Annotated in this window: 986 protein-coding genes, 1 tRNA gene, 2 other RNA genes, 16 pseudogenes, 7 riboswitches and 4 other annotated features (1 of these 1016 only partly in view); of the genes and pseudogenes, 775 read left to right on the forward strand and 230 right to left on the reverse strand. The window is 34.7% G+C overall.

The genetic code is table 11. The annotated features are described in order from the left end of the window. From BC6307_RS07015 to BC6307_RS07040, 6 genes are all read left to right on the forward strand, one after another. Positions 1 to 319, forward strand: the 3' portion of a protein-coding gene (locus BC6307_RS07015) for a M20 family metallo-hydrolase (protein ID WP_066411292.1). 932 nt of this gene lie to the left of the window's left edge; only the last 319 of its 1,251 coding nucleotides appear in the window; the start codon falls outside the window, past its left edge; its stop codon occupies positions 317 to 319. A gap of 259 nt (positions 320 to 578) precedes the next feature. Then, the gene (locus BC6307_RS07020; RefSeq protein ID WP_084380120.1) at positions 579 to 1,586 is read left to right on the forward strand and encodes a Wadjet anti-phage system protein JetD domain-containing protein; all 1,008 of its coding nucleotides are present in this window, start codon (positions 579 to 581) and stop codon (positions 1,584 to 1,586) included. After that, entirely contained in the window at positions 1,573 to 3,072 is a 1,500-nt protein-coding gene (locus tag BC6307_RS07025) for a replicative DNA helicase (protein WP_066411287.1), read from the forward strand. Before BC6307_RS07020 ends, BC6307_RS07025 begins: the two co-directional genes overlap by 14 nt. Then, complete coding sequence (locus BC6307_RS07030) at positions 3,073 to 3,813, forward strand: DUF6063 family protein (RefSeq protein WP_066411284.1); 741 nt, start codon at positions 3,073 to 3,075, stop codon at positions 3,811 to 3,813. Continuing rightward, positions 3,800 to 8,212: a coiled-coil domain-containing protein gene (locus tag BC6307_RS07035; RefSeq protein ID WP_066411282.1), complete on the forward strand. Its 4,413-nt coding sequence runs from the start codon at positions 3,800 to 3,802 to the stop codon at positions 8,210 to 8,212. Before BC6307_RS07030 ends, BC6307_RS07035 begins: the two co-directional genes overlap by 14 nt. Before the next feature lie 397 nt (positions 8,213 to 8,609). Further along, positions 8,610 to 9,125 carry a DUF4652 domain-containing protein gene (locus tag BC6307_RS07040; RefSeq protein ID WP_157076574.1) on the forward strand — a complete coding sequence of 172 codons (516 nt, stop codon included), beginning with the start codon at positions 8,610 to 8,612 and terminating at the stop codon, positions 9,123 to 9,125. A 140-nt stretch (positions 9,126 to 9,265) separates the two neighbouring features. Here BC6307_RS07040 and BC6307_RS07045 read toward each other — a convergent pair whose 3' ends face one another. After that, positions 9,266 to 9,586, reverse strand: coding sequence for a TIGR00366 family protein (locus BC6307_RS07045; RefSeq protein ID WP_084380118.1), 321 nt, complete (start codon positions 9,584 to 9,586; stop codon positions 9,266 to 9,268). A 377-nt stretch (positions 9,587 to 9,963) separates the two neighbouring features. Between BC6307_RS07045 and BC6307_RS07050 the strand changes: the two genes are divergently transcribed. The 15 genes from BC6307_RS07050 to BC6307_RS07120 all read left to right on the forward strand — a co-directional run bounded on the left by BC6307_RS07050 (position 9,964) and on the right by BC6307_RS07120 (position 26,643). Next, positions 9,964 to 10,698 carry a GntR family transcriptional regulator gene (locus BC6307_RS07050; protein WP_066411274.1) on the forward strand — a complete coding sequence of 245 codons (735 nt, stop codon included), beginning with the start codon at positions 9,964 to 9,966 and terminating at the stop codon, positions 10,696 to 10,698. Between the two features lie 73 nt (positions 10,699 to 10,771). Further along, entirely contained in the window at positions 10,772 to 11,617 is an 846-nt protein-coding gene (locus tag BC6307_RS07055; protein ID WP_066411271.1) for a fructoselysine 6-kinase, read from the forward strand. Between the two features lie 108 nt (positions 11,618 to 11,725). Beyond that, on the forward strand, positions 11,726 to 13,015 hold the full coding sequence (locus BC6307_RS07060) for an ABC transporter substrate-binding protein (RefSeq protein ID WP_066411268.1): 1,290 nt from the start codon (positions 11,726 to 11,728) through the stop codon (positions 13,013 to 13,015). A 57-nt stretch (positions 13,016 to 13,072) separates the two neighbouring features. After that, positions 13,073 to 13,960 carry a carbohydrate ABC transporter permease gene (locus tag BC6307_RS07065; protein WP_066411266.1) on the forward strand — a complete coding sequence of 296 codons (888 nt, stop codon included), beginning with the start codon at positions 13,073 to 13,075 and terminating at the stop codon, positions 13,958 to 13,960. Positions 13,961 to 13,967: 7 nt separating this feature from the next. Next, complete coding sequence (locus tag BC6307_RS07070) at positions 13,968 to 14,795, forward strand: carbohydrate ABC transporter permease (protein WP_066411263.1); 828 nt, start codon at positions 13,968 to 13,970, stop codon at positions 14,793 to 14,795. 111 nt (positions 14,796 to 14,906) lie between these two features. Further along, the gene (locus tag BC6307_RS07075; RefSeq protein WP_066411260.1) at positions 14,907 to 15,743 is read left to right on the forward strand and encodes a TIM barrel protein; all 837 of its coding nucleotides are present in this window, start codon (positions 14,907 to 14,909) and stop codon (positions 15,741 to 15,743) included. 35 nt (positions 15,744 to 15,778) lie between these two features. Continuing rightward, positions 15,779 to 16,999: an MDR family MFS transporter gene (locus tag BC6307_RS07080; RefSeq protein WP_066411254.1), complete on the forward strand. Its 1,221-nt coding sequence runs from the start codon at positions 15,779 to 15,781 to the stop codon at positions 16,997 to 16,999. Between the two features lie 157 nt (positions 17,000 to 17,156). Further along, positions 17,157 to 18,170: an SIS domain-containing protein gene (locus tag BC6307_RS07085; RefSeq protein ID WP_066411339.1), complete on the forward strand. Its 1,014-nt coding sequence runs from the start codon at positions 17,157 to 17,159 to the stop codon at positions 18,168 to 18,170. A gap of 12 nt (positions 18,171 to 18,182) precedes the next feature. Next, positions 18,183 to 19,196 carry an SIS domain-containing protein gene (locus tag BC6307_RS07090; RefSeq protein WP_066411250.1) on the forward strand — a complete coding sequence of 338 codons (1,014 nt, stop codon included), beginning with the start codon at positions 18,183 to 18,185 and terminating at the stop codon, positions 19,194 to 19,196. Positions 19,197 to 19,431: 235 nt separating this feature from the next. After that, complete coding sequence (locus tag BC6307_RS07095; RefSeq protein ID WP_066411248.1) at positions 19,432 to 19,803, forward strand: nucleotide excision repair endonuclease; 372 nt, start codon at positions 19,432 to 19,434, stop codon at positions 19,801 to 19,803. Between the two features lie 385 nt (positions 19,804 to 20,188). Then, positions 20,189 to 20,263: transfer RNA gene (locus BC6307_RS07100), tRNA-OTHER, on the forward strand. A gap of 47 nt (positions 20,264 to 20,310) precedes the next feature. Beyond that, positions 20,311 to 20,529 (forward strand): hypothetical protein, encoded by a 219-nt coding sequence (locus BC6307_RS07105; protein ID WP_066411245.1) that lies wholly within the window; start codon positions 20,311 to 20,313, stop codon positions 20,527 to 20,529. A 364-nt stretch (positions 20,530 to 20,893) separates the two neighbouring features. Next, the gene (locus BC6307_RS07110; protein WP_066411243.1) at positions 20,894 to 22,588 is read left to right on the forward strand and encodes a M3 family oligoendopeptidase; all 1,695 of its coding nucleotides are present in this window, start codon (positions 20,894 to 20,896) and stop codon (positions 22,586 to 22,588) included. Between the two features lie 582 nt (positions 22,589 to 23,170). Then, entirely contained in the window at positions 23,171 to 24,079 is a 909-nt protein-coding gene (locus tag BC6307_RS07115; RefSeq protein WP_066411242.1) for a HamA C-terminal domain-containing protein, read from the forward strand. Further along, positions 24,076 to 26,643 (forward strand): DEAD/DEAH box helicase, encoded by a 2,568-nt coding sequence (locus BC6307_RS07120; RefSeq protein ID WP_066411241.1) that lies wholly within the window; start codon positions 24,076 to 24,078, stop codon positions 26,641 to 26,643. The genes BC6307_RS07115 and BC6307_RS07120 overlap by 4 nt, the downstream gene beginning before the upstream one ends. Positions 26,644 to 26,915: 272 nt before the next feature. Here BC6307_RS07120 and BC6307_RS07125 read toward each other — a convergent pair whose 3' ends face one another. Beyond that, positions 26,916 to 27,605, reverse strand: a complete 690-nt coding sequence (locus tag BC6307_RS07125) for an EcsC family protein (protein ID WP_235858037.1) — start codon at positions 27,603 to 27,605, stop codon at positions 26,916 to 26,918. A gap of 602 nt (positions 27,606 to 28,207) precedes the next feature. Here BC6307_RS07125 and BC6307_RS07130 point away from each other — a divergent pair. Together BC6307_RS07130 and BC6307_RS07135 are read left to right on the forward strand one after the other, a co-directional pair. After that, a complete protein-coding gene (locus tag BC6307_RS07130; RefSeq protein ID WP_066411240.1) occupies positions 28,208 to 29,488 on the forward strand; it encodes a hypothetical protein in 1,281 nt (426 codons plus the stop codon). A gap of 70 nt (positions 29,489 to 29,558) precedes the next feature. Then, positions 29,559 to 30,572 (forward strand): hypothetical protein, encoded by a 1,014-nt coding sequence (locus BC6307_RS07135; RefSeq protein WP_066411238.1) that lies wholly within the window; start codon positions 29,559 to 29,561, stop codon positions 30,570 to 30,572. Between the two features lie 174 nt (positions 30,573 to 30,746). Here the strand turns inward: BC6307_RS07135 and BC6307_RS25700 are convergent, their stop codons facing one another. After that, positions 30,747 to 31,004, reverse strand: coding sequence for a competence protein ComK (locus tag BC6307_RS25700; protein WP_084380114.1), 258 nt, complete (start codon positions 31,002 to 31,004; stop codon positions 30,747 to 30,749). A gap of 284 nt (positions 31,005 to 31,288) precedes the next feature. On the opposite strand from BC6307_RS25700, the pseudogene BC6307_RS07145 reads away from it, so the two are divergent. Further along, positions 31,289 to 31,360, forward strand: a pseudogene (locus BC6307_RS07145). A 229-nt stretch (positions 31,361 to 31,589) separates the two neighbouring features. Next, the gene (locus tag BC6307_RS07150) at positions 31,590 to 31,865 is read left to right on the forward strand and encodes a hypothetical protein (protein ID WP_066411236.1); all 276 of its coding nucleotides are present in this window, start codon (positions 31,590 to 31,592) and stop codon (positions 31,863 to 31,865) included. A 62-nt stretch (positions 31,866 to 31,927) separates the two neighbouring features. Here the strand turns inward: BC6307_RS07150 and BC6307_RS25705 are convergent, their stop codons facing one another. Next, the gene (locus tag BC6307_RS25705) at positions 31,928 to 32,434 is read right to left on the reverse strand and encodes a competence protein ComK (protein ID WP_084380112.1); all 507 of its coding nucleotides are present in this window, start codon (positions 32,432 to 32,434) and stop codon (positions 31,928 to 31,930) included. 78 nt (positions 32,435 to 32,512) lie between these two features. Continuing rightward, positions 32,513 to 32,758: a helix-turn-helix domain-containing protein gene (locus BC6307_RS07160; RefSeq protein WP_066411232.1), complete on the reverse strand. Its 246-nt coding sequence runs from the start codon at positions 32,756 to 32,758 to the stop codon at positions 32,513 to 32,515. Between the two features lie 223 nt (positions 32,759 to 32,981). On the opposite strand from BC6307_RS07160, the gene BC6307_RS07165 reads away from it, so the two are divergent. Then, a complete protein-coding gene (locus BC6307_RS07165) occupies positions 32,982 to 33,197 on the forward strand; it encodes a hypothetical protein (RefSeq protein WP_066411226.1) in 216 nt (71 codons plus the stop codon). A gap of 356 nt (positions 33,198 to 33,553) precedes the next feature. Then, positions 33,554 to 35,158, forward strand: a complete 1,605-nt coding sequence (locus BC6307_RS07170; RefSeq protein ID WP_066411223.1) for a DUF262 domain-containing protein — start codon at positions 33,554 to 33,556, stop codon at positions 35,156 to 35,158. Positions 35,159 to 36,199: 1,041 nt separating this feature from the next. On the opposite strand, the pseudogene BC6307_RS24735 reads toward BC6307_RS07170, so the two are convergent. Further along, positions 36,200 to 36,371 (reverse strand): annotated as a pseudogene (locus tag BC6307_RS24735) (N-6 DNA methylase); the annotation flags it as partial. 150 nt (positions 36,372 to 36,521) lie between these two features. Here BC6307_RS24735 and BC6307_RS07180 point away from each other — a divergent pair. The 10 genes from BC6307_RS07180 (at position 36,522) to BC6307_RS07235 (ending at position 54,029) form a co-directional block, all read left to right on the forward strand. Beyond that, entirely contained in the window at positions 36,522 to 38,120 is a 1,599-nt protein-coding gene (locus tag BC6307_RS07180; protein ID WP_066411219.1) for a type I restriction-modification system subunit M, read from the forward strand. Continuing rightward, positions 38,107 to 39,225 carry a restriction endonuclease subunit S gene (locus tag BC6307_RS07185; protein WP_084380108.1) on the forward strand — a complete coding sequence of 373 codons (1,119 nt, stop codon included), beginning with the start codon at positions 38,107 to 38,109 and terminating at the stop codon, positions 39,223 to 39,225. Before BC6307_RS07180 ends, BC6307_RS07185 begins: the two co-directional genes overlap by 14 nt. A gap of 225 nt (positions 39,226 to 39,450) precedes the next feature. Continuing rightward, complete coding sequence (locus tag BC6307_RS07190; protein ID WP_066411217.1) at positions 39,451 to 42,615, forward strand: type I restriction endonuclease subunit R; 3,165 nt, start codon at positions 39,451 to 39,453, stop codon at positions 42,613 to 42,615. 539 nt (positions 42,616 to 43,154) lie between these two features. Then, positions 43,155 to 45,104: a hypothetical protein gene (locus tag BC6307_RS07200; RefSeq protein ID WP_066411212.1), complete on the forward strand. Its 1,950-nt coding sequence runs from the start codon at positions 43,155 to 43,157 to the stop codon at positions 45,102 to 45,104. Continuing rightward, a complete protein-coding gene (locus BC6307_RS07205; RefSeq protein ID WP_066411210.1) occupies positions 45,094 to 45,939 on the forward strand; it encodes a hypothetical protein in 846 nt (281 codons plus the stop codon). Before BC6307_RS07200 ends, BC6307_RS07205 begins: the two co-directional genes overlap by 11 nt. 1 nt (position 45,940) lies before the next feature. Then, a complete protein-coding gene (locus tag BC6307_RS25225; RefSeq protein WP_220096666.1) occupies positions 45,941 to 46,732 on the forward strand; it encodes a DUF6339 family protein in 792 nt (263 codons plus the stop codon). Next, entirely contained in the window at positions 46,733 to 47,515 is a 783-nt protein-coding gene (locus tag BC6307_RS07220; RefSeq protein ID WP_066411209.1) for a hypothetical protein, read from the forward strand. Positions 47,516 to 47,644: 129 nt separating this feature from the next. Further along, positions 47,645 to 49,861, forward strand: a complete 2,217-nt coding sequence (locus BC6307_RS07225; protein WP_066411206.1) for an AAA family ATPase — start codon at positions 47,645 to 47,647, stop codon at positions 49,859 to 49,861. Further along, positions 49,862 to 51,157, forward strand: coding sequence for a hypothetical protein (locus BC6307_RS07230; RefSeq protein ID WP_157076573.1), 1,296 nt, complete (start codon positions 49,862 to 49,864; stop codon positions 51,155 to 51,157). 61 nt (positions 51,158 to 51,218) lie between these two features. Then, positions 51,219 to 54,029, forward strand: coding sequence for a DEAD/DEAH box helicase (locus tag BC6307_RS07235; RefSeq protein ID WP_084380106.1), 2,811 nt, complete (start codon positions 51,219 to 51,221; stop codon positions 54,027 to 54,029). Positions 54,030 to 54,048: 19 nt separating this feature from the next. Here the strand turns inward: BC6307_RS07235 and BC6307_RS07240 are convergent, their stop codons facing one another. Next, positions 54,049 to 54,444, reverse strand: coding sequence for a (deoxy)nucleoside triphosphate pyrophosphohydrolase (locus BC6307_RS07240; RefSeq protein WP_066411194.1), 396 nt, complete (start codon positions 54,442 to 54,444; stop codon positions 54,049 to 54,051). A 133-nt stretch (positions 54,445 to 54,577) separates the two neighbouring features. On the opposite strand from BC6307_RS07240, the gene BC6307_RS07245 reads away from it, so the two are divergent. Then, positions 54,578 to 55,456 carry a phosphorothioated DNA-binding restriction endonuclease gene (locus tag BC6307_RS07245; RefSeq protein ID WP_066411193.1) on the forward strand — a complete coding sequence of 293 codons (879 nt, stop codon included), beginning with the start codon at positions 54,578 to 54,580 and terminating at the stop codon, positions 55,454 to 55,456. Between the two features lie 88 nt (positions 55,457 to 55,544). Beyond that, on the forward strand, positions 55,545 to 55,871 hold the full coding sequence (locus BC6307_RS07250; RefSeq protein ID WP_066411191.1) for a nucleoside triphosphate pyrophosphohydrolase: 327 nt from the start codon (positions 55,545 to 55,547) through the stop codon (positions 55,869 to 55,871). Between the two features lie 441 nt (positions 55,872 to 56,312). Here BC6307_RS07250 and BC6307_RS07260 read toward each other — a convergent pair whose 3' ends face one another. Then, positions 56,313 to 56,636 (reverse strand): helix-turn-helix domain-containing protein, encoded by a 324-nt coding sequence (locus BC6307_RS07260; RefSeq protein WP_066411180.1) that lies wholly within the window; start codon positions 56,634 to 56,636, stop codon positions 56,313 to 56,315. A 245-nt stretch (positions 56,637 to 56,881) separates the two neighbouring features. Next, on the reverse strand, positions 56,882 to 57,541 hold the full coding sequence (locus BC6307_RS07265) for a hypothetical protein (protein ID WP_066411179.1): 660 nt from the start codon (positions 57,539 to 57,541) through the stop codon (positions 56,882 to 56,884). A gap of 163 nt (positions 57,542 to 57,704) precedes the next feature. Between BC6307_RS07265 and BC6307_RS07270 the strand changes: the two genes are divergently transcribed. Further along, on the forward strand, positions 57,705 to 60,218 hold the full coding sequence (locus BC6307_RS07270) for an AAA family ATPase (RefSeq protein ID WP_066411177.1): 2,514 nt from the start codon (positions 57,705 to 57,707) through the stop codon (positions 60,216 to 60,218). A gap of 1 nt (position 60,219) precedes the next feature. Continuing rightward, entirely contained in the window at positions 60,220 to 61,236 is a 1,017-nt protein-coding gene (locus BC6307_RS07275; RefSeq protein ID WP_066411174.1) for an McrC family protein, read from the forward strand. A 43-nt stretch (positions 61,237 to 61,279) separates the two neighbouring features. Here the strand turns inward: BC6307_RS07275 and BC6307_RS07280 are convergent, their stop codons facing one another. Next, positions 61,280 to 62,113: a helix-turn-helix domain-containing protein gene (locus BC6307_RS07280; protein ID WP_066411172.1), complete on the reverse strand. Its 834-nt coding sequence runs from the start codon at positions 62,111 to 62,113 to the stop codon at positions 61,280 to 61,282. Between the two features lie 110 nt (positions 62,114 to 62,223). Beyond that, a complete protein-coding gene (locus tag BC6307_RS07285; protein WP_066411169.1) occupies positions 62,224 to 63,099 on the reverse strand; it encodes a LysR family transcriptional regulator in 876 nt (291 codons plus the stop codon). Positions 63,100 to 63,381: 282 nt separating this feature from the next. Here BC6307_RS07285 and hpt point away from each other — a divergent pair, with 282 nt between their 5' ends. From hpt to BC6307_RS07305, 4 genes are all read left to right on the forward strand, one after another. Beyond that, a complete protein-coding gene (gene hpt, locus BC6307_RS07290) occupies positions 63,382 to 63,906 on the forward strand; it encodes a hypoxanthine phosphoribosyltransferase (RefSeq protein ID WP_066411166.1) in 525 nt (174 codons plus the stop codon). A 257-nt stretch (positions 63,907 to 64,163) separates the two neighbouring features. Next, positions 64,164 to 64,661 carry a MarR family winged helix-turn-helix transcriptional regulator gene (locus BC6307_RS07295; protein WP_066411163.1) on the forward strand — a complete coding sequence of 166 codons (498 nt, stop codon included), beginning with the start codon at positions 64,164 to 64,166 and terminating at the stop codon, positions 64,659 to 64,661. Positions 64,662 to 64,695: 34 nt separating this feature from the next. After that, positions 64,696 to 65,262: a hypothetical protein gene (locus tag BC6307_RS07300; protein ID WP_066411160.1), complete on the forward strand. Its 567-nt coding sequence runs from the start codon at positions 64,696 to 64,698 to the stop codon at positions 65,260 to 65,262. 291 nt (positions 65,263 to 65,553) lie between these two features. Further along, on the forward strand, positions 65,554 to 65,931 hold the full coding sequence (locus tag BC6307_RS07305) for a hypothetical protein (protein WP_066411158.1): 378 nt from the start codon (positions 65,554 to 65,556) through the stop codon (positions 65,929 to 65,931). 265 nt (positions 65,932 to 66,196) lie between these two features. Here the strand turns inward: BC6307_RS07305 and BC6307_RS07310 are convergent, their stop codons facing one another. Next, complete coding sequence (locus BC6307_RS07310; protein ID WP_066411156.1) at positions 66,197 to 67,435, reverse strand: MFS transporter; 1,239 nt, start codon at positions 67,433 to 67,435, stop codon at positions 66,197 to 66,199. 71 nt (positions 67,436 to 67,506) lie between these two features. Next, positions 67,507 to 67,759 (reverse strand) — a binding site (T-box leader). 450 nt (positions 67,760 to 68,209) lie between these two features. Between BC6307_RS07310 and BC6307_RS07315 the strand changes: the two genes are divergently transcribed. The 14 genes and pseudogenes from BC6307_RS07315 to BC6307_RS07370 form a co-directional block, all read left to right on the forward strand. Continuing rightward, entirely contained in the window at positions 68,210 to 69,253 is a 1,044-nt protein-coding gene (locus tag BC6307_RS07315; RefSeq protein ID WP_066411155.1) for a hypothetical protein, read from the forward strand. 61 nt (positions 69,254 to 69,314) lie between these two features. After that, positions 69,315 to 69,683, forward strand: coding sequence for a hypothetical protein (locus BC6307_RS07320; protein WP_066411153.1), 369 nt, complete (start codon positions 69,315 to 69,317; stop codon positions 69,681 to 69,683). Between the two features lie 6 nt (positions 69,684 to 69,689). After that, positions 69,690 to 69,875, forward strand: coding sequence for a hypothetical protein (locus BC6307_RS07325; RefSeq protein ID WP_094366096.1), 186 nt, complete (start codon positions 69,690 to 69,692; stop codon positions 69,873 to 69,875). A gap of 248 nt (positions 69,876 to 70,123) precedes the next feature. After that, the gene (locus tag BC6307_RS07330) at positions 70,124 to 70,411 is read left to right on the forward strand and encodes a DUF5316 domain-containing protein (RefSeq protein WP_066411152.1); all 288 of its coding nucleotides are present in this window, start codon (positions 70,124 to 70,126) and stop codon (positions 70,409 to 70,411) included. A gap of 101 nt (positions 70,412 to 70,512) precedes the next feature. After that, positions 70,513 to 71,301, forward strand: a complete 789-nt coding sequence (locus BC6307_RS07335) for an ornithine cyclodeaminase family protein (RefSeq protein ID WP_268874248.1) — start codon at positions 70,513 to 70,515, stop codon at positions 71,299 to 71,301. Next, positions 71,264 to 71,479, forward strand: coding sequence for a hypothetical protein (locus BC6307_RS25505; RefSeq protein ID WP_268874247.1), 216 nt, complete (start codon positions 71,264 to 71,266; stop codon positions 71,477 to 71,479). The genes BC6307_RS07335 and BC6307_RS25505 overlap by 38 nt, the downstream gene beginning before the upstream one ends. Positions 71,480 to 71,601: 122 nt before the next feature. Further along, positions 71,602 to 72,519, forward strand: coding sequence for a phosphotransferase enzyme family protein (locus tag BC6307_RS07340; RefSeq protein ID WP_066411150.1), 918 nt, complete (start codon positions 71,602 to 71,604; stop codon positions 72,517 to 72,519). Positions 72,520 to 72,666: 147 nt separating this feature from the next. Next, the gene (locus BC6307_RS07345) at positions 72,667 to 72,855 is read left to right on the forward strand and encodes a hypothetical protein (protein WP_066411149.1); all 189 of its coding nucleotides are present in this window, start codon (positions 72,667 to 72,669) and stop codon (positions 72,853 to 72,855) included. A 171-nt stretch (positions 72,856 to 73,026) separates the two neighbouring features. After that, complete coding sequence (locus tag BC6307_RS07350) at positions 73,027 to 73,479, forward strand: hypothetical protein (RefSeq protein WP_066411147.1); 453 nt, start codon at positions 73,027 to 73,029, stop codon at positions 73,477 to 73,479. Positions 73,480 to 73,704: 225 nt separating this feature from the next. Then, positions 73,705 to 73,965: a hypothetical protein gene (locus tag BC6307_RS07355; RefSeq protein WP_244905126.1), complete on the forward strand. Its 261-nt coding sequence runs from the start codon at positions 73,705 to 73,707 to the stop codon at positions 73,963 to 73,965. 364 nt (positions 73,966 to 74,329) lie between these two features. Beyond that, the gene (locus tag BC6307_RS07360; protein WP_066411145.1) at positions 74,330 to 75,217 is read left to right on the forward strand and encodes a ParA family protein; all 888 of its coding nucleotides are present in this window, start codon (positions 74,330 to 74,332) and stop codon (positions 75,215 to 75,217) included. Next, the gene (locus tag BC6307_RS07365; RefSeq protein ID WP_066411143.1) at positions 75,214 to 75,690 is read left to right on the forward strand and encodes a hypothetical protein; all 477 of its coding nucleotides are present in this window, start codon (positions 75,214 to 75,216) and stop codon (positions 75,688 to 75,690) included. Before BC6307_RS07360 ends, BC6307_RS07365 begins: the two co-directional genes overlap by 4 nt. Positions 75,691 to 75,812: 122 nt before the next feature. Further along, entirely contained in the window at positions 75,813 to 75,908 is a 96-nt protein-coding gene (locus BC6307_RS25710) for a putative holin-like toxin (protein WP_235858039.1), read from the forward strand. A gap of 206 nt (positions 75,909 to 76,114) precedes the next feature. Next, positions 76,115 to 76,384: pseudogene (locus BC6307_RS07370) on the forward strand (HAD hydrolase family protein); the annotation flags it as partial. Positions 76,385 to 76,634: 250 nt separating this feature from the next. On the opposite strand, the gene BC6307_RS07375 reads toward BC6307_RS07370, so the two are convergent. The 4 genes from BC6307_RS07375 to BC6307_RS07390 form a co-directional block, all read right to left on the reverse strand. After that, positions 76,635 to 76,940 (reverse strand): hypothetical protein, encoded by a 306-nt coding sequence (locus BC6307_RS07375; protein ID WP_066411141.1) that lies wholly within the window; start codon positions 76,938 to 76,940, stop codon positions 76,635 to 76,637. Continuing rightward, the gene (locus BC6307_RS07380) at positions 76,925 to 77,953 is read right to left on the reverse strand and encodes an anti-sigma factor (protein WP_066411140.1); all 1,029 of its coding nucleotides are present in this window, start codon (positions 77,951 to 77,953) and stop codon (positions 76,925 to 76,927) included. Before BC6307_RS07380 ends, BC6307_RS07375 begins: the two co-directional genes overlap by 16 nt. Further along, entirely contained in the window at positions 77,937 to 78,452 is a 516-nt protein-coding gene (locus tag BC6307_RS07385) for a sigma-70 family RNA polymerase sigma factor (protein WP_066411139.1), read from the reverse strand. The genes BC6307_RS07380 and BC6307_RS07385 overlap by 17 nt, the downstream gene beginning before the upstream one ends. A gap of 258 nt (positions 78,453 to 78,710) precedes the next feature. Next, a complete protein-coding gene (locus BC6307_RS07390) occupies positions 78,711 to 79,235 on the reverse strand; it encodes a CBO0543 family protein (RefSeq protein ID WP_066411138.1) in 525 nt (174 codons plus the stop codon). 245 nt (positions 79,236 to 79,480) lie between these two features. Between BC6307_RS07390 and BC6307_RS07395 the strand changes: the two genes are divergently transcribed. The 11 genes from BC6307_RS07395 (at position 79,481) to BC6307_RS25510 (ending at position 87,953) form a co-directional block, all read left to right on the forward strand. Continuing rightward, a complete protein-coding gene (locus BC6307_RS07395) occupies positions 79,481 to 79,759 on the forward strand; it encodes a hypothetical protein (RefSeq protein ID WP_066411136.1) in 279 nt (92 codons plus the stop codon). Positions 79,760 to 79,865: 106 nt separating this feature from the next. Further along, entirely contained in the window at positions 79,866 to 80,237 is a 372-nt protein-coding gene (locus BC6307_RS07400) for an iron chaperone (RefSeq protein ID WP_066411133.1), read from the forward strand. 336 nt (positions 80,238 to 80,573) lie between these two features. Beyond that, positions 80,574 to 81,548: an SIS domain-containing protein gene (locus BC6307_RS07405; RefSeq protein WP_066411131.1), complete on the forward strand. Its 975-nt coding sequence runs from the start codon at positions 80,574 to 80,576 to the stop codon at positions 81,546 to 81,548. A gap of 39 nt (positions 81,549 to 81,587) precedes the next feature. Then, positions 81,588 to 82,874 carry an ABC transporter substrate-binding protein gene (locus tag BC6307_RS07410; protein WP_066411130.1) on the forward strand — a complete coding sequence of 429 codons (1,287 nt, stop codon included), beginning with the start codon at positions 81,588 to 81,590 and terminating at the stop codon, positions 82,872 to 82,874. 105 nt (positions 82,875 to 82,979) lie between these two features. After that, positions 82,980 to 83,840, forward strand: a complete 861-nt coding sequence (locus BC6307_RS07415) for a carbohydrate ABC transporter permease (protein WP_066411322.1) — start codon at positions 82,980 to 82,982, stop codon at positions 83,838 to 83,840. A 2-nt stretch (positions 83,841 to 83,842) separates the two neighbouring features. Next, positions 83,843 to 84,682, forward strand: coding sequence for a carbohydrate ABC transporter permease (locus tag BC6307_RS07420; RefSeq protein ID WP_066411129.1), 840 nt, complete (start codon positions 83,843 to 83,845; stop codon positions 84,680 to 84,682). A gap of 24 nt (positions 84,683 to 84,706) precedes the next feature. Continuing rightward, positions 84,707 to 85,525, forward strand: coding sequence for a PfkB family carbohydrate kinase (locus BC6307_RS07425; protein ID WP_066411128.1), 819 nt, complete (start codon positions 84,707 to 84,709; stop codon positions 85,523 to 85,525). A 91-nt stretch (positions 85,526 to 85,616) separates the two neighbouring features. Continuing rightward, positions 85,617 to 86,378: a GntR family transcriptional regulator gene (locus BC6307_RS07430; protein ID WP_066411127.1), complete on the forward strand. Its 762-nt coding sequence runs from the start codon at positions 85,617 to 85,619 to the stop codon at positions 86,376 to 86,378. A 99-nt stretch (positions 86,379 to 86,477) separates the two neighbouring features. Further along, the gene (locus tag BC6307_RS07435) at positions 86,478 to 87,137 is read left to right on the forward strand and encodes an HAD family hydrolase (RefSeq protein WP_066411125.1); all 660 of its coding nucleotides are present in this window, start codon (positions 86,478 to 86,480) and stop codon (positions 87,135 to 87,137) included. 165 nt (positions 87,138 to 87,302) lie between these two features. Then, positions 87,303 to 87,386: a putative holin-like toxin gene (locus tag BC6307_RS25235; RefSeq protein WP_280522907.1), complete on the forward strand. Its 84-nt coding sequence runs from the start codon at positions 87,303 to 87,305 to the stop codon at positions 87,384 to 87,386. Between the two features lie 435 nt (positions 87,387 to 87,821). Continuing rightward, positions 87,822 to 87,953: a hypothetical protein gene (locus tag BC6307_RS25510; RefSeq protein WP_268874246.1), complete on the forward strand. Its 132-nt coding sequence runs from the start codon at positions 87,822 to 87,824 to the stop codon at positions 87,951 to 87,953. A 162-nt stretch (positions 87,954 to 88,115) separates the two neighbouring features. Here the strand turns inward: BC6307_RS25510 and BC6307_RS07440 are convergent, their stop codons facing one another. Further along, positions 88,116 to 89,579, reverse strand: coding sequence for a transposase (locus BC6307_RS07440; RefSeq protein WP_244905127.1), 1,464 nt, complete (start codon positions 89,577 to 89,579; stop codon positions 88,116 to 88,118). Between the two features lie 344 nt (positions 89,580 to 89,923). Between BC6307_RS07440 and BC6307_RS07445 the strand changes: the two genes are divergently transcribed. From BC6307_RS07445 to BC6307_RS07505, 14 genes are all read left to right on the forward strand, one after another. Continuing rightward, a complete protein-coding gene (locus tag BC6307_RS07445) occupies positions 89,924 to 92,485 on the forward strand; it encodes a S8 family serine peptidase (RefSeq protein ID WP_066416902.1) in 2,562 nt (853 codons plus the stop codon). A gap of 514 nt (positions 92,486 to 92,999) precedes the next feature. Next, positions 93,000 to 93,542, forward strand: coding sequence for an RNA polymerase sigma factor (locus tag BC6307_RS07450; RefSeq protein WP_066416904.1), 543 nt, complete (start codon positions 93,000 to 93,002; stop codon positions 93,540 to 93,542). Further along, positions 93,526 to 94,203, forward strand: a complete 678-nt coding sequence (locus tag BC6307_RS07455) for a hypothetical protein (protein WP_066416906.1) — start codon at positions 93,526 to 93,528, stop codon at positions 94,201 to 94,203. Before BC6307_RS07450 ends, BC6307_RS07455 begins: the two co-directional genes overlap by 17 nt. A gap of 293 nt (positions 94,204 to 94,496) precedes the next feature. Further along, entirely contained in the window at positions 94,497 to 97,001 is a 2,505-nt protein-coding gene (locus BC6307_RS07460; RefSeq protein WP_157729278.1) for an FtsX-like permease family protein, read from the forward strand. Positions 97,002 to 97,016: 15 nt separating this feature from the next. Further along, a complete protein-coding gene (locus BC6307_RS07465; RefSeq protein ID WP_066416911.1) occupies positions 97,017 to 97,700 on the forward strand; it encodes an ABC transporter ATP-binding protein in 684 nt (227 codons plus the stop codon). Positions 97,701 to 97,875: 175 nt separating this feature from the next. Continuing rightward, on the forward strand, positions 97,876 to 98,574 hold the full coding sequence (locus BC6307_RS07470) for a hypothetical protein (protein ID WP_066416913.1): 699 nt from the start codon (positions 97,876 to 97,878) through the stop codon (positions 98,572 to 98,574). A 27-nt stretch (positions 98,575 to 98,601) separates the two neighbouring features. Next, positions 98,602 to 98,997 (forward strand): hypothetical protein, encoded by a 396-nt coding sequence (locus BC6307_RS07475; protein ID WP_066416915.1) that lies wholly within the window; start codon positions 98,602 to 98,604, stop codon positions 98,995 to 98,997. Positions 98,998 to 99,030: 33 nt separating this feature from the next. Continuing rightward, positions 99,031 to 99,186, forward strand: coding sequence for a hypothetical protein (locus BC6307_RS25010; protein WP_169714875.1), 156 nt, complete (start codon positions 99,031 to 99,033; stop codon positions 99,184 to 99,186). Between the two features lie 541 nt (positions 99,187 to 99,727). Beyond that, complete coding sequence (locus BC6307_RS07480; protein ID WP_066416917.1) at positions 99,728 to 100,288, forward strand: sugar O-acetyltransferase; 561 nt, start codon at positions 99,728 to 99,730, stop codon at positions 100,286 to 100,288. Positions 100,289 to 100,411: 123 nt separating this feature from the next. After that, on the forward strand, positions 100,412 to 100,672 hold the full coding sequence (locus BC6307_RS07485; RefSeq protein ID WP_066416919.1) for a hypothetical protein: 261 nt from the start codon (positions 100,412 to 100,414) through the stop codon (positions 100,670 to 100,672). Positions 100,673 to 100,873: 201 nt separating this feature from the next. After that, positions 100,874 to 101,314: an ArpU family phage packaging/lysis transcriptional regulator gene (locus BC6307_RS07490; protein WP_066416921.1), complete on the forward strand. Its 441-nt coding sequence runs from the start codon at positions 100,874 to 100,876 to the stop codon at positions 101,312 to 101,314. A gap of 57 nt (positions 101,315 to 101,371) precedes the next feature. Beyond that, a complete protein-coding gene (locus tag BC6307_RS07495; RefSeq protein ID WP_066416923.1) occupies positions 101,372 to 101,998 on the forward strand; it encodes a hypothetical protein in 627 nt (208 codons plus the stop codon). Between the two features lie 302 nt (positions 101,999 to 102,300). Beyond that, positions 102,301 to 102,825 carry a matrixin family metalloprotease gene (locus BC6307_RS07500; protein ID WP_066416927.1) on the forward strand — a complete coding sequence of 175 codons (525 nt, stop codon included), beginning with the start codon at positions 102,301 to 102,303 and terminating at the stop codon, positions 102,823 to 102,825. 9 nt (positions 102,826 to 102,834) lie between these two features. Beyond that, the gene (locus tag BC6307_RS07505; protein WP_066416928.1) at positions 102,835 to 103,425 is read left to right on the forward strand and encodes a hypothetical protein; all 591 of its coding nucleotides are present in this window, start codon (positions 102,835 to 102,837) and stop codon (positions 103,423 to 103,425) included. Positions 103,426 to 104,114: 689 nt separating this feature from the next. On the opposite strand, the gene BC6307_RS25320 is transcribed toward BC6307_RS07505, so the two are convergent. Further along, positions 104,115 to 104,726: a hypothetical protein gene (locus tag BC6307_RS25320; RefSeq protein ID WP_235858146.1), complete on the reverse strand. Its 612-nt coding sequence runs from the start codon at positions 104,724 to 104,726 to the stop codon at positions 104,115 to 104,117. Beyond that, on the reverse strand, positions 104,723 to 105,202 hold the full coding sequence (locus BC6307_RS25325; RefSeq protein WP_235858148.1) for a transposase: 480 nt from the start codon (positions 105,200 to 105,202) through the stop codon (positions 104,723 to 104,725). The genes BC6307_RS25320 and BC6307_RS25325 overlap by 4 nt, the downstream gene beginning before the upstream one ends. A gap of 196 nt (positions 105,203 to 105,398) precedes the next feature. On the opposite strand from BC6307_RS25325, the gene BC6307_RS07515 reads away from it, so the two are divergent. Both BC6307_RS07515 and BC6307_RS07525 read left to right on the forward strand, forming a co-directional pair. Beyond that, positions 105,399 to 105,794 carry a hypothetical protein gene (locus tag BC6307_RS07515; RefSeq protein ID WP_066416929.1) on the forward strand — a complete coding sequence of 132 codons (396 nt, stop codon included), beginning with the start codon at positions 105,399 to 105,401 and terminating at the stop codon, positions 105,792 to 105,794. A gap of 508 nt (positions 105,795 to 106,302) precedes the next feature. Further along, entirely contained in the window at positions 106,303 to 106,863 is a 561-nt protein-coding gene (locus tag BC6307_RS07525; protein WP_066416934.1) for a sugar O-acetyltransferase, read from the forward strand. Positions 106,864 to 106,947: 84 nt separating this feature from the next. On the opposite strand, the gene BC6307_RS07530 is transcribed toward BC6307_RS07525, so the two are convergent. The 3 genes from BC6307_RS07530 to BC6307_RS07540 all read right to left on the reverse strand — a co-directional run bounded on the left by BC6307_RS07530 (position 106,948) and on the right by BC6307_RS07540 (position 109,366). After that, positions 106,948 to 108,033 carry a copper resistance D family protein gene (locus BC6307_RS07530; protein ID WP_066416935.1) on the reverse strand — a complete coding sequence of 362 codons (1,086 nt, stop codon included), beginning with the start codon at positions 108,031 to 108,033 and terminating at the stop codon, positions 106,948 to 106,950. A gap of 3 nt (positions 108,034 to 108,036) precedes the next feature. Further along, positions 108,037 to 108,618 (reverse strand): copper resistance CopC family protein, encoded by a 582-nt coding sequence (locus BC6307_RS07535; protein WP_066416936.1) that lies wholly within the window; start codon positions 108,616 to 108,618, stop codon positions 108,037 to 108,039. 535 nt (positions 108,619 to 109,153) lie between these two features. After that, positions 109,154 to 109,366: a hypothetical protein gene (locus tag BC6307_RS07540; RefSeq protein WP_157076657.1), complete on the reverse strand. Its 213-nt coding sequence runs from the start codon at positions 109,364 to 109,366 to the stop codon at positions 109,154 to 109,156. 180 nt (positions 109,367 to 109,546) lie between these two features. Between BC6307_RS07540 and BC6307_RS07545 the strand changes: the two genes are divergently transcribed. The 14 genes and pseudogenes from BC6307_RS07545 to BC6307_RS07610 all read left to right on the forward strand — a co-directional run bounded on the left by BC6307_RS07545 (position 109,547) and on the right by BC6307_RS07610 (position 119,916). Continuing rightward, positions 109,547 to 109,900: a cupin domain-containing protein gene (locus BC6307_RS07545; protein WP_066416940.1), complete on the forward strand. Its 354-nt coding sequence runs from the start codon at positions 109,547 to 109,549 to the stop codon at positions 109,898 to 109,900. A gap of 123 nt (positions 109,901 to 110,023) precedes the next feature. Further along, a complete protein-coding gene (locus tag BC6307_RS07550; RefSeq protein ID WP_066416944.1) occupies positions 110,024 to 112,426 on the forward strand; it encodes a SpoIID/LytB domain-containing protein in 2,403 nt (800 codons plus the stop codon). 476 nt (positions 112,427 to 112,902) lie between these two features. Continuing rightward, a complete protein-coding gene (locus tag BC6307_RS07555; RefSeq protein ID WP_066416946.1) occupies positions 112,903 to 113,310 on the forward strand; it encodes a DUF3231 family protein in 408 nt (135 codons plus the stop codon). A gap of 22 nt (positions 113,311 to 113,332) precedes the next feature. Further along, positions 113,333 to 113,530, forward strand: a complete 198-nt coding sequence (locus BC6307_RS25015) for a hypothetical protein (RefSeq protein WP_066416947.1) — start codon at positions 113,333 to 113,335, stop codon at positions 113,528 to 113,530. After that, positions 113,494 to 113,898 (forward strand): DUF3231 family protein, encoded by a 405-nt coding sequence (locus BC6307_RS07565; RefSeq protein ID WP_084380467.1) that lies wholly within the window; start codon positions 113,494 to 113,496, stop codon positions 113,896 to 113,898. Before BC6307_RS25015 ends, BC6307_RS07565 begins: the two co-directional genes overlap by 37 nt. Before the next feature lie 194 nt (positions 113,899 to 114,092). Beyond that, positions 114,093 to 115,403, forward strand: coding sequence for an MFS transporter (locus BC6307_RS07570; protein WP_066416951.1), 1,311 nt, complete (start codon positions 114,093 to 114,095; stop codon positions 115,401 to 115,403). A 260-nt stretch (positions 115,404 to 115,663) separates the two neighbouring features. After that, the gene (locus BC6307_RS07575; RefSeq protein ID WP_066416953.1) at positions 115,664 to 116,503 is read left to right on the forward strand and encodes a DUF4037 domain-containing protein; all 840 of its coding nucleotides are present in this window, start codon (positions 115,664 to 115,666) and stop codon (positions 116,501 to 116,503) included. 34 nt (positions 116,504 to 116,537) lie between these two features. Beyond that, positions 116,538 to 116,789 (forward strand): hypothetical protein, encoded by a 252-nt coding sequence (locus tag BC6307_RS07580; protein WP_066416982.1) that lies wholly within the window; start codon positions 116,538 to 116,540, stop codon positions 116,787 to 116,789. A gap of 31 nt (positions 116,790 to 116,820) precedes the next feature. Beyond that, positions 116,821 to 117,030, forward strand: a complete 210-nt coding sequence (locus BC6307_RS07585) for a hypothetical protein (protein ID WP_066416956.1) — start codon at positions 116,821 to 116,823, stop codon at positions 117,028 to 117,030. Between the two features lie 66 nt (positions 117,031 to 117,096). Further along, a complete protein-coding gene (locus BC6307_RS07590) occupies positions 117,097 to 117,384 on the forward strand; it encodes a hypothetical protein (RefSeq protein WP_066416958.1) in 288 nt (95 codons plus the stop codon). 343 nt (positions 117,385 to 117,727) lie between these two features. After that, entirely contained in the window at positions 117,728 to 118,192 is a 465-nt protein-coding gene (locus tag BC6307_RS07595) for a hypothetical protein (RefSeq protein WP_066416961.1), read from the forward strand. Between the two features lie 39 nt (positions 118,193 to 118,231). Continuing rightward, on the forward strand, positions 118,232 to 118,432 hold the full coding sequence (locus BC6307_RS07600) for a helix-turn-helix transcriptional regulator (protein ID WP_066416963.1): 201 nt from the start codon (positions 118,232 to 118,234) through the stop codon (positions 118,430 to 118,432). An 11-nt stretch (positions 118,433 to 118,443) separates the two neighbouring features. Continuing rightward, a complete protein-coding gene (locus BC6307_RS07605) occupies positions 118,444 to 118,953 on the forward strand; it encodes a nucleoside deaminase (RefSeq protein ID WP_066416966.1) in 510 nt (169 codons plus the stop codon). Between the two features lie 38 nt (positions 118,954 to 118,991). Then, positions 118,992 to 119,916 (forward strand): annotated as a pseudogene (locus BC6307_RS07610) (Nif3-like dinuclear metal center hexameric protein). A gap of 107 nt (positions 119,917 to 120,023) precedes the next feature. On the opposite strand, the gene BC6307_RS07615 reads toward BC6307_RS07610, so the two are convergent. Further along, complete coding sequence (locus BC6307_RS07615) at positions 120,024 to 120,653, reverse strand: homoserine/threonine efflux transporter (protein WP_066416969.1); 630 nt, start codon at positions 120,651 to 120,653, stop codon at positions 120,024 to 120,026. A 141-nt stretch (positions 120,654 to 120,794) separates the two neighbouring features. Between BC6307_RS07615 and BC6307_RS07620 the strand changes: the two genes are divergently transcribed. The 7 genes from BC6307_RS07620 (at position 120,795) to BC6307_RS07645 (ending at position 124,187) form a co-directional block, all read left to right on the forward strand. Further along, the gene (locus tag BC6307_RS07620) at positions 120,795 to 121,622 is read left to right on the forward strand and encodes a TrmB family transcriptional regulator (RefSeq protein ID WP_066416972.1); all 828 of its coding nucleotides are present in this window, start codon (positions 120,795 to 120,797) and stop codon (positions 121,620 to 121,622) included. Positions 121,623 to 121,737: 115 nt separating this feature from the next. After that, a complete protein-coding gene (locus BC6307_RS07625) occupies positions 121,738 to 122,295 on the forward strand; it encodes a hypothetical protein (RefSeq protein ID WP_066416974.1) in 558 nt (185 codons plus the stop codon). A gap of 104 nt (positions 122,296 to 122,399) precedes the next feature. Continuing rightward, positions 122,400 to 122,645 carry a hypothetical protein gene (locus tag BC6307_RS07630; RefSeq protein WP_066416975.1) on the forward strand — a complete coding sequence of 82 codons (246 nt, stop codon included), beginning with the start codon at positions 122,400 to 122,402 and terminating at the stop codon, positions 122,643 to 122,645. Positions 122,646 to 122,701: 56 nt separating this feature from the next. Further along, positions 122,702 to 122,938 (forward strand): CPCC family cysteine-rich protein, encoded by a 237-nt coding sequence (locus tag BC6307_RS07635; RefSeq protein WP_235858150.1) that lies wholly within the window; start codon positions 122,702 to 122,704, stop codon positions 122,936 to 122,938. Positions 122,939 to 123,148: 210 nt separating this feature from the next. Beyond that, the gene (locus tag BC6307_RS24740; protein ID WP_157076659.1) at positions 123,149 to 123,313 is read left to right on the forward strand and encodes a hypothetical protein; all 165 of its coding nucleotides are present in this window, start codon (positions 123,149 to 123,151) and stop codon (positions 123,311 to 123,313) included. A 72-nt stretch (positions 123,314 to 123,385) separates the two neighbouring features. Next, the gene (locus BC6307_RS07640; protein WP_174522376.1) at positions 123,386 to 123,700 is read left to right on the forward strand and encodes a hypothetical protein; all 315 of its coding nucleotides are present in this window, start codon (positions 123,386 to 123,388) and stop codon (positions 123,698 to 123,700) included. Positions 123,701 to 123,773: 73 nt separating this feature from the next. After that, positions 123,774 to 124,187 carry a hypothetical protein gene (locus BC6307_RS07645; RefSeq protein ID WP_066416976.1) on the forward strand — a complete coding sequence of 138 codons (414 nt, stop codon included), beginning with the start codon at positions 123,774 to 123,776 and terminating at the stop codon, positions 124,185 to 124,187. A 90-nt stretch (positions 124,188 to 124,277) separates the two neighbouring features. On the opposite strand, the gene BC6307_RS07650 is transcribed toward BC6307_RS07645, so the two are convergent. Continuing rightward, positions 124,278 to 125,222, reverse strand: coding sequence for a DUF2268 domain-containing putative Zn-dependent protease (locus tag BC6307_RS07650; RefSeq protein ID WP_066416977.1), 945 nt, complete (start codon positions 125,220 to 125,222; stop codon positions 124,278 to 124,280). Between the two features lie 14 nt (positions 125,223 to 125,236). Continuing rightward, on the reverse strand, positions 125,237 to 125,431 hold the full coding sequence (locus BC6307_RS07655) for a hypothetical protein (RefSeq protein ID WP_066416979.1): 195 nt from the start codon (positions 125,429 to 125,431) through the stop codon (positions 125,237 to 125,239). Between the two features lie 505 nt (positions 125,432 to 125,936). Here BC6307_RS07655 and BC6307_RS07660 point away from each other — a divergent pair. The 10 genes from BC6307_RS07660 to BC6307_RS07700 all read left to right on the forward strand — a co-directional run bounded on the left by BC6307_RS07660 (position 125,937) and on the right by BC6307_RS07700 (position 133,045). Further along, positions 125,937 to 126,491 carry a hypothetical protein gene (locus tag BC6307_RS07660; protein ID WP_066416980.1) on the forward strand — a complete coding sequence of 185 codons (555 nt, stop codon included), beginning with the start codon at positions 125,937 to 125,939 and terminating at the stop codon, positions 126,489 to 126,491. Positions 126,492 to 126,645: 154 nt separating this feature from the next. Continuing rightward, the gene (locus BC6307_RS25630; RefSeq protein ID WP_342351655.1) at positions 126,646 to 127,575 is read left to right on the forward strand and encodes a GNAT family N-acetyltransferase; all 930 of its coding nucleotides are present in this window, start codon (positions 126,646 to 126,648) and stop codon (positions 127,573 to 127,575) included. A gap of 38 nt (positions 127,576 to 127,613) precedes the next feature. Then, a complete protein-coding gene (locus tag BC6307_RS25515; protein WP_268874252.1) occupies positions 127,614 to 127,742 on the forward strand; it encodes a hypothetical protein in 129 nt (42 codons plus the stop codon). A gap of 103 nt (positions 127,743 to 127,845) precedes the next feature. Further along, positions 127,846 to 128,721, forward strand: coding sequence for a GNAT family N-acetyltransferase (locus BC6307_RS07670; protein ID WP_066411664.1), 876 nt, complete (start codon positions 127,846 to 127,848; stop codon positions 128,719 to 128,721). A 134-nt stretch (positions 128,722 to 128,855) separates the two neighbouring features. Continuing rightward, entirely contained in the window at positions 128,856 to 129,728 is an 873-nt protein-coding gene (locus BC6307_RS07675; protein ID WP_066411661.1) for a GNAT family N-acetyltransferase, read from the forward strand. A gap of 136 nt (positions 129,729 to 129,864) precedes the next feature. Next, entirely contained in the window at positions 129,865 to 130,341 is a 477-nt protein-coding gene (locus tag BC6307_RS07680; RefSeq protein ID WP_066411659.1) for a GNAT family N-acetyltransferase, read from the forward strand. Between the two features lie 153 nt (positions 130,342 to 130,494). Continuing rightward, entirely contained in the window at positions 130,495 to 130,827 is a 333-nt protein-coding gene (locus tag BC6307_RS07685; RefSeq protein WP_425319497.1) for an ASCH domain-containing protein, read from the forward strand. Between the two features lie 43 nt (positions 130,828 to 130,870). Further along, positions 130,871 to 131,332 (forward strand): DUF4362 domain-containing protein, encoded by a 462-nt coding sequence (locus tag BC6307_RS07690; RefSeq protein ID WP_066411656.1) that lies wholly within the window; start codon positions 130,871 to 130,873, stop codon positions 131,330 to 131,332. 293 nt (positions 131,333 to 131,625) lie between these two features. Next, entirely contained in the window at positions 131,626 to 132,258 is a 633-nt protein-coding gene (locus BC6307_RS07695) for a CPBP family intramembrane glutamic endopeptidase (protein ID WP_066411654.1), read from the forward strand. 289 nt (positions 132,259 to 132,547) lie between these two features. Then, positions 132,548 to 133,045, forward strand: a complete 498-nt coding sequence (locus BC6307_RS07700; protein ID WP_084380143.1) for a GNAT family N-acetyltransferase — start codon at positions 132,548 to 132,550, stop codon at positions 133,043 to 133,045. On the opposite strand, the gene BC6307_RS07705 is transcribed toward BC6307_RS07700, so the two are convergent. Then, on the reverse strand, positions 133,025 to 133,627 hold the full coding sequence (locus tag BC6307_RS07705) for a phosphatase PAP2 family protein (protein ID WP_066411652.1): 603 nt from the start codon (positions 133,625 to 133,627) through the stop codon (positions 133,025 to 133,027). The genes BC6307_RS07700 and BC6307_RS07705 overlap by 21 nt on opposite strands. Positions 133,628 to 133,804: 177 nt before the next feature. On the opposite strand from BC6307_RS07705, the gene BC6307_RS07710 reads away from it, so the two are divergent. Further along, the gene (locus tag BC6307_RS07710; RefSeq protein WP_066411649.1) at positions 133,805 to 134,809 is read left to right on the forward strand and encodes a DUF3231 family protein; all 1,005 of its coding nucleotides are present in this window, start codon (positions 133,805 to 133,807) and stop codon (positions 134,807 to 134,809) included. Positions 134,810 to 134,850: 41 nt separating this feature from the next. On the opposite strand, the gene kynA is transcribed toward BC6307_RS07710, so the two are convergent. Genes kynA through kynU form a run of 3 tightly spaced genes read right to left on the reverse strand, consistent with a single transcriptional unit; the run spans position 134,851 to position 137,614 of the window. Beyond that, positions 134,851 to 135,696: a tryptophan 2,3-dioxygenase gene (gene kynA, locus BC6307_RS07715; RefSeq protein WP_066411647.1), complete on the reverse strand. Its 846-nt coding sequence runs from the start codon at positions 135,694 to 135,696 to the stop codon at positions 134,851 to 134,853. Between the two features lie 2 nt (positions 135,697 to 135,698). Further along, a complete protein-coding gene (gene kynB / locus BC6307_RS07720) occupies positions 135,699 to 136,328 on the reverse strand; it encodes an arylformamidase (RefSeq protein ID WP_066411645.1) in 630 nt (209 codons plus the stop codon). Then, positions 136,328 to 137,614: a kynureninase gene (gene kynU / locus BC6307_RS07725; RefSeq protein WP_066411644.1), complete on the reverse strand. Its 1,287-nt coding sequence runs from the start codon at positions 137,612 to 137,614 to the stop codon at positions 136,328 to 136,330. Before kynU ends, kynB begins: the two co-directional genes overlap by 1 nt. 149 nt (positions 137,615 to 137,763) lie before the next feature. Between kynU and BC6307_RS07730 the strand changes: the two genes are divergently transcribed. The 8 genes from BC6307_RS07730 (at position 137,764) to lepB (ending at position 142,872) form a co-directional block, all read left to right on the forward strand. Further along, a complete protein-coding gene (locus BC6307_RS07730; RefSeq protein ID WP_066411642.1) occupies positions 137,764 to 138,372 on the forward strand; it encodes a TetR/AcrR family transcriptional regulator in 609 nt (202 codons plus the stop codon). A gap of 223 nt (positions 138,373 to 138,595) precedes the next feature. Further along, the gene (locus BC6307_RS07735; RefSeq protein ID WP_066411639.1) at positions 138,596 to 139,063 is read left to right on the forward strand and encodes an NUDIX hydrolase; all 468 of its coding nucleotides are present in this window, start codon (positions 138,596 to 138,598) and stop codon (positions 139,061 to 139,063) included. A 47-nt stretch (positions 139,064 to 139,110) separates the two neighbouring features. Beyond that, a complete protein-coding gene (locus BC6307_RS07740) occupies positions 139,111 to 139,500 on the forward strand; it encodes an NUDIX hydrolase (protein ID WP_066411637.1) in 390 nt (129 codons plus the stop codon). 39 nt (positions 139,501 to 139,539) lie between these two features. Next, positions 139,540 to 140,040: an NUDIX domain-containing protein gene (locus BC6307_RS07745; RefSeq protein ID WP_066411635.1), complete on the forward strand. Its 501-nt coding sequence runs from the start codon at positions 139,540 to 139,542 to the stop codon at positions 140,038 to 140,040. A 91-nt stretch (positions 140,041 to 140,131) separates the two neighbouring features. Continuing rightward, the gene (locus tag BC6307_RS07750; protein WP_066411633.1) at positions 140,132 to 140,779 is read left to right on the forward strand and encodes a hypothetical protein; all 648 of its coding nucleotides are present in this window, start codon (positions 140,132 to 140,134) and stop codon (positions 140,777 to 140,779) included. 57 nt (positions 140,780 to 140,836) lie between these two features. After that, on the forward strand, positions 140,837 to 141,226 hold the full coding sequence (locus BC6307_RS07755; RefSeq protein ID WP_066411631.1) for a hypothetical protein: 390 nt from the start codon (positions 140,837 to 140,839) through the stop codon (positions 141,224 to 141,226). 327 nt (positions 141,227 to 141,553) lie between these two features. Further along, on the forward strand, positions 141,554 to 142,258 hold the full coding sequence (locus tag BC6307_RS07760) for a class I SAM-dependent methyltransferase (RefSeq protein WP_066411629.1): 705 nt from the start codon (positions 141,554 to 141,556) through the stop codon (positions 142,256 to 142,258). After that, complete coding sequence (gene lepB, locus BC6307_RS07765) at positions 142,225 to 142,872, forward strand: signal peptidase I (RefSeq protein ID WP_066411627.1); 648 nt, start codon at positions 142,225 to 142,227, stop codon at positions 142,870 to 142,872. The genes BC6307_RS07760 and lepB overlap by 34 nt, the downstream gene beginning before the upstream one ends. Positions 142,873 to 143,080: 208 nt before the next feature. On the opposite strand, the gene BC6307_RS07770 is transcribed toward lepB, so the two are convergent. After that, complete coding sequence (locus BC6307_RS07770) at positions 143,081 to 143,242, reverse strand: DUF3934 family protein (RefSeq protein WP_084380139.1); 162 nt, start codon at positions 143,240 to 143,242, stop codon at positions 143,081 to 143,083. A gap of 260 nt (positions 143,243 to 143,502) precedes the next feature. Between BC6307_RS07770 and BC6307_RS07775 the strand changes: the two genes are divergently transcribed. The 6 genes from BC6307_RS07775 to BC6307_RS07795 all read left to right on the forward strand — a co-directional run bounded on the left by BC6307_RS07775 (position 143,503) and on the right by BC6307_RS07795 (position 147,923). Then, positions 143,503 to 143,967, forward strand: a complete 465-nt coding sequence (locus tag BC6307_RS07775; protein WP_066411618.1) for a hypothetical protein — start codon at positions 143,503 to 143,505, stop codon at positions 143,965 to 143,967. A 191-nt stretch (positions 143,968 to 144,158) separates the two neighbouring features. After that, positions 144,159 to 144,731, forward strand: a complete 573-nt coding sequence (locus BC6307_RS07780) for a histidine phosphatase family protein (protein ID WP_328227331.1) — start codon at positions 144,159 to 144,161, stop codon at positions 144,729 to 144,731. A 113-nt stretch (positions 144,732 to 144,844) separates the two neighbouring features. Continuing rightward, positions 144,845 to 146,320, forward strand: a complete 1,476-nt coding sequence (locus BC6307_RS07785) for an amidase family protein (RefSeq protein WP_066411612.1) — start codon at positions 144,845 to 144,847, stop codon at positions 146,318 to 146,320. Positions 146,321 to 146,393: 73 nt separating this feature from the next. Further along, positions 146,394 to 147,347 (forward strand): phosphotransferase enzyme family protein, encoded by a 954-nt coding sequence (locus BC6307_RS07790; protein ID WP_066411610.1) that lies wholly within the window; start codon positions 146,394 to 146,396, stop codon positions 147,345 to 147,347. Between the two features lie 17 nt (positions 147,348 to 147,364). Further along, a complete protein-coding gene (locus BC6307_RS24745) occupies positions 147,365 to 147,535 on the forward strand; it encodes a hypothetical protein (protein WP_157076578.1) in 171 nt (56 codons plus the stop codon). Positions 147,536 to 147,590: 55 nt separating this feature from the next. Next, positions 147,591 to 147,923, forward strand: a complete 333-nt coding sequence (locus BC6307_RS07795) for a hypothetical protein (protein WP_066411608.1) — start codon at positions 147,591 to 147,593, stop codon at positions 147,921 to 147,923. A gap of 25 nt (positions 147,924 to 147,948) precedes the next feature. Here BC6307_RS07795 and BC6307_RS07800 read toward each other — a convergent pair whose 3' ends face one another. Continuing rightward, the gene (locus tag BC6307_RS07800) at positions 147,949 to 148,173 is read right to left on the reverse strand and encodes a hypothetical protein (protein WP_066411605.1); all 225 of its coding nucleotides are present in this window, start codon (positions 148,171 to 148,173) and stop codon (positions 147,949 to 147,951) included. A gap of 221 nt (positions 148,174 to 148,394) precedes the next feature. Between BC6307_RS07800 and BC6307_RS07805 the strand changes: the two genes are divergently transcribed. The 3 genes from BC6307_RS07805 to BC6307_RS07815 all read left to right on the forward strand — a co-directional run bounded on the left by BC6307_RS07805 (position 148,395) and on the right by BC6307_RS07815 (position 149,673). Next, positions 148,395 to 148,847: a hypothetical protein gene (locus BC6307_RS07805; protein ID WP_066411602.1), complete on the forward strand. Its 453-nt coding sequence runs from the start codon at positions 148,395 to 148,397 to the stop codon at positions 148,845 to 148,847. A gap of 70 nt (positions 148,848 to 148,917) precedes the next feature. Next, positions 148,918 to 149,265: a DUF952 domain-containing protein gene (locus BC6307_RS07810; RefSeq protein WP_066411600.1), complete on the forward strand. Its 348-nt coding sequence runs from the start codon at positions 148,918 to 148,920 to the stop codon at positions 149,263 to 149,265. 45 nt (positions 149,266 to 149,310) lie between these two features. Next, positions 149,311 to 149,673: a VOC family protein gene (locus BC6307_RS07815; protein WP_066411597.1), complete on the forward strand. Its 363-nt coding sequence runs from the start codon at positions 149,311 to 149,313 to the stop codon at positions 149,671 to 149,673. Positions 149,674 to 149,758: 85 nt separating this feature from the next. On the opposite strand, the gene BC6307_RS24750 is transcribed toward BC6307_RS07815, so the two are convergent. Then, positions 149,759 to 149,914 carry a cyclin family protein gene (locus BC6307_RS24750; protein WP_157076577.1) on the reverse strand — a complete coding sequence of 52 codons (156 nt, stop codon included), beginning with the start codon at positions 149,912 to 149,914 and terminating at the stop codon, positions 149,759 to 149,761. 112 nt (positions 149,915 to 150,026) lie between these two features. Between BC6307_RS24750 and BC6307_RS07820 the strand changes: the two genes are divergently transcribed. The 3 genes from BC6307_RS07820 (at position 150,027) to BC6307_RS07835 (ending at position 151,423) form a co-directional block, all read left to right on the forward strand. Then, positions 150,027 to 150,239: a DUF6366 family protein gene (locus BC6307_RS07820; RefSeq protein ID WP_066411594.1), complete on the forward strand. Its 213-nt coding sequence runs from the start codon at positions 150,027 to 150,029 to the stop codon at positions 150,237 to 150,239. Between the two features lie 449 nt (positions 150,240 to 150,688). Continuing rightward, positions 150,689 to 151,024, forward strand: a complete 336-nt coding sequence (locus BC6307_RS07830; RefSeq protein ID WP_066411583.1) for a DUF6054 family protein — start codon at positions 150,689 to 150,691, stop codon at positions 151,022 to 151,024. A 66-nt stretch (positions 151,025 to 151,090) separates the two neighbouring features. Beyond that, the gene (locus BC6307_RS07835) at positions 151,091 to 151,423 is read left to right on the forward strand and encodes a hypothetical protein (RefSeq protein WP_066411580.1); all 333 of its coding nucleotides are present in this window, start codon (positions 151,091 to 151,093) and stop codon (positions 151,421 to 151,423) included. 123 nt (positions 151,424 to 151,546) lie between these two features. Here the strand turns inward: BC6307_RS07835 and BC6307_RS07840 are convergent, their stop codons facing one another. Then, a complete protein-coding gene (locus BC6307_RS07840; RefSeq protein WP_066411577.1) occupies positions 151,547 to 152,062 on the reverse strand; it encodes a CBO0543 family protein in 516 nt (171 codons plus the stop codon). 271 nt (positions 152,063 to 152,333) lie between these two features. Here BC6307_RS07840 and BC6307_RS07845 point away from each other — a divergent pair, with 271 nt between their 5' ends. The 4 genes from BC6307_RS07845 (at position 152,334) to BC6307_RS07855 (ending at position 154,322) form a co-directional block, all read left to right on the forward strand. Further along, entirely contained in the window at positions 152,334 to 152,789 is a 456-nt protein-coding gene (locus BC6307_RS07845) for a GNAT family N-acetyltransferase (RefSeq protein WP_066411685.1), read from the forward strand. Between the two features lie 182 nt (positions 152,790 to 152,971). Then, positions 152,972 to 153,103 carry a hypothetical protein gene (locus BC6307_RS25520; RefSeq protein WP_268874251.1) on the forward strand — a complete coding sequence of 44 codons (132 nt, stop codon included), beginning with the start codon at positions 152,972 to 152,974 and terminating at the stop codon, positions 153,101 to 153,103. 29 nt (positions 153,104 to 153,132) lie between these two features. Beyond that, a complete protein-coding gene (locus BC6307_RS07850) occupies positions 153,133 to 153,615 on the forward strand; it encodes a hypothetical protein (RefSeq protein WP_066411574.1) in 483 nt (160 codons plus the stop codon). Between the two features lie 86 nt (positions 153,616 to 153,701). Then, on the forward strand, positions 153,702 to 154,322 hold the full coding sequence (locus BC6307_RS07855) for an alpha/beta hydrolase (protein ID WP_235858043.1): 621 nt from the start codon (positions 153,702 to 153,704) through the stop codon (positions 154,320 to 154,322). Positions 154,323 to 154,505: 183 nt separating this feature from the next. Here BC6307_RS07855 and BC6307_RS07860 read toward each other — a convergent pair whose 3' ends face one another. Both BC6307_RS07860 and BC6307_RS24755 read right to left on the reverse strand, forming a co-directional pair. Then, positions 154,506 to 155,186, reverse strand: coding sequence for a hypothetical protein (locus BC6307_RS07860; RefSeq protein WP_066411565.1), 681 nt, complete (start codon positions 155,184 to 155,186; stop codon positions 154,506 to 154,508). 53 nt (positions 155,187 to 155,239) lie between these two features. Next, positions 155,240 to 155,356, reverse strand: a pseudogene (locus tag BC6307_RS24755) (IS1595 family transposase); the annotation flags it as partial. 93 nt (positions 155,357 to 155,449) lie between these two features. Further along, positions 155,450 to 155,664: a binding site (T-box leader), on the forward strand. A gap of 53 nt (positions 155,665 to 155,717) precedes the next feature. Here BC6307_RS24755 and BC6307_RS07865 point away from each other — a divergent pair. The 10 genes from BC6307_RS07865 (at position 155,718) to BC6307_RS07905 (ending at position 163,443) form a co-directional block, all read left to right on the forward strand. Next, positions 155,718 to 156,164 carry an HIT family protein gene (locus tag BC6307_RS07865; RefSeq protein ID WP_066411563.1) on the forward strand — a complete coding sequence of 149 codons (447 nt, stop codon included), beginning with the start codon at positions 155,718 to 155,720 and terminating at the stop codon, positions 156,162 to 156,164. A gap of 5 nt (positions 156,165 to 156,169) precedes the next feature. Next, the gene (locus BC6307_RS07870) at positions 156,170 to 156,982 is read left to right on the forward strand and encodes a protein phosphatase 2C domain-containing protein (protein ID WP_066411560.1); all 813 of its coding nucleotides are present in this window, start codon (positions 156,170 to 156,172) and stop codon (positions 156,980 to 156,982) included. 146 nt (positions 156,983 to 157,128) lie between these two features. After that, positions 157,129 to 157,806, forward strand: coding sequence for an HAD family hydrolase (locus tag BC6307_RS07875; protein ID WP_066411559.1), 678 nt, complete (start codon positions 157,129 to 157,131; stop codon positions 157,804 to 157,806). Between the two features lie 29 nt (positions 157,807 to 157,835). Continuing rightward, positions 157,836 to 158,276, forward strand: coding sequence for a GNAT family N-acetyltransferase (locus BC6307_RS07880; protein ID WP_066411556.1), 441 nt, complete (start codon positions 157,836 to 157,838; stop codon positions 158,274 to 158,276). A 14-nt stretch (positions 158,277 to 158,290) separates the two neighbouring features. Then, positions 158,291 to 159,142: an alpha/beta fold hydrolase gene (locus tag BC6307_RS07885; RefSeq protein ID WP_066411554.1), complete on the forward strand. Its 852-nt coding sequence runs from the start codon at positions 158,291 to 158,293 to the stop codon at positions 159,140 to 159,142. After that, positions 159,143 to 159,565, forward strand: coding sequence for a DUF4181 domain-containing protein (locus BC6307_RS07890; RefSeq protein WP_066411551.1), 423 nt, complete (start codon positions 159,143 to 159,145; stop codon positions 159,563 to 159,565). A 35-nt stretch (positions 159,566 to 159,600) separates the two neighbouring features. Beyond that, positions 159,601 to 160,374: a nucleotidyltransferase domain-containing protein gene (locus tag BC6307_RS07895; RefSeq protein WP_066411549.1), complete on the forward strand. Its 774-nt coding sequence runs from the start codon at positions 159,601 to 159,603 to the stop codon at positions 160,372 to 160,374. Between the two features lie 87 nt (positions 160,375 to 160,461). After that, positions 160,462 to 160,575 (forward strand): RAxF-45 family protein, encoded by a 114-nt coding sequence (locus tag BC6307_RS25525; RefSeq protein ID WP_280522906.1) that lies wholly within the window; start codon positions 160,462 to 160,464, stop codon positions 160,573 to 160,575. A 186-nt stretch (positions 160,576 to 160,761) separates the two neighbouring features. Next, the gene (gene abc-f, locus BC6307_RS07900) at positions 160,762 to 162,627 is read left to right on the forward strand and encodes a ribosomal protection-like ABC-F family protein (protein ID WP_066411546.1); all 1,866 of its coding nucleotides are present in this window, start codon (positions 160,762 to 160,764) and stop codon (positions 162,625 to 162,627) included. Positions 162,628 to 162,642: 15 nt separating this feature from the next. Continuing rightward, positions 162,643 to 163,443 (forward strand): AAC(3) family N-acetyltransferase, encoded by an 801-nt coding sequence (locus BC6307_RS07905; RefSeq protein WP_066411543.1) that lies wholly within the window; start codon positions 162,643 to 162,645, stop codon positions 163,441 to 163,443. Between the two features lie 50 nt (positions 163,444 to 163,493). Here BC6307_RS07905 and BC6307_RS07910 read toward each other — a convergent pair whose 3' ends face one another. Next, complete coding sequence (locus tag BC6307_RS07910) at positions 163,494 to 163,772, reverse strand: hypothetical protein (RefSeq protein WP_066411540.1); 279 nt, start codon at positions 163,770 to 163,772, stop codon at positions 163,494 to 163,496. A gap of 210 nt (positions 163,773 to 163,982) precedes the next feature. Here BC6307_RS07910 and BC6307_RS07915 point away from each other — a divergent pair, with 210 nt between their 5' ends. From BC6307_RS07915 to BC6307_RS07945, 6 genes are all read left to right on the forward strand, one after another. Then, on the forward strand, positions 163,983 to 164,336 hold the full coding sequence (locus BC6307_RS07915) for a DUF3221 domain-containing protein (RefSeq protein ID WP_066411538.1): 354 nt from the start codon (positions 163,983 to 163,985) through the stop codon (positions 164,334 to 164,336). 85 nt (positions 164,337 to 164,421) lie between these two features. After that, positions 164,422 to 164,638, forward strand: a binding site (T-box leader). A gap of 55 nt (positions 164,639 to 164,693) precedes the next feature. Beyond that, entirely contained in the window at positions 164,694 to 166,130 is a 1,437-nt protein-coding gene (proS, locus tag BC6307_RS07920; protein WP_066411536.1) for a proline--tRNA ligase, read from the forward strand. Between the two features lie 201 nt (positions 166,131 to 166,331). Next, positions 166,332 to 166,937, forward strand: coding sequence for a hypothetical protein (locus BC6307_RS07925; RefSeq protein WP_066411534.1), 606 nt, complete (start codon positions 166,332 to 166,334; stop codon positions 166,935 to 166,937). 428 nt (positions 166,938 to 167,365) lie between these two features. After that, positions 167,366 to 167,752, forward strand: coding sequence for a VOC family protein (locus tag BC6307_RS07935; RefSeq protein ID WP_066411528.1), 387 nt, complete (start codon positions 167,366 to 167,368; stop codon positions 167,750 to 167,752). 19 nt (positions 167,753 to 167,771) lie between these two features. Beyond that, positions 167,772 to 168,413: a pyridoxamine 5'-phosphate oxidase family protein gene (locus BC6307_RS07940; RefSeq protein ID WP_066411526.1), complete on the forward strand. Its 642-nt coding sequence runs from the start codon at positions 167,772 to 167,774 to the stop codon at positions 168,411 to 168,413. Between the two features lie 63 nt (positions 168,414 to 168,476). Continuing rightward, a complete protein-coding gene (locus BC6307_RS07945) occupies positions 168,477 to 169,037 on the forward strand; it encodes an NUDIX hydrolase (RefSeq protein WP_066411524.1) in 561 nt (186 codons plus the stop codon). Between the two features lie 63 nt (positions 169,038 to 169,100). Here the strand turns inward: BC6307_RS07945 and BC6307_RS07950 are convergent. Then, positions 169,101 to 169,352 (reverse strand): annotated as a pseudogene (locus tag BC6307_RS07950) (GNAT family N-acetyltransferase); the annotation flags it as partial. A 290-nt stretch (positions 169,353 to 169,642) separates the two neighbouring features. Between BC6307_RS07950 and BC6307_RS07955 the strand changes: the two are divergent. The 27 genes from BC6307_RS07955 to BC6307_RS08095 all read left to right on the forward strand — a co-directional run bounded on the left by BC6307_RS07955 (position 169,643) and on the right by BC6307_RS08095 (position 188,192). After that, on the forward strand, positions 169,643 to 170,095 hold the full coding sequence (locus tag BC6307_RS07955; RefSeq protein WP_066411521.1) for a MarR family winged helix-turn-helix transcriptional regulator: 453 nt from the start codon (positions 169,643 to 169,645) through the stop codon (positions 170,093 to 170,095). Between the two features lie 24 nt (positions 170,096 to 170,119). Beyond that, positions 170,120 to 170,632, forward strand: a complete 513-nt coding sequence (paiA, locus tag BC6307_RS07960) for a spermidine/spermine N(1)-acetyltransferase (protein ID WP_066411518.1) — start codon at positions 170,120 to 170,122, stop codon at positions 170,630 to 170,632. 21 nt (positions 170,633 to 170,653) lie between these two features. Next, a complete protein-coding gene (locus tag BC6307_RS07965) occupies positions 170,654 to 171,265 on the forward strand; it encodes an FMN-binding negative transcriptional regulator (protein WP_066411515.1) in 612 nt (203 codons plus the stop codon). 85 nt (positions 171,266 to 171,350) lie between these two features. Beyond that, complete coding sequence (locus BC6307_RS07970) at positions 171,351 to 171,920, forward strand: DUF4256 domain-containing protein (protein ID WP_066411512.1); 570 nt, start codon at positions 171,351 to 171,353, stop codon at positions 171,918 to 171,920. A 350-nt stretch (positions 171,921 to 172,270) separates the two neighbouring features. Then, on the forward strand, positions 172,271 to 172,915 hold the full coding sequence (locus BC6307_RS07975) for a 2OG-Fe(II) oxygenase (protein WP_066411509.1): 645 nt from the start codon (positions 172,271 to 172,273) through the stop codon (positions 172,913 to 172,915). Positions 172,916 to 173,036: 121 nt separating this feature from the next. Continuing rightward, positions 173,037 to 173,243 (forward strand): hypothetical protein, encoded by a 207-nt coding sequence (locus BC6307_RS07980; protein WP_066411506.1) that lies wholly within the window; start codon positions 173,037 to 173,039, stop codon positions 173,241 to 173,243. A 235-nt stretch (positions 173,244 to 173,478) separates the two neighbouring features. Further along, positions 173,479 to 173,670, forward strand: a complete 192-nt coding sequence (locus BC6307_RS07985) for a hypothetical protein (RefSeq protein ID WP_066411503.1) — start codon at positions 173,479 to 173,481, stop codon at positions 173,668 to 173,670. Further along, entirely contained in the window at positions 173,663 to 173,842 is a 180-nt protein-coding gene (locus BC6307_RS07990) for a hypothetical protein (RefSeq protein ID WP_066411495.1), read from the forward strand. Before BC6307_RS07985 ends, BC6307_RS07990 begins: the two co-directional genes overlap by 8 nt. An 81-nt stretch (positions 173,843 to 173,923) precedes the next feature. Then, complete coding sequence (locus BC6307_RS07995; protein ID WP_066411493.1) at positions 173,924 to 174,217, forward strand: RNA polymerase alpha subunit C-terminal domain-containing protein; 294 nt, start codon at positions 173,924 to 173,926, stop codon at positions 174,215 to 174,217. 82 nt (positions 174,218 to 174,299) lie between these two features. Continuing rightward, the gene (locus tag BC6307_RS08000; protein ID WP_084380131.1) at positions 174,300 to 175,064 is read left to right on the forward strand and encodes a nucleotidyltransferase domain-containing protein; all 765 of its coding nucleotides are present in this window, start codon (positions 174,300 to 174,302) and stop codon (positions 175,062 to 175,064) included. Further along, positions 175,061 to 175,570: a hypothetical protein gene (locus BC6307_RS08005; RefSeq protein ID WP_157076576.1), complete on the forward strand. Its 510-nt coding sequence runs from the start codon at positions 175,061 to 175,063 to the stop codon at positions 175,568 to 175,570. The genes BC6307_RS08000 and BC6307_RS08005 overlap by 4 nt, the downstream gene beginning before the upstream one ends. A 61-nt stretch (positions 175,571 to 175,631) precedes the next feature. Continuing rightward, the gene (locus BC6307_RS08010; protein WP_066411487.1) at positions 175,632 to 175,835 is read left to right on the forward strand and encodes a hypothetical protein; all 204 of its coding nucleotides are present in this window, start codon (positions 175,632 to 175,634) and stop codon (positions 175,833 to 175,835) included. A gap of 33 nt (positions 175,836 to 175,868) precedes the next feature. Further along, the gene (locus tag BC6307_RS08015) at positions 175,869 to 176,750 is read left to right on the forward strand and encodes a GNAT family N-acetyltransferase (RefSeq protein WP_066411484.1); all 882 of its coding nucleotides are present in this window, start codon (positions 175,869 to 175,871) and stop codon (positions 176,748 to 176,750) included. A 782-nt stretch (positions 176,751 to 177,532) separates the two neighbouring features. After that, complete coding sequence (locus BC6307_RS08025; protein ID WP_066411479.1) at positions 177,533 to 177,817, forward strand: hypothetical protein; 285 nt, start codon at positions 177,533 to 177,535, stop codon at positions 177,815 to 177,817. 163 nt (positions 177,818 to 177,980) lie between these two features. Next, positions 177,981 to 178,187 carry a hypothetical protein gene (locus BC6307_RS08030; RefSeq protein ID WP_066411476.1) on the forward strand — a complete coding sequence of 69 codons (207 nt, stop codon included), beginning with the start codon at positions 177,981 to 177,983 and terminating at the stop codon, positions 178,185 to 178,187. A gap of 293 nt (positions 178,188 to 178,480) precedes the next feature. Further along, on the forward strand, positions 178,481 to 179,017 hold the full coding sequence (locus BC6307_RS08035) for a sigma-70 family RNA polymerase sigma factor (RefSeq protein WP_066411679.1): 537 nt from the start codon (positions 178,481 to 178,483) through the stop codon (positions 179,015 to 179,017). Beyond that, complete coding sequence (locus BC6307_RS08040) at positions 179,007 to 180,023, forward strand: DUF4871 domain-containing protein (protein WP_066411473.1); 1,017 nt, start codon at positions 179,007 to 179,009, stop codon at positions 180,021 to 180,023. The genes BC6307_RS08035 and BC6307_RS08040 overlap by 11 nt, the downstream gene beginning before the upstream one ends. A 149-nt stretch (positions 180,024 to 180,172) precedes the next feature. Next, the gene (locus BC6307_RS08045; protein ID WP_066411470.1) at positions 180,173 to 180,715 is read left to right on the forward strand and encodes a ribonuclease FAU-1 family protein; all 543 of its coding nucleotides are present in this window, start codon (positions 180,173 to 180,175) and stop codon (positions 180,713 to 180,715) included. A 61-nt stretch (positions 180,716 to 180,776) separates the two neighbouring features. Next, the gene (locus BC6307_RS08050) at positions 180,777 to 181,556 is read left to right on the forward strand and encodes a methyltransferase domain-containing protein (RefSeq protein WP_066411467.1); all 780 of its coding nucleotides are present in this window, start codon (positions 180,777 to 180,779) and stop codon (positions 181,554 to 181,556) included. 186 nt (positions 181,557 to 181,742) lie between these two features. Further along, entirely contained in the window at positions 181,743 to 182,651 is a 909-nt protein-coding gene (locus BC6307_RS08055) for an alpha/beta fold hydrolase (RefSeq protein WP_066411464.1), read from the forward strand. A 43-nt stretch (positions 182,652 to 182,694) separates the two neighbouring features. Further along, a complete protein-coding gene (locus tag BC6307_RS08060) occupies positions 182,695 to 183,183 on the forward strand; it encodes an NUDIX hydrolase (RefSeq protein ID WP_066411461.1) in 489 nt (162 codons plus the stop codon). 54 nt (positions 183,184 to 183,237) lie between these two features. Further along, a complete protein-coding gene (locus BC6307_RS08065; RefSeq protein ID WP_066411453.1) occupies positions 183,238 to 183,567 on the forward strand; it encodes an HIT domain-containing protein in 330 nt (109 codons plus the stop codon). A 50-nt stretch (positions 183,568 to 183,617) separates the two neighbouring features. Continuing rightward, entirely contained in the window at positions 183,618 to 184,583 is a 966-nt protein-coding gene (locus BC6307_RS08070) for a quinone oxidoreductase family protein (RefSeq protein ID WP_066411450.1), read from the forward strand. A 52-nt stretch (positions 184,584 to 184,635) separates the two neighbouring features. Next, positions 184,636 to 185,475 carry a nucleotidyltransferase domain-containing protein gene (locus BC6307_RS08075; RefSeq protein WP_066411447.1) on the forward strand — a complete coding sequence of 280 codons (840 nt, stop codon included), beginning with the start codon at positions 184,636 to 184,638 and terminating at the stop codon, positions 185,473 to 185,475. Between the two features lie 184 nt (positions 185,476 to 185,659). After that, a complete protein-coding gene (locus BC6307_RS08080) occupies positions 185,660 to 186,256 on the forward strand; it encodes a hypothetical protein (protein WP_066411445.1) in 597 nt (198 codons plus the stop codon). 18 nt (positions 186,257 to 186,274) lie between these two features. Beyond that, entirely contained in the window at positions 186,275 to 187,024 is a 750-nt protein-coding gene (locus tag BC6307_RS08085; protein WP_066411443.1) for an aminoglycoside phosphotransferase family protein, read from the forward strand. 724 nt (positions 187,025 to 187,748) lie between these two features. After that, positions 187,749 to 188,192: an SRPBCC family protein gene (locus BC6307_RS08095; RefSeq protein ID WP_235858042.1), complete on the forward strand. Its 444-nt coding sequence runs from the start codon at positions 187,749 to 187,751 to the stop codon at positions 188,190 to 188,192. Positions 188,193 to 188,240: 48 nt separating this feature from the next. Here the strand turns inward: BC6307_RS08095 and pepF are convergent, their stop codons facing one another. Continuing rightward, entirely contained in the window at positions 188,241 to 190,040 is a 1,800-nt protein-coding gene (gene pepF, locus BC6307_RS08100; protein WP_066411441.1) for an oligoendopeptidase F, read from the reverse strand. A 318-nt stretch (positions 190,041 to 190,358) separates the two neighbouring features. Between pepF and BC6307_RS08105 the strand changes: the two genes are divergently transcribed. The 7 genes from BC6307_RS08105 to BC6307_RS08135 all read left to right on the forward strand — a co-directional run bounded on the left by BC6307_RS08105 (position 190,359) and on the right by BC6307_RS08135 (position 197,318). Continuing rightward, positions 190,359 to 190,736 carry an SLAP domain-containing protein gene (locus tag BC6307_RS08105; protein WP_066411439.1) on the forward strand — a complete coding sequence of 126 codons (378 nt, stop codon included), beginning with the start codon at positions 190,359 to 190,361 and terminating at the stop codon, positions 190,734 to 190,736. 76 nt (positions 190,737 to 190,812) lie between these two features. Continuing rightward, positions 190,813 to 191,562, forward strand: a complete 750-nt coding sequence (locus BC6307_RS08110; RefSeq protein ID WP_066411435.1) for a class I SAM-dependent methyltransferase — start codon at positions 190,813 to 190,815, stop codon at positions 191,560 to 191,562. A 95-nt stretch (positions 191,563 to 191,657) separates the two neighbouring features. Then, entirely contained in the window at positions 191,658 to 192,365 is a 708-nt protein-coding gene (locus BC6307_RS08115; protein ID WP_066411432.1) for a DNA alkylation repair protein, read from the forward strand. Between the two features lie 123 nt (positions 192,366 to 192,488). After that, entirely contained in the window at positions 192,489 to 192,998 is a 510-nt protein-coding gene (locus BC6307_RS08120) for an RNA polymerase sigma factor (RefSeq protein ID WP_066411430.1), read from the forward strand. Positions 192,999 to 193,014: 16 nt separating this feature from the next. Further along, positions 193,015 to 194,220, forward strand: coding sequence for an anti-sigma factor (locus BC6307_RS08125; RefSeq protein ID WP_066411427.1), 1,206 nt, complete (start codon positions 193,015 to 193,017; stop codon positions 194,218 to 194,220). Positions 194,221 to 194,441: 221 nt separating this feature from the next. After that, complete coding sequence (locus tag BC6307_RS08130) at positions 194,442 to 195,620, forward strand: amidohydrolase (RefSeq protein ID WP_066411424.1); 1,179 nt, start codon at positions 194,442 to 194,444, stop codon at positions 195,618 to 195,620. A gap of 171 nt (positions 195,621 to 195,791) precedes the next feature. Beyond that, complete coding sequence (locus tag BC6307_RS08135) at positions 195,792 to 197,318, forward strand: AbgT family transporter (RefSeq protein ID WP_066411419.1); 1,527 nt, start codon at positions 195,792 to 195,794, stop codon at positions 197,316 to 197,318. A gap of 103 nt (positions 197,319 to 197,421) precedes the next feature. On the opposite strand, the gene BC6307_RS08140 is transcribed toward BC6307_RS08135, so the two are convergent. After that, a complete protein-coding gene (locus tag BC6307_RS08140; RefSeq protein ID WP_066411417.1) occupies positions 197,422 to 198,240 on the reverse strand; it encodes a MerR family transcriptional regulator in 819 nt (272 codons plus the stop codon). A gap of 104 nt (positions 198,241 to 198,344) precedes the next feature. Here BC6307_RS08140 and norA point away from each other — a divergent pair, with 104 nt between their 5' ends. Next, a complete protein-coding gene (gene norA, locus BC6307_RS08145) occupies positions 198,345 to 199,538 on the forward strand; it encodes a multidrug efflux MFS transporter NorA (RefSeq protein ID WP_066411415.1) in 1,194 nt (397 codons plus the stop codon). Between the two features lie 129 nt (positions 199,539 to 199,667). On the opposite strand, the gene BC6307_RS08150 is transcribed toward norA, so the two are convergent. Continuing rightward, on the reverse strand, positions 199,668 to 200,552 hold the full coding sequence (locus BC6307_RS08150) for a S16 family serine protease (RefSeq protein ID WP_066411414.1): 885 nt from the start codon (positions 200,550 to 200,552) through the stop codon (positions 199,668 to 199,670). Positions 200,553 to 200,793: 241 nt separating this feature from the next. Here BC6307_RS08150 and BC6307_RS08155 point away from each other — a divergent pair, with 241 nt between their 5' ends. Continuing rightward, on the forward strand, positions 200,794 to 201,543 hold the full coding sequence (locus tag BC6307_RS08155) for a hypothetical protein (protein ID WP_235858041.1): 750 nt from the start codon (positions 200,794 to 200,796) through the stop codon (positions 201,541 to 201,543). A 118-nt stretch (positions 201,544 to 201,661) separates the two neighbouring features. Next, on the forward strand, positions 201,662 to 202,096 hold the full coding sequence (locus BC6307_RS08160; protein ID WP_066411413.1) for a hypothetical protein: 435 nt from the start codon (positions 201,662 to 201,664) through the stop codon (positions 202,094 to 202,096). A gap of 107 nt (positions 202,097 to 202,203) precedes the next feature. On the opposite strand, the gene BC6307_RS08165 is transcribed toward BC6307_RS08160, so the two are convergent. Together BC6307_RS08165 and BC6307_RS08170 are read right to left on the reverse strand one after the other, a co-directional pair. After that, the gene (locus tag BC6307_RS08165; protein WP_066411411.1) at positions 202,204 to 202,938 is read right to left on the reverse strand and encodes a class I SAM-dependent methyltransferase; all 735 of its coding nucleotides are present in this window, start codon (positions 202,936 to 202,938) and stop codon (positions 202,204 to 202,206) included. A gap of 44 nt (positions 202,939 to 202,982) precedes the next feature. Beyond that, positions 202,983 to 203,591 carry a hypothetical protein gene (locus BC6307_RS08170; protein WP_066411410.1) on the reverse strand — a complete coding sequence of 203 codons (609 nt, stop codon included), beginning with the start codon at positions 203,589 to 203,591 and terminating at the stop codon, positions 202,983 to 202,985. A gap of 172 nt (positions 203,592 to 203,763) precedes the next feature. Here BC6307_RS08170 and BC6307_RS08175 point away from each other — a divergent pair, with 172 nt between their 5' ends. Then, positions 203,764 to 204,162: a group-specific protein gene (locus tag BC6307_RS08175; RefSeq protein WP_084380125.1), complete on the forward strand. Its 399-nt coding sequence runs from the start codon at positions 203,764 to 203,766 to the stop codon at positions 204,160 to 204,162. Positions 204,163 to 204,216: 54 nt separating this feature from the next. Continuing rightward, positions 204,217 to 204,720 carry a VanZ family protein gene (locus tag BC6307_RS08180; protein ID WP_066411407.1) on the forward strand — a complete coding sequence of 168 codons (504 nt, stop codon included), beginning with the start codon at positions 204,217 to 204,219 and terminating at the stop codon, positions 204,718 to 204,720. A 12-nt stretch (positions 204,721 to 204,732) separates the two neighbouring features. Here the strand turns inward: BC6307_RS08180 and BC6307_RS25530 are convergent, their stop codons facing one another. Next, positions 204,733 to 204,858 (reverse strand): hypothetical protein, encoded by a 126-nt coding sequence (locus tag BC6307_RS25530; protein WP_268874250.1) that lies wholly within the window; start codon positions 204,856 to 204,858, stop codon positions 204,733 to 204,735. 108 nt (positions 204,859 to 204,966) lie between these two features. On the opposite strand from BC6307_RS25530, the gene BC6307_RS08185 reads away from it, so the two are divergent. The 8 genes from BC6307_RS08185 (at position 204,967) to BC6307_RS08215 (ending at position 210,726) form a co-directional block, all read left to right on the forward strand. After that, entirely contained in the window at positions 204,967 to 205,146 is a 180-nt protein-coding gene (locus tag BC6307_RS08185; protein WP_066411404.1) for a hypothetical protein, read from the forward strand. A 130-nt stretch (positions 205,147 to 205,276) separates the two neighbouring features. Then, on the forward strand, positions 205,277 to 205,564 hold the full coding sequence (locus BC6307_RS08190) for a hypothetical protein (protein ID WP_328227390.1): 288 nt from the start codon (positions 205,277 to 205,279) through the stop codon (positions 205,562 to 205,564). A gap of 128 nt (positions 205,565 to 205,692) precedes the next feature. Continuing rightward, on the forward strand, positions 205,693 to 206,208 hold the full coding sequence (locus BC6307_RS08195) for a hypothetical protein (protein WP_066411400.1): 516 nt from the start codon (positions 205,693 to 205,695) through the stop codon (positions 206,206 to 206,208). A gap of 116 nt (positions 206,209 to 206,324) precedes the next feature. Continuing rightward, positions 206,325 to 206,882 (forward strand): TetR/AcrR family transcriptional regulator, encoded by a 558-nt coding sequence (locus BC6307_RS08200; protein ID WP_066411395.1) that lies wholly within the window; start codon positions 206,325 to 206,327, stop codon positions 206,880 to 206,882. A 32-nt stretch (positions 206,883 to 206,914) separates the two neighbouring features. After that, positions 206,915 to 208,309, forward strand: coding sequence for a serine hydrolase domain-containing protein (locus BC6307_RS08205; RefSeq protein ID WP_066411393.1), 1,395 nt, complete (start codon positions 206,915 to 206,917; stop codon positions 208,307 to 208,309). A gap of 96 nt (positions 208,310 to 208,405) precedes the next feature. Beyond that, a complete protein-coding gene (locus BC6307_RS25535) occupies positions 208,406 to 208,528 on the forward strand; it encodes a hypothetical protein (protein ID WP_268874249.1) in 123 nt (40 codons plus the stop codon). 36 nt (positions 208,529 to 208,564) lie between these two features. Next, positions 208,565 to 208,939 (forward strand): hypothetical protein, encoded by a 375-nt coding sequence (locus BC6307_RS08210; protein ID WP_066411391.1) that lies wholly within the window; start codon positions 208,565 to 208,567, stop codon positions 208,937 to 208,939. A 140-nt stretch (positions 208,940 to 209,079) separates the two neighbouring features. Beyond that, positions 209,080 to 210,726 (forward strand): catalase, encoded by a 1,647-nt coding sequence (locus BC6307_RS08215; RefSeq protein WP_066411390.1) that lies wholly within the window; start codon positions 209,080 to 209,082, stop codon positions 210,724 to 210,726. 53 nt (positions 210,727 to 210,779) lie between these two features. On the opposite strand, the gene BC6307_RS08220 is transcribed toward BC6307_RS08215, so the two are convergent. Then, a complete protein-coding gene (locus BC6307_RS08220; RefSeq protein ID WP_066411387.1) occupies positions 210,780 to 211,508 on the reverse strand; it encodes a serine/threonine protein kinase in 729 nt (242 codons plus the stop codon). A gap of 501 nt (positions 211,509 to 212,009) precedes the next feature. Here BC6307_RS08220 and BC6307_RS08225 point away from each other — a divergent pair. After that, positions 212,010 to 212,564: a nitroreductase family protein gene (locus BC6307_RS08225; RefSeq protein ID WP_066411384.1), complete on the forward strand. Its 555-nt coding sequence runs from the start codon at positions 212,010 to 212,012 to the stop codon at positions 212,562 to 212,564. A 70-nt stretch (positions 212,565 to 212,634) separates the two neighbouring features. On the opposite strand, the gene BC6307_RS08230 is transcribed toward BC6307_RS08225, so the two are convergent. From BC6307_RS08230 to BC6307_RS08240, 3 genes are all read right to left on the reverse strand, one after another. Further along, positions 212,635 to 213,483, reverse strand: a complete 849-nt coding sequence (locus tag BC6307_RS08230; RefSeq protein ID WP_066411375.1) for an FtsZ/tubulin family protein — start codon at positions 213,481 to 213,483, stop codon at positions 212,635 to 212,637. Positions 213,484 to 213,698: 215 nt separating this feature from the next. After that, positions 213,699 to 214,424, reverse strand: a complete 726-nt coding sequence (locus BC6307_RS08235; RefSeq protein WP_066411669.1) for a DUF421 domain-containing protein — start codon at positions 214,422 to 214,424, stop codon at positions 213,699 to 213,701. 108 nt (positions 214,425 to 214,532) lie between these two features. Continuing rightward, the gene (locus BC6307_RS08240) at positions 214,533 to 215,063 is read right to left on the reverse strand and encodes a GNAT family N-acetyltransferase (RefSeq protein ID WP_066411372.1); all 531 of its coding nucleotides are present in this window, start codon (positions 215,061 to 215,063) and stop codon (positions 214,533 to 214,535) included. Positions 215,064 to 215,204: 141 nt separating this feature from the next. Here BC6307_RS08240 and BC6307_RS08245 point away from each other — a divergent pair, with 141 nt between their 5' ends. The 22 genes from BC6307_RS08245 (at position 215,205) to BC6307_RS08350 (ending at position 234,895) form a co-directional block, all read left to right on the forward strand. Then, on the forward strand, positions 215,205 to 215,663 hold the full coding sequence (locus BC6307_RS08245; RefSeq protein WP_066411369.1) for an NUDIX domain-containing protein: 459 nt from the start codon (positions 215,205 to 215,207) through the stop codon (positions 215,661 to 215,663). A gap of 26 nt (positions 215,664 to 215,689) precedes the next feature. Continuing rightward, on the forward strand, positions 215,690 to 216,148 hold the full coding sequence (locus BC6307_RS08250) for a hypothetical protein (RefSeq protein WP_235858040.1): 459 nt from the start codon (positions 215,690 to 215,692) through the stop codon (positions 216,146 to 216,148). 122 nt (positions 216,149 to 216,270) lie between these two features. Then, complete coding sequence (locus BC6307_RS08255; RefSeq protein WP_066411365.1) at positions 216,271 to 216,822, forward strand: RNA polymerase sigma factor; 552 nt, start codon at positions 216,271 to 216,273, stop codon at positions 216,820 to 216,822. Beyond that, positions 216,788 to 218,170 (forward strand): hypothetical protein, encoded by a 1,383-nt coding sequence (locus BC6307_RS08260; protein ID WP_066411363.1) that lies wholly within the window; start codon positions 216,788 to 216,790, stop codon positions 218,168 to 218,170. The genes BC6307_RS08255 and BC6307_RS08260 overlap by 35 nt, the downstream gene beginning before the upstream one ends. Positions 218,171 to 218,286: 116 nt before the next feature. Next, positions 218,287 to 218,796, forward strand: coding sequence for a hypothetical protein (locus tag BC6307_RS08265; protein WP_066411361.1), 510 nt, complete (start codon positions 218,287 to 218,289; stop codon positions 218,794 to 218,796). Positions 218,797 to 218,900: 104 nt separating this feature from the next. Then, entirely contained in the window at positions 218,901 to 219,665 is a 765-nt protein-coding gene (locus BC6307_RS08270) for a class I SAM-dependent methyltransferase (RefSeq protein WP_066411359.1), read from the forward strand. A gap of 82 nt (positions 219,666 to 219,747) precedes the next feature. Beyond that, positions 219,748 to 219,942, forward strand: coding sequence for a hypothetical protein (locus BC6307_RS08275; protein WP_066411357.1), 195 nt, complete (start codon positions 219,748 to 219,750; stop codon positions 219,940 to 219,942). A gap of 16 nt (positions 219,943 to 219,958) precedes the next feature. Next, the gene (locus BC6307_RS08280) at positions 219,959 to 220,465 is read left to right on the forward strand and encodes a DNA topology modulation protein (protein ID WP_066411348.1); all 507 of its coding nucleotides are present in this window, start codon (positions 219,959 to 219,961) and stop codon (positions 220,463 to 220,465) included. 233 nt (positions 220,466 to 220,698) lie between these two features. Beyond that, a complete protein-coding gene (locus BC6307_RS08285) occupies positions 220,699 to 222,618 on the forward strand; it encodes a PTS mannitol transporter subunit IICBA (protein WP_066411347.1) in 1,920 nt (639 codons plus the stop codon). 82 nt (positions 222,619 to 222,700) lie between these two features. Beyond that, entirely contained in the window at positions 222,701 to 224,782 is a 2,082-nt protein-coding gene (locus BC6307_RS08290; RefSeq protein WP_066411346.1) for a BglG family transcription antiterminator, read from the forward strand. A gap of 5 nt (positions 224,783 to 224,787) precedes the next feature. After that, complete coding sequence (locus BC6307_RS08295; protein ID WP_066411344.1) at positions 224,788 to 225,945, forward strand: mannitol-1-phosphate 5-dehydrogenase; 1,158 nt, start codon at positions 224,788 to 224,790, stop codon at positions 225,943 to 225,945. Between the two features lie 319 nt (positions 225,946 to 226,264). Further along, entirely contained in the window at positions 226,265 to 227,440 is a 1,176-nt protein-coding gene (locus tag BC6307_RS08300; RefSeq protein WP_094366101.1) for an IS256 family transposase, read from the forward strand. A gap of 396 nt (positions 227,441 to 227,836) precedes the next feature. Further along, a complete protein-coding gene (locus tag BC6307_RS08305; RefSeq protein WP_066411942.1) occupies positions 227,837 to 228,289 on the forward strand; it encodes an NUDIX hydrolase in 453 nt (150 codons plus the stop codon). Positions 228,290 to 228,299: 10 nt separating this feature from the next. After that, the gene (locus BC6307_RS08310; RefSeq protein WP_066411941.1) at positions 228,300 to 228,605 is read left to right on the forward strand and encodes a hypothetical protein; all 306 of its coding nucleotides are present in this window, start codon (positions 228,300 to 228,302) and stop codon (positions 228,603 to 228,605) included. A 1-nt stretch (position 228,606) separates the two neighbouring features. Further along, a complete protein-coding gene (locus BC6307_RS08315) occupies positions 228,607 to 229,386 on the forward strand; it encodes an aminoglycoside 6-adenylyltransferase (protein WP_066411940.1) in 780 nt (259 codons plus the stop codon). Further along, a complete protein-coding gene (locus tag BC6307_RS08320) occupies positions 229,383 to 229,838 on the forward strand; it encodes a hypothetical protein (protein ID WP_066411939.1) in 456 nt (151 codons plus the stop codon). The genes BC6307_RS08315 and BC6307_RS08320 overlap by 4 nt, the downstream gene beginning before the upstream one ends. 195 nt (positions 229,839 to 230,033) lie before the next feature. Further along, the gene (locus BC6307_RS08325; protein ID WP_066411936.1) at positions 230,034 to 230,561 is read left to right on the forward strand and encodes a GNAT family N-acetyltransferase; all 528 of its coding nucleotides are present in this window, start codon (positions 230,034 to 230,036) and stop codon (positions 230,559 to 230,561) included. Positions 230,562 to 231,046: 485 nt separating this feature from the next. Continuing rightward, entirely contained in the window at positions 231,047 to 232,408 is a 1,362-nt protein-coding gene (locus BC6307_RS08330) for an RNA-guided endonuclease TnpB family protein (protein ID WP_066411933.1), read from the forward strand. 81 nt (positions 232,409 to 232,489) lie between these two features. Continuing rightward, positions 232,490 to 233,092 carry a DUF6199 family natural product biosynthesis protein gene (locus BC6307_RS08335; protein WP_157076581.1) on the forward strand — a complete coding sequence of 201 codons (603 nt, stop codon included), beginning with the start codon at positions 232,490 to 232,492 and terminating at the stop codon, positions 233,090 to 233,092. Between the two features lie 24 nt (positions 233,093 to 233,116). After that, positions 233,117 to 233,788: an SOS response-associated peptidase gene (locus tag BC6307_RS08340; RefSeq protein ID WP_066411929.1), complete on the forward strand. Its 672-nt coding sequence runs from the start codon at positions 233,117 to 233,119 to the stop codon at positions 233,786 to 233,788. A 192-nt stretch (positions 233,789 to 233,980) separates the two neighbouring features. Next, positions 233,981 to 234,283 carry a DUF6199 family natural product biosynthesis protein gene (locus BC6307_RS08345; RefSeq protein WP_174522353.1) on the forward strand — a complete coding sequence of 101 codons (303 nt, stop codon included), beginning with the start codon at positions 233,981 to 233,983 and terminating at the stop codon, positions 234,281 to 234,283. Between the two features lie 48 nt (positions 234,284 to 234,331). Further along, positions 234,332 to 234,895: a DUF6609 family protein gene (locus BC6307_RS08350; protein WP_066411926.1), complete on the forward strand. Its 564-nt coding sequence runs from the start codon at positions 234,332 to 234,334 to the stop codon at positions 234,893 to 234,895. A 24-nt stretch (positions 234,896 to 234,919) separates the two neighbouring features. Here BC6307_RS08350 and BC6307_RS08355 read toward each other — a convergent pair whose 3' ends face one another. Beyond that, complete coding sequence (locus BC6307_RS08355) at positions 234,920 to 235,690, reverse strand: SDR family NAD(P)-dependent oxidoreductase (protein ID WP_066411924.1); 771 nt, start codon at positions 235,688 to 235,690, stop codon at positions 234,920 to 234,922. 165 nt (positions 235,691 to 235,855) lie between these two features. Between BC6307_RS08355 and BC6307_RS08360 the strand changes: the two genes are divergently transcribed. The 8 genes from BC6307_RS08360 (at position 235,856) to BC6307_RS08395 (ending at position 241,517) form a co-directional block, all read left to right on the forward strand. Next, positions 235,856 to 236,461, forward strand: coding sequence for a TetR/AcrR family transcriptional regulator (locus BC6307_RS08360; RefSeq protein ID WP_066411923.1), 606 nt, complete (start codon positions 235,856 to 235,858; stop codon positions 236,459 to 236,461). 269 nt (positions 236,462 to 236,730) lie between these two features. Continuing rightward, entirely contained in the window at positions 236,731 to 237,351 is a 621-nt protein-coding gene (locus BC6307_RS08365; protein ID WP_066411922.1) for a nitroreductase family protein, read from the forward strand. Positions 237,352 to 237,370: 19 nt separating this feature from the next. Continuing rightward, positions 237,371 to 238,309 carry a ring-cleaving dioxygenase gene (locus tag BC6307_RS08370; protein ID WP_066411921.1) on the forward strand — a complete coding sequence of 313 codons (939 nt, stop codon included), beginning with the start codon at positions 237,371 to 237,373 and terminating at the stop codon, positions 238,307 to 238,309. A gap of 21 nt (positions 238,310 to 238,330) precedes the next feature. After that, positions 238,331 to 238,924, forward strand: coding sequence for a flavin reductase family protein (locus BC6307_RS08375; protein WP_066411920.1), 594 nt, complete (start codon positions 238,331 to 238,333; stop codon positions 238,922 to 238,924). A 12-nt stretch (positions 238,925 to 238,936) separates the two neighbouring features. After that, positions 238,937 to 239,848 carry a ring-cleaving dioxygenase gene (locus BC6307_RS08380; RefSeq protein ID WP_066411917.1) on the forward strand — a complete coding sequence of 304 codons (912 nt, stop codon included), beginning with the start codon at positions 238,937 to 238,939 and terminating at the stop codon, positions 239,846 to 239,848. Then, positions 239,848 to 240,450: an alpha/beta hydrolase gene (locus BC6307_RS08385; protein ID WP_066411915.1), complete on the forward strand. Its 603-nt coding sequence runs from the start codon at positions 239,848 to 239,850 to the stop codon at positions 240,448 to 240,450. The genes BC6307_RS08380 and BC6307_RS08385 overlap by 1 nt, the downstream gene beginning before the upstream one ends. A 31-nt stretch (positions 240,451 to 240,481) precedes the next feature. Continuing rightward, positions 240,482 to 240,901, forward strand: a complete 420-nt coding sequence (locus BC6307_RS08390; RefSeq protein ID WP_066411913.1) for a DoxX family protein — start codon at positions 240,482 to 240,484, stop codon at positions 240,899 to 240,901. 127 nt (positions 240,902 to 241,028) lie between these two features. Next, positions 241,029 to 241,517 (forward strand): hypothetical protein, encoded by a 489-nt coding sequence (locus BC6307_RS08395; protein WP_066411909.1) that lies wholly within the window; start codon positions 241,029 to 241,031, stop codon positions 241,515 to 241,517. A 54-nt stretch (positions 241,518 to 241,571) separates the two neighbouring features. Here BC6307_RS08395 and BC6307_RS08400 read toward each other — a convergent pair whose 3' ends face one another. Both BC6307_RS08400 and BC6307_RS08405 read right to left on the reverse strand, forming a co-directional pair. After that, the gene (locus tag BC6307_RS08400; RefSeq protein ID WP_066411906.1) at positions 241,572 to 242,465 is read right to left on the reverse strand and encodes a cupin domain-containing protein; all 894 of its coding nucleotides are present in this window, start codon (positions 242,463 to 242,465) and stop codon (positions 241,572 to 241,574) included. Positions 242,466 to 242,661: 196 nt separating this feature from the next. After that, positions 242,662 to 243,603: a DMT family transporter gene (locus BC6307_RS08405; protein WP_066411901.1), complete on the reverse strand. Its 942-nt coding sequence runs from the start codon at positions 243,601 to 243,603 to the stop codon at positions 242,662 to 242,664. A gap of 192 nt (positions 243,604 to 243,795) precedes the next feature. On the opposite strand from BC6307_RS08405, the gene BC6307_RS08410 reads away from it, so the two are divergent. The 8 genes from BC6307_RS08410 (at position 243,796) to BC6307_RS08445 (ending at position 250,436) form a co-directional block, all read left to right on the forward strand. Continuing rightward, positions 243,796 to 244,275 carry an Lrp/AsnC family transcriptional regulator gene (locus BC6307_RS08410; protein ID WP_066411898.1) on the forward strand — a complete coding sequence of 160 codons (480 nt, stop codon included), beginning with the start codon at positions 243,796 to 243,798 and terminating at the stop codon, positions 244,273 to 244,275. Between the two features lie 43 nt (positions 244,276 to 244,318). Then, positions 244,319 to 245,176, forward strand: coding sequence for a hypothetical protein (locus tag BC6307_RS08415; protein ID WP_066411894.1), 858 nt, complete (start codon positions 244,319 to 244,321; stop codon positions 245,174 to 245,176). Positions 245,177 to 245,210: 34 nt separating this feature from the next. Then, on the forward strand, positions 245,211 to 246,230 hold the full coding sequence (locus BC6307_RS08420; RefSeq protein WP_066411891.1) for a serine hydrolase domain-containing protein: 1,020 nt from the start codon (positions 245,211 to 245,213) through the stop codon (positions 246,228 to 246,230). A 106-nt stretch (positions 246,231 to 246,336) separates the two neighbouring features. Further along, positions 246,337 to 247,131, forward strand: a complete 795-nt coding sequence (gene modA / locus BC6307_RS08425) for a molybdate ABC transporter substrate-binding protein (protein WP_066411889.1) — start codon at positions 246,337 to 246,339, stop codon at positions 247,129 to 247,131. Continuing rightward, positions 247,131 to 247,784: a molybdate ABC transporter permease subunit gene (gene modB / locus BC6307_RS08430; protein ID WP_066411887.1), complete on the forward strand. Its 654-nt coding sequence runs from the start codon at positions 247,131 to 247,133 to the stop codon at positions 247,782 to 247,784. Before modA ends, modB begins: the two co-directional genes overlap by 1 nt. Before the next feature lie 26 nt (positions 247,785 to 247,810). Continuing rightward, the gene (locus tag BC6307_RS08435; protein WP_084380167.1) at positions 247,811 to 248,416 is read left to right on the forward strand and encodes a MarR family winged helix-turn-helix transcriptional regulator; all 606 of its coding nucleotides are present in this window, start codon (positions 247,811 to 247,813) and stop codon (positions 248,414 to 248,416) included. 8 nt (positions 248,417 to 248,424) lie between these two features. Next, positions 248,425 to 248,639: a binding site (T-box leader), on the forward strand. Positions 248,640 to 248,693: 54 nt separating this feature from the next. Then, positions 248,694 to 249,938 (forward strand): tyrosine--tRNA ligase, encoded by a 1,245-nt coding sequence (gene tyrS, locus BC6307_RS08440; protein ID WP_066411879.1) that lies wholly within the window; start codon positions 248,694 to 248,696, stop codon positions 249,936 to 249,938. A 123-nt stretch (positions 249,939 to 250,061) separates the two neighbouring features. After that, entirely contained in the window at positions 250,062 to 250,436 is a 375-nt protein-coding gene (locus tag BC6307_RS08445; protein WP_066411875.1) for a hypothetical protein, read from the forward strand. Positions 250,437 to 250,764: 328 nt separating this feature from the next. Here the strand turns inward: BC6307_RS08445 and BC6307_RS08455 are convergent, their stop codons facing one another. After that, the gene (locus BC6307_RS08455; RefSeq protein WP_066411870.1) at positions 250,765 to 251,193 is read right to left on the reverse strand and encodes an RDD family protein; all 429 of its coding nucleotides are present in this window, start codon (positions 251,191 to 251,193) and stop codon (positions 250,765 to 250,767) included. Positions 251,194 to 251,359: 166 nt separating this feature from the next. Here BC6307_RS08455 and BC6307_RS08460 point away from each other — a divergent pair, with 166 nt between their 5' ends. The 4 genes from BC6307_RS08460 to BC6307_RS08475 all read left to right on the forward strand — a co-directional run bounded on the left by BC6307_RS08460 (position 251,360) and on the right by BC6307_RS08475 (position 254,340). After that, positions 251,360 to 251,686 carry a hypothetical protein gene (locus BC6307_RS08460; protein ID WP_244905128.1) on the forward strand — a complete coding sequence of 109 codons (327 nt, stop codon included), beginning with the start codon at positions 251,360 to 251,362 and terminating at the stop codon, positions 251,684 to 251,686. A 57-nt stretch (positions 251,687 to 251,743) separates the two neighbouring features. Then, on the forward strand, positions 251,744 to 252,136 hold the full coding sequence (locus tag BC6307_RS08465) for a VOC family protein (protein WP_066411866.1): 393 nt from the start codon (positions 251,744 to 251,746) through the stop codon (positions 252,134 to 252,136). A gap of 184 nt (positions 252,137 to 252,320) precedes the next feature. Beyond that, entirely contained in the window at positions 252,321 to 253,154 is an 834-nt protein-coding gene (locus tag BC6307_RS08470; protein WP_235858045.1) for an alpha/beta fold hydrolase, read from the forward strand. Positions 253,155 to 253,770: 616 nt separating this feature from the next. Further along, on the forward strand, positions 253,771 to 254,340 hold the full coding sequence (locus tag BC6307_RS08475; protein WP_066411864.1) for a dihydrofolate reductase family protein: 570 nt from the start codon (positions 253,771 to 253,773) through the stop codon (positions 254,338 to 254,340). A 296-nt stretch (positions 254,341 to 254,636) separates the two neighbouring features. Here BC6307_RS08475 and BC6307_RS08480 read toward each other — a convergent pair whose 3' ends face one another. Genes BC6307_RS08480 through BC6307_RS08490 form a run of 3 tightly spaced genes read right to left on the reverse strand, consistent with a single transcriptional unit; the run spans position 254,637 to position 256,948 of the window. Beyond that, a complete protein-coding gene (locus BC6307_RS08480) occupies positions 254,637 to 255,965 on the reverse strand; it encodes an FtsW/RodA/SpoVE family cell cycle protein (protein ID WP_066411862.1) in 1,329 nt (442 codons plus the stop codon). Further along, complete coding sequence (locus BC6307_RS08485; protein WP_066411861.1) at positions 255,962 to 256,396, reverse strand: PadR family transcriptional regulator; 435 nt, start codon at positions 256,394 to 256,396, stop codon at positions 255,962 to 255,964. The genes BC6307_RS08480 and BC6307_RS08485 overlap by 4 nt, the downstream gene beginning before the upstream one ends. 3 nt (positions 256,397 to 256,399) lie before the next feature. After that, a complete protein-coding gene (locus tag BC6307_RS08490; RefSeq protein ID WP_066411955.1) occupies positions 256,400 to 256,948 on the reverse strand; it encodes a sigma-70 family RNA polymerase sigma factor in 549 nt (182 codons plus the stop codon). 176 nt (positions 256,949 to 257,124) lie between these two features. Here BC6307_RS08490 and BC6307_RS08495 point away from each other — a divergent pair, with 176 nt between their 5' ends. The 13 genes from BC6307_RS08495 to BC6307_RS08555 all read left to right on the forward strand — a co-directional run bounded on the left by BC6307_RS08495 (position 257,125) and on the right by BC6307_RS08555 (position 263,792). Further along, positions 257,125 to 257,523, forward strand: a complete 399-nt coding sequence (locus BC6307_RS08495; protein WP_066411859.1) for a VOC family protein — start codon at positions 257,125 to 257,127, stop codon at positions 257,521 to 257,523. 74 nt (positions 257,524 to 257,597) lie between these two features. After that, positions 257,598 to 257,975 (forward strand): hypothetical protein, encoded by a 378-nt coding sequence (locus BC6307_RS08500; RefSeq protein WP_066411857.1) that lies wholly within the window; start codon positions 257,598 to 257,600, stop codon positions 257,973 to 257,975. 15 nt (positions 257,976 to 257,990) lie between these two features. Further along, a complete protein-coding gene (locus BC6307_RS08505; RefSeq protein WP_066411854.1) occupies positions 257,991 to 258,359 on the forward strand; it encodes a YybH family protein in 369 nt (122 codons plus the stop codon). A gap of 131 nt (positions 258,360 to 258,490) precedes the next feature. Beyond that, positions 258,491 to 259,051: a sigma-70 family RNA polymerase sigma factor gene (locus BC6307_RS08510; protein WP_066411851.1), complete on the forward strand. Its 561-nt coding sequence runs from the start codon at positions 258,491 to 258,493 to the stop codon at positions 259,049 to 259,051. Continuing rightward, complete coding sequence (locus tag BC6307_RS08515) at positions 259,026 to 260,123, forward strand: hypothetical protein (RefSeq protein WP_066411848.1); 1,098 nt, start codon at positions 259,026 to 259,028, stop codon at positions 260,121 to 260,123. The genes BC6307_RS08510 and BC6307_RS08515 overlap by 26 nt, the downstream gene beginning before the upstream one ends. Positions 260,124 to 260,249: 126 nt before the next feature. Continuing rightward, a complete protein-coding gene (locus BC6307_RS08520; RefSeq protein ID WP_066411846.1) occupies positions 260,250 to 260,462 on the forward strand; it encodes a hypothetical protein in 213 nt (70 codons plus the stop codon). An 88-nt stretch (positions 260,463 to 260,550) separates the two neighbouring features. Continuing rightward, positions 260,551 to 260,961, forward strand: coding sequence for a hypothetical protein (locus BC6307_RS08525; protein WP_066411844.1), 411 nt, complete (start codon positions 260,551 to 260,553; stop codon positions 260,959 to 260,961). Between the two features lie 68 nt (positions 260,962 to 261,029). Then, positions 261,030 to 261,218 carry a hypothetical protein gene (locus BC6307_RS08530; protein WP_066411839.1) on the forward strand — a complete coding sequence of 63 codons (189 nt, stop codon included), beginning with the start codon at positions 261,030 to 261,032 and terminating at the stop codon, positions 261,216 to 261,218. 107 nt (positions 261,219 to 261,325) lie between these two features. Continuing rightward, entirely contained in the window at positions 261,326 to 261,769 is a 444-nt protein-coding gene (locus tag BC6307_RS08535; RefSeq protein ID WP_084380165.1) for a hypothetical protein, read from the forward strand. 63 nt (positions 261,770 to 261,832) lie between these two features. Next, complete coding sequence (locus tag BC6307_RS08540; protein ID WP_066411836.1) at positions 261,833 to 262,384, forward strand: GNAT family N-acetyltransferase; 552 nt, start codon at positions 261,833 to 261,835, stop codon at positions 262,382 to 262,384. Positions 262,385 to 262,396: 12 nt separating this feature from the next. After that, complete coding sequence (locus BC6307_RS08545; protein ID WP_066411833.1) at positions 262,397 to 262,747, forward strand: hypothetical protein; 351 nt, start codon at positions 262,397 to 262,399, stop codon at positions 262,745 to 262,747. Between the two features lie 111 nt (positions 262,748 to 262,858). Next, positions 262,859 to 263,332 carry an inner membrane protein YiaA gene (gene yiaA, locus BC6307_RS08550; RefSeq protein WP_066411831.1) on the forward strand — a complete coding sequence of 158 codons (474 nt, stop codon included), beginning with the start codon at positions 262,859 to 262,861 and terminating at the stop codon, positions 263,330 to 263,332. A 4-nt stretch (positions 263,333 to 263,336) separates the two neighbouring features. Continuing rightward, on the forward strand, positions 263,337 to 263,792 hold the full coding sequence (locus BC6307_RS08555) for an NUDIX hydrolase (RefSeq protein WP_066411829.1): 456 nt from the start codon (positions 263,337 to 263,339) through the stop codon (positions 263,790 to 263,792). Positions 263,793 to 263,821: 29 nt separating this feature from the next. Here BC6307_RS08555 and BC6307_RS08560 read toward each other — a convergent pair whose 3' ends face one another. Further along, positions 263,822 to 264,766: an EamA family transporter gene (locus BC6307_RS08560; protein ID WP_066411826.1), complete on the reverse strand. Its 945-nt coding sequence runs from the start codon at positions 264,764 to 264,766 to the stop codon at positions 263,822 to 263,824. A 118-nt stretch (positions 264,767 to 264,884) separates the two neighbouring features. Between BC6307_RS08560 and BC6307_RS08565 the strand changes: the two genes are divergently transcribed. From BC6307_RS08565 to BC6307_RS08590, 6 genes are all read left to right on the forward strand, one after another. Beyond that, on the forward strand, positions 264,885 to 265,790 hold the full coding sequence (locus BC6307_RS08565; RefSeq protein WP_066411824.1) for an AraC family transcriptional regulator: 906 nt from the start codon (positions 264,885 to 264,887) through the stop codon (positions 265,788 to 265,790). Positions 265,791 to 265,853: 63 nt separating this feature from the next. Beyond that, complete coding sequence (locus tag BC6307_RS08570; protein WP_066411821.1) at positions 265,854 to 266,963, forward strand: DUF1835 domain-containing protein; 1,110 nt, start codon at positions 265,854 to 265,856, stop codon at positions 266,961 to 266,963. Positions 266,964 to 266,985: 22 nt separating this feature from the next. Continuing rightward, positions 266,986 to 267,402, forward strand: coding sequence for an SMI1/KNR4 family protein (locus tag BC6307_RS08575; protein WP_066411815.1), 417 nt, complete (start codon positions 266,986 to 266,988; stop codon positions 267,400 to 267,402). A gap of 30 nt (positions 267,403 to 267,432) precedes the next feature. After that, complete coding sequence (locus BC6307_RS08580) at positions 267,433 to 267,951, forward strand: DUF6886 family protein (RefSeq protein ID WP_066411813.1); 519 nt, start codon at positions 267,433 to 267,435, stop codon at positions 267,949 to 267,951. 68 nt (positions 267,952 to 268,019) lie between these two features. Further along, on the forward strand, positions 268,020 to 268,481 hold the full coding sequence (locus tag BC6307_RS08585; RefSeq protein ID WP_066411811.1) for a GNAT family N-acetyltransferase: 462 nt from the start codon (positions 268,020 to 268,022) through the stop codon (positions 268,479 to 268,481). Between the two features lie 33 nt (positions 268,482 to 268,514). Continuing rightward, a complete protein-coding gene (locus BC6307_RS08590) occupies positions 268,515 to 268,979 on the forward strand; it encodes a YjdJ family protein (protein ID WP_084380161.1) in 465 nt (154 codons plus the stop codon). 92 nt (positions 268,980 to 269,071) lie between these two features. On the opposite strand, the gene BC6307_RS08595 is transcribed toward BC6307_RS08590, so the two are convergent. Further along, positions 269,072 to 269,272 (reverse strand): hypothetical protein, encoded by a 201-nt coding sequence (locus BC6307_RS08595; RefSeq protein WP_066411810.1) that lies wholly within the window; start codon positions 269,270 to 269,272, stop codon positions 269,072 to 269,074. A gap of 77 nt (positions 269,273 to 269,349) precedes the next feature. Further along, a riboswitch (SAM riboswitch) is annotated at positions 269,350 to 269,454 on the reverse strand. A gap of 163 nt (positions 269,455 to 269,617) precedes the next feature. Here BC6307_RS08595 and BC6307_RS08600 point away from each other — a divergent pair. The 10 genes from BC6307_RS08600 to BC6307_RS08640 all read left to right on the forward strand — a co-directional run bounded on the left by BC6307_RS08600 (position 269,618) and on the right by BC6307_RS08640 (position 275,825). Continuing rightward, complete coding sequence (locus tag BC6307_RS08600; RefSeq protein WP_066411809.1) at positions 269,618 to 270,232, forward strand: NUDIX hydrolase; 615 nt, start codon at positions 269,618 to 269,620, stop codon at positions 270,230 to 270,232. A 129-nt stretch (positions 270,233 to 270,361) separates the two neighbouring features. Further along, the gene (locus tag BC6307_RS08605) at positions 270,362 to 271,243 is read left to right on the forward strand and encodes an alpha/beta fold hydrolase (RefSeq protein ID WP_268874253.1); all 882 of its coding nucleotides are present in this window, start codon (positions 270,362 to 270,364) and stop codon (positions 271,241 to 271,243) included. An 83-nt stretch (positions 271,244 to 271,326) separates the two neighbouring features. Then, on the forward strand, positions 271,327 to 271,587 hold the full coding sequence (locus BC6307_RS08610) for a hypothetical protein (RefSeq protein ID WP_066411807.1): 261 nt from the start codon (positions 271,327 to 271,329) through the stop codon (positions 271,585 to 271,587). A 64-nt stretch (positions 271,588 to 271,651) separates the two neighbouring features. After that, on the forward strand, positions 271,652 to 272,140 hold the full coding sequence (locus tag BC6307_RS08615) for a hypothetical protein (RefSeq protein WP_066411805.1): 489 nt from the start codon (positions 271,652 to 271,654) through the stop codon (positions 272,138 to 272,140). Between the two features lie 219 nt (positions 272,141 to 272,359). Further along, complete coding sequence (locus BC6307_RS08620; RefSeq protein ID WP_066411803.1) at positions 272,360 to 272,809, forward strand: hypothetical protein; 450 nt, start codon at positions 272,360 to 272,362, stop codon at positions 272,807 to 272,809. Positions 272,810 to 272,963: 154 nt separating this feature from the next. Continuing rightward, entirely contained in the window at positions 272,964 to 273,932 is a 969-nt protein-coding gene (locus tag BC6307_RS08625; RefSeq protein ID WP_084380157.1) for an alpha/beta hydrolase, read from the forward strand. Between the two features lie 108 nt (positions 273,933 to 274,040). Then, on the forward strand, positions 274,041 to 274,289 hold the full coding sequence (locus tag BC6307_RS08630) for a hypothetical protein (protein WP_066411802.1): 249 nt from the start codon (positions 274,041 to 274,043) through the stop codon (positions 274,287 to 274,289). 19 nt (positions 274,290 to 274,308) lie between these two features. Beyond that, positions 274,309 to 274,527: a DUF4367 domain-containing protein gene (locus BC6307_RS25715; protein ID WP_483409757.1), complete on the forward strand. Its 219-nt coding sequence runs from the start codon at positions 274,309 to 274,311 to the stop codon at positions 274,525 to 274,527. Positions 274,528 to 274,609: 82 nt separating this feature from the next. Continuing rightward, entirely contained in the window at positions 274,610 to 274,783 is a 174-nt protein-coding gene (locus tag BC6307_RS25020) for a hypothetical protein (RefSeq protein ID WP_169714876.1), read from the forward strand. A gap of 592 nt (positions 274,784 to 275,375) precedes the next feature. Further along, positions 275,376 to 275,825: a DMP19 family protein gene (locus tag BC6307_RS08640; RefSeq protein ID WP_066411800.1), complete on the forward strand. Its 450-nt coding sequence runs from the start codon at positions 275,376 to 275,378 to the stop codon at positions 275,823 to 275,825. Between the two features lie 52 nt (positions 275,826 to 275,877). Here the strand turns inward: BC6307_RS08640 and BC6307_RS08645 are convergent, their stop codons facing one another. Further along, positions 275,878 to 276,294, reverse strand: a complete 417-nt coding sequence (locus BC6307_RS08645; protein WP_066411797.1) for a DUF1284 domain-containing protein — start codon at positions 276,292 to 276,294, stop codon at positions 275,878 to 275,880. A 202-nt stretch (positions 276,295 to 276,496) separates the two neighbouring features. Next, positions 276,497 to 276,598, forward strand: a riboswitch (TPP riboswitch). Between the two features lie 74 nt (positions 276,599 to 276,672). Between BC6307_RS08645 and tenA the strand changes: the two genes are divergently transcribed. From tenA to BC6307_RS08700, 11 genes are all read left to right on the forward strand, one after another. Next, positions 276,673 to 277,344 (forward strand): thiaminase II, encoded by a 672-nt coding sequence (tenA, locus tag BC6307_RS08650; RefSeq protein WP_066411793.1) that lies wholly within the window; start codon positions 276,673 to 276,675, stop codon positions 277,342 to 277,344. A gap of 115 nt (positions 277,345 to 277,459) precedes the next feature. After that, positions 277,460 to 278,395, forward strand: a complete 936-nt coding sequence (locus tag BC6307_RS08655) for a hypothetical protein (RefSeq protein ID WP_066411791.1) — start codon at positions 277,460 to 277,462, stop codon at positions 278,393 to 278,395. 658 nt (positions 278,396 to 279,053) lie between these two features. Then, a complete protein-coding gene (locus BC6307_RS08660; RefSeq protein WP_157076579.1) occupies positions 279,054 to 279,464 on the forward strand; it encodes a hypothetical protein in 411 nt (136 codons plus the stop codon). Between the two features lie 131 nt (positions 279,465 to 279,595). Further along, entirely contained in the window at positions 279,596 to 282,040 is a 2,445-nt protein-coding gene (locus BC6307_RS08665; protein WP_066411787.1) for a DUF8725 domain-containing protein, read from the forward strand. Continuing rightward, on the forward strand, positions 282,027 to 282,959 hold the full coding sequence (locus BC6307_RS08670) for an ABC transporter ATP-binding protein (RefSeq protein WP_066411786.1): 933 nt from the start codon (positions 282,027 to 282,029) through the stop codon (positions 282,957 to 282,959). The genes BC6307_RS08665 and BC6307_RS08670 overlap by 14 nt, the downstream gene beginning before the upstream one ends. Beyond that, positions 282,959 to 283,810 carry an ABC transporter permease gene (locus BC6307_RS08675; RefSeq protein ID WP_066411784.1) on the forward strand — a complete coding sequence of 284 codons (852 nt, stop codon included), beginning with the start codon at positions 282,959 to 282,961 and terminating at the stop codon, positions 283,808 to 283,810. The genes BC6307_RS08670 and BC6307_RS08675 overlap by 1 nt, the downstream gene beginning before the upstream one ends. A 2-nt stretch (positions 283,811 to 283,812) precedes the next feature. Continuing rightward, complete coding sequence (locus BC6307_RS08680; RefSeq protein WP_066411782.1) at positions 283,813 to 285,315, forward strand: DUF8809 domain-containing protein; 1,503 nt, start codon at positions 283,813 to 283,815, stop codon at positions 285,313 to 285,315. Continuing rightward, positions 285,316 to 286,305, forward strand: a complete 990-nt coding sequence (locus BC6307_RS08685; RefSeq protein ID WP_066411780.1) for an AAA family ATPase — start codon at positions 285,316 to 285,318, stop codon at positions 286,303 to 286,305. 21 nt (positions 286,306 to 286,326) lie between these two features. Then, the gene (locus tag BC6307_RS08690; protein WP_066411779.1) at positions 286,327 to 287,190 is read left to right on the forward strand and encodes a DUF58 domain-containing protein; all 864 of its coding nucleotides are present in this window, start codon (positions 286,327 to 286,329) and stop codon (positions 287,188 to 287,190) included. 5 nt (positions 287,191 to 287,195) lie between these two features. After that, positions 287,196 to 288,974 carry a vWA domain-containing protein gene (locus BC6307_RS08695; RefSeq protein ID WP_066411777.1) on the forward strand — a complete coding sequence of 593 codons (1,779 nt, stop codon included), beginning with the start codon at positions 287,196 to 287,198 and terminating at the stop codon, positions 288,972 to 288,974. Continuing rightward, positions 288,958 to 291,720: a VWA domain-containing protein gene (locus tag BC6307_RS08700; protein ID WP_066411775.1), complete on the forward strand. Its 2,763-nt coding sequence runs from the start codon at positions 288,958 to 288,960 to the stop codon at positions 291,718 to 291,720. The genes BC6307_RS08695 and BC6307_RS08700 overlap by 17 nt, the downstream gene beginning before the upstream one ends. A gap of 36 nt (positions 291,721 to 291,756) precedes the next feature. Here BC6307_RS08700 and BC6307_RS08705 read toward each other — a convergent pair whose 3' ends face one another. Beyond that, positions 291,757 to 292,407, reverse strand: a complete 651-nt coding sequence (locus BC6307_RS08705) for a YczE/YyaS/YitT family protein (protein WP_066411772.1) — start codon at positions 292,405 to 292,407, stop codon at positions 291,757 to 291,759. 306 nt (positions 292,408 to 292,713) lie between these two features. Between BC6307_RS08705 and BC6307_RS08710 the strand changes: the two genes are divergently transcribed. From BC6307_RS08710 to BC6307_RS08725, 4 genes are all read left to right on the forward strand, one after another. Beyond that, on the forward strand, positions 292,714 to 293,079 hold the full coding sequence (locus BC6307_RS08710; protein ID WP_066411769.1) for a DUF6508 domain-containing protein: 366 nt from the start codon (positions 292,714 to 292,716) through the stop codon (positions 293,077 to 293,079). Between the two features lie 160 nt (positions 293,080 to 293,239). Continuing rightward, on the forward strand, positions 293,240 to 294,625 hold the full coding sequence (locus BC6307_RS08715; protein ID WP_066411766.1) for a class II fumarate hydratase: 1,386 nt from the start codon (positions 293,240 to 293,242) through the stop codon (positions 294,623 to 294,625). Positions 294,626 to 294,645: 20 nt separating this feature from the next. After that, the gene (locus tag BC6307_RS08720) at positions 294,646 to 295,662 is read left to right on the forward strand and encodes a DoxX family membrane protein (RefSeq protein ID WP_066411763.1); all 1,017 of its coding nucleotides are present in this window, start codon (positions 294,646 to 294,648) and stop codon (positions 295,660 to 295,662) included. Between the two features lie 66 nt (positions 295,663 to 295,728). Next, positions 295,729 to 296,091 carry a group I truncated hemoglobin gene (locus BC6307_RS08725; RefSeq protein ID WP_066411762.1) on the forward strand — a complete coding sequence of 121 codons (363 nt, stop codon included), beginning with the start codon at positions 295,729 to 295,731 and terminating at the stop codon, positions 296,089 to 296,091. Between the two features lie 73 nt (positions 296,092 to 296,164). Here the strand turns inward: BC6307_RS08725 and BC6307_RS08730 are convergent, their stop codons facing one another. Both BC6307_RS08730 and BC6307_RS08735 read right to left on the reverse strand, forming a co-directional pair. Beyond that, entirely contained in the window at positions 296,165 to 296,668 is a 504-nt protein-coding gene (locus tag BC6307_RS08730; RefSeq protein ID WP_066411759.1) for a GNAT family N-acetyltransferase, read from the reverse strand. Between the two features lie 11 nt (positions 296,669 to 296,679). Then, positions 296,680 to 297,678 (reverse strand): glutathione S-transferase family protein, encoded by a 999-nt coding sequence (locus tag BC6307_RS08735; RefSeq protein WP_094366103.1) that lies wholly within the window; start codon positions 297,676 to 297,678, stop codon positions 296,680 to 296,682. A 251-nt stretch (positions 297,679 to 297,929) separates the two neighbouring features. On the opposite strand from BC6307_RS08735, the gene BC6307_RS08740 reads away from it, so the two are divergent. From BC6307_RS08740 to BC6307_RS08755, 4 genes are all read left to right on the forward strand, one after another. Beyond that, positions 297,930 to 298,562, forward strand: a complete 633-nt coding sequence (locus tag BC6307_RS08740; protein ID WP_066411755.1) for an FMN-dependent NADH-azoreductase — start codon at positions 297,930 to 297,932, stop codon at positions 298,560 to 298,562. A gap of 196 nt (positions 298,563 to 298,758) precedes the next feature. Next, a complete protein-coding gene (locus tag BC6307_RS08745) occupies positions 298,759 to 299,478 on the forward strand; it encodes a 3-ketoacyl-ACP reductase (protein WP_066411752.1) in 720 nt (239 codons plus the stop codon). 160 nt (positions 299,479 to 299,638) lie between these two features. After that, complete coding sequence (ytxJ, locus tag BC6307_RS08750) at positions 299,639 to 299,965, forward strand: bacillithiol system redox-active protein YtxJ (protein WP_066411749.1); 327 nt, start codon at positions 299,639 to 299,641, stop codon at positions 299,963 to 299,965. After that, a complete protein-coding gene (locus BC6307_RS08755; protein ID WP_066411746.1) occupies positions 299,962 to 300,198 on the forward strand; it encodes a glutaredoxin family protein in 237 nt (78 codons plus the stop codon). Before ytxJ ends, BC6307_RS08755 begins: the two co-directional genes overlap by 4 nt. 42 nt (positions 300,199 to 300,240) lie before the next feature. Here BC6307_RS08755 and BC6307_RS08760 read toward each other — a convergent pair whose 3' ends face one another. After that, entirely contained in the window at positions 300,241 to 300,771 is a 531-nt protein-coding gene (locus tag BC6307_RS08760) for a helix-turn-helix domain-containing protein (protein WP_066411740.1), read from the reverse strand. 237 nt (positions 300,772 to 301,008) lie between these two features. On the opposite strand from BC6307_RS08760, the gene BC6307_RS08765 reads away from it, so the two are divergent. From BC6307_RS08765 to BC6307_RS08780, 4 genes are all read left to right on the forward strand, one after another. Then, positions 301,009 to 301,746 (forward strand): GTP cyclohydrolase II, encoded by a 738-nt coding sequence (locus BC6307_RS08765; RefSeq protein ID WP_066411738.1) that lies wholly within the window; start codon positions 301,009 to 301,011, stop codon positions 301,744 to 301,746. An 11-nt stretch (positions 301,747 to 301,757) separates the two neighbouring features. Next, positions 301,758 to 302,858, forward strand: coding sequence for an FAD-dependent monooxygenase (locus tag BC6307_RS08770; RefSeq protein ID WP_235858044.1), 1,101 nt, complete (start codon positions 301,758 to 301,760; stop codon positions 302,856 to 302,858). A gap of 151 nt (positions 302,859 to 303,009) precedes the next feature. Beyond that, the gene (locus BC6307_RS08775) at positions 303,010 to 304,080 is read left to right on the forward strand and encodes an SEC-C metal-binding domain-containing protein (protein ID WP_066411732.1); all 1,071 of its coding nucleotides are present in this window, start codon (positions 303,010 to 303,012) and stop codon (positions 304,078 to 304,080) included. A gap of 223 nt (positions 304,081 to 304,303) precedes the next feature. Continuing rightward, positions 304,304 to 305,482, forward strand: coding sequence for an LL-diaminopimelate aminotransferase (locus tag BC6307_RS08780; RefSeq protein WP_084380149.1), 1,179 nt, complete (start codon positions 304,304 to 304,306; stop codon positions 305,480 to 305,482). A 66-nt stretch (positions 305,483 to 305,548) separates the two neighbouring features. Here BC6307_RS08780 and BC6307_RS08785 read toward each other — a convergent pair whose 3' ends face one another. After that, positions 305,549 to 305,878, reverse strand: a complete 330-nt coding sequence (locus tag BC6307_RS08785; protein ID WP_066411730.1) for a heme oxygenase — start codon at positions 305,876 to 305,878, stop codon at positions 305,549 to 305,551. A gap of 175 nt (positions 305,879 to 306,053) precedes the next feature. On the opposite strand from BC6307_RS08785, the gene BC6307_RS08790 reads away from it, so the two are divergent. Together BC6307_RS08790 and BC6307_RS08795 are read left to right on the forward strand one after the other, a co-directional pair. After that, positions 306,054 to 307,070 carry a serine hydrolase domain-containing protein gene (locus BC6307_RS08790; protein ID WP_425319487.1) on the forward strand — a complete coding sequence of 339 codons (1,017 nt, stop codon included), beginning with the start codon at positions 306,054 to 306,056 and terminating at the stop codon, positions 307,068 to 307,070. A 68-nt stretch (positions 307,071 to 307,138) separates the two neighbouring features. Next, positions 307,139 to 308,296, forward strand: a complete 1,158-nt coding sequence (locus BC6307_RS08795) for a glycerate kinase (RefSeq protein ID WP_066411727.1) — start codon at positions 307,139 to 307,141, stop codon at positions 308,294 to 308,296. A 40-nt stretch (positions 308,297 to 308,336) separates the two neighbouring features. Here BC6307_RS08795 and BC6307_RS08800 read toward each other — a convergent pair whose 3' ends face one another. Continuing rightward, positions 308,337 to 308,834, reverse strand: a complete 498-nt coding sequence (locus BC6307_RS08800) for a hypothetical protein (RefSeq protein ID WP_066411725.1) — start codon at positions 308,832 to 308,834, stop codon at positions 308,337 to 308,339. A 94-nt stretch (positions 308,835 to 308,928) separates the two neighbouring features. Between BC6307_RS08800 and BC6307_RS08805 the strand changes: the two genes are divergently transcribed. The 7 genes from BC6307_RS08805 to BC6307_RS08830 all read left to right on the forward strand — a co-directional run bounded on the left by BC6307_RS08805 (position 308,929) and on the right by BC6307_RS08830 (position 316,623). Beyond that, positions 308,929 to 309,513, forward strand: coding sequence for a vWA domain-containing protein (locus BC6307_RS08805; RefSeq protein ID WP_066411716.1), 585 nt, complete (start codon positions 308,929 to 308,931; stop codon positions 309,511 to 309,513). Positions 309,514 to 310,028: 515 nt separating this feature from the next. Next, a complete protein-coding gene (locus BC6307_RS08810; protein WP_066411713.1) occupies positions 310,029 to 311,366 on the forward strand; it encodes a cytochrome ubiquinol oxidase subunit I in 1,338 nt (445 codons plus the stop codon). Continuing rightward, a complete protein-coding gene (locus BC6307_RS08815) occupies positions 311,363 to 312,376 on the forward strand; it encodes a cytochrome d ubiquinol oxidase subunit II (protein ID WP_066411710.1) in 1,014 nt (337 codons plus the stop codon). The genes BC6307_RS08810 and BC6307_RS08815 overlap by 4 nt, the downstream gene beginning before the upstream one ends. A 12-nt stretch (positions 312,377 to 312,388) precedes the next feature. Then, positions 312,389 to 312,490: a cytochrome bd oxidase small subunit CydS family protein gene (gene cydS / locus BC6307_RS25720; RefSeq protein WP_412766289.1), complete on the forward strand. Its 102-nt coding sequence runs from the start codon at positions 312,389 to 312,391 to the stop codon at positions 312,488 to 312,490. 5 nt (positions 312,491 to 312,495) lie between these two features. Beyond that, the gene (cydD, locus tag BC6307_RS08820) at positions 312,496 to 314,208 is read left to right on the forward strand and encodes a thiol reductant ABC exporter subunit CydD (protein WP_066411707.1); all 1,713 of its coding nucleotides are present in this window, start codon (positions 312,496 to 312,498) and stop codon (positions 314,206 to 314,208) included. Next, complete coding sequence (cydC, locus tag BC6307_RS08825; RefSeq protein ID WP_066411704.1) at positions 314,205 to 315,914, forward strand: thiol reductant ABC exporter subunit CydC; 1,710 nt, start codon at positions 314,205 to 314,207, stop codon at positions 315,912 to 315,914. Before cydD (BC6307_RS08820) ends, cydC (BC6307_RS08825) begins: the two co-directional genes overlap by 4 nt. Positions 315,915 to 316,206: 292 nt before the next feature. Further along, a complete protein-coding gene (locus BC6307_RS08830; RefSeq protein ID WP_066411701.1) occupies positions 316,207 to 316,623 on the forward strand; it encodes a VOC family protein in 417 nt (138 codons plus the stop codon). Between the two features lie 48 nt (positions 316,624 to 316,671). On the opposite strand, the gene BC6307_RS08835 is transcribed toward BC6307_RS08830, so the two are convergent. The 3 genes from BC6307_RS08835 to BC6307_RS08845 form a co-directional block, all read right to left on the reverse strand. Beyond that, positions 316,672 to 317,217, reverse strand: a complete 546-nt coding sequence (locus BC6307_RS08835; protein WP_066411699.1) for a hypothetical protein — start codon at positions 317,215 to 317,217, stop codon at positions 316,672 to 316,674. An 11-nt stretch (positions 317,218 to 317,228) separates the two neighbouring features. Next, positions 317,229 to 318,161, reverse strand: coding sequence for a hypothetical protein (locus BC6307_RS08840; RefSeq protein ID WP_066411696.1), 933 nt, complete (start codon positions 318,159 to 318,161; stop codon positions 317,229 to 317,231). A gap of 90 nt (positions 318,162 to 318,251) precedes the next feature. Further along, entirely contained in the window at positions 318,252 to 319,121 is an 870-nt protein-coding gene (locus BC6307_RS08845; protein ID WP_066411694.1) for a TetR/AcrR family transcriptional regulator, read from the reverse strand. Positions 319,122 to 319,264: 143 nt separating this feature from the next. Between BC6307_RS08845 and BC6307_RS08850 the strand changes: the two genes are divergently transcribed. From BC6307_RS08850 to BC6307_RS08895, 10 genes are all read left to right on the forward strand, one after another. Then, positions 319,265 to 322,324: an efflux RND transporter permease subunit gene (locus tag BC6307_RS08850; protein WP_066411692.1), complete on the forward strand. Its 3,060-nt coding sequence runs from the start codon at positions 319,265 to 319,267 to the stop codon at positions 322,322 to 322,324. Positions 322,325 to 322,577: 253 nt separating this feature from the next. Continuing rightward, the gene (locus BC6307_RS08855; protein ID WP_066411691.1) at positions 322,578 to 322,778 is read left to right on the forward strand and encodes a cold-shock protein; all 201 of its coding nucleotides are present in this window, start codon (positions 322,578 to 322,580) and stop codon (positions 322,776 to 322,778) included. Between the two features lie 613 nt (positions 322,779 to 323,391). Next, positions 323,392 to 324,654 carry a group II intron reverse transcriptase/maturase gene (gene ltrA / locus BC6307_RS08860; RefSeq protein WP_066422027.1) on the forward strand — a complete coding sequence of 421 codons (1,263 nt, stop codon included), beginning with the start codon at positions 323,392 to 323,394 and terminating at the stop codon, positions 324,652 to 324,654. A gap of 169 nt (positions 324,655 to 324,823) precedes the next feature. Next, positions 324,824 to 325,324: a small multi-drug export protein gene (locus tag BC6307_RS08865; protein ID WP_066420141.1), complete on the forward strand. Its 501-nt coding sequence runs from the start codon at positions 324,824 to 324,826 to the stop codon at positions 325,322 to 325,324. Between the two features lie 16 nt (positions 325,325 to 325,340). Beyond that, positions 325,341 to 326,081, forward strand: a complete 741-nt coding sequence (locus BC6307_RS08870) for a hypothetical protein (protein ID WP_066420142.1) — start codon at positions 325,341 to 325,343, stop codon at positions 326,079 to 326,081. 18 nt (positions 326,082 to 326,099) lie between these two features. Then, positions 326,100 to 326,492: a GntR family transcriptional regulator gene (locus BC6307_RS08875; protein WP_066420143.1), complete on the forward strand. Its 393-nt coding sequence runs from the start codon at positions 326,100 to 326,102 to the stop codon at positions 326,490 to 326,492. 12 nt (positions 326,493 to 326,504) lie between these two features. Then, entirely contained in the window at positions 326,505 to 327,374 is an 870-nt protein-coding gene (locus BC6307_RS08880; RefSeq protein ID WP_066420144.1) for an ABC transporter ATP-binding protein, read from the forward strand. 142 nt (positions 327,375 to 327,516) lie between these two features. Next, positions 327,517 to 328,938, forward strand: coding sequence for a dipeptidase PepV (gene pepV, locus BC6307_RS08885; protein ID WP_066420146.1), 1,422 nt, complete (start codon positions 327,517 to 327,519; stop codon positions 328,936 to 328,938). A gap of 6 nt (positions 328,939 to 328,944) precedes the next feature. Further along, a complete protein-coding gene (locus tag BC6307_RS08890; RefSeq protein WP_066420147.1) occupies positions 328,945 to 329,148 on the forward strand; it encodes a hypothetical protein in 204 nt (67 codons plus the stop codon). Positions 329,149 to 329,172: 24 nt separating this feature from the next. Continuing rightward, complete coding sequence (locus BC6307_RS08895; RefSeq protein ID WP_066420150.1) at positions 329,173 to 329,496, forward strand: SCP2 sterol-binding domain-containing protein; 324 nt, start codon at positions 329,173 to 329,175, stop codon at positions 329,494 to 329,496. 44 nt (positions 329,497 to 329,540) lie between these two features. On the opposite strand, the gene BC6307_RS08900 is transcribed toward BC6307_RS08895, so the two are convergent. Further along, on the reverse strand, positions 329,541 to 329,858 hold the full coding sequence (locus BC6307_RS08900; RefSeq protein WP_084380669.1) for a CHY zinc finger protein: 318 nt from the start codon (positions 329,856 to 329,858) through the stop codon (positions 329,541 to 329,543). A gap of 75 nt (positions 329,859 to 329,933) precedes the next feature. Further along, positions 329,934 to 330,467: a GNAT family protein gene (locus BC6307_RS08905; RefSeq protein WP_066420153.1), complete on the reverse strand. Its 534-nt coding sequence runs from the start codon at positions 330,465 to 330,467 to the stop codon at positions 329,934 to 329,936. Positions 330,468 to 331,201: 734 nt separating this feature from the next. On the opposite strand from BC6307_RS08905, the gene BC6307_RS08910 reads away from it, so the two are divergent. Continuing rightward, positions 331,202 to 332,254 carry a M42 family metallopeptidase gene (locus BC6307_RS08910; protein WP_066420154.1) on the forward strand — a complete coding sequence of 351 codons (1,053 nt, stop codon included), beginning with the start codon at positions 331,202 to 331,204 and terminating at the stop codon, positions 332,252 to 332,254. Positions 332,255 to 332,441: 187 nt separating this feature from the next. Here the strand turns inward: BC6307_RS08910 and splB are convergent, their stop codons facing one another. Continuing rightward, the gene (splB, locus tag BC6307_RS08915) at positions 332,442 to 333,470 is read right to left on the reverse strand and encodes a spore photoproduct lyase (protein ID WP_066420156.1); all 1,029 of its coding nucleotides are present in this window, start codon (positions 333,468 to 333,470) and stop codon (positions 332,442 to 332,444) included. Between the two features lie 9 nt (positions 333,471 to 333,479). Continuing rightward, entirely contained in the window at positions 333,480 to 333,707 is a 228-nt protein-coding gene (locus BC6307_RS08920) for a transcriptional regulator SplA domain-containing protein (protein ID WP_066420161.1), read from the reverse strand. A gap of 129 nt (positions 333,708 to 333,836) precedes the next feature. On the opposite strand from BC6307_RS08920, the gene BC6307_RS08925 reads away from it, so the two are divergent. The 4 genes from BC6307_RS08925 to BC6307_RS08940 all read left to right on the forward strand — a co-directional run bounded on the left by BC6307_RS08925 (position 333,837) and on the right by BC6307_RS08940 (position 338,864). Further along, a complete protein-coding gene (locus BC6307_RS08925) occupies positions 333,837 to 335,030 on the forward strand; it encodes an NAD(P)/FAD-dependent oxidoreductase (RefSeq protein ID WP_066420163.1) in 1,194 nt (397 codons plus the stop codon). A 156-nt stretch (positions 335,031 to 335,186) separates the two neighbouring features. Continuing rightward, positions 335,187 to 336,776: a malate synthase A gene (gene aceB / locus BC6307_RS08930; protein WP_066420165.1), complete on the forward strand. Its 1,590-nt coding sequence runs from the start codon at positions 335,187 to 335,189 to the stop codon at positions 336,774 to 336,776. Positions 336,777 to 336,806: 30 nt separating this feature from the next. Then, entirely contained in the window at positions 336,807 to 338,087 is a 1,281-nt protein-coding gene (aceA, locus tag BC6307_RS08935) for an isocitrate lyase (RefSeq protein ID WP_094366295.1), read from the forward strand. A gap of 375 nt (positions 338,088 to 338,462) precedes the next feature. After that, positions 338,463 to 338,864, forward strand: a complete 402-nt coding sequence (locus BC6307_RS08940) for a hypothetical protein (protein ID WP_066420168.1) — start codon at positions 338,463 to 338,465, stop codon at positions 338,862 to 338,864. A gap of 99 nt (positions 338,865 to 338,963) precedes the next feature. Here the strand turns inward: BC6307_RS08940 and BC6307_RS08945 are convergent, their stop codons facing one another. Further along, positions 338,964 to 339,410: a GNAT family N-acetyltransferase gene (locus BC6307_RS08945; protein WP_066420170.1), complete on the reverse strand. Its 447-nt coding sequence runs from the start codon at positions 339,408 to 339,410 to the stop codon at positions 338,964 to 338,966. A 145-nt stretch (positions 339,411 to 339,555) separates the two neighbouring features. Here BC6307_RS08945 and BC6307_RS08950 point away from each other — a divergent pair, with 145 nt between their 5' ends. From BC6307_RS08950 to BC6307_RS08965, 4 genes are all read left to right on the forward strand, one after another. Further along, the gene (locus tag BC6307_RS08950) at positions 339,556 to 340,779 is read left to right on the forward strand and encodes an MFS transporter (RefSeq protein ID WP_066420171.1); all 1,224 of its coding nucleotides are present in this window, start codon (positions 339,556 to 339,558) and stop codon (positions 340,777 to 340,779) included. Between the two features lie 19 nt (positions 340,780 to 340,798). After that, positions 340,799 to 341,527 (forward strand): urease accessory protein UreH domain-containing protein, encoded by a 729-nt coding sequence (locus tag BC6307_RS08955; protein ID WP_066420173.1) that lies wholly within the window; start codon positions 340,799 to 340,801, stop codon positions 341,525 to 341,527. An 88-nt stretch (positions 341,528 to 341,615) separates the two neighbouring features. Next, on the forward strand, positions 341,616 to 341,795 hold the full coding sequence (locus BC6307_RS08960; RefSeq protein WP_066420174.1) for a hypothetical protein: 180 nt from the start codon (positions 341,616 to 341,618) through the stop codon (positions 341,793 to 341,795). Positions 341,796 to 342,019: 224 nt separating this feature from the next. After that, entirely contained in the window at positions 342,020 to 342,928 is a 909-nt protein-coding gene (locus tag BC6307_RS08965) for a 3D domain-containing protein (RefSeq protein ID WP_066420175.1), read from the forward strand. 71 nt (positions 342,929 to 342,999) lie between these two features. On the opposite strand, the gene BC6307_RS08970 is transcribed toward BC6307_RS08965, so the two are convergent. Then, positions 343,000 to 343,593: a hypothetical protein gene (locus tag BC6307_RS08970; protein WP_066420176.1), complete on the reverse strand. Its 594-nt coding sequence runs from the start codon at positions 343,591 to 343,593 to the stop codon at positions 343,000 to 343,002. Positions 343,594 to 343,696: 103 nt separating this feature from the next. On the opposite strand from BC6307_RS08970, the gene BC6307_RS08975 reads away from it, so the two are divergent. From BC6307_RS08975 to BC6307_RS08990, 4 genes are all read left to right on the forward strand, one after another. Beyond that, positions 343,697 to 344,245, forward strand: coding sequence for a hypothetical protein (locus BC6307_RS08975; protein WP_066420178.1), 549 nt, complete (start codon positions 343,697 to 343,699; stop codon positions 344,243 to 344,245). A gap of 143 nt (positions 344,246 to 344,388) precedes the next feature. Beyond that, complete coding sequence (locus BC6307_RS08980; RefSeq protein WP_066420180.1) at positions 344,389 to 344,619, forward strand: hypothetical protein; 231 nt, start codon at positions 344,389 to 344,391, stop codon at positions 344,617 to 344,619. A gap of 113 nt (positions 344,620 to 344,732) precedes the next feature. Further along, a complete protein-coding gene (locus BC6307_RS08985) occupies positions 344,733 to 344,882 on the forward strand; it encodes a YflJ family protein (protein ID WP_084380671.1) in 150 nt (49 codons plus the stop codon). Positions 344,883 to 344,986: 104 nt separating this feature from the next. After that, positions 344,987 to 345,517 carry a hypothetical protein gene (locus tag BC6307_RS08990; RefSeq protein ID WP_094366105.1) on the forward strand — a complete coding sequence of 177 codons (531 nt, stop codon included), beginning with the start codon at positions 344,987 to 344,989 and terminating at the stop codon, positions 345,515 to 345,517. A gap of 162 nt (positions 345,518 to 345,679) precedes the next feature. Here BC6307_RS08990 and BC6307_RS25330 read toward each other — a convergent pair. From BC6307_RS25330 to BC6307_RS09005, 4 genes and pseudogenes are all read right to left on the reverse strand, one after another. Beyond that, positions 345,680 to 346,087: pseudogene (locus BC6307_RS25330) on the reverse strand (VOC family protein); the annotation flags it as partial. Positions 346,088 to 346,402: 315 nt separating this feature from the next. Then, positions 346,403 to 346,756: pseudogene (locus tag BC6307_RS25335) on the reverse strand (VOC family protein); the annotation flags it as partial. 460 nt (positions 346,757 to 347,216) lie between these two features. After that, the gene (locus tag BC6307_RS09000) at positions 347,217 to 348,440 is read right to left on the reverse strand and encodes an IS110 family RNA-guided transposase (RefSeq protein WP_066422047.1); all 1,224 of its coding nucleotides are present in this window, start codon (positions 348,438 to 348,440) and stop codon (positions 347,217 to 347,219) included. Between the two features lie 511 nt (positions 348,441 to 348,951). Then, positions 348,952 to 350,076 carry a mechanosensitive ion channel family protein gene (locus tag BC6307_RS09005; RefSeq protein WP_235858288.1) on the reverse strand — a complete coding sequence of 375 codons (1,125 nt, stop codon included), beginning with the start codon at positions 350,074 to 350,076 and terminating at the stop codon, positions 348,952 to 348,954. 168 nt (positions 350,077 to 350,244) lie between these two features. Here BC6307_RS09005 and BC6307_RS09010 point away from each other — a divergent pair, with 168 nt between their 5' ends. From BC6307_RS09010 to BC6307_RS09020, 3 genes are all read left to right on the forward strand, one after another. After that, entirely contained in the window at positions 350,245 to 351,162 is a 918-nt protein-coding gene (locus tag BC6307_RS09010) for an ABC transporter permease subunit (protein ID WP_066420462.1), read from the forward strand. Positions 351,163 to 351,173: 11 nt separating this feature from the next. After that, positions 351,174 to 352,067: an ABC transporter permease subunit gene (locus BC6307_RS09015; RefSeq protein WP_066420466.1), complete on the forward strand. Its 894-nt coding sequence runs from the start codon at positions 351,174 to 351,176 to the stop codon at positions 352,065 to 352,067. Positions 352,068 to 352,168: 101 nt separating this feature from the next. Further along, the gene (locus BC6307_RS09020; RefSeq protein ID WP_066420468.1) at positions 352,169 to 353,164 is read left to right on the forward strand and encodes a YeiH family protein; all 996 of its coding nucleotides are present in this window, start codon (positions 352,169 to 352,171) and stop codon (positions 353,162 to 353,164) included. A gap of 131 nt (positions 353,165 to 353,295) precedes the next feature. Here BC6307_RS09020 and BC6307_RS09025 read toward each other — a convergent pair whose 3' ends face one another. The 3 genes from BC6307_RS09025 to ku all read right to left on the reverse strand — a co-directional run bounded on the left by BC6307_RS09025 (position 353,296) and on the right by ku (position 356,444). Continuing rightward, positions 353,296 to 353,565: a hypothetical protein gene (locus tag BC6307_RS09025; RefSeq protein WP_066420469.1), complete on the reverse strand. Its 270-nt coding sequence runs from the start codon at positions 353,563 to 353,565 to the stop codon at positions 353,296 to 353,298. A 58-nt stretch (positions 353,566 to 353,623) separates the two neighbouring features. Beyond that, entirely contained in the window at positions 353,624 to 355,456 is a 1,833-nt protein-coding gene (locus BC6307_RS09030; protein WP_328225199.1) for a DNA ligase D, read from the reverse strand. Between the two features lie 79 nt (positions 355,457 to 355,535). Beyond that, positions 355,536 to 356,444 (reverse strand): non-homologous end joining protein Ku, encoded by a 909-nt coding sequence (gene ku / locus BC6307_RS09035; RefSeq protein ID WP_066420472.1) that lies wholly within the window; start codon positions 356,442 to 356,444, stop codon positions 355,536 to 355,538. Between the two features lie 119 nt (positions 356,445 to 356,563). Here ku and BC6307_RS09040 point away from each other — a divergent pair, with 119 nt between their 5' ends. The 4 genes from BC6307_RS09040 (at position 356,564) to BC6307_RS09055 (ending at position 361,037) form a co-directional block, all read left to right on the forward strand. Further along, positions 356,564 to 357,643, forward strand: coding sequence for an SDR family oxidoreductase (locus BC6307_RS09040; RefSeq protein ID WP_066420474.1), 1,080 nt, complete (start codon positions 356,564 to 356,566; stop codon positions 357,641 to 357,643). Positions 357,644 to 357,897: 254 nt separating this feature from the next. Next, positions 357,898 to 359,037, forward strand: a complete 1,140-nt coding sequence (locus tag BC6307_RS09045) for a DUF5667 domain-containing protein (RefSeq protein ID WP_066420477.1) — start codon at positions 357,898 to 357,900, stop codon at positions 359,035 to 359,037. A gap of 178 nt (positions 359,038 to 359,215) precedes the next feature. Further along, complete coding sequence (sigI, locus tag BC6307_RS09050) at positions 359,216 to 360,004, forward strand: RNA polymerase sigma factor SigI (RefSeq protein WP_094366107.1); 789 nt, start codon at positions 359,216 to 359,218, stop codon at positions 360,002 to 360,004. Continuing rightward, positions 359,970 to 361,037, forward strand: a complete 1,068-nt coding sequence (locus BC6307_RS09055; RefSeq protein ID WP_066420480.1) for an anti-sigma-I factor RsgI family protein — start codon at positions 359,970 to 359,972, stop codon at positions 361,035 to 361,037. Before sigI ends, BC6307_RS09055 begins: the two co-directional genes overlap by 35 nt. A 107-nt stretch (positions 361,038 to 361,144) precedes the next feature. On the opposite strand, the gene BC6307_RS09060 is transcribed toward BC6307_RS09055, so the two are convergent. Then, positions 361,145 to 361,336: an alpha/beta-type small acid-soluble spore protein gene (locus BC6307_RS09060; RefSeq protein WP_066420482.1), complete on the reverse strand. Its 192-nt coding sequence runs from the start codon at positions 361,334 to 361,336 to the stop codon at positions 361,145 to 361,147. Between the two features lie 247 nt (positions 361,337 to 361,583). Here BC6307_RS09060 and BC6307_RS09065 point away from each other — a divergent pair, with 247 nt between their 5' ends. After that, entirely contained in the window at positions 361,584 to 362,942 is a 1,359-nt protein-coding gene (locus BC6307_RS09065; RefSeq protein ID WP_066420484.1) for a TrkH family potassium uptake protein, read from the forward strand. Positions 362,943 to 363,293: 351 nt separating this feature from the next. Continuing rightward, a complete protein-coding gene (bcbE, locus tag BC6307_RS09070) occupies positions 363,294 to 364,535 on the forward strand; it encodes a bacillibactin exporter BcbE (protein WP_342351658.1) in 1,242 nt (413 codons plus the stop codon). Positions 364,536 to 364,633: 98 nt separating this feature from the next. On the opposite strand, the gene BC6307_RS09075 is transcribed toward bcbE, so the two are convergent. Then, positions 364,634 to 364,990: a DUF3905 domain-containing protein gene (locus BC6307_RS09075; RefSeq protein WP_066420486.1), complete on the reverse strand. Its 357-nt coding sequence runs from the start codon at positions 364,988 to 364,990 to the stop codon at positions 364,634 to 364,636. Positions 364,991 to 365,171: 181 nt separating this feature from the next. Between BC6307_RS09075 and BC6307_RS25025 the strand changes: the two genes are divergently transcribed. Then, on the forward strand, positions 365,172 to 365,327 hold the full coding sequence (locus BC6307_RS25025; protein WP_094366109.1) for a hypothetical protein: 156 nt from the start codon (positions 365,172 to 365,174) through the stop codon (positions 365,325 to 365,327). A gap of 13 nt (positions 365,328 to 365,340) precedes the next feature. Then, positions 365,341 to 365,508 (forward strand): hypothetical protein, encoded by a 168-nt coding sequence (locus tag BC6307_RS25030; protein ID WP_169714878.1) that lies wholly within the window; start codon positions 365,341 to 365,343, stop codon positions 365,506 to 365,508. 10 nt (positions 365,509 to 365,518) lie between these two features. Here the strand turns inward: BC6307_RS25030 and BC6307_RS25725 are convergent, their stop codons facing one another. Further along, positions 365,519 to 365,704, reverse strand: coding sequence for a hypothetical protein (locus BC6307_RS25725; protein WP_412766296.1), 186 nt, complete (start codon positions 365,702 to 365,704; stop codon positions 365,519 to 365,521). A gap of 65 nt (positions 365,705 to 365,769) precedes the next feature. Continuing rightward, positions 365,770 to 367,542 carry a B12-binding domain-containing radical SAM protein gene (locus BC6307_RS09090; RefSeq protein WP_066421914.1) on the reverse strand — a complete coding sequence of 591 codons (1,773 nt, stop codon included), beginning with the start codon at positions 367,540 to 367,542 and terminating at the stop codon, positions 365,770 to 365,772. A gap of 234 nt (positions 367,543 to 367,776) precedes the next feature. Between BC6307_RS09090 and BC6307_RS09095 the strand changes: the two genes are divergently transcribed. Together BC6307_RS09095 and BC6307_RS09100 are read left to right on the forward strand one after the other, a co-directional pair. Continuing rightward, positions 367,777 to 369,957: a PAS domain-containing sensor histidine kinase gene (locus tag BC6307_RS09095; RefSeq protein ID WP_066421911.1), complete on the forward strand. Its 2,181-nt coding sequence runs from the start codon at positions 367,777 to 367,779 to the stop codon at positions 369,955 to 369,957. Positions 369,958 to 369,962: 5 nt separating this feature from the next. Then, on the forward strand, positions 369,963 to 370,445 hold the full coding sequence (locus tag BC6307_RS09100) for a methylated-DNA--[protein]-cysteine S-methyltransferase (RefSeq protein ID WP_066421908.1): 483 nt from the start codon (positions 369,963 to 369,965) through the stop codon (positions 370,443 to 370,445). Positions 370,446 to 370,647: 202 nt separating this feature from the next. Here the strand turns inward: BC6307_RS09100 and BC6307_RS09105 are convergent, their stop codons facing one another. Continuing rightward, the gene (locus BC6307_RS09105; RefSeq protein ID WP_066422047.1) at positions 370,648 to 371,871 is read right to left on the reverse strand and encodes an IS110 family RNA-guided transposase; all 1,224 of its coding nucleotides are present in this window, start codon (positions 371,869 to 371,871) and stop codon (positions 370,648 to 370,650) included. A gap of 356 nt (positions 371,872 to 372,227) precedes the next feature. On the opposite strand from BC6307_RS09105, the gene BC6307_RS09110 reads away from it, so the two are divergent. Beyond that, positions 372,228 to 373,685 carry an IS1182 family transposase gene (locus BC6307_RS09110; RefSeq protein WP_066422033.1) on the forward strand — a complete coding sequence of 486 codons (1,458 nt, stop codon included), beginning with the start codon at positions 372,228 to 372,230 and terminating at the stop codon, positions 373,683 to 373,685. 581 nt (positions 373,686 to 374,266) lie between these two features. Continuing rightward, positions 374,267 to 374,845, forward strand: a complete 579-nt coding sequence (locus tag BC6307_RS09115) for a DUF2087 domain-containing protein (RefSeq protein WP_066421953.1) — start codon at positions 374,267 to 374,269, stop codon at positions 374,843 to 374,845. Between the two features lie 59 nt (positions 374,846 to 374,904). Here BC6307_RS09115 and mtnA read toward each other — a convergent pair whose 3' ends face one another. Together mtnA and mtnK are read right to left on the reverse strand one after the other, a co-directional pair. Continuing rightward, complete coding sequence (gene mtnA / locus BC6307_RS09120) at positions 374,905 to 375,951, reverse strand: S-methyl-5-thioribose-1-phosphate isomerase (RefSeq protein ID WP_066421956.1); 1,047 nt, start codon at positions 375,949 to 375,951, stop codon at positions 374,905 to 374,907. 12 nt (positions 375,952 to 375,963) lie between these two features. After that, positions 375,964 to 377,151: an S-methyl-5-thioribose kinase gene (gene mtnK, locus BC6307_RS09125; RefSeq protein WP_066421959.1), complete on the reverse strand. Its 1,188-nt coding sequence runs from the start codon at positions 377,149 to 377,151 to the stop codon at positions 375,964 to 375,966. Positions 377,152 to 377,252: 101 nt separating this feature from the next. Next, positions 377,253 to 377,409, reverse strand: a riboswitch (SAM riboswitch). Positions 377,410 to 378,226: 817 nt separating this feature from the next. Between mtnK and cspD (BC6307_RS09130) the strand changes: the two genes are divergently transcribed. After that, positions 378,227 to 378,424, forward strand: coding sequence for a cold-shock protein CspD (gene cspD, locus BC6307_RS09130; protein WP_066412518.1), 198 nt, complete (start codon positions 378,227 to 378,229; stop codon positions 378,422 to 378,424). A gap of 305 nt (positions 378,425 to 378,729) precedes the next feature. On the opposite strand, the gene BC6307_RS09135 is transcribed toward cspD (BC6307_RS09130), so the two are convergent. Continuing rightward, positions 378,730 to 379,515 (reverse strand): carbon-nitrogen family hydrolase, encoded by a 786-nt coding sequence (locus tag BC6307_RS09135; protein WP_066412522.1) that lies wholly within the window; start codon positions 379,513 to 379,515, stop codon positions 378,730 to 378,732. Positions 379,516 to 379,691: 176 nt separating this feature from the next. Here BC6307_RS09135 and BC6307_RS09140 point away from each other — a divergent pair, with 176 nt between their 5' ends. The 6 genes from BC6307_RS09140 (at position 379,692) to cbpA (ending at position 385,351) form a co-directional block, all read left to right on the forward strand. Then, the gene (locus BC6307_RS09140; RefSeq protein WP_066412524.1) at positions 379,692 to 380,867 is read left to right on the forward strand and encodes a pyridoxal phosphate-dependent aminotransferase; all 1,176 of its coding nucleotides are present in this window, start codon (positions 379,692 to 379,694) and stop codon (positions 380,865 to 380,867) included. Positions 380,868 to 380,954: 87 nt separating this feature from the next. After that, positions 380,955 to 381,060: riboswitch (SAM riboswitch) on the forward strand. 110 nt (positions 381,061 to 381,170) lie between these two features. Continuing rightward, a complete protein-coding gene (gene mtnW, locus BC6307_RS09145; RefSeq protein ID WP_066412525.1) occupies positions 381,171 to 382,400 on the forward strand; it encodes a 2,3-diketo-5-methylthiopentyl-1-phosphate enolase in 1,230 nt (409 codons plus the stop codon). Between the two features lies 1 nt (position 382,401). Then, positions 382,402 to 383,073: a 2-hydroxy-3-keto-5-methylthiopentenyl-1-phosphate phosphatase gene (locus BC6307_RS09150; protein WP_066412527.1), complete on the forward strand. Its 672-nt coding sequence runs from the start codon at positions 382,402 to 382,404 to the stop codon at positions 383,071 to 383,073. Continuing rightward, positions 383,070 to 383,717, forward strand: a complete 648-nt coding sequence (locus BC6307_RS09155; RefSeq protein ID WP_066412530.1) for a methylthioribulose 1-phosphate dehydratase — start codon at positions 383,070 to 383,072, stop codon at positions 383,715 to 383,717. The genes BC6307_RS09150 and BC6307_RS09155 overlap by 4 nt, the downstream gene beginning before the upstream one ends. A 42-nt stretch (positions 383,718 to 383,759) precedes the next feature. After that, a complete protein-coding gene (locus BC6307_RS09160) occupies positions 383,760 to 384,296 on the forward strand; it encodes a 1,2-dihydroxy-3-keto-5-methylthiopentene dioxygenase (RefSeq protein WP_066412533.1) in 537 nt (178 codons plus the stop codon). A gap of 419 nt (positions 384,297 to 384,715) precedes the next feature. After that, positions 384,716 to 385,351: a cyclic di-AMP binding protein CbpA gene (gene cbpA, locus BC6307_RS09165; RefSeq protein WP_066412536.1), complete on the forward strand. Its 636-nt coding sequence runs from the start codon at positions 384,716 to 384,718 to the stop codon at positions 385,349 to 385,351. 49 nt (positions 385,352 to 385,400) lie between these two features. Here cbpA and BC6307_RS09170 read toward each other — a convergent pair whose 3' ends face one another. Beyond that, positions 385,401 to 386,177, reverse strand: a complete 777-nt coding sequence (locus BC6307_RS09170) for a divergent polysaccharide deacetylase family protein (RefSeq protein WP_066412539.1) — start codon at positions 386,175 to 386,177, stop codon at positions 385,401 to 385,403. A gap of 207 nt (positions 386,178 to 386,384) precedes the next feature. Between BC6307_RS09170 and BC6307_RS09175 the strand changes: the two genes are divergently transcribed. Next, the gene (locus BC6307_RS09175) at positions 386,385 to 386,585 is read left to right on the forward strand and encodes an aspartyl-phosphate phosphatase Spo0E family protein (RefSeq protein ID WP_235858059.1); all 201 of its coding nucleotides are present in this window, start codon (positions 386,385 to 386,387) and stop codon (positions 386,583 to 386,585) included. A 23-nt stretch (positions 386,586 to 386,608) separates the two neighbouring features. Here the strand turns inward: BC6307_RS09175 and BC6307_RS09180 are convergent, their stop codons facing one another. Further along, entirely contained in the window at positions 386,609 to 387,340 is a 732-nt protein-coding gene (locus BC6307_RS09180) for a ZIP family metal transporter (RefSeq protein WP_066412542.1), read from the reverse strand. A gap of 359 nt (positions 387,341 to 387,699) precedes the next feature. Between BC6307_RS09180 and BC6307_RS09185 the strand changes: the two genes are divergently transcribed. From BC6307_RS09185 to BC6307_RS09235, 11 genes are all read left to right on the forward strand, one after another. After that, positions 387,700 to 388,656 carry a phosphate/phosphite/phosphonate ABC transporter substrate-binding protein gene (locus tag BC6307_RS09185; protein ID WP_066412545.1) on the forward strand — a complete coding sequence of 319 codons (957 nt, stop codon included), beginning with the start codon at positions 387,700 to 387,702 and terminating at the stop codon, positions 388,654 to 388,656. Between the two features lie 283 nt (positions 388,657 to 388,939). Beyond that, on the forward strand, positions 388,940 to 389,710 hold the full coding sequence (gene phnC, locus BC6307_RS09190; protein ID WP_066412548.1) for a phosphonate ABC transporter ATP-binding protein: 771 nt from the start codon (positions 388,940 to 388,942) through the stop codon (positions 389,708 to 389,710). Continuing rightward, entirely contained in the window at positions 389,710 to 390,522 is an 813-nt protein-coding gene (gene phnE, locus BC6307_RS09195; RefSeq protein ID WP_066412554.1) for a phosphonate ABC transporter, permease protein PhnE, read from the forward strand. The genes phnC and phnE (BC6307_RS09195) overlap by 1 nt, the downstream gene beginning before the upstream one ends. After that, positions 390,522 to 391,322 (forward strand): phosphonate ABC transporter, permease protein PhnE, encoded by an 801-nt coding sequence (phnE, locus tag BC6307_RS09200; protein ID WP_066412556.1) that lies wholly within the window; start codon positions 390,522 to 390,524, stop codon positions 391,320 to 391,322. Before phnE (BC6307_RS09195) ends, phnE (BC6307_RS09200) begins: the two co-directional genes overlap by 1 nt. A gap of 92 nt (positions 391,323 to 391,414) precedes the next feature. Then, complete coding sequence (locus BC6307_RS09205; protein ID WP_066412558.1) at positions 391,415 to 392,986, forward strand: bifunctional metallophosphatase/5'-nucleotidase; 1,572 nt, start codon at positions 391,415 to 391,417, stop codon at positions 392,984 to 392,986. Positions 392,987 to 393,084: 98 nt separating this feature from the next. Then, on the forward strand, positions 393,085 to 393,540 hold the full coding sequence (locus tag BC6307_RS09210; protein WP_066412561.1) for a MarR family winged helix-turn-helix transcriptional regulator: 456 nt from the start codon (positions 393,085 to 393,087) through the stop codon (positions 393,538 to 393,540). A gap of 110 nt (positions 393,541 to 393,650) precedes the next feature. After that, on the forward strand, positions 393,651 to 395,345 hold the full coding sequence (locus BC6307_RS09215; protein WP_066412563.1) for a M3 family oligoendopeptidase: 1,695 nt from the start codon (positions 393,651 to 393,653) through the stop codon (positions 395,343 to 395,345). A gap of 210 nt (positions 395,346 to 395,555) precedes the next feature. Then, on the forward strand, positions 395,556 to 397,073 hold the full coding sequence (locus BC6307_RS09220; protein WP_066412566.1) for a UDP-N-acetylmuramoyl-L-alanyl-D-glutamate--2,6-diaminopimelate ligase: 1,518 nt from the start codon (positions 395,556 to 395,558) through the stop codon (positions 397,071 to 397,073). A gap of 41 nt (positions 397,074 to 397,114) precedes the next feature. Beyond that, positions 397,115 to 397,981: a polysaccharide deacetylase family protein gene (locus BC6307_RS09225; protein ID WP_066412568.1), complete on the forward strand. Its 867-nt coding sequence runs from the start codon at positions 397,115 to 397,117 to the stop codon at positions 397,979 to 397,981. A 54-nt stretch (positions 397,982 to 398,035) separates the two neighbouring features. Further along, positions 398,036 to 398,902: a hypothetical protein gene (locus BC6307_RS09230; protein WP_066412571.1), complete on the forward strand. Its 867-nt coding sequence runs from the start codon at positions 398,036 to 398,038 to the stop codon at positions 398,900 to 398,902. 164 nt (positions 398,903 to 399,066) lie between these two features. Further along, positions 399,067 to 400,095 (forward strand): YkvI family membrane protein, encoded by a 1,029-nt coding sequence (locus tag BC6307_RS09235; RefSeq protein WP_157076596.1) that lies wholly within the window; start codon positions 399,067 to 399,069, stop codon positions 400,093 to 400,095. A gap of 62 nt (positions 400,096 to 400,157) precedes the next feature. On the opposite strand, the gene BC6307_RS09240 is transcribed toward BC6307_RS09235, so the two are convergent. Together BC6307_RS09240 and BC6307_RS09245 are read right to left on the reverse strand one after the other, a co-directional pair. After that, positions 400,158 to 400,559 (reverse strand): hypothetical protein, encoded by a 402-nt coding sequence (locus BC6307_RS09240; RefSeq protein ID WP_066412576.1) that lies wholly within the window; start codon positions 400,557 to 400,559, stop codon positions 400,158 to 400,160. A 66-nt stretch (positions 400,560 to 400,625) separates the two neighbouring features. Further along, on the reverse strand, positions 400,626 to 401,231 hold the full coding sequence (locus tag BC6307_RS09245) for a CPBP family intramembrane glutamic endopeptidase (protein ID WP_066412578.1): 606 nt from the start codon (positions 401,229 to 401,231) through the stop codon (positions 400,626 to 400,628). Between the two features lie 90 nt (positions 401,232 to 401,321). On the opposite strand from BC6307_RS09245, the gene BC6307_RS25240 reads away from it, so the two are divergent. The 6 genes from BC6307_RS25240 to BC6307_RS09270 all read left to right on the forward strand — a co-directional run bounded on the left by BC6307_RS25240 (position 401,322) and on the right by BC6307_RS09270 (position 405,197). Then, a complete protein-coding gene (locus BC6307_RS25240) occupies positions 401,322 to 401,441 on the forward strand; it encodes a DUF6254 family protein (protein ID WP_220096668.1) in 120 nt (39 codons plus the stop codon). 312 nt (positions 401,442 to 401,753) lie between these two features. Further along, positions 401,754 to 402,413: a 7-cyano-7-deazaguanine synthase QueC gene (queC, locus tag BC6307_RS09250; RefSeq protein WP_066412579.1), complete on the forward strand. Its 660-nt coding sequence runs from the start codon at positions 401,754 to 401,756 to the stop codon at positions 402,411 to 402,413. Position 402,414: 1 nt separating this feature from the next. Next, positions 402,415 to 402,861, forward strand: coding sequence for a 6-carboxytetrahydropterin synthase QueD (queD, locus tag BC6307_RS09255; RefSeq protein ID WP_066412581.1), 447 nt, complete (start codon positions 402,415 to 402,417; stop codon positions 402,859 to 402,861). Next, complete coding sequence (gene queE / locus BC6307_RS09260; protein WP_066412584.1) at positions 402,854 to 403,573, forward strand: 7-carboxy-7-deazaguanine synthase QueE; 720 nt, start codon at positions 402,854 to 402,856, stop codon at positions 403,571 to 403,573. The genes queD and queE overlap by 8 nt, the downstream gene beginning before the upstream one ends. 12 nt (positions 403,574 to 403,585) lie before the next feature. After that, complete coding sequence (queF, locus tag BC6307_RS09265) at positions 403,586 to 404,086, forward strand: preQ(1) synthase (protein ID WP_066412586.1); 501 nt, start codon at positions 403,586 to 403,588, stop codon at positions 404,084 to 404,086. 106 nt (positions 404,087 to 404,192) lie between these two features. After that, positions 404,193 to 405,197, forward strand: coding sequence for a DUF3231 family protein (locus BC6307_RS09270; RefSeq protein ID WP_066412588.1), 1,005 nt, complete (start codon positions 404,193 to 404,195; stop codon positions 405,195 to 405,197). A gap of 237 nt (positions 405,198 to 405,434) precedes the next feature. Here the strand turns inward: BC6307_RS09270 and BC6307_RS09275 are convergent, their stop codons facing one another. Beyond that, the gene (locus tag BC6307_RS09275; protein ID WP_066412591.1) at positions 405,435 to 405,614 is read right to left on the reverse strand and encodes a YkvS family protein; all 180 of its coding nucleotides are present in this window, start codon (positions 405,612 to 405,614) and stop codon (positions 405,435 to 405,437) included. Positions 405,615 to 405,875: 261 nt separating this feature from the next. On the opposite strand from BC6307_RS09275, the gene BC6307_RS09280 reads away from it, so the two are divergent. The 7 genes from BC6307_RS09280 to BC6307_RS09310 all read left to right on the forward strand — a co-directional run bounded on the left by BC6307_RS09280 (position 405,876) and on the right by BC6307_RS09310 (position 412,013). Next, entirely contained in the window at positions 405,876 to 406,070 is a 195-nt protein-coding gene (locus BC6307_RS09280; protein WP_066412594.1) for a hypothetical protein, read from the forward strand. Between the two features lie 242 nt (positions 406,071 to 406,312). Then, positions 406,313 to 406,639 carry a YolD-like family protein gene (locus tag BC6307_RS09285; RefSeq protein WP_066412597.1) on the forward strand — a complete coding sequence of 109 codons (327 nt, stop codon included), beginning with the start codon at positions 406,313 to 406,315 and terminating at the stop codon, positions 406,637 to 406,639. Positions 406,640 to 406,809: 170 nt separating this feature from the next. Beyond that, positions 406,810 to 408,327, forward strand: a complete 1,518-nt coding sequence (locus BC6307_RS09290; RefSeq protein WP_066412600.1) for a spore germination protein — start codon at positions 406,810 to 406,812, stop codon at positions 408,325 to 408,327. Between the two features lie 26 nt (positions 408,328 to 408,353). Next, positions 408,354 to 409,457: a GerAB/ArcD/ProY family transporter gene (locus BC6307_RS09295; RefSeq protein ID WP_066412602.1), complete on the forward strand. Its 1,104-nt coding sequence runs from the start codon at positions 408,354 to 408,356 to the stop codon at positions 409,455 to 409,457. After that, positions 409,444 to 410,511: a Ger(x)C family spore germination protein gene (locus tag BC6307_RS09300; protein WP_066412604.1), complete on the forward strand. Its 1,068-nt coding sequence runs from the start codon at positions 409,444 to 409,446 to the stop codon at positions 410,509 to 410,511. The genes BC6307_RS09295 and BC6307_RS09300 overlap by 14 nt, the downstream gene beginning before the upstream one ends. Positions 410,512 to 410,568: 57 nt before the next feature. Further along, positions 410,569 to 411,522, forward strand: a complete 954-nt coding sequence (locus BC6307_RS09305) for a nucleoside hydrolase (RefSeq protein WP_066412606.1) — start codon at positions 410,569 to 410,571, stop codon at positions 411,520 to 411,522. A 137-nt stretch (positions 411,523 to 411,659) separates the two neighbouring features. Continuing rightward, positions 411,660 to 412,013: a TIGR04104 family putative zinc finger protein gene (locus BC6307_RS09310; RefSeq protein WP_066412608.1), complete on the forward strand. Its 354-nt coding sequence runs from the start codon at positions 411,660 to 411,662 to the stop codon at positions 412,011 to 412,013. Positions 412,014 to 412,121: 108 nt separating this feature from the next. Here the strand turns inward: BC6307_RS09310 and BC6307_RS24760 are convergent, their stop codons facing one another. Continuing rightward, positions 412,122 to 412,277 carry a hypothetical protein gene (locus tag BC6307_RS24760; RefSeq protein ID WP_157076594.1) on the reverse strand — a complete coding sequence of 52 codons (156 nt, stop codon included), beginning with the start codon at positions 412,275 to 412,277 and terminating at the stop codon, positions 412,122 to 412,124. Between the two features lie 181 nt (positions 412,278 to 412,458). Here BC6307_RS24760 and BC6307_RS09315 point away from each other — a divergent pair, with 181 nt between their 5' ends. The 9 genes from BC6307_RS09315 (at position 412,459) to BC6307_RS09355 (ending at position 420,458) form a co-directional block, all read left to right on the forward strand. Beyond that, entirely contained in the window at positions 412,459 to 413,250 is a 792-nt protein-coding gene (locus tag BC6307_RS09315; RefSeq protein ID WP_066412610.1) for a hypothetical protein, read from the forward strand. After that, complete coding sequence (locus BC6307_RS09320) at positions 413,247 to 413,621, forward strand: GntR family transcriptional regulator (RefSeq protein WP_066412618.1); 375 nt, start codon at positions 413,247 to 413,249, stop codon at positions 413,619 to 413,621. The genes BC6307_RS09315 and BC6307_RS09320 overlap by 4 nt, the downstream gene beginning before the upstream one ends. Then, complete coding sequence (locus tag BC6307_RS09325) at positions 413,614 to 414,306, forward strand: ABC transporter ATP-binding protein (protein WP_066412620.1); 693 nt, start codon at positions 413,614 to 413,616, stop codon at positions 414,304 to 414,306. The genes BC6307_RS09320 and BC6307_RS09325 overlap by 8 nt, the downstream gene beginning before the upstream one ends. 13 nt (positions 414,307 to 414,319) lie before the next feature. Continuing rightward, complete coding sequence (locus tag BC6307_RS09330; protein ID WP_066412622.1) at positions 414,320 to 415,084, forward strand: hypothetical protein; 765 nt, start codon at positions 414,320 to 414,322, stop codon at positions 415,082 to 415,084. A gap of 12 nt (positions 415,085 to 415,096) precedes the next feature. Next, positions 415,097 to 416,011, forward strand: a complete 915-nt coding sequence (locus BC6307_RS09335; RefSeq protein ID WP_066412624.1) for an ABC transporter ATP-binding protein — start codon at positions 415,097 to 415,099, stop codon at positions 416,009 to 416,011. Then, a complete protein-coding gene (locus tag BC6307_RS09340; RefSeq protein WP_235858060.1) occupies positions 416,011 to 416,958 on the forward strand; it encodes an ABC transporter permease in 948 nt (315 codons plus the stop codon). Before BC6307_RS09335 ends, BC6307_RS09340 begins: the two co-directional genes overlap by 1 nt. A 468-nt stretch (positions 416,959 to 417,426) precedes the next feature. Further along, entirely contained in the window at positions 417,427 to 418,131 is a 705-nt protein-coding gene (locus tag BC6307_RS09345; protein WP_066412629.1) for an ABC transporter ATP-binding protein, read from the forward strand. After that, positions 418,115 to 419,431 carry an ABC transporter permease gene (locus BC6307_RS09350; protein ID WP_066412630.1) on the forward strand — a complete coding sequence of 439 codons (1,317 nt, stop codon included), beginning with the start codon at positions 418,115 to 418,117 and terminating at the stop codon, positions 419,429 to 419,431. Before BC6307_RS09345 ends, BC6307_RS09350 begins: the two co-directional genes overlap by 17 nt. Before the next feature lie 145 nt (positions 419,432 to 419,576). Further along, positions 419,577 to 420,458, forward strand: coding sequence for a polysaccharide deacetylase family protein (locus tag BC6307_RS09355; RefSeq protein ID WP_066412632.1), 882 nt, complete (start codon positions 419,577 to 419,579; stop codon positions 420,456 to 420,458). A gap of 9 nt (positions 420,459 to 420,467) precedes the next feature. Here BC6307_RS09355 and BC6307_RS09360 read toward each other — a convergent pair whose 3' ends face one another. Together BC6307_RS09360 and BC6307_RS09365 are read right to left on the reverse strand one after the other, a co-directional pair. Beyond that, complete coding sequence (locus BC6307_RS09360) at positions 420,468 to 420,923, reverse strand: DUF2269 family protein (RefSeq protein ID WP_066412634.1); 456 nt, start codon at positions 420,921 to 420,923, stop codon at positions 420,468 to 420,470. Between the two features lie 344 nt (positions 420,924 to 421,267). Further along, entirely contained in the window at positions 421,268 to 421,429 is a 162-nt protein-coding gene (locus tag BC6307_RS09365; protein WP_084380214.1) for an aspartyl-phosphate phosphatase Spo0E family protein, read from the reverse strand. Between the two features lie 182 nt (positions 421,430 to 421,611). Between BC6307_RS09365 and BC6307_RS09370 the strand changes: the two genes are divergently transcribed. The 5 genes from BC6307_RS09370 (at position 421,612) to BC6307_RS09390 (ending at position 426,524) form a co-directional block, all read left to right on the forward strand. Further along, positions 421,612 to 422,802, forward strand: coding sequence for a hypothetical protein (locus tag BC6307_RS09370; protein WP_066412636.1), 1,191 nt, complete (start codon positions 421,612 to 421,614; stop codon positions 422,800 to 422,802). Between the two features lie 27 nt (positions 422,803 to 422,829). Further along, a complete protein-coding gene (locus BC6307_RS09375) occupies positions 422,830 to 423,768 on the forward strand; it encodes an AAA family ATPase (RefSeq protein WP_066412638.1) in 939 nt (312 codons plus the stop codon). After that, complete coding sequence (locus BC6307_RS09380) at positions 423,768 to 424,940, forward strand: DUF58 domain-containing protein (protein ID WP_066412640.1); 1,173 nt, start codon at positions 423,768 to 423,770, stop codon at positions 424,938 to 424,940. The genes BC6307_RS09375 and BC6307_RS09380 overlap by 1 nt, the downstream gene beginning before the upstream one ends. Then, positions 424,933 to 426,132: a DUF4129 domain-containing protein gene (locus tag BC6307_RS09385; protein WP_066412642.1), complete on the forward strand. Its 1,200-nt coding sequence runs from the start codon at positions 424,933 to 424,935 to the stop codon at positions 426,130 to 426,132. The genes BC6307_RS09380 and BC6307_RS09385 overlap by 8 nt, the downstream gene beginning before the upstream one ends. A 131-nt stretch (positions 426,133 to 426,263) precedes the next feature. Beyond that, positions 426,264 to 426,524 (forward strand): hypothetical protein, encoded by a 261-nt coding sequence (locus BC6307_RS09390; RefSeq protein WP_066412647.1) that lies wholly within the window; start codon positions 426,264 to 426,266, stop codon positions 426,522 to 426,524. Positions 426,525 to 426,573: 49 nt separating this feature from the next. Here the strand turns inward: BC6307_RS09390 and BC6307_RS09395 are convergent, their stop codons facing one another. The 3 genes from BC6307_RS09395 to BC6307_RS09405 form a co-directional block, all read right to left on the reverse strand. After that, positions 426,574 to 427,353 carry an alpha/beta fold hydrolase gene (locus BC6307_RS09395; RefSeq protein WP_066412648.1) on the reverse strand — a complete coding sequence of 260 codons (780 nt, stop codon included), beginning with the start codon at positions 427,351 to 427,353 and terminating at the stop codon, positions 426,574 to 426,576. 15 nt (positions 427,354 to 427,368) lie between these two features. Then, complete coding sequence (locus tag BC6307_RS09400; protein ID WP_066412650.1) at positions 427,369 to 427,842, reverse strand: hypothetical protein; 474 nt, start codon at positions 427,840 to 427,842, stop codon at positions 427,369 to 427,371. A 230-nt stretch (positions 427,843 to 428,072) separates the two neighbouring features. Continuing rightward, positions 428,073 to 428,186: a YjcZ family sporulation protein gene (locus BC6307_RS09405; RefSeq protein WP_157076595.1), complete on the reverse strand. Its 114-nt coding sequence runs from the start codon at positions 428,184 to 428,186 to the stop codon at positions 428,073 to 428,075. 223 nt (positions 428,187 to 428,409) lie between these two features. Between BC6307_RS09405 and BC6307_RS09410 the strand changes: the two genes are divergently transcribed. Further along, positions 428,410 to 429,306, forward strand: a complete 897-nt coding sequence (locus BC6307_RS09410) for a manganese catalase family protein (protein WP_066412653.1) — start codon at positions 428,410 to 428,412, stop codon at positions 429,304 to 429,306. A 262-nt stretch (positions 429,307 to 429,568) separates the two neighbouring features. After that, positions 429,569 to 430,558, forward strand: coding sequence for a C40 family peptidase (locus BC6307_RS09415; protein WP_066412656.1), 990 nt, complete (start codon positions 429,569 to 429,571; stop codon positions 430,556 to 430,558). Positions 430,559 to 430,636: 78 nt separating this feature from the next. Here BC6307_RS09415 and BC6307_RS09420 read toward each other — a convergent pair whose 3' ends face one another. Continuing rightward, positions 430,637 to 430,822, reverse strand: coding sequence for a DUF5370 family protein (locus BC6307_RS09420; RefSeq protein WP_066412660.1), 186 nt, complete (start codon positions 430,820 to 430,822; stop codon positions 430,637 to 430,639). Positions 430,823 to 431,451: 629 nt separating this feature from the next. Between BC6307_RS09420 and BC6307_RS09425 the strand changes: the two genes are divergently transcribed. The 13 genes from BC6307_RS09425 (at position 431,452) to thiT (ending at position 444,595) form a co-directional block, all read left to right on the forward strand. Continuing rightward, entirely contained in the window at positions 431,452 to 433,494 is a 2,043-nt protein-coding gene (locus tag BC6307_RS09425; protein ID WP_066412665.1) for a hypothetical protein, read from the forward strand. A 1-nt stretch (position 433,495) separates the two neighbouring features. Further along, positions 433,496 to 434,122 (forward strand): class I SAM-dependent methyltransferase, encoded by a 627-nt coding sequence (locus BC6307_RS09430; RefSeq protein ID WP_066412666.1) that lies wholly within the window; start codon positions 433,496 to 433,498, stop codon positions 434,120 to 434,122. A 1-nt stretch (position 434,123) separates the two neighbouring features. Further along, positions 434,124 to 434,387 (forward strand): hypothetical protein, encoded by a 264-nt coding sequence (locus BC6307_RS09435; protein WP_066412667.1) that lies wholly within the window; start codon positions 434,124 to 434,126, stop codon positions 434,385 to 434,387. Between the two features lie 132 nt (positions 434,388 to 434,519). Further along, entirely contained in the window at positions 434,520 to 435,044 is a 525-nt protein-coding gene (locus tag BC6307_RS09440) for an RNA polymerase sigma factor (protein WP_066412669.1), read from the forward strand. After that, positions 435,028 to 436,266 (forward strand): hypothetical protein, encoded by a 1,239-nt coding sequence (locus BC6307_RS09445; RefSeq protein ID WP_066412670.1) that lies wholly within the window; start codon positions 435,028 to 435,030, stop codon positions 436,264 to 436,266. Before BC6307_RS09440 ends, BC6307_RS09445 begins: the two co-directional genes overlap by 17 nt. 115 nt (positions 436,267 to 436,381) lie before the next feature. Then, entirely contained in the window at positions 436,382 to 437,167 is a 786-nt protein-coding gene (locus BC6307_RS09450; RefSeq protein WP_066412672.1) for an SDR family oxidoreductase, read from the forward strand. Between the two features lie 29 nt (positions 437,168 to 437,196). Beyond that, complete coding sequence (locus BC6307_RS09455) at positions 437,197 to 437,814, forward strand: hypothetical protein (RefSeq protein WP_066412674.1); 618 nt, start codon at positions 437,197 to 437,199, stop codon at positions 437,812 to 437,814. Between the two features lie 87 nt (positions 437,815 to 437,901). After that, positions 437,902 to 438,339, forward strand: coding sequence for a histidine utilization transcription antiterminator HutP (gene hutP, locus BC6307_RS09460; RefSeq protein ID WP_066412675.1), 438 nt, complete (start codon positions 437,902 to 437,904; stop codon positions 438,337 to 438,339). Between the two features lie 106 nt (positions 438,340 to 438,445). Continuing rightward, positions 438,446 to 439,939, forward strand: coding sequence for a histidine ammonia-lyase (gene hutH / locus BC6307_RS09465; protein ID WP_066412678.1), 1,494 nt, complete (start codon positions 438,446 to 438,448; stop codon positions 439,937 to 439,939). A 9-nt stretch (positions 439,940 to 439,948) separates the two neighbouring features. After that, the gene (gene hutU / locus BC6307_RS09470; RefSeq protein WP_066412680.1) at positions 439,949 to 441,616 is read left to right on the forward strand and encodes a urocanate hydratase; all 1,668 of its coding nucleotides are present in this window, start codon (positions 439,949 to 439,951) and stop codon (positions 441,614 to 441,616) included. Next, positions 441,616 to 442,875: an imidazolonepropionase gene (gene hutI / locus BC6307_RS09475; RefSeq protein WP_066412682.1), complete on the forward strand. Its 1,260-nt coding sequence runs from the start codon at positions 441,616 to 441,618 to the stop codon at positions 442,873 to 442,875. The genes hutU and hutI overlap by 1 nt, the downstream gene beginning before the upstream one ends. After that, entirely contained in the window at positions 442,865 to 443,827 is a 963-nt protein-coding gene (gene hutG, locus BC6307_RS09480; protein WP_425319488.1) for a formimidoylglutamase, read from the forward strand. Before hutI ends, hutG begins: the two co-directional genes overlap by 11 nt. A 65-nt stretch (positions 443,828 to 443,892) precedes the next feature. Next, positions 443,893 to 443,994: riboswitch (TPP riboswitch) on the forward strand. 64 nt (positions 443,995 to 444,058) lie between these two features. Continuing rightward, positions 444,059 to 444,595, forward strand: coding sequence for an energy-coupled thiamine transporter ThiT (gene thiT / locus BC6307_RS09485; protein ID WP_066412684.1), 537 nt, complete (start codon positions 444,059 to 444,061; stop codon positions 444,593 to 444,595). A 62-nt stretch (positions 444,596 to 444,657) separates the two neighbouring features. Here the strand turns inward: thiT and BC6307_RS09490 are convergent, their stop codons facing one another. After that, complete coding sequence (locus BC6307_RS09490) at positions 444,658 to 445,530, reverse strand: NAD(P)-dependent oxidoreductase (protein ID WP_066412686.1); 873 nt, start codon at positions 445,528 to 445,530, stop codon at positions 444,658 to 444,660. A gap of 218 nt (positions 445,531 to 445,748) precedes the next feature. Here BC6307_RS09490 and BC6307_RS09495 point away from each other — a divergent pair, with 218 nt between their 5' ends. The 3 genes from BC6307_RS09495 (at position 445,749) to BC6307_RS09505 (ending at position 450,280) form a co-directional block, all read left to right on the forward strand. Further along, a complete protein-coding gene (locus tag BC6307_RS09495; protein WP_066412688.1) occupies positions 445,749 to 447,605 on the forward strand; it encodes an ATP-binding protein in 1,857 nt (618 codons plus the stop codon). 25 nt (positions 447,606 to 447,630) lie between these two features. Continuing rightward, a complete protein-coding gene (locus BC6307_RS09500; RefSeq protein ID WP_066412690.1) occupies positions 447,631 to 448,977 on the forward strand; it encodes a sodium-dependent transporter in 1,347 nt (448 codons plus the stop codon). Positions 448,978 to 449,149: 172 nt separating this feature from the next. Beyond that, positions 449,150 to 450,280, forward strand: a complete 1,131-nt coding sequence (locus BC6307_RS09505) for a S8 family peptidase (protein ID WP_066412694.1) — start codon at positions 449,150 to 449,152, stop codon at positions 450,278 to 450,280. A gap of 71 nt (positions 450,281 to 450,351) precedes the next feature. Here BC6307_RS09505 and BC6307_RS09510 read toward each other — a convergent pair whose 3' ends face one another. Further along, the gene (locus BC6307_RS09510) at positions 450,352 to 451,539 is read right to left on the reverse strand and encodes an aminotransferase A (protein ID WP_066412696.1); all 1,188 of its coding nucleotides are present in this window, start codon (positions 451,537 to 451,539) and stop codon (positions 450,352 to 450,354) included. A 373-nt stretch (positions 451,540 to 451,912) separates the two neighbouring features. Between BC6307_RS09510 and BC6307_RS09515 the strand changes: the two genes are divergently transcribed. Beyond that, positions 451,913 to 452,128, forward strand: coding sequence for a hypothetical protein (locus BC6307_RS09515; RefSeq protein WP_066412697.1), 216 nt, complete (start codon positions 451,913 to 451,915; stop codon positions 452,126 to 452,128). Positions 452,129 to 452,426: 298 nt separating this feature from the next. On the opposite strand, the gene BC6307_RS09520 is transcribed toward BC6307_RS09515, so the two are convergent. Next, a complete protein-coding gene (locus BC6307_RS09520) occupies positions 452,427 to 452,669 on the reverse strand; it encodes an IDEAL domain-containing protein (protein ID WP_066412700.1) in 243 nt (80 codons plus the stop codon). Positions 452,670 to 452,993: 324 nt separating this feature from the next. Here BC6307_RS09520 and BC6307_RS09525 point away from each other — a divergent pair, with 324 nt between their 5' ends. Then, positions 452,994 to 454,232: a PLL family lectin gene (locus BC6307_RS09525; RefSeq protein WP_066412702.1), complete on the forward strand. Its 1,239-nt coding sequence runs from the start codon at positions 452,994 to 452,996 to the stop codon at positions 454,230 to 454,232. A 161-nt stretch (positions 454,233 to 454,393) separates the two neighbouring features. Further along, positions 454,394 to 455,134: an SDR family oxidoreductase gene (locus tag BC6307_RS09530; RefSeq protein ID WP_066412704.1), complete on the forward strand. Its 741-nt coding sequence runs from the start codon at positions 454,394 to 454,396 to the stop codon at positions 455,132 to 455,134. A 408-nt stretch (positions 455,135 to 455,542) separates the two neighbouring features. Here BC6307_RS09530 and BC6307_RS09535 read toward each other — a convergent pair whose 3' ends face one another. After that, on the reverse strand, positions 455,543 to 455,977 hold the full coding sequence (locus BC6307_RS09535) for a hypothetical protein (protein WP_066415865.1): 435 nt from the start codon (positions 455,975 to 455,977) through the stop codon (positions 455,543 to 455,545). A gap of 193 nt (positions 455,978 to 456,170) precedes the next feature. Between BC6307_RS09535 and BC6307_RS09540 the strand changes: the two genes are divergently transcribed. From BC6307_RS09540 to BC6307_RS09550, 3 genes are all read left to right on the forward strand, one after another. After that, positions 456,171 to 456,431 carry an HPr family phosphocarrier protein gene (locus tag BC6307_RS09540; RefSeq protein ID WP_066415860.1) on the forward strand — a complete coding sequence of 87 codons (261 nt, stop codon included), beginning with the start codon at positions 456,171 to 456,173 and terminating at the stop codon, positions 456,429 to 456,431. Between the two features lie 124 nt (positions 456,432 to 456,555). Beyond that, positions 456,556 to 457,551, forward strand: coding sequence for an acyltransferase family protein (locus tag BC6307_RS09545; RefSeq protein WP_066415858.1), 996 nt, complete (start codon positions 456,556 to 456,558; stop codon positions 457,549 to 457,551). A gap of 151 nt (positions 457,552 to 457,702) precedes the next feature. Next, positions 457,703 to 458,209, forward strand: coding sequence for an acyl-CoA thioesterase (locus tag BC6307_RS09550; RefSeq protein WP_066415856.1), 507 nt, complete (start codon positions 457,703 to 457,705; stop codon positions 458,207 to 458,209). A gap of 48 nt (positions 458,210 to 458,257) precedes the next feature. Here BC6307_RS09550 and BC6307_RS09555 read toward each other — a convergent pair whose 3' ends face one another. Together BC6307_RS09555 and BC6307_RS09560 are read right to left on the reverse strand one after the other, a co-directional pair. Beyond that, a complete protein-coding gene (locus BC6307_RS09555; RefSeq protein WP_066415854.1) occupies positions 458,258 to 458,539 on the reverse strand; it encodes a hypothetical protein in 282 nt (93 codons plus the stop codon). Between the two features lie 125 nt (positions 458,540 to 458,664). Beyond that, positions 458,665 to 458,865 (reverse strand): cold-shock protein, encoded by a 201-nt coding sequence (locus BC6307_RS09560; protein ID WP_066415852.1) that lies wholly within the window; start codon positions 458,863 to 458,865, stop codon positions 458,665 to 458,667. A 459-nt stretch (positions 458,866 to 459,324) separates the two neighbouring features. Here BC6307_RS09560 and BC6307_RS09565 point away from each other — a divergent pair, with 459 nt between their 5' ends. Next, positions 459,325 to 460,752 (forward strand): PAS domain-containing sensor histidine kinase, encoded by a 1,428-nt coding sequence (locus BC6307_RS09565; RefSeq protein ID WP_066415845.1) that lies wholly within the window; start codon positions 459,325 to 459,327, stop codon positions 460,750 to 460,752. 97 nt (positions 460,753 to 460,849) lie between these two features. On the opposite strand, the gene BC6307_RS09570 is transcribed toward BC6307_RS09565, so the two are convergent. After that, positions 460,850 to 461,539 (reverse strand): LysM peptidoglycan-binding domain-containing protein, encoded by a 690-nt coding sequence (locus BC6307_RS09570; RefSeq protein ID WP_066415843.1) that lies wholly within the window; start codon positions 461,537 to 461,539, stop codon positions 460,850 to 460,852. A 120-nt stretch (positions 461,540 to 461,659) separates the two neighbouring features. Further along, the gene (locus BC6307_RS09575) at positions 461,660 to 462,688 is read right to left on the reverse strand and encodes an NAD-dependent epimerase/dehydratase family protein (RefSeq protein WP_066415840.1); all 1,029 of its coding nucleotides are present in this window, start codon (positions 462,686 to 462,688) and stop codon (positions 461,660 to 461,662) included. Positions 462,689 to 462,966: 278 nt separating this feature from the next. On the opposite strand from BC6307_RS09575, the gene BC6307_RS09580 reads away from it, so the two are divergent. From BC6307_RS09580 to rsgA, 4 genes are all read left to right on the forward strand, one after another. Further along, positions 462,967 to 472,074, forward strand: a complete 9,108-nt coding sequence (locus BC6307_RS09580; protein WP_066415838.1) for a carboxypeptidase regulatory-like domain-containing protein — start codon at positions 462,967 to 462,969, stop codon at positions 472,072 to 472,074. Positions 472,075 to 472,184: 110 nt separating this feature from the next. Then, positions 472,185 to 472,406: a helix-turn-helix transcriptional regulator gene (locus BC6307_RS09585; RefSeq protein WP_066415835.1), complete on the forward strand. Its 222-nt coding sequence runs from the start codon at positions 472,185 to 472,187 to the stop codon at positions 472,404 to 472,406. Further along, complete coding sequence (locus BC6307_RS09590; protein ID WP_066415834.1) at positions 472,387 to 472,818, forward strand: hypothetical protein; 432 nt, start codon at positions 472,387 to 472,389, stop codon at positions 472,816 to 472,818. Before BC6307_RS09585 ends, BC6307_RS09590 begins: the two co-directional genes overlap by 20 nt. A 292-nt stretch (positions 472,819 to 473,110) precedes the next feature. After that, positions 473,111 to 474,169, forward strand: a complete 1,059-nt coding sequence (rsgA, locus tag BC6307_RS09595; RefSeq protein WP_066415833.1) for a ribosome small subunit-dependent GTPase A — start codon at positions 473,111 to 473,113, stop codon at positions 474,167 to 474,169. Between the two features lie 48 nt (positions 474,170 to 474,217). On the opposite strand, the gene BC6307_RS09600 is transcribed toward rsgA, so the two are convergent. Beyond that, complete coding sequence (locus BC6307_RS09600; protein ID WP_066415832.1) at positions 474,218 to 475,015, reverse strand: alpha/beta fold hydrolase; 798 nt, start codon at positions 475,013 to 475,015, stop codon at positions 474,218 to 474,220. 631 nt (positions 475,016 to 475,646) lie between these two features. Between BC6307_RS09600 and BC6307_RS09605 the strand changes: the two genes are divergently transcribed. The 8 genes from BC6307_RS09605 to BC6307_RS09640 all read left to right on the forward strand — a co-directional run bounded on the left by BC6307_RS09605 (position 475,647) and on the right by BC6307_RS09640 (position 482,075). After that, a complete protein-coding gene (locus BC6307_RS09605) occupies positions 475,647 to 476,033 on the forward strand; it encodes a thiol-disulfide oxidoreductase DCC family protein (protein ID WP_066415831.1) in 387 nt (128 codons plus the stop codon). A 32-nt stretch (positions 476,034 to 476,065) separates the two neighbouring features. After that, on the forward strand, positions 476,066 to 476,797 hold the full coding sequence (locus tag BC6307_RS09610) for a YwaF family protein (protein ID WP_066415828.1): 732 nt from the start codon (positions 476,066 to 476,068) through the stop codon (positions 476,795 to 476,797). Between the two features lie 303 nt (positions 476,798 to 477,100). Beyond that, a complete protein-coding gene (locus BC6307_RS09615; protein ID WP_066415826.1) occupies positions 477,101 to 477,385 on the forward strand; it encodes a hypothetical protein in 285 nt (94 codons plus the stop codon). Positions 477,386 to 477,591: 206 nt separating this feature from the next. Beyond that, positions 477,592 to 478,344 (forward strand): DeoR/GlpR family DNA-binding transcription regulator, encoded by a 753-nt coding sequence (locus tag BC6307_RS09620; protein ID WP_066415877.1) that lies wholly within the window; start codon positions 477,592 to 477,594, stop codon positions 478,342 to 478,344. Beyond that, on the forward strand, positions 478,341 to 479,273 hold the full coding sequence (pfkB, locus tag BC6307_RS09625; protein ID WP_066415824.1) for a 1-phosphofructokinase: 933 nt from the start codon (positions 478,341 to 478,343) through the stop codon (positions 479,271 to 479,273). The genes BC6307_RS09620 and pfkB overlap by 4 nt, the downstream gene beginning before the upstream one ends. Further along, a complete protein-coding gene (locus BC6307_RS09630) occupies positions 479,270 to 481,141 on the forward strand; it encodes a PTS fructose transporter subunit IIABC (RefSeq protein ID WP_066415823.1) in 1,872 nt (623 codons plus the stop codon). Before pfkB ends, BC6307_RS09630 begins: the two co-directional genes overlap by 4 nt. A gap of 124 nt (positions 481,142 to 481,265) precedes the next feature. Beyond that, on the forward strand, positions 481,266 to 481,553 hold the full coding sequence (locus tag BC6307_RS09635; protein ID WP_066415814.1) for a hypothetical protein: 288 nt from the start codon (positions 481,266 to 481,268) through the stop codon (positions 481,551 to 481,553). 3 nt (positions 481,554 to 481,556) lie between these two features. Further along, the gene (locus BC6307_RS09640; RefSeq protein WP_094366111.1) at positions 481,557 to 482,075 is read left to right on the forward strand and encodes a mismatch-specific DNA-glycosylase; all 519 of its coding nucleotides are present in this window, start codon (positions 481,557 to 481,559) and stop codon (positions 482,073 to 482,075) included. A 9-nt stretch (positions 482,076 to 482,084) separates the two neighbouring features. Here BC6307_RS09640 and BC6307_RS09645 read toward each other — a convergent pair whose 3' ends face one another. Both BC6307_RS09645 and BC6307_RS09650 read right to left on the reverse strand, forming a co-directional pair. Further along, a complete protein-coding gene (locus BC6307_RS09645; protein WP_066415812.1) occupies positions 482,085 to 482,264 on the reverse strand; it encodes an H-type small acid-soluble spore protein in 180 nt (59 codons plus the stop codon). 97 nt (positions 482,265 to 482,361) lie between these two features. Beyond that, positions 482,362 to 482,751: a VOC family protein gene (locus tag BC6307_RS09650; RefSeq protein ID WP_066415810.1), complete on the reverse strand. Its 390-nt coding sequence runs from the start codon at positions 482,749 to 482,751 to the stop codon at positions 482,362 to 482,364. A 177-nt stretch (positions 482,752 to 482,928) separates the two neighbouring features. On the opposite strand from BC6307_RS09650, the gene BC6307_RS09655 reads away from it, so the two are divergent. The 5 genes from BC6307_RS09655 to BC6307_RS09675 are packed head-to-tail and all read left to right on the forward strand — an operon-like array spanning position 482,929 to position 487,872. Continuing rightward, a complete protein-coding gene (locus BC6307_RS09655; RefSeq protein ID WP_066415809.1) occupies positions 482,929 to 483,840 on the forward strand; it encodes a DUF7847 domain-containing protein in 912 nt (303 codons plus the stop codon). 35 nt (positions 483,841 to 483,875) lie between these two features. Next, positions 483,876 to 484,487: a DUF4129 domain-containing protein gene (locus BC6307_RS09660; RefSeq protein WP_066415807.1), complete on the forward strand. Its 612-nt coding sequence runs from the start codon at positions 483,876 to 483,878 to the stop codon at positions 484,485 to 484,487. Between the two features lie 13 nt (positions 484,488 to 484,500). Then, positions 484,501 to 485,631: a DUF4350 domain-containing protein gene (locus tag BC6307_RS09665; protein ID WP_066415805.1), complete on the forward strand. Its 1,131-nt coding sequence runs from the start codon at positions 484,501 to 484,503 to the stop codon at positions 485,629 to 485,631. Then, positions 485,628 to 486,563 carry an AAA family ATPase gene (locus tag BC6307_RS09670; protein WP_066415803.1) on the forward strand — a complete coding sequence of 312 codons (936 nt, stop codon included), beginning with the start codon at positions 485,628 to 485,630 and terminating at the stop codon, positions 486,561 to 486,563. The genes BC6307_RS09665 and BC6307_RS09670 overlap by 4 nt, the downstream gene beginning before the upstream one ends. Beyond that, the gene (locus BC6307_RS09675; protein WP_425319489.1) at positions 486,505 to 487,872 is read left to right on the forward strand and encodes a DUF58 domain-containing protein; all 1,368 of its coding nucleotides are present in this window, start codon (positions 486,505 to 486,507) and stop codon (positions 487,870 to 487,872) included. The genes BC6307_RS09670 and BC6307_RS09675 overlap by 59 nt, the downstream gene beginning before the upstream one ends. On the opposite strand, the gene BC6307_RS09680 is transcribed toward BC6307_RS09675, so the two are convergent. After that, positions 487,839 to 488,825: a stage II sporulation protein M gene (locus tag BC6307_RS09680; RefSeq protein ID WP_066415800.1), complete on the reverse strand. Its 987-nt coding sequence runs from the start codon at positions 488,823 to 488,825 to the stop codon at positions 487,839 to 487,841. The two genes, BC6307_RS09675 and BC6307_RS09680, sit on opposite strands and share 34 nt — an antisense overlap. Before the next feature lie 119 nt (positions 488,826 to 488,944). Between BC6307_RS09680 and BC6307_RS09685 the strand changes: the two genes are divergently transcribed. The 8 genes from BC6307_RS09685 to BC6307_RS09720 all read left to right on the forward strand — a co-directional run bounded on the left by BC6307_RS09685 (position 488,945) and on the right by BC6307_RS09720 (position 494,365). Continuing rightward, on the forward strand, positions 488,945 to 489,736 hold the full coding sequence (locus BC6307_RS09685) for an RDD family protein (protein WP_066415797.1): 792 nt from the start codon (positions 488,945 to 488,947) through the stop codon (positions 489,734 to 489,736). Positions 489,737 to 489,774: 38 nt separating this feature from the next. Then, a complete protein-coding gene (locus BC6307_RS09690; RefSeq protein ID WP_066415794.1) occupies positions 489,775 to 490,041 on the forward strand; it encodes a hypothetical protein in 267 nt (88 codons plus the stop codon). A 64-nt stretch (positions 490,042 to 490,105) separates the two neighbouring features. Beyond that, on the forward strand, positions 490,106 to 490,633 hold the full coding sequence (locus BC6307_RS09695) for a DUF6944 family repetitive protein (protein ID WP_066415791.1): 528 nt from the start codon (positions 490,106 to 490,108) through the stop codon (positions 490,631 to 490,633). Positions 490,634 to 490,841: 208 nt separating this feature from the next. Further along, positions 490,842 to 491,195 carry a lmo0954 family membrane protein gene (locus BC6307_RS09700; protein ID WP_066415788.1) on the forward strand — a complete coding sequence of 118 codons (354 nt, stop codon included), beginning with the start codon at positions 490,842 to 490,844 and terminating at the stop codon, positions 491,193 to 491,195. 14 nt (positions 491,196 to 491,209) lie between these two features. Next, positions 491,210 to 491,860, forward strand: a complete 651-nt coding sequence (locus tag BC6307_RS09705; RefSeq protein ID WP_066415785.1) for a PspA/IM30 family protein — start codon at positions 491,210 to 491,212, stop codon at positions 491,858 to 491,860. A 126-nt stretch (positions 491,861 to 491,986) separates the two neighbouring features. Continuing rightward, positions 491,987 to 492,703 carry a cell wall-active antibiotics response protein LiaF gene (gene liaF, locus BC6307_RS09710; RefSeq protein ID WP_235858116.1) on the forward strand — a complete coding sequence of 239 codons (717 nt, stop codon included), beginning with the start codon at positions 491,987 to 491,989 and terminating at the stop codon, positions 492,701 to 492,703. Further along, on the forward strand, positions 492,700 to 493,740 hold the full coding sequence (locus BC6307_RS09715; protein WP_066415782.1) for a sensor histidine kinase: 1,041 nt from the start codon (positions 492,700 to 492,702) through the stop codon (positions 493,738 to 493,740). The genes liaF and BC6307_RS09715 overlap by 4 nt, the downstream gene beginning before the upstream one ends. Next, on the forward strand, positions 493,733 to 494,365 hold the full coding sequence (locus tag BC6307_RS09720; RefSeq protein ID WP_066415780.1) for a response regulator transcription factor: 633 nt from the start codon (positions 493,733 to 493,735) through the stop codon (positions 494,363 to 494,365). Before BC6307_RS09715 ends, BC6307_RS09720 begins: the two co-directional genes overlap by 8 nt. Before the next feature lie 59 nt (positions 494,366 to 494,424). On the opposite strand, the gene BC6307_RS09725 is transcribed toward BC6307_RS09720, so the two are convergent. Then, positions 494,425 to 494,757 (reverse strand): YckD family protein, encoded by a 333-nt coding sequence (locus BC6307_RS09725; protein WP_066415777.1) that lies wholly within the window; start codon positions 494,755 to 494,757, stop codon positions 494,425 to 494,427. Positions 494,758 to 494,985: 228 nt separating this feature from the next. Between BC6307_RS09725 and BC6307_RS09730 the strand changes: the two genes are divergently transcribed. Then, a complete protein-coding gene (locus BC6307_RS09730) occupies positions 494,986 to 496,032 on the forward strand; it encodes an ATP synthase beta subunit C-terminal domain-containing protein (RefSeq protein WP_066415774.1) in 1,047 nt (348 codons plus the stop codon). 54 nt (positions 496,033 to 496,086) lie between these two features. On the opposite strand, the gene BC6307_RS09735 is transcribed toward BC6307_RS09730, so the two are convergent. Beyond that, on the reverse strand, positions 496,087 to 496,278 hold the full coding sequence (locus BC6307_RS09735) for a hypothetical protein (RefSeq protein WP_066415773.1): 192 nt from the start codon (positions 496,276 to 496,278) through the stop codon (positions 496,087 to 496,089). A gap of 225 nt (positions 496,279 to 496,503) precedes the next feature. Here BC6307_RS09735 and BC6307_RS09740 point away from each other — a divergent pair, with 225 nt between their 5' ends. From BC6307_RS09740 to htpG, 4 genes are all read left to right on the forward strand, one after another. Next, positions 496,504 to 497,451, forward strand: coding sequence for a hypothetical protein (locus BC6307_RS09740; protein ID WP_066415771.1), 948 nt, complete (start codon positions 496,504 to 496,506; stop codon positions 497,449 to 497,451). 112 nt (positions 497,452 to 497,563) lie between these two features. After that, positions 497,564 to 497,669: riboswitch (SAM riboswitch) on the forward strand. A 121-nt stretch (positions 497,670 to 497,790) separates the two neighbouring features. Next, positions 497,791 to 497,896: riboswitch (SAM riboswitch) on the forward strand. A gap of 120 nt (positions 497,897 to 498,016) precedes the next feature. After that, a complete protein-coding gene (locus BC6307_RS09745; protein WP_066415769.1) occupies positions 498,017 to 499,345 on the forward strand; it encodes an O-acetylhomoserine aminocarboxypropyltransferase/cysteine synthase family protein in 1,329 nt (442 codons plus the stop codon). Beyond that, a complete protein-coding gene (gene metX, locus BC6307_RS09750; protein WP_066415766.1) occupies positions 499,329 to 500,399 on the forward strand; it encodes a homoserine O-acetyltransferase MetX in 1,071 nt (356 codons plus the stop codon). The genes BC6307_RS09745 and metX overlap by 17 nt, the downstream gene beginning before the upstream one ends. A gap of 243 nt (positions 500,400 to 500,642) precedes the next feature. Beyond that, a complete protein-coding gene (htpG, locus tag BC6307_RS09755; RefSeq protein WP_066415764.1) occupies positions 500,643 to 502,523 on the forward strand; it encodes a molecular chaperone HtpG in 1,881 nt (626 codons plus the stop codon). A 74-nt stretch (positions 502,524 to 502,597) separates the two neighbouring features. On the opposite strand, the gene BC6307_RS24770 is transcribed toward htpG, so the two are convergent. Further along, the gene (locus BC6307_RS24770) at positions 502,598 to 502,735 is read right to left on the reverse strand and encodes a hypothetical protein (protein WP_157076644.1); all 138 of its coding nucleotides are present in this window, start codon (positions 502,733 to 502,735) and stop codon (positions 502,598 to 502,600) included. A gap of 146 nt (positions 502,736 to 502,881) precedes the next feature. Here BC6307_RS24770 and BC6307_RS09760 point away from each other — a divergent pair, with 146 nt between their 5' ends. Beyond that, positions 502,882 to 503,679: a hypothetical protein gene (locus BC6307_RS09760; RefSeq protein WP_066415762.1), complete on the forward strand. Its 798-nt coding sequence runs from the start codon at positions 502,882 to 502,884 to the stop codon at positions 503,677 to 503,679. A 724-nt stretch (positions 503,680 to 504,403) separates the two neighbouring features. On the opposite strand, the gene BC6307_RS09765 is transcribed toward BC6307_RS09760, so the two are convergent. Further along, a complete protein-coding gene (locus BC6307_RS09765; protein WP_066413587.1) occupies positions 504,404 to 505,648 on the reverse strand; it encodes an ABC transporter permease in 1,245 nt (414 codons plus the stop codon). Beyond that, positions 505,641 to 506,570: an ABC transporter ATP-binding protein gene (locus BC6307_RS09770; RefSeq protein WP_066413589.1), complete on the reverse strand. Its 930-nt coding sequence runs from the start codon at positions 506,568 to 506,570 to the stop codon at positions 505,641 to 505,643. The genes BC6307_RS09765 and BC6307_RS09770 overlap by 8 nt, the downstream gene beginning before the upstream one ends. 193 nt (positions 506,571 to 506,763) lie before the next feature. Here BC6307_RS09770 and BC6307_RS09775 point away from each other — a divergent pair, with 193 nt between their 5' ends. From BC6307_RS09775 to BC6307_RS09815, 9 genes are all read left to right on the forward strand, one after another. Further along, the gene (locus BC6307_RS09775; protein WP_066413592.1) at positions 506,764 to 507,996 is read left to right on the forward strand and encodes an aminopeptidase; all 1,233 of its coding nucleotides are present in this window, start codon (positions 506,764 to 506,766) and stop codon (positions 507,994 to 507,996) included. A 155-nt stretch (positions 507,997 to 508,151) separates the two neighbouring features. Further along, positions 508,152 to 508,268, forward strand: a complete 117-nt coding sequence (locus BC6307_RS09780; RefSeq protein ID WP_084380270.1) for a YjcZ family sporulation protein — start codon at positions 508,152 to 508,154, stop codon at positions 508,266 to 508,268. Positions 508,269 to 508,398: 130 nt separating this feature from the next. Beyond that, a complete protein-coding gene (locus BC6307_RS09785; protein WP_066413595.1) occupies positions 508,399 to 509,109 on the forward strand; it encodes an N-acetylmuramoyl-L-alanine amidase in 711 nt (236 codons plus the stop codon). A gap of 135 nt (positions 509,110 to 509,244) precedes the next feature. Continuing rightward, the gene (locus BC6307_RS09790; protein WP_066413596.1) at positions 509,245 to 509,757 is read left to right on the forward strand and encodes a hypothetical protein; all 513 of its coding nucleotides are present in this window, start codon (positions 509,245 to 509,247) and stop codon (positions 509,755 to 509,757) included. Between the two features lie 136 nt (positions 509,758 to 509,893). Beyond that, positions 509,894 to 510,442, forward strand: a complete 549-nt coding sequence (locus BC6307_RS09795; protein WP_157729280.1) for a YdcF family protein — start codon at positions 509,894 to 509,896, stop codon at positions 510,440 to 510,442. 180 nt (positions 510,443 to 510,622) lie between these two features. Beyond that, entirely contained in the window at positions 510,623 to 511,912 is a 1,290-nt protein-coding gene (locus BC6307_RS09800; protein ID WP_174522358.1) for a glycoside hydrolase family 18 protein, read from the forward strand. A gap of 100 nt (positions 511,913 to 512,012) precedes the next feature. Continuing rightward, on the forward strand, positions 512,013 to 512,573 hold the full coding sequence (locus tag BC6307_RS09805; RefSeq protein ID WP_066413602.1) for a hypothetical protein: 561 nt from the start codon (positions 512,013 to 512,015) through the stop codon (positions 512,571 to 512,573). Positions 512,574 to 512,771: 198 nt separating this feature from the next. Then, on the forward strand, positions 512,772 to 513,161 hold the full coding sequence (locus tag BC6307_RS09810; RefSeq protein ID WP_066413605.1) for a hypothetical protein: 390 nt from the start codon (positions 512,772 to 512,774) through the stop codon (positions 513,159 to 513,161). Positions 513,162 to 513,174: 13 nt separating this feature from the next. Next, positions 513,175 to 513,711, forward strand: coding sequence for a GNAT family N-acetyltransferase (locus tag BC6307_RS09815; protein WP_066413608.1), 537 nt, complete (start codon positions 513,175 to 513,177; stop codon positions 513,709 to 513,711). 16 nt (positions 513,712 to 513,727) lie between these two features. Here the strand turns inward: BC6307_RS09815 and BC6307_RS09820 are convergent, their stop codons facing one another. Next, complete coding sequence (locus BC6307_RS09820; protein ID WP_066413609.1) at positions 513,728 to 514,573, reverse strand: hypothetical protein; 846 nt, start codon at positions 514,571 to 514,573, stop codon at positions 513,728 to 513,730. Positions 514,574 to 514,707: 134 nt separating this feature from the next. Between BC6307_RS09820 and BC6307_RS09825 the strand changes: the two genes are divergently transcribed. The 18 genes from BC6307_RS09825 (at position 514,708) to BC6307_RS09910 (ending at position 533,318) form a co-directional block, all read left to right on the forward strand. Further along, positions 514,708 to 515,202 (forward strand): NUDIX hydrolase, encoded by a 495-nt coding sequence (locus BC6307_RS09825; protein ID WP_066413611.1) that lies wholly within the window; start codon positions 514,708 to 514,710, stop codon positions 515,200 to 515,202. After that, complete coding sequence (locus tag BC6307_RS09830; protein ID WP_066413612.1) at positions 515,192 to 515,824, forward strand: NUDIX hydrolase; 633 nt, start codon at positions 515,192 to 515,194, stop codon at positions 515,822 to 515,824. Before BC6307_RS09825 ends, BC6307_RS09830 begins: the two co-directional genes overlap by 11 nt. A gap of 223 nt (positions 515,825 to 516,047) precedes the next feature. After that, positions 516,048 to 517,001, forward strand: a complete 954-nt coding sequence (locus BC6307_RS09835; RefSeq protein ID WP_066413613.1) for a YncE family protein — start codon at positions 516,048 to 516,050, stop codon at positions 516,999 to 517,001. After that, positions 516,998 to 517,669, forward strand: coding sequence for a response regulator transcription factor (locus tag BC6307_RS09840; RefSeq protein WP_066413615.1), 672 nt, complete (start codon positions 516,998 to 517,000; stop codon positions 517,667 to 517,669). Before BC6307_RS09835 ends, BC6307_RS09840 begins: the two co-directional genes overlap by 4 nt. After that, complete coding sequence (locus BC6307_RS09845) at positions 517,666 to 519,072, forward strand: sensor histidine kinase (protein ID WP_066413623.1); 1,407 nt, start codon at positions 517,666 to 517,668, stop codon at positions 519,070 to 519,072. The genes BC6307_RS09840 and BC6307_RS09845 overlap by 4 nt, the downstream gene beginning before the upstream one ends. Before the next feature lie 17 nt (positions 519,073 to 519,089). Then, positions 519,090 to 519,617, forward strand: a complete 528-nt coding sequence (locus BC6307_RS09850) for a FixH family protein (RefSeq protein WP_066413625.1) — start codon at positions 519,090 to 519,092, stop codon at positions 519,615 to 519,617. Positions 519,618 to 519,764: 147 nt separating this feature from the next. Continuing rightward, on the forward strand, positions 519,765 to 520,106 hold the full coding sequence (locus BC6307_RS09855; RefSeq protein WP_066413628.1) for a hypothetical protein: 342 nt from the start codon (positions 519,765 to 519,767) through the stop codon (positions 520,104 to 520,106). A 7-nt stretch (positions 520,107 to 520,113) separates the two neighbouring features. After that, entirely contained in the window at positions 520,114 to 520,662 is a 549-nt protein-coding gene (locus BC6307_RS09860; protein WP_066413631.1) for a GNAT family N-acetyltransferase, read from the forward strand. Positions 520,663 to 520,862: 200 nt separating this feature from the next. Further along, positions 520,863 to 521,606, forward strand: a complete 744-nt coding sequence (locus BC6307_RS09865) for a polymer-forming cytoskeletal protein (RefSeq protein WP_066413634.1) — start codon at positions 520,863 to 520,865, stop codon at positions 521,604 to 521,606. A 190-nt stretch (positions 521,607 to 521,796) separates the two neighbouring features. Then, on the forward strand, positions 521,797 to 523,002 hold the full coding sequence (locus tag BC6307_RS09870) for a D-alanyl-D-alanine carboxypeptidase family protein (protein WP_066413636.1): 1,206 nt from the start codon (positions 521,797 to 521,799) through the stop codon (positions 523,000 to 523,002). Between the two features lie 105 nt (positions 523,003 to 523,107). Beyond that, entirely contained in the window at positions 523,108 to 523,551 is a 444-nt protein-coding gene (locus BC6307_RS09875) for a PNPOx family protein (protein ID WP_066413638.1), read from the forward strand. A 242-nt stretch (positions 523,552 to 523,793) separates the two neighbouring features. Continuing rightward, entirely contained in the window at positions 523,794 to 525,008 is a 1,215-nt protein-coding gene (locus BC6307_RS09880; protein WP_066413640.1) for an EAL domain-containing protein, read from the forward strand. A 230-nt stretch (positions 525,009 to 525,238) separates the two neighbouring features. Beyond that, on the forward strand, positions 525,239 to 527,461 hold the full coding sequence (locus tag BC6307_RS09885) for a poly(ethylene terephthalate) hydrolase family protein (RefSeq protein ID WP_066413643.1): 2,223 nt from the start codon (positions 525,239 to 525,241) through the stop codon (positions 527,459 to 527,461). A gap of 214 nt (positions 527,462 to 527,675) precedes the next feature. Beyond that, entirely contained in the window at positions 527,676 to 528,185 is a 510-nt protein-coding gene (locus BC6307_RS09890) for a PTS sugar transporter subunit IIA (protein WP_066413644.1), read from the forward strand. A 27-nt stretch (positions 528,186 to 528,212) separates the two neighbouring features. Next, on the forward strand, positions 528,213 to 529,616 hold the full coding sequence (gene treP / locus BC6307_RS09895) for a PTS system trehalose-specific EIIBC component (protein ID WP_066413748.1): 1,404 nt from the start codon (positions 528,213 to 528,215) through the stop codon (positions 529,614 to 529,616). A 36-nt stretch (positions 529,617 to 529,652) separates the two neighbouring features. Further along, entirely contained in the window at positions 529,653 to 531,362 is a 1,710-nt protein-coding gene (gene treC / locus BC6307_RS09900) for an alpha,alpha-phosphotrehalase (protein ID WP_066413651.1), read from the forward strand. 204 nt (positions 531,363 to 531,566) lie between these two features. Then, complete coding sequence (locus BC6307_RS09905; protein ID WP_066413652.1) at positions 531,567 to 532,220, forward strand: glycoside hydrolase domain-containing protein; 654 nt, start codon at positions 531,567 to 531,569, stop codon at positions 532,218 to 532,220. A 201-nt stretch (positions 532,221 to 532,421) separates the two neighbouring features. After that, positions 532,422 to 533,318 (forward strand): chemotaxis protein, encoded by an 897-nt coding sequence (locus BC6307_RS09910; RefSeq protein ID WP_066413658.1) that lies wholly within the window; start codon positions 532,422 to 532,424, stop codon positions 533,316 to 533,318. Between the two features lie 118 nt (positions 533,319 to 533,436). Here the strand turns inward: BC6307_RS09910 and BC6307_RS09915 are convergent, their stop codons facing one another. From BC6307_RS09915 to BC6307_RS09920, 3 genes are all read right to left on the reverse strand, one after another. Further along, positions 533,437 to 533,916 carry a YkyB family protein gene (locus tag BC6307_RS09915; protein WP_066413660.1) on the reverse strand — a complete coding sequence of 160 codons (480 nt, stop codon included), beginning with the start codon at positions 533,914 to 533,916 and terminating at the stop codon, positions 533,437 to 533,439. 37 nt (positions 533,917 to 533,953) lie between these two features. Then, the gene (locus BC6307_RS25035) at positions 533,954 to 534,163 is read right to left on the reverse strand and encodes a hypothetical protein (protein ID WP_157076607.1); all 210 of its coding nucleotides are present in this window, start codon (positions 534,161 to 534,163) and stop codon (positions 533,954 to 533,956) included. A 144-nt stretch (positions 534,164 to 534,307) separates the two neighbouring features. Then, complete coding sequence (locus BC6307_RS09920; RefSeq protein WP_084380276.1) at positions 534,308 to 535,186, reverse strand: metallophosphoesterase; 879 nt, start codon at positions 535,184 to 535,186, stop codon at positions 534,308 to 534,310. Between the two features lie 136 nt (positions 535,187 to 535,322). Here BC6307_RS09920 and fadH point away from each other — a divergent pair, with 136 nt between their 5' ends. The 11 genes from fadH (at position 535,323) to BC6307_RS09975 (ending at position 543,520) form a co-directional block, all read left to right on the forward strand. Then, positions 535,323 to 536,081 (forward strand): 2,4-dienoyl-CoA reductase, encoded by a 759-nt coding sequence (fadH, locus tag BC6307_RS09925; protein ID WP_066413662.1) that lies wholly within the window; start codon positions 535,323 to 535,325, stop codon positions 536,079 to 536,081. A gap of 105 nt (positions 536,082 to 536,186) precedes the next feature. Next, positions 536,187 to 536,780, forward strand: a complete 594-nt coding sequence (locus tag BC6307_RS09930) for a LysM peptidoglycan-binding domain-containing protein (RefSeq protein ID WP_066413664.1) — start codon at positions 536,187 to 536,189, stop codon at positions 536,778 to 536,780. Between the two features lie 82 nt (positions 536,781 to 536,862). Further along, entirely contained in the window at positions 536,863 to 538,071 is a 1,209-nt protein-coding gene (locus BC6307_RS09935) for an EAL domain-containing protein (RefSeq protein ID WP_066413671.1), read from the forward strand. 66 nt (positions 538,072 to 538,137) lie between these two features. Beyond that, positions 538,138 to 538,380: a hypothetical protein gene (locus BC6307_RS09940; protein WP_066413673.1), complete on the forward strand. Its 243-nt coding sequence runs from the start codon at positions 538,138 to 538,140 to the stop codon at positions 538,378 to 538,380. Between the two features lie 172 nt (positions 538,381 to 538,552). Beyond that, positions 538,553 to 539,218: a DUF3993 domain-containing protein gene (locus BC6307_RS09945; protein WP_066413675.1), complete on the forward strand. Its 666-nt coding sequence runs from the start codon at positions 538,553 to 538,555 to the stop codon at positions 539,216 to 539,218. Between the two features lie 481 nt (positions 539,219 to 539,699). After that, positions 539,700 to 539,936 (forward strand): YkuJ family protein, encoded by a 237-nt coding sequence (locus tag BC6307_RS09950; protein ID WP_066413677.1) that lies wholly within the window; start codon positions 539,700 to 539,702, stop codon positions 539,934 to 539,936. 15 nt (positions 539,937 to 539,951) lie between these two features. After that, positions 539,952 to 540,341, forward strand: coding sequence for a YueI family protein (locus tag BC6307_RS09955; RefSeq protein WP_066413680.1), 390 nt, complete (start codon positions 539,952 to 539,954; stop codon positions 540,339 to 540,341). Positions 540,342 to 540,355: 14 nt separating this feature from the next. Beyond that, the gene (locus BC6307_RS25040; RefSeq protein WP_169714861.1) at positions 540,356 to 540,499 is read left to right on the forward strand and encodes a hypothetical protein; all 144 of its coding nucleotides are present in this window, start codon (positions 540,356 to 540,358) and stop codon (positions 540,497 to 540,499) included. A gap of 123 nt (positions 540,500 to 540,622) precedes the next feature. Beyond that, positions 540,623 to 541,192, forward strand: a complete 570-nt coding sequence (locus BC6307_RS09965) for a ribonuclease H-like YkuK family protein (RefSeq protein ID WP_412766286.1) — start codon at positions 540,623 to 540,625, stop codon at positions 541,190 to 541,192. A 121-nt stretch (positions 541,193 to 541,313) separates the two neighbouring features. Then, positions 541,314 to 541,757 (forward strand): cyclic-di-AMP-binding protein CbpB, encoded by a 444-nt coding sequence (gene cbpB, locus BC6307_RS09970; protein WP_066413683.1) that lies wholly within the window; start codon positions 541,314 to 541,316, stop codon positions 541,755 to 541,757. A gap of 254 nt (positions 541,758 to 542,011) precedes the next feature. Continuing rightward, on the forward strand, positions 542,012 to 543,520 hold the full coding sequence (locus BC6307_RS09975; RefSeq protein WP_066413752.1) for an MDR family MFS transporter: 1,509 nt from the start codon (positions 542,012 to 542,014) through the stop codon (positions 543,518 to 543,520). Between the two features lie 112 nt (positions 543,521 to 543,632). Here the strand turns inward: BC6307_RS09975 and BC6307_RS09980 are convergent, their stop codons facing one another. Next, entirely contained in the window at positions 543,633 to 543,998 is a 366-nt protein-coding gene (locus tag BC6307_RS09980) for a VOC family protein (protein ID WP_084380280.1), read from the reverse strand. A gap of 36 nt (positions 543,999 to 544,034) precedes the next feature. Continuing rightward, positions 544,035 to 544,769 carry a sulfite exporter TauE/SafE family protein gene (locus BC6307_RS09985; protein WP_084380282.1) on the reverse strand — a complete coding sequence of 245 codons (735 nt, stop codon included), beginning with the start codon at positions 544,767 to 544,769 and terminating at the stop codon, positions 544,035 to 544,037. Positions 544,770 to 544,869: 100 nt separating this feature from the next. Between BC6307_RS09985 and BC6307_RS09990 the strand changes: the two genes are divergently transcribed. The 5 genes from BC6307_RS09990 to BC6307_RS10010 all read left to right on the forward strand — a co-directional run bounded on the left by BC6307_RS09990 (position 544,870) and on the right by BC6307_RS10010 (position 548,973). Continuing rightward, positions 544,870 to 545,751, forward strand: a complete 882-nt coding sequence (locus tag BC6307_RS09990; RefSeq protein ID WP_066413687.1) for a transcriptional regulator CcpC — start codon at positions 544,870 to 544,872, stop codon at positions 545,749 to 545,751. 86 nt (positions 545,752 to 545,837) lie between these two features. Further along, the gene (locus BC6307_RS09995) at positions 545,838 to 546,674 is read left to right on the forward strand and encodes a DUF368 domain-containing protein (RefSeq protein WP_066413690.1); all 837 of its coding nucleotides are present in this window, start codon (positions 545,838 to 545,840) and stop codon (positions 546,672 to 546,674) included. Positions 546,675 to 546,755: 81 nt separating this feature from the next. Next, the gene (dapD, locus tag BC6307_RS10000) at positions 546,756 to 547,466 is read left to right on the forward strand and encodes a 2,3,4,5-tetrahydropyridine-2,6-dicarboxylate N-acetyltransferase (RefSeq protein ID WP_066413692.1); all 711 of its coding nucleotides are present in this window, start codon (positions 546,756 to 546,758) and stop codon (positions 547,464 to 547,466) included. Positions 547,467 to 547,530: 64 nt separating this feature from the next. Then, positions 547,531 to 548,652: an N-acetyldiaminopimelate deacetylase gene (locus tag BC6307_RS10005; protein ID WP_066413694.1), complete on the forward strand. Its 1,122-nt coding sequence runs from the start codon at positions 547,531 to 547,533 to the stop codon at positions 548,650 to 548,652. Positions 548,653 to 548,727: 75 nt separating this feature from the next. Further along, positions 548,728 to 548,973 carry a YkuS family protein gene (locus tag BC6307_RS10010; RefSeq protein WP_066413695.1) on the forward strand — a complete coding sequence of 82 codons (246 nt, stop codon included), beginning with the start codon at positions 548,728 to 548,730 and terminating at the stop codon, positions 548,971 to 548,973. Positions 548,974 to 549,034: 61 nt separating this feature from the next. Here the strand turns inward: BC6307_RS10010 and BC6307_RS10015 are convergent, their stop codons facing one another. Further along, positions 549,035 to 549,871 carry a mechanosensitive ion channel family protein gene (locus tag BC6307_RS10015; protein WP_066413699.1) on the reverse strand — a complete coding sequence of 279 codons (837 nt, stop codon included), beginning with the start codon at positions 549,869 to 549,871 and terminating at the stop codon, positions 549,035 to 549,037. Between the two features lie 474 nt (positions 549,872 to 550,345). Between BC6307_RS10015 and BC6307_RS10020 the strand changes: the two genes are divergently transcribed. The 11 genes from BC6307_RS10020 to BC6307_RS10070 all read left to right on the forward strand — a co-directional run bounded on the left by BC6307_RS10020 (position 550,346) and on the right by BC6307_RS10070 (position 563,325). Continuing rightward, complete coding sequence (locus BC6307_RS10020) at positions 550,346 to 552,100, forward strand: ABC transporter ATP-binding protein (RefSeq protein WP_066413701.1); 1,755 nt, start codon at positions 550,346 to 550,348, stop codon at positions 552,098 to 552,100. A gap of 49 nt (positions 552,101 to 552,149) precedes the next feature. Then, entirely contained in the window at positions 552,150 to 553,958 is a 1,809-nt protein-coding gene (locus BC6307_RS10025; protein WP_066413757.1) for an ABC transporter ATP-binding protein, read from the forward strand. Positions 553,959 to 554,263: 305 nt separating this feature from the next. Next, the gene (locus BC6307_RS10030) at positions 554,264 to 556,807 is read left to right on the forward strand and encodes an exonuclease domain-containing protein (RefSeq protein WP_066413703.1); all 2,544 of its coding nucleotides are present in this window, start codon (positions 554,264 to 554,266) and stop codon (positions 556,805 to 556,807) included. A 25-nt stretch (positions 556,808 to 556,832) separates the two neighbouring features. Next, positions 556,833 to 557,669, forward strand: coding sequence for a ComEC/Rec2 family competence protein (locus BC6307_RS10035; RefSeq protein ID WP_157076608.1), 837 nt, complete (start codon positions 556,833 to 556,835; stop codon positions 557,667 to 557,669). A 236-nt stretch (positions 557,670 to 557,905) separates the two neighbouring features. After that, positions 557,906 to 558,076 (forward strand): YpmA family protein, encoded by a 171-nt coding sequence (locus BC6307_RS10040; protein WP_084380284.1) that lies wholly within the window; start codon positions 557,906 to 557,908, stop codon positions 558,074 to 558,076. 14 nt (positions 558,077 to 558,090) lie between these two features. Beyond that, positions 558,091 to 558,564, forward strand: coding sequence for a cell wall elongation regulator TseB-like domain-containing protein (locus tag BC6307_RS10045; RefSeq protein WP_066413708.1), 474 nt, complete (start codon positions 558,091 to 558,093; stop codon positions 558,562 to 558,564). 45 nt (positions 558,565 to 558,609) lie between these two features. After that, complete coding sequence (locus BC6307_RS10050) at positions 558,610 to 559,794, forward strand: pyridoxal phosphate-dependent aminotransferase (RefSeq protein ID WP_066413711.1); 1,185 nt, start codon at positions 558,610 to 558,612, stop codon at positions 559,792 to 559,794. Between the two features lie 202 nt (positions 559,795 to 559,996). After that, positions 559,997 to 561,292 carry an asparagine--tRNA ligase gene (gene asnS / locus BC6307_RS10055; RefSeq protein ID WP_213083730.1) on the forward strand — a complete coding sequence of 432 codons (1,296 nt, stop codon included), beginning with the start codon at positions 559,997 to 559,999 and terminating at the stop codon, positions 561,290 to 561,292. 141 nt (positions 561,293 to 561,433) lie between these two features. After that, positions 561,434 to 562,141, forward strand: coding sequence for a DnaD domain-containing protein (locus tag BC6307_RS10060; protein ID WP_066413716.1), 708 nt, complete (start codon positions 561,434 to 561,436; stop codon positions 562,139 to 562,141). Positions 562,142 to 562,164: 23 nt separating this feature from the next. Continuing rightward, positions 562,165 to 562,818, forward strand: a complete 654-nt coding sequence (nth, locus tag BC6307_RS10065; RefSeq protein ID WP_066413718.1) for an endonuclease III — start codon at positions 562,165 to 562,167, stop codon at positions 562,816 to 562,818. Further along, entirely contained in the window at positions 562,819 to 563,325 is a 507-nt protein-coding gene (locus BC6307_RS10070; protein WP_066413721.1) for a YpoC family protein, read from the forward strand. 28 nt (positions 563,326 to 563,353) lie between these two features. Here BC6307_RS10070 and BC6307_RS10075 read toward each other — a convergent pair whose 3' ends face one another. After that, positions 563,354 to 565,936, reverse strand: a complete 2,583-nt coding sequence (locus BC6307_RS10075) for a PBP1A family penicillin-binding protein (protein ID WP_066413724.1) — start codon at positions 565,934 to 565,936, stop codon at positions 563,354 to 563,356. Between the two features lie 35 nt (positions 565,937 to 565,971). Continuing rightward, complete coding sequence (recU, locus tag BC6307_RS10080) at positions 565,972 to 566,580, reverse strand: Holliday junction resolvase RecU (RefSeq protein WP_066413726.1); 609 nt, start codon at positions 566,578 to 566,580, stop codon at positions 565,972 to 565,974. A gap of 73 nt (positions 566,581 to 566,653) precedes the next feature. Between recU and BC6307_RS10085 the strand changes: the two genes are divergently transcribed. The 3 genes from BC6307_RS10085 to BC6307_RS10095 all read left to right on the forward strand — a co-directional run bounded on the left by BC6307_RS10085 (position 566,654) and on the right by BC6307_RS10095 (position 568,793). Continuing rightward, positions 566,654 to 567,676, forward strand: a complete 1,023-nt coding sequence (locus BC6307_RS10085; protein WP_084380286.1) for a DUF2515 family protein — start codon at positions 566,654 to 566,656, stop codon at positions 567,674 to 567,676. Between the two features lie 461 nt (positions 567,677 to 568,137). Next, on the forward strand, positions 568,138 to 568,383 hold the full coding sequence (locus tag BC6307_RS10090) for a hypothetical protein (protein WP_066413729.1): 246 nt from the start codon (positions 568,138 to 568,140) through the stop codon (positions 568,381 to 568,383). A 41-nt stretch (positions 568,384 to 568,424) separates the two neighbouring features. Further along, a complete protein-coding gene (locus BC6307_RS10095; protein WP_066413733.1) occupies positions 568,425 to 568,793 on the forward strand; it encodes a YppE family protein in 369 nt (122 codons plus the stop codon). A 43-nt stretch (positions 568,794 to 568,836) separates the two neighbouring features. Here the strand turns inward: BC6307_RS10095 and BC6307_RS24775 are convergent, their stop codons facing one another. Together BC6307_RS24775 and yppF are read right to left on the reverse strand one after the other, a co-directional pair. After that, complete coding sequence (locus BC6307_RS24775) at positions 568,837 to 569,001, reverse strand: hypothetical protein (RefSeq protein ID WP_157076609.1); 165 nt, start codon at positions 568,999 to 569,001, stop codon at positions 568,837 to 568,839. Between the two features lie 94 nt (positions 569,002 to 569,095). Beyond that, a complete protein-coding gene (yppF, locus tag BC6307_RS10100; protein ID WP_066413737.1) occupies positions 569,096 to 569,296 on the reverse strand; it encodes a YppF family protein in 201 nt (66 codons plus the stop codon). Between the two features lie 179 nt (positions 569,297 to 569,475). Here yppF and BC6307_RS10105 point away from each other — a divergent pair, with 179 nt between their 5' ends. Beyond that, positions 569,476 to 569,952, forward strand: coding sequence for a YppG family protein (locus tag BC6307_RS10105; RefSeq protein WP_066413740.1), 477 nt, complete (start codon positions 569,476 to 569,478; stop codon positions 569,950 to 569,952). Positions 569,953 to 570,414: 462 nt separating this feature from the next. Here BC6307_RS10105 and BC6307_RS10110 read toward each other — a convergent pair whose 3' ends face one another. Both BC6307_RS10110 and BC6307_RS10115 read right to left on the reverse strand, forming a co-directional pair. Then, positions 570,415 to 570,669, reverse strand: a complete 255-nt coding sequence (locus BC6307_RS10110; RefSeq protein WP_066418847.1) for a hypothetical protein — start codon at positions 570,667 to 570,669, stop codon at positions 570,415 to 570,417. After that, on the reverse strand, positions 570,662 to 570,856 hold the full coding sequence (locus BC6307_RS10115) for a hypothetical protein (protein ID WP_066418851.1): 195 nt from the start codon (positions 570,854 to 570,856) through the stop codon (positions 570,662 to 570,664). The genes BC6307_RS10110 and BC6307_RS10115 overlap by 8 nt, the downstream gene beginning before the upstream one ends. Positions 570,857 to 571,025: 169 nt before the next feature. Here BC6307_RS10115 and BC6307_RS25045 point away from each other — a divergent pair, with 169 nt between their 5' ends. After that, the gene (locus tag BC6307_RS25045) at positions 571,026 to 571,175 is read left to right on the forward strand and encodes a hypothetical protein (protein WP_169714879.1); all 150 of its coding nucleotides are present in this window, start codon (positions 571,026 to 571,028) and stop codon (positions 571,173 to 571,175) included. Between the two features lie 45 nt (positions 571,176 to 571,220). Here BC6307_RS25045 and BC6307_RS10120 read toward each other — a convergent pair whose 3' ends face one another. Continuing rightward, positions 571,221 to 571,694, reverse strand: coding sequence for an Hsp20/alpha crystallin family protein (locus BC6307_RS10120; protein ID WP_066418853.1), 474 nt, complete (start codon positions 571,692 to 571,694; stop codon positions 571,221 to 571,223). A 128-nt stretch (positions 571,695 to 571,822) separates the two neighbouring features. Here BC6307_RS10120 and BC6307_RS10125 point away from each other — a divergent pair, with 128 nt between their 5' ends. The 12 genes from BC6307_RS10125 (at position 571,823) to BC6307_RS10180 (ending at position 588,651) form a co-directional block, all read left to right on the forward strand. Further along, complete coding sequence (locus BC6307_RS10125; RefSeq protein ID WP_066418855.1) at positions 571,823 to 573,682, forward strand: flippase-like domain-containing protein; 1,860 nt, start codon at positions 571,823 to 571,825, stop codon at positions 573,680 to 573,682. Positions 573,683 to 573,964: 282 nt separating this feature from the next. After that, positions 573,965 to 575,002, forward strand: a complete 1,038-nt coding sequence (gene argC, locus BC6307_RS10130; RefSeq protein WP_066418857.1) for an N-acetyl-gamma-glutamyl-phosphate reductase — start codon at positions 573,965 to 573,967, stop codon at positions 575,000 to 575,002. A gap of 41 nt (positions 575,003 to 575,043) precedes the next feature. Next, positions 575,044 to 576,282, forward strand: a complete 1,239-nt coding sequence (argJ, locus tag BC6307_RS10135) for a bifunctional glutamate N-acetyltransferase/amino-acid acetyltransferase ArgJ (protein WP_066418860.1) — start codon at positions 575,044 to 575,046, stop codon at positions 576,280 to 576,282. A 15-nt stretch (positions 576,283 to 576,297) separates the two neighbouring features. Next, complete coding sequence (argB, locus tag BC6307_RS10140; RefSeq protein ID WP_066418862.1) at positions 576,298 to 577,101, forward strand: acetylglutamate kinase; 804 nt, start codon at positions 576,298 to 576,300, stop codon at positions 577,099 to 577,101. Positions 577,102 to 577,117: 16 nt separating this feature from the next. Next, entirely contained in the window at positions 577,118 to 578,272 is a 1,155-nt protein-coding gene (locus tag BC6307_RS10145) for an acetylornithine transaminase (RefSeq protein ID WP_066418901.1), read from the forward strand. Between the two features lie 3 nt (positions 578,273 to 578,275). Continuing rightward, positions 578,276 to 579,349 carry a carbamoyl phosphate synthase small subunit gene (locus BC6307_RS10150; protein WP_066418865.1) on the forward strand — a complete coding sequence of 358 codons (1,074 nt, stop codon included), beginning with the start codon at positions 578,276 to 578,278 and terminating at the stop codon, positions 579,347 to 579,349. Beyond that, on the forward strand, positions 579,336 to 582,557 hold the full coding sequence (gene carB / locus BC6307_RS10155) for a carbamoyl-phosphate synthase (glutamine-hydrolyzing) large subunit (protein WP_066418867.1): 3,222 nt from the start codon (positions 579,336 to 579,338) through the stop codon (positions 582,555 to 582,557). The genes BC6307_RS10150 and carB overlap by 14 nt, the downstream gene beginning before the upstream one ends. Further along, positions 582,526 to 583,494 carry an ornithine carbamoyltransferase gene (gene argF / locus BC6307_RS10160; protein ID WP_066418868.1) on the forward strand — a complete coding sequence of 323 codons (969 nt, stop codon included), beginning with the start codon at positions 582,526 to 582,528 and terminating at the stop codon, positions 583,492 to 583,494. Before carB ends, argF begins: the two co-directional genes overlap by 32 nt. A 76-nt stretch (positions 583,495 to 583,570) precedes the next feature. Next, positions 583,571 to 584,782, forward strand: a complete 1,212-nt coding sequence (locus BC6307_RS10165) for an argininosuccinate synthase (RefSeq protein WP_066418903.1) — start codon at positions 583,571 to 583,573, stop codon at positions 584,780 to 584,782. A gap of 435 nt (positions 584,783 to 585,217) precedes the next feature. Continuing rightward, positions 585,218 to 586,591: an argininosuccinate lyase gene (gene argH, locus BC6307_RS10170; protein WP_066418869.1), complete on the forward strand. Its 1,374-nt coding sequence runs from the start codon at positions 585,218 to 585,220 to the stop codon at positions 586,589 to 586,591. 168 nt (positions 586,592 to 586,759) lie between these two features. Continuing rightward, positions 586,760 to 587,710: a GNAT family N-acetyltransferase gene (locus tag BC6307_RS10175; RefSeq protein ID WP_066418871.1), complete on the forward strand. Its 951-nt coding sequence runs from the start codon at positions 586,760 to 586,762 to the stop codon at positions 587,708 to 587,710. A 68-nt stretch (positions 587,711 to 587,778) separates the two neighbouring features. Next, a complete protein-coding gene (locus BC6307_RS10180) occupies positions 587,779 to 588,651 on the forward strand; it encodes a MurR/RpiR family transcriptional regulator (protein WP_235858220.1) in 873 nt (290 codons plus the stop codon). A 45-nt stretch (positions 588,652 to 588,696) separates the two neighbouring features. Here BC6307_RS10180 and BC6307_RS10185 read toward each other — a convergent pair whose 3' ends face one another. Genes BC6307_RS10185 through nagA form a run of 3 tightly spaced genes read right to left on the reverse strand, consistent with a single transcriptional unit; the run spans position 588,697 to position 591,363 of the window. Continuing rightward, positions 588,697 to 589,428 carry a GntR family transcriptional regulator gene (locus BC6307_RS10185; protein ID WP_066418872.1) on the reverse strand — a complete coding sequence of 244 codons (732 nt, stop codon included), beginning with the start codon at positions 589,426 to 589,428 and terminating at the stop codon, positions 588,697 to 588,699. 14 nt (positions 589,429 to 589,442) lie between these two features. Then, on the reverse strand, positions 589,443 to 590,180 hold the full coding sequence (gene nagB, locus BC6307_RS10190; RefSeq protein WP_174522385.1) for a glucosamine-6-phosphate deaminase: 738 nt from the start codon (positions 590,178 to 590,180) through the stop codon (positions 589,443 to 589,445). Position 590,181: 1 nt separating this feature from the next. Further along, a complete protein-coding gene (nagA, locus tag BC6307_RS10195; protein WP_066418875.1) occupies positions 590,182 to 591,363 on the reverse strand; it encodes an N-acetylglucosamine-6-phosphate deacetylase in 1,182 nt (393 codons plus the stop codon). A 393-nt stretch (positions 591,364 to 591,756) separates the two neighbouring features. On the opposite strand from nagA, the gene BC6307_RS10200 reads away from it, so the two are divergent. The 4 genes from BC6307_RS10200 to BC6307_RS10215 all read left to right on the forward strand — a co-directional run bounded on the left by BC6307_RS10200 (position 591,757) and on the right by BC6307_RS10215 (position 594,655). Next, positions 591,757 to 592,131, forward strand: a complete 375-nt coding sequence (locus tag BC6307_RS10200) for a Na-translocating system protein MpsC family protein (RefSeq protein WP_066418877.1) — start codon at positions 591,757 to 591,759, stop codon at positions 592,129 to 592,131. 179 nt (positions 592,132 to 592,310) lie between these two features. After that, positions 592,311 to 593,321: a sodium-dependent bicarbonate transport family permease gene (locus BC6307_RS10205; protein WP_066418880.1), complete on the forward strand. Its 1,011-nt coding sequence runs from the start codon at positions 592,311 to 592,313 to the stop codon at positions 593,319 to 593,321. A gap of 1 nt (position 593,322) precedes the next feature. Further along, positions 593,323 to 593,808, forward strand: a complete 486-nt coding sequence (locus BC6307_RS10210; protein ID WP_066418883.1) for a carbonic anhydrase — start codon at positions 593,323 to 593,325, stop codon at positions 593,806 to 593,808. Next, on the forward strand, positions 593,798 to 594,655 hold the full coding sequence (locus BC6307_RS10215; RefSeq protein WP_066418886.1) for a DUF6671 family protein: 858 nt from the start codon (positions 593,798 to 593,800) through the stop codon (positions 594,653 to 594,655). The genes BC6307_RS10210 and BC6307_RS10215 overlap by 11 nt, the downstream gene beginning before the upstream one ends. A 33-nt stretch (positions 594,656 to 594,688) precedes the next feature. On the opposite strand, the gene BC6307_RS10220 is transcribed toward BC6307_RS10215, so the two are convergent. Then, positions 594,689 to 595,252 carry an FAD-dependent oxidoreductase gene (locus tag BC6307_RS10220; protein WP_066418911.1) on the reverse strand — a complete coding sequence of 188 codons (564 nt, stop codon included), beginning with the start codon at positions 595,250 to 595,252 and terminating at the stop codon, positions 594,689 to 594,691. Between the two features lie 215 nt (positions 595,253 to 595,467). Between BC6307_RS10220 and BC6307_RS10225 the strand changes: the two genes are divergently transcribed. The 16 genes from BC6307_RS10225 (at position 595,468) to BC6307_RS10300 (ending at position 611,730) form a co-directional block, all read left to right on the forward strand. After that, positions 595,468 to 595,764, forward strand: coding sequence for a rhodanese-like domain-containing protein (locus tag BC6307_RS10225; RefSeq protein WP_066418888.1), 297 nt, complete (start codon positions 595,468 to 595,470; stop codon positions 595,762 to 595,764). 53 nt (positions 595,765 to 595,817) lie between these two features. Beyond that, the gene (locus BC6307_RS10230; protein WP_066418891.1) at positions 595,818 to 596,945 is read left to right on the forward strand and encodes an MBL fold metallo-hydrolase; all 1,128 of its coding nucleotides are present in this window, start codon (positions 595,818 to 595,820) and stop codon (positions 596,943 to 596,945) included. Positions 596,946 to 597,157: 212 nt separating this feature from the next. Then, positions 597,158 to 597,667: a DUF3231 family protein gene (locus BC6307_RS10235; protein ID WP_066418894.1), complete on the forward strand. Its 510-nt coding sequence runs from the start codon at positions 597,158 to 597,160 to the stop codon at positions 597,665 to 597,667. A 105-nt stretch (positions 597,668 to 597,772) separates the two neighbouring features. Continuing rightward, complete coding sequence (locus BC6307_RS10240; protein WP_066418897.1) at positions 597,773 to 598,228, forward strand: DUF2243 domain-containing protein; 456 nt, start codon at positions 597,773 to 597,775, stop codon at positions 598,226 to 598,228. Continuing rightward, the gene (locus tag BC6307_RS10245) at positions 598,228 to 599,031 is read left to right on the forward strand and encodes a cytochrome c oxidase assembly protein (RefSeq protein ID WP_235858222.1); all 804 of its coding nucleotides are present in this window, start codon (positions 598,228 to 598,230) and stop codon (positions 599,029 to 599,031) included. The genes BC6307_RS10240 and BC6307_RS10245 overlap by 1 nt, the downstream gene beginning before the upstream one ends. 257 nt (positions 599,032 to 599,288) lie before the next feature. Then, positions 599,289 to 601,520 (forward strand): DEAD/DEAH box helicase, encoded by a 2,232-nt coding sequence (locus BC6307_RS10250; protein WP_425319499.1) that lies wholly within the window; start codon positions 599,289 to 599,291, stop codon positions 601,518 to 601,520. A gap of 10 nt (positions 601,521 to 601,530) precedes the next feature. Beyond that, positions 601,531 to 602,760, forward strand: a complete 1,230-nt coding sequence (locus BC6307_RS10255) for a ribonuclease H-like domain-containing protein (protein ID WP_066414306.1) — start codon at positions 601,531 to 601,533, stop codon at positions 602,758 to 602,760. A 301-nt stretch (positions 602,761 to 603,061) separates the two neighbouring features. Next, a complete protein-coding gene (locus BC6307_RS10260) occupies positions 603,062 to 603,406 on the forward strand; it encodes a CotD family spore coat protein (protein WP_066414298.1) in 345 nt (114 codons plus the stop codon). A gap of 138 nt (positions 603,407 to 603,544) precedes the next feature. Next, positions 603,545 to 604,111: an SLOG family protein gene (locus BC6307_RS10265; RefSeq protein ID WP_066414296.1), complete on the forward strand. Its 567-nt coding sequence runs from the start codon at positions 603,545 to 603,547 to the stop codon at positions 604,109 to 604,111. A 76-nt stretch (positions 604,112 to 604,187) separates the two neighbouring features. Beyond that, positions 604,188 to 604,487 carry a cell division regulator GpsB gene (gene gpsB / locus BC6307_RS10270; RefSeq protein WP_066414314.1) on the forward strand — a complete coding sequence of 100 codons (300 nt, stop codon included), beginning with the start codon at positions 604,188 to 604,190 and terminating at the stop codon, positions 604,485 to 604,487. A gap of 64 nt (positions 604,488 to 604,551) precedes the next feature. Further along, an RNA gene (rnpB, locus tag BC6307_RS10275) (RNase P RNA component class B) lies at positions 604,552 to 604,945 on the forward strand. Positions 604,946 to 605,078: 133 nt separating this feature from the next. After that, positions 605,079 to 606,230: a THUMP domain-containing class I SAM-dependent RNA methyltransferase gene (locus BC6307_RS10280; protein ID WP_066414294.1), complete on the forward strand. Its 1,152-nt coding sequence runs from the start codon at positions 605,079 to 605,081 to the stop codon at positions 606,228 to 606,230. 399 nt (positions 606,231 to 606,629) lie between these two features. After that, positions 606,630 to 607,589: a DUF6612 family protein gene (locus BC6307_RS10285; RefSeq protein WP_066414291.1), complete on the forward strand. Its 960-nt coding sequence runs from the start codon at positions 606,630 to 606,632 to the stop codon at positions 607,587 to 607,589. Positions 607,590 to 607,837: 248 nt separating this feature from the next. Beyond that, on the forward strand, positions 607,838 to 608,029 hold the full coding sequence (locus tag BC6307_RS10290; RefSeq protein WP_066414289.1) for a hypothetical protein: 192 nt from the start codon (positions 607,838 to 607,840) through the stop codon (positions 608,027 to 608,029). 131 nt (positions 608,030 to 608,160) lie between these two features. Then, on the forward strand, positions 608,161 to 610,080 hold the full coding sequence (locus BC6307_RS10295; protein WP_066414287.1) for an ATP-dependent DNA helicase: 1,920 nt from the start codon (positions 608,161 to 608,163) through the stop codon (positions 610,078 to 610,080). A gap of 135 nt (positions 610,081 to 610,215) precedes the next feature. Further along, positions 610,216 to 611,730 (forward strand): carboxypeptidase M32, encoded by a 1,515-nt coding sequence (locus BC6307_RS10300; RefSeq protein WP_066414286.1) that lies wholly within the window; start codon positions 610,216 to 610,218, stop codon positions 611,728 to 611,730. A gap of 46 nt (positions 611,731 to 611,776) precedes the next feature. On the opposite strand, the gene BC6307_RS10305 is transcribed toward BC6307_RS10300, so the two are convergent. The 3 genes from BC6307_RS10305 to BC6307_RS10315 are packed head-to-tail and all read right to left on the reverse strand — an operon-like array spanning position 611,777 to position 614,055. After that, positions 611,777 to 613,420 (reverse strand): b(o/a)3-type cytochrome-c oxidase subunit 1, encoded by a 1,644-nt coding sequence (locus tag BC6307_RS10305; protein WP_066414285.1) that lies wholly within the window; start codon positions 613,418 to 613,420, stop codon positions 611,777 to 611,779. After that, a complete protein-coding gene (locus BC6307_RS10310) occupies positions 613,410 to 613,889 on the reverse strand; it encodes a cytochrome c oxidase subunit II (RefSeq protein ID WP_066414281.1) in 480 nt (159 codons plus the stop codon). Before BC6307_RS10310 ends, BC6307_RS10305 begins: the two co-directional genes overlap by 11 nt. Before the next feature lie 16 nt (positions 613,890 to 613,905). Next, the gene (locus BC6307_RS10315; RefSeq protein ID WP_066414278.1) at positions 613,906 to 614,055 is read right to left on the reverse strand and encodes a cytochrome c oxidase subunit 2A; all 150 of its coding nucleotides are present in this window, start codon (positions 614,053 to 614,055) and stop codon (positions 613,906 to 613,908) included. A 303-nt stretch (positions 614,056 to 614,358) separates the two neighbouring features. Here BC6307_RS10315 and BC6307_RS10320 point away from each other — a divergent pair, with 303 nt between their 5' ends. Beyond that, positions 614,359 to 615,123, forward strand: a complete 765-nt coding sequence (locus tag BC6307_RS10320) for a class I SAM-dependent methyltransferase (RefSeq protein ID WP_066414269.1) — start codon at positions 614,359 to 614,361, stop codon at positions 615,121 to 615,123. Positions 615,124 to 615,244: 121 nt separating this feature from the next. Here BC6307_RS10320 and BC6307_RS10325 read toward each other — a convergent pair whose 3' ends face one another. Then, on the reverse strand, positions 615,245 to 615,700 hold the full coding sequence (locus BC6307_RS10325) for a chemotaxis protein CheX (RefSeq protein WP_066414266.1): 456 nt from the start codon (positions 615,698 to 615,700) through the stop codon (positions 615,245 to 615,247). Between the two features lie 240 nt (positions 615,701 to 615,940). Between BC6307_RS10325 and BC6307_RS10330 the strand changes: the two genes are divergently transcribed. The 9 genes from BC6307_RS10330 (at position 615,941) to BC6307_RS25050 (ending at position 624,697) form a co-directional block, all read left to right on the forward strand. Beyond that, positions 615,941 to 616,480: a GNAT family N-acetyltransferase gene (locus tag BC6307_RS10330; RefSeq protein WP_066414264.1), complete on the forward strand. Its 540-nt coding sequence runs from the start codon at positions 615,941 to 615,943 to the stop codon at positions 616,478 to 616,480. A gap of 249 nt (positions 616,481 to 616,729) precedes the next feature. Continuing rightward, on the forward strand, positions 616,730 to 617,812 hold the full coding sequence (locus tag BC6307_RS10335) for a type III polyketide synthase (protein ID WP_066414262.1): 1,083 nt from the start codon (positions 616,730 to 616,732) through the stop codon (positions 617,810 to 617,812). 6 nt (positions 617,813 to 617,818) lie between these two features. Further along, positions 617,819 to 618,385, forward strand: a complete 567-nt coding sequence (locus tag BC6307_RS10340; protein WP_174522362.1) for an isoprenylcysteine carboxylmethyltransferase family protein — start codon at positions 617,819 to 617,821, stop codon at positions 618,383 to 618,385. A gap of 310 nt (positions 618,386 to 618,695) precedes the next feature. Beyond that, positions 618,696 to 622,361: a dynamin family protein gene (locus BC6307_RS10345; RefSeq protein WP_066414257.1), complete on the forward strand. Its 3,666-nt coding sequence runs from the start codon at positions 618,696 to 618,698 to the stop codon at positions 622,359 to 622,361. Position 622,362: 1 nt separating this feature from the next. Continuing rightward, positions 622,363 to 623,115 (forward strand): nucleotidyltransferase domain-containing protein, encoded by a 753-nt coding sequence (locus BC6307_RS10350; RefSeq protein ID WP_066414255.1) that lies wholly within the window; start codon positions 622,363 to 622,365, stop codon positions 623,113 to 623,115. Between the two features lie 94 nt (positions 623,116 to 623,209). Further along, positions 623,210 to 623,413 carry a hypothetical protein gene (locus BC6307_RS10355; RefSeq protein ID WP_066414253.1) on the forward strand — a complete coding sequence of 68 codons (204 nt, stop codon included), beginning with the start codon at positions 623,210 to 623,212 and terminating at the stop codon, positions 623,411 to 623,413. Next, positions 623,400 to 623,669 carry a YpbS family protein gene (locus tag BC6307_RS10360; protein WP_066414250.1) on the forward strand — a complete coding sequence of 90 codons (270 nt, stop codon included), beginning with the start codon at positions 623,400 to 623,402 and terminating at the stop codon, positions 623,667 to 623,669. The genes BC6307_RS10355 and BC6307_RS10360 overlap by 14 nt, the downstream gene beginning before the upstream one ends. 3 nt (positions 623,670 to 623,672) lie before the next feature. After that, positions 623,673 to 624,485 carry a sulfurtransferase gene (locus tag BC6307_RS10365; protein WP_066414248.1) on the forward strand — a complete coding sequence of 271 codons (813 nt, stop codon included), beginning with the start codon at positions 623,673 to 623,675 and terminating at the stop codon, positions 624,483 to 624,485. Between the two features lie 74 nt (positions 624,486 to 624,559). Then, on the forward strand, positions 624,560 to 624,697 hold the full coding sequence (locus tag BC6307_RS25050; RefSeq protein WP_094366121.1) for a hypothetical protein: 138 nt from the start codon (positions 624,560 to 624,562) through the stop codon (positions 624,695 to 624,697). 112 nt (positions 624,698 to 624,809) lie between these two features. On the opposite strand, the gene BC6307_RS10375 is transcribed toward BC6307_RS25050, so the two are convergent. Then, positions 624,810 to 625,094, reverse strand: coding sequence for an SdpI family protein (locus BC6307_RS10375; protein ID WP_066414246.1), 285 nt, complete (start codon positions 625,092 to 625,094; stop codon positions 624,810 to 624,812). Positions 625,095 to 625,246: 152 nt separating this feature from the next. On the opposite strand from BC6307_RS10375, the gene BC6307_RS10380 reads away from it, so the two are divergent. Continuing rightward, positions 625,247 to 625,612, forward strand: coding sequence for a DUF2512 family protein (locus BC6307_RS10380; protein ID WP_066414243.1), 366 nt, complete (start codon positions 625,247 to 625,249; stop codon positions 625,610 to 625,612). Between the two features lie 150 nt (positions 625,613 to 625,762). Here the strand turns inward: BC6307_RS10380 and BC6307_RS10385 are convergent, their stop codons facing one another. Continuing rightward, positions 625,763 to 626,356, reverse strand: a complete 594-nt coding sequence (locus tag BC6307_RS10385; RefSeq protein WP_066414240.1) for a TetR/AcrR family transcriptional regulator — start codon at positions 626,354 to 626,356, stop codon at positions 625,763 to 625,765. Between the two features lie 151 nt (positions 626,357 to 626,507). Between BC6307_RS10385 and BC6307_RS10390 the strand changes: the two genes are divergently transcribed. The 9 genes from BC6307_RS10390 (at position 626,508) to BC6307_RS10430 (ending at position 641,530) form a co-directional block, all read left to right on the forward strand. Beyond that, positions 626,508 to 627,416, forward strand: a complete 909-nt coding sequence (locus BC6307_RS10390) for an ABC transporter ATP-binding protein (RefSeq protein ID WP_066414233.1) — start codon at positions 626,508 to 626,510, stop codon at positions 627,414 to 627,416. Between the two features lie 2 nt (positions 627,417 to 627,418). Further along, a complete protein-coding gene (locus BC6307_RS10395) occupies positions 627,419 to 629,023 on the forward strand; it encodes an ABC transporter permease (protein ID WP_084380304.1) in 1,605 nt (534 codons plus the stop codon). Positions 629,024 to 629,295: 272 nt separating this feature from the next. Continuing rightward, positions 629,296 to 631,824, forward strand: coding sequence for an NEW3 domain-containing protein (locus BC6307_RS10400; protein ID WP_066414231.1), 2,529 nt, complete (start codon positions 629,296 to 629,298; stop codon positions 631,822 to 631,824). A 170-nt stretch (positions 631,825 to 631,994) separates the two neighbouring features. Beyond that, the gene (locus BC6307_RS10405; RefSeq protein ID WP_066414228.1) at positions 631,995 to 633,209 is read left to right on the forward strand and encodes an ROK family transcriptional regulator; all 1,215 of its coding nucleotides are present in this window, start codon (positions 631,995 to 631,997) and stop codon (positions 633,207 to 633,209) included. A gap of 1 nt (position 633,210) precedes the next feature. After that, positions 633,211 to 634,683 (forward strand): argininosuccinate lyase, encoded by a 1,473-nt coding sequence (gene argH / locus BC6307_RS10410; protein WP_066414225.1) that lies wholly within the window; start codon positions 633,211 to 633,213, stop codon positions 634,681 to 634,683. 26 nt (positions 634,684 to 634,709) lie between these two features. Continuing rightward, on the forward strand, positions 634,710 to 636,002 hold the full coding sequence (locus BC6307_RS10415; RefSeq protein WP_066414222.1) for a sugar ABC transporter substrate-binding protein: 1,293 nt from the start codon (positions 634,710 to 634,712) through the stop codon (positions 636,000 to 636,002). A 144-nt stretch (positions 636,003 to 636,146) separates the two neighbouring features. Next, a complete protein-coding gene (locus BC6307_RS10420; RefSeq protein WP_066414220.1) occupies positions 636,147 to 637,091 on the forward strand; it encodes a carbohydrate ABC transporter permease in 945 nt (314 codons plus the stop codon). A 15-nt stretch (positions 637,092 to 637,106) separates the two neighbouring features. Beyond that, a complete protein-coding gene (locus BC6307_RS10425) occupies positions 637,107 to 637,922 on the forward strand; it encodes a carbohydrate ABC transporter permease (protein WP_066414217.1) in 816 nt (271 codons plus the stop codon). Between the two features lie 437 nt (positions 637,923 to 638,359). Further along, positions 638,360 to 641,530, forward strand: coding sequence for a DEAD/DEAH box helicase (locus BC6307_RS10430; RefSeq protein ID WP_066414212.1), 3,171 nt, complete (start codon positions 638,360 to 638,362; stop codon positions 641,528 to 641,530). A gap of 79 nt (positions 641,531 to 641,609) precedes the next feature. Here the strand turns inward: BC6307_RS10430 and BC6307_RS10435 are convergent, their stop codons facing one another. Then, positions 641,610 to 643,037 carry a hypothetical protein gene (locus BC6307_RS10435; RefSeq protein ID WP_066414210.1) on the reverse strand — a complete coding sequence of 476 codons (1,428 nt, stop codon included), beginning with the start codon at positions 643,035 to 643,037 and terminating at the stop codon, positions 641,610 to 641,612. A 180-nt stretch (positions 643,038 to 643,217) separates the two neighbouring features. Between BC6307_RS10435 and BC6307_RS10440 the strand changes: the two genes are divergently transcribed. The 10 genes from BC6307_RS10440 to BC6307_RS10485 all read left to right on the forward strand — a co-directional run bounded on the left by BC6307_RS10440 (position 643,218) and on the right by BC6307_RS10485 (position 656,022). Then, positions 643,218 to 644,720: an amidase gene (locus BC6307_RS10440; protein WP_066414208.1), complete on the forward strand. Its 1,503-nt coding sequence runs from the start codon at positions 643,218 to 643,220 to the stop codon at positions 644,718 to 644,720. A gap of 302 nt (positions 644,721 to 645,022) precedes the next feature. Next, on the forward strand, positions 645,023 to 645,862 hold the full coding sequence (locus BC6307_RS10445; protein WP_066414201.1) for an SDR family oxidoreductase: 840 nt from the start codon (positions 645,023 to 645,025) through the stop codon (positions 645,860 to 645,862). Between the two features lie 220 nt (positions 645,863 to 646,082). Then, positions 646,083 to 646,919 (forward strand): glucose PTS transporter transcription antiterminator GlcT, encoded by an 837-nt coding sequence (gene glcT, locus BC6307_RS10450; RefSeq protein ID WP_066414199.1) that lies wholly within the window; start codon positions 646,083 to 646,085, stop codon positions 646,917 to 646,919. 190 nt (positions 646,920 to 647,109) lie between these two features. Further along, positions 647,110 to 649,140 (forward strand): glucose-specific PTS transporter subunit IIBC, encoded by a 2,031-nt coding sequence (gene ptsG / locus BC6307_RS10455; RefSeq protein ID WP_066414195.1) that lies wholly within the window; start codon positions 647,110 to 647,112, stop codon positions 649,138 to 649,140. 174 nt (positions 649,141 to 649,314) lie between these two features. Continuing rightward, positions 649,315 to 651,360, forward strand: a complete 2,046-nt coding sequence (locus BC6307_RS10460) for an RNA polymerase sigma factor (RefSeq protein ID WP_066414193.1) — start codon at positions 649,315 to 649,317, stop codon at positions 651,358 to 651,360. An 88-nt stretch (positions 651,361 to 651,448) separates the two neighbouring features. After that, positions 651,449 to 651,733, forward strand: coding sequence for a DUF3219 family protein (locus BC6307_RS10465; protein ID WP_066414187.1), 285 nt, complete (start codon positions 651,449 to 651,451; stop codon positions 651,731 to 651,733). A 74-nt stretch (positions 651,734 to 651,807) separates the two neighbouring features. Beyond that, the gene (locus tag BC6307_RS10470; protein ID WP_066414185.1) at positions 651,808 to 652,785 is read left to right on the forward strand and encodes a ring-cleaving dioxygenase; all 978 of its coding nucleotides are present in this window, start codon (positions 651,808 to 651,810) and stop codon (positions 652,783 to 652,785) included. A 252-nt stretch (positions 652,786 to 653,037) separates the two neighbouring features. Continuing rightward, entirely contained in the window at positions 653,038 to 653,907 is an 870-nt protein-coding gene (locus BC6307_RS10475; RefSeq protein WP_066414177.1) for a 5'-3' exonuclease, read from the forward strand. 110 nt (positions 653,908 to 654,017) lie between these two features. Beyond that, positions 654,018 to 655,025, forward strand: a complete 1,008-nt coding sequence (locus tag BC6307_RS10480; RefSeq protein WP_066414175.1) for a DUF1646 family protein — start codon at positions 654,018 to 654,020, stop codon at positions 655,023 to 655,025. A gap of 244 nt (positions 655,026 to 655,269) precedes the next feature. After that, positions 655,270 to 656,022 carry a GTP pyrophosphokinase gene (locus tag BC6307_RS10485; RefSeq protein WP_066414172.1) on the forward strand — a complete coding sequence of 251 codons (753 nt, stop codon included), beginning with the start codon at positions 655,270 to 655,272 and terminating at the stop codon, positions 656,020 to 656,022. Between the two features lie 83 nt (positions 656,023 to 656,105). On the opposite strand, the gene sspL is transcribed toward BC6307_RS10485, so the two are convergent. Beyond that, complete coding sequence (gene sspL, locus BC6307_RS10490) at positions 656,106 to 656,243, reverse strand: small, acid-soluble spore protein L (RefSeq protein ID WP_066414170.1); 138 nt, start codon at positions 656,241 to 656,243, stop codon at positions 656,106 to 656,108. 115 nt (positions 656,244 to 656,358) lie between these two features. Between sspL and BC6307_RS10495 the strand changes: the two genes are divergently transcribed. Together BC6307_RS10495 and BC6307_RS10500 are read left to right on the forward strand one after the other, a co-directional pair. Next, complete coding sequence (locus tag BC6307_RS10495; protein WP_066414310.1) at positions 656,359 to 656,820, forward strand: divergent PAP2 family protein; 462 nt, start codon at positions 656,359 to 656,361, stop codon at positions 656,818 to 656,820. A gap of 62 nt (positions 656,821 to 656,882) precedes the next feature. Then, the gene (locus BC6307_RS10500; RefSeq protein ID WP_412766285.1) at positions 656,883 to 657,152 is read left to right on the forward strand and encodes a DUF6123 family protein; all 270 of its coding nucleotides are present in this window, start codon (positions 656,883 to 656,885) and stop codon (positions 657,150 to 657,152) included. Positions 657,153 to 657,208: 56 nt separating this feature from the next. Here the strand turns inward: BC6307_RS10500 and BC6307_RS10505 are convergent, their stop codons facing one another. Both BC6307_RS10505 and BC6307_RS10510 read right to left on the reverse strand, forming a co-directional pair. Then, positions 657,209 to 658,114 carry a DMT family transporter gene (locus BC6307_RS10505; protein WP_066414166.1) on the reverse strand — a complete coding sequence of 302 codons (906 nt, stop codon included), beginning with the start codon at positions 658,112 to 658,114 and terminating at the stop codon, positions 657,209 to 657,211. A gap of 6 nt (positions 658,115 to 658,120) precedes the next feature. Then, positions 658,121 to 658,516 carry a reverse transcriptase-like protein gene (locus tag BC6307_RS10510; protein ID WP_066414163.1) on the reverse strand — a complete coding sequence of 132 codons (396 nt, stop codon included), beginning with the start codon at positions 658,514 to 658,516 and terminating at the stop codon, positions 658,121 to 658,123. Positions 658,517 to 658,706: 190 nt separating this feature from the next. Here BC6307_RS10510 and BC6307_RS10515 point away from each other — a divergent pair, with 190 nt between their 5' ends. Together BC6307_RS10515 and BC6307_RS10520 are read left to right on the forward strand one after the other, a co-directional pair. Next, complete coding sequence (locus tag BC6307_RS10515; RefSeq protein WP_066414161.1) at positions 658,707 to 659,363, forward strand: reverse transcriptase-like protein; 657 nt, start codon at positions 658,707 to 658,709, stop codon at positions 659,361 to 659,363. A gap of 19 nt (positions 659,364 to 659,382) precedes the next feature. After that, positions 659,383 to 659,562: a zinc-finger domain-containing protein gene (locus tag BC6307_RS10520; RefSeq protein WP_066414158.1), complete on the forward strand. Its 180-nt coding sequence runs from the start codon at positions 659,383 to 659,385 to the stop codon at positions 659,560 to 659,562. Positions 659,563 to 659,598: 36 nt separating this feature from the next. Here the strand turns inward: BC6307_RS10520 and BC6307_RS10525 are convergent, their stop codons facing one another. Together BC6307_RS10525 and cspD (BC6307_RS10530) are read right to left on the reverse strand one after the other, a co-directional pair. Beyond that, positions 659,599 to 659,847 (reverse strand): DUF2564 family protein, encoded by a 249-nt coding sequence (locus BC6307_RS10525; RefSeq protein ID WP_174522361.1) that lies wholly within the window; start codon positions 659,845 to 659,847, stop codon positions 659,599 to 659,601. Positions 659,848 to 660,288: 441 nt separating this feature from the next. Continuing rightward, positions 660,289 to 660,489, reverse strand: coding sequence for a cold-shock protein CspD (cspD, locus tag BC6307_RS10530; protein WP_066418441.1), 201 nt, complete (start codon positions 660,487 to 660,489; stop codon positions 660,289 to 660,291). A gap of 161 nt (positions 660,490 to 660,650) precedes the next feature. On the opposite strand from cspD (BC6307_RS10530), the gene BC6307_RS10535 reads away from it, so the two are divergent. From BC6307_RS10535 to BC6307_RS10635, 20 genes and pseudogenes are all read left to right on the forward strand, one after another. Beyond that, complete coding sequence (locus BC6307_RS10535) at positions 660,651 to 660,902, forward strand: hypothetical protein (RefSeq protein WP_066418435.1); 252 nt, start codon at positions 660,651 to 660,653, stop codon at positions 660,900 to 660,902. Between the two features lie 110 nt (positions 660,903 to 661,012). Continuing rightward, positions 661,013 to 662,047, forward strand: a pseudogene (locus tag BC6307_RS10540) (DNA topoisomerase); the annotation flags it as partial. A 390-nt stretch (positions 662,048 to 662,437) separates the two neighbouring features. Then, complete coding sequence (locus BC6307_RS10545; protein ID WP_066418433.1) at positions 662,438 to 664,597, forward strand: type IA DNA topoisomerase; 2,160 nt, start codon at positions 662,438 to 662,440, stop codon at positions 664,595 to 664,597. Positions 664,598 to 664,730: 133 nt separating this feature from the next. Further along, the gene (locus BC6307_RS10550) at positions 664,731 to 665,666 is read left to right on the forward strand and encodes a tyrosine-type recombinase/integrase (protein ID WP_066418430.1); all 936 of its coding nucleotides are present in this window, start codon (positions 664,731 to 664,733) and stop codon (positions 665,664 to 665,666) included. A gap of 175 nt (positions 665,667 to 665,841) precedes the next feature. Continuing rightward, entirely contained in the window at positions 665,842 to 668,880 is a 3,039-nt protein-coding gene (locus BC6307_RS10555; protein ID WP_066418428.1) for a Tn3 family transposase, read from the forward strand. Positions 668,881 to 668,893: 13 nt separating this feature from the next. Then, entirely contained in the window at positions 668,894 to 669,208 is a 315-nt protein-coding gene (locus BC6307_RS10560; RefSeq protein WP_066418426.1) for a hypothetical protein, read from the forward strand. Between the two features lie 446 nt (positions 669,209 to 669,654). Further along, positions 669,655 to 670,041, forward strand: coding sequence for a DUF302 domain-containing protein (locus BC6307_RS10565; protein ID WP_066418422.1), 387 nt, complete (start codon positions 669,655 to 669,657; stop codon positions 670,039 to 670,041). A gap of 438 nt (positions 670,042 to 670,479) precedes the next feature. Further along, positions 670,480 to 670,743: a metal-sensitive transcriptional regulator gene (locus tag BC6307_RS10570; protein WP_066418419.1), complete on the forward strand. Its 264-nt coding sequence runs from the start codon at positions 670,480 to 670,482 to the stop codon at positions 670,741 to 670,743. An 87-nt stretch (positions 670,744 to 670,830) separates the two neighbouring features. After that, on the forward strand, positions 670,831 to 671,310 hold the full coding sequence (locus BC6307_RS10575) for a DsrE/DsrF/DrsH-like family protein (protein ID WP_066418416.1): 480 nt from the start codon (positions 670,831 to 670,833) through the stop codon (positions 671,308 to 671,310). A gap of 43 nt (positions 671,311 to 671,353) precedes the next feature. After that, a pseudogene (locus BC6307_RS10580) lies at positions 671,354 to 671,705 on the forward strand (rhodanese-like domain-containing protein). A gap of 14 nt (positions 671,706 to 671,719) precedes the next feature. After that, a complete protein-coding gene (locus BC6307_RS10585; protein ID WP_066418413.1) occupies positions 671,720 to 672,016 on the forward strand; it encodes a rhodanese-like domain-containing protein in 297 nt (98 codons plus the stop codon). 54 nt (positions 672,017 to 672,070) lie between these two features. Beyond that, positions 672,071 to 672,646 (forward strand): sulfurtransferase TusA family protein, encoded by a 576-nt coding sequence (locus tag BC6307_RS10590; protein ID WP_066418408.1) that lies wholly within the window; start codon positions 672,071 to 672,073, stop codon positions 672,644 to 672,646. Positions 672,647 to 672,657: 11 nt separating this feature from the next. Beyond that, positions 672,658 to 672,906, forward strand: coding sequence for a glutaredoxin family protein (locus tag BC6307_RS10595; RefSeq protein WP_066418407.1), 249 nt, complete (start codon positions 672,658 to 672,660; stop codon positions 672,904 to 672,906). After that, positions 672,903 to 673,298, forward strand: coding sequence for a DsrE/DsrF/DrsH-like family protein (locus BC6307_RS10600; protein ID WP_066418406.1), 396 nt, complete (start codon positions 672,903 to 672,905; stop codon positions 673,296 to 673,298). The genes BC6307_RS10595 and BC6307_RS10600 overlap by 4 nt, the downstream gene beginning before the upstream one ends. Positions 673,299 to 673,350: 52 nt before the next feature. Next, positions 673,351 to 674,484, forward strand: coding sequence for an MBL fold metallo-hydrolase (locus BC6307_RS10605; RefSeq protein ID WP_066418398.1), 1,134 nt, complete (start codon positions 673,351 to 673,353; stop codon positions 674,482 to 674,484). A gap of 121 nt (positions 674,485 to 674,605) precedes the next feature. Further along, positions 674,606 to 674,833, forward strand: a complete 228-nt coding sequence (locus BC6307_RS10610; RefSeq protein ID WP_066418396.1) for a sulfurtransferase TusA family protein — start codon at positions 674,606 to 674,608, stop codon at positions 674,831 to 674,833. A gap of 198 nt (positions 674,834 to 675,031) precedes the next feature. After that, the gene (locus tag BC6307_RS10615; protein ID WP_066418394.1) at positions 675,032 to 675,223 is read left to right on the forward strand and encodes a hypothetical protein; all 192 of its coding nucleotides are present in this window, start codon (positions 675,032 to 675,034) and stop codon (positions 675,221 to 675,223) included. 185 nt (positions 675,224 to 675,408) lie between these two features. Continuing rightward, the gene (locus BC6307_RS10620; protein ID WP_066418391.1) at positions 675,409 to 677,055 is read left to right on the forward strand and encodes a SulP family inorganic anion transporter; all 1,647 of its coding nucleotides are present in this window, start codon (positions 675,409 to 675,411) and stop codon (positions 677,053 to 677,055) included. A gap of 23 nt (positions 677,056 to 677,078) precedes the next feature. Next, positions 677,079 to 677,621, forward strand: coding sequence for a carbonic anhydrase (locus BC6307_RS10625; protein WP_066418449.1), 543 nt, complete (start codon positions 677,079 to 677,081; stop codon positions 677,619 to 677,621). A gap of 1,628 nt (positions 677,622 to 679,249) precedes the next feature. Then, entirely contained in the window at positions 679,250 to 679,960 is a 711-nt protein-coding gene (locus BC6307_RS10635) for a polysaccharide deacetylase family protein (RefSeq protein WP_235858198.1), read from the forward strand. Between the two features lie 416 nt (positions 679,961 to 680,376). Here BC6307_RS10635 and BC6307_RS10640 read toward each other — a convergent pair whose 3' ends face one another. From BC6307_RS10640 to BC6307_RS25730, 3 genes and pseudogenes are all read right to left on the reverse strand, one after another. Beyond that, the gene (locus tag BC6307_RS10640; RefSeq protein ID WP_066418383.1) at positions 680,377 to 681,822 is read right to left on the reverse strand and encodes a carbon starvation CstA family protein; all 1,446 of its coding nucleotides are present in this window, start codon (positions 681,820 to 681,822) and stop codon (positions 680,377 to 680,379) included. Between the two features lie 420 nt (positions 681,823 to 682,242). Then, positions 682,243 to 682,365, reverse strand: a complete 123-nt coding sequence (locus tag BC6307_RS25540) for a hypothetical protein (protein WP_268874279.1) — start codon at positions 682,363 to 682,365, stop codon at positions 682,243 to 682,245. Between the two features lie 64 nt (positions 682,366 to 682,429). Further along, a pseudogene (locus BC6307_RS25730) lies at positions 682,430 to 682,944 on the reverse strand (SDR family NAD(P)-dependent oxidoreductase). 592 nt (positions 682,945 to 683,536) lie between these two features. On the opposite strand from BC6307_RS25730, the gene BC6307_RS10650 reads away from it, so the two are divergent. From BC6307_RS10650 to BC6307_RS10670, 5 genes are all read left to right on the forward strand, one after another. Beyond that, on the forward strand, positions 683,537 to 683,971 hold the full coding sequence (locus BC6307_RS10650) for a CBS domain-containing protein (protein ID WP_066418380.1): 435 nt from the start codon (positions 683,537 to 683,539) through the stop codon (positions 683,969 to 683,971). Positions 683,972 to 684,255: 284 nt separating this feature from the next. Next, positions 684,256 to 684,462: a DUF1657 domain-containing protein gene (locus BC6307_RS10655; RefSeq protein WP_066418448.1), complete on the forward strand. Its 207-nt coding sequence runs from the start codon at positions 684,256 to 684,258 to the stop codon at positions 684,460 to 684,462. A gap of 1,231 nt (positions 684,463 to 685,693) precedes the next feature. Then, positions 685,694 to 687,259: a spore germination protein gene (locus tag BC6307_RS10660; protein ID WP_066418375.1), complete on the forward strand. Its 1,566-nt coding sequence runs from the start codon at positions 685,694 to 685,696 to the stop codon at positions 687,257 to 687,259. Beyond that, entirely contained in the window at positions 687,256 to 688,437 is a 1,182-nt protein-coding gene (locus BC6307_RS10665; protein WP_084380542.1) for a Ger(x)C family spore germination protein, read from the forward strand. Before BC6307_RS10660 ends, BC6307_RS10665 begins: the two co-directional genes overlap by 4 nt. 28 nt (positions 688,438 to 688,465) lie before the next feature. Then, positions 688,466 to 689,419, forward strand: a complete 954-nt coding sequence (locus tag BC6307_RS10670) for a GerAB/ArcD/ProY family transporter (protein WP_066418361.1) — start codon at positions 688,466 to 688,468, stop codon at positions 689,417 to 689,419. A gap of 67 nt (positions 689,420 to 689,486) precedes the next feature. Here BC6307_RS10670 and BC6307_RS10675 read toward each other — a convergent pair whose 3' ends face one another. Continuing rightward, entirely contained in the window at positions 689,487 to 692,453 is a 2,967-nt protein-coding gene (locus BC6307_RS10675) for a Tn3 family transposase (RefSeq protein WP_094366123.1), read from the reverse strand. A 146-nt stretch (positions 692,454 to 692,599) separates the two neighbouring features. Between BC6307_RS10675 and BC6307_RS10680 the strand changes: the two genes are divergently transcribed. Continuing rightward, positions 692,600 to 693,175 carry a recombinase family protein gene (locus tag BC6307_RS10680; protein WP_063385374.1) on the forward strand — a complete coding sequence of 192 codons (576 nt, stop codon included), beginning with the start codon at positions 692,600 to 692,602 and terminating at the stop codon, positions 693,173 to 693,175. A 254-nt stretch (positions 693,176 to 693,429) separates the two neighbouring features. Here the strand turns inward: BC6307_RS10680 and BC6307_RS10685 are convergent, their stop codons facing one another. After that, on the reverse strand, positions 693,430 to 693,882 hold the full coding sequence (locus BC6307_RS10685; protein ID WP_000701227.1) for a hypothetical protein: 453 nt from the start codon (positions 693,880 to 693,882) through the stop codon (positions 693,430 to 693,432). 364 nt (positions 693,883 to 694,246) lie between these two features. Here BC6307_RS10685 and BC6307_RS10690 point away from each other — a divergent pair. The 4 genes and pseudogenes from BC6307_RS10690 to BC6307_RS10705 all read left to right on the forward strand — a co-directional run bounded on the left by BC6307_RS10690 (position 694,247) and on the right by BC6307_RS10705 (position 698,977). After that, positions 694,247 to 694,937, forward strand: a pseudogene (locus BC6307_RS10690) (N-acetylmuramoyl-L-alanine amidase family protein). Between the two features lie 249 nt (positions 694,938 to 695,186). After that, entirely contained in the window at positions 695,187 to 696,260 is a 1,074-nt protein-coding gene (locus BC6307_RS10695; RefSeq protein WP_066417333.1) for a GerAB/ArcD/ProY family transporter, read from the forward strand. 9 nt (positions 696,261 to 696,269) lie between these two features. Beyond that, positions 696,270 to 697,817, forward strand: coding sequence for a spore germination protein (locus BC6307_RS10700; RefSeq protein WP_235858162.1), 1,548 nt, complete (start codon positions 696,270 to 696,272; stop codon positions 697,815 to 697,817). Further along, positions 697,814 to 698,977, forward strand: coding sequence for a Ger(x)C family spore germination protein (locus tag BC6307_RS10705; RefSeq protein WP_066417335.1), 1,164 nt, complete (start codon positions 697,814 to 697,816; stop codon positions 698,975 to 698,977). The genes BC6307_RS10700 and BC6307_RS10705 overlap by 4 nt, the downstream gene beginning before the upstream one ends. 562 nt (positions 698,978 to 699,539) lie before the next feature. Here the strand turns inward: BC6307_RS10705 and BC6307_RS25340 are convergent. The 3 genes from BC6307_RS25340 to BC6307_RS10720 form a co-directional block, all read right to left on the reverse strand. Continuing rightward, complete coding sequence (locus tag BC6307_RS25340) at positions 699,540 to 699,725, reverse strand: SDR family NAD(P)-dependent oxidoreductase (protein WP_333482940.1); 186 nt, start codon at positions 699,723 to 699,725, stop codon at positions 699,540 to 699,542. Positions 699,726 to 700,131: 406 nt separating this feature from the next. After that, complete coding sequence (locus BC6307_RS10715; protein WP_066417336.1) at positions 700,132 to 700,566, reverse strand: CBS domain-containing protein; 435 nt, start codon at positions 700,564 to 700,566, stop codon at positions 700,132 to 700,134. Positions 700,567 to 700,875: 309 nt separating this feature from the next. Next, a complete protein-coding gene (locus BC6307_RS10720; RefSeq protein WP_066417339.1) occupies positions 700,876 to 701,454 on the reverse strand; it encodes a cupin domain-containing protein in 579 nt (192 codons plus the stop codon). 328 nt (positions 701,455 to 701,782) lie between these two features. On the opposite strand from BC6307_RS10720, the gene BC6307_RS10725 reads away from it, so the two are divergent. Further along, the gene (locus BC6307_RS10725; protein ID WP_425319490.1) at positions 701,783 to 702,088 is read left to right on the forward strand and encodes a hypothetical protein; all 306 of its coding nucleotides are present in this window, start codon (positions 701,783 to 701,785) and stop codon (positions 702,086 to 702,088) included. 120 nt (positions 702,089 to 702,208) lie between these two features. Here BC6307_RS10725 and BC6307_RS10730 read toward each other — a convergent pair whose 3' ends face one another. After that, positions 702,209 to 703,162, reverse strand: coding sequence for a zinc-binding dehydrogenase (locus tag BC6307_RS10730; protein ID WP_066417341.1), 954 nt, complete (start codon positions 703,160 to 703,162; stop codon positions 702,209 to 702,211). Between the two features lie 637 nt (positions 703,163 to 703,799). On the opposite strand from BC6307_RS10730, the gene BC6307_RS10735 reads away from it, so the two are divergent. From BC6307_RS10735 to BC6307_RS10795, 14 genes and pseudogenes are all read left to right on the forward strand, one after another. Beyond that, complete coding sequence (locus tag BC6307_RS10735; RefSeq protein WP_066417344.1) at positions 703,800 to 704,375, forward strand: recombinase family protein; 576 nt, start codon at positions 703,800 to 703,802, stop codon at positions 704,373 to 704,375. A gap of 81 nt (positions 704,376 to 704,456) precedes the next feature. After that, the gene (locus tag BC6307_RS10740; RefSeq protein ID WP_066417346.1) at positions 704,457 to 704,687 is read left to right on the forward strand and encodes a hypothetical protein; all 231 of its coding nucleotides are present in this window, start codon (positions 704,457 to 704,459) and stop codon (positions 704,685 to 704,687) included. Positions 704,688 to 704,707: 20 nt separating this feature from the next. Beyond that, positions 704,708 to 704,845: a hypothetical protein gene (locus BC6307_RS24780; RefSeq protein ID WP_157076667.1), complete on the forward strand. Its 138-nt coding sequence runs from the start codon at positions 704,708 to 704,710 to the stop codon at positions 704,843 to 704,845. Positions 704,846 to 704,890: 45 nt separating this feature from the next. Further along, positions 704,891 to 705,994 (forward strand): YncE family protein, encoded by a 1,104-nt coding sequence (locus BC6307_RS10745; RefSeq protein ID WP_066417348.1) that lies wholly within the window; start codon positions 704,891 to 704,893, stop codon positions 705,992 to 705,994. A 150-nt stretch (positions 705,995 to 706,144) separates the two neighbouring features. Next, the gene (locus BC6307_RS10750) at positions 706,145 to 706,528 is read left to right on the forward strand and encodes a DUF302 domain-containing protein (RefSeq protein ID WP_066417351.1); all 384 of its coding nucleotides are present in this window, start codon (positions 706,145 to 706,147) and stop codon (positions 706,526 to 706,528) included. Positions 706,529 to 706,939: 411 nt separating this feature from the next. Then, on the forward strand, positions 706,940 to 708,427 hold the full coding sequence (locus BC6307_RS10755; protein WP_066417352.1) for a multicopper oxidase family protein: 1,488 nt from the start codon (positions 706,940 to 706,942) through the stop codon (positions 708,425 to 708,427). A 21-nt stretch (positions 708,428 to 708,448) separates the two neighbouring features. Further along, on the forward strand, positions 708,449 to 709,096 hold the full coding sequence (locus BC6307_RS10760) for a class I SAM-dependent methyltransferase (protein WP_066417353.1): 648 nt from the start codon (positions 708,449 to 708,451) through the stop codon (positions 709,094 to 709,096). A gap of 151 nt (positions 709,097 to 709,247) precedes the next feature. After that, the gene (locus BC6307_RS10765) at positions 709,248 to 709,484 is read left to right on the forward strand and encodes a glutaredoxin family protein (RefSeq protein ID WP_066417356.1); all 237 of its coding nucleotides are present in this window, start codon (positions 709,248 to 709,250) and stop codon (positions 709,482 to 709,484) included. Positions 709,485 to 709,807: 323 nt separating this feature from the next. After that, on the forward strand, positions 709,808 to 710,002 hold the full coding sequence (locus BC6307_RS10770; RefSeq protein ID WP_066417362.1) for a hypothetical protein: 195 nt from the start codon (positions 709,808 to 709,810) through the stop codon (positions 710,000 to 710,002). Between the two features lie 814 nt (positions 710,003 to 710,816). Then, positions 710,817 to 712,019 (forward strand): annotated as a pseudogene (locus BC6307_RS10775) (DNA topoisomerase); the annotation flags it as partial. 334 nt (positions 712,020 to 712,353) lie between these two features. Beyond that, positions 712,354 to 713,091 (forward strand): glycerophosphodiester phosphodiesterase, encoded by a 738-nt coding sequence (locus BC6307_RS10780; RefSeq protein ID WP_084380495.1) that lies wholly within the window; start codon positions 712,354 to 712,356, stop codon positions 713,089 to 713,091. A gap of 27 nt (positions 713,092 to 713,118) precedes the next feature. Next, positions 713,119 to 714,414: an MFS transporter gene (locus BC6307_RS10785; RefSeq protein ID WP_235858166.1), complete on the forward strand. Its 1,296-nt coding sequence runs from the start codon at positions 713,119 to 713,121 to the stop codon at positions 714,412 to 714,414. A gap of 129 nt (positions 714,415 to 714,543) precedes the next feature. Further along, a complete protein-coding gene (locus BC6307_RS10790) occupies positions 714,544 to 715,212 on the forward strand; it encodes a hypothetical protein (protein ID WP_066417370.1) in 669 nt (222 codons plus the stop codon). Next, a complete protein-coding gene (locus BC6307_RS10795) occupies positions 715,187 to 715,732 on the forward strand; it encodes a peroxiredoxin family protein (RefSeq protein ID WP_066417373.1) in 546 nt (181 codons plus the stop codon). The genes BC6307_RS10790 and BC6307_RS10795 overlap by 26 nt, the downstream gene beginning before the upstream one ends. Positions 715,733 to 715,816: 84 nt before the next feature. Here BC6307_RS10795 and BC6307_RS25055 read toward each other — a convergent pair whose 3' ends face one another. Continuing rightward, the gene (locus BC6307_RS25055) at positions 715,817 to 715,960 is read right to left on the reverse strand and encodes a hypothetical protein (RefSeq protein WP_169714880.1); all 144 of its coding nucleotides are present in this window, start codon (positions 715,958 to 715,960) and stop codon (positions 715,817 to 715,819) included. A gap of 14 nt (positions 715,961 to 715,974) precedes the next feature. Further along, a complete protein-coding gene (locus BC6307_RS10800) occupies positions 715,975 to 716,199 on the reverse strand; it encodes a DUF3892 domain-containing protein (protein WP_235858168.1) in 225 nt (74 codons plus the stop codon). A 157-nt stretch (positions 716,200 to 716,356) separates the two neighbouring features. Between BC6307_RS10800 and BC6307_RS10805 the strand changes: the two genes are divergently transcribed. The 5 genes from BC6307_RS10805 to BC6307_RS10825 all read left to right on the forward strand — a co-directional run bounded on the left by BC6307_RS10805 (position 716,357) and on the right by BC6307_RS10825 (position 721,110). Further along, a complete protein-coding gene (locus tag BC6307_RS10805; RefSeq protein ID WP_066417380.1) occupies positions 716,357 to 717,040 on the forward strand; it encodes a class I SAM-dependent methyltransferase in 684 nt (227 codons plus the stop codon). A 2-nt stretch (positions 717,041 to 717,042) separates the two neighbouring features. Then, positions 717,043 to 717,738 carry an AIM24 family protein gene (locus BC6307_RS10810; RefSeq protein ID WP_066417383.1) on the forward strand — a complete coding sequence of 232 codons (696 nt, stop codon included), beginning with the start codon at positions 717,043 to 717,045 and terminating at the stop codon, positions 717,736 to 717,738. 140 nt (positions 717,739 to 717,878) lie between these two features. After that, positions 717,879 to 719,570 carry a formate--tetrahydrofolate ligase gene (locus BC6307_RS10815; protein ID WP_066417386.1) on the forward strand — a complete coding sequence of 564 codons (1,692 nt, stop codon included), beginning with the start codon at positions 717,879 to 717,881 and terminating at the stop codon, positions 719,568 to 719,570. A 10-nt stretch (positions 719,571 to 719,580) separates the two neighbouring features. Continuing rightward, positions 719,581 to 720,075 carry a hypothetical protein gene (locus BC6307_RS10820; RefSeq protein ID WP_066417388.1) on the forward strand — a complete coding sequence of 165 codons (495 nt, stop codon included), beginning with the start codon at positions 719,581 to 719,583 and terminating at the stop codon, positions 720,073 to 720,075. Between the two features lie 192 nt (positions 720,076 to 720,267). Then, positions 720,268 to 721,110 carry a DegV family protein gene (locus tag BC6307_RS10825; RefSeq protein ID WP_066417391.1) on the forward strand — a complete coding sequence of 281 codons (843 nt, stop codon included), beginning with the start codon at positions 720,268 to 720,270 and terminating at the stop codon, positions 721,108 to 721,110. A 96-nt stretch (positions 721,111 to 721,206) separates the two neighbouring features. Here the strand turns inward: BC6307_RS10825 and BC6307_RS10830 are convergent, their stop codons facing one another. Further along, complete coding sequence (locus tag BC6307_RS10830; RefSeq protein ID WP_066417394.1) at positions 721,207 to 721,440, reverse strand: hypothetical protein; 234 nt, start codon at positions 721,438 to 721,440, stop codon at positions 721,207 to 721,209. A 117-nt stretch (positions 721,441 to 721,557) separates the two neighbouring features. Between BC6307_RS10830 and BC6307_RS10835 the strand changes: the two genes are divergently transcribed. The 14 genes from BC6307_RS10835 to BC6307_RS10900 all read left to right on the forward strand — a co-directional run bounded on the left by BC6307_RS10835 (position 721,558) and on the right by BC6307_RS10900 (position 733,760). After that, positions 721,558 to 722,190, forward strand: a complete 633-nt coding sequence (locus BC6307_RS10835; RefSeq protein ID WP_066417397.1) for an HD domain-containing protein — start codon at positions 721,558 to 721,560, stop codon at positions 722,188 to 722,190. Beyond that, positions 722,187 to 724,103: an ABC-F family ATP-binding cassette domain-containing protein gene (locus BC6307_RS10840; RefSeq protein WP_066417400.1), complete on the forward strand. Its 1,917-nt coding sequence runs from the start codon at positions 722,187 to 722,189 to the stop codon at positions 724,101 to 724,103. The genes BC6307_RS10835 and BC6307_RS10840 overlap by 4 nt, the downstream gene beginning before the upstream one ends. A gap of 67 nt (positions 724,104 to 724,170) precedes the next feature. Continuing rightward, on the forward strand, positions 724,171 to 725,286 hold the full coding sequence (locus tag BC6307_RS10845) for a conserved virulence factor C family protein (protein ID WP_066417402.1): 1,116 nt from the start codon (positions 724,171 to 724,173) through the stop codon (positions 725,284 to 725,286). Positions 725,287 to 725,300: 14 nt separating this feature from the next. Then, positions 725,301 to 725,735 (forward strand): BrxA/BrxB family bacilliredoxin, encoded by a 435-nt coding sequence (locus tag BC6307_RS10850; RefSeq protein ID WP_066417405.1) that lies wholly within the window; start codon positions 725,301 to 725,303, stop codon positions 725,733 to 725,735. A 561-nt stretch (positions 725,736 to 726,296) separates the two neighbouring features. After that, entirely contained in the window at positions 726,297 to 727,070 is a 774-nt protein-coding gene (locus tag BC6307_RS10855; protein ID WP_066419687.1) for a class I SAM-dependent methyltransferase, read from the forward strand. A gap of 36 nt (positions 727,071 to 727,106) precedes the next feature. Then, positions 727,107 to 727,238, forward strand: a complete 132-nt coding sequence (locus tag BC6307_RS10860) for a YuzL family protein (protein WP_084380633.1) — start codon at positions 727,107 to 727,109, stop codon at positions 727,236 to 727,238. A gap of 375 nt (positions 727,239 to 727,613) precedes the next feature. Then, positions 727,614 to 728,180, forward strand: a complete 567-nt coding sequence (locus tag BC6307_RS10865; protein ID WP_066419686.1) for a YpjP family protein — start codon at positions 727,614 to 727,616, stop codon at positions 728,178 to 728,180. Between the two features lie 188 nt (positions 728,181 to 728,368). Next, a complete protein-coding gene (locus BC6307_RS10870) occupies positions 728,369 to 729,115 on the forward strand; it encodes an anthrax toxin lethal factor-related metalloendopeptidase (protein ID WP_066419685.1) in 747 nt (248 codons plus the stop codon). Between the two features lie 81 nt (positions 729,116 to 729,196). Next, the gene (locus BC6307_RS10875; protein WP_066419684.1) at positions 729,197 to 729,991 is read left to right on the forward strand and encodes a thymidylate synthase; all 795 of its coding nucleotides are present in this window, start codon (positions 729,197 to 729,199) and stop codon (positions 729,989 to 729,991) included. Further along, the gene (locus BC6307_RS10880) at positions 729,988 to 730,467 is read left to right on the forward strand and encodes a dihydrofolate reductase (RefSeq protein WP_066419683.1); all 480 of its coding nucleotides are present in this window, start codon (positions 729,988 to 729,990) and stop codon (positions 730,465 to 730,467) included. The genes BC6307_RS10875 and BC6307_RS10880 overlap by 4 nt, the downstream gene beginning before the upstream one ends. Positions 730,468 to 730,479: 12 nt before the next feature. After that, a complete protein-coding gene (locus tag BC6307_RS10885; protein WP_066419681.1) occupies positions 730,480 to 731,193 on the forward strand; it encodes a lysophospholipid acyltransferase family protein in 714 nt (237 codons plus the stop codon). Between the two features lie 56 nt (positions 731,194 to 731,249). After that, positions 731,250 to 732,419 (forward strand): beta-aspartyl-peptidase, encoded by a 1,170-nt coding sequence (gene iadA, locus BC6307_RS10890; RefSeq protein WP_066419679.1) that lies wholly within the window; start codon positions 731,250 to 731,252, stop codon positions 732,417 to 732,419. Positions 732,420 to 732,510: 91 nt separating this feature from the next. Continuing rightward, the gene (locus tag BC6307_RS10895) at positions 732,511 to 732,762 is read left to right on the forward strand and encodes a DUF2535 family protein (protein ID WP_066419677.1); all 252 of its coding nucleotides are present in this window, start codon (positions 732,511 to 732,513) and stop codon (positions 732,760 to 732,762) included. A gap of 155 nt (positions 732,763 to 732,917) precedes the next feature. Next, the gene (locus BC6307_RS10900; RefSeq protein WP_066419676.1) at positions 732,918 to 733,760 is read left to right on the forward strand and encodes a DegV family protein; all 843 of its coding nucleotides are present in this window, start codon (positions 732,918 to 732,920) and stop codon (positions 733,758 to 733,760) included. 153 nt (positions 733,761 to 733,913) lie between these two features. On the opposite strand, the gene BC6307_RS10905 is transcribed toward BC6307_RS10900, so the two are convergent. Then, positions 733,914 to 734,162 (reverse strand): hypothetical protein, encoded by a 249-nt coding sequence (locus BC6307_RS10905; protein WP_066419674.1) that lies wholly within the window; start codon positions 734,160 to 734,162, stop codon positions 733,914 to 733,916. 150 nt (positions 734,163 to 734,312) lie between these two features. On the opposite strand from BC6307_RS10905, the gene BC6307_RS10910 reads away from it, so the two are divergent. Together BC6307_RS10910 and BC6307_RS10915 are read left to right on the forward strand one after the other, a co-directional pair. Beyond that, positions 734,313 to 735,299, forward strand: a complete 987-nt coding sequence (locus tag BC6307_RS10910) for a nucleoside hydrolase (RefSeq protein ID WP_066419672.1) — start codon at positions 734,313 to 734,315, stop codon at positions 735,297 to 735,299. Positions 735,300 to 735,441: 142 nt separating this feature from the next. Beyond that, the gene (locus BC6307_RS10915; RefSeq protein WP_066419670.1) at positions 735,442 to 736,029 is read left to right on the forward strand and encodes an SCO family protein; all 588 of its coding nucleotides are present in this window, start codon (positions 735,442 to 735,444) and stop codon (positions 736,027 to 736,029) included. Positions 736,030 to 736,081: 52 nt separating this feature from the next. Here the strand turns inward: BC6307_RS10915 and BC6307_RS25545 are convergent, their stop codons facing one another. After that, positions 736,082 to 736,216, reverse strand: a complete 135-nt coding sequence (locus BC6307_RS25545) for a hypothetical protein (protein ID WP_268874286.1) — start codon at positions 736,214 to 736,216, stop codon at positions 736,082 to 736,084. Positions 736,217 to 736,364: 148 nt separating this feature from the next. Here BC6307_RS25545 and BC6307_RS10920 point away from each other — a divergent pair, with 148 nt between their 5' ends. The 4 genes from BC6307_RS10920 to BC6307_RS10935 all read left to right on the forward strand — a co-directional run bounded on the left by BC6307_RS10920 (position 736,365) and on the right by BC6307_RS10935 (position 738,506). Next, positions 736,365 to 737,282 (forward strand): SGNH/GDSL hydrolase family protein, encoded by a 918-nt coding sequence (locus tag BC6307_RS10920; RefSeq protein WP_066419668.1) that lies wholly within the window; start codon positions 736,365 to 736,367, stop codon positions 737,280 to 737,282. A 9-nt stretch (positions 737,283 to 737,291) separates the two neighbouring features. Next, on the forward strand, positions 737,292 to 737,876 hold the full coding sequence (locus tag BC6307_RS10925; protein WP_066419667.1) for a YpmS family protein: 585 nt from the start codon (positions 737,292 to 737,294) through the stop codon (positions 737,874 to 737,876). A gap of 353 nt (positions 737,877 to 738,229) precedes the next feature. Next, a complete protein-coding gene (locus BC6307_RS10930; RefSeq protein WP_157076695.1) occupies positions 738,230 to 738,325 on the forward strand; it encodes a YjcZ family sporulation protein in 96 nt (31 codons plus the stop codon). Between the two features lie 46 nt (positions 738,326 to 738,371). After that, a complete protein-coding gene (locus BC6307_RS10935; protein WP_084380629.1) occupies positions 738,372 to 738,506 on the forward strand; it encodes a YjcZ family sporulation protein in 135 nt (44 codons plus the stop codon). 89 nt (positions 738,507 to 738,595) lie between these two features. Here BC6307_RS10935 and BC6307_RS10940 read toward each other — a convergent pair whose 3' ends face one another. From BC6307_RS10940 to BC6307_RS10950, 3 genes are all read right to left on the reverse strand, one after another. Continuing rightward, positions 738,596 to 739,255 carry a DUF4397 domain-containing protein gene (locus tag BC6307_RS10940; RefSeq protein WP_066419666.1) on the reverse strand — a complete coding sequence of 220 codons (660 nt, stop codon included), beginning with the start codon at positions 739,253 to 739,255 and terminating at the stop codon, positions 738,596 to 738,598. Positions 739,256 to 739,399: 144 nt separating this feature from the next. Beyond that, positions 739,400 to 739,639, reverse strand: a complete 240-nt coding sequence (locus BC6307_RS10945) for a DNA alkylation repair protein (RefSeq protein WP_066419665.1) — start codon at positions 739,637 to 739,639, stop codon at positions 739,400 to 739,402. Between the two features lie 115 nt (positions 739,640 to 739,754). Then, entirely contained in the window at positions 739,755 to 740,081 is a 327-nt protein-coding gene (locus BC6307_RS10950; RefSeq protein ID WP_066419664.1) for a MerR family transcriptional regulator, read from the reverse strand. A gap of 186 nt (positions 740,082 to 740,267) precedes the next feature. On the opposite strand from BC6307_RS10950, the gene BC6307_RS24785 reads away from it, so the two are divergent. Continuing rightward, positions 740,268 to 740,435, forward strand: coding sequence for a hypothetical protein (locus tag BC6307_RS24785; protein ID WP_157076693.1), 168 nt, complete (start codon positions 740,268 to 740,270; stop codon positions 740,433 to 740,435). A 13-nt stretch (positions 740,436 to 740,448) separates the two neighbouring features. On the opposite strand, the gene BC6307_RS10960 is transcribed toward BC6307_RS24785, so the two are convergent. Continuing rightward, positions 740,449 to 741,369 carry a CobW family GTP-binding protein gene (locus BC6307_RS10960; protein ID WP_066419688.1) on the reverse strand — a complete coding sequence of 307 codons (921 nt, stop codon included), beginning with the start codon at positions 741,367 to 741,369 and terminating at the stop codon, positions 740,449 to 740,451. 171 nt (positions 741,370 to 741,540) lie between these two features. Between BC6307_RS10960 and msrA (BC6307_RS10965) the strand changes: the two genes are divergently transcribed. The 12 genes from msrA (BC6307_RS10965) to BC6307_RS11020 all read left to right on the forward strand — a co-directional run bounded on the left by msrA (BC6307_RS10965) (position 741,541) and on the right by BC6307_RS11020 (position 753,176). Continuing rightward, positions 741,541 to 742,503: a peptide-methionine (S)-S-oxide reductase MsrA gene (gene msrA, locus BC6307_RS10965; protein ID WP_066419660.1), complete on the forward strand. Its 963-nt coding sequence runs from the start codon at positions 741,541 to 741,543 to the stop codon at positions 742,501 to 742,503. Between the two features lie 151 nt (positions 742,504 to 742,654). Continuing rightward, positions 742,655 to 742,804 carry a YjcZ family sporulation protein gene (locus tag BC6307_RS10970; RefSeq protein ID WP_084380625.1) on the forward strand — a complete coding sequence of 50 codons (150 nt, stop codon included), beginning with the start codon at positions 742,655 to 742,657 and terminating at the stop codon, positions 742,802 to 742,804. Positions 742,805 to 743,145: 341 nt separating this feature from the next. Further along, complete coding sequence (locus tag BC6307_RS10975) at positions 743,146 to 744,489, forward strand: aspartate aminotransferase family protein (protein WP_066419658.1); 1,344 nt, start codon at positions 743,146 to 743,148, stop codon at positions 744,487 to 744,489. A gap of 2 nt (positions 744,490 to 744,491) precedes the next feature. Further along, entirely contained in the window at positions 744,492 to 745,235 is a 744-nt protein-coding gene (locus BC6307_RS10980; protein WP_066419657.1) for a CoA transferase subunit A, read from the forward strand. Further along, the gene (locus tag BC6307_RS10985) at positions 745,178 to 745,864 is read left to right on the forward strand and encodes a 3-oxoacid CoA-transferase subunit B (RefSeq protein ID WP_066419655.1); all 687 of its coding nucleotides are present in this window, start codon (positions 745,178 to 745,180) and stop codon (positions 745,862 to 745,864) included. The genes BC6307_RS10980 and BC6307_RS10985 overlap by 58 nt, the downstream gene beginning before the upstream one ends. Further along, positions 745,857 to 747,128: a peptidase gene (locus tag BC6307_RS10990; RefSeq protein ID WP_066419648.1), complete on the forward strand. Its 1,272-nt coding sequence runs from the start codon at positions 745,857 to 745,859 to the stop codon at positions 747,126 to 747,128. Before BC6307_RS10985 ends, BC6307_RS10990 begins: the two co-directional genes overlap by 8 nt. A gap of 176 nt (positions 747,129 to 747,304) precedes the next feature. Continuing rightward, positions 747,305 to 748,150: a putative beta-lysine N-acetyltransferase gene (gene ablB, locus BC6307_RS10995; RefSeq protein WP_066419646.1), complete on the forward strand. Its 846-nt coding sequence runs from the start codon at positions 747,305 to 747,307 to the stop codon at positions 748,148 to 748,150. A gap of 44 nt (positions 748,151 to 748,194) precedes the next feature. Next, complete coding sequence (locus BC6307_RS11000; RefSeq protein ID WP_066419644.1) at positions 748,195 to 749,616, forward strand: sigma-54 interaction domain-containing protein; 1,422 nt, start codon at positions 748,195 to 748,197, stop codon at positions 749,614 to 749,616. 430 nt (positions 749,617 to 750,046) lie between these two features. Next, entirely contained in the window at positions 750,047 to 751,435 is a 1,389-nt protein-coding gene (gene kamA, locus BC6307_RS11005) for a lysine 2,3-aminomutase (protein WP_066422014.1), read from the forward strand. A 36-nt stretch (positions 751,436 to 751,471) separates the two neighbouring features. After that, the gene (locus BC6307_RS11010; RefSeq protein ID WP_066422012.1) at positions 751,472 to 751,750 is read left to right on the forward strand and encodes a YokU family protein; all 279 of its coding nucleotides are present in this window, start codon (positions 751,472 to 751,474) and stop codon (positions 751,748 to 751,750) included. A 61-nt stretch (positions 751,751 to 751,811) separates the two neighbouring features. Continuing rightward, the gene (locus tag BC6307_RS11015) at positions 751,812 to 752,033 is read left to right on the forward strand and encodes a YozE family protein (RefSeq protein WP_066422010.1); all 222 of its coding nucleotides are present in this window, start codon (positions 751,812 to 751,814) and stop codon (positions 752,031 to 752,033) included. Positions 752,034 to 752,501: 468 nt separating this feature from the next. Then, positions 752,502 to 753,176: a hypothetical protein gene (locus BC6307_RS11020; RefSeq protein WP_235858301.1), complete on the forward strand. Its 675-nt coding sequence runs from the start codon at positions 752,502 to 752,504 to the stop codon at positions 753,174 to 753,176. Here BC6307_RS11020 and BC6307_RS24790 read toward each other — a convergent pair. After that, the gene (locus tag BC6307_RS24790; RefSeq protein WP_157076711.1) at positions 753,161 to 753,310 is read right to left on the reverse strand and encodes a hypothetical protein; all 150 of its coding nucleotides are present in this window, start codon (positions 753,308 to 753,310) and stop codon (positions 753,161 to 753,163) included. The two genes, BC6307_RS11020 and BC6307_RS24790, sit on opposite strands and share 16 nt — an antisense overlap. Positions 753,311 to 753,527: 217 nt before the next feature. Here BC6307_RS24790 and BC6307_RS11025 point away from each other — a divergent pair, with 217 nt between their 5' ends. Continuing rightward, a complete protein-coding gene (locus BC6307_RS11025; RefSeq protein WP_084380706.1) occupies positions 753,528 to 753,698 on the forward strand; it encodes a YozD family protein in 171 nt (56 codons plus the stop codon). Between the two features lie 85 nt (positions 753,699 to 753,783). Here the strand turns inward: BC6307_RS11025 and BC6307_RS11030 are convergent, their stop codons facing one another. Next, positions 753,784 to 754,890, reverse strand: coding sequence for a DUF2515 family protein (locus tag BC6307_RS11030; protein ID WP_066420722.1), 1,107 nt, complete (start codon positions 754,888 to 754,890; stop codon positions 753,784 to 753,786). Positions 754,891 to 755,046: 156 nt separating this feature from the next. Here BC6307_RS11030 and BC6307_RS11035 point away from each other — a divergent pair, with 156 nt between their 5' ends. After that, positions 755,047 to 755,361 (forward strand): YodL domain-containing protein, encoded by a 315-nt coding sequence (locus BC6307_RS11035; protein WP_066420723.1) that lies wholly within the window; start codon positions 755,047 to 755,049, stop codon positions 755,359 to 755,361. A 49-nt stretch (positions 755,362 to 755,410) separates the two neighbouring features. On the opposite strand, the gene BC6307_RS25060 is transcribed toward BC6307_RS11035, so the two are convergent. Beyond that, the gene (locus tag BC6307_RS25060; RefSeq protein ID WP_169714881.1) at positions 755,411 to 755,554 is read right to left on the reverse strand and encodes a hypothetical protein; all 144 of its coding nucleotides are present in this window, start codon (positions 755,552 to 755,554) and stop codon (positions 755,411 to 755,413) included. Positions 755,555 to 755,592: 38 nt separating this feature from the next. On the opposite strand from BC6307_RS25060, the gene BC6307_RS11040 reads away from it, so the two are divergent. The 3 genes from BC6307_RS11040 (at position 755,593) to BC6307_RS11050 (ending at position 757,929) form a co-directional block, all read left to right on the forward strand. Continuing rightward, entirely contained in the window at positions 755,593 to 755,955 is a 363-nt protein-coding gene (locus BC6307_RS11040) for a hypothetical protein (protein WP_066420725.1), read from the forward strand. A 270-nt stretch (positions 755,956 to 756,225) separates the two neighbouring features. Next, positions 756,226 to 756,927 (forward strand): purine-nucleoside phosphorylase, encoded by a 702-nt coding sequence (deoD, locus tag BC6307_RS11045; RefSeq protein WP_066420728.1) that lies wholly within the window; start codon positions 756,226 to 756,228, stop codon positions 756,925 to 756,927. Between the two features lie 165 nt (positions 756,928 to 757,092). Beyond that, the gene (locus BC6307_RS11050) at positions 757,093 to 757,929 is read left to right on the forward strand and encodes a M15 family metallopeptidase (RefSeq protein WP_066420730.1); all 837 of its coding nucleotides are present in this window, start codon (positions 757,093 to 757,095) and stop codon (positions 757,927 to 757,929) included. A 35-nt stretch (positions 757,930 to 757,964) separates the two neighbouring features. Here BC6307_RS11050 and BC6307_RS11055 read toward each other — a convergent pair whose 3' ends face one another. Beyond that, entirely contained in the window at positions 757,965 to 758,696 is a 732-nt protein-coding gene (locus BC6307_RS11055) for a ZIP family metal transporter (RefSeq protein WP_066420732.1), read from the reverse strand. Between the two features lie 113 nt (positions 758,697 to 758,809). Between BC6307_RS11055 and BC6307_RS11060 the strand changes: the two genes are divergently transcribed. Continuing rightward, a complete protein-coding gene (locus tag BC6307_RS11060; protein ID WP_066420733.1) occupies positions 758,810 to 759,904 on the forward strand; it encodes a hypothetical protein in 1,095 nt (364 codons plus the stop codon). On the opposite strand, the gene BC6307_RS11065 is transcribed toward BC6307_RS11060, so the two are convergent. Beyond that, entirely contained in the window at positions 759,899 to 760,405 is a 507-nt protein-coding gene (locus BC6307_RS11065; protein WP_066420734.1) for an Hsp20/alpha crystallin family protein, read from the reverse strand. The genes BC6307_RS11060 and BC6307_RS11065 overlap by 6 nt on opposite strands. 162 nt (positions 760,406 to 760,567) lie before the next feature. Here BC6307_RS11065 and BC6307_RS11070 point away from each other — a divergent pair, with 162 nt between their 5' ends. The 14 genes from BC6307_RS11070 to paaX all read left to right on the forward strand — a co-directional run bounded on the left by BC6307_RS11070 (position 760,568) and on the right by paaX (position 772,550). Next, positions 760,568 to 761,173 (forward strand): alpha/beta hydrolase, encoded by a 606-nt coding sequence (locus tag BC6307_RS11070; RefSeq protein WP_066420735.1) that lies wholly within the window; start codon positions 760,568 to 760,570, stop codon positions 761,171 to 761,173. A 211-nt stretch (positions 761,174 to 761,384) separates the two neighbouring features. Then, complete coding sequence (locus tag BC6307_RS11075; RefSeq protein WP_066420736.1) at positions 761,385 to 761,726, forward strand: YojF family protein; 342 nt, start codon at positions 761,385 to 761,387, stop codon at positions 761,724 to 761,726. Between the two features lie 16 nt (positions 761,727 to 761,742). Next, positions 761,743 to 762,408, forward strand: a complete 666-nt coding sequence (bshB2, locus tag BC6307_RS11080) for a bacillithiol biosynthesis deacetylase BshB2 (RefSeq protein ID WP_066420741.1) — start codon at positions 761,743 to 761,745, stop codon at positions 762,406 to 762,408. A 300-nt stretch (positions 762,409 to 762,708) separates the two neighbouring features. Beyond that, on the forward strand, positions 762,709 to 763,620 hold the full coding sequence (paaA, locus tag BC6307_RS11085) for a 1,2-phenylacetyl-CoA epoxidase subunit PaaA (protein ID WP_066420746.1): 912 nt from the start codon (positions 762,709 to 762,711) through the stop codon (positions 763,618 to 763,620). A gap of 17 nt (positions 763,621 to 763,637) precedes the next feature. Next, positions 763,638 to 763,979, forward strand: a complete 342-nt coding sequence (gene paaB / locus BC6307_RS11090; RefSeq protein WP_066420743.1) for a 1,2-phenylacetyl-CoA epoxidase subunit PaaB — start codon at positions 763,638 to 763,640, stop codon at positions 763,977 to 763,979. Continuing rightward, positions 763,976 to 764,797, forward strand: a complete 822-nt coding sequence (gene paaC / locus BC6307_RS11095; RefSeq protein WP_084380710.1) for a 1,2-phenylacetyl-CoA epoxidase subunit PaaC — start codon at positions 763,976 to 763,978, stop codon at positions 764,795 to 764,797. The genes paaB and paaC overlap by 4 nt, the downstream gene beginning before the upstream one ends. Positions 764,798 to 764,845: 48 nt before the next feature. After that, a complete protein-coding gene (gene paaD, locus BC6307_RS11100) occupies positions 764,846 to 765,376 on the forward strand; it encodes a 1,2-phenylacetyl-CoA epoxidase subunit PaaD (protein WP_425319491.1) in 531 nt (176 codons plus the stop codon). 627 nt (positions 765,377 to 766,003) lie between these two features. After that, complete coding sequence (locus tag BC6307_RS11105; RefSeq protein WP_066421600.1) at positions 766,004 to 766,312, forward strand: EthD family reductase; 309 nt, start codon at positions 766,004 to 766,006, stop codon at positions 766,310 to 766,312. Then, a complete protein-coding gene (locus BC6307_RS11110) occupies positions 766,305 to 767,084 on the forward strand; it encodes an enoyl-CoA hydratase/isomerase family protein (protein ID WP_066421603.1) in 780 nt (259 codons plus the stop codon). The genes BC6307_RS11105 and BC6307_RS11110 overlap by 8 nt, the downstream gene beginning before the upstream one ends. A gap of 12 nt (positions 767,085 to 767,096) precedes the next feature. Further along, complete coding sequence (locus tag BC6307_RS11115; protein WP_066421606.1) at positions 767,097 to 767,870, forward strand: enoyl-CoA hydratase-related protein; 774 nt, start codon at positions 767,097 to 767,099, stop codon at positions 767,868 to 767,870. 30 nt (positions 767,871 to 767,900) lie between these two features. Then, complete coding sequence (locus tag BC6307_RS11120) at positions 767,901 to 769,418, forward strand: aldehyde dehydrogenase family protein (RefSeq protein WP_066421609.1); 1,518 nt, start codon at positions 767,901 to 767,903, stop codon at positions 769,416 to 769,418. A 57-nt stretch (positions 769,419 to 769,475) separates the two neighbouring features. Beyond that, positions 769,476 to 770,333 (forward strand): 3-hydroxyacyl-CoA dehydrogenase, encoded by an 858-nt coding sequence (locus BC6307_RS11125; RefSeq protein WP_066421615.1) that lies wholly within the window; start codon positions 769,476 to 769,478, stop codon positions 770,331 to 770,333. Positions 770,334 to 770,349: 16 nt separating this feature from the next. Then, entirely contained in the window at positions 770,350 to 771,552 is a 1,203-nt protein-coding gene (locus tag BC6307_RS11130; RefSeq protein ID WP_066421616.1) for a thiolase family protein, read from the forward strand. Positions 771,553 to 771,674: 122 nt separating this feature from the next. Beyond that, entirely contained in the window at positions 771,675 to 772,550 is an 876-nt protein-coding gene (gene paaX / locus BC6307_RS11135; RefSeq protein WP_066421619.1) for a phenylacetic acid degradation operon negative regulatory protein PaaX, read from the forward strand. Between the two features lie 146 nt (positions 772,551 to 772,696). Here the strand turns inward: paaX and tnpA are convergent, their stop codons facing one another. From tnpA to BC6307_RS11155, 3 genes are all read right to left on the reverse strand, one after another. Continuing rightward, complete coding sequence (gene tnpA / locus BC6307_RS11140) at positions 772,697 to 773,179, reverse strand: IS200/IS605 family transposase (protein WP_066421622.1); 483 nt, start codon at positions 773,177 to 773,179, stop codon at positions 772,697 to 772,699. A gap of 213 nt (positions 773,180 to 773,392) precedes the next feature. Then, complete coding sequence (gene ltrA / locus BC6307_RS11145) at positions 773,393 to 774,655, reverse strand: group II intron reverse transcriptase/maturase (RefSeq protein WP_066422026.1); 1,263 nt, start codon at positions 774,653 to 774,655, stop codon at positions 773,393 to 773,395. 660 nt (positions 774,656 to 775,315) lie between these two features. Further along, positions 775,316 to 775,828 carry a gamma carbonic anhydrase family protein gene (locus BC6307_RS11155; RefSeq protein ID WP_066419359.1) on the reverse strand — a complete coding sequence of 171 codons (513 nt, stop codon included), beginning with the start codon at positions 775,826 to 775,828 and terminating at the stop codon, positions 775,316 to 775,318. A gap of 77 nt (positions 775,829 to 775,905) precedes the next feature. Here BC6307_RS11155 and BC6307_RS11160 point away from each other — a divergent pair, with 77 nt between their 5' ends. From BC6307_RS11160 to BC6307_RS11245, 18 genes are all read left to right on the forward strand, one after another. Next, positions 775,906 to 776,856, forward strand: a complete 951-nt coding sequence (locus BC6307_RS11160) for an NAD(P)H-dependent flavin oxidoreductase (RefSeq protein ID WP_066419393.1) — start codon at positions 775,906 to 775,908, stop codon at positions 776,854 to 776,856. Between the two features lie 409 nt (positions 776,857 to 777,265). Further along, complete coding sequence (locus BC6307_RS11165) at positions 777,266 to 778,267, forward strand: ABC transporter substrate-binding protein (protein ID WP_066419362.1); 1,002 nt, start codon at positions 777,266 to 777,268, stop codon at positions 778,265 to 778,267. Between the two features lie 23 nt (positions 778,268 to 778,290). Further along, the gene (locus tag BC6307_RS11170; protein ID WP_066419364.1) at positions 778,291 to 779,304 is read left to right on the forward strand and encodes an ABC transporter permease; all 1,014 of its coding nucleotides are present in this window, start codon (positions 778,291 to 778,293) and stop codon (positions 779,302 to 779,304) included. Beyond that, the gene (locus BC6307_RS11175; RefSeq protein ID WP_066419365.1) at positions 779,282 to 780,076 is read left to right on the forward strand and encodes an ABC transporter ATP-binding protein; all 795 of its coding nucleotides are present in this window, start codon (positions 779,282 to 779,284) and stop codon (positions 780,074 to 780,076) included. Before BC6307_RS11170 ends, BC6307_RS11175 begins: the two co-directional genes overlap by 23 nt. Before the next feature lie 175 nt (positions 780,077 to 780,251). Continuing rightward, positions 780,252 to 780,641, forward strand: coding sequence for a thioesterase family protein (locus BC6307_RS11180; protein WP_066419366.1), 390 nt, complete (start codon positions 780,252 to 780,254; stop codon positions 780,639 to 780,641). 44 nt (positions 780,642 to 780,685) lie between these two features. Then, a complete protein-coding gene (locus tag BC6307_RS11185; RefSeq protein ID WP_066419395.1) occupies positions 780,686 to 781,828 on the forward strand; it encodes a Leu/Phe/Val dehydrogenase in 1,143 nt (380 codons plus the stop codon). A 13-nt stretch (positions 781,829 to 781,841) separates the two neighbouring features. Beyond that, positions 781,842 to 782,906, forward strand: a complete 1,065-nt coding sequence (gene pdhA, locus BC6307_RS11190; RefSeq protein WP_066419368.1) for a pyruvate dehydrogenase (acetyl-transferring) E1 component subunit alpha — start codon at positions 781,842 to 781,844, stop codon at positions 782,904 to 782,906. Beyond that, entirely contained in the window at positions 782,906 to 783,901 is a 996-nt protein-coding gene (locus tag BC6307_RS11195; protein ID WP_066419369.1) for an alpha-ketoacid dehydrogenase subunit beta, read from the forward strand. Before pdhA ends, BC6307_RS11195 begins: the two co-directional genes overlap by 1 nt. Before the next feature lie 13 nt (positions 783,902 to 783,914). Next, positions 783,915 to 785,141: a dihydrolipoamide acetyltransferase family protein gene (locus BC6307_RS11200; RefSeq protein WP_425319492.1), complete on the forward strand. Its 1,227-nt coding sequence runs from the start codon at positions 783,915 to 783,917 to the stop codon at positions 785,139 to 785,141. Continuing rightward, positions 785,142 to 786,593 carry a dihydrolipoyl dehydrogenase gene (gene lpdA / locus BC6307_RS11205; RefSeq protein ID WP_066419372.1) on the forward strand — a complete coding sequence of 484 codons (1,452 nt, stop codon included), beginning with the start codon at positions 785,142 to 785,144 and terminating at the stop codon, positions 786,591 to 786,593. Between the two features lie 104 nt (positions 786,594 to 786,697). Further along, on the forward strand, positions 786,698 to 787,816 hold the full coding sequence (gene hppD, locus BC6307_RS11210) for a 4-hydroxyphenylpyruvate dioxygenase (RefSeq protein ID WP_066419374.1): 1,119 nt from the start codon (positions 786,698 to 786,700) through the stop codon (positions 787,814 to 787,816). A 78-nt stretch (positions 787,817 to 787,894) separates the two neighbouring features. Beyond that, complete coding sequence (gene hisC / locus BC6307_RS11215; protein WP_066419376.1) at positions 787,895 to 788,995, forward strand: histidinol-phosphate transaminase; 1,101 nt, start codon at positions 787,895 to 787,897, stop codon at positions 788,993 to 788,995. Positions 788,996 to 788,998: 3 nt separating this feature from the next. After that, entirely contained in the window at positions 788,999 to 789,607 is a 609-nt protein-coding gene (locus BC6307_RS11220; protein ID WP_066419377.1) for a flavin reductase family protein, read from the forward strand. 8 nt (positions 789,608 to 789,615) lie between these two features. After that, positions 789,616 to 790,536: a fumarylacetoacetate hydrolase family protein gene (locus tag BC6307_RS11225; RefSeq protein WP_066419379.1), complete on the forward strand. Its 921-nt coding sequence runs from the start codon at positions 789,616 to 789,618 to the stop codon at positions 790,534 to 790,536. A 13-nt stretch (positions 790,537 to 790,549) separates the two neighbouring features. Beyond that, positions 790,550 to 791,701: a homogentisate 1,2-dioxygenase gene (locus BC6307_RS11230; RefSeq protein ID WP_066419381.1), complete on the forward strand. Its 1,152-nt coding sequence runs from the start codon at positions 790,550 to 790,552 to the stop codon at positions 791,699 to 791,701. A 409-nt stretch (positions 791,702 to 792,110) separates the two neighbouring features. Beyond that, a complete protein-coding gene (locus BC6307_RS11235; RefSeq protein WP_066419383.1) occupies positions 792,111 to 792,911 on the forward strand; it encodes a CAP domain-containing protein in 801 nt (266 codons plus the stop codon). Between the two features lie 118 nt (positions 792,912 to 793,029). Next, a complete protein-coding gene (locus BC6307_RS11240) occupies positions 793,030 to 793,929 on the forward strand; it encodes an aminoglycoside phosphotransferase family protein (RefSeq protein WP_066419385.1) in 900 nt (299 codons plus the stop codon). Positions 793,930 to 794,263: 334 nt separating this feature from the next. Then, positions 794,264 to 795,562 carry a phytoene desaturase family protein gene (locus tag BC6307_RS11245; RefSeq protein ID WP_235858230.1) on the forward strand — a complete coding sequence of 433 codons (1,299 nt, stop codon included), beginning with the start codon at positions 794,264 to 794,266 and terminating at the stop codon, positions 795,560 to 795,562. 100 nt (positions 795,563 to 795,662) lie between these two features. Here the strand turns inward: BC6307_RS11245 and BC6307_RS11250 are convergent, their stop codons facing one another. Further along, entirely contained in the window at positions 795,663 to 797,021 is a 1,359-nt protein-coding gene (locus tag BC6307_RS11250; RefSeq protein ID WP_066419386.1) for an MATE family efflux transporter, read from the reverse strand. 407 nt (positions 797,022 to 797,428) lie between these two features. Between BC6307_RS11250 and BC6307_RS11255 the strand changes: the two genes are divergently transcribed. From BC6307_RS11255 to BC6307_RS11265, 3 genes are all read left to right on the forward strand, one after another. After that, positions 797,429 to 798,232, forward strand: a complete 804-nt coding sequence (locus tag BC6307_RS11255; protein ID WP_066419387.1) for a TerC family protein — start codon at positions 797,429 to 797,431, stop codon at positions 798,230 to 798,232. 126 nt (positions 798,233 to 798,358) lie between these two features. After that, a complete protein-coding gene (locus tag BC6307_RS11260; RefSeq protein WP_066419389.1) occupies positions 798,359 to 799,237 on the forward strand; it encodes an ATP-binding protein in 879 nt (292 codons plus the stop codon). Positions 799,238 to 799,247: 10 nt separating this feature from the next. Beyond that, positions 799,248 to 801,173, forward strand: coding sequence for a vWA domain-containing protein (locus tag BC6307_RS11265; protein WP_066419391.1), 1,926 nt, complete (start codon positions 799,248 to 799,250; stop codon positions 801,171 to 801,173). 253 nt (positions 801,174 to 801,426) lie between these two features. On the opposite strand, the gene BC6307_RS11275 is transcribed toward BC6307_RS11265, so the two are convergent. Further along, entirely contained in the window at positions 801,427 to 802,608 is a 1,182-nt protein-coding gene (locus tag BC6307_RS11275) for a 3-phosphoglycerate dehydrogenase family protein (protein ID WP_066420665.1), read from the reverse strand. Next, complete coding sequence (gene serC, locus BC6307_RS11280; protein ID WP_066420666.1) at positions 802,601 to 803,683, reverse strand: 3-phosphoserine/phosphohydroxythreonine transaminase; 1,083 nt, start codon at positions 803,681 to 803,683, stop codon at positions 802,601 to 802,603. The genes BC6307_RS11275 and serC overlap by 8 nt, the downstream gene beginning before the upstream one ends. A 230-nt stretch (positions 803,684 to 803,913) precedes the next feature. Between serC and BC6307_RS11285 the strand changes: the two genes are divergently transcribed. The 6 genes from BC6307_RS11285 to BC6307_RS24795 all read left to right on the forward strand — a co-directional run bounded on the left by BC6307_RS11285 (position 803,914) and on the right by BC6307_RS24795 (position 809,632). Then, positions 803,914 to 804,414 carry a YusW family protein gene (locus tag BC6307_RS11285; RefSeq protein WP_066420667.1) on the forward strand — a complete coding sequence of 167 codons (501 nt, stop codon included), beginning with the start codon at positions 803,914 to 803,916 and terminating at the stop codon, positions 804,412 to 804,414. A 273-nt stretch (positions 804,415 to 804,687) separates the two neighbouring features. Further along, on the forward strand, positions 804,688 to 805,893 hold the full coding sequence (locus BC6307_RS11290) for an MFS transporter (RefSeq protein WP_066420669.1): 1,206 nt from the start codon (positions 804,688 to 804,690) through the stop codon (positions 805,891 to 805,893). A gap of 100 nt (positions 805,894 to 805,993) precedes the next feature. After that, positions 805,994 to 807,394: an NAD-dependent succinate-semialdehyde dehydrogenase gene (locus BC6307_RS11295; RefSeq protein ID WP_066420682.1), complete on the forward strand. Its 1,401-nt coding sequence runs from the start codon at positions 805,994 to 805,996 to the stop codon at positions 807,392 to 807,394. Positions 807,395 to 807,530: 136 nt separating this feature from the next. Then, positions 807,531 to 808,163, forward strand: coding sequence for a 5-bromo-4-chloroindolyl phosphate hydrolysis family protein (locus tag BC6307_RS11300; RefSeq protein ID WP_066420670.1), 633 nt, complete (start codon positions 807,531 to 807,533; stop codon positions 808,161 to 808,163). Between the two features lie 14 nt (positions 808,164 to 808,177). Further along, the gene (locus tag BC6307_RS11305) at positions 808,178 to 809,359 is read left to right on the forward strand and encodes a toxic anion resistance protein (protein ID WP_066420671.1); all 1,182 of its coding nucleotides are present in this window, start codon (positions 808,178 to 808,180) and stop codon (positions 809,357 to 809,359) included. Positions 809,360 to 809,455: 96 nt separating this feature from the next. Continuing rightward, positions 809,456 to 809,632, forward strand: a complete 177-nt coding sequence (locus tag BC6307_RS24795; RefSeq protein ID WP_157076709.1) for a hypothetical protein — start codon at positions 809,456 to 809,458, stop codon at positions 809,630 to 809,632. A gap of 38 nt (positions 809,633 to 809,670) precedes the next feature. Here BC6307_RS24795 and BC6307_RS11310 read toward each other — a convergent pair whose 3' ends face one another. Then, on the reverse strand, positions 809,671 to 810,300 hold the full coding sequence (locus BC6307_RS11310; protein WP_425319493.1) for a YhcN/YlaJ family sporulation lipoprotein: 630 nt from the start codon (positions 810,298 to 810,300) through the stop codon (positions 809,671 to 809,673). A gap of 155 nt (positions 810,301 to 810,455) precedes the next feature. Here BC6307_RS11310 and BC6307_RS11315 point away from each other — a divergent pair, with 155 nt between their 5' ends. Both BC6307_RS11315 and BC6307_RS11320 read left to right on the forward strand, forming a co-directional pair. Further along, positions 810,456 to 811,310, forward strand: a complete 855-nt coding sequence (locus tag BC6307_RS11315) for an alpha/beta hydrolase (protein WP_066420674.1) — start codon at positions 810,456 to 810,458, stop codon at positions 811,308 to 811,310. A 46-nt stretch (positions 811,311 to 811,356) separates the two neighbouring features. Next, on the forward strand, positions 811,357 to 811,560 hold the full coding sequence (locus BC6307_RS11320) for a DUF2187 family protein (protein WP_066420676.1): 204 nt from the start codon (positions 811,357 to 811,359) through the stop codon (positions 811,558 to 811,560). A 76-nt stretch (positions 811,561 to 811,636) separates the two neighbouring features. Here BC6307_RS11320 and BC6307_RS11325 read toward each other — a convergent pair whose 3' ends face one another. Further along, positions 811,637 to 812,224, reverse strand: a complete 588-nt coding sequence (locus BC6307_RS11325; RefSeq protein WP_066420677.1) for a cell wall hydrolase — start codon at positions 812,222 to 812,224, stop codon at positions 811,637 to 811,639. A 224-nt stretch (positions 812,225 to 812,448) separates the two neighbouring features. Further along, positions 812,449 to 813,150, reverse strand: a complete 702-nt coding sequence (locus tag BC6307_RS11330) for a class I SAM-dependent methyltransferase (RefSeq protein ID WP_066420679.1) — start codon at positions 813,148 to 813,150, stop codon at positions 812,449 to 812,451. A 147-nt stretch (positions 813,151 to 813,297) separates the two neighbouring features. Between BC6307_RS11330 and BC6307_RS11335 the strand changes: the two genes are divergently transcribed. Beyond that, positions 813,298 to 813,501, forward strand: coding sequence for a DUF6501 family protein (locus BC6307_RS11335; RefSeq protein ID WP_066420680.1), 204 nt, complete (start codon positions 813,298 to 813,300; stop codon positions 813,499 to 813,501). Between the two features lie 268 nt (positions 813,502 to 813,769). Here the strand turns inward: BC6307_RS11335 and BC6307_RS11340 are convergent, their stop codons facing one another. Beyond that, complete coding sequence (locus tag BC6307_RS11340; protein WP_066420681.1) at positions 813,770 to 815,389, reverse strand: ABC-F family ATP-binding cassette domain-containing protein; 1,620 nt, start codon at positions 815,387 to 815,389, stop codon at positions 813,770 to 813,772. Positions 815,390 to 815,719: 330 nt separating this feature from the next. Beyond that, positions 815,720 to 816,160, reverse strand: coding sequence for a cupredoxin domain-containing protein (locus BC6307_RS11345; protein WP_066410887.1), 441 nt, complete (start codon positions 816,158 to 816,160; stop codon positions 815,720 to 815,722). A gap of 184 nt (positions 816,161 to 816,344) precedes the next feature. On the opposite strand from BC6307_RS11345, the gene BC6307_RS11350 reads away from it, so the two are divergent. Both BC6307_RS11350 and BC6307_RS11355 read left to right on the forward strand, forming a co-directional pair. Further along, complete coding sequence (locus BC6307_RS11350; RefSeq protein ID WP_268874244.1) at positions 816,345 to 817,145, forward strand: DUF2935 domain-containing protein; 801 nt, start codon at positions 816,345 to 816,347, stop codon at positions 817,143 to 817,145. Between the two features lie 118 nt (positions 817,146 to 817,263). Continuing rightward, complete coding sequence (locus BC6307_RS11355) at positions 817,264 to 818,658, forward strand: L-cystine transporter (RefSeq protein WP_066410889.1); 1,395 nt, start codon at positions 817,264 to 817,266, stop codon at positions 818,656 to 818,658. Positions 818,659 to 818,721: 63 nt separating this feature from the next. Here the strand turns inward: BC6307_RS11355 and BC6307_RS11360 are convergent, their stop codons facing one another. Then, on the reverse strand, positions 818,722 to 819,051 hold the full coding sequence (locus tag BC6307_RS11360) for a DUF779 domain-containing protein (RefSeq protein ID WP_066410890.1): 330 nt from the start codon (positions 819,049 to 819,051) through the stop codon (positions 818,722 to 818,724). Position 819,052: 1 nt separating this feature from the next. Continuing rightward, on the reverse strand, positions 819,053 to 820,573 hold the full coding sequence (gene adh, locus BC6307_RS11365) for an aldehyde dehydrogenase (RefSeq protein WP_066410891.1): 1,521 nt from the start codon (positions 820,571 to 820,573) through the stop codon (positions 819,053 to 819,055). A 156-nt stretch (positions 820,574 to 820,729) separates the two neighbouring features. Between adh and BC6307_RS25065 the strand changes: the two genes are divergently transcribed. The 3 genes from BC6307_RS25065 to recQ all read left to right on the forward strand — a co-directional run bounded on the left by BC6307_RS25065 (position 820,730) and on the right by recQ (position 823,650). Continuing rightward, complete coding sequence (locus tag BC6307_RS25065) at positions 820,730 to 820,891, forward strand: hypothetical protein (RefSeq protein WP_169714882.1); 162 nt, start codon at positions 820,730 to 820,732, stop codon at positions 820,889 to 820,891. Positions 820,892 to 820,902: 11 nt separating this feature from the next. After that, positions 820,903 to 821,442 carry an HD domain-containing protein gene (locus BC6307_RS11370; protein ID WP_066410893.1) on the forward strand — a complete coding sequence of 180 codons (540 nt, stop codon included), beginning with the start codon at positions 820,903 to 820,905 and terminating at the stop codon, positions 821,440 to 821,442. An 81-nt stretch (positions 821,443 to 821,523) separates the two neighbouring features. Then, positions 821,524 to 823,650: a DNA helicase RecQ gene (recQ, locus tag BC6307_RS11375; RefSeq protein ID WP_066410895.1), complete on the forward strand. Its 2,127-nt coding sequence runs from the start codon at positions 821,524 to 821,526 to the stop codon at positions 823,648 to 823,650. A gap of 93 nt (positions 823,651 to 823,743) precedes the next feature. Here recQ and BC6307_RS11380 read toward each other — a convergent pair whose 3' ends face one another. After that, the gene (locus BC6307_RS11380; RefSeq protein ID WP_066410897.1) at positions 823,744 to 825,255 is read right to left on the reverse strand and encodes a hypothetical protein; all 1,512 of its coding nucleotides are present in this window, start codon (positions 825,253 to 825,255) and stop codon (positions 823,744 to 823,746) included. 190 nt (positions 825,256 to 825,445) lie between these two features. Here BC6307_RS11380 and msrA (BC6307_RS11385) point away from each other — a divergent pair, with 190 nt between their 5' ends. The 3 genes from msrA (BC6307_RS11385) (at position 825,446) to BC6307_RS11395 (ending at position 828,364) form a co-directional block, all read left to right on the forward strand. Beyond that, positions 825,446 to 825,991, forward strand: a complete 546-nt coding sequence (msrA, locus tag BC6307_RS11385; RefSeq protein WP_066410900.1) for a peptide-methionine (S)-S-oxide reductase MsrA — start codon at positions 825,446 to 825,448, stop codon at positions 825,989 to 825,991. Positions 825,992 to 826,359: 368 nt separating this feature from the next. Further along, entirely contained in the window at positions 826,360 to 827,541 is a 1,182-nt protein-coding gene (locus BC6307_RS11390) for a DHH family phosphoesterase (protein ID WP_066410902.1), read from the forward strand. A gap of 16 nt (positions 827,542 to 827,557) precedes the next feature. After that, on the forward strand, positions 827,558 to 828,364 hold the full coding sequence (locus BC6307_RS11395) for an Fpg/Nei family DNA glycosylase (protein WP_066410908.1): 807 nt from the start codon (positions 827,558 to 827,560) through the stop codon (positions 828,362 to 828,364). Positions 828,365 to 828,415: 51 nt separating this feature from the next. On the opposite strand, the gene BC6307_RS25070 is transcribed toward BC6307_RS11395, so the two are convergent. Both BC6307_RS25070 and BC6307_RS11400 read right to left on the reverse strand, forming a co-directional pair. Further along, positions 828,416 to 828,556 carry a hypothetical protein gene (locus tag BC6307_RS25070; RefSeq protein ID WP_169714883.1) on the reverse strand — a complete coding sequence of 47 codons (141 nt, stop codon included), beginning with the start codon at positions 828,554 to 828,556 and terminating at the stop codon, positions 828,416 to 828,418. Between the two features lie 65 nt (positions 828,557 to 828,621). Continuing rightward, positions 828,622 to 829,863: an MFS transporter gene (locus BC6307_RS11400; protein ID WP_066410909.1), complete on the reverse strand. Its 1,242-nt coding sequence runs from the start codon at positions 829,861 to 829,863 to the stop codon at positions 828,622 to 828,624. Positions 829,864 to 830,012: 149 nt separating this feature from the next. On the opposite strand from BC6307_RS11400, the pseudogene ltaE reads away from it, so the two are divergent. Both ltaE and BC6307_RS11410 read left to right on the forward strand, forming a co-directional pair. Beyond that, a pseudogene (gene ltaE, locus BC6307_RS11405) lies at positions 830,013 to 831,039 on the forward strand (low-specificity L-threonine aldolase). Between the two features lie 100 nt (positions 831,040 to 831,139). Further along, the gene (locus BC6307_RS11410; RefSeq protein WP_084380077.1) at positions 831,140 to 831,970 is read left to right on the forward strand and encodes a deoxyribonuclease IV; all 831 of its coding nucleotides are present in this window, start codon (positions 831,140 to 831,142) and stop codon (positions 831,968 to 831,970) included. On the opposite strand, the gene BC6307_RS11415 is transcribed toward BC6307_RS11410, so the two are convergent. Beyond that, the gene (locus BC6307_RS11415) at positions 831,967 to 832,758 is read right to left on the reverse strand and encodes a hypothetical protein (protein ID WP_066410912.1); all 792 of its coding nucleotides are present in this window, start codon (positions 832,756 to 832,758) and stop codon (positions 831,967 to 831,969) included. The genes BC6307_RS11410 and BC6307_RS11415 overlap by 4 nt on opposite strands. A gap of 296 nt (positions 832,759 to 833,054) precedes the next feature. Between BC6307_RS11415 and BC6307_RS11420 the strand changes: the two genes are divergently transcribed. After that, positions 833,055 to 833,219, forward strand: a complete 165-nt coding sequence (locus BC6307_RS11420; RefSeq protein WP_084380079.1) for a YozQ family protein — start codon at positions 833,055 to 833,057, stop codon at positions 833,217 to 833,219. A gap of 135 nt (positions 833,220 to 833,354) precedes the next feature. Here the strand turns inward: BC6307_RS11420 and BC6307_RS11425 are convergent, their stop codons facing one another. Together BC6307_RS11425 and BC6307_RS11430 are read right to left on the reverse strand one after the other, a co-directional pair. Then, positions 833,355 to 833,861: a spore coat protein gene (locus BC6307_RS11425; RefSeq protein WP_084380081.1), complete on the reverse strand. Its 507-nt coding sequence runs from the start codon at positions 833,859 to 833,861 to the stop codon at positions 833,355 to 833,357. Between the two features lie 11 nt (positions 833,862 to 833,872). Then, a complete protein-coding gene (locus BC6307_RS11430) occupies positions 833,873 to 834,088 on the reverse strand; it encodes a hypothetical protein (RefSeq protein ID WP_066410914.1) in 216 nt (71 codons plus the stop codon). A 218-nt stretch (positions 834,089 to 834,306) separates the two neighbouring features. On the opposite strand from BC6307_RS11430, the gene BC6307_RS11435 reads away from it, so the two are divergent. From BC6307_RS11435 to BC6307_RS11450, 4 genes are all read left to right on the forward strand, one after another. Beyond that, entirely contained in the window at positions 834,307 to 835,134 is an 828-nt protein-coding gene (locus BC6307_RS11435) for a manganese catalase (RefSeq protein ID WP_066410916.1), read from the forward strand. Between the two features lie 163 nt (positions 835,135 to 835,297). Further along, entirely contained in the window at positions 835,298 to 836,251 is a 954-nt protein-coding gene (locus BC6307_RS11440; protein ID WP_084380083.1) for a Gfo/Idh/MocA family protein, read from the forward strand. Positions 836,252 to 836,352: 101 nt separating this feature from the next. Next, a complete protein-coding gene (locus BC6307_RS11445; RefSeq protein ID WP_235858027.1) occupies positions 836,353 to 837,336 on the forward strand; it encodes a CAP domain-containing protein in 984 nt (327 codons plus the stop codon). A gap of 136 nt (positions 837,337 to 837,472) precedes the next feature. Further along, entirely contained in the window at positions 837,473 to 839,716 is a 2,244-nt protein-coding gene (locus tag BC6307_RS11450; RefSeq protein WP_066410919.1) for an AAA domain-containing protein, read from the forward strand. 97 nt (positions 839,717 to 839,813) lie between these two features. On the opposite strand, the gene BC6307_RS11455 is transcribed toward BC6307_RS11450, so the two are convergent. Then, positions 839,814 to 840,359, reverse strand: a complete 546-nt coding sequence (locus tag BC6307_RS11455; protein ID WP_066410920.1) for a hypothetical protein — start codon at positions 840,357 to 840,359, stop codon at positions 839,814 to 839,816. Between the two features lie 83 nt (positions 840,360 to 840,442). On the opposite strand from BC6307_RS11455, the gene BC6307_RS11460 reads away from it, so the two are divergent. From BC6307_RS11460 to BC6307_RS11510, 11 genes are all read left to right on the forward strand, one after another. Next, complete coding sequence (locus BC6307_RS11460; protein WP_066410921.1) at positions 840,443 to 841,357, forward strand: phosphatidate cytidylyltransferase; 915 nt, start codon at positions 840,443 to 840,445, stop codon at positions 841,355 to 841,357. Positions 841,358 to 841,457: 100 nt separating this feature from the next. Next, the gene (locus BC6307_RS11465) at positions 841,458 to 841,919 is read left to right on the forward strand and encodes an SRPBCC family protein (protein WP_066410922.1); all 462 of its coding nucleotides are present in this window, start codon (positions 841,458 to 841,460) and stop codon (positions 841,917 to 841,919) included. Positions 841,920 to 842,030: 111 nt separating this feature from the next. After that, the gene (locus tag BC6307_RS11470) at positions 842,031 to 843,239 is read left to right on the forward strand and encodes an alanyl-tRNA editing protein (RefSeq protein WP_066410924.1); all 1,209 of its coding nucleotides are present in this window, start codon (positions 842,031 to 842,033) and stop codon (positions 843,237 to 843,239) included. A 71-nt stretch (positions 843,240 to 843,310) separates the two neighbouring features. Further along, positions 843,311 to 844,087 carry a VOC family protein gene (locus BC6307_RS11475; RefSeq protein WP_066410925.1) on the forward strand — a complete coding sequence of 259 codons (777 nt, stop codon included), beginning with the start codon at positions 843,311 to 843,313 and terminating at the stop codon, positions 844,085 to 844,087. A gap of 53 nt (positions 844,088 to 844,140) precedes the next feature. Continuing rightward, positions 844,141 to 846,711: a helicase-related protein gene (locus BC6307_RS11480; RefSeq protein WP_066410927.1), complete on the forward strand. Its 2,571-nt coding sequence runs from the start codon at positions 844,141 to 844,143 to the stop codon at positions 846,709 to 846,711. 126 nt (positions 846,712 to 846,837) lie between these two features. Next, a complete protein-coding gene (locus BC6307_RS11485; protein ID WP_066410928.1) occupies positions 846,838 to 847,296 on the forward strand; it encodes a threonine/serine exporter family protein in 459 nt (152 codons plus the stop codon). Between the two features lie 35 nt (positions 847,297 to 847,331). Further along, on the forward strand, positions 847,332 to 848,099 hold the full coding sequence (locus BC6307_RS11490) for a threonine/serine exporter family protein (RefSeq protein WP_066410930.1): 768 nt from the start codon (positions 847,332 to 847,334) through the stop codon (positions 848,097 to 848,099). Positions 848,100 to 848,342: 243 nt separating this feature from the next. Further along, a complete protein-coding gene (dat, locus tag BC6307_RS11495; protein WP_066410931.1) occupies positions 848,343 to 849,188 on the forward strand; it encodes a D-amino-acid transaminase in 846 nt (281 codons plus the stop codon). Between the two features lie 2 nt (positions 849,189 to 849,190). Next, entirely contained in the window at positions 849,191 to 850,246 is a 1,056-nt protein-coding gene (locus BC6307_RS11500) for a DmpA family aminopeptidase (RefSeq protein ID WP_066410932.1), read from the forward strand. Between the two features lie 49 nt (positions 850,247 to 850,295). Beyond that, a complete protein-coding gene (locus tag BC6307_RS11505) occupies positions 850,296 to 852,296 on the forward strand; it encodes a penicillin-binding transpeptidase domain-containing protein (RefSeq protein WP_066410934.1) in 2,001 nt (666 codons plus the stop codon). A gap of 118 nt (positions 852,297 to 852,414) precedes the next feature. Continuing rightward, positions 852,415 to 852,840 (forward strand): hypothetical protein, encoded by a 426-nt coding sequence (locus BC6307_RS11510; protein ID WP_066410935.1) that lies wholly within the window; start codon positions 852,415 to 852,417, stop codon positions 852,838 to 852,840. A gap of 117 nt (positions 852,841 to 852,957) precedes the next feature. Here BC6307_RS11510 and BC6307_RS11515 read toward each other — a convergent pair whose 3' ends face one another. Together BC6307_RS11515 and BC6307_RS11520 are read right to left on the reverse strand one after the other, a co-directional pair. Then, on the reverse strand, positions 852,958 to 853,440 hold the full coding sequence (locus BC6307_RS11515) for a YqeG family HAD IIIA-type phosphatase (protein ID WP_066410937.1): 483 nt from the start codon (positions 853,438 to 853,440) through the stop codon (positions 852,958 to 852,960). Positions 853,441 to 853,568: 128 nt separating this feature from the next. Next, positions 853,569 to 855,707: an ATP-dependent Clp protease ATP-binding subunit gene (locus BC6307_RS11520; RefSeq protein ID WP_066410938.1), complete on the reverse strand. Its 2,139-nt coding sequence runs from the start codon at positions 855,705 to 855,707 to the stop codon at positions 853,569 to 853,571. A 210-nt stretch (positions 855,708 to 855,917) separates the two neighbouring features. Between BC6307_RS11520 and BC6307_RS11525 the strand changes: the two genes are divergently transcribed. From BC6307_RS11525 to BC6307_RS11575, 11 genes are all read left to right on the forward strand, one after another. Beyond that, the gene (locus BC6307_RS11525; RefSeq protein ID WP_066410940.1) at positions 855,918 to 856,121 is read left to right on the forward strand and encodes a DUF1657 domain-containing protein; all 204 of its coding nucleotides are present in this window, start codon (positions 855,918 to 855,920) and stop codon (positions 856,119 to 856,121) included. Positions 856,122 to 856,186: 65 nt separating this feature from the next. Next, complete coding sequence (locus BC6307_RS11530; protein WP_066410941.1) at positions 856,187 to 856,393, forward strand: DUF1657 domain-containing protein; 207 nt, start codon at positions 856,187 to 856,189, stop codon at positions 856,391 to 856,393. Between the two features lie 14 nt (positions 856,394 to 856,407). Next, positions 856,408 to 857,262 carry a DUF421 domain-containing protein gene (locus BC6307_RS11535; RefSeq protein ID WP_066410943.1) on the forward strand — a complete coding sequence of 285 codons (855 nt, stop codon included), beginning with the start codon at positions 856,408 to 856,410 and terminating at the stop codon, positions 857,260 to 857,262. A 19-nt stretch (positions 857,263 to 857,281) separates the two neighbouring features. Further along, positions 857,282 to 857,524 carry a hypothetical protein gene (locus tag BC6307_RS11540; protein WP_066410945.1) on the forward strand — a complete coding sequence of 81 codons (243 nt, stop codon included), beginning with the start codon at positions 857,282 to 857,284 and terminating at the stop codon, positions 857,522 to 857,524. Between the two features lie 28 nt (positions 857,525 to 857,552). Further along, positions 857,553 to 858,413, forward strand: coding sequence for a polysaccharide deacetylase family protein (locus BC6307_RS11545; RefSeq protein ID WP_066410947.1), 861 nt, complete (start codon positions 857,553 to 857,555; stop codon positions 858,411 to 858,413). Positions 858,414 to 858,546: 133 nt separating this feature from the next. Next, positions 858,547 to 859,362: an adenosylmethionine decarboxylase gene (gene speD / locus BC6307_RS11550; RefSeq protein WP_066410949.1), complete on the forward strand. Its 816-nt coding sequence runs from the start codon at positions 858,547 to 858,549 to the stop codon at positions 859,360 to 859,362. A gap of 158 nt (positions 859,363 to 859,520) precedes the next feature. Beyond that, a complete protein-coding gene (locus tag BC6307_RS11555) occupies positions 859,521 to 859,892 on the forward strand; it encodes a winged helix-turn-helix transcriptional regulator (RefSeq protein ID WP_066410950.1) in 372 nt (123 codons plus the stop codon). A 185-nt stretch (positions 859,893 to 860,077) separates the two neighbouring features. Then, positions 860,078 to 860,959, forward strand: a complete 882-nt coding sequence (locus tag BC6307_RS11560) for a carbon-nitrogen hydrolase family protein (RefSeq protein WP_066410952.1) — start codon at positions 860,078 to 860,080, stop codon at positions 860,957 to 860,959. 14 nt (positions 860,960 to 860,973) lie between these two features. Next, positions 860,974 to 861,642 (forward strand): GNAT family N-acetyltransferase, encoded by a 669-nt coding sequence (locus BC6307_RS11565; RefSeq protein ID WP_066410954.1) that lies wholly within the window; start codon positions 860,974 to 860,976, stop codon positions 861,640 to 861,642. A 13-nt stretch (positions 861,643 to 861,655) separates the two neighbouring features. Next, entirely contained in the window at positions 861,656 to 862,324 is a 669-nt protein-coding gene (locus BC6307_RS11570) for a GNAT family acetyltransferase (protein WP_066410957.1), read from the forward strand. 93 nt (positions 862,325 to 862,417) lie between these two features. After that, on the forward strand, positions 862,418 to 863,416 hold the full coding sequence (locus BC6307_RS11575) for an LLM class flavin-dependent oxidoreductase (RefSeq protein ID WP_066410962.1): 999 nt from the start codon (positions 862,418 to 862,420) through the stop codon (positions 863,414 to 863,416). A gap of 71 nt (positions 863,417 to 863,487) precedes the next feature. Here BC6307_RS11575 and BC6307_RS11580 read toward each other — a convergent pair whose 3' ends face one another. Continuing rightward, positions 863,488 to 864,021 carry a YceI family protein gene (locus BC6307_RS11580; RefSeq protein ID WP_066410964.1) on the reverse strand — a complete coding sequence of 178 codons (534 nt, stop codon included), beginning with the start codon at positions 864,019 to 864,021 and terminating at the stop codon, positions 863,488 to 863,490. Between the two features lie 217 nt (positions 864,022 to 864,238). On the opposite strand from BC6307_RS11580, the gene BC6307_RS11585 reads away from it, so the two are divergent. From BC6307_RS11585 to BC6307_RS11660, 16 genes are all read left to right on the forward strand, one after another. After that, positions 864,239 to 865,135, forward strand: coding sequence for a diacylglycerol/lipid kinase family protein (locus BC6307_RS11585; protein ID WP_066410966.1), 897 nt, complete (start codon positions 864,239 to 864,241; stop codon positions 865,133 to 865,135). Positions 865,136 to 865,235: 100 nt separating this feature from the next. Next, the gene (locus BC6307_RS11590; protein ID WP_066410968.1) at positions 865,236 to 866,150 is read left to right on the forward strand and encodes a CBASS cGAMP-activated phospholipase; all 915 of its coding nucleotides are present in this window, start codon (positions 865,236 to 865,238) and stop codon (positions 866,148 to 866,150) included. Between the two features lie 97 nt (positions 866,151 to 866,247). Beyond that, the gene (locus BC6307_RS11595; protein ID WP_066410969.1) at positions 866,248 to 866,526 is read left to right on the forward strand and encodes a late competence development ComFB family protein; all 279 of its coding nucleotides are present in this window, start codon (positions 866,248 to 866,250) and stop codon (positions 866,524 to 866,526) included. Between the two features lie 83 nt (positions 866,527 to 866,609). Next, positions 866,610 to 866,855 (forward strand): hypothetical protein, encoded by a 246-nt coding sequence (locus BC6307_RS11600; RefSeq protein WP_066410971.1) that lies wholly within the window; start codon positions 866,610 to 866,612, stop codon positions 866,853 to 866,855. Between the two features lie 155 nt (positions 866,856 to 867,010). Further along, positions 867,011 to 867,706, forward strand: coding sequence for a response regulator transcription factor (locus BC6307_RS11605; protein WP_066410972.1), 696 nt, complete (start codon positions 867,011 to 867,013; stop codon positions 867,704 to 867,706). Next, positions 867,703 to 869,076 carry a HAMP domain-containing sensor histidine kinase gene (locus BC6307_RS11610; RefSeq protein ID WP_066410975.1) on the forward strand — a complete coding sequence of 458 codons (1,374 nt, stop codon included), beginning with the start codon at positions 867,703 to 867,705 and terminating at the stop codon, positions 869,074 to 869,076. The genes BC6307_RS11605 and BC6307_RS11610 overlap by 4 nt, the downstream gene beginning before the upstream one ends. Further along, positions 869,073 to 869,822: a PepSY domain-containing protein gene (locus BC6307_RS11615; protein ID WP_066410977.1), complete on the forward strand. Its 750-nt coding sequence runs from the start codon at positions 869,073 to 869,075 to the stop codon at positions 869,820 to 869,822. Before BC6307_RS11610 ends, BC6307_RS11615 begins: the two co-directional genes overlap by 4 nt. Before the next feature lie 106 nt (positions 869,823 to 869,928). Further along, a complete protein-coding gene (locus BC6307_RS11620; RefSeq protein WP_066410979.1) occupies positions 869,929 to 870,489 on the forward strand; it encodes a PepSY domain-containing protein in 561 nt (186 codons plus the stop codon). Positions 870,490 to 870,655: 166 nt separating this feature from the next. Next, the gene (locus BC6307_RS11625) at positions 870,656 to 872,404 is read left to right on the forward strand and encodes a carbon starvation CstA family protein (protein WP_066410980.1); all 1,749 of its coding nucleotides are present in this window, start codon (positions 870,656 to 870,658) and stop codon (positions 872,402 to 872,404) included. Positions 872,405 to 872,468: 64 nt separating this feature from the next. Further along, positions 872,469 to 872,732 carry a cory-CC-star protein gene (locus BC6307_RS11630; protein ID WP_066410982.1) on the forward strand — a complete coding sequence of 88 codons (264 nt, stop codon included), beginning with the start codon at positions 872,469 to 872,471 and terminating at the stop codon, positions 872,730 to 872,732. Between the two features lie 14 nt (positions 872,733 to 872,746). Further along, a complete protein-coding gene (locus tag BC6307_RS11635) occupies positions 872,747 to 873,697 on the forward strand; it encodes an ArsA family ATPase (protein WP_425319494.1) in 951 nt (316 codons plus the stop codon). Positions 873,698 to 873,798: 101 nt separating this feature from the next. Continuing rightward, a complete protein-coding gene (locus BC6307_RS11640; RefSeq protein ID WP_066410984.1) occupies positions 873,799 to 874,068 on the forward strand; it encodes a DUF1292 domain-containing protein in 270 nt (89 codons plus the stop codon). Positions 874,069 to 874,106: 38 nt separating this feature from the next. After that, a complete protein-coding gene (locus tag BC6307_RS11645; RefSeq protein ID WP_066410986.1) occupies positions 874,107 to 874,571 on the forward strand; it encodes a hypothetical protein in 465 nt (154 codons plus the stop codon). 19 nt (positions 874,572 to 874,590) lie between these two features. Next, a complete protein-coding gene (locus tag BC6307_RS11650) occupies positions 874,591 to 874,869 on the forward strand; it encodes a DUF6509 family protein (RefSeq protein ID WP_066410987.1) in 279 nt (92 codons plus the stop codon). Positions 874,870 to 874,910: 41 nt separating this feature from the next. Next, positions 874,911 to 875,095, forward strand: a non-coding RNA gene (ssrS, locus tag BC6307_RS11655) — 6S RNA. 210 nt (positions 875,096 to 875,305) lie between these two features. After that, positions 875,306 to 875,776: a hypothetical protein gene (locus BC6307_RS11660; RefSeq protein ID WP_066410988.1), complete on the forward strand. Its 471-nt coding sequence runs from the start codon at positions 875,306 to 875,308 to the stop codon at positions 875,774 to 875,776. A 56-nt stretch (positions 875,777 to 875,832) separates the two neighbouring features. Here BC6307_RS11660 and BC6307_RS11665 read toward each other — a convergent pair whose 3' ends face one another. Further along, a complete protein-coding gene (locus tag BC6307_RS11665; RefSeq protein WP_066411110.1) occupies positions 875,833 to 876,741 on the reverse strand; it encodes a DMT family transporter in 909 nt (302 codons plus the stop codon). 303 nt (positions 876,742 to 877,044) lie between these two features. Between BC6307_RS11665 and trhO the strand changes: the two genes are divergently transcribed. Further along, a complete protein-coding gene (trhO, locus tag BC6307_RS11670; RefSeq protein ID WP_066410989.1) occupies positions 877,045 to 878,004 on the forward strand; it encodes an oxygen-dependent tRNA uridine(34) hydroxylase TrhO in 960 nt (319 codons plus the stop codon). 33 nt (positions 878,005 to 878,037) lie between these two features. Here trhO and BC6307_RS11675 read toward each other — a convergent pair whose 3' ends face one another. After that, on the reverse strand, positions 878,038 to 879,018 hold the full coding sequence (locus BC6307_RS11675) for a DMT family transporter (protein WP_066410990.1): 981 nt from the start codon (positions 879,016 to 879,018) through the stop codon (positions 878,038 to 878,040). 182 nt (positions 879,019 to 879,200) lie between these two features. Here BC6307_RS11675 and pheA point away from each other — a divergent pair, with 182 nt between their 5' ends. From pheA to BC6307_RS25345, 3 genes are all read left to right on the forward strand, one after another. Beyond that, positions 879,201 to 880,073, forward strand: coding sequence for a prephenate dehydratase (gene pheA, locus BC6307_RS11680; protein WP_066410993.1), 873 nt, complete (start codon positions 879,201 to 879,203; stop codon positions 880,071 to 880,073). A gap of 107 nt (positions 880,074 to 880,180) precedes the next feature. Beyond that, entirely contained in the window at positions 880,181 to 880,336 is a 156-nt protein-coding gene (locus tag BC6307_RS24800; protein ID WP_157076569.1) for a hypothetical protein, read from the forward strand. Positions 880,337 to 880,464: 128 nt separating this feature from the next. After that, positions 880,465 to 884,931 (forward strand): LysM peptidoglycan-binding domain-containing protein, encoded by a 4,467-nt coding sequence (locus BC6307_RS25345; protein ID WP_066410994.1) that lies wholly within the window; start codon positions 880,465 to 880,467, stop codon positions 884,929 to 884,931. Positions 884,932 to 885,495: 564 nt separating this feature from the next. On the opposite strand, the gene BC6307_RS11690 is transcribed toward BC6307_RS25345, so the two are convergent. From BC6307_RS11690 to BC6307_RS11730, 9 genes are all read right to left on the reverse strand, one after another. Beyond that, a complete protein-coding gene (locus BC6307_RS11690; protein WP_066410995.1) occupies positions 885,496 to 887,892 on the reverse strand; it encodes a S8 family serine peptidase in 2,397 nt (798 codons plus the stop codon). A 345-nt stretch (positions 887,893 to 888,237) separates the two neighbouring features. Continuing rightward, positions 888,238 to 888,726 carry a hypothetical protein gene (locus BC6307_RS11695; RefSeq protein ID WP_066410996.1) on the reverse strand — a complete coding sequence of 163 codons (489 nt, stop codon included), beginning with the start codon at positions 888,724 to 888,726 and terminating at the stop codon, positions 888,238 to 888,240. A 67-nt stretch (positions 888,727 to 888,793) separates the two neighbouring features. Next, positions 888,794 to 889,486 carry an undecaprenyl pyrophosphate synthase gene (locus BC6307_RS11700; RefSeq protein ID WP_066410997.1) on the reverse strand — a complete coding sequence of 231 codons (693 nt, stop codon included), beginning with the start codon at positions 889,484 to 889,486 and terminating at the stop codon, positions 888,794 to 888,796. A 12-nt stretch (positions 889,487 to 889,498) separates the two neighbouring features. After that, a complete protein-coding gene (locus BC6307_RS11705; RefSeq protein ID WP_066410998.1) occupies positions 889,499 to 890,317 on the reverse strand; it encodes a DUF817 domain-containing protein in 819 nt (272 codons plus the stop codon). Between the two features lie 26 nt (positions 890,318 to 890,343). After that, entirely contained in the window at positions 890,344 to 890,568 is a 225-nt protein-coding gene (locus tag BC6307_RS11710; RefSeq protein ID WP_066411000.1) for a helix-turn-helix domain-containing protein, read from the reverse strand. A 10-nt stretch (positions 890,569 to 890,578) separates the two neighbouring features. Then, positions 890,579 to 891,061 carry a DUF2975 domain-containing protein gene (locus BC6307_RS11715; RefSeq protein ID WP_066411002.1) on the reverse strand — a complete coding sequence of 161 codons (483 nt, stop codon included), beginning with the start codon at positions 891,059 to 891,061 and terminating at the stop codon, positions 890,579 to 890,581. Between the two features lie 285 nt (positions 891,062 to 891,346). Beyond that, complete coding sequence (locus BC6307_RS11720; protein ID WP_066411004.1) at positions 891,347 to 891,877, reverse strand: GNAT family N-acetyltransferase; 531 nt, start codon at positions 891,875 to 891,877, stop codon at positions 891,347 to 891,349. 72 nt (positions 891,878 to 891,949) lie between these two features. Beyond that, positions 891,950 to 892,342 carry a hypothetical protein gene (locus BC6307_RS11725; protein WP_066411006.1) on the reverse strand — a complete coding sequence of 131 codons (393 nt, stop codon included), beginning with the start codon at positions 892,340 to 892,342 and terminating at the stop codon, positions 891,950 to 891,952. A 126-nt stretch (positions 892,343 to 892,468) separates the two neighbouring features. After that, positions 892,469 to 892,963 carry an immunoglobulin-like domain-containing protein gene (locus BC6307_RS11730; RefSeq protein WP_066411007.1) on the reverse strand — a complete coding sequence of 165 codons (495 nt, stop codon included), beginning with the start codon at positions 892,961 to 892,963 and terminating at the stop codon, positions 892,469 to 892,471. A 291-nt stretch (positions 892,964 to 893,254) separates the two neighbouring features. On the opposite strand from BC6307_RS11730, the gene BC6307_RS11735 reads away from it, so the two are divergent. Genes BC6307_RS11735 through BC6307_RS11745 form a run of 3 tightly spaced genes read left to right on the forward strand, consistent with a single transcriptional unit; the run spans position 893,255 to position 894,942 of the window. Beyond that, positions 893,255 to 893,695, forward strand: a complete 441-nt coding sequence (locus BC6307_RS11735; RefSeq protein WP_066411008.1) for a PH domain-containing protein — start codon at positions 893,255 to 893,257, stop codon at positions 893,693 to 893,695. 33 nt (positions 893,696 to 893,728) lie between these two features. Further along, positions 893,729 to 894,301, forward strand: a complete 573-nt coding sequence (locus BC6307_RS11740) for a hypothetical protein (protein WP_066411009.1) — start codon at positions 893,729 to 893,731, stop codon at positions 894,299 to 894,301. A 50-nt stretch (positions 894,302 to 894,351) separates the two neighbouring features. After that, positions 894,352 to 894,942 (forward strand): hypothetical protein, encoded by a 591-nt coding sequence (locus tag BC6307_RS11745; protein ID WP_066411010.1) that lies wholly within the window; start codon positions 894,352 to 894,354, stop codon positions 894,940 to 894,942. Between the two features lie 5 nt (positions 894,943 to 894,947). Here BC6307_RS11745 and fosM read toward each other — a convergent pair whose 3' ends face one another. The 12 genes and pseudogenes from fosM to BC6307_RS11805 form a co-directional block, all read right to left on the reverse strand. Next, on the reverse strand, positions 894,948 to 895,367 hold the full coding sequence (fosM, locus tag BC6307_RS11750) for a FosM family fosfomycin resistance protein (protein WP_066411011.1): 420 nt from the start codon (positions 895,365 to 895,367) through the stop codon (positions 894,948 to 894,950). 16 nt (positions 895,368 to 895,383) lie between these two features. After that, positions 895,384 to 896,157, reverse strand: a complete 774-nt coding sequence (locus BC6307_RS11755; protein ID WP_066411013.1) for an arylamine N-acetyltransferase family protein — start codon at positions 896,155 to 896,157, stop codon at positions 895,384 to 895,386. Further along, positions 896,154 to 896,716: pseudogene (locus BC6307_RS11760) on the reverse strand (nucleoside/nucleotide kinase family protein). The gene BC6307_RS11755 and the pseudogene BC6307_RS11760 overlap by 4 nt, the downstream one beginning before the upstream one ends. Further along, positions 896,713 to 897,522 carry an aminoglycoside adenylyltransferase domain-containing protein gene (locus BC6307_RS11765; protein WP_066411015.1) on the reverse strand — a complete coding sequence of 270 codons (810 nt, stop codon included), beginning with the start codon at positions 897,520 to 897,522 and terminating at the stop codon, positions 896,713 to 896,715. The pseudogene BC6307_RS11760 and the gene BC6307_RS11765 overlap by 4 nt, the downstream one beginning before the upstream one ends. A gap of 84 nt (positions 897,523 to 897,606) precedes the next feature. Then, positions 897,607 to 898,221, reverse strand: a complete 615-nt coding sequence (locus BC6307_RS11770; RefSeq protein ID WP_066411016.1) for an HAD family hydrolase — start codon at positions 898,219 to 898,221, stop codon at positions 897,607 to 897,609. Beyond that, positions 898,222 to 898,872 (reverse strand): Type 1 glutamine amidotransferase-like domain-containing protein, encoded by a 651-nt coding sequence (locus BC6307_RS11775; protein WP_066411018.1) that lies wholly within the window; start codon positions 898,870 to 898,872, stop codon positions 898,222 to 898,224. Positions 898,873 to 898,903: 31 nt separating this feature from the next. After that, entirely contained in the window at positions 898,904 to 899,578 is a 675-nt protein-coding gene (locus BC6307_RS11780; RefSeq protein ID WP_066411019.1) for a hypothetical protein, read from the reverse strand. Positions 899,579 to 899,767: 189 nt separating this feature from the next. Beyond that, the gene (locus BC6307_RS11785) at positions 899,768 to 899,983 is read right to left on the reverse strand and encodes a hypothetical protein (RefSeq protein ID WP_066411020.1); all 216 of its coding nucleotides are present in this window, start codon (positions 899,981 to 899,983) and stop codon (positions 899,768 to 899,770) included. A 57-nt stretch (positions 899,984 to 900,040) separates the two neighbouring features. Further along, positions 900,041 to 900,487, reverse strand: a complete 447-nt coding sequence (locus BC6307_RS11790; RefSeq protein WP_066411021.1) for an LptM family lipoprotein — start codon at positions 900,485 to 900,487, stop codon at positions 900,041 to 900,043. A 35-nt stretch (positions 900,488 to 900,522) separates the two neighbouring features. Continuing rightward, positions 900,523 to 901,068: a hypothetical protein gene (locus BC6307_RS11795; protein ID WP_066411022.1), complete on the reverse strand. Its 546-nt coding sequence runs from the start codon at positions 901,066 to 901,068 to the stop codon at positions 900,523 to 900,525. 251 nt (positions 901,069 to 901,319) lie between these two features. Further along, positions 901,320 to 901,706, reverse strand: coding sequence for a VOC family protein (locus tag BC6307_RS11800; protein ID WP_066411026.1), 387 nt, complete (start codon positions 901,704 to 901,706; stop codon positions 901,320 to 901,322). Between the two features lie 54 nt (positions 901,707 to 901,760). Next, the gene (locus BC6307_RS11805) at positions 901,761 to 902,102 is read right to left on the reverse strand and encodes a hypothetical protein (protein WP_066411027.1); all 342 of its coding nucleotides are present in this window, start codon (positions 902,100 to 902,102) and stop codon (positions 901,761 to 901,763) included. Between the two features lie 312 nt (positions 902,103 to 902,414). On the opposite strand from BC6307_RS11805, the gene BC6307_RS11810 reads away from it, so the two are divergent. Further along, entirely contained in the window at positions 902,415 to 903,599 is a 1,185-nt protein-coding gene (locus BC6307_RS11810) for an ABC transporter permease (protein WP_066411028.1), read from the forward strand. Positions 903,600 to 904,069: 470 nt separating this feature from the next. Here the strand turns inward: BC6307_RS11810 and BC6307_RS11815 are convergent, their stop codons facing one another. Then, entirely contained in the window at positions 904,070 to 904,540 is a 471-nt protein-coding gene (locus tag BC6307_RS11815; protein ID WP_066411029.1) for a helix-hairpin-helix domain-containing protein, read from the reverse strand. 241 nt (positions 904,541 to 904,781) lie between these two features. Here BC6307_RS11815 and BC6307_RS11820 point away from each other — a divergent pair, with 241 nt between their 5' ends. From BC6307_RS11820 to cydC (BC6307_RS11835), 4 genes are read left to right on the forward strand one after another with little or no spacing between them, the layout of a single operon-like run. Continuing rightward, entirely contained in the window at positions 904,782 to 906,119 is a 1,338-nt protein-coding gene (locus BC6307_RS11820) for a cytochrome ubiquinol oxidase subunit I (protein ID WP_084380089.1), read from the forward strand. Between the two features lie 14 nt (positions 906,120 to 906,133). Beyond that, positions 906,134 to 907,177, forward strand: a complete 1,044-nt coding sequence (locus tag BC6307_RS11825; RefSeq protein WP_066411114.1) for a cytochrome d ubiquinol oxidase subunit II — start codon at positions 906,134 to 906,136, stop codon at positions 907,175 to 907,177. 18 nt (positions 907,178 to 907,195) lie between these two features. Further along, positions 907,196 to 908,929, forward strand: coding sequence for a thiol reductant ABC exporter subunit CydD (gene cydD, locus BC6307_RS11830; RefSeq protein WP_066411116.1), 1,734 nt, complete (start codon positions 907,196 to 907,198; stop codon positions 908,927 to 908,929). Beyond that, positions 908,926 to 910,650, forward strand: coding sequence for a thiol reductant ABC exporter subunit CydC (cydC, locus tag BC6307_RS11835; protein WP_066411030.1), 1,725 nt, complete (start codon positions 908,926 to 908,928; stop codon positions 910,648 to 910,650). The genes cydD (BC6307_RS11830) and cydC (BC6307_RS11835) overlap by 4 nt, the downstream gene beginning before the upstream one ends. A 275-nt stretch (positions 910,651 to 910,925) precedes the next feature. Here cydC (BC6307_RS11835) and BC6307_RS11840 read toward each other — a convergent pair whose 3' ends face one another. The 6 genes from BC6307_RS11840 to BC6307_RS25105 form a co-directional block, all read right to left on the reverse strand. Beyond that, the gene (locus tag BC6307_RS11840; RefSeq protein ID WP_066411031.1) at positions 910,926 to 911,372 is read right to left on the reverse strand and encodes an OsmC family protein; all 447 of its coding nucleotides are present in this window, start codon (positions 911,370 to 911,372) and stop codon (positions 910,926 to 910,928) included. A 222-nt stretch (positions 911,373 to 911,594) separates the two neighbouring features. Next, positions 911,595 to 912,131, reverse strand: coding sequence for a nucleotidyltransferase domain-containing protein (locus BC6307_RS11845; protein WP_066411035.1), 537 nt, complete (start codon positions 912,129 to 912,131; stop codon positions 911,595 to 911,597). Positions 912,132 to 912,706: 575 nt separating this feature from the next. After that, entirely contained in the window at positions 912,707 to 913,003 is a 297-nt protein-coding gene (locus tag BC6307_RS11850) for a hypothetical protein (RefSeq protein ID WP_066411037.1), read from the reverse strand. Positions 913,004 to 913,062: 59 nt separating this feature from the next. Beyond that, the gene (locus BC6307_RS11855; protein ID WP_066411038.1) at positions 913,063 to 913,467 is read right to left on the reverse strand and encodes a hypothetical protein; all 405 of its coding nucleotides are present in this window, start codon (positions 913,465 to 913,467) and stop codon (positions 913,063 to 913,065) included. Positions 913,468 to 913,625: 158 nt separating this feature from the next. Continuing rightward, positions 913,626 to 914,087, reverse strand: coding sequence for a GNAT family N-acetyltransferase (locus BC6307_RS11860; RefSeq protein ID WP_066411039.1), 462 nt, complete (start codon positions 914,085 to 914,087; stop codon positions 913,626 to 913,628). A 248-nt stretch (positions 914,088 to 914,335) separates the two neighbouring features. Further along, positions 914,336 to 914,482, reverse strand: a complete 147-nt coding sequence (locus BC6307_RS25105; protein ID WP_169714884.1) for a hypothetical protein — start codon at positions 914,480 to 914,482, stop codon at positions 914,336 to 914,338. 415 nt (positions 914,483 to 914,897) lie between these two features. On the opposite strand from BC6307_RS25105, the pseudogene BC6307_RS11865 reads away from it, so the two are divergent. Together BC6307_RS11865 and BC6307_RS11870 are read left to right on the forward strand one after the other, a co-directional pair. After that, a pseudogene (locus BC6307_RS11865) lies at positions 914,898 to 915,357 on the forward strand (IS1595 family transposase); the annotation flags it as partial. 29 nt (positions 915,358 to 915,386) lie between these two features. Then, positions 915,387 to 915,893 (forward strand): GrpB family protein, encoded by a 507-nt coding sequence (locus BC6307_RS11870; protein ID WP_066411042.1) that lies wholly within the window; start codon positions 915,387 to 915,389, stop codon positions 915,891 to 915,893. A 178-nt stretch (positions 915,894 to 916,071) separates the two neighbouring features. Here BC6307_RS11870 and BC6307_RS11875 read toward each other — a convergent pair whose 3' ends face one another. The 6 genes from BC6307_RS11875 to BC6307_RS11900 all read right to left on the reverse strand — a co-directional run bounded on the left by BC6307_RS11875 (position 916,072) and on the right by BC6307_RS11900 (position 919,661). Further along, the gene (locus BC6307_RS11875; RefSeq protein WP_425319495.1) at positions 916,072 to 916,980 is read right to left on the reverse strand and encodes a prenyltransferase/squalene oxidase repeat-containing protein; all 909 of its coding nucleotides are present in this window, start codon (positions 916,978 to 916,980) and stop codon (positions 916,072 to 916,074) included. 274 nt (positions 916,981 to 917,254) lie between these two features. Beyond that, positions 917,255 to 917,626, reverse strand: a complete 372-nt coding sequence (locus BC6307_RS11880; protein ID WP_066411044.1) for a DUF3221 domain-containing protein — start codon at positions 917,624 to 917,626, stop codon at positions 917,255 to 917,257. A gap of 178 nt (positions 917,627 to 917,804) precedes the next feature. Then, the gene (locus BC6307_RS11885) at positions 917,805 to 918,023 is read right to left on the reverse strand and encodes a hypothetical protein (protein WP_157076570.1); all 219 of its coding nucleotides are present in this window, start codon (positions 918,021 to 918,023) and stop codon (positions 917,805 to 917,807) included. A gap of 123 nt (positions 918,024 to 918,146) precedes the next feature. Continuing rightward, positions 918,147 to 918,461: a hypothetical protein gene (locus BC6307_RS11890; protein WP_066411048.1), complete on the reverse strand. Its 315-nt coding sequence runs from the start codon at positions 918,459 to 918,461 to the stop codon at positions 918,147 to 918,149. 244 nt (positions 918,462 to 918,705) lie between these two features. Next, on the reverse strand, positions 918,706 to 919,074 hold the full coding sequence (locus BC6307_RS11895) for a histidine phosphatase family protein (protein ID WP_235858030.1): 369 nt from the start codon (positions 919,072 to 919,074) through the stop codon (positions 918,706 to 918,708). A 170-nt stretch (positions 919,075 to 919,244) separates the two neighbouring features. Further along, positions 919,245 to 919,661, reverse strand: a complete 417-nt coding sequence (locus tag BC6307_RS11900; protein WP_066411050.1) for a hypothetical protein — start codon at positions 919,659 to 919,661, stop codon at positions 919,245 to 919,247. A 281-nt stretch (positions 919,662 to 919,942) separates the two neighbouring features. On the opposite strand from BC6307_RS11900, the gene BC6307_RS11905 reads away from it, so the two are divergent. Continuing rightward, positions 919,943 to 920,365 (forward strand): hypothetical protein, encoded by a 423-nt coding sequence (locus BC6307_RS11905; protein WP_066411052.1) that lies wholly within the window; start codon positions 919,943 to 919,945, stop codon positions 920,363 to 920,365. An 88-nt stretch (positions 920,366 to 920,453) separates the two neighbouring features. On the opposite strand, the gene BC6307_RS11910 is transcribed toward BC6307_RS11905, so the two are convergent. Both BC6307_RS11910 and BC6307_RS11915 read right to left on the reverse strand, forming a co-directional pair. Then, a complete protein-coding gene (locus BC6307_RS11910) occupies positions 920,454 to 921,290 on the reverse strand; it encodes an MBL fold metallo-hydrolase (RefSeq protein WP_066411054.1) in 837 nt (278 codons plus the stop codon). Positions 921,291 to 921,436: 146 nt separating this feature from the next. Then, complete coding sequence (locus tag BC6307_RS11915) at positions 921,437 to 922,456, reverse strand: serine hydrolase domain-containing protein (protein ID WP_235858031.1); 1,020 nt, start codon at positions 922,454 to 922,456, stop codon at positions 921,437 to 921,439. Positions 922,457 to 922,746 lie beyond the last annotated feature (290 nt).

The raw sequence follows: 922,746 nt of genomic DNA on the forward strand, positions 1-922,746 counted from the left end.
GATTAAAGAGATCACAGAGGAACATCAGCTTCATTGTAACATTAGGGAAGATACGAATAGTGAACCACGATATTGTTCGGAAAGAATAAAAGAAATTATGCATAATGAGATTCAACAGATTGGCTTGGAACCAATCGAACTAATGAGTGGCCCATTTCATGATTCACTAGCCATGTCTTATGAGTGTGAATACGGGATGATTTTTGTCCGCTGTAAGGATGGAATAAGCCATAACCCAAAGGAATTTTCAACCTTTGAAGATATCTCATTAGGTACTGAACTTTTATATCGTACAACTGTACAAATTGCACAGGAATAAGAAAATTAAAACGAATGTAGAATGATACTCTACATTCGTTTTGGTTGAAAATACAATTTAAACCTTGTAAAAATAAATTTATCATTGCTACATTTGTGGAACGAGGGGACAGGAATATCGTGCACGCATTTGTTAACAGCAATGTAAAAAAATGTGTGGATAACTTTCCTGTCTCCATGTTCACTTTTAATACTTGTCTCTTTCTAGTAAAATAGTAATATACAAAGATTGTAAATAGGAGTGTAAGCAATTGGAAGAGATGAAAAAATTTCTGAATACATATAGTAAGAAAACGATTGGACTAACAGAGCTTGAACATATGTTCACATCATCTTTTCAATCATACGAGCAATTTGCAAAGGTAGTATTAAAGTTGGAGAAATCAGCCATTTTAGTAATGGTAAAATCGAAAGGGCGAAACAGTAGAATACCGTCTCTTGCTTTTCAATACCGAATTAACAAAAGTCTTCTTGTAGAAGATTTTCATCAAGAACTTGTCCAATATCGTAGACGTTTTCATTCTTCTATTATTTTGGACGAGTATTACTCAAAAGACCAATCTTTATGGAAACAGGACTTACCTTTTATCGAGAAAATAGATGTATACCTTAAACAAAATTCCTTTCCTACAGACCGTGTACCTGCAGCTGAAAGAAGCTATGAAATAGTTGGAGATGAAAAGTGGATAGATGAAAAAGGCGGGAAAGAACTTCTTGAAAGAATTAAATTATTTGATAAGCTTCATATACTACCTGTTTCAGATCCTCTTATGTTAGCAGTACATCCTTCCAATCTATCAAACGACATTCAATATCATTTAATTGTAGAAAATAAAACGACATACCAAGGTTTAGTCGAAGTGTTAAAAGAAACAGACTTCTCAACTATCATTTATGGAAAAGGAAAAGCTGTTATCGCAAGTATTGAACAGTTTCCATTTCAGTTTCCTATTAAAGCAGATCATCGTTTTCTTTATTTTGGAGATATTGACCGTGAAGGAATATCGATATGGTATTCGTTGAATGAGAAGAGAAGAGTCGAACTTGCATTACCTTTTTACAATGCGTGTTTAAAGAAATCACCTGCAAAAGGGAAGGAATATCAAAAAGAAAGATTGGTAGCGCTGGAGTCTTTTGTAAACTGTTTTGAGACTAATCAGCAAGAGCAAATAAAAACATTACTTGCAAACGGACAGTATTATCCACAAGAATCCTTAAATACAAAGGAGTTACAACAGATTTGGAGGGACTATTTTGGACAAGCATGAGTTAAAGGAAATAACGAGTGGATATAGAGAGCGGATGAGAAGGCTTGCATTGTTTGACCCTTTATTTGAACTAGACCGAAAAAGAGAAACAGACATTAATCAGAATACAATAGATATGAAAGGTTTAGGGCTATTATCCTTGCTCTTTTTCTTTGAGAACAAGCTATTAAGGCAATATAAAACGGGAGTAAAAGAACTGGCCTCATTTTTAAAATCTTTAGTATCTTCTCAATACGTATTAAATGATGCGAGCTATGAAAGGTTAGCTCGAACGATTATACAAACTTTTCGACCCACTACTGGTAGAAAAAGAGATTATTCTTATTTTAATTGGGAAGAGCAACGAGAACAATTCATTGAGTACTCGATACTAAAGGCTAATGCATTTGATTTAAAAACGAACACACAATACTATACGTTGGATGAAGATGGATTAGAGTTAGTTTTTGCAACGAAAGAGTTTTATAGTGAATTTCAACTTTCTATCAATCAATTAATGTTAAGGAAGCAGCTTGATAAAGGGGAATTTAAAGGTGCGTTAAGACAAATTAACGAAATGCGTATTGATGTTGAGAGTTTAGAAGAGAGAATGAATAAGTTGAAGCACGAAATTCAGCGGAGCATCGTCTCAGAGGAAACTTTTGAGAGATACAAGCAGCTTCTAGAGGATATTTATGGACGTCTAATAAGAGAAGATGAAGAATTTAAAGAATTGCGTCAGTTTGTAAAAGAGACAAGAGAGCGACTTTTTTCTAAAGATATTCATAAAAAAGAAGTAAAGACGTATGAGCTAATAGTAAAAATAACAGGTGAATTAGAGTCCGTTCATTATGATCATTCTAGATTGCTAGATAAAACACTAAGTATGAAAAATACAACGTTATTAGCCGCACAAGAATCCCTTTACTATACAGGTATTCAGTCATTTAACTTCGATCAAGACATTGTTTCGAAAATCGTATCTACGCCATTACCGATGGATGCGATGAAAGGCGTTCTTCATCCTTTTTTACAGGTTGAGCAAAACGTTCAATGGTCGCCATTAACTGTTTTTGCTGAACAAAACATATCAGAGGAACGTGAAGAAAAGGTGGAACAAAGTTTTCTTTCCGTTCTAGATGAGGAACCGAATTTACCTTATCGAAATTGGTTGAAAGCAAAATTTAAAGAGCTTATGCAATATTATTTGTTAGCTTTTGAGGAAGAAAAAATCTCAACGCTCACTCAATTTATGGATTATCTCGATAGGAATAGCCTTTCTTCTATTTACGAACAACGTTATTTTTATGACTTTTGGATCATCTTACATCAACGATCTCCTATTGTAAATGGAGAATTAGACGAGGAAGAAGGAAAAACACTATTAGGAGATGCTATATCATTATTAGAGACAAAAATACTAGTTATTCAAGAAGGAAACGAAATCATAAATAGATATTCCCGTTATTCTATTCAAGATATGGAGATAACTTTGGAGGAGAATTAAATGAATTACTCTGAACAAAAAATCATTAAAGCCTTTCAATTATATACAAAGCTTGCTAGAGATGGAGTGGCAGATCGTGAAGCAGTGCAACTATACCGAGCAGATGATGAAATTCGTGGACTGCTTGAGATGTTTAGCCAGGAAGTAGATGCGGTAGTGATATCTACAAGTGAACAACTTTTCTTAGTTCCTAAAACGAAGCTCTCTTTTTTTCATGTAAGCAACGACTGGATCAAAAAGAATTTTTTACGCTCTAGTTCCACTAATGGTGATATATACTTACTTTATTTTTCCACAATTATTCTATTCGGTAGCTTTTACGACACGTATCAAAGTAATGAGCCGACAAGACAATTTATTCGACTTGATGAGTGGATTCGATTTATTCAAGAGCGAATTGACCAATTAAAATCTCATGATGAGGAAGAGTTAAAAGAAGTAGAAAAAGAGTTTTCCTATAATTGGAGATTGATTATCGAAAAATGGGACGATATGGATGATATTAAAGAAACAGTTAAAAAACAGAGCGGAAATACGATAAGCCGTCTAAGCTTTATCGATACAGTAAAAAGGTTTTTACTCTCTCAACAACTAATACAGGAAATTGGAAACGATGAAATAACGTTAACGGAAAAGGCGAAAACGATTATTCAGAGATTTTTCATGGAAATAGAATATAACAAAGGAATATTGGAGTTCATATACGGATTTGATCGGAGGGATGAACGTGCCAGCCATTAGTAAAATTAGATTAACTAATGTTGTTTACGAAGAAGGTAATAAGAGATATAATGATGAGCTTTTTTTATTTGAAGGACATAACGGTGCCATTTTACTTGAAAACGGTGGCGGGAAAACAGTGCTCATTCAAACGGCATTGCAGGCCATTTTACCTCATGTTGATTTAGCAGATCGGAAAATTAAAAATACACTCCAGCTTGAAAACGCCCCTGCACATATTGCAATTGAATGGATTATGAATGATCAACCACGTCGGTACGTTGTGACAGCCGTAACGTTATTTATGACGAAGAACGGTTTAGACTCTTATCGATATGTGTACGAATATGATGGGAATGATCCACACGGAATAGAAGGTATTCCTTTCGTTCGTGGTGGAAAAGACGGAAAGAGAACGGCCGATCGTGGGGAAATGCTAGATTATTATAGTGGTATGCGTGAACGTTCATTTATGGCACGTACATTTCCTACTATTAAAGAATATAAAACGTTTATCGAAGAACAGTACCACATTATTTCAAGCGAATGGGAAAGTATCGTGAAAATTAATAGCTCGGAAGGTGGGGTAGAGGCATTTTTTGACGACTGTAAAACGACGAATCAATTATTTGATCGACTCCTTATTCCAACGGTAGAACGTTCTATAAATGGTCATGAAGAAAATATGTTTGCTGACTTATTTGAAAAGCAGCATACGAGTTTTAAAAACTATAAAAAATTAAAAGAAACATTGGAAGAAAATAAACAAATTCAGAGCGAACTGGAAGAGTATGTATCTGTTTATGAAAAATTACATCAACGAGAAAAAGAATATGAAAAAGCTAAACAGCGCACGAAAGGTACATGGACGGTAACAATAGAACAACAAACGAAAGCCACCGTTGAACACGCCGAAGTATTAACGAAACTAGAGGAATGGAATACTTCCGAAACTTTTTATCAAGTAAAGTCTGCCTCGTATGAAATTTTAATAGAAGAACTAACGTTAAAACGCCTGGAAGAGGAGTTAAAGGAAGTGTTAGGCGATCGAAATAAAAAGGAAGAAGAACTCCATACGAATAAAAGGGAATATTTTTCCTTGAAATTGTCTGACTTAAAAGCAAGGCGTAAGGAAAAGCAAGATTCATTAAAGCATATAGAAGAGGAGCTTGCTTCGTTTGAACAAACGGATGAAGTAAATGACTTTGAAGAAAAACTTGAAATAGCAAGACAAGAGTTGCGCGGTTTTTATATGGAAGAGGAAGAACGATTAGAAAACCAACGGAAAAATGTTTCATTAGAGCTAAACCCTATAATAAATAAACTAGAAGGGGAAATAGGAAGGAAGCAAGAAATAGAGCATAAGGAAAGAGATGCACTAAATTTAATTTCTAGTTTACAAAGTAAAATAGAAACGAGAACAAACGATTTACAACGTTTAAAGAATCAGCTTCTTGCCAATCCGACACAGGAAGATATGAAGGAGGAAATGGAAAAATGGACGAAGCGTCAACAATATCTTGATGACGAAATTATTTCTTTCATAAAGCAAGAAAAAGAAAAAATGGGAGAGATAAAGGTATTAACGAAGAAGCTAGAAGAGAATCAGCTTGAAAAATCTAGAGTGGAAAATAAGCAAAATAATGTAAACTATCAACTAGATCAATTTATAGAAGAACAAAAACATGTGATAAAGCTGCTTAGTTCCCTACGTCCCCAATGGGCATCAATCGAAAAAATTCATTTACAAGAGGAAGCAATTAGGACAAGGTTAGAGGATGAAATAACAAAGCGAAAAAAGGAACGAGATCAACTATTATACCGCGAGCGAATCGCTTACCGTTATGTGGATGATTATGATAGACAAGATCAATTTTTCGGGGATGCTTTTTTAGAAGAAAAAGTTCAAAGCTGGAAAAATCAATTTGATTATGTTGTCACTGGTGTTGAATACGTACAATCAATGAACGAAAAGGATAGAGAAAAGTATAAACAATATCCATTATGGCCACTTACTTTAGTAACGACAAACAAATCGAAGGAAGCTTTAATAGGAAAAATAAGGAGCATATCCGATCAATTGCAGTTCCCTATTGTTGTCATAACTACGGAAGAAGCAGTTGAAGTTCAGGAGGAGTCTGCTAACTATTGGGTTTCTCCTAGCCATTGGGGAGAAAATATTGAACTTAGCACATTTACTAATTGGAAAAAGGAAATAAAGAAAAGTGCATTCGAAACAACCGCTATTAGAGAGTTAAAAGAACAAGAGATAAAAGTTTGGGAAGAATGCCTACATGAATTAACAAAATTTCTAGAAGTAAATCCGTATAAGAAAATCTTTACGTTAGAAGAAGAAAAAAACAAGCTATCAAACCTTCTTCAAGAACTAGCAATTATGATACAAAAAGTTAGAACAACTATTGCGGAGCACCAATCTGCTATTACTGTTTTCCAAACAACTATCAACAATTATCGGGATGAAAAACAAGGGCTTGGGGAAAAAATTTCCAAAGCGATGGATTATTTACATTATGAACGCGAGCTTGAAGAAGACAGCGAGCGTAAGCAGCTTGCAGAAAAAAATCTTCAACATTTACAGAAAGATTTGACGAATTGTATGAGGCTCATCGAAGATTTCGAGAATCAAAAAAGAGAGCTTCAAGATCGAAAGAATCAATTGGGAAATGAGTTAATTTTATTAAAAAGAGAAGAGGCATATCCATCTGTTCAATCTTTCACCCCGATTTTTACAGGTAAAAGTAAGCAAGTTCTTTTAGATAAAATCCAAGATTTAAAGTTTTCTCTAGAAAAAATTAATCGAACTAAAGGGGAGTGGATTGCAAAAAGAGAAGGTGTGCTCGAATTTCTCCAGTCCAACAATGACCAAATCAATGATTTACTAAAAGAACAGCAAAATTTAGATGAAGACATGCTATTTCCTGGGGACGGTAAGCAAAGGATGAGTATTCTTTTCGGGAAAATAGAAGCTTTGAAGGTAGAGCTTGAAAACGCCAATCGTAAAGTTCAGGAAAAAGCATCGGAAAAAGATAAGCAACTTGGGCTATTGAGTAATAGGCTACTTCAATTTAAAAAAGACTACCCTTCCTACGAGATAGTGGAATTTGCAGAAGGCGTAGAAAAGCTACAAAGTAAATTATTGCAGGAACAACAACATTTAAAGGAACGAAAATCTTTCCTCGATCAAGAGAAAGCTAGAATGGAAAAGCAAGTAAAAGAATTACAAGAAGCAAAGTATAGTCTGGATCTTTTTATAGAAGGACACCATTTTAATGCACCTGACGTCGAAGCAGTTCGATTAAACGACGAAGAATTGAACGACTTCACCTATAGCCGAAAAAAATTCATAAAGGCAATAACAGATCAATTGAGATTAGGCAAGGCAGCAGTGGAAAATGAGAAAGAAACAGTTGCACGAGCAAAACGTAAATTTAGAGAGTTTTGTAATACAGAAATCTCAGATGTAAAACTCCGTCAAATGGCTTTAACAGGTATTGAAGTGAAACAATCATATGATGATATTCTTGAATTCAAAAGAAATATGCTGCAACGGATAGAAAGAGTAACAGTTTATGCAAATGAACATATTCGCCAAAGTGATGAAGATATGCAATTGTTCGTCACACAAATTCATACACATTTGCTTACACTTACAGAAGAGCTTAAGCAAATTCCGAAAAAAACGAAAGTGAAAATAGTTAATGATTGGAAGCAGATTTTTAACTTTAATATACCTGAATGGGACGAGGAAATTGGAAAAACAAGAATCCTAGACTATATTGAGTGGATACTTCAGCAGCTAGAGTCAGATCGTTTTTATAATGATCAAGGGGAAGAGGACGCAGCAAAAATTCGAAAAGATATTGAAATGTGGCTACAGTCCAAGCAATTACTCCAAATCGTTATGAATAATGAAGTGATGAAGGTTAGTTGTCGCAAAGTAACGAATGACAATAAAGTGACGACACGCTCATACTCTTGGGAGCAAAGTAATGTATGGTCAGGTGGAGAAAAATGGAGTAAAAATATGACTTTGTTCCTTGGAATTTTAAATTATGTAGCAGAAAAGAGACAGCATATCCAATCGAACATGAAGCGGCACCGAGCAGTCATTTTAGATAACCCATTCGGTAAAGCATCCAGTGACCACGTCTTGAGTCCGGTTTTCTTCATCGCAGAGCAATTAGGATTTCAAATTATCGCTCTAACAGCACATGCAGAGGGTAAATTCCTTCAAGACTACTTCCCAATTATATATAGTTGCAGATTGAGAGCATCTACAGATTCATCAAAAAAAGTCATGACGAAAGAAAAATGGCTCCATCATGCTTACTTCCAAGACCACGAACCGGTAGCAATGGAACGATTAGGGGAAGTGGAACAGATGAGTTTGTTTGAGTAGACTTCTAATTTAAAAGAAATTTATTATGTTACAGTAGAAATTGCAATAAATAGAGAAGAGGACGAGATATTACAGCCACTAGATATGAGGAATTACCTTTTAATCTAGGTTATGATAGAAAATGGATATTTCAATGTAAAAAATGGAAAAGAATGCCTAGTAGTACCGTATTATATAATGAAATATCAACAGCGGCTCAGCATCAACCGGATTTTTGGGTATTAGTAATACCACTTAATCCTACACCAAATCAATTAGATTTCCTAAATAGTATAGAAAAAAGTTAACCTTTTAAAATAATCTTGTTTCCTCTTTCAGTAATTGAAGAGATAATTTATCACATTCCAGAGACCAAAAGTATTTTAATTCGTGGTTTACTACCTAATGGGAGTGAAGAATGATGTACCAACTTATGTATGATGAAGTCAATGAGAAGTTAATACAAATTAACCCAAGTGGAGAGAGTACTATCATTACAGAAGACTTTCCTTCTAAACCCGAAGTATCTCCTGACAAAAAGAAAGCAATTTATATTTCGCCTTTAGAATGGGAGAGATCGGGAAGTCTTTATATGTATGATATGGAAAGTGGATACATTCAAGAAGTTATTTCTCCTGATAAAGATGGCAACATTCCTAAATATGCTGTTTGGCTTAATAAAAAGACGATTGCACTTATTAAAGGTTATGGGGACGGGACTGTTGGAATTGGCGGCAATGTGTTTATTTATGATATTGAAAAGCAGCAATTAACTCAGATTACCCATTTTTCTAGTAGAATACAAATTACAAAATTACTTGTAAAGGGAAAATTACTTATCTTAAGAGGTATTAGATATACGGATGATAATTTTTCAGCTTTTAAGGAATATGAAGAAGAAATGCTTATCGATGAAGTATTAATTGATAAATGAGTAAAAAATGAATGTTTTTTCAATCTATCTGAAAAAAGGGCTGTCCAAGTTGAACGAGGGGACAGGATTATGCACACATTTGTTAAAGGTTATGTAAAAAAATGGATGAATAACTCTCCTGTCCCATGTCCCGTTGTAGGTTAAAATAACATTGGAATAAAAGTTACGCCTATTGTAGAGATAATAAATAGAATAATCATGGAAACTAAACAATAACCCCAAATATCTTTTAAACTGAGTCCAGATAACCCTAGTGCAGGTAATACAAAAAATGGTTGCATTAAGTTTGTAACAATGTCTCCGATTGAAACGGAATTAATTGCTACTGAAACAGGAATTCCTAGTGTCTGAGCTGCATCAATCATGATTGGTCCTTGGACTTGCCATTGTCCCCCTGCGGATGGAACAAAAACATTTACAATAGATGCCTGAACAAGGGGACAGGAAAATCGTGCACACATTTGTTAACAGTAATGTCAAAAAATGTGTGGATGACTTTCCTGTCCCCATGTCCCATCTGCCTACGCCTAAACTGTTCATAAAGGTGAAAAAAACAGATTTATGTCGAAGAAAAACTGGTTGCTTTTTTAGGGCTAATCATTGACAAGTTTAAATATTTAGACTATTCTAACATTACAAGTTTTGCTTCTTTTTTTTAAAACTGATTGTAAGCGCTTTATAAATATGTCAATTTCATAATCTGCTTGCTTCCTAATTTTTTATTACTTTTACTAAAAATGGTATATACCATTTTTAGAGGAGAATATTGTTAAAGTAATGCTTACATTTCATATATAATGAAAGTAAGATTACTTTAAGAAAGTGAGAGAACCTTACCATGAGCAGGTTAGAAAATCAAGAATCAATCCCTTTTTATAAACAACTGAAAGAAAAGATTATGGAGGATATTGAAGTAGGTAAATTAAAACATGGAGATAAGCTTCCCTCTGAACGAGATCTTGCTTTACAGTATGGAATTAGTAGAATGACTGCAAGACACACGCTATCGATTTTAGAGAGAGAAGGACTCGTTGAGCGCAGAGTGGGTGCTGGAACATTTGTTTCAAACAATAAGATTCAAATGGATTTTATCACCTTTAACAGTTTTACGAATGACATGCTGGGTAAAGGGCTGACTCCAAGTACACAAGTACTTTCTATCGGTCATATGGAAGCGACTCCTTTTTTAGCAGAGAGACTGCAGATCCCTGTTGGGGAAAATATGTTCACTGTTAAAAGATTGCGACTAGTAGATGAAAGGCCCATTGCCATTGAAGAGTCATTTATTCCTGAACGATATTGTAGAAATATTGAGGAGCATATCACAGATAATACATCGTTATACCAAATATTAGAAAGTGTTTATGGGATTGTGCTTGTAAAAGCAAAAGAGTATTTGAGAGTAACTTTCTCTGAAGAAAATGAAAGCAAATTACTCAGAATCCGTACAGAGAGTCCTTGTATTTTTCGGGAGGCAGTTGCATTTGACCGTAATAACAAGGAAATCGAGTTTTCTACCTCGTTAACTAGAAGTGATATCGTAAAGTTTTATTCGGAGCTTAACCTAAAATGATTGTTTTTCATTTTAGGTATTTTCTTACATAAAATGGTATATACCATTTTAGATAATCTTTAAAGGAGTGGTAATGATGAGGGTAATCGGAGTGGGAGACAATGTAGTTGATAAATATGTTCATAAGCAAACGATGTACCCAGGTGGAAATGCATTGAATTTTAGTGTGTATGCGAAACAGCTTGGTAATGAAGCTGCGTACCTAGGCGTCTTTGGAAATGATAAAGCAGCAAGTCACATCATTAAAACATTGAAGAGCTTGGAAATTGATATCACACATTGTCGTCAACATTCAGGGGAAAATGGGTATGCGGCAGTAGATTTAGTGGATGGTGATCGAGTATTTATAGGAGGAAATGAGGGCGGTGTCCAAAAGGAGCATCCAATTATTCTTACAAAAGATGATTTAGAATATATCCAAACCTTTGAAATAGCTCATAGCTCTATTTACAGTGATATGGACTCAGAACTACATAAGATTAAAGAAACGAAAACTCTCCTATCCTATGATTTTTCAAGTGATTATACAGATGAGAAATTGCGTGATGTTTGCAAACATGTTGATATTAGCCTTTTATCTTGTGGACAGTTATCAGATGAGGAAGCTATTAACCTAGTAAAGCAAGTTCATTCTTATGGAAGTAGTTTGGTTATTGGGACGATGGGCTCTCGAGGTGCTATGGTGTACGATGGTGACCAATTGTACCGCCAGGAGCCGCATTTTGTAAAACCTGTTGACACATTAGGAGCAGGAGATTCATTTTTCACCGCATTTATCCTTCATTATATAGAAGGTAAAAAGAACAAAATCTATGAATCACATGGTGAGTTACTAAGAGAGAGCTTACGTAAAGGAGCTGAAATTGCAGCAAAAACCTGTCTTGTTGATGGCGCATTTGGCTATGGGATTTCTTTTTAAATTTTTATAAAGAAAGAGTAAAAATATGAAACTTATTTGGAGGTGGTTATCGGAAAAATGATTAAATAGAAAGACTGGTATTTTTCAAAAAATAAGGAGGGTTAATGAATGAAAAAAATGACAAAGACGCTTGGTGTTATGTTGCTGATGTTCGCCCTTATCTTAACAGGGTGTTCCAATTCTTCCTCTAGTAAAGATTCAGGTAAGACTGTCTTGAAAATTTTACACAAGTGGCCTCAACCAGAGTATGCACCTTATTTTGAAGAAGTTGTTGAGGAATTTGAAAAACAAAACCCCGATATTAAGATTCAAATGGAAGCTATTGCAGACGAACCAATTAAGGATAAGCTAAGAATCATTCTTGGTGGTAATGAAGTGCCAGATATCATGTTTTCATGGTCAGGTGAATTTGCTAGAAAATTTGTTCGTGCTGGAGCAGCCTTAGATTTAACTCCTTATTTAGAAGAAGATACTGCTTGGAAAGATAGTTTTATTCCTGCATCCCTTCAGCCATTTTCATCCGACGATAAAAATTATGGTATACCTCTTCGTTTTAATGGAAAATTCTTTGTTTACAATAAAGAAATCTTCGAAAAATATAATCTACAAGAACCTCAGACATGGGATCAATTTACTACACTACTAGACACACTCAAACAAGGTGGAGAAACTCCCCTTATATTAGGAAATGAGAGTCCATGGGCTGCCATTCATTATTTAACTGGACTTAATCAAAAAATGATTTCTCAAGATGTTCGTATGAAGGACTATAATCCACGCTCAGGGGAATTTACTGATCCTGGATATGTAAAGGCAATGGAAATGTTTGCAGATTTAAATAAAAACGGCTATTTAATGGAGAATGTCAACTCTAGTTCCCATGATATGGCTGTACAATATTTCTTCGCTGGTAAAGGAGCTATGATCTATGTTGAATTAGAAGAGTTCCAAAATGTAGAGAATAATATGAATGGAAATTGGGGCTTCTTCCAAATGCCTGCGATTTCAGAAGGAAAAGGCAATCAGAACTTCATTACAGGAGCACCAGATGGATTTATCGTTTCTTCTAAAACGAAGCACCCAGAAGAAGCTATTAAGTTCTTAAAATTCTTAACTAGTAAAGATAATGCTGTAAAACTAGCAGAGCAAATTGGCTGGCCAAGTCCAATTGATGGAGCAACTAACCCAGACACAGCCCTTCAACAGGTTGTTGATGGTGTTGAAACAATGAAGAAATCAGAAGGAATGGCAGAATGGCTGGATACTGACGTTCATGCAAAAGTGGCAGATGTGTATTTAGCTAATATTCAATTGTTGCTAGATGGTTCGAAATCACCTGAAGAAATCATAAAAGAAATCCAGGCAGTTGCGAAAGAAGTTCAAAGTGAAGTCGAATAATACTAGACGGGCACGCAGTTTTATTACACTGTTTGCCCCCTCTTAGGAGGGTATTGGATGAAAAATAGTTATCGAAATAGTCGCACTGCGATCCTTTATATTATGCCAGCGCTTCTCATTGTTGTACTAATGGTGTTCTTGCCAATCGTCCTTAATTTGTACAATAGTTTGTTTAGGTGGAATTCATTTGATGCTGGGAAAGTGTTTGTTGGATTCGATTATTATTTTAAATTATTTAAGGATCCTATCTTTTATACAGCACTAAAGAATAACTTTCTATATGCAGTCATTTCTCTTATTTTTCAAGTAGGATTAGGGATAGTTCTAGCTGCGATTCTTGAGGATAAATTGATTCGAAGATTTCAACCGTTTTTCCGAACAGTCTTTTTTATCCCTTCTGTAATCTCGATTGCAGTAGTTGGGTTAATGTGGCAGCTTTTGTATAATCCAGAGGTTGGACTTGTGAATGGGGCATTGAACGCGATTGGTCTATCTGAATGGACCCATTCTTGGTTGGGAGATAGTAAAACAGCGATATATGCCGTTGTTGCGGTCTCTCAATGGCAATACACGGGTTACATGACGATGCTGTTTTTAATAGCGATGCAAAAAATCCCTTATGAATATTATGAAGCTGCCATGATTGATGGTGCTTCCAAAATTAGAACGTTTTTTCACATCACGTTGCCACAAATAAAAGAGATGATCCTTGTTGGAAGTGTGATTACGGTCATTGGCGCATTTAAGGTTTTTGATGAAGTATACGTGATGACTGGTGGGGGTCCAGGACGGTCAACAGAGGTTTTAGGCACGATGCTATATCGAGCCGCCTTTAGGAATGATGAGATGGGCTATGCCTCTACAATCGGTACCGTTATTTTTGTAATTACACTAACTCTATCTTTGATTCAGATGAGGATGGGGAAAACAGGTAAGGAGGTGTAGGGAGAAAATGAAAATTAAAAATCGAATCTTTCAGACTATCATTTTAGTATGGTTTGGACTGTTTTCATTGGTCATTATCTATCCTCTTATCTGGCTTGCATTAAGTGGTTTAAAATCAAACAGTGATTTTTTCTTGAATACATGGACTTTACCAAAGGAATGGTTGTGGAGTAATTACAAGGCCGCCTGGGATGCGGGGGTCGGAAAATACTTCTTTAACAGCATCTTTGTTACACTTGTTTCTGTTTTACTCATTTTACTGATAGGGTCCATGGCTGCTTATGGATTAAGTCGGTTTCAGTTCAAGGGACAAAATGTATTGCTGATACTTATATTGAGCGGGTTAATGCTAGCTCCACAGGTTAGTTTAATTCCACTCTATAAATTACTTCAATTTTTAGGGTTATACAATACATATGGTGCACTAATCCTACCATATGTTGCCTTTCAATTACCTTTTGCAATCTTTCTAATGAGATCGTATTTTCTTTCGATTCCACGTGAATTAGAAGAATCAGCCATTATCGATGGTTGCAATACTTGGAAGGTGTTCTGGCATATTATCCTTCCAATGGGGAAACCAATTATTGCCTCTGCGGCCCTTTTAACAGGTATGTTCGTTTGGAATGAATTTATGTTTGCACTTGTATTCATTGAAGACTCAAGCCTTCGTACGATTCCAGTCGGACTTATGAACCTAAGAAGTCAGCTAAACACAAACTTTGGAGTCCAATTAGCTGGTTTAGCGATTTCAGCGTTACCGATGATTATTGCATATATCATTTTCCAAAAACAATTTGTTCGAGGAATAACTGCCGGTGGGGTTAAGGGCTAGGAGTTTCTATACTCCTGTCCCTTACTAATATAAATAAATTAATATTGGTTCAAATGGTATATACCAAATCGAACATTAATATTCTTATGTTGTAGGGAAGAGGTGAGTAGGATGAAAAGGTCACAAATAACAGGTATGAATTTTCACTATTTGCACTATCCACTTGAATACTTTCTAGATGCGATGGTTACATATGAATTTGAAAAAATCGAGCTTTGGGGCGCATCTCCGCACCTTTATGTAGAAGATCTAAACTTAAGAGAGGTACGTCAGATCAAAAAAGAGATAGATAAAAGGGAACTTAAGGTAGTCTGTTTCACACCAGAACAATGTATGTATCCCATTAACCTATCTGCAAAAGAAGCGAGGATTCGGGAGAGAAGTGTTAATTACTTTAAAAAGTCGATGGATGCCGCCATTGAAATAGAAGCACCCATGGTGTTAGTAACAGTAGGCTGGGGGTATCGTAACGAGTCAAAAGAGGAGGCGTTAAAAAGAACAAGGGATTCACTTGAACAGCTTACTGCTTATGCTGAGGAACGAAACATTACCTTGGCGCTAGAACCATTGCAAAAGGTTGAATCAAACCTTATCTGTACATTAGCAGATCTTAAAGAAATGCTCTCGTCTGTACCATCAATGTACCTAAAAGGGATGGTTGACACAATTCCTATGGCGGTGGAAGGTGAGAGCTTAGCGAACTATTTGGAAGAGCTAGGAAATGATTTGGTTCACATTCATTTCATCGATGGAAATCCAACCGGACATCTTGCTTGGGGAGATGGAACGCTACCAATTCAAACGTATATAGAAACATTAGAAAAATATCAATACAGAGGGGCTTTAACGTTAGAATTTACATCGTATCAGTACTTGCAAAACCCAAATCAAGCAATCGAACGGACGCTAAAAACACTTCAACCCTATCTATCTGGATTAAGGAAGTAAACAGGAAAGAGAACGATAGATAGGGGCTAGATAAGATGAAATTATGGAGGAGCTACCCAAGAAACCTTAAAGTCTTGATGATTGCCATGTTGATCAATTCAACGGGAATGGCATTTCTGTGGCCGTTGCACACCATTTACATTACGCAAGGGATGAACCGATCGTTAACAGATGCAGGTTTCGTTTTGATGGTCCACTCAGCTGCTGAAATTGTTGGAAGTTTTCTAGGCGGTTATTTGTATGACCGTTTACGTGGAAAAATTACGCTGTTATATGGCGGAATTGCTTCAACTCTAATGTTACTGGTGATATCGGTCGGTCTTTCCTGGCCAGCTTATATTTTTGCAATGATTTTATTGGGAGTAGGTATTGGAACGATTTTTCCAGCAATCTATGCGCTTGCAGGGAGTGTTTGGGTAGAAGGGGGAAGGCGTAGCTACAATCTCATATACCTTATTTTAAATATTGGAGTAGCCATTGGAACGGCATTAGGGGGGATTGTTGCACAGTTTTCCTTCCGTTATGTATTTTGGGCGAATGCATCCTCATACGTGATTTTCCTTTTAGTTGTTTGGTTTTTGCTTCAAGAACCTAAACAACAGGTTCAACAGTCAGAAAAACCGTCACGTACACTTAATCGTTCGGTACGATTTTCTAAATCACCTGGCTTTGTATCGTTCCTAGTTCTTTGTTTGGGGTTTATGTTCTGTTGGATCACTTATATTCAATGGCAGACTACGATTTCGAGTGTAATGCTTCAATTTGGATATAGCCTGTCCTCTTATAGCTTGCTGTGGACCGTAAATGGACTATTAATCATCCTCTTACAGCCAATTATTCAGTGGTTCATGCAAAGGCGAAATATAGGATGGGGATGGCAGCTGGAGGCTGGTGTTGTTTTATACATGATTACATTTCTTTTACTTTCGCAGAGTCAGCAATACAGTGCCTTTTTAATAGGGATGATGATCATGACGATAGGAGAGATTCTAATTTTTCCACTCGTACCTGCGATAGCAGATCACCTTGCACCAAATGGTCGAAAAGGTATATACCAAGGGATTGTAAATGGGGCGGCTAATGTAGGAAGGACGATTGGGCCTTTATTTGGCGGGCTATTGATAGATTTCTTTTTACCGAAAGTGTTTCTTTATTCATGTGTCGGTGTGTGTGGATGTGCCTTGATATGTTTCATTTCATATCAAAGGCTTCAATATACAAAAAGCAACATGGAGCTAGTGAAAGTCAGTAAATGATAAAGGAGGAAACAAAATGTTAGCTGAAGTGGAATTACACATCAAGACATAAACCATGTTTATTTTGTAGCGTGTGGGGGTTCGTCCTCTCTCGTGTATGCGAGTAAGTATGGGAGGGTATTCAGGAGTACGTACTATTAAAATTGGAGGGAATACAATGTTAAAATTTGATGCTAATTCTTTTTTACAAGCCGTTGGAAAGGAAGCTTTTTCTAAGAGGGAGGAAATTGAAAATGTCGTTGATGCAATTTCTCAAAAGGGGTTCAAAAATATCTTTTTGATTGGATCTGGTGGAACAATTGCGATGATGTATCCGTACGAATATATCTTTAAATCCACTTCTTCTTTAGAGGTTCACGCTGAGATTGCTGCAGAGCTACTTGTGGTGAACAATCGCCATTTAACGAAGGATTCTGTATGTATATTTGCATCTGTTACTGGTACAACGAAGGAAACTGTCGCCGCTGCAGAATTCTGTAAGGAAAAAGGAGCTACAACTATTGGGTTAGTTGCAATACCTGATACACCGCTCGCAAAAGCTGTTGATTACTGCATTTCTACTGGGAAAGAGAAGCATTCATTTGATACATTCTTTATCCATTTGCAATTGCTTACTTTCCGCTTTATTCATAATCACGATGAGTTTCCTCAATACGAGAAATTTGCAAATGAGTTAGCGTCATTACCAGAAGGAATGGTGCAGGCAATGGAGGAGTTTGATTCAAGAGCAGAACAATTTGCGATTAAGCATAAAGATACAGGCTACCATATGTTAGTTGGAGCGGGGAATCTATGGGGGAACACGTACTCCTATGCAATGTGTATTTTGGAGGAAATGCAATGGATTAAGTCTAAATCGATCCACGCTGCAGAGTTTTTCCATGGAACTTTGGAGATCGTTGAGGAAGATACGAGTGTAATCATTTTTAAGGGAGAAGATGAAACTCGTCCGTTAGCAGAAAGAGTAGAGCGCTTTGCCTCTAAGATTACAAAAGAACTTTTTATACTAGATACTAAGGATTACAAGATAGCTGGTATTAGCGAAGAATTTAGAAAATATGTCGCGATTAATGTGAACTGGGCATTAACATCTCGATTAAGTGTCTATTTAGAACGGGAGAGAGATCACTCGTTAGATATTAGAAGATACTACCGAAAAATGGATTATTAAGGAGGGAAATGGATGTTTAATTTTGATGTGGAGAGATTTTTACGAATCCAAAACGGAGCACTGTCCCTAAAACATGATTTTGAAGAAGCAATTGACTCCATTTATGAAAATGGAATCGAAAACGTCTTCTTTGTCGGAACAGGTGGAGCCACAATTTTGATGTTTGCAGCAGAGTATGTTGTAAAGAATAATTCCAGTTTGCCGGTATACACTGAAATTTCTTCCGAATTGATGTTAATGGATCACAAGCATCTCGGTGAGAAATCATTAGTCATCCTACCGTCATTGTCTGGTACGACAAAAGAAACTGTAGCAGCCGCTGAGTTCTGTAAAGAAAAAGGAGCTACTACTATTAGCTTAGTCGGGCATGCGAACACACCGCTTGCAAACTGTACAGATTATACGTTTGTAAATTATGCAGCAGACGATACATCTTGTGAATCGTTCTATATCCAATCATATTTGTTAGTATTTCGGTTAATGTATAAACGTAATGAAATGCCAACATATCACCAAGTCGTTGAGGAAATGAGTAAACTTCCAGAGGCGCTCGTAAAAGTGAAAGAGGCAACGGAAGAGCGTGCTGCTGCATTTGCAAAAAAGCATAAAGAGACAACCTATCATATCCTTTCCGGAACAGGAATTGATTGGGGGCAAACCTACTATTATGGGATGTGTATATTAGAAGAAATGCAATGGATTAAAACCCGTCCAGTACACGCTTCTGACTTCTTCCATGGGACACTTGAGCTCGTGGAAGAAGACACAAGTATTCTATTATTTAAGGGAGAAGACAAATCTAGAGCCTTGACAGAAAGAGTGGAGCGATTTGCAGAGCATTACTCAAAAGATTTAACTGTATTTGATACGAAGGACTATGAGTTAGAAGGGATATCACCAGAAGTACGATCTTTAGTGTCACCGATTGTCCTGGCAACTCTTCTCGAACGAGTAAGCTGCCATTTAGAAGAACAACGAAATCACCCACTTTCTACTAGAAGGTATTATAAAAAGGTACCGTTTTGATAGGAAGTACTTGCCGCAAGTAGAGCGGCTGACCTAGATAGATGAAGAAAAAAGGAATTAACCGCTATCATTCGGTCAATGGGCGGTTTTTTCTCTTTTTATGGTGACAAGTGTGATTATCTAAACTATTAGAGAGAACTGAAGAAAGAATTAAGTATATTAATTAAGTGTTATAACTCATTTCTTTTCTACACATAATACCATTATCTCTACACAAAAGGGGAAATGATTAAACATGATAAAAATTAGCATTCCTACTCCAGATATTACGATTACAGAACGGAAACAATTTCCGAAAGGAAATGAACCAAGAATCAAAGATATTTACGGATTTATTGATTTTCATCTAATACCAAGAGATAAAGGTGGCATTTTCTTATTTTTTAACATAAATGATGAACTTCTTTTTGTTGGGAAAGCACGGAAACTACGTCAAAGAATTAAAAAACATTTTGAAGATACTGTTTCACCTATTAAAGATCACAGAGACGAAGTACATAGAATCGATATTTGCTTAGTAGAAGATCCAATGGAACGAGACATTTATGAGACATATATCATTAATAAACTAGAATCCAAATATAACGTTGACAAAGTATTTTATTAAAATGTTCTATTTTCTACAAAAATCTTTTAATTAACACAAAAAATAACCCACCCTTGAGCAGCGCAGCTAACAGGATGGGTTATTTTATTCCCACAATGCTGACTCCCTTGAAGGGAACTTGCTATTGTGTGGACCTCTAGTGTTACAGCACCAGCCGGTCTTTTTTAGTAAATGACTATTAATACAAATATTATAACCAAAACCTAGTAGCGTTTGCTGGTGAAAATTGCCAGAATACAGGGATCATCATGACAGTGAATTTTCAATATATGTCCCCCTGTTGGCATTGCTAAGGCGAAAAGGGAAGTATTTAAAAAGTGGAAATAGAATAAACAAATAATGATAGGGAATAATATATTTCGTTACAGCCGTAATGTTTTTTTGGGGACTTGTAGCTCAATGGTAGAGCAACCAGTATACGCTGAGTGTCTAGTTGGTTCGATTCCAACCAAGTCCACCATTATCGAATAAAGATATTTTAATGAGTATTCATTATGAGGGTGTCTAATGAAAATTCAAAACCAAGACCTATACCATGTGGCTGTGTTAACACAAATTGCTGAACATTCACCTTTTAAAGCACTTTATAAAGAGGATTCTCTTTATGGGGACTATCTTGTCAACGATAACACAAGGCTGTTAGTTTTATATTTAAACGAGGAATTATTACTATGGCATTTTAAGTTTAGTAATCATGAATTGCAATCCATGCAAAGTGATTTGTAGTATACGAGCCAAGTGTTCTTATGCTTAGTGTGCGGCGAAGTAACTATCTGTGCAGTAGTTATTAAAGAGTTTTCTAATTTAATAGATGTTACCTTACCCAAAAGAAAACCAATCAAATTTTTGAAAGGAACGAGGGGACAGGATCGTTCACGCATTTGTTAAACATCTATGTGTGAACATTTCCCCATGTCTCTTGCAATAATTATATTTACTCTTTCACCAATTACGTTAGCCAGTCCATTCTTGTAACTTTATGTTTCGGAAAACGAAATTCTTTTGCTTTTTTAAAAGGAATTAAGGAGTACTTTGTCGAAAATACGTAGTATACATTGTTTTATACATATTCAGCAAAAGGGGAGTTATCATGAAGTTTAATGAATATCAGTATGTGAGACCGAACTTAGAAAAGGTAGAAGCGGAGTTTAGTCAGCTTTTAACGGACTTTACCAATGCAACGTCATTTGAAGAACAAGATAGAGTAATGACTGCTATTAACGAGGTTCGTAGTGAAGTAGAGTCTATGAGACAAATTGTTCAAATCCGCCATACAATTGATACAACAGATGAGTTTTACCAAGAGGAAAAAAGCTTCTTCGATCAAGTCGGACCAGCTTATAAAGGGTTAGTAACAAACTATTACAAAGCATTAACACAATCGAAGTTTCGCGCACAGCTAGAAGAGAAATGGGGCAAGCAATTATTTCTACTTGCTGACAGTGAGTTAAAGACATTTTCACCTGACGTTTTAGATGATTTGAAAGAGGAAAACAAACTTGTTAGTGAGTACGTCAAGCTATTAGCTGCAGCAAAAATTGAGTTTGAAGGACAAGAAAGAAATCTCGCTCAATTGGCTGCTTTCCATCAATCAACAGATCGAGAAACTCGTAAACTTTCAAACGAAGCAAAATATGCATACTTTGTTGAAAACGCAGATCAATTAGATGAGCTGTATGACAAACTAGTAAAAGTGCGTACAACAATCGCTGAAAAATTGGGCTTTGATTCTTTTACAGAGCTTGCTTATGCTCGTTTAAAACGTACGGACTATGATGCAGAGATGGTCGCTAATTTCCGCAATCAAGTAAAAGAGTATATTGTTCCACTAGCAACAAAGTTAAGAGAAAAACAGCAAGAGAGAATTGGTGTTGATTCATTAAAGTACTATGATGTTGGATACAGCTTTAAAACAGGAAATCCAGATCCTAAAGGGGATGCGGAATGGATTGTAAGACAAGCAAAAAAGATGTATGATGAGATGTCTCCTGAAACAGCAGAATTTTATAACTTTATGCTAGATCATGATTTAATGGACCTTTTAAGTAAGAAAGGTAAAGCAGGTGGAGGCTATTGTACGTATATTAGTAAATACAAATCGCCATACATTTTTGCTAACTTTAACGGTACTAAAGGTGATGTTAGAGTTTTAAAACATGAAGTAGGACATGCGTTCCAAGTATATTCTAGTCGTGGATATGAAGTTCCTGAGTATGGGTTTCCAACATTAGAAGCATGTGAAATTCATTCGATGAGTATGGAATTCTTTAATTGGCCATGGATGGATCTATTCTTTGAAGAAGATACCGACAAATATAAGTTCTCTCATTTAAGTGAAGCAGTACAGTTCATTCCTTATGGTGTGGCAGTGGATGAATTCCAGCATTTTGTTTACGCTAATCCAAAAGCAACGCCACAAGAGCGTAAATCTGCGTGGAGAGAAATAGAGAAAACGTATTTGCCTCATCTTGACTATGATGGAAATGAATTTTTAGAGAACGGTGGTTTTTGGCAACAACAGGGTCATATTTACAAAGTACCATTCTATTATATCGATTACACACTTGCACAAATTTGCGCGCTTCAATTCTGGAAGAGAACACAAGAAAACAAGGATGCAGCGTGGGCTGATTATTTACACTTATGCAAACAAGGCGGAAGTAAATCATTTACACAATTAGTGGCCGAGGCAAACTTAATTTCTCCATTTGAAGAAGGTTGTGTAAAATCTGTAATTGAAGAAATCGAAGTATATTTGGATTCTATTAACGATAAAGAACTCTAAAAGATATAAATGTAGGAGCAGAAGTTAAGATAACTTTCTGCTCCTTTTTATAGGTTAAGTTGTACTTTCCTGAGGTAAAGAGACCTCGCGGGACAGCGTTATGGATCTTGTCCTATAAATATAAATAATACGTGAAATGCAAGTTTATATTCACTAGGCGGTATCAATGTAGGGTGAAAAAAGCAAGATTCATTCACGCCCTAGAGAAGTTCTATATAAGTTTTGTGATAGTTAGACCTTCAAAAAAATGGAAATGCGGGGTTTTACTTAAAGTCGGTCTTTTTTTAGTAAAAAATAGCGATTGACTTATTTGCCATTATACGCTGTCCCAATGTCCTACGATAAGGCTTTTTTACCATTGTTTTCATCACCTTCTCCTAATATTACGAGCCTTTCACCAAACCATAGGGAATATATTATATATCATTATTTTATTTGTGAATTTATTGAAAAAAATCCTTAAATCAAGGAATATGAACTTTTCAGGATAACGTAAGGAAAAGGTTGTTAACTAACTGTTACCATTTTGGGATTTTATTGGTATAATTGAACCAATAAAATTGTATTAAAGGATGGATTCTGTTGCTTCGACCGCTAGTAAGAAAAACATTTCTTAATCATTTTTACCATGAAATTCAAGATCAGAAACTTGATGAGACACACTCTAGAATTAATCTGCATATTTTAAAAATTGCTAATAATAAATTTGATATAAACCCGCTATTTAGGGAATTATCCAATTCAATGATAACGTTCTGTCTTTCCAAAAAAGAGTATCAGCAGTATGTTGACCAACAACGATTTGGCGAATTAAATATTGCAGCTCAAGAAAAATTCAGAGATTACCAGTCAAATGAAGGGGAGTTTGGTGAGTTATTGCTGTATTGCTTTTTAGAGACTCACCTTGAAGCACCTAAATTATTAACTAAAATGAATTTGAAGACATCACATAATGATTATGTAAAAGGTGCCGATGGAATTCATTTATTACAAGTTGATAATAATGAATTTCAAATTGTATTTGGAGAATCAAAAATGTATCAGACGCTTAGAGGTGGTATTAATAAAGCTTTCGAATCAATAAACAGTTTTCTAAATCATTCCAAAAACAATGTTGAATATGAACTGCAACTTATTAATTCCCATTTAGCACAAGAAATTGTGGACGATCAAACATATGATCAGTTAAAAAAAATTATATTTCCAAGCGCAAAGGAGGACGTTATCCAAACAAATCATGCATTTGGAATTTTTGTGGGGTTTAATTTGAAAATCACAAATGAAATGAAAAAATTGTCTAACACTGAATATCAAAAACAGATAAGACAACTGGTGAGTGAACAGGTGAAAAAGGAATTTAAGCACATAGATGGTTTAGTGGATAAATACGATTTATACGGTTATTCCTTTTACATTTATTGTATTCCGTTTGTGAAAATAGAAGATGTTAGAAAAGCTGCGATTAAAAGGTTAAAAGGTGAAGTGTCATGAAATTATTAGAAAGACTTGCTACCGATGCGTTTGAAGACGAGTATTTTAATATGTTATTCGATAAAATAAATAAGATATATTTCCAGGATATATTCAGAGAAGAAGTAGAAGTACTAAATGAAAAAGAGTTAATAGATATCTTAAGGTTTTGCGATATCTTATCTAATTCAACCAACAACAAACATAAAAATATTGCTTATAAAGTTGTTACGCTTCTTTATCCTTTTTATAAAGAGAAATCCTATTTTAAAACAGTATCAACTGCAGCTCTTTCTAAAATAGGAAATTTCCCTGCGTTACAATTATTGAACTATGACGTTTCCCTTCCAATTGATAGGGAAATTGAAAGGGATGTAAAAAAGTCAATTCAACATATTGATGACTTTGGGAATATCTTTCTTACTGACTCACAGTTCTCGTTATATCATCAGATGAGGAATGCTTCTGTATTCAGTTTTTCAGGTCCAACTTCAATGGGTAAATCTTTTATGATGAAAATCGTTATATCTGAACAAATGAAAAAAGGAAAAAAGCCTAATATAGTTGTTATTGTGCCAACAAGGGCTTTAATCCATCAATTTGCAACTGAAATAAAAAAGGACTTGCAACACCAACTAGATAATCAAAATTATACTGTTCTAACAAATGGAAATTTAGAGGGAGTAAACATCGAAGGATTACACTTAATCATGATTTTAACCCCTGAAAGGCTACTGTCTTATCTTTCAGAAGATGATTACCCAGAAATTGACTGTCTTTTCGTGGATGAAGCACACAAACTTGCAAGCGATCAAGACAAAAGAAGTGTAACTTTATATACTGCAATCGAAAGGGCTATATATGCAAATCGAAGCATTCAACTTTTTTTTGCTTCTCCTAACGTATCAAATCCTGAAGTTTTTTTGAAATTGTTTAATAAAGATGCACAACATGTATTTTATTCTAATGAATCACCAGTTTCTCAGCAACTGTTTTATGTGGATTTATTAATTGAACAAGTAGCTCATTATACGGAGAATGGAATAAAAGAGTATTATCCCAATATGGTAATGAATCAAAACCTTGATAGTTTGGATTTAATTGAGAAGCTATCTCAAGGACAATCAAATTTAATCTACTGTCATTCACGAAGAGATGCAGTTACAAAGGCTAGACAATTTAGTCTTTTATATGGCGAGGAAACTTTAACCAGATCCCAAAAGAAAAGAATAAATGATGCGATTCAAATTATTAAAAAAATTGTACATCCCGATTATTATTTAATAGATTGTCTGAAAAAAGGAGTAGCTTACCATTTTGGTAGTTTACCACAAGTTTTGAGGTATAATATCGAACAGTTGTTTAAAGACGGGGTTATTAGGTATTTATTTTGTACATCTACTTTGTTAGAAGGTGTAAATCTCCCTGCGAAAAATGTATTTATATTAAAGAATAAAAATGGCAATCGAAATTTCAAGAAAGTTGATTTTTGGAATCTTGCGGGTAGAGCTGGGAGATTGAAATATGAATTGTCAGGCAATATTTTTTGTATTCGTGATGAAGAAAAAGATTGGAAAAAAATAAATGAAATCTTAGATAATAAGGAACAAATTCACATGAACCCAACAGTGTCCAATAATTTAGAGAAAAATTTAACATATATTGTGGACGCTATACAGAACAAAGAAATTAAAAAGATTAATAAAGGCGAACAGGATATCGTCCACTATTTAGCAAACATAATTAGTATTGATACATTGGATTTGGAAACAGATTATCAAACACCGATCATAAGTAATTTAATTAAAAATAACCATGAAAATATTATTGATATTGCCAAAGAAAAAGTACAAAACATAGAGGTACCCTATCATATATTAAAAACAAACCAACATATGGCGGTCGAACAACAGGAATCAGCATATCAATTTATTATAGAAAATGAAGATAATTTTAAGAAAACACTTTTCCCTAGGAAAATAGATTATCAAAATTGTTTAGCAATATTAAATCAATTTTATGATATTTATAAATGGGACAAATATGAAAAAAGACTTAAAAGTAAAAATAGCCTTAAATATTTTGCACTTCTAATGAACAACTGGATTAATGGAACTAGTTTAAACGAGATAATTAATCAAAGTATTGATTATGCTGCAAGAAACAAAAGGAATATTAGTTATTATGATGATGAGAATAGAAAACAATATGATGTATTCTTAAGAAAAAATAGAATCCAAGTTAACACTCTTATTAATGACTTAATAAAAGAAATAGAAGAAATCCTCCGATTTACTATTCAAAAATACGTAAATCACTATTACTTACTCCTAGAGGAAAACTACGGTAAGGAGCAGGCAGGGAGCAATTGGAGCAACTATTTAGAGTACGGCACTCGTAATTCTGTGGTTATCATTCTTCAAAATATGGGATTATCTCGATATGTAGCAAATTTACTTATTAAAGAACACCCAACTTATTTTACAATTAATGATGGCACTCTAATTAACGTTCAAAAAGAAAGTTTACTTAAAGTACTTGAAGAGGGAAGTATAGAAGAGCAGGAAGTATTGATGTATTTATAATACAAAGTTTTCGGATAGAATGTTGTTTTTCGTTCGCTAAAATAAACATATATGTATTATCTGTCTTTCGAGATAAACTCAATCCTACTCCTTGAAAGTGCCTGTTACGTAGGAGAATTACAAAGAGGAAATGGAATTCGGTGGTACCAAGAAACAAGATAACAAGAAAGCGGGAACTGGGGGACATGATTTGTACATGCCTTGTTAACAGCAATGTAAAAAAACGTGTGAATGACTTTTCCTAGTCCCCGTATCTAAAAAACAAAATCTCTTCATTTACCATTTACAATATCAATAATTTCAGGTTCATCATTTCTATTAGAAATTTGCTCTTGAATAAACAGTTTGTAAGCAACATTTCCTATAGTATTTGTAACAACTCCATCTACGGTACCACCAATAATTCCTCCTGCTAAAGGCACCATCTTACCTAAATTTATAACACCTTTTTCTCCAAACTTTGTTAGTAAACGAAAGCCTACAGCTTGGTTGATTTTTTTTATTACTTCGAAAGGAATCCTTTTAATACCGTTTACTGCAAGTTTTTTTCCTATCTGCACGCCTGCATTTTTAAGGATATCTTTGGCTCCATTTCCAGCCAAACAGGCATAAACAAAAGACTTTACCTGGTCATCTTTTACATCATAACTACCCATATGCGCAATAGCTGCAACCATTCTTGTTTGAACTAAAATAACGCTAGTTATATTTGCGGGTACAGCAACAGGTAGTGTAATAATTCCTCCCAAACCTGTTAGAAATCCACTAGTAGCACTTTTGGTGTTTTGCCAAAGTATTAAGCTTTTAACTTTTTCTTCTAAGGTCCCACTCTTTTGTAAATAACTATCAGCTAATTCTATGGCGGTGTCCATTCCAGGTACACCACCATTAATTGCTTTATCATAAGACCAATCTAAGGCCTTCATTATTGCATCGTGTGTTAAAGATTTTGTTTTAGACAATGTTACTCACCTTTCTTTTAGGAAATTATGGTAATATTATACTATAAAACTAAGTGAGTAAATTACTATTTTTCATTTAAATAATAAAATGATGGCGAGAAGCTGAGTACAGTTATTTAAGGAAAAAGTAATAGATTCTAATAATATGGAAAAAATTAGAAGTCAATCCTCTTCAATTGATTGATTTTAAGATATGTAAGCTATTAGACTTCACTCCTACTTCAAACGGTAATATATAATATCGCAATTATAAATATTTTCTCATAGGGGCTACGAAATGGACAGTAGATGAGAATAAATTAATATTTTGATACAAGAAAAAAGAGAATATGAGATGAATTATAAATCCTATTTGGTACATTGCTTTAAAAATATATTTTTCATAACTATTGGATGTAAAAGTAAAAAACTTGTGAAAAAGTAGGTAAACGGTTTTAAAGTTAACAAAAGGTAAGAAAAACTACTAGTCAATATGCCCATATTTCAATTTACTCTAAATAGATAAGTCTATATGTAAACATAATGTTTTCTTTTATTCACACAATGTATAGATGGAAAAATAAGTGCATATTGTGGTATTTTATTACTAGAGGTGAATTTAAATGTTGAATAGACGTCAGGAATTAGCACTAAGAAGTCATGACATTACAATTGGTTTAGGTAATAAACAAGTACCAGAATTTGAATTATTAACAGAAATAGGAAATATGATTAAACTTGCATTAAATATAAGAGGGCTTCCAATTATTCCTTACACTACTCTAAAGTTGGCAGCATATCATTTTTTAGATATTCCAACATATATGTGTAATAGTATAGTGGAGAGTCTCGCAGAAATTGAATTTGTTAAACTATCATCAGAGGGAAAGTCAATAAAAGCAGTCTTACCCACAGTACCATTTTATGAAGATATATATGAGGGAGTTGGTGAATTTGCTGAAACAAAACAAATTAATGAAACAGAGCAATTAGCAGTAACTATACTGAAAAAGCTAACTGCCTCTCCTGTAAGTTCTTCTACAATTTATGAGCTTGGAGCTGAGAAAAAACTAGTGGAACGTAACTTATCCATTGGTAAACAAGGAAACTATATTATTGATAAGAGAAGCAGAGGCAAGGACATTTTATTAAGTCCTGTCTATTTTTCGGAAAATGCTGATCTGTTCTCTGATCTCGTTGCCAAATCTGGAGCAAAGACTGTCCAAAAAATTTTAACATTAATAAAACAAGCACAAGGGATTCCTTTACACATTATTGAACAAAGGAAAGAGATAAACGGAGTCAAGCTAACAGACCCTGAAATAAATCTTTTAAAGAGTTTAGCGCACGATAGCATTATTAAGCCACCGTCCATAAAGACTTCACATGCAGGAGAGAATTACTTTCTATTTACTCCTAAACCGGGAAATGCGCGTCTAAGCCCAACAAAAAGAGAAATCTACGAAAGAGCAATGGCACTTGTTTCAGCAGTAAGACAAGGACAGTATTTGCCAAAGAAATATGCTATTAGGAGTCCATATGCAATACTCAGAAAATTGAAAAATGATCATGAAATTGGCGCAAATACAGAAGCACTTGAACAATATAGACAATTAACTGTATTAAAAGTTGGCAATCTTGTATCTACACCAGCTGGATGGCACAAATTTGTACTAATTAATACAGAAGAAAATATTGAAGCTGTAAGTTTAGCATTAGATCTAGTATCTATGGGAGAAGGACAAGGTTTAGAGGTTGACGACCAAATGAGGTTAGCTATTAGTCAAGGACAAACATATGTTGAATCACTAATTAGCGCAAATAAGTTGAAAGAAAGCGAAAATGTGGCACTTTCTGAAGAACATCAAGAAGAAGTAGACAATATATTTATAGGGGGGGTTTAACATAATTAAGGATAAAGGTTTAAAACTAAAACTGATCAAATATTACATAGCAAATGAATGGTTTCCACATATGGAAGCAGAAATATATTTTGCAGAAGGTGTATCACCCCAGAGGAAGACTGTAACTGATCTCGATACTGTGGCATTAATACCATCCAACTTTGGGGAGCTTAGTTTTTTGATAGGAGATTGTAAAACCTTAAAAAATCAATCTCCTATAACCAGATCTTTTTGGTTAAGTGGATTAATGGGATTGTTGAGGGCAGAAAGAGGAATAGTTCTTCTCACTAAGGAAATTGAGAGAGATCATAAACAACTATCTTCTAATATGAATGTGAGCCTAATGTCAGAAAAAGATTTTGAAATTCTTGCAAAAAAAACTACTACAAACTATAAATTGGTAAACAGCGCACTGTGCGATGGTGATACCTGGGATAAATATTTTGAATTGTACAAGAGGTTCCCACATTTAGAAAATGCAGTGAAATACGTCAAAAATGATTTTTGGAATATTTCTGATGATAAATTGAAGCTTAGAAAGACACTTTACACAATTAGAGGGATTCGAAGAGAGCTTAATCCAGATAATCCCGAACATGTAGCCCTTCTAATTGACCTAATCTCTCTATTCTCTGTAACTCTAAACAGAGTTACTCTGGATATTTTTAATCAGTATCTTCTTCCAGAGACAAAGGAGAACCTATCAAGAGAATTAAAAATTTGGTTATGGGGAGGAATGGACCAATATTTATATTGGAATAAGTTATACCAAATAGCTAGTAATAAAGGTAATGATAATGAAATTGAACTTCCAGAATGGGATTTATTTGTCCAATTAATTAGGCAATTCCTAGAAGAACCCTATTCAACGTCCAGAATTCCCTTGTTATTGAGAGAAATAGCTTTTGAAACCATGTCTGCCCACTCAAGTGATTATACTCTTTCTAGGCAATTAGCAACAAAATATAGCCAAGCTGCTAAATTTGCTGTAATGATTGCTTCGTACGTATGTAAAGCAGCATTGTTACCGAAGGATTTTGATTCATTGATAAGTGAAAAATTAATGGATCTACAATCTTTTTAAAATGGCTGAGGAGATATTATAATTAGTTTAGTAAGGAAGAGTATTAGTCTAACATTGATTATTTTTGACCAAACAAAATATATGCAATAGGAAATTACCTTTGTGGCTATTATTTAAAATATATAAAAAAATCTCCTTATATGTAAAGAGCATCATACAAGTACACGACCCACGCTAGTACAATAGACCAGTGGCCACTCTAGATATTTGGTGAAACATGAACCAGACACAAACCATATGCTCTGGTGAATAGGTTGGAATGAGAATAAGATCCTGCGACTCCGATAATAAAATCGGAGTCTTTTGTTTGTAGTTTGTTCGGTGTACAATTGCTTCTCTTCCACCGATGTATGATGCCCCGTAATATAAGCAACTATTGTTAATGACGTACTGTGGCTTTTCCTTTACATAATAATCTCCTTCCCACTCCAAAACTTAAGTTTGGTGGAACGGATAAAATTGAGGAAGAATAGCAATCGTGCTGCTAGTGATTGTATACTTGTCCATCATATAATGTCCAGATGGAACGAGGGGACAGGAATTATGCACACATTTGTTACCAGCGATTATTGCAGTTAATTTGTATGTTACTAGGTTTATTTTGACAAGGTATTTGTTGCTAAGGCAATAAGGGGAAGTATTTAAAGAGTGGAAATAGAATAAACTGAATAATGATAGGGAATATTATATTTCGTTACAGCAGTAATGTTTTTTCGGGACTTATAGCTCAATGGTAGAGCAACAAGTATACGCTGAGTGTCTAGTTGGTTCGATTCCAACCAAGTCCACTATTTATGAATAAAGGTATTTTAATGAGTATTCATTATGAGAGAGTATAATGAAAATTCAAACCCAAGACCTATTCTATGGGGCTTTGTTAACACAGATTGCAGAACTCTCATCTTTTAAAGCGCTTAATATTCACTTTATGGGCAGTATCGCGTCAACAATAACACAAGGCTGTTTGTTAAATATTTAACCAAGGAATCATCAACTAGCATTTTAAGTTTAGTTATTATGAATTACAATCCATTCAAAATGATTGTAGTTTACGAGCCAAGTGTCTTATGCTTAGTGTTCGGCGAAGTAACTATCTGTGCACTAGATATTGAAGAGTTTTCTAATTTAATAGATGTTACCTCAAAAGAAACCCAATCAACTATTGTAGAAGTTCCACCTAATGGTTCAATGCATGTAAAAGGAACAGTAGGAAAGCTGCCTAAAACATTGCCTCATAATTCGTTTCCGAATAAGCTTTTTGGTCAATTGGCTGAGTCTTTGACTGTTAATTAAAAACAAATAGGGAACTAATTGCAAAAAATAATCGAGGAATTGATACCAGACTTCATGTCCCTTTAATTAAAACTAAAACTAAACATCTGATTAGTACAAAATAATGAATGTATTACGGAAGCTTTTTGGATTTGTTGGTGAATGACTTCTGCGGATATGGGAAGGGGTAGCTCTTCGCCGTTATGAAAAACAATCGTGGAACCAGCAGGAGTTGATGTGATTTTCTTTATTTGGTGAAACATTATCCAGACACAATCCATGTGCTCCGGTGAATGAGTGGGTATGATAATTAGTTCTTGTGACTCCGATAGTAAAATTGGAGTCTTTTGTTTGTAATTTGTACGATGTATAACTGCTTCTCTTCGACCTTCGTATGATGCGCCGTAATGTAGGCAATTGTTGTTAATGATGTAGAATGGTTTTTCCTTTACATAATATTCTCCATCCCACTCCAAAACTCGAGTTTGTAGGAATGGGTGAAAATGAGGGAGAATAGCAATCGTGCTACTTGTAATCGTATACTCGTCCTTCATATTTATATTAACAAATCTCCTTTCAAAAATATGCATGGGAAGAGGCGAAAAATAATAGTTGATATGTTTTCTAGAATGTTAAGTCCTTCATTAGAAAACTAAATGTAGAAGTAATTAATCCCCTTTGTTTTCATTGGCTAATTTACTGTGTTCATTAAACAATCGATCAATACTAATGCCGGTGTTTTGATTGATTTTATATAATGTATTACTCTCCGGTAGATGAACTCCACGTTCTATTCGATTGAGTGTATTAGAGTCTATACCAATCTTAAAGGCAAATTCATCAGTGGTAATGTCCATTTCCATTCTTCGCAGACGTATTAATTTTCCTAGTAGTTTTTTGTCTAGATTTTCCACATCCATTCCCCTTTTTAACACATTATGTAAGGGGATAAGAAAATACGGAACGACGCTTGTGTCGAGTTTTTACAAAATAAGGGGCTTTTCTGATGTTTTTTTATAAAAGTGATGAACGATAGATGTTTTCCTGAAGTTTTAGCTCAAAAAAGTATATGTATCGGCAAATTTCTTCCAAAAAACATGGTAAAATCGTGTTTGGAGTTTACTAGAATAATAGGAGATGCCAAAAAATAAAGGAATATACCTATTTTTATATATTTTAGGCCCTGTGTCTAAAGAACTAGAATTTGTTGCGCGTGAGTTAGAAAAAAGTGTGTTTACAAGGCCCCGGACAATGTTGACGCATGCGAGAGTGTTTGTAGAAAATATTTTACAATTAGTAATGAAAGTGGAAGGGTTCATAGAAGTAAATTGGATGACATTAAAGGTCCGATAAAGGGGAAGTGCTAGAAATTCCATACTTCCTTCGTGATGTATTCCTACTATTTCATAGTCTGAAGAGGATAAATGGACAGGAATATTGTGCACGCATTTGTTAACAGTAATGTAAAAAATGTGTATACGACTTTCCTGTCCCTATGTCCCACATGTTCACATAGTCGACTTTCTTGCCCTCTATAGGATAATACCGTAACATTTCGGGGGGGCTGTTTCAGTCTCTTTATTTGCCATTCAATAGCTTTTTCTACCTATAGAGTGGTATATTGAAAATAGGAGATATACACATTAAAGGTGAAAGAATTGTATTAAGGCAAAATTAGAAAAGAACAACAATAACAAGGGGAAGTTTATATGAAGCAACCTGAAAATGTTAATATAAAGTTTGGAGACCTTATTAATCAGATTGATAGTGGAGATATCAAAATTCCACAATTTCAAAGGGAATTTGTTTGGTCTAAAACTAAATCAGCTGAGTTGTTGGACTCTATTCTTAAGGGATATCCAATTGGAAGTTTTACTTTATGGAAGACTACAGAGAGATTACGTACGATACGTAATTTAGGTGGCGCTAATTTACCTGATGCCAGAGAAGATCATCCAATTGACTATGTATTAGATGGACAACAAAGAATGACAAGTTTATATGCGAGTTTTAAAGGCTTAAAAATAAACAAGAATTCAAATGTTGAGGATTTTGAAGAAATTTATATAGATCTAACAGTAGAAGAAAATGGTCAGCTTGTTATTACCGATGTAAAAGATAGAAAAAAAGAAGAAGTAATTAAGCTAAAAGAGTTATTATATGGTGGCAGAAAGTTAATGAGAATCTATCCAGAGTCGCTTGATGCTAAATTAGAAGAGTATAAAAACCGCTTCATTACTTATACCTTTTCTGGCATTATTCTAAAGAATGTACCCATTGATATTGCAACTGAAGTATTTTCGAGGTTAAATGTCGGCGGTCAACCTTTATCGACTTTTGAGATCATGGTTGCTAAAACATATGATGAAACGAAAAACTTTGATTTATCGATTAAATATGATGAATTTATAAATCGTGTTGAAGATGTTGGATATGAAACAATCTCAGCGAGTACTCTTCTTCAATTAATTGCTGTGCTCATTAAAAAGGAATGTACAAGAAAGCATATCTTGAGTTTGAGTCGAGATGAATTTATAAAAATTTGGGATAGTGCCATTGATGCACTCGAACATGCAATAGATTACTTCAAGAGTTACTATCGTATTCCAGTTTCTAAGTTGCTCCCATATAATGCTTTGCTTATTCCTTTTGCTTATTTTTTCTATCATCATAATGATCGACCAAATAACACACAAAGAAGATACTTGGAGGATTTCTTTTGGCGTACCTCTATATCAGAAAGATATTCACAATCCTTAGAAGCAAAAGTTGCTCAAGATATTAAAAGGATCGACAAAATTTTAGAAGAAAAGCTACCTAATTATGACTATGAGGTAAATATAGAGCCTTCAGACATTATAGACAATGGCTGGTTTAGTACTGGAAGAAGTTTTATAAAAGCAATTCTTTGCTTGTTCACCTATCAGGAACCAAAATCATTTTTGGATAATTCAAAAGTTACCTTAGATAATGATTGGTTAAAAATTGCTACGAGCAAAAATTACCACCATTTTTTTCCTAAAAAGTTTTTAGAAGGAAAAAAAGAGGAGTTTTATATTAATCATATAGCTAACATAACGATTGTTGATGATTATCTAAATAAAAGAAAAATAAAAACCAAGGATCCGTCCATCTATATGTCTGAATTTCAAAAGGCCAATAGAGACCTAGAAAATACGATGAAAACACATTTAATAGATCTTGATAACTTTGGAATTTTCACAGATGATTATGACACTTTCCTTAATAAAAGAGCCGAAGCAATAAGTAATGAATTAAAGAAAAAAATAATAAAACAGTCACTCTCAAAATAAATGCTAGCAAAGGAAAAAGCTGCTTAAGTTTTTACTTACATGATCAAACTGAAAATGCTAAATTTATTTACCACTATTGTCTTACAATCTATTCTAAATCTTTTCTTCATAAGTAGTATCAATTCGAGCCCGACCATCTTTTTATTAGATAGAATAAGCTAATTTAGAAAAGATTGAACACTCATTAATGTTGATAAGTCAATATTTGTGGGTGTTTTGTTTTAGAGGAAAATGGTTGAAAAGGTTGGTTTTGAAATCATATTACACATTTTATGCACAAGAGAATACCTTTTATTCTGGAGTAACCATTCTATAATGTAGGTAGTTAATAAATTGCAGTAGAATTTATACTGCGCAATAAATATGATGAATTTTAGGTAACTTGTGTAACAGTGTATGAAACGAGGGGACAGGAATATTGTGCGCACATTCGTTTGCAAAAATGTCAAAAAATGTGTGTACGACTTTCCTGTCCCCATGTCCCTACAACATAGCTACGCATATGATAGGGAGAAAAATAAGTAAGTATGGGTTGTTTAAACTGCTAGAAAAAAGAAGCAAACTAGGATATGAAAAAACCAAGATGATGCACTTACCTCCTAAAACTTCACTTTAAGGAAATGTTCAACTAAAGTAATAGGAGAATAGCAGCGGGTTGCTAAGATTACCATTTATTAATTAAGTAAAAATCTGTATACTTGAAATGAGAGTATTATAGGAAATTAGAATGATATCAGTGAAATTAAAAAAGGTTGATAAAACTTTGGATACGTTCTAGAAGGGTTATTTCCTAAAGATAACCTGCATTTACGTTGGAATCGATGCAAGCAATTAGGATCACCGGAAGAATTGTATGAGGTAGTATCAAAAGAGGTGTTCTTTTATAATAGATCTACATGGAAAGAGTACTCTACTTAGTTTAATACATGAGTGAGGCGTTGTTCTTGATTCATACATTCAATATGTTAGATAAGGTTATCGATGGGGAATTGTTAATATACTACTATTGAAGGACAGCGATACAAATGACGACTTATACGAGTTTCTACGCAGATATTCGCTAGCAGACACAAGGAATCCAGCAGAATACATAGCCGGGTCTATAATTACATCTTCTGGGTTAGGCTTCATGAGTTCCACCGTCATATCTAGTATGTCGTGGAGTTCGGAACTGCCCAATGGTTCCAGATTTTGCAAGTTTATATAGAAGATACCATAGTGAATTAATTTTAATGTAAGGATTAGAACATTTTATAACCAAATGTCCCACTGAATTGATATAGATCGTACGATGCTTCGAGTTCGGGTAATGAACATATGTCTTAAGGTGACTTAAAAAATAAATAATATGGAGGATTTATATATGGCGAAAGCTACGAAAACAAAAGAGGTTACTCTTGAAAGTATATTATGGAATTGTCGTGTTGCCCTGCGTGGAATTGGAAGCACAGAAAAAAATAGAGATGCTGTTATTGGATTAGTATTTTTAAAATTTGCAGGTGATAAATTTGAAAAGCGTCGTGCCGAAATAAAGGAACAGTACGGTGATGTTCCCGCGTTTCTTGAGAAAGTATCGTTTTACAATGCTGTTAATGTGTTCTATGTTAATGAAACTGCACGTTGGTCTTTTATTGTAAAAAATGCTAGTGCAAATGATATTGCTGTTATTATTGATAAAGCTATGGCAGATATCGAGGAAAGCAATACTCCACTAAAAGGGGCATTGCCACAAAATTTATTTGCTACATTAGGAGCAAGTAAGGCATCCATTAAGGCATTGATTGATGAGATTAACAAGATTGATGAACACCGGTTTCATGATGATGATCTTATTGGTCGTGTGTACGAATATTTCTTACAAATTTATGCCGCTGCTGGTACAAAGGAAGATGGAGAATTCTATACACCAGCTTCCGTAGTTAAATTGATGGCAGAAATTATTGAACCTTATAGTGGAGTTGTATATGATCCATGCTGCGGTTCTGGCGGTATGTTTGTACAGTCTCTGAAATTTGTTGACCAACATAATGGTAATAGACAAAAAGTATCGATTATCGGTCAGGAAAGTAAACAGGATACGTGGCGTCTTTGTAAAATGAATCTCGCAATCCGAGGTATTGCTCATAATTTGGGTGATAAGAATGCATCTACATTTACAGAAGATTTACATCAAGATAAAAAAGTAGACTACATCATGGCGAATCCTCCATTTAACCTTAAAGGATGGCGCGGTGAAGATCAGTTGACTGACGATCCACGCTTTAAAGGTTTTGCAAACCCGCCTGTTGCTAATGCAAACTATGCATGGATTCTTCATATGCTTTCCAAACTTGATGTAACAAATGGAATTGCAGGATTCCTTCTTGCTAATGGTGCGCTCAATGCAGATGGAACGGAATATGAAATCCGAAAAGAGCTTTTGGAACGTGATAAAATTGAAGCAATTATTGTTCTGCCTCGTGATATGTTTTATACCACAGATATCTCTGTTACGTTGTGGATTATGAATATGAATAAGAAAGCAAGAACTGTAAATGGTAGACAGCTACGTGATCGTACAAATGAAGTGCTTTTTATGGATCTACGTCAATGGAGTAATAATATCGAAGAAATTGTGATCGATAAAGGAAAGAAAAAGAAGAAGACAGTCTTGGACGATAGCCAAATTGCTGAAATAAAGAAAGTATATAACAATTGGCAAGCAGCAGATACTAGCCTTTATTCCGATGTACCAGAATTCTGTAAGTCTGTTACACTTGAGGGTGAAGGTGGTCTTCGTGCTAAGAACTATTCTCTTGCTCCTAGCAAATATATCGAGTTTATTGATCACGATATTGATATTGATTATGAAAAAGAAATGACTCGCATTCAAGCAGAAATGCGAGAAGTGATGAAAGCAGAGAAAAAATCACAAACCATGCTAGAAGAAGCTTTCAAGGGGATTGGTTATGAAATTGAATAAATTAGGTAATTATATTGAACTTGTAGACATAAGAAATCGAGATAACTTACTAACTAAAGATGCAATCGTTGGAATTTCAACTCAAAAAGAATTTATACCTACAAAGGCAGATTTAGAAGGAGTTAATTTAGTATCGTATAAAATAGTTCCACCTCATTGTTTTGCATTTGTGGCAGATACATCAAGAAGAGGGGATAAAATGTCTTTGGCTTATAATAAGACGAACAATGATTTGTTAGTTTCATCAATTTCTACTATCTTTAAGATATCTAGTACGGAAAAATTACTTTCTGATTATCTATATATTTACTTTAAACGACCAGAATTCGACAGATATGCCAGATTTAACTCTTGGGGTTCAGCAAGGGAGACTTTTTCGTGGGACGATATGTGTGATATTGATATAGACCTCCCATCTCTTCCAATCCAGCAGAAATATGTGGATATCTACAATGCAATGCTTGCAAACCAACAAAGTTATGAACGTGGTCTTGAAGATTTGAAGCTTGTTTGTGATGCTTATATTGAAGATTTACGAAGAAAAATGCCGTGCAAGAGAATTGGAAAGTACATTGAACGCTATGATGTTAGAAATGGTGAAAAAGGTACTCGGAATGTAATGGGAATTAGTATTAATAAAGAGTTTAGGATTCCAACATCTAAAGTTAATCGAAATGCATTAGCAAATTATAAAGTAGTGAAACCACGCCAGATAGCTTTTGTCCAGACAACTCATAACGAAAAAGTTTTTGCTTACGCTTTGAATAATACATCGGAAGATATTGTTGTTTCCTCTGTTAATGAAGTGTTTTCCACTGATGAAACACAGTTGTTGCCTGAATATCTTTCTATGTTTTTTAACCGTACTGAATTTGATAGATATGCTCGTTATCATTCTTGGGGTTCAGCACGAGAGACATTTACATGGAATGATTTAATAGAAGTTGAGATTCCTATCCCAGATATAAAAGTTCAACATGCAATTGCAGATATTTACACTGCATATATAGCTCGCAAAAAAATCAATGAAAAACTAAAAGCACAACTAAAAGATCTGTGCCCAGTTCTAATCAAAGGTTCACTTGAAGAAGCGAAAAAAGTATAAAAGGAGGACGCTAATGAGTTGTTTTACACAACGACATGGTATGAGAGCACCTATGTAGCCTACTTCTATTACATCTGAGATGTATGCACTTCTGTTTAGCTGCTGTAAAAAAAATTATAATCGCTTGGTTGTGGCCTGATATTACTTATAGATTACTTTTTTATTCGTTGTTTATGTTGATTGCCTTGGCTATTCAGTACCTTTATTGAAAAAGGGGGAATTTGTGTGGATTACATCTTTGAAAAAGGGAAATTTACCGAAGAAGAGCTTGAAAAAGCTATTATAACTCTTTTTGAACAGCAGAATTACACCTATATCAACGGTGAGGATATTCACAGAAGATATGAGGATATATTGTTGTTGGATGATCTTAGGGATTTTATTATTAAACGTTATCGATCTGAAAACTTAACAGAAAATGAATTAGAAAAAATTATTAATAGGATTAGTCTGATTCAATCTTCACCTCTGTATATCGGAAACAGAGAGACGTTTTGGCTAGTAACTGAGGGCTTTGATTTAGTACGTGACGATGCTAAAAAGGTTGCTTTGCATGTTGATTTTATTGATTTTGGAGAACCAAGCAATAATATCTTTAAAGTCGTGAATCAATATTCAGTACAAGGTGAACGTTTGCGTCGTCCCGATTTACTTGTTTTTATTAATGGTATTCCAGTTGCCATATGTGAATTTAAATCAGCTATTTCAGAGGATACAACAGTATATGATGCATGGGAACAGATTACTATTCGATACTGTCGTGATGTTCCTAAATTAATGAAGTACTGTTTTTTATCAGTCATTAGTGATGGTGCTAATACAAAAATGGGTAGTATATTTACACCATATGAATATTATTATGCATGGAATAAAGCGAATGATTTAGATAAAGTATCTAATGGTATTAGTTCATTACTAACTATGATAAAAGGTGCATTTGCTAGAGACCGAGTTATACAATTACTAAGGGACTTTGTATTCTATCCTGACGATAGTAAGAAGTATGAAGCTATTGTTTGCCGATACCCCCAGTTTTTTGGGGCGTTAAAAATGCTTGATAATGTTAAGGCTCATTTGCGTCCAGATGGAGATGGTAAAGGTGGTACGTATTTCGGAGCAACTGGTTGTGGCAAAACTTACACCATGCTATTTCTTTCTCGTTTGATTACTCTCCGTGATAGAGATGCCTTTAATAATCCTACTATCGTAATTATTGCTGACCGAGAAGATTTAGATACACAGACTTCGGAACTTTTTGTTACTGCTAAGAAATATCTACATGAATACGATGTGCGAAGTATTGAAACTCGTAAGGATTTAATGGACACATTGAGGGATAAGCCTAGTGGTGGTGTTTACATTACTACTATACAGAAATTCTGTGAGAATACAGGATTATTATCCAATCGTAATAATATTATTTGCATTTCGGATGAAGCGCATAGGACACAGACTGGTGTGGGAGCAAAATTGAAAAAAACTGATAAAGGTGTTTTTACTACCTTTGGTTTTGCTAAATATCTTCGTGATAGCTTCCCCAATGCAACGTATTGTGGATTTACCGGAACGCCTATAGATGAAACAATTGCGGTATTTGGTGACGTAGTTGATAGCTATACTATGAAAGAATCAAGTGATGATGGTATCACTGTTCGTATAGCTTATGAACCAAGACTTGCGCGTGTTATTTTATCTGATGAACAAGCGAAAGAAATACAGAGATATTATAATAAGTGTTCCGAAGAAGGTTCGAATCAGGAACAGATTGAGGAAAGTCAGCGTGCTATGAGCAAAATGACAAAAATCCTTGGCCATCCAGATAGGTTAAAAAGGTTGGCCAATGATATTGTAAAGCATTATGAAGCATTATGTGAAGAAAGGCCGGAAATTGTTCAAAAAGCAATGATTGTATGTGCAGATAGAACGCTTGCGTTTCGTTTGTTGAAGGAAATTCTTGCTGTTAGACCTGATTGGGGCGAAAAGCGAAAAGCAGAAGATGAAAGCGTTCTTAAAGAAGAACAACTTGATAAATTAATTCCTTTACCAAAAATCAATCTTGTTGCTACCCAAGGTGAAAATGATGAAAAAGATCTTTTTGATCTATGTGGTACTAAAGAATATAGAAAAAAACTTGATAAGCAGTTTAAGAATAACGATTCTAATTTTAAAATTGCTATTGTTGTAGATATGTGGATTACAGGTTTTGATGTACCATCTCTCGCTGCAATGTATATTGATAAGCCATTGCAGAAGCATACCCTAGTTCAAACAATTTCCCGTGTTAACCGTGTGTTTGAGGGCAAAGAAAAGGGTATTGTTGTTGATTACATTGGAATTAAAGATGATATGCTGGAAGCAGTGAAAAAATATGGATCACCACAAGAAAGCCCAATTGACGAAATCAAGATTTCTCTATCTGTTTTTCGTAATCATTTATCTCTAATAGATGATTTGTTAACAGGATTTAATGCATCCAATTTTTATTATGGTGAACCATTGGAACGTTTAATGCGTTTAAATATGGCAGCAGAATATGTGCAGACCAGCAAAGAGTTAGAGACACGGTTCATGGGGCTGTCTCGACGCTTGAAAGGAGCTTATGTAATCTGCTTCCCAACAGGCGAACTTACTGATGAAGAAACAGCAAAATCACAGTTCTTTCTTGCTATACGCTCTATCATTTATAAGCAAACGAAAGGTAATGCACCTGATGCCGAAGTTATGAACCGAGTTGTAGAAGAAATGGTGAAAAATGCAATTGCTTGTACGGGTATAGAAAATATCGTTGATGAGAATAAATCAGTAGATTTGTTCAGTGAAGAGTTTATTAAACAGATGAATACAATAAAATTACCAATTTCAAAGTTTAATGCTTTATTGAAGTTACTAAGAAAAGCAATTAATAGTTATGGTCGTACAAATAAAGTTAAAGCAGTTGAGTTTGATGAGCGACTAAAGAAGGTTGTTGAAGCTTATAATAGTAGAGATAAGCTTGTATTCACAAGTGAAGTTGTATCAGAATTTGTTAATGATTTGTCTGAAGAACTTTTGAAGATATTTAAAGATTTACAAACAGACAGAACATCTTTTGAGGGACTAGGTATTACGTATGAAGAAAAAGCATTTTTCGATATTCTTGTTAAGGTACGTGACGACCATGGTTTTCCTTATGCCAATGATAAGTGTCTTGTTCTTGCAAAGAAAATTAAAGATCTTGTTGATGATAAAGCACAATTTGCGGACTGGTCTACTCGTGATGATATAAAGAATCAAATGAATATGGACCTAACTGTTTTACTTTATAAAAATGGTTATCCTCCTGAATGGGACGAAGAAGTGTTTGAGAAAGTTATGGAACAAGCAGAAAACTTCAAAAAATTTGGGGATTAAGGAATAGTTACTATTGACTAATACAATCAATCGTTGTTGTGGTATATAATCAAAATTGTTAATAAAGAGAGTCCTTGCTGGCAATCAATAATCGCATATTCTCTACCAGCAAGAACGACACGACTAAACCCTTTCCTCTACATTTCAAAATAGCTTGAGTTCTTTTGTTAAACAATTAAGGGCGATTTCAACGAAGGCTAGCAAATGATGGGGAAAAATTGAAAAAAAGATGAAACTACTTACCTGTATTAGATATCTGAATCATTTTACTTACACGAATTTTACACACTCTTTTCTAAAAAACTTATTAAAACAACACCTATTAACATATATCGACCCCGACCACCAGTATCACCCAGCAGAGTACCACCAAAGGCACTCTGCTTTTTCTCATCCCAAAACCAATTCCCTCGACAAAAATCCCCCTTCCCGCCCAAATTCCCACAATTATGGTAAAATACTAACATAACTTATCAAACAACTAGTTCCATAATACTAAAATAGAAGTTTATATATCACTATAAACCTGGAGGTCACCCATGAACAAATTCTGGCACTTCCCAGCATCTAAAGGTGGAATGATTAACTCCATTAATAATGCTGGACTTGAAACATTTAGAGGCAATGCACTAGACTCACTAACGCGTGAAATTTGTCAAAATTCCTTAGATGCGGTGAAGGATAGTAGTCAACCGGTGGTGGTTGAGTTTAATAGGTTTGTAGCGGAGATGAATCGTTTTCCGGAACGAGAGCAATTGAAGCAAGTGTTTCTGCAATGTAGAGAGACGTGGAGAGGTCGTAATAAAAAGAGTGAGGATTTTATTGCGAACGCTTTACAGATTATTGACCAAAAGCAAATTAATATGCTAAGAATCAGTGACTTTAATACGAAAGGACTAGAAGGGGCGAAAGAGGGAGAGCTTGGTTCTCCTTGGAGTTCTCTAGTGAAGGAGGCAGGATCTTCTAATAAAGGAGAAAGTTCTGGTGGAAGTTTTGGAATTGGGAAGTCAGCCCCATTCCTAAATTCTAATCTAAGAACATTGTTTTATTCGTCCCTTGATATGACAGGCTATTCCTCTCACATTGGTGTGGCAAATATTATGTCGTTCCTTAAAGAAAATGGACAAACGACGTTAGGAAATGGTTATTTTACATATGACGAAAACTCGTTAGCTATACCGGAACTAATTTCCTTAGACCCAAGTTTCAATAGAGCAGAAACTGGTACAGACATTTATGTAACAGCCTTTGACCCAGTTGAAGAATGGGAACAAGAAATCATTAAATCCGTACTGTATAATTTCTTCATTACGATTCACAATCAAAAACTCGTAGTGAAGATTAATGGATTCGAGATAAACGACCAAAACATTCAATCGTTAATTTTCGATCTAGAAGATAACGAAGAAAACCAACATCTGAAAAACTATTTTCAATTATTAATCTCAGAAAAAGTATTGAAAGTCCCTTATCCAGAAAAGAAATATAAGTACGGTGTTAACTTTGCAGAAGGGGAAGCTAACCTATATTTAATTAACGGTGATGACCTCAACAGACGAGTGCTTATGACGCGTAAAACTGGTATGCGAATCTTTGAACAAAAAGGTATTAGTGGTAGTATTTTGTTTACTGGACTATTAATGATTACGGGCTCCAATATGAATAATATTTTCAAACAGATGGAAAATCCGGCACATAATGAATGGTCTCCAGATCGTTACGAAAAGGATCCGAAGCTTGCGAAGAAAATCTATGCAGACTTACGTAAGTTTATAAGGGATTCCGTGAAAGAATATTTTCAAGAGAAGATAACCGACAGTATGGATGCAGTTGGTTTAAGTGACTTTTTACCAAATAAAAGTTTACTAGATTCAACAGGAATTAATAAAACAGAGTCGTTGAATGCAAAAATAAAACATTTTGTCACGAAAGAAGTAAAAGAAGAGACGAAGAAAAAGAAGAAAGCAAAATCTAAAGGAATAGATATTACGGAAGATTTAGAACAGCAATTAGAAGGAGAATACGGTATTACTCCAACTGGTGACGAAGGTGGAAACGGCACTGGTTCTCATAGTGGTGGAGGAAACGACGGTGCTGGTACTTCTGACCCTGGTGGAATGAACGAATTGGATCCGAATACAACAGGTGATGCTGATAAGCAGCGAGAAAGAAAGCCTAGTAGTAAACCGATTGCGATGTCTCATAAGTACGTCTCTATTGACAAAAACAATGGGAAGTACCGATTTATTATTTCTTCTAACAAAGCGTTACCGAACGGCCGACTTGCATTTAAAGTAATCGGCGAACAAAGTGATTTTGATTTACCAATAGTAAATGCAGCAACAGATGATGGCAATGTAATCGTCGACAAATGCACAGCTAATTCAATTTACTTACAATCTATTCCTGCGAAAAAATCGTTTGTAGTGGACGTAGAAATCGACTATTCCGATTATTGTGTGATGGAGGTGGAGCTGTATGAAGATTAATACGTCATATCCATATCCAGTGTTATATATGAACAATGAGGATTATAAGAAGTCAAGCTATCATACGAACATTTCTGTAAACGAGTCGTTCGGGGAACTCCATATAATCGCGAAATTTTCTCTAGATAATCCAGGAATTAAAAGATTAATAGAGGAAGCAGCAGCTGTTTTTATGATCCATGTAGAGTGTGGTCAAACTAGTTTCCGACAGGCGTACGAAACTAGTAGAGAAACGTTAGAAGTGGCTATTCCAACAAATGCATTACGTGGGAAAATCGCCATTCACTCTTTTATTATTGCGAAAGAGGCGATTACGGATTATACGAATGATCGATTAAGTGATTGGTATACAGGTATCCAAATTTCTTTTGAAAAAGGGAACATCCTCGGAATTGGCGATGCGATTGAAACGACTTTAATTGATGACAATACAGAGTTGTTAAACTTACCTTCTATTATCACTGTATCGAAGCATCAAAAGAATGAGTTTATGGATGTCGAGATTCAGCATGATAACATTACGATTTATTTACCAGAATACGAATACAATCAATATGCGATGAGCGCAAACTCCCTTTTGAAAAATACGATTTTATCGACAGTAATCGTACCAGCGCTTGTATATGTGTTTTCAAAAATAGGGACTGGAACAGAAGACCTAGAGCAATACACTTGGTATCAGGTGATGGAGAAAATTTTTGAAGAAAATAACCTTCGTCTAGAAGATGTCGGATCAGACACGCTATCTCCATTAAAAGCGGCTCAACTTGTATTAAGAAAGCCACTTAAATCTAGCTTTGAAGAAATTGAAAAGCTTGATAGAAAGGAGGTCTAACATGAAACTGAAGTTTATTACAGACGATACTTTAGTGGACTTACGTGGAAACTATGATTCCTACAAAGAACATTACTATAACACGAACCACCAGTGGTTTGATGAGTATTTTCGACAAGAAGAAAGAGTCATTGAGTCAAGCATTCCATTTGAAATACCTACCTTCAACTTGAGTGAAGATTACGCCATTAGTGACCGCGAAAATGTAAAAGTCATCTATGATTCTCTTAAACATTTAACGATTACGCAAGCAACACAAGAAAGATTGTGGGCAGGACTCGCTCATTTACAATTAAGAGATTTCACGTTTTACCGGTTAAAAAAGGACATCGAAGGCAAAAATGACAAACGAATCAACACGTCCATCTTCTTTAAAAACGGCAATAAACGTTCTCTTTTCGTACACATACTAGCTCGTCTTTGGTGGGTAGGCTATATGACATACGACGAAACGAACGAAACGAATCCTTATTGGCTAACAGACTTCTTCTGCAGAAAAGACTTCTCAGCACGTGCAGTCGTCTTTTTCTCTAGCAACTTCACATCAAACCGAAACATCACGAAGGGGATCATCCGAACATTAGTGAAGTTAGAAGAAAGCGGTGTAGCAATTAAACGTGACCACTTTGTACAAGCTAACAAATATTTAAATGTCGTCGGGGGAGCGATGATTTTAGATATGTTAACTACGGAAGAAGTGGAAGAGATGGTTGGGAAGCATTTGGCTAAAAGCTTTGATTTGATAAAATCTAGTAATCTAATAAATACTTATGTATATAAACGGGGTGTCTAAGTGGAAAATACAAATTACTTTGAACTGATTAACAATACATTTTCAACATTAATATTAGATGCAATTCAATATTTTCCGGAGAATGTAAATAAAGTGCATTTTGAATCATCAGGCCTATTGTTTGGGATAAATAATGGGCTACAAACAGAATGTGACTATATCTTTCCTGTTGGAAGTGTTGAAAAGAGAACGAAATCTTCCATTCTTACAAATAAGAAAGTAGACAATGCCTTAAAAGCATCTAGAAAACTATTTTCAACTTCTACATTTGTAGGTACATATCATAGTCATCCGTATAATGAGTATTTTTCTGATTGGTGTTGTCCTAGTAATAGTGATGTATTATATGCATTACAGAATAAATACCCTTATGAAGTTATTATTGCTATAACTAGGAATAATCAGAAATCTCAAGAGTTAAATATAGAATATTTTGAAGGGGACGGTTTAGAATTTACCTATAATAAAAATGAACCTGGAAACTCTTTCCCTAGCAAAACAAATTTAGGATATAAGACAACTTATATTATGGGAGAATTTCAAAGTTATAAGTTTGAAATTCGAGCTTATAAATTTACAGGTGATTCTTTAATTGATGTTGATTTAGAGTCTTCTGAAGCGGAATTATTATCATTATTAAACAATGAATCAATTAAGCTTGATGGGATCGATGAAAAACATACAGCAAGCCTTAGAAAAATGGAATTTAACCTTAGAACAACACAGTCGAATCGTAAAAGTAATCTAGATTATCATATAGCCAAACTTAAGAATATAAAGTGAACATATAGAAGAGTAGGCTAAAGGTCTACTCTTTTTCCATAATAAGGTATAATAATATAGAAGTAGTAAAAAATATGTTGCTGATTAAAGTAATTATACTAGAGGATTTTTTCTGAAAGGATCGGGGATATGGCAATACCAAATAATATTACGGAAGAAGATATTTTAAAAGCAATAGAAGAAATAGATCGGCTAGGAGTAGAGAGTGTAAAACAATCTACTAAGTATGAATTATTGTATAAAGAGAATAGATACCCACCTAAAGAAGTTTTACGTTTTGCTAATGAAATTAGGAATGGGTATGAACTTATTCACTTTGGTGGAGGATATGAATCCAATAATTTTTTAAGTAAAAGAGGTTTTACTATTGTATATAAAGGTACTGATCAACAGGTGACAAAGCATGGAGCAAAAATAAGTAATTTAGAACAGCTAGTTGGAAACTCAAGTGTCTTTACAAATCATAATGATGCGGTTTGGGCGTTTAATTTTATTCATGACATGCTAACAAGGTTGGATGTTAGTGCCCCCGGTGATGAAAGACTGTCCGTTACTTATAGGAAAAATCGAAAGGCTATTCATGTGAATTTTTGCAGTTGGCTTGTTTTAGGTTTCTATTATGACAGAGAAATTGGTACAACAGTCAATTTAACTCTAACCCAAACAGATGAGATCACCAATTTGAATCCAGACCATACTTTTTCTAGAAAAGGAATGGATAGAAAAGTAAGTAGTTATGTTTTTCCTATTAATGATGTGAAGTCATTGTCTTCAACTATAAAGGAAAACTATTTAGAAACTCTATCTTATATAAGAGTTCTATTCAAAAATCATGTGCGTTCTAGTTATCGTGTTTATAACAACGAGCAGTTGGAGGCAGCTATATTTAATCACGACGATAGGGAAGAAATCCTAAACAATGGGATTAATCTACTAAATGTAGAAGGTGAGGAAAAGGTGCGTTACTATTGGCTGACAGCAAATCCATCTATATGGGATGTTAGTCGTATTAAGAACGGGGAAACTGTATTTTACACGGCCTATAATGAAAAAGGAAATAAAAGAAGGGTTTTCAATGCATTCGAATCTGCGCAACCAAAAGATAAGATACTTTTCTATGAGTCGACTCCTCGTAAAGAAATTGTAGCTTTAGGAGAAGTTGTTGAAGGTCTTCATGTTGAAACGGAAGAAGGTTTTCCTGAGCCAGTTGAAGGAGTATCTTTCCGTTACATTCGCGATGTAAAGGCTATAACTTGGTCCCAGATTATTAATGTCGAGGAACTTAAAGATGCTTCACCAGTGAAAAATGGAGCACAAGGAAGTCTTTTTGAACTCACTGAAAATGAATTTGAGGCAATCCTTGCTCTAGAGGAAACTGAATTAATGGAAGAAGAGGAAGAATTACCTCACGTTGATTTTTCTTTGCCAATAGAGATAAAAGGACTACATTTTGAAGATAAGCAGCTAATTATTAAGCAGGTACAAACCGCACTTAGAAATGGGAAAAATATTATATTAACAGGTCCACCGGGAACTGGAAAATCTAAACTGGCAAAGGAAATTTGTCGCAGTTTCGGAGTAGATTTTCAAATGACAACTGCTACATCAGATTGGTCTACATATGAAACAATTGGGGGATATCGTCCAGAAGTTGATGGTACACTTTCTTTTAAGTCTGGTCTTTTTCTATCTTGTTTTAAGAATAAGGTTACACACCAACAAAAAAATAAATGGTTAATTATCGATGAAATGAATCGAGCTGATATTGATAAAGCTTTCGGATCGCTTTTCTCTGCCTTAACAGGTGATGATATAGTACTCCCGTTTAACACGGATAACGGGACACCTATAGTAATACGATCAGAAAGAGAAGAGGAAACGTTCATCAAAAATGATAATGAGTATATCATCCCTAACGATTGGCGTCTAATCGGAACGATGAATACTTTTGATAAAGCCTCCTTATATGAAATGAGCTATGCATTTATGCGTCGTTTTGCCTTTATACCTGTTGGCGTTCCTAAGAACATTACGAACGAATTAGTTTCATCCTACCTTACCTACTGGCATATCGAGACCTATAGATTTCTTGACTCATTAGTACAAACGTGGAAACTTATTAATGAAATTAGACAAATTGGTCCTGCAATTGTTGAGGATTTAGCCAAATTTACGCAAGAAGATGGAGATTTTACATCAGCTATTATTCTTTATGTAATGCCACAGTTTGAGGGGTTAATGGACCATGAAATTATAGATTTTATTAATAAAGTTGGAGAAATCAAAGAAGTTGATCGACAACAGTTAATTACCTTTGCTTTTGACTTTTTTCAAATAAAGGAGTAGATGATGAAAAGAACGGAATTAGTTGAGGAGGTAAGTGATTATTTAATTACCTATTTAAAAGCAGGCAGAGTTGGCATTAATTCGTTTATTAAAAAAGCGGAATTAAATGTCTCTCAGTTGGATGAATTATTAATGATTCACTTTTTGCTAAAACCCGAAGTGAAACAGTTCGTTCGAGGACTACCTATACTTCTTCGGAGATTTAAAACGTCTACTACAGAAGAAAATATAACTTTTCAGGGGGAAGTTCGAGGAAGTATTAATTGGGAAAAAACGATAACAGAACGTATTAAGATAAATCATAGGGATAGAACAATTTTTTTATGTAATGAATCAGTAAAAAACTACAATATAGTAGAAAACATTGTGTTGAAAGAGTTGATCTGTACAATATATACAGTGTTATACCAGAAGATAGATACATCAAATCTGGAGAAGCATAGCTATTTTAAAGAGTGGAGAGAATTAAAGTTTATTGTAAGTGAAGTCTATCGTAAAAATGTCTATTTATTAAAAGTCGATGAAGGTAAAGTAACGACGAGAATGATACAGAAAGCAATGACACATAGAAATTCTTTATATCGTAAGGCAGCGAAGCTATTACTTGATTATAGAGAAATAATGAAAGCAAGGTATGATAGGGAAGTATTACAATCACTTTTAATGGAAACTTTTATTTTTCCAGAAAAGGAAGAGGTTTTGTTTGAACTATACTGGACAATCCAAATTATTAAGGCAAGCGCAAAAAATGCTCAACTACATCTCATAAATGGAAAAAATAACTTAGTTGCAAGTTGGGAAACCGATGAATATGTATATCAAATTTATCATGATTCTGCTGGTTCACCCAACATAACATTTAATATTTCAACAGAAGAGATATCCGCTGTGGAACACCCTTTCATTGAAAAAAAAATAGCAGCAATGGGGACAGCCCTTCAACTCGCTAAACAGAGCCTGGGCCGAGGATTTGATTCTACTACTTTTTGGCGTGGGAGGCCGGATATCATCGTTGAGAAATATTCTAAGTTAACCGGTCAGCTACATAAAGTTATTATCGGAGAGGTAAAAGATACAAAAAAAGCTGATTATGCTATTACTGGATTAAGAGAACTAGTCGAGTATATGGAATTAATAAAAGGAAGAGATGGACAATATCTTAAGGATAGAAATACTGGAATTGTAGAAGGGATGCTCTTTTTAGGAGATATAGTAGTAAAAGATACAATGGTAGACCATATAAAGATATTTACCTTATCTAATAGCAATGGACAAAAGTTGAATATAAGTGTTTAAGAGAAATAATAGATAAAAAAGAACAAATATTAAAGCAAAGTGGAGAAAAAGGAGTTTTAACATGGATAACGATAAGAGATTGATTGTCAATTCCGATAGCGGCAACTTACTCAACGAGTTAATTAGCTCTTTAAAGGAATGTAAAAGCTTTTACTTTAGTGTTGCCTTTATTAACTTTAGTGGTTTGCAGCTTTTGTTAGATCCGCTAAAGGAAGCTGGTGAAAGAGGAGTAAAAGGAAAAGTAATAACTTCTACGTACCTAAATTTTACAGAAGTGAAGGCATTAGAGAAGATAAAGGAATTCTCTAACATTGACCTTAAAGTATTTAATGCAGTTACAGAAAAAGGTTTTCATACAAAGGTCTATATATTTGAATATGAAAATGAATACAAAGTAATTATAGGTTCCGCTAACATTACTCAAAGTGCATTGAAAAGTAATATTGAGTGGAATGTGGAAGTTGTTTCAAAGGAAGCCTCTGAGTTCGTTAAAGAGGTGGTTAAGGAGTACAATCATCTCTGGGATATAAGTGAAGAAGCGAGTGAAGAGTTTTTACAAGAATATGAGAGCTTTTTATTAAGTGTAAAGAATCATTCTTTCACTGCGCAAAAAGTGTTTGAAAGAGGAACATATATTACACCAAACCGAATGCAAAAGCGAGCTATTGAAAGCTTAGATAGACTAAGAGCTTACGGTGAAAATAGAGCATTAGTTATAGCGGCAACCGGTACTGGAAAGACGTATATGTCAGCTTTTGATGTAAAATCGTTTAAACCGAAAAGACTATTATTCATTGTTCATCGAGAGGAAATTTTAAAGAAAGCAAAAGAAACGTTCGAAACTCTATTACCTAATGAAAAAGTAACATTCGGTTTATTAACTGGAAATTCTAAGGACAAGCGTGCGGATTATATTTTTTCGACAATCCAAACAATTTCAAGGTGTTACAATGAATTTAGAAGGGATGAGTTTGATTACATCATTTATGATGAGGCTCACCATGCGACAAGTCCTTCCTACCAAACTGTTATGGACTACTTTACTCCGAAGTTCACTTTAGGTATGACTGCAACACCTGAGCGCAGTGATAGCATGAATGTCTTTGATTTGTTTGATAACAATGTGGCTATAGAAGTTAGGTTGCATGAAGCGTTGGAGGACGAATTAATTATCCCTTTCCACTATTTTGGAATTACGGATATTGAAGGGATCGACCTTAGTGATGTGGATATAGATAATGTTGCGGAAATTACTAAGCGATTAAAAGTAAATGAACGTGTTGATTTCATCATAGAGAAAATGGACTTTTACGGACACGATGGTCAAAAACGAAAGTGTTTAGGCTTTTGTGCCAGTATAGAACATGCTGAATTTATGGCGGATGAATTTAATAAAAGAGGCTACAAAAGTATTTGTTTACACGGTGGTCACTCAGTTGAACAGAGATCTCACTTTATTCAGAGGCTGGAAGATGACGAAGATGAACTGGAAGTAATCTTTTCGGTGGATATTTTTAACGAAGGTGTAGACATACCATCTGTGAACTCTGTACTTATGCTAAGACCAACTAATTCTCCGATTGTATTTATTCAGCAGCTTGGAAGGGGATTACGTAAACATGGAAGTAAAGAGTTTCTAACTGTCCTAGACTTTATAGGGAACCATAGTAAAGTATTTCTTATTGCCATTGCTCTTAATGGGAGTAGATATTATGACAAGGAAAGCTTAAAGGTAGCAATCTCTACTGGTTTTGCAAATATACCAGGTGCTACTCATATTCAAATGGATGAGATTTCTAAAGAGCGAATACTTGAACAAATAGATAGGGAAAACTTCAACTCAATGAAATATTTAAGAGAAGAGTATTTTGAGTTTAAGAAGTTGAACCAAGGGAGAATTCCATATTACTTACTCGATTATTTAAAGTTTGATGGTGCACCAGATCCAATTAAATTTATTGATAAAGAAAGATCATATTTGCAGTTTGTTGCCAAAGTAGAGAAGGATGATAAGTTAAAAGGGCTACTGCTGGACGAGCAGTTCGAAAGTGCACTCAAAGAACTTTCTAGTAAATTACCTATCAAGCGTATTTACGAATTTGTTATCTTAAAATTCCTCTTAAGTCATGAAAGAATTACCTTGGCAGAGGCTAAAAACGAAATATTGAAGCATGTAAATGATGTTGACGATGATAGTGTAAAACATGCATTTGAAGTGTTAAATCAAGATTATTATGATAGTGGTCAAATTAGGACTAAGTTAAAATTAATTTCTTTTATGGGAGATCACGCTTTTAAGACCAAAGAGTTTAATCGGGTTTTAAGTAACGATGACTTCTATAAGTATATAAAGGATGTAATCGATTACGGGATTTTCCGTTATGAAAAAGAATATAAGTCCGGTAATTACGGAGTGCCACATCTAAAGCTGTATGAACAGTATACTATGATGGATCCTGCTCTATTGTCTAACTATCGTAAAACTCATAGCTCCTTTAGAGGATCAGGCCTCTTAGCGAATGATAAGGAGTACTTCTTATTCATAGACCTTCATAAAGAGGAAGATATAAAAGAGAGTATCAACTACAAGGATAAGTTTATTGATCGAAACACTTTTCAATGGCAATCTCAGAACAGTACAGCACAAAGTTCGGACAGAGGAAAGAACATAATCTTTAATAAGGATAGAGGAATTAATCTTCATTTATTTGTTCGAAAGTATCGAGAAATAGATGGAAAAACGGAGCCGTTTATTTATATCGGTAAAGGCAATACAATTGAGTATGAAGGAGAAAAACCTATTACAGTAATTTTACAGTTAGAAAACGAAGTTCCTGCAAACCTATATGTAGAATTCACTAAAAAAGTATAGTCTTCTCATTATGAGAAGACTATTTTTCATTAACTAATAACTCGACTGCCGGTATATCAGCCGGTGCCCAAACTAACGAAGGTAAGTTCTCTTTCTTTAACCATATAAGCTTAGAGTGCTCCGTCGGGACTGGTGTGCCTTCCACAACTTTTGCTTTAATAGCGATTAAATTAATAATAAAAGTTTCATACTCATGCGTATGGTCATTATGTAAGTCGTAAGTTTCAATCGTACAATGCAGTTCCTCTTGAATTTCTCTTTTTAAAGCAGTATATATGTCCTCATCTTTTTCTACTTTACCACCTGGGAACTCCCATAAGTTTGGTAGAGCCATTTGTGGGGATCTTAAAGCACAAAGAACTTCTCCTAGTTCGTTTTCAATTACAGCCGCAACTACTTTTACTTTCTTTTTCATATGATTCTCCTATCTATCTCTAAATTCTCCTATTAATAATAACATTTATATTGAGTATTTTTAAATAATGTTTATTTCCTTCCATTTTTCTCCTATAATTAAAATTACAATTTAGCTTAACCAGGGGGAAATCATGAACCTAAATGATCTTACGGAAACATTCCAAAATTTAACGATATGGAAAAAGGGGAGTCAAAGAGCTCCGCATAAACCGTTATTAATTTTGTACGCGATGGGGCAATTACAAAAAAGTACTTCGAGGTTCCTGAAATATGAACAAGTTAGTAAAGATTTAAAGCAACTTCTAGTAGACTTTGGTCCACTTCGTAAAAGTTATCATCCAGAAGAGCCGTTTGTACGTCTTACTAGAGATGGTATATGGGAACTTAGTAAAGAAGTCAATTTATCCAACCCGAACAATCGGAACCTTTTAAATGAAGAAGTTTCAGGTGGATTTACTTTGGAGGTGTTTAACTTCCTATCGAAAAATAAGGAGCATATCCCAAACTTGGCGCAGATCATATTAGATCAACACTTTCCGAGTAGTATCCACGAGGATATTTTAGCAGCTGTAGGTTTAGACTTAGACTTTACATCTAGTAAGCGAAGAAAAAGAGATTCAAAATTCCGTGAGAGAATACTTCGAGCATATGGCTATAGTTGTGCCGTTTGTGGTTTTAATGTTAGGTTAGCCCATACATTAGTGGGGGTGGAGGCAGCTCATATTAAATGGCATCAAGCTGGTGGACCCGATGTCGAAGAAAATGGTATTGCATTATGTTCGCTACATCATAAACTTTTTGACCGCGGTGTATTTACTATTAATAATGAAAGAAGAATGATAGTTTCCCAAGATGCACATGGGAGCCAAGGGTTTGAAGAGTGGTTGATGAGATTTCATGGCAATGAGATAGGTGAACCAATTGAAACTATCTACCAGCCTAGTCAATCCTACATACATTGGCATGTGAAAGAAGTTTTTAAAGGACCGGAAAGGTATATTATAAATTAGTTTATCAGTTATCATATCTTATTTATTGAATTTTAGCCATAAATACAGTGTGTTTTTATTTTACACATTTAATATAGGAGTGCTAATAATGCCTACATACAACAAACTAGTCCGAGATAAAATCCCTGCCATCATTGAACAGTCAGGTAAAAAATATACAACTAGCATTCTTTCCGATGAAGAATACATAACCGAACTAAAGAAGAAAAGTCTCGAAGAGCTTGAAGAATATATGAACACGGAGAATAATGAGGATGCTTTAGAGGAACTAGCTGATATTCTAGAAATCATCCATGCTCTAGCAGGTTATCATGGGTCTTCTATCGACGAAGTGGAACGAATTCGAAAAGAAAAAGCATCTAAGCGCGGAGGATTCCAAAAGAAGATTTTTTTAGTTCGGGTAGAAGATAACTAAAGTAAAATTAATAGAAAGAAAAAGGACCACAACTGGTCCTTTTTATCTAAAAAATCCATTTAAGAAGGTTTATATTTATATAAAATGAAAGAGGAAAAAATGCAAAAATTTTAATGAACAATTTTAAAATAATAAACTTTTATGTTAATGCCTTCGAATCAACCAATATATCCTATTTCTAACTGCTACAAACTATTAAACTCACTCAACCTTATTTCTTCTTCTAAAAATAGATCAAGAACACATTGATAGAAAACCTTTTCGGCCTCTTCCTTCGTTTCGCCTTCTATGATTTTAATGTTACTGTCTCCTATGCCTATCAAAACAATTTCCAGCAACTCTTCTAGTGAAGTATCTGTATGAACCTTTTTTCCGTTCTTAATACATACTCCCAAAATTCGTGTATTTTTTCTTCAGAAAAATATTTGGAATAGTGTCAAGCTAAGATATTCCAGCTTCGTCATCCTCCTTTGAGATAGAAGTGTAATTGGAATCTGGTTGAATGACAAGTAAATTCCGTGACTGCGCGCCATTTTCTTTATATGTTGGAACTCTTTTAATGACATTCAATTCAATAAGTTGATTGAGAGCTCGTCCTACTTGTCTTTCTGAAATTTTTGCTTCTGTAGCAATTTTTTCTACCGTACAGTGGCATACACCGTAAACTTCTCCAGCATTTCTCCAAATACACTTTAAAACCTTTTCCGTACTTGGTAAAAACGTGTACTTATGTTTGTATAAGTACCCCCTTACCGTTTGATCCAACTCTGTAATGGATGAGAATGTTTGAAACTTCTTTACTGTTTCCTCGTTATCAATTAATATGTTTAATCCCTCCTTTCTTAATGTGCCTTCACTATCTATATAAAGCGGAGGACAAAAAAAGTAGCGTGATCAAATTAATAAATATAGATTCATAAACATTTAAAAATGCTATCGCTATGAAAAGGTTTGATGATCATAAAACGAGAAGAGCTATACGTTTTACTCGTATAGCTCTATCACTATTATTATAGGCGATTAAATTCTACTAACTTTTTTTCTTCTGCGTGAAATAGCTTTTCAACATTTTGATAAAAAAGCTTTTCTCTGACTTCTGCTGGTACTCCACTTATTAAAGCGGTACTATCAATCAAGGCTGAAATAACTTCATCTAGTAACTCTCCTAAAGGAATATCTGTTTCACTGTTTTTTTCCAATTCTAATACGTGTGCCCATAATTGGTGCACTTTCTCTTCAGAAAAATAGGAGGTTCCAAAATCTATAAAATCCTTCGGGATGCTTTCTAAAGAAGATAATCCAATCATTTCCTCCTCTTTAGAAAACTTTGTGTAATCCATATCTGGCTGAATGACAAGTAAAATTCGTCTCTTTCCTACATCTCTAGGAGTTAGAATACTTTCTATGATATTTAGTCTAATAAGCTGATTGATAGCTCTATCTACTTGATTTCTAGAAAGTTTTACTTCTGTTTCGATTTTGTCTAACGTGTAGTCACACACACCGTAAACATCCCCAGCATTTCTCCAAATACACTTTAAAACCTTTTCTGTACTTGGTAAAAACGTATACTTATGTCTGAATAAGTACCCCCTTACCGTTTGATCCAGCTTCGTGATGGATGAGAATGTTTGAAACTCCTTTACTGCTTCCTTGTTTACAATTGTCATTTGTAATTCCTCCTTTTTTATTGTGCCTTCACCCTCTATATAAAGCGGAGGACAAGAAAAGTAGCATCATAGAGAAAAATTTTTAAAAAGTTTTTTTAAAAACAATAAAATTCCAATAAATGCTATAATAATGGGGTGAATTACTTCTATAATGGAGGTCAAAATGGAAAGTTATGAATCAATTCTACTAAAAGATAATTATTTAAACATCGCATATAAAAGATACTTAGCATATAAAGAGACGGAACAATATAATGGTGGAAATAAGATAGAAATATTATCGAATTTGAATGAGTATTTACGAGAGAAAGAGATTAATCCAGATACGGTCGTTTATATCGTGAAAAGACTACAAAAAGCCAACACGGCTTCCGAATTCTTTGTTCATGAGAGCAAAACAGCTGATTTAGTCGAGTTTGCCGAAAATAGCCCAGAGGAAGTTGCCCTTCTATTAAAGGAGCTTTATCAGTTTGGCGGATCGATAGGGGAAACAATCAATCAGTTCATACGTAAAGGTAAAGACTTTAAAAGCAGTATTTCTTTTGATGCATCGTTGTTCGGATACTTATTAGCTGCTAAAGAGTACGCCTTATACCCGCTCTATGAAGAGGCTGTATTTAGTTTTATAAAAAATACTTATGGCCTAGCAAGTAAGTCTGGAACGGTTGGGAATAATTACTTAATGTATTTAAATGTGTGTACGTTCGTATTAAAACATTTTCAAAAAACTCAATCGGATTTAACGATGTTAGATGTTCAAGATTTTTTCTTATGTCATTCACAATCTAACAAAATTATTGTGGAAACGTCTGTGGAATATTTACATACCCTGGCTGTAAAGCTAGCCCATTATAAAAAAGATCCAGATGCCATGTTGCGAGATATATCAGAAATAGAGAGTGAGACGTTAAAAGGCTTACGGGAACAATACCGTAATGATGAAAAAGTGAACTTAATTAAGTTTAAAGTGTTAGATAGAATATTAGAGAAAAATTTCATTAGAATAGAAGACTTGGAACAAATCAAGGAAGAAGTGAAGGTGAAATATGAAACGAATATTTTGCAATCGTGGAATAACTTTACGATTTTGTTCCAAATTTATTATGCTGATAAAAAGCTAAAAGTACGCGAAGAACAAAGAAAAATTCATCAGGCAATACGAGAAATAATAGAGTTCAGAGAGCTTACCCTCTGGAAAGATAAAGTATTGAACGGATTCAATTGGAATCAAAACTTTGGTGGATCGAGATGCTGGCTTGCTGTGTTTGAGGAAAAGTATGAAAGTCACCGTTTGGCTCCGCAGTTTTTCCTAGCAGTATCAGAAAATGGAGTAGAATATGGGTTAGATTATGGCGATCAGCACGATAAAAAGGGAATGAATGACCTTGTTGTAGAAACTGGTATCGACGCCTTTCTATATGAAGAATTTTATCGAAAAATGGTTAGTGTTTTAGAGGAAATGAAGGAAGAAACTTATTTAATTGATATATCAGAGGAAACATGGATTAGGTTACTACAAGACGAGACAATCTTCAAAGAAACGGATAAGGAATATTTATTAAAAATGTATGAGCTTGGTGGGGAGGCGACAGCTACTCAGCTAGCAAAAGCGTTAGGGAAACATTATTCTTCCTTTAACCAGCCGGTCGTACAATTGGCTAAAAGGATATTAAAAGATACAGGAAGAGAAGCAACAATAAGTGATGATGGGAAAGCAAAATATTGGCCAGTGTTATTTGATGGCGAATATACAGATAATGAGCATTTCCTTTGGAGATTAAAGCCTAACTTGGAAAAAGCGATTGGAGCTATTGCTGGTCCAACCGTTAAGGAAAACTATACGAAGGAGGATTTCTTTTCCGAAGTATTCATGGACGAGCAACAATATGAAACGATGGTTAATCTACTCCGTTATAAGAAAAATATAATTCTACAAGGACCACCAGGTGTTGGAAAAACATTCGTATCAAAACGGCTTGCGTACTCCTTAATGGGGGAGAAGGATGATACTCGTGTGGAAATGGTACAGTTTCATCAAAACTATTCGTACGAAGATTTTGTCATGGGCTATCGTCCGAAAGAAAACGGTTTTACTTTAAAGTACGGCATCTTTTACGAGTTTTGTAAAAAGGCAATTGAAAATGAAGAAAAAGATTACTACTTTATCATTGATGAAATAAACCGAGGAAACTTATCGAAAATTTTCGGTGAGTTACTAATGCTTATCGAACAAGATAAGCGGGATGATTTTGTTTCCATGAGCTATAATGGCGAGAAGTTTACCGTTCCTAGCAATGTGTACATTATTGGAACGATGAATACAGCTGATCGCTCGCTTGCACAATTGGAAGTAGCGTTACGAAGACGTTTTGCTTTTGTGTCGATAACACCGAACTTTAATGCGAAGTGGCGAGAGTTTTTGGAAGGTTCAGGTGTTTCTACTCACATGCTAGACCGAATTCAATATGCAGTGGATAAATGGAACACCGTAATCGCCAATGACTATCAACTTGGACAAGGCTATGCGATTGGACATTCCTTTTTCACGAAGAAACCAGACTATTTAACGGAAGAAATCTGGTTTGAAAACATCATCCAATTTGAAATCACTCCTTTGTTAGAAGAGTATTTTTACGATCGACCCGAAGTAGTAAAAGAATTAATCGAGGGAATGTAAGATGGAGTTTAAAGTTCCCATTCGTAATTTGTTTTGTATACTTAGCTATGTTCATGAAATTCCCGAACTAGTAAAAAGTCTTAACGAAGTCGATGAAGATATTATTACGTATGATTTTATCGCCAACGAGTTTTTGAAAGAAGTAGATCGTATCTCACATCGTGGGTTAGTAAAAAGCTACGTTACCCATGTAGAGCCAACTGGTCGGTTAGGTGGCAGATTGTTGCTTAATGAAAGTATTCCTTATTTTATTGCTAGAAAGCCGTTAGTAGTTTGTGAAAAAGATGAGTACTCAGCCAATGTACTTGAAAATCAACTATTGAAGGCAACACTAAAAGCTATTTCTTATAACAAGTATGTGAAGGAAGAGACGCGGAAACGAAGCTTTATGATGTTAGACCTATTCCCGGAAGTTGATGTCCTGCCACTCACAAAAGGAATTTTTAATAGGGTGCACTTTTCGAAACATAACGCCTATTATAAACGGAGCATACACATTGCGAAAATCCTCCACGAACTAACCTTGTTGTCTCATAAACAAGGGGATTGGAGCTTGTTTAAGGCGGAGTTAGATGAAAAAGCACTCAACCATCTCTTTGAAAAGTTTTTGTTTCACTTTTACCGTATGGAACAGAACGAATACAAAGTGTCATCGGAGCGCTTCTCTTGGAACCTACAAGGAAATGAAGCGTTGCTGCCAAGTATGGTAACCGATGTATCCTTAACACATAAAAACGGCAGAGAAAAAATAATTATCGATGCGAAGTTTTACAAACATATATTCCAAGAACATTTCGGTAAACAAACATTCCATAGCCATAACATGTACCAACTATTTACTTACCTCATGCACCAACCGCAGGAACTGGATGTAAGGGGCGTTTTGATTTACCCGTTCAATGGCAGGGATGTTCAAGAGTCGTTCGTTTGGGATGAACGAATGAAAATAGAAGTGTTGACCTTGAATTTGAATCTGCCTTGGAGAGAGATATATGATAGGGTGATACAGGTTCTATAAAATTACCCCACAGTTAACGGCAAAAGGGTGGTTTTTTATTTATCTACTCCGGTTGTGCTTTTTCGAATTCGGCAATAAAATCATACATCAAATGTCTATTCTCCCGGCGCTTTTCAACAATGAAGTTTTCGTGTAAAACTCTGTAAAAGTAGCCTTCGAACGTAGAACGGATTTTTTTCATTTTTTTCATGAACATCGATTGTTTAAAGGAACTAACAACTACGTGCATTAATTCTTCTAAAGGACGATTGAAATTGATTTTATTATAGGCAATTAATACTCGTTTCCATAGCTTATAAATTTCGATAGCACTAAAAAATGGATCGGCAGCTTGAATGAAATTTTGATGAATAGTGTCTGGTAGAAAACTAGAATCAATGAGTACTAAATTCTCTTTTTCAGGATGGGCATTTTTGTCGTCCTTTACGTCATTACGATTTGTATTCTCACAGAGTGATTGATGTTTTTCTCTTTGTTTGATAGGAGTGTCATCTAGTGTGACAGGCTGGGATGACACTGTATTTTTTAACTCGTCAATAGGTTGATGTGACTGAATAATAAGGAGGTTTACCCCTTGTTTTCCATTTTTTCTTGCCGTATGTACTCGTTTTAAAATATGTAGTTCTTCTAATTTATTGATTGCACGAATAACCGTTCTTTTACTCACACCTACAAATTGTGCAATTGTATCATTTTTCGCAAACGAAACACCTGGAACTTTTACAGAATGGCGCCAAATGAATTTTAAAACGCTGATCGTTCCTTCTGATAACTCACCTTTATGTATGTATAAAAATCCACGGACACACTTGTCCATTTCTTCTATCGACTGAAAAGATTGATAAGATTGAATCATTTCGTAACTGAACTTTTCCACGTTAAACTCTCTCCTATACTAATGTTTTCATCTTATTAATAAAGAGAAAGAGTGAAAAAGTAGCGTCTTGTAAAAAAATTTAACTATAGAGTGGGATAATTAGCTCTTGTCTAATGTGAAACATTACAGTATTGCTTTAATAGTGCTAAAAGGTTTTTAGCAGGTGTAGAAAGATAATGGTTTTCAAGCCAAATAGCTCCTAAAGAAGATCTCAGATCAGCGTTATCGATTGGTATCGAGTAGAGAGCTTTGTCCTTATAGACATCTAAAACAGATTTTGGAACAATTGTTGCCCCTATTCCACCATTAACTAAGTCCATTAACGTATTCATATCGGAGCATTCCGCTATTTTGTTTAGTTGGAGGTTTTGCCTTGTAAATGCTTCAAGAATTGTACTATAAATACCTAAACCTTCTGTACTTGGAATGATAAGAGGGGTATGAGAAATTTCCTCTAATGAAATAGTGTGTATTTTCTTGTAGGTTACGAAAAAAAATGGCTCGTTCATGAGGTGATGGTAAGTCAATCCACGATATTCCAGTGGAAGGCGTACAAATGCAAGTTCAATCGCCCTTGTTTTTATCATTTCTGCTAAATAAAAAGAGTCATTTTGAACAATTTTTAACGAAACTTTAGGGTGCTTTTCGTGGAAGGTTTGGAGCACTTCGGAAAAACCTGATAAGGATAGGGTGTTAATTCCTACTGCCAATACACCTCTTTTTCCCTCCTCTGTTTCTTGTAATTCATTTTTTATTTCTTCTACACTATTCACCAAATGTAATGCTTTTTCGTAGAGTACTTTACCTTTATCCGTCAATACCATACTCTTCCCACTTCGTTCAAACAATTTAACACCAAGCTCAGTTTCTAATTGTTTTAACTGCATGCTAAGAGGTGGTTGTGACATATGTAACCTAGTGGCAGCGGCTGTTATATTTTTTGCTTCGGCTATTGCTATAAAATACTTTAATCGTTTTATGTCCATCGATATCTCCTTGTATATAAAAAACATATAGTTTCTATATGAATTATATATTTTTCGTATAGGTAAGTCTATGTTATGATTATTTTCATAATTTGTGATTAATATAGAGCGTTTTTTATAATAGTATGATACGAAGCTGGAGTGGAAGGGTTTGCTAGTATCATTTCAAATATCACAGTGACCTATTTCAATATAGTTAATGTGCGATTCTGTTTATGAGTATATTCAGTATTTTAAAGGAAACTCAAAAACAATAAAAACTGTCTAGGAAGGGTAGAAACGATGAAAGAAAATATTTTGTATAATAAAGAAATGATAGAAGAGAAAGTAAAAGAGCTAGGTGCAACGATATCGAGTGATTATCAAGGGGAGGACAAAAATCTCCTTGTTATTTCGTTATTAAGAGGAAGCTTTATTTTCACAGCAGACCTTGTCCGACACATAACAGTACCAGTTAGAATTGAATTTATGGAAACTTCCAGTTACGGACATGGAAAAGAAAGTACCGGAAAAGTAGAAATAGTTTCTGGTTTAACGATGGATATTTCCGATTATGACGTCTTAATCGTAGACGATATTTTAGATTCAGGAAATACGATGAAAACAGTCTATGATTCCCTAAAGGAAAGAAACCCGAAAAGTCTTAAGACATGTACACTACTTGATAAACCATCACGTAGACAAGTTGAGATTGAAGTAGATTATAAAGGGTTTGTTATTGAAGATAGGTTTATAGCAGGATATGGGCTGAACTATGGTCACCATTACCGTAATACACCATATATTTTTGAAGTAATTGAGGATTAATTTTTAGTGCTAGTTGGTTTCCTCCTTGAACTTTAGCTTTTTCAATTGAAGAATATATATGAGGCGGTCACATTTAAAGTGATCGTCTTTTTTTCGTATTTGACCCATACTCGGCAACTGATATTTTCTTCAATAGTAGGATTCATCAATTATTTTTATAACTGTTCGGCTGACAAATATTTAGTGAATATATTTCAATCCGAACAGTTATACTACACTTGTAAATACAATTGTAGATACAAGTGAGGTTGAGGTAGATGAATGTTTTGTATAAACAAAATATGCTTCTTGTTGTAAGGGCGTTATATTTTTGTATGGAGCGAAATTGGGCGGAATTAGAGAGAGAATTTAACCTTACACCTGCCCAGCAACATATTTTATTTTTACTTTCTTCCAATCAATATGAATTAACCCCTACTGAAATTAGTGAATTAGGTTGTTGGCATATTTCAACGGTCACAAGGTTGCTGAAGCCGTTAAAGGTGAACGGTTATGTAAAGGTGGTAACGGACAAAGTGCAGCGAAGGTTTAAAAAAGTAACTATTACAGATAAAGGGAAAACGGTCCTTATTGAATTGATGGATGCGTTCAAAGAAATGGAGCATATGCCGTTTGATATGAATCAAATTAGTGAGAACGAACTAGACCAATTTATTCAATACGGACAGAAACTGTTAGGTAGTCATAAAGGCAATGAATTTTTACAAAAGTTATTTAATGCTCGAGTGGAGAACTTCGATTATTCAGGAACATAGAAAAAAGAAACGTAAGGTAGGAGGGTAACATGTAATGGAATACTATGACTATTGGGCTAGAATTTATGACAGTAACAAACAATCAACGACACTTATTCATTCATATTGGTCCGAATACTCCCATTTCGGGACGTGGCAATTTTGGGTTGTTGTATGCTTAATGATACTTCCTCTATTTATTCTTATATTTCTCGTGGATCGACAACGTATATTTGAGGTATTCTTTTTTGGTTTTACCGTACATGTACTCTGGACGTATATTGATATTGCTTTAGCCAATCACAATAAACTTGTACACCCATATTTTCTCAGTCCTCAACTCCCGTATGCCCTCAGTATAACTACATCCGCCATTCCTGTTGCCTTCCTTCTCGTTTATCAATATTGTACGAATAAAGGTAAAAGCTTCTTCGTTTATATAGTTGTGATAAGCGCGCTGCTCGCCTTTGGGTTTGGTACGATAGAAAAATTAACTGGTTTCCTTGTTTTAAACAATGGGATGAATCAGTTATACTTATTTTTCATTGATATCGTAGTCGCAACAGTTGCATATTTCTTTACTCATATGATCAAAAACTTCGCCAATTGGGGGAACCACTAGTAAACACCGATTAGTAGACGGAGGGACTGTATATTTTTAACGTAAAAACAAAAAAAGTGTGTGTAACTTTCATGGTCTATGTCTATTAATGAGACGGTCAAAATGATTGTCTTTTTTCCTATTTAGCCCAAATTCGGTAACAAATATTTGAAATTAATAACGGAACGGAAACTAAGCTCAAACAGAATAATTAATTGCTAAAAAATGTTATAATATTCGTGATATTATGGTAAAGACATATAGAAACTACTCTAAATTTGAATTGAAGTAACTAAAAGGGGAGGTCACAGCATGGGAAAACAGAAGAAATGGCTTTATATAGTTGTTGGATTATTGCTTGTTACAGTGTTCTTTCTCTATATAAATAATAAGGACGAAAACCATATAGTAAATCATCATGCATTTGGATCCTTCTATATAGAGGAAAAAGACTACCACATTGAACCAGGTGAATATATGGAGATGTGGATAGATGGCTATAACGACGCGGAAAAGGAAGAGAATAGAGTATATTTCAGAGTGTACATCAAGGACGCTAATGTATTTAACCTTATCGAAAAAGAGAAAGTGTACTTCTTAACTTTCTCCAACGAAGATGATCTAAACCGTTACTATTTAGACCAAATTTCCCCACCGGGTGGAGAGAACTTAACGGGGGAAGGAAGATAAGGGAAAGATTCCCCAAGTTGCCTCCCTTTTGGTCTTTTCTTTTTCCTAAATTTATATAACGTATTATTACACATAAAAGTCACAATTCACTTCTCAAAGTGAATATTTAGGATAGATTAAGTAGTTGATAATAAAAGGACCACACCTATGAGACATATCTAAAAGGTGCGGTCCTTAATTTAATTTCTTCTTCATCTAACGCAAGTTTGTTGAAGAAGGTAACCTCCATTCCTATCACTCATAATCGTAGTTTACCATGTGTTGATCAAGTATTGGGTTGATAATATTTACGTTTGGACGATCTTAAATTGAAAGTACATAATATGACAGATAGGATCAACATCACCAAAGCACCAGTAATAACCGCGAATTGAATGGAAAAAATTTGGGCAAGAAGTGCTATAATAACCGTTGTTGTGATAACAAGTGTTGCTTCGACAAATTCATATAAACTACCTATTCTACCCATAACATCCTCAGGAATATTGTTCTGATAAAAAGTAAGAAAACCTGTATTGGCAAATGCAAGAAAGAAGGCAAGAATAAAAAAACCTAATGCAGCAATGATAAACGAATTAGAAAATGCATAAACGATATAACCAACCGATACAAATGTTGAACCTACACCAATCATAATGGAAACTGCAATTTTCTTCACAAAAATGGTATTAATCAACGCTCCAACAATGATACCTGCACCTGCAATGCTTACTAAAAATCCGTAGTCACTATCTGATAAACTAAGAACTTCTTTTGCGAAAGCTGCTTCTAATGAATCAACAGCAGCAGTCATAACAAAAACCGAACTAAACAAAAAGTAAATTAGCATTATATAAACGCTTTTCCTACTAAAATTCATTACGATGTGAAAATCTTTCTTCAATAATTGAATGGATAACTTCTCACCATTATCAATAGCTTTTGACTGTTTTTCTACATTAGGCATGAGTAATGTAATTAATCCTGATAAAAATAATGCAATTGCATTAATGATAATACCGAGTTCAGGTGTACCAATAATGAAAAGCAAACCAGCTAGAGCAGGACCTATCAGAAAAGCTCCGGAATCAATTAAACTTATGAGAGAATTAAACCTCTTTCTTTGTTCGGAAGGAATTAATTTTGTAATATAAACCATCGATGTCGGACTAAACATAGAGGTTGCCATATTAATCAAAAAGACAATAAAATATAGTAACAACAAGGATGTATCTAGGAACCAAGGTACAAAAAATAAGCAAAGTGCTCTAAAAATATCAAGAAAGATCATCAAATTTCGTTTATTTAATCTGTCAATAACACTACCAGACCAAAAGTTTGTAAACATAGTTGCTAAAGGTATTAGAATGTAAAGTACAGCTACGGCAAGAGGAGAACCTGTGAGTTCAAATACCATTAAATTTAGTGCAATTAAGTACACCCACGCACCTAAATTTGATACTCCTATACCTAGCAATAAAATTGATGGGTATTTCCATGCTTCTAGCATATTTTTGAATTTCATCAAACTCACTCCTAAAGCATATTTGTATTACGTTTTTTAAAATAAAAAAATCCCACCACCAAGACCTTAGTCTTGGAGACGAGATTTATTATCGTGGTACCACTCCAGTTTATTAATATGTCACCATATTAACCTTATCGGGTACGGCATTAAAATGCTTATACCCTAGCTCTATAACGGGAGCACCCGTTACACCATCCCCCCTAATAAGGTTCCAATGTAATGCTCAGAGGCTTGTTTCAATAATAATTTCTTACTCCTTTTCAGCATCTGGAGCTCTCTGTAAAGAAACTTTTTATTTACTCTTCTCATCATCGCAATTATCAATAATTAAATATTTTTAAAATTATAACATTAACTTCCATATATTGTACACCTAAATATTAAAATCTTATAAACAATCGAACCTTATTGTCGAAATAGCTAAGCAATTGGCAACCGTTTGAGGTTAACTCTGGTATTTAAAAGGTTACTAATGAAAGGTAGCATCCTAATATAAATTAATTTCATTAGTTGAATAGAAAAAGTTTGCTAATTCCAAAAAATGCTATAATATTTGTAAACATTGAATTTAGGAGAAGGTACATTATGCATACTTCATTATTAAAACAAATAAGCGGTACAAATATAATTAGCCAAATAGATTTAGCAATTAAATCGATCTGGATGAAGCATATAAAAAAGGATTATAACAACCAGTATCTGTTGAAAGAAGATACACTTAAAAATGCTATTTACCACCATTAACGTACCGAATTAACAGACCAATTCCTAGTGAAAAATAGCATTAGAATCTTTACAGAATACCATTATAAAAATGGGATAGCTGATATAGCTGTCGTCCAAATAAAAAGAAATAGTTCCAATGATTATTTAAGTGAACAAGTAGAAAATGTTCTTGCTATTATAGAGGCGAAATATAAATCTGGTGGTAGTGTAGCACCGTTTGAACGAGATATTATAAAAATAGAAAACTATATGAATCTAGGTTTTAGTGAAAATACGCAATATTATTTGGCGTTTATCCATGAAACAGAATATGCGGAAGAATCGGAAGAATCATGGTTAACCCCTACACAACAAAAATGGGCTAAGGGGAAAGTGGCAGAATTAATGGCATATTACGAATATGGGAAACTGGTATGGAAAGTGTTATCTCATAATGGTCTAAATGAGTCCTTTGAAGTGGGTTCAAGCACTATTAAGAAAGAGCTATTACTGGAAGCAAAGGAGAGCTTTAATGAAGAAAAGTATTCGAAAGATATTTATTTCTATTATTTAGATGTAGTTGATAAATCCACAAAAGTGACGGAAGAATTAAAAGAGGCAGTAAGATACTTGTTGTTATGGAAGTTAGGAAAAATAAGTCGAAGTAAAACTGCAAGTAGCCAAGCGGTATCCACTAAAGGTAACTATGAAGGTCAATACTTTTATGCTGGAACTACATCATCAAATAACGCGGCAATCGAGCAAGCGCTACATTACAATTTATTAGAACTTGGTATCCAGTTTAAGAACGATAATATTACGTATGAAGACTTTAGAGAAAGAGTGGACTCCATTACGAAAACTTCTATCGTATTACCAACATTTTATATTCACATTTGGAAGCCGCATTTGTACCCCATATTAGATGTTAAAGTTTGGCGTACTTACTTATGGAGTCTTGATAAAGAGATTACTAAAAATTCTAAACCATATTCATGGAAGCATTATGAAGATTACACCAGGTTCTTTAACAGTATCGTTTCTGAGACCGAATTAGACTGGAGAGAGGTTGATAAAGGTCTATGGAGTCTAGGAGATATAAGATTCTAGAATAATTCGAGTGTTTGCATACTCGCCGTGGATATATTAAGTAACCTAAGGAGGTTCCATGATGAATAATAAAAAATGGATATTTGTTATGAGCGGTGTTTTAGCTGTAGTGGTTTTGTATTTTCTTATCAATAATGAAACAAAATCTTATACTAGCCATACGTTTGGCTCCTTCCATGTTGAAGAAAAAGGTCATCACATTGAACCCGGAAAGTATATGGAAATGTGGGTTGTTGGCTATAATAGCGAAGAGAATGAAGAAAACCGTAAACAATATAAAGTTTATATTAAAGATGCGAATGTATTCAATTTAATTGAAGAAAGTAGAAACTACTTGATGTCTTTTACGAATGAAGAAAGCCTAGATCGCTATTACGTACAACAAATCTCCCCACCAAACTCAGAGAACTTAACAGGAGAAGGAAGGTAGGGGGACATGGCTGATATGTTATTTCTATTGAAACTTTTTAAAAAGGAACCAAAAGAGATTAAGAAAAGTAATAAAGCGAAGAAAACAGATATCAAAAAGGACAATAAATATATTCGCAAAGGTAAGCTAGGGGAATACAAGATTGATATTCAATTAAGCCAACTTCAGAATGATTATAAATATACATCTTAGATTGAGTCCATCATCTCGTATTTAGACAGAAAATAACCCACCCTTGAGCTTTGACGGCGAACAGAGTGGGTTATCCTTCAAAAAAAGCCGTCCAAGGGACCTACGACTATTTTCTGACCGTTTAATGTTGCAGCACCATTCGGTCATCTTTAATATATGCGTTTATAATAACATGCAACAATTAAAAGTGAAACGAAATCAGTTTTGAATCGTATGAATAGTTAGGCTAAGGCTAAGGAGGTATGATCATGAAGTATTTATTAACTGGGGCTATTTTATCGGTAATCGGAGTTCTATTATCAACTTTTCTTTGGAGTTTTAATCAAGCATATATGATACCAGGGGGAATTGGAATTGTATTTCTCTTAGGTGCAATGGTTACGTCAGGAAGTATGGTAAGCGGTGATAGAATGAGAGCCAACTTTTCAACAGAATCAGCCGACGATAGAAAGATAAGAAATAGAACAACTTCTCGTTTAGCCTTATTGGGTTTACCAAGTTTATTTATTGCAATCTTAATTTATTACTTATTCTAAGGAATTCTATATCTGTTATGAAATAAAATCAATTTTTTTATTATAAAATCACTAATTATTAAGTTTACTAATCACCCCTAAAAAATAAAGGAGAATATATAATGCAAACATTATTACTTACTCGTACAGAAATACAAAAACTAATGGAGCCTTTAGAACTTTACCCAGTCTTAAAAGCGGCCTTTGCTTCTTATTCTTTGTCTCGTGAAATCCCAGCACAAAGAGCTCGTTCCAACCTTCCTCAAGAAAATACCAGTGCTATGCTCTTGTTCCCTGGACTCATCTCAAATATTCCAGCATATACAGTAAAAAATCACGCTAAATTTCCCTCTCATTCCCCTTCTATTAAAGGTGTCATAAACCTCCACGATCTTGAAACAGGACATTTATTGGCTATTATGGATTCCACTTATATTACTGCTATTCGAACAGGGATAGCTGGTGCAATTGGAACTCATTTATTAGCAAGAAGGGATGCTGATAGTGTGGCTATTATTGGCGCAGGAGTCCAAGGTACACTTCAACTTCAATCTCTCAAACACCTTAGAGAAATTACTAAAGTTTTCGTATTTGATACTTATAATGAAAAAGCAAGCTCTTTTGCAGAAAGTATTTCAAATGAGTTAAAGATTCCTATAACTGTCTGTAATAGTGTTGAAGAAGCAGTACAAGAAGCTGATATTATTATAAGTGCAACATGGTCAAAGGAGCCTTTTTTGTTTTCAAACATGGTTAAGAAAGGTGTACATATTACAACTCTTGGCCCAGATGAGCCGGGTAAATGTGAAGTTAGTGCAGAGTTAATCGAGAAATCAATATTTATTAGTGATGATAGAGACCTTGCAGTACAAAATGGGATCTATAGGTGGGGCAGGCTTAACAGAGGATAACATACATGCTGAAATTGGTGAAGTTATTAACGACCAAAGTTTAGGAAGAACAAATGACGATCAAATTACTATATACGGGGCCGTTGGTTTAGCTTTTCAAGATTTAGTAGGGGCATGGCATGTCTACCAAAAAGCTAAAGAGCTAAACCTAGGAAACTATATAGATTTTCTAGAATAGGGAATATATTCTATTTTTAATTCCGATAAAAGATAACTTGTTTCCGAGAAGAAAATGAGCTTTTAAATGTTATTGTACTAACGAGCCAGTTTAGTTGAAGAAGAACACAATAGGGGGATAATATGAATAATACAGATATTTCGCTCATTTGTCTCAATTGGGCTTTAGATATTAAGGATTCCAAAATTCTCTCAGATAGATCATATCTTGTTATTTCAACAAATGATGAAAGATTTATTTTAAAGGTGAAAGGTAATATCGCTGAGACAGAAAGAGAAAATGAACTTCTATATTTCCTTGAATCGAAGGGATTGAAGGTGCAAACCCCCTTAAAAAGTAAAAAAGATGAGCTTATTGTTACTCATAATAATAAGAATTTTGTACTGTATAACTTTATAGAGGGAGAAGTCCATAGTGCAGTCCACTACCTTCAAAACCATAATGACTCTAATCTGCTCGGGGAAACAATTGCTTACATGCATAGAGACCTGAGGGATGTACAGTACACAGAACAATTTAATCAAAAAAACCTGTACAAAATGGTTTCAGAATTTGCTATAAAAGAGGTCTTTAAGGTAGACGCCGATTCTAATCTAAAAAGCTGTCTGGAGTGCTTAGATAAGGAGTTAAAGAATAATATTGAAAGTTTACCTAGACAGCTAATTCACCGAGATACACATATTTTTAATTTTGTATTAAATGGTGATAAACTTTCCGCAGTAATTGATTTTGAAATTGCTGAAGTTAATGCAAGATTATTTGATGTCTGTTATTGTTCCACAAGTTTATTGAATGAAATATTTTCGAATATAGAACAGAGAGAAAACTGGTTTAGTTTTGTTGAAAGACTATTTACTTCTTACAACAAAGTAAATAGATTAACCGCTGAGGAAAAGGACTCTATATACCATGTTATGTTATCAATCCAGCTAATTTTTATGGCGTTTTTCTCTAATGATGTCGGTCTATATAAAAGAAACAAAGAGATGTTCGTGTGGATATATACCCATAGAGATAGAATTCAGAAAACCGTTAGGTAGTGAGTAGTAGTATCTTATTTCTTGAACTAAAGGGGCGAGTATTCAATAAGGACAGTCGCTTGTTGTGCTAACGGAGCAGGTTAGTAGAAGTAGGGAATTACGGAAAAGTAGTTGAACATATGCATAAAATACAAAGGAGGAAAGGGAATGGTTTTGGTATGGAGTATTGTCGGGGTGTTCGTTGTGGCACTATTGTTATTTGGTTATTTTTTAGATAAAAAAACCAACCGTTATAAACGAATCAGCGATAAGAATGCTAAAGATGGACTGGATTCTATTAAGGATGAAACACAAAAGCAGAATCCACCAAATTCAAATCATACTAGTTGGTGGTAATAAGTTAGCCATCTTAGCTTTATTAGTTTAGGGGTAAAGTGTACATCGTTTACTTGAACTATAGGGGGCTTGAGCGAAAGACTGGTAGCTGCCGTCAAGGCAGTTTCTTTGGCTTATTGCGCTAACTGGCAGTAGAGTTGAAGAAGTTGTCAAATTGAAAGGGAGGATAAAATGGGTGTAACTCAATGGGATATACAAGAAGTTAAGCATTTAAAAAGGAAGCAATTAGTCCAAAACAATCTAGTAATGATGTTTTTATTCGTACTGATTGGTTACTTTTCTAAGCACGGAAAGCCCTCCCTTCTCATTGGAGTATTTTGTGTGCTTTTATGGATAATAGTAGCTATCACGTTGTACACCATAAAAACGGGAAGACCTATCGGTACAAAGACAAGTAAACGTGTGCAGGAATTTGACAGAAATCGTTCGGGAGAGAAACGTTGGAAGCAAAAAAAAATGACCGAGGCTGTCATTATCAGTGTTATCAGTGTTCTTATTACAGGTTTATTGTTTGTTAAGGATTTTAACTCTCTAAGATTGGACTTTCCTATTGGTGCTTTCCCATTTATCGGGGCTTGGATAGGCTATAATATAGGAGAGATTATAAGAATGAACAATTTGTAAGGTTAATCGAAAAATAAGTAGAAACTCTTATTCAAGAACGGGTGCAAGAGTGGAAGAAGGAGTTGTCGATGGCAGCTCCTATTGTTGTTAGCGAGAAGAGTTTAATAATAATTTGCCTTTTATTAATAGGGGGTGGGGAAAATTGAAATAAATACTGATTCGCTTGTAACTTTTATAATTATGTGGGGAATTCCAATTTTTATGGTTTTTAGAGGCTATTTTAAATTGGATACCGATGATAAAAAATCAGCAATGAAAGATTTTCGTTCCAAACGATTTATTCTTACAATTGGATTCATTGTAGGAGGTGTTTTCTTAACCCATTTAGGTGTTTTATTCGCTATCAATATACTTAAAGGAATCGGGATTGCTATATTGATTATTGGTGGCATCTTTTCAACAATAGAGATGTGGAAGGAAAGTAAAATTAAAAGTGTTCCAATCCTTATTTTGGTATCTTTTGTAGTTTTGATAAATGTAACTTAAATAATTATTATTGTACTAAAGGGCGTTAGTTGAATAACAGGTTATTAGAATATTAAAACGCAGAGAAATGTTAAAACCTCTGCGTTTTCTTTTGTAATTTTGTTGTCAAAAATCATGTGGTTTAATCTGTTAATTCGTTTGTTAATTTGGTTTTTCTACCTCTTAACCGAACTACTTAGTTTAACTTGAAGGCTCTTTTTTTCTATTAAAAAGGTTGTGGTTTATTTAGCTTTACTATGTCTATAGAAAATTTAATTTTAGTTAGAGTTGTGTGAAAAAGACAATACAATCTGTTCCAAATTATAGCATATATCTCCGCCCATCCACCTATATATAAACTGACAAACATCTAGGAGGGGCATATATGGGGAGAGCGAAGAAAATTTTTGTCGGTAATTATAAAGGTGGGGTAGGGAAGACGACGAGTGTGTATTACTTGGCGCACTATTTAGCAGAGCGGTATAAAATTTTGCTTGTTGACTTAGATCCGCAATGTTCTTTAAGTGAGATTTGCTTGAAAAGTACGGAAAGAGACTTGATTGATTTAAGAGATGATGAATCGTTAAACTATGCATTAGATATGTACCTTCAGTCGAAAAAGCTAAATCATGCGAGGTTTTCTATTGATACCAGGAAACTAATTAAGAACTGTTCGAGAAATCATCGAAACATAGATTTTATCCCGTCTAATCTTTTTTATAGTAATGGTGGATTAGATGAGCTAGCCATTGATATGACGACTGAGCAAGCTGGACTTGAGAATTTATTTATCCTGCATAACTTTTTGCTAGATCACCAGTTAGAAGAAAAATATGATCTCATTATTTTTGACTGTCCTCCTACTAATAATCTCATCACACAGAGCGGCTTCTTACTATCAGACTATTTTATCATTCCAACTATAATGGATAAGGTGAGTACGAAAGGTGTTGCTCACTACATAAAGATTGTGAATAAAATATACGAAAAATACTGTGCAAACAAGGATTACGCTCCATTTATTAAGCTAGTATTTGGAGATAAACCGAAGCTTCTCGGTGTTTTTGAAACGATGCGAAAGGGGCCTTCTCTACCTCAAGGCCAAAGTGAATTAGGCGACGTGAAAATGTACGAGACGGCTATAAAACATTTAAATTCCATTTCGGAAGCACTGTCCAATGGTGAAATAAGTCCAGAGCATTTAAAGTATAAAGAGTTAGCAGACGAAGTAAAGAGAGATTTGGATCCGACTACATTAGAGGTGACTTTGTGAACAAATCAGAGGCTATTCAAACGTTGGAGAAGTGTAAGCGAATATTGGAAGCTGTTGATGAAAGGTTGATGAAACAGGATATACAAACTTTAGAACAAGTAATGGCGTTTATAAAAGAAGGATCAGAGCAAGTTGAGAAACGTCATACTAGTAAAAAAGCAAACTTCGATGGGAAGAGATTTTTACAAGATGTGCAGGAAAATTTATCTTCTAACGAACTGTTAGAAAAATATGAGTTGAACTTACCTACCGAGTACTTAAAAGGGAGCGGGAATATTGTGACGTTATGGAGGGAGTTAAGTAAAACAGCACGAAATAAATTCAGAATACCGGAACTTCAATCTATTTACATTCTCCTCAACAAAAGCGCAACGTACAAAAAATCTTGGACAAAAAAGAAACTAGTGGAAGAAATAGATAGTTCCGTAGCATCGTGGTTACGAAGTGAGAGGTTGACTAAGGAAAGACCTTAGAAGTTGTAAACACATATAGAACAAGCGTTCTGTTTTGTGTTATAATAATTTCGCAATAGTCAGTCAGGGAAACTCAAGGGTGGTCGGCATTACCCCAAGTTAGAAAGGGGGTGATGCAAGTGATGACGACATTTCAAACTTTAGTGCTAATGATCTCATTCGCTGGTTTGATTGTGTCCATCCTAATCGTATTTAGACAGAAAATAACCCACCCTTGAGCTTGACCGGCGATATGGTGGGTTATCCTATACATTTAGCCGCCCCCCTTGAAGGGACCTGCGACTATTGCTTGACTAAGTGGTGTTGATGCACCGCTTAGTCTTTTTTATTATATGTCTTTATATTATTTAGTATAACCCATTTTACTAGAGGTGAAAAGAGTTGAACGTGGAGTAAAGGGAACAGGTGGGCCGTGAAAAAAGCAAGGTGGCACCCTTTTATTTTGAATGTTTTACAAGAGAATATATCAAAGTCTGTAGCTATCTTAAAAGTGTTGGAGTATTTTAATTTGAATCTAACAGAAGCAATTGCGTTTGGAGATGGTGGAAACGATATAGATATGTTAGAACTTGTCGGTTTAGGTATCGCGATGGGAAATGGAAATGAGGAATTAAAGAGCGTAGCCGATTTCGTAACGAAAAAGTCGAGTGAAGACGGTATATCCTTCGCATTAGAAAAGTTCGGTGTAATTTAAGAGGTGAGGGACAGTTGAGTTACACACATTGTAGATACCGAACCTGTCCCTCTAACTCTTAAAAGTATATAATTTCTCTCTTCTTGTATTTTTTTAACAGTAAAAATAATCATGCAATACCAATATGAACAAATTGTATAGAGTGGACTTTCCGGTGAAAATTTTTACTTTTCAGGCTGTCGAACACTTTCGATATCAGTGGTAGACACGGCCCAAACGATTGGAAGGCTCTCTTTATGCAACTAATACCCTATGGCTTCGCATTAATACTCCAAGCAAACACAAACATCAGGATTGCAAAAATAAGAATAAATACATTCAGTCCAAGTCCCCAATACGCATATAATCGGTTACTTCTATTAGTAAATAAACCAAAAATGCCAAGAAAGATTCCTAAAAGGGCTAACGTGAAACTTCCAAAGGCAATATGAAAGCCTGTTAGCAAACCTATGTTAACCATTACTAGTATAATAATTCCGATTAGAAAGGAAATGATGCCACTACCAGTAAATATATTTGAAAGCCTAAAACGATTTCTTTTTACTTCCAGTTCCATAGTTTCACTTCTCCTATCTTCATAGATTTAATTTTTTCGTTATCCTGTAAATTGCGTAATTCGGCTGTTGGGCCAGTAACGACCACACCATAAATTTTGATACCATTTTCCTCGATATACGTTATTCGTTCTTCTAAAGATAACGATTTTGCCCTAGCTAAAATGGTTGCAGTTTCCTCGTTCTCTTTTAAAAATTTAAGTATGTCTAGAAAAACTTCTTCGTTCGTTTGTTCTCGTCCATTAAACGGTGACCACGTCGTTGTGTCAACTTGGGCAGGGTAGCCTAATGGTGTAAGTGGGTAACCATCTTTGTCTATTCTCTTTCTTTCTAATCCAGTGTCTACTGCAAGCCATCGTACTTCCATATCTCCATTAAATAATTCGTTCACTTCGGATACATCAATCGTTTCTGAAAATGACACGTACAATTCAGAAACAGTCCCATCCGGAAGTCCTTTTAAAATGTTCCAATCGGAATTCGTGGATACTAAGACGTCAGGATGGACAATTAATTCGGATTCAGGCTGGGGTATTTCCTCCAATGGTCTTTCTAGTAACAAATTTCTTTTCGGAAAATTAGGTTTGTCAAAATAATAATTAATCTCATAGTCACCGACTTTATAGTCTTGAGAACCAATCCTTTTATATACATCAAAGTTAAGGTCCATCGTGAAAAAGCCGATCTCCTCTTCTATCTCCATCTCTTCCACACTCATATTCGGTTCCGTAACATATATAAGTTTGGAAGCAACTTCAATAGCATTGTTCGCGCGGCCATAATTTTCACCACTACTATAGTAAAAGTAAGTTAATAAGGTCATCACTGGAACAATTAATAATAGAATAGCTAAGCTTATTAAAATGTTCGTAAACATTGCTTTGTTTTTACTTCTTTTCACGATTGTTTGTTGTTGTTTTGGACTATATTTTTGATCAAATTCATCAATAGAGTTGTTTAACATTTGTTCATACAGATTTTCGTCATTTGAATGATTTTTATCTTTCTCTTTCATCTCGTTCCCTCCGTTTCTGTATTTTCGCGATCATTTTTTCTCTACCGCGTAATAAATGACTTTTTAACGTATTCAAATTTAAATCTAATATGTCTGCAGCTTCTTTGTACGAGAGTTTATGAAAGTCACATAGTAGGAGCACGTTTTTTTGTTTATCATTAAGAGAATGTATATCTTCCAGCAACTGTTGAAAACTTTCCTTTTCAATAAATTGCTTTTCTGGTGACTTTTCTGGCGGTATCCCTTTAGGCTCTATATTTTCTAACTGATCACTTACAATATATCGCTTTCTTTTTCTCGTAAAATCAATAAATGCATGGTAGGATACTTTAAATAGCCAAGCTTTTATATTGGTAATCTCTCTTTCATCAAGTGTAATAAATGCTCGGTAGAACGTTTCTTGAACTAGATCCTCCGCTGTAAAATGGTCTTTTGATAAGGAGTACAAGTATCGGTATAAATCATTTACATGCAGTTCATATATCTCATCAAGCTCCAAAGGCCTCACCCCAATCTAAGCAAACCACGTATGAATGTGGTGAAAAGTTGCAATTTTTTATAAAAAGTTTTTAATACTTTGAGAGAATTAAAAAGAGAACTTCGATTTTATAGAAGTTCTCTTTCCATTTTATTGTATTTTTTAAATAAAGCTCACCGTAATCATAGAATATTCGTTCTTGTTTATCAAATATAAACAACTAAATAAAAGAGCCAAAATAAAAAAGGAACGATCTCCAGTTATAAATGGAGCCGTCCTTTATTTGGTTAAATTATCTCCTTGAAAGAGAATCGGAAAGTAATCAAACACCCATAAATAAAAAACAATGAGAAAAAAAGAGAAGATAACTGCTTGTAACGGTCTTACTTGAGATAGTCTTAATATTGGGTACGTTGTTATGTAAAAAAAGAAGGTCCACGCAATGTTCCAGCCGTTTGAATAATTAAAATACCCCATCTTCGTAGCTATATATTCAATTACTACGGAAACGATAGACCATTTTAGCAAATAGATAAAAGGTTTTCTTTGAGGGAAAAATCCAATAAAAAGAATCGCCCAACAGGGGAAAATAATAAAACAATAGACCGTTTCAGTAATAAAGTAATTTACAATAGGCTTTTGGATAATCCATAACCATCTATCCTTGCTATAACAAAGGAAATGGTAATAAAGATTGAATAAGGCAAAAAATAGAGTAGGAACAAAAGCTTCTTGCCATTTGTTTAGTTTTTTAGAAAGAGCTAAACTAATTAACATTCCAAATGTTAATACAACATGAAACAAATGATCCACCTTTACCTTTTACGAAAAAAATTTTCAACCGTTTTTAGATTTTCCTATTTCCTTAAAAATATCCATTTTTTTCATAAATTTCACAAAGGATCAAGAATGTTTTGTTTATAATGTATAAATATTATTGATATTCTAAATTAAAATTATATAAAACCAGTGCCGTGTGAAGAAGGAATGGGTATACAAATGATGAATATAATATTGGAGCAAAAATCAAATGTGTTAGGAGTAAAAAAATGAAATCCATTAGTCGTTGGGTAATAGTAGCTATTTTAATTTTACTAGCCATTGCATTGCTGATCAAAGGGTTTAACTTGTTATCTGTTGGAAAAAATGTCGATGGTGATGGTATTGGAGTATATTTTTTATTTATGGAAATTAATGATAGAGTACCTGTAGAAAGCATTCCAGTTTATGCAATTGGATTTTTTATTTCAAGCATAGTTGCTTTTCTTCTTTCAGCAGTACTAGTAGGATTGGACTTGAAATCTAAGGAAAAAGACGTTTCTAGATAATAAAGAGCCTAAAGAAGCACCCAAGGCAAATAGTTTACTCTTTTAACAATTTTGTCTAAACTATTAGATAGTTATAGACTATGTATATTTTTCAGGAGGCAGCAACATGGAAGTTTTTAAAGAGTATTTAACGGGAATCGACCACCCAGACCACCGGGAACGAACGGAGGAAGTTTTGACGTGGATTACTAATACATTTCCGACTTTGGAAGGCCATATTAAATGGAATACGCCAATGTTTTCGGATCACGGTACATATATTATCGGCCTTTCGACAGCTAAGCATCATATGAGCATCTCACCTGAACGGGTAGGGATGGAGAAGTTTGCTGAGGAAATTAAAGAAGCTGGCTTCAGTTCTACGAAGGACCTGTTTCGTATTAAATGGAACGAGCCTGTAAATTACGAACTGCTGGAGAAAATGATTCAGTTTAATATCGAGGATAAAGCAGGGTATACGAAGTTTTGGCGGGAATAAAGAAACATCGAAAAGGAGCATTTTTATTAAATTAAAATGCTCCTTTTTTCTTTGCTCAAAACATTATAAAAACAGGAGAGTAGGTTCTTTTTAGAATCTGCTCTTTTTATTTTCCAAAAAAATATTTGTGAAATTTTATTATACACATATAGTAATCGAGGTGAAATTATCTCGTTATCTTCTATAGATAATTGGTTGTTTTAGTAGAATATCAATTTAACTAGTAGAAAAGACTTAATAAAGAGAATTTTCTAAAAACTCGTTGACAAGGCGTACCTTTCGTTTTAGTATAAAGATAATACATCATATGATGTTATACTTTTTGGAGGTGCCAAAATGAAAACTGAACATGTAAACCAAATTACGGAAGCTGTGAATGCAGTCAAAGCAATGGATGTAAAAAACTTTTATTTTGTAGCGTGCGGAGGTTCGATGGCTTCATTAGCTACAGGAGATTATTTCTTAAATCGTGAGCTTGATATTCCATCTAGAGTGTATACTTCCAACGAATTTGTTCATGTAGATCCAAAAGGTTTAGGGGAAAATAGTGTCGTTATTTTACGTTCTCACTCAGGAACTACACCAGAAACAGTAGAGGCGGCAAAGTTTGCTCGATCAAAAGGGGCCGTTACGATTGCGGTATCGATGGAAGTAGAATCACCGTTATGTCAGGCAGCGGAGTATGTTGTTCATTACAACTATAAAGACGGTTCCGACGCGATTGATGGGGAAACTGGAGTCTACTTTTCTCTCATTTTCGGCATTTTGAATGCGGTTTCACCGAATGAAAAGTATGACAGAGTATTAAAGCAATTAAGTCATTTAGAAAATCTATTTGAAACAAATAAGAAAAACACTTTTGATAGAGCATTTGAGTATGGGAAAGAAAATAAACGTGAAAAGATTATCTACACGATGGGAAGTGGGGCGTACTACCATCAGGCATACTCCTTTACGAGTTGCTTATTGATGGAAATGTTATGGATTCACTCTAATGCAATTCATTCCGGTGAATTTTTCCATGGACCGTTTGAAATTACAGATTTCGATGTACCGTTCTTAATTATTAAAGGCGATGGACCAACTAGACCTTTAGATGAAAGAGCGATTAACTTTGCTGAAAAGTTTAGCAATAAAGTAGAAGTGGTAGACGTGGCAGAGCTTGATTATACAGGTGTGGACGAGGATCTTCGCGAATACTTTGGTCCAGCAATTGCAGGTGTCGTGTTAAGACAATATGCGGACGGTCTTGCAGAACATACAGGTCATCCGTTATCCGTTCGTCGGTATATGTGGAAAATGGAATATTAAAAAAATAAAAAATCGATTGGAACGAAGGGGTGTAAGTTAATGAAAAGAACTTTTTCATTTGTAGTAATGGTACTATTTCTCTTTGCATCTTTAGTAGCGTGTTCATCGAGTGAATCCGGTTCTTCCAAAGGGGAGAATGGCGAGGATATTGTAGAAATTAACTTTTTTCATAGATGGCCGAATGAACCACGAAAGTCGTTCTATGATCAAAAAATTAAAGAGTATATGGAAGCAAATCCGAATGTCAAAATTAATGTTGATGCAGTATTAAATGATTCGTATAAAGAGAAAATTCGTGTTCTCGTTTCGAGCGATAATTTACCACATGTGTTTTCTTCTTGGTCTAACTCATTTGCAGAAAACCTTGTTTCCTCTAATAGAATTATGGATTTAAATAGTTTACTAGAAGAAGACAAGGAATGGTCAGGCAATATTATAGAATCTCAGTTTGAAGGATTCACGTTCGATGATGTTACGTACGGAGTACCATTTACTATCGATGGAAAAGTGTTCTTTTACAATAAAGAAATTTTTGAAAAACATAACTTACAAGCACCTTCTTCTTACGATGAATTTATTAAAGTGTTAGATTCATTGCAAGCTGCTGGATACGATACACCACTTGTGGAAGGGTTAACGAACGCTTGGGCAATCTCTCACTATATGGGGACGATTTTCCAACGAGTACTAGATCCAGGAGTAACGGCAGTTGATTATAATGCAAAAACTGGTGAATTTACGGACCCAGGTTATATTAAAGGGCTAGAAATTTTCGAGGAACTAACATCCTATATGGGGGATATTTCAACGGCAATCGATCATGAAACAGCTAGAAACATGTTCGGTAATGGAGAAATTCCAATCGTATACATGCAGTTCGCGGAAATTAAACTAGTAGAAAATATCGGTGGCGTTGATTTCGGATTCTTTAACTTCCCAGCAGTAGCAGGTGGAAAAGGAGATCCGGACGCGTTAACAGGTGCACCTGAAGGCTGGATGTTAAGTAAAGACGCTCCAAAAGAAGCGGTCGATTTCTTAAAGTTTTTAACTTCTAAAGAAACGGCGTACGAATTTACGAAAACGGATGGTCAGCTGAATGCGATTAAAGGTGGAGTGGATGAAGGGAATACTTCTCCTGCTAGTTTTGAAGCTTACGAGATTGTGTTAAGTGCTTCTTCCCCAGCTCCTTGGTTTGATAATGCCGTCAATATTAATATCGCAGACATCTTTATGAGAGGTGGTCAATCGTTAGCGACAGGCCAAACGACTCCTCAAGATATTATGAAAGATGTACAAGAAAGAGCAGCTCGATTGAAAAATGAGTAAACGTTATAAAGTATGTGTTGAGGCTCAGGTTATCCTGAGCCTTATAAAGAATATCGGACTATTCAGCAAGGGGTGAAGGAAGTGACTAGATATAGAAGTAGAATCATGTCTATCTTATTTTTATTACCGAGTGTTGTCATACTAGCTACATTTGTATTTATTCCTCTAATACAAAATTTCTACTACAGTCTCTACGACTTTTCTGTTTTTTCTCAAACGAAAACATGGGTTGGATTGGATAATTTTAAAGTTCTTTTAAGTGATAAAGTAGTACAAACTGCATTAGCAAACAATTTTAAATACGCCATTATATCCGTCTTCTTCCAAGTAGCCATTGCGCTCGTACTAGCCTATATTTTGGAGGACAAAATCTTTAGAAGAGTGGCACCGTTTTTCCGAGTCGTCTATTTCATGCCAGTTATGATCTCGATTTCCGTTATCGCTCTGTTATTCGGTTTTATTTATAATCCGCAAATGGGACTATTAAATAGTTTCTTAGATTTAATCGGACTAGGAGAATACGGAAAGCCGTGGTTAGGGAATTCGACGTCAGCAATTTACGCTGTGATCGCAATGTCACAGTGGCAAAGTATCGGTTTTATTATGGTGATTTTCATTGTTGCCATACAAAAAATCCCCAAGGAACTGTACGAAGCTGCCGAAATGGACGGAGCTGGGAAAGTACGTAGATTTTTCAGTGTAACGGTCCCACAAGTGAGAGAAGCGATATTTGTCAATACACTTATTACGATTACAGGGTCAATGCTCGTCTTTAATGAGCCGTACATTTTGACGAATGGTGGACCTGGATTTAGCTCGATTACAATGGCCGTTCATATGTATCAAGAAGGATTTGTGAAAGATAATATGGGATACGCCTCTACGTTAGCTATCGTCATTTTTATACTTACTGCGATACTAGCACTTATTCAAATTCGGTTATCCGGAACGGGAAAGGATGAGTGAACATGAAGCTTACTAAAAATAGGAAATTTGGAGTAGGTGAAACGATAACATTATTTGCACTAATAGCATTTGCTGTTATTATTCTTTACCCGTTATTATGGATGTTCATTTCCTCGATGAAAAGTTATGATGAAATATATAATAACGTATGGGGCTTTCCTGAAGTATGGAAATATGAAAACTATATCGAAGCATGGTCAAAAGGGATCTCTAGTTATTTTTTAAATAGTGTCATTGTGACGATTGCTACTATTTTTTCTGTGTTACTTTTCGGTTCAATGGCAGCTTTTTCACTCGCAAAATATCGTTCAAGATTAATCGATTTAGCGTTAATTTTTATCATTGCTGGGATGATGATTAACCCACAAGTAGCGCTTATTCCGCTGTTTAACATTTTAAGTGCTTTTGACATGATTAATACGAGATTGGCGCTAATTCTACCGTATATAGCGTTTCGATTACCGATTGCTATTCTTCTATTAAGGTCGTACTTTTTAAGTATACCGAAAGAGTTAGAAGAGTCTGCTGTTATTGACGGTTGTAGCGATTGGGGAATTTATACGAAAATTTATTTACCGATGGCAAGACCTATATTAATTACAACGATCGTATTGACAGCGTTTTTCGCTTGGAATGAGTTTTTATTTGCAACGATTTTTATTGATTCTGATGCACTAAAAACAATTCCTTCTGGACTGATGAACTTCCGGGATGCGCTTCGAACAGACTGGGGTGTTCTCCTCGCTGGAATGGTTATTTCTTCTATTCCGATGATTGTGCTGTTAATTATGCTTCAAAAATATTTAGTAAGAGGATTATCAGAAGGATCTGTAAAAGGGTAAGAGATAGAGAGAGGGGTATAAAAGATGAAAATTATTGCAATCGGAGATAATGTTGTAGATTGTTATTTAGATCAAGGAAAATATTATCCAGGTGGGAATTGCGTAAACGTATTAGTAAATTGTAAACGTTCTGGTGCAGAGGAAACGAGTTATATCGGCAACTTCGCAACAGACGATAAAGCGCAACATTTGAAGTATGCACTAACAGAAGAGGGAGTCGCGTTTGATAGAACAAGAGTAGTCGAAGGAATTAGTGGTCAACCGAAAGTGAACTTAACGGAAGACGGAGACCGAGTTTTCGTAGGTGGACCTAAAAATACCGTTCAACATAAGGTGAAAATTAAGTTGTTAGCGGAAGAGTTAGAGTATGTAAGGCAGTTTGATGTTTGTCATTCTAGCTGTTATTCATCCTTAGAAGAGGAGCTCCCTCTTATTGCGGAGCAAACAAAGGTGTCGTTTGATTTTTCTACTAGATTAGAAGAGGCTTATTTAGAAAAAGTATGTCCGCACATTTCTTTTGGTTTCTTTTCTGCTTCTGATTTATCGGAGGAACAGTTAGAAGATTTCATTACGAAAGTAGAAAAATATGATTTAGAGGTAGCTGGGTTTACGAGAGGATCAAAACCTGCACTATTTCTATATAAAGGTGAACGTTATTACCAAGAGCCGGTTGAAACGAATGTTGTGGACACAATGGGAGCTGGAGATAGTTTTATAGCTGGTTTTCTAACAGCATTTCTTAATGGAGAAGAGATAAAGGACGCGCTCCATTTTGCGGCAGAACGAGCAAGTGAAACATGTACGTTTTATGGTGGCTGGGGATATCCGAAAGAAATAGAGTGAATAATCATTCATATTTTTCGAAATTTAAGGTTTTTCTGCAAATAATTCTGTATAATTATAGGAGAAAATACCACGAAGTTGAGGTACGGTTATGAAGAAAAAAATAGAGAATGCAGTGAAACCTGGATTTTTGTACGAACAAGTGATGATAAATATTAAAGAAATGATAAAGTCTGGTCAATTTCCACCTAATGAGAAATTACCAAATGAGAATGAGCTATGTGAAATTTTTGAGACTAGTAGAATTACCATTCGAAGAGCGTTAAAGGAGCTCGAAAATGAAGGAGTAATTGAGATCCTACACGGGAAAGGTACGTTCGTCAAAAACACGAAGCAGCAAATCCATATGCTAGATTTAAATGGGTTTACGAACGGAAAGTGGTTAGGGAAAACGACGATTACGAAAAAAACACTTTCTAAAACGGTGGAAGAGGCTGATGAACAGCTAATGAAATTGTTTCAGCGTGAAGAACCGTTTGAAGTATTAAAGCTTGTCCGTCTAATCAAGGATACGAATAGTGCGTTTAGTGTTGATTATTCCTATTTTCCGTTAGATCTTTACCCAGGAATTCAAGACAAAATGGAAGAGAACGTTTCTACATTCCAAATTGTGAAAAATGAGTATGGAGTCCAGTTCAAGTGTGCGAAGAAAGAACTCGAATTTTTACACCCTTCACAAGAAATTAGTGAATTGCTAGAAGTTTCTCGGATGGAACCTGTTATTCAAATTGGCAAAGTAATTATCGATGTGAACAATATACCTGTCCATTATTCTTTATATTACTTATTGGCTAGTAAGGTGAAATTTAATATTGATGTTGATATGGAAGACGATTCTAATCAAGAGTTTTAACTGGCAAGTACCCCTAATCATCGAAAAGGGGTTATTTGTCTTGAAGTGGACGGCCAAGACAGGTGAATAACCGGTATTAAAAATAGGAGGGAATAGCATATGATAAAGGCGATTATTTTTGATTTTGACGGATTAATCATCGATACAGAGTATGCTTGGTATGAAAGTTTCTGTGAAGTATTAGGTAAAACTGATCGTGACATTCCAGTAGCTGAATATGGGACGTACATCGGGACAGACGGACCTGAGATTTTTCATTTCCTCTTGGAAAAATCGGGCGTAAATATATCAATAGATGATTTAAGGGAAAAGGCTAGAGCGCTACATAAGACTAAATTAGGGACACCTGTAGCTCGAGAAGGAGTAGAAGATTTTCTTCAAGCTGCTAAAGAGCGACGGTTGAAAATTGGCTTGGCGTCAAGCTCGGACCGCAAGTGGGTTACACATTTTTTAGAGGAGCTTCAATTGTTACATTACTTCGATGTTATTCAAACGAAGGATGATGTGGAAAAAGTAAAGCCTGATCCAGCACTATACAATAATGTTATTCAACATTTTAATATTCTTCCATCAGAAGCAATTGCCTTCGAAGATTCTCCTAATGGCACAAAAGCCGCTATTGCAGCAGGATTGAACTGTGTGATCGTACCAAACAGAGTGACAGAAAGCAGTCAATTTGAAAACCATCATTTTCGAATAAACGGTATGCATAAAAGTAGTTTAGGTGAAATTATTGAAATGATTGAAGGGATAGTTTAGTGATTAGAGAGTGGTTGACGCGAAGTTTTTTCTATTAATGACCTATTATTTTTACCAATCAATAGAACAGGCGTTCTGTTTTATGCTATAATAGTTTCGCAATAGTCCGTTAGGGAAACTCAAGGGTGGTCGGCATTACCCCATCGAAAGGGGGTGGTGCTTATGATGACGACATTTCAAACGTTAGCGCTAATGATTTCATTTGCCGGTTTGATCGTGTCCATCATCTCGTATGTAGACAGAAAATAACCCACCCTTGAGCTTGACGGCAAAGTGAGTGGGTTCGCTTCCAAAAGCCGCCCCCTTGAAGGGACCTGCGACTATTGAACGACCAAATAGTGTTCCAGCACTGTTTGGTCTTTTTTACTTTATGCAGTATTAACAATAGTATAACTAATTTTTAATGAGTTGAAAAGGTGGAACCATCCTTTTGACCTAGGGCTTGTGGTTGTATTCAATTAAAATCCAGTTTGTGACCGGAGTTGCGAAAAAAATTCTGTTAGGAACATATTTCTAAGCAAAAACTATTTACAGTTAATAATCTAATTTGTTATCTTATAAAGAATAAATATTCTTATGAGGAAACAAAATATCGGGATATTTTCTCTTTTTTTCCTCTTTTAGTTTTCAAATATGAATAATATTTTTTTAGTTAAATAAAAAACTTCTTTGGAGGAAACGTAAATGAAAAATCAACAAGGTATTAGTGCATTATTATTAAGAGTAGTGTTAGGCATTATTATTATTGGTCATGGAACAGTAAAATTCCAAGGTGGGATTACTGATACTGCCACACCTAAAGGAGTGGGGTTCTAATTTACTTATATACTTCTCCAATGCTCTCACCGGAAGAATAATTAGTCTTCTAGTTACAACACAAAGGAACTCATATATGTTCAATTAGACTTTTACAACCAAAGAAACCTCTGTTTCTATTAGCGGTTGTTTCGGCTCATATCTAAACCGATAATAAGTTTTTTATATATCCATTCTAACGGAGGATTTTTCTTTCGTTTTCATCCTTGTTATTTCTAAGTCGTGCATTTTTCTAAATTTATGGAAGTGTTGTTCACACAGATCTCTATCTATTTCATCCAAGCTTTCCTTGCAGTTCATTAATAGAAAAGCTGAATATAAATCTCGTTGTATTTTACAGAAACCAAAGTTGTTCCATCTTTCGTGAAGTTTTTTCTTTTCATATGTATTAGTGAAATGATTATATTGACTTGCTTTTGTAAGTGTTGTATTTACTTTATTTAATCTTAAGCCTTTGTATTTAAGTTTGCGTTCTATAATCCTTAGTAACATCGCAGGTGCTCGATTGCTGATCGTTCTTCCGAACCTTTTCTTTTTATTGAATTTGCCTTTTTCATTCACCGTTGTTTCTTTCGCTCTTCTTTGAAGTCCCTTAAAACTCATGGTTTCGACAAATACAACGTCACCTAAAGCAATGATGGAGTTAGCTAGCGTTTCATGATCCTGTTTTCTTTTAGCTCTATTCAGCCTCTGCAACTCTTTTAATTGGCTCTTTTTTCTCATATATCGTTTTGAAAAGAGCCATTTGTCTTTATTGCTAGTATCAATCGTGCCGTCTTTTTTATATTTTAATGGATTGCTTGCTCTTTTACTTCTGTCCATACTTCTTTGGATAATCCTTATCTGTTTATCTAAATCAATAACACTAGGCGCAAGCTCCGTCAGCATAACTTTTGTTTCAGAACAGACTGCCACAGTAGAAGTCCCTATATCAATACCTACTCTTTTCTGAGTAGAACTATTATTTTTCATCCCTTTGGTATTGTACTTTTTCGGAGGCGTTCCTTCGAGTACTAATTGAGCGTAGTATACATATTTATTCTTAATCCATTCTCTTTTAATTCTAACAAATTTTATTTTGTCTTCTAGCGCAAGGTGGGCATAGTCGTCTTTCTTTTTAACGATTGTTCTAAGAACTAGACCGTTCCAAAATATATTGCCATCCTTGTATCTGATACCTGTTGAATTAGACTTCCCTTCGACGGAATACATTTCGCCGCACTTCTTGAAATGCACTTTCTTCCCTTGTTTGTACATTAATTTTTCAAAAGCTTTGAAAGCTCTTGTGGCAATTTTTTGGCTGGTAAATGAATCTATATTCTTTTTAAATTCATGTTGCATCGGTTTCACAAACTCATGAAGCGAATACTCGGCTAATCCAAACTCCTTATTCAACTCTGAAAATAGCTTATTTCGCTTTTTTCCCTTCTCCATCTTACAAACAACTCGATACTTTTTTGATTGTTTTAAAGCTGTATATCTTTTAAGTAATTCTCTTAAGCATGCATTATACATGCCCCTGGATAACTCGAATCGCTTAGATAATTTATGCTCTTGGTGTATTTCAGTTTTTATTCTTAACGTTAGAACATAGCTTGGAGTTTTAGATTTAGCCAACGCACTCACCTCCTATAGATATATTTTACCATACAGGAACGCATGTTCGCAACAAAAAATCGAACACTTGATATGTCCGAAGACATACCTTGTTCGACATCGCTTTCATCCCACACCAAAAGAAGTGGGCTTTCCCGTTCTGGGGTGGACAGAGGGACGGGTTCCTTTTTTTGGTAGAAAACAGACTTGCCAACTAGTAATTATATGTAGTCGCATATATACATAAGACTAGTCCTTCTATATCCTTTGGGTTATTTTAAAAATAAGCCTTATTTCCCTTCTTTTTTCTTGGTACCATTTAATTGTTAGAATGTTCTACACATTATGAAAAATGGTGTTAAGGGGGAAAGGTAATGAGAGTAAAAAGGTATAGTTTGACGGCAATAATTTTAACATTTCTTCTCGTATTTACTAGTATGCCAGTATCCGCATTAACAGGGACAGTTAATTCGTTGACTAATAAGTTAGCTTCCGCGTTTAGTGATTTACCATTAAACACGCAAGTCGAAACGGTGGTAGATCCTCTGCTGACAAAGGCGTTAAAATCGGCAAGCGAAGTGGAGGTTATTGTGACGTTTTGGGGAGACGAAGCACCAACAGCGCGCCATAATGAATTGTTAGGCAAGCTTGGGATTAAGAAAGGTGTTTCGTTTCAATCTCTACCAATTGCAGGGGTTATTGCAACTCCCACACAAGTGTCGGAATTAGCTGCTCTACCTCAAGTTCGTTCGCTCTATTTCAACGAGAAACTAGAATATGAAAACTATGATGCAACAAATCTAACAGGTGCACGCAAAGTGCAAACAGAGGATGCGTTTAGAAAAGCAAACGGAGGCATGCCTGTTTCAGGTAAAGGTGTAACCGTTTTAGTTAATGATAGTGGTATTGATGGAACGCACAAAGACTTAGAATATGGAAGAAAAACTATTCAAAATGTTTTAGGGACTACGAACCTTAATGCACAGACCAGTCTACTACCAATTACGTATACGGAAAATGTGCCAAACACAGATACTGCATCTCACGGTACACATGTTGCAGGTACGGTTGCAGGAAACGGTGTAATGTCTAGCGGCAAGCATGCTGGTGTTGCACCAGGAGCTAGTTTAGTAGGATATGGATCTGGAGCTGGAATATTTATTTTGGATACGTTAGGTGGATTTGATTATGCGTTAACACACCAGTATGAATATGATATTCGAGTTATCACGAACTCCTTCGGTAGTACGGGTGATGTTGGTTCTGATTTTGATCCAAGCCATCCTACAAACGTTGCTACAAAGAAATTATATGATCGAGGAATTGTCGTCGTATTTTCCGCAGGTAACTCTGGTCCAGCTGAAAGTACTATCACCGGTAACTTTAAAAAAGCTCCTTGGGTCATTACAGTCGCTGCTGGCGATAAAGCTGGAAATCTAGCTAGCTTCTCTTCTCGTGGTGTAGAAGGAAAAGGTGGAACGGTTGTAGTAGATGGACAAGAATTTACTTGGGAAGATCGCCCGACAGTTACGGCTCCAGGGGTAGATATTATTTCTACACGTGCAGTAGATGCATTAACTCCGTTAGGTGCCCAAAAAGATGCAGAATTAATTGAAACAGCTCATTTACCATACTATACTACGGCTAGTGGTACATCGATGGCTGCTCCGCATGTAGCTGGAATTGTTGCGCTAATGCTAGATGCAAACCCTAATTTAAGTCCAGATGAAGTGAAAGCAATTCTACAGCAAACAGCAACAAATATTCCTGGGAAAGCTTCGTGGGAAGTAGGAGCTGGATATGTGAATGCTTTTGCAGCGGTCGATGTAGCATTTAACGGTCGTGAATACGGTAAAACGTTAAATGTTAATCAAACGTTCAACAGTAGCATAGATTTAGATGTGAAGAGACAGGATATTTCGATTCCGTACGACCCAGCAACAAATGGGAGTATACCATTTGAAGTGAAGGAAGGCTTAACGGAAATCGGTGTAACCGTTTATGGTCAAGGCTTTGCTGGAAGTGGTAACCCAATTAACTTAGTATTAATTGACCCAACTGGGAAAGAGTATAGCTCTGGTATTTCCTTACTTTTTGCACTTTATTACGATAGAACGGTCATTGTCCCATCCCCGGTAGCTGGAACATGGACGATTGAAATACGTGGATTACGTGGTGATACGGTAAATCCAATCGGAATAGCGTTACCTGAAACGGTCAATGGCGTAGTCACGACAAGAGAGTCCAAAGGTTACACAGGCTTAAACGATATTGCTGGCCACCGCTACCAAGACTCTATTATTATGGCCGTTCATAATAGACTAGTAGACGGGAACAAAGATGGGAACTATCAACCAGATGCAGCAGTATCACGTGGAGAGCTTGCAAAATTATTAGTAATGGGTATGGGGATTCGTCAAAGTTTACCAGTGGACGGTTCTCAATCGTTCCAAGATTTAAAAAATTCGGCGCTGCTTTCCTTTGCGGAATCTGTATCTGCTAGAGGGGGAGCATTAAAAGACCCCTCTATCCAACAACAACCTGTTATGTTAACGGATGGATCTAAGTTCTCTGCGAACAAGGAAGTAACAAGAGAAGAAGTTGCATATTCTTTAGTCCAAAGCTTAGGATTAGAAAACGAAGCGAATGCTAGAAGTGTAAAATTAGAATCAGAGCCGTTCGTTGTATACTATGGCGATCAAAAAATTGTTATTGAAGATAGTGCATCTTTCACACCAAATTTAAGAGGATACGTGCAACTTGCATTCGAACTAAACATCCTTTCGGCAGAAGATTATTTTGCCGACAATATGGAATATAAGTTAAAAGACGGAGAAGTAAACTTTTATGCGAAATTCGAGCCTGCAAAAGCCGTCACCCGCGCTGAGTACGCAGCATTTGCGAATAGAACATACAACGTATATATAAGCAACTAATGTGGACGGATGGGTGGATGCCGAGTCGAGTATGGTAATTACCAAGATGGCATAGATAGGGGGTTACCCTTATAAAAGCCTCCGCTTGAAGAAAACTGGCCAAATAGTGTTCCAGCACTGTTTGGTCTTTTTTGCTTTATGTAGTACTAAGATTAATATAAACAAACTACATAGAGTTGAAAAGATTTACATTTTTGGGTCCAAACACCGGTAGCTGGAACTATGATTATGGTACAATTGTTGGACTGATGTTCAGTTGGCGTAAAAGCGAGTTCAGTTGGCCGAAAAAGTGACAGTGTTGGCGTAAAAGCGAGTTCAGTTGGCCGAAAAAGCGGCTCGGTTGGGCAAAAAACAAGAGAGGTTAGCCCGAGAAGTAAACTTTCATAAAAAAATTAGGGCGACCTCAACCTGCATCGCCTTTTTTATATGAAAATAAAAAGTTTACAAAAAGTTGTAACCGATTCCCTACTCATACGACTATAAATTACTACAAATATAGAAGGAGGGAAAATGATTGAATGAAAAACAAAAAGAATCCTTCATTAGAGACGTTTATCATCCATACCACCAAGATGTATACCATTACTGTCTTTATTTTGTAAACAATGTGGAAGATGCTCAAGATTTAACGCAAGATATTTTTGTGAAGGCGTTGAAAAGTATAAGTACCTTCAAAGGTGATTCCAGTGTTCGAACGTGGATTATGTCTATAGCAAAAAATACTACGGTTGATTTTTACCGAAAGAAAAAAATACGTCGGCTTCTTCCATTTAAATGGACAAACGAGAAATCTACATTTGTGCCTTCACCTGAATTTAATGTAGAAAGAAACGTAGATTGGAAGGTAATCCAAGAGGCATTAAACTCTCTGAAAAACGATTATCGACAAGTTATTATTCTTAGAGGATTGAAAGAATTCTCGACTAAAGAAACAGCCGAAATACTAGGGTGGAGTGAATCGAAAGTAAAGGTGAATTATCATCGAGCATTGAAAAAAATAAGCAGCTACATTTCTACTGATGAGGAAGGAGTAGTGATGTATGATAAATCGAAATAAAAGAGATGTTCTTACTCCTTTAAAGAAAAGACCAGACTTAAATATGGATGATCAAACGACAGCGAAAATAGAAAATGTTTTAAGAAACACGGATGTGAAAAGCAAAAATGTTTTGTTTAGATTGCCAAAAACAGTACTTTTTGTCCCACCTATTTTAATAGCCTTGTTCCTGTTACTTAATAGTATTTTTTCTACTGAAAACCATTCAGCTATTTCTGGAGAAAATGCAAGTGAGACGTTGCAAACACCGTTCTATTTTGGGAACTTTTTGTATATCTTTGGACTTATTTTATTTATGGTTGGGATTGGCTTTATCGGTGCTGGACTATTTTTTCTTTTTGTAAAAATGGAAAGAAAGCAAGGAGTGGTATCATTACTAATCGGATTAAGTATCGTCATAGGTGCTATGATGCTATACGAAAACCGCCCTTCCTACAAAGGGGAAGCACTTATCGTGGTGGAAAACGTTTCCGTATACGAGCATATGGGGCTAAACAGATGTACGGTAACTGCGGAAGAGACAGGAATAGAATATCATTTTGATAGTGAGTTCGAAAATACAGCAAACGATTTTTGTAATGCGTTTGAAATCGGTCAGGAATACAAAATTCAATATGAGATGGTAAAGGCTGAGTATAAACTGATTGGGAAACTAGATTAGTGAAGATTACATCGATTTGAAGGTATCATGGAAGGAATTTCAACAGGCAGAGACTTACCTCCGCCTGTTTTTTTGTGGGCAAAGGTCCCTTGTTCGTATGCTGGCGTACTTGATAAATTTTTCAAATATTTAAAAAAATAGTGATGTGATTCATAAAATTAAGTATAATTAACAACGGATGGGAAAATTATACTGCTTTCCTTCATATATATTTAATAGTTTTTAAGCTTGTCCAAAAAGGAGGATTTACCTTGCTCCACTATTTAAAAGCCTCATTCTATGAGAGATGGAAAATGTTTGTTGTAGTTATTCTTATTTTATTATTAATAGGAACTGGATTTATCGGGTCGCTTGCCGTAACGGATCGGATGAACTTGCAAGCACGAACCGATTTAGAAGCAAATTGGAGATACCACTATGACATTCTAGTTCTCCCTGAGGAAGTAAAAGGTAACAATGTTCTAGGAGATGGATGGGTGCCACCTCAGTCCAGTATAGCTGGGTACGGGGGAATCACCATAGAAGATTTAGAGATCATTAGACAAATTCCAGGAGTGAAGATTGCGGCCCCAATTGCAAAAGTTGGTTACCATCAAGGTGATTATCTTAATGTAGTTGCTAAGGATGCCGAACCTGGTGAATTTTATGAGGTAAATGTTCAAAAAATGGCTAATGACGGAATTAACGACTATATCATTCAGGACTCACATTATATAACTAACTACTATTCTCCAGAGTTTGAAGAATCTCTTCTCTATCAAAAATTTAATCAGGAGAGGAATTTACCAGAATGGTACCAGATTCGAATACCTCCGACAGAACTGCTTCGTTATCCAAATGAGCTACTAGTTGTAGCCATTGATCCTGAAGCTGAAGAGCAATTATTTTCCTTTCATGATAGTACTGAGGAAGGTTTAAGTGTCTTAAAGAGTGTTAACAACAGTGGTATTATGCCCGAGGTTTCCTTTCTTGCCTTGAATAGCCAATTGTATGATTATCGCGAGTCTATTTCCATTAAGCGATTTGAAACACCAGATGAAGTAACGGAAGCCGACCTCCAGAACGGTGTAGATGCTTACTTGCAATCACTTCCGCAAACAGAAATTGTTTCCCTTGAATTAGAGACACTATCCCCAGAGTGGCGCAATGTTAACGGGGTGTTACATGTCAGTAAAGATGAAATTACAAAGGAGCTTTATTCATATGGCGCAACATTATCAAGCTTCTATAAATATGGGCAACTCTCCTATGAAATAATTACGCAAGAAGAAAACAGTATACCGACTGTTTTTGCTAAACAATTTAATCCTCCCTCGATAGCAGAATTCTCAATCGACTTTCCTAGTTATCGTCAAAAATATGGAGAGGATCATGATAGCTTAGTTGCTGCTAATATTGTAGGTTTTTATGATGCTACAAAAGTTCAATCTAATTTTAATCCTGTCTGGAAGGAAGGAGAACCGTTAGATATTTATACGCCTCATCATAGTGTAGCTTTTATGGACGGGGCAGGGGAGTCGCTAAATCCGACGCAACTTAAGCCACTTCCTTTAAAATATGCTTACTATACAGGAGCACCCGATTTACTAACTTCTTTAAGTGCATTAAGGCTCTATTATAAAGATGATCCCCCATTGTCATCTATTCGTGTATTGGTGGATGGCGTCGAGAAACGTACTGAGGAAAGTCAAAGGATCATTGAACAAGTTGCTACCGAAATTATCGATAAAACAGGTCACCATGTTGAAATAATGCTTGGGTCTGTTGGTGAAAAAATTCATGTGCATTTGGAAGGAACAGGTGCAAATGAAGTTGGGGTAGTAGAGGAAGTTTGGCAGAGACAAGGAGTAAGCTGGAGCATCGAGCAACGGTTAGATGAAGCGAATAAATGGCTCTTTCTTTATTTGTTTTTAATTGGCTTCGTCTTTATTTACACGGTTATCACTCATAGTTTGTTAAAGCGTTCAGTTGAATTTTCAATACTACGTTCGTTCGGATGGTCAAGAAAAAGAATCCTTTTACTTTTATGTCTTGAAATAACAATTCTTGCAACGGTTTCAACTAGTTTTATGTTTTTAGTGAATCTTTATATGGACATTCTATCTACGCAATTTTTCTTTCTGATTTGGATTGCTTTTTTCCTTATGATTGGGCTCGGCTATTGGTCTGGGAGTAGTAAATCTATAAAAAACTCACCACGTTATGGATTAGCTGGAGAAGTAATGAGTCAGAAATCACGTTCATTGTTACCGATTAGAGGCTTAGGTTCATACGTTTTGCACCAAATGGTAAGAAAGCCACTGCGGTTCGGCCTTCTAGTAGGTACAATTGGACTTACTTTATATGTTGGCGTTTTATATTTGGCAGCCCAAAGTAGTATGGAACAATTTTTATTTTTAAGTGTGTTAGGAGAAGCAATTAATCTTCATATGGCACCTTATCAAAAGCTATTTCTTATCGGTGGTCTCATCTTGACAATTTTATGTGTGTTCTTCCTTTTATTTTTGAATGTGACAGATCGGAAAAAAGAACTATTAATTATGCGTTCAATCGGATGGTCTTTAACTCGAATTCAGCTATTTTTATGCTTGGAAGTTGCACTCATTGGATTAATAGGTTCTCTTCTAGGTGTTGGGGGTGCGGTAGTGACCATTGTAGCTTTTACAACTATGTCTGTTCCTGTCTCGATAGCGCTTTACGCAAGTTTTGTTACACTGTTTTTACTACTATTTTCCATCATCATCCTTACAGGGACAATATCATTGAGAGGGATGGTGCGCGACCAACATGCAGCATAAAAGGGAGGGAATGAAGTGATCAGAATCGAAAACGTTTGTAAGGCGTATGGTAACGGTGAGGAAAAATTAGAAGTTTTAAAAGATATATCATTAACGGTGGAGGCAGGTGAGTTTATTACGATAATAGGTCCATCTGGTTCAGGAAAATCAACATTGCTCCATACAGTTGGGGGATTAGAGGAGATTAGCAGTGGTCAAATCTTCCTTGATAACGAGCCAATTCATCAATTAAAAGATTCCCAGTTAGCAAAAATTAGACTAGAAAAAGTCGGATTCATCTTTCAGCAGTTTCAGCTTTTATCTTCTGCCACCGCGTTAGAAAATGTCATGATGCCTTTGTTAAACTTCTTTGGTAAAAGGGATACTAGAAAAAAAGCAGAAGAAGCATTAACTAGAGTAGGTTTGTCTCACCGGATGAACCATTTACCTAGTAAACTATCTGGTGGGGAGCAACAACGAGTCGCGATTGCGAGAGCGCTCGTCACAAACCCTAAACTTATTTTAGCAGATGAGCCAACTGGAAACTTAGATTCAACCAATGGGGAGAATATTATTTCGTTACTTGAGAGGATTCACCAAGAAGACGGTGTTACCATCGTCTTAATTACCCATGATAAAGAAATTGCCTACAGAGCAGATCGAGTAATCCATTTCCTTGATGGAAGAATAGTAAGGGAAGAAGTGTTGAAAGTAAGATAGAAAAAGGTTCCGTTGTCCATTGTTTTTAGTGATATGGAACGGATTGTATAGTTGAAACTATTAAATTGCACTGGTGGGTTGTATTATTAGAAACCTAATAGTTGTTTTCATTTTATTTATCACAATTTTAATTAGTAGAACTTATTTTCCACAGTTCATTTGGATTTTCATCATTGTGGAGATTTTCCTAGTTAGTTTTATCATTACTTCTCTCCTGAAAAAGGTGAGCAACAACCGCCATTCAGAACAAGGTTTCATTGAAAGACTGAGTGAAGAAATAAGCACCAAGCTTGGAAACCAATTTTTATCTAATGTTGTGCGTCAGGAGCTGTATGTTCTTTATTTCTCTTTATTTGTATGGTTTCAAAAGGGAAAAAAGCAGTCTTCTGCACAGTATACGTATCATATATCATCACAAATTAAAACGATTGTCATCGTATTCGGTATTCTCATTTTTGGAGAAGGAATGTTATTTCATTTTTTGTTACAAAAATGGAGTGAAGTCGCTGCTTGGATTCTCACTGCATTAAATATTTATGGATTATTGTATTTAGTAGGTTTATATAATTCTGTAAAACATATGCCACACGAAATGAGTAACGGCCGACTCATTATTCGTTTAGGTTTTCAGAGTTCTATAGATTTCGACTTAACGAATATCGCGAAAATAAGTAAAGCGAAAGCATTGGATCTTGGCGAGAAAGTTCCGAGTGATATGTATTACTCATTATTAAACATAGATTCTCCACAATACGAGATTATGTTACACGAACCAGTTGAAATGACCGGAATGTTTGGAAAGAAGAAGTTCATAAAAAGGATCGTATGCCGAATGGACGAACCGGAAAGATTTTTAGAGGACATAGAAAAGTGATTTTTTTAATGGGAGGTGGAGAAGTACGTGAAGAAATCTTATTTTATAATGATTTTGATGTTTATTATTGCTGGTTGCAGTCAAGAAACTAATGGTGCTTTTTATCCAGCTTCTATTCATGAAAAAGAAGTGGCTTCTATTGAAATTTTTGATGCCGATACAAATGAATTTTTAATTGAGTATTTTGAGGCACCGGAAAAGCAAGTAATAAGTCAGGCGATTGAAAGTGCAGAGCCATTCGATTATATAGGAGATAACTTCGATTATAAGGTGGAAGTAAAGTACGGGGATAAAAGTACGGAAGATTATTGGTTTAACTTTAGCGAAAGTCTTTTTAAAATAGGAAATCAACATTACAACATCGATGCCGACTATCAAAAAGATATTCAAAAAATTTTAAGTCGACTAGAAGGTGAAGATTAAATGTTTGTTCACATGAAGAGAGGGGGATGAACGGTGCATAACATTATTGACAATGAACGAGAAGGTCACGAATGGCTATTAGTACTAGTTGTTATAGCCTCATTTCTAACATTTAGGAAGATCAATAAAGTGGAAAAGTATAAGAGCAAACTTTATGGGAAGTTTAAATATTTTTCTCGCCATTTATAAAATAGCGAGGATGGAGTTCGTTGATAAATAAACGGTGGTCGTTGATAAATAAAACGGGTTCGGTGATAAATAAACGTTGGTCGTTGATAAATAAACTGGGTTCGGTGATAAATAAAACGAGGTCAGTGATAAATAAATGGTCGTAGTTGTTAAATAAATTTTCAAAGTTGTTAAGTAAAATCTGAAAGTTGTTAAATAAATATTCAAAGCTGTTAAGTAAAATCTGAAAGCTGTTAAATAAAATCTCAAACTTGTTAAATAAACTCAACACTATGTTAAATAAGAAGCTCCACGCTTATATTAAATGTCCATTTGCAAAGCATTTTCCATGCTTGCCAGTCCTCAATATTGCTAAAACCACTTTTTGCCCGATTGTATTCTATGAAAATTAGGGATAGCTAACTAATAAATCCATATTTTTTTAACATAATTAGTTATACCTCACTAAATTTTTATACGGAATCGGAAAAATTTAACTTCTCTCAGTGTGTTTGTTATCATGTGTATACAATTGGTATTTAAATGAAGGGAAAACAATCAAATGAAAAGCGAAAAGGAAAAAATGTTGGCTGGAGAAATGTATGATCCTGCTGACCCTATTTTATTAAAAGAGCGTGAGGAAGCAAGGCGCAAAGTTAGAATCTACAATCAAACGTTAGAAACGGAAGCGGAAAAGCGTACACAGATATTGAAGGAGTTACTCGGATCCACAGGAGAAAATGTTTATATGGAGCCTAATATCCGTTTTGACTACGGTTACAATACACACGTAGGTGAGAACTTTTTTGCGAACTTTGACTGTACGATATTAGATGTTTGTGAAGTTCGGTTCGGAGATAATTGTATGCTTGCACCAGGGGTACAGATCTACACAGCAACACATCCCTTGCATCCAGTAGAACGAAATACAGGAAAAGAATACGCAAAACCGATCAAATTTGGAAACAATGTGTGGATTGGCGGAAATGCAGTCATCAATCCTGGAATTACGGTAGGAGACAACGTCGTTATTGCATCCGGTGCAGTCGTCACGAAAGACATACCAGACAACGTGGTAGTTGGCGGAAATCCTGCAAAAATTATTAAGCAGATTGAAATATAGTGGACAGAGCGAGGGAATACCATTTTTTGGTGGGACGCGGAACCTGTCCCTCTGTCCCATATTTTAGCTGGGTACGGGGGAATCACCATAGAAGATTTAGAGATTATTAGACAAATTCCAGGAGTGAAGATTGCGGCCCCAATTGCAAAAATTGGTTATCATCAAGGTGATTATCTAAATGTAGTTGCTAAGGATGCCGAACCTCGTGAATTTTACGAGGTAACTGTTCAAAAAATGGCTAATGACGGAATTAACGACTACGTCATCCGAGACTCTCATTTTATTTCTAACTACTATTCTCCTAAATTGGAAGAATCCTTACTTTATCAAACAAATTCCGATACCTCCGACAGAACTGAAACATGGATGGGGTTAACAAACTAGAATTAACCGAAATTAAAGTAAAGGTAATCAATATGATACTAAACCAAGAAGACGGGATTATGAGTTACATCCTGAAAAACTTAATGAGGATTTAATAAGTCTTGTAACTATGATTGAAGGAAACGAACCTACTATACCAAAATAAAAAAGCCAGGATTTCTCCTGACCGACCTATTCTTATTTTACCATAAGGGAGGAATCTTGGTGGCACAATTATCCTTTAATTTACCTGAAATTGACCGTGAAGCAACTAAAAAAGCTGTAGAGAATTCGCTCGAAAAGTATCGTTTTTATTTACTATCTGTTCCGGAAGAGAAGATTCCTAGAATAACAGCTTCCTACTCATTAATTCCACCTTCAAACACCAATGCATTTTATTCCTCCACTGAACAAGTGGCTATTGAAAGAGTAGATCTAGAACGTGAAAGGTTAGAGTATATCGAACGGATTAGAAGAGCTGTTAATCGTTTAGGAACTAGGGAGAGGGAGTTAATTATTAAACGGTACCTGGAAGAGGATGAGGTTTATGATTATGAGATTTATAATGAATTAGGGATGAGTGAAAGAAGGTATTATAGACTTAAAGGTAGAATATTTTATAAGCTAGCATTTATTTTAAAAATTGAAATTTACAAAGGATAAGGACATCCCTTAGTGGATGTCTTTTAAGTTGTTATTTGAATATTGGAGGTTATGATAGTGTCAACAAAATTAAGGGAATATATTGCTATTGGTTGTTTGTTAGTAATAAACATTACAGTATTTCTAGGGTTAATTGACTTACTTTTTCCTGATAATCCCACAATGACAGCTGGAGTCTTAGCTTTCATTGGTTCAATAATTGGAGGAGGACTAACTCTTATGGGAGTAAGATGGACTTTAAAAAAACAGGCTAACGATAGATATATAATAGAATTTCCTAAGAAGAAACAGAGTTTAGATACTATTATAGATAATTTAACAAAGATTAATAGGGAAGATCATTCATATGTATCTTATAATTTTGGTCCAAACGAATATGATTTAAGCAAGTTTCTTCGTGAACTTAAAATAACGGCTACTAATGTTGATGGAGTTGTTTACAACTCAATTGTTGATCTTGAAAAAACCTTTAAAGTTTATTTTGAACAAGTGGAATTATATAAAGAATATCAAAATGTTCATCAAGTTGGTTGGACTCCTCTATTAACAGAGGAGTCTTATTTAAAACTGGAGCAATTAAAGGTTAAGTTAGTTTCCGATATTAGCGAAAAAATAAAAGAGCTACAAGACTATGACTCTAAATTGGATACAAAATTCTTTAAAATTATGAATAAAGGCAGATAATTGTCAGACTTATGGCAGAGAGAAGGCAGAGCATTTGGTTTTAAAGGTGCTAATATGGTATTAACGAAATATATCGAAAGGCGCTTTTCTTGAATTTGTGGAAGAGCACTTTTTATCACTACAGATTGAAACAATAAACGGCGTAATAAATCATAAATGAATTTCATGAAACATTCCATTAAAATAAATCTATTAAAATTATGGAAAAAATTTACTAGGTATATATTAACAATATGTTTAATGTATGTTATTGTTTTGGAAGGGTTTTCTTTTTTAACTATTTTAATAGGAGGTAAATTTAATTGAAGTACAAAAAGTCAATATTAGCTTTAATCTGTTTATTATTATTATTAGCCCCTTTATCTTCAGTAAATGCTTATGTATTACAGGGGAATAGCTTTCAACATCCAACTGCTCTAAGGTATTACATTGATTCCTCAGTCCTAAATAAAAACTATGGTGGATATGCAGTTACTGGTGGGAATACTTGGAATTATTCTCCTGTAGTTCAATCTTCTAGAAGTACCTCAAAAATACAGTCAAATGTTGTATGGCGGTATTCTAATACAGACAGAGGGAGAACTGTAGCTACAGCTTTTTATTATGTGCAAAAAAACCAACCCCCAGTAGATATATATTTTTGGAGAGGATTTGATGGTTTGAGTCACAGTAATAAAAATGAAACTGCTGTACATGAATATGGTCATGCTTTGGGATTGGGTCATGAAGACACAAAACAATCTGTTATGGTATCAGAAGGATTTAATGGTACCCATATGCCGTATGTAGATGATTACAATGGTCTCGAAGCATTATATAGGAGGTAGAGGAAAATTATGAGGTATAAGAAGATTATATTATTATTGCTATTATTACCAATTACTTTTGGTGGAATTTATACATTTAATAGTCTCTCGCCAGATAAAAAGATTATTATTCATGGAAAGACAATTCCTTATGATGATTTTGCTCATATGGAGAATGAAACACAACTTGTAGTAATTGGGAAAAAAATAAAAACAAGTGAAACAATTATAACAGAGGATCCAGAAGTAGATAGGATTATAGATGCATATAGTATTGCAGATTTTAAAATTAGTAAAGTAATAAATAATAAAACTAATAAAGAATTAAAGAGTAGTGATGTAATAAAGGTGCTAGAACTGAGTGCTTCTCAAAAAAACGCCCTTGGAGTTACAACAACGTTTCAATATGAGGATTATGAAGCATTAGAAGAAAATAAAAAGTTTATTCTTTATTTAGATGAAAGTAAGTCGGATCCAGGAGTTTATATTATCGGCGCAGTCAATTATGGGAAAATACCTTTAGAAACTGCAGAAAAGGTTAAACATGATAAAGAAAAGATTATAGGTATCCATAATCAAGCTAAAGCAAAATACAGAAAAGAAATTAATAGTTTAAAATAATACTATAAATAGTTCAATATGAAAACCCTACTATACACTCCTTTTTTAATAAGTCATTAGCATCCTTTGAGGGTGCTTTTTTCAAAGGAATTTATCTCCTTTTGTCGAAATAACATTTAATAGAGACTCGGAAATTTAATAAAGGCTCCTGTGTCTTTTGGGGGATGAAAGCGGAATTTAAGAGGTAGTGTTGGAATTTTCATAACCATTTTCAAAAAAATGCATGCCAAATAATCCATCTATTGTGAATTTTTTAAAAAATGTGTTTTAACATGGATTTATAAGGACAAAAACCCTTTGATGGTTGGGTGAAGAGTTGAATAATTCTTCTTTTTTGTTTCCTTTATCCACGCATCGGCATGCTGGCACATGCCGATGATATATGACCTTATATTCCAATGCCTAGAACTAAGCCCTCTTTAATCCTCTAATTGATAATCAATCTTTTGACGTTTGATACAACGCTCGACCCCAGTTCGTAAGGAGTAGCGCTTATACCATTCCTTACTGTCACGTTTGACCCGAGGAAAAAGACGGGGATTATCCTTTGTTGATGTGTAAAAGGTTCTCCCGGTTGATTCTGAACAGGGGGTTGGACATTGCCATTTCCCGACTACAGCTGGACACCGCCATTTACGTCGATATCGTTTTTTATCTACTCCCCAATCAAGCATTTTTCGTCCGATGGGTCAGATAGGTACACCGTCTAAATTAATATCCATTTCATTGTAAGTGATCTGTTTAGAACGTCTAGCATTAAGATCAATAATGGCAGACACATCATAGTGTTCTAACATTTGATAGATTGGAAAAGCATCGAAAGCAGAGTCCAAAATGACTTCGCTGAATTTCCAATCCAGATACCAGTGTAAAAGTTCATGATAGGTACTTACAAACAAGACGGAATCATGCTTACTGGCCTGATACATTCTAGGATAAATCGGTAAATTATACGGACTATCTGAGGCAGTTATCATAAATAGATTTCGTCCAAAATAGTACTTTTCTATAGAACTATCCCAGCCCCAATCGGCATCTGGATCGGCGAATTGTCGTTTACATTGGCACTTCCAATTCCCTTGTTTCCGGCAGTCACAGAGAAATTTTCCGTAATGTCGACCACCGGTTTTAACAGGAGTGCCGTCAGCTAAAATACTAAGCGCTTGTGTATCACCTAATAATCCAGTTCTTGCAGATTTGATTATGAAAAGGGATTGAAAGAGAATCTGCAGCTGATCATGCGCCTTCGAAGTATACTGAATTTCCTTGTTTTTTAAGGCGCGATCAACCAGTTTTCTCAATATACTTGGATTTTTAGGGTCCAGCTTTTGATTTTTCTTTCCTTTTTTCTAGGCTTTTTAAGCTTCCGTTTACTACGTTTAGAAAGATGCGGAGATGAATGAATCCAAAGGCGCTTAAAAAAGTCATAAAACGTCCCAACACCAGGAACATCATCCGGTGAAAACCCACTAAGAATGGCAAAGATGAGATTCGTTTTTAAGGTAAAAACCCATTTATCTACACTAGTTTCTTTTTGGAAGTGCATAAGCAATAAACTTCGAAGCATATCACATGGGTTACGCGGCTTTCTACCTCTTGGGTTAGAGGAATATCGATTTTCCATTAGGCTGGCTGTATCCGTTAAATCTATTAAGGAACACCAAACAATTTGGTTAGAGTAAAAGTCCTTTAAAAACTCTTTACTATGGTAGTGAATAGTTAGTTGGTCAACTACAAATTTTAGATATGCTTCATGATTTCGAACATTATTCAACATAAGAATTCCCCCTATAATTGGTACTAAAAAATGCCTATACTCAATTATAAGAGGAACGCACGTTTGCCAAGGCGGAAAATTTGTTCGTATCCTCGTTTGGGGGTGTAACAATAAAAAAGCCCTAGTCAAAAGACTAGAGCTGGTGCGGGAAATTAATTTCCGAGAATCTATTTTTTAACAGTGAGGTGAAGGATTCGTGAAAAGATACTGTTTTATTATGTTTATGATTTCTATTATCGCTGGTTGCAGCCAAGAAAATAATGGTGCTTTTTATCCAGCTTCTATTCATGAAAAAGAAGTGTCATCTATTGAAATTTTTGATTCCAGTACAAATGACTCTTTAATAGAGTATTTTGAGGCTCCGGAAAAGCAAGTAATAAGTAAGGTGATTGAAAGTGCAGAGCAGATCGATTATATAGAAGATAGCTTCGAATATAAGGTGGAAGTAAAGTTTGGAGATAAAAGTACGGAAGATTATTGGTTTAACTTTAGCGAAAATCGTTTTGAAAAAGGAGATCAACATTACAACATCGATACCGACTATCAGAAAGATATTCAAAAAATTTTAAGTCGACTAGAAAGTGAAGATTAAATGTTTGTTCACATGAAGAAAGGGGGAGGAATGGTGCATAACATTATTGACAATGAACGAGAAGGTCACGAATGGCTACTAGTACTAGTTGTTATAGCCTCATTTCTAACATTTAGGAAGATCAATAAACTGGAAAAATATAAGAGCAAACTTTATGGGAGGTTTAAGTTTTTCTCTCGCCATTTATAAAATAGCGAGGATGGAGTTCGGTGATAAATAAAAGCCGGTCGTTGATAAATAAAACGGGTTCGGTGATAAATAAACGGTGGTCGTTGATAAATAAACTGGGTTCGGTGATAAATAAACCGGGTTCGGTGATAAATAAACGCTGGTCGTTGATAAATAAACCGAGTTCAGTGTTAGTAAAATCTCCGTTCATACATAGAATCAATTAGTTTTCCTTGTTTTACAGAATTGGACAACTTTACCTTAGCTGAATGAGTCTGTTATCCTGTACATACAAGTTTTTGCACCGCTATCATGAACTTCGAAGGGATGAAACGATCAAATGAAAAGCGAAAAGCAAAAAATGTTGGCTGGAGAAATGTATGATCCTGCTGACCCTATTTTATTAAAAGAGCGTGAGGAAGCAAGGCGTAAAGTTAGGATTTACAATCAAACATTAGAGACGGAAGCGGAAAAGCGTACACAGTTATTGAAGGAGTTACTCGGATCCACAGGAGAAAATGTTTATATGGAGCCTAATATCCGTTTTGACTACGGATACAATACACACGTAGGTGAGAACTTTTTTGCGAACTTTGACTGTACAATATTAGATGTTTGTGAAGTACGGTTCGGGGATAATTGTATGCTTGCACCAGGGGTACAGATCTACACAGCAACCCATCCACTGCATCCAGTTGAACGAAATACAGGGAAAGAATATGCAAAACCAATCAAATTTGGAAACAATGTATGGATTGGCGGAAATGCAGTTATCAATCCTGGAATTACAGTAGGAGACAACGTCGTAATTGCATCCGGTGCAGTCGTCACGAAGGACATACCAGACAACGTGGTAGTTGGCGGAAATCCTGCAAAAATTATTAAGCAGATTGAATTATAGTAGACAGAGGGAGAGAATACCATTTTTTGGTGGGACGCGGAACCTGTCCCTCTGTCCACGGTATCTGTCCCTCTGTCCCACCATTTAACGTAATACAACTGAAACCATTAACATAATGTAAGCACTTAATACAAATAAGCAACTAAAAAAGAAAGATGCTAGATGGGATGCTTTCTTGTATGTTAAAATCATTAATCCCAAAAATAATAGGGCTATAAAAAAGAAACAAACTGTATAAGCATTTACAGCAAAGCCGACTGATTGAACCCCATCGATGATTGTTCCGTGAAATAAACGAAACAGGGGTGAAATCGTTTCATTCGTTAACGAGCTTACTTGAGGCGCTTGTTGTGTATAGACAGCCGTTATTGCAAATATGATGAATAAGAGTAAACTTTCTAAACGAACCCATGGAAGTGGATTGAACCTATCATCTTTTCTCAGTTTATATTTTACAATAACCCCATTTATGAGTGCATAGAAAAGAACTGGCAATAGAAATAAATGCTTCACTAACAATCCTTGCCCGTAAGAAATTGTCCACGACTTTACATATCCATCCGTTAGAATATCCGACATTACGATCCCACTTAAAAAAGTAGCTGTCAAACAGCCAAACGCCACAAGAGAAAACCAGTCCAAAAATGCAAGCCAATTTTGATTATTTTTAGAAAACAGAGCGATAATAAGCAAAATCCCAACCCAAACGCTTGCAGCTAGTAAGTGAATAAAATCACTAATAATTCCTAAGCTCGGTTGCATAGCGCCAGCGTGGCTAGACCAAGCGACTGTTAAAATAATCCCGAGAGTTAAAAGTGTACCGATATAAGCAAAACTTTTCTTTTCAGTAGAATACGTAAAAATAATGAAAAGCACTAAAAATATAGATGCTAGTAAAGTGAAGCTCCAGGCAACTCCGACTGTGTAAGAAGTCAGTACTAGTGTAAAGGATTCCATCAGTCCCAGGCGTGGAGCGATATAAAGTACGATATCTAATACTGAAAAGAAAGCACAAACTGGTATGAAAATGGCACTAATAAGCATGAGGCGCTTTGAAAAATGAATGTCAGGACGGTATCGGTTAGGGACTAGTAAAAGGATAAAGCTTCCCACTAAAACCGATACCGAAAAGTATAAAAGAACCTGACTAATAATGTTTAGGAAACTCATCTATTATTTCCTTTTTTTAGCGAGAAAAAAGAATCCACCAGCAATAATAGCTACTAAAAGTACAATTAGAATAATCATCATAGAAGAAGAACCCTCGTTTGCTTCGTCAGCAGCAATCTCTTCTTCTGTTTCTGCAACATCTTGGTCTGTTGCCTCATCAGTTGTTTCCGGCGTTTCTGCTGGATCTTCTGTTATTTCTTCTTGCTCTTCCACTTCAGGTTCTGCAACTGGGGCATTTACTGTAAAGGAAAAAGAACCTTCTAACGGATGACCGTCTGCGCTAATAACGCTCCAATTAACATCGTAATCGCCATTTTCAAGTGGAGATGCTAGTGTACCAGTTAACATATTTTCTTCAATAATATGGTCCTGAACCTCAACCGTTTCTCCCGCAGTAGTTGCTAGGTCAATGTAGCTACCTTGTTCAATATTTCCGTCAAATTCAAGAACAATTTCTTGTAAGGACTCTGTGAGTACTTCTCCATCTGAAGGGTTGGAGCCTACAAAATGTGAATGAGCTAGCACCATTTTTGACATCGTCAATACTAGCAAAACAGTTGTTGCTATTGTAATAATTCGTTTCATCCTTAATTCCTCCTAAAATTTCCTACTATTAATTATTGGATTTTAAATAATAAGTTAACCTCATCGATTGTACGATTATTAATACTTTTTACTATTGGTACACTGTATAACTTGTAAACGGGGCGAGGATCTCCTTATCATTCATTTCGTTTTTTAGTATATAAAGAGAATGTGAAGTGGCTGTGAATATTTTTTATCGGTTGAATGAACATAGGTAGGGACGAGAATCTATTTCTCTATTCAATGAGTTCGGTGATAAATAAAAAGCGTTCGTTGATAAATAAAGCGGGTTCGGTGATAAATAAAAGGCGTTCGGTGATAAATAAAAAGCGGTCGGTGATAAATAAAACGAGTTCAGTGATAAACAAAAAGCGGTCGGTGATAAATAAATCGAGTTCGGTGATAAATAAAAATACGAGGTTGTTAAATAATTGCTCGGATACAACCATTTTTTGATTCATACTATGTAATTATTGATTTAAATCGACAGAGAGACAGTGTTTATCCAACTGTTGACCCATCCCTCTGACCCATTTTAAACAAACTCTAGCCACAATTCTAATTGTTTAGCAGCTTCGGAGTTTAATGTTCTTATTGGATCAAGTAAAATTTCTCCTTGTTGGCGTTTTATTTCTTTTGCTAAAAGAGGGATGTCTTCCAGTAAGCCAAAGTCGATTAAATTGCTTAATGCATTCATTCGAAAATACTCATTTTCCAACGTGTTAATTTCGAAGTATTCCAGCAACATTTCCACCATAATATCTAGAGGGTATTATCTCAAGTATATCTCTCCCTTATTTTTAGATTAGGGTATAAGGTCACTTGGTTATTTTAACACAATATCAGAATATTGGGATAAATACTCTCCATTTTAGAATTAATCGTTTATAATTGGATTATTAGTGGACTATTTTTTCAGGAGGATTTTATGGAATTTTACGCATTCAACAAAGAAAATGGTAAAGAAATAACGCAATTCAATTCGCACTTTATTATGGCTCGTATTATACAAACGAATATGAAAGCAAATATAGGATGTATGCACTTAGACCGAGACGGAATAGTCGGTTATCATCAGGCAGTAGTCCCGCAGTTGTTGCTCGTAGTAGGTGGAGAAGGTTATGTACGCAATGGTAAAGAAGAGTATTTTAAAGTTGTGCCTGGAGATGCGGTTTTTTGGGAGAAAGACGAGTGGCATGAAACGAAAACGGATGTTGGGCTAACTGCTATTGTCATCGAGAGTGGGGAGTTAAATCCTGGTTTATTTATGCCGAAAAAGTAATAGTTTGTTGGGATGAATTAATCACCTTAAAAATCCCATAAACATCCACTATCTATTACCCTAAAAAGTTATTAATATTATGTTGCTAGGCACACTAGTAATTTACTTTTTGGGGGAAATGAATTGAAAAAAGTAACTTCGATTCTATTAATTTTATTATTAGCTTTTTCAAGTTTTCCTATACAAAACTTCCACGCAAGTGCACAAACTACTCAACAACCTAATGTTTCCGTTAAATTAGTAAACTATTTAGGTAACGTTCATGAGCTTACCATTAATTTCACAGGCAACTATGTTTTAAATAATAATATTCAAATTGAGAACGGAAAAACGTATCGCTTAAGAAATGAGGGTGGTTCGCTTGTCCTTATGGAAGGCACTACTCGCATTCACACGTTTAACGAATTTTCGTTTGTTCCTAGTATATACAATGAAGAACATCGTATTCGCATTAACAATCGTCCTTATTTAGGAACGATCCGTTTTGTTGCGGAAGGTTCTTTTGTAAGACCAATAAACACAATCCCAGTGGAAGACTACCTTAAAGGGGTTGTTCCATCTGAAATGCCAGCTTCATGGAATGTAGAAGCATTAAAGGCACAAGCAGTTGCTGCCCGTACGTATGTAGCAATGCAAGGAAATAAAGTGATTGACGATACAATTAATTTCCAAGTGTATGCTGGGTACGCTTGGCATGCAAATAGCACTAGAGCTGTTAATGAAACAACCGGCCAAACATTAATGCATAACGGAAGATACATTTCTGCAGTTTACTCTTCCAGTAACGGTGGAAAAACGGAATCAAATGCAAACGTTTGGGGCGGGACAAGTCTTTCTTATTTGCCAATAAAAGACGACCCGTATGATTCAATAGATGCTTGGAATTTCACCATTAATAAAACACAAATTGACACATCCAATTTAAACTTATCAACTCCTGAAACGTGGTGGTCGCAAACGAGAGAACGTGACACTACGATACCAAACAATATTAAAACGTGGCTGTATAACAATGGATACTCCAATACAGAAATTAAAATCGTCTCGATTCCAACGATGAAATTTTCCGATCAACTAACATCAGGTGGACGTGTTAGAAATGGCGATATTACTGTTCATTTCTTTGTTCGCTCCCTTGCTACGAAAGATTTTGTAAGAAATACAGATGGTACGATTAGACTCCATACTGTTGAATTTAAAAACACATCAGCACAACGAATTCGTGCAATGATTGGAATTAATTTAATCCGCAGTTATTTAGTAGACAGTGTAAGAGAAACCAATACTTCCATCGTAGTGAATGGTCGAGGGTGGGGCCATGGTGTTGGTATGAGCCAATGGGGTGCAAAAGGAATGGCGGATCGTGGATTTAAGGTTGCAGAAATACTGCAATTTTATTTTCCTGGAACAACATTAACGCCAGTTATCCAATATGCAGCACACCCAGTAAGTAATGTTCAAGAGCAAGTGACACCACTCCAAATAACAAACGAGCGCGTTGAATATGACGCTAAAAATGACCAAATAATTATTAGATACTCCTTAAATCAAGATGCACCTGTAACAATTACAGTGCGAGATTCGGCAAATAAAGTTGTTACGACACTCATTCGTGATGTTACGAGAAAGGCCGGGGACCTTGCCCAGTTTTGGACAGTCACTTCTGTCCCTAATGGTACTTATTCTTATACGATAGAAGCAAAAAATTCGTCAGGTCAAACTGTAAGTGCAAACGTACAACACATTCTAGCTAAAGCTACGCAACAAACTGTTCAACCAGTTGTAACAGAGCCTGCTCCAGAGCAAGTTAGTCAACCGAAAGAGCAACCAGCTACAAGTGAGCCAATAGCTCAACCGAAAGAGCAACCGGTAGCGAGTCAACCAGTAGCTCAACCAGCGCCACCAAAAGTTACTACGCCACCTGCAACTGTACAAGCTAAGCCGAAAACACCTTCAGTAGCTGCTGTTGGTACGCGTGTTACAGGGAAAGTGAACGTTAATGTAGCAAACATTAGGAAGTCAGCATCAACTTCATCTACGATTGTTGGAAAAGCAAAAAGAAATCAAAACGTAAATATATTAGGTAGAACTGGTGAGTTTTATCAAGTTCAGGCAGGATCCGTTCGAGGCTTTATACACGTTAATTTACTAACAATTAATCAAAAGCTATCTAACAAAGATCATATAACAGTTGTTATAAATGGAAGAGTTGCAAATATGCAAGGAAATGCATTAGTTCGTAATAATACACTGTACGTTCCATTAAAAGGGGTAGCAGATAATTTTAAAATGAGCTATCAATGGAATAAAAAAACGAACAGAATAACAATTAAAGACAAGCGTTCCAATGCAATAATGGACGTAAACAATCGAAACGCTACGGTTAACGGGAAAAAAGTAAAAATAACACATGCACCTCAAACAATTAATTCTCGAGTGTATGCTTCGTTACGAACAGTAAACGAAACTACTCAAGCGAAAACACATTGGGATTCTAAAGCAAGAATCGTATGGATTACTAGGTAAGATGAAAAAGGATGGACAAGGTATTTCTTGTTCATCCTTTTTTTGGTGGACGAGTGACCTGTTTCTCTTATTAAATAAATCGAATTCGGTGAAAAATAAAAAGCGGTCGTTGATAAATAAAGTGAGTTCGGTGATAAATAAAATACGGTTGTTGATAAATAAAGTGAGTTCGGTGAAAAATAAAAAGCGGTCGTTGATAAATAAATGGAGTTCGCTGATAAATAAAAAGCGGTCGTTGATAAATAAATCGAGCTCGGTGATAAAAAGCGGTCGTTGATAAATAAATGGAGTTCGGTGATAAATAAAAACCGGTTATTGATAAATAAATCGAGCTCGGTGATAAATAAATCGAATTCGTTGATAAATAACCAGAGTTGGTCGGCACAAGTTCACTTAAATTGTGCTAGATACACTATTTTTATCAGAGAATATAATTACATAAAAGGGATAAGTTAAGAAAAAGGAGGTATTATGTATTGAGCGAAAAATCCGAAATTGTTAAATTAACAAGTGCAGAAATTGCTGCCCTTTGGACCTCTTATATGAATATAAATGTTGTCATTTGTTTCATGGCTCACTTTTTAGAAACTTGTGATGATCCCGATATTCTTGCAATTTTGAAGGAGTCTAATCAATTAGCCCGAAAACACGAAACTGAACTAGAACAGTTATTTACAAAAGAAAAAATTGTTATTCCTACTGGGTTTAAAGTGGAAAAACATGTTGTCTCTCATGCACCAAAGCTGTTTTCGGACGTGTTTTACATACAATCTGTTTTACAAATGAGTCAATTTGGAGTTGCTACACATACAGCGAACCTTACCATTTCGGCTAGGGAAGATATAAGGAAAATGTTTAAGAAATTCATTGATGATATCAGATAGTTATAACAAGGTTGTAAATTGTATGCAAGAAAAAGGGATTTATATAAGAATGCCGTCTATGAATTATCCATCGGACGTGGATTTTATTAATAAAGAAAGTATTCTGACGGGCTGGTTCGGAAGAAAGCGACCATTATTAGCAATGGAAGTTACTCATTTAGCGCTAATGCCAATCAAAATAATATGGGAAAAGTCATATGTACTGGATTTTCACAAGTAACGCAAGATCGCGAAATACAAAATTTCTTTCTAAGAGGGAAGCAATTATGTAAGCAGATATCAACAACTATATATGATATTTTGGAAGAAAATGATGTGCCTCTCGGAATGTCTTCGGATCAAAACTTAACAAAGTCTACGGTGGCACCTTTTTCTGAACAGTTTATGTTATATGTTATCGGCATTCTTTCTGGTCTAGGTCTTTCTGGGTATGGTGCGGGATTATCCACCACTATGCGAAGAGATATTAGTGCCATGTATGCAAGTTTTATTACTAAAACTGGCGCTTTTGTGGAAGATGGTTTGAACTTAATGATTGAAAGAGAATGGATGGAGCAGCCTCCAAAAATAGCAGACCGAAAAGGGTAATGTGGACAAAGGTTTCTTTGTCCATTTATTTGTGTACGTTGAAATCTATAAAAGAAAAGAATAGGCTGACTAGAATAACAGCAACTGATATACTTAGAAAAAGTAGACAGAGGGTTCCTTTTTCATCCATTTTTTGGTGGGACACGGGACCTGTCCCTCTGTCCACAATAATAGATGAATTGAGGTCCTAACTAATGGCTGGTAAGTCTTTTCAATTAAATAAGAGTTACATAGATTCTGAAGAAAAACAAAGGATGTTATATAAACGAACGTTAATAATTGTGAGTATTTCACAGATTTTTGGTGGGGCAGGATTAGCAGCTGGTATTACCGTTGGGGCTATTCTTGCACAGCAGATGCTTGGAACAGATGCATTTGCTGGACTGCCTACGGCTTTATTTACGTTAGGATCCGCAGCGGCGGCCTTAGTCGTAGGAAGACTTTCGCAACGTTATGGTCGTAGGACGGGACTAGCAGCTGGTTTTATAGTAGGTGGACTTGGAGCAATTGGAGTTATTATTGCAGCAATAATTAATAGTGTATTTCTATTATTTATTTCCCTGTTTATTTATGGTTCAGGGACCGCTACTAATTTACAAGCTCGTTATGCTGGTACGGACTTAGCAACTAGTAAACAGCGAGCAAAAGCTATAAGTCTTACGATGGTGTTTACCACATTTGGTGCAGTTGCTGGTCCAAACTTAGTAAATGTCATGGGGAATATTGCTGTATCAATTGGAGTTCCATCACTTGCTGGACCTTTCATTTTATCGGGTGTAGCATATATTCTAGCAGGTCTTGTCCTTTACATCATGCTTCGCCCAGATCCGTTAATTATTGCTAGAATGATAGAATCATCTAAACGAGAACAAAATGTGAATGTGCAAACAGTTTCATTTGACCAAGTGGAAAATAAAAGAGGTGTTATCGTCGGTGCGACTATTATGGTTCTTACTCAAATCGTAATGGTGGCAATAATGACGATGACCCCAGTTCATATGCAACATCATGGTCATGGCTTAGGGGCAGTAGGACTTGTTATTGGTTTTCATATAGGGGCAATGTATCTCCCTTCACTCGTTACAGGATTTCTAGTAGATAAATTGGGGCGTACTGTAATGGCCATTGCTGCTGGTACTACATTGCTTCTAGCTGGATTAGTGGGAGCTTTTGCACCTGGAGATTCAATGGTCCTTCTAATAATTGCTCTGTCATTACTAGGATTAGGTTGGAATTTTGGTTTAATCAGCGGGACTGCACTTATTGTTGACTCCACTGAATTTTCAACACGAGCCAAAACGCAAGGTAAAGTAGATGTTTTAATTGCACTATCCGGTGCTGGTGGGGGAGCACTATCCGGAATGGTCGTCGCTGGCTCAAGTTACACAACCTTATCCTTAGTTGGTGGAATTTTATCCTTGTTACTCGTTCCAGTAGTAGTCTGGTCTCGAAGAGCAAAAAAAGCTGAAATAAATGTCCAAACTAAAGGAACAAATGTAGGATAGTTGTGGACAGAGGTGTGGACATAGGGACAGGTCCCTTGTCCATCCATTATTTGGTAGGTAGTGACCTGTCACCATGACCAACCTTCTTTATATACAACGAAAACATACCGTAAAGAGAGTGCATAGATCATATTCTCTTTGTGGTTTTTTTAGTTACTATATAGTAAGGAATCAAAGTTGCCGCTCAGAAAGAAATATGAAAATATTGACAGTATAATCCAATTGAGTTAGTGTTTCAATTATTGAAAGGGGAAAGGGTTATGCATTTAAAAAATTTAGCAGCCGAGATAGCAAAAATATATAAGATTAATCCAAAAGTTGAAGCTGTTTTACTAGGAGGTTCTGTATCAAGGAATTGGGAGGATAAGTATTCCGATGTTGAATTGTTCGTTTTTTGGAAAGAACGACCATCAGATGAGGATAGGAGAACTCCAATCAAAAAGGTAAAAGGAGATATTATCGACTTTCACCCATTCGAAGATGAAGAATGGTCTGAAACGTATACAACTGAAGGGGTTAAATTAGAAATAAGTAATTTCTTAACACATACAATAAACAAGATAATAGATGATGTCACAATATCATTTGACACGGATTTAGATAAGCAATGTATCGTAGCAACGGTTCACGATGGAGTTTCACTGAGTGGAGATTTAGTGAATAAAAATATGAAGGAAAAAGTAAATAACTACCCAGTAGAACTAAGTATAGCAATGATAGAAGAATATATTCATTTAGGAAACAGATGGAATAATCGCGAGGCACTGCTCAACCGGAAAGATTGGTTAATGCTCTATAAAGTAATGGTAGATGTTCAGACAAATGTGATGGGAATGTTATTCGGTTTAAATCGGCAATACGTGCATCATCCTGCATTTAAATGGCAAAAACAATCACTACAATCAATGAATATTACCCCAGAAAATATAGTAAATCGGTTAGATTCCATCTTTCTGGATCACCCTTCCAATTCCGTAAAAGAATTAGAAGTCATAATTGGAGACGTATATGAGCTTATCCAACGTGAATATCCTCAAATAGAATTATCCTCGGTTATCGATAAATCGTTATTTTTAAGGCCGAAACAAGAAACAAAATAATTGCTACTGAAAGAGAGGATAGAATAAGGTGCATATGAATAATAGAAAGCTGTTTATTATTTTATCCTTCCTCTGTTTTTTAATAGGAATTGCAACGTGGATACCTAACTTTTTGTTTCAGTACGGGTATGGCTATTGGCTTCTAACTTTTATCATCAATCCAATTGGGATTATATTTGGATACCTCGGAAAAAGCAAAGTTGCAATAATATTAAATATAATTATGACATTTAGCTTTTTTATTTTAATGTTCATCGGCTCTTTAATAGAAGCGGTTTATAGTTAACAAAAATAGAATTTAAGTTAGGGGGAGAGAGATGCAAAATAATAAAGAAAATAAAAATCGTAAATTAGAAAACTATTTAGTGTACGGAATGGTTTCTGGATTATTTGGTGGCTCGATATTAAGTACGATTGGGATGATGATAGGTAACTCTTTTATTCAAATTGCTGGAATTGGAGTAGGTTTTTCTTTAGGAATGACGATAGGTGCTTTGCTGTATTACTTTAAAAATGGAAATAGTTAAATGATTTTGGTGTGAAGATGCAAAATGACATGAGTACACCCTGGACATTGAGAAAGGAAAATTTTAATGGATGATCAATTAAATTATAATGATGTTCCTGCAGGTGAGAATATTAGCTATGAACATCTGTTATTTTATCTAGAACAAGGAAGAGAAATTGAATTTGTTTATAAAGAGAACGAATATTTTATTTCTAATTCATCAGAAGGAAGAGCTATATGGGATGGAAAAGCGAGGATAAGCAGTGGGATTAGCAATAATTATATAACTCTAATAGAATCAACAAATATAGAAGGTATTCCTCTAATCGATCTAATTAAACAAAATCAAATCAATATAACTACTGTTTTTTAAAATTACTATTAGTCTACATGTCTATGTTTCACACCCTCCCATTTGAGCTGATTAGCCCGGATTGGAGGGTGTGATTTTTTTACTTCAATTGTTCATCATAATACTCCTTATGTCATCCACCTATATTAAAAACGACTCTTTTGCTTTGTTCGATCCGATTATTAACCTAACTAACCTTTTACTATTAAAAAGAAATATTCTTCTAGGAATATTTTAGGACTTTTGTAGGAGGATGAGGTATGATGTTTAATACAATTAATGTATAAAACTAGTAGAATTTTCTGTACCACTCTTTTAATTTACATCAATGCGGTCAATTTTACCTACAAAAGGAGAGAGAATTTTGTATAGAGGGGATATTAAAAAACTAGCATTACCTTTCATGATTGTTCTTCTTTTTTTAACAGTTGCTTTCACTTCTATAATCAATTTTGGTATGAAAGATTCAGCTGCATCCCAAGAAATTAAGCAAGGAGTAAATCAAGTTATTGAAGAAGATATGGTTAAAACATCTGTTGGTCATATAGAGGTAATGGAAGACGAGAGTTTAAAAGATGGTAGTTATATTGTGACATCTCACCTGAAATATGAGAATCCGAACATCGATGAAACGAAACAAATGATAGAAATTTATAGTGACCAGCTTGCGAACGAACTAGCGAATTATAATGTGAATAAAGTAACTGTATTCTGGGAAGTTCCTCATATACAAAAAGATGACAATTTAGCTAGATTCCATTTTCAAAGAAATGGTGAAAAAATTCAGATGAAAGAACGTTGGTTTGCGCTTTCTTTTAAAGATACATAATTAGATATTCAACATAAACAGCGAGAAGGAAGGACAGTTATGATTAACACGGTTGGCTATAACTTAAAAATGCTAAGGTATGAACGAAATTACACACAAAAATTAGTTGCAAAGGAAATGGGTGTCTCCGTACAAAAGATGAGTGCGATAGAGAGAAATAAGCAGGAAATAGATGAAGAATTACTAAAAAAACTTGCGGAATTTTATGGGGTACGTGAAGAAGATATATTAGGAGAATAGGATAAGAAATAATGAATATAGATAAAGATCGATATTATTTAGAATTAGCGTTAGAAGAAGCAGAACAAGCTTTATCTGAAAATACATATCCAGTAGGAGCAGTAATTGTCGATGAACATTATAATGTAATCGCTAAAGGGAGAAACCAAGTATTTCCCAATCAAGATGCCACGTCTCATGCTGAAATTAATGCGATTAGAAATGCTGGTCAAGCGATACTAAACGCAAAAATTAGTCGAGAAAAATACACTATTTACACTTCTTTAGAACCGTGTCCGATGTGTACGGGTGGTATTTTATTTGCACATATTAAAAAAGTTGTTTGGTTGCTAAATGACGATGTAGGATTCGGTGGTTATAAAAAGCTTAAGGAAGCGAATGTATTTGATGAAAGGTTCAATGAAGTGGAAATGGTAGAAGAACCGTTTCACGATTTGAAGCTCAAACAGATGGAGCTTATGAGTCAATGGGCTAGTAATCCAAACAATATTATAAATATAAGAAAAGCTTTGGAAAAGTAATATTTGGATAAAGGGGCCACTAAGAGGAGAGTTGAATTATGGTGCATCTAGAAATAGTTGTTAAAGAGCTAGATAAAGAGTTTGATATAAAAGCTTTTGGTAAGGATCCTAGTTTTAGCAGGTTTATTCCAGATGTGTATGACCGACTAAATTTTCATTGGAAAAGTGAGTTTGAAAAGGATTTTACTGAACTGTTTAATGGGCTAATGTTGAGAGGTGCTCCAGAAATAAACAATGTCTTTTTAGCTGTTTTTCCTACTGACGATGTACTAGAAAGGTTTATAAAAGAAAGTCATGAAGGTGATTTATTATTTATGCACCATCCGTTGCTTATGGAATGTGGAGATCCTCATGGTAAATGGGGAAGAGGATTTGTTCCAATTAAAGAAGAGTTTATAAGAAAAATAATGGAAAAAAACTTATCCGTTCACACGTGTCATATACCTTTAGACTATCATAAACAATTGGGCACAAGTGTTGCAATTGTAAAAGCATTAAAAGCTGAGATTGTTGAGTGTTTTTTACAAGACGATAGTGGAAATAATCTTGTTTTAGTTTGTAACATCGAAGAGACAAATACTGACGCATTAGAACAACAGTTGAAAGAAATCTTTGAACTACCTTATGTAGATTTTGAGGGGAAACGTTTAAATAATATTAGAAAAATTGCTATCGTTGCTGGGTGTGGTGATAAAGTCGAATGGATGAAAGAAGCAGAAGAAAAAGGTGTGCAAGCGTATATTACAGGTGAAATACATTGTCATATTGATAATGATTATGGAAGAATGAAATATGAAAAGATGAAAGATGAAAGATTACGATAGGAACACCTCGATGTCACTTATCGGTGTATCACATTCTGCTTCTGAGTACCTTGTAAAACGAACACTAATAAAAGACTGGTTTGAAAGTAATTTTGAACTTAATACTATTTTAATTCCCCAGGGAAAATGGTGGTTATAAATTATAAATAGTAATACGAAAAAAGAACTCAGTGCCCAATTGAAGGCATATAAGTACAAAAACACCGTTCAGTTAGTCTGATCGGTGTTATTTATTTTATCCGGACCTTATATTCCAGTTTTAACCCCAAACCCTACTAAAATTAACCCAGTAGACTTTTGGAAGACTTTCTGGAATTTGGCGTTGTTTAACAATTTCTTTGCGTAATCAATGACATAAACAAGGGTTAGAAACCATAAAACAGCGAGGAACGTAAGGATGGATGCTAACACAATCAGTTGCTGATTTACATTTTCGTTCAAATTGACAAATTGAGGCATGACAGTTATATAAACTAAAACAGTCTTTGGATTTAGTACATTGCTTAGTAACGCCTGCATAAAGGATTCTTTATTGTGTCGACTTGAAGAAGTGGTTGGAGTGTTCGCTTGTGCTTTAATTTCTTCTAAAGAAAGCGAGCTTTTAGCAAAAAAGCTTTTTATTCCTAAATAAATTAAGTAGGCTGCTCCTAAGTATTTAATGGTACTAAATAGAATGACAGATTTAGCAATAACAACTGATAAACCAAGAATTGCAATAAGCGTCCAAAAAGTAAGGCCTGTTGCCATTCCAAGTACAGTATAACGTCCAGCTTTCGGACCGTAGCTAAGCGTATTTTTTACGAGAAGCATCGTATCTGCTCCTGGTATAACGACCATCATTGCAGCAATCGATATGTATGTTAGTAAACTATCCATGTTGTTTCTCCCTTCTTTATTCGTTAGTGACTACTTATGTAACTACTGGATTGAGTATATCAGAATAGTTTGGAATTTTGCAATAGTTTTTGATAAAATAATAGTTACTAAGGTAGCAACTATTTTTATGCAGGAGGGTTTATGAAAGAATCCATTTTCGCAACGTTAAAGAATTTAAATTTTACAGAATATGAAGCAAAAGCGTATTTGAGCCTTTTGGAGGAATCTCCATTAACGGGATATGCAGTAGCGAAAAATTCTGGTGTACCACGATCCAAAATATATGAAGTGCTAGATAGTCTCACGATGCGGGGAGATATTCTCGTTAGTCCAGGAAATACGCCACAGTATACTCCTGTTCCAGCAAAAGAGCTCATTAAAAATCGCCGCAAGCAAGCGGAAGAGAATTTTGAACTAGCAGAAAAATCATTAGCGGAATTCGAGCAATCAGCAAATGACCGTGAAAATATATGGAATATCACTGGGAGCGGTGCAATTCTTGATAAGGTAAAAGAAAGTATATTATCTGCAAAGAAAAGAATTCTCCTAGAGGTTTGGAAAGAGGAATTTGAAGAACTGGAGCCTGAACTAAGAGCGGCAGCAGAAAAGGGGATTAACGTAACCATTATCGCTTATGGAGAAATCTCCTCTGACTTTGCGAATGTGTACCTACATTATATGGGACAAGATATTACAGAAGAATATGGTGGACGCTGGCTTGTTATTAGTGCAGATGATTCCGAAGTAGTTGCCGGTATTGTCTCGTTAGGGAAAGATAGTCGCGCAGCATGGACAAGGCATGTAGGGCTAGTCATGCCAATTACGGAATTTGTCATTCACGATTTATATCTTATGGAAATAATGAAGGAGCATAGAGAAATTTTAGAAGGAAGTTTCGGGGAAAACCTCGTGAACTTACGGCGTAAATTTTCCATACACCCAGATTTTAAAAAGCATTATGTAAAATAATGATGTTGAAGAACAAGTATTGCTGAATCTTGTTCTTTTTCTATTTGTATTAAATGCAGAAAATTCGAAACTTATTTATAACGCCAACGTATTAATTAAAAGGGAGGGATGTGTTATGAAAAAGAACTATGAAAGAAAGCATTATTTTATTGTAAGTACTATTACTTTAATAGTGTTATCTCCACTAATTATCTGGTTACTTCCTTATACTGTTCAAAGAGTTCTTTTTGATATGAGTACTACAGAATCTGCTTGGATGATAGAAACACCAAGTATTACATATCGATTTTTTATGATAGCTTGGTTGTTTTTATTAATAGGTTCAGTTACAGCATACTTTTATTACAAGCGAAAAATAGCCATCATTTTTAGTTGTACCGTTTTGGCGGCATGTTTTATGTATTTTGGATTAAAACCAATTACAGTCTTAAATTCAGCTGGATTTATTTTTGTGGATTCTCCTTTTGAAAATCAAGTTAAATACAGTTGGGAAGATGTAGAGAAAGTATATTTAATAATAGATGATACAACTAAAGAGCAAAGCCTTGAATTCCATTATAAAGATAATGAAATATTCATGCTTACTAATAGGAATGATGTACAAAATATGAGGTCTATTCTTTTAAATATAAGTAAAACTTACGAATTTCCGTTTACCACGAAAGAAAACTAAGTAATCCTTGAAATCATTCCGGAAGCTTTGGGACGTAATATCGTTTTCATAATAGTAAAAAAATTCCGAACTTTTTACGGACAAACAAAATGGGGGTGAGTGGAATGACAAAGAGAGGAGCCGGGGTTGCTTTTATTGCAATTTCTGCATTTTTAATATCTTCCAAATATATAAGTGCTTCAATCTTCGGTTCGGGAGTTCTTAGTTGGGACAAATCTTTATATGAAGCGATGTTATATTACGTTGGCGACACTTTAAGTAATTTTAGTTTATTAGCTTTTATTATAGGGCTTGCATACATCGTCTGGGGAGAGTTTGAGGACTGGAAGAGCAAAAATAATAATAATTAAGTATTAGAGTGTTTCTCTTCAAGAGGGGAAATGCTTTAATTTTTGTAGAGAAGAGATTGTACTTACTTAGAGATATACTTCAAACAAATACATATGAAATATGTGAAATTTGCTTTTGGGAAGACGATGGATACCAATACAAATATCCTGATGAAACGGGTGCCAACTATGTATCCTTTAGAAAGGCCCAACAAAATTTTCTAAAATTTTGGGCTAAAGGTGAAAGAAGCTTACAATTTGGTAGATCTCCTAATAAATCTGATATAAAAGATCATAATTGGAAACCGTTATAATTCAACAAGCCCTAAATAGGAATGAATGCGAGGTTTCTTGAAGGTTAGTAATCTTAAAGAATTTTGTCTCAGAAGTGACAAACCTAGATGTACGACTAAGAAACTAGTCAATGGACGAGAAATGAATTTTTGCATATTTTGTCGAAACTCTTCCAATTGCTACAATGTTGTTTAATAATTAATTAAGACTACATAAAGGAGTTTTTTTAAGTGATCCCAATCGAGTTAATTGTGCAAGAACTTAAACGATTGGTGAGTGATTATTATAATTGTGACGATCCAATCCTTAAAGAATCTATTCATTCTGATATCGAGCTACTTAATGATGCTTTATTTCTGAGTGATTTGCCAGATGATAGTATGAGTGAATATTAATAGTGTCATTGTTCAATGAAAGTCAACAATCATTTTGTTGGCTTTTTTCAAAATAAAGAAAGAGGGAGATACATGGATATTAGTATTTCTAGTATAATTCTTAGCATCATTTTGTTAATCCCCTTATATGGTGTATTAATATGGACGTATATAGAACCTGAGGAAAGCTTATTATTCGGAAAAAGATGGATGTACAACGGGGAAATAGAACCGTCTACAAAAGCTATCCGTTATACAAAATTTTCTACGATGACAGTAATGATCGGACTTCCAATAGTCATATTTAGTTTTCTTACAAAAATATACATACTAAGATTAAGTATAGTAGTGTTGTTTGTGGTATTAGTAATCGGAGCTATAAATATACTAAACAAGGAAGACGAGTAACCTCGAACAACGGGAAAGTAATAGCAAATGAAAAGTCGCCTTGTTCCAGCAAATGCTTGAAAGGGGTAATTTTATGAGCAAAAGTATATCAAGTATGATAGTTCTAGCTATTTTTTTTGCTTTAGTATTAGGAGGATGTGCATTTACTAAAAATCCTGTGTTAAAAGGTGGCTATCAAAGTGAACATGTAAATGGCTATGTTGTTCAACTTTCATTTCAACCTATCGATAATAGTTTTATTCAATACATTGATAACAGGGAAGTAGATAAAGGAACGTACGAGCAATTAGACAACGGTGTATATAAAATTAATGGAGAAATTCAACAATTTGAAATTACATTAAATAGTGATGATTCCTTTGAAATTATCGTAAAAAAACTAAATGATGGTAAACCAATTACATTGGAAAATATTGATAAAACACCTGTTTACTTTTCTCCAAAATTTGATGATGTAGAAGAGTATAGATCCTTAATTGAAGAATAAACCACTTATCTATCCCGTAAGTATGTAAGGACTTTACAATGTAAAGTCCTACCGTTGTTGTTTACTATGCTTAAATAGGAAAATCCAAATCTATCTAAAACGATCCACATAATTACTTTTTTCTAAGATCTCTTCCGGTGATAGTGCTGTCCATTCCTCAATCGTTGCATCGGGATTATTCTCCAAAAAGTCTTGCATTATATTAAATCCAATAGCATAACCGTAAAGTCTCGGAAATCCTCCTCCTCCAAATATCACTTGTTGATTATATTCGTAGTTAGTTGAATCCGATTCTCTCTCAATTTTATTCCAGTTCGCTTCTTCTTGTTGTGGCGATACGGTGAAAATACTTGCCTCTGGATAAAGGATACGTTTAAAACTTTCCGCTCGACCTTCAAATATTAAATAATCTAATAGTGTCATAGGTTCACCTGAATAATGTTCATCTGTCCAAACGCTGTGATGGTATTCGTGTGCCACTGTACCGGCTAAGGTATTTTCTGTATTATAAAATTGTTTGTTATAAAAGATGACGATCTTCCCTGCCCCTACATTTAATGCTACACCACCAGCGTTTTGATTGTAGGGAAGGATACAAACTGTAGTATCAGGACCTGGGAGTATGTCAGATGATTTCTTCAATGCTGCTTGCACAACTACTTCAAGATTGGCATTCATCATTTCATTAACAATTCTTTTTGTGTCGTGTATGTTAGTGGGAGGATTTTGTATGTAGTTGTTCATTAAATCTAGATATTCACCATCTTTAAAACACTTGTCCCAGGATGGGAGAAACACAGTTTCTAAATACAAGAACCGCAAATTTGTATCTTCTATTTCACTTTTTTCAATGTACTCATGGAAATTCTCATATAGCGGGATAATTTCGAAAGTCTGCTCGAAAGTTTCATGGGCAACAGTAAAAACGCCTTCACTTACTTCTACTTCTTCTTTTATTTCTGTATCAACAGTTTCCTCGCAAGCTGAAAGCAACAAAACGAACATGAATATCACTACATAGTTTACTATTTTCATTATCTAACTCCTTGCTAGAATTTTAGTAAGCCCATAATAAGAAAAAATATCCCAAAAGCCTTTAGTATCGGTACAATAATTTGCCAAGTGTCCAACGGTGCACCTGTTATTTTTGTTACTATTTTATTTAAGGTAAACGCTAGAACTAAAAGTGAAAGGGAAATGATAAACATTGTTTCTACTGGAATGGAAATAATCAGATAACCCATTTAGCTTCCTCCCATATTTTGTCTTATTAAAATAATAATACATTAGGAAGTTTTTGTAAAATCGCAATAGTGTTTATTTTGAGAAAACTAAACCGATTTTGTTGTTTATTATCATGTAAATTGGTAAACTATTATTTGTAAGATTTTGGATGTTTTAGAAATGTCGTTAGGAATATATAGTTGGACGCGTTTGAGGCGTGAATAGAAGTGGAATAAATCGGAGGTGTTAACCAGGTATGCTTAATTGGTGGTATAGGATTAGTTTTATCATTTTAGGATTTTTATCCTTTTTCACTGGAGAAATTGTGACTTTTTTTATGTTATGGTTTATTTTTTTAGGTTTGACTAGTATTAACATAACTTTAAAGAAGATATATGTTCAAAACAATGAAAAGTTAAAACAGGAGTAGAAAGAATAGAATACATATCTTGACCTAAATTTTTTAATAGAATTGGAGTAACTTTTAATCTTTGAATGCGTCAAAGGTTAAAGGGGGAAATTGATATGAATAACGTTCATAAGAACATATTGCACTTTTCAATTCTTATTATTATTTTAATATTTATTCCGGGTTGTAATACGCTGCAAGATAACAACAGTGAAGAGGTGCTAGAGGAATTTCATATGATGCAAGATAACAATAATGAAGTGATGCCAGAGGACTTTCACTTCAGTCTTACTTATGGAACATATGGAAAACAAAAAATAGATACTTTTCAAGATATTGTTGTGAAAGACCTTGTGGAGGATGGGACCATCGAGGCTAATATTTCACTCACTTCGGACGAAAAACAAGCAATATATGATGAGATGATGAAGATAGGTGTCATGAATGAGTTGGAGCTTGAAAAAGAAGAGGGGTGTGAAACGGAGCCTCCTTCCATTTCTCAGTGGTACATTCAAATGAATGGAGAAACGAAAAGCTTTTCCTACATGAGTTTTTGTGATTATACGGAAGATGCTTTGGCATTAGTGAAACTAGAAGACTACATTCATAAGGTAGTATCTTCAAAAGAGGAATATAGGGATTTGCCCGAATCGAACGGGTATTATGAGTGACTCTGTTGAATCTAGAGTAGAGGGATTTTCAATATCAGAACGAGAACAGGCACCGATCTTAGCAGGATTAGTGCCTGTTTTTGTTGAATTAGTATCGAATTAATAATAAATGGGGGATTTGCATTGATGTTTAGTGCAGAAAAGGTTGTTGTACTTGGAACTTTTCGTATGTCTGAACGAACAGCAAAGGGGTTTTGAAGAGAAAGTTATAAAAAACGAAGATTACTTAACAACTTTTCAAATTTACTTAACAGCATTAGAAAATTACTTAACAACTTCGCAAATTTACTTAACAGCAATGGAAAATTACTTAACAACTTTTCAAATTTACTTAACAGCATTAGAAAATTACTTAACAACTTCGCAAATTTACTTAACAGCAATGGAAAATTACTTAACAACTTCGCAAATATATTTAACAACATCCGAAAATTACTTAACAACCGTTAAAATTGTGAGGTTATTCAACTTAAGTATTTTAATAAAGGAGAGAACTATTATGGAAATAACACCAGTAGTACTATCAGGAGATAGAGTAAAGATACAACCTATGGAACTTCATCACGTACAGGAGTTGTTTGAGGCGGGGAACAATCCTAATATATGGGCATACATGTCAATGAATGTTCGATCGATTGAAGATATGAAAAATCTTGTGACGGGAGCACTTCAAGCGAGAGAGCAAGGAAGTGAATTCCCTTTTGTTATCATCGATAAGGATTCGGGGGAAATTGTGGGAAGCACTCGTTTTCTTAACATTTCCATACCAAACCGTAACTTGGAAATTGGGTGGACGTGGCTGTCTCCAACTGTTTGGCGAACTAGAATTAATACAGAATGCAAATATCTTCTATTGAAACACTGCTTTGAAACACTTGGTACCATTCGTGTTCAAATCAAAACAGACAGTCGAAATGTTAGGTCACAACAAGCAATTGAGCGGATTGGTGGGGTTAAAGAAGGGGTACATCGAAATCATATGATTATGCATGACGGGTATTTTAGAGACACTGTGTTTTACAGTATAATTGACAAAGAATGGTTGCAAGTGAAGAGCAATTTGGAGAGTATGTTGGAGTTGTAAGTTCATGCAATTAAAAAATAATATTAGGGGGAAAAATCGTGGATTGGTATTGGGTTCTGGCAGCATTCGCCCTTGCTTCAGGAGCGTTTTATAGCGCATATGAAGCGGAAAAAAGGTCGAAAACATTAGAGAAAAGAGTGAAAGAATTAGAAGATAAAATCAAGTGATGGTTGTGATAAATGGTGAGTTTCTTCAAGAAGTAGAACCCAAGTTTACCATTAACTGTTGAAGTAATAGAGAACTACGAATCACAAACTGGGGGATTAGGTCATGACAAAAATAGAACTAATGAAAGATTCCGAAGTTGATATTGTTGCTAGTTTCATATCAGAACTGAACAGTATCGAACAATCTCATATTGGATATTGTGGCAAAGATCGGTTAGAAATTGCCCATTCAATAAGAGAAGACATCACAGATATTGCTTATAATAACAGCTTTTTGACTGTGTATGATGAAGGCGAATTAATTGGTGTTATAGGATTTGATTCGGATCTTGAGAGTAATAGTGCTGAAGTATGGGGACCTTTTATTAAGGAAGACAAGTGGAACATTGTTAATAGCTTATGGAAGAGAATGATAGAATTACTTCCTGATGAAATAAACTCTATTAGTATGTTTCCAAATAAAGAAAATAAACAAGTTCTTCAGCTTGCGAAAGAGCTATCATTTAATAAACATAGTGATCAAACGATATTGAATTATAACCGCAGTAGAGTGAAGGAATTAGAAGAGATTCCTATGTTAGAACTAGGGGAAAGGTTTTACACAGAAATGAAACAGCTGCATGATCAATCTTTTCCTAATACTTATTATAGCGGTCAACAAATTATTAACCGACTAAATGATGATAGGAAAGTATTCGTAATCGAAAATGACGGTCAATTATCCGGTTATATTTATGTAGAAGCAGAGCCAGACTATGGAGAAGCGAGTATTGAATTTTTTGCTGTTCATGAAAGTGAGAGGGGAAAAGGAATAGGGCAAAAACTATTAACTGTTGCTTTAAAATGGCTTTTCACTATTGAAAGCATCGAATCTATTAATCTTTGCGTCAATTCTAGCAATCAAACTGCTATAAATCTATATAAAAAAGTTGGATTTCAACAAACACATGAATTATGTTTTTTCACTAAGAATTTATGAGTTTTCTAACGGAGAGCATTATTTTCGGTAGGAGTAGAGCTTTTTATCTTATAGTGTATTCATAAAATATACTTTATTAATTGAAATTTTACATAGGATTATTAAAAAGCTGTTCGTAAGAAGGAGAAACTTTAATGGCCACATACAACAAACCAATATTAGAATTAGTCCAATTTGATAAATGTGATGTTCCAGGATTAATCGAGCTGTCTGCATCAGTTGGATGGGATTATGATGAAAAAGAAATTGGGACTGTTTTGTCGTCAGGTAAAATATTTGGACATAAAAATGCGGAAGGAAAAATTGTTTCTAGTGCTGCATTAATTCCTTATGATAGTTCTCTAGCTTCAATTGGTATGGTTATTGTTAATAAAGAATTTAGAGGTTTTGGGTTAGGAAAAGAGACTACGAAGAAATGTATAGAAAGTGTTTCTAAAGACACTACTATTATGCTAATTGCAACAGAAGAAGGAAAACCCCTCTATGAGAAAATGGGCTTTCATACTGTTGATTCTGTTCATAAATATATATGTGAGAACTATATAACTATTTCCAAACCGATGAATAACAGTGCTGTTATCATGGAAGATTTTAGTGGAGTCGATATGAATGAAATACTAAAGCTAGATGAGAACGCCTTTGGAGACAGAAGAAGCCGTTTTCTTATGAATAGAATAAAACAATCAGAAAAGTGTTTAGTTGTAAAAGATAATAATGGAACAATAGTGGGATATGGACTTTCTATTTTAGGACCAGTTAATCTCCTATTAGGTCCTATTGTAGCACCAGACCTCCAAACTGCATCATTATTAATAGATAAATTGTCTTCAAAGCATCATGGGAAACTAAGAATTGATGTCCCATCAGGTAATGAGGAGTTTATGTTGCTACTTGAGAAAAGTGGATTTGTTAATGTAAGTCAACCACCAATAATGGTACTCAATTCTGTTAATATGCCACCTAGAAACAAGACATTATACGGAATTGCTGCGCAAATTTTTGGGTAGTTTGTGAAATCTACCAGGGTGCGAAAACTTAACAGTGGTATTCACCTTTTCTTGTTGAAGCGAGGTAGATTAGAGATGTGTTATGTACTTATGCAGACGTATGTTCTTAGGTTAGTTTGAAAATAGGAGGGATAAAATGGAGAAAATCGATTACTTGGAATTAAGACATTTTTCAGATGAATATATGGATACTTTGAATTCTTTTCGACTTCCTGAAGAGCAAGTTCAATTCACGTCGTTGCCAATTAATTATAAGGTAGTAACAGAGGGCCAGCAAAGGATCGTTATACTTAATGATAAGGAACCAGTTGGATTCTTCTTATTGCATTCAACTGAAAGAGTGAAAGAATACTCAGACAATCCCAAAGCTATGTTACTAACAGCATTATCTATAGACCAGACTCAACAAGGAAAAGGTTATGCGAAGAAAGCAATGTTGTTACTAAGGGATTTTATTGCGAATGAATTTCCAAATTGTAAAGAAATCGTATTAGCGGTTAATCACAGAAATATAGCTGCTCAACAACTATATTTGAAAGTTGGATTTCGGGATACGGGAATTAGAAGAATTGGTCCTATTGGTGAACAGTTCATATTGAGTTTAGTATTTTAAATTCTCCAGCTCCAAATCAATCAAAGAAGGAAGTTTTATTTCTTTACAAAAATCTATATAAAACTGTTTCAGCGAACAAATGAATTATGTTTTTTTAGTAAAATTTTTAGAGTATGCAGAAGAGGGAAGGGGGAAGTGAGAGTGATACATCAAATGGGGTTGTACGGAGAGTATTTTCAATCAATTAAAGAGGGTAAGAAGAAGATTGAAGTACGTTTAAACGATGAGAAAAGAAGAAAGATAAAAGTTGGAGATACGATTGAATTTACTAGAGTTCCTGAACAAGATGAAACATTACAAGCACAAGTTGTGAATCTGAAAATATACGATTCGTTTCAAGCGATGTATGAAGATATTCCTTTTCAAGATTTTGATTGTGAAGGTTGGACAATGCAAGAAATGATGGATGGTACATATGAGATATATACACCAGAGCAAGAAAAAAATTGGGGAGCTTTAGCTATTGCGATAAAATATAAGGACTAATACAACTTTTTTACGAGACTAATCGAAAAAGAGGTGATTGACCTTGAAAACAATAAACGTTTTTCTCGTTTTATTTCTTGGGCTTCTATTTATATCTGGTTGTACGGGTGAACAAAAGTCAACAGATATTTATATGTATCCTGATAATATTCCCCTTCCATATATTAAAGTTCCAGAAGATATAGTTGATATACATGGTGAGCTAGAAAATAAAGAAAGATTTGATGAATTTTTTCTAAATGTAGAACAAGGGATAGAGGATAGTATCAGAGTTGTTAGGTATACAACTGAAGGTGCTCCTATACTTTATGATTATGATTTTGATAAAGAAGCAATAAAGGTGAAAATTGACTCAACAAGAGATGGTTTTGGTCAAAAAGAAATTATTCATACAACTTGTAGTGCCATTAAAGTAGATGAAACTTCAAGCAGGACTAGTTACAACCTTAAAAGATGTATCCCTAAAATAGAAGACAACACAATTTTAATTATTGAACATAAGTGATTTTTATAACCCTATAAATAATAAAGGCGATCAGAATGGATCGTCTTTTCCATTCTTAAACTGTTTTTGATATAAAAAAGAACTGTTGTAAAGAAAGGAAAGGACTATTTTTCAAGTTTGAAAAATTAGTAAAAAGTGAATAGGAATTTTATGTTAAAATTGTTATGCTGTTATATTTTTTGGAGTGATGTTAATGCGATCTATCATATCAAAACGTCAATAACTTCCACATTCGTTTAAAACGGAGGTTGCAAAGATTATCACGATTTGTTGTTTTATTTTAAGGGGGAAAAATGGATACATTAAAAGGTAAAAATATTATATATTTCATTTTATTACATTACTTGATATTGGCTTTTGCATTTTGGACACCTTTATTTGAGGGGTTTTATTCAAATATTATCGCATTTGTCCTATTTATTTTTGTCTTAACTCTTTTTAAAGATGTAAGATTAACTATCAGTAAATCCTTTAATCCAATTGTGTTTAAAAAAGGTTCCTTCTATTTAGCATTATTTCTTTGCGTAATATCATTTTACATTTTTGCAGCTATTTACTATGGTAGAGGAATAGACTTAGCTACAACATGGTACTATTTAACTCATCCGCATTACACGGTTCCAGATAGAACATTGTACAAACTAATATTATTTTCTATTGGATTGGTTGTTATTAGACCTATAATGGAAGAAATTATTTACCGTGTTTTAATACAGGGTTACTTACAATCAAAGTTTAATAAATGGATAGCATTATTTGCAACTTCGTTTATTTTTGGGATAATGCATTTCGACAACATGATACACCCTGGTATTCACGGGCTAGTTTATGGTTTTTTGAATATGAAATTCAAATCAATATATCCCTCACTAGTACTACATATGCTTTGGAACCTTTATGCATTATTTTACTTTAATTACATTTAAAAGAATTAAATTTTGAAAAAATAGTTCAAAGGTTCATAGACAACAACCTCGATGTTCCTATTGATGAGTAGACAAGCCACAAACTTAACGATTTTGTACTAGGGTATTTCATAGCTATGGGAGGGAAAGTAAATGTGGGTATTGATGCTGATTGTTATTATTGGAATAAGTACAATTATTAGTTTGTTAAGAGAGCATTCAAAACAAAATAAGAGAATTATAGAACTACTGGAAGAAAAAAATAAACAATAGTGTTCAACCGATGGATAGGAGAGGGGGTATAGAGAGTATGATTTCTTTTAGAAATGTTCAATCTACAGACTTAGAACAGTTGTTAAAGATTGAGAACGAAGGGTTTTCGAAAGAAGAAGCTGCCACGAGAGAAGCTTTTGTGGAGAGGATTCGTTTAATATCTGATACATTCATTGTCGCAGAAAAGGCAGGGGAAATCATAGGTTATATTAATGGACCTGTCATTAATAAGCCTTACATAACTGATGACCTTTTTGCGAAAATCAAACAGAATCCGAATAGAGGAGGATTTCAGAGTGTATTAGGAATAGCTGTTTCCAAGAAGGTCAGGAAACAAGGAATTGCTAAAATGTTGATGGGGAAAATGGGAGAACTGGTAGAAGAATATGAAAGGGAAGGCATCACGTTAACGTGTAAAGGCGAATTAGTTTCTTTCTATGAGAAATTAGGTTTTGTTAACCATGGCATGAGTAAATCACAACATGGGGGAACACAATGGTACAACATGGTTAAGTTAAGAGAGAGTGTGGGGTGATTGTTTCATCCTCGTTCTCTTATAATAGTGTATCGCTAAAAGAGTTATGGCTAAGCCTAAACCGAACCCTCCAAGGAAATCTGTGAAATAATGTGCCTTTTCCACCACGCGACTTATTCCAATTAATATCGATAGCAATATTCCAATTGCATAGATATAATATTTGTGCCTTTTATAACCTCCCACTTCCACAATCATATAGCAAGTGAGTAAATAAAAAATAACAGCATACATCGCATGGCCACTAATAAAACTAAACCCGTCTTGGCCATGCTCGAACGGGGGACGTTCCCGTTTGACAACCGCTTTTATCCACTCCGTTAAAAATAGAGCTCCGCCAACCGTCATGAATACAGTAATACTTGCAAACATTCTTCTTTTCTTCAGTAGAAAAATAATTAAAATAATTGCCCCAGCAGTAATAAAAGCTCCTCTTCCAAGATAATCAAACCAAACTAGCCACTGAAAAGGCTCTAAAATGGGGAACATTTGATTATCCAGCTCCATCACCCAATCCGTTTTGTAATTAAGTAAGCAAAATACAAATAGTATAATGCCAAAAAAAATTCCCAATTGCACCATAACAAAAAATCCTCCACTTTTCATGCCAAAGTTGTTTTAGTTTCTCTCTTTAATTCAATATTCACTCCATTATTATTGTAATTGCCATTAATTTTAGTTTGAGAAACATTCCATTCAGTATTTCTTATTATGATATAGGGAATTATAAGGAAAATGCTATGAGTGGAATGTGCAAGGATGAGTATGGAAAAACCCAATTTAACTTTAGCTGAAATGGGAAAGCTCTGGGTAACCTATATGGGAAATACAATGGGTAAATGCATCCTTAGTTATTATAGGAGGCATATAGAAGACCCTGATATACAAAGTGTTTTAGAATACGCGTGGACTATTACAAACAACTACATAAAAGAAATAACTCACATTTTCAACGAAGAGAACTTTCCTATCCCGGTTGGTTTTACAGAAGAAGATGTAAATCTTGATGCGCCGAGATTGTTTAAGGATGAGTTTTATCTTTATTATTTGCAATACACTGGAAAAGTTGGAATGAGTATCTATAGTTCGGCAATTTCAGTTGTAACGAGAAAAGATATAAATGAGTTTTATGTTAGATGTCTTCAGGAGACTGTCAAATTGTTGACAATGACAAAAGAAATTTTAACGGCAAAAGGTCTTTTAATGAATGCACCGGGTACCCCTATGCCAGAAGAAGTACAATTTGTGAAAAATAAAAGTTTTTCTAGCGGTGGTTTTTTAGGGAAAAAAAGAGCACCTCATGCATTAGAGGTGGCCCATATATTCGATAATCTAAATAACGATGTTACTAGTAAGGCGCTTATTATTGGCTTTTATCAAGGTACTCAAGATAAAAAGGTAAAAGAGTTTTTAGAACGTGGTAAAAATATTAATAAAAAGCACATTGAGTTACTTACAAATATATTAAATGACAGTGATTTGCCTGCACCAACTTTAATAGATCATTTAGTTACAGACTCAACGACAAAAGTTTTTTCGGATAAAATAATGTTGGCTCACAAAATAGATATGTTTTCAATGAAAATAAGGTCGTATGGAAAAGGATCATCTCTTAATGGAAGAACAGATATCGGTGCGATTTATGCACGTTGTATAGCGGATGTTTCATTATACATTAAATCTGGAGCGGATATTATGATTCAAAATGATTGGATGGAGCAACCGCCAATGGCACCTAATCGAGAAGACTTAGATTTAGGTTAGTTCAGCCCCTCCTTCTTTTAAAAAGGAGGGGAGACTAATAGTTAGATTTCTGTTCGTAAATCCCAAAGTTCTGGGAAGAAACGTTGATCTAATACTTTTTTCAAGTAGTTTACTCCCGAGGAGCCACCAGTCCCTACTTTAAAACCGATAATGCGCTCGACCGTTTTCATGTGACGGAAGCGCCATTGCTGCAACCAATCTTCAATGTCTACAAGCTTTTCTCCAAGTTGGTATAAATTCCAATATTGATTCGTATTTCGGTAAACAGTGAGCCATGCATTGCGAACAGTATCGTCTTCTTTATATGGCTTTGAAAAATCACGTGTGAGTAAGTCAGGATTGATTGGCAGTCCGGCTCTCGCAAGCGCTTGAATTGACACGTCGTATATACTAGGTGCATGGTAAGCTTTCTCCAGCACTTGATGAAGATTGGCGTCTTTTTCGTAAATTTTTAAAATATGACCAGTTTTGTAGCCAAGAGCAAATTCGATTAGACGGTACTGATACGACTGGAATCCTGAAGCTTGCCCAAGTGAATCGCGAAATTCCATATATTCAGAAGGAGTTAAGGTGGAAAGAACATCCCACGCCTGGATAATTTGTGATTGAATTTTAGAGACACGTGCTAGTCGCTTAAACGAAGTCGGAAGGTCATCTGCTTGAATAGATTCAATCGCTGCGTTCGTTTCATGTAATATTAACTTCATCCATAGTTCGCTTACTTGGTGGATGATGATAAAAAGCATTTCATCGTGATGGTCAGATAGACGGTCCTGACTAGAGAGCAAGTCATCTAATTGTAAATATTCTCCGTACGTCATATTGTTTTTAAAATCAGTGTGAATTCCTTTTTCATTAGTAGTTGCTTTATTTTGATAATCAGTCATCGTTACGCCTCCTTCATTGGTCGAATGACAGCACGAACAGGACTTCCATCTGCATCTTTAAGGGCTAAAGGCAAGGCAATCAGTTCGTATTCACCTTCTGCGACACGGTCGAGCATTAGATTTTCTAATATATATATTTGATGGCGGTGTAAAGCATGATGGCCTTCTAATTCTTTACTATCAAGAGCATCCACTGATGGGACGTCGACCCCGATTAGCCGAACGCCTTTTGAACTCAAGTAAGCAGCTCCATCCGCTGTTACATATGGAATGCTGTTTGGAAAATGATTTGGCCGATTAGGGACGGACGTTTTCACAAGCAAGCGGGTAACCCCATCTAAGTCAACTTGGCTAAGGGCAACCTCATCAATTTTTTCAAAGGAAGAGAGATCTACTACACGTGCTTTGCCGATAAAAACATCGAGCTCTAGATCTAAAATTTTCTCCCCATCATTATGAAAATGAAACGGGGCATCAACATGAGTACCCGAGTGGAGACTCATCGTCATTTGCCCAATATTAACGGAGCCTGTTTGTTCCTTTGTATACGTTAGTTTATAACTAAAAGGAGTGTCGCCTGGCCAATGAGCAAGTGTCTCATCCAAAGGCTGCGAAATATCGATCCATTTCATTAGGCAACTACCTCCCGTTCATTTTTAAATTGCATATACCGTTCTTCTACCATTATCGTTTTGAGGATTTGCACGCTATTCCACACTTCCTCAAACGTGTTATAAAGCGCGACAGGTGCTAAGCGAATGCCATTCGGATTACGAAAATCTGGGACAATGCCTTCCGCTTTTAATGCTTTGCAAATTCTCGCCGCTTCTTTGTGCTCTATATAAAGGTGTCCGCCGCGCTTTTCGTCCTCTAGTGGATTTTGTATCGTAAACTCGAAAACTCTTAATTCATGTTGGATTAAGTCCATCATATATTGCGTGAGTTGGAGTGATTTTCTTCGTATGTTTTTTATTCCAGCTTCCGCAAAAATTTCAAGTGAGCCAATGATTGGTGCAACGCTCAATACATGCGGTGTCCCAATTTGGAACGCACCTGCATCCTCTGCTGGAGTTAACGTATGTTCCATGTCAAACTGTTTATCCTTGCGGGAGCTAAACCAACCTGCAAGACCAGGTTTTTGGCCGAGATGTTTTTGATTTACATATAAACCACCAACCCCGCCGGGACCGCCATTCAAATGCTTGTAATTACACCAAAAAGCAAAATCAGCCTCCCAATCACTCAGCTGATGTGGGATGGAGCCGATGGAGTGGCACAAATCAAAGCCAATTACAATTCCTCGCTTATGCGCTTCGGTAGTCAATCGCTTCATATCTAAAATTTGGCCACTTCGGTACAACACACCTGGAAGAAGAATGAGTGCAATTTCTTCGGTCATTGCTTCGATAATGTCGTCTTCTAGTAGCGTATGTCCATCTCGACTCTTTACTTGAATTAAATGCTCTTCAGGATCAAAGCCTTTAAGGAGAAGCTGGCTTTGTAGCGCATAAATATCACTCGGAAAATTCAAATCGTCCGCTAAAATTTTCGTTTTGTTTCCTTGAGGTTGATAGAAGGTACTCACTAATTGATGAAGATTAACGGTTGTTGATCCAGTCACAATCACTTCCTCAGACTTGCCACCAACTAGTGGAGCCATTTTTTGACCAAGCTCTTCTGATAAATAAAACCAAGGATTTTCACCTTGAGTCCAGCCGTCAATACCGAGCTGTTTCCATGATTCTAAAAGGTTTAAAACCGATTTTTCGGCCCGCTTCGATAGCAAACCAAGTGAATTTCCGTCTAAGTATATGCTATTTTCTTTGATGTAAAACTCCTTGCGAAAATGGGCAAGATTATCATGTTGGTCAAGCTGTATGGCATATGCTTTTGTGTAAACGTTGTCATGTTCTTGCATTTACGTTCCTCCTCTTCATGTTTCTCTTATTAATTTGAATTGTATATGCTCGTTGACACTACGTCAATGACATTGTGTCAACTTATTGTAAAACAAGGAAAGACCTTGTAAAATGGGGAGTAATAAGTTGGAAATGGGAGTGTAGAAGAGTGGAGAAAGAACTGTCTGCGAGGGAACGCCAAGCGATCCAAACGCGTGAAAAGCTTCTAAAGGCCGGAAAAGAAATCTTTTTAGAAAATGGCTTTCAAAAAGCGACAATCTCACAAATTATTAAACGCGCTAATACCGGATATGGGACAGCCTATGTGTATTTTAAAAATAAAGATGACCTTCTAATAGTTTTAATGGAAGAAGTGATGGAAAAGTTCTATCAAGTTGCGGAGCGATCCTATCAACCTAGGACGAAGCAAGAAGCCCGTCAACTAATTTCGGAGCAAGTCCGGTTATTTTTAACATGTGCGGTTGAAGAAGAAGCGATGATGAAAGTAGTCAAAGAGGCAATCGGTAGCTCTCCTGAAATCGAGTCACAATGGAACAGTATCCGGGAACGCTTTATCGAAAGGATTTCGGTTGACATTCAGTACGTACAGAATAATGGGTTGGCAGCACCGGCGTTTAAACCGAAGTTAGTAGCTCGCGGCTGGTTCTACGCAAACGAAATGTTCATGTGGGACTATGTTAAGGGAGAGAACGATTACTTGATGGATGATGTGATTACGCATCTTACGAATTTGTATATGGATGGGTTGTATATATAGGGAGCGTGGGGTAGCTATCGCAAATAGAAGGGTGGTTACCGCAAATAAAGGCGTGCTATCGCAAATAAAAGGTGTGGTACCGCAAATAAAGGCGTATTACCGCAAATAAAAATGGATTATCGCAAATAAAGTGATGGCTATCGCAAATAAAAACGTGGTTACCGCAAATTAATGTGTTGTGCGGTGGCTTTTTCCAAGCGAAATAGCTATGAGGAGAATAAAAATGGATTACATAAAACATATTAGATCATTAGTTGGTCAAGAAAAAGTAATTATGGTAGTTGCTGGGGCGTTCGTATTCGATAAAGATAATCGTTTGTTATTACAACAACGGACGGATAGCGGAAGTTGGGGCCTTCCCGGAGGATTTATGGAACTAGGGGAAACGGTACAAGAAACTGCAAGAAGAGAAGTATTCGAGGAAACTGGGCTACGTTTAGGTGAGCTTAATTTATTCGGATTGTATTCAGGTCCTAAATATGAAAAAACCTTTTCTAATGGAGACCAAGTTTATATGGTTCTAGTATTATTTACTTGTAACGATTATGATGGGGAGTTGGTAAAAAGTAACGAAGAGTCTTTGAAAAATACTTTTTTTCCGATTAATAACTTACCTGAAAACCTTTTTGTTGACCATCAGGAATTTTTTGATGATTTACTAGCCAATAAGGAAAAGCCGATTATTAGGTAAAAATGCTAAATAGTTAAAGGGTGGTTTCGATAGAAAGAGTGGTTGATATGAGAGATAGAGGTTCTGCGGTTCTTATCCATAATAAAAAAGTTGCTCTAATTAAAAGAGTAAAAGATGGGTTAACTTATTATGTTTTTCCAGGTGGAGGTATAGAAAAAGGTGAAACACCTGGAGAAGCAACAAAAAGAGAAGCTTATGAAGAGTTAGGCATTAATGTGGTCGTTAATGAATGTATTGCTGAAATTGATTATTTCGGGAAGCAGTATTTCTTTTTATGTGATATCGTTGGTGGAACTTTTGGTACAGGTCAAGCTGAAGAATATATGGATAAGAAGAAAGGTAATTATATTCCTATGTGGGTCGAGGTTGAAGAACTATCATCTATTGATGTTAAACCTAGTGAGGTAGCCGATAAGATACAATACCTGTTCGTTTAATGCATTATTTAACAATTTAAAATGAATCGAGGGATATAGTTGTCAAATAAAAGCTGGAACGATTCATATGTAGGACAAATAAGAAAAATGATCGGTCATCAAAAACTAATCCATCCTTCTGTTCGAGCGATCATTCAAGATGAAGAAGGAAAAGTTCTTTTTATTGAAAGAAAAGGTCAAAATAGATGGGGAATGCCAGCAGGCTCTATGGAACTTGACGAGTCCATTTATGAAACTTTGAAAAGGGAAGTGAAAGAAGAAACAGGTATTAATGTAGTTAGTGCAACACTGATGGCAATATATACTGGCCCTCATAAGTCAATGAAGAATGAATTTGGAGATGAATATCAAATGTTCGAATTTGTGTTTCTAGTTGATGAATGGAAAGGTGAAATTCTAGAGCATTCTGATGAAAGTCAAAATACTGGATTTTTTTCACTAGATAATATCCCTCCATGTTCTAACCAGTTTTGGGAAAACCACCATAAAGAAGTTATAGAGGATTTTAGAAACTTTAATGGTAGTTTGATTTTAAAGTAAATCTATAGAGCTCTGTATAAACTTTAATTAAGATACGAAGTTTACAGGGATTAAGAGAGGGTTTTACGATAGTAACTACTAGGAGGTAAACATGCACCCAATAAATTTAGTAAACGAAGAAAATCAAGTCACACCTAATTACCGCTTGGATGGTAAGGAAATGTACTTTGATGTATATGTTAGTCCTGATAAAGAAGTTTGTGTGCTAGGAAAGTTGGACACTAATTATTTAGTTTGGTGTTCAATTACAACTGTCTTTGATGCAAAGAAGAATGCGTCGCTTTTTGATTTTATTATAGATAATAAATGTAGTTTTGTTTCAAATGAGCATCAAGTGCTAGGAAAACAGTACAATGAGGTAAAGAACTGGCATGTTTTTCGTATATCAAAAAAATTATATAATGGTGAACTACGTTACTACTCGAATGCAAGCTCCCTTTCTTTTTCAACTGGTACAGCCTTCGCAAGTGAGATTCAAGTATTCTATCAACAAGAAAAAGCTAAAAGTGAATTTAGGATAATGAATAAAAAGTATGTTGCTATTTTAAAAGAATATAAGAAAACGTTAGATAATAATAACGATGAAATGTATTACTTAACGGTGAAGCCATTAATTGATGTTATAAGAAGCGAAAGCTATTTAAAGTTATGTCAAGAAGCCAAAGTAAGAGCGTTATATTTAGAACTCTCAGCAAGATGTGATACATTATATAATCGCTATATGACGGCTGTTCGTTAAAGAAGAAAATAGGCCTTTAGGTAAACAACTACGGGAAAAAGAATTAGGAGGTAATGTATGTTAGAGGATCTTATTTATACGTTGTCGATCATTGTATCTATTATGTTTGTGGTCGTTGCTGTTTTTCAAGTACTTCTATCACTTGGTTATCCGATCGGGGAATTTGCTATGGGTGGATATTATAAGGTATTACCGAAAAAATTACGTATTGCCAGTTTGATAAATGCTTTCGTCCTATTATTTATGGGCTTTGTTATTCTACAACATGCTAATGTCATCATTGGTTTTGATTTTTTACCTACGAATATATTACTGTGGGTAATTACAATATTCCTTGGTGTAAATACAATAGCAAATCTTATTTCAAGGAGTAAGAAAGAGAAATTAGTTATGACACCTTTATCAGGCTTTACCTTTTTATTATGTTTGTTAATTGCACTATCATAGGGATTTCCATGGGTACTAGCATTATTAAGTGTGGAAGTGTAACAAAACTGTTACAAATATTACAAACAAATCCAAAGGAGCGATAATGATATTACCCTAATAATGATTACAGAAGGAGATACAGGAATTTCCCTAAAATAAATGTACTAGTATTAAAAAGAGTTTATCCAGTATATAGGGATGAAAATAAACAGTTATAATGCTATTTCTACAGGTGTTTTCTCTTCTTTACATATTACGTTTTAACCCTATCTTAACGTTGTTGTAACAAGGATTCACCCTAATTTTAGTAAACTATTAGTAGCGTTATTTTAGGAGGGGAACCACGTGGAGAAAAGGATTTTAAATTATGAAGATTTACTAGATATGTTGGATCATTTATTAAGAGAGCCTAAACAATTTTGGGATGGTTTTTATGAGGATAGGACAAAGGATATCCCTTTTTTTAAGGTGAAAGGACCGGATGAGAATTTAGTAGAATATTTTCTTAATGGGCTAGTACCTAAAAAGGTATTAGAAATAGGTTGTGGACCTGGGAGAAACGCGATTTATTTGGCTAGACATGGATGTAATGTTGACGCAATCGATATTTCAGATAAAGCAATTGAATGGGCAAAAGAGAGAGCGGATGAAGAAGCTGTAAAGATTGACTTCCGTGGTGTTTCTTTGTTTGAATTTGAATTTGAACCTCATTCCTATGATTTTATTTACGATTCGGGTATGTTCCATCATCTCGCACCTCATCGCCGGTTATCATATGTAGACATTGTGAAGAAAGCACTTAAAAAGGACGGACATTTTGGAATTGTTTGCTTCAATACAGAAGGTGCACTTGATACGCCAGATTGGGAGGTTTATCGAGAAGGAAGCTTAAAAGGCGGCATCGGTTATACGGAAGAAAGACTAAAAGAAATATTTGAGGAAGATTTTATTATTAAAGATTTTAGAAGAATGAAAAGAATCGCTCAACCAGATAACATATTTGGAGAGGATTTTCTTTGGGTAAGCTTAATGCAGTTAAAAAACAGTTAATAATTGTCAGAAAATTGACAAATCTAATAAAAAAACTATTACTAATTTTATCTATTATCCTTTTAACAGCTTGCTCTTCCGCACTAACAAACAAAACAATAACTGATTCGTATACAAAAGAAAAGTTAGAAAAAGTAGAAATGAAAGATGGAATGATTACTATATATTATCGAAGTGACAACATGGAAAGAGGAGACAATCCATATAACTATCTACTTAGGGATATTGTTATTGATCCATCTTTTTATGATAACGAAGAAATCCAACGTGGGGATGTTGTTTATCATGAACAGCCAAAAGAATATTATGAGCTCGTACAATACGAAGCTTTAGAGGAACCACTTAACCGAGTTATTGCTCTTCCAGGTGAATCTGTAGAAATAAAGGATGGCCAATTTTACATCGATGGCAAAAAATTAGACACTTTCTACGGAAACGGAACGAATAATATTCGTAGCAATGATTACGAGAGCGAATTTCAGTTGGAGAAAATAACTGTTCCTGATGGTCATATATTTGTTTCGGGTGACTTGTGGTGGAGAGGGATTGATAGTAAGCAATATGGTCCAATACCAATTGAATTTGTAAAAGGGAAAGTGTTGGGTTATCCCTAAAATACAAAAACTGTCATTATTAGTGAGGGTTAAGATCGTCTATAAAAATGAAGTGTCACAAGTTGAACATGTTGACATTGTAAAATGAACATTAGTGGTAAGATACTCCAAAATATGCATTTAATAATGCATATTTTGGCCCCATTTAATTTTATTCTTGTTAAAGGGTTTCTATTATCATAACCTGGCTCGGTACTGAAAAGTGATTTTAACTATTGCTCTTGGAGTCATTTTCAACATCGGCTTTTTTATTACCTTTACTTACATAAGGTTTTGCACTCTTTTTTCTGTTTGCACTAGCTTGCCAACGATTCCATCCCTTCTTGCCTGTTCCTCTCCCTGTTCCGCCTTTTCCTTTAGCTTTACTCATCAAATCACCTCATTATAATTCTATATCGAGTTACCTTATCTATTTAGTTTTAGTATTATACTCCGTAATTAATCAATCACATTAGTCACCTATATTACTGTGTACCGCTCCTAAATTAGTGCTACTAGCTTTTGAAAGGCTGCTATTCATGTTAAAGGAAAATCACCCTTTTTCATAGCTATTTTTCTCATGAATTAGAATAGTAACAGAAAAATATATAATAATAACAAGAAATAGCACCATTTTTTGGAGGATCTTTGATGAAACCAGAAACGGTTTTTGTGTTTATAGCGAGCTTTATTTTTGCCTTAGTAGCATATTTCATTCCGAAAAAAATGAAACCTTATGAAATTTATGTAACTACGTTGTTTGCTATTGTATTTGGTCTTCTTGTTGATATGGTATTAGCTGTTAAATACCAGTTTTACGTACTGGATCAGCCTGGAGTGCAAATACCTGCTTTAATTGGTCAAGTTATTTTATATGGAGCTACTAGCATAATTTTACTAAACGTATACCCTTTTAATAAGTCGGTAAAGTCACAATTAGTTTTTATTTTATGTTTTACTTTTATTACTTTGGTTTTTGAGTTCTTATCTTTTACATTTGGGTTTATTAAATATAATGAATGGAAGATGTGGTATTCGGCTTTGTGTTACCCATTTCTAATTTATTTTCTCGTAGTGCATTTTAAATTTGTAAAATGGTTGATAAAAATTAATTAATAGTGGACTTATTTAAGAGAGCAAAGCACAAATGTGAACCCAGCTCCTCTGACAACAAAGGAAGATCGCTCAAAAAAACGCGGTCTTTTTTGTTTTTTTGACAAATATTTAATAAAGGTTTCCCATAAAAGAGGGATTTATCAGTTTATAATAGAAAATAGTTATTTGGTAAAGTTTAACTCAAGGAGCTAATGATGGAAATTTCTTTAATTAGACACGGAAAATCAGAACTAATTGAAAATGATAGTATCAGTTGTTTGGAATTTCAGCAGTGGGTGGAAAAGTATGATAATTGTGGCGTAACGGAAGAAATGACGCTTCCACCTGAAACGAAGGAAAAAGTGGAAAATGCAAAATTGATTGTTACTAGTGATTTAATAAGGAGTATTCAATCAGCTAGATTATTAAATCCAGAAGTGAATATGATTTCTAACCCTTTATATAGAGAAACCGAGTTACCTATACTTTCAAAAGATTTAATACAAATAAAATTAAGACCGAATATTTGGGCAGTCGTTATGAGAATGTTATGGGTGATAGGGTATAGTAACGAGTGCGAATCGTTAAGCAAAGCAAAACATAGAGCAAAAAAAGCATCACAACAATTAATAGACTTTGCAAACGAATATAAATCGATTGTTTTAGTCGGACATGGTTTTTTTAATCTATTAATAGCAAAAGAATTACAGAAAAGCGGTTGGAAAGGGAACAGAAAAACGAGTGGTAAACATTGGGATTGTACTACATATTATTTTGAAAAATAGTAGTGCTTAAGGCGAATTAACGAAGTAGGAACGGCGCTGAAGTAAGTATATAGATACAATGACAAATAGTGCGTGATTAAGTGCCTACTTAATAGAATGGGAGAAAGATTGTGATGACGATAAAGTTTAAGGAATTTTTTAAGGAAGAATTAACAATTTATGAAATACAACTTGCGATGGAAAATGGGGAAATAACTTCAAGAGAATTAATCATGTTTTACCTTGATAGAATTGCTAAGTATGACCAAGATGGACCAAAAATAAATTGTATGTTGGAAATAAATCCTGATGCAATCTTTATTGCGGAAGCGTTAGATAATGAAAGGAAAACGAAAGGTGCTAGAGGGCCATTGCACGGAATTCCTGTTGTCCTTAAAGATAATATAGAAACAAATGATTCTATGCATACGAGTGCAGGGACTATTGCTTTAGAGAACCATTTAGCTAGTAACGACGCATTTATTGTAAAAAAGCTACGTGATGCAGGTGCGGTTATATTAGGAAAGACTAATATGACGGAATTAGCTAACGGGATGGCAAGTGAGATGTGGGCTGGATACAGCTCTAGGGGAGGACAAACATTAAATCCTTATGGTGATGAGAATCTTTTTGTAGGTGGGTCCAGTTCTGGTTCAGCTGTGGCAGTTGCCGCAAATTTTTCCGTTTTATCTGTTGGAACTGAAACGGATGCCTCGATAGTAAGTCCTGCTATTCAAAACTCTGTAGTCGGTATAAAGCCAACTGTTGGTTTAATTAGTCGAAGTGGGATTATTCCTTTTACTTATTCTCAGGACACAGCAGGGCCGATAGCAAGAACTGTTACAGATGCAGCCATACTATTAAATGCTTTAACGGGTATAGATAAGGACGATGCTGCTTCCTATAGAAGTGCAAATAACATAGAACAAGATTACACAAGCTTTTTAGACTGGAAAGGATTAGACGGTGCTAAAGTCGGAATATTTAATAATGCTCCTAAAGAATATTATGAATCCGGTGAGTATGATGAGCACTTATTTAAAAAGGCCATTCAAGTATTAAAGGAACAAGGAGCTACTATTATCGAAAACATCGAGATTCCTTCTTTCCATAGAGAATGGAAATGGGGCGTATCTTTGTATGAATTGAGGCATAGTTTAGATAATTATCTTGCGAAGTTACCTTCACACATGCCGGTCCATTCTATATCTGAATTAATTCAGTTCAATAATAATATAAAAGAAAGAGCGTTGAAATATGGGCAAGATAAGTTAGAACATAGAGAAAAATTCCCTAATACACTTAGAAACCCTGAATATTTACATGCAAAATTAGAAGACTTATATTTTTCTCAAGAACTCGGGATTGATTATGCACTTCAAAAATATGAACTTGATGCAATTGTTTTTCCTTCGTATATAGGTTCAACGATTAGTGCTAAAGCTGGATACCCTTCCATAGCTATTCCGGCTGGGTATATGGAAAGCGGAAGGCCATTTGGTATTACCTTTGTAGGCACGGCTTTTAGTGAAGCGGTTTTAATAAAACTTGGTTTTGCCTTTGAGCAAGCTACTAAATGTCGAAGAAGTCCGGTATTCAATATTTATTAACTTTCTTAATTTCATCAAAATGCGTTGTTAGTTGAAAAGAGATTTTACTGCAAAACCTGAGAGAAGAGGAGTAATGATCATGGAACAAAAGATTCTTGAATTACTAAATAAGATTTATCCAATTAATGTATTTAAAGTCGAATCCGTAACTAACGAGATGTTTCGTTGTATTGGCGAAGAAGGGATTTACTTTGCTAGAGTTACAAACTATAAAACCTTAGATGAACAGTTAGAGGAAGTTCAGTATACGAACTTTTTATTTAAAGAGGGGTTAAGTGTTTCGCCAACGATACCTTCTATAAACGGTAACATTGTAGAAAAGATAATACTTAACAACAAAAATATTTTAATGGTTCTTTATAAAGCAGCTCCTGGTATACATCTACCAAGGCAACAATGGAATGCCAGTATATTAAAAGAGTTAGGTCGACAAATAGGTGTATTACATCGATTGTCCAAGAAGTTCGAGGAACAGTATCCAGTCAGTCGTATTAACGATTGGTATGATAACGAAGAATATGCCTTTCTAAAATATATTCCTGAAGAAGAATCTACTATTAGGGAGATTGCTAGTGACGTTTTATCAACAATAAAGAATATCCCAAAAACGAAATCGAATTATGGGTTGTTGCACGGGGATTTATGGTTAGAAAATGTACTGGTGGATCAAGAGTCAAAAATAACAATGGTTGATTTTCAAGATTGCGAGAAACATTTTTATATATTTGATTTAGCAGTTCCAATTTATAGTGCTTTGGAGTACTCATTTGTAGGTGGAGGGAATATTGTTGAGTATGGAAGAAGTATTACAAAAGCGATTATAGAAGGATATGAAGAAGAAAATAAACTTTCCCCGGAAATGTTAGAAAAACTTCCTCTGTTTATAAAACTAAAAGAAGTATTTGAATATAGCTTAATGCACATGTACTGGGATAAAGAAAAACTAACGGAAGAACAGATTAGAATAATGAACCATTTTAGAATGAGGATTGAATTAAAACATACCATTCTTAATATACAATCTTGAAAAAACGGAGGTGCAAAATGGCATCTATAAAAGTAATGTTGCTTGGTATTGCGATTATGATTTTCGCGCTTTACATCCAAGTTGGTTCAGGAACTATATTTTATAATAGTGGATCTTTCTTTTTGGGGATAGGTTTCTTCATTACTGTCATAGGCTTGTTTATAAAAAATAATACACATAAGGAATAGAGAATAAGAACGGCTGGTAAAGGACATGGGTTCAACACAAGTTAGGGGTGATGGAGTGTCAATATTTGAAAGCGTAATTTTACAAATAGCTTTTCCGGTTATAGTTGCGGTAGTTAGCTTTCTTATCTTTTCCAAAATATTTAGAGGAAAAGATAAAACGGACAATGGTTTTGAGTTAAATTATTTTAAACTAAGTTATAGAAGAAAATTGATACGAAACCTTATTAGTACTCCAATTATTATCGTTGCACTTATTGTTATATACTTCTTATCAAACTGGAGTTTACCTGTTTATATTATTTTTGTTGTGTGTTTATTATTAGGCTTTTGTATTGAAGCATTATACAACTATGCGGAGTGGAAGCGAGATGAAGAAAGTGGGATGTAAGTAGGACACCCTTTTGTCAGACTACCTATCTTGGCTTCGTGAAAATTTTCCCGTTGTTTAACTCACACCAATCTTCTAATTCGGTATACGTTTCCTTGTCGCCGTACTTGTTATAAAAATCTTCCTTTTTTTCGAATACTTCCATTTCGCCATCTTCAATTAGGGATATCATTTGATAAGTGTTAAGCTGAAAAAACCTAGAGACAGCAATTAATTCTCCTATATGAACAGTATCAGCAATATTTTTCATATGTCATCTTCCTTATAGTTAATCTATATTAAATCGAACCATAAGGATATTATTTTCAGTTATAAGAAAAATATGTTTGTTACTTAAGATTAAAAATATAGATACAGTTTTTGGCATAACTGCTGCTCTTTCGGTTAGGTCTAAAAGATGATTTATGTGCTAAAGGACCATTAAAAGAATTTTTATAGATAAAACAATATATAAAATAGGAGAAAGCAAAAATGGGGACTGGCTTGTTAAAGCTTAAGATACTTTTAATATTAGTTATAGTTTTAATTTTAATCGGAGGCTGTGTTCATGCTCCTAGCGGTTCAAATACTCCAGAGGAGGCATTAAGAGAAATCCACAAAAATGACGATTATGCTCCTCAAGTAATTGATATTTTGGAAATAGTTGAAGTGAATTCCAGTAGGGTATTAGCAATTTATGAAGTCTTGACAGAAGAAGGAGAAGAGGACATCCTCATAGGCGATTTAGAGTTAAATGAACGAAACAACTGGATACTTACAAATGCTATAAATATAGGGTTACCGTCTCATAAAGATATACTTGACATAACTTCATCAACCATAAATTTTCAAGCTGGTTATAGAAAAAAGTCGGATGAAAATGAAGACTTAATAATAGTGGATATAGGAGATATAGACTTAGAAATTTGGATCCAAATTAAATAGCTTAAGATTGTTTAGCTTGTAAGGTTGTAATAGATTTAGCTTTAATAATCTCAATAAAGGGGTAACGACATTGATTTTACATATTATTGATAAACAAGAATGGTCGAAAGCAGTAACCAAGGGTATTTATATTCCATCTAGCTTAGAAAGTGACGGTTTTATCCATTGCTCTACCAGCGAGCAAACAGTTGATGTAGCTAATTATTTGTTTAAAGGTCGAAGTGGTTTGGTACTGTTATGTATCGACTCAGATAAAGTTGGAGCTAAAATTATCTATGAGGATCTATATGAAACGGGGAAGTTATTTCCGCATATATACGGGCCTTTAAATATAGATGCTGTAACTAAAGTTATTCATTTTACACCTAACAGTGATGGTACATTTGATTTGCCAAAGGAATTAGTTAGCGGACTCTAAAGGAGTATTTTTAACAGCCATAAATATCTTAAGGAGATGAATAGAATGAATAATCAAGTTTCCGAACAATTTGTAGAGCGGATAGATGCAGTGTTTCTTCCTGTAAAGAATCTGAAGGAATCATTATCTTGGTATCAAGAGATTTTTGGTTTCAAACTGCTATGGCAGAATGAGAGAATGTGTGGTCTGTCGATTGCACCTAACTGTGGGTTTCACCTTGTTCAAATTCCGGATTTCCAACCTATAAATTCATACACTCCATTTAATTATGTTGTTAAAGACTTAGAAAAAGTTAGAAACGAGTTAATAAAGAAGAATGTTGTTGTTTCAGAATTAAGAGTTGGGGAACCTAAACGCTTTGACTTGACTGACGTAAATGGCAATATGATAAGTGTGATTCAATTATAAGTTGTCATTAATACAAGAAACATCCTTGTTCTTTTAGGGAGCAAGGATGTTAGAGTAACTCTGAAAGACCTAAGTGTTCACTCCATTAGCTTGGGTCGTTTTCGTCTAAAGATAAAGTAGTTACCTGAGTATACTCACCATTTTCAATTTCAGTTGCAGTAGCATCCCTTTTTAACTCATCTTCAGTATCCATTCCTTCTGCAATTGTTGGTGTATTATCTATTTCCCGATTTTTCTTCAATTTTACCACTCCTTTCCTATTTATATTTCCCATCAATGATATAATCAACCGGCTATTTTGTTGTTATTTGCTCCTACGTCTTGTAATTAACAATTATTAGGGGGGTGTTCGTGTGAATGATAAAAAAGAATCTGCTGAACAAAAGAGAGAAAGAGTAAGACAAGAAGAATTAAAGAAAAATCCAACAGGTAATATGAATGATTCTTTTAATAAGGCTAGCGGTGGTGGTCTTGTAGACTTAGTAGGGAGTTTAGGTTGGAAGGGCACAGGTTTATTAATTGTTATCATCATAATCGGCGTCATAATTGCTCAATTTTTTAAATAACGGCGAGTTTTTGATGACGAAGCAGAAGTGTTATATAAGCGTATTTTGTTAAATGAAACCTTTCCAAGTGCATACTCGTAGAATAAAGAGTAATTATCATTTTTACAAAATAGCGGGGAGGATTTAACAAAAAATGTATAAAAAATATAAAAAGGTTTTACTTTGGTTTTTTGGGATCACGACCATAAATAGTCTTGCTAACTTCCTATATACCCCTTATATGTCAATGCGTCATACAGGAGAGCTTCATTTTGAATGGTCTTCTATGTTAGCGTTTATAGTACTTTTAATCAATTTTTTACTTATTCAACGGGGGTATTATAATAGTTTCTTCAAGTTAAGGAAGCGATAAATTCATTTTATATGGTACCCGTTCATTTACAATTCTGTGAATTAATATGACATCAACTTTGCTAACTTTGTTCAATTTTATTGGGGGTGTTTCTATCATGGCAAAATACGAAAAAACAATTACTGGCCAATTTGAGGAAGTCGTTAATCAGTTGCAAAAAGATATCAATAACAGTGGAATAACAATGAATTTAGTGGATGAGAGTAACTACACTATTAGCGAGACTAAAATAGCAGTACGAGTGTATGATAAATATTTTATGAGAAATGGCAACAGAGCGAGCTTGAGTCTTACAGTTGTTGGTTCTAACGATAATATCTTCATTTCAGCAATTGGGGCTGGTGGGGGAAGTGGTATTATTTTTAACTTTAGTCTTGGTGCCGAGTCTGAAATGGTGGAAATCGTACAAAGAAGTATAGAACATATGGAATAATACTTTTTTTAATGATATCAAACACACTTATTAAATATATTCCTGTTGAAAAAGGAGAAGAAAATCATGAATAAGAAACGGAAGCGTTACTTAGTCGCTACTATAATTTTAATTATTATTATGTCATTATCAAAACCTTCTCCTGAGACTTTTAATAAATGGTTGGAAAGTAAATATGATAGAGAGTGTATTGGTGATGAATGTGTACATGGAAATTCAAAGGAAATAGTAGTTCATCGGGATATAGACAATTATATTTTAATAAATAAAATGGGTGTAATATTAGAAGATGAAGAAGAACGTAGAACTTTAATTGTCGGAATAGGAATATTAGGAACATTTATTCCTTTTGCATATAATCCAGTATATAGTCCGTTTATTGATCTATACAAGTATTAGAGTTTAATTCGAAGTACGTCCAAATTATGTATGTATAAGTAGAGGTCAATCATAAATCTGGTGGATATAACAATGAAAAAAGACCAATCAATGGCCTTTTATACATAGAAGTGAATAGATTATTTAACTTGCAGCCTCGTTACCTTCTAATGGAGAGATTCTTTTGAATTTTTTATCTAAAAAACGGATACCTTCTATGCAACCTTTAACAAGTATAAATGTAAACGATAGAACAATAAATGTAAAAAATCCATTCCAACCTTTTTTATATTTGACTAAATCGGTATTTCGTTCCAACCAATTTTCTAAAAGTGTCATTGGTACACTAAAAAGAAAAACACTTAAGAGTGATTTTAAAGGCTTCATTTTATAAGTAAATTGATTATACATAACACATGATAAAGGAAATAAAATATATAAAAACACTATATTTGAGTCAAATAATTTTGGTAAATAGCGATGAGGGTATTGTAAATGATTTGTCTTTATAACCGGTCCATCAAATATAGTAGAAACAAACGTTTTAATAAAGAAAATGAGGAACCAGTCCTTCAAATCACCTTTTTTTCTCGATAATGTAAATATGCTTCCAGCTATGCCGGCTATCGTCAATAAATTCAATATTGTTCTGTCCTTCATGTATACACCTCCAATAATTAAGGTATCCTTTTTTAGAAAAATTATCGTGATAAATCAAACTTTTTAACAATTATGTAATAGAAAATTGGATTAAAAAAAATAAATCAAAAATAAAGTGCGTGATAAATCAAGAAGGATTATTGCCTTTTTTGTTGAAGTAATTGAATTATATAACTTAACCGCTAATCAAGTGTAGGTTTATGGTTGTTCAAGTATAGATGCAGTAAGTGAAAAATTTGAAGGATTTTTAGATGGAGGACTTAAATTGGATATGTGGAATAAGAAGGAATTTTCGATTTCTACAAATAAAGAGTTTCTAGATTTAACATTAATACATAATTTTTTGAGTGAAGAAGCATATTGGTCAAAGGGTATACCTAAGCAAATAGTAAAAAAAGCAATAGAAGGATCACCGTTATGTTTTGGAATTTATAAAGGTATACCTGGTAAAGAAGGTTATGAACAAGTTGGTTTTGCAAGGGTAATTACTGATTTAGCAACGTTCGCTTATCTTTGTGACGTTTTCGTAATACCAGATTACCGGAAATTAGGATTATCAAAATGGTTAATGGAAATTATCACAAATCATTCCGATTTACAGGTTATTCGTAGATTTATGTTAGCTACAAATGATGCTCATGCTTTATATAGTCAATATGGGTTTGAACAGAATGTTAGTCCCGAACTATTTATGCAAAAGGTCTTTAAACCCCCATATAAACAGTAATATTTAGCTAGGAAATTTAGGATGAGCTCAGGGAACAAAAGCATAACACTGGTGTTTTCTTGAGGAAGGATGGAACGAGCCCTTTGCTTATTAGTATCATTTAGTTAACTCTCTTTATAGAAGGAAACCTTAACTACGCTAAAAAAGTATTAGAAGTAAAGGAGATTACAAGGGGGGAACCGATGGGTTATTTTGATAGGGTTAAAGAAATTCAGAGGCTACAATGGGAGTTATTTATAGATTATTGGTATTTATATATTGGTGTCGGGTTATTAGGTTTGTGCTTACTAATAGTTTGGATTTTAAAGAAATAAGAAATAGCTGAATTTTTGGAGTGGTTAGATTGGATCATGATAATAGAATCATAGCTTTAAAGACGTTAAATTATTTATGCAAAGGTTCAGTAATTGAAGGGTTACTATTCCATGGGTTAAGAATTCTCCTGTCTGAAAATGAATATAACGAACAGAGAATAGAAGGGCAAATATCGATAAATATTGAAAGCGAATTTGAAATATTTCAATCATTGCCTGAAAAGGACCCAAAGTCCGATGAATTACATAAACTTGATTGGGTTGAATCAGCAAAAAAATTGTGTGAACTTCGACTAAAGAAGATTGTAGATATAAAGTTAGGTGAGCAAAGGCCTCATCTTTATTTCATTTTTGATTCTGGAGAAGTTCTTTTTATTAATGGTCATCATCAAGAATTCGAAAGCTGGCAAGTAGAAGTTCACAATAATACAAATTTAGAAGATGTCTTTCAAGTAGTAGCTTGTCCAGGTGACAACTTGGTTACGTGGGTTCCAGAAGATGTACTAGAGTGAAAAATAGAATCATATGAATTGATTTAGATGGCATGTTAAATCAAATTATGAACAGGACAAAATTATTAAAATAATGGAGTGAGGTAATGTTGACTAATAAAGAGGCTGTAGGTTCTAAAAGTATTCCTTTTAGACTGATTGAACAAAAAGAAGAAGTAAATAATTTAGTGATAGTCTTACCAGGAGCTGCTTACACAACGCAGGCGCCATTGTTACACTTTACAACAGGGGTATTCTACAATAAAGGTTTCGATGTGTTACACATTAACTATACGTTTAGTAGGGAAGAAATGTCTGTTCTAAGTGATGAGGATTTCGCAAAAAATGTCCAACTCGTAATTGATAAAGCAATCGAGGGTAGGAATTATAACAATTTTTATGTAGTCGGCAAATCGATTGGAACTATCGCTTTAAGTTATCTACTTAAGAATACAAGGTTGAAAGATGCAAAAGCAGTATGGTTAACACCGTTGCTACAAAGAAATGATGTATTTAACGCAATGGCTAACAGTGAAAATAAGGGGCTTTGCATTATTGGAGATAGGGATAGTTGTTTCGTTGAAGATCGTTTTGAAAAGCTAAAAAACAATCGTAACCTATTATTAAAAGTAGTTGAAGGTGGAAATCATGGTTTAGAGCTTGATGGAGAACCAATAAAGTCTATTGAATTATTAAAGGATGTAATTCAAACAATAAATGAGTTTTAAAATCAAAGGGAATACTGTATACTCGAAAAATTATTGGGAAAAAGGGTTTAAAGTTGACTTATCATCCCTTATTAAAGGAGACTTGCTTGACTAGTCATTTAAAAGAATAAAGGCTCTGTTAAATTTTAATGTTGCTAAATAAACAAAATTCATGGGAACTAATAAAAATGGTTTCCGAAGATTTTATTTACAAGGCTGAAATTCTATCCACTTTGCTTGATACATTTTGTCTCGATATTCATACACAATTACAATACTTCCAACAAAACTTGCTGGAGATATTTGTCCAGCAACACTTACAATTAGTTGATTGTCTCTTACGTCGTAATCGATAATGCTTCCAAAACTTATATCATTAAATAAGTTTTCGGATTTGATTTCCAAAGAGGTTATATCAACTGTACATTTTTTGTTACCGACAATGACCTCTACTTTTTCAGCAGTTAACTTAGTTTTTACGTTCTTTTGAATAATTGCTAAATGATTATCAACAATTACTTCGTTTATGTCTAAACGATTTTTCAATGTGTTAAAAACATAAACATCTTCCCATAAAACACCTGTACCATATCCTTTTGTTAAGATTATGATTAATTCTTTATTTTGATCTTTGTCAATGTCTTTGTAGATAATTTGTGGAGCATAGGTAGGGTTGGTTTCACTAATCCAAAATGGTCTTGAATATATTCCACCTTTGAAATTAATTTTGAAATCCCTATACAAGCCATTTATTTTCTTAGCATACAGGGTGATATTCTCTTTGTCATTCGTACTAACAACTTCGTATCCTTCAAACTCTGCTCCTGCAATGATAGGATTAATCATAAGAACAATTGCTAACAGTAAACCAAAAAAAGTCTTCATAGAAAACACCTCATTTTAGTGTTCCCTAACATAACAACTTATTATTGTCATAATCAATAATTAAAAATCTTGAACTTCGACTGACGAAAACTATCATAGGTATCAACTATTTCAAATACAAAAGATGACAGAAAAAATTCTTTAATATTGTGCTTTGTGCTTTCGTTACTGATAAAGAACAGTGTTGGTTTGTAGAGCCAAGAATAAAGTTAATTATTGACAAATGCATTAGGAATATATAGAATATTTTAAAAATATATAATTTAAACGCTATGATTAGGAGTAGTAAGGAGACGTTATTGTTTAGAGAGCTGTCGGCAGGTGCAAGACAGTCAATTACCTCCCGAACTCGCCTAGGAGTGGATAGATTGATATGTAAATCTATACGGTTAACTCCCGTAAATGAGTCCCGAGAAGTTTTGTGTTAGAAACAAAACAAGAAGAGTGGTACCACGATACTAATCCTATCGTCTCTTTATGAGACGGTAGGATTTTTTATTTTTATGAAAAATAGTAGGGAGGAATTTTATCATGAGTGAAGGTTGTTTTATTTGCAATAAACATGCTAGGAATATTGAACTCGCGGGGGTAACGATTTACGAAGACGAATTTGTTTATGTTGGACACATGGATCGAAACGGTAAACCAAACTATTTAGGTCATATTATGATCGATTTAAAGAGGCACGCACCTACACTTGCTGAAATGACGATGGAAGAGGCAGTCGCATTTGGAATGATAATGGCCAAAGTTAGCAAAGCTTTAAAGGAATCAGAAAACGCTGAACATATTTATTCGTTTGTTGCTGGAGATGCAGTTCCTCACCTTCATATGCATTTAGTAGCCCGTTATCCTAATACACCAAAAGAATATTGGGGACCGTGGGACGTTTACGATTGGGAAGGTGGTCCAATGGGTGATAACAATGAGGTTATTAGCTTATGTAATCGAATAAAAGTCTACATGGAGAACGACTAACGATTATGGAAAACCATATCCAGGAATATAGTTGGGTTGGCAGTCAAGAAAACTTTGTTGATCAAATAAATACAATGAGTATTAACCAACTCTCAATAGGACGTTTCGGTGGGAATTCAAGTGCAGGTCAGTATAAAAATGAAGATGGTTGTTTAGTATGGGCAGACGAAGGGAACTGGGAGTTTGTCGTTATTTTAGACGCGCATAACTCAGCGGAAAGTGCAGAGCTAGTGATAAGTCAATTCTCAAGAAATAAAAAAGAAATACAACATCTTCTATCTCTATCAACTGAACAATCTTTTAAGGGATTAGAAGAAAAAATATTAAACTTCTTTCAAGAAGAAAAATTCCTTTCCGAATGTCGGAAAGTGAAAGGTGAAACAGCTTGTTTAATTGTCCTAAGAAAGGATAAGTATATCTGGTGGTTCTCGGTAGGTGATTGCATTTCCTATATATTTCATCCAGAGCTAGCCAAACTTGATCAATATCAAATAAACCAAAGGCAATTTTTTGAGTGGGTTGGGCAAGTGAATACATTTGAGCAAGAAGTTCCTTGTTATAGCAGCGGAATAAGGGAACTTAGGAAAGGACTAAATCGTATATTATTAACAACGGATGGATTGGTGGAATGCCCTAATGAACCATTCACTAATCCTAAAGAAATTTACAATGTAATGAAAAAACATACGATTACTGATGGAATAACGGAATTGCTGGAAACTATCAAAAGTAATGATGTAAGAGATAGTACAACAATCATTTCTTGGGAAGTGAATATAACGAAAGACGTGACAATACCAAGTGATTACAATGCTTAAGTATAGAACAGGAATACTCCAATATGGAATATCTTTATTTTTTTAAAATGATGGTTCAAACGATGTGTTCAGTTGGTAAAAAATTCATTTTATTCGAAATTCTTATGATAAAATTAAGATGTCATTTTATTTAGAGGGGGGAGAGTATGGGTAAATACAAAGTTATTTTATTTGATTTAGACGGAACACTTTCAGACCCAAAAGAAGGAATAACCAAATCAGTACAATATGCATTACAGCAAATGGGTTTTGAAGAGCCTGAACTGGACGACCTAGAATCTTTTATTGGTCCTCCATTACAAGTTACATTTGGTGAATATGGTTTTGATGAGGAAAATTGTAAAAAAGCTATCAATCTCTATAGGGAAAGGTTTAAGGCAAAGGGGATGTTTGAAAATAAGTTATATTCAAATATTCCTTCCCTTTTAAAATCGTTAAAAGAACTACAATTCAAATTAGTTGTAGCAACTTCAAAGCCTACGGTATATTCCATTCAAATATTAAAGCATTTTAATATTGACCATTATTTTGAACTCGTTGTAGGAAGTAACCTAGATGGAACAAGAACATCCAAAACGGAAATTATTCAATACATATTAGATAGATACAATAAATATAAATTAGATGATTTTATTATGATAGGTGACAGAAAGCACGATATTATAGGTGCGAATAATACTGGAATTGAGTCGATTGGCGTAACATTTGGATACGGTTCATTTGAGGAACTGAGTAATGTTAATCCTACTTATATTGTAAATAGTGTTATGGAATTAAAGAATGTGTTAATAGGCAGTCATAGAAAAAGTGAAGAACTTATATAAAATATTTCTTAATATAGGAGAAAGATAAAATGAAGATTAGTAATTTAAAAGTTAGCGAATATGAAGAAATGAAAAAGTTATTTTTAGATGTATTCTCAAATGAACCTTGGTATGACAAATGGGAAAATGAACAATTAGATTTGTATTTAAAAGACCTTATCGATAATAATAATTCACTATCATTAGTATTTCACGATGAAAATAATAAACTAATTGGCGCCTCATTAGGTTATGTTTTTAACTGGTGGCAGGGGAAGGAATATTTTATTAAAGAATTTTTCATTTCAAGAGAAGTACAAAATCAAGGAGTAGGCAGTAGTTTTCTGGCACAAATAAATGAAGTACTGACCGCAAAAGAAATAAAGCATATATGGCTAGCAACAGAAAGAACAGTCCCAGCATTTCATTTCTATCAGAAAAACGGTTTTTCTGAAATGGAAGATTCAGCCTTTCTATTGAAAAAAGTGTAGAGGGAGGGATATGTATTTGGGAACAAATGATGATTAAAACAACTAGAGGACTATTTGAAGTGTTTGTTTCAGGTAGTGGAGAACCTTTATGTGTAACGCACTTATATAGTGAGTTTAATGAGCGAGGTAATTATTTTGCTGATATGTTTGTTCCCTCTTTTCGTGTTTACTTAGTTAATTTAAAAGAGGCGGGGAACTCAAGTAAAGTTCAAGAGGAAAAAGATTTGAGTATGCTGGAGTCTGTAAAAGATTTAGAGGCTATACGAAAGGCTTTTGGTCTCGACCAATGGAGTTTTGCCGGTCATTCAACTGGTGGCATGTTAGGATTGGTATATGGGACTTACTATCAAGAATCATTGAAACGATTATTAGTGGGAGGGGCAACGGCAACAAAAGAATATATGAACCATAAGGGCAGTATTTATAGTTCCCTAAACCCTAGTAATAAACGGTTAAAAGAGTTGCTTAATATCATAAAAACTAGTGATTCGTTAGAAGAGAGAAGAAAAGCAGGAAGAGAGTGGACAGAAATGTCGCTCTTTGACAAAAGTAAATTTGATGAATATTTTTCAAAACCAAGCAGTGGTAAAGTGGTTCCGAAGCGTCTAGCCTACTTTTCTTATCAGGAATTACCAAGCTTTGATATCCGGGCTGACTTACCTGAGATAAAAATCCCAACATTCGTTTATTGTGGGTTGCACGATTCCCAATGCCCATTCGACTTTTCGAGGGAAATCCATAGCCTTATTCCACATTCAAAATTGTATGTATTTGAAAAAAGTAATCACAATCCATTTTTAGAAGAGGAAGAAACATTTCATAGGATGGTGACTGAATTCACTAGTTTTCAACAAGGTGGGAATTAAATGTTTTGGCTGAAGTTCGTGTTGTTTGCGCTTATAGTATTTATCCTTATCTCAGTAATAAAACATTTTTTACGAAAAGTACTTAAAATAGAGAAGGTAAAAAGGGGATTCTTTTCAAACCAGTACATAAATGACAGGCATAGAAGGATAGACTGGGGAATAAGAGCGGTTACCGTGCTTACATTTATTATTTTTATTCTAATATCTATATATGAGGACATTTCCTATATCATGCAAGACATTTCTATAAACAGTATATTCATGGTTATATCGATTTACCTTTTAATGGCAGATTATTTAGTAAGGGCATACTTTGAGTGGAGACATACACCAAATCCAAAGCAATCTATTTTAACATTAAGCGAAATGCTGTTATTAGTAATCGCAATTATTTTCTTTTTTCAAACTATGCTGTCAGTCTAACCAAACACTAGTTTAGAAATAGTGAGGAGAAAACTATGTTAATCGAAGAAGCCATACAATCAATAACAAATAGCTTTAAACAAGACAAAAGAGTTCAGTCCATTTTTCTAAAAGGATCCATCGGACGGGGCGAACAAGATGAGCATTCTGATATCGATATGTATTGCCTTGTGAATGAAGAAGATGTAGATGAGTTTAACGAAAGTCGGCTTCAACATTTGGAGTCCTACAATCCATTGCTTTTTCATGATGAAATCTTTATTATCGCTCCACAAATTATCGCTTTGTATGAAAATCTTGTACATGTTGATCTGTTTACGGTTACGGAACAGACTTTGATAGAAAAGGATTATATAAAAGTTCTTTATGATCCAAAAAATAAACTCCAAAAATATAAGCAAAATCAAAATCTAGTATTGTCAGAGAGTGAATTTCAAGATGCAGTGGATGATGTAGCGTGGTTCCTGTTCCAGTATAAAAAATCGTCTGAACGAGGAAATGATCTATGGTCTGTTCATATGCTGCACTATGTGATGACAAATCTATCAAGAGTATTGCTACACAGGTACAATTCCAATAGGGCGCAATTAGGATTAAAGACAATGGAATCCTCGTTACCGCGGGAAATGCTCCAATTAACTCAACAAATATATGAAAATATTACTCCAAATAAACATAGGCAGGCAGTTATTTTAATATGTGAACTCTTACTAAAGGAATCTAGTTGGGTTTTCTCTAATGTGGATAATCCAAGTAAGATTAAGCCACTATGGGATCGCGTAGTTTCTAGCTTTCTTGAAGGTAAATAAAGAGAAATTATTTATCGAGATTGACTTGCAAAAACGACAAATTAATTGTACGATTAAACTAATTATTCTGAACGGAGGTGGGAAAGGATGTTGAATGCTGTTTTAATGCACGGATTTACGAGAGAATTCTTATATTTTGTCCGTGCAAAATTTGCGTTTTTAGTTGTTGACGGGATACGTATGCCCATTTTTAGCAACTAAATAGCAAGTTTAAAACAGTGAAAACATCTCTTATCCTACAATAAAAGTGGCTTTAAAGAGGGCGTTTCCTACGCTCTTTTTTTGTGGCTTCATTTGTATAAAGCTATGGAGAGGTATGTTCTCTATGGCTTTTTTTGTGTTTTAAAAAGAATATTTGCCTGTCAAAGGAATTTAGGAGGAAAGACAATGATTACGTGTAGCGTTAATTCTGTAACAAAAATGTATGGTGGAAACACTATTTTTGAAAATATATCGTTTGAAATGAAAGAAAAGGAAAGAGTAGGGTTAGTTGGTCGAAATGGCTGCGGGAAAACAACGCTTTTACGACTACTAGCAAATAAAGAAGCGGTAGATGGCGGACAAATACATTGGAAAAAAGGGTTAGAAATTGGCTATCTTGCGCAAATTCCAGCTTTTGAACAAAACCTTACAACGAAAGAAGTGCTACAAACGGCATTTGCTGATTTAATCACATTAGAAGCAAAAATGAAAAGCTTAGAAGTAGAAATGAGTCGAGAAAGAAATGAGGATACACTTCAACAGTTGATGAACGTCTATGGAAACCTTCAAGAACAGTACAGCTTCCGTGGTGGGTATGAAATAGATGCCACTATTGAAAAAATCGTAAACGGCTTAAACATTTCTTCCTTATTAGGAAAGTCTTTTGCGACGCTGAGTGGGGGAGAAAAGACGAAGGTTGGTTTAGCGATTTCTCTTTTGCACGAACCAGACTTATTGTTATTAGATGAACCGACGAACCATTTAGATTTAACTGCAGTTGAATGGCTCGGACATTTTTTAAGAGATTATAGTGGAACAGTAGTTGTTGTATCACACGATCGGTATTTTTTAGATGAAGTCGTAAACAAAATAATAGATTTAGAGGATGGAGAAGTTACGTGTTACCATACGAATTTTTCTGGATTTGTAAAAGAAAAAGAAGAACGACTTTTAAATGAGTTTCAAGCATATGAAGAACAGCAAAAAAAGATAAAGAAAATGAAGGAAGCGATCAAGCGGTTAAGAGAATGGGCGAACCGTGCGAACCCACCAAATGAAGGACTTCATAAAAGGGCTCGGAATATGGAAAGAGCGCTAGAACGGATGGAAAAGGTAAAACGCCCTATTTTGAATCGGAAAAAAATGGACTTTGAGATGGAAGCTAATGATCGAACTGGAAAAGACGTCATTACCCTCCGCAATGTAGAAAAAAGGTTTGGCGATAAACTATTGTTTCAACATGTAAATTTGCATGTTATGTACAAAGATCGTGTAGCGATTATCGGGGAAAATGGCACTGGTAAATCAACGTTAATAAAGTTGATTTTGCGGCAAATAGAAGCAGATAGTGGAGAAGTTCGAGTAGGTAGTAATGTGAAAATCGGATACTTATCCCAACATATTTTTCCTAACATGAAAGAAGAAACGATTATAGATGTATTCCGAGATGAAGTGCGAGTAACAGAAGGAGAAGCACGAAGTATACTAGCAAAGTTTTTATTTTATGGGCCTACTGTTTATCGCAAAGTTTCGCAGCTTAGTGGTGGAGAGAGAATGAGGCTTAGGCTCGCGCAACTTATGTATCAAGATGTGAATGTACTAATACTGGATGAGCCGACGAACCATTTGGATATTGACTCACGCGAAGTGTTAGAGGAAGCGTTGGAAGATTTTAATGGTACGATTTTAGCCGTCTCCCACGATCGATATTTTTTAAATAAACTGTTTGAAAAAATTTATTGGATTCAAAGCGGAAGTGTAGATTGTTTCGTAGGGGACTACGATTATGCGAAAAAGAAAATGGCAGAGAGAGTTCTTGAAAGTAAACAGGAAGTAGTAGAGAAAAAGGTAGTAGTTAAACATGTTGTAACTAATAGCGGTACTAAAAATGGTAAAGAAAACGTTGAACTTAAAATAGCAAAGTTAGAGGATAAAATTATCGAAATCGAAAGCCAATTAGCTGAACTGGACGATTTAGAGACACTGCAAAGCTTGTATGCAGAAAAAGAAAAGTTAGAGCAACAGTGGGAAGAGCTGAGCGAACAACTTTGAAAAGAGGGGATTAGTATGAGCGAATTAAAAGTAATGGAAGAAATGAAAAGTCCAAATACGAGGGGGAGTTTGAGAAGAGAGTTTGAATTGTTAGGGCTGAAAAAAGGAATGGTAGTGATCATCCATTCCTCATTAAGCTCGCTCGGTTGGGTTTGTGGTGGAGCTGTCGCTGTTGTGCAAGCTCTAATGGACGTCGTTGGGGAAGAAGGAACTATTGTTATGCCTACTCAAACAGGTGACAATTCGGACCCTTCAGGATGGCAAAATCCACCTGTTCCAGAAGAGTGGTGGGCGACAATCCGTAACGAGATGCCTGCCTTTGATCCTGACATCACTCCAACGAGAGGGATGGGGAAAGTAGTAGAGACGTTTCGAACATTTCCAAATGTAAAAAGAAGTTCCCATCCGATGTATTCATTTTCAGCTTGGGGAAAACATGCAGAATATATTATATCTGAACAACCGTTAGACGCCGGTTTTGGCCAACAATCTCCATTAGGGAAAATTTATGATTTAAACGGTAAAGTGTTACTGATTGGAGTTGGACATGACAGCAATACGTCCTTACATCTAGCGGAACATGCGAAGCCTCATCCAACAATTGTAGAAAAAGGTACAGCTATGCTCGTCAATGGTGAGCGCAAATGGGTGAACTATAAAGAAATAGAATACGATGCGGATGTATTTGAAGCGATAGGTAGCGTTTATGAAAAAAACCATTCCTTTTCACAATATACGGTAGGGAAGAGTTCTTGTAAGTTAGTAAATCAAAGAGAAATAGTAGATTTTGCACGTAGGTGGTTTCAGGAGAATTAATAAAAAAGAAAAGCCCTTATCACAAGTAAATATGGTAAGGGCTTCACCTATTAATTAACAGACTTAGCAATTCCGTTTAAACTTTGAAGAATGGATTGCTTGTCTCCGCCGCAATAAAAAGCAGTTACTAGCTCATAGCATGATGCTACATCAATTAAATAACAACGGTGTGTGCTCATGTCGTACACAAAATGACTTTGTACATCACCAGTAGTAGCATCACACACTTTATAAGATGCAAGATCAAATAATTCACGAAGTCCATTTTGAGCTAAGCCCATCACTTCTTCTCTCGATACTTCTTTAATAGCTGTTAGGCCTTTGTTCATGTTAAAACCTCCAGTTTTTATATAAAATCGTACGATGAAAGTCGTATTAAATTGGTTTTCTACTTATAAAATTTTATCATATTTTTATAGGCTAATAGAAATAATTAGCCTCGATGGTTTCGTTCGAAAGAGGATATTTATTAGTGTTGGTAGAAAATAACTTTAGATAGATATTAGATTTTAATTAGTAGATGAAATGGGGGCTAGTTCATGAAAAAGTTAGTTTTTGCTATCGTCATAGTGTTCTTGCTCGCAGCTTGCGACACATATGATGATATGGAGCTTAAGGTTGACACTACAAGTGATGCGCAGCATATTGGAAAAATTATAAGAAAAAGCAAAAATACCATTCTTGTAGAGGAACTTGTAAGTAAGAATGGTCAACCGCTAGGGAAGATTTGGGTAAGTATTAATGATGAGACGGAAATAGTGGATTCAGAAGGAGCTACAATAAAGTTTGCGCATTTAAAAAAAGGACAAGCAGTGGAAGTTTGGAATAACGGAATAATCCTTGAGTCCGATCCAGCTAAAACTACGGCTTTGAAAATTAAAACAGGTTTATAATGAATTTTGTTTGACCACAATAAATATTATACCGTAAACAATTGAATTACTTTTAGCAATTTGATATATTATTGTAAGAATAAATAACAATTCAATGAAGTGATCAAGTAAATAAGAATTGTGAAACAGAAAATATAGCCTAGGCTGAAAGCTATATCACCCCTTCTTATTGAAACCTACCACGGAGATGTTAGTACAAGGCTAACCGAGTCGTTTCGTTACAAACGCTAGAGGACATTATAATTTTTTATAATGTTGAACTAAGGTGGTACCACGTCTATAAGCGTAAAGACGTCCTTTTATAAGGACTTTCTTTACGCTTTTTTAATTGTTACATAAATGATAGGAGGAAGAAAAATGTCACAAAACACAAACGATTTTACCAAATGGTACATTGAAACAATTCAAAAAGCGGATTTAATGGATTACACTCCAGTTCGTGGATGTATCGCATTTAAGCCAGATGGGTATGAATTATGGGAGCATATTAAAGATGAAATGGACCGACGTTTTAAAGAAACAGGCCATCGTAATGCGTATTTCCCAATGTTAATCCCAGAATCATTCTTCCAGAAGGAAAAGGATCATATTGAAGGTTTCTCCCCAGAACTTCCTTGGGTAACAGAAGCAGCTGGTGAGCAACTAGAGGAACGTCTAGCACTTCGTCCTACTTCTGAAACAATGATTGGTCATTTATATTCTAACTGGATCAAAAGCTATCGCGATCTTCCAGTTTTAATCAATCAATGGGCAAACGTATTCCGTTGGGAAAAGAAAACTCTTCCATTCATTCGTACTTCTGAGTTCTTGTGGCAAGAAGGTCATACAGCTCACATCGACGAGGAAGACGCTCGTAAAGAAACGATGCAAATGTTAGAAATATATAAAGAAGTAGTAGAAGGACTTCTAGCTATTCCAGTGTACGACGGACAAAAGACTCCGTTAGAACGTTTTGCTGGTGCGGTTGATACTTTCTCTATTGAAGCGATGATGAAAGATGGGAAAGCAGTCCAAGCTGGTACTTCTCACTATTTAGGGACGAAGTTTGCAGAAGCATTTGATATTAAATTTTTAACGAAAGAAAATAAACATGAGTACGTGCATACAACTTCTTGGGGTACGTCTACTCGTTTAATTGGTTCGGTTATTATGGTTCATGGTGACGAGCAAGGTCTTGTTTTACCACCAAAAATTGCGCCAACTCAAGTTGTATTAGTTCCAGTTGGACCATGGAAGAAGAAACCAGAAATTATCGAGAAATTAGATGAAATCTTTGCAAGCCTAAAAGCGGAAGGAATTCGCGTACGTCTTGATGATTCGGATCAATCACCAGGATTTAAATTCAATGAGTGGGAGTTAAAAGGTGTACCTGTTCGTATTGAACTTGGACCACGTGACTTAGACAATAACCAAGTGTTAATGAAGTCTCGTGACGAAGCGGATAAAGTTTCTGTATCTTTAGATGCTGTTGTAGAAAGCATTAAACAAGAACTTGAAACGATGCAAACGAGACTTTTCGAAAAAGCTAAAGCATTCCGTGCGGAGCATTCACACACGCACATTGATACGATGGAACAGCTAGAACAACATTTAGCAGAATCAGAAAAAAATGACACAATTCCTGGTTGGATTTTAGCTGGTTGGTGTGGAGACGATGCTTGTGAAGAAAGCGTAAAAGACAAAACGAAATTCACAACACGTAACATTCCGTTCAATCCACCAACAACAAAGCATACTTGCCTAAATTGTGGGGAAGAAGCAAAACATACTGTTTGGTTTGCTCGTGCGTATTAATCAATAATTATAAAAGTTGAAACCGGGAGCGGCGTTATGCCACTCTCGGTTTTTTATTTGGATGTTTAGAGTAGCGGAGTCAACGACAAGTCCGGAGAAAAATTATTTTTGTTTGAGCTCGCTAGTACGAGGACAAAAACTGCTATTACGGCTATAATTAACTTAAAATTCAGTTAATTAAAAGTTGAGGAGTTGTTTTATATGAAAGGACGAAAAATCCGGCTATTCTTATTTTCCCTTATTTTTGTTTTTATCTTTGTAGGTTGTACAAAAAAAGAAGAGGCTTCCCTTTCAGTCTCTGATGAAAAAATTAGTGAGCTTGAAAATAAAATGACAAAACTAGAAGAAGAACTCTATAAACAGCAAGCAATTAAAGAAGAAACAAAGGAGTTAATAGCTAAAGTTCAAGATTATGATGAGTTAAAAATTAGTATTCAAATGTTAGAAGAATCCTATTTATATGTAATGAATCAAAATTATGTATTAGATAGGTTGTTACAACATACTACGTCTTTTAAAACGGCAATGTTAAATAGTGCAAAATTAAAGGATGACTCCTTAAGCATTAACATTACGTATATGGACAAAGTAACGGATGATGAAGCACCAAATGGATTTCGTTTAATTGAAACGAGCGAAGGAACTAAAGATATCCTTATAAAAGAAGGTGTCCCAATTTTGTTACAAGAAAATCCTGGGATGCTAATGGAAGCAACATGGGAGCATGTTGTTGACCACCGTGGATTTTTGCAATTATTCGAAAAAGATGGGGAAGTCATATTTATCTTAGAATCTTATATTCCTTAATGAATGAGAGAGCTGCTACACCTGTTTCTACACTTTGAAAGTTCACAACACGTAACTTTCCTCATCAACAAATCGAAGCCGAGAGTAGTTAGTTGAGCAACTCTTGGCTTTTTCACTATATAGGTTCTTTTTTTGGAAATATATGATAAAATTTAATAGAATGTTCAGTTATTTTAGGGGACTGTGTGAGGGGGAGTAGCTTGTATTACGATGGGATAGGATCAATCATTAATAGTATATTATTTTTGTGGATTGTATTTCTTGTATTTCAAAGGATAAATAATCGTTACCCTGCGAGTAATCCTTGGAAAAAGGATTTAATCTTGACCTTTATCCAAAGTGTAGTCGTTGTTTTAGTTGCACTTCCTATTATGTACTTCTTTATTAAGTAAATTCGTTTATCAATGGCTATGGAGGAGGTATTAGTAGTGAGTATAGTAAAAGAGATTAACTGTATTTATCTCCCTACAACTAATACAGAAAATGCGGTGAAATGGTATGTTGAAACTCTCGGTTTAGAGTTGATGGGACCAGTCCATGAAAATCAGGCACAACTACGAATTCCCTCTGGAACCTCCATTTTTTTAATAAGAACACCTAAACCGACAACCCTTAATTATATAGAAATAGGTGGAACGGAACAAAGTGTACTAACTATAGAAGTCTATGACATTCACAACCTATTTAATAAAATGAAGAATAATGGTACTTTTGTGTCACCTATAGAAGATAACGGGAGCTGTGGGCTGAATTTTTATGCCTATGATCCAGACGGCAATAAACTTGATATTTGGGGCGGTTGGCCATCTAAATAGATAAAAAATAAAGAGGTGGATGATGAAAGAACGCTATCAATTCCAAAAAACGATTGAAACAGAGGAAGAGCTTAGGTCCATCTTAGGGTATCCGAGTGAATTAGTGAAAAATAAAGTTATTACATATCTTGATCATCATTGTAAAGAGTTTATATCAAAATCACCGTTTGTAGTCATGTCTACTGCAGATAAATCTGGCTCTTGTGATGTTTCACCTAGAGGGGACCAACCAGGTTTTGTTCAAGTGTTAAGTGAACAGCAATTAATAATCCCTGAAAGACCTGGAAATAAACGAATGGACTCGATGCGAAATATTTTATCGAACCCTAACGTTGGCCTTATCTTTTTAATCCCAGGATTAGGAGAAACATTAAGAGTGAACGGGAAAGCAAAATTAGTAATGGATGACGAATTACTTGACGCAATGGCGGTAAAAGGAAAGAAACCACTTATAGGCATTGGAGTAGAAGTGGAAGAGTGCTTTATCCATTGTGCCAAAGCATTCAAACGCTCAGGTTTATGGGAACCAAGCACATGGACAGAAAAAAAATTGCTGCCGTCTCCTTCTAAAATTCTTTTTGAGCATGCGAAGCTACCAAACACCAGTGTAGAATCGATAGAAGAAAGATTAGTAGAAAGTTATTCTAAAAGACTTTATTAACATAAAGGAAGGGTATCTCCTTAAACATTGGAGTACTCCTCCTAATTATTTATGGAGGTTCTTATGGATAAGTGGAAGACATTGAAATCAGAGTATATAAATAAAAGCCCATTTGGCAACATTAGAAAAGATAGTTGTGAGCTGCCAAATGGTATTGTGATTGACGAGTATTATGTTAATGAATATAGCGATTGGGTGAACGCGGTTGTTATAACTAAAGAAAATCAAATCTTGTTAGTGGAACAATATCGTTACGCCGGGGAAGATTTTTTCTTAGAGGTGCCAGCCGGGAAAAAAGAAGGAAATGAAACGGATGAAGAAGGTTTAATTAGAGAAGTAAGAGAAGAAACAGGCTATATATCGGATACAAAACCTATCTTCTTAGGTGAATTTATGGTGAATCCAGCTACCCAAAACAATAAAATAAAAACCTTTCTCCTATTGGATGCATACAAAAAACATGAGCAAGACTTAGATGATACAGAAGAGATAGATGTTAAATTGTATGATTTTGATTGCTTTGGAGAGCTAATAACAACAAATAAAATTAAAACACAACTTTTTACAGTAACGGCTTATTTTATGGCAAAAAATTATCTTGTAGAGAATAATCATTATAAATAATAGTTTGGGCATGTTTTGGACAAGCAGTTTGGTCAAAACATGCTTATATTTTTTTAGCTTTAATTAATCTTCTGAAGGTTTTTTAGGTCCGGTAAGTTCTAATTGATAAAATGCTAAATCAAGCCATCTATTAAATTTGTATCCTGCCTTTTTAATCGTACCAGAGTGAACAAAACCAAAACTTTTATGAATAGCGATACTTTTTTCATTTGTTGCATCAATTCCAGCAATTAAGGTCATATATTCTTTCTGTTTGGCAATTGCGATTATCTCTTTCAAAAGTGAAGTACCAATTCCTCTCTTTCTAAATTCTTTATGTAAAAGTGGACAGAGGGACAGGTCCCTTGTCCACACATTTTTTGGTAATTTAAGAAAAAAGTAGAAATATGTGTGTGAACTTGTTCGTAAATAATCCTTAATATAAATGAAAGCGGATGGAATGTAAAGAAACAATGAGTTGTAAAGTGTAGGTTACTTTACTGGACGAGAAATTCTTTGTCGCTAATTCATTATTTATTTTTGTTGCATATACAACAAAAATAGATTATATTTAACATATATTTTTTTGTTGTATTTACAACAAAAAATACTAAAAGGAGGTTAGTATGAAAGAAATCCTTCGTGAAATTGGTATGATAGCCAGGGCGTTAGATTCGATAAGTAATATGGAGTTTAAAGAATTTGACCTTACAAAAGGGCAATACTTGTACCTTGTGAGGATATGTGAAAACCCAGGTATCATTCAAGAAAAATTAGCTGAGATGATAAAAGTAGATCGCACAACAGCAGCTCGGGCTATAAAGAAATTGGAGCTTAATGGCTTTATTGAAAAGAAAGATGATTCCCATAACAAAAAAATAAAAAAACTTTATCCAACAGAAAAAGGGACACAAGTGTTTCCTTTTATAATAAGAGAAAATGAACATTCTAATACCGTTGCTTTAGCAGGATTCTCTGAAACAGAAATAGAAACTATTTATGAACTACTTCAAAGAGTTAGAAAAAATATAGAAAAAGATTGGGATTTTGTGAAAAAAGGGAACAAGAGAGAGTATTAAGCACAAAAGGGAGGTACTAAAAAATTGATACATATAAAACAATGTACGATAGACGATCTCAAACCTTTACAAGACATTAGTTACGTCACTTTTAACGAAACTTTTAAGGATCAAAATTCTCCTGAAAATATGAAAGCCTATTTAGAAATAGCATTTAACTTAGAACAATTAGGAAATGAGTTGTCTAATCCATTTTCGAAATTCTTTTTTGCTTATGTAAATGGTGAAGTCGCTGGATATTTAAAAGTAAATACGAATGACGCACAATCGGAAGAGATGGGAACTGATTCTCTAGAGATTGAGAGGATTTATATTATGAGCGAATTCCAAAAACATGGACTTGGTAAACTTTTGTACAATAAAGCGATTGAAATTGCGCTGGAACATAATAAAGAGAAAGTATGGCTAGGTGTTTGGGAGAAAAATGAGAACGCGATAGCTTTTTATGAAAAAATGGGGTTTGTTCAAACAGGAGCACATGCTTTTATTATGGGTGATGAGGAGCAAACAGACTTTATTATGACGAAAGTACTTTAACTTTTGGAAAGGTGGATGGTGATGTATATACCAAAATATTTTAAAATCGAAGAGGAAGAAGTCATTTATGATTTTATTGACAAGTATGGCTTTGCAACATTATTCTCCCAGCACGAAGGAGAGCCGTATGCTACTCATCTACCTCTAATGTTAAATAAAACGGAGAATGCTTTATACGGACACTTTGCACGACCGAATGAACAATGGAAGGATGCAGAAAACCAACAAGTTCTTGCCGTTTTCCAAGGTCCACATTGTTATATTTCTCCATCCTGGTATGAAACGGATAAGGCAGTCCCTACTTGGAATTACGTGTCTATCCATGTATATGGAAAAATGGAGATTGTGGATGATCCAAAAGCAGTATTTGACTCTTTAAATGATTTGGTAGAGAAATATGAAAGTGATGATAGTCCATACAGTTTGGGGGAGGTTGAGCCTAGTTATGTGGAAGGACTGTCAAAAGGAATTGTAGCGTTTAAAATAAACATTACAAAAATAGAAGCGAAAGCTAAGTTAAGTCAAAACCATCCAATCGAACGTCAAAAGTTAGTCATTCAACATTTAGAAAATAGTACGGATGAAGATAATTTACGAGTAGCTTCTCTTATGAAAAAAAACTTGCAAAAATAAACAGCATTTAATGAACAAATTTTAAAAAACTATATAAATAAGGTAAAGTTATAGTATATTTTATTTTCGATAAGGGAGTTTTACCATGACAAAAAGTAATAATCAAGAATTGTCACAAGAGCAACGGGAAGAATTACTTAAAACATTGCATGATCGTTTTGAGAAAAATAGAAACCGCCATGAGGAGCTTGAATGGAGTAACGTCCTAGTGAAACTAGTAGCTAATCCTGAAAAACTTTCGTCTCTTTATGAAATGGAAAAAACGGAAGGAGAACCAGATGTAGTTGGCTATGATAGAGAAACGGATGAATACATATTTTATGATTGCTCAGCGGAAAGTCCTAAAGGTCGTAGAAGTGTTTGTTACGACCAAGAAGCACTAGAATCTAGGAAGAAACATAAACCAGAAAATAGTGCTATTAATATGGCGACTGACATGGGGATTGAACTACTAACAGAAGAACAATATCGCGAGCTGCAAAAGCTTGGAAACTTTGACCTTAAAACGTCAAGTTGGATACAAACACCAGCGGATATTAGAGAACGAGGTGGTGCCCTATTTTGCGATAGCCGCTACGGCCACGTCTTCGTCTACCACAACGGAGCAGAATCCTACTACGCCGCAAGAGGATTCCGCGGCTCATTAAGAGTCTAGTGGACAGAGGGATAGTGGACAGAGGGACAGGTCCCTCGTCCACACATTTTCTGGAAAATAAGAGTTGAGTAACACTAATTTTATAAATCAAGTAGGTATGGGTTCTGACAAAAGGGCCCTTTTTTTATGCTTCCACTAAATTTGTAAACATTTTCAAACCATTTAAAGTAAAAAAATATCTTTTTATTCCAAAAAAATATAGAAAAATATCAGTCTTCAGTGTAAAATATTTAATTATTTATCGCTTTTTGATAGATAGGGGAAACGTACAAGGTTAAATACGAATCAATAAATCGCTTTAAAACAATCTGATTATTCTAAAAATTTTATATTGAAGAGGTTGATGAAAGTTGACAGAACAATTAGCTACAAAAGAACCTACTATTTTTAATCACATTGGAAATAAAATTGTAACAGATGACCGAGTCATAAACATCATTGCTAGATTAGAAGAACCGTTAGTGGTAATTCTAGGAAATGTTCTAAGTGATAAAGAATGTGATGAGCTAATTAAATTGTCAAAGGATAGACTAGAACACTCAAAAGTTGCTAATTCTTTAAAAGTAAACGAGTTGAGAACGAGTAGTAGTACATTTTTGCCAGAAGGTGAAAATGAGATTGTTGCAAGAGTGGAAAAGCGAATCTCCCAAATAATGAATATTCCTGTAGAACATGGTGAAGGACTTCAAATATTAAACTATAAAATTGGCCAAGAGTATAAGGCCCATTTTGACTTTTTTACATCTAAAAGTGGAAAGGTTCAAAATCCTCGCATAAGTACACTTGTTATGTACTTAAATGACGTAGAAGAAGGCGGAGAAACATATTTCCCCAAACTAAAATATTCCGTTTCACCACAAAAAGGGATGGCCGTTTATTTTGAGTATTTTTATAACGATCAAACTTTAAATGAACTAACATTACATGGTGGAGCACCCGTTACTATCGGTGACAAATGGGCTGCAACGCAATGGATGCGCAGACAACGAACGTAGTGGACAGAGGGACTAGCTTCCTCGTCCGCTTTTTTTAATTGGAATATGGATTCTCTTTATTTTAGTAGACTTTCCCAGTTCCGCTACAAATGGTATAATAGATAAATCATGGAGGGGTTAGATGAAATTAAAGACACTAAGTTCCAAAATTGCTATTATTGTATCATCTGTTACAGTTGCATTATGTATAGTTTTTGCAAGTCAGGCATATTTCAGCTACCAAGAGGTTAAAAGTTTAGCTGATGGTTGTTACGATAAAGGTGGACTTCCAAGTATTCAAAAAACTGGATTCACCGTTAAACATTTTTCGTGTAATTTAGATGGGTAAATGTACATACATATAAAACTGCCAAATGGATCTATCTCTTAGTATATCGTTTACTGGGATAGGTCCTTTTTTATAGACAGAGGTCCTATTCGATCCATTTTTTGGTATGTGCTCTGTTTTAGTATCTTCACTAACTCAACAAGGAATAAATCTTTATACAGATTTTGCAAAAAAACTATATAATAAATGTAAGTATAAATGCATTGAAAAATGACAATTAACAGGGGGAGATTAATTGACTAGGTGGAAACGTTACTGGATATTAATGCCGCCATTTTTTATTACAATGTTATTGGTCTTTTTCCTTTTACCAAACCCATATAAGGGGCTTTTATTTGTAGTTCCAATTCTATTTTGGATAACATTATCAATATGGAATTATATTGGCGACCGGAAAAAGACTATTGGAGGATTAACAGATGACTAAAACAGTCACTTTCTCGGTAAGTACGATGAATCTGAAAGAAACCATTGCCTTAAAAGAGTTAGGTATTGACGAGAAAAGAAGTGAAATAGAAATTAAACAAGCAGTAGACGCTTATTTCAAAGAATGGGTTTGGAATAAAGTTTCCTTTTCGTATGTAATAGAAGAAGAATAACTATTCGCTTTGTACATAAATGGTTAAAATGGTATATAGAGAACATACTTATGCTAGTCCAGTATTTTGTTTGGAGGGATTATGTTGAAAGAAAAGAAGAAATTGAAGGTTTGTGATAAAGGTCATGAGTTTTATAAAAGCAGTGATTGTCCAACCTGTCCAACGTGTGAAAAAGAAAATAAGCCTACGAGTGGCTTTCTCTCGAAACTTAGTTCACCTGCAAGAAGTGCGTTAATTCACGAAGGGATTGAAACTTTAACAGCACTATCAAAGTATACGGAAAAAGAAATTTTAAAGCTACATGGCATTGGACCAGCTTCTTTACCAACATTGAGAGCATCTCTTAAAGAAGAAGGGTTATCATTTAAAGAATAGTTTTAAAGGTACTTAGTTTGATGAACTCTTCACTATGATGAAAGTAGGATTTCGTAAATATAAGGTGAGGGAGTCGATTGCAATGTTAAAAGCCGGTTACGGCCTAGACCATAATGGATTTATCGAAAGCGATGTTAGTATAGAAAAAATTGATAAATCCTATATGCCATGTATTCAAGAATCGATTGAGAGTCTTAAAAAATTGTTTCCTCAACAACTACATAGTGTTTATGTGTATGGTAGCGTAGCAAGAGGGGATGCAATACCACTAAAGTCAGATTTAGATCTAATTGCCATGTTTAACAGCCAACTTAGTGCCGAGAAGTTGGCTGCACTAAAAACTCTCGCAAGTGAACTGTCTGTAAAGTACGGTTCTCTCGTTCGAGATGTAGGTATTGCTGTTGCATATTACGATTACACCGTTGATCCTACTAATTATTATGAAAATGCCTTTATAAAGGAAATATCAGTTTGTGTGTACGGAGAGGATGTAGGGGAGCGATTTGGTCCGTATAAACTTACACCAGAGATAGCGATTAGTTTCAATGGCGATATATGTAATTATGTTACTAGGACGTTAAAAAGGTTAGAAACAGCAGCTTCTATAGAAGATTTTAAAATTATTTCACAAGGCTTCGCTCGTAAACTCATCCGAACATACTATTCCATGGTGATGGCACGCTCACAAATATGGACGACTAAACTTCACGAACAATCTGACGTTTTTACCCACTACTTCCCACATAAAGCACCTATAATCAGAAGCTTACATGAATGGATAAATCAACCTCCTACTGAACGGGATACTGTATTTGAGTTGTTTAAAATAGAGGGAGGAGGGCAATGATGAAAAATAAAATTCTAATTCCCGTAGTCTTGATTATTATTTTATTTTTCGGATTTCTAGCTTTTCTAGTAATGAATCCACCCCTTTACATTCGTGGACACGGCACAACTGTTGAACCTATCCTAGATAAAGAGGGAAATCTGTATGTTGTCGCTGGTGTTAATCCTGAGAACCATGGCTTTGCAAACATAAAGCTAAAAGAAGTTATAGTAAACGATTCGTACAAGCCTGTAAAAGTTGAACTCGGACTTAGCCGTTCCAACACGATGGTTATGATTGCAGAAGCAGTGGGTGAAACGAGAGAAGGTTTTAGTTTTCATAACATAGAAGATTATCCGATAAAGACACCTCCTAAGCAAGAATACGAGGAAGGAGTTTTTGACACGATTAGAGAATACGGTATTATTGTCTATCACGATGATGAGATAAAGAATGTTCTTATTAAATATAGTTACTTAGGTATTCCTTTTAAGCAACTGGTGGTTATTAACACTGGTGAAGATTGATAAGGGTGCGTTTATAGTAGAAGGACTAGTGGCAAACGGAAAAAGAAAGGAGATATAATGCATGAAAAATCTTACTCTATTCGGAAAAGTGAACTTTGGATTAGGAATTATATTTTTTATACTAGGAGTATTGTTGTTTGTTCAAAATTTTAATGAAGTATTTGTTTTTAAAGATCAATATTTGTCCATATCGTTGGTGTGTCTAGGAATTGCACTATTTTTTGCCTCCTATTTACAACAAAAAATTAGGAATAAACATTCATAGATTTACTTAAGGTCGGTATTAAGGGGAAATAACATGAACGAATTACATTTCATAAAAGATTACAAGAATGATAAGAAACTAAGAAAAAGTTTCAACGAGCTTGCTACAAAGGTATTTGGTATCAATTTTGAAGAATGGTACACATTGGGTTTTTGGAGTGAACGATATTTACCTTTTTCTTACGTTAATGAGGGGAAAGTTGTCGCAAATGTTTCTGTCAATGTACTAGGTTTCGTGATTAATGGTGAGAAAAAAAGAGCACTACAAATTGGGACAGTCATGACACACCCTGATTATCGAAATAAGGGTGTGTCGGCTAGCTTAATGAATAAAGTGTTAAAAGAATACGAAGATAAATACGATTATATGTATTTATTTGCTAATCAAACTGTTTTAAATTTCTATCCTAAATTTGGTTTTAAACCAGTAAATGAGTACCAATATTCAATGAACTATTCACCAAGTAATGTAGATACAACCGGTATTCGTAAACTCAATGGTACCAATGTAGACGATCTACATTTTATCTATCAATTTGCATCTAAAAGAGTGCCTGTTTCTCAAACATTTGGAACGGAAAATACGCAGTCTATTCTCATGTTTCATTGCATGTATGTGTTTCATCAGGATATATACTACCTAGAACGCGAGGATGCTATTGTCATTTATAAAAAGGATAAAAATCAAATTGATATTTTTGATATTATTACGAAAAACGCTGTTGATATTGACGCAATTCTATCAAAAATATGTGATGAAGAGACTACTAAAATAGTTTTTCATTACACTCCGGATTATCAAGGCATTCATACAGAAAGAAATATTGCTAATGGAAGTGACGTATTATTTGTAAGAGAAAACGATAATAATCATTTCCCACTGCAAATGAAACATCCTGTTACTTCACAAGCTTGAGTGTAAGAGGTAGAAGAGCAATAAGATGGTAATCAAAATGAGTCTTAGGTGGAGGGAATACTAGTGAGTGTAGATACGAATTCCCTTGTAACCTTTATAAGTCTCTGGGGAATAAAGGGTGCTATTCTTCAAGAAGGGGAATAGCTTTTTGTTTAAGTTATTGTAGAATGAGGCGCAGAAATGTGGAATAAGAAAATTGAGGGATTTATATGGGGGGAATTTTATTGTTTTGACACAGAAAACAATTTACTATCTCCCAATAAAGCCGTTAATAGGTTTATCGGTTTTAATTTTATTAGTAACTCAACTATCTATTATAGTTAAGAAAGGGGATGGAAGATGAAAAAATTTACTAATACTCATTTAGCAATAATAACATCCAGTTTAATTCTAATATCTGTTATTTACAGTTTGATTGTCAATGAGCCAATATATAAATTTACCTCATTTTACCAAAATGTGACAATGATGGTGTCTATCATTACATTATCAATTCACTATAATGCTTTGAAAGAGAATAAAGAGAAGAAGAATCTAATTTTACTAAGTCTAGTAGTACCCATTGCAGTGATTATGTATATTTCAATTGGTTTTATCTCTTGGTTTAACAGCGGAAATTAAAATACTGATTTAGAATTATAATTGTCTAAATTAACTAACTATCCGATAGTCTAAGAAGGATTTATTGTTTTTTATTGAGCTAATTACACAAATGAAGCAGAAGAGTTCATGCACATTAGTATCATTACACGACAAAAATAAAATTATTTGGAGGTATAGTTATGTGGGTAATATTTGGAGTTATTGCAATAGTAGCAACTTTTATCAATCTTTATATGTATGCAGCGGGAAAGGATTATAAGCTCGCTATGGCGATGGCATTATCATTTACAGCATTAACAATTTGTGCAGATTACAGTTATCTAACTCGGTGGGTAAAAGCTGAAGATTGGGCTGCTTTATCGGATGTAATACCTGGTATGGCAAGGGCATTTTGGTTTTTGACTATTGTTTCTATCTTACTAAATATAGCACCTATATTTTTAGAACGAAAACGTAAGAAATAAAGACTTATTGTCACTTCATTTATATAATATGCAATTATTGTTTAAGTCTTATTTATAACTAACGAGTGCGTTGATCCAATAAGGGATTTCAAAAAAAGGGAAAACACCTTTATTGTTGAATATACATAACCATTGAGGACTATCAAAAAATGGAGGTGTCCGAGTGCGTGGTTTAGGTGTAATTATTGTACTTCCGATTATCTCGGTTTTGTTTGGACTATACTTTATCACATTAGGGCTATGGGAATTAAGAGAAGGTCTAAATAGAAAACAATACATAATGTATATGTTTACTGGCTTGTTTTTCTTGGTGGTCTTAACCCCAATGATTTGGCTATTTGGAAGTGCCTTTTTAGTGCGAATGAATTAAGTATGAAAAGGTACACTTAAAGTGAACGGGTGCTTTAATTAAATTAGAACAACACATTCAAAACCGAAAGCTTGGGATAACCCTAGCTTTTTTTGTGCTAATGTATTAATAATTCATCCTACGAAAATGAATGTTATTTGGACTGTAAATTTATATTTTCTACACGTTTTCGAAACTACTTATACATAACTGAGTAGCTTTTTTTATTGAAAAAAATGAAACCAATACATAACTCAATCGTCTTAGCATTAAGTGAGAAATGAGGTGGTGTAAATTTGAGTAGAGGTGCCGGAATGGAAAAGGAATATCTAGAAGATAAAAATGCATGGTTTGAAAGAATTATGGATGAATATGGTGACAGATTAACAAAGCTTTCCTATAACTATACAAAGGATTGGAGTCTAGCCGAAGATATTGTTCAGGATGTATTCATTACTTGCTATAAAAAATATGAAAACATTGATGAAATTGTATCTTTTAAATCTTGGATATTTAGGATAACCATCAACAAATGTAAAGATATATTGAAGAGTTCACTGTTTAAAAGAATTGTTATGAACTCTACCTTTCTTACACAAATAAAATCATTAGAATTAACACCGGAATCGTTCATATTGAAGAGAAGCGAAGAGGCATTCTTATCTACTTGTGTTTTAGCACTACCTATTAAATATCGTGAGGTTATAACGCTCTATTACTATGAGGAATTTTCAATAGAAGAAATTAGTGAAATTTTGCAGATTAATAGAAACACGATAAAAACTAGATTGAATAGGGGAAGGGAAAAATTAAAAATAATGATGGAAAGGTGGAGGGAAAATGGAGAATGAGCTTAAAAACTTAAGGAAAGCAATGAATTCTTCTACTCACAAAGGTGTTCATTTTACAGAACTTCAGAAAAAAAAGATAAGAGCTTCACTTCATCAACGAGAAGTAACAAAGAAACCAAATTTCTCCATTTATCTTATCACTACTCTGGCTGTATCCTTGTTTATCTTATTGTTTTATACAGGTTTCTTACCTAACTTCTATTCTTCAGATGATATAAATCGAGGGTCTCTGCAGCCTGTAGAAAGCGAATGGAAGGTTCGACATGAATACACAAAAAATAATCAGAAGTTGTTCGAAGTTTTCCCAGACCCTACTTTGTCCGCAGGTAAAACATATGGTTATATCTTTAGTTTTAAGGAATCATTTGATATCTATAAAGGTAAAGATATAGAAATATATGCAATTCATAGTGATACAGGTGAGCGGATTAATGTATTACCTTCCAAAACAATTACGGAACCATCAGGTGGATATTCAAGTTTACAAAGGTTTACAGCATTTTTTGAAGTTCCAGATAGTGGACTTTGGAAATATGAAGTCTATTTTAATAATAAACTTTATGGTGATGTCGTATTATCAGTTGGAGACAAAGTTATCCAAAATATAGATATTCCTAGCTTTGTAAAAGCAAGTGACATTGAAATAATTGACTGGAACAGAAAGGCTGTTAATATAGGTAACAATATTGTAGGGAATAAGAATAAATCAGGTGTTATTGGTGCTAATATGCCAAGCATAAATATTAACCAAAAGTGGATGTGGCATCTTTGGGAAATTGAAAATCCTACGGAAACCAAACTTACCGCTATAGGTTTTCATAGAGAAACGGAAACGTGGCATCAAATCATCACAACAGGTTGGACGATCGGCCTAGGGGGAGCAAATAATGGCGCAGATGCACACGCACCTTCAAGCGTGAACATACCAATGCCAGGAGAATGGTCGATATTACTTTATGTTGATGGCGAATTATTTGATGTATTAGTTTATAACATCAATGAATAATAAAATAAATCAAATTAGAGAATTAGCACATTATACCAAATTTTAGCATAAAGAGCGTTGATCCAAGCAGGATTGATGCTTTTTATGTTGAAGTTATTTAAATGAAAATAGGTTTTAGAGTAACATTGGCAACTAATAGGGGGAGTAGAATGCTAAAAAGAAAGTTTGGGGACCTTTCTAACTGGAAACGAGTGATAAAAAGAAAATATTCACAAACTTATCTTGAAACTAAAGAATTTAAGGGATATATAACCTTATTAAACACTATAAAAGTGACAGAGCCATTATCGGTTCAGTATGGTAAAAAACTTGTTTGTATTGTAGACGATGGTTATATGTGGTTGCAGCAGTTTCCATTTAATAAAAACCATTCCGTAACAACGATGTTTGATGCCGATGGGAATATCGTGCAATGGTATATAGATATATGTCTTAGGAACGGAATGAAAAACGGTATTCCTTGGATGGACGATTTATTCCTAGATATCGTTGTACTGCCATCAGGTGAATTAATTGTAAGAGATGCTGATGAACTTGAGGATGCATTATCAAAAGGTATTGTTGATAAAGCCCTCTATGATCTAGCGTGGAAGGAAGTTCATAACCTTAAGAGTTTAATAGGTACAGGAAGCTTTAAGTTAATTAATCTTTCAAAAGATCACAGGGAAAAATTACTTCCTAAATTGAAGTGATTATTCTACATAAATTAGATTTCCATTTCGGGTTTTACTTGTTGTTAAGGAGGGAAAGTACATGCATTTAATTGACCCGACATCTTTGGAAGAGTGGATACAACCACATTCGTTAGAGTGGTACAAACAAATGAGTATTCTTCATGGTAAATACATATATTCTTGGAAGTCAACTATTACAGAACCTAACGGAGAATCAATTTTTGATAACGAAGTAACTCATATGATAGCAAATAAAAAAGTACTAGATGTTGGGTGTGGACATGGTGAATTTACGAATAAATGCGGTCTAATAGCAAAAGAAATAATAGGGCTTGATGTAACAGATAATTTTGTAAAGGTTGGCTCAGAAGATACTAACCCAAATGTGTCCTTTGTTGTGGGAAATACAAAAAATGGATTACCTTTTGAAATAGACGAATTTGATTGTGCATACATTAGGAAAGGTCCTACATCTGCTTATCCCTTCCTTAAAAAAGTAATAAAAAATGGAGGTGAATTAATTGGTCTTCACCTTGGTGATGAGTCAGGTAAAGAATTACCACTCTTATTTCCTAACCTCTTTAAATATTCAACAGGAACTTCAATTTTAAATGTTATTAAACAAAGACTTAGTGTAAGCAATTTCTCTAGTGTAAATGTTGAAGTTATGAATAGTACAGAGTATATCAATACTCCTTTGGACGTATTAAAATTACGTTGTTTTGGTCAACATCCCTCCATTTATAATATATTGAAAGAAAAAAATCTATTTGAAATAACCAAGATTTATGAACAAAATGCCACAGAATACGGATTACCTATTACATTTTCTCGCTATATAGTTAGAGTGACTGTTTAATAATTCCTGAAGATAATCTAGCAAGTAGAAAAATTCTATCTAACCATTTGGAAAAATATAGTATAATTAGATTAAAGCGATTAATTTTCTGAAGACAAAATAAAAGATGTTTTTTAATTGATTGCAACATGTCTTGAGAATGTCAGGAATATGGTATGGCATCTTAAACTAGTTAGGAGGTTTCACTTGAACAGTAACACTAAAACTTGTGCTGGTGTCGAAGTCAAAGCTGGATTTATTGAGAATGGAAATTATCAAACATACTACGAAATTCACACTCCAAATGTAAATTTTAAAGATAATACTCCTATTATTCTTTTGGCTGGTGGACCTGGTCTCTCCTTTAAAACATTAACTCCTTTATTTTCTTTAGCTGAAACAAGGCTAGTCATAGGATATGACCAGTTAGGTAGCGGAAGGTCAACAAGATCTGAACGTTTCAGCTCGTTAACAATTAAAGATTTCGTTGAACAATTTAAAACTCTTGTGACACAACTAAATATAACAGAATTCCATCTTCTTGGTCATTCATGGGGAACAATTTTAGGAGTAAATATTGCTTTACAATATCCCAAAAAAACAAAGAGTCTCATTTTACATAGTGGTATTGCTAATTGGAAAGTATGTCTTGAGGAAAGAGAAAAATTTGCTAAAGAGCATTTTCCTGATGAATTAAAGCAGGTAATAAAGAAGATGAATGAAGGTTTAAAACCTTCTCCTGAAGAAGTTGAACACTTTACATACGAATATAATAAACTATTTTATTGTAGAGTCAAATATCCTAATTACTTAATTAAATCCATTGAAGATAAAGATGTTGGTACAAATCAACTAATTTGGAATCCAGAGAAAAATAAAGAGATAGCAAGTTATAATATCTGTAGAAAATTAAATGAAATACACTGTCCGGCACTCATAATTAGTGGTAAATATGATGGTGTATCTGTTGGACAAGCGCAATTATTTAAGTCAGGTATCAAAAAGAGTAGACATATAGAATTCCAAAATTCCTCTCATTATTCACATATCGAAGAAGAAGATCAGTTTAATGAGTATATAAGTAACTTTCTAATTGAGGTTGATAACCTAGTATAACCTATACGTAAAAGTGTCAATTTATAATGATTGGAGAGAATACATGTCTTCAAATTATGTGTATTGGAGTGGTGGGAGAGTAAAATTAACTTGGAAAAACGATACAGCACTTCCTCCTAAAAAATTAACTACAAGTGCTCACGGATTTTGCTTCAAAAATAATAAACTACTATTAGTAAATATAAATCATAGAGGCTGGGATTTCCCAGGAGGTCATGTGGAAGATGGAGAAACTGCTGAAGAATGTTTACAACGTGAAGCTTATGAAGAAGGTTACGTAACAGGAAGTTGTTCACTCTTAGGCCATATTATCGTGGATCACCATGACAATCCGAATTGGAATGAAGCTAGTACATATCCGAAAATTGGATACCAAGTTTTTTATCGAATGGATATTAATGAATTACATGACTTTGATGCTAAATATGAAACAAAAGAACGAATTCTAATTGATCCTAGAAGAGTAGCAGATTACTATCATAATTGGAATGTGATATACCAAGAGATTTTAGATAATGCTTTAAAACAATAGCAAGTAAATATCGAAAATAGATATAACATTAATAAACTTATAGGTGGGATTACGATGACCGAAGACTTTTACTGTGACGAGGTTCTAAGTGGTAAAACAAAAGTAAATAAAGTGTTCGAAACAGAAAATGTATTAGCTTATTATCATACAAAACCTTTTTGGCCAGTTCATATTGTTGCCATTCCGAAGAGACACATCTCTTCATTTATTACGTTGGAAGAAAGTGATAATGAATTGTTGATGGAATTAATGGGGGTAATCCAAAAGGTGGCAAAAATGGTTACCGAAAAACACGGGGCATGCAGAATAATAACTAATTTAGGTGAATATCAAGACTCTAAGCATCTCCATTGGCATATCGTTTCTGGAGAACAAATGAGATAAACAGCGCCGTTCTCTGAAATTATTAAGCGTTTAAAAGGAGGAATAATAGCATGAAAGCAATAGTTCAACACGAATTCGGCGATGCTGACGTACTATTGTACACGGATGTCGAAATACCAAAGTTAGGTGAAAATGAAGTTTTAATAAAAGCGGAATATACGAGCGTCAACTATGCGGACATTAAAAAACGCCGAGGGAATAAGGGTAAAGGTAATTTCCCATTTACATTAGGGCTAGATGTTGCGGGAGTTGTAGAGGAGGCTCCTAGTGATTCTAAGTACAGAAAAGGAGATCGAGTTATTGCGTTTCCGAAAGCTGGTTCTTATGCGGAATATGTTATTGCTAATGAACAACTAGTTTTTAAGATTCCTGATAGGCTATCCTTTGAGAAAGCTGCCACGATGCCGACTGTGTCCATTTTATCTTATATGCTATTACATGAAATTGGCCAAGTAAGTGAAAATGATGTGATTGTTATTCATAGTGCTGCCGGCGGAGTAGGTTCAACTCTAGTACAATTAGCAAGCTTAGAAGGCGTGAAACATATCATTGGCACAGTAGGAGATTTAGAGAAGGAAAATTATGTGAAACAATTAGGTGCGCATTCAGTATATACTTATGAAACTTTTGCATGTGAAGTGCTACAAGTTACCAAAGAGAAAGGGGCTAATGTTATTTTTGACTCCGTAGCGGGAGATGTTACTAGTAAGAGTTTAGAATGTTTAAGTTTATATGGAACTCTCGTACAATTTGGTAACAGTAGTGGTAAAGCAGGTTCTTTTAAAACAAGTGATGTTCATAGTAGCTGTAGAAATGTAAAGGGCTTTAGCTTAGGAACAACGAGAAAATATGCCCCTGAACGATTAGCACCTGTAGCAGAAAAAGTAATTCAGTTGTTTGCGGAAAATAAAATCAACTTGAAAATTGCAGAAGTTTTTCCATTGTGTAAAGCAGCCGACGCTCATAAACTAGTAGAAAGTCGTCAATATGAGGGGAAGGTTCTATTAAAAAGTTAAGTTTATTATAGCTTTGTTATTAGTAAAAAATAAAAGGAGATGGTATACGTGTGTGGGATTTGTAAGTAGACATTTAGAACGGGATGAAGCTTTGCCAAAACATCGAGAAATACTGTTGGATCATGCAGTAAAAGATTTGAGTTCAGACTCTAACGTTTTAGCTATTTATTTAGCGGGTTCGTTAGCTAAAGGGAATGCTGATAATTATTCGGATATTGATATACATACAATTGTGACTCCCGAAACGAAAGCGGATTTTATTAAAAATAAAAGAAATAGAGCTAGCAAATGGGGAGAGGTATTATTTTTTGAAGATTTTAATCCTCTGTCACCAGTGGTAGTAACCCATTATGATTGTTTCGTCAAAGTAGATAGTTGGTATCATTCCCCCGAAGAAGTTACAGCTTCTATATGGATAAAGGGATATAAGGTTTTATACGATCCAAACAATCTTATAAGCAACGCAATATTAAAATCGTCCGCACTACAATATAAACCTTCTACCGAAGAAGTGGAGGTTTGGAGAGGGAAAGTCCTTGCATATATACACGAAGCTTACCGTGCAGTTATGAGAGGGGAAGTATATTATGCGCTCTCTAATTTAGATATGATTCGTTGGTTAATCGCTGCTGGGTGGTATATGGAGATGGATGAGCATTTAGATAGTGCTTATGGTGTTTGGTCCAAAATAGAGGGTGAACGAAGTAAATTAAAGACGTGGCAATTATCTTTGCTGGAAAGTTGGGATTGTAATCGGAACACTAATCAAATAATGAAAACAATCGCAAGTATGGTTCCGGAAATAATTAGGTTGAATATACAGTTATGTAAGCAAGTAAATATGGAAGCTAATGATGCTCATTTCAAAAAAATAATAGAAATGGGTTACTAATATAATGGGGAGCAAAGAGACACCAAATTTTATCTTACCAATTTGGTGTTTCTTTTTGATTGTAATATATTTAACACAAGTTCGACAAAAGCTTCAAATGCGGTAGATAAAACGGTGTACCGAAACTTTTTTAGACTTAGGATCGTATATAACAGAAATATGAAAAATGTGGCAGGTGACTACCATGAGTAAAAATCAACCCCGCGGAAAGAAGCAAACGGTTTCGAACAAGAGAAGATGGAGAGTTATTTTGGTTTTCGTGTTTGCCTTTGCAATCTGTATAGCCATCGGTGGTGCTTTCCTTATTTTCCGAGATTTAGTTTATCCCGACATGTATTATGTTCTTTTATTTGATTTGATAGGTATGGTAGGTTTGTACATGGGGGCAATTTTTTTATGTGCTTTTTTTCTATATTTGTTTTTTATCATTGTCTTCATAAACCCGCAAAGGATTAAGAGGAGTAAAGTTTTAAAATTTGCAGCAGCTGGAATGGTTGTATTTATTTTTACCGTATGGGTCGTCGGCTTTAGTAGTCAAGAAATCAGTAGAGATAGTCAGGCGTTTCAGGATTACAAAGAAGGGAATTGGACGGTAAAGGAATTGCTAGTAAGGGATATATATGGACCAAATAAACGTTCAAATATAACAATACTTGAAACCGATGAAGGGGATATGGTTCTGTACTGGAGACCTTTTCGAATCTACCGGGATCAAATATATCGGTTTACCTACCTAGAGAAGACGAAGGTTGTTCTTGAGGTGGAGCAGGTTGGAGAATAGATAAGGGGGAGTTATTGATTGAACTTAGGAAACCCAATTGCAGAAGGAAATACCGCAAAAATATTTTTGTCTAACAACAAAATAGTTAAAGTGTTTAACGATTTTTTGCCAGAAACAGAAGCTCTTTATGAAGCTGAGAAACAAAAGTATGCCTATTCATGCGGACTTCCAGTGCCAAAAATACATGAAGTTACGAAAATAAACGACAAACAAGCGATTGTAATGGAGTATGTTAAAGGAGAAACGTTAGGCGAATTATTTCTCCATAACCAAGAACGAGCAGAACATTACTTGAATCTCTCTGTTGATGTACAAATGGAAATACATGATGTAATCGGGGATGGAATAGAGCCGATGGTTGACAAGTTGTATCGTCAAATTAACGGAGTGGAAGAACTAAGTACGAAGCAAAAATGTTATCTACTAAAAAAATTAGATTCATTCACAAACGAAAACAGGCTTTGTCACGGTGACTTTCATTTGTTTAATTTACTAAAGACGGATCGTCATATTGCTATTATAGATTGGGTCGATTCTAGTATGGGAGATATTCGTGCTGATATATATCGTACCTATCTATTATACTCTCAATTTTCCTCAGATTTAGCTGATTTGTACTTGGAGCTATATTGTAAAAAGAGTGGACTTTTAAAGTCTGAAGTTTTTCAGTGGGCTCCAATCATTGCGGCTGCAAGACTATCTGAAAATGTTTCATCGGAGAATTCAGAGCGGCTTATGGAGATTGTTAATAAATATTGCTCTTACTAGAGTCTAATAGGTGAAGATTACTTACCATGAAGTACATTAAGATTACTATTGTCGGTATCAAACAGATAAATAGGATTATTTTCAGTAAGCACACATAGAGTGGGGGGCTAATTATTAGATACATAAATGCTTTTATAATTATTGTATTGATCTTAACTGGTTGTAGTAGAGGTTATGACTCACTAGAAGAAGCAGTCCAGAGCCATTGGGAAACACCAATAGAAGTAATCAATCAAGACTAAGAGAATCAATTAGTATATTATTTAGACCAAACTCAACATGTTTTAGGTGCGTACGATTACGAGTACGGAAAATATCGTTATGATAATAAGCAAAGTGTTGGGATTACGTTTGATTCCGAAATTGGTCTACCTTTTTTAGTTTCCGTAAATTATTTTGAAGGGGTAGGAAACATTATTCATGGTGCGATAAGTACGGATGAACATGAGATTGATAAGTTTGTTATTCAATATATTAATGGAGATTCTCAAGAGGTTAAGGCGAAAAATAATACTTTTATTGCTGAATTTCCAGCGCATTTACCAGTAGAGGAAGAAGGTTTTTACACCCAAATTGTTCAAGCAACAGGTTACGATAAAAGTGGAGAGGTCGTTGAAACTTGGAAATGACTGCCGAGAAAAAGACAATTCGGGAAGGCATCGGATTGTCTTTTATTTATGATCAAAGGTTATAATGAGTTTATATATTTAGAAGGAGATGAAGGATGATGCAATCAAATGAACTAACAGTTAAAGACGAAGTATTAATTGAAGCCCCCCCTTCGAAAGTGTGGGAAGTTCTTGTTAAGCCTAAATTTGTTGCCAATTGGGATGAGTTGCCAGAAAATTACCCAGAAGAGGAAATGACTCTCGGTAGTAAGGTAGTTTGGGAGCTTCCTAATGGTGGGCAATCGATCACAACGATTATTAAGGCAGACCAAAATAAAGAATTAATCATCGCATTAAACGTGACGAATTGGGAAGTACAACCGAAAGAAGGCGATGTAGCGTATCGTTATCTTTTAGAAGAAAGAGGTAGTGGTACTTTGCTTAAAATAGAGATTGGTGATTTTTCACTCATAAAAAACGGCCAAATGTACTATGATGCTTCCGTAGAATTTGCCTCCGATGCCAAAAAAGTAATAAAAGAATTAGCGGAGGATTTATAAGAAAAACCTAGCCGTCTGTTCAGATAGCTAGGTTTTTTCATCTTAAAATTAAAAACTCTTCTCCAACTCATCCACTAATGACCCGACATACGCAACGGCCTTGCGAATTGGTTCAGGTGTAGACATATCTACTCCAGCAAGTTTCATCAGCTCTATCGGTTTCAGTGTGCCGCCTGCTTTGAGAGCGGATAACCATCGATCCACGGCTGGCTGGCCTTCCTCTTGAATCATTTGGGATGCAGCGGTAGAAGCGGTTAGCCCAGCAGAGTAAGTATACGGATATAAGCCCATATAATAATGTGGCTGGCGCATCCACGTTAAGCCTGCTCCTTCGTCGATTTCTACCTCTTCTCCCCAGAATGCAGTGAGAAGTTCTACTTTTTGTTCATTTAATAGTTTTGCAGTGATTGGTGTACCTTGATGCGCTAAATCATATACTCTACGTTGAAGTTCCCCTTCCAAAATATGAGTAACGAAATTGTGATAATACGTACCTAGAGATTGTAAAATAACCCAACGTCTCATTCGCTCATCGTTGGATTGCTCTAAAATGTGCTTGCTTAATAGCATTTCGTTCATCGTGGAAGGAGCTTCTACAAAATATCTTGATGGACGAGTGTTCGAAATACGTTGATAACGGCCAGCAAGAACAAAATGACCAGCATGACCTAATTCATGAGCAAGTGTAAATGCATTTCTCATCGAATTATTCCATGTCATTAAAATATATGGATGAGCACCATATGGACTTGAGCAGAACGCACCCGATCTTTTCCCAACATTATCAGCAAGATCCACCCAACGATTGTTAATTCCTTGCTCCATGATCTCCATATATTCGGAACCCATTACTTGTAATGAATCTAAAACTAGCTTGGAAGCTTCCTCATAAGTCACCTCTGGAGAAAAGTCAGGATCTAGCGGTGCTTTAAGGTCGAAATATTGAATCTTGTCAAGACCTAACACACGTTGCTTCAACTTCGCTAGACGACGCATATGTGGAGCTAATTCCGTTTGAATCGTATGTAATTGATTATCGTACATTTCTTTCGTTACTTGTTGTTCATCTAGAAGCATATCAGTAACAGATTCATAGTTACGTAAGCGTGCTTCTGTTACTTGCTTTTTTACTTCCGTTGCATAGGTTGCAGCATATGTATTTTGGTATTGTTGTAGTGTACCGACAAAAGCATCATACGCTTTCCGACGAAGTTCTGTATTGGCTGAGTCCTCGTATTTTGGGAAGGAGTTAAAAGTTAGCGGGTGTTCCACTCCATCATCTGTCGTAAAAGACGAAAACTTCATATCAGATGTTTTGCTTCGTTGGTAAATCATATACGGAGAATCAAATACTTCGCCAAATGCAGCTAAGACTTTTTCTACATCAGGAGATAAGCGGTGTGGCTTTGACTCCAAAATGTCCGTGAGTGTCTTCTGGAAATCTACGAGCTCGCTTTCTTCGTTTATATAAGCTTTAACCGTATCACTGTCTAATTGAAGAAGTTCAGATTCTACGAACGACAAACTTGAACGAACGTTAGATAAAACCGAACCGACACGGGCTGCATTTGCTTGGTAATTAGGATTCGTACCGTCAACCGACATTTGTAAATCTGCATATGTTGCTACACGCATTAGTCGCTCTTGTAACGCGTCTTTTGCCTTCAAGCATTCTAGTAACGACTTGGCATTTTCACACACTGCTCCTTTATATTTAGTAACTGTTTGAATATCAGTTTCAACTGCCACCAGTTCAGTTTCCCAATCTTCTTCCGTTTGAAATAAATCTCGTAAATCCCACGTCTGCTCAACAGGGACGTCTGAACGTAGTAAAGTACCCTTTGTCATAAAATTACCCCTTTCCGTATTGAGTTTACTAGATTCACGCTAAATGCTTCGTGAATCGAAATATAATTTTATTATAAAGCAAACTTACCGGAAATGAAAATATTTTCTTAAAAGTCAAAATTTTTGATGTGGAAACGGCTTATCGCAAATAAGAGGGAAGGAATCGCAAATAAAAAAAGCTTATCGCAAATGAACACGCGGTAACCGCAAATAAAAAGGTAAATAAATAACGAATTAACAATGGTAAGCCATTAATGTGCTATACTTCAGCCTTTTTGTACCATATGTTAGACTAATACTCAAGAGGTGAATGAAACGATGCAACAATTACGATTTGAACCAGCTTGGGACAGAACATTATCTACTAATGACAGACAACATATCGAAAATATTTTTCAAGAAACGAAGCACATCCATAACTCTAGTATTATTTTTTCACCTATTCGAGAAGCAGTGAACCATAGTGAGGCATTACTAATTACTGTTTTGATACATAACGGTATGGAGCAGACACTAACTTTTCATAATAAAAGATTGCAGTATAAAATACGTGATGAGGTCATTGGGGACCAAGTATTCACATTGCCCGCGCTTTCTATTCCATCCAAAGTAAGTACGCCTTGGACGTTTATCTACCCAAAAGGCAGTTATAAACAAAGTGTTCCTTTTAAAAATGGAAAGTTAAATATCATTTAATCTTCAAAACTTTGAAAGGGTATTTTGTGGAAAATGTCGAATTGAAAGGGTGAAGAAGTAAAAGGATGTGTTTAGAATGCAAAATACGAAGGAAATTTTAACTTTAAATAAAAGTAGTTGGGAAAAAGCGGCGGAACGTTTTTTTGGTAGAAATCCTCTTCCAGACTACGGACCTTTTTCACCTAGTGAAGAAAAGTTAAAGTTGCTTGGTGACATAAATGGGAAAACAGTATTAGATATTGGTTGTGGAAGTGGGCACTCCTTATTGTATATGGCAGAACAGGGTGCGAACGAGCTTTGGGGGTTAGACCTTACAACGAAACAAATAGAAACGGCACGTGAAGTATTGAAGGATGTAAAGGGAAAGGTGACATTAAAGGAATCTCCGATGGAGGAAAATCCGGGCATTCCGTTTAACCATTTTGATATTGCATACTCTATTTATGCGTTAGGATGGACGACCGACTTGAAGGAAACTTTGTCTCACATTCATAGTTATTTAAAGCCAGGAGGTGTTTTCGTTTTTAGTTGGGAACATCCGCTGCATGACCGGATTAGCTACGAAGATTCATCCTTTCTGTTCAACAAATCTTATAATGTCGAAGGTCCTGAATATAACGAGGCGTGGCATCAAGATGTCGTTATTTTTCACCGTAAATTAACTACTTATATTAATACGTTGATTGAAACAGGTTTTAAAATCGAAAAGGTTATGGATGATGTGGTTATACCTGCTGATGCAACAACCGATCCAGCAAGGTGGTATTTTCGGCAAAAGGCTGAATTAATGCCAGCTACTTTCATCATAAAAGCTACGAAAATGTAAGTGTTTTTAGAGAGATAGTTTATAATACATATATCAAAGCAAAGGCCTCTCAATTTTTTTGGGAAACTATCTTTTCTAGAAAGGATTGAATACCAATGGATTTTGAAACAGTGATGCAAGAACTAGAAACGCTCGGTAAGGAACGTACGAAAAAAATGTACATATCTAACGGTGCGCGTGAACCGCTTTTTGGGGTTGCTACAGGTGCGATGAAGCCGATGGCGAAGAAAATAAAAATAAACCAGCTTTTAGCGGAACAACTATATGCGACTGGAAATTATGATGCGATGTATTTTGCAGGAATTATTGCAGATCCAAATGCTATGACGAAGTCCGATTACGACCGTTGGATGGATGGGGCATATTTTTATATGTTATCTGATTATGTAGTAGCGGTAACTTTATCAGAGTCTGGCATCGCACAAGATGTTGCCGATAAATGGATTGCGAGCGGTGATGAGTTGAAAATGTCGGCAGGGTGGAGCTGCTATTGCTGGCTTTTAGGAAATCGGAAGGACCATGAATTTTCCGAAAGTAAAATTTCCGAGATGCTTGATAGAGTAAAAAACACGATTCACGACTCACCGGAACGGGCAAAAGCTTCTATGAATAATTTCCTATACACAGTTGGCGTTTCCTATATTCCTCTAAATGAAAAGGCCATTGTGACTGCTCAAGAAATTGGTATAGTGGAAGTCAAACGCGAAAACAAAAAGAGCAGCCTTTTAAATGCTTATGAAAATATTCAAAAAGACATGGATAAAGGCAGACTTGGTTTCAAACGTAAATATGTAAGATGTTAAAGGACGGTGGGACACGTGCTTGTTCATCCATTATTTGGTGGGACAAGGAACCTGTCCCTCTGTCCACTTTTTTTGTGTAACTTTTTTCGTATTCATCCGTGGATATAGTGAAAGGAGGGTTCGATGGGAAAGGGTGTAGATTTAGAACAAATATATTCGCTTTATGTAAATGATGTGTATCGGTATATATTTTCACTTTGTAAAAATAAAACATTAACGGAAGACGTTGTTCAAGAAACTTTCTATCGGGCCTACCTTTATGTTGAAAGTTACAAGATGGAAAAAATAAAACCTTGGTTGTTTAAAGTGGCTTATCATACATTTATCGATGTGGTACGGAAGGAAAAGCGAATAACGTATTATGATGATCTTGAACTTTTAAATACCGATGTAAAAGGTGGCCAAGGCAGAAGTGCCGAAGAAGAGTATTTCGTTAAAGATAGTATTGAACAATGGTTTCAAGCATTAGGGACTTTGTCCGTAACAAAAAGAAATGTCGTATTACTGAGAGATTATTATCAATTTTCTTATCAAGAAATAGCAGACATTTTTGATATGTCGATTTCAAAAGTAAAAGTAAACATATATCGAGGACGTAAGGAACTGGAAATGAAAATGAAAGAAATAAACTAAAAAGGAGGAAATGCGATTGAATTGTAACGACGTGAAGTTTAAATGGAAGTCGTATATAAACGGAGAACTTCCAAGTGATGAAGAACGAGCAATCGACGAACATTTGGAAAGTTGCCCCGAGTGTGAGCAATTGCTTAATGAAACGATGGAAGAGCAGGAAGAGAAAAGTCGTGAACAAATAGTAAAACAGGAAGACCCTTTAAACGAAATTCCTATTAAAAAGCAAGCTCAAATGTTACGTAAGGCAAAATGGAAAAACCGCTTGATGACTGCGCTGACTGTTCTTCTAATATTTATCGTCGTGAGTTTTATGACCGGTTTGTTTACTGCATCTTATTATGGTTTTGGATCCGACAAACAAGGTCGAGGGGAAAGAGCTGTTCAAGTAGTGAAAACAGCGACACAAATGTCGATGCCTAACGTGTTTTTAGGTAGTGGAGGTATGGACACAAATTTTTATTTCACTTTAGATATGGATTTTTCGATACAAAAACAGATAGGGAAGGATAATAAATCGATTGGAAAGCTCGATGGAAAAATGTTATTTAATTCCCTCAATGTAAAAAGAGAATGGGCAGATGGTCAATATGATGTTAAATTACATTTCCTACACCCAAACTTAGTAGCAAACGAACAAGAAACGGAGCTTGATTTTTACGAAGAGGTGTTGAACGAGACGTGGAATAGTTTAGACCTACTTCCAGAGGGTACTGTTTCTGAGCTTGCGATTACTTTTGACGGACTTTATGAAATCGATGAGGTTTATCAATTATTAGAAGGTTTTGATTTAGACATTGTTTGGTACGCAATCGATACAGGAGTCGAACAGGAAAGGGAAGAATATCGATCACCATATTTTAGTGCTAGTAATGGTATTTGGGGATTTCATGAACGAGCTGTTTTCGATTTCCCGCAACATGGTAATTCAATTATGGAACGTGGAGATGGTCAAAAGCGCGCAGAAATATTTAAAACGAGTTTACATTTCCTTGTTGAAAACAGCAAGTTAGCCAAAAAGTATATTTGGACAGAGCAAAGTTTCGAAGAAGTGTATAAATATGTGGAAGAGAACGGAGTAAAAACGTATGGAGTTGTCGTAACTGGACCATCGAAAGAGCTCCTGCGACTTCAACAAAATGAAAGTATTATTTATGCAACGATGGGGGAAGTAGATTTTTGGAATTGGTACAATACTCCATCAAGCGGAACGATATACAATTAAGACAGAGGGCCAGGTTTCTCACCATCCATTTTTTGGAGTGGTGTGAATTCTAGCCCTTTTTGCGCTTGTTTTTGTTATATTGAAAAAATAAATATTGAAAAGAGTGAAAATTTTATGTAAAGTAAGGTTATTAAAAAAATGTCGTATATTCACGAATGTGTACACGTTTATGAATAATTATGCAACTGTTAAATAACGAATCTTTATATAGGGGGATAATGATGAATTCAAATAAAGTATTTCAAGACATTGATAAAGTCTATCAAGATGTAATCGAATGGCGCAGATACCTGCATAAAAACCCTGAGCTGTCGTTTCAAGAACATCATACAGCGCAATATGTGTATGACATTTTGGAGAGTTTTGGAGGGTTCGACCTGTCAAGACCGACGAAAACAAGTGTGTTGGCGCGTATAAAGGGAGCTAGCCCTGGTAAAGTTATCGCTTTACGAGCGGATATGGACGCTTTACCGATACAGGAAGAGACCAATTTGCCATTTGCATCTGCTCATGAAGGCATTATGCATGCTTGTGGACATGACGGTCACACAGCAATGCTTTTAGGGGCAGCAAAAATAATAAAAGAACATAAGGATGAATTAAGTGGTGAGATCGTCTTTATTTTTCAACATGCGGAAGAACTTCCACCTGGTGGAGCAAAAGAAATGGTGGAAGCGGGCGTTTTAGAAGGGGTAGACCAAGTATTAGGGATACACTTAATGTCGACTATTCCGTACGGAACGATTGGCATCAAACATGGCTCCGTTACATCTGCCAGCGATACATTTAACATCGTTGTTCAAGGAAAAGGGGGACATGCCTCTACACCGGAATTGACGACGGATCCTTTAGCAACAGGTGCGCAAATTGTAACGGGCTTACACCATATCGTGTCCCGTTCAGTAGCTCCGTTAGAGTCTGGAGTTTTATCTGTAACTAGATTTCTAGGTGGAGGTCAAGCATTAAATGTTATTCCTGACAAAGTAGAAATTGGTGGTTCCGTAAGAACACTTAACCCTGAGGTTCGGGAACTAATGCAGTCAAGAATTACGGAAGTGGCGGAAGGAATTGCTAAAGCACATGGAGCTGAAGCTAACGTTACTTATACGTATGGTTATAGTTCTGTTGTTAATGAAAAGGAATTAACGGACAAGGTAGCCAATTTACTTGAGGCGAATTTCACAGATAAAAACATTGAATGGATCGACCCAATGCTCGGAGGAGAAGATTTCTCGGCATTTAGCGACGAGAAACCAGGTTGTTTTATTATGATAGGCTCCGGTAATGAGGAAAAAGGTATTACATTCCCTCACCACCATCCAAAGTTTGATATAGATGAAGAAGCAATGAAAGATGGCTTGAAATTTCATGTGCTTGCTGCATTAACTCTATCAAAATAAGAATCTATTTATAATAATGTGAGGTAATAACTGGTCACTTTCTTTTTGAGTTTTGGGTTTATGATACCCTCAGAGCTCAATCGTAGGAAGTGACAAGTTTTCACCTTAATCCTTTATTGTAGTAAATCTATAAAGTGGTACAACATAAAACGGTTTATAGGGAGGGAGTCTATGGCTCAGATTAGTAAGAAAGAGAAAAAATCATTTTTTGATCGCATGCTTGATTCCATCGAGTCTGCCGGAAATAAATTACCAGATCCGATTGTGCTGTTTTTCATTCTTTGCGGTATTGTTTTACTTGCTTCATTTATTACGAGCTATTTTAACGTGTCAGCTGTTCATCCAGGTACAGGGGAAGTAGTAGCTGCCAACAATCTTTTAAATGGTGCCGGATTCGCCGATTTTGTATCGAGTATGGTAACGAACTTCAGCAACTTTCCACCATTAGGTATGGTACTAGTTATGATGATTGGTGTTGGACTTGCGGAACAAAGTGGCTTTTTTACAAGTCTATTGAAACGTACGGTCATCGCGACCCCTAAAAGAATAATTATTCCAAGCATTATTTTAATTGCAATTGTAGCTAACGCTGCTGGTGATGCTGGTCCAATCGTATTGCCTCCATTGGCTGCAACAGTATTGATGGCATTTGGTTATCATCCATTAGTTGGTTTAGTCGTTGCTTACGCATCTACGTTAGGAGCATTTTGTGCGAACTTAATTATCGGTATGTCTGATACACTTGCCGCTGGTTTCACACAAATTGGTGCTCAGACGGTAGATCCTGAATATATAGCAAATCCTGCAATGAACTATTATTTCCTTGTAGTATCCGCTCTATTTTTAATGCTAGTTTCACTGTGGGTAACACATAAATTTACTATTCCACGGTTTGGAACGTATACAGGGGAACTTCCACAAATGGAGAAGGTCACCGATACGGAAAGACGTGGATTAAAATGGGCAGGTATTGCAACGATTGTGTTTGCTATCGTTATCGTAGCAATGCTCATTCCAGAAAATGGCGTCTTGCGGAATGCTGAAACAGGTTCCATATTAGCGAATTCTCCATTTATGAATGGAATTGTTCCACTATTAACAATGCTATTTTTCATTCCAGGTCTTTTCTATGGAATTGGTGCTAAAACGATTAATAACTCGAAAGACTTTGGCGACATGCTCGGTAAATCAATGAGTACAATGGGACCATACATTGTTTTAGTATTTGCAGCTGCTCAAATGCTAGCTTTCTTTTCAGCTAGTAATCTAGGTCCGATCATTGCTATTAAAGGGGCGGAATTTCTTAATGATATAGGTTTTACAGGTGTTCCGTTAATTGTTGCCTTTGTCATTTTTGTTGCGTTCGTCAATTTATTAATAGGCAGTGCCTCTGCGAAGTGGGCAATATTAGCACCGGTATTCGTACCGATGTTCATGTTTTTAGATTACCATCCAGCCTTTACACAAGTGCTTTATCGCATAGGGGATTCTATTACGAACCCAATTACGCCGATGTTGCCGTATCTCGTATTACTTTTATCTTTTGCGAAAAAGTATGATAAAAATATCGGCTTAGGTACATTAATTTCAGCATTATTTCCATACACCATCTTCTTCGGTATCTTTTGGATCATCCTCATTGTCGTCTGGTACCTATTCGGTATCCCAGTCGGCCCAGAAGGCCCAATCTATATGTAACGTGGACAGAGGGACAGGTCCCTCGTCCACACATTTTTTGGAAATAGGTCAAGCGAAAAGGACAGCTTCCTTATCTCTTTTTAGGAGAGTGGGGAATCTGTCCTTATTCGACTTGAATCATGATTTTCGTAACGTATTGTTCTTTATCGTTTACGACGACTGTATCGTAAATATATTCTTCAAATATGAATTCTCCTAAGCTTAATCGTAATCTCTCTATCTCTGCTATAAGCCGCTCGTATGTATGACCAATTGTTTTCTCATCTCCAATATGATAACCGACTAGAAATTGACCTTCCACTGCATGAAAATAGGAGAAGCCTTCTTTTGCATTTGGTTGTTCGATATATAAATAGCTATAGTTCGTAAATTCGCCTTTTATAATATGATCTCGTGTCGTAATAACACCAATTGGAAAGCCTGTATCAAGTTTGGAGACATACAGTTCATCAATAAAATCTGAAACTACTTCCACAAATTCCTCATCAGATGTATTTTCAATATTTCTACTCAAATATAACGTTGCTTCTGGAAAGTATTCCAACGTTATTTTACTAAAATCCGTTTGTAATGCCTCTTCCATTAGTTTTATTTTTGTTTGGATTAAATTTTCCTTCGCCTCCAGCTCTTGACGCATTTTTTCTATTTCCTTCTTCTTCTGATGCATTAATGTTAGAAAACTGTCAGGTGATTTATGTTGTGTATATTGTTTAATATCATGAAGTGACATGCCAACATCTTTTAATAGGTCAATAACCATAAATAGCTCAAATTGACGTAAAGAATAAAATCGATACCCTTTTTCGTTTCTTACTTCAGGGGACAATAATCCAATTTGATCGTAATAAATCAGCGTCTGTTTGTTCACTTTACAAAGCTTTGCAAATTCTCCTGTTGTTAAATGTTTTCCTTTATTACTCATTTTTTTAAGCACCACCCTTGACTATATAGTTACTATATACTTTACGATATATGAAGTAAATAAAGAATCACATCACGTTCACTCAGGTGAGGAGTTTGAGAAAGATGAAAAGTTATAAAGTTACATTAGGATTATTATTATTGAATTTATTTATAGCCTTTTTAGGGATTGGTCTCGTTATTCCTGTTTTACCAACGCTTATGAGAGAATTGGGTGTTACTGGGACTACTGTAGGTTATTTAACAGCTGCGTTTGCGTTAGCGCAATTAATTGTATCTCCGTTTGCTGGTAGGGCGGCAGATAAATTTGGTCGAAAAATAATGATAGTACTCGGCCTTTTTATTTTCGGAATTTCTGAGTTTTTATTCGGGATTGGGAAAGGTATCGAAATTTTATTCGTTTCTCGTATTTTAGGTGGAGTTAGTGCGGCCTTTATTATGCCGGCTGTTACAGCGTATATAGCAGATATAACCACTTTGGAAACTCGTCCTAAAGCACTCGGTTATATGTCGGCAGCGATTAGTACTGGGTTTATTATTGGACCAGGGATTGGCGGATTTTTAGCTGAATTTGGAACGCGGGTACCGTTCTTTTTCGCAGGGGCATTTGGTACGATTGCGGCCATTCTTTCGATAATTTTATTATCTGAACCTGTCCGCAAAAAGATTGATGCGCCACAAGCTTTAGAAACTAAAGGTGGGTTTAAACGTATTTTAGCGCCACAATACTTTATCGCATTTATTTTAATTTTCATCGCTTCCTTTGGATTGGCAGCTTTTGAATCGTTTTTTAGTCTATTTGTCGATCATAAGTTTCAATTTACACCAGGGGATATCGCAATTATTATTACTGGCGGAGCTATTTTTGGAGCAGCTGCACAAATACTACTCTTTGACCGGTTAACAAAAATTTGGGGTGAAATAAAACTCATTCGCTACAGTTTAATCCTGTCAGCAGTCCTCGTGTATTTAATGACTGTTGTACATTCTTATTTTGCTATTTTACTCGTTACATTCATTGTCTTCGTTGGCTTTGATTTATTTCGCCCAGCAGTTACGTCCTATTTATCTAATATTGCAGGGGACGACCAAGGCTTTGTTGGTGGTATGAACTCTACGTTTACTAGTTTAGCAAATATTACGGGCCCGATAATCGGTGGTATGCTTTTTGATATAGATGTTAACTATCCTTATTATTTTGCAGCAGTAATATTGGCTATTGGAATTGGTATTACGATAATTTGGAAGAAGCCAGGTTTGGATGCTCCTAAAGAGGCGAAGGCTAGTATAGTTAATTAAAGATGGACTATGAGGGTGGATGAGGGAGTGAATGTATTCCTTGTTCATCCTTTTTTTGTTGGATGCGAAACCCTCCGTCTCAAAGCTAATCATTTCTTTGTCCATCGAGTTTTATGTGTAAATGATCCACTACTTATTTACGTTTTCAATCACTTTTATCGCCTCGTTAATGGTTTTTACTCCGCTTATATGGATAGTGAGTCCAAGTGCTTCTTTCGCTTCGTTTGCTTCTGCAAGATTTGCATGTGGAACGATTATATGAGCATATCCATGTTCGTTTGCCACTTGGATTTTTTCCTTAATTGCTCCAACCCATTGTACTTTACCAGTTTTCGTGATAGCTCCTGTTACACCTATAGGGAAATTATTTTGTACGTCTCCTTGATGAATCATACCAGACAAGACTAAAGCGAGACCTGCACTATCTCCAGAAGAGTCTTCGCGGCTTAAAAACTCTGCTACTGATGGATTATTTGTATTTATGTAAGTCGAAACGTACTCGGCCATTTTGTCAAAGTCACGTCGATTCAAACCTAGCAATCTAAATATTTCTTTGTTTTTTGATGTATAACGTTTGAAATTAGTAGTTTCCATAATCTCGTAAAAAAATTTCACTCCGTTATAAGTAAACATTTTTCGAACCTCTTGTTCGTTTTTGACATTAGTGATTTGAGCAAGATTTATAGATAAAATAAATATGCCTGTTTCCTCAATTACTTCTTCAGGTTCAGAATAACTCGTTACTAAATATTGGACGTCATCTATAAGAATAGTAGGTAACTCATAAGCTAGTAATAAAAGAGACAAAAGTGTAGGGATTACAAATGCACGCTTAGGAATATTTGTTTTCTTTATAAGAAATGTAAAAATAAACAAAAGTATACTCATGAAAAACAGTGAAGTGACAAACTGAACACCTGAGCTGTAACCGAAAAGATAATAATATAGTTCTGTTAAATAGACGAAAGTCATCGTTAAAAAAGGGATGGTTACCATTTTTTCATTCTTGTTCATTGTTCAACCTCTTTATCATTTGGTTTATTTTGTAAAAACAAACACTGCTATTAAATTATATAGTTTGGCGAGAGGCAATAAAAGGAATATTTCTATTTATCTAAAAAATATTTTAAAAATTAGTTAACTACTTGTTATGAAAATGGAGGTAGGGAACTGAAAAACAATTTCTGTCGAAGAAGGATTACATGCTTTTAGGTTGAATGTAAATATGGATAATGAAAGTAAGGAGAAAGAAAAGATGAGTAATTTAGAAAAGTTAGTTTTAAACAAGTATGCCGAATATTCTTCAATTTTGACCTATGTCGCAGGTCAAGTAACACAAGATGGAGCATTACTTTTAATAGAAACCGCTGAAAGTGAGTTAGATTTTTTTGAACGTCCAGTGAAAAAGCGCGATTGGACAATCCGAATCATTAAAGAGGACGGAATCGACACGATTGTTTTAAAGAAAGTTCCACTCATCCCAACACATGTAGACATATTTTCTGATGGATCGCTGTTAATTGTACAGGGGCGATGCTTAAAAGAAGATAATTATATTGAAAGAAATGCAAGAAGGTATAATCCAAACGGACAATTAATCGACGCGTTTACTCTCGGTGACGGTATTAACGATGTTCAAATTGACAATAACGATACCATTTGGGTTAGTTATTTTGACGAAGGTATTTTCGGAAACTTCGGTTGGGATGAGCCGATAGGAAGTGATGGTGTTATTGCTTTTTCGATTACAGGGGAGAAGCTGTGGGGAGCAGGAGATTACGGGATAATAGACTGTTATGCGTTGAATGTTGCTAATTCGAAAGAGGTTTATTTTTATTATTATGATGATTTTCACCTTGTTTGTCTTGATGAGATGAAGGAGTCTGCCCGCTACCATGTGAGGGGACCCGACACACTTCAGCAATTTATTTTTAGCCAATCCGATCTAATTGGACTAATTGACATGTATACATTGAAACGATTTCGTCTCCAAGTTCGTTCTTAAAACCGACAGAAAAGATACAGATTGTTGATGAAAAGGGGAAGCGTATTATAGGTCCAATTTTTATGAGAGGAACGTTCTTATTTGCGTATGGTAAGGATGGAATATATGGGAGGAAGTTTTGAATAATAGGATGATAGAAAAGATTCGAAATTTAATTGTGTTTATGGTTATAACTATTTTACTAGTGGGCTGTCAGCCAAACGAAAACATTGTTATACCAGATATATCTGTCAATGATGAAGAGATTTCGTACATTATCCACAAAAATTATAATAATGTTTCTAACCCTGATGCACCTCCACCTTTTCATCATGAAATAGAACCTATAAAAGTAGCACCTAACACAAGAGTTGATGTAGTTTACGTTGATGAAGAACCAAATCATTTAGGGTGGAAGCAATGGCATGGTGAGGTGTTAATTGTGGATGAAGATTTCGTAGGCGACCATTTTTTTGCTCCGAGTAGAGAGGGAATCTACATATACAGTATAGAATCACGGTGGACTTGGAAAGAGGATATTGCAGCAGTGTTTATTTTGCAGGTGGAAAACTAAATTGGTAAAGGCGGATGGACATTGGGGCAGGTTCCTTGTCCATCCATTTTTTGGTGGGACGCGGAACCTGTCCCTCCGTCCACGGTATCTGTCCCGCAGTCCACATTTCATTTCTTCGTACAAGAAAAAGCTAAAACAATTGGTATTCTTTGTCTTCTAAGGAACTCTTCCTCATTGGAGAAATTCTCGCGTTTTGGTGTTCCTTCGCGTAAATCTACTATTGTAAATCCAGAGCTTGTGAGTGCTTTGAAATAATGTTCGATTGTTCGGTGGTATTTTACAACGATTTGTTCCATCCAAGGTTCTTTTCTTTCGCCTTCGAGAAAATAGTCATCCACAATCCAATTTCCCCGTTTATCCCCAGATTGTTTACTAATAAATGAAGAAGTAGTAAGGGGATGTTGCACACTGAAAATGAATGAGCCATTATCTTTTAATGTTTTATGTATGTTTTGGAACAGCGTTTTAATATTAGAAACATAGTGTATGGAAAAACGAGAGGTGACGATGTCAAATGTTTCTGTAGGGTATTTGTAGGTTTCCATAGAATCGTGGTGTATTTCCCCATTATCACTAGGAACATTAAATTTTGCTAATGCAACCATCTGTTCAGAACCTTCTACTCCAGTGTAATATGCAACACCTTGACTAAGTAATTCTTCCCCAAACGCGGCGTCTCCACAACCTAAGTCTAATAGCTTTTTGTTACGAAAATCACCGAGGAGTTCATAAATAATCGGACCTTCAATAGCATTATTGGGACTATCTTTTCTACTCCGCCTTTTCATATAATTAGACAAAAAATCCTCCTGATCATACACGGTTGAACCTTTATATTCCATCATATTAGCCCCTTCCAAAGAGTGAATGTACCGGTTTTCGTAACTTATATTTTCTCAATATCCACGGAAACAACAGTTTTACTATTATGAGCGGGATAACAGCCCATCGCGGGTAGTAAGTAAATTGCTCGCCACGGTTGAGTAGGTCGGTACCCTAGTTCACTTAGATCACTTTTCATAGATTCAAAGACATCTTCGGCATCTTTATAGTGGCCAACATGTAACTTTTGTGCACATAGAGTCGGTGGGCGTTTTACAAAAGAAATAGTAGGTAATTCTACTCGTAAAGTCTTTTCTACTTTATTTAATGCTCGATCATACATATCTTCAGTTGCACGATCTGAAACTAGCATCATTTGATCAACTAACCACTTGTCGTCATTTGTTTTTTCATGCCAAATAATTTCCGGTGGCATCAGTTTAAATTTGTATTCTAATTCATTTTTCGTAATTTGTTTTATTTGATTGACCACTTTCCAAGCTAACCACTTCTCATCTATTGGTTCCGGCCTACCGTCCCAATTCGTGTTAAAGGAAGTAACCATTCGTTGCGATACGTAAGTTAATTCTGGAAGTTCTAATATCACTAATTTTTCTGTTTTAGGTAAATAAATCTCAGGGTGCTTTTTTCGATAATCATGTGTTTTTAACATGTAACTTCCCACACTCCCCAATTGATAGACTAAAAGATTTTTAGAAAAAACCTCCATATTTTTCTAGTTTTTATTATAATGAATAACATAGGTGTGGACAAGGGGTTCCTTGTCCATAGATTTTTTGGTGGGACGCGGGACCTGTCCCTCCGTCCACAAGGGGGTTTAAATCGTGAAGAAGTTTTATGTTGCATCTAGTTTTGGAAATATGGAGATGGTTCGTTATGTTAGTAATGAATTTATTCGTAGGGGTTATGTTCAAACTTATGATTGGACGAAGAATGAAAGAGCTTCAACTACGGAAGATTTAAAAAGAATCGGCGAAGAGGAAAAAAATGCTGTAATGGATGCTGATTTTGTTATCGTTTTATTGCCAGCAGGAAAGGGAAGTCATATAGAATTTGGGATTGCGTTAGGACAAGGAAAAAGAATATATTTGTACTCACAAGACGGCGAAGTGAATAATTTTGAGACAACGAGTACGTTTTATCATGTACCTGAAGTTGAAATCTGTATTGGGACGGTTGAAGAGTTAGTAGAAACTGTAACGAAAGAGTTTAGTGTTCGATAATAAAAAAGGGATGATAGGATAAGAATCAATACTAGGAAACGTAAGGTGAATGGAATGAAATTGAACAAGGAAAGAATTATTAATATATTAGTTTTTCTAAGTTTTATAATTTATGCTTTTAACGTATTAAAAGAAACAACCGGACATTTACATATTCCACCTTTAACGGAGAGTTATTGGAGCTGGGAATATAATATTCAATTAGTACCATTCTTCTTTGTTGGGGATCTTATTAACCAATATAATAGTAGCGGTTTTAATTGGTATTTTTGGAATGCAGTTAAATTGTCATTTTATAATATTCTTCTACTATTACCATTAGGAGTATATCTCTCCATCTATAAGGTTAGTAGTATGAAGCGAGCAACATTCATTATTTTCCTAGTTAGTTTTGCTATAGAATTGATGCAAATGCTGTTAAGTTATTTTGGATACATATTCCCACGCAGTTTTAATGTCGATGATTTAATCTTAAATACTCTCGGAGGGGTCGTCGGGTATTTTACTTTTGAGCAAATCAAAAAGTTCTTTTATAAAATAAGAGGCAGGGAAGGATGACCTGCCTTTTCCTTATTTCCGTTTTTGACTTTTCAACTTGTTCATTTCAAGCTCAGCAGCGTATTCTTCTTGAGTTTTTCCTTGTTTTTGACTTTCAGATTCGATTTTTCTGAACTTATTATCGTTGCGATTAGGCATGTGAACACCTCCTTTGAACAGAAGTATTTTACACAATATCTTAAAAATTATTCGGTTATTCTCACTTAGGAAATTCAATAAAGTCCTTTTATATAGGAGGAGGTTATAATGTTTTTACTTCATTTCGTATTGGCGATTGTAGGAATGGTACTGTTAGTAGTGGTCCTAATCTATTTTATGACTGATATTTTACGAGCTAAGAAAAATGGTTTTTCGATGTTTATTTTAGTCATAATCGTTTTCTTTTTAGTACTGATATTATTGCAGGGTATAAATTTTATAAAGTAACAATGGATTGCTTTCCATTTTATGGTGGGACGCGGAACCTGTCCCTCCGTCCACGGTATGTGTCCCTGTGTCCCATGGTGTTTCGTGTGGTTGTTTGTGGTATAATGGATAAAACCGTAGATTGGAGATTATGATGCTAGCTAAACTAAAAAAAGTGAAGTTTGACAAGTCGGGTAAAAATCCAAATTATAAGGCTCTTTTATTATGTCCAGAAGGTAAACAGCTGTATATTCGTTTCGATTACACATACGCAACTAAAACGTATTGGCCATTAGAAGTAAATTATGCAGGGAAGGCAATGGACGCGAAATTAGCATGGTATTCTAGAAAAGTCGAAAAGACTACGGTACATGGATTTTTAGAAGAAATCGCAGACAAAGTTAATAAAAAGTATGGATTTGAAATGAAAGAACATTAAATTATAAGTTATCACTATATTTTTAGCGTGGACCAAGATAAAGGTTCACGCTTTATTTATTGTTTAAGAATAAATTTACGTTTTAAGAAAATACTCCATATTGTAAACTCAGTTGGAGGAGCATGCAAATGTATAAAATATTCTTTATTTCTATTAGTTTGTTCATTTTGATTCATATACAACCTCAAGAAATTAAGGCTGGGGAGCTTCCAGAGCTGTCAGTGGAGTGTATAAAAAAGATGGAAGAACGAGATGAACAATTTACACGTCTAATTATGCAAGATATTATTTCAAGTTTTCAGCTAGATATTGATGAACATGCGTATATCGAAGTATCCTTTCGAGAATTAGAAGCAGCTAAAATGATATATAACGGTAAAGAAAAAGATGATTACTACGATTCGCTAAAAAAGCAATTTATAGTGAGATCCCGCGGAGAACCAAGATTGTTTATAAGGCCTCAGGAGGCATATTTTTTATATAAGGAACCGAATAATACGGATGTTATGATTCATTTGCAACTCATTGGCACCACATGGGAAGAAGTAGATCAAAAAAAGAAAAAAGGTAATAATATTGAATATAAGCTACTCACATGCGAGAAAGAGTATATAGAAAAGAAGAAAAAATATTATCAAAATTAGAGCGCTGTGAAGTTTTTTTTACAGCGTTTTATATTTATCTTATAAAAAGAATTTGACTTCGTAATGATGTTTATAATAAAATTTGGTTGGTTGACCAACTAAATAGGAGTGTAGATATGACAAAGGAAGATAAACGCCAAAAATTAATTGAAGCAGCATACAAAGTTTTTAGTCAAAAAGGATTTAATAATACATCAGTGAAAGAAGTCGCACAGGAGGCTGGGATCACGCCTGGACTTGTCCATTACTATTTCAAAAGTAAAGAAGAGTTATTGTTTGCGGTTCAGAGAGATATTCAAAGTAAATATCACAAGCACTATGACGGGGAAGATACGTCTACTACGGAACCATTAGAAGTGTTAAAAGAAATCAAAACAAGAGTACAAAATAATCCAGATTGGTACCGTTGGAGATATGAACTTTATTCTTTAGGAATAAAGAGCGAATCGCTACAACGAGAAGTACAGAGCATGATGAAGTTGGGAAGAGATAGCCTTTCTCATCCTTTACAAAGCATAGTAAAAGAGCCAAAAGAAGCTGAGGTGATGGCAAGTATTTTACTAGCCTGTTTTGATGGCCTTGCCCTTCAAAAAATGGTTGACGATGAGTTTGATATCGATGCATCATACGACATGCTAGCCAAGCTTTTTGAATCGTACTTAAAAAAACAATAAAGATGTTTTTATTGCAAAAGGAGAAGAGAACATTGAAAAAAATAATCATGTTGGTAGGCCTTTTGGTATTTTTATTTTCGCCGCTTTCTGTTTTAGCTTCTGTAGACAAAAGTGAGAAATTACGAGCCTTCTTGGATGAAGCAGTTGACCAATATAATATTCCAGGAGCATCTTTAGCGATTATTGAAAATGGGGAAATTATTTTTGAAAATAATTGGGGAGCGTTAAGTGACGGTTCAACCATTACAGGTGATACGCCCTTTTTAATAGGATCGATTAGTAAACCAATTACCGCTCTGGCAACAATGATGTTAGTGGAAGAAGGGAGAATAGATCTTGAAGAACCGATCGAGACGTACCTTCCTTCTTTTACATATAAATCAGAAAGTCCGATATCTGTTCGCCACTTGCTTAATCAAACTAGTGGGATTAGTGCAGCTGATGGGTTTGAAATAACAGATCGTGCGTCAGCCGATTGGACAATCTCGGAAGCTATTAATCAATTAAGTGGAGTAGAATTAGTTTCCGAGCCAGGAGAAGTTTATAAATATAACTCTGCAAACTACACGTTGCTTGGAGGTATTATCGAAGCGGTAACGAACGAAACATTTTCGAAGTATATACAGGACCATATTTTCTCTCCACTTCAGATGGACGATGCAGCTGCAGACTATGAACGTGCCGTACAAAAAGGGCTTGTACCTGGTTATGCATCATGGTGGGGAAATCCAGTGAAAAGTGATAGCTTATATGACCATGCAGGAGCTCCATATGGGTATATGTCTGCGAGTACGAATGATTTAGTAAACTTCCTTCAATTCATGATGGATGGTGGAGACCTTTTATCGGAAGAAAGTTTAGCCCTCTTAACAACACATCCTGGTGAAGTAGGGAAATATGGCCTAGGGTGGCATTTTTCCAAAACAGAGCATTTCCCCTTTCACGGGGGTTCCACACCTCATTTTAGAGGTGAACTGTTCTTCCTCCCAGAGCAAGGGATAGGAGCTGTATTGCTTACGAACAAACACCATATTATGGAAGACGGAAATGTTTATTATATTATGGATGGCATCCGTTCTATTTTAAACGGTGAAGAGCCCAACCTACCAGCACCGAGTTACCTAGTACAATGGGTCTTGTTAGGAATTTTACTAGTAATCTTACTATTTACAATCAGTCATATTATAAAACTATTTCGCACAAAGAATCCGAATAAAAAGTTAGCATACACTGTAGGAAGTATTTCAATTGTTTTAGCTGCAGTCCTCATTCCTTTATTTGGCTTATTCATTGGAACTCCGTGGAGAACTATTAAACTTTTTGCACCTGACATTGCATTTCTCACTCATTGTGTTGTTGGGGTGTTAGGAGTATATGGAGTTGCTGCGGTGATTTTGATAAGTGTAAAGAGTAGAAAGCAAGTTTAATAGGAAAATAAAAGTCGTTAATCTGTAAAAAAAGGATTAACGCTTTTTTTGTGGAAGTTAATATTTGGGAATATAAAGAGGAAGGAGTGGCAAGAGATGATTTATCTCTTTTTTACCATTATAACAGTTACGCTCATTTCAATAGAATTGCAGTTAAGAAAAGCAAACCAACAAAACGCAGAAATAATGGAGTTGTTAAAAGAGAAAAATGAAAGATAGTACCTTGCAAGTTTCTATATGAAAGGAAGAAGAAAAATGAAAAAGGTTGTAGCATTGACGGGAATAGTATTAGTTGTTCTAATCGTAATTGTTTATATAAATAAACTATATTATCCATCTCTTCCGATAGATGGTGTATCGGCTAAAGAAGTTATTAATAAACTACAAAAATCGGACAGTAAATTTGTACAAATTGCAGAAAAGGATAATCTAGTATGGTATATAACACCTACTGAGAACCAGGGCATTTTAGTTGCAGATGAACGAATCATAAAGTTTCTGGAGTCTAGCGGCTGGATTTTTAAAGAAAAAGAAGGTAGTGGTTTGTTTTTTGAACAAGATGGTGAAAGAAAAATCGTAACTACTGAAATGTGGACTGGAAAATATGTGCTCGTTAAAGTTCCAAAATAAACATAAAGTAATATTTCACTAGTGTCAGAGACGCGTTCTTCTTAATCATTCAATGCCCTAACTTAAAGAATATCCTTATTTTGGATAGTAGTGTAAAAATTGGGTAAGATAACAAGGATATTTTTAAGGAGGTTATTATTTTGGCTGAGAATAAAGAGAACAATGTCTCAAACGATGATCAAAATCGTGAAACGTTAACAACACGCCAAGGGCACCCAGTGTTTGATAATCAGAACATACGAACTATTGGAGACCGTGGTCCAGCAACACTCGAGAATTATCATTTTATTGAAAAAATATCCCATTTCGATCGTGAAGAAGTGCCAGAGCGAGTGGTGCACGCGCGGGGAACTGGAGCGTTTGGCTATTTTGAAACGTACGGAAAAGTTGGCGATGAACCAGTTGAAAAGTATACTCGTGCTAAAGTATTTTCAGGAGCGGGAAAGAAAACGCCATTAATGGTTCGCTTTTCAACAGTAGCTGGTGCGAAAGATTCACCTGAAACGGCAAGAGATCCACGTGGTTTTGCTGTGAAAATGTACACGGAGGATGGCAACTGGGATTTAGTCGGGAACAATCTTAAAATCTTCTTTATCCGCGATGCGATGAAGTTCCCTGATATGATTCACGCGTTTAAAGCTGACCCAGTTTCGAACGTGCCAAATCCGCAACGGATGTTTGATTTCGTTTCCAAGACACCTGAAGCTACACATATGATTACGTTCCTTTTCTCACCGTGGGGAATTCCTGCTACATACCGTCACATGCAAGGGTCTGGAGTTAATACTTATAAATGGGTGAATGCGGAGGGCGAGGCTGTTCTTGTAAAATATCATTGGGAGCCGAAGCAAGGTATTCGCAATTTAACGCAAGAAGAGGCAGAGGCGATTCAAGCAAAAAATGTTGGTCATGCAACTCAAGATTTGTTTGAAGCAATTGAGCGCGGTGAGTATCCGGAATGGGAATTGTTTGTACAGATCATGGAGGATGATTACCACCCAGAGCTCGATTTTGACCCACTTGATGATACGAAACTTTGGCCAGAGGATAAGTTTCCGTGGTTACCAGTAGGACGGATGGTATTAGATCGTAATCCGAAAGATTTTCATGCAGAAATCGAACAAGCAGCCTTTGGTACAGGTGTTCTTGTAGATGGAATGGATTTTTCGGATGATAAAATGCTGCAAGGTCGTACTTTTTCCTATTCCGATACGCAGCGATATCGCGTTGGTGCGAACTACTTACAATTACCTGTGAACGCGCCTAAAACAGAGGTACATACGAATCAACAACGTGGGCAAATGGATCAACGTAGTCCAGAAGAATTTGGGGATAATCCACATATTAACTATGAACCGTCGATGCTTGGTGGCCTTAAGGAAGCAGATACAACGGGTCGTGCTCCACACCGACCAACGTATAATGCTGCGGCGATGACGGCACCAATTGATCGTCCTAATAACTATGGGCAAGCAGGTCATACGTACCGTAGTTTAGAGGATTGGGAACGAGACGAGCTTATTAAAAACTTATCAGATGCATTAGCGGTTTGTGACAAAAAAATTCAAGAGGCGATGATTGAGCATTTCACAAAAGCTGATGAGGAGTATGGGCGTCGCGTTCAAGAAGGTATTGCAAAGAAAATGAAAGAATTAGAAGCGATGCATCAAGAAGACCTTGTTCCTGGTCGTGAAGCAGGGCATACGAAATTTGGTCAAGGCACATTAGATGCAAACGAAGCTACTAAGGATGCTGTAAAGAAAAGTCACGAAGCAGATCCATATTAATAAATTCATAAAAAGGCTATCCAGATTGGGTGAGAACATCTGGTAGCCTCTTTTTATTTATCTGTATCATTAAATGTAAGTAATATTTTTTTTACTTCCAACATAATTTCATCTACATTTTTATAGGCAGCATCGGATCTGAATAGCTTTCGAATTAGTCGTTTTGTATCCTCCTGTATTTCTAATTCTTGCTCCCAACACCGCTCCATTTTAGAAGTAGGCTCAAACGTAGAGTATAGTAAAAATAAGAGAAAGTGACCTAGCGATTCGAAATCTTTTGTGAGAGCACTTTCCTTGTTATGAACTGCAAGTCCAAAATCAATGATATATAAACGATTGAGGTTCTTAATAATATTCGGAAGCCGCAAATCTTGATGGTTGATTTGCTTGGAATGAATGTATTTTACGATGTTTAACACTTGTGAAAATATGGTTAAGCTTTCGTGTTCATTATACTTTTGGCCATCGCTTAGCACTAGGTCTTCGAAGTTTTTTCCTTCTATATATTCCATCACAAGATAGGATCTTTTCTTCTCAGTAAAAATATCGATAAATTTAGGAATGGAAGGGTGTTGAAGAGATGCCAGAAATTCTGCTTCTTTAACAAGCATATTCCTACTATTCTTTTTCCATCTAACTCTATTCTGTTTTACTACGACTATATTTCTACTTGTTTGATCGAGAGCTAAATAAGTTAAGCCGTAACTACCTTGACCGATGAATTCTTTTAAAATGTAACGTTCATGTAGTAGTGTACCGTTTTTAAATGTTCTATTTAGCATTACACTCAACTACTACTGTATGATTTGAAGAAAGATTTGCGCTTCTTTTTATAGTATTTATGTCCGTAATGATAGCCTTTCTTATGGTAGCCACTACTTGAATAACGCTTGTAGCCTGATTTACTTTTAAGTACTTTTTTTAATATTTTTTTTAACATGTTTGTTCCTCTTTTCTAATAGAATAAAAAAAACACTCTACCAGATGGTAAAGTGCATAGAATAAGACCTTTACCATGGAGGCAAAGGTCTTGCTAACAACATTGGTTGCCAAATAAGCCGAGGAGCACAACTCCTGTAATGACGACTTCATTTGTAAAAGCTACTCCCCTTTGGAGTGTTTAATTGTATAATTATAGTATCAAGTGGCAAAGGTTTTTTCAAGAAAAATGAATTGGATAAGTTGTAAAAACCATGGAAGAGAACCGTTTATTTAACGATTATTGCGGTATATACATACTATAAACTACATGAAGTGTGCTGAAGAAAAAAGGAGGAGATAGAGTGGACGTATTGAAGGCAATTAGAACACGAAGAAGCTTTGGTCTTGTAAAGGATGAAAAAATAGATAGAGAGATAATAGAACAAATATTAGAAGCTGGAACTTGGGCTCCATGTCATTATCGAACAGAACCGTGGCGTTTTTTTGTTCTAGAAGGAGAAGGAAGAAAGAAACTTGGTGAGGTATTAGAGCAAATAGCAAAAAATAATGGTGAAGAGGATGAAATAAAGCTAGAGAAAACAAGAGCAAAACCATTACGAGCACCACTAATTATTACAGTAGCTGTAGAACCAAGTGATCACCCGGAAGCTCTCCATTTAGAAGAAATCGGTGCTGTATATGCAGCAATCCAAAATATGTTGTTAGCGGCGCATAGCTTAGGATTAGCAAGTATTTGGAGAACAGGGAAACCGACTTATGATCCTTTAATGAAACAATTTTTCGGTTTGTCGGAAGATGGAGAAGTCCTAGGCTTTCTTTATATTGGTTATCCAAAACGTTACATGCCTGATGGAAAGAGAAAGTCATTTGAAGACGTGACGAAGTGGATAAATTAAATATAAGAGGAACAGAAAAGACAGAAACATAAAAACAGGGCCAACTATATTTAGTTAGCCCTTGTTTTGTTTATGATTTTAATAGATTAAACTTTTTTCTTCCCAATTCCGTCATACGGTGCCACTTTCTAAGGAGGTTGTTGTACTTGGGGATTTTTTTATAATTATCAGGAGCTTCAATAGGATCATTCATGCCATTCACTATTAACGTTAATTTGAATCGTCGGTCAGGTTCATCGATATAGTAGGAGCCAATTTTAAAGATGTCAGCTTTGGAAAAAAGGTCATGCAGGCGTAGGTTGAGTTGGCGAAACGTCTCCATATCCACATCTCTTGTATAGCCAATATTTATAATGAGTTGTTTTCCATCGAAAAAATCTTCTGGTAAATATGGTGTCGTGATTAAATATTTCAATGGTTGATCTAACGAATCACCTTCAACCGTATGTATAAATAATGGTCCTTCGTATTGGTTAACAAATGATTTAATATCGTGTAAGTCAATATTCATATCACCTGTTTTGTCAATCAGTTGCAAAAGAGAGTCGATTGTGTAGTCTTCGATAGAATTAAAAATCATTAATGCATCACGAATAGGTGTACTACTGTCGATCATGTTCATTAAAGAATCACTATGAAAATACATAACTGCATCACAAAGTTCTTTCATTCTAAAATATTGGCACGCAGCTGTATGAGTTCGTTTTTTTCCTTCAAACGCAAACGGAAAGCGGAATACACCAATGAGTAATTTGTCTTTCTCTTTTAAAGAATGTAGATGGTTCACTAATTCTTCTGTCTCACTCGCGTTACCGCCAATAAATCGTACAAAGGATAAATGATCGGATTCGAGGATCGTTTCAACAGGCTTGTCCAATGAAAAAGAGTCACGCTGACAAATTCTTTCAATAGTTTGCATAATACCTTCTCCTATATCGATTTTTTTCCATTATATAAAAATCACGGAGAAAATAATGTCATATGCTGTTATAAAAAACAACTATTTTTGTAGAAAGGTTGAAATGTTCTAAAATATACTTATATTTTCAGTTCGTGAACGGTAAAAAAGCGATATATAAAAGAATAAAAACCTTCCTTTATCTAACGCTTAATGATTACCGGATATTCATCTTTCTAATGTCGTAACATCGGAATGGCTACGCTGTTTTCATCTTTTAATGAAAAATGTACTTCTTTCTGCTTATTAATGGAAGCAAAAAAGACTTTATGAAGCTCGTGTACTCCATGATTGGCCAACTGCTGTCTTAACCAAGCTTCGTCTAATTGGAATTCAGCTAAAACGTCTCTATATACAGTTCCTTCCATAATAACAGGAAGTGCTAGCGTAGAAGTAGGCTTTTGGATGTTCATATCTTCACGAGTAACTGTGTTTTTTTCAGGCTTTTTAAGAACGCTTAATGCCCCGTTTGGCTCAATAATCGCCGTTTCCACTTCGTTAATGTCAAAAACATCTTTTTCTCGAAGCATTTGCAATATGTTATCCATTGAATAGCGCTCTTTTTTCATATGTTTGTCGATAAACTTCCCATCTTGAATGACGATAGTTGGCTCAAAGGTTAGCAATCTCCCTACTTTTCGATTTGCAATTTTCCACCGTGCGATGAGACGCTGGAAAATTGCAACCGTAACAATAGCGATCGCAGTCGGGAGATGGTGAATGCTAGGATCGGCAATATCTGCACCAACGATAGCACCTAATATAACAATAATTAGGAAGTCAAATATCGGAAGCTCTCCAATCGCTCGCTTTCCCATAAACAACGTCATGAGTAATAGAAGAGGTAGAATGGTAATAATACGTCCGAAAATTAATAGTTGCTCCTGTAAAAATTCCAAAATAAAGTGCTCCCTTCCACGATAGATATGTAGCTTGAGTTCATTAATAACCCATTTTTGCCATATGGAAGGGGAACGATACTTTTCAAAGGGCATTATCTATTTAATTATTTAATTATATTCACTTTGCAACAACCCCATATGAACTATGTCATGCCATTGTCCATTTCTAAATAGAGCTTGTCGGCTAACACCTTCTTGTTGGAAGCCAATTTTTTGGTATAAGCTAATTGCTTTTTCGTTAAAGGAAAACACGCGTAACGAAACACGGTGTAAATTCAGTTCAAGGAAGGCATAGTCCAGTAATAGCTTTAACGCTTCCTTTCCATATCCATGCCCCCAATACTCTTTATCCCCAATATCAATAATACATTCCGCATTTCTGTTCTTTAGGTCGATGTTGATGAGAGAGGTGATACCAATCGCTTTTTCGCTTCTTTTATGGTGAATAATATAGCTTTTCGATGAAGAAGATCCTAAAATTACATTTTCTACAAAACTCTTCGTTTCCTCTAATGAGTACACATCTAACGATGGGTTTGTAGAAATCATGACTTCCATGTTATTTCGCCAAGAGTGGTATAACTCAATATCATCTATACTCATTTTTCTTAAACTAACTCTCTTCGAATTAAACAAAATCTTTTCCTCCTTTTTAAAGACGAATCTATTACACTATGATACCATTAATTGGATAAGTTGGAATGGGTAGTGCTTGCAAACATGAGAGCAAAATCAATATTTATGTTCAAATATATGAAATTTACGAGGGGAGTTCTTTTTATGCACATTAGAAATTCAGCTAAAGCGATAATTATGTCAGATAACAAAGTTTTATTAACGAAAAACGTAGATGATGATGGCTATTTTTATCTGTTTCCTGGTGGGGGTCAGGAGCATGGTGAAACACTTCATGAAACAGTAACGAGAGAGTGCATGGAAGAAATAGGGGAACAAGTGGATGTAGGGAATCTAGTACATATTCGTGAATATATTGGTAAAAATCATGAGTATTCTTCAGTTGATTCAGATTTCCACCAAGTAGAATTTTACTTCGTTTGTACTATTAAACAGGAAGGTTGTACATTGCCAAGTAATCCCGATAGTCATCAAGTGGGGATAGAATGGGTTGCTGTTAACGATTTACAAAATTATAGAATTTACCCAAAGGAATTAACACGATACATGTTGAATCTTTTAATTAATGAAAAATCACCAATTTATTTAGGGGATATTAACTAATAGTGTTCAAGCAAGGAGGAATAAAATTGAACAGTAAAATGTATAAAGTTTGCCTACTAATCTTACTTCTTTTGATAATGGCCGCATGTGGTAAAGGGGAAATAGTAGAAACGATTGAAGTTTTTGTTGTAGAAACTTCCGAAGAAAACGAGGAAGGCATTTACGAAACTACAGGCTATAAAAAGGTGAACGCTATCACTACTACCGAAGAAAGAAAAAACCATATTAAAACCGATATTAAAGCAATCGAAGATTATTACGATACAGAAGGAAACTACATAAAAACTGAAGTGTTTCACTCAAATTTTAAAAGCTCCACTGTCATTGATATAGATAGTGAAATGAATAAAAAAGAAGAACTTAAAACTCCTTCTACTATTTTAATACCGGAAGATAGTTCAACAGATTTTCTATTTAATAATTTGACCGATGAAGAAAAAGAACAAGTGAAAGAGCATGTTTTATCTTTTACAAAAAAGTTATAGGTAATTTAAGCGTTAATCAGTTCCTACGATTAACGCTTTTTTCACGGTTTAAAAATAATTTCAACAAACAATTGAAACAAATGAAAAGGTCACTCGACTTATTAGTAAAGGGGGGGATGGAAGTGAGTAGTGAGTTGGACATTGAAAAGTTGTATGTGCAATATCATAGAGATATTTATCAGTTTGCACTTTATTTCTCCAGCAACAAGCAGGATGCGGAGGATATTACGCAAGAAACGTTTATAAAAGCGATGAAAAATATACATTCATTAAATGATGCTAGCCGGGCGAAATATTGGCTACTTTCCATTACGAAGTATACCGCAATTGACCATTTGCGTAAAAAGAAATTAAGGTCGTTATTACCTAACGTAATAGAGAAGATTTCTAGACAAGAAAATAATGATTCATTGGATGATGGATTACTTTTAAAGGAGAAATGGGAAGAGATTCAAATGGTGCTTTTGAAAATAAAGCCTCATTATCGTAGTTTATTAATACTACGTGGAATACAAGAATTAACGATAAAAGAGACTGCGGACGTGTTAGGTTGCACAGAATTAAAAGTGCGAGTCGATTTTCACCGTGCTGTGAAAGTGTTAAAAAAGGAATTACACATATTGGAAGGAGGGAGTCCAAATGAACAAGAACGAAAATCCATTTCAAGAAGCTAAACAATTACTTCATCCAATAAAAAATAGACCAGATAATGAACCGAATCGTGACTTCGTCCATGAATTACAAAACAGCTTAAAACGAGAGAAATCAAAGAAAAAATATAGATTACAACTTATTCCCGTATTTGCAACTGCATCTGTTCTTCTCATTTTCACGATATTTATTTTATCTTCTAATTTATGGGGAGAAAGTGCCGACCAGGTGGAGAAGGTTTATGCAATCTCGGAAAATTCGAAGCTTACACTAGTAGATACATTTGATTATGGAAGCGAGGACAATCAAATTGGTTTGTATTATGAAGGAATGAATGAAACATTACCAGTTACGGTTAGTAGTTTCGACGTAAGCGGTGGTACCGTTTATATTTTAGATGAAGCGAGATCACAAGTCGTGATAAAAGGTAGTGATGGGGAAATGACTTCATTTCCAATTCAACAAAATGAATCGATTACAGGTAATCTAGAAGATATTTTAGTAAATGATAACGGAGACATATATATTCTCGATTCAATTGAAACGCTCGTTTATCAATACAATTCCGAAGGCGAATTGAAAGAGATATTTGATTTATCCAATATCGATATGTTTTTTCCAGATTCCATCATTGAATTAGAAAACAATGAAATTGCTGTAAGTCAAAGGCAGGAACAGTTTGTTAGTCTAACAACGTTGGATTTAATAGCTAGTGAAGAGGTCCCATTTCATTTTGAACAAGTAAATCGTAAGGAACAAACTTTACAATTAAGAGATGATGAAAAGGGGATAAGCTTATTCTCAAGCTTTGGAATCGGAAATCGGGCAGTTATCGATTTAACAGATAAACATGTTTTATATTCTCAAACTGTGAATCCACCAATAATGGAATCTATTTCAGAAACCCATTTGTATGCCCTTAATAGAGAGGGAGAAATTGTTGGAGGTATCCGCATACCTGAAGAAAGTTTTATGGAAAAACCAGAATTAGTCCAAAAGTATATTAAAACAGATGGCAGTAGCATCTTTCTCCTTATTCCTGAAAAAGAACATGTTGCTCTTTACGAAGTAACGTTAGGGAAGAATTATGAAAGCTTTGTTGAGGAGCAGTTAGAACAAGTAAATATAGGTTTTGAAATAGAAACGTTCGGCGAACCTTTTCCTGAATTAGAAGAGGAATTGAATATTCTATTTCAAAATGGATTAATAGAGTATGGTAATGAGCAATCACTAAATGGGGTAGCTATCGATGAAAATGGCACGGTCGTGATAGACTTTAAAGATTTTCTAGCACCGAGTCCGGCAAGTGCGCAAGCTCAACATTTATACGAAGTGTTGAAGTCTGTAACATTCGAGAAATTTCAAACATAAAACAAATATACTTTCAGTTTGATGGTAGCTTTAGTGCTTGGTGTTATTGGTTAGAAAGTACAGAAGAGCCTTGGAAAAGAACAGATGCGTTACGAGATTCTTTACAAAATCAGTTAATGCAAAAGACTGCTGATGTATTTAAGGATATTGAAAATCTTAACTGGGAAGGGATAGCGGCTCATGTTCACGAAGAGAAAGGATTAATCTTTTCGTTCTATGCGAACTTAGGAAGCTACGATAGTTATGAAGTAAAGTTTACGAAATTAGAGGTTGCTAATTTAGGAGAGGATACTAGATCTTATATTTGGGGCGATGGTTTCGATGAAAAATCCTTTGAATATACACCAAATGATTATGTGAACTCATATCTGCTAAAAGGATATTATTCAAAAGAGGTATTGGATTATTCTGTCATTACTTACAATGAAGCAGCATATGTAAGTGGTGGAATTATAAATACAATTCATGAACATTATCCTGAGGCAATATATGTAGATTATTTTGCTCCTGCTCCAGAGGGGGATGATGATAAGTTTCACCATTGGCAAGCATTACGTTTCGTGTATGAAGAAGTAGAAGGTGAATGGTATTTAATAGCTATTGTTAGAGATGTGTTTAATCCATAGCTTTAGAAAGAGAATGAAAATGCGTTTCTCCTATAAAAGGAAAAACGCATTTTTTGTAGAATTATAGGAGGATAGTATTGAATGATTTTTAAAGGAGAAAAAAGATGACGTTAAACAACTCTGAAGAATATAACGACCCAATTTTGTACGATAAGGAAAATGAAGCATATTTGCCGGAGTTACTCTTACTATTAAAATGGGCAGAAAAGCAGAAAGGGACAATCATTGATATCGCTTGTGGAACAGGAAGAGTCACTATTCCTATCGCAAAAGCGGGCCACAAAGTGATAGGAGTAGACATACATAGTGGAATGTTAGCAGAAGCTCGCAACAAAACTACCAATCTTAATGTTGATATAAATTGGATGGAACAGGACTGTTCTAATCTAAACTTAGGTTTGAAGAGTAATCTCCTATATACAGTTGGGAATTCATTTCAACATTTCCTTACCAATGAGGATCAGGATGGGTTATTGTCTTCCGTAAATAACCATTTAGAAATGAACGGCATTTTCATTTTTGGTACTCGTTTCCCAAGTGCGGAAGAGTTGCTACAACCAACCTCAGAAGAATATTGGCGTTCCTACACGGACAATGAAGCGTTAGTCGATGTGTATACGATCAGCCACTATGATTCGCTTCAGCAAATTCAACACTATACGACGATTCGAAAGTACAAAAACAAAGAAGGACAGATTATTGACGAAAAGAGAACAAACATTAGTTTAAGATACGTATACCCGAAAGAAATGGAAAGAACATTACGTTTGCATGGTTTTGAAATAATAAACGTATATGGTGATTGGAAAGAAACTCCCTTAACGAAAGATAGTCATGAAATGATTTATGTGTGTAAAAAAATTAGATAATCCTCGACTGAAAAAGCTTAAAAGTTTTTTTGTTTCTTGAAACCTTTGTGTAACGAAAGAATGTTAGAGGAGATGGTGTCAATTGTTTACTATTGGTTTTATTGATAATACAGACTTGGCTAATATGTTCATTGTCGTATTTGCTGTTATAAGTTTTTACTATACTCTTACATTTTTTGAAGATTTACGTAAAGAAGATGAACGAGTTATTAAGCAAACTAAGAGGTGGGCTATAATAAACTTTGCTTTAGCAATAATTATCTTAACCTTTAAATAGGTTCAGGGGAGGTACAATGAAAAAGATTATTATCATTGGCTCTGGAGGAGCGGGAAAATCTACATTGGCAAAACATCTAGGTGAAAAATTAGGAATAAAGGTTTTTCATCTAGATGCATTGTTGTGGAAACCGAATTGGGTTGGTGTTCCGAGAGAGGAACAAATCCAGGTTCAAAATGAATTAGTAAAAAATGAACAATGGATTATTGACGGCAACTACGGTGCGACGATGGATATAAGACTTCAAGCGGCCGATACAATAATTCTGCTCGATTATCATCGAACGATTTGTGTTTACCGTGCTTTTAAAAGAATGGTAAAATACCGTAAAAAAACAAGACCAGATATGGGAGAAGGCTGCGAAGAAAGGATAGATTTTTCATTTATAAAATGGATTTGGAACTATCCAAAAACGAAAAGACCCGAAGTGATAAATAAGCTTAAGCAATTATCAAAAGAGAAAAATGTCATCGTTTTAAAGACACCGAGGGAAACAAGGAAGTTTTTACAAACATTAAAATAAGGTAGTGATAAAAAGCTGTTGATAATTCAACGGCTTTTTATCTTTGATAGGGCTATATCTCAGCATATAATTTACATTTTAGTAAAGTATAACAATTATTAATGAGAAACGTTACGTTTGTCATCGAGCTCGCGACAAAGTTAGTTTTCCTTTACGTTGAATAACAGTCTACAGCTATTCTATCATTATAAATGAGTATTATTTATTTTTTAATGAATGAAAGGAAGTATACAATGGCTCAATCAAATATTAAAGTTGCAGTTCAGAAGTTCGGTAACTTTTTAAGTTCTATGGTAATGCCTAATATCGGTGCTTTTATTGCATGGGGATTAATTACGGCATTATTCATTCCTACTGGCTTCTTCCCGAATGAAAAGCTCGGAAGTTTAGTAGGACCAATGGTTACTTACTTGTTACCTCTATTAATTGGTTATACAGGTGGTAAATTAGTACACGACCAACGTGGTGGTGTAGTAGGTGCTATTGCAACGATGGGGGTTATCGTCGGAGCTCCTGATACACCGATGTTCCTAGGCGCAATGATTATGGGACCACTTGGTGCATACGTTATGAAAAAGTTTGACCAAACAATCGAAGGGAAAGTTAGATCAGGCTTTGAAATGCTCGTTAACAACTTCTCTGCTGGTATTCTTGGTGGAATACTTGCTGTTCTTGCATTTTTAGGTATAGGCCCTGCTGTGCAAGCGTTCACAAAAGTTTTAGTAGCAGGTGTTGACTGGTTAATTGCAGCGGGATTACTTCCTTTAACGAGTATCCTCATTGAACCAGCAAAAATTCTGTTTTTAAATAATGCTATTAATCACGGAGTTATGACGCCTATAGGATTAGAACAAGTTCAAAGTGCTGGACGTTCCATTCTATTCCTACTAGAGGCAAACCCAGGACCAGGTTTTGGTGTGTTATTAGCATTTATGATATTTGGAAGAGGAATGGCGAAACAATCCGCAGCGGGAGCTGGAATCATCCACTTCTTCGGTGGAATTCACGAAATTTATTTTCCGTACGTTTTAATGAAGCCGATGCTTCTCGTTTCTGTTATTTTAGGTGGTATGAGTGGCGTCTTTACACTAGTACTTTTAGGTGGAGGACTTGTTGCTCCGGCATCTCCAGGTAGTATTTTAGCAATTATGGCTGTAACTCCGCCAGAAGGAATGGCGTATGTAGCGAACATAGCAGCAATTGCTGTCGCAACAACTGTTTCGTTTATAATATCTGCCATCATTCTTAAAACAGGTAAGCAAACGGAAGAAGATATAAATGAAGCAACGAAAAAGATGAAGGAAATGAAAGGGAAAAAAGGTTCTGATTCAAATGAAACAGCAGTAGCGGCTAACAACGGAACTTTCCCAACAGAAGTAAACAAAATCGTTTTTGCATGTGACGCAGGTATGGGATCAAGTGCAATGGGTGCTTCTCTTCTTCGTAAAAAGGTGAAAGAAGCTGGCTTAAATATAAACGTTACTAATACTGCAATCAGTAACATCCCAGCTGACACGGAAGTCGTTATCACCCAAGAAGAATTAACACCTCGTGCCCAAAATAAAATACCAACTGCTTTTCACATTTCAGTAGATAACTTCTTATCTAGTCCTGAGTACGATCATTTAATTGCAAGGTTACAAAATGATATTACAGGAGAACAGGCTGAGCTTATCGAGGAATCACAAGAAGATGCAGTAGGCGTAGAGCCTAACATGGATAACGATGACGATATGTTATTAGAAGAAAACATCTTTATCGGAAAAGAATTTGCGAATAAAGAAGAAGCAATCCGTTTTGCTGGAGAAGTGCTAGTAAAAGCAGGATACGTTGAAGATAGTTATGTAGATGCCATGATTGACCGTGAAAATATGACATCTACTTACATGGGGAATAATGTAGCTATTCCACACGGTACAGAAGAAGCGAAAAAAGCGGTTATTAAATCAGGCTTTACGGTGATTCAAGTACCGAACGGGGTAGACTTTAACGGTGAACAGGCAAAACTAATCTTCGGTATTGCTGGTAAAGACGGAACTCATTTAGACATCCTTTCTGGTATTGCTATCATTTGTTCGGAACAGGAAAATGTTGATAAAATGGTACAAGCAAAAACGGTAAAAGAACTGAAAGAAATTATTAATAGTAAGTAATAGTTAGAAAGGCGGGAATTCCTGCCTTTCTCTTGTACTTTTTTCTACGTTTTCGCTTAAATAAATGAAATGAGTGAAGAGAATGTTTATTACCTCGAGGGAAAAAAACATTATCAATTTAATTGTGAGAACTTCTAGAAAGCATACCGTTTCAACACTATCTTCGTTTTTAAATGTTAGTGGAAGAACGGTCCAACGGGATCTAAAATCGATAGAAAAAATATTAGATAAATTTCATTTGCAATTAAATCGTACTGCTAACGATGGTCTTTTTATTGAAGGTAAAAATGAAGATATTTATAAGCTAATCCAAAATTTAGCTACTATACATCCGACTGATATAACTCCTGAAGAACGAAAGTTAAACTTGCTCCTTACTTTACTACATGAAGGTCCGTCCTTTAAAATACAAGGGCTGGCTCATGATATTGGTGTTAGTGGAGCAACTTTAGCAACATATGTAGATGAATTAGCAGAGTGGCTACGGAAATTTTCTATTAAGCTTATAAAAAAAAGAGGCGTTGGGATTGAACTCATTGCCGAAGAAGCGAACAAAAGGCACGCTCTAGCCAGCTATATTTTAGTTTATTTCTATGAAGAATTAATAGATAGCTTATATCAACTTCAACAAGGAAAATACACTAATAAAGAGATTCTTGGATATTTTTCTCCAAGAGATTTATTAATGATTGATCAGCTAGTGAATCAAAAAATGCAGAAAGATCAAGCGAGATTAGCAGACAGTGACTATATTGGCCTCGTCGTTCACATTTGTATTACCATTCAACGAACAAAAAATAATTATGTTTTAACTCAAGAGTATGATTCGGAAAATGAACTTACTGCTGAATATCGTTTAATAGAAAATATTTGTAATGAATTAGAAGAAAAACTATATATGCAGATTAGTAAAAGTGATCGGCATTTTCTAACTGTCATACTAAAGGGCTCGAAAGTTCAAGGTACAGACGTCGTATTATACGATAGCGTTCATTTAGGAAAATTAATAAAGAAAGTAATTGAAGACATCTCTACAAAGCTGCATGTAAATTTATCACATGATTTTTCGCTTTATCAAGGTTTATTAGCACATATGGAGCCTTCTATTTTTCGGATTAAGCAAAAACTAGATATATTTAATCCGTTAACAGATGAGATAAAAAGGAAATACCCAGTTCTATTTATGGCTGTGAAAAAGAGCTTGGAACAAGTATTTATAGACATCGATTTTCCTGAAGATGAAGTCGCTTTTATCGTTCTTCATTTTGGCTCAGCACTTTTAATGAATGAAGAGGAAGTTAAAATAAACGCTGTAGTCGTCTGCCCGACTGGTATAGGTGCTTCAAAAATGCTAGCAAGTAGAATTCAAAAAGAATTAATGGAAATTAAAGATATAGAAATACTATCTATAAATGATTTTCAAAGCGCTACTTTGGATGAATACGATGTTGTCATATCAACAGTAAGACTACCTTTTACAAATGTTGATTATATTTTAGTAAGCCCTTTGTTACGTGAGGAAGATATCGATACGATTAAAAGTTACCTTCAAAATAATATAGAAAAAGTAACACGGAAAAAAAGTTATTTAAACACGGATCAAAAAGATACGTTTAAACATGATCGAACGGATGTAAAAGTACTTCTACAAGAAATAAAAGATGTCCAGTCTAGTATGGATTCTATTTTAAATAATTTAAGAGTCGTTCGAAAGCAAAATGTTGATGATCACTGGAACACGATAAAAGAAGTAGTAAAAGACGCGGAACAAGAGGGATTACATACAAATACTTCTAGTGTTGTACAACAATTAATGGCAAGGGAAAGACAGGGCGGCCTTGGTATCCCTAATACGAATATGGCGCTATTTCATTGTCGTGATAATCATATAAAAGAACTTATATTCCAAATTGCACATATCGACACCCCTTACACAATTAAAGGAATGGATGGCCAGGAAGTACAAATGAAAAGCTTGTTGCTAATGCTAGCTCCGGTACATATGAGTGAAAGAGAACAAGAAATACTTAGCATGATTAGTACGAGTTTAATCGAAAGTGATGTATCGATGATGATTTATTCATCTTCCAACGAAGCACTCATTCGACGGAAGTTAGAAGATTTGTTTTTAGACTATCTTCAAAATAATTTGATAAAGGAATGATGAAGTTGAAACAAGCGGTTCACTTTGGAGCAGGAAATATCGGTAGAGGTTTCATTGGGGCATTATTTTCTCAATCAAGTTACCATGTAACTTTTGTTGATATTGCTGAACAAATAATAAATAAACTAAACGAAGAAAAAAGCTATAAAGTTGTATTAGCTACGAATCAAAAGGAAACGATTCAAATCGACAACGTTTCCGGATTAAACAACATGACACAAGAACAAGAAGTTATCACTGCCATTAAAGAAGCTACTTACTTAACGACAGCAATCGGCCCAAACATTTTACCGAGAATTGCACCTTTAATGGCTCGTGGAATTACAGAGCGCGTTGCTCAAACCGATGAAAAAAAGCTTTACGTTATTGCTTGTGAAAATCAAATTGGTGCAACAGATATACTTAAGCAACACATTTTAGACAATCTAGACGAAGAAACAAAAGCGAAAATCGAAGGGAAAGTTCACTTCTTTAATTCTGCAGTTGACCGCATCGTGCCAATTCAAGACCAAGATTCGCTCGATGTACTCGTGGAGCCGTACTATGAATGGGTTGTAGAGGCAAAAGAGTCGATTCCACATGTTGAAGGTATGACAATTGTAGAAGACCTTGCTCCGTTTATTGAACGAAAACTATTTACCGTAAACACTGGACATGCGGTAATCGCATATTTAGGATATTTAGCAGGAAAATCAACTATCGATGAGACCCTTGCAGATGACGCAGTTGCCAACCAGGTTAGAGAAACATTAAAAGAAACAGGTGCTTATTTAGTAAAAGAATACGGCATTGATGAAACAGAACACCTATCTTACATTAATAAAAATATTGAACGATTCAAAAATCCATTTTTAAATGATGGCGTAACAAGAGTTGGACGTTCTCCAATTCGTAAACTAGGTCCGGAAGATAGACTTATTCGTCCTGCAACACAAGCAGAAAAAGCTGGGTTACCATTTGAGAACTTGGCAAAAGCAATTGCCGCAGCTCTTCTTTTTGACAATCCAGAAGACCAAGAAGCGATGGAAATTCAAAGTATGATTAAAGAACATGGACCGGAATATGTTCTAAAGACAGTTAGCAAATTAGAGGAAAATAGTGAAATTGCGAAAGAAGTAATTCGTGCGTATGATATGTTGAAAAGTAATGCATCCGAAGCGTAAAATATGGAAAAAAAGCGGTTTAAAAAGTTAGTGGTGACTGACTTTTTGGGCCGCTTTTTTATTATTGTTTACAACATATATAAGATTGTGTCCTAATTTCATAACATACTGGGCTACCGCAAATAGAAGGGGTACTTATCGCAAATAACAGGGAGCTTATCGCAAATAACAGGGAGCTTATCGCAAATAACAGGGTGCTTATCGCAAATAAAAGATGATGTATAAAAGTATGTGTAAGACCTTTTGCTAGACAAATAAAAAAGGACAAAGTACTCTCTGAGTTATCACCACAATAACCTTTGAGAGGAGTACTTTATCCATGTCCCATTTTAACACAGATAAATTAGATTTAGCCACTATCTTAAAAATTTCCATGCAGGATCTCCTAAAGGAGAAAATAGAAACTATCTTGCGCGAGGAGATCAAGAGTGTACTAGAGAACGAACCTGTCGGAGAAGGAAATTCCCGTAATGGATACTATCCGAGGACTCTCGACACTATGTATGGCCGCGTTGAAGATCTGGCTGTTCCCCGCGATCGTAAAGGTGAGTTCACGACTAATATGTTTGAGCCTTATCAAAGGCGAATGGTTGCAGTAGATGAGCTCGTTGTTCAACTTTATCAACACGGGGTTGGAGTCCGTCAGGTAGGGAGTATCTTGAAAAACTTGCTTGGGGAACAATATTCCCCTGGCACCATATCGAATATCACATCTGCCGTGATGGAGGATGTGATTGAATGGCAGAACCGCCCTTTAAAGAAGCGCTATTGTGCTTTATTTCTTGATGCTTTGTTTGTAAAGATTCGTAGAGATACAGTAGCCCAAGAAGCTGTCTATATTGTTCTAGGAATTACTCCGGAAGGCCACAGGGAAATCCTTGGTTTTTATGTCGGAGGAATAGAATCTTCAAATGGTTGGAAGGAAATCCTCCAGGACCTGCGCAACAGAGGAGTACAGGAAGTACTGCTAGGCGTTTTTGACGGACTGACTGGTCTCGAAGAGGCATTTCGTTCCATCTTTCCAAAAGCTGATGTTCAACGTTGTGTAATACACAAGGTCCGTTCCACTATGAATAAAGCACGTAAGAAGGATCAAGCTGAGCTAAGTACTGATTTAAAAAAAGTCTATACATCAAGCACATACGTAGAAGCTGAAAAAGCGTTCGGAGAGCTCAGGGAGAAATGGAAAAAGCGCTACAGTCGAGAAATAGCTTCCTGGGAAGAAGACCTTCCAGTACTCTTAACCTTTTTACGCTACCCTGAGGAAATCCAAAAGTACATCTACACTACAAATCTTATTGAGCGTACCATTAAGGAAATCCGCAAGAGGTTAAAAACCATGAATAGCCTGCCGAACATTGAAGCAGCTGAAAAGATTACGTACCTGACCTCTATCGACTATAACGAGCGCTGGTCAAGAAGAAAACTAAGTGGATTCGGCCTAGCTCATGATCAAATTTTAAAAATGTTTGAGGAGCGGTATCCCAAAGCCTAAAAGTGGAGGATTCAGGCAGCCGAGGCTGCCTGAATCCTCCACTAACAAAACCATATAACTCATTGAGTACAAATACTTACACATAATTATTGACAGTACCAAATAAAAAAGGAGTATCGCAAATAAAAAAGGAGTACCGCAAATAAAATGGGGTTTATCGCAAATAAAGTGAAAGCAGTAGTCCATCCACAGCTTTTTTTTAACATAATAATTTCCTTACTAGCATTCGGGTTGGTGTAAGTTCGAGTTTATTTGAAGCAAAAAGGAGGAGAGCATAAGAAGATTTAAATTATGTTTTCAAAGTGGCAATTTTTTTTACAGAGGATTTTTCCATTTTATGTGGAAATTATTAGTTAATAGAAAGAGGAGTACGAATAGCAAAAGGGGGATCTATATATGGAATACGTAATGGAATTAAGAAAGTTAGTCGGGCACCGACCTTTAATATTACCAGGTTCGGTTGTATTAATAATAAATGAACAGAATCAAGTGTTGTTGCAACATCGCCATGACGGAGGCTGGGGGTTACCAGGTGGAATTATGGAATTAGGAGAAAGTCTAGAGGAAACTGCGAGAAGAGAAGTGAAAGAAGAAACAGGGCTAGATATTGGTGAATTGAAACTACTAGGAGTTTACTCAGGTGCTGAATTTTATTTAAAGGTCAGTAATGGGGATGAATTATATTCGGTCACAGCTGTTTACCAAACACGTGATGTGAAAGGAAATATTGAGATGGATCAAAGCGAGTCAAAAGCTTTACAATATTTTCACTTAAACAATTTGCCAGAGGGATTAACGGATGTATATAGAAAATATATGGAGTCCTATATTCAAGAGGTAACAAAGTAAGGTGGATGCGATGGATTATCTATTATTACTAACTTCCATCATACTATTACTTTTCTCATTAAAGAAAATAGCAATGATAAAATACCGTACCACAGATGGAATTGCAGCGGACATAAAACAAAATATTCTTTCACTATTATGGGGTATAGTCGTCGTATCAGCAATCTTAACGATTATATATCAAGTTTGGGTAGTAACCGGGAAGTCTTCATATTGGGATGGTGTATTTATTTTAGGTGGTACTGCGTTACTAACGTTTTTTTCAAGTTTTTGGTTTTACTACAAAAGCTCAGTGAAATTTAACGAAGGGGTGTAGCATGTATAGTGTGGAAGAGAGAGAATTGTATTTTCAAAAATTAGTGAAACAATTGGAGGAGTCTGATTTAGTTGAAGGAGTTGTTCAATTAGGATCAGGGGTAAAGGGCTACCGTGATGAGTTTTCAGATATTGATTTAATGGTATGCACGGTTGAAGAGGTAGAGCAGTTGAAAGATTACGTTCTCCAATGCTTAGGAGAGTTCAACGTTGCTTATATGAAAGCGAAAAGACATAGTGAGCAAGTGTATATTATTATTGCTATTTTAGAAAATGGTTTAGAGTTTAATATTTCAACATTACCGACTGCCTATTTAAATGTTCGATCTCCGTTATGGAAGGTGTTAGTTGATAAGACGGGTATTGTACTAAAAAATATGAATTTTGAGCACGAGCGTTTTTCTAATAGACAAGTAAAATATTACGTTACACCAGATATCGCTTTTGAGTTTGTGTATTTTATGCGAAGGTTAAATATTGAGTTAAAACGAAATAATCTTATTTACGCAATGAAAATAATTGAAATGTTACAAGGATTTATTCTTGAGGTGCAGGCGCTGAATGAAAACAAAAAACTTCACCAGTTTAAAGCCTACGACACTTTGGACCCTAGTTTTATTAGAAAATATCTTCTAACCTATCCAAATGAAACTAATAGTGAAAATATACAAGAGTCCGCTAAAAAGTTAAAGGCTTTATTTTTGGAAGTAATCGAAAAAAGCGATTTTGCAAGGCCGGATGAAAAATTGATGTGTTTACTCGAGGGAGGAGTTGCCAGGTGAATAAATTTAAAGTTATGCTAGTGTTACTTTTTTCTGTAAGTTTGATAGCTTGTAGTAATCAATTACCGAGTAAAAGTGTGATTCATTCGGAACAAAATGGTCCAGTGGATCACTCAATTGGGAGTAGGTTAGTAAAAATAGCCGATCGAACAGAAACACTTGATGATCTGTGGGGTGAATTTAACCTAGAAGGAAAAGCACCTACTATTAATTTCGATGAGTCTACTATTCTCTTTTTGCACACCATCGAAAGTTCCTGTCCGAAACGTGTTAAAAAGATGGAATGGAATGAGGATGAATCGATTTTAACGATACATACAACTACCCAATCAGACAATTGTAACGATATAGCAATTCCAAGAACATTCGTTTTGGAACTGGAAGAGGAAAAAGTGGGGAAACTCGCTACCGTTGTTTTTGAAGGCGAGCCGTTTAATATAGGGGAGCGCTAATCAAAGTAAAATGATTAGCGCTTTTTAGTGTATTGAGTGTTGTACGGGATAGGTGCATCGTCTAAGCTTGGGGCCAGCTTCTGGAAGTGCGTCAATTAATTTTCCAAGTGCAGCATAAAAATCACGAAGTGCATCAATTGTTTTCATAGAACACTAGATAAAAGCCGTATTCACCAAAAAAGGGAGCTATAGAGGATGGAACAACTACATTTAATTAAACCAACGATGAAACTCAAAGAGGAATATTTATCTTTCTACCAAGAATGGGTCGATAGTGGGGAAAATATGGTCCCTTGGGTTATCCAAAGGGACCCGTCAAACTTCGAAGAGATGCTTCAATTTATACAAGACCATGAAAATGGGGTAAACCTTCCTAAGGGCTGGGGACCGGACAGTACGTTTTGGTTAATTAATGAAAATAATAGAGTGCTAGGAGCGGTAAATATACGCCATCGGTTAACGGAATTTTTGTTATATCAAGGTGGGCATATTGGGTACGGAATTCGGCCGTCCGAAAGAAGAAAAGGGTATGCAACGAAAATATTAGCTTTATCACTTGAGAAGGCGAAAGACTTAGGCATTACTAAAGCACTTGTCGTTTGTGATGAAACGAATGAAGCGTCATATAAAGTGATCATAAAAAACGGTGGTGAACCAGATACAGACTTCGTTGAGGATGATGGTAACGTTATTAAGAGACTTTGGATTAATTTATCTAAATAAACTTGCAACTTTAATCATCAATAATCGTACATAAAGTAACACAGTTTCATAGGGGGAGTCTATATAAAAACGGAACAATGGAAGGAAATCGCAAAGAATAAGAATGTGAAATTCATACTAGCAATCCTTATTATTAGCATATCGATTTTTTATTTCTTCATCTTTTTTTCAAAAGGAATGGAATTTGAACAAAATATTAGTGCCGCATTCCCCTTCAAAATTCTATGATTTAGTGGGGGTTAGGCTCTAAGGTCTTACTCTCCTTGTTGTTCTATTGTGATCTTCTTCAAGCTGTTCATTATATTTTCAGTATCCCTTTATGTCGGTATTTTGTTACAGCAATTAAATGATAGGTCAATCTATAATAAGAATGTTTGTTCTATTTGTAATCACTCATGTTTAATCCCCTCATATATTTACAAAATAATAGGAAAATGGTATACTTCGGTATAGAACAAACGTTCGTAAAGAGGGGGTGGTTAGTGATGATAATGGCTAAAACGTTACGTCATAAGATTACGAATCATTCGAGAATTTTCGATCCCACATTAAATATTTATAACGAAGCATTAGCATTTATTATAAATGTTATAGACAACGAGTTTGATGATTTGAGTGACATTTCTACGAAGTCTATTGTCTCAGCAGTAGAAAAGCTAATACATACCACTAAATCAAATCCCCTTCCAAAATATAAAGAATTTAATCAGCGTTTTTATAAATTTCCTTCCTATTTTAGAAGAAGTGCAATAGCTACTGCTTTCGGGAAAGTAAAAAGCTATCGTTCGAATTATAAAAATTGGTTAAAGGAGAAGGAAATAACTCTTTCTGAAGGGAAGAGATTTAACAAGAGACCACCTCGATTACAACTAGAACACAAAGAATTTCCGGTGTTTTACAAAACTAATATGTTCCAAAGAACTTCAGACACTACTGCCCGTATCAAGGTGTTTCATCATAATGATTGGGTATGGGTGGACATAGAGTTTAGAAAACAAGATTTATATAAACGAGATGTCTGGAGCTGGAAAGAACATAACCCCAAGCTTGTTAAAGTTGGGAAAAAATATTTCTTAAACATCAGTTATTCGAACAGGGTGGCTCTAAGTAAGACAGAAATCAATAGCCAAAAAGTATGTGCAGTAGATTTAGGAATCACAAACTCTGCAGTTTGTTCCATCGTGGATGCAAAGGGCACTGTCTTGGCTCGAAAGTTTATTAATCAGGCGAAAGAAAAAGACCGTTTGTATCGGATGACAAATAAGCTTCGAAAAGTTCAGCGTGAATCCGGTTGGGCTGCTGCACCTAATTATTGGCGACAAATCCATGGTTTGCAAAAACACATTATTAATCATACGTGTCATGAAATTGTGAAATTTGCGAAAGAAAACAAATGTGAAGTTATTGTATTCGAATATCTTAACAAAATGAGAGTCCCGAAAGGTTTTTGGGGAGCAAAGAAACTTCGTTTCAAACTACGTTATTGGCGTAAAACAGCTATTCAAAACAAAGTCAAAGAAATGGCTAACTATGTAGGGATTAGAATATCCAGGGTAAATCCACGCAATACTAGCGCATTAGCATTTGATGGCTCTGGAAAAGTGGAACGAAACGATAAGAAAGACCTTGCTGTATTTACTACAGGTAAAGTTTATCATGCAGATCTTTCAGCTAGTTACAATATCGCAGCACGATATTTTATACGCGCTTACCAAAAATCCTTACCTGAAAAGGTATGGTTGTCTTTACAGGCAAAAGTTCCTGTTTTGGCAAATAGAACAAATCAGACCTTATCTTCATTCATTAGTCTAACAAAGGCAATGGAGGCACCGGCGGTGACCTATTAGCTTTGTTTGTACTGTATTTAAGATAAGAGATGCTCCTTCAAATTGTGTTAGCAATTAGTGGGAGAGGTTCACCAAACTTTTTTGGAGAAGAAAGTAGATGGGTCTACTACACACTACATTGGTAAACATACTTATGGGCCTATTCATCTATTAGTTAAAGAAGGCGAAGATGGGGAGACGAAAAATGTCACGTACCTTCTCCCTAGTAAAATAAAACGCCAATATACAGTTACTACGTCTACAAATAATTGGGGTAATGAGAAGGTACGTATAAAAGATGAAAAAGGATTATTGTTGTTCGAAGGAATGTATTCTCCAGATTACTTCTTTTTAACAAGTGAAAATGGGGAACCTTTTATAGAAGAGGATGCGATAATTCGCATTGGATATAATAACAATTCCCCGTTTACGAAAGATTATGTCATACCGCTTAAACATGTAGTCGATGTTGCTATGCATGAAAACGAAGTAATTCGTGGGGATGTACCGTTATTGCTAATTGTGTTCTTTTTATTTGGTTATACTGCTTTTGATAGAAAGTTTCCACTCTTTTTCTTTTATTTACGAAATTTTTTGGACGTTAGAGATCCCGAGCCATCTGAATTTTATTTGTCGATGCAACGTTTAGGATGGAAGGTTTTTCCGATAGTTGGAGTTATTCTATTAATCGTTGCAATTCTGTAATGTTTCATGAAAGGGTGTTTTTAAATGTGTGGCCGCTTTACGCTAATAACAACATTTGAATATTTAATTAGTGAGTTTGATATTCAGCTAGCGTTTGATGAAGAACTTTTCGCCAATAGTTACAATATCGCTCCTACGCAACAAATCGTGTCCATTATTAATGATGGAACAAATAACCGAATGGGGCATTTAAAATGGGGACTCATACCGTCTTGGGCGAAGGATGAGAAAATGGCTTCCAAAATGATCAATGCTCGTTCAGAGACAGTGGATGAAAAGCCAAGTTTTAAAAGGTCATTTTATCAAAGACGGTGTCTTATTCCGATGGATTCTTTTTACGAGTGGAAGCGGGATGGGAAAGCCAAAATACCTATGCGTATAAAAATGAAGGATGACTCGCTGTTTGGAGTGGCGGGACTATGGGATACGTGGAAAGCTCCTTCAGGGGAGGCGGTTCACACGTGCACGGTTTTGACGACAGAACCAAATGATTTATTGACTGATATACACGATCGAATGCCGGTTATTTTACCGAAAGAGAAGCAATCCATATGGCTAGATCCAGCAACTAAAGATAAGACGGAGCTAAAATCGTTACTCATTCCGTATAATTCGGATGAAATGATAGCTTACGAAGTTTCACCAAAAGTGAATTCGACACGGAATAATTCGATCGACTTAATTGAACGAGTTTAAAAAATAAATAACCATCGCAGTCTACTTAGTTGTGGACTGTTTTTTTTTATTAAAATTCAACACTTTCTATCATTTTTTGAATCTCGTTCAATTCCTTAAGAGAAATAGAGTATTAGAATTAAGTTGAAACTTCTTACCTTTTTACACGTATGAAAAAGATAGTATTTGTATAGGATGAAGGAGGGACCGAAAATGGGGGAGTTAATAATAGAAATTATATTTTTATTACCTTTGTATGGAATTTTAATTTGGACATATTTTGCTCCAAAGGAGAGCGCTTTATTATTACAGAGATGGAAGTATAAAGAGGAGCCAGAGTTGTCGGAAAATTATATTCGGTACATAAAATTTGCATCAATTAGTTCAATTGTTGTAATAACTTTCGTTACAGTTGCTATTATCGTTACTAGCCCCTTTATTCGTTTGTTGCTTTTATTTATGGTCATCGTATATTTCATTATGGCAGGGCATAAATTTTTAAAAAGTTTAGAATAAGCGAATGCAAAGTTAATCTTTTGGAACTTCGTAATTGGAGGGATATGGTTGCCAAAAACGAGTATTAAGAGGGAGTATAATACGCAAAGAACTTGCGGAGTCTGGTTAATGTACATCGGACTAATTATTATAATCTCTTCGTTAATCGGAAGAGATTTATTAATACAACCGTATTTATTTGGAATCGGATATTTTGTTGGCTTCATACTTATTTTGTGTCTACCTTTTGTTAATCGAAAATTGGCTTATGGGAAAAGTACTAAATTTCAAGATAATATGGATAATGTGTCCATATTATTAAATGTAGTACTATGTACAGCTAGCGGATTGATAATAGGCTTTAACGATTTAAGACTGTTCTGGTTATGTATTTTTATAGTCGTTGGAATACACTTTTTTGGTTTTTATTTCTCACAAGGAAAAATAATGTTACTGTTAGGATTTTTAACCGTTTTAAATGGAGTGATTGCTTTATTTTTGAATAGTGTTCCTTTTCTAATTTTTGCAATGATTGATGGTAGTTTGAAGCTTATCGTTGGTTTAATAATGTTAAACATGAAGAGAACAACTCATGTACCAACTTATTTACATAGCAAATGGCTGCCCAAATAATATGGACAGCCACAATCAAATAAATTATACGTTGAATAAAGCACCATCAATTGTGTAAGAAGATGAGCTCACATAAGAAGCTTCGTCAGAAAGTAAGAAGGCAATAACGTTTGCTACTTCTTGTGGTTCTCCGTAACGTTTCATCGGTACTGCGTCGTTGTAAGCTGCTTGTGCTGCTTCTGCTGCACCTGGGGCAACGTTTGATTCAATGTTACGCATCATTTGTGTATTAATAACACCAGGGTTTACTGTGTTAACACGAACGTTATATGCTGCTGCTTCTAAAGCAGCTACTTTGTTAATACCCATAACTGCATGTTTAGAAGAGTTGTATAAAACCATGCTTGGGGAACCGATTAAGCCTGCAACGGATGCAGTGTTAACGATTGATCCTGATTTTTGCTCCTTCATTACTGGTAGTACATATTTTAAACCGAAAAGTACACCTTTTACGTTAATGCCGTAAACGAAGTCAAAATCTTTTTCTGTTACTTCTTCAAGTGGTTTTGCTGGGCCTTCCACACCTGCATTATTTACAAACCCATCAATGCGACCGAATTTCGCAACTGTTTGATCAACGTAATTTTTTACGTTTTCTTCATTAGATACATCTGCTTTAACGACTAAACTATTTTCTTCCGTTAAACCAAGCTCAGCTTGTACAGCTTTAACAGCTTCCTCATTTAAATCTACTAATGTCACTTTTCCTTGTGCGTTAGCTAATTTACGAACAACTTCTTTCCCAATTCCACCTGCTGCACCTGTAACGATGACTACTTTACCTTCAAAGTTCATTTGATTTCTCTCCTTTGTTAATCTATTATCTTGAATTAAAGATATCGGCTACATCCTAAGCATAAAAGATGTATGAAAACGTTTCAATATGCAATAATGAAGGAAATGTATGTTATCGTACAAAAATATTAATTTTGTATGTTAAAAGTGTAAAGGAGGTATGTTATGTCTATTCCATATCCTGATAAACGTGTTATAAGAACGAAGGAAAAGTTTCATGAAGTTTTAATAGATTTAATGGAAGAAAAGAATTTTCACGATATTACTATTACAGAAATAGTGAAAACAGCCGGTTTTAATCGCGGAACTTTTTATGCACATTATGAGAAAAAAGAGGAGTTATTAGAAGAAGTAATAGAAAATATGTTTGATAAAATGAAAGAAGTATTCCGGAAACCATATGAAGATTTATCGGTAATAAACTTTCATGACTTCCCTTCCAATTCGATTATTTTATTCGATCATTTTATAGAACATAGACAGTTTTATAAGCTGATGCTTAGGCAAGCATCGACCACAAATTTTCAAGAAGGATTTTCCAATCAACTAGATAAATATTTTCGTGAAGAGTTTGAATTTGATGTTACTAACATTGATCCTAGTATTGACATAGAGCTTTTTATTACATATCGTATTAATGGTATTATCGGCATCATTCTCCAATGGATTGAAGATGATTTTCCAACGTCACCATCCTATATGGGGGAGCAGCTTTTACGTGTTTTAAATTTTTCTACTGAGAAGATATATATTAAAAATAAAAATGAATGAAAGGAGCATGTGTAAGTCGTTGATGCTCTAGCGGTTACGAAAGGAGGGGGACGACAATGCTCTCTCCAATAAAAATGTTTTTAAAGTTTTTATTTAAAACTGTTGACAACTTTTCGCTAAGCTAGTATTATTATCTCGAAGCCAAGATAATTTTTCGTTTCATATTTTTTGTTTAATATCTCGAATTCAAGATTGTTTCGATCTGCAGTTATATTTTTTTAAGTTTATATCTCGATTTCAAGATTTTGAAAAAGTAAGGAGATTTTAAAATGACTGATTTTATCCAATTAGTAAAAGAGAGACGTTCTGCTAGTAATTTTCTCCCGAATATTTCAATTAAAAAAGAAGAGTTACAGGAAATTTTTGAATTAGTAAAATTCGGTCCTTCCGCATTTAACTTGCAGCATAGTCATTATGTTACTGTTGTAGACCAAAATAAAAAAGAGCAGTTGCGTGAAGCGGCAAATGGACAATATAAAGTATCATCTGCTTCAGCTGTTATCATTGTCCTTGGAGATAAAAAAGCATACAAACAAGCCCCAGAAATATATGAAGGCTTAAAAATGTTAGGGATTGTAAATAAACAAGAATACGATCATATGGTTCAAGATACGGTTTCTTTTTACGAGACAAGTGGTGCACAATTCCAACGAGATGACGCCATTCGTAATGCATCACTTTCCGCGATGTTATTTATGTTAGCCGCCAAGGAAAAAGGTTGGGATACATGTCCAATGATCGGATTTAACGCTGAAAAAGTGAGAGAAATATTAAAGGTTGACGAACAATATGAAATAGCACTGATGATTACGATTGGAAAAGAAAAGGTAGCTAGTCGCAAGCCTCGAGGCTATCGGAAGCCAGTTAGTGAATTTGTTACGTACATTTAATAAAAGGAAGTGTTTAAAGATGGGTAAAAAAACAATGGGAATTCATCATATTACAGCGATTGTCGGTCACCCGCAAGAAAACGTAGATTTTTATGCAGGTGTGTTAGGATTACGTTTAGTGAAACAAACCGTTAACTTTGATGACCCTGGAACGTACCACTTATATTTCGGAAATGAAGGTGGAAAGCCGGGAACGATTATTACATTTTTCCCTTGGGCAAATGCGTATAAGGGTAGAATCGGCGACGGACAAGTTGGAGTTACGACTTACGCAGTTCCGGTTGGAGCTCTTTCCTTTTGGGAAAAGAGATTAGAAAAGTTTGATATTACTACAACAAAAGAAGACCGCTTTGGCGAAACCTATTTACAGTTTGAGGATTCACATGGACTCCAGTTAGAAATAGTGGAAAGAGCAGACGGAGAAGTGAACAGTTGGACGTTTGGAGATGTAACACCTGAAGTTGCGATTAAAGGCTTTGGTGGAGCAATTCTTCTTTCATCACAACCGGAACATACAGCAGAAACGTTAGATAAAGTAATGGGACTTGAGTTTGTAGGAGAAGAAGGCGAGTATAAACGTTTCCGTTCAGAGGGTGATATCGGTAACGTAGTGGATGTAAAAACTACGAAAACCGGCCGCGGACAAATGGGCGTAGGTACTGTCCATCATATTGCTTGGAGAGCAAAGGATGATGAGGATCAGCTTGATTGGCAAAAGTTTGCTACCGAACATGGTTTTGCTGTCACACCAGTGCAAGATAGAAATTATTTTAATGCGATTTACTTTAGAGAGCATGGGGAAATTTTATTCGAAATAGCAACAGATCCTCCAGGGTTTGCTCATGACGAATCACTTGAAACGATGGGAGCACAATTAATGCTACCAACTCAATATGAGCAATTTCGCGACAGAATTGAAAGTGGGTTAATACCATTTACAGTTCGTAAGTTGGACTAACTTTAAAAGGAGGCATTTTCTTTGCTATCACTGAATCCAGAAAATTTGTCTGAAAGAGAGAATTATAAATTTCTAATTGGAAGCATTATTCCAAGACCTGTTGCTTTTGTTACGACTCAATCGAAAAATGGTGTGTTAAATGGAGCACCGTTTAGTTATTTTAATATCGTTTCCTCTAATCCTGCGATGATTTCATTATCAATCCAACGCTCCTTAGGTGAACGAAAGGATACTGCTAGATACATTATCGACAATAAAGAGTTCGTCGTTCACATTGTTGATGAGGAGAATGTAGAGAAAGTGAATAAAACAGCGGCAAGCCTCCCACCTGACGAGAGCGAAATTACATTAGCACAATTAACACCGGTTAAAAGTGAACGAGTAAAAGTGGCTGGTGTGAAGGAAGCGAAAGTCCGCTTTGAATGCTCTTTAGTCCAAGCAATTGATTTAGGTGGCTGTGATCTTTTTATTGGAAAAGTTGAGCAGTATCACGTCGATGAGTCCATTTATAGTGATGGAAAGATAGATCCGCGTGGATTAGGAGCGGTAAGTCGATTAGCAGGTAGTAATTATGCAAAAATCGGTGATATTTTTTCAATAGAAAGACCGAAATAGGGGTGAGTAGTTATGTTAAAAACAGCAGGTATTCATCACATTACTGCCATGGTGAACGATGCGCAAAGAACGATCGATTTTTATGCGAGCGTATTAGGTTTGAGACTTGTGAAAAAGACAATAAATTTCGATCGCCCTGAAGTGTATCACCTTTACTTCGGCGATGAAGCTGGTAACCCAGGGACTGTGATAACGTTTTTTCCTTGGGAGAAACAGTTAAAAGGACGAATCGGTATGGGTCAAGTCGGTGTTATTAGCTTTTCCATTCCAAAGAGCTCTTTCCCATACTGGAAAAATCGTCTAGAAACATTCGATATTCCTTATGAGATAAAGAATCGTTTCGGAGAAAGCTATATGCAGTTCATTGATCCAGATGGATTAGTGTTAGAGTTAGTCGATCGAGATACTAATGGTGATCATGCAATTCAAGGGTTTGCCGGTACGACATTAATATCTGCCCAACCGAATAAAACGGCAGATGTTTTAGAAAAGATGTTAGGTTTTCAAATGGTAGGGGAAGAAGAAGGTTATTTAAGATTCAAAAGTAGTGCAAGCATAGGTAACATAGTCGATATTAAGTTATTGCCATCCGTACGAGGATTAATGGGTGCTGGTACTGTTCACCATATTGCTTGGAGAGCTAGTGATGAAAGCGAGCTAAGCGAGTGGAAGATGCTACTTGAACGTAACGGTTATCACCCTACTGAAATAAAAGATAGAAACTATTTTAAGGCCATTTACTTTCATGAAGGTGGAGGAATTTTGTTTGAAATTGCAACAGACCCACCAGGATTTACTGTTGATGAACCTATCGAACATTTAGGAGAGAGTCTACAATTACCGTCGTGGTTAGAAGAGAAGCGGAAGAAATTAGAGGAAATGCTACCTTCTGTTCAAGTTAGAACTTTAAAGGGGGAAGAATGATGAAACATATATTTAATAAAGGAAAAGACGCAAGCAAACCTACACTATTAATGCTTCATGGTACAGGTGGAAATGAATTAGACTTGTTACCGTTAGCAGGGATGATCGACGACGAAGCATCGGTTTTAAGTGTACGTGGTAACGTATTAGAAAATGGAATGCCTCGCTTCTTTAGACGATTAGCAGAAGGTGTGTTTGATGAAGAAGATCTGGTGTTTCGTACGAAAGAATTAAACGATTTTTTAAATGAAGCTGCAGAAAAGTACAATTTTCAACGTGACAACGTAATAGCAATCGGTTATTCCAATGGAGCAAACATCGCAGCTAGCCTATTGTTCCATTACAAGAATGCTTTAAAAGGAGCAATTCTTCATCACCCAATGGTGCCTAGAAAAGGAATTGAGCTTCCCGACTTGACAGGTACGCCTGTTTTTATTGCGGCTGGAACGAATGATCCAATCTGTTCGCCAATGGAATCAGCAGAGCTACAAAAATTATTAGATGATGCGGGTGCTAATGTTGAGCTTCATTGGGAAAATAGAGGTCATCAATTAACACAAGAAGAAGTACAAGCAGCTGCAATATGGTATCGAAAATTATAAAGTTATATTACATCACGGAGGTATAGTTACAATGTTTAAACATGAAGTAGGAGCACTTATTTTACGTATTACGCTTGGAGTATTATTTTTCTTACATGGATTAGATAAATTCCAAGGAGGAATTGAAAATACAGTTGGTTGGTTTGATAGCATCGGAATACCAGGTTTTATGGCATATGTTGTTGCAATTATTGAATTAGTCGGTGGACTTGCCTTAATTATCGGTTTTGGTACAAAAATTATTTCTGCACTTATCGCATTAGTCATGATTGGAGCAATGATAAAAGTAAAATTTGCAGTTGGTATTTTCGGTAATGGACAAATGGCTGGGTATGAGCTAGATTTAGCATTTCTAGCAATGGCTGTCTATCTGTTGATTAATGGAAGCAAGCTATTTTCTGTGCATCACTTCATTTTTTCAAAAGAAGAAGATGTTAAAATTAGTAAATAGAACGAGATAATATTTAACGAAAAGCAGGGGCTAATCTAGATGATTAGCTCTTTTTTATTCAATTAATTAATTTTTTCCATCTAATTGGATATGTTAATAAAGTACAATTTAATTAGGGGGGAGTTTATTGATTAGTAAAAGACACCTGTTTTTCAACATGATCATCGTTATATTTCCTTGGCTAACTTTGTTATTTATCGGGAAAAGCAACTTTAAACGGTATTCTGTTGCAGGAGTTTTCATTATCGTTTTTGAGATTTTTAACCACTTGTATGGAAATAAGAAAAAGTGGTGGAAGTTTTATGATAAGAAAGATTCATTTCTAAAAGATGAGCTCCCATTTAGTATTGGGCCCTATGCGCCTTTTTCCATGTGGCTGCTAAAATACTCGTACGGAAGTTTTAAAAAGTTTTTGCTACTTAACGTTCTGGCGGACGGAATATTTGCCTTCATTATGATGGATATCATGAAGAAATTTAAAATCATTCGATTAAATCGCTTAAGTAGAATTCAGTTCTTCTTTTACATACATTACAAGGCGTATTTATTATATGGAGTACAGTACTTGTATGAGAAATGGAGAAGTAGAGGGAGAAGGATTGAAAGTTTGGTGTAATAAACAAGGATGAGAAAAAAGTCGCTTAGACATTTCTCATCCTTTTTCTAATTATTAATGATGCATTTCCTCGGCAAGCATTGCTTCTGCTTTCGTTTTATGAACAGTCCCGAATGGATGTTGAGGTGGTGCGTAAATTGAATATAACTTCAACGGTTTATTACCGGTATTTGTTAGGTTGTGATACTTGCCGGCAGGGATGACGATGGCAAAGTCGTCTTTCACTTTACGTTCAAACGTTAAACGGTCTTTTTGATCGCCCATTTGTACGATTCCTTCTCCATCCTCAATTCGTAAAAACTGATCAAGATGCGGATGAATTTCTAAGCCGATATCTTCCCCAACAGGAATACTCATTAGTGTGATTTGTAGATGTTCTCCAGTCCATAGAGCAGTTCGGAATGTGTTGTTCTGTTTCGTAGCTTCTTCGATGTCAATAACGAATGGACCTGGTCCGTAGTCACGAATGGTCACTCGTTTTTCTTCTCTAACATCAAATCTGGCTGCAACCTCTTGCTCCTTCGCAAGGGCAGACTGAAATACTTCTAGTACCTGTTGTTGATTGGTCAAAGAGCAGCATCTTTTATATTCAGAAAAACATTCCGCTTCGATTTCAAAAGCTCTTTGAACGCCGTTTTCGAAGTTATCATATGGTATATGCTCCACTTCCAACGTAGATTGACTTCCTGTTAATTCCGCATAAAGGTGCGAAAAGGTTGTGACAAGATCTTGCTTTTCCTCAAGCGAACGTAGCAAATTTTGTTGCTCTTGGACAGTTGGTGCTTCACAAGCTAAGCGATAATACAGATTATAGGCGGATGCTTCTCTTTTAACGGCTGTGAGGATAGCAGCTAAAATTTCTTGCTCTTCCTCATTACTTCTAAAACTATTTTCCTCATTTTCATTGTTAAAATACGGGTGTGGACGTGGACTTGCGTAATAAGACATTTCCTCATTCCCCTCTATTTTTATCAACACTAATATATGCCTATATATGGAAAGTGTTCAAGGTAATTAAGCTTTCTTTCTCCATCCTCTAAAAACACTCCATGCAATAATAAGTATAATAAGGGTGATGACGATATAGAAGTAAACGCTTGTAAAAATATTCATCATGTGAAAAGGTTAAAATTCTCACTCTTCATCAAGAAGCGTGAGAACGGCTTGTTTGTTCGTTTTGTAGTTTCGGTTCTATTACTATTTTTGCTGGGATTTGTTTCGCTTTAAAGTACGTAAATAAAAAACTTCCTAATATAACAATACCGCTGCCTATTCCTTGAACAATCGTTATTTCTTCTCCAAGTAGGAAAAAAGCTAACATGGCAGTGAAGATAGGGTTAAAGTTTAAAAATAATCCGGATGTTGTTGCACCAATCTTCTGTACACCGATGTTCCAAAGTACCATACAAACGACGGTGGAAATGACTCCTGTATAAAGAATTGCTCCGATAAAAGAAGGATTAATATTCGTAACAGTAAGCCCGGTAGTATTAAACGGAACTAAAACAATTAACCCGAACACTCCAGAGTAAAGAATTGCCATCATCGGAGAAGTAGTAGCAGATGCCCATTTGTTACATACAGAATAAATTCCCCAAATGCCAACAGCTGCTAACATCCATACGTCACCACTGTTGAATTGAAGGGAGAGCAAGTATTCGAGATTTCCTTTCGACATAACAAGTAGGACACCTAATAGAGAAATTACCATAGATCCAATTTGTAATGGATTGATTTTCTCATTTAAAAAGATAAAGGAGAATAATGCAATCGAAACGATATTCAATGTAGATAGGAGTCCAATATTCGATGCTGTTGAGTTTTCTAGTCCGATAAAAAGAAAAATATTAAATAAGGCTGCCCCAGTGATTCCCATTAAAAATAAAGGAAGAATAGCTTTACGCGAGGGTAAGATTTTTTTCTCTTTCCACCATACGATAGGGAAAAGGACGATAACGGCAATTGCCCAACGTAAAACAGTTAATGTCATAGCGGATGCGTGATCTACTAGCCCTTTACTTACGATGAAGTTTCCTGCCCAAAGAAAGCTTGTTAAAAGTAGTAAACCATAATATTTCGATGCCATGGATATATCCCTCTCGTTCTATAAATGCTGATGGAATAATTTTAACATTATAAATAGAATGGCAGAATATTTTATTATATAATGAAAGAAAAACGAAACTTTTTAAAGTAAACATTGATAATAATTAGTTTTATTCGCATTGTGGTGACCGTTTCTTCGCATGTACAGAATAATTGAAAGGAGTTTTTTATTATGGAATCGTACGTAAGTAAAGTTTTAGATGAAATTGACTTAAAAATATTAGATATTTTACAAAAGGAAGCGGGGCTTAATAATTCCGAAATTGCAAAACAAGTGAATTTATCACCACCAGCAACACATGCTCGCATTAAAAGATTAGAGGTGGAAGGCTACATCGAAAAACGTGTCTCGATTTTAAATCAAGAAAAGCTCGGGTTTGATTTGTTAACATTTATATTTATTAGCACAAATATTCACCAAGCGGAAATGCTGGAAAGATTAGAAAGAGAGCTAGAATTGTTACCAGAAGTGATGGAAGTACATCTATTAACAGGCGAGCATGATTATTTTTTAAAAGTGTTGTGTAAAGATCGAAAACAACTAGAACAGTTTATTAGAAAATTAAACAAGCTCGGAATTACAAGAATTCAAACAAGCTTATCATTAAGAGAAATAAAATATTCCACCGTATTACCAATTGGAAGGGAATGACTAGTGTGATATAGAAATAGTAAGAAAAAGGGAGTGACTGTCATTGGATAACATTACAATTGTAAATCTAGTTCCTAAGTTTCTAGATTTTTATGAAAAAGCGAGTGTAAACGGAGTTGGAGAACAAGAACGATGGGAATTGTGGAAAGAGCATTATCATTTCGCGGCAGTCCCACCTGGTGAAAAAGGTTTAAAAGTTGCAAGGGAATTATTAAACAATGCATGGGAAAAGTACGGTGAGCATATTTCTAACATAGAAAAGGTAAAGCTAGATCAGGAGGAATTGCAACAATTTTTATCAAAAGTAAAAACTTTGTTAGGATATAAAAACTCTATAGAGTTAACACTCGTTTATTTTGTAGGTGGATTCGAAAACAATGCGTTTGTTGCACCTACTAATAGTGGTGGAATCGCTCTATGCCTACCAGTGGAGGGTGGTCCCTCTCTCATTACGCTTGCACATGAACTAACCCATGTTGTTCACGCTAAAACTTCAACCTTTAACGGTCAGTGGGAGCGGACAATTGCTGCGACCATTTTACAAGAAGGGTTAGCTACACATATAAGTAAATATATAGTACCGGGGCATCGAAACGAAGATTATATAGTAATGCAGGAAGGTTGGCTTCACTCATGCGAAGGAAAAAGAGAAGAAATATTCAGTGGAATATACCCTTACTTAGAAGACTCCAGTTCTGAAACAGTCTACAAGTTCACGATGGGAAATGGTACGACTAATATTGAAAGGGAAGCGTATTTCGTTGGATGGGAAATAGTAGGTCGTCTATTAGCGGAAGGAAAAACATTTCAGGAGATTGCTAGTGTTAAAGAAAGCGATATGGCTAAATACATACGTCAAGTATTATTGGATTATAATTACATCGATACATCTAACAATTGATTTTATGAAGAAAAACAAGGAGGTTTCTGCATAAATGATAGATCAAGCTTTTATAAACGAGCTAACGTCAACTGCCACCACTAAGAAAAATATATATGGAGCATTATTATGTGTGGAAAAGGGGGACGATTCCTTTTCCTACGTAAGTGCAGCAGGGAACATATTAGCACATACTCCTTACTATATTGCTAGTGTTACAAAACTATATGTTACTGCTGTTTTACTTAAATTAAAAGAAGAAGGCCGAGTTGATCTTGAACATAAAATCTCTAATTATCTCCCTTCTGACACACTACTAAAACTCCACTACTTCAAAGGTCATGATTACTCCAACGAAATTACAATCAAACATTTAATGTCCAATACGTCAGGAATTCCAGACTATTTCACTGCAGAAGCGATTAAAGATTTAATTGGAGGAAGAGATAGTGCTTGGGGGTATGAAAAGGTAGTAGCGAGTGCGAAACAGGAAAAGCCTAAGTTCTCTCCTGGGGTAAGAGCCCAATATTCTGATACAAACTATCAACTTCTCGGTAAAATTATTGAAACAATTACGGAAAAAGATATCCATTCCGTTTTTAAAGAATATATTTTTAATGAACTAGAATTAAAAGAAACGTATCTTTATGAGGATGAAACTGATTCAAAACCAGCACCATTCTATTATAAGGATAAGAAACTCCATTTACCGAAATATATGTCTTCCATCGGACCAGAAGGCGGTATTGTTTCGACGGTGAAGGAATCGATGATATTTTTGCGAGCATTTATGAATGGACGCCTTTTTCCGAAACAATATTTACATGAGTTGAAAGACTGGAAGCTTCTTTTTGGCCCAGGGTTGTTTTATTATGGAGTAGGAATTGCGAGTCAGCCTGTTTCTCTTTTTGAATTTAAAACAGGAATGATTGGCCATTGGGGACAAACTGGTGCCTTCGCATTTTATCACCCTAAAACGGACCTATATTTCACAGGAACAGTAAATCAATTTTATGGTCACAGTGTTGCTGCTAAGATGATGATAAAAATGATAAAAGCTTGTAAAAAAGTGTAAAAGGTTAGTGGAAGCGAAGAAAATCGACTGCCTTTAATCGAAACGAATGCTCCTGATAAAATTGTCATGAACTTGCCTCCTTCTAGTTAAGGAGGTTATTAGTTTTGTGAAAAAATCATGGTATAATAAGGACAAATCAGCTTATGGAAGGTTTACGAAAATGAGAATATTTACAATGATACTTACTTTATTTTTAATAACTGGATGTATGAATGACACGGCAGAAGATAAAACGATTTATGTTGCAGCAGCATCAGATCTTTATCATGCTTTAACGGAAATGGGTGAAGAATTTGCGGCAGAAACAAGTATTAACATTGAATTTACTTTCGGATCAACAGGACTATTAACTCAACAAATAAAAGAAGGTGCACCTTTCGATTTATTTGCCGCTGCTCATGAAATGTATATTGAAGAGCTATTAAATAGTGACTCGGTTTTAGCAGACTCCAAAGAATACTATGCAATAGGCAGAATTGTTTTAATGGGTAGTGATGAAGAAGGTAGTTTGAAAGAAAAACTACTAAGTTCCAATATAAGGACGATTACAATTGCAAATCCTGAACATGCGCCATATGGGAAGGCTGCAAAAGAAGCATTACAAAGTTTAGGGATTTGGGAAGAGGTTGAACATAAAATTGTTTATGCCGAAAACATTAGACAAGCCTATCAATATGTGGAATCAGGCAATGCAGATGTCGGAATCGTTGCGTTAGCATTAGTAACTGGAACTCAATATCCTTACGAAGTGATTGATGAAGAGTATCATCAACCTATACTACAAGCGTTAGGTATTCCTTCACAAACTGAGAAGGAAGAAATGAGTAAACAGTTCGTACAATTTATTGTAGGACCTAGAGGGCAAGCGATATTAAAAGAATATGGGTTTGATATACCGTAATGGACTCCATTCTAACACCTTTATTTTTAACTTTTAAAATAGCAACGATTGCAACGTTCATCGCATTTGTTTTCGGAGTTCTTTTCTCGTGGTGGTTTGCCTTTAATAAAAATAAATTAACGAACTTTTTATCGATCCTCGTGACAATACCGCTTGTTATTCCTCCAACTGTTTTAGGATATTATTTGCTCCTTATGCTAGGCAGAGGAAGTTTTATTGGTCAATGGTACGAACGGATTTATGGACAACCAATTGTTTTTACATGGAAAGCAGCCGTAATCGCGGCAGCCATTGCGGCGTTACCTCTTCTCATTAGGCCGATTCAAGCTTCTTTTGAATCTATTAGTAAAGATACAATTGGAGCGGCGGAACTTGACGGGGCAGGGAAACTTCAATTGTTATGGTATGTTGTCATGCCACTAGCTTACAAAGGGGTATTAGCGGGACTAGTATTAGGTTTTGCAAGAGCGATGGGAGAATTCGGCGCGACATTAATGGTAGCTGGTAATATCCCTGGGAAAACGCAAACTCTTTCCATTGCGATTTATGACGCCGTCCAAGCGAATCGAATGACTGATGCTCATATGATGGTTTTTATATTAAGTGTGTCAACGATTCTCTTTTTATATTTAATTAATAGATGGTTTAAGTAGGACAGAAAAATGCATTCCTGTAAAGGATGCATTTTTATTTTTTTGTTGCATCAATACTACCTTTTTGGTATTATCGTTTCATAGCTAATGATTTTGAATATTCTTGGGGTGGTGACACTATTCATACATTTAATGAGGATGGAGAATTGCTTCCCGTAGAGAAAAGTACAATTAACAGATTGACGAATCTCCCATTAGATTCATTGAACTTAGAAGCAATAGCTGTTGTGACCAATATTTATCGTATTGCCCAAGGTTTAAGAAATAAAATGGAACGTGAAGTTTTATCGGAATATGGACTCTCTTGGACATCGTTTTCTATTTTGTATGACCTATGGGTAGAAGGTTCGTTAGAAACGAAAAAATTAGCACATTCTGCTGGGGTTTCAAAAGCAACGGTAAGTAATATAACGAATACGTTAGAACGAAAAGAGCTATGCTATCGGAAAACAGATACGAGAGATAGAAGAATTACTTACGTAGCGATTACGGACAAAGGTAAGCAAGCGATGGAAAAGCTATATCCAACCTTCCATCAAAGTGAAGTGGAGATTGTTTCGAGTCTAACTGCAAGTGAACAAAAGAATATGTCCAATCTCCTAAGGAAAGTTATTCGGGAAAATGATTTTTAATATTATATATAAAAGCAAAGACGGGAACTTAAGTAGTAGTTATCTCCCTGTTTAAGAGAGTCGGTGGTTGGTGTGAACCGATACAAAGATAACACGAATTACACTCCTAGAGCTTTCTTTATGAAGAAATTTTCATAAAGACGGACGAACCGTTATTCGAACTGAGTGGGAGGTTTTTTGCCTCCAACAAGGGTGGTACCGCGTGCAAAACCACGTCCCTTTATCTATTAGGATAGGGACGTGTTTTTTTTATTTATTTTTATAGGAGGAATGAACAATGAACGAAGTGATGAAACAATTATCAGCCGAACAGCTAAAAGAAGTAGAAAGACAAATGGCCATCTACACTCAAGGGGTGCAAGAAATAATTCCTGTTGAGGACCTGGAAGTAAAAGTAGCGAAATCGGTATTAGAAAATCGCCCTTTAAAAATAAAATTAGGATTAGATCCATCCGCACCAGATGTTCATCTTGGTCATACAGTCGTCCTAAAGAAAATGAGACAGTTTCAAGACAATGGTCATAAAATCCAATTATTAATTGGAGACTTTACAGGCAAAATTGGTGATCCGACTGGAAAGTCTGTCGCAAGAAAACCGTTAACGGATGAAGAAGTAAAGCATAATGCAAAAACATACTTTGAGCAATTCGGAAAAGTGATGGATATGGATAAAGTAGACTTGTACTACAACTCTGAATGGTTAACGAAATTAAACTTTGAAGATGTGATTGGATTAGCAGGAAAAATTACGGTTGCTCGATTGATGGAAGGAGATGACTTTGAGGAGAGAATTGCGACAGGAAAACCAATTTCACTTCATGAGTTTTTCTACCCGTTAATGCAAGGATACGATTCCGTTGTATTAGAATGTGATATTGAATTGGGAGGAACTGATCAGCATTTTAACATCTTAATGGGAAGACATTACCAAGAAAAGTTTGGAAAAGAAAAACAAGTTGCGATGCTTATGCCTTTATTAGAGGGTCTTGACGGTGTGGAGAAAATGTCGAAGTCTAAGAAAAACTACATCGGTATTGATGAAAGTCCAAATGAAATGTACGGAAAAGCGATGTCGATACCGGATGAGTTAATGGTGAAATACTTTGAATTAGTGACCGACCTTTCCCTTGAGCAACTGGAAACGATGAAACATGATCTAACGTCAGGCGATCTTCATCCTCGTGATGCAAAAATGCTGTTAGGGAAAACGATTGTTAGAATGTACCATGGGGAAGAAGCAGCAGAAAAAGCTGAGCATCATTTCGTTTCCGTCTTCCAACAAGGTGCAGTGCCTGATGAACTACCGGTAGTTGAGTGGAAAGGTAGTAAGGAAGTGTTAATAACAGACCTTTTAGTCGAACTACAAATGTTAAGCTCGAAAAGTGAAGCCCGCAGGATGATTGCTAATCGAGGAGTAAAGTTAGATGGTGAGAAGGTAGAAGATGTAGCTTTACGAGTATCGATGACAGCCGGATTAGTTGTACAAGTAGGAAAGCGTAAATTTGCAAAAATAAAAATGTAATTTTGATGAAGGTGTAACGCTAGTATTAGTTACATCTTTTTTTCTATAAAGAAGAAGGAGTTATAAAGTCTTTGTGGAATGTATGTAATGAGATTTACATATATTGTTACTTGGAGGAGTACGATGAAATATATAAAACTACTAGTATTAATTTGCGTTTTCTTTGTGGTGATGGTCGGCTGCAGTAGTAATAAAGTACAACCTGATAGTACCGAAAATGTAGCCTGGCTAATGAAGTTAGCAATCGAAAATGATGATTATGAAGCATTCGATTCTTTGTTTTCTGAAGGTAGAAAGGGAAGTGTTTCTAGAACTGATTTCAGCGAATTTACGAATCTAACAACTGCTGGTGCAAATTACAAAAAGTACGAATTAGTTACCTTTGAAAATGGTGAAATGCTGCTAGTAAGACTGACACCAGAAAATGAAGACAATAAATATGAAATAGAGGATGTTATTGTTGTACCGGAAGAGATGAAAGTACTATTTAAGGATTAATGGTGATTGTTTCCATGTTAAGGATAATTAAAATTATTTTAGCATTAGTGGTTATCACTCTAGCCATTTATGGGTCAACGACAAAAAAATATGAACTTCAACTATTTATGATATTTTTCGTGAGTATAATAGTTTTAATCTATGGAATAGAGGAATTAAATTTAGGTCGGAAAGAGCAAGGTTTGATAAATATAGGTGTTTTTTTGTTACTCTTATTGGCAGTTGTGTTCGAGAGTTTCAATTAATATGGATACAATGATGAATGGCCAAAGTTTAGGACAAAAGTAGAAACCCCATTCTAACCAATATTGTTAGAATGGGGAAAAGATTAATAGTTTTCTTCTGGGGCATTATACGTAACATATGTACCAGCGATAAAATCATGTAACGAACGCTTATCTTCACGTGCTGCAACCATAGTAACACTTACAATAAGGGCAATTCCAAAAGTTATTCCATAAATGAGCCCCGCTACAAAAGTACGAAGAAGCATGTTCCCAATTTTTACGTCTGAGCCATCCATACGCACAATTCGTATGCCGAGAGCTTTCTTCCCGATTGTATATCCAGCCCAAACAACAGGAACAACAACATAATAAGCTGCTTCAAGTAAATATAATACCCATGATTCTGAACCTAATGGAATACCTAATATTAAAGAAAGAATGAAACTGATCACAACTAAGACTAGCAATCCATCTAAAATACCGGCCCCTAGCCTAACCCAAAAACCTGCTGGATCTGAAACTTCATACATAATAAACACCTCCTATAAATATATACGCAATTAACTGAATTTTACCACATGTGACAAAAGAACTATACTAAAAAAGAAAACTATTAACATTAAAGAAAAGCTAGTTTCCACATGGACATACCTTGAAGAATGATGAATAAAGTGTAATGAAGGAATGTAGAATGGGGTGGTAATTTTGGAAGAATGGAAACAAGTATTGTTTAGACTTATAGAAGCAACTATTATGCTGGCTATTGGTCTTCTCGTTACGTTAACGATACTAAAGCCTATATATGAACATTTCGAAATTCCCTTTTTAGGTAATGTGTGGGTGAACTGGTTTGGTGTTTCTTACCTATTTTTTGTCTTTTATACAGTAATAGGTCGTTTTTTGCTTTGTAAAAATAGTGAACTTTTTAAACACCGAATTAAATCTGTCCTTTTTTGGTTGTTCTTTGTCGGAGCGACCTATGTTGTCTTTATTCCTTTTATTAAAGGAGAAAATCCATTTTAGTTATTTATAATAAGTTTGGTAAAATAGGATGACAGGAACAGAAAGTGAGGGAAGGTTTTGATTAAATATAAATGTCTACACCATGTCAGTCTTAATGTAACAGATTTAGAGAAGGCAAAAGACTTCTATAGTAAGATACTTTGTTTGAAAGAAATAAATCGACCAGACTTTGGGTTTCCCGGTGCGTGGTATGATATCGAGGGGCAGCAGCTACATTTAATTGTCGACTCTAAATCACAAACCATTCGGGAAGATAAAAGCTTATCGAGTAGGGAAGGCCATTTTGCACTGAGAGTAGAGAGCTATACTGAAACGTTAGAATGGTTAAAACAAAACAACGTGGAAGTGTTGGAAAAGCCAAATTCTAAAAGTGGTTTTGCGCAAATATTCTGTGCCGACCCTGATGGAAATTTAATTGAGTTAAATGTAGAGCAAAAAGATTTAAATTAATGTAGGAAACCGCTAAAATGCTGTACGTGCATTTTTGGCGGTTTTTACTTTTAATAGAAGCCAATAACGAAAAATCATTTATACGAAAAAAGGTAATTCGTTACCAGTGCCGAAATAAAATAACATTTAGAAAACATTTAAGATATTACAATCTATATGAATTGCCATATTAAGGGGGAATATCGTGGAAGGTAATTTTATTACACTAAATAATAATAAAGTGTACGTGACTACTATAGGAGAAGGAGAACCTATCGTCTTTCTCCATGGTGGGCCAGGAAGTGAGCATCGTTTTTTTCTTCCTTACGTTAAACCACTAGCCGCTAAATATAAATTAGTGCTATATGACCAGAGAGGATGCGGAAAGTCGGATCCTATTGCAGATAATCAATATTCAATGGAAGAAGAAGTTAGGACGTTAGAGTTACTTCGGAAGGAACTAGAGTTAGAACAAATTAATTTGTTTGGAGAATCGTGGGGAAGTATGCTGGCCTTATTATATGCAACCTCCTATCCAGAAAAGGTTAATAAAATCTTTTTAACAGCTGCAATTGGAATGTCAGCAACTGGATTTAAAGCATTTGAACAGGAATTACTGAAAAAGATGTCTTTTAAAGATAAGGCAAAACTATTTTTGTTAGATAAAAAAATGCAAAGGGGAAAAGCCACGATTGAAAATATACTAGACATTTTAGATCCCTACTATGTTTTTTCCAAAGACACACTCAGGAATAAAGTAAGATACAACATGAATAGTACAGTTAATCATGTGATCGGTGAAGATATAAAAAAACAATACTATTTAACAGAAAAGGCTCACAAATTATTAGACATCCCGATTATGGTTGCGCAAGGTAGCCATGATATTTTACCGCCAGAAAAAATTCATAGTTTGCTAGTGAAGTACATTCCGCATGCAAGATTAATGGAAATAAAGAACTGCGGACATTGGACGGTAGTGGAGAAACCAAATGAGATTAATTCTTTAGCCTTTCAGTTTTTTGCTAGGGATAAGTAAGGAGAAAATGGAAACCTTTATGAAACAAGCAGAATTGTTGGAAGAAAGTATTGAGGTACCTTTAAAATATTGAGTTAAAGTTTTCCCTATTAAATACAGTTTGAACACCTCACTCAAGAATCAACTAATAGCTAAGAGAGAGCAAAATCAAAAAAATAAAAATAGCCTAAATTTCTATAACGGGTTCGGTTTTTGAGTAGAAAAACTAAATTTGCTCACGAATTAGCAGTCCTATTCGCAACTGAATTGGACTGCTTCTTTTTGATGATAGTTCAAGGATTATATGACTTTATGGATGTTTTAGCACGCATATTTGCACCCCTTTTGATAAGGTAACAGAAATTATTGTCATCGTGCGAATTCGTATGCTAATTGCTATGTGAATTTGTGCGTTAAAAAAGCGAGTAGGAATTTGGATATATATGTTAAAATAGTATAAAGGCTTATTTAACTAACGGAGCAGTTTAGTGGAAAAGTCATGATTGATCTTTGTTCAGCAATCGGGCTATTATATGTAGAATGATAATTGTTCATATTTATCGTAAATAATGATAAAAAAAATGAACCATTTCAATGTTTTGACAAGGACATGACGAACAACTAAGGAGGAAATATAATGTCCAATGAAGGAAAGTCAAGAAAAATAATTTTAGATTTAGCAGTTACTCTAGATGGATTTATTGAAGGGAAAAATGGTGAAGTTGATTGGTGCATAATGGACCCTGAAATGGAATTTAATAATTTTCTAAATCAGATTGATACAATTTTGTATGGAAGAAAAAGTTACGATTTATGGGGACAATATACTTCCACGATTGAAGATACTAATGATGAAAAAGAAATGTGGGGATTGGTTCATAGTAAGGAGAAATATGTGTTTTCCAGAACGCAAAAAGGGTATGACAATAAAGCAATATTTGTAAGTGAACATATTCCCGAGGAAGTAAATAAATTAAAGAATAAGCCTGGTAAAGACATCTGGTTATACGGAGGGGCAAGTCTCATCACAACTTTTATCGATTTAGGCCTAGTTGATGAATTTAGATTATCTGTTCATCCTGTGGTCTTGGGAGAAGGAAAACCATTGTTTATTGATATAAAACAAAGATTGAATCTGAAATTGGTTAATACAAGAAGTTTCTCCTCTGGCGTTGTTCAACTAACCTACCATTTGAATCAAGAGTAGTATTATTAACCCCTCAACAATCGGCGCTTTTCCTACACATTAAGGAATTAAACTTTATAAGAAATGATTGTGAATATTTTCACTTAAATTAACGGGTGCTTATCTTCTATAAAGTAATACGATAAAAAAAGCTCGAAGCGTATTGGCCCCGAGCTTTTTTGCGTGCTAATTTCATTGTTAAAGTGTCTGCTAATTCAACTGCTAATTACCGTGCAAAAAGCACTGCTAATTCAAATTTTGTACTTCAAAACCGAACCTGTTAAAATTTCTATAGTCTGCTTTTTATTTTACGATTTTTATTTTATATAGGAGTAAGTTTGTATTATATCTTTTCTACGATACACACTTAAAATAAGCCCTAGTATAGCCGAATTGAATAGCAACATACTTCCTCCATAACTGATAAAAGGAAGAGAAAAACTTACTAATGGCAATAGTCCAAGGCCCATAAAAATATTCCAAATTGTTGGAACAGAAATCAAGCTCGCGCCCCCAATTACTAACAGTCTTCCAAATAGATCCTTTGTCTTAAATGCGTTTGTTGAAATTCTTCCTATAAAAAATAATAATAGAAGACAAAGGAAAATTCCAAACACCCAACCGAAAGAATAAACAAGATAAGGAAAAACAAAATCCGTAAAAATGTCAGGTAAATTTTGGATGAATGTATCATTTGTAAATCCATTTCCGAACCACCCAGCTTGACTATAAGCATTTTTTAAAACCATGTATACCCATCCATATCCACCTGGGTCCTTTTCAGGATATAAAAATGCCGAAAGTCGTTCTGAAAAAAAGTGACTACCACGTGGAGTAAAAAGTAACGGGACAAGGAGGATAATTCCCGTACCAACACTCGTAGTGATTATTTTTATTGCTAAACTTTTATGGACTTTTGAAAAACAAAACATGATGCATACACAAGAAATATACATGATTGTTAATGTGAAGTTTGGAAGCATCATATAGAAAATGATTGGTATCCAAAATAAGAAAAAGAGTAACATTTGTTTCTTCCAACTTTTAAAAGTATTTATACGATAAAGGATACCTATCCAAGCTAGAAAAAATAAAAATAATGTGCAGTGTGTCGAGTTTATTACAACTCCGGATACCTCAATATGGTTCATTGCTCCCATTTTCATAACGCCTAAAAAATATGTATATAGGAGTAAAATAAATCCAAAACAATAAAGATAGGGCCAAAAACGGAGTAGCTTTCTATAGTCCAAAAACAAAAATGCAACGAGTACAAGTATACTAAGAGATAACCAAATTGCTTGGCGTGTTACGAAATAGTTGTCTGGAATCGCTTCGTTCTCGAACGTCCATCCTGATACAGGTAGAAAGCTTATAGCAGCAATAATCCCAAATAGTAACAGAAGGACCCAGTCCAATTTTGGTCGGTGAATGCGATTTAAGTTCTCTCCCAGATTAAATGGATTACCCATTTCTTGAACTGCTTTTTCATCTGCTTCGTCTTTTGAGAAATCTCTTCTTTGGAAAGATTGACTTAACTCTTTTAAGTGGTAAGAGAGTTCTTTTTTTATTAATATATGTGCTTCCTTGGATTTTACTTTTGAGGTTACTTTATTAAGGAAGTCATCAAAATTTGATTTACTCATAATGATGCCTCCTCTAGTAAGTGTTTAAGTGAAAACTTTTGTTTGGGACTAGTTTGTTTGTAAGAAGCTAAACATTTTTGACCTTTTGAAGTTAATGAATAATATTTTTTTTCTCCTTTCCATTCAGAGGTTATAAATCCTTTTTTCTCAATTAAATGTAAAAGGGAATAAAGCTGTCCTTCATTGTTTTGAAAGGTAAGATCGTTGTGTTGGATAAGTTGAATAGAAAGGTCATAGCCTAACTTTCCTTCGTACTGTAATAATTCAAATAGTAAATATAAAGTTTCTTCCTTCCAAGAATGGAGGTGATTGGGTGATTGTTTTGCTCTTATAGCTTCTTTTACAGCAACTTTTCTTTCGTTAGAAAAGGAAAAATCTTTAAAGACAGTTTTTTTCATTGAATTCTTTAAGTTAGAGAATAGGTTATCCATTTTTTATACCTCCTCTTCAATTTTACTTTTTACTAACTCTTTTGCCCGTTTAAGTCTCGTTTTTAACGTATTTACATTCACACCTGTAACGTTACTAATCTCTGATAAGGTTAATTCCTCAAAGTAGTGGAGAAAAATTACCTCTCTAAACTTAATTGGTAAAGTCATCACTGCATTAACTAAGCTTGTTTCCTCATCCTTTTGAATGACTGCATCTTCTACTTGCTTTTCTTTTGATGGAATAAAATCAAGAATTTTTTCGTTTAAAGTAATTTTTCTATAGTACCAGCTTCTTAAATAATCTTTACAGTGGTTACTTGCAATACGAAAAGCCCACGTTTTAATGGAGGATTGTTGTTTAAATGTATGTAATTTTTCGTAGCATTTAATAAGTACTTCTTGTGTTAAATCTTCCGCAACCGTGTGATTTTTAACGTATGTATAAACAAAATGTAAAATGTCGTCACTATAATCATTTATTAATTGATTGATAATATCTCCCTTGTTAGCTAAGCTTTCGATTGTTAGCGGCATTTGCCTTAATTCACTCATGTGCATTTTCACCTCTTCCTCCATTTTAGACGAAGCTAGCAGGTTAGTGGTTTGGAAATATGGAAGAAAAATAAAATTTGTGAAAGAAACTCCAGTTTTACGTAGTATAAATGGAAATGGAATATCCGCAAAAGTTTAGTATAATGAAGTCAATATAAGAATTAGGAGCTGAAAATATGCAAAAAGTTACTCCCTTTTTAATGTTTCAAGGGCAAGCGGAAGAAGCAATGAATTTGTACACTTCTTTAATAGAGGATTCCGAAATTACAAGCATCACCCGGTACGGTGCAAACCAACCAGGAGATGAAGGAAGTGTCATGCAAGCATCTTTTTCGTTAAAAGGGCAAGAATTTATGTGTATCGATAGCAATATTAAACATGACTTTTCGTTTACTCCTTCCTTTTCGATTTTCCTCACATGTGATTCGGAACAAGAAATCGATGAGCTTTATGAGAAATTAATAGACGGAGGAGCACCTTTAATGCCACTTGGTGATTACGGGTTTAGTCAAAAATTTGGATGGATTAATGACAAGTATGGTGTATCTTGGCAGTTGAACTTACCAATTAATTAATGTTGTAGATAGCGTTATTCCTTTAGGATTAACGCTTTTCACATGTAAATAATAAAAATGGGAGAGTGGGTTCCATGCAGTTATCAGCAATATTTATTTTTGGACTCGTTTGGGGAGGACTAATGATCTATTTTTTTACACCTACTAGAAAAATAGAAAATGTCGATTTTAAAAAGGACTGGAATTTCCAGCATGCCTTTAAAGATAGTTTAATAAGCATTGGGCTACAAAAAAAGGCGGTGCCAGTTTTTCTAATGTTAGTCATTGCTGTACTAGCTATTTGGTCCTTTCACTCTCAACTTAAATGGCATAATGAAGCACATGGAGGCGGGGAAATGACTTATGATCCAACGGTACGAGCTGTTATATACATCGTTGGTTTCATTGTATATAGCACAATTTTATACTTGTACTTAGCATATAGGAGAGCTATGCTTTTGTTAAAAAAATGAAAGGGTGATATAAGAATGAGTTACAAGCAAGCATTAAAACAATACATAGAAGCTACCAACACTCATGACTTCAATAACGTAAAAACACACCTTCATGACCAAGCAGTTTTTTGGTTTACAAATAAAACATGCGCTTCCATGACCGAAATCCAACAATACTTTGAAAATGCTTGGGATACGATTAAAGAAGAAGTGTATACCGCGAAGGATGTAACATGGATTGCAACTTCAGATAGTTCAGCTACTTGTTTATACACCTATCATTATGAAGGCTACCACAATGGTAAGTTTGTTTCTGGGAGCGGACGAGCTACTAATATATTCATAAACTGTAACGGTGAATGGAAGCTTATACATGAACATTTGAGTAAGGGTGTAAAATAGGAAACTACTAATGCGTTAGTCTATGGAAGATTAACGCAATTTTTGTTGCAATAAAAGAATTATTATTCAGTATGCAACATTTATTACTATACAGTCGTCTAAAACTTAGATGTTAACATGGGGGCTAAAAGATGAAACCGAAAGATGGTTATCGAGAAAATGAAAATAGAGAACTCCTCGAGCTTTTAATGGATGAGTATGGAGACAGTATAAAGCGTCTTGCATATTCGTATACAAAAAATTGGGATATGGCCGAAGATATAACCCAAGAAGTGTTTATCACTTGTTACATAAAACTAGACGGATTTAGAGAAGAAAGTTCATACAAGACATGGTTATATAGAATTACTATTAATAAATGTAAAGACTTATTAAAAACGAAATGGTTACAAAATATCGTGCAAATAGATAAGTTTATGTCCTATTTTAAATCTAATTTAACCGTAGAGGAAGAAGTGGTGAAAAAGAACGAAGAAGAGGAACTTGCTGCGCTCATTTTTGAGTTACCGTTAAAATATCGTGAAATTATTATTCTATATTACTATGAACAATTAAAAATTAGGGAAATACATTCGTTAACAGGGTTAAACATAGAAACAATTAAGTCGAGGTTAAGAAGAGGGAAAAAGATGTTATATGATAAACTTTTGGAGGAGGAAGAAGAGTATGAGAAAAGATTTAAACAATCTTAAATCAATATTGAACAATACTATTTATGAAAATACTCATTTCAGTGAATCCTCAAAAAATAAAGTTCGTAAAAGAATAGACGGTAATCAAAGTGTTAAGTTTTATTATAAAATGAAACCGATTGTATCATTTATCGTTCTTTTTTCAATTACTGCATCACTAGTAACCTTTACTTTTAATATGGTGAACAATAAAGATGTAGTTGAGCATGAAAATTCTGCGTTAATAAAGTCTAACGGAAGTTCCAACTCTGACGCCAAAGATGTTGATGCAAATATAAATACCTCTAAAGAAATAAAAGAAAATATAGTTGCACATAACGCTATTAAGTCCTATCCGTACATAATATTTAATAACTACTACTATAAAAAAACAGACGAAGAAATTACAGAAGATCAGTTAGGGGAAATAATGGGAGAAGTAAAAAGAATAGGAGATTGGAATTTTAAAAAAGATGGCGATTCAAACGAAATCCCACCTGGGCGCTCGATCTATTCAGTAAAGGATAAAGATAAAAATGAATACATTGCAGCAAAAGGTGTAGTGTACAAAAATCAAACGAATATACCAGGGTATCTACTATTTAAAAAGGAAGAACCAGTTATTCACCCCGATCAAAGTTTAATATTAAATGCTAAGTCTGATCCGGAAGAAACAGAAATGGCATTTAAAAATGTGCAAAGGTTAGTGCCAAATATTTTAGGCTTACAAGAATTGGAGCAACAATACACACTTTCTTTCGTTTCATATTTAGAAGAGCACGGACCTGGTGTTAATCTTTATTATTCAGATAATAGTGATACCAATAATGTAATATATTTATTAGAATATAAAAACGGTTTGTTTCCTCATAACTCACGAATGGTTGAAAATCCAGACCCTAGAAATCCATGGGAACCTCCAGTTCTATCTGAGACATTTGAGCTTAACGGTTTTAACTGGGAATACTATGAAGATAAATATTATGACGACTTTTTCTTATTAGGTGAAAAAAATGGCTATATTTATGAAGTAACATTTCAGGGAGAATTCTCATTGGATGATTTAAAAGATATTGTAATGCAATTAAAATAAACGAGAAGTTTGGGTGCGTTGGGCCATAGCCTAACGCTTTTTTATGTAGGATTAAAAATCCATGGTACAATATGGATGGGTTACAATTTTAAATTATTTTAGCTTTATTAAAAAGGAGCGTAATTAATGCTAAATAAAATAAAGCAACTACCAGAAAAAACTTCATTTATTATGGGATTATCATTAATTCTATTAAGCGGAATCCTATTTTTTATCCTGTCTTTTGCCTTTACTTTAAGTTCCTGGATCGTATTGCTTATGGAGAGTGTTATGATTGGTTTCGGATTTATACTAATAATTAACGCTTCCATGAAAAGACATGCTCGTAATGATAGATAACTAGAAAGAACTACAAATAAAAGGAAACTTTTCGAATAGATGTCCGTATATATATTAAGGAAGCTATTACATTTAGCTGGAGGTAAAGATGAAAAAATTTATAACCTATCTAGGTTGGACCGTACTCTTTGGTGTTATTTTATACATCGGACATCAAATTCAAGTAAATTTACGTGAGGTAGGAAATAGTACTTATAATCTCGTTCCGTATGCTGTTTTTTTCACATGTTTTCCTGTCTTAGTTGGAATTTTGCTCCGTGCTTCAAAGTGGGTTAAGGAAATAAAAGAAGGAAGTAGATGGACATTCAATGTTCCTAAATTTCTCGGAATTTGTTTACCAGCTCTCTACATTTCATTTGTACCGCTTATTGCTTTAACTTCTGGTGGACAATATATCTTATTCTATTCAGAACTCGTATTGCTAGCTAATACGAATATAACCACGATAACCGGTCTAATAGGTGGGTATGTATTATTAGATTGTATAAGAAAAAAATAATGGACTTTATTCTATAATTTCATCTGATATAATAAATGAAATGTTAATAGTATCAGGTAGGTTAAATAATGAAAGTATATAAACTAAAATCACAGTTTAAAGGATATAAAAAAGGAACACAGTTTTATTTGATCTCGGAATCTGAATTCATCGGGGTTAAAGAGTTTGTATTAAGAACGAAAGATTTAACATCAAGTATATCACTCAGTGAAAGAGAGTTTCTTCAATACTTTGTTTTTATTAGAAGGATCAATTAAAAGCTTGTAATTATCATATTATGAAACTAAAAGTGCGTTATTCCAAAAAAAGGATTAGCGCTTTTTTTGTGGAATAAGTAAGCAACTATCCAAAAGGAGAAGATGCTATGAGAATTAACTATATGTTCTTTTTAGTCATTGTTGTTTGTACTGTATTATCAGGCTGTAGCAAAGAAGAACTAACTGAAACTGGTTTAGTTGCAAAAGAGTATTTAGATGAAAAAGGGTATAAAATCTTATCTTATGAAAAACAAGTGGAAAGTTACCTATTAACAGAATCAAAATTAAAACAACCCCCGTACGATCTACAATGGAGCGTAGCTGGTAACAACCCAGAACCCTACTTTGATAAAACGGTGTATGTAGAGAAATTTATTGTAAAAGGTCACCCTTTAGATAATTGGGAAAGTAATGGTGTTAAATCAAAAGGAAAAGTATATGTTCATGTTTTTGTCGTCGATGGAGCGGTAGTAGGAGGAATATCCTACCCTGATATACCAGCAAGACACGGAATGGTTGGTGCAGGGTATTCATTAGATGGTGAATCGTAAAAAGTTTTTATGTCACATCAAAAGCTCATTTGAAAGTGGCAAATCAAAAGGGGGGAATTTAACATGAGTTATGACCATAAACATAAAACAATCTCAACAGATAGACTAATCCTTAGACTGTTTCAAAAGTCAGATGCCGAAACAGTTGCGAAACTATGCAACAATTATAATATTTATAAAAATACGTTGTACTTACCATATCCTTATTCCGTAGAGGATGCACTTTCTTGGATAGAACGTCATTATAATAATTTTATATCAGATAGGGCGTATGAGTTTGCAATTACGGATAAGGGTAATGGGAAGTTATTAGGGGCGATTGCATTATCTAATAACCTACCATTTCAACACGGTGAACTTGCGTACTGGATTGGTGAGGAGTTTTGGGGAAATGGGTATGCGACAGAAGCAGCGCAAGCTATTATACAGTTTGCATTTGCGGAAAAAGGATACCATAAAGTTTTTGCCCGCTATTTCGACTCCAATCCAGCTTCAGGAAAAGTACTTCAAAAGATAGGGATGAAGGAAGAAGGAATATTAATCGATCACGTTAAGAAAGAAAATCAATTTGTAGATTTAGTATACTACGGAATTATTAATAGGTTAGATGAGTAAGAGGTGTGTAGAATGAGGAAAAGGTTATTACATGGACTCGTTTCGGTCTTTTTATTATCGGTCGTCGTAGCGTGTTCTTCTGATGCTTACCCAGCTTTAATGCCGGAGAAGAATGGGGAGTACTCCTTATTGTGGGTTAGAGATAGAAATGAGGGAGTTACACCATTTCCACCTATTTTTAACGAAGTAAATAAAGTGACAATGCCATCTAGTTTAGAAGAAACAAACAAAAACTATCCGGAGTTAAAACTAGAAAAAGTCCCCGCATTCGTTATTTTCGATAACAGGGGAGTTGTTTTCAAAACGTATGATCAGGATGAAGCGATCAACTTTTTAGAAGATATTTTGAATGACTCGAAATAATTTTTTGATTTTTTAAAAATTTACTATTTTTTGTAAAGATTTTATATATAATAGCTTTAGGTAGGAGTGCTTTCTGTGAGGGTACTCTTTTTTTGAGAGGAGGAAAATGAAATGTCAAATGAACATGACGCTGTATTAGATACAGAAAAGCAAAAAGAACCGCCAAAAGTGAAAGTGGAAAGAAAAGAAGGAGAACCGACTGCTGCTTTCAAAGGTGCTTCATGGGGAGCGTTACTAGTTGGTGTAACGGCTTATCTTATCGGGCTATTTAACGCAACAATGGAGCTGAACGAAAAAGGCTATTACTTTGCCGTACTAGTTTTTGGGCTGTATTCAGCAGTTTCGTTGCAAAAAGCAGTAAGAGATAAAGAAGATGGTATTCCGGTTACTAACATTTATTACGGTATTAGCTGGTTAGCACTTATTATTTCTATTTCTTTAATGGGAATCGGTTTATATAATGCGGGCAGTATCATATTAAGTGAAAAAGGCTTTTATGCAATGGCTTTTGTTTTAAGTTTATTCGCAGCAATAACAGTTCAAAAGAATATTCGAGATACAGAGAAAGCTAGAGAAAGAGTCTAAACTTATGGGGTATATTGAAGATTTACGAAAAGAAGTTGGCCATCGTCCATTAATTTTAGTAGGTGTGGCAGTAGCAGCCATAAATGAGAAAGGGCAGTTGTTATTACAAAAACGTAGTGACGGCATGTGGGGAGTTCCAGGAGGTTTCATGGAGCTTGGAGAATCAACAGAAGAAGCTGGTAGAAGAGAAGTGTTAGAAGAAACAGGGATTGAAGTTGGTAAACTCGAGTTAGTCGGTGTTTTTTCAGGAAAACAGCACTTCGTTAAATTACGTAACGGCGATGAATTCTACCCTGTAACAGTAGCGTACGTAACAAAGGAAATTATCGGTGGAACGTTAAAAGCAGATGGTCAAGAAACTACAGAAGTGAAATACTTTCATTTAAAAGAACTACCAGATGAACTTAACCCACTTATAAAAAATCTAATTAAACAATATTCTCTTACATTATCTATCTAAAGCAAGTTTAAAAGCCCCTTTCAGCCAAATTAGCTGATTTTAAGGGGCTTTTCTTCCTTATACACTTTACTCTTTATCGTAGCAGGTTCTTTATTCAACGCTAAGATGAAAATCATAAAAATAATACAAATAGTTCCAATCCATTGAAAATGGCCAAAAGGTTCATTTAACCAAAATACAGTTGTAAAAACAGCTGCTAGTGGCTCAATACTTGCGAGTAAGCTTGATTCTTTAGCAGATAGGCTTTGTAAGCTCTTAATATAAAACCAAAAGGCAATCATTGTTCCAAAAATGATGACGAATACTAAGTAAAAAATAGCTTCTCCTGTTAATGCTTGAAAGTTCATTTGCCAAGGAGGATGAATCCAGCTTAAAAAGAAACTGCCAATAATCATTGCCCATCCAACAATTACAAGGGAATCAAATTGTTTTAGTAATGGTATCGCATATAAAGTATAAAATGCTAATGCCACGCCAGATAAAACACCCCAAATAATAGCCGGTGCAGGTACAGATAATTGCGAAACTGATCCGTTTGTTAATAAGAAAAAGCAGCCTATTAATGCAAGTGTAACAGTAAAAACATCTCGTCGTGTTAACACCGTTTGCTTTCTGAAAACTAAATAAACGATAATCATAACTGGTGCTAAATATTGTAATAACGTCGCAACCGCTGCATTGCCATGTTCGATGGAAGCCATATACGTATATTGGACGGCTAGCATTCCGAATAGGCCAAAAATAATTAACGGAATTGCTATTTTTTTCGTTTTCCAAACATCGAATATTTGAGCACGATCTTTGCTAAAAAATTGAATGGCTAATAGTAATAATCCAGCAATAAGTAATCTAGTCGTTACAAGCCATTCTACATTTATATTAAAGTCCTGAAAAAGCTTTTTAGAAACAGTTCCACCAATTCCCCAGAATAAGGCACCGGTTATAACGAGAAATATCCCCTTTTGTCTACTCATTTTATTACTCCACCTTTAAATATAAAAATAGTGATACAATAATCCCTATAATAAAGGTAAAACTCATGAAATAATACTAATAATGGATAAAAAAATATAAGTATATTGAGGTGGGAAGGTGCAAATAAAAGATTTTCGAGTCGACAAAAGCCTAAAAGAATTAACAGAGCATCGTACGGTTGTGTTACCAATCGCGTGTTACGAAACGACCATTAAGCAAAATATTAATGGAAATATTCCATTTCATTGGCATGATGAATTACAGTTTGTTCTCATTGTGAAGGGAGAAGCTCTTTTTCAAATTAACGAAGAGAAAATTACTGTTAGAGAAGGGGAAGGGTTATTTATCAATAGTGGTTGTTTACATGCAGCAATAGATAAAAATGACTCTGGTTGTGTTTACATATGTTTAAATGTTTCTCCTAGTTTCGTTTTATCTCAAGAGCTGTTTAATTCGTATGTAAATCCGTATATACAGGCGACGAACATCCCGTTTTTGCACATATCACCAAATGAAACCTGGGGAGAAAACATTTTAACCTCTATTAAGAAAATAAATGAGTTATTTAAACAAACCCAACCTTACTATGAAATCGATATTAGTCTACAGTTAACGTTAATATGGAAAAATTTAATAATGAACGGTATTCCGTTACAATTTGTACAGACAGAATTGTTAAAAAGCCAAAGGATGAAGCAAATGCTAAATTGGATCCACCATAACTATGCGGAAAAAATTCAATTAGAAAATATCGCAAAGGCAGGTCATTTAAGTCGTTCTGAGTGCTGTCGATATTTCAAACGAATTTTAAAGAAATCACCATTAAATTACGTAATCGATTACCGCATTCAAAAAAGCTTACTATTACTTCAACAGCCTGAATCGAATGTAACAGATGTTGCTTACCAGGTAGGATTTAACAGCACCAGCTATTTCATTGAAAAGTTTCGAAAAACGATGAACATGACACCATTAGCATATAAAAAATACAAAAATAAAAGCAGAAAATACGAGCAGGATTAGGTCTTCTTATGTGGAAGTTATTTACTATAGCTTTAGATGATTGATACTAATAAAGAGGAGTTGATGATTATAAATTTCAAAGTTGTATTTCCATTTGTCTATTTTTTAATCGAACCGAATCGAGTACTTTGTTATAAAATAATATGTGATAAATATGTAACTTTTTTGGATTTGAGTACGTATAACGAGTGGGAAACGTATGAATTAAATGATGGAGAAGAATTTGAGTTTTTTAACCCTGACAATAAGAAACAACTCAAAGGTGAGGGGTGCTTTATTTCACAAGATGACTTAAATAGAATGGTAGATATAATAAATAACTGTATCCAAATACACCGTCGTTCAATTAACCTTTCAGACATGACAAGTGTTCACATCGTTTCCCCAGAATATGTAGCGGGTTCATTAAGAGTAGGTCTAGACAATCCTAAAACTGTTATTGGTTTTCCAGATTTCTTATCCATTGGACCGTTGTGGAATTTCCATGAAGAAAAAGGACAAACTCTCCGAGAAGAATGGCTATTTGATAACATCAATTATGAGCTTGATGATTTCGATTATCGTAATAAACTAAATATTACTATTCATCAAATAGTGGATATACCTAGTGATGTGCCGATCAATCTTTGGTATGGAGAAAATGCTGATGAACAAATAGGACTTCGTTTTATCCTATATGCGTTAAGAAATAAAGATAATGACATTTTTCTAATGAATTCTACAGAACTTTATAGAAAATATATTAATGCCAAAGAGCCTTTACTTCATACAGGTCAGATCGAACCTGAAATATTAAGACTGCTTTTTGAACAAAGTAAGAAAAATCCACCATTATCACAAAAATTCAGATTAAAGCTTTTAAAAGAATGGGAGGCTTTATCTCAAACGAAAGAAGTGCTTCGTGCTTGGGACAACGGTAAAGTAGTTGGCTTACCGAGTGACAACTATGACAAACAAATTATCGGGACTTTGGCAAGGTTACATAAAGAACAAGAAAAAAGAGACTTTATAAAAGTTGGGCAGGTTATCGGTAATTTGATCGAGCATTCGAATGTACCTGTTAATTCGCACTTTTTAGAATATAGAATCCGGTATTTAATTTATCATGGGGTATTTGAGTTGAAAGGTATACCGAAATCGATAAGGCATTATAGTGTTAAATTGCGTTCTTAATAATATTGTAGGTGGTTATTAGATGTGGAAGGACTACTTAAGCAATATTTCAGTAGAGTGTCAGTTTCAAAATCCTGTAACAAAATTTGAACTACAATCAGTTGAAGATAACTTACATGTAAAAATCCCAGCAAAAATATTGGAACTATACAAAGAGACAAATGGTGTATTTGGTCATTATGGGATTTCATACATTTGGTCAACCGAACAAATGATACGTGAAAACCTGTTTGCTAGAAACTTACATAATAATATGGATAACTTTTTATTTATTTCAGATGCAGGGAACGGAGATTTATTTGGCTATTCTTTTGTAGACGGAATGCAGCAAAATGAATGCATATATTGCTGGAATCACGAGGATGGTCGTGTGAAAATAATCTCCCCGTCGTTAGAAGAGTTTCTAAAAGGCTGGATACTGGGCGAAATTTCAATTTGATACTATTAATTGAGAGCCAAAGGAGGAATTATGCGACTTTTTCACGTAAGCGAACAACCTGACATTTCAAAGTTCGTACCTCGAATACCTACTAGACAAGATATGGATCAAAGTAAAGGGTTAGTTTGGGCAATTAATGAAAAATGTTTACCTAACTTCTTAACACCTAGAAATTGTCCGAGAGTTACATATCATTGTAACGAGCGTACCACAGAGGACGATAAAAACCGCTATATGTCTTCTAAAACTACAAACCACGTTGTTGCCATTGAGCATAAGTGGTTTTCTACTATGAGAGATACTACATTATACTTATATGAATTTAACAGTACTGATTTTTATCTACTCGACAGGTGTGCGGGCTATTATGTAAGTGAAAAAACTCAAGTTCCTATCAATAGATTTGTAGTGAATGATTTATTGATGGAATTAATCCATCGAAAAGTAGAAGTAAGAATAGTTGATAGCCTTTGGGATTTATGTGAAAAGATTCAAACAACAAGCTTTGATTGGTCCATGTGCAAAATGGGAAATGCACAAAGGAACTAGTTAATATTTATGGCTAGCAGACCCTACTCGAAAAGGGTTTGCTGTTAAGCAAGGGGGAGAATGGAAAGATGAAAATTAGACTTGCACAAACAAAAGATATTAAGCAATTAATACAAATGAGATGGGATTTTACGATTGAGCATGATGAAAGTAAACGAAACGCATCATTTGAAGACTTTGAAAAAGAATGCCACTCTTTTTTAGAAGGTGCTATAAACGGCAATCAATGGTTCATTTGGGTAGTCGAAGAAGATGAAAAAGTTGTATCTCATATTTACATCGAATTAATCCAAAAGGTTCCGCGACCTGGTAGGGTAACTTATCCGTTCGCCTACATGACAAACGTATACACTGTTCCAGCATATAGAGGGAAGGGTGTTGGTAGTGAACTTCTAAGTTACATAAATAAATGGATAGAAGAAAATAATTACGAATTCGTCATCGTATGGCCAAGTGACGAAGCTATTAATTATTATAAGAAAAATGGTTACAAACATTGTACAGAGCCGATGGAATATTTTCCTGGTTAAATTGGATGTTTATGAGAAAGGTAGTGAACTGTCTTGTTTAAGTTTTTCTTTCAACTCGGAGTAGCAATGATGATCCTATTGTTTTCTACTTTTGTTTCTTGGTACGAAGGTAGCGCGATAATCGATCATCCGTGGGAATGGGAATATTCCACTCCGTTTACTCAGCTTAATGGAGAAATTCAGAATGGAAACCAAATATCACAGCTAGATTATTTTGTTTATGCGGCGAAATTCCATCCGACATTTCCATTAGTAATGTTAATCAGTTTTTTGTATCTATTAATTCTTGTTAGTTTCCAAGTCCTTAATACTAAACACTTTATATATTTTTTAAGTTTTGTAGCTGCATCCTTATTTTTTCTAAGTTATTTAGTTTCTAATTCATCAACAATAGGTGGGAACGTCTTTTTTTACTTTAGTATGTTAACTGGTATTGTATGTATTGCCACAACGATTTGCATGAAGTTTTTAGGTAGCAAAAGGGAAACTACTGCATAAATTATAATTTCATATGAACAAGAATAATTTGTCAACAAGCACAATTGTAAAAGGACTCAAATACAGAGTCCTTTTTTAATCGTAATAGAGTTTTATGAAAACTTCTTTAACCGGATGGAGCTAAACCCAGTATGTGGATGTACGTTGGACTGGACTTTGTAATATTCATATTCCAACTCTGAAAGCGTCAAATCAAGTAATGCATCTTCTTTTTTATAAAATTGATGATGTTCTAGTAATTTTGAAATGATCTCCATTTTTCTTACTTCTACAACTTCGTTAAGTAAACTCATAAAATCCTCTCCTTAAAATATCCATGTTTTGAAGACTAATAAAAGATAAGAAGATTTTAAGAAATGTAATGAAAACCAACTTATCTTCCAAGTGAAAAACTTGTAGGATTTAGCACAGTGTTCAAAAGGAACCTGTTGCTGAGGTATCATCGGGCCAGTCCCTCTACCTCTCTTGATAAGTAAATATAATATTATGATATACATATTATTCCGATTTGTCTACTATGAATTAATGGTTTGTTACATGTATCTTAAAGATAGTGATAGTCCGGGGTGGTTTAATTAATGATATTGGTTATAATTAAATTAATATTAAGAAAATCCATATTTTGGCGGTGAAACAAAATGGAACCTAAATGGTTAGAATGGGCAAAACAGCTTCAATCGATTGCCCAGGCGGGATTAACGTATTCAAAAGATGTTTATGATATGGAGCGGTTTGAGCAGATAAGAGATATTAGTGTAGAAATAATGTCTCAACATACAGATATAGACAATTCAATAATAAAAAAATTATTTGCAAACGAAACTGGTTATGCTACTCCAAAAGTAGATATAAGATCAGTAGTTTTTAAGGAAAATAAAATTTTATTAGTTAGGGAAAATGATGGGGAATGGTCTTTACCAGGCGGTTGGGGGGATATCGGCCTAACACCGAGTGAAGTGGCTGTAAAAGAAGTAAAAGAAGAATCTGGATATGAAGTAAAAGCTAAAAAATTGATAGCGGTAATGGATAAAAAGTGCCATCCGCATCCTCCGTCACCATATCATGTTTATAAAATGTTTATTCAATGTGAAATTATCGGGGGCCATGCACAATCAGGGCTGGAAACTAGTGAAGTTGGCTTTTTCGATGAAAACGAACTACCCAAATTATCTGTAGCAAGAAATACAAAATCCCAAATTCAACTAGCTTTTAAACATCTACATAATCCTCAAGAGCCTGTCTATTTTGACTAATTATTCGGTATTTAGAGATAGTGACTTATATTGATGCAGGAGGTGTTTTGAATCAACTCTTTAGAAACTGTAAGTATTAACGGAGATAAGCAATGGATTTATATAAGAAGTAAAAATGAAAATAACCCAATTCTTCTTTTTCTACATGGTGGTCCAGGAGCCGCTCAAATTTATTGTGTAGATAATTATTTTAAAGATTTAGAGGAAAGTTTCATTGTTGTTGATTGGGACCAAAGAGGTTCAGGGAAGAGTTACAATAGTAAAATTACTAAAGAACCATTAACGATTAATCAATATTTGGAGGATACAAAAGTTTTAGCTGAAATGCTAATGAAACGCTTTAACAAGAATAAGATCCTTTTAGTCGGTCATTCGTGGGGGAGCATCATTGGCTTGTTAGCGGTACAAAAATATCCGCATTTATTTCAATGTTATATAGGAATTGGTCAAGTTATTAACTTATTAGAAGGCGAAATAATAGGTTATGATTACGCCTTAAAACAATCTAAGTTGAATAATGACATTTCTAATCGAAAAAAATTAGAAAAAATAGGACCACCTCCGTATCCAACTCTATACAAAACTGCTCTATTTAGAAATATTCTAGATAAGTATGGCGGCTATAAGTATCAACAAAAAACGAGCCTATGGAATGATTATTTAAAAGAAATGATAGAGTCTAAGCATTATAGATTAACAGATACGTTTAAGTGGTTCAGAGGTACAAACTATTTAGTAAAAAGTCTAAGGGACGAGATGTTGACGATAAATTTTAAAGAGCAGGTAACATCAGTCGCTATTCCGGTGTATTTTCTAGCAGGGAAGTACGATTATATAACGCCAACTACAATAGTAGAGGAGTACTATGAGCTAATTAAAAGCCCAGCGAAAAAATTAATCTATTTTGAAAAAGAAGGACATGATCTTCATTTTGAAAATAGTAAAAAATTTATGGAGATTTGCCAAGAGATTTTATTTAGTTTTGAAGATAGTAAACAAAACTTTATATAGAGTCATTGTTTGGTGGGACCTTTACTTAGGAAAAAAGCTATTATAATTAAAAAAATGAAAATAGGCTTAAGGAGAAATAATGTATGAAATTTTACAATGTAAGATATGGTTTTTACATATTAGCTTTATTAATTACTGTTCTTTTAATATTCATCCCATTAATGGGAGACTACTCCGTAAATGCATTTGTTAGCAAAACGTTCATTTCTGTGCCGATTGTATTAATAATTGGAGGAAAAATACTAGCTATATTGGAAAAGAGAAGAGAAAAACGAAACGTTGTAAAAGATGTAAGTATTAATATCGGTTTAACGATTGCATTAGTTTTGTTTATAATAAATTAATTTTGAAACCATTTTGTTCTTTGTATCGTCTGATATTTTAAATTTATTTATTGGAGGATGATGTATGGGGAGAAAATGGTTTTTGTTATTAATAGTTGTGGTGCTCGTACTAGTAGGTTTCCAAACAATCGTAAAAGCTGGAGAGATTAGCCTTACGAAAGAAGAAGAAGGAACAATAGAAAAATACTTAAAGCAGGAAGTAATAGAACCGAACTTTGGAGGAGAAATTTTTACTGCCTACGAAGTGCTAGCTTCGAATGAAAAACTAGGAGAAATATACGTTTGGGCGTTAATTTCTGAATACTACATAGAGGATAAAGTAATAGAGTCCGGTACATCTATGTCGGTTCCGCTCGTTCTACATGTTAATGATAGTGAAAGAGGCTTAGAAATCTTAAGTTACACAATGCCTGGTGACGGCTCCTATTATGAGAAAGATATTAAAAAATTGTTCCCTAATCGTATCCATAGTAAAATATTTAATTATTCATCTGTTCATATAAATAAATTAATGAAGGAGATGGATGAAAAGGTGGAAAACTGGAAGTCCTAACGGTTATTTGAGCGTGCGTAGAACCACTCAAACTTTTTAAAAAAGTGAACAAAGGCTCGATTGGAAAAGTCAGCATATATGATATGCTTGGGATTTTTCTTTTCGGGCATTTTTTATGGGATTATTAGACAAAGTGGATGATATATAAAACTAAACGAATCAAATGAGTAAAGGTAGTAATAATAATACATATTGTTTTACAAAAATGAGGTGTTCTTGTTGTTCGTTCTCTATCTTATAATGGTCATTGTATTTCTAGTTATAGCTATATTCATACCTAGAAAAAAACCTATACAAGAACTTATTATTACATTACAATTTGCCATCATATTGAATTTGTTAACAGATATGTACCTTGATAACAAATACAATTTATACTGGTATTTTGATGAAATGCTAGTGGAATGGAAATATTTGTTCATCGTTGCAGGAGAGGCGATTGTATTATATATAGCTTTTAACTATTTTCCTCTATTTAGTAATCAATTTCGAAAGTTTTTATATATTTCAGTTTGGACTATTATATTTGTTTTACTTGAATTATTTTCAGTTTACATTAACGTATTACATTATAGAAATTGGAGTGTTGTTTACTCAGCGGTTATTTATTTTCTCTCCTTATATGTACTTTATCTAGTGTTTAAATTTGCGAGGAGAATTAGACATTAGCGTTGGTCTGTCATGAACCAACGTTTTTGAGTTTAATTCGGATTATTCTATTATTTATAGATTATAAATTAGTTACGCTATGATAAGATAAAATCACAATAAAAATAAATAGTTTTACGTTTCGTAGATTAAGAGAGTAATTGGGGAGAGAAAAATGAAAAAGAAACTTGTCATTATTTTATCTGTTTGCGTCATTTTATTAATGGTTGCTTACGGCTTAATTGGTAATTATTTTTATAATTTTGCACTGAATGCAAATGATGAAAAAGAATATTTAGATGAGAATCCACATTTGGAAGATAGCGAAGCTCTAATGGCGATGGCGGACGTAGCGGAAGAGGCACGGGTCGCTGATAATCAGTTTAAACTCGAGTACCCGCCGACTGCCATGTCCATCGTTTCAAATGATAAGCTTCAATTAAAACTACATGCTGATATGTATAAAAACGGTGATTCAAACTCTAAGTGGGCAATTGTGGCTCACGGATATACGAGCAGCGCGGCAGGTATGACAAGGTGGGTTCGCAATTTTTATGAAGAAGGGTTTAACGTACTAGCACCTGATCTTCGTGGACACGGTAATAGTGAAGGTAACTACATCGGAATGGGTTGGCATGATCGACTAGACATGTTGCAATGGATTGATGAAATAATTGCATTGGATCCAGAAGCTGAGATTGTCTTGTTCGGTATTTCTATGGGTGGCGCAACAGTAATGATGGCATCAGGTGAGGAACTACCTTCTAATGTAAGAGTTATTATTGAAGATTGTGGTTACACATCAGTTAGTGATGTGTTTACGTATCAGTTAGATGATTTGTTCGGTTTACCACCCTTTCCAGTAATGAATGCGGCTAACACAGTAACTAAATTACGTGCCGGCTACGATTTATACGAAGCGTCAGCAGTTGACCAAGTTGCTAAAAATGTAACACCGATGCTTTTCATACATGGTGATGCCGATACATTTGTTCCGTATGAAATGTTAGAAGAAGTATATGAAGCAACAACCGTGGATAAAGAAAAGCTTGTCATTCCTGGGGCTGGTCACGGAGAGGCGGAAAAAGTAGATCCAGAAACGTACTGGAACACAATATGGAAGTTCGTTGGGAAGTATATGTAAGGATGAGATTGGCAGAGACAGTAAATGTCCTCTGCTTTTTTTATTAATGAAACATTTTTAATTTTTTCAGCGTCAAACTTATTATTAGTCTAATAGGTTGGTGATAGAATGAATAGGAAAGAATTCATTGTAATATTTCTTTTTATGTTTGCATTTCTTTCTCTAGCAGTTAATTGGTCGGTCATGAGAAGCAAGATGTATGATTATAATACATCAGAAGTTATGAAAAAAATCGAACGTTCTAACTTTCCCTTAGATGTAAAAATTCCTACTAAAGTTCCATTTGAAGAAATGAGCATGCTAGAATCTGGGGCAACCGATCATCAACTAAGAGTGAGACTTTTAAATAAAAGATAAGAATGTAATTGAGTATCGAATTACAAACATCCCCATTACATATTCTAATGAAATAAAGCAAAGGAAAGTTGTCATACACAATAACATAGAAGCAGTGTTTATTCCGAAAGACACAATGAAAAGAATCCTTTCATGGCAGGATGGAGATCTCTATTACGAAATCACATATTTCTCAAAAGTTACTCCATCAGAACTTAGTAAAAAGCAGCTCGTTAAAATGGCAGAGTCTTTTAATTAAAAAATATATTCGTATCATAAGTGTATTCCGGCATAGATTTGCACAAGTTAAATGGGAATAATGACCTGAAGGGATGAACCGTATGAATTTTAAAAGCACTCTACAAGAAGCACAAGACATAATCCATCAAGCGCATCATCATTTAAAGCAAGTTAGCTCTAATAGTCCAGAAGCAGAGGCGTGTCACTTTGCTCAAAAAGAACTTGAAAAAGCTCAACAGAAAATTCAACAAGTTCAACAACAAATTAATGAATAGTGGCGGTCCCCAAATCAGTTAAAACTGACTTCGGGGACCTTCTTTTATGGCATAAGAGTAATTGTACATAGGAAACGAGAAGTGGTGCATACCCTCACCGGTTGTGGTGCATAAGCTACCGAAAAGTCAGCATAAAGGTAGTGCTGGTGCATAGGAAACGGGAAGTGATGCATAGGTTAGGTCAAAGTAGTGCATATCCTCACCGGTTGTGGTGCATAAGCTACCGAAAAGTCAGCATAAAGGTAGTGCTGGTGCGTAGGAAACGGGAAGTGGTGCATAGGTTAGGTCAAAGTAGTGCATACCCTCACCGGTTGTGGTGCATAAGCTACCGAAAAGTCAGCATAAAGGTAGTGTTGGTGCATAGGAAACGGGAAGTGATGCATATGCTTGGTCAAAGTGGTGCATACCCTCCGATTTTTTAAGCATAAAACTATGTAAAGTCAGCGTGAATATGGAACTTGGACAAGCTCGTTTATTTTAATTGCAAACAAGCTTTAAATATTTATCAAAAAATCACAAGTGATATAGAGGTTTTTCAAACATTTTGTCGAAAAATAAAAAAGTAAACTAACTAAAGAAAGAAGATAGGACAATGACAAAACTAGAAAAGATGAGTAAAGACGACATATGGAATGCAGTAATACAAATAATAAGTAGTAATGATTATCCAACAGAAAGTAAAATGCTCAACGAATTATTTATCGTCTTTCAGTACTATTCAGAGCTAGAAAGCGGAGGGCATGAAAGTTTCTTCAATTGGATGCAGGGGGATATTGAAGAAGTAGGTGTATCCGATTATTTAAACGATTTAATTTACGTTTTAGTAAAAATAGGTGCCAATGAATGTGCAGTTATTATGAAAAAGTATGGCTACGAGATGTGGCAGTTTTTTAAAGCTCTAGAAGCAGGGGAAATGGTCGAGGACAGTTTTTATCAGGTCATTGAAATAGCTGATCGAGAATATTACTCTCAAGATGGTAAACTAGAACAGCTATTAGAAGAGTATTTTGTAAAAGTATATCCACAATTAATCAATGAGTAGTATAGGAAGGGGGGGAACAGTTCTTGCTAAGAGAGTAAGAACTGTTTTCCAATTACTCTACTTTTCTCAATCCTTTCCCATCCAACATTTCCTGTACACCTTCCTCACACACACCATATGTTCTCCATGAACAAGACTCACAAACGGTTTGTATATCAGTTGGCACTACATGCTGACGAATTCGAAATTCAATGTCTTTCCATTTTAGCATTTGCCCAATTTTTAAATCCATCTTTTCTAAAATAGCGGCATCCCGCTCATATATGGTTTTGTCTTTACAATGATATTCACCGGTGTTAGGATATTTTTCACACAATTGATCTGGTCCTTTTACGATTTGAATCCATGTTTCAGGATCGTTTCGAAGCGTTTGATGCAATTTCGTCATATTCTCCACATACTCTTTTGAATACCCCATCCCTCGATAGCCAAGTAGGCAAAATAAATGATGTCCGCGCAATCTGTACATAATTACCTCCGATCACTTCTATAAGTAAACTGAAATTTAATCAAAGTTAACATATTTTTATAGTATCATAATTTATGAGTATTTAAAATTCACTAATGTTGTTAACTTTCTTAAAGGCCACACATAGAAACTAGTTTATGAAAGTGGTACGGCTTGTAAATGTTCAGAATGTTTGTTAACATCAAGATGTAGTTAAATAGTGTAAAAACACTAGGGGTGCTTTTTTAGCTGAGAGAGACAATCTGTCTTAACCCTTTAACCTGCTCTAGGTAATGCTAGCGAAGGGAAGTGGAGTATATAGGACAGGTATGTCTCTTTCAACTATAACCACTTTCTTTTAGAGAGTGGTTTTTTATTTTTAAAAAGGAGAGGATACAAATGAAATTTACTGAGAGATTAAAAGAGAAGTTAGAGCCAATTTGGAGACAAAATCATTCCCATCCATTTGTGGTGGAAATGGGGAACGGGACACTAGATAAAGAGAAATTCAGATTTTATATGGTCCAAGATTATGTGTATTTAATTGACTATGCTAAATTGTTCAGTATTGGGGCATTAAAAGCAACAGATGTGAAAACGATGGAGAAATTTGCAGCGCTATTGCACGGAACGCTACATGAAGAAATGGATCTTCACCGTAGTTATGCAGCTCAGTTTGGTATATCTCCTGAAGAGTTAGAAAATGCGGAGCCGTCTCCTATCACTTTAGCTTATACACATTATATGTTACATAAAGGACAAAACGGGACGTTGGCGGAACTCGTAGCAGCCCTTTTGCCTTGTGCGTGGAGCTATTGGGAAATTGGGAAAGAGTTAAGTCAAATTCCTGGTGCAACGGATCATGAGTTGTATGGTGAATGGGTTCGTATGTACAGCTCAGAGGAATTTGGTCAGCTTGCAACGTGGTGTATTGATTTAATGGATGAATTAGCAGAAGGAAAATCGGACACTGAGCTACTAGAATTAGAGAAAATCTTTTTAAACACAACACGATTTGAATATATGTTCTGGGACATGGCGTACAACAACCAAATGTGGCCGGGAGAATAACTAAGATATACTAGAGTAACGATGCTTCGTTACTCTTTTTTTCGTTTTAACGTAATGAAACTTCTATACTTAATATTTCGTACTATTAGTATAGAAGTATTAAGGGGGAAACAATTTGTTCACAGACTTAAATGAAAAGTTAATAGTATCAAAAGAAAAAATGCGTAAAAAAGTAAAATATGAGGAGCATATCGAACGGTTACATGCATCCTTACAGGCAGAAGAATCTAAGAAAAATAAATTAGAAAAGCAATTGTTGAAAGAAAAGGAAGATGTTACTCGATTAGAAAGCTTCTCCTTATCAAATATTTTTTACACAATAATCGGTAGAAAGCTTGAAAAGTTAGATAAAGAGCAGCAAGAAGTATTAGCTGCGAAGTTAAAGTACACTGAAGCGTTAGAAACAATTTCCGATATGGAGCGAGAGTTAGAAGAATATAAGGATAAGCACCTCGATGTTGCGTATGCCGATATAGAGTATGAAAAAATTATTCAAGAAAAAGAGCGCTTAATTCATGACAAACATTCCATATGGAGCGAAAGACTATATACACTTGCTGATCGAGAAGCAACGATAACTGCTAGTTTAAAAGAATATGAAGAGGCAATAGATGCGGGTAATAGCACTGTTTTGGCATTAAATAGAGCGTTGAATGAATTAAATTCGGCAAAAAATTGGTCCACATTTGATATGTTCGGTGGAGGGATCATTTCTACCGCAATGAAACATAGTCGGTTTGATGAGGCAAAACGTTACATACATCAAGCTCAAAGCCGTTTACGCCAGTTTCAAGAGGAGTTGTTAGATATTGAAAGTCATTTTGATGCGAATTTCGAGACAGGTGGATTATTAACATTTGCAGACTACTTCTTTGACGGCATCATTGTTGATTGGATTGTACACGGAAAAATTAATGACTGTTACGACCAAACAGAAAAAACGAAAATAGACGTATCTAGAGTTTTGAAAATCCTCTTAGAGCAAAAGAGTGACTTGGAGAAGGAACTAATTAATGTACAAGCAGAAAGAATAGAAGTGTTGGAGAGTTAGTAGGAAAAAAGTTAGGAAATGGAGTAGAAAAACGCCGGGATGAATATGAACATCATAACTTTTTAGAAATACTTAACAGGAATCGAAAATTACTTAACAGCTTTTCAGAAATACTTAACAGGAATCGAAAATTACTTAACAGCTTTTCAGAAATACTTAACAGGAGTCGAAAAATACTTAACAACTTTTCAAAAATACTTAACAAGGATCGAAAATTACTTAACAGCTTTTCAAAAATACTTAACAAGAATCGAAAATGATCCAAAAATTACTGAACTCCATTATCGAGATTTAACAGATAAGGAACAATATGCTCTAAAGCTAGATGATTATGAAGCAGCCCTGCAATTTACACCTAAATGGGTCTCCATAAACGAAGCGATTGTACAAAATAACAAAATAATAAATGAAGTAGAGCAGAACAGCTGGGTGAAACGAGAAAATTATGTTTTAAACGAGTTAAAAAAGTCCCTTAAGTAATGGTTGTGCTACAGAAAAAAAGACCGACTACAACAGAAGCAGTCGGTCTTTTATGATGGAACCAAATCGACAAGGTTCAACATATTTCTTACATAAAAAGGATTTTTTTAAGCCGTATGGAATTTATAGTAAGAGAGATTTTGTCGTCTCTTTACTTTTTTGGGGATGAGGGATTTTGGTGATATTAAGGAAGATAATTGCGTTTATTTTAACAAGCTTACTAGTCCCGTTATTTTTAGTAGTTTGGGGTGGTGACTCATCTATCTTTTGGGGAATGTATGGGGTATTTCTCATGTATGGGACACCGTTTATTTTACTGTACGGTATGCCTGTTACGTTTTTAGCTGAAAGGTTAACGAGAAATATACAGAAGAGGAAAAGGCTTGCAGTATCGTTTGGGATTCATCTTTTTTTCGGTCTAGTTTGTGTGTTTATCGTCGGTTTTATTTTTAAGGAACCATTTGGGGAATGGGGCTTTTTTGGGGGGATTTTGTTTATCGGCTCAACTTTAGCTTCTATTATTCTTTGGAGCGTTGATGAGCTATTAAGAAAACTTGTTGATTGGGAATCGATACAGAGTGCAATGTAATCTTTTAAAGAAATATATGTAGAAAAGGAAAACTTTTTCATTCCATTTACCGTCTAAGAAGATAGAAGTTATTATTTTACCAAAAAAGAGAAATAAGATTTAGGTTACATAATGATATAGGGGGAAGTCACTTGAGGAAATTTATGTATTTTATGCTTATTGCACTACTGTTTAGTTTTTTAAATCCTACGACCACCAATGCAGAAACTAACGTAGAAGTGAAGGTGGAATATGGGGTTGATAATAAAGTTCAACAGTTTAAAGGATTCCCAGTTAGGGTCCAGCTAAAAAATAACGGTGAGTATATAAAAGGAGATTTAGTCGTTTTCTCGAGTCCGAGTTACAATGCATCAGGTAGCTACGTTGTGCCAGTAGAAATAGGAGCTGGAGAAACGAAAACAGTAGAGCTGTCTGTAAAAGGGATGAACGAATATTTCTCCTATTATGGCAACACACCTCCAAATTTTATTAGTTTTTATGAAGGAGGAGTAGAAAAAGGGAAAGAAATTAAGCTAAAAGGTAATGCGTCCGCAAAACCTCGTTATTTAGGCGACAATCGGTTAGTTGTTGGAGTGCTAAGTAATAACTTCGATGCAGTAAATTATTTCAAACTAATTCGTCATCAATCGGAACCTATTGAGTTATTAAATGTTTCAGCCGATAACATTCCTACTCAATCGTTCGGTTTAGAAATGTTCGATGTGCTACTTGTACATGATTTTGCTGTGTCCACGCTTACTTCTGAGCAACAAACTGCCATCAAACAATGGGTAGCTAGTGGTGGATCCGTTATTTATGATACGAAAATTGGAATTTCCAACGACTTAGGAGAATTACAAGATTTTTTACTTTTCCAACCATCGAATGAAGTTGCATTGGATACTCTCGTTGAAGATGGAAGTTTACCAAGCGGAATTTCTACATTTACTGGTCAGGTAAGTGATGAAACCTCTCAAGTAATCGCAAAGGATGGCGATGTTCCACTCGTTTATCATAAATCAATTGGCCTTGGTAAGGTTACGCAAGTAAATAGTAATTTAGGATCAGATGCTTGGAAGGATTGGGAGCATTTAAATCTGTGGTGGAGGGCCATTTTACAAAAAGCTTCTAGTAAAAATGTGAACAGCTACCACCATCCTAGTTTCTATGAAAACCTTTACGAACTGACAAGTGTTGGAGAATCGTTTCCAGGCTCCATTATTTCCGTTCCATTATTAATTGGGGCATTTATTCTTTATTTAATTGTTTTAATACCGATCTTATATTTTATTCTTCACAAAAAGGATAAACGTGAACATGCGTGGTGGATTATTCCGACGATTGCGATTATGACTAGTGTGATGATCTTTGTAATTGGTGCGAAAGATCGAATCGCCGGAACGCAAATTAACGAATCTACTATATTGTTAATGAATGAAGACTCGTCTCAGCCAGCTTCAGGTGTTGGTATTGTATCAATACTAACGAATAGTGGTGGAGCGTACAAAATTTCTACTGAGCATGAAGGAGTAGATTTGTTCCCAATTGTGTATGGTTATGATAATAACTTTGAAACAGCAAGACGTCATGCTTACATTCAGACTGGCGTACAAGGGACAGAAATTACGTATAACAATGTTGACTATTGGTCTATTCGTACTGCACTAGGAAAAGTTCAATCTGTTCAATTAGGTGATATGAATGTTGATCTCGGTATTGAAGGGGAGAAAATAGTCGGTACCGTTGAAAACTTACTTCCTTACGAGCTAAAAGACGCACACTTATTAGCTGGGAGCAGTGCAACTAAATTAGGGGACATAGGAATAGGTGAAAAATTTCAAGTGAACGCGGAATTAACGCAAAAAAACGTGGCAAACGCCTTAACGGCACCTACTCAATTTGTTAGTGGTCGTGTTTTTCCTGAAATACACAAAAAAATGACGAACTCCTATTATGGTACTAATATTGAAAAAGACGAGTTAGAAGAATGGAGAAAATATCAAATGCTTTCCATGCTCCTAAATAATAATCAAGTATTCTCGGTTGATCAACCAATATTGATTGGATTTGTTCATCAATCTATCTTGGAACCGAAAGTTAATGGGAAGAGTGAAAATAGTACTTCTATGCATTTAGTCGCTATTCCTGTAAAAATGAAAATAGATGAAGTGGGAATCTTTAATATGAAAGAAGAACATTTCTCTCCAACGATTTCTGTAATGGAAGGTGAAAGAGGCACGATTTACCATAACGGATTGGATTACGGGGAGCAATTTATCCATTTAGGTCCAGGTAGCTATACAATCCAGTATCAGTTGCCAGATATTATTAATAAAGAGAAAGATGCGATAAATGAAATAAAGCTGAAACTTAGAACGAGAAATGAAATGATTGAATACTTTTTATTTAATAGTAAAACAAATGAGTTAGAAGGTTTACCGAATGAACATACCGTCAAAATTGACTCGAATGTAGAAGAGTATATCAATGAAAATAACTCGATACAGATAATGGTGAAAATTGATCCATCTACTGATTCAGAAATTACTGTGCCAGCAATCGAGATCGAGGGGGAACTGAACAATGATCGAAATTAAAAATCTCACAAAAAAATATGGTAGTTTTACAGCACTCGATTCCCTCAATCTTACTATTGAAAAAGGGACAGTTTTCGGGTTTGTTGGTCATAACGGAGCTGGGAAATCGACGACGTTTTCCATTCTCGCGACACTTCTTGCACCAACATCAGGTACTGCGTTCGTCAACGGTTTTGATGTCACGAAAGAACCGCATAAAGTTAGAAAACATATTGGATATATGCCTGATTTCTTCGGAGTGTATGATCAATTTAAAGTGGAGGAGTATTTAGATTTTTATGGTGCTAGTTATCAAATTCCTTACGAAGAACGTCAAAAACTAATTCCGCAATTGTTAGACTTAGTTAGTTTAAGTCATAAAAAAGATGCATACGTTGACTTACTTTCTCGCGGAATGAAGCAACGACTTTGCTTAGCAAGATCACTAATCCATGACCCAGAAGTATTAATTTTAGATGAGCCAGCATCTGGACTTGATCCGAGAGCGCGTATTGAAATGAGAGAAATATTACGAGAATTAAAACATATGGGGAAAACAATCATGATTTCATCACACATTCTTCCAGAGTTAGCAGAAATGTGTGATGTACTAGGTGTTATTAATGGTGGAAAGCTAGTTGCGACAGGAAAGGTAGAAGAAATTCAGCAACAGTTACAATCAAATAAAGTGTTAAAAGTATTGTTACTAAGTGATGTTCAACGAGCTATTCAATTTTTTGAAGATATTCCGGCTGTATCGAACATTCAACGGAGTGAACAAAAGGAAAATGTTATTTCTTTTGCATTTGAAGGGACAGACGAAGATCAAATCAATCTTTTAAAAACGGCATTAAATAATGAAATTATGATTTTGAGCTTCAGTCAGGAAGAATCCAATTTAGAAGATATCTTTTTAGAAATTACGAAAGGGGTGGAATAATGAAAGCCCAAATGATTAATCCGATGTTAAATAAAGAATTTAAATTACGCTTTCGAACGATTAAAAGCTTCCTAGCCATCCTATTATATTTAGTTGTGTTAGGAGCCATCGCCCTTTTCTTCATTTACATGACAACGAGGTATAGCTCGATGGGAATGTTTAGACCGGAACAGAGTAAATCCATGTTTATGGTTATGGCTTTCGTACAACTTGCGTTAATTTTCTTTATGACGCCAGGTTTAACTGCTGGTGTTATTAGTAGTGAACGAGAAAAACAAACATTAAATATTTTATTAACGACGCAGCAAACGTCGACAAGTATTATTTTAAGTAAGCTAGGATCTTCGTTGTCGTTTTTATTACTAATTGTTCTTTCATCACTTCCACTTTATAGTATCGTTTTCTTATTTGGTGGAATATCACCGTCGTTATTATTTATAACGTTCGGTACGTACCTTTTAACGATGCTCACATTGGGAAGTATTGGGGTATTCTTTTCAACTATTATTAAAAAGACAATTGTCGCTATGATATGTACGTACGGTGTAGCTTTCTTTTTAGCAGCAGGTACAGCAGTACTCACGTTTTTTACAATAGCGTACACACAACAAGGTATGACTACGCCAAGTACAAATCCAGCACCGTATTTTATTGCGATGTTTAACCCGTTTATTTACTTAATGTTAAATTTTGAGCAACATTTCAAAATTGAGTTCGAAACAATTACTGGTATAACAATGTCTTTAGGAATAGGAATGCTCATTTCCTATCTTTTACTTTCGGCTCTATTAATCTTTATTAGCATTAAAAAGCTCAGACCAAACATGAGACCAACGAAAAGGAAAGGGTAATCATGAACGATAATGAGAAGCTAACGAGTCTTTTACGAAAGGTTCGGCGGAAGTTACGTGTGCAATTTTTTAATCGAAATGTGCAAACCGGAATGATATATGCGAGTTTGTCCATCTTAACTGTTTTCTTATTTGCGCGTATCGTTGTTACCCTCTATGTTTTGCAAAAAGCGTTATTTATAGGTTTACTAGTACTTCTAGTTTTTATTGGTTACTATTTATGGAAAAAGCCATCTATTTATGATGCTGCATCGTACGCCGATCAATTCATGGGGGATAACCGTCTTTCTACAGCACTTTCATTTAGTAAACAAAATTCGTTAATGGCACAGCTTCAGCGGAAAGAAACAGTAAGCAGACTTAGTGAAAAAGAAGACGTAATTTTGAATGAGAAGCTGCCATCTCTTTATTGGAAACGGCTGTTCATCGCTTGTTTTGCTATTTTAATATCGAGTGTATTATTTGTTTTACCTAACGAAACGATGTCAGAAGCAAAAATGTTAGAAGAAGATAAGAAAATTGTGAAGGAAACGAAGGATGAGTTAAAAGAATTAGTAGAAGAAAAGCTTGAAAAAGAACAGGTTGATGCAGAAGTTGCGAAACTAGACCCGTTAAAAGAAATAGAAAAATCCGACGAGCTCCTAAAAGAATTGATGAAAAAAGAAAATGATTTAAATGAACGTTTAAAGGAGCTTGAAGAAAAGAAGGAAGCATTGAAAGATTTATCCGATAAAAATCCGAAAAATGAGTTAGCGGAACTTGCTCTAAAAGGAAATTATGATGAGTTGGATAAAAAAATGAATGAACTAATGAGTAACCTCGCAACTTTAAACGACGAGCAATTGGAACAGTTAAAACAGCTTGCAGAAAGTTTGCTTGATCAAGACAAATTAGAGATGGATCAATTAAGTGAAGAGGAATTAGCTGCACTATTAGAAGAATTAGAGGCATTACTTGACGAACTAGCCTCTTTAGAAGAATTAGAAAGTTTATTAGCTGGTTTACAATCGTTAGCGACTAATCAATATGGAAAGATGTCAAGTGCTGGCTTAAATCCATCAACCTTAGCACTTTCGAATATGAATCAACCCAACAGTAATCCGAACCAACAAAATAGCCAAGGTCAAAGTCAAGGTCAAGGTCAAGGCCAAGGTCAAGGCCAAGGTCAAGGCCAAGGTCAAGGACAAGGTCAGGGTCAAGGCCAAGGCCAAGGTGGTTCAGGTGCAGGAATTGGAACTGGATCACGGGAATTAACGTTTCCTTCCAATGTGGATGGAGAAGGGAATACAGAAATTGATGGTGGCCCAACAGGAGAAGGAAATTCGGAATATGAGGTTGATCCGAATTCACCAGTCATTAGGGGACAAGTGCAGTCGTATGAAGAGTATTATGCGACGTACGAGAAAACATATCGCGAATCACTTGAGCGAATGAAGTTGCCATCAAAACTCGAAGAAATCGTAAAAAACTATTACAGTGAGATTGATCCGAAAGGGGAAAATTGAGTGATTAGCTTGGAAGAAAGAGAAAAAGAACTAGCGCTTTTGCAATCACATATTAAACAGGTGAAGGCAGAAATAAGTAAAGTAATTGTTGGTCAAGAAGAAGTAATTGAACAATTAATTTGGGCAATGGTAGCAGAAGGGCATGCGCTGTTAGAGGGTATGCCTGGAGTCGGTAAAACGATGCTTATTCGGACAATTTCGGATGTAATGGAGTTAAGTTTTTCACGGATTCAATTTACGCCAGACTTAATGCCGTCTGATATTACAGGAACAAAAATGATTGAGTTACAAGATGATGGTAAACAGTCATTCGTGTTTCATGAAGGTCCTATTTTTGCCAATGTGGTACTTGCAGATGAAATTAACCGGGCTACTCCGAAAACGCAGAGCTCGTTATTAGAGGCGATGGCGGAAAAGACGGTAACGATAATGGGTGAAACGAGAAAAGTTGCGGCTCCTTTTTTCGTATTAGCTACACAAAATCCGATTGATATGGAAGGTACGTATCCGCTACCAGAGGCGCAAATGGACCGCTTTCTATTAAAAATAAATATGGGATACCCTAGCAAGCAAGATCTTTATGAAATTATTAATCGTACAACAGGGGTAGAAAGCGCAAAACCAGAAAAAGTCATGAATCAAGAAATGATTATGACGATTCAACAAAGTGTAAAAGAAATTTTAGTTTCTGATGAAATAGTAGATTATGCAGTAAAGCTAATTATGGCAACACATCCAAGTGATGAGCATGCAAGTGATAAAGTAAAACAATATGTGCGGTATGGTGTAGGGCCACGTGGATTACAAAGTTTAATTCGGATTGCAAAAGCAAGGGCATTTTGTGCAGGGCGTTTTCATGTTTCGAAAGGAGATATAAAACAAACTGCCTTTCCAGTTCTTCGTCACCGCCTCTTCTTAAACTTTGAAGGTGAAGCATCCGGTGTAGAAGTTGATGATATTTTAGAAGACGTTATGCAACATATAGACTAAATTGGAAAAAAGGTGATTACCTTGTTAAGTGCTAAATTATCAAGGCAACTTCAAGCGTACTCGATTCAAAGCGGAAAATTGAAGAGAAGCTGGCAAAAAGGTTCTAGGAAGTCATCAAGATTCGGTACTTCTCATGATTTCTCCGATTATCGAGTCTATCAGCCTGGTGATGACTTAAGGCAAGTAGATTGGAACATATATGCACGAACGAACAAGCACTATATTAAAAGATATTTAGACGAACAAGAATTGAGTGTAACCATCTATTTAGATTGTACAAAATCAATGAGCCTTCTCCCTAAAAAGTGGGAGTTAGCAAAACAACTTACCGCTAGCATCGCTTATATAGGTTTATGTAATGATGATCGGATTTCGATTATTCCTGTTCATAGTGAAGATGCTCCTTATCTATATCGAAAAGGAAAGTCGTATTTGTATGAGATGGTTCGTGTAGTAGAAAACATAAAACCGAAAGAAACAACCGCTCTTTTTAGTGAAGAAGTTGCACAAACAATTCAACGAAAGAGTAGTATTTCTATTGTTATTACGGATCTAATGGAGCCGATTTCTTCTGTTGAACTTACGTTAAAAAAAATTCAAGCAAACCGACAGCAAGTATTATTGCTTCATTTAGTAGATAAAGAGGAATTAGAGCCAACTTTTACGGGTGATTTTTTGCTGGAAGACAGTGAAACGAAGCAAGGTGTGAATGTAACTGTTACGGATTACACGCGAAAGTCATATGTAACGAAAATGAACAATCGGATTGAATATATGAAAAGTTTTTGCTTTGAGAGAGGCATCTCTTACTTACTTTGCTCGTCTTCTGAAAGAATTGAAGATATATTGTTTAAAAGAATGACCTCTCAAGGTTGGATAAGGTGATATTAATGGGATTTTTGCATCCACTATACTTTTTATTTACTATATTTTTACTGTTTGTCATTATGATGTATTTTTTTCGCAAACAATACGAAACAAAAACGATACCTTCCGTCTTATTGTGGAAAGAGTGGATGTATGAATATGAAGCTCAAGCTTGGTGGAAAAAGCTTCAACATCATCTTCTTATGTATTTGCAATTATTCATATTACTCCTACTCATTTTTGCTCTAATGAAGCCTTTTTATGAAACAAAAGGTTTAGAAGGAGAGCATATCGTCTTTATTTTTGATACTTCAGCTTCAATGGGCACTTTAGAGGTTGAAGGGAAAACGAGATTAGAATTAAGTAAGGAACAAGCTATACTGCTTATTAGTCAAGTGGACAACCAGAATATTACCGTGCTTGAGGCAAAAAGTACTCCAACTCTTTTTAATGAAGCCGGTAATACAAGAAGAGATTGGTTAAATACAGTGGAAAGTCTACAACTTAGTTACGCCCAGTCGAATATTACTGATTCAATCGTTCTTGCACAAGGGCTGATTGGGGAATCGACAGGACAAATTTATGTATTTACAGATCAATATGATAAAAGAGATGAATTACCGACAATAAACGAAGGCATCTCTCTCCATGTTCAAAATGTTGGAAGTGCTAAGGAAAATGTTGCTGTACATACATTTGGTGTTGCAAAGCGTCATGATGAAATAATTGGGATTACGACGATTTATAATGAATCACTAAAAGCAAAAGAAGTGGAGCTTATTATTTATGGCGATGGAGAAAAGATTAATGAACAAACAATCGATGTGGATGCTCAGTCTACAGTGACCGTTTCATTACAGGATCTTACCCCAGCCTTTTACTATGAAGCTGTTATTACAGGTGATGAAGCTTACAAGCTCGACAATAATCAATTTACCTTTTTAATAGAGGAACAACCTTCGGACGTATATCTACATAGTGGAATTCATCCGTTTGTTACGAAAGCCGTTGAAATTGGCGGTGCAAATACGATCCACGTATCTGGTTCTTCAAATGGTGAAAATGCAGGGGTACATTTCGTGAAAGGTCTCGATCAAGAGGAATGGCCGGTCGGTCCGAAAGTTGTATTCGGACATAAGGGAGCTAAAAATCCGATTGAAGGAGAATATCGTTTAGATGCCCAGCATAGGTTACTGCATTTAGTAGATATGCAAAATGTTTATATTGAAAATGCTTATGATAAGAAGATGGAAGGGTTAGAAACGATTGTAGATGCGGAAGGTGTACCGCTCATTCAAGCTGGTACGTATGAAGGATATCCAATCGTCGTGCTAGGTTTTGATATAGAAGACTCCGATTGGCCATTACACCCTAGTTTTCCATTGTTTTTTTATAACACGTTACAATTTTTATTAGAGAAGAGCAGTTTAATAGGTTATTTTATTCCAGGTGAAATAATGAATTATGATGTTTCTCCACTAGTAGAAAACCTAGAGTTAGTAAATGGGGATCATATTATAAAGATTGAAGGTTTGGACGAGCCGATTGAACTACCTGTCGAACCAGGTTTGTATACGATTCGCGAAACATATGAAGATAAAGTAGAGGAAAAATATCTTTATATATTGTTAGAAGACAGTGAGAAAACAATCACTCCGGCAACTAGCTTTTCTATTGGTGCTGACAATGTAGAGCGAGAAGAGGGGTTAATTGTAAAGGATGTTAGTTTTATCTTTTTACTGTTAGCACTTTTCGTATTATTAATAGAATGGGAGGTTTATCGCCGTGCTATTTCAAGTTGAGAAACCTCTCATGTTGCTGCTGCTATTGCCAAGTATAGTAAGTTTAGTTTTCTTTTTAAAGATAAAGATGAAAAAAGGTGTGAAAGAATATACGATACTAACTTTACGAACTTTCGTATATTTACTTCTAATTTTAGCGCTTAGTGTGCCGCAACTATTGTATCCTGTTCAAGGACTTCATACTATCTTTATCGTCGATCAATCCGAAAGTGTGAAACGAGTAGAAAATGAAATGCTTAAAGCAGTTAACACTGCAGTTGCTAGTAAAGGGAAAGAGGATGCAGTAGCAGTTGCTACGCTTGCAAATAAAACGACTCTAGAACGAGCGTTTTCGACAGAGCCGGGAAAATTATCTTCGGTTTCCAAAAATGATGAAACGTATTTTACAAATTTAGAAGAAGGTCTTACGTTCGCCTCTCAATATATTCCTCCTGATGCGAAAGGGAGAGTAGTACTTTTAACAGATGGGGTAGAAACAAGCGGTAATGTATTGAGCCAGGCAGAAATATTAGCCGCGAAAAACGTTGAAGTGGATGTCATTCCGTTTCAACCCGCACATGTGAAGGACGTATTAATTAGTAATTTTACTACTCCGAAAAGTGGTTTTGTCGGGGAAACGATTCCTTTAACGATAGCGGTAGAGTCGAACGTCGATAGTGAAGGAGAATTAATTGTTACGCAAAACAATGAAACGGTTATTCGAGAAAGAGTAGCAATAGCAGAAGGAAGAAATTATTTTGCGTACCAAGTTCCTCTTCAACAAACAGGTATGTATACGTTTAAAGCAGAAATAATCGCAGAATCGGATGAAGTCGTTGAAAACAATCTCTCTTATGCGATTACAAATGTTAGTGGAGAACCACGAGTTCTTGTCGTTCATAACGATGGAAACGGTCAAAATATATATGATTCGTTACAAACAAGTGGCTGGAACGTTGATCAAGTGTCATCGGAGCTTTTACCGACTAGTCTAGCTGGGTTTCTCCAATATGACAGTATTTTATTTCATAATGTTTCAGCGCATCATTTAAGTGAAAGTCAAATGAACATGATGGAAACTGCCGTAAGAGATTTCGGAGTCGGTTTTGTCATGACTGGAGGAAATGAATCGTTTGGGTTAGGTGGATATTTTAAAACTCCTATTGAACGGATCCTTCCGGTAGATATGGATGTAAAAGGAAAGAAAGAAATCCCTTCATTAGGGCTAGTCATTGTGTTAGACCGTTCTGGGAGTATGATGGGTGAAAAGTTTGACCTAGCAAAAGAAGCTGCTGCACGTTCTGTGGAATTGTTACGAGAAGAGGATACGTTCGGTTTTATTGCTTTTGACACAGAGCCTTGGATTGTCGTTGAAACAGAACCGATTGAAAATAAAGCAGAAGTAATGGAAACAATTCGGTCTACGCCACTCGGGGGTGGAACAGAAATTTACACAGCATTACAACTAGGATATGAACAGCTTGTAGACCTCCCGTTAAAGAGAAAGCATATAATCCTTTTAACGGATGGTGTCTCCCCACATGGTGATTATGAATCACTAATTGAAGAAGGGTTAGAAAATAATGTTACTTTATCTACTGTGGCGATTGGCGGAGACGCAGACCGTAGCTTGTTAGAAGAGTTAGCGGAGTATGGAACTGGTCGATATTACGATGTAATAGATGCAAGTTCCGTGCCGAGTATTCTTTCTAGGGAAACAGCCTTAACAACAAAAACGTATATTGAGGATAACCCGCATTATCCATCTATCGTAGGCGGCTACGATTGGAGTAGACATTTTACAGAAGGAGTCCCTTCGTTAAATGCGTATATTGCGACTACGATTAAGCAACGAGCGGAAGAGCTTGTAATTAGTGAAAAGGATGATCCGGTTTTAGCCCGAATGAATTACGGAATTGGAAGAACGGTAGCGTGGACTTCAGACGTTACAGGTGCATGGAGTGGAGATTGGCCAGCTTGGACAGGTTGGAGTAGTTTGTGGAATGAAATTGTTACATGGTCGCTACCATCTTTTGAAAGTGGACAATATGATGTTCATCAATCGATAACAGATGGAAAAGCAACTGTAAACATTGAAGCGTTAGAGGACCCATTTATGCCACTGCAAGTTGTAGTTTCAAGCAATGATGGAGAAGTAGTCGAGGCTATCACAAAGCAAACCGGCCCTGGACAATACGAGGTTACTTTTCCAGCGCTTCCAAATATGTACTTTTTAACAGTTTCGCAAGGTGATAACGATGTGCCGATAAACACCTACTCCACAGGGATTGTCGTACCATATTCAACAGAGTTCGAGCAAAAGCCGATGAATGCACTATTAATGGAGCAACTAACGACTATGACAGGTGGAAAAGTGTTAGAGGAACCAGTAGAAGCATTTCGTGATTGGAATGGAAATGTTTATCGAACACAAACGGTTATAACACCGTTTATCGTTTTAGCGTTTTTATTGTTTTTCCTTGAAGTTGCGATAAGAAGATTCGGTTTTACTCCACTTCATAAACTTGGCCTATTGTTCCGTCGAAAATCAAAACCGGAGGCAAAACGAAGTAGAGTTCCAAAGAAAACGAACCCTAAATCGCAAAAACAGGAAAAAGCGCAGGCTCCAATCATTGAGGGGAGTAGGGACGAGACGTTAGACTGGAAAGAGAAGAAGAAAGTTGTTACGGAAAAGAGTGAAGTTTCCAATGACAATCAAGCAGAAAGAATGGCAAGATTACTAAAAGCGAAAAATCGAAGAAAGTGAGTAAAAAAGGGATCAGAGACTAGCCTCTGACCCCTTTTATTTTGCAATCGTAGATTCTGTTGGTTGCCGTTTGCCGCTTCTTTCTTCTAATTTTTCAATGAATGCTTTACATTTTAAATAAAAAAATTGAAAAATTGGACTTTGAATAAACGTAAATAAAAACGTGAAAATAAATACAGGTGCACCTAAAATAAGGCCAAGTACTAGCACGCTACTTTCAGTGACAATCCGTACCCTACTTATTCGGAAGCCGGTTTTGTCGGAGATGGAAAGCATAAAGCCGTCACGGGGGCCAGAGCCAACTCCTGCAGCATTATAAACACCACCACCGAAGCCCATAATGACAATGCCGATTAATAATATCGGTACATCGATCCAAGTATGTGTTGCACTAGGTAAAATATCGCTCCATAAAAAGAAATCTACAAATGCTCCGACTAAAAACGCATTTAGAAACGTACCTAATCGAATGTAACTTTTGTTTAAAAACCATGAAACGATGATTAAAAGCATGCCGCACATAATATTCCAAAACCCAATGGATATTCCGAATTTTTCATAGAGTCCTATATTTAAAACATCCCATGGATGAACACCTAAATGCTGCACATTAATCGTAACAGAGATTCCTAAACTAAAAATAACAACGCCAACGAGAAAAAATGGCCAGCGTATTGCACCGTTCATATACATCCTTCTTTCGTATGTCTAAATATTCTTTCATTTACCATATCATGATATTTGAATTATTTCTATGCTTTTTACGAATCAATTCTATATGTACTTTTAATACAGTTCTTTTCGGAGAATAAAAATACATTACTTTCTTCCTATGTAAGGGAAGGGATTTTGAGGGATTTGTCGAATCAATGAAGTAAGTTACTGATTGATGTGTGAACTAAACTCTAGTTCTATAATAATACGATTTGTTTACCTTTTAACATGTTGATAGATATATGGTATTTCTTTTCTAGTTATAGGAAATGAGGGAGTATGGTGAAATACGAAAAGCTGATTAACTACATTTCATATTTTGACAATGATTTAGTTGAGTGTTGTAGTTGGACTTCCACTAGTAAGGGTCAGTTTGCATACCCAGATTATGAAGAAGTATTTTTGAATTTTATTGATGAATGTAATAGTACCGATTTAATCGTGCATGATTATTTTGAAGTGTTGAAAGAAATAGACCGGGAAGATTACGAGAAAAAAATTGCGGAAGCTGATTTACATGTTTTAAAGGCGGTACTTACTCATTATATAAGAGCGGAACGATTTTCAGAAGGAAGTTGGGATTACGCTTTTAAACGGGGGATATTTTTAAAAATATTATATCGATTAAAAGAATTGAACGCGTAATTTATATAAGAGTCTTTTTAGAGGGATCAACAATATTTTTGTTGGTCTTTTTTTGGTGGATAAATATTGAAGTGATTTTAAGGTTCTCTATCAGGTTTAAATTAGCATAGTTGGTAACACTATTCGTAACGATTATTACATGTAAGTAAGGAGAGTCTTAATGTCATCTTCTAAAACGTTTCGTATAGAGAGAGACACGTTGGGAGAAGTGCGAATTCCTAGCGATGCATATTACGGTGCACAAACGCAACGTGCTGTAGAGAACTATCAAATAAGTGGAAGAAGTTTGCCTCGCTCCTTCATAAGAGCACAAGGAATTATTAAAGCATCTGCGGCCAAGGCAAACATGGAAAATGGGCTTCTTCAACCTTCTTATGCGAAAGCAATAATAAAGGCTGCAGAAGAAGTAGTTGATGGAACATTGGATGACCATTTTGTTGTCGATGTGTATCAAGCAGGAGCAGGAACTTCACAAAACATGAATGCTAATGAGGTAATTGCTAATCGAGCAACAGAGATTTTAGGTGAAACCCTAGAAGGCAATCGTATTCATCCAAACGACCACGTTAACATGTCCCAATCAACAAATGATACGTTTCATGCAGCAATACATATCGCTGGTGCTGAGAATATAGTCCATCGTCTTCTCCCGGCTGTTCAACAATTACATAATGAATTAAAACGAAAATCAATAGAGCTTATGCCAGTTATGAAGTCAGGCAGGACGCATTTACATGATGCCCTTCCGATTCGGTTAGGGCAGGAGTTTTCAGGCTATGCCGAAACAGTTCATGAAATATACCACCAGCTAGAAAAAGCAACGGATTATTTGTATGAGATTGGTTTAGGTGGTACGGCAATTGGGACGAGAAATAATATTCACCCACAATATAGTGAAAAAGTGATAAAGGAGGTTAGTCGTTTCACAAACCTTCCATTTCGTGAGCCTGTAGACATGTTTTCGTTTATGCAAAATACGAATGCACCGATTCGAGTGATGCTTGTACTAAAAGAATTCGCCATGCATTTAATAAAAATAACAAGTGATTTACGGTTATTATCGAGTGGTCCGAGAACCGGATTTGCTGAAATTACGCTCCCATCTGTTCAACCTGGTTCCACGATAATGCCAGGTAAAGTCAATCCAGCCGTTTTAGAGATGGTACATATGGTTTGTTGCCAAGTTATTGGGGGAGAAGCGTCCGTTACAACTGCAGGTATGGCTGGGCAATTAGAAATTAATGTGATGATGCCGTTAATTGCTCATACGTTTTTAGATGCAATTGAATTGCTTTCCAATGCACTTCCAACGTTAGTGACAAAATGCATTAGTGGTATTGAGGCTGAAGAGGAAAATTGTAAACAATGGATGAATGCGAGCCTCGGCTTAGTTACAGGTATTAGTTCCATTGTTGGATACGACAGAGCTTCAAAGATTGGGATGGAAGCGGATGAGAGGAAAATATCCATTCAACAAGTGTTAGAGGAGCAAGGATTGTTAACTCCTGAAATTGAAAAAGCGCTCGATCCAAAAGGGATGGTTTGAAGGGGAGGGAAGGCATAAATATGAACAAAATAATAAACGCAAGAACGGTGCCAACATTTATTATTTTCTTTATTGTAATAGTTTCACCAAGCTTAGTTAGTGCCCACGTAAAGTGGTTTACGGAAGTTGCACCAGAAAAAGAAATGATAGAAAATATCCTCTCGCCGTTATTTATGACGCTATCTTTACTAATCGCCTTGTTTCTTGCTGTGTTAACGCAATTATCAGAGCCGTTAGTGGAGCGAATTCCTTTCCTGAAAAAATTAGATGTCTCGCTTGATCGATTTCGTAAATATTCTCGATACTTATTAAAATACGGTACAGCTCTAGCTCTAATTATACAGGCTGTTTCAGGAACCATTTTTGCTCCTGAGTTTCCAATACAAAACGGTTTCGTAACGATCCTATTATGGATAACGATCGCTTTTTTAGTAATACCACATCATTATTCAACAAAAGCTGGGTCGATCATTTTACTAGGCTTGTTCATCTATCAATTGCAAATTGCTGGCTTGTTTCATATGTTGGATTACGGTTTTTACGTTGCCATCATAGGAGTTTTGTTAGTTGGTAAAACAAAATTGGAAAATTGGGGCTTTCCTTTTCTGTACTTAGGAACAGGGCTATCATTATGTTGGGTAGCGGTGGAAAAATGGGTATTTCCTATTATGAGTATCGACATTATCCAAAACCATCAAGTTCCGACTTTTGGATTTCCACCAGCAACCTTTGTTGTGTTAGCAGCCTTTATTGAATTTGTTGTAGGATATTTATTAGTAGTAGGCATATTAAATAGAGTTTTGGCTTTCGTGTTAACGTTAATTTTTATTTCTACTACGATGTTATTTGGAATCACTGAAATTATCGGTCATTTTATGATTCACATTGTATTAATTATATTTATCATCGAAGGGGTATCATTCTATGACCCACCAATAAAAATCCATAAAAGTTTGCTGAATCAAATGATTTTTGTGTTTCTTAACTTTTTATTTGTCCTCGCGACGTTTTTATTAATTTACTACCGATTTGCATGAATAGGAATAATCTGTCATTCGGTGCGGATAATAAAATCTGTAAACATAAGAAGAGGTGAAAATAAAATGGAGCCTACGCTTTATGAGAAAATTGGTGGCGAGGAAGCAATTGAAACCGTTGTTGATTATTTTTACAATGAACTTGTATTAAAAGATGAAACGGTAAAGCATTTTTTTGATGAAACGGATATGGAAAAGCAACGTCGTCAACAAACAAAATTTATTAGTTTTGCATTAGGAGGACCAAATCAATATACTGGGAAATCTATGGAGAAGGCACACGAAGGAATGGACATTCAGGAAAGACATTTTGAGGCTATTGTAAAACATTTACACGCTGCACTTGCTCAATTCCAAGTTCCTGTGGATGATATCGAAAAGGCATTAAATAAAGTAGGAACATTAAAGGATAGTATAGTAAATAAATAAAGGGACAGAAGTTAAACTGTCCCTTTTATTGTTCCTCAGGCTTTCCTTCTAAAGGAAAGATAATGATATTTTCCTAAAAATCGTACCGAAACGCTTTTACGATTATTCCGTCATTTGCTGGCTCGAAATCGTGTTCGGGAATTCTTTTAAAACCGCATTGTTCGTATAAATTAATGGCACCTTTCATGAATTCTCCAGTATGTAACCCGATAGAAGAATAACCTTTTGCCTTTACCCGATTCATACATTCCTTCACTAATGCGAGAGCGACTCCTTTTCCTCGCACAGTAGGGGAAACGGCAAGCATTCGTATTTCAGAATGATCTAATACATCACCGAAACCTTCATATGCTTTTATTTTTGGTGGAAATAAGACAACACTACCTACAACATTTCCTTCGAGTTCCGCAACGATAATCTCGACTCCATCTTGTAAGTCAGTTTCAGATAATATAGACTGCTTTAACGCCTTCCAATGGTCCGCAGGCAGCAAATTCTCGTATTCCGAGTAAGCTTCCACACGTTGATTTCTTATGTCTTTTATTTCACTTACTAAAGCATCTCTTACATTCAACATGATGCTGCCTCCTAATTTTGAATAAGAAATTTTTCTTTTTTACCACTAAGCCGCTCACGATGATGAGGCTCATTCCAACAGGAAAGGTCTGGCCCTTTCGGGAGTATTTTCACGTCCTCTTTATCTACAAAAATAGTGATGGATACATGATAATGCTTCTTTATTGAATCAAAATCAGTCGTGTCTCCAAAGCCGGCTGTTTGATACAAGTCACGTGCATATCCCCAAAGGTTAGGGAATTCTCTAATTAGTGTTCTATTCGTATTGAAAGCAGTGTAATAAGCAGCGTCAAATCTAACTAATGTGGAGTATAGACGGACGTCGGAGTCTGTAATATAATTACCGAACAGAAAGCGGCGATTCGAGAGACGATCCTCCAATTCATCTAATCTAGCAAATAATCGGTCGTACGACTCTTCATATGCTTCTTGCGATAAGGCAAAACCGCATTTATACACACCGTTATTTATGTCATGAAAGATTACATCGTTAAGTTCATCAATGTCGTTTCGTAGCTCTTCTGGATATAGGTTTGGTGCATTTTCTTTATGAAACGGTTTCCACGCAGTTTCTAAGTAATTAGTAAGTTTAAAATAATCGTTATTAGCAACGGTGTTTGTTTTTAAATCGACCATTACTGGTACTGTCGGTCTACCGCTATATTCCGGTTCTGTTTTTTTGTAAATTTCACTCATATAGCGAATTTGTAATACTGGATCAACTTCTTTTTCGTCAAGCGAAAACTCCCAATCTACTTGAGGAATTTTCGGTCGTAACGGACTTGCAGTACCTAAACTAATTACTTGATCAAGTCCAAGGATGTTTCGAACGATAACAGTTCGGTGTGCCCAAGGGCACGCAGGGGTCCATAATAAACGATATCGATTTGCTTCAACCGGTAAGTTACCAGGGTTATTACCAAACGGGGTAGTAAACTTATTTTTTTGTCTTTTAAATGATCCGTTTTCTGAAATTTCGCCAGCTTTAGGCTTTACTTTATGTTCACTCAAGATTAAACCGTCCTCTCCTATAAGATACTTATAAAAAGTAAGTACATTTCTATTTTATTCCTATTTATATTATTCAGTCAATTATTTAAAATTTAATTAAAAATAATTATTTGACAATAATATTTAATCAGAAATTTGGTTTTTTTGTTTATTATCTATTGTGGAGTTTTTTTGTTTGACGTAATTTAAGTTATTCTGATATATTATGAATTAAAGATTTTTTAATTCAACATATAGGAGGTTCATATAAAATGAACGTATTAGTAGTAAAAGCAAATAACCGTCCAGCTTCTGAAGCTGTATCAAGTAAGATGTATGAAACATTTATCGAGAATGTTAAAGGTGCGAACGTTACGACGTTTGATGTTTTTGCAGAAGATATGCCGTATTTCGGACAAGATCTATTTAACGCTTTCGGTAAATTACAATCTGGGGAGGAAATGACAGATGTTGAGAAACGTATTTTAGCAGCGAAGCAAAAGGCAAAAGATGCGCTTTCTGCAGCTGACGTAGTTGTTTTCGCATTCCCATTATGGAACTTAACAATTCCTGCAACTCTTCAAACATTTATTGATTATGTTTATGAAGCTGGTTACTCATTCAAATACGATGAAAATGGTCAGTTAGTTAACTTAATGACAGACAAAAAAGTAATCATCTTAAGTGCTCGTGGTGGAGTTTACTCAACACCAGAAATGGCACCATTAGAAATGTCTGCAAACTATATTAAAAATGTTGTTGGTGGCGTATTCGGAATGGAAATTATGGAAGAAGTAATTATCGAAGGACATAATGCAATGCCAGACAAAGCAGAAGAAATCATCGAAGAAGGTTTACGCAAAGTAGCGGATGTTGCTTCTAATCTAGCATTACAAACAGTGTAATAAGTAATAGGAGGAAAAGCACTTTTTTAATGGTGCTTTTCTTTTGTTTTTATGAAATCTAACAAAGACAACTAAGCATGTCGAATAGTTATCACTCGGAGTCATATTTTTTGACACCTCTTTTCAGCATCCCGTATGATAATAACCTAGATTACATATACTGAATTTTATTGAATTTAGAAAGGAGCTTTTTATTATGGGACAATCATTACAAGGTAAAACTGCACTTGTCACTGGTGCGGGAAAAGGTATTGGAAAAGCGACAGCTATTGCTCTAGCGAAGGAAGGTGTAAATGTTGCTTTATTAGCCCGTACGGAGGAAGATTTAAAGGTAGTTGCATCTGAAATCGAAACTTATGGGGTAAAAGTGGCGTATGCTACTGCGGATGTTTCTTCATTAGAACAAGTTGAAGATGCTGTTAAATCTGTGACTGACAAATTAGGTTTCTTTGACATATTAATTAACAATGCAGGTATCGGAAAGTTTGGTGGGTTCTTAGAACTATCACCAGAAGAATGGAAAAGCATGATCGATATTAATTTAATGGGAGTCTACTACGTAACGAGAGCAGTGCTTCCGCAATTAATAGAAAAAAGTGGTGGAGATATTATTAATATTTCTTCAACTGCTGGGCAAAAAGGGGCGCCTGTAACGAGTGCGTATAGTGCTTCTAAATTTGGTTTACTAGGTTTAACAGAGTCACTTGCTCTAGAAGTGCGCAAGCATAATATTCGAGTTACTGCTCTTACGCCAAGTACGGTAGCAACGGAATTAGCATTTAAAGAAAACTTAACGGATGGTAATCCTGAAAAAGTAATGCAACCAGAAGATTTAGCAGAATATATTGTGGCACAACTTAAGTTGCATCCACGTATTTTCATTAAATCAGCAGGGTTATGGTCGACAAACCCATAAGGTATAGGGTCAGTTAGCTGGCCTTTTTATTATGCAAAAAACGTAATAGTATTTAGTAAGTTCGAAACAAAACAAAAAAATAGTATTATTATGTAGGTTTATGGTAAAGTATACGCGAAGATATAATCTCGAAGAATAAAATTATAGGATGGTGTTTAAAATGGCTTTAACACAATTAACAAGTGTTGAACAATTAAACGAATTTGTAGCACAACCAGGTAAGAAATTACTTTTCAAGCATAGTACTACTTGCCCAATTAGTGCCAAAGCTCACGAAGAGTTTCAAGCTTATGTTACCGAGTTTGATCCATCAGCAGCTATCGTACACGTAATCGAAGATCGTCCTGTTTCAAACCAAGTTGCGGAAAGCTTTGAAATTAAGCATGAATCACCACAAATTTTCTTAATAGAAGATGGAAAAGTTGTTTGGAACACTTCTCATTGGAAAATTACGAAAGATTCCATTAAGGAGGCATTCGGTGCATGAGTAAACAAGTTATCGTTTATTCTACCGAAGGCTGTGTAGAATGTACTTTCGTAAAAAAAATGTTAGAAGAGGAAGGCGTACAGTTTGAAGTACGTGATGTAATGTCAAGCGCTGAGTATCAAAAGGAAGTAGAAAAATTTGGCTTTATGGGTGTTCCTGTTACTGTAGTGGGAGATAAAGCAGTTAAAGGACTAAATGAAGAATTGCAGGAACTTATTCGTACATTAAAATAAAAAACAAGGTGGCTCAACGATTTTTCGTTTGAAGCCACCTTTTTAGTTTGTTGAATAAACAGCAATTAAAACAACAGCAGGATCTTCCCCGATGTTTTTCACGATATGAGGTACACTAGCGTTCCAGCTGAAGGAATCTCCCTCGTTCAAAATAATTGATTCTTCCCCTTGTTCAGCAAGAATTGTCCCTTTTAAAACGACGTGACATTCTTCGCCTTGATGAGCATGGGGCTCTACTCCAGATGATGCACCTGGTTCAAGCTCAACGTGCATGATCCGCAATCCTCCTCGTGAGGAAACAGTCTCAACTTTCATTTTTCCTTGTTGGGAAATCGTTAACGTTCTTTCGTCTTGTCTAACAACTTGGATACGATCTTCTTTTTTTAATAATAAATACGTTAATGGTACATTTAAAAAATTTGCAACCGTTTCTAACGTGCTTATGGACGGAGACGTATTGTTGTTTTCCATATTACTAATAAAGCCTTTGGACAAGCCTGTTCCACAGCTCATTTCAGCAATCGTTATTTTCTTTCTTTTTCTTATGGAACGAATGGTTGAACCGATATCCATAAAGACACCTCGTTTTCTCTAATATGAAACATATATTCATATTAGCAAATTTATTGTTGACGAGCAACGCCCATTTTGTTACTCTATAATTAACTTTTTTTCATATTTAGAAACCTATTGGAAATTTTGCTATATACTATAATCATCACAAAAATTAACAAAAAACTCAAAGCCTATTATTATCATTCTGAGGAATTTTAATATATACTTCCTATAGTTATTAAAGGAGAGATGATAATGAACGATAATATACTGAAATTATTGGATGAAAAAATTGAAATTATACATGAACATGAAAAACCAAACATGGCTGTAGTTGGACCAGTAAAACTTCCTGTTCAGTTAGACGAACAAGAAGTGCTGTTTAATTGGTACACTTGGCTCAATTTAGATGGACTGCCTAGTGAAAAAAATAGTTTACTAGCTTCATTGCCAAAAGCAGATTTAGCATCATCACAGCAATCTTCCGTTTTAGTGTACGGAGACTTTGCTCATGCAGACAACGCGCTTATTCGATTTCATAGCATTTGTCATACTGGAGATATTTTCGGTAGTAAAAAATGTGATTGTGGCTATCAATTGCGACAATCGATGAAAATGATTGTAGAAAATGGCAGTGGGGCTATATTTTACATCGCTAATCACGAAGGGCGAGGAATAGGTCTATTCTCTAAATCGTTAGCTTATATTCTTCAACAAGAAGGTTTCGATACAGTGGAAGCGAATGAGCAGTTAGGATTTAAAGATGATTCCCGTTCTTACGAAGAAGCAATCCGTGTATTAAAATCGTTAAGAAATAAACCTGTTAGTTTGATCACAAATAATCCGAACAAATTAGCTTCTTTAAGAAACTATGATATAGATATAACGTCCCACATTTCGTTATGGGGAGATGTGTCCGTATATAATGAGCGTTATTTACAAACAAAAGTAGAAAAATCAGGACATATACAAAAATTAAAAGTCCCAATGTGAGAAGGTGAAAAATGATGAATGTCCATGTGGATGTATGTATAGTTGGTGCTGGGCCAAGCGGAGCATTACTTGGATATTTATTAGCAAAAGAAGGCGTATCGACTATTGTTATTGAACGTACGTCTGGTAAGGTAGGTGCTTTTAGAGGCGAGCATATTAATGCTGAATCTGAGGCTATTTTACAAGAGCACCGATTATATGAAAAGGTAGAAACAAAAGGTCTACTGAAAATGAAAAAGGTAGAATACGTAGATGGCGAGCGAATAGTAAAACAAATTACACCGAATGATACGGCCGACCATGTAGGTATCCACGTTCCGCAAGATCATCTTATTCATACTATTTTAGATGAAGCTAGTAAACTTAAGCATTTTCAGCTTTTTTATAACACAACCGTTACTGAACTTTTACAGGATGAGAATGGCGCGTATTGTGGAGTGAAAGTAAAGAAAGAAAACGAGCATTTTACGATTCGTAGCTCGATCGTTGTTGGTGCGGATGGACGTTTTTCTACTGTACGGAAGTTAGCTGATATACCGGTCGAAACCATTCATCATGGGTATGATGTGTTATGGGCGAAAATAACTGCTCCATTTGACTGGGAGCCGACTGTTCGAATGCTTCAAGTCGAAGGTAATCAGCTTGCACTTTTTACTCAAACAGGTGGATATATTCAAATTGGTTGGAACATTAAAGAAGGCTCATTTAATGAATTGAAACAAACACCATTCGAAACATTTATGGAACCGTTAACGAAAAGCTTTCCGCAACTAAAACAATCAGTAGCTGAACTACAGTCTTGGAGGGATCTTATCTGCTTCCATGTTCATAGTTCTAAAACGGCAACTTGGGTAAAAGATGGGCTTGTCATTATAGGAGATGCAGCGCATACGATGACACCGACGGGAGCAATCGGAATTAATGCCGGCCTAAAAGATGCACACATTTTAGCACCAATTTTAACAGAAGCTATCGCTGAAATGAATTTTTCCAAAGATACGTTAAAAAAGTTTGAACTGATGAGAAGAGCAGAAGTGGAAGCGCAACAAGAAGGTCAAATTGTAAAAGAGAAAACATTCGCTGAGAACTTTAGACAAGTGTCAGTAGTGTAAGAAAAGTCATGAAAGAGCCAACTAGGCAATGTTCTAGTTGGTACTTTTTATGTTGGGAATGTTCTGAAAAAAGAAAAATACTATGTTTATTTATGAAAACATGTTAATTTAGTCTATGCGCATATTTTTCAACACGAAAGAGGTGACACCAATGACAAAAGTTGGTAGGAATGATAACTGCCCGTGTGGTAGTGGAAAAAAATATAAAAAATGCTGTGAAAAGAAAACGATTGTCTCGGTGGAACAGTTAGTTAGAAAAGAACTAGGTGACATACAAAAAGAGATTATCCATTTTGCATTAAGTCAATATAAATCTGAAATTGATGAATATGTTAAACCGGACATAGATGAAAGTAATGATTCGTTATACTATTATAGTGTATTATCCTACATAACGACTGTTAAGCGGAATGAAGGAAAAACAATACTAGAAGAATATGTAGAAAACAGTGAAATAAAAAGTACAAGACAAAAGACAGTTGATATAGTAGCATCATGGAAAGCTGCCACGCTTACTGTTTCGGTTGTTGAACGTATTGATGAACAAGCTAATATGCATGTTCGTAACGTTGTGACAAATGAACATATAATTGTCCGTGCGTTAGATACTGTTCAAAAGACGGAAGTTGGTAGTTTATTGTTTGGAACGATTCTACCTAATGAAGAAGAATATATTTTCTTCGTTGAGATGCTAACCGTTACTCGGGAAAAAGCGAACAACATAACGTCTAAATTGTTAAGCCAATCTGAACCTGCAAAATACTTACAATCAAACTTTATTGAATTGATTAAATGGTTTATTTTAGATGAATTTGATTCCGTTCAAGGTTTGGATGATGTACTTGTAACAACAGAAGATATGGAATGGAATACAGTCTCCCAAAAAGAAGTAGCAAAATTACTAGAAGAAAATGTAGCACGATATTGGGGAGAGGAAGCTTTTGCAAGTTTAGGAATTTCGTTATGGGAACAATTCTGTAGTCGAAAAAACCCGAGAATCCAAAAGCCAGCTCTTTATGCAGGAGCATTGATTTACTTAATTGACAAGCTAGGTCCTTACTCTAAAGATTTGACACAAAGTGGAATTGCAGAAGATTTCGGAATAACAAGTAGCAGCATTTCCGCAAAATATAAAGATTTAGTTACTGTTTTAGAGGATGAAATTTTAGCTATTAAACAAGATTTTAACGAAATGAATCTTGCAGTAGAATCAACTTCATAAATGGAAAGGTCCAAAATTCGGTCTAGACTGATTTTGGACCTTTTTTATTATTCATTTATTAAATTATTTTAGGGTTGGAAGGAAGACAATCAAAAAAGATATATAGTTTAATTTTTTGAAAAAACATAAAAAATTAAAAGTTTTTATTCCTTTAAAGCGAAAACTTGTTATAATGTTAAAATAAGTTTTTATACAATTTCAAATAAATAAAGAGGTGGCTAATGTGAAGATTACATTTTCACAAAAGATGAATGAATTTCCAACGCTAATTTTTTCAGAACTATTAGCATATAAAAAGAAACTACAACAAGAGGGGAAAGAAATAATTGATTTAAGTGTTGGGAGTCCAGATTTACCACCACCAGATTTTGTAAGAGAAGAATTGGCGAAACTAGTTCAAGACGAAACACAATACGGTTACTCTTTAACGGGTATTCCTTCCTTCCATGAAGCAGTTCGAGGGTACTATAAGCGAGAATTTCAAGTAGATGTTGATCAGGACACGGAAGTATTAATGGTTATGGGATCACAAGATGGACTAGTTCATTTACCGTTAGCATTCGCGAACCCTGGCGATTATATATTAGTGCCTGATCCTGGTTATACTGCGTACGAAGCAGCTATTTCCCTAGCAGGTGCAAAACCTTATCCAATGGCACTAAAAGAAGAAAATAATTTTCTGCCAGATTTGCAAACTATTCCGCAAGACGTATTGGAAAAGACTAAATTAATGATTTTGAATTTTCCAGGAAATCCAGTCCCTGCATTAGCTACTAAAGAGTTTTTTGCTAATGTTGTCCAATTTGCAAACGAGCATAATATCATTGTTTTACATGATTTTGCTTATTCGGAGCTATATTATGACGAGAAGCCGATTAGCTTCCTATCCATCGAAGGTGCGAGCGAAGTAGGTGTAGAATTTAACTCGCTTTCGAAAAGCTTTAATATGGCTGGTTGTCGAATTGGCTATGTAGTCGGAAATGAAACAGTCATAGATGGGCTTAATCGTTTAAAATCTAATCTCGATTACGGTGTGTTTATCCCCATTCAAAAAGCAGCGATTCAAGCATTAACTTATTCTGCTTCCTTTACGGATACGTTAAGAGCAACGTACAAAAATAGAAGAGATGTTTTAGTAGAAGGATTAAAAAGTATCGGTTGGGATGTAGAGTCCCCGAAAGCTTCGATGTTCTTATGGGCAAAAATTCCACAGGGATATACATCCATGGACTTTGCTTATAAATTGTTAGACGAAGCTGGAATTGTTGTGACTCCAGGTAATGCATTTGGTCAAGAGGGGGAAGGATACGTACGTATCGCACTTGTCCAAAGTGAAAGTCTTTTATTACGAGCAGTTGATAAAATAAAAGAAAGTAACTTGTTCTCTACACTTGTAAAATAGTAAAGTAATGAAAAAGAGCATTTTCAAATTTGGAAATGCTCTTTTTCATATAATCTAATGGCTTTATTATTCTTTAGGAAGGGCATGTAATACAGAAGCAACTTCTGCTACGACTATTTGGCTACCTAACATTGGAGATTCCCCATCATCAGCATTTTTCGGTCTGTTATGTGCTTGTTTAAAAATATCGCTGTTTCTCCACTCCATAAAATGTGCATGACTCTCCCAATGCATGTTAACACTTAGTTCATCATATTCTTCAAAGTTCTCGGCAACTAGTACTTCAACTTTAATGAAGCCTTCCATTTCTTGAAGCGGTCCTTCTTTCGTAAAATTAGGTGCTAGTTTTTTTGCAAATCCTTTTTTAGTTTTTATTCTGTTCGTAACGACGATCATGTCATTCCTCCTCTAATTTATTTCAATTATGTCTTAACAAGGATATTAACTATCCTATTTTCTCTACCAATAAGATTATTGCAAATAAAACCTGACAAATGCAAATAAAAGACCGAATGTGATTCTCCCAGAAAATTCTAATAATAGTGGTATAATAAAAAGAAGGGGGATGATTATGAAAAATTTAAAGATGTTAATAGAACAAACATGTAAATCAATTGATTTTTCTGGAGTAGTATCTATACAAAAGGGCCAAGAAGTACTTTTTCAATCTGCATACGGTCTTTCTAATAGAAGTGATAAAATAAATAACAAAATGGATACGAGATTTGGAATTGCTTCTGGTTGTAAAATATTCACGGCTGTTGCAATAAGTCAATTAGTAGAAAAGGGAGTACTTTCGTTCGAAACTAGATTGAAAGATTGCTTACCAATCACTTTTTCGAACTTTGATGAAAATATAACAGTTCATCAATTGTTAACGCACACATCTGGAATTCCTGATTACTTTGATGAAGCTGTTATGGACGACTTTGCTGATCTTTGGAAAGAGCGTCCTATGTATACAATCGAGCGTCTACATGACTTTTTACCGATGTTTCAGCATAATGAAATGATGTTTACGCCTGGCGAGAAGTTTCATTATAATAATGCAGGCTATATACTACTCGGCTTAATCGTAGAACAACAGAGTGGTTTACCGTTTACGGAATACGTAGAGAAGAATATATTTGTCCGATGTAGTATGGAAGGTAGTGGTTACTTTGAGTTACATAGTCTACCAGCACAAACTGCCCTCGGTTACATTGATAACGAAGATGGTACATGGAAAACAAATATTTACTCTATACCAGTAAAAGGCGGTTCCGATGGGGGAGCTTTTATTACTGCAGCAGATATGGTTAAGTTTTGGCAGAGTTTGCTTCGATTTCAATTATTATCGGAACAATTAACAAACATGCTTTTAGCACCACATGTTGTTGTAGAAGAGGATGATTGTTACGGTTACGGTGTATGGGTTTCTAAAAAGAAAAATGAAATCTTCAAATATCATGTAATGGGTTACGACCCTGGTGTTAGTTTTCACTCAGCTTTTTACCCAAGCAATGAACTTACAGTTGTCATTCCTTCTAATAAGTCAGAAGGAGCGTATGATGTGATGAAGACAATTGAGAACGCCTTAACATCATGAAGTAAATTAACTTACGTTAAATGAGCTTCAAATAGAGTGAATGGATCTATGTGATAGGAGGAGACAAAGTGAAAATTGTAGTTGCACCAGATTCCTTCAAAGGTTCCTTCGACAGTTTAAAAGCAACTCAAATCATTAGCCAAGCGATAAAAGATTTTGATCACCAAATAGAGGTGGTCGAAATCCCAATGGCTGACGGTGGAGAAGGAACTGTTTGCGCGTTATTACAAACAATCGGTGGGGAAGAAATAACTTGCACGGTAGAAGATCCGTTAGGACGTTTAATAGAAGCAAGTTATGGATGGCTCAAATTTAAAAAGGCGGCCATTATAGAAACCGCTTCCGCATCGGGGCTCCCGTTATTAACCTTAGAAGAACTTAATCCGTTACAAACATCTAGCTTTGGTACTGGACAGTTAATAAAAGATGCTCTTGATAGAGGTGCAGAAAACATAATTTTAGGACTTGGTGGTAGTGCAACGGTCGATGCTGGTGTTGGACTTTTTCAAGCGCTTGGTTTAATCGTCCTAGATAAAACAGGATGCGAGATCGATAGAGTAGGTGGACGTTTACACGAAATACATAGTATAGATATAGCAAACGTTGATTCAAGGCTTTATAATGTCAAACTGACCATTGCATCAGATGTTACGAGCCCACTATTAGGTGAAAAGGGCGCTGTGTACATGTTTGGTCCACAAAAAGGAATTACGACAGAACAGCTTCCATACTTTGAAAAAGGAATGGAACACTTTTCATATGTAATGAACAATGTGTCAGTACAGGATTACAGGTTGTATCCTGGTAGTGGAGCTGCTGGAGGAATTGGTTTTAGTTTATTATCATTGCTAGATGTACAGTTCGAAAGTGGGCTTAATCTTATTGTAGAAATGACGAACTTTCGTGAACATGTAAAGACGGCCGACTTAGTTGTGACAGGTGAAGGTAAAATTGATGGCCAGTCCTTAATGGGAAAAGTACCAGTAGGACTTGCTCGAATTGCGAAAGAAAATGGTGTGCCAGTTATTGTCATTACAGGTTCCATTGGTGATAATTCTTCTTTGCTTGAACAGGAAGGAATTAAAGCTATTCTTTCGATTGTAGACGGACCAATGTCGTTAAAAGAGGCAATTACAAACGGTGAGACACTTCTCTACGAAACAACAAAACGAATGATGAAACTATTGCAGATTGGAACGGTTTTAGGAAGACAGAAAAAAAGCTAAACATTTTCCTAGTTACAACTTAGACAGTCACTATCAATATTTAAGAATCTAATAGTTTTGCTCCTATATGTTCAAGAGCAATATTTACTTCATATATGTTGTATATTTTTTTCTCTAAGCAAAAAAGTATCGTTAGATCAAACATATCACTATCAGATAACGTATAACCGGCGGAACGTAATAGTTTGTCGGTTTGTTTTTTATCTAATTCTAGCGCTAATGCTAATTGGATTATCGTGTTTTTCCGTGGTCGGTAATTAGGCGTGGATCGTATTTTTGAAAAAAGCTTTCGGTCTAAGCCGGCCTTCTTATATACCTCCGAATCTTTCAAACCTTTCTTATCTATAAATTGAAACAGCACTTCGGTAAACGTAGGTTGCTGTTTTCTTTTAATAAATTGTTGTAATTCGATATTGATAACATTTTCGGAAATTTGTTTCTCCAAATAATAATCCGCATCCATAGAGTAAAGTACTTTTGGTTCCATATGTAGTGAGATGTATGCTTCTAATTGTTTTAATAATTCAGGATTAATCATTCCTTCATCCTCCGAAAATGTCGCTTTTAAGGCGACCATTTATTGGTTTTAATTGGCTATTATTATAGCATAAACAGAAGGAAGGATGATTTAGATGAACAACAAATTAACAGAAATAATTTTTTTATTAGACAGAAGCGGTTCCATGGCTGGTTTAGAAAGTGACACAATTGGAGGGTTTAATTCGTTCGTTAAAAGGCAAGGTGAGTTACCGGGAGAAACTAAGTTAACAACTGTTTTATTTGATGACGTCTATGAAATCTTGTGGGACGGTGTTTCTGCACATTCTATTTCATTAACGGACAATGAATATTTCGTTCGAGGTACCACTGCTTTGCTTGATGCTGTAGGAAAAAGTATCGTGTCGGTAGGCAACCGATTGAAGAGTACTTCAGAAAAGCATCGTCCAGGCAAAGTAATCTTCGTTATTACAACGGACGGCATGGAAAATGCCAGTCGTGAATTCACTTATGAAAAATTAAAAAAGCTAATTACTCATCAACAAGAAAAATATAACTGGGAATTCATTTTTATGGGAGCAAACATAGATGCCGTTAAAGAAGCAGATTCGCTCGGCATATCTATCGATAATGCCTTCCAGTTCGAAGCATCAGAAAAGGGTGTGGAAAAAATGTATGATGTAGTTTGTGAGGCGGTAATAGATAGAAGAAATATATAAACTAATAAGAGAGTGATAGCCTTTGTAGGTTGTCACTTTTTTTAGTTTCATGTATAAAACTGGAGAAATGGTGCGGTCTAGTATCCTAGGATGCAATTGAGCTGCAAAAGTTAGCAAAAAACCGTACTGGTGCATAAGCCCGGAAAAGTGGTTCAATCCAACCCGGAAGTGGTGCATAAATCTCCGAAACTGGTGCAATCGAGCGGCAAAAGTCAGCATAAAATTTCCGTCGATACAAAAATCAGTCACAAGTACATTCCCGCCACCTCAAGCAGCACCAAACTTACATCTTCCTGTCTAGAGCAAGGAACCTGCATTATTGTCTATTGTTTCAAGCATTTACTCCATATATAATGTAAACTTCTTAGTAAACATTCTAACCCTCCCATATTCTTCCGTCACAAATTCGCTACTAATTCGTAACAAATCTGTTCAAAATGTGATATATTTCACAAACAAATTCGGTTTATACTGTATATATAATGTGTAAAGGAACAGTAAATGAGGTGACATAAATGGAATCAGTAGAGTTTAGTAGGTACTTGTCTATGTTAACACTATCCGTTCACGTTGTATTTGCGACGGTCGGGGTTGGGGTACCGCTTTTTATTATGGTTGCGCATTGGCTTGGATTAAAGCGGAATGACGATCATTATTTATTAATGGCAAAGCGTTGGGCTCACGGATATGTCATTAGTGTAGCAGTTGGTGTTGTAACAGGAACAGCAATTGCCCTCCAACTAGCATTATTATGGCCACGGTTTATGGAATTCGCTGGTCAGCTAGTGGCACTTCCATTATTTATGGAGACGTTCGCGTTTTTCTTTGAAGCTATTTTTCTAGGAATATATTTATATACGTGGGATCGTTTCAAAAACCCGAAGCATCACTTCTACCTTTTAGCACCTGTGCTGATTGGTGGTGCGATGTCGGCGCTATTTATTACGTCCGTAAATGCGTTCATGAATACGCCACAAGGTTTTGCTGTATTAAATGGTGAATTAACAAACATCTCTCCTCTGCTCGCGATGTTTAACCCAGCGATGCCGACGAAAGTAGCACACGTGTTAACTTCAGCGTATATGACAGCGGGTTTCATACTTGCATCAATTGCTGCTTTTCACTTAGTGAAAGGAAATCGTCATGAATATCACCGTAAAGGGTTAGCTTTAACGATGAAAGTTGCTTTTGTTTTTACAATAGCAACAGCGTTAGTTGGAGACTTATCTGGTAAATTCCTTGCTGAGTATCAACCAGAAAAGTTAGCTGCTGCGGAATGGCATTTTGAAACAGAAGGGGAAGCACCGCTCGTACTTTTCGGTGTCCTTACGGAAACAAATGAGGTAAAGTATGCTATTAAAATTCCGTACGCATTAAGCTTTTTAGTGCATAGTAATTTTACAGGAGAAGTAACAGGATTAAATGATATTCCAGAAGAATATCATCCACCATATATTATTCATTACTTCTTTGATATTATGGTGTCGATTGGAATAGGACTTATGTTGTTGTCACTCGTTTATGTGATAGGTCTTAAATTTAATTGGTCCATCATTCGTTCTAAAGTTTTCCGCTGGGGCTTAGTTGCGTCAGGTCCGTTGGCGATGGTTGCGATTGAAGCTGGTTGGTGGTTTACCGAGTTAGGACGTCAACCTTGGATAATGAGAGGATATATGACGACAGCTGAAGGTGCGACAACTTCACCATACGTCTGGGCAATGTTTATCGCCTTTGCTGTTTTATATTTTATTTTGATGGTTGGAACGATTGTCGTATTAACTCGGATGTTTAGAAAAAATCCAGTTGAAAATGAAATCGAAAAGATACGTGAGAAAGGGAGTGTTGCCGTATGACGATTGAAATATTAGGTATATCCGTACTATGGCTATTCCTTTTCGGTTACGTAATCGTTGCCTCGATTGATTTTGGGGCTGGATTCTTTAATGCGCAAACGCTCTTAACAGGAAAGCATCATATCGTAAACACTGTCATTCAAAGATACCTTTCACCAGTTTGGGAGATTACGAATGTGTTCCTTGTCTTCTTCTTCATTGGCATGGTAGGTTTCTTCCCGAAAACAGCATATTATTTTGGAACAGTACTTTTAATTCCGATTAGTATTTCTATCATTCTTTTAGCGCTACGCGGAAGCTATTATGCTTTTGGTACGTATGGTACGAAAGGTCATAAAGGATACACGTTAATGTACGGTGTTACGGGAGTGTTAATCCCTGCGTCATTAACGACAGCGTTAATTGTTTCTCAAGGTGGATTTATTAAAGAAACGGCAGCAGGTACGTTAGAATTGGATTATGTTGCGTTGTTTACTAGTCCGTTTGCATGGTCCATTATTGTTTTAAGTTTAGTAAGTGTTCTTTTCATTTCTGCTAGTTTCTTAGCTTATTATTCATCAGTAGCGGAAGATAAAGGAGCGCTTAAGTTATTTAGAAAATATACGTGGATATGGAGTTTTCCAACACTTATCACTGCTTTAGGTATTATTATCGAGATGAAATGGCATAACCAAGACCATTTTCAAGGAATGCTAAACCTGTGGTGGGTGTTTGCCTTATCCGCAATTGCGTTTGCTGTAAGCTTATGGTTCTTGAAAAAAGCAAGATACGGCTGGTCGTTTATTTTTGTAGTGCTACAGTTCGCATTAGCGTTTTATGCTTACGGTGTGTCACGCTATCCGTACTTACTGTATCCAAACTTAACGATTTACGACAGTTTCACGAATGAAACGATGGCAATATCATTAGTAGTCGTATTTATTTTAGGATTAATGTTATTAATTCCATCACTATATTTAGTGTTTAAGCTATTTATTATGAATAAACCTTACATTAAAAAAGGTGTATAGGAGGAGAATACAATGCATAACTTTTTACTGTTTTATGCACCGCTCCTTATCGTATTGTTAGCTATTTTCACTTCTTTTCTAGTAGTAGGAAAAAGTACAAAATATGAGGAGTAATTAGGATGAACACACTTCAGAAGTTAGCGCGTGCGCAAAAGGGACGGTTCTACAGTCTATATAGTTTATCTATCGCTTTTGGAATCATCGTCGTTGCACAAGCTTACTTCATTGTGTCGATAGTCGATGATTTATTCCTCGGCGAAAAAAGTTTTCAACAAGTCATTCCATTTTTTATCGGTTTAGCAGTAGTGCTCTTTATCAGGGCACTACTTTCATATAGTTCTGGACAAATTGGTGTGAAAATGGCTTCCGTCGTAAAAAGTGAGTTTAGAAAAAAACTTCTTCAAGCCTATTCTGGGCAATCTATATTAACATCTTACAAAGGTCAATCTGGTAAAAAGGTTAGTGTAATGCTTGATACGGTAGATGAAATTGATAGTTTTTATAGTAAATACGTACCACAACGTATTTTGTCTACGGTAGCATCCGTTATCATTTTAATTGCGGTCTTTTCGCAACATTTCTATTCAGGATTGATTATCATCATAACCGCACCTTTCATTCCGTTATTTATGGCGATTATTGGAATGCATACGCAGAAAAAATCGGAAGAAAAGCTAGAAAGTTTAAATACGTTTTCTGGTCGATTCCTTGATACGCTTCAAGGGTTAACGAGCTTAAAGCTATTCGGTCGATCTCACCATTATAAAGAAGTGATTCGATCTAGTTCTCTTCATTTTCGTGATTCAACGATGGACATATTAAAAGTTGCGTTCATGTCTTCTTTAATGCTCGAGTTTATCTCGATGTTAAGTATTGGACTCGTAGCGTTAGAGCTAGGGTTGCGTCTCGTAGTCTTCCAGCAAGTTAGCTTCTTTACAGCATTTTTTATTTTGTTGTTAGTACCTGAATTTTTCCATCTATTAAAAGAACTAGGGAGTGCTTTCCATGCAGGGCGAAGCAGTTCAGGAGCTGCAGCAAAAATAGAAGAGGCGCTTGGAGAGGAAGGGAAAAAGACTTCATGGGGTGTAGAGAAACTTTCTAATAATAGAGTGGAAGTGAAGCTCCAAGGTGTAGGGTTTTCCTATGGGGAAGGTTTTGCTCTCCAAAAAGTAGACTATACTTTTCCATTCATAGGGCAAATTGCAATCGTTGGCCGAAGTGGGGCAGGGAAAACGACTCTTTTACACGTAGTAGCAGGTTTATTGCAACCTACGGAAGGTGATGTGGTCGTTAACGGTAAAAATAGAAACGATTATGAAGAGAAAGAATGGTTTCAACACGTTAGTTACATTACGCAACATCCGTACCTTTTTTCTGGCTCTATTGCAGAAAATATTGCTCTCGGACTAAAGGTAAATGATTCGGATATGGAAGAAGCAATTAAAAAAGCGAATATTACAGAACTTGTTGAATCATTGCCAGATGGAGTAAACACGGTGATTGGTGAAGGTGGTCGAGGTCTTTCTGGCGGAGAAAAACAACGGATTGCTTTAGCACGAGCTTTCTTAAAGAAACCATCTATTATCCTTTTTGACGAACCTACATCAGGGCTTGATTTAATGACTGAAAAATTATTACAGCAATCGATTAGAGAAATGGCGAAACATGCACTTGTCATTACAGTTGCTCATCGATTACAAACGATAAAAAGTGCGGACCAGATTCTATTTGTACAAAATGGAGAAATAGCTGCGATCGGTACTGATGAACAATTAAGAACTAGTGTAATAGGTTACGAACAATTATTTAAAAAAGGAGGGGAAGTGCAGTGAAAGAATTAACCCGTATTATTTCTGTTCTTTTAAAAGAGAAAAGAGATGTCGTTTTATCCGTTCTGTTCGGTTATTTAGCAGGAATAGCTGCTGTCTCTTTGTTCGCGGCGAACGGATTTTTAATTTCTCAAGCTGCACTTGAACCACCTTTATACGTATTAATTGGGATGGTTGCGGTGGTGAAAATTGGAAGCATCATTCGTGCGACAAGTCGTTATGGAGAGCGCCTTTTTTCCCATCGTGCAACATTTACGATGTTAAGTGACTTACGTGTTTATTTTTATGAGCGTATTGAAAAAATGGCACCTAGCAAAATTCAGCAGTTTAGAAGTGGTGACTTACTCGCACGTATCGTTGGAGATGTGGAAAGCTTGCAAAACTTCTTTTTACGAGTCGTCTACCCACCTATATTAATGGTAACTGTCTTTTTAACGACGTTACTTTTTCTTTCTTTTTATTCGATAGAAGTTGTTATTCTGTTAACAGTTGGGTTAATCGTCACAGGTTTTGTTATCCCGGCGTGGTTTGCGAAAAAACAGAGAGCATTAAGTGGAGGAATAAGGGAAGAACGTGCAAAATTTTCAACGGAAGTTACGGAGTGGTTTCAAGGGTTCCGAGAGTTGAAAATTCACCAGCAATTAGAGAAGAAAGAAGAACAGTTAATTGCAGCCTCCGATGCTTATGTAGAAGAACATAGAAAGTCCGAATCTGAGGTGAATAAAAACCATTCTATTAATTTAGGAGCATCGTTTGTTATTTTATGGTCTGTTTTAGCTGTTGGTGGTTATTTAGTTGCTAGTAATCAGTTAGATGGTATCTTCTTAGCAATGATCGTGATGATTAGTTTAAACGTATTTGAACACTCTACTCCGATGGCCGCTTTTCCAGTGTATTACGAGGAAAGTGAGAGAGCGGCAAGCCGATTGCAGGATGTTGTGTCAGAAGATAAAAGTGACAAAGAGAATACGGTTGACTTACCAAAAGGACCACTGTCTATTACGTTGGATCATGTTCACTTTCGTTTTCCAGGAGAACTACGTGAAACGATTCGTGGAGTATCCCTGGACATTAAAGCAGGCTCAAAAGTGGCAATTGTTGGTGCCAGTGGTTCTGGTAAATCAACATTGCTAAAACTTTTATTAAAAATGTATCAAATAAATGAAGGCTCCTTTCGTATTAGCGGTGTGCCAATTGAAAACATTCAAGCAGAAAATATTTGGGCAAGTACAAAAGTTATTTTACAAGAAAATCAATTTTTTTCAGGAACGATAAAAGATAATTTATTGGCAGCAGAAGAAATGCATGATGAAGAAGTCGCGTTTTTACTAGAAAAAGTGGAACTTTCTCATTTTAGTCCAACTGATCCTGTTTTAGAAAAAGGAGAAAACTTATCTGGCGGAGAAAAGCAAAGACTTGCAATGGCGCGTGCACTAGTAAAGAGTGGGAACCTTTGGTTGCTAGATGAACCAACTTCTTCCTTGGACGGTTGGACGGAGCAACGAATGTATCGCCTATTAGAGGAACACGCAAAAAGTGACACAGTTATTCTAGTAAGTCATCGTCTCACAGGTCTTGAAAAAATGGATCAGATTATCGTCATGGACCACGGAAAAATAATAGAAAATGGTTCGTTTGAAGAGTTAATGGTGGCTAATGGGTACTTTTACGAATTAAAAGAACTAGAGAAAAATATAGTTGAATTGTAGCAGACAGAGTACGAAATCTACTGAAGATTTTGTACTCTTTTTTTAAGTGAATATGTTAAAGTAGAATCATATCAGAAGATTCTAATGATCTCTCTAATGAGGTAAATGAGTTTATGAACCAACATCCTGCATTAGCATATAAAGTCTACCGATTTTCATTTAGTACGGTTCCTACTATTTAGGCGGAAAGATTGGAGAAACAATCGCAATCTTACAAATAACTTGTTTTGAAGTACAGCTTTTCGTCCATCCTTATAGGTGGAATACATAATTAAAAGGGAGTGTTTACAAGATGGGTGTAAATGTTTATTTAACGTTTCAAGGTAATTGTCGTGAGGCTGTAGAATTTTATGCTGAAGCCTTTCAAACAGAGGCACAAATTATGACATTTGGGGAAGCACCTCCGAATCCGGAGTTTCCGCTTCCAGAAGAGGCAAAAGATTTAATTATGCATGCGAGACTGATAGTAGAAGGTAGTCCTATTATGTTTTCTGACAATTTCCCGGGCTCACCGCACGTAGAAGGGAACAACATTACGTTAGCAGTCATTAGTGATGACCGTGAAAAAATCGAGTCTTACTTTCATAAGTTAAAAGAAGGCGGAAAAGTTGGCATGGAGCTTCAAGAAACGTTTTGGAGCAAATGTTACGGTTCAATTACAGATAAGTTTGGGATTGGCTGGCAAGTTAGTTATCAAGAAGAGGAATAAGCGGAAGAAGAGGCGTTCCAAATTCGGAGCGCCTCTTGTTGTTCAATCTTAAGGCCATTTTTTAAATTGGCGAAGATGTACTAAAAATATGATCATGATAACAAACGTTATGACATTTAAAAAAATGATTAGACCCGTTAAAGTACTACTATAAAAATTCATCCCAAATGTTTGTAATATTGTTAACAAGACGAATAGTGATGTATAAACTTTCAATAGATTGGAGGTTCCTCTATACAATAAATCAGATTCAAGCTTTTTGGCGAGCTCTAGCATTACTTGGAACGTATAAAAGATTAATATAAACTGCACTATTTCTAATAAAAAGGAGTAAGTACTCCAAAATGTAAATACTTGCTTTTTTATTTCGTTTTGGGCAATAAATATAGTTGGTACAGAAAAGAAAATAAGTGCTAATGCAAATCCTCTCGCTTTTTCTACGTGGATAGTAGGATATTTAGAAACAATAATTCCTAGTCCGGTGTAAATCAATATGTATCCAATTGGATCAGGTAAAATATCGATAAAAACTAGATGAATTTCTATAAACACAAATAGAAATCCCCAAAACAATTTTCCAAATCCTTCATTCATATATTCAACACCTACTTATCTTTTTTAATTAACTCATTAATTTGTTCTTGATCCCAGTACGGTCGGTCGTATATATAAATAGGGAAGTTAAAACTGTTACCAGACTCAGTTTCTCCCACCACTTCGATGGAGAATTCTAAGTAACTTGGAAAATCTTGATTAGTTATTGTCGTAATATTAGCCCAGTAACCTTCGTCTATCGATATGGGCATATTAGATTCCGTTAATGGAACCCCTGGTAGTTGATTCCATGTTTGGTCAGCTAAATCGCTAAAGTGGTGAGAGTTCCATTTTCGGTATGCTTCTAATACTCTCTCGTGATCGGTATCGATTTTCATATTAATTTTGTTTCCAAGTAATTCGTCGAAAGAACTCACCACATTATCAATTCGTAATGTTTCCAAAGCGATAAAATAGTTTTCTTGTTTATGATCACTACTACCTGCACTCAAACGCTGATCAACAATATTTGTGTAGTTTCTTTCCTTTATAGGGTGTATCTTTATTTCCCCGATATTAACTGTTTGAGTCGTTCCATCTGATAGGTGTACGGTTACTTCTTGAAAAGAAAAACTAGGATTATTCATTACAATCTCCGAATCCAACCTAACAGTAAGAGTAGATGTCATTAAATAATGGTGAGTAAATTGTTGTTCATAAGAAATTTGATTAGAATGATGCCAAAAACCGAAATTTTCATTTGCAGTGTAAGCATGAAATGAATCGTCAACCCTTACACTTGTAATGGTAACTGGATTATGTTTATTAACTAAGTAATATAACGAAAACCTTACTTCTGGATCTTCTTCCATATATTCTTTTACATAATAATGTTTCATGAAAACTGGTTCATTTATTTGTTTTGATTGGAAAAATAAATAGTTCCCGACGGCACTAATGAATATAAGTATAATGAACAGCCATAAATATCTTTCTTTTATCATATAAAACCCCCCTTAACAACATAACATGGAATTAGCGAAAGTTCTGCAAAAAAATAGCAAACCTACCTCTATACGGTAGAGATAAGTTTGCTATTTCTTTATTAAGTTATTTATTTTATTTATATATTTTTCGAATGAAGGATATTCTTGAAAATTTGAAAGTATTCCAGAGATAACCGGTTTTCGAGGATGTTCCCGTTTAAATTCTTCTTCAATGACTTCAAGGCTAATGAGAAAGCTTTCATTATCATCATAATTATCTACTTCTTTTCTCATCGCTTTTAAAAGATCCTCTATACTTTCATCTTTTGTTTGAAAAAAATTCGTTTTAAACTTTGACATGGCTAAGTTTATTTTTTCTTCTTCTATTAATGGGGCGGGAGAATCCCGTAAAAATCCTTCGACAATATAATCTGTTCGTTGTAGAAGAGAGGATACTAGTTTTTCCACATTAATAGACGATTCTTCGAAAAAGATGATTTTTAAGTATGCTTGGAACAACCCGTCAAAACTAATCGTTAAGTCCCAAAGGTAATCGTGAACTTTTTCCCCATAGATTGCTTGCAAGTTCGTATAAATAAATAGATGATTTTCCATGACCATTTGGTAAAGGAATTCTTTCACTTCTTCTGTTTTAGGTAATGCCTGTTCCCTCGTTTGCATAATAATGAATTCACGATGTGAGAGAAAGGACTTAATAAGTTCGGTTAACACTAGCTGAAATTTCTCACGCGGTGGTAAGTTCATTTCATCGATTTTAGCAAAATTGTGTTTAATATCCTCGTAGTAATATTTAAAAATGGAAAGTAATAGCTCGTCCTTCGATTTGAAGTGTAAATAAAACGCACCTTTAGAAATTCCACTTTCGGTTGCGATTTCTTGAATAGAAGTGGCAGAAACCCCTTTTTGAGCGAATAATTTTATTCCAGCTTTTATAATTAATTCTTTTTTATCTTTCAACAGTAATACATCTCCTGATACATACTATATTGGTTGACTTATGACTAGGTGGTCAGTTATATTATATCTTGTGATGACTAGGTAGTCAATTGACCAATTGAACGTAATCAAAACATCTTAAGTATTAAGGGAGAGAAAATATAGTGAAAATACCAAAGTTTGCCGTCAAAAGACCAGTAACAACTATCATGATGATGTTACTAGTGCTTTTATTAGGTTTCACATCATTAACAGGATTGAAACTAGATTTAATGCCAAATATAAACCCACCTGTCGTAGCGGTTATGACTACATATCCAGGTGCAGGTCCAGAAGAAGTAGCCGAAATGGTTACGAAACCGTTGGAGGAAGTCATTGGGACTAGTTCTGGATTAAGTATGTTGCAGTCTAGAAGTAGTTCGAATTCGTCTTTAATTATCGCCCAATACGAATGGGGTGCAGATATATCGGAAGTTCGAGAGGATTTAAGTACAACGATTGGTCTCGTGCAACTTCCTGACGGTGTAGAACGTCCGATGCTTGTAAAGTTCGACCCAACGATGATGCCGATCATGCAATTTGCAATTACTAGTGGAGAAGACTTAACTAAACTACAAGAACTAGTCGATGAAGTGGTCGTTCCGCAATTACAGAATATTGACGGTGTTGCAAGTGTAAGTGTTGTTGGTGGATTTGAAGAGGAAATAAGTGTTCGTTTAGATGAAGAAAAGCTTATAGAAAATGGGTTATCACAAGAACAAATAGTACAGCTCATTCAAGCTAATAATTTAACGTTTCCTGGTGGAATGATTGAAGAAAATGGCGAAAAGTTAAGCTTACGTGTGTTAGCAAAAGTGGAATCAATCGATATGCTTAAAGATTTACCTGTAAGCATTCAGCCGAGTGAAACGGAACTAGAAGTTGTTCGGTTGGAAGATGTAGCAGTAGTTGAGCTTGCACCAGTCGATTCTTCATCAGTTGCAAGATTAAATGGTGCGGAAAGTTTACTAATTAGTGTTCAGAAGGAAGGTACAGCAAACACAGTTCAAGTTTCAAATCGTGTTCAAGATAGAATTGAAAGTTTACAAGAAAACCATTCTGAAATAAATATTTCAGTTGCAATGGATCAGGGAGATATTATTAACCAATCTGTTTCTAACGTATCTCTTGCGCTAATTTTTGGAGGTATTTTTGCAGTAGCAGTTATTCTTCTATTTTTACGTTCCATTCGCTCAACCATTATTGTTGGGATTGCGATTCCGTTTTCAGTAATTGCAACGTTCGTTTTAATGTATTTCTCCGGTATGTCTTTAAATATCATGTCGCTTGGAGGATTAGCGTTAGGGGTTGGGATGTTAGTAGATAACGCGATTGTTGTTATTGAAAATATTTATCGTCACTTAGCGAACGGTTCTTCGAGAAAAGAAGCGGCAATTAACGGAGCGAGTGAGGTAGGCGGTGCCATTACGGCTTCTACTTTAACAACGTTAGCGGTGTTTTTACCAATTGTTTTCGTAGGAGGAATGGTTGGAGATTTATTTAAAGAGCTTTCCTTAACAGTAGCTTTCTCATTAATTTCCTCTCTAATAGTAGCATTAACGGTCGTTCCAACGTTAGCTGGATTATTACTGAAAAAAGAAAAAGTGAAAAAACCGCGAGAGTATAAATGGTATCAAACCATTATTAAATGGGTGTTGAGTCACCGACTAATTACATTATTGGTTGCAGGGGTTATTTTAATAGGGTCTTTAGCACTAACTCCAAAAATCGGAACAGAATTTATGCCTTCCCAAGATGAAGGAATATATCGAGTTGATGTAGAGCTTCCGATGGGGGCAACATTTGAAAGAACGATGGAAGTAATCGAAAGACTAGAAACAGTTATTTTAGAAGATAGTGATACGGATTTAGTTACGGCATCCATCGGTAATTCTGATCCGATGATGGCGGCAGTTTTAGGCAGTGGAGAAAATGAAGGTTCTTTAACAGTAACGTTAGTATCTGGTGACGAAAGAAATCGATCTACATTTGAAGTAGTAAATGATTTAGAAGAAGTTATTGCAGATTGGAATGAGGACGCAGAAATTTCTGTAAGTGTGTCGAATTCAATGGAGGCGATGGCTGGGGCACCAAATATGATTGAAATTGTTCTTCTAGGTGATTCTAAAGAGCAATTAGAAGAGTACTCTAGTGAATTAGCAAGCCGCCTATCCGAGTATGAACAGTTTAAAACTGTGACGGATTCAGTCGAGGATGGTAAACCTGAGTTCCAATACATCGTTGATAAAGATGAGGCATTTAAATATGGATTAACTTCCTATCAAGTTGCGTCCTTCATTAATCAGTCATTACAAGGGCAAATTGCAGCAACCATATTTGATACGCAAGTTCGCGTTTCTGTGAACGATATTTCCAATTCAAAAGAAGCAATTGAAGAATTAATCATTTCAACACCAACAGGTCAACAAGTAGAATTAAAAGATATTGGTGAAGTAGTACGTGGAGAAGGACCGGTAACTGTTGTTCGCGAAAATCAACAAGATACTATTATCGTATCAGGAAGCTTTGATGGTGCAGACATGGGATCTGTTATGGTTAACGCACAAACTGCTATCAATGAAATGATAGACGATTTAAATATTGATACGGAAAGATTTACCATTAAGATGGCTGGTGGAGCGGAGATGATGGATGAGTCATTTGCTCAACTTGGTATAGCGCTTATTTTAGCAATTATCTTTGTATACATGGTAATGGCTAGTCAGTTCGAGTCATTAAGACAGCCGTTTATTATTATGTTTACTTTACCATTAGCAATCACGGGGGTTATATTAGGATTACTGTTAACTGGATATGCTTTCGGTATTACAGCATTCATTGGCATTATCATCCTTGTAGGTATCGTCGTAAACAATGCGATTGTATTTATCGACTATACAAACCAACAACGTGCGAAAGGCTTAACTGTACATGAAGCGTTAGTGGAAGCAGGAAAAGCAAGATTACGTCCGATCATTATGACAGCTTTAACAACGATGCTAGGGTTATTACCATTAGCAATTGGAGTTGGAGAAGGGACTGAAATGCAAGCACCGATGGCGATTGCGGTAATTGGTGGATTGTTTACTTCAACCTTATTAACACTTGTTGTAATTCCAGTAATCTACAGTCTAATGGAAAGTCGTAAAGAGAAAAAACAAATGATGAAAGAAAAAGAAGCGTAATTATATTAAAAATACAGCCAGACCTATTTTAGGTTTGGTTGTATCTTATTAAAATAGCCGAAAAAAAGTTTTTCGTAATTTTTTTAAAAAGAAGTTTGCTATTAACTGACCAATCTGTTATGATAAAGAAGAATTATTTTTGTTCGGTACGTTAGAAAGGAAATAAAGTATTTAAACTTTTCGCCTTTGATATCTAATTGTGAGCAATAATAGTAATAAACAGTGGCAAAAAGCCACACAGGAGGAAATACACATGCAACAAGGTACAGTAAAATGGTTTAACGCAGAAAAAGGTTTCGGATTCATCGAAGTTGAAGGTGGAGAAGACGTATTCGTACATTTCTCAGCTATCCAAGGCGAAGGCTTTAAATCTTTAGAAGAAGGCCAAAAAGTTACTTTTGACACAGAGCAAGGTCAACGTGGACTTCAAGCTACTAACGTAGTTAAAGCATAATAATGAAAAAGGACTCTCATTTTAATGAGAGTCCTTTTTATTTTAAGGACGTCTTAACATCTTTCCCAATAGGAAAGATGTTTTTTTAGTGTGCCAGGCATGTTCATCAACTCGACGGTGAAAGTCCGTTATGGGCGTTGGGATATGCGAACCATTAGTCGAAGGCAAGGGTGTCCGTGGCGACGCGGAATCTGAAGGAAGCCCTAGGCAAACCCTCGGTCTGAGGTACACGAACCACATTCGAGGTTCTCTGTTCTAGGATGAGTTTGCTAAACAAAACAAAGTCCGAAATATCCCCAGATAGAACAGGAATAAATGTGGCAGATATATGAGGGGAAAGTGGATGAACTTACCCTGGGAGATCTCTTAGTACCTCGCTAGAGAACCTACTTAGCGATAAGTAGCTGAACTAAGAGAAGTCAGCAGAAGTCATAGTACCAACCGAATGGTTGGGAAGGACGGAACGAAAGGAGCGACTATGTTAGAGCCATTTACAAGATAACAATGACATAGCCAACATAAAGACTATGAAAAGAGCAGAATGCTCGGAAAGCAGAAGCATCTTTTGTAGTGTGGAGTTACTCTTGTACAACCTTGATGACATAGGAACAATATGAAATTTACTAAAACACTGATAGAGATGATATTAGAAAAGGATAATCTAAACCAAGCCTTCGAAAAGGTCAGAAGAAATAAAGGAGCAGCAGGAGTCGATGCGAAAGATATTGAAGCTACTCGCCTTCACTTAAAGGAAAATGGTGCAGAAATTATCCTACTTATTAAACAAGGTAAGTACAAACCTCAGCCAGTAAGAAGAGTTCAAATACCTAAATCAAACGGTGGGCTTCGAAACCTAGGAATTCCAACTGTGACTGATAGAGTCATCCAACAGGCGATGGTCCAAATACTAACTCCGATATTTGAACCTCAGTTTAGCCAATATAGTTATGGTTTTAGGCCAAATAAAAGTGCGCACCAGGCTATAGAACAAGCAAGGCAATATATAGAGGAAGGATACAACTTCGTTGTAGATATTGATTTAGAGAAATTCTTTGACCGAGTACAACATGATAAGTTGATGTCCCTAGTCACCAAGTCAATTTCAGATAAACCTACTCTTAAGTTAATAAGAAGATACCTACAAGCTGGAATTATGGAGAATGGTGTAGTAACGGTAAATAGAGAAGGTACACCACAAGGTGGACCACTCAGCCCATTACTTAGCAACATCATCTTAAATGAGCTTGATAAGGAGTTAGAAAAGAGAGGCCATAGGTTTGTCAGATATGCAGATGATAGTAATATCTACGTGAAAAGCCTAAAGGCTGGAGAACGAGTGAAGACAGGAATCACAGAATTCATAGAAAAGAAACTAAAACTAAAGGTGAACGCTGAGAAGAGTGCCGTGGGAAAGCCGAATGCACGTATGTTCTTAGGAGTGAGCTTCTACAAGATTGGAAGGAAGACTAGAGTATACGTGCCAAAGAAAACAAAGAGTCGTTTCGAAGAAAAGCTCAAGAAATTAACTAACCGTAATTGGGGAGTAAGTATGAAGTATAGAATTCTGAAATTGAACCAACTCATTCAAGGATGGGGTAATTACTTTAAAGTTGGAGATTTGAAGAGATATGCATCAGACCTTGATGCACATATACGTCGAAGACTAAGAGCTTGCCGATGGAAGGAATGGAAGAAGGTACGTACTAAGTACAGAAACCTAATGAAATTAGGTATATCAAAAGAAAAAGCATTGAAGAACGCTAACACCAGGAAAGGATATTGGAGAATGTCTAACTCACCAATCCTGGATAGAGCATTGAATAATGATTACTGGCGTAATCAGGGTTTGAAGTCTCTTTCAAAAGTAATTTTATAAACTTTCGAACCGCCGTATACCGGACGGTACGTACGGTGGTGTGAGAGGTCGGCGCCGCGAGGCGCCTCCTACTCGATTTTTTATTAAATTTAATCTTTTATTTCTCACTCACAAGTGTTATAGTGTGTATATTGATATATACACTATAACACTTTTAGGGGGAAGACTAATGGGTTTTTTAGATTTATTATGGGCATATATTTTAGTTTTTGTATTTGCGGCAGTTCCGTTTTTTGAAGCGTATGGAGTTATTGCGCTAGCTATTTTTGCTGGACTTCCAGCAATACCGGTAGTTCTAATCGCGTTGATTGGTAACATCTTAACCGTTTTATTATTAATTCTTTTTGTTAACAAAATAAAAGAATGGAGAAAGAAACGTAAAGGTGATGAGGTAGATAAGGAACCTAGTAAACGAGCTAGACGTGCACAAAGTTTATGGAAAAAGTACGGTTTACCAGGATTAGCGTTTATAGGACCTTTACTAGTTGGAAGTCATTTAACTGCATTCATGAGTATTAGTTTTGGGGGAACAAAAAAGAGTACTTCAGTTTGGATGATGGCAAGTATTATAGTGTGGGGACTTGTGTTTGGAGTACTAACTTATTTTGGCATTGATTTCTTAGGGTATGGAGATAGAGGATTTTTTAATGATATGATATCCAATGATTAACACGGAGGGATTGTAAATGTATAAGCAAGCATGGTGGTTAGCTAGACAAGATTTAAAACAAAGTATTTTTCCAATTATCTTTACTATAATAGCAACCATTGTTTTTGCGGGGTTTGCAAGTTTAATACTAGACCAATCAATTAGATATATGTTTGATTCAGAAGATGAATATTATAGCTTTGTTGTAATCGATTTTATGTTTTTTATACTAACCCCATCGCTCGCTGCAATTTTTATGTCTAGACCTTATTTAAGCTTTAGGACGATAAAAGAAGATCCCTTTAGTAAAATCATGGCATTTTATCGAGCGCTACCAATACCTGTTAAGGTGATTTCTTTAAGCAGGACGTATATTATGTTAGTCACTGTGTTTATCATGGGTACTACTTACTTTTGTACAATATTTGTTTTATTACGCGCCGATATATTCCAATTCGTTCATAAGAGCGACTTCATTGTATTGTTCCTTCTTTGGTTCGGCTATTCGTTAGCGATAGGCGGAGTTAATACGTTTATTGAATATGGAACGAACGGTAAGATGTTACATGTTTTACCTTATATCCTTATTGGGATTTTTATTGTGGTAGCGTTTGTTTTTCACTATTTTTTTCAAATAGGAATAGTAGAGTGGACGCTTTATTTAGCAATGAATATAGGTTGGCCGATTGTAATACTATCCTTTGTCATTGGAGTTTTAGGATGTTATTTGTGGTATAGAATGCTTACTGCTCGATTGCATACTAGGGATTACTTGTAGTGGAAGGGAGGAGGGTGCATGGTGCTACCGATAAAAGTATCCGAAGAAAGTAGAGAACCAATTTATCATCAAATTGAAACACAAATTCAAGCATTAATTGTTGGTGGTCAGTTACAACCTGGAACCCCACTTCCTTCTATTCGAGTATTGGCGAGTCATTTATCATGTAGTGTCATAACGACAAGGAGAGCTTATCATAATTTAGAAAACAGTGGATTCATTAAAACTGTACAAGGAAAGGGAACGTTCGTGCGAGAAATAGATACAATTCTAAAAGAAGAAGCAAAGAATAAGGTGTTATATGATGCTCTTCAAAAAGCTATTGAGCATGGAATACAGGTTGGTTGTACGAAAGATGAAATAATGACTATTTTTGAAGAAGTAATGAAAAATCATTTTAATAAAAATTAATGGAGGTACAAGATGACTACCTCAGCTCTAGAAATAAAAGGGTTAGAAAAACATTATAAAAAATTTAGTTTAGGTCCGCTTGATCTTCAAGTTGAAAAAGGAACAGTCGTAGCTTTGTTAGGAGGAAATGGATCTGGGAAAAGTACTTTGTTTCGTATCGTAATGAATATTCTTCAAAAGGATAAAGGATCCATTTCATTGCTAGGTAAAAATATGAAAGAAAATGAAGTGGAATCAAAACAGAAAGTTGGTTTTGTTGGTGATTTGTTAGAGCCGTTCGGCCATTTAACGATAAAGGAGTTAGCAAATCACATTTCCTATTGGTATCCAACTTGGGACGCCGACTACTTTCAATATTTATTAAGCCGATATAAAATGGACGGAAATGAAAAATATGGAAAATGTTCAAAAGGTACGAAAAAGAAAGCAGAATTTATTTTTTCTATTTCCCATCACCCCGAAATTTTATTGTTAGACGAACCGACCTCTGGTGTAGATGTTGTGTCGCAACGAAAAATGAAAGAAGACCTCACACTTTTTATGGAAAACGGCGAAAAAAGTATACTTTTATCAACACATATTATGGAGGAAGTAAAACAGCTATGTGATTACATTTATTTGTTAGATGAGGGGAAAATCGTTTATTCATTTGAAAAGGATGATATATACGATAGTTGGGCAAGGATATGGATAACGGAAATCCCAGAAAATTTAAAAGCTCATCCTAATATCGTACATGTAGCTCATGCACCATTACAAATTACTACGAACGATTTTCAACAAGTTCAACAGGAGTTAGAAAGTCATAATGTTACGATATCACATATTCAAAGGCTAACATTAGAAGAAGTAATCGAATATTTCGTTGAGAAGAATAATTAGTGTTACCGCGTATCCAAAACACAATAGGGGTACGCGTTTTTGTAATGATGAAAATTATTAACTAAAAATATTATATTCTACATTCAAAGAATGTTTGTAATCTTCTACTACGACGTGTAATTTAATAGTAGGAGGGGATGTTATGATAAATTGGTATGGCGAAGTATTAAGAAGAGAAGATATGCTAATGCAAGATTTAATAGGCTTATTAAAAATTGATAGTGTTAAAGATGAGACAACAAAATCGATAAACAATCCGATGGGGATAAAAGTAGGAAAAGCACTTGAGTACGTCTTAAATCTATCAGAAAACGCAGGTTTTCACACGAAAAATGTAGATGGGTACGCTGGCTATGCGCAGTACGGCAATAATGAAGAAGAGCAACATATTGGCTTATTGTGTCATGTAGATGTTGTTCCTGCAACCGGGAAGTGGACTACTCCACCATTCGAGCCGACCGTACGGGATGGAAAACTATTTGCACGTGGTGCTATTGATGATAAAGGTCCAACACTAGCGGCCTTTTACGGTTTGAAAATAGTGAAAGAACTAAATTTACCGCTGAAGAATAACGTACGAATTATATTTGGGACAGATGAAGAAAGTGGTATGAGCTGTATGAAGCATTATCGTGAAGTAGAAGCGATGCCTACGATCGGATTTGCTCCAGATGCGGATTTTCCTATAATTCATGCGGAAAAAGGTCAGTTAAATGTAAAAGTCGTACTAAAGGAAAAGGAAGTAAATCCATCTACAGTAGTACTTCTTTCGTTTCAATCTGGAAGTAGACCGAATATGGTACCTGAACGAGCTATAGCCATTGTAGAAGGTGTAGCGAACAACATCCAGCTTCATTATGAAAAGTTTTGTACAACGAACGGTGTAGAAGGTACAATAGAGAAGGATGGGGAACAAATACATATTACGCTCATAGGGAAGTCAGCACACGGTATGGAGCCACATAAAGGGAAAAATGCCGCGACTTTGTTAGCTAGCTTTTTAGAAACGCTTCCATTTGACGAGCAAGCTTCCACATTTTTATCTTTCTTATCCTGTTTGCATGAGGGGTATGATGGGAAAAGCTTAGCCATTTCGTATCATGACGAGATAACAGGACCATTAACCGTTAACCCAGGTGTTATTTCTTATGAAAAGTCAGGAGAAAAGGCTGTTCGCCTCAATATACGCTGTCCAGTATCTCTAGATTTTGAAGTAACGAAAAACAGATTACGAGAAGCAGTGAATACAAAAGGGTTCATGATTGAGGAATTGCGTGAATCACTACCACATCATGTTAGTGCTGATCACCCGATGATACAAACGCTTCAAACTGTGTATGAGGAAGAAATGAACGAAAAGGCAACATTGCTTTCTACTGGGGGGGCAACATACGCGCGATTTATGGAAAAAGGGGTAGCGTTTGGTATGTGCTTTCCTGGAAAAGAAATGACAGCCCATCAAGCAGATGAATATATCGAAATAGAAGATTTGCTAAAAGCAACTGCCATTTATGCACGTGCTATCTATGAGCTTGGAAATTTAGATTTGAAGAAGGGAGTGTAATAATACATGGCGAAAAGATATAAAGTGTTAGTAATTGTCGATACAGTTTTTGTCATCTTTTTGGCAATTGTTGCCTTTTATTATGGAACAGCTGATGCAATCGACTTTAGGTTTTGGTTAACGTTAGTTATTATGGGCTATGCTGCATTTCTATTAAGAAAAAACTATCGTAACTATCAAGAGGCATTAAAAAAAGAAGAAAATAACTAAGGTTAGACAAAGGGGAGAAGAGAAATGTCGGTAAAACAAGCCTTTGAAGACTTGCAGAAAAAAATGAATGAAAATCCAGAAGGAATCCAACGGTTGTCATCTGTATATCAATTTGATCTAACTGACGATGTAACGTATCAAATCGTCTTCAAAGAAGGACAAGTCTTTATATTAGAAGATGTAGAAAGAGAAGCAGATTGTACGCTACAACTTTCTTCTGGGGATGTTCTTAAATTTATCGATGGTAAATTGAACACTACAATGGCTTTCATGACTGGAAAGCTTAAAGTAAAAGGGGATATTACACTAGCACTAAAACTGCAATCCGCAATTGAAAAATATAGGTAAACACGAAAAAGAGCTTAAGTTCCCTTAAGCTCTTTTTATGTTGTTTATTTTTCAAAGTATAAATGGTAGTGAAAGCTACAGCCAGGATTAAAGTTTGCATTACAAAAAGGACAAACAGAACCTGATGACAAATATTGATTAATCGTTAATTGTTGCTTGCATTCTCCGCATAGAATAGCGAGTTCATTAAATTTATCTCGTGGCCAAACAGTGATAGGGTGATCTTCATGCTCTTCGTGGCAACTGTAACACGGATAGTATTTACCACAACAGTAAAACTTAATGGCGATAATATCTTTTTTCGAGTGCCAATGTATACACCTTGTTTTATTATCAACTAAGCTTCCATGTATGTTTGGCATGAAGTGCAGCTCCTTTCGTCTTTAGGCCAACAATTGTTACGAATACCTTAAGTGTAGAAGAAAAAGAGTCTTACATCAAGACTCTTCTGTAAAGGGTCGGCAAATAATTTCGCCACACTTGTTATGTTGATCTATATCAACTTCAAAGTTATGTTTTTCATAAAAATGAACTAATCGATCAACGTGGTCCCAATCTCTTTCGGCGATATCCCCTGTAATGTATTGGATGTTTTGCTCTTTCGCAACTTCTTTCAGGTGCTTCATACAAATGGAGCCGTATCCTTTATTTGTTGGACCTTTTATATCCCCGATAAAGATGGTGTCGTTGTCTTCATATTTTGCATGAATCGAGAAGTCCCATTCTCCTCTAAAAGCAGTGTCACATTCATATAACATGATTTTACAAGAATCTTCATCTTTTTCTTTATAGACAATTACCCAAGAATCTTCTTTCGTTTGATCAATGCCAATTACTTGCCATTTTCTTGCGATTTCTTTCATATTGTCCTGCATACGATACAATTGAAATTCGAGTTCTTCTAAGTCGCGCTTTAATTCTTCTTTATTTCTCGTATCCTCTTCTGCTAAAAATAAGCTTTGGAAGGACATATTTTCCACCTCAATCCCAGTTTATACAAACAGTTTCCTATTTTACTAGATAAATAGATATTATGCAAATTTTTTTAGTTTGTGAGTTGAAAATTGAAGTTAAATTTCACGTAAGATAAATATTATTTTAGGTTTTTTATTCATTGTGCGGATAGAAAGAGATGACTGGAGTGAGATAGTTAGGGGGGATTTAGTACGTAAAAAAAGTAAGCTACTGTTATGTAGCTTACTTTTTTGTAATGCAACGGTGCCTAGTGTATCGACATAGACTTTGTTGCTAATTCATAGTAACTTGCTTCCTCACAAGTATATATCAAATGTTTAATGTAAAATTTCCCATTGCCGCGGTAAAATTCCATGGTAGTTTTTCTTACTTAAACAACGTAAGCCCTACCTCTCATACGTCCTTACGGTTCCTAGACCGTGCCAGATCGATTAAGCTCTGTGAAAACTAGATGGAACGCCAGTGCATCCTTGTGAATCTTTTAGAGATAAAATAGATGTCATAACGTTCTTCCTTTCTATGATAGATCAAGTTACTAACGGCTTTTAGTAATGCTATTTGCATACCAAAACTGAAGCCAAGTATTTATTATACTACATGGAAATTATTTGTCAACTTTTTTCCTGTGTTGGTGTGAAATTATCTGTTCGGGAACAAACTATTATTAATTCTTGTTTTTCTGAAAATATAGTATACTAGTAATACATTTTGAAAATAGGAGTGTACATATATGAGTTTTCCAAATCCGAAAGAAACTTTTCAGTTAATTAAAGAATTAGTATCTATCCCAAGTCCGTCTGGAAACACGGAAAAAGTTATTTCATTCGTAGAAAATTACTTAAAAGAATATAACGTTGAAATGAAACGCAACCGCAAAGGTGGATTAATTGTAACAATTCCAGGTGTTAACGAAGCTGAACATCGTATGTTAACAGCGCATGTTGATACGTTAGGTGCAATGGTGAAAGAAGTAAAGTCAAATGGTCGCTTGAAACTTGCAATGATTGGTGGTTTTCGTTGGAATTCTGTTGAAGGGGAATATTGTGAAATTGAAACTTCCTCAGGAAAAACGTATACAGGTACCATTTTAATGCATCAAACGTCTGTCCATGTATATAAAAATGCTGGCGACGCTCCACGAAACGATGAGAATATCGAAGTTCGTATTGATGCAAAAGTGTCTAATGCGGAAGAAGTGCGTTCACTTGGTATCGAAGTAGGAGATTTTGTATCTTTTGACCCACGGGTACAAATTACAGAAAACGGTTATATTAAATCTCGTCATTTAGATGATAAAGCGAGTGTTGCTATTCTTTTACGTCTCATTAAATTTATCCAAACAGAAGGAGTTACTTTACCATATACAACCCATTTCTTAATTTCTAATAATGAAGAAATTGGATATGGTGGTAATTCTAATATTACACCTGAAACGGTCGAATATTTAGCTGTTGATATGGGGGCGTTAGGAGATGGACAATCTTCAGATGAGTATACGGTTTCTATTTGTGTAAAAGATGCTAGTGGTCCGTATCATTACGGTTTACGTAAACACTTAGTTCAATTGGCACAAGAAAACAACATTGATTACAAGGTAGATATTTATCCTTATTACGGATCGGATGCATCAGCGGCTATCCGCTCTGGACATGACATCGTACATGGCTTGATTGGTCCTGGAATTGAATCCTCTCATGCTTTCGAACGTACGCATGAAACGTCTATCGACAATACAGAAAAATTAATATTACAATACGTACAATCACCGTTAGTAAAATATTAATTAAAAACAGAGGATGGTACAAAAATTAAGTTGACCATGATAAAAATCGGCCTAACGCGGTTTTCCGGAGCGAGTAATTATTCACCCGTCCTATTTTTTGTTGGTTTTTACTTTGATAAAAATAGTTATATCCCAACTTAAAAATAAAACGCAAGCCTGTTATCAAAGCAGACTTGCGTTTACTTATTTAAGTAAAATATTCAATCTTTGCCTGTGGAAAGTAAGACTGAATATACTCCGAAAGTGTATCTTTTAATTCATTCGCTTCATCTTTCGGGTAGATATATTTACCGATTCCATATTTACCCCATTTATACTGTCGTTTCGCTTCATCCAATTCTAATTTAGTCATCGGATAATTTTGTTGGATAACCCGTTTTGCTGGTTTTGTAAAGCGATGTTGAATGAGCTCAAAAGTTAAATTTTCAGTCGCGTGTTTCGGTAATTTTTCATAAAGCTTTTGAAACAGATTTTTATAGCCTTCTTGCCAACCTTCATGTATATAAATTGGTGCAACGATAAATCCGAGTGGATAATCTGCATTTGCCACTTTTTCCGCTGCCTCAATTCGTAAATCGAGCGGAGACGTCCCAGGTTCAAAGTTTTTTATAACGAAATCTGCATTAACACTAAAACGAAAACGTGTTTTTCCTTGATGATCCGCATCTAATAAATGGTCCACGTGATGAAACTTCGTCACGAAGCGTAGTAACCCTTCTTCTTTCTTACCGAAAAATTCAATCGTCTTTTTTAACGTATGTGTTAAATGGTCAATTCCAACAATATCTGACGTACAAGATGCTTCAAAACGAGTAGGTTCAGGTGCGCGTTCGGCCATATATTTTTCGGCCTGCTCAAAAATTTCGTCCACATTTACGTATGTACGAATATAAGGTTTACTCCCCATTGTAGTCTGTAAATAACAGTAATGACAATGTCCCATACAGCCAGTCGCCAATGGAATAGCGTATTCTGCAGAAGGTTTGGAAGTATCGAATTTTAACGTTTTACGAACACCAACTACTAACGTTGATTTCGCATTTCGATATTTTTGAAAATCGTTCTTACCAGGTAAATCACGTATTTGATTGTGGGACGTTGTTTCCCTAATTTCTAAACCCATTGCTTCGAATTTATTTTTTAATTCAACTCCTAATGGATATTCCAACGCTCTAGGTTCCATATAAACGAGTTGAGGAACAAATGGTCTCATAATTTTCTCCCCTTAAAAAGTGTCACCGAAATAATCGTTGTACACTGTTTCTGCTTCTTCTAGCGAAGTGTAATAAGCTAAGTCTTCTGTAATTGGATAAAACGTATTGTAAAGCGCTAGTGCTAATTCTCCACTATGAGGATCTTGTACAATAGTCGCTTCTTCAATCGTTGCCACGTTTTGTGTATGAGGATTGCGATAAAATATATAGATCGAATTTCCTTCATGTAGATTGTTCATACTTTTTCTTCACCTACTTCTAAATAATTCATAATGTTAGTTTTAAATATTTTTATCAATTTATACGATTGATGATTCCTGCAATTATTGGATATTACTATTAGGGAATAAGGGGGCATGTGTGAAGAGATGAATTTACAAACAGGAAAGCTATACTGGCCAACTACAATGGAAAACGAACCAATTTATAAAAGTTTATCAGAAGATATTGAATGTGATAATTGTATTATCGGTGCAGGTAGTTCGGGTGCACAACTTGCATATATGTTAAAAGATAGTGGTGCAAAAGTAGTAGTTGTTGATAAACGAACAGTTGGTGCAGGCAGTACGTCAACAAATACGGCACTAATTCAAATATTAGGAGACAAGACGACAACAGCGTTAGTTAATTCATTTGGAGAAAAAAATACAATACTACATTACCAGCTATGTCAAAAAGCGATTTCAGAAATTGAAAACACATGCCGCCTATTACCGATTGATCCAGAGTATAAGGTGCGTGATAGCCTTTATTTTGCTAGTACGAAAGAGGATTTACATGAGCTGGAAACAGACTATAACATGTTAAAAAAACACGGGTTTCAAGTAGATTGGTTAACAAAGTCACAAATTCGTGAAAGGTATCCATTTGAAAAAGAGGCAGCAATCTATTCCTATAATGATGGTGAAATGAATCCGTTAAAATACGTATATGGATTACTAGAAGCTTGTAAAGAAAGTGGTATTGAAATATATGAACATACCGAAATAGTTGGAAAGCGATTAGAAAAGGAAATGGCCTTTTTATATACAAAAGAAAAATACTGTATTAAAGCAAATTACGTTGTTTTTGCAGGTGGTTACGAAAATTTAGATATGAAAAAGGATAAAAATGCAGTGTTGGAAAGCTCTTACTCCATTGTGACGACGCCAATTACTGATTTATCCAGTTGGTACAAGCAAACATTAATATGGGAAACTGCTCGTCCGTATATTTATCTGAGGACGACGGCAGACAATCGTGTAATAATTGGTGGCTTAGATGAAACAACTTCCAATCCAGAAAAGCGGGATCAAAAAATAATTCATAAACGAGACTTACTGTTGGCCGAATTTCAGAAGTTATTCCCCAACATAGATGTACAAGCAGAGTTTTACCTCGGCGCTTTCTATGGTGGCACACATAATGGATTACCAATGATAAAAATGTATGAACAGTATCCTCGTTGTTTTTTCATTTTTGGTTACGGAGATAATGGTACAGTTTATAACCAAGTGTTGGGTAGAATAGTGAAAAACTTGATTGAAACAGGAAAAGACGAAAATTTATCGTTATATAATTAGGGGGAAACCTTGATATATCAAGGTTTTTTTACTTTTGTCAAAAAAAGTCGAAAGAATTTTCTAAAAAAACTATTTAATTTTGAATCATATGTGTTATATAATACATATGAATTAGTAATGGCTGTTTAATAACAGATTTGAATAGGAGGAGAGAAGTTGAAGGCAGAAACCGTTGGTGTAGAAGTAATTGGTCCAATGAATCGTCATTATGACACTGTACTAACAGAAGGAGCATTGCAATTTATTGAAAAGCTCCACATACAGTTTCAAGCAAAACGGAATCGCTTGCTATTAGAAAGAAAGGAAAGACAAAAACGATTAGATAGTGGGGAAAGGCTGCATTTCTTAACAGAAACAGATTATATTCGGACCGGTGACTGGACAGTAGGTTCTGTTCCGAAAGACTTAGAGGATCGTAGAGTAGAAATAACTGGACCTGTTGACCGCAAAATGATCATTCATGCATTAAACTCTGGTGCAAAAGTTTTTATGGCAGACTTTGAGGATGCGACAGCCCCAACTTGGAGTAATTTGATTGAAGGACAAATAAATTTAAAAGATGCTGTTCATCGTACAATAGATTTCGTGGCTGATAATGGAAAGGAATATAAGCTAAATAACAATATTGCAACGTTACTCGTTCGTCCGCGAGGATGGCATTTAGAGGAAAAACATGTAAGAGTAAACGGTGAAAAAGTGTCAGCAAGTCTTTTCGATTTTGGACTTTATTTTTATCATAACGCAAAAAAATTAATCGAAAATGGAAGTGGGCCATATTTTTATTTGCCAAAACTAGAAAGTCATTTAGAGGCAAGGCTTTGGAACGAAGTGTTCTGTGTTGCACAGAATGAATTAGGGATTGAACGTGGGACCATTAAAGCAACTGTACTTATAGAAACTATTACAGCTGCATTTGAAATGGATGAAATACTGTATGAATTGAAAGAACATGCGGCAGGTTTAAACTGCGGTCGCTGGGACTACATCTTTAGTTTCTTAAAAAAATTCCGTAATAAAGACGGCTTCTTTTTACCAGAACGTGGTTTAGTAACGATGACGGTTCCGTTCATGAGGGCATACACACAATTAGTTGTGCAAACTTGTCACCATCGAAATGCTCATGCAATTGGGGGGATGGCTGCGCAAATCCCGGTAAAGAACGATGAAGAGGCGAACAGTGCTGCTTTTGAAAAAGTTCGCCAAGATAAACTGCGCGAAGTGATGGACGGACATGATGGCACATGGGTTGCTCATCCTGCATTAGTTCCAGTTGCGATGGAAGTTTTTGATGAACATATGACAGGATCTAATCAAATTGAAAAGAAACGTGAAGATTTCACGGTAACAGCAGAAGAACTTCTCCAAGTACCAGTCGGAAAGATTACGGAAGCTGGACTTCGTCAAAACATACATGTAGGCATCGAATATATCGCTTCATGGATTGATGGTAGAGGAGCAGTTCCGATATTTCATTTAATGGAAGATGCAGCAACGGCAGAAATTTCTAGGGCACAACTATGGCAATGGATTCGCCAACCTTTAGCAATATTAGAGGATGGTCGAAATATTGACGAAGCACTAGTGAGACTGTTTGTGGAAGAAGAAAAACAAGCAATCTTAAAGAAAGTTGGCCCGACTCACTTTTCTGAAGGAAAATTAGATCAAGCAGTAGAGTTGTTTTTACAACTAGTAATAGAAGATGAATTTACAGAGTTTTTAACGTTACCTGCATACCGTTTATTATAATTTTAAAAAAAGGGGAGAAACGAAATGACAATGGAGAAAAGAGTAGCAGAATTAGAGGAAACTTGGGAATTACAAGAAAGATGGAATGGTGTAACGAGACCGTATTCGGCGGAAGAAGTATTAAAGTTAAGAGGATCAATTGATATTGAATATACGTTAGCGAAGCGAGGTTCAGAAAAGCTTTGGAAACTATTACAAGAAGAAGATTACGTAAACGCACTAGGAGCATTAACTGGTAATCAAGCAATTCAACAAGTGAAGGCTGGATTAAAAGCAATTTACTTAAGTGGATGGCAAGTTGCTGCAGATGCAAACCTTTCTGGACAAATGTATCCAGATCAAAGTTTATACCCAGCAAACAGTGTACCAAGTGTAGTGAAGCGTATTAACCAAGCGTTACAACGTGCGGACCAAATTCAACATTTAGAAGGAAGTGGCGATGTAGACTATTTTGCACCAATTGTAGCTGATGCTGAAGCAGGCTTTGGTGGACAATTAAATGTTTTTGAGCTAATGAAAGGCATGATTGAAGCAGGTGCTTCTGGTGTTCACTTTGAAGACCAATTATCCTCAGAGAAAAAATGTGGTCATTTAGGTGGAAAAGTATTATTACCAACGCAAACAGCTGTACGAAATTTAATTTCTGCACGTTTAGCTGCCGACGTTATGGGCGTACCGACAGTGTTAATAGCTAGAACAGATGCAGATGCAGCGGATTTAATTACGAGTGATATTGATCCAGTCGATGCGTCGTTTTTAACTGGCGAACGTACGACAGAAGGGTTTTTCCGTACAAAAGCAGGAATTGACCAAGCAATTGCACGCGGGTTAGCGTATGCTCCTTATGCAGATTTAATTTGGTGTGAAACTTCAGAACCGAATTTAGAGCAAGCGGAGAAGTTCGCAAAAGCAATTCATGAAAAATTCCCAGGAAAAATGTTAGCTTACAACTGTTCTCCATCGTTCAACTGGAAAGCGAAATTAGACGATGATACGATTGAAAACTTCCAAAAGAAAATTGCAGAATACGGCTATAAATTCCAATTTGTTACACTTGCTGGCTTCCATGCATTAAATTACAGTATGTTCGAATTAGCAAGAGGCTACAAAGAGCGTGGCATGGGTGCTTACTCCGAATTACAACAAAACGAGTTTGCAAGTGAAAAATATGGTTACACAGCAACACGCCACCAACGTGAAGTTGGAACAGGCTACTTTGATGAAGTAACAAAAGTAGTTACTGGCGGTACAGCTTCGACTCAAGCTTTAAAAGGGTCGACGGAAGAAGAGCAATTTTATAGCGTTAAGTAATGGAGAGAACAGGTGATAAATAACACCAGTTTGGTGATAAATAAATGCCACGCGGTGATAAATAAAACCGTCTTGGTGATAAAAAAATGGCACTCGGTGATAAATAAAACCAGTTTCAAGTATAGTTGTAGCGTAAAAATGCGATGATTACACGAACATGATTAGAACAATTAACCATTATATATAATAGAAGAAACTCGGTCGTGCTCGATCCGAGTTTTTTTCTTGTCTTATGTTTAAAAATTAAACTTCCGATATAGAATATGAAACTATTTAAAAATGTAATCGTATAAGATAACTAACGAGGTTCACCTTGTCTTATGGACTCGCAAATAGTGAGTTTATTTCTTATTATATAAGTAAGGAGATGATAAAATGTGGAAGTTTTTAAATCATAGTAACAATATACATAACCTTACAATGAAAAATCTAGAGATGGGAATGAAAAAAATAGGGCTTAGCGCAAGCTTTGCAGCAGACATAGTTAGTTCTCTCCAAAGCAGGTTTAATAGTCAAGGAGAAGAGGCATTTCAAGAATGGCTAGCTAACCTACATTTCAAGCTCCCGGAAGAATTCCAAGATGAGCAAATAGCAAAACAACTGTACATAAAACATCAATCGATAATTGAATCGGAAGTGAAAAAGTTAGAGGAAGAAACGAAGCTTGGCTGGGAAATACAAACAGAAGATATTGAACATCTACATAATCAAGCTCGAAAAACACAACTAGTTATTAGGCATCGATTAACAGAAGTTGTGATGGATTTAACTGATTAAAGGGGGCAGTCAGATAGAAAAAAGCTCGCATTTGTAGTGAGCTTTTGTTTCTATTATTATAAATTCGTAATACATTGACTACATACTTTGGTAGGCGTGTTACTTTACTATATACTCCATTATTTCTTCTCCGTGGGCGATTATTCCTGTGCTAATAAAACCAATATTTTTATAAAAATTCATTGCTTGCTTGTTATCTGGTACAACCGAGAGTCGTATACGATAGCAAGTAGGGTCTTTTGCAAGGTTTTGAATTATTTCTTGCATTGCCTCTTTTCCATAACCTTTACGCTGATACTTTTCCCCAATCATAAAACGCGGAATCCAGAAACGATCCTCTTCCATTTCGTCGGGAATATTTTCGGTTGCTAAAAGTCCAACAACCTCTTCCTCCACCATAATTGCATATGGAATTAGATGTTCTTCTACATATGCCTCTGCAATTGTGTACATATTAGGTGCGATAAACTGCTCTTGATCTTTTGCCACTTTTAAATTAATACATTGTCGGAAATTAACGCTACTTACTTTTTCTAATCGAATCATTCTGTTACCCCCTTTGTACTTCTATTATAAAGTCAGAAAAAGGAAACTTAAATAAATATTTCGATATCTCTATCATTTCGTATTGCGAAATACTTATGTGAAGATTAAAATAATGAACATATAAGTATAAGGGAGATTAGCTAGGATGAAAAAGAAATACATATTATATACAAAGGCATTATCAGATTTTGGTTCATTTATGGATATCATTATTTTAAACGTACTTGTGTATACGGCGACGGGAAGCGCTGTATGGATGGCTGCTGTAATGGCTGCAAGAACGATAGGAGGAGTAGTAGCAAGCTTATTTTCAGGAATATTGGCAGATCGATATAATAGAAGAAAAATAATGATATATACGGACTTTATCCGTGCAGCAATCATTCTTCTCCTAATACCGTTTCCGGAACCAATCATGGTAGTATCGGTTGCCTTTCTCATCGGATTATTAAACACATGTTTTATGGTAAGCTTTAGTTCTGAAATACCACAAATATTTGGTCAAGATAAAATAGTAGAGACGAATTCACTCGTAGCAAGACTGACATCGATTAGTTTAGTAGTTGGCTTTATCGGGGCGGGGATTATAACGGAGCTATTAGGTACAAATGTGACATTATTGATTGATTCCTTAACATACATCTTTTCAGGATTAGTTTTACTAGCGGTTAAATGGGAAGCAGGTACAAAAACGTCCAAAAAGGTATTAAGCGGTGTAAAAAATAAACTAACTTCCATTTGGTTTGATATGAAAGAAGTATTTGCTTATTTAAAAGTAGCACCATTATTATTAATGGTGAACACGGTATTTTTAATTGGGGCTTTTGCAGGCAGTTCTCATAACCTAGGTATTCCACTATTGGCGGAAAGTATTTCATTCGAAAGACAAACGTTTTATTACGGAATGATTTGGGGAGTATGGGGCATTGGTTCCATTCTCGCAACATATACTTTACCAAAACTAAAAATCATTAGAGATGATAGAATTTACTTTGTTTGTTTTGTAGCTGCAATGTTCATGTCGGTAGGATTTATAACGTTTTTATCTAGTAATATACTATTTATCATTTTTCTTTTTGCATTTATTACCGGCATATTCGATGCGTCCTTTAACACGTTACATGCAAGCATTTTGCAGAAAGCAGATAATTCTATTAGGGGAAGAGTTTTTGGAGTAGGGATGCTCTTAAAATCGCTTGGGTTTGCGGTTGGATTTATTATTGCACCAGCAATTTTAGAGAAGTTCTCAATGGAAGTAATGGTGTGGATCATGCATGGATCGTTCATAACGGTAACACTCATAATTTTTATTATGGCGCTATTATTTTCGCATAAACAAAAGTTAAAAGCAGCGGTGAATGTATCTTAATATACAGGAGAGAAGTACTTTGTACCAACTATTAAGTGAAATAAGCCAATTTTTTAGTCAGCCGTTTTTACAACTGAGCCAGCAACTACAACACGTACCGATACTCTTTGTATTTTTACTAGGTGTCGTAGGTGCTCTTGTTCCTTGCCAAATTACTGGTAATGCAGGTGTCTTCTTTTTATATAGTAATCAAGCTGTCAAACAGAAACGAGTTTTCCTGCCATTGCTTTCGTTTACCGTCGGAAAGATAGTAGCTTTTACAATGTTAGGTGGAATTGTTTGGTTGTTTGGTAGAGAAATAGGGAGTGCGTTAACTCCGTATTTTCCGTTGTTAAGAAAATTAGTTGGACCTATGTTTCTATTAATCGGTTTGTTCTTTCTCGGAGTTTTTCGTTTGCGGTGGAATTGGACTAGTTTCGAGCTTTCAGAAAGAGTCAAGCGAATAAAGTTATTCGGACCTTTTTTATTAGGATTTACGATTTCACTCGCTTTTTGTCCGACTATGTTTGTACTATTCTTTTTAACGCTCATGCCTGTAGCGTTAGCCTCACCAGTTGGTTTTATTTATCCTGGGTTGTTCGCAATTGGGACAACCGTTCCATTGCTATTTTTCTTTATACTATTATGGCTGTTTGATGCAAAGAAACTAGTAAAGAAAAGTCGTAAGTTTGGAGTTGCTCTTCAACAGATTACTGGAATTATATTAATAGTGCTAGGAATATGGGAAATAATGACGTATTGGTTTTAATTTTTTTATTGAAATTTTAATGGAAGGAAGGAATGCTATACTGTAAGAGCGAAATTGTATTGTCAAAGCTACTTTGAGGAGTGATAGTATGGATTTCCAATTCCTTCTTCCAGTCATTAATTTATTTCTTGCTATGATTGTTATTATTATTTTGTTTGGACTATTTCGTAGAAGTGAAAGTAAGAAAAGTATCGGTACATTAATTCTTGTCATCATAATTATTATTATTTTCTTCGTGTTTATGGGTGTTATTAGTTTTTATCAGTAAGTGAAAGCGATTCTCTAGTGAGAGTCGTTTTTTTTCCTATTAAACCCTTTATTTAGGGGGGAGTTCACAAGGCTAGAAAAATAAGGAATGGTTATTACAAATCCTTTATCTTTCTGTTACTGATGTAACGGAATTGTTATTGGCTTGTTCTTTGTCTCCGGAATTTTCATGGTAACATAAAACTCGTTAGACAAACTTACATATGAAAGATGGAGGAAAAGAATATGAAAAAAGGCATCCTTTCATTTGTTTCAGCAGCTGCAATCGCTGGGGCATTTAGCTTTGTAGGAAGTGCATCTGCAGATGAAGTTACCGTACAAAAAGGTGATACACTTTGGGATATCGCCAATAAGCATCAAATTTCCGTAGAGGAATTGAAAGATTGGAACGATCTCTCCTCAAATCTTATTCGACCAGAGGAAAGGTTAAAAGTTGCCCTTACAGAAAGCTATCATATACAAAAAGGAGATACACTATCCGAAATAGCTGAGAACTATAGTGGAATCTCGTGGCAAAGTCTACAAAAATGGAATTCTATTAAAAATGCAGACTTAATTTATGCTGGAGATACGTTAAAAGTGTATTTGAAAGGGAGTCCCAATGGATCTGACACACAGCAAAAAAAGGTTGAAACAGCAAAACCAAAAACAGATGAAACAGTTGCTTCAGAGCAAAAACACGAGGTGAAGGTAGAGGAGAAATCGAAAGTCGATAGTACTCCGACCGAACAACCAGTTCACGCTAATGAACAAAAACGTTCAGAAACTAATGCTGATCAAACAGAAAAGAAAGTGGAAGATACAGCTAAAGATGAAACAGGCAATAGTAGTGACAAAGAAGTTGTAAAAGAACTAACGATGGTTGCTACTGCGTATACAGCAACTTGTGAGGGCTGTTCTGGTATTACATCAACAGGTATTAACTTATTAGAAAACCCAGATATGAAAGTTATTTCGGTCGATCCTTCAGTCATTCCGTTAGGCTCAAAAGTATATGTAGAAGGCTACGGAGAAGCAATAGCTGGAGACACTGGTGGTGCAATTGTAGGTAACAAAATCGATATTTTCATACCCGAAAAACAAGATGCAATTAATTGGGGCGTAAAAGAAGTGAAAGTAAAGGTATATAAATAATGAGAAAAAAGGAACTCCTAACAAAAAATCGGGAGTTCCTTTTCTATTGACATAATAATTTAAGTATAAGGCTATTTTTCTATTTCTGACTCATATTTTTCTGATAAAACTTGAAGATCACTCGTCTCATATTTTTCCTCTAAGAGTGGAATAAGTTTTTCCCAGTATACTTGCTGTTCATACAAATCACGATCCCATTCAACAATCAATTGCTCGATCGTTAATCCGAGTGCTTCTGCAAATGCTTTTTGCTGAGGTATATCTTCTGATGTAACAACATTATTTTCAATCCACGTATTAACTTCTTCGTCTGTAAGAACGATATTATAAGTAGTACGAGCATGATCTTTCCAAACGGTTATGTACTCATAACGTTCAGTTGCACTTTGTAATGCTTCTTCTTTGGATAAATCTCGTTTATTCATTAATTTTTCGTCTCCGATTACACGAATTACCCATTTTTCCAAATTTGGATCGTCTATATCCATGTTTTTAACATTTTGTACAACATCTTGAAGGATAATTTTATATTCTTCATAATTTAAATCGGCGTTTAGGAATAGGTGTTCTAACGGTGCCGGTGTATTTTCTTCCAGCTCTGCTTGTTGACATGCCGATAAAACTATCGATACCACTAGGATAGCTATAATAGATTTTAATCTCATCGTATCACTCCAATGTAATGCTACTAATTATAGTAAATTGGAATGGAACGATTGTCAAAACTTAAAGACTTTGAAACAATAACAATAGTATAGGAGGAGTACAGTGAAACTTAAAACGATTATTAAATATATATTTTTCATATTTATTATAGCGGTTATTCTTCATTTTCTAGATTTTAAAGAAGGAGGTAGATGGTTTTCATCTACTCAAATTACGAATATTCCTGATATTAAACATGAGGAGTATGAAGTTGATGTAGTATTTACAAAAGGAGAAAGAGAAAATGTGTTAGAGCAATTGAAACTCCAACATCATTACTTACAAAAAAATGTTGCCATTCATCCTGAACAATATAGAGATCTTATTACTTCAGATGGATGGAAAGAATTAAAAAGCACTGTTCATTGGTTAAAAACGTTTGGATTTGAAAGTGGTAGAGTGTTAAATGATATGGAAACAGCAGAAGCGCTCATTCATTTAGTGGAGCGAGATGGTGATTCGTTGTCATTAACGTATTTGAGTAGAATTTTCAATGACATTCATTTTTATTTAGTTGATTCGAATAATCAAGAGGTTTGGGGGATTACTCATGCATATGGCTCCAACCGCGAAATTAGAAGATTAAATAAATATATTGAAAAAAACTATTAAAATTGCTTAAAAGGATGGTCTTATGAAAAAAAGATCATCCTTTTTTCTTAGGGAATTATCGGAAAATTTGGTGAAATAAACAGGAATTATTAAAATAATGTTGAAATATATAATGTAGATTATTTTAAGGAGGGGAACGTCAGATGAAAATTACAGAATATATGGGAAATAAAGTTTGTACGATGGATGTAAATATCGAAGGCTACAAAGTAAAGGTAGAGTTTATGTTTTCACCAAATCACCCAGAAATTCTCGATTGTAGTATTCGAATTGATGGAGACCCACCGTTGCCTCTACGTGCAAAAATTATGGAAATGGCAGAAAAAGAAACAGAAACTCAATTTCTAGCATTAAAGGAAAAAGCAATTAAATAAATTTACGAGATTCTAGTCCAAGACTGGAATCTTTTTTTCATATTAAGCATAGATTTGTAAAAAAACATAGTTTATTAAGTAGAGTTTAGAGAAAAGATGGAGGGGGAATTAGGATGGCACATTATGCTTCAAAAGGGTGGTATGTTCAGCAATTAAAGGAGAGAGGAATTAACTATCATCCAACTGATAAGAAAAAGCTAGAAACATACCGAGCTGCCATATTACAGAACTTCCTAAACGGCACTCCTTTAGGTGTTAGATGAAAGTGATGTCGAACAAGATATGTCTTCAGATATAAATTGTCCGATTTTTTATTGAGAACGCACGTTCTTATATGGTAAAATATCACTATAGGGAGGTGAGTGCATTGGCTAAATCAAAAACTCCAAGTTATGTTCTAACGTTAAGAATAAAAACTGAAATCCATCAAGAGCATAAATTATCTAAGCGGTTCGAGTTATGTAGGGGCATGTATAATGCATGCTTAAGAGAACTGCTTAAAAGATATACAGCTTTAAAACAATCAAAAAAGTATAAAGTTGTTTGTAAGATGGAAAAGGGAAAAAAGCGAAATAAGCTATTTTTAGAGTTGAATAAGGAGTTTGGATTAGCCGAGTATTCTCTTCATGAGTTTGTGAAACCGATGCAACATAAATTTAAAAAGAATATAGATTCATTTACCAGCCAAAAAATTGCCACAAGAGCTTTCAAAGCTTTTGAAAAATTAATGTACAAACAAGGAAAGAAAGTGCATTTCAAAAAGTACGGTGAAATGTATTCCGTTGAAGGGAAGTCTAATTCAACAGGTATCAGATACAAGGATGGCAATATATTTTGGAACGGTCTAGTTCTTAGAACAATCGTTAAAAGAAAGACGACTATGCCCACCTTGCGCTAGAAGACAAAATAAAATTTGTTAGAATAAAAAGAGAATGGATTAAGAATAAATATGTATACTACGCTCAATTAGTACACGAAGGCAGGCCTCCGAAAAAGTACAATTCCAAAGGGATGAAAGATAATAGTTGTACTCAGAAAAGAGTAGGTATTGATATAGGGATTCGCTAGAATGGCATAGCACAACTCTCCAACCATCAGGGTCTTCGAATGTATGAGCTTGCTTATCCCAATATGGATTTACAGGAGGGACCTCGTATGCGCCTAATTTATTTAGCCTTTCTATCATTTCATCTATTTTTTCATGGTCTGAAAGGTATAACACTAATAAATTATCTTCAGTCGGTGCTGGACAGGGACTACCATTTACGTGCCGAGTAAATTCTAAATGTACTCCGAAACTAGGAAGTCCATACATAACACCTTCATAGCCATTTTTGTTAAATCCTCCAATCCGACGCAAGCCTAATCCCTCATCACCGTAAAAGGAGTTCACTTCTTCCCATTTATCAGTTGGTCGAGCAATCCGTAATTGGTGAACTGGTAAACGCTCGTTCCATTTTTCCTTTATTTTTACTGTATAAGGATAAGAAGGATGGTGTAGTACTTGTTCTATTGCGCCTTCTATTTCCATTACAATCGGATCAATTTGTGAATCTCGCTCAGTTGGATACCAATGTCGTCCTTTTTTGGATAATACAAATACGCCTGATTCATCACCAAAAAATTGAAAAAATTCACTAGTAGAAGCATATTGATTTGGGACCATTTGCAAAAAGTCCTTCATTCTTTCAATATTTTCAGTAGGAAGACCAATCTCACATATATCATAAAACATATCAAGTTTTTCAGTGTCTAGATTAGACCTTTCTAATATTTCGAAAACATTACCGTTTGGGTCTAAAAAGTATAATTGTTTTCCTTTCCAAAACATGCTAGTTTCACCAGCTTCGTTTTCTAACAAAATATCTAAATGACTTAATTTCTCATACATCATATCAAAATGCACTGTCGTCGTTCGAAAAGCAACATGATAAAAAGTAGAAATACTAGGTTCCTCGATAAAGCTAAGTAAGGATTTACCAACTTGGAATGTTACGCCATCTTCCCATTCCCTAACTACTGGAAGCTCTAACACTTTTTGATAAAAGCGTATTGTTTCTAACAAGTTTGGGGTTTTTAATGTTATTTTTAAAATTTTCATATTATTCACCTCTAAGGTTACTGTACCATCCCTCATTTAAAAACAAATTCAACTTCTGACTGTACTTTTCTCAGACTTTCGTCGTAAGTCGTACCTAGGTATGTAGGTGAAGGAGGGTACGAGCCCAATCTGCATACCGTCTAAAGAGAGGAAACTAGATAAAATCATTGAAAATAAAAAAAGGTTGAGACACAACTATTTAAATCAAAGAAAAAAACGAACAATAAATTTCGGGGGAAAGTCGCTCCGGAAATATACTTCGCTTTCCGCGGGCGTGTCTAGCTCCGGCGGCTTGGTCCGGCTCAAACTTCACTTTCCCTCCGTACGATAAGTCATCATCGACTCAACTACCGTTTCGTCGTGATTCCTTTATCTCCTACCATGAAAATATAACACTAAAATATGGAAAAATGGCAATACTAAATTAGACGCAGCTTATTCTTGTTTTTTGAGGAGAGCGTCATACTCAAAAATCTATCGACTTTTTGGGATCGCTTTATGAAACTTTTGGTTCAACTAGTGTCACGGTGTAGCCTAAATTTTCTAATCTTCGTAGTGAATGTCTAACAATGGACTGTTGTCTTTGCTTATCGAAGTAGTCTTCTCCTAGATCTACGTACATTTCCTTTCGTGTTAAGAGATAATAGGAGATTCGTAACATCGCATGGGCTACAACAACTGCTGCACGCTTTTTACCTTTACGTGAAGCAGTCCGACGGTAAAGTGCACCAAGGTAGTTTTTAGACCCTCGAACAGAATGAGCTGCTTCAATGAGTGCTGATTTAAGATATTTGTTTCCTTTCATCGTTTTGGATGACTTACGTTTTCCAGCACTTTGGTTATTTCCTGGAACTAAACCCGCCCATGAACATAGTTGGGGTGCAGTCGGGAATTGCTCTTTTATATTTGGACCAATTTCTGCAAGCATTTGTTCCGCCATTTTTCTTCCAATGCCAGGAATGGAATCTAAACGATCTATGTCTTCTTGATCGTCTTCCATCCTTTTTTCTATCTCTTTGTCTAGTTTATCGATTTGCTCAGTTAGGAAATCGATATGATCCATAATCGTTTTTATCATAAATCGTTGATGTTCTTGAATATACCCTTGAAGTGCGAGTTTCAATTCATCTTTTTTATTTTTCATTCTTCCTCTCGCAAAGTTTGTTAACTCTTCAAGGTCTTCATTCCCTTCCGCTATGGATCGAAGCATATCACGAGAAGAAACTCCCATAATGTCAGAAACAACAGAGCCAAGCTTGATATTAGCTCCTTCTAACACTTTTTGAATCCGATTATATTGTCTGGCACGTTCTTCAATTATGCTACGACGATAACGCACAAGTTCACGTAATTCTCGCTGATTTCGGTCAGGAATATAACTAGCTTTAAGTAAACCGTGACGAAGTAATTTGGCAATCCATTCGGCATCTTTCACATCGGTTTTACGCCCAGGAACAGCTTTAATATGTTGAGCATTCACAACTAGAAATTCAATACCTTCTGCTTCTAGTAAATTGACAATAGGTTTCCAGTAGACACTTGTACTTTCCATCGCCACATGGGTACAGTTGTGTTTCTTAACCCAGTCCACCAACTCTATAAGATATATAGTTTTAGTTGAAAAAGTTTCAATCTCCTTTCCTTTTGCTGTAATGGCACATGCAGTAATGCTATCCTTGTGGACATCCATACCACAAGCATTCTCAATGATTACTTCCATTGAAAACATCCTTTCTACGGCGAAGAAGTTTTGAGGCTGGTGCAACAACCAGAATAGGGTTAATCTACCATGAGTGCTTCCCATAAAGGGAGCAACAATCTGTGATGCACCGTGGTCGAAGGAGTCAGACTGCGGGGAGGGCTCACACACACCAAGGAGTCACGACCTTCCTCATCCAGCCGTAGCATTAGTATAGCCACGCAAAAACCATTTTCATTCTCTGTGGTGTATAGCTTGTAATACATGAAAGACTGCGGGAAAGCTCCAGTTTGATTGGACCAGAGCGAGCCGCCTGCGCTTTTCGGGCTGGTGAGCCTCCTCGTGCTAAAGCACTGCGGGGTCTCACCTATGCCTTTCCTCCCGCAGGACAAGGAAGGCTTCGGCAGCGAAACATCGCACGAAGAAAAATGCGGAGGCATTTTTCGAGGAGTCTACGTATATTTCCTCCGCTAAATCCTGCGATAGTTCGTTTTTTATCATGATCATTTTAGTTTTGTCTCAGCCTCATCAATTATTGTACAGAATATTCTTTTCGTTCTTCTTCGTTTGGCATGGAGCTTATATGAAGTGTACGTGTAGGGAATGCAACTTGTACGCCTTCTTCTTCTAAAATCTCCATAATTTTAAAGTTGATGTCTTCTTTTACCCGAAGGAATTCAGCCCATACTGTTGTTTTAGTAAAGAAGTATAAAAATACATTTAAACTACTATCACCGAAATTATCAAATCGGACCATAATGGTTTCTTGATGAACGTCATCATGATTTTGAAGTAATGATTCAATTCGGCGAACAACGGTTTCCAGTTTTTCTCGAGGTGTGTCATATTGAACACCTAGTTGAAATTGTATTTGGCGTTTTCCCATTTTCGACCAGTTAATGATTGCTTCATTCGATAGAACAGAATTTGGTACAGTAACAACTGCTTGTGCGAACGTTCTTACTTTCGTACTTCTAAACGTAATGTCTTCAACTGTCCCTTCGACACTAGGTGTTTTAATCCACTCTCCGATGGAAAACGGTTTTTCTGTCACGATAATAAACCCGCCGAGTAAGTTTTTTAACGTCTCTTGTGCAGCAAGTGCGAATGCAAGTCCTCCAAGTCCAAGCCCAGCGACAAATCCACTAACGTTATAGCCCCATAAATCAAGTGTTAAACTCAATGCTAGTCCAATTAAAATAGCCCGGACAACTTTAGTTAAAAACGGGATGACAATTTGGTCTAATTGATAATCAATGCGATTGGTAAACGACGTAAATAATTTAAAAGAGGAAGGAATAAAGTTGAAAATTCCCCAAGTAAAAAGTATTCCGATCACCGTTTGTAATATTTTATTCGCAGTAGCTAATTTAATTAGTTCAAAAGGTGCAGTGATAAGGGCGAAATAAATACCGATCACGACGAATAACGTCCGAATTGGTTTTTCGAATGCTACGACAATATAGGAAAAGATGTCAGTCGGTACTTTTCTTGAAAGTGACAAGACAAGCTTAAATACGTACCTCGTAAATAACTTCCGGAATAGAAGGAAGAGTAATAGAATTCCGACTGAAATCCCGATATCGGTCCAAAGCTCTGTATCAGTCCAAAATTCATATGTATATGTTTCCATAAAACTATCAATAATTTTCGTCAATGTAAGCCCACCTCAACTATAGTATACATAAAATAAAATATAACATCCCGTATTTTTTCTTTTCAAGCCTATATTATTACATGTATATTTCAGAACATTAACAAAATTATTGCAATTAGTTCTTTCGTCATGTAAAATTTTCCTAACAAATAATTGTAGGTGATGGGGATGAAATTAGTTTGGAGTATAGGTAAGTCTGTTTTATTTTTTCTTGTTGTTGCACTGTTGTTAACGCTAGCAATCCTTTTTCCGAGAAGCCCTGAAGTAACAGATGTAGGAAGGGCGATGACTGTTCAGTACGATTACCAATTTTCGTGGCAAGCGTACCAGTATAATATAAAAACTTTTTTCACTAATTTATTTGAGCATAAAACGTTAGGATCTACTAGATATAATACGACAGCAGAAGAAGAGCTAGTTTCGTATTTTTCTAGAAGCTTAATCGTTATCGTAACGGGCTTTATATTAACACTTTTGTTCGGACTATTAAAAGGAATTTATGACTATTATGATCCGAAAAGAAAGTTTAGCCCATTTGGCAGAGGCTTTACTTGGTTAATCCAATCAATACCAGATTTTTTCTTCATCTTAATTTTGCAATATGTTTTTATTTTTCATATCCCGCTCGTAAGAATGTTAGGAACTGATAATTGGTACAGTTTTATTTTGCCCGCCCTTTTAGTTTCACTATACCCAATGATGTATGTAGCTAGAATTACTTCTACTGCACTTGCAAATGAGGAAGGGAAAGCGTACATACAAGTTGCGCGCTCAAAAGGTTTAACGGAAACCCAAGTTCTAAAAAATCATATGTTTCGTAATAGCGTTGTCCCGATTTTTACTAATTTACCTTCCACGATGATGTATTTATTATCGAATCTATTAATTGTAGAGTTTTTACTCGACTATCGTGGGGCAGCATATCGACTTTTTTACGCTTTTGATGTGAAATCATCATTGCGCTCTGGAATGGTATATATTGATGAATCAGGTCTCATTATCGGAATAGGGATTTGTTTTATGCTAATCGTTTTAATAGCACAAATTTGTTCACAAATCATTATTCGGATAGTTGAACCGAAATAGGGGGGCTGTATATGAATAGAAATTGGCCACTTTGGATTGGTGGAACTCTACTAATTATTTTAATCTTAATAGCATTTGTGGGACCATATTTACCTGTTGTGGACAGGGAACTAACAGAGGAACGTGTTGTGTTCGTTGAAGGTGGAATAGAAACGGCTCCGTTTGAACCTTCAAGTGAGAAATGGTTCGGTTCTGACCGAGACGGAAGAGACATGTTCAGTGTCATTATTGTAGGTGCGAAAGAAACTTTATTTTTAATTGTGTTAATAACAGGAATTCGGTATGCCCTAGCAATGGTTCTTGCTCTGTTAGCAGTCGGAAAAAAAGGTCCATTTCACACTTTTTTACAAGGATGGAATCAAATTTTTTCAGCACTACCAGTTATTTTTTCTGCTATCATTTTATTACATTTACCGATGCTGACGTTCCATGAGCATCGAGCTGTTTTTGCCATTTTCATTATTGCATTCATTGAAGTAGGTAGACTTGGTACAGTATTACAACAGCATTTCCATTCTATTAGTAAAACACCATATGTGGAAGCTGGAATCACAGTAGGAGTAAAACCTTTACACTTATACAAAAACTATTATATTCCTAATGCACTACCTGAAGTTGTTATACAATTTTTCTTAGACTTAGGTAGAACAGCATTGTTAATAGGGCAATTAGGGATTTTTAGCATATTTTTATCACAAGATTTTTTACAACTTACGTACGGTGCAGGTGATATTGTCAATACTAGTAACAACTGGGCGACGTTACTCGGTCAAGCGAGAGGGGATATCATTCGCGGCATTTTTTGGATTCCGTTTTTCCCAGCACTAGCAATTGCGATTACTGTATTTGCCTTTAATGTTTTTGGCGAAGGGTTAAGAAAGCAATTCCATCGATTAAATGCATAATGTAAATGTAGGAAAAAAACTGTTTAAGTCTCGACAGTTTTTTTTCTTTTGATAAAATATAAAAGGTATGTAAAATTTATAATAATTTAGAGGTCGAAAAAATGATTAGTTTCATCAAAGCACGACATTTTAAATGGGCAATAGGGTTGCTACTATGTTTGGCAATTGCTACTGTGTCTTATTTTCTCGGTCAATTATTTCCAATTATAGGGGCGGTTATTTTTGCACTTTTAATAGGGATGCTATTACGTAATGTTATGCCTATTTCACCCGAGAGCCAAAAGGGAGTAAGTTTTGTCGTAAAAAGAGTATTAAAGCTAGCGATCATTCTCCTCGGTGCGACATTAAGTGTCCAATCGATTGTTTCCATCGGTATGCAGTCTATTTTTCTGATCCTCTTAGTGGTCATTGGTGGAATTGCCATCACGCTTGCTGTAGGTAAACTGTTTAATATTGAATCTACATTAAGTTTATTAATTGGGTCTGGAACAAGTATTTGTGGGGCAACAGCCATTTCAGTCGTAAAAGGAGTAGTTTCTGCGAAGGAATCGATAACTGCCTACGCGATTTCTACAATCTTTCTGTTCAATATTATTGCGACGTTAGTTTATCCTTGGATCGCTAGAATGGTAGACTTGACGCCTCTACAAATTGGTATTTGGATTGGCTCCGCTATTCATGATACTTCATCTGTTGTCGCAGTCGGGTTTTTACTTGGTGATGAAATAGGAGAAATTGCAACGACTGTTAAGCTTGTACGAACGTTATTTATTTTACCGCTTGTTTTAGCTATTATATTTATACTAGTTAGAAAAACGAAGGACGAACCTGTACATTATAAGCAGGCGTTTCCAATATTCATCATAGGCTTCGTTTTAATGAGCGTTTTCTATTCATTTGGCATTATTTCTGATTCTGTATCAGCTATATTTGGTCAGATTGCCAAGTTTCTTGTCATTATCGTCATGGCAGGTGTCGGACTTCAAGTAGACTGGCGTAAATTTACAGAGCTAGGAAGTAAGCCGCTACTTGTTGGCATGATTGCAAGTTTATTTGTTGCTATTATTAGTTTTGCGTATGTATGGTTTTTCGTATAAAAAGAAGTTGTCCCGATAGTCAAAGGGGCAACTTTTTTTATAATTTCATTTACGATCCTTGAAAAAAATTAGGCGTCGCGGTTTTAAAGTGAACGCCGAAAATAATGTCTCACACTTTAATCTGCTCAATTTTAAGATATTTTTCCTTTTTGAAGAACAGAAACTTGATGTAGCAATTCATTTTTTACGGCTGCTACATAAAAGGGAGAAAGCATCGCTGTAATGTCTTGCCACAAGTTTAATCGGGGGCGAAAGACCGTTAGTTTTTTTACATCGTATGATTGTGCATCCATATGTAGTTTAAATTGGCTTCCATCGAATGGTTCGGATTCATCTTTAAATTCTATCACCATTAGTTCGTTATCGATTACGATTGGTTCTTGAATAGAAAAGGTATACATATCGCATTTCTCCTTTAAAAGAGATATCTACGAACATCCTTTCCACATTTACTCTTCTTTATACTTTTCGTAAAAACTGCAAGACCGGTTCAAATGGTTGTTTTTCTTTAACGTTCCAAAAGCTTTGGAATGGATCACCGTCTTCTTTTAGCTTTTGGACAACATTTTTCATAGTGAATTGTTTAGGTAATAAATTATTTTGCACCTCATCCCAATAAAGAGGCATCGCAATTCCTGCAAAATCACTTCCACGTGGCGAGAATGGAGCGATAATTGTTTTTCCTTCCCAGTGTTGGATGTAATCGATGTACAGCTTGTTGTTTCTGTTTTTTTTGAGTCGTTCTATAGTAAAGAGGCTTGGTTCTTTTGAAATTAAATAGTTTGCAATAAATTCTGTAAATGTTCTCGTTTGTTCGTATGTGAACGTGTCGTCAGGTAGAGGGATGTACACTTGAATTCCTTTTCTTCCAGATGTTTTTACGAAAGAATGTAAGTTTAGCTGATCAAAAACCTCTTTCATCATTTTTGCAGCTTTAATCGCATATGAAAATTGATCAACAGACGGTGGATCTAAATCAAATACAATTTCACTAGGTTTCGTATGCTGAAAAGGTTGAAACGGAATGTGATACTCAATTGCTAATTGATTTCCTAACCAACATAACGTTTCCAAATTGTTACATACTATATACTCAATATTTTCATGATTTACTGTTTGTACAAAATTCGGAGCATAATCAGGACAGTTTTTTTGATAAAAGCTTTCACCGAACATTCCATGCGGATACCGAATAACAGTTAACGGGCGATCCTTTAAAAATGATAAAAAGTGTGGTGCAACTTCAACTAAATAGTGTATATATTCTTCTTTTGTGACAAGTGGATTTTCCCATATCGGTTTATCCGGGTGAGTTAGTTGGACACTCTCTGGAATGTTCACCTTTTTCTCCATGATCTTACTTATTGTACATTCATTAGGTTGCAAGTCTAACCGAAATTGTTTGAATTCAGGATGGCGTAATTCTTTGTCGTAAAGTTCAAGATAGTGAATATCGACACAAATGCTTGGTGGTACTTTTATGTAACGATCGTTTTCTTCTATATTATTATTTTTTATTACTTGGAGAAGGGCACTGCGTTCTTCTGCCGTTAAACCGTGTGAAAATAAACCGATAGATACAATTTTCTCATTCTGATCAAAAACTCCAATATGAAAATAACCGTTATCTTTTTGATAAGCAGTTATGAAGCAAGAAGCTATCTTATAGTTTTTTACTTTAATCCAATTAGTAGTTCGTTTTCCTTCCCATTTTGTTGTCGTCTTTTTAGCAATTATTCCTTCGCTATCATGCGTAAGAACGATGTTCCAAATGTCATCGTACTTATTAAAAAAAGGAACATATTGTAGCAGTTTATCGGAAAGGTGGACGGTGTTTTCTGGTAGCTCTAACTGTTTAAAAAGCTTTAATAGTATTTCTTTTCGCTGAATATATGGTGTGTTCATCATTTGTTCTGTTCCAAGCTGTAATAAATCAAAAGCGCATAATGTAGCAGGTATTTCTTTAGCTAAATGTTCGACAGTTGATTGTGTTTTCGTTCGACCTCTTTTTTGAATGGCTTGGAAGTTTGCTTTATAGTCCGATTGTAAAACAGCCAATTCGCAATCAAGTACAACTGGAAAGGATGTTAATCCACGCGAACTCAATGTTTCTAAAAAACGGACAACTTCTGGAAATGAATCGTTTAACATTTGACCGTTACGGCTTTGAAGGGAAATGGTATTTTTATTTATCGTCGTAATACAACGAAAGCCATCGTATTTTATTTCATAAACCCACTCTTTTTCCATTGGTGCATTTGCATGTAACGTTGGCAGCATCGGTTTTAGCAAGGTAATTCGATTCCTTTCTAACGAAAACTTATTACTTCTATTGTTTACCATTCTTTATAAAAATAAAAAAGCGACAATCTTAAACTGTCGCTTTTTTTCGTGTTGTTCGTTTTTTCGGTCCGGTTGACTCCGATTTAGCCGTTTCAGCTTTATCCTGTCTCCCAGAAGTAGAAGGAATTTGCTTGGCAGGTTTGGCCGTTTTTGGTTCTTGCTTTTTAGTCTTTTCAATACTTGCTTGTAGAGCACTCATTAAGTCAACAACATTTGTTTTCGGTGCAGCATCTTGAGGAGTGATCGTACCTTCTTCACTATTCACTTTTTGTTCAATTAAGTTCAATACTGCTTCCCGATAGTCATCATGATATTTCTCAGGATCAAACTCTGTTGTAAGTTGATCAATAAGTAGCATCGCTGTATTTAACTCTTGTTCATTTATTTCTGCTTTTTCCGGTACTGCAGGAACTTCTTTTACATTGCGAACTTCATCAGGATAATGGACAGTTTCCATTACTAAACAATCTTGATAAACACGAACAACTGCTAGTTGTTGCTTGGAGCGTATCGTAATTTCCGCAACACCAATTTTACCTGACTGTTGTAGTGCTTCTCGAAGTAATGAATATGCTTTACTTCCATTTTCCCCTGGTCCTAAAAAGTATGAACGATTGAAATATATAGGGTCTATATCATCCAGTTTTACAAAATCAATTATTTTTACGCTTTTATCTTCATGCTCTTCTTTTAACGATTGTAATTCTTCATCGGACAAAATGACATATTTTCCTTTCACATACTCATATCCTTTAACAAGGTCATTTTGTTCCACCTCTTTTTCACAGTGTGGACAAACCTTTTCATATTTTATTGGTGTGTGACACTCACTATGAAGGGTTCGCATTTTTATATCTTTATCTTCTGTAGCAGAAAACATTTTGATTGGAATGTTTACTAGGCCGAAACTTATAGAACCTTTCCACATCGTGTGCATGTAATATCACCACATTTCCTTGTATTTTAACGTTAGTTTGTCCAATCGATTACGATTTCCTTTTATAAAAAAATGGTAGACAAAAATGTGGTTTAGTTTAATTATTAGGGGGATAAAAAATGGGGGTATACTTATTTACTGGTTTTCCAGGCTTTCTTGCAAAGCAGTTAGTACGAGAACTGGCCAAAAAAGAAAAGGAAGCAAAAATATACTTATTAGTTTTACCGTCTCAGTTAGAGAAAGCAAATGAAGAATTATCTCTTTTACAATATCATCATATTCAATTTGAAATAATAGAAGGAGATATTACGAAAGAGATGTTAAAGATTGACTCAACTAATCTTGAAAGGATATATGAAGAAGTTGAGTATGTTTTCCACCTCGCTGCAATATATGATTTAGCTGTGAAAAAAGATGTAGCATATCGTGTTAATGTTATCGGGACGAGAAATGTAATTCAATTTATAAAAAAAATAACCCATTTAAAAAGGTTAATTTACTTTAGTACTGCGTATGTTGCTGGGTTACGTAAAGGCACAATATATGAGTATGAACTCGATCGCAATCAGTCGTTTCGAAACCACTATGAAGAAACAAAATTTTGGGCGGAGGTTGAAGTACAAAGAGAAATGGAACAGATTCCTACTACTATTATTCGCCCTGGGATTGTAATTGGTGATAGTCTAACAGGAGAAACTGCGAAATTTGATGGTCCTTATATGATTTTAAACTTTTTACAACGCCTTCGTTATTCACCAATTATTCCGTATTTACACAAAGAAAATGTAGAATTGAATGTAGTACCTGTAGACTATATCGTTCAAGCTACTATCTTTTTAGCTCATACTGATGAAACAACTAGTAAAGTGTTTCATTTAACAAATCCTAACCCAATTGGAACGAAAGAAGCGTATGCTCTAATGGCAAGACAATTGTTAAATAAAAGGCCGTTTGGAGTATTTCCGTTATTTTTATCAAAAGCATTATTATCGTTTTCTTTTATAAGAAGGTGGTTAATGGTTGAAAAAGAAGCGTTAGATTATTTTACATGCAAGTCTAATTATGATTGTTCGGAAGCAGTGAATTATTTAAGAAGGTCAGGAATTAAATGTGCTAATTTTAATTCAACGGTCGACACGATGGTCCAATATTACAAAAAACATCAATATAATAAAGAAAAACGAATATTAATTAAATAGTTTTTTAGTTAGAATTCGAGGGAAATGGTATTTTCCAATATATAACTATTTTTGTGGCTACTTATAATGAGTAGCTTTTTCCATTTCTAACCTATTATATAGTACGCAAGTATACAAGGAGAGAAAATTTTGTCAAATGGAAAAAAATATTGTAGGAAATTTGATGTATTTTAATTTTAATTTTTGTTGCTACCCCGTCAAAAATGAAACATTATCGTAACAATGTAGTGAATCTATTTTAGGGGGACTTATACATGAAGAAAGTAATCGTAAATTGTTCACTAGCAGCATTGTTAGTAGCAGCAACACCTACAACTGCAGCGTTTGCTTCAGGTGAAACTGGGAAATGGAATGCGGAAGAAGCGCCATCAATTATCGTTACAACAGAAGACGTGAATGGTGAAGAATTAAAAACTTCTACTGTAGTAGATGAGGTAGAAGAAACAGAGAAATTTGAAGAAGTTTCTCTAGTACCAGGTAATTTCTTTTATTTTGTCAAAACGTTTTTTGAAAAAATTCAAATAGCGTTTACGAGCGATCAGGAAAAAGAAGCTGAACTATTACTATCTATTGCGAATGAGCGAATTCTAGAAGCAGAGGCATTGTTAGAAAAAGGTGAAATGGAACTAGCAGATGAAACATTACAACGTGGTTTAGAGGCGATGGAGAAAGTCCAAGAAAAAATGGAAGAAATTGATGAAGAATTAGCAGCAGAAGAAGATACTAACAAAGCAAATGAAGAAGATATAGAGGTCGAAGAAGAGATAGTGGAAGACGAAGAAACAATTGTTGAAGATGACAATCGTTTAGACCTTGAAGTGAAGCTTTCACAAAATATCATTTCATTAAGCAAAAATTATAAAAAAATTGATAACCCGAAAGCAAAAGCTGCTTTAAAAAGAAATATCGAAAGAGCATATGATCGATTAGTTACGAAATACCCAGAACAGGAAGAATTATTAGCGCAACAATTAGCGGAATTACTGGAAGAAGAAAAAACAACTCCTGTTGAAGATGACGTAATAGAAGATGTGAACGAAGAAACACCGGTTGATACAGAAGAAGAGGTAGTTGAAGAGGACAATGAAGAAAACACTGATGAAAATAGTGTTAAAGATGAAAAACAATCTCCTCAAGTAAAAAACAAGGCTGTAAAAGAAGAGAAAAAGGCTGTTAAAGAAACAGAAAAGCAAGTGAAAAAAGAAGTAAAGCAGAAGCAAACGAAAGAAGAGGAAAAGAAACAACTTAATAAAAATGAAAATTCCTCTAAAGGAAAGCAACAGGGAAATGAAAATGCTTCTAAGGAAAAACAACAAGGTAATGGAAATGGAAAAGAGCAAAAAAACAATAATGGTAATCAAAACGGTAAAGGAAATGCAAACGGCCGTAATTAATATTTAATACAACTGTAACTTAAAAAGGTCGATACAATTTTTTACATTGACTTTTTTTCCGAAAAAGGCCACCTTTATATAAATAAGGTGGCTAAAATTTAAAGTCTCCTTTAAAATAATTTATGAAACTACCCATATAAAAACCAAATTGGTTACGAAGGGTATGAAAGGGAGAGAGGTGAAGCCAATGCTGAGCCTGCTTTTTAAGTTCGGAAAAAAACAAAGCAAGCAAACATTAGAAGAAGAAGTATTAGCAGTACAAGCTGGAAACATCCAATTGCGAAATGAAATAATTGATAAATATCGACCATTTATTGCGAAATCGGTATCTTCTGTTTGTAAAAGATACATTAACGAATCGGATGACGAATTCAGTATTGGTTTAATAGCTTTTAACGAAGCAATTGATAAATACTCGACAGATAAAGGGAGTTCACTCATATCTTTTGCTGACTTAATTATTAAAAGACGGGTCATTGATTTTATTAGAAAAGAAAGCAAGCATAATACCGTTAGCTTATCAAACTATTCCAATAATGAAGAAGAAAATGTACCAAATCAAATAGAAGCAACATTATCCATTGAAGATTACACAAAACAATTAGAGCAAGCACAACGCAAAGAAGAAATTTTATATTATCAAACAGTTTTAGCTCAATTTGATTTGACGATTTCAGATCTTATAGAATGTTCGCCAAAGCATGCAGATGCAAGAGAAAACTGTATTAAAATTGCGGAAATACTTGTTAATAATAAAGAACTTAAAGTACATTTGTTCCAGAAAAAAATGCTACCAATCAAACATTTAGAGCGATTAGTGAAAGTTAGTCGTAAAACAATAGAGAGAAATAGAAAATATATAATTGCAATTGCAATCATTTTATCTGGGGATTATTTATATTTAAATGAATATTTAAAAGGGGCGGTTAATAGTGAAAAAAGGGATTGTGTTAGAAGTTCATCATGACTATATCACAATGTTGACCCCTGAAGGTGAATTTATAAAAGGGAAAAAACTAAGGGATACGTATGATATTGGGGAAGAAACAACATTTTTTCCTTACACTTCTTTAGAGAGAAAAAAGAAAAGTTTTAATTTGTCATTCCGTGGGTGGAAACTAGTTTCTGTATTAGCTTCCATTTTATTAGTGCTATCCTTACTACCTCGTTTCACACAAAGTGAAGTGCAGGCATATGTTGGACTTGATATAAATCCTAGTATAGAGATGGCTGTAAATAAAAAGTTACAAGTTATTGAAATGCAGGCTTATAATGAAGACGGTCAAGTATTAATTGCACTAGTAGATGATTGGAACAAGAAACATATACATGACGTGACGAAAGAACTGATACAATTATTCCGGGAACAAGGATACATGGAAGCTGGAAAAGAAATTATCATCACTTCTATTGTTACGAATATAGAGAATTTGGCAATTAAAGCTCAAATAGATAAAGAAGTAAACGAACTTACGAATGATATAAAGCAAAATGAAGTAAAAGTAACTGTTATCGAAACAAGTGTTGAAAATCGTGAAAAAGCAAAAGAACAAGGAATGTCTGCCGGGAAATTTGTTCAGCAAGAACAAAGAGAAAATGCTGTAGAAGTAATCTTGGAAGAAGAAATGGATGAAGTTGTTGAAGAGGATGTTAAAGTAACAGAAGAAGAACAATCAACTGAAGACAATTCATCGTCTCCTCCAGCTAATAAAGGACAAAGTAAAAAAGAAGAAAAGTTAGCTGAAAGAGATGAAAGAAAACAGCAACAAGCAGAAAAGAAAAACGAAATGAAAAACACTAATAACGGGAATAAAGGAAATAAGAATAGAAATGAAAATGCTCAATCTAAGGGGAAAGAAAAGAAGCTAGAAAATGAGCAAAGAAAACGTGACCGACAACAAGAAAAAGAAGATCGTAAGCAAAAAAAGATGGAAGAAGTAAAGCAAAAAAGAGAATCAAATAATAGTCATCGAAAAGATGAAAAAGGTAGACCGCAATAATATAATATGTTTTTAACTTTTACTCGCATTTAAAAATGTGAGTTTTTTTATGTAAGAAAAACACCTAGAGAGCAAATACTCTCTAGGTTCGTCCATTTTATATGAAATTATTGGCCTTTTAATTGTGACTGAGCCTGTGCTACTAAACGTTTTGTTATTTCTCCACCTACGGAGCCGTTTGCTCGGGATACCGTATCAGAGCCAAGTTGAACACCAAATTCTTGTGCGATTTCGTACTTAATTTGGTCTAGAGCTTGTTCAATTCCTGGTACAAGTAATTTATTACTACTTCTAGCCATCATGATCCCTCCCATCTTACTAACTTTTCTTACTTGAAAAGTTGTACTAATAGTATTAGATTTAATAGAGTCATCATACTTGGAAAGTTCCACATAGATGGGAAGATTTTTTACAGTTTGGTAATACTCACCAAAAAGTGTGCATTAATATTAATTCTTAGGATGGAAAATGATAAATTTGTTCTTTAAAATGTAAGAATAATCATCTATCATATACATATAACAAGCAAGTAAAGAAAGGATTATTATGGGAAAATTTAAGTTTATGATAAATAAAAGATTACATAGTATGTCTCCTGCACAATTAATTGTAAGCTTTTATTTTATCGCAGTAATTATAGCGGTTATATTATTAAGCCTTCCAGTAGCTCGACATACTAGTGATGACTGGACGTTTATTAATGCATTGTTTACAGCGGTCAGTGCAGTAAGTGTGACAGGCTTAACAGTAGTAAATACAGCAGAAACGTTTACAGTACCAGGGGTATTTATTTTAGCGTTTGTTTTACAGTTTGGCGGCGTTGGTGTAATGGCTGTCGGTACATTTATTTGGTTATTACTTGGAAGAAAAATTGGACTCCGCGAACGAAAACTAATGATGCTCGACCAAAACCAATCCAATCTTTCTGGTATTGTTAAATTAATTAAGCATATTTTAGTTTTAATCTTAATAATTGAGTTAATTGGGGCATTAGTGTTAGGGACCTATTATTTATCGTATTTTCCAACGTGGCAGGAAGCGTATTTACACGGATTTTTTGCTTCTGTTAGTGCTACAACAAACGGTGGATTTGACATTACGGGAGAATCACTCGTTCCTTTTGCACATGATTATTTTGTCCAATTTATTACGATGCTTTTAATTACTACTGGTGCTATTGGATTTCCAGTATTGGTCGAAGTAAAGGAATTTTTAACAAATAGAAGTGGGAAGTTTCGTTTTTCTTTGTTTACTAAAATTACATCATTAACGTTTGCTCTATTAATTATATTTGGTACGATTATGCTCATCCTGTTAGAATTTAATAATTATTTTAAAGGTTTGTCTTGGCATGAATCATTTTTCTATGCGCTTTTCCAATCCGTTACAACTAGAAGCGGTGGTTTAGCAACGATGGATGTAAGTGAGTTCTCCTTAGCAACACTATTAGTTATGAGTGGATTAATGTTTATAGGAGCTTCCCCTAGCTCAGTTGGGGGAGGTATTAGAACCACGACTTTTGCCTTAAACATTTTATTTCTTTATCACTTCGCACGAGGTAAAAAGGATGTTAAAATCTTTAGAAGAGAAATCCACCATGAAGATATAGTAAAGTCATTAGTTGTCCTTTTATTAGCAATCATTATTGTAGGTAGTTCCGTCGTTATTTTAAGTGCTACCGAAAGCTTTGCTCTCATTCAAATATTGTTTGAAGTTTGTTCAGCTTTTGGAACGACAGGACTATCAATGGGTATAACTCCTGATTTATCTACAATTGGTAAGTTAGTGATTATATGTTTAATGTTTATAGGACGAGTTGGTTTACTGACGTTCCTATTTATACTAGAAAGTAAAGAAAAGCCACCGAATTATCATTATCCTGTTGAGCGAATTATTATAGGGTAACAGCAAGTCTATGGGGAACCATAGGCTTTTTTTATCGTTTTGGACCCATAAACGTTAAATTTTGTGGATAACTATTATTTTTACTTTCGTTACGTCTAGCTCCGGCGTTTAGGTCGTATCAAACTTCCCTTATCCGAAGTACGATAAGTCAACACCTGTTTAGCGCAGTTCGCCGTATTTCCTGTATCTCTACCAAGCGCCTGCGCTTTTGTTCTTAAATCCAGTTTTAATGCAACATTATAAAAATAGATAATTACCCACGTCTTTTTTTGGCAAAATATTTTCAAACAATCCAGACCATATTAAAAAAGGAATACATTATTGATTACAATGATTAAGGAAGGTATTGCTATGCAACATAAAAGGTGGGCAGTCGTGTCCATAGCTTCTATTCCTCTTGTGATGACTTTAGGAAATTCTATGCTAATACCTGTTCTACCAACCATTGAAAAAAAATTAGATATTACTTCATTTCAAGTTAGCATGATCATTACAGTATATTCAATAGTAGCTATCGTTCTTATACCGGTAGCAGGGTATTTATCTGACCGGCTAGGCAGAAAAGCGATAATCATTCCGAGTTTAATTATTGCAGCTGTAGGAGGAATCATTTCTGGGTGGGCCGGTTGGCAGGCCGAAAACCCATATTGGCTCATACTCGCCGGAAGGACGCTACAAGGCATAGGAGCTGCTGGGGCTTCTCCCATCGTAATGCCTTTAATAGGGGATATGTTTAAAAGTGAAACAGAAGTTAGTAAAAATCTAGGGATTATCGAAACATCTAATACGTTAGGAAAAGTACTTAGTCCAGTACTAGGTGCTTTATTAGCAGGAATTATTTGGTTTCTTCCATTTTTTGCGATACCGGCATTTTGTGCTTTATCTGTCGTTTTAATGATTTTTTTAGTTAAAGCTCCTAAAAAGGAAAAAGAGAAACCAGTTCCTTTCAAAGAATTTGTGCAAGGGGTAAAAGGGATTTTTAAGAGGCATGCCAAATGGCTTTTGGCCATTTTTATTATCGGTGGAATTTTGATGTTTATTTTATTTGGCATTCTTTTTTATCTATCTGATTTGCTAGAGAAAAAGCATGAAATTGATGGGTTGAAAAAGGGGCTATATTTAGCAATTCCGCTAGCGGCTCTTTGTATCGCTTCCTATATTACCGGTAAAAAGATAAAGGAAAACCAAATATTGATGAAATGGTTAATAGTAAGTAGCATCGGGTTTCTTGGTGGGGCAGTTTTTATTAACAGCTTTTTTGATAATGTATGGGTTACGATGGGGCTGTTCTTAGTTGGAGGTATCGGAATTGGTATATCCTTACCATGTTTAGACGCCATTATTACAGAAGGTATCGGAAAAGAAGAACGTGGAACAATTACTTCTATTTATAGTTCTATGCGGTTTATAGGTGTGGCGAGTGGACCACCTGCAATTGCGCTATTAATAGGTGCTTCAGAGAAAATCATGTTCTACGTCTTAACAGTACTTTGTCTAATTGGAGTATTTGTTTCATTAAAAGGAATACATCCTCCCCCAAATAAAGGAAAGCCGAATGAAGGAGACACAATTTGGAAAAAGTCAGGTGGTTAATATAAACCTCTGACTTTTTCATCGTTGAAGAAATTATAAGGTGTAAACTTTTCTTCTGCACACAAAAAGAGACGAACAGCAAACTGTTCGTCTAAATGTTAGTCACTTCCGTATCCTACATCTTTATCGGGATGCATGAATGGAACTCCTTGTGGATTTTTTGATTTTTCTACTAGTTCGCGGTTTTCTGCGGTGTTCCAACCGATATCGTTTGTAGGGTGAACCCACTCGTCACCAGCCATAATAGCAGGGTCAACATCATCAGACCAGTTGTTTAATGGTGAGTTTTCTGAACTGTATTTACTATCACCGATCACGACACCGTGGCTGTTTACAAATGGTGGTTTCATTTTAATATTAGAACCTTTAAATGATGGAGCGCTGATTTGATGTGGCATCGTCTCGTCTATAAATGGTACATCTTCTATATCATTTTGTTGCTTTTCTTTATCCATCTGCAATTCCACCTCCTACTAGCTTTACGAATAGTTTTACCTAATGAATTCTTTTTACTATTCGGATTGACAAAATACAAATGCGGATCTTTCCATTTAATAGCACGTAACATTCATTTAAAAATACAAAAACTAATGTTGTAACTTGAATCACACATTAAGAATTTAAGGGGTGATTGAGATGGCGAAAAGAAAAGTTGCTCGTAAAGCTGCATTGAAAGGAACAAAAACTCCGACAGAAAGTTTACCGGATACAGAATTTTCTAGTGCCTATGAAGGAGAAGATAGTATAAAGGGCGCTAATCGTAATTCGAAAAAAGGTAGACAAGGAAGATAAAGGAGAAGATAGAATGGAAAAGAAAGCGATAAAGCGTAAAAAGAAGCAAGCACATAAAAAAGATCATGCAATTGATAAAGATATATTAATGGAAGAGTTTGGACCAGAGTTTGGTGATATGAATGCAATTAAAGCTTATGAAAATGCGATAGAATCAAATAGCAAAAAAGGAAAATGCTAACGATTATTGGTTAGAACAGAAAATTAGGTTGGGACATAACTATTTTATCAAAATAAAAACGAACAAAAAACAGTAGAGTGGAAATAACCCGCTCCGGAAATATACTTCGCTTTCCGCGGGCGGCTGGTGAGCCTCCTCGTGCTTCGCACTGCGGGGTCTCACCTATGCCTTTCCTCCCGCTGGAGTCTACGTATATTTCCTCCGCTAGATTGTCGATTGTTCGTTTTTTTTCTTGATTATTTAGTTTTGTCCCAGCCGCAATTATTTTTGCACAGTTAATCTTTTTACATCTTCTAAAGGAGTACAATAAACTTCAGAACGGTTTAATGTTTGGTTAAAGTACACTAACATAATTTGTTTTGCTTCATGTACTTCTCCTGTTTGTAAAAAGTGTGCTAAGTCAAAATGAATTTCCTCTAAAATCGTATGCTTATATATATCTTTTTCAGATAATTGATGTTGTACAAAATTATCACCAAGTAAATCATTGTTAGCTAATATTCCTTGATAATAGTGAGATCGTTCATTTCGAGCAATTGATTCTGGCCACCAAGGTTTACGCGGCTTGAACTTTTGCCCCTTTACATAATCATACTTCATGATGCTTTCGATAATATGAATTTTTTGTGGGTGAGTTTCATGTAAAAATTCATATAATCGTTTGTATAGATCTTCTAATTGATGCCCTATTCGTGACCATCCACGTTCGTCCCAAAATGCCCCAAACTGTTGGAAAAAGTCAAAAGGAGTTTCAAAAACATGCGTGACCAAATATTCAACCGTTGTATCCATACGATGGTCGTTCCAATATTTTTCTAAAACATCTTCCACTTGTTTAATTCGTATGATGTCTTGAAAGCTTAACACATTGTTGCCCAACATTTCGTATGGTGCGTGATCCATATACAGATAGTTATGATCTGCAGCTCTTAATCGTAACCCTGTACCTCGTAATAACTTTAGAAATCCTAATTGGAGCTCCTCGGGGCGAAGTGCAAATACATCGTTAAACGTATTACGGAAACTGTTATAGTCCTCTTCCGGTAAGCCAGCTATTAAATCTAAATGTTGGTCAATTTTGTTTCCTTCTTTAACCATTGAAACAGTTCTAGATAGTTTCGAGAAATTTTGCTTCCTCATTACTAATTCATTTGTTGCGTCGTTCGTTGATTGGACACCGATTTCAAAACGGAAAAGTCCTTTCGGCGCATTATCGTTTAAAAATTGGATAACTTCTGGTCGCATAATGTCAGCAGTAATTTCGAACTGAAATACTGTACCCGGTTTATGCTCATCAATTAAAAACTGGAACATTTCCATTGCGTAACTACGGCTAATATTAAACGTGCGGTCGACAAACTTTATCGTTTTTGCTCCGTTATCCATTAAATAACGAATATCATCTTTTACTTTTTCACGATCAAAGTATCGAACACCAACTTCAATGGAAGAAAGACAAAATTGGCAACTGAACGGGCAACCTCTACTCGTTTCAATATAGGTGACTCTTTTTGATAGTTGTGTTTTATCTTCCTCAAAACGAAACGGTGATGGTAAATTTTTTAAGTCTACTTTGTTCCGTTGAGGAGTAATGACGTTTTTTCCATCTTTTCTGTATGCCAAGCCAGAAATTTGCTCGAAATTTTTATCACTATTTAACTGTTGTAGTATTTCTTTAAACGTTATTTCACCTTCGCCGATAACGATGAAATCAACAGAGGTAAGTCGATCAAGCCAATAAGAAACGTCGTATGTTACTTCTGGGCCTCCTATAATAATGGTTAAGTTTGGATTAATCTTTTTAAGCATATTAATAATTTTTATTGTCTCTTCAATATTCCATATATAACAGCTGAAACCTATTATTTCAGGATTACGTTGAATAAGATCGGAGACAACATTCATAGCAGGGTCTTTAATCGTATATTCGGCTAATTCAACATCAAAATCAGGCTCTGCATATGCTTTTAAATAACGGATTGCTAAGTTCGTATGAATATATTTTGCGTTTAATGTCGTAACTATTGTTTTCATTTTTATAAACTCCTATTTTGAAATATAACTTATTTATTCTATCATACGAATAGGAAAAATCGCACTATTTTACTGTTGTTATTCCTTGTATAATATTAGCAGTATGAACATAAAGTGTGAAAATATTACAAAAATATTGATTAGTAATAGATTTAAGTGTCAAATGGAAAGGAATCTATGCTCTTTTTGTAGAAGTAGTTATTAGTTATATTGTAGGAACGGGTGTGATAACGTATGACAAATGGAATGAAAACGGATGAAACGGTAGAAAATCTCCAAAAAGAACTCGCTAAGTTGAAGCAAGAAAATGAGTTGAAGGATATGTTATTTCGTGTTGCAAACGATGCACTAGTAATTCTAAATAAAGAGAGCTATTTTGTGCTAAGCAATCCGAAGGCATGTCAATTATTTGATTTAACGGAAGAAGAGTTAAAGAAACGAACGTTATACGATTTTTTACAGTTGATGACAATAGATGAAGTGAAAAATCAAAAATATAAAATAGATAGTAACGGTCAGCATCGGGACGAATTAATTTTAAAACTAGATAACGGTGATATTAAAATAGTAGAATATACAGTAGTTGCAAGTGAGGAACGAGAAACATACACGGTTGTAATGAGAGAAGCAAGAAAAGTAGTCGATTATGGACCGACTCGTAGAGCACCAATGTATCAAGAAGTGTTTACTCGAGCAATTGATGGTATAGTCCTTTTTGATAGAGAAGGAGATTTCATTGATGTAAATCCAGCGTTTTGCTCTAGCCTTTCCCAATCAAAATATGAATTAATTCACAATACTTTATATGACCTTGTAGAGGAACAATATCGATTTAAGATTGAAAAAATGTGGAGATTTTTAGAGGAGTATGGGAGAGTACGAGGAGAGCTACCAATTACGACGAACGATGGAGTAACAAAATTATTTGAGTTTTCCATCACTGCTAACATTTATGATGATTATTATTTAGGTATTATGCGTGATGTTACCGGAAAGCGAAATATGGAACTGCAACTTCAAAGGAGTGAAGAGCGGTTCCGACAAATGTTTCAAAAAGCTACAGATCCAATTGTGCTACTAGACAATAATGGTATCATAGTGCGAGCGAATCCTGTTTCAAGTAGAACGTTTGAAGCTCCGCTCGATGAACTAATAGGTGCAGATATACGTCAATTTTTACCGAAAGAAAGTTACCAAAGGTTTGGTCATATTGCGAGACAATTCATTATGAAAGGGGAAATTCGTGAAGAACTTCTTTTTCATATGGCAAATGGTCAAAGTAAATTGCTGGAATTTACTGCTAGCAAAGGAACGATTGATGGCTATAATATTGTCATTTTCCGTAATGTTAGTGAAAGAAGAAAAATGGAAAAAGATTTACGAGAAAGTGAACAAAAGTTTCGGAAGATATTTGATAATGCAATGGATGGAATTGTACTATGGGATGACAATTTCTCGATTATTGATGTTAATGAGAATGCTTGTAAAATAATAGGGATAGAAAAAGAACAACTTATGAATAAAACACTTCATAATTGTTTGCCGAATGAAAAAATAGAGACGGTTTACGACAACTGGAATAACTTTGGTGAACTGAGCGAAATAAGTGGGGAATCTGTTTATGTTACGGAAAAAAGTCAAAGGATTATCGAATATTCAGCGAAGAAAAATGTAATTCAAGGTTTACATATGACTTTCTTCCGAGATATTACTGATAAACGCGAGATGGAGGAACAACTGAAAAAGTCTGATACCTTAAATGTAGTAGGAGAGCTTGCTGCTGGAATTGCTCACGAAATAAGAAATCCGATGACAGCATTAAAAGGATTTATTCAGTTATTACAGAGCAGTGTAGATGAAAGCAAGTATTCGATGTATTTTGATGTTATTAGTTCAGAGCTAAATAGAATTGAATCGATCATAACAGAATTTCTCGTGCTAGCTAAACCGCAGGCTATTTCATATGAAAAGAAAGATGTCACAAAAATTATGAAAGAAACACTTGATTTAATGAGCGCGCAGGCGGTTTTAGAGAACGTACAGTTTGAAACGTTTTTTGCGAGTGAGAAAGAAATATTATACTGTGAACCAAAGCAATTGAAGCAAGTCTTTATTAATATATTAAAAAATGCGATTGAAGTGATGCCTAAAGGCGGGACGGTTACTATCTCAATTAGTGAAAAGAACGACTATGTTACTATTTCAATTAAGGACCAAGGAATTGGAATACCTGAAGATAAACTGAAAAAATTAGGGGAGCCGTTCTATACAACGAAAGACAGGGGGACTGGATTAGGCTTAATGGTAAGTTATAAAATTGTAGAAGAACATAAAGGTTATATTGAAGTAGATAGTGAAGTAGGAAAAGGGACAACCTTTCACATATATTTACCGAAGAACTTAAATGAGAGGTGAGAGGTTTGTATTTTTATAAATCAATAGATATCGACAGTTTTGGTCAACTTTTTATCGTATGTGATGAAGAAGCTTTAGTAAGTGTCGATTTTTTTGAAGAGGATTTAAAATCTTTTCAGCCTTTAAAGTGGGAGCCAGAACATCCAATTTGCTTATTAGTTGAAAAGCAGTTACTTGAGTATTTTAATAATGAGCGGATAACCTTCGATTTACCGATACGTATTCAAGGTACTGAATTCCAACGACAAGTTTGGGATGCGTTGAAAAATATACCATATGGAACGTTGCAAAGCTATAAAGACGTGGCTGTTGCAATCAATAATCCGAAAGCAGTTAGAGCTGTTGGGCAGGCTAACCGTAGAAATCCAATTCCAATTGTTGTACCGTGTCATAGAGTAATTGGTCATAATAAAAAACTAGTAGGTTATGCAGGAAATAATGTGCATTTGAAAGAACGATTATTAGAAATCGAAGGTATACAACTTTAAAAAAGAGGCTGAGATGAAACTAATACGATCATGATAAAAAACGAAAAATTGCAGAATTAGCGGAGGAAATATACGTAGACTCCTACCATGAAAATATAACACTAAAATATGGAAAAATGGCAATACTAAATTAGACGCAGCTTATTCTTGTTTTTTGAGGAGAGCGTCATACTCAAAAATCTATCGACTTTTTGGGATCGCTTTATGAAACTTTTGGTTCAACTAGTGTCACGGTGTAGCCTAAATTTTCTAATCTTCGTAGTGAATGTCTAACAATGGACTGTTGTCTTTGCTTATCGAAGTAGTCTTCTCCTAGATCTACGTACATTTCCTTTCGTGTTAAGAGATAATAGGAGATTCGTAACATCGCATGGGCTACAACAACTGCTGCACGCTTTTTACCTTTACGTGAAGCAGTCCGACGGTAAAGTGCACCAAGGTAGTTTTTAGACCCTCGAACAGAATGAGCTGCTTCAATGAGTGCTGATTTAAGATATTTGTTTCCTTTCATCGTTTTGGATGACTTACGTTTTCCAGCACTTTGGTTATTTCCTGGAACTAAACCCGCCCATGAACATAGTTGGGGTGCAGTCGGGAATTGCTCTTTTATATTTGGACCAATTTCTGCAAGCATTTGTTCCGCCATTTTTCTTCCAATGCCAGGAATGGAATCTAAACGATCTATGTCTTCTTGATCGTCTTCCATCCTTTTTTCTATCTCTTTGTCTAGTTTATCGATTTGCTCAGTTAGGAAATCGATATGATCCATAATCGTTTTTATCATAAATCGTTGATGTTCTTGAATATACCCTTGAAGTGCGAGTTTCAATTCATCTTTTTTATTTTTCATTCTTCCTCTCGCAAAGTTTGTTAACTCTTCAAGGTCTTCATTCCCTTCCGCTATGGATCGAAGCATATCACGAGAAGAAACTCCCATAATGTCAGAAACAACAGAGCCAAGCTTGATATTAGCTCCTTCTAACACTTTTTGAATCCGATTATATTGTCTGGCACGTTCTTCAATTATGCTACGACGATAACGCACAAGTTCACGTAATTCTCGCTGATTTCGGTCAGGAATATAACTAGCTTTAAGTAAACCGTGACGAAGTAATTTGGCAATCCATTCGGCATCTTTCACATCGGTTTTACGCCCAGGAACAGCTTTAATATGTTGAGCATTCACAACTAGAAATTCAATACCTTCTGCTTCTAGTAAATTGACAATAGGTTTCCAGTAGACACTTGTACTTTCCATCGCCACATGGGTACAGTTGTGTTTCTTAACCCAGTCCACCAACTCTATAAGATATATAGTTTTAGTTGAAAAAGTTTCAATCTCCTTTCCTTTTGCTGTAATGGCACATGCAGTAATGCTATCCTTGTGGACATCCATACCACAAGCATTCTCAATGATTACTTCCATTGAAAACATCCTTTCTACGGCGAAGAAGTTTTGAGGCTGGTGCAACAACCAGAATAGGGTTAATCTACCATGAGTGCTTCCCATAAAGGGAGCAACAATCTGTGATGCACCGTGGTCGAAGGAGTCAGACTGCGGGGAGGGCTCACACACACCAAGGAGTCACGACCTTCCTCATCCAGCCGTAGCATTAGTATAGCCACGCAAAAACCATTTTCATTCTCTGTGGTGTATAGCTTGTAATACATGAAAGACTGCGGGAGGTAAGGCGAAGTTGCTGAAAAAGTCCCTATAAGAATACACAATATCCCCACTTTTTAATATAATTAACCTATTATATTAAAAAGTGGGGATTTCCAATGTTAGAACGACAGCCTTCATTACCTTTAAGCGCACATTACCAACTTTACGATATGTTAATTCCGAAAGATAACTTTCTTCGTCAAATGAAGGAATTGGTCGATTTTAGTTTTGTGGAAGAGGAACTAGAAGATAAGTATTGTTTAGATACTGGGAGAAATGCTGAACCACCTGTTCGAATGTTTAAATATTTACTTCTAAAACAAATACATGATCTGTCTGATGCAGACTTAGTTGAACGAGCTAGGTATGATTTGTCTTTTAAATATTTTTTGGATCTTATCCCAGAGGCTTCTGTTATCCATTCTAGTACTTTAACCAAATTTCGAAGACTACGTTTGAAAGATAAGGACTTAATGAATGTACTTGTGGCGAAGACAGTCGAACTTGCATTGGAACACGAGGTTTTAAAGAGTAACACGATTATTGTAGATGCCACGCATACATTATCACGTTTCCATTCCAAAACAGCGAATGAATATGTTCAAGAGAAATCTAAATCATTACGGAAAGTTGCCTATCAACATCAACCATCTATAAAAGAAAAGTTCCCAGATAAACCAGCCACAGATTCATTAGAAGATGAGTTAGCTTATACCACTGCCATACTCGAGGTTCTCGAAAAAGAGGAACAATTAAAGCAGTTGCCAGCTATTAAAGAAAAAATCAACATGGTAAAAGAAGTTGTGGAGGATATTCAAGAAGAAGCGAATTATGGCGGAGATCCCGATGCACGAAAAGGATATAAAGCTTCAGATTATTCCTTTTTGGGATATAAGACACATATTGCGATGTCAGATGAACGCATTATTACGGCTGCCGTGGTTACCTCAGGTGAGAAAAGCGATACCAAGTACTTAAAAGAATTGGTAGAGACTAGTGAGGAAAATGGTTTCATGGTGGATACAGTAGTTGGAGATACCGCATACTCTAGTAAAGATAATCTACAATATATGAATGAGAACGAAAAGCAATTAATTTCTCGCCTGCATCCTATCATTACGAACGGAAATCGTAAAAGAGGAAAGGAATTTGAATTTAATAAGGACGCAAATATGTATGTATGCCCCGCTGGCCATTTAGCTAATAAGAAGTCAGTTAAAAAAAGACAAGATACATCCCAGAATCCGCAGTTGAAATACTTTTTTGATGTAGAGAAATGTAAAGTTTGTCCGCTACGCGATGGCTGTTATATAGAAGGGGCCAAAACCAAAACGTATTCAGTATCGATTAAATCCTCGGAACACCTTTCCCAAGAAGCATTTCAAGAAACAGAGGAATTTAAGCGATTAGCTAAAACACGTTACAAAATTGAGGCTAAAAATAGCGAATTAAAACATAGACACGGGTATAAAAAAGCCAATTCCTCGGGTCTATTTGGTATGAAAATACAAGGAGCTACCACCATATTTGTCACTAATATGAAGAGGATAATCAAACTAATAAATGAAAAATAGGTAAGAAATTGACCTGTGAAGGAGATAAAAAGGAGTATTTTCTGATTAAAAATCAAAAAGTACTCCTTTTATTTCTATAAATTTTTATCTGGTTTAAATATAACAACCTTTTTCAGCAGCTTCGAGGTAAGGCATAGGTGAGACCCCGCAGTGCTTTAGCACGAGGAGGCTCACCAGCCGACCGCGGAAAGCGAAGTATATTTCCGGAGCGGGTTATTTCCACTCTACAATTTTCTGTTCGTTTATTTATTAGATCAAAATAGTAATGTCCCGACCTCTCTTTGTTGAGTAAAAATGGAGATAACAATATATTTCTTTTTTGGACAAGTTTTTAAAAGCCAATAGACTGCATATAATTTACTAATACAAAAAAAGTTGCATTAATACAACATAAGGGGTGTTTTTAATGCGTAAACGGAAAAAATTAGTTTTTTATACGGAAGTTTTAAGTAAATTACATGTAATTGATAAAGAACAAAAACAACAAATATTGTATAGGCTTGGTAAATAATGTTGAAAAAACCATCTAATTAGATTATTATCTAATTAGATGGTTTTCTAATTAGTGGAGGTTTTGAAAGATGCAATTAAATAAAATGGTTAACTTTTATAAGGCGTTAGGGGATAAAACGCGAATTAAACTGCTCATCCTTTTAGCCGCGGAGGAACCTTTATCAGGCCAACAATTAGCGGAGAAGCTTGGTGTTACACCTCCAACGATATCTCACCATATGAATAAGCTAAAAGAAGTTAGTGCAATAAAAGAGAAGCGAGAGAAAAATACGATTTATTATTATTTAAATGAAAAAGATTTAAAGTTTTTTAATGAATCTATTTTAAAAGTAATGGATCGAGCGAAAAAGGGGATGGATGTAATGGGAAAACAAAAAGAAGATATTATTAAAAATTTTTTATTGCCTGATGGCAGATTAAAAACAATTCCTGCTCAACGAAAGAAAAGATTAATGATTTTTGAGCATATGTTAGAAGGAGTAACACTAGGGAAGAAATATACAGAACAAGAGATTAATGAGTATATTAAAAAATATCATGAAGACTACGCTACAATAAGACGCGAATTTATTAACAATCACTATATGTATAGAGAAAACGGTATTTATGAGCTAAATCCAAAAGAAATGTGGGCTAAGATAGAATAAGGGAATCAAGCTTTTAAGAATAATAAGAGACGTTTGGTAAATCACCAAACGTCTAAACTTTACTGAAATAACTTAACTATTTCTTCTTTTAAATCTCCTAGTATAACTCCTTTTTCCGTAATAATTGCTGTAATATATTCATTCGGTGTTACATCAAAGGCTGGATTAAAAACAGAAACTCCGTCTGGAGCAACTTTCACGCCAGCAATTGTCGTAACCTCTGTTTCACTTCGTTCCTCAATTGGAATTTCAGCTCCAGTTTTTAATGATATATCGAAAGTTGATAAAGGTGCAGCGACGTAAAAAGGAATGTTGAAATGTTTCGCTAAAATGGCCAAACCTAATGTACCGATTTTATTAGCTGTATCTCCGTTTGCAGTTATACGGTCGGCACCAACGATAATAGCAGAAACTTGCTTAGCTATAATCGTATGGGCAGCCATATTATCGGTTATTAACGTCACATCCACACCAGCTTGTTGTAACTCCCATGTTGTTAATCTAGCACCTTGTAAAACTGGTCTAGTTTCACATGCAAAAACAGAAAGTGGAAAATCCTTTTCTTTTGCAAGGTAAAAGGGAGCTAAAGCAGTTCCGTATCGAGCCGTTGCGATAGAACCAGCATTACAAATGGTCATAACTTTATCGCCTTTTTGAAGTAAAGAGAGGGCGTTATCGCCAATTTGGTGGCAAACCGCTTCATCTTCCACTTGAATTTGTATCGCTTCGTGAACTATATTGGTTTTTGCTTCGTTTACAGATTTGCTATCATGTAAAACATTTGTTAATCTTTCTAACGCCCAAAATAGGTTCACGGCTGTCGGGCGAGAACTCGCTAAATAAGCTATATCTTTAATGAAAAGATCTTTAAATTCATCCATAGACTCTACATTATATTGTTTAGTGGAAAGGGCTAACCCATATGCCGCTGCAATCCCAATCGCAGGCGCACCTCTAACTTTTAACGTAACGATTGCATCCCATACATCTTCAATCGTCTTTAATTGTACATAAACAGTTTCGTTCGGTAGCTTCTGCTGGTCTAATAGTTTTATATACGTATCTTTCCATTCGACAGAAATGGGAATGTTTCTTACAGTTGTCATTATATCTACTCCTTATTGTTGTACATGTTGTAAGCTAACTTGGATGAAATCTTCAACAGAGTGAATATTGGCTCTATTCAAAATAAAATATTTGCCAAGTTGCAGAGCTTTTGTTTTCGCTTTTAATCGTGTTTCTATGGAAGGGATGTTATCTAAATCGGCTACGTGAGCAAGGCCAATGGTACGACGAATTAATTCACAACCGGCATATCCAATTGTGTCTTCCAATATTGATTGAAAAACGTAGGACAAATATCCTTCAGTTTTCGTAAAATATTCAACACTGTCTAAAGTCCATTGTTTTGTAAATTCAGTCGTAAAAACGTCCCAAGTCTTATTTATATGATCAAATAATACACCTTGCTTTTGTGGCTCTCTACTAAGGGCATTTACGATAAGGTTAGCAAAAAATTGACCAACATCGAACCCAATAGGACCGAAAAAAGCAAACTCTGGATCAATCACTTTCGTTTCATTATTACTAGCAAAAATACTACCTGTGTGAAGATCCCCGTGTAGTAGAGCTTCACCATTTGTTAAAAATGAATATTTCAACTTTGCTACTTCAAGTTTAAGAGAAGAATCGTTCCAAATCTCGGATACGACAGGTAATAATTCACGCTCGAAATTATTCGTTTCACTATCATAAAATGGATCTGTAAACACTAAATCCTCTGTAATTTTACATAGTTCTGGGTTAGCGAATTGTTGCTGTAAAAGTTTTTTCTTTTGTTGATTTAAGCCGAAATCAGAAGTGTAAAATAGCGTTTTGGCTAAAAACTGTCCGATATGCTCTGATAGTAAAGGATAGTCTTCACCATTCATTAGGCCTTTTCTACTTATCGTTAAATGCGAAAGATCTTCCATAACAGTAATCGCTAAATGTTCATCCGTATAATAAACTGTTGGAACGAGCGAAGGAACGTGTTTGGCAGCTTCTTTTAATGAGTTACTTTCAATTTGAGCACGCTTTAAAGTAAGTGGCCAACTTTCCCCTACGACTTTTGCATAAGGCAATGCCTGCTTTATAATTACACCTTTGTTATTTTCGTCTGTAAGGTGGAAGACTAAGTTTAAGTTGCCGTCACCTATTTCTTTACAGTTTATGCTAGTGCTATTTTCAAAGAAATGTAGTTTAATTGCTAGTTCGATTGCAGTAGTTTCTGTTAATGGTTCGTACGTTTTAGTTAATGTTGTCATTGTTTAACCCTCCATAAAAAGTGTGTAGGAGGCTTTCGTTAAAAAAATAACAAAAGCCTCTTTCCATATTGAAAGAGGCTTGAAGGTTCGATTCTTCGCACCTCTTATCTGCCAGAAAGTAATTTCTGCTGGATTTAGCACCGTGCCTTACGAAGCAAAAGCTTCGGCGTTCTATTAGAACGCCTTGTCTCACGACAATATTACGGTCGGTTGCTGGGTTTCATCGGGCCAATTCCCTCCACCTGCTCTTGATAAGAGATTCGTAGTAGTTAATACTACGTTCGTATGTATTTTTGTAAAATATCACTTGGTGAGAATCATAACTTGTAAAAGTAATAATTGTCAAGAAAATTTTTAAAAATAATGAAGTGTTTGTTATTTTCTTTGCTCTTCAAAGATGAATTTAGCACATTAGCCCCACTCAGACGGTTTAAAATAATAAATGTTACTGTTATCGGAGCGAGAATGCTAATTTACATCAGATTTTAAGCGCAAATTGTCAACTTTCAAAAGTAAAAGACGGTTCTCTATGCAAGATGGATGAATTTTTTTACGTGCAATTTAGAAAGTGTGCATGACGACTGATTTTACTTAACAGCACTCGGAAATTACTTAACAACAATTCGAAATTACTTAACAGCACTCGGAAATTACTTAACAACAATTCGAAATTACATAACAGCACTCGGAAATTACTTAACAACTATTCGAAATTACTTAACAGCACTCGGAAATTACTTAACAACAATTCGAAATTACTTAACAGCACTCGAAAATTACTTAGCAACTACCCGAAATTACTTAACAGCAATGAGAAATTACATACAACTGTTCGAATATTTAACAGCAACCGAAAATTACTTGACAACTGCCCGAATTTATTTTTCTACTAGGTAAAATCGTTTGTATGTCTTGAACTTTTTCAATATTCCTGTTATTATAAAGTTATTATTTTTGTTCGTGAAAATAATGTGGAAAGTCAGAAATAATAGCAATTTCGTCTGGAAGTGTTTTGTGAACGAGCAAGAATAGTAATAAATTTTTACGTGGGTTAACCCGCAAGGAGGAACAAAAAATGTTACAAGGTAAAGTAAAATGGTTTAACGCAGAAAAAGGTTTCGGTTTCATCGAAGTTGAAGGTCAAGACGACGTATTCGTTCACTTCTCTGCTATCCAAGGCGAAGGTTTCAAATCTTTAGAAGAAGGTCAAGAAGTTACTTTCGAAATCGTTGAAGGTGCTCGTGGACCTCAAGCTGCTAACGTTCAAAAATAATAATGCTAGCCAAATAATAAAAGGACTCCAATTTTGGAGTCCTTTTTAAGTTAATAAATATGTAACATAATAGGAACCATAAAGAATATAAACAGGAGGATTTTTCCACCGTGTTAGTAAAAGCAGTGGAAGGGGAGGGAACGCTCAACATACTCTCGTGAAAATCAAATGACTGAACGCGAAGAGAAACGAACTAACATACTACTAGCCTATTTTCAGAATTGCCCCAAAGGTTTTTTAAAAATGTATACTATAAAAATAAAAAAGCATTGCAACAATAACGCTACAATGCTTTTAACATAGTATTAATAATAACTAGGTTTCCGATCTTCGAATATCGGTATTTGCTTCCGAACCTTCTCCACTTTTTCTAAATCAATGTCACTAACAACGATTGCTTCGTCTTCCAAACCTTCCGCTAAAACTTCCCCCCATGGGTCGATAATCATTGAATGGCCAGCAAATACGTTATTAGGGTCCTTCCCAACACGGTTAGCTGCAACTACATAGCATTGATTTTCAATAGCTCTAGCAATTAATAAAGCTCTCCAATGCTCGAGCCGTGATAATGGCCATTCCGCAACGACGAAAACCACTTTTGCGCCTCCCGTTGTATGGGTACGAATCCACTCAGGAAAGCGAATATCGTAACAAATAACTCCAGCGCAAGTTTCCCCATCTAGTTGAAATAATCCATCATTTTTTCCTGGTTGTAAGTATAGATGCTCATACATTAACTGAAACAAATGTAGCTTACTATATTCACCTACAATATCGCCTTCGTCGTTTACAGTGTACATGGTGTTATATGTACCTTTAGATGTATTTTTAGCAACGGAACCACCGACAATATGAACATTATGTTTTTTTGCTAACATTTGAAGTGTTTTTTTAGTAGTGTCACCGTTATTGTCACCAATTTCGTCTAACCGGGTTAAATCGTACCCTGTCGTCCATAACTCTGGTAATACGATAATTTTAGGGCTATATTTCTGTACAGTTTCCATAATCAATTTTTCTACTTTTTTAACATTTTCTTGCGGTGAACCGAACGTTATATCAAACTGAATACAAGCTACTTTCCATGACATATAAAAGTCCCCCTTTATTAGCCTTCGTCGTTTTCTGCTACCTGCATCTAATTTACAATTTATTATTCATTGTGTATAGCCCATTACAGAAAATTTCAAAAAACTCTTTACATTTTGCTTTTAACATTATATGATTTGTCACTAGTATTTCAACATTTTTTTAAGAAGGTGTACAAATGAAAAACTTTAAACAATCAAAATTGTTACAAACGTTACCGAAACAATTTTTTGCATCCCTTGTTGAAAAGAGCGGAAAAGTAGTTGCATTAGGTCATGATGTCATTAACTTAGGACAAGGAAATCCGGATCAGCCAACACCGCAACATATTGTACAATCGATGCAAAATGCGGTATTGAAACCACAACATCATAAATATGCCCCATTTCGAGGCCATGATTTTTTAAAAGAGGCGGTTGCAGCATTTTATAAACGAGAATACGATGTAGTGTTAGATCCAGCAACAGAAATAGCTGTTCTTTTTGGCGGAAAAGCTGGATTAGTAGAGCTGCCCGTTTGTTTGCTTAATGAAGGTGACACCGTTTTAGTCCCTGATCCAGGCTATCCAGATTATTTGTCTGGAGTTGCGCTAGCAAAGGCAAACATGGAAGTAATGCCACTTGAAGAGAAAAATAATTTTCTACCAAACTATCAAAATATCTCAGAATCTGTGCTGAAAGATGCAAAGTTAATGTTTTTAAACTATCCGAATAATCCTACAGGTGCTATGGCAACAGCTGCTTTTTTTGAAGAAACAGTAGAGCTAGCAAATAAAAATAATATTTGTGTCGTTCATGATTTTGCATATGGCGCTATCGGCTTTGAGGGGAATCGTCCAATTAGTTTTCTACAAACTGCTGGTGCTAAAAATGTTGGCGTAGAAATATATACCTTATCAAAAACATATAATATGGCAGGGTGGAGAGTCGGTTTTACCGTTGGGAATGCTAGTGTAATTGAAGCGATCAATTTACTTCAAGACCATCTATATGTGAGCCTTTTTAGTAGTATACAAGAAGCTGCTGCAACTGCGCTTTTAGACTCTCAACATTGTGTAGATGAATTAGTGGAAATGTATGAGGAGAGACGTAACGTTCTCGTAAACGGATTGAAAGAAATTGGTTGGGACGTTAATGCCCCACAAGGATCCTTTTTCGCATGGTTAAAAGTCCCTAATGGCTATACTTCTGAAAGCTTTTCTGATTACTTATTAGAAAATGCTCATATTGTCGTTGCACCAGGAATTGGCTTTGGATCATACGGTGAAGGTTATGTGAGAGTAGGGCTGTTAACAAGTACAGAAAGATTACAAGAAGCGGTTGATCGAATTAAAAAATTGCAATTATTTTCTTAATCACTGTTGACAAAAAAGATTACCAATGTCATAATCTCAACTAGATTTTCTATTTTTGTAATAGTAAAAAAATGAATATATTACGTTTTCTTATCAAGAGCAGGTGGAGGGACTAGCCCGATGAAACCCGGCAACCGACTTATTTTTAAGCACGGTGCTAAATCTTGCAGCTTTTTTAGCTGGGAGATAAGAGGATGTTAGGATACCTAACCTCTTCTTATTGGAAGAGGTTTTTATTTTGTATTTAATTCATTTTAAAGAGGTACAACAGCACAGTAATTTTTACAAAAGGGTGTGGAATAGATGAGTGAAGTAATTGCTACATACTTAGTTCATGATGCGAAAGGGAATCTAGAAAGAAAAGCGGAAGGAATTGCACTTGGACTCACAGTTGGTTCTTGGACAGATTTACCAAAAGTAGACCAGGATCAGTTAAAAAAACATAAAGGTCGAGTAGTACATGTTGAATATCTGCCAGAGGACGAAAAGGTTAACAGATATTTCGGTGAGAAGAGAACAAAAGGACTTATCAAAATTGCTTATCCATCACTTAATTTTTCTAATGACATTCCTGCCATTATCACTACAGTTTTTGGGAAGCTTTCTCTTGATGGAGAAATTAAATTACTTGATTTACAGTTTAGTGATGAACTAAAAAGAAGTTTTCCAGGACCGAAATTTGGTATTCAAGGTATTCGAGAAAAAACAGGTGTGTGGGAGCGTCCGTTTGTAATGAGTATTTTTAAAGGAGTATTAGGGCGTGATCTCGCCTTTTTACGAGACCAATTAAAAGAGCAAGCGTTAGGCGGAGTGGATTTTGTAAAAGACGATGAAATATTATTTGAAAATGAATTAACACCGTTTGAAAATAGAATAATTGCCGGTAAGGAAGTACTTCAAAATGTGTACGAACAAACAGGGCACCGTACGCTTTACGCGGTGAACATTACTGGTAGAACATATGAGTTAAGGGATAAGGCGAAAAGAGCGGTAGAACTTGGAGCTGACATGTTATTATTTAACGTTTTCTCCTATGGACTAGATTGTTTACAAAGTCTCGCAGAAGATAAAGATATCAAAATACCAATAATGGCCCATCCTGCATTTAGTGGTGCTTTAACACCTTCACCAGTTTACGGGGTTTCGTATGAGCTATTATTAGGTAAATTACTACGATATGCTGGGGCAGATTTTTCCCTTTTCCCTTCTCCTTATGGAAGTGTAGCGCTAAAAAAAGAGGCAACAATAAAAGTTGCAAAAGAGTTAACGAAAGAGGATCTTGTAAAAGCAAGCTTACCTGTCCCATCTGCTGGTATTCATCCTGGTTTAGTGCCGTTATTAATAAATGATTTTGGTCAAGAGTCAGTTATTAATGCTGGAGGCGGAGTACATGGGCACCCTGATGGAGCCGCTGGTGGTGCTAAAGCATTCCGTCAAGCTGTAGACGCCGTACTGGAAGGGAAAACGTTAGGAGAGGCAGCTGCAGAAAAAGAGGAATTACAGAAAGCATTACAGCTTTGGGGTGAAAAATAAGATGACAACTTTAAAAAGACAACCTGTTATTTTTTGTGATTTTGATGGAACTGTAACGAAGTCAGATAACATTATTGCAGCGATGAAGCAATTTGCACCTGATGAATGGGTTTCATTAAAGGATCAAGTGTTATCTCAACAAATTAGTATACAAGATGGAGTAGGGGAAATGTTTGCTTTACTTTCATCCAGTAAGAGGGAAGAGATTACTAACTTTATTGTGCAACAAGCGGAAATACGCGAAGGGTTCGACCGCTTCATTGCTTACGTAAAAGAGCAAGAGATCCCACTATATATTGTTTCTGGTGGAATCGACTTTTTCGTCAAGCCGTTATTAAAAGGACGGATTGAAGAGGAATATATCTATTGCAATAGAGCTGATTTTTCAAACGAGAATATTACTATAACTTGGCCACATAGTTGTGATGAACAATGTGATAACGATTGCGGCTGCTGCAAACCTTCCATCATTCGAAAAATTGCAAACGATACTTCATACAAAGTGGTTATTGGTGACTCCATCACGGATCTACAAGCAGCTAAATTAGCAGATAAAGTGATTGCGAGAGATTTTTTAATAGAAAAATGCGAAGAAAATAAACTCGCTTATGAATCGTTCGAAACGTTCGATGATGTCATTTCCATACTACAACGACTGGAGGTTACGGTATGAGTCGTTATTTGCAAAAGTGGAATGAACTAGCGGATGTAAAGGATGAGTTTGCCGAAAGAGATTGGTTTCCAGGAACAAGTGGAAATTTGTCTATTAAAGTTTCAACAAACCCTCTAACATTTTTCGTAACAGCAAGTGGAAAGGATAAGCGAAAACGTACAAGCGAGGATTTTTTGCTAGTAGATAAAAAAGGCGCACCCGCTGAAGAAACAAAATTAAAACCTTCAGCTGAAACGCAATTGCATGTTGAAGTTTATAACAGAACTAATGCAGGAGCGGTATTTCACGTTCATACGATTGATAATAACGTTATATCGGAAATTTATAAAGAAGAAGGAAAAATAACGTTTAAAAGGCAAGAAATAATTAAAGCTTTAGGTTATTGGGAAGAGGATGCGGAGGTTTCTATTCCAATTATAAAAAATGATGCACATATTCCTACCCTTTCTCAACAGTTCTCTAAATACATTCATGGAGACAAAGGAGCGGTCCTTATATTAAACCATGGAATCACCGTATGGGGAGAAACGGCTTTTGAAGCAAAAAAATATTTAGAAGCTTGGGAGTTTTTGTTTTCTTACCATCTAAAATTGCTAGCTTTGCAAAATGTTCAAAAACAGTATCCGGTTATGCCAATTGCTTAACTAGAACTGAAAAATATATAAAATTATTGAGGAGGAAATATAATGGCACAAATTCGTTTACATGCAACTAATGAAAGAATTGAAAATGAGGAAAAAGTAGTAGCATTTTTAGAAAAGAATGAAGTAATTTACGAGAAATGGGACATTACAAAATTACCATCTAACTTAAAAGAAAAATATGCACTAACAGATGAGGAAAAAGAAGAAATTTTAGCTGTATTTGGAGAAGAAATTGCTGACATTTCAGAGCGTCGAGGTTATAAATCTAGTGATGTTATTTCTTTGTCTGATTCTACACCAAACTTAGATCAGTTATTAACCAATTTCCAACAGGAACATCATCATACAGATGATGAAGTTCGTTTTATCGTAAGCGGTCACGGGATTTTTGTAATTCAAGATAATGAAGGAAACTTCTTCGATGTTGAATTGCAGCCAGGTGATTTAATTTCAGTACCAGAAAATGTACGACACTACTTTACTTTAATGGAAGATCGTAAAGTAGTTGCTGTTCGCATCTTTGTTACAACAGAAGGTTGGGTTCCAATTTACGAAAAAGAAGAAGTTAATAGTAATTAATTAGAAGTATATACGACTTGTTAATTAGCCTGAAAACCGATTAGGCGAAGCTAGACGTAAAAATTAGCAAAAACGCAAAGGGATCCATACCTTTTGCGTTTTTTTTGTTATGAATCAAAACTTTAGGGAATATATATAAAAGTCCAAGTATTGATGTTGTTGATAGAGTTTAGTAAGCGGTGAGAAATTGAAAATACTGTCAAATAATGTCCATATATAACGTTAAAAAACTGCTTACAACCGTTTAGATTAACTGTATAGTTGGAAGTGTAAGGGAACGAAAGAACATTAAGCTTTACATGCAAATGAATCTATTGTTAGAACATTGTGAATTTTCTTTACGTTTTTCCGCCCTTATGGTATTTTAAAGGTATGAAGTAGAAAATTTTCTATTGGATGAAGCCAAGGGAGTGATAGTGATGAAAGTTCGTTATAATTTTGTTTCTAAATTTGATGTTCAATATTGTGAACCGACTTTTACTGTGAAAGAAGCTTATGAAAAAGTGAAAGAATCTGGATACCGTTGCATACCAGTTTTATCAAATAACGGGCGTAAATTTAGTGGTTTTATTTACAAAGTGCATTTACTAGATTATTTATATGAGCAAAAAGGGAAAGAAAATGATCCTATTACGTCCCTCGTTCAAAATGAAGATGCATTTATTTATGAAGAAGACTCATTCTTTAAAGCGTTCTTCACAATAAAAAGATTACCTTTTATTGCTGTTTTAAATGAAAAGGAAGAATTTCTCGGTATACTTACACATGCAAATGTGATGGATGTGTTGGCTGACTCGTTCGGAATGAAAACTGGCGGTCATACGCTTACAATAGCTACAATTGAACATAAAGGGGCTATTAAAGATTTAGTTACATTGTTAAAAGAAGTGAACATTGACGGTATGCTCACACTAGACAATGGTGAGAAATATTTACGTAGAATTATTGTAAACTTACCTGCGGAATTAACGAAAGCCGAAGTACAAAGGTTAGTAAAGAAAATAGAAGAAAAAGAATTTCGTGTTACACATGTAGATGAAATAGATATAGAATAATCATATGAAAAAAAGGTTGCCAATTATTTGGCAACCTTTTTCGATATATTTAATACGGATTTAATATTTCTTTATCAACTAATAGTTCAGAGAGTGTTACTGTTTCAGCTTTTTTCTTTACCATTGGAATGTACTGCTTTAATACAGAAGCTGTTTTATCCCCAGCAACTCCAACATGCCCAATAGCAATTATTGTTTCTTTTTTGTCGATATCTTTTAACAGTTTGTTTGCTTGTCTTTCGATATGTTGAATACTATATATTTCATCAAAGAAGAGCTCATTTTCTAAATAGGGGACACCAAGTTCAGATGCAACTTCCGCAACGACGCTCTTTCCACTCGTTTTACTATCTAAATAGTATAAACCTCGTTCTTTACAAATAGTTAGTATTATTCTCATAATATGTTCATTTGAAGTTACCTTCGATCCCATATGATTATTGATTCCGACAGCATGAGGAACTGCATCAATCGCATCGTTCACTCTTTTTATTATTTCTTCATCAGAGAGATCTGTTGTAATAGCACCAGGTCCTAACCAGCTTCTTTTACCTTTCACGGGCTCCATTGGCAAATGAAGAATAACTTCGTGACCGAGCTCATGTGCCATAATCGCATCCTCTTCAGTTGTAGGTAAAAATGGCATAACAGCAACTGTTAAATGTACTGGTAAGTTTAATATTTGTTTTGTACCTTTCATGTTATTACCAAAATCATCAATAACAATAGCGACTCGTTTATCTATTTCTTCACCGTTTACAAATTGACTACTTAAAAAAGAGGTAAATAAAAAGCAAATAGTTAGAAGAAACATCTTATATTTCATAACAATTCTCCTGTCGACAAAAAGTGATGTTTGTATATATATCAACAAAAATTTTATTTTTATTGTGTGGACTTTTCGCATAAAGATACAAGATGTACAAAAAAACTTCATAAATATTTTGTCTAATATTGCGATTGTGTTTACTTATGTTGAATTTTTTGTAATAATGCGATAGGAGAGTTTGGGGATGAAAGGGAGAGAGTAAAATTGACTCAGGACAAAAACATGGATTGTTTACTAGTTGAAATAAATAAACAGAGAGAATCCATGATAACTGTTGCTAACAAAACAGGTATAGAAAGTGAACAAACGATAAAATGCAGCCAGCATTTAGATCAATTAATATATGAATACCAAAAGAGACAAGTAAAAGAGAAAAGACAAAAAACTAGCTACTATTTACGATGAAAAACACCGATTTTCAACCGGTGTTAAAAAATTTGAATTAAGAAAATCATAAATAATACTCCAATGATAAACGTATAGGTAGATAACCTTTCGTTTCCATCACCATGACTTTCAGGAATTAACTCCTTGTAAATAATAAACAACATTGCCCCGGCTGCAAAAGCTAAACCGTAAGGAACTAACCATGAAACAGAAGTGGTTAAATAGAATCCTAGAAAAGCCATCGGAATTTCTACAGCGCCAGTTAATGTTGCGACAACTAATGCCTTCCACCTTTGAATACGCTGCTGAATTAAAAACAGTGCTACTAATAGCCCTTCTGGTGCGTTTTGTAATCCAATTGCAAGCGCAATTAAGTTTCCAGTCCCTTCTGAATCTGATGCATAACTAACACCAACAGACAAGCCTTCCGGAATATTGTGTAGCGTAATTGCTGCTATAATTAACATAGCTTTTTGATCGAATTTAATCCCGCTTTTATTATGCTCTAAATCAATATGAGGAATGAATTTTTCAAGTAAATTTAAAACGTAAACACCTAATAAAACCCCAACTATTACTTGAACAATCCCACCGTATTGTAACGCTTCTGGAATTAAGCTCATCATCGCAGCTGCCATCATAATACCAGCAGTAAATGCTAGCATCATATCCCTAGAACGATGAGATATGCTTTTCGGTAATAATAAAATAAGAAGTGCACCAAGCCCAGTTGACAATGCAGCTAAAGTGCTACCTATAAGTGCTTCAATCATGTATTACTTCCTTTCCATCCTTGTTAGGGAAACAATATGAACTTTTTATCTTCTATAAGGAGGCGACTTACTTATATAAATATATTCTAATGTAAAGCGGCTATGCTCATTATATACTTCTCACAGACAAACATAAAGTTGAAGATATTATAGCAAAATAGGAACAAGTAAAAAAACAATTATTATTCGACAAATGTTAACAGTGAGTTATGTAAGCGTTTTTAATTATATATCAATGTAATGGTTAACAATTTATTAAGAAATTGTAAAAAATACGAAAAAAGTGTAGCGTTATTTCGACAATACAGGGTATAATTCTATTTGTGTGAAAAATTAAATTACATAGGGGGAAAAATCACATGAAAAAATTACTAACTGTAATGTTAGTGGCGATTTTAGCAGTTGCTCTAGCTGCATGTGGAACTTCTAACAATGGCAACAACGCTGGAACAAACAATGCAGGCACAAACAATGGTGCTGGTTCTGGGGAAGAAGCGGGTACGGAAAAACCTGATAAACTTATTATGGGATTTGTACCATCTACTGAATCTGACAAAATTGCAGACACGGTTGAGCCTTTAGCTGAAAGATTATCTGAAATTCTTGGTGTTGAAGTCGAAGGATCCGTTATGACAAACTACACAGCTTTAGTTGAAGCGATGGGTAGTGGAAAAGTACATATCGGATTTGTACCAACATTCGCTTACATCCAAGCTAATGAGCGTTATGATATCGAAGTTATTTTAAAATCTATTCGTAACGGTTCATCTTCTTACAAGGCGCAATATTTAGTTCGTGCTGATTCTGGAATCGAATCATTCGCAGATTTAGAAGGTAAAATTTGGGCGTTTGGTGATATTACGTCTACAAGTGGATTTTTATTCCCAGCAGTACAATTAATGCAAGAATTTGATATTGATTCTACAGATGCATTACAACAAGACTTTTTCGCACAAACAGTTGCTGTAGGTTCTCATGACAATGCTGCTTTAACAGTTTTAGATGGAGATGCTGACGTTGCAACAACTTTTGACGATGTTCGAGATGTATTAGAAGCTGACTATCCAGAGGTAAAAGAAGAGCTAGTAGTATTAGGATATACTGATCCTATTCCTAACGATACTATTTCTGTTATTCCTTCTTTAGATCCTGCATTTGTTGAAGAAATCAAACAAGCTTTCTTAAGCTTCAATGATGATGAAGAAATGATTGAAATTATGAATGATGTTTACCGTTGGACTGGTATTGATGAAGCATCTGACGAAGAATATGACATCGTTCGTGACGTTGCAAGACTAACAGGTTACGAAGGTTAATAACTTCTGTTTAGGTAAGGTTGGGGGGAAGCTTGCTTCCTCCTTTTTTCTTGGATTTTTAGAAAGTTCTTTCAATCCAAAAAACTTTAAGCGAGACAATGGCAAACGATTGTATAAATGGTTTAAAGGAAAGTTATTATTGGGCGCCACAATCCAACGGTTCATATACTCACTAAAGATTTTATGTTTAGTAGAACTTTTATGTATCGTTAAGATGATGGCGCTCATTTCATAACTGTTGATGTTCTAATGATATTTCCAACATGGAGGGGTACGTAATAAAATGATAGAGTTTAAAGATATATCACTTGTATATCCGAATGGTACGCAAGGGTTAAAAGACATTAATGTAAAAATCAATGAGGGTGAATTCGTTGTAATTGTCGGATTATCTGGTGCTGGTAAATCTACATTTATTAGAAGTATAAATCGACTCGTTACTCCAACAGATGGAGAGCTTATAGTTGACGGAGAAAATATTTTAACATATAACGGTAGAGACTTAAGAAGGCTTCGTACAAAAATAGGTATGATATTCCAGAACTACAATTTAGTAAAACGTTCTTCTGTTATGAAAAATGTTATCGCAGGAAGATTAGGACACACTGGTACGTTAAGAAGTATCTTTAACTTATATTCCAAAGAAGATATTGGATTAGCGTACGAGAGTTTAAAACGTGTAAACATTGAAGAAAAAATATATAATCGTGCGGATGAACTAAGTGGTGGTCAGCAGCAACGTGTAAGTATTGCACGTGTGTTAACACAAAAGCCGAAATATTTACTAGCGGACGAGCCGGTATCAAGTTTAGACCCTCCGACAGCTCATCAAGTTATGACCTATTTAAAACAAATCAATAAAGAAGACAATATTACAACAATAGTTAACCTCCACTTTATTGATATGGCGATGGAATTTGCGGATCGTATTATCGGTATGAGAGCAGGAGAAGTGGTGTTCGATGGGCCTGCATCAACTGTGACAGAGAAGACGTTCGAAGAGATTTACGGCCGTGCCATTCGTGAGGATGACATGGTGGGAGGTCAAGATTAATGATGAATGAGAAACAAATGAAGGAGAAAGTGCAACCTAAAAGTATTACTTCTCCAGATTTGAAGCGAAAAACAACATTAGTCTTCATCGTTGTAGCTGCTCTATATTTATATAGTACTTACAAAACTGAATCTACATTGCCTGAGTTTATAAAAAGTTTCCCAAGAATGATTGAAATGTTTGGAGGCTTCTTTCCTCCAAATTTAGAATATGTAAGTAGGGTTATTCCGGCATTGGTTGAAACTTTTTACATGGCTATAATAGCTACCACCATCTCAACTTTATTAACAATACCTTTCTGCCTACTTGCGGCAAGAAACATTAATACAAATAAAATTACGAACCAAATTACTAGATTCTTTCTAAATATCATTCGTACAATTCCGGATATTATTTTAGCGGTAGTATTCGTCGGTGTTTTCGGTATTGGGGCATTTCCAGGTATTATAGCGTTAATCTTTTTCTCTTTAGGGATTTTAGCTAAACTATTAAGTGATACGTTAGAAACAATTGATATGCAGCCACTCGATGCGATGCGTGCGTCCGGAGCGAATTCATTACAAACAATATGGTACGGTGTGGTTCCACAAATTTTACCACAGTTTGTATCTTTTTCCCTTTATGTGTTTGAAATAAATATACGTGCATCAGTTGTACTAGGTTTAGTAGGTGCTGGTGGTATCGGTTTATTATTAGACCAACAACTAAAATGGTTCCGCTATGATAATGTTATGATGCTCATTATCGTTATCTTTTTTGTAGTAGTTATTATAGAATATATTAGCTCGAAAATAAGGGAGGCGATTGTATAATGCGCTACGAATTACCTCCTAAAAAGAAAATATCTACAAGTAAGAAATTAAAATACACAACGATTGCAATCGCTATAATTGCAATATTTTTTGTTACATTTACTCAAATTAATATTAACTGGGAACGAATTTTTAGTGACAGGACGATTAATAACTTTTCTCGAGTTATTCCACAATTATTTTCACCAGATTGGTCTACTTTTGGTAAAGTAATGGAGAAAATGGTGGAAACAGTATTTATTGCTTATGCAGGAGCATTAATGGCCTCCATTATAGCTGTACCAATGGCGTTTTTAGCTGCTAGAAATATGTTCCGTTTCCGTATCATTAGTTCGTTAGGTAAATGGCTGTTAGACGCTGTCCGCGCATTCCCTGAACTAGTGTTTGCGATTATTTTCGTTGCAACCGTTGGGCCAGGACCGTTCGCAGGTGTATTAGCCATTGCGATCAACTCAACAGGGATGTTAGGGAAACTTTATTCAGAAGTTATTGAATCAATAGATATGAAAGTGGTAGAGGCGATGGAAGCAAATGGGGCGAATAAAACTCAAGTTTTCTTCTATGGTATTCTTCCTCAAGTAATACCTGAATTTTTATCTTACGCAATTTACCGCTTTGAAGTAGACGTCCGTGCTTCATCTGTTTTAGGTATTGTAGGTGCAGGTGGTATTGGGTTCCTTATTACAATTGCCGTTGCAAATAGAAACTGGGATGAAGTAGGGATGATATTATTAGTAATTATTATCGTCGTAACGATAATTGATTACATTTCTTCCTTCATTCGCAAACGTCTAGTTTAACGAGATACACTATTTCTAATAATAGATAAACGTAGAGAAATTTTTCTCTACGTTTTCTATTATAAAAGAAAAAGCTGAAAGAGGGTGGAGTTTTGGAAGAGTTAAAAATAACAATTTTAGAAACTAGCGATGTACATGGAAACGTACTACCGATAAATTACGGCAATAATGAAGAAGAGAATCTCGGTTTAGCGAAACTAGCTACCGTTATAAAAGACGAGCGAGACCTTTCAAAAAACGTTATTTTAATTGATAATGGAGATTTAATACAAGGTACACCATTTACATATCATTACGTAAAGAAAATGAAAAAAGAACGAAATCCGATGATAGAGATATTAAATAAGTTAAATTATGATGCAGCTATTATTGGGAATCATGAATTTAATTATGGGATGGAAATAATTAATGATGCGGTAGAACAGTCTAACTTTCCTTGGTTAAGTGCAAATATTTTAAATGATGAAACGAATGAGCCCTATTTTGGAAACCCATACGTAATAAAACAAGTGGAAGAAGTAAAAGTAGCAATTTTAGGCGTTACTACACATTATATTCCTAATTGGGAAAACCCAGATCATATTGAGAAATTAAAGTTTGAAAATGCATTTGGAGTTACAAAAAAATGGGTAGAGTGGATTCGCAGGAACGAAAAGCCTGACGTCTTGATTGTTAGCTATCATGGTGGTTTTGAATGTGATTTAAAAACAGGGAAACCAACGGAGACGCTCACTGGTGAAAATGAAGCATACCGTATGTGTAAGGAAATAGAGGGTATTGATCTTTTATTAACAGGGCATCAACATCGTGTGATAGCAGACCAAGTTGGTTCTGTACTTGTATTACAGCCTGGATTTAACGGACAATATCTCGGTAAAGCAGAAGTAACCTTATTTAAAAAAGACAAAAAATGGCAAATACAGTCAAAAAAATGTAGTGTTATTTCTGTTGAGAATACGAATCCTGATATGGAAATTATGAACCTAGCAAAAAAGTATGAAGACGCTGTTCAACAATGGTTAGACCAACCAATTGGTAAAATTAATGGAGATATGCTCGTAACAGATCCATTGAAACTAAGAATGGAAGATAACCCTTTAATTGAATTTATTAATAAAGTTCAAATGTACTATTCAGGAGCATCCATATCTAATACAGCTTTGTTTAATAATACATCACCAGGATTTCCAAAAGATGTTACGATGAGAGATATCGTGTCAAATTACATATATCCAAATACGTTAAAAGTAATTCGTATAACAGGAAAAGATATAAAAGACGCATTAGAACGTTCTGCTTCCTATTTTACTTTTGATGAAAATGGTCAATTAACAGTAAATCCTCAATTTTCTACTCCTAAGCCACAACATTATAATTATGATATGTGGGAAGGGATTGAATACGTAATGGATGTTCGCAAACCTATCGGTGAAAGAGTGGTCGTGCTTCAAAAAGACGGAGAAACCCTCTCATTAACGGATGAATATAATGTTGTAATGAATAATTACCGGGCAGGTGGCGGAGGAGATTATACGATGTTTCAACATAAGGAAGTTGTAAAGGACATTCCTACTGATATGTCAGAGCTAATAGCAAATTATATAATGGAACATAAAACGATTGATACTTTAATAAACAATAATTGGAAAGTAGTGTGGAAATAGTATGAGGTTATGTTTAAATTTTAACAAACAAGTTGACCAATAGTCCTATTTTCTATAAACTTATAATATTAGATACGTTTGAGAAATGGGTGTTTAAAATGAACGAAAGATATGATATCGATCAAAGTTTAAAACTTTTTATCGTTCTTTCAAGAGCTTATCGTACTATTAATGATAAAGCAAATCAGTCTATACAAAGTTTTAATTTAAATCCAACAGAGTTTGCTGTGTTAGAGCTTCTTTATCATAAAGGTGAGCAACCACTTCAGCAAATAGGTGGGAAAATACTTCTAGCAAGTGGAAGTATAACTTACGTTGTTGATAAATTAGAAGGAAAAGGTTTATTAGAACGAAAAGCATGTGAAAGTGATAGAAGAGTAACGTTTGCTCATTTAACAGAAAAAGGGAAAGAATTACTTCATGAAATTTTCCCTCAGCATGAAGAGACGATACACGCTCTATTAGGTGGGTTAACAACAGAAGAAAAAGAAGTTGCAATTTCACTTCTGAAAAAAGTCGGCTATTATGCACAAGACAAAAAAACTGATCTATAAAGGTCAGTTTTTTTATTTGGGAAGAAAAATATATTTTAGCAGGATTTTTTAAAGTCTTTAGCGAAATAGTCGTTTGGGTCAGTTATTACATATAGAAGAGGGGTTAAATTGTGAAGTTCCATGAATATCCATATAATAGACCGAATGTAGGTCAATTAGAAGAAAAGTATGAACTGTTACTAACGGAGTTTTCTGAAGCGAGTACTGTTGCTTTCCAAGAGGAAGCATTAAGGAAAATAAATGAAATTAGAAATGAAATTAGTACACTATCAAGCTTAGTATCCATTCGCCATTCTGTTGATACGAATGATGAATTTTATAGAGAAGAACAAGAATATTTTGATGAAGTTTCTCCTTTATTTCAGGCGCTTGACACGAAGCTGTACGAAGCACTATTAGGATCGAAATTTCGTAATGAACTTGAAGCAAAGTGGGGGAGTCAATTATTTGCTTTAGCTGAATGTGAATTGAAAACGTTCCACCCTTCTATAATAGAAGAATTACAAAAAGAAAATAAGCTTATTACTCAATACAATAAACTGATAGCATCCGCTAAAATTTCGTTTAACGGTGAAGAGAAAACATTAGCACAAATAGATCCATTCATTGAGTCTAGTGACCGTACTATTCGAAAAAGTGCAAGTGAAGCAAAGTTCAATTTCTTTTCTGAAAACCAACAACAGTTGGATCAAATTTTTGATGACTTAGTAAAAGTTCGAACAACAATTGCGAAAAAATTAGGCTTTGAAAACTTTATTGAACTAGGTTATGCAAGAATGATTAGAACAGATTATAATGCGGAAATGGTACGAAATTTTCGTGATCAAGTTAAAGAGTATATCGTGCCATTAGTAGAGCAATTAAAAGAAAAGCAAGGTGAGCGAATCGGAATTTCGGACTTAAAGTTTTATGACGAAAACTTTAAGTTTAAATCAGGAAACGCTACTCCAAAAGGTGACCCAAATTGGATTATCGAAAACGGAAAGAAAATGTATGAAGAGCTTTCACCAGAGACTAATGAATGGTTCCAGTTTATGCTCACACATGATTTGATGGATTTAGTAGCAAAGAAAGGTAAAGAAGCTGGTGGCTATTGTACATTCATTCCACAATATAAGGCACCGTTCATTTTTTCTAATTTTAACGGAACGAGTGGAGATATCGATGTACTAACACATGAAGCTGGACACGCTTTTCAAGTGTACATGAGCCGTGATTTCAAAGTTCCTGAATATAATTGGCCAACGTACGAGGCTTGTGAAATTCACTCTATGAGTATGGAGTTTTTTACGTGGCCATGGATGGATTTATTCTTTAAAGAGGACACTGAAAAATACAAGTATGCTCACTTAAGTGGAGCTGTAAGCTTTCTTCCTTATGGGGTTGCAGTTGATGAATTTCAACATTATATTTACGAAAACTATGATGCAACTCCAGCTGAAAGAAATAAAGCTTGGAGAGAAATGGAGAAAAAATATTTACCTTCCCGGAACTATGATGGGAACACGTATTTAGAAAATGGAGGTTTTTGGCAAAGGCAAGGTCATATTTATGCTTCCCCATTTTATTATATTGATTATACACTTGCGCAAATTTGTGCGCTTCAATTTTGGAAGCGAGCGCAAGAAAACAAAGAAGAAGCGTGGAATGATTATTTAGAACTTTGTAAAAAGGGTGGTAGTCTATCTTTTACGCAATTAGTAAAGGTTGCTAACTTAAAATCCCCGTTTGAAGAAGGGTGTGTACAATCCGTCATTAACGAAATTGAAGCATATTTAAAACAAGTAAATGATAAAGAATTATAAAACATTAGCCAGTCGAGGAATTCGACTGGCTTTTTTTGACTACAATAGAAAAAGACGAATTCTGTTTTCATCACTAACTTTTTGACTTATACAAACCATTTATCATTTTACTAAATTTGAAAGTCGCATAAGACGAACTAGTATAAATCGATTAGTAATGAAGCGATACACGATTAGCTAGTTATTCTAACCATTCTTTCATGAAAGGGTGTGAGAGCAATCCGAACACATAGTTTATTAAGAGCACTTTCAATCCGTAAAATTGTTGGTAGTGTACCAAATTCCGTCGACTCTATTCATTGTGATTCTCGTGAGGTAATAGAAAACTCTCTTTTCGTTTGTATAAAAGGATATACCGTCGATGGTCATTGTTATATAGACGCTGCCATTGAAAAAGGTGCAACCATTATTATAGTAGAAGAAATGCCAGAAGAGGTTGAGGGAAGTGTCTGTTACGTTCAAGTAAATAACAGTGTAAAGGCATTAGCTCACTTAGCTAGCACTTTTTATGGTCATCCATCATCTAAACTTTCTATCATTGGTGTAACTGGAACGAATGGAAAAACGACTGTATCGACTATTATAAATAATATTTTACGTCAAGAAGGATATAAAACAGGACTTTGCGGGACGATTGAAATTGATATTAATGGAAAAAAGCTCCCGAGTAAAAATACAACAAATGATTCATTAACATTACAACGAGTTTTACATGATATGGTTGAAAATGGTGTGACGGATGTTGTGCTTGAAGTTTCATCTCACGGGTTATTACAAGGGAGACTATCAGGAGTGGACTTTCAAACTGGAGTTTTTACAAACTTGACTCGTGATCATTTAGATTATCACGGTACGATGGAGAATTACAAAAATGTAAAAGGGTTGTTGTTTTCACAGTTAGGGCAAGATTTCACGAAACAAAAAATGGCTGTGTTAAATGCAGATGACGAAGCATCTACCTATTATGAGCAAATAACAGGTGCAAATGTTATAACGTATGGAATTAAAAATGATGCAGATTTAAAGGCAAATAATATACAGTACAAAATGGACCACACATTATTTCGGTTAAACACGCCAAACGGTACTTACGACGTTGTTTCGCCGTTAGTTGGAGAGTTTAATGTGTATAATTTATTAGCGGCAATTGCAGCATTATCAGATAAGTTATCTATTCCAACCATAATAAAAAGTATTAAAAATATACATCCACCAATCGGAAGGATGCAGAAATTAGTGGATCAAGATCCATGTACAATTATTGTTGATTATGCACATACGGAAGATGCGATAAAAAAGGTGTTACATCATTTGAAAATGTTCTATAAACGAAAAATTATTTCAGTCATAGGAACGGGTGGTAATCGCGATAAAGGGAAGCGACCAAGAATGGGGGAAGTTGCGACAGAACATTCTGATTATGTTATATTTACTACAAACAATCCTTTAGATGAACCTTTAGATGAGATAACTAACGGTTTAGCAGAAGGAGCAGTTCATGATCAATATGAATGTATTGGAGATAGGAGAATGGCTATTTATCGAGCAGTACAATTGGCAGGAGAAGGAGATGTAGTACTCATTGCTGGTAAAGGACATGATAAATTTCAAATCATCGGGAACAATTCTATTCCATTTTATGATTCAGAAGTTGCAGTAAGCGCATGGGTACAATATCATCAATTGCACAAAAAGTCTTCTTCATCGATCATTACGAAAACTCGATAAAGATATAAATATTCATATTGTCTAGGGGTATAGGGGGATGTATGAAATATTTAAATGTATTACTTTTATTTTGTATACTAATCGTTGGATGTTCCGTTAATAATTTTAATGTGCGAAATCATGCCAATCACATTAAATCTAGCTTTGAGAAAAGTAATCCAGAAGATTATTACAATGTACCAAGTAAACTGGAACTACTCTCACAGTTAGAAAAAGATGCACTTCATAAACAATATAATACTACAAATAACTTTTCCGAAAATGTACTTGGTGTGAAAACAATGCTTCATACAGATGAAAAAGTTATAGCATTAACACTTGATGCGTGTGGCGGTGAGTATGGTAGTGGTTATGATGAAACTTTAATAGACTTTTTAATAGCTGAAAACATTAAGGCTACCATATTTGTAAATGCTAGGTGGATTGATGCGAATATGGAGGAATTTCTTCAGCTGGCAAGTAATCCGTTGTTTACAATTGAAAACCATGGTACAGAACATAAGCCGTTATCTATTCGTTCTAACTACGCTTGGGGTATACAAAGTACAACATCGCAAGAGGAAGTTGTAAATGAAATTATGGGCAACCAAGTAAAAATAACAAAATTGACAGGCTATACACCACGTTATTTTCGCTCGGGTACTGCCTATTATGATGAGGCAAGTGTGAAAATCGCGAATGATTTGAACCTTGAAGTTGTGAATTTTAGTATAAATGGAGATGCTGGTGCAACATTTTCGCGAGAAAGAGTTAAGCAAAGTTTACTCCATTCCACAAATGGTTCAATCGTTATTCTCCATATGAATCAGCCTAGCAGTAATACTGCTGCTGGAGTAAAAGAGGCAATTCCGATACTTATTAGTCAAGGATATGAATTTGTTCATTTATCCGATTATGAATTAAAGTAAATAAAAATACATATTTTTTTTCGTTACGGAAAAAATAGTATGTGGGAGGTTATTATGAGCAATTTCTTTCACATACTATTTGCTGCAGTATTACTTTTTAATATATTCTCATGTCAATCCATTACAAAAGTAATAAAAACCGAGGAAAATATAGAAGATCCAATACTCAGCACACCGTTAACAACACCAATTTTTCCGGAATATAGTTTACAGAACAAACCGGAGATCCATTCCATTGACGAGATGAAACAATATTTAATTCAACAATATAACCTGCCGGAAAAATGGGACAAAAAAATCAAATCGATAAAAACGCGGTTTAGTAAAAATGACCAAGTAATAGCCGTTGTGTTAGAGGACTGTGATTCCTCCAAAAAAGATAAGGAATCTGATAAAGTTTTTTATTTAAAAAATACAAAGGGTACGTTTTTGCCATTACAAGAACAACTTGTTACTGGTAGCGGTATGTACTTTTCTGTACCGAAAACACCTTTAACAACAGTTAAAAAAATGCGTAACAGTGTATCAAAAAAAGAAGATGTAGATTTCATGAATAAAACCGATGAAAAAATGAAAGAAGCGATTGTCCAACAAAAAAAGGCAGAAAAAGTAGTAGAACATTTACCAAAAGACGTAGTAACGGAAGAGAAAACAGAAGAGATATTGCAAAAAAGTGCAAAAGAAAATATCGAAAAAATACATGTTGTAGAAAATATAAAAGCGGAAGCATTTCAAAACCATTTACACGATATCTTTATGCATGCTACAACAGGTACGATGATTATCTTACATATGAGCTACCCTGGTAGTAAAAGTTCAAAAAAAATAAAGATTAAAATACCTGAATTCAAAAGCCGTGGTTTTCGTTTTATTCGTCCAAGTAAGCCGGTAATGTTACTTAGTTTTTTTCGTAAACTTTAATAACAAATAAAAGACAAAGAAAGAGAAGCTACATGAAATTTGTACGCTTTTCTTTTTTGTTAGAGCTTTTAGTTTATGTTTATTAGTCTTTCTATAATGCAACCTACATATAGTAGAATGACAAGCTATTGTAGGTGAGGTGAACGCTTTTGAAAAAGAACTGGATGGAAGCATTTCAAATTGCTGCAGTTTACGTAGGTACCATCGTCGGAGCGGGCTTTGCAACAGGGAAAGAGATTGTCCAGTTTTTTACACAGTACGGTTCTATCGGGTTTATCACTATACTAATCACAGGTTTTTTATTTATTTGGCTAGGCACGAAAATGATGTTAATCGCAAAAGATATCGGTGCAGCATCCTATCAGCAGTTTAACGAATATTTGTTTGGAAAAAAGATTGGACTTATCGTTAATATTTTTATGTTAGTCATTTTAATTTGTGTTGCTGCTGTTATGTTATCTGGAGCAGGGGCAGTATTTTCTGAACAATTAGGTTGGTCATTTCAAATCGGATTAATTTTAACTATTATTTTAGCTCTCATAACAGTTTTTAAAGGAGTTAAAGGACTTGTAAGTGTAAATATTATTGTCGTACCGATTTTAATTATATTTAGTATCGTTATATCGGTTGATGCAGTTGTCGATCATGGATTTTCCTTTATGAAAGGGGAAAATGGGACAAATTCTATTTGGAGGAGTCTCTTTGCTCCAATCTTGTATGGAAGTCTAAATATTGCATTGGCTCAGCCTGTCCTAGTGCCACTTGCCAGAGAGATTAATGATGATTGGGTAATAAAAAGAGGAGGTTTTATTGGTGGGTTATTATTATGTTTTATTTTATTAACTTGTCATATATCGTTATCTTCATTACCTAACTTTACTCAATACGAAATACCGATGGCGGAAGTAGTAAAGGTCTCACTCGTTTCTATGTATGGCTTTTATGTTATTGTCATTTATGGTGAAATTTTTACATCCGTTGTGAGTAATCTATTTGGGATTCAAAAACAATTAGAAACGGTTTTATCCATACCAAAGCATTTTATAACTTTTGCTATTGTATCCATCATTTATATTATTAGCCAAATTGGTTATGCAACATTAATTGAACATTTATACCCGTTTTTTGGCTATTTAAGTTTATTATTATTATTTTTATTAATAATGAAAAAAAGAAGAAAGACACTTTTATAAAGAAGTGTCTTTCTTCGTGTTGTGACGTCTAGCTATGGCGCTTATGCCCTACGCTTTTGTTCTTATCTCACCATAATTGCTACTACAGCTACAAGTGGTATAGCAGCCATTAACACTGTTCCGATCATAAATAGTGTATTAAGCGAGTTTTGTACGTGACTTTCGTGTGAAATGAGTTCGTTTTTCTTTACGAATAAACTAATAAAGTTTACAAGCACGCTTAATATTACGACACCAAGTGGTAAAATCGCATTAACAGTAGAATCCATTAAATACATAAATCCTATTACGATTAAAATTAACGGCACGACCTCGATTAATGCAACAAATATAAATAATCGAGATTGTAAGCTAGCAAGTTTTTCAGGTGTTTCCATTACTTTATCCATCGTAGACCGAACAACAATCGTTATTCCGAAACTAGCAATAACAGCAGCAATGACAAAAAGATAAATCGCATCCATACGTTAGCCCCCTATGTATAAAAATTCCACTATTCATTATACATGTTAAGTTTAAATAGGAAAAGGTTAAAAAGTAAGTGGTAGTATGAGAAGTAAAAATAAATTAAAAAAGAAATGAGATAGGATGACAACAGTCAAATTCTTTGTCCATACATATAAATATCCCCAAACAAGACCCGATAGTGCTGCAGCGGCAACTAACATCACATTTCCGCTCCATATATGTGCAACAGCATAAAGGGCGGATGCTACGAGAACTGCTAACTTTGGAGTATACATTTGCATACACTTCTTTTGAATATAGCCACGCCAAAATATTTCTTCCCCAGGTATTATGATAAGTAAAAGTACATAATGCCACCATTGTTTAGGTCCAACAACTGAATAAAGATCTTGAACAAAAGGAACAAAGTATGGAAAGAAACTTTTAATAATTACATATGTAAAAAGAAATAAAAAATATAAGCTAATGCCTGAGATAATTCCAATAATATTACTATTGTATTTCAATTTAGTTATTTTTAAATCTACGTTACTTTTCCAAGAAATATAAATAAGAATAATCATGGAGAGGGGAAATAACGTCCAAAAATATGTACTGAAGGTAAAACTAATTCCTATTAACACATTTGCTAAAATCCAAGTTGCAAGTAGCTTGCCGAATTGAGTCAATTTCACATACCTCCATAAGGGAAATGTATAAAAAGATCATTTAAGCATATTCTACACTTTGAACTATATGAAAAGAAAGAGGGATGGATTTTGACTCAATCAAAAAGTCAGCAAGAACGTCAATGGAAAACGAGGAAAAACTCTCAAAATGAACACGGTAAAGTAAAATCATTTGAGCAGCTAGCAAATGAAACGACGAATAAAAAATAAAGTACAGAACATGAGGTACCTCCCGTATGTTCTGCAATGAGCCTTTTATTTAGCAATTGGTGTAGGACATTCTCAACAGATAAAACAATAATGTAGTCAAAAAATATAGAGTGTGTTATATTATTATAGTTATAAAATTTAATACACTTGCCTATTAACTATTAGGAGAGGTTATAGCTAAACCCTCTATAAAAAACTATTTTAAAGTCTTTGTCTTATTATTAGTTTTTATACGAACTTATAACGCTAACCTCTAAAAGGGTTAGCGTTTTTTATTCTTTTTATACAAATTAGTAGAAGGGAGAGAGAGCAATGAAGAAAAATGAAAAAGCAATTGTTGTGTTTAGTGGTGGTCAAGACAGTACAACTTGTTTATTTTGGGCGCTTGAACAGTTTGAAGAAGTAGAAACTGTGACGTTTCATTACGGTCAACGTCATAATTTAGAAATAGAATGCGCTAAAAAAATTGCTTCTGACTTAGGAGTAAAGCACCGAGTGTTAGATATGTCACTTTTAAGTCAATTATCTGCTAATGCATTAACGAGAGATGACATAGATATTGAAGAAAAGAAAGGGGAGGTACCGAATACTTTTGTAGACGGTCGGAACCTTTTATTTCTGTCGTTTGCTGCAGTGGCTGCGAAACAAGTGGGAGCGCGCCATATTATAACAGGAGTTTGTGAAACAGACTTTAGTGGCTACCCTGATTGTCGGGACGTCTTTATAAAATCTTTGAACGTAACATTAAATTTATCGATGGATTATCAGTTCGTTATTCATACCCCGCTAATGTGGTTAAATAAAGCGGAAACGTGGAAACTAGCTGATGAGCTTCATGCACTTGACTATATAAAAGAAAAGACATTAACGTGTTATAACGGAATAGTTGCAGATGGGTGTGGAGAATGCCCCGCTTGTAAATTAAGAAAACGTGGATTAGAACAATATTTAGAAACGAAGGGAAACAACTGAGATGCTACAACAAATATACCCACAAGTACCTCATTCCTATCAATATGAATTAAACAAAGACATGCAAATAGCTGCAGCACATTATATTCCAACAGTTTCAGCTGGAAAGTGTCGACAAGTACATGGCCATACGTATTTTATAAATGTAACTGTAGCAGGAAATGAATTAGACGACTCTGGGTTTCTTGTTAATTTTCAAATATTAAAAAAACTTTTACACGACAAATATGATCATACAGTATTAAATGACCATAAAGAAGTATTTAGCGATGAAGATTCAAATCATTTTCCGACAACAGAAGTAGTAGCTCGAAAAATGTGGGAAACGATTGAACAGCATTTACAAACATTACCTAATTCACCAACATGCTTACAAATATTTGTTAGAGAAACACCAACAAGCTACTGTATTTATCGACCTAAAAGGGATTGTAGTAAAAATGAATAAAAAAATACCTGTTTTAGAAATATTCGGACCAACTATTCAAGGTGAAGGAATGGTAATAGGTCAAAAAACGATGTTTGTGCGTACTTCAGGCTGTGATTATCGATGCGTCTGGTGTGACTCTGCATTTACATGGGATGGCAGTGCAAAGGACGATATCCGAATGCTTACAGCTGAGCAAATATGGTCTGAACTATTAGAGCTTGGAGGAAATAGTTTTAAACATGTTACTATTTCTGGTGGAAATCCAGCACTATTACAATCTATCTCCTATTTAGTAGAATTATTGCATGATAATGGTGTAAAAGTAGCACTGGAAACACAAGGGAGTAAGTGGAAAGATTGGATGAAGGCAATAGATGATTTAACACTCTCTCCGAAGCCCCCAAGCTCAACGATGAAGACTGATTTTGCCATGTTAGATTCTATTATTTCTAAACTTGAAATGAATAAAATATCACTTAAAGTAGTTGTATTTAACGATGAAGATCTTCTTTATGCGAAAAAGGTTCATCAAAGATATCCAAACGTTCCTTTTTTTGTACAAGTAGGAAATGATGATATAGAGACTACTTCAACTGCAGATTTAAGAGAACATTTATTTGTTAAATACGAGTGGTTAATTGAGAAAGTAATGAAAGACGAAGAAATGAATTTTGTAAGAGTACTGCCACAGCTTCATACGTATATTTGGGGCAATAAACGTGGTGTATAGGAGGAAAAGAAAATGACAGCAGGAAGAAAAGATGAAGAATTACAAGGAGTAACACTTTTAGGTAATCAAGGGACGAATTATTTATTTCAATACAGTCCGGATGTCTTAGAAACTTTTGAAAATAAGCATCCAAACCGAGATTATTTTGTTAAATTTAATTGCCCAGAATTTACGAGCCTTTGCCCAAAAACGAACCAGCCAGACTTCGCGACAATATATATTAGTTATATTCCTGACAAGCTAATGGTAGAAAGTAAGTCATTAAAGCTATACCTATTTAGCTTTAGAAACCACGGTGATTTTCATGAGGATTGCATGAATATTATTATGAATGATCTTATTAAATTGATGGATCCTCGATATATTGAAGTATGGGGGAAATTTACACCACGTGGTGGTATCTCTATTGATCCATATACGAATTATGGAAAACCGGGGACGAAATATGAAGAAATGGCACATTACCGTCTGATGAACCATGATATGTATCCTGAAACTGTCAATAATCGTTAATTAAAAAAGACTATTCCATTGTGAATAGTCTTTTTTATATTTGCTTTTCAATACTTTAAATGAAAATAGTGAATACTATCCCTACAAAGATTAGGAGGGATAGTCCTTGAAGAGAGATGAAATGTTCGCTGCAGAAATTAGTACATTATGGACACTTTATATAAACATTACAATGACTGAATTAATACTACGATATTTTTTAGAGCATGTGGAGGAGAGTTCATATCGAGAAGAAATAGTATATATGTACGAAATTGTAACTAGTCAACTAGAGAGTGTAAAAAAAATAAGTTGGGATTATTCTCTTCCTTCTTCTATCGGGTTTACAGAAAACGACTTAAATCTACAAGCCCCCAGATTATTTTCAGATCCGACAATTTTAACTTATTTATTTCATATGAATAAAGTTGGTATGGTTACATATAGTTCGGCGTTAGCAACTGTTACGAACAAAGAAATTCGACATCTTTATCATTCATTTCTAGTTCAAACAGCTGATATATATGAAAGAATTGCTGTAAAAATGACAGAAATGGGGATTTTGTTAAATGCACCTTCACTTACGTATGGTGAAACGCCATCTTTTATTATCGATAAGGATTATTTAAGTGGAATCAATCCTCTGAAAGAAAAGAGACCGTTAAATGCTATAGAAGTGACACATCTTTCATTTAATTTACGTACGAATCAAGTTGGAAGGATTTTATGTGAAGCCTTTGCACAAGTTACTAAAAACGAAGAAGTGCAAAAGTTCTCACTAAAAGCAAAAGAAATGGCCAAAAGTCACATGGAAACATTTATTAACATATTGCGGAAGGAGGATATTGAACCTCCACTTTCTGAACAATTAAGGATAACAGATAGTACAATATCGCCATTTTCGGATAAATTAATAATGACCCATACAGCCTTTTTGACAACTGCGGGAATTGGAAATTATGCGGCTGCAGCGGCAGCTAGTCAACGATCAGACTTACTTGTGAAGTATGAAAAACTTTCAGGGGAAGCAGCATTATTGTCTAAAGAGGGGGCGGATATTATGATTAAAAACAAATGGATAGAACAACCGCCAACGGCCATTAATCGTAAACAGTTAAGGACTAATGAATAGAGGGGAACAACACAAACAGGAAAAGGCTCTTAACCTAGACTTAACAGCATTAGTTGGGAAACAGATTTTAAGTAAACGGTGTACATGTTCGGGAACAGAGAAATGACAGAATATAGTAGATGAAAAATAAAATAAAAAAAGAAAAAGCATTTGCACGCTATTGTGTCCAACTGCTTTTTCTTTTTATTTTCTAAATAGCTTTGTTCATACGAGTCTTTGCGAGCCGTCTGCGCTTTTCTATAGTGTGATGATTTTGTAGTTTTTGTGGTTGACGACTGTTCTTTGTTCTAGGTCGAGTTCACGGTAGTTGTCCATGTAAGATAGGTCAACAATTACGGAGTTTTCGTTAACTTTTTCAACGACTCCTTTTAATCCTTCTCTAAATTCTATGATGTTTCCAACCTCTGCTTTTTTCATATTTTCTCTCTCCCCTATACTTTTTATCTTTAAATGAAAGTTAAAACTTTTCATTAGGACCTTTGTATAAATACTATTCACAAATATAATGTTTTTGCAATTTATATGCAATATTTATGCAAAAAAGTATTACATACAGTTTGCAACATTTTTCCACAAACGTAAATAGTTTTTAATATATTTTTTTGAATTTTTAATTATCTTTTTAAAATATATAGTTTCGTATACAATTAACATAAGTGAATTTTCAGGAGGGACATTATGAACGAACAGTTTGTTACGGAGATTTTAGACAAGCTTCGTAGTCGAGAGTTACACGAATATATGATAACGAAAGAGAATTTTATGGATTTTAGAAGAGTACTTGTTGCTCAAGAAGACTTTAAACAATTTAGAGGTATTGCAAAGCATAATGGAGAAATATTATACAAATATGAGGATGAACCCCGTAGTTAAAAGTTCACGGATATTCCGTGGATTTTTGTTTTTTTGCATCTTTATATAAAACTAATTTCTTTTCTGTAGTAATTTACATATATAATATGGTACAAATAAAGAGTCGTATTAATAGACTAGTTTTATTTATTTTTATCTAACGTTTACTCAAAAAATGTCATGATGTTTAATAAAAAGAATATGCATAGTAAATACAACAACATTTTTCCAAACATTTTATGCAAATATTAGGAGGGAGTTTAATGGAGCATAAACGTAGTAATAAAATTGTTTCACAATCAATGTTTCTATGGAAAAACGAGCACAATCGTACAGTGCAAGCTTTTTTAGTTTTTCCAGATGATGTTCCAGATTTTCAATATATACAAGACTTGCTTCATTCTATATATTTGAATAAAGAAACAGTTCGTTTAACAGCTTGGTTTGAAGGAGAAATTATTCAAATTACAGGAAAAATACATTCCTTCCGATTTTCAACCCATCGAATTACCGTAAAAGATATAGATAAGAATAAGTATCATCTCCGATTAGTAGATATCGTTGAAATTGTACGTAAGCTAGGAAAATAAATAAATACAAAAAACTGCCCTTTTAAAAGCATTATTATTTAAAGGGCAGTTTTTTGTATTTTAACCTTCTTGAAACTAGTAATTCATGCCCTTCGTTCAGATTACTTAAAATGTATATCTACCTCCAAACTAGGAAAACTAAAATATGGTATTTGGAAGGAGGTAGAAATATGAAGAGATTTATCCAATGGCTAATTGGTACTAGGCAAGATGAGGAAAATAGTAAAGACAAAATGTCTGTTCCGCAGTTAATTACGCAAATGGAAAAATCATCTGATTTCCTCCGTTTTTCCTATAAAACATCGGATGGTACGAATTCTTATTGGGTTAACTATTATAGTACATTATGTGATACGAATTTCTTACACCGTGACATTCTACATTACGTTTCGAATCAGCCATGGAATACTCTTCAACAATTAAAAAACAGCCTTCCGGTTGAGGCAATTGAGATTTCTTCTGATACTGAAGTAATTAAAGAAAAGATGTTATCGGGTTTTATTTTCATACAAATAGGTGAAAAAGATCCAGAAGGTTTATTAGTTCGTTCTTCGATGGTCAGTGAACGGAGCATTTCGTTACCAGAAGTAGAGTACAGCGTAGTAGGACCGAAAGAATCATTCATTGAAAATATCGATGCCAATATTAACTTAATCCGTCGTCGTTTAAATACGCCGATGTTAACGATAGAGGAAGTAACGCTAGGGACGGTATCCAATACAAAAGTGGCTGTACTCTATGTAGATGATTTAGTAAATAAAGAGAACTTGCAATATACGTTAGATAAACTAAATGAAGTAAACTTTGACCATATTAACGACATTTCATACGTAGGTCAATTAATTTCAGATCATGAAAATACAATTTTCCCTCTGCTTATAGATACGGAACGACCAGACAGGGTAACCTCAGGGTTAGTAGAAGGGAAAATAGCCATTTTAGTGGATGGTTCTCCTCATGCGATACTTGGACCAACGACATTAATCGAATTTTTCTCTTCTTTTGAAGACTATTTTTTAAACTATATAATTGCTTCATTTTTCCGTATAGTTCGTGTATTTTCAGTAGCATTTTCGATTCTTATTACACCTATTTATGTCGCAGTTTTATCATATCATTACGAGTTAATTCCGAAAGATTTATTGAATACGTTAGTTGCTTCTAGACATGTAGTGCCATTGCCACCAATATTAGAGGCAATTTTTCTTGAATTAACAATTGAATTGTTGCGTGAGGCAGGAGCAAGACTGCCGACAAAAGTCGGACAGACTATCGGTATCGTGGGTGGAATTGTTATCGGGACAGCGTCTGTTGAAGCAGGATTAACAAGTAACGTATTGTTAATTATCATTGCATTAGCAGCGTTAGCCTCATTTACAACACCTGTTTATAAGATGGGTAACACTATTCGTGTATTACGTTTTCCATTTCTCTTGTTCGCGGAGTTTTTAGGTTTATTAGGAATCGTATTTTGTTTTTGCATTTTAGCAGCACATTTATTACGACTAACATCACTAGCAAGACCGTATTTAGAACCTTTATACCCTCCGAGAGTAGAGGATTTAAAGGACGCAATTTTACGATTCCCAATCTCATTTCAAAAGAAGAGACCAGCTTTTCTTCAACCACAAAAAAGTAATCGACATGTTAAAAATGCCGGTACTCGTAAAAAAGATATTGATGAGTAGTAAGTAATGTAAGGAGAGCATTATATATGCAAAAAATTCCTGTACAATTTCAAATATCGTATTTTTTAGTTGCTTTTTTAATATTTAGTGCTCAATTTGGGGTTGGTGCATTAGGTTTTCAACGCATCATTGCAATGTCGGCGGGCTATGATGGCTGGATGGGGGTTATTATTGCAGGGGCTTTTTTGCATTTTATCATTTGGTGTATGTATAAAATATTTGAAAAGAGTGGCGGTGAAGATATTGTTTCTGTTCATCAATTTGTTTTCGGAAAGTGGATTGGTGGATTTTTATCTTTTCTATTTAGTTTATATTTTACGTTTGCGGCAATTACGGTATTAAGGACATACATTGAAGTGGTACAAGTTTGGATGTTTCCTAATTTGCAAACGTGGTTATTTGCACTGATGTTTATGGGGTTAGTTTATTATATCGTTTCTGCAGGATTTCGAGCAGTTACAGGAATTGCATATTTAGGGATTATTCTACCTGCATATTTGCTTTTAACGTTTATTATTCCGTTTGAATATATGAATTTTCGTCATCTATTGCCTGTGTTTGATCATTCCGTAAAGGATATATTATTATCAGCAAAAGATATGACATTAACTTTTATTGGGTTAGAAGCTCTAATAGTTTTTTACCCATTCGTAAAAAATCATGAAAAGTCTGTTCGATGGGCACATTTAGGTGTATTAGCAACAACGCTTACGTATTTATTTATGGCAGTATTAACATTTTCTTATTTTAGCGAAGAAAAATTAGCTAAAAATATTTGGGCAACATTATCTTTATGGAAAATTATCGAGCTACCTTTCGTTGAGAGAATTGAATATATAGGAATAGCAAACTGGTGTTTAATTATTTTGCCAAACGTATGTATTTTTATATGGTGTGCTAGCCGAATAGGGAAAAGAGTTTTTCAAATTAAACATAAAAAAACGTTACTCATAACAGTCATTATTGTTTTTGCTGCAAGTTTATTATTTGAAGACAGAAAGTATATTAATGATTTAAATAACTATTTTGGACAAGCAGGTTTTTACGTTATTTACGTTTATATTCCAATGTTATGGTTACTTGTACTGTTTGCAAAATGGAGAAAGGAGCGTAAAAATGAAAAGCTTTAAGCCACTAATCATCATTTTTATTTTCCTTTTAACAGGTTGTGTTGAGAAACAAATATTAGATGATATTAACATTTTAACGGGCATTGGCTATGATTTAACGGAAGAAAATGAAGTAATGGGAACGGTGTTAATCCCAATATATGAGGCAGATCAAACAATTAACAATGAAACTATTACAGATATATCAGAACCAAATAAAGACTTAGTTAGTACGGTGCAAAAAAAAGCTACTGATCCGATTGTGTTAGGTAGTATCGAAAACGTTATTTTTCATCGAGACCTTGCAGAACAAGGAATCATTCAGTTCATTGATGGTTTACAAAGAGATGCTTATGTTGGTACTAGCTTATATATTATGGTTTCAGAAGATCCGACTGTTGATATTTTATCAGGAAATTACGGTAACAGAAGTACGGCTTCTTATATTACTAACTTACTTGAACATAATATGAAAAGAAGAGATTTACCGCGAACAAATTTACATGTATTTTTAAATGACTATTACCAGGAAGGAAAAGATCCGAATTTGCCAATAATCGGTCTTAGTGATGGGAAACTAGGTATTACTGGTGTTGGCATTTTGAAAAAAGATAAACTAGCATCAACAATAGAGCTTCGCGATTTATTCTTTTTTAAGCTACTAGCTGATCACTACACAGAAGGGATATTCGTCCTAGATTTACCAGACGGAGAATCAGTTTCTATTATGAGTATACGATCAAAGAAGAAGATAAATATAGATTGGAATGGCGATGTGCCCCAAATCAATATTAAGTTAAAATTGAATGGTGCGCTAAGAGATTATACAGGTGCAAAGGTAGATGACAAATTGATTGCGACTATTCAAGAAACATTTGAGGGTGTTTTAAGAACAGAGTGTTTAAACTTAATAAAAAGATTTCAAGAAGAAGAAATTGATCCGTTCGGATATGGATTTGAGGTGAAAACGAGAAAAAGAGGTTTTGATATTAAAAAGTGGGAGGACCAATATCCTGATATACCGGTAACAGTCAATGCAGATGTTACGATTATTGAACGAGGTGTTATCGATTAATTCTTTTTAAATTCAACTTACATATACTTATAAATGTAATGTAAGGAGGGAGAAACAATGGAAAGACAAAAAGTTCTGCTTTTTTGTGATCCTGGCATTGATGACTCTATCGCTATTATGTATGCACTTTTAAATCCAGCATTAGACGTTGTTGGAATTGTATCAGGGTATGGAAATGTCGAACAAGAACAAGCTACCCAAAACACAGCCTTTCTCATCTCATTAGCTAATAGTGGAAACATTATGATAATAGGTGGTGCAAAAGGTCCGTTATCTGGTGAGTACACTCCATATTATCCAGAAATTCATGGAGAGGAAGGTTTAGGTCCAATTAAACCTCCGGAAACTATTGTAGGAGAGCTACTTAATATCGATGAAGTGTTTAAACTAATTGAAAAGTATGGAGAAGAATTAATAATAGTAGACGTAGGAAGAGCAACTTCATTAGCAATTGCCTTTAACTTAGCTGGAGAAGAGATTATGAATACTGTTCCCTACTTTTATATTATGGGAGGAGCTTTTTTCGTACCAGGTAATGTGACGCCAGCCGCCGAAGCAAATTTTCATGGTGACCCAGTAGCGGCTAGTTTAGTGTTGGAAAAAGCGCGTAATTCGGTCGTTTTTCCGTTAAATGTAACGAACAAAGCAATTGTTACTCCTGAAATAGTGAATCGTATTGTTGCGACAGAAAATAATCCATTCCAACCGTTATTAAAAGCAGTTTTTGATTACTATTTTGAGGCTTATCAGGAATTAGTCCCTGGAACGATGGGAAGTCCAATCCATGATGTTGTACCGCTCTTTGCATTAACAAATCCCGATGCATTTAAATATGCGCGTAGAAGAGTTGAAATTGAAACAAAAGATGGTCCATTTCGCGGCGCTACTATTGCGGATTTTCGACCAAAGCCGGAGGAGCAACCAGAAGAGTTGTTAGATTACATTGCACTTGAAATGGATTACAATCGTTTTATTGAAGACTTTATTTCTGTTATGACGAGAAAACTATAGAAAAATGATGTTATTTAGAAACCCTTCAAGTCGATTTTTTGACTTTAGAAGGGTTTTTTATAGTTGTAGCACACGTAAACTGTTGCTATTATAAAAGAGAGAAAAGCATTTCCAATACCGTATTAAAGGAGATTATAATGGGTTTTCAACATTGTTCTAACTGTAAAAAGGATATAACATTTAAAACTAGGTTTAAATCTGTATTTTTTGGCTATCGACCGATTATTTGTGAAGAGTGTGGAGTTGAACATGAAGTAGACGAAAGATATCGATTTGTTTATTCTTTATATACTGTTCTTATCCCAATTTTATTAGTTTATTTTTCTAGTAGTGTTTTTGGGATTACATCGAGATTTATTCAAGTTTTATTAGTTTTAGTTTTTGGTACTTTCGGTGTTATGTATGCTACAAGTAAAGTAAAATACCATAAGAGTAAACATCAACCAATTAAAGAAGGACAAGCTAAAAATAAAAGTGTAAAAAAGTCATAATAAGAAAAGCTCTTCTGTAAGTTCGTTTTATTTAACGGGCGTATTTTAAAGGGAAATAAAAAGACGAATCCCACTCGGGTTCGTCTTTTTATTTTTGTCAATGAAAGCTTATATCTTTTGTAATACCCATAATAAAAATACTGCTACTATTGCTAACGAAAGAGCATGTAGGAAGAACGAACTGAAAGTGTTCATAAGTTTCTTTACTGTGCCTACCTTATAGTCTTGTTTGTCATTATGTATTCTTCGTTCCCTTGACTCCATATTTTCACTCCTAGCAATTTCCTCTATAGCTTTATTATACAAATAATTTTATAAAAATAGAGGATAAATATAGAAAATATTATTACAGAAGAGTAAAAATTATCGGAAAGTTGCCTATTGACCATCACGTTGTTTTAGTGTACTATCTAACTAGAACACTAATACGAAATGGGTGAAAAAAATGAATAGTTATAAAGGTTTATTGAAAAAGGAGTGGCTCTTATCAAAAAATTGGATGATGATTGGCTTATTCATTATGCTTGGAATTATTTTAATAAGTTGGGGCTTTTCTCAATATTACGATAATCCGTATATATTATTTGGAGCTTGCTTAACTATTTTTAGCTTTCACATTTTTTACATTTTTGCGTTCTTTATTAGCAGCTTAATTTTAGAAGGCAAAACACACTTATGGCTACATTCTCCACAATCGACTCTAGCTTTAGTTAGTAGTAAACTCCTTATTGCTGTTTTTATAAATGTGATCAGTATCTCTATTTTCAGTTTGATACTTTATGTTGTTTTAAAATTGTATAAAGGAATTATTCCGTACTCTCAAGTTTACACAAATATTAGTGTGGATATATTTTTTTACAGTATCGGAATAACTATTATAGGCATTTATTTTGGAGTTTTAGGACTTTTTTATTGGGTCGTTTATCAATCATTAGGAAGTGTTACCTTTTTAAAGAAATGGAAAGGTATTGTATTAATCGTTATCTTTCTAATAACAAACTATTGTATAAACAAAATATCTCAATGGGACGTTTATGAATCAATTTTACAATTTGGTCCGATACCAATTCAGCTTGTCACGCAATTTACGATAGGTGATCAAGAAAGCGGAATGTCCTATTTTGGATTAGGGCCAGAAATGTTATCGGTAGGTGGGATAGCGACATACGTGACTGTAGTGCTGGGAATTATTTATGTAAGTAGTTGGTTGATTGATAAGGTGGTGGAAATGACGTGACAAAGTATGATACTGATAAGCCGATCTATTTACAAATTATAGACCGTATTACGAAACAAGTAATTAGAGGAGAAATAAAACCCGGAGATAAGCTTCCTTCCGTACGTGAAATGGCTATACAGTCGGAGGTGAACCCGAACACAGTTCAGCGGACTTATCAAGAGATGGAGAGGATGGGAATGGTGGAAACGAGGAGAGGGCAAGGAACGTTTGTGACAGAAAACAATACGGTTCTTATACAGTTAAAAGTAGAGATGGAGAAGCAAGTAATTGAAAGATTCATTAACGGAATGAGGGAGCTCGGTATAGAGGACCAAAACATTGTTCATAGTGTACAAATGTTTTTAAAAGGGGGAGAAGACCGTGATTAAATTCGAAAGTGTAACAAAACAGTATGGTAAAGATATTGCACTAGGTCAAACGTCCATTATATTTGAAAAAGGAAAAATAACTGGTTTACTAGGACCAAATGGTAGTGGAAAATCTACAAGTTTAAAAATGATGGCTGGGTTAGTGAAACCAACGAAAGGTTTCGTTACAGTAGATGGGGAGAAAGTTGATAGAACGATTGCTAAAAAGGTAGCGTATTTAACAGAATTAGATTTTTATTATGAACCATTTACTGTTCAAAATATGATTGACTTTTATGCGAGTCAATTTACTGATTTTCAAAATGATAAGGCAGAAAAGTTATTACAGTTTATGAAGCTAGATAAATCTAAAAAGCTAAAACATTTATCAAAGGGAAATAGAGGTAGGTTGAAGTTAGTGTTAGCACTAGCTAGAAATGCGGAGTATGTATTAATGGATGAACCATTTTCTGGGTTAGACCCAATGGTTAGAAATTCCATTGTAAAAGGCTTGTTAACTTACGTTGATTTTGGAAAACAGACCATTATTATCGCAACTCATGAGATTGATGAAATAGAACCACTGTTAGATGATGTCGTATTAATAAAAAATGGAAACTTTTTAGCAAAACAAAACGTAGAACAGTTAAGAGAAAATCAACAGCTTTCCGTAAAAGACTGGATGATTCAACAATTTGATGAATAAAGGGGGAAGAAAAGTGAGAACTTTAACTGGGCTTTTACGGAAAGATTGGATGTTGTCCCAGACGTGGTTTTTGCGAAATTTATTAGTAATCTTTGCAATCTGGTTAGTTAGTATCGGTATTGGTCAATATTTTAACGAGTTAGAAGTTCCATTTTATGCTTTAGGTTTTATTGTGTCACTTCATATATTTTATCCCCTTTGGCATATATTGACGAGCTTGTCTTATGAAGCAAAAACACAAGTTTGGCTTCATAATCCAAACTCTATGGTTTTATTTATCGGAAGTAAGCTTATTATGGCAGTCGTATCAGCTTTGCTCTCGATATTGTTATCAATGTTACTTTACGGGATATCAATTCTTTTATTTAAGAATTTACTAGAGATGGATTTTTCTGATTTTATCAATGTAACAACAGGCGTGTGGCTTGCTTCGATTTATATTGCAGTTTGGGCTATCTTTTATTGGAGTATTTATTACACGTTAATTATGAAAATGAAAAATAAAATAATAGTTTCCATTATTGTGGCGATTTTAGCTTATGCAACTATGATTCCGCATACTTTATTTTCTAATTCAGCGATGTATACAAGGTTACTAGAAATTGGGCCGATTCCTATTAACTTATATCAATCCATTTTTACTAATAATGAAGATGAGATTCTATATGAATTTGCTTTAAATAATGCATCAATCGGTCTGTTGGTTTTCTATGGAGGAATTGCGCTATTACTATTTTTGGTAAGTGCTAGATTGGTAAACAAAAAAGTAGAATTGTAGGGAGGAGAAAGAATGAATAATGTAACGGTTCAGTTACAAGATGTATGTAAAGAGATTAAAGGTAAAAAAATTATTAAAAATGTATCGTTTGATGTATATGAAGGAGAAGTATTTGGATTTTTAGGACCAAATGGTGCTGGGAAAACTACTACGATAAGAATGATGGTAGGCCTTATGGGAATATCTTCAGGAGATATTAAAATTGCAGGATATAGTATTAAAGAAAATTTTGAAAAAGCTGTGCAACAAGTAGGAGCGATTGTCGAAAACCCAGAAATGTATAAGTTTCTATCCGGCTATTCAAATTTAAAGCAATACGCGAGAATGATTCCAGGTATTACAGAAGAACGAATCGAAGCAGTTATTGAATTAGTTGGGTTAGAGAAGCGAATTAAAGAAAAAGTAAAGACGTATTCACTTGGGATGAGACAGCGGTTAGGGATAGCACAAGCACTACTTCATGAACCGAAAGTGCTAATTCTCGATGAACCGACGAATGGACTTGATCCAGCTGGAATAAGAGAGATACGTGATTATTTAAGAAGATTAGCCCGAGAAGAAGGAATGACTGTCATCGTTTCTAGTCATCTATTATCGGAAATGGAATTAATGTGTGATCGCGTCGGCATCATTCAGCAAGGAGAATTGCTAGATATACAAAGTATTAAAGATTTTGTTCATGACGATAGTACCCTTTACGAATTACAGGTTACACCTGTGGAAGAAGCATTATCTATCCTTCACTCGATGGATATCGAGGCAACGATAGTGAAAAATAAGCTGCACGCTTCTATCGAAAGAGACAATATGCCAGAGGTAATCAGTCTTTTAGTAGAAAAGAAAATTTCAATATATGAAGTAAGGGAACAGTCAAAAACATTAGAAGAAAAATTCCTTGAAAAAACATCGAGTAAGAAGGGGGCATAATGATGATAAATTTAATTAAAAATGAATGTATTAAGTGGTTTAAAAGGCCGAGCTTTTACGTTATGTCTTCTATTTTAGTAGGTCTATCGGTTTTAGGATTAGTTTTTGTTTTACTTTTAGACAATATGCCTTCAAGTGCCGATGGGCCGCTAGATTGGCGTCAACAGTTAGAAAGCGATAACGAAACATATAGTGAAATTTTAGAAAGTAATTCTTTCGGTGATATTAGCTATTATGAAAGACAAATTGCACTAAATGAATACCGTTTAGAGAATAATTTACCTCCAACGGAAAATTATTCTGTATGGAATTTTATTGAGGATAATATTGGACTCTCTAGTATTATTACGTTGTTCGTTATTATCATCGCAGGTGGGATGGTAGCAAGTGAATTTAGTTGGGGTACGATTAAGCTTTTAATGATTCGCCCGATTAAGCGAAGTAAAATATTGCTATCCAAATATATCGCTGTTCTCATCTTTACTTTCATATTTTTCAGTCTATTATTTGTTTCTTCCTTTATTGTTGGAGCGATCTTTTTTGGGTTTGAAAGTCAGCCGTCCCTGCAATATTTTAATGGAGAAGTATTTGTATGGTCACCGTTTGCTGCGATAGTATTTAAGTTGTTCTTACAGTCGATAGCAGTAATGATGTATGCAACGATTGCGTTTATGATTTCGAGTGTTTTCCGAAATAACTCTTTAGCAATTGGGATATCGATTTTCCTTTACTTTACTGGTACGACGGTTACTCAGCTTGTTGGAATGAAGTATGAATGGGCTAAGTTTTCACCGTTTGCGAATATTAATTTTGAATCTGTTATACAAGGAAGTCCGTTAGTGGAAGGAACTACTTTGTTGTTTTCTATTGTTATGTTTTTACTATATTTTATTGTTTTTCATGTTATTAGTTTTACTGTGTTTACGAAAAGAGATATTGCAGCGTAAAATACTCCATTTTTGGGGTATTTTTTTTCTGAATTGAAAAGGTAATGGTGCTGTTTGAAGTTAGTCCGTTCCTCTCCGCTGCAGGTACTCGCTTTCCGCGGGGAGAAACGGAAGCCTCCTCGGCGTAAACGCCTGCGGGGTCTCCCGATTCCTCTTCTTCCCGCAGGAGTCTCGCACCTTCCGCTCCGATCCACTCTCGGTTTTAAATTTTGAAAGGCAAAAACATTGTAGCTGTTCTAAACCGAGCCACCGATTTTCATTCGTCATGATGCAATGTTTACCTTGTATGAACTACCTACTTATGTTATCCGTTCTATCAACCTACGGAATAGGTCTCTTGATTTACTCCAAAAATAAAATAAGCAATTTCCCTTGAAGAAAATCTTGAGAAAGTTTTTAAAACCTTTTTGATTTTTGTTTCGTTTAACTAGTGTATCGATACAAAAATGATAGAAAAAGGTGTTATAGATGATAACGATTAAAAATTTATCCCATGAGTTTATAATTGGGAAGAAAAATAATAAACAAAAAATACCTGTATTAAATGATATTAATCTCTCTATTTATGAGGGGGAAATTGTTTCTATTGTTGGAAAGAGTGGTTCGGGGAAATCTACTTTATTAAATTTAATGAGTGGTTTTATGAAGCCGACATCTGGAACAATTGAAATAAACGGAATGGATGTGACTAAACTTACTGAAGCGAAATGGTCTGAATTTCGTTTGAATCATATCGGATTTATTTTTCAAAGCTTTCAACTCATCCCAACTATGACTGCTTTTGCCAACGTAGAGTTACCTCTAAAAATGGTGGGTGTTGGAGAGCACGCAAGAAAAATTAGAGTACTAGAAGTGTTAGAAAAAGTTGGCTTAAATGGCTTTGAAGAATTTTATCCTAGCGAGTTATCTGGTGGCCAACAGCAGCGTGTAGGAATTGCTAGAGCACTCATTACGAAACCTAACTTAATATTAGCTGATGAGCCGACTGGTAGTTTAGATAGTGAAACGGAACAGGAGTTTTTACAGTTTATTAAACAATTAAATGAAATAGATGGTATTACGTTTGTTATTATTACACATGATCAAGATGTTGCCCGTATTGCACATAGAACGGTACAGCTTAAGCATGGCAGGTTAGAAGAAAGAGGAGAGTTATATGAAGTTTCGAGATAAAAATAAGTTTGTGAAAGATAATATGAAGAAAAATAAAAGCCGTGTATTTATGACCGTTCTCGCAACCGCAATGGCATGTGCCTTTTTAATGGTATTAGCTTCCGTTGGTTTTGGTCTACATAAATATATTGTTCAAGATATTACTGAAACACGGCTAGTGACAGAAGTGGAAATTCATGGGAAAGACGACCCGGATAATCAGTATTTAACAGATGAGGATATTCGTTATTTCGAAAGTATAGAAAATGTAAAAACGGTAACTCGTTATCGTAGCTTAGATAATTATGAAGCATTTTACACATTTGATGAATATAAAGTACCATATGTTACAACGAGAGTAGTTCATTATCCATCTGAACTTCAGTCTAATTTTGAATTAGAGGAAGGACGAATGCCAGAAGCTGCAAATGAAGTTGTGATCGGCTATCATTTTTCACATCATTTAGAAAAAGACGGAGAATTTATTGAAAACGCTGAAGTTAATATGCTGAACAAAGAAATTATTTTAACAGTTCCACAAATGAAGGATGGAGAACAAGTAACGAAGGATTTCGCACTAAAAGTTGTTGGAATTGCAAAGCAACCTACGAAACAATGGACTCAAGACAACTATGTAAACATTTCAGATGAAACATTAAAAGAAATTGAAAAGTTTACAGAAACGAGACTTGGTACATTCCTTAATCCGAATCTTCCAGAGGAAACGATTGAACAATTAAAAGATTTCTCCATCACATATTCGAATATCAGTGTGTATACGAACAATATGGAACAAGTAATGCCAATTTTAGAGGAAGTTCAAGAAAAAGGCTATTATGCATATTCTGCTGTTCAAGAATTAAAAGAAGTGAACATGATATTCTCGGTAATGAAGGTAGGATTAATTTTTATTGGCACGATAGCGGTCATTATTGCATCAATAGGTATATTTAATACGATGTCCATGGCGGTAACAGAGCGTACGCAAGATATTGGAATAATGAAGGCAATTGGCGGAAGCCCAAAAATGATTAAAAGCTTGTTTTTAATGGAAAGTGCCTACATTGGAATCATCGGTTCTGTAATAGGAGCTCTCGCCGCATATGCAGTAAGCTATGGTGTTAATCTGTTATTACCGGTAGTTGTGAAAGGTATGTATGGAGAAGAGGTAGGAACGGATATTTTATTATCTTACATTCCTTGGTCCCTAACATTAATCAGTGTAGGTATAAGTGTCATAGTCGCTATTTTATCTGGATTAAAACCTGCAGCTAAAGCAACAAGAATTGATGTATTAAAAGCATTAAGAAGAGACATTTAAAAAGGAGTCGTCCCTTATTGGACAGCTCCTATTTTTTATAAAAATACTTGTAACTAAATTGTAAAGAAAACGACTATATGTATAAATAGGAAAAATCATTATAATAGATTAGTATGACATCTGAGAATGATACTGGAGGCCTGAAATGACCAAGAAACAAAAAAGGAATTTATTATATGTATTACCGCTAATCCTACTAGTCGCAACTATTGTAGCATTTTTGTTAGTGGGTAAATTTCCGTTCGACAAAAATAACGTGATAGTAAATTTAAATAATGAATCTATCATTGAAATTCCGTTAAATCAAGACAAGGTAGCGGAGAGTGAAATCGTGAATGAAAATAATAACCCGGCCCCTGAAGTTAACGAAGAAATAGTAGAGGAACCGATGGAAGAACAGGAGGAAAAGGTGACCGAAGCACAGGATGAAGAAAGGATCGCATACTTAACTTTTGATGACGGACCACAGCCGATAACAGAGGAGCTTTTAAACATACTTGCTGAATATAATGCGAAAGCAACATTTTTTATGTTAGAACCACAAATGGTTAAGCATAAAGAAATTGTGGAACGTATGGTAGAGGAAGGTCACACGCTAGCATTACACGGTGTATCACATGATAAAAAACAATTTTATGCTTCTCAATTTTCTGTGATTAATGAAATGCGCCAATCTCAACAAACAGTAAAAGATATTACAAATGTTGAGACGGTAATTATTCGAACTCCATTCGGTTCTTCTCCTCACATGACCCCGTCTTACAAAGATGCTGTGAAAAAAGAAGGCTTTATTTTATGGGATTGGAATGTGGATAGTCGAGATTGGCAGTTTAGAGGACCTGAATATATTAGTCATACTTTGCTTCAAGTAGAAGAAGTAGTAAATCGGGGAGAAAACCCAGTTATCTTACTACATGACTTAATATCAACGGTCGACTTTATTACGGTATTGTTAGATGAGCTTGTTGAAATGGGATTTGTTTTTAAGAATATTGATGAAGCTATGGAGCCGATTGAATTAAAATGAGGAAAATTACTAATTCGGCTTCAATATCATAAATGTAAAAATTAATAGTGTTAAAATAATAACAACATAATAATAATTACAAGCTTTTCTAAGTAGCATTAACTGTTCTAACGGTAATTGAGTAGACGCTCTATTATTTGGGTGGAGAACCCATTCTTGAAGCTCAAAAAGAGCTGGAAGGATAAAACCGATATACAAAACTTGTATTGCCATAAACAGTATGATCGAACCGAATAACCAAACTTGTAATATAGTACCGTAATCTCCTAATAAGACTAGTAGAATACCAGAAATAACGGCTAGTGTTCCACCAATTTTAGGGAAATAGTGAAGCTTGTGATGAAGAATAAGGTTATGCCGTAAGTCTGAAATTGTTTGACTTTTTCTAAGTAGAATAAAACTAAAAAACGTTGGACCAAAGCCGACAATAGAAGTTAAAACGTGGAACAGTACTAACCAGACCAATGTAACCAATCCTCCCTTCATATCCATTCCGTATAATATATGAAGAAAATGGTGCAATCATGTGATTTTTCTTAAAATATAGAGACGCTGCCCAAAAACAGTCTTAAAAACAGTGAGAAAAACGATTCGTTTTTCTCACTGTTTTGTTTATATGCTTTTTTCGTACTAAATTCGTTTTAGTTTGTAAGATTTCTATTAATTAGGTTCAAACACGAACATTATCATGCCCCTCGATAATGTAATGCTTAAGCACATTGCGAATAAAGCTATTAGTAATCCTTAATAAGATAATGAACAAAAAAGGTCCTAAAAGTCATTCTTAACTGACTTTTAGGACAGCCCTTTTATTTTGTATCGGTTTTGTTCGGTGAAAGGAAATATAAATTTATTAACCGATCTAATTCTTGACTTATTTTAACTGTTTCGGAAGAGGACATACCTTTTAAGTTAGCAACATCCATCATCTGCCTACGTTTCTTTACTACAGCTAAGTGAAAGGTATTCATCTATACTCCTCTCCTTTTAAAAAAAGTTTATATCATTCTATTATAGTAAATTAAATGAAGGTAGAAAATAGAAAAATAGTAAAAAGTGTGAAAAAATTACTAATAATATGGACTTTTTTGGAAAAGTTTTATATTATATTTTATGTAAATAATGAATATTCCGAATTATAAAGGGGTGTGAAATGGCTAGTATTATTAAAAAAAGTTTTTATTTATTAATGGAAGTGAATCTCTTATTCACTTTTGTATTAATTTCTTATATTCACATTCCTTATTTTCCTCCTATTGAAGGTATACTCTTGCCGGTTTTATTAGCTATTTTTATTTATAGTTTTTTAGAAAAAACGATGAAGGTTCAAACGTTTGTATTAATCGTATTCTTTGCACCAATTTTATCAATAATATCATTTGCCTTCGGTTATAGTTTCATCTTATCGGTTGTAATAGGGAGTACGATAAGCTGGCGAGCATTTGTTGTTTTTATACACGGAAGACAATTATTACCGAGGACTATTTTTCTTCTTACGATATTTTGGATAATGTTCGTTTATTTCTTTGCTGTATTAGATAAATATAAATATGCTGACTACTTACTATATTTATTAGGATTCCAATTACTGTTTTTCTTGCTTTCACGTTTAGCGGATAGCTTTCAGCGAGCAAAAGTTGATTATACGTTGAAAGGTAATATATTGAAAGGTGCGTCCTATTTTGTTGGGACAATTACGATCGCAATAATATTCCTTTCGACATTCGGAAGAGTCATTATTTCTGAAGGGTTGAAGTCATTTGGATGGTTAATAGGATTTTTGTTCGGGGTATTAGCTCAACCTTTTCTTTATCTACTAAGCTTAATAGATTGGGAGTATGCAGCCGTAGAATTAGGAGAACAATCTAGTGAGGATGAAGAAAGTGATGTTGAAAAATGGATGCAAGAATTCCGAGACCCTGAAGCATTTTGGGACAATGTAATTGTAATGGCAATTATATTTTTAATAATATTTATCGTTGCTTTAATTTACTTAAGAAAAGTGAAAGTAAAACGATTAGATGTTGAGGATGATGTTTCCTATAATACGAAAACTAACAAATGGAGAAGGAAAAATGAATGGTGGCAGAAACCTCCAAAAGATGAAGTTCGTAAACTAGTATTTGATTTAGAAAAGCTAGCCTATAAAAAAGGCCGCGGACGAAATCGAAATGAAACATTAGAAGAGTGGTTAGTAAGGGAATCCATTGTTTCAGATCAATTCTTTTTCTTATATGAAAAAGTGCGATACGGAGAAATGGAATTAACAGAGGAAGAATTAATCCTGTGTAAGGAATTAGCGACAGAAATTAAAACGACTATCAAAAAATGGGAAAAATATTAAAAGTAAAAATTGAAAGAGGGATGCATAATGGAACTAGTAAAAGACTTACAAAGAGAATTAGGTAAAGTAATCATTGGAAAAGACGAAGTAGTGGAATTATTATTTATCTCACTTATTAATAAAGGCCATGTACTACTCGAAAGTGTTCCTGGTACAGGAAAAACAATGTTAGCAAAAAGCTTTGCCAAAATGGTAGATGCAGAGTTTAAAAGAATACAGTTCACACCAGATGTATTACCAAGCGATGTTACAGGAATTCAATTTTTTAATCCGCAAAAACACGAATTCCAACTAAGACCAGGGCCAGTTATGACAAACATATTGCTAGCAGATGAGGTCAACCGTGCAACACCTAGAACGCAATCAAGTTTACTAGAAGTAATGGAAGAGCGACAAGTAACAATTGACGGAGAAACCATCTCACTTCCATCACCATTTATGGTAATGGCAACACAAAATCCGATAGAATCACAACAAGGGACGTTCCCTTTACCTGAAGCACAAATGGACCGCTTTTTTATACAACTTGATCTCGGTTATCCAACTATCGAAGAAGAGCAACAAATACTACAAACATATCGTGAAGGAGAACCATTAAAAGAATTAAAAGTGTTATTTACGAAAGATAAGATCGAGCAGTTGCAGCAAGACGTGAAAAAAGTGAGACTATCATCAGAGGTAGAATTGTATTTGTTACATATTATCCATCAAACTAGAAATCACGATGAAATTGAGCTAGGTGTCAGCCCGCGTGGAGCCCTAGCATTAATGAGAGCTGCCCAAGGAAGAGCATTTATTCAGCAAAGAAGCTTCGTTACACCAGAAGATATTAAAAAAATGGCACCTTACGTATTAAGCCATAGAATTGTACTCTCCATGGAAGGTTCTTTAAAGAAAACGAATACCCAAGTAATTAATGATGTATTAAAAATGATTCCTGTTCCAGTTGAGGCGGCTGTGAAATAATGAATAAATGGAGTCAACATACAGATATTTATAAAGATTATTATTATCTAGCGTCAATATCTTGGGTGTTAATTTTTATTAGTTTTTTTATCAATAGTACTATTTTACTAGTTATCGGAAGTGGATATTTCTTTTTTTTCATAGCGAATTATATGTATTTAAATTGGGTAGGTAAACGGCTAGAAGTTGATTTCCCTGAAGAGAGAGTGAAAACTTTTACAGGCGAAGAAGGTGTTATTAAAGTACGAATAAGACAACCATCTCTTTTACCAATTTTCTTTGGAAAACTGACAATTACAACCGATAAAAATATTAACTTTAAAGATTCGGTAGAGCTACGCTACAGTAATGAATTAGATATTCCTTTTCACGTTTATGGAAGAAATGAGCTAATTTTAGAAGTACCATTTCAATCTATAAAAAGAGGGGTAGCAAAAATTCATAAAGTACAAATAGAAGTCGACCACTTTATCGGATTTGGTAAAGTGATACTTAATTTACTAAACAACAGAAAATACGAAGTGATTGTTTATCCGGAGAAAAAGGTGGTTTCTGGTGTAGAGCGTATGGTTCCTAAAAACGAAGGAACGTATCCAACTCGTAGCTCATTTTATGAAGATAAAAATACTATTATCGGAACTCGTAATTATGAAAGTGGAGATTCGTTTAACAAAATCCATTGGAAAGCAACGGCAAGACTATCATCCCTCCAAACGAAAGTACATGAACGTGCTTCTCAGTTTACATGGTTATTTGTACTTGATATTCGTTCTAGTAATCTAGAAGATCGGATTAAAGGGATATCGTATTTGCTTCAGTATGCAACGAAGTACAATATTTCTTTTGGGCTTTTAGTAAATGTTAAAAAGTTCGGTAACCCATCCTACTACGTTCTCCCATTCGGGGAAGGGAAAAGACAGCTCCAAACAGCATTGGAGTTTTTGGCAAGAGTTGATAAAAACAGTGTAGTAATAAATTCGTTATCATTTACTAGAATTGTAAGTAATTACGTTTCGCCATACGTTATTTTATGTATGGATGAAGAAGAAACAGAAAAGTATTCAATTCGAAAATCTTCTCAATGTTATGTTCTGGATGTTAGTAGGGAAGATGCTGTATTAACGTTAAAGAAAGTTGGCTCCTCACGTAGTAGGAGGGTACGATATGGCTAAAATTTGGAGAAATAGTGTTCACTTATGCATAGAAGTCAGTTTATTATATTTTTTCATTGTATTGTCCTACATGCATACTTCAATGCTACCACCGATAGTGGGGTTAATCGTTCCTACTTTAGTTACGATTATCATATATAGCGTTATATCAGCTAATCTTCAAGTACAAACACTTGTGTTAATTGTATTTATTGCTCCGCTTATAGCAATGATTTCCTTTTTCCTTGGCTATGGGTATGTTTTATCTTTTGTTATAGGTGGTTTTTTAAGTTGGAGAGGGTTTGTTTTATTTGTGCAAGACCGTCCATTAACAGCACGAACAATTTTTCTATTATGTTTCTTTTGGATGCTTCCAATTTACGTTTATATCTATGTTTCTAGGTACGTATATGCTGAGTATTTTATTTACTTATTCGGAATACAGTTATTGTTGTTTCTTTTAGCTCAATCTGGAGAAAGTGTGATTCGTACGTGGCGAGACCGAACATTAAACAAAAAAGTCGTTGTAAGTTCACTTTCCTTTATTAGTGTTATTTTAGGCCTAACTGTTTTTCTTTCAACAATTGGTAAATGGATCATCTCTATCGGTTTAAAAGCGTTTGGAGGAGTTATCGGCTTCGTATTCGGTATTTTATCAAAGCCTTTTTTCTACTTAGCAAGTCTCCTTGAATTCAATCTTGTTTTGCGCGGTGAAGAGGCGGAATCAATCATGGAGGGAGAAGGCGGTGCGGAAGAGAAAGAGATCGAACAAATTGTAGATGTGGCTCCTATATGGGATAACATTTTGGTGATGGTCATTCTCATCGTTTTATTATTCATCATTGCCTTTTTCTTACTTCGAAAGGTGAAAGTAATGAAGTCTTCAATAGAAGTCGCTGCAACATACAACGGTGTACTTAAAAAGATTCAGTCAAGTGGTAGAAGAGGCTGGTGGCAAAAACCACCCGAAAATGAAGTGAGAAAGCTTGTGTTTGAGCTTGAAAAATTAGCACATAAGAAAAATCGAGCACGCTACCCTAATGAAACGTTAGAAGAATGGTTAGTACGTGAATCGGTTGTATCAGAACATTTTTTTTCTATTTATGAAAAAGTAAGATACGGTGAAATGGAATTAACGGAAGAGGAAGTAGCACGTTGTAAACAATTAGCAACCGAAATTCGGTCGATTATGCGAAAATGGAAAAAATATTAGTTTACAAAGCGCCGTAGTTTAAGGACTATGGTGCTTTTACTATAGAAAATAAAAACTAATTAGGATAGAAAAAGACTATATCACATACATATCAATAAAGAATGGTTTAAGTTGGGAGAGGAGACCTTACTATGCAAAATAATTTTGAAGTGTATGAGAGAATACACGAATATGCGGATGAGATGGTTAAGGTAATTATAATGAATAAACATAATACAGACGAAGAATTGATGAGGAACGCGCTTGAAAATATGGCGAGAACAATAAGAGATTTGACAAATATTGAACTAGGTAGGGAACTCAACACTGAATCAACATTAAAATGTACGCTAAGTAAAATGAAAATTGCACAAAATTGCTTAACGAAAGTAAAAAAAGACAAAGTAATATAAAAAATAACTGTCTCCATTACAAATGCATAGTAGGAGACAGCTTTTAAAGTTAAACTTCACATTTTCTTCTTATAAAACTCGAAACTACAGAATTAAACTCCTTTGCAAATTTCGTTGGTACTTGATGCTTTGCTTTAGATATATATACAACATCTGTATTACGGTGGAAATGTCGAAATTCTTTTTGGTAATGATGAACATAAAAATCTTTTTTCCCATATACAAGAAGTATAGGAGCTTTTATTTCTTGTAAACGTTCAGTACGATCAAATTTAACGCCTTCGTTATACATCTTATGTAACGTTTTAGCCTTCGTCTTTCGAATGTAAGATTCGAGCTGCTTTCCATATCCTTTACTATGTGCGTGTGCTCTGCCGATAACAAAAGAAATTAAAGGCATTGCATTTAACTTTGTTACTAGTATACCTAACATAAACTCTGCGTAAAGAAGTAAGGAATTAACTTTTGGGAATGCCCCAACTAGGACAAGTCCTTTTGTGGAAGATGGATAACGCAAAGCGAATTCTAATGCAATCGATGCACCGTTTGAATACCCACAAAGAATGGCTGATTTAATATCAAAATGCTTCATAACATCATAAATGTCTTGGGCGAGTAACGAAAAAGTTATTTGCTGAGTTCCAACACTACTTTTTCCATTCCCTCTTAAATCCATTAATAATATGGAATAACGGCTTGAAAGTGGCTTTTGTTGTTTAAAAGTGACATGCCCCATCCCAGGTGGGTGAATAAAAATTATCGTAGTATTTCCTGACCCTAGTTTTTCTGCATAAATTTGTACTCCGTCTCTTGTTCTTATATGAGGCATTTATATCTCTCCTACTTACGTTGGAATTTTGTTGCTTTTCTCTAAATATAGGAGCACTTCCCGAACTATAAGTCCTGCTACTACACCTGGAATAACAAATAGCATAGGCATAAAAATTGGCCCTATTAAATGACCATATAGCTTTGCTTTTCCAGATATCATTAGTCCAACAGTTACAAAATATGCGCAACTGACAAATGGTATAAAAGCATACCGACTCTTACCTCCACCTGCATCTTTAAAGGCGTCCCACATCGCAAAAAAGTATAAACAAGGATAGAACATGAGCCACAAATAATCAATGGATGTGTAGGCACTTTTTATTTCTCCGTTAAAACTTAACATAATAGCAGTATTAAAATTTGAAAATACGTTAATGATAAATTCCAAAATAATAAATGTAATACCTTTAACATATTTTCGATTAAGTAGTTGTCCAAAGCCGGGAAGTGCAATGCTCCATAATAATCGTTCTAAAGACTTATTCATCGGTACAACCTATATTAATGAATTCATACAAAATTGGTGAGTGTAAATTTATAGTTTTTTGAATCATTTTAGATTCCTCCGACTTGGCTTAACAGTTTATGTACTAATATATTGACCTAAACTAAAAAAAATATGTTTTATCGAGAAGAAAGTTTTGGGGTGGAAATTTTAAATAAAAAGAAAAAAGAAAGCTAAAGTGAATTTAGCTTTCTCTGTCCAAATGATATTTATCAATAGCCTAAAAAAGCAGCCCCGATAATTACAAGTAAAATAAACAAAATAATATAAAGTGTGAAACCTCCAGTGAAGCATCCTACTGAAGCTGTAGGTACACCTTTGCTCATGCAAAGCATCTCCTTTCATTACTGTCCCAAGAAAGTACTCATACTGGAACTTTAATTTATTTATACGATACATTATGATGAATTCACCTAAGTTGTATAGGCGAGTGCCTACACAAATAAGAAAAAGGAATAGGACATTCTTCCCTCAACATACAAAAGTAATAGTGTACATCATTATTATTATTATTATTATTATTATTATTATTGGAGGAGGAATGCCGTTTTGTATAAAAGATATAACCGACTACTTATCGAATTACCAAGACCGAAGAAGCCAGATCCAAACGGTGCAGCTGCCGTTCAAGAGTTGCTAGGTGGAAAATTCGGTGAGATGTCTACATTAAATAATTATATGTACCAATCAAATAATTTTCGTAATAAGCGTAAACTAAAACCGTTTTACGATTTAGTAGCTAGTATTACAGCGGAAGAGTTAGGTCATGTGGAGTTAGTAATAAATACTATCAACTTAATGATGGAAGGAACAACAAGACCAGCTCCGCCCGATGCTACACCTTTAGGAAATACGAAAGATTTCCGAAATTCTTATCATTATATAGTTAATGCACAAACAGCATTAGCGGGAGATTCGATGGGAAGACCTTGGACGGGTGATAACGTATTTAATAGTGGTAATTTAATTTTAGATTTACTTCATAATTTCTTCTTAGAATGTGGTGCTCGCACACATAAAATGAGAGTGTATGAAATGACGAGTAATCCAGTAGCAAGGGAAATGATCGGCTACTTATTAGTCCGTGGTGGGGTGCACGTAGTTGCTTATGCAAAGGCATTAGAAATAGCTACAGGTGTAGATATGACGAAAATGGTTCCAATACCGAATTTAGAAAACAAAGCGTTTGAAACAACTCGAAAGTTTGAAGCTCAAGGAGTTCATCGGAAGTTATATACATTTAGTGATAATGACTTTAAAGACATTTCGATGATTTGGAAAGGACGTCACCCTGAAGATGGAGGACCACTAGAAGTTATACAAGGAGCACCTCAAGGAGCTCCGGTCCCTGATTTTGAAGACCTACCGGAAGAATTTGCGCCAGGAATTTCAAGAGAAGATTTCTTAGAAATAGCAAAAAGACTGCAAAGAAATGCGGGTTTATAAGTTAAATAGTCAATCTTTATACTTAAAAAGGGTAGCAATGATTGCTAGCCTTTTTGAGTTGAAATGCAAACAATTCCTTTAAAATTATAACAATCGCATTATTTTTCTAACTATTATTAATTTATTCTCTTGGACGTTTATAGGACGCGGTTTCAACGTTATTACCAATTATTAGTACAGTATTTTTTTAATCTTTCATGCTAACATAGTTGTTGGAGTTAAGTGAACGAAAAAAACTTTCTATGTTAGGAGAATGCACAACATGAAAAAAACGATAATCGTAGGTACGTTAGCAGCAACTTTCCTTTTTTCAAATCAAGCTTTTGCTTCTGACTACACTGTTAAATCTGGTGATTCTCTTTGGAAAATAGCAAACGATCATTCTGTTACAATTAATCAGTTGCGAAATTGGAACCAATTAAATACTGACACAATTTTTCCAGGTCAAACGATAAAAACTTCTACAACAACAAACTCTACATCAACTAATAATTCTACAAAGCAATATACGATAAAGTCAGGTGACTCTCTATCTGTTATTGCACGTGATCATAATACGTCGGTCTCCAGTTTATTAAATTTAAACCCTTCTATACAAAGTGAACATCGTATTTTTGTTGGACAAGTAATACAAGTACCGGCAAATAATACAGCTACACCTACTAACACGGCTCGTCCTACTGGCACTACGTACACAATTAAAAGTGGTGATTCCTTAACTGTAGTCGCTAAAAATCACGGTGTTACGTATCAATCTTTATTAGCGGCAAATCCTAAAATAACTGATCCGAACCGAGTGTTTGTTGGACAAGTTATACAACTGCCATCTGGAACACAGCAAGCAACTGCAGTCTCTACACCAGTATCAACTTGGCAAGAAAAAGCGGATGTCATTATCAATAGCGGAAGAAAATATGTCGGGGCAACGTATTTATTCGGAGCGGCAACTACTAGAACGGATGCATTTGATTGTTCGTCCTTTACAGTAAGAGTATTTAGTGAAAATGGAATTACATTACCACGTACTTCTGGTCAACAAGCAAACGCTGGTACTGAAATTCCACTTTCTCAAATAAGAAAAGGGGACTTAGTATTCTTTGATACGACTGGAAATGGTGTCATTAACCACGTATCAATCGTAGTAGATTCTAACACGTTATTACATGCAGCTACCTCTACTGGTGTAGCATTTTCTAACTACAGTAACTACTGGAAACCACGCGCAGTGAAAGCAGTACGTGTCATTCAGTAATAAAAAAGGGCAGTCCTAAAAGTTAGTACAAACTGACTTTTAGGACTTTTTTTGTTGGTTATCCTAAGAATTTTTAGGTTACATTTTTTCTAAATATGCATCAATTACATTTTCAATTTGTTCTGAACTTGGCTGATTCCCTTCAAATTGAAAGGGAAGCTCGCTAATAAATTGTCCTTTTTTATATACATGAACAGCTCCTTTTTGTTGGACAACGCTGTACTCTGTTTCGAATACATAACCATCTCTCTCTGTTGCTCCCATTCAGTCTCCTCCTTCCTACTAAATCAAATTTTCATAAGTCAATGAGGGAAGTTATCTGTCACTTCCCTAACTTGTTAGTTGAACTTAATATAGTTTCAGCCAAAAGGCGGAGTATCTTTCATCGTGAAGTAGGAAATAAATGTAGTGTATTGGATGAAAGAAAACCATTCTTCCGTTCGTTTTAGTAAAGATGGAAAGATTCTATACTAATGATAAGAAGAAAATAAAGTTCATGGAAGGTGAAAATTATGCTATCCATTCTATTCGGTATTAAAAAGAAATCCCGTAAACGCGGGGGAGAAAATATAGATGAAGTAAAACGTGATATTTATTTAAAATTGCTTTACTTTTATCGACAATAAAATGAATGTAACGGCAAGTATTCTTATTTTAAGAAGCTTGCTTTTTTTTGATTATAGGAAAGTAAATTTTTATACTCATAGAATGTTAGATGCCATTATATAAAAATGTTTGCTTGTATAGTCGCATAAGAAAAACTAACGCAGCTCGCTTCGTTGCAACGACTCGCGAACATCGAGTTTTTCTAACAAATTTCTCCCAAAAAATAGTGAAAAATGATACAATATTTTTAAACAGTAAAAAAATTCCGATTAATAAGGGTGGCCTATATGCAGGAGGATTTACTTAATATAAATGAAATTTTAAATGGAAATAAAGAAAAATTTACATATTATGTGGAGCTTTACCAAGATCGTCTATATGCAATAGCATATCGAATGGTCAATGATAAAGAGGAAGCGAGAATATTAGTTGAAGGAAGTTTTCAATATGTGTATGAACAGCTTCCGACGTATAATGAAGAAGAAACGTTTACATCTTGGTTTTTCAAAATAACGATTCCACATTTATTTAATCGCATTACTTATAAAGGAAATAGGACAGAACATATTCCGTTTCATTCGTTAACTTTTCCAGAACAAAAAGTGTTGCTACTACATTTCGTTTTAGCAATGGATGAGAGCAATATAGCAACAGTTTTACATTTTTCGATTAGTGAGGTAGAAAGATATTTAACCGAAGCTAAAGAAAAGCTACGTGGAACGATTACAGCAAAAAGTCAAGCTGAGGATTGTATAAAAGTAGATAAGCTTTTTATGTTCTATAAACAGGATCTTTCTGACGAAGAAAATACAATCATCAAAGATCATTTAGAGTTTTGTCCAGCTTGCCGTGAAATATTAACTACATTCGAAAAGGAAGATAAACAACTAATTGAATTTCTGAATCAACCTTTCCTTCCTGATTCCTTCGCGGACGAAGTGGTAGAAGGGCTTAGTGCTTATACAAAAAACAATAAAAAAAGAAGATCTTGGAAATATCAAATTGTGACATCCACTATTTTGTTAGCTGTCGTCTTACTAGGAATGTTCGTCGTTCCGAAGCTTTCCCCTGTATATACGGCCGTATCAAACTATATTAAACATGGAGAAATGTACAATGTTTGGGATGAAGGGACGTATACGTTTACGGATAAAGAAATAACGTTAGAAATAACGGGGATAGATATAAGCCCTAGCAATATTGCCTTACATTACAAAGTAGAATCGGAAAAATCGTTTGGAACGTACGGTTATGATTCTATTATTGACATTTGGGATAACAGAATCGTTCAAATAAAAACAGGGGACCGAGTTCAATTTGTCGATATGGTTATGCCGATGTTTCATAGTACAACAGCAGAAAATGAAGATACACTTTATTTTTCTTTAAATCAATTAGGCGAAATACCAGATGAATTCGAAATATTATTAAATATTCGTAGAATTGCAGGATATCCTGGTTCGTGGGACATACAAATTCCTGTTAATTATGCAAAAGCAAATATAAACGTTGAAACTGTTGAAATAAATGAAACAATTACGTTGGATGATGTTGGCCAATTCGAAATTAAAAAGTTTGAAAGAACGGATATCGAAAGTAAACTAACAATGTTCGTGGCGCTATCGGAAGAAGAAAGAAAAAGGAAAACAGAGCAATTTAGAGAAATAGCTGGAATCGAAGCAGATATGTACTATTTAATGCCTCATCTCGAATTTGAAGTAGTAACGGAAAATGGTGATCCACTAGTAGGGTATTATAGCAATTATTTTGAGCCGCAATTTACCGAAGATGGATTTATATTTGAATTTGATTTTATGAATATATTAAGAGATAGAGAGAGTTTCGAAAAAATAGGAAACCTAGATCCGAAAGAACCTATATATTTTGAATTTATTTCAATTAACAAAATGGAACCTGCCCAAATTGACATACCTATAAAGCTAGAAGAAGGGATTTACGATGTTAATTTTAAATATGATGATATAGAGATTAATACAGTGGAAGTAATAATGGATAATAGTCAACATGTGGATTTTGTATACCCTAAAATATTGTTAAAAGGAAGCAAACCTTTAAAGACAGAATACTTTTTCCATTGGAATGCTGTTGATGAAGAGGATAATTACTTAGATAATTTTCATGTTGGTGGGTATGGCTATCATATGGAGGGAGATGAGGGCACGGAAATTGTTCAGGAACTTGAACTCTATCCAGACTTTTCAAAGGAACTACCAGAAACGTTTATTTTAAAAGCGACAGATGTAAGAAAATCCATTCAACCAACCGAACAAATAAGAATTCCGTTGTACAAGGGAGAAGTGGTGAATTGATATGTCTTATCAACAAATAAAAGAAAAACTGTCAAAAGCGTACAATGAAAAAGCGGTGGAGCGAGAAGTGAGTAAAATGGATGAATGGAAAGTTCAAGAAAGAGATATTTTTCTTTCTTTTCTAAACAATAGTGACAAATTGTTAGAAATCGGTGCTGGGACTGGAAAAGATGGGCTATTTTTTAAAGGGAGAGGACATGAGGTAACTTGCATTGATTTATCACCTGAAATGGTTAAAATTTGTAGTAATAAAGGGTTAGATGCATATGAAATGTCATTTGATGATTTGCGGTTTTCTGACCATTCATTTAGTGCGATTTGGGCGATGAATTGTCTACTACATGTTCCAAAAGAGGAATTAGTAAACGTTCTGAAAGAGATTAAAAGAGTACTAAAGCCTGGGGGTCACTTTTTTTGGGGTGTATACGGTGGACATGATTTTGAAGGGATATGGGAACACGATTCATATGAACCGAAACGATTTTTTTCCTTTTTCTCCGAAGAAAAGGTCAAACAATTAGGTGGTAACTATTTTGAGCTCGTTTCGTTTCGAACATTAACATCTGAACAAATAAATAATCCGGACTTGCAATTTCAAGCAATGGTTTGGAAAAAGGAAAGTTTTTAGAATGAAGTTGATCGCAAAAAGTATTATACTTTCCCTTCTTCTACATATCGTCCTAGTAATTAGTTTTGTTTGTTACGGCTTATGGCAAACTTGGAGCCATAAACCAGATTTATATAACAATCAAAATGTAACGATACTACAACAAGAAGTTGCCTTCGGATATACAGTTTCACCAATGTTTTTCATCATAACTTTTGTAGTTAGTACGTTGAGCTTCGTTTTCATAATAAAACTATCCAACCTAATAAAATTAAAACTTATTTAAATCGATGTAATTGTACATCGATTTTTCTTTTACTAATTAATTAATCCATTTCTCTTGTCGATCTTTTTTGTGTGACCGAACATTAATTTAAACCGTCTAAATAGTAACGAAAAAAAGAAAGGGGGATTTGTTTTGCTTGATGCTAAAAAAAGAGAAGTAGAAGAATGGTATACGCTATATAGCGAAAGCATATTCAAATATATTTTTATGATGACGCATGATTATCAGCAAGCAGAAGATTTAACACAAGAAACTTTTGTAAAAGTATTTGTTCATTATGATTCGTTTCACAGAAATTCAAGCCCGAAAACTTGGATCTATCGGATTGCTCATAATGTAACAGTTGATGCTCAGCGAAAAAAGAAGCCATTATTAAAAGTAAAAGAATTTTTTCAATCTGCAGATCCAAAACCGTTACCAGAAGAGGTTGTAACGATTCGTGAAAGTTCAGTAGAACTGTTTCAGTTATTACAAAAGTTAAAGTCAAATTATCGAGAAGTAATTGTTTTTAGAAAAGTAAAAGGACTTTCAACGAAAGAAACAGCTGAAATTTTACAATGGTCAGAAAGCAAAGTGAAAATGACACTAAACAGAGCATTAACTGCATTGGAAAAAGAAATGGAAAAGGAGGGTTATAAATATGAAAAATTTATTTAATGATCAAGACTTTCAACAACTAAATGAAGATATTAACTGGAATAAAAACCGCCAAGAATTAATTCGTCAAAACTTATTTCAAAAGGCACGTAAAATCGAGAAAAAAAGTAAAGCATATCATTATTTAATGGTGACAGCGAGCGTTACTTTGTTCTTCATAGCTGTTTTTATTGGGTCCCAATTTTTGTTTAACAAAGATAACGAACAAATTAATCCTCCGGTAGTTTCTGATGAACAAGAGCACCTAGAAGAAAAGGATAACAATGATCAAGAAGAAGTGGAAAATAATGAAGAAGAATTAAATGAAGAACTAGATGAAAGTACGGAAGATAGTAGTAAAGAAGAAGAACAAAACCAAAATGAAAATGAAATAGACAGCGTTGTTTATAAAGGGATATACGATGAAAGTAAGCAATATTTTTCAGTAGCAATGTCAGACGACAATGCGATGTACACTATACCAGTAACTATTCCTTCTATTAATTTAGAATCATTGGATAATCTAAATTTCCATGCAGATCCAATGCTAAAGGAATATTTACTAGAAAATTATCTTATCGTACCAGCACGAAGCGATATCCCACTACAAAGCTATCATTATGATGAAGAAAATAAACATGTATCACTATATTTTAATAAACAAGATCTAATTAATGTTCAAGGTTCTACCGGAATGATGTTAGCTGGATATGCTTTTCATGTATATGCGAGGCAAATAGTACCGGAAGCAGAATATTTTACGGTTTTCGAAGATGATAAGCCATTTATGGATAGTCACGGTGGCTCACACGAACATGTTACAATTGTTCGCAATAATGTTTACACACCAGTTAACACTGGAAAGCAAATATTTTTAAAGGAAGAAACTAATGTTTATGAAACAGTGGAGCAATATATTGAAAGTTTCCTTTCGCTCCATGATAGACCGGACTTACCTGAAGCTACCGTTGATTTAAGTATGTTTTCGTTATCATATACCGGCTATTCGGGTAACTCAATAGAAATTAAAATAACTGGAGAAGTGGGGAATATGACAGAGACGGAAAGAGCTAATTTACAGACTTTAATTTCGCACGGTATTGGTTTGACGATATTTCATTCGCCACATTATTTTTCAGAACGTGTTAATGAGGCAACAATTTTTTTAAATGATGAAGTTATTTTTGACGGGAGTTTAGATGCAATTCAAATAAACGTAATTGACGTTGATTTACAATCATAATTTTTTAGGAGGGCGGTCTATGAATAGATCGCCTAAATTATTTAAAGGAACTCTTCCATCTCATGTGCTAAAATAATAATATGGAAAATTAAATACATGATAGGGTGGGATAGAAATGGAACTTAATTTAGAAGGTAAGTCTGCTTTAGTTATTGCGTCAAGTCAAGGATTAGGAAGAGCGATTGCAACTTCATTTGTAAAAGAAGGAGTAAACGTAGTCCTTGCTAGCCGCAATGAAGAAAAATTAATAGAAACAATGGATGAACTAAAGGTTTTAAACAAAGGAAGCGTTACATACATAAAGACAGATATTACAAAAACAGAAGACATAAAAAAAGCGGTACAATACACAGTTGAACAGAATGGTACGATTGATATATTAATTAATAACGCAGGGGGACCACCCGCTGGAACGTTTGAGCAAATGGATGATGAACAGTGGCAAAATGCATTTGAATTAAATCTATTAAGCTATATTCGCTTAATTCGGGAAGCATTACCATACTTAAAGAATCAAGGTGGGAAAATTATTAATATTGCTTCTTCGTCCATCAAAGAACCTATTCAAGGATTAATTTTGTCTAACACTTTCCGTACAGGCATTGTCGGACTTTCAAAATCACTTGCAACTGAGCTTGCCCCTCACAATATTTTAATCAATACCGTTGCACTAGGGAGAATTGCGACAGATCGGGTAGCGCATTTAGATAGTGTTAGTGCAGAGCGACAAGGTATTTCAATAGAAGAAGTCGAGAAAAAAGCGAAAGCAAACATTCCTTTAGGCCGGTATGGACATCCTGATGAGTTTGCAAAAGTTGTAACTTTTTTAGCTTCTGATGCGAATAGTTACATGACGGGGAGTTCTTTCTTAGTTGATGGTGGTATGATTAAATCGATATAACTATATTAGAAAGTTGGTATTTTTTATAAATGAATGTTAAAAGACTTATAGCTATCATCTTTGGTGGATTACTTATCGGATTTTTACTAGGAGTTTTAAACGTCCAAGTAGATTATTGGATGTTCGTTTTTTTAGTGTTTATCGCGTTCTTATTATTTTCATATCGTGATGTACGTTATATGTTTTTATCAAGAGATGTTGAAAAAATAGAAAAATATTTACAAAAGAAGTCAGTAGAACCTTACTATGACTTTATCCTACAACTAGCAAATAAAGATATGAGTGAAGCTAAAAAAGCGTTAGAAAAATTAGAAGAGAAATGGAAGAAGAAAGAGCGAACAGCGGTCTTTCGAGCAAATTATTATTTATATATGAAAGATTGGAAGTTATTAAAAGAAGAAATAACGTTTATTCCACAAGAGGAATTTAAACATTATTTCCTGGCGGCGATAGCGATAGAAGAAAAAAATGAATCGAACTTTGTCCATTCCATTCAGCACATTCGTAAAGATTGGATGAAACTGTCCCTAGAAGCGGAAAAAGCAAAAAAAGCAAAAAATAAAGTACTTGCAGATCAAAAACAATTAGAGGCATTACGTGCAACAAAAGGGATTCAATATTATATTTTGTCCAAGTCATTTGACTAAGAGAGTCCTTGACAATAGAGCTTAGCTACCTTTAAACTGAAGGTAGTCATTAGTTATTAGAAAATTTATAACGTTTGGAGAAATGATATGGTACTTGCTGTTGATAAAAGAATTGGTAAACATGCCATTCTATTAGTACTTCAATCAGAAGCGGAAGAATCTATTTCATTACCACCACATTGGAAATATTGTACGGGTAAGGTAGGGGCAATGGATTCTCAGAAAGTCGTTTCCGCTATTGAAACGGCAGCAAAGAGAGAAGGTATTATCCGAACGAACGGATATAGAGAAACACATGCGTTATATCACGCAATAATGGATGCGTTAAGTGGTGTAACACGTGGTCAAGTACAGTTAGGGTCGTTAATGCGAACGGTTGGACTTCGCTTTGCAATTGTGCGTGGTAATCCATATGAGGAAATGGAAGAAGGAGATTGGATTGCCGTTGCGTTGTATGGAACAATTGGAGCGCCGGTTCGAGGATCAGAGCACGAAACGATAGGTTTAGGAATTAATCACATGTAAATATTGTTGCCCATAGATATTGATCATTAGGGGGCTGTACCTTTTACTAGTTTAAAAGGTATAGCCTCCTTTTGCTATTTTTAGGGCTATAAAGGGGTGGAGAACTTTGGTTACGTTAACTGGTAATCATCTGTCGTTAAAACAGTTAGACAACATACTATTTAAAAAAGAAAAGGTAAAAGCATGTACGGAAGCACTTTCTAGAGTTGCAGCTAGTAGAAAAAAAGTAGAACAAATAACTGAAGAAGGAAAAGTAGTGTACGGTATTACAACTGGATTTGGTAAGTTTAGTGATGTATTCATTCCAAGTGAACAAACGGAAGAATTACAACGTCATTTAATTCATTCTCATGCTTGTGGTGTAGGAGAACCATTTCATCCTGCTATAAGTAAAGCGATGGTAGTGTTACGAGCAAATGCACTATTAAAAGGCTACTCAGGAATACGCCCTTCAGTTATTGAGAGATTGTTATTTTATGTTAATGAAGACATAATACCGGTTGTTCCTCAACAAGGGTCACTTGGTGCAAGTGGAGATTTAGCCCCACTTTCTCATTTAGCTTTAACTCTTCTTGGGGAGGGTGAAGTGTATTATGAAGGTGAAAGAATAGCAACAGCAGTAGTTCTAAGTAAACTTGGAATAACTCCAATTGTTCTTGGAGCGAAAGAAGGATTAGCGCTTATAAATGGTACACAAGCAATGACAGCTGTCGGTGTTGTCGCGTACTTAGAGGCAGAAAAAATCGCCATGCAGGCAGAGAAAATCGCTTCCCTTACGATGGAAGGTTTAAATGGAATTATCGATGCATTTGACCCAGATGTTCATAGAGTAAGAGGATATCGTGAGCAGGAAGAAGTAGCTGCTAGAATGCTAGAACTATTAGAGGGCAGTCAATTAGTAACAAAGCAAGGTGAAAAGCGTGTCCAGGATGCGTATTCCTTGCGTTGTATTCCACAAGTTCACGGGGCTAGCTGGCAAGTTTTAAATTATGTAAAAGAAAAGCTAGAAATAGAAATAAATGCAGCAACAGATAATCCGTTAATATTTGAAGACAAAATTATATCTGGTGGAAATTTCCACGGGCAACCAATCGCACTAGCGATGGATTTTTTGAAAATAGGAGTGGCAGAATTAGCGAACATTTCCGAAAGACGAATTGAAAGACTCGTCAACCCACAATTAAATGACTTACCGCCTTTTTTAAGTCCAAAGCCTGGTTTGCAATCCGGGGCAATGATTATGCAATATTGTGCTGCATCACTAGTGTCGGAAAATAAAACGTTAGCGCATCCAGCGAGTGTCGATTCTATTCCGTCGTCAGCCAACCAAGAAGACCATGTTAGTATGGGAACGATTGCTGCAAGGCATGCGTATCAAATTATCCAAAATGTTCGACGGGTACTAGCAATTGAATATATTTGTGCATTACAAGCTGTAGAATATCGTGGCGTTGAATACGCATCTCCAAACATGCAAAAGTGGTATCAAAATGGGAGGAATATCGTACCTTCTATAACAGAAGACCGCATTTTTTCTAAAGATATAGAAGCATTAGCTCAATTGATGAAAGAAGAATGTGAAGAAACGATAAAAAATTGAAAAGGGGTTATGAAAATGGGAGAAAAAATAATTAGAGCACCACGTGGTACGGAGTTAAATACGAAGGGATGGATTCAAGAAGCTGCTTTAAGAATGCTAATGAATAATTTAGATCCAGAAGTGGCAGAAAATCCTAGTGATCTCGTTGTGTATGGGGGAATTGGAAAGGCAGCTCGAAACTGGGAAAGCTTTGAGAGTATTGTTTCTAGTTTAAAAGAATTAGAGGACGATGAAACGCTTTTAGTTCAATCTGGTAAGCCAGTTGCTATTTTTAAGAGTCATAAGGACGCACCGAAAGTGTTGATTGCCAACTCAAATTTAGTTCCAAAATGGGCCAATTGGGAGCATTTTCATGAGTTAGATAAAAAGGGGCTAATGATGTATGGCCAAATGACAGCTGGTAGCTGGATATATATTGGTACTCAAGGGATTCTACAAGGAACATATGAAACGTTTGCAGAAGCTGCGAAACAACATTTTAACAACACATTAAAAGGAACGGTTACACTAACAGCTGGACTTGGAGGAATGGGTGGAGCTCAACCGTTAGCAGTAACGATGAATGGTGGGGTAGTAATTGGTATTGACGTTGACGAAGAAAGAATTCAGCGTCGTATTGATACTAGATATTGTGATGTATTGCTTCATAGTTTAGATGAGGCGTTAGCAAAAGCAGAAGAGTACAAAAATCGTAGAGAACCCTTATCTATCGGTCTTGTTGGAAATGCAGCAGAAATTTTGCCACAGTTAGTGGAGAGAGGATTTACCCCAGACATTTTAACAGACCAAACGTCCGCCCATGACCCATTAAATGGTTACGTTCCGATTGGTTATTCACTTGTAGAAGCAAATAAGTTACGCTTGGAAAATCCGGAAGAATACGTTAAACAATCGAAGAAAAGCATGGCGATACATGTACAAGCGATGATTGATATGCAAAATAAAGGTGCAATTACGTTTGATTACGGAAATAACATTCGCCAAGTAGCCTTTGATGAAGGTGTACAGGACGCATTCCAATTCCCTGGCTTCGTACCAGCATACATTCGCCCACAATTTTGTGAAGGGAAGGGGCCATTCCGTTGGGTTGCACTATCAGGTGACCCAGAAGATATATATATAACGGACGAAGTTATTTTACGAGAGTTTTCTTATAATACACATTTATGTAATTGGATTAAAATGGCGCGAGAAAAAGTAGCATTTCAAGGCTTACCTTCACGTATTTGCTGGTTAGGCTATGGGGAGAGAGCCCGTTTTGGCAAAATAATTAATGATATGGTTGCAAGCGGAGAGTTAAAAGCTCCCATCGTAATCGGCCGTGATCATTTAGATTGTGGCTCCGTTGCATCTCCTAATCGGGAAACAGAAGGAATGTTAGATGGTAGTGATGCAGTGGCGGATTGGCCAATTTTAAATGCGTTAATTAATGGAGTGAATGGTGCTAGTTGGGTTTCTGTACACCATGGTGGTGGAGTAGGTATGGGGTATTCTCTTCATGCAGGGATGGTTATTGTCGCAGATGGTACAGATGATGCAGCGAAACGATTAGAGCGTGTTTTAACTTCTGACCCAGGAATGGGAGTCGTACGACATGTCGATGCAGGGTACTCAAAAGCGGTAGAGGTTGCTAAAGAACGTGGCGTTCATATTCCGATGTTGAAGGAGGATGTATAATGCTAGATTCTCTATTAATAAATTGTAGTCAGTTGTTAACGATGGATCACGGTCACGATCATCAAGTGCACGGGGAGGAAATGAGTAAGCTTCCCCTAATAGAAAATGGAGCGATTGGATGGAAAGATGGAGTCATTCAATTTGTTGGTACGACAGCAGAGGCTCTAAATTTGAAGAGTAAAAAAGTGATAGATTGTAGTGGAAAGCTAGTATCTCCAGGACTAGTTGACCCCCATACACATTTAGTTTTTGGAGGTTCAAGGGAACACGAAATGTCTTTAAAACAGCAAGGAGTACCATATTTAGAAATCTTACAGCAAGGTGGAGGAATTCTTTCAACTGTAGAAGCAACACGCAAAGCTAGTTTTGAGAATTTACTAGAAAAAGCTAGTTTTCATCTAGAAAGACTGATTAGTTATGGAATTACAACGGTAGAGGCAAAGAGTGGATACGGTTTAGATCTAGATACAGAGTTAAAGCAGCTACAAGTTGCGAAACAATTAGCGGAGGAATATGAAATAGACATCCCGAGAACATTTCTAGGGGCACATGCTATTCCAAACGAATATAAAGGAAAGTCAGAGGAGTTTTTACAGTTAATGAAACAAATGTTTCAGAAGCTAAAAGAAGAAGATTTAGCAGAATTTGTTGATATATTTTGTGAGGAAGCTGTATTCAACGTAGAGCAGTCAGCCCGATACTTAGCTTCTGCAAAAGAAGCTGGATTCAAATTGAAAATACATGCAGATGAAATTGTCTCTTTAGGAGGTACAGAGTTAGCAATCGAACTTGGAGCAATTTCAGCAGATCATTTAATTGCTGCATCTGATAGAGCTGTTAAAGAGTTAGGTAATTCTGAAGTAATAGCTGTCTTACTTCCTGGTACGACATTTTATTTAAATAAAGAAGGTTACGCTCGCGGAAGGGAAATGATTGATAACGGTACCGCGGTTGCACTAGCGACAGATTTTAATCCGGGTAGCTCTCCTACCGAAAACATTCAACTAATTATGAACTTAGCAATGCTAAAGTTAAAGCTCACGCCAGAAGAAATTTGGAATGCTGTCACGATTAATTCTGCACATGCTATTAATCGTGGGAGTAGTGCAGGCGCATTAAAAGTAGGACGTAAAGCAAATGTAGTTGTATGGAATGCGCCAAACTATTTATATGTTCCTTATCATTACGGGGTAAACCACACGAATACAGTTTATTTAAACGGAGAAGAAGTAGCGAAAGGTGGGGCCTATGTTGGATAAGGAAACGTTTATTCAAAAAGCTGGCAGTCCACTGTTTACAGATCGCTACTACAAAAAAGCAGCTTCTCTGTTACAGGAGTGGAATGGCATAGAGGAGATAAAAGGAACAGCCGTTATTGGTGTTCCTTTATCCAAGCCATCTATTAGTCATTCTGGGGCATGCTTCACTCCTGCTACTGTAAGAAAACTTTTTCACAACTATTCAACATATGCAGTAGAGACTAGAGAAGACCTGCAATCTAGTAAACTTACCGATTGTGGAGATGTGCTCATGCATGCAACAGATATAAAAGAAAGCTATCGCCGCATTGAACAAAGTATAGAGAAGCTAATTAGGGAAAATCCGTCCCTACACCCTATTTTTATAGGTGGGGATCATTCTATTACTTATTCGCTAGTAAAAGGAATGAGTAACGCAAAGGCCGGTACAATTGGTGTTATTCAATTTGATGCACATCATGACTTAAGAAATACGGAAGATGGTGGGCCAACTAATGGTACACCATTCAATAGGTTACTTTCGGATGAAGTCCTTCAAGGTGCCCACCTAGTACAAGTGGGGATTCGAAACTACTCTAATAGCGAATATTATCATCAATTTGCTCTTGAGAAAGGTATTCGTATTTCTACGATGAAAGATGTTCAAGAAAAAGGGATATTGTGTGTTATAGAAGAATCGCTGGAATATTTACAAGGCAAAGTGGATCATATTTACATCTCAGTTGACATGGATGTACTCGACCAAGCATACGCTCCAGGTTGTCCAGCATTAGGTCCCGGAGGCATGACTTCTCGTGAATTGTTAGAAGCTGTATATAAGGTAGCTCAACACGATAAAGTGTGTGGAATAGATATTGTAGAAATAGATCCAACAATCGATTTTCGGGATATGACGAGTCGTGTAGCGGTTCACGTTATGCTAGAGTATTTACGAGGAATCGATATTTCATAGTGTTCCAATTAAAATTTTCCCCTTTTGTTAAAATTATGTTACAATATTGATTGGAAAAGTAAATGAAAGTCCACTAGAGGTGCCGATAAGGCTGAGAGAGGTGAACACCTTAACTCTTGGAACCTGATCTAGTTTATACTAGCGTAGGGAAGTGGTTGTTATTTTATTCTAACCGTTTCTAAATGTTCCTTTAATCTAGCCTTCTAGTGGATACATGAAAGGGAGAGACAGATGGAAAGAGAACGTTTAGTCACAATGGTAGAAATATCTATGATGGCAGCACTTGCAGTTATTTTAAGCTATGTGAAATTTGGTGCGCTTTGGGCGTACGGTGGATCTATATCTTTAATTATGGTTCCAATCTTTGTTATTGCTTTTAGACGAGGTTGGAAAGCGGGGGTTGTAACCGGACTATTAGTAGGGGTTATTAATTGGTTAACAGGAGGTTATGTTGTTCATCCTGCGCAACTTATTCTAGATTACCCATTACCATTTGCACTGTTAGGATTCGCCGCTATTTTTGCCGTAAAAGGAGTAACTATTCGTACAATTGTAGTTGGTATGATATTTGGAACCGCATTACGTTTAATAAGTCATTTCCTTTCAGGAGTAATTTGGTTCGGTGAATATGCTCCAGATGGAATACCGGTTGTATTATATTCTATTATTTATAACTTGTCTTATTTAGTTCCAGAAATGCTTATTACAATAGCGATACTAGTAATTATATATAAATTTTATCCGAAGTTTTTTAAAGCAAACGCTTAAAACTTATAAAGCTGCTTCTATGCGAGGAAGCAGCTTTTTATTTTACTATTAATACATTAATATTACATTTCCCATAATTTATACAACGCTTGTGTACCGCTATTTTCTTCTCCTTTATTGGCAAGCTCTTCATACATATCGATAGCTAAAGAAAGCCCAGGCAGTTTTAACCCCATTGCTTCAGCCTCAGCTAAGGCAATCCCCATATCTTTAATAAAATGCTTCACATAAAAACCGGGTTCAAAATCACCTGCAAGTATTCTAGGTGCTAACTTACTAAGGGAAAAACTATTTGCAGCACCAGTCGTTATCGTTTCTAACACTTTCACAGGATCTAGCCCAGAGCTCTTTGCATATGCAAGTGATTCACATACTCCGATCATATTTGTGGCAATCGCAATTTGATTGCACATTTTCGTATGTTGTCCTGAGCCAGCCTCACCTTGTAATACGATATTTTTACCCATTCTTTCGAACAGAGGTAGGCATGTTTTATATGCATCTTTATCACCACCTACCATAATGGTAAGGCGAGCTTCTTTAGCACCAACGTCTCCACCTGATACAGGTGCATCTAAACTATAAATCCCTTTTTCTTTTGCTGCTGCATAAATCTTTTTTGCTAATGAAGGCGTTGATGTTGTCATATCAATGACGAAAGAACCTTGCTTTGCATTTTCTAATATTCCATCTTTTCCGAAATAAACTTCTTCAACATCTTTTGGGTAACCAACGATTGTAATCGTATATTTCGCATCAGCTACAGCTTCAGCTGGGGTAGAACACCATTTTGCTCCAGAGCTTATTAAATTTTCTGCTTTTTCTTTTGTTCTTGTGTACACGTTAACATGATAGCCAGCTCTTAATAAATGGCCAGCCATACTATTCCCCATTACCCCAGTACCTACGAAAGCAACAGTTTCTCTATTGTTCATGAACATTTCCCCCTTGTTATGTATACGTCATTACCATATATTTTATAGTAAAATATAAAAAATCCAAAGTATTTATTTCTGTAAATGAACAGGTGATATGCAAAAAAAAGACATGAATCTACATATTGATGAAAAAGTTTAGAAAAAATTCGGAATATATTGTATAATTAAAACCAAATTAAATATATTAATATATAAAATGATTAGGGGGGGAAGTTATGGGATATTACCATTCTCCTGTTCAATCTGAAATAGACCAATCTGATCCAGATAGTAATAACATAAGCTTATTTTTAGTAATTGACCAATTGGGAAAGATAAAATATTGCTCAACTTCTAGTGAGACATTATTAAACATGGACAATTCTAAATTAATTGGAAAACCTATTAGAGAACACATTCATCAAGAAGATCTATATTTAGTTGAAAATTTAGTTGAACAACCTACCAATTCTGCTTCTTTTTTAGTAAGGTTAAAAACTGCAGATGGATTTTTGTGTGGAAAAGCAAATATAGTTTCTGTTGGTTCCTCAGCTAACATAAATGAAAGAGAGTGGCTGTTCACTTTTTCACAAGTACCAGGTTGGTCACCTACTAATAATAAATTATATAGAGAAAAAGGGTATACTCGCTATGAGAGTAATGCATTGGGAGATAAACCACTGATTGAAAATTATGCTCATGACCTTATTGAAAAATTACCGAACGGTGTTTTAATTATTGTTGATGGTAAAGTGGAGTATATAAATTGGACTGGATGCCAACTATTAGGTATACATAATCGAATGCAAATTATCGAAAAAGATGTTTACCGGTTTATTGATCCAAAGTTTCATGATATTGTAGAGCATCGGCTAACTTCAGTTGCGCGTGGCAAAAATGTTGGTTTAATGGAACAACAATGGATTAGGGCTGATGGAAGTTTAATTGATTTTGACGTGATGTCGACACCGACGATGTTCCGTGGTAAAATAGCTTCATTTGTCGTATTAGTAAATATTGCACACCGAAAAAATTTTCAAAATATCCTCCAAAAAAGTCGAGAGAGGTTCCGAACATTAATACAAAATACGATTGATACAATTGGTATCATTTGTGAAGAAAAATGGGTGTTTATTAATGAGTCGGGGTTAAAAATGCTGGAAGCAAACAGTTATGGTGAAATTATTGGTAAAAGTATTTTTCACAATATTGCAGAAAATCATTTTAAAGATATTTGGAAACGTACAGTTAATAGTAGTAAGCATGAAAAGAAACATCCTTTATTTGAACAAGCATGGACGACTTTTCAGGATAAAAAGTTGTACACCGAAATGGTGGCTATCCCAACTACATATTTAGGTAAAAAAGCACTTCAAATTATTGTCCGTGATATTTCTGAGCGTAAAAAAGCAGAAGAATTAATGGTACAATCTGAAAAACTTTCGGTCGCAGGTCAATTAGCTGCAGGCATTGCACATGAAATTAGAAACCCGTTAACGGCTATAAAAGGATTTTTTAAGTTAATTGAATCTGGGAACTATCATACTTCTGATTATTATCAAATAATTAATGGAGAATTAAATAGAATTGAGTTAATATGTAGTGAGTTATTATTATTGGCGAAACCGCAAGCTGTTCAATTCCGTACAGTTTCAATTAGTGCATTACTTAAAGATGTGACGTTATTATTAGAAACACAAGCAATTATTAATGATGTTTGGTTTGAATTTGATTTTCAAATTGAAAAGGACTATGTAAAAGCGGACGGTAACCAATTGAAGCAAGTGTTTATTAACATTATTAAAAATGGTATTGAAGCGATGGAAAATGGTGGTACGTTATCGGTTAGAACAGCTGTACAAAATGGTTTTCTCTCTATCCTGATAAGTGATGAAGGACCTGGTATTTCTGAAAAAGTCTTAAGTAAGCTAGGGGAACCTTTTTTTACTACGAAAGAAAACGGAACGGGATTAGGACTAATGATTTCCTTTAATATTATTAAAAACCTTAATGGTTCCATTGAAATTGAAAACAAAAAAGATAAAAAGGGTACAACATTCAACATACAGCTTCCTTTGGAAGGGTACAACTAAGTTATACAGTAATAGGAGTGTATTTATGAAGCAACGAGAGCAATGGTCATCAAAGATAGGTTTTATTTTAGCTGCCGCTGGGTCGGCAATCGGTTTAGGTGCCATATGGAAATTTCCTTACATGGCAGGAACAAATGGGGGGGGAGTATTTTTACTTGTCTTTCTTCTATTTACTATTATTATCGGAGCTCCAATGTTGTTAGCAGAGTTCATTATTGGCCGTTCTACGCAGAAGAATGCAATTCATGCATATAAACATTTAGCACCTAACAGTAAATGGCATTATATAGGAGTGCTTGGTGTGGTCGCTTCCTTTATTTTGCTTTCGTTTTATAGTGTGGTAGGTGGTTGGATTGTGACATACATAGTAAAATCCTTTACGGGTCAACTTTCTAACCTTAATGCGAATGAGTTCGGAGTTCTTTTCGATGAAACAATCGTAAATGGTCCTGAAGTATTACTTGCACAAGCTTTCTTTCTGCTTATTACAATTGTCGTCGTTCAATCTGGCATCCAAAGTGGAATTGAAAAAGCTAGTAAAATATTAATGCCATTATTATTTATTTTATTTCTCGTTTTAATTGGTAGATCATTAACACTTGAAGGAGCATTAGAAGGTGTACGTTTTTTCTTAATGCCAGACTTTTCACAGTTAACTTCCTCTACCTTTCTTTTAGCGCTTGGTCAATCATTTTTTGCACTTAGTGTAGGTGTATCGATTATGGTAACGTACAGTTCTTACTTACAAAAGGGGGAAGACTTAGTAAAGTCAACTAGTTCAGTAGTAGGCTTAAATATTTTAATATCTATTTTAGCTGGACTAGTTATCTTTCCAGCTGTATTTGCATTAGGATTCCAGCCGGATGAAGGCCCAGGATTAGTATTTGTCGTTTTACCAGCAGTATTTGACCAACTACCATTTGGGATGTTTTTTCTAGTATTGTTCTTACTTCTATTGTTATTTGCCACATTAACATCAGCTTTTTCTATTTTAGAAATAGTCGTCTCAGTGTTAGTAAGAAATAAGCCGACCAATCGTAAGAAAATCGCTTGGATTAGTGGTGCGATTATATTTATTTTAGGTATACCATCTGCTTTATCGTTCGGAATATGGAGCAATATTACTATTTTCGGATTTATTATGTTTGATTTTGCTGATTTTCTTGTAAGTAATATGGCGCTTCCGATCGGTGCCTTATTTATAGCGATATTTGTTGGCTATCGAATTCCAGTTTCGATTTTGGAGGACGAGTTTTTCCAAGGTTCGAAAGCATCAAAATTGTTATTTCAGCTTTGGTTATTTGCAGTTAAATACATTATACCTATTGGAATTGGTATCATTTTTTTACATTCACTCGGTCTTTTCTCTTAAATACAAGCTTAACGCACTACATCTTTCATAAGGTGTGGTGCTTTTTCTTTAGAAAATAGGAAAATAAAAATCGTTCTCTGTACACAATGCACCTACTTTTATAAGTGTTATAATCAATCTCGACAATTACGAATTTTGAAAATTGTCAAAACAATCGAAGGAGTGTTGTCGTTTGAGAAAATGGTTAAAAGGTACAGCTTTATTTTTAGTAGCAGTTTTAGCATTTTCCTTAACATTTGGAGGAGTAAGTGCGAAAGAAAATAACGAAGCTGCAAAAAAAGAATACTTAATTGGTTTTAAAACAGGAATTGACAGTAATGCAAAGAAATCAGTAACAACTGCTGGAGGATCCGTATTACATGAATTCCAGTATATGAACGTATTGCATATCGAATTGCCTGAAAAAGCAGTAGCAGCATTAAAAAATAATCCAAATGTAGAGTTTATTGAACATAATGCAGAAGTACAAACATACGCACAAACTACTCCGTGGGGAGTTACACATATTAATGCACATAGAGCCCATAGTTCAGGTGTAACTGGATCAGGTGTTAAAGTTGCTATATTAGATACTGGAATACATGCGAGTCACCCTGATTTGAACGTTAGAGGTGGAGCAAGTTTTATTTCTGGAGAATCCAACCCTTATATTGATTCAAATGGTCATGGTACCCATGTGGCTGGTACAGTAGCAGCATTAAATAATACAGTAGGAGTATTAGGTGTTGCTTATAACGCGGAGTTATATGCGGTAAAAGTACTTAGTGCATCAGGAAGTGGTACGTTAAGTGGTATTGCACAAGGGGTGGAATGGTCGATTGCAAACAAAATGGACGTTATTAACATGAGTTTAGGAGGAAGCTCTGGTTCAACAGCACTCCAGCGCGCGGTTGACAACGCTTACAGAAATAATATCGTTGTAGTAGCTGCAGCAGGAAATAGTGGAGCTCAAGGTAATCGTAATACAATCGGATATCCTGCAAGATATTCTTCGGTTATTGCGGTTGGGGCAGTTGATTCCAATAATAACCGAGCTTCTTTCTCAAGTGTTGGGTCTGAATTAGAAGTAATGGCTCCTGGTGTTAGTATTTTAAGTACAGTACCTGGCAGTTCTTATGCTTCTTATAACGGTACATCGATGGCATCTCCACATGTAGCAGGTGCTGCCGCATTACTAAAAGCTAAATATCCGAACTGGTCCGCTGCACAAATTCGTAACAAACTAAACAGCACGACTACTTATTTAGGAAGTTCGTTCTATTACGGTAATGGTGTCATTAATGTAGAAAGAGCTTTGCAGTAATAATGTATTAAATCTCTAAAAGCTAGGCTGTTGCCTTTAGCAGCCTAGCTTTTTTAAAAAAGATAGATATATCAAACGTACGGAAATTTATTTTTGCTTTTTTGTTTTAAAGATAGTGTCAATTGCTCAAGACGATCCATCGCTTTTATTAACGTCTCCATATCACACGCATACGATAATCGAATATATCCTTCACCGCAAGTTGAAAACGCACTTCCGGGCACAACAGCAACTTTTGCTTCTTCTAAAAGTTTAACAGCAAAATCGAAAGAAGATAATCCGAACTGCTCGATAGAAGGAAATATATAAAAGGCTCCATTCGGTTTCACAGATTCAATACCCATTGCCTGTAATCGGTTGTATACATATTCCATTCTTTGTTTATATGTTTCATTCATTGTAATAGCATCATCTGCTCCTACCGTTAAAGCTTGAAGGGCGGCATATTGTGAAATGGAAGTTGCACAAGAAACATTATATTGGTGCACTTTAAGCATATGTTTCATTACATTTTCCGGTCCAAAGACAAAGCCAATTCTCCAACCGGTCATCGAATGTGACTTTGAGACACCGTTAATAACAATGGTTTTTTCCTTCATCCCTGGGAAAGAAGCAATTGTAGTATGTTCTCCTTCAAATACAAGTTCACTATATATTTCATCAGATAATACAAAAATATCTTTATCTTTAAGTAATGCCGCAATTTTTTTTATTTCATCATTAGGCAACGTTACACCTGTTGGATTCGACGGATAGGGTAGCACAATACAACGAGTTTTATCTGTTATGTATTTTTTTAATAAATCTGCTGTTAATAGGAAGCTAGATGAACGTGTGTCTACGTGGACGGGAGTTGCACCACAAAGACGAATAATAGGTTCGTAGCCAGGATAAACAGGATTTGGTAATATAACTTCATCACCTTCGGTTAGAATGGTGCGAAATGTAATATCAATTCCTTGACTAGCTCCGATGGAAACAATTACTTCTGAATCAGGATTATACAGTAGTTTGTATTTATCGCTTATAAATTGACAAGCTGCTTTCCGCAATTCATATATCCCGGCATTTGCTGTATACGATGTATGGTCGTTATGAATAGCATTTATACCAGCATCTTTTATGTGCTGAGGTGTTGAGAAATCCGGTTGACCTATCGTTAACGATAAGACATTGTCATATTTTGACACTAAATTAAAAAACTTGCGAATTCCCGATATTTCAATGTTTTTTACTTTTTGATTAATTAAATGTTCCATTACATTACACCTCGTTATGAATATATATCAGATAAGTATTGTCTCTAAATGGACAAGTTTTTTATTTTCTTAAGTATAATGGAACTGTTTTTAGATGTCCAAGCTTAGTTTTATAGACGGGTATGTAGTGGGAAGTCTTTTGTACTAAAATAACTTTTTTCCCTAATATTTCTATAAATATTTATTATTGTTGACCTATAAAAATATGATTCTAGTTGGATAGGAAAAATATAGAAAGTATAGTAACATATATTATAATACAGAATATTAAGATTATTCTGTATAGTCCATCCCTTCAGCCGTAGGATCCTTTCATCATGCTGTATGTTTTGATGTTTGTTGGAATACGTCTAATTGAAAGGGGAAGTGGAAAATGGAAATACTGTTCGAAATTTGGTTACGTTTATTGGAAAGACATGTCGAAGAAGTTATTGCACAAGATTCTTCAGGAGGGGTCGTTTCATTTTTGCTTATTGGTATTCTACTCTACTTTTTTAAACAAGAATTACGGAAGGGGAAGGAATGCCAATGTTGCCTTCATCGAGAAAAAGAAATAGAAACAGAGAAGGAAAAGGATGTAACACTTTAATTAGTAGTTAGGACTCCTAACATATTAAGGGAGTCCTTTTTTATTGTTTGCACGGCATAAGTGAAAATATTTTTGGGTTATCTACTGCCTTTTGTGTTGTTACGTCTAACGCCTGTGTTTTTGTTAGATATACTTGTACAAGTAATAAAGAGCATTCGCAAAGAATAACGAACGCTCTTCATTGGATTACGTAGCTAACAAATTTTTGGATAACAAAAACTAAAATAGAGAATATAGTTGAATTTTTAATAGAGGGAACGTAATTAGGCAACATTGTCTTACCTAAAACGTGAAAGGTTTATAGATTTGCAACGTGTAAATATTGTTGTAACAATTGATTATATTGAGCAGTTAATTGTTCAAACTCCTTTTGATTACGGTTTTCTAGTGATTGGTCTATTAATTTCATTAACCTATTTTTTTGAAAAAGGAGAATGGATTTATCAACGACTAATTGTGCATCGCGCTCCTCTTTTGTCATATCTGCTTGTAAGAAAGATTGATTCGTTTGCTCGCTATAAAATGGGAAAGGTTTATTCATTGTTTTTTCCTCCTTTGCGCACGGTTTTCTTAAGACTAGATAGGTTGTTATACTATTATCTAACATTTTACGTCTTTTGTATAGTTATTTTATAGGAAAATTTAGATATATCAGAAAACTTTATTATTCTAGTCTTTAAAGTCTAATTATTTATCATTTAAATACCCTTGATGACGAGCAAATAAACGCCCAAATAAATAAGTTAGAAACGATACATATTATTGTTGTCATGAATACGCCAGTTCGTTTCATACATTTATATTGGAGAAGTATATTGAAGTTATGCTTAATGTTTATATTTTATGACTATAGGGGGTTAACGTAATGTATTATTATCCGTACTCATATTATGTTAGTCCGTATCGTTCATTCTATCCTTATTACTACCAGCCTTATCATTTTAAGTATGCTCATAGGCAACGACAAACGGATCAATTATTTCAAAAAGTATGGAGTGTTATACAAAGTGAGTTAGAGGCAAGCTATCAGAAGTTAGATGAGTATAATATGGATCGTAGAACAGCGAACATTATCATTCAGCAAGTAGTGCTTTTTGTAGTAAATAACGCTACTACTGTTTCTGGGTCTATATCACAACAGACAAATCAATTATGGAAACGTTTTTCAACTACACATACTTGGATTTTACAGCTTCTTGTTACGTATCGATTGACGGAAGTAGCTATCGAGAAATTTTTGAAGAATATAATATTTATTACTTTAGAGAATGTTCAATATTCACCTGAAAAAGAATGGAGTGGTTGGGAAAGTTATGGGGGACAAATTACGTCAGGACCAACAGTAACAGTAAATGAACAGAATAAAGTAGATCTGTTTGCGAGAGGGATTAGACGTGAGTTGTTACACGTGAGTAGAGATGAGAATAAAGAATGGGGTGAGTGGAAGTCGTTAGGAGGAACATTAACTTCTTCCCCTGCTGCAGTTTCTTTAGGAGATAATTATTTGCATGTTTTTGCTAGAGGAGAAAACAAAGAATTGTTACACATTTATTGGAATGGTGAAAGTTGGTCGGACTGGGAAACACTTGGAGGTGTGTTAACCTCTTCCCCAGCAGTTTGTTCAGGAGGTTCAAATAAGATAGATGTATTTGTAAGGGGGACCGACCGTAGTTTATATCGAAAAAATTGGAATGGAGAGAAATGGGGCGATTGGCAGCCTTTAGGTGGAAATTTAACGAGCGCTCCTTCAGCTCTAGTAGATGGAGAGAAGAAGTTGCACTTGTTTGCACGAGGCGGAAATCAAGACCTTATTTATAAAAATTGGGACGGAGAGAAGTGGAGTGATTGGGAAAGTGTTGGAGGTCGTTTAACGTCAAGTCCATCTGCTATTATTAGTAAAAAGAATCGTATTACAGTTTTTGCTAGAGGAGTAGATTCTACACTTACCTATTTAATAAGGAACGGTCATAATTGGAGTGAATGGCAATCAGTTAGTGGAACAATAACTTCGGAACCTTCCGCAACTTTCTCAGAGGGGAAGCGTATTGATGTTTGGGCGAAAGGAGAGAAGAATGACCTTCTCCATATATGGACAGAAAATTAATATGTGTGAGCTCTCAAAATTTAATTTGGGAGCTTTTTATTTATAATGTAATATATAAGAATGTAAGGACATTCAGTTCAATAAAAACGAATGATTACGCCAAATAAAAAGATCAGGCGAAATTTAGCAATAATTTATAACATTTAAAGAAGGTGTTGAAAATGAGTTTCAAAGACAAGGTTGTTATCGTAACAGGTGGAGCGAATGGAATTGGTAAATCTATCGTTGAAGGTTATGCAAAAGAGGAAGCAATGGTATTTATTGCGGACAAAGATTTGAAAAGTGGACAGGTAGTTGAGGAAGAAATAACTAAAAATGGTGGAAGAGCAGAATTTATAAAAACAGACGTAACAAAGGAAGCTGATATAATCCAATTGATAAATACGGTTAAGTACAAATGTGGAATAATACATATTTTAATAAATAATGCGGGTAAAGGGTTGTTTATTTCTCCGTTGCAACTAACGTTGGAAGAGTGGAATGATGTAATTAGTACAAATTTAACTAGTACTTTTTTATGTACAAAGGAAGCTGCTCCATATATGAGTGAAGGAGGGGCGGTTGTAAATATTTCATCTACGAGAGCAATAATGTCCGAACCTAATTCAGAAGCATACGCGGCAACGAAAGGTGGCATTCTTTCCTTAACACACGCATTTGCTGCATCGTTAGCACCTAAGCATATTCGTGTAAATGCTGTTTCTCCTGGCTGGATTGAAACGGGAGATTACAGTAACCTCCGAGACGAAGATCATCATCAACATTTCTCGCGTCGAGTAGGAAGGCCATCAGACATAGTACAAGCTTGTTTTTTCTTAACAAAAAAAGAAAACGACTTTATTACTGGCACAAATATTGTAGTAGACGGTGGAATGACGAAAAAGATGATTTATGAGGAGTAAATTAAAAACGGGGAAGTCATAAAAGTCAGTAGAAACTAACTTTTATGACTTTTTTTTGTTCCTTACCTATATAAAGTTCCTTGTAATTAATAAAATTTTCATTATAAATAGCTCCGGCGCTTAGGCCCTATCAAACTTCCCGTTCCGTCCGTACGATAAGTCATCATCGACTTAACGCAGTTCGTAGTGTTTCCTTTATCTCAACCGTAACAGTCCAGTTTGTACGGGCCTGTTCGAAGCGCCTCCGCTTTTCTTTGTCTAGCTCCGGGCGTTAGCGGCTATCAAACTTCACTTTCCTTCTGTACGATAAGTCAACATCAGCTCACTGACGTTCGCTGTGTTTCCTTTATCTCCGCCAGGAAAGCTCCAGTTTGTACGCCGCTACCCAAACGCCCTCCGCTTTTCTATTTACTCAGTGTCGTATTTGTAGTGCATGACGTCTCCGGTGTGTGGGTCTACGCTGTACCAGCCGCGAGTTATTTCTTCTGTATTTGTATTCAAACGGATGGTATCAAAAACACGAAAAATATAGAGGCCACCAGCATACCCTTCAAACGCAACATTTGCGTCGGAAGTTGACTGGATGTTTAAGTGTTGTTTTACATGATCACGCGCTTCCTCTTTTGTGTAATATCCTTTAGGCGCAACGTTATCTTCCACATCGATCCGCGCATGTCCGTATGAACGAAGCATTAAGCCTTCTGTTCTATTCGGAAAATTTCCATCTTCGTGTCCTGTACGTCTCGTATCCTCTACAATTGCTTCGTTATTATCAACTCCACAACCAGTTAAAATGAATACTCCGATAAAAAAGATGCTAGAAAGTAATTTTAAGTAGTTCATTTTTTCACCCTTTCCTCTCTAATCTTTATGTTTAGTATGAAGTCTAATCGTAAAATTCATACAAAAAAGGGGATAGGTGTTATTTCATCTATTAACTATTCTAAAATAATGGTACTAATTGCTTGGTATATCACTTTCCTCTCCTTAATAACATACGATATACAAAATTATTAGCTATGGGAGGACATAAATAATGATTAGAAGACAATTAAAATTAGAACTTAAAAATGAAACTGTAAATAGCTTTATACAAAAGGCTAATGAATTTGAATCCGCTATTAAAGTTATAAAACATTCTAAAATTGTGGATGGAAAAGATTCTTCTTCTATGCGAGCACTTCAATTAGAATGCGGAAACATTATTACACTAGTTGCTGAAGGCGGAGATGAAAGGGAAGCTATCGAAGCTTTATCATCAGTTTTAAAAGGGGAGCCTTCGATAAATTCTTTCTAGTATTTATAATTAATTTTGATGAAGGTAATCTATATTCCAAATATAACCACTGTTTATACCCTCAACGTTTATTTTTTCTTTACGAATGGATATATATCAATCCATGAAAGGTAGGAGAGATAAAATGAAGAGGGATTATTATTTTGATAATGCGAAATTTATACTCATTTTTTTAGTTGTAGCGGGTCATGTAATTTCACCTTATCGTCATGATGAACAATGGTTATTAACCCTGTACCAATTTATATATACTTTTCATATGCCAGCGTTTATATTACTCGCAGGCTATTTTAGTAGTAATTATGATAAAAAAGGGTACTATGTCAAAATAGTTACACGTTTAGCGATACCATATGTGATATTGCAAACGATTTATACACTATACTATAACGGTTTGTATCCGAATACGAACTTTGATTTGCAATATTTTACACCTAGATGGGCAATGTGGTTTTTATTAAGTATGATAGCGTGGAAATTATTACTACCAATCTTTGCAAAGTATAGATGGAGTATCACGCTTCCTATCGTGTTTTTGATTGGCTTGTCAGTTGGTTTTATTCAAGTCCCTGAACGATTTTTAAGCTTAGATCGAACATTTTACTTTTTTCCTTTTTTCTTAATAGGATATTATTTATCTAAAACCGATTTATTTTCTATTATTCGTAAAAACCAGGGTAAATATCAACTTTTTTCAGCAGGGTTTATGGGTATTCTATTAATAGGGATTTTTATAAGTACAACAGATATCGGAAGCGGATCTGCTATATTGTATGGAACAAATGTATACGAATCAATGCACGATATGTATTTGCGGTTTGTAATGTATACGATTAGCTTCTTTGTAACGATTGCATTTTTTACATTTATTCCAGCATCACAAAACGTCTTTACTGGTATCGGTAGTAGATCTTTTTATGTTTATATATTGCATGGTTTTATTATAAAATGGTTTTTTGAAACATCGCTTGGTCAAAGTGTACAGTCAATTCCCGATTATTTTCTGTTATTTATAATAAGCATTCTTGTTACAGTACTAACTGGAAATGCGATAATTGTTCGATTGATTAGAAAACCATTTCTTTATGTTAAAGAAACCTTTTCGATTAAGAACGGATAATTTAGTTATAGCGGTAGTTTAAAATAACTACTGCTATTTTATTATGCTAGTATAGAAAGGAGCCGATATAAGTAATGGCAATAGCTTATTATTGGCGAATACAAATTAAGTGATAAATGATCGTTAATACAAAATTTACGGAGTGTGAAACATGGAAGCAAAAAAGATAAGTGCATCAAGGGTTTATAAATCTAGTCACGTATTACCTCCTGATACGAACAATCACGGTACGTTGTTCGGTGGAAAGTTAATGGCATACATAGATGATGTTGCTGCTTTATCAGCTAGAAAGCATGCAAGAAAAAGTGTTGTGACTGCATCTACAGATTCCATTGACTTTTTAAAGCCAATTAAAGTTGATAGTGAAGTGTATTTAGAGTCATTCGTAACGTGGACGAAAAATACCTCAATGGAAGTGTTTGTTAAAATAATTGCAGAAGATTTGTATACAGGTGAACAATTGCTTTGTGCGACTTCATTTTTAACTTTTGTGGCAATAGGGGACGATGGTAAGCCTACAACAGTACCGAAAGTAATTCCAGAAACAGAATTGGAAAAATTCCTTTTTGAACAAGCACCGTTCCGCGCTGAAAATAGAAAAAGAAGAAGAAAAGAAAGCTACAATTTAATTACAAAAATAAAGGAAAACTATAATTAATCCTTGTCGTTAAAAAGCATAAAAAAATAAGGCTGCTATTGTGCAGCCTTATTCCAGTTGTTTTTCTATTCTTTCAGCCAAGCGTCTTGAAATGTGAAGAGATTTAGCTGACCAATGTCCTAATAAAGATGTTAACGTTGCTATCGTAATAATTGTAGGTAGTATATCTGTAATAGAAATAAGTATACTATAAATTACCCCAACTGCCGCCATTGAAATGACAATCCCGATGAAATGAATGTTTTCTCTTTTATAAGTTAAAAAATAACTTACCGAAAAAACGATTAATACTAGACCAAGAAGAGATACAGCTGTAAAAAGATAATCCATTCAACAGAAAACCTCCGTTGTTTTATGTTAGCGTTTTCTTTCTATTGTATAGTATACCACAAAAGGTAAATTTTATTATGAATAAATAAAAAAACCACCAAAAACTTGGTGGTTTAAAAGCAAAATTATGCTTTAGTTACGTTAGCAGCTTGATCTCCACGGTTACCTTGAACGATTTCAAATGTAACTTTTTGACCTTCTTCTAAAGACTTGAATCCCTCGCCTTGAATAGCTGAGAAATGAACGAATACGTCGTCTCCACCTTCACGCTCGATGAAACCGAACCCTTTTTCTGAGTTAAACCATTTTACTGTACCTTGTAACATAATGTTACCTCCTAAATTTCGTGTGAAAATTAACACACATTGTAATACTATTCTTGCTCATTAAATATCAAGGCGAAAAAGATTCTTCCTTACATACCGAACAAAAATAATTCATATAAAGCATAACAGTTTTTATATGAAAAAGCAAATGCGTTTATAACATTATCTTCCGACAAAAATAGCGCGCATTAATAAAAATAGTAAAAATTTTGACGTTTTAAATGGAATTAATATTAAAACTCGCTATATCTATGTCGAATTTACTTAAATTATGTCAAAAAACAGATAAATAGTTATAAAGGAATTTGAAAAAGGGTTGTTTAACATATACAATTTATTTGAATGATTTTAAAATAACAAATATTTAGTAAATGTAAAAATCTTTAAAAATAAATGTTTATACATAAATTGTTACGGGTAAGTAGTTTTTTAGGGATAATTATCGAGGAGGGGAAAGAATTGCTTCAGAAAGTTTATAAAATACAAAAGAGAGAAACATTGAAACGTTTGAAGCAATTAAAGGACCATCAAGTCTTTTATATAATGGATGTAAATGGGAAGTATATTTCGTGCAATCAGCACTTTATTAAAGTATTCGGGTATCCCGAACACGAAGTAAAGGAAATTAGCTTTTTAGACATAGTGATACCTGATGATTTAATGCAAGTAATACATAATTTTGAACAGAGCAAAAAAGGAAAGGTAGTTTCCTATCGATGTATCATTAAACGTAAAGATGGGACGAGTATTGGTATATCTGTTGTAAATGTGCCAAAATATAAAAATGGTGTCATTGTAGGAATTTATGGTTTTGCAAAAATAATAAAGGGATTTCGAAATAGTAAAGGGACTACCTTTTTTGACGATAATGATTTGTATATACATACCCTAAACCATTCACCTGATGGTGTATTAATCGTTCAACATGAAACAATCGTTTTTGTAAATGAAGTAGCAGTTAAAATGTTCGGAGCTGCTAAGAAAGAGGAGCTTCTAGGCCAACATATTTTTAAACTACTTCATCCCAAGTACATAGATAGAGCGAAAGACCGATATAAACAAGTGCTAGCTGGTGAACCGGTTGACACAATGGAAGAACAATATTGGAAGCTTGATGGCTCTAAATTATATGTGGATGTTACATCACATCCTACTTTTTATAGAAATGATATTGCAGCGCAAGTTATATTAAAAGATGCGACACAAAGAAGATTAGCGAACCAATTAATGATCCAAGCGGCTAAAAATTCAACAGCCAGTCAATTTGCTGCAGGAATTGCACATGAAATACGCAACCCAATGACTGCAATTAAAGGATTTATTCAACTTATAGATAAAAGTAAGTTTGATACACCTGAATATTTTGATGTCATTAATGGAGAAATCTCGAGAATTGAAGGCATTTTAACAGAATTACTTTCTTTAGCTAAACCTGAAACGGATATATTCCGTGAAGCTAATTTAATCGACCTTATTTATCACGTTGTTATATTAACAAAAACGCAAGCTAGTATACATAACATTGCTATTGAATTTGATCCATACATAGAAAATATCCCGTATTATTGTGATGCAAATAAAATTAAACAAGTACTAATAAATTTAATTAAAAACGCAATAGAATCAATGAAAAACGGTGGGAGGATTGAAGTAGAAATTACTCTAGTTGAAAATATGTGGAATATAATTATTGCTGATGAAGGGACAGGGATACCTCCAGAAGTTTTAAATAATATCGGAAAACCGTTTGTTACGACGAAAGAAAGTGGTACCGGTTTAGGGATGATGGTTTGTTTAGAAATATTAAAACAGCATAACGGAAAGTTAACGTTTAATACAGGTCCGAATGGAACCACTTCCATAATACAGTTACCATTTATAAAATAAAGTGCTGGAATGTTGAAAAGAGTAGTGAATGATATTTCGCTACTCTTTTTATTATAGTTTTTATTGTAGTGTAAAAGGCGTATCGTTACGTTTGACCTTATTTCACGCGCAGCTTTTTCCCTACAACAATCGTATTAGAGGAAAGGTTGTTTAAGTCTTTTAAATCACTGACAGTCGTTTGATACTTACGAGCTATAGAGTACAAAGTATCGCCTTTTTGGATAAGAATATAAACGGATGGTATTTGTTTAACGATTAACGTTTCACCAACGAATATCGTGTTATTTTTTAGGTTATTCCAAACTTTCAACTCATCAACTGTAACTCCATATTTTTTTGAAAGCGCGTATAATGTATCACCTTTTTTTATAGTAACGTTCAATTCTTGTAAGGCTACAATTAGACTTTGCCCTTCGTAAATTGTATCAGTTGAAAGTTTATTCCACTTTTTAAGTTCTTCTACTGTTGTTTTATGTTTCTTTGCGATAGAGTATAGTGTATCTCCACGGTTAATGGTAATAACGTTTTGAATTTTTGCAGGAATGATCAAGTTTTTGCCTGCAATAATTTTATCTGTAGACAAATTGTTTCGATTCATTAATTCTTTAATAGAAACGTTATATTTTTTTGACAAACTATATAACGTATCTCCTTTCTTAATAACAATGGCTTCTTCAGTTAATTGTGGATAGGAGGAAGCATTTACTTCGGATTTTGTAGAAAACCCAATACTGCTACTTATTGCTAATGTCATAATGCAAACTAATAATAATTTATTTTTCTTCATAAAAAATACACCTCAACTTAATATTTTTCTTTACAATAAGTTAGACGGTGTATGACCTTCGTTCGATACTTGTCTTATTAAATATGTAGAGCCTATTTTTATCTTATAAGTTGTATTACACTATTCGTTTAAATATTCTTCTAAAAGTTCTTTCTCTAATTGTAACGTTAAACCAGCAGTTTTTTTTCGGCTTCCACGAGTTAAATCCCACTGAAGTGTATCGTGGACTGTTTCCTCAATTGGTCGAAATGTTAGCCCTAAATGTAAAGCTTTATTAATATTTATTGTGAACGTACCAATCCAAGGTTCTTTTTGTCCAGGGAGAGGTGTAGTTTCTGGAATCCATAAAGGTAATTGAGACCATGGCGCAATTTCCTTTTGTGTAACAAATTGCTCATCCGCCCATATAAGTTGGGAAGAACTATTCGTAACTTCAATGCATGCTTTTAGAAAGTTTTCCATCGTTAACATTTCAGCAGGTCCAGTTACGTTATAAACGCCAGTAACTTTCTCATCGACTTTTTTCACAATCCAACTAGCTAAATCACGGGCATCAATCCATTGTAATGGCCGGTCTTTTCTACCAGGAACGAATACTTTTCCGCCTTTTTGAATTCTTTCAACCCAATAAGTAAATCGGTCCGTATAGTCGTGAGGTCCAACTAATAAGCCAGCACGAATAGAAAAAGTTTTGTTAGGTAAATTTTGTTCTGCAGTTTGTTCGCATCGTGCTTTTAACGCTCCATAATGTTCATTAATTTGTTCTGAAGTACCATAGCCAATTTCATTCACCTGATCATCAGAAAGGGTTTGTACATCGTATGATTCATCAATATTATTAACTGCCCAATCTTTATATACTGAAATACTAGATATGTATGTATAATGATCAATTTTATCTGCTAACATCTTAGTCATTTCGTCTACAGCTCTAGGGGTAAAGCCACAAGTATCAATGGCAGCATCCCATTTACCGGTATCTAATAAAGAAAGATCCTCTGTACGGTCCCCTATAATTGTTTCAAGTTGCGGAAATAGTTCTTGATTGTTTCCGCGGTTAAACAATGTAACTTCATGACCTTGTTTTAACGCTTCCTCCACAATAAAACGTCCTAAAAAACGAGTACCACCTATAACTAATACTTTCATTTTAGCTAACCCTCCTTTTAATAATTACTACTTCTCTATTACTATATGACATTCCTCTTTTTGAAATATTAATAAAATGGTGAATGATTTTCTATATTTAAAATCTGTAGTCAAAATTCTACAAAATGTTTTGAGTCTTTTGTACGGCAAGTTCGACATTAGTCTTAGGATAAAGGAAGCAATTTAATCTAAATATTTATAATATTGTAAAAATTAAAGGGATAACGGATATTTAAACAGTATTTAGATAATCGAATGAATAAATGGAGGTGGATAGAGTGTACAAAAGGAAGAGATTAAGTAAAATGCTTACCAAGTTCTTTATTATGCTTTTATTGGTTAGTAGTTTTTTACCTCATGTTGCCTTTGCAAACGAAAATGAAAATAAAGTAATTGATTTGCAAGTGAAAGATGAACAATTTGAGAAAGAGAGAGAGGCTGAATTTTATGAACAAGAAGTGGCTTCTACTGCACTGGAGGAAGGGGAGTTTGAACATTTACTTTCTGCTATAGGTTGGGACGTACCTGAAATAAATGTAGAAGTAGATACACAAGACAAAATCGAACAAGCAGTTTATGAGGCGTTAGAAGAGGAAAAGGAAGTAGATGTAATAGTTCGGCTTAAAGGACAAGCAGATTATAATAAAATATATGCCGATACAAAAGGGAAAGGAAAATCTACTAAAGCAAAAGAAGTAGTAACCTCTCTCCAACAAAATGCAAAAACCTCTCAACAAGGAATAGAGAAGGCTATTGTATCATTAGAGATAAAAGGAAAAGCAAAAAAGAAAGATACACTTTGGATTATTAATGGAATAACTTTAACGGTTTCGAAAGATGGTTTAGAAGAGTTAAAGAATCATAAAGAAATAGAAAGAATTACGTTGGATAAAGAAGTTCCATTGCCTGAGATTACGGTTGAACAGTCGAAGCCGCGCTTACCAGAATGGGGGTTAGAGAAAATCTTCGCTCCAAAAGTATGGGGGGATTATGGCTTAAAAGGTGAAGGAATAGTCGTAGGGATAATGGATACTGGTGTGGATGGAAACCATGAAGCACTGAGACATAATTATCGTGGTAGAGATGGAAATCATCAATATTCTTGGATAGATCTCTCAGGTAACAATTATGCCACACCAGCGGATGGTCACGGGCACGGGACTCACGTTGCTGGAACAGCTGTAGGTGGTGGCGAAGGAGAGCCAATAGGGGTTGCTCCTGAAGCTGAATGGATAGCTGCTAAAATTTTCAATGATGGTGGTTCTACGACGTTATCTGCAATACACCAAGCTTTTGAGTGGTTTATGGCTCCGGGTGGAGACCCATCAAAGGCTCCGCATGTTGTTAACAATTCTTGGGGCAATGCAAATGCGTATAATACTGAATTTTATGAAGATGTTCAAGCGTGGGTTGCAGCTGGTATTTTTCCACTCTTTTCAGCAGGTAATGAAGGACCTGGTTCCCAAACGGTCGGGTCACCAGGTAGTTTTCCAGAAAGCTTTGCAATAGGGGCAACGGATGTAAATGATCAAATTGCTTCATTTAGTAGCCGCGGTCCTGTTTATTGGACAGATGAAGACGGAAATCAACAACGAATCATTAAGCCAGATGTGTCTGCTCCTGGTCATCAAATTTATTCAGCTTGGCCTTCTGTAAGAGGAGCTGGAGAATACCATACTATTAGTGGTACATCGATGGCTGCACCACATGTTTCTGGTGCGATAGCATTAATTTACCAAGCAAACCCACAATTAACGATTGAGGAAGTTAAGGATATATTAAAAAGAACAGCTAGAGTCGAGTCTTTCATGGGGAATACTCCTAATGATGTTTACGGACATGGGATTATTAATGTTTACCAAGCTGTAACGGAAGCAGCATTTGCAGGGAATATTAGTGGGACAATTCAATCTGAAGAATCTATTGAGGTACCAATTAAAATTAGTATTCCAACACAAAATATGGAAGTGACATCTAACGACGGAACTTTTCAATTTTCTGTAAGAGAAGGAACACATAGAGTACTAGTTTCTGCCTTTGGTTATGACTTGTTACAGACAGAAGTGACAGTGAAAAAAGGGGAAACAACAGAAGTGCAATGGGTGTTACAACCTTCGGAGAGATATACGGTTACAGGTACTGTAAGAGAGACTACGTCAAATGAACCGGTACGATTTGCATATATTCGAATGAAAGGGACGCCTTTAGCGGCAGTACGAACGAATGAAAGTGGAGCTTTTTCTGTTTCAAATATTCCGATAGGTAACTACGAATTAATTATTACAGGGGAAGGAATTAAAGGACATACGGAACAAGTTGAGATAACTAACAATGTAGAACTTGATTTGTACGTAGACGAGCATAACCTATCATCCAATAGCAATTGGTCAACAGCGAATTATAGTTATGAAAGAAATGCGGTATCACCAAATGCGATTGATATTGACGGAATGCAAAAACAGTGGACATATTCAACAAGCTCAAAAGGTCAAATTTTGTTTTCTACTCCTGCGGTAACAGAAAATACGGTTGTATTTACTACGGATCGTGGATGGATTACAGCGTTAAATCGGTCGACTGGTGAAGAAATTTGGAGTGTTCGACTCGGTGCTACAAATCGCTCTACCCCGACTATTGCGGACGGGAAAGTATTTGTATCAGGTGGACAAGATGGAACGATGTATTCATTAGACTTAAAAACTGGTAGAACGATATGGAGTAAGTCTATTGGACAACCGGCTGTATATGAATCTGCCATTTATAAGGATGGAGTTTTATACATTGGGTCTGGTTTAAATGATAATCCATCTTTTTACGCACTAAATGCTGACAATGGTGAAACCCTTTGGAGAAAAGAACTTGGTGGAGCCTCCTATTTTGGTGGAACATTAGGTGAAGGGCTAATTTTTATAGGTACGTATGACAACCGGACGTTACGTGCTTTACGTGTGGAAGATGGATCTGAAGCATGGTCTATTACACTATCGAACGAAGGGTTTGCTTCTCGTCCGGTATATCAGGAAGGGACGCTTTACGTGACAAGTGCGAACTTTAGCAATGGTAGTGGTACATTGCACGCGTTAAACGCAGTGAATGGGGAACATGTATGGCAAGTTGGCGGCATAGGAGATACTCAAGCAGGTTCTCCGATCGTATATGAAGAATTTGTAATCGTTAATTCCTCGACTCAACCTATTGTACGGGCTTTCCATCGTGAAAATGGTACCGAACTTTGGAGTAATCGATTCGTAGGTTTCGGTGTACACAACGGATCTGTAAGTGCAAATGGAATCCTATTTTTTGCAGGGACTAGCGGTACGCTTTACGCGCTAGACGTATATAGCGGTTCTATTCTTAAAGAAATGTCGCTACAAGATTATAGTACTTCTGGCATACCTATTGTACCTGGAAATGTAATCGTACCACATCGTAGTGGGATAGATAGTTATGTTTCTAACGGGACGATAGAAGGTACTATCACGGATTCGGACGGAAATGGTACAGAAGCGATTATTGCAATTGCGGAAACAAATTACCGAACACAATCATCTAATGAAGGTGCATTTTCGTTACAGCATGAACCAGGAACATACACATTAAAGGTTTCATCGTATGGGAAGAAACAAATAGAAGATGAAGTGATGATCGTTTCTGGTTACAAAGAAACGCTGAATTATGAATTAGAGGATGCAGAAATAGGAGCATTGCAAATTTCTGTACAAGATAAACGAACAGGTAATCGTTTACCTAATGTTGATATTGTCATTCAAGATACAGGTTTACAAGGAGTCTCTAATGAACAAGGTGAGCTCCATGTGGAAGAAATTTTTGAAGGAACATATAATGTTGAATTTTTATTAAACGGTTACGAGAAAGTGCTACTACCAGTAACTGTTGCTCCTAATGAATTAGCAGTGATGACAGTGGAACTTTCACCTTTTGACATTGCTGTGTTGAATGACTTTCAAGGTGAAGTAACTGCATTATTAAATATGAATGGATTCCTAGCAGAAGAACGCGAGTGGGATATTATTAATGATATTTACCGTTATGATGTTGTTTATTTAAATGGCGCCTACGGTTCTGGTGGTTGGAAACCTGATGAAACGTTATTTAATCAATTAATTGATGTAGCAAAAGAGCATGATGTTAGCTTAATTTTTGCGGACGCGTGGGGATCTAATTATGGTTCTATTCGTCAATTAACTGAATACACACAAGATCCAAAAGAAATTGCGCATTATTATGGGTCTGGGCAAGTTAGGTTGCAAGCTGATGAAGAGCATCCAATTCTAGAAGGCATGAATAAAGGAGAGCGAGTTACACTTTATACGAGAACAGGTGACTTTGCATGGTTTAACCGTTATTCAGGTCGACATCTCGCTTCCATTGGAAGTACAACACAAGGAATGGTAGGTACTGGGGTAGCTTATAAGGCAGTTTCAGAAAACAGTGCTCATTTATTATTAGGAAGTCATGCCGCTTCACCGTGGGTATCGCCCCTCCAAGGCTGGTTAGCTGACATGCAATCGATTCTTTTTAACGGTGTCCGTTATTTACAAGAAGCTACCTTTGGTGAAGTTAGTGGTTCGATTGTAGATTTTGAAGGTAACCCAGTAGAAGCGGAAGTTATAATAGTGGAAACAAACCAACAAGAAAAGTCAGATGTAGAAGGTGAATTTCAATTTTATCATGACGTAGGAACCTTTGTGTTAGAAATAAGATCTCCAGGATTTGCAACGCAACGAGAACAAGTAACAATAATAAATGGTGAACCGGTTGAGCTTACGATTGTATTACACCACTCAAATGGAGATCGGTTATCTGGTAATGTAACCGATAGTATTACACAACTAGGAATAGCAAATGCGGAAGTAAAGTTAATTCAAAATGAAGAAATTATTGTTGAGCAGGAAACAACTTCTAACGGAAGATTTGAGTTTACGAGTCTACAGTATGGACAATATAAACTCAGAATTGAAAAGGAAGGATACATTTTTCACTCAGAAAATATCGAAGTAGGTAGAGTACAAGATGAATTGGAAATAGGTCTATATCCAACGCCAAAAGTAGCGGTATTAGGGGACTATTTCAGTCAAAATCGAAATTTCCAATATACAATGAGTCAAGCAGGAATTCCTGTCACACCATTATCCGTTCAAAATGTAGCCGAAGAAGTCGGTAATTACGATGTTATTTTTATTAATGACATTTCGGGTAGTAGTTTTAACAAATCAATATTTGAAAATATGATGGAGAAAGCAGACGAAGCGAAAACGAGTGTTATACTTGGTGACGTATATTCTTCAGGTTCGGGTATAAATCATTTAGTCAATTACAGAGAGGATCCACAAGTTAGAAGAAATGTAGCAGATACGACAAAAGCGGCAAATTATGTTCTTTTAGAAGAACATCCTATATTTAAAGGAATAGAAGTCGGGGAACAAGTAGAGTTATTGTTGCCAAGTGGTAGCCGAATTAGTTACTTTGATGATTATAGTGGTTATCCGATAGCGGAGATTACACATGAAGGAAATGCAGATTCACATGGTTTAGGAGTTGCATATAAGCCTAGAACGGATAATAGTGTAGAACTACTTATGAGTGGTCACGGATTTGGTTTGTACCATCATTTTGAACACTATACGGAAGAAGGGCTTCGACTGCTAACGAATGCAGTTGTATGGGCTGCTTATACACAGTTTAATGTGATTTCTGGTGTAATTACAGATGAAGAAGCTAATCCCCTTTATGCGAGTGTAGAAGTGGACGGAGTACCATTTGATACCGCTACAGACCCTTCAACAGGAGAATTTTCTATCGCTATAAAAGATGGTGATTATGACGTTACAATTACCTCTTTTGGATATGATAGAAAGATAGAACAAATCCGTCTAGATAATAACTTTGAACCACTGGAAATTGAAATGGTTGTTTCTGAAAATGTTGGTTCCATCGTTGGTACGATAGAGGATGAAAAAGACGGATCAGCACTAGAAGGCGTAGAAGTAAATATCGTAGGAATACCAAGAGAGAGTGTAACGAACAGTCAAGGGAACTTTTCTATTTCTAGATTAGAGCCTGGAGATTATATATTGAAAATGGTTAAGGACGGCTATGTTCATAAAGAAATGGAAGTTACAATCGAAGAGTCCGAACAATTAAATTTATCGATTGAATTAAAACCTTCTCCAACAATTGGGGTAATTGTAGACGCTACAGCTTCTAGTGCTGTATCGATGGAAGATTATTTAGAAGGAAAAGGTTATAACGTAGTAAACATGTTCTATACGGATTTAGAACTATTACAAGAGATAGATTTAGTTATAGCGAACTCTGATTATAATAATAGCTTAATTCCAACTAAAGATGAATTTTCAGCCTTCCAACTAGCTTTAAATGAAACGAATACGTCAGTCATTTGGACAGGACAACATGGTGGGAGAGGAGCAATTCGTTATTTATACGAATATGAGAACAATCCTCCAGTTGAGATTAGAGGAAGTAAGGCAGGAATGAAAGGGGCGGTATTGGAGAATCATCCAATATTAGAAGGTGTACCGACGGAGTTTTCAATGTTAGCTGGATCGAATTATTATTATGCGTTTGATGGATATGACGGGACGGTAATAGCTGATGTGATCCACGATACAGATGGAAGAGTAGGTAGTGCTATTGCTTATAAAGGTCGAACAAGTGAATCTGTTGAAATTTTACTTGCGAATTTCACTTTTAGCTCCAATTTCCATCCAGGTAATCGCCAACACTTTGATGAGAATCGTGAAACGATCTTCCTAAATGCTATTAATTGGGCGTTAGAAAATGAAGAAGCGCTAGTCGGAGAATTATATGGTAGCGTGAAAAATCAACAAGAACGGAATGTCAAAGCGACTATTACCGTACTAGAGACAGGTAAAATAGTAGAAACAGATGTAGAAGGCAACTTTTATTTAGGGCTACCATCTGGACAATATACGTTAAAGGTAGAAGCGTTCGGCCATGTAACAGATCAATTTGAAGTAGAATTAGAAAATGGAGAAACGATAAATAGGACATTCCAGTTATCGACAGACCGTGCTGGACTAGTGAAAGGAACTGTCTTACATGGACAAGATGAAACTCCAATTGAAGGTGCAACCATAACTATTATGGGTACTCCGATTACAACAATGACAGATGAAAACGGAGAATATGAAGTCGATGTCCCTGTTGGCACTTATTCTGTTCGTGCATCAGCTCCTGGACATACGTCTGTCGTACAAGCGAATGTTGTAGTAGAAGAAAACGAAAGCATAGTCGTTCCGTTTTTACTTCAAACTTCTGAAAAGGTTGCAATTGTCGCCACATCCACATATGGGGATCGGATACAACAATTTCTTTCAGATAGAGGCTACGATTCGGAAGTTATTGTAAATAGTAATTTATCACCATTAATGGACAATTTAAGTGAATATGCAGTCATTATATTCAACGACAAACATTCTAATATGAGTCAAGCTCAGTTTAATGAGTTTTTACAAGCAACATCAGAAAATGATGTAAGTATTATATTTAGTTCTCAATTTAGTGGAGGTACAATTCGTGATTTGTCCGATGCTGTTGGGAACCCAGCAAACGTAAGTTGGGCTTTCGTACCTAGTCATGTGAACGTGAAAGTGTTACATGAACATCCAATCTTTGCTGGCTTTACAGAAGATGAAATTCAAATTTTAAATAATGGTACTAGTAGCCAACAATATGCAGTTTATTCTGGCTATAGTGGTACAACAATTGGTTCCATCTCACATGATGAACGCGGGGTATTAGGAGAAGGAATTGGATTTGAATTCGCAAGTGCAAACTCTGTCCATATTTTACTGTCTGGAATGAGAGTTGGCTCTTACGGACAACCGGAAACGCGATGGACAGAAGAAGGAAAACAACTTTATACGAATGCAATCGATTGGGCCATTTCTGCTAGTTTAGGAGAAATAGTTGGTACTGTAACTACAGAAGATGGTGAACCAATCTCTAATGCAACAATTGTTATTGAAGCGCTTGGCTATGAAACAAAAACAAACGCGCAAGGACAGTATCGACTAGGAGTAGGCTCCGGTACGTATGAAGTAAAAGCGCTAGCAAGAGGTTATGAAGAGAAAACAGAAACAGTTGTTGTCGAAAACTTAGGAGAATCAGTAGAAGCTAATTTTACATTAACTAAACTAGATGGTATGACGATTACTGGGACAGTTATAAACAACCGTACTGAAGAGAGTATTACGGAAGCAAAAGTAACATTAACAGAAGTTTCTAGTTCGATACTTTTAGAGGAATTAACGACAAATGAAGATGGATATTTTGAATTTGCGGATCTTTTAGAAGGTGAATATGAAATAACGGCTCATATGGATGGTTATATTTCTGTTTCTACGGTAGTTGTCGTAGAAGAGGAAGACATTACTATCACTCTTGCGATGAATGCCATTGAAGTAGCGGTTATTGGTGATTGGAATAACAATCTTGTAAACTTCTTAAATAGCGAAGAAGTATACGCTGAAGGTCAAGATTGGAATGTTAGTGATAATCTTGGAAACTATGAGTTGGTTATTGTGAATTCTAATAAAGGGACGAAAGAAGAATTGGAGCGGTTAATTGATGCAGCGGCAGTCCATGAAGTAAGTATAGTTTTTGTAGGTTCTTGGGCTGGGGAAGGCTCTATCTCACTACTAGAAAAAGCTTTTTCAACGCCAATACTCGACAAGCATGGCTATAACGAAGGAGCAGTTTTGTTAAAACTTAATGAACAGCATCCAATATTTGAAGGGTTAACGGATGACGATGGCTATATAGAAATACATGCGAATCAAAGTCCGTATGCAACGTATCAGGATCTTCCTGGTAAAGTGATAAGTAATATAAATGTAGATGGTGACGATAAAGGCGCTTCTGTAGCATATGAGTTTAAAGGAACGAACCATATGCACCTGTATTTATCTTCTTTCGCCGTTACGAATATTATCGGACCTGATTATGGGTGGACAGAAAAAGGAAAACAATTATTTATACAGTCATTACAATTTGCAAGGGATGCTGAAATAGAAGAGGAGCAACCTACTCCGACAATTCCAGCAGCACCAACGTGGGATGAATCAAGAATTCAAACTAATGAATCAACGGTTACGATAACAGGTAAAGGAGAAGTTGGTTCTATCGTTCACATTTATGAAGAGAAAGGAAAGAAACGAACATTACTAGAGTCAGTGGAAGTATTAGAAGATGGTACATTTAGTTATACAGATCAGTATGGAAACGGTAACCATTTCTTATATGCACAAGCTGAAAACGAAGTAGGTTTATCTGAATGGAGTGAAAAACTTCAACTAATTATAACTGGAAAACCACGATAACATTTTGGGACTGCATTTTAAAATGGAAATGCAGTCCTTTTTTAAATAACTCGCAACATATATATTGCATTATGTAATATATATGTTACTATTATGTTGGAGGTTTGAGTATGAGAAATAATGTAAAGGTTGCAAGAGTAAAAGCAGGTTTAACGCAACAACAATTAGCAGACTGTATTGGTATAACAAGACAAACGGTTAGTTTAATAGAAAAAGGAAAATACAACCCTTCTCTAAAGCTTTGCTTACAAATTTGTTATGCGGTCAATGCAAAGCTCGACGAAATTTTCTGGGTGGATCAGGAGGCATTTTATGAAAAAGATAACAGATGAAAGACTTGTATTAAGAAACTTACAGCATATAAAAATAGCTTATATCGTTCAAACTGTGGGGATACTAGCGATCTTATGTTATGAGTTAATTGTTGGCGGTCTTGACGGAATGCGCCAAAATCCATTATGGGCAGTTTTTATGATTACTACTATCGTTTATGCTTATTTAACAATGAGTGTAAGTGTAGAGCATGAAACTAGTATAAAAAATCCGAAAAAGTCTTTCTATATTTCTCTAATTGTTTTGTTGCTTATTTCTTTCGGAATAGCTTATTTCACATCCATCACTCCAAATTTCAATTGGGGAAATGGACTAGTTGTTGGTGCAATTATATCCGTTTGTGGATTTATCCCAATCTTCTACATATATAAATTACGTTTAAAGCAAGCAAATGATTTGGATGAGAATTAACGAAAAACTCTTTACATTTATAATCAAATAACATAAAATAACCGTATAGTCATAAAAAGGAAAGCGAGGGATGTTTTATGAAAATGTTAATTGTAACGAGTACAGCTCAATTTCATAATGTAACACAGCCCTGTCGCTATTATTTATAATTTGTTTATTTCTATAAATAAGTTGGTATGTAGTTCATGGGCTGTGTGTTGCTCATGGATTTTATTTTTGGAACAGAAAGACCGTGAACAACTGTTTGCGGTCTTTTTTTATTGAAAAAACCAACTTATTGGAGGAATTAACATTGAACAAAATCGATTTAGGATGGAATGATTTTTTACAGCAACACTTAATAAGAACAGATAATGAAAATAGTTTAGTAGGACGCGTCATGTTAGAACATAAACGGTTATACAGAGTGATGACAGAAAAAGGTGAACTTCTTTCAGAGATCTCAGGTAAATATCGATTTGAAGTGGAGTCTAGGGAAGAATTCCCTACAGTTGGAGATTGGGTCGTACTGACAGAACGCGTAGGGGAAGGAAAAGCAATAATAAATGCGGTGTTACCTAGATATAGTAAGTTTTCTCGAAAAAATGCAGGCACCACTACCGAAGAACAGATTGTAGCAGCTAATGTTGATACTGTTTTCCTTGTTCAATCGTTAAATCATGACTTAAATGTGAGGCGGTTAGAACGCTATTTAATTTCAGCTTGGGAAAGTGGTTCAAACCCAGTCGTCATATTAACGAAAGCCGATCTCTGTAATGATATAGGAAATGCAGTTGCGGAAATTGAAACGGTAGCATTTGGTGTACCAATACATGTTGTTAGTGTAAAAGAAAGAATAGGTTTAGAAGTACTTCAACATTATTTCCAACGAGGAAAAACGGTCGCATTGCTTGGCTCTTCCGGGGCAGGAAAGTCAACGCTTACGAATTATTTACTAGATGAAGAAAAAATGGTCATTAAAGGGATTCGAGAAGATGATGATAAAGGTAGACATACAACTACTTATAGAGAATTACACGTGCTTACCGATGGTGGACTTGTTCTAGACACTCCTGGAATGAGAGAGCTCCAATTATGGGAAGTAGAAAGTGGATTACAAAGTAGTTTTCAAGATATAGAGGAGTTAGCAGAAGCTTGTAAATTTAGAGACTGTACGCATAATGGAGAGCCGAATTGTGCTGTGAGAGAAGCGATTCAAGAAGGAAAGTTGGACCTCTCCAGGTTTCAAAGTTACGTAAAGCTACAAAGAGAGCTTGCTTATTTAGAAAGAAAGAATGATAAACGTGCCCAAAGTGTCGAAAAGGATAAATGGAAAAAAGTCCATAAAACAGTAAACCGTTCGAAAAAATGATAAAAAAAGCTGTCCATTTCCTGTGAGGGAGTGGGCAGCTTTTTATCATTAAACAACTTGACGAGAATGTTTTTGCTCATTTACCTCTTCCATAAATGAAAGTGATAGATCATTAAATTTACTACTTTCTTCAATATTACACACATGACCACAATTCGGAATAATTTCCATCCGTGCATTCGATTCTTTTGTAGCGTAATCTATTGTATTTTGAAGGAACATATGGTCTTCTGAACCTGAAATATACAGTTTTGGGATGTTGTTTTCATGTTGATTTAACTTATAAAATGCAGTTTTTTTATAAACCCCATCAATGATCCATTTTATATATGTTTCTTTTGAAAGCTTGTACGCTTCTTGAATAAACGCTTTACGGGAATCTGCATGATTACTTTTCGGTAACAATACTCTTGCAAATATTTTATACGGAACCATATGAGGTAATAGTGTTCGAACTGGATAAAGCATAGATGTTCGACATAACAGCTCTCCCCATTTTTTTAATTTAGGAGTAGCCCCACCTAATATCATTGATTTGATTTTTTTTGGGTTCAATAATGCTACTTCTTGCATAACAATCGTTCCTAAAGATAGTCCAATAAAATGAGCGGAACAAATCTTTAACTCTTCTAATATAGTGATTGTTTTTTGAGCAGAATATTCCATTAAATCTACACCTTGAGGTAATGGTGATTTCCCATGACCAGGAAGATCTAATAACAGTAAATTATAATTGGAGCGATATGCTTTTAACTGTTTATAGAAAATGGTACCGTTTCCACCGAAGCCGTGAAATAGAACAATCCATTCTTTCGAAGACGGGTGTTTAATCGTTTTGTAGTACATGACGTTCCTCGCTTACGTAGAAAATTTTAAGTTCATTTGAGCTTAGTAAAAAAGTATACAAATAACAGTATACATATGTATATGGTACGTCACAACTATATTAGGAAATTAATTGTGAACAATTATCGTATATAATTAATTGTTAGGAATTTAATACAAAATAGGTCTACAAACACATGTTCCTGAAAAGGTGGACATGTTATAATAGGTAAGACTTGTATAATAGACGGGTGGAGCGGCTAAAGCCTCTGTGGGAATGGAGGTGGTGCCGATGAGTGAGATCCAAGTGGCATTGTTGACCGGAATGTTTATTTTGGCGTTCTTAAATATTGTCATAGTGTTAATAAAGGAAATCACAAAAAAATAATCCACCCGTGACTTAATTGCTGTTAAGGTAGCCGGGTGGATTATTTACTTGTGCTCCACAGTAGCCGCGCTTTCCGCGGACATTATCCAAGTCAGGAGGCAAAGTGTTGGCGCACTTTGCTTCTTTTTTTCTTAAATATATACTTTATCATATACGAAAACAGCTTTTTGATTCAAGTATTTTTAATAAATAGTCATATATTTCTTATAATTGTTCTCTTATAATAGGAATAAAGAATTAGGTAGTAAAAGTGGGGGGAGTAATATGCGACCAATCATACTTTTTGATGGTGTTTGTAACTTTTGTGAATCATCCGTGCAATTTATTATGAAACGTGATGCTAAGGAACTTTTTTTATTTGCATCGTTACAAGGAAAAACTGGTCAACAATTGATAGAACAACATTCAATTTTAACGGATAGTGTAGTTTTAGTAACAGAAAAAGGCATTTTTACAAAATCTGATGCTGCCTTAAAAATTTGTAAGCATTTAACGTTTCCGTGGAAGTTAGCTTATGTCTTTATCATTATTCCACGAGCTATTCGTGATTGGATTTATGATAAGTTTGCAAAAAATCGTTATAAATGGTTCGGAAAGAAAGCTGCTTGTATGTTACCTACGCCAGAAGAACGAGCGCGCTTTTTAGAGTAAAAGTAAAAGTTAAAGAGAAGGGATAGAAAAAAATGTTAGAAACATTTTTAGACCCGTACAATGTATTAAAGGGATCACTTATATTCTCTACCACACATATTTTCGTTCTTATAATTATATTGCTTGCTGTAGTAGCCTTATATCTTTTTAGAAACAGTCCTTTTATCACACGATATGTCAGATGGTTCATTTTATTTCTGCTAATTATTAGTGAACTATCTTTGAACGTTTGGTATTTATCTATGAATGTATGGAATGTTAAAGATACGTTACCATTACAGCTATGCTCTATCAGTCTTTATTTATGTTGTTGGATGATGCTGACGAAACAAAAAATTATTCTTGAAGTCGTTTATTTTTTAGGCATTGGTGGTGCTATACAAGCGTTGCTGACACCGGAACTGTTTTACGGATTCCCGCATTTCCGTTTTATCCAATTCTTCCTTGCACATAGTATGATTATACTGGCCATTTTATATATGATTTGGGTAGAAAAATACAGGATTTCTTTTTCTTCCTTGTGGAAAGCATTTATAAGTTTGCAATGTATTGCGCTCATTGTTTATGTCATTAACATTGTTACTGGTGGGAATTATATGTTTTTAATGGGAAAGCCTGCTAATCCAACTCTTTTAGATATGTTAGGACCTTATCCTATCTACATTATTTTCCTTGAATTAGTAGTTTTTATCATTTTTCTCCTCTTATATTTACCTTTTAGAATGACAAAAAAATATGAAGAAAAACGGCTATCTCATTTCTAGGTAGCCGTTTTCTCATGCGCTAATTATTTAGTTAGTTTGTTTTTTATAAAGCGATATGCACCGAAAAAGATAAAGGCGAATGCCGCCACAATAATAATATCTAATACTGTAGTCATAAGGTGTACCTCCGTTTTTAACATGATTCTATATTACTAATAGTTTACTCTGATTTCAATGTAAACGTTTTTAGAGTATGTAGTAGAGAGCGTGTAACAGTACTACTTTGAACATACAAAAAATTATTAAGCGCCGTGCCCTTCCTTACCTTTTTACATAGTATAAGTTGAAGGGGTAGGGGATATTATGAAAACAACTTTAATGAAATATTTAGGATTGACGCTTGTTTTAATTGTATTTTTATATAGTTTTTTGGCGGTTATGACTTATCAAAATATACAACTGCAAATTGTTAAACTCCAACAATTAGAAGAGCAATATGATAAGAGAGAAGCACAAGGAGAAGTTCCATCTAAATTACGGCAAGACTATGAACGACAATATAATACGTATCAACGACAACTTTCAAGAGTTCAGTCATTTTGGATGAAATGGATCTTTGATTTTCCAGAATTTCGAAGTCCTTCATAAAAGATGAATACTAACAAAAAACACCATTAGTGGTGTTTTTTTGTTTTACTGATTGATGGTTTGTGATTGATTTTGAAAGAAGTTGATGGAAAATGAATGTTTTTGGTTGATTTATGCAAACACTTACAATACAATATACAGTGAAAGTTAAATGATAAGGTATCTTCTCGATAATGAATACAATCGTCGTTAGAAAAGGTGATGGAATGTTAACACCAGAAAGACAAAAAATAATATTAGATTTGTTGCAAGTACAAGAAATAGTAAAAATTCAAGAGTTAATTGATATAACAGGCGCATCAGAATCAACAATCCGTAGAGATTTAAGTCAGCTCGAACAAGAAAAAAAATTAAAGCGAGTTCATGGTGGAGCTTCTAGACTTCATCAAAAAGGCGAAGAATTAAGTATTCAAGAGAAATCTTCTCAAAATCTCACTAAGAAAAAGGAAATTGCTGAATTAGCAGCTTCTATTATCGAAGACGGAGATTGCATCTATATTGATGCTGGAACAACGACATTACAACTCATTACAAAAATAACGAAAAAAAATATAACCGTTGTTACTAATGGATTTGCCCATATTCAAATCCTTACGGAAAAAGGAATTCCTACTTATGTAGTTGGGGGCTATATGAAGCCTAAAACAGGGGCGATCGTGGGAAGTAAGGCAGTAGAAAGTTTAAGTAGTTATTACTTTGATAAAGCATTTATTGGTGCAAATGGTGCTCATCCAACTGCTGGCTATACAACACCAGATCCAGAAGAAGCAAACGTCAAACAGTTAGCAATTAAACAATCAAGACAAGCTTACGTCTTGATTGATGATACAAAAATGAATGATATAACGTTTATTAAAATTGCCGATTTAAAAGAAGCAACGATAATAACGAACCAAATCGAAAAAGATGTAAAGACAACCTATGAACAAAAAACAACAGTGATGGTGGTGCAACAATGATCTATACCGTAACATTAAACCCTTCGATTGATTACGTAATGAGTATTTCTTCATTTCAGGAAGGTGTTGTCAACAGAGCCTCCCAAACTATGTATTATCCGGGTGGAAAGGGGCTTAACGTATCGAGAGTGCTAACAAAATTAGGGACAAGCACAACTGCTCTAGGGTTTGTAGCTGGGTTCACGGGAAACTTCATTAAAGAAAAATTATTAGAGGAACAAGTTAATGAAAAACTTATTGAAGTTGAAGGTGTATCAAGAATTAATGTGAAACTAAAAGCCAAGATGGAATCAGAAATAAATGGAACTGGACCGGTAGTGTCAGAGAATAACATCGACCTATTAATTGGACAACTACAATCATTAAATGAAGGGGATATTGTAGTGCTAGCTGGAAGTATTCCTAATACAATGCCTTCTACTATTTATGAAACGCTCATGAGCGTATGTGCAAAAAATAACGTTAAAGTGGTACTTGATACTGGTGGAGAAATGTTAACTAAACTACTCGATTGGAAGCCGTTTTTAATAAAACCGAACCATCATGAGCTTGGTGATCTATTTAATGTAACAATAGAATCAACAGAAGAAGCGATTCATTACGCACAGAAAGTGTTAGAGCAAGGGGTAGAAAATATTATCGTTTCTATGGCCGGAGATGGCGCCATCTTAGCAACGAAGCAAGGAACGTATTTTGCAAAAGCACCTAAAGGTGTAGTGAAAAACTCTGTAGGTGCGGGAGACTCGTTAGTAGCAGGCTTCTTAGCAGGATACAGTAAAGAAAAAAATATTTTGCATGCATTACAAAATGGAATTGCAGCTGGTAGCGCGACTGCATTTTCTCATGACCTTTGTGAAAAAGAAGAGGTTGAGAGATTACTTAATGAAGTAGTATTACAGGAAGTAAATTTGGAGGACATTAAAAAATGAACATCACACAATTATTGACAGAAGAAACGATATCCCTTCGATTAAAGGCAAGTTCAAAAGAAAGTGTTATTCGCGAACTTGTTGATACGTTAGATCGAGCGGGAAAACTTCAAGATAAAGTAGAATTTGAGCAGAAAATAAAAGAAAGAGAAGCCCAAAGTACGACGGGAATTGGAGAAGGTATTGCGATTCCACATGCAAAAACTAAGGCAGTTCAAACTCCTGCAATTGCATTTGGAATTTCAAAAGCAGGAGTAGACTATGAATCTCTAGACTCTCAACCTAGTCATTTATTTTTTATGATAGCTGCAAGCGAAGGAGCTAACAATGCACATTTAGAAACGTTATCTCGGTTATCCTCGATGCTAATGGATACTAATTTTCGAAATCAATTGTTACAAGCAAATAGTAAACAAGAAATAATCGATATAATAAATGAAAAGGAAAAAGAACTTTTCAAAGAAGAGGAAAAAGAAGTAGTAGAAGAAGCTGGTATGATTTTGGCGGTAACAGCTTGTCCAACTGGAATCGCCCATACGTATATGGCTGCTGATGCTTTAAAAAATAAAGCAAAAGAATTAGGATTATCCATTAAAGTTGAAACGAATGGATCAAGTGGTGTTAAAAATAAATTAAAAGCTAGTGATATCGAGGCGGCAGCAGGGATCATTGTAGCGGCTGACAAGCAAGTTGAGATGGAACGATTTGCAGGAAAGAAAATAATTGAAGTCCCAGTTGCACAAGCGATTAGGAAGCCACAGGAATTGCTAGAAAAAGCTAAGCGTGGGGAAGGGACAACTTTTGTTAGTAGTGGCAAGAGTTCTAACGAGGAGGAAAAAGGAAATAGAAAAGGCGGCTCACAGTTTTATAAACATTTAATGAGCGGTGTTTCTAATATGCTTCCGTTTGTCGTAGGTGGAGGAATATTAATCGCTATATCGTTCATGTTCGGAATTGAAGCTGCTAATCCGGATCACCCGGACTACCATTGGTTTGCAGAAGCGCTATCGATTATCGGTGGTGGGAATGCGTTTGGTCTAATGATTCCAGTTTTAGCCGGATTTATTGCAATGAGTATCGCCGACCGTCCAGGTCTAGCTCCAGGTATGATTGGAGGACTTATTGCGTCAACTGGTGAGGCCGGATTTTTAGGAGGACTCATCGCTGGTTTCTTTGCAGGCTATATTGTGTTAGGAATTAAAAAAGCATTAAGTGGTTTGCCGGCCTCTCTAGAAGGGTTAAAACCAGTGCTTCTTTACCCTCTTTTCGGTATCTTTATTACTGGGATGTTTATGCTATATATTGTAACTCCTTTAAAAGCTTTCAATGAAGGTTTAATTTCAATATTAGGTGGTTTAGGCTCGGGTAATTTAATTTTACTTGGTCTTATACTTGGAGCAATGATGTCCATTGATATGGGTGGTCCAATTAATAAGGCAGCATTTACGTTTGGGATTGCTATGATTGACGCCGGAAACTATGCACCACATGCTGCAATTATGGCAGGTGGAATGGTTCCTCCATTAGGAATAGCGTTGGCGACAACTTTGTTCAAAAATAAGTTTACGAAACAAGAACGTGAAGCTGGAAAAACGAATTATATTATGGGAGCAAGTTTCATTACAGAAGGGGCGATTCCGTTTGCTGCAGCAGATCCGATGCGTGTAATTCCTTCTGCAGTTGTAGGTTCAGCAGTAGCAGGTGCACTTACAATGGTTTTCGGAATTGGTTTACCAGCTCCACACGGTGGTATTTTCGTAGTTCCAATCGTTTCTGGAAGTATGCTTTTATATTTATTAGCTATCGTCATCGGTTCTGTCATAACGGCACTAATGGTCGGATTATTAAAGAAAAAGCCAACAGTATAGGAGAGAACAAAAAGCGATAGGTAAAACTATCGCTTTTTTCAATGTTTTGAAGCGTAAAAGTAAAAGTACGTATGCTATACTTTAACAGAAATAGTTTATACGTATAAAAAGGGTGGGAACTACAATGGAAACAGCATCTCCAATAATACTACAAGTGATATTTTATTTAGCAATAGGTGCAGCAATATATAGTTGGTTTAAATGGGATTTTTTTATGAAAGATAATAAACAGTATTTATTCTCTTTTATTAGTTACCAAATTGGTATTTTTCTAATTGCGATAGCGGTTTATTTCATCGAGGCGTGGTATAAATTAGATATGATATTGATAGGTAGTTTCTTAATAGGACTAGCGTTACTCGTTGGAGGAACAATATATTTACGAAAGAAACTAAAACACGAGGGAATGTAAAAAGTGGAAGAGCTAAAATTAGTGCAAGACCATATAAAACACAATTTAGAAATACTATTTGTTGGGTTTAATCCGAGTATTATGTCTAGTGAGACGGGGCATCATTTCGCAAATCCGAATAATCGATTTTGGAAAATTCTTCACGAATCAAGCTTAACACCTAAAAAATTGCACCCATCCGAAGATTACACAGTTTTAGATTTTCAATATGGGTTAACGAATATTGTTGCTAGACCAACGAAAGCTGCCGATGAAATAACGAAAGAAGAGTATGCAGAAGGAAAAGAAACATTGAAAAATAAAATAAAGAAATATCGTCCGAAAATTGTTTGTTATGTTGGTAAAGGTGTTTATTTGCAGCTCAGCGGCAAGAAAAAAGCCCCTTGGGGAAAACAAGAAGATTGTGTGGTAGAAGGAACAATTGATTTTGTCGCACCATCCTCAAGTGGATTAGTTAGAATGAAGATGAAGGATACGATTAGTATTTATAGCGAATTAAAAATTTTAAAAGAAGAAGGTTGAAGCGAAATTTCAACCTTCTTGTAATTGTTGAACCGATACGTTTTGTTCATTTTGCGGATCATTTAGTGGATAAATTCGGACTGTATCTCCATCGTCATCCACATGCTGTATGTATACAGGAATGCCATTTAATGTTACTTTTGCTAAATCTCCAGATTCTGCAATTTCTCTAGCTCGTTGAATATTCACTGTTTAAGCCCCCTTATAATGTTCAAACTATTAATAGAATCACTCAAAAAGTGAAAAATATGCTATAAGAAAATTCTTACCAAGCTGAATATAAAAGTTAAGACATTGCTACGATTTCAACTTTTATGCGATCAGGATCTTCAAAGTATACTGCATAATGATCATTCCCGCCTGCATAAGGATGGCTGTTCTTATACAAAATCTTCAGCTCACGTTGTTCTATTAGCTTTGTAATCTCATCCACTTTTTCTCGATTACGAACTTGAAATGCTAAATGATTTAAACCGACTCTGCATCGATGGTACGAAGGCTCCAAAAATCGTTGTTCTGTTTGAACGAAAACAATATACATACTTTCGTATTTATAACTAATTCCACTTTCCCATTCTTGATACTTTTCATAATGTAGTACATCTTCTAAAAGCCAACCCCAAAACTGCTTTGACCTATTTAAATTTGAAACATACAGTTCAATATGATGAAGCATAAAATCTCTCCTTTATACATGTTTATAAGAAAGATACCACTATTCCTTTATGTGTTACAAAAAAATTTAATAAATAATGAAAAAATTCAGTTTTCCTACTCTTCAATCTTCCTAACTAATGATAAAATAAACTAATACTGACAACATTTGGGTTTTAAATAATAGGGGGATGGGACAATGAACAAGCAATTTTCAAGACCGAAAAAATTTGGGGAAATATTAGATGTAACTTTTCAGATTAGTAAAAATAACTTTAAAGATTTTTTATTAATTTTTCTCATATTAATAGGTCCTTTATTATTGTTGGAAGCAATCATTTTATTTGCTACAGGTACTAGTTTTATTCGCGATGTAGCAGCGGGTTCTAATTGGTTTGAACAAATGTTTAATACGTTTGTGGATGACGAATATTATTACGAAGTGAATAATACTAACTTAGGTTCTGAGTTAGCAATTATATTAATTGGTTTGCTTAGTATTTTTGTTTATCCAGTAGCACACGGTGCAATATTACATGGAGTAAACGCCATTCGAAATAATGAAGAGTTTACATATATGACACTTATTAAAAAGTCCTTTACTCGTTTTTGGCCAATGGTGGGTAGTACTATTTTATTTGGATTAATTTTGTTCCTATTATTCGTTGCAGGAATATTTTTAATTAGCTTCTTTGGATTCTCGATGATATTTATCAATCCGATAGCAAGTATTTTCCTCATTTTTATCTTTTTGCTTTTATTAGCTATTCCGTTTTTGTATTTATTAACACGATGGGGTTTTTACTTTGGCTCAACGGTTATTGATGAGGAGGCACCAGGCTTTAGTAGAAGTTGGGGATTAACTCGTGGAAGAACATGGCCATTAATTGGGTTATACGTCGTGTTTTTCTTAATTATTACAGCAATATCAACAGCTATTGAGGTAACGTTCGGATCCTTTTTAGGGAGTAGTGTGTTATTCTCACTAATTTTAAGTGTGACGAACTTAATTACAACAATGGTTTTTGCGGTAGGATATTCTGTTATGTATTTTGATAGTAAAACAAGACATGATGCAGATGATTTAAAAGATTTAATTGATAATTATTAATCTATTAATTTTGTTTCCCAAAAGTAGGTGAGAATATGCAAAATGAAGAGCAGGCAAGGAAACAACTGGAATCGATATTGAATGGAAAAGAATATCAAGTTTATTATGAAGATAATAGAAGTATATTAGAGAGACTTTGGGATAATTTTTTAATGTGGCTTGAAGAAAACTTAAATTGGAGTGCTCCGATAGGTACTAGTAACGGAATACCTGGATTTATTCTAATAGGAATGATTGTCATTGTCGTGATCGTATTGTTTTTCATATTGTTAAAGAAGAGAATGGAAAAAAGAACATTCGAGCTATCGCAACCTCTTCAACGTGAAAATGAGCTAAATTGGTCTTTTCATAAGCATTTACAGGAAGCGGAAAAGCAAGAGAATGAGGGGAACTATTCTTTAGCTACACGTCATTTATTTCTAGCTTTTCTTTTATACTTCCATGAACGAGAATGGGTTGTAGCAAAAATATGGAAAACGAACTGGGAATATTATGAGGAGTTAAAGAAGGAAAATAACGAAGTGGCAAAATTATTTCAAAAGCTCGCACTATTATTTGATCAAGCGACATACGGAGAAAAAGATGTGAAAAAAGAACAATATTTATTATTTCGCGATGAAGTTGTTAGTTGGATAAAAGAGAGCTAAGGAGGAAGATAATATGCAACTACTAAACTCACAAAAAAAGACATGGTTCATACTTTCTCTTTTCCTAGTTCTCCTTCTCATTGCGGCATATATTTCCTTTACACCAGAAGAGAAACAGCTTGTACCATTTATGTCGGATTCACCATCTCCTACTGGTGTGAAAGCGTTTTATACGTATTTAGGAGGAGAGTACAAGTCAGTTCAACGGTGGAATTATTCACCAGACCTATTACCAGATTCATCAAACAATGTTCTCTTTCTTATAGGTGTAGGATCGCTTGGAAATAGTGATGAATTAATGTACTATGAGCAATTTTTAAAGAATGGAAACACGATTATACTTTTGAAGGACAATCCTGCAAATTTATTTTCATTACAAGTAAAAAGTAGCGATACCTCATCCAATATAGTCAACACCTTATCTGATTACAAAGAGCGTACGTACTCAGCAGAAATAACATCTCCATATCGATTAGTTTTAAATGAAGAACGTGATGAACTATTATTACAAGATGAATATGGTGTTGTAGCGCTGAAACGTCAATACGGTAATGGTTCATTAATTGTTGTAAATAGTAGTAGTTGGGTAACAAACCGAACCATACTACAACAAGACCATATTCCAATCCTTGTTACACTTTTAAAAGAATTGGAAGAACCAAATGCTATCTATTTCAATGATTACGTTCATTATCCTAATACGAGCTATTGGGAAGTATATCCAACATGGTTTATATTATTACTTTTGCATAGCATAATAATAGTGTTCCTATGGTTATTACATAAAGGAAAACGATTTGGAACGATTATAACACCACGTGAAGAAATGGTACGTTTTAGTGATGAAAGTATTCGGGCGTTATCAGCTTGGTATATTCGCGGAAACAAATATGTAGAATCCCTCCAATATCAGGCAAGCTATGTTCGTGCTATTATGCAAGAAAAGTGGGGAATAGCTACTTATAAAGAGTGGGAGGATGTTCAGCAAAGAATAGAGGAAAAATGCTCGAAAATTTCTAATAAAGAATTAGCTAGCTTGTTAAATCAATTGCCGAAAGTATTACAATCTAAATCGTTAACGAAGAAAGAATACTTAACTTGGTCCAAGAAAATAGATCAATTAAGGAAAGAGGTAGAAGAATGATGAATGATACGAAAATAGTAACTTTACTAGATAAATATTCAGAAAGAATCATTGGCCAAGAAATGAATTTGAAATTACTACTATCTGCTACATTAGCTGGAGGACATGTCCTTCTTGAAGGAGTACCAGGCACAGGAAAAACCCAAATGGTTAGAGCGCTTGCAACTTTTTTAGGTGGGAGATTTCAAAGAATCCAATTTACACCTGATTTACTCCCGAGTGATATTACTGGGAGCACGATTTATAATATGCAAAATAACAGCTTTCAAACGATAAAAGGGCCAGTTTTTACAAATATTTTGTTAGCTGATGAGATTAATAGAACGCCTGCTAAAACACAGGCAGCACTACTTGAGGCAATGGAAGAAAAGCAGGTGACTATTCAAGGTGAAACGTATCAACTACCTGACGTGTTTTTTGTCGTTGCAACGCAAAATCCTATCGAATACGAAGGTACATATCCATTACCAGAAGCGCAACAAGACCGTTTCTTATTTAAACTACTAGTTAACTTTCCTAGCTTTGAAGAGGAAAAAATAGTGTTAAGGCAAGTTTTAGAAAATAATTGGAATACTTCTACGTTAGAAGAAGTTATATCAATGGAAGAATTCCTAGTATTACGGAAACAGATTCAAGACGTCACGATAAGTGATAGTGTATTACAATATGTATTACAAATTGTTCGAAAAACTCGTGAAACAGAGGCAATTCGGATAGGTGCTAGTACGAGAGCGGGAATATCGATAGGTAAAGCGGCACAAGCTTGGGCGTTTTTATCTGGAAGAGATTATGTTACGCCTGATGACGTTAAGATCGTTGCCCGTCCAAGTTTGCGACACCGAGTACAATTATCGCCACAAGTAGAATTGGAGGGTGCGACCGTTGATCAAGTATTGGAAGAGATTGTTGGCTCGATTCCTGTTCCAAGATAGAGGTATTGTTCCCACTAAAAAATTAATTGTGTTGTTAAGCATTATTTACGTAACATTTGTAATGGTCGGTGTTTTTATTCAAGTCTCCATTATGCTATTCGTGTTTAGTTTGTTAGCACTTTTTATTAGTTTAATTGATTTAGCTTATACACCTAAGCGAAAGGAAATCCATTTAAATAGAATTGTGCCGGACGAAATAGAGAGAGGTAAGTTATGTACGTTTCAAATTCAAATGATAAACAACTCTAACAAAGCTATTCACTACACTTTAAAAGACGGACTTCCCCAAAATTTTCGGTCTTCCAGCCCCTTCCAAGGGACTATAAAACCGATGGAAACAGAAATTGTATTGTATGACACAAGTGCTCAGATAAGAGGGAATTATACGCTAAACAAAGTTTATGTAAGATATAAAAGTAATTTAGGGCTTTGGGAAAAGCAAATGGTTGTTGATAAATCAGCTAGTATTAGAGTTATACCGGATTTATCGGACTCAAAGAGATATTTAGAAAATGCTCAAAAGTTTTTATTATATGATGGTGAAAAAATAAGAAAGCAAATTAGTGGGGCAGGAGAATTTTCAAAAATTAGAAGTTACTCTCTAGGTGATGATCCGAGGAAAATTAACTGGCGGCAAACTGCGAAATTAAGAGAAATAATGACGAATGAATATGAGCCAGAGCATGGAAAATATATTACGCTTCTTATTGATTGTGGAAGAATGATGGGGACGGAGTTAACGAAGAGTAATCGTTTAGAAAAATCAATGGAAGCAGCAATTACGGTAGCAACCGCAGCGTTAAATAACGGTGATTATGTTTCTATTCTAGCATTTTCTAAAGACGTTAAAGTATATGTCCCACCTGGAAAAGGAATGGCTCATTTACAAACTATACTTAAATCGATTTACAATATTCATGTTGATCAAGTTGAATCTAATTACGCATTGATGTTCCAGCATTTGCAAATGTTGCAAAAAAAGCGGAGTTTATTAATCTTATTTAGTGATGTACGTACGTTTCTTTACGAAGAAAGTGTTTTACCTTATTTAGTTCGTCTACGGAAGCGTCACTTATTTTTATTAGTTGGTGTAGAAGATTTAACGTTGCAAAAAATGATAAAGCGTGAATTAACAATTGAAAAAGTAGCGATGATTAAGAGTGTTGCTCAACAACAATTTTTATTTAAGCGTAATCAAATTGCTAAGTGGGAAAAGCACGGCCTCCAAATGATGGAGGCCAAAGAAGAGCGTTTAGCTCCAGTTGTTGTTTCACACTATATAGATCTATTAAATCGAGGGTTATTATAAGCTGTTGCTTTCCAAAGTGCATTTCCGACTAGTATATAAATTACTAGTCCAATCACAGTAATAACTGCAACAAAATATTTTAATTCAAGAGAAATGGGGGCAGGAGTAATGAAACCTTCTATTATTCCTGCTATTACAAATAAAGGGATCGTTCCTAATAATAATTGTACAGATCGTTTTGCTTGTACTTTTAGCTGATACCCACGAGTATAGACACCTGGCACAAAAAGTTTATAGCCCATTAGTAAACCGGCACCTCCTGCAATAAATATGGCTGTTAATTCGATCATGCCATGAGGTACGATATATGCCCAAAATTCATATGTTTTTCCAGCGTTCCAATATATTGCAGCGATTGCACCAACGATAATACCGTTATAGATTAATACGTATGTAGTTAATATACCTAATGTAATGCCACCAGCAAAAGCTAAAATGGCAACTTGAATATTATTCGTCATAATCGCTGCTGACATAAGGGAAGAATCAACAGCGCCATCATGTTGTCCAATGCTACTTGGATCAATAGCGTCTGTCATAGAACTTGGTAAAATTGTATAAGCATGTAAGGGATCCGTTACGATAGAGATAAAGCTCCCAATCCCTCCTATAATAAAAAGCAATGCAGCAACTAATACAAACTTCCATTGTTCAATAAATAATCGGATAAAGGTTGTGCTAAAAAAAGTTTTAATTTGTTGTAAACTTGAAACTTGGTCTTTATACAATAAATTATGTGCTTTCGAAACTAACCCGTTTAAATATAAAGTTACTTCTTCGTTAGGAAAATATGTTTGACAATACGATAAATGCTGTGTCGCTTTTCTATATAATTTATAATAGTTTTCTAGACTAGTCGTATCATAATGTTTTCCTCTTTGTAATAAGAGGATATGTTCTTCTAACAGCTTCCAATCGTTTCGATGGAGCTTTACGTATTGATTAACATTCATTCCTTCACCCACTTATCATTATTAAAAAAATGGAACATTTAAAAAATATTTACTTCTTTTTATATTATAATAATTTTTGAGAAAAATAGGAAGCACCCATAGAAAAGGGGTTGTTGAAAATGGAAAATAAATTAGAAATTAAAACACCAGAATTTGTCTCTGTGCAATTTTCACTTGCTGGATTAGGAAGTCGAGCAGCTGCCTTTCTTATCGATCAAGCCATAATTACAATTACATATTTGTTACTATTCCTCCTATTTTATTTTATTGATGAAAGTATATCCATTTTTGCAGATGGTTCTTCGATTTTATTTGCAGTAATAATTATTAGTATATTTGTTATTCAATGGGGATATTTTTTTGTTTTAGAATTTTTTTATGGAGGAAGGACAATTGGTAAAAAACTAATTGGGATTAGAGTCATTCAAGAAAACGGTCATAGTTTAACTTTATTATCAAGCATTATACGGAATCTATTACGAATAATAGACGCTTTACCAACGTCATATTTTATTGGAATGATTATGGTCTTTTTCCATTCAAAACATAAACGAGTAGGTGACATAGTCGCAGGAACGATTGTCGTACATGAAAGAAGTAAGAAGAAAAAGGATAAAAAGAGTTCAATGGAGGAAGAATTAAACTTACGTGGACTTTATATTGGTAGTCAATTACTTGATAAAGATGTGGTTTCTTCCTACAATCAAAAAGATTGGGAGCTAGTAAAGGTATATTATAATCGCTTCTTGCAACTTCCATATAATGAACGAGTAGATATAACGGAAAAGTTAGCAATCATACTTTTACCGAAGGCTGGGGTTAATTTAAGCACATTATCTCAAAACGAAAAGGAAAACTATTTACTATTTTTATACATATTATTAAAAGAAGAGTGGGAGTATGAACTTTAACTCATTAAGGGAGAGTCTAAACAAATAGGTGAGGGTGTATGAAAAAGTATATAGTATCTGCAATGTTTTTTATTTTTATAATCATGACGACAACATATGTCTTATATAAGCTGTTACCTTTCAAATTAATTAATATAACTTTTGGTGTAAGCTTACTGTTTATGGCTCTTTCTTATGTCAGCAATATATATGTAGTTAAGCACCAAAACGAAAAAAAAGATAATGAACGCTACTATATTCATCCGTTTTTATTAGCTTCCGTTTTCATATTTTTATTTAGTTTGTTTTCGTTACCATTTTTATAATGATAAACGTCTGAGTCGTTTTTGAATAATATAGAATATTATAGAAAGAACGGCGGTTATGTAAATGGCGAACGAAGAACTAGGTACGTTCGGTGGGTGGATTAATGCAGTAGGTACCATCATTTCAGCACTAGGAAGTACACCTCCAATTATAGAAGATTCTGTAGCGCATAATGAATGGAATCTAATCGGAAATGTTTTACAAGCAACGGGAAACGCTGTAGAAGCGGATGTAATAGAACACTTTTCGTTAACTAAACTTGGAAATGAAATACAAGCAGTTGGTAATGTTACTGTTATTATTGGAATACTAATGATTTTAAATAAAGATGACGGTGCGGAACTGGTCATTTCTGGAAACTGGATACAAGCTCTAGGTGCATCTTTAGCTTTTGTGGATGAATTACAGAGTGAATTTAATGTGCAAAGAGTCTTAAAGATTAATGGGTATATGCTTCAAGCTATCGGTAACTCATTACAAGCAATCGGTGGAATTTACGGTTTACGAAATAAAGAGCATGAAGGAAAATATATAAATATGACCGGAAGTTGGATTCAAGCCACTGGTGCAATCATTTCCGCAATCACTTAACTACATGAACTTTTGCTATTAATAAAACCAGTTAACAAAAAACTTTGGAGTAATTAGCTCCAAGGTTTTTTTGTGCGTTTCTTTATAGGCCTATTCCTCATAAGCCCCAAGTCTTACTTCAAAATATAGCTAAGGCTCCTTATAGGAAGTTAGATATCAAGATAAGATAGAGACATGAACAATATAAGAAAAGAAAGGAGTAAGACAAATGAAAAAATTAGGTTTATTTTTATTAGGATTAGTTGCCTTCTTCGTATTGTTAGGCAATATTGGACCACTATTCGGTTTAGCAGTTAGCGCTGTTGTATCTTACTATGCTGTAAAAGGATTTTTAAAAACAAATTCTACAGGAACAAAAGTATTGTGGGCTATTATCGGATTTTTTGCCATTTCGATAACAATAGCAAATGTTCCAGCGATCCTTGCCATATTAGCGGCCTATGTATTATACGTTGTATATAAAAAGCTGAACAACGAAAAAGAAGAAGTTTCCACTGAAATGAATAACAATGATCCGTTTACTAACTTTGAAAACCAATGGAAAGCCTTAAATTCTAAATAATAGGAGGAATAGTAATGAGTAATTTATTTTCAAGAATTAAAAATTCAATAGCTGCAGATTTTCATGAAGTGTTGGACAAAAAAGAAGAGAAAAATCCGATTGCCATGTTAAATCAATATTTACGAGATTGTGAAAAAGAAGTCGAAAAGGTTAAACAATTAGTAGAACGACAAGGTTTATTAAAAGAAGAGTTCCGTAAAGAATATGAACAAGCAAAAAGTTTAAGTGAAAAACGAAAATATCAAGCGGAAGTTGCTCTCAAAGCAGAAGAAATGGAATTATATGAGTTTGCTATTCAAGAACAAACGCAATATAGTGAAAGAGCAAGTCATTTACACGCCTCATTAGAAAAGGCAAAGGCAGATTTACAAAATCTTGAACAAAAATATGAAGTGATGAAACATAAATTGAAAGATATGTACATTAAGAGAATGGAATTAATGGGACGAGAAAATGTTGCCCGAGCAAATCATCGAATAAATTCGATTTTAAAGTCTAATGACACTACTGAATCTCTTAATAAATTTAATGAAATGGAAAATTATTTAGAACGATTAGAAACAAAAGTCAATAATAGCTACCACCAGCATACGATCGATATGAAAATTGCTCAACTAGAAAAACAATTCCAAAATGAAGAGAAAACTGTTTCTAATCTATCGTAAAAACTGATATTCTATTAAGGAGTATAAAAGGGCGTATTTTACGCCTTTTTTGGCTAGTAAAAATCAATATTAATACATTACACAACAATAATTGACACTTGAGTAACAAAAAGGAGGGGAGCTACAGTGAAAAAAGAAAGTAAAGAATATGCAATGTATTTATTTTTGTTTGGTATATTAGTCTTTGCAATAGAAATTTTATTTCTTAATAGTGGCTTATTAATCTCCCTTCTTTTTTCAACTGGATTTATGTATTTCGGTAGAAAATATCAACATACTTTTTTAGGAAAAGTTTTTTTCGTAATTGGTGGAGTTTCAGTATTTTTTACGGTTATTAATATGACAACGTTTAAGTATGCTATTTTAGCTGCAATAGCGTATTTAATTATGAAGGTGGCTCGCAGTAAGGAACAACCTGAGCGAATCGAACCTTTAATGGAAGAAGTTATAGAGCCTTTGCAAACAATTAAACCCTGGTTTACGAACAAAATATTTGGTAGTCAAAAAACACCGAATCATTCCTACACATGGGAAGATGTTAACATTCAAACGGGTATTGGTGATACAATAATTGATTTGAGTAACACAGTTTTACCAAAAGGAGAAGCAATTATTTTTGTCCGAAACATAATAGGTAATGTACAAATTTTAGTTCCGTATGAAGTAGAGATTTCTATCCAACATTCTGCGTTAGTTGGTACAACACATATTTTAGGTAACGATGACGAAAAAAGGTTTAATCAATCAATTCGATATCAAACAGAAAAGTATATTCAAGTTCAACAAAAAGTAAAAATAAACACCTCTATACTTGTCGGTAAATTAGAGGTGAAGAGAATATGAATATAATACAACGGTATGTTGTCATCGGTTTTCTTATATCGTTACTCAGTTTAATAACAATTGGGGCTATCTTGTTTTATTCTTTTCCATTTATGAACTGGGCTTCTTTTTGGGAAGTAAAAGTTTTTGATTTACCGCTTATGCTTTTTAGTAGTTGTATTATTTTCTTAATCGGAATTATAACAGGACTTCTTTCTGGAGTTTTTGAAAAAAAACAATGGCAAACCGTTTACGATCAAGTAACACATATTGAACAAGGAAGAAGTTTAATGGATAAACAAGCCGTTCCAGAATTAGATATGGTACAACAAATCCTCCATAAAATAAATATGCAAATGAAAGAACAAGCTAAATTAGCTCAAAAACTGGCAAATGAAAAAGCAGTTGATATGGAAAATAGAGTACAAGAAATCATTTCACAAGAAAGAAACCGACTTGCACGAGAACTACATGATTCGGTTAGCCAACAGTTATTTGCTGCTTCTATGTTAATGTCTGCTATTACAGAAAATAATTCGGAGCTTGCAGAATATCAAACAAAACAACTACTCCTTGTTGAACAAATGATACAACAATCTCAGTTAGAAATGAGAGCACTACTTTTACATTTACGACCAGTTGCTTTAAAAGGTAAAACATTGCAAGAAGGAATAGAAGAGTTGTTAATCGAATTACAACATAAGATACCAATGGAACTTAGTTGGAAACTAGAAAAATTTCGAATGGATAAAGGTGTGGAGGACCATCTATTCCGGATTGTACAAGAATCCTTTTCTAACTCATTACGTCATTCCAAAGCAGCTAGTTTGGAAGTACTCCTAATCGAACGAGATCAATTCATTATATTGCGAATAGAGGACGATGGGATTGGATTTGATGTAGAGTCTGAAAAAGCTGGTTCCTACGGATTGCAAAATATGTATGATCGTGCTCTTGAAATTGGTGGCGTTATGAAAATTGTTAGTGTAAAAGGACAAGGAACTCGTTTAGAAGTAAAAGTTCCAAAGATTGATTTAAAGGGTGAAGATGATGATTAAAGTTTTACTAGTAGATGATCATGAAATGGTAAGAATAGGGGTCGCAGCCTATTTGTCTGCTCAACCAGATATTGAAGTTATAGCGGAAGCGGATGACGGGAAAGTTGCAATAGACTTAGCTCTTAAACATAAACCACATATTATATTAATGGATTTAGTGATGAAAGAAATGGATGGAATTGAGGCAACGAAAAAAATAATGGAAGAATGGCCAGATGCGAAAATAATTATTGTTACGAGCTTCTTAGATGACGAAAAAGTATATCCTGCCTTAGAAGCAGGGGCAACAAGCTATATTTTAAAAACATCAAAAGCGAATGAAATTGCTAATGCTATTCGTTCTACGTATAATGGGCAATCTATATTGGAGCCAGAAGTTGCTGGAAAGATGATGAAGCGTATGCGACAAAAAACGAAACAGCTTCCCCATGAAGAATTAACAAATCGTGAAATGGAAATTTTACTTCTTATTGCCCAAGGAAAAACAAATCAAGAAATTGCAGATGAATTGTTTATTGCACTTAAAACGGTTAAGGTGCATGTTAGTAATATTTTAGCTAAGTTAGATGTCCAAGATCGTACACAAGCAGTCATATATGCGTTTAAACACTCGCTCGTTCAATAAGTAAAACACTTGAGAAAAGGATCTCAAGTGTTTTTTTATTTTAAAAAATGTAATTAATATTATTCATTGTGCTTTTTATGCTTTTTATACTTATCCCATTGAGGAATAAATTCATTTTCCTCCATTTTTTTATAACGCTTTTCCATTTTTGCTATTATTTTATCCCCTTTATCAGGTGGTATTATACCGTACTCAACGTACTTGTTAATGATGTTTTTCTTCTCTATTAACACATTTTTATGTAGTGCCCCGAGCTCCTCTTTCTGAGAATCTGTTAATTTTACATCTTTGTTTATCCAGCCTTCTCCGTTGAAATGAGCTTGAACATTAGAGAGTGGAGCAAAACTAACGACAAGTACGACAAAACTTAATAAAAATATAAATTTTCTCATTAGTTTCTTCCTTTCCTTTTTTATTATTATGTCTGATATATGTGAAAATATGTAAAATAATTAACTCATGTGTTTTATGAGTAAATATAAAACTATAAAATAATTACTTTAAGAGGTAATTTTTATTACGTTTACGCATATAATGTGTTGACTTTAGATAGTAAAATAAATTACTATTTAAAGTAACAACAAGACTTTTCTTAAAATTAAAAAAGGAGTGGAGAAAAGATGGAAAATTTAAAACTTAATGTCCCATTATTAAGAAAGAGGGTTCCCAATTTAACAAGTGCTGCCCGAGCAGTAGGCTTGCGACCAGCTACCGTTTCTAATTTATGTACAGGAAAAATTCCAGTTGGAAGAGCAGAAGTTAGAACAATTGTTGCGTTAGCATCTTTAGCGAAATGTAGTTTAGACGAACTAATAATTAGAGAAGATTCTATCGAAATGTTGGAAACGGGTATTAAAGTTGTGGATTTATTTGCTCCTATAGTGAAAGGAGGAACGGTCGGATTAGTAGCTCGTCCAGGAATGGGCCAACTAGTTGTTCTTGCAGAGTTGTTTCATAATCTTAAACAGAATGGATATCGTACAATACTTCAAAAACCAGAAGGCATTTATCCAGAGCTCCAAGATTTGTATCCATTAGTAGATATACTATCAAATTCAATTAATGAAACGCATGAAGTAATAGTAAATAGTTCAAATAGTAACAATCATATTCTTTTTGCTACCGATAGAGAGCATGTACTAACTGGAGAGACATTCGAGTTACAAGAGAGATTAGAGCAAGAAGGAATTTCAAACGTTACGACAATTCTTCTGGATCTAAAAGGAGAAGTAATGGATGAAGAAATGCCATATGGTCCGTTAGAAACTGTTTGGCACTTTGATGCGGACTTAGCTGCAAGATTTAAATTCCCTGCCGTAAATCCAATTTATTCTACTTCGTCTATATTAGAAGGAGCATATATTGATCAAAATCACTTATCAGTTCAACAACGTGCAAAAAAATTATTACGTCGTTATCGTGAATTACGTGCGCTAGTTCAAGTAAGAGGAAATCAAGCAATCCCGATTTCAGAGAAAGAAACGTACGAAAGAGGGGAAAAACTTGAAGCATATTTAACGCAACCTTTTTTCGTAGCGGAAGAGCATACGAAAGTAAAAGGACAATCGGTTTCTTTACAAGAAGTTATACAAGATGTTCAAACAATCATAAGTGGCGGTGCAGATGGGCGTAGAGTAGAAGATGTTACTTTTGTAGGTAGGCTTTAATATTCATAGTTTAGCGATGTAACGACAAAAAAAAGAGACACAATTTGAATTCAATCAAACTTGTGTATCTTTTCTTTCGTCGTTATTTGTTTGCACATCTTTATTGAGCTTCATAATTTCAAGTTCCAATTTTTTATGTTCAAGCTCTAATTCTTTTTCTTTTAATTCATAACTTTTTTTCTTATCATAACCATAATATAGTAGTGATAGTGCCACTATAATTGTTGATGCAATATAAATATCCATCCACCCACACCCTTTCAAGTGCAATTTCTTTTATATTTTAACATACTAAGGCCATTTGAATGGTTAAGAAGTAGTTGCCAAGCCTTTTTAAAGATTACTTAATATACGGTATATTAGGTAAAAAAGTTTCAACTATTATTAGTTTGCTTTTTATATTAAAAAAAATGAAACCTTTTCCACCCTAAAACGTTTGAATATTATGACATAAGGAAAGGGGGAAACACAATGTTAAAAAGGATATTGATTGTTTTCCTATTTACGATTATTTGTTTTACTATTTCAATCGTTTGGTGGAGTACTCAATCAAATGTTTCAAGTGGAATATATCCTTTAAATAGTGGTGGCTCTATCGTGTTAACAGTGGAAGAGAACATACCAATTGCGTCATTTTCACTACCTGTTGTGTGGGTAAAAGCTCATCCATGGCAAAAAACGCCTACTATTGATAAATTAATTTTTAGAGATGACAAAGGTAATGTTTTCTCAAAAATGGAAGGGGAATACATTTTACAAGTGGATGAGGATTTACCGTGGTATAAAAGGAACATTCACTCAGAAGTAGAAATGATGATAAACGGTGAATCTAAAGTTACAATTGGGGAAAGGACAATGACCTCGATAAAGGATAGTTTTGATGAAAACTACATGCTGAATTCATTACAATTACAGGTTAACGGGATGGAAGAAACTTTCTCAATGGATAAAACGTACCAATTTACGTTAATAGGTAATGAAGATCAAGTTAGTCATAATAGATGGGTTATGAATGGCCTACTAGGTTTTAATGGAACAGGTTATATATTTAGATTAGATGGCCCAAAGGGAGACGTATTAGAACGCATACTGTTTTGGCTACCAGGTATGACAGAAAATGATATAAATAATATGATGTACACATTTGATGATGATTTTGAATTATACTCGAATGAACTTGATGAATTTAATGGTGAACCTCTTAATTTACCATTAACATTGACGGAAAGAGAAATGCTCCTATATATTCCATTATCCTCCAAAAATATTGATGAGCTAAAAGGGAAAATAGTATATATACAACCATTCTTCCAGTTTAGTAATCAAGATGGAGATCAATATTACTCTGGAGGTATGGGTTCTATAGGTGAATTCTACCCTAAAATCGGCGGAATAAACTTAATATTACCAGAAGAATGAACATACTAATCATAGATTAAAAGTATGTTTTTAAAAAAGATTACAAAAACTATTGACAGAAAATATTTAAAATTGTTATTATTTTATTTAACAACATAATAATAAATGAAACTTCTTATTAAGAGTGGTGGAGGGAACAGACCCGAAGAAGCCCGGCAACCTTCAAACGATTTGAAAGGTGCTAAATTCTGCAAACATTATTGTTTGAAAGATAAGGAGAGGACTGCATATTAATCCTTTCTAATCTTTTAGAAAGGATTTTTAATTTTTGGAGGTGGCGACAACTAGGAATATATTATTGTACGACATCATAACGTAAAATATTTACAACTTTATAAACTCTTATCAAGAGTGACCGAGGGGTCAGGCCCGATGACGTCCAGCAACCTTCAAAAACTTGAAAGGTGCTAAATCCTGCAGACACTTTTTGTCTGGAAGATAAGAGGAGGGAAAATGAACCTCTTCTTATGAAGAGGTTTTTATTTTTGTAGATATTGTAGGCTAGTCAATAGATATTCAAGAAAAAAAGTAAACTTAAAAAATATTAATTTTGGAGGAATGTAACATGTCAAATAATCAAGAGTATAAGTTAGAAACAGTTTTATTACACGGTGGTCAACAAGTAGATCCTACAACAGGTTCACGAGCAGTTCCGATTTATCAAACAACTTCATATGTATTTGAGAGTACAGAACAAGCACAAAACTTATTCGGACTTAAAGAGTTCGGAAACATTTATAGTAGAATTACGAATCCAACAGTTGATGTTTTTGAACAAAGAATAGCGCTATTAGAAGGTGGGGTTGCGGCAGTTGCGTTAAGCTCTGGGATGGCTGCTATTACCTTTTCCATATTAAACATAGCTCAAGCTGGTGATGAAATAATTGCTGCTGAAAACCTGTACGGTGGAACATATAATTTATTCGCAAACACACTACCGAAATATGGAATCAAGGTACATTTTGTAGATACAACAAACCCAGAAAAAGTTAGAGAAGCAATTACCCCTAACACAAAAGCTGTTTTTGCAGAAACAATCGGCAATCCAAGTTTAAACGTGTTGAAAATTGAAGAGATTGCAAACGTTGCGCATGAAAACAATGTTCCATTAATTGTTGATAATACGTTTGCACCGTATGTATGTCAACCGCTTAAATGGGGAGCTGATATCGTTGTACATTCTGCAACAAAATGGATAGGAGGTCATGGTACAACAATCGGTGGGGTCGTTGTAGATGGTGGAACTTTTAATTGGGATCAACCGAAATACCCTGGTTTTATAGAAAAAGATGAAAGTTATCACGGTCTTCGATTTGCCGAGACGTTCGGTCCATTAGCTTATGCTGTAAAGCTACGTGTTCAACTATTAAGGGATATCGGTGCATGTTTAAGCCCACAAAGTGCTTTCCTTCTATTACAAGGGTTAGAAACATTACATTTACGTATGGAAAGGCATAATGAAAATGCGAAAGAAATAGTTGCATTTTTACAACAACATCCTGCTGTTGATTGGGTCACTTTCCCAGGTTTAGAAAACCATTCATCAAACCATTTAGCAAAGAAATATTTAAACAATACGTACGGATCAATTATTGTATTTGGAATTAAGGGTGGAAGAGAAGCAGGTAGAAAAGTCATTGATAGTGTAAAATTATGGTCTCACCTAGCGAATGTCGGGGATGCTAAATCGCTCATTATACATCCAGCTTCAACTACACATCAGCAAGTATCTTCTGAAGATTTACAGAAAACAGGAGTTACAGAAGATTTAATACGTTTATCGGTTGGCATAGAATCCGTTGAAGATTTAAAAAATGATTTAGATCAAGCCTTTTATTCAGCTACTGGATTTACTGTGAAAGGGGCAATTGCTGGAGATGCTTCAAACAAATAATTTATACGAAGTCGGAAAGGTTTGTATTGGTGACTTTGAATTGGAGAGTGGTGTCCATTTAAAAGATGTGGAAGTCGCTTATGAAAGAGTAGGGAACCTTTATGGCGATAGTATAATAGTTTGTCATGCTTTAACAGGAAACCACTTAACAGTCGGGACATCGGTGTCCCCTGGCTGGTGGAGAGATCTTATCGGACCTTCACGTTATATCGATACGAACAAATATAATGTTATTACGATGAATGTGCTCGGAGGCTGCTCGGGCTCAACTGGTCCTACTTCTATAAATCCTGAAACAGGAAAAAAATATAGGGGGGATTTTCCTACTATAACCATTCGAGATATCGTTCATAGTCACAAAAGAGCGTTAGAAAAAATAGGAGTAACAGAAGTGCTATCAATTATTGGTGGTTCATTGGGTGGCATGCAAGTTTTAGAATGGGGGATACTTTATCCCCATTTTGCAAAACATTTAATACCGATGGCAGTTACCCCTACCTTATCCGATTATGGTATTGCATTCAATACGATTGGAAGACACGCTATTCAAAATGATCCAGCTTGGAACAACGGTTTTTATGAGGAACAATCGATAAAAGGTTTAGAAGTAGCAAGAATGGTAGGGCTTGTTACGTATCGTTCGCAACGTTTATTTAACAACCGTTTCCAACGTGAAAAAAAGAACGCATCCCAATATCAAATAGATTCCTATTTGAAATATCAAGGAGAAAAATTTGTAAAACGTTTTGATGCAAATAGTTATTTGTGTTTGTTGCAAGCGATGGATTCTTTTGATATTGGATTTAAGAGACATGGGATAGAAAAAGCATTAAAAAATATCGAGAGTTCGTTAACGATGGTGGCTTTTTCGCATGACCTATTATATCCACCTACAGTAATAGAAGAAACAGTATTATTACTTAAAAGAGTTGGCAAAGTAGCAAACTATATTTATGTACAAACAGACTTTGGGCATGATGGATTTTTAGTAGAATTTGAGAAGTTTGGAACGGAGATTTCGTTACAGTTACAAACGGTATTGCAGACACGGTAAAAAATAAATTCTGTTATTTGAATAGTACTTCAGAAGAGGTTGGGACATACTATTTTTATTAGTCTCAGCCTCTTCTTTAAGTTTTTTACCTGATTGCTATATGTATTTCTCCAACTAACCTTCTTTTAGTTCACCCCTTCTATTGACAAAAATCAATAAAATATGTTATTAAAATAGTGGGTTAGCACTCTTATGATTAGAGTGCTAAAGTAATTACTTAACAGAAAGAGAGGAGATTAAATCATGGAAAAGAAACAATTCCAAGCCGAATCGAAAAGATTGTTAGAAATGATGATTAACTCTATTTATTCTCAACGTGAAGTGTTTTTAAGAGAGTTAATCTCCAATGCAAGTGATGCAATCGATAAACTGTACTATAAGGCATTAACAGATGCTACCCTTACATTTAATAAAGAGAGCTATTACATAAAAATTATCCCTAACAAAGAAGAAAGAACGTTAACCATTATGGATACTGGAATTGGAATGACTGCGGAGGAATTAGAGACAAACCTAGGAACAATTGCTAAAAGTGGCTCATTAGCATTTAAAAAAGAAAATGAAACAAAAGACGGTCATGATATTATTGGACAATTTGGTGTAGGTTTTTATGCTGCTTTTATGGTTGCTGATGTTGTAACTGTTAACAGTAAAGCACTTGGAAGTAATCAAGCCTATAAATGGCAATCAGAAGGTGCAGATGGGTATTCTATCGAAGGAACAGATAAAGAAACAATCGGAACCGAAATCATCTTAAAGCTAAAAGAAAATAGCGAGGATGAAAACTACGATGAATTTTTGGAAGAGTATCGCCTTAAAGCTATTATAAAGAAATACTCAGACTTTATTCGTTATCCTATTAAAATGGATGTCACTACATCAAAACCGAAAGAAGAAAACGAAAATGAAAATGTGGAAGTTCTAGAAGAACAAATTATTAATAGTATGGTTCCAATTTGGCGCAAAAATAAAAACGAGCTAAAGGCAGAAGACTATGAAAACTTCTACAACGAAAAACATTACGGTTTTGATAAGCCGCTTAAACATATTCACGTTAGTGTCGATGGTACAGTTCGATACAATGCTCTTCTTTATATTCCAGAAAACATTCCGTTTGATTATTACTCAAAGGAGTATGAAAAAGGGTTAGAGTTATATTCAAGTGGCGTTTTAATAATGGATAAATGTGGAGACTTATTACCGGATCACTTTAGCTTTGTGAAAGGATTAGTAGATTCCGAAGACTTATCTTTAAACATTTCACGTGAAATGCTTCAACAAGATCGACAATTAAAATTCATCTCAAAGAATTTAGCGAAAAAGATCAAAAGTGCACTTCAAAGTATGTTAAAAGATGCAAGAGAAAATTATGAGACTTTCTTTAAAGCCTTTGGTCGTCAATTAAAATATGGCGTATATGCAGACTTCGGTGCTAATAAAGAAACGTTGCAAGATTTATTATTATTTTACTCATCAAAAGAGAAAAAGTTAGTTTCCTTAGAAGAATACGTAACAAATATGCCAGAGGATCAAAAGTATATTTATTACGCTACCGGTGACTCTATTGAGCGGATAGATAAATTACCACAAACCGAACTTGTAACTGATAAAGGATATGAAATTCTCTACTTTACTGAAGACATTGATGAATTTGCGATTAAGATGTTAATGACTTATAAAGAGAAAGAATTCCGTTCAGTGTCTAGTGGTGATTTAGGTATTGATAATGAAAAAGAAGATTCCAAAACAGAAAGTGAACTAGAAGAGTATAAAGAACTTTTTGATGCAATGAAAGAAATACTTGGTGGTAAAGTAACGGACGTACGAGTATCAAAACGATTACGCTCACACCCAGTTTGCTTATCTGCTGACGGTGAAATAACAATTGAAATGGAAAAAATCTTAAATGCAATGCCTGATAATCAAGGAGTAAAAGCGAATAAAGTTTTAGAAATTAATACAAAACATGATGTTTTCAACTCACTAAAATCTTCTTATAAGGAAGATAGAGAAAAGCTTGCATTATTTACAAACATTCTCTTTAACCAAGCACTACTTATTGAAGGCTTATCCGTTGAAGATCCTGTAGATTTTGCAAACGATATATGTAAAGTAATGGTGTGAATTAAGTTAAGACCCCTAAACGATAAGGGGTCTTTACTTTTGTTATAATATTTATCTTCAGTAGAAAGTATTATTTATTTTTTTCTTTCCATCACTTTTCTAATATCGTTGTCTTTTTTATTTCTATCTCCAAATAGTGTACGGTATATCTCAGTGTAGCCACCGACAGGTCTAATTTCATTTGAAACTTCTTCATTAAATTGCTTTTTCATATATTTCCTCCAAACTATGTTTCTCTCATTATTTACAAGAGAGGAACGACTCATACTGTATTAATTATAATTATCTATTTACTGTTATAATCGTTTGCTATATTAAATATATAGGAATATACCGTACAAAGGGTGGTGGGAGAAACGTGGATAAATTGTTAAAAATAACTTTAGTTTTACTGTTAGTTAGTGTTTGCCTTCATTTTTACACTATTCAGCAAATGGGTAAAATGAAGATGGAATTTGAAAGTTATATATCAATGGTAACGAGTGGGATAGAGAGTAATTTATACGATGTTCAAAACAGGATTTATGAATGGAGTGAACAAGACCGCTGGATACAACATATTGAGTTCATTGCAGACACAGTAAATTCTGAACCGAACAAGATGATTTTTACGGCTGCATTTAGTTTGAAAGAAGTGGAAAGTAATGCAAATATTAAACTTCTGTATAAGTCTGAAGAAAATCGTCATTGGCAGGAAGCAGAAAGTGAAAAGAAGCTGGACGGAATATATGAAGCAATCATATATTTAACTCCAAGTGATACGTATTTGTATAAAATAGTACAAGATGGGACAATTATAAAGAGTTCTGAAATTGGCTACATTCCTTCAGAATTGTATCGCCATTCCCCATTCTATTCATATGGTTCTAGCTATGGTTACACGAAGAGTACAGACACTTTATTTTTTGAATGGACATTAAGTGAAGAACCAGCCCTTTTTTCCTTTTTACAATATGAAAAAGTAATGGCCCATGTATATTATAAAAATTCAGAAATAAAAGAAGTACCATTAATAAAAATGAATCAACATGGTATTACCGAATGGTATTTCAGTCTTGAAGAAAAAGGAGTTTCAAAAATTAACGTAGAAGTTATTTATGCAGACGGCACTTCGATAGAAGAAACTATTTATGACGAAACATATGAGCATGATTGATGATAAGTTACCTATATAGATAAATATTTTGTCAAGAGAGGGCTGTCCAATAAGACTCAATAGAAAACTCTATCGTTTCTCCACCACTTTGTTTGTATAGATTTCATTCGAGGTAGAATCAATATACGTGTGTTCATCCTTTGTTAATTGGTTTTAATCTCAATCTATAGCAACTCCTTATAATTAATAATTTGAACTTACAACTAATAAATATTTAGAATTATATAGGGGTAACGAACAAAATAGTACTAAAAGTCAGTTTCTACTGACTTTTAGTACTACCCTCGCTTTTCTTTATCTAGCTCCGGCGGCTTGGCCCTATCAAACTTCCCGTTCCGTCCGTACGACAAGTCAACATCAACTCGCCCTCTGGCTCGTTGTGTTTCCTTTATCTCCTACCGGAACGGTCCAGTTTGTACGGGCCAGAACGAGCCGCCTCCGCTTTTCTTGTCCAGCTGCAGGGGCTAGCGGCTCGAGGTCACAAGTCAATCCGTCCAGAAGGTCAAAAAGCGACCTTCTAGCCGGCTTGCCTTGTGCTTGTCGCCGCTAAACGAGCCCCTTCCGCTTTTCCTTGTCCAGCTCCGTCGGCTTGGCCCTATCAAACTTCCCGTTCCGTCCGTACGATAAGTCAACATCAACTCGCCCTCTGGCTCGTTGTGTTTCCTTTATCTCCTACCGGAACGGTCCAGTTTGTACGGGCCAGAACGAGCCGCCTCCGCTTTTCTTATTGACGGATCCATTTCCAGATTTCTTTTGGGGTGGCGTTTTTGCCGTACATGAGTATGCCAGTTTTAAAGATTTTTCCTGCTAGTTTCATAAATAGCCAGATGCTAACTAATAAAATGGCTAATGAAATGATGATGTCCATCCATGGCCAATCTTCCATTGTCGAAAGTCTAATTAGTAGAACGCCTGGAGCTGAGAAAGGGATATACGATCCTACTTTTGCAACTATTCCAGAAGGGTCCGAAAGGATTGGTCCTATTAATATAAAAGGAATAAATGGTAGCATCATCACAATTCCTTGGAAGTTACTAGTTGCCGTCATATCTTCGACTGTTGCCCCCATGCTAACGAAAATAGAAGCAAACAATAGATAACCAGCTACCGCAATAAACACTAGTATAATTAATTCTGGAACGAACAAGTACTCAAAAATTGGTATCTCTGTTCTCCACTGAACGACAGGTAGGGCAATTGCAAGCCAGACCGTTACTTGAACTAACCCTAATACGAAATAACCTAATATTTTTCCTTGCATAAGTTCGTTTGGAGTAACAGATGATAGAACCATTTCTGCGACTTTCTCTTTTTTCTCTTGAGAAGCACTTTGGAAAATCATCATACCTGTTATAACAATCGAGAATAAAATTAATCCTGCAAAAGCTCCCGGAATGAGACGTTTAAAAGGATCTGTAGCTTCTTCATTCCCTCCGGATAGTTCTGTTGTACTATCGGCTTCAGACGTCATATCTTCCACTGATATTGCGTTTAATGTTACGCCTCGTGAAACGGCTTCTAATTGACTGTCTGTTAGTCCAATAGACTCCAGTTTAAGCTGTTGTAGTAACGTCGCTAATGGTTGCACCTCATAAACAAACATGTTGGAAACATCATCAGACGTATAAATAGGTATTTCGCCATTTTGGAATGCTTCTTCCGTAATATAAATGTAAGCTGTACTACTAGAATTTTCTAAATTAGCTTTCATTATTTCTTCATTTTCAAAAGGAGGAGCCACAACCGCGTCGATTGTATCTGTTTCTAAAAGCGGTGCCACTTCGTCCCAAATGCCTAATTCATCATATACAAGAATAGATATTTGATCAGATTGATTGTTAGAAAACAACATTGGTATTGTAAAGAAAAGAAGAAAAAGCGCAGGTGTCATTATTAACGATATGAGAAACGATTTATTCATCATATTTCTCTTAATTTCCCATTTTGCAACTTTAAAACTATTATTCATGAATAACACCTTCTTTATATCCTAAATTATTTGTTGCAATACCAATAAATATTTCATGAAGGGAGATTCTATCAACAGATAATTCTTGTATAGAGATATGTTCGGGAATATACTTTAACCATGCTGGTATGTGTACATTTTTCTCTAAGTAAAGAATGGAAACATCACCGTTTTGTTCTGCACTAGTAACATTTGGTAATGATTGAAGTTCGTTCAATTCATTCCGTCCCTTTATTGTACATTTGAAATTGGCATATTGCTCTTTTACTTCACTAATTGAACCATATATTACTTTACTACCTTTATGTATCATGAATAAACGGTCACATAACTCCTCCACTAGATTCATTTGATGGGAGGATAGTAGAATTGCAGTTCCATTTTGTGCTAATGTTTTTATTTCTTGCTTAAAAACATCTTGACTAACAGGGTCGAGACCAGAAAAAGGTTCATCTAATATTAAAAGTTCAGGTTCGTGTATAATAGAGGCGATAAATTGAACTTTTTGCCCCATCCCTTTAGATAGCTCTTCAATAGGACTTTTTTCTTTCCCTTTTAAATCAAACTTTTCTAAATATGCTAGTGCTCGTTCTTTCGCTTTTTGTTTTGGATAGTCCTTTAATTCTGCAAAGTATAATAATAAATCCAATACCTTTACATTTTTATAAAGACCCCGTTCCTCTGGTAAATACCCGATTTTATGGCGGGGAATTTCTTTTCCTGTGTGGGTATGGAATTGAATTGAGCCTTCGTCGGGTAACATAATCCCCATAATGTTTCGAATAGTTGTTGATTTACCAGCCCCGTTAGGACCCAGTATGGCCATTATTTCTCCTTTGTGTACAGTAAAACTAATGTCCCTTATAACAGTTTTCTCTTTAAAAGATTTGGCAAGTTGACTAACTGTTAATATTTTTTCCATTATATTCACCTTCCTACGTGTAAAATTTTCTTTTCTAGCATATGTACAAAAGTATATACGAATAAAATGTCGGAAAGTTTCAATCTTTTTTCTATTGCACTTGGGTTAACATGGAACGATTTTTTATGTAAAATAGAATAGTGCTATCCAAAAAAATAATATTAAACTACATTGACATAAAAGGAGAATATACATGTCGACATTTCAACGTAATTTAGAAAAATATGCAGCTCTTGCTGTTGAAGTAGGGGTTAATATTCAGAGTGGGCAAACGTTAGTAGTAACAGCCCCAATCTCTTCAGCTGAGTTAGTTCGTCTCATTGCGAAAAAGGCATATGAAAAAGGTGCAAAACATGTTGCGGTTGATTGGTTAGATGATGAACTTACAAAAATGAGATTCGAAATTGCTCCCGAAGATTCGTTTACCGAGTTCCCGTATTGGATGTCTAAGGGGAAAAACGAATTAGCAGAAGAGGGAGCAGCGTTTTTACATATTGATTCTAAAAATCCTGATTTATTAAAAGGCATTGACCAAAACCGTATACAAGCGGCTACTAAGGCTGCATCCCAAGTTCTAAAACCATATCGTAGTCGTATGATGAGTGATAAAAATAGTTGGTCGATAATCGCAATGCCGACACAAGCATGGGCAGATAAAGTATTTCCAGAATTAGATGAAACAAAAAGAATGGATGCATTGTGGGATGCGATTTTTAAAGCGACTAGAGTAGATCAAGAAAATCCGGTTGCAGAGTGGAAAAAACATACTGATACACTTGATTCTAAAGCTAACCATTTAAATCAAAAGAAATATCACGCACTACATTATACAGCCCCTGGCACAGATTTAACGGTTGAGTTAGCAAAAGACCATATTTGGGTTAGTGCCGGTAGTGTAAATGAAAACGGTGTTACATTTATTGCGAACATGCCAACTGAAGAAGTTTTCACTGCTAATGCAAAAACTGGTGTGAACGGAGTTGTTTCTAGTACAAAACCACTAAGTTATGCGGGTAACTTGATTGAAAACTTTACATTAACTTTTAAAGAAGGTAAAGTAGTTGATTTTAAAGCAGAAAAAGGTGAAGAAACATTAAAGAAACTTATTGAGACAGATGAAGGCTCAGCATATCTTGGAGAAATTGCTCTAGTTCCGCACCAGTCTCCAATTTCAGAAACAGATTTAATTTTCTTTAATACATTATTTGATGAGAATGCCTCTAACCATTTTGCTTTAGGGAAAGCCTATCCATTCTGTGTGGAAGGCGGAAAAAACATGAGTGATGAAGAAGTAGTAGCACATGGTTTAAACGATAGTTTAACACATGTTGATTTTATGATAGGTTCAGCTGAAATGAACATAGATGGTATTACACTAGATGGTAAAAAAGAGCCAGTATTCCGTAAAGGAAATTGGGCGTTTTAATACAATTAGAGTTGGCTTCATGGCCAACTCCTTTTTTATATATTAAGTTTAGGCAAATAAAAAAACGCCTAAAAATTGAATGCGCCCAAACAAATATAGATTTTCATCATACACTGTAACCGTAAACGAAATTAAAACAAAAGGAGCGGTGTTCAATGAGTGGAGCAGTTGCAGGACATGGTGGAGGATTTGCGTTAATGGTAGTATTGTTTATCCTTTTAGTTATTATTGGTGCTAGCTGGGTAGGCCGTGGCGGTTACGGATACTACTAATATAAATAAATTGTGATTAAGAAAAGCTAGGTATTTTACTTAGCTTTTCTTTTTTTGATGTATGAAGGTAATAAGTATAATACAATAAAGGTATAAAACAGTATTTGCGGACTTAAAAAAGGAGTTATGTATGAAGAAAATAGCAACTATCTTATGTGTCGTTATGTTTGTCAACGGTTGTTCAAACGTTGCAACCACAAATGTTGAGAGAGATGAGGAAGTTTCATTAGTTAAAAAAGAAGATGAACTAACTTATAAAAAGCCAAATACAAATCCGAGTGAATCTTTACATATAACACCATACTATTTACCTGACGAAAATTCGCGACGGAGAACTGCAGAAGTTACACATGTAATGATTCATTACACAAGTAACGCAGCAAGAAATCCACAGAATCCATATATGTTAGAAAACATTTACTCTTTGTTTGAAGAATATGGTGTGTCTGCACATTATATTATTAATCGGGAAGGTAATATCTTTCAATTAGTAGATGAAAATAGAGTAGCGTTTCATGCAGGGAAAGGAATGGATCTTAATTTTTTGGAATACCGAAATAATATGAATGAATATTCAATTGGAATTGAACTTATGGCAATTGGAACAAAAGAAGAAATGAGTTTAAATTTGAAAGAAGGTCAATATGAACTAATTCCAACATCTCATATAGGGTACACAGATGAGCAATATGACTCTTTAGCTAAACTGTTAGAAGACTTGTATGAGCGTTACCCAAAAGTTTTAAGAAACAGAGAGAACGTAGTAGGACACGATGAATACGCTCCTGTCCGAAAATCAGATCCTGGAAGTTTATTTGAATGGGAGAGAATAGGATTCTGAACATTTTTTCCTATGTTAAAAACCCTAAAAAATTGTAAAAGTTTAACCATTTAATGGTTATTGTGTGGTATGATGGATTGCGTAAGGTGAATTTTTTGAATTTTTACAAATTATTATAATTAGGAGGATCATTTATTGAAAAATAAGTTAATTCCTTCGTTACTATGTATTTTCCTTGTTTTAGTTTTTGTAATTGGCATTAAACAGTTTTTTACGACACCAGAAGATATTATTGATAAAGCGTTTGTAGAATTGAAGAATGGTAATTTAGTTTATGGGTTAAAGGAACGTGATGCCTCAAAAATCTTTGATTTACTTGTAGAACCTAATGCATATAATCTTCCTAATATTGAATTGCATACCGTATTAGAACATCAACTCGATCCTCATATCGTGCAACACACATTTATTAATGTCCATCCAATTAAAGATGTGGAAGAAAATAAAGCTAATGTGACCGTAACCTTTTCTTTTGATGAGTATAATAAAGACGAACTCATGCGGAACGATCAATTTATATTAGAACGAAAGTTCCAAGGCAATATTTCGTTTCAACTAATAAAAGCAAGTTGGAATACATGGGAAATTATCGATGTAAAAACAACTAATTTCACAGAGTACAATGTAGCAAGATGGAATAACAATTAATACATAGAACTAAAAAACGCGCATATATCGTGCGTTTTTTTCTTGAACAAAATGTATAATCACCCAGCACAATAAATCATAAATTGAGGTACTTGATATGAACAAACATATATTAATAAAACTGAGGGGCATCTTTATGATATTCACCATTTTACTAGCCATTTATTTTATTATTGTCCATCTACTCATTAGTAACACAGCTGCAGAAAGGCCGAAAGAAAATGCAGATTACATCATAATACTTGGAGCGCGTCTTCATGGGGAAAGAATGTCATTATCACTTTACTATCGTGCTCTAGAGGCTTTAGAATATGTTGAAGGAAACCAAAACACAATTATCATTGCTTCAGGTGGTCAAGGTCCTGGTGAGGACATAACAGAAGCGGAAGCGATAAAACGCTTTATGTTAGAACACGGGATAGAACAAGAACGAATAATACTAGAAGATACATCAACGACCACATATGAAAATTTGATGAACTCCTATTCATTTATAGAAGATGACAATAAAACGGTGGTCATTGTAAGTAATGATTTTCACTTGTTTCGAGCAAAAATGATTGCAGAAAGAGTAGGTTTCAACAATATTTCTACACTTTCGGCTGAAACGCCAAAAGTAGCAAAAGTAAAGCTCTGGTTTCGGGAGTATTTTGCTGTTTTAAAATCATGGCTTATAGATAGATAACTAGAATAGAGCAATACTGGAGTATACAAACAAACTACTCCTTTACTTAAATTATTTCGCTAATTTGTTATGAGAAAAGAAACGCAAAAATGTTTTCACATAAGTTTTATCGATTCTACATGTTTCAGCCAATCCATTCATATAGTGAAATGTATAAAACTAACATGGAGGGGAATGCCCTTGCAAATTCATGTCGTTCGACAAGGGGAATCGCTTTGGGGAATTTCACAGGCGTATGGTACTACAGTACAAGAAATTGTTACTACAAATGAAATTCCTGATCCGAATCAGCTAGTTGTCGGTCAAGCACTTGTAATTCCTATATATGGGCGATTTTATTGGGTACGAAGTGGGGATAGTTTATGGTCTATTGGACAACGATTTCAAGTTAACTACACAACATTAGCCGAGGTCAATAGACTAGATGTGAACCAACCATTACCAATCGGCTTAAGGTTATATATACCACCAACACCTAAAAGTAGAATTGAAACAAACGCATATATTGAGCCGCGAGGTACTTCTGTTAGTGAGGCTCTATTAAGCGACGCAAGACGTGCTGGACCATATTTAACGTACTTAGCTCCATTTAGTTATGAAGCACGGAGGGATGGTACGTTAAACCCGATGCCTTTAGAGGGAATCCCAGAAATAGCCCGGGAGACAGGGGCTTCTTTAATGATGGTTGTCACAAATTTAGAGGAAGGTCAATTTAGTGGTGAATTAGGAAGGGATATTTTACAAAGCACAGCAGTACAAGAACGACTATTAGATAATATTATTGCTGAAACGAGAAGAGTTGGAAACTATACAGATGTTCATTTTGATTTCGAATTTTTACCTGGTGATCAACGAGAAGCGTATAATAATTTTCTTCGACGAGCTGCTGAGAGGTTACGAGCTGAAGGACTATTAATTTCTAGTGCTCTTGCACCGAAAACGAGAAGAGATCAGCCAGGTCAGTGGTATGAAGCGCATGATTATCGTGCTCATGGTGAAATTGTTGATTTTGTCGTGCTAATGACTTACGAATGGGGGTATTCTGGCGGACCACCGATGGCTGTATCACCAATTGGTCCTGTTGAGGAGGTACTTCAATATGCGTTAACTGAAATGCCAGCATCTAAAATTATGATGGGACAAAATTTATATGGTTACGATTGGACGCTACCGTATGTTCCAGGTGGTCCTTATGCGAGAGCCGTTAGTCCACAACAAGCAATACAAATTGCAAAAGAAAACAATGCTGAAATTCAATACGACACTGTGGCACAAGCACCGCATTTTGACTACACGGATGAAAGTGGGCGAGCGCACAAAGTTTGGTTTGAAGATGCACGAAGTATACAAGCGAAGTTTGACCTTTTAAAAAGGCTAAACTTGCGTGGTATTAGTTATTGGAAGTTAGGTTTACCATTCCCACAAAACTGGTTATTAATCGGTGAAAATTTTGAAGTAGTGAAAAGATAATAGTAAATTAAAGCGAACATATTCCCACTTTTCTACTTTTTCTAGAAATTCATATAAAAGTAATGTAATATTTCTAGTAGAAAGAAAAGGGGGATTTTACATGAAAATAAGGATTCAAATCTATTTATTAATATTTTTATTAATCGTATTATCAGCTTGCGGAGCTGCTATTGAGGACGAAGATAATATTATAGATAAATCAATAGACACAATTGGCTATTTGCAAACAAATGATTGGGATCAATTAGCACAATTAGTGCATCCTGAAAAGGGATTGTTGTTTTCTGCTAATGCACAAATAGAGGTTGACGATGTTTTATTTTCTAATGAAGAAGTAGCGCTATTCGGCAAAGATGAAAAGGAATATAGTTTTTCACCACAAATTGAAACAACTCCAGCCAACTTTATAAACAATGAACTGCTATCAAAAGAGGGAGTACAGGTGGAATACACAGTATCTTCATTTGATCAATCACAAGTACCTACTAATATAGATGAAAATAATATCGAGGAAGCTTATCCGGACGCTCAATTTGTTGAATATTATAGTCCGCCATCCACTAACGATGAGGACAATTGGCAAGCAATTAGGCTCGTATTCGAAAAAGAAAGAAGACACCATTATTTAGTAGCAATTGTAAGAGAAACTCCTGCAAAATAAAATATTCTATCAATATTTCTATTAATCGCTGCATATAATGTAGCGATTATTGTTTTTTAGAGTAAGAAAAGTTTTCCCATTTAAGCAGAATCAATTAACTCTATCGCTCTTATATTGTATATAAAAATACATAGCAATTTAATAACTATTCGTTTTCATATATTTGAAGTAACAATCATACAAGGGGGATTATTAAATATGGGGAAAAATCAGAGTAATGTGGAAAAACCATTAATAGCTGTCGGAGTACCAATATTTATTATGGCACTCGGAATTTTTTTAATTGTTAACACAGAAGTGGAAGGGAAAATGCAGTTTATACCAGTTATATTTATTTTGCTTGGTGTAGCAGAGCTAATCAGATCGATTACACGTCAGCGAAACCAATTAACGAAAAAACAACAGGTTGAAATAAATCAAAAAAGTGGCCATTACACTTATTTATTTATCGTTACTGCAACACTCGTTTCGGTAATTATGCTTGTGATGGACATTATGTCTATTGAAATGGTTCTCCACATACATTTAACATTTGTTATTTTAGTTTATCCTATTTTGCAAATTATGTTTTTGATCAGAGAAGTATAGCGGCGGTGATGTTATGTATATTTCTATAAATAAACAGGTAGGGTTAAAGTTAGTTGAACTTTCGGATGCACCTATTTTATATAAACTAATAAATGAATCAAGAGCATATTTAAGAGAATGGTTACCTTGGATCGATCGGATTAAAAGTAAAAATGATATGGAATTATTTATTTTAAATTGTTTTTACGGTTACGAAGCGAACGGAATAATTAATACGGTAATTCTATTTAACAAAAAAATAGTTGGAATGGCAGGATACAATATGATTGATTGGATGAACAGGACGACTTCAATCGGTTATTGGATTGATCAACGATATCAAGGGAAAGGCATTACTACATTAGTTGCGTATACGTTAACAGACTATGCATTTAAAAATTTAAAACTTAATAGAGTAGAAATACGTGCAGCTGTTCAAAATAAAAAAAGTAGAGCTATTCCTGAGAAGTTAGGTTATCAAAAAGAAGGAAGATTAAAACAAGCGGAGTGGGTAAATGATCGATTTTTAGACCATGTTTTATACGGAATAGTAGAGAGTGACTGGAAATAATGGATAAAGAAAGCCTCTAAAGATTTTCTTCTTTAGGGGCTTCTTTCCATTCTCTCGTGTTTTGGATGGCGTAATATGAATATGAATTTAAAGCAAGAGTATACATATGAAGTATTAATAAGTATAAATATCGTTTTACTTTCATTAATTTCAACTTTATTAGACAAAAATCTATAATAAAAATGCTAAAAATAGAAGTTAGAAAAACTAAAGGTGTCCTTTTATAAGAAATGAACATATAAAATAATGTTTGAACTAAACCATAAAGAGGGACAAGTTTAAATGCTTCTTCCCATGAATATTTTTTATATCCGAATGTAATGCGTTTAAAGAAGATGAGAGCATATAAATAGTGCATAATAAATAATGGGCTAATTAGTACGTACGATATGACTTGGACAATTTTTTTTGTAATGTTCCTTAACCAAAAATCACTAATAAAAAAATATAAAAATATTAAGGATGTTGTTAGAGTAGTATTCCACCATCTATTTTGATGCAACTTCCAATGTAAAAACATTCGCTCGATAATAGAAAAATAAAGAGTGAAGATCATTTTCCAAAACCAGCTCTTTTTATTTAATGTTAAAAATGTAGCGGTAATAGGGACGAAAATAGCCTGAGAAAGTAATGCGCCGAAAGCATTATCAAAATCCCTGTTTTTAAAAATTATTGGAAAGTAGTGGTAAGCTTTTAACCAAGTAAAAACGACATATTCAAAAATATATGCCATCCCAATATTAGTAAATAATGATGTGAAAATTGTCGTAGCTGTATGTTTTTTGAAATTATATAAAAACATACATAAATGTATAATTGTTAACAAAATAAAAGGAACTTTGTTAGAAAATCTTCTTTTCATAAATTCTCCTTCTTTTTGAATAGAACTTTCCTTATATTTTTTACAAATGCGTAATTATTATTCTATTTGACATCGTAGAGAAAAAATTATGATACACTATTTATGAAAACAGAAAAATGAAGTAGGGATAAATGATGGGATATGTTGAAGATTTAAGAAAAATTGTAGGCCATAGACCTTTAATTTTTGTAGGTGCTGTTACGGTTATTATTAATGATGTAGGGCATATACTTTTACAACAGCGGCAATTTCCAAAAGGTGTTTGGGGGTTACCCGGTGGTCTTATGGAATTAGGGGAATCGACGGAACAAGTTGCAAAACGAGAAGTTTTTGAAGAAACAGCACTTCAAATAGAAGATTTAAAATTAATTAATGTCTACTCTGGAGAAAATCATTTTATTAAAGCGAAAAACGGCGATGAGTTTTATGTTGTGACCGTAGCTTACTATACTACAAATGTTAAAGGTGTAATAAAGGTAGATGCGAAAGAATCAATGAAAATAGAATACTTTCATTTAAATGATTTACCTTCTGAAATGGTTGGGAGCCATCAAGCGATTATTGAAGATTTTACGTTACTACATAATAAAAAAGTAAGAGAACAGTTGGGGTTACATAATGAAAAATGAATTACTAAAAATATTTGACAAAACATATAAAGAAATCGGTGTAGCGACACGTCAACATGTACATGCAGTAGGACATTGGCATGAAACTTTTCACTGTTGGATTGTTGGAAAGGAAAAGGAAGAATATTATATATATTTTCAGCTTAGAAGTTCGTTAAAAGATATGTATCCAAATCTTTTAGATATAACAGCTGCTGGCCACATTCTAGCTAATGAACATATGAAGGACGGAATTAGAGAAGTAAAAGAGGAAATTGGACTAGAATTAAATTATAATAATTTAACCAAATTAGGAGTTATACCTTATAGTGTAAAAAAAGGTAATATAATTGACAATGAATTTGCTAATGTTTTTCTTGTTGTGGGGGAATATACGTTTGATGATTTTGTATTGCAATTAGAAGAAGTAGTGGGATTGGTAAAAGTCCCTTTTCAGCAATTTTACGACTATTCCTTTCATCGAATTCACTCAATAAATGTAACAGGCTTTAAAATTGGAGAAAACGGTGAAAAATTAAATATTGACGAGGAAGTTTCAATCGATAAAATTGTTCCTCACGTACCAGCTTATTATCAAGAAATTGCCACGAAAATATTAGAACATATAGAAAGAAAAGACTAATTCACCAAGATTAGTCTTTTCTTTCTTTGTAAGTTAAAAATAATTATAATCAATAGTATAATTGTCAAAAAGGTCTCACACAAATTTCACATCTATCTATTATATTTAATATAGAATATCATGCAAGAATATTAGTGGGAAGCACATGTCCGTAGCGAAGTACAACGTCAAAAATGTAATCAATAAACTATTTTCTAGTTAAACTACCTAGGGAGCTTATGTAATGATACGTACTATATTTTTTCTATTATGCTTTTTAACTTTAATTGGGTGTTCAAATCAGCAAATATCTATTCCAGAGTTTGAGGAGAAACCTATTATCGTTAGTCATTTAAAATCATCCGATATTAGTTTTATATCTAACGGAAAAATCTCCACTATACCGCTCTCTTTTACCATTACAGATATAGTCGAAACGACCAATTTTGTAGTAATAGGAAGTAAAAATGATGGGGTCTTATATAAACTCGATTTTGAAGAGAATAAGATTGATTCTCTCACTTCTAAAAGCGAAGGGATATCAAAGTTGTATTACGAGGAAAGTACTGGAGTTCTTTTTATTGTGAATGCTCTTGAAAATAGTGTAGAACTTGTCGATGTAGAAAACGGACAGACTTTAACAAAGATAGAAGTTGGGCAATACCCGATAGATATGATTGTGAGTGGGGAAATGGGCTACGTGTTAAACAGTGAAAGTCACTCTGTTTCCGTAATTGATTTAAAAAAGGAAGAAGTACTGTTCAATTTTCCAGTACTAGAAAGACCTTCTGGAATGTTACTAGTGAATGACGTTTTATATATCGGTGGACATGGGAAAAGTGGTGTGCTTAACAACCAAATTTATATATATAGCGCGACAACGGGAGAAATGATGGGATCAAAAGAGGTGGGGTTAATGCCGATCGATTTCTCTTTTGACAACAATACGGAATATATTTATGTCGTTTGCCATGGGTCGAATGAAGTTATAAAAATAGACAGTCAAGATTTAATCGTAAAGGATAAGTTAACGGTTGCGAGTAATCCCAATTTTATTAATAGTGATGAAAATTATTTATACGTTACAAGCTTAGATGGAAATGAACTAACGATTATTAACCTATCTACCTTCCGTGTAATAGATACATTTACAATTGATAACGGTCCATTTGTTGTAATACCAGGAGGAGAATTATGACACTTTCAACAAAAATATTAGTAGTAGATGATGAAAAAGAAATGTGTGATTTAGTTCGTGCCTATTTAGAAAAAGAAGGTCATTATGTGGACACCATTTTTAATGGGGAGGAAGCAGTAACTTTAGCAAAGGAAAAAAATTATGACATAATAATACTAGACGTTATGATGCCTGGGGTTGATGGTTTTACAGTTTGCCAACGTATTCGGGAATTCTCAACTACTCCGATTATTATGTTAACTGCAAGAAGTGATGAACATGACAAAGTAATGGGCTTGAAAATTGGAGCTGATGACTATGTGTTAAAACCTTTTAGCCCAAAAGAGTTAGTTGCAAGGGTTGAAGCCTTGTTAAGGAGAACAGCAATCGTTCAGTCTGATACTTTCCAAGTAGGACCAATTAAAGTAAAAAAAAATGCAAGACAAATGTTTTTATATGATGACGAACTCTCACTAGCGAGACGAGAATATGATCTTCTATTATTTTTACTTGAGCATAAAGGTCAAGTTTTTTCAAGAAATCAACTATACGATACAGTATGGGGAAATGAAAATGATATAGGTACATTACGTACAGTAGACACGCATATAAAAACGTTACGCTACAAACTAAAATCTGCAGGCTCTCAAATTAAAACAGTTTGGGGAGTAGGGTACAAATTTGAATGAAAATATCATACAAATTTATGAATAGTTCAATAAAAAAACAAATATGGCTATCCATCTTAATAGTAACAACTTTTACTAGTCTTTTGTTTATTTCATTCACGTATTATATGTATGAAAAGCTATACATAGAAAAACAAGTGGAAGCACTACAACTTCAAGGTGTTCAATTGAAGGATATGTATTATGAGACGAGTCTTGAAACCTTTAGTCAGCAACTAAAGGTGTTAGATGAGAGTCTTGAGTCATCGATTATTTATACAGACGACCCTATGTTATTAGGAAGTGGATCTCCAGTTCATATGTTTGAAGGACAAAATTTAATTTCTTTTCAAGAAAGGCAGCAATTACTTGAAGGAGAAACGGTGCAAATAGTACGGCTGCATGAACGATTAAATCAAGAAATACTTGCAGTAGTTGTTCCCCTCTTATCTCAAGATCAACTTGTAGGAGCTATTTTCTTATATTTACCGTTAGAAGCTATTTCTAATGTGTTTCAACCTATACGTCTAGTTTTATATGTTGGTATACCAATAGCAATTATCATTGTTTTACTAGCAGGTTTTACAATATCAAATTATGTAACGAAGCCTATTTTGGATATAAAAAATGTGACCGAAAAGATGGCGAAAGGTGATTATTCTAGTCGCATTAAAGTAAAAAGAGAAAATGAACTCTCTCACCTAGCGCTCTCTATAAATAAGCTATCATACACGTTAGAAAAAGTAGAAGAAGAAAGAAGGGGATTTTTAGCAAATGTGTCCCATGAGTTAAGAACACCGTTAAGTTATATGAAAGGCTATACAGAAGGATTTGAGGAAGGTTTAGTCGATAGAGAGAAGTATATACTTACGGTACAAAAAGAAGTGGATAGAATGGAAAGACTTGTTCATAATTTACTTGATTTAGCTCAGCTTGAAGGTGATTCCTATCCGATAGAATTTCATCCACTCGTTTTATCTGAACTCATTGTTGATGTTGTTTCCCGATTAGAATGGGTAGCCAATGAGAAAAATGTTAGTTTTGAACATACATTAAATGAAGAAATAATTGTTTTTGCAGATCGAGATAGATTGGACCAAGTGTTAACGAATATCGTTCAGAATGCTATCACTTATTCAAAACAATTTTCAAGTATATTCATCGAGTTAACTACCAACAATGGAAAGGCTAACATAATTATACGTGATGAAGGTATCGGTATACCTGAAAAGGATCTACCTCATATAATGGAACGATTTTATCGCGTCAATAAAGCTAGAACTAGGGCTGATGGTGGTACAGGTTTAGGGTTGGCTATAGCTGAACAAATAATAAAGAAACATCAAGGATCAATTAACATCCATTCAAAAATTAATGAAGGTACTACTGTAACAATATCGTTACCTATTTTTGAATTAGAATGAACGAAAGGAGAAGGACAATGAGAATATTAAAATTTTTATTAACTAGTTTTACATTACTAATCGTGTTAGTTGCTTGTGGAGGTGGGGATGGAGCAACTGGTGACAATAATAACGAAATCCCGAAAATGGTAGAAGTAGATTTACAAGTAGATGATAGAGTGACTCCTAATGAACCAATACAGTTTAAAACTTTCGTAACACAGGGCAATGAAAATGTTGATGATGCAGATGAAGTTGTTTATGAAATATGGAATGTACAAGATGGTAGAGAGAAAAGCGAGATGATTGAAGCGCTCCATAGTGGGAATGGATTATATGAAATAGAGCATACTTTAACTAACGAGAACGTATATTTCGTGCAAGTGCATGTTACAGCAAGAAATTTGCATGTAATGCCTATGAAGCATTTCGTTGTTGGAGATTTTACAGAGGAAGAAGTGGAAGCATTACTACATGAGTACGAAATGAAAAAGGATGATCATAGTAATCACCACAATGATGATTCTCATGAAACGGAAGAAGAAACCAACCATAATGAAGGATAAAAAATCAGAAACTACACTATTAATGAATAGTGTAGTTTTTTTGTAACAATTAATTGTAAAAAAAATTAACAAAATTATGATAGAAAATAATATACTAGAAAAAAGGGTTACTGCATAGATTGATAGAAAGGAATTTAGGAGGAAGGCATGAAGTTCAAAAGGTTTTTTATGAGTGGATTAGGTGTTCTAATTATCGTAGGAGCTTTACTATTAATGCTAAATCCTCATATAAGAGGTGCAGTAAAATTAGTCGTTGCAGAAGATCCATTTGTTGAGGTTCAAGAGTCATCTAGTAGCAAAAAGGTGATGGCTCATTGGGATGAGGGAGAAGGTATACAAACATTATTAGAAGAGTTAGAAAATGATGGTTGGATGATGGAAGACCATTTCGGCTCTGCATTTATGTTTACTAATAATGATAGAACATTAGTCGTGAACATATGGAAGTGGACAGACTATTTTGTTGTAGCAGAAATGACGGAAGGTTAGGTATCATATGAAAAAAACACCAACATTAGAAACAGAACGATTATTATTAAGAACATTAAAAGTTAGTGATGCGGAGTCGATTTATCTCTATTTTTCTGAGGAAGAAATGTTACGTTATTATGGAATGGAACCTTTTGCGAATATTATAGAGGCAGAAAAGTTTGTAAAAGATTTCTTAGATGATTACAAATTAATTTATCGTTGGGGAATTGTGGAAAAAGGAAGTTACGAACTTATAGGAACTTGCGGTTTTCATGCAATTTCTGAAAACCATAAACGCGCAGAGATTGGATACGAAATAGCGAAACCATTTTGGGGAAAAGGGTATGCGACAGAAGCAGTGAGTCGTTTAGTTCAATACGGCTTTGAAGAATTTCAATGGAACCGCATCGGAGCAAACGTTTATCCCAACAATAAAGGCTCCCAACGTGTTTTAGAAAAACTAGGTTTTACACATGAAGGTAGACTGCGTGGATATATCCAACAAGGGAAAATTGCCCACGACACTAACGTTTTTTCCATCCTTAAAGATGAATTTCACCAAAAAAAGAACTAGAATCCTAGTTCTTTTTTTTGCGATTGTAAGTCGATTACTTAAAAAATGAAACGCCACTTTTCATAACAAGCTTATTTCCATTGATAGAGACTGATTTTATCAAAAGGTCTCAACACATTTCCACCCGCAGACTGATTAATAACGAATAATAGATTGTTATAATAACAGTAACAAATAATCGTTAAAAAGGGGAAGTTTCTATGGAAGAGCAAAAAGTATTACAAGACTTAAAGATTAACGGGAGTATGGTAGTCTCAGGTGGTTCCTTTAACGAAGTTTCCATTAATGGAAAAGGGACAATTAACGGAGATGTTCAATGTAAAGAATTTAAAATAAATGGAGCATGTGATGTTAATGGAAAGCTAAAGGCTGAAACAGGAGTCATTCGAGGAAACACTAATGTAGAAGAAGATCTTTACATCGGAGATTTTAGTGTATATGGAAATGCTACATTACAAGGAAATTTATATACATCATTATTTAACGTAAAAGGTTCTTGTTCTGTTGAAAAATCAATTAATGCAGAAGTAATCAAACCATACGGCCGATTAAAAGTGGGAGATAGTTGTCGGGCTGATAATTTTATTGCAAGAGGTGTTTTCGATATCAATGATACACTAGATTCAAAAATAATAGATGTTACGATAAATGGTGGAAAATGCTCCGCAAACGTAATAAAAGGAGAGCAAGTATCCGTTAAACTAAAAGGAGAGGAAGGATTTTTAAAAGTACTCAAAAGTTTATTTTCTTTTGGAGATGATAGAGGAACACTAAAAGCAAATGAAATTATTGGAAACGACATACAATTAGCAGCGACGAAAGCAAAATTAGTAAAAGGTGATCGTATTACACTAAATGATGGCTGTGATATAGAATTAGTGGAATATACGGAAAGCTTAGAAATAGTCGGGAAAGCGCGTGTAATAGAAAGTAAAAAAGTATAAATATTTTGTGGACTACTCGATGTAAAGTAGTCCTTTTTTTAGTTTTTTAAATATTTTTATTGTTTACTATTATTTTCCTATATTAAAGTTATGTAACAAATAATCTTAACTTACTGAAAAATGCGCATGAATCAGTTACACTTTTAATTGCATAATAATACAAGTGCAAGAAAAGTGAAAGGTAGATAGGATGAGAAAATTAATTATAATGGTAGCAGTTTTGTTACTCTTTTTTGCTACAATTTTTCCAAAAGAAAGTAAAGCAGACCTTGATTTATATAGTGAAGCCGTTATTTTAATAGATGCGAAATCTGGAAATGTATTATTTGAAAAAAATAGTGAACAAATGATGTATCCAGCAAGTATTACAAAAATAGTAACTGGCATTATAGCTATAGAAGAAGGAAACTTAGATGATATAGTAACGATTAGTGAAAACGCAAGAAATCAAGTCGGTACGAGAGTATATTTACTAGAGGGAGAAAAAGTACCACTTTTAAAATTAATACAAGGACTTTTAATTAATTCCGGTAACGATGCAGGTACAGCAATAGCAGAATATTTTAACGGTAGCGAAAAAGCATTCGCAGACAGAATGACGAAATTCGTGAAAGAAAAAATCGGTGTTCACGACACAGTATTTAAAAATCCACACGGGTTATTCGACGAAGAACATGTTACGACAGCTAAAGATATGGCTAAAATTGCTCAATATGCAATGAAAAACGATCAATTCCGCGAAATAGTAAGTACGAAAGAAATGGATTGGGTTGGTGAAGGATGGGAAACAACACTTTATAACCACCATCGACTCCTTTGGGATTACGAAGGAACAACCGGGATTAAAAATGGTTGGGTCGAACAGTCGGGACATACTTTAGTTACGTCAGCTACAAGAGATGGACAAGAATTAATTGTTGTTACATTAAACGCTCCTTCCGCACAAAATGCATATTATGACACGATGGCCTTACTAGATTACGGATTTTTTAACTTCTCAACGGAGAAAATTGCCTCTGCTGGAGATGTATTAACTTCAGAAGATGGAGAGAAATATAACGTGATAAATGATATTTGGATTACTACTGAAGAAGAGACGATGATCTCCTATAAGGTAGATGATGAAGGTCAATTTATCGTTACAAATGGAAAAGAATCAGACATTATTTTAGATAGTGTTGAACTAGAATCATCAGAACAACTTACTAGAGGTGCTATATCACCAATTCAAGAAAAAGAGAATAGTAAACAAACTGAAAGTAACCCAACATTTTCGTTAGTGTGGATTGCAATTGTTTTATTGAGTTTGTTTGCAGCATTTTTGCTACTTAACTTTCGATTAAAAGAAAAACGAAATAAAACTAAAATGGACTATTCACTTAGAAGTTTAAAATAATGCGAGTAGACAAATTAAGAAAAACAAGGAATAAGTTGAAACATTTGGCGTAATAACTATTATTTGTATATAATATTGGTACATGATAAAAAGGGAGGAAGTACATTGGCTAAAGTTTTAGATCGTCTACAACAAGAACTTATCGATTCTCTTCAAGGGGAGAAAATTGTATCTTTAATTACGACAGATAAAGATACAAATAAACCTAACTTAAGTATTGTTTCATGGCTTGTTGCACATCAAGATGGTAAAACAATTAAATTTGCACTAGGTCATAATGCTGAGAGTGCATTTAATATTATGGAGAATTCAAATCTAATTTTAGGCGTTTACGGAGCGGATTCTTGTTATTCTATTAACGGTAAGGGAACTGTTTCTGATGTTATTACTAAATCAATGAAATATCGTGTCGTTACTGTTGCAATTGATTCTGTAGAAGATGTAATGTTTTACGGTGGGAAGTTAACGAAAGAACCAGAATATGTGAAAACGTATGATGAAGAATTAGCTAAAAAGCTTGATAGTGAAGTTTATGAACTATTAAAATAAGTAGAATGAAGCCTATTGTAGCAAATGCTCCAGTAGGCTTATTTATTAAATATAAGTATAATTATTAAAATAAAAAAAACGTATAAGAAAATAGGTTAATATTGGTTAATTTTATGGTTAAATTAGCCTATTTTTGCGCTTAGTTTTAAAAAGTTGTTGAATTTTGTCACTTTTTATCGAATCTTTGGTAAAATGAAGTTTGTGTTCTTTTATATAGAAAGATTTTAGGAGTGACATCATTTATGAAAAGTTTAAATGAACAATTCGAAGATAAGTTGTTCATGTTTATTGAAAACTTAGGCGATTTATACGATGGCTGGTTTTTATTATCATTTTTACCACCAAACGACTTCCAACTTATAAGAAAAAGTGAACATAATGAAACATGGTCAAAATTCTTACCTGAAAAAGGGACGACTCTTAGTGTACATACAATTTTTCAAGATGAAAGCGTTTATAATCGTTTAAGGAAAAAGTTAAGAAACTGTATTTTTTCTTTAAAATCTTCGAAATATCGTGAAGGTATTTCGATAAACGGAAAATTGACTTACATAGAAATGGAATTAGTACCACTTCAAATCGAAAAAGAAATATATATTTTAACGTTAATTAGAGATATTACTACTCAAGTTCATCAAGAAAATTCGAATAATGATAGCTTAAAAAAAGTACAAAGAACACTACTTTTAGAATATGAAATGCATCGGGCTATCGAAAATAACGAGTTTGAAGTGTACTACCAACCTAAGCTACATGTTAAACAAAAGAAAGTTAATATTGAAGCATTAATACGTTGGTTTAATCCTCGATTAGGTGGGATTGAGCCCTCAGAATTTATACCGTTGGCAGAAAAGTTTCAAATAATACGACCAATTACAAATATAGTATTAAAGCAGATTTTTAATGATTATAAAGAGTTAGAAAACGTTTATAAAGATACAATTCTTTCCGTTAATATATCATCACTTCTTTTGAAAGATGAAGAATGGATTAAACAACTAAAGGAAATGGTAGAAAAGCGTGATGATATTGATTTATCAAATATCGAATTAGAAATTACAGAGCATTCTTTAATAGATTTGGATACTGCTAAAAAAGGAATAAAAACACTTTCTGAACTAGGTTTCGCTGTCACTTTGGATGACTTCGGATCTAAATATTCTTCTCTTCAATATTTGAGGGAAATCCAATGTCAAAAAATAAAAATTAATAAATCATTTACAAAGAATATTCAAACCGTTATAGATGAAAGACGTGTATTACAAAAAATAATTGATTTTGCCCATTCTTTAGGATTAGAAGTAACAGCTGTCGGAATAGAAGATGAATCTTTATTAAAAATTTTAAAATCTTATAATTGTGATGAATTACAAGGTTTTTGGTTAGGAAAACCTACAGAAAAAAAGCTCCTATTAAAAGGTATACCTGAAAACTTGAAAGGTTTGATTAATAGTTAACTTTTGTATCAAAAATATAATCAAAATAAAAAACTCGCTAAATTAGAGCGAGTTTTTGTCGTTTTTTTGAAAAACTATATACTTTTTTTATTTTTTCATTATTTAACTATTTTGCTAGAAAAATTTTGATACAATGATAGTAGGATATGTATTCCAAAAGATGGAGAATTGGAGAATTTATATAGCTCGAAGGAATGCTGTAAAAGTAAAATACAATAAGGTGAAAAAGAATGATGAAACTATACATAGCTATAAATAAACTTTTGCAAATAATTATTTCGTTTTTTACTAATAGTTGGGTGGCAATAACAAAAGGAATGTTATTATATGTACCGATATTCATTTTTATAATGGGGTACTTTTTAGTATTAGGGGTTGGGAAATGGTTTGATATATTATTTATATCTGTTTTAGGGATTATAGGGTTTGTTACAAGTTACATAATAATAAGAATTATTCTTTTAATGGTGAAAAAGATTCCATATACATTTATTTATATAACTGTAGGATTACTAACTGCTATTTATATGGTTGGACTTTATTTAGGACCGTATTTCCGCTATTTAGCGTACATGGTTTTATTGTTAGGTGCAATTATTGGTTTCACAATATCCATTTTAAGAATAAAAAATATATCCGTTTTATGGAAGGTTAGTACAGTATTATTTACGATTACTATTCATGCTATCGTTATTGGAATTGTAATAACTCCTGGTGAACGAGGAGAATGGAACGTAGAGTTAATAGGTGATCCCCCTAATTTAGTAAATCCTGCTGAAACTGGTCAATATACTATTCAATATTTTACATATGGTAGTGGGAATGACAATAGAAGGGATGAGTTTGGAGATAACGTAACTTATGAGACATCTACTGTAAATATATCTCCAGTAACTGTTACTCCTAAAGGAATAAATAGTTTTTATCGTAAATGGTATTGGGGATTTGAACTAAATTCAGCACCATTAAATGGTCGTGTTTGGATGCCGAAAGAAGGGGATGGCCCACATCCGCTTGTATTAATTGTTCATGGTAACCATAATATGGTAGAACATTCAGATAGAGGTTATTCCTATTTAGGTGAATTGTTAGCTTCAAAAGGCTATATCGCTGTATCGGTAGACCAAAATTTCCTAAATTCTAGTAAGTTTGGTCATATAGGTTGGGATAATGCTGGACGTGCATGGTTGTTACTTAAACATTTGGAGCAATGGGCAAAATGGAACGTCCAAATGGACCACGACTTATATCGGAAAGTAGATATGAATAATATTGCATTAATTGGCCATTCACGTGGTGGTGAAGCTGTTAGTATTGCAGCTGTGCTTAATGAATTAGAAAGGTTTCCTAACAATGCGAGAGTAAAAATGGATTTTGACTTTTCCATTCGAGCTCTAATTGGATTATCACCTGGTGAAGGAAGATTTAATCCTGGTGATGAACCAATAAGTTTGGAAAATATCAATTACTTAACAATTCAAGGCTCACACGATACGGACCACACATCGTACCACGGTATAAAAACTTTTAACCGAGTAACTTTTACAGAAAATTATGATGGGTTTAAAAGTTCAATATATATTTACGGTGGAAATCATGGACAATTTAACAAAGATTGGATTGTTGACCGTTCACCACCATATTCATGGTTTATTAATAGAAGCGCGTTGCTTTCACCAGAAATGCAACAACATATTACGAAATTTTACGTAACAGCATTTTTAGAAGCTTCGTTGAAAGAAAAAGATGAGTATCGCGAGTTATTTTCAAATAAAGAGATTTCTAGTGCATGGGTACCAACAGATCCATTGCGTATTCAATTTGAAGATAGTGACTTTCAAGCTATAGCAACGTTTGAAGAAGATGTAGATGTTACAACGGTAACAGTACCAAATGGAAAAATAGATGGACGAAGTTTAAGAGTTTGGAGAGAAGTCGGTTTAACGCTACGTAATGGTGATTTACAACATAATCGGGCAGTGAAACTTGGATGGTTAAAGTCTTCAAGTAGATACATTATAAATGTACCAGAAGATATCTCTAACACATTTACTGATCAAACTGTTTTACGCTTTGACGCAGTTCACGCTCATGAAAGTCGGTATACATTTAGAGGATTACCGATCGATGAACAATATAGACAGAAAAGTATACCGATAAAGGTTAGTATGAAGCCGAAAGGAATTCACCAATATGATGCAAGAATTGAAAAAACTATTCATATTGAACCTACCTTTACTTCAGACCTTTACCGTTGGGATTGGAGAAACGAGAAAATAGGAACAAATTACGAACATATCTTACAAACGTATGAAATACCAATAAGTTATCTTCAAGAGGAATTTCCTAATATTGCATTTGACTCTATTCATGAAATTGTATTCTCACTAAATGAAACAGACAGTGGTCTTATTATTCTAGATAATATTGGTTTTGCCGAAAAAGCTCATTAACTTAGTTAATGAGCTTTTTTTATATAAAAGGAAGGATATACAAGAAGTACTGTGAAAGAAGGATAATGAAATGATATAAATTGGGGAAATTATTAGTATCATAATTTTCTTAAGTGAAAATAATTGACTAACTTGTATATACAAGTTAATATAATGTTCGTAAGATACACAGTAAAATCAAAAGTAATAGTTATTACATAATGGAGGGTTATTTATGTTTAAAAAATTATTTGGCCTAAAAAAAGAAGAACAAAAGAAAACAGAAGAGATGCTATTTTCTCCAATTACAGGAAATATAGTTGATTTAGAAGCTGTTCCTGATCCAACATTTTCTCAAAAAATGATGGGGGATGGACTTGCGATTGAACCGACAGAAGGTGTTGTTGTTTCACCTGTAAACGGAGAGGTTATTCAATTTTTCCACACAAAACATGCAATCGGAATTCGTTCAGAAAGTGGGGCAGAAATATTAATACACGTAGGATTAGAAACGGTTTCTATGAATGGTGAAGGTTTTGAAGGACATGTACAAGAAGGTGACAAAGTTAAAGTAGGACAAACATTATTAACTTTTAACATTGAATTAATAAAAGAGAAAGCAGCAAGCACAGTTACTCCAGTTGTTATTACAAATAGCGATAACATGAAAGAAATAGAAAAGAAAGCAAGTGGAAACGTTATAAAAGGTGAAAGTGAATTTTTATATGTAAAGGCAAATAATTAAACAAGGCGAGGAGGTAATGTTTTGGACTTGAAAAGGTCAACAGAAGAGATTATCGAAGCCATTGGTGGAAAAGAAAATGTAAGCGCAGCTACTCACTGTGTTACAAGATTAAGGCTAGCATTGCATGATGAAAGCAAAGTTAATAAAGAAATGTTAGAAGAGATAGATGTAGTAAAAGGTGCTTTTTCAACAAATGGTCAATATCAAATAGTTATTGGAAATGGGACAGTAAATAAAGTTTACAAAGACTTTGTTGCACTAACTGGTGTTGGAGAAGCGTCTAAAGATGAAGTGAAAAAAGCAGCAGAATCCAATATGAATGCGCTTCAAAGAGCGATCAAAACATTAGCTGACATATTTATCCCTATTCTTCCTGCCATTGTAACAGCTGGGTTATTAATGGGGATTAATAACTTATTAACAAACCCTGGAATTTTTTATAGCAATGCGTCTGTAGTATATATGCATCCACAATTTGGTGATATCTCAAGCATCATTAACTTAATTGCCAATACAGCGTTCGTGTTCTTACCTGGTTTAATTGGTTGGTCAGCTGTAAAAAGGTTCGGTGGAAGTGAATTGTTAGGGATTGTATTAGGTTTAATGCTAGTGCATCCAGATTTATTAAATGCTTGGGGTTACGCTGAAGCTCAAGAGCAAGGAGCGGTAGGTACTTGGAATCTTTTCGGTTTTGAAATAGAAAAGGTTGGATACCAAGGACAAGTGTTACCAGTACTAGTGGCCGCTTACCTACTTGCAAAGGTTGAGCAATTCCTTGCAAAAAGAGTGCCGGATTCCATTCATTTATTGATTGTACCGCCAGTAACACTATTGTTAACCGGTTTTATTACGTTTGCAGCAATTGGACCTATTACATTTACAGTTGGTAATTTCTTAACTAGTGGGTTTGTCTCGATTTTTGAAGCGGTGCCAGTGTTAGGTGGACTTATATATGGTGGCTTTTACTCACCACTTGTCATCACTGGAATGCATCATACATTTTTAGCGGTAGATCTTCAGTTAATTGCTTCTATTGGTGGAACATTTTTATGGCCGATGGTAGCGTTGTCGAATATTGCACAAGGTTCAGCTGCCTTTGCAATGATGGTTGCTACTAAAGATGAAAAGCTAAAAGGATTGGCCTTAACATCTTCTATCTCTGCGTGGCTTGGAATTACAGAACCAGCAATGTTTGGAGTGAATTTGCGATATCGATATCCATTTATCGCTGCGATGATAGGATCCGCTATTGCGGGGATTGTTATCACATTAGCAGGTGTATATGCTCCATCAATTGGTGTTGGTGGCTTACCAGCATTCTTCTCTATCCCAACTACCTTTTGGGGAAATTTCTTTATTGGTATGGGAATAGTGTTAATTGTTCCATTCATCATTACGCTAATAATTGCTAAAGTAAAAGATAAAAAATAATTATATCGGTTATATAGATAAATAGAGGTGTAGCTTATGTCTAAAAAGAATCATTTAATAAAAGAAGAACCGTGGTGGAAAAGGTCTGTTGTTTATCAAATATATCCAAAAAGCTTCCACGATACAACTGGAAATGGCGTAGGTGATATTCAAGGGATTATTAGTAAGCTAGACTATTTAAAAGAGTTAGGTATCGACGTTATCTGGCTAACTCCAATATATAAATCACCCCAGAGAGACAATGGATATGATATAAGTGATTATTATTCCATACATGAAGAATATGGTACGATGGAAGATTTTGACCGCCTCCTACATGAAGCACATAATCGTGACATAAAAGTAATTATGGATATAGTGGTGAACCATACTTCAACAGAGCATGAATGGTTTCAACAATCAAAGAAAGCAAAGGATAATAAATACCGCGATTTTTATATATGGAAAGATGGAAAAGAAAATGGAAGTGAACCTACGAACTGGCAATCGAAGTTTGGTGGCAACGCATGGGAATTCGATAAAAAAACAGGTCAATGGTACTTACACTTATTTGATGTAACACAGGCAGATTTAAATTGGGAAAATGAAGAAGTTCGACAAAAAGTTTATGAAATGATGACCTTCTGGTTTGACAAAGGTGTTGACGGTTTCCGCTTAGACGTTATTAATTTAATCTCTAAGAATCAAAACTTCCCGGATGATGACGGTAGTGTAGCGCCAGGGGACGGTAGGAAATTTTATACAGATGGTCCTCGTGTGCACGAGTTTATGAATGAAATGAATCAAAAAGTTTTTTCGAAATATGATAGTATGACGGTTGGCGAAATGTCATCTACAACGATTGATCATTGTATAAAGTATACACAACCTGAACGAAACGAATTAAGTATGACGTTCAACTTCCACCATTTAAAGGTCGATTACCCTAATGGTGAAAAATGGTCTGTAGCTGATTTTGATTTTCAACAACTTAAAGACATCCTATCAACATGGCAAATCGAGATGCATAAAGGGGGAGGATGGAACGCTTTATTTTGGTGTAATCATGATCAACCTCGTATTGTATCGCGCTATGGTGATGATAAAAAGTACCATAAGCAATCGGCAAAAATGTTGGCAACGAGTATGCATATGATGCAAGGAACTCCTTATATTTATCAGGGCGAAGAATTCGGTATGACAAACCCTGGATATAATGATATTTCTAAATACCGGGATGTCGAATCATTAAATTTGTATAAAATGAAGATAGACGAAGGATTTTCGGAAGAAGAGGTTCTTCATATTCTCCGTCATAAATCCCGTGACAACTCGAGAACGCCTGTACAATGGGATAGTACTCCTAATGCTGGCTTTACGAAAGGAACACCTTGGATTGATGTAGCAGAAAATTTTAATGAAATAAATGCTGCTGTAGCGTTAAATGAAAAAGATTCTATTTTTTATCATTACAAACAATTAATTGAGCTTCGTAAACAATACGATGTTATTACGTGGGGCGACTTTCAGTTAATTTATAAAAATCACCCTGAAATATTCGCCTATGTAAGAAATTGGCAAGATGAAAAATTGTTAGTAGTTAACAATTTTTACGGAAAAGAAACAGATTTTACGTTACCTAATGAAGTTGATGCATCAAATATGCAGGCGGAAATTCTACTTACAAATTATGATGATTCAAGTATTAACTATAAAAAACTTACATTAAGACCGTATGAGTCTATTGTTTACTATTTAACTAAGTAACAAATTTACTAACATAAAAAACGGCTAACTTAAAAACATATTTATTTAATGACTATTATAGGTTCATCTATAATAGTCATTTTTATAATAGTACATTCATAAATTATAGTTATGGATGTAAAAATCCTACATATATTTATTAAGTAAAGATAAATTAGTTAGCCGATAAAGGTCTTTAAGGATTAGGGCTATGGGGGTGATAGAATGCCTAATAATAAAATATGGGGTGTTGACTCCGCAGTTGCTGTAACGGAAGAGTTATTTCAATGTGTAAAAAGTAACTTCGGTTATCCAAAATATTGGGGTAGATATTTAGCAGAAGTAGCAGATGTTTCGGATGGACTTACGAAAGAAGAAATTACATTAATTCGTAACAAAGGTATAAAAGTGATGCCCCTTTATAATATTCATGCTAGCGCTGTTGGGTACGAACAAGGAAGAGTTATGGCAAGAAATGCAGTTTTTCATGTAAGAAAATTAGGGATTCCGGAAAATGTGGTCATCTTTGCAAGTATAGAAAAGTCTTTAGAAGTAGACGAAGCATTCATTCGAGCTTGGGTTGAAACAATTCTACCAACTGGCTACCGATCAGGCTTCTATGTTGATCCAGTAGCAGGAGAGTTTTCATCTGCATACTGTGAAGCGATTAAAAATAATGCAGATATAGCAGTTCAATCAATTTTATGGAGTGCTGAGCCAGAACAAGGGGTTACAAAAGAAAATAGGGCCCCAAGGTATAAACCAGCAAGCCCCCGTTGTCGGTCCAATGTATGGGCTTGGCAATATGGAAGGAATGCACCACAATGTCCAATAAATACAAACTTAGCAGATAGAAAATTAGTAAACTATTTATATTGACAAACTGGGATGTCTTAAAAGTCAGTAAAGACTGACTTTTAAGACCCTTTTTTATTTTACTTTTTCGAAGCATCTTCTCAAGGTTGTCAAATAAAGTTTTTTTAAAAAAGAAATATCTATTATATATAAACCCTTTAAACAAAATACCGATATTAAGTATAGGTAAAATGATTCAAGAGATTTGAAAGAAGGCGAACCTATATGGAATGGAAACAAGAAGTTATAGAAGAAAGAAAAACAAATGAAGTTGAAATATTACAATTTACTTTAGATAACACAGACTTCGGAATTAATGTGCTAAAAGTACGAGAAATTATCTTACCATCAACAGTAACGAAAATTCCGCATTCTCACCAACACGTAGAGGGAATAATCGAACTACGGGGAGAAGTACTTCCTGTCATAAATTTAAGAGTAGCATTAGGTATGGATCCTAATATAGAAAAAAATGAAGAAAAATTCATAATAGCTGAGTTTAATAGTATGAAAGTCGTGATGCGAGTAGATCATGTATCAAGAATCAATCGTTTTTCATGGGATCGTATGGAAAAACCGGAATCTATTCGAGATGGGCTCGACCTTTACGTCACAAGTGTCTTGAAGTTGGAAGAAAAAATGGTATTAATATTAGATGTGGAAAAAATACTATATGAAATATACCCTAACCTTGGAGTACCTACTATACAACATAATGTAGAACGTGCAAATAAAAAAGTAGTGATTGTAGAAGATTCACCAATGTTACGCCAACTTTTACAAGAAACATTACTTGAAGCAGGTTACGAAAACTTAATTTTATTTGAAAATGGACAAGATGCGTTGACATATTTACAATCCGCTGTAAAAGAAGGTAATGAACAGATAGATGTCATGATTACTGATATTGAAATGCCATTAATAGACGGCTTAACACTAACAAAAATAGTGAAAGAAGATTCGGACTTGAAAGAGATTACGGTAATCATCTTTTCATCTCTAATAACCGATCAATTACGTCATAAAGGAGAAAAGGTTGGGGCCGATGACCAAATTAGTAAGCCACAGCTTTCTCAACTTATCGATACATTAGATAAACATGCATCTTTACAAAAATCATAGTAAATCCTCAGCATTTACACCTAGAGAACTAGAGGCATAGATGAACAACATTAAGATAGGAGCTATGCACGAAAATAAAAAGTAGCCTAGTGGTTGGCTACTTTTATTTCTATGTATTTTAACGATAGCTTTCACCAAGTCGTTTAAAGATTGGCTTTTGATGTTTAGGTTGGAAAGTACCTTTTTTACCATATGTATCATTTGTAGGATAAAAATTAGTATATGTTTGTAATAACTTTTTCGCAGTAGATAATGACATATTTGTTTTTGGGTTTCGATAATGATCATTTAAAACACCTAAATGGGGTAATGAATGAAAATCATCTTTATGTGCAGGTATATGAAAGTAATATTCACCAGCCAACACGAGCACATCAGATTGTTGTCTACTTTTTTTGGGGTTTCTCGAAAAGTGCAACCCTTTTTTCACTGCTTTTCCTTCGCTAATTAATTTTTCTAATGCTTTTCTCTTAAGTGAGTATAAGTATTTAGGATCAGGTGCTGTTTTAGCATGTCTGTTTACAGTGAAAATTGCTCGAGAGAGGTTTTCAATGGAAGGCGTTATAGAGGATTTATTTTCATATGATTTATTATGCATTTTCTATCTCCTTTCTTTACCATACATTATACTATTACTAATCAAGTAAATGCAATGAATATTGGTTGTACAAAAAAACATAAAAATATGGGTAAGGTGTATAAAATGGTCGATAGTAAGGATATGGTGGGTAATAATAAATAGGTCTTGGTCTAAATAAGAAAGGGCTAACTGCTAAACCTGCTAAAAACGGAAAAAAAGGGAAAAATCTACTGTCATGAGTATGTTGCGGCTGACGAAAATACATCCGTATATATACCTCCTTTATATAAGTCAGTATATTTTATGAAATTACGTCTACTATCGAGCATGTTCTTACATATAAAAGAGGGTGAGACAAAACTACTAAAATAATCATGATAAAATAGTTATGTCCCAACCACTTTTATATTTATTCTGAATCACGATCAACATGTTGCAGTGAAAAAACTGTTATTTCCGGTGGTGCAAAAAATCGATACGGTTGTCTAGTTGTTCCTAGTCCACGATTAACATATAAGGTCAAATCGTTTATATAGAAGAAACCTTCTACATATTTGGAACCTAGAGGAGGCGTTATAATTGGTCCAACAAAAGGAATTTGTACTTGTCCACCATGCGTATGACCTGAAAGCTGCAATTGAACACGAAATTGTCTTGATATTTCATCTGCAATATCGGGTTCATGTACTAGAAGAATCGTGAAATTTTCACTCGGTATATTATCCAAAGCCTCAGTGAAGCTGGGACGTCCTAGCATTAAATCGTCTACACCAGCAATATAAATTTTTTCAGAGTTTATCGCTTCAATATAAACATTTTCATTTTTTAATAGTTTAAAATCAGCTTTATTCATTATTTCTTCATATATTTCCGTACCATACCCTCCGTGATCATGGTTTCCATAAATCGAAAACTTGCCGTAAGGAGCATTGATTTTTTTCAGTATCGCAATTAAATCCTCTGCTCTCTCATAATGTAACGGGTCATCCATTAAATCACCAGTAAAGAAGACAATATCGGGTTTTTCCTTATTAATTTTATTTACAACTTCTACTAAATCTTCTTCGGTAAAAGAATGTCCAACGTGTGTATCAGAAAATTGAACGATTTTCATATTAGAGAAGCTTTTCGGTATGAGGTTATGTTGAATAGAATAATAATTCATTTTGATTTGTTTTGGCTCTATAAAACGAGAATATATATATCCAACTGTACTTGCAATTAAAGTTGTAAATATTAGTTTCCATATACCTTTAAAAAAGCTACGTCGTGTAATTGTCTTTTTCATGTCCATCAAACCAATCGTATTGTAATTAACTTGACTATTATAGCATTTTTCTTCTTTATTTGTCTTACTATAAATATGTAATGTATTTCAAATATTATGATTTTTATGTACTATTGAATAGAAAGGGGAGATTAATGTGAATAGAAAAGTAGCGGTAATAACAGGTGGTTCAAGCGGAATGGGGAAATACATGGGTAAGAAATATAGTGATGAAGGATATGACGTTATTCTAACTGGAAGAAGTAAGGAAAGATTGATGGGTGCTATTGAAGAATTACAGATGGAAAACGCTATCCCGTTCGAAATGGACGTTCGAAATTTAGAAAAAGTAAAAGAAATGGTAGAGGAAATTGATCGATTATATGGACGAATAGACGTATTAATTAATAATGCTGCAGGCAATTTTGTTTGCCCGGTTGAAAAGCTATCACCAAATGGATGGAACTCTGTCATAGATATTGTATTAAATGGAACTTTTTACTGTTCTTCTGAGGTAGGGAAATATTGGATTGCTAAAGGGGTAACTGGCAACATAATTAATATGGTAGCAACATATGCATGGAATGCAGGTGCTGGTGTAGCGCATTCAGCTGCTGCTAAAGCAGGTGTATTATCGTTAACGAGAACATTAGCTGTAGAATGGGGAACTAAATATGGGATAAGAGTTAATGCGATTGCACCGGGTCCGATTGAACGGACTGGAGGTGCAGATAAATTATTACAATCAGAGGAAGATATGTTAAAAATAAAAGAAAGTGTACCTTTAAAACGTTTTGGTAAACCAGAAGAAATTGCTGAACTTGCGTTTTTTATTAGTTCTGAGAAAGCAAGCTACATGAATGGAGAATGTGTTACATTAGACGGAGGTCAATGGTTGCAACCATTTCCTTTTTAAAAACGTAATACTGTCGGTATAGCATACACAACATACAAAAATATTATTTTATACACTTACACATACTAACAATAACTAATTGTTAGTAAGGGAGTAAGGAATAAAATGAGCTTATTTTATAAACACGAATGGGACGAAGAAAATAAAGAACTTACGTTATATATTAATCAGACTGTCGCTTTTTCGGAATTTGCATCAGAGCTTTTGCCAAGAAATTTGAAGAATAATAATGCGAAAAATACGTTATTGGAAGCTGCGAAAGAATATGTACAGACCAATATAGGTTCTTTCAATCAAATAAGTACGTATCGAATAAAATTTCAAAATTTCCTTGTAGCAGTATTACCAAAAAATAAAGTAGCAAATTCTAATGAAACAACTGGCAATAATGAATCATTCCAATATACTGATTATGTTTATTACATTGTTCAGGATAGCGAGAAATTAAAAGAGATATGCAACCTCCTAAATGTGAAAGAAGAGACAATAAGAGCGTACAATGGTTTGACAGAGGATAACATATCTTCAGGAATGAAGTTGAAAATCCCGGTATATCACCATACAGTCGTAACAGCTGATAGCTTACATCGAATCGCTCAAAAATATAATGTTTCAAAGGAGTCGATTAGAGTGATTAATAATTTTTCAACAGATTGCTTAAGTTTAGGACAACAAATCGTTATTCCAAAACCAATCTAAGTTTAGAGGTTATCTCATCTACGAATAACTAAGTTTCCATGGTATAATAAGTATTATTTGTGTATGGAAAGAGGCAAAAACGATGGATCCTTTAGATATTATTGGAAATATTGATGACGTATTTCCTTACTATCAAGCAATATTTAGTGCAGATAAACAAGAGGTAATAGGATATGAGGTATTAGGTCGGATTCATTTAAATGAAGAGTTGAAAAGTTTAGGAGGATTTTTTCTCGATAAGACCGTTCCTGACGAATTTAAACAAGAAGTGGACCTAGTAATAATTGAAAAAGCTCTTAAGAAAATTGTCTCTACTGGTGAAAACACACTATTATTCATTAACCAACACGCAGAAATTTTATTAGATGATAAGGAAGAAAAAATATTAAAATTATTATTACAATATGAGGAGAAAGGGTTATCTCTACATAATATAGTTTTGGAAATAGCTGGTACAGAAACATTAACTGATAAGGATTCTTTTATTAATTTAATTCAATATTATAAAACATATGGAATAAAAATTGCAGTTACTAAAATAAGCGGAACTCACTTATCCTTTTTGGCTAAACTTGAACCTACCATATTAAAAATTGATGTAAAAATATTACGTGAATCGTATGAGATGAGTACTCACGAAGACGTTTTACATTCCATTTCAGTATTGGCAAGGAAAATGGGATCAACATTACTCTATGAAAATATGGAAGCGTCTTTTCAACTTCAATATGCTTGGCGTAACGGTGGTCGTTATTATCAAGGTTACTACCTACATAAACCATCTGCGACGTTAGTAGAAAAACAGTATGCCAAAGAAAAGTTAAAAGGTAAGTTTCATGAGTTTATTAGGTATGAAAAGAGAAAATTAGAAGCAATACAACGTTTGACAGAAGAATTGCAAGAAAAAGTTCAAACATATCTTACACAACTTAGACCTGGTGCGGAATTAGATGAGTGGTTATTAGGTCTTGTTACACCGTTTCATAAGCAAAGTTTTCGTATGTATATTTGCGATGAAGACGGTTTTCAATTATCCTCCAATATAGTAAACCTTGATGGGAAATGGCTAGCTCAACAACATTATTTAAATAAAAACTGGAGCTGGAGACCGTACTTTTTGGAAAATATTATGAAGATGAGGGTGGACAGGAAAGGGATATTATCTGACGTTTATAATGATATTGAAACGAAAGAGCCAATTCGTACATTTTCTTATCCAATAACTCGTAATTTGTACTTATATGTTGATTTGTCCTATGAGTATTTATATGAAATAAATGACTTATTATAAAATGAATATCCTACCTATTTTTGTGAAAAATAAAATTATCAACATTTCTAGGTAGGTGGAATAAAGATGGGTGCTTTTGACTTCACTTTACTAATTTTAGCCTCTGTTATTTTGGGTGCCTCCTTACTTTATACATTTTCTGTAGGAAGAAGAAGATATGCACATCCAACGGAACATGATTCCGAAGTGGATAAAGATGTAAGAGCTCATTACGCAACGAAAAATCCTGTATTTTTAGCATATATTATTGCAGCAGTACTTGCGCTATTATATATTGCTTATGCAGCGATGAGATTTGGAACTTATTGATAAGCTTGTTAACCTCGAATTTCTTACAAGGAAGTTCGAGGTTTTTCTATTCTTTTTACGTTTTCTTTCGTCTATTTTGTCAAAAGGGAGTAGAATTTTACGAACGGTTCTTTATCATTTGTTGGCATAACGGTTGTACAATAAACATAGACAAGCTATGGGAGGAAAAGTGATGAAGTCGATGTGGAAAAAAGTAGTAGTGTTTAGTAGCTGTATAATACTATTATTCGTTATTAATTCACCGCGCATATTGGCAAATGAATACCTAACGGAAGAAGAAGTTATACATTTTGTGAAAAATGCCTCAAACGCACAACTTTCATTAACCGAAAAAAACCGTTCACTTCAAGAAGTAGAAGCCATTTTAAACCCTTACTTTTCAAATTTGTATATTCAATACTTTTTAGAAGAACATTTACAAAAGGAAAGAGGAGGATATCGGACATCAGGTACAGATTTTACAATTTTTTATGTTCCTTTTTTCACCTACACTGATCAAACGGAAATAATTTATGATGAACAGGAATCAAGTATTCATATTATTGAATTTTTCCCTAAAGATTTGGAACACCTTAGTTTATATGAGGACCATTATGAATCTATTACGATGAGGAAAATTGACGATGAATGGAAAATTACTCAATACGATTTTGTTTATGAAAAGCCGGCTATATTAAGTGAACCGACTGCTAAAAAAGAGAGTATAAAATTTGTAAAAACTATTACTCCTTTTGAGCAGCGAACAACCATTCAATCTGTATTGTCTTTAACATATGTTCCATATCACACTGCCAAGCCTCTATTGTTATTTGCTTCTGGATATTATTATAATCTTTAACATAATGTGAACAAGCCCAAAAAATATGGGCTTGTTTTCGTTTCATTTATTGTGTTACATCTATTATTCCTTTATAATTATGTACCTAAGTTCCAAAATTGGCTCTAGCTTTTTGTAATTATTAGCGAAATTACTACATCTGTATGTAAACAAAAGTTAGCCTGGAAAAAAGTTAGTAATGTTGCTCGCTAAATGTTGTATTATTCATTTTTTATAGAATAGTTCGTATTTATAAAAAATGTTTTTTTACCACTGTTCATGGGGAGCATATGGAAAAGCGTATTTAATGGTATATTCATTTATAGACCTCTTTTAGATGTTTATTTATGATTTTTATATCAATTTTCGTTACAATACTATTTGGAACAAGCTTCGTCTTTTTTATTTCACATAAAACTTTTTAATTTTGAACAAAAAAGAATGTGTGAAATTAAGAATGCGAATGCTAAAGATAGAAGGATTAAAAAGGAGTGAGAGAACGTTGTCAGTATTAGTTGGAATAGTTAAACGTTTAAAAGATTTAAAAGAAGTAGGTACAGAAAACAACGAACCATCACAACGCTTTTTTGAAGTAAATGGTGAAAAGGTGTGTAGTGTTAAATATTTTCCTAAAAATGATACATATGAATTAGAGGTATATCGTGGAGATACCCCTAGCACTTATCAGTTCGACAATATCGATATGATCGCGATTGAAATTTTCGAACTGCTTGATTAATTAAAGGAGTTTGCTATGAGTAAAAACATCGATGATTATTTAGATCGTGGAATGAAAGGGAATCCAGAAACAAAGCCAAGTGAAAGAAGAGAGTATTTAACGCAACTGAGGGAACGAATTATTATTGCGTTAACGAACGGTCAAGTGTTAAATAAAAAAGTGTACTACCCGTTAGAAGATTTAATGAAAAGGTACCCTCAATGTCATTTATATTTAGATGGCGAATTAGGTTATCAAAATCTATCCAAATATGTCCGACTTGCTAAGGCAAACAAAGTTCCGTTTACGATGGTAGATGATAAACAGTTTTCAACCAAAATTGGGCTTGTATTATCTAACGCAACAGCGATAGATAAAGAAAATATATTTGTAGAACAGGAAGAGTTTTTAAGACATTTAAGATAGGAGTGAATATGGATATGATGCCATATGTTCATTGTCCAAAATGCTTAAAACAAGAATCAATGGAGCGTGTTTTAACTGCGCAGTCAAATCAAAATGTTATCTTTACTTGTCCTCATTGTTCTTTTATTAAAAGAAACATTAAAACAAGTAAAGGTTAAGACTAAAAAAGAAGACCAATATTTGTATTGGTCTTCTTTTTAATTGTTTTGTCAAGGACCCCCGAAAACTGGCCCGAGCCAACACTGTTGTTTTTGCACATAGAGGATATGGTGCTACTTTTTATGTTTTTATCATATATGTATTATGAACCGGAAAAAGGGAAGTGGTTTATATTGGAGACTTCACTTGTTTTTTATAATACAATATTTAAAGAATTGACATTCGATCAAATGTTCGACAAAATAATCGAATTTATAAAAAAAGAGCCTAAAGCATGTTACCGTTTAAGTATCGGTACAGATTCGCAAGTACATGCGACCGTTACAAAGTTTGTTACAGCAATACATATCCATCGTGTCGGAAAAGGCGCTATAGGTTTTTTAAAAACTCACTTGGTCAATCGAAAAATAGAAAGTATTCGCGAAAAGATATCGTTAGAAACAATATTAAGTCAAGAGGTTGCCTTTTTATATACAGAGGAAAGGCTACTATGTATTGAAAACCTCCTGTTACCTTTTTTAAATGAAGGGGCAGACTTTCATTTTGAGATACATTTAGACATTGGAACAAATGGTATGACAAAAGAACTTATTAAAGAAATGACCGGGAGAATTGAGGCGATGGGGGTAGAAGCTAAAATTAAACCTGAATCGTATGCAGCGTTCTCCTACGCTAACAGGTTTACTAAGTAAACATTATGTTATTGTGTAGAAATAAATAAATTTAATAAAAAATATGCTACAATGGAAATGGTCAGAAGAATAATTCTTCATATACTAAAAGAGAGTACATTTACGGAGAGGAAGAAATAGTATGATCAGTCTCCATAGTGGTGAGTTTTTAGAAACAACGATTAAAGATTTAATTGTTTCGTCAGAAAGAGTTGCGCATGTTCAAGTAGGAAATAATTTAGAGCACGCTCTATTAGTTCTTACGAAAACTGGATACACAGCAGTACCAGTTCTAGATCCAACTTATAAGTTAAAAGGTTTGATTAGTAGTACAGTAATTCTTGATGGTATACTAGGCCTTGAAAGAATTGAATTTGATCGACTAGATCAAATGGTTGTGGAAGATGTTATGACTACCAATATTGCTAAACTCCATATTAATGATAAAGTCACGAAAGCATTAGAGTTAGTAGTGGATCATCCTTTTATTTGTATTGTAAATGATGACCAAGTTTTAGAAGGAATCCTAACTAGACGATCAATACTAAAAAGGTTAAATAGTCATATTCGACGATTAAACAAATAATAATTGCGTTACCCTTTTTTATGAAGGAAACGCTTACAGGTTTTACAACTATGTTCTACAACTTATTCTAAAAGATGCTCGCCCTTTGGCGGGTTTTCTTTAACTATTATTTTCTAAATAATACTTTAATAATTAATTGGTTGTGGAACGTACATATTATGGTTAAAAGTAAAGGACAGAAGCATAAGTTAAGCTTTAAATGCTATGTCTTTCTAAACAAATGTGGACAAGCAAAAGGGGTTGCTAGGGAAAAAATGGGGGTAGCACTTGAGAAAAATGACAAAAAATTAAAAAGTGAGAAGAAAAAAACACACCGTCCATTTGTCTTAGCTGCTGTAATGTTAGCGATGTTTATGGCTGCAGTGGAAGCAACAATTGTATCAACAGCTATGCCAGCAATTGCAGCAGATTTAGGTGGATTTTCTCTTTATAGTTGGGTTTTTTCATCATATTTATTAATGAATGCTGTAACAGTACTCATATATGGAAAACTGTCCGATATTTTTGGTAGGAAACCAATTATCATTATTGGTATTTCTATTTTTTTAGTAGGTTCTATATTATGTGGACTAGCAGTTTCGATTGAAATGTTAATACTTTTCCGTTTTATTCAAGGGTTCGGAGCGGGAGCTGTTATGCCAATTGCATCCACCATCGTAGGGGACATGTATACGAAAGAAGAACGGGCTAAAATACAAGGATATTTATCTAGTGTTTGGGGAATATCAGCAGTTCTTGGACCAGCGATTGGAGGATTACTAGTTCAATTTGTTAGTTGGCGTTATGTTTTTTGGATAAACGTACCGTTAGGATTATTAGCAATACTAGTAATTTCCTTGTATTTACATGAAGGGATAGAAAAAAAGAAACCATCCATTGATTATAAAGGTGCGTTTTTATTATTCGTCTCGATTAGCTCACTAATGTTCGTCCTTGTAGAAGGAGGAGTACATTGGGCATGGAACTCAATGGTAATCATAACGTGTATATTTATTTTTGCAATTACTTTTCTGCTGTTTATCATCCAAGAAACGAAAGCTGTTGACCCGATGATGCCATTCAATATATGGAAAGAACGTCCTATTTTAATTGCTAATGTCACATCTTTAACTACTGGTGTGATGTTAATTGGAATATCGAGTTTTCTTCCTGCGTTTGTTCAAGGAGTTATGGAAAAGCCACCTATTATTGCTGGTTTTACGCTAACAACGATGTCGATTGGTTGGCCAATTGCGGCTACTATTGCAGGTAGAATACTATTGAAAGTTGGGTTTAGGACTACATCTATTATTGGTGGAATTGCTTTAATAGCTGGTAGCATAATTTTCATGACATTAAACCCTGAGGATGGGCCGTTATGGGCGGCTTTCGGTTCGTTTATGATTGGTGTAGGGATGGGATTTTCTACTACAGCATTCATTGTCTCTATACAGAGTAATGTTGAATGGAAACAGCGAGGTGCCGCTACGGCTGCAAATATGTTTATGAGAACTCTTGGGAGTACAGTAGGGGCTGCACTGTTAGGTGGTATTTTAAACTCAAAATTACAAAAGCATTTTCAAGAAAGTGGAATGGCAGATCAGCTAACTGTGGACTCTACAACGGCCTTAATGGATGAGCAAAGTAGACAACAATTAACAGACGCAACGAAAATGGTTTTACAAGAAGGATTAACAACCTCTTTAAATACAGTCTACTTCGTAGTTTCCTTGTTTGCCGTTGTTAGTTTTGTCCTAATAATACTTTTGCCGAAAAAAGAATAAAAAGTTGGGGAATCTTCCTCAACTTTTTTTCGTTTATCAGAATATTATAACTGTGTTACCTTTAACTTCGGTGGCTAGGTCTTACTCAAAATTCTCTTTTTGTTAAAATAAATTAAGTTGTTTCCATAAATTCGATACGATTTCCAAATGGGTCAGTAAAGGTGAAACGTTCAATATTTGGAATTGCAATTTCCTCCTTAATTTTCACGCCTCTATCTTTCAAGTACTCCTTCACTTCCAAAATATTTTCTACTTCAAAAGCAGGATGGCGTTTACTTGGACTAGAATTAATGGATTCAACACCTAAATGAAGTTCAATATCACCAACATCGAACCATAATCCGCCATTCTTTTTTAAAGCTTCAGGTTTTTCTTTTTCTTTTAACTGTAAAATACGACCGTAAAAGTCTCTAGCTTTATCTTCATCACCTATTGGAATACATAATTGAATATGGTGTAATCTTTTAAAGTTTATAATAATAGAACCTCCTACATATAAATATAGATTTGTGAGCTAGATTTGTACTGAAATGTAAATAATCAAAAGTAAAGAAACAAAAGTTAAGATGCTTTTCCAAGGGAGATGGGATAATGTTGGTGCTAGTTTAACTGCTAGTTGTGCTCCACAAAATGATCCAATCGCTAGCAGAATTCCAACTACAGGCTGAAAAAATCCTAAATACGCATAAACAGAAAAGGATACAATACAACTTGCAAAAGTTTGTAATCTAGCTAGTCCAATCGATGTAACATAACTATATCCAGCAGTAAGAAAAGAATGCATAAGTAAAATTGCCTGACCTGGCCCAAAGAAACCATCGAAAGCGCCTATGAAAAAATAATAGGGGCGAAAAAGACTCTTCTGTTTCCTCCTATTTCTCCATTTCTTTATATATTCCTTCCACAGATTGAGAAAAGTAGAAAAGATTAATAACACTAAGGCAATGGTTAACAATGTGTCTTCTTGTAATTGTGAGGCCAAATATGCTCCTGTTATTCCACCAGCAACCGTAAAAGGTAAAAGTGAACACGCTAAAAGGAATTTCACCTCCTTCTTTTTCCATAGTGTATAGAAGCTACCAAGCGAACTAAATGTATTAGAAAATTTGTTTGCAGCAATTGCTGCATGAATTGGTACACCAAGAGAAAGCATAGCTGGTAAACTAATTAACCCTCCGCCGCCACCTAACGTCCCAATAAAAGTAGCAATAAATCCAATGAACAGTAATAAAAGAATAGAGTCCATCATTCACCATCCTTCCTACAACTATTGTATTTTTATAATAGTGATAATGAAATATCAAAAAAATTAAGATATAATATAAGAAAAACTTATATGTAGGTGGAAAATGAGTACTTCAGAATTTTATATATTAACGGTGTTAGCGAAAGAAAAAAATATGCGAAAAGCAGCAGAACGATTATTCGTTTCTCAACCAGCACTTTCCCAAAGACTTCAAACGATTGAAAAAGCATGGAATACAAAAATATTTCATCGTACTCAAAAAGGGTTATTAATTACTCCCGCTGGTGAAAAAATTGTCGAGTTTGCAAAAGATGTTATCCAAAAAGAAGCAAAAGTAAAAGAAGAAATTTATTCATTAGAGGAACATGTATATGGTACGCTAAAAATTGCTGTAGCAACAATTGTAGGTCAATATTGGTTGCCAAAAGTTTTAAAACGATTTATTCAAACATACCCACACGCTAAAGTATCTCTTATTACTGGTTGGAGCAGTGATATACTTCAAAGTCTCTATCAAGATGAAGCGCATATCGGAATTATTAGGGGAAATCCTGAATGGAAAGGTGTTAAACAACATCTATTATCAGATAAATTGTTTTTGGTAGATACAGAAATTGAAAAAATTGAAGATTTAAGAAATACGGATCGCCCATTTATTCAATTTAAAAGTGATTCTACCTATTACCAAGAAATCCAAGTATGGTGGCATAGAAAATTTCAAACAGCACCGAAAAGGACAATCGTTGTTGATCAAATTGAAACTTGCAAACAGATGGCACTAAACGGTGTAGGGTACGCGATTTTACCTTCAATAACATTACAAGAAGAGTATGACCAGATTAACATCATTCCTCTTAGTGATTGGAAGGAAGAAATGCACCGGGATACGTGGTTAATTGGATATGAATCATCCTTTCAATTAAAACAAGTGGAAGCATTTATGGAGATACTAGATAAAGTATTAGAAGAACAAGGGCATTCGTGATTGATAGCATTTTTTCATGAAAAATAGTATGATAAATACTTGGTATAGAGTAGAATTGTACAATTTTATGTTAGGGAGTAAAAAACATGTTAAAACAATTAGAATGGAAAAACTTATTCCGAGGGATGTTAATGGGGATTACCGAACTCGTTCCTGGTGTTAGTAGTGGAACACTAGCGTTTATTTTAGGAATATATGACCGCCTTATTAATGCGATCAGTGGATTTTTTAGTAAGGAATGGAAGGCTCATATAAGTTTTTTAATTCCATTAGGAATTGGTATGGTTATCTCTTTGAAAGCATTTAGTTCTATTATCAATTATTTTTTAGAATATCATTATCAGCCAACTCAATTTTTATTTTTAGGTTTAATAATAGGAATTTTACCATTATTATACCGAGAATCAGATATGAGGAATTCTTTTGGTGGAAAGCATTATTTAATTCTATTTATTGCAATGATACCTGTCATTTTATTAGAATTTTTTAGAATGGAAGATGCAGGAGCTATTTTAGTAATTGAGAACATATCAACTTTTGGATATATTTTCCTTTCAGGATGGTTAGCAAGTATGGCCATGTTATTACCTGGTATAAGTGGCTCGCTAGTTTTGGTTATATTAGGCACGTATGCTACTGCTACAACGGCACTTGAGCATTTAAACTTTCCGATTATTATTACTTTCGGCTTAGGGGTAGTTGTAGGGTTTATTATAAGCAGTAAAATAATCAAATTTTTACTAAACACATTTCCTAAAGGAACTTTTGCATCTATAATAGGTCTGGTTATCGGTTCGACGTATGCTGTTTTCCCGGGCTTATCTAGTAGTATGTTAACAAATATAGTAAGTACTATTACCTTTATAGTAGGTTTTTTCCTAGTTCAATTTATTGGGAAAAAAAATAAAGGAATGCAAATGTAAATAATAATACTTGTCACGTAAAATGTTGTTTGATAGAGTAAAGTAATAAAGATTATATAGCTTACATAGGAGGATACATACATGAAAATGATGGATGCAAACGAAATTATTTCTTTTATTCAAAATAGTACAAAATCAACTCCAGTGAAAGTATACGTCAAAGGTGATATAGAAGGTATTAACTTTGGTGCTTCTGCTAAGGCGTTTATTACTGGGGACACTGGTGTTGTTTTCGGTGAGTGGGCTGAAATTGAAGCAGCATTAAAAGAAAATGAAGCAAAGGTTGAAGACTTTGTTGTTGAAAATGACCGTCGCAACTCAGCGATTCCGTTATTAGATATGAAAGGCATTAAAGCTCGTATTGAGCCAGGTGCAATTATTCGTGACCAAGTAGAAATTGGTGACAATGCTGTTATTATGATGGGAGCTTCCATCAATATCGGAGCAGTAATTGGAGAAGGAACGATGATTGATATGAATGCCGTTCTTGGTGGCCGTGCTACAGTAGGTAAAAATTGCCACATCGGTGCAGGTACAGTCTTAGCGGGAGTAATTGAACCACCTTCTGCAAAACCGGTTATCGTTGAAGATGATGTAGTAATTGGTGCAAATGCTGTTGTATTAGAAGGAGTAACAGTAGGTAAAGGTGCGGTTGTTGCTGCCGGCGCTATCGTTATCGACGACGTAGCTCCATATACAGTAGTTGCTGGAACTCCAGCAAGAAAAATTAAAGACATCGATGAAAAAACAAAGTCAAAAACAGAAATCAAACAAGAACTTCGTCAACTATAAGGATAAGGTAAAAAGCGTGGATTAATATCTCCACGCTTTTCCTATAGGGAGGAACTATTCAAACATGAATCACTTATTACAAATTAGGAGAGAGTTACATCAAATTCCCGAAAAAGGTTTCGAAGAAGTAAAAACGCAACGTTACCTATTAAATTATATTTCCAAATTACCACAAGAACATTTACAAATAGAGACGTGGAGAACGGGTGTTTTTGTTAGAGTCAAAGGAAAAGTTGGAGATAACACAATAGGGTACCGGACAGATATTGATGGATTACCTATTGAAGAAGAAACAGAATTAGAGTTTAGCTCTACACACGAAGGAATGATGCATGCATGTGGGCATGATCTTCATATGACCATTGCCTTAGGTTTGTTAACGCATTATTCATCCAATCCAGTTAATGATCATTTATTATTTATGTTCCAACCTGCAGAAGAAGGTCCTGGTGGTGCGGAATTAATGATTCAAACGGAAGTGTTTAAACGATGGAAGCCTGATATGATTATTGCTCTTCATATCGCCCCAGAGTACCCAGTTGGTACAATTGCAACAAAACCTGGACTTCTTTTTGCGAATACGTCTGAATTATTTATCGATTTAAAAGGAAAAGGTGGACATGCAGCTTTCCCACATCAGACAAACGATATGGTAGTAGCTAGTTGTTCGCTAGTAACACAATTACAATCTATTGTTTCTAGAAACGTTAACCCGCTTGATAGTGCAGTGATTACGATTGGAAAAATTACAGGTGGCACCGTTCAAAATATTATTGCAGAAAGAGCAAGATTAGAAGGAACAATTCGAACACTTTCTGTCGAATCCATGTCTAAAGTGAAGGCGCGGATTGAAGCAATGGTAAAAGGGATTGAAATTGGATATGACTGCCAAGCAACAATTGATTACGGTTGTATGTACCATCAAGTAGACAATGAAGAACAAGTAACGAGTGAATTTATGAAGTTTGTTTCAACTGAAACGGATGTAAATGTAATTCATTGTTCTGAAGCGATGACAGGGGAAGACTTCGGCTATATGATTAAAGATATTCCTGGTTTTATGTTTTGGTTAGGTGTAAATTCCCCTTATGGCCTACATCATGCAAAACTTACTCCTGATGAAAATGCACTTGATGTTGCAGTATCATTATTAACAAAATATATTAATTTTAAAGGAACCGCGTAAAAATTTCCTCTCACTTCTCTACGTATAATTTTGTTTAATCAAGAACAAATTATACTCATGGGAGGTGTGTTACATATGCCAAAAATCGGTGTAGAACAATCTTTAACACAAGTTCAAGAAGCGTTACAAGAAAGAGGATATGATGTTGTTCAATTGAAAAATGAGAATGATGCTAAAGGCTGCGACTGTTGTGTTGTAACAGGTATAGATAACAATGTGATGGGCATTTCTAACGCTGTTACGGCTGGTTCAGTAATTGAAGCAAGCGGCCTCTCGGCAGAAGAAGTATGTCAACAAGTAGAAAGCAGAATCCAAGGGTAATCCGAAAAGCATATGCGGAACAAAGACAAAAAAAGTGCCTAATGAGATAGGCACTTTTTTCTTATGCTTTCTTTTCAATATAAACTTGATGCGGGAAAGGAATTTCAATCCCATTAGCATCTAATGCTTCTTTCATAGCTTTCCTAAGTTTTCGTTCAACCGCCCATTGCTCCATATTTTCCGTTTTTGCTACTATTCGAATCACAACGTCAGAATCCCCTAGACTTTGAACACCAACGACATTCGGACCTTCCTTAATTGCCTCTTCCTCTTGAGCAAAACGATCACAAACTTTTTGTAATACCATCATCGCTTTATCGATATTATCGTCATATGAAATGCTTATATCCACTAGTGCTCGCATATTTCCACGAGAATGGTTACTTAAACTTGATATTTCGCGGTTTGGAATGTAATGTAGGGTACCATCAAAATCACGAATCTTCGTCGTTCTTAAACCTACGTCTTCTACAATTCCCGAAAATCCTGCAGTAGTAACATAGTCATCGACATCTACTTGCTTTTCAAGAAGAAGGAAAAATCCAGTTACAACGTCACTTACTAATCCTTGTGCACCAAAACCGATAGCAAGTCCAACAATACCTGCACCCGCTAAAATGGGAGTTGCTTCTACTTTAAATACATTTTCTAATACTAAAATAAACAGAAAGAACATTAACGTGTATGTAAAAATATTTATTACTAATTTTTCTAACGTTTTGGACCGACCACGTGTCAAGTTTTGTCGTTCTTCTGCTCGTTCAAATAAAGATTTTATTAATTTTGTACCGAGCGACTTTACGATCCCGTACGCAATTAATATTATGACAAGTTTTAAAATAACGGTACCTACCACAGCTAAAATAGCCCATAAATTGTAATTCGTTAAATCAAACATAACATACTCCTTTCCAATACAAATAATAAGTTTCTCATTATATCTTATTTACTGAAAAAACTCCAACAGTCAAGATTTAGAAGAAAATGTCGATATTTCATATATTCCCCTTATTTAGAGCGTTAAAACAAAACAGTATTCAAGTATTCATCAGCTTAGTTTACATAGAAAGCTATGGCTTTAATAAATCATTGGATTTTACTGGTATTCAAAATTAATTAACTACGACAAAAGTTGGAGAGGAAATCAGTCTTCTATCCGCTGTGCCATATTTCACATATGTCTATAATAAAAATATAAAATATTTAAATTTTTTAAAAAAAGGGTGGAAATATATTTCGAAACTCGATATATTTATTACTATGCTAGTGAAAAGGGGTAGTGAAAAAATGACGACATGGGAGTTCTGTCCATAGGATAGAAGCTATTATTTAAATTTCAACGTTTCCAAATGGAGCAAAGGGAGGGACAAAAATGGAAACATTTAAAAAGCTAAAAGAATTTTATTGGCCTTATAGAAAACAATTCTATATATCATTAATATTTTTAATTTTAGTAACAGCAATTACAGTTGTTTATCCAATTATTTTACAAATTACCATTGACGAAGTTATTTATAACTCTAAATATCACTTCGTACCTTATTTAGCTATCGGTTTTATTTTTATTATGGCTTTAAAAGGGTTATTCACATTTTTCAACCAATATTTAGCGGATCTTTTTGGAATTACATCTGTTTATCGATTAAGAAATGAATTGTATAAGAAACTACAATATTTGCCTTTCAGATATTACGATAATGCAAAAACTGGAGACTTAATGTCACGTTTAACAGCAGATGTGGAAGGGTTTCGCTTTTTCTTATCTTTCGGGTTTGCAGAATTAATCCGATTTGTATTAATCGTTGGATTAAGTTTATCTGTTATGTTTTATTATTCTATACCATTAACACTAGTAACATTAGCAGCAATGCCATTTTTAGCATTTGTCACCTATCGATTTGATAAAGAAGTGCATCCAGCCTTTCGAGGAATACGGAAATCTTTCGGTAAGCTGAATACAAATGTACAAGAAAATATTAGTGGGATTAATACCGTAAAATCACTATCAAGAGAAGGGTATCAAATAAATAAGTTCAACAATTCAAATGGTGATTATCGGGAAAAATATTTAACAACTTCAAATGTATGGGCTAAATACTTCCCGCTAATGGAATTTATCGGGAATGCATGTGTAGTAGGTTTACTTGGCTTTGGAGGTTATTTAGTAATTACAGAACAACTAAATCCAGGTGCTCTCGTTGCGTTTTTCAGCTTAGTTTGGTATATCGTGTGGCCAATTGCGAACTTAGGGTTTGTTATTAACCAGTTTTCACAGGCAAAAGCGTCTGGAGAACGTTTGTTAGAAATATTAGAGGCTGATGAAGATATAACAGATTTACCTGATGCAATAGAAATTAAGGATATGCAAGGGCATGTTACATTTAAAGATGTTACTTTCAAATATCCAAATGAAGATAAATATGCCTTAGAAAGTATTAGTTTTGATGCACCACCAGGAAAATTAATCGGCTTAATCGGTGAAACTGGCTCTGGAAAAACAAGTATTACACAATTAATTACCCGTTTTTATGAGCCGCAAACAGGAGTTATTACTGTTGATGGTAGAGAAGTGAGAGATTATACATTGCATTCTCTTCGCAATCAAATAGGCTTTGTACCACAGGAATCATTCTTGTTCTCTTCAACGATAAAGTCCAATATCGCTTACGGTCGACCAGATGCTACTATGGATGAGATTGTAAAAGCGGCAAAAATGGCTCAAGCACATGAATTTATTATGGAGTTACCTGACGGGTACGATACACTTCTTGGCGAAAGAGGAATGGGTTTATCTGGTGGTCAGAAGCAAAGGATTGCAATTGCTAGATCCCTAATATTAAACCCTAGTATTCTAGTTCTTGATGATGCAACAAGTGCTGTAGATATGCAAACAGAAGCAAAAATTCAACAGGAATTAAAATCAGCTCTACATGGAAGAACGACCTTCATTATTGCTCATCGTATTTCTTCGCTTAAACATGCTGATGAAATTTTAGTATTAGAAGAAGGAAGAGTTGTAGAGAGAGGGACACATGAACAATTAATTGAAAAAAGTGGTCCGTACAAACGAATATATGATATTCAATATAAAGATCAAAAAGTAATATTAGAAGCTCAAATAGGGTAAATCGTGAGGCAGGTGAAATGTTGTGAGTACTGAAACAAGAAAAATTGAAATGAATGATAACGTAAAAAAGCGGTTCTTTTATTCAACAGATCAAGCAATTGAAAAGCCATTTAACTGGAAGCAAATGTTAAGATTATTTTCTTATATGACACCATATGCAAAAAACTTATTGCCGCTAGCGATTATTACGATGTTAATTTCTACAGCTGTAAGATTGATTGTTCCAATTGTTATCGGGGTTTATTTAATGGACCATGCCATTGCTAATAAGGATGTTGACCTTATCATCATTTTAGTAGCGATTATTGCAGGGTTATATGCATTATCCTACGTAGCGAACGTATTAAGAATAAGGTGGATGAATATGTTAGGCCAAAATGTTATATACGACATACGTAAACACTTATTTACGCATGTTCAAGGCTTATCTCATCGCTTTTTTGACCAAAGATCAGCTGGTTCTATTTTAGTTAGAATTATGAATGATATTAACTCATTACAAGAATTGTTTACGAACGGTGTTATTAATCTATTAATGGATTTTGTATTATTAATAGGGATAGTGGTCATATTGTTTGCCTTAAGTCCAGAGTTAGCGGCAGCGATCTTAATCATTTTACCGATCATGTTCTTCATTTCAACAAGTTTAAGAAGAAAAATTAGAAGAGCATGGCAAGATGTTCGTATTAAACAAGCAAAATTAAATTCACATCTTAATGAAAGTATTCAAGGGATACGTGTTACTCAATCGTTTACGCAAGAAAAAGAAAATATGTCTTTCTTTGATGGAATAAACACGGAGAATTTTTTATCATGGAAAAATGCGACAAAGCAAAATGCCATTTTTCGTCCTTTTGTAGAAATGACAAATGCTGTAGGAACTGTCATATTAATATGGCTAGGAGCGTATTTAATCCAATCACCTACGAGTGGATTAACGGTCGGTGTATTCGTATCGTTTGCGTTTTATTTAGGAATGTTTTGGGAACCAATTTCCCGCCTAGGTCAAGTGTATAATCAATTATTAGTTGGTATGGCTTCTTCCGAACGTATATTTGAATTCCTTGATGAAAAGCCAATAGTAGATGAGAAAGAAGACGCTGTTCACTTAGAAAACATTCGTGGAGAGATCGAATTTGATAATGTTGAATTTTCTTATGACGAAAAAAGAAAAGCATTAAACGGTATTTCTCTAAAAATGGAAGCGGGGCAAACAGTAGCTTTAGTTGGTCATACTGGCTCAGGGAAAACAACGATTGCGAATTTAATAAGTCGTTTCTATGATGCAACAGATGGTGTCGTTAAAATTGACGGTTATAATATTCGAGACGTATCTGTTACTAGCTTACGATCACAAATAAGTGTCGTACTACAAGACACGTTCATCTTCTCTGGAACAATAATGGATAATATTCTTTTCGGAAGACCAAATGCATCTAGGGAAGAGGCGATTTCAGCAGCAGAGGCTGTTGGCGCGGATACGTTTATTTCTAAATTAAAGAACGGGTACGATACAGAAGTAGAAGAGAGAGGGAATGTTCTTTCAGTTGGAGAACGCCAATTAATTTCCTTTGCGCGTGCCTTACTTGCAGACCCGCGAATCATTATATTAGACGAGGCAACGGCAAGTATTGATACGGAGACAGAAGTACAAATTCAAGCAGCACTACGTGAATTATTAAAAGGTAGAACTGCCATTATAATAGCCCATCGACTATCAACGATTCGGGAGTCAGACAATATTATTGTATTAGATCATGGAAATATTATGGAACAAGGAAATCATGAACAATTAATGCAACATAAAGGTATATATTTTAACTTAGTAAAAGCACAATTCAAAATGTTAGATAAATAAATGCTGGAAGAGCTTCTAATTCTTTAAAGAGATTAGGAGCTCTTTATTTTGAATTCCTCCTGCAGAAATAATCCAGGTTGATTGGATTTAGTTTGCCGCATCCGCTTTTATACTGATTTGCCAAAAATATTATTTAAGAATAAAAGAAAATATTTTTCGTTATAGAAATATTTCTTCTTAACCTTTAAACTAGTAGTAATAGTTGTTCAGTACGGTTTTTTCTCTAAAGTGATGGGAAAACTATAAATGTTACTTTTAGGAAATACGAACAAGGATAGAGATTAGGATTTTGAGGTGTTCTTTCAATGAATCATCGGTATGTCGTGCTAGACCTGGAAACAACAGGGAATTCGCCGAAAAAAAATGAAAAAATAATACAAGTAGGAGCCGTCCTTGTAGAAAATGGAGAGATTACAGAACGATTTGCAAGTTTTGTTAACCCTGGTTGTTCTATTTCCCCTTTTATTGAACATTTAACTGGAATTTCAAATGAACTTGTAAAAAATGCGCCAACATTTTCACAAATTGCGCCGATGCTTATAGATATGTTAGAGGGAGCTAGTTTAGTTGCCCATAATGTCCCATTTGATTTATCCTTTCTACAATATGAATTAAAAGAGAATGGATTTGAGCCATTTAAAGGGAAAGCAATTGATACGGTAGAGCTGTCAAGAATTCTTTTACCTACTCAAAGTAGTTATAAATTAACAGATTTAGCAACCTTTTATTCATTTACTCATGACAATCCACATAGAGCAGATAGTGACGCTGAGGTAACGGCATTTATTTTTTTAGAATTACTAAAAAAAATAGAAAAGTTACCTGTGAAAACGGTGAAAAAGATAAGAAAGCTATGTAAATTATTAAAAAGTGATGTATATTATGTATTTAAAAAACAAAATGGTTCAGAACCATCAGAAGAACTATTTTTCATTTATGAATCAGTTGCATTAAAGAAGATAGAACAAAGAATTGATGAAGCTATTGTTTCAAGTGATGAGCATCTTGAAAAAAATGAAGCTGAAATTACAAGCAAAGTTGAAATGTTATTACATAATCGAGAACATGCACTTTTAGAAATACCAAAAACAATAGAGTGGAAACAAAAATATATAGCAGGTATTACGTCTTTCGTAAAGAAACACAAGAAAAAAGTACTTATAACAGCCAACACACCACAAATACAAGCTAATATTCATCTACTACTTCAACAAGATAATCGTTTACTAGCAACAATCATAAAAGATAAAAGTAATTATTTAAACATTGATCGATTTGTACGTTCGTTACACGCAAAAGATAATAATTACGATACTATATTAACAAAAGCCCAAATACTAGTATGGCTAACGGAAACAGAAACAGGTGACGTTGAAGAATTATCTTTAACATCTGGTGGAAGGTTACTATGGGATACAATAAATTGCCGGTGGGAACAGTCAATATACAGTAAAGCACCGATTTGTTATTTTCAGCAGGCTGTAAAAAAAATGACGGAATCAGATATCATTATTACGGATCATTTTTATTTTATAGAAAGCTTGCAATCAGAAGAGGAATTATTACTCGAATGTGAATATGTCGTAATTGACGAAACAAATTCATTTATTAAAAACGTTAGGAAATATTACGGTATAAATATAAGTTATTTGAATTTACATTTTATCCTATCAAGATTAGAGCAAAATAGCTTAGTGGAGAGTACAAAAGAAGAACTAAATGAAGCTTTTACATTAATGAGAGACTATTGCCTAATGAAAGGTAAAAGTGGTTCAACTCGTTCGACGTACACAGTTCCAGCGGATTTAGCTACCGCTCCTGGGTGGGGCGCAATTCAGGAGGCTGTTAATCGTCTTCTCTTAAAGATAACGGAACTTATTCTCCAATTAGAAAGAGCAAGTGAAGAACATGAAACAACAATTACAGAGCTAGTTCAATATCAGAAAGATTTAAAGGTAGTTGTTTTTGAACAAGACGATAAGAGCCAAACATGGTTAGAAGCAGATATTAAAGGTGCCAAAAATGCAATCTCTATAAGAAGAATGCCAATAGATATATCGGAAAAACTTGCAGTACAGTTGTTTCAAAAGAAGAGTAGTGTTCTTTTACTAGATCAATCTCTACAAGCGGAAGACGATTACCAATTTATCATTAATGAGTTAGGATTATCTGACTTTTATCCTTCCACTTATTCCATGTTAAATGAAGAAAAAAGTAAAGTTACTATTCATATTCCAACAGATACTCCTTTAATATCGGAAGTTAAAGAAGAGGAATTCATTGAAAATATTGCTCTTCAATTAAAAGAAATTACAGGGAGTAAGGGTGGGAAAATTATCGCTTCATTTTCATCAGTTGAGATGATTGTTAAAGTTTACGAGCAACTTAAAGATTTATCAGTAGCAGAAAAGTATGTCATAATAAGCCAGAGTAATATTGGTGGTAGCAAACAAAAAATATTGAAAAACATGTTGAATTTTGAACATGTTATCGTTCTCGTTAGCCATCGCTTCTTTGAAGAAGTTTCGATGGAAAACGAAGAATTAGGGACGTTAGTAATAGCGAGGCTTCCATTTCATTCTTTAGATGAACCTCTTATAGCAGCGAAAATAAAAAATGTGGAGGCTCAGGACGGAAATTCATTTAAAGAAGTATCTTTACCACTTTCAATATTACGTTTTAAATACATTATTCAAGCGTTTATACATCAACAAATAAAGCAAGATTGTATTATATTAGATGCGAGAATTGCTCATAAAAAATATGGTGATTCCTTTATTAAATCTCTTCCGAATTGGAACATATGGAAAGAACCATTTTATTCAACTCTACAACGGATTAAAAGATAGACTTTTCAAGAACGGGTGAGTATGAATGTGGAAGTGGATGATGGTGAGTGTACTTTTCTTCTCACTTATTAACGATGAACCAACTGGCATAGAAAAGATCAATTTAAAGCTATCAGAGGATGAAATTGCTTTTACTTTTTTTGATTTGGTCGATGGAGAAAGTACGTTAATATTAGATAGTGAAGGTAACTCTATTTTAATAAACACAGGTGGGGCAAAATCAGAAGAAGAACTAGAACATTATCTCGATACGTATAATGTGAAAAGTATTGATCTTCTTATCATTACGAGTGACCGAGATGAGTATATCGGCAATACAAGCTGGTTATTCACAAATATTGAGATAGGAAGTATTATTTTACCGAGTAGCTTAGAACGAACTTGGAACGATACGACTTTACCAGTACAGTTTTGGAAAAAAGAAGAAAAAATGGAGCTTTTTAATGGAGTAACCGTTTCTGTATTAACAGATAGTATAAGCGACCATATAGGAATGGACTTACTACTTCAATTTGGTAGAAATGACCTACTGTACATGACATCAGCAAATAAAGAAATAGAACAACAACTTTTAAAAAAATATGCATTAAAAAATGTACATGTCTTAAAGGTTGGAGATTTTGGTAGCGAACAAGGCACGCATGGGAAGTTTTTAAAAGAAACAGATCCCCAAGTTGCAATCATTTTTAAAAAGGGTTCGACAAGTCCAGATACAGGAGTATTAGAACGTTTGCAAGACACATGGATTGACATTTATCAAACAAAACAAGTTGGTAATGTTACCGTTAAACTTACAAAAACTAATTATCAAGTGTTTACAATACCTATAAGAAGTACCAATATGTTATCTAAAAGTCGTTAATGAACCCTTTTGCTTGTAATCAACCGATATAAAAGAAAGGCCCTCTCTTTTGAGTGAGCCGTAAAAGGTGTGGGGTTAGGAAAGATTTTGATTGGGCTATAAACTGTTGTACGAAATGGAATGTTAGCGGTATAATGATTTTGGGTTGCTATTGATGTTTCAGTAATGTTATTTTTGCCGAGAAGAGCTACTCTTATGAATAACAAAAATTGCTTTTAAAGGCAGGGGATTTTTTAATGGAAAGTAAAATTGAAGTTCTCTCCTCAGTTAAAGTAGAGAATTCTAATGATCTATATAAGATTGTAGATGCCTTAAATAGAACGCTGAAGAGAGAAAACCTAATGTTTGGTCTTGCATTAGATAAAAATGAAAAAGATAAAGCTATCTTTACCATTTATCGTACATAAAGAGTGATAACTACATGAAAAAATGGATTATTTCAATTTTAGTAATAGGCATTGGCATTGTTTTATGGCAATCAATCTCTACGTATCAATCTGCAACTTCTTCATTAAAACAAGATGAACGCAGGGCAACGCAGTTAGCATATGAATTAAGTGACATAACAAAAGTGGAGCAAATTGATATTTATAGGGGAACTACCTTTTATATGATTGTGCAAGGATTAACAGCTTCTGATGAAACAATAGTTATTTGGATTGATGAAGAAGAAAAAATAGTAGAAACTAAAAATTCCTCTGACGGCATTCCACGAGAAGAAGTGTTAAATTATTTGCAAACAGATAGAAATCCGCAAAAAATTCATTCCATTTCACTCGCTATGGAAAATAATTTACCACTATGGGAAATAAAATTCACTGATGCAGCAAATCGTTATAATTTATATTATATAACATTTGAAAAAGGAGAATTTTTTCAAAGAATTACCTTTTAATATTGGGGAAACATTTTTAGGATATGGCTATAGGAGGATATTAAAATGAAACTTGCTAAAAGAGTAATGACATTAACTCCGTCGACAACGTTAGAAATAACAGCTAAAGCAAAAGCTCTAAAAGATGCCGGTCATGATGTGATTGGTTTAGGAGCAGGAGAACCTGATTTCAACACACCAGATCATATTTTAAATGCTGCAAAGGATGCAATGGATAAAGGCTTTACGAAATATACACCATCTGGAGGACTTCCAGCCTTAAAAAATGAAATTGCAAATAAATTAAAGGTAGATAACAATATTGAATATAAGCCTTCAGAAATTGTCGTTTGCTCAGGTGCTAAACACGCACTTTATTTATTATTTCAAGTTATTTTAGACGAAGGTGATGAAGTAATCATTCCTACACCGTATTGGGTAAGTTATCCTGAACAAGTTAAACTTGCAGACGGTGTTCCAGTTTATGTGGAAGGAAAAGAAGAGAATAACTTTAAAATAACAGCAGCACAACTAAAAGAAAAGATAACAGCGAAAACACGAGCAGTTATTATTAATTCTCCAAGCAACCCCACTGGAATGGTATATACAGAACAAGAACTAGTTGAACTTGGAGAAGTTTGTAAAGAGCATAATGTTTTAATTGTTTCTGACGAAATTTATGAAAAGCTTTTATATGATGGAAATAAACATATTTCTATTGCACAATTATCTCCAGAATTAAAAGACTTAACGATTATTATTAATGGGGTATCTAAATCTCATTCCATGACAGGTTGGAGAATCGGTTATGCTGTAGGAAACGAAACAATAATAAAAGCAATGACAAACTTAGCAAGTCACAGTACGTCAAACCCTACTTCGATTGCACAATATGCTACGATAGCTGCTTATGCTGGTCCTCAAGATGATGTTGAAACAATGAGAGCAGCGTTCGAGGAAAGACTAAATGTTATATTTGAAAAATTAAATAATATTCCTGGCTTTTCTTGTATTAAGCCTCAAGGAGCTTTCTACTTATTCCCAAATGTATCAGAAGCAGCTAAACTAGCTGGTTTGGAAGATGTGGATTCATTTGTAAAAGTGTTATTAGATGAAGAAAAGGTAGCACTCGTTCCTGGTTCAGGCTTTGGTGCACCTAATTATGTTCGTTTATCCTATGCAACATCACTTGTGCAGCTAGAAAATGCAGTAGATCGTATAGCGAAGTATATGAACAAAGTAACAAAATAAAATCTAACCAATCAGTGGGGTTAATCTCCACTGATTGTTAGTTGGACTAACAACTTAGACGCGTTTACAGTATAAATACTTAAAATATTATTGACAATTAGTTAGGAAATACTTTAGTGTATATTCTTGCATTGCGTCGAATTTAAGTCACTTGTATAATAGACTGTATACGCAAAAGTAATAATTTGTCGGAGGGAAATATATAGTGAAAACTACTATTGCAGAAGTACATAAGTATGTAGATCAAGAAGTAACCATCGGTGCATGGATTGCAAATAAACGTTCTAGTGGTAAAATTGCATTTTTACAATTACGTGACGGAACAGGTTTTATTCAAGGAGTAGTTGTAAAAGCAGAAGTTAACGAGGAAGTATTCCAAAAGGCTAAAAGTATAACACAAGAATCTTCTTTATATGTTACAGGGATGATAAAAGTCGATGAGCGTTCACCTTTAGGTTACGAGCTTCTTGTTACGAATATGGAAGTAATACATGAGGCAGTTGACTATCCAATTACACCAAAAAATCATGGCACTGAATTTTTAATGGACAACCGTCATTTATGGCTCCGTTCTAAAAGACAACATGCTGTTATGAAAATCCGTAACGAAGTTATACGTGCAACATACGAATATTATAATCAAAATGGTTTCACAAAAGTTGATCCACCAATTTTAACTGGAAGTGCACCAGAAGGAACAACTGAACTTTTTAATACAAAATATTTTGATGAAGATGCTTATTTATCTCAAAGTGGCCAGTTATACATGGAAGCTGCAGCTATGGCGTTAGGTAAAGTATTTTCATTCGGACCAACTTTCCGTGCAGAAAAGTCTAAAACTCGACGTCATTTAATTGAATTTTGGATGATTGAACCAGAAATGGCATTTTATACACATGAAGAAAGTTTAAAGGTGCAAGAAGAGTACGTTTCATATCTTGTACAATCCGTGTTAAAAAATTGCAAATTAGAGTTAGGTGTACTTGGAAGAGATACTTCAAAACTTGAACAAGTACAAGCTCCATTTCCTAGAATTACATATGATGACGCAATTAAATTATTGCACGAGAAAGGTTTCGATGATATTCAATGGGGTGATGATTTTGGTGCTCCTCATGAAACGGCTATTGCAGAATCATTTGATAAACCGGTTTTCATCATTCATTATCCAACTGCATTAAAACCGTTTTATATGCAACCACATCCAGAACGTGAAGATGTTGTCTTATGTGCGGATTTAATTGCTCCTGAAGGATATGGAGAAATTATCGGAGGTTCTGAAAGAATTCACGATTACGAGTTAATGAAACAACGTATGGAAGAGCATGATTTAGATCCAGCAGCATATGACTGGTATTTACAATTGAGTAAATACGGTTCCGTACCTCACTCTGGCTTCGGTCTAGGTCTAGAACGTACGATAGCATGGATTAGTGGTATTGAACACGTTAGGGAAGCAATTCCGTTCCCAAGATTGTTAAATCGTCTATATCCATAATATATAAGGAAAAACGACCACTATACATTGCTTAGTGGTCGTTTCTTAGTTTTCATTATTTTTACTTAATGCTAGTATACTAATATTTCCTTAGAAGCTTTCCTCTTTATTTGTTATACTAAGGTAGAGGTGTTTTGTCACATGATAAAAGATGATTTTATTCAGTTCCTAGAAGAAGGGAACTTATCGATTCCAAAATTTTTATTATCTAACTATACGAAACTAGGATTAAACGAAACAGAATTTATCCTGCTATTACACATACACTCCTTTTTAGAAAGTGGTAAAACTTTCCCAACTCCAATGGAAATTGCCGACTTAATGACAATTTCTCCATCCGATTGCATGGAAACCATTCGTCATTTATTGAAAAAAGGATATTTAACTATTTCAGATGAGATGGATGAGTTAAATATAAAATATGAGAGATATTCGTTACAACCGCTATGGGAAAAAATGATTCAATACATGATGGAAAGAAAGCAAATTGAAAAAATTCAACATACCGAAGAGGAAGAGGTAAGTCTATACACTATTTTTGAAAAAGAGTTTGCTAGGCCACTTTCACCATTTGAATGTGAATCGTTATCGTTGTGGATTGATCAAGATGAACACGATACTTCCGTTATTAAAGCAGCATTGCGAGAAGCGGTTTTAAGTGGAAAGCTAAATTTCCGTTATATCGATCGAATTTTATTTGAGTGGAAAAAGAATGGTATAAAAACGGTTGATCAAGCAAAAGAGTACAGTAAGAAATTTCGAAAATACCAATTACAACAAAAGAAAACGGCAGTTGGACATGAAAAGGAACAAACTAATACAGTCCCTTTTTATAACTGGCTCGATTAAAGTAGTTTTGAGGTGTAATTATTATGTTAAATTTAAAACAAGTTAGACATTGTTTAGATACTTTTGAGGACATGTTTCCAGAAGCGCATTGTGAATTAGTTCATAAAAACCCTTTTGAACTAGTAATTGCTGTTCTATTATCTGCACAATGTACAGATGTATTAGTTAATAAAGTAACGAAAGAATTATTCCAAAAATATGAAACACCTGAAGACTATTTGGCAGTTTCATTAGAAGAATTACAAGATGATATACGCTCTATTGGCCTTTATCGAAATAAAGCGAAAAACATTCAAAAACTATGCCAACTATTATTAGATGACTATAATGGACAAGTACCAAATGAACGAGATGAACTAATGAAATTACCTGGTGTAGGAAGAAAAACAGCAAATGTAGTCGTATCTGTTGCTTTTGGAATACCTGCTATTGCTGTAGATACTCATGTAGAGAGAATTAGTAAACGACTAGGCATTTGTCGTTGGAAAGATAACGTACTAGAAGTAGAAGAGACTTTAATGAGAAAAGTACCACGAGAAGAGTGGTCAGATACTCATCATCGTATGATTTTCTTTGGCCGCTATCATTGTAAAGCACAATCTCCACAATGTGATAAATGCCCATTATTAGATTTATGTCGAGAAGGAAAGAAGCGTATGAAGGGGAAAAGCGCATAAATGGATATAACAGTACCTACTTCTTTTCAACGCGAACCTTTTTATAAAACAGGGGACACAATAACGACATCAGAACAATGGAACGGTTTATTTATAGATTTGCCATCATTTTATTTCAATATAACTAAACAACAATCAAATATTAATAGTGAATGGCTAATAAAGCTGTTCGAGGAATGGAAGGTAGAGAAAAGAAAAGTTCAAACGTTATTCAAAGAGAAAAATGGGGAATATATTAGTAACGTAATGCGGAAATTTATTGCCCATTTTACGGAAGTACTGTTTTGGATAAATGATGAGGTAATCCTTGACCTTCACGTCCTTGGCGATTCCATTAGTCTTTTTAAATGGCAACCAATTAATAGTTCGGAAAGATTAGAATATATTATTGCTCATTATAAAAAATACCACGCATGGATTCAGCTTTCTGAATTGTATACGGAATTAGAGAAGTTATATTATAAGAAAAGACAATTAGAAAAAGTAAAAGAGCCAAAATCAACTTGATTTTGGCTCTTTACATTCTCATTTTTAATTATTCAGTTTCTACATCTTCCTCGACGTCTTCCTCTTCTTCATCATCACGTGGAGGTGGGTTAATTCCTTCAGTTGGTGGTCTGTTACCATCTTCCTCACCATCATCCTCCTCATCAACAGGCGGCTCAGGAATTGGAATGATCTCTTCTAATTCTTCTTCCTCTTCTTCTTGTATTATAGGAATTTGAACAGATTTTGTAACAGTCTCACTTCTATTTTGTTCATTCTCATCTGATATAGCAGTAATAGATATAGTATAAGTGGAACCAGGCTCAGGATTATCTATTGTAAATGTTAAGTCTTTTGTAACAGTTAACACTTGCGCATCACCATTATCTCTTTGTGCTGTTAATTCAAAGCTAATATCAGCTAAGCGATCATCGTTATAATCCCAATTAATGACGATTTGATTTGCCTCTTCTTCATAAACTGCCGTGACATTTTTCGGGTTATCGACTTTGTCAAATTCTTTAGATACGGTAGTTGGTTCTGTACCTTTTACAAAATACTCGTAAATAATTTTATCCTTCGGTGTAAATTCACTAGCTAGAAGGGGAGGGTTAGTCCCAGACTCCACACCAACTCGGACTACACTATTTGGAACGCGGAAATCTACTTTGTCCTCATCTGTTGTAGCAACATGCTGTAAAAGCTCCTTAAATAGCATTCTTGAGTAATATTGATCTTGAAACCCTTGTGTTGGAGAACGTAAAAAATTACCTTCTCCCATTTTGGAAAAACCATTCCATACCGCTATAGAATACGTAGGTGTATAACCAGCGAACCATGTACTAGGAGCAGCGCCGGAAGGGACGTTGTATGTTGCTAAATCATTTTGGTCAAAGTTAGTTGTTCCAGTTTTCCCTGCAATGTGTAAGCCAGGAACTTGAGCTAGTCTACCTGTTCCGCCTGAGGTCATTGCAGTTTTTAATACATCACTAATCATGAAAGCAGTAGAATCTTTCATTCCGACTTTTGATTCATTTGCTAAATTAACGGAAGTACCGTCAGGAAATTGTACTTTCGATACTGCATATGGTTCGGTGTAAATACCTTCATTTCCAAAGGCTGCGTATGCACCAGCTAATTGAAGGGGGGATACACCTGTTTTAAATCCACCGATTGAATATGATTCATGTATCGTTTCTTCTAATGGAATACCTAAGTTCACAGCGAATTCTCGTGCTCGTTCACTTCCTACTTCTTGGAACGCCTTTAATGCCGGAATATTACGAGATCTAGCTAGTGCTTGACGCATTGTCAACCAACCTTCATGTTTACGATCCCAGTTTTGGATTGGCGTTTTATTTGCATCAGAATACGTATAAGGCTCATCTTTTATTTGATGATATGTTGACCAGTTTAAATACTCTACTGCAGGACCGAAGTCTAGTATTGGTTTTATTGCAGAACCTGGTTGTACTCTCGTATCAGTAGCGTAGTTATAACCAGTTTTCACATAATTACGACCACCACCAAGTGCGCGTATTTGGCCAGTTTTCGTATCAACTAAAGCAATTCCTGATTGATAATCTTCGTTATCAACATGAGGAACAGGACCTTCATCAGAAAGTAAGAATTCCACTTGTTCTTGCGCCTTCGTATCAAGTGTTGTATGAATAACCAATCCATCAGATCTTGGATCTATATTCTCACCAAGTTTTTCTTGTAATTCCTCGACAACTTGGTCTACGAATGCGTTGTAACGATTTGAGAATGTGGGAGCATTAGTTCCGTCAACTAAAGTAGAAGTGATCTCTACTGCTCTAGCTTCATCTGCTTCCGCTTCCGTAATCTTTCCGTGTTTAACCATTAATGTTAGAACGATATTTCTTCGTCTTTCCGCATTTTCTGGATACTTAACTGGATTATAGTTGTTAGGACTTTGCGGTAAACCAGCTAACGTTGCCACTTCATGTAATTCTAATTCATCAAGTTTTTTACCATAATAATTTTGTGCTGCCCTTGCAATTCCGTAAGCGCGATTAGAGAAGTAAATTCGGTTTAAATACATTTCTAAAATTTCTTCTTTAGTAAATCTACTTTCTAATTGATAAGCTAAGTATGCTTCTTGCGCTTTACGAGAAAGTTTTTTCTCTTCTGTTAAGAAACTTAGTTTTACGAGCTGTTGTGTAATGGTACTACCACCTTCAGCTCCAAAACCTCTAGATACGTTCGCTAATACTGCACCGCCTAAACGACGGTAGTCAATACCGTTATGTTCAAAGAACCGAACATCCTCTGTCGCTAAAAATGCGTCAATAACAAGCTGGGGTATATCATCATAATTTACGTAATCACGAGCTTCATTACCACCAATTTCAGCAGCTAGTTCACCGTTTTTATCCATTACTTTGGATGGAACGGGAACTTTTAATAACGTCTCGTCTAGTGGAGGAGTATCTTTAACGAAATAAGCAAAAGTACCAATTCCGATTAACAATCCGATTAGACCTACTAAAACAAGTGCTAAAAATGTCTTTTTAACTAAACCTTTAGCGCTTTTTTTACCATTTTTTTTGTTTTTCTTTTCTTCTAAAGCTTTTCTACGTTGTTCTCTTGATTTATATTGTTCGCTCATAGTATAACCTGCCTTTCTCCTCGATAAGTAGACAATCAACAAAAGTGTTCGTCTACATGTTTAATGTAATCAATTCGAGGTTGGTAACCGATAGGAATTTCATATCCATGTTCCATAATCTCTTCCCTCGTTATAGATTTCCTTCCACCGTTGTTTTTTCTGTCCCAGTATTCAAATAACTTTTCAGCTGGTAATAAGTATACCTCCTGTAAAAGAGTGAACATTAATATGACGAAACAAATCCCATTTTGTTTCACAACTTGTCTCATATGTTTAATCTGGTGGTCATGAAAGTTAGATAGTGGGAAAGAAGTTTTGTTTTTCGTCTCTTTAGCTTCAAAGTCAATATATTTCCCACGATAAACACCGTTATAGTCAGTTGTAGATGCTATTTTAAAGTAAGCTTCTTTAATAACTGCTGCGCTTCGCTGTGGATAATCTACTGATACGATTTGTATAGGTGTAGGTTTTTTATGTATAACAGCTATATTTTCTTGTAAGTAAAATTTATTTGTAATATCTAAATCTTCTTCCAACGTCATTCCGCGATTTCCATATTGTATTGAACTTAATTTTGTATTACGTTTATTTTTATTATTTCCATTTCCATTATATACCTTACCACTTGGATATCTTATATTCATAAAATTCCCCCTATTAGCAAAACCTAACCGTTAAATCTATTATTATTTTTCTTCTTCCAAGGAGGATGAAGTGTTGTTTAAGAGACGCTCTTCCCAATATCAACCAATTTTAAAAAGACGTAGCTTAAAAAAATACTCCTATCAAGACAATAAGTTTATCATTGAAATAAGAAAAAATACAGTAAAATATAATGTCGATAATGTGGCTAGGACAAATGCTTACGCAATGTTTTATGAAAATAACAAGGAAATTAAATGGGCATTTTTAGCAAGTATGGTCTCAAGGAATGCAGGATGGAATATGACTGATTTATGGAATAAATGGTATGTACTTGCATTAGAACTTGAGGTAAGGAGATTGTTCTTTTTAACGTTTGAAAGAGCAAATTGGATCATCTTTCAAGATGCATATCCACAACTATTAATTTACGAACTTTCCAAAAAGTTAAATAAGCCAATGTTTCACTTATTAAAAGCCTTTAATGTATCTGTTTTCATGGAATATGAATGGAATATGTTTTGGGAATATAGAGATTATGAACGAATAATGTATTCACTTATTATTAATGAACAAAATATGATTCAACAACCAGTTATCGAAAATAAAGTATTTCACAAAAAAGTCTTTAAATCACTTCCTTACAAACTACAAGAGCTTGGACATTTTAGTTGTGTTATCTTCCCAACATTACAAGGGAAATTATACGGATCGTCTGTGCATGGTTTTGAGAAAATAGATAATCGGATAAATCTAGGAAAGCGCCTTGCAGCTATTTTATTTTCAGAAGAACATTATCACTCTTTTTATCATTTTTCAAAAAAAAACGAACATACAGGTTCTAGGTATGATTATGAAAAATTTATTCATCCACGTTTTACAAGGGAGACTCCATTTTTAAGATCATGTTACCCAATCATTCAACACGAAAAGCTAATAGATGAAGATTGGCTATGTAAAAACGAAAAGAAAGTAAAAAAGTGGGGGAGAGGAATCTCAAAAGAGGAAATTAACGAGATAACAAAGTGGTTCCTTCATAAACAGCATCAAATGCATGGTCTTATTGCACTTAACCATTGGGTATTAAAGAAGGAGTAATTAGACGGCTACTTTATTTGTAAAACTAAAACCAATCCATTTGCCGTGGTTTAAATATGAATATGAACAACTAGTCATTTTCAAAGTAGTTATTATGAAATAATAAGTATATTTATGTAAAAAAAGTAAGCGTTCTCCAATCAACGAGAGAACGCCTTTTTTTCATTAAGTTACTCTGCTGGACGGTTAGGCCCGCCTAATTTTTTATCTAACTGCTCAGGAGGATTTTCCTGTTTACGTTGTTTCCCATTTTTTTGTTTATTGTTTTTTGTTTTTGACATTTGTTAACACCTCCATTACTTAGAATGTACTTAAATATTTTTTATATGATGCGAAAAATGATGGAAAACGCGCAAAAAAGGATTTTCTTTGCCGAATTAATTCTAGTTTTGTCAAGTGTGAAGGGGAACATTTTTATTCGTTGAATGTATATATAAACATTTATTTTGGAGGGAAGTACGATGACAAAATTAGTTTCAAAAGAAGAATCTATAAAAGTATTGGACAAGTTATTACATGATATAGAACATATAGAATTCGTAAAAAAAACAGCTACCGATACAGAAAGGGAAGAAATGGAAGCAGTTATGAGAGATCAAATAAGTCGATTACATTGTACATTAGATGAAATAGAACGAGTATTGAAGCACGAGACAAATAAATCGCGAAAGACTTATCAATTTAGAGAGACGCTTCTTTCAACATAATATAAGATTTATGTTATTATGTTGTAATGAGGTGAGAAAACATGCCAGAGTTAGTTAATGCAAAGGCCCTTTCACAACAACTATTAAAAGATGTGGACGGAATGCAACAACAGTTTTGGAAGACAAGAGAAAGAGAAGAGGAATATGATTTTTTTACAACTGTTAAACCAGAAGCGGATCGTATTCACTCCTGTACAGAAGAATGGGTGAGAGAAACGAAAAAATGGATTATAGAAAATGGTCCAAAATATATACATGCTAATCAAATTGATGCAACTGCAGAAAATATAAATTTAATTGCTGTTCAATGTTTTTTTAAAAATACTAGCAAAAAGCGTTTTTTTGATATGTGCCAATCCATAACGTACATTTTAGAAGATATTATAAAAAAATGGGAAGAGACAAAATAGTCTTTTCCCATTTTTTACAAAGTATTACGAAGAAAACGATAAATTATCTTTCTTTTTCAACTTTAACTGTAACAGGTCTATCACCTTCACTAGCTACTGGCTCAATTGCATATTCTACTTTTTCAAAAACCTTTTTCTCAGCAGGTTGTGCGCTAGACAAAGATGCATGTCCTTTTTTCTTATGATTGTATGCTTTTCCTCTACTCAAAAGAATACCTCCTTAAAGGATTAATACTCTTTTATTGTTCTCGACATACACCTTTTTCATTTTGATAAGAAATTGGCAATAATGGAAAGAAGATTTAAGAAATTTCAACTTCCGCTTCAATAGTCGGAAAATAGGCACCTTTATTTTCAAGTTCTTTGATGACTTTACGGTATTGAGTAATGGTTAATTCATTTTTTAAATAAAGCTGTCGTGCATAATCGAGCAACTCATTCACATTCATAGGTTCATAACTCTTACCATTCATAAAACGTTTTCTTAAGTCTTCTAATACCATCGTACCCCTCCCATTCCTATGTTACTTTTATCATAACATGAGAAGAATATAGGAAATAGATGAAAAATGGAGTTAAATTGCGACAAATTAGGACAAACTTGGAGTTGTTGGAGACTGCACCTTTTTGGGTATTTGTCATAAGTTGAATATAGATAGAGATATATTGAGGAGGTGTAAAAATGTTTAGGGGACACTATAGGAGAACACCTAGACATTTATATGCGTACAATCGGCAGATGGGGTGGATGAACGATTGGAATCAGTATGTTCCTAATAATCCACAGATGTTTACTCCATTTAATCCGCAAAGCAGTGGTGGGTGGGGGATGTTTAATCAAATGTCATTTCCATTTCAGTCTCAAGGACAACAATATACGGACTCACCTTTTGCCGGGCCATATTCTATGCAATCAGGGCAAGTGGACCAACAAAATTGGGGAGCTAATTCTTTCGGCTTTATGAATCCGTATCCGATTCAAACGCAACAACAGTTTCAACAACAACAAAAGCAATTTTCCACTTTTTTAAATCAATTTAAAGGGCAAGATGGAAGTTTAGATATGAAAAAAATGATGGATACTGCGGGACAGATGATGAATACTGTTAATCAGTTGAATGGTTTAATTAAAGGAATTACAAGTACATTTAAAGCGTAAAGAAGATGCAGATTTTGCATCTTCATTTTTTAATTTCTTAGGTCTACTCTGAAAATATCTTTTATACAACATTGAATGTTGTTATACGGCTTAAGTTAATCCGTTTCACTTCGCTGCAGACACTTGCTTTCCGCGGGGAGATGTCTAGCTCCAGCGCATTGGCCCTATCAAACTTCCCAGTCCGTCCGTACGATAAGTCAACATCAACTCAACTAACGTTTCGTTGTGTTTCCTTTATCTCCTACCGGACTGCTCCAGTTTGTACGGGCCAGATCGATGCGCTTACGCTTTTCGTGGAGTCGAGCCTCCTCGGCTTCGCCTGTGGGGTCTCGACCTTCCCTCTACATCCCGCTGGAGTCAAGTGTCTTCCGCTCCGTTCCACTCTCGGTTCTGTACATTGAAAGTTAGTATCTGTACCTTAGCTGCTTTTCTTGCATATCGCTTTAAGAGTTTCTACCTTAACTAAAATAAAAGTTCATAAACTTCATTTAGTTGTTGTACACGGGGGAAGTCTTCGCTTTCCATCGCGTTAGATAGTTCATTTGGTAAGATTGAATTTAAATATTGTATTTCTTGTTCGGATAAGTCTAATACAAAATCCCGTTCCGTGTTATAGTGATTGTTTGCAATTTTACTTAATAACTGAGACGGGTAATGTTGACCTTCATTCGTATAATTACTTAATACTTCTCTTAAGTAAGCTAAAGGTTTATTCATGATATTCACCTTTTCTTTTATCTTCAAAAAAGTACTCTTCAAACTTTTCAGCTTCCTCATGATTCATAGATGATGTGTAATAAGGATTATCTTGAATCCCTGTACTATCATCAAGGTTCGTTTTAATTGTAATGGATGGGGAACTAGAAGGTTCCACATAGAGTCGCTTTCCTTTTTCTTTCTTCAACGAATTCCACCTCCACAGAAATTTTTCTACACGTTATTAACGTAAGTATTTTTTATAGTTCCTATGTAAAAAGAAAATAATAAATAAAGGGTAAGAAGTAAAAAATTTCTATACTAATATTAATGGAAAGTAAGAAAAATATAATGATTATAAAAAAGGAGGTTAGAAAATGACTAATAAAAATGATAATCGAGAACGAAAAAATAAATATCCATATAATAAACACCAAACAGAGATGGGTAAAGAGTTAACAAGTATACAAAATGACCCAACGCCCGAAGAAAACCCAAAATACGGTACACATAATCATAAAAACTAATGAATTAAAAAAGGATGTAAATGATGGGGAACCATCGTTACATCCTTATCCTTCAATTTCGTATTTCCTTCTTTGTTTTTTAGGTATGATTATTTTAAGTAAACCATCTTGATAGTTTGCTTTTAATTGATGTGTTTTTACATATGGGGGAACGGGAATAGTTCTAGATGCATGTTTGTATGAAATGCTTTTATTTAAAAGGTGATGGTCTTTTTTCATTTCACTAATTTCTTCATGTTTTACAGTTATTGTGACATATTTATCAAATGTTTCAATCGTTATTTGATCTTTCTTTACCCCAGGAAGCTTACAAAATATAAGAAATTCATTATCTGTTTCTGTAGTTTCTATTGATAGTGTATTTTCTTGCAAAGCATTTGTAAAAAATTCATCCATTTGTTTCACAATATTTTTTAGAGGTGAATGTGTAAAAAAATCGTCCATACTTTTTAATATGTCTCTAATAACAGGTTCTCCTTGTTTTTTAGCTTGTAGCTCCTTCTTATCCTTTTGCTCCATTCCTTTCACTCCTTCCGATATTATGTATATGTTTAAGGGTAGGCATTAGTGAAGATAAAAAAACAATAGTCACATTTCCTTTTATATGGTACTTTTGAAACAAAACAACCTTTAGAGGAAGAAAAATTATGAATGTTCTAAAAAACACATATATTTATAAAGTTTGGAAAGTGTTTTTTCCAATTACAGTGCTATTATTTGTTTATATGGAGGCAAAAAGGCTTTTTTCAAAAATTGACTTTGAACTTGCCATTTATAAAATACAGGAGATAGGTTTATTCTCCTTTTTGTGTCTTGTGCTTTTCGGTATTTTAGCTGTATGTACAATGATATTTTATGATGTGATTATAGTAAGAGAATTAAATATAAAACCAAAACATTACCTTATAAAATCATTTGCTTTTAATTCATATGCAAATTTTTTTGGCTTTGGTGGATTTGCTGGGGTAGGATTACGTACATTTTTTTATCGAGAGCGAGTAGATAAGTTATCGCAACTATTAAAGTGGGCAACTGTAATTCTTCCGTTTATGTTAACTGGGTTATCTTTATTAGCGTATTTTGTCCTAGTTACGGAGTGGAAAAAACCGTTTATGTTAGAGACATATCCGGTTTTAAAAATACCCCTTTCCTTAATGTGTATCTTTGCACCGCTGCTATTGATTGGAAGTATTTGGACAAAAAAGGTCCATTTCCGCACACAAATAAAATTAATTACCGTTTCGTTATTAGAATGGATAGTAGCTGCAATTCTCTTTACTCTAGTAGCGTATTCATTACATATCAATATGAATATAAGTATATTACTACTTTTATTCATATTAGCAGCAACAGTTGGTGTAATTAGTACGGTGCCAGGAGGTCTAGGTGCCTTTGATTTTGTCATGTTAGTAGGGTTATCCCATTTTGGGGTTACGGAAGAACGTACGGTTGCATTACTTTTATTGTATCGAATAGTATATTACTTTCTTCCGTTTATCTTTAGTTCTATTATATTAGGCTACTTTATGCAAAAGGAAAAACGATGGGGTCTATTTATTCCTAGTAAAGAAAGCTTTGAAAAAAGCGCGTACCGTATATCTGTTGTTTTCGTTTTAATAGTAGGAATGCTTCTCCTTGTCTTTCCGGTAGCACCTGCCATCGTTCATCGGTTAAAATGGGCAGATCAGTTTCTATCCTTGCAAGTGATGCAAGTCTCCCAGCAAGTTTCTATTATAATAGGGATTTTATTACTTGTATTAGCACGTTCGTTGTATGACCAAGTAAAGAGAGCATATTACGCTACTAGTATCATTTTACTTATTGGCGTAATATTTAGCTTTTCGAAAGGATTTCAGTTTGGGGAATCGGTTATTTTATTAATCGCCGCCCTTTTATTAAGAACTTCTAAAAATCAATTTTACCGAAAGAGTAGCCCTTATACTCTTGGTAAAGGAATAGTAGATGGCGTTATTGTATTTTTTCTTTCAAGCTTATATGTAGGAGTGGGTGTTTTACAAATACCAATTATTAAACGGTACGTTCCGAGTAGGTTTCAAGAATTGTTTTCACTTCAAATGACAGAGCTAATGGTAGATATTGTGATTGGCGTTGTACTTTCTATTGCATTAGCATACATAAGCTTATTTTGGAAGGGTGAAAAATACCGTTTCACGAAATCAAAGACTAAAAAAACTTACTTTCTGCCAAAAGGTGCCATGTATATCCATAGAGAGAAGAGAAGTTACTGGTACTATGAAAAATGGATGGATAAAATATTAATAAATATGAAGGAAAGCAATAATATTGATAGAACTAGCTTACTAACCTTTCAAAAAAATATTGATTTATACGGTTATAAAATTATTTACGTACAAATTCCAAAAACTGAAATGGAATGGATCCAGAAGGAAAACTTCTATATAATAGAAAATTACGGATTTCCTAAAGAAATACCTGTATTTGTAGCAAAATTATATATAAAAGCAATAAAAAAGTATAATTCATAAAAAATACAAGCAGAAATGCTTGTATTTTTTTATGATTATGTACTATTAGATGATTATGTACTATTAGATGATTATGTACTATTAGATGATTATGTACTATTAGAAAAAAATACTTAGTTAAAGAAATTAACCACTTAAGTACAATGCTTAAATAAAACGATCAATAGCTTTATACATCTTCTTTTTATGAAAACTCATATTTTTTCAGTTTTATAACAATTAAATGTTGTATTTTTATGAATTAATAATTATAATAATACAAAGAAAAGGGGATGGTGAATTATGAAAATTGGAATTGTTGGAGCAAATGGTTACGGTGGAGTAGAGCTTATTCGTTACTTAGTAAACCATCCATACGTTGAAATTAAACTTTTAGCATCACATTCATCTAATGGAAATTCTATCGTAGAACAATACCCACATTTACAAGGAATACTTGAAATGAATATTTCAGAGTTAAACATAGAAGATGTGAAAGAAAATATAGATGTATTATTTTTTGCCACACCGTCTGGCGTTTCAAAGGAATTAATACCTCAATATATCGAAGCAGGAATAAAAATAATTGATTTATCAGGCGACTTAAGATTACAGGATGGTTCTTTATACGAGGGATGGTATAAAAATACACCAGCACCACCTTTTGCTTTAGACAAAGCTATATACGGTTTAACAGAATTAAATAGAGAATTGATTAAAGAAGCAACATTGGTCGCGAACCCAGGATGTTATCCGACAGCAACATTACTCGGTTTAATTCCAGCATTACAACATAAATTGATCGATGGTAATTCCATTGTCATTGATGGTAAATCTGGTATATCCGGTGCTGGTAGAAAAACATCCGCTACAACGCATTATAGTGAAATCAATGAAAATGTAAAAGCTTATAAATTAGGAAAACATCAGCATATTCCAGAGATAGAACAAATCGTATCACAAATTGGAAACGAAAATATTACGGTTACTTTTTCTACTCATTTAGTGCCAATGACGAGAGGAATTATGTGCACGATGTATGCGAATTTGAAGGAGCCAATCAATGAGAGTAAAGTAATCTCACTATACGAAGATTACTATAAAGATGATTATTTCGTTCGTATACGTAAAGGTGGAACCTGGCCAGCTACAAAAGAAGTGACAGGTTCAAATTTCTGTGACATCGGTATTACAGTAGATGAAAGAACGAATAAGCTAATAATTGTTGCAGTAATAGATAACGTTGTAAAAGGTGCAGCTGGGCAGGCGATACAAAATTTGAATGTCATGTATGGATGGGATGAAAAGACAGGGCTACAAACTACGCCGTTATTTCCATAGTTTTATAGATTGTGTGAATTTGAATATGGAGGAAAAAACAGATGATTAATACAGAAGCTTCAACAGCCATTACAAAAATCGAAAATGGAAACATTGCAAGCCCTAAAGGATATATAGTCGGAGGGTTACACTGTGGTTTAAAAAGAAAACGACATGACCTAGCTTGGCTCTATTCGGTTGTACCAGCCAAGGCTGCAGCAGTATATACGACAAACGTCTTTCAAGCGGCTCCGTTAAAAGTTACCCAAGATAGCATTCAACAAAATGGGTTTATCCAAGGTGTTATCGTGAACTCAGGAAATGCAAATGCTTGTACTGGTGAAACAGGACTAAAAAACGCATACATAATGAGAGAATGGTATGCGAATAAAATCGGTTCAACTCCAGAAGATGTTGTAGTTTTATCAACAGGTGTAATTGGTGAACAGTTAAACATGGAGAAACTAAATGAAGGAATTAATAGAATTGAAATTGCTGAAAATGATAGCAGTGTTGAGAACTTTGAAAAAGCAATACTAACAACAGATACTTTTAGAAAAAGTGCGTGTGTGCAGGTCGAAATTAATGGCCATATTATTACGATTGGTGGAGCGGCAAAAGGATCTGGCATGATTAAACCAAATATGGCTACAATGTTAGGTTTCATCACAACGGACGCAAATATTAGTCAAGAAGCACTACAGTATTGTTTAAAAACAGTAACGAACGACTCGTTTAACATGATTACGGTAGATGGAGACACGAGTACAAATGATACCGTTGTTTTATTAGCAAATGGGTTGGCAGGCAACGTTGAATGGACACTACAGGATGAGGCAGCAATTAAGCTGTTCCAATCGGCTTTAAAAGAAGTATGTCAATCACTAGCAAAACAAATTGCTCGTGATGGCGAAGGTGCTACGAAACTTTTAGAGGTCGAAGTGAAAGGGGCAGTAATAAAAGAAGATGCAGAAAAAATCGCTAAATCTATTGTAGGCTCGAGCTTAGTAAAAACGGCCGTTTACGGATGTGATGCAAATTGGGGTCGAATCATATGTGCAGCTGGGTATAGTGGTGCGACTACCATTGACCCTAACAACATAACTGTATTTATCGGCCCTCATAAAGTTGTAGAAAATGGGGTTCCACATCCATTTTCAGAAGAAGAAGCAACATCTTACTTAGCTAACGAGAAAATACAACTGACAGTTGATCTTAATGGTGGCGACAAGACAGCAACTGCTTGGGGCTGTGATTTGTCATATGATTACGTTAGAATCAACGCTTCTTACCGAACGTAATGGAGGGAATATACAATGAATTATCTCGTAATAAAATGCGGGGGAAGTATTTTTGAACAATTATCACCTAGCTTTTTTGAAGAACTTGTCCAAATCCAAAAAGAAAAAGAATTTGTACCAATCATTGTCCATGGAGGTGGACCTTCTATAACAAAAACACTCAGCAGTTTAGAGATTGAAACAAAGTTTGTTAATGGACTGCGTCAGACTACCCCTGAAGTTTTAGACGTTGTAGAAATGATACTTTCAGGTTCTTTAAATAAGCAAATTGTTCGTAACATTATCAAAGCTGGTGGAAAAGCGATTGGCATTAGTGGCGTTGATGGAATGTTTCTAGAAGCAAAACCGGTACAAAATGCTGATGAAATTGGCTTGGTTGGCGAAATTACCAACGTTCGGACGGAAATAGTAAAGATGATTACCGATATGGACGGAATACCTGTAATATCCCCTATTGCGGTTGACTTATTCGGTCAACATTATAACATTAACGCTGATTTAGCTGCAGCGGCAATTGCGAAAAGTCTTGAAGGGACCATATGTTTAGTAACGAACGTTGCAGGAGTGTTAGTAGACGGTGAAGTACAAAGCTCCCTGTCAAATAAACAAGTAGAACAGTTAATTGAGTCACAACAAATAACAGGTGGAATGATTCCAAAAGTACACAGTGCAATTGATTGCTTAGAAAATGGAGTTTCTAATGTAGTAATAATAGATGGAACGACTAAACAATCCCTTACACGTTTTACTAAAGGTGAACATAGCGGGACATTCTTTTATTTAGAGGAGGAAATGATTTATAGTGGGCACAACAGCTGATACAACACAACCGATTATGAATACGTATGGTCGATTTCCTATAACGGTCACTAAGGGAAAAGGAAGTTACGTTTGGGATGATAAAGGCACAAAATATTTAGATTTCACTTCAGGGATTGCGACATGTAACCTTGGTCATGTTCCCGAATTTGTAAAAAATGCATTGGTAAATCAATTGGATCAACTATGGCATGTTTCTAACCTTTATCATATTGAACCCCAACAAAAGTTAGCAAAACAGTTAACAAAAGTAACGAGCTTTGACCAAGTATTCTTTTGTAATAGTGGGGCAGAGGCGAATGAGGCAGCAATTAAACTAGTTCGTGCTAAAGCTAATAGTGAAAACAAACAACCGTTAATTGTGACATTTAAAAAGTCATTTCACGGTAGAACTTTAGCAACGTTAACAGCTACAGGACAAGAAAAAATACAAACTGGTTTTTCGCCATTAGTAGAAGGTTTTCATTACTTACCTTTTAATGACGAAGATGCACTTGAAAAGTTAAATGAATGGCAACCAACTGCTGTCATGCTCGAACTAGTACAAGGGGAAGGCGGAGTCGTCCCTGCTCATAAAACATGGATTAAAAAGTTAGTCGAGATTTGCAAAAAAAATAATAGTTTAATTGTAGTGGATGAAGTGCAAACGGGGATTGGTAGAACGGGGACTTTATTTGCCTATCAACAATATGATTTAGAACCTGATATTATGACAATTGCGAAAGGATTAGGTTCAGGTTTTCCAATCGGTGCGATGCTAGCAAAAGAGCACGTCTCTTATCTTTTCGGTCCGGGCAGTCATGGAAGTACGTTTGGAGGCAATCCACTAGCAACAACTGCAGGATTATCCACAATACAATACATCTTAAACAATGAACTATTAACAACTATAAGTGACCGAAGTAAGCAGTTAACGTTATTACTACAAAAAATAGCTAGTCAATATGATTTTATTGAAGAAGTTAGAGGGAAAGGCCTATTAATTGGACTAAAACTTAACCGTGAAATAGCCTCAACAGTCGTATTAGAATCAATAAAAAATGAACTGTTAATTTTAACAGCTGGTCCAGATGTTATACGACTTTTGCCACCATTAACAGTGTCCGAAGAGGAAATTCTGCTGTTTGTCGAAAAATTTGAAAAAGCGTTAAAAGCAGCGAAGGAGTGTTAAAAAGTGCAAAAAGGCTATTTACTTCTAGAGACGGGGCATGTTTTTGAAGGAACCCTTTTAGGGAATTCTTTGGAATCAACAGGTGAAGTAGTTTTCAATACGAGTATGACAGGATATCAGGAAATTATGTCTGATCCTTCATATGCCGGCCAAATTATCGTTTTTTGTTATCCGTTAGTTGGAAATTACGGAATTAACGAAGCCGATTTTGAATCTAATAAACTCTATATTCGAGGAATTGTTACTGGTGAAATATGTGTGAATCCTCAACATTTCCAAATGAAAGAAACAACAGTTGACACGTTAAACCGAAATGGGATTAATGGATTAACCGGAGTGGATACACGTCAAATCGTAAAGATAATTAGAAAATATGGAAGCGTCAAAGGGAAAATCACTACCAATCCTTCAAACGTATCTTTTAATGCTGATACAACGTTCTTTATAGACCAAGTATCAACTAAATCGATTCAGAAATATTCGAATGATGGGCCGCATGTTGTTTTAATTGATTATGGTAGTAAAAAATCTATACTACGAGCGTTACTAAATGAAAATTGTAAAGTAACGGTTGTCCCTTACAATACTACTCTTGTAGAAATTCAAAAATTGAATCCTGATGGGATAGTTTTAAGTAACGGACCAGGAGATCCAATGGCATTAAGTGAGTATTTAAAGGACATTAAATTAATTACAGAAATGTACCCAACGCTTGGTATTTGTTTAGGGCACCAGTTAATTGCATTAGCGCATGGGGGCAAAACGACGAAATTACCATTCGGTCATCGAGGTGGAAACCACCCAGTTAAAGAAGTGGAAACTGGGAAAGTATTTATTACATCCCAAAATCACGGATATGTAGTAGATGAAAAATCAATTATTAATAATCAAAACTTCCATATTACTTATTTCAATATAAATGATAGAACTGTAGAAGGAATACGTCATAAACAATTACCAATTTCTTCTGTACAATTTCATCCGGAAGCTAATCCTGGTCCACAGGACACCGAACATATTTTTAAAAAATTTATAAAGAATATTCACCAAGGAGAATTAACATATGCCGCTCAATAAACAGATAAAAAAAGTATTAGTAATTGGCTCAGGTCCAATTGTTATTGGGCAAGCCGCTGAATTTGATTATGCAGGGACACAAAGTTGTATTGCGCTAAAAGAAGAAGGTTTAGAGGTAATCCTTGTTAATAGTAATCCAGCAACAATTATGACTGACAAAGAGATTGCAGATAAAATATACATGGAGCCTCTAACAGTAGAAAGTTTAGAAGTGATCATAAAGAAAGAAAGACCTGATGGGATAATTGGAACTCTCGGTGGTCAGACAGGGCTTAATTTAGTAGTACAACTTGAAGAAGAACGTATTTTAGAAAAATATAATGTAAAGTTACTAGGTACATCTGTTCCTTCTATCCAGCAAGGGGAAGATCGTGAAAAGTTCCGCCAACTAATGTTAGACATTAATGAACCGATTCCTCAATCAAAAATTGTTCATACAGAACAAGAAGGACTAAATTTTGCAGAAGAAATTGGGTTTCCTGTCATTGTTCGTCCAGCTTATACTCTAGGCGGAGAAGGTGGAGGCTTTGCAAATAGCCCCCTTGAGTTACAACAACTTTTAAAAAGGGGACTCTCTTTAAGTCCGATACATCAAGTACTTTTAGAAAAAAGTATAAAAGGTTGGAAAGAAATAGAATATGAAGTTATGAGAGATGCGAATGATACTTGTATTATCGTTTGTAATATGGAAAATATGGACCCAGTAGGAGTTCATACAGGTGATTCCATTGTCGTAGCTCCTTCACAAACTTTATCAGACGTTCAATATCAAATTTTAAGAAATGCTTCATTAAAAGTTATTCGCGCTTTAAAAATAATTGGTGGTTGTAATATTCAATTTGCTTTCCATCCAGAATCAAACGAGTATTTCATTATTGAAGTAAATCCACGGGTTAGTCGTTCATCTGCACTTGCATCAAAAGCAACTGGTTATCCAATTGCAAGAATAGCAACGAAATGTGCAATAGGCTATCATTTAGATGAAATTATAAATCCAATAACAGGAAATACATTTACTTCATTCGAACCTGCTCTAGACTATGTTGTAGTTAAGCTTCCAAGATTTCCGTTTGATAAATTTACAGAAGCAGATCGCACATTAGGCACTCAAATGAAAGCAACAGGTGAAGTTCTATCAATAGATCGGTCGTTTGAAGGTGCAATGAATAAGGCAATTCGTTCTTTAGAAATGAATGTAAAAGGTTTAAAAACAAATAAACTTTCTAATAAAAACTTGGATGAAATTAAGAAATTATTAGCAACGCCGAACGATTATCGACTTTTTGCAATTGCGGAAGGGTTACAAAAAGGGATGTCGATAGAGGAACTTCATGAACTCACTGAAATAAATGAATGGTTTTTACAAAAACTAAATGGAATGGTATTACTAGAAGAACAATTAGCAACCTTTACAATTGATACTGTTACGAAAGAGTTGTTAACATTAGCAAAATATCAAAATATAAGTGATGAATATTTAAGTGAGTTATTATCTTGCTCTATCGAAGAAGTGAAAGAGAAGAGAGAAGCTTTCGGTTTAAAACCCGCCTATAAACTAGTTGACACTTGCGCAGCGGAATTCGATGCATTAACTCCATATTATTACTCTACATGGTCCGGAGTAGATGAAGTAGAAGTAAGTAATAAGGAAAAAGCACTTGTAATTGGATCTGGTCCTATAAGAATTGGTCAAGGTATTGAATTTGATTATTGTTCCGTTCATGCTGTAAAAGCATTAAAGAAATTAGGGTTAGAAACAGTAGTAGTTAATAACAACCCTGAAACAGTTAGTACAGATTTTTCAATTGCGGATAAGTTGTACTTTGAACCACTTACAGTTGAAGATATTATGAACGTTATTGTAAAAGAAAACGTAAACTATGTATTCATCCAGTTCGGCGGACAGACAGCGATCAATTTAGCGGCAGCTCTTAAAGAAAAAGGGATTAATGTTGTCGGTACGACTGTAGAAAATATTGATAAGCTTGAAGATCGTCAACAATTTTATCAACTATTAGACGAGATAAACATTCCGCATATGGATGGTGAAATCGTTTATGATATTAACAGTTTAAAAGATGCAGCAGACAAAATAGGATACCCAGTATTAGTCAGACCATCTTATGTTATCGGTGGACAATCGATGTATACATTTTATGAAGAGGATGAATTAACATTTTACATCGATCATTTAAAGGAAGAAAACTATCATGTATGGCCTCTTTTAGTAGACCAGTTTGTACCTGGAACTGAATGTGAGTTAGATGTCGTAAGTGATGGGAAAAACATATACATTCCTGCAATTTTTGAACATGTTGAAAAAGCCGGTGTTCATTCGGGAGATAGTATAGCAGTATTCCCACCAGTACATCTATCAAAAGAAATACAAGAAGTACTTGTAGATTATACAAAACGAATTTGTGAAGCTGCATCCATTGTAGGGCTAGCCAATATTCAGTTTATCATAAAAAATAACACGGTCTATTGTTTAGAAGTTAATCCGAGAGCATCTCGAACTATTCCAATTGTGAGCAAAGTAACAGGAGTAAATTTAGTAGATTTAGCTGTTAAGGCACAGTTAGGAAATGAACTAGCTGAAGTTGGATTGAAGGAATTCCCGCACTTTTATAGTGTAAAAGCACCGATTTTTTCTGCTACCAAACTTAAAGGTGTTGATCATGTTTTAGGTCCAGAAATGAAATCAACAGGGGAAGTACTAGGATTAGGATTTAGTTATGAAGAAGCGTTATTTAAAGCACTATTCTATAAAGTAAATCCATTTGACTATACAAATAATAAAAGTTTCCTTTTATCCGTTACGGAACGTGAAAAGGAAAATGTAGTACCAATTGCTATTAAGTTAATCGAAAAAGGATTTTCAATTGTAGCTACAGATGGCACTGCCAAACATTTATCGCAAAAAGGAATAGAAACGAAGCCGTATGAAGAAGAATTGTTTTTAAAGGAAGAAATTGCAGGAGCTATCATTATTCCAACAAAAGGGAGAAACTTAATTAGACTTGGTGCAAAATTACGAGAACTTTGTACTCGATATCAAGTACCTTGCTTTACTAGCTTGGATACAGCTTCTGAAGCGATTAAAATAAACAAAGTTAATCGAGACTTCCGTTCTATGAAAGATTACTATATACATCAAGTAGAAGGGGAAGATCAATATGCAACCAACATTAGTGAATACAAAAGCTAATCAAATAGAAAAAAAAGACTTTTTAACTATAAATGAATACACAACAGATGAAATACTTTATTTGTTAAATGAAGCAGTAACAATGAAGAAGCTTCAAAAAGAAGGAAAACCGCATCGTTATCTAGAGGGAAAAGTGTTAGGGATGATTTTTGAAAAATCTTCTACAAGGACACGTGTATCGTTCGAGGTAGGGATGTTACAACTTGGTGGAAATGCGTTATTTTTAAGTTCAAACGATATTCAACTAGGCCGCGGAGAAACAACACATGATACAGCAAAAGTATTATCACGTTATGTTGACGGACTAATGATTAGGACATTTAGTCATTCAACAATAGAAGAGTTTGCAACGAATGCAACTGTTCCGGTCATTAATGGCTTAACAAATGAACATCACCCGTGCCAAGTGTTGGCAGATTTGTTGACAATTTTAGAGCATAAAGGTACACTAAAAGGGTTGAAAATGTGTTTTATCGGTGATGGTAGCAATAATATGAGTCATTCTTTAATTGAAGGTGCAGTAAAAGTTGGGATGCACATTTCGGTTGCTAGTCCTGAAGGGTTTGAACCTGATACAACGGTATGGGAAAAAGCAAAAGTTACAGCTTCTATAACCGGTTCAAACATAGAATTTTCTACTGATCCTGTTAAAATGATAAAAGAAGCAGATGTAGTCATAACTGATGTATGGTCTAGTATGGGTCAAGAAAATGAAGCAAAGGATCGTTTGTTAAAATTCGCAAACTATCAAGTTAACAAACAATTAACCTCTTATGCGAGAAACAATTATATCTTTCTACATTGTTTACCCGCACATAGAGGGGAAGAAGTAACGGAAGAGATTATAGATGGACCGCATTCAGTCGTATTTGACGAAGCGGAAAATCGTTTACATGCTCAAAAAGCAATATTAAAAGCATTAATGGAAACAAAGTAATGTTTATTTTTTTTCACATTAATGTATAAAAATACTATACTGTAGATATTTATTCAGGGGAAGGTTGTGTATGAATATGGCAAAGGAAAAAGTGGTTTTAGCATATTCTGGAGGTTTAGATACTTCGGTTTCAGTTAAATGGATTCAAGAAAAATACGGATATGATGTCATCGCATTGGGGCTTGATGTTGGAGAAGGGAAAGACCTAGAAGCTATTCGTCAAAAAGCCCTCAATGTTGGTGCTATAAAAGCTATTATGATCGATGCAAAAGAATTGCTAGCAAAAGGCTATATATTACCAGCATTAAAAGGTAATGCTTTATATGAAGGGAAATATCCTTTATCTTCTGCACTATCTCGACCGTTAATTTCAAAGCTACTCGTTGAAATTGCAGAGCAAGAAGGCGCTGTCGCAGTTGCTCACGGTTGTACAGGTAAAGGAAACGACCAAGTTCGATTTGAAGTTTCTATTCAAGCATTAAATCCAAACTTAAAAGTTATTGCTCCTGTTCGTGAATGGGGAATGACACGTGACGAAGAAATTGCTTATGCAGAAGAAAAAAACATTCCGATTCCGGTTGATTTAGATAATCCATATTCTATCGATGCAAATATATGGGGAAGAGCGTGTGAAGCTGGAGTATTAGAAAACCCTTGGAATGAGGCACCAGAAGGAGCGTTTGATTGGACGAATCCTATTGAAAAAACACCTGATGAAGCTGAATATATTGAAATTTCATTTGAAAAAGGAGTTCCAGTTGCATTGAATGATCAAGAAATGGACATTGTGCCGTTAATTGAGAAATTGAATGAACTTGGTGGAGAACACGGGATTGGTCGAATTGATCATATTGAAAACCGCCTGGTAGGGATAAAATCTCGTGAAGTATATGAAAACCCAGCAGCACTAATTTTAATTAATGCTCATAAGGAATTAGAATTTTTAACATTACCACGTGAAGTAACACAGTTTAAAACAGTTGTTGACCAACAAATTGCAAAAGTAATCTATGAAGGTCTTTGGTATTCACCAATAATGAATGCTTTAAATGCATTCGTAGAAGAAACACAACAAACGGTAACTGGAAAGGTTCGCATTAAATTGCATAAAGGGCACCATGTCGTTGTTGGCAGAAAATCTGATTTCAGTTTATATAATGAAGAATTAGCAACCTATTCAAAAGGAGATGCGTTTGACCACAACGCAGCAGTAGGCTTCATCAAACTATGGGGACTCCCAACAAAAGTATACGCCGAAGTAACATCAAAAGACAAAGTATTAAAATAATAAGAAAAGCGTATGCGGCTCGCTTAGGTCCAATCAAAGGTGGAATCAAGTCATAGAAGCTAGATACCTATGCAAGTAATAATTTGGCACCATGGCGAATGAAGATAGGCAGTTCGGTGTAGAACTGTTATAATGTTTTACTTTCAATATTTAGACCCGTGAGTGGAACGGAGCGGAAGGTGCGAGACTCCAGTGGGGGGAAAGCGTGAGTCTTGAGACCCCGGACGAGCGAAGCGAGGAGGAGGCTCATGCCACGCCCCACGGAAAGCGAGTGCCTGCAGCGAAGTGAAACGGACTAACTTTATACGCTTAGCAACATTCAATGTTGTAAAATGATTAGCTTCTAATTTTTAATAAAAGCTAACTTTTTCACGGTAGTCCCAAATAAAATAACAACCAACTAGAAACAACTAACATATTAGGAGGAACATATTTATGTCTAAATTATGGGGTGGACGTTTTACAAAAGAAACAAACAAATTAGTGGAAGTATTTACAGCGTCCATCAATTTCGATCAAAAACTTGCATTCGAAGACATTGAAGGAAGCTTAGCACACGTCCAAATGTTAAGTGAATGCAACATCATCCCGAAAAATGATGCAGAAACAATTAAAAACGGCTTACTAACAATTAAGCAAAAAATAGAAAACGGTGAAGTCCAATTTTCAGTAGAAAATGAAGACATCCATATGAATATTGAAAAATTACTAATTGATGAAATTGGACCAGTCGGTGGTAAGCTACATACTGGTAGAAGCCGTAATGACCAAGTTGCTACAGATATGCACTTATACCTTCGTAATCAAACATTAAATATTATTGAATTAGTTAAAGGAGTACAAACTGCGCTTTTACAACAAGCTGAAGAACATGTTCATACGATTTTACCTGGTTATACTCACTTACAAAGAGCTCAACCAGTATCATTTGCACATCACTTATTGGCTTACTTTTGGATGTTTGAACGTGACAAAGATAGATTACAAGACAGCCTGAAACGTATTAATTGGTCACCACTAGGTTCTGGAGCACTAGCAGGAACTACCTTTCCAATTAATCGTTCAAAAACAGCCGAATTACTAGGATTTGATAAAGTGTATCCAAACAGTATGGACGCAGTAAGTGATCGCGATTTTATTGTCGAGTTTTTATCAATCTCGTCTTTATTAATGACTCATATTTCTCGTTTATCGGAAGAGTTAGTAATATGGTCAAGTCAAGAGTTCCAATTTATCGAATTAGATGATTCCTTCTGTACCGGTTCGAGTATTATGCCGCAAAAGAAAAATCCTGATGTACCAGAATTATTAAGAGCTAAAACTGGACGTGTATATGGAAATCTAGTCGGGCTTCTAACAGTGTTAAAAGGACTTCCTTTAGCATACAACAAAGATATGCAAGAAGATAAAGAAGGGATGTTTGATACGGTAGAAACGCTGGACGGTTCGTTACGTTTACTAGCTCCAATGATTGAAACGATGACGGTAAACGCGGATAAGATGTATGCAGCGGTAGCTCAAGATTATTCCAATGCTACAGATATTGCCGACTATTTAGTAACAAAAGGTTTACCATTCCGCCAAGCTCATGAAGTAATTGGAAAAACTGTTTTATATGCGATTGAACAAAAGAAATTTTTATTAGCATTAACGATGGATGAATATAAACAGTTTCATGAGTTGTTTGAGGAAGATATTTACGACGTACTACAACCTAAAAACGTTGTAGAAGCTAGAAATAGTGAAGGTGGTACATCTTCTGAACAAGTAAAATTACAAATAATAGTAGCAAAACAGAGTTTACAATAATGGATAAAAGAGTAGTACCTTTAACAGGGGTGCTGCTCTTTTTTATTAATAAATAAAAATATATAACAAAATAGTAAAATTATATTTCATATAAAAAAATAAAAATTGAAATGAAATTTAAATAGTTATATAATGAAATAGAAACACTAATGAGGAAGTTGGTGTGAGATGTACATTAATAAGTTACACCCTATATGGTTGGAGCAAATAGTAGAACTATGGAATGAAGAAATAGGTAGCGATTTTCCGATGAGAAATGAATTATTTCGTCAAAATACGTTTGAAGATAATAATACATTAATAGAAGGTTCTTTTGTAGTAACAGATGAAGAAGATAAAGTCATTGCTTTTATTGTAAGCAAAGTATGGAAAGAAAACGAAGACTATAAAATGGATCGAGAAGTAGGTTGGATCCAAGCTCTATTAGTAAAAGGTCAATATAGAAAAAAAGGAATTGGCACGAAATTACTTGTACTAGCCGAAAATGCAATGCAATCTAACGGGGCAAAAGTTGTTCATTTAGGCCGCGATCCATGGCATTACTTTCCTGGAATACCTACACAATATAAAACCTATCAAAAATGGTTTGAAAAGCATGGCTATAACATTGGACAATTACAATATGATCTAATTCAAACATTTAATAATACACAACCATTTTTTCTAAGGTATAAAAATATTAATATCTCAATATTACATATAAACGAAAAGGAAAAATTCCTTTTATTTTTACATAGAGAATTTCCAGGACGTTGGGAGTATGAAGCACGTCAATATTTTGAAAAAAATGGTGACGGTCGAGAATTTGTAGTGATGAAAAAAGAAGGTAGGATAATAGGCTTTTGTCGTATAAATGATGCGAATTCTCCCTTTATAGCCCAAAATGTATACTGGTCACCATTATGGAACGGTAAACTCGGTGGTATAGGTCCACTCGGAATTTCAAAAGAAGAAAGAAAAAAAGGTTTTGGCGAAGGAATTGTAAAAGCAGCTATCAATATTTTATGGGAGCGCAACATTCGAACTATGTTAATTGATTGGACTACTTTAACAGATTTTTACGGAAAGTTAAATTTCCATGTTTGGAAAGAATATCAACAGTACTCTAAACATTTATAAACTTACTTTAAAGAGTTAATTAGTAGGAACGGATATAAATAGAAAATGAACAATAAGGAGGGGTCAGTATGCCTTTTATGTCAGGTGGATTAGTTATGCTAAAAGAAATGGTTCCAGATTTGCCTCCTTCTGAAAAGAAGATTGCAGAATATATATTAAAAAATCCACAAGCAACAATCTCCTTAACTGCAAATGAACTAGGTAAAAGAAGTTCCACAAGTGGAGCGGCAGTTATTAGACTTTGCAAATCACTAGATTTAAAAGGATTTCAAGACTTGAAGCTAAGAATTGCAGGGGACTTACAAAAGACAACGAGCCCTAGTGGGTTTCGAGATATAGAACCTAATGAATCACCATCATCTATTATCGAAAAGATGACGAATAATAGTATACAAACAATTGAAGAAACTTCACAACTATTAAATATTGAAGAGCTTTCTAAAGCAGTTGAACTAATAATGCATTCCCATACGATTCACTTTTTTGGTGTAGGAGCGTCTGCAATTATCGCAGAAGATGCCCATCAAAAATTTTTAAGAATTAACAAACGGTCCACGGCTTTCCGTGATTTCCATATGGCTGCAACTCAAGTAGCAAACGTTCAAGAGGGGGATGTAGTTGTAGGTATATCTTTCTCGGGAAAAACATTTGAAGTTGCAAAAATATTAGAACTTGCGAATAGAAAAAAAGCACATACAATAAGCTTAACTAAATTTGGTTCCTCTATTGTTAATGAGCAAGCGGATGTTAAGCTCTACACTTCTGCAACTCGAGAACCGACATTTAGAAGTGGAGCAACATCTTCACGTATTGCCCAGTTACATGTTATTGACATTTTATTTATGTCGGTTGCTTCACAGCAGTACGATCAAACAGTTCGACATTTAGACGAAACGAGAGAGATTATCGAAACAATACGTGATAATGTAAAAAACAAGTAAAAAATTAGAGTAAAAAAAAGGAATTGGTATTTCACCAGTTCCTTTTTACGTCTTTCCGTGTCGGTCAATCGTAACAACAAATTTATATCGATCGCCACGATAATATGATTTTACAAATTCCAAAGGTGTACCATCTTGTAAATATGTTTTACGTTGAATTAGAAGTAACGAATCATTTTCATTTATATTTAACAGTTGGGCTTGATAATTAGTTGCTTTTGCTGTTTCAATAATTTGTGTAGCATGTTCAATGTATAAACCACTCGCTTCAAAAAAAGCATATGTGGATTTAGTTAATACATCTTCCGTTAGGCCAATTACAATAGTAGGTGACATATAATTTATTTCGATAGCCATCGGTTCGTCATCAGCGTGGCGGACTCTCATAATTTCGTAAATTTTACTACTTTCTTTTAACCGTAACTCATTTGCGATTAGAGGAGTTGCTTCTATTTCTTCGAACTTTATTATTGTACTACTAGCCTTCATTCCACGATTTTTCATATCTTCTGAAAAGCTTGTAAGACCTTGTAGCTTTTGTTCTAGTTTTTTTTCAGCAACATATGTGCCACTTCCTTTTTTTCGGTAAAGAAGTCCTGATTGTACGAGGGAATTAATGGCTTGTCTTACTGTCATTCTACTAATCTCGAATCGTTCTGCATATTCCCGTTCAGAAGGTAAACTATCTCCAGGATTTAATTGTCCGGACTCGATTAAATTTTTAATATATGTTTCTAACTGATAATAAATCGGTAGTGGGGAACGTTTATTTATCATAAGTGTTCCTCCTTTCAAACGCGAATTGTTACCGATTCGAGCGAGCTCATGTCTGCTATTATGTGAACAGAGGGGTGGTTTCTTAGAACGGAAACAGGAAACTGTTCGGAAATTTTGCCATGAAGTAATTGCTCATAAGCGTTTGATTTATTTTTTCCAGAAACTAAAAGTAATATTTTTTTTGCCCTCATAATTGTATCTATTCCCATCGTAATCGCATGAGTAGGAACTTGGTCTAAATTATCAAAATATCGAGCGTTTGCCTTTCGCGTAGAATCTGTTAGTTCTACAACATGTGTTTTACTAGAAAATGGTGTACCTGGCTCATTAAATCCTATATGACCATTAGAACCTAATCCTAAAATCTGTATGTCAATCGGGCCTTTTTCTAGTAAATATCGTTCGTATAAATTACATTCTTCTACTAAATCTTTGCTTTCTCCGTTAGGAATAAATACATTGTTTTGTTCAATATCAATGTGATTAAATAAATGTTTTTTCATGTACTGATAGTAGCTATTCGGATTGTCCTTCGCTAATCCTACATATTCATCTAAGTTAAAGGTTGTCACATTACAATACGATGTACCATTTTGTTTATAGTCTTCTTGTAATAACTGATACATTTGTAATGGAGTGCCACCGGTCGCCATACCAATTGTTGCATTCGGTTTACTATTAACTTCATCTATAATAAATTGTGAGGCCATTTTACTTAACGTTTCATACGATTCTGCTGTTATAATATTCAAGTTATTCCGCTCCTTTATATTCAATAATGCCATTACACATCGTCATTTGTACGGTCAAATCATTTTTTACAATTACAATATCTGCGTCTTTGCCAATTGTGATACTACCTTTTCGATCCCATACAGATAATTGTTTGGCTGGGTTTTCTGCAGCCATTTGGATGGCTTCATTTATTGTGCAACCTGTGTATTGCATCATATTTTTGACAGCATCATTCATCTTCAGTACGCTCCCAGCTAGAGTCCCATCTTCTAACAAAGCGGTATTATTACGAACACTTACTTTTTGGCCTCCGAGTTCATATTCACCATCTTCTAACCATTTTGCGCGCATCGAGTCAGTAATTAATATAATTTTTTTTGCACCTTTCGTTTTATAGGTGGATTTTATTACAGCAGGATGAACGTGAATTCCATCGACTATTAATTCTAAAAAGAGACTATCATGAGCCAAGCCTGCACCTACAACGCCAGGCTCTCGATGGTGTATACCTCTCATTCCGTTATAAAAATGGGTAACATGTTTTGCTCCTAGATTTATAGCTTTTTTCATTTCTTCATAAATAGCATCGGAATGTCCAATAGAAGGGATTACTTTATGTTCACTTAAATATTTCGTTAATTCCAAACCATTTTCTTGCTCTGGTGCTAGTGTAACTATTTTTATACTGTTCCCTGAGAGTTGTTGCCATTGGTCAAAAAGTGAAATACTTGGTGAAATAATATGATGTAACGGTTGTGCCCCAGCTCGTTTTTTTGAGAGAAAGGGGCCTTCTAAATGGATGCCTAGCATTTCACTTCCTTGTTTAGAATTATGACTATTTGTATATTTAGCAACATTGGTTAGTGCAAGTTCAATATTTTCTTGATTATGAGTTATCGTTGTGGCTAAAAACGACGTTGTGCCCTCATGTGGGAGCTTTTTAGCCATATCATTTAATGTTTGCTCCGTCGCATCCATCATATCAGCACCGTTAATTCCATGGATGTGAATATCAATAAAGCCTGGTAGTAGGAGTTCATCTTCTGTTAGATAGATTTCATCATAACCATCTTGCCTTTCGTAAAACTTCATGTCACCAATATCTTCTATTTTTCCGTTAGAAATGTGTACATATCCATTTCGAATAAGCTCTTCACTTCTTATAATGTTTGCGTTTACAAATGAATAATTGTGCTGCATGGCTTTTATCTCCTCTTTAACTAACATACTAAGATTATTTTACCATTTAATTTGTATAGTTGTATAGACCAATGTATATTAAATGAATGACAGTTTCTCTGGAATTAAACAAAATGTAATCATCAATACTATAAAAAATAATTGACAGAATGTTAAGTTCCAGTTAAAGTATTATTTAACTTCATATCCGAGAGATTAATACAATACTTCGGACTAGGCTATCTTTAGCATACTGTAAATTTTCTTGTAAAATTGACAGTATGAAAAAGTTACAGCTTGTTTGTAGTAAGGTACTTATAAATCGGTATATTCTTTACTTACTTACTAGTAAATAAGGGATATACCGATTTTTTTACGGGAAATGTAAAAAGAACGAATAGGAGGAGGGGGAAAATGGAAAAATCAAAAGGTGCTTTAGAAGCTGAGATCAGTAAATTACTAACACAATGGGAGAAGGATTTTTTAAGCCGTGGTTCAATATCCGTTAAAACAGATGTATTAAGGGATATGATAATTGTAAATTTACGCGGAATCCTTACACCAGCAGAATATAAAGTATGTGAAACAAAGGAAGGTATGCTCTCGATTAAACGAATGAGGTCTGATTTAGTTGAGTGTGGAGTAGAAGAATTAAAGAGAATGATTGCTGCTATAACAGAAAAAGAAGTTCTTTCCTTTCATACCGATATTAGTACTAAAACCGGTGAACGAGTAATGGTATTTAAGCTAGACAGTAATTTGGAAAAAAGTTTTACAACAAAAGAATAGTGGGAGATTTTCAAAACACAAGGTGAGTTGAAAATAACCGACAATTTTTCATGAGCGATTAAATCCGCTTTGATTAATTGTCGGTTTTTTTAGTGGGAAATTTTATGTTTGGAGTCTTGTTATGACTTACACTTTATTTGTTTCTGATTTGCAAATAGTTACTTAGAAGAGGTGGGGAAATGTCGGAAATTGTTATTCATAATTTAACATCACCATTTGTTTTAATATTTTTACTTGGTATGATTGCTACTATTTTTAAATCTGATCTAAAAATACCTTCAAGTATTAGTGAAGTATTAAGTTTATTTTTGTTAATCGCTATAGGACTAAAAGGTGGAATTGCTCTTTCACAATACGATATTACAATGATAATGGCGCCGATCGGTGGAGCATTGTTGTTAGGTTTCTTCATACCTATATTCGTTTTAATAATAACAAAGTGGACGAAACTTGATTTCGCCAACTCGATTGGATTGGCAGCGTCGTTTGGTTCCGTTAGTATCGTGACGTACGGAGCTGCTATATCATTTTTAGAACATAGTGCAGTTTCCTATGAAGGATTTATGAATGCTTTAGTCGTTTTGATGGAGAGCCCTGCTATCATTGTGTCCATCTTCCTATACAAAGTTATGGAAAAGAATGAATCAATTCAGGTCTCTAGTGTTGCCTTCTCTTCACCATACACGAGAATGATAGATAAAGAAATTATAAAAGAGAGTATTTTTGGAAAAAGTGTATTTATCCTATTAGGATGTTTATTAATCGGTTTTATAAGTGCGGATGCTGCCGCTCCAATTGTTCAGCCTTTATTCTTCGATTTGTATAATGGCGTGTTAATACTATTTTTATTAAATATGGGATTACTAGCTGGTGAAAGAATAACAGAAGTTAAAAAACACGGGATCTCTCTCATCGGTCTTGCAATATTGTTTCCGATAGTGTTTGGAAGTTTCGGTGTTGTGATAGGAAGCATTGTTGGATTATCAGTTGGTGGAGCCACATTAATGGGAGTTTTAGCTGGAAGTGCCTCTTACATTGCTGCTCCTGCGGCATTAAAAACATCAGTAAAGAAGGCAAACCCTTCCATATATTTAGGATTATCATTAGGAATTACATTTCCGTTTAATTTAATAATTGGAATACCAATGTACTTTCATATTGCAAAATTTTTAACTTTTGGAGGAATATAAGATGAAAAAAACAATAGTTCTTACTAGCTTAAAATTGCAGGATTGTTATTTACTCCCAAAAATTATTGAAAAAGAGCTTTCGGAACTAATTTTAATTCAAAACTATGAAACATCAATTATTCATCCATTAGGCTGTTCAATTCGTAGTATTATTCAAGCGATTGTATATGAAGAAGTAGAAAGTATTTATATAGTAGGTAATACGATAAATCCAAGTTTCAAAAATATATCAATAACAAATATTCTTTACAATAAAGGAATTTCCAAAGAAGTAATCGATACTTTTAATTATGTTAACATATTAAATATGGAAGTCGAAGAGTGGTTAACTACAGCGATAGACATTAGACAAGGGATAGCAGAAAATATGAAACTCATAAAAAATCATCCTTTAATTGCACCTTCTGTAAAAGTTACTGGAATCGTCTTTAATTCAGAGACAAAAGTATGGAAGAAGGTAGAGGAATGTGTAAACGATGGTAAATAGAAACAAAGCCATTTCATTATTTGAAGGCCGAGCTGCAATTTTAGCAACAATGCACGGAAAGGAAAAAGTGGTTGCTCCTATATTTAAAAAACAACTAGGCTTGGATGTACGTATTCCGAGTAACTTTGATACTGATCATTTCGGAACATTTACGAATGAAATAAGAAGGGTAGGAACACAGCTTGAAACAGCAATAGAAAAATCAATATCGGCGTGTTATAAATTAAATTATACAATCGGTATTAGTAGTGAAGGAGCGTTTAATCCTCACCCACAAGTTCCATTCGTTATTTTAAATCGAGAAATTGTATCGTTTATTGACGTTGTGCATGATATTCAGATTTTTGGAGAGGCACTTACAACGAGCACAAATTATAATCAAAAACAAATATACGATATAGATGAAGCTGTAGCTTTTTGTAAAACTGCTAAATTCCCAGAGCATGCAGTAATTATTAGAAGTAAACATTATGAGTTAAGTTTAAAAGGTATTTCGGATTGGGATGAATTAGAGCGAGCATATAATAGAGTCTATAAAATATATGGGGAAGTTGTTATCGAAACGGACATGAGAGCTATGTATAACCCATTAAGAATGGAAAATATAAAAGCAGCAACGGAAAATTTAGTCAACAAGATATTTCAACTTTGTCCATCTTGTGATTTTCCAGGGTTTGATATCGTTGAAAAAAGAAGAGGATTATTATGTAATCATTGTGAATTACCAACAGAAGGAATTAAAGCATCGATTTATCAATGTCAAAAATGTGATTGGAGAGAGGAACGGCTTTTTCCAAATGGAAAAGAAAAAGAAGATGCTAGTAATTGTTATTTTTGTAATCCGTAAAAAAGGCGCATTGATATTAATGCGCCTTTTTTATTAGGATTTTAATACATCATGGTCAACGTAACGTTCACCATTTAGTTCACTTACGATATTAATTGCTACTTTTGCACCGTCACCAGCAGTAATAATCGTATGTACGCTTACACCAGCCACTGTACCAGCAGCCCAAACACCATCAATATTCGTGCGCCCAGTAGAGTCAACATCAGCTACTGCTTTAATACGAGGTTCTGTACCATCTTTTAAATTAACACCGATTTTTTCAGCAAGTCCAGCTACCGCACCAGTTGCAAGCACAACATGTTTTGTTTCAAACGTTTGCGAACTAGATTGAACTTGAAATCCTGTTTCTGTTTTTGTAACGTCTACAACTTCTTCATTTACTAATTCAGCACCAAATTTTTGTGCTTGTTTTTGACCAATTTCAACTAATTCAGGTCCGGTAATTTCCATTACCCCGTAATGATTTTCAACCCAAGCACGTTTTGTCATACTTTTATCATGATCAATTAAAACTGTTTTCTTGCCAGCTTTAGCCGTAAATAGTGCAGCACTTGCACCAGCTGGACCTGCTCCGATAATAACTACATCAAACATCATTTAAAACCTCCAATTTATTTTATTCATATTTTATTATAATTTTAAAAAAATTAATATGAAACAAATATGCTCATAAAATTATTATGCTATATTAACTCCATTAATTATATCGTAATAATACAGTTGACATTATACCCCTTAGGGTATATTATATGACTTGTAGCGTAAATAAATTAAAATATAATACAAGAAATATATTAGGAGGTATTTAAATGAAAACAATGACAGCGATAGAAGTAGAAAATGCTATAAAAAATGGAGAGCAATTAAATATCATTGATGTGCGTGAAGTGGAAGAGGTATCAAGTGGCAAAATTCCAACCGCTACGAATATTCCACTAGGCCTATTAGAATTTCGTATGCATGAATTAGATAATTCTAAAGAATATGTAGTAGTATGTCGCTCTGGTGGAAGAAGTGCAAATGGTTGTCGACTTTTAGAGCAACATGGCTTTAAAGTTATAAATATGAATGGCGGAATGCTAGCTTGGGAAGGTAAAGTTGAATAACTGTTTAATACAAAAAAATTTAAATTTAAATATACTATTGGGGGTAATTGAGTATGAATATTAAAGTAATGACTGCTAAAGATGTTACAAAAAAAGTTATAAATAAGGAACAGTTGTTTATATTAGACGTTAGAAATGTTAATGATTTTGAAGAATGGAAAATAGAAGGGGAAAACTTTAATTATTTAAATATACCTTACTTTGATCTATTAGATGGAGTGGAAGAAATTGTCGATAAACTTCCTACAAACATGGATGTTTTAGTTGTATGTGCTAAAGAAGGGTCTTCTGTTATGGTAGCAGAAATGTTAGCTGAAAAAGAATTTTCCGTATATTATTTAGAAGGTGGAATGAAAGCTTGGAGTGAGTATTTAGAACCGGTTAAAGTTGGAGATTTAAACGGAGGGGGAGAATTATACCAATTTGTCCGAATTGGTAAAGGTTGTTTGTCATACATGGTAATTTCTAATGAAGAAGCAGCAATTATTGATCCTACGAGAATGATTGAACGCTATATATCGCTTGTGGAAGAAAAAGGCGTTAAAATATCGCATGTATTTGACACCCACTTACATGCCGATCACATATCTGGAGGAAGAAGAATTGCCGAAATATCAGGGGCTCAATATTGGTTACCGCCGAAAGATGCTACGGACGTAACTTTTAATTACAACGCTTTAGAAGGTGGTAACGAAGTAAAAATCGGTAATTCTACGATAAATATTCATGCATTATACTCACCGGGACATACAATTGGTTCAACATCATTTATTATTGATGAGAAATATTTATTATCAGGAGATATTTTATTCATCGATTCTATTGGGAGACCTGACTTAGCGGGTTTGGCCGAAGATTGGGTTTCAGATTTAAGAGAAAGCTTATACGTTCGATACCGTGAGTTATCCGAGGAATTAATTGTTCTTCCAGCTCACTTCATGATGATTGAAGAGCTAAATGAGGATGGAACTGTTGCAGCAAAATTAGGTACTTTATTTGCTAAAAATCACGGTCTAAATATTGAAGATGAACAAGAGTTTAGAAAAATTGTAACTGAAAACCTACCACCGCAACCGAATGCATACCAAGAAATTCGCGAAACGAACATGGGGAAAATAAACCCGGATGTAGAACAGCAACGTGAAATGGAAATTGGTCCAAACCGCTGTGCTGTTAGATAATGAAAAATATATTACGGAAGAAGACTGAAGGGAATGAAATCCTTCAGTCTTCTTTTATACTTCTAAAATTAATCCAAATTATAACTTCCATAAACTTGTGGGATTGTATGTATTGATTATGAAATGGAGGGGACATTATACATTGTGTCATATGGATGCATACTTAATAGGTGGTTGATTATATGAGTTTACATTCGATTAGGAGGATGGTAATGGGTATTTTAAATGGAAATCCAAAAGATGAACCTTTACACTACGGTGAAGTATATGGTTTGTGGACGAATTTATTAGTAGCAAAATCTGCTATAGTGGCTCACCAAACGTTATTTAATCATACGGGTGATGAAGATTTACGAAAACTATTAGAAAATGTTATGGATAATACGAAACAAGAAGTGGAGCAAATGGAAGGTATTTTAAAGGAAAATGAAGTTCCTTTACCACCAAGCCCACCTGAAAGACCAACAGCTAATTTAGAAGATATACCTGTTGGTGCAAGGTTTAACGATCCAGAAATTGCGGCTAGCCTTGGAGCAGACATAGCTGCTGGCCTTATAGCTTGTAGTAAACAAATGGGTCAAGGTATCCGAGAAGACGTAATAGCAATGTTCGGACAATTTCACATGCAAAAAGCAGCACTTGGTGGAAAACTATTAAAAATGCAAAAAGAAAAGGGTTGGTTAATTCCTCCACCGCTTCATATTAATAAAGTGGAGAAATAATAGGTAAAATGTCTTACTGACTGTTATTCAGTAGGACATTTTCTTTTTTTGAATAATTCTGTCTGTCTTTATATAACATAATGGAAAAATGTAAAGGAGATATTTATGAGTACTGTAAAAAATCGTAACATTTTGTCTGGAATATTATTTGGTCTTGGGCTAGTTGCGTTTATTGATGAAACTATATTTCACCAGTTATTACATTGGCATCATTTTTATGATAAATCAACAACAAATGTAGGGTTAATATCAGACGGGTGGTTTCATGCATTTAGTTGGTTTGCGACTATTGGTGGCTTGTTTTTGTTTGCTGATTTAAGACGTAAAAATGAATTGTCAATGATTAAATGGATTGCTAGTGTTTTAATTGGTGGCGGCGCATTTCAATTATATGATGGTATTATTCAACATAAATTAATGAGAATCCATCAAATTAGATATGTAGAAAATGTATTCATCTATGATTTTGTTTGGAATATTATTGCCATTTTAATGTTAGTTGCTGGTTTATATTTGTTATTTCGAAGTGGCAATACGAAAAATGAAAAGGTAGTATATTAATGTACAACCTATGTGGGACAATGATCGATAATGCTGAAGTTTTTTTACCTTCTCTTCTTTTAAGTACACCGTTCAGTATTCTATTAATTTTATACTGTTTTGGAGTATTTCTTTCAAACCGAAAATATAGCAATTGGCCAATATACAAAAGTATTCTCTGTATTGTAGGATGTTTTATTGCTATTGTATCTGTTTCCAAACCGTTGACGGAACTTTCTCATTATAATTTTACATTTCATATGCTAATACATCTTTTGTTAGGGATGTTAGCACCACTATTAATCGCTTTATCTACTCCAATGACTTTATTATTTAGAGTTTTACATGTTCATCAATCTAGGAAATTAACTAGAGTATTACGAACTATGCCTTTTCAATTAATTGTACATCCAATAATAACAACTTTATTAAATATAGGAGGATTATGGATTTTATATATGACAAAACTGTTTGAATGGATGCATTCTAATCCATTCATTTATATCGCGATTCATTTTCATGTTTTTTTAGCGGGGTATGTATTTGTTGTTTCTATAATATATGTAGAACCAGTTTTTCATCGCTATAGTTTTATATTTCGCACTTCTATTTTTATAGTTGCGCTAGCTGCTCATGGTATATTAACAAAAATCATTTATTCAAAACCGCCAATAGGTGTTCCTTTATATGAAGCAGAGCGAGGCGCACAATTAATGTATTATGGAGGCGATTTTATCGAAGCTATTCTTATTGTTATACTTTTTGCACAATGGTATAAAGCATGTAGGCCAAAACAGTCGGAAAGTTTAATGACCGGAGAATAGGTCCGGCTCAAACTTCACCTTTCCTCCGTACGATAAGTCATCATCGACTCACTGACGTTCGCCGTGATTCCTTTATCTCCTGCGGAAAGGCTCCAGTTTGATTGGACCTAAACGAGCCGCCTCCGCTTTTCTAGTAATTTTTTCTTTTTTGGTTGTTTCTCTTTACTAGGAGAACGTTTATTCGTAAAATGGAGGGAGAATGAAGGAGTGTGTGGGAGATGTTTAAAAAGAAATCTGTAACAGACATTATTGATTGGATGAGGAGTGAGGAGCATATTGCTTCTAACATCGTTCATTGGGAGACGATCCCTGAAAAGTTAGGAGCTACGTTACCATTTCCCTCAAATGTTGACACTAGATTAGTAGAGGCATTGAAAACGAGAGGAATTAAATCTTTATATACACATCAACATGCTGCATTTGATGCTGCGGTCCACCAACAGAACTTTGTAGCTGTCACACCAACTGCATCTGGGAAAACACTTTGTTATAATTTACCTGTATTACAAAAAATATTAGAAAATAAAGAAAGCAGAGCTTTATACTTATTTCCTACAAAAGCACTAGCACAGGATCAAAAAAGTGAAATCAATGATATTATTTCTGAACTTGGTGTACCGATTAATAGTTATACATATGATGGTGATACTGCTCCAAATATTCGTCAACGTGTTCGCAAGGCAGGTCATATCGTTATTACAAATCCAGATATGCTTCACTCGGGAATACTCCCTCATCATACGAAATGGGTCTCACTATTCGAAAACTTACAATATATTGTAATCGATGAACTGCATACATATAGAGGTGTGTTTGGTAGTCATGTAGCAAACGTAATTCGTCGATTAAAACGAATATGCAAATTTTACGGTAGCAACCCAATATTTATATGTACATCGGCAACAATAGCAAACCCAAAAGAATTAGCGGAGCATTTAATAGGGGAAAATTTCAACCTAATTAATAATAATGGATCTCCATCAAGTAAAAAGCATATCGTTTTTTACAACCCTCCTATTGTCAATAAACCTCTGAACATAAGAAGAAGTGCAACTCTAGAAGTACGAAAACTAGCGAGTGAATTTTTGAAACAAAAAATACAAACAATTGTTTTTGCGAAGAGTAGAGTACGGGTTGAAATACTATTAACATATTTACAAGAGTTAGTGAAGGGTCAATTAGGTAAAAAAGCAATTACGGGTTATAGAGGTGGATATTTACCTACACAAAGACGAGAAATTGAAAAAGGACTTCGTAATGGAGATATATACGGAGTTGTAAGTACGAATGCATTAGAGCTTGGTGTGGACATAGGACAGCTTCAAGTATGTATTATGACAGGGTACCCTGGAACGATAGCAAGTGCTTGGCAACAAGCAGGTCGAGCTGGGAGGAGACAAGGAGAAGCTGTTATCGTAATGGTGGCCAGCTCTAATCCTTTAGACCAATATATTATTCAAAACCCGGATTATTTCTTAAAAAGTAATCCAGAATCTGCAAGAATTAACCCGGACAACTTAATTATTCTAGTTGATCATATTAAATGTGCTGCATATGAACTCCCTTTTAAAGAAGGAGAAACGTTTGATGGTGTTGAGCTAGATGACATATTAGAATATTTAACAGAAGAAAGAGTTCTTCATGAAAATAGTGGTAAGTGGTATTGGATGAATGATGCATTTCCAGCCCATAATATAAGTCTTCGTTCAGCTTCACAAGAAAATGTCATCATTATTGATCAAACAGAAGCGCCTGCAAATAAAGTAATAGGCGAAATGGACCGTTTCAGTGCAATGACTTTATTACATGATGAAGCAATTTACCTTCATCAAGGAATTCAGTTTCAAGTAGAAAAATTAGACTGGGAAGAAAAAAAAGCGTTTGTACGTGAAGTAAATGTTGATTATTTTACAGATGCTAATCTGGCTGTTCAACTCGATGTGTTAGAAGTAGATAAAGAAAGACGAACTTCCAATTGCCTTATTTCATTTGGGGATGTTTCTGTTAAAGCGATGGCAACAATTTTTAAAAAGATAAAATTTGAAACTCATGAAAATATCGGGTCAGGACCTATTCACTTACCAGAAGAAGAATTACATACAACAGCAACATGGATTCAACTGCAGGATGCTGCTGTATCTTCTTTCGGTCAAGATGAATTGGAAAAGGCGCTTGTAGGATTGTCACACGGCCTTAGACATGTGGCCCCGCTATTGCTAATGTGTGAACCTTCTGACTTACATGTTGTACCACAAGTTAAATCAACACATGATGAAAAGCCAGTAATTTATTTGTATGATCGTTATCCAGGTGGAGTAGGGTTAAGTGACAAAGCTTATTCTCATTTAGAGGAATTTATTCAATCTTGTCTAAAATTAATTACTAAATGCCCTTGTAATTCAGGCTGTCCTTCTTGTGTTGGAAACGATGAAGGGGCAGAAAATACTAAAGAATTAGTAGTTACTTTAATACGCACTATTTTAAAGTGAGTGAGAAAATATGAAACTAAAAAATAAACTAAATAGATTAAAAAAACATATGAGCCATGAACCAGTAAGTAATGAGCAGAAAGGTGTTCAATCGAAAGAGAGAATCGATGATGAATATTTACAAGAGTGGCTTCAATATGATACGAAACCATATTTTTACGAGAATGAATACTGTCTAATTCGAGAAGTACAATATTCACTAAATTTTAAACACGGTTTATACAGTTTAGGTGAACTTAAAAATGTAGTTGAAAAATGGAATAATAGTAATATTGAACATCCTTTATCTAGTAAAGGTCATCAAACAAGTGATTTGTTTTTTTTCGACACCGAAACAACTGGCTTAAGTGGAGGTGCAGGAACTACTATTTTTTTACTAGGATATGCAAGAGTATATGATGATAAAGTAGTAGTAAGGCAACATATATTACCTAGTCCAGGAAACGAAATCGCCTTATATGAAAGTTTTTTAAAAAACGTCGATTATACTACGCTAGTAACATACAACGGTAAAGCGTTTGATTGGCCACAGGTAAAAACGAGACATACTTTAATAAAAGAACACGTGCCAAAACTACCGTCTTTCGGACATTTTGATCTACTTCATGCAGCAAGACGTTTTTGGAAAAAAGAGATGGATTCTGTTCGGCTTTCATTAGTAGAGAAAGAAAAGCTTCAAATCCATCGTGAAGGTGACACACCGGGCTTTTTAGCACCGATGATTTATTTTGATTTTGTTGAATCGAAAAATCCTGAAGGAATGAAAGGGATATTAAAGCATAACGAATGGGATGTGTTAACGTTAATAACGTTGTACATTCATTTATCGAAACTCCTGTTAAAAGAAGAAATGCCAACTACAGAAAATGAACGATACGAAGTAGGACGTTGGTTTGACTTTTTAGGAGAAGATGAAGTAGCTGTTGAGAGGTATGAGCTATTGGTAAACGAATCTTGGAAGGCCGCTTATAACCTTGGTAAATTGAAGAAGAAAATGAAACGAAACGAAGAGGCAGAACAACATTTTCTTCAAGCGTATCATGCAAATGATAATAACGAAAAATATCTAGCAGGGATAGAACTTGCCAAATTATATGAGCATCAGTTTAAAGCATATGAAAAAGCTCTTTTCTATACAGAAAAATCGTATACATTTTATCGTAATTCAAATAATAAAAGTTTAAAAGAAGTGAATTTTGTAAAGCGGTTGGAGAGGTTATATAAAAAAATAGAAAAATAAATTTACCAATTTTTCCTTCATTGTCATCTTTTAATAATGGATGTAAAATAAGTTTTGTACTATTCATCTTAGAGCAATGGAGAGAAGTTTCGTGTCTAGATTTATTTTGTGCATGTTTTTTATTATGATTTTCTTAACCCTTTTCGTACTAACTAATATTAAAGATAGTATTTATACGATTCTTTAGTAGGCATTCGTATAATATGTTAAAAATAGGTGTCTGTACTAGTACATGTATACCAGTCTTTTCATAGGTTGTTAATGTAAAGAGAAAAACAAGAATTGAAAGGAGACTGTAAGTATGCATCACTGCAGACCAAATGTAATGGCACCTATCGTTCATCCAACTAAATGCTGTGTGAAAAATTTACACTCAACAACGGAAGTACCTCATATTCATCCATCACATACAACATATGTGAACAACCAACACTTCCAGCATAAACATTATTATCCTCATACGGATTCTATGGTAGACTCTGTTTCACATCAACATTTTAATTGTGGACCTGGAGGACCTGGAATGGCTCCGATGGGACCAGGAATGGGAGGCCCAGGGGCAATGGGTCCAGGAATGGGACCAGGTATGGCAGGACCGGGAGCAATGGGTCCAGGTATGGGTCCAGGCTACGGTTTCGGTAGATAATTCAATAACTAATAAAAAGAGAACTGGTATATCGCCAGTTCTTTTTTATATTATCTACAAAAATTATGGTAAAATAAATACCATTATAAATTCTAAAATTTTAGGACAAGGAATATACATAATTTTGGAGAGAATACAATGAAAGTCATGACGTTAACAGGGTATAAATCACACGAGCTACAAATTTTTAAAAACGACGATCCTCCTGCATTAATAATTAAAGCTGCAATCCGAAAAAAAATTGTTGAATTATTAGAGGAAGGTAACGATCTAGAATGGATATTAATTAGTGGCCAACTAGGTGTAGAGCTTTGGGGAGCAGAAGTTGTGTACGAACTTCAAGAATATTATCCACAATTAAAAGTTGCAGTTATAACACCATTTTTAGGACAAGAAGAAAAATGGAGTGAAGCTAATAAGGAATACTATGAATTTATTTTATCTCAAGCCGATTTTATTGATTCTGTTTCGAGAAAAAAATATGAGAGCCCCGCGCAATTTAAGCAAAAAAACTTATTTTTCATTAATAAAGCCAATTGTCTACTAGCTGTTTATGATGATGAACGGCCGGGTAATACAAAATTTATATTAGAAATTGCAAAAACAAAGGCAGAAAAACAACATTTCCCGATTTATACAATTGATTTTTATGAATTACAAGTATTAATGGAAGAAATAAGTTATAATCAAAATAGTGATTGGTAACAAAAGAAATTGACAAGATGGACTTTTTTTGAAAGAATATAGTAGAGAAAATGTGCATGTTACTGAGGTGAATATAATGCTATCAGATAAAATAAAATTGACGGCAAAAGAAATATTGGAAAAAGAATTTAAAGCAGGAATGCGTGGTTATAAACCAGAAGAAGTGGACAAATTTTTAGATACAATAATAAAAGACTATGAAACATTTTATTATGAGTATGAATTACTTCAACAAGAAAATGCGAAACTTAAAAAACAGCTAGAGGAATCTAGCAAAAAACCTGCTACAAGTTCTGCAGGATCTACTAATTTTGATATTTTGCGAAGACTTTCTAATTTAGAGAAACATGTGTTCGGAAGTAAATTATACGACTGAACCAAAATTTTACAGTTGATTCTGTTGTTTAAAATTGATATACTATCCTTTGTTGACATCAATAACAGTTGGGTAACCGCTATAGTATATACTATAGAGGAAAGTCCATGCTCGCACAGGCTGAGATGCCTGTAGTGTTCGTGCCTAGCGAAAAAATAAGCTAGGGTAGTTCGGTATTACACTGGACTAACGGCAGGGAAAACACCTAAGTCGCTTGCGATATGGTGTGAATACCTTGAAAGTGCCACAGTGACGTAGTCCAATTAGAAATAATTGGAGTGGAACGCGGTAAACCCCTCGAGCGAGAAACCCAAACAATGGTAGGGGCACCTTCTCAAAGGAAATTGAACGAAGAGAAGGACAGATCATTGTACATGAATCTGTAGACAGATGGTTACCACCGGAGTACAAGGAGCAATCCGTTTGTAGTACGAAGGAACAGAACATGGCTTACAAACTGTTGTTGGTTTGAATGTCACAACTACTATAAAATTTTGAGAGGTCCTCCTGCAATATGTTAGGAGGACTTTTGTTTTTTATGTAAAAAGGATAGGCTATACATAAAGTGAATTCAAGAATAGGGTGAGATTTATGAGTAAATATACAATAATCGCAACTGCTGCAATGGGACTAGAAGCATTAGTTGCTCAAGAAGTAAGAAATTTAGGTTATGAATGTCAAGTTGATAACGGAAAAGTAATTTTTAAAGGCGACGAGCTGGCAATTGCAAGAGCAAATTTATGGCTAAGAACAGCTGATAGAATAAAAATTCAAGTAGCTCAATTTAAAGCTTATACGTTTGAAGAACTTTTTCAAGGTGTTAAAAAAATTGCTTGGGGAGATTTTCTCCCAAAAGATGCGGAGTTTCCGGTAATCGGTAAATCTGTAAAGTCTAAGTTAGCAAGCGTTCCGGATTGTCAATCAATCGTAAAGAAAGCAGTAGTTGAAAAACTAAAAGAGCATTATCGCATTTCGACATCTTGGTTAGAGGAAACTGGGGATCTTTATCGTATTGAAGTAGCTCTACTAAAAGATGTTGCCACCATAACACTAGATGCGAGTGGAGCTGGATTACATAAGAGAGGATACCGTACGGATCAAGGTGAAGCACCATTAAAAGAAACATTAGCAGCAGCATTAATAATGTTAACAAATTGGACTGCAGATAAACCGTTTGTTGACCCTTTCTGTGGTTCTGGAACTATTCCAATTGAAGCAGCCTTAATAGGTCAAAATATCGCTCCTGGGTTTAACCGTGATTTTGTTTCAGAAAAATGGAATTGGATTGGTAGCGATGTTTGGGATAAAGCTCGAGAAGAAGTGGAAGATAGGGCTAACTATGACCAACCGTTAGATATTTCCGGACATGATATTGATCATAGAATGATAAACATTGCAAAAGAAAATGCGTTTGAGGCTGGATTAGGAGAAATAATTTCGTTTAAGCAAATGCAAGTTGTTGACTTTACAACTAACAAACAATTTGGAGTAATAGTAGGTAATCCACCTTATGGAGAACGTTTAGGAGAAAAGAAACAAGTAGAAGAAATGTACAAGCAAATGGGACAAGCATTTCAACCATATGAAGATACATGGTCTATCTATATGTTAACTTCTCATGAAGGCTTTGAAGAATTGTACGGTAGACAGGCTACAAAAAAAAGAAAACTATTTAACGGGTTTATCCGTACGGATCTTTATCAATATTGGGCAAAGCAAAAGCCGAAGCGATTAAATAAATAATCAAATTAAAGATACTAGTGAACAGAGGGAACACCTTTTGTCCACTAGTTTTTTTAGTTATTAAGTCATAAATTATAAACAGCAATAATGGTTATTTATTCCTATTTTTAAAGAAAATATAACTTTTTGAATACATTTTTATTTTTGTATCGTACTATTAGATGGGGCAAGAAAGCCATCTCTTTTTAAGTGAACACTTAAAAGGAGCGGCTTTGTTAAAAAATGGTGTGGATTTTTTACAATACAAAGATGAACAGAAGATGGTAACCATTATCTGGGGAATAGGGGAAAAGTTTGAATATAGTAGTGTTCTCCAATAAGTATCCATTTCTTAATGTAGAAATCAACATTATCATTTAACATAGCCAAATAGTAAATAGAGAATAAGGAGAGGATTGTGTGAAGAAACAATTATTAAAATTATTTACGGTGGTATTTATGGTACTTCTGTTAGCAGCGTGTGGGAGTAGTACAGAAACTGTTAATAAAAATGAAGATGTCTCATTACCACCAGAAGAGGAAAAAGTTGATGCAAGTGAACCAGCTGATGAAATAGAAGAAGAGCCTGCATTGACAGCTGAACAAGTTTTAGAAAAAACGACAGAGGCAACAGCTGAACTTAAAAGTTATTCTATGGATATGAATATTAATCAAAAAATCACATTAAACGATGAAGAACCGATTGAAATGAAAACTACAAGTAAATCGGATCTAACGTTAAGTCCATTAGCAATGTACCAATCAACGAAGATGAACGATCCTACTATGGGTATTGAAATGGAGTCTGAAACATATTTCACAGAAGAAGGGTTTTTTACTTATGATCCAACGTTTGGAGAGTGGTATAAGTTTCCTTCAGAATTCACAGCAGAACTAATTGAATTAACTGAAATGCAACAGCAAAACCCTGCAGAACAGTTAGAAATTTTGAAAAGTTTTTCTGATGAACTATCCATGACAGAAGAAGGAAATGAGTACATTTTAACGTTTGAAGGAAATGGTGACCAATACGAGGAATTAATTAATGCTACTATTCCTATGATGGGCGACGATATGGGTGAAATGTTAGAAGAAGTATTATCAATGATGAAAATTAATCATATTAGCTACAAAATTCATGTAGATAAAGAGACGTTAGTCCAAACAAAGATGTTTATTACAATGGACATGGAAATGGAAATTGAAGGTGAAGTAATGAGCATGTATCAAGAAATGGATATGTCCCTTTATAACTACAATGAAATTGACGAAATTGTAATTCCTCAAGAAGTATTAGATAATGCACAAGAATTTTCTTTCGATGACTTTGAAGACCTTGATTTTGACTTCGAATATGAAGAAGAAGAAGAGGAAAACTAAATAAAAGATAAAAAGCACTCTTGCATGAAGAGTGCTTTTTTTTTTTGGAATAAAAGAAAGTAAAGCGCATAAACTAATACTAGAAAAAAATAAATATAATGTAACTAACCATGAGCTGAGAAACCGTGCTGATGGTATTTATTTTTTACATTTTATTTTCCCCACCATTTAATCCTTTGCAAAACTGCTTCGTTGTAATGGGATAATTAGTATGGACTAAAAATCAATGATAGGAAAGGAGAAATGTTATGACATTACAAATGAAGGATTTTTTGAAAATATCAAAGGCATTAGAAAATAGTTTTCAAAGCTTAAAAACAGAGTTTAGTTCAGAAGAATTATGTATGGAAAAACTAAAAAAAGCGAAAGAAGAATATCAAAAAGCTATCTTACACGCAACTATTAAAGATCAAAAAATAGTAAAATTTTTAAATGACTAAAAAAAATTCCTGGAAAACAGGGATTTTTTTTATAGTGGCGAAAAAGTAAGAGTACAAATAATACTTGACAATAAACTAACCTTTCCTTAATAATGTTGAAATGTCTTACTTTTTTCGGAGGTATATTATTAATGAATAACCGTTTACCTTTTACGATGAATAAAGGAGAATCATTCTTTGATAAATTAAATGAGTGGATCGGTGATGTGTTTTATGACATCCTTCCTGAAGCAGGGTTTGAACTACGCGATGAACAAATTTTCATGGCCTTTCAACTAGAACGAGCATACAAAGAAAAACAGGTAATATTTGCCGAAGCTGGTGTAGGGACTGGAAAAACAATCGTGTATTTACTATATGCTATTTGCTACGCCCGCTATATCGGTAAACCCGCAGTAATCGCTTGTGCAGACGAAACGTTAATAGAACAACTTGTCAAAAAAGGTGGAGATATTGAAAAGATTTCAAAAGTTCTCGATATTACTGTTGATGTAAGAACTGCCAAATCACCGGATCAATACATATGTTTAAATAAGCTAGATCGTGCCATGACTTTTGAGAACAATGAAAAAATTGATGTTGTGTATGATACGCTCCCAGCGTTTGTGAACAAACATGAAACGATGCAAACATTCTTTCCTTACGGGGATCGAAAAGATCATGCTGAATTAAATGATGAAGAGTGGAATTTAATTGGGTGGGATAGTTTTCAAGATTGTTTTAGTTGTGCAAAGCGTCATCGATGTGGACAAACATTATCCCGTGAACATTATCGAAAAGCCGCGGATATTATAATTTGTTCACACGACTTTTATATGGAACATGTATGGACAGTTGAGAAGAGAAAGAGAGAAGGTCAACTACCATTATTACCTGAAGCGTCTTCGGTTGTTTTTGATGAAGGACATTTGCTAGAATTTGCTGCTCAAAAAGCTTTAACATATAAAATGAAAAATCAAACAGTGGAAGAGTTGTTAACTCGATTATTAGGGAATGATCTTCGAGAAGAATTTTCTTTACTAGTTGAAGATACGTTAGATGTTAATGAACACTTCTTTGAAAAATTAGAGCAAAGTTTGTATGAAGTATCTGGTTCGGAGAGGAAAGATGTAAAGCAATCAGCGGAGCTTACCAGTGCAATCGAACAACTATTAAGCAAGATTGAACAAATTGGAAATGAGTTAGTTTATGAAGGTGAATTGCATACAATTGATCATTATCAACTGCATATCGTCGAGGAATATTTAGATTCTATTGAATTTTTATTAAAATTATTGCTGACAAAAGATGATGTAATATTTTGGGCTGAACAATCAAATCAAGATACAACATTAGTAGTAATGCCAAAAACAGTAGAATCTGTATTAAAGGAAAATGTATTTTCAAAAAATATACCTTTTATCTTTTCTTCTGCAACACTTTCAGAGAACAATACCTTTGATTACATTTCACAGTCATTAGGAATTGAAAAGGCTCTATCCTTTACTATTGCTTCACCATTTGATTACGAGGAAAATATGACGATTTATTTAGAGAAAGTTTCAGATGATATCGCTACTAAATTTGAAAAAACAATGGAAGCTATTGCACGAACAGAAGGTAGAGCAATTATACTGTTTGCTACACGCGAAGAATTACTTGCATTCAAAGAAAAGACTAATCAATCGGACTATACTTATTTCTTTGAAGGTGATGCAGAAATAAGTGAACTAGTTTCTAAATTTCAAAACGAGGAAAACAGCGTATTATGCGCTTATCATCTATGGGAAGGCTTAGACGTTCCAGGGAAGAGTTTAAGTAACGTAATAATATGGTCATTACCTTTCCCACCAAATGACCCTGTATTCGCTGCAAAAAGAAAAGGGCTAAACAATCCATATATGGACTTAGATGTTCCTTACATGTTACTTCGATTACGCCAAGGGATAGGTCGTTTAATAAGAACTAGCGAAGATAAAGGAGAAGTAACAATTCTTCTCTCACAAGAAATAGATCCATCCGTATTAGAAAAGATAGAGGTAATATTACCAACTAACCCAACCTATAAATAAAACAAAAAACCATCAAAGCAGTTAAACACTTCAATAACTAGCAATGATGGTTTTTAACTATATAATTTTTTCCAAATAGTTGATAAATTAAGAGAATGTTTGTATCCTATAATAAAGCAATGAAGGGGGAAAATAATGGATATTCAAACGATAGAAAAAGATTACTTACAATTAATGAAAAAAATAGAAAGCTATAACGAAGCTATTTCACTTATGTTTTGGGATATGCGCACTGGTGCACCAAAAAAAGGGTTAGAACAGCGTTCCGAAGTAATAGGGATGTTATCATCAGACGTTTTCAAATTAACAACATCTGAAGAAATGCTAGAGTATATCATTCAATTAACGCAACCTGAAATATATAATCAATTAAATGAAATTACACAAAAATCTATAGATGAAACAAAAAAAAATTACGAGAAAAATAGTAAAATCCCTCAAGAAGAATACAAAGAATATGTAATTCTAAGTTCAAAGTCAGAAGCGGTATGGGAAGAAGCAAAAGCAAATGACGATTTTTTCATGTTACAACCATATTTAGAAAAGCTCGTTTCTTTTAATAAGAAATTTATTGAATATTGGGGATACGATGGTAATAAATATGACACTTTATTAGATATGTATGAACCAGGTATGACGGTTGACAAATTAGATGAAGTATTTAATCAACTGAAAGAACGAATAGTTCCACTCGTAAAGCAAATTCAAGAATCCAACTACAACCCTGACGACTCAGTGTTATTTTTTTCGTTTCCAAAAGAAAATCAGCACAACTTTAGCTTAGACATACTAAAAGAGTTGGAATATGATTTTTCAGCTGGTAGATTAGACGAAACAGTGCATCCATTCGCAATAGGGATTAATCCAGGTGATGTCCGTGTCACTACCAAATACGACGAAGAAGATTTTCGCTCTGCCATATTTGGTACGATTCACGAATGTGGACACGCTCTTTATGAACAAAACATTTCATCCGATTTAATTGGAACAGGATTAGCTTCTGGAACGTCCATGGGAATACATGAATCTCAATCATTATTTTATGAAAATTTTGTTGGGCGTAACTATTCATTTTGGAAAAGGCACTATAATAAATTAAACGAATATGCGACTGGAGCTTTTCAAAATGTTTCGTTAGATGACTTTTATGGTGCTATTAACGTTGCGAAACCATCGTTAATCCGAATTGAAGCAGATGAGTTAACATATGCTCTTCATATCATTATTCGCTATGAATTAGAAAAAGCTCTCTTTAATGATGAATTAGAAGTAAAAGATTTGCCAAATGCTTGGAATGAAAAATACGAACAATACTTAAATATTACACCACCAAATAATGCGAAAGGTGTACTTCAAGATGTTCATTGGTCTGGAGGTAGTTTTGGTTACTTTCCTTCTTATGCATTAGGTTATATGTACGCTGCTCAGTTTTTTAACACGATGAAAAAGGATATTCCAAATTTTGACCAATTACTAGAAAATGGGGAACTTAAGGTTATAAAGCAATGGTTGGCTGATCACATTCATCAATACGGTAAGATGAAGAAACCACTTGAAATCGTGAAAGATGTCACAGGAGAAGAATTAAACGTTCAATACTTAATTGATTACTTAGAAAATAAATATCGTACTATTTATAAATTAGTATAATTAAAGAGGCTAAACATTATCGTTTAGCCTCTTTTTTTATAAAGCATTACCAAAATTTAAATCCTTTGGATCCAGGAGGAGCGTTTTGTATCATATCGATAAAAGGTACAGTATAGGCAAATAAAATTAACGCAATTGTTACACCTATCCATAGCTTCCAATTTTCGAAAATAGCTGGTGTTTTTTCAGCTTGCTCAGCAGTTTCGCCAATTGGGAAATCCGTTTCTCCTTTAGGAGCAAAGAAGGAAAGGTTTATGACAATAATTAATATTAGGATGATGCCTAAAAAGAGAATAGAACCTCCGATTGCTTGGAACATTTGGTATGGAATCCATTCTAAAGCTTGTGGAGCATCACCATAAGTAGAGAAGGATGAACGTCTTGGAGCACCAAGTAATCCAGCAGCATGCATAGCGCTAGACATAAAGAACATACCAACTGACCATACGATTGTTTGAACAATTGCTAATTTGTTCATCGCTTTTGTCATTACTCGTCCTGTTAGATGAGGGATGAGCCAATATGCAATACCGAAAAATGTTAAAATGACAGATGTTGCTAACGTTAAATGGAAATGTCCAGTTACCCAAATTGTATTATGAACAACTTGGTTTAGTTGGTGACTTGCGTTTACTAATCCACCCGCACCAGCTGGAATGAAAAATAGCATCCCAACAAACGGAGCAAAAAACCGTGCATCTCCCCAAGGTAGCTTTTTAAACCAACCGAAAAGTCCGGTTGCACCTTTAGAACGACCGTATAATTCAAAAGTTGCGAATAGAGAAAACGCAGTCATTAATGATGGAATGACAACCATAAAAGTTAAAGCTACTTGTATAAATTTCCACGTTGGATCAATCCCAGGTTCTGTTAATTGGTGATGGAATCCAACCGGAATGGAAAATAGTAAGAAAAGTATAAATGACAGTCTTGCCAATGCGTCTGAAAATATTTTTCCACCAATAATCTTTGGAATAATAACATACCAAACCATGTAAGCAGGTAATAACCAAAAATATACTAACGGATGACCAAAATACCAAAATAACGTTCTACTTACTAATACGTCTATCGTGTCTACAAAGCCTAAAGACCACGGTAAGAACTGAACTAACATAGCAGCAGCTACACCTAACGTAGCTACAAGCCACATAACCATATTAATAATAACCATGAAGCTTAATAAAGGAGTTACTTTTCCTTTGTTTGTTTTTTTCCATTTAGAGTAATGTGTAAACATTCCAAAGCCACTAACCCAGCTACCAACAACAACTAAAGTTAACCCAATATAAAAGCCTGGATGAGCTTGTAGTGGGGCATAAAATGTATAAAGAACACTAGCTTCATTTAAAAGGATAAAAGTTGCAGTAATAGCTGTTCCAATCGTCATTAGCCAAAAGCCAATCCAACCAGCTTTTCTTACACCACTGGATAATGTACCAGCAGTTCGACTTAACCCAGCAAATTGAAAGCCTATGATGAAAAAGGTTGTTAAAACAAGGGCTAATAAAACTCCATGTACAGTAAGAATTTGATAATAGCCAATATTTCCTGGAAGTTGAAATTCCCCTGTTCGAACTAACACTTGTAGTAATCCTGCCAGACCACCTAATAATAATGCGATAAAAGCGACATACAAGTGAGCCATAGCTAATTTTCCATCTTTACGGTCTACTTTATTACTCCACATTTTTAATCACCTCGAAAGTTGACGTCATCATGTGATGACCGACACCACAATATTCATTGCATAACACTAAAAATTCACCTTCGCGATTAAACTGAGCTGTAAGTGTACTGACGTAACCTGGTTCAACCATCATATTGATATTTGTACCAGGTACTTGGAAACCGTGGATTACATCTACTGTTGTAACACTAATATGAACAGTAGCTCCAAGTGGAATCTGTACATGACTCGGTTCATAATGAAAAGCAGAAGCAACCATCGTTAATTCATATTCATTTTCCCCAACTTGCTTTAAGCCAGGTTCATTAAAAGGAGGAGTTTCTGCCACTTTTTCTGGATCAATCGTAACTAAACAACTAGGTGGTTGATTTCCTAAGTAAAAGGCACTTACACCAATGGTTGATAAAAAAACTAACAATGTAGCAATACCAAAAATTAACCAAATTTTTTCAAACTTATGGATGTGCATATCCATTCACCTTCCCTTATATACGACTTAAAAATAAAAAGTAAACGCCAAACCAAGTAATAATTAAGAAACCACCAAGGATAAACACGGAAACTAAAGTTCCTCTTAAGTTAGATGGTTTTTCCGTCTTCACAACCGTCTTTTTTACTAGTTCAGGTTTCGCCATCTTTCAATCTCCTTTCTGTCATTAATTGCTGCTTACTCTCATCATACAAAATCAAATTGCAAATGATAGCGCTTTTTCTTATGTTCACAAATGGTTCATTCTTAATGTTTACACTATAAAAATAGGGGAAAATTGATAGGTAAATAATAGTGACTAGTTTCACAGTTTGAGGAATGTGAAAAAAGTGTGAAAAATAAAATGATTATTCCTAAGCGAGGTACAATATGTATTCATGTATGCTAATCTAGTAATATGCTACGTAAAATATCACAAAGCAGCATTTTAATAATAGAGGTGAAAAACATGTTTAGTTTTTATAGTAAGTTGTCTTCGGAAGTGTATGACATCGATAAGCCAGTTGGACATTCTTTTGGTGATATCGAATATTACATGGATCGGCTTAAAAATTGTAATGGGAAAATATTAGAGCCAGCAACAGGAACAGGGAGAATACTTATACCACTTTTACAACAAGGCTTTAAAGTGGAAGGGTTTGATGTTTCGGAAGAGATGCTTTCCATTTGTCAAAAGAATTGCGAGGAAAACGGGGTTTCTACTAAATTATTTATTGATAGGATGGAATCTTTTACATCGGATTCCAAGTATGAAGCAATTATCGTTCCGACAGGTACTTTTTTGTTGCTGTTTGAACGAGAAGAATCATTAAGAGCTTTGAAAAACTTTTACAATCATTTACAGAATAACGGAAAATTAATAATAGATATACATCTTCCAGATAATCTGTCACTCAATGATAGCAGCGAACGATATTGGGAATTAAGTAACGGAGAAATTATTACTTTAAGATATAATACCGTGAAAATTGATTATGTTAAGCAATATAGCATATCGCATGGTAGATATGAAAAGTGGAGAAATGGGAAACTAATTCAAACAGAATTAGAACAGTTTCCGATTAGATGGTACGGGGTAGAGGAATTTAAGATGATTTTAGAAAAAGTTGGATTCGAAGATATTGTTATTTCAGCTAACTATAAGTATGGAAAATACCCAACTAATAATGAGGATACTATTACGTTTGAAGCAACTGTAAAAAAATTATTTTAAATATAATGAACAAAACAAAGGTGTTCGCAATAAGTTAAACGAATGCCTTTGTAGCGTACTATGTACATAACAATACATCTTTTAAAAGGAAATGATCCCTAATTATTATTGGGTTCATTCATCAAGATGCTTTTAACCCTAATAAAATATCCATTTTGCCATAATCTTGGACATATATAGAAGTGATAACAGTCTCAGAATGTAGATAATACTCTTTCTGTTCACTTAAAACATTAGGTGGAGTAATATCTGTTTTAATTCCAATTTCCGAAATTTGCATTGTTAAATTTCCAACAATCATATTTCCTAGTTCTCCAGTGAATGATAGTAACATCTCACCTTCTACCTCCATACCAAACAACATCCCAGCTAGCTTTTGAAATACTGTACTTTCTCCTTGAATAATTAATTGTGCATGAATATCGCCAATTAACGTAATTAATACACCTAATGAAATATCAGTCGTTTCTTGTATATAAAGCTTTGGCTCTGCATAGCTAATGGAGGCTGGAATAATCGCTTTAACGGATTCTATAGCTCCTGTAATTACATGCTGAATTGATAAATCTAATGACATTTAAACCACACTCCAACTACATTTAATTATCCTAACATAAAGTAAATTAAGACTATATTAGGGATGAGAGATAAAGACCGAACTTCCTCATTTAGTTAAACTTTCTTTCATTATCATAAATATCAGATTATTTTTCAACAAATTTCTACAAAAAACACTATTAAAAAACACGTTTTAGTTGAAAATTAATGTTAGTTATTTTATAGTTTCCCTTTAAAAGAATTTTGAGGAGTGTTCATCATGTCACAACTAACAATGAAATTTACTGCAAAAGATGAATCTGAAGTAGTTTTAAGGCCTATAACTTTACAAGACGCAGAAGATATCGTTACAGCTGTAACGTCTATAATAGAAGCGGGAGAATATATTCAAAAAGATGTACCTCGGACTGTTGAAGAAGAAAGACAATTTATCCAAAGTATGATGGATAATGAAAATATGTATATGGGTGTGGAGCGAGAAGGAAAAGTAATTGGTATCGCACGAATTATTAGAGGAGATATAAAAATGAAGCGTCATACTGGGTTGTTTAGAACTTGGATTATAGAGGACGCTCAAGGTCTAGGAATTGGCAAAAAAATAATGGAGTACACGAATGCTTGGTGTAAACAGTATAAGTTACGAAAATTATGTTTAACGGTTTTCTCTACGAATAAACCAGCCTATAAATTATACGAACGCTATGGCTTTGTTGAAGAAGGAGTACAAAAGGAACAAGCATACATTAACGGCCAATATGTAGATGAAATATTAATGGCCCAATTTTACTCAGACAAATAAAATAAAAATAAATTTCCATAAAATGAGTAATGTAGTTATGTTAGTTTTCAGATATAATAAAACTGCACAACAACACAACTCCTTTAAAACGTTGCTTTCCCTTTCAACTATGGGAAAGCTTTTTTTCTAGTAAAAACCTATCCTAAGAACAATTTTTCAAAAGAAAATAAAAATAAATAAATGAATTATATACTATTTTTTGGTGAAAATAATCTTAATTATTATGTAGGAGTTTAAAAGTTTAAAAAAATGCCAAAAATAGTTTCTGTTGGGACTGCAGTACCTAAATTTGCATTAAATCAAGAAACTGTAGTTGAGTTTGCTCGTGAACTTTTTTCTCATTCTTATAGTGATATTGAACGATTATTATCGATATTTTCTAACGGTAATATATCAAAGCGTCATTTTGTAAAAGGACTCGATTGGTTTAAAGAAAATCATTCATTTGAAGAAAAAAATGATGTATATATACAAGAAGCAATTTCTTACGGTGTTAGAGCAATTAACAACTGTTTAAATAATGAAAGTATGTTACATGAGGCTATACATTTGGATGAAATTGATGCTATTTTTTACATATCATCTACTGGAATTTCAACACCTAGTATTGAAGCAAGAATAATGAATAAATTAAGTTTTTCTGAACATGTGAAAAGAATTCCAATATGGGGTTTAGGGTGCGCTGGTGGAGCGGCAGGATTAACGAGAGCCTTTGAATATTGTAAAGCTTTTCCTGAACATAAAGTTTTAGTTTTGACAGTCGAGCTTTGTTCGCTAACGTTTCAAAGACAGGATCCTTCAAAAAGTAATCTCGTCGGTACATCACTTTTTGCAGATGGAATTGCGTGTGCATGTATTGTGGGCGATTTAGTAGAATTTAATAACAAAATAACATGCCCGTCCATTATAGATACACTTTCAACGTTAATGAAAGATTCAGAGGAGGTAATGGGGTGGGATATTAAAAATGATGGATTATACGTCGTATTTTCACGTGATATTCCAACCATTATACGAACATGGTTGCATACTAATGTTCAAAAATTCCTTCTAAAACATAATTTATCTACTAACGAAATAGATCAATGCATATTTCATCCAGGTGGAAAGAAAGTGTTAGATGCTTATGAAAAAAGTTTACAGTTATCTAAAGATAAATTAAAGAGCTCTCAAACTATTTTAAACCTTTATGGAAATATGTCTTCTGCGACTATATTTTACGTTTTAAAAGAAGTAATGGAAAAAGAAGCACAAAAAGGCGATACCGGACTTGCCGTAGCGCTAGGACCTGGATTTTGTTCTGAGCAAGTACTTCTTAAATGGGAGGACTGAGGGTTGGTGTTTACCTTAATTATATCTTTAGTTATTACGCAAAGATTAGTGGAACTAATAATTGCAAGACGTAACGAAATATCGATGAAAACAAAAGGAGCAATTGAGTTTTTTCCAGAACATTATAAGTATATTGTCCTTATCCATATTAGTTTTTTTCTTTCACTCTTGTTAGAGGTTAGTTTTTTTAATAAACAATTATCGACAATTTGGCCAGCTATTTTAGCACTGTTTTTAGTAACACAAGCTATTCGAATATGGGTGCTTTTTTCATTACGCAATTATTGGAATACCAAAATTATTGTGTTACCAGGAGCTAATATCGTAATGAGGGGACCATATAAGTTTGTACGGCACCCAAACTATATCATTGTTTGTTTAGAAATTATCCTTATTCCGATTATGTTTCAAGCATACTGGACGGCCATAGTATTTACTATTTTAAATGCATGGGTATTATCAATAAGAATTCCGTTAGAAGAGAGAGCATTAAGCGAAGCGAACACAAAATATGATGAATACATAGAGCACAAAAATAGGTTTTCACCTACATTTAATAAATTTACAGAATAATTTGTATTGATGATGAGAATCATTCTATGTTAGAATTGAAATGAAAATAATTATCAATATCACAACTATAAAAAGTGAAGGTGATTAGCATGACTATGCTTTTTGTTGGAGCAACAATTATTACTTATTCTGTTTTATTAAAATATGTGCTACATAATACATGTAAAGTATCTAACTAAAACCACCGTCATTTGGTGGTTTTTTGTTATTTTTTTATTAGTTTTTATGAAACATTGCAGAAATTATAGGAAAAAAACTAATTTTCAAGTAAAATAATATTAGAAAAATGCAAACAAGGGGTACTTATAATATGGGAGTTACAACAAAAGTAGAAAAGCAAACTTTATTAGATTTACAACAAAAAACATCGAACGTATTTATGAATATTCACAATAGTGGGGATCGCCAACGTGCCAAAAAATTAGCGCAGTTGCTTCAAAAAATGAATAAGAAGGAATTAATGATAGCGTTTTGTGGTCATTTCTCTGCAGGTAAATCAACATTTATAAATGAGTTGTTACAAGAGCAAGTATTGCCTTCAAGTCCAATTCCAACCTCAGCTAATGTTGTCACCATTAAAAAGGGGAACGAAAAGGCTATTGTTCAATTTTTTGAAGACGAACCTTTAGAAATACTTCCTCCTGTTGAATTCAGTAAAATAAAAGAATATTGCAAAGCTGGAGACCAAGTAGAAAGTGTTCTATATCAATTTCCTTTTCAACATTTGGATGACTCACTAGTAATTCTAGATACACCTGGTATTGATTCAACAGACGACGCACACCGCGTATCAACCGAATCAGCACTACATTTAGCAGATGTAACCTTTTACGTGATGGACTATAATCATGTTCAATCGGAAGTTAACTTACAATTTATTAAAGATTTACAACAAAAAGGGAAAAAGCTCTATTTAATTATTAACCAAATCGATAAACATCAAGAAAATGAATTGCCTTTTTCTGTTTATAAAAAAAGAATATTGCAGTCACTCCATGAGTGGAATATAGAACAATGTCCGATGTTCTTTACAAGTTTAAAGCAACAAGCTCATCCATTAAACGAACTTAAAAAAGTAAAACTGTTGTTATCAAAATTATTAAACGATAAAGAAACTATTGTAAAAACGACAATCAAAATGGCGACAGAAACGATTATTAACGAGCACATTGAATGGCAGTATGAAAATGAAGCGGAAAGGCTCGCCTCATTAAAACAACAGCTGGACGAAAATAAAACGTTAAAACAATTGCAAAACGAACTTACGGAAAAGAGAAATTTGTATAATGGTTTACTAGAAAAACAAAACAAAAAACAACTTTCTTTTCAAGAAGAAGTTCAAAAAATATTAGACAATGCTAATATTACACCGTATGAAATGCGAGAGTTATCAAAAGCATACTTACAATCTATGCAAAAGGAATTTAAAGTTGGGTTGTTATTTTCAAAAAAGAAAACGGAAGAAGAAAGACAAAAAAGGGAAACATCTTTTGTTCAGGATATAAAAAACAGAGTACAAACACACGTAGAAAAGCATGTTCAAGAATACATGTTAGCTTTTATTGAAAAAGAAGGAATAACGAATCCTACTTGGATGCAAAGAATACAAACAATAACGATTGCCATTGACCGTAATTTTATTGAAAAGCATGTAAAGAATGGTGCGGGCGATAGTGGTGATGCAGTCTTGAATTTCACAAAGGATCTTGCAAGTTCTATTCGAAAAGAGTATAAAAATATAACATTCTCTTTAATGAATGAATGCTTTAAAGAGCTTGAAATGAATGAAAGAGCTACTATTGAAAAGTTAAAATCAGAATTAGAACAATTAGAGAAAAAAATTAACGCACAAGAGCAATATGAAAAAATCGTTAACAATATCCAGCAAACGCACAACAATTTATTAGATATGTTAGGGAATCCTTCTAAAAGTGCAAGTGCTGAAGAGTTAAAGAGTGCAACAGCAATGTATGCAAGCAAAGTAAAACGGCAAGTAAGTGGAGATGATTTGGACAGTATCACTGTTAATAAAGAGTACAGTTCTAATGCTTTAGAAACTTATACAAATATTAATTCATCTCAAAAGACGTTAGCAGATACCATTACAAATTTAAATTTAGTATCTGAGCAAATAAGCAAGCTACCGCCATTCAAACGAATTGCCAAAGAGTTAAGGGAACGGTCCAATAGGTTAAATAATCAAAAATTTACGGTTGCGTTATTTGGAGCATTTAGTGCTGGAAAATCTTCATTCGCAAATGCTTTATTCGGCGAAAAAGTTTTGCCAGTCTCGCCAAATCCAACTACAGCATCGATTAATAAAATTTCACCAGTAACAGCAGAAAATAGCCACGGAACTGTTCATGTTAAAATGAAAAAAGAACAACATTTATTACAAGATGTACAGCTTGCTCTTTCGATATTTCGACTACAGGCAAGTACATTGGAAGAAGCGAAGGAAGTCATAAAAAGTTTAGAATCAATCAATATAGTTGATCCAAAAAGTAAACCGCATATAAGTTTTTTACAAGCTTTCGCTAAAGGATATTCTTCCATGAAATCTCATATCGGAAATTTACTCACTATTTCCTTAAATGAATTTGAAGATTACGTAGCAACGGAAGAAAAAGCGTGTTTTGTAGAATGGATTGAAGTATTTTATGATTGCCACTTAACGCAGCAAGGTATAACAATCGTTGATACTCCAGGTGCTGACTCTGTGAACGCAAGACATACAGAAGTATCCTTTGAATATATTAAAAACTCTGATGCTATTCTTTTCGTTACGTACTATCAACATGCATTTTCAAAAGCTGATAGAGAATTTTTAATCCAGCTTGGACGCGTAAAAGACGCATTCTCGCTAGATAAAATGTTCTTTATTATTAATGCTGCTGACCTAGCAAACACAGCGGAAGAGTTACAATTAGTGAAAAACTATGTTGGGGAACAACTTCTTTCGTATGGTATTCGAAACCCAAGATTATTTGCACTTTCTAGTCTACATGGATTGACAGAAAAAACCGGTGAAATTCCTTTGTCACTACCGTCATTTATGAGGGATTCACAGCTCCCTCAATTTGAAAATGCGTTTTATCGTTTCATTGAGGACGATCTTGTTCATATGTCAATTAACGCAGCGGAAGAAGAACTGAAACGTATTATAGTAAATGTAGACACTGTTTTTCGTTCTGCCCAAGAAAGTGATGAAGAGAAAAAAGAAAAGTTAAATTACTACCGAAATGTTGCAAAGAAGATGTTAGATAGAATTGATCAGTTTCAAGTTACTGATTATAAGGTGTTACTAGAAAAAGAAATCAAAGAACTCCTTTATTACGTAATTCAACGTTTGTTTTTACGTTATCGTGAATTTTTTAAAGAAGCGTTTAATCCGTCTGTTTTACGTGATGACCTTAATATTAAAGAGCAGCTACAATCTTCATTTAATGAACTCTTCGTTGACATGGAGCATGATCTCACTCAAGAAGTAAGAGCAACAACTGTAAGACTTGAAAAGTATATTAGTACGACGTTAAATAATTACCAACATAATGTAAAAAGCGATATTCAAAAGCTTGATAAAAACTGCAACTTTGCACTAGTTGAGAATAACCGTGTGAAATCGTTAACAATTCAATCTGGATTAAAGCAAATTTCTGATAAGGAAAAGAAAAATATTTATTCGTTTTACCGAAATTCTAAAAGTTTCTTTGAAAAAAATGAAAAAGAAAAAATGAGAGACTATATGGAGGAAGTATTTCAACCGGTTGTTGAACAGTTTATATTAGAACAAAATAGCAAGTTAGCTCAATACTATTGTGGTGTTTTGGATGAACAATTTTATTATGTACAAAATGTAATTACTAAACAAGTTGAAGAGTATTATGATGGAATTATAGCTGGACTATCTCAAGATTTAGATATGGATATGTGGTCAAACGTTTTATTGAATATAAAGAAAACAAACGAGGGATAAGATGGATTTTTCTAATCTTTTTTCACAACTAGAAAAGGAACATAATTTCCAAATTTTATTCGCTTGCGAAGCCGGCAGTAGAACGTATGGTACAGCTGGTGAAAACAGTGATTACGATATTAGAATCATTTACAAACGAACTATAAAGGAATATTTATCTCTAAAACCTAACAATAATGATTCATTCACTTATAAAAATGGTGAATTTGATATTCAAGGGTGGGATTTGAGAAAAGCACTACTATTAGCGAAGAAATCAAATCCTTCTCTATATGAAATGATCAATGGGAATGAATATTATGTAGCAAATTCATCCTTAGTAAGTTCGCTTCGGACTATCATAAATGATACCTATTCGAAAAAAGTATTAGCGAGTCATTATACGCAGCTGCTGGCTAAAAATATAAAGCTGTATAATGAAAAGAAGAAGAGCTCTTATTTGTATCATTCATTTCGTTCTGCACTTATGATTGAATATATGTTGAAGTTTCATCAACTTCCTCCCATAGCATTATCACAATTAATAAATAGTAGTGAAATGTTCTCGCAAAATGATTTAAACATAGTGATAGAAATAAAAAAGAATGGTACTATATCGAATGAAGATAGTATGAACAGATTATTAAAAGAGCTTCAACTTTATGTTGTTGAAGCAAAACGATTAATTGACCATCTTGAACAGCTCGATACGAACAAAGTGCAGTGGAGTAGCTTAGAACATATTTTTCTTGAACAAATTGGATTTAAACAATAATAACGTAAAGGTTGTATATGATTAAACTCCGAGTTGGTCATAACCGAAAGAAAATGGAAAATTTCTTTTATATCTGTAAAAAGAAGGTGGGGAAATGAAGCAAAATGATGTAGGTCACTTCCACGCTTGTGCCACCTGTAAACATTTTAGAGTAAATAAAGAATCAACTAAAACTACGTATAAGTGCGGCAGGCTCGGATACGAAACAAAGCCAGCGTATCAATTCCACTGTTGGGATCCGAAAGACGTAGTACTACAACTTATGAAAAAGCGAGGAATAAATTATGAGCGTACATAAAGAAATTTCAGCACATGCAAAAAAACAAAATGAAATAGTAACTACATTTTTGACACTTGAAGCAAAAAGGGAACAGTATATTGATGAAGCGATTCAAATATGTATGGAGGGTAAACCTTTTTCCACAGATAAGATAAATGCAGTAACAGAGAAAATGAATCATCTTGCAAGAAATGGAATTGCTCCACAAAGAAAATTAGTTAGTATTGAAATGGTAAAAGAATATGTTATGAGGTTAAAGCGTAGGGAGAGTTAAACTATGTCCAATATTATTAACGCACAGTGGGTCAATGATCATTTAAATGAAATTGTCCTCATCGATTGCCGTTTTCATTTGCAAGATCCACTTAAGGGAAAAGAAGAATATAAAAAGGAACATATTCCGAATGCTTTTTATTTTGATTTAAATAAAGATTTGTCAAGTGATATAAGTACTCATGGTGGCCGTCATCCACTTCCCAACATGATTGAATTTGTAAGTAATCTTCAGCAGTGTGGCATAAATAATACTTCTACTATTGTTGCTTATGATGACCAGCAAGGAGCAATGGCCTCAAGGTTTTGGTTTTTATTAACGTATTTAGGGCATAAAAATACATTTATTATGAAAGAAAGCTTTGCAGAATGGAAAGAAAAAGGCTTTCCAACAACAGATGTAATACCTAAAATTAGTAAAGAAAAAGTATCGATTGAAGTAGATTTACAAAAGGATTTATTAGTCACGATGGAAGATGTCCGTAACCGACTAGAATCGATTAATAAAGGAGAAATCGTCCTTATTGATTCTCGAGAAGAAGTACGATACAAAGGAATACAAGAACCAATCGATCGTATCGGAGGCCATATACCTGGAGCAGTTAATAAATTTTGGTTAGATATAAAGAAAGGAAAGGAATCTTTTCAAGATTTAGATCCAACAAAAGAAGTTATTGTATATTGTGGCTCTGGAGTAACAGCTTGTCCAAATGTTCTTGCACTAAGAGAAGCTGGCTTTCATAATGTAAAACTTTATGCAGGTAGTTGGAGTGATTGGATTTCCTATAATGATAATCCAGTAAGTACAGATTCATGATTATTTTTCCTTAATCGAAAGCGCATTATATTCACATACTAACTCCGAAGCCATTGAGCAGAGGAGGGTTAAGAATGGGTAGAACAAAAAAAGGAAATGCAAATGCTAATAGAAACAATAACGCGAAAAAAGGAAAAATGAACACGGAATTTGCATCATATGCAGAATTTGAAGCAGCTAAAATGACTAACCAACATAAAGATAAAGAATAAAAACAACAAAGTCTTGTCCAATAAGACGTTAAGCAAGTGGGGAAAAACGAGCGTTTTTTTCCACTTGTTTTTTGTATCATTTAACTACTAAATGACTTATTAATCCTGTATATTATTTGCTTATACGCCATTCAACAAGTAAAAACAATATCCCGATTAGAGGAACTAATGTAACGAGTGCCCAGATGGGAGATGTGAAATAACCTACCATAGATAAGACTAGTCCAATCAACATTAATAGCTTACTACTAAATTGATTAGCGGTTTTCCAATTATTTATATTTTTCATGGAATTATGAGTTCTGTACCCGTAAAAGGAGTTAATTCTTTTTGGCGGGAACGTGAATAATACTAGTCCTGCCATGAAAAGAATAAATCCAAGCAAAATATCCTCCATCTAAATAACACCTCCTAATAAATATAAATACGTTTCAGAAGTATTAAAGTTTCAATTTTCAATACGGATAGAAATACTTTACTTCTTTTGTAAAATGTATATAGAAAGAAAATTATTTATCAGAGCAACCTAAATAAAAGGAGGTGCTACATTTGAGACATTTATCAGCGATCGTAATTAAAACAGCGATGGTAGCGCTTGTTTTATGGTTTATATTATCAGGATTATATAATTACCCTATTGGAGGAACGTTTGTTCTTTCTCTATTCATTGTAGGGATAAGTTATCTAATAGGGGACTTAGGAATATTAAGGATTTCCAATAACATAATTGCAACAATTGCTGACTTAGCAATTACAACCTTTGCATTATGGTTACTTGCTCCAATCGTTTACGGTGTCGGAATACCATTCGGAGCAGCATTCATTTCGGCTTTAATCATCGGAGTTGGTGAATGGTTCTTCCACAAATTTGTTGCCAATGGCTTACTAAATAATAATCCTAGTCCCATTTCATAATACCATTGAAAAGAGAAAACTGACCTTATTAAAAAAAGGTCAGTTTTTAATGCAAAATTATAAGTTGAATGAACTGTAGTTTATGAAGGAAATTTGTCATTTGGTGCGCTTCCCCAGGAAATGTGAAGAGAAGTCGGGTTGTATTAGTTCTTAATTTGTACTTGGGTCTTTTCCCAATATACCGTAAAACAATATTTGCATAATGTCTTCCGTTAGAGGAAGTAGTTGTTGATAGGTTTCTTCCTTTTTAAAGTAGTCTGTCATCATTTGAAAATAAAACAATATTGCTTCATTTGACAGATTTTTATTGATAAAACCTTCCTTCTTACCATCTTCGAAAAAACTCATTATTTGTGGTAGTACTTTTTCCGCGTACAATTTTTGCAAATGATTCCCTTCTTCTCTATACTCTTTCAAAAAATATTCATATAATTCCTCGTGTAGTTGATTAGCGGCTTTTTTCTTATTAAATATAATTTGTTTTATTTTATCAGGAAAGGGCAATTCACTATTTATTAACTTTTCAAATTCAAGGGTAACGTTATCTGTATAATATATAAACACTTCGCGAATCAGATTATGTTTACTATCGAAATAATTGTAAATGGTAACTTGTGATACGTTAGCTTTTTTTGCTATTTGTGATATCGACACTTTCTGAATCCCAAACTCCATAAATAGTTGGAGAGCTGCTTCTAATATATTGTTCATTTTTTCTTCTTTACGGCGCTGAAACCCGTCCATTACATTCACCTCATATATAAGTTTAATAAAAGTTATGAAATAAAACAAATATAATATTTCATAAAGGTGTTGAAAGTGGACATCATCTCCTATATTATGAAATATATAATGTGTAATATTTCAAAACTTCTTTAAAGAGGAGGTCCTACTGATGACCGTACTTAATATTACTGAATTAAAAAAAAGTTTCGGTAAATTTTCAGCATTAAATGGAGTAAATATGGAAGTGCATGAAGGAGAAGTTTATGGGTTTATTGGGCCAAATGGGGCTGGGAAATCGACGACCATTCGAATTTTGCTTGGAGTATTAAAAGCATCAAGTGGTGATGCTAAAATCTTTGGAAAAGATGTATGGAAAGATGCTGTTGATATTCATAAAAGAGTTGCTTATGTTCCTGGTGACGTTAATTTATGGCCGAATTTAACAGGTGGCGAAGTAATTGACTTATTTTTGAAGTTAAGAGGGGACATAAACGTTAGCCGGCGTGAACAATTAATTGAAAAGTTTCAATTAGATCCATCCAAAAAGTGCCGTACGTATTCAAAAGGAAATAGACAAAAAGTAGCATTAGTATCAGCGTTTGCAGCCGATGCAGATTTTTATCTGTTAGATGAGCCAACATCAGGGTTAGACCCATTAATGGAAAGAGCTTTTCAGGACTGTGTGATGGAAGCAAAACTAGCCGGAAAAAGCGTCCTCCTATCAAGCCACATTTTATCAGAGGTAGAAAAATTGTGTGATAGAGTAGGAATCATACGCCAAGGCGAAATTATTGAAAGTGGAAGTTTAACAGAATTACGTCATTTAACAAGAACTAGACTAATAGTTCAAACAAAAGAACCAATTACCGACTTAAGTAAACTAAACGGAGTACATGAAGTTGAGAACTCTCGTGATTCTATAAGCTTCCAGGTTGATGCTGATCAGCTAGATATCGTAATAAAGTATTTAGGACAATACGGTATAGTAAAGCTTGAAAGTGCACCACCGACTTTAGAAGATCTGTTTATGAGACATTATGATATTTCATCCGCTTCAAGAGGAGATAGGGGTGAGTAAAAGTGTGGTATCAGCTATTTTCTAATAATGAATTACTTTTTAAGTTTATGTTAAAACGTAATCGATATCGGATGGTAATATGGATACTCTCTTTTTTACTAATATCGATTGCTACAGCTGGTTCATTCGAAGGTCTATATAAGTCGGATGTGGAAAGGCAAGCGATTGCGGAAACAATGAAAAACCCTGCAATGATAGCGATGGTTGGTCCTGGTTACGGATTAGATAATTACACAACCGGTGCGATGATGGCACATCAAATGTTGTTATTTACTGCTATAGTAGTGGCAATTATGAGCATATTATTTGTAACGAGTCTTACGAGATCGGAAGAAGAAGATGGTCAACTTGAATTGTTAAGATCATTGCCCGTTGGACGTTTAGCGAATTTACTTGCAACATTTAAATTAATGATTATTCTAAATTGCTTGCTTGCTATTATTATCGGAGTTGGTTTAACGTCTTTAAATATATCTAGTATGGACGCACAAGGATCTTTTCTTTATGGTGCAAGTTTAGGGGCGACAGGTCTCATTTTTTCAGCCATTACAGCATTAATGGCACAACTCTCTCAAACTAGTAGAGGAACACTCACGCTATCATTTATGCTGTTAGGTTTCGGATATCTAATAAGAGCGATTGGTGATGTTAGTAACTCATTACTTTCAAACGTTTCTCCATTAGGCTGGATTTTATCTACTGAAGTTTATGTGCAAAACAATTGGACACCCATATTTTGGACGATTTTATTAGCGGTTTTACTAAGCCTAATATCTTTATATTTACAAGCAATACGAGATGTTGGCTCTAGTTTTCTCCGAACTAAATCCGGAAAAAAGAATGCTTCTCCTTTGTTACTATCAACTCTAGGTTTAGCATTTACACTTCAACGAACAAGTATTATTGCTTGGTCCATTGCAATGTTATTGTTAGGGTTATCGTACGGTTCTGTTTTTGGTGATCTTGAAAATTTTTTCGGAAGTAATGAAATGCTTTCTGAAATGCTAGCTCCGATAGAAGGATTATCATTAACGGAGCAATTCTTAACGATGTTAATGTGTATTATCTCTTTAATTTGTACAGTTCCACCCGTGATGTTCTTTTTAAAGTTAAAGGGAGAAGAAAAAAAGAACCGAATTGATCATCTATTATCTAAAGCAGTTTCACGGAATCAATTATTATTTTCGTATGTATTCATATCCATACTAAGTAGTGTAATGTTGTTATTACTATCTATATTAGGATTATTTTTCGCTAGTAGTTTAGTAATGGAGGAGCCTATACAAATCGTTGTTTTACTAAAATCAGGAATGGTATATTTACCATCAGTGTGGCTAATGATTAGTATTACTATTTTTATATATGGATTTAAACCTCAACTTACAGCGGTTATTTGGATCTACTTAGGCTATTCATTTTTTGTCGTATATTTAGGAGGACTATTGCAATTGCCAGAATGGATGAGTATGTTAAGTCCTTTCGGTCATATTCCACAGTTTCCGGTCGAGAATATTCATATTGCACCATTAATGACTTTATTCCTAATTAGTCTTATAGTCACTTTTTTTGGTGCGAGAGCCTTTAGAATAAGAGATATTTCTGTGTAACAGCGGTTATTTTATAATATAAAAAAGCGTTATGTCAGTTAAGTAGACAGAGCGCTTTTTTGTTGTTATATGACGATTGTCACAGTACAATTCATATTCTCTAGGAAAGAAGCGTTATAAAAACTTGTAGGATATATAGGTATTAATACATTTTTAAAAATTCTTAATATTTTGTATATTAGTAGATGGTAAGGAAACTTTACTAACTAACAAGTTAACTTACTGAAAGGGGGCTTATTACGAATCCATTAATTTTTAGGGGGAATGTTTACATGTTAAGAAGAAAGCTTTTGTTAAGTCTAATGGCAGTAATTTTACTATTACCGCTCGTATTTACTGAAAGTGTAAAAACGATGGCAGTTAAAAACGGGAATCATGATGTAGATTTATGGAAAGTGGTAACACCGTTAACGACAACAACAAGTTTTCTAAATACAGGTGCTCATCCAGATGATGAACGTAGTCATTTATTAGCCTATTTATCCCTAGGTAAAGGTGTAAGAACTGGAAGCCTTATCGCAAATAGGGGTGAAGGTGGTCAAAATGAAATTGGTTCTGAGTTAGGTAATGGATTAGGAATTATTCGTTCTGAGGAATTAATAGAAGCATCAGATGTAACGAATGTAGACTTAATTATGCTAAGTGAAGACATTAGTGACCCTATCTATGATTTCGGTTTTTCTAAATCAACAGAAGAAACGTTACATGAATGGGGAGAAGAAATAGCGTACGAAAGATTAATTAGAAAAATTAGAGAATATCGACCGGAAATTGTATTCCCATCATTTTTAGATGTTGATTCTCAACACGGTCACCATCGTGCAATAAATGTTTTAACAGAAAGAGCTTTTGAAGATGCAGCAGATCCTACCGTATTTCCAGAACATTTAGAAGAAGGATTAACTCCTTGGCAAATAAAAAAATTATACTTTCCTGCCCAATCTAACAGTAATGCTACAGTTTCCATTGAAGTAGGAAATGAAATTGATGATGTTTATGGGAAAACTTATGCGCAACTAGGGGAAGATTCTCGTTATCTTCATAAAAGTCAAGGTATGGGAAGAGAAGTACCTGTTGCTCCACTTTACGTGCATTTAGATTTAGTTAAGTCTGTCCATCCAATTCCAGACAAAGAAGAAACGATTTTTGATAGCCTCGACTTTAGTTTCACAGAAGTAGCAGAAAGATTAGAAAGAAGCGATAATCAAATAAAAGGTGTACTTAAAAATGTACAAAGTGCACTAGATGCAGTAGTTAAAAGTTACCCATCTCGTGAAGAAGTACTAGTAAATGCACACGGGGCTATAGGTGAAGTAAAAAAAGCAATTGTTAAAGTAGAAAAAAGTAATATTTCAAAAGAGTTAAAGAAAGATATACTATTTAAACTTAATGTTAAACAAAAGCAGTTAGTAGAAGTGAGTAAAATAGCATCTTCGTTGAATATTGATGTAACGGTTGATAATTCTACTTTAGTTAGAGGAGCTACAACTCCAGTTGAACTAAACGTTACTAATGATGGTAAAGTTACGTTAAATAATGTTGAACTTTCTCTTCTTATTCCAGAAGGTTGGACAGTTAGAGGAGAAGTAGAAAAGATAACTTTAAAACCTAATGAGTCTGTTACAAAAACATTTGAAGTGACAGTTAATGACGATGAAAAATTCTACCATCCATATGAAGATGCGATTATTTTAGCAAACGTTCAGTATGAGGTTAAAAAAGAAAGCGCTTCATTTACTGTAACACCTAAAAATACAGTTGCTGTTTTACCAGACGTAGCTGTAGCATTAAATCCAGTTCAAATTGCAATTAATCAACTGGATATTCCAGAAGAAATAGAAGTAGAAATGACATTAACTAATTATGTTGATGGCCCGTCTGTAGCAACTCCTTTACTAGAAGTGCCAAGCGGATGGGAAGTATCTGTTTCCCAAGATTCGGTGCATTTTGAAGAGCAAGGACAAACAGAAACGGTAATTTTTACTGTTAATCCGAATAATATTGCACCAGAAACATTTGAAGTGTTAGGTAAAGTACTAGTAGATAATAAAGAGTTTTCTACAACTGTTCAAACAATAAATTATGACCATATTCGTACTCAGTATTACTTGTATAACGCAAAATCCGCAGGTATTTCATTTGAATTAACTATTCCTGATGGGATAAAGGTCGGGTATATCGAAAGTGGTTTTGATCAAATTGCCGATTACTTAATTAATATTGGAATGGATATAACAAAACTATCAAATGAAGAAATTGCAAGTGGAGATTTAGCTCAATATGATTCTATCGCTTTAGGAATTAGAGCATATAGAAGAGAAGGGTTACCACAATTAAATAGCCGTCTATTAGACTATGTAAATAATGGTGGACACTTAGTTGTACAGTATCATACACCTAATGATAGTTATCATGGAGAAAACCATCCTCCGTATCCACTTACGATAGGTACACCATCTATTCGTTGGAGAGTTACAGATCAAAATGCTCAAGTTGAAATTAAAGACCCAGAACATCCACTTTTTAACCATCCAAATAGCCTAAATGAATCTGATTGGGAAAATTGGGTACAGGAAAGAGCGCTATATTTTCCGAGTGAATGGGATGAGCGTTACGAAACATTTATAAGTATGGCTGATCCTGGTGAAGAACCTTTTGAAAGTGGAATTTTAATGGCTGAATATGGCGAGGGTACTTATTTATATACGAATTTAGTATGGTATCGCCAAATTCAAGGGCAAGTTGCAGGTGGGTATCGCATCTTTACAAACTTAATTAGTTACCCGTTATTTAAAGACTAAAATAGTACAGAGAGGTATTAGGAATGAGTAATACCTCTCTAGGTAAAAATACACAAATTTATATTTTTCTGAAAATTCTGTTGACATCAACATGAAAAGAAAATAAGATGAATTTAAGTTGGTAAGGAAAGTTTACGAACTAACGTCGAATTCTTTCAAGGGGCACGTATATGAAACAATCGAGAAGTAACACTCCAAATTACTTAAAATATTTAAACAAAAAGAAAATTTTACAGTTTATTAGAGATAATGACCAAATTTCAAGAGCAGAAATTTCCGTCAACCTCTCCATCAGTAAGCCTACTGTATCTTTAATAGTAGATGAATTATTACAAGAAGGATGGATTTTTGAAAGGGAGAGTAATGAATCTAGTGCACTAGGTGGACGTAAACCAATTAATCTATTTTTTAATAAAAATGCATATTTTCTAATAGGAATAGATATTGGAGGTACAAATGTTGAAGTTGGGATCGTTAATCTCACTGGGGAACTTATCGCAAAAGGTCAATTATTAACGCAAGCAGCGCTAAAGAAAGATTTCATTAATGAAATTTGTACAACAGTTTATTCTCTATTGGAGAAAAATAATATTGGTAGTGAATTTGTCATGGCTGTCGGAGTAGGTGCACCAGGTATAACTGATTCTAATCAAGGAATTGTGATAGATGCACCAAGTTTAGGATGGATCAATTATCCACTTAAACATAAGCTAGAAGAAAAAATCGAATTCCCAGTCTATGTTGATAATGATGTTAATATAGCTGTATTAGGCGAACAATGGAAAGGGCAAGCGAGTAATAAAGATCATGTTATATTAATAACGCTTGGAACAGGAGTAGGCTGTGGGATAATTGTAAATGGTCAATTATATCGCGGTTCAGCATTTGCTGCAGGTGAAATTGGTTATATGGTTACAGATAAAAATGAAGCAAAGGAAGAGTATGACCATATTTTTCAAGGTTATGGTTTTTTAGATAGTCATGTTGGTGGACCGTCGATTGTAAAAAGAATGGAAATGCATTTACAAAACGTCACCTATGATCATCCATTAAAGGGAGAAAAGTTAACTGCAAAAAAAATATTCCACTATGCAATTAATAACGATCCTCTTAGTCTACAAGTTGTAAATGAAACGCTTGAACATATAGCCTTTGCATTAGTAAATGTCATATGTATATTTAACCCTCAATGTGTCGTAATCGGTGGGGGAATATCGAAATCGGGGAAATGGTTTCTACCAAAAGTCCAATCAATAATTGAAAAACATCTTCCCATTCGAACAGATATTTTCGTTTCAGAATTAGAAGGTTTGTCATTAATAGGTGCAGGAGCATTAGTTTTACGTGAGCATGAATCATTACTTAAAGAAAAAGGAGTAATTTAGAATGACCCAACGCTCAAAAATATATATAGACGCTACTTTAGGCCCAACATATTCATTTACTAAAAAACATTACTATCATCATATAATGGAAATAAACTTAGCTCATGTGTTAATGCTAAGAGATCAAAACATTATCGAGCAAGAGCATGCGAGTTCCATTTTAGAAGCAACTCATAAATTATATAAACAAGGCTACGAAAAAAAATACGATAGTAATTTTGAAGATCTGTTTTTTATGCTAGAAGATGATCTCAGTAAAGTGATTGGTCCTGAACTTGTCGGGAATATGCACATTGCATTTAGTCGAAATGATATGGACACAACGATGTTTCGAATGTTCTGGCGAGAAAGAATCGTGGAATGGATGAATACAATTAACTTATTAAGGAACGAGCTATTACGTTTAGTAGCCGAACACAAAACAACAATAATGACAGCACATACACATAACCAACAAGCACAACCTACTACTTTATCACACTATTTAATGGCAGTCGTACATAACTTACAACGAGACGTACAAAGAGGGCAAGAACTTTACAATAGAGTGAATCGTTCCCCAATGGGAGCAGCAGCACTTTCTACAACAGGCTATAACATTGATCGCGAAAATATTAGTAAAAGATTAGGCTTTGATTCACCACTGTCTAACTCCTATGATGCAATTTCAGCTTCGGATTTTATGATAGAACTAAAAAGTGTACTTTCAATTTCGTTATCTACTCTATCACGCTTTGTAAATGACCTAATTTTCATGACAACGAACGAAGTGAATACTTTGAGATTACACGATATGCATGTTCAAACATCAAGTATTATGCCTCAAAAAAGAAACCCATCTGCGTTAGAACATACAAGGGCTTCCATTAGTAAAGCAATAGGCAGCCTTGAAAACACTATATTTCTTGCCCATAACGTTCCATTGGGTGATATTGTCGACATAGGTGATGATATTCAACCACCATTATATACAGGCTATATAACCTCCGTAGAAGTAGTGGAAATTCTTACAGAAATTTTACATCATTGTACTTTTAATAAAGAACTTTTATTAGAAAATGCACAAAGAGGCTTTGCTACGGTAACAGAAATTTCCGATGTAATAGTACGAAACTACAGTATCCCATTCCGTTCGGCACATGGAATTGTAAGTACATTTGTAAAAGATTTAGTAAAAGAAGGTTTAGATTTAACAAATGGAAGCGCTTCTAAAATTAATAACATAGCGAAAAATAGCTTTCAAATATTACTAAATTTAACAGAAGAAGAATACCAATCAGCCATTTGCGTACGAAATTTCGTGAATGTGCGAAATATACTTGGTGGTCCGTCGTTAAAAGCAATAGAGTTTCAATATGAAGAAGCTGTTAAGTCATTAAAGAACGACAACTATTGGTTAAATGAAAAACAAAAACAATTTTTTGACTATAAACAGAGATTAACTGAAGATGTTGTTTCATGTATTAAAAAATAAATAATAGGTTATGAGGGGGATGGCAAATGAAAAAAGCATTTTTATTCGTATTATTTTTTGCTTTAAGTATGTTTATCGTTGCCTGTAGTGGTGACAAAGAGACTGCTGGCGAAAAAGATGGTGACATTGTAGAAATTGAGTATTGGCAATATCATTTTGATTCTAAAGTAAAATTAGTTGATGAATTAATAAAAGAATTTGAAGAAGCAAACCCAGGTATTAAAGTAAAGCATACAACATTTCCATATGACCAATTTAATGAGCGCGTAGCAGCACAAGTACCTGCTGGCCGTGGTCCAGATGTTATTAATTTATTTTACGGATGGGTACCAAGATATGTTGACTCAGGTTACTTACAACCATTACCTAAGGAAGCATTTCCACATGAAACGATTGAATCTGAATTCTTCCCTATGGTTGAATCAGTGAAATTAGATGGAGAGTACTGGACAATACCTACTGCTGTAAGAACAATCGCGTTATTTTATAACAAAGATCTGTTCGAAGAAGCGGGATTAGATCCAAATAGTCCACCTGCAACTTGGGATGAGCTTGTAGATTATTCTATTAAACTTACAAAAAGAGATAGTAACGGTCGTTTAGCGCAAGCTGGTATGGCTTGGGAACCTAGTCAACAAGGACACCATTGGTTTAGAGATGCTCTTCTTTACCAAGCTGGCGGGCAAGGACTAAGTGAAGATCGAAAAACAATCCAATGGAATCAAACAAATGCTGGTTTAGAGGCATTTAAATATTGGTTAAATTTCGTAACAGAACATGAAGTAGGGGAACGAAATTTTTACACTGATGATGTGACAGCATTTAAAACTGGGAATGCTGCGATGAATATTGATGGTTCTTTCCGTATAGGAACATTACAAAATGATACACCTGACTTAAACTACGCGATTGCACCACTACCTTCCAAGGATGGTAATAAAGCAACACAAGCATCGTTTTGGAGTAATGGAATCACTTCCAAGGTAGAAGGGGCAAAACTTGATGCATCTGTTAAGTTTTTGCAGTTTTTAACTAGTGAAGATGTAATGGAAAGATGGTTAGATGAAATTGGAGAATTACCAGCAAAACAGAGTGTAGCGCTACAAGATAAATATTTAAATCATGAATTATATGGTGCTTTTATTGAGCAACTTCCATATGCTAATGCCCATTTCTTTGTAGATGAAAGTCGAGAAAGAGACCTTGTTATTCAAGCAGTCGACAGAGTTTTACTTCAAGGTGTATCTCCAGAAGATGCATATAAAGAATTAGTAGAGTCAACACAAGCACTATTTGATGAATACTGGTCTAAACGGTAAATAGAAAAGCGGAAGCAACTAGCACATGTACAAAATAAAGAAGGACGGTTAATATCGTCCTTCTTTTAAGATGGTAGAAAAAAAGAGTACATAACTTTTACGAAAAAACAGTTTTAGTATCCCTTTTCAAGAGGAGGTAATAGTATGGCAGAACCATCATTGGATACACACAAATCACCCAAAATTAAAAGGAATGGACCTAGCTTAACGCTAAAGCAAAGTAAATATTTATTTGTTTACCTTTGCTTATTGCTTCCACTAATTTTCTATATTTGTATAAGAATAGCCCCGACATTATACACGTTTAATATAGGATTTAGAGAATGGAATATATTATCTCCAGAAAAGCCTTTTGTAGGATTCGATAATTATGTAACACTAGCGAATGATCCTATTTTCAAAAAATCTTTGTGGAACACAGTAATTTTTATTGTATTTGGTGTTTCTGGTCAAGTATTAATCGGTTTACTTATTGCTCTATTGTTACAACGTATTAATAAGTTTGTCGGTGTATTTAGAGTTATATATTTTATCCCTTATGTAACGAGTATTGTGGCTGTTAGTTGGGTTTTCCGTTGGCTTTTTATGAATAATGGTATTATTAATGAATTTTTAGTTAATTTAGGGATACCGCCACAACTATTTTTAAATTCCCCAGATCAGGCGATATATATCATTATTGGAACGATGATTTGGCAAGGGTTAGGCTTTCAAATGGTAATTTTTTTAGCTGGTTTAGAAAATATTCCTAAAATGTTTTATGAAGCTGCAGAAGTGGACGGGGCAAATAGCTGGAATAAATTTAAAAGCATAACATTGCCATTATTAAATCCAACCATTGTTTTCTCTGTTGTAATTGGTAGTATTAACTTTATTCAGGTTTCATTTACACAAGTAGTAAATATGAGTGTAGATAGTGCAGGGGGACCTTTACATTCCACGATTTCTATTGTTGTTTATATTTATCAATTAGCATTTAGACAATACAGTATGGGATTAGCATCAGCAGCAACTGTTATATTATTCCTATTCATTTTAGCCTTAACCATTTTCCAAATGAAAGTACTATCGAAGAAATTTGATTATTAAAGGAGGGAAAATCAAATGGATAAAAAAACAAAATCGTTCGTTGTATATACGCTATTAATTCTTGGGACTATAATCATGATTTTCCCATTCGTTTGGATGGTATCAACCTCCTTAAAATCTGCTTTAGACGTATACACACTTAGCATTATTCCTGAAAATCCTACTTTAGAAAACTACCGAAGAATTTTTTTGGATTCCTTATTTGGGAAGTGGTTTCTAAATAGTATTATAGTCGCAACTGTTACGACGATTAGTGTCGTATTCTTTGATTCGTTAGTAGGCTATATTATTGCTAAATTTAAATTTATAGGAAAAGGAATCATTTTTATAGCTATATTAAGTACTTTAATGGTACCGACAGAAATGTTAATAATTCCTTGGTATTTAATGAGTTCTGAATTTGGTTGGACAGATAGCTATTGGGGATTATTATTCCCTGGTTTAATGACTGGTTTTGGTGTGTTTTTAATGAAACAATTTATGGAGTCGATACCAGATGACCTTTTAGATGCGGCAAGAATTGATGGGCTCGGTGAATTTAAAATATTTATAAAGGTTGCGATCCCACAAGTATGGCCAGCAATTTCCGCATTGTTTATTTTTTCATTTTTGAGTAACTGGAACGCATTTTTATGGCCGCTTATTGTGACGGATTCTTCATCACTTTACACGTTACCAGTCGGATTATCTTTCTTTGCATCAGGTGAATTTGAATCTAGATGGGAGTTAATTATGGCTGGTGCAACAATAACGGCATTACCATTAATATTAGTGTTCTTCCTTTTACAAAAACATATAATAAAAGGGATTACATTGACTGGGATGAAATAAAGCAAAAAAGCTGGTGTTCTCAACATTAAGAGAATGCTAGCTTTTATTTTTGCCTACATTTCCTATAAAGTAATATGTTAACCAAAAGATAATGGCTAAAAAGAAGACGTAATGTTTCCTCCCTGCCGGTAATATAAAAAGCAATATAGCACTACCAACAAGAAATGGGAGTAGGAGGGACCAATATATTTTACGATGCATACAATACCCACTTTCTTAAATACACCCTATGTATAGTGTAAAATTAGAATAGTATGAATTTATTTTACAATTTATTGAGAAATATTTCCACACCCACACGTGTTTTTGTCATGTTTCGTTTCTAATATATTTTTATCGACTAAAGTCAATGCTTGTTATATACACGGATAGGATGATGTATGATAAAATCAACCTATTGATTTTTTACCTTTACCCTAAATGAAGGAGTTCTTCGCATGTCGATAATGATAAATGAAAGAAAAATTTTAGATATGTGCGGTAATGCTTCCTTTAAACGTGGGGAGGCGTTTTGCCGCGATGGAAAAGTTACTATTGTACAAAATGAGAACAACGTAATAAGAGCAACCATATCAGGAAACGAAAACTTTGAGGTTGAGATTACTTTTAAAAATGAAAGAATTTTGAAGATTGCTTGTAGCTGTCCTAAACTTGCTTCCTATAAAAAAGAATGCCAGCATGTTGCAGCAGTACTTCTTATGCTAAATAAGCAGTACATTCATGCAAAAAGAGACAATAATGATGATGTGGACAGTTTATTCGATATTTTTAATAGTGAAAAAAGACATTCTATTTCCCAACGACATTTTGAAAATAGGGAAATACAAAATGCTACTTTTACTTGTAAAGCCATAAAAATTCAAGATGGGCAATATATGATCGGTATAGAAATGAAGGTTGGCTCGCAAACCGTTAAAAATCTTTATAAATTTATAAAAAATGCTTTAGATGGAGTACCGACAAACTTGTCTTCCACTTTTACGTATAACCCAGCGCTACATTGCTTTTCGAAAGAAGTAGATAAAGTACTTCAGCTTCTTTTTGAAATAGTACAAGTTAAACAAATATATATCGATGAAGTTAATGATGGGATGTTAAACACATTAGTTATTCCACCTACGTTAGGTGAAAAACTTTTAATGCTTCTTTCTAACATACACTCGTCACTTTTTATCGTGAATAGTGTCACAACAGTACCGGTTCGAATCGGACAAGCGACACTCAATCTAAAATTTTCATTAGAAAGACAGCAAAATGGAAATTACTCTTTAATAATAGACGGGATACAAAATCTGTATGTTTTCTCGTCGTATCAATTCGTTTTTGTAAATGGGGAATTTATTCGTTTACAAAATGATGATTGTCTACGATTATCAGAGTTAGTGAAAATGATTGATAGAACGGGGGAAAATATCATTCCTTTATCAGAAGAACAGCTACCAATGTTTATCGATAAAGTAGTACCTGGTTTAAGAAGGCTCGGAACAATTCAATTTTCGGAATCCATAACAGATAAGTTAGTGAAAACTCCGTTAAAGGCAAAACTCTTTTTAGATCGCTTAAAAAACCGATTACTTGTTGGTTTAGAATTTCATTATGAAAATGTAATTATAAATCCACTAGATAAAAACGACAGAGTACTTGGACCTTTGTTTATAAGAGATGTTGGTAAGGAAGAAGAAATTTTAAGAATTATGGAAGAAAGTGAATTTGCCAAAACAGATGGAGGCTATTATCTACAAAACGAAGAGTTAGAATATCAATTTTTATATCACGTTCTCCCTTCATTAAAAAAGCTCGTACAAATATATGCGACAACAGCTGTTAGGAATCGTATTTTCAGAGAAAATAAACGACCTAAAATCAATGTAAAAATGAAAAAAGACCGAATAAATTGGTTACAGTTTAAATTTGAAATGGATGGTATAGCTGATAGGGAGATTAAAGAACTTCTTGTAGCACTTGAAGAAAAGCGAAAATATTATCGTCTTCAAAACGGTTCGTTACTTTCATTAGAAACAAAAGAATTGAATGAAATTCAAACATTTTTAAATACAATACCCCAAGAGTATAAACAGTCAGACGATGAGTGGGGCTTACCTGTTGTAGGTGGGTTAAAATATGTAGATAATCTTACGGATGAGGCAATCTCTATAGACAAATCGTTTCAACAATTTATTGGGAAACTAGTGCATCCACAAAATGAAAGTTTCGAGGTACCTGAAGATTTACGTTCGATTTTAAGAGACTATCAAATTACTGGTTATAAATGGATGAAACTTCTAGCAAAACATCATTTTGGTGGCATTTTAGCTGATGATATGGGGCTTGGAAAAACGTTACAAAGTATTACGTTTATTTACTCAGAGCTTGAGCTTATTAGAGAAGGTAAAAATCCAGTATTAATTGTTTGTCCTTCTTCGCTGACCTTTAATTGGTTAAGCGAAATTCAAAAATTCGCACCACAAATAAAGGCAATCGTTATTGATGGATCTAAAAAAGAAAGGCAACCTTTGTTACAAAATAATAGTGGGGTAGATGTAGTAATCATTTCTTATCCTTTGTTAAGACAAGAAATACAATGGTTAGACAAACAAGTATTCCATACTGTATTTTTCGATGAGGCTCAAGCGTTTAAAAATCCAAATACGCAAACTGCAAAGGCTGTAAAGAAAGTGAAGGCAAATCACCGCTTTGCACTTTCTGGCACACCGATTGAAAATTCATTAGTGGAATTATGGTCTATTTTTCATGTAATATTACCTGAACTGTTTCAAAGCTTTAAAGAATATAATAATTTAACGAAAAAGACGATAAGTAAAAGAATACGTCCATTTTTATTAAGAAGGACAAAGAAAGATGTGCTTCAAGAATTACCTCAAAAGATAGAGCAAGTTGAACGAGTGGAGTTATTACCAGAACAGAAAAAACTATATGCAGCTTATTTAGCGAAATTAAGGCACGACACATTGAAGCAGTTAGATAAAGATACAATTAGAAAAAATAGAATAAAAATATTAGCTGGTCTCACACGACTGCGACAAATATGTTGTCATCCTGCACTTTTTGTAGACGGATATAAAGGTACTTCTTCTAAATTTGAACAATTAAAACAAATCGTGAATGATGCCAAACGTACAGGAAGAAGAGTACTGATATTTTCACAATTCACGAAAATGTTACAGCTTATAGGAAAAGAATTAGCAATGAACGGTACGTCATTTTTTTATTTAGATGGACAAACACCTTCAGAAGAAAGATTAGAGCGATGTAATCGTTTCAATAAAGGCGAACGAGACTTCTTTTTAATATCGTTAAAAGCAGGTGGAACAGGATTGAATTTAACAGGTGCAGATACTGTAGTGTTATATGACCTATGGTGGAACCCTGCAGTCGAGACACAAGCGGCAGATCGTGCTTATCGGATCGGTCAAACAAAAGATGTACAAGTAATAAAACTATTAACAGCAGGAACCATTGAAGAAAAAATGAATGAATTACAACAGAAAAAACAAAATTTAGTAGAACAAATGATAGAAGATAACGATTCCATCCAACTAACAGAGGAAGATATTGCTGAAATGTTAGGTGTACCGATTCATATATAAAAAAAAGAACTCCTTAGGCGTCGCTACCTATCGGAGTTCTTTATTCTATATGCTCTATTTTTATTATAGACCGTTACTATTAAAATATCCACAAGCCTATAAAAGTTGAGATAATCAAACCTAACACAACAGGTATGAAGCTTTTTCTTACAAGTTCCATTACTGGTACTTTTGCAAAGCCGGCAACTGCTACAAGAGACGACCAAGCTATTAACGTTCCACCACCAACCCAAATAGAACCCATTTGACCTATTGCAGCTAATGTTGCAGCATCTACACCTACACTGTCACTTAAAGCACCAGAAAGAGCGCCAACTAGAGGTAAACCGGAAAAACCAGATCCATCTAATCCAGTAATCATACCTATTAATAATATTCCGAAACCGGCAATAAACGCACTTTCAGGAATGAAATTTTGTCCAGCTAGAATTAAATCGAAAAGAAACGAAGGGGTTTCCTCACTACCTGTGCCAAAAATTTTAGCTGAGAGTTCGCCACTACCGACAAAGAAAAAACCAGCTATCGGTATAACAGGTCCCATTGCTTTAAACGCAAACAAGAAACCTTTAACTAAATTATCACTTACATTTGAAAGCGATGTTCGAACATTACGAAATGTAGAAGCAGCAATTAATAATAAAACAGATGCACCACCGATAAGCGCAGCACCTGTACCGCCTTCTATAGAAGGAATAGATGTAACAAATTTCGCTAATACCATGTAGGCAATAACACTTAAAAACGTAGCTGGAACAAGGATTGCAAAAAGTAGACTATATTTACTTTTTTGTTGCTGGTTATTTAATTCTTCTTTTAAATCTTCATTTGTTTGTTCTGTTTTCTCCCATATGTGTAAATGGTCAATGGAAGGCTTTTGAATATGCTTTCTTATTAAAATATAAGCTAGAACAATGGCAACTGTTCCAGTAATAATGGATAGCACAAAACCACGATCTGCAACGGTATGAATTTCAACAGCTGCTGCTGTTGCCGTTAAAGTTGGTGCAATTTGTATTATATAGTCTGAAGACAATGCCATCCCTTGACCTGCAAGAGAAATGGCTATCGCTGCACCGATTGGCGGTAGTCCAGCACGGACTGCTACAGGAATTAATAGTGCTCCGACTAGCGGGACTGCAGGTGTTGGCCAGAAGAATAGTGAGATTGCATACGTTACAAAAACGATTACCCAAAATGAAATATGACCATTTTTCATTATTCGTTGAAATGGGGTAATCATTTGTTCGTCTGTTCCTAACGATTTTAGTGAATGTAACAATGCTGTCATAATTGCTATTATGAGGAATATATTGAAAAGCTCACCAGCGGCAACTAAGCTTGCGTTAAAGATTGTTTGTAAACCAAACGTAAAAGAGCCACTGAAAATCCAACCTACTAAAAATGTAACTAATATGGACGGAACTACTACGTTCTGTCTAAATAACATGGTTCCGATTATTACTAATGTCCCTATTAAATACATCCAATGTGCAAAAGTAAGTTCCATCGATAAAAATCTCCCTTCCGCAGAGAATACGAAGCAAAGATGTTTCGTATAGTAGCCTATGCGAACGAAATATATTTCGTGTTAAGGTGAGGAGGGAGTTAAAAATAATTGTTTTTGTTTTAGAAGGTTTCTAGATGAAAAATAGAGAATACGGTATGTAGCATAAAAGGGGGGATTTAGTTGAATCATTTTGGATATGAAAATTATGATGGTTTAGGAATAGCCGAGTTGATTAAGCAGAAGGAAGTTAGTAAACCCGAAGTTTTGGAAGCAGCTTTAAATAAAATGGAATCAGTTAATAAAGATGTAAATGCCTTTATTTATACTCGAAAAGAGAAGGTACAAAAAGAAATAGTAGATGAAAATGAAGGTATCTTTGCTGGAGTACCATTTGCGTTAAAAGATATCTCACAAGAAATGAAAGGGGAGCCACTTACGCTAGGCTCCAAAGTGCATAAAGACTATGTTTCAAACGAAGATTCGGAATATGTAAAACGATTAAGAAAACAAGGGTTGCTTTTTCTAGGTTACACAAACGTTCCAGAATTTGGTTTAATGGCAGTTACAGAACCGAAACACTATGGCCCAACTAGAAATCCTTGGAATTTAGATTATACACCTGGTGGCTCTAGCGGTGGCTCAGCTGCAGCTGTTGCATCAGGCATGGTACCATTTGCTGGAGCAAACGATGGCGGAGGTTCCATTAGAATACCAGCAGCATATTGTGGATTATTTGGTTTAAAACCTACTAGAGGGAGAACACCTGTTGGACCAAAAAACGGACGGTATTGGCAAGGTGCAACAGTGGAACATGCAATAACAAAAACGGTAAGAGATAGTGCTGCATTACTGGATATATTAAACGGTGTAGAAAAAGCAGGGGCTTATACGGCACCTCCGTTTAATGGAAGGTACTTAAAGGAAATAGAAAAAGGGATAGAGACTCCTTTAAAAATAGCCTTTTCTATCGAATCTCCTATTCTAACTGAAGTAAACAAAGAGTGCCAGGCTGCTGTAATAAAAACCGTAAAGCATTTAGAATCTTTAGGACATCATGTAATAGAAAAGAATGCACCGGTCGATGGTAAGAAGTTGGCAGCGAGTTATATTACACTATATTTTGGAGAAGTGAGTGCCTCTATATCACGATTAGAAGAAGTAATTGGAAAAAGAGTGAAATATGAAGATGTAGAACCGACTACTTGGCTTTTAAGCTTGCTCGGGAAGGCTACAACTGCACAAGAATTTGTTCTTAGTTTACAGGAATGGGATAGAGCTGCATATGAAATGGAAGTTTTTCACGAAACGTATGATCTTTATATAACTCCAACAACAGCATTTCCACCTGCTAAAATTGGAGACCATGACCTAAAATCATTGGAAAAGCTTGCATTAGAAGTAACAGGGAAAATCGGGTCTGCTAAACTGTTGAAGAAACTTGGAATCGTAGATAAGTTAGTGGAAGATAGCTTGAAAAGAGTACCATTTACTCAACTAGCCAATTTAACAGGTCAACCAGCAATGTCTGTACCTCTCCATGTAACAAACGAAGGTTTACCTGTAGGAGTTCAATTTATGGCAGCAAGAGGAAAGGAAGATTTATTATTAAAAATGGCGGCGATGCTAGAGCAAACAAGCCTTTGGACTCCATTAAATGAAAACCCGTATTTTAAAATAGATTGAAATAATGTTTATTTGAACATAAAAAAGAAACCTACATAAATGCAGGTTTCTTTTTTTTCGAAAATTGAGGCGAGTAAACAGCACTCCACATAGTGCCTGCCAAAATGGCTCGTTGCTCGACTTACACAATTCAGCTCATCGCTTAATTAATATAACACGATTCTATTATAATTTCAACTATATTTTAGTAAACCATTATTTAGCAATAAGTACTATGCTATTATTATTATCTAGATGGAGTCGAATATATACAAAGATAACACTTTTTAAGACGTACACTAAAAGTAGAAGGAGAAACGGAAATGGACAGACCTATTTGCTTTATTACAGGAACATCTAGTGGTTTTGGACTTTTAACAACAATTGAGATGGCTAAAGAAGGATATACAGTTATCGCTACAATGCGTAATCTACAAAAAAAGACATTGTTAGTAGAAGAAATAGAAAGAGCTGGTTTGTCTGAATTTATCCATATTATCCAATTAGATGTTACTAATCATAATAGTATAAAAGAAGTAATACAAACTACTATCGAAAAATATGATCGGATTGACGTCTTAATTAATAATGCTGGCTATGCATTTGGAAGTTTCATTGAAGAAATGAAAATGGAAGAGTTGAGAGAACAGTTTGAAACAAATTTTTTCGGTTTAGTTGCACTTACGAAAGAAGTTATCCCTCATATGAGGCAAAGTAGGAATGGGACAATAGTTAACATGAGCAGTATAAGTGGACATTTTGGTTTTCCAGCCTTAGGTGCATATGCTTCTTCCAAATTTGCCGTAGAAGGATTTAGTGAATCTTTACGGTTTGAACTATTACCATTTGGAATAAAAGTCGTATTAATAGAGCCTGGTTCTTACCGAACAGATATTTGGACAAAAGGATTTTCAGGAATAAAGGTAAACGAAACATCTCCATATGCAGCATATAAAAGCAAAATGTTCCAAGTTGTTGAGCACATTGAAGAAAACGCTCAAAATCCACTTGAAGTAGCGGAAACAATAGTACAGGCAGTTAAGAATCCAAATCCACCTTTACGATATCCTGTTGGTAGGGCAATTAAAACACAAATTAAATGGAAAAATATTATCCCTTGGAAATGGTTAGAAAAACAAGTAAGTAAAAAAATATTAAAATGAAAAATATTACAACGCCATTTAAGTGTTGATTCCCCTCTATAGGTGTGTTTTGGCTAAGTATATCTAATAACATTAACGATTCTTTTATACTTACTACAATTTACTATACCATTTGTATCGCCAACTTCTTGACTATCATTTTATTGTAGCTTAATTTATAATAGAGTGATAGAATAGTGTCTAATTTTGTCGAATGAGGTTACTGGAGGGTTTCAGTATTATGTTGCAAGTAAAGAAAGTTTTAAATAATAATGTTCTTATCGCAATTCATCCGAGCTATAATGAAGTAATATTGACAGGTAAAGGTATTGGTTTCGGAAAAAAGCCTGGAGAAAATATTTCTAGTGAGAAAGCTGAAAAGTTTTTTGTTTTAAAAAATGAAAAAGAACAACAACAGTACAAGCAGTTACTTGATTATGTTGACGAATCCTTCATCGGGTTAATGAATGAATGTATGGAAAAGATAGAGACACGATTACAAATTCAATTAAATGAACATATTCATGTTGGGTTAACAGATCATCTATATTTTGCTGTTAAGAGAATACAACAAGGGATAGATATTAAAAATCCTTTCTTAAACGAAACAGAATCAGCATATCCGAAAGAATATTCAGTAGCGATGGAAGTTGTTAACTGGTTAAATAAAAAATTAAATATCGATATACCTGAAGGAGAAGTTGGTTTTATTGCCCTTCATATTCATAGTGCTTTAACAAATAAAAATCTTTCTGAAATTAATCGTCATACACAGCTTATTAATGAACTTGTACAAATAATAGAAATATCTTTAAATATAAAAATTGATAGAAAAGATGTTAATTACCTTCGATTAGTTCATCACTTTCACTGTTCCATTGAGCGCATATCAGAAGGGAACATTCCCTCTGAAAAACAAGAAACATTAGCAAAAGTATTGCAAAATGAATATCCTGTATGTTACAATCTTGCTTGGAAATTGATTAAGATAATGCAACAGAAATTACAAAAGCCTGTACCAGATGAAGAAGCCGTTTACATAACGCTTCATTTGCAAAGGCTTTCTAAACAACAATAAAATAAACACGCTTTTTTTCACGTGTTACTGGTAGTGCAGGCATGAGAGGGAGAAAAGGCTAAAAAATAAAGGCAGAATTTTTCTATCTTCATTTTTTAACCGATTCTTTTTCTCATGTTTTTTTGTTGTTATCTGAAACATTTTACATAAATGCTTCATTATTTCTAGTTGTAAATAGGAGGAAAGAAAGATGTTAAAGAATACTTTTGGTACTTTGCAACGTGTTGGTAGGGCATTAATGCTACCGGTTGCATTATTACCTGCAGCGGGGATTTTATTAGCATTTGGTAATGCGCTTCAAAACCCTAGCTTAACAAATCGAATACCAGCGCTAGAAGCTGAATGGGTTGTTTTACTTGCGTCTATCATGGAACAAGCGGGAGATATAGTTTTTGCTAATTTACCACTATTGTTTGCTATTGGTGTCGCAATTGGATTAGCAGGTGGAGATGGTGTAGCTGGCCTTGCCGCAATGATTGGCTACTTAATTATGAATGTAACGATGAGTGTTATTGGAGGCATAACTGCTGCAGATGTAGATTTAAACCCAGCTTATGCAAACGTTTTAGGAATTCCAACGTTACAAACGGGTGTTTTCGGTGGGGTAATAGCCGGGTTACTCGGGGCCTATATGTATAATAAGTATTATAATATCGAGTTACCTACGTATTTAGGTTTCTTTGCTGGTAAACGTTTCGTTCCAATCGTGACGGCTGCCGCTGCATTGGTTTTAGGTGTTATTATGAACTTTATTTGGCCGTATGCGCAAGAAGGGTTAAATACGTTTTCTTATATAATGACAGAATCTAACCGGACAATTGCAGCATTTGTGTTCGGGGTAATTGAACGAGCATTAATACCATTTGGACTTCATCATATTTTCTATTCACCGTTTTGGTTTGAATTTGGAAGTTATACGAGTGCTGCCGGTGAAATTGTTCGTGGAGATCAAAGAATATTCTTTGCGCAAATTCGAGATGGTGCTGAATTAACCGCTGGTACATTTATGACAGGTAAATTTCCATTTATGATGTTCGGATTACCAGCAGCAGCACTTGCAATCTATCATTGTGCACGTCCAGAACAAAAGAAAATGGTTGCAGGTATTATGGGTTCTGCAGCATTAACGTCATTCTTAACAGGAATAACGGAACCACTTGAATTTAGTTTCTTGTTTGTTGCGCCATTATTATTTGCGATACACACAGTATTTGCTGGTTTATCGTTCATGGTTATGCATATGTTAGATATAAAAATAGGTATGACTTTCTCAGGAGGGGTTATCGACTTTATCCTATTCGGTATCCTACCAAACCAAACAGATTGGTGGCTTGTAATTCCAGTCGGATTACTATTTGCAGTTATCTATTATTTCGGATTCCGATTCGCAATTCAGAAGTTTAATTTAATGACTCCTGGACGAGAAGTAAATGTAGAAGAAAAGTCTGACAATGGAAATGCTGGTAAGAATGAGTTACCATTAGGTGTTCTTAAAGCTCTAGGCGGAGAAAGTAACTTAACTAGTTTAGATGCATGTATTACACGTCTTCGCGTTAGCGTTAAAGACGTAAATCAAGTAGATAAAAATCAATTGAAAAAACTTGGTGCTTCTGGCGTAATGCAGATAGATAAAAATATTCAGGCGATATTTGGTCCGCGTTCAGAAATTATTAAAGGACAAATCCAAGATATAATCAATGGTAAAACTCCAGTTATGGAGGAAGTAGCAGCTACTTCAGAAAAAGTACAGAGTAATGTAAATAAAACGTCAACAATAGCAATACCTATGACAGGACAGCTTTTACCTTTATCCGAAGTACCTGATCAAGTTTTTTCGCAAAAAATGATGGGAGATGGTTTTGCGATCAAACCGTCAGAGGGGACAGTCGTTTCACCTGTTGAAGGGACTATTGTTAATCTTTTCCCAACGAAGCACGCAGTAGGTATTGTAACGGAAGACGGCCGAGAAGTTCTCGTTCATGTTGGTATTGATACTGTAAACTTGAAAGGTAAAGGCTTTGAAAACCTTGTTGAGCAGGGTGATAAAGTTAGTCAAGGTCAACCATTATTACAAGTAGATTTAGAGATTATTGAAAACGAAGCAGCGTCTACTATAACTCCTGTTATTTTCACTAATTTAGCAGCGAATGAAGTGGTTCATATAAATGAGGGTGCTGTAAAGTTTGGCGAAATAAATTGTGTGGAAATTAAGAATAACTAAAAGTAAATGGCTACCATTATTCGGGTAGCCTTTTTATTATGTTTTCTACCTTCGAAATAGACTTATATATTTTAAATATATTGAAAATACTATCAGTTTCGTATTAAAATGGTGTTATATAATAGATAATTTGATAGGCATTATTAAACATATTGTTGTTAAAGGATGTAATGTATGAACATACAGTCTATTTTAGAAGGGAATAAAGATTCCTTTGAAGAGATTTTAGAAGACTATGGATCTAGACTTTATCAATCTGCTCTTCTATTAGGGTATGATAAAGAAGAAAGTGAAAATGTGGTTGCTAATACATTTATTTATATATACGAAAGTTTAAAAAACTATAATCAATCCGAGCCTTTTTCATGCTGGATTTCCGAAAGAATTGTTACCTACTTATTTGAAAAAAAACGACCAAGAACCTCAACATCAGTACTTCATGACCAAAAACACTTATCATTCGTTACGACCTTTCAACAACTCACCACGCCATATAAAAAAACAATTTTGCACTATATATTTCAAGAAGAAAAAAAAGAAGTACCTTTAGAAGTGGAGAAAGCACTTTGGCAGTTAATTAATGAGAACTTGTCATCTAAAGAGGAGTGTATGAGACCTAACCTCCTTTTTCTATATGTATTAGGAAACATAAGTAGTTATGAAAGGGTAACAATAGACGATCATTTAGAGTTTTGTCCTTTCTGTCGAGAAACAAGAGAAGAAATAAAGAAAAGACTAAAGATAATACATAATTATTTTAATCAAGCTGCATGTCCAGAAATGATAAAAAATAAAGTATTACAACAATTAAAACCGTATAGTATGAATAAAAAAAGTAAAAGAAAAAAGGCAATTTATCAATCAATAGCAGCTGGAAGTATTATCGGTATTTTTACAATGTTTATTATTTTTCAACCAACGTTGGAAAAATGGACCACTCTTGCAAGTAACTATATGAAACACGGCGAATTTTACAACGTATGGAAAGAGGGTACCTATACGGCAAGCGATAAAGAAATAACTATGGAAATAACGGGCATTGACATAACCTCAACATTATCGAAAATAGACTTTAAAATAGAAACAGAGAGAGAATTAGATGCAACATACTTAAATAATGACACACATATGCTCAATGTGTATCAGCTTGGATTATTACAAATACAATTAGACAATGAATTTGTACCAATAGAACAAACTTCCATTATTTCAACAAGTGACGATTTAAAGGAAGGGTCTATATATTTTTATTTGAGTGATGTAAGTGAAACCTTACCTGAAGAATTTACAATAAAACTTCTGCCCTATAGGATAGGTGGAATATTCGGAAGTTGGGAAATTGATCTTCCTATCCAATATAGTAAAGGTTTAAAGGAAGCAGAAGTATTTACTTCCTATGAAACAAAGACGATATTAGATAAGTATCAAATTATTATTAATGAATTTAAATATAGTGAAGTTGGTAGTGAATTAACATTTACAGTGGATTATACAGAGGCTGAGGAAGAGAGGAGGATGGCTAAACGAGAAGAATTAAACTATGCAGATGATCAAGGTTTTCATTATCAATATCGTATAGTTAATGATCAGGGAGAATCCTTATATCCTTTCAGTTATATGTATAATCGCATGTCGCTATCTAGTTATTATGAGCCATGGCAGTATTATGGACAGCAAACCCATATGTATCACCATTATTATTATAATGAGGATGCGTATATGCCAACAACGAAAGGCAAAAAGGATGAGGATTTATTTTTCTTATTGGAATCAATTGAATTTTATGATGTTGCAAATATCGAAATGGAAGTTCCGTTAAAGGATGGTATTCAAATTCCTTTATCTATTAAAGATGAGTATATTGATTTTGACTACGTAAAAGTCGAAAAATTAGAAGCGAATGACGAAAGACCCGAGCGTTTACAAGTATCGATAATTGGACAACAAAAAATGAAAGAACACATAGCAGAAACGTATATTTTTGATTATATGTGGTATGTAGACTATGAATGGGGAGAAAACGAAAATACTTATTTAGATTTCTATTGGGAAGATGTTGATGCTAACTCTATGAGTCGAAGAACTACTAATTCTAATATTATATTTCAAGTGGACATTCCTATAAATCAAACATTACCAGAAACGATTATATTAAAAAGTGACCATTCAAAAAATTACTATTACTTTAATGATAAATTTAAAATCCCGTTAAATAAATAATGTTTGAACAAGTACCGTTATTTGTAACGGTGCTTATTTTTTAGCTATAATAATACCGTTGCTTTATTTAGCTTAGGAGTGTGAAATGATGGTAAATGAAATTACTTTAAATGGTTATTCAATAAATATAGAGAAATATTACGAGGAAATAGAAGATGACCTATTAACAATTTCAATTGTTTTTTACGTAAATAGTGAACATTATCATGACATTACAACACTATTATATAGTGGAACATTTGATGTTGTAGTCCCAGAACGCAACTTATCATTTCGTGGAATGATTTCTAATTACTCAACTTCTATTACTAACTTGTATGAAAAAGGTAACATTGGAGAGTATAAATTATCCTTAAAGCAAGTTAACAGTTGACACAAACATAATCTAATGATATATTTATCTCGAATTCAAGATAATAGAAACTAGCTTAATTAGGAGGATATAAAATGCTAAAAGGTATACATCACGTAACTGCTATTACTAGTAGTGCTGAAAAAAACTACGAATTCTTCACATATACATTAGGAATGAGATTAGTGAAAAAGACAGTGAATCAAGATGACATTCAAACATATCACTTATTTTTCGCAGACGATACAGGAAGTCCTGGAACGGATATGACATTTTTTGATTTTCCAGGTATACCAAAAGGGGTACACGGAACAAATGAAATTTTCAAAACTTCATTCCGAGTGCCATCAGATGCAGCCATTGAATACTGGGAAAAACGATTTAATCGTTTAAATGTTAGTCATAGCGGCGTAAAAGAACAATTCGGTAAAAAAGTTTTATCCTTTGTTGATTTTGATGATCAACATTATCAACTAATTTCTGATGAAAAAAACGAAGGTGTTGCTTCTGGAACTGCTTGGCAAAATGGTCCTATTCCTTTAGAATACGCAATTACTGGGTTAGGACCTTTATTTATTCGAGTGGCAGATATTAAATATTTTAAAGAAATGATGGAAAAGGTTCTCATGTTTAAAGAGAGCTCTAAAGAAGGAGATTATTATTTATTTGAAGTAGGAGAAGGTGGTAACGGAGCCTCTGTTATCGCAGAGCACAATACCGTTTTACCTCAGGCACGTCAAGGATTTGGTACATTTCATCACGCTGCATTTCGTGTAGCGGATAGAAAAGAGATACTTGAATGGGATCAACGTTTACGTAGCTTCGGTTTCCAAACGTCTGGTCATGTCGACCGTTTCTTCTTCGAGTCACTTTACGCAAGACTTGCTCCACAAATTTTATTCGAATTCGCTACAGATGGACCAGGTTTCATGGGAGATGAACCGTATGAAACTTTAGGCGAGAAGCTATCGCTACCACCATTTTTAGAAGGAAAACGCGAACAAATCGAGAGTCTTGTTAGACCAATAAATACAATAAGAAGTACAAAAAATATTGAAAAAGAATATGAGTAAGGAAATGTGGCTGAGACAAAACTAAAATAGTCATGATTAAAAAACGAACAATTGCAGAATTTCCGGAGCGGGTTATTTCCAACCTCCTAATTTTTTGTTCGTTTTTTGTTTTAAAAAAATAGTTATGTCTCTACCTCTAGCTTTAAGTAATACGATAAAAATCTTGTAAACTTCCACCAAATATATAGTTTGTCCTCTAGAACACAGAACAATATGTTATAATTTTAACTGTATGTAGAGGAGCGTGTTAAAATGAAAAAAGTATTATTAATAGACGGAATGGCGTTACTTTTTAGATCATTCTATGCAACTAGTGTTTACAATCGATTTATGTATACATCGAATGGTATACCGACTAACGGAGTTCAAGGTTTTGTTAAACATATGGTAACTGCTGTTGAGTCCTTTAATCCGACTCATATAGTTTGTTGTTGGGATATGGGTAGTAAAACGTTTAGGACAGAGATGTTTGATGAGTATAAAGGAAATCGACCTGCTCCACCAGAACAGTTAGTCCCACAATTTGATTTAGTAAAAGAAGTGGTAGAAGCTTTTGATATACCTAACATAGGATTAAAAGGGTATGAAGCAGATGATTGTATCGGAACGTTAACTAATAAATATAGAAATGAAGCAGAAGTAATTATTTTAACTGGTGATCAAGATATTTTACAATTATTAAAGAATAATGTAAAAGTGGCATTAATACGTAATGGATACGGAAATTATGAAGTGTTTGATCACGATGGTTTTGTTGAAAAGAAAGGCCTCACACCAGAACAGCTAATTGACTTAAAAGCTATTATGGGTGACCCTAGTGATAATTATCCAGGAGTTAAAGGGATTGGAGAAAAAACTGCTACTAAATTATTACTGGAATACAAGTCGATCGAAGGTATATTAAACAATATTTCTTCCTTAACAAAAGCTCAACAAAAGAAGTTTGAAGAGGGAATGGATTTATTACATCTCTCAAGGAAGTTAGCAGAAATTCATTGTGAAGTTCCTGTAGAGTGTAGTTTAGAAGAAGCGTCGATTACGATTAACCGTGAAAAAGTGTTTTCTAAATTTGATGAACTTGAATTTAAAAACTTGCACTCCATCGTTAATAAAGTATGTTAAAGATGAAGCCGATTGGTTTCATCTTTTTTGTCCTATAGAATTCCTTCTAGTTTGTCCGACTTCTGCATATACATAGATTGTGTTGAAAAATATTATGGAGTTGACAACTATTGATATTAGGCTTGATTTTTATATTTTTATTAGTTTTATTTATCCCGTTAACTAGTAGAGTGGTAGAACGAAATTTAGAATTGTTTTTATTTTTTATAGGAGTGTTGGCGGCTATTGTTGGTGGAGTAATGAATAGTGTTCTTTTCTTAAATGCTGCATTTGCCCCAATTTATATAACTCTAGCAGTATTAGGTGCTGGTTTTTTATTTAAATGGTTTCGTAAACCTTTACAATTAGCCATTAATAAAATAAGTAATATTATACCGTTTCGCTTATTTGTTTTTCTCGTTATCGTATTTTTAGGGCTAGTATCTAGTATTATTACAGCAATAATTGCTGCATTACTTTTAGTATTAATAGTAAGCTCCCTTCAATTGAAAAGAGCATCCACTATTCGATTTGTTGTAATTGCGTGCTTTTCCATTGGACTTGGAGCGGCATTAACCCCTACAGGTGAACCGCTAGCAACAATTGCTATAAATAAATTGGATGGAGACTTCTTCTATTTAATAAGACTATTAGGAAAAGAAGTAATATTAGGTGTTTTAAGTTTAGGATTAGTAGGAGCAGTTGTCGTACAACCTTACGTCCAAAGAGGGTTATATCATGAAGTAAAAGATAATGAAACATATGAAGACATTTTAGTCAGGTCTTTAAAAATCTATTTTTTTGTAATGGGTCTCACTTTCCTTGGGGAAGGCTTTGAACCACTTATTCAAAAATATTTTTTAGGCCTTACTCCATCTGCACTTTATTGGATTAATATGGCCTCCGCAATTTTAGATAATGCAACCTTAACCGCTGCAGAAATTAGCCCTGTAATGGAGCAAGAAACAGTGCGGTCTATTTTATTAGGTTTAATTATTAGTGGCGGTATGTTAATACCAGGTAATATTCCAAATATAATAGCAGCTGGTAAGCTACAAATTACTAGTAAAGAGTGGGCAACAATTGGGTTACCACTTGGTCTACTTTTAATGATCGTATACTATATCTTCATGTTCTAAAGCTACTTCTCCATGAATGAAGAAGTAGTTTTTTTCATTCCTTTCTGTTGTTGTGTCAAGATCCGTCGTTTTATATTTCTTTTTCTTTAGTTCAGAACGGTTAAAACTTGAAAAATTAATATAAACATATTAAAATAAGGATACAGAATGACTAGTCAGTCACAATTGACCACACGTTCATCTTGTATTTCCAGATAAACAAAAATGTAAATACACTTGTAAGCTACTTAAAGGAGACTTTGTAATGAACGCTATACAAGCTATAAACTTAAAAAACGATTTAAAATATTGGAAAGACGAATTTACTCGGTTTATGATGTCTTATAAATTTGCTTTGGACGAATTGAACACAAAAATTGATATATTAAAACAAGAATTTCAATATATGCATGAATACAACCCAATTGAACATGTAAAATCAAGATTAAAATCACCTGAGAGCATTTTAAAAAAGTTGAACAAAAAAGGACTAGAGATAAGCTTTTCTTCTATAAAAGAGAATATTAAAGATATTGCAGGAATTCGAATTACATGTTCATTCCTATCTGACATTTATGAAATTGCGGAGATGCTACAAAAACAACAAGATATTAAAGTGGTTAGCGTTAAAGATTATATTAAAAACCCTAAAGAAAATGGCTATAAAAGTCTGCATTTAATATTGCAAATTCCTGTATTTATGTCGGATAGGGTAGAGGATGTTGGTGTGGAAGTACAAATTAGAACAATTGCAATGGACTTTTGGGCTAGTTTAGAGCATAAAATATACTATAAATACAATGGTAAAGTTCCAGAAACATTAGTAAACGAATTAAAAACAGCCGCATATACTGCGAATTCATTAGACAGAAAAATGGAAGCAATTCATAAAGAAATGGCTCTTATAAAAGAAACCAATTCGAATGAAGATCAATTAAAAATAGACGAAAATAATATAATTCCTTCAGATTTACTTAAAAATTTAAGTATAAGGCTAAATGGGATAACAAAAGAATGAATAAATAAGAACCCTTCGTTTTTAAACGTAGGGTTCTTTTATTGTTAATTGACTATATGGGCATTTGTTCTTTTATTAGCTGCTTAAATTTTAGTGTTACTTCTTTTTGCTCGATCTTCTAATTTTGATTTAGGAGATACAGAACCAGAATCTTGTCCGTAACCTTGTGGATTCACACCTGGAGCGGCTTTACCACGATTACTTTGTTTGTTTTTACTCATTATTAACCACCTCCAATGTTATATTACCTCACCATTTAAAAAATATGCTTATTTACAGTTTGTAAAAATGAATACATCTTGAGAGATAAACAAAACTAAGGTAGAGGTGATGATGGTGAATTTAGCAATTAAAATTGCAATAAGTGCTATGATGTTGACACAAGCATTAAAAATTCCGATAAAGTTTATACAAACAGGGGAATGGGATGTAAAAATGTTTTTTGAAACGGGTGGTATGCCAAGTTCACACTCTGCTGGCGTTTCATCATTAGCTACTTTTATTGCAATGAAAAGGGGAGTATCTACTATTGACTTTGCGCTTTCTTGTATATTTGGGTTAATTGTAATGTATGACGCACAAGGTGTTAGGAGACAAACTGGTGAACTTTCTCTAGCTGTCAATGATATTCACGAAGAAGTCGAACGTTTACAAGATAAGCCTGATAGACATGAATATGATCAAAATGAAAGAAGAATTAAAGAACGTCTCGGACATCAACCCGAAGAAGTAGTAGGTGGAGCTTTATTAGGAATGTTAATTGGGGCAGCAGGTTACGCTTTATCAAAAAAGAAATAGGCAAATGTCGGATTTTGCGGTAAAATTAATATAGGGAACAAAAAGGGATAGGGATGGTTATTTTGAGAAATATAAGCACGGAACATTATATTGAAAACCTTACCGCAAAAGGCTTTGTATTTAAAGAAGATGCATTAGGATTTATTCAGTTTGGTAAACATTACACAGGGTGTAACGATGTACAAGTTAACTTAGCGATTGAACTCACGTTAAAAGCACAAAGACAATTCGATGGTAGTTTTTTCGTGTCATTATTAGAAGAAATAAAAACAGAACAAATACAAACAAAAAAAGAAGCGTATGAATTAGCAAAAATAAGAGCGATAATTTAGTAAAAGTAGCAGAGCAAATGGTTCTGCTACTTCTTTTGTTATTAAAGGTAACTTATTTAAAATGTTTCAATCTTCTCAATCCGCTTCCTGATAGGAAGTTCTGCTAATATCATACCTAAAAAGATAAAAACACAACCAGTTATTGCCATTAACGATAACCTTTCATCTGCCCAAAAGTATGCTGTAGTAGCTGCGAATACAGGTTCCATTGCGAAAATAAGAGCAACTCTCGTTGGGGATGTATGTTGTTGAAAATGCGTTTGTATAAAAAATGCTAAAGCTGTTGCTAATAACGCACAAATTAAAAGAGCTAATACTACTTCTACTTTTAGTACAACCGAATAGTTAATAGTCCAAGGCTTCTCAAAAATAAGTGACGCAATCAAACTAAGTATAGATACAGTCAAAATCTGTATAGTAGTTAAAATTAGTGGTGAATGGTCTTTTGCATATTTAGAAGTTAGTACGATATGCCCTGCAAATGAAAACGCACAAAGTAAAACAAAGAAATCTCCAACATTAAGCGTTGAATAGTCTAATAACGTTAAAAAATATAAGCCAACCGTTGCGATAATAACACCTAAACTAGCTTGCGGTCTTATTTTTTGTCTTAACCAAATGAAGCAAATAATCGGTACTAATACGACACTTAAACCGGTAATAAATCCTGCTTTAGAGGACGTCGTAAACAGTAACCCGACAGTTTGGAAACCATATCCTAAAAATAGCCAAATACCTAAAAGAAATCCAGAAAGTAGTAATTTCTTATGTATAACAATGCGATTTCGTTTATGTAAAAAAATTAATAGTATTAATAGTACAACTGCTGCCATAAAAAATCGGATTGCATTAAAAGCTAAAGGAGGTAAAAATGCTATTGCATTTTGCACTAATACAAAAGTTGCCCCCCATATAAATGCTACAAAAAGTAATGATAAATCTGCTGTCATTTTTTTCCCCATTATTCCCTATACTCCCTCGTTTAACTTGATTGCTGCTCTTGCTAATCGATCAGCAACTTTATTTTGTTTGCTAGGAATCCATTTAATAAAAAATAAATCTAACTTGTCTGCCAATCTTAACGCTTCCTCTACTAAAGAACTGTAACGATCATCTTTAGCAAATTGTTTTTCCATTGATCGATCAACTGCTTGCGAGTCCGTTCGAAACGACACAACCTTATAGTTATATTCAACACAAAGCTGTAACGCTTTAATTAAAGCATGATATTCTGCTTCATGGTTTGACATCATACCTAGTGGAATTGAGTATTGTTCTGCTTTTCCATGGCCTTTAATAAATATTCCAGCGCCAGATGGTCCTGGGTCACCGGCACTTGCACCGTCGATATAAACTTCAATCATATTTCCTCACTCCTGATTCACAGTATTGAATCTAGCTTAAAAAAAGCAAAGATACTTTCACATTGTATAGCTTGTTGTAACATATTTACATACTTGCTGTGATAAGATAAGAATACATATTAAGTTTTAATTATAAATTGGTTTTCCATTTTTAAAAAGATATATTGAAAAAATTTAGAGAGGGTTTACAATGAAAATAACAATTGAATGGACATATGCTACCCCTAAAAAGCTAAAATCTTTATTTAAGAGTGAAGAGTTAACTGTACAACACGCACTTTTATTATTAGAAGATATAGAAAAAACAGGACGAGTAAAACAGATAGAACTATACGACGAAAATGGTTCAACATGGACTAAAAAAGAGTTAAGCAAATGGTTAAAACAAAGTGATACTGAAATATCGGATGTGGTTGCTTATTTTGATGGTGGGTTTGATTTGGAAACTCATTTATCAGGAGTTGGTGCTGTTATATACTATCAACAGAACAAAAAGCAATTTAGAAATAGATATAACGCAAGGCTAGAAGAGCTAGATTCTAACAACGAAGCGGAATATGCAGCTTTTTACTTTTTGGTTCAACAACTGGAACTTTTGGAAATTACCAACTGTGAAGTAACGTTTAAAGGTGATTCACAAGTGGTAATTAATCAACTTTCAGGAGAATGGCCATGCTATGATGAATCTTTTAATAAATGGCTAGATAAAATAGAGGAGCGTTTAAAAGCTTTACGAATAAAACCATTTTACGAAGCTGTAGGTAGGAAAGAGAATACTGAGGCAGATAGGCTGGCAGAACAAGCTCTTCAAGGTACGCCTATTGAAAGCCATATGGAAATTAATTAGTAGGGGTGAACAACGGAAGATGAACAGAAAAAAGATCTTAATGGAGGTTGGTGAAATACTTGATACGTATTGTCACGAATGTCTCGTAAAACAAACGCTGCGAAAAGAAGGTGGTAAAACGTTCGCACAATCTTTCTGTATAAATGAATGTACAGTTGGGAGTGAAATAAAGAGACTGGGCGAACAGTTATCTAAATAATAGGAATGCAAAAAACCGCCTAAAAAGGCGGTTTGTTTATTTTCGTGCTTCCTCCAATTGGTGTTCACATCTTAAAAGCGATTGCTCTGCATTTTGTAGGAAGTTCGTGTCTAACCCAGTACTATTTTGATTTGCTTCCGATAATAGGGTACGAGCGTTTCCAATTGCACGTTCAGCATGATCTAGACTTTCAGGATCCATACTCATTGTAGCAGAACCTACCATTTTTTCAGCTGTTTCAATAGACACTTGTACTTGCATTAAATCGTTATAACCAGTATGCATTTGATGATTTTCATTTGCCATGTTAAAACCTCCTCCTAACAATTATGTTTAGTTAAGAGCATAAGTTCTATACATCCGTTTAATCGCTAAGGAAAGATCTAAAAAATCTTTTTTGCGACATTTTCGTTAGATTTTCTAAGTATGAAAAATAAACTTTTGTAAGGAAAGCATTATAATATAAAGAGAACAAAAGCGCAGGCGGCTCGTTCTGGCCCGACAAGAAAGGTGCGGCGCTGCAGGTGGACGCTCTTTGTCCACCGGAAGTGACTGACTTATGTCTCGAGGGCCTTTTCCAAAGGAGCTAGACGTAGCAACACAAAGTTAGTAGTTATCCACAACTTTCCATTTTTATAATTTCCTAATCGATGAAAAAGCCCTTCAAAACTAAATTTGAAGGGCTTTCATTTTTTTCTATATAACCGCTATATTTAAATCATGAAATTACAATTTCACTACGTTAGCAGCTTGAGGTCCACGATTTCCTTCTACAATTTCAAAAGAAACTTCTTGACCTTCTTCTAGAGATTTAAAACCATCTCCTGAAATAGCAGAGAAATGTACGAATACATCTTCGCCACCTTCAACTTCGATGAAGCCGAAACCTTTTTCGTTGTTAAACCATTTTACTTTACCGTTTTGCATGTTTTTTCCTCCTAATACGTTGAGCAAATATTTATTTCGCCATCTTGTCCATCGAAGACTTGATGACGATTTTAATATACAATAAATGTCCCCCTAAGGTCAAATTGTCCTCGTTAATACTTTTTGGTAACGGTTCATATAAATGATTAGGGGGGATTATTATGTTAAGAATTCCAGTTAATAACGAGGAAATTATTATAAGATTAAAACCGAACTTATCGTTGTATTCTTTTTCAAAACAGCAAATCTTACAAGTAATTGAACAAGAAGTGGTGAATTTACTTAGTGATAGAGAGCATTCGTTTGCAATATTTTTTAAAGGCCACATAATAGTAGGAATAATAGAAAACCATTATATACCTACTATTACGGTTACAACCATTATTCCAGAAAGCAACATCCATTACCTTTAGACAAACATTTGTTTCTATTTTATAATAAAGAGGAAACCGACAAGAAACTATATTATGTTTCATACCGCTAAGTTATAAAAGAGAAATATAAATGTAAGGGGAATAAAGCAATGAAAGTAATAATAGCTGAAAAGCCGTCTGTAGCTAAAAATATAGCGGATGCCTTAAATATTAAAGGAAAAAAAGATGGGTATTACGAAGGTTCAAACTATATTATAACTTGGGCTTTTGGTCATCTCCTTCAGCTATATGATGCGAAAGATTATGACGCTAAAATGGGGAAATGGAACATGAATTATTTTCCGTTTATACCTTCGCAATTTCAATATAAAGTTAAAAGTAACCCAAGACAAAAAGGTAAAGAAGATTTAGGTGCTAAAAAACAGTTAAAGATTATTTATGGACTAATGAAACGACCAGATGTAAATGGCATTATTTCTGCATGTGACTATGACCGTGAAGGACAAATTATTGGAGACACGATTATTTATAATACAAAAATAAATAAAACAGTATATCGTCTATTACTTAATGAGTGGACAAAAGAAGAAGTATTAAAAGGTCTACAATCAATACGACCAAACAGTGAAATGGCTTCATTACGAGATGCTGGCATTGGAAGACAATGGGCTGATTGGGTTATAGGGATCAACTTAACTTCAGTTGCAACGTTAAAATATCAAAAAGGGTCTGGAAAGGTTTTAAATATAGGCCGTGTATTACTACCAACATTAAAAATAATTTATGATCGTGACAAAGAGATTGAGCAGTTTACGCCTGAAGATTATTTTAAATTAGTGGCAACTTTTGAAACGGAAAGTGGACAGAAATACGAAGGCATATATACCATTGATAACAAAGATAAATTTCCAAAAATGGAAGAGTTGCAACAAATTGTATCGTTTATTAATGAAAAACAAGCTACAATTATGGAAAAAAAGGTGGAGAGAAAGCGTGAATTCCCACCATACTTATTCAATTTATCCAACTTACAAGGTTACATTACTTCAAAATATAAAGGCTGGACTTCAGAAAAAGTATTAAAAGTAGCCCAATCACTATACGAAAAAAAGTATATTACGTATCCGAGAGCATTATATACAAAAAAGGATATGGACATAATTGATAGAATAGGAGAAAAGCTGAATTATAGCCGTTTGTAGCATGTCCATATGTTGTGGACATAATGAAAGTGGACATAATGGAGTAATTAGTATTTAAAAGGAGAAGAAATTACAGGTATTTAGATTATTTGGGACAATTTAAATTTTATGCAATAGCTATTTATTCATAATAAGGATTAAACTTGTAGTAAGAAGAAAATCACATCAACTTTTTCAAAACCTCTATATCAAAACTTCTAATTTTTAATATATCCTTTTTTATTGGTTCTTTCACTAAATTCCCTAAATAAATCTTCAGATTGACAAGCCGAAAAAACTTTATAAATATAAAATATTAATTATGAGTTCAAAAATTAAAGATTAGTAGTTATTATGTTTTAAACGAAGTTAAGAAGGGAGAATACCATCAAGATGGGCAAAACACTAATACTAACAGAGAAGCCTTCTGTAGCTAAGAATATAGCAGATGCACTTAAAATAAAAAGTAGACAGGATGGTTATTTTGAGGGCAGCGATTATATTATCACATGGGCTTTTGGTCACCTTTTACAGTTATTTGATGCAAAAGATTATGATGAGAAAATGGCAAAATGGAGAACAGAAAACTTTCCTTTCATTCCAGATAAATTTAGATATAAGGTGAAATCAAATCAAAAAAATCGAGATAAAGAAGATTTAGGCGCAAAAAAACAATTGAAAATCATTTATAGTCTAATTAAAAGAAATGATGTTACTAATCTTATATCTGCGTGTGACTATGATAGAGAGGGACAAATTATTGGAGATACGATCTTATATATGATAAAACATGGTAAAAAGGTTTATCGATTACTATTAAATGAGTGGACACCGAATGAAATACTAAAGGGTCTAAAAAATATAATACCCAACGATGAGATGATGCCTTTAAGAGATGCAGGTATAGGTAGACAATGGGCGGACTGGACAATAGGAATTAATCTTACTTCTATGGCAACATTAAAATATCAAAAGGGTAAAGGACAAGCGCTTAATATTGGAAGGGTTTTGCTACCAACTTTAAAAATTATTTATGACAGAGATAAAGAAATAGAAAATTTCGTTCCAGAAGATTATTTTAAACTAAAAGCATTATTTGCAACCCGATCAGGTAGTGAATATGAAGGGATTTATTATCTTAACAATGAGGATAAATTTAAAGATAAACAAGTTCTAATGGATATTGATTCCCTTTTGTCTGGAAAAGAGGGCGCCGTATCCGAAAAAAATGTTGAGAAAAAAAATGAATATCCCCCTTATTTATTTAATTTATCCAATCTTCAAGGGTTTATTACGAACAAATATCAGGGCTGGACTTCGGACAAAGTTTTGCGGATTTCACAATCATTGTATGAGAAAAAACTAATCACCTATCCCCGGACTTCTAGCAATTTTTTGGATGAGAGTCTTGTTGAACGGGCAGAAAATGTTTTAAATGCTCTAAAAAAAGGACTGCCTTATGAAAGTGAACTGAGATTTACAAGAACAAAAAGGGTGTTTAATAATAAGAAGGTTGAAAGTCACAGTGCCATTATTCCAACGTATTTAATCCCTAAAGCATTGACTAATGATGAAATGATTGTATATAGTGCTGTGAAAAATAGGTTCTTAATGCAATTTATGCCTATAGCGGAATATGAAGAGACTACTCTAAAAACAACTGTAAATAATGTAGAGGGAGAATTTTTATCTAAAGGGAAGGTTCAATTAGTTGAAGGATGGAAAAAGGTTGAGAAAATCGAATCGAAGGATACTATTCTACCTTTAGTTAATATAAATGAGGTCGTAAGTATTGAAGACCACAAATTGACTTCTCATGTAACGAAACCACCAAAATACCATACAGAAAAAACATTATTAAGAGTAATGGAAACATGCGGCAAGGGTAAAGACAAAGAGGATGAAGACAGTGAAGAAATGATGGCTGCTATTTTAAGTGGTTATAGCATTGGTACACCAGCTACAAGAGCTGAAACAATAAAAAAACTAAAAGATGTCGGTTATATTGCTACTCAAAATAAAAACTTGATTTGTACGGAACTAGGAAGAAAGTTAGTTGAAACATTTCCAGTAAAGGATTTGTTTGATTTACAATTCACTGGTAGATTGGAAAAAACATTGTCTGATATTGAAAAGCAAAAGTTTACTAAGGAAAGTTTCTTGAATTTAATTTTTGATTTTACAACAAATGCTGTTAAAACAATTAAAAATGAAAAAGACATCATTATTAATGAAGTATCAAACGAAAAGAAAACCATTGAGGTTCTTGGAAAATGTCCTCTTTGCGGGCATGGAATTATTGAAGGTCAGAAAGGCTTTGGATGTAGCAACTGGAAAAATGGCTGTAAATTTGTCATTTGGAAGAATGATAAATATTTAGCTTCAATGAAAAAGAAACCAACAAAAACAATGGTAAAAAGCCTTTTAAAAAATGGAGTCGTTTTGGTTAAAGGACTAACGAGTAAAAAAGGCAATAAGTTTGATGCTAATTTACGTTATGAGAAAAATCCTGATAACGAATATTTTAGTTGGAAGATGGAGTTCAATAAATAGTATTAGTATAGATAGACAGATGGGTTAGCAAGGATACCCATCTTTTTTATTAAACTCAATAAAAATTATGTATACAAGTTATGTAGAATTTTGTAAAATTAAGGTAAATAAAAGAAATGGAGTGGGCGTACGCATGATCGAAAAATTTATCAATGAATTAGAAAGACAAGGCTTGTCTAAAAATACGATTAAGAGCTATGTATTTGACATTGCTCAGTTTTACGACTGGTTAAAGAGTAAAAAACTAGACCCCAAAATAACAGAAGAAGTATTAAATGAATATACAATATTTCTATACTCCGAATATAGCGAAAATACTGTTTTGCGAAAAATTAAGAGTGTCACTCGGTATAACAAATTTTTGTATCATATTGGAGAATCCACATTAAAGATTGAACCAAATGAAATAATTAAGATTAAAACAAACAACGGGAATATGAGAATGATGAGTTTTAATGATTTAGATAGACTGCGGCAAACATTATTAGAAGTGCGAAATAAGAGAGATATTCTTATATTTCACTTATTATACGGAACTTGTTGCAGGATTTCTGAACTTATTAATATTGAACTGGATGATATAGAAATTACTAATCCGTCACAAGGTTATATACGATTTAAAATTTCAAAAGGTGCAAAATCCCAGTCTACTATAAGAAAAATTAGCATAACTGAGCCTCTTATTAAAATGATAAAAGACTATTTAGAAGTCAGACCCATTTATCAAAGTAACAAACTATTAATTGGACAAAAGGGTCCAATGACAAGGGATGCAATTAACAAAATGTTTCGGAAATACAGTTCGATAGCTAATATTAATTATACGGTTTCACCTCAAATGATAAGACGTATGGGTATTTTTAATTTGTTTGTATTAGCACAAAATGAACCATTTGAATTATCTTATATATCAAAAATTACTAGATATACAACTGAATCATATACAGAAAAACTTTACGAGTCTTTATGGTCTAATTTAAAAGGGAACTTTGAACTTCAATCCTTTGAAACCAGATATATTAATTTAGGGTGGGAGAACGATGGAGAGAAACCAAAGAAAGGTTGTTAGTATAAAACCTAATGTGAAATTTGTTGTACGTGCAATAAGGGGTACGGAAACGATTCGCACATTGAGGGGCCACTATGGAAAATAATGGATAATTTAACCGAACCTATCAAAACGATAGGTTTTTATTTATTATAAAATAGGGAATCTAAAAATTCAGATAAAGGTGGGATATGATTTGCCAAGTATTCAGGATACCATATACCCCAGATTTAAGAGTAATCTGACCGAGAAAGATTTGGAAGAAGTGTACACCCCAGTGATGAATGAAATAGAATGGGCAGAGGTTAAGTCTAAAGGCACTTTGCAGGAATTAGCCTTACTTGTTTTAATCAAAACCGTACAGAAGCTTGGATTTTTTATCCGTATTGTCGATGTTCCAGAAGCCATTATCAGACATATTGCGAAAAAAGCATACTTGCCTTTGCCTGCGAAAGAAGAGTGGAAAACGTATAGTGAAACAAGAACTGCCAAACGGCATTTTCGCTTTGTTCGGGATTACCTTCAGCTTCGGCCATTTGATCATGAGGCCCATCAAATTTTGATTGATACAATGAGCAAACTAGCATTTAACAAGGATGACCCGGCCGATCTAGTTAATGCTGCCATTGAAGAATTAATCCGTCAACGATACGAATTACCTGTCTATAATACCTTAAAAGATGCAGCCAATGATGTTCGAACTAAATCATATCGTGCCATCTATCATCAGATTGATCATGCACTAAATGATGAACAAAAAAAGAATATAGATCACCTTTTTCAGGTACCCGAGGGCACTGCTTACAGTCCTTGGAATGAACTGAAGGAGGACGCGAAAAGAGCTACTTTATTACACCTCAACAATTTAATTGTACGTCGGAATTGGTTAATAAACCAGCACATTCCGACCGATTTCCTTGAAGATATTCCTTATATCAAAGTAAAACAAATGGCAGCTGAAGCCAAAACGTTAGGTGCCTCTCGTATGATGGAAATGGAGTCTAAAAAAAGATATGCGCTTGCGCTTTCCTTTGTATCAATGCAATTGTCAAAAATATTAGATGATATTGGAGAAATGCTCATTAAAAGGATGATGAGCATTCATAAAAAAGGCCGTCAACGTTTAAAGGATCATAAAGAAAAAACACAAAAACGTACGGATTCGTTAATATCAACCCTCCAGGAATTACTACTTGCTTATCAAACGGAAGGCAGCCCTGAAGAAAAAATTCAGGAGATGCAAAAGGTACTCCAAGAGCAAGAAGCGCAAGTGTTACAAGATTGCGAAAACCATTTAGCCCTTAGTGGAGACAACTATTATCTATTCCTATGGCAATTCTATAAAAGCCACCGAGCTACATTATTTAAAATTCTTAAATCCATTCCACTTCGTTCAACAACACAAGATAAAGCATTGGAAGAGGCGATTTCTTTTCTCCTCTCTCATCAATATACGAAAAAGGAATACATATCAATTGTTCATATTGAAAAGAATGGAAAGTTGCGAAAGGACTGGGATATAACATCTTTATTAGACTTGTCTTGGATTCCTGATTCCTGGTGGCGATGGCTTAGTCCTAAAAAGAAGAAGGAAAAAATGCCTGATGAAATCAATCGCCGTCACTTTGAAGTATGCGTCTTGTCGCAAATTATGCTAGAGCTAAAAGCAGGAGACTTATATATAGAAGGAAGTGAAAAATATGCAGATTACCGAAAGCAGCTTATTACATGGAAAGACTATGAGGAGAATTTAGCCGATTTTTGCAAGCATGTAAATTTGCCTGTTTCTGGAACTGATTTCGTTAGAAAGACACAGCAAGATTTTAAACAAGTTACAAGCCAAACAGATCAATCCTTTCCTCACAATGAACAGGTACGAATTGAAAATGGCGAAGTTGTGATTGGAAAGTTAAAGAAGAAAAAAATCCCCACTGAATTAAAGAAGTTTGAAGGATATATAGCCGAAAACTTAGAACCAATCAATGTACTGGATATGTTGGCCGATACTGAATACTGGTTAAATTGGACCCGTTTTTTTGGTCCCATTTCAGGACATGAAGCGAAATTAGACAATGCCGTTGAACGGTATATTACAAATGCCTTTTGCTATGGTTGTAATTTAGGACCGACTCAAGCAGCTCGATCAATAGGAAGTCTAGACAGAAAACAAATAGCTTGGATTAATCAACGTCATGTAACTATAGAAAACCTAGACAAAGCGATTCAATATATTATTAATGCCTATAACCAATTCGATCTTCCAAAATATTGGGGTGATGGAAAGAGAGCTTCAGCCGATGGAACCAAATGGGATTTATATGAGCAAAATCTTTTATCCGAAAACCATATTCGCTATGGAGGATATGGCGGAATTGGCTATTATCATGTTTCGGATACCTATATTGCTTTATTCAGCAATTTTATTCCTTGCGGAGTATGGGAAGGGATTCATATTTTAGATATTTTGATGAATGATAAAGCCGAAATTCGACCTGAAATTCTCCATTCAGATACTCAAGGACAGAGTACAACGGTCTTTGGGCTTTCTTCTTTACTAGGTATTCAGTTAATGCCCAGAATTCGTAATTGGAAAGATTTAAAATTATTTCGTCCTTGTAAAGAAGAGGTATATGAGCATATTGATGATCTTTTTTCAGGAGAAATCGATTGGGAGCTCATTGAGACTCATTATCCGGATATGATTAGAGTTGCTATGTCGATCCAGTCAGGTAAAATTACCCCATCTACCATTCTTAATAAACTAGGTACATACAGCAAAAAGAATAAGCTGTATCAGGCGTTTCGCGAGCTTGGAAGAGTGATACGAACGATGTTTTTATTAAAATATATGGCTGACGAGGAACTGAGAGGAACGATTCAAGCAGCTACCAATAAAAGTGAAGCTTTTAATGGGTTTACCAAGTGGCTATTCTTTGGTGGCGAAGGGATTATCGCTGAGAATGACAGGGAAAAACAGCGTAAGGTCATTAAATATAACCACCTAGTGGCCAATTGTCTTATCTTTTATAATGTGTTCTCTTTATCTCGTATTCTCCATGACTACATGCAAGACGGAAATGATTATGATGAAGAGCTGATTTCCTATTTAAGCCCCTATGTTACAGCTCACGTCAATCGATTCGGCAAATACCGCATTGATCTAAACCGTAAACCTCCTAATCTTCCGTTTGAGGTGCCTGTAGCAAGGGAAAAAAGTATGCATTTAACAAGGTGAAGGAGTGACCTTAATGCTAGTTATTGATAAAATTCGCTGGATGATGAACCGAAGAGATTCAAGATGGTGGGAAGAAGACTCGTGGGAGATTTATACGAAACTTCGTAATGATATGTATGATACGATGGACTTCCTAAACACCTGTTCAACCCTAGAGTTACAGACTATTGAATGGGAACTTAATGACTTAATGGACGATTTTGGCGATGAAAATGGCGAAGGAGAATTTATTGACTTTCTTGAAAACCTCGGAGAAAGGAAATCTGATAGCTTGCTAGAATCTGTTAGAGAGTTCAAAGTTAATAAAAAAGAAGAAGCTGTTGATTAGCAGAATTGAATGTTAGTTTGTTCCGCAATCGGCCCAAATTAATGAGGAACGCTTTAAAGGCTATAAGGTATTTATGGTAAAGTAAATTATAAATATTATTTTCACTTGATTGCACGAAACTGTCAATAGCCTACCAACTGTTTATGCTGTTGATATTGAACCTAAGATGTTGGAGTTATTAAAGGAAAGATCAGATCAGGAAAAACGCCAAATTATTTAATATATCTAAAGTGATTTGGAAAACATACAGCTAAAAGACCATAGTGCAAACAAAGTAATCATGACATTTGTTATAAATAAAATACCTGATATGAAAAAAAGCATTTGGTGAATGTAAGAGAATTCTAAAAGCAAATTAATTTTAGCAATTCTAAATGTTATTTCTTTGAAACGAGCGATTAAGTTATTTCAATTGATATGAAATAGACTCAGGGAGGAAGATAATTATGTTTGATTATACGGCTGTTACAGATAAAAATATGGAAAAAGCAATTAAAAGTCTGGAGGAAAGCTTAAAAGAAGAAAAATTTGGTGTTTTATGGAGTTTTGATCTTAAGAAAAAGTTCCAGGAAAAGGGTCTAGAATTCCATAAAGAGTTTAAAGTGCTCGAAGTATGCAACCCACATGAAGCACAGAGAGTGTTAAATGAAAACGAAATGGCTGGATACTTCTTGCCTTGTAAAATAGTTGTTTATGATGACAACCATGGAAAAACGAAAATTGGGATGCCCAAACCAACAGCACTCATTAGTCTTCTGAATGATGAAAAGATGAAACAATTTGCTCAGGATATTGAAGATCGGCTAATTAGTTGTATAAATAGTAGTATTTAAATTAGTAACAATAGTTCTATATAAAAAATAATAAAATAAGCCTCGAATATCGATGCTATTTTATTTTCTTTGAAAAGGAAACACCTATTCCTCAGTAGACGGCATTTATCAACCACTTTCAATATGTATTGATCTACCCACTCTATTATTTAATCTAGTTGACATTATACCCATATGGGTATAATATAGTACTTGTTAATGTTGTTCCTTTTATCGACAAAGGAACAATCAATATTCCAACTGCCTATCTTAAGAGAAACTTTAATGAAATTCCAAACATGTAGTTGTATCAGGCATACTCGAAAAAATTATTGGAATTCACTTTTTAAGACAAAGGGGTTTTCGGGTCGTCGGATATAGAATAGCTGATCATAACAAATTACCCTTTAAGGAAAACTTTTTAAAAATAGAAACGAATGGTTAAAGGGAGGTAAGGACATGGATTATAATGATCAAATTAAAAATAGAGTAAAACGGGTTGAAGGACAGTTAAGAGGAATTTTAAGAATGATGGAAGAAAATAAGGACTGCAAAGAAGTCATCACCCAGTTATCTGCAGCAAGAACAGCCATTGATCGTACAATTGGGGTTGTGGTTAGTTCTAATTTAGTGGATTGTGTACGTTATGCAGAGCAAAGTGGTGAAAAGAATACTGAAGAACTAGTAAGAGAAGCCGTAAATCTGCTTGTGAAAAATAGATAAAAAAAAGGGTTGACACCCTCTTTTATTTTAGTTATTATCATACCCATAGGGGTATTAGTAAAATATTAACTGAGGAGTGATAAAATAATGACAGAAAACAAAAAAACAACAATTGTATTATTTAGTGGAGATTATGATAAAGCAATGGCAGCGTATATTATTGCAAACGGTGCAGCTGCCTATGATCACGAAGTAACCATTTTCCATACATTCTGGGGATTAAATGCTTTACGAAAAGATGAGAATATTGAAGTAAAAAAAGGTTTCATGGAAAAAATGTTTGGAAAAATGATGCCAAGAGGCGCAGATAAGATGGGGCTATCCAAAATGCACTTTGCAGGTTTCGGTCCTAAAATGATTAAAGATGTGATGAAAAAACATAATGCAATGCCACTACCAAATTTGATCGAAATGGCAAAAGAGCAAGATATAAAGCTTGTTGCGTGTACGATGACAATGGATTTATTAGGGCTACAAAAAGAAGAGCTTTTGGATAATATCGAATATGCAGGGGTTGCTGCGTATTTAGCTGATGCAGAAGATGGTAACGTGAACTTATTTATCTAAATCAGTTAGGGGAAATTTCCCGTTCATGAAGGAGGGACTAGGTTTGGAATATCTAAATTATTTAGTGATTGCACTTTTTCTATTTTTTATCATAAATCGAATAATCCCGGACAAAGGTGTTAGACAGATTTCAACATCAGATCTAAAAAATGAATTAAAAGATAAGAATAAACAATTTGTCGATGTCCGAACTCCAGGGGAATAGTATTAGAGGATTTAAAAATCTCCCAATTCATCAGCTTGCACAAAAAGCAGAGAAGGAGCTGACAAAAGACAAAGAAGTAATTGTCATTTGTCAAAGTGGAATGAGAAGTCAAAAGGCTAGTAAAATGCTTAAAAAATTAGGATTTACAAAAGTGACGAATGTAAAGGGGGGTATGAGCGCCTGGAGATAAAGGGAGGAAAAAGAATGAAGCAATTAACTGCAAAAGAAGTAGAAATTTTACTGTTAGAAGGTAAACCATTAAACTTAATTGATGTTCGTGAAGTAGATGAAGTTGAGACTGGAAAAATTCCAGGAGCCATTCATATTCCACTAGGATTATTAGAATTCCGAATGCATGAATTAAGTAAGGCTAAAGAATATATCATGGTTTGTCGGTCTGGTGCACGAAGTGCTCGGGCATCTCAATTTCTTGAAAGTCATGGATTTAATGTGATTAATATGTCAGGCGGGATGCTTGCATGGGAAGGCGAAACTAAGTAAATTTTTTTAATTAATAAAATACCCATCAAGGTAAAAATAGGAGGCTTTTATATTATGGAATCATTAAAAACAGACTTTTTATTAGATGCAAAAGGGTTTGCTTGCCCAATGCCAATCGTGAAAACAAAAAAGGCAATGAATGATTTACAAGCTGGTCAGGTCTTGGAAGTTCAAGCCACAGATAAAGGGTCAAAAGCTGATATTCAAGCTTGGGCGAACAGTGCTGGTCATCAGTATCTTGGGACAATCGAAGAAGGAGAAGTACTAAAACATTATCTAAGAAAATCATCTAATGATGGTTTAATTGAAAGAAAACATCCTAATGTAACTAGCAATGAAGAACTTGAAAAGAAGCTAGATGCTAATGAAAACATCGTGGTTCTTGATGTAAGAGAATCAGCTGAATATGCATTTAACCATATTCCTAATGCTATTTCTATTCCTTTAGGAGAACTGGAAGAGCGTCTAAGCGAATTAAACACAGATGATGAAATTTATGTGGTATGCCGAACAGGAAACCGCAGTGATCTTGCTTCTCAAAAATTAGCTGAAAAGGGTTTTGCTAATGTGGTTAATATAGTTCCAGGCATGAGTGCTTGGACAGGAAAGAAGGAAACTTTAAGCAAATAGGAGGTATTAATATGAACACAGTGACAGTCTATACTACTACACGTTGCCCATATTGTGTTATGCTAAAGAACTTTTTAGTAGATCAAAATATTCCTTTCAAAGAGATAAATGTTGAAACCAAACCAGAGATAATGAACCAACTTGTAAACGAAACAGGGCAAATGGGAGTGCCTCAAACAGAAGTTAATGGTAAGTGGGTTGTTGGCTTTGATCCAAATAATATTATGTTGGCATTAAAAACTGGGAGGAATGAGGAATGAGTAAAAAAGTAGCAATCATCGCAAGTAATGGTGGATTATTTGATGCATATAAAGTGTTTAATATTGCAACAGCAGCTGCAGCGACAGATCAAGAAGTAGCTATTTTCTTTACATTTGAAGGGTTAAACTTAATTCATAAAGATGCATACAAGCAGCTTCCTATGCCAGAGGGTAAAGAACACTTTGCAGAAGGCTTTGCAAAAGCTAACGTTCCAGCAATCCCTGAGTTAGTGGAAATGGCACAAGATTTAGGAGTTAAATTTATTGGTTGCCAAATGACAATGGATGTTATGGGATTAGAAAAAGAAGCTTTTGTAGATGGCATCGAAGTCGGTGGAGCAGTAACATTTTTAGAGTTTGCAAAAGACGCGGATGTAACATTAACATTCTAATCAACTTACAAAAATTTTTTAACTATAATAATACCTAAGGGGGTAATTGATAATGGCAGTACGTAAAATGTTAGCAAAAGAAGTAACGGATAAGGTGTTAAATAAAGAAAACTTATTTATTTTAGATGTTCGTAATGTGAGTGATTTTAACGATTGGAAAATTGAAGGTGAAAACTTCGAGTATTTAAATGTTCCATATTTTGAATTACTTGATGGAGTTGAAGGGATTTTGTCAAAACTTCCATCAGATAAAGAAATTTTAGTCGTATGTGCAAAAGAAGGTTCATCTATGATGGTAGCGGAAATGCTTTCTGATGAAGGGATTGATACAGCTTACTTAAGCGGTGGAATGAAGTCCTGGAGTGAGCATTTATATAAAGCGAAAGTTTATGAAGATGAAGATATTAAAGTTTATCAATTTGTACGAGTAGGAAAAGGTTGTTTATCTTATATGGTTGTTTCAGATGATGAAGCATTAATCGTAGATCCAGCACGTTTTGTGGATGAGTATATTGAAGCTGCAAAAGAAGATGGCGCAAAAATAACCCATATTGTTGATTCACATCTACATGCAGATCACATTTCCGGAGGGAAAGAATTAGCAGATAAAACAGGTGCTTCGTACTACCTTATGAAAAGTGAAGGGGCAATCTTTGATTTCAAACCGTTTGAAGAACATGAGAAAATTGAATTTAAAAATATTGAATTAGAAGTGCTTGCAGTGAAAACACCTGGACATACACCAGGAAGTGTATCATTTTTTGTGAATAAAAAATTATTATTCTCTGGTGATACTATTTTCGTAAGCGGGCTAGGCCGTCCTAACTTAGGAAATAAAGTAAGAGAATGGGCAAACGACTTATATAACACTGTGTTTAATAAAGTATCTGAAATTGCAGATGATGTGATCGTATTGCCAGCACATTATGCTGACTTTGACGAAGAGCTGAATGCAGAAGGTTACATTGGGGATACGTTAGGAAATATCCGTACACGTAATGAGAAAATGTTCAATGCAACAAGAGAAGATTTCTTAAACGATGTTGAAAAATCAGCAAGTTCTGTAAAACCACCTAACTTTGAAGAAATTATTATGATTAACCGTGGTGTTCAAGAAGCCGATGTTGAAAGAAAGCAAGAATTAGAAATTGGTCCAAACCGTTGTGCAGTCCATCATACGGACTGACCCTCATAAGCATGTCATGCGCTTAAGAAGACTCCTGTACTGAAGGACAGAGTTTGGGTACAGTTAGAGGCAATTTTACAGTCAAGTTTAACAGGATTCAAAAATAGGGAGGGTACAACAAATGAATGTCAATAAAACTTTAGACGCAAAAGGTTTAGCTTGTCCGATGCCTATTGTAAAAACGAAAAAAGCAATGAATGAATTAGCGTCTGGAGAAGTTTTAGAGATCCATGCAACTGATAAAGGGGCTAAAAACGACCTGACAGCCTGGGCAAAATCAGGTGGTCATGAATTTCTAAAAGTTCAAGAGGATAACGGTATATTTAAGTTTTGGATAAAAAAAGGCTGAGGGTATCATCAAGATACCCTTTTCTTAAAAAGAAAACTATATTAATTCAATTATAGGATTAGCCAAAGTTTTCAAATTTAACTAGGGAAAATTATATTTTTACTAGTTTGTAGGATTTAGTTTTTCCATAATAAGTAATTGGTACCCTATTCATTTCCGGAAAAATCGTTTCATGTAAACAAGGAAGAGGTGAATATTGTGGGAAATCTTATCAAAAGGCTTACGGAAGATCGTTGTCCAGTTTGTGGAAAAAAGTTGGTAATTTCGGATGAAAAATGGATGAAAAGTATGTATGTCAAGTCATGTCCTGAAGGTCATATAAAAAAAGAGGTTTATCCACATTTGCAAACTACTATTGAATATAAGAAAAATAGTCTAGGGCATAGATAAAGTTCACTTTATATAAATTTCAGTCTAATTGAAAGCGTTTTCTTACTTAAGGCGAAGCCTTGCCGTGGGCAGAGGTTCTCGAAATGATCATGAACACAGTTGAAGGCAGACAACGAAGAAAGCAAGCGTTTGTCAACAGCCTGAAATCTAATTGTAGAATTCGTATTTAAAGGGGGGAAGAGATCATGTTAAAAAAACTGATCCCGTCTATTGATTGGCTAGGTCATTATAACAAAAATGATTTAAGAGGAGATTTATCAGCTGGTCTAATTGTAGCTATTATGTTAATTCCTCAAGGAATGGCTTATGCGATGTTGGCTGGCTTACCTCCTGTTATAGGATTGTATGCTTCAACGATCCCTTTGATTATTTATGCACTATTTGGATCTTCTAGACAATTAGCAGTTGGACCAGTTGCGATGGTTTCACTTTTAGTATTTACAGGTGTGTCTCAACTTGCAAAACCAGGGACAGATGAATATATTGCATATGCACTGCTACTCGCTTTGATGGTAGGTGTGATCCAATTAGTATTAGGACTTTCCCGCCTAGGCTTTCTTGTTAACTTTTTATCACATTCTGTTATAAGTGGGTTTACATCTGCAGCTGCAATCATCATTGGTCTTAGTCAGTTAAAAAATCTATTAGGAATCGATATTCCGAAAGGTTCGATTTTTGTTATCATAAGTAATGCAATTATGAAAGTCAATGAAATAAATATGGTAACATTTTTAATTGGCCTAGGGAGTATTATCATTCTTATATTACTTAAAAAAATGGCACCTAAATTTCCAGCACCATTAGTTGTTGTAGTTTTGGGTATTTTAGTAGTTCGTTTTCTTCAATTAGACCAAGTTGGTGTTAAGATTGTTGGTGATATTCCGAATGGAATACCAGCATTTTCAATTCCAATGTTTAATATAGAGGCAATTACGGCTTTACTACCGATTGCATTGACGATTTCATTTGTCAGTTTTATGGAATCTGTCGCAGTTGCAAAGTCAATTGCCAATAAAGAAAAATATAAAATTAATGCAAATCAAGAGTTAAATGGTTTAGGCCTGGCAAATATCTTTGGGTCATTTTTCTCTGCTTTTCCAGTTACAGGAGGATTTTCAAGGACAGCAGTAAACTATCAAGCAGGAGCTAGAACAGGTCTTGCTTCTATTATTACAGCAGTATTAATTTTTATTACGCTTCAATTCTTTACAGGGTTGTTTTACTTTCTTCCTCAAGCTGTATTAGCAGCAATTATAATGGTTGCTGTGTATGGATTAATTGATGCAAAGGAAGCAGTTCATTTATTCAAGGTAAAAAAAGCAGATGGATGGACATTACTAATTACTTTTATAGCAACTCTTACATTGGGGATTGAACAAGGAATACTAGTTGGAATCGGTGTATCCTTACTGCTGTTTATTTGGAGAAGTGCATATCCTCATATAGCTGAATTAGGATATCTTAGTGATCAGAATGTTTTTAAGAATGTGAAGTATTATCCAAATGCCAAAACATATGAGAACTTGTTAATATACCGAATAGATGCATCGTTATATTTTGCGAACATGGCATTTGTTGAAGAAAAACTTCAACAAGCTATCCTTGAAAAGGCAAACATTAATAAAGTCATTCTAGACTTTTCGGGGGTTAATTCAATGGATGCTATTGCGCTTGACGAATTAACGAAAATCATAGAAGGCTACAAAAAATCTAATATAGAGTTTTATATTGCTGGAATCAAACAACCAGTCTATGAACTCTTTAGAAAAGCAGGATTAGATAAAAAGTACAAGGGGAAAATTGATTTTCTGTCTGTAGATCAGGCTCTTTGAAATGTAAAACTTGGGGTGATCTCATGAGTAAGCAAATAATGGCTGATAACAATCAAGGGTTTGTTAATAGTATATTAAAAGAGGATCCTCATTATTTTGAAAGGTTAAAAGAAGGGCAATCACCAGAGTACTTTGTAATAGCTTGTTCTGATTCTAGGGTCAGTCCTTCTATTGTTGCTAACATGCCACTTGGGAGTATGTTTGTTCACCGAAACATTGCAAATCAAGTTACCGATGATGACACTAGCTTGAATGCAAGCTTGTATTATGCACTCAAGCATTTAAAAGTAAAAAAAATAGTTATTAAAGGGCATACTAGCTGCGGAGGGATAGAAGCTGCTTGTAGCGGTAATAACGAAAATGAGTTAAAGAGTTGGATTTCAAAAATAAAAAAAGGATTACCGGATACATGTAATCTGTCCCAACAAGAGCTTTCCAAACAGAATATATTACAACAAATAGAAAATTTAAAGAGTCATCCAATTTACAAAAAATATGGAAAGGATATTGAGATTGTTGGCTGTTTGTTCCATGTTGAGACAGGAAAATTAGAAAGAATTAATTGATCAAGCAAAAAAATGAGTATGCTAAAAAACCTTCCTTTCTCCAATTGGAAGGTTTTGTTTTACTTCCCTAGATGTGTTTTCTAAACTATATTTCGAAAAGTCGTTTTACTTCTCAACAATGCATAAATCCAATGTAAGAGCTTATTCGCACAAGCGATTATTATAATGGACCCATAAAACTAGACACCAAGAAAGGAAAATTCAATCCTCCACCTAAAGAGTATCCTTTTTCACAGGAGAACCTGTCAAGGATAAAGGCATGCACTCGCAAGCTCGCCTTTGACAGAACCTCCTCTGAAAAGGAAGTATCAATTAGGATGGATTTCCTCAAAAAATGTTGAGGGTCAACCTTCCCTTATGGCAATGAGAGTACCTCTTACTCTTAGTTCCATTTTAAGCTCTTATAAAGACTATAAGACCCCACCTTATTTTTTTGAAAAAAGTGTCTTGACGATAGAGTCCACCATATATGGCTAATCCAAAAGGCTTTCCTTTTTCTCATTTTTTTCGTAAACCTTTCTTAATCTCTTATTTCTAGAGATAATCTCATCGCTTGTTTCTTTACGTTGTGTATAGAGAATAATCTCAATTATAATTTTTTCCTCGTAAATAAATCCTTCAAAGATGAATGGTAATATAAATCAACTAATGGTTCAAAGTACCTTGAAGAGTGCTTGAATTTCAAAGGGACATTGAATTTAAAAATAAAAAAACAGTTGAACAAAGAGATAAGAACAACGTAGGTATAGGACGTTTAGTAAATAAATGACTGTACACAAACATCTTAACGTATAGTAATCCTGACCATAAAACATTCCAACCGTGAGCATATAGAATTAAGTGCTTTTTGTGAATCAAATATTCAACAACGGTACTTATTATAGTCCACCGTATGAAATGAATAAATTGTTTAAACAGGGTATTTGGCATTTTGCTTAAGAATACGAGCACTAATAGTGGAGTTATTATTAGTGTATGGACTGTTCTAAGAAAAAACCAATTTACTCTATAAGGAATAAACTCCCAAACGAGATGTCTTCTACATAGTAAATAATATATTGCATTAAATGAACTAACATAAACCATATTTTTATAATACTTAGGAACCTCACGCCAAGAATTACTGAAAATGGATACTAATATAACGCTTAGTATCAAAACGATATGCCTATTTCTAACTTTTTGTTTCTTTCTCATTTTAAACTCCTTTATAAGTTAAAAACCTTAGTAAGAGGTTTCCCTAAAATAGACACTTTTACTTATAAAGTAACTGGTAAATAATTAAAAGTGAGGGATATGTATGAATAAGAACCCGATCGAGCATGTATTAGGAACAAGAGTAAAATTAATTGAATACATATTCGCTTCAATTTAACCACCGACATTCCTACTGCCTCAACGTAGCTTTATTTTTGATTTAAAATTGGCAACTTTGATTTACTCGTTATTGCTTATTTCTTTCAATAAAATCAACAATCAAGTTAAACAGTGCCAAATTAAAAAATTGACAAGTGGATGGATATAATGACTGCATTTAACTCAATACTAAGGTAAAGCATTAGAAAGAAGGGAATGACATATTTTATAAACGTTGTTTTCTTATTATACAAGGTTTTTTTATCTTATTTGTGGGACTAGTTTATTCCACTAATTCAGCTCGGGCTTCAGTAGCATACCCATTACAAGCAAAATATTCAAATACAATGCTTTATAAAGCACATACTAATCAAAAAGTGATTGCACTAACTTTCGACGATGGTCCAGACACTCGATTTACTCCCTTGATTTTAGATGTTTTGAATAAATATGATGTAAAAGCTACCTTTTTCTTATTAGGGACACGAGTGCATACCTATCCTGATATCGTAAAACAAATATATAGTAAAGGGCACGCAATTGGTAATCATACTTATTGGCATCCCAAACTAACGGACACAGATGTAAAAAGTATGATATGGGAAATTGAAAAGAATGAACAAGAAATTTATTCGGTTATTTGTATTAAACCTGAATTGTTTCGTGCTCCATATGGGGCTATAAATGAAGACCAGGTCAGACAATTGGAGAAAATGGGGTATCGTGGTATAGGATGGTCTGTAGATTCGCAAGATTGGAAAAGCCTACCGGCAAACGTAGTAAAACAAAAAGTGTTGGATTCTATTCACCCTGGAGCTATTGTCCTAATGCATAGTGCCGGACATTGGACACAAGACTTAACAGGAACAGTAAAAGCCTTAGATGAACTTATTCCATATTTGAAGAAGGAAGGATATATTTTTGTTACCATTCCAAAACTTTGGTTATTAGAAAACACTAATGAAAAGGAATTCCCTAAATAATTGTAAAGTAAAACACATAGAAGCTTAATGCTGGAAAATGAAGGTATATTCGGTCATTTAAAATAGGATTTTTGTTTCGGAAGGATTCTTTCAACTAATAATTTGAGCTACTTTTTAAGTATTACTTTGAACATCCCACTTAAAAAACCCAGCCACCTTTCACATGAAAAATTGAGCTGGGTTTTTTATTTATTTACATCCAATCATTTATAGAACTATTCTAATAAGTTTAGTCAAAAATAGCGACTATTCATTGTTTAGTAATCGTAATTATGTAAAACAAACAGGAATAACCCCGTTTTTTTTAAAAATTTTAAAACTATTCTCCATTAAAGGCGCCATTTATTGAATTTTTATAAAAAGATCAAGCTATAATTTCCAAAACTGAAACCTTTTTGATTTGGCCTTGCAACATCTTATGTTGCTTTATTAGGTAATTCTATATCTGCAGATAAGTTTTCTCCCCGGTTTTTGTTCCCTTTCCAGAAGAATATAGCAGCAAACAGAATGGTCATGACAATTCCACCGAGATGTGAAACTTGATAAGATAAGCCAAAACCAAGATTGCTATCATATAAAATATAGGTTAAGACCATATCCGTTATGAATAGTGCTGGTACAAGAGAGACAACATAATTCTTCCTCTTCACAAATAAATACATGGTACCAATCCAAAGAGCAAGTGCTGCAGTACCTTGGTTAGCAAATGAGAAGTAACGCCATAAAAGATTGAAATCAATGGTTGTTAACCAATAGGAAATCACAAACATTGGAATTGCAATAGATAAACGTTTGATAGCCTTGCCTTGGTCCATTTTAAGATAATCGGCAAGGATATTTCGTGCTGCACGGAATGCAGTATCGCCTGATGTAATAGGTAACACAACTACACCAAGTACAGCAATAGTCCCACCAACTGCACCAAGTAAGGTCGTAGAAACTTCACCAACCACAAGGGAAGCCGTACCTTCATTAATTAAAGCCTGAAGAGTTTGGCCATCAAACATACTCATGGCAGCAGCTGCCCAAATCATTGCAATTACACCTTCCGTAACCATCATACCGTAAAAAATATAACGCCCTTGTTTCTCATTTTGAGTGGTTCTAGAAATAAGTGGCGATTGCGTGGCATGGAAACCAGATAAGGCACCACAAGTAATCGTTAAGAATAAGATTGGAAAAATCGGCAGGTCAGCTGGATGCATATTGGTTAAAGATAATTCAGGAATTTCATATCCTGCAAATAATAATCCCACACCAACTCCAACTGTACCAATTAATAAAATTGCGCCAAAGAACGGATAAACTCTTCCAATGATCTTATCGATGGGAAGAATCGTGGATAAGAAATAATACACAAATATTAAGAAAATAATAGCTATTAAAGCCACCCTGCCATTGATCAAATTGTGCAATAATGATGCCGGCGTAGTAACAAATACAGTGCCAACCAGCAATAATAAAAGCAACGCGAAAACGTTTACTAAATGTTTGGAAACATTCCCTAAAAATTTCCCGGCGAGTTCTGGAATGTGAGCGCCCCGATTCCGAATGGAAATCATTCCAGTTAGGTAATCATGTACAGCTCCTGCAAAAATAGAACCTAACACAATCCACAAAAAGGCGACAGGACCATATAAAGCCCCCATGATCGGACCAAAGATGGGCCCTGTTCCGGCAATATTCAATAATTGGATTAATGCATTTTTCTGTTTGCTCATTGGCAAATAGTCAACACCATCTTGATTCACATAGGCTGGTGTTGGCCTTTCTTCATCAGGTTCAAATATTTTTTCAACAAATTTTCCATATGTGAAATAAGAAATTACCAATGCAACAAGTGCCATTAAAAATGTAACCATTCTGAAATCACCTTTCCTCCATTTTAATTTGTAATTTTGTAATTAGTTTTACCATTATCTGCGAAAAAACAATTACATTATTGTATTTTTCTAAAACCGTTATAAGACACACTTCACCAATGCACTCGTCATAAATGGAAGTAGAAAGCGAGTTCGGTCATATCAAGTGCAATCGGTCGGTCGTTCAGAAAATTTTTATTACGAGGATTCGACAAGGTAAATATCGAGTTTGGAATTGTGGCATTAGCCCACAACATCTAGAAAGTAGCCGGAAATCTCAAGCTACTTTCAGATAATAACCGAAAAAATATAAAGGCAAGTGTAGAAAAACAGGTCGTTTTTCTACACTTGCTTTATTTAGATGGACTTATCAGACAACCCTCCCAAAAACTAGATATCAATTAAGTGAATCTCAAGGATTTAAATCTTCTCAAATACACTTATTAAATGAAACTTACTCCCATAATGTCCCCTCATTCCTTGAATCGATTCCGTACCCCCTATAATGACTGCTACTTTATTTTGTAATTTACTCTTGTCCATACACACTCTCTCGTTTATAAAAGATCATCATTTGTTATATTGATATTTTATGTTAGATGTAAACTTATAACGTTCCCATACCACCGTCTACTCTATACTGAACGCCCGTAATAAATGCACTTTCATCTGAAGCAAGAAATAAAACTAAATTAGCAATATCACTGGATTCACCATAACGGCCTAATGGAATACTTTGCGCTAATGTTTCTTGTTCTACGTTCAATCCTTCTTCTAAAGAACGCATCATTCTTGTATTAACAGGTGAGGGATGGATTGAATTCACACGTACATTAGCACTTGCTACTTCAATCGTTGCTGCTTTTGTTAATCCAACTACTGCATGTTTCGAAGCAATATAAGGTGATACACCAGAACTACGTTTAATCCTGCTACTGACGAAGTGTTGATCACACTACCATAACCTTGTTTAGTCATGACTGGTAAAACATATTTCAAATCTAAAAATACTCCACGTACATTGACACTAATTACTTTATCAAAATCCTCCATTTTTTGATTCACAAGAGGAGCAACTTTTCCTTCGATTCCTGCATTGTTAAAGAACACATCGATTTTCACAAATGTTCAACTGCTTTTTTAACATAACTTTCTACATCGGATTCTTTTGAAACGTCAGCTTGGAACTGTAAGTACCTCACCAAATGAGTCTAGTTCTTCTTTAACTTTAATAAGTGAATTTTCAAATAAATCTACTAAAATAACTTTTTAGCTCCTTCTTTTAGAAATCTTTCTGCTGTTACTTTACCAATGCCACCTGCTCCCCCTGTAATTACTGCAACTTTTCCAGATAGTCTTTCCTTGATGTTACAACCTCCAATAATAATTTTTATTTTAATTATCTTTTTGAAGATAACCTAAATCCTATTAAAAATTTATTAAAGAAAATGCTTTCTCTATACTTTCCTCTACTTAATATAGTCAAGCACCTAAGAATGGTTTTTAGGGAAATTTTAAAAAAGAAATGTATGACCATTTGATAACCATATTCTGTCTTTATAATTATGAAATCATACAATCTTAAAAAAGTTGAGAACCTGTTGAATAGTTGGGATTATAATTAAATAGAGCTTATAATTGGGTAAAGTTACCATTAATAATATCGCCAATGTTCTCCATTCTATAAAAGAAAAACATATCTGGAGGTAATTTTATGGCACAATTAAGAGATATCATGACATCAAATGTTCTTACAGTTAACGAAACACAGACCGTACAGGAAGCTGCAGCATTAATGAGCAAATATAATATCGGGGCTATTCCAGTAATAAATAACAGCGGACAAATTGTTGGAATTGTAACGGACCGTGATATTACCCTTCGTACGACAGCACAAGGAGAAAATGCACAAACGCCAGTGTCTCAAGTCATGACTGGACAGCAAATCGTACAAGGTACACCTGATATGGATGTTCATCAAGCAGCAAACTTAATGGCACAACAGCAAATTCGCCGATTGCCAGTAACCGAAAATGGCCAATTAGTAGGAATTGTTGCTTTAGGTGATCTAGCCGTACAAAATCAATATGCAAACGAGGCAGAACTGGCATTACAAAGTATTTCCACTCCTTCCTCACCTCAACAATAGTAAGAGGTTCATTTATTGTCATAAAAATAATTATTAGCAAAGATCCAATCTTGGTCTGTAATGGGAATGGTGGGGGAAATTTGAGATAAAAAAGTTATAAAACGCTATCTTATTAGTTTACGTGAAATAGAAGAGTTAATGGGGATTTGGAAACGGAATTACTACCGAAAAAATGGTGCAATTCGCCAAAAATAATCATATATTCCCAAAAATCTCACCGCATGGGAAACAACTTTCTTTTTCAGCAATATAGAAAGGTAAAAAATTTTGGGGAGGCTTTCTTTATAACAATTATTACTAAAGTTAAACAGACATTAGCAGGATTGAAAAGTGCACAAGCAAGTTTTGAAACATTTGCTCTTGGTACCGATAATCAACAAGCGAAGCAGCTTTACCAAGATGCTGCTAAACAAACTCAATCCGTTATTGATAGTATTCAACCACGTGTTCAACAAATCGAACAAGAAGAACCTCAATACGAACAACAATAAGGAAAGATTGGTTGAGAGGCAATCTTTTTAAAGTCTTTTATTGTTTATAGCACAGCGCGAACTATCACGTACCATGAATAAGGATTAATAATCCTTGTTTGACTCGAAACTAAGATTATTAAGCATTGTTTTAATTTTAAAAATAAGGTAATAATAAAAATACACCAAGACTTACAAACAAAGGGAAGGATGCTTTCCTTCCCGATGTAGATGTAACTTTGTAATAATCACTTCTTTTTTCAACTACTCTTAATTAGGCTATAAATGTTGATGGAGTTACACTAAATCACAAATTCCAGATCCTTACTTCATCCAATTTTTTATTATATGTTTTACTCGAAATAGCTTTGTTTTAATGTTTATTGTAGAATCAATGCTGCGACCAATTTGTTTTTTCGGTCTATATTCTTGCATATGTACCTATAGAGCTGTACCACGAGTGTTACTTGCTGAATAGATTTTCGCCGATTGCCAGCAACCGAAAATGGCCAATTAGCTTGCTCATTATCAAGACGATTAAGTTGTGTATATAACTTCAATATAAAACCATTATTAAATCAAGGATTTTACTTTTTTGTACAGATAACCACTCGTTTTTCTGCCGGGACCCCATATATAAGATATTTCCAATACTATAATCAATTAATAATTAAACCTCTGCTTTTTTTCAAAGGAATACTGTAACAATCATCTTAAACTCCATTATTATTATGGTATTCGCATCCATCCATTATTTCTTTATCGCATTTAGAACATTTCAACGGCTGATTCTCGATAGATTCTTCCATGCGATTCATAGCTTCATCTCCTTTTTACCATTTATAATTGGATAAAAGGAGATTATTCCCTGCTTAAAAAGCTAGTCTGATAAAACAGCTACTCATTATTTGTATTTGGCAATTAATCAAAAATGGAAATATATAATGATTCAAAATAATTTATAAACATACTAACAAAACCAACGTCATTTAAATGCCAAAAGCACAACCCTCCGGACAGAAAAGGTTCTCTGTCTGTTTTTTATGTTTTATGTTAAGTTAACAAAACCTGATAAGTTTACAAATTTATAATTTTTAACCCAGTTTCTCAGCTATCTTTATGAAGAAAAATCCATAAAAATAAAAATGTATTGGTAACACTTAAAAAACTGTACATATTATTTGAAATAAGACTCATAATATCGGTATAAAATACCAAATTTTAAGAGAATGAATAGGGATGAATTGAAATTATGCGCTTTTTAAAAATCGAATCCATTCGGCAAAAAATAAAGCAAAACACAAAAGGAATACAAAAAAATCGATCAAATCATTCACATCCGTTCTCATCGGATATTCATAAAAATGAGGAAAGACTAAAGCAACAGTTAAACTCAAGTGAGGATATCATTTTTCATGATTTCATCATTCCGTTACATGACGGCCACTCATTGAAAGCACTGTTAGTTTTAGTTGATGGGTTAATTAATGAAGATGCCATTCGCAATAATGTATTAGAGCAACTGACCGAGGAATCACTCGAAAGTCCTCAGGGAGAAGAATTAAAAAAAGTAAAAGAGAGGATTGCTATTTTTAATATAAAAAATGAAGATAATCTAGAAAAAGCTGTATTCCAACTACTGAAGGGCAATACGTTACTATTGCTGGATGGATATAGTGAAGGATTGGTGCTAAACGCACCAGGGTACGAGGTTCGTGCAATCGCCGAACCCCAATCAGATCGGGCTGTGAGAGGGGCACATGAGGGATTTATTGAATTATCACCTACAAATATTGCATTATTACGGCGAAGAATTCCACATCCTTCTTTACAGTTTGAAACCATAAAAATTGGTGAATTTAGTCAAACAGATATAACGCTGGGATATATAAAGGGCATTGTGGATCCTAAATTGATCGAACGGCTCAAACAAAGATTAGATCAAATTAAAGTGGATGAAATCAATAATTCAGGGGAAATTGAACAATTCATTGAAGACCATCCCTTTTCAATCTTTCCTACTATTGGAAATACAGAGCGTCCTGATGTAGCCTCAGCCTTATTAATGGAAGGAAGAATTATGATCATAGTTAACGGAGATCCGGTAAGTTTGTATATTCCATCTCTATTTCTTGAAAATATGAAAAGCATAGAAGATTACAGTTCTCGTCCTTATTATAGTTCCTTCATTCGCCTGATGCGCTTTTTTTCATTTATAATCAGTATTTCTTTACCAGCCCTTTATATTGCAGCCATTAATTTTCACAAGGTAATGATTCCATCTGAAATGATTGTTCCGATCATCCAAGCAAGAGAGACAGTTCCATTTCCTCTTACAATGGAAGTTTTCATGATGATTTTAATGTTTGAAGTTGTCCGTGAGGCTGGTGTTAGACTTCCTCAACAAATTGGCATTGCTTTAAGTATTGTGGGTGCTTTAATTCTTGGACAAGTCTCTGTCTCAGCCGGACTGGTTGGTGCACCGACCATTGTTGTTGTATCTATATCGTACATTGCCGCCTTCGTCATTACTCCAATCGCAGATGTTACTGCGTTACTCAGGATAGGGTTATTTATTGCTAGCAGCTTATTTGGGGGATATGGACTAATTGTCGCCGTGCTTGGTTTATTAACACATATGATCTCTTTAACATCACTTGGGGTTCCTTATATGGCGCCATTTGCGCCTTTTTATTTTCAGGATTGGAAAGATTCACTAATTCGGTTGCCGTTAAGGTGGAAAAAACATCGACCAAAAAGCATACCGAATCAGCGTGCGACTAGAATTAAATCATTACCTAAGACAGGTGATAAATGATGGGAAGGATTCTATTTATCATCCCTTTTTTATTTTTATTAATGGGCTGTTGGAGTAGCCAAGAACTTGATAATTCCGCACTTGTACATGGAATAGGGTTGGACAAATCTGACGGTAAATTACGAATCAGCGTCGAAATCATAAAACCAACTGGATCAAGTGAACAAGGTGGTGGCGAAGGGGGTGGAGGAAATGGCCAACATATTCTATTAGATAGAGACGCGGACTCAATAATACACGGTGCACGTGGACTCATAAAAGATGCGAAGCGCCGGCTTTATTTTGATCATGCTCGTTTATGGGTGATTGGTGAGGAATTAGCAAAAGAAGATTTTATTGGCTACCTTGATGAAAGCCGGCGAGATCAAATGTTTCGTTTAAATAGTTATCTTTTCATTACAGAAGGTAATCCAATAGATATTTTGAGTACTTCTACACTTTATGAAGATCTTTCGTCAGCTGAAATCGTCTCTGCTTTAGAACAAACACAATATATTGCAGAATATACATCCGTAAAATTATATGAATTTTATAAGTTAATTGAGGGACCTATTCCTAATGCCTATCTGCCGATCATTCAAACAAAAAAAGAAAAGGATAAAACTATTACTTCATTAGACGGTACGGCCGTCATTAGAAATGATAAAATGGTCGGTAAACTAAATACACATGAAACGGTTGGGCTAAATGTCCTTTTGAACAAGGCTAAAAGTGGAGGTGAAACTGTATCTCTGAATGAGAAGGAGAAGGTCTCTGTAGAGATAAAGAAATCAGAGACAAAAATAAAGCCGACACTAGTTGGAAATCAGCTTAAAGCACATCTTAATATCGAGATAGAGGGAACGTTAGCTGATAATACGACGAAAAGCAATATAAATGAACAATGGATAAGTAAGGTTGAAAAGGAAGTATCAAACCTAGCTGAAAAATACGTACGTTTAACTTTGGATAAACTTCAAAAGGAATTAAAGACAGATATTTCAGGAATTGGGCTAGAAACCTATCGGAAATATCCAAAACAATGGCAAAATATCCAATCTGAATGGAATGAGATTTTTTCTAACGCAGATATAATAATTGATGTTCATACGAACATTACTCATCAAGGCCTTATAAATAAGAGTATAAATAGACATCACAAAAAGCCTTATAACAACCCTTATAAACTAAGGAATTAAATGATCAAAGAAGAAGGAGATTACAGTCATGTTAACAAAATGGGAGACACTTTTTTTATTAGTAATGACACTTCCAATCATGGGACATGTCGTGATTCTCCCGTTAATGCTCGATGTTGCCGGAAGAGATGCTTGGATTTCCATATTTCTATCACTCCCGGTAGCATTTATATTTGCAATCTCCATTTATCGCTTGAGGCTTAAATACCCAAAAGAAAATATCTCTGATATGCTTCACAATTTATTGGGGAAATTTTTTGGAACAATGCTTACGGTGGTTTTCATTATCTACTTTTTATTTTTAACCATTTTCTCTTTTGCTCTGTTAGTTGATTTCGTCTATATTGCTTTTTTGCCTGAGACCCCTCTGTTGGCTATACTCGTTTGGTTTTTGATCTTTTTTGTCTATGTAGCTATAAAAGGTATGAAAAGAATCGCCTTAACGGCTGGTGTATTATCCATAATTGCTATGGTGTCAGGGCATACAGTCACTCTATTGGACACGAGGATGAAAGATTGGAGTGAGCTTCAACCCATGTTTGAGTTTGGTTGGAGTCCCATATTATGGGGATCTTTGCTTCTCACTAGTATATGGATTGAATTGTTGCTACTTTTATGTGTGCCCATTCAAAACATTCGTGAAAAACGAATGTTTTTACTATGGAGTATTGGAATCTTGTTGAATGCACTAATGATGTTTTCAACAACTACCGGCAGTATAACAATTTTCGGATTAGGGCAGGCTGACAATTTCGTATATCCGGCATTAGAGCCGGTACGAATTATTAGTTTGGGATTTATTGATCGTTTTGATATTTATGGTTTACTATTAATGGCAGTAGGAACATATATACGTTGCAGCCTATACCTTCGAATCGCTTACGACATAGTTGAATCAAAGGTTTCTTCAAAGTGGATAAAGCGAGGTTGGTTTTTGGGGCTTGTTTTACTCGTATTTCTAGGTACTTACTATTTGGGGTAGCGTCAGGAAAATGCGGATTTACAACGCTAAGCCCATTTTCAAGACGATTCCCCCAGTTTTAACAACGTTAAGAAAGTTTCAATGGTCTTAAAGAATCTAACGAGACCATTTTCTCCGAATTAAAATGGTATTCTCCAAGTAAATTAATATGTTCCCAACCTAGAGGTGACATATGGTGCAATAATTCTTCATTAAAACTACCTGACCGTTTTTGATATTCAACTGCCTTTGTTAGATGTAAAGTATTCCAGATACTGATGGCATTGATAATTATGTTTAAGGCACTGGCCCTTTGCAATTGATGCTGTATGGTTCGTTCCCTAAGCTCGCCTTGTTTTCCGAAGAAAATAGCTCTTGCCAGTCCATTCATGGCTTCTCCTTTATTCAATCCTTTTTGTATTTTTCTTCTTAATGATTCATCCGAAATATAATTCAAAATAAAGATCGTTTTTTCTATTCGGCCCATCTCACGTAAGGCTGTAGCCAAGCTGTTTTGTCTTGAATAAGAACCTAATTTCCCCATAATAAGGGATGCTGAAACTGTTCCTTCCCTTATAGAATGAGCTAATCGCAAAACATCCTCATAATTCTCTTTAATGACCTTTGTATTTATTTGTCCACGTAAAATGGCTTCTAATTTTGGAGATTCACTTGCTTTATCTATTGTAAATAATTTCGAGTCTGATAAATCCCTTATTCTTGGAGCAAATTTAAATCCTAATAAATGAGTCAATCCGAATATTTGGTCTGTGTAACCAGCTGTGTCTGTATAATGCTCTTCTATGTTTAGATCCGTCTCATGGTGCAACAAACCATCCAAAACATGAATCGCATCCCTTGAATTAGTATGAATAATCTTTGTGTAGTAAGAAGAGAATTGATCACTAGTAAAACGGTAGATGGTGGCTCCTTTTCCGGTTCCATAATGTGGATTTGCATCTGCATGTAGTGATGAAACACCTAGCTGCATTCTCATACCGTCTGACGAGGATGTTGTACCGTCTCCCCAATAAGAAGACAATTGTAGCTTGTGATGAAAATTTACTAATACAACTTGGGCTTTATTCATTGCGTCTTCATACATGCGCCATTGAGACACATTGGCTAGTTGCTTATATGTAAGCCCGGGTGTTGCTTCAGCCATTTTGCTCAAGCCAATATTCATTCCCATTCCTAAAAGAGCAGCCATAATAATGATTGTTTCTTCTTTATCTGGTTTTCGTTTGTTAGAAGCATGTGTAAATTGCTCATGAAATCCTGTTATATGGGCAACATCCATCAGTAAATCGGTTAATTTTATTCTTGGTAGCATCTGATACAGGCTTGCACTAAATTTCTTTGCTTCTTCTGGAACATCTTTTTCTAATCGTGCAAGTGACAGCTTTCCTTTTTCAAGAGAAACTCCATCTAACTTGTTGGAATTAGCAGCTAACCACTGTAACCTCCCATTAAGGCTGCTAGTTCTCTCTGTAATATAATCCTTGAATGATAAACTAACCGATAATCTTGTATTCTCCTTCGTTTGATTCCATGTATCTTCGGAAAACAAATATTCCTCAAAATCTCTATATTGTCTACTGCCCACAATAGAAACATCACCAGCCCGAATATGCTCCCGAAGTTCTGTTAAAACAGCCATTTCATAGTAATGCCGATTGATTGTTGTACCATCATCCTCGTATAAATGCTTTTTCCACCGTTTTGAAATAAAATCCAAAGGTGAGTTATCAGGTACTTTTCGCTTCCCAGATTCGTTCATTCCTCGTATAATCTCTACAGCTTGTAAAAGTGGCTCATTCGCCTTTGTGGAATGAAATTCCAATACCCTTAATAGGGTTGGCGTATATTTTCTAAGAGAATAAAATCGTTTTTGCAGTAAGTCTAAATAGTCATAGTCGGCAGGACGTGCAAGCTCTTGAGCTTCTTCCACTGAAGAAACAAAAGAATTCCATTCAATAACCGATTCTAAAACCTCAAAAACGTCTAGTTTTTCCCGTTTTGCTTTGATTAAAGCTTGTCCGATGTTCGTATAGTGTATAACCTTCTCATTCAGCTTTTTCCCGTTTTGTTTCTGAATTTCTTCTTGAGCCTTACGGCCTTTTGATAACAGACTGAGTATTTGTCTGTCATGAATTTCAAAGGCTTTATCCGTTAAATCCTGAGTAAGGTGTAATAAATAGACGGTTAAAATCGAGTATCGTTTATTTTCTTGAAAGTCACGGAACGCATAAGGCTCATATCTTGAACCTAAGCGAGATAGCTGTAACAAGCGATTGCGATGCAAATGATTAATTTGTACCGTTTCTAATTCCATACCTCGTATGTATTCGAGTCGTTCTATTACTTTTAGAAATGTTTCGGATGAAGGATGACCCGGTGGTTCCTTTAACCAACCCAATATCGTTTTATTGGAATCGGATGAATGTTGCGAAGTAATGATTTCTTCAAGCTTTTCTTTTTGCTCACTTGTTAGAGATTGACTAACTGTATTAAACAGCTTCTTTTCAGCCATTTCTCTCGCCTCCCACACTATTCTTTCAAGTGTAGTGATAGCAGGCAGTATGATTTTGTTTTTTCTTAGAAAATCTATGCATTCATGCAGTAGATGAATGGCATCACCATTTTCCAAAGCTAATTGATGAAGGTGCTTAAATGTCATTCGATATTCACTCAAGGTAAAAGTTACAAAGTCGTATTCACTTCGAATTTCTTTCAAATGATCCCAAAGTGTATTTTCCCTTTGAGGATAATAGCTAAGCGAGGATGGACTAGCACTGATTTGTTTCGATATATATTGTATAACCGAATCTGGGATGCTTTTAATATGAGTGTATGGCCAACCGGGATACCGAAGAATAGCTAATTGAACGGAAAACCCTAAACGGTTTTCTTCCCTCCTTCTCTTATTAATGATTTCTAAATCACGTTTGGAAAAGGTGAAGTAGGTCCCCAATATCCATTCATCTTCAGGAATTTGCATAAAAGCCTGTCTCTGTTCCGGTGTAAGCAATTCTCTACCTCTAGCAATTTTCATTCAGTATCAGCCCATTTCTGTATTTTTCAATTTATTAGCTCAATTATATATCAATAGAGTGTACTCTATTGATACAAGTATAGTAGACTGATAAAATCATAGTTAAGAGTGTCTCATAAGACTTGTCTCAAAAACGAGGTGAAATTTTGCAGAAAATCGGTTATGTACGCGTCAGTTCGACTAGCCAAAATCCTTCAAGACAATTTCGGCAATTGAACGAAATTGGAATGGATATTATTTATGAAGAAAAAACTTCAGGAGCCACAAAAGATCGTGAACAACTTCAAAAAATGTTAGAGGATTTACAGGAAGGTGACATTATTTATGTTACAGATTTAACTCGGATCACTCGAAGTACGCAAGATTTATTTGAATTGATTGATTTAATACGAAATAAAAAGGCAAGCTTAAAATCACTTAAGGATACATGGCTAGATTTATCAGAAGATAATCCATATAGCCAATTCTTAATTACGGTAATGGCTGGTGTTAACCAATTAGAGAGAGACCTTATTCGTATGCGTCAGCGTGAAGGAATTGAGCTCGCAAAGAAAGAAGGGAAGTTTAAAGGACGGTTAAAGAAATATCATAAAAATCACGCAGGAATGAATTATGCAGTAAAGCTATATAAAGAAGGAAATATGACTGTAAATCAAATTTGTGAAATTACAAATGTATCTAGAGCTTCTTTATATAGAAAGCTATCGGAAGGAAAAAAATAAGCATTCATTACTTATATTAAAAATTTCCGGGGATTGTGAAACAACGTACCTAACCAAGCAGGCTATTTCTATAAGGAAGTATCAATATTTGTTTATCTAACTAGGCACGATCATCAAAGGGTTCCGAGTACATTTTAACGGAGATATACGCTAAACTCAGATTTAAAGCAAGGCTGTATTTTCCGAGAACACTTTATAAAAAACAACCTTAGTCAATCACAAACGAAGGTTGTTTTTATAAAGTCATGGTCTAATTAAAACAATTGCTGTCCCAAGAGCATACTTGAGACTGAAAAGGCACCAGCAGGTGGTAAAACATTAGTATATATGGGAGGTCCCAAACGGGGTGTAAAGGTTGTAGCAATCCAATTTCCATATTCACCAGCCAGCAAAGAGGGAGGTTTCATTATAAACCGTCCACTTAAAACGAAATGCCGAATGCTTATAGCGGTCTCATCAAATATTGTCAAGTTGCCAAAAAAGGAGGCATATGGTGAATCGAAACTTATTTGTTTAGCGCTTTCGTCCCAATACCCATTAATCGGAATAGGTATACCACGAAAATTAACTGTACCTACTACTTTGTTGTCTACAATGGAATCAATGGTAAGTATACCTCTAATAATGGATCTCCCCGCAATAGAAGCATCAATCCCCCATACGGATGGAAAGGGGATACTAACTTTGGCTGTCTTTGGAATTTTCAAAATTAACCTCTCCTTGATTATTTTATGTATGGATTGAGTTGTATTTAATCATAATCCTGTAGTAATGATACAGTATATGCACAGAGAATCACTTAGGTGTTTTGTTAAGAAAGAAGCATCAATAATCAATCAGCCTACTGTCTAGATGAACAAGAGTTTGCCTGACCCACGAAAAATATGGAACATTAATTCCTGCTGCTCATACATATGGTCTCGCATTTGGAAAATTTCTTAGCTTTAAAATAAATCATCTGATTCAATGAAATGTAATGCCTATCATCACCTATTTTTATATGTACCTCAGAAGAATTCCTATACCTCCGTTACTCTTCGATCATATTGCATTTGTACGAGGTGGTGTAAAATGTTTAAATTATATTTAGATCCTGGTCACAGGGGAGTGGACCCAGGAGCTATTGGCAATGGGATGCAGGAAAAAGAAATTACCTTAAATATTTCCCATAGCATTCGAAATCTCTCGGAAAACCATTATGAAGGCCTGCAAATTAAAATGAGTAGAACAGCAGATATTACGCGCAGCTTAAAAGAACGTACAGATGATGCGAATGCTTGGGGTGCAGATTATTTTCTATCCATCCACGTTAATGCATTTAACGGTTCAGCTCATGGGTATGAAGATTATATTCATAACAGTTTGTCTGATTCATCGAGAACAGCGTTCATTCGGGACATTAGAAATTGTCAAAGTAAATAACTTGCATAACCGTGGCAAAAAAAAGGCCAATTTCCATGTACTGCGAGAAACCAGAATGCCCGCTTTATTAACGGAGAACGGATTTATTGATCATGCAAGCGATGCCCAAAAATTAAGAGACCCGAATTGGCGGCAAGCGGTTGTCCAAGGGCATGTTAATGGGTTAACACGCGCGTTTAATTTGAAGAGAAAATCGACTAATATGAAAAGCAATATGACTATTAAACGTGTAATTGTTGACGGTGTGCAAGTAGGTGCTTACGCAGAAGAAGAAAATGTGTTGAGAACTGTACAACGCAACCTGAGAACTGCACAAAGGATTATTATTAAAAATGTGTAGTTTAGTTTGGAAAACAGGTGCCTGACTACGAGTACGTTAAAGTTTATCAAACTGGATAGCCATGATGGATGAACAAAAAAAAACGCTAAGCCTTTGATCATGACCGGCTTAGCGTTTTTTTCTTGCTCTAAGTTGGTCCGGCCGATATAAGCCAGGACTAGCTTAATATCAGATGAATAGAACGAAGTTGTTGAGGGAATTATAGCTCATGATGTTTCTATTTCCAATTGTTGGATTTGAGGTGAGTTTTTGCCTAAGATTACTCCTATTCAGTCATACATGATTATTATGCTTTCGGTTGGATTAATGAACCACGTTATTATTGGCCCGTTACTGCTAGGAGCATCAAAGCGAGATGCCTGGCTCGTAGTGCTTCTTGTTTTTGTCGCTTCACCTGTTTGGATTGGTTGCTTGAACTACATCATTCAAAACATGAACAATCAACACATTAAAAAGTGGCTAGATCAGCACTTTGGAAAGTTTTTATCTGCAATCTTAGTAATTATTTATAGTTTGTTATTATGGCTCATGGGCTTTATTTCCTTAAAAGATACTCTAACATGGACAATCGCATCTTACTTGCCGCAAACACCGATACTAGTTCTTGCGGGAACCACACTTGTTGCATGCTTCTTTGCTGCTTTTCAAGGACTCCGTACAATTGCAATTGTGAGCGGAATATTGTTGCCATTTGTTGTTATTCTAGGTCATCTTGTGGCGATTGCCAATTTTCAGTTTAAAGATTATACCCTGCTTTTTCCTTTGTTAGAAAACGGGACAGCTCCATTATGGAAAGGTGTTCCTTACGTTGCCGGGGGATTGCTGGAGTTGTCTTTCTTGATGTTGCTGATTCAGCACAAATTAACAAAAAAACCAGGATTTAAAAGCTTGATGTTGATGTGCTTCATCCTTACAGGAATTACGTTAGGACCATTGATGGGATCGATTGCGATATTTGGCCCTGATGAAGCGGCTAACCAAAGATACCCCGCTTACGCTCAATGGAGAATCGTTAGACTGGGAGAATATGTGGAGCATGTCGATTTTTTTTCGATTTATCAGTGGCTATCCGGTACATTCATTCGTGTGTCCCTTTCTATCTATCTCTTGGGAGAATTGTGGAATTTACAAAAACGCAGATGGTTACCTGTGTTATTTGGCGCATTGGCCATGCTTGTTGCCATTTTGCTGCCGATGAGCGACATGGCTTTTCTAGACTTGTTAGGAAGGTTTTATTTTCCTTCATTTTGTATCTTTACAGTAGGGACCTTGATCCTGTATGTTGGTCGAATGATCATCTCAAGAATTCGCCAAAAGGAGTGACTAGCTAGGATGAATAAACTATTCCGACGAATGAAAAGATTATTTGGAAATCAGGGGGCAGAAAGCAAGAGGCCATCGCCTAATACAGAGGCAACCGTCTTGCAACCACTTAATGAACAATCACTCATCCAACACTTTAAAATGTGTCAAGATGTTAAGCAACATGTTTACAAATTAAACCCTGATGATGAACAATCGAGAATCCTATTGCTTTATTGTGAGGGGTTAAGTGACAACAAAACATTCATTCATGAAACTGTGCTTCCTCATTTGACCCGATTTTATGAAAACAATGGTTTTCATCATCAGGAGGAAATAGTCGAGTCGAGCCAACTACAATTAGAGTTCGTTACTCTTGAGGAGTGGGAGCAAACGGCCGAAACGGATATTTTTGAAGGCAAACTGCTTTTGTTTATTCCGACCCTACGCTCCTTATTCTCCCTCGATATCTCAAAAAAACCAGCGCGAAATCCGGAAGAATCCAGTATTGAGGTCTCGGTACGTGGACCAAAGGATGGATTTGTGGAAGAACTTGGAGTCAATGTGGCGTTAATTCGGAAACGAATCAAATCAACCAGTATGGTTTATGAAACGAAAAAAGTAGGCGTTCGCACGAAAACAACCGTTGCGATTCTATACATGCGTGACATTGTTGATCCTAAGATTGTTCAAGATGTAAAGAATAAATTAGATGATCTTCACATTGACGGAGCGTTTAGCGCCACTCAGCTAGAAGAATTAATGGAACCGACAAAAGCATTATTTCCTTTGATGGGGTATACAGGCAGACCAGACTTTACCGTGAACTGTATGCTAAATGGCCGTGTAGCGTTGATTGTGGATGGTACACCAGCTGCGTTGATTGCGCCTGCCAATTTATTTTTGCTTGTGAAAGCACCCGAAGATATCCACTTTACTGTTTTGTCAGCTACATTTGGTCAAACGCTTCGTTTACTTGGTTTGTCCGTATCGCTACTGCTTCCTGCATTTTTTGTTGCTATTCTTTCCTATCATCAAGATCAGCTGCCCTATTATCTGCTTGCCACTTTGGGGATTAACCGGTTGGGAATCCCTTTTGATGTGGCAGTTGAAATGTTTATTGCACTTATCTTCTTAGAAATATTGCGGGAAGCTGGTATCCGATTGCCTTCTGCGGTCGGCTCCACGGTAACGGTTGTAGGAGGACTTATCCTGGGGGATGCAGCCATTCGTGCTGGATTCTTATCCCCAGGTATCGTTGTCATCGGAGCAATAACACAAATCTTTGGTTCAACTTTATCGAGCCTATCATTGGCTGGAACAATTAGTATCTTACGCTTTTTTCTTTTCATTCTGTCTGCCATGCTTGGCATTTATGGCTTCTTTCTTGGAATATTTATTGTGCTCAGCCATTTAGCCTCTTTGCGTTCATGCGGCTTGCCTTACTTGGCCCCAATATCACCTCCATTTAAAGACTTGGCCAACGCTTTGTTCCGATTACCTTGGCCATGGCGAAACACTCGACCGGACATGTTGAAGACACGAGATTCTACAAGGCAAGGGGATAAGCAAAAATGAGGAGATATAAAAGTATGGTTGCACTTTTCCTTCTCCTCACCCTTACCGGTTGCTGGAGCAGATATGAAGTGCAAAACATGAGCTATGCTACGGCTGTTGGAATAGACTATGTCGATGGCCAATACACCTTGTATGTGCAATTGCTTGATTTCTCGACAGTGGCCAAGCTGGAGGGACAGCAAAAAGCGGAGCAGCCCCCGGTTTGGGTGGGCAAAGGCGAAGGTTCCTCGTTTACGGAGGCGGCAAATGATTTGTACAGTACATCACAACAACGCTTAAACTGGGGACAAATCTCTGCCATTTTGTTCAGCGAGAGATTGATGAAGGAAAACAAAGTCGGAGAAGTGCTGGAATTGATCAACCGTTATCGTGAAATAAGGTACTTGGCCTGGCTGTTTAGCACAAGAGAGCCTCCTGAAGAAATCTTGCTGGCAACCCCATTTTTTAGATTATCGCCAAATGCATCCATTCTTCACAATCCCGAGCAAAATTTCAGACAGCGTTCTATCCTTGCTCCGGTCCGCCTGCAACAATTTGTACTGGACTCAAACGAAAAGGCCAGAACCAGTTATATACCGGAATTATCGCTTCGCAAAGGTCAATGGCAGGAAAGTAATAAACCAAAAGAGCTGCTTAGATATTCAGGCGTACAAGTATATGATCTAAACAATTATTATGGACGAATGGATCTTAAGGATTTGTCGGGAATGCCCTGGCTAAGTACTCACACGATCCGAGTACCTCTTGATTTGTTTGCCGAAGAGAAGCTTGCGGCTGTTCTTGTCGCAGAAAAACCCAAATATGAAGTGACTCCTATTGTGAAATTGAACAAGGCGTATTTCGATATTTCAGTAAAAGTGAAGGCAGGGATCAATGAATTGCATACGGACCTTACCGAAAAGGAACTCACACAAATGGCTCAGGAAAAAATAGAGGAGCAAATCCGCAAAACGTATCAAATTGCTTTTAAAGAGGGTATAGATATTTACAATTTGGGCGAATCTTTGTATCGCAAACATCCACATCAATGGAAGAGCATTGCCACAGGAAAACAGCAACTCGTTTTAAACCAAGATTCCCTGCGCCATGTAAAGGTTGAGGTGAATATTGTTTACCCTGGAAGATATAAATTACATGAACATGGTGAATCCACCTCGTGATTCTGGCAAGTGAAATTATTAACTCACCTTGCTTCTTCTGCTTAGCGTTGGGGAAGCAAGGTTTTTGTTTCCAAAAAAATAGTTTAACGTTGTAAATCCGCATTTTCCTGACGGAACCCCTATTTGTCAAAAGAACATTATCGGCTAGATAAAACGTTAGATATATACGCATATATGATTGTCCTGCTTCCTATTCCATTTTTGTTATTAGGTGTCTCTTATTTAAAAGGAAAAACAAAGCAGAGTTAATTTCCAAAAGGGGTATTTCATCTGAATTACTAAGAAAAACAAAACGCACGAATGCAGTTATCAACATTCGTGCGTTTTCATTTTGGAGGATTTTTACCTTGAAGGATCCTTATAGGAAAGCCCAAGCGATCGTTATTCGTTTAATTACACGTTATATAGAGCACCATCGATAGTGAATGAAGATGAGCTTACATAAGAAGCTTCGTCAGAAAGTAAAAACGCAATTACTTAGCTACTTCTTCAGGCTCCCATAGCGTTTCATTGGTACTGAATCGTTATTAGCTGCTACTGATGAAGTATTGACGATTGCACCCTATTTTTGTGCTTTCATTATCGGTAATACGTATTTAAGACCGAAAAGTATGCCTTTTACGTTATTTCCGTAAACGAAATCAAATTCTTTTTCTGTAATTTCTTCAAGTGGTTTAACTGGACCCTCAACGCCTGCGTTATTTACAAAGCAATCAATGCGACCAAATTTAGAGATTGTTTGGTCTATTTAATTTTTAACACTTTCTTCATTAGAAACATCTGCTTTTACTGCTAAGCTATTTTCTTCTGTTAAACCAAGCTAAGCTTGAACGGCTTTGATTGTGTCTTCCTTTCAACTAATACAACTTTCAACTTGTGCGTTAGCTAATTTTCGTACGACTTCTTTCCCGATACCGCTTACTGCAACTGTAACATTAACTACTTTGTCTTGAAATCTCATACAATTCCGTCTTCTTTAAAATAATATATCCAGCTATAAAACGAAATTTCCCAAAACTTAAAAAAGTGAGATGACCAACCATGACAGAACTTTTCTGGATTAACTAAAGACCTGAGATTCCCTTCTATTATAAAAAGTGTTACAGATCGAGGCCTCTACTAATAATTATTTATGCAATAAAAGTAACCCCTTATTATTGTTGAGGTGCGGAAGGAGTTGAAATGCTTTGTAGTGCCTGTTCTGCCTCGTTTGCATATTGATTTTGTACGGCTAGATCACCCAACGCAACTATTCCAACAATTTGTCCATTCTCAGTTACCGGCAACCGGCGAATTTGCTGCTGTGCCATCAAATTTGCTGCTTGATGAACATCCATATCAGGTGTACCTTGTACGATTTGCTGTGCAGTCATAACTTGAGATACTGGAGTTTGTGCATTTTCTCCTTGTGCTATCGTACGAAGGGTAATATCACGATCCGTTACAATTCCAACAATTTGCCTGCTGTTATTTATTACTGGGATAGCTCCGATATTATATTTGCTCATTAACGCTGCAGCTTCCTGTACGGTCTGTGTTTCGTTAACTGTAAGAACATTTGGTGTCATGATATCTCTTAATTGTGCCATGAAATTACCTCCAAATATATTTTTCCTTTATAGGATGAGGAACATTGGCGATATTATTAATGGTAACTTTATGCTAAATATAAGCTGCACCGTCTTTTATGAATTAAACCTAGCTATTGTGTAATGATAATAAAATTGTTTAATTTTGAAGCTGAAAAAACGCATTACACCGTTCGCAAATGTGGACGGTGTAAAAATAAAGTTGCTTAATTTCTTGTGAAGTTACTGATTATGGAAGTAACAATAAAGTCGTTTAAAAATCAAATCCTTATGCCACAATCGCGCCCGATTCCAGAAGACCATAGGTCTCTAACCTTCGATAGCTTCGGCATCTGACTTTGTTCTATGCACAGTGCCAAATGGATGCTCGGGTGGTGCATAGATTGTGTAAAGTTTTAACGGGATATTTCCCGTATTTGTTAAATTATGCCACATGCCAGCAGGGACCATAATAGCAGAGTCATCATATACATGCCTTACAAAGTTTAACTGATCTCTACTCTCGCCCATTTGTACAAATCCTTGACCTTCCTCAATACGTAAAAATTGATCTACGTCAGGATGAACCTCTAGACCAATATCTTCCCCGACATTGATACTCATTAAGGTCACTTGCAGATTATCTCCAGTCCATATAGTAGTTCGGAATGTGTTGTTTTGCCTAGCAGCCTGATTAATATTCACTACAAAAGGTTCTTTTCCATAGTCATTTAATATGGTACCAGTATATCCTTGAGTGTTTGGATATGGCCAATATTGGTTTGCATAGCGCATTCCATACGACATATTTCCATAGCCAGGATCAAACATATTACCATGATTACATATTGGCCCATGACCATAATAAGCGTTCGAATAATAAGGGGATATATAAAAAGTGTTATTCATTGAAACATTCCTCCAAAGACCTTTGATTATAAATTCATCATATGTCCCGCGTACTTAGGAGGTTATTGATAATTCTTATTCCGATATCTGGCCTATTACTGAAAAAAGCACAATAGATATGCGCCCGATTGTGGAATATTGAAAAACACGAAACTAACGTTATGGGTTTATGTTGTATCGATAAAGACGAATTTATGAAAAAATGCAAAAAATATCGAATTGAATAATGCACAATAAAAGATTTTCAGCGACTAGATGTTTTGACAAACCTTTCTTGACATAATTATATTCGTCTTCTCTCATATTAAATACGAAGGAGATGATGACATTGAAAATATTTGATGATGAGAAAAATAAAAAGAGTGGTCAGACAAATAAAGGTCAATCGAAACTAGGAGCAAGTAGAATGTCAAATGCCTTTGCTTCATTGAAATCACAACCGAAGGGCCAAGAAGAGATTTCCAAAGAGTTCCTTCCTACAAACAGTCAAGCAAGTAGAATGTCTAATGCGTTTGCTTCATTGAAATCACAACCGAAAAGCCAACAAGAGATTGCGAAAGAATTTGCCCCTTCTAAAGGCCAAACATTTAAGCATGATAATGGTGCAAATTTGGGTAATCAGAAACCTAAGTAAGGATAATTTTATTTTAAAAATATGAAAGCCTGTGAAATTTTCCTTGTTGTAAAATTTCACAGGCTATTTCATTTCAGAGGAGAGTTTTGTCCCAACCTTTGTTACAAAGAAAACTTATATTTATTCAAATACGGCTACTAAACGGCCTTTTACTTCATGATTTTTGAGTTTTTCTAAGCCTTTGTCGATCTCTTCAAATGGGATTGTGATAAGAGTTGGACTCATTTTTCCAGTAGAGAAGCAATCATATACACCCTTTAAGTCTTCTACTGACCCACCATTACTTCCTAGAAGCTTAATTTCTTTTGTAATCATTAAATAAGTATTGATATTGGATTCTAATTTACCCATACCAACAATTACAACAGTTCCTTGTGCTCTTACAGCTTCCAGTGCATCTGCAGTTGTTTGTCCAAAACCAGCAAAGTCAACAATAACGTCACATTCCGCTTCTTTCATATCTAGAATAGTATCGAAAACTTTATTAGCCCCTAGTTCTTCAGCAAGTTTTCGAGCTTCTGGAGAAACATCAGTAGCGTACACTTCGCAACCTTTAATCAACGCCATTTGCAATGCAAACTGACCAAGTCCACCGATACCGATAATTCCTAATTTTGTACCTTCTTTTGCTTGTCCAATACTGAAGAGAGCTCGATAAGCTGTGATACCTGCATCTGTTGAAGCAGCTCCTTCTACAAAGGAAACGCCTTCAGGAATGATTACGCATTGAGCTGCAGGTACACGTACTTTTTCTGCATACCCGCCGTCATAGGTATACCCAGCAGTTACTTTTGTTTCTCTATTCATTGGGTTAGCCCCGACGCGGTCTCCAACTTTAATATCTTCTACACCTTCACCCACTTCAATAACTACCCCGGCAAACTCATGCCCCATAATAACAGGACCATTTGGGAAAAGTGGCATCCAACCCGGATCTTGTAATGCTGCAACGTCCGAATGGCATAAACCAGCAGCTTTCACATCTATCACAACGTGACCTGGAATCGCTTGTGGATCTTCTTTTTCAATTAATTCTAGTGGTTTATTTGTACCTGAAAATAGCCAGCCTTTCATACAATCGCCTCCAATTGTTTTACTTATATAATACCGTATATTAACGCATAAGATGCATAAGGAGGTTCTGCCAAAAGTTGAGTATTCTTTAACAGAACTTGGCCCCCTATATATTTTGGAACATTCTTGTTCCATTAACCTCTTTTAATTAGATTATTTCATAACCCTCTTTATATTTTGTCATAAATTCCCAATTATCTTCAGTGGATCTCCTCCACAATCCGTAATTAATGGAATAACAGGATTTGCAGTTTTAAATAACTTTATTGTCAATCAACAGCTATTCAACAGGTTATCAATTTCTTGTTGATTATTGTATGGTTTTGATAATTATGAAGACCCGATTACGGTTATAAAATTGTCATACATATCCTTTCTTAATTTGTAAAGGAAAACCTTTTAAAATTAATTTCTTTCATGATCGGGCACATCTCAATAAGAATTCCACTCTTTCTTTATGCATAGGGTGTTTTTTCTGGAGTAAAGTAATAATTTATGGACTGAACGGTAAAAACCAATCATCCATTTCTTATCAATAAGGTACACCCTATTGATATAATTTTGGTTCCTTGATATCATTAGCTTGATAGACTCTCAATAACACCTATCAAAAATACATATTAAAAGAGGACGAAATATGATCTATGGATACGCACGGGTAAGTGCACAAGACCAAAACCTTGATACCCAAGTTGAAAAACTCACAAAATTTGGAGTAGATGAAATTGTAAAGGAAAAAATTAGTGGTGTTTCTAAACAGAAGCAACAATTGGACGAACTTCTTTCCAAAATTGCTACTGGTGATACTTTAGTTGTGACTCGAATGGATCGTCTTGGTCGAAACACTGTTCAGTTGCTGCAACTGGTTGAACAGCTTCGTGAAAGGAACATCCACTTTGTTATCCTTAATTTAGGAATTGATACAAGGACACCTACTGGTAAATTCTTTTTAACTGTAATGGCAGCATTTAGTGAGCTAGATCGAGAAATGATTAAAGAGAAGCAACGTTCTGGGATTAAATTGGCCAAGCAAAAGGGCAAATATCGAGGAAGAGTAAAAAAATATACGGATAAACATCCAGGAATGAACCATGCCATTGAATTACGAGAGACAACAGATAAAACGGTAAAGGAGATATGTGCCATTACAAAGGTTAGTCAGGCAGCGTTTTATCGCAAGCTAAAGGAAATGGAGGAAAAAGAGGGTGAATAATAGAATGTAAATTATTCCCTGTGTGGCCCCTCAATCCTCGAATCGTTTCCGTACCCCTAGTTAAGAAAGGAGAGATTAAATATGAAAAAACTAGTTGTTGGGATATTAACTGGAGCTGTTGTATTAGGAGGCGCAACTTTTGCTGCAGCTGATTCAAATGTCTTTAATTTTAAGGATATGAAACCGTTCATTGAACAGATGCACCCAAACCTTTCATTGGAACAGCAGGAACAAATGTTTAATGCTTGCCATGGTGAAAATGGCTTTATGCAAAACGGCACAAATTCCCGTAATATGATGAATAATTTCTAGTCAGAGGATGGTGATTTCAAATGATGATGGGTGGCTATGGATTTGGCATGATGGGCTATGGGATTTTGGGGTGGATTCTCAATCTTCTAGTTATAGGCATTGTCGTTTATTATGCCACAAAGTTAGCTTTAAGAAATTACGATAAGGAACGAAAATAACTTCGGGAACTTTCCAAAAGTCAATTGATGGGAGATTACTCAGATATGAATAAGGTGAAAGCAAGTTTATTTATATTTCTGCTTATCATAGGATTGGTTTTGGCAGGATGTAGCAATAATAATAATCAAGACGGTGCTACAGATGAACAAACCAAAACACAAAACCAAACATCCGATTCAACTTCCGAAAAAGAAGGGATAACGGATCAGAATGTAATTAAATATTATTTTACTGCCGATGAAGGCGGAAGTATTACAAAAATAAATGCAAATACAAACCAAGTGGATTCGACTATTGAGGTCGATGGGATGGCCCATAATGTACAAGTGTCATCAGACGGGGAAATGCTAGCAGCCACAGTTGTTCCTAACATGGATCATGGGGATGATGACTCCATGAACATGGATATGCCGGGGACAGCATTATTCTTGAATACAGCAACAAATGAAGTAGTAAATACAGTTGAAGTGGGAAATCATCCCGCGCATATCGTTTTTACTGAAAACGGGAAATATGTTCTTGTAACAAATAACGAGGATGACACTGTATCTGTTATTGATACTTCAACCTTCAAAGTGGTAAATACAATATCTACTGGAAATAGACCACATGGTTTTAGAATTACCGCGGACAGTTCTACTGCTTACATTGCGAACATGGGTGAAGATACTGTAAGTGTCATTAATCTTAAAACAATGAAAGAGGATAAGAAAATAAAGGTTGGTTCAGCACCAGTTACAACGGGTATCACATCTGATGGCAAGACGCTAATTGCTACATTAAATGCCGAAAATGCATTAGCCATTGTTAATCTAGAAAATGAACAGGTTGATAAGATTCCAGTTGGAAATGGGCCTGCGCAGGTCTATTTGGATAGCAATAATGAATTTGCCTATGTAGCAAATCAGGGGACGGAAAAGAACCCTTCTAATTCTATTACAGTTGTTGACATTATTGCCAAAAAGGAAACAGCAACAATCGAAACAGGAAAAGGTTCGCACGGAGTAGTTACAAGCCCGGACAATAAGCGTGTTTATGTGACAAATATGTTTGATCATACCGTCAGTGTGGTTGATACGGAACAAAATAAAGTGATTGAAACCATTGAAGTTGGTGAAACTCCAAATGGCATTAGTGTTATGGAATAAAATGCTTGGTTGATATCATAAAAGATAAAAGTGAGAAGTACCTTTAAATGCCATGGTAACATTGGTTTTGTGGCCTACCATGGCATTCTTGTCGACAGTCTATTGTTGTTTCATTTTAAAGTAGAAATATGAGAAGGAAGGTAATTTAATATGTTTGATTATACGGTTGCAACAGACAAAAGTATGAACGATGCTATCGAAAGTATAAAGGAAAGCTTAGAAGATGAAGGATTCGGTATTTTATGGATGTTCGATATGAAAGAAAAACTTCAAGAAAAGGAATTGGAATTTCAAAAAGAGCTACGGGTTTTGGAAGTATGTAATCCGCAAGAAGCACAAAGGGTGTTAAACGAAAACCAAATGGCTGGATATTTTTTACCTTGTAAAATTGTTGTTTATGAAGATAATGGACAAACAAAGATTGGTATGCCAAAGCCTACTGCTCTAATTAGTTTGCTTAATGACGATAATATGAAGTTATTTGCAAAGGATATCGAGGATCGGTTAATTAGTTGTATTGATAAAAGTAAATAATTTAATTTAACTGGCTTTGAATGCAATTTATTAGTCCCCAATATGTTTTTTCTAAAGCGCTGTCCAATGCTTAGTATCTTTGGACAGCCTTTATAGTTAGACTGTAATATTGATGATGACCAACCGGAAAGTTCGGTTTATTACTTTGTATATGTTGATATGGAATCACTTCCCATCATACCAGTATGAAACCCGTTGTACCCTTTTATTGACTTATAAAGAAGTACACATATCAGGTTTTTTATATAAAAACAAATAGCGAGGCATTGAGGTTATTTAAGGGAGTAAAATAAAAATACCAAACAACTAACATATAGATAGACGATTAATCTTCTACATAAATACAAATCCTCGAATCCCATCATATATAAACTACTTATCGTAAAATGAAATATACAGGAGGAAAAATAGATGAAAAGAAATGTTGGTATTATTGTGGCGGGGTTGGTGGTTGTTCTAACAGGTTATTTTCTTTTTTTTGTTCAGGGGCTAGGCACATCCAAAATGTTCCCTAATTTGCCTATGAATCCCATGATGGGTACAGACAATCCCTCTTATAATCAATCTAATACTGTTAATGAGTCAGCTTTACCAATTCCACCAATGTTAAAAGATACAAATCCAAATCCAAATAAGGCTGAATTTCATATAACAGCCCAAAATGCAACAAAGGAATTTATATCAGGAACAAAAACTGAAACAATGGGGTATAACGGAGATTACTTAGGTCCGGTTATACGGGTTCGCAGAGGTGAGGAAGTGTCCGTACAGGTGGAAAATAAACTCAAAGATGAAATGACGACAATCCATTGGCATGGACTAGAGGTTGATGGAGACGCTGATGGCGGTCCACACTCAGGAATACAACCGGGTGAGTCATGGACACCTGAGTTTACGATAGAGCAGCCCGCAGCTACGCTATGGTATCATCCCCATCCTGAACGAAAAACGGGTAAACAAGTATATAAAGGATTAGCTGGGCTACTTTTTATTGAGGATGAGGTATCTGATCAATTGGAAATTCCAAGAGACTATGGAGTGAATGATGTTCCACTTATCATTCAAGATAAGCGCTTTAACAAGGATGGAAGCTTTGAATATGATTTGGGTATGCATGATATAATGAACGGTCTGCAGGGGAATACATTACTTGTAAACGGGGCGATTGCTCCATATTTGGAAGTACCTAAAGGTATGATGAGACTCCGTATATTGAATGGCTCTAATGCTAGTGTTTATGAATTAGGTTTTGATAATAATCAAACATTTTATCAAATTGCTAGTGATGGAGGTTTTTTTGAAAAACCAATAAAAATGAATGAACTTAAACTAGGACCCTCAGAAAGAGCAGAAATCCTAGTTGACTTTTCAGAATATAATAATGGCGATGTTATCCAGATGTCAAATCAAGGGGTAAAGTTTCTGAAGTTCAGTGTTAGTGTTAATGGTGCAAGTGTAAAACAATTTACAATACCAGAAAAATTGAATCCAATTGAAAAGATTAATCCCGAAGATGCTGTAAGAACAAGAAAATTTGTATTTCAGGGTATGGGGCCAAGGGTAAATATCAATGGTAAACAAATGGATATAAATCGAATAGATGAACAGGTGAACCTGAATACAACAGAAATATGGGAAGTTTCCAATGAAAGCGGAATGGGGATGATGGGAGGTACTGTACATCCATTCCATGCACATGGTGTGCAATTTCAGATTATTGACCGTGACGGAAATCCACCCCCATTAAATGAGACTGGCTGGAAAGATACTTTTCTTGTGTCTCCGGGGGAAAAAGTTCGAGCAATTGCAACGTTTAATCATTCCGGTGTGTTTATGTATCACTGTCATATCCTTGAGCATGAAGATGCAGGAATGATGGGTCAATTTCAGGTAGAATAGGAATTTAATCCCGAAGGTGAGATGATTTTAAAATTGGACATAAATGATAAAATTAAAAAACGATATAACCGAATCTCTAGAATATATGAAGGAATGGACCGAATGATAAAGAGGGATTGGCGGGCAGAATTACTTTCAAATGCTACTGGTAGAGTTTTGGAAGTAGGGATTGGCACAGGGGGTAATTTGACGTTTTATCCCGAACATATTGAATCACTGACAGGAGTTGACTTCAGTAAAGGCATGTTGAACCATGCTAGGAAAAAGGTTACACAGCTAAATAAAAAGTTTCCAATTGAATTGATGGAGGCGGATATACAAGATTTGCCGTTTGAAAATAACAGCTTTGATACTATTATTTCAACCTGTGTTTTCTGTTCTGTCCCAGATCCTATTATTGGATTAAAGGAGTTAGGAAGGGTTTGTAAACCGGATGGAACGATATTGATGCTAGAACATATGAGAAGCGAACATAGATTAATTGGGTGGGCGATGGATATAATGAATCCAATAACAGTCAACATCTGGGGAGCAAATATTAATAGGGATACAATAAAAAATATAGAATATGCAGATTTGAAAATTGAATCCGATTCACGTTTGATGGGGTCAATTTTAAAAAGACTGTCTGTTAAGCCAAATAAGGTTTTCCAAAGCCGAGCGCTTTGATTGAAATGATAGAAGATGAGGAATTGAAAAAAATTGAAACAGATATTGAAGAACGATTAATTGTATGTATTGATCAAAGCAAGTAAATAGGTGAAATTGAAAGGAATCTTTTTAACCTTATCCTTCAATTAGTAAAAGAGGTTATGTACAAATGAAACAATCCGTGACAGTATACACGTCAAGCCTATGCCCTGTATGTGGAATGCTAAAAAACTTTCTAAACTCTTTTGATATTACTTATGAAGAAGTGATTGTAGATCTGAATCCTATAGCAAGGATAAAATTGGTACAAAAGTCGAAAAGACTAACAGTTCCACAAACTAATATAAATGGAAATTGGGTTAGTGGATTTGATCCTGAGAGACTGTTAACGATATTAAATAATTGATTTGGTGTAATCACCCAAAAAACAGTAAGAACCCAAACGGTTTTTACTGTTTTTTAATTTTTATTTTGAAACGGATGTACAAGTCTCAACTAGGATTGCATATATCCGAAATGGATAATTAAGCAAGTGATATCAATTTGACAATACATAGATTTTGACCTTATTTTCTCATGTGAACAAAGCCTTATTTTAATCTAAATTATGCCCTAAATGGACTGTTTATGTCTGTCAAACGACTTGAGTATTTTTATACTGATAATTTCAAAGAAATTAGGATAGATATGATAAAATAAAGGTAATGGTACGAATAGGGAGTTACTGAGATGATGTTTAAAGTAAAACTTTTTGATGTTAAAGGAAAAGAACTTGAAATTGAAAATAAAATCATTGGTGAACTCGTGTTTGAATCTAAACAAGCATTTGACCATTTTATAAATGCAATTAGAGAATGCTTACCACCTGACTTCCAATATAAAGTAATTTCTAAAAAGGTAAATTCAAATAATGATAAGAAATAATTTTTGCTTATTAGTTCCTTTTATTCGTCAACTATAACGCTTGTATTTGTCTTTTTTGTGGTTCGGTTAATAATGTATCCAACCCAAAAGAATAAAAACGGATTATTATGCCCCAATTCAATTAAAAAATACAAATGTTAAAATGCGGGTATAATGGGTAAAATATACAATGATGCAACTAGAAAAACTACCAAGAATCAAAAAGAAGGCTGTATTTTTAGCCTTCTTTCCAAAAGATTGCTTTAGGATTTAAAGAAAAGCAACCAAATTAACGACTGCCACATTTTTGAACAGTCGTTTTTCTTCTCTCTCATTTTTTTAACTCAAAATTCTTTTGGCAATTAGAAACCCAAAAGGGTAAAGATTCTGTAATTTTTGTTTTTACGTATCTGGCTTTGTTTCAGTACGGAGTTTATGTAAAACTCTCCTTTTTGTCTAAACCCATGTAAGAAGATCACTTAAAATTAAAATAGTTATAATAACACTTCATGAGTAATTCATAAGCAAGGTCTAGGTTTTTTATGGAGTTTAGTTATGGTGTATCAGTTATTATTCAACCATCTTTATTTATTCCAATGAAACAACATCTTCTCACCCATTTTATTTTCATACTGCATCAACAAAAACATTCTTCTTTTCTGTCCCCTTAACTGCTAAATTAATCCCCCCTATTAAAACAATCTTTATAAAGAAATAAACATTTATAGAGGCTAATTTACTAAATGTAATATAATAAGTTTATTCCTATTAGTTATTAGCTTTAAAACTAACGGCGTTATGTCCACTTCCATTAAGTCCACTTTTTTGTAGATACCGAACAGCTAGTGTTGTTTTAGAACAATCGCTAGTCGGTAAAGTGGCAAACGTAGTGGAAAAATTAAAAAAAGGCCTTCCTTATGAAAACGAAATTAAATTTAAAGTGACGAAAAGAAATTTTGATAATAGTAGGGTCGAGAGTCATAGTGCCATTGTTCCTACATATGTGATTCCGAAATCATTATCAAAAGATGAGCAAATCGTTTATACAGCCATTAAAAATCGACTCCTTATGCAATTTATGCCTGTAGCAGAATATGAAGAGACAAAATTAATTACTATGGTAGAAAACGAAAATGTGCAAGGTCACTTCCTTTCGAAAGGAAAAGTTCAGCTAGTGGAAGGTTGGAAAAAAGTAGAAAAACAAGACACTAAAGATACATTTTTACCTAATGTAAATGAACAGGAAATTGTACAAGTTGTTGACCAATATGTGACTTCCCATGTTACGAAACCACCAAATCACCATACGGAAAAAACGTTATTACGTATAATGGAGACTTGTGGGAAACGGGTAAAAGAAGATGATAGTGAGGAAATGATGTCAACAATATTAAGTGGTTATAGTATCGGTACACCAGCAACGAGAGCAGAAACGATTAAGAAACTAAAAGACGCTGGTTATATTACAACCCAAAATAAGTCACTAATATGTACGGAGCTTGGAAAGAAATTAGTTGAAACATTTCCAGTCAAAGAACTATTCGATCTCCAGTTTACTGGTCGACTTGAAAAAGCACTGTTTGAAATAGAAAAAGGGAATTTCCAAAAAGAGAAATTTCTACAGTTTATCTATCAATTTACAAAAAAAGCCATTGAAAAAGTAAAATTAGACGAGGATATTATTATTCAAGAAGCAACTAGGGAAAAGAAAAGTAATGAAATACTCGGAAAATGCCCCGCTTGCGGAGGGAATGTACAAGAATCGTACAAAGGCTTTGGCTGTATGAACTGGAAAACTGGTTGTAAATTTGTCATTTGGAAAAACGATAAATTTTTAGCAACGATGAAGAAAAAGCCAACGAAAACGATGGTGAAATCTATATTAACTTCTGGGAAAGCAACTGTAAAAGGATTAACAAGTAAAAACGGAAATAAATTTGATTGTATTTTACTTTATGAAAAAAATAATGAAAACGACTATTATAGTTGGAAAATGGAATTTCCAACAAAGAAGGAAGCAACATCAACATCAAAATAAAAATAAAAGGTACTGTCCAATAAGTGTAAAAACAGCGGGAAAAACGAATCGTTTTTCCCACTGTTTTTTTCTTTCTTTCGTCCCAAATTAGTATTAATGTGTTAACTATCTTCTAACTAGACAAAAACATAAACTTTATCCTCCCGCGTAAGGTATACCTGCAGCATTAAGCCATGAAATTTTAATGATCCTTATTAAGATAACTAACGAGTAAGGTCCAAAAAGTCAGTATTTACTGACTTTTTGGACATCCCTGTTTTTTTACATTAGATTCATAAAGGTTTTACAGAAAAAGTATAGAATATAACGTAATAGAGATTAGTTAGGAGGGAGAATGATGAAAAATACAAAAGTGTTTGCTCATCGTGGTGCAGCTGGGACACATCCAGAAAATACAATGATTGCATTCCAAGAAGCATTACGAGTAGGTGCGGACGGAGTTGAACTTGATGTTCACTTAACAAAAGATAATGTACCAGTCGTCATTCACGATGAAACAGTAAATAGAACTACAAATGGAAGTGGATGGATCAAAGAATATTACTATGACGATTTAAGAAAACTTGACGCTGGTAGTTGGTTTGATGAGGAGTTTACAGGTTGCACAATACCTAGTTTAGAAGAAGTGTTACAATGGATTGCAAAAACGTCATTACAAATAAATATCGAGCTTAAAAATGGAATTGTTCGCTACGAAAATATTGAAAAGATCGTCATTGATTTAGTACATAAATATAATTTGAAAGATCGAGTTATAATTTCTTCCTTTAATCATTATAGTTTAGTAGAAGTAAACAAATGCGCTCCAGAAATAGAAACGGCTATCTTATTTATGGAAGGGTTATATAAGCCTTGGGAATACGCAAAAACAATAGGAGCAACAGGTTTACATTGTTACTTACCAGTTGCTGTACCAGAATTACTAGAAGGAGCCAATATAGAAGGGATGCCAGTGAGGCCGTTCGTTGTTAATGAAGAAAAGCATATAGCTGCTCTTGTACGAGGTGGCTGTTCTGCCATTATTACTGATTGGCCAAAACAAGCAATAAAGATACGGGATAATCTAAAATAATATTTTAGTAAAATGGAGCTGGTGTCATTGGTTAAAACTGATCAATTTAAATATTCTAAAATATTTGTAATTGGAAGCGGATTTTTTGCTTTAACATTAATTTGGACCTTTTATAATGCGTACATGCCGTTAATATTAGGCGATTATATTGAAAGTAGAGCTATCCGTGGCGCAATAATGGGTCTTGATAATTTATTAGCTGTTCTCTTAATACCAATTATCGGTGCGTGGTCAGACAAAATTGATACAAAGTTAGGAAATCGTTTACCTTTTTTAGCTGTTGGAATGCCGATTGCTGCGATTTTCTTTATATTAATCCCTTTCAGTGCTGATATTACGTTACTAGTTTTACTTGTTGTCGATATTGTCTTTTTATTTGCGATGACGATATACCGCGCCCCGGTTATTGCTTTAATGCCAGACCATACTCCGGTAGAAAAAAGGTCCATGGCAAATGGTATTATTAATTTTATGGGTGGAGTAGGAGCCATTGTTGCCCTATTTGGTTTATCAACACTTTATGGAATAGATAGAAGTTATCCATTTTTAGTTGCAGGATTGTTGTTACTCCTCGCATTCTTTCTTTTATATTTTACAGTAGATAGAAAACCAGCTTATTCGGAAAAAATAGATACGGAATTAGAGGAGTCTCAAGCGTACAGATCGTTTTTTACTAGCTTGAAGTTATTAAAACAAGAAAAATATCGTGGACATTTATTAGTATTAGTTGCTATTTTTCTATATTTTATCGGTTATACAGGAGTCGAAGCGTTATTTACTGTATATGCAGTAGAATACTTAAATATGGAAGAGAGTACTGCAGGTTTAACATTAGGGTTTTTTAGCTTGTCATTTGTATTGTTTGCTATCCCTGCTGGCTTACTAGGTAGTAAATTAGGGAAAGCACCAGTCATGTTATATGGTTTATTGTTTCTTCCCATAATATTTTTCATAATTCCTTTGTTATCTTATTTTAATGGGGTATTACCGATTAATGAAACACTATTATTACAAATTGTATTATTTATCGGTGGAATCTCTTGGGCATTAGTTAACGTACAGGCTTATCCACTAGTAGCCGACCTAGGTGGTAAAAATAGAATCGGCTTCTTTACAGGTTTATATTATTTATTTTCAATGGCATCGGCAATTGTTGCACCCGGAGTTTTAGGCTTACTTATGGATTTATTCAGTCATCCAGCCCTATTTTATGGGGCATCTATTAGTTTTATTGTCGCTTATTTTTTTCTACGCAAAGGACATAAAATCATTACCTCCAATAAACATATTGAAATTCCGCATAATGACGTTAAGAATATATAGGATAAAAAGGTTGGGACATAACTTTTATCATGATCAATTTAGTTTTGTTTCAGCCTCTTTTTACTTAACAATTGATACGTGTAGGGGTATTGTGTTATGCTTTTGATAAGAAAAAGATAGGAGGAAATTATGCCTGATTATTTGGAAATAGGTAGCTTTCATATACCTTCAAAATGGGTAATGATTGTGGTCACATTAATCATATCTTTTTTAATCATAAAAAGGATGACATCGAATCAGCAACATTCAAAAGTAGTATTAGATGATGTAAGTAACTCTTTAATAATTGGTTTTATTGTATGGAAGTTTAGTTATATATTACTTCAATTTCATTATGCGTTTTCTTACCCTATTAGTATTTTATACTTTGACGGTGGGTCAAAAGGAATTTTACTAGCATTTTTCATATTCTACTTGTTTTTATTTTATCGTTCCAAAAAAACCTTGATTCCTTTGTCATTTTATACTCAAATTAGCTTTCAATTATTTTTAGTTGGATCTATCATTTTTCATTTTATTCATATACTCAACAATCCGCTTTACTTTTCCATTCAAATAACATTTGCATTCATAATTTTCCTGTTAGTTTGGAAAAATAAAGATGAACGGATAGGTGAAATCCAACGATACTTACTAGTTTATAGTTTTGGACAATTCTTTTTACAATTTTACAGTCCATTACAACCATTCTTGTTAGGCTTCACTGTAGTACACTTTATTTGTGCTTCTATCATTTTATGGAGTGTCTTTCACCAATTGGAAGGAGGGTATTATGAAAAAAAACATAATCATTATTAGCATTTTATTCGCACTAATTAGTTGGGGAGTGTACGATTTTGTCAATACGACGGATGAAATTGTAACTGTAAATGCCGAAAATTTAAAAGAGGGCTTAGAAAAAGGAAATATAGCACCAGATTTTGAATTAAATACGCTTGATGGATCTTCCTTTAAGCTTTCTGATTTTCGTGGAAAAAAAATAATATTAAATTTTTGGGCATCTTGGTGTCCACCATGCCAGGCTGAAATGCCACATATGCAAGATTTTTATGAAGATAAAAAAAATGAAGATATTGTAATAATTGCTGTCAACTTAACGAAGATGGAACGAAATGAACAATCAATTAGAGCATTTGCTAATAATCTAGGTATTACTTTCCCAATTCCATTAGATGTAGACGGTGAAATCGGAAATAAATATCATGCATTCACCATCCCGACAAGTTATGTTATTGATACGAATGGATTAATTCAAAATAAAATTATCGGTCCAATGTCATATGAGATGATGGATAATTATACGAAAAAAATAAATTAAGCGAAAAAGAACTAATAGAGCTGCCTACAAAAATTTAGGCAGCTCTGTTGATTATTAATCTAACTACTAAAAAGATATTTTAATTTAATCTAATTCTGTTTTATCTTTTTGATCTTTGTTTCTTTTATTACCTTTACTATTATCACCTGGAACATGTTTTCCTTGCACTTTGTGTTCACCGGTAGGACTATTTTGATTAAAACTACCTTTATTATTTTTCTTAGTCATAAAAAAACCACTCCTTAAAATGTAGGTAATTGATCTAAATTATTTGTTGGATCTCCGTCAGCATTTCCTCTAATATACATTTCTCCATCTTTACCTTTAAAGACGTTTGCTCCAATTACAATCCCCTCATTTACATCGTGTAATGCCTGTTCATAGGACAGAATACGACCATTGGATGTTTTAAACTTTTCAATATCTCCATCACCATTCTTTTGAACAGCTATAAAAGTTTCTTTCAAAGTATATAAACTCCTTTCCAATTAAAAAGGGTGCCAACGTTTTATAGATTAGCCTTAAAATTAAAAAATATTCTTGTGGGGAGGCAGGTATTTCCGTATAGTATGACGTACAAATACAACTAGGTAGAAATATAGACTAAAAAACAGAGGTGTTGAAATGAACAATAAATCTTGGCAACAATCTAGCGCTAACGCCTGGAATGATCGTGCTCTTGATTGGCATGAGAGAAGTGAAGCTATGTGGAAAACAGGTAGTCGTAAAACAATTATTCCGTTTATCCAAAGTAAATTAAAACAAGGTTCTACTGTATTAGATGCGGGATGTGGCGACGGGTACGGTTCCTACTTGCTTTCACAAAACGATTATAAGGTCATCGGTGTAGATTTAGCTGAAAATATGATTAAGTATGCGAAAGATACGTATAAAAATTCCGAAATGGTGTTTTTACAAGGTGATTTATCTAATCTACCACTAGGCAACGAGTCAGTTGATGCCATTATGGCAATAAACTCTCTTGAATGGACAGAAAATCCTTTAACTGTCATAAATGAGTTTCATCGGGTTATGAAGAATAAAGGTTCCTTATTTATAGGGTTACTCGGACCTACAGCTGGACCAAGAGCTAACAGTTTTAATCGTCTGTATGGTGAACATATAATTTGTAATACGATGATGCCCTGGGAATTAGAACGACTTGCTTTAGAAAATGGTTGGAACTTAATAGATCATTTACCCGTATATAAAGAGGATGCTAAAAAGATAGAAACTTCTAAGCTCCCAAAAATATTAAAGCAATCTTTAACGTTCATGTGGGTGTTTCATTTTGAAAGGGAGGGATAACTATGTCAAAATATTCAATTTCTCAATTTATTCAATCTACTAAACAAAAAGATTTAGGGCAAGGCTTCTTTGAACTAGAAACGGAAAGAATATTAGAAGTAAATTTAAATGGATTAGTTTGGGCAAAAATGGGATCAATGATATCTTACGAAGGTAATATCAAATTCGAACGGGAAGGAATATTAGAACACGGATTAGGCAGACTCTTAAAAAAGACCTTTACTGGCGAAGGTTCACAACTCATGAAAGCGAATGGTAATGGGAAGCTATATTTAGCAGATCAAGGAAAAAAAATAACGATTGTTGATTTAGCAGGAGACAGTATTTATATAAACGGTAACGATTTACTAGCTTTTGAAGATGGATTACATTGGGATATTAAGCTGATGAGGAGAATTGCAGGAGTACTGTCAGGAGGCTTATTTAATGTTCACCTAGAAGGAAATGGCCTAGTAGCTTTTACTTCTCACTACGAGCCGTTAACATTAATGGTTTATCCTGGTCAACCAATTTATACAGATCCAAATGCTACAGTAGCATGGTCCGGTAATTTACAACCAGAGTTTGTAACAGACATACAATTAAAAACATTAGTCGGACGAGGTAGTGGTGAATCACTTCAAATGAAATTTAGCGGAAATGGCTTTGTAGTTGTTCAACCTTATGAAGAAGTATACTTTTCAGATAAAAATAGCTGATATTGTATTGAGCATGGATATTAACCATGTTCTTTTATTTTGATAAAGTATTATGGATAAGAAAGATTTGCTGATATATCGGAAATGAACGTGTTAAAATAACGGTGTAGATTAAAGTTAAATTGCGGAGGAGAATACATATGGAAAAAGCGAAAATCAAGATCCCGTCTGATATTGAAATTGCTCAAAATAGTGATATGAAGAAAATAACAGAAATCGCAAATGAGTTACAAATTACTGATGATGAATTAGAGCCTTATGGTCATTATAAAGCAAAACTCTCTTTAAATATATTTAATAGACTGAAGGATAAAAAGGACGGGAAGGTTATTCTTGTCACTGCGATTAACCCTACACCTGCTGGGGAAGGTAAGTCGACTGTTACTGTAGGGTTAGGTCAGGCGCTAACAAAGCTTGGTAAAAAAGCTGTCATTGCGATGAGAGAGCCATCTTTAGGACCGACTATGGGTGTGAAAGGTGGAGCAACTGGAGGCGGATACTCACAAGTACTACCTATGGAAGATATTAATCTCCATTTTACAGGTGATATTCATGCTATCACAACAGCAAATAATGCGCTATCTGCGTTAATTGATAACCACATTCAACAAGGAAATACCCTTAATATTGACCCAAGACGAATTATTTGGAAACGAGTACTCGATATGAATGACCGTGCTTTACGTAAAGTTGTTATCGGGTTAGGAGGACCTTTCCAAGGAGTACCTAGAGAAGACGGCTTTGATATAACTGTTGCTTCAGAAATAATGGCAATATTTTGCTTAGCTTCTGATTTAAATGATTTAAAACACCGTTTATCACAAATAGTTGTCGCTTTTGATTACAATAAAAATCCAGTAACGGTAAAAGATTTAGGAGTAGAAGGTGCTTTAACAATGCTATTAAAAGATGCATTTAAGCCAAATCTAGTCCAGACGATTGAACATACTCCTGCCATTATACATGGCGGTCCTTTCGCTAATATTGCGCATGGATGTAATTCAGTTTTAGCAACAAAAATGGCTGCAAAATTAGGAGATTTCGTAGTTACCGAGGCTGGATTTGGAGCAGACTTAGGTGCAGAAAAATTTCTTAATATTAAAACGAGGTCCCTAGGAATTGATCCAGAAGCAGTAGTAATAGTTGCAACCATTCGTGCCCTTAAAATGCATGGGGGAGTAGAAAAAGAAAAATTAACAGAAGAAAATGTTCAAGCGTTACAACATGGCGTAACGAACTTGAAGAAACATATAGAAACGATTGAGCTGTTCGGTTTACCTTATGTTGTTGCGATAAACGAATTTACTTCTGATACTAAAGCTGAGATAGACTTTTTGCAAACTTGGTGTGACCAGCACGAAATACCTGTAGCGTTAACACAAGTATGGGAAAAAGGTGGAGACGGTGGTATACAATTAGCAGAGAAACTACTCGAGGTGATGGAAAAAAAACAAACAAGTTTTAATCACCTATATCCTTTAGAGCTTTCAATCGAAGAAAAAATCCGTACCATTGCTCAAAAAGTATATGGAGCAAAAGATATTGAACTCTCTTCCACTGCTAAAAAGCAAATTCAACAATTTGAAGGGGAAGGCTGGGCGCATTTGCCTATATGTATGGCAAAGACTCAATATTCTTTATCTGACGACCCACAAAAGCTAGGAAGACCAGAAGGATTTATTATTTTGATTAGAGAATTGAAACCGTCAATTGGTGCAGGATTTATCGTTGCATTAACCGGCGATGTTATGACAATGCCTGGCTTACCAAAAAAACCTGCTGCTTTACAAATGGACATTGACGAAAACGGCAAAGCAGTTGGTCTTTTCTAAGGAGTCATTTATGTTTGATCCTACCGTTTTTGACAATATAAAAGTTGTAGTTGAAGGTGATTTATATGATTTAGATTTAGACGGACACCTTCAAGTTATTGACAGAAAAGATTTAATAGATTTAGCCACAATGTCGAGAACATTTAGAATGGAAGTAACTGTAGATCAGAGCTTAACAGCCATAATTTCATTACAGACTGACATAAAGCAATTAGCAATCGAGATTAACCATCTTAAAGGTGATAAACCTGGTTGTTATATGCAATTAACTTTTCAACAAGCGCTTAACAGTAGCATAGCGATAAATGATTGGGAAGCAAATTTAAGAAGAAAATGGGGAATGCAATGGAGAATTTCTCATCAAGTAATACAATATGTAAATGGTACTGAAGAAAATGTACTAAAAACGACTATACATTTAGACCATTTAATTTTTGAAGAAACAATTGATGACGTTCGTCAAATACTTCTTTTATTGTATGAAACTTTAAAAGAAAATAGTTAATTTACCTATGCCCACTTAATCGTGGGTATTTTTTGTATCATAAACAAATGTAATATATTTTTAAATATTTTTAGAATTTTCTCCTCAAACTACTCATTATATAGTATTATAAGACTATAGTATCTGGTACTAATAATACATAATATAAATTACTACTAATTAATGTGTGATTATATAAAAGGAGTGAAGATTATGGGGAAAATCGCTTGGGTAACAGATAGTACAGCTTTTATCGATGAGGAGCTTGCTAATCATCCTGATGTATATACAGTTCCAATGGTCATTTATTTTGGAGAAGACGAGTATTTAGATGGCGTTAACATTACGAAAGAACAATTTCAAAAATTATTAGTAGAAAGTGAAATTCCACCTAAAACATCACAGCCATCCGTGGGAACATTCGCCGAATTGTATAATCAATTAGCTCAAAATTACGATCAAATCGTCTCCATTCATCTTTCAAGCCATTTAAGTGGAACGGTTTCATCTAGTCAACAAGCAGCAAAATTAGTGGATATACCAGTGACAACAATTGATACTAAAACATTGTCCTATCCATTAACCGCTATGCTAAAAACAGCAATTAAGCTTGTAAATGAAGGTCATAGCATAGAAGAAGTGGAAAGAAAACTAGACGATATGGTAAATAAGTCAGAACTTTATGTACTAATAGGGAGTTTAGAGCAACTACACCGAAGCGGAAGAATGACTAGTGTTCAAAAAGTGTTAGGTAGCTTACTTCAAATAAAACCAATCATTGCAATTAAAGACGGAAAGCTGGATGTTGCAGAAAAAGTTAGAACAGAAAAGAAAGTGTTTCAACGTATGCTGGAGTTATTTGATGATGCATTTAACCGAGGTACGGTAAAAGAACTTTATTTATTATATGGCCGCGAAGAAGAACAAACATTCTCTATTAAACAAAAAATAAAAGAGACATATCCAAACCTTAAAGTAGGCGCTTATCCTATTTCTACAACAATCTCCGTTCATGCTGGAGTAGACACAGTAGGATTAGCTTGGTTTAACGAATAAGAAAAGTACGCTTGCGTTACTTTTCTTTTTTTCTTATCTAAAATAAGTGAGTTATTGTAGCAAAAAACACAGTCATTAGGCACGTTTCTACTGAACTTATACATATGTTAAGACAAATATTACTTCGCCATTCATTGGATACGCTCCGATAAGCTTGTAACCTATACTTAAAAATCTCGATAATGTTTCTGCGCATGACTTTGATACTGGTTCTAACGGTGCATGGTCACTACTTGAAAGATGAATAAAATCTAACTGTGGGTAAGAACAACGAATGACAACTACGTGAGTCCCTAACCAAGCTGTACCGATAACATTTCTACAAAACATGATAACTCCTCCGTTTTTTCATATAGTATGCTTCTACCTAAAACATTGCCAAAAATGTGCTATACAATCTATTCCATGTTAAAATAATTGAGAAATCAATATTGGAGGAAAAGAAACGTGATTCAACATATAGAAAGTTTTGTTCAACAAAAATTAAGTCATGATACTACCGGACATGATTGGTATCATATTGATCGTGTGCGAAAGATGTCCATTCATATTGCCAAAAATGAAAATGTAAACATTGAAATAGTAGAAATTGCAGCTTTATTACATGATATTTTAGATGAAAAATTAGTGAAAAATAAAGAAAATGCAAAACGAGAAATTATCGATCTGCTTGAATCTTTACAATATCAAGACGAATACATACAACAAATTATATATATTATTGAAAATGTAGGGTTCAAAGGCGGAAACGGTATGCAAATGGATTTGGTAGAAGGGAAAATCATTCAAGATGCAGACCGTTTAGATGCGATTGGTGCAATAGGAATAGCTAGAACGTTTATGTATTCAGGTGCAAAAGGACAGGCGATGTATGACCCAAACATTCCAGTAAGAGATGAAATGTCATATGAACAATATCGAAATGAAAAATCTACTGCTATAAATCACTTTTATGAAAAGCTAGTTAAACTAATACATACATTACATACTGATACGGCAAGAAATATAGCAAAAGAAAGACATGATTTTCTTAAGCTATTTTTATCGGAATTTCATAGGGAGTGGGAAGTAAAGTTATGAAAATGATTATTGGAGAAAACATATCAAAAATATACGTAGAGAAGCAATTATTACATAATGTTTCATTTAGCATACAAGAAAAAGAAAGAGTTGGATTAATAGGAGTTAATGGAACAGGAAAGTCTACATTTTTAAAAATTGTTGCTAGTAAAGAAAGTGCGGATGAAGGGACAATTACAACCTCATCAGACTATAAAATTTCTTTCTTATCTCAAAAACCTAATCTAGATGAAAATCTATCAATAATGGAACAAGTTCTTGATGAAAACACATCAATAAATAACATAATAAAATCTTATGAATCATGTCTTTCTAAAATTCAAGAAGATCCTATGAACGAGAAGATTCAAAGTGATTTAATGCATTATCAACAACAAATGGATAGTTTAAATGCGTGGGACCATAGTTCAAACGCAAAAGCTGTTTTAAATAAACTAGGTATAGAGGACGTTACTGTTAAAGTAGGTCAGCTTTCGGGAGGGCAAAAGAAAAGAGTAGCATTAGCACAAACATTACTACAAAATCCAGATCTACTCATTCTCGATGAGCCAACAAACCATTTAGACTTTGAAACCATCATGTGGTTAGAGGATTACTTAAATAAATTTACGGGTGCTCTTCTTCTCGTTACGCATGATCGTTATTTCTTAGATAAAGTAACAACGAAAATATTTGAATTACATAATGGCCATCTTTATACTTATTTAGGTAATTACGCAAGTTATTTAGAAGCTAAAGCCATAAGAATGGAAGAACTCGAAAAAACTGAAACAAAACAAAAAAGTTTATATCGGCAAGAGTTAGAATGGATGCGAAAAGGTGCTAAAGCGAGAACTACAAAACAAAAAGCTCGTATCCAACGCTTTGAAAAATTAGAAGAGAATGTGAAAGTGAATAACGAAAAAACTCAACTAGAGATGGTAACTGCAGGTACACAACGTTTAGGAAAAAAAGTATTAGAACTAAAAGATGTTTCTGTTACATTTAACAATAAAGTAATATTAAAAAACATAGATTTATTATTAAAACAAAAAGACCGAATTGGAATTGTTGGTCCAAATGGCGCAGGGAAATCGACATTACTTAATGTCTTAGCAAGTAAACTTGTACCATCGGCTGGAGAGTTGGAAAAAGGCCAGACAGTTAAGATTGGTTATTACACCCAGGAACAAGAAGATATGAATGGGGAACAGCGTATTATCGAGTACATTAAAGAGGAAGCAGAAGTAGTCCATACAGAGGACGGGCAAATGATTAGTGCTTCACAATTGTTAGAACGGTTTTTATTTCCACCACACTCTCACGGAACCCCAATTAGAAAACTATCAGGTGGAGAGAAGAAAAGATTATATTTATTAAAAATATTAATGAGCCAGCCAAATGTATTATTACTAGACGAGCCTACGAACGATTTGGACACAGAAACGTTAACGATATTAGAGGCATATTTAGAAGAATTCCCAGGAGTCGTAGTAACTGTTTCACATGACCGATACTTTTTAGATAAAGTCGTTACAGAGCTCCTTATACTAGACGGAAGTGGTACTGCTCGAAGAATCTTCGGCGAATATAGTGATTACCTACTCGAACAACAGGCTAAAAAGCAGTTAGAAAAAAAAGAGGCAGTAAAGTCGGTTGAACAACCAATTAGACTAGAAAAGAAGCAATTGAGACTTTCTTTTCAAGAGCAAAAAGATTGGGAGACTATAGAAGAAAGAATAGCAGATCTAGAAATAGAATTAGAAAGAATTAGTAAGGAGATTGAAAAAGCAGGTAGTGATTACGGAAAGATAAGTGAGTTAATGGAAAGTCAAAATATGAAAAGTGAACAATTAGAAGCCCTTATGAAACGTTGGGAAGAGCTTTCAGAAAAAGTAGAAGCGATTCAAGCACAAAAAGCAGGGTCAAAATAAGCAATATAAATGTGAAAAATATCTCTCTATGATACGATGAAAGAAAAAAAGTAAGGAGATCAGCTATATGAATATAAAAGCAATAGAGCCGACACCAAGTCCTAATACGATGAAAGTGTTATTAGATAAAGAATTACCGTTCGGTACGAGAAATAATTATACGAAAGACAACCGTACAGAAGCACCTGAAATTATTCAAAATATACTAAATATTGAAGGCGTAAAAGGCGTTTACCATGTCGCCGACTTTTTGGCAGTAGAGCGAAATGCACGCTTCGATTGGAAAAATATCCTTTTGGAAGTTCGTGCATTATTCGGTGAAGAACAAGTTTCCGAAAAAGAAAATGCTTCTTATAATCCATCTGAGGGATTTGGGGAAGTAAAAGTATTTGTTCAAATGTTTCACGAAATTCCTATGCAAGTTAAATTAACAGACGGTGAACAAGAAAAGCGTGTAGGTCTTCCTGATATCTTTTCTAAAGCAATTTTAGAAGCACAAAGTAAGGAAGAAAATGTCGTCCTAGAACGAGAGTGGAAAGAACACGGTATAAGATATGGTGACTTAGAAGCAGTAGGGACGGAGATAGTGGAGGAGCTTTCAGCTGCGTATCCACCTGAAAGATTGCAAAGACTGTTACAACAAGCTCATAGTACAGAAAAAATAGTGAAACGAGAGTCTTATAAAGTAACGGGGGATATGTTAAATAATCCAGATTGGTCAGAACGATACCGCGCATTAGATCAAATGGACCCTGGAGAATCGGATATTCCTGTATTAGCGAAAGCTTTAGATGATGAAAAGGCGTCCATTCGCAGATTAGCGACAGTGTACTTAGGAATGATAGAAAAAGAAGAAGTTTTACCATTATTATATAAAGCATTAAAAGATAAAACAGTTACAGTACGTAGAACGGCAGGAGATTGCTTGTCTGATATAGGTAGCGAAAAGGCAATTCCGGCAATGATAGAAGCCCTTCAGGATAAAAATAAACTAGTCCGCTGGCGTGCAGCAATGTTCCTATATGAAGTTGGAGATGATTCTGCACTAGAAGCTTTAAGAAAAGCAGAAGATGATCCTGAATTCGAAGTAAGTATGCAAGTTAAAATGGCAATTGAACGCATTGAAGGCGGAGAAGAAGCAAAAGGTTCAGTATGGAAACAAATGACGGAAAGAAACAACTAAAGGAGGAAACACTAATGTCAAATGCATATGATGAATATATGAAGCAAATGGTCAAACCGATGAGAACAGAGCTAACAACAGCTGGCTTTAAAGAACTAACTTCGGAAGAAGATGTTGTTAATTACATGGAGAATACAACTGGCACTTCATTAGTTGTTATAAACTCAGTTTGTGGCTGTGCAGCAGGATTAGCACGCCCTGCAGCAACTCAAGCAGTAGTTCAAGCTGAAAAAACACCGAACAATTTAGTTACAGTCTTTGCAGGACAAGATAAAGACGCAACAGCAAAAATGAGAGAGTATTTCGGTGATATCCCACCATCCTCTCCTTCCATGGCAATTTTAAAAGGAAAAGAAGTGGTACATTTTATTCACCGCCACGACATTGAATCATTCCCAATGGAAGATATTATGAATAACTTATTAAACGCATTTGAAAAACATTGCTAGAAAAATTGCAAAACTAAAAGAATAAATATAAAATTCAATAAGCATTCACAAACTACCTTGTATTATAAAGATACAAGGTAGTTTGTTATATTGAAGTTTGTAATATAAAAAAATCCTTAAAGGTGGACACCATACAAGGTATATCTTGCACCATGGAGAATGAAATAAGCGGTTCGGTGTTAAACTGCTATAATATTTTGCCTTCCTAGATTTAGAACCGTGAGTGGAACGGAGCGGAAGACACTTGACTCCAGCGGGATGTAGAGGGAAGGTCGAGACCCCACAGGCGAAGCCGAGGAGGCTCGACTCCACGAAAAGCGTAAGCGCATCGATCTGGCCCGTACAAACTGGAGCAGTCCGGTAGGAGATAAAGGAAACACAACGAAACGTTAGTTGAGTTGATGTTGACTTATCGTACGGACGGACTGGGAAGTTTGATAGGGCCAATGCGTTGGAGCTAGACATCTCCCCGCGGAAAGCAAGTGTCTGCAGCGAAGTGCAACGGACTAACTCAAAACACTCTCTATTTTCAAGTTAATCCTTTTAAAAAGGAGTTATCATATGTACATAACAACAGCTGGACGAACAGATGAAACTTATATTCAAAAAGCGAAACAATTGGCTCTCCATCACAACTTTAAATACATCAATCGAAATAAATTGTCTATCGAAGCACTTCATAACAAATATAACGAAGATATAATAGTGGTTGGGAAAGAAAGACTTGAACTATTTAAGTTAGGTAAAAAAGAACCAATCTTCTTCCATCCAAACTCAGCAGCATTTCGTTTAAAAAGACTAATAAAAGGTGAGACAGAGCCATTTTTAGAAGTAACAAAATTGCAAAATGGCATGTCTTTCCTAGATTGCACTCTGGGACTCGCTTCTGATAGCATTATCGCCAGTTATATCGTTGGGAAAAATGGAAAAGTAACAGGGTTAGAAGGAAACCGAACCGTAGCATTTATTGTTCAAGAAGGATTAAAAACGTGGCCAAGTGAGAATGAAGCTTTAGTAAAAGCGATGGAAAGAGTTCAAGTCGTAACAACAGATCATAAAGAGTATTTACAAACTTTGGACAGTAATAGTTACGATGTTGTCTATTTTGATCCAATGTTTACAGAAACGATAGAGGAATCACAAGGGATCCTTCCGCTAAAAAGTGTCGCAATTTATGAAGGTCTAACCGAACTTACTATAAATGAAGCCTATAGAGTTGCCAAAAGTAGAGTTGTGTTAAAAGATCATTGGAAAAGTGACCACTTTAAAAAGTTTAATTTTCAAGTACAAGTTAGAAAAACAGCTAAATTTCACTTCGGTGTTTTGGAAAAATAAAGAGTGGACATGTTAAAAAGGTGGAGGTGATTTACAGTGGCTAAACGAAAGAAAAATCCAGCTAAAACAGGTCTATCTAGCTCTCAAGTTGAAGGACAAGGAACAACAATGGAAGAAACAGGATCAGTTGAGAAATCATCAAGTCGCAATAAACCGAAGAAACATTAACTTGAAATGGATGCAATTGCAGGAATCAATTATAAACTTAAATATCTAGTAAGCATTAAAAAAGCTCGCATTATACATGCGAGCTTTTTTTAGTCTGTTACTCCTAAAAAGATAAAGTATCCAAGTGTAATAAAACATGCAACAACTAAAACTGTTTCAAACATAGTGTGAACCTCCAGTATGTATTATTCATTTCATTTTATCAAAAAAAAGGAAAAGGATGAACATAAAATATGAAGAATTTAAGAAAGTTCCTTTTCTTGTTTTTATATGTAAAAATGTCTGAATATTTATGGTATAATCATATTATACAACAAAACAAAACATTTATACATGATAGAAAAATTTAATAGTTTTATAGAGAGGAAGATTATTATGCCCAAATGGCTAAAAAAATCACTAGTCATCCTAATAACGACCTTAACATTTGGAATGGTGGCTCCACCAGCTTATTTATTAGCTGATGATAATAATAATGAACAATCTTTAAATAGTTATACTAATGACCGTATTGAAATAAAACATGAGTTACATACGAAAGAAGCTTTTTTACAACAAGTTACTAATCAAGCATTAAATCAATCATACGAGAAGTTCGGAAGTAAAATTGGACCAGTTATTAAAGATGAATTTAATGATGTTATTTTACCTAAAATTGAATACGTATTATCTCAATTAACTGAACAGTATCCCGAAGAAGAATTACAAAACCTAGTAATTTCTGAAAGCCCTTCAGGTGGCCATAGCGAAAAAATCTTTCATATTTATCATAGCCTAACAGGGAAAGATATTATTCGTTTCCATGTAAGAAAGGATCACCCTCCTTTAGATGGATATTATTTTAATTTTCATTATCATACACATCACGACGATTTCCAAATGCACCATACTTTAGGTAGTATCTTTTGGTCAAAAAACACTCCTCCTAAATGGATGAGCTAATAATGTGAGAAACAGTTTGTATTAAAAGCAAACTGTTTTTTTTATGTTTTTTATCAGTAACTATATTAAAATATTAAAATTATGTTACAAAAATGAGTACAATTTAATAGTTTTGTGATATAATGTATATTATTCTGATAATTTAAAAAACAACAACCCATTAATTTATACAGATAGGGCTGATCATCATGTGGAAACGAACTAGTACTATTTTATTTTTAACTTCGATACTTTTACTACCAGCTCTTTGGAAAGCATTCGCGAGTGTTGATGCTATTTCATTAAAAGATTATCCATCTAGTCAATTAAACCTCCTTTTAGAAGATGTTCCAAATAGAGAGTTATTAAATAAAATTATATTACTTCCACCATCAGAGTTTTCCTATGAAGAAACAGCTAAAATGATAACTACCATTTCTGTTATTCCAGAAACAATATTATTTTCTCTCGTCCAACAGCATGTTCAGCTTTACCTATTTGAAGGATCTTTAACAGAGGTGAAAGGGTTCGAACATTTAAAAGGAACGAAGCCCCGTGGCTACAGTTCACAAGGACCCACGTGGGATGATGTACCTGGTATAGGCGGTTCCAAATTAGTACTTGCAAAAATTGGCCATAGTAATATAGGTCAAGGTCACGGTTCAATTAATTTGGAATTACACGAATTAGCTCATTCTATTGATCGTTTCGTTTATGGTAACGTTAGATATAACGAAGATTTTATTAAAATATGGAAAAAAGAGGCGCCCATCTTATTTCCTAATCAAACTTATTTTTTACATTTCATAGAGGAGTATTTTGCAGAAACATTTGCGATGTACTATTTAAATGAACAAACAAACGAACATTTACTTAATTTAGCCCCTTTAACACATAAATTTTTCGAAGATTCTACTAATATTAAAAACTCTATGAATTTATCTATTTATTATTAATTAGCATTTCGTCTACTGCGAGATGCTTTTTTTTGATAGAATATAATAATGAATTAAGTAATGTGATGAAAGGTGAATGAAATGAAACAATATCTAGATTTATGTGAACATATTTTACAAAATGGAACAAAAAAAGAAGACCGGACAGGAACGGGGACAATTTCTACATTTGGATACCAAATGAGGTTTAATTTACAAGAAGGTTTTCCTCTAGTCACTACTAAAAAGCTTCATTTACGATCTATTATTCATGAATTGCTTTGGTTTTTAAAAGGGGATACAAATATAGCTTACTTAAAAGATAATGGTGTTAGAATTTGGAATGAATGGGCAGATGAAAATGGTGATTTAGGTCCAGTTTATGGTTACCAATGGCGTTCTTGGCCAACTTCAACTGGCGAATCAATCGATCAAATTACAAATCTTATTCATCAAATTAAAACAAACCCAGATTCTAGAAGATTAATAGTAAGTGCATGGAATGTTGAACATGTTGATTCCATGGCATTGCCTCCATGTCACACAATGTTCCAATTTTATGTAGCAGACGGTAAGTTATCTTGTCAATTGTATCAACGTTCAGCTGATGTATTTTTAGGTGTTCCTTTCAATATTGCCTCTTATGCTTTACTTACTTTAATGGTGGCGCAAGTTTGCGATCTAGAACCAGGAGATTTTGTTCATACATTAGGGGATGCTCATATATATACGAACCATATTGACCAAGTAAAATTACAGTTGGAAAGAGAACCAAGACCGCTTCCAAAAATGAACATTAATAAAGAAGTAACATCGATTTTTGATTATAAGTTTGAAGATTTTACACTAGAGGATTACGATCCACATCCACATATTAAAGGGGTAGTAAGCGTATGATTCAATTTATTGTAGCGTATGACCGAAATAAAGTTATCGGTAAGGATAATGATTTACCTTGGCGCTTACCTGCAGATCTTGCTTATTTTAAACGAATAACGATGGGGTCTACTATCGTTATGGGAAGAAAGACTTTCGAATCAATTGGTAAACCTTTGCCGGGAAGACGAAACGTTATCGTAACAAAACAAAAAGACTATAACGTTGACGGATGTGAAGTGATTCATTCCATTGATGAAATACAAAAGTGGAATGAAGACTGTTTTGTAATAGGGGGCGCTTCCATTTTTGAACAAGCTATGCCAATAGCTGATCGTTTATTTATTACTTATATTGATGAAGAGTTTGAAGGAGATACTTTGTTTCCTCCTATAGATATAAGTAACTGGTCTTTAATATCAGAAGAAAAAGGGCCGAAAAATGAGAAAAACCCTTACGATTATTATTTTCAAGTTTATAAAAGAAACAGCCATTAAGGAGTAACATTTATGTCCTTATTAAGAACAGTTTGGTGGTTTATTTTCTTTTTTGGGTATTTACTTTACAGTTTACCTACTTTAAAGAAATTAAAAAAATTACCACATACTCTAACAGAAGAAGAGAAAAGAGAAATTACACATCGTTTACCAAAAAATTGGGCTAAAAATTTAGTTCAACTAACGCGTACAAAAGTGTCCGTTTCTGGCGAAGATAATATTCCACCTGGACCAGTGTTACTCGTTAGTAACCATCAAGGGAACTTTGATGTACCAATTTTATTAGGGTATATAAATAAACCATTTGGATTTATATCAAAAATTGAAGTAAAAAAAATCCCGCTAATCTCCCGTTGGATGGAAGTGATGGAATGTGTATTTTTAGACCGCACTGACAGAAGAAAGGCGATAATGTCGATAAGAGACGGTGTTGAGAAAATGAAAGCCGGTAATTCAATTGTTCTATTTCCTGAAGGTACAAGAAGTAAAGGTTCGAAGATGAATGAATTTAAAACCGGTGGTTTACGTCTAGCAATTGATAGTAAAGTACCAATTGTCCCAATCAAAATTTCTGGTTCCTACGTTATAATGGAAAAGAGTAAATGGGGCTTTCAACCAGGGAACGTATCAGTAGTAATTGGAGAACCGATCACTTTACCTGAAGGGAAAATTGATTCAAAAGAATTAGCGGTACAATTACAAAATGTAATAGAACAATTAAAATAAACTCGTCACTAGGCGAGTTTATTTTTACAGTCAATTTTTTGAAAAGAGGGAAAGTTATGATTAAAATTATTAAAGGTGCTGACGTATATACGCCTTCATACATAGGAAAAAAAGATGTATTAATTGTTGGAGGAAAAATTGAAGCTGTTGAAGAAGAAATAATAGTTGAATCGAACTGTGCTCAAATAGAAGTTATTAATGGTTTTGACCAATATTTAGTTCCTGGTTTTATTGACGCACATGTTCATATAATGGGAGGCGGTGGAGAAGGAAGCTATCGCACTAGAACTCCAGAAACGACCTTAACTGACGCAACGACTAGTGGGATAACAACTGTTGTCGGAGTAATCGGGACAGACGGCACTACTCGAACAATGGCTTCTTTACTAGCAAAATGTCGAGCGTTAGAAGAAGAAGGTATCACAAGTTATATTTATACAGGTTCTTATCAAGTTCCTGTGAAAACATTAACAGACACCATTGAGAACGACTTAATTTTAATTGATAAAATTATCGGAAGTGGAGAAATCGCAATAGCTGACCATCGTTCTTCACAGCCTACATTTGAAGAGATGGCGAAAATTGCATCTGCGTCACGAATCGGTGGGATGCTCTCAGGAAAAAGCGGTATTGTTAATATTCATGTCGGAGCAGGAAAATCTAAACTAAGCTTGTTAGAAAAAGTTGTTGATGAAACGGATATACCTATTACACAATTTTATCCTACTCATATTAATCGTAATCGAGAAGTATTTGAAGAGGGAGTACGTTGGGCTTTAAAGGGAGGTTATGTAGATTTTACGACTAGTACCGTTCAACGTTTCCTTTCAAATGGAGAAGTAAGTTGTGCTACTGCATTAAGTGAAATGTTGAAAGCAGGTGTATCTCTTGACCAAATTACATTTACTTCTGATGCACAAGGAAGTTTGCCAGAATTTAACGAAAATGGAGATCTCATTGGGCTTCAAGTTGGTAAATTAAGTTCCCTTTTTGAAGCTGTAAAAAAAGCGGTAGTTGACTATAATATCCCGTTAGAACAAGCGCTCGCAGTCATTACTAAAAATCCAGCAAAAATCTTAAAGCTGAACAATAAGGGAGAAATACAGAAAGGAAAAGATGCAGATTTACTATTATTAGACAAAAATTTAACTATTATGTCTGTAATAGCAAAAGGGAATGTCATGATAAAAGACAAACACATTATTAAGAAGGGGACTTTCGAATAATTTGACTCATTATGTCAATTGAAAACGATTTATATTTTTTATTCTTTATCGTATAATGGAATCAAACGGGTAAAAAATGAGGATTGATATTTTGCTATGGAAAAGCCTAGAGTTCACAAATGAAGTTGGACAGAAGGTAAAAGTCACAGAAATTCCAGTATTGGAGGACGATAGCACGTATCATTTTATGGTAGCCGGAAAACTGCAAATTTTTCTTACTAAAATAATGAGAGAAACTACGCCAAAGGCCTACTATTCTTTTCGTGAATATTTAAAATCTGTACTAAAATGGCCAGTATATTGCCAAATTGTACAAAAAGACGAGATGAAAAGTAATGTATAATTATCTTTGAATATGTTACTATTGGGACAGGTAAGAAAGCCTGTTTCTTTTTTTGTTATTTTGGGTAAGAAATAATATAAGATTGAATGGAAAATATAATATTAAATATTTATTCATTTTATATTAGCGGAATTTGATTTAGGGAAGTGAAGAATTTGTCAAAAGTGAAAATAGTAACCGATTCTACAGTAGATATTGAACAATCAATTTTAAGTCGCTTACAAATAGAGGTTGTTCCTTTAACGATAACGATAGATAAAGAATCGTATGAAGATCGAATTGATATTAGCCCTCCTGAGTTTATGCAGAAAATGGCTACTTCGGAAGAACTCCCAAAGAGCTCTCAACCTTCTGTAGGTAAATTCGTTGATGTTTACAATCGACTAGGTGAAGATGGAAGCTCTATTATTTCTATACATATGACTGGCGGAATGAGTGGAACTGTTGCGTCAGCAGAAACTGCTGCTAATATTTCCGAAGCTGATGTAACAGTAATTGACTCTAGATTTATTTCTTTTGCTCTTTCATTCCAAGTAGTAGAAGCTGCTCAAATGGCTCTTGATGGAAAAACAAAGGAAGAGATAATTAATCAAATAGAAAAAATACGGAATAAAACCCAATTGTTTATTACGGTTGATACGCTCGATAACTTAGTAAAAGGTGGCAGAATAGGTCGCGGAAAAGCGTTAATTGGTTCACTGTTAAACATTAAACCAATTGCTTCTCTCGATGACGGTGTATATACTCCTGTAACAAAAGTTAGAAGTCATTCACAAATTGTAAAGTTTTTAACAAAAAGATTTGTAGAAGATACAACCGGAAAGGTCATAAAGGGAGTAGGAATTGCACACGCAAGTGCATTGCCATTAGCCGAAGCCATTAAAGAGTCAATTATTAAAGCAACAGGCTTTTCACAAATAGAAATTGCTCACACTACACCTATTATCGCGACACATACTGGAGCTGGAGCTATAGGCTTTATGTATTACACAGAATAAACATGTTAATTACATACGATAAATGAAAAAAGAGTAGTTAGACTACTCTTTTTCATTTATCTTGATTGTAGTACTTATTATATTTGGATATCCTGCTTCTATAATTGACCATCTATTAATATTTAAATGAATAGGCATAGAAACAATTCAAAATTACCAGAACAGTAAACCACCTAAAACAACACCAGTTATAAATGCTAGAGGTATCCCAATTGGATAACCCCAACCCCATCCTCCGTAAAAGCCATAGCCATATCCTCCACGAACCCCACCAGTAGGTTGAATATAAACCATCCTTGGTGATACTCTTACTATTCTCCCTACATGTTTACGTCCATCTCTACAAGAAATGGATACTACTTTTCCGTGATAACGTTGACAAATACCATAATAGTGTGACATGCTCTTCCTCCTTCCTTCATTCAAATACACTATTACCGTATTCTAGTACAAGTGTCGTTGCTTGTACGTTTGTCTATTTTTATTAAGACCAATCTAATAAATGAATGATTACGAGGTAAAATAATATATTGTTTAAGGGGGGGATGTTAATTGGGAAGAAAAGTATTGTTTTTTGGTGATTTTGGCATAGATGATATCGTGGCACTCATTTACGCGTTTTTTGAAGATGAAATAGATATAGTTGGAATAGTAGCTGATTATGGAAATGTTACTAAGTCAACAGCACTTAGAAATGCACGGTATTTACAAGAGGTTTCACAAAGTTATGAAATACCGATAATTGCTGGAGCGGAAAGGTCTGCGTTAGGCACATCAGATGTCTTTTATCCAGAAATACACGGGGAAGAGGGGTTTGGTGGTTTTATCCCACCAGATTTAACCAACCATTTCGAGAACGATTTCGAAAATTTTCATGTAATTTATGATTTAATAGAACAATATAATGAAGATTTAATTATTGTGAATACAGGTCGATTAACTTCATTAGCTACCTCCTATATTTTATATCCAGATACAGTTGCTAAAGTAAAAGAGTTATATATAATGGGAGGTGCCTTTAATTTTCCTGGAAACGTTACCCCAATTGCCGAAGCTAACATATTTGGCGATCCATACTCAGCTAACATTGTGTTAACTTATGGACGTAATATTACAATAATTCCTTTAAATGTTACACAAAGTGCTATAATTACACCCGAGATGATAAATTTTATTGATAAACAAAACCAATTAAAACAAACCGAAATAGGAAAGATCATAAAGCCGATGTTAAATTATTATTATCAATTTTATAAGGCTCATATCCCGACTATTGAAGGAGCACCGTTGCACGACCTAATTACCTTATGGGCAATTATTAATGAAGATAAAATGTACTACGAAACTAGACCGGTGAAAGTTGTCGTTAATATCGGTGAATCTTTCGGTCAAACAATTGGAGATTTTAGACAAATGATACAACTAGCAGATTACCCAGTTCACCGGATAGGGTTAAATTATAATTATCCTGCTTTCATTAACGATGTGATAAGAGTACTTACTAGTGATGTTAACATAGAAGAAAAAACAACTTTTTAAATTTTACAAGATAAAAAGTTTTCTAATGTGAAGAAACTGTTAACAATAATCGAGGAAATTTTGAAAAACAACTTCTTTACTATACCTTTATTGTCTATTCTGATACTATTGTTGTAGCATAACTATTTAGTAGGTGAAAAGGTTGAAGAAAAATAAAATAATTGCATTTTTAATAGTTGCTCTTCTATTATTGTTAACAGCTTGTGGCACTAACAAAATTCCAAACGCGACAAATTGGGAACTTGCCGATTTTGAGCACATTAACCAAGATAATGAGCCTTTCGGACTGTCAGATATGAAAGGTAATATTACAGTAGCGACTTTAATTTTTACTAATTGTACAACAGTTTGCTCTCCGATGACAGCAAACATGTCCAAATTACAAGCAATGGCAGCTGAACAACAATTACCTGTTCAATTTTTATCTTTTTCAGTAGATCCAGAACGTGATGACCCGGATACATTAAAGGAATTTGCAGAAAGATTTGATGCGGACTTTAACAATTGGAATTTCATTACGGGTTACTCTCAAAAATATATTGAAGAGTTTGGACAGAAAAATTTTAAAACGTGGGTTGTTAAGCCTAAAAACGATCCACACGCTGAAGTTATACATGGGACTAGTTTTTATTTGATTGATCAAAACGGTATCATCGTTAAGAGCTATGATGGTATCGATGTTCCGTACGAAGAAATATTAGATCATATACAAATACTTACTAACGAATAAAGGATGTTCTATATAGAGCATCCTTTATTCTTGCTATAAAATTCATTTTATGTCACTCTCTTTCTAATTCTTCTTGTTCCATCGCTGCTTCTATCCCATCTGTTACTATAACCTCTAATTCCTTCTGAAATAATTCCTTAGAAACCTCTTGATTACATGCTAAAATCTCATCATCTTTTTTCTTCATTTAGTTGTCTCCTTTAAAAACATTTATTCTATTTATAATATATTGTTTATTAAAAGAACGATTTTTATGTTTTTTTACCATCGTGAAAGTGTCATTCATACGATGGAAATGCTATAATATAAAAAATTAATGATAAAGGGTGATATAAATGTTACGACGAATTCTCGTATGGTTGTTACCCTTATTTGTCCTTAGCCTCTTTACAAGTTGTCAGCTTAATAACGCAACAAATACGAGTATCGTGTATAATAATGCCCATGAACGGAAACATACGATTCCCGAGAAAGAATTATTTAAAGATAGTTTCTTCGAAAGAAACAGAATAGAAAATTTAGAAGAAAATAAACAAAAAGAAATAGCAATTATTGAAAAAGAAGATGTACCAATTCAATTTTTCGATAGAACTTATTCCATTGTCTTTTTTGGAGATTCATTAACAGAAGGGATAGGGGACCGAACGAATAATGGTGGTTATACAAGTTATATAAAAGAGTATTATGAAGATAAGCTATATATAGACAATGTAAAAGAGACGAACCTAGGTGTGAAGGGGAATCGAACAACTCATTTATTAGCAAGGTTAGAAAATGAGGAAATACAATCATCACTACAAAATGCAGATGTTATATTTATAACAATTGGTGGAAATGACTTAATGAAAGTTATTCGGGAAAATTTCTTATCACTTACTTTCCCTTTATTTGAAAAAGAACAACAATTATACGGTGCAAGATTAACGGAAGTACTTGAAAAAACAAGAAGTATAAACGAAAATGCAACGATTTATTTAATAGGCTTATTCAATCCGTTCTATCAATTTTTTCAGGAGATAGATGAATTTAATCAAGTTGTTACCGATTGGAATGATACGAGCATTTCTGTATTAAATCAATTTAATGATATCCAATTTATCCAAGTACAAGATATCTTTTTACAACCTGAAGAAGACCTTCTCTATGATGATCAGTTTCATCCTAATGAAAATGGGTATAGATTAATAGGCGAACGTGTGATTAAAATGTTAGAGAATACGGTCATTAGAGAGGAAGAGTTAGAGAGGGAGTAGTGGCAACAAATGTTACAAAAAATATTAACTTGGAAATTCGGCTTCATTGCACTATTAACACTAAATATTATTATTAGTTCCATTGTATTACTTTTAGTATTTCTTCCGAAAGAAAATCGTTTTAAGACTAATTATAATGATGACAGTAGAAAAAGAGTTGGTTTCACTATAAAATCTAATAAAGATGACTTAAATCAATTAATTAGCTACTATTTACAAAAAGAAACGAAACGTCCGTTAAATTACGAAGTTGTTTTAACAAATATGGTGGAGCTTAGAGGAGAAATGAAAGTATTTGAAAGAGAAATACCGCTCACGATGACATTTGACCCTCAAGTACAAGAAAATGGCGACGTCTTACTAGTTCAAGATTCTATGTCAATTGGTCGATTACAAGTACCTGTTTCAATGGTATTAAAATATGTGGCAGATAACTATCCTTTACCTGAATGGGTTTATATTAACCCATCGGATAGTACTATTTATGTTTCATTAAATGATCTCCATTTAACGAGTGATACAAAAGTTAAATTCGTCGATATTAACTTAGAACAAGATAATTTTGTTTTTCAATTATTTGTGCCTGTTGAATAGGCTGCCTTTGTGGCAGTCTATTTTTTTTGCTAAGGAAATTATAACACTGAAAAATTTATGGATAACTCCTGAAGTATATTGTTACGTCTAGCTCCGGTGCCTAAGCCCTATCAAACTTCCCATATCCGAAGTACGATAAGTCAACATCGACTCAACGCAGTTGCCAGAGCGTTTCCTTTATCTCCTACCAGAACAATCTTTTTTTACAGGCCTGTTCGAAGCGCCTACGCTTTTGTTCTTGAGAAATGCACAACGAATTAATTAGTTTTTTTTTACCTATATAGGCATTCGCCTTTCCCATTCTAGGTTAAATGAATACATTAAGTACTAGGAAAGAGGGGGAGGTGTACAGCATGGGTGCTCCTGGAGGATATGGTACAGGATTCGCGTTAATTGTTGTTCTATTTATCTTATTAGTAATTGTGGGTGCTGGTATTTTAAGATTCTAACCAGTATTCCTATATATAAACAATCACTTTAAAGGAGGTGAAAGCTATGGGTTGGGGTTGCTGTCCAACATACGGTTACGGACCAGCTGTTGCAGGTGCTGGTTATGGTGCAGGTAGCGCGTTCGTATTAATCGTAGTTCTATTCATTCTTTTAATTATTGTTGGTGCTGCTTGGTGCTAATTAAGAAAGATAAATATCAAAAAGGCATCTACTTTGTAGAAGCCTTTTTGATATTTTTATTTACTGATAAAAAAATAATGTAATAAAAATTAAGGACTTAAAAAGTGTATATCAACTTTATTACTGTTTTCAATTGGCGGTATTACTATTGCCGTATAGCTCGCATTCGCTCTAAGGTTAACCCTATTTAATTCCATTATAACTTCTTTTGTATTTGTGTTTATTATTTTTAAATCAACTGTCATCGGTGTTAGTGCTAAATATTGTGTTGTCTCTCGGTAGCTTAAATTAGGGAAAATAATATCTCCGTAAACAACTTTTACATCAATACTAGGGGATAATGGAGAATAATGTACAAAACGTAACTGGGACTCCCCAGGTTGTGTGTATAAACTATCAACTTTTTTTAGTAATTCAAATTCTTCTAGACCAACCAACGATAAAGTATAACAATTGCTCTTTCTAATATTTATCATCCTGCTTGCAAGTAATTGGTTAGTATTCGAAATGTATACATCAATCTTTTGTTCTCCTTCCTGTAAAGGTATGTAATGACTACTATGTTTAAACATTTTTTCGAGAAGGACTTGTTGGTCGTTTATATATACATCTACACTACCACTAGTTGGTGTAGCATTTAAAAACCGTACATAGGAAGTTAGATTATTAGCATGGTTTTTCGTACGATACAATGGTACATAATGCGGCTGGTATCGCTCGTATGCACTATAATGATATCGTTTAAGCATCTTAGCACCCCTTATCATTTTTCTATATGATAAAGGATATGCAAAAAAATAAATAACTTGCTGAAATTGGAAATTAAGTAAAAGACACTGAAAAAATCCCACTTACCTAATAGGTAAATAGGATGAATGTTTTTGATGTTTTCATTACATTTGTGCACGTTTAATAAATGTAATTTCTTCTTCAATTAACCCACATGCTCCACATTGAACTTTGTATTGTGGTCCTTTATACGCTAAATGAAAGGGGTCTAAATTTTCTGAGGAGAACTCGTTAAGAACTTCTCCAGTTTTTGGATCCATTTTTACACTCGTCGCCTTTTGTTCAATTATATTAAATCGTGATCTATTTGTTTTGCAATTCGGACATAAATAAGGTCCAGCCATGTCAAACCCTCCACCATTTTTTAATTAATATGGGTTAAATATTAAGTAATTATTCCATAAGAAAAAAATATCCTATTGACGAGGGTTATTTATTTGGTGAAAGCGTTGCGTAAAGTTATTTTCCATCATAATTTTTAAAATGCGCTTGTAATTGACCTTTTAGCATTTGTTTTTTCCAATCTTCTTTTTGCTTTTCTTTCTTTTTCCATTGTTGTCTTATTTCGTACGTTTGTACCCCATCTTCAATTTGATTTGCTATATCAACTAATCGTTCAACATCTAAAAATGAATATTTACGAATGCCAGATGCAGTTCTTGCCGGGAAAATAAGCTTTCTTTCTTCATAATACCGAATTTGTCTCTCAGATAATCCAGTTAATTCCCTAACAGTGCCTATGGAAATTACTTTCTTTTCTTTATATGATTTATCATCGAAATTCATCAAATTCACTTCCAATCTCATAACTTATTTCTATTATAAAATAAATTAACAGAAAAGTCTGAAGTGATGTTAGAAAATCTAACAATTAATGTATTGCTAACACAGATTCGTGTAAAAACAGCTTACAAAATTAATGTTTATGTCCTCAGCAAGCTTTACAATTTGTTTAAAAATGGCGGTGAAACTATGAGTAATGAGCTTTCAAAAGCCTTGAACTATGTGAGAAATTACTATATCTCCTATATTAGTAAAGTTGGAATTAAACTGAGAAAACCATTTGACCAATATACGATTACTGAGCTAAAGAACATCTATGACCAATTAAAGAAAGAAGAAGAACAAAATAAAAAATAGCAGTTATAGGCTGCTATTTTTTATTTTCTAGATTATTTAACCCTTTCGTTAATTTCTCAATATTAAGGTTTTCTCCAATTAACACTAAATTTAAAGGAACTTTAACAATTTCTTTTATATATAACGGTGTACCATATGAGTACTGAAATAAATAAATGCTTGATGTATGTTCAAATTTAAGATAACCTTTAATTCGATAAATATTGTCCGGTAAATTTCTAACCCAATTTTCAAATTCATCGAGATCAATCTCATGGGTGAATTGATAAACAAAAGTTCTTAAATTTAATTTTTCTTGTACGTGGAGTGAATGATGACTTTTACGCTCAACACTGTCTAAACCCTTCCAACTATTTGAAGGGATTTTTGCGAATGTTGTTAGGATATATTTTGCATTATTATTAATCTGTTGAATTTCAAAAAGAATAGATGATACTTCTGACTCGGAAAGTAAATCTGTTTTATTAATAAGTATAAGGTCAGCATGTTTTAATTGTTCTTTTAATAATTGTTGTATTTGAATAGAAAAATTATTTCTATTTTTCCAAGAAAAAACATCTAACAAAGTTATACAGCTAGCTAATTCAATTTTGTTTGCAAAAACTGGAGAATGTATCGTATCGATTACTTCTATTGGATGGGCTGCACCTGTTGTTTCTATGTAAATAGCATCAAGCTCTTTTAATAAAAGTTCTTGAAAAGTTGATTCTAATTTATCTTGAATAGTGCAGCAAATGCAACCATCATAAAGTTCAGACAATGGCGTATCATTTGGAACTTGATCAGAGTCAATTGATACTTTGCCTAACTCGTTCATAATTACCGCTATTTGTCTTCCTGCTTCTTTTTCCGCTTCGATTATTTGTTTCAATAATGTCGTTTTTCCACTTCCGAGAAAGCCTGAAAGAACATAAACTTCTACTTTTTTCTTCATTTCTAATAAAAACCTCCCGTTAACGTTAAGAGCTGTACGGAACATTTTAACATACCCTGTCTATTTTTTATAGATAACAGATTGGTTTATAAGAACAAACATTTAGGCATTATAGAAAAAGATTGTTATAATATTCAAAGAAACATTAGAAGGATAAAGGTGGGATTTTAAATGAGTGAAAAGAATTTACAATTAGCGACATTTGCCGGTGGATGCTTTTGGTGTATGGTAAAACCATTTGATGAGCAACCTGGAATTGAAAAAGTTGTATCTGGATACACAGGCGGCCATAAAGAAAACCCTACTTATAAAGAAGTTTGCTCTGAAACAACAGGTCACTATGAAGCAGTACAAATTACATATAATGAACAATTATTTTCATATGAAAAATTGCTTGAATTATTTTGGCAACAAATAGATCCAACGGATGAAGGCGGGCAATTCCATGATAGAGGCGATAGTTATCGAACTGCGATTTTTTATCATACCGAAGAACAAAAAACAGTTGCCGAACAATCAAAACAAGCTTTAGAACATAGCGGAAGATTTAATAAGCCGATAGTAACGAAAATATTACCTGCAACGGTATTTTATGAAGCAGAGGATTACCATCAAGATTACTATAAAAAGAATGAGTTTCGCTATAAAATGTATCGTGTTGGCTCTGGTCGTGATGCTTTTATTAAACAGCATTGGAAAGATGAGGAGAAGGACAGCAAATTAAAAGAAATACTATCACCAATGCAATATGAAGTTACCCAAAATAATGGAACAGAGCCACCGTTCCGTAATGAATATTGGGACCATACAGAAAACGGGATTTATGTAGATATCGTTTCTGGAGAGCCTCTTTTTAGTTCATTAGATAAATATGATGCAGGCTGCGGTTGGCCAAGTTTTACAAAACCGATTAATAAACAACAAATAAAAGAGGAAGTTGACGTAAGTCATCGAATGGTAAGAACCGAAGTTAGGAGTAAAGATGCAGACTCTCACCTCGGTCACGTTTTTGAAGATGGACCGGTTCATTTAGGTGGACTACGTTACTGTATTAACTCTGCAGCATTACGTTTTGTTCCTTTTGATAAATTAGATGATGAAGGTTACGGCGAATATAAGAATCTTTTTTCTTAAAAATAGTTAACTTAAACCCTTTTTAAAATAACGATTAGACTCAATTACTAATAATAATTAAATATACATTTACAAAATGGGCATTCGCACATACGGGACAACAACCTAACACATAGTCTACAATGTAAACTTAAAACAGGAGTGATCAAATATGCACGACTACTGTTACTACACATATGGATCATGTGGTGGAGGTTATCCGACAGCTGTAGCACCAGCTTATCATGGAGGTAATACTTTCGTTTTAATCGTAGTATTATTCATCCTACTAATAATTGTTGGTTCTTGCTATTGTAAGTAATGCCAAATTAACTCCTTAGTGAAAAGCTAAGGAGTTATTTTTTTTGTATTGTTCGACTAAAATGATGAATAAACAGAAAAACGTATATACTAATACAAATTAAGAAGGAGGAAAATGGATGAACCAAAATGATTATGAAATGAAGTTGCTCCACGAAATTTATCGAGAACAGTGGGAAAAAGCCCGAAATAGTAGCAAACCGAAAAAGAGAAAGAAAAAGAAAGAAAAAAGCAGCTGACCTAAACTTGGGATAGCTGTTTTTTAATGAAAGAAAACGTTTTATTACACATACATATAATATAGGTACAAAAAAATGTAGATAGATGGAGGGGGGAAGTAAAATGGAGCCATCTTATTTAATAAAACCATTATTAGATAAAGACTATCCAGTTATAAGCCATGGTGAAGGGATATATTTATATGACATAGCCGGAAATAAATATTTAGATGGTTGCTCTGGAGCTGTAACTGCCAGTATTGGACATAATATTCAATCAGTAATAGAGGCAATGATGGACCAAGCGAGTAAAGTGTCATTCGTATATCGGTCACAATTTACAAGTGAACCTTCTGAAAAGTTAGCAACGAAGCTCATGGAAATTTCCCCAGGAGATGTAAACTGGTCCTTTTTCGTAAATAGCGGGACCGAAGCAATAGAAACCGCTATGAAAATAGCTATACAACATTGGCAAGAGATCGGTTTACCACAAAAAACAAAAGTTATTTCAAGATGGAATAGTTACCACGGTATTACAATAGGTGCCTTGTCACTATCAGGTTTTACGACTCGTAGAGAGAGGTTTGAATCCTTACTAGAAAAGTCTCCAATTGTTGAACCACCATACTGCTATCGTTGCCCTTTTGAGGATACTTATCCTAACTGTCAGTTAAAATGTGCCACTGATTTAGAAAGAGCTATTTTAGATGTTGGTCCAGACTCCATCGCGGCTTTTATAGCAGAACCAATTGTAGGGGCTGCTGCAGGAGCCATCACTCCTCCTGATGGCTATTACGAAAAAATTAGAGAAATATGTAATACCTATAACATTTTATTTATAGCAGATGAAGTTATGTCTGGTATAGGAAGAACTGGTGAAATGTTTGCAATTAACCATTGGAAGGTTGTTCCCGACATTATTTGTATCGGAAAAGGAATGAGTGCTGGCTATACTCCAATTGCTGCAACTTTAGTTAGTAATAAAGTGATAGATCCTATTTTAAGAGGTTCAAAAATTATTATGAGTGGCCATACTTACAGTGCCAATCCTCAATCAACTGCTGTATCACTAGCAGTTTTACAATATATCGAGCAAAACAATTTAGTAGAACACGCAGCAATTATAGGAGACTATTTATTTGAAAAACTACAAAAATTAAAAAATGCATACAAAATAATTGGCGATGTAAGAGGAAAGGGTCTATTTATTGGAATAGAGTTAGTTGCTGATAAAGTAAAAAAATACCCTTTCAGTTTCGAAAAAGCTGTAACCAAAAGATTAGTTGAAATAGCTCAGTGGAACGGTTTATTAATATATCCAGCAAATGCAGGTATTGATAATAACGGAGGTGATGCATTTATCATTGCGCCTCCTTTAACGATAACTGAAAAGCAAGTGGACGACTTAGTTACATTGTTAGATAAAAGTTTAAAACAATTAGAAAGCGAAATGTTATCGGGGGTATAACAATGAAACAAGTAGCCAATTCTTTTGGAAAGATAATAGAAATTGATGATATTATTACTATTTTTAAGGATGGAACCTCTATCATGTTTGGCGGTTTTGGTGGAATTGGGAACCCGCCTACCATTATCAATGCAATTGTAGATTCAAAAGTTAAAAATCTTACATTGATTGGTAATGATGCTGGATTTCCTACAATAGGAATAGGAAAACTCGTATGTACTGGCCGGGTAAATAAGCTTATCGCTTCTCATATAGGTTCTAACCCTGTCGCTGGCCAGTTAATGCATGACGGTCTAATGGAAGTCGAATTTAGTCCCCAAGGTACGTTAGCTGAGCGAATTAGAGCAGGCGGTGTAGGACTCGCAGGTATTTTAACAGATACTGGTATTCATAGTGATGTAGTGACAAAAGGAAAACAAACGATTGAATTGAATGAACAAAAATACTTAGTGGAAACAGCATTAACCGCTGATGTTTCCATATGTTACGCCAAGAAAGCGGACCCTTTTGGAAATTTAATATTTGACAAAAGTGCTAGAAATACAAATTCTTTAGTTGCGATGGCAGGAAATATTACGATTGTGGAAGTAGATGAAATAGTACCATTAGGAGATTTAAATCCGGAGGAGATTATTACACCAGGTATATACGTTGACTATATAATACCGTCAAAAGGGGTGGACTGGAAGTGGGTATGGGAAGAAACGTACGAGAACTCATTGCGAAAAGAGCTGCGAGAGAAATAAGAGCTGGGATGATTGTAAACTTAGGAATAGGTATCCCATCGTTAGTACCGAATTTTATAGGTAGCGATATGAATGTGATGTTTCATGCGGAAAATGGAATTTTAGGAATGGGTCCAACACCTTATAAAGGATCTGAGGATGAAAATTTATGTAATGCAGCTGGGTATCCAGTTACAACTATTAAAGGATCTTCATTTTTTGATAGTAGTTTAGCATTCGGAATGATCAGAAAAGGGAAATTAGATATTACTATTTTAGGTAGTTTACAAGTTAGTGAAAAGGGAGATTTAGCTAATTGGATTGTTCCTGGAAAACGTGTACCAGGTATGGGGGGAGCGATGGAACTATCACAAAAGGCAAAAAAAGTAATTGTAGTAATGAACCACACAAATCGAAATGGAGAAAGTAAAATAGTTCGCAACTGTAGTCTTCCAATAACAACACCTCAATGTGTAAATATGATTATAACAGAAATGGGAGTAATGGAAATTAACGATAATGGTATTATGTTAACCGAAGTGATGCCGAGTTATTCTATCGAACATATAATCGAATGTACGGAAGCAAATCTGAAAATCTCACCTCATTTGAAAGTTGTGATGAGTGAAAGGGAGGATGTTTATGACTAAACAATTTAAGGAAAATATTTATGAATGGATAGATAAAAATGAACAAAAAGCGGTTAAACTTCTTCAAAGACTAGTACAAGAGAAAAGTGTACAAGGATCTGAAAGCGCAGCACAAGCTATCGTTGTAGAGGTATGTAGAGAACTAGGTTTTCAAATTGACATTTGGGAACCTAATTTTAAAGAACTTGAACAAAATGAAAACTTCATTTCTAATAGAAAAGATTTTATGAATTCCCCTAATGTTGTTGCCGTAATGAAAGGAAGCGGAAGTGGTGGAAATTCGATTATTTTAAACGGGCATATAGATGTCGTTCCCGAGGGTGAAGAAAATCAATGGAATGAAGCCCCATACTCTGGTGTTGTAAAAGAGGGAAAAATATACGGAAGAGGAACAACAGATATGAAAGGTGGAAATGTTGCCTTACTTCTAGCAATGGAAGCCATTCAACAATGCGGAGTAAAATTAAAGGGAGATGTAATATTTCAAAGTGTAATCGAGGAAGAAAGTGGTGGCGCAGGTTCATTAGCTACCATCTTGAAAAATTATCATGCAGATGCGGTACTTATTCCTGAACCTACAAATATGAAAATTTTCCCAAAACAACAAGGTTCCTTATGGTTTAGATTAAAAGTCCATGGAAGGTCTGCCCACGGAGGAACGAGATATGAAGGGGTAAGTGCAATTGAGAAATCTGTAACTGTTATGGAATACGTAAAAGACTTAGAGACTTTTAGAAATTCAAAAATAAAAGATCCTTTATATAGTAATATTCCGATTCCGTTACCAATTAATATCGGAAAAATAGCAGGAGGTAATTGGCCTTCTTCTGTTCCTGATCTAGTAACTGTGGAAGGACGGATAGGGGTAGGTCCGGACGAAACGATAGAGGAAGTAAAAGCCGAGTTAGCTAATAAATTGGTTTCTTTACAAAAAGAAGATAGTTGGTTTATAGAAAATCCAGTGGAACTAGAATGGTTTGGGGCTCGTTGGTTACCGGGTTCGATTCCGTTAGATCATTCCTTTTTGCAAGTTTTAAGCAATAATTATTTAGATGTAACGAAAGAGAAACCAATAGTAGAAGCGTCACCATGGGGAACCGATGGGGGACTATTTACAAACGTAGCAAACATTCCTACTGTAGTTTTTGGTCCAGGGGTAACAGAAGTAGCACATTATCCTAATGAATATATTGAAATTAAAAAGATGATACAGGCTGCTAAAATTGTAGCAAGTACGTTAGTTGATTGGTGTAAAGTGGAATAACCAGACTAAAGCTAAGCGTGTTTAGGGAAAATAACATTTCATTATAGATATTATTTGTTACTATATTCTATCCCCCATGGTGTGAGTTTTCCTTAGCCTGGGGGATCTTCCTTTAAAATTTTCACAAGGGATTATATGGTTTATATAGAAGTGTATGTAAAAGGGAGTGTGATAGAATGACAGTTTATAACAAAGATTATTTTGAAAGTAGAGAAGAAGGTATTCTTTTAGAGGGCGTAAAAGATTACTACAATAAAAGATTAATAATTGAAAATATGGATGGAGAATTATCTAGTTTATTCGATTATATTAATGCTTTAGAAAAAGAAAATTATGTTGAAAAAATAATTATAAAAGCAAGTCAAGATTATTTATTTCCTCTTCTTAATAAAGGATACATATTAGAGGCATATGTACCAAAATTTTATAGAGGTGAAGACCGATTTTTTATTTGTCGTTATAAAACGCAGGATAGATACCATTCTCCAAATTTCATAAAGGAAGATGAAATAGTGAACATCGTACAAAATAAAGAAAAGGTGACTGTTACTAGTGAATTAAAAGGTTTTAAATTGGAAAAAGCAACCGTTCATGACGTTGAAGCGTTAGCAATCCTATATAAACAGGTGTTCACCGTTTATCCAGTCCCAATATTTGACCCAAAATACATAGAAAAACAAATGAAAAATAACACTGTTTTTTATTATGTAAAAGATGAAACAGAGAAGATAATTGCAGCTGCCTCTGCAGAGATAAATATAGTCGGAAAAAGTGCAGAAATAACCGACTGTGCAACGTTACCTAGTAGCAGAAAAGGAGGTTATATGAAGCATATTATAACTTCATTGGAGAATGAGCTAAAGCAGCAAAATATTACGTGTATTTATTCCATCGCTAGAGCGCAATCTTTTGGAATGAATGCTGTATTGCATCAATTAGATTACACATATACCGGGAGACTGAAAAATAATTGTTATATTTTTGACAAAATAGAAGACATGAATATGTGGGTTAAAATTTAAAGTGACTAATTTTCGGCATCTAAACGACAAAAAATAGGCAGGTGATGAAGTTGTCTGGAATAGAGGCATTGAGTAATGATATGATGAAACATTTATTATCTTGTATAGATGAGGCAATTCATGCAGTTGATGAAAATGGTATCACGATTTTTTATAACGAAGTTGCAGCAAAGCATGATGGATTGAAAACGGAGGAAGTTATAGGTAAACATATTTTAAAAGTATTTCCTTCCTTAACGGAAGAAACTAGTACGTTATTAAAAGTACTAAAGACGAAAAAAGCTATTTTTCATCAAGATCAAAAGTATGAAAATAAAAATGGCGAATTAATTGAAACAGTTAACACCACTATTCCTATTCTTATAGGAGAAGAAGTTAAGGGTGCTGTAGAGATTGCTAAAAATTATGGAAAGATAAAGATGTTGTCTAATAAACTTATCGACTTACAATCAAGATTGTATAAGAAAACAACGAGTACTTCTTCTCTCGATTCGTCTTATACGTTTCAACATTTTCTAACGTCAGACCCAATTTGTTTACGTACACTTGAAGAAGCAAAAAAAGTTGCGACTTCAACAATTCCAATCGTTATTTACGGCGAAACAGGCACTGGTAAAGAAATCGTAGCCCAAGGGATTCATAATGCATCCTATCGAAAAGACATGCCCTTTATTGCCCAAAATTGTGCAGCTATTCCCGAAACATTATTAGAAAGTGCGTTGTTTGGTACGGAAAAAGGGAGTTATACTGGTGCAGAAGATCGGCCTGGTCTTTTTGAATTAGCTAATGGTGGCACCCTATTTTTAGATGAGTTAAATTCTATGCCAATTTCCTTGCAATCTAAATTACTTCGTGTATTAGAGGACGGAAAAATAAGAAGAATTGGCGGAACTCAAACGATCACAGTTGATGTCCGTATCGTAGCAGCAATGAACGAAAGTCCCGATAGTTGTTTACAAAAAGGGATTATAAGAACTGACTTTTTTTATCGAGTTTGTAGCTGTAGCCTTTACTTACCGCCACTACGAGATAGAGTTGGTGATATCCCCTTATTAGTAAATAATTTCATAGAAATATTAAGTAAACAACAAAATATTAATCGATACAAGGTCGCCGAAAGTGTACTTACCTCTTTTACCCGTTACGATTGGCCAGGTAATGTTCGTGAATTAAAAAACACACTAGAGTATATCACTATCACTAATGATTCAAACGTTATAACGGTTGAAGACCTTCCTTTAAAGTTACAACCTGTGCGGTTAGTTAAGCAGAGGAAAGGGAGGGAGGAACAACCTTCTTTAAGAGAAATTCTAGCCCATAAAGAAAAGGAGTTAATTACTGACGCTTTACAGGAAACAAAAGGAAATATTGTACAGGCTGCTAAACTACTAAAAATCCCTCGACAAACACTGCAGTACAAGCTATCAAAAATGGAAAAATCACTTAATGTTACGATAGATAAATAGATAAGAGACCAATTCTTCTTACCACACATACTATATGGTAAAACTGTGCAAAGTGGTGACGCTGCGCTTGTCGCCGATGAGCGAGCGCCCTTCGCTTTTCGGTTTGTCTAGCTACGGCGGCTAGGTCCTGCTCAAACTTCACTTTTCCTCCGTACGATAAGTCAACATCAACTCGCCTTCCGGCTCGTTGTGTTTCCTATATCTCCTGCGGAAAAGCTCCAGTTTGATTAGACCTACCAAGCCGCCTCCGCTTTTCTATCTGTCTAGCTGCGGGCGCTATCGGCTCGAGGTCATAAGTCAGTCACTTCCGGTGGGCAAAAACCGCCCACCTGCAGCGCCTGCCTTATGCTTGTCGCCGATGAGCGAGCGCCCTTCGCTTTTCTTGTTGGCATGGTTTTTGCATGGTTGTTGGTAGGGAGGAGAGATAGTTATGTTAAATGATGTGTTTAAGCCAAAGAGACATTGGAAAGATATTGAACTTTGGAAAGATGTTACGGATGAGCAATGGAATGATTGGCTATGGCAGCTTACAAATACGATAAGAACATTGGACGACTTAAAAAAGGTTATTAATTTAACACCAGAGGAAGAGGAAGGTGTTAAAATTTCAACGAAGACAATTCCCCTTAACATAACACCATACTACGCATCTTTAATGGATGAAACTGATCCAAAATGTCCGATCAGAATGCAATCTGTACCTATTTCAAAAGAAATATATAAAACGAAATATGATTTAGAAGATCCGTTACACGAAGATGAAGATTCCCCAGTTGCAGGGTTGACGCATCGTTATCCTGACCGAGTCTTATTTTTAGTAACAAACCAATGTTCGATGTATTGTAGATATTGTACTCGGAGACGATTTTCTGGCCAGATTGGAATGGGGGTACCGAAAAAACAATTAGATGGCGCGATTTCTTATATTGCGAATAACGAACAAGTTCGAGACGTTCTTATATCAGGTGGAGATGGACTTTTAATTAACGATCAAATTTTAGAGTACATTCTAAAAAATTTAAGAGCGATCCCACATGTAGAAATAATACGAATTGGAACACGAGCACCAGTTGTATTTCCACAACGTATTACCGAGAACTTATGTAACATTTTAAAAAAATACCATCCTGTATGGCTTAATACACATTTCAATACTTCCATTGAAATTACCGAAGAATCTAAAAAGGCATGTGAAATGTTAGTTAATGCAGGAGTTCCAGTTGGTAATCAAGCAGTAATACTAGCAGGAATTAATGATAGTGTAGCAATCATGAAAAAATTAATGCACGATCTCGTAAAAATCCGTGTTAGACCTTATTACATTTATCAATGCGATTTATCAGAAGGAATTGGGCATTTTAGAGCACCAATTTCAAAAGGCTTAGAAATAATAGAAGGACTTCGCGGTCACACTTCCGGGTATGCAGTTCCTACATTTGTAGTTGACGCACCAGGCGGTGGAGGAAAAATAGCTGTCCAGCCGAATTATATTATTTCACAAAGCGCAGATAAAGTCGTGTTGCGTAACTTTGAAGGAGTAATAACAACGTATCCAGAACCAGAAAATTATGTATCAGGAACTGCCGAGCAATTTTTCAAAAAAGTTTATCCAAATATGGATGAAAAGAAATCTAATACAGGCATTGCCGCATTAATGAATGAAAGCCAGTTTAATCTCGTTCCTGAAGGCTTAACAAGAATGGATCGACGTAAAAGTTATGAACATGACCCTAACCATAGTTCATTAAAAGATAAACGAAATAAGAGGGATGAATTAAAGGAAAAAAAATATCAAGCTCAAATGAAGAAAATGAATTAAATTATATATATTTGAGTAATAAGGAGGACGAATACGGTGTTATGTAAATGGTGCCGTTCCACAGAAGCGAATCAATCCAATAATACTGTATACTGGGAGTTACCAGACGGCTCTAGAGCAATCACAATTAATGAGACACCATGTATTCATTGTGAGGATTGTGGAATGCAATATCAAACGGATGAAACGACGGAAATAATCGAAAATCATCTATTATTAATTGATACGAAATTACTTCCTGATATTACGAATTATGAACAATTACTAGCTCAACCAAAAATCTTAAAAAGGTATTACTTTGATTTTTCAACCTAAACTATTTTCATTGTAAAATAATTTATTGTAGAATAAAAGAAAAAAATAGGATGGGTTTAACGTGTCAAAGTCTTTTTATCATTATTTAGTTAATTATCGCCATGCCATTATAAAAACGGATATAAGTCGTTTTGCAAATGCAGCTTATGAAGATCATAGTTTTCCTAAACAATCAAAAAGCTATCATGAAATTAGTAATTATTTAGAGCTAAACGTACACTATTTACCTAGTATGACAATCTTTGATGAAGCATGGGATTTATATATTAGGGATGAGCAGTAAACAGGAGAAGTAGTTCCATTTCCAATGGAACTACTTTTTTTATTGTTTAGGAAATTATAAAAGTGGAAAGTTGTGGATAACTACTAACTTTGTGTTGCTACGTCTAGCTCCTTTGGAAAAGGCCCTCGTGACATAAGTCAGTCACTTCCGGTGGACAAAGAGCGTCCACCTGCAGCGCCGCACCTTTCTTGTCGGGCCAGGACGAGCCGCCTGCGCTTTTGTTCTTGCTTTGAATTCTAAATTGATTGGACAGTTTACATTACTCACTTCATTTGAATGTAAGAGTTAGTTTAAAGTTTATCACCTTTGCTTTTTAACAAAAGGAATAATATTCCTAACAAGTATTGTGAAAAAATTCGTACATCCTTTAGCGCTTTTCTTTCTTTTGCATATAATGTATTACTCACACTTCAAGTAACCTACTCTCTAGCAATTTTCATAATAAACCGTAGTACTGGAGGTAGGATTGTGGCTAAGAAAGCAAAGTTTACTATTGGAGACATTGTAGTAATAACGGTATATGGTACAGTTGGAAAAATTACGGATGTCCAGTTTATTGAAAATGAATATTATTATGAAGTGAATAAAAGTGAAGATTTATACGAAGAAGCTTCACTAGCCTTTTTAACAGAATTTAATGGCCAAATTATATTATCGGATGAAATAGAAATAGAGTATAACTATTTTATTGGTGATTTAGTTAAGGTGAAAGGTTATGGAGATGAATGGTTTAGAATTATAGGTTTTCGTACAGAAATATGGCGTTATAAAGAAGATGCATGGGAAGAAAGCATATATGAACTAGTGAGGGTTTCTGATGGTGAGTGGTTAGAAGCGGCAGAGGAGGAGATAACGACTGTCATTTCAAAGGAGAAGGCAGATTATTTAAAACAAAAAATAGAGCTTCGGTATCTCCTTTATCAAGATAAACAGGAGTTGCAAAACGATATGAGTCGAATAAAAAAAGATAAGAAAACAAAAACACAAAAAGAGATTATTGATGGGTTACTAGATGTTTATAATGATTATCGAGTTTTATATGAGCTTTTTTACGATGAAGAGTATAAACACGTTATGGACTTAGCAATGGAAAATTTAAAGCGTCTAACAAATAATAAAAATGAAAACTATCTTGGTAAGTGAAGAAATTGCCAAATTAATAGAAAAAAAAATGGGATCCCAAAAATAAAAAGAAACATAATGGCTTTTTCACTTACCTTATCTAATATGGAAACTAAAAACTGCTCATCTTCGAATCTGTTTAATAATTGCTTCATTTCGTTTCACTCCTCATCTATATTAAAAATAGGCTTGTCCTATTGTTAATAGATTGTATGGCTTGAAGAAGGAAAGTATGTCATAATTATTTATCTTCTCGTTTATTTTTTTGTGATATTGTCTAAATTAATACATATATTCAAACTAAGGTGTACATAAAAACTCGAGGGTGCTATTTCTTCTTAAAGAAGGGATACATGAAAAGGGAGTGAGATTGTGAGAGAAATAGAGGTAGTGATAGATACGGATGAAATAGCCGAATTCTTTTACAATGAATTAATGAGGAGAGGGTATGTCCCAAGCGAAGAAGAGATTGGAGAGTTAGCAGATATCACCTTTGATTATTTAGTGGAAAAATGCATAATTGATGAAGAGGATATAGAATAACTATAAATATGAAATGGAGACAATTTTAGTTGTCTCTTTTTTATTTTTTTAAAACATACATAATCCACGCAAAAAGACGATCTATTTAAGACCGTCCTAAAGCTTTTGTTATAGTATCGATACTCTTCAATTTTAACAAACTTAGTAAATATTTTTCTGTTATGTTATATGGGGAATCTATACTAATTGGACTATAATAGGGAAATAATTCTTCAAATGATTGAAACCAATCATCCTTATCGGGAAGTTTGTGAGTACTGTTTTTCCAAGCTTCATGGAGGGGTGGACTATAAATCTTTTTTGAGTTATCGTTTGTTCGGGTGAAAATAGACGGAAAAAAATCAGCTCTTGATCCAGTATGGTTTTGTTCTTTAACAAACTTCATAGTGCCACGTTGTACTTCTTCCACATAAAAAAGTAAAGAATATAAATACTTTCCTATATGTATTCTTTTCGTAATGTTATCGAATTGAGAAACAGTAGTTCCTGCTAGTTGTATCGAATCATCCGTTTGGTAAGGTATTAAAACGCTAGTAAAACCTAATTTCTCTTGCAATTGAAATGGCATCGACTTTATAACATGCTCTACATAAAAAGGATTTTGTATTATTCTTTTTTCAATAAAATGCTGTTCATTAATGATTAATGATAGAGTTAACATTTTACTATTTTTATCTTTCCAAAAAACTTCCCAAACAGCCCTCATAAATGAAGAAATGCCAAACTCGTTTAATAGATGAAATAGCGGTTTACCAATCTTTTTACTATGTTCATATAAAAGTAGTTGTTGATACGCATCATGAAAAATAAGAAAATTAGATTTTTCTAGAAAGGAAAAAAACAGTTCTTTTTCTCGAAAAGATAGCAGCCCTGAGATAGCTTCTCCTTTTAAGTCGGTCATATTCCAACCACCATTACGCGATACAATATGAGCTAACAATGCCCAATGTACTTCTGTATTATTATCAAAAAAGTGTAAATAAGCATTTGTACGTGTTACATTATTTAAATTGTTTTTATCTGTTTCCTTTTTAATCTTATCAATTAACTCTATATCTCTCTTAGTTAGATTGTAAAGAGGATTATTATGATGAGAATTCAACATACATTTTCTCTCATTTTTAGATAAGCTAAAATCAATAGTTTTTTTCTTTTTGTCTTTTTTAAAAATATTGGGTAGAATACGTTTCACAAAAATACCACCTCCTAGTTATTGTATGAAATGAACTAAACAAACATGATGGAGAAGCAACATATTCTTCTTTCGACAATAGTTATCTTTTTTTGATGAAGGATTCGACACATACTTTTTCTAATAAGTATAGTAAGAAAAGGGGGAGGGTAAGTTATGTTAAAAAAATGGAGTTTGTACAAAAAAGATATAGGGAAGTATGATGTTACGATATTGCAGACCCCTAATATTGGAGAAAATAAAGGGTATGTCCCAATATATCGAGTAAATATTGAAGGTAGAACCCATACAGAAGTGATACAAACAGTTTTTTCAACATTTAATGTGAGAGAGCGCATCCCCCACAATTATCGTGGTAGATTTATTAGTACAGGTGATATAGTATTAATTGATGAGGGGTTTAAAGGGAAAACTTATTATCGATTAAGTACAAATGGTTGGAAGGAACTAAATCGAGTTATGATTATGTAAGAAGAAGCCCTCCATAATGAAGGGCTTCTTATAATGTTAGCAATCCGTATTATTCGTTATGACCCGGTCCGTTTTTTCTACCTTTTGGTGAATGTTCTTTACTATGAGCATTATGCTCTGCTTCAATTGCTTCTGGTGGAATGTGGTTATTTTTCTTCTGCCCGTTAATTCGATTGCGATGTTTTTTTCCCATCTTCATTCTCCTTTATCATAAATATTTGAGGTGATTGTATGGAAATAATCGTTTTCATCATTATGGTAATTAGTTGTATTGTTACGTTAATGGTTCAAGACCAATTACAAATTCACTTTACGAGAAAAAAAGTACATATGCTCTTTCATTTATTAAATATTATTGTCGTCACGCTCGTTACAACAATTGCCTATATCGTCTTCTTTAATGAATTATCTGTAACAATTTTTAGTCGGTTTTATACGTATTTTTTTACAATACTTTTCATTGTTTGTTTTGTTTATTTATTTATAGGAGTCCTGTTTGTTAAATTTATTAAATCTAAACAGAAATATGTTGTTGATAAAGATACAAATATCGTTTATATCAAGCAGAAATACTTAAACAAAGACGACATTTAACTTTGTAAACGATCTTTTTTAGATCTATGTGGCTGTGCAGTTTTCTTTTTTGTCGTATTCGTGTTATTAGCATATTCTACAGCCTGTTTTAACTTCTTTTTCATTATGCTACCTCCTATATTCATGCTAAGGGACTCTTTTATAGTATTTACATGATAAAAAAATCAATTCTTTTTCTACCTGGTAGTCGGTTACTATTTGGGAAAAAACCATATAATATGGTATAGTATTGATGGCTTATGCCTTAAGATTGAAATTGGAGGTATTTTTATGAGTGTACATATCGGTGCAAAACAAGGAGAAATAGCTGAAACGATACTTTTACCAGGTGACCCACTTCGTGCAAAATATATTGCCGAAACCTTTTTGGATAATGCTGTTTGCTACAACGAAGTAAGGGGGATGTTAGGTTTTACTGGTACATATAAAGGACATAAAATTTCCGTTCAAGGTACAGGTATGGGGGTTCCATCTATCTCCATATATGTTAATGAGCTAATGAACGAATATAATGTACAAAAATTAGTCCGGGTTGGTACTTGTGGAGCTATTCAACAAGATGTTAAAGTTCGTGACGTAATTTTAGCAATGACTGCTTCAACAGACTCTCAAATGAATCGTTTGACTTTCAATGGAGTTGATTATGCACCCACTGCAAATTTTGACCTATTGAAAAAAGCGTATGATGCTGGTACAGAAAAAGGGTTAAACTTAAAAGTTGGTAATGTCTTTACAGCAGATATGTTTTACAATGATAATGCAGAATTAGAAAAATGGGCAAAATACGGAGTGCTTGCTATTGAAATGGAAACAGCAGCATTATACACTTTAGCAGCAAAATATGGTCGACAAGCACTATCTGTACTAACAGTTAGTGACCATATTCTAACTGGTGAAGAAACAACTGCGGAAGAAAGACAAACAACGTTTTCAGATATGATGGAAGTTGCACTAGAAGCAGTAATTAAATAATGAAAAAGTAGGTACAGTTCTAACAGCTGTACCTTTTATTATATTGTAGAAAAATATAATTTTTTTACGGACACCTCGTTTTTATGATACACTATTTTTATTGCGATCTCGTTTTACGTAAAGGGCTTCGCGAAACTAATAAGAAAACGACAAAAGGTGATAAGCATGAAGTGGAAAATAGCTTCAGTTGTTTCTGTATTACTACTTTCAGGTTGTTCTTTACCTACTGATTTCGATTGGAAATTTTGGGAAGATAAGCAAATCGTTGAAAATAATAATACACCTGAAATATCTGAAATTGTGGAAGAACAACCAGAAGAAAATAATAACAATCAATCCGAAATTATAGAAGATATCGTTGAAGCAGACAGTCCAATAATGAAAGAAGAATTCGTCTCAATAGTGAAGGATGGAATTATTCAAAACCCTACTAATCTATTAGTTTTAGTAAACAAGGATATAGCATTACCAGAAGATTATGTACCGGATGATTTAGTTAGTCCTAATGTTCCTTTCATCTTTGATGGTGAACATGATAAAAGATATATAAGAGAAGAGGCTGCAAGAGCTTTAGAAACATTATTTGAGAGTGCAAGTAATGAAGATGTAGAACTATTTGCTGTATCAGGTTATCGAGCATATGACACACAAAATGCTATTTACAATAGTTATTTAAAACGTTGGGGTGAAGAAAGGACGAATGCTGTATCAGCAGTCCCTGGTCACAGTGAACATCAAACGGGTTTAGCAATGGATGTAACAAGCAGAAGTGTTGAATTACAATTAACAGAAGACTTCGGTGAAACAGTTGAAGGAATATGGCTTCAAGAAAATGCACACAAATTCGGCTTCATTATTAGATACCCTCTCGGTAAAGAAACAATTACTGGATATCAGTATGAGCCGTGGCACCTACGATATGTTGGCGAAGAGGTTGCTACCCATTTATGGAAAGAAGAGTTAACATTAGAAGAATTTTTTGGACATGAATCTTATCAATAACTCGCCTTTTAATAGGCGAGTTTTTCATCTTCATTTTAATGAACAATAAAAGATAATACATAGGAGCAGAGTAAACCAAGTGCAGATACAAACCCTACAATTGGCCCACCTTCTTCGTATGCTTCAGGCATCATCGTCGAAGAAACCATTGTAATAATTCCTCCTGCAGCAATCCCACTTATGAACGAAACGTATTGTTCACTTAACTCATTGAATATGACATACCCCGAAAAGGAACTTAAACTTGAGAGGACCATGACAATGGACCACATCGTCATAATCTTTTTCTTTGAATATCCATCTCTTTTTAAACCTACAGTACTTGAAAGAGCCTCTGGTAAATTACTAATAAATATCGCTAAAACAATTACCCAGCTCACCGTATGCTCCTTTAAAATACCTACACCTATGATCATTGATTCTGGAATAGCATCAATAATTGTTCCAATAAAAATAGCCTTACCCGAATTATTATGATTATTTTCTTTCGAACGCTTTCGATGATGACCACCTTTTTTACTTATGTAATACTCAGAGATCGTAAAAAGGGTAGCTCCAATGATGAAACCAAGAATAACATAAACATAACCTTTATCTTCATTGACTTTTCCTAGTAGCTCAAAAGCTGCAGCACCAATTAAAATTCCTGTTCCGAAAGCCATAATATAACCAGTTAATTTACGAGGAACCGAGAATAACAATGCAAAAATCGCGCCTATAATTAAAGCTAGTCCAACAAGACCTCCCCAAAATAGTGCTTGCACCATTTGTATTCCTCCTTTTACATCTATGTCTATTTTGTGCAAAAATATGGAACACATACTTACAATCTATTGACGTAACATATGGAAATAGATAAGGATTTTGGAGGTATGTTCACATGAAAAAAATAATCGTTTTGATATTGATATGTTTTTTATTTATACAGCAAGAGGAACAAATATTTGCTCATTCTGAAGATAGTTCTTATACAATAGTTCAAACAAACAGTAATACAGATTACCAAACAAAAGAAAAACTATCTAAGCAACTACAAAAGTACCTTAATCATAGCGAATGGGTTGACTATAACACTACTCCTGGACCAACTGATTTTTTTATTCAACATAACAATATTACATACTCTATTCATTTAAACGAAGGAGCGATTATCGATAGTGTTCATAAAAAAGCAATCGTTAATATATCGCTCCCGATATTAAGATTATTACAGGACAATTATAAAACATTAAAGAAGCATCATTACGGAGAGAAAAAACCTTGGTCTACAGTGAATGGGATTATACCTAAATATGAAAAGTTTTCTATTTTAGATATAGATACTGGACTACGCTTCAACGTACAAAGACGTGCAGGCGCTAGTCATGCGGACGTTCAACCGTTAACAAAAGAAGATACAGCAATAATGAAAGAAATTTATAATGGTAAATGGAGTTGGGATAGAAGAGCGATAATCGTTGAAAAAGATTCAGAACGTCTTGCTGCATCTATGCACGGAATGCCACACGGGAGAGGCGCTATACAAAACAATTTTCCCGGTCACTTTTGTATTCATTTTTTTGAAAGTACAACGCATGCATCAAAGAAAGAAGATTTCGCTCATTCTATTATGATAAAAAAAGCTGCAGGCGTATGGCTAGAAAATATACAAAACATGTCTCCAAATGAAATAGTGGAAGCATTTATCATATCTGTCAATCAACATGATGGATTTGTCTTATCATCTTTACTTGATTCTGAAGATCGAAAATTATTACAAAACAGTACGAAAGATATTGAAGCAATTCAACATTTGAAACGTTTATCTCCATTACCAGAAAAACTACATTCGGATGAATTACAGTTAGAAATTCCCATAAAAGTCCATATTCATAAAAATGAAACGGTCGTAAAAACATTGCGTTTTCCATTTTATAGAGAAACACACCTAGATAGATGGAAGCTTAACTTTGAAGATATACTGTCGCAATTATGACTTACGAGAAATATTAGGTTTACTTAAAAACTCTAAAGGAACCTTCGTGTACGACGTTTTAGTTTCTTTAGGTATTCTAATTTCAAGCATGTTATCTTTAAAGATTGCTTTTGATCCAGTTGTTTTTACAAAACACGGTAAAGGAATTGTTTGTTTATTTCCAGGATTAGGTACATTTTCTACAAAGCAAGTATTTGAATTGTAATACGTTTTTACGTCTAACACATGATCTGCAGAAATCGGAAATTTCACAAACACTTCATTGTGCCCCTCATAAATTTGAGGTTGAAAACTAGGCTTTCTCTTTTTCTTTTTATTTGCTTGAATTTTATCTAATAGTTCAAATGATTGCATAAAAAAATCGGAGGAGTTCATAAAAGGTGGAGGGTCAGGTAACTTCATTGCCTTATTCATCCATTTCTCTACATCAGCCTGTTTAAAAGGAGACTCACCTTTCATATACTCTTTAGGAAAAGGAAACATTTTATTCCAAGGAAACATTGAAATCTCACCACCAATAAAAAGTCATTATATCTTATTCTAATAATTATTATTGGTTAAACTTTTGAGCGGACAAAAGCAAGAATATTTGACGCTTTTGGTTCACTTTACTATACTTAAATTACCTCGAAATTGAGATAAATTCTTTAAAAGGAGTATTTTATGAAGTTAAAACATATCTTTCAACAAGGTTCAGAAAATGTATTATTGTTATTACACGGAACGGGTGGGAATGAACAAGATTTAATTCCATTAGCAGGGTTAATTGATCCGAACGCTTCCATATTAAGTGTAAGAGGAAACGTACTAGAGAATGGCATGCCGCGCTTTTTTCGAAGATTAAGCGAAGGTATTTTTGACGAACAAGATTTAATCGCTAGAACGGAAGAATTATACTTATTTTTAGAAGAAGCAAGTAAAGAATATGGTTTTGATCGTAAAAATGTAATTGCACTAGGTTATTCAAATGGAGCAAATATTGCAGGTAGTTTATTATTCCACTATAAAGAAGCTTTAAAAGGAGCTATTTTATTTCACCCTATGGTACCTAGAAGAGGTATAGACCTCCCTAATATGTCGAGAATGCCTATCTTTATTGGAGCAGGAGTAAATGACCCCATCTGCCCAGCTAGCGAAACAGAGGAACTTAAATCTTTACTCGAAAGCTCAAGTGCTTCTGTTCAACTATTTTGGGAAAATTACGGCCATCAATTAACACGTCGCGAAGTAGAAGAAGCACAAAAGTGGTACGAAAATAATATTAAGTGATATAATGTATAAAATCGTAACAGGAGAAACGGTAAAAATAATACCGTTTCTCTTTTTACTCGTTAAAATAGCATATTTTCATTTTTACCAACAGAAGAACGTTTTGACAGGTCTTATATATGTGTTTTTTCTAACAAAAGGTTCTCTTTTTTTTACTATTTACGTTACAATAAATATAGTTAACCTATTACTTCACTTTTGGAGGGACATTATGCAGTTGATCGAACAAGTAAGTGTACAAGAAGCGTTAAATAGCTTTGCTAAGCAACCTGTATACATACATCTTGAAACAACCAATGGTGCATACGCATCTCATCATAATACAGGAATGACAGTTGGAGCATTCATTCGCAATAGTGTTATTCATTATGAACACGGGAAAATTACAGGCAATAATCCATATAGAATCGGATTAAAAATGGAACACGGGTGGGTTTATGCAGAAGGATTAACCCATTATGAATTAGATAATAAAGGAAGATTGTTACTAGCAGGGCTTAATGATGAAGGCAAACTTGCGGTTGCTTTTCAGTTAAGCAAAGAACCTTTTTAAGGAGTGAAGGATACATATGAACCAACATGAGCGTGTGTTAGTCGTTTTTCCTCATCCAGATGATGAAGCGTTCAGTTCATCTGGTACGATAAAATTATTTACGAAAAGTGGTGCTCCCGTTACATACATATGTGGAACACTAGGGCAAATGGGTCGTAACTTAGGAAATCCGTTATTCGCTACAAGAGAGACGTTAATGGATGTTCGTAAAAAAGAATTAACAGATGCTTGTAAAGTAATGGGAATTGAAGATTTAAGAATGTTTGGTCTTCACGACAAAACAGTTGAATTTGAAAATGAAGAACTATTAGCAGATAGAATAGAAGCGGTCATAAAAGAAGTCAAACCTACTTTATTAATTACGTTTTATCCAAAACATGGTGTACATCCAGACCATGATGCAATGAGTAATGCAGCTGTTATAGCAGTGAAACGTTTACCGAAAGAAGAGCAACCAACTATATATGGGAAAGCAATTTTAAAAAATAGTGTAGAACTATTAGGAGAACCAGACATCACAATTGATATTAAAGAAGTTGCACTTGATAAGTTAAATGCTATCAAAGCACATCGATCTCAAACAGAAAGTTGGATTGAAACGATGGAGCAAGCACTCGAGGCAAATTCACCTGAAGTAGAAGACTGGTTATATCGAGAAACGTTTTGGACTTATAATGTTTAATTAAATTTGAGAAGAAGCCTATTGGTGCTTCTTCTTTTTATGTTTTATGCCAGGAAAGATATTTTTTGTAGTGTTTTTCTTACAGAGAAGAAAGGGGTATTAATTCCCGAATTTACGTGTAGCAAAGTACAAATTTTAATTTTCCGAAATTTCAGAGTTGAAAAACATATAACATTATTATATAATTTCGTTAAATAAACGTTATAAATATATTTGTTAGATGAAAGATAGGAGGCGAGGCTATTGAATACTTCTATTTCTTTTCAATCCTTATCAGAAGAAGAGAAATACGAACATTTTATGGAACGAATAAACGCTGGTGAAAAAATAGAGGCAGATGATTGGATGCCAGAAGATTATCGAAAAGCCTTAATTAAGCTTATATCGATGCACGGAATAAGCGAAATAATGGGAGCGCTTCCAGAAAAAGAATGGGTACCGAAAGCACCAACTTTAAAAAGAAAACTTGGCATTATGGCAAAAGTTCAAGATGAAATGGGCCACGGTCAATTACTTCTTCGTGTTGCTGAAGATTTAATGAAACCATATGGGAAATCAAGAGAAGAAATTATGCAAGATTTATTTAGCGGTCAATTAAAATTCCATAACGTTTTTCATATGCCGGCACCAACATGGGGAGATGCTGGTTTAATAGGTTGGTTAGTTGATGGAGCTGCCATTATTTCTCAAACAAACATGTTAAACGCCTCGTATGGTCCTTATGCTCGAGCTCTAAAAAGAATATGTGCAGAAGAAGTATTTCATGCTCAACACGGTGAAGCAATTATTATGGCATTAGCAGAAGGAACAGAAGAACAAAAAGCGATGATTCAACAATCTATTGACCGATGGTGGGAAGCTTTATTAATGTTTTTTGGACCAGGTGATGCTTCCACAACTGGAACTAGTAAACAAGATACAACGATAAAATATAAAATTAGAACAAAAACAAACGAAGAGTTACGACAAGATTTCTTTACAAAATATGTACCTCGTATTCTATCACTAGGATTAAAGTTACCTGACCCCACGATGCATTATTCGAAGGAAGAACGGAAATGGATCTATCAACAACCAAATTGGAATGAATTTTTAAAAATTATACGAAATAACGGTCCAAAGTCACAAGAACGTCTTCGATTAAGAAAACTGTCCTATGAAAATAATGCATGGGTACGTGATGCGCTCAGCTCTTCTTCTAAAGCTACTTGAAGAACGGAGGAAAAATAATGAGTAATTTTTATCAAGAATTTGAAGTGTTCAGTAAAAAAACGGACACTGCACCTATGCAATACCAGTTTAGTTTACTAGCACCAAATCATGAAATTGCTTTAGTGATGGCTCAAGAAAACTTTATGCGCCGTGAAACGGTTGCTGATATTTGGGTTGTAAAACGAGCAGATATTAGAAAAATGACACAAGAAGAAAAACAGTCATTATCTCGTCTTGACAATAAAGAATACCGAACAACTAAAGGATATGGATATTTAAAGAAAAAATGGCGCCAATATGAGCAGGAGATGCTAGATGAGAAAGAAATTATGTCTTGGGGAGGAGAGCTAAAGCAATGATATTCTCCACAGCAGCAGAAGCGGTACAGAATGAAAAGTATAAACAGCCGTTAATTGAATTATTATATCAGCTTGCAGATGATGATTTTATTTTGGCATATAGAGGCTCAGAATGGTTAGGTTTAGCTCCGCACATAGAAGAGGATGTTGCTTTTTCTTCGATAAACCAAGACACAATGGGGCACGCTTCTATGTTTTATCAACTGTTAGAGGACCTTAATGAAGGACCGGTCGACTGTTTAGCTCATGCAAGACCCGCCAATGAACGATTAAATGCCGTTTTACTAGAAATGGTTAATGGCCCTGGGACGTACTTGATAGAACCGAAATACGATTGGGCATTTACGGTCGTTCGTCATTATTTTTACACAGTAGCAAAAAAAGTTAAAATAGAATCTTTAAAAAATTCCTCTTATGAACCTCTAAAACATATAGCATTAAAAATAAACATGGAATTATATTATCATCTCTTACATTGGAAAACTTGGTTTAAGCAACTTTGCTTATCTAATGACGACGCAAAAAAAAGAATGATTCAAGCAATTAATACTGTCATCGCTGAGTTTGATGGCGTTCTATCACTTGGTGCTCTAGCGAATGAAATGCAAGAACATCAAATAATAGAAGGGGAAGATTTATTAAGACAAAGATGGATGAATGAAATGAAAAATGTATTTAGTGAAATAGAAATACCGTTCCCTTTAAAAATAGAAATGAAAAGTGGAAATGGACGGTTAAAAGAGCATACAGAAGATTTAACTGAAGCGCTAAAAACATTAAGTGAAGTTTATAGAACAGATCCAGCTGCATCATGGTAGTTGGAATAGTTAAATATTTCTCTCATAAACTAGTAAAGGTCTCCTTTAATGAAAAATAAAGGACTGAATATAATGGTAGAAAAAAGTAAGTACGACATTAATGTTAATCGGTTATATGACCAACTTCAGAAAGTAAAAGATCCAGAAATTGATTCTGTCAGCATACTAGAATTAGGAATGGTGGAAAATGTCCAATATGCAAAAAATCATGTGTTAATTGAATTACTTCCTACATTTATGGGCTGTCCAGCATTAGATATTATTAAAAACAATATTAAACAACAGCTACTAACACTCGATTTTATTAATGCGGTAGATGTTAAGTTTATATACAATCCGCCATGGACATCCGATCGCATCACTGAAATCGGAAGACAAAAATTAAAAGAGTTTGGAATTGCTCCCCCACCAATTCATTTTGAAGAAACCGGGGAATGGAGAGTAAATTGCCCATATTGTGATTCTTCCTATACAACATTAGATAACATCTTTGGCCCTACAGCTTGTAGAAGTATTCTATACTGTGGATCATGCAAAAACCCCTTCGAAGCAATGAAACCAATCTCAACACTAATGTGAAAATAGAACGAGACGAGGGGAACGGCTTAACCAAGTCCTATCCAATTTTCAAGATAAACACCCAGCAAGTGAAATTTGCACCTAGTTGAATGTAAATAGGCGTTCAGTTTAGAAACTTCTACAATGTTTTACCCTTCAAGATTTAGAACCGAGAGTGTAACGGAGCGGAAGGTGTGAGACTCCTCGAAAAATGCTAACGCATTTTCCTTCGTGCGATGTAATGCTGCCGAAGCCTTCCTTGTCCTGCGGGAGAAGAGGGGAAGGCTGAGACCCCACAGGGCAAAGCCCGAGGAGGCTCAGCTCCAAGAAAAGCGAAGGCGGCTCGCTCAGGTCCAATCAAACTGGAGCTTTTCCGCAGGAGATAAAGGAATCACGGCGAACGGCAGTGAGTCGATGATGACTTATCGTACGGAGGAAAAGTGAAGTTTGAGCCGGACCTAGCCGCCGGAGCTAGACACCTCCCCGCGGAAAGCGAACACCTGCAGCGAAGTGAAACGGACTAGGTTAAAACGTATAACAATAATCAATGTTGTCTATATTAAAATACTATTTTCCCTCAACACGCCTATTTTCAGGATTAGACAATATTTTAAATAAACTATATTACATAAAAAAGGAGAATGAAAAATGGTTAAATTAATCGCACTTTACAAACATCCAGAAAACAAGGAGGCTTTCGACGATCATTACTTTAACATTCACGCACCACTTACAGCAAAAATTCCAGGCTTAAGAGAAATGAAAGTAACAAAAGTCGTTGGTAGCCCTATGGGTGGAGAAGGAAAATATTATTTAATGTGTGAAATGTATTATGACAGCCACGACGCATTTAAAGCAGCGATGAAAACAGAAGAGGCAAAAGCTTCTGGAAAAGACTTAATGAGTTTTGCTGCTAATCTAGTAACCTTAATGATCGGTGAAGAGGCCAATGCATAATGATTTAAAATATCTTCAAGTTTCCATAGAAGATGGTATCGGTACTATTCTTTTAAATAGACCGAACGTATTAAATGCAATTAATAGACCAATGGTTTCCGAGATAGTACACACAATGGAAGAGATGGATCAAAATGAAAGCGTTAAAGTTATCGTTCTAGGTGGAGTAGGGCGTGCATTTGCAGCAGGAGCTGATATCGACGAAATGGCTGAAGCAACTCCCTTACAATTAGAACTATTAAATCAATTTTCAGAATGGGACCGAATTTCCTTAGTGAAGAAGCCAATAATCGGTGCAGTTCAAGGCTTTGCATTAGGAGGGGGCTTTGAATTAGCCCTATGTTGTGATATTTTATTTGCTGCTCACGATGCTGAATTCGGTTTTCCAGAAATTCAATTAGGAGTAATGCCTGGTGCAGGTGGAACCCAACGATTGACGAAATTAATGGGTAAAACGAAAGCAATGGAATGGCTACTTTCCGGAGACCGTATGAGTGTGGAAGAAGCTCTAAATTATGGTGTAATTAATAGAATCGTAGCTAGAGAGCTTTTAATCGATGAAACGAAAAAGTTTGCGATAAAGATTTCAAAGCAAGCTCCATTATCGTTGCGATTAATTAAAGAGTCCGTCTTGAAAGCAGTAGATTATTCTTTATATGAAGGAATGCAATTTGAGCGTAAAAATTTCTATCTTCTTTTCGCTTCTGACGACCAAAAGGAAGGGATGAAAGCTTTCCAAGAACGACGAAAGCCTAACTTTAAAGGGAGATAGGAGGAGGAGAAAATGTACGAAACAATAAAATATAGTGTGCATGACCAGGTTGCGACCATTATTTTAAATAGGCCAGAAAATTTGAATGCGTTTACATTAAAAATGAACCACGAAATAACAATCGCTATTAAACAAGCAGAAAGAGACATAACTGTTCGTGTAATTGTTATTACAGGAGAAGGGCGAGCATTTTGTTCTGGGCAAGACCTTTCAGAAGTAACAGAAGAAATGGATCATGGAGAAGTTCTACGTACAAGGTATGGGCCGATGATTAAGCAAATTCATTGTTGCGAAAAACCTATTATAGCCGCTGTAAATGGAGTTGCGGCTGGAGCTGGGTTTAGTCTAGCGCTAGCATGTGATTTTAGACTTATGTCAGAAAAAGCAAGTTATGCGCAAGCATTTATTCAAGTCGGTCTCATTCCTGATTCAGGTAATCTCTTTTACTTAAGTAAAATCGTAGGATATGCAAAAGCACTTGAAATTTCCGTTTTCGGTGAAAGAATAAATGCAGAACAATCTTTGAAATTAGGGTTAGCTAACAAAACCATCCAAATGGATAGTTGGGAAGAGGAGGTAGCAGCCTATACAAAACATATTGCTAAAATGCCAACAAAAGCTATTGGAATTATTAAAAGAACATTAAAAAGCAGTTACGATTTAACATTTAATGAATTTTTAGAAAGAGAAGCGTTTGGTCAAAGAATAGTCGGGCAAACAAATGATCATCGAGAAGGGATAACCTCGTTTTTAGAAAAACGTAAACCAACCTTCAATGGAAACTAATTATTTTAATAAACAAAGGAGATGAATGGAATGTCAACAGTAAAAGATGAAAAATTCGCACCATTAGCTGTCAAACGTGATTCGTATCAATTAATTATCGGTGGTCAACGTGTAGACAGTTCAACCGGTGAAACGTTCACTACATACAATCCGGCTACAGGTGAGCCTATTGCAACAATAGCAAAAGCATCAAAAGAAGATGCTGAAAAAGCAGTACTAGCTGCGCGAGCGGCATTTGATAAAGGGAAATGGAAGTTATTTCCTATTAATAAACGATCAAGAACATTAAATAAAATTGCAGCGATTATGAGATCTCGTTTTAATGAAATAGTAGAATTAGAGATATTAGATACGGGAAAATCTTTAACAGCCGCACAAGGGCAAGTTATGCAAGCTATTGAAGACTTTGAATTTTATGCAGGAGCAATTGTTGGTCATCGTGGATCTGTAAATAATGTTCCAGGTCAATTCCAAAATGTATCTGAAAAAGAGCCAGTAGGAGTATGTGCACAAATTATTCCTTGGAATTACCCATTAATGATGGCGGCTTGGAAGGTTGCACCTGCTATTGCTGCTGGGTGTTCGGTAATTGTTAAACCAGCTACTTTAACTCCACTTACAGCTATTCTTTTAGGAGAAATTTGTATAGAAGCAGGCGTACCAGAAGGTGTTGTTAACGTAATACCAGGTTCTGGTTCAGAAGTAGGTAACTATTTAGTAGAACATGAAAAAGTGGATAAAGTTGCATTCACAGGTTCCACTCCAATTGGAAAAGATATTATGGCAAAAGCCTCTCAAACGTTAAAACGTGTAACACTCGAACTGGGTGGAAAATCTCCAAATATCGTATTTGAAGATGCAGATATTGACGCTGCAGTAGACGGCTCACTTTTTGGTATTTTCTATAACTCAGGACAGTCCTGTGAGGCTCGTTCAAGACTGTATGTTCATGAGAGCATTTATGACACATTCATGGAAAAATTTGAAGAAAAAGCAAAAAGACTAAATTTAGGGGATCCTTTTTCAAAAGAAACACATGTAGGGGCAATTATTAATAAAGGGCAATTAGACGTAATAGATAGCTATGTACAATCCGCTAAAGAAGATGGAGCTACTATTCTAGTAGGCGGAAAGCCGGCAGTTGTGGAAGGCTATGAAAATGGATTTTGGTACGAACCTACCATTATTACAAATGTGAATCATAATATGAAAGCTGTAAAAGAGGAAATCTTTGGACCGGTAGTAGTAGTAATGCCATTTTCCGATGAAAAGGAAGCAATTAAACTTGCAAACGATAGTGAATATGGTCTCGGTTCAGCAGTATGGACGAAGGATTACGCGCGTGCAACCCGTGTATCAAAGCAAATTCAAGCTGGAATTGTAATGGTAAACTGCCCATTCTCTGCATTCCCTGGAACTCCGTTTGGAGGCTATAAACAATCTGGGTTTGGTCGTGAATTATGTATTGAAACACTAGACTTATATACCGAAACGAAGAGTATTCTATCTTATTTTGGAAGTCGTCCATTAAACCCATTTGGGCTATAATACGGGCACGAGCACTCGCTTTTTATGAGTGCTCGTCTTATTTAAGGAGGGAAAGTAATGATAAATAATATAGTCGTTGTGGGCTCTGGTGTTATGGGCCGTGGAATTGCATATGTAGCTGCCGTTGGTGGGTTTCATACCACTTTAGTTGATATAAAAGAAGAACAATTGCGTAACGCAAAACACGAAATAGAAGCTATTTTTACAAAATCGGTTGAAAGGGGAAAAATATCGCAAGAAATACGAAAGGATAGTTCAAATAGGTTAAACTATTCAATTGAAATGGAGCTTGTTATAAAAGAAGCAGATCTTATAATTGAGGCCGTACCTGAAAAGATAGAAATTAAAAAGAATGTATTTGAAACTTTTGACAAAAAGGCTCCACCGTCATGTATATTTGCAACTAACACTTCTACTATGAGCCCTACAGAGATCGGTAGCTTTACGAGCCGCCCCGATAAAGTAATAGCTATGCATTTCTTTAACCCAGTACATAAAATGAAACTCGTAGAAATTGTTCGTGGTTTAGAAACATCTGAAAGTACTGCTGAAGAAATAAGAAATGTTGCAGAAAAAATGGGGAAAGAGACAGTAGTTGTAAATGAGTTCCCTGGATTTGTAACAAGTCGAATTAGTGCACTTGTTGGCAATGAAGCATTTTATATGTTGCAAGAAGGGGTAGGGACACCAGAAGAAATAGATAAAGCTATTAAACTTGGACTAAATTATCCAATGGGTCCATTTGAGCTTGGTGATCTTGTAGGTCTTGACGTTCGATTAAATAATTTAAAATATTTACATGAAAAATTAGGTGAAAAATACAGACCTGCTCCATTATTAGAGAAATATGTTAAAGCAGGCAGACTTGGAAGAAAGTCCGGCAAAGGTGTTTACGACTATACAAATCGAGACTAGAAAGGGGCGCTTAGTTATGAACGAAGTAGTAATAGTTGATGCAGTAAGAACACCAATTGGTAGATATAAAGGGTTATTAAAAAACGTACGTCCTGATGATTTAGGGGCAGTAGTCATAAAAGCTCTTTTGAATAGAAACAAAATGGTACGTGAAACTGAAATAGAAGAGGTAGTATTCGGTAATGCAAATCAAGCTGGAGAAGATAATCGAAACGTCGCAAGGATGTCTGCACTTCTAGCTGGATTACCTGTAGAAGTTGCAGGTACTACTATAAATCGTCTATGTGGTTCTGGCCTTGACGCCGTTAACTATGCTGCCCGTGCCATTATGGTAGGGGAGGGCGATATATTTATCGCCGGCGGCACTGAAAGTATGACTAGAGCCCCTTTCGTTATGGCAAAGCCTGAGGCTGATTATCCGAGAGGTAATATGGAGATGTTCGACACGACGATTGGCTGGCGTTTCACAAATAAACGATTAGAAGAATTATACGGTACCGATTCAATGCCACAAACAGCGGAAAATGTAGCACAAAAATATAACATTTCAAGAGAAGATCAAGACCATTTCGCTTATAGTAGTCAACAAAAGGCTAAAAAAGCAATAGAAGAAGGAAAGTTCAATGAAGAAATAGTTCCCGTAACGTATTTGGATAGAAAAGGAAATGAAGTAACGATAATGGAGGACGAACATCCTCGACCAGATACGTCTGAAGAAAAGCTGTCTAAGTTACGACCAATCTTCCCAAATGGTACTGTTACTGCTGGCAATGCTTCTGGTGTGAATGATGGAGCTTCAGCTTTGCTACTAATGAGTGCAGAAAAAGCGAAAGAACTCGGAATTAAGCCATTAGTAAAATATGTTACATCTGCAACCGCTGGATTAGAACCTTCTATTATGGGGATTGGACCAGTTTTTGCTACAAGAAAAGCATTAAAACGTGCTAACTTGAGCATAGAAGATATTGGTTTAATAGAATTAAATGAAGCGTTTGCCTCTCAATCTATTGAATGTATGAAACAGCTAGAAGTAAATGAGACGATTGTAAATGTAAATGGAGGGGCAATAGCATTCGGCCATCCGTTAGGAGCAAGTGGCGCACGAATATTAACAACATTAATACACGAAATGAAAAAAAGAAAGGTGGAGTATGGCCTTGCTACGATGTGTGTTGGTGTAGGTCAAGGAATTACCACAATCGTACAAAGTGCAGATTAATATAAACGCTCTCATTTATCAGAAATATAAAACTTTTCTTTGTTAAAGCGTAAAAATTATGTTATATTATTTTTTACTTAAGAAAATTCTCAATTTAATTGGTAGTAAAGGATGTAAGAGCAATGAATACGAGATCAATGATTTTTACGCTTTACGGTGACTATATTCGTCATTACGGTAACAGAATATGGGTTGGTAGTTTAATTCGTTTATTAAATGAGTTCGGCCATAATGACCAAGCTGTTCGTGCTGCTATTTCTCGAATGAATAAACAAGGTTGGGTTCAAGCTGAAAAAAAAGGAAATAAAAGTTTTTATTTTTTAACAGAACGCGGTGTAAAAAGAATAGATGAGGCAGCAAAGCGTATTTTCAAATTAAAAACAGAACAGTGGGACGGTAAGTGGCGGATACTAATGTATACGATTCCAGAAGAAATACGTAACGTTCGTGATGAGTTAAGAAAAGAGCTTGTATGGAGTGGATTTGGATCAATTTCCAACAGTTGTTGGATATCGCCAAATCCGTTAGAAAAACAAGTATATGACTTAATTGAAAAATATTCTATCGAAGAGTATGTCGATTTTTTTGTCGCAGAATATAATGGACCAAACGAAAATAGCAGGTTAATAGAAAAAAGCTGGGACCTCGGGGAAATAAACGAAAGATATCAATTGTTTATTCAGGAGTATAGTCAAAAATACATTATTGATCGTAATAAAATTCAAAAGGGTTTAATGTCAGACGCGGAATGTTTTGTAGAAAGAACAAAACTTGTTCATGAATATAGAAAGTTTTTGTTCGTGGACCCTGGCTTACCAGATGAGCTTCTTCCAGAAAAATGGCTTGGCTCACACGCTGCTTCTTTATTTAGTGAGTACTATAAAGAATTGGCAGAACCAGCTTCCCGCTTTTTTGAAGAAGTTTTCCAAGAGGGAAATGAAATAAGCTATAAAGACAAAGAATACGATGTTATGGACCATCCGTACATAATAGATTAACAATATAAAACTAATAAAAACCACCCGTGATAACGGGTGGTTTTCTCTGCGGCTGGAAGCCTTTGTTGCTGGCCAAACCCTAAAGGGCTACTGAATGGTTCGCCAGTTGCACTACTGTTACCGGCCAGACCTCAAAGGCCTTCCACTCATCTCTTTTTCTTTTTCTTTACCTCTTCTCCTGTGAATGGATCTATATATTCCATCATACTTATTTGTTCTGCGACTATATCATCTTGTATTTGATTGCCAATATATTCTTCTATTACCTTTTTGTTTCTTCCAACGGTATCCACATAGTATCCGGTACACCAAAACTTTCGATTCCCATAGCGATATTTTAAGTTTGCATGACGATCAAATATCATTAAGCTACTCTTCCCTTTTAAATAGCCTACAAATGAAGATACACTTATTTTTGGTGGTATACTAACTAACATATGTACGTGATCTTTACACGCCGTTGCTTCTATAATTTCTACACCTTTTCTTTCACATAAAGTTCGTAGTATTTCTCCAATATCCTTTTTGATTTTTCCATAAATAACTTGTCTTCTATATTTTGGTGCAAATACAATGTGATACTTACAATTCCAAGTTGTGTGTGCTAAACTATTAGTGTCTTTTGACATAAAAAACTCCTCCGAATGCTGATATTTTGGTTGGCGAACCAAAAATATTTTAGCATCTCGGAAGAGTTTTTTTAATACCTCGCTGTAAGCTTTTTGGAACCCTAGGCCTAGCCTAGGGTTTTCTTTTTACAAATTGAGATAGGGGGAGGCGACTAACCTCCATTTATCCCTCTCACACCACCGTACGTACGGTTCCGTATACGGCGGTTCCAGTTATGTCGAACGTTGTAAATCATATCTCGCAGTAATACTTTTCAATCCAAGGGAAAGCCAATATGCTTTCCCTAGTGTTTTGTGTAGTATAGGACTTTTGGATATTCTCCAATAAGCCTTCCTCGTATTGCCCCATTCGTGTGCTTTCCATTTCGGTATACCCAGTTCGATGAGTCTCTTGACCTTTGTACGCGGGAGTTTCCATTCCTTCCAGCGAATCATTCTTAATCTTCGGTTAAGCCATCCTTCAAGTTTAACGATTACAGAACGAGTGTCAGCTAAATGGTAGTAGTTAACCCATCCAACGAGATATTCGTTAAGTTTAAAAAGTCTATCTTCCATAGCTATTGATCTACGTCTGCTTGTAAGTTTCCTTATTTTATCTTTAAACCGTTTTATTGATTGAGGTGATATTCTCACCTTCGGTTTTCGGTTATTTGTAAAGCTGAATCCGAGGAATTTTCTTTTCCAAGGTCGGTCTACAGCACTTTTCTCTCTGTTAACCTTTAACTTAAGTTTCCCTTCGATAAATTGAGTCATAGCTTTCATAACCCTTTCACCGGCTCTTTTAGATTTCACGTAGATATTACAATCATCGGCGTATCGGACAAAACGGTGCCCTTTGCGTTCCAACTCTTTATCTAGCTCATCCAAAACAATATTTGAAAGTAATGGGCTTAGTGGTCCGCCTTGCGGTGTGCCTTCAAGGTTTGGACTGACAAGTCCGCCTTCCATAACGCCTGAGGTTAGAAAGCGTCTAATTATTCTTTGTAAAGTTCTGTCTTTAATCCTCGTAGCTAACTTACTCATTAATCTATCATGATTGACCTTGTCAAAGAACTTCTCGAGGTCGATGTCCACTACCCATCTATATCCTTCTTCTATGTAGCTTTGAGCCAGCTTGACTGCTTGATGCGTTCGCCTGTTTGGGCGAAAACCAAAGCTACATTCAGAGAATCCAGGGTCGTATATTTTGGTAAGCACTTGGGTAATTGCCTGTTGAATGAAACGGTCTGTCACGGTTGGGATTCCTAGTTTCCTCTTCCCTTTGCCATCTGATTTCGGGATTTCGACTCGACGGACAGGGGAAGGGATATAGGTTCCCTCGGAAAGGGATTTGCGTAGATCATTCCAATTGAGCATAATATGTCCGCGAAGAGCAGTAACTGGCATTTCATCCACTCCATGCTTTCCCTTGTTCCTTTCTACTCTCTTAATTGCGTTAAGTAGGTTTTCCCGTGACAGGATTTGTTCCATTAACATTGATATAACCTCCATCGTAAATAGGTTTTCTGATTGTGTTCTTTCCAATCTCCACCCTATTCATCGTCCCCCATGGATTCACCATTTCCTCCGATAAACAGGTACCTTGTTTTCTGTTTCATTGAATGGAAGATACGCCTAGTTCCTATTTTCCATAACCAGTTCAGCCCTTCCTTATCCTCTTAAGCGAATAAGTACTATGGCTTCTGCTGACGCCTGTCGTTCAACCTATCCTCACAGATAAGCTTACCGTATGAGTACGGCGTATCGACAGGTTCTCCCCGGGTAAGAGTGTAGACTTTCCTTCCATGTCTCCGCCTCATTTACTCTGTGACACCTTCGGCAGTATGGACTTTGTCTTGTATTGCAGACTCATCCAGTATCACCTAGCCTTATATGAGATTCGTGTTCCTCGGAGCAGAAGTTTGCCGCCGACTTCCTTCAGATATGAAGGTCACCCCGCATATCCTTGTCTTGAGCTACGGCTACTACTGCCTTCGCCGTTCGGGACTTGCACCCTAGAGCCTACACCCATGCCGGGCACACAATAAAAGGTTGATTTTTATATAAAAATCAACCTTAACTCGTATGTTTAACTATACTTCATTACTTTTCCACCAAAGTAAATTACCTTGTATCCTCCTTTCCTTTGAAGAAAAACTAAGCAAGCTCCTGCTTAAATTCTTTTCCTTTTTGCACATATGTATCAATCGAAAGCTGAATTAATTGTAAGTCTTTTTCTGTAATTTCTCTTATAACTTTTCCTGGAGAACCGACTACTAGTGACCTAGGAGGTATGATTTTTCCAGAGGGAATAAGAGTATTTGCTCCAATTATGCTTTCCTCACCAATAACAGCCCCATCCAATACAGTGGATCCCATCCCTATAATACATCTATTTTCAATAGTACATCCATGTAAAATAGCATTGTGACCGACTGTAACTTCATCCTTAATAATTAAAGGTGAACCTTCGTAAAGATGACAAGTGACATTATCTTGTATACTACATCGCTCCCCAATAGTAATAGGACCTTCATCACCTCGAAGAACAGCATTAAACCAAACTGTAGATTCTTTTCCCACTGTTACATCTCCTATTAAATGTGCTCCAGGAGCGACAAAAACGGTCTCATGTACATTTGGTCGTTTTCCGTTATAGCCATATAACATTTACTTTCCCCTCCTAAAAAGTATTGTCTTCTTTTTAATGATAGTATAACATTATTTTAACGAGGGGTGAATAAATGGTGAATAAGTTATTAGGCATATTAGACGTTCAATATCCAATCATTCAAGGTGGTATGGGGAATATAAGTAATGCGATATTAACTTCTGCTGTCTCTGAAGCAGGGGGATTAGGGACGATTGGAGCAGGTACGATGACTCCAGAAGAAGTAGAGAGTATTATTATAGAAACTAAAAATCGCACGAATAAATCATTTGCATTAAATGTAGCATTAACAGTATCTCCTTATCCGAGAGAGATGTTACAGCTTGCTATTAAATACAAACTAAAGGCGGTTTCTTTATCAGCTGGAAACCCTTCGCCATACATTGGGAAGCTAAAGGAACATGGAATAAAGGTTTTAACTGTAGTGGCATCTTGCAAACAAGCAAAAAAGGCTGAAAATGCTGGAGCGGACATAGTCGTTGCGGAAGGTTATGAAGCTGCTGGAATTAACTCTAACTTAGAAACTACAACTTTTGTTTTAATTCCTCAAATTGTTGATAGTGTTAGAATTCCAGTCATCGCGGCTGGTGGGATTGGTGACGGCAGAGGCCTTGTTGCAGCAATGGCCCTTGGTGCCAGTGGAGTACAAATAGGAACAAGACTAATTGCTACGAGTGATTCACCATTTCATCTTCATTATAAAACCAAAATTGTAGACTCTAAAGATGATGAAACAATTATTGTAGGAAGAAGTGTCGGTAGAATACGGAGAGTACTAAAAACGCCATACTCACAATATTTATTATCTAAAGAAGAGGAAGGAATTACGTTAGAACAATTTAATGAATTGACTACGGAAGAAAAACATATATTAGGAGCAATAAAAGGTAACTTAAATAGCGGATTTATAAATAGTGGGCAAATCGCTGGTTTAATTAGTGACTTACCAACAGTTAAACAATTATTTCAAAATATGATAAAAGAAGGAAAAAACGTCATTACCGATATTAAGAATAATTTACACTGATTACAACACGCGATTTGCGTGTTTTTTCTTTATTAATAAAATTCAGAATATTATTGACATTAAACTATTGTACCAGTTAATATATTTAATATAATAAAAAATATTAATGCGTTTATAAACCGTTATACACTTGCTCGGAATGAATATCTGATGTTTACTTGAAGAGAAAATACTTATATATGGACATGGAATAAATAGTAAAAGAATATATAATATTTAGAATATATTGACACCGTTATTTTACTAGTGTAATATTACGTAAAATCTTTCATAAATCGTTTAAAACACCTTGTATTACGTATTGTTTATCACTTTTTATGATAAAAAAACAATGAAAGCGTTTCCGTATTTGGTGTAAAGGCTAAAAGTCTTTATATGATAAATTACATAGGAAAAAGGGGGATTTTAGTTGAAAAAAATTAGTATGAAATTATTAGTTCTTATTTTAGCTAGTGCTATAGTACTGGCGGGGTGTAACAGCTCGACAACTGGCAATAACGACGAGGTAGTTATCGGAGTTACCCAAATAGTAGAGCACCCATCACTGGATGCGGCATTTGATGGATTTAAAAAAGCACTAGAAGACAATGGCTATAAAGACGGGGAAAATGTTAAGTACGATGTTCAAATTGCACAAGGTGAACAAAGTAATAGTGTATCGATAGCTAATAACTTTGTCGCTGATAAAGTAGATTTAATTTTTGCTAACTCTACTCCTAGTGCACAAACAGCACTTCAAGCAACGAAAGAAGAAGGGGTTATTCCAGTTCTATTTACATCTGTAACAGATCCAGTTGGTGCCGGCCTTATTGAGGCGTTTGACAAACCGGGAGCGAATATAACTGGTACTTCAGATAATCATCCGGAATCGATTTCGAACACGATTGAATTTATGATTAATGAATTAAATGTTAAAAAAATTGGTGTTTTATATAATGCCGGTGAACAAAACTCTATTGTACAAGTAGAAGCTGTGGAAGAGGTTGCTAAAAATAATGGAGCAGAAATTGTTACCGCTTCTGTCTCTACTTCAGCAGAAGTAAAGCAAGCGGCTGAATCATTAATAGGTCGTGTTGATGCAATATATGTACCTACAGACAATACAGTTGTTTCAGCATTTCAAACGGTAGTAACAGTAGCAAATGAACAAAAACTACCTCTTTTTGCTGGGGAACTAGATTCTATGGAACAAGGAGCAGTTGCTGCAAGTGGTTTTAGTTATTATGACCTTGGCTACCAAACAGGCTTAATGGCTGTACAAATTTTAAAAGGTGAAAAGAAACCGTCTGATATACCAGCGGCATATCCAGAGAGCTTTAAACTAGTAATTAACAAAGCAGCTGCAGAAGCCCAAGGGGTAGAACTGAAAGATTCGTGGAAAGACATAGCAGAAATTTTTGAAGGTAATTAATTTTTTAAAGGAGATGATTCTAAATGCCAGTAGCGATATTCGGTTCATTTGAAGCTGGAATCATCTACGCAATCATGGCCCTAGGGGTGTATTTATCCTTTAGGGTCCTTGATTTTCCTGACCTAACAGTAGATGGCAGTTTTGTAACAGGGGCAGCAGTTGCTGCCACGATGATTATTAATGGCGTTAACCCAATACTATCTACAATTGTTGCGATGTTTATAGGTTTTCTAGCTGGATGTTTAACAGGGATATTACATACGTTTGGTAAAATTAATGCACTACTTTCCGGAATATTAATGATGATCGCCTTATATTCTATCAATTTACGAATAATGGGTCGTTCCAATGTGCCGTTATTAAACAACGAGACTATTTTTACACAAATTAGAGGCTTATGGGAAAAAACCGGTATCGATCCTTTCTTGAATAATATTTTTCATTCTATCGGCTTAGGAAGTTTCGCCCCTAGAACTTGGGCTATCCTTTTCTCCATGATACTAGTAACTCTTCTCATTAAGTTTTTGATAGATTGGTTCCTCAAAACGGAAATAGGGCTTGCCGTTAGAGCTACAGGAGATAATAAAAAGATGATTCGTAGCTTTTCAGCCAATACGAACGGATTAACTATTCTTGGCCTTGGAATTTCAAATGCAATGGTGGCTTTGTCAGGAGCTCTAATTGCACAATACGGTGGCTTTGCCGACGTAGGTATGGGAATTGGAATGATTATTATCGGATTAGCATCTGTAATTATCGGTGAAGCTTTATTCGGAACTAAATCCATTGCTAGAACTACTTTAGCAGTAATTGGAGGAGCAATCATTTACCGAATTGTTGTTACGATGGCTCTCCGAGTAGACTTTCTAGATACAGGTGATATGAAACTCATTACTGCTACGATCGTTATTTTTGCATTAGTAACTCCTAAAATAATCGATAACTTTAAAGATAGAAAAAGAAAAAAACAAAAAATGCTACAACTTTCTACTTTAAATAGAAAGGAGGACCCTAATGTTACAACTAACTCAGATTAACAAAATTTTTAATGAAGGAACATTGGACGAAAAGGTAGCACTTGATCATATAAACTTAACATTAAATAAAGGCGATTTCGTTACTATTATTGGAAGTAACGGTGCAGGAAAATCGACTTTAATGAATATGATTTCTGGGGCACTTACTCCTGACACAGGGGCAGTAGAGATAAATAATCAAAATGTGACGTATTTATCTGAACATAAAAGAGCTAAATATATTGGGCGTGTCTTCCAAGACCCAATGGCAGGGACAGCACCTACGATGACAATTGAAGAAAATTTAGCGATGGCGTATTCACGGAACAAACGACGTACGTTCAAAATAGGTGTTAATAAGCAAAGAAAAGATTATTTTCGAGAAGTACTAGAAACATTACATCTCGGACTAGAAGATCGTTTATCTGCCAAAGTAGGGCTACTATCAGGAGGAGAACGCCAAGCACTATCATTATTAATGGCTACTTTTACAGAACCGTCTATTTTATTGTTAGACGAACATACGGCAGCGCTTGATCCGTCCCGCGCTGAATTAATAACAAAATTAACGAAGGAAATAGTAGAAAAATATAACCTTACAACATTAATGGTTACTCATAATATGCAACAGGCATTAGATCTTGGTAACCGACTAATTATGATGGATAAAGGGCAAATTATTTTACAAGTAGAAGAAACAAAGAAAAAAGACCTAACAATCGATCAATTACTACATGAATTCCAACGCATACGTGGCACGAAAATGAACAGTGACCGAGCATTACTTTCGTAAAAAACAATAAGAATAATAAATTATATTAATATATAAAAGGGCTACTAATCGTTAGTAGCCTTTTTATATGCTATTTTTCTCATTATTTATTAAATTGTGACAACTTATTGACGATTCATTTGACGTAATGTTATGATATCGTTAAATAAACGTTATACTTTAAAGGGGGACGCGTGTGAAAAAGGGCTTATATGAAGGATTTTTGCATACAATGGAAATAACCGTAACACCGAAAATGTTTGCTCAATTTGAAGGCAATATTGTTCATCCTGTTTATTCAACGGTCTCTATGGTCTACCATATGGAGTTAGTATCAAGACAAATTATTTTGCCATTTTTAGAAAATGAGGAAGAAGGTATGGGGGCAGAAGTAACTGTTAAGCATATACAACCATGTAAAGAAGGTATTGTACTCTCATTTAAGGCGACAGTTATAAAATATGATGGCAAATACATTGCCACTCGAATAGAAGTGTTTAACAAGACTCAACTTGTTGGCGAAGGGGAAGTAAAACAAGTTGTTTTATTAAAAGAAAAAATTAAGACAATCATTTCAAGCCAATAGATTAATAGGTTATCACTTTGGCAGGAGGTATTTTGATGGGAGAAATGAAAACGCTTACCTTGGCAAACGGGGGGAAGAACATGGATATGTTCGAGAAAATTAGTGAGCATCAACAAATAGTTTATTGTAATGATAAAGAAACTGGATTAAAAGCAATTATCGCTATACATAATACAACGCTAGGCCCAGCACTTGGCGGATGTCGAATGCAACCATATGAAACGGTGGAAGCTGCACTTGAAGATGTTTTACGCCTTTCAAAGGGAATGACTTATAAATGTGCTGCAGCGGACGTTGATTTTGGTGGAGGAAAGGCTGTAATTATCGGCGATCCTTTGCAAGATAAAACACCAGAACTTTTCCGTGCATTCGGTCAATTTGTTGATTCGTTGAATGGCCGTTTTTATACCGGGACAGATATGGGCACAACACCCGATGATTTTGTTCATGCATTAAAGGAAACAAACTGTATTGTTGGCGTAGATGAAGTCTACGGTGGAAGTGGAGATTCTTCTATTCCTACTGCTCAAGGTGTAATTTACGGATTACGTGCAACCAATAAAACTGTATGGGGTACAGATGATCTATACGGAAAATCATACGCAATTCAAGGCTTAGGAAAAGTAGGATATAAAGTAGCAGAACAATTAATTGAAGCTGGTGCGGACCTTTACGTAACGGATATTAATCAACATGCGATTGACAAGGTAACACAAAAGGCAAAAGCATCAGGAGTTGGTATTAAAGTGGTAAAGGGAGAGGAAATATACTCTGTTCCTGCTGACGTATTTGTACCGTGTGCTTTAGGTGGAATCATTAATGACCAAACTATTGATCAATTAAAAGTGAAGGCGGTAGCTGGATCTGCGAACAACCAACTATTAGCTATTAAGCACGGTAGAATATTACAAGAAAAAGGTATTTTATATGCTCCGGACTATATTGTAAACGCTGGAGGACTTATTCAAGTAGCAGATGAACTATATGAACCGAATAAAGCAAGAGTACTCACAAAAACTAGAGCAATTTATCAAACTTTATTAAATGTTTACGAAGAATCAAGTAATAACAATATAACGACAATCGAAGCTGCTAACCGTTTCTGTGAGCAACGTATCGAAGCTAGAAGTCGACGTAATAACTTTTTCTCACATGAAAAACGACCTAAATGGTCAGTAAGAGTTTAAGTGAGGTGGAAAAATGGAAAAAAAGTATCCGATACAACAAGTTATGGATGAACAAGGAAATATAATAAATAGTTCCTATGAGGATCAAATTTCTGAACAACTAGCAATTAACTTTTACAAACACCTTATTAAGATACGAATTTTCGATAGAAAAGCAATTAGCTTACAAAGGCAAGGCAGAATTGGAACATATGCACCGTATGAAGGACAAGAAGCTAGTCAAGTTGGGAGCGCACTTGCTCTACAACCTAATGATTGGATGTTTCCCTCGTACCGAGATCACGGTGCTACGATGACGTTCGGTCATTCCTTACGTAACATCTTACTGTTTTGGAATGGTAGAAATGAAGGTTGTGTTCCGCCTCCAAATAAAAAAATCTTTCCGCCAGGGATACCTATCGCCACTCAGTTACCACACGCAGTTGGTGCTGCCTATGCAGAAAAAAGAAGAGGTACAACTAATGCCTCTATTGTTTATTTCGGAGATGGAGCTACTTCTGAAGGCGATTTTCACGAAGGTTTGAACATAGCTTCCGTATGGAACGCTCCTGTTGTATTTTTTAACCAAAACAATTCTTATGCCATTTCAGTACCAATCGAAAAGCAGATGAAAACAAAAACAATTGCTCAAAAAGCACTCGCTTATGATATACATTCTGTTCGAATTGATGGCAATGATATTTTCGCTGTTTATTTTTATACGAAGCAAGCACTTGAACGTGCAAGAAACAATGAGGGACCTACTTTAATAGAAGCAGTTACTTGGCGCTATGGAGCTCATACGACCGCAGATGACCCAACGAAATATAGAAACCAAGCTGAGAGTGAATTAAAAAGGGAAAGGGATCCAATTACAAGAATTGAAAGGTACCTTCAAAACAAGGGTTGGTATTCAGATTCAACGAAAATAGAGTTTGAAAAAGCAGCGGCGGAAGAAGTAGATCAGGCAATTGCGGAAATGGAAGCGTTCCCTAAAGCTAATCCTGAAGATATGTTTCGCTATGTATTCGAAAAGCCTACTTGGGGTATTGAAGATCAAAAAAATGAATTACTTTCTGTTTTGAGAGGTGAAAGCTAATGCAAACTTCTGTTAAAACAAAAACATTAACGATGATTCAAGCAATAACGAACGGACTTGATACAATGCTAGAGCAAGATGCGAATGTTGTATTAATGGGAGAAGACATAGGTGTAAATGGTGGTGTATTTAGAGCTACTGATGGACTACAAGTGAAACATGGAGAAGAGAGGGTAATGGATACTCCACTTTCTGAGGCAGGCTTTGTTGGAGCTGCAATCGGTATGGCGATTAATGGATATAAACCTGTTATAGAAATTCAGTTTTTAGGATTTATATATCCAGCTTATGAACAGATTATGACACACGCCTCTAGACTTCGTGCGAGAACAATGGGACACTTCCATGCACCAATTGTAATCCGTGCGCCGTATGGAGCAGGTGTAAGAGCACCAGAAATACATTCCGATAGTACAGAAGCATTATTTACACATATGCCGGGGATTAAAGTAATTTGTCCCTCAAACCCTTACGATGCAAAAGGTTTATTAATTGCATCTATTGAAGACCCTGATCCAGTATTATTTTTAGAACCTATGCGTTGTTATCGTTCTACAAAACAAGAAGTTCCTGACGAAAAATATGTGGTGAATATTGGCGAAGGTAAAGTTTGTCGAGAAGGTGAGGATGTAACTATTATTGCTTGGGGGGCAATGGTTCCAATTGCACTAGCGGCAGCAAAAGCATTAGCGAACGAAGAAGTAAGTTGTGAGGTAATTGATTTACGCACACTATATCCAATTGATCGAGACATCATTGCACAATCTGTACAAAAAACTGGTAGAACTGTCATCGTACATGAGGCACACGCCACAACTAGTGTAGGGAATGATGTACTAGCCATCATTAATGATACATCTTTCCTTTTTCAAAAAGCACCTGTTCAACGTGTCACTGGATTTGATGTTCCAGTCCCTTATTTTGGATTTGAGGACGATTACTTACCAACAACAAATCGAATTGTTCATGCAGTTCAAAAAGTGATGAATTATTAGGGGTGAGCCGAACATGATAGAAGTAAAATTACATGATATCGGCGAAGGAATGACCCAAGCTGATATATTAACTTTCTTAGTGAAACAAGGGGATATTGTCAAGGCCGATGATCCATTAGTTGAAGTTCAAACAGATAAAATGACCGCTGAAATTCCAGCACCGATGGAAGGGATTGTAAAGGAGTTTACTGTAAAAATAGGCGATACAGTTCCTGTAGGTACAACGTTACTAAAAATAGAACCATTGAATAGTAAGCTTTTACAAAAGCCGAGCGTTAAAATGGGCAAAAAGACAGAAAATGCTTTCCAAACCTCATCGTCCATTAATACAAAGTCTAAACGTGTAATGGCTGCCCCTTTCACAAGGAAAATAGCAAGAGATAACGGAATAAACATTGAGGATATTCAAGGAACAGGACCTGCAGGAAGAATTACGGAAGAGGATGTTCTTCATTTTATTCAAAACAAATCAGAACAAACAACATTATTAGTGAACAGAAGCGAACGAGAAAACAGAAGAAATGATAGTTTAGCAGAATTTCCAACTAGTTATAGTGTTAGCTATTCTGGAAGAAGAAAGCAAATTGGAACGAAAATGGCACACTCTCTCTATTCCATACCACATTGTACACATTATGAAGAAATTGATGTTTCAAACATTCTCCAAGTAAAAGCTGATTGGAAAATGGTTAATAAAAATATTTCTGCAACAGCGTTTTTTCTAAAAGCTGTTTCGTTATCATTAAAAGATTTTCCTATCTTTAATGCAACACTTAATGAAAAAGAAGAAAGTATTCATATATATAACGAACATCATATCGGAGTAGCGACAGACACAAAGCAAGGTTTAATTGTTCCGGTTATACGCAATGTTGAGAAAAAATCTTTATTACAAATCCATGAGGAACTAAAGTATTTAACAGTTAGAGCACAAGAAAACAAACTATCTGTGAAAGAGATGACCGGAAGTACGTTTACAATTAGTAATGTTGGTCCTTTAGGTGGCAGTATCGGCGCGACCCCTATCATTAACCCACCCGAGGTAGGACTTTTAGCTTTTCATAAAACAAAAAAGAGACCTGTCGTCGATAAAAATGACCAAATCGTTGTTCGTTCTATGATGAATGTCTCGATGTCTTTTGATCATCGAGTAGCTGATGGGGCGACAGCTGTAGCTTTTACGAACCGGTTAGTACAATTAATCGAAAACCCAAATTTATTTATGTTGGAGCTGGTTTAAATGGTAGTAGGTGAACTAACGGAAGAAAGAGAGGTTGTTATAATTGGAGGGGGGCCAGGAGGTTATAACGCTGCTATCCGTGCTGCCCAATTAGGCTTGCAAGTGACACTTATAGAGAAGGGGCAGTTAGGTGGAATATGTTTAAATAAAGGATGTATCCCCTCCAAAATCCATACGCATGCTGCACAAAAATTATACTCACTTAATAAAACGAGTGATTTAGGAATTGAATGTAGTAATGTCAACTTTAATCTGAACACATTACAAACGTACAAACAACATACGATCACACAACTTCGTAAAGGGATAGAAAGTTTATGTAAAGCGAATAAAATAGAAATCCTTTACGGGGAGGCAACATTTCTATCACCAAATAAAATAGGTGTAGAAAACGGGCATAACTATAATACGTATTCGTTTAATAATGCAATCATTGCGACAGGAGCGAAGCGATATCCAATTATTAATTTTGATGATTATGATGCTCTCACCTCAACGTCTATTTTTAATTTAAACGAATTACCATCACACCTAGTTATTTATGGAAGTGATTATATTAGTTTGGAAGTTGCAACATCCTTCCGTACATTTGGGTGTGAGGTTACGATATTACTAGAGGAAGGTAAGGAGCATTTTGATTTCGATGGTTCAATAAATCGAGAGTTAAACAGAATATTAAAGAAAAACAAAATAAAAATTTATAAGTCCGTCTCCATAAACTCTATTAAAAAGGCAGATAACAACACATCTATTTCATTTTCAAGCAACGGAAAAGAACAGATGCTTCACTGTTCCCATTTTTATTCGGAAACAACAGTAAAGCCAGAGTTGAACCTGTTAGGATTAGATAGAGCAAATATTAGTGTAACAGAGTCGGGCTATATAAAGGTAGACAAAACTGGAAGAACGATACAAGAACATATTTTTGCGATTGGTGATGTGACAGACGGTCCTCCATTAGCTATAAAAGCAATAAAGCAAGGGAAGGTAGCTGCTGAGACAATCGCCAATAACAATTCAGAGATTGATTTGAACTTTTTGCCGACTGTTCTTCATACAGTGCCGCCAGTAGCTTTCGCTGGTTTATCAGAAGAAAAGGCACTATTAGAAGGATATAAGATTAAAACTAGTACGTTTCCGTTAGCTAGTAATGGTTACGCTACCATTACTGGAGAAAAAGACGGTTTTGTTAAAGTGATTAGTGAAGAGGAAACAGACCTTTTATTAGGGGTTCAAATGATAGGTAATGGGGCAATAGAACTCATATCAACTGGAGTAAACACTCTCGAAATGGTTGGCAGAGAAGAGGATCTATTATTCCCACATTATCCCCACCCTAGCATTAATGAAGCCTTTCTTGAAGCGGTAGAAGGATTAACTAAAAAAGCTATCCATCTACCACCAGTAAAAAATAAAGCAAAAGAATTGCACAAATTACCTTTATCACAGTAAAGCATTTTAGCTTTAAATGGGACTCTTGATGCAACTATTAATTTTATATATATTAAGTTCAGAATAGTAATAATTTTAAAATTAATTAATTGGAGGGATTTGTAATGGAAGAATTACAAGCAGCAAATACGAAACTAGAAGTAGAGGATTTTTTCCCCGTTAACGATGTTGATTATTTAGAAATTTATGCTGGAAATGCAAAGCAAGCAGCACACTTTTTTACGAGCACATTTGGATTCCAACCTGTTGCGTATAGTGGGTTAGAAACAGGAAACAGGGAAACTGTTTCATACGTACTGCAACAACGTAAAGTAAGATTAGTAATTACCGGTTCTCTTAAAGAAGACACGAAAATCTCTGAATTCGTTAAAAAGCATGGGGATGGCGTGAAGGATATTGCTCTTTTAGTGGACGATGTTGAAAAGGCTTACAATGTTGCTGTTGAACGTGGTGCCATTGCAATTCAGCCACCTACTGATTTAACAGACGAAAATGGAGTAATGAAGAAAGCTGTAATTGGTACATACGGGGATACGATACACACATTAGTAGAAAGAAAAAATTACAGTGGTGCATTTATGCCAGGTTTTAAACCGTATTCTAACTCTACCCCTATAGACGATGCTGGAATTATCGGTATCGACCACGTAGTAGGAAATGTAGAGAGTATGGAGGAATGGGTAGAATATTATGAAAAAGTAATGGGCTTTAAAGAAATGAAACACTTTACTGATAAAGATATTACAACAGAATATTCGGCATTGATGTCGAAAGTAATGCATAATGGTGGACGAATTAAATTTCCTATTAATGAACCGGCAGAAGGAAAGAGAAAGTCTCAGATTGAAGAATACTTAGAATTTTATAATGGAGCAGGCGTCCAGCATATCGCAATATTAACGGAAGATATCGTTCAAACGGTAAGTACGTTAAAGAAAAAGGGTGTAGAATTTTTATCAACTCCAGATACGTATTATGAAATGCTATCGGAACGTGTTGGGAAAATAGATGAAGAGATTGATAAGTTGAAAGAGTTAAGTATTTTAGTTGATCGAGACGACGAAGGATATTTACTTCAAATTTTCACTAAACCAATTGTTGACCGCCCAACTTTATTTATTGAAATTATCCAACGTAAAGGTGCAAGAGGATTCGGAGAAGGGAATTTTAAAGCTCTTTTCGAATCAATTGAAAGGGAACAGGCTTTAAGAGGTAATTTATAATTACTAGAGGGAGGTGCCGGCCTCCCTTTTCTTACACTATTTTAGAAATCTTTCAATTTAATCGGAGGGTTATATGAAATGACAGTGAAGGCTCGAGAAGTATTAAATAATATGAAAGCTTATCCTCTAAACAAGTCTATCGAAGAGGTTCAAGCTGAGCTCGGCTTCGAAAAAGCATATAAATTAGCTGAAAACGAAAATATTTTTGGTTGTTCTCCTAAAATAAAAGCAAACTTATCTACTCATCTTAACGAACTTTTTACATACCCTGACGGTCACGCTCGACAGCTCACTAGTAAATTGGCACAGTTCCACCAACTACACTTTCATTCTATTTTTATCGGCAACGGATCCGATGAAATAATTCGATTATTATGTAGAGCTTTTATATGTAACGACGATGAAGCTGTAATGGCTGATGTAACTTTTCCTAGGTATAAAACGAACGTATTAATAGAAGGCGGTAAACCAATTATCGTTCCACTTCAAAACGGCGTTCATGATTTAAGTTCCATGCTACGTGCCATTACATCTAGAACAAAGCTAGTTTTTATATGTAACCCGAATAATCCAACTGGAACTATTATCAATAAGCAACAACTCCTTGAATTTATTGATCAAGTTCCAAATGACTGTTTAGTAGTGTTGGACGAAGCATATTATGAGTACGCAGACAATGAACAATTGTTACAGTCTGTACCATTATTACATAAATATCCGAACCTAGTTATTTTAAGGACTTTTTCAAAAGCGTATGGTTTAGCTGCTTTACGAATTGGTTATGGGATGATGTCACCTATATATGTAGATGAATTAACGAAAGTTAAAGATGTATTTAATGTTAATCAGCTAGGACAAATAGCAGCGTCATTAGCACTTGAAGACCAACAATTTATTAATGATTGCGTTACTAAAAATAAGACAGGAAAAGAGTATTTAGAAAAAGAGTTAACAGTTTTAAATTATGACTTTTATCCTTCACAAGCAAATTTTATTATGATTCATACGAAACGAAGAGGGGATTATGCTGCTAACTCTTTATTAAAACATGGATTTATCGTTCGTGCTGGTACGTTACTAGGACTCCCATATACGATTAGAGTAACCATTAGTTCGATGGAAGATAACATCCACTTTATTAATACTTTTAAAAATTTAGCTGCAGAAGGAGAGGTGTAACAATTGCAGTTAGAACCGAGTAAATTAGAATGGCAAAATGCTTATAAATTAATTGTCGGCTCCATCCTTCCAAGACCTATTGCGATGGTATCTACGGTTAGTAAAGAGGGAATAGCAAATATTGCTCCATTTAGTTTCTTTACAGCAATTAGTGCAGATCCATTGTTAGTATGCTTTTCACCAATGCGAAAAGGGACAGATGGGTCAAAAAAAGATACCTTAATAAATATTGAAGAAACGAAAGAGTTCGTTATTCATGTTGTAAGCGAAGAAATCGTTGAAAAAATGAACGTGACTGCTACGAGTTTCACTCCAGAAACAGATGAATTTACCGAAGCTAATTTCACAAAAGAAAAAAGTGTTATCGTAAAACCTCCAAGGATTAAGGAGAGCAAAGTCCAATTGGAATGTAAGTTGCATGAAGCGCTACATTTTGGTGAGGGCCCAGGATCAGGCAGCTTAGTTATCGGTAAAGTAGTAATGGTACATATCGACGACGACCTTTATTATGACGGAAAGATTAATACACAAAAATTAAACCCTGTAGGGCGAATGGCTGGTCATATGTATACAAGAAGTACTGCTAGTATGTTTGAACTACTTCGAAAATAGGTGATAGTATGAAATTTATTAGTTTTATAAAGAAAGATGGAAGCACCGCTGCAGGTGTTTTAACAAACGATGGGAGAAATGTAGTAGACATACAAGTAGCATCAAACGGAAAACTACCGAACGATTTAATAATCTATATTAAAAATCATGAAAAATACAAAGATTTACTTAATGAATGCCTTTCTAGCAACTTAAAAGAAGGGGTCTACTCGCTAGAAGGGCTGCAATTAACGGCGCCACTACCGACCCCTGTTAGCTTTCGAGATTTTTATGCCTTTGAAGAGCATGTAAAAACAGCAAGGGAACGAAGAGGATTAAAGGTAGTTTCAGAGTGGTATGAATTTCCCGTTTTTTATTTTTCTAATCATTTAGCCATTAAAGGGCCAGACGAACCTATTAAAATACCAAAACCTTCAGAACGACTTGATTATGAACTAGAAATAGCTTGTATAATCGGAAAAAGTGGAATAAATATACGTGCAGAAGAAGCCGAGGACTATATTTTTGGGTATTGTATTTTAAACGACTGGAGTGCGAGGGATATTCAAGCAAAAGAAATGAAGGTTGGTCTTGGCCCCGCAAAAGGAAAAGATTTTGCGACTTCTATTGGACCTTATATTGTCACTAAAGATGAAATAAATCAATATCGAATAGAGGACAGGTATGATTTGAAAATGGAAGCAAAAGTGAATGGTTTCCTATTATCTAGTGGAAACTTCAAAGACATTCATTATACATTTGGACAAATGATTGAAAGAGCATCTCATGATGTAATGCTATATCCTGGTGAAATAATAGGTTCTGGAACAGTGGGTACTGGTTGTATTTTAGAGTTGGGAGCTGACACACACCGTTGGTTACAAGCAGGGGACGAAGTAGAACTATCCATAACGGGTCTGGGCTCTTTAAAAAATAAAATAATAGAATAAGAGGTGATGACGAATGTATTACCGCCAACTTGGTAAAATACCACATAAACGACATACGATGTTTAAAAAGGAAGACGGCACGTTATTTCGTGAGCAAGTAATGGGGACCAAAGGTTTTTCCGGGACACAATCGATTTTATATCATCATTTTTTACCGACAGAAGTAGTAAAATCAACAAAACTTTATCGTTATTTACCCGAATATGAAGAACAAGATGCACTTAACCATCGACATTTATTAACGACTGAAATAGAAACTAAAGGTGATGCATTACAAGCTAGAGAATATTTATTAGGTAATGACGATTTATTAATTGGGACCGTATTAGTTACAGAACCGATGAAAAGCTTTTATCGTAACGGTGATGGCGATGAAGTTCTCTATATACATTATGGTACAGGGAAAATAGAATCGATGTTCGGATCTATAACTTATCGGCCGGGCGACTATGTTACTTTACCAATCGGTACAATTTACCGACTTACCCCAACAGAAACGACGAAAATATTATTTGTTGAATCATTTAGTCAAATTACAACTCCTAAACGTTATCGGAATGAATATGGACAATTGTTAGAGCATAGTCCATTTTGTGAACGTGACATACGCGGACCAGAAGAGTTAGAAACGTTTAACGAAAAAGGAGAATTTGAAGTTTTAACTAAAACACGCGGGTTTATTCATTCACATATTTTAGGACATCACCCGCTCGATGTAGTCGGTTGGGATGGCTATTTATATCCTTGGGTGTTCAATATTGAAGATTTCGAGCCGATAACTGGTCGCGTTCACCAACCGCCTCCAGTACATCAAACTTTTGAAGGTCATAATTTTGTTATTTGTTCTTTTGTTCCAAGACTTTATGATTATCACCCAGAAGCAATCCCGGCACCATATTATCATAGTAATGTAAATAGTGATGAACTTTTATATTATGTAGAAGGGAACTTTATGAGTAGAAAAGGAATAAAGAAGGGATCTATTACTTTACACCCTTCAGGCATACCACATGGGCCACATCCTGGAACAACCGAAGCTAGTATCGGTAAAAAAGAAACGTTAGAACTAGCTGTTATGATCGACACATTCCGACCATTAAAAGTAGTAAAAAAAGCACAAGCAATTGAGGATAAAAACTATATGTTCACGTGGATAGAAAAATAAGAGAAAAAGGTCCCAAAAATCAGTAGCGACTGACTTTAGGGGCCTTTTTTGTTATTTGTTAAGTTATATGTTCTTACTGTTTTAAGACTTATTGAATTGCCCACTTTTTATAATCATCAAACTTTAATCTTCCATTATATAAGCGCAATAATTGTCACATAACGATAAAAAATGTAATAAAACGTCGAGTATAAAAATTTGTCAATACCATTTCATTAGTATATATTTCATTGAATGGGAGGGAAACCCAAAAACGAAAAGTAGACTTTTGCTTTCGTAACACCGTTTATCCTTCTTCTAACCTTTCTATATTAAACACTTACATATCCTTCCTAAAATATTACAAGAAACAGATGCTATGATAGTTTCGTAGCTATCAAACACTTATGTAAACAGGGAGGAATCAAATATGTTGAAAAGTAAGAGAACATTACTTTCTTTCATAACAGCATTAACTTTTATAGTAGCTTTTTCATTCGGAACAATCGCTTCAGCGGATTCCGGCTCAAACACCTATGTTAAAAACCATTTCATCAAACAAGTTACTGTATTTAAAAATCAAGATGATATACAGACGTTTTTTGAAAAGTTTATGGCGGAACTAGAGTCTAAGTTGCAGAAAAGTAATTCGGTAGAAGAAAAAGCACCAACTTCAAAAGAGGAAGTCCCTACAAAAGAACAAAATGAACCAATAGAAAAAGAACCAGCTAAAACAGAATCGAAAGAACCGGAAAAAGAACAGCAACCAAAAGAGCCTGTTCAAACAACACCACCTTCCAAATCAGTTGAAGAGGAAAAAAGACAAGAAACGAATACAGACCAATCAATTGGTGTAAGTGCATTTGAACAAAAGGTTGTACAGTTAACAAATGAAGAACGAGCAAAACAAGGACTTGCACCTCTTCAATTAGATAAAAACTTAAGTAAAGTAGCGCGTGAGAAATCAAAGGATATGCAAACTCAAAACTATTTTTCACATACAAGTCCTACTTACGGATCTCCATTTGAAATGATGAACCAGTTTGGAATTTCATATAAGAGCGCAGGTGAAAATATCGCCATGGGCCAACGAAGCCCTGAAGAAGTAGTAAACGCATGGATGAATTCTCCTGGTCACCGAGCAAACATTATGAACTCGTCATTTACTCATATTGGCGTTGGACATGTTGAACAAGGAAACTATTGGACTCAAATGTTTATTGGTAAATAAAAGTACTTCTCTTACTCTATCACATGCTGATAGAGTATTTTTCTTTTTTTCAAAAGAGGAATATTGTATAGTTTAAGAGAATTTATTGTTACTTAGTAAAAGGAAAGGGAGGTAAGAGATGTCATTTCTATTGCAATTACAGAAGTGGTTAGACCAGCCAATTAAAGAAATAAAAGAAATAAAGAAAGGTTTTTCTTCAGACAAAAAATATTATCTAAAGACTAACGAACAAGCATATTTAGTTAAAGTATCTGAACGAAATAATACGGAAAGGAAGTATACAGAGTTTCAAGTTCATCAACGAGCATTTCAAAATAAAGTTAAAACTAATAAACCAATTAAATTTACGTACGATTCAACAAGTTGTTACTCTATTTTCACATACGTAAGTGGCAAAGATGCTTCTGACATTTTACCTTTATTGACTACAGAAAAGCAGTATGCAATTGGGATAGAAGCAGGAATGGAATTGAAAAAAATACATAAAGTTAAATCTGAAGTTTCCCTTGATTGGTATATGTATAAAAAAGAAAAAAATGAACGGTATTGGCAAATGTATCAAAATAGCAATACAAAAATAGAAGGGGATACTCTAATACAAGAATTTATTAGTGAAAATTATGATCTAATGAAGGAAAGGAGTATCACTCTCCAACATGATGATTTTCATGTTAACAACATGATTTGCTCTGGCGAGAAACTATCAGCAGTCATTGATTTTGATCGATTTGATTGGGGAGATCCGATTCATGATTTATATAAGACAGGAATGTTTAGTAGGGAAGTAAGCATCCCATTTTGCAACGGGCTAATAGATGGGTATTTTCAACATAATATACCGTCATCTTTTTGGAGGTTGTACAATTTGTATACGGCTATGATTATCTTTCCTTCGGTTGTGTGGACAGAAAAAGTTACACCAAATTTAATCGAAGAAAATGAAACTCGAATTAAGAATATACTGAACGATCATGATTATTTCCAAGGAGCAATTCCAAGCTGGTATAAAAAAGGATGAAAACGAACGTGAAAACGACAAAACAAATGAGGTTATAAGTGTCAAACGGCATTTATAGCCTTTTAATTTTTGTAATTATAATTGAATTAACTAGATGATTCTTCATATTTTTTAAAAACAGAAAATTTTCAGAAAGTAATTTAAAATATTAGCATATTATTTACAAGTAGTAAATATTGTTAAAAATTTTATAAACGTCTTTTAAATCATTGATTTATCTCACTATTAATAATAATATAGATATATAATCTTTTATTTTAATATAATTAAAATGAAAATATTCAAATAAAATATTTTCATTTGTGTAAACGATTACATATTGGGGGTACTTAAGGTGGAGAAACAAATTCTGAATTTTGATGTCGTAATCGTTGGCGGTGGACTTGCGGGTCTTTCAACTGCTGCGTATTTATCTAATAACGGGAAGAAAGTTGCCGTTTTAGAAAGAGGGAAGCTCGGGGGGAGAGCTGTAACATTACCGTTAAAAGGGTTTAAATTTAACTTTGGGGCACATGCTATTTACGGTCGAGATACTTCCATTTTAAAAACATTTGAAAAAGAGCTAAAATTAAATATTGATTGGAATGACTTCAATCCTTACAAAGCTAGATATGATACAGGAAAAGAGTTAAGTCATGTACCTTCCAACGTACGAGGACTATTTAAAACAAAGATTTTATCATCACCTGGTAAAGTGTTATTTGCATGGGAAGTATTCAAAACAATGTTAAGTATTGATTCTGGTGAACCACACGTTTCCATTGGCAAATGGTTAGAAAAGAATAAGATTGAAGGCGACGTAAAGAAAATGATGTTAACGTTAGCATCATCTAACTTCTTTACAAGTGAACCAGAACAAATTCCATCAGAAGTGTTTTTTCAATACTATAAAAGAATCTTCACAACAAACAAGCCAGTCGCATACATTGGCGGAGGCTGGCAAGCACTAATCGATGAGTTTGTTCGTGTTATTAAAGATAATAATGGAGAAATTTTTGAAAAAACGAAGCTTCAACAAGTCGTAACTGCTAATAATAAAGTAACGGAATTACATTGCGGAGACACTATTTACAGCGCAAATGACTTTGTATTTTGTATTCCTCCGAAGGAACTTGCTAAAGTATTTACGGAAACAGAAATTGAAGATTGGGTAAAACAATACGCAAAATATCAATCAACGAAAGTATACGTATACGACATTGGCCTTTCTGAAAGAGTCGATAGCCCATTCACTTATATTTATGATCAAGAAAATAAAATGTTTATAACTGACATTTCTTACTACGACGAAACATGTACACCTGAGGGCGGACAGCTCCTTCAAGCAGTTGCATATTTAAAAGAAGAGGAGATTGGAAAGCCAGAAATACTTGAAGAGTATAAAGAGAAAATTGAAGCACTGTATGATAAGCATTTTAATGGCTGGAGAGAAAATTTAGTAGTACAACGTGTTTCTAAAAATGCTGTCGTACAAGAAATTAAATGGAATATGAACCAAGTGGCAATGCCAATTTACTTCCCGGATTTCCGAAACACATTTTTTGCTGGAGACTGGTGTGAAGGACAGGGGCAATTATCAGAGTTATCTTTCTCAAGTGCATTAAACGTAGCCAATTTAATTTTAAAAAAATAATGGATATGCTATCCTACCATTGGATTGAAAGTTGAACATATCAATAAACGACAGAAAAAGGTCCCAAAAATCAGTGTCTCCACTGACTTTTGAGACCTTTTTATTCACTTTCCATTTTCACTACCTTTTTTTGCAAATGAATTAATCGGAAGGAAAGACCGATTGCACCAGCGGCAAGTCCGACAATAAGACCAACCCAATAACCAAAAGCTCCTAACTCGGTAAAGTTAGCTAAAATAAAACCAATTGGAAGGCCAATAACCCAATAAGATATAAGAGCTAAATAAAATGCGGCATTAACATCTTTATAACCACGTAATGCTCCTTGTATCGGTGCCGCAATTGCATCCGACAACTGAAAAAATAGAGCGTAAATTAGAAATACAGTTGTTAATAATAAAACATCTGTGTCTTTCGTATATAAAGAAGCAATTTCCTCGCGCAAGAAGAATAGGAAAATTGCAAGTATACTTGAAAAAATAACAGCTATACTTATTCCTAAAAACGTATATTGCCTAGCATCTTTCCACCGTTTTGCTCCAACTTCAAATCCCACTAAAATCGTTAACGCCATCGAAATACTTAAAGGGATCATATAAAGAAAGGAGGCGAAATTTAATGCAACTTGATGTGCTGCGATCGTTATCGTATCGAAAGCACTCATTAGTAGTGTCACCGCAGAGAAAATGCTTGTCTCAAAAAATATAGACAGACCAATTGGCACTCCAATTAATAAAATTTCCTTCCATTTATTAAACTGAATAGGAACCCAAGATTTTAAAATACCGTAAACAGCAAAGGGTTGATATTTTAATACAATAAATAGAGAAATAATTAAAATGAGCCAATAGGTAAGTGCAGACGCAATACCAGCACCAATCCCACCTAAACTTGGTAAGCCTAGTTTTCCAAAGATCAGTACATAATTTAATAATACGTTAATCGGCAAGGATAATAATGTAATAATCATAGAAATTCTCGTATGACCAAGTGCGTCAATAAAACTTCTTACTACAGAGTATGCAAATAACGGGAATATACCGAATGATAATGCTATTAAGTAATATTTAGCAACATAACGCACTTCATTTTCTAATGTCATTCCATTTAAAATTGGGTTAAGCACGATAGCACCAAGGCAGATGACAATTAAACTCATGACTATTGAAACGTATAGCCCTTGCGTTACAGAATTAGATACTTCCCCACCTTTTTTTCCTCCAACTAATTGAGCCACAATCGGAGTAATCGATAAGAGAATACCGCTAAGCCCCGTATAAACAGGAATCCACAATCCAGAACCTACTGCTACACCTGCTAAATCTGTGGCACTCACATTTCCAGTCATCATAATATCGAACAAATTCATAGAGGATAAAGAAACTTGAGTAATTACAATTGGTATAACAATTTGAATAAATATTTTCAATTTATCTCTATATGTATGAGCCTGTTTCATTTCATAATCCCCTTTATGTGTACACGTAATCTTAAAGATTATATCATCGAGAAAAAATAACGCAAAGTGAAAATTATATTAGCTGTATATAATTATATTTTTTTACAATAATTTTAACAAAGTGTCACTAAATCTAATTAAAAATGTTGACATGAATCTATTATATTATTAATATATTAGTATCAATTACATATCGAAAGCCCATTCAAAGGGGAGTAGCTATGAAAACGATAATGTCGTCATCTCGTAACTGTAGATCAGTTTCCGGCGTTATCGGCAACCATTGTTGTTAGCAAGACCTTTGCCTAAGTTCTATTTAGGTAAAGGTCTTTTTTGTGTTCTTACGCACAAAAAGCCTTTACCTGAAAAAGTAGGGTAGAGGCTTTTTATATTAAGGAGGAAGTAAATTGGAAGTTCAATTATTGTTAGAGTACGGTTGGGTATTGTTAGTATTAATTATATTAGAAGGTATATTAGCAGCTGACAATGCACTAGTTTTAGCTATTATGGTAAAACATTTACCGGATGATTTACGTAAAAAAGCACTTTTCTACGGTCTAGCAGGTGCTTTTGTGTTCCGAATTGGATCATTGTTTATCATTTCGTTTTTAGTTGATATTTGGCAAGTTCAAGCAATTGGGGCTCTATATTTACTGTTTATTTGTTTCAATCATTTATGGAGAAAAGCAGTAAGCGCCAAAGCCGAGGAGGCGGCGGCTACTAGAGAGAAGAAAAAAGAATCCAGTTTTTGGATGACTGTATTAAAAGTGGAATTGGCGGATATCGCATTTGCTGTTGATTCTATTCTTGCAGCGATTGCCTTAGCAATGACGTTACCGAAAACGAACTTACCAACTATTGGGGGATTAGATGGTGGACAGTTTATCATCATTTTCCTAGGCGGTTTTACTGGAGTAGTTATTATGCGTTTCGCAGCTACGTATTTTGTAAAATTATTGAAAGAACGCCCAACATTAGAAACGGCTGCATTTTTAATAGTTGGTTGGGTAGGGGTTAAACTGGCTGTATTTACACTTGCACATCCAAACGTCCATATTATTCCACATATCGTGCCGGAGCACCCAGTATGGAAAGGTATTTTCTGGGCAGTACTCATCGGCCTAGCAGTTGGTGGCTATATAATAGGTGGTAAGAAGAAAAATCCTGTTGAAGAACATGCTGATAGAGTTAAAAAAGCAGAGAATATGTAAATAAAGAATTAATTGTGATTTGTATTACTTCATGTATAATAAAATGACTGTTATAATAAAAAGGCTGTTGATTTTATCAACAGCTTTTTCCTATATAATGCAAAGAGATGTAAAAGGAGAATTTAGATGTATAATATACAATTACCAAATAATATTCAAAAATTAATTGATGAAAATAAAGTGAAAGACCTGAAGGCAGATGAGCAGTCTTTAATAGGACGTGGTGGCTACACCTCTAATAATAATGACCTTTTATTTGATAGTATCATTGCTCTAGCAATGGGTAAAAACGTCCTTCTTAAAGGACCCACTGGTTCCGGTAAAACAAAATTAGCAGAAACATTATCTTCTGTTTTCCACCAACCAATGCATAGTATCAATTGTTCTGTAGACTTAGACGCAGAGGCATTATTAGGTTATAAAACAATTCGTCAACATAATGGTGTTGCGGAAATAACATTTGTACCTGGCCCAGTTATTAAAGCGATGCAAGAAGGTCACTTACTCTATATTGATGAAATCAACATGGCGAAACCAGAAACATTACCAATCTTAAATGGTGTTTTAGATTATCGAAAAACTATAACAAACCCGTTTACTGGAGAAGTAATTCGGGCAAAAGAAGGATTCGCCGTTATTTCTGCCATTAATGAAGGCTATGTGGGAACGGTTCCATTAAATGAAGCATTAAAAAACCGCTTTATTGTTATAGATGTTCCTTATATTCAAGGTGACATATTAAAACAAGTACTATTGTCACAATCGAAACTTACGGATGAAAAACTAATACAAAAATTCGTTGTGCTTTCAAACGATTTACAAACATTAGTAAAAAACGGACACCTTTCAGAAGAAGCTGCATCTGTACGAGCATTAATAGATACTTGTGATTTAGCTGTATATTTACCAACTCTTCGTGCAGTTCAACGCGGAATTGCAGAAAAACTAGATGACGAACGGGAAAAATCAGCTGTAATGAATGTAGCAAGAACGTTATTTGAATGAGGCGAGTAATATGAGACACATTGTCTTTAATGATAAAAAAATTGATTCTCTTCTGTTTATGGAACTTTTAGATTTATCCGTATCATTATCTAAAATCGAACAACTTGAAGTGGAATATGCGTTCAAATCTTATTTTGATCCATTTGATAAAGTACTATATATTAGTCTTTTTTGGGATAACCATCCAACATTTGAAAAAATACATGGCCTAAAATCAGACGTATATATAAGGAGTTTAGGAAATGTTCCACATACAAATTATACAGAAGTACTAAAGTTCCTTAAGAAAATAAAAAAAGCAAAGCACGGAAATTTCTTACGACAACTATTCTCGTTGTTAGAAGACTTACGGGTAGAAGAACTAATAAAAAAAGAACGCACTGGGACTGTGAATTCTTTTGAAATCCGCAGGGAAGAATATCGGAAATACTTTCGCAGTCAATTGACGGTAAATAATGAAAGAAACATTCGGATTGATGCACTATACAATCTAATTTACATCGTATTAACTACGAATAATCCATTAGAAGAGATTCCGATTATAAGTGATGAAATAAACTTAGCTCTACCATATATTCGTTCTGAATGTAGTAAATGTTATGAGGCAACTTCGACAAATGAAATTATTCAAATTTGTGTAAATGTACAAGAAGTAATAGAAGATATATTGGACAACGATATGTTGAATTTATACTTTTTCACACCTGACTTTACCGACAAGGAAATTGTAGAAGAAGGTCTCAACTTTGATGATATTAAAAGGAAAAGTAAATTACAGAACGATGATGAAAGTGATAAAGATAAAACAGGGGAAGAAGATATACACGAAGACAAACTTCCAACATGGCATCGTGAAAGCGAAACGAATACTCAAAGCTTTCTTCAGTTCGATTTAGAGTCAGGGGCAAAAACTGATTTGATGGGAGAAGGAGTGCGCGAAGGTGAGGATGGTGATCAGGCACTAGGCATTGTTCAAGGATCGAGTCAACAATCATCCAAAAACGACTTTTCACCAACAGATTCGCTTGAGGTTGTAAGTGATGACCAAATGAAAGAGGGCGGCAAGGATGGTGATTTTGGGAAAGAGAATAAATTCGCCTATCCTGTTTTTCTTCAAGCCCAACCTGTGCTTAGAGAAGACAAACAGTCTTACAATGAATTTCAAGCGATGGTGTCATCATACCAAAAAAAGTTAAAGCAAATGATTGAGAAAACACTCGAGCATAAACTCACATCACCTAGAAGTAATTTGCACTTCGGGAGACTAAGTAAAAATTTACTTCCGTGGTTCACAGACGAATCCCCTCGAATGTTTTATAAAAAGAATGCTGAATCTATGGAAATAGATGCAGTTTTCACTCTTTTAGTTGATTGCTCAGCATCTATGTTTGATAAAATGGATGAAACGAAATATGGAATTACTTTATTCCACGAAGCATTAAAATCGGTTAAAGTTCCCCATGAAGTAGTTGGATTTTGGGAAGATACAAATGATGCCACAGAGATAAGTCAACCAAATTATTTTAAAACAGTTATAGATTTCCATTCTTCAAGCTTACAAAAAACCGGACCAGAAATTCTTCAACTACAACCAGAAGAAGATAATCGCGATGGTTATGCAATAAGGCATATGGCCAATCGTTTGCTACATCGAAACGAAAAACAAAAGTTCCTCCTTGTATTTTCCGATGGGGAGCCCGCTGCGATGAATTATGAACAAAATGGCATTGTAGATACACATGAAGCAGTAATGAATGCAAGGAAGCAAGGAATTGAAGTAATAAATGTATTCCTTTCGAATGGAGTAATAGAAGAGAGCCAAAGGAAAACAATTCAAAATATGTACGGAAAGTATAGCATCCTAGTACCTAACATTGATGAATTACCAGATGTATTATTTCCTTTATTAAAAAAACTATTACTAAAAAGTATCTGATATTAAGGCTGGGACAAAACTAAATTGATCAGATATATAACGGACTATCGCAGGATTAGCGGAGGAAATATACGTAGACTCCAGCGGGAGAAAAGGCATAGGTGAGACCCCGCAGTGCGAAGCACGAGGAGGCTCACCAGCCGCCCGCGGAAAGCGAAGTATATTTCCGGAGCGGGTTATTACCGTACTATTTTTTGTTCGTTATTTACTTTGGTGAAAATAGTTACGTCCCAACCTCTTTAAAAATGAAGGATTATCTTTCGTTCTCAATAATTCTAACTTTTTTTATACCATCTATTGTGAGTAATTTTTGAATGATAGAATCTTTATGTTCTGCTTTACTATCTAAATCAATAATAGTATATGCCCATAAATCCTTACTACTATTTAACATATTCGCAATGTTCATCTCGTATTGCGCGAGAACAGCAGTAATTTGCCCAACCATATTCGGAATGTTCTTATGTGCAACTGTTACTCTTGATAAACGAGTAAATGGCAAATACACGTTTGGAAAATTAACCGAATGTTGAATATTCCCAGTTTCTAAGTATTGCTTGAGAGTAGAAGCTGCCATAAATGCACAATTTTCTTCTGCTTCTACTGTAGAAGCACCTAAGTGTGGAATCGTAATGACGTTTTTCATTTTCAATAGTTTCTCCGTAGGAAAATCCGTTATATAATTGGATATTTTTTCTTTCTCTAATGCATCTTGTAAATGCTCAACATTTACTAATTCAGCTCTTGAAAAATTCAATAAACGTACTCCCGTTTTCATTTTGCCGATCGCCGCTTCATCAATTATATTACGAGTTTTGTCTGTTAATGGCACATGGAGGGTTATATAATCACACGTGCTAAAAATCTCATCCATATTATGTGCTCGCTGCACATTACTAGATAATTGCCACGCAGTATTAACTGATATAAATGGATCATACGCAACAACATCCATACCAAGAGCTAGTGCATCATTCGCTACTAATACACCAATCGCTCCAACGCCAATAACACCAAAACGCTTTCCTCTTATTTCATTGCCGACAAATTGTTTTTTTCCACTTTCCACTTGAGATGGAATAGAAGTACTATTATCAATTTTCAATGTGTTCGTCCACTCTATAGCAGGCAGAAAGTTTCTAGAAGAAACGAATAAGCTTAATAGGACTAGCTCCTTAACAGCATTTGCATTAGCACCTGGAGTGTTAAAAACAACTACTCCTTGGTCTGATAATTCTTTTACTGGAATATTATTCACTCCTACACCAGCACGAGCGATAGCTTTTACACTTTGCGCAATAGATTCGTCGTGTAGGTTAAAACTCCTTAGTAAAATACCATCAGGATTATCACTTTCATTTAACATGTACGAGTTATTCTCAAAAACTTGTAACCCTTTCGGAGCGATAGAATTATAGGTTTTAATTTTAAACATTTGACATCCTCGCCTTCATTTCAAATTGCTTCATAAAACTAACAAGCGCTTTTACACCATCTATGGGCATTGCATTATATAAACTAGCACGCATTCCACCTATTGACCTATGCCCTTTTAAAAAATAGAAACCAGCAGAGGTTGCCTCACTAATAAACTGCTCATTCAATTGACTAGAAGTCGTGTTAAAAGGGATGTTCATAAGTGATCTATTCTCGATATGAACATTGGAATAGAACAGAGTTGATTCATCTAAAAAGTTGTATAATAATGCTGCTTTCTCTTTGTTTATTTTTTCTATTTGTTGCACGCCACCTAATTGTTTTAACCATTCAAGTACTAACTTCATTATGTAAATATTGAAGGTGGGAGGTGTATTATACATAGAATTCGACTTAACATACGTTTCATAATTCAACATCGTAGGTAAAGTATGCAACGTATTTTGCCCAACCAAATCTTCACGAACAATAACGATACATAGTCCAGCAGGACCAATATTTTTCTGAGCTCCAGCGTAAATTACTCCAAATTTTTCAACATCATACTCTTCTGATAAAATGTTGGACGACATATCCGCAACTAATGGTACATTCCCAGTATTCGGGATTGAAGCAAATTTAGTTCCTTCAATCGTATTATTCGTAGTAATGTGAACATAATCAACAAGGCTAATAGAATCTAACGATAATTTTGGAATATGATGTATAGGACAATTTTGCACATGAACTTCACCATACTTTTCCGCTTCAGCAATTGCCTTTTTTGCCCAAGACCCTGTGTTTACATAATAGGAAGTATTGTAACTTGTTAATAAATTCATCGGAACCATTGAAAATTGGAGAGAGGCTCCACCTTGAACGAATAAAACTTTATAGTTATTAGGAATATTCATTAATTCACGTAATAACTGTTCAGTTTGTTCCATAATTTCTTCAAAGTAATTGGAACGATGGCTTATTTCTATAATGGACATTCCTGTTCCTTGAAATGATAGAAATTCTTTTTGAACTTTTTCTAATACAGGTAACGGCAAAGTAGAAGGACCGGCAGAAAAATTAAAAGAGCGCGTCATTATAAACCTTCTTTCTATAAATAAACATCTGAATATTTTTTAAAATTAACGCAGTAAACGTTTACAAGTCAAGTGAATATTATTTTTAATTTAACTCAGTTAATTTAAAGCGGTACTTTATTAAAAAAACGCTTTATTTTACATATACCATTCAAGAAAAAAACTTATTTAAGAGTAAATAAAAACGATAATGGATAACATAACTTTAGAAAAAACAGGAAGGTGATAAAATGTTTAAAACAAATATACTCATGATTTTTGCACTGCTTTTTGTCATTACTGGTTGTGGACAAAATGACGTATCTCCGCCACCCCCAGAAACTGGCGACACAAATAATACAACACCTGGAATTACAGAAGGGGAAATTAATCCTTTGGATGACGATGATGATATGACTGTTAGAGATGAGGATATACAACATTCATTTATGAAATTTGACTTAGATGTTGAATATGACCGCAATGTATCTTATGAAGCAGAGTATGAAATGGAAGGGAACGGAGAATCGAAAATTGAAGACGATTTAAATGATCGTAGGTTGTATGGTGATGATGCATACAATGAACTAAAACCTAAGTTAGAACAGTTAAATTTCACACAAGAAACGGAGAATATAGAGATCACAGAAGAAATTTTGACAGTTTTCGGTATACCAACTGAATATAAAGAATTTGAATTAGAAGTAACATTTACAGACGGTACGACGAAAGAAGTGAAATTTACACAATAACGAACAAAAGCACAGGTGGCTCGCTTTGGAACGTGTGAATCAATGTTAACCTATCGTACTGAGGATAAGGAAAATATGAGCAGTACCAAGCCATCGGAGCTAGTCGAAAAGTTATAGATATCCGCGCAAAGTTTACACATTTGAATTTATTTATGATTAATGAGGGAGAGCATTTCCCCCTCTTTTTTTTGTATTATTTCGTATAGCGAAATGTATGGAAGAATGCTATATTATGAATAGCATTGCACTTATTAACGGAATGGAGAAATTGGAATGTGGCAAAATAAAAATGTGTGGATAATACTTATTGGTGAATTTATTGCTGGCCTAGGGTTATGGACTGGCATAATAGGAAATTTAGAATTTATGCAAGCCTTTATTCCTTCGGATTTTGTTAAAGCACTCATCATGTTTGTAGGACTTTTAGCTGGTGTTTTAGTTGGACCACTTGCTGGAAGAATAATAGATTCAAATAGCAAGAAAGTAGTACTGATTTATTCTGGTATTGGACGTATGTTAAGTGTTTGCTTTATGTTTTTAGCGATACAATATAGCTCTATTACCTTTATGGTATTGTTTATGATTTCTATCCAAATATCAGCTGCTTTTTATTTCCCTGCTCTACAATCAGCTATACCTTTAATTGTAAAGGATAATGATCTATTAACAATGAATGGCATCCATATGAATGTATCTACTGTGTCTCGAATAGCAGGTACTGCCATTGCTGGTGCTATGCTCGTTGTAATGAGTTTATCGTCATTATATTTAGCTTCGTTCATCGCATACGGCTTTTTATTAATTACTACTTTCCTGCTAAAAATAGATGAGAGTGAAGGGCTTGCATCGAAAAAGATTAAAAAATCTAGTAGTTTCAAAGAAGTAATTCCTGTTTTAAAAGAAACACCGATTGCATTAACTGTATTAATTTTGACGATGATCCCTTATTTATTTCTAGGTGGCTTTAATTTAATGGTTATCAATATTAGTGAGCTACAAGATGATTCAACTATTAAAAGCTTCATTTATGCAGTAGAAGGTATCTTTTTTATGATAGGGGCATTTGCAGTTAAAAGAATTTCAAAAGATAAAAACTTAATAACGTTAATGTTTAGTTTTGTAACATTGATTGCTTTTGCACACCTTTCCTTATTTTTTGCCGACGTAAAGTGGATGTCGCTTATGTCGTTTGCCATTTTTGGGTTAGCAGTAGGTTGTTTTTTCCCTATAGCAGTAACGATATTCCAAACTAAAATTCCGAAAGAATACCACGGCAGATTTTTCTCATTTCGTAATATGTTAGATCGAGTCGCTTTTCAAGTAGTTCTGTTAGGTACAGGACTATTCTTAGATACAATTGGCCTTAAATTAATGGCATTAGTATTCGGATTACTATCACTAACTATTATTATCATTTATTTTATTAAACTAAATAAAACGTCTACTTACTTTCAAAAGAAAGCAGAAGGCAGTTTATAATTACTGCTGAACTTATTGTATATAATTAAATTCAACGAATAGATAGGTAACAACAAACGTAAATTGTACAAAAGGAGTGAGGAGAATGGAGCAACAACCGATGTACATTAACGGTGAATGGGTAAAAACGAACGAATGGATGGAAGTGACCAATCCGGCAACAGGTGAAACAATTGGATCTGTACCTATTATTACTCATAAACAAATGGACCTCGTAATCAACAGTGCTGAATTAGCTTTTCACGAGTGGAAACGTTTATCCGTTTACGAAAGGGCTGCTTATTTACATAAATGGTATGAACTCATAGATAAAAACGCCGAAGAAATTGCGCGTGTCTTAACAATGGAACAAGGTAAGCCGTTAAAAGAGGCACTAGGAGAAGTACATTACGCAAATAGCTTCTTAGAATGGTATAAAGAAGAAGGAAAAAGAATGTATGGAGAAACCATCCCTTCTCAATTTCGAGAAAAGCGTATACTCATACAGAAACAACCTATAGGGGTAGTTGCAGCGATAACACCTTGGAATTTTCCAGCCGCAATGATTACAAGAAAGGTTGCACCAGCATTAGTGGCAGGCTGCACCATCATTATTAAACCAGCTAGTCAAACCCCATTAACAGCTTTATTGCTGGCGAAATACGGTCATGAAGCAGGTATTCCGAAAGGGGTTCTCAATGTAATAACAGGGAAATCTAGCTTAATAGGTGACAATTTGTTACAAGATCCACGTGTAAAGAAATTAACGTTTACTGGTTCTACTGAAATTGGTAAGCAATTAATGGCACAAGCCGCAACAACAGTTAAAAAGGTTTCTTTAGAATTAGGGGGGCATGCTCCATTTATAGTATTTGAAGATGCCAATATTGAAAAAGCAGTGAAAGGTGCTATTCAATCCAAGTTTCGTAACGCTGGACAGACTTGCATTTGTGCAAATCGAATTTTTGTTCATGAATCCATTCACTCGACATTTATAGAGCGGTTTGTTGAGGAAGTGAAAAAATTAAAAATTGGAAATGGGCTAAATTCTCAATCTGATATCGGACCTTTAATTGACCTAAGTGCTAGAAACAAAGTACAGAGCCAAATAAAAGATGCTATCGAAAATGGTGGATTGATCCATTGTGGTGGAAGAGTTGTTGCTGATAACTTTTTGGAACCAACAGTTATTTCTAACGTTAAGGACGAAATGATGGTGATGACAGAAGAAACGTTTGGTCCAGTTGCTCCTATTGCTACTTTCCGCAATGAAGACGAAGTAGTTAATAGGGCTAACAACTCTCCGTATGGTTTAGCGGCTTATTTCTATACTGAAAGCTTAAGTCGGATGTATCGAGTAACAGAAAGTTTAGAATATGGCATAATCGGAGTAAATGACGCTGCTCCTTCTACCGCTCAAGCCCCTTTTGGAGGTCTGAAAGAAAGTGGCATCGGAAGAGAAGGGAGCCATTATGGTTTAGACGAATATGTAGAAGTTAAATATGTTTCAATTAGTATCTGATAAAAAGGTTATGTTCAGTTTGTTTTTGAACATAACCTTTTCTTATTAATAATGATATAATAAGTTTGAAACTTCTATTCGTTATAATCGTAATAATATATATAACTAAATAACAGTCACTAGGAGTGAGTTTATTGTGAAAATATTCATAAGACGAGCTTTAATTCTAATCGGTTCGTTTAATATATCGGTAATTGTATTTTTAATTGCTTTATTTTCTAGCGGATTTCAATTTACTATATCTGCACTAATTAGTTTAATAACTTTCTTTACTTCCTACTCGTTATTAAAGAAAAAATTCATCCCAAATAGCAATTTGAACAAAATAGTAAATAAAGAAAAGAAGTATGTAGCACAGCAAATGAAAGAGGCAAAGAAAAAAGTGAAAGAAATTAACAATGCCCGATTTAGAGTTCGGTCTATTTTCGTCTTTCAAACAATTAATAACGTTTATAAAATGTCCAATAAAGTAATAAAAATGATAGAGACTGAACCACAACGATTTCGAGATGCAAGTCACTTTATCCATCAACACTTAGACTCTGCTGCTATTATTACCGATAAATATGTTAAGTTAGTTTCTCAGCCTGTAAGAGATCATACAATAAAGTCTTCTATAAGGGAAGCAGAAGATGGGTTGAAAAGCTTAGAAAAAGCGATGGAACGAGAACTTATTTCGATTTTAAATAATGATATAACTAATCTCGATGTAGAATTAAAACTAATTAAGAACAGCGAAAAAAATATCGATTCAACCTTGAAAAAGTAGAAGGAGTGCTTTAAATGGACAAAGAGAAAATCGTGGAACAAAAACTTAAAGATGACACTTTAAATGACTTATTAAACAACCCATTTTCCACAACTAATAGCGGGGAAATAATAGAAGTAGAGCAACAACTAGAACAAAAGGAATCGGCAATGAATAGCCTTTCAGAAGAGCATAAAAAGAAAGCAATTGAAATTGCAAAGCAAATTAATCCCGAAGACCAGCAGGCTATATCCCAATACGGAGTTGCAGCACAATCAGAACTATCTAATTTTTCCAACTCTATACTCTCCCATATCCAAACGAAGGACGCAGGTCCAGTTGGTGAGGTTATTACTGATTTAATGACAAAAATTAAAGAGGTAAAACCCGGTGAATTGGAGCCAAAAAAGAAAGGCATGTTAAGTAGATTGTTCGGCGGCATCGGAAATTCAGTTAATCAATTATTTGCTAAATACCGTAAAATTGGATTTGAAATCGATAAAATTTCTGATCAGCTGGAAAGCTTTAAAAAAGTTTTGCAACGAGATAATATTGTTCTAGAGTCACTTTACGATAAAAACAAAGAATATTTTCAAGCATTAAATGTTTATATCGCTGCTGGGGAACACAAACTAGAGGAATTACAAACGAAAACGATCCCTGAGATGGAACAAAAAGCTCGATTAACGAACAATCAAATGGAAGCTCAAGCAGTTTCTGATATGCTTCAATTTGTCGACAGATTAGAAAAGCGTGTGCATGATTTAAAAATTAGTCGTCAAATTACGTTACAGATGGCACCGCAAATTCGTTTAATTCAACATACAAATCAAACATTAGTCGAAAGAATTCATTCTTCTATCCTAACAGCTATTCCATTATGGAAAAACCAACTAATTATTGCAGTATCTTTATATAACCAACAAAAGGCAGTAGATACACAAAAAAGCGTTACGGAAACGACGAACGATTTATTATTAAGAAACTCGGAAATGCTAAAGCAGAACACAATTGCAGCTGCTAGGGAAAATGAACGAGGGATTGTGGATGTAGAAACATTGAAAAAGACACAAGCCAATTTAATCGAAACGTTAGAAGAAACGTTAAAAATACAACAAGAAGGTAGAGAAAAACGTGTTCAAGTCGAACAAGAGCTTGTTTCAATGGAAAATGAATTAAAACAAAAATTATTAAATGCGACTCGCAAACTAAAGTAGCTCACAATTGTGTGGGCTTTTTTAAATACTTTAAAACCGCGATAGTGTATATGAAGATTGTTTTAACAGAAAATATCATCAATAAGGAGGGATACGATGGAAGTGAATGAAATTATAGCCTATACAACAATTGCAATGGAACGATTAGGCTATTCTCGCGAGGAAATCGAGAATGTGACCAACGAAATACTAGTTGAGGTTAAAAAATATAGTGTCCAAACGGCTGAACAACTTGCAGACGCAATTATATTTAATGAGGAAGAATTAAAATGAGGAAAGAGACCAAAATGCGGTCTCTTTCTTATCATTTATTATCGTGCATTAGGGAAAATGCGCGAAATTGTTTCTGTAAATTCCTCGAAAAATCCGGCTATTGGACGACCTTCATTAATATTATTGGTATATCCTTGCATACGATCCACAAATTCTGGATTTGTGGAAACATATACGTTTTGTATATCACGGTCTGTTTTTCGAACTTCTCTTGCAATTTTATTTTCCACTTCTTCGGTTAATTGCCCACTGTGCCCATCATCTAAAACTGCAGCAACATAAGCGATTCTATTTGTAACAATAATATTCGCTCTTTTAACTTCATCTAAATCTGTTACAGCATCAACAGCTCTATCAGCTACAGCCATTCGTGATTCATTCGCTGCATTTTGACTACGGAAAGTTCCATCACGACCGATTTCTGTATTGTTTATATTCATGTTGTTTCTGTTTCGTTCTGTTCCAAGGTCGTTCGTTCCAAACATACCTTCATTGTAGCGAACATTTCGAGCATCCATATACCCTGTACGTGCTCCTCGGTTTTCCCAGTTTACATCTAGAGCCTCATTAGGAGCGCCTCTTTCTGCTCTTTGGTCTGCTCCACAACCAGTTAATAATGAAACTGTCATCCCTGCAATAATAATACTTTTCCAATTCAATCGAAACACCTCTTTTCTTCAAGGATACTTTTATCATTCGAAGGAAGTGAAAAGTTTATGCTTAATAAGCATGTTAAATACTTTGCAAAGTTGTTAATAAATAGAAATAGTGATAAAAGTTAGTTACGACAAAATAATGATTACATATGAGGAAGTGAAAGAAAATGGAGTTTGGAATCCATAAAAATAAAGAAGACTATTTGCGTTTTTATCATTTAGAAGAACATTTACCTATACATTCCCATGAATGGTTAACTTGTAAAAACAACAAAATATTTATACAAAGCTTTACTCCACCTATTACTAAGGGAACAATTTGGCTTATTCATGGATTTCTTGACCATTCTAATTCTTTGCATTATACAATCAATTTTTTTATTCAAAAGGGATATGAAGTGCAAACAATTGATTTAATTGGGCATGGTCTTTCTAGTGGAAACAGGGGAGAGGTTAAAGCATTTACAGACTACGCTTCAACTTTCAAGGAAGTATTATTGAATAGGAGTATAGATAAAGAGAAGCTTTTTGCAATTGGGCATAGCACTGGGGCTGCAATGCTAATAGATTTTTGTATTCGTTACCATTCGCCTTTTGAAAAAGTAATTTTAGTATGTCCACTCATTCGATCTTATTTGTGGACTGTCACGTCTCCTTTTTTGAATATTATTCGTATGAATGTAAAAAGGATGTATCGAAAAAACACTTCTAATGAAAGCTATTTAACGTTTTTGAAGAAGGACCCTTTACAAGTAAATGTTATACGAAATAATTGGTTATTGGCATTAAAAAATTGGTATAATAATTTGCAATCAATAAATAAGAAAGATAATATTTTTCATATTATTCAAGGAAATAAAGATACGACCGTTGATTGGAATTATAATTGTCATTATCTTCTACAAACATTTCCTAATAGCAATGCTGTATTATTCGATGAGGGACATCACCATCTACTCAATGAAAAAGATCCTTTAAGACGAATCGTACATGATTATATGCAAAAAGTAATAGAAGGATAATTGAATTTCTTATGGAAACGATACAAGGTGTAAGGGAGTTGAAAACATGGAAACAGAAAATAAACTAACGAATGTAGCAAATATTGGTGATACGATTTCAGTAAAAGGAGGACACCGAAAGGGAATAAAGGGACAGGTTATTGCAGTAAGAGATAGCTCCGTTATAGTTGATATCGGAAAGAATCCTAACACAGGTGAACCAATTAGAACCGTTATAAACCATAAGAATTATAAAGTTACTAAAGGATGACAAAGTTACTTATAAACAAAACAGTGGGAAAAACGAATAGTTTTCCCCACTGTTTTAACACTTATTAATTTGTATATTACTTAGCGAAAACGTGGTTACCGATAGTCGTTGTTACTGCACGAGTACGAATCCACTGATCATTTGTTTTAGCAGGATTATAGAAGTATAAAGAACCTTTACCTTGTCCTCTAAATGCGATTGCTTCTTCAACTGCTTTCATTGCTTCTTTATCCGCCGCTAAGTTAATTTGGCCATTTTGTACAGGTGTGAACTGATAACCTCCATGAGGAGTTCTCTCATGAACAACACCATTAATAGTATTAGGGAATGAATCACTATCTACACGGTTTAAAATTACAGTCGCAACCGCAACTTTTCCTGCATAAGATTCTCCTTTAGCCTCTGCATGAACAAGACGTGCCATTAATTCCTTTTCAGATGCTGTTACTGCTTTTGGTAGTTTCAAAGTTTCACCAGGGAAAATTAAATGATTTCGTTTATTATTTAATGATTGAATATCTTTAACAGATACTCCGTATTTTTTTCCGATTTCCCATAAAGAATCTCCAGATTTAACTGTATATGTCGATGCGCTTGCTCCAACTGCAGTAGCAGAAAAGAGAACCGTCGCAATAAATGATGACATTAATAATTTTTTTAACATTGTATTACCTCCTAAGAAATGTTTGTAGCTATCAAACACTCATGTATATACCCTAACAAGATTATACAAGCATTTCACTGTATAAATGTTTCCATTAGAGGCCATTTGTACAAGTCATTCATAATTTATGTATTTTTATAGAAAAAAGAGGAAGCGTTATTCAAAATTGTTCCAATAATATTCCAAAAAAAGAAAAAGTAGCATAATGCTACTTTTAAAAGTAATTATTTTTGAGCTACAATTACACCAAGCGATAACATATTACGACTTTTTCTAACAATCTTTTCGTGCTTGAACATTAATTCATAATATTTATCATCAATCATATCGGACGGTGCTATATCTTGTTCAGGTGTAGGCAAATCGTGTAATGACATAGTTTGAAAGCGGATTGGGTCGTATCCGTGCTTTTTTAGCTTATTTTCCCACATTGATTTGGAAAGTATTTGTGGAGTACCAAAGTGCTTCTTTATACTTCCTAAAAATTCATCTTTAATAGAATCCTTTTTTGTCATTTCTAATGCTATTAATTTTCCACCTTCTTTTAAAACGTCATGTATATTAGCTAACGATTGATCTAGGTTGGTGAACGATAAAACTGACTCTGCTATGACAATATCGAAACTGTCCTTCTCAAATGGCAAGTCATGGATGTCGGCTATTTGTGCTTTACAAGGAAGATATAACTGTTGGAACCTGTTGTTCGCTTTTTCCACCATTTTCGGATGTGAGTCAATCGGCACTACCGTATGACCGTTTAAGGCAAGGTATGCGGTTGTTTGCCCGGTACCACAACCAACCTCTAAAATAATGTCATTGCTATCTATGTTTTCATTAGTTAAAATTTCTTTAGAAAAGCTTAATCCTCCAGGATGAGCGCCACCAATACCAAATTCAGCTATTAGGTTCGTATATTCGTTCAACATTACTCAACTCCTCCATTTACTGTATGAAAGGAGCCTAAAATGGGTGAGGGGAGGACTAGTTGAAACAATTTAAAATAAGTACTAATTTAACATTGGAAAAAGGTATGATAAAATAGCATTAAACTTTAATAGAATGGAGAAATGAATATGATTCACTTAACATGGAAGCAAGCAGACACAATAAAACAAGTAAAATGTATACATACAAACGCTGCTAAATATTTAGTGCATAACGCCTTAACGGAAGGACAAGTATACGATGTAAAAAATGAAACAGAAGAATTTTATTTTGTAGTTGATAATAAAGGTGAAATTAGTGGTTTTTACAAAACATATTTTCAAGAAATATAAAAAAGAAACCCGAACAGGAGTGTAATCGTGCCTGTTCAGGTTTCTTTTTTTATTGCAAAGGAAATTATAACACTAAAAGTTTGTGGATAACTCCTGACATGTGTTGTTACGTCTAGCTCCGGCGCTTAGGCCCTGTCAAACTTCCCGTTCCCTCCGTACGCTAAGTCAACATCGGTTCACGCTTACGCGTTCACCGTGTTTCCTTTATCTCCTACAGGAACAGTCCAGTTTGTACGGGCCTGTACGAAGCGCCTACGCTTTTGTTTTTTTATGCGTACATTTCTTTTACTTGTTTTTGTACAGCTTCATCTTCTAAATATTCATCGTAAGTAACTTGTTTATCAACAAGTCCTTTAGGTGTAATTTCGATGACTCTGTTTGCAATTGTTTGAATAAATTGATGGTCATGTGATGTGAAAACGATAGAACCTTTAAAATTAATCAAACCATTATTCAATGCTGTAATAGATTCAAGATCTAAATGGTTTGTAGGGTCATCTAATAATAATACATTCGATCCGCTTAACATCATTTTAGAAAGCATACAGCGAACTTTTTCTCCACCAGATAAAACACTTGCTTTTTTCTTAACCTCTTCACCTGAAAATAACATTCTTCCTAAGAACCCACGTAAAAATGTTTCTGTTTCATCTTGAGGAGAAAATTGACGTAGCCAATCAACTAAGTTTAAATCACTATTTTCGAAAAACTTAGCATTGTCTTTCGGAAAATAAGATTGAGAAGTGGTAACGCCCCATCTAAATGAACCACTATCCGGTTCCATTTCGCCAGATAATATTTTTAATAGGGTGCTATTAGCAATTTCATTACTACCCACTAGAGCAATTTTGTCATCCTTGTTCATAATGAAGCTTACGTTGTCTAATACTTTTACACCGTCAATTGTTTTCGTTAATCCTTCAACACGGAGAAGGTCATTTCCAATTTCACGTTCAGGCGTAAAATGAATATAAGGATATTTACGTGATGAAGGCCTAATGTCGTCTAGTGTTATTTTATCTAATAACTTCTTACGAGATGTTGCTTGTTTTGATTTTGAAGCGTTCGCACTAAACCTAGCGATAAATGCTTGTAATTCTTTAATTTTTTCTTCTTTTTTCTTGTTTTCATTTTGAGCCATTTTTGTTGCTAACTGACTTGATTCATACCAGAAGTCGTAGTTCCCAACATATATTTGAATTTTACTAAAGTCTAAATCAGCAATATGAGTACACACTTTGTTTAAGAAATGACGGTCATGAGATACGACAATAACTGTATTTTCAAAGTTTATTAAAAACTCTTCTAACCATTGGATTGCTTTTAAGTCTAAATGGTTTGTAGGTTCGTCTAATAAAAGAACGTCAGGTTTACCGAATAAAGCTTGTGCTAGTAACACTTTCACTTTCTCAGATCCTGTTAACTCTGCCATTTTTTTATCATGCAAATTTTCCTCAATACCTAAACCTTTAAGCAAAATAGCAGCTTCTGATTCTGCTTCCCACCCATTAAGTTCGGCGAATTCACCTTCTAATTCAGCTGCTCTCATTCCATCCTCATCAGAAAAATCTTCTTTCATATAAATTGCATCTTTTTCTTGCATTACTTCGTATAGTCTTGCATGGCCCATAATTACTGTTTTAAGAACTTCATGCTCTTCATATTCGAAGTGGTTTTGCTTTAAAACAGTAAGTCTTTCACCAGGGTTCATACTAACATTCCCTGTTTGTGCTTCAACTTCACCAGAAAGTACTTTAAGGAAAGTAGATTTTCCAGCACCGTTCGCACCAATTAATCCATAACAATTTCCTGGTGTAAACTTTATATTAACATCTTCAAATAACTTTCGATCTCCAAAACGTAAACTAACATTTGTCACTGTAATCATTTATTTTATTTCCTCCATATATATATAATCCGTTGAAATTATACCATTTCCAAATAAAAATAGATAGTAAAGAAGAAGAAAAGGGGAAAGATAAACATTTTACAAAGAACAAAAGCGGACGCGGCTCGCTCTGACCCGACAAGAAAGGTGCGGCGCTGCAGGTGGACGGTCTTTGTCCACCGGAAGTGACTGGCTTATGTCTCGAGGGCCAAGCCGCCGGAGCTAGACGTCAGAAAAGTAAAGAGAGAAGTTATCCACAAAATTTACACACGTTTATAGTTTCATAAACGATTAAAAAAGCTGACTAGGGTATCTCTAGTCAGCAACACATTAATACACATGTATATAAGCAATCATAGGTACTACATCATTCGCATGAGAAGTACAAATTAGTTTGTACACACCAGGCTCATCAAATTGCACTTTCACAACCGTTTCTTTTCCTTTGTTGACAACACCGTGTACCGATGTTCCTTCAATTGTAAAATGATGTTCATGACCATTTAATCCGAAAAGCTTAAATGTAACTTCTTTTCCTTTTGGAGCAACAACTGTACCTGGATCCCAGCGATATACTTCAATTTCTTTTCCATCTGCAGTTTTCGTCTCAAATTCTGTAGTAATTAAATGAATAACTGTTTCTTCACTTTGTTTTACTTGTCCAGTTGTTGGGATAATTCCTTTGTTCACTACATACCATCCTCCAAAAGCAACAACACAACAAAACGCTAGGAACAAAAACCAACTTCTTTTTATTACTAACAATCTCATTTCCATCCCCCTTAAAATAACAATCTATTTTATCTATATGCTTGTACTTTCGTTAGTTTGTCTCATTTCAATAAATAATCGTACAAATTGCCTTTTTCCTAAAGAGACCTATTTTCAAGGTAGAAGTTATGTTTATAAAATGTAGGAATATATTGTTTATGAGAAAGAAAGGAGGAGGAGTTCCATTAGTTTTTTAGAAGATGCAACATTTGAACAACGGTTTTGGATGCAAGTGTTTGGAGATCACAACATTTTTTTCCTAGATACGTTAGGTCCAAAAGAAAAAGAAGATATTCAAAAAGCACAACAGTTTAAAGACAGATACGATCGTTTGTACAATGAAGCAAATAGTTTAACGAACGAAAATGTGCATCAACACATTAAAACGGCGAAAGCTTTGACACAACAATTACGTGAATTCAAATTATCTATTATTCGTAGACAATTGCACGGAGAAATTACCGTAAACTTACCGCCAACATTTATTAACCATATGGTAAATGAATTAGAGGAATATTTAAATGTAGTAAGTTATTTAGAAAAAGGGGAAAGCCCACCAATTTTTCATGAATTGCATCACCATTTAGTATGGTTACTTGATGCAGCAGGCCATGCGCAAGGAATTAATGATAGTGTTGATATGGTAGAACAGGATGTGAAAGTTAGATCGCACGAATTTATTGAAAGATTTAAAGATTTTTATATAAAAGCAGTAGAGCTTGCAGGGTATTTAAGAACGAACGTTCAATCGTTTCCTGCACTTTCTAAAATGAATGTTGAAGTAAAATTGGAGATAGAACTGTTTAAAACTTTTTTACATGAAATAAAAGAAATGGAATTATCAGATCAACTGTTAGGTACGTTTTCGGCCATTATGGCTGATCATATGGCTCGAGAGGAATGTTATTACTTAATTAAGTTAGCTAGTTCAACAGCTACTGCAATGCCAGATTGTGATCCAACAAAACCGCGAGTACAAGAATAGAATAGTATGTATGTTTTTCCCGAAAGAAAAACATACATACTAATATTTTATTAAATATTCCTACTTGACCAATAAGGTTTAATGGATTAAAGTAATAATGCGAAAAGGAGGAAAATTTATGAATACTTTATTTGTCATCATTAATATTATTATTTTACTTGGCCTACTATATGGTCTTTATATGATGCAGAGAAAACATGTATCTTTTTCTAAGCGTGTATTTTCAGCATTAATAGTAGGGATTATTTTTGGCCTAGGTTTACAGTTTACTTATGGTAGTGGATCTGAGATTATTTCATCATCTATGGAATGGTTTAACATAGTTGGTGTAGGGTACGTAAGGTTATTACAAATGATTGTAATGCCACTAGTATTTATTAGTATTCTTACAGCGTTTACTAAATTAACGCTAAAGAGCAATATTGGTAAGATTAGTGGTCTTATTATTGGTATTCTAATAGGAACAACAGCAATTGCAGCCGCAATTGGAATTGGAACGACAATGGCATTTAATCTTGAAGCAATCCAAATTGAGCAAGGTGATGCTGAAGTAGCGAGAGGAGAAGCGTTAGAATCTCGTGCAACGGAAGTCGCAACGAAATCATTCCCACAACAAATGTTAGATCTAATTCCATCTAATATTTTCTTAGACTTTACTGGTGCAAGGTCAACTTCAACTATTGCCGTTGTTATTTTTGCAGCGATTGTAGGGATGGCTTACTTAGGTGTGAGAAGAAAGAATGAAGAGCAAGCTGATTTCTTTGCAAAAATTGTTGATACATTCTATACCATTATTATGCGTGTTGTAACACTCATCCTTCGTTTAACGCCATTTGGTGTTTTAGCTTTAATGACGAGAGTTACTGCAACAAGTGATTACGCAGCAATTGCAAAATTAGGGAAATTCGTACTTGCATCGTACGTTGCATTAATAATAATGTTTATCATTCATTTAATATTAATCTCGTTATCAGGGTTAAATCCAATCACGTACGTGAAAAAAGTTATTCCTGTATTAACATTTGCTTTTACGTCTAGATCAAGTGCTGCAACGTTACCGTTAAACATTAAAGCGCAAACGAAAGAACTAGGAGTGTCAGACGGCGTTGCAAACTTTGCCGGTTCTTTCGGTTTATCAATTGGTCAAAATGGTTGTGCCGGAATTTATCCAGCAATGTTAGCTGTAATGATAGCACCAACTGTTGGAATTAATCCATTAGATCCATCATTTTTATTCATGGTTATTGTAATAGTAGCTATTAGTTCATTCGGAGTAGCAGGAGTAGGAGGGGGAGCAACATTTGCGGCCATTCTCGTATTATCTGCACTAGACTTACCGATCGCACTAGCTGGGTTATTAATTTCTGTTGAGCCTTTAATTGATATGGGACGTACGGCACTTAATGTAAGTGGTAGTATGACAGCAGGAGTTTTAACTAGTAAAGCAACGAATGACTTAGATAAAGATGTTTATAACAGTGAACCTTCTACAGATTTTGAATTAGAAGTTTAATAGTTTAAGAAGTCCTACTTAACGAGTAGGACTTCTTTTTTTATTCTTTTTACAGGTTTAATTTTATTTAGGAAACACTTTAGATCTTGTTAAAAACCGAACACCTTCCGGACCTTCTAAAGAGAACATGCCACCTCTTCCAGGTACCACATCAATAATTAATTGCGTATGTTTCCAATACTCATACTGTTTTTTATTCATATAAAATGGAGTATTGCCAATTTCTCCAAGTAATACATCAGAGTCACCAATGATAAATTCATTTCTTGGATAACACATAGGAGAACTACCGTCACAACATCCACCTGATTGATGAAAAAGTAGTGGGCCATGTCTTGTTCGTAATTTTGCAATTAATTCAAGAGCATCCTTTGTTGCTAAAACTTTATTCATTTTAAAAGAAGCCTAATTTTTTAGGGCTATAGCTAACTAGTAAATTTTTCGTTTGTTGGTAATGACTTAACATCATTTTATGATTTTCTCTACCAACTCCGCTCATTTTATATCCTCCAAAAGCTGCATGAGCAGGGTATGCATGGTAGCAATTTGTCCAAACTCGACCGGCTTCAATCTTTCTACCAAAGCGGTATGCTGTATTCATATCTCTAGTCCACACACCAGCACCTAAACCGTATAAAGTATCGTTTGCAATACTTAGTGCTTCTTCAGCATCTTTAAAAGTTGTTACAGATACAACTGGACCGAAAATTTCCTCTTGGAAAATTCTCATATCGTTAGTTCCTTTAAATACAGTCGGTTTTACATAATATCCACCCTGTAACTCTCCTTCTAAGTAATTTCTCGCACCTCCCGTTAAAACTTCTGCACCTTCTTGTTGTCCAATATCAATATAGGAAAGTATTTTTTCTAATTGCTCTGAAGATGCTTGTGCGCCAATCATTGTTTCAGTATCTAAAGGATTTCCTTGTTTTATTTGTTTCACCCTCTCTAAGGCACGGTCCATAAACTTGTCATAAATGGATTCGTGAATTAAAGCACGAGAAGGGCAAGTACAAACTTCACCTTGGTTTAATGCAAACATGACAAAACCTTCGATCGCTTTGTCTAAAAATTCATCGTCTTGCGCGAAAACATCTTCAAAGAATATATTTGGCGACTTACCTCCGAGCTCTAACGTTACTGGTATAATGTTTTGGGAAGCATATTGCATAATTAGTCTACCTGTAGTTGTTTCACCAGTAAAAGCAATTTTGGCAATTCTGTCGCTAGATGCTAATGGTTTACCGGCTTCTAAACCAAAACCGTTTACCACATTTACAACACCAGGTGGTAGTAAATCTTGAATTAGCTCCATTAGTACCATAATAGACGATGGTGTTTGTTCAGCCGGCTTTAAAACAACACAGTTTCCAGCTGCAAGAGCAGGAGCTAATTTCCACACAGCCATTAATAACGGAAAGTTCCATGGAATAATTTGTCCTACAACACCAAGTGGTTCATGAAAATGATAGGCAACCGTATCTTGGTCAATTTCTCCAACTGTTCCTTCTTGCGCTCTAATAGCAGAGGCAAAATAACGGAAATGATCAATAGCTAAAGGTAAATCAGCTGCTAACGTTTCTCTTACAGGTTTACCGTTTTCCCATGTTTCCGCTACAGCTAACATTTCGATATTTTCTTCCATACGATTTGCTATTTTATTTAATAAATTTGATCGCTCTGTAACAGATGTTTTTCCCCAAGTTTCTTTTGCTCTATGGGCTGCATCTAACGCAAGTTGAATATCTTCATTTTGGGACCTAGCAACTTCACAAAAGGCTTGTCCAGTAACAGGAGTAACGTTCTCAAAGTACTCCCCATTTATAGGTGAAACCCATTCACCACCAATAAAATTATCATAACGTTTTTTAAAGGTCACTTTGGAACCATTTTCCCCTGGATTTTTGTATATCATCTATACTCCCCCTAACTAAATAGTGATCTAGTTTAACTAGTCCATTGTAAGCGTATTCACTTTTAATTTAATTTAGAACAACAATTGTCTAATTAAGATTTATTCATTAATTTTTTTAAGCTTACATGATAAAATAAGGTGTAGGAGGTGATAGACGTGAAGATTAGTAAAATTCGCTCAAAACTTTATAAAACAGCAAAGATTTTAGGCGATATCCAAGCGATTACATCTGGAAACCCAAAGAAAATGGCAAAACGTGCAGGTAGGAGGGTTGCTGGAAAAGGTACAGGAAGAATGCTCCGGAAGTTATTTAAATAGGGGGATATATTATGTCTAACATTAATTTGGCAATTGAATTTGCTTCCATCGCTCATAGGAACCAGTTCAGAAAAGGTACAAACATTCCTTACATTTCTCATCCATTTGCAGTTGGGATGATGTTACAAAAAGAAAACTGCGAAGAAGAAGTCGTCATCGCCGGCATACTCCATGACATTGTCGAAGACACCGAGATTACTTTAAAAGAGCTTTCTCTTATATTTGGAGAAAAGGTATCTACACTTGTTGATAAATGTACAGAGAAGAATAAGAAATTGAGTTGGGAAGAACGCAAAAGCGATGCAATACAAAAAGTAAAAACAGCCGATAAAGAAACTTGCTTCATTATATGTGCTGATAAACTTCATAACTTATTAAGTATTCAAGAAGACTTAAAAAAGAATGGTGCCGAAGTATGGAGTCGATTTAATCGAGGAAGAGAAAAGCAAAAATGGTACTATGAAAGTGTAATGGACAATTTAGAACAACAAATAGGTGATGAAAATATTTTTAAACAGTTAAAAACGGCTATTTATGACGTGTTTGTATAATGCTACTTTTTATTTTACGATCCCCATTACTCTCCATCTTTTAAAAATATTCCAACACATAATATAATGAGGTGCTTTTAGTTGATTGAAGCGAAAAATATACTACAAAAATATTACGGTTATTCTGATTTTAGAGAAGGGCAAAAAAGTATTATTGAAAATATATTAAGTGGTCATCCAACTTTAGGTATTATGCCTACTGGTGGAGGAAAGTCTATCTGCTATCAAATACCAGCATTACTAATGGATGGTGTAACAATTGTCATATCACCATTAATATCTTTAATGAAAGACCAAGTTGATTCGCTAACTAGCATAGGAATAGCTGCAACCTATATTAATAGTTCTATTTCAAATGAAGAAATAGAAGAAAGACTTTATAAAGTCTTAAAGGAAGAATTTAAAATTATTTATATTGCTCCTGAGAGATTACATACTTCCCAGATTGCTAGTTATTTTAATAAAGTAAATGTTTCTTTTATAGCAGTGGATGAGGCTCACTGTCTTTCTCAATGGGGCCATGATTTTCGTCCAAGCTATCGAAAAATAGGTAGTTTTATTCAGCAATTACAAAATAAGCCTTTAATCGCAGCATTTACTGCCACTGCAACAGAAGAAGTGTCTGAAGACATTAGGGAAGTATTACGTATAGAAGAGAAAGATACTTTTATAACTGGATTCAGTAGAGAAAACTTATTTTTTAATGTTGAACGAGGCACTGATAAAGAAAAATATATATCAAAATACTTGCAGGCAAATAAAGAAGTTTCCGGGATTATTTATGCTGCAACAAGAAAAGAAGTAGACAGCTTAACAGAAAAAATTGCAACATGGGGATATTCTGTTTCAAAATACCATGGCGGGATGGGAGAAGAAGAACGAAAGGTATCACAGGATAAGTTTCTTTTTGATGAAGTTGATGTCATGGTGGCTACAAATGCATTTGGAATGGGGATCGATAAGTCCAACGTTCGGTACGTGATTCATTATAATATGCCAAGAACGATAGAATCCTACTACCAAGAGGCTGGTAGAGCTGGTAGGGACGGTTTAAAGAGTGAGTGTACCATTTTGTTTAATGCACGAGACATTCAATTACAAAAATTTTTGATTGAACAAAGCTTACTAAACAGCGAGCGGAAATCTGTGGAATATCAAAAACTACAAGCTATGGTAGATTATTGTTTCACTACCCGCTGTCATCAAACATATATAACAGAATATTTCGGTGAAAGTAATACTAATGACTGTGGAAGATGCAGTAATTGTTCTGGGGATTATGAAGAGCGTGATATTACGATCGAGGCCCAAAAAATATTTTCTTGTATCAAAAGGATGAATGAGCGTTTTGGGATGACGATGGTCGCAAAAGTCTTAAAAGGTTCAAAGGAAAAAAAGTTACAACAATTTAACTTTCATACATTAAAAACTTATGGAATTATGAGTAACTATACAGAAAAACAAATAGTAGAATTAATGAATATATTAAGTGCCGAAGGATATTTATTTTTAACAGAAGGGCAGTTTCCAGTTGTAAAATTAGGGAGACGCTCTACAGGGGTATTAACGAATGGAGAGAAAGTGTTGTTAAAGATTAAAAAACAAACGACTAGTGTTGCTACAGATGACGCTCTCTTTGAAAAACTTCGTCAGTTAAGAAGATTAATTGCACAAGAAAGAAACGTCCCACCATATGTTGTATTTTCTGATTCCACACTATTAGATATAAGTAGAGAGCTACCTACGAGTAAGGAGCGCATGTTAGCAATTAAAGGCGTTGGTGAACATAAATGGGAACAATTTGGTGAACAATTTATTAAAGCGATACAAGAATATATAGAGAATAACGGTGGGGCTAGGAAAGTTCCTACAGGTAATGCAACTGTAATAAATGAGAATGTATCAACCGAACCTAGTCATCTCGTTACCATTTCTATGTTTAATAATGGTTCCACTCTTTCGGAGATTGCGAAACAACGGAACATGAGTATCTTTACCATTCAAAATCATTTTTTAAAATGCGATAAAGAAGGGATAGAAGTAAATTGGAATTACTTTATTCCGGAGGAGTACGAAGAACTTATCGTTACAACTATTAAAGAGATTGGTACAGAAAAATTAAAGCCTATTAAAGAAGCTCTACCTGAAGAAGTTGACTATATGGCCATTAAAGCAACCATTGCGAAGCATCGCTTGGAAGTAGTATAAAAAAAACATCCTTTTGGATGTTTTTTTTATCGTTCAACTAACAACTAAACTTGCGTTGATACGTCTAGTTCCGGAGGGCGCATTTGTTCTTAATCAAAAAACGAATAATGATATTACAATTCCTACAAACCCGACTGCAGCTAATAGATAAACTGGAATAATTGGCATTTCTCCATCATTTTCCATCGCCTTCCCAAACATGTAAAATACGAGAGGGTGAACTAGAAACGGCATGGAAAAAATAAATGGAATTAAAGCTGCCGCATCAGTACCAAACATACCTTCTTGAACCGCTGCAAATAAGCCAAAATGCGATATAGCGGACGTTTGAGCCATTGCAGCATACTCCATAGACATTGCACTTAAACTTAAAATTGCTAATCCTCCAAATACAGCAGTAAGCTGCCACCCAAAAGAAAATTGCATTAACGCTTTTATTTCTCGTTGATCTATGCCGTTAGCTTTTCTTAAATTTACTAGTGAAAGAATGGTTAATCCAACACCGATAGCTACAATAATCATAGCTGGGACAATCCATAGCTCTCCACGTTCAGCACTTACGGCAAGAATGGAAAACACGAAAACATGGCCAAAAAATGGAATGTTAATCATGATTGGCGCACGTTGAGCAGCCACACTACCAAAATCACCTGCTGTACATGCTCCAGTTAAACCTGAATGCGATAATGCCCCTGCCATACCAGGTGCTAAATTACGTGCGTTAGCTGATTTAGCAAATAGCATAATAAGTGCTATTCCACCGAACATCCAAAATAATTGGCCGAAAAATCCATATGTTAATACAGCGTTCATACCTGAAATTTCAAATGCATCGCCCATTCTAGATCCACCAACCATAAAGTTAGCAGCTAAAACGACCGGGATACCTGCAAATAATAAAGACCTAATAGTTGGTCCAAATGTCCAGTTGTATAGAATGGCACCTAAGCCAGCAGAAATCATCATTGCAAAAAATATTTGTGGTAGAGCAATTAAGCCGGAGATCCACTCAGCAATGGAATAGGAAGAAACTAATACTAAAACAATGGCGATAATTTCATAAATGCCTTTTCGTAAGTATAAATGCTTATTATCTATTTTTGCCTTGTTATCAATTAAAATAACCGCTAAAACTAATCCGATATAAGCCATTAAAGGATAAAATGAAAAACTATTGTTAGTTGTTACTATTAATCGGAATAGACCCTCTATTCCAAACAATAAAAAGAAAGCTCTTATAATATAGAAAAATTGAGTTCTTGACGTCCCTAATATAATTTCGTCTGTTGCAGGGATAACGACATCTACATCGTCCAAGTTTTTATTACTCAAGATTTTTCGTAGCTCTTGTCCACCAACAAAGAAAGAGACGGTTAGAGCTACAATCGTCGTTTTCGCAATTAAGTCAACAAATGGGAATTCGGGCAAGCCTGGTGTAGATACCCCACTAAATACTAGTAAATACCCCATAGCGAGGCCGAAAATTACGATAATTAATATTGGGGAATACCTAGTACCAGCAACTACAGTCCTAGAAATTAATACCATCGGGATTAAAAATAAAATGATAATCCAGAATTGGCTAAAGAGTTCTACGTTTGTCATGAATTTTCTAATCTCCTATCATTCATAGTTCTCACAAATTGCTATACTACAATAATCTTTATAGTAAACGATTGAAATCGTGTTCTTTATAGTATTTTTTACTATTATTAAGAAATACAATAATAATTATTTGTACCATTCCTTTCAATAATGATAAAATCTTATAATAGAAGGAATAGGGGGAATTAAAATGTCTAATAAAACATTGGAGCTTGCTACTTTTGCTGGTGGATGTTTTTGGTGTATGGTAAAGCCTTTTGATGAAATGCCAGGGATTGAAAAAGTTGTATCAGGATATACTGGTGGAACAATTGAAAACCCTACATATGAACAAGTTAAAACAGGAACTTCAGGTCATTATGAAGTTGTTCAAATAACGTACGATCCATCGTTATTTTCCTATGAAAAATTATTGGAACTATATTGGCCACAAATTGACCCAACAGATCCGGATGGTCAATTTTTTGATAGAGGACCACAATATCGTACTGCTATTTTTTATCACACTTCAGAGCAACAAAAACTAGCGGAAGCATCTAAGAAAGCAATTGAAGAAAGCGGAAGATATAAAAAGCCTATTGTAACAGAAATAAAAAAAGCTACATATTTTTATGAAGCGGAAGACTATCATCAACATTTTTATAAAAAGAACCCTGAAAAATATAAGCAAGAGCGAATCGAATCTGGACGTGATGCTTATATTAAAGAAGTTTGGGGAGAAGAATATGCGAAATAACAGCCTTTAATGGCTGTTTTTTTGTTTATTTAGAAAAACTCACAAACATGCAAGGTCCTTGGACAAAGATAGTTGCGTAAGTATTTATTTTGCGAATATAACAAGTAAACTATTTTCTATCGTTGAATCTAACGCTTTATATAGTTTAAACACTTTATACTTTCTTATAAGCTCAAAAAAGAAAATAAAAAGATATTATTTCTTTAGATTGTAGAAATAATAGAGAGTAGACCTCTAGCAAATAAACTTGAACAAAAAGCTAGTAAAAACCGTTTTATCAAACGTTATTATTTGTTATCAATCACACCACCTTAATCAATTTTTAAGGTATACCCCCATGCAACATCATAAGAAAAGGAGTGTTAGAAATGATTCATTTATTCACACATAACGACCTAGACGGAATAGGATGTGCCATTATAGCAAAACTAACTTTCCAAAAAAAGGTAGAAGTTCATTACAATTCGGTAGGAAGCTTGAATATTCAAGTAGAAAAGTTCATAGAGGCTGGCAACATCGAACACAAACTTATGATCACAGATTTATCAGTAAATGAGCGAAACGAAGCACTTATTACAACTTTTATCGAAAATGGCGGCAACGCAATATTAATTGACCATCATAAATCAGCTCTTCATTTAAATGAACATTCATGGGGAAATGTAACAGTGGAATACGAAGATGGACGGTTAACAAGTGCCACATCCTTATTATTTGATTATCTAAAAGAAGAGGGTGAAATCACTACAAATAAAGCAATAGAAGACTTTGTAGAATTAGTTAGACAATATGATACTTGGGAATGGGATGCAAATGGAAATACGGAAGCAAAAAGACTAAATGACCTTTTTTATATGCTATCCATTGATGAATTCGTTGACAGAATGCTTCCTAGATTAGAAAGAAATGAACCTTTTCAATTTGATGACTTTGAATCACAAATACTAGATTTAGAAGAAAATAAAATGGAACGTTATTTGCGAAGAAAGCAAAGAGAACTTATTCAAACAAATATTGATGGAAAAATAGTAGGTGTCGTTTTTGCCGAATCATATATTTCAGAATTAGGAAATGAATTTGGAAAACATAATACCCATTTAGATTATATTGCTATCGTTAACATGGGAAGTAGACGCATTAGTTTGCGTACCGTTCATGATGAAATAGACGTTTCCTTAATAGCCTCTCAATTTGATGGAGGAGGACATTCTAAAGCAGCTGGCTGTCTTTTAACAGATAAGGCGTATACTTTATTTGTTTCAAATACGTTTAAACTGGAACCAATAAAGATGGATGCGTTTAATAATGTATATAATGTGAAAGAATCACGCAATGGTTCCCTTTATCGTACGAAAGAAAATGGGTTGTTTTTTATAATAAATGCCAATGGAACTTGGAAGTTAGTACACGAAGGGAAACCGTTGGAAGAGAAATTTTCAACCTATATAGAAGCAGAACGCCATTTAAAACGAACATTTGGAGCATGGCTTGTTCGGGATCGAGAGTATGTAGATTATTTAATGGAGCATGCAAACCCCTTGAAAAAATAACAAAAGGAGAATTATCATGCCAGAAATGCCAGAAATGGAAACGTACAGGCGACTGTTATCTACGAGTGTAAATAACTTACCAATTACAGATGTCGTCATTAACCGCGAAAAGTCTATTAATGTACCTGTTGTCACCTTTCGTAACGAGTTAATAGGGAGAAAAATTATAAATATTAGAAGGAGAGCGAAGTATTTATTATTCGATCTTGATTCCGGAGACTCCTTATTATTACATTTAATGCTAGGTGGATGGATGTACATAGGTGGGGAAGACGATACACCTGATCGAACGAAACAAATAATAATAACTTTTAACTCGAAGCAGCTACAGTTCATAGGATTACGTTTAGGCTTTTTACATCTACTTAAAAAAGAAGCTTTAAATAAAAAATTAGAAAATCTAGGACCGGAATTAAACGAATTAAGTTTAGAAAAATGGGTATCTCTACTTCAAAAAAGAAGAGGTAAAATAAAAACAACGTTAATCAATCAGGAAGTAGTTGCAGGAATTGGTAATTTGTATTCAGATGAAATTTGTTACGAGGCAAAAGTACACCCTGAACAAACTTCATTAACTGTAGAACAATTAAGTAATCTTTATCACGCAATGGTAAATGTAATGAAAGAAGCAATTCATTACGGTGGATATATGGATAATCCTTTATATAAGGAGGACAATCTAGTAGGATCATTTTATGAGAGAAGGAAAGTATATGATCGTGAAGGAGAAAAGTGTAAAAGATGTAATAGTATTATACAAAAAATAAAGATATCTAGTCGTAAATCGTACATATGTCCACATTGCCAAATTGTTAGTGCTTAAAAGTAAATAACATGAAATAAGAGCTAGCAATATCGCTAGCTCTTGTTTATTTTACATTTCTTTTTTCTGATCTTTATTATCTTTCGTAAAGTATTTTCTCTTTGCATTAGTAAATATATTTTTGTATGTAAAGCCTAGGAAAAGAATACCTAATAAGGAGCACGCGTAACGAATAATAGACATTATATCCACTTTTACCACTCTCCTAACAACCTGTTAGGAACATTTTTGCCACTTATTAAAGTAATATATACATATTAATGATGAATTTCCTTCACTTTCTCATCGGAAGGTAGAAAGAATGTCAATAGCCCGATAAATGGTAAACAGGCAGCAAATATTATAGTGTTTGTTAAACCTATTAAATCAGCAAGCCAACCAAGTGCGACAGAACCAACAGCCCCCATCCCAAAAGCTAAACCTACAATTAGACCAGATACTGTACCTATTTTTCCTGGGACTAACTCTTGAGCATATACTACAGTTACAGAGAAACTTGATAAAATGATGAACCCGATAATTCCAATTAATATATAAGCTGTAAACGGACCAACAAACGGTAATAGTAATGCTAGTGGTGCAGAACCTAACATTGATAGTAATATAATATTCCTTTTCCCATATCGATCCGCGAGGGGACCTCCGAAAAAAGTACCTACTGCTCCAGTCGCTAAAAAGATAAAAATATAAATTTGTGCCTCTGTTATCGTTAAACCATATTCGTTTATAATATAAAACGCATAAAAGCTCGTAATACCTGCATGGAACCATGAACGTGCAAATACAAGAAAAATTAATAAACAGATAGAAAATACGATTATTTTCTTATGCTTCTTATTTGTTTCGGTATTATTACTATGAGATTTCTTCTTTATAGATACTGTTCTAACATTTTTAATTTCATTACTATACCACTTAGCAATATAAAGTAAGAGAATAATAGCCAAACCTGCAACTACTGTAAAGGAAAGAGCTCCTCTTTGACCGAAAGGGATTAAAATAATTGCGGCTATTAGTGGAGCAAGTGCTTGACCTGAGTTTCCTCCAACTTGGTATATAGATTGAGCTAATCCTCTTTTATTCCCTGCCGCCATGTACGCAACACGGGATCCTTCAGGATGAAAAGTAGCGGAGCCAATTCCTATTAGTAAGACCGAAACAATAATTAACCAATAAGAGTTTGCTAGGGCAATACCTACAATACCAATGAATGAAAAACAAAGGCCAATCGGCAAAGCGTAAGGGGATGGTCGCTTATCCGTATACATACCTACTAATGGTTGCATAAGGGATGATGTAAAATTAAGCGCAAAACCAATTAGCCCAATTTGCGTAAATGTTAGTCCCATACTTCCTTGTAGTATAGGAAACATAGCGGGAACAACAGATTGTAAAGCGTCATTTAACAAATGAACAAAACCAATTACGAAAAGAATAGGATAAACTGTTGTTTTTTCCTCATTCGTTAAAGGCATTGATAACTTTTTCGCTTCTTGCATAAATATCCGCTCCTTTATGTATCTAGAGATATGATATCATGACAATATTTAGAAATGAATAAAAAAATTTCGATTTGCTAAATATTTTATACTGTTCTTTTTCATATTGTTTTATAATAAAAGAAATATAAGTAAAAGGAGTAATCCCATTGATTGATTTAAGAAGTGATACAGTAACAAAACCTACTGAAGAAATGAGACGTGCCGCATATGAAGCGGAGGTAGGTGACGATGTTTATCGTGAAGACCCTACAGTAAACGTACTAGAAGAAAAAGCCGCAGAAATTTTAGGAAAAGAATCAGCATTATTTGTAACGAGCGGTACACAAGGTAACCAGATTGCTGTTTTAACACATTGTCGACCTGGGAATGAGATATTATTAGAATCTGAATCTCATATTTTTTACTACGAATCTGGTGCTGTCGCTGCTTTTGCAGGAGTTCAAACAAGAACTATAAATGGAGTAAAAGGTCGAATGGATCCTTTACAAATAGAGTCTTGCAATTAGAGGGGAGGATCAACATTTTCCAGAAACCGGATTGATATGTCTTGAAAACACTCATAATCGTGCTGGAGGAGCAGTTGTCCCTTATGAAAACATGAAAGATGTCTATGAACTTTCAAGAAAATATAATGTTCCTGTACACGTTGATGGCGCTAGACTTTTCAACGCAGCTGTAAGTAGTAACTGTTCCGTTCAGCAATTTACACAATATAGTGATACTGTTCAAATTTGTCTCTCTAAAGGATTAGGTGCGCCAGTCGGCTCTATTCTTGCAGGTTCAAAAAGTTATATCGAAAAGGCGAGGAAATGGAGAAAAAGATTAGGTGGTGGACTACGCCAAGCAGGTATTCTCGCAGCACCTGGTATCATTGCATTAACGAAAATGACAGAAAGACTAGCAGAAGATCATGAAAACGCAACAAGATTGGCTAGCAGTCTTCAGGAAATTAATTCCATTGAAGTCGTAAATGACGTTGATACTAATATTATAGTTGTGGATGTAAAAAATACTGGATACTCATCCGAACAGTTTGTTCATTTATTAGAAAAAAACGGTGTTCGTGCAGTGACTTTCGGCCCTACGACAGTTCGATTTACAACCCATTACGACGTCTCTACTAACGATATTGACAGAGCAATTCATATTATTCATTCCATTATTAAGCACTAAGAGTATAACTCTTAGTGCTTTTTTTACGCTTACACTTAGCCGAATCAAGGAAGCACCAGGCGGGAATCCTAAAAAGACTAACATAAGGAGAGGGATCACTTTGATATTTGGTTGCCACGTTAGTATCCGAAATGGATACTATGCCGCTGCAAAAACAGCGAAACAATATAACGCTAGTGCTTTTCAATTTTTCCCGAAAAATCCACGAAGTTTAAAAATAAAAAAATGGGACCGAAATGATACAAAATTGTGTAAAGACTTTTGTACAGAAAATGGGATTCTCTCCATCGCCCACAGCCCATACCCGACAAACCTCATACCGGAAAATGAAGTTATGTTAAAAGCAAATGTGGATTCCATTATAAATGACCTAGAAATTATCGAGGAATGTGGTTCTATTGGACTTGTCGTTCACTTTGGTGTTTATAAAGGAAATAATGTACTACACGGTTATGAAAAAATGATACATACATTAAATGAAGTTTTATCGAGGTGGAATGGAAAAAGTTTGTTGTTAATAGAAAATAACGCAGGAAAAGGTGGAGGTATGGGAACAACAATAGAAGAGCTCGTTCAAATCCGAAATCTTGTAGACTACCCTGAAAAAATCGGCTTTTGTTTGGATAGTTGTCACGCTTTTGCTAGCGGAATGTGGTCGGGTGATAATTGGGAAGAGGTAGAGATAAAAGGAAAGGAATTAGGCTATTTTCAACATGTAAAAGCAGTTCATTTGAATAACTCAAAATACAAAACAGGTTCAATGAAGGATCGTCATGCAAATATCAGTAATGGACAAATAACGATTGAGCAAATGAAACGTTTTATTTTATCTCATTCATTAAAAGACCTTCCAATGATCTTAGAAACACCATCATCGGAAGGTATAACGCATAAAGAAGAAATAAATTATTTAATACAACAGTTTAACTAGATTGAATTTTTCTTTTGTTTATCTTCTTTTCCTTTTCCTTTTCCTTGTTTTACTTGCAAACGATGTACTACATTTGGTTTTGTAACGACAATTTCTTTAATATATTGAATGGTATGCTTATACTGAAACATTAAAGAATCTAAAACTGTTTCTATTTTTTCTACAATAGATGTTTTGATTCCATCTAATTGATTTAATATTTTTCGATTTGTAACTTCTTGTTTATCAAAACGTTCTATTATTGACTTATGAAACATTTCTTGAATTTCTAATTTATCATTCATTTTTTCCAATAATTCATCTTGATTCTCTAATTGATTTTGCAATGTTTGTTGGGTGGAATGATATTCGTCAATTCTTTTTACTAGCTTTTGCGTTAGTTGTTCTAGAAAAGCAAGCTGTTCAACAGAAGCCTCGTTTAATAGTTGCTCATCATCTATCATTTTTTCTATTTTAGTACTTAATGATTCTAAATGTTGTAACCGATTCATTATCTCGTTGTGATTGATATCGTTTCGTTTTACTTCTTTAACAATTTCATTCGTAGTATGTTCTTGTTCAGATAGTTTCGTTGTTAATTCATTTAACGATTTAAATTGTTCAACTTTATGATTTTGGAGATCAATTGTCATTGATTGTACATTTTTTAAAAAGTTGCCGTTCATTTCTTTTTGCTCATTTAACAATTGCTGTAAATAATTCATCCGGTATTGTTCTTGCTGATGTTGTTTTATACTATCTACATACAACTTAGGCTTTCTATTAGTTGATTGTCTCGAAGACTGCATTTAATATACACTCCTTTTACACGATAAGAAGGAAAGAGACAGGATAAGGAAATGCATGAATCAGGAGCAATAGCTGCTGATTGTTAGTAAAGCCTTATACAGGGATAAATTATTATATGATTCGCATTCGTTTTTGTTAAAGTACTTAATGATACATATTAATTTACATGAATGTCCCATACCACTCCATCTACAATAATTTTCGGGCGCTTGTTAGCAATGTCGTATAACTATAAAGAGAGAAAGTTATGTAACAAAAAGAAAAAAGGGCATACTAACATTGGAGGTGATGACCGATGGAAAATAAAGATAAAAGCACTGATATAGCTGGTAGAACATATGATGTTAAAGACTATAATCGCAGTGATGAACTTTCTTCTGGCTTAGCAGAGACTCACGAGCAAGTTAGCGATAGTTATATGGCTGGTGAAACATTTCAAGAGCCTAAAAATAAAAAATAAATAAACCTATACTTATGTTTCAATTATAAAGATTGAGAATAAATGATGAAATGAATAAGAGGAAGCACTTTCGCTTCCTCTTTATATTGTAAAAGGGGGTGCTTGCATGGAGTTTTTAGTTAATGGAGGGAGGGATTATAAAACGCCAACTCTAATAATTAATGCTACTAAAATCTGTAACAATAGTTGAATGTTAATGACTAAATCAGTATCTGCAGTTCGTACACTTACATTTTTAGAATTTCTAATAAGAGTTTGTTGTTTATTCACTTGAACCGTTTTAGATTTTTGTACTAATTCCTGCGAGATTCTTTGTGCTTCCGTGCTATCTGCAATAGAAAGGTTTAACACTAAATCAATTGCTGCTTGAATTGCTGCTTGAAGGGATACTGCTGCTTTCGTATCAATTGTAATAACATCAATGTCGCAAGAATCCTCAATAATAATTTGCTCATAGGACTCTTGAATTACTTTATTTTCTTGAACAGATTGTTGAACATCATCTTTACATAATGGATGACGTGCTCTATCATCTAAAGCACTCCATCTTTTAGTGTGATGACGTCGGTCACATCCTGTATCAAATATACTTGCTTGATGACGACGGTCACACCCTGAATCAAATAACCATGGACTACCCATTTAAATTCCTCCTATTTATTTTTTTCCTCTTTTTTATACTCGCGCTGGAGTCTTTCTGCTGTTGCTTGTAAATCTTTCACTAATTTTCTTAGGTGTTGTTTTTGACTAGCGCTGAGACTGTTTTTATCTAGTTTTACATTGTGCTTGCGAAGAATATTGTCAACTAATAAGTTAGCGCTAGATTCTGCAACTTTGTTCATTTCATTTTGGAAGTCTCTTTTACTCAAACCTATTCACCTCCATTAACTAGTTTCAATAGTATTCTATGTGTATTTCTCCCAACTGCTTGGACTAATTTACTGATGAATCTATCTATTTTTTTATAATTAATGAAAAATGGAGATATATGTACTAGAGATAGTAGCGTAAAAAATATTCTTATTTAAGTAACCCTTACCTAACCCTTCACATATATTGGGCATGAAGTACGTTTGGAGGGATGACTATGTTTTATCATGTAAAAGAACTACAATATCGAGCGAAACCAGAAAGACCCGATCCAGTCTACGCCAAAAAGTTACAAGAAATATTAGGTGGACAATTTGGAGAAATTTCAGTTGCAATGCAATATTTGTTTCAAGGTTGGAATACTTCAAGAGGTTTAGAAAAATACCGTGACTTATTAATGGACACTGGCACTGAAGAGTTAGCACATATTGAAATGTTAAGTACGATGATTGCTAGACTATTGGATAAAGCACCTGTAAAAGATCAAGAACACGCAGCTAAAAATCCAGTAATTGAAGCAATCATGGGAGGAATGAACCCTCAACATGCCATTGTGTCTGGATTAGGAGCTATGCCGGTAAATAGCGTTGGCGTGCCTTGGAATGCAGGGTATATTGTTGCAAGTGGAAATCTTTTAGCTGACTTTCGTGCAAATTTAAATGCGGAATCTCAAGGTAGGCTACAAGCGGTTCGACTTTATGAAATGACAGAAGACCGTGGTGTGAAAGATATGTTATCGTGGTTAATCGCACGTGATACAGCCCATCAAAACCAGTGGATGGCTGCCATTGCCGAATTAGAAGCACAAGAAGGAAGAGTAGTGCCTAACACTTTCCCACGAGAACTTCAAAAACAAGAAGTGGCCTATGCGTTTATGAACCTTTCAGCTGGAGAGGAAAGTAGTACTGGTAGATGGGCATCTGGAAAAAGTATGGACAGTATGGGTGTATTCCAATATGTTCAACACCCGGTGCCATTTGCGAAAAAACCAACTATTCCACCTGCGCCACCAAGCCTGCATAATACACCACCAATGTTGAAATAAACTCTCACATAAGATGTGGACCATAGTCAATAACATAATATTACGAGGTATAAGAGAGGGAGGCATTTTGTTTACTCCCTTTTTTTATGGAAAGATAATTTTTTTAAAATGATTATGTTATACTATTTTTTATTTATAAAATATTTCAAAAAAAGGGGATAGTATGATGAAGAAGATTGGCATTATTGGACTTGGAGTAATCGGCCAAAGACTTATTAAGCAATTTCAAGAAAGTAATGAAATCGAAATTTACGCAATATGTGATACAAACGAACAGTTAGTTTTAGAAACGGCAAAACAATTAGCAAATGTACATAGCTACACTGATTATAAATTATTAATACAACTTCCAGAAATAGATTTAATATATATTGCAGTTCCACCTTCACTACATAATGAAATTTCAATCTATGCAATACAACACAGTAAGCATATTTTATGCGAAAAACCACTTGCTAATTCATTAGAAGAAGCGGAAGAAATGAAAGAGAAAGCTAAACAATCCGGTATCATCCATGCTATTCATTTCCCCCTTGCCTATAGTTTTCCGTTTTGGGAGCTGAAAAAAATGTTAAACGACGGGATGTTAGGGGAAGTGAAAAGAGCTACCTTAAAAATGCATTTTCATGAATGGCCAAGACCTTGGCAAAAAACAAATTGGATTGGTAAAAAATTTCAAGGTGGCTTTATTAGAGAAATAATGCCACATTATTTACAAATGTTAATTCATTTATTTGGTAACGATGCAAAAGTAACTTACGCTGAAATAGATTATCCAAATGATGAAGTCAGTAGTGAAACGAGTGTTGTTGCTACGCTTCAATGGAAAAATGGGTTTAAATTAGTGGTAGACGGTTATGTAGGAAGCGCTGAAGAGGAACACTTACAATTTGTAATACATGGAACGGAAGCATCTGTATCTCTTGAAAATTGGAGAGAGTTTAAAAAGGCTAATAAAGGTGGTGCTTTCCAAAAAGTGAACGAAGGTGCTCCATTATCATTAATAAGTGAACTAAATAAAGAGTTAAACGGAGAAAATGGATTTATTATCAACTTTGAAGAAGGCTATTATGTACAAAAGCTACTAGAAGGGATTTTACATTTTAACCAAAAATAACGGTACTCCTCCCATTTTTCGCGGAAATTACCAACTATAGTTTCAAATGAAAAAAGAAACGATATAAAGGTAATATCCTAATAAAAAAGGAGGAGACTTAAGTGAATATTAAAAATATTTTTATTGGTAGTGCATTATTATTGGCACTAACAGGATGTAATATGGGTGCTCAAGATGGTGCCCAAGGATATGGAAACGGTACTACTGGTGTAACATATGATGGTGGGCCATTAGGGCAAAACGCCAATCAAATGGGAACTTTACGACATGGTGCGGACCGAAACAATACTAACTTAACGAACCGATTAACTGGAACGAACGATAATTTAGGGGATATTACAAACGTAACGCATCGAAATCAGACTCGAAATAATGAACCAACTGGTGATGAAGTTTTAAGAGTAAAACAGGGTTATATTACAATTGATCCAAACGCATATATGACTACAACACCTAGTAGTAAATTCCCTCATAGTGAACAAATTAGACGTGGTGAATTTAAAGTATATCGTTTTGGAAAACAAGGTGGGCAAGGTGGCGGACAAGCTGCTGCACCAAATCAGGGACAAGGACAAGCTCAACAAACACCTGGCCAACAGCAAGCACCTGAACAAGCTACTCCAGTTCCTCCAACAAGTGACAGAGAACAACAAGAACAGCAAGGGCAACAACAGCAACAACAACCGACAGAACAAGCAAATCAAGGAATTAGCGACGTAGAACAACGAGTAATTGAATTAACAAATGCAGAGAGACGAAAAAATGGATTATCAGATTTAAAAGCAGATGCATCAATAAGTAATGTTGCACGTCAAAAATCAGTTGATATGCAACAAAATAATTACTTCTCACATACAAGTCCTACTTATGGATCTCCGTTTGACATGATGAGAGATTTCGGAATTAGTTATAATACTGCTGGTGAAAACATCGCCATGGGACAACGTACACCTGAAGAAGTAGTAAATGCTTGGATGAATAGTGAAGGGCATAGAAAGAATATCTTAAGTCCTAATTTCACACATATCGGTGTAGGTTATACAGAAAATGGACATTATTGGACACAAATGTTTGTCGGAAGATAAATCGCGTTAGAAACCTTCTAAAATTAGAAGGTTTCTCTTATTTACACTTGTTGAAAAATTTTTTCTTTTTTCAATAAAAAAAACACATGCTATAGTTGATATTGCAATTAATGATTAGTATTAAAGGAAGAGCTAAATGACAAGTACACACTCTTACATTAAACAATGGCAAAAAGCTTTACAAATAGAAGTACAGCATTTAAAAAAGTGGGGAAGTACAAAGTATCAAATAATAAATGGGCATTATATGTTTGAGGAAAATAATAGGTATCACTATTACTTCGAAACGATTCAGTCACTTAAAATCCCCAATGGTTCCATCGTTAAGTTTCAATGGGGGAAACTAGAAGTAGAGGGTAGAATCATTTCTTCCGAACAGAATAGCGTCATTATAACAGTAGAAAAGTTTATAGGTGACTTAATTCAGGATGCTTTTCTATCGTATGACCCGTGGGAGCTACTAGTCCAATTAATAGATCGTTTGGAGGAAAGTAAAGATAGCAAAAAGAAGCGCAGTAGAATAAAAAGATTAATGAATCCTACAAATTCTTTTGTTCCTTCTCCAGTAAAGGCTAAGTCGAACGTAGAAGAAGTATTTTTACGATCTAAATTTAATCCAATCACTTTCGTGTGGGGACCACCTGGAACTGGTAAGACATATACGTTAGCTAGAGTTGCTGCGAATTTATTATTAAAGAATAAAAGCGTCCTTATCCTTTCTCATAGTAATCAAGCTGTTGATGTATTGCTCGGAGAAACATCTTCTTTTTTAAAAAAGAAGAACATGTTTCGAGAAGGATTATTAATTCGGTACGGCTCCCCTAGTAGTGAATTTAAAGTACTTTATGAAGATTTAACTACAGAACAATTAATAATGAAAGAAGATCCAACAATAATAGAAGAAAAAACACAATTACTACTCGAAAGAAGGTTATTAAAAGAAGATATTAATAAGTCGTTTAGTAAACGTGACTCAGAAGAATTAATACGAATTGAAAAAAGGCTCTCATCCGTTATTGAAAAAATACGCCAAAAAGAATTAAAAGTAATAAAAAAGTGCGGGGTAATTGGAACTACTTTAGCAAAAGCTGCAACTGACCCAGTTATTTTTGAATATGAATTTGATTATATCATTATTGATGAGGCTAGTATGGCATACATACCACAAATAGGATTTGCAGCGACATTAGGAAAGAAATTAATCATTTGTGGGGATTTCAAGCAATTAGCTCCTATCGCTCAAGGAAGACATGAGCTAGTAGATAAATGGCTTAAAAATGATATTTTCAATAGTACTGGAGTTATACAACCATTAGAGGAAGGGAAGCTCCATCCTCATTTATTCCTACTAAAAGAACAACGCCGAATGCATGCGGAAATCTCGGCTTTTACGAACAAAAATGTTTATCATTCTTTAGTAGAGGATTACGATAAAGTAAGTATCCTACGTCAAGACATTACTAGGAAAGCACCTTTCCCAAATAAAGCTTCTGTTTTACTTGATACATCCTATACAGGTGCTCATTGTATTAAGGAACCTAATTCCCATTCAAGAGCAAATCCGTGGCAATTGTTGCTTTCTTTTCAATTAATTCACGAAGCATACATGAATGGAAACCGTTCCATCGGCTATACAACACCTTATCGTGCTCAAGCTCAATTTATGGAAGAACTTATAAACGATCTTTATAGTGAAGAAAAAGATAAAGCAGATATTATTGCTGCAACCGTTCATCGCTTTCAAGGTAGTGAAAGAGATGTAATGATTTTCGATACAGTGGACAGTGCACCAGAAAATTATGTTGGGAAGTTACTTACTGGCCAAGGAAGTGAACGACTCTTAAATGTTGCGATAACTAGAACGAAGGGGAAGTTTATTCATGTTAGCGACACAGACTTTATGAAAAAACGTACTTCCCAATCGAAATTAATTAGAAAATTACTTGATCATCAATTACAACGTAACACACATATTTCTCATGATAAAATTGGTACTTGGATTAAACATCATCATAAAAATATAAAATGGATGCATGCAAAGAAAACAGAACAAGTCTTTTTTGATATCGAACATGCTAAAAATATAATAATGGCGATTCCAGACATAGAGAATTTACCTACAGAATGGATAAATGCATTAAACAGTAGAGCGAAAAATACGGAATTAACTATTTTATCGCCTGCTAGAAATAGCCTACTTAAACATGCTCATTACACTAGCTATTCCTTTCCGTTTCCTTTTATTTTAATTGACAACCGCTACTTTTGGTTAGGTGTGCCATTTGAAGTAACAAAAAATAGCCTTCCTCCTTATGTTGCTGTTCGTCTTGATTCAACAAAGTTTGCTTATAAATGGAAAGCATACTTACCTAATAGTTAAATGGTTATATTGAAGAGGTTAGGACACAACTATTTTTATCATGGTTAATTAGTTTTGCCTAAGCCTCTCGTTTTTACGTTTTGAAAGGACAATCGTACTATTTTTTAGTTCTAATTGGGTCGTATTCAAATAACTTCCCTTCGTAAATTAAAGTTAGCTTCTCACTTTGACGAAAGTCATCAGGAGTTACTAAAGAAGGGAGCTTATCCCAAAGCCGTATGCCAGACCTACTTAATAAATCAGAAACGAACTGCGAGCAAAAGTAGGAGGCATTAAGTTCCACAGGCTCTTTTATAGACACCCCAATAACACCTAAAAGATTATAAAACAGTCGTTTTTCGTTCTTTTTAAACACTTCTAGTATTCTTTTCATTTTATTATATTCTCGCTCCGTAACTTTCAGTTCATAAATAGCACAAGTCGTTTCAGGATATTTGCTATACGTTCCTTGATTTATATCTTCTTTTACGAATCCCCCATAAAAGGGATTAGATGCTTTTTTTCGGCCAAAACTATATAGTTCTTCTAGCCCTACATCAAAAGAAATGGATGCGTGATTATACGGGGCTTTCGTATAAGTTTTTATCGATTTCGTAAACAGCGTTCCTGTATCAGTTAGTAATATATACACTTTTTTACTCATGGCTTATACCTCAAAATCTATAATTCTTATTGACCATTATTCTAGGAAAAAGACATAATGGTAATAGCAGGGGGGAATTGACAATGAACAATACATTTGTCACGTTATTAATTATTACGATATGCTTAGCAGTCTTTCATCTTTCTTTTATTATATTAAAAAGAGTACAGAAGGATAAAGACTTTTCTGATTTATCTGTTCGTATAAAAACTTGGTGGGGAATGGTTGCTGTATTTACAGTTGCAACACTTTTTAGTCCAAATATTTCTTTAGTAGCACTATTTATCCTTTGTTTTTTTTCTTTAAAAGACTATTTTTCTATGATGAAAACGAGAAAAGTAGATAGGCAACTTTTCCTATGGGCTTATTTATCGATCCCTTTACAATTTTATTGGATATATATCGGTTGGTATGGAATGTTTATTGTTTTTATTCCCGTTTATGTATTTTTATTTTTACCATTAGCTCGAATTATCGGTAATGGGACAGTTGGTTTTCTTCGCTCTGTTAGCTCTACTCAATGGGGGTTAATGCTCATGGTATTTGGATTAAGCCATTTAGCTTATTTCCAAATTGCCACACCAGAATATGGCGCAAATTTAGTGTTATTCCTCGTTGTTTTAACACAGCTACACGATTTAATACAGTATGTTGTTTCTATTTACATAGGAAAGAAAAAAGTCGCCCCTAGTGCGAATCCGAATATTACATGGGAAGGATTTATTGTTGCAACGTTTGTCACGACCGGTATTTCTTATAATATTTTTGAATATTTAACCCCACTGACACCATTATTCGGTATAATCTCTGGCTTATTAATTAGTATTGCATGTTTCGGTGGCAGTTTAACGATTTCTTTCCTAAAGCGAGACTTATTAATTGGAGATGAAGTGAAAAAAGCCGCTTTAAAGAAAAGCTATTTAAACCGAGTCGATAGTTTAGCTTATTCTGCACCTATTTTTTTCCACGTAATTCGATATTATTTTGATTTTATGTAAAAGCTCTATAGATTATTGAAACTAGTAGGCATGATTAATAAATTGGTTGAATACAATTAGAAAAAATCCTCTCTTCAAAAGAGAATTGGAGGTATTTATTTTGCCGTCTAGTGTACATAAAGTAAACTTACCATTGTCGAACGAACATTTATGGGAATTTGTAAGTAAAATGAACAATTGGGCACCACTAGTTCCAGGATATATGGAACATGAAATTTTAAATGACAGAGAAAGCACTTGGAAGTTTAAAACAGACGTCGGTTTGTTAAAAAAGAAAATTCATTTAAAAGTAGATATACTAGAATGGAAAGAACCAACAAAAGTTACTTTTAATTTAACAGGGATAAATGAAAAGTTTTTTGGAGATGGGTACTTTGAAGCAAAACGCATTTCCAATAATGAAACCGAAATGATTGGCTGTTTAACGATAGAGGCTGAAGGTACAATGGGCAAAATGGTTAATTCTATTTTAAAAAACAGTTTACCTGATTTAACATTAGAATTAACAAATGCTGTAGCTAATAAAATATTAGAAATAAATGAAGTAACTACTAATAAATAACGTTTCGATTAAGAGAAAACTCGCCAGTTGGTGGGTTTTCTTTTTCTTTACGTTAAATAATGATAATATTTATTTAAATATGAATTTATAAGTTTAAAGGGGAAGGGTATATTGAATAAGCTGTATTATATCGACCAATATAAACAATCATTTTCTACTAGAGTTATAAAGCAGGTCAGTGAAAACGACAAGGAAACATATGTCGTATTAGAAGAAACCGCCTTTTATCCTACTGGTGGTGGACAACCTAACGACATTGGGTATATACAAAATGTTCCTATTATCAATGTTGAGATAATAGACAATGAAATACGTCATTATTTGAAAGAGCCTTTAAAAGATGAGATCGTTCAGGCACAAATTGATTGGGAGAGAAGATGGGACCATATGCAACAGCATAGTGGACAACATATCCTTTCTGCTGCATTCGCTCAACTTTTTCAATACGAAACGGTTAGCTTTCACTTAGGCCAGGAAACTTGCACGATTGATATTCAAACAGAAAGTGTCACCAATGAAGAGCTTTTCCAAGCGGAAACTTTAGCAAACGAAATAATTTTAGCTAATAAACCTATTTCAACCAAATGGATTACAGCTAGTGAAGTTGAGTTATATCCGCTACGCAAAAAACCTTCTGTTCAGGAAAACATTCGTTTAGTTATTATACCCGATTTTGACTACAACGCTTGCGGAGGTACACATCCAGCGACTACTAGTGAAGTTGGCATGATTAAAATATTACATACTGAGAAACAAAAAAAGAATGTTAGAATTACGTTTATTTGTGGTGAAAGAGTCAGAAAACAGTTTCACCTTAAACATGAAACGATTTCTTCTTTAAGTCAACTGTTAAATGCTCCAGAAACTCGAATTATCGATAGTGCATCTCAGCTATTAACAAAATTAAAAGAGTCAGAGAAAGAAATAGAAAGATTAAAGGAAGAAATAATTGCATATGAAGTGGAGCGTTTAATAGACATTCGTGCATATGTAGGTCCATTTCATACTATTAGTTCAGTTCTCCCTAACCTTAGTATGAAGGAGTTACAAAAACTTGCGAAAATTTTGTTACAGAAAAGCACAAATACTATCGTTATACTTGTTTCATCAATAGAGGATAAGTTACAAATTGTTTGCGGTCGCACCGAAGAACCGCAACATAAAATGAATCAACTGCTTTCAACCGTTCTTCCTTTAATATCTGGTAAAGGGGGAGGAAGTGAAGCGTTTGCTCAAGGTGGTGGAGATTTAAGTTATTCACCTGATGAAATTATGACCAAACTACTAAATGAACTGAATATATCGATAGGCACTAAGTGAACTACACTTTAATACTAAAAGGCACATAACACATGGTTATGTGCTTATTAATATAGAATGGAGGATTTTAGATGGAAATACAATTTGACCACATTGTTCATTACTGTTCTTCACCAGAACGTGTAATGGACCAATTTATAGATAATGGATTAAAAGCAGTAGAAGGTGGCGTACACGCTAACTGGGGAACTTATAACTGTTTATGTTTTTTTAACAACTTGTCATATATTGAATGGATTGGTATTAATGATGTTCAACAATCAAAGGAAACCGAAAACCCACTAATAAAACAGTTAAAGCAAGAAGGTTTCGTACAATTAGCTTTTAGAACAGAGAATATGAATCTTTTAGCTAAAAACTTAAAAGAAAAAGGATATCAACTGTTAGGCCCACTTCCAGGGAGTAGAAAGAAAAATGATGGTTCGGAATTAAAATGGTCTATGTTATTTATAGTAGACGATCATCACAATTCTTTACCATACCCTTTTTTTATACAGTGGGAAGAATCTTTTCTCCAGAGGAAAGAAACGTTGAAAAATATAATAAATGAAGGGGAAATTAGCTACATAAATATAAATGGTCCCGACGTATACGAGCTTGCAACTACTTGGGCAAAATTGTTTGGCCTTCAAGAACCACTACGAAAAAGCTCGAACAAAGGAAATTCTGTAAGCTACCATCTATCGTTCAAAAACTGCACAATCAATTTTTTCCCTGCTACAAATGCACACACGCAAATTCATGAATGTGGAATTAACGTTAATAACGGACTAGCGACTATTGGTCGTTCGTTAATACTTGAAAATGGTCATTATTCATTTATAAAAAAAAGTATCTCACTTTCATAATTTTAAAATAATCGTTAAACAATAGAAGTAAATGGTGCAAAAAAGGAGAACCAATGAGCAAATTTCAATATGTATATGAACAATCAGTTGAACAAACAAAAGCTAAAATTATAGAAGATTTAATAAAGTATTTTGAACAAAAAGAAGAGCTTCCTACATATGAACAATATGTTAAAGATCGACACCATTATATTGATCAAATATGGGTTAATGTATGGCTCAATAAGGTTACGAATGATATTCCGAGGAAAGAAAAGAAACTGTTTTTAAAAGACAGAGATTATGAAGTGGAAGAAGTTGATCGAAAAATAATAAACAGATTGTTTCGAAATGAAGTTAGAGATTACGAACCATTCCGAGTTTTAGAATGGATAGAGGCTGAATTTGGGAAAGACGAAGAGCATTGGAAACAATTATACGAAAATGCAAGAACAACTTTTTTACAAAAGGAAAATGAGAAAAAATTACAAGTGAAAAAAGATGAGGTCTGGAATCAACTACAACAACAAACTTTAAAAATCATTGAACATGAAAAAGATAATTACTATATATATGTTAGAAATTTTTTAGCCAGTGAAATAAGTAATGATTTTAATTCGAAAGTGAAATATAAATCAGTAGAAACGTATCGTCTAGAAGAAATTTTAATTGAAGATGGAGTTTTTGAATTTAAAGATTATCGAACAGTTGGAGAATTTTTTGCAGAACTAACAGGAAATGTTCATTATACGGAGCATTGGAGCGACGTAGCTTTTGAATATGAAACCTATTATTTTTTATACGAAAGAAGGCTATATAAGTTTTTACAAAAATTTATTTCAACACAGTTAGTGGAAGAAATAGATACGGAGACAAAAGTACAATATAAAGACCTTTTTCAGAAAAATTTATCATCGAGAGAAATTCAGAAAAATGTTAATCATTATTTAGAGTTGCTAATTCACGAGTATATGGAAGAAATCGTTACAGAGTATATCGATCATCTCCTTTTATTAAATGAAATGACGTTTGATTTAAGTGAGCATAAAAAACTTTATCACCAACAAGTAAAGGAACGAGCAATAAGAAAGGAAGAAGAGTTAGCAGAAGAGAGAAGAAAAAAAGAAGAAGAAGAGAGAATGCTTCATGACATTTTCGGTAGAGAATATGAGGCGTCTATCAATAAAGGAATGAAATATGTTCTACATATTGGGGAAACGAATACAGGAAAAACGTATCATGCTTTGCAACGAATGGAACAAGCGGAATCAGGTCTCTATTTAGCACCACTACGTTTATTAGCCCTTGAAGTATTCGACACGCTAAATAATAGAGGCATTCCTTGTTCTCTTAAAACCGGAGAAGAAGAAAGAGTAATAGCCGAAGCAATGCACGTGTCCTGCACTGTAGAAATGTTTCATGAAAAGGATTTTTATGAAGTGATTGTTATTGATGAAGCTCAAATGTTGGCGGATCGAGATAGAGGATATTCCTGGTATAAAGCGATTACGAAGGCAAGGGCAAAAGAAATACACATAATTGGAAGTAATAATATTAAGAGCATGCTTCTTCAATTATTAGACGGTGCACAGGTGGAATTAAATGAATATAAACGAGATATTCCACTTCAAGTGGAAGAAAAAGAATTTAAGTTAACACATGCAAAAAAAGCAGATGCGATTGTTTGCTTTTCAAGAAGACGAGTATTGGAAACGGCCTCTATCCTACAAAATAACGGTCATTCTGTAAGCATGATTTATGGAAGTATGCCACCAGAAACAAGAAAAAAACAAATACAAAGATTTTTAAAAGGAGAGACGACCATTATTGTAGCTACTGATGCTATTGGAATGGGATTGAACTTACCAATTAGAAGAGTCGTTTTCCTAGAAACAGAAAAATTTGATGGTATTAGGCGTAGACGGTTAACATCCCAAGAGGTAAAACAAATTGCTGGTAGAGCAGGACGAAAAGGAATTTACAATGTTGGAAAAGTTGCTTTTACTCAATATGTAAGGGAAATGGCCACGCTTTTAGAAAAAGAAGATGAGCATGTCCAAACGTTTGCTATAGCACCAACAGCTACTATTTTGGAGCGTTTCCAAAAGTACTCTCGAAAATTAGAGCTCTTTTTTACACTATGGGAGAAGTTCGAAAGCCCCCCTGGTACAACGAAGGCTAGTTTACAGGAAGAACAATATCTTTATGAAACGGTGAAAGATACGATAATTGAAGCTCGTATTCCGTTGCAAGAATTATACCATTTCTTACATTTACCTTTTGCAACAAGAGAGCAAGTATTAGTGGAACAATGGTATTCAACGATGTTATGTATTGCAGAAGGACAAGAATTGCCAGAACCTGTTTTAAAAAATGACAGTTTAGAAAATATCGAGTTAACATATAAGGCTATAGGATTACATTTACTATTTCTCTATCGCCTTGATAAAAGGACAGAAGCACTCTATTGGGAACGAATTAGAGAAACATACAGTGACCAAGCACATGAACGATTGAATTCAGATGTTCAATTAATGAAGAAAAGATGTAAAATTTGCAAGAAAACGTTGGATCCTTCCTATAAATATGAAGTTTGTGATGGCTGTCATTATTCGAGGCTAAGAAAAAAACATAAAAATTATTAGTAAAACATATGTAATCTATATAGAAACTCGCAAATGGGCGAGTTTTTCTTTATTTCTATATGGAAATGGGTTTGTGAATGTTGTAACATTACTAATTAGATAAATTGAAAGAGGTACACATTTATTATGATTAGTTATTATCTATCTCAATTATTATTTAGCTTTATAGCTTCAGCAAGCTTTGGCATTATATTTAACGCACCCCGACAGTCACTAATAAAATGTGGTATTGCAGGCATGATCGGTTGGATTTCCTATGTACTATTAGAAGATCTAAATGTTGACACTGTAATGGCATCCTTTGTGGGGGCATTTTTTGTTGCTCTTGTTGGACACATTATGGCTAAAGTAAATAGAATGCCGATGATTATTTTTAGTGTAGCTGGTATTATCCCTTTAGTTCCAGGTGGCTTAGCCTATAATTCAATGCGACACGTAGCGCAAAATGATTATTTAGGAGCTATTCCTCTAGCTGCAAAAGCATTCGCTATTTCAGGAGCAATAGCGATGGGCTTAGTATTTGCTGAAGTTTTAGTGCAGCTATTTTTAAATATCGTAAAAAAGTTAAAGGGTGTTAACAATTAGTATATTAGAAGGATATAGAAATGGAGTAATAAAAAATGGTAAAAGGAAATGAACAAGTAAAACATAATGAACTTGTCTTGAAAACTTGTTTATTGGCAGGCAAAATAATGATGCAAAGTGGTGCTGAGACGTACCGAGTGGAAGATACGATTAGTAGAATGGCATTAGCATGTGATTATCCTGATACGCATAGTTATTCTACACCTACAGGAATTATTGTATCGTTAGAAGGAGAGAATCCGACTAGACTAGTCAGAATTAATACACGCTCAACCGATTTAGAAAAAGTTGCTAGAGTAAATCAAATATCTCGCCAATTAACGAGCGGAGATATTACTATCTCTGATGCATTTCAAAGGTTAAAATCATTAGAGAAAGAAAATCTTTCCTTCCCAATTTTTGTACAAATTTTAGCAGCTGCAATAGCGAGCGCATCCTTTCTTATTATGTTTAAAGGAACTTGGCTTGACTTTTTCCCAGCCTTTTTTATTGGAGGTTTTGGGTTTACAAGTTTTTATTTCATCGATCACTTTACTAAAGTAAAGTTTTTTGCGGAATTTATGGCCTCCTTTATTATCGGTCTTCTTTCATTTTTTATTGTTCAATTTGAAATTGGACATGAAATCGATAAAATAATTATTGGCTCTGTTATGCCACTAGTACCAGGGCTATTAATAACTAATGCTGTAAGAGACTTAATGGTTGGCCATTTTGTATCAGGTCTTTCTAAAGGAGCAGAAGCGCTTCTCACTGCCTTTGCAATTGGAGCTGGTGTCGCTATTGTATTCGCGTTCACTATGTAAATATTTTGATATATAGACACACCGAAGAGTATTCGGTGTGTTTTCTATATAAGAGAAACATAATTTGAAATTTTTAAAAATAATGGATTGAAGGTTAGCACTAATTGTGCTATTCTTGTCGGCAACAAGGTACATAATGTGCGCTATAACAGGATATAAGTGACAAGAATCATAAAAAATTATACGCCTTAATACTAATGGCATTTCAAGGTGAAAAACTACTATTTTTAGGAGTGGATATTAATGAAGGTACTATTTAACAGTGAGATTTTGGAAAAGTCAGAAGTTACGATAGATATGGAAGATAGGGGCTATCAATTTGGAGATGGTGTTTATGAAGTAGTTAACGTATACAACGGGATAGCTTTTACACTAGTGGAACATGTAGATCGTTTATATAGAAGTGCTGAAGAAATTCGTCTTAACATACCAATAGAAAGAGAAGAAGTAAAACAATTAATAGTACGCTTAATAAACGAAAACAGCGTAAAGAACGGAAGTATTTATTTACAAATAACACGTGGCGTTGCACCGAGAAAACATCAGTATGATTCCAAAATAAAACCTTTATTAATTGCGTATCCATTACCATTTTCCGATGTATCCGATGTACAGCAACAAGGGGTTAAAGCAATAACAGCGGAAGATTTACGCTGGCTTCGATGCGACATTAAAAGCTTAAATCTCCTTTATAACATTATGATAAAGCAGGAAGCACATGAACAAGGTGCATATGAGGCTATTCTACTTAGAGATGGCCAAGTAACTGAAGGTTCTTCTTCTAACATATTCATCGTTAAGGACGATACTATTTATACTCATCCTGCGAATAATTATATTTTGAACGGAATTACTCGAATAAAATTATTGCAATTGTTCCATCAAAAAGAATGGAAAATAAAAGAACAGCCTGTTTCAAAGCAATTTTTATTGAATGCAGACGAAGTATTTTTAACATCAACGACTAATGAAGTTGTACCAATTACAATGATAGATGAAGTTAAGATAAACGACGGGAAACCTGGTTCATTTACGAGGAAGATACAACAGGCTTTCACTGAACTAGTTAAAGAAGAAATTAGGGGATAATGATGAACCGACAAAAAATTCGTGAACTTGGTGTTAAAATCGGAGCGTTACCAACAGGGGAAAAGAATTGTATTACAGATGTAAGAAGTGTTTTAGTAGGTCATTCAACAATAAAAGAAAAGTTAGCTGGAACGGATTATGCTTGCACAGGCGTAACTGCAATATTGCCACATGAAGGGAATATTTTTCAACAAAAAGTAATTGCAAACAGTTACACCATTAACGGCTTTGGAAAAACAACTGGCCTAGTACAAGTAGAAGAATTGGGACAATTAGAGTCTCCAATCATGCTAACAAATACGTTTAGTGTCCCAGCAGTGGCAGAAGGAACGTTACATTATTTACTCCGTGAAAATAGTGATATTGGGGACACTACCGGAACTGTCAATATTGTAGTTGGGGAATGTAATGATAGCTATTTAAACTCTATTCGTCAATTAAACGTAACAAAAGAACATGCTATTCAAGCTATCCGAAACGCTTCTCAAGATCGTGTAGAAGAAGGCGCAGTTGGTGGAGGAACAGGAATGGTTTGTTTTGGATTTAAAGGTGGAATTGGTAGTTCTTCGAGGATTGTTAGCTCAAATGAAAAGTGTTATACACTTGGTTGCTTAGTTCAAGCTAATTTCGGTAAAAAAGAGGAGTTTCCTTATTTACGTTACGGGTTAAAGAATTTAGAGAATAACTCTACAGCTTCCAAACAACCACCTGGTTCTATTATTATCGTTATTGCAACGGATGCACCACTTGATGCTCGACAGTTAAAAAGAATAGCTAAAAGAGCATCAGTTGGCCTTAGTCGGGTAGGCAGCAATATACACAATGGAAGTGGGGACATTGTCATTGCATTTTCCAACGCACAAACAATACCACATAATTCTTCAGACGTTTTGGAAACACTAACTTTTTTAAGAGATGATTCGGAGTGTATGAACCTTTTATTTCAAGCGGCCGCAGAAGCTACAGAAGAGGCCATACTAAATGCACTAACAAAGGCAACGACAACAAAGGGGAGGAACGGAAGAAAGGTCGAACAATTACCATACAATTTCAAATAAATGGTATAATATATACAATGTTTTCTTTATAAATGGGGGGAGAAAATACTTGAAAAAAAACATAATAATAGCATTAGCATGTCTTTTATTCTTAATAGGCTGCCAAAAGGAAGAAGAAGCAAATCCATATAATAAGCTTAATGATTACATACAACTTTGGGGTAATTCGGACTACACCTCTATGTATGAAAATTACTTAACAACTACTAGTAAAGAACGTTTCACATTTGAAGAGTTTGGGGAGAGGTACGAAAAACTTTATGCTGATCTTCAAGTAGATAATTTAAAGATTACTATTCAAGATGAAAACATAGTTTGGGAGGAGCTAGAAGAGTTATCCATCCCGATATCCATCCAATTTGACACACTGGCAGGAAATATTGATTATTCGGTCGATGTTCCATTTAAAAAAGAAGTGGTTGAAGACGAACAAGAAGATTGGTTTATTGAATGGGATACACATTTTATTTTGCCACAATTGTCTACTGGAGATAGAGTTAGAATCGGAACTTTCAAAGGAGTAAGAGGGGAAATACTTGATAGTGAAGGTAACACACTTGCTGCGAACGGAGAAGTTTTTGAAATCGGTATTGTTCCTGGAAACTTTAGTAGTGAATCATTATCAGAAGTTGCTTCCCTAACGAGTTTAAGTGAAGAGTATATCGAAAGTGAATATTCTCAAAGTTGGGTACAACCAGACCATTTTGTTCCTATTAGGAAGTATTCGTTAAGTGACGAACAAGTCGTTCGGGAATTGGAAACTATTCCTGGAGTTAGTGTCAGAATGGCAAGCTCCCGTATTTACCCTTATGGAGAGTCACTTGCTCATCTTATAGGTTATATACGCCCGATTACAGCGGAAGAGTTAGAAAAATATGCTGATAAGCAATATGGAGCTTCCGATTGGATAGGAAAAAGGGGTCTTGAACAATTGTTAGAAGATAGATTAAGGCCGATTGATGGAAAAAGTATTTATTATGAAAAGGAAGACGGTAGTACAGTAGAAATTGCACGGACAGAAGCTAGAAATGGAGAAACCGTGCAAATAACCATTAACGGTAATTTACAACAATCTCTATACGAAACATTAAGGGAAGAAAAAGGTACAGCCGTAATAGTTGAGCCTGAAACTGGGAAAGTTCGTAGTTTAATAAGCTTACCTTCCTTTGATCCAAATGAATATGTGTTTAACCTATCTCCTGGGTTGGATATATCACTTTCAAACGATGAGGATTTACCGTTATTAAATAGGTTCCATGCTTCATACTCTCCTGGGTCGACTATTAAGTTATTAACATCGATGATTGCTTTAAACAATGACATAATAGACCCAGCAGAAAAAGTTGAAATTACTGAAAAACAATGGCAAAAAGATGACTCCTGGGGCAATTATAAAGTAACTCGAGTAGATAGCTCCATTCATTCTGTTGATTTAAAAGATGCAATTGTTGTGTCTGATAATATTTATTTCGCTCAATTAGGTTTAAAAATTGGAACTGATGTTTTTGTGGATGGATTAAGAAAAGCTGGATTTGGTGAAGCTTTACCATTTAAATATTATTTAACACCACCGCAAATTTCTAATTCTAACTCCATTAGTAGTGAGATAGCTCTTGCAGATACTGCATATGGTCAAGGGGAAATTTTATTACCTCTGTTACATTTAGCTAATATTTACGGCGGTATCGTCAACAACGGAAATATGATGAAGCCCTTACTTTTTGAAGAAGAAGCTAGCGAAATATGGACTGAATTAACTAGCGAGGAACATGCGAAGCAGCTACAACAATATTTACGACAAGTTGTAACAGAAGGGACCGCAAGAAAAGCTAATTTAGAGTCAAAAGCTATTGCAGGAAAAACAGGAACTGCCGAAATTAAACGCGAGCAAGGAACGGTTGGTACGGAAAATGGTATTTTTGTGTCCTACGATCAACAACAGCCTAATATCGTGACCGCTATTCTTATCGAAGGAGTAGAAGATAAGGGTGGAAGTGGTTATGTTGTGGAAAAAGCGAATCATTTTTACAGATCATTAAATAATGACTAGTGTAAAGAAAAGGTATTACTTTTATTAATACCTTTTTTAATTGTAGGAAACGCTAAAATAAATGCTTCTGTATCATTACTAACGGATTTTAGGATATGACTAATGAAGAGGTGATAAAATGTATAAAAAAGTATTCCTACTAATTTTACTTGTTACATTCTGCGGAAATATAGTGTGCGGAGCAGAAGGAGAGAAGAAAGTAGAAATTTTTGATAATAAATCTAGTTCTGTAGTTAAGACGCTTTCTTCTTCAAGTGACATTCAAAGAGAAACGTCCATTATAATTAATAATATAGACGGAGTATACAAGAAGCTTGATCCTATACCTAAAACTGGTTACATGATCAAAGTTCCGCTCGTAAAACCAGTTACCGTTTCAAATGAATGGTTTTATCATCTAGTGGAGGAAGTTATTATTATTTTACCTCAAAATGATGACCCACACTTACTTTTACTAGATGATGAGCAATTTCCTCATTTCTTTACTTTTAATCATGGAATAGATGATCTGTTAAGCTATATCGATTTTGAATTTAGAAGGTGATATGAATGATCACCTTCTATTTTTTCTCCTAAGGAAGAACGTTAATTAGGGAAAAGCTTGTTTACCTCAATTTCTTTATTATCTATGTTCTTTTGTTGTTTTAGCAGTTTTTCTTTTTCACCATCGATTTTTCACTATTGTTTCTAACTTTCTTTTTAAGACAATTTGTATAGGCTCATGTTCTTTTCCGATTGGTTTAACTAGAACCGTCCGAATGTTCAACAGTTTTCCACACCAAACATCCGTAAATAATTGATCACCTAGAAAAACGCTAGTATCTTTTGAAGCGCCTATTGCGTCCATATGCTTCCGTAATTTATAAGGAGCTGGCTTTGCGCATTTGCCAAAACCAATAATACCAAAAGGCTGGCAAAATCGATCCACACGCCCTTGACTGTTGTTTGACGCTATAACGAGTTTTACCTGATGGTTTTTTAACATTTGAATCCATGTTCGTAAGTCGTCTCCACCAGGTTCATCGTGTATGGCTAATGTACTATCTAAATCTGAAAATATTGTTTTTACTCGATGGTGTTCCAACCAATTAGCATCCATTTTTGAAAAGTGATCCAGTTCAAAATCAGGTTTAAAGTACTTCATAAGTATGTACCGCCTCATTTTATTAAATAAAATCTTATAAATTATATTGTCCATTTTATTGAAATTTACTATATAAAAATATTAAAAAATGTTCTTACTACTTGAGTAGTAAGAACAGCTTTTACCGGTTATTTATGTTTTATTATAACGATACTTTCCTCATGATCTACATCAATACATAATTCCTCACAAGTATTTTCCATCATAAGGTCGACAATTTTGTCTTCTACCTTTTCTTCAATAATACGACGTAACGGTCTAGCCCCGAAACTTGGGTGATAACCTAATTGGGCTAATTTTACTTTCGCTTTGTCTGTAATGGAAAGGGTAATACCATGTTCTTCCTTCATAACATTCATTAAATCAGTAAGCATTATATCAACAATTTCAACTAATTGTTTCTCGTTTAACGAATCAAATTGAATAATACCATCAAAGCGGTTTAAAAATTCTGGTTTGAAATAAGCAGATAATGAATCTATAAACTCACTGTTGTTTGATTCATTTTTTGAAGTGTTACTAAATCCAACAGTAATTTTTTTATCTGTCACTCCTGCATTACTTGTCATAATAATAATTGCATCTTTAAAGTTTACATTACGTCCTTGACTGTCGGTTAATCGACCATCTTCCATTACTTGAAGGAATATATGCTGTACGTCAGGATGTGCTTTTTCGATTTCATCTAATAGAATTATACTGTAAGGGTTTCGACGCACTTTTTCCGTTAATTGCCCAGCTTCTTCATGGCCTACATAACCCGGGGGAGAACCAATTAATTTAGATACAGAATGTTTTTCCATATACTCACTCATATCTAATCGAATCATTGAATCTTTTGTACCAAATAGCTCTTCAGCTAACGACTTTGTTAATTCTGTTTTTCCGACACCAGTTGGACCTACGAATAAAAACGAACCTACTGGGCGATTTTTTCGTTTTATACCTATTCGGTTTCTTTTAATTGCCTTTGCAACTTTTTCAACTGCTTTATGCTGACCGATAACCTTCTTATTTAAATTTCCCTCTAAATTTTTCAATTGATTTTGTTCATCATTTTGAATTTTACCTAGAGGGATTCCGCTTTTTTCTGAAATAATTGCTTCTACATCTTCAACAGAAACAGTAGGTACACTCTTGTTTTCTTTCTTAAGTTCATTTTCTATTTTCAGCTCTTCATCTCGAAGTTTTGCAGCAGTTTCATAATTTTCTTCTTTCAATGCTTTCTGTTTCTCTGTCTCAATTTCTCTAAGTCTAATCTGCATCGATTCAGCATCTACCATAGGATCTATTAAATTTTTCTTTGAACCAGCCTCATCTAATAAATCAATTGCTTTATCGGGTAAATGTCTATCTTGTATATATCGGTGAGAAAGGTTTACACAAGCTTTCAAAGCATCTTCTGAATATTTAACTTGATGAAACTCTTCATACTTATGACGAATGCCTTTTAGTATCGTTAATGCAGCATCTAATGTCGGTTCAGTCACTGTAACCGGTTGGAATCGACGTTCTAATGCTGCATCTTTTTCAATTAGACGATATTCTTTTTGAGTAGTCGCACCAACAAGTTGTAATTCGCCACGAGCTAGGGTTGGTTTTAATATGTTACCAGCGTCCATAGAGCCTTCAGCTGATCCTGCACCAACAAGAAGGTGAATTTCATCAATAAATAAAATAATGTTTTTCTTTTCCTGTAGTTCTTGAATAATTTGTTTCATACGTTCTTCAAATTGTCCACGAATACCTGTGTTAGCTACTAATGAGGCCACATCTAATAAATAGACTTCCTTATTTTTCAGTTTGGCAGGGACTTTTCCTTCTGCAATATGAAGCGCTAACCCTTCAACAACAGCTGTTTTACCAACACCTGGCTCTCCAATTAAGACAGGATTGTTTTTATTTCTTCTATTTAGTATTTCTATCACTCGTTGTATTTCTTTATCTCTTCCAATTACTGGGTCAATCAAACCAGCTTTAGCAGCGGTTGTTATATTTCTCCCTAATTGATCTAGTATACCTCCACCACGATTAGAGTTTTTTGTTACAGGCTCATTCATTTTATTGTCAAAATGTTCATCCGTTCCATTCCAGTTAGCGAAATCGCCAAAAGGAAAGTTATTATGGAACAAGCCGTTAGGGACAGGTATTTTATTGTTTATGTTTTTGTAACATTTTGAGCAAAGGTGTATTTTTTTGTTTTCATCATTTACTTGAATGCGTAATTCAACATTTGCATGATTAAATTTACATTTTTGACAAAGCATAAATATACCTCCTTATTTAAATTGACTTTGACTATATTTGACCTTCCGGTATTTATATTATACTTTGACCTTTTTTGACTTTCAACAGTTAAGGAGAATAAAAATTATGTATGTAGAGGAAATAAGTAGTTATTTTGGGATGAAATTGTAGTCATTTTTTTTCTATTTTAACGAAAAATATACACGAATTTATTACTAGGAGGGATGAACATGACTGTAGGGACACAGGTAAAACAAACGGTAGCTGGTCTAAAGAGTGCACAAGCGAGCTTTGAAACGTTTGCATTACAAACTGATAATGAGCAAGCAAAACAACTTTATCAAAATGCGGCAACACAAACACAAACTATTATTGACAGTATTGAGCCAAGACTGCAACAAATCTTACAAGAAGAGCCACAATATAATCAATAATGTTTATAAAAAAGGAGTTGGCAATATTGTCAACTCCAAACTAAATGATTAAAGGTGATAGTTAAATGACTGTTATATCAAACGTAAAACAAACAGTAGCAACATTAAAAAATATTGACGCACAATTATCTCATTTAGCAATTAATAGTGAGGAAGAAAAGGCAAAGAAAGTATTTCACGAAACAATGATAACGATTGAAGAAATAAGTAACGACCTTCAAATGAGGGTAGTGGAAATTGAAACAGAGGAACCACAATATAAAAGTAATTAAAGAGGTGGTATTATTTGCCTGGATGGGTAGAGGTTCTATTAAAAACATTCGTAGTCATCGTTCTCTTTTTTGCAATAACGAAGCTTGTTGGTAAAAAGAAAGTCGGTGATTTAGGTTTATTTGAATTTTTAACAAGTATAACTATAGCTGGTTTGTCCGCTTTTATTATAATAGCTGATCGTCCATTCATTCACGGGATTATTTCTATTCTTCTTATAGGCCTAGTATTATTTTTAATTGATTTATTCGCACTAAAAAGTAAAAAGTTTCATGATTTTACTAAAGGTAATGGAACCGTTTTAATAAAAGATGGAAAAATTTTAGAAGATAATTTAAAAAAGGAAAAACTAACAACAGATGAGCTCTTAAGTTCCTTACGTCAAAAAAACATCTTTAAATATGCTGATGTAGAATTCGCTATTTTAGAAGCAACAGGCGATGTAAGTGTTTTTCCGAAAAAAGAGATGTTACCTTTAACACCAAAATTGTTAAACATCAAAGTAGCTGAAGAGAAGGAACCTTATACTGTTATCCAAGATGGAAAAATTGTTGAAGACTCGTTAGGAAAAAGCGGCAAAAATAGACAGTGGTTACAAACAGAACTTGATAAATTAGGTGTTTTGTTAGAAAACATATATGTTGGACAAGTTGATTCTTACGGTGAACTAACGATTGATTTATATGATGATACAATAACAGTTCCTTCACCACAGCAAAGACCACTATTGTTAGCAATGCTAAAAAAATGTGCAGCTGACCTAGAGGGGTTTGCTCTAGCAACAGATAATAAAGAAGCAAAAGAAATGTTTGAAAAAAACAAAAATAAATTAAATAATGCGATTAAAAAAGTCGAATCATATTTAAAATAAGAAAGGCTGGGAAAAAAGTATGTTTACAACTAGTAGAACTTCTAACTTATGGACAACAGCGATAGGTATCGGACTCGGGGTCACTCTAATTGCGATTAATAATAATCGGAATAAACAATCACCAACAGAAGAAAATTCAGTTTCATCTACTGAATCACAAAATAGAATACTTACCAATGATGAAATAAGTAGTATTATGAATGAAAATTTCCATTCACTTGCAGAAGCTGCTGATGGTGTCACTTCAAGTTTGAAACATTGAATGCTTATTGAAGAGGAGTAGAACAACAATGAAAAAGCTATATAGCATTGCATTTGCATTACTCGTACTATTGTTACTAATACAACCTTCCACACTATCAGCCCATAGCTCGGGAGGAGAGGAAGTACCTACTTGGTTTTGGAAAAAAGAGCGTGATAATCGTCAACAGCCCGATGACATCCCGCAGCCAGAAGGGGGTCCTGAACTAGTAGAGAGAATAAAACGACCAGTATCTAATATTATTCTTCAACAAAGATACCCTGAGATTGTTGTGTTAAGAGGGTCTACAGAGGAGAATAGAGTAGCTTTAACTTTCGATGATGGACCAGATCCACGATTCACTCCTCAGTTGTTAGATGTATTAAAAGAAAATGATGTGAAGGCTACTTTTTTCTTAATGGGAGCAAGAGCGGCTGCTTATCCAGAGCTAGTTCAACGGATTGTAGACGAAGGACATATAATAGGAAATCACACATACTGGCATCCTAATCTTGTCGAAGTTGGAGATATTGCAACATTAGAAACAGAAGTTCAAAGAACAGAAGATACACTCGCAGAAATTGTAGGGTATCGGACAAAATTGTTTAGAGCGCCATATGGCTTTTTGTTTAACGAATTAGTAGAAAGACTAGGGGAGATGGACTATACAGTAGTAGGATGGTCCGTAGATTCCTTAGATTGGCAAGAAGATCCGCCAAATATTATTGCCTACAATGTATTAAGTAATACACAACCTGGTTCCATTATTTTAATGCATGATGGCGGCGATTGGACGAGTGATAGAACTGGAACAATTCAAGCAGTACAACAAATTATCCCTTCTCTTCAAGAGCAAGGAATTGAATTTGTTACTGTACCAGAATTATTAAATATTCCTTATCAAAAATAGGTATATACAACGTCTATGTTGTTGCATAGGCGTTTTTTTACTCTTGAATGTTAATTCATATTTATATTGCTTAAAGTTTGGGTATGTTAACTAATATAGTAAATCGAATAAGAATGAAAGAGGGGAACTTGTCATGGAATGGAATCAAGAACAAAGAGTCACTCTTCATGGTTTTAATAATTTAACGAAGTCATTAAGTTTCAATATGTACGATATTTGCTACACTAGAACAAAAGAAGAACGAGAAGCATATATTGATTATATTGATGAACAGTATAACGCAGATCGTCTAACTAATATACTAAAAAACGTTGCCGATCTTATCGGAGCACATGTACTAAATGTAGCGAAACAAGATTATGTTCCTCAAGGGGCTAGTGTTACGATTTTAGTTTCAGAAGGTCCAATAGTAGAAGTACCTAATGAATCATATGAAGAGTCTCCTGGCCCGCTACCTGAAGCAGTAGTGATGGGATTAGATAAAAGTCATATTACTGTTCATACATACCCAGAGTTTCATCCAAGTGAGGGTATAAGTACGTTTAGAGCAGATATTGATGTTTCAACTTGTGGTGAAATTTCACCGTTAAAGGCGTTACACTATTTAATCCATTCGTTTGAGACAGATGTAATGACTGTGGATTATCGGGTTAGAGGTTTTACACGTGATATTGATGGAGAGAAATTATTTATCGATCATGAAATAAATTCAATTCAAAATTATATACCAGATGAGATTAAAGACATGTTCGATATGATTGATGTTAACATTTATCAAGAAAACATTTTTCACACGAAATGTAAATTAAAAGAGTTTGATCTCAACAATTATTTATTTGGATATTCCAAAGATTCATTATCAGCAGAGGAAATAGAAGAAATTACAGAAAAGCTACAAGATGAAATGGATGAAATATATTATGGAAAAAATATAAATAAGCTCAGGTAAACTAAGAACGATGGCCTTTCGTCATCGTTCTTAGTTTTTAAAGACATTCTTTAAATAAACTGCAGTTATTATATACATAAAAAATATTTATTTGTATAATGTTACTAGTGAATTTCGGTAAATTTTACACCATTAGTAAAAGTAGGTGAGCATTGAAAATGAGAAATGTAAAGAACCAAACGTTTAATTGCGAAAAGGAATTAACACTTGCCATAATCGGTGGAAAGTGGAAGATGTTAATACTATGGCATTTAGGTAAGCAAGGAACAAAACGATTTGGAGAATTAAAAGCATTAATACCTGGAATTACCCAACGAATGCTAGTGAATCAGTTGAGAGAGTTAGAGTCCGATTCTATCGTTCATCGCGAAGTATATCCAGTAGTCCCTCCAAAAGTAGAATATTCTTTAACAGAATACGGGGAAAGTTTAATTCCAATTTTAGACTCCATGTATGAATGGGGAAAAAAATATATGGAAGATTCCGTTTCTTCCGAAGCACATCAAGAAGAAAAATCAAATAATATATAAAAATACAACGGTGTTATATAAGAAACATCGTTTTTTTAACATGAAATACTAGTAAGTGCCCATAGTATACTTTTAGACACTATGTGCACAATAAGTGCGTACTTGTTATTTTGTATGGAATATCGAATAATGTTAATGAAATAATTCTATTTATCTTACCTATTTTTTAGAAAGGGGAGATTATAATGAAACTACGAGTTTCTGCCGTTCAATATCATCTCCATACTATTCATAGCTTCGAAGAGTTCGCTCGCCAAGTGGAGCATTATGTGAAAACAGCACAAGAATTTGATGTAGACTTCGTTTTATTTCCTGAATTTTTTACAACTCAATTAATGTCGATAGGGAATGAAAATGGGGAAGCATTATCTATACAAGATCTACCTAATTTTACAGAACAATACCTATCGTTATTTACTAAATTAGCTACTGAGACTGGTATGCATATTATTGGTGGTACGCATGTCGTTCGACGTAATGATAAATTATATAATGTTGCACATTTATTTTATCCTGATGGAAGAGTTGCTGAGCAAGCAAAGCTTCATATTACTCCTACAGAAGTAAATGAGTGGAATATGTCAGCAGGAGATAGTTTAGAAGTATTCCATACGGATAAAGGGACAATAGCAATGTTAACCTGTTATGATATTGAATTCCCAGAGATTGTCCGTATGGCAAAAGCGAAAGGCGCAGACGTTATTTTCTGTCCATCTTGTACGGACGATCGTCACGGTTTCCATCGTGTTCGTTATTCTTGCCATGCTCGTACGATTGAAAATCAAGTTTACGTTGTGACAACTGGAACAATTGGCTCATTACCAACTGTTGACTTTATGCGAGGTAACTTTGGTCAAGGAGCGATTATTACTCCAAACGACGTTCCATTTCCCCCAAAAGGAATAATGGCAGAGGGTGAGATTAACCAAGATATGATTGTTACAGCTGACTTAGATTTACAATTATTATACGAAGTAAGAGAAAAAGGATCTGTTACTACATGGAGGGACCGTAGAACAGATCTTTATCCAGACTGGGAAGCCCCAACAAAACTTGTTATTCAATAAGGGGGGAAGATAATTTGTATTTCAAGAAATTATATGTTTTTGATAATGACCAACCGAAACTAGCAATTATTCGTAATTATAAGGAGTCCGATTTCACTAGTCTCATGAAAGTTCAAGAAGAAAGCTTCCCACCACCATTTCCATCCGAATTATGGTGGAATGAGGAACAACTATCAAATCATGTTAAACTTTTCCCAGAAGGGGCGCTTTGCATTGAAGTAGATGGCCGGATCGCTGGCTCTATGACTGGATTAATAGTAGATTACCATAATGAAGATCATACATGGGAAGACATCACTGATAACGGGTATATACGTAATCATAATGATAATGGTAATACGTTATACGTAGTTGACATTTGTGTTAGTCCACAATATCGAAAATTAGGACTTGGTAAACATCTAATGCAGTCCATGTATGAGATTGTAATTGAAAAGAAATTAACCCGTTTACTAGGTGGTGGGAGAATGCCAGGCTTTCATAAACAGGCTGAATCTTTAACACCATCACAATATTTTGATGCAGTTGTTAAGGGAGAGCTAAAAGATCCGGTTATCACCTTTTTACTTAGAGCCGGTAGAACTCCTGTTAAAGTGGTTGAGAATTATTTAGAAGATGCTGATTCTTGTAATTATGGTGCACTAATGGAATGGAAAAATCCATTTATTAAGATAGAAGATTAGGAGAGATGAAAAAATGGAATATCGTCGTATCACCTCAATAGAAGATCCTTTATTTAAACAAATGCATCAATTAATGCAAACTGTCTTTCCTAAAGAAGAAGTACTTGAATTTAGTCTATGGAAAGAGCCGTTAGAAGATCCAACAATTCGTGTGTTCGTTGCTGTAGTCAATAACGAGGTTGTTGGTGCAACAGAATACCGTTATTACGAAGATTTTAACGTGGCAATGACTGATTTTACGATTATTGGAAAAGACGGTGTTGGAGTAGGACCATTCCTAGCAGAAAAAAGATTAGTTGATTTACATTCATTAGCAAAAGATAATGGACAGCAATTAAGCGGAATGTTTGCAGAAATATATAACCCATACCTAGTAGACCATTATGATTTTGGTGGAGTAAAGTCTATGAATCCTTACGTTCGTCGTGAAGTATTGGCTCATTTAGGTTATAGAAAATTAGAATTTAATTATGTTCATCCTTCATGGAATAATGATGGTGAAGCAGTTTCTGGATTAGATTTATGTTTCTTACCGATGAATAACGCTACTGAACTACCCGCAAATTTAATCGTTCAATTTTTAAAGAGATATTATTCTGTTTTAGAGAACAAGCCAACAGAATGGTTAGAGATGGTTCATGGTTTAGAACAAAGAGATACAGTATCCTTACTATCCATATAATTCGTTTAAAGTCTGCTATATTTTTAGCAGGCTTTTTTAGTAAAGGTTATAATAAACAAACTATGGAAAAATTATCGATATGGAGGTGGTACCGTGAAATTGAGTATCCTTGACCAAGCTGTTATTTCTTCCGGTAAATCTGCAAGAGATGCGCTTTTAGATTCTACCGAATTAGCAAAGGTTGGTGAATGTTTAGGTTATAAAAGGTACTGGATTGCTGAACATCATGATTTTCCTGGATTGGCGTGTCCTTCTCCAGAAATTATGTTAGCGTACATAGGTCAACAAACAAAAACAATAAGAATTGGTTCTGGTGCAATTTTATTGCCTCACTATAAACCGTTCAAAGTAGCTGAAAACTTCAACCTATTAGCTACATTATTCCCAAATAGAATAGACTTAGGAATCGGTAGAGCTCCAGGCGGTTCAGCAGAAGTTTCTATCGCATTATCTGGCAACTTTTTAGAGAACGTACGAAATATGCCCGATTCTTTTCAAACATTACTGCACTTATTACAACACGACATTCCGAAAGATCACCCTTTCTCCGGAATTTCAGCAGCTCCATTACCTATGAATGCACCACAACCATGGTTGTTAGGTACAAGTGGGAAAAGTGCTCAACTAGCTGCCGAAAAAGGAGTAAGTTATGCGTTTGGTCAATTTATGAGTGAAAAAAATGGAACAGAAATCGTTTCCTCTTATAAAAAACAGTTTAAGTCTAGTAATTTTTTATCCGAACCTTATAGTATCGTTACAGTTTCTGTTATTTGCGCAGAATCCACTGACAAAGCACACGAACTCTCATTAAGTAATTTAGCTTGGAGTATAAAGATGATGAGAGGAGAAAAACAAGAAGCGTTGCCATCAATAGTGGAAGCAAAAAAATACTTACAGTCTATAGGAAAGAAAGAGATAGATGAGGCTAGTAAACATAATATGATTATCGGAAATCCTCTTGAAGTGAAGAATCAGCTAGGAGAACTAATCAATCAATATAATGCAGATGAAGTAATGATTATCACGAACGTCCATCGTAGCGAAGATAAGATTAAGTCCTATGAACTAGTTGCTCAACAATTTCTATGTTAATTGGAATAGGAAAGAATCTCTAAATAAAGTAAAAAACAGTGGGGGATATGACCCTCCACTGTTGAAAGTTTTTATGCTTCTTTTGCTGCTTGAATTTGTAAGGAAACCTTAATTTGGTCACCAACTAATACTCCACCTGTTTCAAGCGCTGCATTCCAAGTTAATCCGTAATCACTACGTTTAATTTTTCCTTCCACAGCAAATCCAGCTTTTTCATTTCCCCAGGGATCAATTCCAGACCCTTCAAATGTAACAAGCAAAGTTTCAGATTTTGTCACTCCACGAATAGTTAAATCACCTGTAACATCATATTCGTTATCATCTGTTTTTTCAATGTTAGTTGCTTTGAACGTCATAGTTGGATGGTTTTCAACATCAAAAAAGTCTGCAGAGCGAAGGTGATTGTCACGATCGTCATTACGTGTATTAACACTATTTAGTTCAACGGTAAATTCAATCGTAGCAGTAGTTAAATCTTGTGGATCTGCAACGATAGTAGCATTAAATGCTTCGAACCCACCTTTAACTGTCGCAAACATCATATGTTTGACTGAAAAGTCTACTGAGCTATGAGTTGGATCCAAAACCCAATTTGTTTTTGCCATAATAATTCCTCCCTAATTCCCCTTAATTAATAAATTTCAAATTCGAGATAATTAACTTCAAGGTAATTATATGAGCTAGAGCTGTTATTGTCAACAATTTTTTTACAATTAGTAAAAGTGTTTAAGCGAACAATCCTAATAAAAAAAGATTGTTATTCCTTCCATACAACAGGTATTCTAAAGAAAAGAATAGAAAGCGTGGATAGGGGGTTTCTATATGTTTTATTTTATCGTGAATCCTACTTCAGGAGATGGACTAGGAAAAAACGTATGGGAAGAAGTACGCAAGCGGTTGGAAAAGGAACAGGTTTCATACAATTATTATGTAACAGAACCTCAAAAAGGGAAACTCGAAAAACATCTCTGGAATACTGTACTTAAGGAAGACATGTACATCAGTGCCGTTGTTGTAGTTGGTGGCGATGGAACCATCAATGAAACTATTAATATATTACAAGCTACATCCATCCCAATTGGCGTTATTCCCGCTGGTACTGGTAATGATTTTGCTAGAGCAAACAATATTCCGAATGATTGCGCACTAGCACTTGATAGAATTTTACAAGTGAATACTGGTACAATCGACCTTTTACATAGTAATTTTGGACATTTTGGAAATGTTATCGGTGTTGGATTTGATGCACAAGTAGCTGAATTAACGAACAGATCAAGGCTGAAACATTACATGAATAAATGGAAGCTTGGAAAACACTCCTATATTATTAACGCATTACGATTATTTTTAACCTATAAACCTTCCACTGTAAAAATAAATATAGATGGAAGCGTAAAAATAATTGATGACGTTTGGTTAATTGCCGTAGCAAACAGCCAATTTTATGGTGGAGGTTTAAAAATTTGTCCAAGTGCCAGAAATAGTGATGGGAAATTAGACATTTGCATCATTTCGAGTAAAACAAAATTAAAATTACTTAAACTGTTCTATAAAGTGTTTATGGGCAGTCACATATTTGAAAAGGAAGTAATGTTACTTCAAGGAATAAATATTTCCATATCAAGTGATGTTCGTTTACATATTCAAGGAGACGGAGAAGTTTTAGGGGAAACACCCATTACCATTTCGGTAAAGAAGAATGCATTATTCATAATATAGAATATTACGCCGTGTAGGTGAGAAGCTATTAAGAGGACATTCAAAGAGTGTGATTTTCTTTGTATTGAAGCAAGGGAAATTGTATAAAAGGTGAAAAAATATGAAGATGTTAAGTATCGACGGTGGTGGAATAAGAGGAGTCTTTGCCATTGCCATTTTACAAGAAATTGAAAACAAATATAAAAAGCCAATTTACGAGCTATTCGATTGCTTTGCCGGCACAAGTACTGGTTCAATCATTGCCGCTTCCATTACATGTAAAATAAGTATGGATAAACTGATGGCAAGTTACAAAAAGTACGGCAAAAAAATTTTTGTCAAACAAGCAAAGGTAGGATTTTTTAAAAGTATATATAGCGATCGATATTTGAGGAGATTTTTTCAAAAAGCGTTCGGTGACCTTTCCTTATCCGACATTCAAAAACCACTTCTCATCCCAGCTGTAGATATTACTCATGGTAAACCTTTTGTCCATCGTTCAAATTTTGGCTTTCAGGAAGAGACTGACAACAGTGTGCAATTATGGGATGCTGTTTTATCATCATGTTCTGCACCCGTTTATTTTCCACCTAACAACATTAACAATCGATATTTATCGATTGATGGAGGTCTATGGGCAAACAATCCATCACTAGTATGTATGACGGAAGCTCTACATCATTTCCAACAAAATATTAACGAGATCAATATACTATCTTTAGGGACAGGGCAACAAAAGATTGATTTTTCGATATCGGAAAATATTGATTGGGGGATTAAACAATGGTTGCCTTTTCAGTTGCCCTCATTAAAAATAACCCCTAAACTGCTTGATTTAGCACTGCATTTATCTTCAGAGTCTGTTTCTTACCATTGTCAATTATTATTAGGCTCACAGTATTTACGTTTAAACGCCGAGCTTGGAGAAGAAATGCCTTTTGACGATATCGAATTTATCGAGCAGCTAATTGCTTTAGGGAAAGAAGTGTATAGTAAAGAGGTACAAATTATCCAAAATTTTATCGAAAGCAACTAATTATTTGACAAGGTACTTGAAAATAAAAAAGATTCATATTAAACTAAGTCAGTCACATTGAAAGAACCATAAATTAATTGGAAGCAGGAATTTTTTCATGTCAAAAAAATTAGTTAATGTAATGGAGGAACTAGTAGAAACACTTGTAACAGTTCAAATGCTAGGTACCGATTATCAGGCATTTTGCAAGTGTGAACAATGTAGAACAGACATTGTCGCATTGAGTTTAAATACTCTACCTAGTCATTATGTTACTACAGAAGAAGGGCGTCAAAACGCCTACAATAAGTTAAATAATAAAGAAAACTTAAGATGGATAAATAAACGTATTACTAGCGCTATACATGTTGTGGCAAAATATCCTAGACATAAATAGAGTAATATTACTCATTAATGAATAATTCATGTTAAATATTCTCATACTAAATAAAAACGAAGTAGAAAGGGAGTTTTCCCAACATGTATGAGAAGGGTACTGAATATCAAATCTCAGCTAATATTAACGGTTATTTTAATAGTGCTGAAAAATTTACAATTGTTCGTAAAAGTGGAGATATTGTTCAATTCACACTTGAAAATGGTAAAGGTCGCGGTGCCATGCCAATAGAGCATATACAGCATTTATTAAAGAAAAATGAAATTTCGATTATCCCTTCTAAGCGCTCATTACTAAATGAAACAGACGAAGAACAGCAAATCGGGTAGGCCAACTTACGTTAGGCCTTTTTATTTTGCTTTGTTTTAAAGGCGAAGATTATTTGTGTTATCATTCCTTTAATAATCACATACACGTTGATATATAGTTTAACTTTATAAAAATTGTTAAACTATAACTATATATAAAAAAAGAGGTACAAAAAATGAGCAAAGAGAAAATTTTAATTGTTGAGGACGAAGCCAACATTGCAAGAGTATTGCAGTTAGAACTGGAACATGAAGGATATGAAACTTCAATAGTGTCTGACGGGGAATCTGCACTACAAAGTGTAGAAAGAGAAACATGGTCTTTACTATTGCTAGACGTTATGATTCCAATTCTTAGTGGAATAGAAGTATTAAGAAGAATGAGGACGGGAGGTAATCAAACTCCAGTTATTTTATTGACGGCACGTGATACGATTGTTGACAAAGTTATGGGCTTAGATCAAGGAGCAAATGATTACGTGACAAAGCCATTTGAAATTGAAGAATTGCTTGCAAGAATTCGTGCATGTTTAAGAGTGCAGGGAAATATTATCCCTCAACAAGACACAATTCTTTCCATGGACAATTTAAGTGTTAACTTACAAACGAGGGAAGTTGTACGGGACAATACATTAATTGATTTAACACCGCGAGAGTTTGATTTATTAATTTATTTGATGCAACATCCGAAACAAGTGTTAAATAGAGATCAAATTTTAGAAAATGTTTGGGGGTTTGATTATTACGGGGATACGAATGTAGTAGACGTATATATTCGATATTTGAGACAAAAAATAGACAAACCATTTCCAAATCCTTTAATAAACACAATTCGCGGAGTTGGTTATAGTATGAGGGAAAGTAAAAAATGAGTATATCTAGAAGAATAACATTATATTCGACCGGCTTACTTTTTTTATTACTATTAGTTGTAAACGGTAGTATTTATTTATCCTTTAATCATTTAACAGCAAACTCTGAGTTAGAGCGTGTAAGCAATCAAGCAAAATCGATTGCTTCCTCTATTAAACATGACCGAACAGTAACCGCAAGGGCATCCGAGCTTTTATCAGGGTATGTACCAACTAATGGCATCATAAGAGTAATTCGGGATACAGGAAAGGAAGCTGTCATTATTACGAAAGATCCAGACCTAAGAGCACTTCCCTCTACATTTTCATTATCTCAACATAGTGAAATTATCCACCATAACAATAATCCTTATGCTGTAGCTAGCATACCTGTTATTTGGGAAGATGGAACTGTTGTTGCTTTAGAGTATAGTGAGAAAATGGTAGCTTATGAATCTACAATGAATACGTTAAAAGTTGTATTAGTTGTTGCTTCTATTATTGTACTAGTACCTGCATTTCTAGCAGGTCGGTCATTGAGCACGATTATTATTAAACCAATTCAAACATTACAAAATACAATGGAACGAATTCGGAAAGAAGGAACCTTCCAACGCCTAAATGTTTCGGAAAAACCGAAAGATGAATTAGAGCAGATGGGGGAAACATTTAATAAAATGATAGAAATATTAGAAAGCAACTACGAAAAACAACGTCGATTTATTTCTGACGCTTCACACGAATTACGTACTCCGCTAACCGTTATTGAAAGTTATTCTAAACTTTTAAAAAGATGGGGAAAACATGATCCAAATCGACTGGAAGAAGCTATAAATGCAATTCATGATGAATCGATAAGAATGAAAAACTTAACGAAACAACTATTATTGTTAGCAACAAATGAACAAGAAAAAGCTACTACGCTCTCGGAAAAAATTAATATTACTGCAATAACGACAGAAACGGCTAAAAAACTATCCGTAGCATTTGACCGAGATGTTTCAGTAACTACACATACCGAATATTTTGTGCTAGGAAACGATTTACAACTAAAGCAAGTTTTATTTATTCTTATAGAAAATGGCTTAAAATATAGTAAAGCACCCATACAAATAAATATAGAAAAAGATAAGGACTATATTAAATTACTTTTCATTGATAAGGGTATCGGTATTCCTGCAGAAGATTTACCCCATATTTTTAATCGTTTTTTTAGAGTGGATAAAACAAGAAGTCGACAAACAGGCGGAAGCGGATTAGGACTTTCCATCGCAAAATCTATTATAGATGCACATAACGGTAAAATTGAAGTTGCTAGTACAGTAAATGAAGGAACTACTTTCACTCTATTTTTAAAAGAATGTAAAGATATACGGGAGGAAATAAAATGAAGTTACTTCACAGAAAAAAGGTAGTCATTTTATTGTTTATTTTAACGCTTACTATAGCAATTTTATTTCCAATGTACTTAAAACCAACAGAAGCTGCACTCGAAGAAGAGGAAATTAAAACAATTATTCACGAACAGTATACTGGAACTATTATTAATATCGAAAAATTAGACACTGGTGGAGATACTATCTATGTCGCACAGTTAGATGATAATGACCGTAAATATACAATTGAAATTGATGCATACTCTGGAGATATCATTACCATTTTACAAAATGATAAAAAGGAAGATCATGTACAGGAAACCTCTCCTTTAAAGAATGTCATAAGTTTAACAGAGTTAAATGAAATAATTCATCAAACCGTAGAAGGGGTAACTGTCATTGTTTCTGTATTACTAAACGATGAAAGTAATAAATACCGTGTGGAAGGCCGCCAAAGGGACGGATCCTTTCTTATGGAAGTGGATGCTTTTAATGGAGCACTGTTACTTTACCGGGTTGCCGAAGAATTGGAAGCAGACATCAAAGAACCGGAAACAGAACAGACTTTACTAACGGAAGAAGAAGCGATAGCAATAGCACTTTCTAACGTGGAAGGTGAAATTGATGACGTTGAACTTATACAACAAAACGGTCGAAGCGTATTTGAAGTGGAAATAGAGGTTGAAGATGAAGATATGGAAGCATACGTTTATATCGATGCGTATAGCGGGGAGTTACTGAATATTATTTGGGAAGATTAATGGAGAAATTTATTTTATTCTCTCATCAAATTCTCATTTTTCTCTTCTGAATTTATAAGATTCATTGGTTAAGATGTATTTGAAGAACAAAAAGGAGGAAAATGAGATGAAAAAATGGGTAATAATTTTAGTTGCAGTGTTAAGTGTTGGAGGTATTGGAGCTGTCGTTTCGGCAAACAACAACGATACTTCAAGTAATACAAAAGAGGTTAACAACAGTAATGTTGAAATAATAACCGTTGAGGAAGCTAAAAACATTGCATTAAACTATGTTGGAAAAGGCGAAGTAGAAGAAGTTGAACTAGAAAGAAAAAATGGTTCATACGTATATGAAGTAGAAGTAGAATGGATGGATGATGACGCAGAAATTTATATCGACGCATATACTGGGGAAGTAATTTTCGTAGAAGATGATATTTCAAAATGGATCAACAGTAATGAGTCAAATAGCAGTTCAACTGAGAAAAGTAAAAATAAACTAATTACGAAGGAAGAAGCAATTACCATTGCATTAAATGAAATTAAAGATAGTAAGGTTGAAGAAGTTGAGCTAGATGAAGATGATGGTATATATGTTTATGAAATTGAGCTGAAACAATCAGGTAAAGAGGTAGAACTAGATATTTCTGCTCATACAGGAGAGATACTAACTATCGATTGGGACTAATATAGTGAAGGAGCCTATGAGAGATTCATAGGCTTTTTATATTTGTTTCTTCTTAAATATAAAATATTCAGAAGAATCTAAATATATATTGTAAAGCGCTTACATAGAAATTATAATAGTAGTTGTAATTAATACCTACTATTAAATAGGTAGAGGAGGATAAAAGATGAGTGCAATATGGTTAGCTGTAGTTGGGACGATAGTATTTGTCCTTGGGTATCGCTATTATTCAAAATTTGTTGCCGAAAAGATTTATCGTCTAGACCCTAATTTTGTAACTCCAGCACATGAATTTAGAGACGATGTTGACTTTGTCCCTACAAAAAGGTCTGTTCTTTGGGGGCATCACTTTACTTCTGTTGCCGGGGCAGCTCCGATCTTAGGACCAGCAATTGCAGTTTATTGGGGATGGTTACCAGCCCTTCTTTGGGTAGTGTTAGGAACCGTCTTTGCTGCTGGTGTTCACGACTTCGGAACACTTGTTCTATCCGTTAGAAATAAGGGGCAATCTGTCGGAACGTTAGCTAATAAGTTAATTGGACGAAATGCTAAGTTATTATTTTTATTTATTATTTTAATTTTAGTACTAATGGTTAACGCTGTTTTCGCTTGGGTTATTTCAAATCTATTTATTAGATTCCCGGCTAGCGTACTACCAGTTTTAATTGAAATTCCATTAGCAATTTGGATAGGTTATGCCGTTTTCAAAAGAAAGAAAAGCATGCTTATTCCATCCATTATTGCACTCCTAGTAATGTACGGTACTGCAGTTGTTACTAGTAAAGTACCATTTTTACAAATTGATTTAGTTCGATATTTCGGTGGGGAAGGATCTACTGTTCTGTTCGGCTTAGACGGGGTTTCCATGGCCTTCTTCGTATGGATTATTATATTAATGGTTTACTGTTATATCGCTTCTACACTACCAGTATGGAAATTACTTCAACCACGTGACTATATTAACTCTCATCAATTAGTTGTAGGCTTAGTCATTATGTACGCAGGACTATTATTCTTAAATCCAGAAATTACTGCGCCAATGACAAACCCTGACGCAGCAGATAAATCGTGGCTACCACTAATGTTCATAACGATTGCATGTGGTGCTATTTCTGGATTCCACGGACTCGTTTCATCAGGTACGACTTCTAAACAGTTAGATAAAGAAACAGATGCTCGTTTTGTCGGTTACTTTGGAGCTGTAGGAGAAGGCTTCTTAGCATTAATTTCTATTATTGCTTGTGTAACGTTATTTGCTAATATTGGAGAATTTAAAGAAGCATATAGTAGTTTTGGAGCAGCAAATCAAGGCGGTCTTGGAAACTTTATCGCCGGTGGTGCTCAATTAGTTACCGGAATCGGTATTCCAGCTGACATTGCAAGAACGATTATTTCCGTCATTGTAGTAAGCTTTGCAGCTACGACTTTAGACTCATCTGTACGTTTAATGAGGTACATTATTTCAGAGCTAGGAGTAGAGTATAAAGTTCCTACTATTACGAAAACACATGTAGCTACATCTATCGCAGTTTTATCAAGTGCTGCACTAGTATTATTACCGAAAGGACCAAATGGATTTGGTTCTGGTGGTTATATACTATGGCCATTATTCGGAACTACAAATCAACTATTAGCCGGAATAAGTTTACTATTAATTTCCGTATGGCTCAAACGCCAAGGAAGAAACTATTTAGTAACGTTCATACCTATGGTGTTTTTATTAGTAATGACTACTTGGGCGATGATTCAACAAGTGTTCTTTGAGTGGTCTGGTTTACAAGGAACAAATGCAAATCTTCTATTATTCATTTTTGGTGCGATTATTTTAGTATTTGCTATTTGGATCGTGTTAACTGCCATTTATGAGCTTTCGAAAAAAGATAACAATTCGCTCGATAATACGTTTAAGCAATAATATGATTCAAAAGGAACCTAGTTTATGCTAGGCTCCTTTTCCATTAGAAAGATAGGTGATACAGATGGACTATATAAACAACATAAAAAAAATATTTCAATGGTATGATGAGATATTATCTGTGCAGCACCGGGCAGAAGTTGCTAGAGAACTTAGAAATGAAGATGATTTATTTTTACTACTTTGTCTTTCTGAAACGTTAGGATTACCAAATCCCGCTTTTTACTACACGCTTGAGCTCTATCCTTATATGATGGAAAAGTTTCATGATTGGCATTTACGAATGGGAATGGAAAAATCACCACTCAGCGGTTTCCGCTGTTGTTAAAAAGGATGAATAATATGAATAAGCATAAAAAAATACTATTTGTTGGTGGTAAAGGCGGCGTTGGAAAATCAACAAGTGCAGCTGGTATTGCATTAATGTTAGCGAAAGAACAACGCAAAACTTTGCTTGTTTCAACCGATCCCGCACATAATATTGGGGATATATTTCATAAAAAATTAAAAAACAGTGCGAAAGAAGTGTACCCAAACTTATTTGCAATTGAAATTAGCCCAGAAGAAGAAGCAAGAGCATATATCAATCAAGTGAAGGAAAACATTCGCGGCGTTGTGTCTTCTCATATGCAAGATGAAGTGAATAAACAAATAGATGCAGCTAGCTCTACTCCAGGAGCCGAAGAAGCGGCATTATTTGACCGAATCGTATCCATTATATTAGATGAAGGTGAACATTACGATTCTATTATTTTTGATACTGCTCCTACTGGACATACGATTAGATTATTAACGTTACCAGAGCTTATGAGTGTATGGATAGACGGCTTATTAGAGCGACGAAAAAAAACAAATGAAAATTATAGTCAACTATTAAACGACGGAGAACCAATTGAAGATCCAATCTTTCAAGTCTTGCAACATAGAAAAGATCGATTCGCAAAAGTAAGGTCGATACTACTTAATACATCATTGACAGGGTATATTTTCACTTTAAATCCAGAAAGACTGCCAATCCTAGAAACTAAAAAGGCGATTGAACAGTTAAAAAAGCATAACATTTTCGTAAAGACATTAATCGTAAATAAAGTATTAGAAGTAGAAGTACAGGATCCATTTTGGAAAAATCGGAAAGAAAACGAACAGGCATATTTAAAATTAATTGAACAAAGCTTTTTAGAGCAGAAAAAAATTTATATTCCGTTATTTGATACGGATATTAATTCCGTATCATTGTTAGAGCAATTTTCATTAAAAATCTCACAAAACGAACAGTTATTCCTTAGCATGTGACAAAGGCTAGGGAATTTTTTATGAAAAGTGGAACAAAACTCTTCTATTCTGTTAAAAGTATGGTCATAATATATGAAGACTGTATAAAAGGAGGAATTGGAATGGAAGAAGTTAAAATTGGTGAAGTATTTACCATAACGGATGATAATGGAGAAGAGCAAGAAATGGAAATACTAGCAACAATGGAAGTTGAAAGTCATACATATGTAGCTGTTGCGTTCGTAGACGATATCGAGACAGATTCGGAAGAAGATATGGATATTTTCTTCTTGAAAGTGGAAGAAGAAGGCGATTTCGCCCCTATCCTTAGTGATGAAGAGTTCGATAAAGTATCTAAAGCTTTTGAAACAAACTTTGATGACGAAGCTTAAACTTAGATAGAGAAACTACGATAAAGGATGGCAATAAGATGGAGAATCTACTCTTTAAAGATGTATACATAGAAAGAAGTCATAAAGAAACAGATGAAGTTATTGCAATGGAAACTTCCGCTTTTCTCGAAGAAAAGATATCTTTCTTAATAGAAAAAGATCATATTGCTGAGTATATTTACGTCGAAATGGATGCCTTCACAAAATTGAAAGTTGAAGGGGTATGCATCGAACTCGATGACATATTCAGAACGTATAACGTTATGATAGGGTTACCAGTCCAAAAGAAACATGAAGACAAAATAAAAAGTTATTTCAACGACATATTACATAGTGATGAACTAAAGTTTGCTGCCATGTTTAATCAAAATGATGGGCTATGGGATATTAATTTCACACTAAATTATGTAGAAGCTTTCGACGACAATATGACGGTAAAGGAAGCATTAACTGTTATCTACAATGTTATAAATAACTTAATACAATTAATAAATGAAAAGTAATGTTACGAGGTTGAATTCAATGAATATAATCAAACATGAAATAGAAGAAATAGTCGATCCAACAGGAATATTAACCGGAAAAAGATATGAGTGTATTTTGCACTTGGATGTTGAAGAGGAGGACGAACTATATTCTGAAAGTGGAGTATATGTAAAAGTCCTGATTGCGATGGATGATAATGGTCCCCGACTATTAAGTCATCATTTATATGAAGAAGCTACAAACAAGTATTTAGATTTTGAATTAGAAGAGGATGAACTAGCAGTTATTCTTTCATATTGTGTAGAGCATCTTTAAGGTGCACTTGATTTCCATACTAAAATCATGTAATATAATTGTACAAGCTACTCTGTACGTAATAATAAAAAGTTTTAACCTTTATGCTGTAATAGGGAGTTTTAATTATAGTTGGAATGTAATGCCTCCTCGATTGAGGACTACATGAACACTTTTGCGAACACCCACTTTGAGGAGTGTGGTTTAAAACTTTCTTATTTTAAGTTACGGCAATGGTGGCTTATGAAAAAATTTTTTTTCGACCCAATTACCTTTGTAATTGGGTCTTTTTATTGTTTCCGAATTTCCGAAGATTCTACTACAAAACGAAGAGAAAGCACATTAAAAAAATACGTATACAGGCACCATATTTATTTTTATTCATATGTAAAAAGAGTAAATATAAATGTGGGAGTGACTTACGATTAAGAAGCTGCGTTTTGCATTATTTCTTTCCATGTGTCTACTTGTTTCCGGTTGTTTTTCCGCGTCAGTCGAAAAGGATATTACAGAATATGTTAACGAAGGACTATTACCATTAGCAGATCTCGAGGAAGAAGCAATAGACTTGTTTGATAGTGTTGTTGGATATAATTATACAGATGATTACACTTTATATGACACATTAAACTTAGAAGTAATACCTAGATATCAAAAGCTATTAAATGAATTGGAGAAATTAAAGCCAAATACAGAAGAGGTACAACAAGTACATGACATATACGTTAGTGGTGCAAAAAAACAATATGAAGCGATGATGCTTATTTTAGACGGTATTGAGTTTCAAGACGTTTCTATTATTGAAGAGGCAAATTTACGGTTAGCAGAAGGTCGAACGATAATTAGAGAATTTCAAATTAAGCTTGATGCGTTGATTGAAGAGTATGAACTCGAAATGGAAGTAGATTATGAAGTTGAAATGTATTAAGAGAAAAAACCGCTAACCTCAATCAGAAGGTAAGCGGTTTTTCTTAGATATATGTGTTATGCGCCAATTTTTTTTGTAGATAAACGATTGCCTTTATTTGTTTTATCTTTTTTCACTCTCATTGCTACATATACCCCTATAATGACGAAAGTAGCACCAATGGCATGAAACAGTGTGAACGTTTCACCTAATATTATAGTTGCCATAATCACAGCAGAAAGTGGCATAACGTTGATAAAGATAGAAGATTTGGCAGCCCCTACTTCTTTAATTCCGTAGTAATACATAACAAAGGAAATAACTGTAACAAAAACGCTCATGTGGCCAATAGAAAGCCAAGCAGTTAACGATGCAGACTGGATATCCGCCCACGATGTTTCATAAATAGCAAATGGGAGTAAAAATAAAGTACCAAACCCAACAGCATAGGTCGTCGAAGAAATAGAACTAAATTTCGCTAATACGACTTTACCAACCACGCTATAGAGTGCCCAACTAATAACAGCCCCTAAAAGAATCAAATCAATCGGCTCAAATCCTAATTGTATAAGGGAAGCAAAGTCACCTTCTGTAATGATAAAAGATACCCCAGTTAGAGCAATTACCATCCCGATAATATGGTTCTTAGTTAGTTTTTCTTTTAAAAATATGCTAGATAATAACACAATTAAAATAGGGTTAGCCGCTATAAATAAAGAACTTTTTATTACTGGAGCATGCTTACTTGCTAAGAAAAAACAAATGTTATAAATGGCAATTCCCGTTAATCCTAAAATAGCAAATAACAAATAATCCTTTTTCGTTCGTTTTGGGCGATTTTTTTCTACAGTCCACATAATAGGAAAAAGAATGATTGCTGCTCCTAAAAACCGTAAAAAAGCGACTGTTGCCGGTTCAAAACTAACTACTGCATACTTACCTGCAATAAACGCACTACCCCACGTTGCTGTTGCTAACGTGAGCATTCCATAAATTAGCCAAGTTTTTTTATCCAATCTTTTTCCCTTCAATCTTCTAAAGTATTTAAACGTATTTTAACATGTTTTTCGTAAAACGAAATATATTTTCAAAAAAATAACCTGAAATAATTTCTCCTTTATAGGAACATTAAGTATATAGTTGTGATTTCTATGTTTGAAAAGGGACTTCGAGCTTATTTGCCTAAATATAAAAAGTTGCTAATCAGACATTTTTTTTGGTATATTATTATAATGTAATAAATTATACATCATTTAAAAGATTTTTTAGAAAGTAGTAGGTGACTAGTAATGAATCAACCATATAGAGTTTTACTTTATTATAAATATGTTCATATAGAAAATGCTGAACAATTCAAAGAGGAACATTTAAACTTTTGTAACGAGCTAGGTTTAAAGGGTCGTATCATTATTGCGGATGAAGGCATTAACGGGACGGTTTCTGGAAACGTAGAGCAAACAGATGCCTATATAAATCATATGAAACAAGATGCTCGTTTTGCTGATATGATCTATAAAATTGACGAAGCAACAGGCCATGCTTTCAAAAAGATGCGTGTTCGTTATAGACCAGAACTAGTAACTCTTCGTTTAGAAAATGATGTGGACCCTAATAAAACAACAGGAAAACATTTAAAACCTAAAGAATTCTTCGAAGCTATGAAAAGCGAAGATACGGTAGTAATTGATGCTAGAAATGACTATGAGTATGACTTAGGTCATTTCCGTGGCTCTGTACGACCAGATATTAATTCATTCCGTGAATTGCCACAATGGATTAAAGAAAACAAACAGCAATTTGAAGGTAAGAAAATACTAACTTATTGCACAGGTGGAGTTCGTTGTGAAAAATTCTCCGGTTGGCTATTAGAAGAAGGCTTTGAAGATGTAGCTCAATTAGATGGCGGAATTGTTACGTACGGAAAGGATCCTGAAGTACAAGGACAACTATGGGACGGGCTATGCTATGTATTTGATGAGCGTATAAGCGTTCCCGTTAACCAAAAAGAGCACGTAATTATCGGTAAAGATCATTATACAGGTGAACCATGTGAACGTTATGTAAACTGTGCTAACCCAGAATGTAATAAAAAAATATTAAGCTCAGAAGAAAATGAGCATAAATATATGCGTAGTTGCTCGCATGAATGTCGTGTACACCCAAGAAATCGTTACATTGCACAACACGACTTACCAGAAGAAGAAGTGCAAAAAAGACTAAACGTAATAGCAGAAGAAATTAATGCATAAGTTAAACCCCTCAAATTAAATTGAGGGGTCTTTTTAAATGTTATTTTCTTTGTGTTTCATAACAGTTACGTTAGTCGTACCTTTCTTTGAAAAATAACTATGCAATAACATTCCAATCATAATGATAAATAAACCAATAATAGCAATGTTGTTCGGAAAAGGGCTTGAAAGTAAAAGAACTTCACCAACGATCACAAAAAAAACTTGGGTAGATTGGGTAGCTTCTACCGCTGCTAGTTTTGTCTGATCATGCTTAACACGATCTGTTGCAATAAAAAATAACGTTGTCGCAATGACACCAGAACTAACTGCCACGATAAATGATTGAACAATTTGATCATTCGAAGGAGCACCTATTGTAACGAAGGCATATCCTCCTATTAGAAACCAAAAGGGGAGGCTAGCCAATGTCATTCCGAGTACTCGTTGATACGTATCTAATTTACCTTTACACAACTCCATCATTTTTCTATTGCCTAACGGGTAGGAAAATGCGGCAATTAACACCGGTAATACACTTAACAGCAATAACGAAAGAGTGAAATTTGCTGCATTTTGAAATTGAATAAAAACAACACCGATAAAAATTAAAAATGAAATACACAATGCCTTTACTGGTATTTTATTTCGTATTTTAACCGGCCCATTATTAGTTTGAATAAATTCATAAAAGAGTGGACCAAGCAACACACCAGCTACAATTGTTATTTGCCAAGTTCCAGCAACTAACCATCCGGGTCCATAAGCTGCAGCGAATGTAATTGGTCCATAAAATAGAACAAAACCGATAAAGCTCCATAGTAGCCACGGTACTAGATTTTTGCGCATTTCCTGAAGTAATTGCATTAAATTTTTTCTCCAAAGAACAATAACTATTAAAAATGGGACCATAAATAAAAAGCGAAGGGAAGAGCTCCATAACCAACTACCTCCCGCAAGTTCCATAGAACGGTTCAAAATAAAAGTAACCGCAAAAAACATCGAAGCTAAAATACCGAGTAATATCTCTCTCATTATTTAGCAACCTTTCCTAAAAATAAATATTTATATCCATTATAGTCGATTAAAAGATAAGGCTACTACAATTATTTTAAATAAAATGAAATGAATGAATATTTATAATTTAATTTGCTAAAATGTTAAAAGGTATTATACTATTATAAAATAACGTTTTAAAGCAGAAGGGCATGTGAAGAATGAAAAAAGTAGGATACTTAGGTCCAAAAGGCACATTTACAGAAATGGCTGCTAAAGCAGTTTTTCCAAATGCAGAAGGACATCAATATAAAACTATACCTTCATCAATTGATGGAGTTATCAATGAAGAGGTAGACATTGCAGTTGTTCCATTAGAAAATGCAATAGAGGGTTCGGTTAATTTAACGATGGATTATTTGCTTCATAACGTCCATTTACCAATTATCGGAGAGGTTATTGTACCAATTAGGCAACATTTACTCGGATTACAAAAAAACAGTGGCGACTTGGAGGCTGTGAGAAAAGTTTATTCACATCCTCACGCGATTGCACAATGTCATAATTTTCTAAGAGAACAATTTCCTCATGCAGAGATTGAGTATACAAATTCTACTGGAGAGGCCGCTCGATATATAATGGAACATCCTAACGAGCTATCCGTAGCGATTGGTAACGAATTAGCGGCTGAAGAGTATGGGCTTCAAATATTAAAACATAATATTCATGATTTCGAAAATAACCATACTCGGTTCATTATAGTTAGCAACAATACTGTTTTAACGAAAGATCATTCACCACTTTATACGAAACATAAAACAACATTAATGATCACTTTACCTTCCGATTATTCCGGAGCATTGCATCAAGTACTATCGGCTTTCTCATGGAGGAAATTAAATTTATCAAAGATCGAGTCAAGGCCAACGAAAACAGGTTTAGGAAATTACTTTTTTGTTATTGATGTAGATCACGGAATGGATGACATTCTCATACCAGGAGTAATAGCAGAATTAGAAGCACTACAATGTTCCGTACGAGTGTTAGGCAGCTATCCTTGCTATTCTATAAATATGAACATTATTGCAAAATAAACTTCGTATAGATAAACTATTACTTAAAATAAATATCACATTTTAACAACTGCTGAATATACTAACTTCTGTGTGAGTTAAAAAATAGTAAAGAAGGATGAGTTATGATGCAAAATAATCAGAAGTTATTTATTGAAAGCAGTTGGAATAATGTCTCAGGCTATAAAGTAGTTGAGATGAACGTGTCAGATGCAACAGATTCTCTTTATGCTGTTGTTACACCAGTAAAAAATAATATTGAAAAGAACAGTTCAATAAAATAAACAAAAAACCACCCTAATTTGTAATTTTACATAGCAGGGTGGTTTTTTGGTGCTTCTTTGTAAAGTGGGAATTATCAAGATGCTTTGTGACAAAATAAAACCAACCATTGATTAAGAGGTGCTTAAAATTGACAAATATAGAACGTTACGAATTAAGGCCAGTAGGTGATCATTTTACTTTAATCGTCTATATTGACCCTTCGTTACAGGAGTTCGCTACAGAGCTAGGTCGGAAGCCGAAAAGAAAAGAACAATTGCTTGATCAAATACAGACAGTTGTTAATGGAAGGTTTAAATCACTTAAAATTACTTCTGTAAAAATAATGGTCGGTACGATGCTAATATCAACTTTAACTTTAGAAGCTAGTCCGACTCAAGCCTCAACACCTGCTTCTGAGTCAAAAGAAGAATATAACATTACATATGATGAGTTAAAAGGTTACACCGTAAAAAGTGGAGACACTCTCTTTTTAATAGCTAAACAATTTAATATTGATGTTGAAGTGCTTCGTCAACTTAATAAATTAACTTCCAATACTATTTTTGTTGGTCAAACATTAAAGCTTCCATTTTTCGAATATACAGTCGTTCCTGGTGATAGTCTTTCGGTTATCGCAAAACGGTTTAATACCGAAACAAGTACGATTAGAGATTTTAATAATTTACAAAGTGACCTACTGTTAGTGAATCAATCACTAAAAATCCCGATAACTCTTGATAAGGTACAAAATGAAAAAGAAGTAAATGCTGATAGTCTAACGAATAATACTACTATTTACACCGTTGTATCTGGTGATTCTTTATCTGTCATTGCAAAACGTTTCAACACTACAGTTACTAGGCTTAAAGAAGTGAATAACCTTACATCCGATGTACTTTTTATCGGGCAAAAATTAGTCATACCAGGTACTTCACCTGTCATTCAAGAACCGAATGAAGTACCTCCTGTAGTAGAGGAAAAACCAAGAGGAATAACAGAAGAAAACAATATTTTATATACAGTTATATCTGGTGATTCTTTGTCTGTCATTGCTAAGAAATTTAATACAACCGTTACGGCTATTAAAGAACAAAATCAATTAACTACCGATGTAATAAGAGTTGGACAACAACTGACAATACCTCTAGCAATAAATATTGAAGAACCTCAGCAATCTGTACCAATCAAGGAAGAAAAAGTAGAGGAAACAACAGTCCTTTATACAGTTGTATCTGGTGATTCTTTATCTGTTATCGCAAGAAAATATAGTACGACCGTAAACGCCATTAAAGAAAGAAATAACCTAACAAATGATATTATTCATGTAGGTCAACAGTTAGTTATTCCAACAACTAACCTTGACACGACATCTCCTATAGAGGAAGAAAGTAAACCAATCCTCGAGGAAACGAATACTAATTATACAGTAGTTCCAGGGGATTCTTTATCAGTTATAGCGAAGCGGTTTAATACAACCGTTAATGCTATAAAAGATGCAAATCAATTGCAATCGGATATGATTCGGGTAGGTCAGACATTAATTATTCCAATTCATATGACAGTAGAAGAGGAAGTGAAAGCTCCAAACGCTCCTCAATTTACTTATTTAGATCCAATTAACGGACTTTCAGTAGATGCATATACGGTTACAGGGAAGAGTGACCCTGGAACAGAGATCCAACTTACGTTTATTGATGAAAACGGTAGGCAAGTATCACATCAAATGTTAAGTAACGAAGATGGTCTGTTTAATGGAAAAATAAATTTAGAACCGTTAGCGGATGGAGACATATCATTATCTTCTTTCGCAATTACAAATAGGGGGGTAAAAAGCGAAACCAGAACAACGGTTATCACGAAAGATACTTTCGCATCAACTCCAACTGTTCAGGCAATTCCTTATGCTAATAATGGAAACCAGCACAATTTTACGATTAATGGACAAGGAGAAGCGGGATCGGTCATCTATATTACGGTAACCGATGATAATGGGATGAAAATAAACACCGAAACAGAAGTGAAGGCAAATGGGGAATTTGTAACAACGTTAGATCTAAAAGAATTAAATGATTCGAAGCTACTAATTCATGTAAAACAAAGAGATACCGTTGGAAATTTAAGTGATTCTACTATACTTGAAGTTGAGAAAGATACAGTTCCTCCATTTAAACCAACACTCTTAACCCATAATTACATTAATAATCAAAATGAAAATGCTTATACATTACATGGTAAGGCCGAAAGTAACGCGGAGATAAATATAACGGTTACAGGTTTGGACGGACAACAAATTGAAGCATCCGGAAAAGGAAAGGAAAACGGAGAATTCAATATTATTATTGATACTACACCTTTCGAAGATGGGCCGTTAATTCTCGAAATTTCATCAAATGACCGAGCGGGCAATTATAGTGAATCGTCAAGCTATGAATTAATAAAAAATACTATAAAGCCCGTTTTAGAAATGAGTAGTACGCCAGCTATTTTTAGTGATAACGAACGGGAATATGAGCTTTCTGGAAGAACAACACCGAATGCAAACGTAAAACTAACATTATCAGATGGGAAAACGACAATAGCTGATGAAGGAACTGCAGATAGTGAAGGAAATGTTATTTTTCGTGTTGATCTTCGGTCACTAAATGATGGCGATATTTCTGCCTCTATACAAACAACCGATCCTATCGGAAATATAGGTGAGAAAAAACAATTATTCATAGTGAAAGATACTATTCCACCACAAGAGTTAATATTAACTGCGTTACCTTTTGTTAATCAAACTAATCAAAACAACTATTTAGTAAATGGTAGTAGTGAAGAAGAAGGTGGTAATGTATTCATAAGAGCAACGAATGGCGATCAAACTTTCGAGGAAGTAGCAAAAATTTCAAACGGAGAGTTTGTATTTAGACTAGATTTCTCAGGATTCACAGATGGACCAATCGATATTGAACTTACACAAACTGATTCTTTTGGAAATAGCGGTAATCCTGAAACGGTTACAATCAAAAAAGTTACCCAATACTCCGAACCAACGATTGTTAGGAGCGGATATGTTATGGAAGGTAGCCGTTTGCTATACTCTATGACAGGGACAGCAGAGCCACTTTCATCAATTACCATTACAATAGATGACAATAGTGGCAAAGAACCGTTAATAGTAACTCATCAAGTAAATGAAAGTGGTATCTTTAATATTGACATGGATGTAAGTGGTTTACAACATATCAATGGATTAAACATCTCCGTCATTCAAACAGATCGCGCTGATAATAAATCGGAGATTGTTTCATCTGAAGCAATAACTTATAAAGTCGTTGCCGGAGATTCATTATCAATGATTGCAAAAAGATTCAATACAACAGTTGAAGGAATTAGACAAGTAAACAATCTGAAAAGTGATACAATATTCGTGGACCAAATTCTACGTTTACCTATTTTAGCTAGTGAATCCGTTAACTTAGGATATGTTTATTTCGGTGACCCTAAAGGATTTACTAATCAAGTGTTACGTACAAACCGTTCAATGAATACTGTATCACCTAGTTATTTTGATATTAATCCGGATGGCACGCTGAAACTTACGTATCAAGTTGATCAAACTTTTATATCTAATATGCAAAATCAAGGCATTCGAGTAGTACCGTTCTTAAGTAATCATTGGGACCGTGAAATAGGGAGAAGTATGTTAGCTAACCGCGAGCAGGCAGCAGAGCAAATTCGCGATGCCGTTATGCGCTATAATCTAAACGGGATAAATATTGATATTGAAAACATTACACATGCTGACCGGGCAAACTTTACCGAATTTGTTAAATTAGTTAGAGAAAAGCTACCTTCCTCCAAGGAAGTGTCAGTTGCAGTTGCTGCTAATCCGAACGGGTGGACAACAGGCTGGCATGGAGCATATGACTATGCAAGCTTAGCGAAGCATGCTGACTATCTCATGATTATGACCTATGATGAAAGTTATCAAGGAAGCAACCCTGGGCCGGTTGCAAGCTACTCGTTTGTACAACGTTCTATTCAATATGCTATTAATCAAGGTGTCCCTAGAGATAAAATTGTCATTGGTTTAGCTCACTATGGTCGATACTGGATAGAGGGGCAAAGTCAAGGTGGAAATGCATTATCTAACTCCCAAATAAATCAGATGATTAACACTTATGATAGTACAGTAACCTTTGATGAAAAAACGCAATCTGCTAAAGCAATCGTAACAATTAAAGAAACCGACCCTAAAACATACGTTCTAGGACGAGCTTTACCTGCAGGAACGTATACAATTTGGTTTGAAAACGATGAATCGTATAAAGCAAAGGCCTCACTCGTTCAAAAACACGGTATTAAAGGGTTAGGCCATTGGAGTATCGGTCAAGAAAATACAAATGTCTGGAATAGTTATCCGCTATGGACTGCAGCTAGTTCTCAACAAAGGGATAATGTGGGGGATACGATGCCAGAACAACCTATTTACCAAACATATACAGTGGTTTCTGGTGATAGTTTATATAAAATATCCCAACAATTTAATACAACTGTAAACGCAATAAAAGAACTAAATGGGCTAAATAGCGATATGATCTTCGTTGGGCAAGTAATAAAAATACCTTAATCATATTGGTCTTTTGCTATGCAAAAGACCTTTTTCATTATTAAATAAGAAAAGTTGGACTGGAAGGGAAGAAACGCTTATAAATCTAATTTTATTTATTTAAGGGATATAAAGAAACTTTATGTAAATTTTTTGATAACAAAGCAAAACAGCAGCTAAACATGTATAAACCCATAAATGATAAAAACTCTATGCAGAAAATCTTATTCAAAGTTGAATTTTAAAGTCCACGATAACCGCATGTGTAAAAACATCTAAGAATATAAATCACCATCATAAGTGAATACAACGAATTAAAACTAAAACGTATAAAGCAATCGCTATTTTGAAACCAGAATTAATAATGAACTTGAAGAGGGAGGTTCTTAATAGTGATTAACATTAGTAGTTAACATTTTCAGATAAGTAAAAATTTTAACTAGTTTACATAATATAAATTATAGGAAGTTAAATATTTAACTGTAATTCTATCTCATTAACAAAGTATACTTTTGATATTGAGACAGAATAAAAAAAGAAAGAAAACCTCAGTTAAACTTTAGCTAACTGAGATTTTCTTTTACATTAGTTTTTCGTAACTAAATATGCTTTATATTCCGTTACACCTGCTTTTTCTACATACACTCCAAGTACCCAATCGCCATTTGGAAGGTCAATTCCGTTTTGAACTGTTCCATCCCAATTAAATTCATGAATTGGCGCTGATACGTTTTCAAATGATCCAATTGTATCAACAAACCCACCAATTGTATTACCAGGTCCTAATACATAAATATCATACTCGATTACTTCTGCTCCACCAGGTAAATATGATCCTACATAATAAGAACCGTCAGCCTCTTTCCCCATAAATGCACCAGTCACACGAGGATAATCTGGCTCTCCTACAAATAAGATTGTTGGTACTTCAATAGATTGAGTGCCATCACTTACAGTAATTGTTCCTTCATAATACCCTGGTTCTAATTTTGAAGTATCCACTTGAACATTAAAGTTAACTTGCTGTGTTTTACCAGGTTGAACTTGTAAATTATTACTTGTCATTACTTTAATACCAGTTGGATTTCCATCAAACTGCACATCAAAGCTATAGCGTTTTCTCTCTTTTGAAAGATTTTTAATCTCAAAACTTTGTCTTTCCACTTGCTTGCCACTTTCTTTTACAAATTTACCGAAAGAATGGCTTCCAGGAGCTACTAACGTTTTAGTATTAATAGCATCTAGCACGCGAATACTTCCAGCTCCTTGTGTATTGTGTGGGTATGCCTCACCAGTTGCTGGGTTGATAACATCCACTGCTGTATTCATTAAAGCTGCTTTAACATCTTCTGTACCCCAATTAGGATGAGCCTGAAGAAGTAGTGCTGCTGCCCCAGCTACGTGTGGTGATGCCATACTAGTCCCTTGAAGTGCAGCATAACTTTCACCTGGGTACGTACTTACGATATTCACACCAGGTGCAGATACATCTGGCTTGATCATCCAAGTAAGTGTTACTGGACCACGGGATGAGAAGTCAGCCATTGTTTCTCCTACTGCTTTATCGAATTCAATATTGAATGAAACTGTGTTATTTCCAGCTTCTAGCTCTGCGAGTAACTTTTGACCGTCAGCTAACGTAGTTTTAATCGTTGGTACAGCCATACCTGGTACATCTGGCTGCTCTCCAGCTACGTTATTGAAAATAATCGCACCTACAGCACCTGCATTCTTAGCATTTGTAGCTTTATCAACAAATGCAAATTCTCCACGGCTAATTAATGCTATCTTCCCTTCTAGGTCTTTTTCTTCGAAATCTTCTTCTGAACCTAAGCCAACAAATACAAACTCATATTCACCATCATTTAGGCTAAGTAACTCCTCATCAGACGGGAAGCCCATTACTTTTGCACTCGGATATTCAACACCTTCTGATGTTGAAATTTCTGAAGTATAGACATTATAAGGTAAGCGAGTTGCACCTACCGAAATAGCATCACGAGATGTTCCTGGGGATCCTACAGTCCAGTTATTAGGACCAGCGTTACCATTAGAAGTAACAGCAACTACCCCTTCTGCCATCGCCCAATCAAGTGCAATCGAAGTAGCCCAATCAGGGTTATTTAGTGTGTTACCTAAAGATAAATTCATAACGTCAACCCCGTCTTGAACAGCAAGCTCAACACTAGCTACTACATCTTCGGTTGTTCCACCGTTAGGACCTAATACTCGATATGCAATTAGGCTAGCTTCTGGAGCAACACCTTTAATTTCCCCATTCGCTGCAACTGTACCAGCTACGTGGGTACCATGGTATTGACCTGGCCCTTCTTGAGGGTCATTATCGTCATCAACAAAGTCAAATCCTTTATAGTCAGCGAAAGCGTGAGCTAAATCAGGATGAGTGTAGTCTACACCAGTATCAATGATTGCTACTGTTACACCTTCGCCAGTAAACCCTGCATCCCAAGCATCATTTGATCCAATAAACGGAGCACTTTCCATCATCGCTGGACTAAATGTTTCCGCAGAAATTTCTTCTGCTGAGATTACATCTGCAGTATAATGAACGTTCGGGTAAACCGCCTTAACTCCTGGAGTTGCCAATAATTGAATGATTTCATTTGCAGGTAATTCCACAGAGAAACCAGAAAATACGTGATCATATTCACGATTTACTTTTGCGTTGCTAACTTTTCCTTGTAAAGAAGAGATTACTTTATCTCTTTCTGCTTTTAATTTTCCTTTTGATTGGCTCTTCCCTTTATGTTTTGCTTCTACAATAGATTCCGCTTGTAACTCAACAATAACTGTAGTTGGTTTACTTGACGAAAGTTCAATTTCACCAAACAGTTCTGCTAAAGGTAATTCTTTTACTTCAACCTGCTTACCTCCATTTGCACTAGCCCCAAACGCAAACATAGAGATAATTAATGAAAGTACCATTAAATTAATAAATATTTTTGGTAATCTTTTCCCCATTTTTTTACATACACCCCTTATTTTCGATACTGTAAGGAATTTCTAAGAATTTTCCCCTATGTACAAAGTCACCCCCTTGAATAGAACGGGGAATTATATTCTAAAAATCCTTACAATGTAACTAATTATAGATACACATTCTATATCCCTCTCAGACTTTCGCTCTATCATTACGACATAAAAATCGAAATATATAGTGTGTTTTTTGACACATAATTTCTTCGTAATCGAAAATGCGTCATAATTCGAGTTATAAATTACAGGAGTCTATGAATATAGCACTATATTTTTCGGCATTTTTCATCACAAGTACAAAAAAATAACGCCTGATTTTTTTCCAGGCGTTTAGTTGGGTCTCTTATTCAAAATTGGAAGAATCGAATTAGGCGAAGTTAATTTTACTAGGTCATGATAAACTTCTGTTGATGCACAAAATAATAAGGTAGAACCATTATCAAATGAATGCAACAAAACGTTACCATTGTTTAAAAGTTGAAAGTCAAATACATCTGTAGGTATATCAGGGGAGCTATTTTTTAATAAAACTTCTTTTGTAGTGGATTCGATTGAAAAATAGCTTATTCGCATGCCTTCTTCTATTGGCATGTCTTTTATTCTATTAGGAAGTAGCAGATTATAACCCTTTGTACTAACGTTGCTCTCTTCTGCCACTTGTAAATCCCCTGGCCAATACTTCCATGCAACGCTATCTGCTTGATCTAAAAAGTACATGACAACTCTATTAAAGTTTTGTTTGTTTTCTTTATTTCTTACTTCTCCTTTAGCTGTACCAACATACTGGTTAGATAAGTCTAGACAATGAGTAAAATTCACAACAGCATTACACCCCTTCAAAGCTATTATTATACTTAATTATAATTATTATTTAGAAGTTAAGTATTTATGCTTCCACTTTTCTTTTACTCACATCATTAATAGCCTGTAATAGCAACTCTTTATTAAAATCAGGAAATAATGTATCTGTGAACCACATTTCAGCGCTGGAACTTTGCCATAATAAAAAGTTACTTAACCGCTTTTCTCCCCCTGTGCGAATTAGTATTTCTGGATCAGGTAGCCCTTTCGTATATAGATAATTTTCTATCATTTCTTTACTAATATCATTGGTTGATATTTTAGAGATGTTTATATCTTGAATCAAAGACTTTGCTGCATGTATTAATTCATTTCTTCCACCATAATTTAAAGCAAAATTGACGACTAATGCTCGGTTATTAGAAGTTTTTCTCATAGCTGTTTCTACCGCATTTCGCGTGTGGCTAGGCAAACCTTCAATATTACCAGATATCCACACTTTAATATCCTTCTCCATAAACTCTGGTAGTTTCTCCGTTAAATAACGTGCAGGTAAATCCATTAGATAGTTCACTTCATCCTTTGGTCTTTTCCAATTTTCTGTAGAAAACGCATATAACGTCAACACTTTTATACCTAATTCTAATGAAGCATCGATAATTCTTTCCATTGCTTTGGAACCAGCATAATGACCTTGGCTTCTCGTTAGTCCACGCCTTTTCCCCCATCTCCCGTTTCCATCCATCATAATTGCGATATGAGCTGGAATTCTTTCCATAACAGTACCCCTTTACTTTAAATTTGGTATTTTATTTTTAACTAGCTTTAATGTCGCTACAATAAGAAAGCTAACAATTACTAATAATAGCCAGGAACTTACTTTGCCTAGATGGACGAGACTCCAAGCTTCAGTTTGGTTTGGATATTCCCATGCTCCGAAAAACGTTGCGATATTTTCCGCTACCCAAATGAAAAATCCTATTAATACGAAAGAAAATGCGATTGGCATACGGTACCGAGTCCCTCTAACTTCATACGTAACCCATGATCTCCAAAAAACGATAATGACAAGAACGGATAACCACCATCGAATGTCTATCCAATAATGATGAGTGAAAAAATTCAAATATATCGCTGTAGCAAGCGGTACAACGACTAAGAACGGAGGCCACTTTACTAGATTAACATTTAACCTTCTCCACGCTTGGCAAAGATAACTAGCTACGCTAGCGTACATGAAGCCGCTATAAAGAGGGACTCCGAAGATTTTAAAATAACCTTCCTCTGGATAAGACCAAGAGCCCATATGTACTTTAAAAATTTCGAGCGCAAGACCGATGAGGTGAAACAAAGTAATTACTTTAAGTTCATCCTTTGTTTCAAGCCCCGATCGTACCATCCACCACTGCATCAAAATGCAAATGAGAAGTAGCCAATCATATCTTGCAAGAAAGGGAAGCGGAATAACTTGAGTTAGCGCTAAAGAAGCAAATATAACGACTGGAAACAAACAGGATAACGCTTGCTCCCAACCAAAAGAAAAGAGTTGCTTTGTTGCTCTTACTATACTAAAAGCTTTACTTTGCGTATTAGCAATAGGTAAACTCATCTATAACTCCCCTTTACAATTTCCTATTATTTATCATCTATATCTTCATCGTTTCTGTACTCTAAAATATCACCTGGTTGACAATCTAAAGCTTTACAAATAGCCTCTAACGTTGATAAGCGAATAGCCTTTGCCTTGCCATTTTTCAATATAGAAAGATTCGCCATCGTAATACCGACTTTCTCTGAAAGCTCCGTTACACTCATTTTCCTCTTTGCCAACATCACATCAATATTGATAATAATTGCCATGTTCATCACCTCAGACCGTTAAATCATTTTCAGATTTTATATCAATTGCTTCTTTTAACAGTTTTTGAAGAACAGCAGCAAACACTGCAATTACCAAGGAAGCAAAACTAATGACTAATCCAATTAATATAATTCCTGGGGCATCATCTTTCTCCGCCACTAAATAAAAGAGTGGTAACCCAACCACATACAAGAAACTGATCATAATTGCACAGTTTTTAATATTTTTTAAGCCTCTTACGGAAACTTCTGAGAAAGCTTGATTGTTGTCAATACAGATTAAAAGCTTAAAGGCTTGATATAAAGCAAAATAAAAAGGAATCGCTGTTACGTAAAAAAAGATAAAAACTAGATAGTTCATATACGTAATAGTTGGATACAACCCTGCCGCGAATTTTGCTATTTCAGGTACTAAAAAAATACATAGCGCAAGAATTGGCATTCCAATAAAAATAACAGCTATTTTTAAAAACAGGGTTGAGACTTGTTTCATTTGTTGCACCTCATTTACATTTTATATGTATCAATCTATCACACGTTTTATTGTTTTACAATAAATTTTTATTATTTATAATAATATTTTTGTTGTTCAGGGTATATAAAACAAAAAAACGCAGAAGGTTTAGTAGCCTTTGCGTTTTTATATAATTTTACTCTGTTAGCTATTAAATAAATTTAAATTAGTACTAATAGCCGCTTTCCATTGGCGAATCTTACATTATCGACTGGGTCTATTACTCAAATTATCGCTCATTTGAATACTCTTCAAAATAGTAATCTATCTTGTCACTATATTCCTTATATCTTCCCAACCATATACAAGTTCTGAAAGTTTCTTCCCTGCAATCTCGACTTCTACAATATCTAGTACTTTACCACCAAGCCTTTCGTAAAAAAGACGAGATGAATTATCATTTAAAACGAGAACAAGCATTGAATGTAATCCCATTCCAATAATTTCAGCTATGATTGGGGTAACGAGTGCTTTTCCGATTCCTTGTCCTTGGTACTCTTTTAGGATATAAATTGCATATAACTCCCCATCATAGCCATTATATTTACCACTTCTTTCTTTACCCCCTGAAGAAAAACCTACAATGTCTCCTTCACTGTTTTCTGCAACGTATACACCGCCATTTGGAATGTTATTTAACCATAGCTGTTCTCTTCTTTCATACGATAATTTTTTTAAGTATTCGTCAGGAACAATATTTGCGTATGTTGTCTTCCAACTGTCGACGTGAACTTTTGATATTCCTTTAGCATCGTCAATATTTGCTCTTCTAATTTTGAATACACCTTTATTCACTGTTCCATCTCCTAAATATCAATATCATATATACAATTACTTCAACAAAAATAAGCGAGAATCCTTCTTGGATTAATGGACCACATCTATCTTTCCAGCTTCACGTACAGGAGGGTCCGAATCTCCTTGACCATTATAATAAAGGACAATTTGTGTGCCTATGTCTAAGTCCAAGTCTTCATACATATCTGGATTCACAATGTAGAATGCGCCATCATTTTCTTGAGCTAATGTAATCAATTCTTCTTCTGATTTATCTGTAATGTTAATGTTCTCAACATCTGATACAACTAACATATAGTATGACCCTTTATAAGGATTGCCTTCTCCATCTGGTTTTTCTATTTTTACAATGATTCCTTCATGTTTTCCTTCATAAGAAGTATTATTGCTGTTTTCATTCACTTGTTGACCACAAGCACCCAATATACAAGCAAGTAGAGTTAACAATAACACTTTTTTCAACACATAAACCTCCTATACTTATAAAAATTATTAAACTAGGCCGCCTAGTTATTAAATTAGTTCAACAAAAATAAGCCAACGTACTCATTTACTTTTAATACAACCTTTCATTTCTTTAAAACAATACTAATTTTCATTAACAGTAAACTCCGCTGCCAAATAGTGCTCTTCAAAGTCACCTGGTTTTCTAAAATCGAGGATATTTTTTACTATACGGTATTCACCAGAATCCAACCTTCCATAGAGCCAATCCCAATTAACAGTCCATTCCTCCACACCTGATGGATCCAAGTCATAGCCAATATCATTAAATCCGTAGTTATCATCTAGGGTAACTGGTACTTGATACCAATTAGTGTCGATTTTCTTTTCCAAATGAAAATATTCACCAAAGATACATTGCTTGTCAGAGCTATTTTCAAATATTACAGTCAATCCAGTCGAGGTTACTGTTCCTTCCTTAACTGTCATCGTAACTCCTTCAAGATTGTTGACAGTTTTATATATTGTAGGTTCCCAGTCTAATACTTTAGATGAATGACTATTACTAGAACTTTTACAACCTGCTAAAAGTAGTAAACTCATTGCTATACAAAAAAGTAAACAAATATATCTCCTCATAAAAACACCCCCTTTTAAATATCAGACGAATAAAACCTAAATATGTTTCTTTTATTGCCTAAATAGTCCTTTGAAAATTAATTGTACCGCGCTTCAATCCTCGGTGTCTCCATAAAATGAACACTTCCTAACTACTTCCCCATCCGCCATTTATCGTCAAGTGCACTTAAAAATGGTTTAGGGTATTATTCGTTAGTTAATTAAAAAAACCTTCCATTTTTACTAATTACTTCTGCTTCGAATGAACCTTTTATTGTAAGCTATACGTAGAGAGTAATGGAGGTGTTAGAAATGTTGTTTCGTTCGAAAGTAGATACTTTTTTTGGTGTGTTTATTTTCATAGCGATTGCTATTATTGGGGCGGTAACCATTTTACCTATATTTCTTGATGAAGAAATTCCAAAAGCAGCGGTAATTATTTTAATTTCGTCCTTCTTCTTTTCAGTGGGACTAATTCTTTGGCCAATATTCTACATTAAATATATGTTTACCGAAGACTATCTATTAGTAAGAGGCGGACCGTTTAGAAGTAAAATTGTTTATGAGGATATGACGAAGGTTTCGAGGACGAGAGACATATTTACAGGTTATCGTATTTTATCTTCGCGAGACGCATTAGAAATTAGCTATAAAACTTCTATGTTAGGCAGTGTGAAAATTTCTCCAAAGGATGAAAGAGAATTTCTGAAGGAGCTACAAAAACATTGCCCTCATTTAACAATAGATTTATAGTCCAAATTACTTGATAGAAGGTTGTGTATAAATATGAAAAGATGGTTAATCGTTATACCCCTACTACTCATTGGGGCATTGTTCCTCTATATAAATGGTTACAGGCTTACTCCAGAAAATGCTGCCAATAGCCACAGTTTTCTTCCGAAAGATGCAATACTAATAGAGCAAGTCCCTATTGAGTCTTCCACTATCTTTGTTTACAAAAGTGATAAAGAGAAACGATACTTAACGGTACTTTCTGAAAAGACAGGATTTTTATATCGGAGTGGCACCTCTACTTATACACCCTTTGTTTCAGATACACTGCAAACTGTAGGCGTTATTAGTTTTTGGAATGACCGTGAAGCTACTACTTACTTAAGTGTTTTGTCTACCAATGATGAAGTTGCTTATATTGAGGTTGGGATTGAACCTGATGTAATTAGAAGAGAGATTCGCGCAGATGAGATGGTTTCTTTCTATTTTCCATTCAGTCATCAAATAGATTTTATTCATCCAACTGCGTACGATAAAGATGGCAATGCCTTATATTATTATGGTTATCCAAAAAATTCGACTACCTTCAGTACTGATGATTTTAAGTGGCATCGAATAGACGATTAATACACGAGTACAAAGATAGAAAAGTACTGTTTATCAAGGAGGGGAAAAAGTTGAGACGTTTCAAAGTACTTATACCACTATTCATTGTCGTCATTATCTATTTATTTTTTAGCGGTTATAGAATAACACCACTTAGTGCCGCCAATGCCTTTCCACTTCTACCAAAAGATGCTGAATTAGTAGAGGAAATGAAAATAAGTACTACTCCTATTTTCGTATATAAAAGTGAGGAAGAGAATCAATATGTATCCGTAACATCTGAAAAAAATGGTGTTTTTTATCGTAGTACCCAATCTACCTTTGTCCCTATCCGTACAGACTCGCTTCAAACAGTCGGCTTAATGAATTTTCGGAATAAGGATGGTGAAGGTACCTATTTTAGTGTTTTATCAACCGATGAGGAAGTTTTCTATATAGAAGTTGGGATTGACCCTGACGTTATTAGAAAGGAAATTAGGGCAGGAGAAAGTGTGTCCTTTTATTTATCCTCATTTGAGGTAATTAATTTCCTTTATCCAACCGCCTATAATAAGGATGGAAAACCATTATTTTATTACGGTATTCCTAAAAATGCACCTACTTACACACCTGAAGATATTAAATGGCATGAAATAATAGAAGCGGAAAAACTAGATGAGTAAGTTAGCTAATCATAAAACTCCATATGAAGCTTTTCCGTTTTATAATACTCCAATCGATCTTCTAACGTACCTGTATGAAACTCAAACTTATGTCCATCCGGATCAGTGAAATAAATCGATTTTTTATCTTTTTCGTCTCTCGGTCTACCACTAAGGATGTTTACGTTTAGTTTCTCTAACTTATCATACATTTGCTCGAAGTCAGCCTCATCGATTGTAAAAGCTACATGTGTATACGAATGTTGAATCTCGTTTCGTGGTATGTCCTTTTCTTCATTTAACGCTAACCATATGCCTTGGAGGTCAAAGTAAGCTGTACTACGACCTTTTACTAACAATTTTGCATCAAATACTTTTTCATAAAAATGAATAGAGCTATCTAAGTCCGAAACCGAAAACAAAAAATGATTTATACCTTTTATCATTAGGTCTTCCTCCTTTTTAAAAACCAAAATAACATTTTCTCAGTCGAAAAAACTCCTCCGAATCTATTTCTTCTTTCCGAACCTCACCATTAATCCACACTGTAAAAGAATCTTCTGTTAGTACGATACTTCCTCTGTCAGTAATCTTCGTAAGCAAAGGTTTCTTATTAAACGGAGATTCTGGGTGCTCGATAATGATTTTTTGTACTTCATTTAAATCCGTTACACCGGCATCCTTTTCGGAATGAAAGGAGTAACCCATTTTCCATTCATCGTGTTTATGTTTTAATTTCATATAAAAAATGTAGTCTCCGAATTCCGTCTCCTTCTTTTCTACACGAAACTCCCCATTGCTGGATGTAACAATATCACCTGTTAACGGAACTGGCTTTAACGGTAAGTTTACACCGAAACCAGTGTCTACAATGTACTTTTTGCCATTCACCGTAATTACATTTGCAACGTGCGTTCTGCCGGTAGACCCCCACTTTTGGTTCACCTGGTCGAAAACAACACCGCGAACTAGCTTCGTATGAAAGTCATTTTCGGTTAAAAACAAATATAAAAGATAGTTCAATTCGTAACAAAGGCCACCTTCACCTTCGTTTAAAATTTTATGTTTCACATATTCATCTGTAATCTCCGTTGTCTTATCATCGATAATACAAACGTTCTCAAATGGTATTTCTTTCGCTATCTTTTCTAAAACAGTAGGCAACGTTTGTAAAGTGATCTCTTCACTCATTGATAAACCGATTCTTTTTCGCAATAGCTCGTTCACATGACTCATGTTAAACACCTTCTTTTTTTATATGTAGGCACTTTCTCCAAAATAGTTTCCACGATATGCTCGATAGACATTGTACCATCGACGATTAAGTCCGAACTAGGTTTAATTGTTTTAAGCATTTCAAGATAACCTTTTCTCCCAAATGAAAGATAGTTTTCCATTTCTTGCAGGATCGTATGACTTGGGCTACCTTGAAAGTCTCTCGACATTCGACGCGCCATCGCTACATCTAAAGGAGTGTCGATAAAGATAGCTATATCTATGTATTTACTCATGTTAGATTGTTCATATGCGAAAGGATAATCTAATAGAATGGACTCATACTGCTCCATAAATAATTTTTCTAAATCGGCAATGAGTGGTGATAAATCCCATTCGTTATAATTTGCCCCTTTGTCCACCCAATCTATTATATTTTTCGGTCCATCAAAATCGTAATCGTCGAAGGAGAGTACGATATTTTATTCAACCTTTCCTTCAGCTGCTTAGTAATGGTTGTTTTCCCACCACCTGAAACTGCTGCAATAGAAATGACAATTGGACGAGTACCCCCTCTCATTTCACCCCTCCTTTGCGGTATTGCGTAACACAATCCTTTATATAATCTCTAATTATAATGAGTTCTTCTCTATTAAAAGAATACATTTCCGTGTCATTCGCATAATTAGCGGCGGCTTTTTCTACAGTTGGTATCAAACCTTCAGGCAATATAGTCATCCCCCACCTACCAGCCTCTTCCTTTGAAGAAATAATTCCATCCTTTACATACATAAACACGCGCAACATATTTAATATACAATAAACAGGATCCTGTTCCACATTCTCTAAACAGTCTTCATAATCTCCTATAATAGAAGATACATAATCTTCCCTTGGCACGTTCGGAAACACATCATGGATTGGTTTACCTTCAATACAAATACCACGGTGAAACGTAATGGTTAGATGCGCTGCTAAATCTGGATCTGTATGCACATGTTCATTTATATAATTATTCGTGCCGTTTGCCAACTCTTGTTCGTACCGCTCTCTCCAAAACTCACTATAATGGAATTCAAAAGGAGAAGGATGCTGCCAATTATCCAATTGGTGTTTCGTAAGGACACTTACTTCCACTGGAAAAGGATTGTTAGAGCCGACTAAGCAAACTTCAGTTAATTGTCTTTTTACGTCTACTGATATAGACACCTCCGTTACAACTAGAATATCAATATCACTATGATAAGGGTTAAACCCTCCCATCGCTAAAGATCCATGGACGTAAAAACCAACTAAATTACCTTGTAAAATGTCCCCTATTTTCTCATTAAGATAGAGTACGAACTCTTTTACATTCATAGGGCACGTTTGCCAATTAAAGCCCACAGTTTTCCACCATACTTTCTACTAACCTATTTCGATGCTCTATTGATATAATTTTTGCAAAATGCCACCTCTTGTTATCTTCCATTAAAATAATTGTTTCAGTTCTGCAAATGATGTTATTGCAAAATCATAGTCTTCTACTTTTCCAAATCCATATGTGGCATAGACGAACGGAATGCCAGCATATCGAGCTGCCTTTAAGTCACCTTCCGTATCACCAACGTACACTGGGTTAGATAGTGAATTTCTCTCTATTACCAATTTAATATTCTCACCCTTCGACAAACCAGTTCTGCCCGGGTTTTCAAAGTCTAAGAAATATTTTTCTAGTTGATGGTACTTATAAAAAGTCTCTATGTAACCTTCTTGGCAGTTACTTACGATGTATAGTTTATATTTTTCCGATAACGCTTCTAACGTTTCCTCCACACTATCGTATAAAATACCGCCACTATTTTCTAAATATACATTTTCCAAATCTCCGCATTCTTGTAAAAGTTGTTCCCTAGCTTGATCATCTAGGGAAGGAAACAACTTTTTGCCAATCTCGTGCATTTGTAGTCCCATCGTTCCTTGCAAGTCTTCTACTGTGAGCTCATTGATACCATCTTTTTTCCTTAAAATTTCATTCCAAGCAGTTAGTACCGTTTTACTCGAATCCCACAACGTTCCATCCAGGTCAAAAATGATGCTATCCATTTAGGCGCCTCCTGTTTTCGTTATTTTCACGATGTCACCAATCAATCGGATTTCCCCGTTTTCTACTATTATTCCATCTCCGTCGTTTCCTGCATACACAATTGTACCAGTTGTCTGAACATAGTCTTTTACTTTCTCTTTAAATGCATCATCCCACCGGTTGTAGTGTGGTAAATATTCGAAATCTACTAGTCCGAGGGCATCGATGTCACTTTGTTCATTACTTCCGATAAACAGATGAAATAATTTTGTACTTTTGCCGAGTTGAACTGCTCCGCCACTTACTCCTACAATCGTTCCTCCATTTGTATAGTAATCTTTTAATACCTGATCGATGCTCCGTTCTTTTAACGCCATTCTAAATGCAATTGGATCACCGGCAGAGAGATGTATAATATCACAACTAACTAGTTCATCTATTTTTGTAGGATCAAATTCACTATACAAATCAAAAAACAAAATGTTTTCAACCCCGTACATATGATAATATTGCTTTTTTATATGAAAATACTTTTTTTCTTTATCTTCCGTCGAGGGGATGTAGCCTATTTTTATTTCTCTAGGGCTTTTACCTTCAAACAATACATCGTCCAAGCAACGATTGTGTAGAGAATCCAACACTTGATCACTATAAAAAAACAATCTCCCCACTCTGCACACCCCATTTATTTTCATTTAAACATCACTCACTTATTAACTCAATAGAAAACAATTTTCTCTCCTCATCATTCAATAGCTGCGCACCTACCGTTTCAATTATATTTACCATTATTGCCGTAGTCAGTTCTTCTTTTTTCAAACTAGCGACTTTTTCACTAATTTCTGATTGTAACCTACTTTCAACCACATCTGTGTAGTAACTATATCTCGAAAAGTAACGCACAGGATCGTTATCGATAGATTGTAGTACTTCTTTGAAAACTTGAAAATTGTTTCGGATTGTTTCCATATCTGTTTCATGGAAAGATATTAATATATCTATTGCTTGCTGTTGTCCATCTTCTGTTTGAAAGGTATAAGAAAACTTTTCCTCATATGGCTTTATCCCATCAATCGCGATAAATAAATCTTTGTCCGTTGTAACTAAATGTTTATTCGCTGTGTTTTTGACTATTTCTCCGTTTCCTTTTATAACTATATCTGTTTCTCTAAGTTCAATTGCATCCATTTGTTTATCTAGAAAAAATTGTGTTCCAATTATGATAGGAAGAGCTACTAAAAGTACGAGCCATTGTCTTATCTCTATTTTCAATAATAGTAATATCGATACAGAAATAAAACTTAATAACGATACAACGAAAAGAAAGAATAAAACATTTAGAAAATAAAATAAAATTGCTGAAAGAACGATTGTCAACTTATGCTCACCTCTAATAGATTCGTTGATTGCTAAAGGTTAATTCGACGAAAAGAGCGTTTAACCTTTTTTTGGTCAACGCTCTTTTTATCGAAAAAATACCTTTCTACCCCTTACAAACAAAAGTGATTAAAGAGCCTACCTTAGAACCGAGCTGAAATAAAAAACATATCACAATTCAGAAACAATTCAAATTTTCCCTTGCTTTATCCACGACCATATTCGGTAGCTACCTATAATAGAAACGATAAAGAGAAAAATCATTGTAAGTACCCATATGGACAGTCTAGCAATTTCGTATAAGCCATCTGCATTTATTATGACAAAACTCGAGAAACCAATGAACATTACATAACAAAAAACGTTAGGAATAATCCACATTATCCTCAGTTTTGTATTCTTCATAAGATCCACCCACCTTGACTACTAATCAATGTTCAAACATTTACTATCTTATTCGTACTACCATTTTATTTTAAGTTTACCAGTTGCCTCTTTCCCTTTGACTATAATAGAAACTTTCTCTTGTGCATTTTCGATAGTCAAAGTCCCACCAACATTTTGCAAAGCAGCACTATTCCCCTCTGTCACTTTTAAACCTGCCTCTGTATCACTCGTCCAATGTGTGGAATCTAATTTTTGTTCACCAGAAAGTATTTCTAGTTGGAAATCTCCTTCTTCTACGTCTATTTCATAGTCAAAACTATACGAAATGCCCTTTTTCGCACCGAATGTATACACGGTTTCCCCGTTTAACTCTTTTATGTCAAGGACAATTTCTCCAACTTTAAGATATTCTTCTATACTATCAAAAGTACCAGTCGTCGTGGCCTCTACAATATTTTTGCACCCACTTAGTCCAACCACTATAAACATTAATATTAACAAGCTCTTCATCTTCTTCATCATTCTTCATACCCTCCTCTTAACAAATAAAATTAAAATCATGCTTCATTTAGAACCTTTGAAATTTCTTCGTTCATATTACTAATAATTTCTAATAGAAATTTCATTTTTGTTTCATCCTCATAATCTATTTGTCCTGAGAATTGGTTAGATATTTCCATGCCGTATTTTTTCAATATGCTGCCTATCTCATGCTTTTGTACTTCTGTATATTTAATAAACTCTTCATCTGATAGAAGATTTTCTATAAAATGTATGTATCCTTCATAGATAAACGAATCAGTTGGGTTTACATGTTTTATATAGATTAATCTAGTACCTATTCTATTTATTCTAAGACTGTAGGAAGACAATAGCTGATTATATAATTCATTTTCTTCAATAGTAAAATCGTCTCTATAAGCTAACAGTGATTCTCCAATAAAGGAGAGGTCATTCGTATAATCATGAATGGCACCACGAAATATAGCAAGTTCCGTAGCTTTATGTATTTCAATCTTTTTATTAGCTTCCTTTAATTGAATGAAAAGAATAATTGATAGTACGACAAGGGTTAAGCTAACAATTATATGCAACTTTTTCAATAGAAACTCACCTGCATTCTAAAAATTCACAACAATACCTTATATATAAGACGAACTAATTTGGAAAATGTTTCATTGCATTGTAAAAAATTAGAGCACTCCCGCAAATGAAGTACTCTACTTGACTATTTACTACAACTTATAAAAATAATAAAACAAGACCGACTAAACTAATTGACAAACTGAAACTATAAAAAAACGATAGCTCCCAATTTCTTAAACTAATTACCCTTCTTTCTTAAATTCTATATTCAGTCTTTTATTTTCATTCCAAAAGCTATCCATCTACCATCAATATCTTCTATTACAAATTCCTTATTTTTATAATCTGTTTCGTCTAATGATCGAACTACCTTTACATTTGTACGAATCAACTCGTCTAGTAGTGCTTCTTGGTTTTCCGCTATAAAATATGCATCATAGCCGTAGCCATATAGGGATCTATTCGGTAAAACTTGTTGACCATTTGTTTTCGTTAAGATAATCTCAGTTGAATCTCGATACAAACATATATGCGGTTCTTTTGCGTTTAAATAATGTACTGCTTGGAAACCCATTTTCTCTTCATAGAACAGAGCAGTTTCCTCTATGTTATTGGAAGGGAAAATACAGTGGGATTTTAATAATAAATTTTCCATCTACTTTTACTCCTTAAATTGAGGGCTATTTTTATCTATATTTCATTTATAAAATTAAACAAAGTAATAAAAAATAGAAACAATGCCTGCCACTACTGTGTAGCTAAGCGCAACATAAAAGGAAATTCGAGGAGAAAAACTAACTTTCTGTCTATCAATCTTCGTTAATACTTCTGTTGCTGGCCAAAATTCATCATTATTGGCACCTTGCAATCTTGCATCCGCTAAATCAGATGTGAAGCCCCCTGATGAATGGAAGAATAAAAGTACCATCGTTACAGCAAGCCCTGATAGAAATAACCAATCTATAAAATTCGTATCAAAAATAGTGGCTAATCCAAAATTTAAAGTAACTATGACTATTATCGTAATAACTGACCAAAAATATTTCCACATGTCGCTATCCCCCCTTTTGTATATACTTTACTTTACCATAAAATGAGAATATTTGTAATTATTAGTCCAATTTGAAAAAATAATGAAGCGATAGTAACCCTATCTTTATTATCCACCATATTTGAAATAGTGTTTTCAATAAATTTCCCAAATAAGACATAGTATTTCCTTTTAAATACTGGGCGTATTTTTTGGTTACTCATTAGTTTAGATCTTCTTCTGGTATAACTACTTACTTCCTATATTAAAAAGAAGGAAATGATAATTGTATAACGAATACTCTATGTTATAAAATTTGGGAGTGTATTTATTATGGGGATACATATCAAAAAATTGTTTAAGAACAGGGTAAGCAGCTTTTATAAAGAAATGACAAAATACTACACTATAATATTTATGAGTGTTTTTTATTCTTTCCTCATATTGGGATCCATTTTCGTTTATTATTATGTGAAATTCATTCAGTGGATACCACCGTTTTTATCTTCCGAATGGATTGCCTCTGTTATTACAGCCTTGATTTTACTACAGTCTACTATCCGTACTTTTGTTAGAGAGGCAGACACTATTTTTTTACTTCCAATGGAGACTCATCTCTCTAGTTATTTTCTTAAAACGTTAATATATAACGGAATACTTCACCTACTAAAAATGACAATTGTGATTGCCATCATGTTCCCACTAATCGAATCTAATATTATTTTAACTGTACAGTTTCTTCTACTTCTTGTAGGTTTGGTTATGATAAATGTGTATTTAGTCTGGATAGAACAATGGATAGATTCACTAAGGGGACGATTCATTCACAAACTAAATTTACTAATATCCTATGCTTTAATATTTTATTTTCTCTTTAAAGGTAACTGGGTCATTGCTCTTAGTTTACTTCTATTAACTTATGGCTTTTCATTTTATATATTTCCACTTGGGGCTAGGAGACTAAATTGGGAATATTTAAATAAACAAGAGGAGAAGGCGTTAACTAAAAATTATAGATTCATAAACATTTATATAGATGTTGGCCATTTAAAAAGATCGTTTCGGCCAAGACTGTTCCTTACTAGGTTGATTAAAAATTGGATCCCTCCTCAACCTTATAATTCATTTTTCTACTTATATGTCCTTCTATTTATAAGGCTCAATGATTATTTTTATCTTTATTTGAGATTAACTTTAATTGGAACAATTCTTGTTTGGGTCTTTCCTGAATACGGGTGGCTAACTGTTCCTATTATACTATTTATGACTGGATATCAATTACTTCCTTTAAAACGAGAGCAGAATGATTTTGTGATTCTCTATCCTGTTTCCAACATGGTGAAAATGAAGTCGTATTTAAAGCTACTCTATATTCTATTAATTTTCCAGCTAGTGGTTGTGAATGTTCCTGTTTTCTTCCATTCCATTTCTGGTAAAACATTAATCAGCGTTTTTACAGAACTTCTGTTTATTGGTTGGTTTGTGCTGATTTTTGCTAAAAAACGGTATGATGATTGAGAATAAAATTGAGACAATCAAAAATATCGTTTGCAATAAATTTTTTGTTTTTTACCAAACCATTAAGGAGTTTAACTATGTTAAGTATTTCTAAGTTATGCTCCTTTTAGTTCATCTTGCAGTTTTAGAAGAATGCTTCGAGTTGGTGTTGTACAAAAGTACCAGATAGTTTAATTGAAACTTTTCAACAATATTGGTTCTTGGATAATGTTATTTACCCTCTATCTAAATTATTTACTATGGAAATGATCTCACTAGACACAAAATAAGATTCATCATGATCCCAATGATTGGTGTTCTCTTCCCAACATTTTTCTAGCTGCACCCTTGTTCCAAATGCGATGTCACCGATATATTACATACCATCTTCTTTTAGAAGAGACAGTAAGATAATATAGGGGTCAATTTCGCAACTGTCCCCCCACTCCTTTAAAACTTTAAAAAGAGAATAACGGTCAAGAGGACTTGCCTCATTTGTTTTGTGCCTCATACCATGCGGTTGTCGGCCTATCCTTTGGATAACCGTTCATTTCCCGATATAATTTTCTTTCTTCTGTAAAGGCAAACCATTGCTTTTCACTGCCTGGATGGTTCGCATGATGAATGACACAGCGAATTTGGTCCTCAACGCAACTGTCTGTCCAAACACCTAGCGCTTGTTCTAATTCATCAAACAGCTGAGCTCCTTCTTTTTGCCTTATTTCTTCTAAACTATAAATATGTAGTTGATTTACTAGTTTATCTGCAAGTTCATATCCTATTGATGGTAGTTGCTGAAATTGTGCAAGTGCTTTCACCTGCTGCGCACTTACCATTGGTATATCTAATATCTCCATAAGCTGAGAAATAGATAGAGTATGTAGTTGGCCTAAGTTCACTTTTGCTTTTCGTAATTTTTTCTTGTCATCTACAGATAATGGAAGTTTTGGATTTGCGTTCATATTAACCCACCTATATTTTTTTAACTCTCCTTCGTAAAAACTTTATTACATTCCAAATAACCGACTTACCACCTTCACTTAATTTATCATATGCACTTATTAATGATTTCTTTGTTTCTATTATTTTAACAGTAGTGTTTAAAAGAACATAATCATTAAGCTTTACATAAAAAACGAATGTATAAAATATCCACCTTAAACAAGAATAACCATGGAAATGATGTTTGAAAGGAAGAGAACGATGGATAATGTATTGCTTGCTAGAATGCTGTTTGGGTCCTCCCTGATTTTCCATATTATTTTTGCGACATTAGGAGTTGGCCTTACGCTTATGATTCTAATAGCTGAAATATTGAGAGTCATTCGTAAGGACAATGATTATGGAATTCTTGCAAAGAGATGGACAAAAGCTGTTGCTATTTTACTTGGAGTGGCCATTCCTTCTGGAACGATTGTAGCTGTCATGCTTGCATTATTGTGGCCAGGGTTTATTGAAGTAGTAGGACAAGTCATTGCTTTACCTTTTACGTTAGAGATATTCGCATTCTTTATTGAGGCTTTATTCCTTTCAATTTACGTGTATGCTGCTAGTCGATTAAGTTCTGCGATGAGAATTATTAGTGTCTTTTTCGTCGCACTTGGAGCAACTGCATCTGCTGTATTAATAACGAACGTACAGTCATGGATGAATACACCAACTGGATTTAATGTGGTGAATGGGCAAATTACAGATGTGCGTCCGTGGGAAGCAGTCTTAAATCCAGCCTTCGGGTATACAGCTATACACGTTACAAGCAGCGCATATATGGCAACTGCGTTTGTCGTTGCTTCCGTTGCTGCTTATCAGTTATTAAAACCTAATCTGAAAGAAAGTGAAAAAAAGTATCATAGAAAAGGGCTAATGGTTGCTCTTGTTTTTGGAGCAATTACATCCCTTTGGACGGCAACAAATGGCCATACATCTGCAGTAGGGTTACATCATAACGTACCAGTTAAGTTAGCAGCGGCTGAAGGGCTATTTGAAACACAGTCAAATGCTCCTCTAGCTATTTTTGGTACACCTGATCCAGAAGCTAATCGGGTGGTCGGCGGTATAGAAATTCCAGGCATGCTCAGCTTTCTAGCAACAGGCTCTACTGATGGGGTAGTGATTGGACTAAATGAATTTCCAAGGGATGAGTGGCCGCCACTATTTGTTCATACATTATTTAACATCATGGTAGGCATTGGAAGTTTACTAATAGGGCTGTCCTTTGGAGCGTTAGCTTATCGGATTGTTTTTAAAAAACGAGAATATCCGAATTGGCTACTAATTCCTTTAATAGGAAGCGGACCTCTTGCCATGCTCGGCATTGAAACTGGTTGGATTTTTGCCTGCATTGGTAGGCAACCTTGGACCATTTATGGCATACAACGGACAGCAGAAGCTGCAACTAAATCAGCGAACCTTGGTACATTCTTTGTCATATTTATTTCGCTATACGTTTTCTTATTAGTAATAACAGCACTAGTAATGCGTTACTATTTCCGCCGTAATCCACTTATAAATGAATTTGACAGTCAAACCACATCTGTATAGAGAGGAGGGAAATGATAATGGAAGCCTATGTTGCGATTATCATCATCTGGTTGTTTTTGTTTTTATATGCGTTAGGTGGAGCGATAGATTTTGGCGCCGGATTTTGGTCCATGTTTTATATTGGACGGAAAGATACGACAGCAGCAAGCATCGCTAACTTGTACTTAAATCCTTCCTGGAAAGTAACGAATGTCTTCTTAGTATTATTTGTTGTAGGATTTGTCGGTTTATTTCCACATGCAGCCTTTACTTTAGGGTCGATCATGATTGTTCCTGTAAGCTTTGTGCTCATATTACTTATCATAAGAAGCGCTTTTATGGTGTATTCCTATTCGGTACAAAAGTATACGAAGCTATTCACTTACATTTCAGGAGTTACCGGTCTTTTAATTCCTGCACTGATGTTAAGTATACTTCCGATTATTATTGGTGGGTTTGTCGAAGTAGTTGGTGACCGTCACTATATTCTTTATGACAGACTGCTTACTAGCCCAACCCTTTATGCACACATCGGCTTTGGTTTATCTGCGGAATTATTTTTATCCTCCCTATTCCTTAGCGATTATGCGAGAGAAGCGAAAGCAATGGGAACTTATGAGGTATATAGAAGAAATGCTATTATCCTAGGGCCTATTATGCTTAGTATGGCTGTTGCTGCAACGATGACACTCATTCCAGAAGCGATGTGGATGGTTGAAAATATGGCTAGACAATGGCACCTATTTGCATTAAGTCTTGTTGTTTTTTCCATTGGATATAGTGCACTATGGTGGCCTTCGAGGAAAGGACGGGTTGGGCAGCCACGGGTTGCTGTACTAATGATGGTCGTTCAAATAGCCTTAGCAAGCTTTGCCTATGGGTGGAGTCATATGCCTTATATCGTCTATCCAAAACTGACCCTTTATGATGCGTTTACAAATATCGAAATGTTTTATTCCCTCCTATGGGGATATGCAATCGGTATGGCGATTCTTTTGCCTTTATTCTATTGGTTTTGGCGCTTGTTTCTTAAAGATAAACGGTATCTTACAAACAAAAAAGTGGATGATGTACGGTAACTAGGAGGACAAACGGTGATGCAACTAAAAGATATGGCCAAAAAACAGAAAATGGGCACATATTCTCTTTCATTTACTGCGTTTGTAATTGGTGGTATGACGGTAACGCAAGCTTTATTAATTGTGTCTATCGTCAAGCACATTTTTTTAGAAGAGAAGCCGTTTTCAGCTGTTACTTTGCAACTAGTAGCCCTTCTAGCTGTGTTTACAGTAAGGGGGCTATTCACCTATATTCATGGGAAAATCGGGATCGGGATGGCATCTAAAGTAAAACGTGAGTTTCGTCAATCATTAATAACGAAGTATACTAATAACCCTATTCAAACATCAATCAAAGGACAATCAGGTAAACGAGTAACTCTTATTACCGATGTTGTGGACGAAATCGATCCTTACTTTAGTAAATATTATCCGCAAAGAATTTTATCATCCATTGTATCACTCATTCTATTAACGGCCGTTTTTTGGCAAAACTGGGTTTCAGGCGTCATTATGGTTGTGACGGCTCCCCTCATTCCTATTTTTATGATTATTATTGGTAAAAAAACAGAAAAAAAGGCGAACGAACAATTGGAGAAACTCACTGCCCTTGCAGGAAAATTTCTTGATAGCTTACAAGGTTTAATCACATTGAAGCTTTTCGGAAAAGGGAGTGAGGAAGCAGCAAACATAAAAACGAGTAGCATGGATTATCGTACCGCAACAATGGATGTACTTAAATTCGCTTTCCTTTCATCGCTCGTACTCGAACTCATTTCGATGCTTGGAATTGCGTTAATTGCATTCGAAGTTGGACTTCGACTTGTTATTTTTCAAAACATCTCTTTTTTTGCAGCCTTTTTTGTTCTGGCTATTGCTCCTGAATTTTATAAAACGTTGAAGGATGTCGGCAGTGCCTTCCATGCAGGTAAAGGTAGTATGGCTGCTGCGAAAAAAATAAGTCAAGAGCTCGAGGAATCTAATCAGATCATCCAATGGGGCAACGAACGATTATCAGATGCAGCTGACCCTCCAAGCATTCAGCTGAACAATCTTTCTTTTTCGTATGGAGAGGATTATTTTTCTTTACAGAATATCAATGCCACATTTGAACCCTATAGCCAAATTGCCATTGTTGGACCAAGTGGTTCTGGCAAAACGAGCTTACTTCATTTAATAGCTGGATTGTACTTGCCTTCGACTGGAGAAATGTTAATTAATAATCAGCCTCTTTTTACCTATGATGAAAGAGAATGGTTCGACAAACTTATTTATATCTCACAGGATCCCTACATTTTTTCAGGCACCATTAAAGACAATATTCTCATTGCCTGCCCTGGGAAAGAAATCTCCGAAGACGAGCTTACGTATGTAATAGAAAAAGCTGGGCTAACAGAGCTTATAGACCAATTAGAAGATGGTACAAACACTTACATAGGGGAAGGTGGTAGAGGTTTATCTGGTGGAGAAAGACAGCGAATCGCACTTGCTCGTGCCTTTTTAAAGAGGCCTCAGATTATATTGTTTGATGAGCCAACCGTCGGATTAGATCTTTATACAGAAGGCATTCTACAAAAATCAATAGAAGAGCTGTCTCAAAACGCGACGATTATTACCGTTGCACACCGATTACATACGATCAAACGAGCAGACTGTATTTTGTATCTTGAAAACGGGACTTTAGTTGGGAAAGGTACTCATAAAGAGCTGCTGGAGAATACGCACGATTATATGACGATGATAGAAGAACAGCAAGGAGATGTTGCTGGATGACGGAATTAAAATTCGTAATCAAGACGATGTTCATCGAACGAAAAGATATGTACATTTCGATACTATTTGGAGTGCTTGCTGGAATATCCACGGTTGCCGTGTTTGCAGACAGTGCCTATCTCGTTTCGAAGGCAGCACTACTTCCACCGCTTTATATACTCGTCATTTTTGTAGCTCTGTTAAAATTATTCACCGTCATCCGTGCCTTTAGTAGGTACGCGGAACGCTATTACTCACACAAGGCTACCTTTACAATACTTAGTAATTTAAGGACCTATTTCTTTACGAAACTAGAACCACTTGCCCCTTCCCTTTTTCAAAGGTTTCGGAGTGGTGACTTGTTAGCTAGGGTTGTTGGTGATGTAGAAAGCTTGCAGCATTTTTTTCTACGCGTTTATTATCCACCAATTGTCATGCTCGTTGTTTTTCTTACGACGATTATTTTCACAGCCATATTTTCCTTGCCTGTTGCATTAATTCTGTTAACTGGACTAATCATAACCGGGTTTTGTCTTCCGCTTATTTTTGCTATGAAACAGCGGGGCATCCAATCAAACATACGACAGATTCGCACTCAACTATCTACGGACACTACCGAATTATTATATGCCTTTTTAGATTTAAAACTTTATCAGAAGTTATCTATTAAAGAAAAGGCACTGAGTCAAACCTCAGATGTTTACATTGGGGAGCAACAAGATAGAGGAAAACAGGAACAATTAAACTTTGCCATCAATCACTGGGTTTCTCTCGTTACTTCCTGGTCTGTACTCGCTTTAGGGGCTTACTTAGTATCTTTGAGAGAGCTTGATGGAGTTTTTTTAGCAATGCTTGTTCTCGTCTCACTAACGGTTTTTGAGACGGCAGCTCCTATGACAGAGGCACCGAGTTATTTCGAAGATTCCAGAAATGCTTCAAGTCGGCTATTTTCTATCATAGATGAAGCGCAGAACCAACAAAAACTCAAAGGCAAAAACAGTTTAGTAGAGCTAAATAAAGCACCGGAAATGGAATGCAAAAACGTGAATTTTTATTTTCCAGGAGAATCGCGCCCTACTCTATGTAATGTTTGTCTAGTGTTACCGAGCGGTTCCAAAACGGCAATCGTTGGCCCAAGTGGTTCTGGAAAATCTACATTGCTTCATCTATTACTAAACCTTTATCCACCGTCTAGTGGAACAATTAAGAAACAGGGGCAATCGTTAGCGGATTTAGATGAAGATCAGCTCTGGAAAAACATCTCCCCTGTTCTCCAAAGCAATCATTTCTTTTATGGTACGGTTAGAGATAACTTAAAGCTTGCAGGTAAAAATATATCTGACGAGGAAATGATTGAAATATTATCAAGTGTAAAACTAGATCACCTATCGTTAGACTCGACCATTTTAGAAAAAGGAGGCAATCTTTCAGGTGGCGAAAAACAGAGGCTTGCTATTGCAAGAGCTATGCTTAAGAAAGGGAGCCTTTTGTTACTTGATGAACCAACCTCGTCTGTTGATCCCATTACAGAACAGCGAGTGATGAATAGGTTATTTACCCAAGCAAAAGGGAACACGATTGTTCTCATCAGCCACAAACTAACCGGGTTAGAACGGATGGACCAAATCATCGTGATGGATAAGGGAACAATTATCGAAAGTGGAACATTCCACGATTTAATGGAAAGAAAAGGCTATTTTTATGAAATGAAGAAGATAGAAAAGAGTGTTTTTTATAACTAGGCTGTTTTAATAACTGTGGAGCATTAGAAAAAGTTAAAAGTTAATAATAATTAATATAATCTCCTTGATTTACATTGATGATATAGTAAAAACTGTAATTTTCCTTCCACTAAACCGCTTAACTTCAACAAGAAAAGGCACAAATCCTCAGTGCCTCTTTTTGTTGAATATTCGCATCATTTAGTTGAACAAGACGATATAGACTCTTTAACTAGTAAACTTTAATAAAATCACAATAAAGTTTGGGGTTTTCACCCAATTCTCTTAATGTACAATTATGGAATTTTAATAGTTACTTCTAATTGAATATCCACATTTCCTTGAATTGCTCGGCTAATCATAAAAGATTTTTCAGCTTTTTCAGCAAGCTTTTGTACCACTTTTTTGTCTCGATCGGAAGCATTTTGTTTCAAAACTATTTCTGGTCGATGGATAATTTTTTTATATGTAAATACTCCATTGGTTACATCAACAATTGCTTCTGATTCCATCGTTAACCCATCTTTCTCTATCTGACTACGTTCCATCATCGCAGCTAGGGTAATTATGTAACATGTCGCTGCTGCCCCAAGGAGCATTTCGTCAGGATTTGTGCCAATACCAGGTCCGTCCATTTCTTTTGGTATAGAAATTTTTGTTTTTAATTGCTCGGCTTCGATTTTCCCTACATCATTACGTAGCCCTGGCCAATGTGCCTTTAAATGAAAATGATGTTCTGCCATTTTTCACTTCTCCTTGCATTCAATTTTATTTTATTTATAAATAACACCTTCTCGAATTGTTCTAATCTTAAATAATATAAATTTCACGCCTAGTCATAGCCTTGTCATGTTTGACCATGTTTTTATTTACCTAACCATACCAGTTTTAGATACAATAATTATAACATTTCTTGTTGAGCTGACCTGCCTGATATAATAACTTCAAGTACACTTTTTCACACGCTACTTGAATTCGGATATTATTTGGTGCAATAGCCTTTTACTTTTTTCATCCTTTATTCTATATGGCCGACCAATTTCTTCATAGATTTTCTTTTCTTCTAGTAACTGCTTTGGATGTAAGACTTTTGCTTTTATTCCTTGTAGCTGGAAATAGTCCGGCATAAGGGAATCGTCTCGCCATACCCATTCTGGTAAACCATTCATAATAAGGTTGCCATCAACATCGTATGTCAAGTATCCAATACTAATAACTACATTATTCTTAAGAAAATCAGATTGCCTATTACGAAATTCCTCCCCGACAGGTTTTCGTTCATAACCAGCCTTTAGAAGTGCATCCTCTAATAGTTCTCTATTTGTTATCCACGTTTTTATATCAATATCACTATGTGGTCGTGTAACCTTACCAAGCATGAAATCAATTGCCCAACCTCCACGTAACCAAAAGTCAGCATCGAGATTATCAAAAATTTTACTGATTTCATATAATACCTTTAATTGTGTTTGGGTCTGCTCATCAACATTTTCTAGTTTCATATAATATTCAATCCTCCATTAGTTCAATAGCTCAATTCCCATTAGCCCCGATATCTGTCACTTAAATGGTAACATAATATTCCAAAATTAAATGGAGTTGTAATCATTAGAAAAAGGCGACCCAATTGGATCACCTTATTCAACTATTGCATTCGTTATTTGAGAAGACAATAGTAAACATTAACCCCTTCCAACTTCACATCTAAAGTTATAGTAACTGGACATTCTCTTTATGCTCAATTAAGTGAGAGACTTAGAAAAGAGTTTTACCAGAAATACTTTTGATTGAACAACCGCAAGAGCAACAACTTTGGGAGTGTTGCTCTTTTCAATTCTCCCACCAGTTAGCTTAAGGACATTTCTTCACAATATTTTCATTTGGTTCACCAAGACTTATCGTTTTCACATATCAAATTCTTTATTTACTGGACTTCCCATTTGAATTTTCCATTATACTGTTTAAGTTGTTTTTTCACTTGTTCCAATTCATAAAAACTTGAATGTGCTCTTTTGACAATTTCTTCATCAGTTTTACCTTCTTTTAGAAGAGCCCTAATAAGTTCATATCTTGATGCTTAAAACTCAAAATAACCACGATATACATTAAGCTGATTTCTTATGTCTTTTAATTCAACATAGCTGGTTGTTGCTATATTAACAATCTCTTGGTCTGTTTTGCCCATTTGTATAAGAGTTCTAACAATGCTATATCTTTGGTTTACTTGACCTGTCGCATATCCTATTCCCCATCCGTCATTCCAAGCTATATCGTAGCATTCTTTACAAGGAAGACACTCTTCTTCCTTCTCTTTAACTAATCCCAATAGTAATGGTAATGAAATTAATATTAAAAGAAATAATGCTTGTCTCATAAAAGTCACACCTTTTTTTACCTTAGTATGACCTTTTAGTTCACTACATGAGTCAAAAACTAACTAATTGGTTCTTCAGTTTCCCTTACAATCATCCATTTTTGGTTTATTAATCTCCAATTTTCAATGGTAAATAACCTTGCTAATACATCCTTGTCTTTTACAATCAATTGTTCATAAAACACTACTGCAGCTTCGTTATTCCGTAGTCGAATAACTCTATTTTCAAACCTCTTATTGGCACCTATAAAATGTTTAACCGATTGCTCCATACCATTCAATGCCTCTTTTTTTGTAAAAAAAGTAGGTTTATCATTTCCACTATTAAAAAAAGCTACATAATAATCTTCTGTCATTCTATCTACTGAGGATGTGTCGCCTGAACTCATTGCATCATTCCAGTCACTGATAAATTCATCATGCATTTTAGTAAATTCATATAAGCGATTTTGTAATTCGAGCATAATTAAAACCTCTCCTTTTAATCTTATTTGTTGTTAAATTCGGCAAAGGTATTGGTATTCCTTTTTTCACCATATACTGTTAGTAGCTTAAATTCCATAAAAAAAGAGCATTTCTCATTATTAAAGAAACGCACTAGTTTGTTGATAAACAAATAGATTTATAAATAAAGTTCCATTTCATTTTGTTTTTTAGTAAAACCCATTTTTCGGTATAGAGGTTCCCCATCCTCAGAGGCGTGCAGCCATATACGTTTAACCCCACTATTTTTACACTCTTCAATACATTGATTAAGTAATATTTTTGCTAAACCCCTTCCACGATATTTAGGAACGGTGTACATATTAAGAATGTATGCTTCAAGCCCTTCCAAATTCTCTAAATATGGTGGTCTTTTAAATAGAACCATACCACTTATACCTACAATTTCCCCATTTGTTTCTGCCGTATATGATATAAATTCATTGTTTGAAAGGGAAGTTAGTAAATATTGCCTTGTTGAAGCTTCCAAAAGTTGTTCTTCATTAGGAGTATTTATTTCACCTAATTCCCTTAAAAGGGCTAACCGTAATTTTATTATAGAATCAATATGATCAAGGGAAACTTTAGTCAATTTAAACATTATAAACACCTCATTACTTTTGGACTCTTTCATTTGCCTTTTTGTTAATTTAGGAGACTTTTCTTCTTCAACTCCACAGCTGTTAGCTTTATTAGCTCAAAAATAGAAACGATAATCCACAATTAATAATAAATGTAATAATGTAAAGTTATTTTTTATCAAAGAATATTTGATCTAATATCTTAAAAACTTAAGTATAAATAAGTGAAAATCCTACTTTGACCATCACATCGGTTAATTGTATATTTTTACTGAAAAATACCGAACAGCCAAATTACAAGGTACATTGGAATTGCAACAATAATTCCTCCAGCTAGTATATAACCAATGGACTTTATGATGAATTTAATAACATCATATATAGCTCCCGCTAAGTCATCTACAAATTTCACCATTAATAAACCCTCCCGTAACTTCCTTATCTTCTAATACAATTAATCTTCGAAAATCTAACTATATATAACCAAATTAATATTTTGAAATTTCCCAATGTTTAGTTTGGGCTATGTAATACTTTTCATTAGTGAAACAAGGAGGTACAAGTCCAATGGTAAAAAAATAATATGAGAAAATCTCAAAATATTTTAATAACATTAGAATACCATGTAGATTTTCTCTTTCATAGAATGAATATATATATATATATATAGAAGAGGAAAAATAACATGTTAAATAAATTAAGTGAAACTATTTATTATTTATCCAATCAAGATGATAGAGAAAGACCAACATTAGGACTGGTATGTGGTGATCAATATAGTCTAATAATAGATTATATTCTAAGGTTTACCAGCGGGCGCTTACGCTGTATATAAAAAATTGGTGTGTCGAGTGGCAAGAGACCGACAAAAAGTAACATACTCAAAAGTCGTTGGTCAGGGACGTATTGTAAAAACTTGCTTAGAAGAAGCTATTGGGTCTAAACTAACTACTTCAAATGTTCTTTGTACCGATGCTTGGCGGGCATTTTTGACTTATGCAAAAGAAAAAAGACTGGAGCATTATAGATATAAATCGGATCGTAAGAAATGTGTTCGAGGAGTTTACCATATTCAAAATGTGAATAGTTATCATAGTCATAGACTGGTTAAATCGGTATAATGGTGTGGCTACAAAGTATCTTGACCATTATTTGAGTTGGTTTCAATTTCTAGTCCAAATTAGGCATCGTAATGACGACACAACTGTAAATATGATGATTGTTGAGATCTGTCTGTTCTCTACTTATGAGACCTATGATAAACTTAGCTTATTAGAATTTCCCAAATAAACATCAAAATTAAAAGGTGGGATGAGTAAATGCTTGGATTACCAAGAGGTGAAGTTTTTTTAGTCCCTTGGTCTACTGAGTGGGCAAAAGAATTTGAAACAGAGAAGCAACAGATAGTAGGTGTTATTGGTCAATACACAGTGAAAGTACACCATATTGGCAGTACCGCAGTAAAAGGTTTAAGTGCTAAGCCAATTATTGATATTGCAATTGAAATAGATAATTTTCTTGATGGAGAAAAATGCGCAAAAGCGTTGGAAGGACTCGGTTACTCATATAGAGGAACAAATGTATTGCCTGAAAGACACTACTTAAATAAAGGCGAACCAAGAACACATCAAATCCATATGTACCAAAGAGACAATATGTATTTACTCGAACAGTTAAACTTTAGAGATTATTTGAGAATTAACAAACAAGCAAGAAGTGAGTATCAACAGCTTAAACTTAAACTATCAAGTTTAAATAAAAATGACAAACACAAATACGCAGATGAAAAAACAGATTTTGTTAAGTCAATTCTTGAAAAAATTTAGGTGAAGTTTGCCCTTTAGGTGTTCATAGAAGAGGTTTTACACAGAGGAACTCCAATTAAAGAAGTCCCTTTTCCTTGCCATAAAATCACCATTATTCTTTAACATAGCTTTAACAATAGAGCAATTACTATGTTCCACAATCGCTTCCGTTAGTGAAATAAGGATTAAATTAATTACATTATAAAAAATTACGTAATTTTTTATAATTGTTAACTGCAAGAATACCTTTCCATTGTTGTTTAGCAACAAAGAAATGCTCTGGGTCTTCCTCCCAATCCCAAGTAATATCCCAAACCCCGTCATCCTTTAATGATCTTTCTAAATATCTAATATTTTCATCAACAAGGTCTTTATATTTTTCATATAACTTGTCCTTTTTGCTATGAATTAGATCTAAAGGTAGAGCTTTATAACTCTTTCCCCATGATTCTGGATTAATATCAATTACTTTTTCAGCAAGAGAATCAACTTTCTCTTCCATTTCTTGTAATGGATTGAGTTTGTCTCCTAAAATACGGATTAAATTTTGATAGTTATTTATTTCATGAAAATCCATTCCATTAGAATTCAGTAAATGCATTTTTGCTTTTTCAACTACTTTCCAGCCTAAATTAGCCTCTTCACTGCCATCGGGTGCCCAATAAATAAGGAAAGCAGCAAGCTCAGCACTTGGATTAAACATCCAATTATCCTGAACCCCCTCTTCAAAGTGCCAATGTGGAGCATGAGGATAATTATTGTGCTCTGGGATAACTGTTTTCCATAATCCCATTTCCTCATCATATGAATTGATTAAATATTTGAGTATTAATCTAACAATTTCTTCATTTGGCTCAGCTTGAACTTCTATTAAAATTTGAGCAGCTGCCCAAGTAGCAATCGCCGATGACTGGGGTAACCATAGGTCTGGTTCGAGACCATGCCCGAACCCTCCATCACTATTTTGAAATGCAGATAGATAATGTATAACCCTCTCTTTCGATCCATTCTCAAATAAGAATTCCCAGCGTGCTATTTCAAGAGGACGTGCATTTCGTTTTATCCATGATTTTGTTTTCATCTTTTTGTACTTATCCACCCTAAACATTCCTCCCATTGCTTTTAGTGGTATCCTGCTCCTTTACCAGGGGAAGGTAACTCATTATCCATTACAAGTTATGTATCTGGTAGTTTATAAACGTCAGATTCCAATTCAATCTATTTTTCTATAAACTTCCATAAAATTCAACTTTAAATTATTAATTCGACTTACCCTATTTGAATCAAAACTCTTAACAAACTAATCTGCTCACGTTGCTCAAGAGTGATTGCTCTTATTCACATTCGCACCCGTTTGTTGAAAAAGAAAAAATACTTGGATACTATTTCGAAACTACATCAATTTTTTTGGCTTCACGCTGAGGAGGGTCTGAATCTTCTTGATCGCCATTCCAATAAACTATTACATGTGTCCCTACTCTAAATTCTTCATACTCACCAGGTCCAAAACCATAATAAGCTCCATCGTTTTCTTGAGCCATTTCAATTAACTCAGCAGTTGTTTTATTGGATATATCGTCCTCACTAATGTTTGGTACGACTAATATTTGGTTCCACCTACCTTGATGTTCCTTTACTTCTACAATAATACCTTCTTGTTCCAATAAAGAAGTGTCGTTACTGCTCTGCTCTTGACCGCAAGCACCCATAATACTAACAAGTAGAATTAAAAATAAATACAATACTCTTTTCAACTCTTTCACCTCCATAGTTGGTAATACAGATTCCGATTTATGTCACTCTCTTTTAATAAAGGCGATGTTTCCCTGTAAAAAGTTTCAATTTCATTTTTCACTAGCCTGCCCCAATAGTTAAAGAAGCGACAGTTTTGTTTAGCTATCGCTCACGTTAGTTCAATATCCAATATCCTTATTATTGACTTTTATTATTCTTGTTAATTTCAAGTAGTATACAAATTAACAAGCTAATTGTAACTCCAAAATATAATCCAATACTACTGATTACCGTATCTTGAAAAGAAGTCCTAACATCAGCACTATTATAAAAGACACTAATTAAGAAATTACTAGTTATTAATCCACCAATAGAACCCGCTATTACTCCAATTAAAATTCTACTTATCACTGGCATCTTCTCCTAAATTTACAGCCTTCTTTAATATTCTAATAAAGTATCCTGCTTCGTTCGTTAAATAACGTTCGTTAAATTAACCATCTTTAAAAAATTCAACAGAAAGTTCAAAATGAACAAAACCTATTGTTTAACCTTTTGACTTTTTCCAAATTCAACAAGGGATGGTAAATCCGTATTTTTAAATATTTCTATTGGTAAATGGTTTAATGTTAGTTCTATACCTTGTTGTACTTCATTAGGTAAAATACAAATCTTTTTGATTTCTTCATCATAGATAATAGTTTCCAAATCCATATTCTGACCATTTTTTTCGAGAATTTTAACTTTGTAACCTTTATATCGAATACTATCTTTACCTATTACCTTTACCATCAAAAGATCATCAATCGTCGTTTTAATAAGGATTATTTGGTCAATATAATTTACTAAGTGCATACTACACCTCATCCGAAATTACTTGATTTAAAAACATTTATGTACTATGAAGTGTTTCACATTTTATTTCGTTAAACATAATCCAACTTATATAAAATTATATGTTTTATAATCTCCAGTATCAGAAGAGAATTTTAATATGTTTCCATCAGCAGGTATCCCTTCGAAATAAGCACCTATACAACCTGTCGTACATCTGTGACCAGCTATAAGAATATTCAATTTTTTCATTCCGTTTTGATTTTCATTCTTTCATAAAACTAAACACTCTTTTTACAAAACTATTAGGTTCTTCTACCCCTTTATAGATAAAAGGGTCAGGAAGAGGACCAGACATCTTTACTTCGCTAATATGTAATCTGTCGGCTTCACCTAAATCAAAAACATTCAACCTATCATCCAAAACAGGTCGTTTCCTAGCAATAATTTCCGCTGTTTTTACAGCTCGCTCTTGTGGGGAAGTAAAGACCAAATCAAAATTTATATTCTGTAACTTCTCTTTTAAAGTAATTGCTTGTTCTATCCCATACTCATTTAATGGTAAACCCATTCTTCCCTGCATTCTCCGATCTTTATTCAAATCTGTTTGTCCGTGTCTAACTACATATATCATTCTAATATCCCCCTTTCAAAAGCTAAGTAAAATGACCCCCTTGTTAAACAATCAATCATGCAACGTTAGTCCAACAACTCCCACAACTTCTTCTAAAGAATTTCAGTTCGAAGAATAGAAACCGCAAGCCATCTTCCAAAATAAGATATTTTTAATATAGTAGATAGATTTTATCTTTTAACCTCTATTACAAAAACTGAATTACTAGCAGTTCTAAAGTTCCATCTTGCTGCGAGATTATAAATGTAGATTCCTTCTTCACTAGGTACTGTAATCTTATATTCTTTTAACTCTCTATCATCTTCAACAAGTTTAGCACCATACCAAGACTTTACTAATACCTTTTTAGGTGTATCCTTATATGAAATGGAAATTTCCGCCTTAGGCTTGACGACTGTTATATCTAACATTTCATAAATCTCTGGAGGTTTGTCACTTTCTGTATCGGCAGAAGTACCTGAATAACCTATCGTACTAATAGTTTCCCCTTCAACAGTAATATTTGGGCTTACCACAATATCTGAATTACACCCTACTAATAAAAACAAAGAAAATGCTAAAAAGCACAACTTCAGGTTTTCCATCATTTTTATAACCCCCTTTATTTTAACAACTACCATTAACAGTAAATTTTATTTAGGTATATATTTATTAAGACTTTTAGTTTCTTAATCTATGAGACTAAAATGAATACTGTTTGACATCATTTATTTTAATGTATGTTTTACATCACCCGGTAATCATTGAAGAAAAAAAACAAAATCGATGCTATAAAAGATAGTCTTTTCTACTGAACCACTTGTACGTTTCAATAATAGTTAATCTAGCATATGAATAACTATTAAAATGTAAAGGGGGGAAATTAAAAATGAGTAGTAAGAAAGCACTCACATCTGGTCCTTTTTTTGTACCACTATCTGTTGATGGAACACGCTTTGGAGCTGTCCAATTTCTATTGATTGGTTTTAAAAATATTGCGTCCCATACTTCAACAGTACGTTTAACTGTTTATAATTGTAGGGATACAGTTCTATATCCAGCAACTCCACCAGAGGAAGAAATATATTGCAAAAAAGTCACTATTCCAGCAGGTGATTGTGCAGTTATACGACTAGATGCTGGGCCGGATACTTTCGGAGGTAATAACATGCTCCGTGTAGCAATTAAAGGTGATACCGATAAAGATGCAGAAGCAATTGTAATTGCTTTGTCAGGTAATACAGCCGATGGACGTCAAGCATTGTCAATGGTGTTCAAACATGAAGAATTTATCGAGCTCAATGAGGATTAAGTTAAATAAAGCCTTAATAAACAAATGGGAATGGTTAAGGCCTATTCCCGTTCGTTTATTAATAGTTGTTAAAACATATTTTAATAGTTTAAGAATTACTCTCTTTAGTACTGTGATTTATACTTGATAGATTTTCTTCTTTAGCAATTCTCTTATTATCATCATGAATGCTCTTCATTCCTTCAAAAAAACGAAATTTAGTCCGACATTTGTTTTCTAAATCCCCATTATCATTCATTAGTTGTTGTAAATAGTTTTTTGAAAAGTTAATTCTATCTAACATTTCCTGCTTTGTTCTCGTGGCAGATCCGTGACCAGGTATATGATATTTAATTTCGTAATTATTGATTATGTACGAAGCTTTTTCTATCGTATCTACATAATCCTTGTAGCTATTAAATATAAAAGGAAATTCTACATCAGATAGGTAATCGCCAGATAAGAATATTCCGTACGGTTCAATTACCGTAAATAAACTATCATTTGTATGTCCTGGAGCCTTATAAAAAGTTAACGATAACTCACCTAAGTTAATATGTTGACCATTTTTAACAATTGGTATATCAACTTCTGGATAAGTAGGAACATAATCTCTTTCTATGTAGTACCCTTGGTGAAACTCAAAAATTCTTTGAACAATTTCCTCTTTATTTGGATTATTTACAAATTCCTCCGATGCAATTACTTTGGCTTCCGGAAATGCACCAGAACCAATAATATGATCAAAATCACTATGAGTGTAAATGATATAGAGATCCTTATTACCCAAATGCTTATCTATGAAAGCCCTAATTCTCTTGATTTCATCAGGGAGCCAATTAGGATCCGTCATGATAATTGCCTCATTAGACTGAATAACAGCTGTAGAAGTCATATATAATGAGCTTTGAAAAACAGTAATATTATTTTCCTGAAAGTGAAACATAAAATCCTCCTATGCTTTTTTAGTTATATTTGTACGAATTGAGTTAATTTCCGTTCCTTTATAAAGCAGCTAATATTTTTGATACACTTAATTGTCACTCGACTTCTGCATCAGCAATGGCATATCCCTTGATCAAGAATATTAGTCTAAAAGTTTTTTAAACTTGAAATTATCATATTGTGAAACAACTGTATGTCTTTGATGTAATCAAAGCCTAAATTTTCGTAAGCATTTAAACTATTGAACATTCTAACAGCTACTGCATTATATTCGGGAATAACCGTGCAGGAACATCCTGATGCTCCAAGTATTTGATAGGAACCATCCGGCAGGTCCGAACCTAGTTCGTTGTAATCAACGGATACTTCCCCATCTTTAATCCACCATAAAAACCCAAACTTCGGTAGTTGGCGACTTAAGGAAGCAGGACTTTGAACGGTAGTAGAAAGTTCAAAAATTTCTTGTGGAAGTATAGACCTACCTTCTACTATCCCTTTGTTTAAATGTAAATTTCCCCATAATGCTAATTCTCTGGCACTTACATATAGGTTTCTATCTTCGCCTATATTCGAGCCAAGCCTTAATGTAGGATAACCTTTTACCGAATCTATATCACAGACTAAACTTTGATTCCCTTCAGTAACCCATCCAGTACTTGTCCAATTCAAAGGCTTGAACACTCTATTTGAGAGGATTTCATTTACTGTTTTGCCCGTTGCTTTGTATAAAATTTTCGCTAATATTTCTGGTCTCTTTCCCTCAATAGCAGTTCCTAAATCCGCTACACGGTAAACGTTTCTATCCTCAAACTTTAGACCCGTACATCTAGTTAATAAATGTCTAATCGTTGTATCTCCAAGAATTTCTTTATTATATTCATCTAGATAGTCGCTTATTTTATCATCCAAGTTTAATAAACCTTCATGAGTAGCTATTGCAATGGTTAATCCAACATATGTAACTCTAACCGAATATACGTTGAATCTTGAATCCTTATCAATCAGTTTGGCACCTTTCTCAAAATGATGCATCCCAGAATACCATTCGTGTACAATTTTATTGTCTTTCAAAATAACTAACGCGGAACCGGATGCGTTCATATCACTTTTAATTTTTTTTGTATATAAGGTGAGATCTTTAAAAGCACCCTTGTTTAATGTTATCACAGTCATTACCATCCTTTTTTATATGCACTCTATTACTTCTTATTTCAACAAAAATAGCTACTAATCCTGCTTAGATCAGTAGCTGTCTTAGGTCAAAAGAAAAATACAACTTACATATAGTATGAAGGCACTCATATGTATGGAGTCAGTTGAGATAATATGTATTTTAAGGAGAATCCATCATTTGTCTATATGAAGTTTTTTTAATTTAACTTGGTTATTACACTAATTTCTTTAGCTTTAATATCGCTATCATTATTATTTAAGTCTACCTCTTCATCAAGTAAAAT

The sequence above is a fragment of the Sutcliffiella cohnii genome (assembly GCF_002250055.1).
In the GTDB taxonomy this organism is placed as follows: Bacteria; Bacillota; Bacilli; order Bacillales; family Bacillaceae_I; genus Sutcliffiella; species Sutcliffiella cohnii.

Bases quoted from the DNA above. Each gene is read 5' to 3' on its own strand.
- BC6307_RS07165 (WP_066411226.1), top strand. From the start codon at position 32,982: ATGCCAAAAAATAAAGGAATATACCTATTTTTATATATTTTAGGCCCT.
- BC6307_RS11525 (WP_066410940.1), top strand. From the start codon at position 855,918: ATGACTGTAGGGACACAGGTAAAACAAACGGTAGCTGGTCTAAAGAGT.
- BC6307_RS10590 (WP_066418408.1), top strand. From the start codon at position 672,071: ATGGAATCATTAAAAACAGACTTTTTATTAGATGCAAAAGGGTTTGCT.
- BC6307_RS10950 (WP_066419664.1), bottom strand. From the start codon at position 740,081: ATGAATTTCGATGATAAATCATATAAAGAAAAGAAAGTAATTTCCATA.
- BC6307_RS25040 (WP_169714861.1), top strand. From the start codon at position 540,356: ATGATGCCATATGTTCATTGTCCAAAATGCTTAAAACAAGAATCAATG.
- BC6307_RS07285 (WP_066411169.1), bottom strand. From the start codon at position 63,099: ATGGACATAAAACGATTAAAGTATTTTATAGCAATAGCCGAAGCAAAA.
- BC6307_RS25530 (WP_268874250.1), bottom strand. From the start codon at position 204,858: ATGCCTAATCGCAACGATAATAAGTTCAGAAAAATCGAATCTGAAAGT.
- argH (WP_066414225.1), top strand. From the start codon at position 633,211: ATGACCCAACGCTCAAAAATATATATAGACGCTACTTTAGGCCCAACA.
- BC6307_RS11810 (WP_066411028.1), top strand. From the start codon at position 902,415: ATGGGGATACATATCAAAAAATTGTTTAAGAACAGGGTAAGCAGCTTT.
- BC6307_RS07565 (WP_084380467.1), top strand. From the start codon at position 113,494: ATGGGAAAAGTCATATGTACTGGATTTTCACAAGTAACGCAAGATCGC.
- BC6307_RS11355 (WP_066410889.1), top strand. From the start codon at position 817,264: ATGAATACTTTATTTGTCATCATTAATATTATTATTTTACTTGGCCTA.
- BC6307_RS09740 (WP_066415771.1), top strand. From the start codon at position 496,504: ATGTTAAAAAGGATATTGATTGTTTTCCTATTTACGATTATTTGTTTT.
- ltrA (WP_066422027.1), top strand. From the start codon at position 323,392: ATGAAATTTACTAAAACACTGATAGAGATGATATTAGAAAAGGATAAT.
- BC6307_RS07605 (WP_066416966.1), top strand. From the start codon at position 118,444: ATGAATATAGATAAAGATCGATATTATTTAGAATTAGCGTTAGAAGAA.
- BC6307_RS09450 (WP_066412672.1), top strand. From the start codon at position 436,382: ATGGAACTTAATTTAGAAGGTAAGTCTGCTTTAGTTATTGCGTCAAGT.
- BC6307_RS07915 (WP_066411538.1), top strand. From the start codon at position 163,983: ATGAAAAAGTTAGTTTTTGCTATCGTCATAGTGTTCTTGCTCGCAGCT.
- BC6307_RS10400 (WP_066414231.1), top strand. From the start codon at position 629,296: ATGTTAAGAAGAAAGCTTTTGTTAAGTCTAATGGCAGTAATTTTACTA.
- BC6307_RS10765 (WP_066417356.1), top strand. From the start codon at position 709,248: ATGAAACAATCCGTGACAGTATACACGTCAAGCCTATGCCCTGTATGT.
- BC6307_RS11790 (WP_066411021.1), bottom strand. From the start codon at position 900,487: ATGATGAAGAAGATGAAGAGCTTGTTAATATTAATGTTTATAGTGGTT.
- BC6307_RS10315 (WP_066414278.1), bottom strand. From the start codon at position 614,055: ATGGCGAAACCTGAACTAGTAAAAAAGACGGTTGTGAAGACGGAAAAA.
- BC6307_RS09095 (WP_066421911.1), top strand. From the start codon at position 367,777: ATGACAAATGGAATGAAAACGGATGAAACGGTAGAAAATCTCCAAAAA.
- BC6307_RS11860 (WP_066411039.1), bottom strand. From the start codon at position 914,087: ATGTTTAAATTGACTAAAGTTTCCCTTGATCATATTGATTCTATAATA.
- BC6307_RS09110 (WP_066422033.1), top strand. From the start codon at position 372,228: ATGTTAGAACGACAGCCTTCATTACCTTTAAGCGCACATTACCAACTT.
- BC6307_RS07680 (WP_066411659.1), top strand. From the start codon at position 129,865: ATGGAGAAAATCGATTACTTGGAATTAAGACATTTTTCAGATGAATAT.
- BC6307_RS08495 (WP_066411859.1), top strand. From the start codon at position 257,125: ATGCAAAAAGTTACTCCCTTTTTAATGTTTCAAGGGCAAGCGGAAGAA.
- BC6307_RS10345 (WP_066414257.1), top strand. From the start codon at position 618,696: ATGGGAGTTACAACAAAAGTAGAAAAGCAAACTTTATTAGATTTACAA.
- BC6307_RS09500 (WP_066412690.1), top strand. From the start codon at position 447,631: ATGAAGCAACGAGAGCAATGGTCATCAAAGATAGGTTTTATTTTAGCT.
- BC6307_RS07890 (WP_066411551.1), top strand. From the start codon at position 159,143: ATGTTTTGGCTGAAGTTCGTGTTGTTTGCGCTTATAGTATTTATCCTT.
- BC6307_RS08925 (WP_066420163.1), top strand. From the start codon at position 333,837: ATGAATTTACAAACAGGAAAGCTATACTGGCCAACTACAATGGAAAAC.
- BC6307_RS08910 (WP_066420154.1), top strand. From the start codon at position 331,202: ATGAGTTTTCCAAATCCGAAAGAAACTTTTCAGTTAATTAAAGAATTA.
- BC6307_RS09375 (WP_066412638.1), top strand. From the start codon at position 422,830: ATGGAACTAGTAAAAGACTTACAAAGAGAATTAGGTAAAGTAATCATT.
- BC6307_RS11755 (WP_066411013.1), bottom strand. From the start codon at position 896,157: ATGAGTCATGTGAACGAGCTATTGCGAAAAAGAATCGGTTTATCAATG.
- BC6307_RS09765 (WP_066413587.1), bottom strand. From the start codon at position 505,648: ATGAATAATAGTTTTAAAGTTGCAAAATGGGAAATTAAGAGAAATATG.
- carB (WP_066418867.1), top strand. From the start codon at position 579,336: ATGCCGCTCAATAAACAGATAAAAAAAGTATTAGTAATTGGCTCAGGT.
- BC6307_RS11200 (WP_425319492.1), top strand. From the start codon at position 783,915: ATGATAGAAGTAAAATTACATGATATCGGCGAAGGAATGACCCAAGCT.
- BC6307_RS09635 (WP_066415814.1), top strand. From the start codon at position 481,266: ATGGAAACAGCATCTCCAATAATACTACAAGTGATATTTTATTTAGCA.
- BC6307_RS09280 (WP_066412594.1), top strand. From the start codon at position 405,876: ATGAACGAACAGTTTGTTACGGAGATTTTAGACAAGCTTCGTAGTCGA.
- BC6307_RS07090 (WP_066411250.1), top strand. From the start codon at position 18,183: ATGTTTAATTTTGATGTGGAGAGATTTTTACGAATCCAAAACGGAGCA.
- BC6307_RS10920 (WP_066419668.1), top strand. From the start codon at position 736,365: ATGTTACGACGAATTCTCGTATGGTTGTTACCCTTATTTGTCCTTAGC.
- BC6307_RS07970 (WP_066411512.1), top strand. From the start codon at position 171,351: ATGACAAAAAGTAATAATCAAGAATTGTCACAAGAGCAACGGGAAGAA.
- BC6307_RS10575 (WP_066418416.1), top strand. From the start codon at position 670,831: ATGACAGAAAACAAAAAAACAACAATTGTATTATTTAGTGGAGATTAT.
- BC6307_RS10875 (WP_066419684.1), top strand. From the start codon at position 729,197: ATGAAACAATATCTAGATTTATGTGAACATATTTTACAAAATGGAACA.
- pepV (WP_066420146.1), top strand. From the start codon at position 327,517: ATGATAAATTGGTATGGCGAAGTATTAAGAAGAGAAGATATGCTAATG.
- BC6307_RS11650 (WP_066410987.1), top strand. From the start codon at position 874,591: ATGAATATAATCAAACATGAAATAGAAGAAATAGTCGATCCAACAGGA.
- BC6307_RS11390 (WP_066410902.1), top strand. From the start codon at position 826,360: ATGATTCATTTATTCACACATAACGACCTAGACGGAATAGGATGTGCC.
- BC6307_RS07995 (WP_066411493.1), top strand. From the start codon at position 173,924: ATGTTGAAAGAAAAGAAGAAATTGAAGGTTTGTGATAAAGGTCATGAG.
- BC6307_RS08920 (WP_066420161.1), bottom strand. From the start codon at position 333,707: ATGAACAATCTACATGAAGGAAATTCGATCTATATATTTTATCGCAAT.
- BC6307_RS09810 (WP_066413605.1), top strand. From the start codon at position 512,772: ATGGGGAAAAATCAGAGTAATGTGGAAAAACCATTAATAGCTGTCGGA.
- BC6307_RS07460 (WP_157729278.1), top strand. From the start codon at position 94,497: ATGTTTGTTGTAGTTATTCTTATTTTATTATTAATAGGAACTGGATTT.
- BC6307_RS11395 (WP_066410908.1), top strand. From the start codon at position 827,558: ATGCCAGAAATGCCAGAAATGGAAACGTACAGGCGACTGTTATCTACG.
- BC6307_RS09990 (WP_066413687.1), top strand. From the start codon at position 544,870: ATGAGTACTTCAGAATTTTATATATTAACGGTGTTAGCGAAAGAAAAA.
- ytxJ (WP_066411749.1), top strand. From the start codon at position 299,639: ATGGCTTTAACACAATTAACAAGTGTTGAACAATTAAACGAATTTGTA.
- BC6307_RS10790 (WP_066417370.1), top strand. From the start codon at position 714,544: ATGCCTGATTATTTGGAAATAGGTAGCTTTCATATACCTTCAAAATGG.
- paaC (WP_084380710.1), top strand. From the start codon at position 763,976: ATGATATTCTCCACAGCAGCAGAAGCGGTACAGAATGAAAAGTATAAA.
- BC6307_RS25325 (WP_235858148.1), bottom strand. From the start codon at position 105,202: ATGTTGAATAATGTTCGAAATCATGAAGCATATCTAAAATTTGTAGTT.
- BC6307_RS10665 (WP_084380542.1), top strand. From the start codon at position 687,256: ATGATGGGAAGGATTCTATTTATCATCCCTTTTTTATTTTTATTAATG.
- BC6307_RS10805 (WP_066417380.1), top strand. From the start codon at position 716,357: ATGAACAATAAATCTTGGCAACAATCTAGCGCTAACGCCTGGAATGAT.
- BC6307_RS10175 (WP_066418871.1), top strand. From the start codon at position 586,760: ATGTACATTAATAAGTTACACCCTATATGGTTGGAGCAAATAGTAGAA.
- BC6307_RS08770 (WP_235858044.1), top strand. From the start codon at position 301,758: ATGATGAATGTCCATGTGGATGTATGTATAGTTGGTGCTGGGCCAAGC.
- BC6307_RS07530 (WP_066416935.1), bottom strand. From the start codon at position 108,033: ATGAGTTTCCTAAACATTATTAGTCAGGTTCTTTTATACTTTTCGGTA.
- BC6307_RS08185 (WP_066411404.1), top strand. From the start codon at position 204,967: ATGTTTTTACTTCATTTCGTATTGGCGATTGTAGGAATGGTACTGTTA.
- BC6307_RS11905 (WP_066411052.1), top strand. From the start codon at position 919,943: ATGAGTAGTAAGAAAGCACTCACATCTGGTCCTTTTTTTGTACCACTA.
- BC6307_RS25525 (WP_280522906.1), top strand. From the start codon at position 160,462: ATGTTGAATGCTGTTTTAATGCACGGATTTACGAGAGAATTCTTATAT.
- BC6307_RS09660 (WP_066415807.1), top strand. From the start codon at position 483,876: ATGCAAAATGAAGAGCAGGCAAGGAAACAACTGGAATCGATATTGAAT.
- BC6307_RS08405 (WP_066411901.1), bottom strand. From the start codon at position 243,603: ATGGCATCGAAATATTATGGTTTACTACTTTTAACAAGCTTTCTTTGG.
- BC6307_RS11185 (WP_066419395.1), top strand. From the start codon at position 780,686: ATGAAAACGCTTACCTTGGCAAACGGGGGGAAGAACATGGATATGTTC.
- BC6307_RS25510 (WP_268874246.1), top strand. From the start codon at position 87,822: ATGAAAAATCAACAAGGTATTAGTGCATTATTATTAAGAGTAGTGTTA.
- BC6307_RS09915 (WP_066413660.1), bottom strand. From the start codon at position 533,916: ATGCATAATAAATCATATGAAAATAAATCCTCTATAACGCCTTCCATT.
- BC6307_RS11640 (WP_066410984.1), top strand. From the start codon at position 873,799: ATGGAAGAAGTTAAAATTGGTGAAGTATTTACCATAACGGATGATAAT.
- BC6307_RS08600 (WP_066411809.1), top strand. From the start codon at position 269,618: ATGGAACCTAAATGGTTAGAATGGGCAAAACAGCTTCAATCGATTGCC.
- BC6307_RS09365 (WP_084380214.1), bottom strand. From the start codon at position 421,429: ATGAATACCTTTCACTTAGCTGTAGTAAAGAAACGTAGGCAGATGATG.
- BC6307_RS07410 (WP_066411130.1), top strand. From the start codon at position 81,588: ATGAAAAGAACTTTTTCATTTGTAGTAATGGTACTATTTCTCTTTGCA.
- paaX (WP_066421619.1), top strand. From the start codon at position 771,675: ATGAATACGAGATCAATGATTTTTACGCTTTACGGTGACTATATTCGT.
- BC6307_RS08410 (WP_066411898.1), top strand. From the start codon at position 243,796: ATGGAATCGTACGTAAGTAAAGTTTTAGATGAAATTGACTTAAAAATA.
- BC6307_RS07535 (WP_066416936.1), bottom strand. From the start codon at position 108,618: ATGAAACGAATTATTACAATAGCAACAACTGTTTTGCTAGTATTGACG.
- BC6307_RS09235 (WP_157076596.1), top strand. From the start codon at position 399,067: ATGGAAGCATTTCAAATTGCTGCAGTTTACGTAGGTACCATCGTCGGA.
- BC6307_RS11645 (WP_066410986.1), top strand. From the start codon at position 874,107: ATGGAGAATCTACTCTTTAAAGATGTATACATAGAAAGAAGTCATAAA.
- BC6307_RS07135 (WP_066411238.1), top strand. From the start codon at position 29,559: ATGGAAGCAGAAATATATTTTGCAGAAGGTGTATCACCCCAGAGGAAG.
- lpdA (WP_066419372.1), top strand. From the start codon at position 785,142: ATGGTAGTAGGTGAACTAACGGAAGAAAGAGAGGTTGTTATAATTGGA.
- BC6307_RS10795 (WP_066417373.1), top strand. From the start codon at position 715,187: ATGAAAAAAAACATAATCATTATTAGCATTTTATTCGCACTAATTAGT.
- BC6307_RS08265 (WP_066411361.1), top strand. From the start codon at position 218,287: ATGCAAAAGACTGCTGATGTATTTAAGGATATTGAAAATCTTAACTGG.
- BC6307_RS09160 (WP_066412533.1), top strand. From the start codon at position 383,760: ATGGCACAAATTCGTTTACATGCAACTAATGAAAGAATTGAAAATGAG.
- BC6307_RS08150 (WP_066411414.1), bottom strand. From the start codon at position 200,552: ATGAACAAGAATGAAAAAATGGTAACCATCCCTTTTTTAACGATGACT.
- serC (WP_066420666.1), bottom strand. From the start codon at position 803,683: ATGACGCGCTCTTTTAATTTTTCTGCCGGTCCTTCTACTTTGCCGTTA.
- BC6307_RS11785 (WP_066411020.1), bottom strand. From the start codon at position 899,983: ATGAAGAATACAAAACTGAGGATAATGTGGATTATTCCTAACGTTTTT.
- BC6307_RS11475 (WP_066410925.1), top strand. From the start codon at position 843,311: ATGGAAATACAATTTGACCACATTGTTCATTACTGTTCTTCACCAGAA.
- BC6307_RS08135 (WP_066411419.1), top strand. From the start codon at position 195,792: ATGGCTCAGATTAGTAAGAAAGAGAAAAAATCATTTTTTGATCGCATG.
- BC6307_RS09975 (WP_066413752.1), top strand. From the start codon at position 542,012: ATGGGGGTAGCACTTGAGAAAAATGACAAAAAATTAAAAAGTGAGAAG.
- BC6307_RS11070 (WP_066420735.1), top strand. From the start codon at position 760,568: ATGAAGTTAAAACATATCTTTCAACAAGGTTCAGAAAATGTATTATTG.
- kamA (WP_066422014.1), top strand. From the start codon at position 750,047: ATGTTAAATGATGTGTTTAAGCCAAAGAGACATTGGAAAGATATTGAA.
- BC6307_RS07305 (WP_066411158.1), top strand. From the start codon at position 65,554: ATGGGAAAACAGAAGAAATGGCTTTATATAGTTGTTGGATTATTGCTT.
- BC6307_RS10360 (WP_066414250.1), top strand. From the start codon at position 623,400: ATGAGCGTACATAAAGAAATTTCAGCACATGCAAAAAAACAAAATGAA.
- BC6307_RS10960 (WP_066419688.1), bottom strand. From the start codon at position 741,369: ATGAAGAAAAAAGTAGAAGTTTATGTTCTTTCAGGCTTTCTCGGAAGT.
- nth (WP_066413718.1), top strand. From the start codon at position 562,165: ATGTTAAATTTAAAACAAGTTAGACATTGTTTAGATACTTTTGAGGAC.
- BC6307_RS09140 (WP_066412524.1), top strand. From the start codon at position 379,692: ATGAAAAACTTTAAACAATCAAAATTGTTACAAACGTTACCGAAACAA.
- BC6307_RS10235 (WP_066418894.1), top strand. From the start codon at position 597,158: ATGGGTATTTTAAATGGAAATCCAAAAGATGAACCTTTACACTACGGT.
- queE (WP_066412584.1), top strand. From the start codon at position 402,854: ATGAATAAAAAAATACCTGTTTTAGAAATATTCGGACCAACTATTCAA.
- BC6307_RS09680 (WP_066415800.1), bottom strand. From the start codon at position 488,825: ATGAATGTTAATCAATACGTAAAGCTCCATCGAAACGATTGGAAGCTG.
- BC6307_RS11460 (WP_066410921.1), top strand. From the start codon at position 840,443: ATGAACAATACATTTGTCACGTTATTAATTATTACGATATGCTTAGCA.
- BC6307_RS07395 (WP_066411136.1), top strand. From the start codon at position 79,481: ATGAAATCCATTAGTCGTTGGGTAATAGTAGCTATTTTAATTTTACTA.
- BC6307_RS10925 (WP_066419667.1), top strand. From the start codon at position 737,292: ATGTTACAAAAAATATTAACTTGGAAATTCGGCTTCATTGCACTATTA.
- msrA (WP_066410900.1), top strand. From the start codon at position 825,446: ATGTCTAATAAAACATTGGAGCTTGCTACTTTTGCTGGTGGATGTTTT.
- BC6307_RS07105 (WP_066411245.1), top strand. From the start codon at position 20,311: ATGAAAATTCAAAACCAAGACCTATACCATGTGGCTGTGTTAACACAA.
- BC6307_RS11600 (WP_066410971.1), top strand. From the start codon at position 866,610: ATGTATGAGAAGGGTACTGAATATCAAATCTCAGCTAATATTAACGGT.
- BC6307_RS08195 (WP_066411400.1), top strand. From the start codon at position 205,693: ATGTATAAAATATTCTTTATTTCTATTAGTTTGTTCATTTTGATTCAT.
- BC6307_RS09040 (WP_066420474.1), top strand. From the start codon at position 356,564: ATGGGGGTATACTTATTTACTGGTTTTCCAGGCTTTCTTGCAAAGCAG.
- BC6307_RS08610 (WP_066411807.1), top strand. From the start codon at position 271,327: ATGAAATTTTACAATGTAAGATATGGTTTTTACATATTAGCTTTATTA.
- BC6307_RS09780 (WP_084380270.1), top strand. From the start codon at position 508,152: ATGAGTGGAGCAGTTGCAGGACATGGTGGAGGATTTGCGTTAATGGTA.
- BC6307_RS08695 (WP_066411777.1), top strand. From the start codon at position 287,196: ATGGGATTTTTGCATCCACTATACTTTTTATTTACTATATTTTTACTG.
- kynA (WP_066411647.1), bottom strand. From the start codon at position 135,696: ATGACTGATTATCAAAATAAAGCAACTACTAATGAAAAAGGAATTCAC.
- BC6307_RS07230 (WP_157076573.1), top strand. From the start codon at position 49,862: ATGATGAAAAGAACGGAATTAGTTGAGGAGGTAAGTGATTATTTAATT.
- BC6307_RS10650 (WP_066418380.1), top strand. From the start codon at position 683,537: ATGGCACAATTAAGAGATATCATGACATCAAATGTTCTTACAGTTAAC.
- BC6307_RS07865 (WP_066411563.1), top strand. From the start codon at position 155,718: ATGAGTGAAGGTTGTTTTATTTGCAATAAACATGCTAGGAATATTGAA.
- BC6307_RS09920 (WP_084380276.1), bottom strand. From the start codon at position 535,186: ATGAAAAAGACAATTACACGACGTAGCTTTTTTAAAGGTATATGGAAA.
- BC6307_RS07655 (WP_066416979.1), bottom strand. From the start codon at position 125,431: ATGGGTTATCTGATTATTTCCATTCCAGTAGAAACAATGTTTATCATT.
- BC6307_RS11330 (WP_066420679.1), bottom strand. From the start codon at position 813,150: ATGTTGAACGAATATACGAACCTAATAGCTGAATTTGGTATTGGTGGC.
- BC6307_RS08540 (WP_066411836.1), top strand. From the start codon at position 261,833: ATGAGTTATGACCATAAACATAAAACAATCTCAACAGATAGACTAATC.
- BC6307_RS07350 (WP_066411147.1), top strand. From the start codon at position 73,027: ATGGGTGTAACTCAATGGGATATACAAGAAGTTAAGCATTTAAAAAGG.
- BC6307_RS10280 (WP_066414294.1), top strand. From the start codon at position 605,079: ATGAGTAAATATACAATAATCGCAACTGCTGCAATGGGACTAGAAGCA.
- BC6307_RS09185 (WP_066412545.1), top strand. From the start codon at position 387,700: ATGAAAAAATTACTAACTGTAATGTTAGTGGCGATTTTAGCAGTTGCT.
- BC6307_RS08325 (WP_066411936.1), top strand. From the start codon at position 230,034: ATGGAACAACTACATTTAATTAAACCAACGATGAAACTCAAAGAGGAA.
- BC6307_RS08400 (WP_066411906.1), bottom strand. From the start codon at position 242,465: ATGTCTTATTACGCAAGTCCACGTCCACACCCGTATTTTAACAATGAA.
- paaB (WP_066420743.1), top strand. From the start codon at position 763,638: ATGAGTAATTTTTATCAAGAATTTGAAGTGTTCAGTAAAAAAACGGAC.
- treC (WP_066413651.1), top strand. From the start codon at position 529,653: ATGTCTAAAAAGAATCATTTAATAAAAGAAGAACCGTGGTGGAAAAGG.
- BC6307_RS09295 (WP_066412602.1), top strand. From the start codon at position 408,354: ATGCAAAAAATTCCTGTACAATTTCAAATATCGTATTTTTTAGTTGCT.
- BC6307_RS09850 (WP_066413625.1), top strand. From the start codon at position 519,090: ATGAGAATATTAAAATTTTTATTAACTAGTTTTACATTACTAATCGTG.
- BC6307_RS10420 (WP_066414220.1), top strand. From the start codon at position 636,147: ATGGCAGAACCATCATTGGATACACACAAATCACCCAAAATTAAAAGG.
- BC6307_RS08455 (WP_066411870.1), bottom strand. From the start codon at position 251,193: ATGTATGAAGTTTCAGATCCAGCAGGTTTTTGGGTTAGGCTAGGGGCC.
- BC6307_RS11545 (WP_066410947.1), top strand. From the start codon at position 857,553: ATGAAAAAGCTATATAGCATTGCATTTGCATTACTCGTACTATTGTTA.
- BC6307_RS07675 (WP_066411661.1), top strand. From the start codon at position 128,856: ATGGCCACATACAACAAACCAATATTAGAATTAGTCCAATTTGATAAA.
- argH (WP_066418869.1), top strand. From the start codon at position 585,218: ATGTCTAAATTATGGGGTGGACGTTTTACAAAAGAAACAAACAAATTA.
- BC6307_RS25015 (WP_066416947.1), top strand. From the start codon at position 113,333: ATGCAAGAAAAAGGGATTTATATAAGAATGCCGTCTATGAATTATCCA.
- BC6307_RS09555 (WP_066415854.1), bottom strand. From the start codon at position 458,539: ATGGATTATCTTTTTACAGCTGTATCTCTTCTTGGTCTAGTATTAATC.
- BC6307_RS10675 (WP_094366123.1), bottom strand. From the start codon at position 692,453: ATGAAAATTGCTAGAGGTAGAGAATTGCTTACACCGGAACAGAGACAG.
- BC6307_RS10045 (WP_066413708.1), top strand. From the start codon at position 558,091: ATGAAAAAATGGATTATTTCAATTTTAGTAATAGGCATTGGCATTGTT.
- BC6307_RS08950 (WP_066420171.1), top strand. From the start codon at position 339,556: ATGAAAAAGAAATACATATTATATACAAAGGCATTATCAGATTTTGGT.
- BC6307_RS10990 (WP_066419648.1), top strand. From the start codon at position 745,857: ATGACTAAACAATTTAAGGAAAATATTTATGAATGGATAGATAAAAAT.
- BC6307_RS09435 (WP_066412667.1), top strand. From the start codon at position 434,124: ATGAAGTTGATCGCAAAAAGTATTATACTTTCCCTTCTTCTACATATC.
- BC6307_RS11620 (WP_066410979.1), top strand. From the start codon at position 869,929: ATGAAAAAATGGGTAATAATTTTAGTTGCAGTGTTAAGTGTTGGAGGT.
- BC6307_RS11885 (WP_157076570.1), bottom strand. From the start codon at position 918,023: ATGCCAGTGATAAGTAGAATTTTAATTGGAGTAATAGCGGGTTCTATT.
- BC6307_RS11630 (WP_066410982.1), top strand. From the start codon at position 872,469: ATGGACTATATAAACAACATAAAAAAAATATTTCAATGGTATGATGAG.
- pdhA (WP_066419368.1), top strand. From the start codon at position 781,842: ATGGAAAAAAAGTATCCGATACAACAAGTTATGGATGAACAAGGAAAT.
- BC6307_RS07965 (WP_066411515.1), top strand. From the start codon at position 170,654: ATGTATATACCAAAATATTTTAAAATCGAAGAGGAAGAAGTCATTTAT.
- BC6307_RS08105 (WP_066411439.1), top strand. From the start codon at position 190,359: ATGCAACAATTACGATTTGAACCAGCTTGGGACAGAACATTATCTACT.
- BC6307_RS07955 (WP_066411521.1), top strand. From the start codon at position 169,643: ATGAAAGAAATCCTTCGTGAAATTGGTATGATAGCCAGGGCGTTAGAT.
- BC6307_RS07880 (WP_066411556.1), top strand. From the start codon at position 157,836: ATGAAGATTAGTAATTTAAAAGTTAGCGAATATGAAGAAATGAAAAAG.
- BC6307_RS08065 (WP_066411453.1), top strand. From the start codon at position 183,238: ATGACCGAAGACTTTTACTGTGACGAGGTTCTAAGTGGTAAAACAAAA.
- BC6307_RS08315 (WP_066411940.1), top strand. From the start codon at position 228,607: ATGTATAGTGTGGAAGAGAGAGAATTGTATTTTCAAAAATTAGTGAAA.
- BC6307_RS09870 (WP_066413636.1), top strand. From the start codon at position 521,797: ATGAGAAAATTAATTATAATGGTAGCAGTTTTGTTACTCTTTTTTGCT.
- BC6307_RS08025 (WP_066411479.1), top strand. From the start codon at position 177,533: ATGTGGGTAATATTTGGAGTTATTGCAATAGTAGCAACTTTTATCAAT.
- BC6307_RS10625 (WP_066418449.1), top strand. From the start codon at position 677,079: ATGAGTAAGCAAATAATGGCTGATAACAATCAAGGGTTTGTTAATAGT.
- BC6307_RS09705 (WP_066415785.1), top strand. From the start codon at position 491,210: ATGAGTAATTTATTTTCAAGAATTAAAAATTCAATAGCTGCAGATTTT.
- BC6307_RS08355 (WP_066411924.1), bottom strand. From the start codon at position 235,690: ATGAACTTTGAAGGTAAAGTAGTCATCGTTACAGGTGCAGCAGGTGGA.
- BC6307_RS09795 (WP_157729280.1), top strand. From the start codon at position 509,894: ATGATATTCACCATTTTACTAGCCATTTATTTTATTATTGTCCATCTA.
- BC6307_RS07805 (WP_066411602.1), top strand. From the start codon at position 148,395: ATGGGGACTGGCTTGTTAAAGCTTAAGATACTTTTAATATTAGTTATA.
- BC6307_RS07570 (WP_066416951.1), top strand. From the start codon at position 114,093: ATGGCTGGTAAGTCTTTTCAATTAAATAAGAGTTACATAGATTCTGAA.
- BC6307_RS10610 (WP_066418396.1), top strand. From the start codon at position 674,606: ATGAATGTCAATAAAACTTTAGACGCAAAAGGTTTAGCTTGTCCGATG.
- BC6307_RS08070 (WP_066411450.1), top strand. From the start codon at position 183,618: ATGAAAGCAATAGTTCAACACGAATTCGGCGATGCTGACGTACTATTG.
- BC6307_RS11875 (WP_425319495.1), bottom strand. From the start codon at position 916,980: ATGTTTAGGGTGGATAAGTACAAAAAGATGAAAACAAAATCATGGATA.
- BC6307_RS08115 (WP_066411432.1), top strand. From the start codon at position 191,658: ATGGATTTTGAAACAGTGATGCAAGAACTAGAAACGCTCGGTAAGGAA.
- BC6307_RS10755 (WP_066417352.1), top strand. From the start codon at position 706,940: ATGAAAAGAAATGTTGGTATTATTGTGGCGGGGTTGGTGGTTGTTCTA.
- BC6307_RS09930 (WP_066413664.1), top strand. From the start codon at position 536,187: ATGAGCTTATTTTATAAACACGAATGGGACGAAGAAAATAAAGAACTT.
- BC6307_RS10475 (WP_066414177.1), top strand. From the start codon at position 653,038: ATGAAAAAAGTATTATTAATAGACGGAATGGCGTTACTTTTTAGATCA.
- BC6307_RS07095 (WP_066411248.1), top strand. From the start codon at position 19,432: ATGATAAAAATTAGCATTCCTACTCCAGATATTACGATTACAGAACGG.
- BC6307_RS08180 (WP_066411407.1), top strand. From the start codon at position 204,217: ATGAAATTGAACAAGGAAAGAATTATTAATATATTAGTTTTTCTAAGT.
- BC6307_RS10250 (WP_425319499.1), top strand. From the start codon at position 599,289: ATGAGGAGTGAGGAGCATATTGCTTCTAACATCGTTCATTGGGAGACG.
- BC6307_RS10850 (WP_066417405.1), top strand. From the start codon at position 725,301: ATGTCAAATGCATATGATGAATATATGAAGCAAATGGTCAAACCGATG.
- argB (WP_066418862.1), top strand. From the start codon at position 576,298: ATGAATTATCTCGTAATAAAATGCGGGGGAAGTATTTTTGAACAATTA.
- BC6307_RS08835 (WP_066411699.1), bottom strand. From the start codon at position 317,217: ATGAATGAAGGATTTGGAAAATTGTTTTGGGGATTTCTATTTGTGTTT.
- BC6307_RS10975 (WP_066419658.1), top strand. From the start codon at position 743,146: ATGGAGCCATCTTATTTAATAAAACCATTATTAGATAAAGACTATCCA.
- BC6307_RS07400 (WP_066411133.1), top strand. From the start codon at position 79,866: ATGGAAGTTTTTAAAGAGTATTTAACGGGAATCGACCACCCAGACCAC.
- BC6307_RS11770 (WP_066411016.1), bottom strand. From the start codon at position 898,221: ATGGATAGCATCATTTTTGACCTGGATGGAACGTTGTGGGATTCGAGT.
- BC6307_RS08985 (WP_084380671.1), top strand. From the start codon at position 344,733: ATGGCACATTATGCTTCAAAAGGGTGGTATGTTCAGCAATTAAAGGAG.
- BC6307_RS08960 (WP_066420174.1), top strand. From the start codon at position 341,616: ATGGATTTCCAATTCCTTCTTCCAGTCATTAATTTATTTCTTGCTATG.
- BC6307_RS07250 (WP_066411191.1), top strand. From the start codon at position 55,545: ATGCCTACATACAACAAACTAGTCCGAGATAAAATCCCTGCCATCATT.
- BC6307_RS08435 (WP_084380167.1), top strand. From the start codon at position 247,811: ATGCATTTTTATTTTTTTGTTGCATCAATACTACCTTTTTGGTATTAT.
- yppF (WP_066413737.1), bottom strand. From the start codon at position 569,296: ATGGTATTAGAAGACTTAAGAAAACGTTTTATGAATGGTAAGAGTTAT.
- BC6307_RS09715 (WP_066415782.1), top strand. From the start codon at position 492,700: ATGAATATAATACAACGGTATGTTGTCATCGGTTTTCTTATATCGTTA.
- BC6307_RS07640 (WP_174522376.1), top strand. From the start codon at position 123,386: ATGGATATTAGTATTTCTAGTATAATTCTTAGCATCATTTTGTTAATC.
- BC6307_RS11060 (WP_066420733.1), top strand. From the start codon at position 758,810: ATGAAAAAAATAATCGTTTTGATATTGATATGTTTTTTATTTATACAG.
- BC6307_RS10810 (WP_066417383.1), top strand. From the start codon at position 717,043: ATGTCAAAATATTCAATTTCTCAATTTATTCAATCTACTAAACAAAAA.
- BC6307_RS09570 (WP_066415843.1), bottom strand. From the start codon at position 461,539: ATGAAGAAAAATAAATTATTATTAGTTTGCATTATGACATTAGCAATA.
- BC6307_RS10180 (WP_235858220.1), top strand. From the start codon at position 587,779: ATGCCTTTTATGTCAGGTGGATTAGTTATGCTAAAAGAAATGGTTCCA.
- BC6307_RS07800 (WP_066411605.1), bottom strand. From the start codon at position 148,173: ATGAAAAATATTGCTGATACTGTTCATATAGGAGAATTAATTGCTGTC.
- BC6307_RS09025 (WP_066420469.1), bottom strand. From the start codon at position 353,565: ATGTATACCTTTTCTATTCAAGAACCAATCGTAATCGATAACGAACTA.
- BC6307_RS08510 (WP_066411851.1), top strand. From the start codon at position 258,491: ATGAAACCGAAAGATGGTTATCGAGAAAATGAAAATAGAGAACTCCTC.
- BC6307_RS08120 (WP_066411430.1), top strand. From the start codon at position 192,489: ATGGGAAAGGGTGTAGATTTAGAACAAATATATTCGCTTTATGTAAAT.
- BC6307_RS08815 (WP_066411710.1), top strand. From the start codon at position 311,363: ATGACGATTGAAATATTAGGTATATCCGTACTATGGCTATTCCTTTTC.
- BC6307_RS07245 (WP_066411193.1), top strand. From the start codon at position 54,578: ATGAACCTAAATGATCTTACGGAAACATTCCAAAATTTAACGATATGG.
- BC6307_RS10560 (WP_066418426.1), top strand. From the start codon at position 668,894: ATGCTAGTTATTGATAAAATTCGCTGGATGATGAACCGAAGAGATTCA.
- BC6307_RS07345 (WP_066411149.1), top strand. From the start codon at position 72,667: ATGGTTTTGGTATGGAGTATTGTCGGGGTGTTCGTTGTGGCACTATTG.
- BC6307_RS10265 (WP_066414296.1), top strand. From the start codon at position 603,545: ATGAAAGTCATGACGTTAACAGGGTATAAATCACACGAGCTACAAATT.
- BC6307_RS10355 (WP_066414253.1), top strand. From the start codon at position 623,210: ATGAAGCAAAATGATGTAGGTCACTTCCACGCTTGTGCCACCTGTAAA.
- BC6307_RS09345 (WP_066412629.1), top strand. From the start codon at position 417,427: ATGATAACGATTAAAAATTTATCCCATGAGTTTATAATTGGGAAGAAA.
- BC6307_RS07045 (WP_084380118.1), bottom strand. From the start codon at position 9,586: ATGTGTGCACGATTTTCCTGTCCCCTTGTTCAGGCATCTATTGTAAAT.
- BC6307_RS10760 (WP_066417353.1), top strand. From the start codon at position 708,449: ATGATTTTAAAATTGGACATAAATGATAAAATTAAAAAACGATATAAC.
- BC6307_RS09395 (WP_066412648.1), bottom strand. From the start codon at position 427,353: ATGCCTCATATAAGAACAAGAGACGGAGTACAAATTTATGCAGAAAAA.
- BC6307_RS10670 (WP_066418361.1), top strand. From the start codon at position 688,466: ATGTTAACAAAATGGGAGACACTTTTTTTATTAGTAATGACACTTCCA.
- BC6307_RS25020 (WP_169714876.1), top strand. From the start codon at position 274,610: ATGAATTTTAAAAGCACTCTACAAGAAGCACAAGACATAATCCATCAA.
- BC6307_RS09805 (WP_066413602.1), top strand. From the start codon at position 512,013: ATGAAAATAAGGATTCAAATCTATTTATTAATATTTTTATTAATCGTA.
- BC6307_RS10605 (WP_066418398.1), top strand. From the start codon at position 673,351: ATGGCAGTACGTAAAATGTTAGCAAAAGAAGTAACGGATAAGGTGTTA.
- BC6307_RS10060 (WP_066413716.1), top strand. From the start codon at position 561,434: ATGATAAAAGATGATTTTATTCAGTTCCTAGAAGAAGGGAACTTATCG.
- BC6307_RS08645 (WP_066411797.1), bottom strand. From the start codon at position 276,294: ATGTACAGATTGCGCGGACATCATTTATTTTGCCTACTTGGCTATCGA.
- BC6307_RS25050 (WP_094366121.1), top strand. From the start codon at position 624,560: ATGGGTAGAACAAAAAAAGGAAATGCAAATGCTAATAGAAACAATAAC.
- tenA (WP_066411793.1), top strand. From the start codon at position 276,673: ATGAAATTTACTGAGAGATTAAAAGAGAAGTTAGAGCCAATTTGGAGA.
- BC6307_RS11075 (WP_066420736.1), top strand. From the start codon at position 761,385: ATGCAGTTGATCGAACAAGTAAGTGTACAAGAAGCGTTAAATAGCTTT.
- BC6307_RS08875 (WP_066420143.1), top strand. From the start codon at position 326,100: ATGGTGCTACCGATAAAAGTATCCGAAGAAAGTAGAGAACCAATTTAT.
- BC6307_RS08300 (WP_094366101.1), top strand. From the start codon at position 226,265: ATGTCCCATTTTAACACAGATAAATTAGATTTAGCCACTATCTTAAAA.
- BC6307_RS08775 (WP_066411732.1), top strand. From the start codon at position 303,010: ATGACAAAAGTTGGTAGGAATGATAACTGCCCGTGTGGTAGTGGAAAA.
- BC6307_RS11265 (WP_066419391.1), top strand. From the start codon at position 799,248: ATGAGACACATTGTCTTTAATGATAAAAAAATTGATTCTCTTCTGTTT.
- BC6307_RS25710 (WP_235858039.1), top strand. From the start codon at position 75,813: ATGACGACATTTCAAACTTTAGTGCTAATGATCTCATTCGCTGGTTTG.
- BC6307_RS07590 (WP_066416958.1), top strand. From the start codon at position 117,097: ATGGATGATCAATTAAATTATAATGATGTTCCTGCAGGTGAGAATATT.
- BC6307_RS10010 (WP_066413695.1), top strand. From the start codon at position 548,728: ATGCCAAAAATCGGTGTAGAACAATCTTTAACACAAGTTCAAGAAGCG.
- BC6307_RS09585 (WP_066415835.1), top strand. From the start codon at position 472,185: ATGAGAAATAATGTAAAGGTTGCAAGAGTAAAAGCAGGTTTAACGCAA.
- BC6307_RS09115 (WP_066421953.1), top strand. From the start codon at position 374,267: ATGCAATTAAATAAAATGGTTAACTTTTATAAGGCGTTAGGGGATAAA.
- BC6307_RS07055 (WP_066411271.1), top strand. From the start codon at position 10,772: ATGATGAGGGTAATCGGAGTGGGAGACAATGTAGTTGATAAATATGTT.
- paaD (WP_425319491.1), top strand. From the start codon at position 764,846: ATGAAAAATAAAGGACTGAATATAATGGTAGAAAAAAGTAAGTACGAC.
- BC6307_RS10050 (WP_066413711.1), top strand. From the start codon at position 558,610: ATGAAACTTGCTAAAAGAGTAATGACATTAACTCCGTCGACAACGTTA.
- BC6307_RS10585 (WP_066418413.1), top strand. From the start codon at position 671,720: ATGAAGCAATTAACTGCAAAAGAAGTAGAAATTTTACTGTTAGAAGGT.
- BC6307_RS25105 (WP_169714884.1), bottom strand. From the start codon at position 914,482: ATGGTGAAATTTGTAGATGACTTAGCGGGAGCTATATATGATGTTATT.
- BC6307_RS10545 (WP_066418433.1), top strand. From the start codon at position 662,438: ATGGGCAAAACACTAATACTAACAGAGAAGCCTTCTGTAGCTAAGAAT.
- queC (WP_066412579.1), top strand. From the start codon at position 401,754: ATGAAGAAAAATGAAAAAGCAATTGTTGTGTTTAGTGGTGGTCAAGAC.
- fosM (WP_066411011.1), bottom strand. From the start codon at position 895,367: ATGATAAAAGGTATAAATCATTTTTTGTTTTCGGTTTCGGACTTAGAT.
- metX (WP_066415766.1), top strand. From the start codon at position 499,329: ATGCTTCAAACAAATAATTTATACGAAGTCGGAAAGGTTTGTATTGGT.
- BC6307_RS25225 (WP_220096666.1), top strand. From the start codon at position 45,941: ATGAAACTGAAGTTTATTACAGACGATACTTTAGTGGACTTACGTGGA.
- BC6307_RS11340 (WP_066420681.1), bottom strand. From the start codon at position 815,389: ATGATTACAGTGACAAATGTTAGTTTACGTTTTGGAGATCGAAAGTTA.
- BC6307_RS10095 (WP_066413733.1), top strand. From the start codon at position 568,425: ATGCCAGAGTTAGTTAATGCAAAGGCCCTTTCACAACAACTATTAAAA.
- BC6307_RS09240 (WP_066412576.1), bottom strand. From the start codon at position 400,559: ATGGATGCGATTTATCTTTTTGTCATTGCTGCTGTTATTGCTAGTTTC.
- hisC (WP_066419376.1), top strand. From the start codon at position 787,895: ATGACAGTGAAGGCTCGAGAAGTATTAAATAATATGAAAGCTTATCCT.
- BC6307_RS08360 (WP_066411923.1), top strand. From the start codon at position 235,856: ATGTCTATTCCATATCCTGATAAACGTGTTATAAGAACGAAGGAAAAG.
- BC6307_RS11485 (WP_066410928.1), top strand. From the start codon at position 846,838: ATGATTAGTTATTATCTATCTCAATTATTATTTAGCTTTATAGCTTCA.
- BC6307_RS10715 (WP_066417336.1), bottom strand. From the start codon at position 700,566: ATGGCACAATTAAGAGATATCATGACACCAAATGTTCTTACAGTTAAC.
- BC6307_RS07925 (WP_066411534.1), top strand. From the start codon at position 166,332: ATGAAAGGACGAAAAATCCGGCTATTCTTATTTTCCCTTATTTTTGTT.
- BC6307_RS07240 (WP_066411194.1), bottom strand. From the start codon at position 54,444: ATGAAAAAGAAAGTAAAAGTAGTTGCGGCTGTAATTGAAAACGAACTA.
- BC6307_RS07300 (WP_066411160.1), top strand. From the start codon at position 64,696: ATGGAATACTATGACTATTGGGCTAGAATTTATGACAGTAACAAACAA.
- BC6307_RS10185 (WP_066418872.1), bottom strand. From the start codon at position 589,428: ATGATAAATAAACGTTCCCCACTACCGATTTATTATCAGTTAGAAACA.
- BC6307_RS08670 (WP_066411786.1), top strand. From the start codon at position 282,027: ATGATCGAAATTAAAAATCTCACAAAAAAATATGGTAGTTTTACAGCA.
- BC6307_RS10945 (WP_066419665.1), bottom strand. From the start codon at position 739,639: ATGGCTGGACCTTATTTATGTCCGAATTGCAAAACAAATAGATCACGA.
- gpsB (WP_066414314.1), top strand. From the start codon at position 604,188: ATGCTATCAGATAAAATAAAATTGACGGCAAAAGAAATATTGGAAAAA.
- aceA (WP_094366295.1), top strand. From the start codon at position 336,807: ATGGAGAAAAGAGTAGCAGAATTAGAGGAAACTTGGGAATTACAAGAA.
- BC6307_RS08745 (WP_066411752.1), top strand. From the start codon at position 298,759: ATGGGACAATCATTACAAGGTAAAACTGCACTTGTCACTGGTGCGGGA.
- BC6307_RS10030 (WP_066413703.1), top strand. From the start codon at position 554,264: ATGAATCATCGGTATGTCGTGCTAGACCTGGAAACAACAGGGAATTCG.
- argC (WP_066418857.1), top strand. From the start codon at position 573,965: ATGAAAATTGGAATTGTTGGAGCAAATGGTTACGGTGGAGTAGAGCTT.
- BC6307_RS25535 (WP_268874249.1), top strand. From the start codon at position 208,406: ATGATTTATCTCTTTTTTACCATTATAACAGTTACGCTCATTTCAATA.
- BC6307_RS08485 (WP_066411861.1), bottom strand. From the start codon at position 256,396: ATGGATAACCTATTCTCTAACTTAAAGAATTCAATGAAAAAAACTGTC.
- BC6307_RS10460 (WP_066414193.1), top strand. From the start codon at position 649,315: ATGAACATACAGTCTATTTTAGAAGGGAATAAAGATTCCTTTGAAGAG.
- BC6307_RS08290 (WP_066411346.1), top strand. From the start codon at position 222,701: ATGTTTATTACCTCGAGGGAAAAAAACATTATCAATTTAATTGTGAGA.
- BC6307_RS10515 (WP_066414161.1), top strand. From the start codon at position 658,707: ATGAAAATAACAATTGAATGGACATATGCTACCCCTAAAAAGCTAAAA.
- BC6307_RS07770 (WP_084380139.1), bottom strand. From the start codon at position 143,242: ATGAGTAAAGCTAAAGGAAAAGGCGGAACAGGGAGAGGAACAGGCAAG.
- BC6307_RS11425 (WP_084380081.1), bottom strand. From the start codon at position 833,861: ATGGGTAGTCCATGGTTATTTGATTCAGGGTGTGACCGTCGTCATCAA.
- BC6307_RS08385 (WP_066411915.1), top strand. From the start codon at position 239,848: ATGAAACATATATTTAATAAAGGAAAAGACGCAAGCAAACCTACACTA.
- BC6307_RS11500 (WP_066410932.1), top strand. From the start codon at position 849,191: ATGAACCGACAAAAAATTCGTGAACTTGGTGTTAAAATCGGAGCGTTA.
- BC6307_RS10040 (WP_084380284.1), top strand. From the start codon at position 557,906: ATGGAAAGTAAAATTGAAGTTCTCTCCTCAGTTAAAGTAGAGAATTCT.
- BC6307_RS09020 (WP_066420468.1), top strand. From the start codon at position 352,169: ATGATTAGTTTCATCAAAGCACGACATTTTAAATGGGCAATAGGGTTG.
- BC6307_RS10005 (WP_066413694.1), top strand. From the start codon at position 547,531: ATGAATCACTTATTACAAATTAGGAGAGAGTTACATCAAATTCCCGAA.
- BC6307_RS08015 (WP_066411484.1), top strand. From the start codon at position 175,869: ATGAACGAATTACATTTCATAAAAGATTACAAGAATGATAAGAAACTA.
- BC6307_RS08285 (WP_066411347.1), top strand. From the start codon at position 220,699: ATGGCTCAATCAAATATTAAAGTTGCAGTTCAGAAGTTCGGTAACTTT.
- BC6307_RS11590 (WP_066410968.1), top strand. From the start codon at position 865,236: ATGAAGATGTTAAGTATCGACGGTGGTGGAATAAGAGGAGTCTTTGCC.
- sspL (WP_066414170.1), bottom strand. From the start codon at position 656,243: ATGAGTAAAAACAAACAAAGTAATCGTGGTAAAGCCGCTCCAGGTGTG.
- BC6307_RS09000 (WP_066422047.1), bottom strand. From the start codon at position 348,440: ATGGAAGTAATCATTGAGAATGCTTGTGGTATGGATGTCCACAAGGAT.
- BC6307_RS10825 (WP_066417391.1), top strand. From the start codon at position 720,268: ATGGGGAAAATCGCTTGGGTAACAGATAGTACAGCTTTTATCGATGAG.
- BC6307_RS09150 (WP_066412527.1), top strand. From the start codon at position 382,402: ATGACAACTTTAAAAAGACAACCTGTTATTTTTTGTGATTTTGATGGA.
- BC6307_RS07875 (WP_066411559.1), top strand. From the start codon at position 157,129: ATGGGTAAATACAAAGTTATTTTATTTGATTTAGACGGAACACTTTCA.
- BC6307_RS07020 (WP_084380120.1), top strand. From the start codon at position 579: ATGAAAAAATTTCTGAATACATATAGTAAGAAAACGATTGGACTAACA.
- BC6307_RS09305 (WP_066412606.1), top strand. From the start codon at position 410,569: ATGGAAAGACAAAAAGTTCTGCTTTTTTGTGATCCTGGCATTGATGAC.
- BC6307_RS08830 (WP_066411701.1), top strand. From the start codon at position 316,207: ATGGGTGTAAATGTTTATTTAACGTTTCAAGGTAATTGTCGTGAGGCT.
- BC6307_RS08755 (WP_066411746.1), top strand. From the start codon at position 299,962: ATGAGTAAACAAGTTATCGTTTATTCTACCGAAGGCTGTGTAGAATGT.
- BC6307_RS10565 (WP_066418422.1), top strand. From the start codon at position 669,655: ATGTTTGATTATACGGCTGTTACAGATAAAAATATGGAAAAAGCAATT.
- BC6307_RS10295 (WP_066414287.1), top strand. From the start codon at position 608,161: ATGAATAACCGTTTACCTTTTACGATGAATAAAGGAGAATCATTCTTT.
- hutI (WP_066412682.1), top strand. From the start codon at position 441,616: ATGCTAGATTCTCTATTAATAAATTGTAGTCAGTTGTTAACGATGGAT.
- BC6307_RS07630 (WP_066416975.1), top strand. From the start codon at position 122,400: ATGACAAAGAGAGGAGCCGGGGTTGCTTTTATTGCAATTTCTGCATTT.
- BC6307_RS09745 (WP_066415769.1), top strand. From the start codon at position 498,017: ATGTCAAATAATCAAGAGTATAAGTTAGAAACAGTTTTATTACACGGT.
- BC6307_RS09825 (WP_066413611.1), top strand. From the start codon at position 514,708: ATGGGATATGTTGAAGATTTAAGAAAAATTGTAGGCCATAGACCTTTA.
- BC6307_RS10375 (WP_066414246.1), bottom strand. From the start codon at position 625,094: ATGGAGGATATTTTGCTTGGATTTATTCTTTTCATGGCAGGACTAGTA.
- BC6307_RS09575 (WP_066415840.1), bottom strand. From the start codon at position 462,688: ATGAAAGTATTAGTTATAGGTGGTACTCGTTTTTTAGGACGTTTTATT.
- BC6307_RS10330 (WP_066414264.1), top strand. From the start codon at position 615,941: ATGTCACAACTAACAATGAAATTTACTGCAAAAGATGAATCTGAAGTA.
- BC6307_RS11480 (WP_066410927.1), top strand. From the start codon at position 844,141: ATGAGCAAATTTCAATATGTATATGAACAATCAGTTGAACAAACAAAA.
- BC6307_RS09605 (WP_066415831.1), top strand. From the start codon at position 475,647: ATGCGACCAATCATACTTTTTGATGGTGTTTGTAACTTTTGTGAATCA.
- BC6307_RS07420 (WP_066411129.1), top strand. From the start codon at position 83,843: ATGAAGCTTACTAAAAATAGGAAATTTGGAGTAGGTGAAACGATAACA.
- BC6307_RS07600 (WP_066416963.1), top strand. From the start codon at position 118,232: ATGATTAACACGGTTGGCTATAACTTAAAAATGCTAAGGTATGAACGA.
- BC6307_RS07645 (WP_066416976.1), top strand. From the start codon at position 123,774: ATGAGCAAAAGTATATCAAGTATGATAGTTCTAGCTATTTTTTTTGCT.
- BC6307_RS10240 (WP_066418897.1), top strand. From the start codon at position 597,773: ATGAGTACTGTAAAAAATCGTAACATTTTGTCTGGAATATTATTTGGT.
- BC6307_RS07780 (WP_328227331.1), top strand. From the start codon at position 144,159: ATGATGGAAATTTCTTTAATTAGACACGGAAAATCAGAACTAATTGAA.
- BC6307_RS09615 (WP_066415826.1), top strand. From the start codon at position 477,101: ATGAAAACAACTTTAATGAAATATTTAGGATTGACGCTTGTTTTAATT.
- bshB2 (WP_066420741.1), top strand. From the start codon at position 761,743: ATGAACCAACATGAGCGTGTGTTAGTCGTTTTTCCTCATCCAGATGAT.
- BC6307_RS07335 (WP_268874248.1), top strand. From the start codon at position 70,513: ATGCAAACATTATTACTTACTCGTACAGAAATACAAAAACTAATGGAG.
- msrA (WP_066419660.1), top strand. From the start codon at position 741,541: ATGAGTGAAAAGAATTTACAATTAGCGACATTTGCCGGTGGATGCTTT.
- BC6307_RS09685 (WP_066415797.1), top strand. From the start codon at position 488,945: ATGGAAAATAAATTAGAAATTAAAACACCAGAATTTGTCTCTGTGCAA.
- BC6307_RS11530 (WP_066410941.1), top strand. From the start codon at position 856,187: ATGACTGTTATATCAAACGTAAAACAAACAGTAGCAACATTAAAAAAT.
- BC6307_RS09495 (WP_066412688.1), top strand. From the start codon at position 445,749: ATGGGATATTACCATTCTCCTGTTCAATCTGAAATAGACCAATCTGAT.
- BC6307_RS10735 (WP_066417344.1), top strand. From the start codon at position 703,800: ATGATCTATGGATACGCACGGGTAAGTGCACAAGACCAAAACCTTGAT.
- BC6307_RS09010 (WP_066420462.1), top strand. From the start codon at position 350,245: ATGAAATTAGTTTGGAGTATAGGTAAGTCTGTTTTATTTTTTCTTGTT.
- BC6307_RS08280 (WP_066411348.1), top strand. From the start codon at position 219,959: ATGAAAAAGATTATTATCATTGGCTCTGGAGGAGCGGGAAAATCTACA.
- BC6307_RS09385 (WP_066412642.1), top strand. From the start codon at position 424,933: ATGGCTAAAATTTGGAGAAATAGTGTTCACTTATGCATAGAAGTCAGT.
- BC6307_RS08330 (WP_066411933.1), top strand. From the start codon at position 231,047: ATGATAATGGCTAAAACGTTACGTCATAAGATTACGAATCATTCGAGA.
- BC6307_RS08905 (WP_066420153.1), bottom strand. From the start codon at position 330,467: ATGTCCTTCCAAAGCTTATTTTTAGCAGAAGAGGATACGAGAAATAAA.
- BC6307_RS11055 (WP_066420732.1), bottom strand. From the start codon at position 758,696: ATGGTGCAAGCACTATTTTGGGGAGGTCTTGTTGGACTAGCTTTAATT.
- BC6307_RS11170 (WP_066419364.1), top strand. From the start codon at position 778,291: ATGCCAGTAGCGATATTCGGTTCATTTGAAGCTGGAATCATCTACGCA.
- BC6307_RS08005 (WP_157076576.1), top strand. From the start codon at position 175,061: ATGATGAAAAATAAAATTCTAATTCCCGTAGTCTTGATTATTATTTTA.
- BC6307_RS10525 (WP_174522361.1), bottom strand. From the start codon at position 659,847: ATGCATACTGGTTATAACGATTTAATGCAAGTACAAGTGTCTATTGAA.
- BC6307_RS07990 (WP_066411495.1), top strand. From the start codon at position 173,663: ATGACTAAAACAGTCACTTTCTCGGTAAGTACGATGAATCTGAAAGAA.
- BC6307_RS25060 (WP_169714881.1), bottom strand. From the start codon at position 755,554: ATGGGAAAAAAACATCGCAATCGAATTAACGGGCAGAAGAAAAATAAC.
- BC6307_RS10205 (WP_066418880.1), top strand. From the start codon at position 592,311: ATGTCGGAAATTGTTATTCATAATTTAACATCACCATTTGTTTTAATA.
- BC6307_RS09665 (WP_066415805.1), top strand. From the start codon at position 484,501: ATGCAACTACTAAACTCACAAAAAAAGACATGGTTCATACTTTCTCTT.
- BC6307_RS10470 (WP_066414185.1), top strand. From the start codon at position 651,808: ATGCTAAAAGGTATACATCACGTAACTGCTATTACTAGTAGTGCTGAA.
- cbpB (WP_066413683.1), top strand. From the start codon at position 541,314: ATGATCAGTCTCCATAGTGGTGAGTTTTTAGAAACAACGATTAAAGAT.
- ltrA (WP_066422026.1), bottom strand. From the start codon at position 774,655: ATGTTAATGGAACAAATCCTGTCACGGGAAAACCTACTTAACGCAATT.
- BC6307_RS10600 (WP_066418406.1), top strand. From the start codon at position 672,903: ATGAGTAAAAAAGTAGCAATCATCGCAAGTAATGGTGGATTATTTGAT.
- BC6307_RS09405 (WP_157076595.1), bottom strand. From the start codon at position 428,186: ATGAGCAAAGGTGTACCTACAGCTTCAGTAGGATGCTTCACTGGAGGT.
- BC6307_RS09065 (WP_066420484.1), top strand. From the start codon at position 361,584: ATGGGAAAATTTAAGTTTATGATAAATAAAAGATTACATAGTATGTCT.
- BC6307_RS08560 (WP_066411826.1), bottom strand. From the start codon at position 264,766: ATGAGTAGACAAAAGGGGATATTTCTCGTTATAACCGGTGCCTTATTC.
- BC6307_RS09275 (WP_066412591.1), bottom strand. From the start codon at position 405,614: ATGAAAAAAGCAGAGGTTGGAAACATCATAGAATTTAGAGAAGGATTA.
- BC6307_RS09425 (WP_066412665.1), top strand. From the start codon at position 431,452: ATGCAGGAGGATTTACTTAATATAAATGAAATTTTAAATGGAAATAAA.
- BC6307_RS10510 (WP_066414163.1), bottom strand. From the start codon at position 658,516: ATGATTGAAGTTTATATCGACGGTGCAAGTGCCGGTGACCCAGGACCA.
- BC6307_RS10905 (WP_066419674.1), bottom strand. From the start codon at position 734,162: ATGTCACACTATTATGGTATTTGTCAACGTTATCACGGAAAAGTAGTA.
- BC6307_RS10215 (WP_066418886.1), top strand. From the start codon at position 593,798: ATGGTAAATAGAAACAAAGCCATTTCATTATTTGAAGGCCGAGCTGCA.
- BC6307_RS07755 (WP_066411631.1), top strand. From the start codon at position 140,837: ATGTTAGAGGATCTTATTTATACGTTGTCGATCATTGTATCTATTATG.
- BC6307_RS07085 (WP_066411339.1), top strand. From the start codon at position 17,157: ATGTTAAAATTTGATGCTAATTCTTTTTTACAAGCCGTTGGAAAGGAA.
- pfkB (WP_066415824.1), top strand. From the start codon at position 478,341: ATGATCTATACCGTAACATTAAACCCTTCGATTGATTACGTAATGAGT.
- BC6307_RS07775 (WP_066411618.1), top strand. From the start codon at position 143,503: ATGAAACCAGAAACGGTTTTTGTGTTTATAGCGAGCTTTATTTTTGCC.
- BC6307_RS11625 (WP_066410980.1), top strand. From the start codon at position 870,656: ATGAGTGCAATATGGTTAGCTGTAGTTGGGACGATAGTATTTGTCCTT.
- BC6307_RS11700 (WP_066410997.1), bottom strand. From the start codon at position 889,486: ATGGAAAGAATTCCAGCTCATATCGCAATTATGATGGATGGAAACGGG.
- BC6307_RS07320 (WP_066411153.1), top strand. From the start codon at position 69,315: ATGAATAATAAAAAATGGATATTTGTTATGAGCGGTGTTTTAGCTGTA.
- BC6307_RS10830 (WP_066417394.1), bottom strand. From the start codon at position 721,440: ATGTTTTGTAGAAATGTTATCGGTACAGCTTGGTTAGGGACTCACGTA.
- recU (WP_066413726.1), bottom strand. From the start codon at position 566,580: ATGAATATAAGATATCCAAGTGGTAAGGTATATAATGGAAATGGAAAT.
- BC6307_RS11435 (WP_066410916.1), top strand. From the start codon at position 834,307: ATGTTTTATCATGTAAAAGAACTACAATATCGAGCGAAACCAGAAAGA.
- BC6307_RS07075 (WP_066411260.1), top strand. From the start codon at position 14,907: ATGAAAAGGTCACAAATAACAGGTATGAATTTTCACTATTTGCACTAT.
- BC6307_RS11910 (WP_066411054.1), bottom strand. From the start codon at position 921,290: ATGTTTCACTTTCAGGAAAATAATATTACTGTTTTTCAAAGCTCATTA.
- adh (WP_066410891.1), bottom strand. From the start codon at position 820,573: ATGATATACAAAAATCCAGGGGAAAATGGTTCCAAAGTGACCTTTAAA.
- BC6307_RS07870 (WP_066411560.1), top strand. From the start codon at position 156,170: ATGGAAAACCATATCCAGGAATATAGTTGGGTTGGCAGTCAAGAAAAC.
- BC6307_RS08110 (WP_066411435.1), top strand. From the start codon at position 190,813: ATGCAAAATACGAAGGAAATTTTAACTTTAAATAAAAGTAGTTGGGAA.
- BC6307_RS10075 (WP_066413724.1), bottom strand. From the start codon at position 565,936: ATGAGCGAACAATATAAATCAAGAGAACAACGTAGAAAAGCTTTAGAA.
- BC6307_RS09935 (WP_066413671.1), top strand. From the start codon at position 536,863: ATGGATCCTTTAGATATTATTGGAAATATTGATGACGTATTTCCTTAC.
- BC6307_RS08245 (WP_066411369.1), top strand. From the start codon at position 215,205: ATGCACATTAGAAATTCAGCTAAAGCGATAATTATGTCAGATAACAAA.
- BC6307_RS11370 (WP_066410893.1), top strand. From the start codon at position 820,903: ATGTCTAACATTAATTTGGCAATTGAATTTGCTTCCATCGCTCATAGG.
- paaA (WP_066420746.1), top strand. From the start codon at position 762,709: ATGGAACGAATAAACGCTGGTGAAAAAATAGAGGCAGATGATTGGATG.
- BC6307_RS08520 (WP_066411846.1), top strand. From the start codon at position 260,250: ATGCTAAATAAAATAAAGCAACTACCAGAAAAAACTTCATTTATTATG.
- trhO (WP_066410989.1), top strand. From the start codon at position 877,045: ATGAATCAACCATATAGAGTTTTACTTTATTATAAATATGTTCATATA.
- BC6307_RS24790 (WP_157076711.1), bottom strand. From the start codon at position 753,310: ATGAAGCAATTATTAAACAGATTCGAAGATGAGCAGTTTTTAGTTTCC.
- BC6307_RS09170 (WP_066412539.1), bottom strand. From the start codon at position 386,177: ATGAAATATAAGATGTTTCTTCTAACTATTTGCTTTTTATTTACCTCT.
- BC6307_RS09905 (WP_066413652.1), top strand. From the start codon at position 531,567: ATGCCTAATAATAAAATATGGGGTGTTGACTCCGCAGTTGCTGTAACG.
- BC6307_RS10465 (WP_066414187.1), top strand. From the start codon at position 651,449: ATGGTAAATGAAATTACTTTAAATGGTTATTCAATAAATATAGAGAAA.
- BC6307_RS07545 (WP_066416940.1), top strand. From the start codon at position 109,547: ATGGAATTTTACGCATTCAACAAAGAAAATGGTAAAGAAATAACGCAA.
- BC6307_RS07980 (WP_066411506.1), top strand. From the start codon at position 173,037: ATGAAATTAAAGACACTAAGTTCCAAAATTGCTATTATTGTATCATCT.
- BC6307_RS10200 (WP_066418877.1), top strand. From the start codon at position 591,757: ATGGAAAAATCAAAAGGTGCTTTAGAAGCTGAGATCAGTAAATTACTA.
- BC6307_RS07265 (WP_066411179.1), bottom strand. From the start codon at position 57,541: ATGACAATTGTAAACAAGGAAGCAGTAAAGGAGTTTCAAACATTCTCA.
- BC6307_RS11665 (WP_066411110.1), bottom strand. From the start codon at position 876,741: ATGCTCACGTTAGCAACAGCAACGTGGGGTAGTGCGTTTATTGCAGGT.
- BC6307_RS11515 (WP_066410937.1), bottom strand. From the start codon at position 853,440: ATGAAGTACTTTAAACCTGATTTTGAACTGGATCACTTTTCAAAAATG.
- BC6307_RS09940 (WP_066413673.1), top strand. From the start codon at position 538,138: ATGGGTGCTTTTGACTTCACTTTACTAATTTTAGCCTCTGTTATTTTG.
- BC6307_RS10120 (WP_066418853.1), bottom strand. From the start codon at position 571,694: ATGGAGCAAAAGGATAAGAAGGAGCTACAAGCTAAAAAACAAGGAGAA.
- BC6307_RS09545 (WP_066415858.1), top strand. From the start codon at position 456,556: ATGAAGAGGGATTATTATTTTGATAATGCGAAATTTATACTCATTTTT.
- queD (WP_066412581.1), top strand. From the start codon at position 402,415: ATGCTACAACAAATATACCCACAAGTACCTCATTCCTATCAATATGAA.
- BC6307_RS09400 (WP_066412650.1), bottom strand. From the start codon at position 427,842: ATGAATAAGTCTTTAGAACGATTATTATGGAGCATTGCACTTCCCGGC.
- BC6307_RS07185 (WP_084380108.1), top strand. From the start codon at position 38,107: ATGAAATTGAATAAATTAGGTAATTATATTGAACTTGTAGACATAAGA.
- BC6307_RS10430 (WP_066414212.1), top strand. From the start codon at position 638,360: ATGTCGATAATGATAAATGAAAGAAAAATTTTAGATATGTGCGGTAAT.
- BC6307_RS09550 (WP_066415856.1), top strand. From the start codon at position 457,703: ATGGAAGCAAAAAAGATAAGTGCATCAAGGGTTTATAAATCTAGTCAC.
- BC6307_RS07430 (WP_066411127.1), top strand. From the start codon at position 85,617: ATGAAGAAAAAAATAGAGAATGCAGTGAAACCTGGATTTTTGTACGAA.
- BC6307_RS09230 (WP_066412571.1), top strand. From the start codon at position 398,036: ATGAGCAATTTCTTTCACATACTATTTGCTGCAGTATTACTTTTTAAT.
- BC6307_RS08080 (WP_066411445.1), top strand. From the start codon at position 185,660: ATGAGTAAAAATCAACCCCGCGGAAAGAAGCAAACGGTTTCGAACAAG.
- BC6307_RS25045 (WP_169714879.1), top strand. From the start codon at position 571,026: ATGACTAATAAAAATGATAATCGAGAACGAAAAAATAAATATCCATAT.
- BC6307_RS09540 (WP_066415860.1), top strand. From the start codon at position 456,171: ATGATTAGAAGACAATTAAAATTAGAACTTAAAAATGAAACTGTAAAT.
- BC6307_RS10125 (WP_066418855.1), top strand. From the start codon at position 571,823: ATGAATGTTCTAAAAAACACATATATTTATAAAGTTTGGAAAGTGTTT.
- phnE (WP_066412556.1), top strand. From the start codon at position 390,522: ATGCGCTACGAATTACCTCCTAAAAAGAAAATATCTACAAGTAAGAAA.
- cspD (WP_066418441.1), bottom strand. From the start codon at position 660,489: ATGCAAAACGGTAAAGTAAAATGGTTTAACAACGAAAAAGGTTTCGGC.
- BC6307_RS08490 (WP_066411955.1), bottom strand. From the start codon at position 256,948: ATGAGTGAATTAAGGCAAATGCCGCTAACAATCGAAAGCTTAGCTAAC.
- BC6307_RS07050 (WP_066411274.1), top strand. From the start codon at position 9,964: ATGAGCAGGTTAGAAAATCAAGAATCAATCCCTTTTTATAAACAACTG.
- BC6307_RS10105 (WP_066413740.1), top strand. From the start codon at position 569,476: ATGTTTAGGGGACACTATAGGAGAACACCTAGACATTTATATGCGTAC.
- BC6307_RS07740 (WP_066411637.1), top strand. From the start codon at position 139,111: ATGAGAGATAGAGGTTCTGCGGTTCTTATCCATAATAAAAAAGTTGCT.
- BC6307_RS09820 (WP_066413609.1), bottom strand. From the start codon at position 514,573: ATGAAAAGAAGATTTTCTAACAAAGTTCCTTTTATTTTGTTAACAATT.
- BC6307_RS08580 (WP_066411813.1), top strand. From the start codon at position 267,433: ATGCGACTTTTTCACGTAAGCGAACAACCTGACATTTCAAAGTTCGTA.
- BC6307_RS07120 (WP_066411241.1), top strand. From the start codon at position 24,076: ATGAAATTATTAGAAAGACTTGCTACCGATGCGTTTGAAGACGAGTAT.
- norA (WP_066411415.1), top strand. From the start codon at position 198,345: ATGAAAAGTTATAAAGTTACATTAGGATTATTATTATTGAATTTATTT.
- BC6307_RS09775 (WP_066413592.1), top strand. From the start codon at position 506,764: ATGTCGACATTTCAACGTAATTTAGAAAAATATGCAGCTCTTGCTGTT.
- BC6307_RS07110 (WP_066411243.1), top strand. From the start codon at position 20,894: ATGAAGTTTAATGAATATCAGTATGTGAGACCGAACTTAGAAAAGGTA.
- BC6307_RS08165 (WP_066411411.1), bottom strand. From the start codon at position 202,938: ATGGAATATAAAGGTTCAACCGTGTATGATCAGGAGGATTTTTTGTCT.
- BC6307_RS10720 (WP_066417339.1), bottom strand. From the start codon at position 701,454: ATGAATAACACTTTTTATATATCCCCTTATTATTCGAACGCTTATTAT.
- BC6307_RS07295 (WP_066411163.1), top strand. From the start codon at position 64,164: ATGAATGTTTTGTATAAACAAAATATGCTTCTTGTTGTAAGGGCGTTA.
- BC6307_RS08380 (WP_066411917.1), top strand. From the start codon at position 238,937: ATGTTAAAAACAGCAGGTATTCATCACATTACTGCCATGGTGAACGAT.
- BC6307_RS08155 (WP_235858041.1), top strand. From the start codon at position 200,794: ATGAGTAATTTAGAAAAGTTAGTTTTAAACAAGTATGCCGAATATTCT.
- BC6307_RS10300 (WP_066414286.1), top strand. From the start codon at position 610,216: ATGGATATTCAAACGATAGAAAAAGATTACTTACAATTAATGAAAAAA.
- BC6307_RS11235 (WP_066419383.1), top strand. From the start codon at position 792,111: ATGTTGAAAAGTAAGAGAACATTACTTTCTTTCATAACAGCATTAACT.
- BC6307_RS07040 (WP_157076574.1), top strand. From the start codon at position 8,610: ATGATGTACCAACTTATGTATGATGAAGTCAATGAGAAGTTAATACAA.
- BC6307_RS08445 (WP_066411875.1), top strand. From the start codon at position 250,062: ATGAAATATATAAAACTACTAGTATTAATTTGCGTTTTCTTTGTGGTG.
- BC6307_RS11050 (WP_066420730.1), top strand. From the start codon at position 757,093: ATGAAGTGGAAAATAGCTTCAGTTGTTTCTGTATTACTACTTTCAGGT.
- BC6307_RS10840 (WP_066417400.1), top strand. From the start codon at position 722,187: ATGAAAATGATTATTGGAGAAAACATATCAAAAATATACGTAGAGAAG.
- BC6307_RS07455 (WP_066416906.1), top strand. From the start codon at position 93,526: ATGATAAATCGAAATAAAAGAGATGTTCTTACTCCTTTAAAGAAAAGA.
- BC6307_RS08765 (WP_066411738.1), top strand. From the start codon at position 301,009: ATGAACGATAATATACTGAAATTATTGGATGAAAAAATTGAAATTATA.
- BC6307_RS07695 (WP_066411654.1), top strand. From the start codon at position 131,626: ATGGATACATTAAAAGGTAAAAATATTATATATTTCATTTTATTACAT.
- BC6307_RS09520 (WP_066412700.1), bottom strand. From the start codon at position 452,669: ATGAATAAACCTTTCCCATTTTATAGCGAGCAAACGAATCAATCTTTC.
- BC6307_RS25540 (WP_268874279.1), bottom strand. From the start codon at position 682,365: ATGGACAAGAGTAAATTACAAAATAAAGTAGCAGTCATTATAGGGGGT.
- BC6307_RS08900 (WP_084380669.1), bottom strand. From the start codon at position 329,858: ATGCCAAACATACATGGAAGCTTAGTTGATAATAAAACAAGGTGTATA.
- cydD (WP_066411707.1), top strand. From the start codon at position 312,496: ATGAACACACTTCAGAAGTTAGCGCGTGCGCAAAAGGGACGGTTCTAC.
- BC6307_RS07425 (WP_066411128.1), top strand. From the start codon at position 84,707: ATGAAAATTATTGCAATCGGAGATAATGTTGTAGATTGTTATTTAGAT.
- BC6307_RS10740 (WP_066417346.1), top strand. From the start codon at position 704,457: ATGAAAAAACTAGTTGTTGGGATATTAACTGGAGCTGTTGTATTAGGA.
- BC6307_RS10165 (WP_066418903.1), top strand. From the start codon at position 583,571: ATGGCAAAGGAAAAAGTGGTTTTAGCATATTCTGGAGGTTTAGATACT.
- BC6307_RS09880 (WP_066413640.1), top strand. From the start codon at position 523,794: ATGAAAAGTTTAAATGAACAATTCGAAGATAAGTTGTTCATGTTTATT.
- BC6307_RS11345 (WP_066410887.1), bottom strand. From the start codon at position 816,160: ATGAGATTGTTAGTAATAAAAAGAAGTTGGTTTTTGTTCCTAGCGTTT.
- BC6307_RS07910 (WP_066411540.1), bottom strand. From the start codon at position 163,772: ATGAACAAAGGCCTAACAGCTATTAAAGAAGTATCGAGAGAAGAAGTG.
- BC6307_RS10640 (WP_066418383.1), bottom strand. From the start codon at position 681,822: ATGGTTACATTTTTAATGGCACTTGTTGCATTGGTAATTTCTTATTTC.
- hutG (WP_425319488.1), top strand. From the start codon at position 442,865: ATGTTGGATAAGGAAACGTTTATTCAAAAAGCTGGCAGTCCACTGTTT.
- BC6307_RS09725 (WP_066415777.1), bottom strand. From the start codon at position 494,757: ATGAGAAAATTTATATTTTTATTAAGTTTTGTCGTACTTGTCGTTAGT.
- BC6307_RS10020 (WP_066413701.1), top strand. From the start codon at position 550,346: ATGGAAACATTTAAAAAGCTAAAAGAATTTTATTGGCCTTATAGAAAA.
- BC6307_RS08530 (WP_066411839.1), top strand. From the start codon at position 261,030: ATGAAAGTATATAAACTAAAATCACAGTTTAAAGGATATAAAAAAGGA.
- BC6307_RS07585 (WP_066416956.1), top strand. From the start codon at position 116,821: ATGCAAAATAATAAAGAAAATAAAAATCGTAAATTAGAAAACTATTTA.
- BC6307_RS09650 (WP_066415810.1), bottom strand. From the start codon at position 482,751: ATGCTTCATCATATTGAACTGTATGTTTCAAATTTAAATAGGTCAAAG.
- BC6307_RS09380 (WP_066412640.1), top strand. From the start codon at position 423,768: ATGAATAAATGGAGTCAACATACAGATATTTATAAAGATTATTATTAT.
- BC6307_RS11450 (WP_066410919.1), top strand. From the start codon at position 837,473: ATGACAAGTACACACTCTTACATTAAACAATGGCAAAAAGCTTTACAA.
- BC6307_RS10425 (WP_066414217.1), top strand. From the start codon at position 637,107: ATGGATAAAAAAACAAAATCGTTCGTTGTATATACGCTATTAATTCTT.
- BC6307_RS07835 (WP_066411580.1), top strand. From the start codon at position 151,091: ATGAATAAGAAACGGAAGCGTTACTTAGTCGCTACTATAATTTTAATT.
- BC6307_RS07790 (WP_066411610.1), top strand. From the start codon at position 146,394: ATGATCATGGAACAAAAGATTCTTGAATTACTAAATAAGATTTATCCA.
- BC6307_RS07445 (WP_066416902.1), top strand. From the start codon at position 89,924: ATGAGAGTAAAAAGGTATAGTTTGACGGCAATAATTTTAACATTTCTT.
- BC6307_RS09015 (WP_066420466.1), top strand. From the start codon at position 351,174: ATGAATAGAAATTGGCCACTTTGGATTGGTGGAACTCTACTAATTATT.
- BC6307_RS08140 (WP_066411417.1), bottom strand. From the start codon at position 198,240: ATGAGTAATAAAGGAAAACATTTAACAACAGGAGAATTTGCAAAGCTT.
- BC6307_RS08220 (WP_066411387.1), bottom strand. From the start codon at position 211,508: ATGCTAAATAGAACATTTAAAAACGGTACACTACTACATGAACGTTAC.
- BC6307_RS11195 (WP_066419369.1), top strand. From the start codon at position 782,906: ATGCAAACTTCTGTTAAAACAAAAACATTAACGATGATTCAAGCAATA.
- BC6307_RS10090 (WP_066413729.1), top strand. From the start codon at position 568,138: ATGACAAAATTAGTTTCAAAAGAAGAATCTATAAAAGTATTGGACAAG.
- BC6307_RS11110 (WP_066421603.1), top strand. From the start codon at position 766,305: ATGCATAATGATTTAAAATATCTTCAAGTTTCCATAGAAGATGGTATC.
- BC6307_RS08480 (WP_066411862.1), bottom strand. From the start codon at position 255,965: ATGAGTAAATCAAATTTTGATGACTTCCTTAATAAAGTAACCTCAAAA.
- BC6307_RS08270 (WP_066411359.1), top strand. From the start codon at position 218,901: ATGACGTTAAACAACTCTGAAGAATATAACGACCCAATTTTGTACGAT.
- BC6307_RS08260 (WP_066411363.1), top strand. From the start codon at position 216,788: ATGAACAAGAACGAAAATCCATTTCAAGAAGCTAAACAATTACTTCAT.
- BC6307_RS09815 (WP_066413608.1), top strand. From the start codon at position 513,175: ATGTATATTTCTATAAATAAACAGGTAGGGTTAAAGTTAGTTGAACTT.
- BC6307_RS11805 (WP_066411027.1), bottom strand. From the start codon at position 902,102: ATGTGGAAATATTTTTGGTCAGTTATTACGATAATAGTCATAGTTACT.
- BC6307_RS07685 (WP_425319497.1), top strand. From the start codon at position 130,495: ATGGGGTTGTACGGAGAGTATTTTCAATCAATTAAAGAGGGTAAGAAG.
- BC6307_RS10865 (WP_066419686.1), top strand. From the start codon at position 727,614: ATGCCCAAATGGCTAAAAAAATCACTAGTCATCCTAATAACGACCTTA.
- BC6307_RS09590 (WP_066415834.1), top strand. From the start codon at position 472,387: ATGAAAAAGATAACAGATGAAAGACTTGTATTAAGAAACTTACAGCAT.
- BC6307_RS07905 (WP_066411543.1), top strand. From the start codon at position 162,643: ATGAGCGAATTAAAAGTAATGGAAGAAATGAAAAGTCCAAATACGAGG.
- BC6307_RS10035 (WP_157076608.1), top strand. From the start codon at position 556,833: ATGTGGAAGTGGATGATGGTGAGTGTACTTTTCTTCTCACTTATTAAC.
- BC6307_RS07380 (WP_066411140.1), bottom strand. From the start codon at position 77,953: ATGAAAGAGAAAGATAAAAATCATTCAAATGACGAAAATCTGTATGAA.
- BC6307_RS08785 (WP_066411730.1), bottom strand. From the start codon at position 305,878: ATGATCGTCGTTACGAACAGAATAAAAACTAAAAAAGGATTTGCAAAA.
- BC6307_RS10225 (WP_066418888.1), top strand. From the start codon at position 595,468: ATGAAAACAATGACAGCGATAGAAGTAGAAAATGCTATAAAAAATGGA.
- BC6307_RS07330 (WP_066411152.1), top strand. From the start codon at position 70,124: ATGAAGTATTTATTAACTGGGGCTATTTTATCGGTAATCGGAGTTCTA.
- BC6307_RS07830 (WP_066411583.1), top strand. From the start codon at position 150,689: ATGGCAAAATACGAAAAAACAATTACTGGCCAATTTGAGGAAGTCGTT.
- BC6307_RS11705 (WP_066410998.1), bottom strand. From the start codon at position 890,317: ATGAGTTTACCTATTGCTAATACGCAAAGTAAAGCTTTTAGTATAGTA.
- yiaA (WP_066411831.1), top strand. From the start codon at position 262,859: ATGTCAAATGAACATGACGCTGTATTAGATACAGAAAAGCAAAAAGAA.
- BC6307_RS07325 (WP_094366096.1), top strand. From the start codon at position 69,690: ATGGCTGATATGTTATTTCTATTGAAACTTTTTAAAAAGGAACCAAAA.
- BC6307_RS08810 (WP_066411713.1), top strand. From the start codon at position 310,029: ATGGAATCAGTAGAGTTTAGTAGGTACTTGTCTATGTTAACACTATCC.
- BC6307_RS08200 (WP_066411395.1), top strand. From the start codon at position 206,325: ATGACAAAGGAAGATAAACGCCAAAAATTAATTGAAGCAGCATACAAA.
- BC6307_RS09180 (WP_066412542.1), bottom strand. From the start codon at position 387,340: ATGATTGAAGCACTTATAGGTAGCACTTTAGCTGCATTGTCAACTGGG.
- BC6307_RS11660 (WP_066410988.1), top strand. From the start codon at position 875,306: ATGTGTCTACTTGTTTCCGGTTGTTTTTCCGCGTCAGTCGAAAAGGAT.
- BC6307_RS08680 (WP_066411782.1), top strand. From the start codon at position 283,813: ATGAACGATAATGAGAAGCTAACGAGTCTTTTACGAAAGGTTCGGCGG.
- BC6307_RS11175 (WP_066419365.1), top strand. From the start codon at position 779,282: ATGTTACAACTAACTCAGATTAACAAAATTTTTAATGAAGGAACATTG.
- proS (WP_066411536.1), top strand. From the start codon at position 164,694: ATGTCACAAAACACAAACGATTTTACCAAATGGTACATTGAAACAATT.
- BC6307_RS11155 (WP_066419359.1), bottom strand. From the start codon at position 775,828: ATGTTATATGGCTATAACGGAAAACGACCAAATGTACATGAGACCGTT.
- BC6307_RS11735 (WP_066411008.1), top strand. From the start codon at position 893,255: ATGTTGTTTCGTTCGAAAGTAGATACTTTTTTTGGTGTGTTTATTTTC.
- BC6307_RS09060 (WP_066420482.1), bottom strand. From the start codon at position 361,336: ATGGCTAGAAGTAGTAATAAATTACTTGTACCAGGAATTGAACAAGCT.
- BC6307_RS08525 (WP_066411844.1), top strand. From the start codon at position 260,551: ATGAAAAAATTTATAACCTATCTAGGTTGGACCGTACTCTTTGGTGTT.
- htpG (WP_066415764.1), top strand. From the start codon at position 500,643: ATGGAAAAGAAACAATTCCAAGCCGAATCGAAAAGATTGTTAGAAATG.
- BC6307_RS09700 (WP_066415788.1), top strand. From the start codon at position 490,842: ATGAAAAAATTAGGTTTATTTTTATTAGGATTAGTTGCCTTCTTCGTA.
- BC6307_RS09515 (WP_066412697.1), top strand. From the start codon at position 451,913: ATGGAAATACTGTTCGAAATTTGGTTACGTTTATTGGAAAGACATGTC.
- BC6307_RS11635 (WP_425319494.1), top strand. From the start codon at position 872,747: ATGAATAAGCATAAAAAAATACTATTTGTTGGTGGTAAAGGCGGCGTT.
- BC6307_RS09340 (WP_235858060.1), top strand. From the start codon at position 416,011: ATGATGATAAATTTAATTAAAAATGAATGTATTAAGTGGTTTAAAAGG.
- BC6307_RS08805 (WP_066411716.1), top strand. From the start codon at position 308,929: ATGAACAACAAATTAACAGAAATAATTTTTTTATTAGACAGAAGCGGT.
- BC6307_RS09995 (WP_066413690.1), top strand. From the start codon at position 545,838: ATGTTAAAACAATTAGAATGGAAAAACTTATTCCGAGGGATGTTAATG.
- BC6307_RS11815 (WP_066411029.1), bottom strand. From the start codon at position 904,540: ATGAACGCAAATCCAAAACTTCCATTATCTGTAGATGACAAGAAAAAA.
- BC6307_RS10255 (WP_066414306.1), top strand. From the start codon at position 601,531: ATGAAACTAAAAAATAAACTAAATAGATTAAAAAAACATATGAGCCAT.
- BC6307_RS10505 (WP_066414166.1), bottom strand. From the start codon at position 658,114: ATGGGGAAAAAAATGACAGCAGATTTATCATTACTTTTTGTAGCATTT.
- BC6307_RS10520 (WP_066414158.1), top strand. From the start codon at position 659,383: ATGAACAGAAAAAAGATCTTAATGGAGGTTGGTGAAATACTTGATACG.
- BC6307_RS25520 (WP_268874251.1), top strand. From the start codon at position 152,972: ATGGGTTATTTTGATAGGGTTAAAGAAATTCAGAGGCTACAATGGGAG.
- BC6307_RS09830 (WP_066413612.1), top strand. From the start codon at position 515,192: ATGAAAAATGAATTACTAAAAATATTTGACAAAACATATAAAGAAATC.
- BC6307_RS11455 (WP_066410920.1), bottom strand. From the start codon at position 840,359: ATGAGTAAAAAAGTGTATATATTACTAACTGATACAGGAACGCTGTTT.
- BC6307_RS09535 (WP_066415865.1), bottom strand. From the start codon at position 455,977: ATGAACTACTTAAAATTACTTTCTAGCATCTTTTTTATCGGAGTATTC.
- BC6307_RS10445 (WP_066414201.1), top strand. From the start codon at position 645,023: ATGGACAGACCTATTTGCTTTATTACAGGAACATCTAGTGGTTTTGGA.
- BC6307_RS24770 (WP_157076644.1), bottom strand. From the start codon at position 502,735: ATGAAAAAGCAATTTAATGAAGAAGTTTCAAATGAAATTAGACCTGTC.
- BC6307_RS07505 (WP_066416928.1), top strand. From the start codon at position 102,835: ATGAGGTATAAGAAGATTATATTATTATTGCTATTATTACCAATTACT.
- BC6307_RS08310 (WP_066411941.1), top strand. From the start codon at position 228,300: ATGGATTATCTATTATTACTAACTTCCATCATACTATTACTTTTCTCA.
- BC6307_RS07150 (WP_066411236.1), top strand. From the start codon at position 31,590: ATGAATTACAATCCATTCAAAATGATTGTAGTTTACGAGCCAAGTGTC.
- BC6307_RS08855 (WP_066411691.1), top strand. From the start codon at position 322,578: ATGCAACAAGGTACAGTAAAATGGTTTAACGCAGAAAAAGGTTTCGGA.
- BC6307_RS10230 (WP_066418891.1), top strand. From the start codon at position 595,818: ATGAATATTAAAGTAATGACTGCTAAAGATGTTACAAAAAAAGTTATA.
- BC6307_RS07170 (WP_066411223.1), top strand. From the start codon at position 33,554: ATGAAGCAACCTGAAAATGTTAATATAAAGTTTGGAGACCTTATTAAT.
- BC6307_RS09845 (WP_066413623.1), top strand. From the start codon at position 517,666: ATGAAAATATCATACAAATTTATGAATAGTTCAATAAAAAAACAAATA.
- BC6307_RS08545 (WP_066411833.1), top strand. From the start codon at position 262,397: ATGAGGAAAAGGTTATTACATGGACTCGTTTCGGTCTTTTTATTATCG.
- BC6307_RS10310 (WP_066414281.1), bottom strand. From the start codon at position 613,889: ATGCACATCCATAAGTTTGAAAAAATTTGGTTAATTTTTGGTATTGCT.
- BC6307_RS09560 (WP_066415852.1), bottom strand. From the start codon at position 458,865: ATGTTACAAGGTACAGTAAAATGGTTTAACTCAGAAAAAGGGTTCGGT.
- BC6307_RS09310 (WP_066412608.1), top strand. From the start codon at position 411,660: ATGGGTTTTCAACATTGTTCTAACTGTAAAAAGGATATAACATTTAAA.
- phnE (WP_066412554.1), top strand. From the start codon at position 389,710: ATGATGAATGAGAAACAAATGAAGGAGAAAGTGCAACCTAAAAGTATT.
- deoD (WP_066420728.1), top strand. From the start codon at position 756,226: ATGAGTGTACATATCGGTGCAAAACAAGGAGAAATAGCTGAAACGATA.
- BC6307_RS10405 (WP_066414228.1), top strand. From the start codon at position 631,995: ATGAAACAATCGAGAAGTAACACTCCAAATTACTTAAAATATTTAAAC.
- hutU (WP_066412680.1), top strand. From the start codon at position 439,949: ATGAAAATGGGAGAAAAAATAATTAGAGCACCACGTGGTACGGAGTTA.
- BC6307_RS11065 (WP_066420734.1), bottom strand. From the start codon at position 760,405: ATGTTTCCTTGGAATAAAATGTTTCCTTTTCCTAAAGAGTATATGAAA.
- BC6307_RS11585 (WP_066410966.1), top strand. From the start codon at position 864,239: ATGTTTTATTTTATCGTGAATCCTACTTCAGGAGATGGACTAGGAAAA.
- BC6307_RS09985 (WP_084380282.1), bottom strand. From the start codon at position 544,769: ATGATGGACTCTATTCTTTTATTACTGTTCATTGGATTTATTGCTACT.
- BC6307_RS24760 (WP_157076594.1), bottom strand. From the start codon at position 412,277: ATGGAGTCAAGGGAACGAAGAATACATAATGACAAACAAGACTATAAG.
- BC6307_RS08720 (WP_066411763.1), top strand. From the start codon at position 294,646: ATGAACAAAATAATAAACGCAAGAACGGTGCCAACATTTATTATTTTC.
- pheA (WP_066410993.1), top strand. From the start codon at position 879,201: ATGAAAAAAGTAGGATACTTAGGTCCAAAAGGCACATTTACAGAAATG.
- BC6307_RS09370 (WP_066412636.1), top strand. From the start codon at position 421,612: ATGGCTAGTATTATTAAAAAAAGTTTTTATTTATTAATGGAAGTGAAT.
- hutP (WP_066412675.1), top strand. From the start codon at position 437,902: ATGGTACTTGCTGTTGATAAAAGAATTGGTAAACATGCCATTCTATTA.
- BC6307_RS07030 (WP_066411284.1), top strand. From the start codon at position 3,073: ATGAATTACTCTGAACAAAAAATCATTAAAGCCTTTCAATTATATACA.
- modB (WP_066411887.1), top strand. From the start codon at position 247,131: ATGGACTCCATTCTAACACCTTTATTTTTAACTTTTAAAATAGCAACG.
- BC6307_RS10705 (WP_066417335.1), top strand. From the start codon at position 697,814: ATGAGGAGATATAAAAGTATGGTTGCACTTTTCCTTCTCCTCACCCTT.
- BC6307_RS10770 (WP_066417362.1), top strand. From the start codon at position 709,808: ATGATGTTTAAAGTAAAACTTTTTGATGTTAAAGGAAAAGAACTTGAA.
- BC6307_RS25235 (WP_280522907.1), top strand. From the start codon at position 87,303: ATGACGACATTTCAAACGTTAGCGCTAATGATTTCATTTGCCGGTTTG.
- BC6307_RS09135 (WP_066412522.1), bottom strand. From the start codon at position 379,515: ATGTCATGGAAAGTAGCTTGTATTCAGTTTGATATAACGTTCGGTTCA.
- BC6307_RS09885 (WP_066413643.1), top strand. From the start codon at position 525,239: ATGATGAAACTATACATAGCTATAAATAAACTTTTGCAAATAATTATT.
- BC6307_RS10535 (WP_066418435.1), top strand. From the start codon at position 660,651: ATGTTAAGAATTCCAGTTAATAACGAGGAAATTATTATAAGATTAAAA.
- BC6307_RS24780 (WP_157076667.1), top strand. From the start codon at position 704,708: ATGATGATGGGTGGCTATGGATTTGGCATGATGGGCTATGGGATTTTG.
- BC6307_RS11290 (WP_066420669.1), top strand. From the start codon at position 804,688: ATGTGGCAAAATAAAAATGTGTGGATAATACTTATTGGTGAATTTATT.
- BC6307_RS08305 (WP_066411942.1), top strand. From the start codon at position 227,837: ATGGAATACGTAATGGAATTAAGAAAGTTAGTCGGGCACCGACCTTTA.
- BC6307_RS08505 (WP_066411854.1), top strand. From the start codon at position 257,991: ATGAGTTACAAGCAAGCATTAAAACAATACATAGAAGCTACCAACACT.
- BC6307_RS11840 (WP_066411031.1), bottom strand. From the start codon at position 911,372: ATGGCAGAACATCATTTTCATTTAAAGGCACATTGGCCAGGGCTACGT.
- BC6307_RS07130 (WP_066411240.1), top strand. From the start codon at position 28,208: ATGTTGAATAGACGTCAGGAATTAGCACTAAGAAGTCATGACATTACA.
- BC6307_RS11130 (WP_066421616.1), top strand. From the start codon at position 770,350: ATGAACGAAGTAGTAATAGTTGATGCAGTAAGAACACCAATTGGTAGA.
- BC6307_RS07700 (WP_084380143.1), top strand. From the start codon at position 132,548: ATGATTTCTTTTAGAAATGTTCAATCTACAGACTTAGAACAGTTGTTA.
- BC6307_RS11260 (WP_066419389.1), top strand. From the start codon at position 798,359: ATGTATAATATACAATTACCAAATAATATTCAAAAATTAATTGATGAA.
- BC6307_RS08345 (WP_174522353.1), top strand. From the start codon at position 233,981: ATGGGGGAGTTAATAATAGAAATTATATTTTTATTACCTTTGTATGGA.
- BC6307_RS08715 (WP_066411766.1), top strand. From the start codon at position 293,240: ATGTCATCTTCTAAAACGTTTCGTATAGAGAGAGACACGTTGGGAGAA.
- BC6307_RS10620 (WP_066418391.1), top strand. From the start codon at position 675,409: ATGTTAAAAAAACTGATCCCGTCTATTGATTGGCTAGGTCATTATAAC.
- BC6307_RS24745 (WP_157076578.1), top strand. From the start codon at position 147,365: ATGGCATCTATAAAAGTAATGTTGCTTGGTATTGCGATTATGATTTTC.
- BC6307_RS10980 (WP_066419657.1), top strand. From the start codon at position 744,492: ATGAAACAAGTAGCCAATTCTTTTGGAAAGATAATAGAAATTGATGAT.
- BC6307_RS08625 (WP_084380157.1), top strand. From the start codon at position 272,964: ATGAAAAAGAAACTTGTCATTATTTTATCTGTTTGCGTCATTTTATTA.
- BC6307_RS09335 (WP_066412624.1), top strand. From the start codon at position 415,097: ATGAATAATGTAACGGTTCAGTTACAAGATGTATGTAAAGAGATTAAA.
- BC6307_RS08970 (WP_066420176.1), bottom strand. From the start codon at position 343,593: ATGAGATTAAAATCTATTATAGCTATCCTAGTGGTATCGATAGTTTTA.
- cydS (WP_412766289.1), top strand. From the start codon at position 312,389: ATGCATAACTTTTTACTGTTTTATGCACCGCTCCTTATCGTATTGTTA.
- BC6307_RS08340 (WP_066411929.1), top strand. From the start codon at position 233,117: ATGTGTGGCCGCTTTACGCTAATAACAACATTTGAATATTTAATTAGT.
- BC6307_RS09315 (WP_066412610.1), top strand. From the start codon at position 412,459: ATGAATAGTTATAAAGGTTTATTGAAAAAGGAGTGGCTCTTATCAAAA.
- BC6307_RS08945 (WP_066420170.1), bottom strand. From the start codon at position 339,410: ATGATTCGATTAGAAAAAGTAAGTAGCGTTAATTTCCGACAATGTATT.
- BC6307_RS09600 (WP_066415832.1), bottom strand. From the start codon at position 475,015: ATGTACTACAAAACGATTAAACACCCGTCTTCGAAAGAATGGATTGTT.
- pepF (WP_066411441.1), bottom strand. From the start codon at position 190,040: ATGACAAAGGGTACTTTACTACGTTCAGACGTCCCTGTTGAGCAGACG.
- BC6307_RS11850 (WP_066411037.1), bottom strand. From the start codon at position 913,003: ATGAGACAAGCATTATTTCTTTTAATATTAATTTCATTACCATTACTA.
- BC6307_RS10885 (WP_066419681.1), top strand. From the start codon at position 730,480: ATGTCCTTATTAAGAACAGTTTGGTGGTTTATTTTCTTTTTTGGGTAT.
- BC6307_RS07945 (WP_066411524.1), top strand. From the start codon at position 168,477: ATGGATAAGTGGAAGACATTGAAATCAGAGTATATAAATAAAAGCCCA.
- BC6307_RS11595 (WP_066410969.1), top strand. From the start codon at position 866,248: ATGTCAAAAAAATTAGTTAATGTAATGGAGGAACTAGTAGAAACACTT.
- BC6307_RS10855 (WP_066419687.1), top strand. From the start codon at position 726,297: ATGTACATAACAACAGCTGGACGAACAGATGAAACTTATATTCAAAAA.
- BC6307_RS08790 (WP_425319487.1), top strand. From the start codon at position 306,054: ATGAAAAATTTAAAGATGTTAATAGAACAAACATGTAAATCAATTGAT.
- BC6307_RS07435 (WP_066411125.1), top strand. From the start codon at position 86,478: ATGATAAAGGCGATTATTTTTGATTTTGACGGATTAATCATCGATACA.
- BC6307_RS09420 (WP_066412660.1), bottom strand. From the start codon at position 430,822: ATGGGAGCAACAGAGAGAGATGGTTATGTATTCGAAACAGAGTACAGC.
- BC6307_RS09840 (WP_066413615.1), top strand. From the start codon at position 516,998: ATGACACTTTCAACAAAAATATTAGTAGTAGATGATGAAAAAGAAATG.
- BC6307_RS07310 (WP_066411156.1), bottom strand. From the start codon at position 67,435: ATGAAATTCAAAAATATGCTAGAAGCATGGAAATACCCATCAATTTTA.
- BC6307_RS10700 (WP_235858162.1), top strand. From the start codon at position 696,270: ATGAATAAACTATTCCGACGAATGAAAAGATTATTTGGAAATCAGGGG.
- abc-f (WP_066411546.1), top strand. From the start codon at position 160,762: ATGATTACGTGTAGCGTTAATTCTGTAACAAAAATGTATGGTGGAAAC.
- BC6307_RS11710 (WP_066411000.1), bottom strand. From the start codon at position 890,568: ATGGCAATTATTATCAATATTGATGTGATGTTGGCAAAGAGGAAAATG.
- kynB (WP_066411645.1), bottom strand. From the start codon at position 136,328: ATGAAATGGATCGATATTTCGCAGCCTTTGGATGAGACACTTGCTCAT.
- BC6307_RS10210 (WP_066418883.1), top strand. From the start codon at position 593,323: ATGAAAAAAACAATAGTTCTTACTAGCTTAAAATTGCAGGATTGTTAT.
- BC6307_RS07735 (WP_066411639.1), top strand. From the start codon at position 138,596: ATGGATTACATAAAACATATTAGATCATTAGTTGGTCAAGAAAAAGTA.
- BC6307_RS11490 (WP_066410930.1), top strand. From the start codon at position 847,332: ATGGTAAAAGGAAATGAACAAGTAAAACATAATGAACTTGTCTTGAAA.
- BC6307_RS09730 (WP_066415774.1), top strand. From the start codon at position 494,986: ATGGAAAATTTAAAACTTAATGTCCCATTATTAAGAAAGAGGGTTCCC.
- cydC (WP_066411030.1), top strand. From the start codon at position 908,926: ATGACGGAATTAAAATTCGTAATCAAGACGATGTTCATCGAACGAAAA.
- BC6307_RS10730 (WP_066417341.1), bottom strand. From the start codon at position 703,162: ATGAAAGGCTGGCTATTTTCAGGTACAAATAAACCACTAGAATTAATT.
- BC6307_RS08570 (WP_066411821.1), top strand. From the start codon at position 265,854: ATGATTATAAATTTCAAAGTTGTATTTCCATTTGTCTATTTTTTAATC.
- BC6307_RS11225 (WP_066419379.1), top strand. From the start codon at position 789,616: ATGAAATTTATTAGTTTTATAAAGAAAGATGGAAGCACCGCTGCAGGT.
- BC6307_RS11295 (WP_066420682.1), top strand. From the start codon at position 805,994: ATGTACATTAACGGTGAATGGGTAAAAACGAACGAATGGATGGAAGTG.
- BC6307_RS10335 (WP_066414262.1), top strand. From the start codon at position 616,730: ATGCCAAAAATAGTTTCTGTTGGGACTGCAGTACCTAAATTTGCATTA.
- BC6307_RS08040 (WP_066411473.1), top strand. From the start codon at position 179,007: ATGGAGAATGAGCTTAAAAACTTAAGGAAAGCAATGAATTCTTCTACT.
- BC6307_RS11715 (WP_066411002.1), bottom strand. From the start codon at position 891,061: ATGAAACAAGTCTCAACCCTGTTTTTAAAAATAGCTGTTATTTTTATT.
- BC6307_RS09430 (WP_066412666.1), top strand. From the start codon at position 433,496: ATGTCTTATCAACAAATAAAAGAAAAACTGTCAAAAGCGTACAATGAA.
- BC6307_RS09445 (WP_066412670.1), top strand. From the start codon at position 435,028: ATGAAAAATTTATTTAATGATCAAGACTTTCAACAACTAAATGAAGAT.
- BC6307_RS09510 (WP_066412696.1), bottom strand. From the start codon at position 451,539: ATGGAACATTTAATTAATCAAAAAGTAAAAAACATTGAAATATCGGGA.
- BC6307_RS07575 (WP_066416953.1), top strand. From the start codon at position 115,664: ATGCATTTAAAAAATTTAGCAGCCGAGATAGCAAAAATATATAAGATT.
- BC6307_RS11855 (WP_066411038.1), bottom strand. From the start codon at position 913,467: ATGCTCGAATTACAAAATCGCTTATATGAATTTACTAAAATGCATGAT.
- mtnW (WP_066412525.1), top strand. From the start codon at position 381,171: ATGAGTGAAGTAATTGCTACATACTTAGTTCATGATGCGAAAGGGAAT.
- BC6307_RS07205 (WP_066411210.1), top strand. From the start codon at position 45,094: ATGAAGATTAATACGTCATATCCATATCCAGTGTTATATATGAACAAT.
- BC6307_RS09855 (WP_066413628.1), top strand. From the start codon at position 519,765: ATGAAGTTCAAAAGGTTTTTTATGAGTGGATTAGGTGTTCTAATTATC.
- BC6307_RS08760 (WP_066411740.1), bottom strand. From the start codon at position 300,771: ATGGATATCGGTTCAACCATTCGTTCCATAAGAAAAAGAAAGAAAATA.
- BC6307_RS07855 (WP_235858043.1), top strand. From the start codon at position 153,702: ATGTTGACTAATAAAGAGGCTGTAGGTTCTAAAAGTATTCCTTTTAGA.
- BC6307_RS07710 (WP_066411649.1), top strand. From the start codon at position 133,805: ATGAGTATGGAAAAACCCAATTTAACTTTAGCTGAAATGGGAAAGCTC.
- BC6307_RS07895 (WP_066411549.1), top strand. From the start codon at position 159,601: ATGTTAATCGAAGAAGCCATACAATCAATAACAAATAGCTTTAAACAA.
- BC6307_RS08640 (WP_066411800.1), top strand. From the start codon at position 275,376: ATGACAAAACTAGAAAAGATGAGTAAAGACGACATATGGAATGCAGTA.
- BC6307_RS25035 (WP_157076607.1), bottom strand. From the start codon at position 534,163: ATGTATTTTCGTCAGCCGCAACATACTCATGACAGTAGATTTTTCCCT.
- BC6307_RS07860 (WP_066411565.1), bottom strand. From the start codon at position 155,186: ATGAAGACTTTTTTTGGTTTACTGTTAGCAATTGTTCTTATGATTAAT.
- BC6307_RS07270 (WP_066411177.1), top strand. From the start codon at position 57,705: ATGGAAAGTTATGAATCAATTCTACTAAAAGATAATTATTTAAACATC.
- BC6307_RS24795 (WP_157076709.1), top strand. From the start codon at position 809,456: ATGGAAGTGAATGAAATTATAGCCTATACAACAATTGCAATGGAACGA.
- BC6307_RS10015 (WP_066413699.1), bottom strand. From the start codon at position 549,871: ATGTTTGATTTAACGAATTACAATTTATGGGCTATTTTAGCTGTGGTA.
- nagA (WP_066418875.1), bottom strand. From the start codon at position 591,363: ATGCAGCACAATTATTCATTTGTAAACGCAAACATTATAAGAAGTGAA.
- BC6307_RS08730 (WP_066411759.1), bottom strand. From the start codon at position 296,668: ATGTTGAATGTAAGAGATGCTTTAGTAAGTGAAATAAAAGACATAAGA.
- BC6307_RS07840 (WP_066411577.1), bottom strand. From the start codon at position 152,062: ATGAAGGACAGAACAATATTGAATTTATTGACGATAGCCGGCATAGCT.
- thiT (WP_066412684.1), top strand. From the start codon at position 444,059: ATGGAAAGAGAACGTTTAGTCACAATGGTAGAAATATCTATGATGGCA.
- BC6307_RS08630 (WP_066411802.1), top strand. From the start codon at position 274,041: ATGAATAGGAAAGAATTCATTGTAATATTTCTTTTTATGTTTGCATTT.
- BC6307_RS10570 (WP_066418419.1), top strand. From the start codon at position 670,480: ATGGATTATAATGATCAAATTAAAAATAGAGTAAAACGGGTTGAAGGA.
- BC6307_RS09090 (WP_066421914.1), bottom strand. From the start codon at position 367,542: ATGAAAACAATAGTTACGACATTAAACGCAAAATATATTCATACGAAC.
- BC6307_RS11540 (WP_066410945.1), top strand. From the start codon at position 857,282: ATGTTTACAACTAGTAGAACTTCTAACTTATGGACAACAGCGATAGGT.
- BC6307_RS08390 (WP_066411913.1), top strand. From the start codon at position 240,482: ATGTTTAAACATGAAGTAGGAGCACTTATTTTACGTATTACGCTTGGA.
- BC6307_RS07060 (WP_066411268.1), top strand. From the start codon at position 11,726: ATGAAAAAAATGACAAAGACGCTTGGTGTTATGTTGCTGATGTTCGCC.
- BC6307_RS08705 (WP_066411772.1), bottom strand. From the start codon at position 292,407: ATGAACGGTGCAATACGCTGGCCATTTTTTCTCGTTGGCGTTGTTATT.
- BC6307_RS10820 (WP_066417388.1), top strand. From the start codon at position 719,581: ATGTTTGATCCTACCGTTTTTGACAATATAAAAGTTGTAGTTGAAGGT.
- BC6307_RS25025 (WP_094366109.1), top strand. From the start codon at position 365,172: ATGGCGAAAAGAAAAGTTGCTCGTAAAGCTGCATTGAAAGGAACAAAA.
- BC6307_RS11415 (WP_066410912.1), bottom strand. From the start codon at position 832,758: ATGCAGTCTTCGAGACAATCAACTAATAGAAAGCCTAAGTTGTATGTA.
- hpt (WP_066411166.1), top strand. From the start codon at position 63,382: ATGAAAGAAAATATTTTGTATAATAAAGAAATGATAGAAGAGAAAGTA.
- BC6307_RS25705 (WP_084380112.1), bottom strand. From the start codon at position 32,434: ATGCATATTTTTGAAAGGAGATTTGTTAATATAAATATGAAGGACGAG.
- BC6307_RS10145 (WP_066418901.1), top strand. From the start codon at position 577,118: ATGAATACGTATGGTCGATTTCCTATAACGGTCACTAAGGGAAAAGGA.
- BC6307_RS10970 (WP_084380625.1), top strand. From the start codon at position 742,655: ATGCACGACTACTGTTACTACACATATGGATCATGTGGTGGAGGTTAT.
- BC6307_RS09865 (WP_066413634.1), top strand. From the start codon at position 520,863: ATGGAAGAGCAAAAAGTATTACAAGACTTAAAGATTAACGGGAGTATG.
- BC6307_RS11560 (WP_066410952.1), top strand. From the start codon at position 860,078: ATGAAACTACGAGTTTCTGCCGTTCAATATCATCTCCATACTATTCAT.
- cspD (WP_066412518.1), top strand. From the start codon at position 378,227: ATGTTACAAGGTAAAGTAAAATGGTTTAACGCAGAAAAAGGTTTCGGT.
- BC6307_RS11040 (WP_066420725.1), top strand. From the start codon at position 755,593: ATGGAAATAATCGTTTTCATCATTATGGTAATTAGTTGTATTGTTACG.
- BC6307_RS25505 (WP_268874247.1), top strand. From the start codon at position 71,264: ATGGGATCTATAGGTGGGGCAGGCTTAACAGAGGATAACATACATGCT.
- BC6307_RS10935 (WP_084380629.1), top strand. From the start codon at position 738,372: ATGGGTTGGGGTTGCTGTCCAACATACGGTTACGGACCAGCTGTTGCA.
- tnpA (WP_066421622.1), bottom strand. From the start codon at position 773,179: ATGTCAAAAGACACTAATAGTTTAGCACACACAACTTGGAATTGTAAG.
- BC6307_RS07660 (WP_066416980.1), top strand. From the start codon at position 125,937: ATGAATAACGTTCATAAGAACATATTGCACTTTTCAATTCTTATTATT.
- BC6307_RS07670 (WP_066411664.1), top strand. From the start codon at position 127,846: ATGACAAAAATAGAACTAATGAAAGATTCCGAAGTTGATATTGTTGCT.
- BC6307_RS07650 (WP_066416977.1), bottom strand. From the start codon at position 125,222: ATGAAAATAGTAAACTATGTAGTGATATTCATGTTCGTTTTGTTGCTT.
- BC6307_RS08895 (WP_066420150.1), top strand. From the start codon at position 329,173: ATGTCGGTAAAACAAGCCTTTGAAGACTTGCAGAAAAAAATGAATGAA.
- BC6307_RS09835 (WP_066413613.1), top strand. From the start codon at position 516,048: ATGATACGTACTATATTTTTTCTATTATGCTTTTTAACTTTAATTGGG.
- BC6307_RS07405 (WP_066411131.1), top strand. From the start codon at position 80,574: ATGAAAACTGAACATGTAAACCAAATTACGGAAGCTGTGAATGCAGTC.
- BC6307_RS09210 (WP_066412561.1), top strand. From the start codon at position 393,085: ATGAACGAAAGATATGATATCGATCAAAGTTTAAAACTTTTTATCGTT.
- BC6307_RS09720 (WP_066415780.1), top strand. From the start codon at position 493,733: ATGATTAAAGTTTTACTAGTAGATGATCATGAAATGGTAAGAATAGGG.
- BC6307_RS11900 (WP_066411050.1), bottom strand. From the start codon at position 919,661: ATGATGGAAAACCTGAAGTTGTGCTTTTTAGCATTTTCTTTGTTTTTA.
- BC6307_RS08890 (WP_066420147.1), top strand. From the start codon at position 328,945: ATGGCGAAAAGATATAAAGTGTTAGTAATTGTCGATACAGTTTTTGTC.
- BC6307_RS10745 (WP_066417348.1), top strand. From the start codon at position 704,891: ATGAATAAGGTGAAAGCAAGTTTATTTATATTTCTGCTTATCATAGGA.
- cbpA (WP_066412536.1), top strand. From the start codon at position 384,716: ATGAAAGTTCGTTATAATTTTGTTTCTAAATTTGATGTTCAATATTGT.
- BC6307_RS11035 (WP_066420723.1), top strand. From the start codon at position 755,047: ATGTTAAAAAAATGGAGTTTGTACAAAAAAGATATAGGGAAGTATGAT.
- BC6307_RS09910 (WP_066413658.1), top strand. From the start codon at position 532,422: ATGGAATGGAAACAAGAAGTTATAGAAGAAAGAAAAACAAATGAAGTT.
- BC6307_RS07525 (WP_066416934.1), top strand. From the start codon at position 106,303: ATGAAAAGCGAAAAGCAAAAAATGTTGGCTGGAGAAATGTATGATCCT.
- BC6307_RS08740 (WP_066411755.1), top strand. From the start codon at position 297,930: ATGAACGTATTAGTAGTAAAAGCAAATAACCGTCCAGCTTCTGAAGCT.
- BC6307_RS09290 (WP_066412600.1), top strand. From the start codon at position 406,810: ATGAAGAGATTTATCCAATGGCTAATTGGTACTAGGCAAGATGAGGAA.
- BC6307_RS11520 (WP_066410938.1), bottom strand. From the start codon at position 855,707: ATGCTTTGTCAAAAATGTAAATTTAATCATGCAAATGTTGAATTACGC.
- BC6307_RS10595 (WP_066418407.1), top strand. From the start codon at position 672,658: ATGAACACAGTGACAGTCTATACTACTACACGTTGCCCATATTGTGTT.
- BC6307_RS07625 (WP_066416974.1), top strand. From the start codon at position 121,738: ATGAAAAAGAACTATGAAAGAAAGCATTATTTTATTGTAAGTACTATT.
- BC6307_RS08865 (WP_066420141.1), top strand. From the start codon at position 324,824: ATGGGTTTTTTAGATTTATTATGGGCATATATTTTAGTTTTTGTATTT.
- BC6307_RS10415 (WP_066414222.1), top strand. From the start codon at position 634,710: ATGAAAAAAGCATTTTTATTCGTATTATTTTTTGCTTTAAGTATGTTT.
- BC6307_RS09525 (WP_066412702.1), top strand. From the start codon at position 452,994: ATGTATTATTATCCGTACTCATATTATGTTAGTCCGTATCGTTCATTC.
- BC6307_RS10290 (WP_066414289.1), top strand. From the start codon at position 607,838: ATGACATTACAAATGAAGGATTTTTTGAAAATATCAAAGGCATTAGAA.
- BC6307_RS24785 (WP_157076693.1), top strand. From the start codon at position 740,268: ATGAGTAATGAGCTTTCAAAAGCCTTGAACTATGTGAGAAATTACTAT.
- BC6307_RS07070 (WP_066411263.1), top strand. From the start codon at position 13,968: ATGAAAATTAAAAATCGAATCTTTCAGACTATCATTTTAGTATGGTTT.
- BC6307_RS11305 (WP_066420671.1), top strand. From the start codon at position 808,178: ATGGACAAAGAGAAAATCGTGGAACAAAAACTTAAAGATGACACTTTA.
- glcT (WP_066414199.1), top strand. From the start codon at position 646,083: ATGTTGCAAGTAAAGAAAGTTTTAAATAATAATGTTCTTATCGCAATT.
- BC6307_RS11740 (WP_066411009.1), top strand. From the start codon at position 893,729: ATGAAAAGATGGTTAATCGTTATACCCCTACTACTCATTGGGGCATTG.
- BC6307_RS08060 (WP_066411461.1), top strand. From the start codon at position 182,695: ATGTCTTCAAATTATGTGTATTGGAGTGGTGGGAGAGTAAAATTAACT.
- BC6307_RS11580 (WP_066410964.1), bottom strand. From the start codon at position 864,021: ATGGCAAAAACAAATTGGGTTTTGGATCCAACTCATAGCTCAGTAGAC.
- BC6307_RS11870 (WP_066411042.1), top strand. From the start codon at position 915,387: ATGCTTGGATTACCAAGAGGTGAAGTTTTTTTAGTCCCTTGGTCTACT.
- queF (WP_066412586.1), top strand. From the start codon at position 403,586: ATGACAGCAGGAAGAAAAGATGAAGAATTACAAGGAGTAACACTTTTA.
- BC6307_RS09415 (WP_066412656.1), top strand. From the start codon at position 429,569: ATGAAAAAAACGATAATCGTAGGTACGTTAGCAGCAACTTTCCTTTTT.
- BC6307_RS07750 (WP_066411633.1), top strand. From the start codon at position 140,132: ATGCACCCAATAAATTTAGTAAACGAAGAAAATCAAGTCACACCTAAT.
- BC6307_RS07705 (WP_066411652.1), bottom strand. From the start codon at position 133,627: ATGGTGCAATTGGGAATTTTTTTTGGCATTATACTATTTGTATTTTGC.
- BC6307_RS09105 (WP_066422047.1), bottom strand. From the start codon at position 371,871: ATGGAAGTAATCATTGAGAATGCTTGTGGTATGGATGTCCACAAGGAT.
- BC6307_RS08010 (WP_066411487.1), top strand. From the start codon at position 175,632: ATGAAAAATCTTACTCTATTCGGAAAAGTGAACTTTGGATTAGGAATT.
- BC6307_RS08800 (WP_066411725.1), bottom strand. From the start codon at position 308,834: ATGATTAATCCTGAATTATTAAAACAATTAGAAGCATACATCTCACTA.
- BC6307_RS07340 (WP_066411150.1), top strand. From the start codon at position 71,602: ATGAATAATACAGATATTTCGCTCATTTGTCTCAATTGGGCTTTAGAT.
- BC6307_RS07615 (WP_066416969.1), bottom strand. From the start codon at position 120,653: ATGGATAGTTTACTAACATACATATCGATTGCTGCAATGATGGTCGTT.
- BC6307_RS10245 (WP_235858222.1), top strand. From the start codon at position 598,228: ATGTACAACCTATGTGGGACAATGATCGATAATGCTGAAGTTTTTTTA.
- BC6307_RS11510 (WP_066410935.1), top strand. From the start codon at position 852,415: ATGTATAAAAAAGTATTCCTACTAATTTTACTTGTTACATTCTGCGGA.
- BC6307_RS08870 (WP_066420142.1), top strand. From the start codon at position 325,341: ATGTATAAGCAAGCATGGTGGTTAGCTAGACAAGATTTAAAACAAAGT.
- BC6307_RS09355 (WP_066412632.1), top strand. From the start codon at position 419,577: ATGACCAAGAAACAAAAAAGGAATTTATTATATGTATTACCGCTAATC.
- BC6307_RS08190 (WP_328227390.1), top strand. From the start codon at position 205,277: ATGATGCTAGCTAAACTAAAAAAAGTGAAGTTTGACAAGTCGGGTAAA.
- bcbE (WP_342351658.1), top strand. From the start codon at position 363,294: ATGCAACATAAAAGGTGGGCAGTCGTGTCCATAGCTTCTATTCCTCTT.
- BC6307_RS08050 (WP_066411467.1), top strand. From the start codon at position 180,777: ATGCATTTAATTGACCCGACATCTTTGGAAGAGTGGATACAACCACAT.
- BC6307_RS11105 (WP_066421600.1), top strand. From the start codon at position 766,004: ATGGTTAAATTAATCGCACTTTACAAACATCCAGAAAACAAGGAGGCT.
- BC6307_RS09670 (WP_066415803.1), top strand. From the start codon at position 485,628: ATGATGAATGATACGAAAATAGTAACTTTACTAGATAAATATTCAGAA.
- BC6307_RS08365 (WP_066411922.1), top strand. From the start codon at position 236,731: ATGACTGATTTTATCCAATTAGTAAAAGAGAGACGTTCTGCTAGTAAT.
- BC6307_RS09690 (WP_066415794.1), top strand. From the start codon at position 489,775: ATGAAAAAGTATATAGTATCTGCAATGTTTTTTATTTTTATAATCATG.
- BC6307_RS07620 (WP_066416972.1), top strand. From the start codon at position 120,795: ATGAAAGAATCCATTTTCGCAACGTTAAAGAATTTAAATTTTACAGAA.
- BC6307_RS11360 (WP_066410890.1), bottom strand. From the start codon at position 819,051: ATGAATAAAGTTTTAGCAACAAAGGATGCTCTTGAATTAATTGCAAAA.
- BC6307_RS10350 (WP_066414255.1), top strand. From the start codon at position 622,363: ATGGATTTTTCTAATCTTTTTTCACAACTAGAAAAGGAACATAATTTC.
- BC6307_RS11570 (WP_066410957.1), top strand. From the start codon at position 861,656: ATGGAATATCGTCGTATCACCTCAATAGAAGATCCTTTATTTAAACAA.
- BC6307_RS11895 (WP_235858030.1), bottom strand. From the start codon at position 919,074: ATGATATATGTAGTTAGACACGGACAAACAGATTTGAATAAAGATCGG.
- BC6307_RS10320 (WP_066414269.1), top strand. From the start codon at position 614,359: ATGTTTAGTTTTTATAGTAAGTTGTCTTCGGAAGTGTATGACATCGAT.
- iadA (WP_066419679.1), top strand. From the start codon at position 731,250: ATGATTAAAATTATTAAAGGTGCTGACGTATATACGCCTTCATACATA.
- BC6307_RS07200 (WP_066411212.1), top strand. From the start codon at position 43,155: ATGAACAAATTCTGGCACTTCCCAGCATCTAAAGGTGGAATGATTAAC.
- BC6307_RS10485 (WP_066414172.1), top strand. From the start codon at position 655,270: ATGAACGCTATACAAGCTATAAACTTAAAAAACGATTTAAAATATTGG.
- BC6307_RS08000 (WP_084380131.1), top strand. From the start codon at position 174,300: ATGTTAAAAGCCGGTTACGGCCTAGACCATAATGGATTTATCGAAAGC.
- BC6307_RS08595 (WP_066411810.1), bottom strand. From the start codon at position 269,272: ATGAGTTTACTTAACGAAGTTGTAGAAGTAAGAAAAATGGAGATCATT.
- BC6307_RS11000 (WP_066419644.1), top strand. From the start codon at position 748,195: ATGAAGTTGTCTGGAATAGAGGCATTGAGTAATGATATGATGAAACAT.
- BC6307_RS10220 (WP_066418911.1), bottom strand. From the start codon at position 595,252: ATGTTTGATGTAGTTATTATCGGAGCAGGTCCAGCTGGTGCAAGTGCT.
- BC6307_RS09350 (WP_066412630.1), top strand. From the start codon at position 418,115: ATGAAGTTTCGAGATAAAAATAAGTTTGTGAAAGATAATATGAAGAAA.
- BC6307_RS08095 (WP_235858042.1), top strand. From the start codon at position 187,749: ATGATGCAATCAAATGAACTAACAGTTAAAGACGAAGTATTAATTGAA.
- BC6307_RS25030 (WP_169714878.1), top strand. From the start codon at position 365,341: ATGGAAAAGAAAGCGATAAAGCGTAAAAAGAAGCAAGCACATAAAAAA.
- BC6307_RS25545 (WP_268874286.1), bottom strand. From the start codon at position 736,216: ATGAAGAAAAAAGATGATGAGATTTTAGCATGTAATCAAGAGGTTTCT.
- BC6307_RS11125 (WP_066421615.1), top strand. From the start codon at position 769,476: ATGATAAATAATATAGTCGTTGTGGGCTCTGGTGTTATGGGCCGTGGA.
- BC6307_RS09610 (WP_066415828.1), top strand. From the start codon at position 476,066: ATGTTAGAAACATTTTTAGACCCGTACAATGTATTAAAGGGATCACTT.
- BC6307_RS11250 (WP_066419386.1), bottom strand. From the start codon at position 797,021: ATGAAACAGGCTCATACATATAGAGATAAATTGAAAATATTTATTCAA.
- BC6307_RS07940 (WP_066411526.1), top strand. From the start codon at position 167,772: ATGATGAAAGAACGCTATCAATTCCAAAAAACGATTGAAACAGAGGAA.
- BC6307_RS08170 (WP_066411410.1), bottom strand. From the start codon at position 203,591: ATGTTAAAAACACATGATTATCGAAAAAAGCACCCTGAGATTTATTTA.
- BC6307_RS10870 (WP_066419685.1), top strand. From the start codon at position 728,369: ATGTGGAAACGAACTAGTACTATTTTATTTTTAACTTCGATACTTTTA.
- BC6307_RS11610 (WP_066410975.1), top strand. From the start codon at position 867,703: ATGAGTATATCTAGAAGAATAACATTATATTCGACCGGCTTACTTTTT.
- BC6307_RS07540 (WP_157076657.1), bottom strand. From the start codon at position 109,366: ATGTTGCTGGAATACTTCGAAATTAACACGTTGGAAAATGAGTATTTT.
- BC6307_RS09860 (WP_066413631.1), top strand. From the start codon at position 520,114: ATGAAAAAAACACCAACATTAGAAACAGAACGATTATTATTAAGAACA.
- dapD (WP_066413692.1), top strand. From the start codon at position 546,756: ATGAAAATGATGGATGCAAACGAAATTATTTCTTTTATTCAAAATAGT.
- BC6307_RS08230 (WP_066411375.1), bottom strand. From the start codon at position 213,483: ATGCAAACTATTGAAAGAATTTGTCAGCGTGACTCTTTTTCATTGGAC.
- BC6307_RS10750 (WP_066417351.1), top strand. From the start codon at position 706,145: ATGTTTGATTATACGGTTGCAACAGACAAAAGTATGAACGATGCTATC.
- BC6307_RS09300 (WP_066412604.1), top strand. From the start codon at position 409,444: ATGAAAAGCTTTAAGCCACTAATCATCATTTTTATTTTCCTTTTAACA.
- BC6307_RS11615 (WP_066410977.1), top strand. From the start codon at position 869,073: ATGAAGTTACTTCACAGAAAAAAGGTAGTCATTTTATTGTTTATTTTA.
- BC6307_RS11890 (WP_066411048.1), bottom strand. From the start codon at position 918,461: ATGCACTTAGTAAATTATATTGACCAAATAATCCTTATTAAAACGACG.
- hppD (WP_066419374.1), top strand. From the start codon at position 786,698: ATGGAAGAATTACAAGCAGCAAATACGAAACTAGAAGTAGAGGATTTT.
- phnC (WP_066412548.1), top strand. From the start codon at position 388,940: ATGATAGAGTTTAAAGATATATCACTTGTATATCCGAATGGTACGCAA.
- BC6307_RS11730 (WP_066411007.1), bottom strand. From the start codon at position 892,963: ATGAGGAGATATATTTGTTTACTTTTTTGTATAGCAATGAGTTTACTA.
- BC6307_RS11440 (WP_084380083.1), top strand. From the start codon at position 835,298: ATGATGAAGAAGATTGGCATTATTGGACTTGGAGTAATCGGCCAAAGA.
- BC6307_RS11120 (WP_066421609.1), top strand. From the start codon at position 767,901: ATGTCAACAGTAAAAGATGAAAAATTCGCACCATTAGCTGTCAAACGT.
- BC6307_RS07480 (WP_066416917.1), top strand. From the start codon at position 99,728: ATGAAAAGCGAAAAGGAAAAAATGTTGGCTGGAGAAATGTATGATCCT.
- BC6307_RS07845 (WP_066411685.1), top strand. From the start codon at position 152,334: ATGTGGAATAAGAAGGAATTTTCGATTTCTACAAATAAAGAGTTTCTA.
- argF (WP_066418868.1), top strand. From the start codon at position 582,526: ATGCAACCAACATTAGTGAATACAAAAGCTAATCAAATAGAAAAAAAA.
- BC6307_RS08880 (WP_066420144.1), top strand. From the start codon at position 326,505: ATGACTACCTCAGCTCTAGAAATAAAAGGGTTAGAAAAACATTATAAA.
- BC6307_RS11420 (WP_084380079.1), top strand. From the start codon at position 833,055: ATGGAAAATAAAGATAAAAGCACTGATATAGCTGGTAGAACATATGAT.
- BC6307_RS11380 (WP_066410897.1), bottom strand. From the start codon at position 825,255: ATGACAAACGTAGAACTCTTTAGCCAATTCTGGATTATCATTTTATTT.
- BC6307_RS08475 (WP_066411864.1), top strand. From the start codon at position 253,771: ATGTCCAATGAAGGAAAGTCAAGAAAAATAATTTTAGATTTAGCAGTT.
- BC6307_RS10070 (WP_066413721.1), top strand. From the start codon at position 562,819: ATGGATATAACAGTACCTACTTCTTTTCAACGCGAACCTTTTTATAAA.
- BC6307_RS07080 (WP_066411254.1), top strand. From the start codon at position 15,779: ATGAAATTATGGAGGAGCTACCCAAGAAACCTTAAAGTCTTGATGATT.
- BC6307_RS09045 (WP_066420477.1), top strand. From the start codon at position 357,898: ATGAAGAAAGTAATCGTAAATTGTTCACTAGCAGCATTGTTAGTAGCA.
- BC6307_RS07815 (WP_066411597.1), top strand. From the start codon at position 149,311: ATGAATAATCAAGTTTCCGAACAATTTGTAGAGCGGATAGATGCAGTG.
- BC6307_RS08840 (WP_066411696.1), bottom strand. From the start codon at position 318,161: ATGATAAAAGAAAGATATTTATGGCTGTTCATTATACTTATATTCATT.
- BC6307_RS10660 (WP_066418375.1), top strand. From the start codon at position 685,694: ATGCGCTTTTTAAAAATCGAATCCATTCGGCAAAAAATAAAGCAAAAC.
- BC6307_RS10110 (WP_066418847.1), bottom strand. From the start codon at position 570,669: ATGAATAAACCTTTAGCTTACTTAAGAGAAGTATTAAGTAATTATACG.
- mtnA (WP_066421956.1), bottom strand. From the start codon at position 375,951: ATGACAACTGTAAGAAACATTCCCATTTCTGTCGAATGGAAAGATACG.
- speD (WP_066410949.1), top strand. From the start codon at position 858,547: ATGGAATGGAATCAAGAACAAAGAGTCACTCTTCATGGTTTTAATAAT.
- BC6307_RS11820 (WP_084380089.1), top strand. From the start codon at position 904,782: ATGGATAATGTATTGCTTGCTAGAATGCTGTTTGGGTCCTCCCTGATT.
- ptsG (WP_066414195.1), top strand. From the start codon at position 647,110: ATGTTAAAGAATACTTTTGGTACTTTGCAACGTGTTGGTAGGGCATTA.
- BC6307_RS10845 (WP_066417402.1), top strand. From the start codon at position 724,171: ATGAATATAAAAGCAATAGAGCCGACACCAAGTCCTAATACGATGAAA.
- BC6307_RS10880 (WP_066419683.1), top strand. From the start codon at position 729,988: ATGATTCAATTTATTGTAGCGTATGACCGAAATAAAGTTATCGGTAAG.
- BC6307_RS07225 (WP_066411206.1), top strand. From the start codon at position 47,645: ATGGCAATACCAAATAATATTACGGAAGAAGATATTTTAAAAGCAATA.
- BC6307_RS08575 (WP_066411815.1), top strand. From the start codon at position 266,986: ATGTGGAAGGACTACTTAAGCAATATTTCAGTAGAGTGTCAGTTTCAA.
- kynU (WP_066411644.1), bottom strand. From the start codon at position 137,614: ATGCAAGAACATGACAACGTTTACACAAAAGCATATGCCATACAGCTT.
- tyrS (WP_066411879.1), top strand. From the start codon at position 248,694: ATGAACGAAGTGATGAAACAATTATCAGCCGAACAGCTAAAAGAAGTA.
- BC6307_RS09225 (WP_066412568.1), top strand. From the start codon at position 397,115: ATGAAATATTTAAATGTATTACTTTTATTTTGTATACTAATCGTTGGA.
- BC6307_RS07275 (WP_066411174.1), top strand. From the start codon at position 60,220: ATGGAGTTTAAAGTTCCCATTCGTAATTTGTTTTGTATACTTAGCTAT.
- BC6307_RS08045 (WP_066411470.1), top strand. From the start codon at position 180,173: ATGCTAAAAAGAAAGTTTGGGGACCTTTCTAACTGGAAACGAGTGATA.
- BC6307_RS09285 (WP_066412597.1), top strand. From the start codon at position 406,313: ATGGAGCATAAACGTAGTAATAAAATTGTTTCACAATCAATGTTTCTA.
- BC6307_RS10325 (WP_066414266.1), bottom strand. From the start codon at position 615,700: ATGTCATTAGATTTATCAATTCAGCATGTAATTACAGGAGCTATAGAA.
- BC6307_RS07180 (WP_066411219.1), top strand. From the start codon at position 36,522: ATGGCGAAAGCTACGAAAACAAAAGAGGTTACTCTTGAAAGTATATTA.
- BC6307_RS08585 (WP_066411811.1), top strand. From the start codon at position 268,020: ATGAAAATTAGACTTGCACAAACAAAAGATATTAAGCAATTAATACAA.
- BC6307_RS08710 (WP_066411769.1), top strand. From the start codon at position 292,714: ATGGTGAAATACGAAAAGCTGATTAACTACATTTCATATTTTGACAAT.
- ku (WP_066420472.1), bottom strand. From the start codon at position 356,444: ATGCACACGATGTGGAAAGGTTCTATAAGTTTCGGCCTAGTAAACATT.
- BC6307_RS07235 (WP_084380106.1), top strand. From the start codon at position 51,219: ATGGATAACGATAAGAGATTGATTGTCAATTCCGATAGCGGCAACTTA.
- BC6307_RS10365 (WP_066414248.1), top strand. From the start codon at position 623,673: ATGTCCAATATTATTAACGCACAGTGGGTCAATGATCATTTAAATGAA.
- BC6307_RS10815 (WP_066417386.1), top strand. From the start codon at position 717,879: ATGGAAAAAGCGAAAATCAAGATCCCGTCTGATATTGAAATTGCTCAA.
- BC6307_RS09770 (WP_066413589.1), bottom strand. From the start codon at position 506,570: ATGGAAAAAATATTAACAGTTAGTCAACTTGCCAAATCTTTTAAAGAG.
- BC6307_RS10435 (WP_066414210.1), bottom strand. From the start codon at position 643,037: ATGGAACTTACTTTTGCACATTGGATGTATTTAATAGGGACATTAGTA.
- BC6307_RS11335 (WP_066420680.1), top strand. From the start codon at position 813,298: ATGATTCACTTAACATGGAAGCAAGCAGACACAATAAAACAAGTAAAA.
- BC6307_RS10260 (WP_066414298.1), top strand. From the start codon at position 603,062: ATGCATCACTGCAGACCAAATGTAATGGCACCTATCGTTCATCCAACT.
- BC6307_RS08500 (WP_066411857.1), top strand. From the start codon at position 257,598: ATGCAGTTATCAGCAATATTTATTTTTGGACTCGTTTGGGGAGGACTA.
- BC6307_RS08370 (WP_066411921.1), top strand. From the start codon at position 237,371: ATGGGTAAAAAAACAATGGGAATTCATCATATTACAGCGATTGTCGGT.
- BC6307_RS09455 (WP_066412674.1), top strand. From the start codon at position 437,197: ATGAATGTTAAAAGACTTATAGCTATCATCTTTGGTGGATTACTTATC.
- BC6307_RS07360 (WP_066411145.1), top strand. From the start codon at position 74,330: ATGGGGAGAGCGAAGAAAATTTTTGTCGGTAATTATAAAGGTGGGGTA.
- BC6307_RS10940 (WP_066419666.1), bottom strand. From the start codon at position 739,255: ATGCTTAAACGATATCATTATAGTGCATACGAGCGATACCAGCCGCAT.
- BC6307_RS09955 (WP_066413680.1), top strand. From the start codon at position 539,952: ATGAGTAAAAACATCGATGATTATTTAGATCGTGGAATGAAAGGGAAT.
- ablB (WP_066419646.1), top strand. From the start codon at position 747,305: ATGACAGTTTATAACAAAGATTATTTTGAAAGTAGAGAAGAAGGTATT.
- BC6307_RS24800 (WP_157076569.1), top strand. From the start codon at position 880,181: ATGCAAAATAATCAGAAGTTATTTATTGAAAGCAGTTGGAATAATGTC.
- BC6307_RS07785 (WP_066411612.1), top strand. From the start codon at position 144,845: ATGACGATAAAGTTTAAGGAATTTTTTAAGGAAGAATTAACAATTTAT.
- BC6307_RS09965 (WP_412766286.1), top strand. From the start codon at position 540,623: ATGTTTTTATCATATATGTATTATGAACCGGAAAAAGGGAAGTGGTTT.
- BC6307_RS08210 (WP_066411391.1), top strand. From the start codon at position 208,565: ATGAAAAAGGTTGTAGCATTGACGGGAATAGTATTAGTTGTTCTAATC.
- BC6307_RS08615 (WP_066411805.1), top strand. From the start codon at position 271,652: ATGGGGAGAAAATGGTTTTTGTTATTAATAGTTGTGGTGCTCGTACTA.
- BC6307_RS10550 (WP_066418430.1), top strand. From the start codon at position 664,731: ATGATCGAAAAATTTATCAATGAATTAGAAAGACAAGGCTTGTCTAAA.
- BC6307_RS09785 (WP_066413595.1), top strand. From the start codon at position 508,399: ATGAAGAAAATAGCAACTATCTTATGTGTCGTTATGTTTGTCAACGGT.
- BC6307_RS08675 (WP_066411784.1), top strand. From the start codon at position 282,959: ATGAAAGCCCAAATGATTAATCCGATGTTAAATAAAGAATTTAAATTA.
- BC6307_RS11320 (WP_066420676.1), top strand. From the start codon at position 811,357: ATGGAAACAGAAAATAAACTAACGAATGTAGCAAATATTGGTGATACG.
- BC6307_RS11230 (WP_066419381.1), top strand. From the start codon at position 790,550: ATGTATTACCGCCAACTTGGTAAAATACCACATAAACGACATACGATG.
- BC6307_RS09530 (WP_066412704.1), top strand. From the start codon at position 454,394: ATGAGTTTCAAAGACAAGGTTGTTATCGTAACAGGTGGAGCGAATGGA.
- BC6307_RS25055 (WP_169714880.1), bottom strand. From the start codon at position 715,960: ATGACTAAGAAAAATAATAAAGGTAGTTTTAATCAAAATAGTCCTACC.
- BC6307_RS09735 (WP_066415773.1), bottom strand. From the start codon at position 496,278: ATGGATATTTATATTGCATCAACAATTATAGTGGCACTATCACTACTA.
- BC6307_RS10305 (WP_066414285.1), bottom strand. From the start codon at position 613,420: ATGTGGAGTAATAAAGTAGACCGTAAAGATGGAAAATTAGCTATGGCT.
- BC6307_RS10930 (WP_157076695.1), top strand. From the start codon at position 738,230: ATGGGTGCTCCTGGAGGATATGGTACAGGATTCGCGTTAATTGTTGTT.
- mtnK (WP_066421959.1), bottom strand. From the start codon at position 377,151: ATGACAACATTAACTAAAACGTACGAACCATTAACAGAAACTACTGCA.
- BC6307_RS09945 (WP_066413675.1), top strand. From the start codon at position 538,553: ATGAAGTCGATGTGGAAAAAAGTAGTAGTGTTTAGTAGCTGTATAATA.
- BC6307_RS07065 (WP_066411266.1), top strand. From the start codon at position 13,073: ATGAAAAATAGTTATCGAAATAGTCGCACTGCGATCCTTTATATTATG.
- BC6307_RS07415 (WP_066411322.1), top strand. From the start codon at position 82,980: ATGTCTATCTTATTTTTATTACCGAGTGTTGTCATACTAGCTACATTT.
- BC6307_RS08965 (WP_066420175.1), top strand. From the start codon at position 342,020: ATGAAAAAAGGCATCCTTTCATTTGTTTCAGCAGCTGCAATCGCTGGG.
- BC6307_RS10385 (WP_066414240.1), bottom strand. From the start codon at position 626,356: ATGGACGGGTTTCAGCGCCGTAAAGAAGAAAAAATGAACAATATATTA.
- BC6307_RS07580 (WP_066416982.1), top strand. From the start codon at position 116,538: ATGAATAATAGAAAGCTGTTTATTATTTTATCCTTCCTCTGTTTTTTA.
- BC6307_RS11115 (WP_066421606.1), top strand. From the start codon at position 767,097: ATGTACGAAACAATAAAATATAGTGTGCATGACCAGGTTGCGACCATT.
- BC6307_RS11690 (WP_066410995.1), bottom strand. From the start codon at position 887,892: ATGGGGAAAAGATTACCAAAAATATTTATTAATTTAATGGTACTTTCA.
- BC6307_RS09630 (WP_066415823.1), top strand. From the start codon at position 479,270: ATGAACATCACACAATTATTGACAGAAGAAACGATATCCCTTCGATTA.
- BC6307_RS08980 (WP_066420180.1), top strand. From the start codon at position 344,389: ATGAAAATTACAGAATATATGGGAAATAAAGTTTGTACGATGGATGTA.
- BC6307_RS08515 (WP_066411848.1), top strand. From the start codon at position 259,026: ATGAGAAAAGATTTAAACAATCTTAAATCAATATTGAACAATACTATT.
- BC6307_RS11605 (WP_066410972.1), top strand. From the start codon at position 867,011: ATGAGCAAAGAGAAAATTTTAATTGTTGAGGACGAAGCCAACATTGCA.
- BC6307_RS09490 (WP_066412686.1), bottom strand. From the start codon at position 445,530: ATGAACAATAGAGAAACTGTTGCTTTCGTAGGTACTGGGGTAATGGGG.
- BC6307_RS08940 (WP_066420168.1), top strand. From the start codon at position 338,463: ATGTGGAAGTTTTTAAATCATAGTAACAATATACATAACCTTACAATG.
- argJ (WP_066418860.1), top strand. From the start codon at position 575,044: ATGATTAATACAGAAGCTTCAACAGCCATTACAAAAATCGAAAATGGA.
- BC6307_RS11285 (WP_066420667.1), top strand. From the start codon at position 803,914: ATGTTTAAAACAAATATACTCATGATTTTTGCACTGCTTTTTGTCATT.
- BC6307_RS09620 (WP_066415877.1), top strand. From the start codon at position 477,592: ATGTTAACACCAGAAAGACAAAAAATAATATTAGATTTGTTGCAAGTA.
- BC6307_RS07375 (WP_066411141.1), bottom strand. From the start codon at position 76,940: ATGGAACTGGAAGTAAAAAGAAATCGTTTTAGGCTTTCAAATATATTT.
- BC6307_RS08555 (WP_066411829.1), top strand. From the start codon at position 263,337: ATGGGGTATATTGAAGATTTACGAAAAGAAGTTGGCCATCGTCCATTA.
- BC6307_RS10390 (WP_066414233.1), top strand. From the start codon at position 626,508: ATGACCGTACTTAATATTACTGAATTAAAAAAAAGTTTCGGTAAATTT.
- BC6307_RS08130 (WP_066411424.1), top strand. From the start codon at position 194,442: ATGAATTCAAATAAAGTATTTCAAGACATTGATAAAGTCTATCAAGAT.
- BC6307_RS11845 (WP_066411035.1), bottom strand. From the start codon at position 912,131: ATGAAACTAGAAAATGTTGATGAGCAGACCCAAACACAATTAAAGGTA.
- BC6307_RS11315 (WP_066420674.1), top strand. From the start codon at position 810,456: ATGGAGTTTGGAATCCATAAAAATAAAGAAGACTATTTGCGTTTTTAT.
- BC6307_RS08420 (WP_066411891.1), top strand. From the start codon at position 245,211: ATGATAGATCAAGCTTTTATAAACGAGCTAACGTCAACTGCCACCACT.
- BC6307_RS08725 (WP_066411762.1), top strand. From the start codon at position 295,729: ATGGAGCCTACGCTTTATGAGAAAATTGGTGGCGAGGAAGCAATTGAA.
- BC6307_RS11400 (WP_066410909.1), bottom strand. From the start codon at position 829,863: ATGCAAGAAGCGAAAAAGTTATCAATGCCTTTAACGAATGAGGAAAAA.
- BC6307_RS09890 (WP_066413644.1), top strand. From the start codon at position 527,676: ATGTTTAAAAAATTATTTGGCCTAAAAAAAGAAGAACAAAAGAAAACA.
- BC6307_RS10780 (WP_084380495.1), top strand. From the start codon at position 712,354: ATGATGAAAAATACAAAAGTGTTTGCTCATCGTGGTGCAGCTGGGACA.
- BC6307_RS08535 (WP_084380165.1), top strand. From the start codon at position 261,326: ATGAGAATTAACTATATGTTCTTTTTAGTCATTGTTGTTTGTACTGTA.
- BC6307_RS11240 (WP_066419385.1), top strand. From the start codon at position 793,030: ATGTCATTTCTATTGCAATTACAGAAGTGGTTAGACCAGCCAATTAAA.
- BC6307_RS09655 (WP_066415809.1), top strand. From the start codon at position 482,929: ATGAACAAGCAATTTTCAAGACCGAAAAAATTTGGGGAAATATTAGAT.
- BC6307_RS09155 (WP_066412530.1), top strand. From the start codon at position 383,070: ATGAGTCGTTATTTGCAAAAGTGGAATGAACTAGCGGATGTAAAGGAT.
- BC6307_RS11675 (WP_066410990.1), bottom strand. From the start codon at position 879,018: ATGAGAGAGATATTACTCGGTATTTTAGCTTCGATGTTTTTTGCGGTT.
- cydD (WP_066411116.1), top strand. From the start codon at position 907,196: ATGCAACTAAAAGATATGGCCAAAAAACAGAAAATGGGCACATATTCT.
- BC6307_RS09390 (WP_066412647.1), top strand. From the start codon at position 426,264: ATGCAAAATAATTTTGAAGTGTATGAGAGAATACACGAATATGCGGAT.
- BC6307_RS09695 (WP_066415791.1), top strand. From the start codon at position 490,106: ATGGCGAACGAAGAACTAGGTACGTTCGGTGGGTGGATTAATGCAGTA.
- BC6307_RS11325 (WP_066420677.1), bottom strand. From the start codon at position 812,224: ATGTTAAAAAAATTATTAATGTCATCATTTATTGCGACGGTTCTCTTT.
- BC6307_RS11275 (WP_066420665.1), bottom strand. From the start codon at position 802,608: ATGTTTAAAATTAAAACCTATAATTCTATCGCTCCGAAAGGGTTACAA.
- BC6307_RS11800 (WP_066411026.1), bottom strand. From the start codon at position 901,706: ATGGAAAATTTATTATTAAAATCCCACTGTATTTTCCCTTCCAATAAC.
- dat (WP_066410931.1), top strand. From the start codon at position 848,343: ATGAAGGTACTATTTAACAGTGAGATTTTGGAAAAGTCAGAAGTTACG.
- BC6307_RS11555 (WP_066410950.1), top strand. From the start codon at position 859,521: ATGAGAAATGTAAAGAACCAAACGTTTAATTGCGAAAAGGAATTAACA.
- BC6307_RS09075 (WP_066420486.1), bottom strand. From the start codon at position 364,990: ATGGATAAAGAAAAGCAACAAAATGATATAGAAGATGTACCATTTATA.
- BC6307_RS10025 (WP_066413757.1), top strand. From the start codon at position 552,150: ATGAATGATAACGTAAAAAAGCGGTTCTTTTATTCAACAGATCAAGCA.
- BC6307_RS08035 (WP_066411679.1), top strand. From the start codon at position 178,481: ATGGAAAAGGAATATCTAGAAGATAAAAATGCATGGTTTGAAAGAATT.